The sequence below is a fragment of the Actinomycetospora sp. NBRC 106378 genome (genome assembly GCF_030269685.1).
Taxonomy (GTDB): Bacteria; Actinomycetota; Actinomycetes; order Mycobacteriales; family Pseudonocardiaceae; genus Actinomycetospora.
In genome coordinates this window covers 54,964-885,249 of sequence record NZ_BSTT01000001.1, presented here as the reverse complement: position 1 = coordinate 885,249, position 830,286 = coordinate 54,964, and the positions used below count along the sequence as shown (strand labels likewise).

810 protein-coding genes, 10 tRNA genes and 2 pseudogenes (1 of these 822 only partly in view) are annotated in these 830,286 nt (G+C 74.1%); 512 read left to right on the top strand and 310 right to left on the bottom strand.

Annotated features, from left to right (window positions below; translation table 11 throughout):
- Nucleotides 1-151: 151 nt before the first annotated feature.
- The 3 genes from soxR to QSK00_RS04390 form a co-directional block, all read right to left on the bottom strand.
- The gene (gene soxR / locus QSK00_RS04400) at nucleotides 152-595 is read right to left on the bottom strand and encodes a redox-sensitive transcriptional activator SoxR (protein ID WP_285587883.1); all 444 of its coding nucleotides are present in this window, start codon (nucleotides 593-595) and stop codon (nucleotides 152-154) included.
- A 296-nt stretch (nucleotides 596-891) separates the two neighbouring features.
- Entirely contained in the window at nucleotides 892-1,290 is a 399-nt protein-coding gene (locus tag QSK00_RS04395) for a hypothetical protein (RefSeq protein WP_285587882.1), read from the bottom strand.
- Nucleotides 1,291-1,307: 17 nt separating this feature from the next.
- Entirely contained in the window at nucleotides 1,308-2,444 is a 1,137-nt protein-coding gene (locus QSK00_RS04390; RefSeq protein ID WP_285587881.1) for a DUF2786 domain-containing protein, read from the bottom strand.
- A gap of 133 nt (nucleotides 2,445-2,577) precedes the next feature.
- Here QSK00_RS04390 and QSK00_RS04385 point away from each other — a divergent pair, with 133 nt between their 5' ends.
- Nucleotides 2,578-4,479 carry a hypothetical protein gene (locus QSK00_RS04385; RefSeq protein ID WP_285587879.1) on the top strand — a complete coding sequence of 634 codons (1,902 nt, stop codon included), beginning with the start codon at nucleotides 2,578-2,580 and terminating at the stop codon, nucleotides 4,477-4,479.
- Between the two features lie 55 nt (nucleotides 4,480-4,534).
- Here the strand turns inward: QSK00_RS04385 and QSK00_RS04380 are convergent, their stop codons facing one another.
- The 5 genes from QSK00_RS04380 to QSK00_RS04360 form a co-directional block, all read right to left on the bottom strand.
- Complete coding sequence (locus QSK00_RS04380) at nucleotides 4,535-5,317, bottom strand: EcsC family protein (protein ID WP_285587878.1); 783 nt, start codon at nucleotides 5,315-5,317, stop codon at nucleotides 4,535-4,537.
- 87 nt (nucleotides 5,318-5,404) lie between these two features.
- Nucleotides 5,405-6,367, bottom strand: coding sequence for an EcsC family protein (locus QSK00_RS04375; RefSeq protein WP_285587877.1), 963 nt, complete (start codon nucleotides 6,365-6,367; stop codon nucleotides 5,405-5,407).
- 20 nt (nucleotides 6,368-6,387) lie between these two features.
- Nucleotides 6,388-6,900: a uridine kinase family protein gene (locus QSK00_RS04370; protein WP_285587875.1), complete on the bottom strand. Its 513-nt coding sequence runs from the start codon at nucleotides 6,898-6,900 to the stop codon at nucleotides 6,388-6,390.
- A gap of 87 nt (nucleotides 6,901-6,987) precedes the next feature.
- The gene (locus QSK00_RS04365) at nucleotides 6,988-7,503 is read right to left on the bottom strand and encodes a L,D-transpeptidase (RefSeq protein ID WP_285587873.1); all 516 of its coding nucleotides are present in this window, start codon (nucleotides 7,501-7,503) and stop codon (nucleotides 6,988-6,990) included.
- A 400-nt stretch (nucleotides 7,504-7,903) separates the two neighbouring features.
- Nucleotides 7,904-8,320: a nitroreductase family deazaflavin-dependent oxidoreductase gene (locus QSK00_RS04360; RefSeq protein ID WP_285587872.1), complete on the bottom strand. Its 417-nt coding sequence runs from the start codon at nucleotides 8,318-8,320 to the stop codon at nucleotides 7,904-7,906.
- Between the two features lie 17 nt (nucleotides 8,321-8,337).
- Here QSK00_RS04360 and QSK00_RS04355 point away from each other — a divergent pair, with 17 nt between their 5' ends.
- The 6 genes from QSK00_RS04355 to QSK00_RS04330 all read left to right on the top strand — a co-directional run bounded on the left by QSK00_RS04355 (nucleotide 8,338) and on the right by QSK00_RS04330 (nucleotide 18,327).
- Nucleotides 8,338-8,967, top strand: a complete 630-nt coding sequence (locus QSK00_RS04355; RefSeq protein ID WP_285587871.1) for a hypothetical protein — start codon at nucleotides 8,338-8,340, stop codon at nucleotides 8,965-8,967.
- A gap of 78 nt (nucleotides 8,968-9,045) precedes the next feature.
- A complete protein-coding gene (locus QSK00_RS04350; RefSeq protein WP_285587869.1) occupies nucleotides 9,046-9,516 on the top strand; it encodes a hypothetical protein in 471 nt (156 codons plus the stop codon).
- Nucleotides 9,517-9,567: 51 nt separating this feature from the next.
- Nucleotides 9,568-12,834, top strand: a complete 3,267-nt coding sequence (recC, locus tag QSK00_RS04345; RefSeq protein WP_285587867.1) for an exodeoxyribonuclease V subunit gamma — start codon at nucleotides 9,568-9,570, stop codon at nucleotides 12,832-12,834.
- The gene (locus QSK00_RS04340; RefSeq protein WP_285587866.1) at nucleotides 12,831-16,196 is read left to right on the top strand and encodes a UvrD-helicase domain-containing protein; all 3,366 of its coding nucleotides are present in this window, start codon (nucleotides 12,831-12,833) and stop codon (nucleotides 16,194-16,196) included. Before recC ends, QSK00_RS04340 begins: the two co-directional genes overlap by 4 nt.
- Nucleotides 16,193-18,031 (top strand): exodeoxyribonuclease V subunit alpha, encoded by a 1,839-nt coding sequence (recD, locus tag QSK00_RS04335; RefSeq protein WP_285587864.1) that lies wholly within the window; start codon nucleotides 16,193-16,195, stop codon nucleotides 18,029-18,031. The genes QSK00_RS04340 and recD overlap by 4 nt, the downstream gene beginning before the upstream one ends.
- Before the next feature lie 32 nt (nucleotides 18,032-18,063).
- Nucleotides 18,064-18,327: a hypothetical protein gene (locus QSK00_RS04330; RefSeq protein ID WP_285587862.1), complete on the top strand. Its 264-nt coding sequence runs from the start codon at nucleotides 18,064-18,066 to the stop codon at nucleotides 18,325-18,327.
- A 6-nt stretch (nucleotides 18,328-18,333) separates the two neighbouring features.
- On the opposite strand, the gene QSK00_RS04325 is transcribed toward QSK00_RS04330, so the two are convergent.
- Nucleotides 18,334-18,984 carry a pentapeptide repeat-containing protein gene (locus QSK00_RS04325; RefSeq protein ID WP_285587971.1) on the bottom strand — a complete coding sequence of 217 codons (651 nt, stop codon included), beginning with the start codon at nucleotides 18,982-18,984 and terminating at the stop codon, nucleotides 18,334-18,336.
- Between the two features lie 259 nt (nucleotides 18,985-19,243).
- On the bottom strand, nucleotides 19,244-20,764 hold the full coding sequence (locus tag QSK00_RS04320) for a carboxylesterase/lipase family protein (RefSeq protein WP_285587861.1): 1,521 nt from the start codon (nucleotides 20,762-20,764) through the stop codon (nucleotides 19,244-19,246).
- A 141-nt stretch (nucleotides 20,765-20,905) separates the two neighbouring features.
- Between QSK00_RS04320 and QSK00_RS04315 the strand changes: the two genes are divergently transcribed.
- From QSK00_RS04315 to QSK00_RS04280, 8 genes are all read left to right on the top strand, one after another.
- Complete coding sequence (locus QSK00_RS04315; RefSeq protein ID WP_285587860.1) at nucleotides 20,906-21,562, top strand: hypothetical protein; 657 nt, start codon at nucleotides 20,906-20,908, stop codon at nucleotides 21,560-21,562.
- A 272-nt stretch (nucleotides 21,563-21,834) separates the two neighbouring features.
- Nucleotides 21,835-22,164: a hypothetical protein gene (locus QSK00_RS04310; protein WP_285587859.1), complete on the top strand. Its 330-nt coding sequence runs from the start codon at nucleotides 21,835-21,837 to the stop codon at nucleotides 22,162-22,164.
- 24 nt (nucleotides 22,165-22,188) lie between these two features.
- Nucleotides 22,189-22,491 (top strand): hypothetical protein, encoded by a 303-nt coding sequence (locus QSK00_RS04305; RefSeq protein ID WP_285587858.1) that lies wholly within the window; start codon nucleotides 22,189-22,191, stop codon nucleotides 22,489-22,491.
- Between the two features lie 352 nt (nucleotides 22,492-22,843).
- Nucleotides 22,844-23,242, top strand: coding sequence for a hypothetical protein (locus QSK00_RS04300; protein ID WP_285587857.1), 399 nt, complete (start codon nucleotides 22,844-22,846; stop codon nucleotides 23,240-23,242).
- Nucleotides 23,243-23,270: 28 nt separating this feature from the next.
- On the top strand, nucleotides 23,271-23,585 hold the full coding sequence (locus QSK00_RS04295) for a hypothetical protein (protein ID WP_285587856.1): 315 nt from the start codon (nucleotides 23,271-23,273) through the stop codon (nucleotides 23,583-23,585).
- A gap of 97 nt (nucleotides 23,586-23,682) precedes the next feature.
- Nucleotides 23,683-24,327, top strand: coding sequence for a hypothetical protein (locus QSK00_RS04290; RefSeq protein ID WP_285587855.1), 645 nt, complete (start codon nucleotides 23,683-23,685; stop codon nucleotides 24,325-24,327).
- A gap of 99 nt (nucleotides 24,328-24,426) precedes the next feature.
- Complete coding sequence (locus QSK00_RS04285) at nucleotides 24,427-26,016, top strand: N-acetylmuramoyl-L-alanine amidase (protein ID WP_285587854.1); 1,590 nt, start codon at nucleotides 24,427-24,429, stop codon at nucleotides 26,014-26,016.
- Between the two features lie 34 nt (nucleotides 26,017-26,050).
- A complete protein-coding gene (locus QSK00_RS04280) occupies nucleotides 26,051-26,872 on the top strand; it encodes a SirB1 family protein (protein ID WP_285587852.1) in 822 nt (273 codons plus the stop codon).
- Nucleotides 26,873-26,903: 31 nt separating this feature from the next.
- On the opposite strand, the gene QSK00_RS04275 is transcribed toward QSK00_RS04280, so the two are convergent.
- On the bottom strand, nucleotides 26,904-27,863 hold the full coding sequence (locus QSK00_RS04275; protein ID WP_285587851.1) for a GlxA family transcriptional regulator: 960 nt from the start codon (nucleotides 27,861-27,863) through the stop codon (nucleotides 26,904-26,906).
- Between the two features lie 71 nt (nucleotides 27,864-27,934).
- On the opposite strand from QSK00_RS04275, the gene QSK00_RS04270 reads away from it, so the two are divergent.
- Complete coding sequence (locus QSK00_RS04270) at nucleotides 27,935-28,363, top strand: PPOX class F420-dependent oxidoreductase (protein ID WP_285587850.1); 429 nt, start codon at nucleotides 27,935-27,937, stop codon at nucleotides 28,361-28,363.
- 24 nt (nucleotides 28,364-28,387) lie between these two features.
- Here QSK00_RS04270 and QSK00_RS04265 read toward each other — a convergent pair whose 3' ends face one another.
- Both QSK00_RS04265 and macS read right to left on the bottom strand, forming a co-directional pair.
- Nucleotides 28,388-29,062, bottom strand: coding sequence for a response regulator (locus tag QSK00_RS04265; protein WP_285587849.1), 675 nt, complete (start codon nucleotides 29,060-29,062; stop codon nucleotides 28,388-28,390).
- Nucleotides 29,059-30,210 (bottom strand): MacS family sensor histidine kinase, encoded by a 1,152-nt coding sequence (macS, locus tag QSK00_RS04260; RefSeq protein WP_285587848.1) that lies wholly within the window; start codon nucleotides 30,208-30,210, stop codon nucleotides 29,059-29,061. The genes QSK00_RS04265 and macS overlap by 4 nt, the downstream gene beginning before the upstream one ends.
- Nucleotides 30,211-30,531: 321 nt before the next feature.
- Between macS and QSK00_RS04255 the strand changes: the two genes are divergently transcribed.
- A complete protein-coding gene (locus tag QSK00_RS04255) occupies nucleotides 30,532-32,274 on the top strand; it encodes a hypothetical protein (protein ID WP_285587847.1) in 1,743 nt (580 codons plus the stop codon).
- Here QSK00_RS04255 and QSK00_RS04250 read toward each other — a convergent pair.
- Together QSK00_RS04250 and QSK00_RS04245 are read right to left on the bottom strand one after the other, a co-directional pair.
- The gene (locus QSK00_RS04250) at nucleotides 32,258-32,782 is read right to left on the bottom strand and encodes a hemerythrin domain-containing protein (RefSeq protein WP_285587845.1); all 525 of its coding nucleotides are present in this window, start codon (nucleotides 32,780-32,782) and stop codon (nucleotides 32,258-32,260) included. The genes QSK00_RS04255 and QSK00_RS04250 overlap by 17 nt on opposite strands.
- Nucleotides 32,783-32,856: 74 nt before the next feature.
- Entirely contained in the window at nucleotides 32,857-34,125 is a 1,269-nt protein-coding gene (locus tag QSK00_RS04245; RefSeq protein WP_285587843.1) for a MarR family winged helix-turn-helix transcriptional regulator, read from the bottom strand.
- Between the two features lie 104 nt (nucleotides 34,126-34,229).
- Here QSK00_RS04245 and QSK00_RS04240 point away from each other — a divergent pair, with 104 nt between their 5' ends.
- Nucleotides 34,230-34,550, top strand: a complete 321-nt coding sequence (locus QSK00_RS04240; RefSeq protein WP_018330495.1) for a hypothetical protein — start codon at nucleotides 34,230-34,232, stop codon at nucleotides 34,548-34,550.
- Nucleotides 34,551-34,593: 43 nt separating this feature from the next.
- Here the strand turns inward: QSK00_RS04240 and valS are convergent, their stop codons facing one another.
- Nucleotides 34,594-37,164, bottom strand: coding sequence for a valine--tRNA ligase (valS, locus tag QSK00_RS04235; RefSeq protein ID WP_285587841.1), 2,571 nt, complete (start codon nucleotides 37,162-37,164; stop codon nucleotides 34,594-34,596).
- A gap of 570 nt (nucleotides 37,165-37,734) precedes the next feature.
- On the opposite strand from valS, the gene QSK00_RS04230 reads away from it, so the two are divergent.
- Nucleotides 37,735-38,265 (top strand): hypothetical protein, encoded by a 531-nt coding sequence (locus QSK00_RS04230; protein ID WP_285587839.1) that lies wholly within the window; start codon nucleotides 37,735-37,737, stop codon nucleotides 38,263-38,265.
- A gap of 46 nt (nucleotides 38,266-38,311) precedes the next feature.
- The gene (locus tag QSK00_RS04225) at nucleotides 38,312-39,697 is read left to right on the top strand and encodes a DUF222 domain-containing protein (protein WP_285587837.1); all 1,386 of its coding nucleotides are present in this window, start codon (nucleotides 38,312-38,314) and stop codon (nucleotides 39,695-39,697) included.
- Here QSK00_RS04225 and QSK00_RS04220 read toward each other — a convergent pair.
- Genes QSK00_RS04220 through QSK00_RS04200 form a run of 5 tightly spaced genes read right to left on the bottom strand, consistent with a single transcriptional unit; the run spans nucleotide 39,600 to nucleotide 45,713 of the window.
- Nucleotides 39,600-40,358: a maleylpyruvate isomerase family mycothiol-dependent enzyme gene (locus tag QSK00_RS04220; protein ID WP_285587836.1), complete on the bottom strand. Its 759-nt coding sequence runs from the start codon at nucleotides 40,356-40,358 to the stop codon at nucleotides 39,600-39,602. The genes QSK00_RS04225 and QSK00_RS04220 overlap by 98 nt on opposite strands.
- A gap of 15 nt (nucleotides 40,359-40,373) precedes the next feature.
- Nucleotides 40,374-40,709 carry a Rieske (2Fe-2S) protein gene (locus tag QSK00_RS04215; RefSeq protein ID WP_285587834.1) on the bottom strand — a complete coding sequence of 112 codons (336 nt, stop codon included), beginning with the start codon at nucleotides 40,707-40,709 and terminating at the stop codon, nucleotides 40,374-40,376.
- Nucleotides 40,706-43,276 (bottom strand): nitrite reductase large subunit NirB, encoded by a 2,571-nt coding sequence (gene nirB / locus QSK00_RS04210; RefSeq protein ID WP_285587833.1) that lies wholly within the window; start codon nucleotides 43,274-43,276, stop codon nucleotides 40,706-40,708. The genes QSK00_RS04215 and nirB overlap by 4 nt, the downstream gene beginning before the upstream one ends.
- A complete protein-coding gene (locus QSK00_RS04205) occupies nucleotides 43,276-43,620 on the bottom strand; it encodes a molybdopterin oxidoreductase (RefSeq protein WP_285587831.1) in 345 nt (114 codons plus the stop codon). The genes nirB and QSK00_RS04205 overlap by 1 nt, the downstream gene beginning before the upstream one ends.
- Nucleotides 43,620-45,713 carry a molybdopterin oxidoreductase family protein gene (locus tag QSK00_RS04200; RefSeq protein ID WP_285587829.1) on the bottom strand — a complete coding sequence of 698 codons (2,094 nt, stop codon included), beginning with the start codon at nucleotides 45,711-45,713 and terminating at the stop codon, nucleotides 43,620-43,622. Before QSK00_RS04200 ends, QSK00_RS04205 begins: the two co-directional genes overlap by 1 nt.
- Before the next feature lie 240 nt (nucleotides 45,714-45,953).
- Between QSK00_RS04200 and QSK00_RS04195 the strand changes: the two genes are divergently transcribed.
- Together QSK00_RS04195 and pntB are read left to right on the top strand one after the other, a co-directional pair.
- Nucleotides 45,954-47,489: a Re/Si-specific NAD(P)(+) transhydrogenase subunit alpha gene (locus QSK00_RS04195; RefSeq protein WP_285587827.1), complete on the top strand. Its 1,536-nt coding sequence runs from the start codon at nucleotides 45,954-45,956 to the stop codon at nucleotides 47,487-47,489.
- Entirely contained in the window at nucleotides 47,486-48,892 is a 1,407-nt protein-coding gene (gene pntB, locus QSK00_RS04190; protein ID WP_285587825.1) for a Re/Si-specific NAD(P)(+) transhydrogenase subunit beta, read from the top strand. Before QSK00_RS04195 ends, pntB begins: the two co-directional genes overlap by 4 nt.
- Before the next feature lie 93 nt (nucleotides 48,893-48,985).
- On the opposite strand, the gene QSK00_RS04185 is transcribed toward pntB, so the two are convergent.
- The 12 genes from QSK00_RS04185 to QSK00_RS04130 form a co-directional block, all read right to left on the bottom strand.
- Entirely contained in the window at nucleotides 48,986-50,011 is a 1,026-nt protein-coding gene (locus QSK00_RS04185) for an LLM class flavin-dependent oxidoreductase (protein ID WP_285587823.1), read from the bottom strand.
- Between the two features lie 76 nt (nucleotides 50,012-50,087).
- Complete coding sequence (locus QSK00_RS04180; protein ID WP_285587822.1) at nucleotides 50,088-50,378, bottom strand: carboxymuconolactone decarboxylase family protein; 291 nt, start codon at nucleotides 50,376-50,378, stop codon at nucleotides 50,088-50,090.
- A 51-nt stretch (nucleotides 50,379-50,429) separates the two neighbouring features.
- Complete coding sequence (locus tag QSK00_RS04175; RefSeq protein ID WP_285587821.1) at nucleotides 50,430-50,687, bottom strand: carboxymuconolactone decarboxylase family protein; 258 nt, start codon at nucleotides 50,685-50,687, stop codon at nucleotides 50,430-50,432.
- A gap of 75 nt (nucleotides 50,688-50,762) precedes the next feature.
- Nucleotides 50,763-51,155 (bottom strand): ankyrin repeat domain-containing protein, encoded by a 393-nt coding sequence (locus QSK00_RS04170; RefSeq protein ID WP_285587820.1) that lies wholly within the window; start codon nucleotides 51,153-51,155, stop codon nucleotides 50,763-50,765.
- Nucleotides 51,152-51,736 (bottom strand): hypothetical protein, encoded by a 585-nt coding sequence (locus QSK00_RS04165; protein ID WP_285587819.1) that lies wholly within the window; start codon nucleotides 51,734-51,736, stop codon nucleotides 51,152-51,154. The genes QSK00_RS04170 and QSK00_RS04165 overlap by 4 nt, the downstream gene beginning before the upstream one ends.
- Nucleotides 51,737-51,818: 82 nt before the next feature.
- Nucleotides 51,819-53,024: an alkaline phosphatase family protein gene (locus tag QSK00_RS04160; protein WP_285587818.1), complete on the bottom strand. Its 1,206-nt coding sequence runs from the start codon at nucleotides 53,022-53,024 to the stop codon at nucleotides 51,819-51,821.
- Between the two features lie 39 nt (nucleotides 53,025-53,063).
- On the bottom strand, nucleotides 53,064-54,662 hold the full coding sequence (gene mctP / locus QSK00_RS04155) for a monocarboxylate uptake permease MctP (protein WP_502872013.1): 1,599 nt from the start codon (nucleotides 54,660-54,662) through the stop codon (nucleotides 53,064-53,066).
- Nucleotides 54,663-54,721: 59 nt separating this feature from the next.
- On the bottom strand, nucleotides 54,722-55,015 hold the full coding sequence (locus QSK00_RS04150; protein ID WP_285587816.1) for a DUF3311 domain-containing protein: 294 nt from the start codon (nucleotides 55,013-55,015) through the stop codon (nucleotides 54,722-54,724).
- A gap of 75 nt (nucleotides 55,016-55,090) precedes the next feature.
- Complete coding sequence (locus QSK00_RS04145) at nucleotides 55,091-55,729, bottom strand: DedA family protein (protein WP_285587815.1); 639 nt, start codon at nucleotides 55,727-55,729, stop codon at nucleotides 55,091-55,093.
- Between the two features lie 118 nt (nucleotides 55,730-55,847).
- Nucleotides 55,848-57,674 (bottom strand): phosphoenolpyruvate carboxykinase (GTP), encoded by a 1,827-nt coding sequence (locus tag QSK00_RS04140; protein WP_285587813.1) that lies wholly within the window; start codon nucleotides 57,672-57,674, stop codon nucleotides 55,848-55,850.
- A 219-nt stretch (nucleotides 57,675-57,893) separates the two neighbouring features.
- Complete coding sequence (locus tag QSK00_RS04135; protein ID WP_502872012.1) at nucleotides 57,894-58,787, bottom strand: Sir2 family NAD-dependent protein deacetylase; 894 nt, start codon at nucleotides 58,785-58,787, stop codon at nucleotides 57,894-57,896.
- Between the two features lie 69 nt (nucleotides 58,788-58,856).
- Nucleotides 58,857-59,213 carry a hypothetical protein gene (locus QSK00_RS04130; RefSeq protein ID WP_285587809.1) on the bottom strand — a complete coding sequence of 119 codons (357 nt, stop codon included), beginning with the start codon at nucleotides 59,211-59,213 and terminating at the stop codon, nucleotides 58,857-58,859.
- A 107-nt stretch (nucleotides 59,214-59,320) separates the two neighbouring features.
- On the opposite strand from QSK00_RS04130, the gene QSK00_RS04125 reads away from it, so the two are divergent.
- On the top strand, nucleotides 59,321-60,880 hold the full coding sequence (locus QSK00_RS04125; protein ID WP_285587807.1) for an FAD-dependent oxidoreductase: 1,560 nt from the start codon (nucleotides 59,321-59,323) through the stop codon (nucleotides 60,878-60,880).
- Here the strand turns inward: QSK00_RS04125 and QSK00_RS04120 are convergent.
- The 5 genes from QSK00_RS04120 to QSK00_RS04100 are packed head-to-tail and all read right to left on the bottom strand — an operon-like array spanning nucleotide 60,877 to nucleotide 67,274.
- Complete coding sequence (locus tag QSK00_RS04120) at nucleotides 60,877-62,274, bottom strand: metallopeptidase TldD-related protein (RefSeq protein WP_285587805.1); 1,398 nt, start codon at nucleotides 62,272-62,274, stop codon at nucleotides 60,877-60,879. The two genes, QSK00_RS04125 and QSK00_RS04120, sit on opposite strands and share 4 nt — an antisense overlap.
- Nucleotides 62,271-63,788: a TldD/PmbA family protein gene (locus QSK00_RS04115; protein WP_285587803.1), complete on the bottom strand. Its 1,518-nt coding sequence runs from the start codon at nucleotides 63,786-63,788 to the stop codon at nucleotides 62,271-62,273. The genes QSK00_RS04120 and QSK00_RS04115 overlap by 4 nt, the downstream gene beginning before the upstream one ends.
- A gap of 60 nt (nucleotides 63,789-63,848) precedes the next feature.
- A complete protein-coding gene (locus tag QSK00_RS04110) occupies nucleotides 63,849-64,208 on the bottom strand; it encodes a DUF6802 family protein (protein ID WP_285587801.1) in 360 nt (119 codons plus the stop codon).
- A gap of 52 nt (nucleotides 64,209-64,260) precedes the next feature.
- Entirely contained in the window at nucleotides 64,261-65,829 is a 1,569-nt protein-coding gene (locus QSK00_RS04105; RefSeq protein WP_285587798.1) for a hypothetical protein, read from the bottom strand.
- Complete coding sequence (locus QSK00_RS04100) at nucleotides 65,826-67,274, bottom strand: dynamin family protein (protein WP_285587796.1); 1,449 nt, start codon at nucleotides 67,272-67,274, stop codon at nucleotides 65,826-65,828. The genes QSK00_RS04105 and QSK00_RS04100 overlap by 4 nt, the downstream gene beginning before the upstream one ends.
- A 174-nt stretch (nucleotides 67,275-67,448) precedes the next feature.
- Between QSK00_RS04100 and QSK00_RS04095 the strand changes: the two genes are divergently transcribed.
- The 6 genes from QSK00_RS04095 (at nucleotide 67,449) to QSK00_RS04070 (ending at nucleotide 73,342) form a co-directional block, all read left to right on the top strand.
- Nucleotides 67,449-67,880: a hypothetical protein gene (locus QSK00_RS04095; protein WP_285587794.1), complete on the top strand. Its 432-nt coding sequence runs from the start codon at nucleotides 67,449-67,451 to the stop codon at nucleotides 67,878-67,880.
- 63 nt (nucleotides 67,881-67,943) lie between these two features.
- Complete coding sequence (gene trmB / locus QSK00_RS04090) at nucleotides 67,944-68,675, top strand: tRNA (guanosine(46)-N7)-methyltransferase TrmB (protein WP_285587793.1); 732 nt, start codon at nucleotides 67,944-67,946, stop codon at nucleotides 68,673-68,675.
- A gap of 98 nt (nucleotides 68,676-68,773) precedes the next feature.
- Complete coding sequence (locus tag QSK00_RS04085) at nucleotides 68,774-69,481, top strand: NYN domain-containing protein (RefSeq protein ID WP_285587790.1); 708 nt, start codon at nucleotides 68,774-68,776, stop codon at nucleotides 69,479-69,481.
- 69 nt (nucleotides 69,482-69,550) lie between these two features.
- Complete coding sequence (locus QSK00_RS04080) at nucleotides 69,551-70,063, top strand: hypothetical protein (protein ID WP_285587789.1); 513 nt, start codon at nucleotides 69,551-69,553, stop codon at nucleotides 70,061-70,063.
- Nucleotides 70,064-70,076: 13 nt separating this feature from the next.
- Complete coding sequence (locus QSK00_RS04075) at nucleotides 70,077-71,393, top strand: amidohydrolase family protein (protein WP_285587788.1); 1,317 nt, start codon at nucleotides 70,077-70,079, stop codon at nucleotides 71,391-71,393.
- Nucleotides 71,394-71,446: 53 nt separating this feature from the next.
- Nucleotides 71,447-73,342 (top strand): propionyl-CoA synthetase, encoded by a 1,896-nt coding sequence (locus tag QSK00_RS04070; RefSeq protein ID WP_285587786.1) that lies wholly within the window; start codon nucleotides 71,447-71,449, stop codon nucleotides 73,340-73,342.
- Between the two features lie 151 nt (nucleotides 73,343-73,493).
- On the opposite strand, the gene QSK00_RS04065 is transcribed toward QSK00_RS04070, so the two are convergent.
- The 4 genes from QSK00_RS04065 to QSK00_RS04050 all read right to left on the bottom strand — a co-directional run bounded on the left by QSK00_RS04065 (nucleotide 73,494) and on the right by QSK00_RS04050 (nucleotide 76,786).
- Entirely contained in the window at nucleotides 73,494-74,336 is an 843-nt protein-coding gene (locus QSK00_RS04065; protein ID WP_285587784.1) for an oxidoreductase, read from the bottom strand.
- 51 nt (nucleotides 74,337-74,387) lie between these two features.
- Nucleotides 74,388-75,188, bottom strand: coding sequence for a transglycosylase SLT domain-containing protein (locus QSK00_RS04060; RefSeq protein ID WP_285587781.1), 801 nt, complete (start codon nucleotides 75,186-75,188; stop codon nucleotides 74,388-74,390).
- A gap of 516 nt (nucleotides 75,189-75,704) precedes the next feature.
- Nucleotides 75,705-76,634 carry an alpha/beta hydrolase gene (locus QSK00_RS04055; protein ID WP_285587779.1) on the bottom strand — a complete coding sequence of 310 codons (930 nt, stop codon included), beginning with the start codon at nucleotides 76,632-76,634 and terminating at the stop codon, nucleotides 75,705-75,707.
- A 78-nt stretch (nucleotides 76,635-76,712) separates the two neighbouring features.
- Nucleotides 76,713-76,786: transfer RNA gene (locus tag QSK00_RS04050), tRNA-Gly, on the bottom strand.
- Nucleotides 76,787-77,094: 308 nt separating this feature from the next.
- Here QSK00_RS04050 and QSK00_RS04045 point away from each other — a divergent pair.
- Both QSK00_RS04045 and QSK00_RS04040 read left to right on the top strand, forming a co-directional pair.
- Complete coding sequence (locus QSK00_RS04045; RefSeq protein ID WP_285587777.1) at nucleotides 77,095-77,676, top strand: hypothetical protein; 582 nt, start codon at nucleotides 77,095-77,097, stop codon at nucleotides 77,674-77,676.
- Nucleotides 77,677-77,896: 220 nt separating this feature from the next.
- Nucleotides 77,897-79,639, top strand: a complete 1,743-nt coding sequence (locus tag QSK00_RS04040) for a GGDEF domain-containing protein (RefSeq protein ID WP_285587774.1) — start codon at nucleotides 77,897-77,899, stop codon at nucleotides 79,637-79,639.
- A gap of 71 nt (nucleotides 79,640-79,710) precedes the next feature.
- Here QSK00_RS04040 and dcd read toward each other — a convergent pair whose 3' ends face one another.
- Together dcd and QSK00_RS04030 are read right to left on the bottom strand one after the other, a co-directional pair.
- Complete coding sequence (gene dcd / locus QSK00_RS04035) at nucleotides 79,711-80,286, bottom strand: dCTP deaminase (protein WP_285587772.1); 576 nt, start codon at nucleotides 80,284-80,286, stop codon at nucleotides 79,711-79,713.
- Nucleotides 80,287-80,567: 281 nt separating this feature from the next.
- Nucleotides 80,568-83,036, bottom strand: a complete 2,469-nt coding sequence (locus QSK00_RS04030) for a (Fe-S)-binding protein (protein WP_285587770.1) — start codon at nucleotides 83,034-83,036, stop codon at nucleotides 80,568-80,570.
- Nucleotides 83,037-83,453: 417 nt separating this feature from the next.
- Here QSK00_RS04030 and QSK00_RS04025 point away from each other — a divergent pair, with 417 nt between their 5' ends.
- From QSK00_RS04025 to QSK00_RS03980, 10 genes are all read left to right on the top strand, one after another.
- Nucleotides 83,454-83,732, top strand: coding sequence for a hypothetical protein (locus QSK00_RS04025; RefSeq protein WP_018330533.1), 279 nt, complete (start codon nucleotides 83,454-83,456; stop codon nucleotides 83,730-83,732).
- 3 nt (nucleotides 83,733-83,735) lie between these two features.
- The gene (locus tag QSK00_RS04020) at nucleotides 83,736-84,428 is read left to right on the top strand and encodes a hypothetical protein (RefSeq protein ID WP_285587768.1); all 693 of its coding nucleotides are present in this window, start codon (nucleotides 83,736-83,738) and stop codon (nucleotides 84,426-84,428) included.
- A gap of 190 nt (nucleotides 84,429-84,618) precedes the next feature.
- Nucleotides 84,619-87,426, top strand: a complete 2,808-nt coding sequence (locus QSK00_RS04015; protein WP_502872011.1) for an ATP-binding protein — start codon at nucleotides 84,619-84,621, stop codon at nucleotides 87,424-87,426.
- Nucleotides 87,423-89,264, top strand: a complete 1,842-nt coding sequence (locus tag QSK00_RS04010; protein ID WP_285587764.1) for a hypothetical protein — start codon at nucleotides 87,423-87,425, stop codon at nucleotides 89,262-89,264. Before QSK00_RS04015 ends, QSK00_RS04010 begins: the two co-directional genes overlap by 4 nt.
- Before the next feature lie 6 nt (nucleotides 89,265-89,270).
- Nucleotides 89,271-89,852 carry a hypothetical protein gene (locus QSK00_RS04005; protein ID WP_285587762.1) on the top strand — a complete coding sequence of 194 codons (582 nt, stop codon included), beginning with the start codon at nucleotides 89,271-89,273 and terminating at the stop codon, nucleotides 89,850-89,852.
- A 73-nt stretch (nucleotides 89,853-89,925) separates the two neighbouring features.
- Complete coding sequence (locus QSK00_RS04000; protein ID WP_502872010.1) at nucleotides 89,926-90,939, top strand: C40 family peptidase; 1,014 nt, start codon at nucleotides 89,926-89,928, stop codon at nucleotides 90,937-90,939.
- Nucleotides 90,940-91,101: 162 nt separating this feature from the next.
- Entirely contained in the window at nucleotides 91,102-92,958 is a 1,857-nt protein-coding gene (gene dnaK, locus QSK00_RS03995; protein ID WP_285587759.1) for a molecular chaperone DnaK, read from the top strand.
- Nucleotides 92,959-93,033: 75 nt separating this feature from the next.
- Nucleotides 93,034-93,720, top strand: a complete 687-nt coding sequence (grpE, locus tag QSK00_RS03990) for a nucleotide exchange factor GrpE (RefSeq protein ID WP_285587757.1) — start codon at nucleotides 93,034-93,036, stop codon at nucleotides 93,718-93,720.
- A gap of 45 nt (nucleotides 93,721-93,765) precedes the next feature.
- Nucleotides 93,766-95,028: a DnaJ C-terminal domain-containing protein gene (locus QSK00_RS03985; RefSeq protein WP_285587755.1), complete on the top strand. Its 1,263-nt coding sequence runs from the start codon at nucleotides 93,766-93,768 to the stop codon at nucleotides 95,026-95,028.
- Nucleotides 95,025-95,540 carry a heat shock protein transcriptional repressor HspR gene (locus tag QSK00_RS03980; RefSeq protein ID WP_285587752.1) on the top strand — a complete coding sequence of 172 codons (516 nt, stop codon included), beginning with the start codon at nucleotides 95,025-95,027 and terminating at the stop codon, nucleotides 95,538-95,540. Before QSK00_RS03985 ends, QSK00_RS03980 begins: the two co-directional genes overlap by 4 nt.
- A gap of 12 nt (nucleotides 95,541-95,552) precedes the next feature.
- On the opposite strand, the gene QSK00_RS03975 is transcribed toward QSK00_RS03980, so the two are convergent.
- Nucleotides 95,553-96,971, bottom strand: a complete 1,419-nt coding sequence (locus tag QSK00_RS03975) for an FAD-binding oxidoreductase (RefSeq protein ID WP_285587750.1) — start codon at nucleotides 96,969-96,971, stop codon at nucleotides 95,553-95,555.
- Between the two features lie 302 nt (nucleotides 96,972-97,273).
- Between QSK00_RS03975 and clpB the strand changes: the two genes are divergently transcribed.
- Nucleotides 97,274-99,868, top strand: coding sequence for an ATP-dependent chaperone ClpB (gene clpB, locus QSK00_RS03970; RefSeq protein ID WP_285587748.1), 2,595 nt, complete (start codon nucleotides 97,274-97,276; stop codon nucleotides 99,866-99,868).
- Nucleotides 99,869-100,182: 314 nt separating this feature from the next.
- On the opposite strand, the gene QSK00_RS03965 is transcribed toward clpB, so the two are convergent.
- A complete protein-coding gene (locus QSK00_RS03965; RefSeq protein ID WP_285587746.1) occupies nucleotides 100,183-101,838 on the bottom strand; it encodes an ABC-F family ATP-binding cassette domain-containing protein in 1,656 nt (551 codons plus the stop codon).
- A gap of 88 nt (nucleotides 101,839-101,926) precedes the next feature.
- Here QSK00_RS03965 and QSK00_RS03960 point away from each other — a divergent pair, with 88 nt between their 5' ends.
- The 5 genes from QSK00_RS03960 (at nucleotide 101,927) to QSK00_RS03940 (ending at nucleotide 106,091) form a co-directional block, all read left to right on the top strand.
- Nucleotides 101,927-103,024: a TtfA family protein gene (locus QSK00_RS03960; protein WP_285587744.1), complete on the top strand. Its 1,098-nt coding sequence runs from the start codon at nucleotides 101,927-101,929 to the stop codon at nucleotides 103,022-103,024.
- Nucleotides 103,021-103,809, top strand: coding sequence for an SDR family NAD(P)-dependent oxidoreductase (locus QSK00_RS03955; protein ID WP_285587741.1), 789 nt, complete (start codon nucleotides 103,021-103,023; stop codon nucleotides 103,807-103,809). The genes QSK00_RS03960 and QSK00_RS03955 overlap by 4 nt, the downstream gene beginning before the upstream one ends.
- Before the next feature lie 71 nt (nucleotides 103,810-103,880).
- Nucleotides 103,881-104,786 carry a glycosyltransferase family 2 protein gene (locus QSK00_RS03950; RefSeq protein ID WP_285587738.1) on the top strand — a complete coding sequence of 302 codons (906 nt, stop codon included), beginning with the start codon at nucleotides 103,881-103,883 and terminating at the stop codon, nucleotides 104,784-104,786.
- A 25-nt stretch (nucleotides 104,787-104,811) separates the two neighbouring features.
- On the top strand, nucleotides 104,812-105,426 hold the full coding sequence (gene pyrE / locus QSK00_RS03945; protein ID WP_285587736.1) for an orotate phosphoribosyltransferase: 615 nt from the start codon (nucleotides 104,812-104,814) through the stop codon (nucleotides 105,424-105,426).
- The gene (locus QSK00_RS03940; protein WP_285587734.1) at nucleotides 105,423-106,091 is read left to right on the top strand and encodes a TrmH family RNA methyltransferase; all 669 of its coding nucleotides are present in this window, start codon (nucleotides 105,423-105,425) and stop codon (nucleotides 106,089-106,091) included. The genes pyrE and QSK00_RS03940 overlap by 4 nt, the downstream gene beginning before the upstream one ends.
- A gap of 3 nt (nucleotides 106,092-106,094) precedes the next feature.
- Here the strand turns inward: QSK00_RS03940 and QSK00_RS03935 are convergent, their stop codons facing one another.
- The 3 genes from QSK00_RS03935 to QSK00_RS03925 all read right to left on the bottom strand — a co-directional run bounded on the left by QSK00_RS03935 (nucleotide 106,095) and on the right by QSK00_RS03925 (nucleotide 108,046).
- Nucleotides 106,095-106,829, bottom strand: a complete 735-nt coding sequence (locus QSK00_RS03935; protein WP_285587731.1) for a DedA family protein — start codon at nucleotides 106,827-106,829, stop codon at nucleotides 106,095-106,097.
- A gap of 86 nt (nucleotides 106,830-106,915) precedes the next feature.
- Complete coding sequence (locus tag QSK00_RS03930) at nucleotides 106,916-107,419, bottom strand: hypothetical protein (RefSeq protein ID WP_285587729.1); 504 nt, start codon at nucleotides 107,417-107,419, stop codon at nucleotides 106,916-106,918.
- Between the two features lie 108 nt (nucleotides 107,420-107,527).
- The gene (locus QSK00_RS03925; protein ID WP_285587969.1) at nucleotides 107,528-108,046 is read right to left on the bottom strand and encodes a SigE family RNA polymerase sigma factor; all 519 of its coding nucleotides are present in this window, start codon (nucleotides 108,044-108,046) and stop codon (nucleotides 107,528-107,530) included.
- A gap of 418 nt (nucleotides 108,047-108,464) precedes the next feature.
- On the opposite strand from QSK00_RS03925, the gene fbaA reads away from it, so the two are divergent.
- The 3 genes from fbaA (at nucleotide 108,465) to QSK00_RS03910 (ending at nucleotide 111,201) form a co-directional block, all read left to right on the top strand.
- Nucleotides 108,465-109,499: a class II fructose-bisphosphate aldolase gene (gene fbaA, locus QSK00_RS03920; RefSeq protein WP_285587727.1), complete on the top strand. Its 1,035-nt coding sequence runs from the start codon at nucleotides 108,465-108,467 to the stop codon at nucleotides 109,497-109,499.
- Nucleotides 109,500-109,607: 108 nt separating this feature from the next.
- Nucleotides 109,608-110,048, top strand: coding sequence for a DUF3151 domain-containing protein (locus QSK00_RS03915; protein ID WP_285587724.1), 441 nt, complete (start codon nucleotides 109,608-109,610; stop codon nucleotides 110,046-110,048).
- An 82-nt stretch (nucleotides 110,049-110,130) separates the two neighbouring features.
- Nucleotides 110,131-111,201: an FUSC family protein gene (locus QSK00_RS03910; RefSeq protein ID WP_285587721.1), complete on the top strand. Its 1,071-nt coding sequence runs from the start codon at nucleotides 110,131-110,133 to the stop codon at nucleotides 111,199-111,201.
- Nucleotides 111,202-111,318: 117 nt separating this feature from the next.
- On the opposite strand, the gene QSK00_RS03905 is transcribed toward QSK00_RS03910, so the two are convergent.
- Together QSK00_RS03905 and QSK00_RS03900 are read right to left on the bottom strand one after the other, a co-directional pair.
- Nucleotides 111,319-111,558 carry a hypothetical protein gene (locus QSK00_RS03905; protein ID WP_285587718.1) on the bottom strand — a complete coding sequence of 80 codons (240 nt, stop codon included), beginning with the start codon at nucleotides 111,556-111,558 and terminating at the stop codon, nucleotides 111,319-111,321.
- Nucleotides 111,559-111,696: 138 nt separating this feature from the next.
- On the bottom strand, nucleotides 111,697-112,416 hold the full coding sequence (locus QSK00_RS03900; protein ID WP_285587715.1) for a hypothetical protein: 720 nt from the start codon (nucleotides 112,414-112,416) through the stop codon (nucleotides 111,697-111,699).
- A 69-nt stretch (nucleotides 112,417-112,485) separates the two neighbouring features.
- Here QSK00_RS03900 and QSK00_RS03895 point away from each other — a divergent pair, with 69 nt between their 5' ends.
- From QSK00_RS03895 to QSK00_RS03885, 3 genes are all read left to right on the top strand, one after another.
- Nucleotides 112,486-113,775, top strand: a complete 1,290-nt coding sequence (locus QSK00_RS03895; RefSeq protein ID WP_285587712.1) for an adenylosuccinate synthase — start codon at nucleotides 112,486-112,488, stop codon at nucleotides 113,773-113,775.
- A 21-nt stretch (nucleotides 113,776-113,796) separates the two neighbouring features.
- Nucleotides 113,797-114,084: a UBP-type zinc finger domain-containing protein gene (locus tag QSK00_RS03890; RefSeq protein ID WP_285587710.1), complete on the top strand. Its 288-nt coding sequence runs from the start codon at nucleotides 113,797-113,799 to the stop codon at nucleotides 114,082-114,084.
- 102 nt (nucleotides 114,085-114,186) lie between these two features.
- Nucleotides 114,187-114,981 (top strand): MIP/aquaporin family protein, encoded by a 795-nt coding sequence (locus QSK00_RS03885; protein WP_285587708.1) that lies wholly within the window; start codon nucleotides 114,187-114,189, stop codon nucleotides 114,979-114,981.
- Here the strand turns inward: QSK00_RS03885 and QSK00_RS03880 are convergent.
- Nucleotides 114,972-116,099 carry a glycerophosphodiester phosphodiesterase family protein gene (locus QSK00_RS03880; protein ID WP_285587705.1) on the bottom strand — a complete coding sequence of 376 codons (1,128 nt, stop codon included), beginning with the start codon at nucleotides 116,097-116,099 and terminating at the stop codon, nucleotides 114,972-114,974. The genes QSK00_RS03885 and QSK00_RS03880 overlap by 10 nt on opposite strands.
- A 167-nt stretch (nucleotides 116,100-116,266) precedes the next feature.
- On the opposite strand from QSK00_RS03880, the gene purD reads away from it, so the two are divergent.
- From purD to QSK00_RS03855, 5 genes are all read left to right on the top strand, one after another.
- Nucleotides 116,267-117,526, top strand: a complete 1,260-nt coding sequence (gene purD / locus QSK00_RS03875) for a phosphoribosylamine--glycine ligase (protein ID WP_285587703.1) — start codon at nucleotides 116,267-116,269, stop codon at nucleotides 117,524-117,526.
- Nucleotides 117,527-117,650: 124 nt separating this feature from the next.
- On the top strand, nucleotides 117,651-117,992 hold the full coding sequence (locus QSK00_RS03870) for a hypothetical protein (RefSeq protein ID WP_285587701.1): 342 nt from the start codon (nucleotides 117,651-117,653) through the stop codon (nucleotides 117,990-117,992).
- A gap of 6 nt (nucleotides 117,993-117,998) precedes the next feature.
- Nucleotides 117,999-119,429, top strand: coding sequence for a transglycosylase SLT domain-containing protein (locus tag QSK00_RS03865; protein WP_285587699.1), 1,431 nt, complete (start codon nucleotides 117,999-118,001; stop codon nucleotides 119,427-119,429).
- A gap of 15 nt (nucleotides 119,430-119,444) precedes the next feature.
- A complete protein-coding gene (locus tag QSK00_RS03860; protein WP_285587967.1) occupies nucleotides 119,445-120,611 on the top strand; it encodes a pyridoxal phosphate-dependent aminotransferase in 1,167 nt (388 codons plus the stop codon).
- Between the two features lie 31 nt (nucleotides 120,612-120,642).
- Nucleotides 120,643-121,437 (top strand): potassium channel family protein, encoded by a 795-nt coding sequence (locus QSK00_RS03855; protein ID WP_285587697.1) that lies wholly within the window; start codon nucleotides 120,643-120,645, stop codon nucleotides 121,435-121,437.
- A 57-nt stretch (nucleotides 121,438-121,494) separates the two neighbouring features.
- On the opposite strand, the gene QSK00_RS03850 is transcribed toward QSK00_RS03855, so the two are convergent.
- Nucleotides 121,495-122,652 carry an MFS transporter gene (locus tag QSK00_RS03850; protein ID WP_285587695.1) on the bottom strand — a complete coding sequence of 386 codons (1,158 nt, stop codon included), beginning with the start codon at nucleotides 122,650-122,652 and terminating at the stop codon, nucleotides 121,495-121,497.
- A 79-nt stretch (nucleotides 122,653-122,731) separates the two neighbouring features.
- Here QSK00_RS03850 and QSK00_RS03845 point away from each other — a divergent pair, with 79 nt between their 5' ends.
- Entirely contained in the window at nucleotides 122,732-123,280 is a 549-nt protein-coding gene (locus tag QSK00_RS03845) for a TetR/AcrR family transcriptional regulator (protein WP_285587692.1), read from the top strand.
- A 63-nt stretch (nucleotides 123,281-123,343) separates the two neighbouring features.
- Here the strand turns inward: QSK00_RS03845 and QSK00_RS03840 are convergent, their stop codons facing one another.
- Nucleotides 123,344-124,384, bottom strand: coding sequence for a threonine aldolase family protein (locus tag QSK00_RS03840; protein WP_285587691.1), 1,041 nt, complete (start codon nucleotides 124,382-124,384; stop codon nucleotides 123,344-123,346).
- Here QSK00_RS03840 and purB point away from each other — a divergent pair.
- The 3 genes from purB to QSK00_RS03825 are packed head-to-tail and all read left to right on the top strand — an operon-like array spanning nucleotide 124,377 to nucleotide 127,454.
- The gene (gene purB, locus QSK00_RS03835; RefSeq protein WP_285587689.1) at nucleotides 124,377-125,798 is read left to right on the top strand and encodes an adenylosuccinate lyase; all 1,422 of its coding nucleotides are present in this window, start codon (nucleotides 124,377-124,379) and stop codon (nucleotides 125,796-125,798) included. The genes QSK00_RS03840 and purB overlap by 8 nt on opposite strands.
- 11 nt (nucleotides 125,799-125,809) lie before the next feature.
- Entirely contained in the window at nucleotides 125,810-126,709 is a 900-nt protein-coding gene (locus QSK00_RS03830; RefSeq protein WP_285587686.1) for a phosphoribosylaminoimidazolesuccinocarboxamide synthase, read from the top strand.
- A gap of 55 nt (nucleotides 126,710-126,764) precedes the next feature.
- Nucleotides 126,765-127,454: a DUF2334 domain-containing protein gene (locus tag QSK00_RS03825; RefSeq protein WP_285587684.1), complete on the top strand. Its 690-nt coding sequence runs from the start codon at nucleotides 126,765-126,767 to the stop codon at nucleotides 127,452-127,454.
- Nucleotides 127,455-127,629: 175 nt separating this feature from the next.
- On the opposite strand, the gene QSK00_RS03820 is transcribed toward QSK00_RS03825, so the two are convergent.
- Nucleotides 127,630-128,292: an MBL fold metallo-hydrolase gene (locus QSK00_RS03820; RefSeq protein ID WP_285587682.1), complete on the bottom strand. Its 663-nt coding sequence runs from the start codon at nucleotides 128,290-128,292 to the stop codon at nucleotides 127,630-127,632.
- 52 nt (nucleotides 128,293-128,344) lie between these two features.
- Here QSK00_RS03820 and purS point away from each other — a divergent pair, with 52 nt between their 5' ends.
- Entirely contained in the window at nucleotides 128,345-128,593 is a 249-nt protein-coding gene (gene purS / locus QSK00_RS03815; RefSeq protein ID WP_285587680.1) for a phosphoribosylformylglycinamidine synthase subunit PurS, read from the top strand.
- Nucleotides 128,590-129,267: a phosphoribosylformylglycinamidine synthase subunit PurQ gene (purQ, locus tag QSK00_RS03810; RefSeq protein WP_285587678.1), complete on the top strand. Its 678-nt coding sequence runs from the start codon at nucleotides 128,590-128,592 to the stop codon at nucleotides 129,265-129,267. The genes purS and purQ overlap by 4 nt, the downstream gene beginning before the upstream one ends.
- On the opposite strand, the gene QSK00_RS03805 is transcribed toward purQ, so the two are convergent.
- Nucleotides 129,251-129,817, bottom strand: a complete 567-nt coding sequence (locus QSK00_RS03805; protein WP_285587676.1) for a hypothetical protein — start codon at nucleotides 129,815-129,817, stop codon at nucleotides 129,251-129,253. The two genes, purQ and QSK00_RS03805, sit on opposite strands and share 17 nt — an antisense overlap.
- Before the next feature lie 272 nt (nucleotides 129,818-130,089).
- On the opposite strand from QSK00_RS03805, the gene purL reads away from it, so the two are divergent.
- Nucleotides 130,090-132,393, top strand: a complete 2,304-nt coding sequence (gene purL, locus QSK00_RS03800; RefSeq protein WP_502872005.1) for a phosphoribosylformylglycinamidine synthase subunit PurL — start codon at nucleotides 130,090-130,092, stop codon at nucleotides 132,391-132,393.
- An 81-nt stretch (nucleotides 132,394-132,474) separates the two neighbouring features.
- Here purL and QSK00_RS03795 read toward each other — a convergent pair whose 3' ends face one another.
- Nucleotides 132,475-133,143, bottom strand: coding sequence for an SGNH/GDSL hydrolase family protein (locus QSK00_RS03795; RefSeq protein ID WP_285587673.1), 669 nt, complete (start codon nucleotides 133,141-133,143; stop codon nucleotides 132,475-132,477).
- A 22-nt stretch (nucleotides 133,144-133,165) separates the two neighbouring features.
- Between QSK00_RS03795 and QSK00_RS03790 the strand changes: the two genes are divergently transcribed.
- From QSK00_RS03790 to purM, 5 genes are all read left to right on the top strand, one after another.
- Entirely contained in the window at nucleotides 133,166-133,552 is a 387-nt protein-coding gene (locus QSK00_RS03790) for a sterol carrier family protein (RefSeq protein ID WP_285587671.1), read from the top strand.
- A 79-nt stretch (nucleotides 133,553-133,631) separates the two neighbouring features.
- Nucleotides 133,632-134,432 (top strand): SAM-dependent methyltransferase, encoded by an 801-nt coding sequence (locus QSK00_RS03785; RefSeq protein WP_285587670.1) that lies wholly within the window; start codon nucleotides 133,632-133,634, stop codon nucleotides 134,430-134,432.
- Between the two features lies 1 nt (nucleotide 134,433).
- A complete protein-coding gene (locus tag QSK00_RS03780; protein WP_285587964.1) occupies nucleotides 134,434-136,599 on the top strand; it encodes a putative bifunctional diguanylate cyclase/phosphodiesterase in 2,166 nt (721 codons plus the stop codon).
- 98 nt (nucleotides 136,600-136,697) lie between these two features.
- Nucleotides 136,698-138,281: an amidophosphoribosyltransferase gene (purF, locus tag QSK00_RS03775; protein ID WP_285587669.1), complete on the top strand. Its 1,584-nt coding sequence runs from the start codon at nucleotides 136,698-136,700 to the stop codon at nucleotides 138,279-138,281.
- Nucleotides 138,278-139,330, top strand: a complete 1,053-nt coding sequence (gene purM, locus QSK00_RS03770; RefSeq protein ID WP_285587667.1) for a phosphoribosylformylglycinamidine cyclo-ligase — start codon at nucleotides 138,278-138,280, stop codon at nucleotides 139,328-139,330. The genes purF and purM overlap by 4 nt, the downstream gene beginning before the upstream one ends.
- Nucleotides 139,331-139,444: 114 nt before the next feature.
- On the opposite strand, the gene QSK00_RS03765 is transcribed toward purM, so the two are convergent.
- Both QSK00_RS03765 and QSK00_RS03760 read right to left on the bottom strand, forming a co-directional pair.
- Nucleotides 139,445-139,663 carry a hypervirulence associated TUDOR domain-containing protein gene (locus tag QSK00_RS03765; RefSeq protein WP_285587665.1) on the bottom strand — a complete coding sequence of 73 codons (219 nt, stop codon included), beginning with the start codon at nucleotides 139,661-139,663 and terminating at the stop codon, nucleotides 139,445-139,447.
- Nucleotides 139,664-139,793: 130 nt separating this feature from the next.
- Nucleotides 139,794-139,982 carry a DUF3073 domain-containing protein gene (locus QSK00_RS03760; protein ID WP_285587663.1) on the bottom strand — a complete coding sequence of 63 codons (189 nt, stop codon included), beginning with the start codon at nucleotides 139,980-139,982 and terminating at the stop codon, nucleotides 139,794-139,796.
- A gap of 136 nt (nucleotides 139,983-140,118) precedes the next feature.
- On the opposite strand from QSK00_RS03760, the gene QSK00_RS03755 reads away from it, so the two are divergent.
- The gene (locus tag QSK00_RS03755; RefSeq protein WP_285587661.1) at nucleotides 140,119-141,045 is read left to right on the top strand and encodes a DUF8083 family protein; all 927 of its coding nucleotides are present in this window, start codon (nucleotides 140,119-140,121) and stop codon (nucleotides 141,043-141,045) included.
- A gap of 78 nt (nucleotides 141,046-141,123) precedes the next feature.
- Here the strand turns inward: QSK00_RS03755 and QSK00_RS03750 are convergent, their stop codons facing one another.
- From QSK00_RS03750 to QSK00_RS03735, 4 genes are all read right to left on the bottom strand, one after another.
- Nucleotides 141,124-141,693, bottom strand: coding sequence for an RsiG family protein (locus QSK00_RS03750; protein WP_285587659.1), 570 nt, complete (start codon nucleotides 141,691-141,693; stop codon nucleotides 141,124-141,126).
- A 103-nt stretch (nucleotides 141,694-141,796) separates the two neighbouring features.
- On the bottom strand, nucleotides 141,797-142,729 hold the full coding sequence (locus QSK00_RS03745) for a threonine ammonia-lyase (RefSeq protein ID WP_285587658.1): 933 nt from the start codon (nucleotides 142,727-142,729) through the stop codon (nucleotides 141,797-141,799).
- Nucleotides 142,726-143,844, bottom strand: coding sequence for a CAF17-like 4Fe-4S cluster assembly/insertion protein YgfZ (gene ygfZ, locus QSK00_RS03740; protein WP_285587656.1), 1,119 nt, complete (start codon nucleotides 143,842-143,844; stop codon nucleotides 142,726-142,728). The genes QSK00_RS03745 and ygfZ overlap by 4 nt, the downstream gene beginning before the upstream one ends.
- Complete coding sequence (locus QSK00_RS03735; protein WP_285587654.1) at nucleotides 143,841-144,272, bottom strand: Fur family transcriptional regulator; 432 nt, start codon at nucleotides 144,270-144,272, stop codon at nucleotides 143,841-143,843. The genes ygfZ and QSK00_RS03735 overlap by 4 nt, the downstream gene beginning before the upstream one ends.
- 150 nt (nucleotides 144,273-144,422) lie before the next feature.
- On the opposite strand from QSK00_RS03735, the gene QSK00_RS03730 reads away from it, so the two are divergent.
- Both QSK00_RS03730 and QSK00_RS03725 read left to right on the top strand, forming a co-directional pair.
- Complete coding sequence (locus QSK00_RS03730; RefSeq protein ID WP_285587652.1) at nucleotides 144,423-145,070, top strand: hypothetical protein; 648 nt, start codon at nucleotides 144,423-144,425, stop codon at nucleotides 145,068-145,070.
- Between the two features lie 36 nt (nucleotides 145,071-145,106).
- A complete protein-coding gene (locus QSK00_RS03725) occupies nucleotides 145,107-145,478 on the top strand; it encodes a hypothetical protein (protein WP_285587633.1) in 372 nt (123 codons plus the stop codon).
- Nucleotides 145,479-145,560: 82 nt separating this feature from the next.
- Here the strand turns inward: QSK00_RS03725 and QSK00_RS03720 are convergent, their stop codons facing one another.
- From QSK00_RS03720 to QSK00_RS03700, 6 genes are all read right to left on the bottom strand, one after another.
- Nucleotides 145,561-146,196 (bottom strand): heme-binding beta-barrel domain-containing protein, encoded by a 636-nt coding sequence (locus QSK00_RS03720; RefSeq protein WP_285587632.1) that lies wholly within the window; start codon nucleotides 146,194-146,196, stop codon nucleotides 145,561-145,563.
- Nucleotides 146,193-146,318: a hypothetical protein gene (locus QSK00_RS03715; protein ID WP_018330590.1), complete on the bottom strand. Its 126-nt coding sequence runs from the start codon at nucleotides 146,316-146,318 to the stop codon at nucleotides 146,193-146,195. The genes QSK00_RS03720 and QSK00_RS03715 overlap by 4 nt, the downstream gene beginning before the upstream one ends.
- A 117-nt stretch (nucleotides 146,319-146,435) precedes the next feature.
- A complete protein-coding gene (locus tag QSK00_RS03710; protein WP_285587627.1) occupies nucleotides 146,436-146,735 on the bottom strand; it encodes a DUF1416 domain-containing protein in 300 nt (99 codons plus the stop codon).
- Entirely contained in the window at nucleotides 146,735-147,577 is an 843-nt protein-coding gene (locus QSK00_RS03705) for a sulfurtransferase (RefSeq protein ID WP_285587625.1), read from the bottom strand. The genes QSK00_RS03710 and QSK00_RS03705 overlap by 1 nt, the downstream gene beginning before the upstream one ends.
- A gap of 106 nt (nucleotides 147,578-147,683) precedes the next feature.
- Nucleotides 147,684-147,770 (bottom strand): putative leader peptide, encoded by an 87-nt coding sequence (locus QSK00_RS30370; protein WP_352231083.1) that lies wholly within the window; start codon nucleotides 147,768-147,770, stop codon nucleotides 147,684-147,686.
- 33 nt (nucleotides 147,771-147,803) lie between these two features.
- A complete protein-coding gene (locus QSK00_RS03700; RefSeq protein WP_285587623.1) occupies nucleotides 147,804-148,256 on the bottom strand; it encodes a TlpA family protein disulfide reductase in 453 nt (150 codons plus the stop codon).
- Between the two features lie 178 nt (nucleotides 148,257-148,434).
- On the opposite strand from QSK00_RS03700, the gene QSK00_RS03695 reads away from it, so the two are divergent.
- From QSK00_RS03695 to pstB, 6 genes are all read left to right on the top strand, one after another.
- Entirely contained in the window at nucleotides 148,435-149,238 is an 804-nt protein-coding gene (locus tag QSK00_RS03695) for a winged helix-turn-helix transcriptional regulator (RefSeq protein ID WP_285587621.1), read from the top strand.
- A gap of 21 nt (nucleotides 149,239-149,259) precedes the next feature.
- On the top strand, nucleotides 149,260-150,183 hold the full coding sequence (gene mshD, locus QSK00_RS03690) for a mycothiol synthase (RefSeq protein WP_285587619.1): 924 nt from the start codon (nucleotides 149,260-149,262) through the stop codon (nucleotides 150,181-150,183).
- Nucleotides 150,184-150,459: 276 nt separating this feature from the next.
- Nucleotides 150,460-151,563 (top strand): phosphate ABC transporter substrate-binding protein PstS, encoded by a 1,104-nt coding sequence (pstS, locus tag QSK00_RS03685; protein WP_285587617.1) that lies wholly within the window; start codon nucleotides 150,460-150,462, stop codon nucleotides 151,561-151,563.
- A gap of 20 nt (nucleotides 151,564-151,583) precedes the next feature.
- Nucleotides 151,584-152,669 carry a phosphate ABC transporter permease subunit PstC gene (pstC, locus tag QSK00_RS03680; RefSeq protein WP_285587615.1) on the top strand — a complete coding sequence of 362 codons (1,086 nt, stop codon included), beginning with the start codon at nucleotides 151,584-151,586 and terminating at the stop codon, nucleotides 152,667-152,669.
- Nucleotides 152,669-153,580, top strand: a complete 912-nt coding sequence (gene pstA, locus QSK00_RS03675) for a phosphate ABC transporter permease PstA (RefSeq protein WP_285587612.1) — start codon at nucleotides 152,669-152,671, stop codon at nucleotides 153,578-153,580. Before pstC ends, pstA begins: the two co-directional genes overlap by 1 nt.
- Before the next feature lie 26 nt (nucleotides 153,581-153,606).
- Complete coding sequence (pstB, locus tag QSK00_RS03670; protein ID WP_230749847.1) at nucleotides 153,607-154,383, top strand: phosphate ABC transporter ATP-binding protein PstB; 777 nt, start codon at nucleotides 153,607-153,609, stop codon at nucleotides 154,381-154,383.
- A gap of 148 nt (nucleotides 154,384-154,531) precedes the next feature.
- Here pstB and phoU read toward each other — a convergent pair whose 3' ends face one another.
- From phoU to QSK00_RS03640, 6 genes are all read right to left on the bottom strand, one after another.
- Nucleotides 154,532-155,188 (bottom strand): phosphate signaling complex protein PhoU, encoded by a 657-nt coding sequence (gene phoU, locus QSK00_RS03665; protein ID WP_285587608.1) that lies wholly within the window; start codon nucleotides 155,186-155,188, stop codon nucleotides 154,532-154,534.
- Nucleotides 155,189-155,268: 80 nt separating this feature from the next.
- Nucleotides 155,269-156,921: an LCP family protein gene (locus QSK00_RS03660; protein WP_285587606.1), complete on the bottom strand. Its 1,653-nt coding sequence runs from the start codon at nucleotides 156,919-156,921 to the stop codon at nucleotides 155,269-155,271.
- Between the two features lie 759 nt (nucleotides 156,922-157,680).
- Nucleotides 157,681-158,679 carry a GGDEF domain-containing protein gene (locus QSK00_RS03655; protein WP_285587604.1) on the bottom strand — a complete coding sequence of 333 codons (999 nt, stop codon included), beginning with the start codon at nucleotides 158,677-158,679 and terminating at the stop codon, nucleotides 157,681-157,683.
- A gap of 218 nt (nucleotides 158,680-158,897) precedes the next feature.
- Nucleotides 158,898-159,362, bottom strand: a complete 465-nt coding sequence (locus QSK00_RS03650) for a hypothetical protein (RefSeq protein WP_285587602.1) — start codon at nucleotides 159,360-159,362, stop codon at nucleotides 158,898-158,900.
- A gap of 5 nt (nucleotides 159,363-159,367) precedes the next feature.
- A complete protein-coding gene (gene dusB / locus QSK00_RS03645) occupies nucleotides 159,368-160,495 on the bottom strand; it encodes a tRNA dihydrouridine synthase DusB (protein ID WP_285587601.1) in 1,128 nt (375 codons plus the stop codon).
- An 88-nt stretch (nucleotides 160,496-160,583) separates the two neighbouring features.
- Complete coding sequence (locus QSK00_RS03640; protein ID WP_285587598.1) at nucleotides 160,584-162,173, bottom strand: Rieske 2Fe-2S domain-containing protein; 1,590 nt, start codon at nucleotides 162,171-162,173, stop codon at nucleotides 160,584-160,586.
- Nucleotides 162,174-162,261: 88 nt separating this feature from the next.
- Here QSK00_RS03640 and QSK00_RS03635 point away from each other — a divergent pair, with 88 nt between their 5' ends.
- On the top strand, nucleotides 162,262-163,296 hold the full coding sequence (locus QSK00_RS03635; protein ID WP_285587596.1) for a PHP domain-containing protein: 1,035 nt from the start codon (nucleotides 162,262-162,264) through the stop codon (nucleotides 163,294-163,296).
- A 339-nt stretch (nucleotides 163,297-163,635) separates the two neighbouring features.
- Here QSK00_RS03635 and QSK00_RS03630 read toward each other — a convergent pair whose 3' ends face one another.
- On the bottom strand, nucleotides 163,636-164,052 hold the full coding sequence (locus tag QSK00_RS03630) for a hypothetical protein (protein ID WP_285587594.1): 417 nt from the start codon (nucleotides 164,050-164,052) through the stop codon (nucleotides 163,636-163,638).
- Nucleotides 164,053-164,071: 19 nt separating this feature from the next.
- Nucleotides 164,072-164,548, bottom strand: a complete 477-nt coding sequence (locus QSK00_RS03625; RefSeq protein WP_285587592.1) for a L,D-transpeptidase — start codon at nucleotides 164,546-164,548, stop codon at nucleotides 164,072-164,074.
- Between the two features lie 388 nt (nucleotides 164,549-164,936).
- Between QSK00_RS03625 and QSK00_RS03620 the strand changes: the two genes are divergently transcribed.
- Nucleotides 164,937-165,290 carry a hypothetical protein gene (locus tag QSK00_RS03620; RefSeq protein WP_285587590.1) on the top strand — a complete coding sequence of 118 codons (354 nt, stop codon included), beginning with the start codon at nucleotides 164,937-164,939 and terminating at the stop codon, nucleotides 165,288-165,290.
- A gap of 186 nt (nucleotides 165,291-165,476) precedes the next feature.
- Nucleotides 165,477-165,549: transfer RNA gene (locus QSK00_RS03615), tRNA-Lys, on the top strand.
- An 8-nt stretch (nucleotides 165,550-165,557) separates the two neighbouring features.
- On the opposite strand, the gene QSK00_RS03610 is transcribed toward QSK00_RS03615, so the two are convergent.
- Complete coding sequence (locus tag QSK00_RS03610) at nucleotides 165,558-166,553, bottom strand: patatin-like phospholipase family protein (protein WP_285587586.1); 996 nt, start codon at nucleotides 166,551-166,553, stop codon at nucleotides 165,558-165,560.
- A 114-nt stretch (nucleotides 166,554-166,667) separates the two neighbouring features.
- The gene (locus tag QSK00_RS03605; protein WP_285587583.1) at nucleotides 166,668-167,318 is read right to left on the bottom strand and encodes an alpha-ketoglutarate-dependent dioxygenase AlkB family protein; all 651 of its coding nucleotides are present in this window, start codon (nucleotides 167,316-167,318) and stop codon (nucleotides 166,668-166,670) included.
- A gap of 71 nt (nucleotides 167,319-167,389) precedes the next feature.
- Here QSK00_RS03605 and QSK00_RS03600 point away from each other — a divergent pair, with 71 nt between their 5' ends.
- Entirely contained in the window at nucleotides 167,390-167,887 is a 498-nt protein-coding gene (locus tag QSK00_RS03600; RefSeq protein ID WP_285587581.1) for a GNAT family N-acetyltransferase, read from the top strand.
- Here QSK00_RS03600 and QSK00_RS03595 read toward each other — a convergent pair whose 3' ends face one another.
- The 7 genes from QSK00_RS03595 to QSK00_RS03565 form a co-directional block, all read right to left on the bottom strand.
- On the bottom strand, nucleotides 167,888-168,085 hold the full coding sequence (locus QSK00_RS03595) for a hypothetical protein (protein ID WP_285587579.1): 198 nt from the start codon (nucleotides 168,083-168,085) through the stop codon (nucleotides 167,888-167,890). It lies immediately after the preceding gene.
- A 170-nt stretch (nucleotides 168,086-168,255) separates the two neighbouring features.
- Nucleotides 168,256-168,633 carry a DUF4333 domain-containing protein gene (locus QSK00_RS03590; protein ID WP_285587578.1) on the bottom strand — a complete coding sequence of 126 codons (378 nt, stop codon included), beginning with the start codon at nucleotides 168,631-168,633 and terminating at the stop codon, nucleotides 168,256-168,258.
- Nucleotides 168,634-168,746: 113 nt separating this feature from the next.
- Nucleotides 168,747-169,061: a hypothetical protein gene (locus tag QSK00_RS03585; RefSeq protein ID WP_285587577.1), complete on the bottom strand. Its 315-nt coding sequence runs from the start codon at nucleotides 169,059-169,061 to the stop codon at nucleotides 168,747-168,749.
- A gap of 52 nt (nucleotides 169,062-169,113) precedes the next feature.
- Nucleotides 169,114-169,530: a nitrile hydratase accessory protein gene (locus QSK00_RS03580; protein WP_285587576.1), complete on the bottom strand. Its 417-nt coding sequence runs from the start codon at nucleotides 169,528-169,530 to the stop codon at nucleotides 169,114-169,116.
- Nucleotides 169,527-170,147, bottom strand: coding sequence for a nitrile hydratase subunit alpha (gene nthA / locus QSK00_RS03575; protein WP_285587574.1), 621 nt, complete (start codon nucleotides 170,145-170,147; stop codon nucleotides 169,527-169,529). The genes QSK00_RS03580 and nthA overlap by 4 nt, the downstream gene beginning before the upstream one ends.
- Nucleotides 170,144-170,851 (bottom strand): nitrile hydratase subunit beta, encoded by a 708-nt coding sequence (gene nthB / locus QSK00_RS03570; protein ID WP_285587572.1) that lies wholly within the window; start codon nucleotides 170,849-170,851, stop codon nucleotides 170,144-170,146. The genes nthA and nthB overlap by 4 nt, the downstream gene beginning before the upstream one ends.
- A 31-nt stretch (nucleotides 170,852-170,882) precedes the next feature.
- Nucleotides 170,883-172,424 carry an amidase gene (locus QSK00_RS03565; RefSeq protein ID WP_285587570.1) on the bottom strand — a complete coding sequence of 514 codons (1,542 nt, stop codon included), beginning with the start codon at nucleotides 172,422-172,424 and terminating at the stop codon, nucleotides 170,883-170,885.
- A 197-nt stretch (nucleotides 172,425-172,621) separates the two neighbouring features.
- On the opposite strand from QSK00_RS03565, the gene QSK00_RS03560 reads away from it, so the two are divergent.
- Nucleotides 172,622-173,701, top strand: coding sequence for a HoxN/HupN/NixA family nickel/cobalt transporter (locus QSK00_RS03560; RefSeq protein ID WP_285587568.1), 1,080 nt, complete (start codon nucleotides 172,622-172,624; stop codon nucleotides 173,699-173,701).
- Nucleotide 173,702: 1 nt separating this feature from the next.
- Here the strand turns inward: QSK00_RS03560 and QSK00_RS03555 are convergent, their stop codons facing one another.
- Complete coding sequence (locus QSK00_RS03555) at nucleotides 173,703-175,130, bottom strand: ABC transporter substrate-binding protein (RefSeq protein ID WP_285587566.1); 1,428 nt, start codon at nucleotides 175,128-175,130, stop codon at nucleotides 173,703-173,705.
- Nucleotides 175,131-175,158: 28 nt separating this feature from the next.
- Nucleotides 175,159-175,497 carry an ArsR/SmtB family transcription factor gene (locus QSK00_RS03550; RefSeq protein WP_285587564.1) on the bottom strand — a complete coding sequence of 113 codons (339 nt, stop codon included), beginning with the start codon at nucleotides 175,495-175,497 and terminating at the stop codon, nucleotides 175,159-175,161.
- Between the two features lie 172 nt (nucleotides 175,498-175,669).
- Here QSK00_RS03550 and QSK00_RS03545 point away from each other — a divergent pair, with 172 nt between their 5' ends.
- Nucleotides 175,670-176,833 carry an agmatinase family protein gene (locus QSK00_RS03545; protein WP_285587562.1) on the top strand — a complete coding sequence of 388 codons (1,164 nt, stop codon included), beginning with the start codon at nucleotides 175,670-175,672 and terminating at the stop codon, nucleotides 176,831-176,833.
- An 82-nt stretch (nucleotides 176,834-176,915) separates the two neighbouring features.
- Here QSK00_RS03545 and QSK00_RS03540 read toward each other — a convergent pair whose 3' ends face one another.
- Complete coding sequence (locus tag QSK00_RS03540; RefSeq protein WP_285587560.1) at nucleotides 176,916-178,439, bottom strand: amino acid permease; 1,524 nt, start codon at nucleotides 178,437-178,439, stop codon at nucleotides 176,916-176,918.
- Between the two features lie 424 nt (nucleotides 178,440-178,863).
- On the opposite strand from QSK00_RS03540, the gene QSK00_RS03535 reads away from it, so the two are divergent.
- On the top strand, nucleotides 178,864-179,127 hold the full coding sequence (locus tag QSK00_RS03535; RefSeq protein WP_285587557.1) for a hypothetical protein: 264 nt from the start codon (nucleotides 178,864-178,866) through the stop codon (nucleotides 179,125-179,127).
- Nucleotides 179,128-179,180: 53 nt separating this feature from the next.
- Here the strand turns inward: QSK00_RS03535 and QSK00_RS03530 are convergent, their stop codons facing one another.
- Entirely contained in the window at nucleotides 179,181-180,011 is an 831-nt protein-coding gene (locus QSK00_RS03530; protein WP_285587555.1) for an SAM-dependent methyltransferase, read from the bottom strand.
- An 88-nt stretch (nucleotides 180,012-180,099) separates the two neighbouring features.
- On the opposite strand from QSK00_RS03530, the gene QSK00_RS03525 reads away from it, so the two are divergent.
- Nucleotides 180,100-180,627: a hypothetical protein gene (locus QSK00_RS03525; protein ID WP_285587554.1), complete on the top strand. Its 528-nt coding sequence runs from the start codon at nucleotides 180,100-180,102 to the stop codon at nucleotides 180,625-180,627.
- Here the strand turns inward: QSK00_RS03525 and QSK00_RS03520 are convergent.
- The 3 genes from QSK00_RS03520 to QSK00_RS03510 form a co-directional block, all read right to left on the bottom strand.
- Nucleotides 180,624-181,166: a P-loop nucleotide/nucleoside kinase family protein gene (locus QSK00_RS03520; RefSeq protein WP_285587551.1), complete on the bottom strand. Its 543-nt coding sequence runs from the start codon at nucleotides 181,164-181,166 to the stop codon at nucleotides 180,624-180,626. The genes QSK00_RS03525 and QSK00_RS03520 overlap by 4 nt on opposite strands.
- A complete protein-coding gene (locus QSK00_RS03515; protein WP_285587548.1) occupies nucleotides 181,163-182,383 on the bottom strand; it encodes an alpha-hydroxy acid oxidase in 1,221 nt (406 codons plus the stop codon). The genes QSK00_RS03520 and QSK00_RS03515 overlap by 4 nt, the downstream gene beginning before the upstream one ends.
- A 70-nt stretch (nucleotides 182,384-182,453) precedes the next feature.
- The gene (locus tag QSK00_RS03510; protein ID WP_285587546.1) at nucleotides 182,454-182,612 is read right to left on the bottom strand and encodes a hypothetical protein; all 159 of its coding nucleotides are present in this window, start codon (nucleotides 182,610-182,612) and stop codon (nucleotides 182,454-182,456) included.
- Nucleotides 182,613-182,793: 181 nt separating this feature from the next.
- Here QSK00_RS03510 and QSK00_RS03505 point away from each other — a divergent pair, with 181 nt between their 5' ends.
- Nucleotides 182,794-183,441 carry a hypothetical protein gene (locus QSK00_RS03505; protein WP_285587544.1) on the top strand — a complete coding sequence of 216 codons (648 nt, stop codon included), beginning with the start codon at nucleotides 182,794-182,796 and terminating at the stop codon, nucleotides 183,439-183,441.
- 4 nt (nucleotides 183,442-183,445) lie between these two features.
- Here QSK00_RS03505 and QSK00_RS03500 read toward each other — a convergent pair whose 3' ends face one another.
- Nucleotides 183,446-184,573: an MFS transporter gene (locus tag QSK00_RS03500; RefSeq protein ID WP_352231082.1), complete on the bottom strand. Its 1,128-nt coding sequence runs from the start codon at nucleotides 184,571-184,573 to the stop codon at nucleotides 183,446-183,448.
- Between the two features lie 131 nt (nucleotides 184,574-184,704).
- Nucleotides 184,705-184,875 (bottom strand): hypothetical protein, encoded by a 171-nt coding sequence (locus QSK00_RS03495; protein ID WP_285587543.1) that lies wholly within the window; start codon nucleotides 184,873-184,875, stop codon nucleotides 184,705-184,707.
- Nucleotides 184,876-185,161: 286 nt separating this feature from the next.
- Here QSK00_RS03495 and QSK00_RS03490 point away from each other — a divergent pair, with 286 nt between their 5' ends.
- The 5 genes from QSK00_RS03490 (at nucleotide 185,162) to QSK00_RS03470 (ending at nucleotide 191,702) form a co-directional block, all read left to right on the top strand.
- Nucleotides 185,162-186,388, top strand: a complete 1,227-nt coding sequence (locus QSK00_RS03490) for a cysteine desulfurase-like protein (RefSeq protein ID WP_285587541.1) — start codon at nucleotides 185,162-185,164, stop codon at nucleotides 186,386-186,388.
- Entirely contained in the window at nucleotides 186,385-186,693 is a 309-nt protein-coding gene (locus QSK00_RS03485) for a DUF4326 domain-containing protein (RefSeq protein WP_285587540.1), read from the top strand. Before QSK00_RS03490 ends, QSK00_RS03485 begins: the two co-directional genes overlap by 4 nt.
- A gap of 159 nt (nucleotides 186,694-186,852) precedes the next feature.
- Complete coding sequence (locus QSK00_RS03480) at nucleotides 186,853-188,397, top strand: APC family permease (RefSeq protein WP_285587538.1); 1,545 nt, start codon at nucleotides 186,853-186,855, stop codon at nucleotides 188,395-188,397.
- On the top strand, nucleotides 188,394-190,340 hold the full coding sequence (locus tag QSK00_RS03475) for a primary-amine oxidase (protein ID WP_285587536.1): 1,947 nt from the start codon (nucleotides 188,394-188,396) through the stop codon (nucleotides 190,338-190,340). The genes QSK00_RS03480 and QSK00_RS03475 overlap by 4 nt, the downstream gene beginning before the upstream one ends.
- A gap of 144 nt (nucleotides 190,341-190,484) precedes the next feature.
- Nucleotides 190,485-191,702: a glycoside hydrolase family 88 protein gene (locus QSK00_RS03470; RefSeq protein ID WP_285587535.1), complete on the top strand. Its 1,218-nt coding sequence runs from the start codon at nucleotides 190,485-190,487 to the stop codon at nucleotides 191,700-191,702.
- On the opposite strand, the gene QSK00_RS03465 is transcribed toward QSK00_RS03470, so the two are convergent.
- Nucleotides 191,669-192,055, bottom strand: a complete 387-nt coding sequence (locus tag QSK00_RS03465) for a winged helix-turn-helix transcriptional regulator (RefSeq protein WP_502872004.1) — start codon at nucleotides 192,053-192,055, stop codon at nucleotides 191,669-191,671. The genes QSK00_RS03470 and QSK00_RS03465 overlap by 34 nt on opposite strands.
- Nucleotides 192,056-192,157: 102 nt before the next feature.
- Between QSK00_RS03465 and QSK00_RS03460 the strand changes: the two genes are divergently transcribed.
- The 3 genes from QSK00_RS03460 to QSK00_RS03450 are packed head-to-tail and all read left to right on the top strand — an operon-like array spanning nucleotide 192,158 to nucleotide 194,351.
- The gene (locus QSK00_RS03460; RefSeq protein ID WP_285587533.1) at nucleotides 192,158-193,024 is read left to right on the top strand and encodes an SDR family oxidoreductase; all 867 of its coding nucleotides are present in this window, start codon (nucleotides 192,158-192,160) and stop codon (nucleotides 193,022-193,024) included.
- A 50-nt stretch (nucleotides 193,025-193,074) separates the two neighbouring features.
- A complete protein-coding gene (locus QSK00_RS03455; RefSeq protein ID WP_285587530.1) occupies nucleotides 193,075-194,025 on the top strand; it encodes a diacylglycerol/lipid kinase family protein in 951 nt (316 codons plus the stop codon).
- Entirely contained in the window at nucleotides 194,022-194,351 is a 330-nt protein-coding gene (locus tag QSK00_RS03450) for a TraR/DksA family transcriptional regulator (RefSeq protein WP_285587527.1), read from the top strand. Before QSK00_RS03455 ends, QSK00_RS03450 begins: the two co-directional genes overlap by 4 nt.
- A 113-nt stretch (nucleotides 194,352-194,464) precedes the next feature.
- Here the strand turns inward: QSK00_RS03450 and QSK00_RS03445 are convergent, their stop codons facing one another.
- From QSK00_RS03445 to QSK00_RS03425, 5 genes are all read right to left on the bottom strand, one after another.
- A complete protein-coding gene (locus QSK00_RS03445; RefSeq protein WP_285587525.1) occupies nucleotides 194,465-194,989 on the bottom strand; it encodes a hypothetical protein in 525 nt (174 codons plus the stop codon).
- A gap of 142 nt (nucleotides 194,990-195,131) precedes the next feature.
- Entirely contained in the window at nucleotides 195,132-196,286 is a 1,155-nt protein-coding gene (locus tag QSK00_RS03440; protein ID WP_285587523.1) for an MFS transporter, read from the bottom strand.
- Between the two features lies 1 nt (nucleotide 196,287).
- Entirely contained in the window at nucleotides 196,288-197,373 is a 1,086-nt protein-coding gene (locus QSK00_RS03435) for a spore photoproduct lyase family protein (protein WP_285587521.1), read from the bottom strand.
- Nucleotides 197,361-198,473 (bottom strand): nuclease-related domain-containing protein, encoded by a 1,113-nt coding sequence (locus QSK00_RS03430; protein ID WP_285587518.1) that lies wholly within the window; start codon nucleotides 198,471-198,473, stop codon nucleotides 197,361-197,363. The genes QSK00_RS03435 and QSK00_RS03430 overlap by 13 nt, the downstream gene beginning before the upstream one ends.
- Entirely contained in the window at nucleotides 198,473-198,979 is a 507-nt protein-coding gene (locus QSK00_RS03425; protein WP_285587516.1) for a DUF2505 domain-containing protein, read from the bottom strand. Before QSK00_RS03425 ends, QSK00_RS03430 begins: the two co-directional genes overlap by 1 nt.
- A 38-nt stretch (nucleotides 198,980-199,017) precedes the next feature.
- Between QSK00_RS03425 and dinB the strand changes: the two genes are divergently transcribed.
- The 15 genes from dinB (at nucleotide 199,018) to QSK00_RS03350 (ending at nucleotide 215,722) form a co-directional block, all read left to right on the top strand.
- Nucleotides 199,018-200,289 carry a DNA polymerase IV gene (gene dinB / locus QSK00_RS03420; RefSeq protein ID WP_285587514.1) on the top strand — a complete coding sequence of 424 codons (1,272 nt, stop codon included), beginning with the start codon at nucleotides 199,018-199,020 and terminating at the stop codon, nucleotides 200,287-200,289.
- Nucleotides 200,290-200,919: 630 nt separating this feature from the next.
- On the top strand, nucleotides 200,920-201,843 hold the full coding sequence (locus tag QSK00_RS03415) for an IclR family transcriptional regulator (protein ID WP_285587511.1): 924 nt from the start codon (nucleotides 200,920-200,922) through the stop codon (nucleotides 201,841-201,843).
- 87 nt (nucleotides 201,844-201,930) lie between these two features.
- Nucleotides 201,931-203,583, top strand: a complete 1,653-nt coding sequence (locus tag QSK00_RS03410; protein WP_285587508.1) for a ferritin family protein — start codon at nucleotides 201,931-201,933, stop codon at nucleotides 203,581-203,583.
- Nucleotides 203,584-203,744: 161 nt separating this feature from the next.
- Entirely contained in the window at nucleotides 203,745-204,791 is a 1,047-nt protein-coding gene (locus QSK00_RS03405) for an NADH:ubiquinone reductase (Na(+)-transporting) subunit F (RefSeq protein ID WP_285587506.1), read from the top strand.
- An 8-nt stretch (nucleotides 204,792-204,799) separates the two neighbouring features.
- Nucleotides 204,800-205,984: an aromatic/alkene monooxygenase hydroxylase subunit beta gene (locus tag QSK00_RS03400; RefSeq protein ID WP_285587504.1), complete on the top strand. Its 1,185-nt coding sequence runs from the start codon at nucleotides 204,800-204,802 to the stop codon at nucleotides 205,982-205,984.
- Between the two features lie 65 nt (nucleotides 205,985-206,049).
- Nucleotides 206,050-206,373, top strand: coding sequence for an MmoB/DmpM family protein (locus QSK00_RS03395; protein ID WP_218891368.1), 324 nt, complete (start codon nucleotides 206,050-206,052; stop codon nucleotides 206,371-206,373).
- Between the two features lie 117 nt (nucleotides 206,374-206,490).
- Complete coding sequence (gene groL, locus QSK00_RS03390) at nucleotides 206,491-208,176, top strand: chaperonin GroEL (protein ID WP_285587501.1); 1,686 nt, start codon at nucleotides 206,491-206,493, stop codon at nucleotides 208,174-208,176.
- A gap of 40 nt (nucleotides 208,177-208,216) precedes the next feature.
- Nucleotides 208,217-209,245, top strand: a complete 1,029-nt coding sequence (locus tag QSK00_RS03385; RefSeq protein ID WP_285587499.1) for an NAD(P)-dependent alcohol dehydrogenase — start codon at nucleotides 208,217-208,219, stop codon at nucleotides 209,243-209,245.
- A gap of 41 nt (nucleotides 209,246-209,286) precedes the next feature.
- Nucleotides 209,287-210,333, top strand: coding sequence for an amidohydrolase family protein (locus QSK00_RS03380; RefSeq protein WP_285587497.1), 1,047 nt, complete (start codon nucleotides 209,287-209,289; stop codon nucleotides 210,331-210,333).
- Complete coding sequence (locus QSK00_RS03375) at nucleotides 210,330-211,079, top strand: iron-sulfur cluster assembly protein (protein ID WP_285587495.1); 750 nt, start codon at nucleotides 210,330-210,332, stop codon at nucleotides 211,077-211,079. Before QSK00_RS03380 ends, QSK00_RS03375 begins: the two co-directional genes overlap by 4 nt.
- A gap of 40 nt (nucleotides 211,080-211,119) precedes the next feature.
- Nucleotides 211,120-211,758, top strand: coding sequence for a hypothetical protein (locus QSK00_RS03370; RefSeq protein WP_285587493.1), 639 nt, complete (start codon nucleotides 211,120-211,122; stop codon nucleotides 211,756-211,758).
- Nucleotides 211,755-212,063 carry a hypothetical protein gene (locus QSK00_RS03365; RefSeq protein ID WP_285587490.1) on the top strand — a complete coding sequence of 103 codons (309 nt, stop codon included), beginning with the start codon at nucleotides 211,755-211,757 and terminating at the stop codon, nucleotides 212,061-212,063. The genes QSK00_RS03370 and QSK00_RS03365 overlap by 4 nt, the downstream gene beginning before the upstream one ends.
- A gap of 3 nt (nucleotides 212,064-212,066) precedes the next feature.
- Nucleotides 212,067-212,573, top strand: a complete 507-nt coding sequence (locus QSK00_RS03360; RefSeq protein ID WP_285587488.1) for a bifunctional nuclease family protein — start codon at nucleotides 212,067-212,069, stop codon at nucleotides 212,571-212,573.
- Entirely contained in the window at nucleotides 212,573-213,784 is a 1,212-nt protein-coding gene (locus QSK00_RS03355) for an Nramp family divalent metal transporter (protein ID WP_352231078.1), read from the top strand. Before QSK00_RS03360 ends, QSK00_RS03355 begins: the two co-directional genes overlap by 1 nt.
- Before the next feature lie 132 nt (nucleotides 213,785-213,916).
- On the top strand, nucleotides 213,917-215,722 hold the full coding sequence (locus tag QSK00_RS03350) for a sigma-54-dependent Fis family transcriptional regulator (RefSeq protein ID WP_285587486.1): 1,806 nt from the start codon (nucleotides 213,917-213,919) through the stop codon (nucleotides 215,720-215,722).
- Here QSK00_RS03350 and QSK00_RS03345 read toward each other — a convergent pair.
- Nucleotides 215,703-216,662, bottom strand: coding sequence for an IclR family transcriptional regulator (locus tag QSK00_RS03345; RefSeq protein WP_285587482.1), 960 nt, complete (start codon nucleotides 216,660-216,662; stop codon nucleotides 215,703-215,705). The genes QSK00_RS03350 and QSK00_RS03345 overlap by 20 nt on opposite strands.
- 166 nt (nucleotides 216,663-216,828) lie before the next feature.
- Here QSK00_RS03345 and QSK00_RS03340 point away from each other — a divergent pair, with 166 nt between their 5' ends.
- Nucleotides 216,829-217,008 (top strand): PspC domain-containing protein, encoded by a 180-nt coding sequence (locus tag QSK00_RS03340; RefSeq protein WP_230749710.1) that lies wholly within the window; start codon nucleotides 216,829-216,831, stop codon nucleotides 217,006-217,008.
- A 111-nt stretch (nucleotides 217,009-217,119) separates the two neighbouring features.
- The gene (locus QSK00_RS03335; protein ID WP_285587475.1) at nucleotides 217,120-217,482 is read left to right on the top strand and encodes a hypothetical protein; all 363 of its coding nucleotides are present in this window, start codon (nucleotides 217,120-217,122) and stop codon (nucleotides 217,480-217,482) included.
- Between the two features lie 12 nt (nucleotides 217,483-217,494).
- On the opposite strand, the gene QSK00_RS03330 is transcribed toward QSK00_RS03335, so the two are convergent.
- Nucleotides 217,495-218,706 carry an RNA polymerase sigma factor gene (locus QSK00_RS03330; RefSeq protein WP_285587957.1) on the bottom strand — a complete coding sequence of 404 codons (1,212 nt, stop codon included), beginning with the start codon at nucleotides 218,704-218,706 and terminating at the stop codon, nucleotides 217,495-217,497.
- Nucleotides 218,706-219,068, bottom strand: a complete 363-nt coding sequence (locus tag QSK00_RS03325; protein ID WP_285587954.1) for a YciI family protein — start codon at nucleotides 219,066-219,068, stop codon at nucleotides 218,706-218,708. Before QSK00_RS03325 ends, QSK00_RS03330 begins: the two co-directional genes overlap by 1 nt.
- An 81-nt stretch (nucleotides 219,069-219,149) precedes the next feature.
- Between QSK00_RS03325 and QSK00_RS03320 the strand changes: the two genes are divergently transcribed.
- Both QSK00_RS03320 and QSK00_RS03315 read left to right on the top strand, forming a co-directional pair.
- Nucleotides 219,150-219,572: a YybH family protein gene (locus tag QSK00_RS03320; protein ID WP_285587473.1), complete on the top strand. Its 423-nt coding sequence runs from the start codon at nucleotides 219,150-219,152 to the stop codon at nucleotides 219,570-219,572.
- 59 nt (nucleotides 219,573-219,631) lie between these two features.
- Nucleotides 219,632-219,958: a DUF3040 domain-containing protein gene (locus tag QSK00_RS03315; protein ID WP_285587471.1), complete on the top strand. Its 327-nt coding sequence runs from the start codon at nucleotides 219,632-219,634 to the stop codon at nucleotides 219,956-219,958.
- Between the two features lie 16 nt (nucleotides 219,959-219,974).
- Here QSK00_RS03315 and hrpA read toward each other — a convergent pair whose 3' ends face one another.
- Together hrpA and QSK00_RS03305 are read right to left on the bottom strand one after the other, a co-directional pair.
- A complete protein-coding gene (hrpA, locus tag QSK00_RS03310; RefSeq protein WP_285587469.1) occupies nucleotides 219,975-223,985 on the bottom strand; it encodes an ATP-dependent RNA helicase HrpA in 4,011 nt (1,336 codons plus the stop codon).
- Between the two features lie 74 nt (nucleotides 223,986-224,059).
- Entirely contained in the window at nucleotides 224,060-224,512 is a 453-nt protein-coding gene (locus QSK00_RS03305) for a GNAT family N-acetyltransferase (RefSeq protein ID WP_285587467.1), read from the bottom strand.
- A 120-nt stretch (nucleotides 224,513-224,632) separates the two neighbouring features.
- Between QSK00_RS03305 and QSK00_RS03300 the strand changes: the two genes are divergently transcribed.
- Together QSK00_RS03300 and QSK00_RS03295 are read left to right on the top strand one after the other, a co-directional pair.
- Complete coding sequence (locus QSK00_RS03300; RefSeq protein ID WP_285587465.1) at nucleotides 224,633-225,049, top strand: hypothetical protein; 417 nt, start codon at nucleotides 224,633-224,635, stop codon at nucleotides 225,047-225,049.
- Nucleotides 225,050-225,194: 145 nt separating this feature from the next.
- A complete protein-coding gene (locus QSK00_RS03295) occupies nucleotides 225,195-226,418 on the top strand; it encodes a 4Fe-4S dicluster domain-containing protein (RefSeq protein ID WP_285587463.1) in 1,224 nt (407 codons plus the stop codon).
- 65 nt (nucleotides 226,419-226,483) lie between these two features.
- Here the strand turns inward: QSK00_RS03295 and QSK00_RS03290 are convergent, their stop codons facing one another.
- From QSK00_RS03290 to QSK00_RS03250, 9 genes are all read right to left on the bottom strand, one after another.
- On the bottom strand, nucleotides 226,484-226,954 hold the full coding sequence (locus QSK00_RS03290; RefSeq protein ID WP_285587461.1) for a CoA-binding protein: 471 nt from the start codon (nucleotides 226,952-226,954) through the stop codon (nucleotides 226,484-226,486).
- Entirely contained in the window at nucleotides 226,954-228,252 is a 1,299-nt protein-coding gene (locus QSK00_RS03285) for an O-acetylhomoserine aminocarboxypropyltransferase/cysteine synthase family protein (protein WP_285587459.1), read from the bottom strand. Before QSK00_RS03285 ends, QSK00_RS03290 begins: the two co-directional genes overlap by 1 nt.
- 52 nt (nucleotides 228,253-228,304) lie before the next feature.
- Nucleotides 228,305-228,919: a hypothetical protein gene (locus tag QSK00_RS03280; RefSeq protein WP_285587457.1), complete on the bottom strand. Its 615-nt coding sequence runs from the start codon at nucleotides 228,917-228,919 to the stop codon at nucleotides 228,305-228,307.
- 249 nt (nucleotides 228,920-229,168) lie between these two features.
- The gene (locus QSK00_RS03275) at nucleotides 229,169-230,326 is read right to left on the bottom strand and encodes an acyl-CoA dehydrogenase family protein (RefSeq protein WP_285587456.1); all 1,158 of its coding nucleotides are present in this window, start codon (nucleotides 230,324-230,326) and stop codon (nucleotides 229,169-229,171) included.
- 42 nt (nucleotides 230,327-230,368) lie between these two features.
- Entirely contained in the window at nucleotides 230,369-230,785 is a 417-nt protein-coding gene (locus tag QSK00_RS03270; protein WP_285587455.1) for a hypothetical protein, read from the bottom strand.
- A gap of 69 nt (nucleotides 230,786-230,854) precedes the next feature.
- The gene (locus QSK00_RS03265; protein ID WP_285587451.1) at nucleotides 230,855-232,258 is read right to left on the bottom strand and encodes a purine-cytosine permease family protein; all 1,404 of its coding nucleotides are present in this window, start codon (nucleotides 232,256-232,258) and stop codon (nucleotides 230,855-230,857) included.
- An 11-nt stretch (nucleotides 232,259-232,269) separates the two neighbouring features.
- Nucleotides 232,270-233,205, bottom strand: a complete 936-nt coding sequence (locus QSK00_RS03260) for an isopenicillin N synthase family dioxygenase (protein WP_285587449.1) — start codon at nucleotides 233,203-233,205, stop codon at nucleotides 232,270-232,272.
- Nucleotides 233,202-233,666: a nucleoside deaminase gene (locus QSK00_RS03255; RefSeq protein ID WP_285587447.1), complete on the bottom strand. Its 465-nt coding sequence runs from the start codon at nucleotides 233,664-233,666 to the stop codon at nucleotides 233,202-233,204. Before QSK00_RS03255 ends, QSK00_RS03260 begins: the two co-directional genes overlap by 4 nt.
- A gap of 116 nt (nucleotides 233,667-233,782) precedes the next feature.
- A complete protein-coding gene (locus tag QSK00_RS03250; protein ID WP_502872003.1) occupies nucleotides 233,783-235,222 on the bottom strand; it encodes an MFS transporter in 1,440 nt (479 codons plus the stop codon).
- Nucleotides 235,223-235,272: 50 nt separating this feature from the next.
- On the opposite strand from QSK00_RS03250, the gene QSK00_RS03245 reads away from it, so the two are divergent.
- The 4 genes from QSK00_RS03245 (at nucleotide 235,273) to QSK00_RS03230 (ending at nucleotide 239,821) form a co-directional block, all read left to right on the top strand.
- Nucleotides 235,273-235,965 (top strand): TetR/AcrR family transcriptional regulator, encoded by a 693-nt coding sequence (locus tag QSK00_RS03245; RefSeq protein ID WP_285587445.1) that lies wholly within the window; start codon nucleotides 235,273-235,275, stop codon nucleotides 235,963-235,965.
- 28 nt (nucleotides 235,966-235,993) lie between these two features.
- Nucleotides 235,994-236,812 carry an Fpg/Nei family DNA glycosylase gene (locus QSK00_RS03240; RefSeq protein ID WP_285587443.1) on the top strand — a complete coding sequence of 273 codons (819 nt, stop codon included), beginning with the start codon at nucleotides 235,994-235,996 and terminating at the stop codon, nucleotides 236,810-236,812.
- Between the two features lie 70 nt (nucleotides 236,813-236,882).
- A complete protein-coding gene (locus QSK00_RS03235; RefSeq protein ID WP_285587950.1) occupies nucleotides 236,883-238,433 on the top strand; it encodes an acyl--CoA ligase family protein in 1,551 nt (516 codons plus the stop codon).
- A gap of 62 nt (nucleotides 238,434-238,495) precedes the next feature.
- Nucleotides 238,496-239,821 carry a glycoside hydrolase family 25 domain-containing protein gene (locus QSK00_RS03230; protein ID WP_285587441.1) on the top strand — a complete coding sequence of 442 codons (1,326 nt, stop codon included), beginning with the start codon at nucleotides 238,496-238,498 and terminating at the stop codon, nucleotides 239,819-239,821.
- 347 nt (nucleotides 239,822-240,168) lie between these two features.
- Here the strand turns inward: QSK00_RS03230 and QSK00_RS03225 are convergent, their stop codons facing one another.
- Nucleotides 240,169-241,284, bottom strand: a complete 1,116-nt coding sequence (locus tag QSK00_RS03225) for a DUF2188 domain-containing protein (RefSeq protein WP_285587440.1) — start codon at nucleotides 241,282-241,284, stop codon at nucleotides 240,169-240,171.
- A gap of 207 nt (nucleotides 241,285-241,491) precedes the next feature.
- Here QSK00_RS03225 and QSK00_RS03220 point away from each other — a divergent pair, with 207 nt between their 5' ends.
- Complete coding sequence (locus QSK00_RS03220) at nucleotides 241,492-241,776, top strand: hypothetical protein (protein WP_285587438.1); 285 nt, start codon at nucleotides 241,492-241,494, stop codon at nucleotides 241,774-241,776.
- A 72-nt stretch (nucleotides 241,777-241,848) separates the two neighbouring features.
- Here the strand turns inward: QSK00_RS03220 and QSK00_RS03215 are convergent, their stop codons facing one another.
- Entirely contained in the window at nucleotides 241,849-242,421 is a 573-nt protein-coding gene (locus QSK00_RS03215) for a TetR/AcrR family transcriptional regulator (RefSeq protein WP_285587437.1), read from the bottom strand.
- Nucleotides 242,422-242,508: 87 nt separating this feature from the next.
- Between QSK00_RS03215 and QSK00_RS03210 the strand changes: the two genes are divergently transcribed.
- The 3 genes from QSK00_RS03210 (at nucleotide 242,509) to QSK00_RS03200 (ending at nucleotide 247,217) form a co-directional block, all read left to right on the top strand.
- Nucleotides 242,509-244,029 (top strand): carboxyl transferase domain-containing protein, encoded by a 1,521-nt coding sequence (locus QSK00_RS03210; protein ID WP_352231076.1) that lies wholly within the window; start codon nucleotides 242,509-242,511, stop codon nucleotides 244,027-244,029.
- A gap of 84 nt (nucleotides 244,030-244,113) precedes the next feature.
- Nucleotides 244,114-246,069, top strand: coding sequence for an acetyl/propionyl/methylcrotonyl-CoA carboxylase subunit alpha (locus QSK00_RS03205; protein WP_285587433.1), 1,956 nt, complete (start codon nucleotides 244,114-244,116; stop codon nucleotides 246,067-246,069).
- A 2-nt stretch (nucleotides 246,070-246,071) separates the two neighbouring features.
- Entirely contained in the window at nucleotides 246,072-247,217 is a 1,146-nt protein-coding gene (locus QSK00_RS03200; RefSeq protein WP_285587429.1) for an acyl-CoA dehydrogenase family protein, read from the top strand.
- 60 nt (nucleotides 247,218-247,277) lie between these two features.
- On the opposite strand, the gene QSK00_RS03195 is transcribed toward QSK00_RS03200, so the two are convergent.
- The 3 genes from QSK00_RS03195 to QSK00_RS03185 are packed head-to-tail and all read right to left on the bottom strand — an operon-like array spanning nucleotide 247,278 to nucleotide 249,048.
- Entirely contained in the window at nucleotides 247,278-247,778 is a 501-nt protein-coding gene (locus QSK00_RS03195; RefSeq protein ID WP_285587426.1) for a DUF4188 domain-containing protein, read from the bottom strand.
- Nucleotides 247,775-248,095, bottom strand: a complete 321-nt coding sequence (locus QSK00_RS03190; RefSeq protein ID WP_285587425.1) for a DUF2834 domain-containing protein — start codon at nucleotides 248,093-248,095, stop codon at nucleotides 247,775-247,777. Before QSK00_RS03190 ends, QSK00_RS03195 begins: the two co-directional genes overlap by 4 nt.
- Nucleotides 248,092-249,048: a hypothetical protein gene (locus QSK00_RS03185; RefSeq protein WP_285587423.1), complete on the bottom strand. Its 957-nt coding sequence runs from the start codon at nucleotides 249,046-249,048 to the stop codon at nucleotides 248,092-248,094. Before QSK00_RS03185 ends, QSK00_RS03190 begins: the two co-directional genes overlap by 4 nt.
- Before the next feature lie 81 nt (nucleotides 249,049-249,129).
- On the opposite strand from QSK00_RS03185, the gene QSK00_RS03180 reads away from it, so the two are divergent.
- A complete protein-coding gene (locus QSK00_RS03180; protein WP_285587420.1) occupies nucleotides 249,130-249,783 on the top strand; it encodes a MerR family transcriptional regulator in 654 nt (217 codons plus the stop codon).
- Nucleotides 249,784-249,793: 10 nt separating this feature from the next.
- Entirely contained in the window at nucleotides 249,794-250,684 is an 891-nt protein-coding gene (locus tag QSK00_RS03175; protein ID WP_285587418.1) for a TIGR03620 family F420-dependent LLM class oxidoreductase, read from the top strand.
- A gap of 4 nt (nucleotides 250,685-250,688) precedes the next feature.
- Here QSK00_RS03175 and QSK00_RS03170 read toward each other — a convergent pair whose 3' ends face one another.
- Entirely contained in the window at nucleotides 250,689-251,063 is a 375-nt protein-coding gene (locus QSK00_RS03170) for a VOC family protein (protein ID WP_285587416.1), read from the bottom strand.
- Between the two features lie 54 nt (nucleotides 251,064-251,117).
- On the opposite strand from QSK00_RS03170, the gene QSK00_RS03165 reads away from it, so the two are divergent.
- Nucleotides 251,118-252,917, top strand: a complete 1,800-nt coding sequence (locus QSK00_RS03165) for an MFS transporter (protein WP_285587413.1) — start codon at nucleotides 251,118-251,120, stop codon at nucleotides 252,915-252,917.
- A gap of 19 nt (nucleotides 252,918-252,936) precedes the next feature.
- Here QSK00_RS03165 and QSK00_RS03160 read toward each other — a convergent pair whose 3' ends face one another.
- Nucleotides 252,937-253,800: a hypothetical protein gene (locus tag QSK00_RS03160; protein WP_285587409.1), complete on the bottom strand. Its 864-nt coding sequence runs from the start codon at nucleotides 253,798-253,800 to the stop codon at nucleotides 252,937-252,939.
- A 161-nt stretch (nucleotides 253,801-253,961) separates the two neighbouring features.
- Here QSK00_RS03160 and QSK00_RS03155 point away from each other — a divergent pair, with 161 nt between their 5' ends.
- The 9 genes from QSK00_RS03155 to QSK00_RS03115 all read left to right on the top strand — a co-directional run bounded on the left by QSK00_RS03155 (nucleotide 253,962) and on the right by QSK00_RS03115 (nucleotide 260,176).
- Complete coding sequence (locus QSK00_RS03155; RefSeq protein WP_285587407.1) at nucleotides 253,962-254,726, top strand: phosphatase PAP2 family protein; 765 nt, start codon at nucleotides 253,962-253,964, stop codon at nucleotides 254,724-254,726.
- Between the two features lie 117 nt (nucleotides 254,727-254,843).
- Nucleotides 254,844-255,983: an FAD-dependent monooxygenase gene (locus QSK00_RS03150; protein WP_285587405.1), complete on the top strand. Its 1,140-nt coding sequence runs from the start codon at nucleotides 254,844-254,846 to the stop codon at nucleotides 255,981-255,983.
- 22 nt (nucleotides 255,984-256,005) lie between these two features.
- Entirely contained in the window at nucleotides 256,006-257,271 is a 1,266-nt protein-coding gene (locus tag QSK00_RS03145; protein ID WP_285587402.1) for a serine hydrolase domain-containing protein, read from the top strand.
- Between the two features lie 255 nt (nucleotides 257,272-257,526).
- The gene (locus tag QSK00_RS03140; protein ID WP_285587399.1) at nucleotides 257,527-257,697 is read left to right on the top strand and encodes a hypothetical protein; all 171 of its coding nucleotides are present in this window, start codon (nucleotides 257,527-257,529) and stop codon (nucleotides 257,695-257,697) included.
- Between the two features lie 74 nt (nucleotides 257,698-257,771).
- Complete coding sequence (locus tag QSK00_RS03135; protein WP_285587397.1) at nucleotides 257,772-258,518, top strand: ScbR family autoregulator-binding transcription factor; 747 nt, start codon at nucleotides 257,772-257,774, stop codon at nucleotides 258,516-258,518.
- A 64-nt stretch (nucleotides 258,519-258,582) separates the two neighbouring features.
- Nucleotides 258,583-258,655 (top strand) — tRNA-Glu (locus QSK00_RS03130).
- A 22-nt stretch (nucleotides 258,656-258,677) separates the two neighbouring features.
- Nucleotides 258,678-258,751 (top strand) — tRNA-Asp (locus QSK00_RS03125).
- Between the two features lie 39 nt (nucleotides 258,752-258,790).
- Nucleotides 258,791-258,864: transfer RNA gene (locus QSK00_RS03120), tRNA-Phe, on the top strand.
- Between the two features lie 262 nt (nucleotides 258,865-259,126).
- Entirely contained in the window at nucleotides 259,127-260,176 is a 1,050-nt protein-coding gene (locus tag QSK00_RS03115; RefSeq protein ID WP_285587394.1) for an NAD(P)-dependent alcohol dehydrogenase, read from the top strand.
- An 87-nt stretch (nucleotides 260,177-260,263) separates the two neighbouring features.
- Here the strand turns inward: QSK00_RS03115 and QSK00_RS03110 are convergent, their stop codons facing one another.
- Nucleotides 260,264-261,172 (bottom strand): S1 family serine peptidase, encoded by a 909-nt coding sequence (locus tag QSK00_RS03110; RefSeq protein ID WP_285587393.1) that lies wholly within the window; start codon nucleotides 261,170-261,172, stop codon nucleotides 260,264-260,266.
- A gap of 73 nt (nucleotides 261,173-261,245) precedes the next feature.
- Nucleotides 261,246-262,019 (bottom strand): coniferyl-alcohol dehydrogenase, encoded by a 774-nt coding sequence (locus QSK00_RS03105; protein ID WP_285587390.1) that lies wholly within the window; start codon nucleotides 262,017-262,019, stop codon nucleotides 261,246-261,248.
- A gap of 139 nt (nucleotides 262,020-262,158) precedes the next feature.
- Here QSK00_RS03105 and QSK00_RS03100 point away from each other — a divergent pair, with 139 nt between their 5' ends.
- From QSK00_RS03100 to QSK00_RS03075, 6 genes are all read left to right on the top strand, one after another.
- The gene (locus QSK00_RS03100) at nucleotides 262,159-262,842 is read left to right on the top strand and encodes a GIDE domain-containing protein (RefSeq protein WP_285587387.1); all 684 of its coding nucleotides are present in this window, start codon (nucleotides 262,159-262,161) and stop codon (nucleotides 262,840-262,842) included.
- Nucleotides 262,843-262,900: 58 nt separating this feature from the next.
- Nucleotides 262,901-263,743, top strand: a complete 843-nt coding sequence (locus tag QSK00_RS03095; RefSeq protein ID WP_285587384.1) for a hypothetical protein — start codon at nucleotides 262,901-262,903, stop codon at nucleotides 263,741-263,743.
- A 61-nt stretch (nucleotides 263,744-263,804) separates the two neighbouring features.
- Complete coding sequence (locus tag QSK00_RS03090; RefSeq protein ID WP_285587383.1) at nucleotides 263,805-265,457, top strand: NAD(P)/FAD-dependent oxidoreductase; 1,653 nt, start codon at nucleotides 263,805-263,807, stop codon at nucleotides 265,455-265,457.
- Entirely contained in the window at nucleotides 265,454-266,860 is a 1,407-nt protein-coding gene (locus tag QSK00_RS03085) for an ATP-binding protein (RefSeq protein WP_285587381.1), read from the top strand. The genes QSK00_RS03090 and QSK00_RS03085 overlap by 4 nt, the downstream gene beginning before the upstream one ends.
- 78 nt (nucleotides 266,861-266,938) lie before the next feature.
- Nucleotides 266,939-268,810, top strand: a complete 1,872-nt coding sequence (gene asnB / locus QSK00_RS03080; protein WP_285587376.1) for an asparagine synthase (glutamine-hydrolyzing) — start codon at nucleotides 266,939-266,941, stop codon at nucleotides 268,808-268,810.
- A gap of 394 nt (nucleotides 268,811-269,204) precedes the next feature.
- Nucleotides 269,205-270,416 carry a DUF445 domain-containing protein gene (locus QSK00_RS03075; RefSeq protein ID WP_285587949.1) on the top strand — a complete coding sequence of 404 codons (1,212 nt, stop codon included), beginning with the start codon at nucleotides 269,205-269,207 and terminating at the stop codon, nucleotides 270,414-270,416.
- Between the two features lie 119 nt (nucleotides 270,417-270,535).
- Here the strand turns inward: QSK00_RS03075 and QSK00_RS03070 are convergent, their stop codons facing one another.
- Together QSK00_RS03070 and crcB are read right to left on the bottom strand one after the other, a co-directional pair.
- On the bottom strand, nucleotides 270,536-270,910 hold the full coding sequence (locus tag QSK00_RS03070) for a fluoride efflux transporter FluC (protein WP_352231075.1): 375 nt from the start codon (nucleotides 270,908-270,910) through the stop codon (nucleotides 270,536-270,538).
- A complete protein-coding gene (gene crcB / locus QSK00_RS03065; protein ID WP_352231074.1) occupies nucleotides 270,907-271,365 on the bottom strand; it encodes a fluoride efflux transporter CrcB in 459 nt (152 codons plus the stop codon). Before crcB ends, QSK00_RS03070 begins: the two co-directional genes overlap by 4 nt.
- Nucleotides 271,366-271,633: 268 nt before the next feature.
- Between crcB and QSK00_RS03060 the strand changes: the two genes are divergently transcribed.
- The 5 genes from QSK00_RS03060 (at nucleotide 271,634) to QSK00_RS03040 (ending at nucleotide 274,932) form a co-directional block, all read left to right on the top strand.
- A complete protein-coding gene (locus QSK00_RS03060; protein WP_285587374.1) occupies nucleotides 271,634-272,116 on the top strand; it encodes a helix-turn-helix domain-containing protein in 483 nt (160 codons plus the stop codon).
- A 5-nt stretch (nucleotides 272,117-272,121) separates the two neighbouring features.
- A complete protein-coding gene (locus tag QSK00_RS03055) occupies nucleotides 272,122-272,850 on the top strand; it encodes a hypothetical protein (RefSeq protein ID WP_285587372.1) in 729 nt (242 codons plus the stop codon).
- A gap of 134 nt (nucleotides 272,851-272,984) precedes the next feature.
- Complete coding sequence (locus QSK00_RS03050) at nucleotides 272,985-273,308, top strand: DUF2516 family protein (RefSeq protein ID WP_285587370.1); 324 nt, start codon at nucleotides 272,985-272,987, stop codon at nucleotides 273,306-273,308.
- Nucleotides 273,305-273,856: a YbaK/EbsC family protein gene (locus QSK00_RS03045; protein WP_285587368.1), complete on the top strand. Its 552-nt coding sequence runs from the start codon at nucleotides 273,305-273,307 to the stop codon at nucleotides 273,854-273,856. The genes QSK00_RS03050 and QSK00_RS03045 overlap by 4 nt, the downstream gene beginning before the upstream one ends.
- A gap of 101 nt (nucleotides 273,857-273,957) precedes the next feature.
- Nucleotides 273,958-274,932, top strand: coding sequence for a pirin family protein (locus QSK00_RS03040; RefSeq protein WP_285587365.1), 975 nt, complete (start codon nucleotides 273,958-273,960; stop codon nucleotides 274,930-274,932).
- Here QSK00_RS03040 and QSK00_RS03035 read toward each other — a convergent pair.
- Nucleotides 274,929-275,399: a DUF2505 domain-containing protein gene (locus QSK00_RS03035; protein ID WP_285587363.1), complete on the bottom strand. Its 471-nt coding sequence runs from the start codon at nucleotides 275,397-275,399 to the stop codon at nucleotides 274,929-274,931. The two genes, QSK00_RS03040 and QSK00_RS03035, sit on opposite strands and share 4 nt — an antisense overlap.
- A 23-nt stretch (nucleotides 275,400-275,422) precedes the next feature.
- On the opposite strand from QSK00_RS03035, the gene QSK00_RS03030 reads away from it, so the two are divergent.
- The gene (locus QSK00_RS03030; protein WP_285587361.1) at nucleotides 275,423-276,487 is read left to right on the top strand and encodes a UDP-N-acetylmuramate dehydrogenase; all 1,065 of its coding nucleotides are present in this window, start codon (nucleotides 275,423-275,425) and stop codon (nucleotides 276,485-276,487) included.
- Here QSK00_RS03030 and QSK00_RS03025 read toward each other — a convergent pair.
- On the bottom strand, nucleotides 276,484-277,236 hold the full coding sequence (locus QSK00_RS03025; protein WP_285587358.1) for an SDR family NAD(P)-dependent oxidoreductase: 753 nt from the start codon (nucleotides 277,234-277,236) through the stop codon (nucleotides 276,484-276,486). The genes QSK00_RS03030 and QSK00_RS03025 overlap by 4 nt on opposite strands.
- Before the next feature lie 127 nt (nucleotides 277,237-277,363).
- On the opposite strand from QSK00_RS03025, the gene mshA reads away from it, so the two are divergent.
- The 8 genes from mshA (at nucleotide 277,364) to QSK00_RS02985 (ending at nucleotide 283,498) form a co-directional block, all read left to right on the top strand.
- Entirely contained in the window at nucleotides 277,364-278,665 is a 1,302-nt protein-coding gene (mshA, locus tag QSK00_RS03020; RefSeq protein WP_285587943.1) for a D-inositol-3-phosphate glycosyltransferase, read from the top strand.
- A complete protein-coding gene (locus QSK00_RS03015) occupies nucleotides 278,662-279,144 on the top strand; it encodes a type III secretion system chaperone family protein (protein WP_285587356.1) in 483 nt (160 codons plus the stop codon). Before mshA ends, QSK00_RS03015 begins: the two co-directional genes overlap by 4 nt.
- Nucleotides 279,145-279,255: 111 nt before the next feature.
- A complete protein-coding gene (locus QSK00_RS03010) occupies nucleotides 279,256-280,833 on the top strand; it encodes an AMP-binding protein (protein WP_285587354.1) in 1,578 nt (525 codons plus the stop codon).
- Between the two features lie 122 nt (nucleotides 280,834-280,955).
- Nucleotides 280,956-281,504 carry an ester cyclase gene (locus QSK00_RS03005; RefSeq protein WP_285587352.1) on the top strand — a complete coding sequence of 183 codons (549 nt, stop codon included), beginning with the start codon at nucleotides 280,956-280,958 and terminating at the stop codon, nucleotides 281,502-281,504.
- Between the two features lie 255 nt (nucleotides 281,505-281,759).
- Nucleotides 281,760-282,278 carry a Clp protease N-terminal domain-containing protein gene (locus tag QSK00_RS03000; protein ID WP_285587350.1) on the top strand — a complete coding sequence of 173 codons (519 nt, stop codon included), beginning with the start codon at nucleotides 281,760-281,762 and terminating at the stop codon, nucleotides 282,276-282,278.
- Nucleotides 282,279-282,331: 53 nt separating this feature from the next.
- Nucleotides 282,332-282,622: a putative quinol monooxygenase gene (locus QSK00_RS02995; protein WP_285587348.1), complete on the top strand. Its 291-nt coding sequence runs from the start codon at nucleotides 282,332-282,334 to the stop codon at nucleotides 282,620-282,622.
- Nucleotides 282,623-282,900: 278 nt separating this feature from the next.
- The gene (locus QSK00_RS02990; protein ID WP_285587346.1) at nucleotides 282,901-283,206 is read left to right on the top strand and encodes a hypothetical protein; all 306 of its coding nucleotides are present in this window, start codon (nucleotides 282,901-282,903) and stop codon (nucleotides 283,204-283,206) included.
- Between the two features lie 4 nt (nucleotides 283,207-283,210).
- Nucleotides 283,211-283,498, top strand: coding sequence for a DUF1330 domain-containing protein (locus QSK00_RS02985; RefSeq protein WP_285587344.1), 288 nt, complete (start codon nucleotides 283,211-283,213; stop codon nucleotides 283,496-283,498).
- 66 nt (nucleotides 283,499-283,564) lie between these two features.
- On the opposite strand, the gene QSK00_RS02980 is transcribed toward QSK00_RS02985, so the two are convergent.
- Genes QSK00_RS02980 through QSK00_RS02970 form a run of 3 tightly spaced genes read right to left on the bottom strand, consistent with a single transcriptional unit; the run spans nucleotide 283,565 to nucleotide 285,143 of the window.
- Nucleotides 283,565-283,948: a VOC family protein gene (locus QSK00_RS02980; protein ID WP_285587342.1), complete on the bottom strand. Its 384-nt coding sequence runs from the start codon at nucleotides 283,946-283,948 to the stop codon at nucleotides 283,565-283,567.
- Between the two features lie 4 nt (nucleotides 283,949-283,952).
- Nucleotides 283,953-284,237, bottom strand: a complete 285-nt coding sequence (locus QSK00_RS02975; protein ID WP_285587341.1) for an ArsR/SmtB family transcription factor — start codon at nucleotides 284,235-284,237, stop codon at nucleotides 283,953-283,955.
- Nucleotides 284,238-284,279: 42 nt separating this feature from the next.
- Nucleotides 284,280-285,143: a LysR family transcriptional regulator gene (locus QSK00_RS02970; RefSeq protein ID WP_285587339.1), complete on the bottom strand. Its 864-nt coding sequence runs from the start codon at nucleotides 285,141-285,143 to the stop codon at nucleotides 284,280-284,282.
- 91 nt (nucleotides 285,144-285,234) lie between these two features.
- Here QSK00_RS02970 and QSK00_RS02965 point away from each other — a divergent pair, with 91 nt between their 5' ends.
- The 4 genes from QSK00_RS02965 (at nucleotide 285,235) to QSK00_RS02950 (ending at nucleotide 287,931) form a co-directional block, all read left to right on the top strand.
- Entirely contained in the window at nucleotides 285,235-286,101 is an 867-nt protein-coding gene (locus QSK00_RS02965) for a TIGR03564 family F420-dependent LLM class oxidoreductase (protein ID WP_285587337.1), read from the top strand.
- A 47-nt stretch (nucleotides 286,102-286,148) separates the two neighbouring features.
- Nucleotides 286,149-286,505 (top strand): YrdB family protein, encoded by a 357-nt coding sequence (locus QSK00_RS02960; protein WP_285587335.1) that lies wholly within the window; start codon nucleotides 286,149-286,151, stop codon nucleotides 286,503-286,505.
- 65 nt (nucleotides 286,506-286,570) lie between these two features.
- Complete coding sequence (locus QSK00_RS02955) at nucleotides 286,571-287,110, top strand: 2'-5' RNA ligase family protein (protein WP_285587333.1); 540 nt, start codon at nucleotides 286,571-286,573, stop codon at nucleotides 287,108-287,110.
- Nucleotides 287,111-287,187: 77 nt separating this feature from the next.
- Complete coding sequence (locus QSK00_RS02950; RefSeq protein ID WP_285587329.1) at nucleotides 287,188-287,931, top strand: pentapeptide repeat-containing protein; 744 nt, start codon at nucleotides 287,188-287,190, stop codon at nucleotides 287,929-287,931.
- 156 nt (nucleotides 287,932-288,087) lie between these two features.
- Here the strand turns inward: QSK00_RS02950 and QSK00_RS02945 are convergent, their stop codons facing one another.
- Nucleotides 288,088-288,912, bottom strand: a complete 825-nt coding sequence (locus QSK00_RS02945) for a hypothetical protein (RefSeq protein WP_285587327.1) — start codon at nucleotides 288,910-288,912, stop codon at nucleotides 288,088-288,090.
- A 142-nt stretch (nucleotides 288,913-289,054) separates the two neighbouring features.
- Here QSK00_RS02945 and QSK00_RS02940 point away from each other — a divergent pair, with 142 nt between their 5' ends.
- Entirely contained in the window at nucleotides 289,055-290,050 is a 996-nt protein-coding gene (locus tag QSK00_RS02940) for a MerR family transcriptional regulator (RefSeq protein ID WP_285587939.1), read from the top strand.
- A 58-nt stretch (nucleotides 290,051-290,108) separates the two neighbouring features.
- On the opposite strand, the gene QSK00_RS02935 is transcribed toward QSK00_RS02940, so the two are convergent.
- Entirely contained in the window at nucleotides 290,109-290,546 is a 438-nt protein-coding gene (locus tag QSK00_RS02935; RefSeq protein WP_285587325.1) for an OsmC family peroxiredoxin, read from the bottom strand.
- A 98-nt stretch (nucleotides 290,547-290,644) separates the two neighbouring features.
- A complete protein-coding gene (locus QSK00_RS02930) occupies nucleotides 290,645-290,923 on the bottom strand; it encodes a GlsB/YeaQ/YmgE family stress response membrane protein (protein ID WP_285587323.1) in 279 nt (92 codons plus the stop codon).
- A gap of 178 nt (nucleotides 290,924-291,101) precedes the next feature.
- Here QSK00_RS02930 and tatA point away from each other — a divergent pair, with 178 nt between their 5' ends.
- Nucleotides 291,102-291,401 carry a Sec-independent protein translocase subunit TatA gene (gene tatA / locus QSK00_RS02925; RefSeq protein ID WP_285587321.1) on the top strand — a complete coding sequence of 100 codons (300 nt, stop codon included), beginning with the start codon at nucleotides 291,102-291,104 and terminating at the stop codon, nucleotides 291,399-291,401.
- A 35-nt stretch (nucleotides 291,402-291,436) separates the two neighbouring features.
- On the top strand, nucleotides 291,437-292,633 hold the full coding sequence (locus QSK00_RS02920; RefSeq protein ID WP_285587319.1) for an acyltransferase family protein: 1,197 nt from the start codon (nucleotides 291,437-291,439) through the stop codon (nucleotides 292,631-292,633).
- Here QSK00_RS02920 and QSK00_RS02915 read toward each other — a convergent pair.
- From QSK00_RS02915 to QSK00_RS02905, 3 genes are all read right to left on the bottom strand, one after another.
- A complete protein-coding gene (locus QSK00_RS02915) occupies nucleotides 292,597-293,538 on the bottom strand; it encodes a ferredoxin family protein (RefSeq protein WP_285587317.1) in 942 nt (313 codons plus the stop codon). The genes QSK00_RS02920 and QSK00_RS02915 overlap by 37 nt on opposite strands.
- Nucleotides 293,535-294,827 (bottom strand): cupin domain-containing protein, encoded by a 1,293-nt coding sequence (locus QSK00_RS02910; RefSeq protein WP_285587315.1) that lies wholly within the window; start codon nucleotides 294,825-294,827, stop codon nucleotides 293,535-293,537. Before QSK00_RS02910 ends, QSK00_RS02915 begins: the two co-directional genes overlap by 4 nt.
- A gap of 77 nt (nucleotides 294,828-294,904) precedes the next feature.
- Complete coding sequence (locus tag QSK00_RS02905; RefSeq protein ID WP_285587313.1) at nucleotides 294,905-295,294, bottom strand: hypothetical protein; 390 nt, start codon at nucleotides 295,292-295,294, stop codon at nucleotides 294,905-294,907.
- Nucleotides 295,295-295,404: 110 nt separating this feature from the next.
- Here QSK00_RS02905 and QSK00_RS02900 point away from each other — a divergent pair, with 110 nt between their 5' ends.
- The 11 genes from QSK00_RS02900 to QSK00_RS02850 all read left to right on the top strand — a co-directional run bounded on the left by QSK00_RS02900 (nucleotide 295,405) and on the right by QSK00_RS02850 (nucleotide 305,312).
- Complete coding sequence (locus QSK00_RS02900; protein WP_285587310.1) at nucleotides 295,405-296,169, top strand: phosphoglyceromutase; 765 nt, start codon at nucleotides 295,405-295,407, stop codon at nucleotides 296,167-296,169.
- 117 nt (nucleotides 296,170-296,286) lie between these two features.
- Nucleotides 296,287-297,501 (top strand): sensor histidine kinase, encoded by a 1,215-nt coding sequence (locus QSK00_RS02895; protein ID WP_285587308.1) that lies wholly within the window; start codon nucleotides 296,287-296,289, stop codon nucleotides 297,499-297,501.
- Nucleotides 297,498-298,214 carry a response regulator transcription factor gene (locus QSK00_RS02890; RefSeq protein ID WP_285587306.1) on the top strand — a complete coding sequence of 239 codons (717 nt, stop codon included), beginning with the start codon at nucleotides 297,498-297,500 and terminating at the stop codon, nucleotides 298,212-298,214. The genes QSK00_RS02895 and QSK00_RS02890 overlap by 4 nt, the downstream gene beginning before the upstream one ends.
- A 35-nt stretch (nucleotides 298,215-298,249) precedes the next feature.
- Nucleotides 298,250-299,269, top strand: a complete 1,020-nt coding sequence (locus QSK00_RS02885) for a Ppx/GppA family phosphatase (protein ID WP_285587305.1) — start codon at nucleotides 298,250-298,252, stop codon at nucleotides 299,267-299,269.
- Between the two features lie 38 nt (nucleotides 299,270-299,307).
- Complete coding sequence (locus QSK00_RS02880) at nucleotides 299,308-300,708, top strand: Rv0497 family membrane protein (protein WP_285587303.1); 1,401 nt, start codon at nucleotides 299,308-299,310, stop codon at nucleotides 300,706-300,708.
- The gene (locus QSK00_RS02875) at nucleotides 300,705-301,523 is read left to right on the top strand and encodes a sugar phosphate isomerase/epimerase family protein (protein WP_285587301.1); all 819 of its coding nucleotides are present in this window, start codon (nucleotides 300,705-300,707) and stop codon (nucleotides 301,521-301,523) included. Before QSK00_RS02880 ends, QSK00_RS02875 begins: the two co-directional genes overlap by 4 nt.
- A gap of 125 nt (nucleotides 301,524-301,648) precedes the next feature.
- Complete coding sequence (gene proC / locus QSK00_RS02870) at nucleotides 301,649-302,464, top strand: pyrroline-5-carboxylate reductase (protein ID WP_285587299.1); 816 nt, start codon at nucleotides 301,649-301,651, stop codon at nucleotides 302,462-302,464.
- A gap of 182 nt (nucleotides 302,465-302,646) precedes the next feature.
- On the top strand, nucleotides 302,647-302,871 hold the full coding sequence (locus tag QSK00_RS02865; protein WP_285587297.1) for a helix-turn-helix domain-containing protein: 225 nt from the start codon (nucleotides 302,647-302,649) through the stop codon (nucleotides 302,869-302,871).
- A gap of 118 nt (nucleotides 302,872-302,989) precedes the next feature.
- The gene (locus tag QSK00_RS02860) at nucleotides 302,990-303,091 is read left to right on the top strand and encodes a 30S ribosomal protein bS22 (protein ID WP_010241351.1); all 102 of its coding nucleotides are present in this window, start codon (nucleotides 302,990-302,992) and stop codon (nucleotides 303,089-303,091) included.
- A 64-nt stretch (nucleotides 303,092-303,155) separates the two neighbouring features.
- Nucleotides 303,156-304,271: an NAD-dependent epimerase/dehydratase family protein gene (locus QSK00_RS02855; protein ID WP_285587258.1), complete on the top strand. Its 1,116-nt coding sequence runs from the start codon at nucleotides 303,156-303,158 to the stop codon at nucleotides 304,269-304,271.
- Nucleotides 304,272-304,304: 33 nt separating this feature from the next.
- On the top strand, nucleotides 304,305-305,312 hold the full coding sequence (locus QSK00_RS02850; protein WP_285587257.1) for a lysophospholipid acyltransferase family protein: 1,008 nt from the start codon (nucleotides 304,305-304,307) through the stop codon (nucleotides 305,310-305,312).
- A gap of 321 nt (nucleotides 305,313-305,633) precedes the next feature.
- On the opposite strand, the gene QSK00_RS02845 is transcribed toward QSK00_RS02850, so the two are convergent.
- The 3 genes from QSK00_RS02845 to QSK00_RS02835 form a co-directional block, all read right to left on the bottom strand.
- Nucleotides 305,634-306,521 carry an HAD family hydrolase gene (locus QSK00_RS02845; RefSeq protein WP_285587936.1) on the bottom strand — a complete coding sequence of 296 codons (888 nt, stop codon included), beginning with the start codon at nucleotides 306,519-306,521 and terminating at the stop codon, nucleotides 305,634-305,636.
- A gap of 118 nt (nucleotides 306,522-306,639) precedes the next feature.
- Nucleotides 306,640-307,800 carry a DUF5667 domain-containing protein gene (locus tag QSK00_RS02840; RefSeq protein WP_285587255.1) on the bottom strand — a complete coding sequence of 387 codons (1,161 nt, stop codon included), beginning with the start codon at nucleotides 307,798-307,800 and terminating at the stop codon, nucleotides 306,640-306,642.
- Nucleotides 307,801-308,089: 289 nt separating this feature from the next.
- Entirely contained in the window at nucleotides 308,090-308,677 is a 588-nt protein-coding gene (locus QSK00_RS02835) for a sigma-70 family RNA polymerase sigma factor (protein ID WP_502872009.1), read from the bottom strand.
- Between the two features lie 987 nt (nucleotides 308,678-309,664).
- Here QSK00_RS02835 and QSK00_RS02830 point away from each other — a divergent pair.
- From QSK00_RS02830 to QSK00_RS02775, 12 genes are all read left to right on the top strand, one after another.
- Nucleotides 309,665-309,898: a glutaredoxin family protein gene (locus QSK00_RS02830; protein ID WP_502872002.1), complete on the top strand. Its 234-nt coding sequence runs from the start codon at nucleotides 309,665-309,667 to the stop codon at nucleotides 309,896-309,898.
- Complete coding sequence (locus QSK00_RS02825) at nucleotides 309,895-310,494, top strand: hypothetical protein (RefSeq protein WP_285587253.1); 600 nt, start codon at nucleotides 309,895-309,897, stop codon at nucleotides 310,492-310,494. Before QSK00_RS02830 ends, QSK00_RS02825 begins: the two co-directional genes overlap by 4 nt.
- Entirely contained in the window at nucleotides 310,494-311,156 is a 663-nt protein-coding gene (locus tag QSK00_RS02820; RefSeq protein ID WP_285587251.1) for a ferritin-like domain-containing protein, read from the top strand. Before QSK00_RS02825 ends, QSK00_RS02820 begins: the two co-directional genes overlap by 1 nt.
- Before the next feature lie 89 nt (nucleotides 311,157-311,245).
- Nucleotides 311,246-312,814, top strand: a complete 1,569-nt coding sequence (locus tag QSK00_RS02815) for a molybdopterin-dependent oxidoreductase (protein WP_285587249.1) — start codon at nucleotides 311,246-311,248, stop codon at nucleotides 312,812-312,814.
- A 121-nt stretch (nucleotides 312,815-312,935) separates the two neighbouring features.
- Complete coding sequence (locus QSK00_RS02810) at nucleotides 312,936-313,658, top strand: redox-sensing transcriptional repressor Rex (RefSeq protein ID WP_285587246.1); 723 nt, start codon at nucleotides 312,936-312,938, stop codon at nucleotides 313,656-313,658.
- Nucleotides 313,655-315,085 (top strand): glutamyl-tRNA reductase, encoded by a 1,431-nt coding sequence (locus tag QSK00_RS02805; protein ID WP_285587243.1) that lies wholly within the window; start codon nucleotides 313,655-313,657, stop codon nucleotides 315,083-315,085. The genes QSK00_RS02810 and QSK00_RS02805 overlap by 4 nt, the downstream gene beginning before the upstream one ends.
- Nucleotides 315,082-316,038 (top strand): hydroxymethylbilane synthase, encoded by a 957-nt coding sequence (hemC, locus tag QSK00_RS02800; protein ID WP_285587240.1) that lies wholly within the window; start codon nucleotides 315,082-315,084, stop codon nucleotides 316,036-316,038. Before QSK00_RS02805 ends, hemC begins: the two co-directional genes overlap by 4 nt.
- 44 nt (nucleotides 316,039-316,082) lie before the next feature.
- Nucleotides 316,083-317,717: a bifunctional uroporphyrinogen-III C-methyltransferase/uroporphyrinogen-III synthase gene (locus QSK00_RS02795; protein WP_285587239.1), complete on the top strand. Its 1,635-nt coding sequence runs from the start codon at nucleotides 316,083-316,085 to the stop codon at nucleotides 317,715-317,717.
- A gap of 2 nt (nucleotides 317,718-317,719) precedes the next feature.
- Complete coding sequence (gene hemB / locus QSK00_RS02790) at nucleotides 317,720-318,694, top strand: porphobilinogen synthase (protein WP_285587930.1); 975 nt, start codon at nucleotides 317,720-317,722, stop codon at nucleotides 318,692-318,694.
- Nucleotides 318,695-318,701: 7 nt separating this feature from the next.
- Nucleotides 318,702-319,115 (top strand): DUF7937 domain-containing protein, encoded by a 414-nt coding sequence (locus tag QSK00_RS02785; protein ID WP_285587237.1) that lies wholly within the window; start codon nucleotides 318,702-318,704, stop codon nucleotides 319,113-319,115.
- Nucleotides 319,115-319,594 (top strand): transport-regulating membrane protein Mce1N, encoded by a 480-nt coding sequence (gene mce1N, locus QSK00_RS02780; protein WP_285587236.1) that lies wholly within the window; start codon nucleotides 319,115-319,117, stop codon nucleotides 319,592-319,594. Before QSK00_RS02785 ends, mce1N begins: the two co-directional genes overlap by 1 nt.
- 14 nt (nucleotides 319,595-319,608) lie before the next feature.
- Nucleotides 319,609-319,839, top strand: coding sequence for a hypothetical protein (locus QSK00_RS02775; RefSeq protein WP_285587235.1), 231 nt, complete (start codon nucleotides 319,609-319,611; stop codon nucleotides 319,837-319,839).
- A gap of 135 nt (nucleotides 319,840-319,974) precedes the next feature.
- On the opposite strand, the gene QSK00_RS02770 is transcribed toward QSK00_RS02775, so the two are convergent.
- Complete coding sequence (locus QSK00_RS02770) at nucleotides 319,975-320,583, bottom strand: DUF3761 domain-containing protein (protein WP_285587233.1); 609 nt, start codon at nucleotides 320,581-320,583, stop codon at nucleotides 319,975-319,977.
- 236 nt (nucleotides 320,584-320,819) lie between these two features.
- Here QSK00_RS02770 and hemL point away from each other — a divergent pair, with 236 nt between their 5' ends.
- From hemL to QSK00_RS02735, 7 genes are all read left to right on the top strand, one after another.
- The gene (hemL, locus tag QSK00_RS02765) at nucleotides 320,820-322,154 is read left to right on the top strand and encodes a glutamate-1-semialdehyde 2,1-aminomutase (protein ID WP_502872001.1); all 1,335 of its coding nucleotides are present in this window, start codon (nucleotides 320,820-320,822) and stop codon (nucleotides 322,152-322,154) included.
- Entirely contained in the window at nucleotides 322,154-322,774 is a 621-nt protein-coding gene (locus QSK00_RS02760) for a histidine phosphatase family protein (protein WP_285587231.1), read from the top strand. Before hemL ends, QSK00_RS02760 begins: the two co-directional genes overlap by 1 nt.
- Nucleotides 322,771-323,355, top strand: coding sequence for a TlpA family protein disulfide reductase (locus QSK00_RS02755; RefSeq protein WP_285587228.1), 585 nt, complete (start codon nucleotides 322,771-322,773; stop codon nucleotides 323,353-323,355). Before QSK00_RS02760 ends, QSK00_RS02755 begins: the two co-directional genes overlap by 4 nt.
- A 111-nt stretch (nucleotides 323,356-323,466) precedes the next feature.
- A complete protein-coding gene (locus QSK00_RS02750; protein ID WP_285587226.1) occupies nucleotides 323,467-324,273 on the top strand; it encodes a cytochrome c biogenesis CcdA family protein in 807 nt (268 codons plus the stop codon).
- Nucleotides 324,270-325,880, top strand: coding sequence for a cytochrome c biogenesis protein ResB (locus QSK00_RS02745; protein ID WP_285587222.1), 1,611 nt, complete (start codon nucleotides 324,270-324,272; stop codon nucleotides 325,878-325,880). The genes QSK00_RS02750 and QSK00_RS02745 overlap by 4 nt, the downstream gene beginning before the upstream one ends.
- Nucleotides 325,880-326,851 carry a c-type cytochrome biogenesis protein CcsB gene (gene ccsB, locus QSK00_RS02740; protein ID WP_285587219.1) on the top strand — a complete coding sequence of 324 codons (972 nt, stop codon included), beginning with the start codon at nucleotides 325,880-325,882 and terminating at the stop codon, nucleotides 326,849-326,851. The genes QSK00_RS02745 and ccsB overlap by 1 nt, the downstream gene beginning before the upstream one ends.
- Nucleotides 326,852-326,916: 65 nt before the next feature.
- A complete protein-coding gene (locus tag QSK00_RS02735; protein ID WP_285587215.1) occupies nucleotides 326,917-328,092 on the top strand; it encodes an AAA family ATPase in 1,176 nt (391 codons plus the stop codon).
- On the opposite strand, the gene QSK00_RS02730 is transcribed toward QSK00_RS02735, so the two are convergent.
- From QSK00_RS02730 to QSK00_RS02705, 6 genes are all read right to left on the bottom strand, one after another.
- Nucleotides 328,089-329,081, bottom strand: a complete 993-nt coding sequence (locus QSK00_RS02730) for an IS481 family transposase (RefSeq protein WP_285587212.1) — start codon at nucleotides 329,079-329,081, stop codon at nucleotides 328,089-328,091. The genes QSK00_RS02735 and QSK00_RS02730 overlap by 4 nt on opposite strands.
- 142 nt (nucleotides 329,082-329,223) lie before the next feature.
- Entirely contained in the window at nucleotides 329,224-329,553 is a 330-nt protein-coding gene (locus QSK00_RS02725) for an SCO6045 C-terminal-like domain-containing protein (RefSeq protein ID WP_285587209.1), read from the bottom strand.
- Nucleotides 329,554-329,620: 67 nt separating this feature from the next.
- Complete coding sequence (locus QSK00_RS02720; RefSeq protein ID WP_285587207.1) at nucleotides 329,621-330,550, bottom strand: MbnB/TglH/ChrH family RiPP precursor modification enzyme; 930 nt, start codon at nucleotides 330,548-330,550, stop codon at nucleotides 329,621-329,623.
- Nucleotides 330,547-331,464, bottom strand: coding sequence for a TIGR04222 domain-containing membrane protein (locus QSK00_RS02715; protein ID WP_285587203.1), 918 nt, complete (start codon nucleotides 331,462-331,464; stop codon nucleotides 330,547-330,549). Before QSK00_RS02715 ends, QSK00_RS02720 begins: the two co-directional genes overlap by 4 nt.
- A 110-nt stretch (nucleotides 331,465-331,574) precedes the next feature.
- Nucleotides 331,575-331,829: a hypothetical protein gene (locus QSK00_RS02710; protein WP_285587201.1), complete on the bottom strand. Its 255-nt coding sequence runs from the start codon at nucleotides 331,827-331,829 to the stop codon at nucleotides 331,575-331,577.
- 373 nt (nucleotides 331,830-332,202) lie between these two features.
- Complete coding sequence (locus tag QSK00_RS02705; RefSeq protein WP_285587200.1) at nucleotides 332,203-332,406, bottom strand: BldC family transcriptional regulator; 204 nt, start codon at nucleotides 332,404-332,406, stop codon at nucleotides 332,203-332,205.
- A 217-nt stretch (nucleotides 332,407-332,623) separates the two neighbouring features.
- Between QSK00_RS02705 and QSK00_RS02700 the strand changes: the two genes are divergently transcribed.
- The gene (locus tag QSK00_RS02700; protein ID WP_285587199.1) at nucleotides 332,624-332,941 is read left to right on the top strand and encodes a DUF4229 domain-containing protein; all 318 of its coding nucleotides are present in this window, start codon (nucleotides 332,624-332,626) and stop codon (nucleotides 332,939-332,941) included.
- Between the two features lie 72 nt (nucleotides 332,942-333,013).
- On the opposite strand, the gene QSK00_RS02695 is transcribed toward QSK00_RS02700, so the two are convergent.
- Nucleotides 333,014-333,889 carry a 1,4-dihydroxy-2-naphthoate polyprenyltransferase gene (locus tag QSK00_RS02695; protein WP_285587196.1) on the bottom strand — a complete coding sequence of 292 codons (876 nt, stop codon included), beginning with the start codon at nucleotides 333,887-333,889 and terminating at the stop codon, nucleotides 333,014-333,016.
- A 36-nt stretch (nucleotides 333,890-333,925) separates the two neighbouring features.
- Complete coding sequence (locus tag QSK00_RS02690) at nucleotides 333,926-335,230, bottom strand: DUF8814 domain-containing protein (RefSeq protein ID WP_285587194.1); 1,305 nt, start codon at nucleotides 335,228-335,230, stop codon at nucleotides 333,926-333,928.
- A 205-nt stretch (nucleotides 335,231-335,435) separates the two neighbouring features.
- Between QSK00_RS02690 and menD the strand changes: the two genes are divergently transcribed.
- The 25 genes from menD to QSK00_RS02565 all read left to right on the top strand — a co-directional run bounded on the left by menD (nucleotide 335,436) and on the right by QSK00_RS02565 (nucleotide 364,058).
- Entirely contained in the window at nucleotides 335,436-337,145 is a 1,710-nt protein-coding gene (menD, locus tag QSK00_RS02685) for a 2-succinyl-5-enolpyruvyl-6-hydroxy-3-cyclohexene-1-carboxylic-acid synthase (protein ID WP_285587192.1), read from the top strand.
- An 80-nt stretch (nucleotides 337,146-337,225) separates the two neighbouring features.
- Nucleotides 337,226-340,141: a Na+/H+ antiporter subunit A gene (locus tag QSK00_RS02680; RefSeq protein ID WP_285587187.1), complete on the top strand. Its 2,916-nt coding sequence runs from the start codon at nucleotides 337,226-337,228 to the stop codon at nucleotides 340,139-340,141.
- A complete protein-coding gene (locus QSK00_RS02675; RefSeq protein ID WP_285587185.1) occupies nucleotides 340,138-340,596 on the top strand; it encodes a Na(+)/H(+) antiporter subunit C in 459 nt (152 codons plus the stop codon). The genes QSK00_RS02680 and QSK00_RS02675 overlap by 4 nt, the downstream gene beginning before the upstream one ends.
- Nucleotides 340,593-342,290, top strand: coding sequence for a Na+/H+ antiporter subunit D (locus QSK00_RS02670; RefSeq protein WP_285587183.1), 1,698 nt, complete (start codon nucleotides 340,593-340,595; stop codon nucleotides 342,288-342,290). Before QSK00_RS02675 ends, QSK00_RS02670 begins: the two co-directional genes overlap by 4 nt.
- Nucleotides 342,287-342,979: a Na+/H+ antiporter subunit E gene (locus tag QSK00_RS02665; RefSeq protein ID WP_285587180.1), complete on the top strand. Its 693-nt coding sequence runs from the start codon at nucleotides 342,287-342,289 to the stop codon at nucleotides 342,977-342,979. Before QSK00_RS02670 ends, QSK00_RS02665 begins: the two co-directional genes overlap by 4 nt.
- Nucleotides 342,976-343,257 carry a monovalent cation/H+ antiporter complex subunit F gene (locus QSK00_RS02660; RefSeq protein WP_285587178.1) on the top strand — a complete coding sequence of 94 codons (282 nt, stop codon included), beginning with the start codon at nucleotides 342,976-342,978 and terminating at the stop codon, nucleotides 343,255-343,257. The genes QSK00_RS02665 and QSK00_RS02660 overlap by 4 nt, the downstream gene beginning before the upstream one ends.
- The gene (gene mnhG / locus QSK00_RS02655; RefSeq protein WP_285587177.1) at nucleotides 343,254-343,601 is read left to right on the top strand and encodes a monovalent cation/H(+) antiporter subunit G; all 348 of its coding nucleotides are present in this window, start codon (nucleotides 343,254-343,256) and stop codon (nucleotides 343,599-343,601) included. The genes QSK00_RS02660 and mnhG overlap by 4 nt, the downstream gene beginning before the upstream one ends.
- A gap of 225 nt (nucleotides 343,602-343,826) precedes the next feature.
- Nucleotides 343,827-344,396 (top strand): DUF3592 domain-containing protein, encoded by a 570-nt coding sequence (locus QSK00_RS02650; protein WP_285587175.1) that lies wholly within the window; start codon nucleotides 343,827-343,829, stop codon nucleotides 344,394-344,396.
- A gap of 6 nt (nucleotides 344,397-344,402) precedes the next feature.
- Nucleotides 344,403-345,098, top strand: a complete 696-nt coding sequence (locus QSK00_RS02645; RefSeq protein WP_285587173.1) for a demethylmenaquinone methyltransferase — start codon at nucleotides 344,403-344,405, stop codon at nucleotides 345,096-345,098.
- Nucleotides 345,099-345,267: 169 nt separating this feature from the next.
- Nucleotides 345,268-346,644, top strand: a complete 1,377-nt coding sequence (locus QSK00_RS02640) for a geranylgeranyl reductase family protein (RefSeq protein WP_285587171.1) — start codon at nucleotides 345,268-345,270, stop codon at nucleotides 346,642-346,644.
- A 153-nt stretch (nucleotides 346,645-346,797) separates the two neighbouring features.
- Complete coding sequence (locus QSK00_RS02635) at nucleotides 346,798-347,178, top strand: NADH-quinone oxidoreductase subunit A (protein WP_285587169.1); 381 nt, start codon at nucleotides 346,798-346,800, stop codon at nucleotides 347,176-347,178.
- Between the two features lie 11 nt (nucleotides 347,179-347,189).
- Nucleotides 347,190-347,747: a NuoB/complex I 20 kDa subunit family protein gene (locus tag QSK00_RS02630; protein ID WP_285587167.1), complete on the top strand. Its 558-nt coding sequence runs from the start codon at nucleotides 347,190-347,192 to the stop codon at nucleotides 347,745-347,747.
- Between the two features lie 2 nt (nucleotides 347,748-347,749).
- Nucleotides 347,750-348,571, top strand: coding sequence for an NADH-quinone oxidoreductase subunit C (locus tag QSK00_RS02625; protein ID WP_285587164.1), 822 nt, complete (start codon nucleotides 347,750-347,752; stop codon nucleotides 348,569-348,571).
- Nucleotides 348,568-349,902: an NADH-quinone oxidoreductase subunit D gene (locus tag QSK00_RS02620; protein ID WP_285587162.1), complete on the top strand. Its 1,335-nt coding sequence runs from the start codon at nucleotides 348,568-348,570 to the stop codon at nucleotides 349,900-349,902. The genes QSK00_RS02625 and QSK00_RS02620 overlap by 4 nt, the downstream gene beginning before the upstream one ends.
- A complete protein-coding gene (gene nuoE, locus QSK00_RS02615; protein WP_285587160.1) occupies nucleotides 349,899-350,708 on the top strand; it encodes an NADH-quinone oxidoreductase subunit NuoE in 810 nt (269 codons plus the stop codon). The genes QSK00_RS02620 and nuoE overlap by 4 nt, the downstream gene beginning before the upstream one ends.
- Nucleotides 350,705-352,057 carry an NADH-quinone oxidoreductase subunit NuoF gene (gene nuoF / locus QSK00_RS02610; protein ID WP_285587158.1) on the top strand — a complete coding sequence of 451 codons (1,353 nt, stop codon included), beginning with the start codon at nucleotides 350,705-350,707 and terminating at the stop codon, nucleotides 352,055-352,057. The genes nuoE and nuoF overlap by 4 nt, the downstream gene beginning before the upstream one ends.
- A 2-nt stretch (nucleotides 352,058-352,059) precedes the next feature.
- Nucleotides 352,060-354,654, top strand: a complete 2,595-nt coding sequence (locus QSK00_RS02605) for an NADH-quinone oxidoreductase subunit G (protein ID WP_285587156.1) — start codon at nucleotides 352,060-352,062, stop codon at nucleotides 354,652-354,654.
- Entirely contained in the window at nucleotides 354,651-355,979 is a 1,329-nt protein-coding gene (gene nuoH, locus QSK00_RS02600) for an NADH-quinone oxidoreductase subunit NuoH (protein WP_285587151.1), read from the top strand. Before QSK00_RS02605 ends, nuoH begins: the two co-directional genes overlap by 4 nt.
- The gene (gene nuoI, locus QSK00_RS02595; RefSeq protein ID WP_285587148.1) at nucleotides 355,979-356,596 is read left to right on the top strand and encodes an NADH-quinone oxidoreductase subunit NuoI; all 618 of its coding nucleotides are present in this window, start codon (nucleotides 355,979-355,981) and stop codon (nucleotides 356,594-356,596) included. Before nuoH ends, nuoI begins: the two co-directional genes overlap by 1 nt.
- Nucleotides 356,593-357,396 (top strand): NADH-quinone oxidoreductase subunit J, encoded by an 804-nt coding sequence (locus tag QSK00_RS02590; protein ID WP_285587145.1) that lies wholly within the window; start codon nucleotides 356,593-356,595, stop codon nucleotides 357,394-357,396. Before nuoI ends, QSK00_RS02590 begins: the two co-directional genes overlap by 4 nt.
- Nucleotides 357,393-357,692, top strand: coding sequence for an NADH-quinone oxidoreductase subunit NuoK (gene nuoK / locus QSK00_RS02585; RefSeq protein ID WP_018330824.1), 300 nt, complete (start codon nucleotides 357,393-357,395; stop codon nucleotides 357,690-357,692). The genes QSK00_RS02590 and nuoK overlap by 4 nt, the downstream gene beginning before the upstream one ends.
- 10 nt (nucleotides 357,693-357,702) lie before the next feature.
- On the top strand, nucleotides 357,703-359,730 hold the full coding sequence (nuoL, locus tag QSK00_RS02580) for an NADH-quinone oxidoreductase subunit L (protein ID WP_502872000.1): 2,028 nt from the start codon (nucleotides 357,703-357,705) through the stop codon (nucleotides 359,728-359,730).
- On the top strand, nucleotides 359,727-361,385 hold the full coding sequence (locus tag QSK00_RS02575; RefSeq protein WP_285587120.1) for an NADH-quinone oxidoreductase subunit M: 1,659 nt from the start codon (nucleotides 359,727-359,729) through the stop codon (nucleotides 361,383-361,385). Before nuoL ends, QSK00_RS02575 begins: the two co-directional genes overlap by 4 nt.
- On the top strand, nucleotides 361,385-363,028 hold the full coding sequence (nuoN, locus tag QSK00_RS02570; protein WP_285587118.1) for an NADH-quinone oxidoreductase subunit NuoN: 1,644 nt from the start codon (nucleotides 361,385-361,387) through the stop codon (nucleotides 363,026-363,028). The genes QSK00_RS02575 and nuoN overlap by 1 nt, the downstream gene beginning before the upstream one ends.
- 4 nt (nucleotides 363,029-363,032) lie before the next feature.
- On the top strand, nucleotides 363,033-364,058 hold the full coding sequence (locus tag QSK00_RS02565) for a polyprenyl synthetase family protein (RefSeq protein WP_285587114.1): 1,026 nt from the start codon (nucleotides 363,033-363,035) through the stop codon (nucleotides 364,056-364,058).
- Here QSK00_RS02565 and rarD read toward each other — a convergent pair.
- Complete coding sequence (gene rarD / locus QSK00_RS02560) at nucleotides 364,034-364,987, bottom strand: EamA family transporter RarD (RefSeq protein ID WP_285587111.1); 954 nt, start codon at nucleotides 364,985-364,987, stop codon at nucleotides 364,034-364,036. The genes QSK00_RS02565 and rarD overlap by 25 nt on opposite strands.
- Nucleotides 364,988-365,149: 162 nt before the next feature.
- Here rarD and QSK00_RS02555 point away from each other — a divergent pair, with 162 nt between their 5' ends.
- Nucleotides 365,150-366,082 (top strand): patatin-like phospholipase family protein, encoded by a 933-nt coding sequence (locus tag QSK00_RS02555; RefSeq protein WP_285587108.1) that lies wholly within the window; start codon nucleotides 365,150-365,152, stop codon nucleotides 366,080-366,082.
- Between the two features lie 195 nt (nucleotides 366,083-366,277).
- Here the strand turns inward: QSK00_RS02555 and QSK00_RS02550 are convergent, their stop codons facing one another.
- The 3 genes from QSK00_RS02550 to QSK00_RS02540 all read right to left on the bottom strand — a co-directional run bounded on the left by QSK00_RS02550 (nucleotide 366,278) and on the right by QSK00_RS02540 (nucleotide 370,270).
- Nucleotides 366,278-367,372 carry a 2-oxoacid:ferredoxin oxidoreductase subunit beta gene (locus tag QSK00_RS02550; protein ID WP_285587105.1) on the bottom strand — a complete coding sequence of 365 codons (1,095 nt, stop codon included), beginning with the start codon at nucleotides 367,370-367,372 and terminating at the stop codon, nucleotides 366,278-366,280.
- Complete coding sequence (locus QSK00_RS02545) at nucleotides 367,369-369,291, bottom strand: 2-oxoacid:acceptor oxidoreductase subunit alpha (RefSeq protein ID WP_285587104.1); 1,923 nt, start codon at nucleotides 369,289-369,291, stop codon at nucleotides 367,369-367,371. Before QSK00_RS02545 ends, QSK00_RS02550 begins: the two co-directional genes overlap by 4 nt.
- Nucleotides 369,292-369,427: 136 nt before the next feature.
- Complete coding sequence (locus QSK00_RS02540) at nucleotides 369,428-370,270, bottom strand: enoyl-CoA hydratase-related protein (RefSeq protein ID WP_285587101.1); 843 nt, start codon at nucleotides 370,268-370,270, stop codon at nucleotides 369,428-369,430.
- A 27-nt stretch (nucleotides 370,271-370,297) separates the two neighbouring features.
- Between QSK00_RS02540 and QSK00_RS02535 the strand changes: the two genes are divergently transcribed.
- Together QSK00_RS02535 and htpX are read left to right on the top strand one after the other, a co-directional pair.
- Entirely contained in the window at nucleotides 370,298-370,873 is a 576-nt protein-coding gene (locus QSK00_RS02535) for a PaaI family thioesterase (protein ID WP_285587099.1), read from the top strand.
- Between the two features lie 76 nt (nucleotides 370,874-370,949).
- A complete protein-coding gene (htpX, locus tag QSK00_RS02530; RefSeq protein WP_285587097.1) occupies nucleotides 370,950-371,780 on the top strand; it encodes a zinc metalloprotease HtpX in 831 nt (276 codons plus the stop codon).
- Here htpX and QSK00_RS02525 read toward each other — a convergent pair.
- Both QSK00_RS02525 and QSK00_RS02520 read right to left on the bottom strand, forming a co-directional pair.
- Complete coding sequence (locus QSK00_RS02525) at nucleotides 371,771-372,370, bottom strand: hypothetical protein (RefSeq protein WP_285587095.1); 600 nt, start codon at nucleotides 372,368-372,370, stop codon at nucleotides 371,771-371,773. The two genes, htpX and QSK00_RS02525, sit on opposite strands and share 10 nt — an antisense overlap.
- Complete coding sequence (locus QSK00_RS02520; RefSeq protein ID WP_285587093.1) at nucleotides 372,367-373,011, bottom strand: hypothetical protein; 645 nt, start codon at nucleotides 373,009-373,011, stop codon at nucleotides 372,367-372,369. The genes QSK00_RS02525 and QSK00_RS02520 overlap by 4 nt, the downstream gene beginning before the upstream one ends.
- A 270-nt stretch (nucleotides 373,012-373,281) precedes the next feature.
- On the opposite strand from QSK00_RS02520, the gene QSK00_RS02515 reads away from it, so the two are divergent.
- From QSK00_RS02515 to QSK00_RS02505, 3 genes are read left to right on the top strand one after another with little or no spacing between them, the layout of a single operon-like run.
- On the top strand, nucleotides 373,282-374,334 hold the full coding sequence (locus tag QSK00_RS02515; RefSeq protein ID WP_285587091.1) for a glycoside hydrolase family 172 protein: 1,053 nt from the start codon (nucleotides 373,282-373,284) through the stop codon (nucleotides 374,332-374,334).
- Nucleotides 374,331-374,726, top strand: a complete 396-nt coding sequence (locus tag QSK00_RS02510) for an EVE domain-containing protein (protein WP_285587090.1) — start codon at nucleotides 374,331-374,333, stop codon at nucleotides 374,724-374,726. The genes QSK00_RS02515 and QSK00_RS02510 overlap by 4 nt, the downstream gene beginning before the upstream one ends.
- Before the next feature lie 27 nt (nucleotides 374,727-374,753).
- The gene (locus QSK00_RS02505) at nucleotides 374,754-375,209 is read left to right on the top strand and encodes an SRPBCC family protein (protein WP_285587084.1); all 456 of its coding nucleotides are present in this window, start codon (nucleotides 374,754-374,756) and stop codon (nucleotides 375,207-375,209) included.
- An 84-nt stretch (nucleotides 375,210-375,293) separates the two neighbouring features.
- Here QSK00_RS02505 and QSK00_RS02500 read toward each other — a convergent pair whose 3' ends face one another.
- Nucleotides 375,294-376,190, bottom strand: a complete 897-nt coding sequence (locus QSK00_RS02500) for a polysaccharide deacetylase family protein (protein ID WP_285587082.1) — start codon at nucleotides 376,188-376,190, stop codon at nucleotides 375,294-375,296.
- Nucleotides 376,191-376,218: 28 nt separating this feature from the next.
- On the opposite strand from QSK00_RS02500, the gene QSK00_RS02495 reads away from it, so the two are divergent.
- Nucleotides 376,219-376,995, top strand: a complete 777-nt coding sequence (locus QSK00_RS02495) for an SDR family NAD(P)-dependent oxidoreductase (protein ID WP_285587080.1) — start codon at nucleotides 376,219-376,221, stop codon at nucleotides 376,993-376,995.
- A 4-nt stretch (nucleotides 376,996-376,999) separates the two neighbouring features.
- Here QSK00_RS02495 and rfbA read toward each other — a convergent pair whose 3' ends face one another.
- Entirely contained in the window at nucleotides 377,000-377,890 is an 891-nt protein-coding gene (rfbA, locus tag QSK00_RS02490) for a glucose-1-phosphate thymidylyltransferase RfbA (RefSeq protein WP_285587077.1), read from the bottom strand.
- Between the two features lie 147 nt (nucleotides 377,891-378,037).
- Here rfbA and QSK00_RS02485 point away from each other — a divergent pair, with 147 nt between their 5' ends.
- Nucleotides 378,038-378,298: a hypothetical protein gene (locus QSK00_RS02485; protein WP_285587075.1), complete on the top strand. Its 261-nt coding sequence runs from the start codon at nucleotides 378,038-378,040 to the stop codon at nucleotides 378,296-378,298.
- Between the two features lie 86 nt (nucleotides 378,299-378,384).
- On the opposite strand, the gene QSK00_RS02480 is transcribed toward QSK00_RS02485, so the two are convergent.
- Entirely contained in the window at nucleotides 378,385-379,407 is a 1,023-nt protein-coding gene (locus QSK00_RS02480; protein WP_285587072.1) for an oxygenase MpaB family protein, read from the bottom strand.
- A 153-nt stretch (nucleotides 379,408-379,560) separates the two neighbouring features.
- Between QSK00_RS02480 and QSK00_RS02475 the strand changes: the two genes are divergently transcribed.
- The 3 genes from QSK00_RS02475 to QSK00_RS02465 all read left to right on the top strand — a co-directional run bounded on the left by QSK00_RS02475 (nucleotide 379,561) and on the right by QSK00_RS02465 (nucleotide 381,644).
- Nucleotides 379,561-379,983 carry a Clp protease N-terminal domain-containing protein gene (locus QSK00_RS02475; protein WP_285587069.1) on the top strand — a complete coding sequence of 141 codons (423 nt, stop codon included), beginning with the start codon at nucleotides 379,561-379,563 and terminating at the stop codon, nucleotides 379,981-379,983.
- A gap of 123 nt (nucleotides 379,984-380,106) precedes the next feature.
- The gene (locus QSK00_RS02470; protein WP_285587923.1) at nucleotides 380,107-380,499 is read left to right on the top strand and encodes a YciI family protein; all 393 of its coding nucleotides are present in this window, start codon (nucleotides 380,107-380,109) and stop codon (nucleotides 380,497-380,499) included.
- Entirely contained in the window at nucleotides 380,496-381,644 is a 1,149-nt protein-coding gene (locus QSK00_RS02465) for an RNA polymerase sigma factor (protein WP_285587067.1), read from the top strand. The genes QSK00_RS02470 and QSK00_RS02465 overlap by 4 nt, the downstream gene beginning before the upstream one ends.
- On the opposite strand, the gene QSK00_RS02460 is transcribed toward QSK00_RS02465, so the two are convergent.
- Nucleotides 381,628-382,119 carry a YajQ family cyclic di-GMP-binding protein gene (locus QSK00_RS02460; protein ID WP_285587066.1) on the bottom strand — a complete coding sequence of 164 codons (492 nt, stop codon included), beginning with the start codon at nucleotides 382,117-382,119 and terminating at the stop codon, nucleotides 381,628-381,630. The two genes, QSK00_RS02465 and QSK00_RS02460, sit on opposite strands and share 17 nt — an antisense overlap.
- Nucleotides 382,120-382,255: 136 nt before the next feature.
- Between QSK00_RS02460 and QSK00_RS02455 the strand changes: the two genes are divergently transcribed.
- Nucleotides 382,256-382,336 (top strand) — tRNA-Tyr (locus QSK00_RS02455).
- Between the two features lie 222 nt (nucleotides 382,337-382,558).
- On the opposite strand, the gene QSK00_RS02450 is transcribed toward QSK00_RS02455, so the two are convergent.
- Complete coding sequence (locus QSK00_RS02450; RefSeq protein WP_285587063.1) at nucleotides 382,559-382,882, bottom strand: P-II family nitrogen regulator; 324 nt, start codon at nucleotides 382,880-382,882, stop codon at nucleotides 382,559-382,561.
- 70 nt (nucleotides 382,883-382,952) lie between these two features.
- Between QSK00_RS02450 and dprE2 the strand changes: the two genes are divergently transcribed.
- Nucleotides 382,953-383,696: a decaprenylphospho-beta-D-erythro-pentofuranosid-2-ulose 2-reductase gene (dprE2, locus tag QSK00_RS02445; protein WP_285587061.1), complete on the top strand. Its 744-nt coding sequence runs from the start codon at nucleotides 382,953-382,955 to the stop codon at nucleotides 383,694-383,696.
- A 128-nt stretch (nucleotides 383,697-383,824) separates the two neighbouring features.
- On the opposite strand, the gene QSK00_RS02440 is transcribed toward dprE2, so the two are convergent.
- Nucleotides 383,825-384,823, bottom strand: coding sequence for an aldo/keto reductase family protein (locus QSK00_RS02440; RefSeq protein WP_285587059.1), 999 nt, complete (start codon nucleotides 384,821-384,823; stop codon nucleotides 383,825-383,827).
- Between the two features lie 242 nt (nucleotides 384,824-385,065).
- On the opposite strand from QSK00_RS02440, the gene QSK00_RS02435 reads away from it, so the two are divergent.
- The gene (locus QSK00_RS02435; RefSeq protein ID WP_285587058.1) at nucleotides 385,066-385,233 is read left to right on the top strand and encodes a hypothetical protein; all 168 of its coding nucleotides are present in this window, start codon (nucleotides 385,066-385,068) and stop codon (nucleotides 385,231-385,233) included.
- A 57-nt stretch (nucleotides 385,234-385,290) separates the two neighbouring features.
- Here the strand turns inward: QSK00_RS02435 and QSK00_RS02430 are convergent, their stop codons facing one another.
- The 5 genes from QSK00_RS02430 to QSK00_RS02410 all read right to left on the bottom strand — a co-directional run bounded on the left by QSK00_RS02430 (nucleotide 385,291) and on the right by QSK00_RS02410 (nucleotide 391,733).
- A complete protein-coding gene (locus QSK00_RS02430; protein WP_285587057.1) occupies nucleotides 385,291-385,611 on the bottom strand; it encodes a hypothetical protein in 321 nt (106 codons plus the stop codon).
- A 22-nt stretch (nucleotides 385,612-385,633) separates the two neighbouring features.
- Complete coding sequence (locus tag QSK00_RS02425) at nucleotides 385,634-387,001, bottom strand: alpha/beta fold hydrolase (protein WP_285587055.1); 1,368 nt, start codon at nucleotides 386,999-387,001, stop codon at nucleotides 385,634-385,636.
- Nucleotides 387,002-387,031: 30 nt separating this feature from the next.
- Complete coding sequence (locus QSK00_RS02420) at nucleotides 387,032-388,180, bottom strand: CaiB/BaiF CoA transferase family protein (RefSeq protein ID WP_285587054.1); 1,149 nt, start codon at nucleotides 388,178-388,180, stop codon at nucleotides 387,032-387,034.
- Nucleotides 388,181-388,303: 123 nt separating this feature from the next.
- Complete coding sequence (locus QSK00_RS02415) at nucleotides 388,304-390,472, bottom strand: 3-hydroxyacyl-CoA dehydrogenase NAD-binding domain-containing protein (RefSeq protein WP_285587922.1); 2,169 nt, start codon at nucleotides 390,470-390,472, stop codon at nucleotides 388,304-388,306.
- Between the two features lie 52 nt (nucleotides 390,473-390,524).
- Nucleotides 390,525-391,733, bottom strand: coding sequence for an acetyl-CoA C-acetyltransferase (locus tag QSK00_RS02410; protein ID WP_285587049.1), 1,209 nt, complete (start codon nucleotides 391,731-391,733; stop codon nucleotides 390,525-390,527).
- A 240-nt stretch (nucleotides 391,734-391,973) separates the two neighbouring features.
- Here QSK00_RS02410 and QSK00_RS02405 point away from each other — a divergent pair, with 240 nt between their 5' ends.
- Nucleotides 391,974-392,651, top strand: coding sequence for a TetR/AcrR family transcriptional regulator (locus QSK00_RS02405; protein WP_285587045.1), 678 nt, complete (start codon nucleotides 391,974-391,976; stop codon nucleotides 392,649-392,651).
- A gap of 1 nt (nucleotide 392,652) precedes the next feature.
- On the opposite strand, the gene QSK00_RS02400 is transcribed toward QSK00_RS02405, so the two are convergent.
- On the bottom strand, nucleotides 392,653-393,525 hold the full coding sequence (locus QSK00_RS02400; protein ID WP_285587043.1) for a helix-turn-helix domain-containing protein: 873 nt from the start codon (nucleotides 393,523-393,525) through the stop codon (nucleotides 392,653-392,655).
- An 88-nt stretch (nucleotides 393,526-393,613) separates the two neighbouring features.
- Here QSK00_RS02400 and QSK00_RS02395 point away from each other — a divergent pair, with 88 nt between their 5' ends.
- Complete coding sequence (locus QSK00_RS02395; RefSeq protein WP_285587040.1) at nucleotides 393,614-394,186, top strand: TIGR03086 family metal-binding protein; 573 nt, start codon at nucleotides 393,614-393,616, stop codon at nucleotides 394,184-394,186.
- Nucleotides 394,187-394,261: 75 nt separating this feature from the next.
- On the opposite strand, the gene QSK00_RS02390 is transcribed toward QSK00_RS02395, so the two are convergent.
- Nucleotides 394,262-395,302 carry an LLM class F420-dependent oxidoreductase gene (locus tag QSK00_RS02390; protein ID WP_285587038.1) on the bottom strand — a complete coding sequence of 347 codons (1,041 nt, stop codon included), beginning with the start codon at nucleotides 395,300-395,302 and terminating at the stop codon, nucleotides 394,262-394,264.
- A gap of 31 nt (nucleotides 395,303-395,333) precedes the next feature.
- The gene (locus tag QSK00_RS02385) at nucleotides 395,334-396,476 is read right to left on the bottom strand and encodes an acyl-CoA dehydrogenase family protein (protein ID WP_285587037.1); all 1,143 of its coding nucleotides are present in this window, start codon (nucleotides 396,474-396,476) and stop codon (nucleotides 395,334-395,336) included.
- A gap of 172 nt (nucleotides 396,477-396,648) precedes the next feature.
- On the opposite strand from QSK00_RS02385, the gene QSK00_RS02380 reads away from it, so the two are divergent.
- The 3 genes from QSK00_RS02380 to QSK00_RS02370 all read left to right on the top strand — a co-directional run bounded on the left by QSK00_RS02380 (nucleotide 396,649) and on the right by QSK00_RS02370 (nucleotide 399,868).
- Nucleotides 396,649-398,172, top strand: coding sequence for a long-chain-fatty-acid--CoA ligase (locus QSK00_RS02380; RefSeq protein ID WP_285587036.1), 1,524 nt, complete (start codon nucleotides 396,649-396,651; stop codon nucleotides 398,170-398,172).
- A gap of 161 nt (nucleotides 398,173-398,333) precedes the next feature.
- Entirely contained in the window at nucleotides 398,334-398,525 is a 192-nt protein-coding gene (locus QSK00_RS02375; protein ID WP_285587034.1) for a ferredoxin, read from the top strand.
- A 74-nt stretch (nucleotides 398,526-398,599) separates the two neighbouring features.
- Nucleotides 398,600-399,868 (top strand): cytochrome P450, encoded by a 1,269-nt coding sequence (locus QSK00_RS02370; protein WP_285587032.1) that lies wholly within the window; start codon nucleotides 398,600-398,602, stop codon nucleotides 399,866-399,868.
- A 12-nt stretch (nucleotides 399,869-399,880) separates the two neighbouring features.
- On the opposite strand, the gene QSK00_RS02365 is transcribed toward QSK00_RS02370, so the two are convergent.
- Both QSK00_RS02365 and QSK00_RS02360 read right to left on the bottom strand, forming a co-directional pair.
- Nucleotides 399,881-400,720: an SDR family oxidoreductase gene (locus QSK00_RS02365; protein WP_285587030.1), complete on the bottom strand. Its 840-nt coding sequence runs from the start codon at nucleotides 400,718-400,720 to the stop codon at nucleotides 399,881-399,883.
- A gap of 19 nt (nucleotides 400,721-400,739) precedes the next feature.
- Complete coding sequence (locus QSK00_RS02360; RefSeq protein ID WP_285587029.1) at nucleotides 400,740-401,315, bottom strand: TetR/AcrR family transcriptional regulator; 576 nt, start codon at nucleotides 401,313-401,315, stop codon at nucleotides 400,740-400,742.
- 97 nt (nucleotides 401,316-401,412) lie between these two features.
- Here QSK00_RS02360 and QSK00_RS02355 point away from each other — a divergent pair, with 97 nt between their 5' ends.
- The 4 genes from QSK00_RS02355 to QSK00_RS02340 are packed head-to-tail and all read left to right on the top strand — an operon-like array spanning nucleotide 401,413 to nucleotide 406,612.
- Nucleotides 401,413-402,822: an aldehyde dehydrogenase family protein gene (locus QSK00_RS02355; protein ID WP_285587028.1), complete on the top strand. Its 1,410-nt coding sequence runs from the start codon at nucleotides 401,413-401,415 to the stop codon at nucleotides 402,820-402,822.
- A gap of 10 nt (nucleotides 402,823-402,832) precedes the next feature.
- Nucleotides 402,833-404,380 carry an acyl-CoA synthetase gene (locus QSK00_RS02350; protein ID WP_285587026.1) on the top strand — a complete coding sequence of 516 codons (1,548 nt, stop codon included), beginning with the start codon at nucleotides 402,833-402,835 and terminating at the stop codon, nucleotides 404,378-404,380.
- Nucleotides 404,377-405,204: an alpha/beta fold hydrolase gene (locus tag QSK00_RS02345; RefSeq protein WP_285587024.1), complete on the top strand. Its 828-nt coding sequence runs from the start codon at nucleotides 404,377-404,379 to the stop codon at nucleotides 405,202-405,204. Before QSK00_RS02350 ends, QSK00_RS02345 begins: the two co-directional genes overlap by 4 nt.
- Nucleotides 405,205-405,232: 28 nt before the next feature.
- A complete protein-coding gene (locus QSK00_RS02340; RefSeq protein WP_285587022.1) occupies nucleotides 405,233-406,612 on the top strand; it encodes a WS/DGAT/MGAT family O-acyltransferase in 1,380 nt (459 codons plus the stop codon).
- Here the strand turns inward: QSK00_RS02340 and QSK00_RS02335 are convergent.
- Nucleotides 406,609-407,439 (bottom strand): alpha/beta fold hydrolase, encoded by an 831-nt coding sequence (locus tag QSK00_RS02335; protein WP_285587020.1) that lies wholly within the window; start codon nucleotides 407,437-407,439, stop codon nucleotides 406,609-406,611. The two genes, QSK00_RS02340 and QSK00_RS02335, sit on opposite strands and share 4 nt — an antisense overlap.
- A 136-nt stretch (nucleotides 407,440-407,575) precedes the next feature.
- Between QSK00_RS02335 and QSK00_RS02330 the strand changes: the two genes are divergently transcribed.
- Nucleotides 407,576-407,731, top strand: a complete 156-nt coding sequence (locus tag QSK00_RS02330; protein WP_285587018.1) for a hypothetical protein — start codon at nucleotides 407,576-407,578, stop codon at nucleotides 407,729-407,731.
- Here QSK00_RS02330 and QSK00_RS02325 read toward each other — a convergent pair.
- Nucleotides 407,716-409,056 (bottom strand): competence/damage-inducible protein A, encoded by a 1,341-nt coding sequence (locus QSK00_RS02325; protein ID WP_285587015.1) that lies wholly within the window; start codon nucleotides 409,054-409,056, stop codon nucleotides 407,716-407,718. The genes QSK00_RS02330 and QSK00_RS02325 overlap by 16 nt on opposite strands.
- A gap of 300 nt (nucleotides 409,057-409,356) precedes the next feature.
- On the opposite strand from QSK00_RS02325, the gene QSK00_RS02320 reads away from it, so the two are divergent.
- The 6 genes from QSK00_RS02320 to QSK00_RS02295 all read left to right on the top strand — a co-directional run bounded on the left by QSK00_RS02320 (nucleotide 409,357) and on the right by QSK00_RS02295 (nucleotide 412,717).
- The gene (locus QSK00_RS02320) at nucleotides 409,357-411,420 is read left to right on the top strand and encodes a putative bifunctional diguanylate cyclase/phosphodiesterase (protein ID WP_285587014.1); all 2,064 of its coding nucleotides are present in this window, start codon (nucleotides 409,357-409,359) and stop codon (nucleotides 411,418-411,420) included.
- 16 nt (nucleotides 411,421-411,436) lie between these two features.
- Nucleotides 411,437-411,509, top strand: a tRNA-Thr gene (locus tag QSK00_RS02315).
- Between the two features lie 50 nt (nucleotides 411,510-411,559).
- Nucleotides 411,560-411,632 (top strand) — tRNA-Met (locus QSK00_RS02310).
- Between the two features lie 40 nt (nucleotides 411,633-411,672).
- A complete protein-coding gene (gene rpmG / locus QSK00_RS02305) occupies nucleotides 411,673-411,837 on the top strand; it encodes a 50S ribosomal protein L33 (RefSeq protein ID WP_018330878.1) in 165 nt (54 codons plus the stop codon).
- Between the two features lie 14 nt (nucleotides 411,838-411,851).
- Nucleotides 411,852-412,301 carry a MaoC family dehydratase N-terminal domain-containing protein gene (locus tag QSK00_RS02300; RefSeq protein WP_285587010.1) on the top strand — a complete coding sequence of 150 codons (450 nt, stop codon included), beginning with the start codon at nucleotides 411,852-411,854 and terminating at the stop codon, nucleotides 412,299-412,301.
- The gene (locus QSK00_RS02295) at nucleotides 412,298-412,717 is read left to right on the top strand and encodes a MaoC/PaaZ C-terminal domain-containing protein (RefSeq protein ID WP_285587006.1); all 420 of its coding nucleotides are present in this window, start codon (nucleotides 412,298-412,300) and stop codon (nucleotides 412,715-412,717) included. The genes QSK00_RS02300 and QSK00_RS02295 overlap by 4 nt, the downstream gene beginning before the upstream one ends.
- On the opposite strand, the gene QSK00_RS02290 is transcribed toward QSK00_RS02295, so the two are convergent.
- Both QSK00_RS02290 and QSK00_RS02285 read right to left on the bottom strand, forming a co-directional pair.
- Nucleotides 412,714-413,616, bottom strand: a complete 903-nt coding sequence (locus QSK00_RS02290) for an SGNH/GDSL hydrolase family protein (protein WP_285587004.1) — start codon at nucleotides 413,614-413,616, stop codon at nucleotides 412,714-412,716. The two genes, QSK00_RS02295 and QSK00_RS02290, sit on opposite strands and share 4 nt — an antisense overlap.
- 51 nt (nucleotides 413,617-413,667) lie before the next feature.
- Entirely contained in the window at nucleotides 413,668-414,930 is a 1,263-nt protein-coding gene (locus QSK00_RS02285; RefSeq protein ID WP_285587002.1) for a pyridoxal phosphate-dependent aminotransferase, read from the bottom strand.
- A 216-nt stretch (nucleotides 414,931-415,146) separates the two neighbouring features.
- Between QSK00_RS02285 and QSK00_RS02280 the strand changes: the two genes are divergently transcribed.
- From QSK00_RS02280 to QSK00_RS02035, 50 genes and pseudogenes are all read left to right on the top strand, one after another.
- Nucleotides 415,147-415,219: transfer RNA gene (locus tag QSK00_RS02280), tRNA-Trp, on the top strand.
- A gap of 85 nt (nucleotides 415,220-415,304) precedes the next feature.
- Nucleotides 415,305-415,685, top strand: coding sequence for a preprotein translocase subunit SecE (gene secE / locus QSK00_RS02275; RefSeq protein WP_285587000.1), 381 nt, complete (start codon nucleotides 415,305-415,307; stop codon nucleotides 415,683-415,685).
- A 127-nt stretch (nucleotides 415,686-415,812) separates the two neighbouring features.
- Entirely contained in the window at nucleotides 415,813-416,757 is a 945-nt protein-coding gene (gene nusG, locus QSK00_RS02270; RefSeq protein ID WP_502872008.1) for a transcription termination/antitermination protein NusG, read from the top strand.
- Between the two features lie 64 nt (nucleotides 416,758-416,821).
- On the top strand, nucleotides 416,822-417,256 hold the full coding sequence (rplK, locus tag QSK00_RS02265; RefSeq protein WP_018330885.1) for a 50S ribosomal protein L11: 435 nt from the start codon (nucleotides 416,822-416,824) through the stop codon (nucleotides 417,254-417,256).
- 79 nt (nucleotides 417,257-417,335) lie between these two features.
- Nucleotides 417,336-418,046, top strand: coding sequence for a 50S ribosomal protein L1 (gene rplA, locus QSK00_RS02260; RefSeq protein ID WP_285586996.1), 711 nt, complete (start codon nucleotides 417,336-417,338; stop codon nucleotides 418,044-418,046).
- Between the two features lie 325 nt (nucleotides 418,047-418,371).
- A complete protein-coding gene (gene rplJ, locus QSK00_RS02255) occupies nucleotides 418,372-418,968 on the top strand; it encodes a 50S ribosomal protein L10 (RefSeq protein WP_285586994.1) in 597 nt (198 codons plus the stop codon).
- A gap of 42 nt (nucleotides 418,969-419,010) precedes the next feature.
- Nucleotides 419,011-419,397, top strand: coding sequence for a 50S ribosomal protein L7/L12 (rplL, locus tag QSK00_RS02250; protein ID WP_230756008.1), 387 nt, complete (start codon nucleotides 419,011-419,013; stop codon nucleotides 419,395-419,397).
- A gap of 359 nt (nucleotides 419,398-419,756) precedes the next feature.
- A pseudogene (locus tag QSK00_RS02245) lies at nucleotides 419,757-420,923 on the top strand (ABC transporter ATP-binding protein); the annotation flags it as partial.
- A 509-nt stretch (nucleotides 420,924-421,432) separates the two neighbouring features.
- Entirely contained in the window at nucleotides 421,433-422,227 is a 795-nt protein-coding gene (locus QSK00_RS02240) for an MlaE family ABC transporter permease (RefSeq protein WP_285586993.1), read from the top strand.
- A gap of 52 nt (nucleotides 422,228-422,279) precedes the next feature.
- Nucleotides 422,280-423,119: an MlaE family ABC transporter permease gene (locus QSK00_RS02235; RefSeq protein WP_285586992.1), complete on the top strand. Its 840-nt coding sequence runs from the start codon at nucleotides 422,280-422,282 to the stop codon at nucleotides 423,117-423,119.
- A complete protein-coding gene (locus tag QSK00_RS02230) occupies nucleotides 423,116-424,546 on the top strand; it encodes an MCE family protein (RefSeq protein WP_285586991.1) in 1,431 nt (476 codons plus the stop codon). Before QSK00_RS02235 ends, QSK00_RS02230 begins: the two co-directional genes overlap by 4 nt.
- A complete protein-coding gene (locus QSK00_RS02225; RefSeq protein WP_285586990.1) occupies nucleotides 424,543-425,601 on the top strand; it encodes an MCE family protein in 1,059 nt (352 codons plus the stop codon). Before QSK00_RS02230 ends, QSK00_RS02225 begins: the two co-directional genes overlap by 4 nt.
- Nucleotides 425,598-426,836: an MCE family protein gene (locus QSK00_RS02220; RefSeq protein ID WP_352231070.1), complete on the top strand. Its 1,239-nt coding sequence runs from the start codon at nucleotides 425,598-425,600 to the stop codon at nucleotides 426,834-426,836. The genes QSK00_RS02225 and QSK00_RS02220 overlap by 4 nt, the downstream gene beginning before the upstream one ends.
- Before the next feature lie 3 nt (nucleotides 426,837-426,839).
- Complete coding sequence (locus QSK00_RS02215) at nucleotides 426,840-428,159, top strand: MCE family protein (RefSeq protein WP_285586989.1); 1,320 nt, start codon at nucleotides 426,840-426,842, stop codon at nucleotides 428,157-428,159.
- The gene (locus tag QSK00_RS02210; RefSeq protein WP_285586987.1) at nucleotides 428,156-429,400 is read left to right on the top strand and encodes an MCE family protein; all 1,245 of its coding nucleotides are present in this window, start codon (nucleotides 428,156-428,158) and stop codon (nucleotides 429,398-429,400) included. The genes QSK00_RS02215 and QSK00_RS02210 overlap by 4 nt, the downstream gene beginning before the upstream one ends.
- Before the next feature lies 1 nt (nucleotide 429,401).
- Nucleotides 429,402-430,805, top strand: a complete 1,404-nt coding sequence (locus QSK00_RS02205; protein ID WP_285586984.1) for an MCE family protein — start codon at nucleotides 429,402-429,404, stop codon at nucleotides 430,803-430,805.
- Nucleotides 430,806-430,909: 104 nt separating this feature from the next.
- Complete coding sequence (locus QSK00_RS02200; RefSeq protein ID WP_285586982.1) at nucleotides 430,910-431,425, top strand: hypothetical protein; 516 nt, start codon at nucleotides 430,910-430,912, stop codon at nucleotides 431,423-431,425.
- Nucleotides 431,426-431,439: 14 nt separating this feature from the next.
- The gene (locus QSK00_RS02195; protein ID WP_285586980.1) at nucleotides 431,440-432,492 is read left to right on the top strand and encodes a hypothetical protein; all 1,053 of its coding nucleotides are present in this window, start codon (nucleotides 431,440-431,442) and stop codon (nucleotides 432,490-432,492) included.
- Between the two features lie 434 nt (nucleotides 432,493-432,926).
- Nucleotides 432,927-436,409, top strand: a complete 3,483-nt coding sequence (rpoB, locus tag QSK00_RS02190) for a DNA-directed RNA polymerase subunit beta (RefSeq protein ID WP_285586979.1) — start codon at nucleotides 432,927-432,929, stop codon at nucleotides 436,407-436,409.
- Nucleotides 436,410-436,495: 86 nt separating this feature from the next.
- Nucleotides 436,496-440,404 carry a DNA-directed RNA polymerase subunit beta' gene (locus QSK00_RS02185; protein WP_285586978.1) on the top strand — a complete coding sequence of 1,303 codons (3,909 nt, stop codon included), beginning with the start codon at nucleotides 436,496-436,498 and terminating at the stop codon, nucleotides 440,402-440,404.
- A gap of 464 nt (nucleotides 440,405-440,868) precedes the next feature.
- Entirely contained in the window at nucleotides 440,869-441,243 is a 375-nt protein-coding gene (gene rpsL, locus QSK00_RS02180) for a 30S ribosomal protein S12 (protein WP_169186790.1), read from the top strand.
- A 1-nt stretch (nucleotide 441,244) separates the two neighbouring features.
- Complete coding sequence (gene rpsG / locus QSK00_RS02175) at nucleotides 441,245-441,715, top strand: 30S ribosomal protein S7 (protein ID WP_230755987.1); 471 nt, start codon at nucleotides 441,245-441,247, stop codon at nucleotides 441,713-441,715.
- A 101-nt stretch (nucleotides 441,716-441,816) separates the two neighbouring features.
- A complete protein-coding gene (fusA, locus tag QSK00_RS02170; RefSeq protein ID WP_285586975.1) occupies nucleotides 441,817-443,919 on the top strand; it encodes an elongation factor G in 2,103 nt (700 codons plus the stop codon).
- 193 nt (nucleotides 443,920-444,112) lie between these two features.
- Entirely contained in the window at nucleotides 444,113-445,306 is a 1,194-nt protein-coding gene (gene tuf / locus QSK00_RS02165) for an elongation factor Tu (protein ID WP_285586973.1), read from the top strand.
- Nucleotides 445,307-445,704: 398 nt separating this feature from the next.
- Complete coding sequence (rpsJ, locus tag QSK00_RS02160) at nucleotides 445,705-446,010, top strand: 30S ribosomal protein S10 (RefSeq protein WP_018177839.1); 306 nt, start codon at nucleotides 445,705-445,707, stop codon at nucleotides 446,008-446,010.
- 8 nt (nucleotides 446,011-446,018) lie between these two features.
- Nucleotides 446,019-446,699, top strand: coding sequence for a 50S ribosomal protein L3 (gene rplC / locus QSK00_RS02155; RefSeq protein ID WP_285586969.1), 681 nt, complete (start codon nucleotides 446,019-446,021; stop codon nucleotides 446,697-446,699).
- Between the two features lie 212 nt (nucleotides 446,700-446,911).
- Nucleotides 446,912-447,559: a 50S ribosomal protein L4 gene (gene rplD / locus QSK00_RS02150; RefSeq protein ID WP_285587914.1), complete on the top strand. Its 648-nt coding sequence runs from the start codon at nucleotides 446,912-446,914 to the stop codon at nucleotides 447,557-447,559.
- Entirely contained in the window at nucleotides 447,556-447,855 is a 300-nt protein-coding gene (gene rplW / locus QSK00_RS02145; RefSeq protein WP_018330908.1) for a 50S ribosomal protein L23, read from the top strand. The genes rplD and rplW overlap by 4 nt, the downstream gene beginning before the upstream one ends.
- A gap of 18 nt (nucleotides 447,856-447,873) precedes the next feature.
- The gene (rplB, locus tag QSK00_RS02140; protein ID WP_018330909.1) at nucleotides 447,874-448,713 is read left to right on the top strand and encodes a 50S ribosomal protein L2; all 840 of its coding nucleotides are present in this window, start codon (nucleotides 447,874-447,876) and stop codon (nucleotides 448,711-448,713) included.
- An 18-nt stretch (nucleotides 448,714-448,731) separates the two neighbouring features.
- On the top strand, nucleotides 448,732-449,013 hold the full coding sequence (rpsS, locus tag QSK00_RS02135; protein WP_285586966.1) for a 30S ribosomal protein S19: 282 nt from the start codon (nucleotides 448,732-448,734) through the stop codon (nucleotides 449,011-449,013).
- A 48-nt stretch (nucleotides 449,014-449,061) separates the two neighbouring features.
- A complete protein-coding gene (rplV, locus tag QSK00_RS02130; protein ID WP_285586964.1) occupies nucleotides 449,062-449,478 on the top strand; it encodes a 50S ribosomal protein L22 in 417 nt (138 codons plus the stop codon).
- Nucleotides 449,478-450,320, top strand: a complete 843-nt coding sequence (gene rpsC / locus QSK00_RS02125) for a 30S ribosomal protein S3 (RefSeq protein WP_285586962.1) — start codon at nucleotides 449,478-449,480, stop codon at nucleotides 450,318-450,320. The genes rplV and rpsC overlap by 1 nt, the downstream gene beginning before the upstream one ends.
- A 2-nt stretch (nucleotides 450,321-450,322) precedes the next feature.
- Nucleotides 450,323-450,739, top strand: coding sequence for a 50S ribosomal protein L16 (rplP, locus tag QSK00_RS02120; protein WP_018330913.1), 417 nt, complete (start codon nucleotides 450,323-450,325; stop codon nucleotides 450,737-450,739).
- On the top strand, nucleotides 450,739-450,975 hold the full coding sequence (gene rpmC, locus QSK00_RS02115) for a 50S ribosomal protein L29 (protein ID WP_285586959.1): 237 nt from the start codon (nucleotides 450,739-450,741) through the stop codon (nucleotides 450,973-450,975). The genes rplP and rpmC overlap by 1 nt, the downstream gene beginning before the upstream one ends.
- The gene (gene rpsQ / locus QSK00_RS02110) at nucleotides 450,972-451,292 is read left to right on the top strand and encodes a 30S ribosomal protein S17 (RefSeq protein ID WP_285586958.1); all 321 of its coding nucleotides are present in this window, start codon (nucleotides 450,972-450,974) and stop codon (nucleotides 451,290-451,292) included. Before rpmC ends, rpsQ begins: the two co-directional genes overlap by 4 nt.
- Before the next feature lie 74 nt (nucleotides 451,293-451,366).
- Nucleotides 451,367-451,735, top strand: coding sequence for a 50S ribosomal protein L14 (gene rplN, locus QSK00_RS02105; RefSeq protein WP_018330916.1), 369 nt, complete (start codon nucleotides 451,367-451,369; stop codon nucleotides 451,733-451,735).
- A gap of 3 nt (nucleotides 451,736-451,738) precedes the next feature.
- The gene (rplX, locus tag QSK00_RS02100) at nucleotides 451,739-452,059 is read left to right on the top strand and encodes a 50S ribosomal protein L24 (protein ID WP_018330917.1); all 321 of its coding nucleotides are present in this window, start codon (nucleotides 451,739-451,741) and stop codon (nucleotides 452,057-452,059) included.
- On the top strand, nucleotides 452,059-452,619 hold the full coding sequence (gene rplE, locus QSK00_RS02095; RefSeq protein ID WP_285586957.1) for a 50S ribosomal protein L5: 561 nt from the start codon (nucleotides 452,059-452,061) through the stop codon (nucleotides 452,617-452,619). Before rplX ends, rplE begins: the two co-directional genes overlap by 1 nt.
- A 2-nt stretch (nucleotides 452,620-452,621) precedes the next feature.
- A complete protein-coding gene (locus QSK00_RS02090) occupies nucleotides 452,622-452,807 on the top strand; it encodes a type Z 30S ribosomal protein S14 (RefSeq protein ID WP_018330919.1) in 186 nt (61 codons plus the stop codon).
- The gene (locus QSK00_RS02085; protein WP_285586956.1) at nucleotides 452,804-453,055 is read left to right on the top strand and encodes a hypothetical protein; all 252 of its coding nucleotides are present in this window, start codon (nucleotides 452,804-452,806) and stop codon (nucleotides 453,053-453,055) included. Before QSK00_RS02090 ends, QSK00_RS02085 begins: the two co-directional genes overlap by 4 nt.
- Entirely contained in the window at nucleotides 453,052-453,450 is a 399-nt protein-coding gene (rpsH, locus tag QSK00_RS02080; protein WP_285586953.1) for a 30S ribosomal protein S8, read from the top strand. Before QSK00_RS02085 ends, rpsH begins: the two co-directional genes overlap by 4 nt.
- Before the next feature lie 19 nt (nucleotides 453,451-453,469).
- Entirely contained in the window at nucleotides 453,470-454,006 is a 537-nt protein-coding gene (rplF, locus tag QSK00_RS02075) for a 50S ribosomal protein L6 (protein ID WP_285586951.1), read from the top strand.
- The gene (rplR, locus tag QSK00_RS02070) at nucleotides 454,006-454,416 is read left to right on the top strand and encodes a 50S ribosomal protein L18 (protein ID WP_285586950.1); all 411 of its coding nucleotides are present in this window, start codon (nucleotides 454,006-454,008) and stop codon (nucleotides 454,414-454,416) included. The genes rplF and rplR overlap by 1 nt, the downstream gene beginning before the upstream one ends.
- A 40-nt stretch (nucleotides 454,417-454,456) precedes the next feature.
- Nucleotides 454,457-455,059: a 30S ribosomal protein S5 gene (gene rpsE, locus QSK00_RS02065; protein ID WP_018330924.1), complete on the top strand. Its 603-nt coding sequence runs from the start codon at nucleotides 454,457-454,459 to the stop codon at nucleotides 455,057-455,059.
- Between the two features lie 2 nt (nucleotides 455,060-455,061).
- On the top strand, nucleotides 455,062-455,241 hold the full coding sequence (gene rpmD, locus QSK00_RS02060; protein WP_285586948.1) for a 50S ribosomal protein L30: 180 nt from the start codon (nucleotides 455,062-455,064) through the stop codon (nucleotides 455,239-455,241).
- A gap of 1 nt (nucleotide 455,242) precedes the next feature.
- Nucleotides 455,243-455,695 carry a 50S ribosomal protein L15 gene (rplO, locus tag QSK00_RS02055; protein ID WP_285586946.1) on the top strand — a complete coding sequence of 151 codons (453 nt, stop codon included), beginning with the start codon at nucleotides 455,243-455,245 and terminating at the stop codon, nucleotides 455,693-455,695.
- 243 nt (nucleotides 455,696-455,938) lie between these two features.
- The gene (gene secY / locus QSK00_RS02050; protein ID WP_285586944.1) at nucleotides 455,939-457,258 is read left to right on the top strand and encodes a preprotein translocase subunit SecY; all 1,320 of its coding nucleotides are present in this window, start codon (nucleotides 455,939-455,941) and stop codon (nucleotides 457,256-457,258) included.
- Between the two features lie 102 nt (nucleotides 457,259-457,360).
- Complete coding sequence (locus QSK00_RS02045) at nucleotides 457,361-457,918, top strand: adenylate kinase (protein WP_285586941.1); 558 nt, start codon at nucleotides 457,361-457,363, stop codon at nucleotides 457,916-457,918.
- 45 nt (nucleotides 457,919-457,963) lie between these two features.
- Entirely contained in the window at nucleotides 457,964-458,824 is an 861-nt protein-coding gene (gene map / locus QSK00_RS02040; protein ID WP_285586939.1) for a type I methionyl aminopeptidase, read from the top strand.
- 58 nt (nucleotides 458,825-458,882) lie between these two features.
- On the top strand, nucleotides 458,883-459,332 hold the full coding sequence (locus tag QSK00_RS02035; RefSeq protein WP_285586937.1) for a DUF1707 SHOCT-like domain-containing protein: 450 nt from the start codon (nucleotides 458,883-458,885) through the stop codon (nucleotides 459,330-459,332).
- 21 nt (nucleotides 459,333-459,353) lie between these two features.
- Here the strand turns inward: QSK00_RS02035 and QSK00_RS02030 are convergent, their stop codons facing one another.
- A complete protein-coding gene (locus QSK00_RS02030; RefSeq protein ID WP_285586935.1) occupies nucleotides 459,354-460,133 on the bottom strand; it encodes a 3-hydroxyacyl-CoA dehydrogenase in 780 nt (259 codons plus the stop codon).
- Between the two features lie 320 nt (nucleotides 460,134-460,453).
- Between QSK00_RS02030 and infA the strand changes: the two genes are divergently transcribed.
- From infA to truA, 8 genes are all read left to right on the top strand, one after another.
- On the top strand, nucleotides 460,454-460,675 hold the full coding sequence (gene infA / locus QSK00_RS02025) for a translation initiation factor IF-1 (protein WP_018330933.1): 222 nt from the start codon (nucleotides 460,454-460,456) through the stop codon (nucleotides 460,673-460,675).
- 21 nt (nucleotides 460,676-460,696) lie between these two features.
- Nucleotides 460,697-460,810, top strand: coding sequence for a 50S ribosomal protein L36 (gene rpmJ / locus QSK00_RS02020; protein ID WP_018330934.1), 114 nt, complete (start codon nucleotides 460,697-460,699; stop codon nucleotides 460,808-460,810).
- A 162-nt stretch (nucleotides 460,811-460,972) separates the two neighbouring features.
- A complete protein-coding gene (rpsM, locus tag QSK00_RS02015; protein ID WP_179795256.1) occupies nucleotides 460,973-461,353 on the top strand; it encodes a 30S ribosomal protein S13 in 381 nt (126 codons plus the stop codon).
- Between the two features lie 30 nt (nucleotides 461,354-461,383).
- Nucleotides 461,384-461,794, top strand: coding sequence for a 30S ribosomal protein S11 (gene rpsK / locus QSK00_RS02010; protein ID WP_285586925.1), 411 nt, complete (start codon nucleotides 461,384-461,386; stop codon nucleotides 461,792-461,794).
- A gap of 20 nt (nucleotides 461,795-461,814) precedes the next feature.
- On the top strand, nucleotides 461,815-462,420 hold the full coding sequence (rpsD, locus tag QSK00_RS02005) for a 30S ribosomal protein S4 (protein ID WP_285586922.1): 606 nt from the start codon (nucleotides 461,815-461,817) through the stop codon (nucleotides 462,418-462,420).
- Nucleotides 462,421-462,508: 88 nt separating this feature from the next.
- Nucleotides 462,509-463,576: a DNA-directed RNA polymerase subunit alpha gene (locus QSK00_RS02000; protein WP_285586919.1), complete on the top strand. Its 1,068-nt coding sequence runs from the start codon at nucleotides 462,509-462,511 to the stop codon at nucleotides 463,574-463,576.
- Between the two features lie 88 nt (nucleotides 463,577-463,664).
- Nucleotides 463,665-464,387: a 50S ribosomal protein L17 gene (gene rplQ, locus QSK00_RS01995; protein WP_285586917.1), complete on the top strand. Its 723-nt coding sequence runs from the start codon at nucleotides 463,665-463,667 to the stop codon at nucleotides 464,385-464,387.
- Nucleotides 464,388-464,464: 77 nt separating this feature from the next.
- The gene (truA, locus tag QSK00_RS01990; RefSeq protein ID WP_285586913.1) at nucleotides 464,465-465,292 is read left to right on the top strand and encodes a tRNA pseudouridine(38-40) synthase TruA; all 828 of its coding nucleotides are present in this window, start codon (nucleotides 464,465-464,467) and stop codon (nucleotides 465,290-465,292) included.
- A 1-nt stretch (nucleotide 465,293) separates the two neighbouring features.
- On the opposite strand, the gene QSK00_RS01985 is transcribed toward truA, so the two are convergent.
- From QSK00_RS01985 to eccD, 4 genes are read right to left on the bottom strand one after another with little or no spacing between them, the layout of a single operon-like run.
- Complete coding sequence (locus QSK00_RS01985) at nucleotides 465,294-465,989, bottom strand: serine/threonine-protein kinase (protein WP_285586910.1); 696 nt, start codon at nucleotides 465,987-465,989, stop codon at nucleotides 465,294-465,296.
- The gene (locus QSK00_RS01980) at nucleotides 465,986-467,167 is read right to left on the bottom strand and encodes a type VII secretion protein EccE (RefSeq protein WP_285586907.1); all 1,182 of its coding nucleotides are present in this window, start codon (nucleotides 467,165-467,167) and stop codon (nucleotides 465,986-465,988) included. The genes QSK00_RS01985 and QSK00_RS01980 overlap by 4 nt, the downstream gene beginning before the upstream one ends.
- Nucleotides 467,164-468,498: a S8 family serine peptidase gene (locus QSK00_RS01975; protein WP_285586904.1), complete on the bottom strand. Its 1,335-nt coding sequence runs from the start codon at nucleotides 468,496-468,498 to the stop codon at nucleotides 467,164-467,166. The genes QSK00_RS01980 and QSK00_RS01975 overlap by 4 nt, the downstream gene beginning before the upstream one ends.
- The gene (gene eccD / locus QSK00_RS01970) at nucleotides 468,495-470,084 is read right to left on the bottom strand and encodes a type VII secretion integral membrane protein EccD (protein ID WP_285586901.1); all 1,590 of its coding nucleotides are present in this window, start codon (nucleotides 470,082-470,084) and stop codon (nucleotides 468,495-468,497) included. Before eccD ends, QSK00_RS01975 begins: the two co-directional genes overlap by 4 nt.
- Before the next feature lie 136 nt (nucleotides 470,085-470,220).
- Between eccD and eccCa the strand changes: the two genes are divergently transcribed.
- The 8 genes from eccCa (at nucleotide 470,221) to QSK00_RS01930 (ending at nucleotide 480,258) form a co-directional block, all read left to right on the top strand.
- Nucleotides 470,221-474,225, top strand: coding sequence for a type VII secretion protein EccCa (gene eccCa / locus QSK00_RS01965; protein WP_502871999.1), 4,005 nt, complete (start codon nucleotides 470,221-470,223; stop codon nucleotides 474,223-474,225).
- Nucleotides 474,222-476,057 carry a type VII secretion-associated protein gene (locus QSK00_RS01960; protein ID WP_285586900.1) on the top strand — a complete coding sequence of 612 codons (1,836 nt, stop codon included), beginning with the start codon at nucleotides 474,222-474,224 and terminating at the stop codon, nucleotides 476,055-476,057. The genes eccCa and QSK00_RS01960 overlap by 4 nt, the downstream gene beginning before the upstream one ends.
- 94 nt (nucleotides 476,058-476,151) lie before the next feature.
- Nucleotides 476,152-476,463 (top strand): WXG100 family type VII secretion target, encoded by a 312-nt coding sequence (locus QSK00_RS01955; protein ID WP_285586898.1) that lies wholly within the window; start codon nucleotides 476,152-476,154, stop codon nucleotides 476,461-476,463.
- A 12-nt stretch (nucleotides 476,464-476,475) separates the two neighbouring features.
- Nucleotides 476,476-476,760 carry a WXG100 family type VII secretion target gene (locus QSK00_RS01950; protein ID WP_285586897.1) on the top strand — a complete coding sequence of 95 codons (285 nt, stop codon included), beginning with the start codon at nucleotides 476,476-476,478 and terminating at the stop codon, nucleotides 476,758-476,760.
- Nucleotides 476,761-476,928: 168 nt separating this feature from the next.
- The gene (rplM, locus tag QSK00_RS01945; RefSeq protein ID WP_179795235.1) at nucleotides 476,929-477,372 is read left to right on the top strand and encodes a 50S ribosomal protein L13; all 444 of its coding nucleotides are present in this window, start codon (nucleotides 476,929-476,931) and stop codon (nucleotides 477,370-477,372) included.
- Nucleotides 477,369-477,938 carry a 30S ribosomal protein S9 gene (gene rpsI, locus QSK00_RS01940; protein WP_285586895.1) on the top strand — a complete coding sequence of 190 codons (570 nt, stop codon included), beginning with the start codon at nucleotides 477,369-477,371 and terminating at the stop codon, nucleotides 477,936-477,938. The genes rplM and rpsI overlap by 4 nt, the downstream gene beginning before the upstream one ends.
- Nucleotides 477,938-479,335: a phosphoglucosamine mutase gene (glmM, locus tag QSK00_RS01935; RefSeq protein WP_285586893.1), complete on the top strand. Its 1,398-nt coding sequence runs from the start codon at nucleotides 477,938-477,940 to the stop codon at nucleotides 479,333-479,335. The genes rpsI and glmM overlap by 1 nt, the downstream gene beginning before the upstream one ends.
- A gap of 59 nt (nucleotides 479,336-479,394) precedes the next feature.
- The gene (locus QSK00_RS01930) at nucleotides 479,395-480,258 is read left to right on the top strand and encodes a WXG100 family type VII secretion target (RefSeq protein WP_285586891.1); all 864 of its coding nucleotides are present in this window, start codon (nucleotides 479,395-479,397) and stop codon (nucleotides 480,256-480,258) included.
- A 12-nt stretch (nucleotides 480,259-480,270) separates the two neighbouring features.
- Here the strand turns inward: QSK00_RS01930 and QSK00_RS01925 are convergent, their stop codons facing one another.
- On the bottom strand, nucleotides 480,271-481,161 hold the full coding sequence (locus QSK00_RS01925) for a dienelactone hydrolase family protein (protein WP_285586888.1): 891 nt from the start codon (nucleotides 481,159-481,161) through the stop codon (nucleotides 480,271-480,273).
- A 152-nt stretch (nucleotides 481,162-481,313) separates the two neighbouring features.
- Here QSK00_RS01925 and glmS point away from each other — a divergent pair, with 152 nt between their 5' ends.
- The 7 genes from glmS (at nucleotide 481,314) to groL (QSK00_RS01890) (ending at nucleotide 489,964) form a co-directional block, all read left to right on the top strand.
- The gene (gene glmS, locus QSK00_RS01920) at nucleotides 481,314-483,182 is read left to right on the top strand and encodes a glutamine--fructose-6-phosphate transaminase (isomerizing) (protein ID WP_285586886.1); all 1,869 of its coding nucleotides are present in this window, start codon (nucleotides 481,314-481,316) and stop codon (nucleotides 483,180-483,182) included.
- 159 nt (nucleotides 483,183-483,341) lie between these two features.
- Entirely contained in the window at nucleotides 483,342-484,808 is a 1,467-nt protein-coding gene (locus QSK00_RS01915; RefSeq protein WP_285586882.1) for an NAD(P)H-hydrate dehydratase, read from the top strand.
- Nucleotides 484,805-485,953, top strand: a complete 1,149-nt coding sequence (alr, locus tag QSK00_RS01910) for an alanine racemase (protein ID WP_285586877.1) — start codon at nucleotides 484,805-484,807, stop codon at nucleotides 485,951-485,953. The genes QSK00_RS01915 and alr overlap by 4 nt, the downstream gene beginning before the upstream one ends.
- A gap of 96 nt (nucleotides 485,954-486,049) precedes the next feature.
- Nucleotides 486,050-487,228 (top strand): alpha/beta fold hydrolase, encoded by a 1,179-nt coding sequence (locus QSK00_RS01905; protein WP_285586875.1) that lies wholly within the window; start codon nucleotides 486,050-486,052, stop codon nucleotides 487,226-487,228.
- A 56-nt stretch (nucleotides 487,229-487,284) separates the two neighbouring features.
- A complete protein-coding gene (gene rimI / locus QSK00_RS01900) occupies nucleotides 487,285-487,809 on the top strand; it encodes a ribosomal protein S18-alanine N-acetyltransferase (protein ID WP_502872007.1) in 525 nt (174 codons plus the stop codon).
- 140 nt (nucleotides 487,810-487,949) lie between these two features.
- Entirely contained in the window at nucleotides 487,950-488,246 is a 297-nt protein-coding gene (gene groES / locus QSK00_RS01895) for a co-chaperone GroES (protein WP_018330959.1), read from the top strand.
- Between the two features lie 89 nt (nucleotides 488,247-488,335).
- Nucleotides 488,336-489,964 (top strand): chaperonin GroEL, encoded by a 1,629-nt coding sequence (gene groL, locus QSK00_RS01890; protein WP_285586872.1) that lies wholly within the window; start codon nucleotides 488,336-488,338, stop codon nucleotides 489,962-489,964.
- A gap of 162 nt (nucleotides 489,965-490,126) precedes the next feature.
- Here groL (QSK00_RS01890) and QSK00_RS01885 read toward each other — a convergent pair whose 3' ends face one another.
- Nucleotides 490,127-490,426, bottom strand: coding sequence for a WhiB family transcriptional regulator (locus QSK00_RS01885; protein WP_179795226.1), 300 nt, complete (start codon nucleotides 490,424-490,426; stop codon nucleotides 490,127-490,129).
- A 618-nt stretch (nucleotides 490,427-491,044) separates the two neighbouring features.
- Here QSK00_RS01885 and QSK00_RS01880 point away from each other — a divergent pair.
- The 3 genes from QSK00_RS01880 to QSK00_RS01870 all read left to right on the top strand — a co-directional run bounded on the left by QSK00_RS01880 (nucleotide 491,045) and on the right by QSK00_RS01870 (nucleotide 493,485).
- Nucleotides 491,045-491,641 (top strand): response regulator transcription factor, encoded by a 597-nt coding sequence (locus tag QSK00_RS01880; protein ID WP_018330962.1) that lies wholly within the window; start codon nucleotides 491,045-491,047, stop codon nucleotides 491,639-491,641.
- 404 nt (nucleotides 491,642-492,045) lie between these two features.
- Nucleotides 492,046-492,624 (top strand): sigma-70 family RNA polymerase sigma factor, encoded by a 579-nt coding sequence (locus QSK00_RS01875; protein ID WP_018330963.1) that lies wholly within the window; start codon nucleotides 492,046-492,048, stop codon nucleotides 492,622-492,624.
- Nucleotides 492,625-493,485 (top strand): anti-sigma-D factor RsdA, encoded by an 861-nt coding sequence (locus tag QSK00_RS01870; protein WP_285586866.1) that lies wholly within the window; start codon nucleotides 492,625-492,627, stop codon nucleotides 493,483-493,485.
- 105 nt (nucleotides 493,486-493,590) lie between these two features.
- Here the strand turns inward: QSK00_RS01870 and QSK00_RS01865 are convergent, their stop codons facing one another.
- Nucleotides 493,591-493,980, bottom strand: coding sequence for a DUF5319 domain-containing protein (locus QSK00_RS01865; protein WP_018330965.1), 390 nt, complete (start codon nucleotides 493,978-493,980; stop codon nucleotides 493,591-493,593).
- 127 nt (nucleotides 493,981-494,107) lie between these two features.
- Between QSK00_RS01865 and guaB the strand changes: the two genes are divergently transcribed.
- The 3 genes from guaB (at nucleotide 494,108) to QSK00_RS01850 (ending at nucleotide 497,228) form a co-directional block, all read left to right on the top strand.
- Nucleotides 494,108-495,613 carry an IMP dehydrogenase gene (gene guaB / locus QSK00_RS01860; protein WP_285586857.1) on the top strand — a complete coding sequence of 502 codons (1,506 nt, stop codon included), beginning with the start codon at nucleotides 494,108-494,110 and terminating at the stop codon, nucleotides 495,611-495,613.
- A 17-nt stretch (nucleotides 495,614-495,630) separates the two neighbouring features.
- On the top strand, nucleotides 495,631-496,764 hold the full coding sequence (locus QSK00_RS01855; RefSeq protein WP_285586856.1) for a GuaB3 family IMP dehydrogenase-related protein: 1,134 nt from the start codon (nucleotides 495,631-495,633) through the stop codon (nucleotides 496,762-496,764).
- Nucleotides 496,765-496,856: 92 nt separating this feature from the next.
- Complete coding sequence (locus QSK00_RS01850; RefSeq protein WP_285586854.1) at nucleotides 496,857-497,228, top strand: hypothetical protein; 372 nt, start codon at nucleotides 496,857-496,859, stop codon at nucleotides 497,226-497,228.
- Between the two features lie 82 nt (nucleotides 497,229-497,310).
- On the opposite strand, the gene QSK00_RS01845 is transcribed toward QSK00_RS01850, so the two are convergent.
- The 5 genes from QSK00_RS01845 to QSK00_RS01825 are packed head-to-tail and all read right to left on the bottom strand — an operon-like array spanning nucleotide 497,311 to nucleotide 501,275.
- The gene (locus QSK00_RS01845; RefSeq protein WP_285586851.1) at nucleotides 497,311-497,616 is read right to left on the bottom strand and encodes an HPr family phosphocarrier protein; all 306 of its coding nucleotides are present in this window, start codon (nucleotides 497,614-497,616) and stop codon (nucleotides 497,311-497,313) included.
- Entirely contained in the window at nucleotides 497,613-499,112 is a 1,500-nt protein-coding gene (locus tag QSK00_RS01840; RefSeq protein WP_285586850.1) for a PTS fructose transporter subunit IIC, read from the bottom strand. The genes QSK00_RS01845 and QSK00_RS01840 overlap by 4 nt, the downstream gene beginning before the upstream one ends.
- Entirely contained in the window at nucleotides 499,109-499,561 is a 453-nt protein-coding gene (locus tag QSK00_RS01835; RefSeq protein ID WP_285586849.1) for a PTS sugar transporter subunit IIA, read from the bottom strand. The genes QSK00_RS01840 and QSK00_RS01835 overlap by 4 nt, the downstream gene beginning before the upstream one ends.
- Entirely contained in the window at nucleotides 499,558-500,505 is a 948-nt protein-coding gene (gene pfkB / locus QSK00_RS01830) for a 1-phosphofructokinase (protein ID WP_285586847.1), read from the bottom strand. Before pfkB ends, QSK00_RS01835 begins: the two co-directional genes overlap by 4 nt.
- On the bottom strand, nucleotides 500,505-501,275 hold the full coding sequence (locus tag QSK00_RS01825) for a DeoR/GlpR family DNA-binding transcription regulator (RefSeq protein ID WP_285586845.1): 771 nt from the start codon (nucleotides 501,273-501,275) through the stop codon (nucleotides 500,505-500,507). The genes pfkB and QSK00_RS01825 overlap by 1 nt, the downstream gene beginning before the upstream one ends.
- Before the next feature lie 167 nt (nucleotides 501,276-501,442).
- On the opposite strand from QSK00_RS01825, the gene QSK00_RS01820 reads away from it, so the two are divergent.
- Nucleotides 501,443-503,119, top strand: coding sequence for a phosphoenolpyruvate--protein phosphotransferase (locus QSK00_RS01820; protein ID WP_285586843.1), 1,677 nt, complete (start codon nucleotides 501,443-501,445; stop codon nucleotides 503,117-503,119).
- Entirely contained in the window at nucleotides 503,116-503,547 is a 432-nt protein-coding gene (locus QSK00_RS01815; RefSeq protein WP_285587907.1) for a 2-phosphosulfolactate phosphatase, read from the top strand. The genes QSK00_RS01820 and QSK00_RS01815 overlap by 4 nt, the downstream gene beginning before the upstream one ends.
- Nucleotides 503,548-503,688: 141 nt before the next feature.
- On the opposite strand, the gene QSK00_RS01810 is transcribed toward QSK00_RS01815, so the two are convergent.
- The 3 genes from QSK00_RS01810 to QSK00_RS01800 are packed head-to-tail and all read right to left on the bottom strand — an operon-like array spanning nucleotide 503,689 to nucleotide 506,285.
- Nucleotides 503,689-504,351: a maleylpyruvate isomerase family mycothiol-dependent enzyme gene (locus tag QSK00_RS01810; protein ID WP_285586840.1), complete on the bottom strand. Its 663-nt coding sequence runs from the start codon at nucleotides 504,349-504,351 to the stop codon at nucleotides 503,689-503,691.
- A gap of 3 nt (nucleotides 504,352-504,354) precedes the next feature.
- The gene (locus tag QSK00_RS01805) at nucleotides 504,355-505,707 is read right to left on the bottom strand and encodes an FAD-dependent oxidoreductase (protein WP_285586839.1); all 1,353 of its coding nucleotides are present in this window, start codon (nucleotides 505,705-505,707) and stop codon (nucleotides 504,355-504,357) included.
- Nucleotides 505,704-506,285: a PadR family transcriptional regulator gene (locus QSK00_RS01800; RefSeq protein WP_285586837.1), complete on the bottom strand. Its 582-nt coding sequence runs from the start codon at nucleotides 506,283-506,285 to the stop codon at nucleotides 505,704-505,706. Before QSK00_RS01800 ends, QSK00_RS01805 begins: the two co-directional genes overlap by 4 nt.
- 70 nt (nucleotides 506,286-506,355) lie before the next feature.
- Here QSK00_RS01800 and guaA point away from each other — a divergent pair, with 70 nt between their 5' ends.
- The 7 genes from guaA to QSK00_RS01765 all read left to right on the top strand — a co-directional run bounded on the left by guaA (nucleotide 506,356) and on the right by QSK00_RS01765 (nucleotide 517,429).
- Entirely contained in the window at nucleotides 506,356-507,924 is a 1,569-nt protein-coding gene (guaA, locus tag QSK00_RS01795; RefSeq protein ID WP_285586835.1) for a glutamine-hydrolyzing GMP synthase, read from the top strand.
- A 73-nt stretch (nucleotides 507,925-507,997) separates the two neighbouring features.
- Nucleotides 507,998-510,751 carry an ATP-binding protein gene (locus tag QSK00_RS01790; protein ID WP_285586834.1) on the top strand — a complete coding sequence of 918 codons (2,754 nt, stop codon included), beginning with the start codon at nucleotides 507,998-508,000 and terminating at the stop codon, nucleotides 510,749-510,751.
- Between the two features lie 87 nt (nucleotides 510,752-510,838).
- Nucleotides 510,839-510,997 carry a hypothetical protein gene (locus tag QSK00_RS01785; protein ID WP_285586833.1) on the top strand — a complete coding sequence of 53 codons (159 nt, stop codon included), beginning with the start codon at nucleotides 510,839-510,841 and terminating at the stop codon, nucleotides 510,995-510,997.
- The gene (locus QSK00_RS01780) at nucleotides 510,994-511,668 is read left to right on the top strand and encodes a hypothetical protein (RefSeq protein ID WP_285586831.1); all 675 of its coding nucleotides are present in this window, start codon (nucleotides 510,994-510,996) and stop codon (nucleotides 511,666-511,668) included. Before QSK00_RS01785 ends, QSK00_RS01780 begins: the two co-directional genes overlap by 4 nt.
- Before the next feature lie 11 nt (nucleotides 511,669-511,679).
- Entirely contained in the window at nucleotides 511,680-514,949 is a 3,270-nt protein-coding gene (locus tag QSK00_RS01775) for a bifunctional cytochrome P450/NADPH--P450 reductase (protein WP_285586829.1), read from the top strand.
- 94 nt (nucleotides 514,950-515,043) lie between these two features.
- Nucleotides 515,044-516,141 (top strand): aminotransferase class I/II-fold pyridoxal phosphate-dependent enzyme, encoded by a 1,098-nt coding sequence (locus QSK00_RS01770; RefSeq protein ID WP_285587905.1) that lies wholly within the window; start codon nucleotides 515,044-515,046, stop codon nucleotides 516,139-516,141.
- Between the two features lie 100 nt (nucleotides 516,142-516,241).
- On the top strand, nucleotides 516,242-517,429 hold the full coding sequence (locus QSK00_RS01765) for an FAD-dependent monooxygenase (RefSeq protein WP_285586828.1): 1,188 nt from the start codon (nucleotides 516,242-516,244) through the stop codon (nucleotides 517,427-517,429).
- An 89-nt stretch (nucleotides 517,430-517,518) separates the two neighbouring features.
- Here the strand turns inward: QSK00_RS01765 and QSK00_RS01760 are convergent, their stop codons facing one another.
- From QSK00_RS01760 to QSK00_RS01750, 3 genes are read right to left on the bottom strand one after another with little or no spacing between them, the layout of a single operon-like run.
- Nucleotides 517,519-519,189: an amidohydrolase gene (locus tag QSK00_RS01760; protein WP_285586827.1), complete on the bottom strand. Its 1,671-nt coding sequence runs from the start codon at nucleotides 519,187-519,189 to the stop codon at nucleotides 517,519-517,521.
- Between the two features lie 10 nt (nucleotides 519,190-519,199).
- Nucleotides 519,200-519,466, bottom strand: coding sequence for a hypothetical protein (locus tag QSK00_RS01755; RefSeq protein ID WP_285586825.1), 267 nt, complete (start codon nucleotides 519,464-519,466; stop codon nucleotides 519,200-519,202).
- A complete protein-coding gene (locus QSK00_RS01750) occupies nucleotides 519,459-520,673 on the bottom strand; it encodes a PspC domain-containing protein (RefSeq protein ID WP_285586823.1) in 1,215 nt (404 codons plus the stop codon). The genes QSK00_RS01755 and QSK00_RS01750 overlap by 8 nt, the downstream gene beginning before the upstream one ends.
- Before the next feature lie 164 nt (nucleotides 520,674-520,837).
- Here QSK00_RS01750 and QSK00_RS01745 point away from each other — a divergent pair, with 164 nt between their 5' ends.
- Together QSK00_RS01745 and QSK00_RS01740 are read left to right on the top strand one after the other, a co-directional pair.
- Nucleotides 520,838-522,097 carry an ATP-binding protein gene (locus QSK00_RS01745; RefSeq protein WP_502871998.1) on the top strand — a complete coding sequence of 420 codons (1,260 nt, stop codon included), beginning with the start codon at nucleotides 520,838-520,840 and terminating at the stop codon, nucleotides 522,095-522,097.
- A gap of 1 nt (nucleotide 522,098) precedes the next feature.
- Nucleotides 522,099-522,758: a response regulator gene (locus tag QSK00_RS01740; RefSeq protein WP_285586818.1), complete on the top strand. Its 660-nt coding sequence runs from the start codon at nucleotides 522,099-522,101 to the stop codon at nucleotides 522,756-522,758.
- A 10-nt stretch (nucleotides 522,759-522,768) separates the two neighbouring features.
- On the opposite strand, the gene QSK00_RS01735 is transcribed toward QSK00_RS01740, so the two are convergent.
- The 5 genes from QSK00_RS01735 to solA are packed head-to-tail and all read right to left on the bottom strand — an operon-like array spanning nucleotide 522,769 to nucleotide 528,812.
- Nucleotides 522,769-523,875: a mandelate racemase/muconate lactonizing enzyme family protein gene (locus tag QSK00_RS01735; RefSeq protein WP_285586815.1), complete on the bottom strand. Its 1,107-nt coding sequence runs from the start codon at nucleotides 523,873-523,875 to the stop codon at nucleotides 522,769-522,771.
- Entirely contained in the window at nucleotides 523,876-524,814 is a 939-nt protein-coding gene (locus QSK00_RS01730; protein WP_285586812.1) for a PDR/VanB family oxidoreductase, read from the bottom strand.
- Nucleotides 524,805-526,241 carry an aldehyde dehydrogenase family protein gene (locus tag QSK00_RS01725; protein WP_285586810.1) on the bottom strand — a complete coding sequence of 479 codons (1,437 nt, stop codon included), beginning with the start codon at nucleotides 526,239-526,241 and terminating at the stop codon, nucleotides 524,805-524,807. The genes QSK00_RS01730 and QSK00_RS01725 overlap by 10 nt, the downstream gene beginning before the upstream one ends.
- On the bottom strand, nucleotides 526,238-527,635 hold the full coding sequence (locus QSK00_RS01720) for an aromatic ring-hydroxylating oxygenase subunit alpha (protein ID WP_285586809.1): 1,398 nt from the start codon (nucleotides 527,633-527,635) through the stop codon (nucleotides 526,238-526,240). The genes QSK00_RS01725 and QSK00_RS01720 overlap by 4 nt, the downstream gene beginning before the upstream one ends.
- Nucleotides 527,628-528,812, bottom strand: a complete 1,185-nt coding sequence (solA, locus tag QSK00_RS01715) for an N-methyl-L-tryptophan oxidase (protein WP_285586808.1) — start codon at nucleotides 528,810-528,812, stop codon at nucleotides 527,628-527,630. The genes QSK00_RS01720 and solA overlap by 8 nt, the downstream gene beginning before the upstream one ends.
- A gap of 164 nt (nucleotides 528,813-528,976) precedes the next feature.
- On the opposite strand from solA, the gene QSK00_RS01710 reads away from it, so the two are divergent.
- Nucleotides 528,977-529,909, top strand: a complete 933-nt coding sequence (locus QSK00_RS01710) for a LysR family transcriptional regulator (protein WP_285586806.1) — start codon at nucleotides 528,977-528,979, stop codon at nucleotides 529,907-529,909.
- 133 nt (nucleotides 529,910-530,042) lie between these two features.
- Complete coding sequence (locus QSK00_RS01705; protein WP_285586805.1) at nucleotides 530,043-530,522, top strand: DinB family protein; 480 nt, start codon at nucleotides 530,043-530,045, stop codon at nucleotides 530,520-530,522.
- On the opposite strand, the gene QSK00_RS01700 is transcribed toward QSK00_RS01705, so the two are convergent.
- On the bottom strand, nucleotides 530,512-531,804 hold the full coding sequence (locus tag QSK00_RS01700) for a multidrug effflux MFS transporter (RefSeq protein ID WP_285586803.1): 1,293 nt from the start codon (nucleotides 531,802-531,804) through the stop codon (nucleotides 530,512-530,514). The genes QSK00_RS01705 and QSK00_RS01700 overlap by 11 nt on opposite strands.
- 156 nt (nucleotides 531,805-531,960) lie before the next feature.
- Between QSK00_RS01700 and QSK00_RS01695 the strand changes: the two genes are divergently transcribed.
- Nucleotides 531,961-532,293, top strand: a complete 333-nt coding sequence (locus QSK00_RS01695; protein ID WP_352231067.1) for a GrpB family protein — start codon at nucleotides 531,961-531,963, stop codon at nucleotides 532,291-532,293.
- Here QSK00_RS01695 and QSK00_RS01690 read toward each other — a convergent pair.
- Nucleotides 532,244-532,440: pseudogene (locus tag QSK00_RS01690) on the bottom strand (glyoxalase/bleomycin resistance/dioxygenase family protein); the annotation flags it as partial. The gene QSK00_RS01695 and the pseudogene QSK00_RS01690 sit on opposite strands and share 50 nt — an antisense overlap.
- Nucleotides 532,441-532,494: 54 nt before the next feature.
- On the opposite strand from QSK00_RS01690, the gene QSK00_RS01685 reads away from it, so the two are divergent.
- The 3 genes from QSK00_RS01685 to QSK00_RS01675 all read left to right on the top strand — a co-directional run bounded on the left by QSK00_RS01685 (nucleotide 532,495) and on the right by QSK00_RS01675 (nucleotide 534,321).
- Entirely contained in the window at nucleotides 532,495-532,866 is a 372-nt protein-coding gene (locus tag QSK00_RS01685) for an ArsR/SmtB family transcription factor (protein ID WP_285586800.1), read from the top strand.
- Complete coding sequence (arsB, locus tag QSK00_RS01680; protein ID WP_285586799.1) at nucleotides 532,863-533,927, top strand: ACR3 family arsenite efflux transporter; 1,065 nt, start codon at nucleotides 532,863-532,865, stop codon at nucleotides 533,925-533,927. Before QSK00_RS01685 ends, arsB begins: the two co-directional genes overlap by 4 nt.
- Nucleotides 533,928-534,030: 103 nt before the next feature.
- Nucleotides 534,031-534,321, top strand: coding sequence for an MDR/zinc-dependent alcohol dehydrogenase-like family protein (locus tag QSK00_RS01675; RefSeq protein ID WP_285586796.1), 291 nt, complete (start codon nucleotides 534,031-534,033; stop codon nucleotides 534,319-534,321).
- Between the two features lie 20 nt (nucleotides 534,322-534,341).
- Here the strand turns inward: QSK00_RS01675 and QSK00_RS01670 are convergent, their stop codons facing one another.
- The 4 genes from QSK00_RS01670 to QSK00_RS01655 form a co-directional block, all read right to left on the bottom strand.
- Nucleotides 534,342-535,922 carry a serine/threonine-protein kinase gene (locus QSK00_RS01670; protein ID WP_285586795.1) on the bottom strand — a complete coding sequence of 527 codons (1,581 nt, stop codon included), beginning with the start codon at nucleotides 535,920-535,922 and terminating at the stop codon, nucleotides 534,342-534,344.
- A gap of 124 nt (nucleotides 535,923-536,046) precedes the next feature.
- A complete protein-coding gene (locus tag QSK00_RS01665; protein ID WP_285586793.1) occupies nucleotides 536,047-537,573 on the bottom strand; it encodes a hypothetical protein in 1,527 nt (508 codons plus the stop codon).
- A 323-nt stretch (nucleotides 537,574-537,896) separates the two neighbouring features.
- A complete protein-coding gene (locus QSK00_RS01660) occupies nucleotides 537,897-538,223 on the bottom strand; it encodes a hypothetical protein (RefSeq protein ID WP_285586791.1) in 327 nt (108 codons plus the stop codon).
- Nucleotides 538,224-538,291: 68 nt separating this feature from the next.
- On the bottom strand, nucleotides 538,292-538,594 hold the full coding sequence (locus tag QSK00_RS01655) for a chorismate mutase (protein WP_285586790.1): 303 nt from the start codon (nucleotides 538,592-538,594) through the stop codon (nucleotides 538,292-538,294).
- 259 nt (nucleotides 538,595-538,853) lie between these two features.
- Between QSK00_RS01655 and pcrA the strand changes: the two genes are divergently transcribed.
- Together pcrA and QSK00_RS01645 are read left to right on the top strand one after the other, a co-directional pair.
- Nucleotides 538,854-541,391 (top strand): DNA helicase PcrA, encoded by a 2,538-nt coding sequence (gene pcrA, locus QSK00_RS01650; protein WP_285586789.1) that lies wholly within the window; start codon nucleotides 538,854-538,856, stop codon nucleotides 541,389-541,391.
- A gap of 136 nt (nucleotides 541,392-541,527) precedes the next feature.
- Nucleotides 541,528-542,334 carry an oxygenase MpaB family protein gene (locus tag QSK00_RS01645; RefSeq protein ID WP_285586788.1) on the top strand — a complete coding sequence of 269 codons (807 nt, stop codon included), beginning with the start codon at nucleotides 541,528-541,530 and terminating at the stop codon, nucleotides 542,332-542,334.
- Nucleotides 542,335-542,409: 75 nt separating this feature from the next.
- Here the strand turns inward: QSK00_RS01645 and QSK00_RS01640 are convergent, their stop codons facing one another.
- Both QSK00_RS01640 and QSK00_RS01635 read right to left on the bottom strand, forming a co-directional pair.
- Nucleotides 542,410-543,501 carry a M23 family metallopeptidase gene (locus tag QSK00_RS01640; RefSeq protein WP_285586787.1) on the bottom strand — a complete coding sequence of 364 codons (1,092 nt, stop codon included), beginning with the start codon at nucleotides 543,499-543,501 and terminating at the stop codon, nucleotides 542,410-542,412.
- A gap of 243 nt (nucleotides 543,502-543,744) precedes the next feature.
- Nucleotides 543,745-544,689: an esterase/lipase family protein gene (locus tag QSK00_RS01635; protein ID WP_285586784.1), complete on the bottom strand. Its 945-nt coding sequence runs from the start codon at nucleotides 544,687-544,689 to the stop codon at nucleotides 543,745-543,747.
- Between the two features lie 128 nt (nucleotides 544,690-544,817).
- Between QSK00_RS01635 and QSK00_RS01630 the strand changes: the two genes are divergently transcribed.
- From QSK00_RS01630 to purH, 7 genes are all read left to right on the top strand, one after another.
- A complete protein-coding gene (locus QSK00_RS01630; RefSeq protein ID WP_285586782.1) occupies nucleotides 544,818-546,644 on the top strand; it encodes a hypothetical protein in 1,827 nt (608 codons plus the stop codon).
- 201 nt (nucleotides 546,645-546,845) lie between these two features.
- Nucleotides 546,846-548,021, top strand: a complete 1,176-nt coding sequence (gene sucC, locus QSK00_RS01625) for an ADP-forming succinate--CoA ligase subunit beta (RefSeq protein ID WP_285586780.1) — start codon at nucleotides 546,846-546,848, stop codon at nucleotides 548,019-548,021.
- A gap of 1 nt (nucleotide 548,022) precedes the next feature.
- The gene (gene sucD, locus QSK00_RS01620; protein ID WP_285586778.1) at nucleotides 548,023-548,904 is read left to right on the top strand and encodes a succinate--CoA ligase subunit alpha; all 882 of its coding nucleotides are present in this window, start codon (nucleotides 548,023-548,025) and stop codon (nucleotides 548,902-548,904) included.
- 85 nt (nucleotides 548,905-548,989) lie between these two features.
- A complete protein-coding gene (locus QSK00_RS01615) occupies nucleotides 548,990-550,483 on the top strand; it encodes a DUF5336 domain-containing protein (RefSeq protein WP_285586776.1) in 1,494 nt (497 codons plus the stop codon).
- A gap of 166 nt (nucleotides 550,484-550,649) precedes the next feature.
- The gene (locus QSK00_RS01610; protein WP_285586773.1) at nucleotides 550,650-551,993 is read left to right on the top strand and encodes a cell division protein PerM; all 1,344 of its coding nucleotides are present in this window, start codon (nucleotides 550,650-550,652) and stop codon (nucleotides 551,991-551,993) included.
- 40 nt (nucleotides 551,994-552,033) lie between these two features.
- Nucleotides 552,034-552,687, top strand: coding sequence for a phosphoribosylglycinamide formyltransferase (gene purN / locus QSK00_RS01605; protein ID WP_285586770.1), 654 nt, complete (start codon nucleotides 552,034-552,036; stop codon nucleotides 552,685-552,687).
- Nucleotides 552,684-554,249 carry a bifunctional phosphoribosylaminoimidazolecarboxamide formyltransferase/IMP cyclohydrolase gene (gene purH, locus QSK00_RS01600; RefSeq protein ID WP_285586767.1) on the top strand — a complete coding sequence of 522 codons (1,566 nt, stop codon included), beginning with the start codon at nucleotides 552,684-552,686 and terminating at the stop codon, nucleotides 554,247-554,249. The genes purN and purH overlap by 4 nt, the downstream gene beginning before the upstream one ends.
- A 6-nt stretch (nucleotides 554,250-554,255) precedes the next feature.
- Here the strand turns inward: purH and QSK00_RS01595 are convergent, their stop codons facing one another.
- Complete coding sequence (locus QSK00_RS01595; RefSeq protein WP_285586765.1) at nucleotides 554,256-555,758, bottom strand: sulfatase family protein; 1,503 nt, start codon at nucleotides 555,756-555,758, stop codon at nucleotides 554,256-554,258.
- A gap of 110 nt (nucleotides 555,759-555,868) precedes the next feature.
- On the opposite strand from QSK00_RS01595, the gene QSK00_RS01590 reads away from it, so the two are divergent.
- From QSK00_RS01590 to QSK00_RS01575, 4 genes are all read left to right on the top strand, one after another.
- Entirely contained in the window at nucleotides 555,869-556,426 is a 558-nt protein-coding gene (locus QSK00_RS01590) for a hypothetical protein (RefSeq protein ID WP_285586763.1), read from the top strand.
- Nucleotides 556,427-556,548: 122 nt separating this feature from the next.
- Entirely contained in the window at nucleotides 556,549-557,343 is a 795-nt protein-coding gene (gene imuA', locus QSK00_RS01585) for a DnaE2-dependent mutagenesis accessory factor ImuA' (RefSeq protein WP_285586761.1), read from the top strand.
- A complete protein-coding gene (locus tag QSK00_RS01580) occupies nucleotides 557,340-559,016 on the top strand; it encodes a DNA polymerase Y family protein (RefSeq protein ID WP_285586759.1) in 1,677 nt (558 codons plus the stop codon). Before imuA' ends, QSK00_RS01580 begins: the two co-directional genes overlap by 4 nt.
- 104 nt (nucleotides 559,017-559,120) lie before the next feature.
- Entirely contained in the window at nucleotides 559,121-562,564 is a 3,444-nt protein-coding gene (locus QSK00_RS01575; protein WP_285587904.1) for an error-prone DNA polymerase, read from the top strand.
- Between the two features lie 77 nt (nucleotides 562,565-562,641).
- Here QSK00_RS01575 and QSK00_RS01570 read toward each other — a convergent pair whose 3' ends face one another.
- Together QSK00_RS01570 and QSK00_RS01565 are read right to left on the bottom strand one after the other, a co-directional pair.
- Nucleotides 562,642-563,457 (bottom strand): SDR family NAD(P)-dependent oxidoreductase, encoded by an 816-nt coding sequence (locus QSK00_RS01570; protein ID WP_285586757.1) that lies wholly within the window; start codon nucleotides 563,455-563,457, stop codon nucleotides 562,642-562,644.
- A gap of 62 nt (nucleotides 563,458-563,519) precedes the next feature.
- The gene (locus QSK00_RS01565; RefSeq protein ID WP_285586754.1) at nucleotides 563,520-564,278 is read right to left on the bottom strand and encodes an enoyl-CoA hydratase/isomerase family protein; all 759 of its coding nucleotides are present in this window, start codon (nucleotides 564,276-564,278) and stop codon (nucleotides 563,520-563,522) included.
- A gap of 68 nt (nucleotides 564,279-564,346) precedes the next feature.
- On the opposite strand from QSK00_RS01565, the gene QSK00_RS01560 reads away from it, so the two are divergent.
- Complete coding sequence (locus QSK00_RS01560) at nucleotides 564,347-564,928, top strand: TetR/AcrR family transcriptional regulator (RefSeq protein ID WP_285586753.1); 582 nt, start codon at nucleotides 564,347-564,349, stop codon at nucleotides 564,926-564,928.
- Between the two features lie 387 nt (nucleotides 564,929-565,315).
- Here QSK00_RS01560 and QSK00_RS01555 read toward each other — a convergent pair whose 3' ends face one another.
- Nucleotides 565,316-565,987 carry a GPR1/FUN34/YaaH family transporter gene (locus QSK00_RS01555; RefSeq protein WP_285586752.1) on the bottom strand — a complete coding sequence of 224 codons (672 nt, stop codon included), beginning with the start codon at nucleotides 565,985-565,987 and terminating at the stop codon, nucleotides 565,316-565,318.
- A gap of 181 nt (nucleotides 565,988-566,168) precedes the next feature.
- On the opposite strand from QSK00_RS01555, the gene QSK00_RS01550 reads away from it, so the two are divergent.
- From QSK00_RS01550 to QSK00_RS01450, 20 genes are all read left to right on the top strand, one after another.
- Nucleotides 566,169-566,717, top strand: a complete 549-nt coding sequence (locus QSK00_RS01550) for a hypothetical protein (RefSeq protein ID WP_285586751.1) — start codon at nucleotides 566,169-566,171, stop codon at nucleotides 566,715-566,717.
- Nucleotides 566,704-568,596: an NAD-binding protein gene (locus QSK00_RS01545; protein WP_285586750.1), complete on the top strand. Its 1,893-nt coding sequence runs from the start codon at nucleotides 566,704-566,706 to the stop codon at nucleotides 568,594-568,596. The genes QSK00_RS01550 and QSK00_RS01545 overlap by 14 nt, the downstream gene beginning before the upstream one ends.
- Before the next feature lie 7 nt (nucleotides 568,597-568,603).
- Complete coding sequence (locus QSK00_RS01540; RefSeq protein ID WP_285586748.1) at nucleotides 568,604-569,449, top strand: bifunctional methylenetetrahydrofolate dehydrogenase/methenyltetrahydrofolate cyclohydrolase; 846 nt, start codon at nucleotides 568,604-568,606, stop codon at nucleotides 569,447-569,449.
- Nucleotides 569,450-569,455: 6 nt separating this feature from the next.
- Complete coding sequence (locus QSK00_RS01535; protein WP_285586747.1) at nucleotides 569,456-569,935, top strand: DUF3017 domain-containing protein; 480 nt, start codon at nucleotides 569,456-569,458, stop codon at nucleotides 569,933-569,935.
- A 164-nt stretch (nucleotides 569,936-570,099) separates the two neighbouring features.
- Nucleotides 570,100-571,314: an NADP-dependent isocitrate dehydrogenase gene (locus QSK00_RS01530; RefSeq protein ID WP_285586746.1), complete on the top strand. Its 1,215-nt coding sequence runs from the start codon at nucleotides 570,100-570,102 to the stop codon at nucleotides 571,312-571,314.
- Nucleotides 571,315-571,400: 86 nt separating this feature from the next.
- Nucleotides 571,401-572,582 carry an AI-2E family transporter gene (locus QSK00_RS01525; RefSeq protein ID WP_285586744.1) on the top strand — a complete coding sequence of 394 codons (1,182 nt, stop codon included), beginning with the start codon at nucleotides 571,401-571,403 and terminating at the stop codon, nucleotides 572,580-572,582.
- A 101-nt stretch (nucleotides 572,583-572,683) separates the two neighbouring features.
- Nucleotides 572,684-573,988, top strand: coding sequence for an AI-2E family transporter (locus tag QSK00_RS01520; protein ID WP_285586742.1), 1,305 nt, complete (start codon nucleotides 572,684-572,686; stop codon nucleotides 573,986-573,988).
- Nucleotides 573,989-574,065: 77 nt separating this feature from the next.
- Entirely contained in the window at nucleotides 574,066-574,407 is a 342-nt protein-coding gene (gene uraH / locus QSK00_RS01515; RefSeq protein WP_285586740.1) for a hydroxyisourate hydrolase, read from the top strand.
- A 6-nt stretch (nucleotides 574,408-574,413) separates the two neighbouring features.
- Entirely contained in the window at nucleotides 574,414-575,310 is an 897-nt protein-coding gene (gene pucL, locus QSK00_RS01510) for a factor-independent urate hydroxylase (protein ID WP_285586738.1), read from the top strand.
- 25 nt (nucleotides 575,311-575,335) lie between these two features.
- Complete coding sequence (gene allB, locus QSK00_RS01505) at nucleotides 575,336-576,670, top strand: allantoinase AllB (protein WP_285586736.1); 1,335 nt, start codon at nucleotides 575,336-575,338, stop codon at nucleotides 576,668-576,670.
- On the top strand, nucleotides 576,667-578,094 hold the full coding sequence (gene alc, locus QSK00_RS01500) for an allantoicase (protein ID WP_352231066.1): 1,428 nt from the start codon (nucleotides 576,667-576,669) through the stop codon (nucleotides 578,092-578,094). Before allB ends, alc begins: the two co-directional genes overlap by 4 nt.
- Nucleotides 578,091-579,371: a DUF6986 family protein gene (locus QSK00_RS01490; RefSeq protein ID WP_285586735.1), complete on the top strand. Its 1,281-nt coding sequence runs from the start codon at nucleotides 578,091-578,093 to the stop codon at nucleotides 579,369-579,371. The genes alc and QSK00_RS01490 overlap by 4 nt, the downstream gene beginning before the upstream one ends.
- 160 nt (nucleotides 579,372-579,531) lie before the next feature.
- Entirely contained in the window at nucleotides 579,532-580,527 is a 996-nt protein-coding gene (locus QSK00_RS01485; RefSeq protein WP_285586734.1) for an isopenicillin N synthase family dioxygenase, read from the top strand.
- A complete protein-coding gene (locus QSK00_RS01480) occupies nucleotides 580,524-581,015 on the top strand; it encodes a nucleoside deaminase (protein ID WP_285586733.1) in 492 nt (163 codons plus the stop codon). The genes QSK00_RS01485 and QSK00_RS01480 overlap by 4 nt, the downstream gene beginning before the upstream one ends.
- An 8-nt stretch (nucleotides 581,016-581,023) precedes the next feature.
- On the top strand, nucleotides 581,024-581,866 hold the full coding sequence (locus QSK00_RS01475) for an FAD binding domain-containing protein (RefSeq protein ID WP_285586732.1): 843 nt from the start codon (nucleotides 581,024-581,026) through the stop codon (nucleotides 581,864-581,866).
- Nucleotides 581,863-584,580: a molybdopterin-dependent oxidoreductase gene (locus tag QSK00_RS01470; RefSeq protein WP_285586731.1), complete on the top strand. Its 2,718-nt coding sequence runs from the start codon at nucleotides 581,863-581,865 to the stop codon at nucleotides 584,578-584,580. The genes QSK00_RS01475 and QSK00_RS01470 overlap by 4 nt, the downstream gene beginning before the upstream one ends.
- A 178-nt stretch (nucleotides 584,581-584,758) precedes the next feature.
- Nucleotides 584,759-585,841: an ABC transporter substrate-binding protein gene (locus tag QSK00_RS01465; protein WP_285586730.1), complete on the top strand. Its 1,083-nt coding sequence runs from the start codon at nucleotides 584,759-584,761 to the stop codon at nucleotides 585,839-585,841.
- Entirely contained in the window at nucleotides 585,841-586,680 is an 840-nt protein-coding gene (locus QSK00_RS01460) for an ABC transporter ATP-binding protein (protein ID WP_285586729.1), read from the top strand. The genes QSK00_RS01465 and QSK00_RS01460 overlap by 1 nt, the downstream gene beginning before the upstream one ends.
- Complete coding sequence (locus QSK00_RS01455) at nucleotides 586,677-587,447, top strand: ABC transporter permease (RefSeq protein ID WP_285586728.1); 771 nt, start codon at nucleotides 586,677-586,679, stop codon at nucleotides 587,445-587,447. Before QSK00_RS01460 ends, QSK00_RS01455 begins: the two co-directional genes overlap by 4 nt.
- 8 nt (nucleotides 587,448-587,455) lie before the next feature.
- Nucleotides 587,456-588,313, top strand: coding sequence for an ABC transporter permease (locus QSK00_RS01450; RefSeq protein WP_285586727.1), 858 nt, complete (start codon nucleotides 587,456-587,458; stop codon nucleotides 588,311-588,313).
- Between the two features lie 101 nt (nucleotides 588,314-588,414).
- On the opposite strand, the gene QSK00_RS01445 is transcribed toward QSK00_RS01450, so the two are convergent.
- From QSK00_RS01445 to QSK00_RS01435, 3 genes are read right to left on the bottom strand one after another with little or no spacing between them, the layout of a single operon-like run.
- Nucleotides 588,415-589,575 (bottom strand): MFS transporter, encoded by a 1,161-nt coding sequence (locus QSK00_RS01445; protein WP_285586724.1) that lies wholly within the window; start codon nucleotides 589,573-589,575, stop codon nucleotides 588,415-588,417.
- Between the two features lie 30 nt (nucleotides 589,576-589,605).
- Nucleotides 589,606-590,598 carry an LLM class flavin-dependent oxidoreductase gene (locus tag QSK00_RS01440; RefSeq protein WP_285586722.1) on the bottom strand — a complete coding sequence of 331 codons (993 nt, stop codon included), beginning with the start codon at nucleotides 590,596-590,598 and terminating at the stop codon, nucleotides 589,606-589,608.
- Complete coding sequence (locus QSK00_RS01435) at nucleotides 590,595-592,160, bottom strand: class I adenylate-forming enzyme family protein (RefSeq protein ID WP_285586720.1); 1,566 nt, start codon at nucleotides 592,158-592,160, stop codon at nucleotides 590,595-590,597. The genes QSK00_RS01440 and QSK00_RS01435 overlap by 4 nt, the downstream gene beginning before the upstream one ends.
- A gap of 144 nt (nucleotides 592,161-592,304) precedes the next feature.
- On the opposite strand from QSK00_RS01435, the gene QSK00_RS01430 reads away from it, so the two are divergent.
- The 6 genes from QSK00_RS01430 to yhjD all read left to right on the top strand — a co-directional run bounded on the left by QSK00_RS01430 (nucleotide 592,305) and on the right by yhjD (nucleotide 599,506).
- Nucleotides 592,305-592,994, top strand: coding sequence for a response regulator (locus tag QSK00_RS01430; protein WP_285586717.1), 690 nt, complete (start codon nucleotides 592,305-592,307; stop codon nucleotides 592,992-592,994).
- Nucleotides 592,991-594,715, top strand: coding sequence for a sensor histidine kinase (locus QSK00_RS01425; RefSeq protein WP_285586715.1), 1,725 nt, complete (start codon nucleotides 592,991-592,993; stop codon nucleotides 594,713-594,715). The genes QSK00_RS01430 and QSK00_RS01425 overlap by 4 nt, the downstream gene beginning before the upstream one ends.
- A 4-nt stretch (nucleotides 594,716-594,719) precedes the next feature.
- Nucleotides 594,720-595,880: a 7,8-didemethyl-8-hydroxy-5-deazariboflavin synthase CofG gene (gene cofG, locus QSK00_RS01420; RefSeq protein WP_285586713.1), complete on the top strand. Its 1,161-nt coding sequence runs from the start codon at nucleotides 594,720-594,722 to the stop codon at nucleotides 595,878-595,880.
- Nucleotides 595,877-596,935 (top strand): FO synthase, encoded by a 1,059-nt coding sequence (locus QSK00_RS01415; RefSeq protein ID WP_285586711.1) that lies wholly within the window; start codon nucleotides 595,877-595,879, stop codon nucleotides 596,933-596,935. The genes cofG and QSK00_RS01415 overlap by 4 nt, the downstream gene beginning before the upstream one ends.
- Nucleotides 596,932-598,401, top strand: a complete 1,470-nt coding sequence (locus QSK00_RS01410) for a flavin-containing monooxygenase (RefSeq protein WP_285586708.1) — start codon at nucleotides 596,932-596,934, stop codon at nucleotides 598,399-598,401. Before QSK00_RS01415 ends, QSK00_RS01410 begins: the two co-directional genes overlap by 4 nt.
- A gap of 61 nt (nucleotides 598,402-598,462) precedes the next feature.
- Nucleotides 598,463-599,506, top strand: a complete 1,044-nt coding sequence (gene yhjD / locus QSK00_RS01405; protein WP_285586705.1) for an inner membrane protein YhjD — start codon at nucleotides 598,463-598,465, stop codon at nucleotides 599,504-599,506.
- Between the two features lie 100 nt (nucleotides 599,507-599,606).
- Here the strand turns inward: yhjD and QSK00_RS01400 are convergent, their stop codons facing one another.
- The 3 genes from QSK00_RS01400 to QSK00_RS01390 form a co-directional block, all read right to left on the bottom strand.
- Entirely contained in the window at nucleotides 599,607-600,800 is a 1,194-nt protein-coding gene (locus QSK00_RS01400; protein ID WP_285586703.1) for a D-alanyl-D-alanine carboxypeptidase family protein, read from the bottom strand.
- Nucleotides 600,801-600,893: 93 nt separating this feature from the next.
- A complete protein-coding gene (locus QSK00_RS01395; protein ID WP_285586701.1) occupies nucleotides 600,894-602,102 on the bottom strand; it encodes a coiled-coil domain-containing protein in 1,209 nt (402 codons plus the stop codon).
- A 152-nt stretch (nucleotides 602,103-602,254) separates the two neighbouring features.
- Complete coding sequence (locus QSK00_RS01390; protein ID WP_285587901.1) at nucleotides 602,255-603,634, bottom strand: SatS C-terminal domain-containing protein; 1,380 nt, start codon at nucleotides 603,632-603,634, stop codon at nucleotides 602,255-602,257.
- A gap of 124 nt (nucleotides 603,635-603,758) precedes the next feature.
- On the opposite strand from QSK00_RS01390, the gene QSK00_RS01385 reads away from it, so the two are divergent.
- From QSK00_RS01385 to QSK00_RS01340, 10 genes are all read left to right on the top strand, one after another.
- Complete coding sequence (locus tag QSK00_RS01385; protein WP_285586699.1) at nucleotides 603,759-604,679, top strand: haloalkane dehalogenase; 921 nt, start codon at nucleotides 603,759-603,761, stop codon at nucleotides 604,677-604,679.
- Nucleotides 604,680-604,840: 161 nt separating this feature from the next.
- Nucleotides 604,841-605,257 (top strand): hypothetical protein, encoded by a 417-nt coding sequence (locus QSK00_RS01380; protein WP_285586698.1) that lies wholly within the window; start codon nucleotides 604,841-604,843, stop codon nucleotides 605,255-605,257.
- A gap of 347 nt (nucleotides 605,258-605,604) precedes the next feature.
- On the top strand, nucleotides 605,605-605,949 hold the full coding sequence (locus QSK00_RS01375; protein ID WP_285586696.1) for a hypothetical protein: 345 nt from the start codon (nucleotides 605,605-605,607) through the stop codon (nucleotides 605,947-605,949).
- 165 nt (nucleotides 605,950-606,114) lie between these two features.
- Nucleotides 606,115-606,579: a hypothetical protein gene (locus QSK00_RS01370; RefSeq protein ID WP_285586692.1), complete on the top strand. Its 465-nt coding sequence runs from the start codon at nucleotides 606,115-606,117 to the stop codon at nucleotides 606,577-606,579.
- Between the two features lie 436 nt (nucleotides 606,580-607,015).
- On the top strand, nucleotides 607,016-607,369 hold the full coding sequence (locus QSK00_RS01365; protein WP_285586690.1) for a hypothetical protein: 354 nt from the start codon (nucleotides 607,016-607,018) through the stop codon (nucleotides 607,367-607,369).
- Nucleotides 607,370-607,594: 225 nt separating this feature from the next.
- Nucleotides 607,595-607,945, top strand: coding sequence for a hypothetical protein (locus QSK00_RS01360; RefSeq protein WP_285586688.1), 351 nt, complete (start codon nucleotides 607,595-607,597; stop codon nucleotides 607,943-607,945).
- A gap of 160 nt (nucleotides 607,946-608,105) precedes the next feature.
- On the top strand, nucleotides 608,106-608,450 hold the full coding sequence (locus QSK00_RS01355) for a hypothetical protein (RefSeq protein WP_285586687.1): 345 nt from the start codon (nucleotides 608,106-608,108) through the stop codon (nucleotides 608,448-608,450).
- Nucleotides 608,451-608,728: 278 nt separating this feature from the next.
- A complete protein-coding gene (locus QSK00_RS01350; protein ID WP_285586685.1) occupies nucleotides 608,729-609,103 on the top strand; it encodes a hypothetical protein in 375 nt (124 codons plus the stop codon).
- A gap of 50 nt (nucleotides 609,104-609,153) precedes the next feature.
- Complete coding sequence (locus QSK00_RS01345; RefSeq protein ID WP_285586684.1) at nucleotides 609,154-609,504, top strand: hypothetical protein; 351 nt, start codon at nucleotides 609,154-609,156, stop codon at nucleotides 609,502-609,504.
- A 176-nt stretch (nucleotides 609,505-609,680) separates the two neighbouring features.
- Entirely contained in the window at nucleotides 609,681-610,040 is a 360-nt protein-coding gene (locus QSK00_RS01340) for a hypothetical protein (protein ID WP_285586683.1), read from the top strand.
- A gap of 34 nt (nucleotides 610,041-610,074) precedes the next feature.
- Here QSK00_RS01340 and QSK00_RS01335 read toward each other — a convergent pair whose 3' ends face one another.
- Entirely contained in the window at nucleotides 610,075-610,755 is a 681-nt protein-coding gene (locus tag QSK00_RS01335) for a maleylpyruvate isomerase N-terminal domain-containing protein (RefSeq protein ID WP_285586682.1), read from the bottom strand.
- Between the two features lie 44 nt (nucleotides 610,756-610,799).
- Between QSK00_RS01335 and upp the strand changes: the two genes are divergently transcribed.
- The 8 genes from upp to QSK00_RS01295 all read left to right on the top strand — a co-directional run bounded on the left by upp (nucleotide 610,800) and on the right by QSK00_RS01295 (nucleotide 620,362).
- Entirely contained in the window at nucleotides 610,800-611,420 is a 621-nt protein-coding gene (gene upp, locus QSK00_RS01330; protein ID WP_285586681.1) for a uracil phosphoribosyltransferase, read from the top strand.
- Between the two features lie 31 nt (nucleotides 611,421-611,451).
- Nucleotides 611,452-613,245: a methionine--tRNA ligase gene (metG, locus tag QSK00_RS01325; protein ID WP_285586678.1), complete on the top strand. Its 1,794-nt coding sequence runs from the start codon at nucleotides 611,452-611,454 to the stop codon at nucleotides 613,243-613,245.
- The gene (locus QSK00_RS01320; RefSeq protein ID WP_285586675.1) at nucleotides 613,242-614,096 is read left to right on the top strand and encodes a TatD family hydrolase; all 855 of its coding nucleotides are present in this window, start codon (nucleotides 613,242-613,244) and stop codon (nucleotides 614,094-614,096) included. Before metG ends, QSK00_RS01320 begins: the two co-directional genes overlap by 4 nt.
- Nucleotides 614,097-614,394: 298 nt before the next feature.
- Nucleotides 614,395-615,903 carry a resuscitation-promoting factor gene (locus tag QSK00_RS01315; RefSeq protein WP_285586673.1) on the top strand — a complete coding sequence of 503 codons (1,509 nt, stop codon included), beginning with the start codon at nucleotides 614,395-614,397 and terminating at the stop codon, nucleotides 615,901-615,903.
- Between the two features lie 145 nt (nucleotides 615,904-616,048).
- The gene (gene rsmA, locus QSK00_RS01310; protein WP_285586672.1) at nucleotides 616,049-616,894 is read left to right on the top strand and encodes a 16S rRNA (adenine(1518)-N(6)/adenine(1519)-N(6))-dimethyltransferase RsmA; all 846 of its coding nucleotides are present in this window, start codon (nucleotides 616,049-616,051) and stop codon (nucleotides 616,892-616,894) included.
- 217 nt (nucleotides 616,895-617,111) lie between these two features.
- A complete protein-coding gene (locus QSK00_RS01305) occupies nucleotides 617,112-618,377 on the top strand; it encodes an MFS transporter (RefSeq protein ID WP_285586670.1) in 1,266 nt (421 codons plus the stop codon).
- 114 nt (nucleotides 618,378-618,491) lie between these two features.
- Nucleotides 618,492-619,697, top strand: a complete 1,206-nt coding sequence (locus QSK00_RS01300) for an FAD-dependent monooxygenase (RefSeq protein WP_285586668.1) — start codon at nucleotides 618,492-618,494, stop codon at nucleotides 619,695-619,697.
- Nucleotides 619,694-620,362: an NADPH-dependent F420 reductase gene (locus QSK00_RS01295; RefSeq protein ID WP_285586666.1), complete on the top strand. Its 669-nt coding sequence runs from the start codon at nucleotides 619,694-619,696 to the stop codon at nucleotides 620,360-620,362. Before QSK00_RS01300 ends, QSK00_RS01295 begins: the two co-directional genes overlap by 4 nt.
- A 257-nt stretch (nucleotides 620,363-620,619) precedes the next feature.
- Here the strand turns inward: QSK00_RS01295 and QSK00_RS01290 are convergent, their stop codons facing one another.
- Nucleotides 620,620-621,543, bottom strand: coding sequence for a LysR family transcriptional regulator (locus QSK00_RS01290; RefSeq protein ID WP_285586665.1), 924 nt, complete (start codon nucleotides 621,541-621,543; stop codon nucleotides 620,620-620,622).
- A gap of 507 nt (nucleotides 621,544-622,050) precedes the next feature.
- Here QSK00_RS01290 and QSK00_RS01285 point away from each other — a divergent pair.
- The 3 genes from QSK00_RS01285 to QSK00_RS01275 all read left to right on the top strand — a co-directional run bounded on the left by QSK00_RS01285 (nucleotide 622,051) and on the right by QSK00_RS01275 (nucleotide 625,502).
- Complete coding sequence (locus QSK00_RS01285) at nucleotides 622,051-623,403, top strand: MFS transporter (RefSeq protein ID WP_285586661.1); 1,353 nt, start codon at nucleotides 622,051-622,053, stop codon at nucleotides 623,401-623,403.
- 222 nt (nucleotides 623,404-623,625) lie between these two features.
- Nucleotides 623,626-624,141: a 4-hydroxylaminobenzoate lyase gene (locus QSK00_RS01280; RefSeq protein ID WP_285586659.1), complete on the top strand. Its 516-nt coding sequence runs from the start codon at nucleotides 623,626-623,628 to the stop codon at nucleotides 624,139-624,141.
- Complete coding sequence (locus QSK00_RS01275; protein WP_285586657.1) at nucleotides 624,138-625,502, top strand: nitroreductase family protein; 1,365 nt, start codon at nucleotides 624,138-624,140, stop codon at nucleotides 625,500-625,502. Before QSK00_RS01280 ends, QSK00_RS01275 begins: the two co-directional genes overlap by 4 nt.
- A gap of 78 nt (nucleotides 625,503-625,580) precedes the next feature.
- On the opposite strand, the gene QSK00_RS01270 is transcribed toward QSK00_RS01275, so the two are convergent.
- Nucleotides 625,581-626,570 carry a CNNM domain-containing protein gene (locus tag QSK00_RS01270; RefSeq protein ID WP_285586655.1) on the bottom strand — a complete coding sequence of 330 codons (990 nt, stop codon included), beginning with the start codon at nucleotides 626,568-626,570 and terminating at the stop codon, nucleotides 625,581-625,583.
- Entirely contained in the window at nucleotides 626,567-627,961 is a 1,395-nt protein-coding gene (locus QSK00_RS01265) for a hemolysin family protein (protein WP_285586653.1), read from the bottom strand. The genes QSK00_RS01270 and QSK00_RS01265 overlap by 4 nt, the downstream gene beginning before the upstream one ends.
- Before the next feature lie 177 nt (nucleotides 627,962-628,138).
- On the opposite strand from QSK00_RS01265, the gene QSK00_RS01260 reads away from it, so the two are divergent.
- Nucleotides 628,139-629,182, top strand: a complete 1,044-nt coding sequence (locus tag QSK00_RS01260) for a 4-(cytidine 5'-diphospho)-2-C-methyl-D-erythritol kinase (RefSeq protein ID WP_285586652.1) — start codon at nucleotides 628,139-628,141, stop codon at nucleotides 629,180-629,182.
- Between the two features lie 9 nt (nucleotides 629,183-629,191).
- Nucleotides 629,192-630,967, top strand: coding sequence for an ABC-F family ATP-binding cassette domain-containing protein (locus QSK00_RS01255; protein ID WP_285586650.1), 1,776 nt, complete (start codon nucleotides 629,192-629,194; stop codon nucleotides 630,965-630,967).
- Between the two features lie 21 nt (nucleotides 630,968-630,988).
- Here the strand turns inward: QSK00_RS01255 and QSK00_RS01250 are convergent, their stop codons facing one another.
- The 6 genes from QSK00_RS01250 to QSK00_RS01225 form a co-directional block, all read right to left on the bottom strand.
- A complete protein-coding gene (locus QSK00_RS01250; protein WP_285586648.1) occupies nucleotides 630,989-631,291 on the bottom strand; it encodes a hypothetical protein in 303 nt (100 codons plus the stop codon).
- On the bottom strand, nucleotides 631,288-631,569 hold the full coding sequence (locus QSK00_RS01245; protein WP_285586646.1) for an SAV_915 family protein: 282 nt from the start codon (nucleotides 631,567-631,569) through the stop codon (nucleotides 631,288-631,290). Before QSK00_RS01245 ends, QSK00_RS01250 begins: the two co-directional genes overlap by 4 nt.
- A 62-nt stretch (nucleotides 631,570-631,631) precedes the next feature.
- Nucleotides 631,632-632,534: an MBL fold metallo-hydrolase gene (locus QSK00_RS01240; RefSeq protein WP_285586644.1), complete on the bottom strand. Its 903-nt coding sequence runs from the start codon at nucleotides 632,532-632,534 to the stop codon at nucleotides 631,632-631,634.
- A gap of 60 nt (nucleotides 632,535-632,594) precedes the next feature.
- A complete protein-coding gene (locus tag QSK00_RS01235; RefSeq protein WP_285586642.1) occupies nucleotides 632,595-635,294 on the bottom strand; it encodes a LuxR C-terminal-related transcriptional regulator in 2,700 nt (899 codons plus the stop codon).
- A 134-nt stretch (nucleotides 635,295-635,428) separates the two neighbouring features.
- Nucleotides 635,429-636,550, bottom strand: coding sequence for an epoxide hydrolase family protein (locus QSK00_RS01230; RefSeq protein WP_285586640.1), 1,122 nt, complete (start codon nucleotides 636,548-636,550; stop codon nucleotides 635,429-635,431).
- A gap of 93 nt (nucleotides 636,551-636,643) precedes the next feature.
- A complete protein-coding gene (locus QSK00_RS01225) occupies nucleotides 636,644-636,805 on the bottom strand; it encodes a 4-hydroxy-2-oxovalerate aldolase family protein (protein ID WP_285586639.1) in 162 nt (53 codons plus the stop codon).
- Between QSK00_RS01225 and QSK00_RS01220 the strand changes: the two genes are divergently transcribed.
- Nucleotides 636,789-637,295 (top strand): alpha/beta fold hydrolase, encoded by a 507-nt coding sequence (locus tag QSK00_RS01220; RefSeq protein ID WP_285586637.1) that lies wholly within the window; start codon nucleotides 636,789-636,791, stop codon nucleotides 637,293-637,295. The two genes, QSK00_RS01225 and QSK00_RS01220, sit on opposite strands and share 17 nt — an antisense overlap.
- Here the strand turns inward: QSK00_RS01220 and QSK00_RS01215 are convergent.
- On the bottom strand, nucleotides 637,280-637,807 hold the full coding sequence (locus QSK00_RS01215) for a formaldehyde-activating enzyme (protein ID WP_285586636.1): 528 nt from the start codon (nucleotides 637,805-637,807) through the stop codon (nucleotides 637,280-637,282). The genes QSK00_RS01220 and QSK00_RS01215 overlap by 16 nt on opposite strands.
- The gene (locus QSK00_RS01210; RefSeq protein ID WP_285586634.1) at nucleotides 637,804-638,955 is read right to left on the bottom strand and encodes an alcohol dehydrogenase catalytic domain-containing protein; all 1,152 of its coding nucleotides are present in this window, start codon (nucleotides 638,953-638,955) and stop codon (nucleotides 637,804-637,806) included. Before QSK00_RS01210 ends, QSK00_RS01215 begins: the two co-directional genes overlap by 4 nt.
- A 235-nt stretch (nucleotides 638,956-639,190) precedes the next feature.
- Between QSK00_RS01210 and QSK00_RS01205 the strand changes: the two genes are divergently transcribed.
- On the top strand, nucleotides 639,191-640,132 hold the full coding sequence (locus tag QSK00_RS01205; RefSeq protein WP_285586633.1) for a LysR family transcriptional regulator: 942 nt from the start codon (nucleotides 639,191-639,193) through the stop codon (nucleotides 640,130-640,132).
- Nucleotides 640,133-640,191: 59 nt separating this feature from the next.
- The gene (locus tag QSK00_RS01200) at nucleotides 640,192-640,662 is read left to right on the top strand and encodes a DUF8821 family protein (RefSeq protein ID WP_285586632.1); all 471 of its coding nucleotides are present in this window, start codon (nucleotides 640,192-640,194) and stop codon (nucleotides 640,660-640,662) included.
- A 16-nt stretch (nucleotides 640,663-640,678) separates the two neighbouring features.
- Here QSK00_RS01200 and pth read toward each other — a convergent pair whose 3' ends face one another.
- Both pth and QSK00_RS01190 read right to left on the bottom strand, forming a co-directional pair.
- On the bottom strand, nucleotides 640,679-641,266 hold the full coding sequence (gene pth, locus QSK00_RS01195) for an aminoacyl-tRNA hydrolase (protein ID WP_285586631.1): 588 nt from the start codon (nucleotides 641,264-641,266) through the stop codon (nucleotides 640,679-640,681).
- The gene (locus QSK00_RS01190) at nucleotides 641,266-641,958 is read right to left on the bottom strand and encodes a 50S ribosomal protein L25/general stress protein Ctc (protein WP_285586630.1); all 693 of its coding nucleotides are present in this window, start codon (nucleotides 641,956-641,958) and stop codon (nucleotides 641,266-641,268) included. The genes pth and QSK00_RS01190 overlap by 1 nt, the downstream gene beginning before the upstream one ends.
- 402 nt (nucleotides 641,959-642,360) lie before the next feature.
- Between QSK00_RS01190 and QSK00_RS01185 the strand changes: the two genes are divergently transcribed.
- The 6 genes from QSK00_RS01185 to QSK00_RS01160 are packed head-to-tail and all read left to right on the top strand — an operon-like array spanning nucleotide 642,361 to nucleotide 648,971.
- On the top strand, nucleotides 642,361-643,245 hold the full coding sequence (locus QSK00_RS01185) for a glycosyltransferase family 2 protein (protein ID WP_285586627.1): 885 nt from the start codon (nucleotides 642,361-642,363) through the stop codon (nucleotides 643,243-643,245).
- A gap of 33 nt (nucleotides 643,246-643,278) precedes the next feature.
- Nucleotides 643,279-644,400, top strand: a complete 1,122-nt coding sequence (locus QSK00_RS01180) for a glycosyltransferase family 2 protein (RefSeq protein ID WP_285586625.1) — start codon at nucleotides 643,279-643,281, stop codon at nucleotides 644,398-644,400.
- Nucleotides 644,397-644,747, top strand: coding sequence for a hypothetical protein (locus QSK00_RS01175; protein ID WP_285586623.1), 351 nt, complete (start codon nucleotides 644,397-644,399; stop codon nucleotides 644,745-644,747). The genes QSK00_RS01180 and QSK00_RS01175 overlap by 4 nt, the downstream gene beginning before the upstream one ends.
- Nucleotides 644,744-646,942: a glycosyltransferase gene (locus tag QSK00_RS01170; protein ID WP_285586621.1), complete on the top strand. Its 2,199-nt coding sequence runs from the start codon at nucleotides 644,744-644,746 to the stop codon at nucleotides 646,940-646,942. Before QSK00_RS01175 ends, QSK00_RS01170 begins: the two co-directional genes overlap by 4 nt.
- The gene (locus QSK00_RS01165; RefSeq protein WP_285586619.1) at nucleotides 646,942-648,714 is read left to right on the top strand and encodes a hypothetical protein; all 1,773 of its coding nucleotides are present in this window, start codon (nucleotides 646,942-646,944) and stop codon (nucleotides 648,712-648,714) included. The genes QSK00_RS01170 and QSK00_RS01165 overlap by 1 nt, the downstream gene beginning before the upstream one ends.
- Before the next feature lie 26 nt (nucleotides 648,715-648,740).
- Nucleotides 648,741-648,971: a hypothetical protein gene (locus QSK00_RS01160; protein WP_285586617.1), complete on the top strand. Its 231-nt coding sequence runs from the start codon at nucleotides 648,741-648,743 to the stop codon at nucleotides 648,969-648,971.
- Between the two features lie 5 nt (nucleotides 648,972-648,976).
- Here QSK00_RS01160 and QSK00_RS01155 read toward each other — a convergent pair whose 3' ends face one another.
- The 4 genes from QSK00_RS01155 to QSK00_RS01140 form a co-directional block, all read right to left on the bottom strand.
- Entirely contained in the window at nucleotides 648,977-650,263 is a 1,287-nt protein-coding gene (locus QSK00_RS01155) for a hypothetical protein (protein WP_285586616.1), read from the bottom strand.
- A gap of 64 nt (nucleotides 650,264-650,327) precedes the next feature.
- Nucleotides 650,328-651,308: a ribose-phosphate diphosphokinase gene (locus QSK00_RS01150; RefSeq protein WP_285586614.1), complete on the bottom strand. Its 981-nt coding sequence runs from the start codon at nucleotides 651,306-651,308 to the stop codon at nucleotides 650,328-650,330.
- 2 nt (nucleotides 651,309-651,310) lie between these two features.
- A complete protein-coding gene (gene glmU, locus QSK00_RS01145; protein ID WP_285586612.1) occupies nucleotides 651,311-652,807 on the bottom strand; it encodes a bifunctional UDP-N-acetylglucosamine diphosphorylase/glucosamine-1-phosphate N-acetyltransferase GlmU in 1,497 nt (498 codons plus the stop codon).
- Nucleotides 652,808-652,934: 127 nt separating this feature from the next.
- Complete coding sequence (locus tag QSK00_RS01140; RefSeq protein WP_285586609.1) at nucleotides 652,935-654,698, bottom strand: GGDEF domain-containing protein; 1,764 nt, start codon at nucleotides 654,696-654,698, stop codon at nucleotides 652,935-652,937.
- 172 nt (nucleotides 654,699-654,870) lie between these two features.
- Here QSK00_RS01140 and QSK00_RS01135 point away from each other — a divergent pair, with 172 nt between their 5' ends.
- Nucleotides 654,871-655,575 carry a hypothetical protein gene (locus tag QSK00_RS01135; protein ID WP_285586607.1) on the top strand — a complete coding sequence of 235 codons (705 nt, stop codon included), beginning with the start codon at nucleotides 654,871-654,873 and terminating at the stop codon, nucleotides 655,573-655,575.
- 11 nt (nucleotides 655,576-655,586) lie between these two features.
- Here QSK00_RS01135 and QSK00_RS01130 read toward each other — a convergent pair whose 3' ends face one another.
- The 5 genes from QSK00_RS01130 to QSK00_RS01110 all read right to left on the bottom strand — a co-directional run bounded on the left by QSK00_RS01130 (nucleotide 655,587) and on the right by QSK00_RS01110 (nucleotide 657,610).
- Nucleotides 655,587-656,039, bottom strand: a complete 453-nt coding sequence (locus tag QSK00_RS01130; RefSeq protein WP_285586604.1) for an ATP-binding protein — start codon at nucleotides 656,037-656,039, stop codon at nucleotides 655,587-655,589.
- Nucleotides 656,040-656,118: 79 nt separating this feature from the next.
- Entirely contained in the window at nucleotides 656,119-656,367 is a 249-nt protein-coding gene (locus QSK00_RS01125) for a hypothetical protein (RefSeq protein ID WP_285586602.1), read from the bottom strand.
- 174 nt (nucleotides 656,368-656,541) lie between these two features.
- The gene (locus QSK00_RS01120; RefSeq protein WP_285586600.1) at nucleotides 656,542-657,030 is read right to left on the bottom strand and encodes a MarR family winged helix-turn-helix transcriptional regulator; all 489 of its coding nucleotides are present in this window, start codon (nucleotides 657,028-657,030) and stop codon (nucleotides 656,542-656,544) included.
- 71 nt (nucleotides 657,031-657,101) lie between these two features.
- Nucleotides 657,102-657,509: an NUDIX domain-containing protein gene (locus QSK00_RS01115; RefSeq protein ID WP_285586598.1), complete on the bottom strand. Its 408-nt coding sequence runs from the start codon at nucleotides 657,507-657,509 to the stop codon at nucleotides 657,102-657,104.
- 30 nt (nucleotides 657,510-657,539) lie between these two features.
- Nucleotides 657,540-657,610, bottom strand: a tRNA-Gln gene (locus QSK00_RS01110).
- Between the two features lie 238 nt (nucleotides 657,611-657,848).
- Between QSK00_RS01110 and QSK00_RS01105 the strand changes: the two genes are divergently transcribed.
- The 6 genes from QSK00_RS01105 to QSK00_RS01080 all read left to right on the top strand — a co-directional run bounded on the left by QSK00_RS01105 (nucleotide 657,849) and on the right by QSK00_RS01080 (nucleotide 664,652).
- A complete protein-coding gene (locus QSK00_RS01105) occupies nucleotides 657,849-658,778 on the top strand; it encodes an LCP family protein (protein WP_285586596.1) in 930 nt (309 codons plus the stop codon).
- A 386-nt stretch (nucleotides 658,779-659,164) separates the two neighbouring features.
- A complete protein-coding gene (locus QSK00_RS01100) occupies nucleotides 659,165-660,853 on the top strand; it encodes a sugar transferase (protein ID WP_285586593.1) in 1,689 nt (562 codons plus the stop codon).
- Nucleotides 660,853-662,109 carry a class I SAM-dependent methyltransferase gene (locus QSK00_RS01095; protein WP_285586591.1) on the top strand — a complete coding sequence of 419 codons (1,257 nt, stop codon included), beginning with the start codon at nucleotides 660,853-660,855 and terminating at the stop codon, nucleotides 662,107-662,109. The genes QSK00_RS01100 and QSK00_RS01095 overlap by 1 nt, the downstream gene beginning before the upstream one ends.
- Nucleotides 662,110-662,134: 25 nt before the next feature.
- Nucleotides 662,135-662,962, top strand: coding sequence for a sugar phosphate nucleotidyltransferase (locus QSK00_RS01090; RefSeq protein ID WP_285586589.1), 828 nt, complete (start codon nucleotides 662,135-662,137; stop codon nucleotides 662,960-662,962).
- Nucleotides 662,962-663,603 carry a PIG-L deacetylase family protein gene (locus tag QSK00_RS01085; RefSeq protein ID WP_285586587.1) on the top strand — a complete coding sequence of 214 codons (642 nt, stop codon included), beginning with the start codon at nucleotides 662,962-662,964 and terminating at the stop codon, nucleotides 663,601-663,603. Before QSK00_RS01090 ends, QSK00_RS01085 begins: the two co-directional genes overlap by 1 nt.
- Before the next feature lie 23 nt (nucleotides 663,604-663,626).
- On the top strand, nucleotides 663,627-664,652 hold the full coding sequence (locus tag QSK00_RS01080) for an NAD-dependent epimerase/dehydratase family protein (protein ID WP_285586585.1): 1,026 nt from the start codon (nucleotides 663,627-663,629) through the stop codon (nucleotides 664,650-664,652).
- Nucleotides 664,653-664,659: 7 nt separating this feature from the next.
- Here QSK00_RS01080 and QSK00_RS01075 read toward each other — a convergent pair whose 3' ends face one another.
- Nucleotides 664,660-665,199, bottom strand: coding sequence for a dTDP-4-dehydrorhamnose 3,5-epimerase family protein (locus tag QSK00_RS01075; protein WP_285586583.1), 540 nt, complete (start codon nucleotides 665,197-665,199; stop codon nucleotides 664,660-664,662).
- Between the two features lie 39 nt (nucleotides 665,200-665,238).
- Here QSK00_RS01075 and QSK00_RS01070 point away from each other — a divergent pair, with 39 nt between their 5' ends.
- The 3 genes from QSK00_RS01070 (at nucleotide 665,239) to QSK00_RS01060 (ending at nucleotide 671,215) form a co-directional block, all read left to right on the top strand.
- The gene (locus tag QSK00_RS01070) at nucleotides 665,239-666,399 is read left to right on the top strand and encodes a class I SAM-dependent methyltransferase (protein ID WP_285586581.1); all 1,161 of its coding nucleotides are present in this window, start codon (nucleotides 665,239-665,241) and stop codon (nucleotides 666,397-666,399) included.
- A 218-nt stretch (nucleotides 666,400-666,617) separates the two neighbouring features.
- Nucleotides 666,618-668,888, top strand: coding sequence for an O-antigen ligase family protein (locus QSK00_RS01065; protein WP_285586579.1), 2,271 nt, complete (start codon nucleotides 666,618-666,620; stop codon nucleotides 668,886-668,888).
- Nucleotides 668,889-668,896: 8 nt separating this feature from the next.
- Nucleotides 668,897-671,215, top strand: a complete 2,319-nt coding sequence (locus QSK00_RS01060) for a Wzz/FepE/Etk N-terminal domain-containing protein (RefSeq protein ID WP_285586577.1) — start codon at nucleotides 668,897-668,899, stop codon at nucleotides 671,213-671,215.
- Nucleotides 671,216-671,496: 281 nt separating this feature from the next.
- On the opposite strand, the gene QSK00_RS01055 is transcribed toward QSK00_RS01060, so the two are convergent.
- From QSK00_RS01055 to QSK00_RS01045, 3 genes are all read right to left on the bottom strand, one after another.
- Entirely contained in the window at nucleotides 671,497-672,543 is a 1,047-nt protein-coding gene (locus QSK00_RS01055; RefSeq protein ID WP_285586575.1) for a glycosyltransferase family 4 protein, read from the bottom strand.
- Nucleotides 672,540-674,525, bottom strand: a complete 1,986-nt coding sequence (locus QSK00_RS01050) for a glycosyltransferase (RefSeq protein ID WP_285586574.1) — start codon at nucleotides 674,523-674,525, stop codon at nucleotides 672,540-672,542. The genes QSK00_RS01055 and QSK00_RS01050 overlap by 4 nt, the downstream gene beginning before the upstream one ends.
- A gap of 85 nt (nucleotides 674,526-674,610) precedes the next feature.
- Nucleotides 674,611-676,398, bottom strand: a complete 1,788-nt coding sequence (locus tag QSK00_RS01045; RefSeq protein WP_285586572.1) for a flippase — start codon at nucleotides 676,396-676,398, stop codon at nucleotides 674,611-674,613.
- Between the two features lie 93 nt (nucleotides 676,399-676,491).
- Between QSK00_RS01045 and galE the strand changes: the two genes are divergently transcribed.
- Nucleotides 676,492-677,454 (top strand): UDP-glucose 4-epimerase GalE, encoded by a 963-nt coding sequence (galE, locus tag QSK00_RS01040; RefSeq protein ID WP_285586570.1) that lies wholly within the window; start codon nucleotides 676,492-676,494, stop codon nucleotides 677,452-677,454.
- 47 nt (nucleotides 677,455-677,501) lie between these two features.
- Here the strand turns inward: galE and QSK00_RS01035 are convergent, their stop codons facing one another.
- From QSK00_RS01035 to QSK00_RS01025, 3 genes are read right to left on the bottom strand one after another with little or no spacing between them, the layout of a single operon-like run.
- A complete protein-coding gene (locus QSK00_RS01035) occupies nucleotides 677,502-678,164 on the bottom strand; it encodes a hypothetical protein (protein ID WP_285586568.1) in 663 nt (220 codons plus the stop codon).
- Nucleotides 678,157-679,290 (bottom strand): glycosyltransferase family 4 protein, encoded by a 1,134-nt coding sequence (locus QSK00_RS01030; RefSeq protein ID WP_285586566.1) that lies wholly within the window; start codon nucleotides 679,288-679,290, stop codon nucleotides 678,157-678,159. The genes QSK00_RS01035 and QSK00_RS01030 overlap by 8 nt, the downstream gene beginning before the upstream one ends.
- A complete protein-coding gene (locus tag QSK00_RS01025) occupies nucleotides 679,287-680,486 on the bottom strand; it encodes a glycosyltransferase family 4 protein (protein WP_285586565.1) in 1,200 nt (399 codons plus the stop codon). The genes QSK00_RS01030 and QSK00_RS01025 overlap by 4 nt, the downstream gene beginning before the upstream one ends.
- A 286-nt stretch (nucleotides 680,487-680,772) precedes the next feature.
- Here QSK00_RS01025 and QSK00_RS01020 point away from each other — a divergent pair, with 286 nt between their 5' ends.
- Nucleotides 680,773-681,831, top strand: coding sequence for a glycosyltransferase family 4 protein (locus tag QSK00_RS01020; RefSeq protein ID WP_285586562.1), 1,059 nt, complete (start codon nucleotides 680,773-680,775; stop codon nucleotides 681,829-681,831).
- Between the two features lie 45 nt (nucleotides 681,832-681,876).
- Here the strand turns inward: QSK00_RS01020 and QSK00_RS01015 are convergent, their stop codons facing one another.
- On the bottom strand, nucleotides 681,877-682,824 hold the full coding sequence (locus QSK00_RS01015; RefSeq protein WP_285586560.1) for an aminotransferase class IV: 948 nt from the start codon (nucleotides 682,822-682,824) through the stop codon (nucleotides 681,877-681,879).
- A 192-nt stretch (nucleotides 682,825-683,016) separates the two neighbouring features.
- On the opposite strand from QSK00_RS01015, the gene QSK00_RS01010 reads away from it, so the two are divergent.
- The gene (locus QSK00_RS01010; protein WP_285586558.1) at nucleotides 683,017-683,925 is read left to right on the top strand and encodes a phytanoyl-CoA dioxygenase family protein; all 909 of its coding nucleotides are present in this window, start codon (nucleotides 683,017-683,019) and stop codon (nucleotides 683,923-683,925) included.
- 31 nt (nucleotides 683,926-683,956) lie between these two features.
- On the opposite strand, the gene QSK00_RS01005 is transcribed toward QSK00_RS01010, so the two are convergent.
- Nucleotides 683,957-685,297 (bottom strand): glutamate-1-semialdehyde 2,1-aminomutase, encoded by a 1,341-nt coding sequence (locus QSK00_RS01005; protein ID WP_285586556.1) that lies wholly within the window; start codon nucleotides 685,295-685,297, stop codon nucleotides 683,957-683,959.
- Between the two features lie 574 nt (nucleotides 685,298-685,871).
- On the opposite strand from QSK00_RS01005, the gene QSK00_RS01000 reads away from it, so the two are divergent.
- The 3 genes from QSK00_RS01000 to QSK00_RS00990 are packed head-to-tail and all read left to right on the top strand — an operon-like array spanning nucleotide 685,872 to nucleotide 688,024.
- On the top strand, nucleotides 685,872-686,210 hold the full coding sequence (locus QSK00_RS01000) for a hypothetical protein (RefSeq protein WP_285586553.1): 339 nt from the start codon (nucleotides 685,872-685,874) through the stop codon (nucleotides 686,208-686,210).
- Between the two features lie 60 nt (nucleotides 686,211-686,270).
- Nucleotides 686,271-687,077: a hypothetical protein gene (locus QSK00_RS00995; protein ID WP_285586551.1), complete on the top strand. Its 807-nt coding sequence runs from the start codon at nucleotides 686,271-686,273 to the stop codon at nucleotides 687,075-687,077.
- 11 nt (nucleotides 687,078-687,088) lie between these two features.
- Complete coding sequence (locus QSK00_RS00990) at nucleotides 687,089-688,024, top strand: polysaccharide deacetylase family protein (protein ID WP_285586549.1); 936 nt, start codon at nucleotides 687,089-687,091, stop codon at nucleotides 688,022-688,024.
- A 71-nt stretch (nucleotides 688,025-688,095) separates the two neighbouring features.
- Here the strand turns inward: QSK00_RS00990 and QSK00_RS00985 are convergent, their stop codons facing one another.
- From QSK00_RS00985 to QSK00_RS00960, 6 genes are all read right to left on the bottom strand, one after another.
- Nucleotides 688,096-689,073 (bottom strand): hypothetical protein, encoded by a 978-nt coding sequence (locus QSK00_RS00985; RefSeq protein ID WP_285586547.1) that lies wholly within the window; start codon nucleotides 689,071-689,073, stop codon nucleotides 688,096-688,098.
- Between the two features lie 206 nt (nucleotides 689,074-689,279).
- Entirely contained in the window at nucleotides 689,280-690,974 is a 1,695-nt protein-coding gene (locus QSK00_RS00980; protein WP_285586545.1) for a glycine/sarcosine N-methyltransferase, read from the bottom strand.
- 264 nt (nucleotides 690,975-691,238) lie between these two features.
- Nucleotides 691,239-692,453 carry an OmpA family protein gene (locus tag QSK00_RS00975; RefSeq protein WP_285586542.1) on the bottom strand — a complete coding sequence of 405 codons (1,215 nt, stop codon included), beginning with the start codon at nucleotides 692,451-692,453 and terminating at the stop codon, nucleotides 691,239-691,241.
- Nucleotides 692,450-693,505, bottom strand: a complete 1,056-nt coding sequence (locus tag QSK00_RS00970; RefSeq protein ID WP_285586540.1) for a hypothetical protein — start codon at nucleotides 693,503-693,505, stop codon at nucleotides 692,450-692,452. The genes QSK00_RS00975 and QSK00_RS00970 overlap by 4 nt, the downstream gene beginning before the upstream one ends.
- On the bottom strand, nucleotides 693,502-694,227 hold the full coding sequence (locus tag QSK00_RS00965; RefSeq protein ID WP_285586538.1) for a hypothetical protein: 726 nt from the start codon (nucleotides 694,225-694,227) through the stop codon (nucleotides 693,502-693,504). The genes QSK00_RS00970 and QSK00_RS00965 overlap by 4 nt, the downstream gene beginning before the upstream one ends.
- On the bottom strand, nucleotides 694,227-695,135 hold the full coding sequence (locus QSK00_RS00960; RefSeq protein WP_285586536.1) for a hypothetical protein: 909 nt from the start codon (nucleotides 695,133-695,135) through the stop codon (nucleotides 694,227-694,229). The genes QSK00_RS00965 and QSK00_RS00960 overlap by 1 nt, the downstream gene beginning before the upstream one ends.
- A 363-nt stretch (nucleotides 695,136-695,498) precedes the next feature.
- Between QSK00_RS00960 and QSK00_RS00955 the strand changes: the two genes are divergently transcribed.
- The 9 genes from QSK00_RS00955 (at nucleotide 695,499) to QSK00_RS00915 (ending at nucleotide 709,085) form a co-directional block, all read left to right on the top strand.
- Entirely contained in the window at nucleotides 695,499-696,506 is a 1,008-nt protein-coding gene (locus tag QSK00_RS00955) for a glycosyltransferase (RefSeq protein ID WP_285586534.1), read from the top strand.
- A 25-nt stretch (nucleotides 696,507-696,531) separates the two neighbouring features.
- Complete coding sequence (locus tag QSK00_RS00950; protein ID WP_285586533.1) at nucleotides 696,532-698,100, top strand: glycosyltransferase family 4 protein; 1,569 nt, start codon at nucleotides 696,532-696,534, stop codon at nucleotides 698,098-698,100.
- A 23-nt stretch (nucleotides 698,101-698,123) separates the two neighbouring features.
- Complete coding sequence (locus tag QSK00_RS00945) at nucleotides 698,124-700,877, top strand: glycosyltransferase family 4 protein (protein WP_285586531.1); 2,754 nt, start codon at nucleotides 698,124-698,126, stop codon at nucleotides 700,875-700,877.
- Nucleotides 700,874-703,228, top strand: a complete 2,355-nt coding sequence (locus QSK00_RS00940; RefSeq protein ID WP_285586529.1) for an ArnT family glycosyltransferase — start codon at nucleotides 700,874-700,876, stop codon at nucleotides 703,226-703,228. The genes QSK00_RS00945 and QSK00_RS00940 overlap by 4 nt, the downstream gene beginning before the upstream one ends.
- A gap of 8 nt (nucleotides 703,229-703,236) precedes the next feature.
- Nucleotides 703,237-704,445: an acyltransferase family protein gene (locus tag QSK00_RS00935; RefSeq protein WP_285586527.1), complete on the top strand. Its 1,209-nt coding sequence runs from the start codon at nucleotides 703,237-703,239 to the stop codon at nucleotides 704,443-704,445.
- The gene (locus QSK00_RS00930; protein WP_285586525.1) at nucleotides 704,442-704,573 is read left to right on the top strand and encodes a hypothetical protein; all 132 of its coding nucleotides are present in this window, start codon (nucleotides 704,442-704,444) and stop codon (nucleotides 704,571-704,573) included. Before QSK00_RS00935 ends, QSK00_RS00930 begins: the two co-directional genes overlap by 4 nt.
- Nucleotides 704,574-704,643: 70 nt before the next feature.
- On the top strand, nucleotides 704,644-706,011 hold the full coding sequence (locus QSK00_RS00925; protein WP_285586523.1) for an alpha-amylase family protein: 1,368 nt from the start codon (nucleotides 704,644-704,646) through the stop codon (nucleotides 706,009-706,011).
- A 286-nt stretch (nucleotides 706,012-706,297) separates the two neighbouring features.
- Entirely contained in the window at nucleotides 706,298-707,656 is a 1,359-nt protein-coding gene (locus tag QSK00_RS00920) for a hypothetical protein (protein ID WP_285586522.1), read from the top strand.
- Nucleotides 707,657-707,729: 73 nt separating this feature from the next.
- On the top strand, nucleotides 707,730-709,085 hold the full coding sequence (locus QSK00_RS00915; RefSeq protein WP_285586520.1) for a UDP-glucose dehydrogenase family protein: 1,356 nt from the start codon (nucleotides 707,730-707,732) through the stop codon (nucleotides 709,083-709,085).
- A gap of 60 nt (nucleotides 709,086-709,145) precedes the next feature.
- Here the strand turns inward: QSK00_RS00915 and QSK00_RS00910 are convergent, their stop codons facing one another.
- Nucleotides 709,146-709,865 carry an SDR family NAD(P)-dependent oxidoreductase gene (locus QSK00_RS00910; RefSeq protein WP_285586518.1) on the bottom strand — a complete coding sequence of 240 codons (720 nt, stop codon included), beginning with the start codon at nucleotides 709,863-709,865 and terminating at the stop codon, nucleotides 709,146-709,148.
- 29 nt (nucleotides 709,866-709,894) lie between these two features.
- Between QSK00_RS00910 and QSK00_RS00905 the strand changes: the two genes are divergently transcribed.
- Nucleotides 709,895-710,326: a MarR family winged helix-turn-helix transcriptional regulator gene (locus tag QSK00_RS00905; RefSeq protein ID WP_285586515.1), complete on the top strand. Its 432-nt coding sequence runs from the start codon at nucleotides 709,895-709,897 to the stop codon at nucleotides 710,324-710,326.
- A gap of 43 nt (nucleotides 710,327-710,369) precedes the next feature.
- On the opposite strand, the gene QSK00_RS00900 is transcribed toward QSK00_RS00905, so the two are convergent.
- Complete coding sequence (locus QSK00_RS00900; RefSeq protein ID WP_285586514.1) at nucleotides 710,370-711,236, bottom strand: NAD(P)H-binding protein; 867 nt, start codon at nucleotides 711,234-711,236, stop codon at nucleotides 710,370-710,372.
- An 84-nt stretch (nucleotides 711,237-711,320) separates the two neighbouring features.
- On the opposite strand from QSK00_RS00900, the gene QSK00_RS00895 reads away from it, so the two are divergent.
- Nucleotides 711,321-711,998 carry a TetR/AcrR family transcriptional regulator gene (locus QSK00_RS00895; protein WP_285586513.1) on the top strand — a complete coding sequence of 226 codons (678 nt, stop codon included), beginning with the start codon at nucleotides 711,321-711,323 and terminating at the stop codon, nucleotides 711,996-711,998.
- A 27-nt stretch (nucleotides 711,999-712,025) separates the two neighbouring features.
- On the opposite strand, the gene QSK00_RS00890 is transcribed toward QSK00_RS00895, so the two are convergent.
- Nucleotides 712,026-712,841: an AraC family transcriptional regulator gene (locus QSK00_RS00890; RefSeq protein WP_285586512.1), complete on the bottom strand. Its 816-nt coding sequence runs from the start codon at nucleotides 712,839-712,841 to the stop codon at nucleotides 712,026-712,028.
- 50 nt (nucleotides 712,842-712,891) lie between these two features.
- Between QSK00_RS00890 and QSK00_RS00885 the strand changes: the two genes are divergently transcribed.
- Nucleotides 712,892-713,308, top strand: a complete 417-nt coding sequence (locus QSK00_RS00885; RefSeq protein WP_285586510.1) for a DUF2000 family protein — start codon at nucleotides 712,892-712,894, stop codon at nucleotides 713,306-713,308.
- A gap of 97 nt (nucleotides 713,309-713,405) precedes the next feature.
- Here QSK00_RS00885 and QSK00_RS00880 read toward each other — a convergent pair whose 3' ends face one another.
- Both QSK00_RS00880 and QSK00_RS00875 read right to left on the bottom strand, forming a co-directional pair.
- Nucleotides 713,406-714,242, bottom strand: coding sequence for an adenylate/guanylate cyclase domain-containing protein (locus QSK00_RS00880; RefSeq protein WP_285586508.1), 837 nt, complete (start codon nucleotides 714,240-714,242; stop codon nucleotides 713,406-713,408).
- Complete coding sequence (locus QSK00_RS00875) at nucleotides 714,239-714,829, bottom strand: TetR/AcrR family transcriptional regulator (protein ID WP_285586507.1); 591 nt, start codon at nucleotides 714,827-714,829, stop codon at nucleotides 714,239-714,241. Before QSK00_RS00875 ends, QSK00_RS00880 begins: the two co-directional genes overlap by 4 nt.
- Before the next feature lie 143 nt (nucleotides 714,830-714,972).
- Here QSK00_RS00875 and QSK00_RS00870 point away from each other — a divergent pair, with 143 nt between their 5' ends.
- Nucleotides 714,973-716,544 carry a class I adenylate-forming enzyme family protein gene (locus QSK00_RS00870; RefSeq protein ID WP_285586505.1) on the top strand — a complete coding sequence of 524 codons (1,572 nt, stop codon included), beginning with the start codon at nucleotides 714,973-714,975 and terminating at the stop codon, nucleotides 716,542-716,544.
- A gap of 60 nt (nucleotides 716,545-716,604) precedes the next feature.
- On the opposite strand, the gene QSK00_RS00865 is transcribed toward QSK00_RS00870, so the two are convergent.
- Genes QSK00_RS00865 through QSK00_RS00855 form a run of 3 tightly spaced genes read right to left on the bottom strand, consistent with a single transcriptional unit; the run spans nucleotide 716,605 to nucleotide 718,627 of the window.
- Nucleotides 716,605-717,429, bottom strand: coding sequence for an ABC transporter permease (locus tag QSK00_RS00865; protein ID WP_285586503.1), 825 nt, complete (start codon nucleotides 717,427-717,429; stop codon nucleotides 716,605-716,607).
- Nucleotides 717,389-718,180, bottom strand: a complete 792-nt coding sequence (locus QSK00_RS00860; RefSeq protein WP_285586498.1) for an ABC transporter ATP-binding protein — start codon at nucleotides 718,178-718,180, stop codon at nucleotides 717,389-717,391. The genes QSK00_RS00865 and QSK00_RS00860 overlap by 41 nt, the downstream gene beginning before the upstream one ends.
- A complete protein-coding gene (locus QSK00_RS00855; protein ID WP_285586496.1) occupies nucleotides 718,181-718,627 on the bottom strand; it encodes a MarR family winged helix-turn-helix transcriptional regulator in 447 nt (148 codons plus the stop codon).
- A 122-nt stretch (nucleotides 718,628-718,749) separates the two neighbouring features.
- Here QSK00_RS00855 and QSK00_RS00850 point away from each other — a divergent pair, with 122 nt between their 5' ends.
- The 4 genes from QSK00_RS00850 to QSK00_RS00835 all read left to right on the top strand — a co-directional run bounded on the left by QSK00_RS00850 (nucleotide 718,750) and on the right by QSK00_RS00835 (nucleotide 721,555).
- Entirely contained in the window at nucleotides 718,750-719,256 is a 507-nt protein-coding gene (locus tag QSK00_RS00850; RefSeq protein WP_285586494.1) for an SRPBCC family protein, read from the top strand.
- 28 nt (nucleotides 719,257-719,284) lie between these two features.
- On the top strand, nucleotides 719,285-720,055 hold the full coding sequence (locus QSK00_RS00845; RefSeq protein ID WP_285586492.1) for a DUF1990 family protein: 771 nt from the start codon (nucleotides 719,285-719,287) through the stop codon (nucleotides 720,053-720,055).
- A 137-nt stretch (nucleotides 720,056-720,192) separates the two neighbouring features.
- Nucleotides 720,193-720,516, top strand: coding sequence for a hypothetical protein (locus tag QSK00_RS00840; protein WP_285586490.1), 324 nt, complete (start codon nucleotides 720,193-720,195; stop codon nucleotides 720,514-720,516).
- Between the two features lie 133 nt (nucleotides 720,517-720,649).
- On the top strand, nucleotides 720,650-721,555 hold the full coding sequence (locus QSK00_RS00835) for an NADP-dependent oxidoreductase (RefSeq protein WP_285587899.1): 906 nt from the start codon (nucleotides 720,650-720,652) through the stop codon (nucleotides 721,553-721,555).
- A 7-nt stretch (nucleotides 721,556-721,562) separates the two neighbouring features.
- Here QSK00_RS00835 and tatC read toward each other — a convergent pair whose 3' ends face one another.
- Nucleotides 721,563-722,558, bottom strand: a complete 996-nt coding sequence (gene tatC, locus QSK00_RS00830) for a twin-arginine translocase subunit TatC (RefSeq protein ID WP_502872006.1) — start codon at nucleotides 722,556-722,558, stop codon at nucleotides 721,563-721,565.
- 29 nt (nucleotides 722,559-722,587) lie between these two features.
- Nucleotides 722,588-723,703: an endonuclease/exonuclease/phosphatase family protein gene (locus QSK00_RS00825; protein ID WP_285586486.1), complete on the bottom strand. Its 1,116-nt coding sequence runs from the start codon at nucleotides 723,701-723,703 to the stop codon at nucleotides 722,588-722,590.
- 149 nt (nucleotides 723,704-723,852) lie between these two features.
- Here QSK00_RS00825 and QSK00_RS00820 point away from each other — a divergent pair, with 149 nt between their 5' ends.
- From QSK00_RS00820 to QSK00_RS00810, 3 genes are all read left to right on the top strand, one after another.
- The gene (locus QSK00_RS00820) at nucleotides 723,853-724,596 is read left to right on the top strand and encodes a hypothetical protein (RefSeq protein ID WP_285586483.1); all 744 of its coding nucleotides are present in this window, start codon (nucleotides 723,853-723,855) and stop codon (nucleotides 724,594-724,596) included.
- A gap of 218 nt (nucleotides 724,597-724,814) precedes the next feature.
- A complete protein-coding gene (locus QSK00_RS00815; RefSeq protein ID WP_285586481.1) occupies nucleotides 724,815-726,044 on the top strand; it encodes a hypothetical protein in 1,230 nt (409 codons plus the stop codon).
- Nucleotides 726,045-726,258: 214 nt separating this feature from the next.
- Nucleotides 726,259-727,074, top strand: coding sequence for an SCO4651 family lipoprotein (locus tag QSK00_RS00810; protein ID WP_285586479.1), 816 nt, complete (start codon nucleotides 726,259-726,261; stop codon nucleotides 727,072-727,074).
- Here the strand turns inward: QSK00_RS00810 and QSK00_RS00805 are convergent.
- The 3 genes from QSK00_RS00805 to QSK00_RS00795 all read right to left on the bottom strand — a co-directional run bounded on the left by QSK00_RS00805 (nucleotide 727,071) and on the right by QSK00_RS00795 (nucleotide 729,958).
- Nucleotides 727,071-728,003 (bottom strand): endonuclease/exonuclease/phosphatase family protein, encoded by a 933-nt coding sequence (locus QSK00_RS00805; protein WP_285586477.1) that lies wholly within the window; start codon nucleotides 728,001-728,003, stop codon nucleotides 727,071-727,073. The two genes, QSK00_RS00810 and QSK00_RS00805, sit on opposite strands and share 4 nt — an antisense overlap.
- Nucleotides 728,004-728,146: 143 nt before the next feature.
- Nucleotides 728,147-729,628, bottom strand: a complete 1,482-nt coding sequence (locus QSK00_RS00800) for a T6SS phospholipase effector Tle1-like catalytic domain-containing protein (RefSeq protein WP_285586475.1) — start codon at nucleotides 729,626-729,628, stop codon at nucleotides 728,147-728,149.
- Between the two features lie 51 nt (nucleotides 729,629-729,679).
- Nucleotides 729,680-729,958: a hypothetical protein gene (locus QSK00_RS00795; RefSeq protein ID WP_285586473.1), complete on the bottom strand. Its 279-nt coding sequence runs from the start codon at nucleotides 729,956-729,958 to the stop codon at nucleotides 729,680-729,682.
- A gap of 181 nt (nucleotides 729,959-730,139) precedes the next feature.
- On the opposite strand from QSK00_RS00795, the gene QSK00_RS00790 reads away from it, so the two are divergent.
- Nucleotides 730,140-731,375: an erythromycin esterase family protein gene (locus tag QSK00_RS00790; protein ID WP_285586471.1), complete on the top strand. Its 1,236-nt coding sequence runs from the start codon at nucleotides 730,140-730,142 to the stop codon at nucleotides 731,373-731,375.
- 12 nt (nucleotides 731,376-731,387) lie between these two features.
- Here the strand turns inward: QSK00_RS00790 and QSK00_RS00785 are convergent, their stop codons facing one another.
- The gene (locus tag QSK00_RS00785; RefSeq protein ID WP_285586469.1) at nucleotides 731,388-731,558 is read right to left on the bottom strand and encodes a hypothetical protein; all 171 of its coding nucleotides are present in this window, start codon (nucleotides 731,556-731,558) and stop codon (nucleotides 731,388-731,390) included.
- 135 nt (nucleotides 731,559-731,693) lie between these two features.
- Here QSK00_RS00785 and zwf point away from each other — a divergent pair, with 135 nt between their 5' ends.
- Entirely contained in the window at nucleotides 731,694-733,190 is a 1,497-nt protein-coding gene (gene zwf / locus QSK00_RS00780) for a glucose-6-phosphate dehydrogenase (RefSeq protein ID WP_285586466.1), read from the top strand.
- A 25-nt stretch (nucleotides 733,191-733,215) separates the two neighbouring features.
- Here the strand turns inward: zwf and QSK00_RS00775 are convergent, their stop codons facing one another.
- The 3 genes from QSK00_RS00775 to QSK00_RS00765 all read right to left on the bottom strand — a co-directional run bounded on the left by QSK00_RS00775 (nucleotide 733,216) and on the right by QSK00_RS00765 (nucleotide 734,116).
- Nucleotides 733,216-733,380, bottom strand: a complete 165-nt coding sequence (locus tag QSK00_RS00775; RefSeq protein ID WP_285586464.1) for a hypothetical protein — start codon at nucleotides 733,378-733,380, stop codon at nucleotides 733,216-733,218.
- A gap of 29 nt (nucleotides 733,381-733,409) precedes the next feature.
- The gene (locus QSK00_RS00770; RefSeq protein ID WP_285586462.1) at nucleotides 733,410-733,721 is read right to left on the bottom strand and encodes a hypothetical protein; all 312 of its coding nucleotides are present in this window, start codon (nucleotides 733,719-733,721) and stop codon (nucleotides 733,410-733,412) included.
- Nucleotides 733,722-733,915: 194 nt separating this feature from the next.
- A complete protein-coding gene (locus QSK00_RS00765; protein WP_285586461.1) occupies nucleotides 733,916-734,116 on the bottom strand; it encodes a hypothetical protein in 201 nt (66 codons plus the stop codon).
- Nucleotides 734,117-734,418: 302 nt separating this feature from the next.
- Here QSK00_RS00765 and QSK00_RS00760 point away from each other — a divergent pair, with 302 nt between their 5' ends.
- Entirely contained in the window at nucleotides 734,419-734,943 is a 525-nt protein-coding gene (locus tag QSK00_RS00760) for a hypothetical protein (RefSeq protein ID WP_285586460.1), read from the top strand.
- Nucleotides 734,944-735,053: 110 nt separating this feature from the next.
- On the opposite strand, the gene QSK00_RS00755 is transcribed toward QSK00_RS00760, so the two are convergent.
- From QSK00_RS00755 to QSK00_RS00745, 3 genes are all read right to left on the bottom strand, one after another.
- Entirely contained in the window at nucleotides 735,054-736,835 is a 1,782-nt protein-coding gene (locus tag QSK00_RS00755) for a hypothetical protein (RefSeq protein WP_285586459.1), read from the bottom strand.
- A 175-nt stretch (nucleotides 736,836-737,010) separates the two neighbouring features.
- Complete coding sequence (locus QSK00_RS00750) at nucleotides 737,011-737,166, bottom strand: hypothetical protein (RefSeq protein ID WP_285586458.1); 156 nt, start codon at nucleotides 737,164-737,166, stop codon at nucleotides 737,011-737,013.
- A gap of 80 nt (nucleotides 737,167-737,246) precedes the next feature.
- Nucleotides 737,247-737,549, bottom strand: coding sequence for a hypothetical protein (locus tag QSK00_RS00745; protein WP_285586456.1), 303 nt, complete (start codon nucleotides 737,547-737,549; stop codon nucleotides 737,247-737,249).
- 199 nt (nucleotides 737,550-737,748) lie between these two features.
- On the opposite strand from QSK00_RS00745, the gene QSK00_RS00740 reads away from it, so the two are divergent.
- Entirely contained in the window at nucleotides 737,749-738,831 is a 1,083-nt protein-coding gene (locus QSK00_RS00740; protein WP_502871997.1) for a potassium channel family protein, read from the top strand.
- Here the strand turns inward: QSK00_RS00740 and QSK00_RS00735 are convergent.
- Nucleotides 738,794-739,162, bottom strand: coding sequence for a hypothetical protein (locus QSK00_RS00735; protein ID WP_285586454.1), 369 nt, complete (start codon nucleotides 739,160-739,162; stop codon nucleotides 738,794-738,796). The genes QSK00_RS00740 and QSK00_RS00735 overlap by 38 nt on opposite strands.
- A 139-nt stretch (nucleotides 739,163-739,301) precedes the next feature.
- Nucleotides 739,302-739,457 carry a hypothetical protein gene (locus QSK00_RS00730; protein WP_285586452.1) on the bottom strand — a complete coding sequence of 52 codons (156 nt, stop codon included), beginning with the start codon at nucleotides 739,455-739,457 and terminating at the stop codon, nucleotides 739,302-739,304.
- Nucleotides 739,458-739,680: 223 nt separating this feature from the next.
- On the opposite strand from QSK00_RS00730, the gene QSK00_RS00725 reads away from it, so the two are divergent.
- From QSK00_RS00725 to QSK00_RS00705, 5 genes are all read left to right on the top strand, one after another.
- Entirely contained in the window at nucleotides 739,681-740,751 is a 1,071-nt protein-coding gene (locus QSK00_RS00725) for an LCP family protein (RefSeq protein WP_285586450.1), read from the top strand.
- Nucleotides 740,752-740,755: 4 nt separating this feature from the next.
- Nucleotides 740,756-742,231 carry a mycofactocin dehydrogenase MftG gene (gene mftG / locus QSK00_RS00720; protein ID WP_285586449.1) on the top strand — a complete coding sequence of 492 codons (1,476 nt, stop codon included), beginning with the start codon at nucleotides 740,756-740,758 and terminating at the stop codon, nucleotides 742,229-742,231.
- 190 nt (nucleotides 742,232-742,421) lie between these two features.
- Complete coding sequence (locus QSK00_RS00715) at nucleotides 742,422-742,631, top strand: hypothetical protein (RefSeq protein ID WP_285586446.1); 210 nt, start codon at nucleotides 742,422-742,424, stop codon at nucleotides 742,629-742,631.
- A 54-nt stretch (nucleotides 742,632-742,685) separates the two neighbouring features.
- Nucleotides 742,686-743,966: a hypothetical protein gene (locus QSK00_RS00710; protein WP_285586445.1), complete on the top strand. Its 1,281-nt coding sequence runs from the start codon at nucleotides 742,686-742,688 to the stop codon at nucleotides 743,964-743,966.
- A 113-nt stretch (nucleotides 743,967-744,079) separates the two neighbouring features.
- The gene (locus QSK00_RS00705; protein WP_285586444.1) at nucleotides 744,080-744,826 is read left to right on the top strand and encodes a hypothetical protein; all 747 of its coding nucleotides are present in this window, start codon (nucleotides 744,080-744,082) and stop codon (nucleotides 744,824-744,826) included.
- Between the two features lie 35 nt (nucleotides 744,827-744,861).
- Here the strand turns inward: QSK00_RS00705 and QSK00_RS00700 are convergent, their stop codons facing one another.
- Nucleotides 744,862-745,320, bottom strand: a complete 459-nt coding sequence (locus QSK00_RS00700; RefSeq protein ID WP_285586443.1) for a universal stress protein — start codon at nucleotides 745,318-745,320, stop codon at nucleotides 744,862-744,864.
- A 190-nt stretch (nucleotides 745,321-745,510) separates the two neighbouring features.
- Between QSK00_RS00700 and atpF the strand changes: the two genes are divergently transcribed.
- From atpF to QSK00_RS00665, 7 genes are all read left to right on the top strand, one after another.
- Nucleotides 745,511-746,017, top strand: coding sequence for a F0F1 ATP synthase subunit B (atpF, locus tag QSK00_RS00695; RefSeq protein ID WP_285586442.1), 507 nt, complete (start codon nucleotides 745,511-745,513; stop codon nucleotides 746,015-746,017).
- Between the two features lie 224 nt (nucleotides 746,018-746,241).
- Nucleotides 746,242-746,829, top strand: a complete 588-nt coding sequence (locus QSK00_RS00690) for a hypothetical protein (RefSeq protein ID WP_285586441.1) — start codon at nucleotides 746,242-746,244, stop codon at nucleotides 746,827-746,829.
- Nucleotides 746,830-747,069: 240 nt separating this feature from the next.
- Entirely contained in the window at nucleotides 747,070-747,594 is a 525-nt protein-coding gene (locus QSK00_RS00685; RefSeq protein ID WP_285586437.1) for a hypothetical protein, read from the top strand.
- 73 nt (nucleotides 747,595-747,667) lie between these two features.
- Nucleotides 747,668-748,507, top strand: a complete 840-nt coding sequence (locus QSK00_RS00680; RefSeq protein ID WP_285586436.1) for an arsenate reductase/protein-tyrosine-phosphatase family protein — start codon at nucleotides 747,668-747,670, stop codon at nucleotides 748,505-748,507.
- Between the two features lie 152 nt (nucleotides 748,508-748,659).
- A complete protein-coding gene (locus QSK00_RS00675) occupies nucleotides 748,660-749,106 on the top strand; it encodes a hypothetical protein (protein ID WP_285586435.1) in 447 nt (148 codons plus the stop codon).
- A 709-nt stretch (nucleotides 749,107-749,815) separates the two neighbouring features.
- Nucleotides 749,816-750,646, top strand: a complete 831-nt coding sequence (locus QSK00_RS00670; protein ID WP_285586433.1) for an RDD family protein — start codon at nucleotides 749,816-749,818, stop codon at nucleotides 750,644-750,646.
- 219 nt (nucleotides 750,647-750,865) lie between these two features.
- Nucleotides 750,866-751,468: a hypothetical protein gene (locus tag QSK00_RS00665; protein ID WP_285586432.1), complete on the top strand. Its 603-nt coding sequence runs from the start codon at nucleotides 750,866-750,868 to the stop codon at nucleotides 751,466-751,468.
- Nucleotides 751,469-751,479: 11 nt separating this feature from the next.
- On the opposite strand, the gene QSK00_RS00660 is transcribed toward QSK00_RS00665, so the two are convergent.
- On the bottom strand, nucleotides 751,480-752,718 hold the full coding sequence (locus tag QSK00_RS00660) for an endonuclease/exonuclease/phosphatase family protein (protein WP_285586430.1): 1,239 nt from the start codon (nucleotides 752,716-752,718) through the stop codon (nucleotides 751,480-751,482).
- The gene (locus tag QSK00_RS00655; protein WP_285586428.1) at nucleotides 752,715-753,923 is read right to left on the bottom strand and encodes a PQQ-dependent sugar dehydrogenase; all 1,209 of its coding nucleotides are present in this window, start codon (nucleotides 753,921-753,923) and stop codon (nucleotides 752,715-752,717) included. Before QSK00_RS00655 ends, QSK00_RS00660 begins: the two co-directional genes overlap by 4 nt.
- Nucleotides 753,924-754,043: 120 nt before the next feature.
- On the opposite strand from QSK00_RS00655, the gene QSK00_RS00650 reads away from it, so the two are divergent.
- The gene (locus QSK00_RS00650) at nucleotides 754,044-756,860 is read left to right on the top strand and encodes an FAD-binding and (Fe-S)-binding domain-containing protein (protein ID WP_285586426.1); all 2,817 of its coding nucleotides are present in this window, start codon (nucleotides 754,044-754,046) and stop codon (nucleotides 756,858-756,860) included.
- 25 nt (nucleotides 756,861-756,885) lie between these two features.
- On the opposite strand, the gene QSK00_RS00645 is transcribed toward QSK00_RS00650, so the two are convergent.
- Nucleotides 756,886-757,656 (bottom strand): glutaminyl-peptide cyclotransferase, encoded by a 771-nt coding sequence (locus QSK00_RS00645; RefSeq protein WP_285586424.1) that lies wholly within the window; start codon nucleotides 757,654-757,656, stop codon nucleotides 756,886-756,888.
- Between the two features lie 54 nt (nucleotides 757,657-757,710).
- Between QSK00_RS00645 and QSK00_RS00640 the strand changes: the two genes are divergently transcribed.
- The 7 genes from QSK00_RS00640 (at nucleotide 757,711) to QSK00_RS00610 (ending at nucleotide 766,626) form a co-directional block, all read left to right on the top strand.
- A complete protein-coding gene (locus QSK00_RS00640) occupies nucleotides 757,711-758,484 on the top strand; it encodes a DUF3027 domain-containing protein (protein ID WP_285586421.1) in 774 nt (257 codons plus the stop codon).
- A gap of 13 nt (nucleotides 758,485-758,497) precedes the next feature.
- Nucleotides 758,498-761,389: a sacsin N-terminal ATP-binding-like domain-containing protein gene (locus tag QSK00_RS00635; RefSeq protein ID WP_285586419.1), complete on the top strand. Its 2,892-nt coding sequence runs from the start codon at nucleotides 758,498-758,500 to the stop codon at nucleotides 761,387-761,389.
- Between the two features lie 40 nt (nucleotides 761,390-761,429).
- Nucleotides 761,430-762,116 (top strand): response regulator transcription factor, encoded by a 687-nt coding sequence (locus QSK00_RS00630; RefSeq protein ID WP_285586418.1) that lies wholly within the window; start codon nucleotides 761,430-761,432, stop codon nucleotides 762,114-762,116.
- A 38-nt stretch (nucleotides 762,117-762,154) separates the two neighbouring features.
- The gene (locus QSK00_RS00625; protein ID WP_285586417.1) at nucleotides 762,155-763,387 is read left to right on the top strand and encodes a HAMP domain-containing sensor histidine kinase; all 1,233 of its coding nucleotides are present in this window, start codon (nucleotides 762,155-762,157) and stop codon (nucleotides 763,385-763,387) included.
- A 115-nt stretch (nucleotides 763,388-763,502) separates the two neighbouring features.
- Nucleotides 763,503-763,955 carry a hypothetical protein gene (locus tag QSK00_RS00620; RefSeq protein WP_285586415.1) on the top strand — a complete coding sequence of 151 codons (453 nt, stop codon included), beginning with the start codon at nucleotides 763,503-763,505 and terminating at the stop codon, nucleotides 763,953-763,955.
- A 65-nt stretch (nucleotides 763,956-764,020) separates the two neighbouring features.
- On the top strand, nucleotides 764,021-765,346 hold the full coding sequence (locus QSK00_RS00615) for a DUF1800 domain-containing protein (RefSeq protein ID WP_285586414.1): 1,326 nt from the start codon (nucleotides 764,021-764,023) through the stop codon (nucleotides 765,344-765,346).
- Nucleotides 765,343-766,626 carry a DUF1501 domain-containing protein gene (locus QSK00_RS00610; protein ID WP_285586413.1) on the top strand — a complete coding sequence of 428 codons (1,284 nt, stop codon included), beginning with the start codon at nucleotides 765,343-765,345 and terminating at the stop codon, nucleotides 766,624-766,626. The genes QSK00_RS00615 and QSK00_RS00610 overlap by 4 nt, the downstream gene beginning before the upstream one ends.
- Nucleotides 766,627-766,662: 36 nt before the next feature.
- Here QSK00_RS00610 and QSK00_RS00605 read toward each other — a convergent pair whose 3' ends face one another.
- The gene (locus tag QSK00_RS00605) at nucleotides 766,663-766,905 is read right to left on the bottom strand and encodes a DUF2530 domain-containing protein (protein ID WP_285586410.1); all 243 of its coding nucleotides are present in this window, start codon (nucleotides 766,903-766,905) and stop codon (nucleotides 766,663-766,665) included.
- Nucleotides 766,906-766,962: 57 nt separating this feature from the next.
- Here QSK00_RS00605 and QSK00_RS00600 point away from each other — a divergent pair, with 57 nt between their 5' ends.
- Nucleotides 766,963-768,387: an NCS2 family permease gene (locus tag QSK00_RS00600; protein ID WP_285587895.1), complete on the top strand. Its 1,425-nt coding sequence runs from the start codon at nucleotides 766,963-766,965 to the stop codon at nucleotides 768,385-768,387.
- Between the two features lie 206 nt (nucleotides 768,388-768,593).
- A complete protein-coding gene (gene sfnG, locus QSK00_RS00595) occupies nucleotides 768,594-769,715 on the top strand; it encodes a dimethylsulfone monooxygenase SfnG (RefSeq protein WP_285586407.1) in 1,122 nt (373 codons plus the stop codon).
- Between the two features lie 28 nt (nucleotides 769,716-769,743).
- Here the strand turns inward: sfnG and QSK00_RS00590 are convergent, their stop codons facing one another.
- Both QSK00_RS00590 and QSK00_RS00585 read right to left on the bottom strand, forming a co-directional pair.
- The gene (locus QSK00_RS00590) at nucleotides 769,744-770,232 is read right to left on the bottom strand and encodes a hypothetical protein (RefSeq protein WP_285586406.1); all 489 of its coding nucleotides are present in this window, start codon (nucleotides 770,230-770,232) and stop codon (nucleotides 769,744-769,746) included.
- Nucleotides 770,229-771,656, bottom strand: coding sequence for a molybdopterin-dependent oxidoreductase (locus tag QSK00_RS00585; protein ID WP_285586403.1), 1,428 nt, complete (start codon nucleotides 771,654-771,656; stop codon nucleotides 770,229-770,231). Before QSK00_RS00585 ends, QSK00_RS00590 begins: the two co-directional genes overlap by 4 nt.
- A gap of 44 nt (nucleotides 771,657-771,700) precedes the next feature.
- Here QSK00_RS00585 and QSK00_RS00580 point away from each other — a divergent pair, with 44 nt between their 5' ends.
- The 3 genes from QSK00_RS00580 (at nucleotide 771,701) to QSK00_RS00570 (ending at nucleotide 773,920) form a co-directional block, all read left to right on the top strand.
- A complete protein-coding gene (locus tag QSK00_RS00580) occupies nucleotides 771,701-772,303 on the top strand; it encodes a TetR/AcrR family transcriptional regulator (RefSeq protein WP_285586399.1) in 603 nt (200 codons plus the stop codon).
- A 103-nt stretch (nucleotides 772,304-772,406) separates the two neighbouring features.
- The gene (locus QSK00_RS00575; protein ID WP_018334176.1) at nucleotides 772,407-772,622 is read left to right on the top strand and encodes a dodecin; all 216 of its coding nucleotides are present in this window, start codon (nucleotides 772,407-772,409) and stop codon (nucleotides 772,620-772,622) included.
- A gap of 47 nt (nucleotides 772,623-772,669) precedes the next feature.
- Complete coding sequence (locus tag QSK00_RS00570; RefSeq protein ID WP_285586396.1) at nucleotides 772,670-773,920, top strand: MFS transporter; 1,251 nt, start codon at nucleotides 772,670-772,672, stop codon at nucleotides 773,918-773,920.
- 7 nt (nucleotides 773,921-773,927) lie between these two features.
- On the opposite strand, the gene QSK00_RS00565 is transcribed toward QSK00_RS00570, so the two are convergent.
- Together QSK00_RS00565 and QSK00_RS00560 are read right to left on the bottom strand one after the other, a co-directional pair.
- Nucleotides 773,928-775,412, bottom strand: coding sequence for a glutamate-cysteine ligase family protein (locus QSK00_RS00565; RefSeq protein ID WP_285586394.1), 1,485 nt, complete (start codon nucleotides 775,410-775,412; stop codon nucleotides 773,928-773,930).
- A gap of 349 nt (nucleotides 775,413-775,761) precedes the next feature.
- Nucleotides 775,762-776,310, bottom strand: a complete 549-nt coding sequence (locus QSK00_RS00560) for a bifunctional nuclease family protein (RefSeq protein WP_285586391.1) — start codon at nucleotides 776,308-776,310, stop codon at nucleotides 775,762-775,764.
- Nucleotides 776,311-776,517: 207 nt separating this feature from the next.
- Here QSK00_RS00560 and QSK00_RS00555 point away from each other — a divergent pair, with 207 nt between their 5' ends.
- Nucleotides 776,518-777,336: a TrmH family RNA methyltransferase gene (locus tag QSK00_RS00555; protein WP_285586389.1), complete on the top strand. Its 819-nt coding sequence runs from the start codon at nucleotides 776,518-776,520 to the stop codon at nucleotides 777,334-777,336.
- Nucleotides 777,333-778,001 carry a DUF2537 domain-containing protein gene (locus QSK00_RS00550; protein WP_285586383.1) on the top strand — a complete coding sequence of 223 codons (669 nt, stop codon included), beginning with the start codon at nucleotides 777,333-777,335 and terminating at the stop codon, nucleotides 777,999-778,001. The genes QSK00_RS00555 and QSK00_RS00550 overlap by 4 nt, the downstream gene beginning before the upstream one ends.
- Here the strand turns inward: QSK00_RS00550 and sepH are convergent.
- Both sepH and serC read right to left on the bottom strand, forming a co-directional pair.
- Nucleotides 777,987-778,931 carry a septation protein SepH gene (gene sepH, locus QSK00_RS00545; protein WP_285586381.1) on the bottom strand — a complete coding sequence of 315 codons (945 nt, stop codon included), beginning with the start codon at nucleotides 778,929-778,931 and terminating at the stop codon, nucleotides 777,987-777,989. The two genes, QSK00_RS00550 and sepH, sit on opposite strands and share 15 nt — an antisense overlap.
- A 109-nt stretch (nucleotides 778,932-779,040) precedes the next feature.
- On the bottom strand, nucleotides 779,041-780,168 hold the full coding sequence (gene serC, locus QSK00_RS00540; protein WP_285586378.1) for a phosphoserine transaminase: 1,128 nt from the start codon (nucleotides 780,166-780,168) through the stop codon (nucleotides 779,041-779,043).
- 138 nt (nucleotides 780,169-780,306) lie between these two features.
- Between serC and pdxH the strand changes: the two genes are divergently transcribed.
- From pdxH to QSK00_RS00515, 5 genes are all read left to right on the top strand, one after another.
- On the top strand, nucleotides 780,307-780,954 hold the full coding sequence (pdxH, locus tag QSK00_RS00535) for a pyridoxamine 5'-phosphate oxidase (protein WP_285586377.1): 648 nt from the start codon (nucleotides 780,307-780,309) through the stop codon (nucleotides 780,952-780,954).
- Nucleotides 780,955-781,011: 57 nt separating this feature from the next.
- Nucleotides 781,012-781,908: a hypothetical protein gene (locus QSK00_RS00530; protein ID WP_285586375.1), complete on the top strand. Its 897-nt coding sequence runs from the start codon at nucleotides 781,012-781,014 to the stop codon at nucleotides 781,906-781,908.
- 85 nt (nucleotides 781,909-781,993) lie between these two features.
- Nucleotides 781,994-783,298, top strand: a complete 1,305-nt coding sequence (locus tag QSK00_RS00525; RefSeq protein WP_285586373.1) for an MFS transporter — start codon at nucleotides 781,994-781,996, stop codon at nucleotides 783,296-783,298.
- 25 nt (nucleotides 783,299-783,323) lie between these two features.
- Nucleotides 783,324-784,352, top strand: a complete 1,029-nt coding sequence (locus QSK00_RS00520) for a sensor histidine kinase (RefSeq protein ID WP_285586371.1) — start codon at nucleotides 783,324-783,326, stop codon at nucleotides 784,350-784,352.
- A gap of 20 nt (nucleotides 784,353-784,372) precedes the next feature.
- A complete protein-coding gene (locus QSK00_RS00515) occupies nucleotides 784,373-785,305 on the top strand; it encodes an aminoglycoside phosphotransferase family protein (protein WP_285586369.1) in 933 nt (310 codons plus the stop codon).
- Here QSK00_RS00515 and QSK00_RS00510 read toward each other — a convergent pair.
- Entirely contained in the window at nucleotides 785,278-785,706 is a 429-nt protein-coding gene (locus QSK00_RS00510) for a MarR family winged helix-turn-helix transcriptional regulator (RefSeq protein ID WP_285586367.1), read from the bottom strand. The genes QSK00_RS00515 and QSK00_RS00510 overlap by 28 nt on opposite strands.
- Nucleotides 785,707-785,788: 82 nt before the next feature.
- On the opposite strand from QSK00_RS00510, the gene QSK00_RS00505 reads away from it, so the two are divergent.
- The 5 genes from QSK00_RS00505 to QSK00_RS00485 all read left to right on the top strand — a co-directional run bounded on the left by QSK00_RS00505 (nucleotide 785,789) and on the right by QSK00_RS00485 (nucleotide 792,795).
- On the top strand, nucleotides 785,789-787,567 hold the full coding sequence (locus QSK00_RS00505; protein WP_285586365.1) for an ABC transporter ATP-binding protein: 1,779 nt from the start codon (nucleotides 785,789-785,791) through the stop codon (nucleotides 787,565-787,567).
- 358 nt (nucleotides 787,568-787,925) lie between these two features.
- Complete coding sequence (locus QSK00_RS00500; protein ID WP_285586364.1) at nucleotides 787,926-788,813, top strand: aldose 1-epimerase family protein; 888 nt, start codon at nucleotides 787,926-787,928, stop codon at nucleotides 788,811-788,813.
- Nucleotides 788,810-789,739, top strand: coding sequence for a carbohydrate kinase family protein (locus QSK00_RS00495; protein WP_285586362.1), 930 nt, complete (start codon nucleotides 788,810-788,812; stop codon nucleotides 789,737-789,739). The genes QSK00_RS00500 and QSK00_RS00495 overlap by 4 nt, the downstream gene beginning before the upstream one ends.
- A 205-nt stretch (nucleotides 789,740-789,944) precedes the next feature.
- The gene (locus tag QSK00_RS00490; protein WP_285586359.1) at nucleotides 789,945-791,246 is read left to right on the top strand and encodes a citrate synthase; all 1,302 of its coding nucleotides are present in this window, start codon (nucleotides 789,945-789,947) and stop codon (nucleotides 791,244-791,246) included.
- Between the two features lie 175 nt (nucleotides 791,247-791,421).
- Nucleotides 791,422-792,795: a cryptochrome/photolyase family protein gene (locus QSK00_RS00485; protein WP_285586357.1), complete on the top strand. Its 1,374-nt coding sequence runs from the start codon at nucleotides 791,422-791,424 to the stop codon at nucleotides 792,793-792,795.
- Nucleotides 792,796-792,797: 2 nt separating this feature from the next.
- Here the strand turns inward: QSK00_RS00485 and QSK00_RS00480 are convergent, their stop codons facing one another.
- From QSK00_RS00480 to QSK00_RS00450, 7 genes are all read right to left on the bottom strand, one after another.
- Complete coding sequence (locus QSK00_RS00480) at nucleotides 792,798-793,967, bottom strand: ABC transporter permease (protein WP_285586355.1); 1,170 nt, start codon at nucleotides 793,965-793,967, stop codon at nucleotides 792,798-792,800.
- Nucleotides 793,964-794,872, bottom strand: a complete 909-nt coding sequence (locus QSK00_RS00475; protein ID WP_502871996.1) for an ABC transporter ATP-binding protein — start codon at nucleotides 794,870-794,872, stop codon at nucleotides 793,964-793,966. Before QSK00_RS00475 ends, QSK00_RS00480 begins: the two co-directional genes overlap by 4 nt.
- A gap of 509 nt (nucleotides 794,873-795,381) precedes the next feature.
- Complete coding sequence (locus QSK00_RS00470; RefSeq protein WP_285586353.1) at nucleotides 795,382-796,572, bottom strand: gamma-glutamylcyclotransferase family protein; 1,191 nt, start codon at nucleotides 796,570-796,572, stop codon at nucleotides 795,382-795,384.
- Complete coding sequence (locus QSK00_RS00465) at nucleotides 796,551-797,219, bottom strand: MBL fold metallo-hydrolase (protein ID WP_285586351.1); 669 nt, start codon at nucleotides 797,217-797,219, stop codon at nucleotides 796,551-796,553. Before QSK00_RS00465 ends, QSK00_RS00470 begins: the two co-directional genes overlap by 22 nt.
- The gene (locus QSK00_RS00460; RefSeq protein ID WP_285586349.1) at nucleotides 797,219-798,307 is read right to left on the bottom strand and encodes an S-(hydroxymethyl)mycothiol dehydrogenase; all 1,089 of its coding nucleotides are present in this window, start codon (nucleotides 798,305-798,307) and stop codon (nucleotides 797,219-797,221) included. The genes QSK00_RS00465 and QSK00_RS00460 overlap by 1 nt, the downstream gene beginning before the upstream one ends.
- Before the next feature lie 118 nt (nucleotides 798,308-798,425).
- Nucleotides 798,426-799,604: an acetyl-CoA C-acetyltransferase gene (locus tag QSK00_RS00455; RefSeq protein ID WP_285586347.1), complete on the bottom strand. Its 1,179-nt coding sequence runs from the start codon at nucleotides 799,602-799,604 to the stop codon at nucleotides 798,426-798,428.
- Nucleotides 799,605-799,756: 152 nt separating this feature from the next.
- Nucleotides 799,757-801,022 carry an alpha/beta fold hydrolase gene (locus QSK00_RS00450; RefSeq protein WP_285586346.1) on the bottom strand — a complete coding sequence of 422 codons (1,266 nt, stop codon included), beginning with the start codon at nucleotides 801,020-801,022 and terminating at the stop codon, nucleotides 799,757-799,759.
- A gap of 253 nt (nucleotides 801,023-801,275) precedes the next feature.
- On the opposite strand from QSK00_RS00450, the gene QSK00_RS00445 reads away from it, so the two are divergent.
- Nucleotides 801,276-802,016, top strand: a complete 741-nt coding sequence (locus QSK00_RS00445) for a beta-ketoacyl-ACP reductase (RefSeq protein ID WP_285586345.1) — start codon at nucleotides 801,276-801,278, stop codon at nucleotides 802,014-802,016.
- Here the strand turns inward: QSK00_RS00445 and QSK00_RS00440 are convergent.
- Entirely contained in the window at nucleotides 801,980-803,035 is a 1,056-nt protein-coding gene (locus tag QSK00_RS00440; protein WP_285586344.1) for an alpha/beta hydrolase, read from the bottom strand. The two genes, QSK00_RS00445 and QSK00_RS00440, sit on opposite strands and share 37 nt — an antisense overlap.
- 514 nt (nucleotides 803,036-803,549) lie before the next feature.
- Here QSK00_RS00440 and QSK00_RS00435 point away from each other — a divergent pair.
- A complete protein-coding gene (locus tag QSK00_RS00435) occupies nucleotides 803,550-804,158 on the top strand; it encodes a TMEM165/GDT1 family protein (RefSeq protein WP_285586343.1) in 609 nt (202 codons plus the stop codon).
- A 13-nt stretch (nucleotides 804,159-804,171) separates the two neighbouring features.
- On the opposite strand, the gene QSK00_RS00430 is transcribed toward QSK00_RS00435, so the two are convergent.
- The 4 genes from QSK00_RS00430 to QSK00_RS00415 are packed head-to-tail and all read right to left on the bottom strand — an operon-like array spanning nucleotide 804,172 to nucleotide 807,260.
- Nucleotides 804,172-804,966, bottom strand: a complete 795-nt coding sequence (locus QSK00_RS00430) for a polysaccharide lyase family 20 protein (RefSeq protein WP_285586342.1) — start codon at nucleotides 804,964-804,966, stop codon at nucleotides 804,172-804,174.
- Between the two features lie 58 nt (nucleotides 804,967-805,024).
- Nucleotides 805,025-805,240: a three-helix bundle dimerization domain-containing protein gene (locus QSK00_RS00425; RefSeq protein WP_285586340.1), complete on the bottom strand. Its 216-nt coding sequence runs from the start codon at nucleotides 805,238-805,240 to the stop codon at nucleotides 805,025-805,027.
- An 8-nt stretch (nucleotides 805,241-805,248) separates the two neighbouring features.
- Complete coding sequence (locus QSK00_RS00420; protein ID WP_285586339.1) at nucleotides 805,249-806,136, bottom strand: glutamate racemase; 888 nt, start codon at nucleotides 806,134-806,136, stop codon at nucleotides 805,249-805,251.
- 20 nt (nucleotides 806,137-806,156) lie between these two features.
- Nucleotides 806,157-807,260 (bottom strand): SDR family oxidoreductase, encoded by a 1,104-nt coding sequence (locus QSK00_RS00415; protein WP_285586337.1) that lies wholly within the window; start codon nucleotides 807,258-807,260, stop codon nucleotides 806,157-806,159.
- A 166-nt stretch (nucleotides 807,261-807,426) separates the two neighbouring features.
- On the opposite strand from QSK00_RS00415, the gene QSK00_RS00410 reads away from it, so the two are divergent.
- Together QSK00_RS00410 and QSK00_RS00405 are read left to right on the top strand one after the other, a co-directional pair.
- A complete protein-coding gene (locus tag QSK00_RS00410; protein WP_285586335.1) occupies nucleotides 807,427-808,779 on the top strand; it encodes an NAD(P)/FAD-dependent oxidoreductase in 1,353 nt (450 codons plus the stop codon).
- Between the two features lie 14 nt (nucleotides 808,780-808,793).
- Complete coding sequence (locus QSK00_RS00405) at nucleotides 808,794-809,663, top strand: alpha/beta fold hydrolase (protein WP_285587892.1); 870 nt, start codon at nucleotides 808,794-808,796, stop codon at nucleotides 809,661-809,663.
- Here QSK00_RS00405 and aroQ read toward each other — a convergent pair.
- Nucleotides 809,660-810,118: a type II 3-dehydroquinate dehydratase gene (gene aroQ / locus QSK00_RS00400; protein WP_285586333.1), complete on the bottom strand. Its 459-nt coding sequence runs from the start codon at nucleotides 810,116-810,118 to the stop codon at nucleotides 809,660-809,662. The genes QSK00_RS00405 and aroQ overlap by 4 nt on opposite strands.
- Nucleotides 810,119-810,258: 140 nt before the next feature.
- Between aroQ and QSK00_RS00395 the strand changes: the two genes are divergently transcribed.
- The gene (locus QSK00_RS00395) at nucleotides 810,259-810,861 is read left to right on the top strand and encodes a response regulator transcription factor (RefSeq protein ID WP_285586332.1); all 603 of its coding nucleotides are present in this window, start codon (nucleotides 810,259-810,261) and stop codon (nucleotides 810,859-810,861) included.
- 169 nt (nucleotides 810,862-811,030) lie between these two features.
- Here QSK00_RS00395 and QSK00_RS00390 read toward each other — a convergent pair whose 3' ends face one another.
- Nucleotides 811,031-811,267, bottom strand: a complete 237-nt coding sequence (locus tag QSK00_RS00390; RefSeq protein ID WP_285586331.1) for a hypothetical protein — start codon at nucleotides 811,265-811,267, stop codon at nucleotides 811,031-811,033.
- An 86-nt stretch (nucleotides 811,268-811,353) separates the two neighbouring features.
- On the opposite strand from QSK00_RS00390, the gene QSK00_RS00385 reads away from it, so the two are divergent.
- Nucleotides 811,354-812,502, top strand: a complete 1,149-nt coding sequence (locus tag QSK00_RS00385) for a lipase family protein (protein WP_285587890.1) — start codon at nucleotides 811,354-811,356, stop codon at nucleotides 812,500-812,502.
- A 43-nt stretch (nucleotides 812,503-812,545) separates the two neighbouring features.
- The gene (locus QSK00_RS00380; protein WP_285586329.1) at nucleotides 812,546-813,544 is read left to right on the top strand and encodes a helix-turn-helix transcriptional regulator; all 999 of its coding nucleotides are present in this window, start codon (nucleotides 812,546-812,548) and stop codon (nucleotides 813,542-813,544) included.
- A gap of 148 nt (nucleotides 813,545-813,692) precedes the next feature.
- Here the strand turns inward: QSK00_RS00380 and QSK00_RS00375 are convergent, their stop codons facing one another.
- Nucleotides 813,693-815,243 (bottom strand): alkaline phosphatase D family protein, encoded by a 1,551-nt coding sequence (locus tag QSK00_RS00375; RefSeq protein ID WP_285586327.1) that lies wholly within the window; start codon nucleotides 815,241-815,243, stop codon nucleotides 813,693-813,695.
- A 455-nt stretch (nucleotides 815,244-815,698) separates the two neighbouring features.
- Between QSK00_RS00375 and QSK00_RS00370 the strand changes: the two genes are divergently transcribed.
- Nucleotides 815,699-816,046: a type VII secretion target gene (locus tag QSK00_RS00370; RefSeq protein ID WP_285586325.1), complete on the top strand. Its 348-nt coding sequence runs from the start codon at nucleotides 815,699-815,701 to the stop codon at nucleotides 816,044-816,046.
- Here the strand turns inward: QSK00_RS00370 and QSK00_RS00365 are convergent.
- Nucleotides 816,043-817,491, bottom strand: a complete 1,449-nt coding sequence (locus QSK00_RS00365; protein WP_285586323.1) for an EsaB/YukD family protein — start codon at nucleotides 817,489-817,491, stop codon at nucleotides 816,043-816,045. The two genes, QSK00_RS00370 and QSK00_RS00365, sit on opposite strands and share 4 nt — an antisense overlap.
- Between QSK00_RS00365 and eccCb the strand changes: the two genes are divergently transcribed.
- A complete protein-coding gene (gene eccCb, locus QSK00_RS00360) occupies nucleotides 817,484-821,422 on the top strand; it encodes a type VII secretion protein EccCb (RefSeq protein ID WP_285586321.1) in 3,939 nt (1,312 codons plus the stop codon). The two genes, QSK00_RS00365 and eccCb, sit on opposite strands and share 8 nt — an antisense overlap.
- A gap of 12 nt (nucleotides 821,423-821,434) precedes the next feature.
- Here eccCb and QSK00_RS00355 read toward each other — a convergent pair whose 3' ends face one another.
- Entirely contained in the window at nucleotides 821,435-822,037 is a 603-nt protein-coding gene (locus tag QSK00_RS00355) for a TetR/AcrR family transcriptional regulator (RefSeq protein ID WP_285586319.1), read from the bottom strand.
- A gap of 95 nt (nucleotides 822,038-822,132) precedes the next feature.
- On the opposite strand from QSK00_RS00355, the gene QSK00_RS00350 reads away from it, so the two are divergent.
- Nucleotides 822,133-822,858, top strand: coding sequence for an SDR family NAD(P)-dependent oxidoreductase (locus QSK00_RS00350; RefSeq protein ID WP_285586317.1), 726 nt, complete (start codon nucleotides 822,133-822,135; stop codon nucleotides 822,856-822,858).
- 53 nt (nucleotides 822,859-822,911) lie between these two features.
- On the opposite strand, the gene QSK00_RS00345 is transcribed toward QSK00_RS00350, so the two are convergent.
- The 3 genes from QSK00_RS00345 to QSK00_RS00335 form a co-directional block, all read right to left on the bottom strand.
- Entirely contained in the window at nucleotides 822,912-823,202 is a 291-nt protein-coding gene (locus QSK00_RS00345; RefSeq protein WP_285586315.1) for a WXG100 family type VII secretion target, read from the bottom strand.
- Nucleotides 823,203-823,213: 11 nt separating this feature from the next.
- Entirely contained in the window at nucleotides 823,214-823,534 is a 321-nt protein-coding gene (locus tag QSK00_RS00340) for a WXG100 family type VII secretion target (protein WP_285586313.1), read from the bottom strand.
- 83 nt (nucleotides 823,535-823,617) lie between these two features.
- Nucleotides 823,618-824,907 (bottom strand): type VII secretion protein EccB, encoded by a 1,290-nt coding sequence (locus QSK00_RS00335; protein ID WP_285586311.1) that lies wholly within the window; start codon nucleotides 824,905-824,907, stop codon nucleotides 823,618-823,620.
- Nucleotides 824,908-825,039: 132 nt separating this feature from the next.
- On the opposite strand from QSK00_RS00335, the gene QSK00_RS00330 reads away from it, so the two are divergent.
- The 7 genes from QSK00_RS00330 (at nucleotide 825,040) to idi (ending at nucleotide 830,187) form a co-directional block, all read left to right on the top strand.
- Entirely contained in the window at nucleotides 825,040-825,981 is a 942-nt protein-coding gene (locus tag QSK00_RS00330) for a methionyl-tRNA formyltransferase (protein ID WP_285586309.1), read from the top strand.
- 63 nt (nucleotides 825,982-826,044) lie between these two features.
- Nucleotides 826,045-826,500 (top strand): hypothetical protein, encoded by a 456-nt coding sequence (locus QSK00_RS00325; RefSeq protein ID WP_285586308.1) that lies wholly within the window; start codon nucleotides 826,045-826,047, stop codon nucleotides 826,498-826,500.
- A complete protein-coding gene (locus QSK00_RS00320; RefSeq protein ID WP_285586306.1) occupies nucleotides 826,497-827,465 on the top strand; it encodes a hypothetical protein in 969 nt (322 codons plus the stop codon). Before QSK00_RS00325 ends, QSK00_RS00320 begins: the two co-directional genes overlap by 4 nt.
- Nucleotides 827,462-828,145, top strand: a complete 684-nt coding sequence (locus QSK00_RS00315) for a hypothetical protein (protein WP_285586304.1) — start codon at nucleotides 827,462-827,464, stop codon at nucleotides 828,143-828,145. Before QSK00_RS00320 ends, QSK00_RS00315 begins: the two co-directional genes overlap by 4 nt.
- 106 nt (nucleotides 828,146-828,251) lie before the next feature.
- Entirely contained in the window at nucleotides 828,252-829,124 is an 873-nt protein-coding gene (locus QSK00_RS00310; RefSeq protein ID WP_285586302.1) for a formate/nitrite transporter family protein, read from the top strand.
- A 24-nt stretch (nucleotides 829,125-829,148) separates the two neighbouring features.
- Nucleotides 829,149-829,601, top strand: a complete 453-nt coding sequence (gene cynS, locus QSK00_RS00305; RefSeq protein WP_285586300.1) for a cyanase — start codon at nucleotides 829,149-829,151, stop codon at nucleotides 829,599-829,601.
- Between the two features lie 4 nt (nucleotides 829,602-829,605).
- Nucleotides 829,606-830,187 carry an isopentenyl-diphosphate Delta-isomerase gene (idi, locus tag QSK00_RS00300; RefSeq protein ID WP_285586297.1) on the top strand — a complete coding sequence of 194 codons (582 nt, stop codon included), beginning with the start codon at nucleotides 829,606-829,608 and terminating at the stop codon, nucleotides 830,185-830,187.
- On the opposite strand, the gene QSK00_RS00295 is transcribed toward idi, so the two are convergent.
- Nucleotides 830,177-830,286 carry the 3' portion of a VOC family protein gene (locus QSK00_RS00295; RefSeq protein WP_285586295.1) on the bottom strand. It continues 310 nt past the right edge of the window, so only the last 110 of its 420 coding nucleotides appear in the window; its start codon lies beyond the right edge, outside the window; it ends in the stop codon at nucleotides 830,177-830,179. The genes idi and QSK00_RS00295 overlap by 11 nt on opposite strands.

Below are 830,286 nucleotides of genomic sequence, written 5' to 3'. Positions count from 1 at the left end.
ACCGTTCTCATCGATAACGCGATCGCCGCCAGCCTTACCCTTGACCGCAGCGTCCGCTACCAGCGGAACACCAACCTGTCCGCGATGTGCTGAGACTTATCTGTCCAGGATGTGCTGAGACATCACAGGTCGCCACCGCGACCGTTAGTGCTCACGGGCGGAGCACGCGCGGTCCCGGCCCCGCCCCGCCCAACGTGTCGCCCGGGTTCACGAGCTGGCAGCGGTCGATCGACAGGCACCCGCACCCGATGCACCCGGAGAAGTCGTCCCGGAGCTGCTCGAGCCGGCGGATCCGCTCGTCGAGCTCGGTGCGCCACGCGGCGGAGAGCCGTTCCCAGTCGGCGCGCGTGGGGGTGCGGGCGTCCGGCAGCTCGTCGAGCGCCGCGCGGACCTCGGCCAGCGGCACCCCGACCCGCTGGGCGATGCGGATGAACGCCACGCGACGCAGCACGTCGCGACGGAAGCGACGCTGGTTGCCCGTGGTGCGCCGGCTGGAGATCAGGCCCTCGCGCTCGTAGAAGTGCAGCGCCGAGACGGCGACCCCGCTGCGCGCGGCGACCTCGCCGACGGAGAGCTCGCCGTGGCCTGGCGTCATGCCCCCGACCGTGGACCTCGACCAAGGTGCCGGTCAAGGAGAGCCGGTCGGGGAGCCCGGACGGGGGGACCGGACGCACCACACGTCCGGTCCCCCCGGTCCGGCCCGGCCGGGTCGACGGACCCCCCGGTCCCGTTCCCGCCCGGGTCCGCCGCGTGACGGCGGATGTCCCCCGGTGGTGGACGGCGGTTCCCCCTCCGCCCACGGGTGACCCAACGGACGAACCGCCGTCGGAGCACGGTCCGCGACCCGATGTCGCCGGGTCGGGTGAGGGATCCGTGCGGGATAGGTGTCGATCAATGCTGCTCGGCGAGCAGACGGACGGTCGCGAGCGCGGCGTCCTCCGTCGTGGCCCCGGTCGTCGCGGCCCACTCCGACGCGGGAGCCGGTCCGCCCAGGGCGCCCGCGAGTCCGGGCCCGGAGGACGGCTCCAGGTCGGCGAGGACGGCGTCGCACGCCGCCAGGATCTCGGCACGACGGCGGGCGAGGTGCTCGGCGAGGACGCCGCGCAGCTCGGGGAGTGCCTCCTCCCGGCCGTCGGCGAGGTCGGCCGCGGCGCGCCGCAGCAGGGCCTGGAGGGTCGCGGCGGGCAGCCCGCGGCCGGCGTCGTCCCGGGCGGCCGACGCCGGGACGCCGCGCCTGGCGTCCCGCTTGCGCTGCTTGGCCGCGCGCCGCTCGCGGTTGGACAGACCCATGGGAGGAATCGTGGCACCTACTCGTGCAGCGCCTCCCGGCCCACCCGCAGGCTCGCGGCGTCCGCCGCCTCCCGCCCGGCCCGCCAGCCCGCCGCGTTGCCGACGGTGAACCGCTTGGTGGTCAGCCGGGGGAACAGTTCGGCGACCGTCCGCTCCACCACCTCGCCGCGCGCCGCGAGCACCGGCAGCAGGGCGTCGCCGCTCTCCGCGCGGGCAGCCGCCTCCGCCGCCTCGCCGGCCTCCCGGAGCCGCTCCCCGATCCGGGTGGCGTAGGAGAGCAGGAACGCGTGCCGGAACGACCGGGTCCGCGCGCCGCTGCCCGCACCCGTCATCGCCCGCCCGGCCTGCACCAGCAGCGAGGTGGTGAGCAGCTCGACGGTGTCGAGGTCGGTCGGGTGCCCCACGACCGTCACCAGGTCCAGGGCGTCCAGGCTCACCGCACGGCAGCGGTTGGCGGTGGCGACCTGGTGGACGAGCGAGGACTTCGCCGTCGTGTAGGGCGGGTCGAGCCAGAGCCGGCGCACACCCGCCGTCGGGAAGGCCTCCGCGACCCCGGTGACGGCCGCGGCGGCGAGCGCGTGGCGGGCCATCAGCTCCTGGGCCTTGGCCGAGAGGGCCTCGGCCTCCTCGGCGAACGTCGTCGACTCCGCCTTCGCGAGCAGGCCGCGCACCCGGGCGAGGACCTTCGGGTCGATGCCGGAGACGTCGGGCTCCTCGGCGGGCACCTCGGGCAGCGGCGGGAGCGCCAGCATCGTGCCGACCAGGCGGAGCACCGCGTCGAGGGCGTCGACCCCGGGTCGGGCGCGCCAGTCGGCGAGCAGGAGGTCCTCGCGTGGCGTGGTGTCCACCCCCGTGGTCGACCAGGTGGCCGGTCGCCGCGCCGCGTCCGCGGCGACGAGGTCCGCCGCCCGGGCCGCGGCCCCCGCGCCGATCCGGCGTCGGACGACCTCGACGAGGTCCCGCGCGGTCCAGCCCCGGGTCCACAGCGGGTCGACGGCGTCGAGCAGGGCCCGCTCGGCCGCCGCGTCGAGGGCAGCGGCGGGGACCCGCTCGGCGAGGAACACCCGCGCCCCCGCCAGCGCGTCGGGAGTGAGCGGCCCCCGGGACAGCTCGGTGATCAGCGCGGCCGCCACCGCGACCTGGTCTCGGTCCATCGGGCTCCGATCATCGTCGTCACGGGCTCCGACTCCGTGACGTGCCCCCCGGTTCCGACGGATGATGAACTTGGGCCGAATCGCGGACGGCGCTGCGCCGTTGAGTCCTGGGAGGTGGAGCAGGGTGACGGCGATGGCGGAGCGGAGCCGGGCGGGGGACGACGTGCCCGGACCCGGGGAGACCTCCGGGGCAGCGGACCTGGCCGCGCCCACCACCGCGGTGCGCCCTGCCGAGCCGCCGCCCCCGCACCGCACCGTGCTCGACCGTCTCGACGAGGGCCCGCTCGTGGTCACCGGCCTGGACGGCGAGCAGCGGTCCGCGCTGGTCGAGGGCCTGCGCGGCGCCGGCCGCCGGGTCCGCGTCGTCGCCCCGACCCCCGCGCTCGCCCGGGCCTGGCGCGCCGCCCTCGGCGAGGAGCAGCTGCGCTCGCACCGGGTCGCGGCCGGCGTCGTCGGGTCGGTCGAGGAGATCGCCGAACAGCTCGCGGCCACCCCGCAGGACGCCTGGCTGACCGGGCTCCTCGGCCCGGACGACCCGCTCGACCCGCCGACCGCCACCGGGCCGACGCCGCCGCTGGACGCCGCCGACCTCACCGCGCTGCGCCGGCTGCTGGTCGCCGAGCACGGCGTGCCCGGCGTGCCCGGCGAGTCCGGACGGCGCACCCTCGACCCCGCCCGCCGCCACCAGGCGCTGCCGCCGCCCGCCGAGCTGCCGCCGGAACCGCACGTCGAGCAGCTCGCCGCCGAGCTCCTCGACGTCGCCGGGCCCGCCGGGTCCCCGGCCCGCGAGGCGTCCCGCGCGCTGATCGCGGCCCTCGCCTGCCTCCCGCCCGACGCCGCGGTCCTCCTCGGCCCCACGCTCGTCCGCATCGACGCCGCGGTGGTCGCGCTCGGCCGCGGCGGCGAGGACGCGGCGTGGGCCCGGGCGACCATCGACGCCGTGCTCGACGGGCGCGCCGCCCCCGCCTGGACCCGGGCGACCGCCGCGCTCGCGGCCGTCGACCGCGTGCCCGAGCTCGACCGCGGCTCCGGTGCCGCGCAGGTCCGCGTCACCGACGACACCGTCGACCCCGAGGCCGCCGCGGCCACCTTCGACGCCCTCGCCGCCTTCCTGACGGCGGGTGGCTCGCTGCGGCGGATGTTCAAGTCCGACGAGCAGCGCGCCGCCGAGGCCCTGCTGCCCGGCCTGGCCATCAACCGCGTGGACCCGATGTCCGCCGACGGTGCGGCGGCGGTGGCCGACCACCTGCGGCTGCGCCACGTCGAGGCGGCCGTCGCGGCCGCCCTCGCGCCCCTCGGGCGGGTGGTGCGACCCGCCGAGCAGCGGGCGCTGATGGTGCACCGGCTGCTGTCGCTGCGCGAGATCACCCGCCGCATCGCCGACGTGCTCGACGCCGTCGGTGTGCTGCGCGGGCTGCTCGTGGGGCTGCCCGCCGAGGTGCGCCCGTCGACGGACTCGCTGCCCGCCGTCGGCCGGGTCGTCGCGACCGGACGCCGCCTGACCTCCCGCCCCAGCGCCGACCTCGCCCGCCGCGAGCTCGGGGACGTCGTCGCCCGCCTGCAGGACGGTCGGCTGCCCGCGGAGCAGGCGCCGGAGCTGCGGGCGACGATCGCCGCCCTGCTGCGCCTCGACGTCGAGGGCTACGCGGAGGCGGCCGACGCGGTCGACGAGGCCCGCTCCGAGCAACGCGACCTCCGGCGCTCCGACGCCCTCGCCGCCCGCCTCGCGGAGTGGCCGGCGCTGCTCGAGGCCCTCGACGCCGACACCTCCGACGCCACCTGGGTCCCGCGCGAGGGCCGTTGGTCGCAGGCCTGGTCGGCCCGTCGGGCCACCGCGTGGCTCGCCCGCCAGGAGCCCGTGGACTCGGTGGTGACGGTGCCGGCGCTGCTCGGCGACGAGGACGTCGACCTGCTGGTGGTCGGACCGGTGCGCGACGACCTCCCGCCGGGGTTCACGCTCCCCGAGCGCGTCGTCGACATCCCCGGTCCCGACGACGGGTCGCGGCTGCTGGTGGTGCCGACCCGCCCGGCGTGAGGGGCCCCGTGCCACGAGAACGCTCGGATCCTCCCCGCACGACCGGAGGGGATGCCTACGCGACCGCCACCGACCTGTCGTCGGGAAGGGCGTACTTCTCGCGGAGGAACCGCTCGGTGTAGAGGTGCTCGGCGGCCTCCAGGACCTGCCCGACCTGGCGGGCTGAGAGCCACACGCCGAGGCCGATCCCGATCGCCGGGAGCGGGCGCACGACGACCGGTGGGGTCGGCGCGAGTCCGGCCGCGAGGACGGCGAGGGCGAACTCGCGCTCGGAGGGCTCGGCGCAGTCGTAGCCGTAGTGCGCCGCGACGCGGGCGACGGCGCGGGCGCAGGTCGCGGTGGTCAGCACGGTGTCGAGGGCCAGGGCGGCGACCCCCGCCACCACTCCGGTCGCGGCGCTCGACGCCCCGGCCGCGGCTCCTGCCGCCGCTCCGCTCAGACCGCCGCGCAGCCCGGCGGCCGCCACGTGCACCCGGGCGAGGGAGCCGCGGACGGCGCGGAGGTCCTCGACGTCGAGCCGGCCCAGCTCGGTCAGGGCGGTGACCTCGTGCCCGGCCTCGGCCAGCAGCGCGAGGACCCGGTCGGCCCGGCCGGCGGTCCACCAGCCCAGCGCGAGCCCGGCGTCGCGCAGCGGCTCGCCGACGACACCGACCACGGCGGTCTCGACGACCTGGTCGACCAGGCCGGCGCCGGGCACGTGCCGCAGCCCGGTCACGACCCACGAGCCGAGGCGGCCCCACCACCCCGGCCCGGCGTCGGTGCGTGACCGCCAGCGCTGCGCCGCGTCCCACGCGCGCGCATCCCCGGCGGACATGGCGCCGGCCCTCTCGACGGTCACGGACGCGACGGTAGGGAGGCCGGTGGGACTCGCCGTGGAGGACACGTGGACGGCGGATGAACCGGCGGCGACGCCGAGGGAGGCGGACTAGCCGACGGTCACCCAGTCGGGCGGATCCTCGGCGAACGGCACGTCGTACTTCTCGTGCAGGAAGCGCTCGCGGTAGAGGTGCTCGGCGGCGTCGACCACCCGTCCGAGCAGCCGGGCCGAGAGCACCGCGCCGATGCCGATCCCGGCGACGGGGACGAGCTGTGCGAGTTCCCGCTGGCCGATCTGGGAGAGCAGGCGCTGGTGCACGGCGGCCGCGAGACGGCGCAGCTGGCGCTGGCGGCGCTTCTTCTTGACGCCCTCGGCGGCCTGGCTGATCAGGCCGGAGACCTCCTCGTAGGCGCCCGGGGCGTCCGCCTCGCTGGACAGGCCGACGGCGAGGACCGCGAGCGCGAGGACCTGCTCGGAGCGCTTGGTGACGTCGTAGCCGTAGTAGGCCCCGACGTGCGCGACCGCGCGGGTGCAGGTGGCCACCGTGAGCAGCGCGTCCCCGGTCAACGAGGCGGCGATGACGGCCACGCCCGGCAGCCCGCCGATCCCGAGCAGGGACGCCCCGCCGGTGATCGCGGTGGCCCCGGACGTGAGCAGCAGCGAGGTGGTGCCGCCCTGGACCGCCGCGAACGCGGGGTAGGCGAGGTCGAGGCGGGGCATCGCGGCCTGCACGTCGGTGACCTCGAGCCGGCGGATGTCCTTGAAGTCGGTCACGTCGTGCCCGAGGCCCCGGTAGCGGGCGAACACCGCGTCCCGGCGCACCGTCGCCGCCCCGGCGCCGGCGCCCGCCGCGGCGAGCTGGTGCAGGACGTCGTGCACCCCGTCGTCGACCTGCTGGATGCCGGGGACCCGACGGAGGCCGGACTGCACGAGCGCGCGGATCTCCCCGACCGAGTCCCGCAGCGGCGAGAGCAGCGGGCTCGTCGAGGTGACGCGTTCCTTCCACTCCTGCACCTCACGCCACTGGTCGGCGTCGGTGACCGGAGCGGCTTCCGTGGTCTCGGCCGTCACGTCACGGACGGTACCCATTTTCATGGTCGAGCTCCGCTCCGCGGCGTCTCCCACCTCCCGCCGTCGTGCGTCACGACGACGTCCACGGCGTCCCGGGTGCCCTCGCTCGCCGCGAGCGCCTGCTCCTGGGCCTCGAAGGCCGCCCGGTGCGGCGCGTAGGTCGCCCAGTCGTCCCGCTCGCGCAGGCGCGCGTCCCGGTCCGCGGCCGGGGTGTCGACCCAGACCGACAGCGACGCGGCGTCGCGCAACGGCCGGGCGGCCGCCCCGACGCCCTCGAGGACGAGCAGCCCGGACACGACCCGTCGTCGTGCCGGGGCGACCTCGCCGCGCCGCCAGTCCCACGGGGCCACCTCGGGCGTCGCGCCCCGCCGCAGTGGCTCGAGGAGCTGCTCGGCGGCCCGTCCCGGTCCGGCGGCGAGCCCGTCCCAGCCGAGGTAGAAGGCCTCGATCGACTGCACCGTGACCGACGGGTCGGCGCGCCGGAGCTCCCGGGCGAGGGTCGTCTTCCCGGCCCCGGAGAAGCCGTCGATCACGACGACGACGGTGGTCCCGACCCGGCGTCCGGACCCGCGGGCCCGGGCGAGGAGGTCGGCCGCGGTGATCGTCTCGATGCGGCGACCCTAGAAGACCGTGACCCCGTCGCCGGCGCGCAAGTGGTCGAAGAACGTCGTCGCGTCGGCGGCGGAGAGGTGGATGCACCCGTTCGAGGACGTCGTCAGGCTTCCCTCGTGGAAGGCGATCCCGCCCTTGGCGAAGTAGACGGCGTGGTGCATGGGCTCGTCGAACTCGGAGCTGAACGCGTTCGCGTCCTTCCACAGCACGTGGAACGAGCCGGTGGGCGTCGCCGACGACGTCGGCCCCGGCGGGCGCAGGAACGTCTCCGCGCCGGGCAGCATCGGGACGGGTCCCTCGGTCACCTTCCCGTCGCGCTGCAGCCACGCCTTGCGCGCGACCAGGTCGACGCAGGCGCTGGAGGTGGCGGGGCAGCGGGCGAGCTCCGCGGGGGTCACGACGGCGGGTGCGGGCGGCGGGGCGGCGACGGGCGCCGCCACCGGGGCGGTGGGCGCCGTCGCCGCGGCCGTGGGGGCCGGTGCGGTGGCGCGGTGGTCGGCGAGCATCGCGAGCACCGCACCCATCGCCAGCAGCACCCCGAGCGCGACCAGCGCGACCGGGAAGGTCCGCCGCCGGCGAGCCGGACCGGCCGATCGCCCCCCGGTCGGCGTGCTCCGTCGCCCGGTGGGGAACCGGTTCTCGCCGGTCGCGGGACGGCGCGGGGCGGGGGCGCGTCGGACCGCGGGGTCCGCCGCACGGCTGCGGGGCGGGCGTCCGACCGGCCGCGGCTCGAGGACCGGTGGCCGGGCCGGGGAGCGGTGGCTCCGGACGCGTGTCCGGGCGGAGTGGCGGGAGGCGATGGTGCGACTCCTTCTCTCCACGACGACCGGGCGTGACCACGGTAGCCACGCCCCGTGCCGTCACCCGGCGCGGGTCCTCGGGCTGCCCCTCGATCGGGGGGACGAAAACCCCAGCTCGGGACGTTCAGCGGCGTTCGAGCAGCATCACGGGGATCGTGCGGCTCGTCTTCGCCTCGTAGTCGGCGAATCCGGGGTAGCGCTGCTTCTGCGTCTCCCACACCGGGTCGCGTTCCTCGGCGGGCAGTTCCCGGGCGCGGACGGGCACGGTGTCGACGGTGTCGCCGTCGCCCACCTCGACCGAGACGTCCGGGTGCGCGAGCAGGTTGTGGTACCAGTCGGGGTTGTCGGGTGCGCCCGCCTTCGAGGCGAACACCGCGTAGGCGTCCCCCACCTGCTGGTACATCATCGGGCTGAGGCGGTCCGCCCCGCTGCGCCGCCCGACGTGGTGCAGCAGCAGGAGCGGGGCACCCTCGAACTGTCCGCCGACCCGGCCGCCGTGGGAACGGAACTCCTCGATGACCTGCTGGTTCCAGTCGCTCATGGCCCCATCCTGGACCCGTGGCTGAGGTCCGCGCGGGCGAGGTCGACCCGGTGCTGCTCGCCGAGTTCGGCGCGCTGGAACTCTGGACCGCGACCGTGACCCCGGTGCGCGCCGCCGCCCGGGCGGGCCGGGACCGGCTGGGGCGGCTGTCCGGGTCCTTCCACGCCGCGGAGCGCATCCGCGAGCGCGGCGGACGGCTGCTCGACGTCGCCTACCCGACCTTCGAGCGGCAGACCGGGCTCGACCCGACCGTGCCGCCCACGGCGCTGGAGCGCGACGCCCGGGAGGTGGTCGTGACCGGGGCGCTGGCGTCGACCCACCCGGTCGACGACGTCCGGCTGGCGGTGCTCGCCGAGGTCGGCGTCCCGCTGACCGCGCTCGACGCGACGGCGACCACCGGGCCGTGGCGGCTCACCGCCACGCACGGCGAGCCCTACCGGGACGGCACGCCGACCAGCTCCGGCGACCTCGTCGTGGCCGACGCGGTCGGGCCGGTGGCACCCGTCGTCGGGGACCCGCCGCGTCGGCTGGCGGCGGGCCCGAAGGCGCGGCAGGTGGTGCTGTGCGCCGTGCGCGTGCCCGGGGTGGCGAGCTGGGAGGTCAGCGAGGCGGTCTGGCGGGCGGCGAACTACCTGGCGGGGACCTGATCCGGCGGGGACCTGATCTGGCGTGTCGCGCGCGGGTCGCGCACACTCACCGGGTCCTCACGTCAGAGAGGGGTCGTCGTGACGTCCACCGAACCGCGCCCCGACCTCGCGCTCGCGATCCTCGACGCGCCGGAGACGGTCGCGTCCCGCCGCGGTCTGCGCGACCAGGTCGCGATGCTGCAGGAGCGCCTGCGCCGGACCCTGGAGGTCGACTGGGCGCCCGAGGTGCTCGCGGCGGCCGCCGTCGTGCCGGTCGCGGAGCGCCCCCGGCTGCTCGACCTGGGCGAGCTGGAACGGGTCCGCGACGACCTCGTCGCCTCGCTCGACGCGGTCCGCGTGGCCGTGCTCGCCCGGCGTGAGCGGCACCTGGCGAACCGGGCCCTCCTCGAGCGGATGTTCGACGACCCCGACGCGCACCGCGGCGTCCGCCTCACCACCGACGACCTCGGCCTGCCCGGCTGCTGCCGCTGGCAGGTGTCGCCGGTGCTCGGCGTGGTGGGGCGGCTGGCGGGCTGGTGGCGGGTGAAGGTGTCCTCCGGCTGCCCTTGACGTCGGAGGCACCTCCGAGGCTGTCGGAGGGCGCGGCTAGCGTGCCGGGGCATGGCGCTCCACGTCCACCGCGCCGAACGGGCGGACACCCTCGCGGAGGCGCTGGCGGCCGTCCTCGCCACCCCGCCGGAGGATCCGTTCGCCCCGGACGTGGTCGCGGTGCCCACGCGCGGCGTCGAGCGCTGGCTCGCGCAGCGCCTCTCCCACCACCTCGGCGCCGGCACGGGTGACGACGGGGTCTGCGCCCACGTGCGCTTCCCCCCGCCCCGGGAGCTGGTGCGGTCGGCCCGGGGGCTTCCCGGCGACGGCGCCTGGCGTCCCGAGCGGCTCGTCTGGCCGCTGCTGGAGACGATCGACGCCTGCGCCGGCGAGCCCTGGCTGGCGCCGCTGGACACCTACCTCGGGGTCGTGGGCGACGCCACCGGTACCCGGGCCGGCCGACGGTTCGCCGCGGCTCGCCACCTCGCGCGGCTCGTCGACGCGTACGCCGAGGACCGGCCGGCCATGGTGCGGGCCTGGGCGGCGAAGGACGACGAGGACGTCCCGCCCGACCTGCGCTGGCAGCCCGAGCTGTTCCGCCGCCTCCGCGAGCGCCTCGGTGAGCCGAACCCGGCCGAGACGCTGCCCGGCGGGGTCACCGGGGCCGACCTGCCCGCCCGCGTCTCGGTCTTCGGGCCGACCCGGCTCTCCACCACCGAGCTCGCGGTCCTCGACGCGCTCGCGGCCGACCGCGAGGTCCACCTCTGGCTGCCCCACCCCTCGCCCGCTCTCTGGGAGGCGGTGCGGGGGACGGGCCCGGTGGTGCGTCGACGGGAGGACCCGAGCGCCGACGCGGCCGCGCACCCGCTGCTGCGCTCCCTCGCCCGGGACGCCCGCGAGCTGCAGCTCCGGCTGCCGGGCGGCGTGCACGAGGTCCACCACCCGGCGTCGGGACGGCCCCCGACGACGCTGCTCGAGCAGCTCCAGGACGACCTGCGCCACGACCGGGCCCCGGAGCCGGTCGACCTCCCGCCGGACGAGAGCGTCGTCGTCCACTCCTGCCACGGGCCCGACCGGCAGGTCGAGGTGCTCCGCGAGGCGGTCCTCGGCCTGCTCGCCGACGACCCGACGCTGGAGCCGCGGGACATCGTCGTGATGTGTCCCGACGTCGAGACGTTCGCGCCGCTGATCACGGCGGCCTTCGGCGGGGACGACGCGGGCACCGCGCATCCCGGGCACCGGCTCCAGGTCCGCGTGGCCGACCGGGCGCTCACCCAGGTCAACCCGGTGCTCGGCGTGCTCGGCACGGTGCTCGACCTCGCGGACGCCCGGCTCACCGCGAGCGAGCTGCTCGACCTCGCGGAGAGCGAGCCCGTCCGACGCCGCTTCCGGTTCGACGCGGACGACCTCGAACGGCTGCGGGTCCTCGTCGCGCGGGCCGGGGTGCGCTGGGGGCTCGACCGCACCCACCGGGCCGACTACAAGCTCGGCCGGGTCGGCGAGAACACGTGGGAGGCGGGCCTGGACCGGCTGCTCGTCGGGGTCGCCATGTCCGGCGACGAGCAGGTGTGGCTGGACTCCGCGCTGCCGCTGGACGAGGTCGACTCCCGCGACGCGGACCTGGTCGGGCGCCTCGCCGAGCTGGTCGACCGGGTGTCCGAGGTGCTCGACCGGCTGCGCGGCGGGGAGCAGCGGCTGGACGTGTGGCTCGACGCGCTGACGCTCGCCCTCGACGCGCTGACCGCCACCGTCCCGGCCGACGTGTGGCAGCTGACCCAGGCCCGGGCGGTGCTCGCCGAGGTGCGCGACACCGCGTCCTCGGCCGACCCGCCGGTCCTCACGCTGCACGACGTCCGGGCCGTGCTCGCCGACCACCTCGCCGGGCGCCCGACCCGGGCGAACTTCCGCACCGGGACGCTCACGGTCGCCACGCTGCTGCCGATGCGCAGCGTCCCGCACCGGGTCGTGTGCCTGCTCGGGCTCGACGACCAGGTGTTCCCCCGCGAGCGCGCCACCGACGGCGACGACGTCCTCGCGCGCGACCCGCACGTCGGCGAGCGCGACGCGGCCGCGGAGGACCGTCAGCTCTTCCTCGACGCCCTCCTGGCGGCCACCGAGCGGCTTGTCGTCGTGCACTCCGGCGCCGACGAACGCACCGGCGCGCCACGCCCACCGGCCGTCCCGGTCGGTGAGCTGCTCGACACCCTCGACGCGACGGCGACGGTGGGTGGCCGCCCCGCGCGCGAGCACGTCGTGCGCCGCCACCCGCTGCAGCCCTTCGCGCCCCGCAACTTCCGGACGACGGATGCCGGGCGCCCCTTCAGCTTCGACGCCGGGGCGCTGGACGGGGCGCGCTCGCTGGTCTCCGGGCGCCGCAGCCGCCCGGTGTTCCTGGAGGGCCCGCTCCCCGCCCGCCCCGGTCCGGAGGTGGACCTCGCCGACCTCGTGAAGTTCGTCGAACACCCGGTGCGGGCCTTCCTGCGCCAGCGGCTCTCGCTCGTCGCCCGCGGCGAGGAGGAGGAACCCGACGAGGCCCTCCCCGTGGCGCCGGACTCCCTCGCGACGTGGGCGATCGGGGAGCGGCTGCTCGCCGACCGCCTCGCGGGCCACGACGTCACCGCGTGCATGGAGGCCGAACGACGGCGCGGCACGCTCCCGCCGGGGGCGCTCGGCGTGGCGCTGCTGCGTCGGGTCGGGAAGCAGGCCGAGGCCATCAAGCAGGTCGCCGACCCGCTCTGGGCCGAGCCGGCCCGCGACCTCACCGTCACGGTCCCGCTCGACGACGGGACCACGGTGGTCGGCACCGTGTCGGGCGTCCGCGGGTCGACGCTCGCCGCCGTGAGCTTCTCGCGGCTCGCCGCCAAGCACCGCGCCGCGACGTGGGTGCAGCTGCTCGCCCTCGCCGCCGCCCATCCCGACCGGGCGTGGTCGGCCGCCACCGTCGGCAAGGGCGGGCGCGACGAGCCGACCGCGCGCGCCGACGTCACGGGCCTCGACGCCGCGCACGCCCGGGCCGTCCTCGCCGACCTCGTCGCTCTCCGGGCGGAGGGCCTGCGCGAGCCGTTGCCCCTGTTCGCGAAGGTCTCCGAGCGCTACGTCTCCGACCGTCCGCGCCGCACCACGAAGCAGGCGTTCGACGCGGCGCGGCGCGAGTGGTCGTCGCGCTGGGGCGAGGCGACCGACCCGGCGCACGTCCTGGTCTGGGGACGCGACCGGACCCTCGACGACGTGGCGGGTCCCGCCGGGGACGTCGAGTCGACGCGGTTCGGGGAGCTCGCGGTGCGGTTCTGGCGTCCGCTGCGCGAGGCCGAGCGCGGGCAGGAGGACCACTACCGATGACCGCGACGACGACGGCCGTGGCGTCCTTCGACGTGCTCGGGGCGCTGCCCACGGGCACCACCGTGCTCGAGGCGAGCGCGGGGACCGGCAAGACGTACACGATCGCCGCGCTGGCGGCCCGCTACGTCGCGGAGGGCCACGCGGAGCTCGACCAGCTCATGCTCGTGACGTTCGGCCGCGAGGCGACCCGTGAGCTGCGGGAACGCGTCCGGGAGCGGTTCGTCGCGGTGGAGCGGGCGCTGCGCGCCGATGCGACGCCGACCGATCCGGTGACCGCCCTGATCGTCGGGGTGGACGACGCCGAGCGGTCCCGACGGCGCCGGCGGCTCGCCCACGCGCTGGCCCACTTCGACACCGCGACGATCGCCACCACCCACCAGTTCTGCCAGGACATGCTCGCCGGGCTCGGCGTCGCGGGCGACACCGACGCCGACGCGGTGTTCGTGGAGTCGATCGACGACGTGGTCACCGAGGTGGTCGACGACTTCTACGTCCGCGCCTACGCCCCCGACACCGCCGGGCCGCCGCCCTTCGACCACGCGACGGCCCTGGTCCTCGGGCGGGCGGCGATCAGCGACCCCACGGCGGTGCTGGCTCCCGCGCCGGGCGAGGCCACCGGAGCCGCCGACGCCCGGGCGCGGTTCGCGGCGGCGGTGCGCGCGGAGGTCGAGCGGCGCAAGCGCAGCCGGCGCCTGTTCACCTTCGACGACATGCTGACCCGGCTGCACGCCGCGCTCACCGACCCGACCCTCGGCGAGGCGGCCCGCGCGCGGCTGCGGGAGCGCTACCGCGTGGTGCTGGTCGACGAGTTCCAGGACACCGACCCGATGCAGTGGGACATCCTGCGGGCCGCGTTCCACGGGCACTGCCTGCTCACCGTGATCGGCGACCCGAAGCAGGCGATCTACGCCTTCCGCGGGGCCGACGTCGTCAGCTACCTCGCCGCCGCCGACTCCGCCGGGACGCGGGCCACCCTCGCGACCAACCACCGCAGCGACGCCGGCCTGCTCACCGCGCTCGACCGGGTGTTCGCCGGCGCCGCGCTGGGCGACGACCGGATCGTCGTGCGGCCGGTCGGCGCCGCCCACCCGGGGTCGAGGCTCGCCGGTGCCCCCGACGACACGCCGTTCCGGCTCCGGGTCCTGCCGCGGGCCGGGCTCCGCGCGAACTGGAGGACCGGGCTGCCCGAGATCGGCCCGGTGCGCGAGGCGGTCGTCGACGACCTCGTCGCCGACCTGACCGCGCTGCTCGCCGCCGACTCCTCCTGGGACGGCCGCTCCTTCTCACCCGGCGACGTCGCGGTGCTCGTCCGGACGAACGCGCAGGCCGACCAGGTCCGCGAGGCGCTCGCCGGCGTCGGGGTGCCCGCGGTCCTCGCCGGCGCCGCGAGCGTCTTCTCCACGTCGGCGGCGCGCGAGTGGCTGGCGCTGCTGGAGGCCCTCGAGCAGCCCGGCCGGGCCATCCGCGTCCGCGCGGCGGCGCTCACCTGCTTCGTGGGCACGCGCGCCGCCGACCTCGACACCGACGGCTGGACGGGCGCGAACGCCGCCCAGCTCGCCGAGGTCGGGGAGCACCTGCGCCGGTGGGGCGCCGTGCTGCGCGACCGCGGGGTGGCGGCCCTGCTCGAGGCGATCTCGACCACCACCGACCTCACGAGGCGGGTGCTCGGCACCGTGGGCGGCGAACGGCTGCTGACCGACGTCCGGCACGTCGGGCAGGTGCTGCACGCCCAGGCGTCGGCGGGGCGGCTCGGGGTCGTGGCGGTCACCGAGTGGCTGCGGCTGCGGATCGTCGAGGCGGAGCAGCGGCGCGCGGACGCCCGGCCGGAGCGGACCCGCCGTCTGGAATCGGACGCGGACGCCGTGCAGATCCTCACCGTCCACAAGTGCAAGGGCCTCGAGTTCCCCGTCGTGTACGTACCCTTCGGGTGGGACCGCTGGGTGAAGGAGACCCCCGACGAGGTCCTGCACCACGACGCCGCGGGCCGGCGGATCCGGGCGGTCGGCGGCCCCACGGAGGGCGCGGCGTGGCACGAGCACTGCCGCGCGCACCGCCACGAGGACGACGGCGAGGACCTCCGCCTGCTCTACGTCGCCCTCACCCGGGCCCGCAGCCAGGTGGTCGCGTGGTGGGCGCCGTCGGTGCACACGGCAGCGTCCGCGCTGAACCGGCTGCTGCGCAGCCCGGGACGCGGTCCGGGCCGGGAGCCGGACGCGATGGTGACCCTGGCCGACGACGCCGCCGTGCTCGGCGAGCTCACCGCGCTCGCGGGCCCCGACCTCGCCGTCGAACCCGTCGTGAAGCGCTCCCCGTTGCCGTACGTGCCCCCGGCCGAGGAGCACGGCACCCTGCGCGTCGCCCACTTCGACCGGGAGCTCGACCTCGCGTGGCGGCGCTCGTCGTACTCGTCGCTGACCGCCGACGCCCACGCCGCGCACGTGGCCGCGACCGCGACCTCCGAGCCCGAGGAGCAGGCGCTGGACGACGAGGCCGAGCTGGAGGTCGCCGCCGCGACCGGCCCCGGCGTGCCGTCGCCGATGGCGGACCTGCCCGTCGGACCCGCCTTCGGCGTGCTCGTGCACACCGTGCTGGAGACCGTGGACACCTCGACCGGCGAGTTCGGCCCCGCCCTCACCGAGGCGGCGGCCGAAGCCCTGGCTCGCCGTCCGGTCGCGGGCGTCGGGGCGGCGGAGCTCGCCGTGGCGCTGGAACCGGTCCTGCGCACGCCGGTCGGCACGGCGTCCACCGGCGCCTGGACCTACGGCGACGTGGTCCCGTCCGACCGGCTCGTCGAGCTCGACTTCGAGCTGCCGCTCGCGGGCGGCGACCACCCGCGCGCGACCACGGTGACCCTCGGTGGGGCCGCGGCCCTGCTGCGGGCCCACCTCCCGGGCGACGACCCGCTCGCCGACTACGCGGACGTGCTCGAGGGCCTCTCCGGCCAGGTGCTGCGGGGCTACCTGACCGGCAGCATCGACGCGGTCCTGCGCGACCCCGACGGCCGCTTCGTGATCGTCGACCACAAGACGAACTGGCTCGGGCCCGTCGCGACGACGGGGGTGCCCGATCCGCTCACCACCGCGCACTACGGGCCCGAGCAGATGCGCGGCGCGATGATCGCGGCGCACTACCCGCTGCAGGCGATGCTCTACGGCGTGGCGCTGCACCGCTTCCTGCGCTGGCGGGTGCGCGGCTACACGCCCGAGGAGCACCTCGGCGGCGTCGCCTATCTGTTCCTGCGCGGCATGTGCGGCCCCGACACCCCGGTGGTGGACGGCACGACGTGCGGCGTCTTCCGGTGGTGGCCGCCCCCGTCGTTGGTGGTGGCGCTGTCGGAGCTGTTGGCGGGGGAGGGTTCATGACGGTGGATCTGGCGGCCGAGGAGGGCGTGCGGTACGCCGTGCGGGCCACGGGGCTGCTCGCGACCTTCACCGCGCGCGGCGTCCTCGCGCCGGCCGACACCGCGGTCGCGCGGCGCCTCGGTCGGCTCGGTCGGGAGGACGACGAGGAGGTGCTGCTCGCCGCCGCCCTCACGGTCCGGGCGCTGCGGGGCGGATCGGTGTGCCTGGACCTGGGCGACGTCGACCGGGTCGTCCTCACCGACGACGGCACCCTCGACGACACCTCCGACCTGCCCTGGCCCGCCGATCCCACGGCCTGGGCCGCACGCCTGGCGGCCAGCCCGCTGACCCGTGCGGGCGGTCCGCTGCGGCTCGACGACGGGCTGCTCTGGCTCGACCGCTACCGCCGCCAGGAGGACGAGGTCCACGCGAGCCTCACCGCCCGCGCCACGGCCTCCCCACCCGTCGTCGACCCGGAGCGGCTCCGCGCGGCGCTCGACCGGCTCTTCGTCGGCGCGGCCGCGGACGACCGGCAGCGGCTCGCGTGTGCGGTGGCGACGCTGCGGTGGACCTCCGTGATCGCGGGCGGCCCGGGCACGGGCAAGACCACGACGGTGTCCCGCCTGCTCGCGGTGCTGCGCGACCAGGACCCGACGTGCCGGATCGCGCTCGCCGCGCCCACCGGCAAGGCGGCGGCCCGGCTCGGCGAGGCGGTCGCGGCCGAGGCGCTCCCGGCGGACGACCGCGTCCGGGTCGGGGACGTGGAGGCCTCGACGATCCACCGGCTGCTGGGTTCCAAGCCCGACACGTCGTCGCGCTTCCGGCACGACCGGCACCGGAGGCTGCCCCACGACGTGGTGATCGTCGACGAGACGTCGATGGTGTCGCTGACCCTGATGGCACGCCTGCTGGAGGCGGTGCGCGACGACGCCCGGGTGGTCCTGGTCGGTGACCCCGACCAGCTGGCGCCGGTCGAGGCCGGCGCCGTGCTCGGCGACCTCGTGTCCGCCCCCGAGCTCGGCGAGCCCCGTCCGTCCCCGACCGAGCTCGAGGCGGTCGGTTGCACCGCCCGTCCCGCGGCGAACGGGGTCGTCCGGCTCGACCGGAACTACCGCAACAACGCCGACATCGCCGCCCTCGCGCTCGCGATCCGGCAGGGGGAGGCGGACGCCGCGGTGGCGTGCCTGCGCGACGCCCCGTCGCTGGAGTTCGTGGAGGCCACCGACCTCACCGACCGGGAGCCCGCCGGGCTGGAGGGCCTGCGGGCGGAGATCGTCGACGGTGCCCGCGAGGTCGCCGCGGCGGCCCGCGAGGGCGACGCGGCCCGGGCGCTGTTCGCCGGGGAGGAGCACCGGCTGCTGTGCGCCCACCGGCGCGGGCCCTACGGCGTCGCCCGCTGGGCCGCCCAGGTCGACCGGTGGCTCGACGAGGACGGCGGGGTCGACGCCGACCGCGAGGCCGGAGCCGTGTGGTGGCCCGGCCGCCCGCTGTTGGTCACGGAGAACGACTACGACCTGGGCCTCTACAACGGCGACACCGGGGTGATCGTGGCGCGCGGCAGCCGCACCGTGGCCGTCTTCGGTCGTGGCGACGTCCCCGTGGAGCGGTCGCCGGCCCTGCTCGGCGACGTGGCGACGGTGAACGCGATGACCGTGCACCGGGCCCAGGGCAGCCAGTACACGAAGGTGACCGTGCTGCTCCCCCCGCCGGAGTCCCCGCTGCTCACCCGCGAGCTGCTCTACACCGCGGTCACCCGGGCGCGGGACCGCGTGCGGGTGGTCGGCTCGGCCGAATCGGTGCGCGCCGCGGTCGGGCGACCGATCTCACGGGCGTCGGGCTTCGCACGTCACCGGTGACCACGGCGGGCCGTCCGGGTATAAGAGCAGCCATGGACCCCGCCCTGGCCCGGAATCCCGCCGCTGCGCCCGACTCGTCGCCCGAGAAGCAGAGCGAGCTGAAGCTCAACGTCGGGATCGGCATCATCGGCACGCTCCTGTCGCTCTTCAGCGCGATCATCTTCTTCACACCGGTCGACGAGCCGATCCTGTCGATCGTCTTCCTCGTGGTCACGATCGTCGCGGCCGCGGTGACCTTCCGCTTCTACGGCCGGCTGAAGAAGGCGCGCGCCACCTCGTCCGGGTCCTCGCACTAGGACACGTCAGGCGACGACGAGGCCGAGGGCGCGGCACACCGCCGCGGCCTGGGCCTCGCTGATGATCGCGCCGCGCAGGGTGCGCGGGCTGTCGTCGGAGAGGCCGCCGAGGTCGGTGCCCCGCAGGTCGGCGCCGGTCAGTCGGGTGTGGCCGAGGTCGACGTCGCGGAGCACGCAGTCGGTCAGCACGGCGTCGCGGAGGTCGGCGCCGCGCAGGTCGGCCTCGGAGAGGTCCACGCCGCGCAGGTGCGCACCCCGCCACGGCACGTCCTGCAGGTTCGCCAGACCGAGGTTGCACCCGTCGAGGCGGTAGGAGACGGCGAGTCCGCGCACCCCGGACAGGTCCGCGCCGATCATGCGGCAGTCGGCGAACCGGGTCTCGGTCAGCAGCGCCCCGGTCAGACGGATCCGGGAGAGGTCGACGGCCTCGAACGTCGCGTCGGTGAGGTCGGCGTCGACGAGGATCGCGCCGGCCAGCGACCCGCCGCGCACCGTCACCGCGTCCAGCGTCGCGCCCCGCAGGTCGGCGCCCGGCAGGCGGCACGCCTCGAGCGTGATCCCCGACAGGTCGAGCCCGTGCAGGTCCGGCTCCTCGGCCACGACGTCACGGACCGTCCCGCCCTCGGCCAGCAGGGCGCGCACCTCGGCGCCGGTCATCTCCGCCACGCGGGTCATCGTCCACCGGCGGCTCGCCACGGCGTGGAGCCCACCCCTCGGCCGGCCGCGAGGGTGACGTGGGGCAGGTTCGGGCGGCCGCGGGCGTGCCTGGTGTAACCCTCGCGGCGGGAGCGCGCCGAGCGCGCCGAGCACCCCGCCCCGGCCGCGAGGGTGACGTGGGGCAGGTTCCGGGGGCCGCGGGCATGCCTGGTGTAACCCTCGCGGCGGGAGCGCGCCGAGCACCCGCCGTCGGGAAGGGTCAGCGGTAGCCGCGGTAGCCGGCCCACGCGAGGCGGCGGCCCCGGCGAGGGTCGGCCTCGATGCGGTCGTGGGCGTCGACGATCCGGGTGAGCCGGTCCTCGGCGGTGTACCGCGGCCAGTGCGAGGCGGGCGCCCCGGTGCGGGCGAAGGTCGTCCAGTCGCGCTGCAGGCTCCGCGAGACGACCCGGAGGGCGCGGGCACCCCCGAGCGCGGTCAGCACCTGTCCGGCGCGGGACCGGGCGAGTCCGAACACGGCGTAGAGCTCGGTCCCGTGGGTCGCGCGCAGGCCGAGGAGGCGAAGCAGGCGCGGGGCGAGGTCGTAGCGGTAGGCGTAGACCGGGTGGCCCGCCGCGCTGTGGCCCTCCATGACCTGCACCGACGGGTACCAGAACAGGTAGTCGCCGCCGAGGTCCTTGCGGTACGGGGTGCCGCGGTAGGCCGCGAGGACCTGATCGCGCAGCTCGGGCTGGGTCGCCGCGAACACGGCCGCGACGCGCTCGTCGGACACGAGGAGGTCGAGGCGCAGCCCCGGCAGCTCGAAGAGCCGGCCCTCCGTGTCGTTGGTCCCGATGATCAACGGCACGGGCGCGGAGCGGCCCGCGGCGAAGGCGTCGAGCGGCGCCTCGGGCAGCAGGTCGCCGTCCACCACCGGCGCCGTGAGCAGCACGCCCGGCGTGTCGTCGGCGGCGTGCCGGTAGCGGCGGGCGGCGTGCAGGAGCTGGTCGGTGGTGGCCCCGTCGAGGAGTGCGACCGGGTCGTCGGTCCGGCCGACCACGTGCTCGAGTTCGCGGAGGTAGCGCTCGCCCCAGCCGGAGGCCCGCTCCTGCGAGTAGGCGACCCCCGGCGCCGAGCTCTGCGCGATCGCGCGGTGGAAGAGCCCGCGTGCGGCCGGGACGGTCATGAGGGTGGTCACCGAGATCGCCCCGGCGGACTCCCCGAAGATCGTGACGTCGTCGGGGTCGCCGCCGAACGCCGCGATGTTGTCGCGCACCCACTGCAGCGCCGCGATCTGGTCGCGGAGCCCGAGATTGGAGTCGATCGGTCGCTCGGGGGTGCCGTAGGACGAGACGTCGACGTAGCCGAGCGCCCCGATCCGGTAGTTCACGCTGACGTAGACGACGTCGCCGCGCGCCACGAGCCCGTGGCCGCGGTAGGTGGTCGCGGAGGCGGCCCCGACGACGAAGGCCCCGCCGTAGAACCACACCATCACCGGACGCGGGGCGTCGGCGGGCGCGGCCGGAGCGACGACGTTGAGCGTCAGGCAGTCCTCCGCCATCGGGGTGTGCTTCCCGGCGCCGAGGAACTCGCCGGTCCGCTCCTGCGGGGGGACCGGGCCGAACGTCGTCGCGTCCCGGACCCCGTCCCAGGGCGCGACCGGCTCGGGGGCGCGCCACCGTCGGGGACCCACGGGCGGCGCCGCGTACGGGATGCCCCGCCACGAGACCAACCCGTTGCGGGCCAGGCCCCGCAGCGCACCCGTCGTCGTGCTGACCTCGACATCGGTACGCGTGCGTTCCACCCCTTCACTGTGCCACTCGGGGAGGCGGTCCGACGGCCCTGCCCGCTCGGCCGTACGCGAGAACACGAAGAGTGACACCATCAGGTGGGAAGCGCCCGATCAGTGGCGCGTGTCGGCTTGTCAAGCCCCAGAATCGCGAACGTGGAAGCGGATGTCGCGGCGGCACTGTGGCAGGTGGAGGCCGCCTTCGTCGCGCACCCGGCCCGCGACGTCCTGGAGAGCTGCACGCCGCGGCAGGGCCCGGTCGTCCTCGCGGAGGCGGACCCGCTGTCCCTCGCGCTCGGACTGGGTACCACCATCGGCGCCCCCGACGACGTCCGTGCCCTCACGCCGTGGCTGCTGCGCGCGGTCGTGACCGACGACCGGGTGGACCTGCACTCCGTCCTCTCCCGCATCGCGGCCTTCTGGGTCGACTGGACCACCGCCGAGCGGACCGCGGTGCGGGACTTCGTCGACACCCTGTGGGTCGCCCTGCTCGACCGGCACCCCGGCCCGCACCCGGACCTGCCCGTCGCGACGGCCACGTCGTTCCTCGACGACGCCTCCGGACTCGGCGACGGGCCCGCGCGCCTGCTCGGCATCTGGGAGTACAAGGACACCGCGAGCGCCGACCACCACCTCGCCGAGCTGGTCATCGACGCGCACTACGGCGCGCGGGTGGACCCCGTCGTCGTGGCCTGGACCCGGGCGCCCGCCCAGCGGGAGCGCCTCGAACGGGCGGCCCGCCGGGACCGCGCGGAGGCGTGGGCCGGCGATCTGGGAGCCGCGCTCGATCTGCTCGCGTCCAACCCGAACTGACGACGTCGATCCTCAAGATCTCACGCCGCGTCACTGCACTTCGTGGTCTGAACCCGCCGTCGAGTGCACCTCGCGACCCCCACATCCGGGACCGTGCGCCGGCCAGGCCGTCGCCGCACGTGATCGTCGGCCGCCGGTCGAGCACGGGTCGGGGAACTGATGCCGCCTTCCGGTGACACTCGGTCACGAAGTTCGCGCAACGGTCGTTGACGCAGTCGATGTCGCTCCTCGGGGCGGCCGACCGCTCCCCTCACGACCGTCCAGGAGTTCCCATGATCACCAAGCTCGGCATCGCAGGAGTCGGCGTGGCCGCCAGCCTCGTCGCGCTCGCGCCGCTCGCCTCGGCCACCGAGTCGCACGGCGGCCCGCACGGCGGGACCGGCCCCTCCTCCACCTGCTCGGTCGCGGGCGGCAACGCCACGGCGACCAACCGCGCGGACAGCGAGGGCCTGGTGGGTGCCGTGGTCCAGGCGCCGGTCGGCGGCCTGAACGCCGCGAACATCGTCTGCAACCGCATCCTCAACGACAACCTGAGCGGCAACGTCGTCGACCTGTCCGTCCTCGGCGACGGCCTCGACGTGCTCGGCCTGCTCGGCCTCTGAGACGCCCCGACCCACCGCGAGGAGATGACCGTGTCCTACCGCAAGCCCGCCCTGGTGACCCTGACCGTGGCCGCCGGCCTCGTCGCGATCGCGCCCTTCGCGTCCGCGAACCAGTCGCACCACGACAGCCCGCGTCCCGCGGCCCCGAGCTCGACCTGCTCCGCGCAGGGCGGTGCGGCCACGGCCGACAACCGCGGATCCGGCGAGGGGCTCGTGGGCGCCGTCGCCCAGGCCCCGGTCGGCGGAGCCAACGTCGGCAACCTGCTGTGCAACAGCATCCTGAACGACAACCTCAGCATGAACCGGCTGACCGCCGACGTGCTGTAGGCGCCCGACCCCCGGACGGCCCGGTCACCCTTCGCGGTGGCCGGGCCGTCGTCGTTCCCGCCCCCGGGCACAACTGCCCCGGACGGGGACCTCCGGCCGTCGGAGATCCACTCCTGCTCGTCGCGCTGCGTGGCGGTCCTCCCCCGACGAACGATCGCCGTCGCCGCTCGACCGGGTCGCCGACGGCCACCGATCTGCGCTGTCCGTGGCATTCACGGACACGTTTCTGCACGGGTGCAGCAACCGACGACGCCTTCCGGTGACGACGAGTCACCTTTTTCGTACAGGTGCCGTTGATCCCCTCGATGCCACCGCACGGCGGCTCTCCCCCTGCAGCTCCCCAGGAGAACTCGTGATCAGCAAGATCGGCGTGGTCGGCGTCGGCGTGCTCGCCGGCCTCGCGGCCGTCGCCCCGCTCGCCTCGGCCACCGAGTCCCACGGCGACGACCACGGTCACGGCGGACACTCCGGCCCGACGTGCTCCGTGCTCGGCGGGGACGCCGGGGCCGGGAGCACCATCACCGGCGACTCCCTGGCGAACGTCGTCACCCAGGCACCGGTCGGTGGCGCCGACATCGCCAACCTGACCTGCACCTCGATCCTGAACGACAACCTCAACGGCAACTCGATCGCGGTCTCGGTGCTGGGCGCCGACCTGCCGACCGAGCTCCCGACCGAGCTCCCGACCGAGCTCCCGACCGAACTCCCGACCGAACTCCCGACCGAGCTGCCGACCCTCCCGGCGGCCTGACGGACCCCGGCACGGAGGCGGAGACCACATGACGAGGACGACGATGGCCGCGGTGCTGCTCGGTGCCGGCGCCGGGCTCGTGGCGGGCGCGCCGCTCGCGTTCGCCGGCGACATGCCGAGCCACGACGACGGCGGGCACCACCGGTCCCACCACGGCCACGGCGGCGACACCTGCTCGGTGAAGGGCGGCGACGCCGCGGCCGGGAGCACCGTCGCCGGCGACTCCCTGGCGAACGCGATCGCCCAGGTCCCGGTCGGTGGCGCGAACGTCGCGAACCTGACCTGCACCTCGATCCTGAACGACGACCTGAACGGCAACTCGATCGCCCTGGACGTCCTCTAGGCGCGATCGCTCCCCCCACGACGGCCCGGCCACTCCCTCCCCAGGGTGGCCGGGCCGTCGTGCGTCCCCGGTCCGCGATCCGTGACAGGCTGGCGAGGTGGACCCCGACCGCCCACTGCCGGCGACGTGGAACGGTGACCCGCTCGTCCGCGAACTGCTCCGCCGCGGGGTCGGCGGTGCCGGCCCCTTCTCGCCGGCCCGGCGGGTCGCCGACGACCACCTGGCCGAGGCCGACGGCGACGTCGACGTCGCGATCCGGCGCCTGACCACCACGCACGTCCGGCTCGCCGCGAGCTCCGGCCTGCTCACCAGCCTCGGCGGTGCCGCGACGATGCTGCTGACCGCGCCCGCCGGTGCCACCGGTCTCTACCTGGTGTGCACGCGGCTCGCCGCCTCGATCGCCCACGCCCGCGGCCACGACCTCGAGGACCCCGTGGTGCGCACGGCGGTCCTGCTCTGCGTGCTCGGGCCGGACGGCTCGGAGCTCGCCGAGCACACCGGGATCGACCTGCAGGAGGTCTCCCTGCTGACCGGCCTGCGGCGGCTGCCCACCGAGGTCCGCGAGCAGCTCGACCGCCGCATCGGCTACCGCCTCGCGAGCCGGGCGGGCCGCCGCGGCGTGCTCAACCTGACGAAGCTGATCCCGCTCGTCTCCGGGCCGATCGGCGCGGGCGCCGACTCCATCACCGCGCGCTCGGTCGCCACCTACGCCGACGTCGCCTTCTGGACCCGCTCCTCCTGAAGATCACCCACGCGGGTGGTGCGTCGGCGCACCACTGGGGCGCATGTGGGTGACACAGTCTGCTCCGGCGAGGAACGACGGTGGAGCGGAGGACGACGGATGTCGCGGTGGTCGGCCACGAACGGTTCCCGACGGCGGGTGGCCCCGTCGGGTCCGCCACGGCGCCGGCTCCAGCGGGTCCTGCTCGGGTTCGGGGCGTTCACCGCCCTCGCGGTCGCCGCCCCCGCGGCGGTCGCGGTCACCGAGCAGGCGCCCGTTCCCGCGTCGTCGGTGTCGGCGGTGTCCGCCCTGCCCGCGGCCACGCTCCCGCCGGCGGACCCGACCCCGCCCTCGATCAGCCCCGTTCCGCTCGCCCCGCAGGGCCGGGACGGCAGCGGGGCGCAGGTGGCGCGTTCCTCGACGCCGCTGCAGCTGGTCGCCGTGACCTGGACCGGACCGGATCCCGACACGATCTCGCTCCGGTCCACCGACGACAGCGGGGCGTGGGGCGCCTGGCTGCCGTTGGACGCCAACAGCGACGAGCGGGACGCGCAGGACGCACAGCGGACCGCGGCGACCGGGTCACGGTCGTCGGCGCCGGCGCCGGGCGGCACCGATCCGGTGTGGGTCGGCGACAAGCGGGCCGTCGAGGTGCGCGCGACCCGGGGCGGGAAAGCGGTCACCGATGGTCTCGCGGTGCAGCGCATCGACCCCGGCACGTCGGGCAACGACGAGGCGATCGGCGCCCGGGCCCGGGAGCGCCAGACGGCGGCGCGGGACGGTGCCCCCGTCGCGCCGGCCTACGTGACCCGGGCGCAGTGGGGGGCCGACGAGGGCATGATGACGTGGCCGCCGGAGTACTCCCCGACGACGAAGGCGGTGACGATCCACCACACCGCCGAGTCGAACGACTACAGCCCCGAGCAGGCGGCGGCCATCGTCCGGGGCATCTACGCCTACCACGCGAAGAAGAACGGCTGGGGCGACATCGGCTACAACGCCCTGGTCGACAAGTACGGGACGATCTACGAGGGCCGCGCCGGGGGCATGGACCGTCCGGTGATCGCGGCGCACGCCGGCGGGTTCAACCGCGAGACGTTCGGCATCGCGATGATGGGCAACCTCTCCGACGTCGCTCCGACCCCCGCCGAGCTGACCTCGGTGGAGAAGCTCGCGGCGTGGAAGCTCGGCGGGATGTACCGGGACTCGGCCGCCAAGGTCACGTTGACCTCCAACGGCGGCGGCACCTCGAAGTTCGCCAAGGGCAGTCAGGCGACGGTCGACGCCGTCTTCGCGCACCGCGACGTCGGGAACACCGCCTGCCCGGGCAACGCCGGCTTCGCCGCGATGGACACCATCCGCGCCGAGGTGAACAAGCTCGTCGCCGCCGCGGGCACCGACGTCCGCGCCGCCTGGGCGGACCGCCCCGACCTCGGCGACCCCGACCGCGTCGAGCAGGCCACCGCCGACGGCCGCGGACGGTTCACCGACTTCGCGCACGGGTCGGTCTACTGGTCGCCGGACACCGGTGCGCACGAGCTGAGCGGCCCGATCCTCGACGCCTGGCGGGCGCGCGGCGCGGACCGGTCCGAGCTCGGCCTGCCGACCGGGGAGGAGTTCACGACGGCGGCCGGTCGCGCGCAGGCCTTCGAACGCGGTGTCCTGCGATGGGACCGGACGAGCGGCGCGACCAGCATCACGCCCTCCTGAGCGCGCGCGGCCCCGGCGGGGGAGGATGCGCCCCGTGCCCGTCGACCCCGAGGACCGGACTCCGCCGCCGGACCCCCAGGGGTCGGCCGACGCCGTGACCCGGTTCGCCGCCCTCGTCGAGGCCGGTGACCCGCCGCTCGACCGGGCGGCCCTCGAGATCGCGCGGCTCGCGCGGCCCGACGCCGACCTGGGCGCCACCCTCGCCGAGCTCGACCGTCTGGCCTCGGGGATCGCGAGCGTGGACGGGCTCGTGCTGCGCCTGTTCACCGAGGAGGGATTCGCCGGCAACCGCGAGAACTACTACGACCCGCGGAACTCCTCGCTGGTCGACGTCCTCGAGCGGCGGCTCGGCATCCCGATCACGCTCGCCGTCGTCGTGATCGAGGTCGGTCGTCGGGCGGGGCTGCAGATCGAGCCGATCGGCATGCCGGGGCACTTCCTCGTGCATCCCGTGGGCTCGGCCTGGTACGTCGACCCGTTCACGGGGACGCTGCTCGACGAGGCCGACTGCCGGGCCCTGTTCGTGGCGTCCACCGGGGCGAACCCGGCGCTGCCGTTCCACCCCGACCTGCTCGTCCCCGTCACCACCGAGGCCGTGCTCGTGCGGATGCTGACCAACCTGCGGGTGGTGCACCGCGCGGCCGGACGGGTCCCGGAGCTGCGCCGCGTGCTGGAGGCCCGGTTGCACCTGCCGGGGGTCACCGCCGAGGAGGTCGTCGAGCTCGCCGCGACGATGGGGCGGCGCGGGGAGTACCTCGACGCCGCCCGGCTGCTGGACTCGTGGGGGGAACGCCTCCCGCGGCACGCCGCGGAGCTCGCGCGCGCCGCGCGCGTCTGGCGGGCCCACCTCAACTGAGGTGCGCCCTGCTCACCTGCCGCAGGCACCCTCACACGCCGAGGAAGGTGCGGCGGTAGGCACGCGGCGACACGCCGAGGACCTCGCGCATGTGCAGCCGCAGCGACGCCGCCGTCCCGTACCCGCACCGGGCCGCCACCTCCTCGACGGTGAGGTCCGAGGTCTCGAGCAGCTCGCAGGCCGACTCCAGCCGTCGGCGCGCGACCCACTGGGTCGGGCTCGTCCCGGTCTCCTCGCGGAACCGGCGGGTCAGGGTGCGGGTGCTCGTCCCGGCGGCCGCCGCGAGATCGGCGAGGGTGATCGGGCGCTCCAGGTGGTCGACGGCCCACTGCCGGGCGCGCCCGGTGGGGGACACGTCGGTGTCGGGGAGCGGCCGGCGGATGAACTGCGCCTGCCCGCCGTCGCGGTGCGGCGGGACGACGGCGAGCCGCGCCACCTCGTTCGCGACGGCGGCGCCGTGGTCCTGTCGGACCATGTGCAGGCACAGGTCGATGCCCGAGGCGACCCCGGCCGACGTCAGGACCCCGTCGTCGTCGGTGTAGAGGACGTCGGGCTGCAGGGCCACGGCCGGGAAACGCTCCGCGAACACCGTGCTGCTGCGCCAGTGCGTCGTCGCCCGGCGCCCGTCGAGCAGGCCCGCGGCGGCCAGCACGAACGATCCGGTGCAGATCGACGCGAGGCGGGCGCCGGGTCGGCGGCGGGCCAGGGCGTCCTCGAGCTCCGGGTCGAGCGCGGTGAGCGTGTCGTCGGCGTCGGTCGCCGGGACCACCACGGTGTCGGCGGCGGCGAGCAGGTCGGGCCCGTGCTCGACGGTCAGGCCGACGTCGCCGTCGGTGCGGACGGTGCCGGGCCGCACCGCGCAGGTGGCGACCTCGTAGAGCCGTGCCCCGTCCGCGTCCCGCGCCTGCCCGAAGATGCGGTGGGCGATGCCGAGCTCCATCGCGAGCACGCCGTCGCGCACCAGGACGGCGACGCGGTGCGGGAGCGGCATGGCCCGATGTTGTCACAGGTCGTCCCGCAGGCCACTGGCAGCGGGCCCGGCCCGGGGTGAGGGTGGGCGCCGTGCCCATCACCCTCCCCGAGTCGGCCCGCGCCCTCATCCGCTCCGGCGCCCTCGCCCATCTCGTCACCCTCGATCCCGACGGCGGACCCCAGGTCTCCACCGTGTGGGCGGGTCTCGACGGCGACCACATCGTCACCGGTCACTTCGGCAACTACCGCAAGCTGCGCAACCTGCGACGGGACCCGCGGATCGCGATCTCGTTCGCGGGCGCCGAGCCGCTCCCGAACGGCATGCACCCCAACCTCGTCGTGTACGGCACGGCCGAGGTGACCGAGGGCGGGGCGGCCGAGCTGGTCGGGGCGCTGGCCCGGGTGTACGTGGCGCCGGACTTCGAGTACCAGGCTCCTCCGGGGCCTCCGCCCGGCTACGTCGTGCGGACCACCGTGGAACGCATCAGCGGGGTCGGGCCCTGGACGGCGGGGTCGTGACGGGGCCGCCCCCGCGACCCGGGGTCACTCGGCGTCCAGGCCCTGCTCGATCGCGTACCGGGTCAGCTCGACCCGGTTGGTGAGCTGCAGTTTCCGCAGGGCGTTCTGCACGTGGTTCTCGACGGTGCGGTGCGAGAGCGTCAGCCGCTCGGCGATCTGTCGGGCCGTCAGCCCCTTCGCGACGAGGCGCAGCACCTCGGTCTCGCGCGGGGTCAGCGCCGGCTCGCCGGTGGGCCGGACCTCCCGGCGCGCGGCGTTCTCGCGTCGCCGGAACTCGCCGAGCACGAGACCCGCGAGCTCGGGCCCGAACACCGCCTGCCCGTTGGCCGTGCGCGTCACCGCGTCGACCAGCTCCGCCGCCTGGGCGGACTTGATCAGGTAGCCCGACGCCCCGGCACGCACCGCTCCCAGCACGTCGCCCTGCTCGGCGCTCGCGGAGAGCACGAGCACCCGCGTCCCGGGCAGCGCGGCGCGGATCGCGGCGGTGGCGCCGGCCCCGTCGAGGTGCGGCATCTGCAGGTCCATCACCACGACGTCGGGTCGCGCGGCCGGCGCGATCCGCACCGCGGCGGCCCCGTCGCCCGCGGTCGCGACGACGTCGAACCCACGTTCGCCGAGGTCGCGGGCCACGCCCTCGCGCCACATCGGGTGGTCGTCGACCACCATCACCCGCGTCGGCGCTCGCTGCGGGTCGCTCATCGGGGGAACACCAACTCCCACTCCGTGCCCTGTCCGGGCGCCGTCTCCAGCGTGGCCGACCCCCCGAGCTCCTCCGTGCGGCCGCGGATGGAGGAGGCCACGCCGAGGTGCCCCTCCTCCCGGGCCGCCGCCAGTCGGCCCTCGGGGATGCCGCCGCCGTCGTCGCGGACGCTCACCGTCACCGCGCCGTCGTCGTCCTCCACCAGCACCCACAGCCCGGTGTCGGGACCGGCGTGGGCGTCCGCGTTCGCCGCCGCCTCCCGCACCACCGCGACCACCGCCCGGGCCAGCGCGCCGGACACCGCGACCGGCTCCGGCGGGACCGCGAGCACGGCCCGCGACGGCAGGGTGGCGCCGATCGCGGCACCCAGGTCGACCGGCTCGCCGTCGGGACCGTCGAGCCCGGGCGGGCCGCGCGTGATCAGCCGCCGCAACGAGACCTCCTGCTCGGCGGCCTCCCGGACCAGGTCGGGGTCGCCCAGCGACGGGCCCCGGCGGCGGACGAGCGCGAGGACCTGCAGCACGCCGTCGTGGATGTCGCGGGCGAGCCGGTCACGCTCCGCCGCCGCGGCCTCCGTCGCGATCGCCTCCTGCAGTCGCTGTGCCGAACGCCGCATCGCCACCGACGCGAACCCGACGGCGACACCCGCGACCAGCAGCAGCTGCGCGTCGGAGAGCAGGGCGGCGTCGAGGGCGCGGCGGGTGAAGGCCAGCGCGGCCACCGACACCGCGACCGCCCCGACCGCAGGCCGCACCCCGTACGCCACGGCGACGGCGAGCACCGCCCCCGCCGACCACACCGTGGTGATCACGGGCTGCCCGGCGGCGATGCGCGCGGGATCGTCCACGAGCACCGTGGTCATCGTGGTGAGGACGGTGACCACGAGGTCGACGAGCACGAGCCGCGACGGCCCGCGGAGGTAGGCCACCGAGGTGACGAGCGTCCAGGCGGCCATGAACACCACGACGCCCACGCCGAGGGCGGGCCGGGCGTAGAGGTCGGCGAAACGCACGACGTTCGCGACGGCGTAGGCCAGGGCGACCACCCGGTAGAGCACGAGGCCCCGCCACAGCGGCGCGAGCGTCGCGTGCACGTCGACGGTCGCCCCGCGCCGGGGCGTGCGTGCCGTCCCCGTGGTGACCACCACGCCCCCTCTCCGCCCACGCGGCGTCGATCCGCGCCCGGCACGGCGTCATCCCACCGGGGCGGCCGCGTCCCTCCTCCGGGTGCGGCGGCGCTGCGCTCCGGTCTCCCGGGGCGTCAGCATGCCGCACCGGTGTGACATCGACCATGACCGACGCCCGATTCGTCCCCGCCCCGGTGACTCCCCGGTCACCGGTGGTGGGGTCCGGATCGGGCCCCATTACCGTGGGCGGCGCCCGCGGCGCGACCCGGGTCCGCCCGGCGCGCGATCGCCGCGGGACCCGACGGGACGGCACCGTCGCGGCGGACGACGAGGAGGACTCCGGTGAGCAGCTGGGTGATGGCGGTCGAGGTGACGCCGTCGGAGCTGGTCGCGGTCGAGGTGGACCGGGCGGCCGGCACGGGCGACCCGGCCGACGGGTCGCCGCCGCGGAGCGCGTCCCTCGAGCCCGGCGGCGACGCCGTGGACCGGCTCGCCGACGCGTTCACCGCCCTGCTCGAGGGCACGGACCGGCCGTCGCGGCTCGTCGTCGCGACCCCGGCCGACACCGAGCGGCGCCGCTTCGAGGAGATCGCCGAGGCGACGGCGCTCGTGGGGCTGCCCGCCCCGTCGTGGCTGCCCGGCCCGGTCGCGGCGGTCGGCGACCGCGTCGCGGCCGAGGTCGCGGTCGGCGACCGCGCGATCGTCCTGGACGCGCGGGACGGCGCCCTGACCGCCTGGCCGGTGGTCCGGACCGCCGAGGGGGCCGAGGTCGGTGCCCGGGGTCCGGTCGCCACCGGGACCCGGCTCGACCAGCTGCTCCTCGGCGTCGTGCGCGCCCAGCTCTCCTCGCTCGACCCCGCGGCGGGCCACGTCGGCGGCCCCCGTCCGGGCACCCGCGGGACGGGTGACACCCGCGGCGAGGCCGCCCGGCTGCGCCGCGAGGTCCGCCGCGCCCGCACGCGGCTCGCCGACACCGACGTCGCGCACGCCCGGGTCTCGGCCGGCGGCCACACCGTGACCGTCGACCGGGCGGTGTTCGACCAGCTCGTCGAGCACGCGCTGCAGGAGACGGTGTCCGAGATCGACCGGTCCGCCGGGGCGGTCGGGCCGGACGACGGTGACCGGTCCGGTGTCGTGCACGTGCTCACCGACCGCGTCACGCCCCTCGCGCGACGCCTCGCCGACCTGGTCGGCGGGTCCGACGACGCCCTGGTCCTGCCGGGCGGCGCCACCGACGGCGTGACCGGGCTCGCGGCGCTGCTGCGCCCCGCCCGCCCGCGGGCCACCCGCGCCGCCTCCGGCGCCCAGGCGATCCGGGCCCGCCGCACCGTGGGCCACCCGTCGGCGCCGGTCGGCGTCGGCGCCGTGGTGGGCGCCCCGGCCGCAGCGGCGCCGGCGCTCGACGAACCGCTCGTGCCCCGTGAACCCCGCACCCCGGCGCACGGGCTCGCGCGGCCGGACGGGCCGACTGACCCGCCGCGCGAGGAGCGCCCCGAACACCCCGAGGAGCGCCCCGAGGAGACCACCACGGTCGACGGCCCCGCCGTGCGGGACGACGAGGAGCGGCCCGGGCCGGACATCCCCGCGGCCCGTCTGCCCTCCACACCCGTCCAGGCCCAGCGGGGCTCGGAGGACTGGCCGCAGGCGTTCGGCACGGGGGTGGGCGGGGTCGGCGCCGCTCCCGCCCCGGTCGCCGAGCCCGGGCGGCCCGCGAACGGCACCGGCGTCGCCGGTCACGCCGCGCTGGCTTCGGCGCGCCCCCACGACGCCCGCCCGACGTCGGACGCCCCGCCCGGCAGCTCCGGCCCGCTGCGTCGACCGGAGCCCGACGCCGGGCTCGCGCCGCTCGCGCACGCCCCCGGCACCGGACCCGTCGTCCGGACCGGCCGGGGGCCGGACACCGCACCGCAGCCGGTCCCCGCGGAGACGGGGACGCGCCGGCCGCCGCGCGGCGCGATCCCCGTGCTCGTGGTGCTCCTGCTCGTCGCGGTGCTCGCGGCGGTCGGGGTGCTGGTGCTGGGGCCCGGCGAGATCAGCGCCGCCTTCGGCGGGCTGGGCGCGGGAGTCGTCAGCTGGTGGTCGTGACCGCCTCGACGTAGGCGTCCGGGTCCTTGTCCGCGAAGTCGAGGCCCTCGGCGTGGGCGTGCTCGGACTTGAACTGCTCGAACTTGGCGCCCAGCTCCTGGCGGAAGGCGAGCGTCGTCACCCGGCGGAACGGGGCCAGGTCGTCGCTCTCCTCCTCCGACATGTGGTGGTTGTTGGCCTTGTCGCACTCGTCGATCGCGGCCCACCACTCCTCGCTGCCGGGCTCCTGGTCGAACGCCTTGCGCGCGCCGGCCCGGATGTCGTCGTGGTCGCCGATGGCGTCCTCGGTGGCCGAGGCGTCGTCGTCGTCGGCGCGGCGGGCCATCGACGGGTAGAAGTGCTCCTCCTCGGCGGAGGCGTGGACCTCGAGGTGGCGGGCGAGCCCGTCCCAGATCTGCGCGGCCTCGTCCAGCTTGTCGGGGTGGTCCCGCAGCCCCGCGAGGAGCAGGAACTGCCGACGGAACCAGTCGTGGTCGTCGAGGATCATCTCGGTGATGTCCGCGGACATACTCGGAACTCCTTCGGTGGTGGTCCGGTGGAGCTACCCCCGCCCGGCGGGAGGCAATCGGGCTCCACGCGGGCTCAGGAGAGCTGGACCGCCCCGTCGGCGTCCACGAACCACACCTCGGCCCGCGCCTGCTCCAGCGTCGACGCGGCGTCGGCGGCGAGGCCGCGGTAGCGGCGGGTGTCCGGGAGCGCGATCACCACGCGGCTGCGCGGGTGGGCCCGGCGTCGCTGCACCGCCGCCGCGCTCGCGGCGCGGAACCAGTCCGCCGCGAGCGTGCTCGGGTGCGTGCGTGCCCCGTCCGGCGGCCACCCGGTGACCTCGACGTGCACGTCCTCGCCGTCCAGGCCCGCCACGAGGTCGAGCGCGGGGCCCTGCTCGGTCGCGCGGCGCACCGTCCCGCCCCGGCGGGTCAGCCAGGTCGCGACCGCCGCGGCCACGTTCTGCGTCCGCGACCAGCCCTGCAGCACGTCGCGCTGCGGGACCACGACCTCGCGGGACCGGGCCGGGACGGTCCGCAGCGCGGCCCGCTGCGCCAGCCGCTCGCGCAGCACCACCGAGGCCGACGCCGAGAAGGGCAGGAACCGCAGGGGCGTCTCGTCCGGGTCGTCGCCGGCGCGCTCGGAACGCCGGATCCGGGCGAGGTCGTCGCTGGGCGCCTTCGGGCGGGGGCGGGGCCGGCGCGACGGCGGCTCCTCGTCCTCCTGCTCGTCCCGGGGGTCCGCGGTGAACACCGTGGGGTCGGTGAACGTCCGGTCCGGCCCGGGAGCCGGCAGGACCGCGCTCGCCGCCTCCTCCCGCCCGGCGTCGGTGACACGCGTCCGGATCGGGGCGTCCTTCGAGCGGGCGGACCGCTCCACCAGGCCCGCTTTCACGAGCTTGCGGCACTGGTAGTTGAACGCCTTCGGGTCGACGTCCGGGTGCGCGGGCGCGAGGATCGCGGCGATCTCGTTGTCGGTCAGGCCCGCGGGCGCGTCGACGAGGGCGGCGAGCACGGCGGCCTGGACGGGCGGCAGACCGGGCAGACCGGTGGTCGTCGGCGCGAGGGACACATCAGGCGCATCGGTCGACGGCTCCGGCTCCTCGATGGGCCGGTCGGGTGGTGCGGGCGGGACGTACCCGGGAGCCAGCCGCGTGCGGACCGGCTTCGTGCCCACCCGCTCCACCGCGCCCGCGGTGACCAGCTTGCGGCACTGGTGGTTCACGGCCTTGTAATCGATGCCCGGGTGCGCCTCGACGAGCGTCTCGGCGAGCTCACGGTCCGAGAGGCCCTCGGGATGTCCGACGAGCGTTCGGAGGATGTCCTCCCGCGTCCCGGCGGCCGATTCGGGGACCGGGAGTGCCATGGCCGCTCTCCTCCGTGACCAGGCGCCGGGTCGGGGGACCAACCCGTGTGATGGCGCGCGCGATGACGTGCGTGACCTTTCCGTGATCCGTATGATAACGGGGCATGCTGGCACTGACGGAGACGGCGGCCGAGGCGATCTCCAACATCCTCGAGACCAACGAGATGCCCGAGGGATCCGGTCTCCGGATCGCCGCCACGCCGAACATGGCGGAGGAGGGCCTCGAGCTCTCCGTCGCGCCGAACCCGGCGGCGGACGACACCGTGCTCGAGGGCGGCGGCGCCGTCATCTTCCTCGAGCCGATGGCCGCGTCCGCGCTGGACGACAAGGTCCTCGACGTCGAGCGCATCCCGGAGAACGAGTCCGACGGCTCCGGCGACGAGTACCGCTTCGCCATCACCCCGCAGTCCGAGCTGCAGGGCTGAGCAGCACCGGGCCCCGCCGCACGGGGCCCGGCTCCGTCTCCCGCTAGGCCTGGACCGCCTCCACGGGCCCGCCGACGCGGGTCACCAGCTCGCCGTCCTCGGACGGCAGCAGCTCCACGTCGCGCACCCGTCCGGCCGCCTGCACGTCGCCCAGCACGACGCGCAGGGCGTCGAGCTGCGCCTCGGGTGCCGAGACCGACAGCGACTCGACCTCGGTGCGGATCGAGAGCTTCTGGTCGGACTTGCCCTTGCGGATGCCGGAGATGACGTCGGAGGCGACGTCGAGGACCGCCTCGTCGCCCCCCTCGGCGCTCGGGAGCTCCGTGGTCGTGGGCCAGGCGGCACGGTGGACCGAGCCCTCCTGCCACCACGACCAGACCTCCTCGGCCACGAACGGCAGCACCGGCGCGAACAGCCGCTGCAGCACCCGCAGCGCGACGGCGAGCGCGGCGCGCGCCGAGTCGCGGCCCGCGTCGTCGAACTCGCCGTAGGCGCGCGCCTTGACGAGCTCCAGGTAGTCGTCGCAGAAGAACCAGAAGAACTGCTCGGTGACCTCGAGGGCGACCGCGTAGTCGAACCGCTCCAGCGCGTCGGTCGCGCGCTGCACGACCGTGGCGAGCCGCGCGAGCAGCGCCTGGTCGATCGGCGCCGTCACCGACCCGACGTCGGGAAGGCCCGTGCCGACCCCCACCCCGAGGATGAACTTCGAGGCGTTGAGGAGCTTCATGGCCAGACGGCGGCCGACCTTCATCTGGCCGCGGTCGAAGGCGGTGTCGACGCCGGGACGTCCGCCGGCCGCCCAGTAGCGGACCGCGTCGGAGCCGAACTCCTCGAGCAGCCCCATCGGGGTGACGACGTTGCCCTTGGACTTCGACATCTTCTTGCGGTCCGGATCGAGGATCCAGCCCGAGAGCGCGGCGTGCGCCCAGGGCAGCTCCCCGAACTCCAGCGAGCTGCGCACGACCGTCGAGAACAGCCAGGTGCGGATGATGTCGTGGCCCTGCGGGCGCAGGTCCATCGGGAAGACGCGCCGGAACAGGTCGTCGTCGACGGTCCACTGCCCGGCGATCTGCGGGGTGAGCGACGAGGTCGCCCACGTGTCGAGGACGTCGGGGTCGCCGGTGAACCCGCCCGGCCGGTCACGCTGCTCGGCGGTGTAGCCGGGCGGGACGTCGGTGGTCGGATCGATCGGCAGCGCCTCGTCGTCGGGGGTGAGGACCTGCTCCGGCAGGACCTCGCCGTCGGCGTCGAGGGCGTACCAGACCGGGATCGGGACCCCGAAGAACCGCTGGCGGCTGACCAGCCAGTCGCCGTTGAGCCCGCGGACCCAGTCGGCGTAGCGGTGGCGCATGTAGTCGGGGTGCCAGACGAGCTCGTCGCCGCGGCGCAGCATCGCCTCGCGCATCTCGGTGTCGCGGCCGCCGTTGCGCAGGTACCACTGGCGGCTGGAGACGATCTCGAGCGGCTTGTCGCCCTTCTCGAAGAACTTCACCGGGCGCGTCGTCGGGCGGACGTCGCCCTCGAGCTCGCCGGTCTCGGCGAGCATCGTCACGATCTTCTCCTTGGCGGTGAAGACGGTGGCGCCGGCGATCTCCTCGTAGCGGGCGCGCCCCTGCTCGGACGTGATCCACTCCGGGGTCTCGCGGAGCAGGCGGCCGTCGCGGGTGATGACGGTGCGGTTCGGCAGGTCGAGCTCGCGCCACCACTGGACGTCGGTGAGGTCGCCGAAGGTGCAGCACATCGCGATGCCGGCGCCCCGGTCCATCTCGGCGGCCGGGTGCGCCAGGACGGGGACCTCGACGTCGAACAGCGGCGAGCGGACGGTGGTGCCGAACAGCGGCTGGTAGCGCTCGTCGTCGGGGTGGGCGATCAGCGCGACGCAGGCGGGGATCAGCTCGGGGCGGGTGGTCTCGATGAAGACCTCGCCCTCCGGCCCGTGGTAGGCGATCCGGTGCCAGGCGCCGGTGTGCTCGCGGTCCTCGAGCTCGGCCTGGGCGACCGCCGTGCGGAACGTGACGTCCCACAGCGTCGGGGCCATCGAGACGTAGGCCTCGCCGCGGTCCAGGTTGCGCAGGAAGGCGCGCTGGCTGATCGCGCGGGCCCGGGCGTCGATGGTCTGGTAGGTGTGCGACCAGTCGACGGAGAGCCCGCCGCGGCGCCACAGCGCCTCGAACGCCTTCTCGTCCTCGGCGGTCAGCGTCTCGCACAGCTCGACGAAGTTGCGCCGCGAGATCGCGATCTGCTGCTTGCCGGGCTTCTCCGGCGGGGCGAAGTCCGGGTCGTACGGCAGGCTCGGCTCGCACCGCACGCCGTAGTAGTTCTGGACGCGGCGCTCGGTCGGCAGGCCGTTGTCGTCCCACCCCATGGGGTAGAAGACGGACTTGCCGCGCATGCGCTGGAAGCGGGCGACGACGTCGGTGTGCGTGTAGCTGAAGACGTGCCCGACGTGCAGGGACCCGGAGACCGTCGGGGGCGGCGTGTCGACCGAGAAGACGTCCGCGCGCTCGGCCGTCCGGTCGAACGCGTAGGTGCCCTGCTCCTCCCATACGGCGGCCCAGGTGTCCTCGAGACCGTCGAGCGTCGGCTTCTCGGGAACCCGGGGCAACTGCGTCATGCTCCCAGTTTACGGAGGGTGTCGTCGGCGTTCCCGGGCGCGGGTCCCCCGGTCCGGCACACCTGCTGGGCCGGGTGGGTGGAAGCGGTAACGCCGCGGGTGCCCGTGGGGACAGAGTGGCGGGGACCGCGCACGTGGCGGTGTGCATACGTCTGTTCGGGGGAGTGGTTGTCGATGCACGCGCAGGACTCGCAGCAGGCCCGTCACCGGGCGACCGGGGGGCGGGGGTACGGCCGGGAGGCGGGTGGGACCGCGTCGTACACGCCTCCCCGCCGCGAGGGTGGCCGCCACCGTGCGCCGGAGGCGCCCTCGACCGAGTTCGCCGACGTCCCGATGCAGCAGCGCGGCTCCCTCGACTCCCCGCCGTCCGGCTTCCCCCGCTTGCCCACTGCCTTCCCGACGACGGGTCCTGGGTCCGGTTCGATCCCGACGGCGGGTCCCGGGTCCGGTTCGATCCCGACGCAGGGTGGTTCGCCCGACGTCAGCGGTGGCCCACGGCGGACACCGGACGTCAGCAGGGCGCCACGGCCGTCGGGCCCGCTCCCGGCCACGCCGACCGAGGACGAGCCGGTGACGATCCCGGTTCGGCGGACGGATCTCGACCGCACCCTCCGTCGGGACGAGGACCGGGAGGCGGCGGTGCCCCGCCAGCGTCGGGCGGCCGAGGCGGTGCCGTCGCTGCGCCCGCTGGCGGTCCGCGACCGCACCCCGCCGCTGCGCCCCGGTGCGTTCGGGTCCGGGTCGTACGGTTCGACCGGGGTCGGGCCGGCCCGCACCCGCACGCCCGCCGCAGTCCGTCAGCCCCTGCCCTGGGAGCGCCGGACCGAGGGACGGCTCGGCCTCGTCGGCACGGTCGTCGGGGCGGTGGGCGTCCTGCTCGGGCTCGCGCCGTGGTCGGGGGTGCTGCCGCGGGTGATGCCGACCGACACCCTGGGCAGCACGCCGCTGTTCAGCCTGATCGGGGCGCTATGCGGTGTGGCCGCGCTCGGGATCGGCGCCTTCGCGATGTTCCGGGCCGACGGGGTCGGTCGTTCGCTGCTCCTCGGAGTGGGCTCGGCCTGCCTGGGAGCGGCTGCCGTCGTGGTGGGGCTGACGCTCTGACGTCGAAGGGCCCGTGGCTGTCGGGGGTCGCTGCTAGCTTGCGAACATGAGTTCGAACGGGGTGGTGGACGCGGTCGGCGAAGAGCTGACCGCACTCCTCACGCGCCTCGGCGAACTCGCCGACCTACCCACCGATCCGGTCGGGGACGGCGCCGCCTGCATCGACCGGATCGCGCTGCTCGAACGGGCCCGCGGGGCCTTGGCCGCGGCGCAGCACACCGCGATGGTGGCTTTCGGGCGCGCGCAGGTCGAGGCGCAGCTCGACCAGATCGCGACCGGCCGGCTGGACCCGGAGAAACTCGGCCGGGGGATCGGCGACCAGATCGCCCTGGCCGCGCACGTCTCCCCACACGTCGCCGACCGTCGCCTCACTGTCGCCCGAGCGCTCGCCACGGACCTGCCCTGCACCCGCGCCCTGCTCGTGAGCGGGCGGATCAGCGAGTACCTCGCCGAGCAGATCGTGTCCCTGACCAGCCACCTCGACCCCGAGACCCGCCGCCTGGTGGACAAGCAGGCCGCCGAGGCCGGGCTCGACGAGCTGGGCCGCAAGGCCGCGGTCGCGGCGGTGAAGAAGCTGGCCTACGAGGCTGACCCGGTCGGGTTCCTCCAGCGCGGCCGCACCGCCCGCAAGGACCGCCGGGTCGCGCTGCGCCCCGCGCCGGACACCATGGCGGTGTTGTCCGGGCTGCTCCCGGTCGAGCAGGGCGTCGCCTGCATCGCCGCTCTCCGTCAGCACGCCGACAGCTTGATCGCGACCGGCGCGTCCGGCGGACGGTCACGGGACCAGATCCTGGCCGACACGTTGGTCGAACGGCTGACCGGACAGACCCGCGCGGAGGACGTCGACGTCGAGGTCGGGATCGTGCTCCCTCTCGACGCGCTGACCGACCCCGACAGCCCGAAGACCGGAGAACTGGTCGGGCACGGGCCGCTGCCCGGCGGGATCGTCGTCGAGTTGCTGCGCCGCACCGGTGGGAAACGGTGGTGGCGGCGGCTGTTCGCTCACCCCGTTCACGGCGGCCTGGTCGGGGGTGACCCGCAGCGGAGGTTGTTCGACGGGTTCCTCGCCACGTTGATCACCTGGCGCGACCGCGCTTGGTGCCGAGAAGCCTTCTGCGGCGCCCCGATCCGGCACCTCGACCACATCACAGGCAAAAGAGCCGGCGGGCCCACGAGCTTCGGGAACGGCCGCGGGAACTGCGTGCGCCACAACGAGGACAAGGAACTCCCCGGCTGGCACCACGAGGTCCTCCACGACGGCCTCGGCGACCAGCCGCACACCGTGCAGACCACCACCCCGACCGGCCACACCTACACCAGCCGGGCCGGACCCGTCAGCTCAGGGCTGCCACCCGGATCCAGTCCTCGGCCACCGCGGGGTCCCCGAACACGGCGACGTCCTCCACGTCCCCGAGGCCCCGGCGTCCCGTGATGACGGCGAGCAGGTCGACCGCCCGCCCGCGTACGGCGACGTCGGCCTTCAGGTGCTCGCGGGTGATCGTCACGCCCTCGGCGCCGCGGCGGATGAGCCACTCGCCGTCCGGGGCGTCGGTCACGTGCAGGTGGATCGAGGCGTCGCCGCGGACCCGGCGGGAGCCGCTCCGATAGGCGGTGAGCAGGTCGTACCACTCGGCGATGCCGTCGACGGCCACCTCCGGGGCGACGTCGGCGAGGGGCGGGAAGCCCACCGCGAGCTCGGCGTCGAGCCGGTGCACCAGCGTCTCGTGCAGCTGGCGCCGTGCCCAGAACGCGATCGTCACCGGCCCCACGAAGCCGCCGACCTCACGCGCCGGGTCGGCCGCGTCCAGGGTGGCGGCCAGGGCGGACGCCCCCTGGAGCAGCCACGTCGCCACCTCGTCGCGGGACTCCGGTGGCTCGCCGTCGGCGATCTCGGCGTCCCGGGGGACCATCCGCTCCGCGCCGGTCCCGATCGTCAGGACGACCCGCCGGTGCACCTGGCCGAGGTGGCGGGCGAGGTCGCGGACGGTCCACCCGGGGCACGTGGACACGGGCGCGGAGAGGTCGTCCCCCGCGGCCGGCGCGCTCACCGCGTCGGCGAACGCGGCGGCCTGGAGGAGCAGCTGGTCGGGCACGACCGTGAGCCTGCCCTACGGCGCGACCAGGCTCACCACGAGTTCCCCGTCGTCGTCGTCGGCGGAGTACGCGGCGACGTCGTCCACGTCGCCGCCCGACACGCACGCACCGGAGGCGAGCTCGAAGCGATGGTTGTGCAGCGGGCACATCACGACCTCGCCGTCGAGCAGCCCGTCCGCGAGCGGCCCGCCGCGGTGCGGGCAGATCGCCCGCAGCGCGTGCAGCCCGCCCGACCGCGGCCGGAAGACCGCCACCGGCTCGTCGCCGACGAGGAAGGCCCGGCCCTCGCCGACCGGGATCTGGTCGACGGGCCCGAGCCGGACCGAGACGGCCTCGTCCGACGCCGTCACGCCGGGGCCCCCTCGGAGGCCCGCACCGGGACCTGCGGCAGCGGGATCAGCGGCAGCGCGTCGTGGAACTGACCCGGCGTCGCCTCCTGCTGGTCGGCCGCCCACGGGTCGACGTAGGCGTCGACGGCCTCCTGCATGCGCTCGTCGAGCTCCGCCGCGATGCCCTCGACGTCGTCGACGATGACGCCGATCAGGTAGTCCAGGCCCATCCGCGGCACGAAGTCGTACGTGCGCTCGAGCCAGTTGGCGTGCTCGCGGTAGTACTGCAGGAACCGTCCGGTGATGAGCACGGCCTCGTCGTGGGAGTCGACCGTGGCGAGGATGTCGCCCTTCCGGATCGTCGCGCCGGCCGCCCCGCCGACGTAGATCTGCCACCGGCCGCCCTCGACGGCCACGATTCCGACGTCCTTGACCATCGACTCCGCACAGTTGCGGGGGCACCCGGACACCGCGAGCTTCATCTTCGCGGGCCCCTCGATGCCCTTGAAGCGCTCCTCGATGTCGATCCCGAGCCGCGTGGAGTCGCCGAGCCCGAACCGGCAGAAGTCGGTGCCGACGCAGGTCTTCACCGTCCGGAAGCTCTTGCCGTAGGCCCAGCCCGAGGGCATCTCGAGGTCGGCCCAGACCTCCTGCAGCTTCTCCTTCGGCACCCCGAGCAGGTCGATCCGCTGGCCGCCGGTCAGCTTGACCATCGGGATCTCGTGCTTGTCGGCGACGTCGGCGATGCGGCGCAGCTGGTCGGGGGAGGTCACCCCGCCCGACATCCGCGGGACCACCGAGAACGTCCCGTCGCGCTGGATGTTGGCGTGCACCCGGTCGTTGATGAAGCGGCCGTCGCGCTCGTCGACGTAGTCCTCGGGCCACATCATCCGCAGCAGCGCCGTGAGCCCCATCTTCGACGCGACGTCGTCGCGGCCCTCCGGGGCGAGCGCCGCGAACACGGCCGAGACGCTCTTGAGCTCCTGCGACCGGATCTCCTGCATGAGGGCCGGCTTGTCCAGCGGGATCCCCGGGACGTAGTACGACTCCGCCGGGTCCTCCGCGCCCGCACCGCCCAGCGCGGCCTCGACGACCTCGCGCACCAGCCCCTTGCACGACCCGCAGCCCTTGCCGGCGCGGGTCGCGTCCATGCAGGCCGACACGGTCTCGGCGCCGTCGTGCACGCAGCCGACCAGGTCGCCCTTCGAGACGCCGTTGCAGTTGCAGATCTGGGTGTCGTCGGGGAGGTCGGCGGCCGACGCGGAGTCGTCGGCCGACCCCAGGTCGAACAGCAGCTTGACCCGTTCCTCGGGCAGCGCCGAGCGCGAGTCGAACGCCTGGGTGAGCGCCGCGACCTTCGAGACGTCACCGACCAGCGTCGCCCCGATCAGCGTGCCGTCCCGGATGATGACCGTCTGGTAGACGCCGCGCCCGGTCTCGGAGAACTGCACGAACTCGTCGGACTCGCGCTCGGGGGTCTTCACGCCCATCTGGGCGACGTCGACGCCGGCGACCTTGAGCTTCGTCGTGAGCCGCGAGCCGTGGTACGCCGCGTCCGGGTCCGCCCCGGTGATCACGTCGGCCAGCACGGCCGCCTGCTCCCACAGCGGCCCGACGACGCCGTAGACCTCGCCGCGATGCTGGGCGCACTCCCCGACGACGAAGATGTCGTCGTCGTCCACCGACCGCATCCGGTCGTCGACGACGATCGCCCGCTGCGTCTCCAGGCCGCTGACCATCGCCAGGCCGATGTTCGGGCGGATGCCCGCGGTGACCACGACCATGTCGCAGTCCAGGTCGGACCCGTCGGTGAACCGCACGCCGGAGACCGCCCCGTCGGTCACGAGGATCTCCGAGGTCTTCACCCCGAGGTGCATGTGCATGCCCATGTCCTCGAGCTTCGAGCGCAGCACCTTCGACGCCCCGGCCTCGAGCTGCTGGTTCATCAGCACCTCGGTGGGGTGCACGACGTGCACCGCGAGCCCGTGGGCCTGCAGCCCGGCCGCGGCCTCCAGGCCGAGCAGACCGCCGCCGATCACCACCGCCGTCCGGGCCCCCGCGACGTGGTCGAGCATCGCGTTCGCGTCGTCGAGCGAGCGGAAGCCGAACACGCCGGGTGTGAGGTCGGTCTTCGACGCCCACATCCCGTCCATCGGCGGGAAGAACGAGCGGCTGCCGGTGGCGAGGACGAGCGTGTCGTAAGGCGTGACCGAGCCGTCGTCGCCCATGACGACCTTCGCGTGGCGGTCGATGCGCACGATCCGCACGCCGGCGTGCAGCGTGATGCCGTTCTCGGCGTACCAGTCGGTGGGGTTGAGGAAGAGCTCGTCGGGGTCCCAGCCGTCCGCGTCCTCGTTGTCCACCGCCGCGCCGGCCGCGTTGGCCAGCACCTCGGAGAGCAGGATGCGGTTGTAGTTGCCGTACGGCTCGTCGCCGAAGACGGTGATGTCGAACCGGTCGGCGCCACCCCGGGTGAGGATCTCCTCCAGGGCCCGCGCCCCGGACATCCCGTTCCCGACGACGACGAGCTTCGCGCGGTCGGGCTCCGGGGTCCCGGCCTCCTGCTCGGTGCCGAGCGTGGCCGTCATCAGACCTCCACCAGACCGCAGTCGACGACGAGGGTGCCGGACACCCCGGCGGGGGCGGCGTAGTGGATCTCGACGGTGCTGCCCGCGAGCAGGTCCTCGACCACCCGCAGCGAGACGTGCATGTCGGCCTTCGCGCCGACCGGCAGCCAGCGCGCCGGGGCGCCGTCGAAGGCCAGCACCACGGTCGCGAGCTCGTCGGAGGAGTTGCCCGCGCGGACGTAGAGCACCTGGCCGGTGACCCCCTCGGGCACCGTGTAGGTCAGCGAGGGGTGCAGCAGGGCCGGCTTGTCCAGTCCCTGCCCCTCGAAGGCGAACGCGCCCTGCAGGAAGCGCGGCGTCGTCATCATGAGACGGGGTCCTCTCCGGTGGTGGCGTCCAGGGCGACGGCGCAGACCTTGAACTCGGGCATCCGCGACGCCGGGTCGAGCGCTGGGTTCGTCAACGCGTTGATCGTCTGGTCGTCGCCCCAGTGGAAGGGGGCGAAGACGGTGTCGGCGCGGATCTCCGGCGACAGCCGCACCCGCATCCGGGCCGTGCCGCGCCGGGTCCGCAGGCGGACGTCGCCGCCGTCGGCGAGCCCGAGGCGCGCGGCGAGGTCGGGGTGGATCTCGACGGCGGGTGCGGGCTCGGCGTCGAGCAGGGCCTTCGTCCGCCGGGTCTGCGTGCCGGACTGGTAGTGGGAGCGCGAGCGACCCGTCGTCAGGCGGTAGGGGTACTCGTCGTCGGGACGCTCGGCCTCGGCCCGGTGGTGGACGACGTGGAAGCGGGCCAGCCCGTCCGGGGTCGCGAACCGGTCGCGGAACAGGCGCGGCGTGCCGTCGTGGTCCTCGTCGGGGCAGGGCCAGAAGACGCCCTTCTCCTGTTCGATGCGCGCGTAGGAGATCCCGGCGTAGTCGGCCTTGCCGCCGGCGGAGGCGCGGCGGAGCTCGTCGAAGACGGTCTCGGGGTCGGCGGAGAAGTACTCGCCGCGCCCGAGGCGCGCCGCGAGGTCGTGCAGCACCTCGAGGTCCGAGCGCACCCCGGCCGGCGCCGTCGCAACCCGTCGCCGACGCAGGACCCGACCCTCGAGGTTGGTCATCGTGCCCTCCTCCTCCGCCCACTGGGTGCAGGGCAGCACGACGTCGGCGAGCGCGGCGGTCTCGGAGAGGAACAGGTCGGAGACGACGAGGAAGTCGAGCGACCGCAGCCGCTCGCGCACGTGCGCGGCCCGCGGGGCGCTCACGACGACGTTCGACGCCATGATCATCAGGGCGCGCACGCCGCCGTCGGTGCCGAGGCGGTCGAGCATCTCGTAGGCGGACAGGCCGGGCTGCGGGAGCTCGTCGGGATCGATCCCCCACACGCCCGCGACGTGGGCGCGGGCGACCGGGTCGGCGAGCATCCGGTAGCCGGGGAGCTGGTCGGCCTTCTGCCCGTGCTCGCGGCCGCCCTGCCCGTTGCCCTGCCCGGTCACCGTCGCCCAGCCGGAGTAGGGCCGGCCGGGCAGACCGAGGGCGAGGGCGAGGTTGATCCACGCCAGGGCGGTGTCCGAGCCCTTCGCGTGCTGCTCGGCGCCGCGGGCGGAGAGGATCATCGTCGCCCGGGACTCCGCGAGCAGACGGACGGTGCGCTCCATGACCCGGACCGGCACCCCGGTGATCCGCTCGACGCGGTCGGGCCAGTACTGCCGTGCGGCGCGCCGGACCGCGTCCCAGCCGGTCGTCCGGTCCGCGACGTAGGCGGTGTCGACGAGCCGCAGCTTGATCGCGAGGTGCAGCAGACCGTTGGCGAGCGCGAGGTCGGTGCCCGGGACGGGCTGCAGGTGGACGTCGGCGGCCGCGGCGGTGGCGGTGTAGCGGGGGTCGATGACGATGTGGCGGGCCCCGCGCTCCCGCCCGGCGGCGAACCAGCGCATCGCGGGCGGCATGGTGTCGGCGGGGTTCGACCCGACGAGCAGCACGGTGTCGGCCCGGGCGATGTCGGAGAGCGGGAACGGCAGCCCGCGATCGATGCCGAAGGCCTTGTTCGACGCCGCGGCCGCGCTCGACATGCAGAACCGGCCGTTGTAGTCGATCGCGGCGCTGCGCAGCGCGACCCGGACGAACTTCCCCGCCTGGTAGGCCTTCTCGTTGGTCAGCCCGCCACCGCCGAAGAGCCCGGCGGCGTCGCGCCCGTAGCGCTCCTGGGCGACGGTGAGGCCGTCGACCACCCGCGTGAGGGCCTCCTCCCACGTCGCCTCGCGGAACGGCTCGTCGCGGTGGTCGCGCACCAGCGGGGCGGTCAGGCGGTCGGGGTGGGCGAGCAGCTCGGCGGAGTTCAGCCCCTTCTCGCAGAGGCCACCGCGGTTCGTCGGGAAGTTCGTGCCCGCCACCTCGTACCCGCCGCCGTCCGCCTCCGACCGCGGCGTCAGCGTCATCCCGCACTGCAGCGAGCAGTAGGGGCAGTGGGTGGCGGTCACCTCTTCACGCTGCGGGCCGGGCGTTTCGGCGTCGTTACGCGAGCGCTACGCCCTCGGAAGCCGGTGTGAGGCTCCCGCGACCGGTGCGACGCCGGTCATCTCGATCGTTCAGCCTGCCCCATTGCGAGACAGGTCACATGCTGGACCACGGCCCCGGTCTACTGTCCGCCACACGGCTGTCGGCGGACCCGGCGGTCGGAGCAGGCCCCGGTCCGGGGCCCCACGAGAAGGGGCGCGAGCGTGCGCATCGGTGTCCCCCGGGAGACCCGGGAACGCGAGACCCGAGTGGCGGCCACCCCCGCCACCGTGGTCGGACTGCAGAACCTCGGCTGGACGGTGACCGTCGAACCGGGCGCGGGGGTGCGGGCGGACTTCCCCGACGACGCCTACGTCGCGGCGGGCGCGGAGATCGGCGACCCGTGGGGGGCCGAGGTCGTCCTCGCCGTCAACACCCCGGCGCCCGCCGACCTCGCCCGCCTGCAGGAGCGGGCGACCCTGGTCTGCCGGGTCGCCCCGGCGCAGAACGCCGAGCTGGTCGCCGACCTCGCCGGGCGGGGCATCACGGTGCTCGCCACGGACGCGGTGCCGCGCATCTCGCGGGCCCAGTCGCTCGACGTGCTCAGCTCCATGGCCAACATCGCGGGCTACCGCGCCGTGATCGAGGCCGCCAACCACTTCGGCCGGTTCTTCACCGGCCAGGTCACCGCCGCCGGCAAGGTGCCGCCCGCCAAGGTGCTGGTCGCCGGGGCGGGCGTCGCCGGCCTCGCCGCCATCGGGGCGGCGTCGTCGCTCGGCGCGATCGTCCGCGCCACCGACCCGCGCCCCGAGGTCGCCGAGCAGGTCAGCTCGCTCGGCGGCGAGTTCCTGACGGTGGACGTGGAGCAGGAACGCTCCACCGACGGCTACGCAAAGGCCACCTCCGAGGCCTACGACCGACGCGCCGCGGAGATCTACTCGGAGCAGGCCGCCGACGTCGACATCGTCATCACCACCGCGCTGATCCCCGGGCGCGCCGCCCCGCGGCTGATCACCGCGGCGGACGTGGCGGCGATGAAGCCGGGATCGGTCGTCGTCGACATGGCCGCCGGGATGGGCGGCAACGTCGAGGGCTCGGTGCCCGACGAGGTCGTGGTCACCCCCAACGGCGTCACGATCATCGGCGACACCGACCTCGCCGCCCGTCTGCCCGCGCAGGCCTCGCAGCTCTACGGCACCAACCTGGTCAACCTGCTCAAGCTGCTGACCCCCGAGAAGGACGGCGAGCTCGTCCTCGACCTCGACGACGTCGTCCAGCGCGGCATGACCGTGGCCCACGACGGGTCGGTGATGTGGCCGCCGCCCGCGGTCTCGGTGTCGGCGGCCCCGCCGCCCGCGCCCGCTCCCGAGGTGCCCTCGCCCGCCGTCGAGCCGGCGAAGCCCCGATCGGCGGCGTGGCGCTACGGCGCCATCGCGGTCGGGCTCGCGCTGCTGTTCGCGGCGACGGCGTTCGCCCCCGCCGAGCTCGCCACCAACCTCACCGTGTTCGTGCTGGCCGTCGTCATCGGCTACTACGTGATCGGCAAGGTGCACCACGCGCTGCACACCCCGCTGATGTCGGTCACCAACGCCATCTCCGGCGTCGTGATCGTCGGCGCGCTCGTGCAGTTCGGGGCGCACGGGACGCTCGTCTCGGTCCTCGCGTTCGTCGCGATCGTCCTCGCCAGCATCAACATCGTCGGGGGCTTCGCCGTGACCCGCCGCATGCTCGCCATGTTCACGAAGGGTCCGGCCGCATGAGCCCCGAAACGGCGGCCACCGCCGCGTACATCGTCGCCGCGCTGCTCACCGTCATGAGCCTCGCCGGCCTCTCGAAGCACGAGACCGCGCGCAACGGCGTCGTCTACGGCATCGCCGGCATGACGGTGGCCCTGGTCGCCACCGTCGTCCTCGCCGCGAACTCGCTCGAGGCCGGGGCGGTCGCCCTGATGATCGCGGGCTTCGTCATCGGTGGCGGGGTCGGCCTGTGGCGGGCCCGCGTCGTCGAGATGACCGGGATGCCCGAGCTGATCGCGCTGCTGCACAGCTTCGTCGGCCTCGCCGCGGTGCTCGTCGGGTGGAACGGCTACCTCGAGGTGGAGGCGGTCGGGGCCGCGCAGACCACCGTGGCGCCGGAGCTACTCGGCATCCACTCCGTGGAGGTCGGCGTCGGCGTCTTCATCGGCGCCGTGACCTTCACCGGCTCGATCGTCGCCTACGGCAAGCTCTCCGGGCGCTTCAAGTCCCGGCCGCTGACGCTGCCCGGGAAGAACGCCCTGAACCTGGGCGCGCTCGTCGCGTTCGCCGCGCTCACGGTCGCCTTCGTGCTCGCGCCGTCGCTCGGCGTCATGATCGCGATCACCGCGGTCGCGCTGGCGCTCGGCTGGCACCTGGTCGCCTCGATCGGCGGCGGCGACATGCCCGTCGTCGTCTCGATGCTCAACAGCTACTCGGGCTGGGCCGCCGCGGCGTCGGGCTTCCTGCTCAACAACACGCTGCTGATCGTCACCGGCGCGCTCGTCGGGTCGTCGGGTGCGTACCTGTCCTACGTCATGTGCCAGGCGATGAACCGCTCGTTCGTCTCGGTCATCGCCGGCGGCTTCGGGGTGGAGTCCGGGACGGGGGCCGCCGACGTCGAGGGCGAGCACCGCGAGGTGCAGGCCGACGAGGTCGCCGAGATGCTGCGCGAGGCGGCGTCCGTCGTCATCACCCCCGGCTACGGCATGGCCGTGGCGCAGGCGCAGTACCCGGTGGCGGACCTGACCCGCAAGCTGCGCGACAAGGGCGTCGAGGTCCGCTTCGGCATCCACCCCGTCGCGGGCCGGCTGCCCGGGCACATGAACGTGCTGCTCGCCGAGGCGAAGGTGCCCTACGACATCGTCCTGGAGATGGACGAGATCAACGACGACCTCGCCTCCACGTCCGTCGTGCTGGTCATCGGGGCGAACGACACGGTCAACCCGGCGGCCATGGACGACCCGGGCAGCCCGATCGCCGGCATGCCCGTCCTGCGGGTGTGGGAGGCCAAGAATGTCGTCGTGTTCAAGCGTTCGATGGCCGTGGGCTACGCCGGGGTGCAGAACCCGCTGTTCTTCCGCGACAACACCTCGATGATCTTCGGGGACGCGAAGAAGCGGGTGGAGGACATCCTCGCGGCGCTGTAGAACCCCTGCCACGACGAACGAGCGGCACGTTCGCGCACTCCATGTGCGCGAGAGTGCCGCTCGTTCGTTTCCGGGGGCCTTCCCGACGACGGGTCAGACCGCCGCGAGCGACGACGCGCCCAGCGCCTCCGCGACCAGGCGGACCGACTGCCGGCGCTCGGCCGGGTCGTGGATCGCCGTCGTGATCATCAGCTCGTCGGCGTCGGCCTCGCGCGCCTTGCGGGCGAGGTCCTCGGCGACCTGCTCCGGGGTGCCGACCGACACCTTGGACGCCATCGAGCGGGCGATGTGCTCCTCGGCGGCGGACCAGTCGTGGGCCAGCGCCTCCTCCGGGCTCGGCAGCGGGCCGGGGTTGCCGGTGCGCAGACGGGCCATCGACAGCGCGTTGGCCCGGCCCAGGGCGTACGCCCGCTCCGGGTCGGGGTGCGCGATCGCGGCGGCACCCAGGATGACGTGCGGCTCCTGCGCGCCCGAGGCCGTGCTCGGACGGAACGAGGACCGGTAGATGCGGGTGGCCTCGCCGGCGTCCGCGCCCCCGAAGTGACCCGCGTAGGCGTAGCCGGTGCCGAACGCCGCGGCGGCCTGGGCGCCGTAGTAGCTGGACCCGAGGATCCAGACCGGCGGCAGCGGCACGTCGTCGGGCGCCGCGACGATCCCGGCGAACGGGTGGTCGGCGCCGAAGCCGTCGACGTAGCCGCGCAGCTCGGCGAACTGGTCCGGGAAGTCGTCGGCGGTGAGCGCCTCGTGCGAGCGGCGCAGCGCGATCGCGGTGCGGGGGTCGGTGCCGGGCGCGCGCCCGAGGCCGAGGTCGACGCGGTCGGGGAACAGCCCGCCGAGCGCGCGGAAGGTCTCGGCCACCTTCAGGGGGCTGTGGTTCGGCAGCATGATGCCGCCCGAGCCGACGCGGATCGTGCTGGTCGCGCTCGCGACGGCCGCGATCATCACCTCGGGCGCGGAGCTGGCGACGCTCGCGATGCCGTGGTGCTCGGCGAGCCAGAAGCGGCGGTACCCGGCGGCCTCCGCGGTGCGGGCGAGCTCGACGGTGTCGTGCAGGGCCTGCGAGGCGGGCGAACCGGAGGGGACCGGGGAGAGGTCGAGAACCGAGATCGGGATGCCCATGCGAGGTGCAACGCACGGTCGGCGGCCCGTTGTTCCGGGCGCTCCGGGACGGACCCGGGCCGCCGACCGTGGTCGGTCAGCCCTCCGGGAGGTCCGGCATCCGCACCGCGCAGGCGTTCGTCGCCTCGGTGGTGATGCCGTCGAGGTCGGTGCGCACGGTCGCGTGGAACCGGCTCACCAGCTGGTCGAGGCCCACGGTGAAGGAGATCTCCATGATCTGCTTCGTGTCGAAGTGCTCCGCCAGCCTCTTGTAGATCTCATCGCTGATCGGCTGCATCCAGGTGGACGTCCGCGCGAACACGATGATCGCTTCCTCGGGGGGCGAGAACATGCCCTCCGGGAGCGGGTCGTCGAGGAGGTGGCTCATCTCCTCGTCGGTCAGACCCGATGCTCGACCGAGCACCACGTGGGTCGGGGTTCAATAGAAGCAGTTGTTCGCCATCGCGCTGGTCAGGTACGGGAGCTCCCGCATCCGCGCGGTGGGCAGCGAGTTGTCGAAGTACACCGTGGTGGCCAGCGCCATGAACTGCTCCATGGCCACCGGGTGATTCGACAGCGCGCGGTGCACGTTGAGCAGGCCCACGTCGGGCTGCGCGGCGTGCACGGCCTCCAGCAGCGCCTTGGCGTGCGGGTCGAGGCCGGGGTCTTCGGGGTTGTTGAGCGGGACGCGAGCCACGAGGGCTCCTTCCGGTCGGGTACGGCTGACCCCCCGATGCTGCGAAGCCGATGTTGCCCCGATGTTGCCCCCGGATCACGGCCGGGGCGTGAGCACCGTCAGCAGGTCGTCGCGGCCGAACATCCGCGCGGTGTCGACGGCCGTCGGGTGGCCGCCCAGCGGATCCGCACCCGCGTCGACCAGGGCCCGCACCACCTCGTCCTCGCCCCTGAACACGGCCCCCGCGAGCGGGGCCTGGCCCCGGTCGTTCACGCGGTCGACGTCCGCGCCCCGCGCGATCAGCACCCGGACCGCCGGGGCGTGCCCGTGGTAGGCGGCGAGCATGAGCAGGGTGTCGCCGGCGTCGTTCGTGAGGTTCACCGGCACCCCTGCGTCCACGTAGGCGGCGAGCGGGTCGGCGTCGCCCCGGCGGGCCATCTCGAACAGCCGCCCCGCGAGCTCGCTGACGTCGGCGGACGGCTCGCTCACGTGCGCGACAGCGGCGCCGCGGTGTCCGGGTCCGGCGTCGGGTCCGGGACGTCCTCGCCGTCGTCGTCGCGACCCCATCCGCAGTAGGGGCACCACGGCTCCACGCGGCGGTGCAGCACCGTCAGCACCATCGTGCCGAGGGGCAGGAGCAGCACGAGGTCGCCCCAGCCGGGCCGGAACAGCAGCCCGGCCACGACCCCGACGGCCGCGACGACGACGAGCACGGCGATGCCCGCCGTCGTCGTGGCCGAGTGGAAGAGCCGCAGCCAGCGCCGCCGGCGTTCGACGACCTGCGCCGGGTCGTCGGGGCTGTCGGCGATGCAGCGCAGGCAGAGCCGGTCGTCGTGGGCGAGGGTGAACAGCTGCACGACGATGAACACGAGCACCGCGCCGAGCGAGACCAGGGTCGCGTCGCGCGCGTCGGAGAAGCCCGCGACGATGGCCACCAGGATCAGCGGGCCGCCCACGAGCAGGGGCCGGTGGGCGATCGAGGCCCGGAACCGGACCAGCAGGGAGTCGCGACCCGCGTCGTCGCGGCTGCCCGCCACGGCGTCGTCCCCGTCGTGCGTGTGCCGGTCCACTCCGCGACCACCTCCCCGCTCGTCAAGGAAGCGTATGGCGCCGGCGGCCCGGTCGCGAGCGGCCACCCCGGTACGGGGCGGATCAGCCCCGGGCGAGGAGCAGGGGGACCCGCTGCTCCGCCGACGTCAGCGACCCGTGGTGGCCGACGAGCGCGGTCTCGCGGGGCTCGTTGCGCGAGCGCACCAGGGTCCAGTTCCCGCGCGCGGCGGCGACCACGTCACCGATGCGGCCCCGGGCCGTGTCGGTGACGACGGGGCCGAACCAGCCCCCGTCCACGGCCTCGTCCCGGGAGACGACCCACGCGGCGTCGGCGAGCTCGGCGCGCCAGGCGGCGAGGACGTCGTCGGCGGCGCCGGGCTGCGCGTGCACGTGGCGGACCCGGGTCTCCCCGGCCAGACGCCGGACGCCGCCGAGCAGGGCCGGGGTGTGGTCGAGGTCGACCTGCCAGCCCCGGTCCGTCGCGATCATCCCGTGGTCGGCCACGACGAGGAGGACCGCGCCCGGCCGCAGGCACTCGGCGATCGCGGCCACGAGCCGGTCCACCACCTGCAGCTGCATGCGCCACGGGAGCGACCCGGGGCCGTGCCGGTGGCCGATCGTGTCCAGGTCACCGTGGTAGGCGTAGACGAGCGCGCGCTCCTCGGGCTCCACCGCGAGGCCGTGCAGCACCTCGGCGGCGAGGTCACCGAGGGCGGACACCCCGTGGAAGCGCCCGCCGCGCAGCGCGGCCCGGGTGAGTCCGGAGCGCCGCTGCACCTCCGGCGCCACCTGCGTCACGGCGACGCCCGCACGCAGCGCCTGCTGCAGCACCGTCGGCCGGGGCTGGACCTGCTCGGGCGGGAGGTCGGCGATCAGGTCGACCGGGTCGGTCGCCCCGTGGGCGCACCAGCGCAGCGTGTTGAGGACGACGTCCGGCGCGGCCTCCGGCTCCGCGAGCGGGGGCACCGCCATCGAGTAGCCCTCGATGCCGTGCGCACCCGGCGTCAGGCCCGTCCCCAGCGACGTGAGGCTGACGGCCGTGGTGGCCGGGAAGCAGGCCGTGAGGCCGCGCGACGCCGCGCCGCGTGCCAGGTCGTGCAGGGCGGGCGCGTCGTGCGGGTGCGCGGCGAGCAGGTCGGCGCCCAGCCCGTCCACGAGCAGGACGCCGGCCGCGCTGACGTCGTCGCCGTGGCGGGCGACGCCGAGGGTGTCGGTGAAGCCCGGCACCCCCAGCGCCGCCGCCATCGAGGGCATGACCTCCGCGAGCGTGCCGTGCCCGTACGCCGGGAGGAACGGCACCTCGGTCATGGCGAGGGATCGTAGGGCGCGCTCCGCGCAGGTGAGCACCTACACCGAGGAGACCGCCTCCGGTGTCGTCGACTCCGGCACCCGCGTGGCGTGGTAGTCCTCCCCGCGGGTGCGGTCCGCGCCCTCGCGGGTCCCGGCCGCGCGCAGGGCGAGGGTGACGAGGGCGGCCACGACGAGGTTGCCGATCAGCGCGACGGCCCCCACGTAGATCTGCACCTTGGAGCCGTCGAACGGTGTCCAGCCGAACAGGTCCAGCTTGCCGAGCGCCAGGGCCGACCCGCCGAAGTGCTGCTTGCCGTTGGCGGGGTTGGGGATGCCGTAGAGCATGACCATGCCCCAGATCAGGCCGACCGCCCAGCCCGCGAGCAGCGCCCACCGGTGGAACCAGCGGGTGTAGAGCGCGATCGCCACCGCGGGCAGCGTCTGCAGGATGATCACGCCGCCGATGAGCTGCAGGTCGACGGAGAACTGCGGGTCCACGACGACGATGAACAGGACGGCGCCGACCTTCACGACGAGGGACGCGAGCTTGGCCTGGCGGGCCTCGTCGCGCGGGGTGGCGTCGCGGCGCAGGAACTCCTTGTAGATGTTGCGGGTCCAGAGGTTCGCCGCGGCGATCGACATGATCGCGGCCGGGACCAGCGCGCCGACCCCGATGGCGGCGAAGGCGACGCCCGCGAACCACGCCGGGAACTGGCCCGCGAACAGCGCCGGGACGATCGTGTTGGAGTCCGGCCGCCCGGTGGAGCCGTTGACGATCGGCTTGGTGCCCGCCGCGATCGCCACGTAGCCGAGCAGCGCGAGCAGGGCCAGCAGGAACGAGTAGGCCGGCAGCGCGGTCATGTTCCGGCGGATCGTGGCCCGGCTCGAGGAGGACAGCACGCCGGTCACCGAGTGCGGGTAGAGGAACAGGGCCAGCGCCGAGCCGAGGGCCAGCGTCGCGTACTGGAGCTGGTTGTTGGCGGTCAGCAGCGTCGACCCGGCGGGCTGACCCGTCGTCGGCGAGGGCTGCGAGAGCTTCGCGGCGCCGGCGTCGATGATCGCGCCGAACCCGCCGAGCTTGATCGGCAGGTAGATGATCGCGACGAGGATGACGATGTAGATCAGGACGTCCTTGACCACCGCGATCAGCGCCGGCGCCCGCAACCCGGACTGGTAGGTGTAGGCCGCGAGCACCACGAACGCGACGAACAGCGGCGCGTGCCCCCAGAACCCGGAGCCGTTGAGCCCGATGGTGCGCAGCACCGCCTCGAGCCCGGCGAGCTGCAGCGCGATGTAGGGCATCGTCGCGACGATCCCGGTGACCGCGATGGCCAGGGCCAGCAGCGGGGAGTCGTAGCGGCCACGGACGAAGTCGGCGGGCGTCACGTAGCCGTGGACCCGCGAGACCGACCAGAGGCGCAGCAGCGGCAGCATCACCAGCGGGAACGCGATGATCGTGTACGGCACCGCGTAGAAGCCGAGTGCGCCCGAGGAGAACAGCAGCGCCGGGATCGCGACGAAGGTGTACGCCGTGTAGAGGTCACCGCCGAGCAGGAACCAGGTGACCCAGGAGCCGAAGCGGCGCCCGCCGAGGCCCCACTCGTCGAGGTGCTCGAGGTCGTCGGCGCGCCGCCAACGGCTCGCCATGAACCCCATGACCGCGACGGCCACGAAGAGCAGCAGGAAGACGACGAGCTGGACGATCTGCGCGCCGGTCACCGGTCCCCCTCCATGGGTCGAGCTCCGCTGCGCTTCGTCTCCCCCTCCTCGTCGTCGTGCCGCGTGACGAGGTGGACCGTGAGCGTGCAGATGATGCCGATCGGGATGACCGCGATCTGGAACCAGTAGAAGAAGGGCAGGCCGAACAGGGTCGGCTCCGTCGCGTTGAACAGCGGCGTGATCAGGCTGATCAGCGGGACCAGCAGGAGCAGGTTCCAGGCGCGGAACCGGAAGTGCGGTCTCGCGGGTGCGGGATCCGGAGTCTCCGGGTCCGCGACGGATGACGACATCGGCAGTCCTCGTGGGCGTACGCGAGCGGTGGACGCGCGGATGTTAGGCGCGTCGACAGGTACGCACCAGGGCGTCTACCGCTGGGTCACGCTCTCCGTCCCGTTCGTCCGGTTCCGCTTCCGACGACGGGTCTCGCGCCAGATCAGCACGGCGGCGACGATCACGACGACGGGGACGGGGCCCCACGCGAGATAGCGGGCGACGGTCTCCAGCGACAGCGCGAACACGTAGCCCAGCAGGACGCATCCGCCGCCCCAGAGGATGCCGCCGACGGCGTTCCACGGCAGGAACGTGCGCAGGTAGGGCATGCGGGCCATGCCGGCCATGCCCGGGACGAGGGCGCGCAGCAGCGCGGTGCCGCGCCCGAGCAGCACCGCCTTCCCGCCGTGGCGGTTCAGGAAGTCCTCGGTGGCCTGCCAGCGGTGCTCGCCGACGAACCGGCCGGCGCGGGACGCCTGCAGCCGGGGCCCGAGGAGCCGGCCGACCTCGTAGCCGACCGAGTCGCCCGCGATCGCGCACAGGATCGCGACGACGATCATGGGGACGAGGCCGATGACGCCCTCGTGGGCGGCGAACCCGGCCACGAGCAGAGCCGTCTCGCCCGGCAGCACCACCCCGACCATCACGGCCGCCTCGGCGAACGCGAGACCGCCGGCGATCACGTACAGCCAGGCGCCGACGCTCTCGCCGACGCCGCGCAGGAACTCGAGCACGGCCACCATCGTGCCGCAGTCGCGGCAGGACCCGGCGTCGGGAACCCGCCCCAGGAACGAGCGAAGGGCCCCTCCGGTCGAATAGATCGACCGGAGGGGCCCTTCGCTCAGCTGTGGATCAGGCGGACAGCCGCTGCTTGAGCGCCTCGAGCTCGTCGCGCATCGAGGTCGGCAGGGAGTCGCCGATCTTGTCGAACCACTCCTCGATCAGGGGCAGCTCCTCGCGCCACTCGTCGAGGTCCACGCGCAGCGACGCCTCGATGTCCTCGCGCGGCTCGGAGAGTCCCTCGAGGTCGATCTGGTCGGCGCTGGGGACGTGGCCGATCGCCGTCTCGGTGGCGGCGGCGGTGCCCTCGAGCCGCTCGATGATCCACTTCAGCACGCGGCTGTTCTCGCCGAATCCGGGCCACAGGAAGCGGTTGTCCTCGCCCCGGCGGAACCAGTTGACGTAGAAGATCTTCGGCAGCTTGGTCACGTCGGCGCTCTTGCCCACGTTCACCCAGTGCTGGAAGTAGTCGCCGACGTTGTAGCCGAGGAACGGCAGCATGGCCATCGGGTCGCGGCGGACCTGGCCCTTGCCGCCCTTGGCCGCGGCGGTCATCTCGCTGGACATCGTGGCGCCCATGAAGGTGCCGTGCTGCCAGTCGAACGACTCGGTGACCAGAGGGATCGTCGTCTTGCGGCGGCCGCCGAACAGGATCGCCGAGATCGGCACACCCTGCGGGTCCTCCCACTCGGACGCGACGACGGGGCACTGCGAGATCGGCACCGTGTAGCGCGAGTTCGGGTGGGCGGCGGGCTTCGCCGAGCCCGGGGTCCACTCGTCGCCGGTCCAGGAGGTGAGGTGCTGGGGGTCGCCCTCCAGTCCCTCCCACCAGACGTCGCCGTCGTCGGTGAGCGCGACGTTGGTGAACAGCGCGTTCCCGTGCTCGATGGTGCGCATCGCGTTGGGGTTGGTGTTCCAGTTCGTGCCCGGCGCAACGCCGAAGAAGCCGTACTCGGGGTTGACCGCGTACAGCCGGCCGTCCTCGCCGAAGCGCATCCAGGCGATGTCGTCACCGACGGTCTCGGCGCGCCAGCCCGGGACGGTGGGCTGCAGCATCGCGAGGTTCGTCTTGCCGCAGGCCGACGGGAAGGCCGCGGCGACGTAGTACGCCTTGTCCTCGGGGCTGATCAGCTTGAGGATCAGCATGTGCTCGGCGAGCCAGCCCTCGTCGCGCGCCATCACCGAGGCGATGCGCAGCGCGTAGCACTTCTTGCCGAGCAGGGCGTTGCCGCCGTAGCCGGAGCCGAAGCTCCAGATCTCCCGGGTCTCCGGGAAGTGGCTGATGTACTTCGTCTCGTTGCAGGGCCACGCCACGTCGGCCTGGCCGGGCTCGAGCGGCGCGCCGAGGGAGTGCAGCGCCGGCACCCACTCCGTGCCGGGCTCCTCGAGGCGCGCCTGCACCTCGGCGCCCATGCGCGTCATGATGTGCATCGAGACGACGACGTAGGGGCTGTCGGAGATCTCGACGCCCAGCTTCGGCGACTCGGCGTTCGTCGGGCCCATGCAGAACGGGATGACGAACATCGTCCGACCACGCATGCACCCGCGGTACAGCTCGGTCAGCGTGGCCTTCATCTCGGCCGGGTCCATCCAGTTGTTCGTGACCCCGGCGTCCTTGGGGTCGACCGAACAGATGAAGGTGCGCTCCTCGACCCGGGCGACGTCATCGGGGTCGGACGCGGCGTGGAAGGAGTTCGGCTTCTTCTCCGGGTCCAGCCGGGTGAAGGTGCCGGCCTCCACCAGCTCGTCGGTGAGGCGCGTCCACTCCTCCGGCGAACCGTCGCACCACACCACCCGGTCGGGCGTGGTGAGCTCGGCGACCTCGGCCACCCACTCCAGCACCTCGCGGCGCTGCAGCGGCGGGTTGTCGAGCCCAGGGATGGTCGGTGCGGCCGTCATGCGTCGTGTCACTCCTCGTTCGCCGGTCAGTGTCGAGCGACGACCCGGGGTCGTCACGCAACGGGGTCACGGCCTGGTGCACCGGCGTGCGGGCAGTCGGGCGGCCGGAACACATCGCCGTGTGGCCCCGTCGGAGTACTTCGACGTTAACGACAGATGTTGCACACGGAACCGCCACCGGGTGTTCGAGGCACCACTTCCACGATCAAGCTGAACGATTCAGGCCCGGAGGGCCCTGACCAGGGCCGGAAGGACCTCACCGAGAGGTGACGCGAGCCGCACCGCGGCCATGTCGTCCGCCCTGCTCGGCCCGGCGGTGACGATCGCGACCGGGGTCCCCGACCGGGTGGCGGCCCTCGCGAACCGCAGGCCGGACATCACGGCGAGTGACGACCCCAGGACCACCAGGGACCGCGCCTGCGCCACGAGGTCGAAGCACCGGTCGACCCTCGGGCGCGGCACGGACTCGCCGAAGAACACCACGTCGGGCTTCAGCGGGCCGCCGCCGCACGCCGGGCAGGCGACCATCGTGAACGCCGCCTCGAGCTCCGGGGGGAGCTCGACGTCGCCGTCCGGGTTGACCTGGGTCTCGCGCAGACCCGAGACCGCGGCGTCGAACTCGGGGTTCACCCGCGCGAGCTCGGCCTGGACCGCTCCCCGGTCGAGCTCCGCCCGGCAGGCCAGGCAGACCACCCGCGCCAGCGCCCCGTGCAGCTCGACGACGTCCCGGGCGCCGCCGGCCTGGTGCAGGCCGTCGACGTTCTGGGTGATCACGCTGCCGATCAGGCCGCAGCGCTGCAGGGCCGCGACCGCCTCGTGTGCGGGGTTGGGGCGGGCGCGCTCGATCTGCGGCCAACCCACGTGGCTGCGGGCCCAGTACCGGTGACGGGCCGCCGGGTCGTGCACGAACGCCTCGTAGGTCATCGGCGTGTGGCGGCGGGCGGCGCTCGACGGGCCCCGGTAGTCGGGGATGCCGGAGTCGGTCGACATCCCGGCCCCGGAGAGCACGCAGACCCCGCCGGCGCCCACGAGCGCGGCGAGGTCGTTCAGCTCGCCGCGCAGGGGGACCTCGGCGTCCCAGCTCTCCTGCAGCACCGAGCCGGGATAGCGCATGACGACCTTGCCCACGGATCCATGGTGCCCCACCGGCCCGCGGGCGTCGGGTCGGCCGAGGGGCCGGGGTCAGGCGAGGCCGGAGCGCGGCCGCGCGATCACGCGCAGGATCGCGACGATCACCGCGCCGATGACGAGCCACGCGATCGCGGGGATGCCGTAGGACAGCACCAGCTGCACGGTCCCGTCGCCCACCTCGAAGAGGTTCGCGAGGCCCAGCGTCAGCGAGTCCGCCGCGTTCGCCACGAACTGCGTCAACCCGTTGTCGGGGTTCGCGCCGAGGATCCGGAGCACGATGTGCAGGGCGAGGATGACGGCGAACAGCCCGGTGACGAACCGGACGATCCCGGCCACGAGGCCGAGCAGGCCGCGGGCGGCGCCCGTGACGGGGTTGCCGGAGCGGGGGCGGCGGTCGAGGTCGGCCATGTGGGTGGTGTTCCCGTTCCGGAGGCACGATGCGCGTCCGTCTCGTCACGAGTCGGTCACGGCCAGGCCCGCGTGTACACCACGTGGACCAGCGGCTACTCCTCCCCGTGCCCACCACCCCCGCACTCCCCACCCGCCACCGCTCGGTCTGGCTCGACCGCGACCTGCCCACCTACCCGGCCCTGCGCGGTGACCTCCGCGTCGACGTCGCCGTCGTCGGCGGCGGCATCACCGGCCTGACGACGGCCGTCGCCCTGCACCGCGCGGGCTGCACGGTCGCGGTGCTGGAGGCCCGCCACCTCGGGGCGGTCGCGAGCGGGAACACCACGGCGAAGGTGTCGGTGCTGCAGGGCACGCGGGCCTCGACGCTCGCGCAGCGCCACCCGCAGGAGGTGGTCGACGCCTACGTCGCCGCCCACCGTGCCGGCCTGGACTGGCTCGCCGCGCGGGCCGAGGGCGTCGACTGCGGCTTCGAGCGTGCTCCGGCGGTCACGTTCTCGACGGCGGGTCGGGACTCCGCCGGGGCCCGCGCGGTCCGCGCCGAGGCGGACGCCCTGCGCGCCGCGGGCCTGCCGGCCACCCTGGACGCCGGGCTGGACCTGCCGTTCGCGGTGTCCCAGGCGGTCACGCTGGACGACCAGGCGCAGTTCGACCCGGTGCCCTACCTGCACGACCTCGCCCGGGAGCTGGTCGACGCGGGGCAGCCGGTCCACGAGGGGACCCGGGTGCGGTCGGTGTCGCTCGGTGCCTCGCTCGGGGCGACGCCGGAGCTCCGGACCGCCCACGGCCGGGTGCTCGCCGACCGGCTGGTGCTCGCGACCGGCATCCCGGTGCTCGACCGTGGCCTGTACTTCGCCCGGCTGGAGCCCGCCCGGTCCTACGCCCAGGCGATGCGGGTGCGCGACCCGGACACCCTGCCGGGCGGCATGTACCTCTCCGCGGACTCGCCGACCGTCTCGATCCGCACCGTCGTCGTCGACGGCGAGCGCCTGCTGCAGACCGGCGGGTTCGGTCACCGCGTGGGCACCGACACGCCGATGGCACAGCACGAGCGCGACCTCGCGGCGTGGAGCGCCCGCCGCTGGCCGGTCGCGGAGATCACCCACCGCTGGTCCGCCCAGGACTACCAGCCCGAGGACGGCCTGCCCTTCGTCGGGCCGATGCCGCTGCAGCCGCAGGTGCTCGTCGCGACGGGGTTCGCGAAGTGGGGCATGACCGGCGGCACCGCGGCCGGGCTCGCGCTCGCCGACCACGTCGCCGGCCGCGACAACCCGTGGGCCCCGACCTTCGCCGCCGACCGCGCGCCGGAGCTGCGGTCGGTGCCGCAGCTCGCCCGCGCCAACGGGCAGGTCGCGAAGTACCTCGCGACGGGGTGGGCGAAGCCCGACCTGCCGTCGGGGAAGCCCCTGGCGGAGGGCGAGGGCCGGGTCGAGACGTCGGTGCGGGGCAAGGTCGGCCGCTGCCGGGTCGGCGGTGTCGAGCACGAGGTCGGCGCGGTGTGCCCGCACCTCGGCGGCATCCTCGCCTGGAACGACGCGGCGGCGAGCTGGGACTGCCCGCTGCACGGATCGCGGTTCGCCCCGGACGGCACCGTGCTGGAGGGGCCGGTCACCGAGGACCTCGGCGCGCCGCCCGGGCTGACCCGGGTGATCGCGCCGCGCAGCTAACTGGCCTGCGACACCGAGGACATGTTGAAGTCCGGGATCCGCAGCGGCGGCATCGCGGCGCGGGTGAACCAGTCCTTCCACTCCCGGGGCAGCGTCAGCTCGGTGGCGCCCGCCTCGGTGGTGCGGCGGACGAGGTCCAGCGGCGACTCGTTGAAGCGGAAGTTGTTCACCTCGCCGACCACCTCGCCGTCCTCCACGAGGTAGACCCCGTCGCGGGTCAGCCCGGTGAGCAGCATCGTCTCCGGGTCGACCTCGCGCATGTACCAGAGGCAGGTCAGCAGCAGGCCGCGGCGCGTGCCCGCGACGAGGTCGGACACCGAGGCGTCGGACCCGCCGGTGAGCAGGAGGTTGTCCGACGGCGGGGCGAACCGGGTGCCGAACTCCGCGGCAGCGGCACGCGGGTAGGCCAGCTCGTGCACCGCGCCGTCGCGCAGCCAGTCCACCCGACGCGTGCTCGCTCCGTTGTCGAACACCGACACCTCGTCGCCGGAGGAGGTGGTGGCGAGCACCGGCTCGTAGCGCAGCGTCGGGAAGCCGGGGGCGTCCGGGTCGCCCGCCAGCGTGAGCGGCAGATCGGTGAGCTGCTCGCCGACCCGGGTGCCGCCGGCGCGCGACAGGGCGCTGCGGCCCTCCTGCGCGGGCCGCCCGCCCATCGACCAGGCCAGGTAGATCATGAAGTCGCTGACCGCGGACGGCGGCAGGATCGTCTCGTAGTGCCCCGCCTCCAGCGTGATCCGCCGCCGGCCCCAGGCCAGCCGTCCGCGGAGGTCGCCGAGCAGGGCCGGGAGGTCCACGTCGGTGAAGTCGCGCGTCGAGGTGCCGCCCCAGACCGAGCCGGCCGCCGACTTGAGGTTCACCTCGACCGCCCCGCCGGGCTCGGTCCAGCGCCGCCGTACCCCGGCGGACGTGGCGAGCCAGGTGGTGGTCACGTGGTGGTCGGCGAACCCGGCGCTGCGGTCGGTCCCGAAGGAGTCGCCCAGGGCGGCGGCGAGGTCGCCGAACACGCCGATCGAGGTCTCGGCCGCCGGGTCGTCGAACGGATCGGCCGGACCGGTCGGTGGCGGCAGCTCCGCGGCGTCCCGGGAGGCCCCGGCGTCCTCGGCGGCGCGGACCGCGGCCCGCACCGCGTCGGTGAGCCGGGCGTCGGCCTCCGCGCCGCCCGCCAGCAGCGAGTCGGGCGCCGACACGCGGACCACGCCCGCGCCGGTGCCCCCGCCGGCGAGGGGGACGAGCAGGACCAGCCCGAGCGTGCGGTCGGTGGTGGCCCCGTTCGTCGTCATGGTGGAGTTCGCCCAGCGCAGGACCACCTCGCTGGTCTCGCGCAGGATCACCGCGGCGCCGGCGTCGGGACGGATGCGGCCCGCGGTCTGCAGGGCCCGCTCGACGAGGCTCATCGGGCACCCTCGCTCGCGGTGTTGAGGACGTTGATGCCGCGGAACAGCGCCGACGGGCAGCCGTGGCTGACCGGCGCGACCTGCCCGGGCTGGGCCTTCCCGCAGGTGAACGCGCCGCCGAGGCGCCAGGTCGACGGGCCGCCGACCGCCTCCAGCGCGCCCCAGAAGTCGGTGGTGGTCGCCTGGTAGGCGACGTCGCGGACCTGGCCGGCCAGGGCACCGTCGCGGATCCGGTAGAAGCGCTGGCCGGTGAACTGGAAGTTGTAGCGCTGCATGTCGATCGACCAGGACCGGTCGCCCACCACGTAGATCCCGTCGTCGACGCCGGTGATCAGGTCGGCGGTGCTCACGTCGGTCGCCGCGGGGGTGATGGACACGTTCGCCATCCGCTGGAGCGGGACGTGCTCGGCGGAGTCGGCGTAGGCGCAGCCGTTCGAGCGATCGAGCCCGAGGCGGGGCGCGAAGGAGCGGTCGACCTGGTAGCCGACGAGCACGCCGTCGCGGATGAGGTCGAACTCGCCGGTCGCGACCCCGTCGTCGTCCCAGCCGACGGAGGCGAGCCCGTGCGGCACCGTCCGGTCACCGGTCACCTGCAGGACCTCGCTGCCGTAGCGCAACGTGCCGAGGAGGTCCGGGGTGGCGAAGCTCGTCCCGGCGTAGTTCGCCTCGTAGCCGATCGCGCGGTCGTACTCGGTGGCGTGCCCGATCGACTCGTGGATCACCAGCCACAGGTTGGTGGGGTCGATGACGAGGTCGGTGGGGCCGCCCTCGACGCTCGGGGCGCGCAGCTTCTCGGCGAGCAGCTCCGGCAGCTCGGCGAGCTCGGCGTCCCAGTCCCATCCGGTGCCGGTGAGGTACTCCCACCCGCGGCCGGCCGGGGGCGCCACCGTGCGCAGCGACTCGAATCCGCCGGCGTCGCGGTCGACCGCGGTGACGCTCACGCCGGGGTCGACCCGCACCCGCTGCTGCGTGGTGACGGTCCCGGCGAGGTCGGCGTAGAACGTCTGCTCCTTGACCTCCAGGCAGCTCGCCTCGACGTGGTCGACACCGGGCGCGGCGAGCAGCGCCGAGGAGCGTTGCGCCAGCAGCCCGATCCGGTCGCCCTCGGGCACGTCGAACGGGTCGAGCTCGTAGTCCGAGACCCACGTGACGTCCGGGTGTACGGGCTCCGGGGCGAGCTCGACGGTCTCGCGGGCCACCGCGGCGAGCGTCGTCGCGACCTCCAGGGCGCGGCGGGCGGTGGCGGCCGCCGTCGAAGGGGTGACGTCGACGTGTGCGGCGAACCCCCACACCCCGCGGCGCAGCACGCGGACGGCGAGTCCGACCCGGTCGGTGTCCGAGGAGCTGACCACCCGGGCGTCGCGCAGCTCGAGGGCGCGGCTGCGGAGGCGGTGGACGCGGACGTCGGCGTGCTCGGCGCCGGCGTCGCGTGCCACCTGGAGGGCGGCGTCGGCGACCGGCCGCAGCGGGAGGGCGAGGAAGTCCGGGTCGACGGGGCGCGCGCCGGTGAACACGCGGCGACGGTAGCGGCCCCGGCGCGTCTCAGCCGTCCGTCCCCCGTCGCTCCGCTCGCCCTACCCGCGCACCCACGCCCCGGTGCGCGGGTCGATCGACGGTGCGGGCGGGGGCGGCGCGCCCCACGGCCGCTCCTCGACGTGGACCGCGCCGTCGGCGTGTCGGGCCGTGACGACCCCCTCGGGGCCCACCCGGGTGACCACGTCGGCGTGCCCGTCGTGGTCGAGGTCGGTGGCCAGCACCAGCCCGTCGCCCCAGGGAGCGACCGTGGTGTCGGCGGTGCCGTCGCCGTCGGAGTCGACGGTTGCGGCGGCGAGGAGGGGCGCGCCCGGCAGCAGGTCGCCGGTGGCGAGTACGGGCGTGGGTGGCGGGTGCGGGAAGGTCACCGGCTCCTGCGGCCCGACCTCGTCCTCGGTCATGGCCACCGACGGTAGGAGGTCGACGCCGACCGTGGGGCCGGTTCGGGAGAACTCAGCCCGCCGCCAGGGCCGTCGCGACCCGGTCCAGCACCGCCTCCGCCCGCGCAGTGACGGCGGTCCGGTCCCGGTGGCGGGGGTCGGTGAGCTGCCCGGCGACGGCCGCGAGCTCGGCGTCGAGCCAACGTCCGTGCTCGTCGAGGGCACGGTCCAGCGCGAGCGTGATCTCGCGGTCGGCCACGATCAGCGCCTCGGAGAGGACCCGCTCGAGGTCGGTCCGCGCCTGCCCGAGCGCCTCCGCCAACCACGCCCGCGCGTGCGCCCGGTCCGCCGCCCGGCGCCGGACCCGCGCCATCCAGCCCGCCGCGCCGAGCCCGATCCCCACCGACACCGGCACCAGCGCCGCCCCGATCACCGGAGCCACGGGCACGGCGAGCAACGGCAGTAGGGCGAGCCGGGAGAGGCCGAGCCCGCCGGTCGCCCCGGCCACGACGAGCATCCGGTCGGCCGGTCGCGGCGCGCTCGCGGGGACCGCCGGCGCGGCCGCGGGCGCGGGGATCCGGAGCCCCGCGAGCTCGGCGGGCGGCAGGAGGCCCGCGAGGGTCCCGACGACGAGGTCCCGCAGACGCTCACCGAGCGCCGCCACCACCGCGGCGGCGACCGTCTCCAGGTCACGGGCGAGGTCGGCCTCCACCCTCGCGAGGTCGCGGCGCGACGCCCGGTCGATCCGGTCCCGGTGGGTCGTGGCGAGGGCGCGGACCCGTCGTCCGAGGTCGTCGACGACGGCCACCCGCGCGGCGGCGAGCTCCGAGCGCCAGCGCACGTGGTGCTCGCGCCGCAGCGCGGTCCGGGCCGACTCCAGCGTCGCCCGACGTCGACGCAGGTCGGGAGCCGTCGCGGCGTCCCCGACCGACCGGAGCGCGGTCACCGCGGCGCGCACCGCGTTCGTCTCGTCGAGCATCCGCCGTCTGCGGGCGACGAGGTGGTGGAGGTGCTGCTGCAGCGGGGCGAGGCCGGCCCGTCGCCGGAGGGGCTCGCCGTCGGTGCCGGTACCCCGGGCCGCGGCGGCCAGCCCCGGGGCGACCGGGAACCACGGGGCGTCGGCCAGCCGCGGGACGCGCTCGGCGACCAGGTCCCGGTCGGCCTCCAGCACGGTGCGCCACCCGCGGTGTGCGTCCGTGCCGGCCAGCGCGAACACCACGGCCTGCACGGCGCCCGCCGCCACGTCGAGCCGGTCGAGCTCGTCGTGGTCGAGCGGTGCCCCGGCCCCGGCGACCACGAGCAGCGCCGAGGCCGGGCCCGCCGTCCAGTCCCCGGAGGGCGACCGGCGTGGCAGGAGGAGGTCCAGCTCCTCGAGCAGGGGGACGTCGACCTCCGCGGGGCCCAGCCGGTCGAGGTCCGCCGGGAGGCCGGCGGGATCGAGGTCGACCAGGGCAGCCGCGAGGGCCCGCCGGCCCCGGCCCGGCGCGCCCACGAGGGCGACGGCGGGGCGATCCCCGGAGGCCCCGCGGCCTCGGGCAGCGGGAGGCCCCGGCGTCGATGCCCCGGTGCCGGCGAGGGCCCGGGCCAGCTCGCGCCGGGCGGCTGAGATCTCCTCGGGGAGCGAGGCCCAGGGACCACTCACCGGATGAGCTCGCCCCACAGGCGGGCCCACCCGCGGTGGACGGTGGTGGCGACGTCGGCCCGCGCGGGCGGGGTGCCCCACGTGGCGTAGCCGCGCCAGGCCGCGGCCCGCCGGGCGGCGTGCCCGGCGAGCTCGGTCGGGGAGGTGAGCCCGAGCCGCCGGGCGAGGTCGGGCGCCGGGGCGGCGAGCAGGTCGAGGTCGGCGGCGAGGTCCTCGGGCAGGGGCAGGGCCCCGCTGCCGTGGCGGGCGGCCGCCTCGACCAGCTCGCGGTCGAGGTGGACGGGGCGGGCGCTGAGCTCCTCGAGGAGGTCGGTGAGCAGGACGAGGTCGCGATCGGCGGTGGGTCCGGCCGTCCCGCGTCGGCGGTCCGCCCGCAGCGCGGCGCGCTCGGCCTCCGCGAGGGCCGCGACGCGCCGTTCGGCGGCGACGGTCGCGAGCAGGTCCGCCCGGGCGCGCACCTCGGTGCGCAGCCGGTCGACGACCCGGTCGAGACCGGAGGCGGCGAGCAGGGCGGCACACACGTCGCCGACCCCGGCGTCGGGCCGTTCGCGCAGCAGGGTCAGGGCGAGCCCGACGCCGCGCCGGTCGAGCAGGTCGAGCAGCCGGGTGCGGACGGCGGCGGGGACGGCCAGTGGGGCGCCCGTGAACAGCTCGGGGTCGGCCAGGGCGGCGTCGGTGCCGGGGTCGGCGGCGAGGGCCCGCAGCGCGGCGACGTCCGCGGTCACCAGCGCACCGGTCACGGCCGTCTCGGCGAGCAGCCCCACGACGGGGGTCACCGCTCCGACCTGCGCGCCGAGCCGGTGGGACAGGGCGTCGGCCACCGCGGCCGCGTCGGCGGCCGGCCCCACCGTGTCGGCCCGGCCGAGCACCGCCACCACCCCCGCCGGACCGTGTCGCGCGGCGTCGGCGAGCCCCGCGACGTCCCCCGGGCGCGCGGCGGCCGGCAGGACCACGAGAGCGGCCTCCGCGGCGTCGGCGGCGCCCCGGGCGGGTCCCCGCGGCCGGCGGGCGGAGCCGGCGCCGGGGGTGTCGACCACGGTGAGGCCGTCGAGCGCCTCGCTGGTGAGGGAGACGAGCAGGTGGTCGACGTCCGCGGGGTCGACGCCGAGCCGGTCCCCGACCGCCGCGGGCACGCGGCCGCCCTCTGCCAGCGGCAGCGGGCGGCGGGTGCCGTCGGCGAGCACCACGTCGAGGCGGTCGACCGGCCCGCGGACGTAGCGGGCGGTCAGCCGGGTGCACTCACCCGCCCCGGTGGGCGCGACCCGGCGGCCGACCAGCGCGTTGACCAGGGTCGACTTGCCGGAGGACACCGGTCCCGTGACCACGATCGCCGGCGTGGCGACCGCCCGGGCCGCCACCGTGTCCAGGGCGTCGGCGATCGGCAGCGCGACGGCGGGCGAGATCGTCCGGCAGCGCCGTGCCGTGTCCTCCGCCCACCGACCCACAGGGCGCAGGGTAGGGAGCCCGCGCGCTCCGTGGGGGCGGAACGGGCGGACCGGTGGCCCCACCCGTCACATCCGTGGCGGGATCACGCGCGCGTCGGGTTTCGTCCCGTCGCCGATCAGGGGATTCTGGACCCCGACCGGGGGCGTCCCGGGCATTGACGGAAGGGCTCCGCCGTGGCCTCCAGCGCCGATACCGGCACCTACCTGCTCGTGGTCGCCGTCGGCACCATCCTGGCCGTCGTCGTCGGCATGGTCCTGCAGCGCTCCGGGCTCGGTTTCCTGCGCGAGGTGTTCGACGACCGGGACGCGGCGCAGTCGGTGAGCCGCCTGCTCACCGTCGCCTACTACCTCGTGGCGGTCGGCTTCATCGCCCTCATGTCGACCTGGGACCCCATCGAGATCGCGGGGACCGTGCAGTACGTCGTCACCAAGATCGGCTCGATGCTGGTCTTCCTCGGCATCCTGCACGTGGTCACGCTCGCGATCCTCGCCCGGATCCGGAACAACAACCGGGTGCAGCAGATGGCGGCCAACCTGCGCGGCGGCAACCGACGGCCGCGCGACAACCGCGGGCCCACGCAGGCGATCGAGTCGAACGGCTCCTGACGCCCGTCGCCCCGCGGTGCTCCCGCCGCTCCGTCCGTCCGTGCCCGATGTGAGGATCGACCCGTGCCAGCAGGAGACGTCACGGGGCTCGACCGACGACGCGGGATCGTCAGCTTCGCCGACCGCGGCGGGCGGGTGACCCCCGGTCAGCAGCGGGCCTGGGACCGTGCGTGGCCGCAGTACGGGCGCGAGCTCGCCGACCTCGGCGACGTCCTCGACGCCGACGGGCACCTCGACGCCGCTCGGTGGTTCGGCCGGACCGCGCCGCTGCGCCTCGAGATCGGTTCCGGCATGGGGGAGACCACGGCCGCGCTGGCGGCCGCGGAGCCCGACGCGGACCACGTCGCCGTCGAGGTCTACCCGCCCGGGCTCGCCCAGCTCCTGATGCGCATCGAGGCCGCGGAGCTGGAGAACCTCCGGTTGCTGCGCGGCGATGCCGTGGTGGTGCTGCGCGACCACGTCGCCCCGGACTCGCTGGACAACCTCCGCGTCTACTACCCCGACCCCTGGCCCAAGCGCCGCCACCACAAGCGCCGCATCATCCAGCCGGAGACCGTCGCGCTCATGGCCTCCCGGCTGCGCCCCGGTGCCGTCCTGCACCTGGCCACCGACGTCGCCGACTACGCCGAGTGGATGCTCGAGGTCACCGACGGCGAGCCGACGCTGCAGAACCCCCACGGCGGCTTCGCGCCGCGCCCCGCGTGGCGGCCGCGCACGAAGTTCGAGACCCGCGCCGAGCGCGAGGGCCGACCCAGCCGTGACCTGCTGCTCGTCCGCACGGGGGAGGCGTCGTGATCATCCGGTACGACGACGGCGGGCGCCGCTCCCGGGAGGAGCGCAGCGACGGGGGAACGCGACGGACGCGTCGGCGACGGGCCGTTAGAGTCGACAACGTGTCACCCTCCCCCGCGCCCTCCCCGGCCGATCTCGCGCACGCGACGGGCCCGGTGACGCTGGCCGGCGGGAGCCACCCCGACGTGGACGTCGACGCCGCCGTGCCCGCCCCGACGCCCCGGACGCTGCTCGTCTGGGACGCGCCGAACATGGACATGAGCCTCGGCTCGCTGCTCGGGGCACGGCCGACGTCGGCGTTCCGGCCGCGGTTCGACGCGGTCGGTCGCTGGCTGCTCGGGCTCGCCGGGCCGGAGGGCCTGGCCGAGGCCACGGTGTTCACCAACGTCGTCCCCGGGTCGACCGAGATCGTGCGCCCCTGGGTCGAGGCGCTGCGCAACGTCGGGTTCGCCGTCTTCGCCAAGCCGAAGACCGCCGAGGACTCCGACGTCGACGACGACATGCTCGCCCACATCGCGGCGCGCAACGCCGAGGGCGGCCTCGAGCACGTGGTCGTGGCCTCCGGCGACGGGCGGGCCTTCCGCGAGCCGCTCGAGGCCCTCGTCGAGCAGGGCATCCGGGTCACCGTGATCGGGTTCCGCGAGTACGCCGCCTTCGCCGTGGCGTCCGAGGTCGTCGGCTTCCTCGACCTCGAGGAGATCGACGGCGTCTTCCGCGAGCCCCTGCCGCGCGTCAGCCTCGACACGCTGCCCCCCGGTGGTGCGTGGCTGCAGCCGCTCCGGTCGCTGCGGTCGTTGCTGGACCGGTAGCCCGCGTTGCGTGGCAGGAAAGCGTCGTTCCTGTCGCCCAGTGGCAGGAACGCCGCATCGTCAGGTGGGATGGTCCGCGTGGACCTGCCGGAGCACTGGGGTACCACGGCGGCCGAGCGTGCGCGCCGCACCCCGGCCGACGACCTCGTCGCACGTCCGACCGACCGCTGGACCCGCGGCGCCACCAGCACGGCCGACCCCGCCGTGCTGTGGCGGTGGCTGTGCCAGCTCACCGTCGCGCCGTACAGCTACGACCTGGTCGACAATCTCGGACGCCGCAGCCCCCGCACCCTGACGCCGGGCGCCGACGACCTGGCCGTGGGACAGCGGCTGCTGATCGTCTTCGTGATCGACTCGTTCGTCGCCGGCGAGCACCTGACGATCCGGCGCCGGACCACCACCGGCCCGGTGGGCGAGTTCGCGGTGACCTACGCGGTGCACGACGACCCGGCGGGCTCGCGACTGACCGCGACCGTCGTGCTCGACGGGACCCACCCCGTCGTCGGGAAGGCGCTGGCGTGGGGCGACCTGGTGATGATGCGCCGGCAGCTGACCCTTCTGTGCGACCTCGCGGGGCGTTGATCAGACTGACCGCATGACCGCGCGCCGTCTCGCCGCCCCGCTCGTCCTGACCTGCGACGGCCCACCCGTGCCGCTGCGGGACGCGGTGGTGGACGTCGACGACGCCGGCCGGATCAGCTATGTCGGACCGGCGGCGGACGCCCCGGCGACCGACGCGCCGACGACACACTTCACCGGCCTGCTGATGCCGGGTCTGGTCAACACGCACGCGCACACCCCGCTCGCCCTGCTGCGCGGGATGGGCGGGGACCTGCCCCTCATGCGCTGGCTCACCGAGGTGGTGTGGCCGGCGGAGGCGCGGCTGGACGCCGCCGACGTGCGCGTCGGGATGCTCGCGGGCGGGGCGGAGATGCTGCGCCACGGCGTCACCACCTCGACCGAGATGTACTTCTGGGCCGACACCGTCGTCGAGGCCGTCCTCGAGCTCGGGTCCCGGGTCGTCATGACCCCGGGGATCATCACCGCCCCCGGCATGGACCGGCTCGGGACGTGGGAGCAGATGCGCGACGGGATCTCGACCTGGATCGACGCCGACGGCCTGCGGTTCGGCCCCGGCGAGCGGGTCGAGCTCGGGTACGGCGCGCACTCGGCCTACACGCTCTCCGCGGAGGCGGTCGCGACGACGGCGGCCGCGGCCCGCGAGCGCGGGGCGCTCCTGCACATCCACGTCGCGGAGGCGGTCGGCGAGGACGACGAGGTCCGCGCGGTCTACGGCTCGGTCCCCGCGATGCTGGAGACGACGGGCAGCCTGGGCGGTCGGGTGCTCGCGGCGCACTCCATCCAGATGTCCGACCAGGACCTCGAGATCTTCGCGCGGCACGACGTCGCGGTGGCCCACTGCCCCGGCTCCAACGCGAAGCTCGCCGCGGGCGTGGCGCGGGTCGGGGACATGCTGACGGCGGGCCTGCGGGTCGGGCTCGGCACGGACTCCCCGGCGTCGAACGACGACCTCGACCTGTGGGAGGAGCAGCGGCTCGCCTCGCTGTTCGCGCGGCAGCGCGGGGCCGACGCCACGGCCCTCACCGCGGCCGACGTCCTCCTGCTCGCGACGGCGGGTGGTGCCGACGCGCTGGGGCGCGACGACCTGGGGCGGCTGCGGGCCGGGGCGTGGGGCGACGTGGTGCACGTCGACCTCGACGACCCGGCGTTCGTCGACCCGGACGACCCGGCGCAGCTGGTGTCGAACCTCGTCTGGTCGTCCGGCTCGCGCTCGGTGCGCGACGTGTGGGTGGCGGGCGACCCGGTGCTTGCCGACCGGGTGCCGGTGCGGGTCGACCCGGCCGAGATCCTCACCGCCACCCGCGCGGCGGGGCGGCGCATCAAGGGCTGAGCGGCCCGTCCGGACGGGTGCGCCACGTCACGTCCCGTGGCAATCTCGCGCCCATGAGTGGCGAGTACCGGCAGGCCTACGACCGCAGCATGACCGACCCCGACGGCTTCTGGCGCGAGGCCGCCGCCCTCATCGACTGGTACACCGAGCCCGAGACGATCATGGACGCCTCGGCGCTCCCGTTCTCGCGGTGGTTCGCAGGCGGCGAGCTGAACACCTGCCACAACGCCCTGGACCGGCACGTCGACGCCGGGCGGGGCGACCAGGTCGCGCTGATCCACGACTCGCCGGTGACCGACTCGCAGCAGCGGTTCACCTACGCCGAGCTGCGCGACCTCGTGGCGCGGTTCGCGGGGGTGCTGCGCTCGGTCGGCGTCGGCAAGGGCGACCGGGTGATCATCTACATGCCGATGGTCCCCGAGGCCGCGGTCGCGATGCTCGCCTGCGCGCGGCTCGGGGCGGTGCACAGCGTGGTGTTCGGCGGGTTCGCCGCCCGCGAGCTCGCCGTGCGCATCGACGACGCCACGCCGTCGGCGATCGTGTCCGCCTCGTGCGGCATCGAGGGCAGGCGGATCGTCGAGTACAAGCCGCTGCTGGACCGCGCCATCGAGCTGGCCGAGCACGACCCGGGCCGCTCGATCGTGCTGCAGCGCCCGCAGTACGAGGCGCCGATGACCGACCGCGACCTCGACTGGGCCGAGGCGATGGCCGCCGCCGAGCCCACCGAGTGCGTCCCGGTGGCCGCCACCGACCCGCTCTACGTGCTCTACACCTCGGGCACCACCGGCAAGCCGAAGGGCGTGCAGCGCGACAACGGCGGGCACGCCGTGGCGCTGCGCTGGTCCCTGCCGGCGATCTACGACGTCGGCCCGGGCGAGGTCATGTTCACCGCCTCCGACGTGGGGTGGGTCGTCGGCCACTCCTACATCGTCTACGCGCCGCTGCTCACCGGAGCCACGACGGTGCTCTACGAGGGCAAGCCGATCGGCACCCCCGATGCCGGCGCGTTCTGGCGGGTCATCCAGGACCACCGGGTGAAGGCGCTCTTCACCGCGCCCACCGCCTTCCGCGGCATCAAGAAGGAGGACCCCGACGCCGTCCTCCTGCGCGACTACGACATCTCCTCGCTGCAGACCCTGTTCCTCGCCGGCGAGCGCCTCGACCCCGAGACCTGGATGTGGGCCTCGGAGAAGCTCGGCGTCCCCGTCGTCGACCACTGGTGGCAGACCGAGACGGGCTGGCCGATCGCGGCGAACCTGCGCGGGCTCGAGCCGATGGAGCTCAAGGCCGGGTCGCCGTCGGTGCCGTGCCCGGGCTACCAGGTGGACGTGCTCGACGTGGACGGCACGGAGCTGCCCCGCGGCGAGGAGGGCGCCATCGTGATCAAGCTGCCGATGCCGCCGGGCTGCCTGCAGACGCTGTGGGAGGACGACGAGCGCTTCCGCGAGTCGTACATGTCGCGCTACGAGGGCTACTACCTCACCGGCGACGGCGGCTACGTCGACGACGACGGCTACGTGTTCGTCATGGGCCGCACCGACGACGTCATCAACGTCGCCGGCCACCGCCTGTCGACCGGCTCGATGGAGGAGGTCCTCGCGGGCCACCCCGACGTCGCCGAGTGCGCCGTGATCGGCGTGCACGACGCCATGAAGGGCCAGGTCCCGCGCGGGTTCGTCGTGCTCAAGTCGGGTGTGACCCGCGGCGAGGACGAGATCGCGCCGGAGCTCGTGGCGCTGGTCCGCAACGAGGTGGGTGCGGTCGCGTCGTTCAAGAACGTCGCCGTCGTGCCGGCCCTGCCGAAAACCCGCTCGGGCAAGGTGCTGCGCAAGACGATGCGCCAGATCGCCGACGGCCAGGACGCGATGGTGCCCTCGACGATCGACGACGCGACCGTGCTCGACACGTTGCGTCCGGTGCTGCAGAAGGGCCCGCAGGCCGGCGGCTGACCCGTTCCGAGCGAAGGGCCCCTTCCGTCGGGTAGACGGGCCGTGGGCGCCCTTCGCCGGCTCGGCGCTGACCGACCGCGTTCCGAGCGAAGGGCCCCTTCCGTCGATCCGTCCGACTCGAGGGGCCCTTCGCTCAGGACGACGGGTGGAGCTACTCGCCCTCGGGGAAGTCCGCGCCGCGGGCGACCTGCTCCCACGCGGCCGCCTCGTCGATGCGCTGCTGCCAGAGCTTCGGCGCGAGGTCGGCGGCGGCGTTGCCGAGCAGGAGCCGCAGCGGCGGCCGGTCCGACGCCACGACCTGGCGCATCGCCTCGGCGGCCCGGCGGGGGTCACCGGGCTGGGTGAAGGCGCCGCGGCCGTCCATCGCCTCGCGACGGGCGCCCAGGACCTCGTCGTACTCCGGCATCGGCTGCGCCCGCACCATCGACCCGCCGTTCCAGTCGGTGCGGAACGGGCCGGGCTCGATGATCGTCACGTGCACGCCGAAGCCGGCGACCTCCTGGGCCAGCGACTCGCTCATCCCCTCCAGACCCCACTTCGTGGCGTGGTAGAGCCCGGTGTTCGGGAACGCACCGACGCCGCCCATGGAGGAGATCGGCAGGATGTGCCCGGAGCCCTGGGCGCGCATCGTCGGCAGCACGGCCTGCATCGACCACAGCGCGCCGAAGAGGTTCACCTCGATCTGGTCGCGCGCCTCGGCCTCGGAGACCTCCTCGACCCCGCCGCCGAGGCCGTACCCGGCGTTGGCCACCAGCACGTCGATCCGCCCGACCTGCTCGGCGGCCTCGCGCACGACCAGGAACGTGGCGTCCCGGTCGGTGACGTCGAGGTCCTTCGCCACGAGCCGCTCTCCGTGGGCGCCGCGCAGGTCGTCCAGCGAGGACGCCTTGCGCGCGGTCGCCACCACGGTGTCGCCCGCCTCCAGGCACACCTCGGCCAGCGCGCGTCCGAGGCCGCGCGAGGCGCCGGTCACCAGCCACACTCGTTCGCTCATGCAACCGGTCTACCCCGGGGGCCGCCCGCGACACCGCCCGGCGGGAGGGGACTATCCGGCGCGACCCAACCCGTCGTCGGGAAGCTTGGCCCCGCCGTAGCCGATGTAGCTGCCCGAGGAGTTGCGCAGCCCGCCGTCGACGACGGCGTCGAGGCCGTGGTTGGCGATCATCGTGCGGACGCCGGCGGTGATGTTGGCGACCGGGTCGTAGATGCCCTTGTCGGCCAGCGAGGGGAGCACCGCGTTGCGGAACGTGGTGTCGATGAGCTGCATGAGCCCCTTCGACGGGGTGCCGGCCGCAGCGTTGGAGTCCCAGTTGTTGATCGCGCGGGGATTCCCCGTGGACTCGCGCATGATGATCTGCTTGACGCCGGGGGCGAGCTTCTGCGGCAGCCCCATGAGCCCGAGGGCCTTCGCGATCTGGCCGTTCAGGGTGTCGTCGTTCCCCGCCGCATAGGGCCGGCCGAACTCGACGGGGCCGTTCTCGCGGGCGACGGACATGGCCTTCTGCAGGTCGTCCGGCCCGCTGTCGGCCGACTTCGCGGCGGCGTCGAGGTCGGCGGTCGACATCGCGACCGTGGTGACGTCGCTGATCGCGGACGTCGCGGAGGCGGCCGGTCGCGCCGTCGGGCCCGCCTGGGAGGCGAGCGCCATCTGCGCGGCGGAGAGCTGGGCGGTGCCGGGGTCGGCGTCGGCGGTGTGCGAGGTGTCGAGCGTCTGCACCGCGGGCACGACCGCGCCGGCGGCGACCGCCGCGACGAGGATCTTGCCGGAGGTGGCGCTCGAGAGGGAGCGCGGCGCGCGGCGGGTGGGCGCCGGAGCCGGGGACCAGACCGTCGCCCGCGACGCCATCGGACGCATCGGGGCGGGAACGGCGAAGACGGGTGTGTAGCCGGGGTCGAAGCGGGTAGCCCGAGGACCGGAGGCTGGTTGCCCGTGTCTCGCCACGTGTGTTCGCCCTTCGCCGCAGGGTGATCGCACGACGAGGTCGCTGGGGAGCGATGGCATCGGCGTGATGCCGTGACCTCGTCGTGATCTCCGACCGCCGGAACATAGCGGGGACTCGGCTGTCCGTGTGGAGCGGGTGGGGCCTGTCGGGCCTCCCGGCCCTTCCCGACGGCGGGTGCGTCCGGGAAAGGTGCGCCGCCGGCGGTCCCGGAGCCCCGATCGGGTCGTGTCCCCGGCGGCGACCGGCCGCGCGGCGGGGGTCGAACGGTCCCCGGTCCGCAGGGCCGAGCGGGCCGGCGGACGAGCGGGCGGCGAACGGCGGCCGGTCGACCTCCCGCCGAGCGGGCCGGACGTCTCGCCGTGATCCGGCGCGTCCGGGTGTGTCCGGCCCGCGTCCGGGTCAGCGCTTTCAGGAACTCCTCAGCCCAGGAGCTCGGCGAGGGCGTCCAGCGCCCGGTCGCCCTCCCGCTGCGCGGCGGACGAGACCGACCCGAGTCCGAAGAAGCCGTGGACGAGGCCCTGGCCCCGCAGCAGGCGGACCGGCACGCCCGCGGCCGCCATCGCCTCGGCGTGCGCCACCCCCTCGTCACGCAGGGGGTCGAACTCGGCGACCGCGACGACCGCCGGCGCGAGGTCGGCGACCTCCCCCAGGCGTGCGGCCTCGCCGAGGTTGACCGACGGGTCGACGTGCGTGTCCGGGTCGGGCAGGTAGCGCGCGTAGAACCAGCGCATGTCGTCCGCCGTCAGGAAGGGGCCTCCGGCGTTGGCGGCGAAGCTGGGGGACGACATCGTCGGGTCGATGCCCGGGTAGAGGAGCAGCTGGCCGTCCAGGCGTGGTCCCCAGTCGCGGGCGAGCAGCGCGAGACCGGCCGCCAGGCCCGCTCCGGCCGAGTCGCCGCCGACGACGAGGCGACCGCCGAAGCGGGTGGCCGCCCAGCGCAGGGCGGTGTGCGCGTCCTGCAGCGGCGCCGGGTGCGGGTGCTCGGGGGCCAGGCGGTAGTCGACGGAGACCACCCGGGCACCCAGGTGCCGGCACACCCGCCGTGCCGCGGCGTCCGCGGTCTCGAGGTCGCCGACCACCCAGCCGCCCCCGTGCAGCCAGACCACGGTGACGCCGCCCGGGTCCGCCGGCTCGTACACGCGCACGACGACGTCGACGTCGGTGGTCGGGTCGGTCACGACGTCGTCGTGCACCCCCGCCACCGGCAGGTCCACGGCGCCGCGCCGGAGCAGGGCCAGGTCGCGGTAGTTCTGCCGGGCCTCCTCGGGCGTCCCGCGGGTGATGGGCAGCCAGCCGTCCGCCTCGAGCCTGCCGATACCGGCGGCCAGGTCCGGGTCCAGGGCACTCACCGGGCGACCCTGTCAGAAACGACGTCGGCCCGCCTCCGGATGACCGGGCGACGGGCCGCTGACCTGCGATGATGCGCGTGGAGCGAGTGACGGGAATCGAACCCGCGTTCTCAGCTTGGGAAGCTGATGTTCTACCATTGAACTACACTCGCCTGCTTCGATCATCACGATACACGGGCTCGTCGAGCCGCCGATCAGGCACCCTGCGTCGCCACGAACGGCCCACGCGTACCGCAACGACATCCATGTAACTCACTCGGATCACGCTGTGGTCTCGGTGCGGTCGCAGCCGAAACGGTGACGGTCCGTGGATCCGATTGCGCCCAAGCGGTAGTCCTGAAGCACTCGTCTGTCGTGCTGAGACGATGTGGTGTGTGCTGATCGCGTGGGTAACGCGGATCAAGGCGGGGAGGTGCCCATGACTCTGGGTGATCACCTTGACGGAAGTCTCACTCCGGACGTGGCCGAACTCCTGATCGTCGTCGCCTCCGTCGAGGACGCCCGGGCGCTCGCGCCCCTGGGCCGACCGGGGAGCGTCGTCACCGACGAACCGGTAAGGCCCGTCCTCGTGGCGACGGGCCCGGACCCCCTCGGGGTGGACGCGGAACTCGACGAGCTCGACGCCCCGGCCGGCCGCCTGCTGCTGCTCGACGGCCCCTCGCGCGGCTGGGCCGAGGAGGCCGCCCGCCTCGTCGTGCGGCTGGACGCACTCATCGCGGGCGAGCCCCCCGCGGGCGTCGTCGTCCGGGGCGGGTCCGAGGCGGCGCTCGCCGCCGCCCGCAGTGCCGTCGAGGTCGGCGTCCCGGTGCTCCACCTGCCCGTGCCCGCCTCCGACGCACGCAGCGCCGCCACCGGCGCCGTCGTCGCCGAGCTCGCGGCCTGGCAGACCTCGCCCGAGGGCGGCGTGCCCTACCCGACCGAGATCGACCTGCTCGTGCACCGGCGTCTCACCCCGGCGCCGTCGCGTCCGCGGCACGCGGGAGACCCCAACGTCGTGCGCATGTCCACGGCGCGCAGTTCGCGGTCGTCGCTCTCGGCCTGATCCGCGCCGCCCAGTTGCTCGGCCGTACGGCCGTATGTGCTGCTCCATGAGCACGGATCCACTCGGCCCCGGCCCGTAAAGCTGTGACCCGTACCCAGAACCGGCTAACGTCATGCCGCCGGTGGGGGATGTCCAGCGAAGAGCACGCTCGTCGGAGCTCCGGCGGGACGCCCGGGGGACATCGGGCCAGGAGGGTGGTGCCGTGAGACGAGCACCGAGGTTGACCACCGAGGTCCAGCGCCTCGGCGTCACGGTGTCCGTGGCCGCTCTCGTGATCGTGCTGCTCGTCGTGTTCCGCGTGCTCTACAGCGCCGCGGTGACCTCGCCGACCGAGGACCGGCTGCAGGCCGGGCTGCTCGCCGTCGAGGACTCGCACCAGGCGATGCTCTCGATGGACTCGTCGCTGCGCGGCTACCTCGCCACCGGCGACCGGTTCTTCTCCGACGAGGCCACGAAGGCCAGTCCCGACCTCGCGGCGTCCGACACGCAGATGGTCAACCTCCTCGAGGAACCCGCGCTGCGGCAGAGCGTCCTGCAACTCCTCCTCGCCCAGCAGCGCTGGCGCACGGAGTGGGCCGACCGCGCCCGGCAGATCCCGCCGCCCGGCGGGGTCGAGGCCTTCCTCCTGCAGGGCAAGGCGATCTTCGACAACTACCAGGGCCGCAAGGACGACACCCGCGCCGCGACGCTGGCGGCGATCGAGGACAACCAGCGGATGTCCTCGATCATGCAGTGGTCGGTGGGTCTGCTGCTGGTCCTCGTCGGGCTCGGCACCCTGGTCGTCGCACTGCGTGGCCGCCGCCGGCTCGAGCGCCACGTGGTCGCCCCCGTCGACGGCCTCCTCGCCTCGGTCCGGGGGATCTCCGAAGGACGTCTCCACCCACCGGAGCCGGTCGCCGGGTCCGCCGAGCTGGTCGCCCTGCGTGACGGGCTCGCGGACATGACCGTCGCCCTGCGCCACCAGCGCGAGGAGTCGATGGCGCAGGCCGAGCGCCTGCAGGCCCAGACCGACCGCCTGCGCACCATCCTGATCATGACCCGCGAGATCGCGGGCTCGCTCAACACCCGCTACGTCGTCGACTCGACGGTGCAGGCCGCGGTCGCCGTGACCGAGGGCCGGGTCCTGCTCTGGCTGCTCGACGAGGAGGGCTCGGGCCTGGAGTTGGCCTACGACTCCGAGCGCGGTGCGATCCCGCCCCTCGAGCGGCAGTGCAGCCTCGGCGTCGGCGTGGTCGGCCGTTCCGCGCGCTACGGGCAGATCTCGCGCGGCGATCCCGACACCGACGACGAGGCCGCCGTCGCCGTGCCCCTGGTCGTCGGCGCCCGGGTGATCGGCGTCCTCGAGTGCTTCGACGGCAGCGAGGGCGAGGTGGACGGCCAGTCGCTGTCGGCGGTCGAGATGCTCGCGACCCTCGCCGGCTCGGCCATCGAGGCCAGCCGCCTGCACGCCGCCACCGAGCGGCTGTCGCAGTTCGACCCGCTCACCCAGCTCGCCAACCGCCGCCGGCTCGGCGCGGACCTCGACACGGCCGTCGCCAACGCCAAGCGCCACGGCCAGGCCATGTCGGTGATCATGCTGGACCTCGACCACTTCAAGGAGCTGAACGACCGCTACGGCCACCAGCAGGGCGACGTCGTCCTCCAGGAGGTCGCGAGCACGCTGCGGGCGTCCATGCGTGACGGTGAGACGGCCTACCGCTACGGCGGCGAGGAGTTCGCCATCCTCATCACGCACGGCGACACCGAGGACGCCGCGGCCCTCGCGGAGCGTCTCCGGGAACGCGTCGAGGCGGACTTCAAGCGCGGCGGCCGCCAGCTGGTCACGGCCTCGTTCGGCATCGCGACGCTGCCCGACCACGCGGGCGACGGCGAGGGCCTGGTCTCCGAGGCCGACCGCGCGCTGTACTCGGCGAAGAATTCCGGGCGCAACCGCGTGCACCGGGCGGGACAGCTCGTCGGCTGAGCCCGCGAGGGTCACGTACGGCAGGCTGCGGGTCCGGTCGACCTGCCTGATGTGCACCTCGCGGCGGCCGCCTAGGACAGGCCCTTGCGGAAGTTCACGTAGGACCGCGACGGCGTCGGGCCCCGTTGGTCCTGGTAGCGCGAGCCGTACACCGGCGACCCGTACGGGTGCTCCGAGGGCGACGACAGGCGGAACAGGCAGAGCTGCCCGACCTTCATCCCCGGCCACAGCCGGATCGGCAGGTTCGCGACGTTCGACAGCTCTAGCGTCACGTGCCCGGAGAACCCGGGGTCGATGAACCCGGCGGTCGAGTGGGTCAGCAGGCCCAGGCGGCCGAGGCTCGACTTGCCCTCCAGGCGGCCCGCGACGTCGTCCGGGAGCGAGATGACCTCGTAGGTCGAGCCCAGGACGAACTCGCCCGGGTGCAGCACGAACGCCTCGTCGTCCGCCGGCTCGACCATGCGCGTCAGGTCGTCCTGCTGCAACGCCGGGTCGATGTGGGTGTAGGCGTGGTTGTTGAACGTCCGGAAGTGCCGGTCCAGACGCAGATCCACGCTCGAGGGCTGCAGCAGCGTCTCGTCGAACGGCTCGAGCGAGACCCGCCCCGCGGCGATCTCGGCCCGGATGTCGCGGTCGGAGAGCAGCACCGCTGCACTCTATCGGCGCAACGCGACACGCCGAGCGACTGCACCCGTCGTCGTGAAGGCCGGAGATCCCGACGAGCCGCGCGAAGCGGTCGCTCAGCGATCACTTCGCGCGGCCCGTCGAGATCTTGACCCGCAGCCCGATCCGTACGAACGGGCCGTTCTCACGAAAGACCATGGAACGGCCCGCTCGTCCGGCCACGACAGCGACCCCCGGAACGAACGAAGGGGCCCTCCGGTCGATCTACTCGACCGGAGGGCCCCTTCGCTCAACCGTGGCGGAGCTACTCCGCCGGGTTCTGCACGTTCGCCGAGGTGGCGGTGGTGGCCGGGTCGGACTCGCCCGGCTGGTCGCCGTCGGCCGGCTGACCACGCTTCACCGCGGCCAGCAGCATCTGCGAGACGTCCATGACCTCGGTGCCGACCGCCTTCGCCTCGCTCTGGCGCTCGGTGAGGCCGTCGGTGAGCATCACGCGGCAGAACGGGCAGCCGGAGGCGATCACGTCGGGCTCGACGGAGATGGCCTCGTCGACGCGCTCCATGTTGATGCGCTTGCCGATGTTCTCCTCCATCCACATGCGCGCACCACCGGCACCACAGCACAGCGCCCGGTCGGCGTGGCGCGGCATCTCCTTGAGCACCGCGCCCGCGGCCTCCACCAGCTCACGCGGCGGGGTGTAGACCTCGTTGTGCCGACCCAGGTAGCAGGGGTCGTGGTAGGTCACCGTCTTCGGGCCGTGCCCGTTGGACGACCCGTTGGTGTGGCCGTTGGAGGAGACGACCTCGGAGGCCGGCGCCGCCTGGTCGGTCGGGTGGCCGTTCGTCGAGTGCCCGTCGGCCTTGACCAGGCCGCGCTCGGTGCCGTCGGCCTGCGGACCCTTGTACTGGAGGTTGGTCGACGGGTTGATGTCGAGCTTGGCCTGCGGGACCGGCGAGGACTCCGGCGCGACCGGGATCAGCTTCTTCTCCCGCACCAGCTGGTTGAGCAGCTGGGTGTGGTGGACGACCTCGTAGTGGCCGTCGAGCTGGGGGTACTCGCGCCCGAGCGTGTTCATGCAGTGCGGGCAGGTGGTGACGATCTTGCGCGTCCCCGGCTCGCGACCCTCGAAGACCGAGTCGAGCATCTCCTTGGTCTGCATGGCCATCATCTGGAAGAGGAACTCGTTGCCCGAGCGCCGCGCCGGGTCGCCGGTGCAGCTCTCCTCCTTGCCCAGGACCGTGTAGTTCACGCCCGCGATGTGCAGCAGCTCGGCCGTGGCGCGGACGGTCTTCTTCGCGTTGTCGTCGAACGCACCGGCGCACCCGATGAAGAAGAGGTACTCGGTCTCGGGGGACAGCTCGCCGTCGAACTCGGGCACCTCGAAGGGGAGGTCCTTCGCCCAGTCCATGCGGCTGGAGTTGTTCTGGCCCCAGGGGTTGCCCTTGTTCTCCAGGTTGCGGAAGAGCACGCCGAGCTCACCCGGGAACTCGGACTCGATCATCACCTGGTTGCGGCGCATGTCGACGATGTGGTCGACGTGCTCGATGTCCACCGGGCACTGCTCGACGCAGGCGCCGCAGGTGGTGCAGGACCAGAGGACCTCGGGGTCGATGACGCCGAGCTGCTGGGCGGTGCCGACCAGCGGGCGCGCGGCCTGGATGTCGTCGGTCCCGGTGTGGCGCTCGTAGCCCGACTCCGGCACGCCGTGGCCGCCGTGCTCGTTCTTCGCGAGGCCCGCGTCCCAGTCGATGCCCCCGCCGTCGGGCATGTCCTTGCCGCCGATCATGTACGGCGCCTTCGCGAGCATGTGGTCGCGCAGGTCCATGATCAGCAGCTTCGGCGAGAGCGGCTTGCCGGTGTTCCACGCGGGGCACTGCGACTGGCAGCGACCGCACTCGGTGCACGTCTCGAAGTCGAGCATGCCCTTCCACGTGAAGTCCTCGATCTTGCCGCGACCGAACGAGGCCTCCTCGGGCGGGTCCTCGAAGTCGATCGGCTTGCCGTCGTACTCGATCGGCTGCAGCGGACCGAGGGCCTTCGGCAGGCGCTTCGCCGCGACGTTGATCGGCGCGATGAAGATGTGGAGGTGCTTGGAGTAGAGCACCTGCACGAGGAACACGAGCGCGACGCCGATGTGCAGCAGCAGGAAGACGGTCTCGAGGACGAACAGCGTCGTCGGGGAGAGCCCGGTGAAGAGCTGGCCGACGGCGATCGAGACCCAGGCGCCCGACTCGTAGGGCAGGTTGCCGGCGGCCGACGAGGTCCCGCGGAAGGCGAACAGCGTCCAGACCACGTTGAAGATCAGGAACAGCACGATCCAGGCGCCGGAGGTGTGCGATCCGTAGAAGCGGGAGGACCGCTCCTTGCGCTCCGGATCCTGCTGCAGGCGCATGATGCCGAAGGTGATGATCGAGAGCAGGACCATCACGGCGATGAAGTCCTGGATGAAGCCCAGGATCGGCGAGCGCCCGATCAGCGGGATGTGGAAGTCCTCGACGAACAGCGCCCCGTAGGCCTCGATGTAGACCGTCAGCAGGATGACGAAGCCCCACATCGTGAACAGGTGCGCCACGCCCGGGATCGACCAGCGCAGCAGCTTCCGCTGCCCGGCGACCTCCACGATCTGGGCGCGCACCCGGGCGCCGAGGCCCTCGGAGCGCTTGGCGTCGGGCTGCCCGGACGTGATGAGGCGGTAGAGCCACCACGCCCGTCGGGCGGCGATGACCCCCACGGCCAGGGTCAGGGCGAGACCCAGGATCAATCGGACGAGCACTGTTCGACCTCCCCGCGGACCGCTGCGTCTCACGGCACGGTCCGTCCACGTTCAGGCGGGCCTGGTGCGCGTTGCTGTGGTGGTCGCGCCGTCGGCCCGGATCAGGGGGACTGTAACGGCTGCTCCCGACACTCGTCCCCGCGAGCCGGGTGACTTACTACTCACCGGTAACCGGACGCTCGCGACATCACCCGCCGCGACACGCGCAGCGACCCGTGAGGGCGACGTCCGACGCTCGGACGCGCGGACACGCCACGATGGCCTACGGCGTCCGTGGGCGACGGCGACACCCACGGCGCAGTGTGGTCGGCGCTGCCCACCACCGGGGGTACCGACCCGCTCGCCCGCCGTGTTTACTCGACCGGTCGAGACCGGCCGACCCCGAACCAGCACGACCACCGTCCGGGAGGACCACGCATGACCCTCACGACCCTGGGTGCGCACCTCCTCGACACCCAGATCACGGCGCAGGGTCTGGGCACGAACGGGCTGCAGGGCTGGATCCGCGACAACATCGTCCCCCTGCTCCTGCTGGGGATCGCGGTGATCATGTTGTGGATCGGCGGCCGCGGCGACAACGCCGGCGTGGCCCGTCGGGGCGTGGGCCTGCTCGTGGGTCTGGTGGCCCTCGGGATCGCGGTCTCCGGCAACGGTCCGGCGGTCGGGCAGTTCCTGGCCCAGCTGATCACGGGGTAACGGGTGCAGATTCGCACCGACGACGACGTGTACCGGGTCGACGCCGTCTGGCTCGGCCCCCCGCGGGCCACCTTCCCCTGGCGCGCCCGCTACTCGAGCTACGGCGTCGGCCTGATCGTCATGATCGTCGTGATGTTCGTGCAGCGGCGCCTCGGCATCCAGATCGGCTTCTTCTCCGTGGCCTGGGCGCTGCTGATCACCGTCGTCGTGGTCCGGTTCGTCAGCAAGCGCATCAACGAGGACCGGCCGCTGCTCGAATGGCTGACGTTGTTCTGGCACGAGGTGCGCGGCCCGCGCCGCCGGACCCGGGGTGCCGGCAGCACGGTCGGCGTCGGGCACGTCGCGATCGAGGGTGCCCGACCGCGCGCGGCGCTGCCGCCGGGGCGCACGGACCCGCACGCGGCCATGGCGGTGCGCGACGACGACCCGGCCACCCGCCCGGCCCGCGGATCCGCCCGGCCGCGCCGGCGCCCGCGCCGCTCCTGGACCACGCGCGGTGGCCCCGTGCCGCGGCGTCGCGGCACCCCCGCCGGTACGGCGTCGACCGAGGGCGACGCGGGCGGCGTCGTGCGGGTCAGCGCGCGGCGGGCGGACCGGCCGCGCCGCGACCCGTCGTCGGGCACGCCGCGGCGCTACGGTCCGACGGCGACCGACAGGGAGTACGAGGAGGGCGACGGTGCGCCGGGGAGGTCCTGACGGCGGGTGGGGGCGGCGCTCGCCGTGGCCCGAGGCCCGCGAGACCCCTCCTGCGGGCGACGCCGACGACGGGTGGGGAGCGTTCCCGGCCGGCTACGCCGCGGGCGAGGTCGTCCCGGTCGAGCGCGAGGACACGCGGCCGCTCGACCCCGACCGCATCGAGACGAGCGACCGACCGGAGAAGCCCGAGCTGCGCCGACCGAGGCCGAAGCAGAAGGCGCGCCGCGGGCGTGCTCTCGCGGGCGCCTCGGCCGCGCCCGGGTACCGGTCCGCCATCGCGCTGCGGTCCATCGACGGCAACATCGCCCGCACCGCCACGACGGTCACCGCCTGGTACCGCCTCGCCGCCCAGCCGTGGAGCTTCCGCTCGGACCCGCAGCGGGAGTCGTTGATCCGCCGGATCGCCACGCAGCTGGGCGAGCTGCAGGGCCGGTGGGTGCACGTGCGCGTGACCAGTCGCCCGTTCCCGGTGGCCCGGTGGGCCGAGGCGTTCGACCGGAACTCGCCGGGTCGGCTGCCCGACGTCCCCGGGGAGCTGTCCTGGGAGGACTTCGTCACCGGCGAGCAGCAGCACCTCATGGGCCTGTCGATGGCCGACAAGGAGGTGTTCCTCGGCGTCGAGGTCTCCGGGCGGTCGGTGGTGGACCGCTGGCTGGAGTCGGCCGCGCCGGTGCTGCACCGGGTGCTGCCGGGCGCGGCGAACGCCGAGCTCACGGCGCTGGAGACCGAGATCGCCCACGTGGACGCCCTCGTCGGCGGGCCCGGGCTCGACGGGGTGCCGTGCACCGCGGAGGACATGGCCTGGCTGATGCACCGCTCGTGCGCGCTCGGGCTCCCCGCGCCGCAGCACGTGAACGCCGAGGCCGGGGTGGCCTGGGAGGCCGAGGACCTCGCGGCGTTCACCGACGGCGTCGCGATGCACCAGGAGCCCTACGCGCCGACCGTGCAGGTCGAGGGGCGGCAGGGGCTGCACCCGGTGTCCCGGCACGTCGCCGTGCTCTCGGTGGGCCTGATGGACTCGCTGCGGATCCCCGAGGCCGACGACCCCTGGATGCAGCGCAGTGACCGGCTCCCGTTCCCCGTGGAGTGGTCCGCGCGCATCTACGTCCGCCGCCCGGAGGAGGTCTCGGGCGAGCTGCAGCGCCAGATGGGCAAGGTGCGCAGCCAGATCCGCCACTACACCCACGACCACGACCTCGACCCGCCGATGTCGCTCGAACGGCAGGCCGACCGGGTCCTGCAGATCGAGGACGAGCTCTCCGGCGGCCTGACGCAGCTCAACACCCGGGTCTACGGCTGGTGGCGGGTCGCCGTCGCGGGCCGGGACGAGGCCGAGGCGCTCACCCGCGCCCAGCAGCTGCTCGACCTCTACCGCCCGCGGGTCGCCCTCGAGCACCCCGAGGCGCAGTACGCCTACGCCCGCGAGTTCATCCCCGGCGAGCCGCTCGCCTCCACGGCCTACCGGCGCCGGGGCTCGGTGACCTGGGTGGCCGCGGGGGTCCCGGCGGCCTCGGCGAGCGTCGGGGACCGGCGCGGCGTGCTGCTCGGGGAGACCTGCACCGCGACCCGTCGTCCCGTCGCGTGGGACCCGTGGATGGCGCAGGAGGTCCGGCGGGCCTCGGGCCTCACCGCCGTGGTGGGCGGGCTGGGCTCCGGGAAGTCGTTCCTGACGGGGCTCATGGTCTACAAGACGCTGCGGGCCGGGGCGCGATGGACCGTGCTCGACCCATCGGGCCCGTTGGCGGCGCTGACCCGGGTCCCCGAGCTCGCGCCCTTCTCCCGGCACATCCACCTGCTCGGGGCCGACCCCGGCATCCTCAACCCGTACCGCGTCGTCGCGGAGCCGCGCCGCGAGCACTTCCTCGACGAGGACGACCCGGAGAAGGCCTGGCGTCGGGAACGGTCGCTGGCGGCGGCGACCCGTCGCCGGCTGGTGCTCGACGTGCTGACCGGCCTGCTGCCCTACGACGTGGCGCGGATGCCGCACACCCGGATCGTGCTGCTGCGCGCGGTCCGCGAGGTCGGTGGCGGGCAGCACCGGGACCCGGGCCAGGTCATCGCCACCCTGCGCCGGCACGCGCGGGAGGGCGAGGAGCACGCCGACGTCGTCGCGGACTTCCTCGAGGAGCGCCGCGAGCTGCCGCAGGCCGCGCTGCTGTTCCCCGAGCGCACCCACGACCCGCAGGACCCCCGCGGACCGGACGAGAGCGCGGTCGGCGACCCGGGCGTGCTCGACGAGGACTACCGCCTCACCGTCCTGACGATGCAGGGGATGTCGCTGCCGCGGCCGGGCAGCCCGCGCGAGGAGTGGACCGACGGCGAGTCGCTCGCCGTGGAGCTGCTCAACCTCGCGTCCTGGCTGACGCAGCGGACCGTCTACACCGCCGACCGCGACCTGCGGAAGGGCGTCGCGCTCGACGAGACCCACTTCCTGTCGCAGATCCCGACCGGCAAGGTCCTCATCGACCGGCTCGCCCGCGACTCGCGGAAGTTCAACGTCCGGGCGCTGTTCGCCTCCCAGCTCGCGGGCGACCTGCTGCGGGTGCCGGGGTTCGCGTCGCTGGTCGACGCCGTGTTCGTCGGCCGCACCGACGACGCCGAGGCCCAGGCGGAGGCGCTGCGGCTCCTCCGGGTGCCGACCGACGTCGGGTACGAGGAGATGCTCGGGACGCTCTCGCCGCGCCCCACCGCCGCCCAGAACGACGACCGCCCGGACGACACCCCGCGCCAGTTCGTCTTCTCCGACGGCCACGGCGGGGTCGAGAAGATCCGGGTCGACCTGGAGGGCGAGCACCTCGGGCACCTGCGCGCCGCCCTCGACACGAACCCGGACGCGCAGCGCGCCCACCTCCCACCCGCGGCCCCGGTCGAGTCCGCCCCCCGGGCCCGCCTGCCGGTCGACGACGGGCCGCGCCCGGCGCCGCCGGAGCCGGTCGATCCGCAGGTCGAGGACGGCGTGCCCGCCGCCCGGTCGTCCGCGTGGGGCGGCGACGGGTGAGCGGTGCCGTCCTCGTCCTCGGCATCATCGCGGCCGCCCTGGTCATCGGCTGGCGCCGGGCGCGCGTGCCGGGTCGGGACCCCGTCCCGACGCCGGGTCGTCCCCGGCGGCGGCTGCGCGCGGTCCTCGTGGTGGCCGCACTCGTCGCAGGGCTCGCGGCCGTCGGCGGCACCGCGTCGGCGCAGGCGTTCGACTGCAAGGCGCCGCCCGACCCGGACCGGCCGGGCACCGGGCTGGTCGGGTCGCTCGACCCCGCGCCGATCGGGGTCGGCGTGCCCGGGTCGGTCTACGACGAGGTCGGCTACGCCGGGCAGGTCTGGTGGACCTACGACCTCGGCTGCGGTCCCGGCGGGGCCCGCGACCCCGCGGCGGCCACCGACACGTGGCTCGGCAACCAGGTCTTCAACGTCGCGAAGCTCGTCGTCGGCGGCGTGAACTGGGCGCACTACCTCATCGCCCGGGGCTCGAGCCTGCTCACGCCGCTCGACCAGGTCATCCAGACCGGCACGCGCGCGATGTACGAGGCGGTCTTCACGACGTGGGTCGGGGTCGCGCTGGCGGCGCTCGCCGCGATCCTGCTCGTGCTCGCGATGCGCGGCGAGCTGTCCCAGCAGGCCCGACGGGGCTTCGTCGCGGTGCTCGCCCTGGGCCTCGCGGCCGGGGCGTACGCGGCGCCGATCCAGTGGTCGCGAGCCCTCGACGGGGTGCTCCTCGACGGGGTCACGGCGATGCAGCAGGGGTTCCTGCGCCAGGTGGGCGTCGGCGACCAGAACACGCTGCCGACCGTGCTCTCCGACCAGATCGTCTACTCGAACTGGCTGCGGGGCGAGTTCGGGTCGGCCGACGTCCCGCAGGCCCGCGACCTCGGGCGGCCGCTGTTGAACGCGCAGACCTTCTCGAAGGTGGAGGTCGCCACCGGGCAGGACGGGCAGGCCCAGGCGGACGCGAAGAAGGCGCAGTTCACCGACATCGCGAACCGGGTGGGCGATCGCTACTCCTACTTCCAGGGGCGCTCCGGCTCCCGGGTCGGGGCCGGGGTCCTGGCGCTGGTGCAGGCCGCGTGCATCGGGCTGTTCCAGCTCATGAGCAAGGTCCTGATCCTCGTCTCGATGCTCATGATCCGGCTCCTGGTCATGGTGGCGCCCGCGCTGGCGGTGGTCGCGCTGCTGCGCCCGGAGGTGCTGCCGGCGATGCTGCGCGTGGGCGGGGCCGCGCTGGTCAACACGCTGCTGGTCGGGGCGCTGGCGGGGCTGCACTCGCTGCTGGTCATCTCGCTCTTCCGCCCCGGGTCCGGGGTCGACACGTGGCTCGCGCTGCTGGTCACGGGCGTGGTCACCGTCATCCTCTGGGCGGTCTCGCGGCCCTTCCGGCGGCTGACGTCGATGGTGTCGCTGACCCGTGAGCAGGTCGGCGGGTTCCTCCCGGCGAGCGGGACCGGTGCCGTCGGGCGGGCCCTCGGGCGCCTCGGCGGCACCGACCGCCGGGAGAACTCGTGGTGGGGAGAGCGGGCCGAGCGGCACTCGCAGGGCATGCGGGTGCGCCCGGAGGAGAGCGACGCGGTCACCGAGCGGGCCGCCCGGACCCGCACGGTGCACGTCGAGTCGGAGGTCGTCCGACGGGATCCGCCGTCCGGAACACCCCGTCGGGAGATCGACGCCGCCCGGCCGGCGCTGCCCGCGGCGGCGCCGCGCGTGGTCGAGGTCGACGGGGCCCCCGCGCAGCGCATCTACCGGCCGTCGACCCGCCGCCCCGCCGGCGACGGCGGCACCGGCCCCGTCGTCGAGGGCCGGGTCCTGGAGAGTCGCGTGACGCCCGAGCCCCGGGGCGATCGGGGGTAGCGCGCCGTGCCGATCCGCACCCGTCGCGGGCGCTCCGGCGCCTACCGCGCGCTCTGGGAGTGGCCCCTGCACAGCCCCGCCCGGCTGGCGCTGGTCGTCGCCGTCCTCGCGCTCGTCGTCATCGGTCTCACGACCGTCTCGGGCTGGCTGGCTCCGCGCCCGGCGGGGTCCGGCGCCGCGTTGGGTCCGGTCCCCGAGGCGCCCACGGTGACGGTCGCGCCACCCGCCGCGACCCCACCGCCGGAGCTGACGCCGACCACCCTGCCGCTCTCCGCCGCGCCGCCGGCCGCGCTCGGCGTCGCCCAGCGCTGGGCGACCGCCTGGGCGGACCACCCGGCCGGGACGACCGGCGCGCAGTGGAGCGAGCGGCTGCGGCCCTACACCACCGACGAGTACCTCCCGACGCTCGCCGACGTCGACCCCGCCAACGTGCCCGGGACGCGGGTGACCGGACCACCGCGGGCGGTGGAGGTCCGGCCGGACTCGGTGCGGGTGCAGGTGCCCACCGACGCGGTGACCCTGCAGCTGCTGCTGGTGCAGACCGGGCCGGGCGACTGGCGCGTGGCCGGCTACGACCGGGCGGGCTGAGATGACGCTGCTCCGGCCGCCCCAGCAGGGCGGCCCGCCCCGGATCCCGCGCCTCCCGTCGCGGCTGCGCTTCCTGCGCCTGCTGATCCCGGTGGGCGTGCTCGCCGTCGGGCTCGTCGTCGTGCTGATGATGGGGCTGCTCGTCGTCGGCCAGTTCACCGGCGGCGGCGACCCGGACGCGGCGGGAGCCTGCGACGCCGGGGCGGGGCGGGCCGCCGTCGGGGTCCCGCGGACCGGGGCCGACCTCACCCAGACCCAGCGCGACACGGCGGGCACGATCATCGGCGTCGCCAAGGGCATGGACGCCCCGCCGCGGGCGTGGGTGGTGGCGCTGGCCACCGCCATGCAGGAGTCGCGGATGGGGCTCGCGGGGATCGACGTGGCGGTCGACCACGACTCGCTGGGCGTGTTCCAGCAGCGGCCGAGCCAGGGCTGGGGGAGCCCCGACCAGGTGCGCGACCCGGTCTACGCCACCCGCACCTTCCTCACGCGGCTCCTCGCCGTGCCGGGCTGGGCCGACCTGCCGGTCACGCGGGCCGCGCAGATCGTCCAACGCTCGGCGTTCCCCGACGCCTACGCGAAGTGGGAGCCGCTGGCCGCCTCGCTGGTGGGCGACCTCGCGGGGGTCCAGGGCGCGATCCGGCCCTGTGCCGAGGGCCCGACGGCCGGCGTCGCCACCGCCCTGCCGCCCGGCGTGGCGCGGACCGCGATCGAGTTCGCGACCCGCGAGACCGGCAAGCCCTACGTGTGGGGCGCGACCGGGCCGTCGAGCTACGACTGCTCCGGGCTCGTGCTGCGTGCGTTCCAGGCGGCCGGGATCGTCCTGCCCCGGGTCTCGCGCGACCAGTACGGGGCCGGCGCGCACGTCCCGGTCGCGCAGGCGCAGCCCGGTGACCTGCTGTTCTACGCCTACGACACCTCGGACCCGGACACGATCCACCACGTCGGCCTCTACCTCGGCGACGGGAAGATGATGGAGGCCCAGCAGACCGGCGTGCCGCTCGGCACCCGCTCGGTGAGCTGGTCGGAGAAGGGCCTGGTTCCGCTGGCCACCCGACCGGGTACGGCGCCGGTGGGCGGGAGTTGAGCCGACCGGGAACAAGTCCCGTGACCGGTTCGTTGTCGCCCACGAGAGCAAGTTGAGCGTCTCGGGCTCATCCCCGGCTCGCCGTCGGCGACGGGGATCGGTAGACTTGAGCGCGACGGGCTCACGGACGAGATTTCGAGCTCCTGGAAGGAGTCAACAGACATGGCGCGAGCGGTCGGCATCGACCTCGGCACCACCAACTCCGTGGTCGCGGTCCTCGAGGGTGGCGAGCCCACGGTCATCGCCAACTCCGAGGGCAGCCGGACCACCCCGTCGGTGGTCGCCTTTGCCCGCAACGGCGACGTCCTCGTCGGGCAGTCGGCTAAGAACCAGGCCGTGACGAACGTCGACCGCACGATCCGGTCGGTCAAGCGGCACATGGGTACCGACTGGACCACCGAGATCGACGGCAAGAAGTACACCGCGCAGGAGATCAGCGCCCGCACGCTGATGAAGCTCAAGCGCGACGCCGAGTCCTACCTCGGCGAGGAGGTCACCGACGCGGTGATCACCGTCCCCGCCTACTTCGAGGACGCGCAGCGCCAGGCCACCAAGGAGGCCGGCCAGATCGCGGGTCTCAACGTGCTCCGCATCGTCAACGAGCCGACCGCGGCCGCCCTCGCCTACGGGCTCGAGAAGGGCTCGGACGAGCAGACGATCCTGGTCTTCGACCTCGGCGGCGGCACGTTCGACGTCTCGCTGCTCGACATCGGCGACGGTGTGGTCGAGGTGCGTGCCACCAACGGCGACAACAACCTCGGTGGCGACGACTGGGACGAGCGGATCATCAGCTGGCTCGTCGACAAGTTCAAGAGCTCGCAGGGCATCGACCTGTCCAAGGACAAGATGGCGATGCAGCGGCTCCGCGAGGCGGCCGAGAAGGCGAAGATCGAGCTGTCCAGCTCGTCCTCGACCAGCATCAACCTGCCCTACATCACGGTCGACGCCGACAAGAACCCGCTGTTCCTCGACGAGACGCTCTCGCGCTCGGAGTTCCAGCGGATCACCTCCGACCTGCTGGACCGCTGCCGTCAGCCGTTCAACCAGGTCGTCAAGGACGCCGGCATCTCGATCGGGCAGATCAGCCACGTCGTCATGGTCGGTGGCTCGACGCGCATGCCCGCCGTCACCGAGCTCGTCAAGGAGCTCACCGGCGGCAAGGACCCGAACAAGGGCGTCAACCCGGACGAGGTCGTCGCTGTCGGCGCGACGCTGCAGGCCGGGGTGCTGCGCGGTGACGTCAAGGACGTCCTGCTGCTCGACGTCACGCCGCTGTCCCTCGGCATCGAGACCAAGGGCGGCGTCATGACCAAGCTGATCGAGAAGAACACCACGATCCCGACCAAGAAGTCGGAGGTGTTCACGACGGCCGAGAACAACCAGCCGTCGGTGCAGATCCAGGTGTTCCAGGGCGAGCGCGAGATCGCGGCCTACAACAAGAAGCTCGGCATGTTCGAGCTGACCGGGCTGCCCCCGGCCCCGCAGGGCGTGCCGCAGATCGAGGTCACCTTCGACATCGACGCGAACGGCATCGTCAACGTGTCGGCGGTCGACAAGGGCACGGGCAAGTCGCAGGCGATGACCATCACCGGCGGGTCGGCCCTCTCCAAGGACGAGATCGACCGCATGGTCTCCGACGCGGAGGCGCACGCCGACGAGGACCGCAAGCGGCGTGAGGCGGCCGAGACCCGCAACCAGGCGGAGTCGCTGGTCCACCAGACCGAGAAGGTCCTCTCCGAGAACGGCGACAAGGTGCCGGCCGAGACCAGGGACAAGGTCCAGGGCTCGCTCGACGACCTCAAGAAGGCGCTCGAGGGCGACGACACCGAGACGATCAAGTCCGCGGTGGAGAAGCTCGCCACCGACTCCCAGGAGCTCGGTCAGGCGATCTACGCCCAGGCCCAGTCCGAGGGCGGCGCCGCGGGCGCGGCCGGCGGGGCGTCCGGTGCGGGCGCCGCGGGCGGCAGCGCCGACGACGACGTCGTCGACGCCGAGATCGTCGACGACGACAAGAAGTAAGCCCCACCAGACAGACGACGGGTACCGCGCCCGGCCCGCGTGGCCGGGCGCGGTGGACTCCAGGAGGAGGCCATCGTGCAGGACCCGACGGACGTCCGTGAGGACGTGTCGGTGGAGGACCACCAGGAGGAGTTCGGTGCCGGTTCGGACGGTCCCGGGGGCAACCCCGTGACGGCCGCCGACGGTGTCGAGGTCCCGGACGCGGCGGTGGGGGGCACCCCCACCTCGGCCGAGGGTCAGGTCGACACGGCGACCACCGGCGCGTCGGCCGACCCGGAGCTGACGCGCCTGCGGACCGATCTCGAGGAACGGACCGAGGACCTCAAGCGGCTCTCGGCGGAGTACGCCAACTACCGGCGCCGGGTCGAGCGGGACCGCGAGGCCACCGTCGCCGGGGCGAAGGCCCAGGTGGCCGGTGAGCTGCTCACGGTGCTCGACGACGTCGAGCGCGCGCGGCAGCACGGCGACCTGACCGGGGCGTTCAAGGTCGTGGCCGACCGGCTCGGCGAGACGCTGAACCGGGCCGGGCTCGCGGGCTTCGGCGAGGTGGGCGACGCGTTCGACCCGTCGGTCCACGAGGCCGTGGCGAGCGCGAGTTCGGCCGACGTCGACGGACCGACTGTCACCACGGTGATGCGTCGGGGCTACCGCTTCGGCGAGAAGGTGCTGCGGCCGGCGATGGTCGAGGTCACCGACCACGATCCCGACGCCGTGACGGTCGACAGCGGCGGTTCCGCGCGCGCCGCAGGTGCAGCAGAGTAGGGACGTCCCGGCCGACGCCGGGTTCACGGGAGGAGGGATGGACCGATGAGCAATCGCGACTGGCTCGAGAAGGACTTCTACCGTGAGCTCGGCGTCGCGAAGGACGCTCCCGCCGACGAGATCAAGAAGGCCTACCGCAAGATCGCGCGGGAGAACCACCCCGACGCGAAGCCCGGTGACACGAAGGCCGAGGCCAGGTTCAAGGCGGCCGGTGAGGCGTACGGCGTGCTGTCCGACGCCACGAAGCGCAAGGAGTACGACGAGGCCCGCGCGTTGTTCGCGGGTGGGCGGTTCGGCGGCTTCGGCGGTGGCCGGTCCTCCGGCGGCAGCAGCCCGGGCGGCGGGTTCGAGGACCTGTTCGCCGGCGGCGGCCGTGGTGGTGGCGCCGGCGGGCTCGGGGACCTGCTCGGCGGCATCTTCGGCGGCATGGGCGGGATGGGTGGCGGCACCGCCACCGACCCGACCGGCGGTGTGGGCAGCGGCGGCGGGACGGGCGGCTTCGGCGGCGTCCCGCGGCAGCGCCGCGGCGCCGACGTCGAGACCGAGGTCCGTATCGACTTCGCCGAGGCCGTCAACGGCGCGACGCTGCCGCTGCGGCTCACCTCGCCGATGACCTGCGGGACCTGCGACGGGTCCGGTGCCAAGCCGGGCACCACCCCGCGGACCTGCGTGCGGTGCGGCGGCGCGGGTCTCGTGTCCCGCAGCCAGGGTGCGTTCTCGTTCAGCGAGCCCTGCCCGGACTGCCGGGGCACCGGGCACCTGGTCGACGACCCGTGCCCGGAGTGCGGCGGTGACGGCGTCAGCTCCCGCCCGCGCACCCTGACGATCCGCGTCCCCGCGGGGGTGGAGGACGGCCAGCGGATCCGACTGGCCGGCAAGGGCCAGCCCGGCCCGGCCGGCGGACCCTCCGGCGACCTCTACGTGATCGTCCACGTCAGCGCCGACGCCGTGTTCGGGCGATCGACGAAGAACCCCGACGACCTGACCCTGTCGTTGCCCGTGACCTATCCCGAGCTGGTCCGGGGCGCCACCGTCACCGTGCCGACCATCGAGGGCCGCATCTCGTTGAAGGTGCCGCCCGGCAGTTCCGCCGGCCGCACGCTGCGGGTCCGCGGTCGCGGGGTCAAGCGCCGGGACCGCACGGGCGACCTGCTGGTCACCCTCGAGCTGGCCGTCCCCGCCCGCCTGTCGGGCGAGGCGAGCGAGGCGCTCGACGCCTACGCCCGCGCCACGGCCGATCACGACCCGCGCGCCCACCTCACCGAGCGGGCCGACCGGGCCCACGCGGACAAGGAAGCGGCGTCATGACCGCCGGGGACACGGGCCCGGAGCGCGCCCGTCGTACCCCGCGCGCCGAGTCGTCGATCCCCGGGCTGCCGCCGTGGGCCGACGAGGACACCCCGGTGTTCGTGATCTCCATCGCCGCGGAGTTCTCGGGCATGCACGCCCAGACGCTCCGGTCCTACGACCGGATCGGGCTGGTCAGCCCGGGCCGGGCCAGCGGTGGCGGTCGCCGCTACTCGGTCCGCGACATCGCCCTGCTGCGCGAGGTGCAGCGGCTCTCCCAGGAGGAGGGCGTCAACCTCGCCGGGATCAAGCGGATCATCGAGCTCGAGCGCGAGGTCGACCAGCTGACCGACCGCCTCGCCGAGGTCACCGACGATCTCGCGCGCACCCAGGCCCGGCTGCAGGCGCTGGCCGAGCAGCCCGGCCGCTCCGGCGACCTGCTCCCGGTGCGCCGGACGCAGTCGGTGGTGGTGTGGCAGCCCGTGCAGAAGCGCCCGCGCCGGGAGCCCCGGGACGAGTCCGGCCAGGAGTGACGGAGGCCCGGCTCAGGTCTCGTCGTCGGTGAAGGGGTCGTAGTGGATGCGGTCCAGCGGGGTGCCGTCGACCAGGAGCGCGGCCGTCGTCGCCCGGATCATGGCCGGCGACCCGGCCACCACGACGTCGTGGTCGAGCCACGGCCCCGACCGGCTGACCGCCTCGACGACGGTGCCGGGGGCCAGGTCGGTGTCCAGGGGGTCGGACTCGCAGGCACCGACCACCGCCAGCCACGGCTCGCCGACGCAGAGGTCGGCGAAGCGGTCCAGTGTGTGCAGGTCCTCGGGGGTGCGCCCGCCCACGACGACGGTCGTCGGTCGGACGTCGACGCCCGCGGCGGCCTGACCGACGAGCTCCTCGCAGAGGGCCAGCGCCACCGAGGCTCCGGTGCCGCCCGCCACGAGCAGGAGCTCGCGCTCCGCGGCCGGGTCGACCACGACCTCGCCCTCGGCCGGACCGATGCGCCAGCGCTCGCCGACCCGGCTGTGGGCGACCACGGACCGGCTCACCCAGCCGCCCGCCACGGCGCGGACGTGGAACTCGAGGCGGCCGTCGGCACGCGGCGCCCCGGCCGGCGTGAGGTGGCGCCAGAGGCGCGGTCGTGCGGGCACCTCGACGGTGACCGACTGCCCGGGCCGGAACTCGACCGGCACGTCGGGCTCGACCTCGACCACGGCCAGGTCCCAGCTCAGGCGTCGGTGGCTGACGACGGTGGCGCCGACGACGCCGGGGTGGGCCGCGACCGCCTCCCGGGCGGGCCGGGTGGCCAGCGAGAAGGCGCGTACCCAGGCGGCGTCGGTGTCGGCGGCCCAGAGGTCGCCGGCGAACCGGCGCACCGCACCGACCAGGGCGACGCCGAGGGCCTCGTCGGCCGTCGCGTCGAGCCCGAGCGCCCGCAGCTCCCGCGCCAGCGGTGGCACGGCGGCGACCAGGTCGACGGGCCGGTCCACGACGGACATGGCGGCGATCGTGCCGTGCAGCAGGCGCCGGGCGGCGGGGTCGGCCTGGGCCGGGAACTGCGCGCGGAGGGCCGGGGCGAGGCTGAACAGCAGCGCGCCGAACCAGTGCGCGACCTCCGCCTCGGAGTCGGCGACCCGGTCCCAGACCGCCCGGACGGCCTCGGCGGCGCGCACGACGGTGAGGTCGGCGGCCGGGGCGGGAGCCCGGACGGCGGGCGCGGGTCGGTCCGCGGCCGCGAGCGGCGTGGTGGGCGGCGGCGGGACGGTGGGTGGGGCGACCAGGACCGTCGTCGCGGGGGCGTCCGCGGCGGGCGGCTGCGGGGCGGGTCGGTCCGCGGTCGGCGCCGCGGGGATGACGGTGGTGGCCGCCGCGGAGGCGGCGGGCCGCGTCGGTACGAGGCGCAGCAGGCGGGCGGGCCGGCGTGCGGGGTCGTGGGGGCCGGCGCCCCGAGGGGTCGGTGGCTCGGCCACGGGCCCGTCGCCGGGTGTACCCGCGCCGCGCTCCGTTGGTCCGATCGGCCCGGCCGGTTCCGCCGTCATGCCGACTCCCTCCTCGCCCCCGGCCAGGTCCCGTCCCTCGCCCGAGTCCCGAGCATCATGACAGAGCGTGCGCAGACACGGCCAACTGTCCCCATGTCGTCACTGTGGGCGACATCGGCGGGCACGAAGCCGACACACCTTCTCGAACTTGAGCGGAATAGACTCAAGTCTGGGTAGGTTGGACCCCACGAGAGTCACCTCCCGACCCCTCCCAGCCCGAAAGGCCAGCCCCGATGGACTTCTCGCCGACGACGCGGACCCAGCAGGCGGTGTCCGCCGCGGTCCGCGCCGCCACCGCGTCCGGACACCCCCAGGTGTCGCCGGCGCACCTCCTCCTCGCCCTGCTCGACCAGGCCGACGGCATCACGCTGCCGCTGCTGCGCGCCGTGTCGGCCGACCCCGACGCCGTGCGCGCGGAGACCGACCGGCTGATCGCCGCCATGCCGAGCGCCACCGGTGCCGGAGTGGCCGCGCCGCAGTTCGACGGCGACTCGGCCCGCGTCCTGGCGCACGCCCAGCAGCTGGCGGCCGACATCGGTGACGAGTACGTCTCCACCGAGCACCTGCTCGTCGGGCTGGCCGCGGCCGGCGGCCGCACCGCACAGATCCTCACCCGCCACGGCGCGACCGCGGAGGCGCTGCAGGAGGCGTTCAGCAAGGTCCGCGGGTCGGCCCGCATCACGTCGCCCGACCCGGAGGGCACCTTCCAGGCGCTGGAGAAGTACGGGCAGGACCTCACCGAGCGGGCCCGCTCCGGCAAGCTCGACCCCGTCGTCGGGCGGGACGCCGAGATCCGCCGCGTCGTGCAGGTGCTCTCGCGCCGCACCAAGAACAACCCGGTGCTGATCGGCGAGCCCGGCGTCGGGAAGACCGCGATCGTCGAGGGCCTGGCCCAGCGCATCGTCGCGGGGGACGTACCGGAGTCGCTGCGCGACAAGCGTGTCGTGGCGCTCGACCTCGGCTCGATGGTGGCCGGCGCCAAGTACCGGGGCGAGTTCGAGGAGCGGCTCAAGGCCGTCCTCGGCGAGATCACCGACTCGGCCGGCCAGGTCATCACCTTCATCGACGAGCTGCACACCATCGTCGGCGCCGGGGCCACCGGCGAGTCCGCGATGGACGCCGGCAACATGATCAAGCCGATGCTCGCCCGGGGTGAGCTGCGGATGGTCGGCGCCACCACGCTCGACGAGTACCGCAAGCACATCGAGTCCGACCCGGCCCTGGAGCGCCGCTTCCAGCAGGTCCTCGTCGGGGAGCCGTCGGTGGAGGACACCGTCGGCATCCTGCGTGGGCTCAAGGAGCGCTACGAGGTGCACCACGGCGTGCGGATCACCGACGCCGCCCTCGTGGCCGCCGCCGCGCTCTCCGACCGCTACATCACCGCGCGGTTCCTGCCCGACAAGGCGATCGACCTCGTCGACGAGGCCGCCTCGCACCTGCGGATGGAGATCGACTCGCGTCCGGTGGAGATCGACGAGGTGGAACGCTCCGTGCGCCGCCTCGAGATCGAGGAGATGGCGCTGGCGAAGGAGTCCGACGCCGCGTCCGCCGAGCGGCTCTCCGCCCTGCGTGCCGAGCTCGCCGAGAAGCGCGAGGAGCTGGCCGCGCTCACGGCCCGCTGGCAGGGCGAGAAGGACTCGATCAACTCGATCCGCGACCTGAAGGAGCGGATGGAGTCACTGCGCGGTGAGGCCGACCGGGCCGAGCGCGACGGCGACTACGAGACCGTCGCGCGCCTGCGTTACCGGGACATCCCCGCCGTCGAGAAGCAGTTCGCCGAGGCGGAGGCCGCCACGACGGCGGCAGGCCCGGTCATGCTCAAGGAGGAGGTCGGCCCGGACGACGTCGCCGACGTCGTCTCCGCCTGGACCGGCATCCCGGCCGGGCGGCTGCTCGAGGGGGAGACCCAGAAGCTGCTGCGCATGGAGGACGAGCTCGGACGCCGGGTGATCGGGCAGACCGAGGCGGTCCGCGCGGTGTCCGACGCCGTGCGCCGCACGCGGGCCGGCATCTCCGACCCCGACCGGCCGACCGGCTCGTTCCTCTTCCTCGGTCCCACCGGTGTCGGCAAGACCGAGCTGGCCAAGGCCCTCGCCGCGTTCCTGTTCGACGACGAGCGGGCGATGATCCGCATCGACATGAGCGAGTACGGCGAGAAGCACTCGGTCGCGCGGCTCGTCGGGGCGCCCCCCGGCTACGTCGGGTACGACCAGGGCGGCCAGCTCACCGAGGCCGTGCGGCGCCGTCCGTACGCGGTGGTCCTGCTCGACGAGGTCGAGAAGGCGCACCCGGACGTCTTCGACGTGCTGCTCCAGGTGCTCGACGACGGGCGCCTCACGGACGGCCAGGGCCGCACCGTGGACTTCCGCAACACGATCCTCGTGCTGACCTCGAACCTGGGGTCGGCCGCGCTCATGGACACCTCGCTCGACGATGCCGGGCGGCGGGACAAGGTCATGGAGGTCGTGAAGCGGTCGTTCAAGCCCGAGTTCCTCAACCGGCTCGACGACGTCGTGGTGTTCCACGCGCTGTCGACCGAGGAGCTGACCTCGATCGTCGACATCCAGATCGACCGGCTCGCATCGCGCCTGGCCGGCCGGCGGCTCGCGCTCGACGTCTCCGACGCCGCCAAGGAGTGGCTGGCCCTGCAGGGCTTCGACCCGCTCTACGGCGCCCGCCCGCTGCGCCGGCTCGTGCAGTCCGCGATCGGCGACCAGCTCGCCCGGGAACTGCTCGGCGGCGAGGTCCGCGAGGGCGACACCGTCCGCGTCGACCTCGACAAGGACGCCGAGCACGGGGCCGGCGCGCTGACGGTGACGCGCGCCTGAACCCCCGCCCGCATCGAGCGAAGGGCCCCTTCCGTCGGTCCGTCCGGTGGTAGGGGCTCTTCGCGCGTCCGGGGTAGGGGTGGCGCGGGTCCGGGCGCCGCACGGCCGGACCGGGAGTGGCGTACACGGCCGGCTTGTCGCGGCCTTTCCCCGACCCGGCCCTGTCTTGTCGGTGTGAATCACAGCGACTGGCGGACGGACGTCCGCGGACCACGACAAGGCCACGGACGACGATCGGCGGGCCCGAGCGAGCCCGCCGGGTGGCCGACGATGCGTCGTTCCTGCCACCGGATGACAGCAACGACGCTTTCCTGTCACGCCTGGGTGGGCTCGGTGACCTGACCGCCCTCCACGTGCCAGCGGCGGGTGGTCCGCACGGTGTCGAGCATCCGGCGGTCGTGGGTGACCAGCAGGACCGTGCCGGTGAACGACTCCAGCGCCGACTCGAGCTGCTCGATCGCGGGCAGGTCGAGGTGGTTGGTGGGCTCGTCGAGCACGAGCAGGTTCACCCCCCGCGCCTGGAGCAGGGCGAGCGCGGCACGGGTGCGTTCCCCGGGGGAGAGCGAGTCGGCCGGCCGGTGCACGTGCTCGGCGGCGAGGCCGAACTTCGCGAGCAGCGTGCGGACCTCCGCGGTGGGCCAGCGGTCCACCTCGGGCTCGCGGGAGAACGCGTCGAGCAGCGTCCGCTCCCCGGCGAACAGCCCCCGCGCCTGGTCCACCTCCCCGACCACCACCCCCGAACCCAGCTCGGCCGACCCGGCGTCGGGGCGGACCTTCCCGAGCAGCAGGCCGAGCAGGGTGGTCTTGCCCGCGCCGTTGGGGCCGGTCACGGCGACGCGGTCCGCGTAGTCGAGCTGCAGGGTCACCGGGCCGAGGGTGAACGAGCCGCGGCGCACCGCCGCGTCGTGCAGGGACGCGACGACGGTGCCGGAGCGCGGCGCGGTGGCGATCGTCATCTGCAGCTCCCACTCCTTGCGGGGCTCCTCGACCACCTCGAGGCGCTCGATCCGCCGCTGCGACTGCGCGACCTTCGAGGCCTGCTTCTCGGTCGACTCGGCGCGGACCTTGCGGGCGTTCTTGTCGTTGTCCGACTTCCCGGCGCCCTTGCGGCGGGCGTTCCGGACGCCGTGCTCGAGCCAGTTGCGCTGGGTCTGCATCCGGCTCTCGAGCGAGGAGCGCTTGTCGGCGTACTCCTCGTAGGCCTCGCGGGCGTGCCGGCGGGCGACGGCGCGCTCGGCGAGGTAGGCCTCGTAGCCCCCGCCGTAGAAGGCGACCTGCTGCTGGGCGAGGTCGAGCTCCAGCACGCCGGTGACGGTGCGGGCGAGGAACTCACGGTCGTGGCTCACGACGACGGTGGGCGCGCGCAGCTCGCGGACGAAGCGCTCGAGCCGGTCCAGCCCGGCGAGGTCGAGGTCGTTCGTCGGCTCGTCGAGCAGGAACACGTCGAAGCGGGCGAGCAGGAGCGCGGCGAGGTTGACCCGGGCGGCCTGGCCACCGGAGAGCGCCGTCATCTCCGCGTCGAGTCCGAGACCCAGGCCGAGGTCGGCGGCCACCTCGGGGATGCGGTCGGACAGGTCGGCGCCGCCGAGGTCGAGCCAGCGTTCCAGGGCCACCGAGTAGCGCTCGCCGTCGTCACCGGTCTCGAGCAGCGCGGTCGCCGCGTCGAGCTCGACCTGTGCATCGGCGACGCCGGTCCGCCGGGACAGGAATCCCTCGATCGTCTCGCCCGGACGGCGGGCCGGCTCCTGCGGGAGGTGGCCGACGGTGGCCGTGGGCGGCGCGAGCTCGACGGTGCCGGTGTCGGGCTTCTCCAGACCGGCGAGGATGCGCAGGAAGGTGGACTTGCCGGCGCCGTTCGCGCCGACCAGCCCGACGACGTCACCCGCGCCGACGGTGAGGTCGGCGCCGGCGAAGACGGTGCGCGCGCCGTGGACGGCGGAGACGTCGCGGGCGACGAGGGTGGCCTGCACCGACCCGAGCGTAGTGCGCGGACAGAAAGCCGTGGTCACTCCGAGTGTCCTGCTCCACCGGGGTGGGGGTCGGGCCTACGCTCGGTGGGTGCCTGCCTGGATCTGGTTCGTCGTGGCGCTGGTCGCCGCAGCCGGCGGTGCGCTGCTGCTCTGGTACGACCGTGCCCGTCCCGACCGCCGGGGCAACGACCGGCGGGACTGGGCGGCGTCGAAGGGCTGGGAGTTCACCGACGCGCTGTCCTCGCCGCCCCACGCCTGGCGCTACGGGACGCTGCGCGGTGACGGCCCCCGCCAGGCCTACGACGTCGCGACCGGCGCCGTGCCCGGACCCGGCGGGCGCCGCCTCGGGTGCATCTTCGACCAGGAGCAGGACGGCCGGACCGTCGCGACGATCGCCGCGGTGCGCGGCACCGTCGCGGTGCCGGTGGCCCTCGAACTGCGGCTCCCCGAGTCGCCCCGGCCCGACGACGACGAGCTCGACAACCTCGGGCAGGTCGGGCGGCGCTACGCGTTCGTCTCCAACGCCCTCGAGGGGCGCCGGCTGCTGACCCGGCCGGTCACCGACGCCGCCGACCGCGTCGGCGCCGACGTCCCACTGGTCTGGGCCGAGGACACCTGGGTGCTGGCCTCGATCGAGCCGGACGCCGACCCCGACCGCATCGAGGGGCTCATCGAGTCGCTCGTCGAGGTCTCGGCCGCCATCAAGGAGGCCGTGGAGGGCGGGCCGACGGCGCGCGACGACGACGCGCCCACGGCCGTCGTCGGGAAGCGGGAACCGGACCGGGCCGTGCCCGCGGTGGGCAGCCCGGCCGACGAGTCCCGCACCGAGACCGTGGAGCGCGAGGACGACTCCCCGACCACGGTGGTCGACCGCTCGGGCCGGGACGCGCCGCCGACGGGCCGCCCGTCCGGCGCCCGGCCCGCGACGCGGGACGACGACTCCGCCGACTCCGCGGACCCCGACGACTACGACGACGAGTTCGAGGCGTTCGCGTCCGGCGACGACGACGCCAGCCCGTACGCGGGCGGCGACGAGCGGGGCGGGCGCCCCACGCACCGCGACCGGCCCGCCGACATCCCCTACGACCTGGAGAGCGACGATCCCGACCCGGAGGAGCCGCGCCGGGACGAGCAGCGCTCCTCGCAGGGCAGCACGTGGCGCAGCGGGAAGTTCCGGGGTCGGTGAGCGGCACCGCGCTGGTGACGGGTGCGAGCTCCGGGCTCGGCGCCGAGTTCGCCGTCCAGCTCGCCGCCGCCGGGTACGACCTGGTGCTGGTCGCCCGCGACGAGGCCCGCCTGGAGGCCCTGGCCGAGCGCCTGGGCGAGGGCGGGCGCAGCGACGGGACGCGGGTGCACGCGGAGGTCCTCGTCGCCGACCTGGCCGACCCCGACTCCCGCCGGGCGGTCGAGGACCGGCTGGCCGACGAGACCCGTCCGGTGGACCTGCTGGTGAACAACGCGGGCTACGGCACCGCGGGCGAGTTCACCGAGACCGACCTCGACGTGCTCGCCGCCAACCACGAGGTCAACGTGACCACGGTGCTGCGGCTGACCCGCGTCGCCCTTCCCGGGATGATCGCGCGGGGCCGCGGCGGGGTCCTCAACGTCTCCAGCGTCGCCGGGTTCCTGCCCGGCCGCGGCTCGGTGTACGGCGCGGGCAAGGCCTACGTCACGATGCTGTCGCAGAACCTCGCGGGCGTGCTCGCGGGCACCGGGGTGCACGTCATGGCGCTGTGCCCCGGGTTCGTGAAGACCGAGTTCCACCAGCGCTTCGGGCAGGCCCGCACCGGGCCGGCGTTCGCGTGGATGGACGCCGACCTCGTGGTCCGCGTCGCGCTGGCCGACTTCGCGCGCGGGCGGCCGGTGTCGGTGCCGCACCCGCTCTACAAGGCGATCGTGCTGGGCGCCCGTCTCGCTCCGCCACGGCTCGTGCACGCGCTGGCACGGCGCAGCGCCTCGGGTCGGGGCTAGGAGCCGGTCGTCACCCGTCCGTGGGTCACCGGATCGTTGACCCGCAGTCCGAACCTGTTCACGATGAGCGCGTGACCAGCACGGATGCTGACGTGACCCCCCGGGTCTCGGTGGTGATCCCGCTGTACCAGAAGGAGCGCTACATCGGGCGCACGCTCTCGAGCGTGCTCGCGCAGACGTTCGACGACTTCGAGGTCGTCGTCCTCGACAACGCCTGCACCGACGGCTCGGCCGACGTGGTCCGCTCGTTCCACGACCCGCGGGTGCGTCTGGAGCGCAACTCGGAGACGATCCCGGCCCCGGCCAACTTCCGGCGGGCCGTGGAGCTCGCGCGCGCCCCGCTGGTGAAGGTGCTCAGCGCCGACGACCTCATCTACCCGACCGCGCTCGCCGAGCAGGTCGCGGTGCTCGACGCCGACCCCGCCCTCCCGCTCGTGTCCTGCCGGCACGACCTCGTCGACGACGACGACCGCGTCATGTCCCACGACCGGGCCCTGCGCAGCCGGGACCTGGTCGGGCGCCAGGACACCGCGACGGTCATCCGGCGGATCGTGCGCCACCGGGGGAGCCCGCTGGGCGTGCCCGGCAACATGCTCTTCCGCCGGACCGCCTACGACGCCGCGGGCGGGTTCCCCGACAACTCCTACGCCCTGGACATCGGGCTGGCGGCCCGGCTCGTCGAGCACGGCGGCTTCTACGGGCTGCCCCGCACGCTGTCGGCGTTCCGCCTGACCACCGGGTCGGTCACCTCGACCGCCTTCCGGCGCAACATCGGGCTGCAGCACCAGTTCCTGCGCGAGCTGCGCGCACGGCACCACGACGTGATCCGCCGTCGGGACGTGGCGATCGGGCTGCTGCGCGAGCCGCTGACCACCGTGCGCCAGCGGCTGATGGCGGCGGCGTCGACCGACCCGGCGAGCCGGCGGCACCGGTGGCTGCGGGCGACGGTCGACCCGCGGGCGTCCGTCCGCTCCTGACCGGCCCGTCGTCACAATGGGGGCCATGCCCACCCCGCACGCGCCCCTGCCCGGAGCCCCCGCCGAGCGCGCCGTCGCCGCCGTCGGCGGCGGCCCCGACGTGGACCGCCCGGCCCGTGACCGGCTGGCCGCCCTCGCCCGCGAGCTCGCCGTCGTGCACGGCCGGGTCACCCTCTCCTCGGGGCGCGAGGCGGACTACTACGTCGACATGCGGCGGATCAGCCTGCACCACGAGGCGGCCCCGCTGATCGGGCGGCTGCTGCGAGAGATGACGGCCGACTGGTCCTACGACGCCGCGGGCGGGCTCACCATGGGCGCCGACCCGGTGGGCGCGGCGATCATGCACGCGCCGGGCCGCCCGATCGACGCGTTCGTGGTGCGGAAGGAGGCCAAGGGGCACGGCATGCAGCGTCGGGTGGAGGGACCCGACGTCACGGGGCGGCGGGTGCTCGTCGTCGAGGACACCTCGACCACCGGCGGCAGCCCGGTGACCGCCCTCGACGCGCTGCGCGAGGCGGGCGCGGAGGTGGTCGGGGTCGCGACGATCGTCGACCGGGCCACGGGCGCCGCCGACGTGATCCAGGAGCGGGGCGTGCCCTACCGGTCGCTGCTGGGGCTCGGCGACCTGGGCCTGGAGTGACCGACCCCGTTCCCGACGGTTCCGATCCCACCGGGCCCGGCCCCACCGAGTGGACGACCGGCGCCCCCGAGGTCGGGGTCGGGCCCTGGGACGGGCCCTGGCCGGACGACCCCCGGTACGACCCGGAGCTGCTCGCCGGGGGCGACCGCCGCAACGTCGTCGACCGCTACCGGTACTGGCGACGGGAGGCGATCGTCGCCGACCTCGACACCCGACGGCACCCGTTCCACGTCGCCGTCGAGAACCTGCGCCACGACGCGAACATCGGCACGATCGTGCGCACCGCGAACGCCTTCCTCGCGGCCCAGGTGCACGTGGTCGGGCGTCGCCGGTGGAACCGGCGCGGGGCGATGGTCACCGACCGGTACCAGCACGTCGTGCACCACCCCGGGGTGGAGGAGCTCGTGGCGTGGGCCCGCGCGGAGGGCCTCGCCGTGGTCGCCGTGGACAACGGCCCGGGCGCCGCGCCGCTCGAGGCCACCGTGCTGCCGCGGGCCTGCGTGCTGCTGTTCGGCCAGGAGGGTCCCGGCCTGACGCCCGAGGCCACGGCCGGCGCCGACCTCGTCGTGTCGATCGCCCAGTTCGGCTCGACACGCTCGATCAACGCGGGCGTGGCCGCCGGGATCGCGATGCACGCCTGGGTCCGGGAGCACGCTGCTCCGTAGACCTCAGGGGTTCGGGCGGCGGATCTGCTGCGTCGGCGCGTCGGCGTTCGCTCCGTCGAGCGTCTCCTCGGCGAGGTTCGAGGCGCCCAGCTTCTTCTCCCGGCGGGCCTGGATCGCCTCGATCGCGATCGGGACCAGGGAGATCACGACGACGAGGATGAGCATCAGCTCGATGTTGTCCTTGACGAACGTGAACTGGCCGAGCACGGCGCCGAGCAGGGTCACCCCGGCCGCCCAGAGGATCGCGCCGATCGCGGAGAAGGTGAAGAAGCGCTTGGCGTCCATGCGCCCGACCCCGGCCATGACGGTGATGAAGGTGCGCACGATCGGCACGAAGCGGCCCAGGACGATGGCCCGGTTGCCGTACTTGTCGAAGAACTTCTGCGTGCGCTCGACGTTCTCGCGCTTGAACAGCTTCGAGTTCGGCTTGTCGAAGATCGCCGGGCCCGCCTGGTAGCCGATGCCGTAGCCCACGACGTTGCCCGCGAAGGCCGCGACCACCAACACGACGCAGACCAGCCACAGCGGGGTCTCGATCAACCCCGTGGTGGCGGCGAGCCCCGTGATGAACAGCAGCGAGTCACCCGGCAGGAAGAACCCGATCAGTAGCCCGCACTCCGCGAAGAGGATCAGGGCCACGCCCAGCAGGGCCCACGGGCCCAGACTCTGGATGATGTACTGCGGGTCGAGCCACTGGGGTCCCAGGGCGACGACGGTGGTCGCGTCGGCGAGCGTCACGCCTCGTCACGGTACTGGCCGCGCCTGGGTGTCCGGTGTGTGCCTCCGCGGATGCGCCCGCCGGTGTCGGCGGCGGTCACGTCCGGTCAGGCCGGCAGGAGCAGGGAGAGCACCCCGATCGCGGCGCCGACGGTGCCTCCTGCCAGCAGCGACACCGCGCCCCACCAGGCCACGGTGCTCGCGTTCCACGTGCCGGGGCCCTGCGCGGGGGTGACCGCCCGCGGGGGGACGGGCGGCCCGGACGGGTACGGCCCGTGAGCGGCGGGCGGTCCCTGTCGCGGCCCGCCGTAGGGCGGGACCGGTCGCGGCGGCGCGGGACGGACACCGAGCGGAACGCCCGGGGGCGGCGGGGCGAGGCTGCCCGACCGCGGCGCGGGCACGTCGGCGCGCACGGTCCGTTCGCCCGTGGTCGGGCCCGGGTCCGCGGTCTTCCGCCGGCCCAGGGGGCGGAACCGTCGCGGCCGGTCGGCCGGGGCGTCGGTGGCGGGCGTCGCCGTGGGCGGCTCGGACGGCGGGACCGCGCGCGGCGTCGACACGCCGCCCGCCGCGTGGGCCCGCAGCGCCTCGGACAGCAGTCGCTCGTCATCCATCGCGGGCGATCGTAACCACGGGGAGGGGCCGGACCCCAGGGGTCCGTGCGGCCGAGAAGGGACGGCCGGACGGGTGGGTGCGACGGGTGGCGTGCCCGTCGCGGTCACCTACGGCGTCCCGCCCACGATCTTCGAGATGGCGTCGAGGCCGCGGCTGGCGGTCGACTTCACCGTGCCGCGGCTGATCCCGGTGGCCTCGGCGATCTCGGCCTCGGACAGCCCGCCGTAGTAGCGCAGCACCAGGACCTCGCGCTGCCGGCGCGGCAACTGGGAGAGGGCGGACACCACGGCCTGGTGCTCGGCCGACAGCATGGCGAGCGACTCGGCCGAGCGGGCGTCGGCGGTGTGCGGCGGGGTGTACTCGCGGGCGGTCCGGCGGCGGCGCAGCACCGAGCGGGAGCCGTTGACCACCGCGGTGCGCAGGTACCCCAGGGCCGCGTTCTCGTCGCGCAGCCGCGTCCAGTGCCGGTGCAGCCCCGTGAACGCCTCCTGCACCACGTCCTCCGCGGTGGCCGGATCGTCGACCAGCAGGATCGCCAGCCGGACGAACCGCATGCGGTGCTCGCGGTAGAGGTCCTCGAGGGTGCGCGGCCCGTCGGGCGCGGACTGCGCCGGGGGCGCGGGCATCGGAGGCGGTGCGCCGGGCCCGGGACGTCCGGGCCCCGGGTACATCGGGGGACGGCGGGGCGCCGGCGGGGGCGGGGCGCCGTTCGTCCCGTGGGCCGGAGGTGCGGCCGGATGCACGACCGACGCCTCCGCGCCGGTCATCGCGTCGAGCGCACGCAGGCTGCCCAGCGTGCGTTCGATCGCGCTCTCGACCGGCTCGACCACGTCTCCGACGATAGACCAGCCCACCGACACCTTTCCGGCCTCCCGGTCGGTGAAACGGGAGAACGCCCCCGCTTCGTCGTGGGCACCGCCGAACGGGGGAGATCGGTCACGTCCACGGCCCGTCGCGAGAGGCAGCGGGCACCCGTCGGGGACGGGCATACTGCGGCCGCCGGGGACGGCAGCGCAGCCACACGAGATGCAGGGAGCCAACGTCATGCCGATCGCGACCCCCGAGGTCTACAACGAGATGCTCGACCGGGCGAAGGCGAACCGGTTCGCCTACCCGGCGATCAACTGCACCTCGTCGGAGACGATCAACGCCGCGCTGCGGGGGTTCGCGGACGCCGAGAGCGACGGCATCATCCAGTTCTCCACCGGGGGCTCCGAGTTCGGCTCCGGCCAGTCGGTGAAGGACATGGTCACCGGCGCGACCGCGCTCGCCGAGTTCGCGCACGTCGTCGCGGAGAAGTACTCGATCAACGTCGCGCTGCACACCGACCACTGCCCGAAGGACAAGCTGGACGGCTTCGTGCGCCCGCTGATCGCGATCTCGCAGGAGCGGGTGGACGCCGGGCGGAACCCGCTGTTCCAGTCGCACATGTGGGACGGCTCGGCGGTGGAGCTGCACGAGAACCTCGAGATCGCCCAGGAGCTCCTGGAGAAGGCCGCGAAGGCCCACATCATCCTGGAGATCGAGATCGGCGTGGTCGGCGGCGAGGAGGACGGCGTCGCGAACGACATCAACGACAAGCTCTACACCGCCGCCGGTGACTACGAGCACACCGTCGACGCCCTCGGCGCCGGCGAGAAGGGCCGCTACCTGCTCGCGGCCACCTTCGGCAACGTGCACGGCGTGTACAAGCCGGGCAACGTCAAGCTCCGCCCCTCCGTGCTCAAGGAGGGCCAGGAGGTCGCCGCCCGCAAGCTCGGCCTGTCCGAGGACTCGAAGCCGTTCGACCTCGTCTTCCACGGCGGCTCGGGCTCGCTGCTCGAGGAGATCCACGAGGCGCTCGACTACGGCGTGGTGAAGATGAACGTCGACACCGACACCCAGTACGCCTTCACCCGCCCCGTCGCGGCGCACATGTTCCAGAACTACGACGGCGTGCTGAAGGTCGACGGCGAGGTCGGCGACAAGAAGGTCTACGACCCGCGCTCCTGGGGCAAGGCGGCCGAGAAGGGCATGGCCGAGCGCGTCGTCACGGCCTGCGAGAACCTGCGCTCGACGGGGCAGTCGCTGGCGAAGTAGCCGCCCCCCGGTGGCAGGAAAGCGTCGTTGCCGTCGTCCAGTGGCAGGAACGCCGCTTCCTGACGGCGGGTCGGGCCGGGTCGCGGGGGACCGGGGAGAATCGGGCGCATGACGATCCCGACCGGTCCCTCCGCCGGGCACGGCCACAACCTGCTCGGTCCGCAGCCGACCCTCCTGCCCGCCGACCCCGACGCCACCGACCGGCTCGACGTCGGGGAGGACCCGGCCGCCGTCGCCGCGGACCACCCGACGTCGAGCGCGGCGTGGGCGACGCTGGCCGAGCAGGCACTCGACGCCGGAGCGACCATCACGGCCTACGCCTATGCGCGCACCGGATACCACCGCGGCCTCGACCAGCTCCGGCGCAACGGCTGGGCGGGCTTCGGGCCGGTGCCGTGGGAGCACGTCCCCAACCGGGGCTTCCTGCGCGCCGTCGCGGTGCTGGCCAAGGCGTCGGCCACGATCGGCGAGCTCGACGAGGCCACCCGCTGCCGTGACCTGCTCGACGACTGCGACCCGGCGGCGGCGCCCGCGCTGGGTGTGGCCTGACGCCACCCCCTGACGGAACGAACGGGTCGTTCGTGCACCTGAAGGGCACGAACGGGTCGTTCGTTCCGACCGGTGGACCACGATGAGCCGGATCGCCACGTTTCTCGACACACGCCGCCGCCGCCTGCGCGAGTCGGCCTGGCCCGTCCTGCAGTGCGCCCTCGCGGCGGGCGCGGCGTACGCGATCGCCCAGCAGGTGTTCGGCCACCCCGTGCCGTTCTTCGCACCGATCGCCTGCGTGCTGGTCCTCGGCATCTCGCTCACGAACCGGCTGCGGCGCAGCGTCGAGCTCGCCGTCGGGGTGAGCGTCGGTGTCGGGGTGGGCGACGCGATCGTCCTGGTCATCGGCTCGGGCTGGTGGCAGATCGCCGTGGTGGTCGCGCTCGCCCTGCTCGCGGCGCTGCTCTTCGACGTCGGCGCGCTGCTGCTCAACCAGGCGGCCGTGTCGGCCGTCCTGGTGGCGACGCTGCAGCCGCCGGGCACGTCCGCAGGGATCTCGCGTTGGGTGGACACGCTCATCGGGGCGGCCCTGGGACTCCTGGTCGCCGCGATCCTGCCGTCGAACCCGCTGACCGCTGCCCGGCGGACGGTCGACGCCCTGCTCGCCGAGCTGACCGAGGCCCTGCGCGGCGCCGCCGAGAGCCTGGAGGCGGCCGACCCCGAGACCGGCAACCGGGTCCTGGAGCGCATCCGGGCCAGTCAGCGGGCGGTCGACGCGTTCGACAGCGCCGTCGACGCCGGCCTGGAGATCACCGCGATCGCCCCGGGGCGGCGGCGGCACCGTGGCGAGCTGTCCCGGCTCCGGGCGGCCACCGGCCCGCTCGACCTCGCGGTGCGCAACGCCCGGGTGCTCGTCCGCCGGGCGGTGTCGGCGGAGACCGACGGGGAGACGGTCGGTCCCGACGTCGCCCCCGTGCTGCGGGAGCTGGCGGACGCGGTCGACCTGCTTCGGATCGACCTGGCGGGCGGACACCGCGTCGACGGAGCCGAGTCGGCGGTGCTCGACGTCGCCGCCCGGCTGCCCCGGACCGGCGGCGGCTTCTCGGCGGACGTCGTCGTGGCCCAGATGCGGTCGATCGTCACCGACCTGCTGTGCGCGACGGGCATGGACCGGGAGGCGGCGCGGTCGGCGGCATCGGCGAGCCGCCGCTGAGCGTGGCGAGCTGCTGACGCTGGACGTCAGCGGTGGGCCACGGCTGGTACGGCCGTCGAGCGTGGCGGCCTGCTGACGTCGAGTGTCAGCCGTGCGCCACCGCTGACATCGGGCCGGCTACGACGCCTTCGGCAGCGGACGGTCCGTGACCTCGGCCGGCACGACGTCGACGACCAGCGGCTCGGGCACCGCCTGGAGGTGACGCTGCGCGACGGGGGCCGTCGCGGGTGCCTCGAGGCGCATCGGCGGCCGGACCGGGCGGCGCCGCGTCGGGACGTCGAGCACGCGGGACTCGAAGCGTTCGAGGAGAACGGCCGCGATCAAGAGGATCAGGGGGATGAGGACCGCGACCAGCATGAACAGAAGCTACCCCCGTCTCACAGCCGCTGAACCTCGGACATCACAGGTCGGTCCGATCGTCGTACGACCGCTACGGCAGGTGTGGTAACGGTCACCTCCGAGGCCCGCCGACGACGACTACCGTTCGCCGGGCCTTCACCGAGCGTCACGGCGCACGAGGAGCCAGTCCTCGGTGTGCCGGTACCAGGAGCGCCGCTCGAGGGGCTTCGCGTCGTCCACGCCGTCCCGGCTCGCGACCGCCACGGTGCCCGGGCGGATGCCCACCGTGGCCGCCCGACCGAACGTCGTGTGCTCCCGTGCACGCCGGAACCGGCGCCGCTGCACCAGACCCACAGCCACTCCGCCGCCCCCCGGGCCGAGGCCGGGACGCGTGTCGGCCGCCGGATCGGGGCGTACCGCCAGACCGGCGGCCTCGCCGCGCACGAGCTCGTGCTCGTCGCAGAAGGACACGCCCTCGAACGGGCCCACCCGGTGCACCCCGGCGACCACCCCGCCGCGGTCGTCGCGGACGAGGGGTGCCGGCGACGCCGCGCCGTCGAGTGCGAGGTCCAGGGCCGCTGCGGGATCGGTCGGCAGGCCCCACACGGCGGCGACCTCCGACGACGGCACGTCCGGCACGAACGCCACCGGCAGGTCGAGGCGCTCCCGGCGCAGGAGGCGCACGACGACGGCGGCGAGGGCGGCGTCGGAGCCCACGACGACGAGCCGGGTCGCGTCGTCGAGCAGCGGGTCGACCTCGGCCCGCGCGGGGACCGCGTCGCAGGCGACCGCACCCGACGTCGGGAGGACCCGGGACGCGGCGTCGCCGCAGGTCAGCAGGACGGTGCCGTCGGCGGGTGCGCGACGGGTGGACATCGACGACTACCCTTCCGGTGCACGGGGCGGACTCGTGCGCGAACTGCACGCGACCCGAGGGAGTCTCACATGCCCGCGATCGTCCTCATCGGTGCCCAGTGGGGTGACGAGGGCAAGGGCAAGGCGACCGACATCCTCGGCGGCGAGGTCGACTGGGTCGTCCGCTACCAGGGCGGCAACAACGCCGGCCACACCGTGGTGCTCCCCGACGGCCAGAAGTTCGCGCTGCACCTCATCCCGAGCGGCATCCTGACGCCGGGTGTCACCAACGTGATCGGCAACGGCGTGGTGGTGGACCCGGCCGTGCTGCTCGACGAGCTCGCGGGCCTCGAGGCCAACGGCGTCGACACCACGAACCTGCTGATCAGCGCCGACGCACACCTGATCATGCCGTACCACGTGGCCATGGACAAAGTCACCGAGCGCTTCCTCGGGAAGTCCAAGATCGGCACCACGGGGCGCGGCATCGGCCCGGCCTACCAGGACAAGGTGGCGCGCGTCGGGGTCCGCGTGCAGGACCTGCTGGACGAGAAGATCCTCCGCCAGAAGGTCGAGGCGGCGCTGGACCTCAAGAACCAGATGCTCGTGAAGGTCTACAACCGGCGCGCGCTCGACCCCGACGAGGTCGCCGACCAGGTGCTCGCCTGGTCCGAGGGCTTCGCCCACCGGATCGCCGACACGCGGCTCGCGCTCAACCAGGCGCTCGAGCGGGGCGAGACGGTGCTGCTGGAGGGCTCGCAGGGGACGCTGCTCGACGTCGACCACGGCACGTATCCCTACGTGACCTCGTCGAACCCGACGGCGGGCGGCGCGTCCGCCGGCTCGGGCATCGGGCCGACGCGCATCGACCGCGTCATCGGCATCCTCAAGGCCTACACCACCCGCGTCGGGTCGGGCCCCTTCCCGACGGAGCTGTTCGACGCCGACGGCGAGTACCTGCGCAAGCAGGGTGGCGAGTTCGGCGTGACGACGGGCCGCTCGCGCCGCTGCGGCTGGTTCGACGCGGTGATCGCCCGCTACGCGACGCGCGTCAACGGGCTCACCGACATCTTCCTGACGAAGCTGGACGTGCTGTCGAGCCTGCCCGAGGTCCCGATCTGCGTCGGCTACGAGATCGACGGCAAGCGGGTCGAGGACATGCCGATGACGCAGTCGGATCTGCACCACGCGAAGCCGGTGTTCGAGCGGATGCCGGGCTGGTTCGAGGACATCTCGGCGTGCCGGGCGTTCGAGGACCTGCCGCAGGCCGCGCGGGACTACGTCGAGCGGATCGAGGAGCTCTCGCTCGCGCCGGTGTCGGCGATCGGGGTCGGACCGGGCCGCGACGAGACCATCACGCGACGCTCCTCGGTGGTGTGAGGGCTCACGTAACCTGGTCCGGTGGGCGCCTGTGAACACCTGATCGCTTCGAAGGACGTCGACGAGCCCCGGGCGAACGTCGATCGGGACGAGCCGGGCCTGATCTGCCCGGACTGCCGCGAATCGGGCTACGAGGTGTGGGCGCACCTGCGGATGTGCCTCACCTGCGGGCACGTCGCGTGCTGCGACTCCAGCCCGCACCGCCACGCCTCGACCCACTTCCAGGAGACGGGGCACCCGGTGATGCAGTCGTTCGAGCCGGGCGAGTCGTGGCGCTGGTGCTACCTGGACCGTCGGCTGCTCCCCTAGTCCGGGGCCTGGCGTCGCCCGATCGGCGCAACCGCTGCTCGCCCGCCCGCGGGTATACCCGCCCCGCTCGGGCCCGAGGGTGGCCGAGCGGGGGAGGCGGGCATGGCAGGCAGCGGGCTCTACGGCAGTGACCTGGGCGGCGGCAACACCCGGCGGGCCGCGACCGCCGAGCTGATCGGCACCTTCCTGCTCGTGTTCACCGGGACCGCCGTCGCCGTGTCCGCGGCCACCGGCCGGACGATCGCCGGCCAGCCGTCGAACTCCCTCGCGGTCGCCCTCGCGTTCGGCCTCGTGCTGGTCGCGCTCGTGTCGGCCCTCGGTCACGTGAGCGGCGCCCACCTCAACCCGGCCGTCACCGTCGCGCTCGCCCTCACCCGCACGTTCCCGTGGCGGACCGTCCCCGCCTACGTCGTCGCGCAGCTGGTCGGGGCGGTGCTCGCCGCCCTCGCCGTGTGGGCGGTGTTCGGCAACGCCGCCCGGACCGACGCGTCCCTCGGCGCGACCGTCCCCGCGACGACCGCGAGCGCCTGGCAGGTGCTGCTCGTCGAGATCGCGATCACCTTCCTGCTCATGTTCGTGATCATCTCGGTGGCCACCGACGACCGCGTCGCGCCGGCCGCGGTGGGGCCCGCCGTCGGGTTCGCGCTGGCCGCGGCCGTGCTCATCGGCGGTCCGGTCTCGGGCGGCGCGGTCAACCCCGCCCGGGCGCTGGGCCCGATGCTGGTCTCCGGCAGCCTCGACGCCTGGTGGGCCTACCTCGTCGGTCCGCTGGTCGGGGCGGCGGCGGCCGCGCTCGTCTACGACCGCTTCCTCGCCCGGGCCAGCGCGCCGGAGCCCGAGCCGGAGCCGGAGCCCGACCCGCAGTGGGGGCCGACCGAGAAGGTCACTCAGGAGTAGGCGGCAATCGCGGTGTCGGCGTTGTCGCTGAAGAGCCCCTCGATCCCGAGCGCGCGGTACTGGGCGTACTCGCCGAACGCGTCGCCGTAGGTGGACCGCTCGGGGTTCGGGCGCTGCAGGCGGGGCGGGAGGAACTCGTTCTCGTTGCGGAAGGTGTAAGGCATCGTCTTCAGTCCCGCGGCCCGCGCGTCGCCGGCGAGCGTCGTCGGCGTCCCGGTGGGCGGGATCACCCGCTCCTTGGACGGCCCGATCCACGTCGCATAGGTGGCGACCTCCTGCAGCCCGCGGGCGGAGACGAGGTCGTCGTACGTGCGTGGGTCGCGGGCGGCGACGAAGTCGGCGGGCGCCTTCGGGGTCGAGTCGATGAGCTGCAGCAGCGGGCAGCCGATCTGCGCCTTCAGCGCCCTGAGGTTCGCGACCTCGAACGACTGCACGATCACCTGCTGGTCGTCGGCCAGGTTCCGCCGCCGCAGGACGTCGACGAACACCGGCTCGATCGGCAGCCCGACCGAGGTGTGCCAGGTCGAGTGCTTGATCTCGGGCAGGATGCCGACCCGGCGCCCGAGCTGCTCCGACAGGCCCGCGAGCAGGTCGAGGATCTCGTCGAGCGTGAGGATCGGGTCGCGCCCGTCGTACAGCGTGTTGTGCGGTCGGGTCGCCGGGATGCGCTCGACGGCGCGGAGGGTCTTGAGCTCGGCGAGAGTGAAGTCCGTCGTGAACCAGCCGTCGTACGACGTCCCGTCGATCACGACGGTCCGGCGCCGTGACGCGAACTCGGGATGCCGGGCGACGTCGGTCGTGCCGCCGATCTCGGGCTCGTGCCGCGCGACGAGCTGCCGGTCCTTCGTGGAGCAGAGATCGACGTCCACGGCGTCGGCGCCCAGGCGCGCCGCGAGCGTGTACGACGAGGCGGTGTGCTCCGGGCGGTAGCCCGACGCCCCGCGGTGCCCGACGATCGTCACCTGCCCCCGAGCCGACCCACCCGGCTGGGCCGGCGCGGTCGAGCCCGTCGCCGATGTCGGGGTCGCGGCGGGGGCGCTGTCGGAGCACGCGGCGAGACCGGCGGTCGCGGCGAGGCCGCCGGCGACGGTGAGCGCGGCGCGTCGGGATAGGGACATACGCCGCATGCTGTCCCGACGACGGGTCGCGCCGCCACCGGGCACGGGTGAACAGCCGGTGCCCCTCCCCCCGGTGGCAGGAACGCGTCGTTGCCGTCGTCGGGCGGCAGCACCGACGTCCTGCCACCGAGGGGGTCGCGCCGGGACACCCCGTAGGGTCCAGCGTCGTGCGCGTCCTGGTCATCGGGTCCGGAGCCCGCGAACACGCCCTGCTGCTCGCCCTGGCGGCCGACCCCGCGGTGACGGCGCTCGCCGCGGCCCCCGGCAACGCCGGGACGGCGGCCGTGGCCGAGCACCCGGGTCTCGCCGACCCGTCGTCGGGACCCGCGGTGGTGGACCTCGCGCGCCGCTGGCGGGCGGACCTCGTGGTGATCGGACCCGAGGCGCCGCTGGTGGCGGGGGTCGGCGACGCCCTGCGCGAGGCCGGCATCCCGTGCTTCGGCCCGTCGTCGGCCGCCGCACGCATCGAGGGGTCGAAGGCGTTCGCGAAGGACGTCATGACGGCGGCGCACGTGCCGACCGCGCGTTCCGAGGTCGTGGACGGCCCGGCCGGGCTCGACGCGGCGCTGGCGCGTTTCGAGCCGCCGTGGGTGGTGAAGGACGACGGGCTCGCGGCCGGCAAGGGTGTGCTCGTGACCGTCGAGTACGACGACGCCCGCGCCCACGCGATGACCGTGCTCGAGGCGGGCCACCCGGTGCTGCTGGAGTCCTACCTCGACGGGCCCGAGGTGTCGCTGTTCTGCTGCGTCGACGGCACCGACGTGGTCCCGCTCGTGCCCGCGCAGGACTCCAAGCGGCTCGGCGACGGCGACGTGGGTCCGAACACCGGCGGAATGGGCGCCTACGCGCCGCTGCCGTGGGCGCCGCCGGGGCTGGTCGAGGACGTCGTCGAGACGATCGTGCGACCGGTCGCGACCGAGATGGCCCGCCGCGGGGCGCCGTTCTCGGGATTGCTCTACGCGGGGCTGGCGCTGACGTCGTCGGGCCCGCAGGTGGTGGAGTTCAACTGCCGGTTCGGCGACCCGGAGACGCAGGCGGTGCTGGCCCTCCTGCGGTCCTCCCTGGCGTCGTTGCTGCTCGCGACGGCCACCGGGCGGCTCGGGTCGGAACCCGCGCCGACCTGGGCGGACGGCTCGGCGGTGACGGTCGTGGTCGCGGCCGAGGGGTACCCCGGCGCGGTCCGGACCGGCGAGGTGATCACCGGGTCCGACGCCCACGGGGTGCTGCACGCGGGGACGCGGCGCCGCGACGACGGTGCGGTGGTCTCCTCGGGCGGGCGGGTGCTGTCGGTGGTCGGCACCGGCGCGTCCCTCGAGGAGGCCCGGGCCGACGCCTACCAGCGGATCGAGGGCGTCAAGCTCCCGGGCGCGCACTGGCGGACCGACATCGGGCTCGCGGCCGTGGAGGGGCGGATCGCGGGGGTGTGAGGCCCCACCCCTTCGTGGCAGGAAAGCGTCGTTGCAGTCATCCAGTGGCAGGGAAGCCACATCGTCGCGCCGGGATCTCCCGAACGGCCACCACGGCGTGCGGGGTCGACCTAACCTGCTGCGCATGCCCGACGTCGTCTACGGCACCGCCGCCATCGAGCAGGCGCGCACCGAGGTGGCCACGCACGCCCGGCGCATCTCCGCGCTCGCGGACCTCCTCGGACCGGCCGGGCAGTCGTCCGGGCTCGGCGGACTGGAGTCGGCGGGCCTGCTCGCGGGAGCCCTCGCCGACTGTCGGGCCGCGCTGGAGAGCGAGCTGACCGCCGGCGGCGCGCGCCTCGACGAGACCGACCGGGCCCTCGACGCCACGCTGCGCGCCATGCAGTCCGCCGACACCGGTGTCGCCTCGTCGCTGGGTGCCCGCTCCTTCGCCTCGGGTGCTCGGGGCTTCGCCTCGCTCGGGTAGGGCGCGGTGGCCGGGTGGGGTTACGACGTGATCGGGGCGCTCGACGCCACCCCCGGCACCGAGGAACTCCGCGTCGTGGCCGCCCGCGTCGAGCGGGTCGACACGGGCGCGCTGGCGGACCTCGCGCGCCGGTACGCGTCCCTCGCCACGGGCATGGACCGCTCGGTGCGCGCGGTGGCCGACCGGGGAGACGGCGTCGGACGTGCCTGGCAGGGACCCGGCGCCGACGCGTTCGCCCGGTACGCCGCCGACTTCGCCCGCGCGGGGTCGGGCACCGGAGAGTCCGCCCGCCGGATCCAGGGTGAGCTCGCGGGCCTCGGCCGGACCCTCGCGGCTCTGCGCGAGGAGGTCGCGGGCCACGTCTCCGACGCCCTCGACCTCGCCCGTGCCCGCCCCGGCCAGGTCCGAGTCGCCGTCGCCACCCCCACCGCCCGCGCCGAGACCGCCCTGGAGCGTGCCGAACAGGAGGTCGCCGACTGCGCCCGGCGGCTCCGCGGCATCGCCGACGGCGCCACGGGCTTCTCCCGCCTGCGCTCGCCCGACGCCGGGGTCATGTCCGCGTCCTCGGGGGCGACCTCACGCTGGACCGACCGACAGGGGGCGGTCATCGGCGCCGACGAGCCGGTCCGGGCCGCCCGCATTCTCGACGGCGGGTCGGGTGCGGAGGCCGGTGGTGGAACCGGTGACGGCGGCACCGGTTCTGCGGACGGTTCCGGCGGCGGGTCGGGTGCGGAGGCCGGTGGTGGAACCGGTGACGACGGCACCGGGTCTGCGGACAGCCCGGGCGCCGACGACGGGTCCTCCGACGGCGGCGACCGCGGCTCCCGGGCCGACGCCGCCGACCCCGGGAACGCGGGGCGCTACGACCCCGGTCCCGGCGGCACGGACTCCGCCGACGCCGACGCCGACACGAACTCCGGCGGCGGCACGGACTCCGCCGACGCCGACTCCGACTCCGACGCCGACGGCGGGGCGGACGGCTCCGGCGACGACAGAGCCGGCGACGACGGCCGGGACGACAAGGCCGACGACGAGCCCGAGGACGGCGCACCCACCGGCACCGCCCCGTCGTCGGGAAGGGGCGGCGTGCAGGACTGGATTCGGCAGGCCACCGCGATCCTGGCCGAGAACGGGGTCGACCCCGACAAGATGAAGGCCGACGACATCGCGACGATCATCGACCACGAGTCCGGCGGCGACCCGGACGCGGTGAACAACTGGGACTCCAACGCCGACAAGGGCACGCCGTCGAAGGGCCTCATGCAGACGATCGGCCCCACGTTCGAGGCGAACAAGCTGCCGGGGCACGACGACATCACCGATCCGGTCGACAACATCATCGCCGCCGTGCGCTACGCCATCAGGCGGTACGGCTCGGTCAGCGAGGTGCCGGGGGTGGAGGCGGTGGCCCGGGGCGACTCGTACGTCGGGTACTGATGGGGCGTGACCACGATGCGCCGCCCCTCCACCCGGGCCCAGGTCCCGCCGTTCCACGTCATGGACGTCTGGTCAGCGGCCACGGAGCGGGCCCGCACCCACGGTGACCTGGTCAACCTCTCGGCCGGTCAGCCCTCGACCCCCGCGCCGGTCGACGTCCGGCAGGCCGCCACCGACGCACTGGCCACCCAGGTCCTGGGCTACTCGGGCTCGCTCGGGGTCCCCGAGCTGCGCGAGGCGATCGCCGCGCACCACCGCCGCCGCTACGGCGACGAGCAGGTCACGGCGGACGACGTCGTCGTCACCACCGGCGGTTCCGGCGGGTTCCTGCTGAGCTTCATGGCGGCGTTCGACGCGGGGGACACGGTCGTGCTCGCCCGTCCCGGCTACCCCTGCTACCGGAACATCCTCGCGAGCCTGGGCTGCGACGTCGTCGAGCTGCCCGCGGGGCCCGAGACCCGCTTCCAGCCCAGCGTCGCCATGCTCGAGGAGCTGCCGGAACCGCCCGCGGGCCTGATCGTCGCGAGCCCCGCGAACCCGACGGGCAGCGTCATCGAGCCCGCCGAGCTGGCGGCCCTGGCCCGCTGGTGCGACGAGCACGGCACCCAGCTGATCAGCGATGAGATCTACCACGGCATCGAGTACGAGACGGGCCCCGCGACCGCCTCGGCGTGGAGCACCAGCCACGAGGCCGTCGTCGTCACCAGCTTCTCGAAGTACTGGTCGATGACCGGCTGGCGACTCGGCTGGCTGCTGGTCCCCGAGCGGCTGCGGCGCGCCGTGGACGTCATCTCCGGCAACTTCACCGTCTGCGCGCCGGTCCCTGCGCAGATGGCGGCGCTGCACGCCTTCACCGACGCCGCCTACGCCGAGGCCGACGCCCACGTCGGGCGCTACGCGATCAACCGACAGCTCCTGCTCGAGGGCCTGCCGAAGATCGGCATCACGCGCCTCGCCCCGGCCGACGGGGCGTTCTACGTGTACGCCGACATCGGCCACCTCACCGACGACACCCTCGCCTTCGGGCAGCGCATCCTCGCCGAGACCGGGGTGGCGGTCGCGCCCGGCATCGACTTCGACCCGGTCGACGGCCACACCTGGATCCGCTTCTCCTTCGCCGGCGCCACGGACGACGTGCGCGAGGCCCTCGACCGGCTCGGGGCCTGGATCCCGACGCTGTAGACATTCCCGACGCCGGGCCTACGCTGCGTCGATGCCGGAGGAGTCCGACGAGCCGAGGCTCGAGGTCTGGGAGCGCCGGACCGACCTGCCCCTGACGGTGGTGGGGCTGGTCTACCTCGCCGTCTACGCCGTGCAGGTGCTCGCGTTCCGCAGCTCCGACCCCGAGTGGTTCGCGCTCGACGTCGCGCTCTGGGTCGTCTGGGCGATCTTCGTGGTCGACTTCCTCGGGCGCCTCGTGCTCGCGCGCCGCACGTGGCGGTTCGTGGCCCACCACCCGTTCGACCTGCTCGTCGTCGTGGCGCCGTTCTTCCGCTTCCTGCGCCTGCTGCGGCTGGTCACCGTGGTCACCTCGCTGGCGCGCGTGCTGCGCGACGACTTCCGCGGCCGGGTCGCGAGCTACCTGACGGTGTCGACCTCGCTCGTCGGGTTCGTGGCCGCCCTCGCGGTGTACGAGGCCGAGCGCGACGCCCCCGACGCCTCGATCACGAGCTTCGGCGAGGCTGCCTGGTGGGTGCTCACGACGATCACGACCGTCGGCTACGGCGACCGCTACCCCGTCACCACCGAGGGTCGTCTCGTCGCGGCGGGCCTCATGCTCGGCGGCATCGCTATCCTCGGCACGGTGACCGCGGCGATCGCGACGTGGTTCCTCGAGCAGATCGGTGCCCGGGACGTCGCCGAGGCCCTGCACCCCGACGAGCCGAGCGAGACCGAGCTGCTGCTCGCCGAGATCCGCGCCCTGCGGGCCCGGCTCGACACCCTCGAGAGTGCACGCAGTCCGTCGCTGCCGGCGCTGGAGGCCAGGAACGCCACACCGTCGGACTGAGCCCGGGTCGACGATGTGGCGTTCCTGCCGCTGGACGCCAGCAACGACGCTTTCCTGTCAGGAGGAGGAGGCCGGCGGCCGTACCGCCGCGACCGCCAGCCCGACGACGGCGCACACGATGAACGCGGTCACGGCACCGGACGTCCCGGTCAGGGTCCCGACGACAGGTGCCCCCACCGCCTGCCCGACGGCGATGACGAGGAACGCCAGGCCGACCCCGAAGGACGACCGGTCGGGGTAGAGCCGGGTGGCCCAGAGCAGCAGGAACCCGGTGACGCACACGTAGGACGCACCGAAGCCGGCCGCCGCCACGATCACGGCTGCGGGCGTCCCCGGCGCGAGGGCGAGCAGCAGCGTCGAGCCGGCGAGCACCCCCACGACGACCGTCCAGGACCGGGCGGGCCCGAGGCGGTCGGCCAGGTCGCCGCCGAGCGCGCCGAGGAAGCCGGCCGCGCCGAGCACGACCCACAGCGTCGTCGAGCCCGCCGCGGACCAGCCGCCGACCGTGGTCAGCAGGTCCCGCCCGAACGTCCACACCGCGATGCTCGCGACCCCCAGACCGAGAGCGGCGACGACGAGGCGCGCGGTCCCGGGCCGGATGCCGCCGGAGCCCTCGTCGGCGGCCGTCCCCTCGGCCGGCACGGTCCGCGCGACCCAGACGGTGACGAGCGCGGCGATCACCGCGAACGACCCCCAGGCCACACGCCACTGCCCGACGAGCAGCAGGGCGACCGGCCCGGAGACGAGCACGCCGATCCCGGTGCCGGCGTTGACCACCGTCTGCGCCCGGTCCCGTGCCGACGTCGCGACCCGGCGCGCCACGGCGGCGGCGAGCGGCGGGGACGCCAGGCCCGTGCTCGACCCGGCGACCAGCACGCCCGCGGCGAGGACGGGGGTGGTGGGGGCGAGCGCCACGGTCGCCGTCCCCGCCGTCGAGACGACGCCGGCCGCCACGGCCATCCGGCGCGGCCCGACGCGGTCGGTCAGCACCAGCGCCACCACGATCGCGACGCAGTACCCGACGTAGCTGCCCGCCCCGATGACGCCGGAGAGGGCGGGCCCGAAGGCGAAGTCCCGCTGCAGGTCGGGCGCGAACAGGCCGTACGCGAACCGGGCGAGCCCGTAGGAGGTCCCGATCAGGGCGGCGCCGGCTCCCACCATCGACCAGGGCACGGCGGGCGGGACGGCGGTGCGGACGGCGGTGCGGACGGCCACGGCGCAGCTCCTGGAATAGAACGATCGCTTCAGTACGCCCAGTCTTCCCCATCGGCGCCGAGAATGAAACGATCGCTCTATGCCGACCCGCGCCCGCGACCGCCTGCTCGCCGCCGCCGACGAGCTCTTCTACGCGCAGGGCATCGCGGGGACGGGCGTGGACGCCGTCATCGGCCGGGCCGGGGTCGCCCTCGGGTCGCTCTACAACAACTTCGGCGGCAAGGACGGGCTGGTCGCGGCCTACCTCGACGACCGGCAGGCCCGCTTCGAGCAGCTCTGGGACGACCTCGTCGCGGCCCGGACCGAGCCCGTCGACCGGGTCCTCGCCCTGTTCGACGCCTTCGCGACCTGGGCCGATGACGGCAACCGCCACGGCTGCGCCGACGTCGCCGCCGTGACCCAGCTGGACCCCGAGCAGCCGGGCCACGCCGCGGCCCTCCGCCACAAGCAGGCCGTCCGGGACCGCCTGCGCGCCCTCGTCGCCGACACGGGTACCGCCGACGCCGACGGGCTCACCGCCGACCTCCTGCTGCTCCACGAGGGCGCGCTGAGTGCCCTCGCCCTCGGGCTGGACCCCGATCCGGTCGGGCGCGCCCGCCTCCTCGCCGCGCGGCTGCTCCCGAGGTGAGAACGTGACGTTCCTGCCGCTGGATGGCAGCAACGACGCTCTGCTGCCACACCGGTCACGGGGTCAGGCCGGCACCGGCAGCGCCGCCGTGCGCTCCAGCACCGTCTCGACGTCGTCGCGCGAGACGTCCCGGTGCGTCACGAACCGCACGCCCGGCCCGAACGGCACCGCCCCCACGCCCGCGTCGGCCAGCTTCCCGACGACGGGTCCGGGCTCGGCCGTGGTCACGAGGACGATGTTCGTGTCGGGCGTGGAGACCGGCCAGCCCTGCTCGCGCAGGCCGTCGGCGAGCCGGGCGGCGTTCGCGTGGTCGTCGTGCAGCGCCCCGACCTGGTCCAGCGCCACGAGCCCCGCCGCGCCGACCACCCCGCCCTGCCGGATGCCCCCGCCGAGCATCTTGCGCAGCCGCCAGGCGGCCGACACGAACTCGGCGGACCCGCCGACCACGGAGCCCATCGGCGCGCCGAGGCCCTTCGACAGGCACACGCTGACGGTGTCGACGCCCTCGACCAGCGTCGACGGCGCCACGTCCAGCGCAACGGCGGCGTGCCAGAGCCGGGCCCCGTCGAGGTGGATCCGCAGGCCCACCGAGCGGGCGGCCTCGACGAGCGCCACGTGCTCCCCCACCGGGGTGACCGCACCACCCGCGGCGTTGTGCGTGTTCTCGAGGCACAGCAGACGTGACCGCAGGCCGAAGTAGGGGCCCGCGTGACCCGCCGTCGTGATGACGTCCTCGGGGCTCGGCCGGCCGGGACCGGACGACCAGGGCAGCGGCGAGGGCAGGCCGCCGGCCAGCCAGGCGGACGTGCCGAGCTCGGCCTCGAGGACGTGCGCCCCGACGGGCGCGAGGAACCGGTCCCCGCGCTCGAGGTGCCACATCAGCGCGATGGTGTTGGCCATGCAGCCGGTGGGCGTCCACAGCGCCGCCTCGACCCCCAGGGTCGACGCCACGCGGGACTGCAGGGCGGCGAGGGTCGGGTCGCCGTCGAGGACGTCGTCGCCGACGTCGGCGCCGGCCATCGCCTCCCGCATCGCGGGCGACGGCTTGGTCACGGTGTCGGAGCGCAGGTCGAGCACGTATCTATCCTGGACCACCGTGGTCATCCCGAACGTGCTCGCCGCCCGCTACGCCTCGCCCGCCCTGCGCGACCTCTGGTCGCCCGAGCGCAAGGTCGTCCTCGAGCGCGAGCTGTGGCTGGCGGTGCTGACCGCCCAGCGCGACCTCGGGATCGACGTGCCCGAGGGCGTGCTCGACGACTACCGGCGGGTCATCGACCAGGTCGACCTCGACTCGATCGCCGCCCGCGAGCGGACGACCCGCCACGACGTGAAGGCCCGCATCGAGGAGTTCGACGACCTCGCGGGCCACCAGCACGTGCACAAGGGCATGACCAGTCGCGACCTCACCGAGAACGTCGAGCAGCTGCAGATCCGGGACTCGCTGCGTCTCGTGGCCGACAAGACGGTCGCGGTCCTCGCTCGCCTCGCCCGGCGCGCCACCGAGTACTCGGACCTGGTCATGGCGGGGCGCAGCCACAACGTCGCCGCGCAGGCGACGACGCTCGGCAAGCGCTTCGCCTCCGCCGCGGACGAGACCCTCGTCGCCCACCGGCGGCTCACCGAGCTGATCGACCGCTACCCGCTGCGCGGCGTCAAGGGCCCCGTCGGCACCGCCCAGGACATGCTGGGCCTGCTCGACGGCGACGCCACGAAGCTCGCCGAGCTCGAGCGCCGCGTCGCCCACCACCTGGGCTTCTCCGAGGTCCTCACGAGCGTCGGCCAGATCTACCCGCGCTCGCTCGACCACGACGTGCTCTCCGCGCTCGTGCAGCTGGCCGCCGGGCCGTCGTCGTTCGCCACGACGATCCGGCTGATGGCCGGCCAGGAGCTCGTCACCGAGGGGTTCCAGGCGGGCCAGGTCGGGTCGAGCGCGATGCCGCACAAGATGAACACCCGTTCCTGCGAGCGCATCAACGGCTTCGCGATCGTCCTGCGCGGCAACGCCTCGATGGTCGCCGAGCTCTCCGGCCACCAGTGGAACGAGGGCGACGTCTCCGACTCGGTGGTCCGCCGCGTCGCGCTGCCCGACGCCTTCTTCGCGATCGACGGCCTCCTCGAGACGTTCCTGACGGTGCTCGACGAGTTCGGTGCCTACCCGGCGGTCATCGCCCGCGAGCTGGACCGCTACCTGCCCTTCCTCGCGACGACGGCGGTGCTCATGGCGGCCGTTCGCGCGGGTGTCGGCCGCGAGACCGGGCACGAGATCGTCGGCGAGCACGCCCGGGCGGTCGCGCTGGACATGCGCGAGCGGGGGATCGAGGGCAACGACCTGCTGGCACGGCTCGCGGCGGACTCCCGCCTCAACGTCTCCGAGGCGGACCTCCAGACCGCCGTGGCCGACCCGAGCGCCTTCGTCGGTGCGGCAGGGGCCCAGGTGGCGGCGATCGCCGAGCAGGTCGAGGGCATCGTCGCGAAGTTCCCCGAGGCGGCGGCGTACGCACCCGGCAGCATCCTCTAGCGTCGTCCGCCGTGGTGAGCCTGGCGGACTACCCGCACCTCGCGTCCGGGAAGGTCCGTGACCTCTACGAGGTCGACGACGAGACGTTGCTCCTCGTCGCGTCCGACCGGATCTCGGCCTACGACCACGTGCTGTCGACCCCGATCCCCGACAAGGGACGGGTGCTGACGGCGCTCTCGGTGTTCTGGTTCGGCCTGCTCGGGGGCGCCGACGCGGCCTCGCCGCCGGTCGCCCACCACCTCCTCGCCGCCCGCGACGAGCGGATTCCCGACGAGGTCCGGGGCCGGGCGCTGCTCGTGCGTCGCCTCGAGATGGTGCCCGTCGAGTGCGTGGCGCGCGGCTACCTCGCGGGCTCGGGCACGGTCGACTACCGCGCCACCGGCGCCGTCTGCGGGGTGGAGCTGCCCGACGGGCTCACCGAGGCCTCGATGCTCCCGGAGCCCATCTTCACGCCCGCGACGAAGGCCGAGTTCGGCGAGCACGACGAGAACGTGAGCTTCGAGTACGTGGCCGAGCAGGTCGGGGCCGACCTGGCCGGCGCCCTGCGGGACGCGACGCTCGCCATCTACGCCCGCGGCTCGGCCTACGCCGCCAGCCGCGGGATCATCCTCGCCGACACCAAGCTGGAGTTCGGCCGCGACGCCTCGGGGGCGCTCGTCCTCGGCGACGAGGTGCTCACGCCCGACTCGTCGCGCTTCTGGCCCGCCGACGCCTACGAGCCCGGCCACCCGCAGGCCTCCTTCGACAAGCAGTACGTCCGCGACTGGCTGACCTCCCCCGAGTCCGGCTGGGACCGGCACTCCGGCGAGGCGCCGCCGCCCCTGCCGGAGAAGGTCGTCGAGGCCACCCGCGACCGCTACGTCGAGGCCTACACGCGCATCACCGGCCAGCAGTGGCCCCCGGCTCTTTGAGCCGCCTGCACACGGCGTTCACCTGCCCGGCACATTCGTGGGGCTTGATGGTCGGGTGCAGCGTCTCCTGGTCTCCGTCACCGGCCTCGCCCCCGGTGCCCCGCTCGGCTCCGCCGTCGCCCTGTGCGACGCGCTGGACGAGCGCCGGGTCCCGCTGACTTTGCTCGTCGGGCCCCGGCCGCACCCCGAGGTGGCCGCGTTCGCCGCCGCCCGTCGCCGCGCGGGTGACGCGGTGCTGCTCCACGGCTTCCGCTCGGTGCACGACGACGCCCGCCCCTACCGCCGCCTGCCCGTCCTCGAGGCCCGGCTGCGCCTCGCCGGCGCCGCCCGCTCGGCCGAGGCGCTCGGCCTGCCGGTCGACGGCTTCGCGGCCCCCGGCTGGACGGTGTCGCCCGGCACGCGGGTGGCGCTCGCGGAGGCCGGCCTCGACCTGCTCCTCGACGACGGCGGGGTCCATCGCCTCGGTGTCCCGACGGCGGGCCTCGCGGGCCCCGTCGTCGAGGCCGGCCGCCCGACGCCGACGGGCTGGCGCTCGCGGCTCACCCGGCGTCCGGACGCGGTGGCCGACCTGCTGCACCTCACCGTCGACGCCTCCCGCTCGCCGCGGCCGCTGCTCGACGCGGTGGACGCGGCTCTGGTCGCCGGCGCCCTCCCGGTCCCGGCGACCGAGGCAGTGGGTCGCCGCCGCACCCGGCGCTCCGCCGACGGGTCGGTGGACCCGGAGTTCTGGTCGACGACGGCCTGAGGTCGGCGCGTCCCTCCGCGAGACTCACGTGAGGCACGCCGGCGGGCTGCCGACCATGCCTGACGTACATCTCGCGACGGGCCGGGGTCGTCGGCCCGACGCCCTTCCGCCGCGAGGTTCACGTGAGGCATGTCGGCAGGTCGCGGATGGTGCCTCACGTGTACCTCGGCGAGGCCTACCGCAGCGGGGTCGACTGCCCGCGCGGCAGGACCCGCACGTCGGTCGCCGAGGGCGAGAGCGCGTCGAAGAGGCCGTAGTGCAGGTCGGGGTTCGCGAGCACGGCCTCGTGGATCGGCACGGCGATCGGCGGGGCCACGGCGCGCAGGTAGTCGACCGCGTCCGAGACCTTCAGCCACGGCGCCCCGGTCGGCAGCAGCAGCACGTCCACCCCGGCCGGCACCGGCACGTAGTTGTCGCCCGGGTGCATCACGGTGCCGCCCTCGGCGCGCAGCACGTACCCGTTGTTGGGGATCACCGGGATGTCCGGGTGGATGACGGCGTGCTCGCCCCGCTCGGCCCCGACGACCTCGATCGTCGTGCCCGCGACGGTGAACGTCTCGCCGGGCTCGCGGCGGGTGTGGTCGATGCCCTTCTCCCGCAGCACGTCCGCGGTGCCGTTGTCGACGATCACCGCGGCGTCGGGGTTCTGCGCGAGCAACGCGGGGAGCTTGTCGACGTCGAGGTGGTCGAAGTGCTGGTGCGTGACGAGGATCGCGTCGAGGCCCTCCAGCGTCTGCCAGCCCTCGGAGAAGGCTCCGGGATCGAGCAGGATCCGCGCGGATCCGGTGTCGACGACGACGCAGGCGTGCCCGAGGTGGACGAGTTCGGTGGCGGTCACGACCCCAGCCTTCCCCGGGGGCCGTCCCGGGCAACCCGGTACCCTGGACGGCGTGGCACGAGTGATCGTCGACGTCCTGCCGAAAGCCGAGATCCTCGACCCGCAGGGCCAGGCCGTGGCCCGCGCCATGGGGCGGCTCGGTGTCTCCGGGGTCGCCGACGTGCGGCAGGGTAAGCACTTCGTGCTCGAGGTGGACGACTCGGTGGACGACGCCGAGCTGGAGCGCATCGCCGAGACGCTCCTCGCCAACCCCGTGATGGAGGAGTGGATCGTGCGTCGGGAGAGGAACGGCCAGTCGTGACCGCGCGGATCGGGGTCATCACGTTCCCCGGCACCCTCGACGACGTCGACGCCGCCCGCGCCGTGCGCTACGCCGGCGCCGAGGCGGTCTCCCTGTGGCACCGCGACACCGACCTGCAGGGGGTCGACGCGGTCGTCGTGCCCGGCGGGTTCTCCTACGGCGACTACCTGCGCGCGGGCGCGATCGCGGCCCGGTCCCCGGTGATGGGCCCCGTGGTGGACGCGGCCCGCCGCGGCATGCCGGTGCTCGGCATCTGCAACGGCTTCCAGATCCTGTGTGAGGCGGGTCTGCTCCCGGGCGCGCTCGTCCGGAACACGGGCCTGCGCTTCATCTGCCGCGAGATCCGGCTGCGGGTGGAGGCGGACACCGCCTGGACGTCCGGGTTCGAGGTGGGCTCGGCCATCACCGTGCCCCTGAAGTCGGGCGAGGGCCGCTTCGTGGCGGACGCGGAGACGCTCGACCGGCTCGAGGGCGAGGGGCGCGTGGTGTTCCGCTACGCGGAGCCGGCACCCAACGGGGCACTGCGCGACATCGCCGGCGTCTGCTCCACCGACGGTCGCGTCGTGGGGCTCATGCCCCACCCCGAGCACGCGATCGACCCGCTGACCGGGCCGGGCGCCGACGGCCTCGGGCTGTTCACCTCGGTCCTCGGCCGCCTCACGGCAGCAGCGTGACCCGCAGCTCCCACAGGTCGGCGTAGATCATCAGCATCCGCCCGCCGAGGTGCAGGACGAGGCCCCGCATCTCGTGGGGACGCTCGACGTGGGAGACCACGCGGTCGACGTCCTCGAGCGCGTCGCCGACGACCTCGTCGAAGGGGGCGCACCGGCCGACCGGCATGCCCTCCTCCTCGTCGTCGAGCGGCGCGGGGAGGACGGGCACCACGGTGTCGCCCCGCGAACCGGGCGCGACGGCGAGGACCACGGGCTCGTCGTCCGCACCGGCGAAGACGAACTCGAGCATGCCCTGCGACGGGTCGACGTAGCGGGCGACGCCGGCGGGGACACGGCCCTCGACGTCGAGCCGGTGCCGGCGGACCGCGACCAGTTCGCGGTCGAGCACCAGCGACAGGGCGGCCAGCGGGTCGGTGCGCGGGGCGTCAGCCACCTCGGTGGCGAGCACGGGCGCGGGCGGCGCGACGATGTCGTCGGACATCGGCGCGACCCACTGCGCCCGCACGGCGGCGGCCCGCTGTGCGGAAGCACTCACGGAAGCTGCGGTCATGCGTTCACTATGAACGGGGGGTCCGACAGTCACGGTGATTGCGCGACACGCCACGCGGCAGACTCGCCGAGAAGTCGTAACCGGGCCACGAACGGCCACCCGAACGACGGACACGATGCGCTACCGAGTTGTGCGGTCGGTGACGTACGACGAGTGACCGGTCGAACACGTTCTCGATCTTGCTTCAGTCGTTCGGGCCGTTTCGATCACCGGTCCGGTGGGCACCGCCACGCCGGCGGCGGTGCGTGGCGCGCGTCAGTAGGGTTTCCGGTGTGACTGTGCAGGACCAGGCCACCGGTATCCCGCCCCTCGACACGGTCGCGAACGCCGCCGCGACCCCGGAGCACGAGCAGCCGTACGCCGCGCTCGGGCTCCGGGACGAGGAGTACGCGCGCATCCGCGAGATCCTCGGCCGCCGTCCCACCGACGCCGAGCTCGCCATGTACTCGGTCATGTGGTCCGAGCACTGCTCCTACAAGTCCTCGAAGGTCCACCTGCGCCGCTTCGGCGAGACCACGACCGACGAGATGCGCCGGCACCTGCTCGCCGGCATCGGCGAGAACGCGGGCGTGATCGACGTCGGCGACGGCTGGGCGGTCACCTTCAAGATCGAGTCGCACAACCACCCGTCGTACGTGGAGCCCCACCAGGGCGCCGCGACCGGTGTGGGCGGCATCGTCCGCGACATCATGGCGATGGGCGCCCGCCCGGTCGCCGTCATGGACGGGCTGCGGGTCGGCCCGCTCGACGCCCCGGACACCGCCCGGGTGCTGCCCGGCGTCGTCTCCGGCGTGGGCTTCTACGGCAACTGCCTGGGCCTGCCCAACCTCGGCGGCGAGGTCGTCTTCGACCCCACCTACGCGGGGAACCCGCTGGTCAACGCGCTCTGCGTCGGCGTGCTCCGGGTCGAGGACCTGCACCTGGCCTTCGCCTCCGGCGTCGGCAACAAGATCGTGCTCTTCGGCGCCCGCACCGGGCTCGACGGGATCGGCGGCGTCTCCGTCCTCGCCTCCGAGACCTTCGGCGAGGGCGGCGAGGGCGCGGGCCGCCGGAAGCTCCCGAGCGTCCAGGTCGGCGATCCCTTCGCCGAGAAGGTCCTCATCGAGTGCTGCCTGGAGCTCTACCGCGCCGGGCTCGTCGTCGGGATCCAGGACCTCGGCGGCGCCGGCCTGTCCTGCGCCACCAGCGAGCTGGCGAGCGCCGGCGACGGCGGCATGGAGATCGACCTCGACCAGGTCCACCTGCGCGCGACGGGCATGACGCCCGCCGAGATCCTCTCCTCGGAGTCGCAGGAGCGGATGTGCGCGGTCGTCACGCCGGAGAACGTCGACGCGTTCATGGCCGTCTGCGAGCGCTGGGACGTCACCGCCCGGGTGATCGGCGAGGTCACCGACGGCGAGCACCTGCGCATCCGCTCCGCCGGCGAGGTCGTCGTCGACGTCCCGCCGCGCACGGTCGCCCACGACGGGCCCGTCTACTCCCGCCCCTACGCCCGCCCGGACTCCCAAGACGCGCTCCAGGCGTCCACGACCGCAGGTCTGGCCCGCCCCGGCACCCCCGCGGAGCTCGCCGAGCAGATCGTGGCGCTCGCGTCGTCGCCCCAGCTGGCCTCCCGCGCGTGGGTCACCGAGCAGTACGACCGCTACGTCCGCGGCAACACCGCCGCCGCCACCCCGGCCGACGCCGGCGTGCTGCGCCTCGACGAGTCCAGCGACCGCGGCATCGCGCTCGCGATCGACTGCAACGCCCGCTTCTGCCTGCTCGACCCGCGCGAGGGCGCCCGGCTGGCGCTGGCCGAGTCGGTCCGCAACGTCGCGTCCTCCGGGGCCCGCCCGGTCGCGGTGTCGGACTGCCTGAACTTCGGCTCGCCCGAGGACCCGGCGGTGATGTGGCAGTTCGCCGAGGCCGTCGACGGGCTCGCCCAGGCCTGCGCCGAGCTCGGCATCCCCGTCACCGGCGGCAACGTCAGCTTCTACAACCAGACCGCGACGACGGCGATCCTCCCGACCCCCGTCGTCGGGGTCCTCGGGCTCGTCGACGACGTGCACCGCGCCGTGCCCCACGGGTTCGGTGCCCCGGGCGACGCGGTGTGGCTGCTCGGCGAGACGGCCGACGAGCTCGACGGCTCGGCCTGGGCCGGCGTCGTCCACGACCACCTCGGGGGCCGCCCGCCGCGCTGCGACCTCGCCGTCGAGGCCCGGCTCGCCGGGGTCATGGCCGACGGCGCGGCGCGCGACCTGTTCTCCGGCGCGCACGACCTCTCCGACGGCGGCCTCGCGCAGGCGCTCGTCGAGTGCGCGGTGGACTCCCGGATCGGCGCCGCCGTCACCCTGCCGCCCGGGGAGCTCGACCCGGCCGCCGCCCTGTTCTCCGAGTCGGCCGCCCGGATGCTCGTCTCGGTGCCCGCCGGGGCCGAGGCCGACCTCGCCCGCCTCTGCGTCGAGGTCGGGCAGCCCGCGGCCCGGCTCGGCGAGGTCGGCGGCGACGTGCTCGCCATCGCCGGGGTCGACCCGCTCGACGTCGCCGAGCTCGTCATCGCCCACGCCGCGACGCTGCCGTCGGTGCTGGACGCCTGACCCCTCACCCCCCGTGGCAGGAAAGCGTCGTTGCTGTCATCCCGTGACAGCAACGACGCTTTCCTGCCACGGACCGGGGGGTCACGACGCCGGCAGCGCCGCCACCCACGCCACCGCGTGCCGGGCGTAGCCGAGCCGGTTGGGATGGGCGAGGTCGGGCCCGAACTGCCACGGCCACATCCGGTGGGTGGCCGCCTCCAGGGCCACCGGACGCAGCTGCGGGAACTCGGCCAGCACCTCGCGGGCGACGGCCGCGAGCTCGATCCCGGCCCGCCGGACGGGGCCGCGCTGCAGGTCGGGCACGTCGGCGACGAGCGAGCCGGGCGGCAGGGCGGCGCAGAGCGCGGTGAACGTCGCCCGGAACTCCTCCGGGGGCACGCCCTGCGCCGCGTCGTTGGTCCCGATGCCGAGCGCCACCAGGTCCGCGGGCGGCACCTGCGGCAGCTGGTCGCGCAGCACCTCCGCCGCGGTCGCCCCGACCACGCCCAGGCAGACCACCCGCACCCGTCGTCCGGAACGCTCCTCCCAGGCCGCCGCGAGCCGCCCCGCCCAGGACGACGACGGGTCGGTCGACCCCATGCCCTGCGCGAGCGAGTCGCCGAGGGCGACGAGGGTGAGCGACCCCGGCGAGCGCCGCCGACGCCGCCAGTAGGCGGCGTGGTCGGCCTCCATCGTCGGCGCGGCCGCGAGGCCGCGGCCCCACGCCAGGAGCACCGCGAGGACCAGGACACCGAGCACACGCCGCAGCACGGCGCCTAGATTCACACACACCATGCCGAGTCGCCGTCCCCCCGAGCCCGCCGAGGTCCGCGCCGCCCTGCTCGCCGTCGCCGGATGGGTCGACGATCCCGGGGTCGCCGCGCCGCCCCGGCCGGAGCGGGCCGCGGCGGTGCGGCTGTCACTGGCTGCCCTGGAACAGGTGGCGCCCGGGCGCAGCGTCGAGGTGCGGATTCCTCCGTTCGGAGCAGTACACTGCATCCATGGGCCCCGTCACACGCGTGGGACTCCCCCCAACGTGGTGGAGACCGATCCCCGCACGTGGTGTGCCCTCGCGCTCGGGCGGCTCGACTTCGACGCCGCCGTCGCGTCGGGCGCCGTCACCGCGTCGGGGCACCGGGCCGGGCAGGTCGCCGCGTGGCTGCCGTTGGTGGAGGTCTGAGCGCACCGTCCGGGTGGGCGAGGACGACCGCGGGCGTGCCGTGGACCGTATGCTCGACGGGAGGGGGGATGGTGAGGGCGTGACGCGACCGGCGTGGGCTCCACGGGCGGTCGACCTCGACCGTCCGAGTGCCGCACGCGTCTACGACTACTACCTGGGCGGCAGCCACAACTTCGCGGTCGACCGCGAGATGGCGCAGCGCGCCGTGGCCGACTGGCCCGAGCTGCCCGGCATCATGCGCAGCAACCGCGCCTTCCTGCGCCGCGCCGTGCGCTGGTGCGGCGAGCAGGGCATCGACCAGTTCCTCGACGTCGGCTCCGGCATCCCCACCGTCGGCAACGTCCACGAGGTCGCCCGCGCGACCGACCCCGCCGCGCGGGTGGTGTACGTCGACGTCGACCCGGTCGCCGTGGCCCACTCGCTCGCGCTGCTCGACGGCGACCCGCTCACCGGCGTGGTGCAGGCCGACCTCTGCGACGTCGAGGGCGTCCTCGGGGACCCGGTGACCACCGAGCTGCTCGACCTGGACCGGCCGGTCGCCCTGCTCGTGGTGGCCCTGCTGCACTTCGTGGGCGACGACCGTCGTCCGGACGAGGTCCTCGCGCGCTACCGCGACCAGCTCGCGCCCGGCAGCGTCCTCGTGCTGAGCCACGCCTCGGCCGACGACGCGGGCGAGCACGCCGACGGCCACGTCGCGCTCTACCGTCGCACCGCGACGCCGATGTCGATGCGCTCGCACGCGCAGGTGCTGCGGTTCTTCGACGGCTTCACCCTCGTCGAGCCCGGTCTGGTGCCCCTGCCGCTGTGGCGTCCCGACGGACCGGTCGACGGCGCGGGAGCGGCGGTCCCCGGCTACGCGGGTGTGGGCCGCCGTGACTGAGATGCACGCGCACGCCGACGACACCCGGGTCGTCGACACCCTCGCCCGGGAGTGGGCCGTCGAGGTCGAGGGCACCAGCTACGTGCCGATGGGCTCCGACGAGCTCGTCGAGTACCTCACCGAGATCAGCGCCGACCTCGTCGCGGCACTGCGGGCGCGCCCCGCCCGCACCGCGCTCGGGCACGACGCGGGCCGCCGCCTGGTCCAGGCGCACTTCACCGGCCCGTCCACGGTCGAGCGCACCCTCATGCTGCTGGGCCGCCGGCTGCCCGAGCTGCTCGGGGAGGAGCTGCGCGACGACGTCCTCGCCCTGGTCGGCGCACTCGCGGCCGGGTACGCCACGACGCTGCGCGACCGCACGCTCGACGAGCAGGAGGCGATCCGCCGCGCCGTGATCGTCGCCCGTCACCAGACCGAGCAGGCCCTCCACGCCAGCGAGGCGCGCTTCCGGGCGATGTTCTACGAGGCCGCGATCGGGATCGGCCTGGGCGACATGCACGGGCGGATCGTCGAGGTGAACCCGGCGCTGACGCAGATGTTCGGCTACACCGCCCAGGAGATGCGCCGCCGGACCGTCGGCGAGCTCGCGCACCCCGAGGACCTGCCGTCGGTGTGGGTGCTCTACGAGCGCCTGCTCGCGGGCGAGCTCGACAACTTCTGCATCGAGAAGCGGTTCTACCGCAAGGACGGCGAGGAGATCATCTGCAACCTGACGCTCTCGCTGGTCCGCGACGAGCGCGGGCGGCCGTCCTACCAGGTCGCCATGCTCGAGGACGTCACCGAGCGCCACGCGCTGCAGTCGCACCTGGAGTACCAGGCCTTCCACGACACGCTCACCACGCTGCCCAACCGCGCGCTGTTCGCCGACCGCGTCGAGCACATCTTCACGACGACGGCGGCGGGCTCGACCCGGCGCGTCGGGCTCTGCTTCCTCGACCTCGACGGGTTCAAGGCGGTCAACGACTCGCTGGGCCACGACGTCGGCGACCTCATGCTCCAGGAGGTCGCGCAGCGCCTCGCCGCCCAGGCCGACGACGGAGAGCTCGTGGCCCGGATGGGCGGCGACGAGTTCGTGGTGCTGGTCGAGAACTCCCGCGGGGTCGAGCAGCTGATCGCCCTCGCCGAGCGCATCCTCGCCGCGCTGGCCGAGCCGCTCGAGCTCGCGGGCCAGGAGCTCGCCGTCTCGGCGAGCATCGGCATCGTCGAGCGTCCCGTCGTCGGCGGCGACTCCTCGGAGCTGATGCGGGCCGCGGACATCACGCTGTACTCCGCGAAGGCCGACGGTCGGGGCCGCTGGGCGCTGCACGACCCCAGCCGCGACGAGGCGGAGATCACCCGCTTCGCCCTCTCGGCGGCGATGCCCGCGGCGATCGAGCGCGAGGAGTTCTTCGTGCTCTACCAGCCGCTGGTGTCGATGGGCGACCACGGCATGCGCGGGGTCGAGGCGCTCGTGCGCTGGCACCACCCGCGGCTCGGGGTGCTCGGGCCGGGCCGTTTCATCGGCCTGGCCGAGGAGACCGGCGCGATCGTCCCGCTCGGCCACTGGGTCCTCGCCCGCGCCTGCCGCGACGCCCGCCGCTGGTACGACGAGTTCGGCGAGGCCGCCCCGTTCGTCTCGGTCAACGTCGCCCCGCGCCAGCTGCACGAGCCGTCGCTGCTCGGCGACGTCGAGCAGGTGCTCGCCGACACCGGCCTCCCGCCCCACCTGCTGCAGATCGAGCTCACCGAGCGGGCGCTGACCACCGACGAGGGCGCCCCGCTCAAGGCGCTCGACGGGCTGCGCGAGCTCGGGGTCCGGATCGCCATCGACGACTTCGGCACCGGCTACTCGAACCTGTCCTACCTGCGGACCCTGCCCGTCGACGTCATCAAGCTCGACGGCTCCTTCGGCGACCGGCTGCGCGACGAGGAGGTGACCAACACCGTCGACGAGCGCATCGTCGGCACGCTGGTCGACCTCGGGCACGCGCTGGGGATGACGGTGTGTGCCGAGGGCGTCGAGACCGGGGCGCAGGCGGGTCGGCTGCGCCGGCTCGGGTGCGACGAGGGTCAGGGCTGGCACTTCGCGGCGGCGCTGCCGCGCGAGGACATCCACGACATCCTGCGCCATCCGGACGCCCGGTCCTGGCCCGGACCCGAGGACGTGCTCGCTTCGTCCGTTTCGTGAGTTTTCCCGCCCGCAGGTGTTGCACGCGCGACTCCACCGGGGCCGGGGACCCACGTACCCTGGGGGCGCGTCCCGCCCCCGTCTCGAGGAGCCCCTCGGTGGTCGAAGCCGATCCCGGTCCGTCGGCAACTACACCCCAGGACGACGTCCCCCACGAGGAGTGCGGGGTCTTCGGCGTGTGGGCTCCGGGCGAGGAGGTCGCGAAGCTCGCCTACTTCGGCCTGTTCGCCCTCCAGCACCGCGGCCAGGAGGCGGCCGGCATCGCCGTGTCCGACGGCCGCCAGATCGTGGTCTTCAAGGACCTCGGGCTGGTGAGTCAGGTCTTCGACGAGCAGACGCTGTCCTCGCTGCGCGGGCACATGGCCGTCGGCCACACCCGCTACTCGACGACCGGCTCGTCGACCTGGGAGAACGCCCAGCCGACCTTCCGGACGACGAGCGCGGGCACCGGCATCGCCCTCGGCCACAACGGCAACCTCGTCAACACCGCGGAGCTGGTCGCGCGCCGCGCCGAGACCTCGCCCGCGCGCGGCCGGGTGACCGCGACGACCGACTCCGACGTCGTCACCGGCCTGCTCGCCGAGTCCGCCGCCGACCTCGGGGTCGAGGAGGCGGCGCTGCGGCTGCTGCCCGACCTCCGCGGCGCGTTCAGCCTCGCCTTCTGCGACGAGACCACGCTCTACGCCGCGCGCGACCGCCACGGTGTGCGCCCGCTGGTCCTCGGCCGGCTCGACCGCGGCTGGGTGGTGGCCTCCGAGACCGCGGCCCTGGACATCGTCGGCGCGTCCTTCGTCCGCGAGGTCGAGCCCGGCGAGCTGATCGCGATCGACGCCGACGGCCTGCGCTCGTCGCGGTTCGCCGCGCCCGAGCCGAAGGGCTGCATCTTCGAGTACGTCTACCTCGCGCGGCCCGACACCTCGATCGCCGGCCGCGGGGTGCACTCCGCGCGCGTCGAGATCGGCCGCAAGCTCGCGAAGGAGCACCCGGCCGAGGCCGACCTCGTCATCCCCGTCCCGGAGTCGGGCACGCCCGCCGCGGTCGGGTACGCCGAGGCCTCCGGCATCCCCTACGGCATGGGTCTGGTGAAGAATGCCTACGTCGGGCGCACCTTCATCCAGCCCTCGCAGACGATCCGGCAGTTGGGCATCCGGCTCAAGCTCAACCCGCTGCGCGAGGTCATCCGCGGCAAGCGCCTCGTGGTGGTGGACGACTCGATCGTCCGCGGCAACACCCAGCGCTCCCTGGTCCGCATGCTGCGCGAGGCCGGCGCCGTCGAGGTGCACGTCCGGATCGCGTCACCGCCCGTGCGGTGGCCCTGCTTCTACGGCATCGACTTCGCCTCGCGGGCGGAGCTAATCGCCAACGGCCTGGACAACGAGGGCATCCGGCGCTCGGTCGGGGCCGACAGCCTGGGCTTCATCTCCTCCGAGGGCCTCGTCGCCGCCACCGAGCAGCCCCGCTCGCGGCTGTGCACGGCCTGCTTCTCCGGCGAGTACCCGATCCCCCTGCCCGAGGAGGCCATGGTGGGCAAGCACCTGCTCGAGGACGTCGCGGGCACCGCCTGCGGCGACCCGGGCAACGTCGTCCACCAGAACGGCACCCGCTCGGGCGTGCCGATGCCCATCCCGGCGTCGCGCGCCACCCCCGCCTACGGCGCCGAGGACGCCCTCACGCGTCCGTGAGCGGCTCGAGCTACGCCGAGGCGGGTGTCGACGTCGCCGCCGGCGAGCGGGCCGTCGACCTGATCAAGCCCCTGGCGGCCGCGACCCGGCGGCCCGAGGTGCGGGGCGGCATCGGCGGCTTCGCCGGGCTGTTCGCGCTGAAGACCGGCAAGTACACCGAGCCCCTCCTCGCCGCCTCCACCGACGGCGTCGGCACGAAGATCGCCGTCGCGCAGGCCGCGGACAAGCACGACACCGTGGGCCTCGACCTCGTCGCGATGGTCGTCGACGACCTCGTCGTCTGCGGGGCCGAGCCGCTGTTCCTCCAGGACTACCTGGCGATCGGCAAGGTCGACCCGGCCAAGGTCGCATCGATCGTCGGCGGCATCGCCGAGGGCTGCCGGATCGCGGGCTGCGCCCTGCTCGGGGGCGAGACCGCCGAGCACCCCGGGGTCATGGAGCCCCACCACTACGACCTGTCGGCCACCGGCGTCGGCGTCGTGGAGGCCGACCGCGTGCTGGGTCCGGAGCGGGTGCGCGCCGGTGACCAGGTGATCGCGATGGCCTCCTCGGGGCTGCACTCCAACGGCTACTCGCTCGCCCGCCGCGTGCTGCTCGACATCGCCCGGATGTCCCTCGAGGGTCACGTCGAGGAGTTCGGCCAGACGCTGGGCGAGGAACTGCTCGTGCCCACCCGCATCTACGCGCGGGACTGCCTGGCGCTCGCCGCGGAGACCGACGTGCGGACGTTCGCCCACATCACCGGCGGCGGGCTGACCGCGAACCTCGCGCGCGTCATCCCCAAGGGGTTGCACGCCGACCTCGACCGCACCACCTGGAATCCCGCCCCGGTGTTCAAGCTGATCGCCGGTCGGGGCCGCGTGGAGCGCGCCGAGATGGAGGCGACCTTCAACATGGGCGTCGGGATGGTGGCGATCGTGCCGCCCGACGACGTCGACCGTGCCCTCGCCGTCCTCACCGCGAAGCACGTGCCCGCGTGGGTGCTGGGCGAGGTCGTCCGGGGCGAGATCCCGGGCGCGACGCTGTACGGCGACCACCCGCGCTTCTGACGGGCGTCGCGAGAAGGACATGAGGCAGGTCCCGGAGTCCGTGGACCTGCCTCATGTGCCACTCGTGATCGTTCCTGACGGCAGGTCCGCACCGGACCCGCCGTCGGGAAGGGGTCAGCCGCCCTTGAGCTCGCTGTGGAGCTTGAGGACCTTCTGGCCGTCGTCCTGCTTCAGCACGTAGGCAGGGTTGTCCTCCGTGCCGTTGCGCGTCTGCTTCTTGCCGTCGATCTGACGCTCGACGCGCTCCGTGTGTACCTCGTCGACCTGGGCCTCACCTTCACCGTTGCCCCAGTTCCACTTGACCTGGTCACCCTTGCTGAAGGCCTTCGACATCGCACTCTCCCTCCGCATCGGGACGCACGGCATCGCGTCCCGTCGTCGCCCGTGACGCGGGCGGCTCGACGGGGCGGGATGCCCCCGAGGTGGAGCGGTGAAGCGCGGGGAGGAAGACCCGTCCGAGGTATCAGCGCTCGTCGTAGCTGTACTCGGAGTAGCGGGAGTCCACTTGGTCGTCGTCCTCGACCGTGTGCCGCGAGAACGGGTCCCCGCTGGCCAACTCCCTCTGCAGGGCGTCGAAGTCGGTGCTGGGGGAGCTGTACTTGAGCTCGCGAGCGACCTTCGTCTGCTTCGCCTTGGCTCGTCCGCGTCCCATGGGCAATGACCCCCTCGAACAGGGCGGGGGGCGGCCGGTACGACCGGCGGCCCCCCTCATCTCATAGCAATGCTCGTGTCACCACCATACCGTGTGCCCGATCGCGCGTGCGACGTGACGTGGCACCATCGCGCCCGTGCCCGCCCCCTTCGTCTGCTATCTCCGCGTCTACGAGCCGCTGGGGGCGCTTCCGGGGCCGTTGGCCCAGCGTGTGCGGGCCGGGCTGGCGCGCGGTGCGATCCCCGTCACCCGGGTGGGGGCCCGCGAACGGGACGTGTGTCTCAGGGCACAGCTGGGCGTCCCGGTGCGTCTGCTGCCCGGGGAGCGGGCCGACGGGACCGCCACCGAGGGCCCGGTCGACGTCCTGCTGGCCGACGGCGCCGACGCCCCGGTGACCGAGGAGGGCGCGCCCGCCCCCGCCCGGTTCGGTCCGACCACGCTGGTGTGTCCCCTCGACACGCGGCCGCGGGCGGCGGCCGCGCTGGTGGGCTTCCTGTCGTCCGAGTCGCCCGTCCTGCGGACGGCTGCGCTGAGCCACGAGGAGTCCGCCGTGCGCTCGCGGGCGGAGGCCGTGGTGGCCGAGCTCGGAGAGGGCGCGACGCACATCGTGTCGGCGACCTGGACCGTGCCGCTGCCGTGGTTCGTGCTCGTCGAGGCGACCGACCGGGTGCTGGTGCTCGCGCACGAGGACGCGGCCACCGCGGACGGGCCGGGGCTGCGCCGCCGCTGCTACTGGCGCGTGTCGATGGCCGACGCCCTCGCGCGCGCCGACTCGGCGGCCGAGCTGCTGAGCTCCACCCTGGGCGACGGCGGGCCGGCGGAGGTCCTGCGCGACACCGCGCGCTGGCTCCGGCACTTCGACCCCGGGTCGCTCGTGGAGCTGGACTACGGCGGGCTGGTGCAGCTCGTGGACGACGAGACGCTGGCGGGCGACACCTCGGCCGAGGACGTCACCGCCGCCCTGGACGCCCTGCGCGAGGGCGACGCGGAGAAGGCGATGGAGAGCTACCGGCGGCTCCGCGACTTCTGGGCGGGTCGGGCGATCCGGGAACGCGCCAACTAGCCGCACCCCGGAACGAGCGAACGGCACTCTCGCAGCATCTCCGTGCGCGGGAGTGCCGTTCGTTCACGTTCGCGGCCGTCAGGCCCCTTCGCGCTCCCGGCGCAGCAGTTCGTCGATGCTCGCCGAACCGGTGCGGTAGCGGCGACCGATCTCGTCGTTGCAGGCGTCCATGACCTGCTGCACGCGGATGCGGTGGTCGGACACCGACGCCTCCTCGGCCGTGTAGGCCTCGGCGGACTCGGTCAGCTCGGCGTCGGAGAGGGTCGCGACGTCGGAGAGCCCGGTGTCGGCCAGCAGCGCCTCGACGTGGCGCCGGTGCGACTCGGCGCGCGACGGCTGCACCGTGTGGTGGCGGCCGCGTCCTGCGGCCGGACCGATCGCGTTGTCGGCGAGGATGCGCGGCAGCGCATCCACCACGGACGTCTCCTCGGCCGACCCGGTGCCCGCCCGGCGGCGCTCCTCGAAGCGCACGATGTCGATCCGCGCGTGGAGCAGGCGACGCAGGTAGGACAGGTCGGTCTCCTCCTGGGCGGCGTCGTCGCGCATCGCCCGGAGCTCGTCGAGCGACCGGTCACCGATCACGGCGAGGAATCCGGGGTCGAGCACGCGGTCGAGACGCCGCCGACCACCCTGCCGGAACTCGATCATGACTCCCATGGTGACGGACCCACCCGTCCGATGTCACCCGTCGGGGCCGGGGTGGGCGTCGACCGGGCATCGGCGCGCGGGCGCCGGTCGTGCGTGGCGCCGATCAGGCCGCGAGCACACGGGCGACCCACACGGGGTCGACGTTGCGTCCGCTGACGATCGCGACCGTGCGGTCGCCGACGAGCGTCGGATCGGTCAGCGCCCCCGCCGTCGCCACGGCCCCACTGGCCTCGGCCGGCACCCCGGCGCCGTGCAGCAGGCGGGCGGCGGCCCCGATCGCGTCCTCGCCCACGGTCACCACGTCGTCGACGAGTGCCGCGACGTGCCGCCACGGCAGTTCGCCGAGCCGGGACGCCCGCAGCCCGTCGGCGGCGGTGCGGGCCACGTCGGCCGCCGGCCAGCTCAGGAGCTCGCCGGCCCGCTTGGACGCCGCCGCGTCCCCGGCCAGCTCGGGCTCGACCCCGACGACGGACACCCCGCTGCCGGCCAGGGCGGCGGCGATCCCCGAGATCAGCCCGCCGCCGCCGACGGGGACCAGTACCCGGTCGACGTCGGCCCCGAGCAGTTCCAGCCCCACGGTGCCCTGCCCGGCGATGACGTGCGGGTGGTCGAACGGCGGGACGAGCGCCCCGCCGGTTTCCGCCACGATCTCGTCGGCGCACACGGCGCGGTCCGCCGGGGCCACGGACACCAGACGGGCCCCCAGCGCGGCCATCGCCTCGACCTTCGGGGCCACGGCGTCGTCGGGGACCACCACCGTGCACGGCACCCCGAGGCGCTGCGCGGTCCAGGCCAGGGCCCGGCCGTGGTTGCCGCTGGAGTGCGTCACCAGACCGCGGGCCCGCACCTCGGGGTCGAGCCGGGCCGCGGCGTGGAAGGCACCGCGCAGCTTGAACGCCCCGATCGGCTGGGTGTCCTCCCGCTTGAGCCGGAGGCCCGGCACGGCGGCCAGGGGCTCGAGCGCGGTGCGTACGGCCACGCCGTCGAGGATCGTGGCGGCGGCCTCGACGTCGGCCCGGGTGACGAGGTCCGTCATCCCTGCAGCCGGCGCACCGCCGCCCGCCCGGGCGGCTCACCGGTGTCCGGCGGCACCGAATCGGGGTCGACGGTGGCGGGGCCGGGCGTGCCCTCCTCGCGGTCGTCGGCGACCCAGAGCTCGGTCCCGGCGACCACGGCCGAGCGCTTGACCAGCGCCAGGGCCACCGTGCCCAGCTCGTGGTGCCGCACCGCGGTGCCGATCCGTCCGACGGCCCGACCGCCCTCGGCGGTGAGCACCGGCGTGCCGGGCGGGGGCAGCGCGTCGTCGCCGGACGCCAGGTGCAGCAGCACCATCTGCCGCGGCGGACGGCCGAGGTTGGCGACCCGGGACACGGTCTCCTGGCCCCGGTAGCACCCCTTCGACAGGTGCACCGCGGACCCGATCCAGCCGACCTCGTGGGGGATGGTGCGGTCGTCGGTGTCGAGGCCCAGGCGCGGGCGCAGCGAGGTCACCCGCAGGGCCTCGAAGGCGTCGAGTCCGGCCGGGGTGGCGCCGGCGCCGCGCAGGCGCTCCCACCAGTCGCGCAGGGCGTCGCGCGGGACGACCAGGTCGACGGCGTCGGCGGGCCACTCCTTGCGGCGCACGATCCCGCCCCCGGAGAGCGGCCCGGCGTCGGTGGTGGGGAGCTCGACCCCACCCGCCGTCAGGACCTCCGCGGTGTCCGGCCCGACGAGCGAGAGCATCGCGTACTCCGCCGTCGCGTCCCGGACCTCCACCGCGGACCAGAAGGTCATCGACGTCAGGTAGGCCGCGAGGGCCTCTGCGGTGCCCGGTTCGACGTCGAGCCAGATCCCGCCGTCGACGTGGCTGATGACGGCGTGGTGCTCCACCCGGCCCTGCACGTCGAGGACGAGACCCTCGGTGCCGGCGCCCTCGGGGAGGTCGGCCACCTGCTGGGACACCAGCAGGTGCAGCCAGCTCAGCCGGTCGGCGCCCGTGACGACGACGAGGCCGCGGTGCGAGCGGTCGACCACCACCGCCCGCCGGGTGGCGGCGCGCTGCTCGGCGAAGGGGTCGCCGAAGTGCGACGCGACCCCGCCGTCGGGACGGGCGTCGTCGCCGTCGGGGTGGCCGATGGCGCCCGGCGCCTCGAGCAGGGGGGAGCGGGTCATACGTCTGCCTCCGAATCCGACGTCTCGCACCGCGAGCAGAGCCCGGACAGCGCCACGTGCGTGGGGTCCAGGGCGAACCCGACCCTCGACGCGAGGACCTCGGCGAGGTCGTCGAGCAGACCCGCGTCGACCTCGTCGACCGTGCCGCAGCGGTGACACACGAGGTGGACGTGCTCGTGCTCACCGGTGGCGTAGGTCGGCGCGCCGTGGCCGAGGTGGGTGTGGCGCACGATCCCGAGCTGCTCGAGCAGGTCGAGCGTGCGGTAGACCGTGGTGATGTTCACCGCGGGGGCGATCTCCTGCACCTTGGAGCAGATGGCCTCCGGGGTGGCGTGCCCCAGCTCGGCCACGGCGTCGAGGACGAGCTGGCGTTGTGGGGTCATGCGCAGGCCGCGGCGGTGCAGCGTCTGCCGCAGTTCGGTGTCCACGCCACGATGGTAGGCCGCCGCGACACGCCGGGGCCCGGAGCCGTTCCTGCCGTCGAGGGCCGTTCGGCGTCTCGCCCCGCTCCGGATCGATCCTTACGATCGGGTGGCGCCCGGTCACGCACGGGATCGGGCGAGCAGACGAGGTGATGTATGACGACGGGTGAGCGGGGCCGTACTCCCCCCGACGCCGAGCACTACCTGGACCTGCCGGACGCTCCGGAGGAGGCGGACGGGCCGCACTTCGACGTGGTGCTCCGCGGGTACGACCGGACCCAGGTCGACGAGCACGTGGCCGGGCTGCGCCGCATGGTCGCGCAGCTGCGGGCCCAGCTCGCCGTCCGGGAACGGCGCCGCACCCCCGAGGTGCCGCCGACCCCGCGCCGGGAGCTCGCCGCGACGCTGCAGGAGGGCTCCCCCGGCGCGCCGGCCGCCCCCGCGCCGACCCAGGACGCCGACCAGGTCGGGGCCTTCAACGAGCGCCTGCGCGGCATCCTGCAGGCCGCCGAGCAGGAGGCCGCGCTCGTGCGCAGCAAGGCGGCGGAGTCGCTGCTGGCCGAGCACGCCGAGTCGCGCGCCGCGCTGGCCGACCTGCGGGCGCAGCGCGACGCGGTCTTCGACGAGCTGGTGAAGGTCAAGGGCCATCTCGACGACCTCGTCGCGAACTCGGGACGACCCTCCCGGCCCTGGGGTCCGCCGCGGCGGCCCTACGGCCCACCGCCGTACCCGCCGCCGGGGCCCCCGCGCCCGGTCCCGCCCCAGGCGATCGAGGACACCTCGGACCTCGCCGCCGAGAGCTGATCGCCCTCCGTGGCGACGCAGGTACGCTGCGTCGCCATGGGGGAGTGGTTGTCGACGCCGGAATCCTGGATCCGGGCCGCGGCGGTGCTCATCGGCATCGCCGTCGTCCTGTTGATCGTCGCCGCGGTCGTCGGGTGGCGCGCCCGGCGCCGCGCCCGCCGGGACGCCCTTCCCGACGGAGCAACCGAGCACGCCGATAGGGGGTCGCGGCGTCTGCTGGCGGCGCTGGTCGCCGACCCCGACGCGGCGGTCGCCGCCCTCGGGCGGGACGGCGAGCCGTGTGCGACCGCGATCGAGCTGCTGCGTGCCGGCGTCCCGGCCGGCGGGGTCGCCCGGTTGACCGGGATCGACGTGTCCGAGCTGGGCGACGTGGTCGCCGCGCGGCTCGGGGTGCTCGAGCCGAGCTGAGCCGCCCCCGCCGTCGGGACGAACGGCCCGTTCATCACGGAGGACCGTGACGAACGGACCGTTCGTGGCGGCCGGGAGCCGACTAGCCGGCGACGCGCTGCAGGCGGGCCGAGGTGTGCGGCTGCATCTCCTGGCCCATCATCGCCCGCTCCTCGACGTAGAACAGGTCGCCCTCGACGATCCCGTAGAGGCGGTTGGCGGCCTGGACGTCCTTCGCGGTGGCGGTGCGCACCGTGGCGTCGGTGGAGAGCTCCCACGAGGTCTGCGTGCGCGACGACCCGTAGAAGATCTCGACGATCCCGGTGGCGTGCGCGAGGAGCAGCTCGATCGTCCCGTCGGGCTGCGGGCGCCAGAACCCGGTCTCGCGGGCCGCGGGACGCACCACCGCGCCGCCCGGGCCGTCGAGGAGCCAGGCGCGGGCCTCCCAGGACGCGAACGGGCGCCCGTCGTGGGCCAGGGTGATCTGCTGACCGAAGTGGAAGGGCCCGTCGATGGTCGGGTAGACCACCTCGCCCTCTCCGCGCCACACGCCGACGAGCGGGAGGATCGGGAGCAGCGCGTCGTTCAGGTCCGGGCCCTGGCGCAGGTTCGCGGTGTCGTCCGGGATCGGCAGGTCGGCCCATTGCGGGCGGTTCGCGCCGCGCGTGCGCGCCGCGCGCTCCTCGGCGGCGCGGATGGCCTCGTTGCCCGCGAGGCCCTCGGGAGCCTCGTCGCTCACGACGCACCTCCGGAGAGGTCGCGGGGAGCTTCGTCGCGGAAGAGCCGCCTCGTCAGGACCAGCGCGTAGGAGAGGATCCCGGCGCTGGTCGCGGCGAGGAGGACCGTGTAGACCCAGGCCACCCGACCACCCTAACGACGAACACCCGCCCCGCCCGGGAGGGGCGGGACGGGTGTCGACGATGTGGATTCCCTGCCACTGGATGACAGCAACGACGCTCCGCTGCCACCCCGCGAGGCTCAGCCCACCGGCACCTCGGTGGTGTAGAGCCCCGGGCCCTGCACCGCGACGTCGGCCTGGCCGTTGCCCGAGCGCGAGAGCGCCCGGACGGTCCAGCTCCCCGGCGCCGCGAAGAAGCGGTAGTCGCCGGTCGCCGAGGACACGACCTCGGCCGTGAACTCGCCGGTCCCGTCGAGCAGGCGGACGTAGGCACCGCCCACGGGCGACCCGCCGTTGGTCACCTTGCCGACCAGCACCGACTCCTTGGTGAGGTCGACCCCGGCCGGGACCTCGGCCGTCTGCTCAGGAGCTCCGCACATCAGGACTTCCCATCCCCGGTCTCGACCGGCACGCCCACGAGCGAGCCGTACTCGGTCCACGACCCGTCGTAGTTCTTGACGTCCGACTCGCCCAGCAGCTCGTGCAGGGCGAACCAGGTGTGCGACGAGCGCTCGCCGATGCGGCAGTAGGCGATCGTCGACCGCGACGAGTCCAGGCCCTCGGTCTCGTAGAGCTTGCGCAGCTCGTCGTCGGACCGGAAGGTGCCGTCCTCGTTGGCGGCCTTCGACCACGGCACGTTGAGCGCCGAGGGGATGTGGCCGCCGCGCTGCGCCTGCTCCTGCGGGAGGTGGGCCGGCGCGAGCAGCTTGCCGGAGAACTCGTCGGGGGAGCGGACGTCGACCAGGTTCTTGGTGCCGATCGCGTCGACGACCTCGTCGCGGAAGGCGCGGATCGAGAGGTCCTGCTCCTGCGCGGTGTAGGAGGTCTGCGGGCGCTCGGGGACCGCGCTGTCGAGCTTGCGGCCGTCGAGCTCCCACTTCTTGCGGCCGCCGTCGAGCAGCTTGACCGCGGTGTGGCCGTAGAGCTTGAAGTACCAGTAGGCGTAGGCGGCGAACCAGTTGTTGTTGCCGCCGTAGAGCACCACCGTGTCGTCGTTCGAGATGCCCTTGGCGGAGAGCAGCTTCTCGAATCCGGCCTTGTCGACGAAGTCGCGGCGGACCTGGTCCTGCAGCTCGGTCTTCCAGTCGATCTTCACGGCGCCGGGGATGTGCCCGCCGTCGTAGGCGCTGGTGTCCTCGTCGACCTCGACGAACACCACACCGGGGGCGTCGAGATTCTCCTCCGCCCAGTCGGCGGTGACCAGGGCGTCCTGGCGGCTCATGAATGACTCCTCAACACGGATGGACGGCACCGTCACGGCGCCGCAGGGGTACTGGGACACACCGGGGCGTCGCGGCGGCCCGTCCGACGACGGGACGACAGAATCTCTAGGCCGCGCGACGGGCGCCGGGACACAGGCAGCTGTCGACACGGCACAGGTCGACCGCGCGCCGCCGTGTCAGGCCTTCGTCCACGGACGTCACGCTACCGAAACGTGGCCGCCCGGGTCACCCGTCTCCGGTCGATCGGCCCAGGTGGGGTGCGATCGCGGTGACCAGCGCCGCCCGACGGGGCACGCCGTCGACCCGGAGGAGCTCGCGGCCGCGCCCGTCGACGAGCAGCGTGGTGGGCGTGCGGGCGACCCCGAGGAGCCGGACCAGCTCGGGGCGGGCGGCGAGGTCGACGTCGCGGTGCACGAGTCCGGGCAGCTCGGCGGCGACGTCGCCGAGCACGCTGCGGGTGTCGCGGCAGTGGGTGCAGAACGCCGACGAGATCTGCAGCAGGACCAGGCCGCCGTCGCGGGCGGTGAGGTCGGCCGGGAGTCGCGGGACCGGGATGTCGCCCGTGCGGGCGGCGGGCGCCTCCTCCGGGGGCCGGCGACGCCGCAGCAGCAGTCCGACCGCCAGCACGACCGCGCCGAGCGCCACGATGACCACCAGGGTGACGACGGCCGCCGTCATGCGCAGATCCCCTCTCCGGCCGTGACCGTGGACCCGCCCGTCCACGCCCGGTCCCCACGGTAGGCAGTCGCCCCGCGGGCCTGCGCACGCGGGCTCCACGTGACATGGAACGCGCAGCGGGGTGACGGCGCGGTGAACAGCGCTAAGGTCTCCCTCACGACTGTGGAGGGAGACACGCGTGGAGCTCCTGCTGCTCACCGCCGACCCCGAACCGACGTCAGTGCTGCCGTCGTTGACCCTGCTACCCCACGGGCTGCGGACCGCCGCCCCCGAAGTGGCCGCCCTGCTCGACGCCGGACCGCACGACGCCGTCCTGGTCGACGCCCGCCACGACCTCGCCGCCGCCCGGAGCCTGTGCCGTCTCCTGGGCTCCACCGGGCTCGACGTCCCGGTCATCGCCGTCCTGACCGAGGGTGGCCTCGTGGCCGTCTCCCTCGAGTGGGGCGTGGACGAGGTCCTGCTGCCCGGGGCCGGCCCGGCCGAGATCGACGCGCGGCTGCGCCTGCTGCGGGCGCGCCGCTCCACCGACGCCGCCGGCGGCGACGGTGCCCTGGTCCTCGGTGAGCTCGTCATCGACGAGGCGACCTACACCGCGCGGCTGCGCGGGCGCCCGCTCGACCTGACCTACAAGGAGTTCGAGCTCCTCAAGTACCTCGCCCAGCACGCGGGACGGGTGTTCACCCGGGCGCAGCTGCTGCAGGAGGTCTGGGGCTACGACTTCTTCGGCGGCACCCGCACGGTCGACGTCCACGTGCGGCGCCTCCGGGCGAAGCTCGGGGCCGAGCACGAGCAGCTGATCGGCACCGTGCGCAACGTCGGCTACAAGTTCGTCCGGCCGGTGCGCGGCGTGCTCGGCGGGGGCGACGGCGCGCGCGGCGGTCTCGCGCTCGACGACGCCGGCGACGACGAGGAGCCCTCCGGGGCGGCGCCCCGCGACGACGACCGGGTCGTGCGACCCGCCGTCTGGGCGGGTCGCGCCTGACACGCGGGTAGCGTCGCCCCCGTGATCACCCCGCAGTGGATCGAGCCGACGGCGGCCGAGCGGGAGGAGCTGGGGCGGTTCGCCGCGGACCTCGCGCACGCCGACGGTGTGGGCGCCTTCTCGGAGCCCACGCTGCTCGACCTCGCCACACCGACCGGCCACGGGCGGCACCTGGTCGTCCGCGGGGAGGACGGGTCGGTGGTCGGCTGGGCGCACGTCGACGAGTCCGATCCGGACGACGTGGTGGTCGAGCTGGGCGTCGCCCCCGCCGCGCGCCGGCGGGGCGTGGGGCGGGCCCTCGCCGTCGCGCTCGCGGCCGACGACGACGCCCGGCCCGGCCGCATCCGGGTCTGGGCCCACGGCGACCGGGCGGGCTCGGCGGACCTCGCCGCCGACCGGGGCCTGGTCCGCGAGCGCGAGCTGTGGATGATGCGCCGACCCTCCGGAGTCGGACCGTTGCCGGAGCAGCGCCCCGTCGAGGGCGTGTCGATCGTGGCCTTCGAACCCGGCCGCGACGAGGACGACGTCGTGGCGGTCAACGCCCGCGCCTTCGCCTGGCACCCCGAGCAGGGCGCGATGACGGCGGACGACGTGCGCCGCCGCGAGCAGGAGCCGTGGTTCGACGCGGCGGGCTTCCTCCTCGCGCGGGAGGAGGCGACGGGGCGCCTGCTGGGCTTCCACTGGACCAAGCGCCATCCCGAGGGCCGCTCCGGCGACGACGGCCCCATCGGCGAGGTGTACGTGGTGGGCGTCGACCCCGACGCCCAGGGGCGGGGCCTGGGACGGGCGCTCACCCTGGCGGGGCTGCACCACCTGGCCGGTCGCGGGCTCGACGAGGTCATCCTCTACGTCGAGGCGGACAACGTTCCGGCGGTGACCACCTACCGGCACCTCGGCTTCGACGTCGACGCCGCCGACGTGTCCTACCGCCTGCCCGCGCGCTGATCGGCGCGCGTCATCTCATGGTCATCCGGCGGACACCTGATGGCGATACGTGAGGGTTCAACCACGCTGCGCTCACACGTGCACGTGCTGTGACCAGCATCAACCCGTTCCGGTGGGACCGCACGGGCCTGTTCACCTCGCGTTCACCCGGTCAGCAGGGTTCGTCCACCCCGGCTGCCTAATGTCCGCGTCCGGCCATCGCGTGTCCCCGCGGCGGCCGGAATGCCCGGTTCGCCGTCACGGCGTCGGGCCCGGTGGACGAGACGGGAGATCTCTGTGAGGTTCCAGCGGCGCGCAGCGGCGATCGGCATGATCGCGGCCGGGGCGCTCCTGTTCAGCGCGTGCGGCAGCGACAACAACTCGGGCGGCTCCACGCAGCAGGCCACGGGTGTCACCTGCGGCGGCAAGCAGGCCCTCAAGGCGAGCGGCTCCACCGCCCAGGCGAACGCGATCACCGGCTTCGTCAACACGTTCGAGCAGACCTGCAACGGCCAGACGGTGAACTACACCGCCAGCGGCTCCGGCGCCGGGCGCAACGAGTTCATCGGCGGCCAGACCGACTTCGCCGGCTCCGACGCCGCGCTGAAGAGCGACGAGGCCCAGAAGGCGCAGGCCCGCTGCGCGTCGCCGGCCCTCAACCTGCCGCTGGTCTTCGGCCCCATCGCGATCGCCTACAACCTGCAGGGCGTGACCGACCTCGCGCTCGACGGCGCGACCGCCGCCAAGATCTTCAACGGTCAGATCACGACCTGGAACGACCCGGCCATCGCCGCCCTGAACCAGGGCAAGAACCTTCCGGCCGCGCCGATCATCGTGAACTTCCGTTCCGACGACTCGGGCACCACGCAGAACTTCCAGACCTACCTGAACGCCGCGTCGAACAACGCCTACGGCAAGCCGTCGACCCAGACGTTCAACGGGGGGGTCGGCGCCGGTGCGCGCGGCTCGCAGGGCGTCACCGACGCCACCAAGAACACCCCGAACTCCATCGGCTACATCGAGGCCTCGTTCGCGCAGAAGGCGCAGCTCCCGGCCGCGCAGATCATCAACGCCGGTGGCGGCTCCCCGGTGGCGCTGTCCACCGACAACGTGGCCAAGGCGATCGACGCCGTCCAGGTCACCGGCCAGGGCAACGACCTGACCCTGGACCTGAACAGCCTCTACAAGACGACGACGCCGGGCGCCTACCCGATCGCGCTGGCGACCTACGAGATCGTCTGCACCAAGTACGCCGACCCGCAGACCGGGACGGCCGTGAAGGCGTTCCTGCAGACCGCGCTGTCGCCGCAGGCCCAGGGCACGCTGACCTCGGGCGGTTACGTGCCGATCCCCGACGCGTTCAAGCAGCGCCTGACCACCTCGATCAACTCGATCTCCTGATCGTCCGGATCGACTGACGCGTGACCCCCGACGGCGACGAGGCGGATCCGAACACCGTGAGCGAACGCACCACACAGCGGGCCCCGTCGGACGACCCCGAGACCCGGGACCGTCCGAGCGGATCGGCCACCATGGCCTCCGTGACCGAGACCAAACCCCCGAGCACCGGCTCCTCCCGGACGACCTCCGGCGGAGTCGGGGAGCGTGTGTTCCGCGGGCTCACCACCGGCTCCGGCCTCGTCGTCGTCGCGGCGATCGCCCTGATCGGCCTGTTCCTCGTCGTCCAGGCCGTCCCGTCGCTGCTCGCCAACAACGCGAACTTCCTGACGAGCCCCGACTTCAACACCAGCGACGCCGGCAACCTGCGTTTCGGCATCCGCGACCTGCTCGCGGTGACGCTGCTGTCCTCGCTGATGGCCCTGGCGATCGCGATGCCGATCGGGATGGGCATCGCGCTGTTCCTGACGCAGTACACCCCGGCCCGGCTGGCCCGGCCGTTCTCGTACGTGATCGGCCTGCTCGCCGCGGTCCCGTCGATCGTGTTCGGTCTCTGGGGCATCCTCGTGCTCGCCCCGGCGATCGAGCCGATCGCGCAGTTCCTGCAGACCTACCTCGGCTGGTTCTTCCTGTTCGCCCCGGGCAACCTGCCGGTGCTCACCGGCACGATCTTCACGGGCGGCATCGTCCTGGCGATCATGATCCTGCCGATCATCACGGCGACCACGCGCGAGGTGTTCGCGCAGACCCCGCGCTTCCAGATCGAGGCCGCGCAGGCCCTCGGCGCGACCCGCTGGGAGGTCATCCGCATGGCGGTGCTGCCCTACGGGCGCAGCGGGTTCATCGCCGCCTCGATGCTCGGCCTCGGCCGGGCGCTGGGCGAGACGATCGCCGTGCTCATCGTCATCCGCACGGCCACCAGCCCGTCGCACCTGAGCCTCTTCGACGGCGGGGCCACGTTCGCGTCCAAGATCGCGGCGGCGGCGTCCGAGTTCAGCCAGCCCCTGCCGACCGGCGCCTACATCGCCGCCGGCCTGGTGCTGTTCGTCCTGACCTTCGTGGTCAACGCGCTCGCCCGCGTGGTCGCCGGCGGGAAGGTGAACGGCTGATGAGTGCTGCCCTCGACGCCCCGGAGCGCCCCGCCGTCCCCGCGACGTTCCGCAACGTCTCCACCGCGCGGAAGGTCAAGAACCAGGCGGCGACCGTCCTGGTCACCCTGGCCTTCCTCGTCGCGCTCGTCCCGCTGGTCTGGCTGCTCGTCAGCGTGCTCATCAAGGGCGTGCCGGCGATCGTCTCCGCCGACTGGTGGACGAGGTCGCTGTCCGGCGTCACGCCGGACGAGGTGCGCGGCGGCGTCTACCACGCGATCGTCGGCACCCTGGTCCAGGCGCTGATCGCCGGGATCATCGCGGTGCCGGTGGGCATCCTCGCCGCCGTCTACCTCGTCGAGTACGGCCGCGGTCGGCTCGCGAAGATCACGAGCTTCATGGTCGACATCCTCTCCGGGGTGCCGTCGATCGTGGCCGCGCTCTTCATCTTCGCGCTGTTCATCTCGATCGGCGGTCTGTCGCAGAGCGGCTTCCTGGTCGGGCTCGCGCTGGTGCTGCTGATGCTCCCGGTGGTCATCCGCAACACCGAGGAGATGCTGCAGCTGGTCCCGGACGAGCTGCGCGAGGCCTCCTACGCCCTCGGCATCCCGAAGTGGAAGACGATCCTGCGCATCGTGCTCCCGACCGCGCTCTCGGGCACGGTCACCGGCGTGATGCTCGCCTTCGCCCGCGTGATGGGCGAGACCGCGCCGGTGCTGGTGCTGGTCGGCTACGCCCGGGCGATCAACTTCAACCCCTTCGAGGGCAACCAGGCCTCGCTGCCGCTGCTGATCTACACCGAGCTGTCGACGAACCCGTCCGCGGCCGGCCAGCTCCGCATCTGGGGCGGCGCGCTGACCCTGATCCTCATCGTGATGGTGTTCCAGCTCGCGGCCAGCGTCATCTCCCGCTACTCGGCGATCTCGAAGTAAAGGCTCCCTCGGAGGGATCAAGCACTGTGGCCAAGCGTCTCGACCTCAAGGACGTCGACATCTACTACGGCGACTTCCACGCCGTGCAGAACGTCAACCTGTCCGTCCCGCCGCGCAGCGTCACCTCGTTCATCGGACCGTCGGGCTGCGGCAAGTCGACCGTGCTGCGGACCCTCAACCGCATGCACGAGGAGATCCCCGGCGCCCGCGTCGAGGGCCAGATCCAGCTCGACGGCGAGGACATCTACGCCCGCGGCTCCGACGCCGTGGCGGTGCGCCGCACGATCGGCATGGTCTTCCAGCGCCCCAACCCGTTCCCGACGATGTCCATCCGCGACAACGTCGTCGCCGGGCTGAAGCTCCAGGGCGTGCGGGACAAGAAGAAGCTCGACGAGGTCTGCGAGGCCTCGCTGCGCGGCGCGAACCTCTGGAAGGAGGTCTCGGGCCGGCTCGACAAGCCCGGCGGCGGCCTCTCCGGCGGTCAGCAGCAGCGTCTGTGCATCGCCCGGGCGATCGCGGTGCAGCCCGACGTGCTGCTCATGGACGAGCCCTGCTCCGCCCTGGACCCGATCTCCACGCTGGCGATCGAGGACCTGATCGGCGATCTCAAGAAGGACTACACGATCGTCATCGTCACCCACAACATGCAGCAGGCCGCGCGGGTGAGCGACCAGACGGCGTTCTTCAACCTCGAGGCCACCGGCAAGCCCGGCCACCTCGTGGAGATCGACGACACTGAGAAGATCTTCTCCAACCCGACCGAGCGCGAGACCGAGGACTACATCTCGGGCCGCTTCGGCTGATCCTCCTCGTCACGACGACGGGCCCTGCCGCACCAGGTGCGGCAGGGCCCGTCGTCGTTCTGTGTGCGTCCCCTGAACGAGCGAACGGCACTCTCCGCAGCATCTATGTGCGCGAGAGTGCCGTTCGTTCAGGTGGGGGCTGCTCTGATCAGGCGAGCGGGGGGTCCGGCATCTTGCCGGTGACCATGAAGACGACGCGGCGGGCGACCGCGACCGCGTGGTCGGCGAAGCGCTCGTAGAACCGGCCGAGCAGGGTCACGTCGACCGCCGGGGCCACGCCGTGCGGCCAGTCCTTGGTCATCATCACGGTGAACAGGTGGCGGTGCAGGTCGTCCATGGCGTCGTCGTCGGACTCCATGGTGAACGCGAGCTCGACGTCGCGGTCGAGGATCACGCGGCGGGCGTCCTGGGCGAGATCGAGGGCGACCCGGCCCATCTCGGCGAAGTACGGCGCGACCTCACCGGGGAGCACGAGCTCGGGGTGCCGGCGCCGGGCCGCCTTCGCGACGTGCAGGGCGAGGTCGCCCATGCGCTCGAGGTCGCCCGCGGAGTGGATCGCGGCGATGACCGAGCGCAGGTCGCCCGCGACGGGCGCCTGCAGGGCCAGCAGCCCGAACGCCTGGTCCTCGGCGGAGGTGCGCAGCGCGTCGATCTCGGTGTCGGAGGAGATGACCTCCTCGGCCAGGTCGAGGTCACCGTCGAGCAGGGCGCTCGTGGCCTTCTTCATGGCCTCGCCGGCCAACAGGGACATCTGGGCGAGCTCGTCGTTCAGCGACGAGAGTTTCTCGTGGTAGGCCGCGCGCATGGCGGCAGACTAGGCGGACGCCCGGTCGGCCACCCGTCGCCCGCATGAACCGGCGGTGAACGACGGGGAATGTGAGCTGGTCAACGGCAGGTCGCGTCCGCCGCGTTCACCAACGCCGGCAGCGGCGCCGCGGCGACGGGGGCGGTCGGGTCGACGACCTTGCCGTCGAAGTCGTCGCCCAGCTCGAGGACGAGCGAGCCGGTCCCGTCGGGACGCGGGGTGAGGACGGCGGACGGCACGGCCTTCTGCAGCGTCGCCGCGGCGCCCGACTGGTCGGGGGTGAAGCGGATCGTGGTGCGGCCGTCGGTCGCGGCGGCGGCCCCGGAACCCCGGACGTCGCCGGTGACGGTGAACCCGTACCCGCGCAGGGACCCGGCGACCGAGGTCGCCGAGGGCCCCTGCTGCTGCGCCGCCCGCGCCGCCCCGTCGCGGCGGAAGCCGGAGCCGCCGTCGTCACCGTTGTCGGACCCGCCGTCCCCGGACCCGTCGCCGCGGGAGCCGTCGCCGGACGAGGAGTCGCCGGAGGCGCTCAGCTCGGTCCCGGAGGAGCCGGTGCCGGACCCGTCGTCGTAGCCGGAGGTGGCGGAGCGCGCGTCGACCAGCCGCAGCGCGACCCGGTCGGCGGGCACGGGCGGCGCCGGGGGCGGCCCTGCAGGCGTGGCGCCGGGCTGGCCGGGCAGCGGGGTGTCGTCGATGATCGCGTCGAACAGCGCCCGGTCCTCGGCGACGCGCAGGACCTCGTTGCCGCGGGCGTTGGCGACCCCGGTGGTCGGCACCGTCGTGAACGTGACCGCCCGGGCGTCCAGGCCGGAGAGCGACTGCCCGAGCGAGAGCAGCTGGGCGGCCTCGATGTTCTCGCCGTAGGTGGAGCGACCGACCGCGTCGACCAGGGCCCGCAGCTTCCCGACGTCGAGCAGCGTGCCCGCCGAGAGCGCCTGCCGCAGCAGCGCCGACAGGAAGATCTGCTGGCGGTTGATCCGGCCGTAGTCGCTCGTGGGGTCTCCGATGACGTGGCGGGCACGCACGAAGTTGAGGGCCTGGTCCCCGGTGAGCACCGAGGTGCCGGCGCGCGGGACGACGGTGCCGAGGATCGTGTCGCGCAGCGGTTTCCCGAGGCAGACCGGCACGCCGTCGACGGCGTCGACCATGTCCTTGAACCCGGAGAAGTCGACGCCGAGGAAGTGGTTGACGGCGAGCCCGGAGAGCTCCTGGACCACCTTCGTCACGCAGCGCGGCCCGCCGACCTGGTAGGCCGTGTTGAGCTTGACCTTCGCGGTGCGGGGCATCGTCTGGCCGGTGTAGACGCCGGTGACCGAGTCCCAGCGCTCGCACGCCGGCCGGTCGATCTCGAGGTCGCGGGGGAAGGACACGACGGTCATCCGGGCGCGGTTCGCCGGGACATGCACGACCATGACCGTGTCCGACCGGGCGCCCGGGACGTCCGTGGCGTCGCCGACGTCCTCGCTGGGCTGCGCGCCGACCCGGGTGTCGGAGCCGACCACGAGGAAGTTCTGGTCGCCGACCTGCGCGGCCGGGTCGATGATCGCCGCCGACGTCGGGTCGAGCGCGCCGATCTTCTTCACGGCGGCCTCGAACCACGACGTGGCGCCCCACGCGACGCCGCAGACGAGCACGATCACGGTCGACATCGCGGCCGCGACGAGGCGCAGCGACCGGGCCCAGGTCCAGCGGCCGATCCGTGTGCGCAGTCCGGCCCCGACCCCGGAGAGCACGGCCGACGTCGCGGCGTACCCGGGGGCGCCCTCCTGCGTGGCGGGGACGACGACCGCACGGGGGGCGGGGCGTTCCGGGGGCTGCTCCGGCGCGCGAGTGGTCCGTGGGGCAGGTTCGGGGGCGTTCTGGCCTGCCTGGTGTGCTTCTCGCGTCGGGACGGGGCGTTCTGCGGGCTGCTCCGGCGCGCGAGTGGTCCGTGGGGCAGTTTCCGAGGCCTCCTGGCCTGCCTGGTGTGCCTCTCGCGGTGGGGCCGGGGTGGTGGACGCAGCCGGACGCCCCGTCCGGACCGTGGGCGGCTCGGCGGGCTCCGCAGCCGGCTCGACCGGCGCGGGTGCCGCGACCGCGGCGGCCGCCACGAGGTCGCGCATCGGCTCGGTCTCGGCGGCGGCACCGGCGGGGCGCAGGCTCCGGCGGCCAGGGCGCTTCCGGGCGAGCGGGACCATCATCGGCGCGACGCCACCACGGCGTTCGGCCGCGGTGTCGCCCACGACCACCCGCGTGGGCACCGACGGCGGACCGGTCCGCACCTCCGACCGGGGCGACCGTGCCGCGGGGACACCGGGACCGACGCCGCGCTCACGGTCGTCGGTCACGGGACCCCCGGGTGCTCAGGGACGGGACCCCGATGCGGGGTGCACGGATCGTATCGAGGCCGTCACCGAGCCACGCGCGCGGGACTACTCCCGAGGTTCACCCGAGGCAAGCGTCGTCACCCGATCGTGATGCTCCCCGGTCGATCGGGCGCAGGTGGGACGCGCTCAGTCGACGGGACGACCCGATCGGGCCGTGCCCGTCACCGCCCGGGCGACCGCACCGACACCGCGGCGTCCGGAGGCCGGGCCGGCCAGCCGCACCTGGCCCGCCTCGTCGCGGTAGGCCACGGCGTTGCGCCCCGTGCGCTTGGCGACGTAGAGGAGCTCGTCGACGTGGTCGAGCAGGCCGTCGCAGGTGGTGCCCGCGTCCTCGGGGTCGAGGCAGGCCAGCCCGACGCTCGCGGTGACGCGGAGCTCGGCGGCCACGGCGCTCCAGTCGTGCGCCTCGATGCGGGCGCGGATCGACTCGCAGAGCGCCACCGCGTCGGCGTCGGCCGGCCGGGGCAGGACGAGCGCGAACTCCTCGCCGCCGTAGCGGGCGCAGAAGCCGTCGGGCACCCGGGCGTCGATCTCGGCGCGCATGAGCCCGACGAGCGTCCGCAGGACCGCGTCGCCGACGGCGTGGCCGTAGGTGTCGTTGACGAGCTTGAAGTGGTCGACGTCGACGAGGGCGACGCAGACCGTGTCCGAGCTGCCGTCACGCAGGGTGGACAGTCGCTCGTCGAGGTAGCGGCGGTTCCACGTGGCGGTGAGGCTGTCGCGCCGACTCTGCTCGCGCGCCTCGGCCCGTTCGCGACGGAGACGATCGACTTCGCGCCGTAACTGTTCGGGCACGTGCACCGGCGGGGTGTCGCCGAGGTGCACGAGAGCCATCGCCGCGCGCAGGTGCTGGTAGGCGCGCCGCCAGTCACCGCGGTCGGCCAGTACCTCGGCCGCCGCCTCGTGGGCGCGCGCCTGGGCCGCCCGCGCGGTCCCGGGGTCGCCCGCAGCAGCGTCGAGACGGAGTGCCTCGTCGATCCCGACGATCGGTGCGGTGTCGAACGTGCTGGCAGCGGGCTGGTGGAAGGCGGACCCGGGGATCTCCGGCGGGGGGCCGCCCGCCGCCGTGGCGGGCACCCCCGTCGCTACCCGGTCCGGCGTGCCGCCGACCGTGGAGCCCCTCACGACCACCCGCCGCTCCCTCGAGTCCCTGCTCCCGTGTCCCCTCCAGTGTGACGCGGATGCGTTCCTGTGCAACGTCCGCACCCCGCCCGCCAACCGAATCCACCGTCCGGTCGACGTGACTCTGCGTGGAGAATCCGGGCTGCTGCTCGTTGGGTGTCAGATTCGTGCCCGACCGGGTGCTCAAGTCCGGGCGCCGTGACCGCTCGTACTGTCAGATTTCAGTCAGCACACGGAGCGTAGCTGGTCACCCGCGTGTCCCGGATCACGAAGTGCTTCGAACCGACGTCCTCGCGGACCTCCGTGGGGCCCCGCCGCACGGTCACCGCGGCCGCCGCGACGTACACCGCCCCGTCCGGGCGCCCGACGTTCGGCAGGGTTGCGGGTGGGCGCCACTCGGGGTCGGGGCGCAGCGTGCGCGCGACGAGGCGGGTGTCGAGGGTGAGCTCGCCGAAGCACCGCTCGGGTGGGAACGGCGCCCCCTCGGCCTGGGTCGCGCGCAGGAAGTCCGCCTGGGCCCGCGCGCCCGTGGTGCCGGCCTGGTTGGAGGCCGCGACGTAGGAGTCGATGAGCGCCCGGTCGCCGGCCGGGACCGCGGCGGCCCGCGGTGTCCCGGGCACCGTCGCGCCGCAGCCGGCGAGACCCGCCGTCAGGAGGACCCCGACGACGACGGCGGCGAGGCGCACGGCGATCAGCCGCCGGAGTGCATGACGTCCGCGCCGGCGGGCACGGTGGCGTCCTCGGGGTCGTCGAGCCAGCCCTCGGGCAGGGTCACGTGGCCCGGCGAGCCCTGACGCCCACGCGGGCCGTCGGCGTCGGGCGGGAACGGCTGGTCGGCCTCGAGACGGGCGAGCAGCTCGTCGAGCCGCTCGAGTCCGTCGATCATGCCGAGCTCGCGGCGCACCTCGGACCCGACGGCGAAGCCGTGCAGGTACCAGGACATGTGCTTGCGCGAGTCGCGGACGCCCTTGCGCTCGCCGTGGTGGGCGATGAGCAGCTCGACGTGGCGGCGCATGATCGCGGCGACCTCGCCCAGGGTCGGCGGGGTGGGCCGCTCGTGGCCGGAGAACGCCGCCTCGAGCTCGCCGAACAGCCACGGGCGGCCGAGGCAGCCGCGGCCGACGACGACGCCGTCGCACCCGGTCTTCTCGACCATCGCCAGCGCGTCGTCGGCGGCGAAGATGTCGCCGTTGCCCAGCACCGGGACCTCGGCCGGGACCGCGTCGCGCAGCTCGGCGATCCGGCTCCAGTCGGCCTGGCCGGAGTAACGCTGCGCGGCGGTGCGGGCGTGCAGGGCGACGGCCGACGCGCCCTCGGCGGCCGCGATGCGGCCGGCGTCGAGGAAGGTGACGTGGTCGTCGTCGATGCCGATCCGCATCTTGACCGTCAGCGGGAGCGGACCCGCGGCGGCGACGGCGGTGCGCACGATCGACTCGAACAGTCGCCGCTTGTAGGGCAGGGCCGCGCCCCCGCCGCGCCGGGTCACCTTGGGCACCGGGCAGCCGAAGTTGAGGTCGACGTGGTCGGCCAGGTCCTCGGCGACGATCCGCTCGACGGCCCGCCCGATGGTCACCGGGTCGACGCCGTAGAGCTGCATCGAGCGCGGCGACTCGTCCTCGTCGAACGCGATCATCTCGGCGGTGCCCGGGTGCTTCTCGACCAGCGCCCGCGCGGTGATCATCTCGCAGACGTAGAGCCCGGCGCCCTGCTCGCGGCAGAGGCGGCGGAACGGCGGGTTGGTGACGCCGGCCATCGGCGCCAGCACGACCGGGGCGGCCAGCTCGTGCGGACCGATGCGGAGGGGCTTCACGACTCCCATTGTGCGCGCCGGGCCGACCCGTCCCGCGTGAGGGGAACCCTCGAGCGCTCTGATGGCACCAGGGTTCCCCTCACGCGGGGTGGAGCGCTCAGTCCGTGGTGCCCAGCTTCTCCGCCCGGATCTCGTGGCCGGCGCTGGTGAGGCAGCGACCGGTGGCGAGGTTGAACTTCCAGTTGTGGAGCGTGCAGGTGAGCACGTCGCCGTCGACGGCGCCGAACTTCGACAGGTCGGCCGACAGGTGCGGGCAGCGGGCCTGGACCTTCCACCCGTCGAGTTCGATGTCGCGGCCGTCGTCGTTCGCGGCGTCGTACCAGTTCTCCACGTAGTCCATCCGCTCCTCGGACAGACACTTGAAGAACGTGTAGAGGTACTCGTTGTACTGGCCGACGCGGGTCGCGGCGAAGCGCACCGAGAGGAACAGCGAGTTCGACCAGTCGACCTCGCCGGTGTCGATGTTCGTCTGCACCAGCGTCGCGGGGATGGTCCAGCGGTAGCGGGCCTGCTCGCCGTCCCAGGTGCGGATCTCGCGGCCGGCGAAGTCGAAGGCGAGCGCGAGCATGCCGTCGTCATCGACGCCCGGCGCGCCCGCCGGCATCCCGGTGAGGTCCATCCGGACCACGCCGCCGATGCCGTCGCACATGTGGTCGGCCCGCTTCATCAGCGGCTCGATCCACTCCTTGAGCTGGCGCAGGATGTCGGGCTGCGGCGCCGACCAGGTCGCCTTCTGCGTCTCGATCGTCGGACGCGCGCGCTCGGCGAACGCCCGGAGGTAGTTCTCCTTGTCGACGAAGATGCGCTCGACCTCGTCGTCGGTCATCGGGTGCGTGAGGTCCCGGACGGCGGGTCCGTCGATCTCCGCCGTCGTCCCCGGCAGGAGGAGGTGGCCGCCGTCGTGGCCGAGCTCGCGCATGCGGCCGAGGAACTCCCACTGGTCGGTGAAGATCGACTGGCCTTCGACGCCGTCGTAGCCCAGGCCGTTCCAGCGGAAGAGCTCGTCGTCGAGGAAGCAGGGGGGACCTGCCGTCGGGAAGATGTTCGGGGCGCCGACCTCGCGGATGTAGCGCATCGCGCGGTCCTCCTGCCCGATGCGCTTGCGGCGGGCGAACTCGCGCTTGGCGGCCTCGGGCAGGTCGTAGACCATCGGCCACCAGATCGCGCCGGAGAACTGTGTGAAGTGCGCGTCGTACGCGCCGAACTCCAGCAGCTCGGGGATGTCGAGCGGGTGCGCGTCGTTCTGGTTGACGATGCGGGCGGTGCCGTCGTCGAGCGAGAGCGCGGAGTCGCCGATGGGCCCGTCGCCCGGGCCCTTGAGCGAGGTGACCATGACGCGCAGGCCGCCGTCGAGCTCGAACGGCTCGCCCGAGCGGGTGCGCACGAAGTGCCGGAACCCGAGGTCGCGCAGCTCGTTCTCGAGCTCGTCGGTCGGGAAGTCCGGCAGCAGCACCCGGGCGTCCTTCGACACGTTCCGGCTCAGGTTCTCGGCGTCGAAGTGGTCGCGGTGCAGGTGGGAGACGTAGAGGTAGTCGCACTGCCCGAGCGCGGCCCAGTCGAGCGCCGTGTTGTCGGGGAACGGGACCCACGACGCGAAGAACGTCGGGTTGGTCCACGGGTCGCACAGCACGCTGCCGCCCGTGGTCTCGAACCGCATCCCGGCGTGTCCGGTTCCCGTGACCCGCACCAGCAGACCTCCTCCAGCTCGACAGCTGCCCTCGATTGTCCGCGTCCTCGCGACACGAGGGCCTCCCGGGTGGGGTATCCCTGACCCCGTGACCCGACTCCCCGTCGACGGAGACCCGATCGCCGCACTGCGTGCCGTCGCCTTCTACTACGAGCGCGAGCGGGCGGACACCTATCGGGTGAAGGCGTACCGGACGGCGGCCGACCGGTTGGCCGAACTGTCGCCGGACGAGGTCGCCTCCCGCGCCGCCGCGGGCACGCTCACCAACCTCAAGGGTGTGGGCAAGAAGACGGCCGGGGTGGTGGCCGAGGTGGTGGCCACCGGGACGTCGGCGGCGGTGGAGGAGCTGGCCGCGAAGCACGACGACCCGGTCGCGGGCGGGGTCGAGCTGCGGGCGGCCCTGCGCGGCGACTGCCACACGCACTCCACCTGGTCCGACGGTGGGTCGGACATCCTCGAGATGGCCCGCACGGCCCGCGACCTCGGGCACTCCTGGATGGTGCTGACCGACCACTCGCAGAACCTGACGGTCGCGAACGGGCTGACGCCGGAGCGTCGTCGCCGGCAGTTCGACGTCATCACCGAGGTCAACTCCGAGCTCGCGCCCTTCCGGCTGCTGCGCGGGATCGAGGTCGACATCCTCGAGGACGGGTCGATCGACGCGCCGGACGACCTGCTGGAGGAGCTGGACCTCGTCGTTGCCAGCGTGCACTCCAAGCTGCGCTCGCCGAGCGAGGAGATGACCGCGCGCATGGTGTGCGGGGTGTCGAACCCGTACGTCGACGTGCTCGGGCACTGCACCGGGCGACTCGTCACCGGAGGGCGGGGCACGCGGCCGCCGTCGACGTTCGACGCCGAGGCGGTGTTCGAGGCGTGCCTGGAGAACGGGGTCGCCGTCGAGATCAACTCGCGCCCGGAACGACTGGATCCGCCGCGGACGCTGCTGCGCCAGGCCCTCGAGGCGGGATGCGAGTTCATGATCGACACGGACGCTCACGCACCCGGTCAGCTCGACTGGCAGCCCTACGGGTGCGAGCGCGCCGAGGAGTGCGAGGTGCCCGTCTCGAAGATCGTGAACACCCGGGACGCCGACGACCTCCTCGCCTGGCGAACACGGCTCTGACCTGCACGAACCATGTCGTTTGCGGATCAGCGGATCCGCGCTTAGCGTGGTGGGTACATGGGAGAGGAGGTGGTCCGACGTTGATGAACGACAGGACTCGTGAGGTGTCCGTCAGCTAGCCGACGTCAGGTCGTGGATTGACCGGCTCCGCCCACCACGGGCGGACACGTCAGCTGGTGAATTCCCGACGGACACCGGACCCCCGGGGCGCTCGGAGTTTGTCCATCCGAGCCCCTCGAGCGCCGCTCGAGGGAAGCATGCCCCGGGGGTTTTCCTATGTGCGCTTCGCGCAGGTGAGCACTCATCCGGGTCCTGGCACGGAAAAGTGCTCACCTGTGCTCACAGCGCGGCGTGCCGGGCGTGCCCACCCGTCGTCGGGAACGGGATGGCGTCGCCTTCCCGACGACGACGGCGGCCGCCGGTCCCGGCGACGGCCGGGGTGTCGCCGGTCAGCGGGGCGTCGTAGGAGTACGGCGCCTCGGCCCGCCACCGGGACCGCTCCGACCGCTCCGGGCGCTCGGACCGCGGCCGAGCCGCTCCGGGGACGACGGGACCGTGCGGACCGGTGCCGGGCAGGTTGCCGCGTCCGACCCACTCCGCCTCCTGCGCGACCCGGTAGGTCTGGCAGGGCCAGGAGGCCGTCCGACCAGCCGTGTCGCGGCAGCCGCCGCACCGGCCGGCGGCGTCGGGGACGTGCTCGGCCATGACCCGGCGGACCAGGTCGGGCATCTCGGACATGACCAGGGCCATCGACATCGCGTGGCCTCCTAACCGTTTACGGGAGGATCTGGACCTCGTCGTTGACCTGCAGGAAGTCGAAGAACGCCTTCGAGTCGTCGTCGCCGAGGTGCACGCACCCGGCGGAGGCACGCTGCAGGCTGCCGCCGTGGAAGGCATCGCCCGGCGCGAAGAACACCGAGTACGGCATCGGCGCCTGGTTGTACTCGCGCGAGTGGTGGTACTGGTCCTTCCACATCACGTGGAAGACGCCGGTCGGGGTCTCGTTCCCCGGTCCACCGGTCGTCACCGGCACCGGGCCGCGGACGAGCGTGCCCTTGCCGTCGCCGATCCAGGCCTTCTGCTGCGAGATGCTGACGCACGCCTTCGCGGTGACCGCGCAGGGCGGTGCGCCGGCCGCGGGGGCGGCGAGGGCGGGCACGGCCGCCGACAGCACCCCGACGCCGATGGCGGCAGCGGCGAGTGCCGTCCGGACGAGACGGCGGCGCTCGGAGTGCTCCTGGTGACGGCCCAACTCGTGTCCTTCCCCGACGGTCGTGGTGACGTTGCGGCGGACCATACGTCTCGGTCATGTCACCGATCGCGATCGGTGGGGTCACGGAGGGTGGCGTCGCCCTCTGGTGCATCCGTGCCGGTCCGACCCGTGTGACCTGCGACGACGTCGCGGAACCGTGCCGTGGTGAGCCACCTCTCCGCCGAAGGGTGGGCAGAGCGTGGTGCTCGGGTGGCTGAGCCGCGGGCGACCTGCGTGCGGTGTCCGGATCCGGGTTCCCGACGCCGGATCGGTGCCGGCGCCGAGCGGAACCGCAAGTGCGCCGAGTGGGCGAGCGGTGCCGTAGTGGACTACGGCAGACACGGTTCCTCCGACGTCGCACGCTGAGGTCCTCGGCGAGGAGGTCGTGATGAGGCGTGTCGAAGTCGGTGTGGTGGTCCTGGCGGTGCTGGGGCTCCTGGACGTCCTGAGTCCTTGGCTGACCCCGCCGCCACCCGAGGCGCCGCCCTTCGTCGACGCCCTCTCGATCGCGCTCGGCGTCCTGACGTGGCTGTTCCTCGCCGTGTGGGGGGTCCGCCGTTCGCGGGGGGCGTTGTGGGGGGCAGTCGTCGTCCGCGTGCTCTCGGCGCTGCAGGTGGTGCCGGCGTTCCTCGCCGGGGTCTCCGGAGGCATCGTCGTGGCCGGGGTGGTCCTCGTCGTCGCGACCGTGATCGGGATTGCGCTGGTGGCCCCGGCGTTGGGGCGGTCACGCGTCGGGGCGTGAGGGGTGGCCCCCCGACGCGTCCAGTGACTCAGCTCGGCCACCGACGCTGTCGGTCGTCGATGCGATGAGGTGGTCGCCCGAGAAGTCAGCGGCACGGAGCGCCCCCGCAGGCACTCCGTGCCACTGACATCACTGCTCGACCGACCCGTGCCCGGTTCCCGCCCTGCCGACTAGGCTCGGGTGAGCGGGCCTCTAGCTCAATGGGCAGAGCATCGGACTTTTAATCCGCTGGTTGTGGGTTCGAGTCCCACGGGGCCCACCGGCTGCTCAGCGCGGGTAGAAGCGTTCGAGGTACTCCCCCCAGTTCCACCGGTCGAGGAACTCGTCCGCGGCCCGTTCGCCCTCGACCACGAGTGCCGCCCGCCGCCGGGCGTCGATGCCGAAGTCGACGACCCCGACCGAGCTGGTGTCCGCGCAGAACACCCGCGCCGCGTTGCGGGGCTCGGCCAGATAGGTCTGGTCGTGGCCGACCACGGCCGTGGTGATCGTCGCCTGGAGCACCCCGAGGAAGCCCGGGAGCGACCGGGGTAGGCCGGGGATCAGGCTGCTCGTGGCGGCGGGGAGGTCGGGGATGATCCCGGCGCCCAGGGTCGGCCATCGGGGACGGATGCCGTCCTGTCGGTCGAACATCTCCACCGGGAAGTTGCTCGAGACCCCGCCGTCGACGACCGACACGGCCCCGCGCCAGGTGGTGATCCGGACGGGACGGAAGAAGAACGGGATCGACAGGGACATCCGGACGGCCTCGGCCACCGACTGCTCCGCCGGGTCGCGCCCGAAGGTCTCCCGGCAGTCCCACGGGAGCCGCAGGGCCCGCCCATGGGTGATGTCGGTTGCGGTGACGACGAGCCGGTAGGCCCGGTCGCCCGCGAGACCGGGGTCCCGCCCGTCGTCGGGATGCAGGGGCAGCTGGGCGAAGGTGTGCACGTCCTTCGCGGCGAGCTTCTCCGCCACCCAGTCCTGGACGTAGTCGCCCCGGTACAGGCCGGAGGAGGTCAGGAGGCCGGTGAGCTCCCCGAGCACCGGGACCGGGAGGACGGGGTCGGGCACGAGGTCGTAGCGCAACTCGCCCATCGCGTCCCGCAACTCCTCGCGGGAGTAGCCGGCGGCGATCAGGGCGGCCACGATCGCCCCGGCCGACGTGCCTCCTACCCGCTGGACCTCGAAGCGCTCCAGCAGTCGGTCGACCGCGCCGACCAGAGCGATCCCCTTCACCCCGCCGCCTTGGAGAACGAGGTCGATCGGCTCCTTCACCACGTCCACGTCAGATCACCGTCACGACGTCGAGGATCGCGAGCCCGCTCGTCCCGGTCCAGCAGCGTCCGTGCCCGGAGGGAACGGCCACCCGACTCGTACGCCGGCGTCGAGCCCGGTAGGTCACCCGAGGCCGGAGACCCGCAGCGTCAGGTTGATCCGCTCGCCGGGAGCGACGCCGATGTCGGGCACGTCGCGGTCCGGGAGCAGCTTCGGCACCCCGTGGTAGGCCAGCCGGTGCTCGCCGCCGAAGACGATCAGGTCCCCGGAGCAGAGCTCGACGTCGTGCCACGGACCCCGGCGGTGGTGCGGGCTCCCGATGCGGAACACGCAGGCGGCGCCGAGGCTCAGCGACACCACCGGATCGGGGGCCCGCTCCTCGCGGTCCTGGTGCATCCCGAGCCGGGCGTCCCCGCGGTAGGAGTTCACCAGCGCCACGTCGGGGCGATAGTCGATCTCCGAGTCGTAGGCGTCCGCCACCGCCCGGGCACCCAGGTCCGCCAACCACGACGGGAACGGCTGCACCGGCGATCCGTCCTGGTCGTCGCGGGTCCGGCTGTAGCGGTAGGGGATCCAGTGCCACCCCAGACACACCGACGACACACTCATCCGCGCGCCGCCCGGCAGCGTCGCGTGGCGCGCGCCCGGCCCGTCGCGGGACCACTCCTGTGCCGCGGAGACGAGCCGGCGCTGCGCGTCCACGTCGAGCCAGTCCGGCACGTGCACCACGCCGGGCGCCATCGTCCACCGCGGCCGCGGGATCAGCTCGAACACGTCACCACCTCAGCACGACGAACACCGCGAACGCCGCGCCCGTCGCGGCACCGGCCGTCACACTGCCGCCCGTGTGGACCACGCGCCGCGAGACCCTCACGGATGTCGACGCCGTCCGCGGGGTCGAGACCGCCGCCTTCCCGACGACGAGCGAGGCCGACCTCGTCGACGCCCTCCGCGCCGACCCCGACGCCTGGCTCGACCTGTCCTTCGTGAGCACCCTCGACGAGGAGGTCGTCGGCCATGCCCTGCTCACCCGCTGCCACGTCGACGGCGCCCCGGCCCTCGCGCTCGCGCCGTGCGCCGTCGTGCCCCGCCACCAGGGGCGAGGCGCCGGCGCGGCGGCGATCCACGCCGCACTCGAGGCGGCGGGGGAGAGCGGCGAGAACCTCGTCGTCGTTCTCGGTCACCCCGACTACTACCCGCGGTTCGGCTTCACCCCGGCGTCCGACCGCGGGGTCCGGGCGCCGTTCGACGTGCCCGACGAGGCCTTCCTGACGCTGCCCCTGGATGCGTCACGTCCCACCCCGCGCGGCCTGGTCCGCTACCCGCCCGCGTTCGGCGGCTGATCAGGACGACGGCGAGAGCTCCCACGCCGTCGGCCACGGAACGGACGCGTCCGGGTCGGTCACCGGCTCCTCGTGGCCGCCGACCCGGACACCGCCCGCGGTGATCAGGGCCCGCGCCCGCTCCTCGCCGATCCCGGCCCCCGTCAACCGCTCGAGCAGGGTGGCGGGACGGGGTTCGGGGCGCGGGTACTCGAGCACGCCGAGGACGGTAGGTCGATCCGTCGCGCCGATCGGGCACCGACGGGTCGGACTCCGCTCACACCACCAGGTCGAGTCAGCAGGAGCGGTCGCGAGATGCACGTGAGGCAGGCCCGGACGACTCCGGACCTGCCTCACGCGACCCTCGCGGACGGCGGCGCGCCGTCAGCTCACACCTGCTCCAGCTGGTAGCTCACGTCGTCGCCGTCCACCGCGCTCACGGTCGCGCGGACCGAGTACGAGTCGGCCCCGTCCAGCACGGAGCACGTGATCGAGGCGCCGACCTCGGCCGGCAGGTCCTCCGAGCAGATCGCCTGCCCGGTGGTGATCCGTCCCTGGATCTCGTTCGCGACCACGGACGAGTCCACGACGCCCGGGCCGAGCAGACCGAACAGCGCGATCACGCCGACCACCACCGCGGCGAGGCTGCCCAGGACGGTCAGGATCGGGCCGAGCCGGCGGCGCGGGGGCGACACCTCCGGGGTGCTGGACCCGGGTACGACGCCGTTCGCGGTGGCGGTGGGCTCGGGGGTGACGGACGCGGTCATGACGACTCCTCGGTGCTGCGGCCACGCTCTGTGGCCGATGTCGAGAAGACTGCCCGGCAATTCCCGGGACGTCCGCTGCCGTCGTCACACTGCGTGTATCACCGCCGCGACACTCACATCTCCCGCTCGAGGTGGGCCCGCACCGCGGTGCCGTCGGAGCTCATCCACCCCTGGCCCTCGGCGTAGGAGAGCATCCGGGAGAACTCGACGTCCCAGCCCTCGTCGACCTGCCCGGCGGCGAGGCGGCGGAGGGTCTCGACCGGCACCATCACGTGGTTGCCGTCGGGCAGCAGCTCCCCGCCGCCGTGCTCCGCGAGCACCTCGTGCAGCCGCGCCGGCGTGAGGCGCTGCTTGTACGAGGCGTACAGCTCCTTCAGCCGGTCCGGCTGGTGCAGCGTGATGCCGTCGTCGGCGATGGCGAGGTACATGCCGCCCACCCTGCCCGACGACGGGTGCCGGGGCACCCGCCGTCGGGACGCGTCAGCGCGCCGGGTCGATCGCCACCGGCTCGCGGTGCGGCTCGTGGTGGTTCGCACTCTTGGGCGTGGCCAGGACGGACCGGGTGCGGTCGTCCAGGTCGGCCTCGGAGAGCAGCCCACTGCCCGCGAGGACGGTCTCCAGCGCGGTCAGCCAGTGCTCGTAGTAGCTCCACGGCTCCTGGCCCGCGCGGGCGCCGTCGGCCTCCCACTGCTTGATCGACTCGATCAGCGACAGCTGGAACTCCGACCACTCGTACTGCCCGGAGTGGTACGCCGCGACGGCGAGCGCGAACGCCCGCAGCTCCCAAGGCTCCCGGAACGGGACGTCGCCGTCCCCACCGGGCAGCCCGTAGACGAGGTCCTGCACCCGACGGCGGGCCTCCCCGAGCTCGGTTTCTTCCCGGATCGGTGTGCTCACTGCGCTGCCTTCGGCGCGCCGACGCCGATCATCGAGTCGCGGGTGACGAGGGCCTCGAGCTGTTCGGCCGACCAGCCGTCGGTGCCCTCCGGACGCTGCGGGAGCACCCAGTAGCGCAGCTCGGAGCTGGAGTCCCACACGCGGACCTCGACGTCGTCGGCGACGGCGTAGCCGAACTCCTCGCGCAGCACCTTGCGGGGCTCCCGGACCATCCGCGAGCGGTAGGCCGGCTGCTTGTACCAGTTCGGGGGCAGCCCGAGCACCGGCCACGGGTAGCAGGAGCACAGCGTGCAGACGATGACGTGGTGCAGGTCGTCGGTGTCCTCGACGGCGACCATGTCCTCGCCCTGCAGCCCGCCGATGCCCATCTCGGCGCACGCGGTGCTGGCGTTCTCCAGGAGCCTGGCCTTGAACACCGGGTCGGTCCACGCCCGCGCGACGACCTTCGCGCCCAGCTGCGGGCCCACCTCGTTCTCGTAGATCTCCGCGAGGCGGTCGACCGCCTCCGTCGTCATGAGGCCCTTCTCGATCATGATCGACTCGATGGCCTTGACGCGGGCGACGACCTCGGCCTGGTGGTCGGAGGCGACCGGGGCGGTGGAGTGGCTGGCGCTCATGCGGCGGTCTCCTGGGCGGTGGCGGGGACGATGTAGGGCTCCCAGACGTCGAAGGTGACCGTGCCGTTCGGCTCGGCCGACTCCTCGCCCCAGAGCTCGGCGTTGGTGAACTGGACGGTGTAGACGTGCTCCGGCGCCTCACCGAGGTCGTTGCCCGCGGTGTCCGGGTAGATCATCTCGCCGTGGGCCATGATCACGGTCCCGGTGCGGCCGCGGACGTAGCCGGCGCGGCGGGTGTGGCCCTTCGGCACCTCGTTGACGACCGTGACCCGGTCGCCCACGGCGAACGCCGGGGCCTTCTCGCCGGGACGGGCCGCGGTGGCGCCGGCCGGGATGACGGCCTCGATGAACGCGACGAGCTCGCCGTCGGGGTCCTGCCCCTCGGGCAGCGGCGCGTCGGGGTTCTCCAGGTAGTACTGCGTGCGCTTCTCGATCTCCTCCGGGTCGAGGTGACCGAGACGCACGCCGTGGTGGGTCACGGAGTGGACCCAGTGCTCGTAGTAGGTGGACGTCAGGTACTCCACCGGCTCGATCTGCTCCATGCCGTAGCGGAAGGAGTCGACGCCGAAGAACCCCGCGCGGAAGGCGAGCGGGAACATCGCGTGGGCGTGCTTCTCCCACTCCGCCTTCCAGACCGGCTCCTCCGGGGGCGGGGCGACGGCGCCGAGACCGTCCTTCCCGCCGAGGTCGTGCAGTCCGTTCACGAGTTCCTCCTGGTGTGACGCGACGCGGGGCTCAGGCTTGGGCGACGACGGCGGCGGGCGCGGGGAAGCCGCCCACGGCCTGCTCGTAGGCGTGCGCGGCGCGCAGCACGGTGGCGTCCTCGTACTGGCGTCCGACGAGGGACAGACCGACCGGGACCCCGTCGACCAGCCCTGCCGGCACCGTGCACACCGGGTGGCCGGTGACGTCGAACGGGGCGGTGTTGGCGAGCATCTCCAGCGCCCGGCCCAGCCGTTCGACGACCGGGGCGTCGCGGCCGGGGCGCACGGTCGCGCGCATGGCCATCGTCGGCAGGACGAGCAGGTCGACCTCGGCGAGCGCGGCGTCGTAGGCGGCGGCGAGCTTCGGGGCGAGGTTGCGGGCCATCGCGTAGTGCTTGCCGTGGGTGGTGTTCAACCCGTACTTCCCGGCGAGCAGGACGAGCTTCACCGTGTCGGGGAACCGGCTCCCGTCCTCGGTCCACCGCCGCCCGTAGGACTCCATGAGCTCGGGGTCGTAGAGGCCCTTCCAGTTCAGGCCGTACCCGGAGTTCTCGATCATCTGCGAGGCGGCGCCCTCGGTGGCGATGACGTCCCAGATCTTCGGGCCGTGTAGGTGCCAGGGCACCGACACCTCGGAGACCGTCATCCCGGCGTCGGCGAGTCCCGTGACCGCGGCGCGCACGGCGTCGTCGACCTCGGGCTCGGACTCGGGGAGACCGAAGCCCTCCCGCAGCACCCCGACCCGCAGCCCGGTCGCACCCTGCGCGAGCGCCCCGAGGTAGTCGTCGGCCGCCACGCCGGTGGGCTGACGGGGGTCGTGCCCGTCGGCCCCGGCGATCACCGAGAGCATGAGCGCGGCGTCGGTGACGGTGCGGGTGATGGGGCCGAGGTGGTCGATGCTCGCCTCGATGGGGAACGCGCCGGTGTAGGGCACCAGGCCCCACGTCGGCTTGTGCCCGACGAGGCCGCAGTTCGCGGCGGGCATCCGGATCGACCCGCCCTGGTCGCCCCCGGTGGCCATGTCGACCACGCCGCCCGCGACGAGGGCCGCACTGCCGCCGGAGGAACCGCCGGCGCTGCGTGCCGGGTCCCACGGGTTCTCCACGTCGCCGGTGTTGGCGGTGATCGAGGCCCCGGCGAAGCAGAGGTCCTCGCAGACGGCCTTGCCGGCGATCGTGGCGCCCGCGTCGAGGAGACGCGCGACGATCGTCGCGTCGGTGCTCGGCACGTACCCGTCGAAGGTGTCCGAGCCGTTGGTCATCGGCACGCCCGCGACGGCGGTGTTGTCCTTGATCGCGACGGTGCGGCCCGCCAGCGGCCCGTCCGCGGCCCCGGTGATCGAGGTCGTGACGTACCAGGCGTTGAACGGGTTGTCCGCGGGGTCGGGCCGGGTCCACGCCCGCTCCGGGGTCGCCGGGGCCTCGGCGGCGTAGAGCTCCTCCACGGCGTCCCACGACCCGAGCAGGCCGGAGACGGCCGGGGCGAACTCGTCGACCGCGTCGTCGGACAGGCCGAGGCCGTAGCCGGCGGCGACGGCGGCCAGGGCGTCGTGGTCCGGTGGGGGGAGCGGCATGGGTGGTCTCCAGGGGGCGCGACCGGCGGTGGACGCGAGCACCGTAGGAAGCGCCACGCGAAAACGTCAACAACCACCGACACATCCACATGTGACGTCCTGATGACGTCGTGACAATCTGCCGACGCCCATCGACATGCTGAGACGACGCGGTAGCGTCCCCGCCGCCGCCACCCGCCGTCGAGAAGGAGCCCCGGTTGACGACGATCGCCGCCACCCCCGCCACCGGCTGGTCCCACGGACAGCGTCTGAAGCTCTCCGGCATCGTCGCCGTCATCGCCCTGCTCCACGTCGCCGGCTGGTCGCTCTACCTCTTCCTGACGGCGGGTCCGCTCGGTGCGGGAGCCTTCGCCGGGGCCGGGGTGCTCGCCTACGTGCTGGGCGTCCGCCACGCCTTCGACGCCGACCACATCGCCGCGATCGACGACACCACGCGGCTGATGGTCCAGCGCGGCCGCCGCCCCGTCGGGGTCGGCTTCTTCTTCGCGATGGGCCACTCGTCGGTGGTCGTGGCGTTGTCCCTGGTCATCGCGCTCGCCGCCGGGGCCGCCACCACCGCGCAGGTCGACGCGTTCCGGGAGATCGGCGGGACGATCTCCACGGTGGTCGCGATGGTGTTCCTCGCCCTGGTCGCGGTGCTCAACGCGATGGTGCTGCGCGGCATCGTCAAGCTCTGGACCGACCTGCGGGCGGGCCGGCTCGACGAACCCGAGCTCGAGCGCCAGCTGCTCAACCGCGGTCTGGTCAACCGCATCCTCGGCGGCCGGGCTCGCGCCTGGATCCGGCACTCGTGGCACATGTACCCACTGGGCTTCCTGTTCGGGCTCGGTCTCGAGACCGCCTCCGAGGTCACGCTCCTGACGCTGTCGGCGACCACGGCGTCGAGCGCGGGCGTCAGCGGCGGGGCCTCCCTGCTGGCGGCGCTGACCCTCCCGCTGCTGTTCGCGGCGGGGATGAGCGCCTTCGACACCGCGGACGGGCTGCTGATGTCGGTCGCCTACTCGTGGTCCAACCGGAACCCGGCGCGGCGGCTCTTCTACAACATCGCGACGACGGCGGCGACGGTCTCGGTCGCGGGGTTCATCGCGAGCGTCTACCTCGCGGGCGTCCTGGCCGACGACCTCGGCGTGGTGGCGCTGGCGGGCTACGCCGGCCTGGCCGACGACTTCGAGCTGCTCGGGTACGTGATCGTCGGCTTCTTCGTGCTGGTCTGGGGCGGGGCGGCCCTGCTCTGGCGGTTCGGCGGGTTCGAGGAACGGCACCGGGCCGGCGCCTGAGTCATCTCGCCTCCCCGACCACCCGCAGCTGTCCCGAGACCGCCTCGGCCACGTAGAGGGTGGGCGTCACGAGGTCGCGCGCGCCGACCACGTCGACCGCGCCGGCCCGTCGCCGCATCAGGGCACGGCCGTGATCCGCCGCGCTGCCGCCCGGGTCGCGATGGCGCACCCGGGCGTAGCGGTGGATCGACTCGTAGACCGTCTCGGACAGGGCCGTGACCGCCGGCGCCCACGTGCCGTACGCCGCCCGGTAGCGCTGCAGCAGGGCGTCGTTCCCGGCGATCGGGCCGTTCTCGAAGTAGGCCAGGGCGGTGCGCAGGCCCTGGCCGGCCAGCGGGCCGATGTGGGCGAGCGTCGACTCCTCGAGGACCAGCGACACGGTGCGCACCGCGTCGCGCAGCCCGGCGTCCGCGGACTGCCGCTCGAAGGCCACCTCGTCGGCCCCGATGAGGCTGCTCAGCACCAGGTCCGCCCCCGAGGTGCCGATCCGCTCGAGCACGGCCGTGAAGTCGGAGGTGCCGAGCGGGGTGAGCGACTCCCCGACGACCGCGCCGCCCGCCCGGTCGATCACCCGCCGGGCGGCGGCGTGCACCCCGTGCGACCACACGTAGTCCTCGCCGACGAGGAACCAGTGCCGGGCCCCCGTCGTCGCCATCGTCGGCCCGACCAGCGCCTCGAGCTGGGCCCGTGGCCGCTCCCCGAAGCGCACCGCGGTCGGCGACGCACCGCCGCCCTCGTTCAGCACCGAGTGCACCACCAGGACGTCCCGGCCGGCGAGCGCGTGGCGGACGGCCTCGAAGCTCGCCGAGGTGCTGTTCACGAACACCGCGCGACAGCCCAGCCGCGCCATGCGCACGGCCTCGGTCGCGGCCTGCCGGGCATCGGTGCCGTCGTCCGCCGCGACGAGACGGACCGGGCGGCCGGCGATCCCGCCGTCGGCGTTGACCTCGGCGACGGCGAGCTCGGCCATCAGCTCGGCCGAGAGGGAGTACACCGCGCCGGGCCCGGAGGCGTTGGTGATGACCCCGAGCCGCAGCGACCCGTCGTCGGGCGGTTCCGGCAGCGGGATCCCGCGCCGGTGCAGCAGCCACTCCAGGCCCTCGGTGGGGACGTCGGCGCGCAGCCGCACACGCGTGCGGTCGGTGCCGACGGGTGCGAGGCGCAGGCTCAGTCGGCCGCGCCACGGCTGGGCGTGCTCGATGTCGAGCAGGACGCCCGGGACCACGCGCGCCAGCCGCCCGAGGACCTCGACCTCGTGCCGTCCGTCGGCGTCCAGCGGCAGCCGCAGGCTGACCGGCGCGCCGACGCGGACGTCGTCGCAGTGCGCCCCGAACAGCCAGCCCGCACCGCGGCCCGCCCCGAACAGCGCGAACAGCGCCTCCGGGGTGTGCGCCACCGTGTGCTCCACGGCGACGGTGGTGGTGTCCATCGGGCCCCCCACGACGGGCGTGGTCGCCTCAGCCGGTCTCCTGCGCGCCCACGGGGTCGTCGGCGGCGGCCGCGGCGGCGTCGGTGATGCCCTGGCGCAGGATGTTCTGCAGGAACACGAAAGCATCGCGGACGGCGCCGTCGGTGTCGAGGGAGTAGTAGCGGTTGCGGCCCTCCCGACGTTCGCGCACGAGCCCGGAGGTCCGCAGCACGCGCAGGTGGCTGGACACCGTCGTCCGTCCGACGGCGTCGATGCGTGCCGCGATCTCGCCGACGCTCAGCTCGCCGTCCTCGCCGAGCGCGGCGAGGATGCGGCGCCGCACGCGGTCGGACAGAGCGTCGAACGCGAGCGTCTCGTTCTGCTCCACGCGGGTGAAGCTATCACGTGTCGATGGATGTCCACATGTGGGCGCCACCGGCCTGCGACGGCGGCGGACGGCCCCGTCCGGCGTGCTAATTTCCCCCTCGAGGCCGCCTCGGCCTCCGCCGACGAGGGTGGCCGTACCGGACCCTGCAAAGACGGCCACGGTGAGGTGACCGATGTCCGAGCAGGGCCACTCCCACAGCGACGCCTTCGCCCAGAAGGAAGGCGCGTGGGCCCAGGAGGCGGAGGCGGCGATCTCGCTGTTCCGCCACGACGAGGAGATCGAGCGCGGGCTGGCCTTCGGCCTCTCCGGCTCACCCACCCTCGTCGACCGCACGATCCCGACGTTCTCGCGCGGCGAGCTGCCGCACTTCGCGGGCGAGCGGGGCACCTTCCTCAACGCGCCCTACCTGGAGGACGTCAACCAGGTCGACGACGCCGAGGTCGCGATCTTCGGGGCGCCGGTGGACGCCGGCACCACCTACCGGCCGGGCACCCGCTTCGGGCCGCAGGGCATCCGCCGCTCGACCAACCTGTTCGGCACCTACTGCTACGAGCTGGGCGTCGACCTGCGCGAGCAGCTGAACATGGTCGACATCGGGGACGTCTTCACCATCCCGGGGAACCTGGAGAAGTCGTTCGACCAGATCAGCCAGGCGATCTCCCACGTGTACTCCCGCGGGGTGTTCCCGGTGGTCCTCGGCGGCGACCACTCGATCGGCTACCCGACGATCCGCGGGATCGCGCCGCACGTCGACGGCAACATCGGCATCATCCACTTCGACCGCCACGTCGACACGCAGGAGACCGACCTCGACGAGCGGATGCACACCACGCCCTGGTTCCACGCGACCAACATCGCGAACGCGCCCGCCACCAACCTGGTGCAGATCGGGATCGGCGGGTGGCAGTCACCGCGGGCCGGGGTGAAGGTCGGGCGGGAGCGCGGCACCTCGATCATGACGATCGGCGACGTCGAGCGCGTCGGCGTCGAGAAGATCGCCGAGACCGCCCTCGAGCTGGCCTGGAAGGGCGCGAAGGCGGTCTACCTGTCGTTCGACATCGACGTGCTCGACGCCGGGTTCGTCCCCGGCACGGGGTGGCCCGAGCCGGGCGGCCTGCTGCCGCGCGAGGCGCTCAACCTCATCCGGCTGATCTCCGCCGCGGGCCTGTCCGGTCTGGAGATCGTGGAGTGCTCGCCGCCCTACGACTGGGCCGAGCAGACCGCCCTGATGAGCTCGCGCATCGTGCTCGACTCGCTGGGCGTGCTCGTCCGGGAGGGCCACCTCGGGAAGAAGCCCGCGGCCCGCGACCGGCACGCCTGGGGCCCGCAGGCCTGAGGCGTCCGGGACGCGCACGAACGGCACTCTCGCGCACCTCGATGCTGCGGGAGTGCCGTTCGTCCACGAGGGACGGCAGCGATCAGGCCGCGGCCCGGGCGGCGTTCTGCCGGCGCATCACCCGGTAGGCCACGAGCCCGAGCGCGAGGATGACGACGACGGCGAGCACGGCCGAGTACTGGAGGACCCAGCCCCCGGAGCCGTCCGGGTCGTAGACCGCGGCGCGCGGCCAGCCCACGTTGACCAGCAGGAAGATCCCGAACAGGACGGCGACGAGGTTCACCGGCAGGCCCCAGCGGCCGAGGGAGAACGTGCCGGGCTCGGGCTCGTGGAGACCGGTTCGCGCGAGGCGGTGGTAGAGCCGCGGCACGGTGACGAACAGGTACGCCAGGTAGACGATGACCACCGAGATGCTCGTGACCGAGGCGAAGACGCTCGATTGCCCGAGGTTGACCAGCAGCACCGCGATGGCGAGCACGCCGACCACGACGGTCGGCAGCACGGGCGTCCGGGTCCGCGGGGAGACCTTCGCGAGCGCGGCGGAGAACGGCAGCTGCCCGTCGCGGGCCATCGAGAACATCACGCGGGACGCCGAGGTCGAGATGGCGAGTGCGGCGGAGAGGATCGAGGCGGCGACCACGGCGAGGACGACGCGGCCGAAGACGTCGCCGAGCTCGCTCGTCACCACCCACGCGATGCCCTGCGAGGCGAGATCGGGGGAGGCGAGGTCCGGGGCGGCCATCAGCGCGGCGAGGATCAGCAGCAGCCCGCCGACCCCCGAGATCACCATGCAGCGCACGATCGCCCGCGGGGTGGTGCGCCGCGGATCGCCCGTCTCCTCGGAGAGCTCCGCGGCCGAGTCGAACCCGTACATGACGTAGGCGGCCATGAGCATCGAGGCGAGGAACGGCCAGAGGTAGGAGCCGTCGCCCTGCACCCCGTTGGTCTCGAACACGACCTGCGGGCCCCGCTGCGCGTGCGCGAACAGGGCGACGACCACGAGCACCAGGCCGACGATCTCCAGGGTGACCCCGATGCGCGTGACGATCGCGACCCGGGTGACGCCGAGCAGCTGCACGGCCACGCACACCGCGATGCAGATCGTGCCGAGCACGATGGCGTTGAGCGCTCCCGTGTCCGAGGTCGGCGACGGGTCGCCCCCGACGATCTGGAACCCGCTCCACACCTCGGGCAGCACCGCCTGCAGTGCGATGGCGATGGCGGCGACCGACACGACGTAGCCCAGCTGCATGAGCCAGCCCGCCATCCAGCCCCACGGGTCGGAGGCGACCCGGCGTGACCACTGGTAGATCGCCCCGGCGATGGGGTAGCGGGCGGCCAGTTCCGCGAACACCAGGCACACGCAGAACTGCCCGACGAACACGACGGGCCAGGTCCAGATGTAGGCGGGACCGCCGAACCCGAAGCCGATGATGAAGAGCTGGAAGACCGTCGTCAGGATCGAGACGAACGAGAAGCCCGAGGCGAAGGACGCGAACGGGCTCAGGCCGCGGTGCAGCTCCTGGCGGTAGCCGAGCACGCCGAGGTGGTCGGCATCGGCATGGTCGGGACTGTCGGGGCCGGCATGGCGTTGATCGACGGACACGGCAGAGACCTCCGGCGGTGCGCGGACGACGTCTCCCGGGCTTTTGTCCCGCCGTGGAACGGGCCGTGGGGACCGGCCCGCCTGTGCCTCTCGGTCGCGGACCCGGCACTCGACCGGCGGAACCCTAGGCGCGCCCCGCCGTGCGACGGGTCGCGACCAGTAGAGGAGCGGTTCGTGTCGTGCGTGCTGCGTCGCGTTGTCGACACTGTTTCCCCGTGTTTCGGACCCAGGTCCGACCCACGGGCCCGAAGGTGACGGAGATGATCAGCACACCTTTGTCACACACCGGTAACGGGATTTCCGACATCACCCGGACAGACCTGACAGAGTGCTCGGACGTTCGAGCGATCCCCACGCTCGGCGTTCCCCGAAAGACCCGTCGCCGACAGTCGGGGCGGCGGTCGACGTCTAGAAGGAGCTCCCCATGGCACTGAACTCTCGGACCGTGACCGGTCGCCTCGCCGGCGGCCTGCTGATCGCCGCCGGCCTCGTCGGCTTCGGCGGCGGGGTCGCCAACGCCGAGGAGGCGCCCTCCGGCGCCATCCAGGAGGTCGGCTCGGCGGTCAGCGGCGTCGAGGAGGCCACCGGTGTCGCCGCCGTCTCCGACGAGCTCGGCGACGCCACCGGCCTGACCGACATCGAGAACGAGCTCGGCATCACCAAGGCCGAGGAGGGCCTCGGCCTCTGACGGCCGCGTGACGTCCGGGCCGGAGCGCACCGCGCTCCGGCCCGGACGTTCGTCTAGGGCTTGCGCCCGACCGCGCCCGCCAGGCACTTCTGGGCCGGGCTCAGCGGCTGGAGCCGCGGCCCGTCCGGCCACCAGTCGCTGACCAGCGAGAACCCGGGGTCGATCAGCTCGAGCCCGGGCAGCATGGCGAGGATCTCGTCCTTCGTCCGGAACACGCCGCTGCCCAGCGGGCTGTGCACGAAGGTCTCCTCCATACGGCGCGCGAGCGCGGAGTTCTCGTCCTGCGGGTCGTAGAAGTGCGAGAGCGCCACGTACGAGCCGGACGGCAGGGCGTCGATGTAGGTCCGCATGATGTCGGCGCAGGGCCGCTCGCCCACGTAGTGGTGCAGCGTGCCGAGCTGGAGCAGGGCCAGCGGCTGGGAGAAGTCGATGAGCTCGCGGACGATCGGGTCGGCGAGCACCTCCTCGGGCCGTGTCAGGTCGGCCGGGGAGAACCGGGTCAGCTCGTTCTCCTCGAGCAGCGCCCGGCCGTGTGCGACGACCGACGGGTCGATGTCGACGTAGACCACGCGGGTGTCCGGCGCGATCCGCTGCGCGGCCTGGTGGGTGTTCTCGGCGGTGGGCAGCCCGGAGCCGAGGTCGAGGAACTGGCGGATGCCGGTCTGGCCCGCGATGAAGCGCGTGACCCGGATGAGGAACTGCCGGTGGTCGACGGTGAACTGCTCCACCTCGGGCGCCACCGTCTTCAGCTTCTCGACGACCTCGCGGTCGACCTCGAAGTTGTCCTTGCCGCCGAGCGCGCAGTCGTAGACCCGGGCGATGCTCGCGCGTGTCCGGTCGATCGTCGCCGCGGCTCTCGGAGAGGCCGGTCGCTCGATGCTCATGCTGCTCCCGCCGACGTCGACATCGTCGCCGATCAGTGTGCCACTTTCAACTTCCGCCGGGTCGCTCCCGCAGGGCCAGGATGCCCGGGTGCGCGGATTCGTCGGCAGGCTGCTGCTCGGGGCCGCCGACGCGCTCGGCGGCCGCGCCCGGCGTGGGCTCACCGTCGCCGAACGGTCCGTGCTCGCGGGGGTCTTCGGCGACGGGCTGGACCTCGACCCGATCGTCGTCGTGCCCGACCGCGCCGGGCTGCTCGGGCTCAGCCGCCGCCCGGTCACGCTCGGGACGTCGATCCACCTCAAGGGCGCTTCCTCGCCCGGCCTGCTGGTGCACGAGGCGGTCCACGTCTGGCAGTACCGCCGGCTCGGCGCGCGCTACGCCCTCGACGCGGTCCGCGCGCAGTGCTCCCGCACCGGGTACGACTGGCGCGCGCCGGCCACCGACCGGTTCGCGGAGCTGAACGTGGAGGCCCAGGCCCAGTTCCTGCAGGACCTGGTGACCACTCCCGCCGTCGGGACGGACCACCCGGGCCTCGCCGCGGACGCCCTCGCGAGCGTCCGCGCACCGAGCCGCCCCACGACGACGTGGCCGGGCCGGAGGGGGAGGGCGTCCGCCTAACGGAGCCACGGGATGTCGCCGTCGACGGTGGTGTCGACGACGCGGTGGCGCACCGGCGGCGGGACGTCCGGGCGCATGCGGGCGACGAACTCGTCCCACGCCGCGAGCTTCCCGTCGTCCTGGCGGCGGCCGCGCTCCTCGATCCGTCGTCGGAGCGTGGAGGCGTCGATCCGTACCCAGACCAGGTGGACGGCGGGCCCGCCCAGCTCGGTCACCCACGCCGCCCACCGCGCCGGATCCCGGATCTGCCCGGTGAACGGTGCGACGACCAGGACCGGGCACCCGTGCGCGCGGATCTCGCGGGCCGTGGCGGTGAGCCCGCCGTACTCGTGGACCTTGACGTGGTCGTCGTACCAGGAGCCCTCGCGCTCGCCGTCGGGTCGACCCGCCGCGGCGAGGGTCGCGCCGACGAAGCCGCGGTAGACGGTGTCCTTGTCGAGCAGCGCCGGGTGCGGGTCGAGGCGGCGGGCCAGCTCTGCGGCGACGGTCGACTTCCCCGCGCCCGGGGCGCCGGCCACCACCCACACGTCGGCGTTCACACGGGCCGCAGCCGCACCCGCGACGGGTCCAGGTCGTCCATCCGCTCCACGCCCATGAGCGCGAGGGTCCGGGTCATCTCGGCGCGCACGATGTCGAGCATCCGCGTCACGCCCGCCTCGCCGCCGGCCATCAGGCCGTACATGTAGGCGCGGCCCAGCACGACGGCCTGCGCGCCGAACGCCTTCGCGGCGACGACGTCGGCGCCGGTCAGCACGCCGGTGTCGAGGAAGACGCTCGTGCGGTCGCCCACCGCGGCCACGACGTCGGGGAGGATCTCCAGCGGCACCGGCGCCCGGTCGAGCTGGCGGCCGCCGTGGTTGGACACCACGATCCCGTCGGCCCCGAGGTCGACCACCGCCCGCGCGTCGTCGACGTGCTGGATGCCCTTGATCACGAGGTGCCCGGGCCACTGCTCGCGCAGCCAGGTCACGTCCCGGGCGACGGCGGTCGGGTCGAACATGTGCGTGACCAGGTCGGCGACCGTGCCGTTCCAGGAACTCAGCGAGGCGAACGTGAGCGGCTCGCTGGTCAGCAGGTTGGCCCACCACGCCGGGTGGCGCGCCATGTCGAGCAGCGTCCGGCCGGTGAGCGACGGCGGGATCGTGAGGCCGTTGCGGTTGTCGCGCAGCCGCGCGCCGGGCACCGGGGTGTCGACCGTGAGGACCAGCGTGTCGAACCCGGCCTTGCGGGCCCGCTCGACGAGCTCGCCGGAGGCGTCCCGGTCGCGCCACAGGTAGAGCTGGAACCAGTGCCGGGCGAGCGGGGCCTCGTCGCGGAACTCCTCGATCGACGTGGTGCCCATCGTGGACAGCGCGTACGGCACGCCCGCCGTCTCCGCCGCGCGCACCACGGCCCGCTCGCCCTCGTGGTGGGCCATCCGCGTGAAGCCGGTCGGGCCGAGGATCACCGGCATCGACGCGGACTCGCCGAGGATCGTCGTCGAGGTGTCGATCGAGCCGACGTCGCGCAGCACGCGCGGGGAGAACTCGACGCGGGAGAACGCATCGCGGGCCCGCCGCAGCCCGATCTCCTGCTCGGCGGCCCCGTCGACGTAGTCGAACACCGCCCGCGGGGCCCGTCGCCGCGCCGCCTCGCGCAGATCGGCGACGGTGAAGGAGGACTCGAGCCGACGACGGGTCGGGTCGAGTCGCGGCGGCCGGACGCGCAGGAGCGGCTTCAGGTCGCGGTAGCGGGGGAGCTGGCGTCGCACGGGCACGCGGGACTCCTTCGTCGCAGGGTGCCCCGACCCCAACACGCGCACCGGGGCGGGGCAAGCGACCGCCGGGTCAGCGTCGCAGCGAGGACCGCTTCACGCCGCCGAAGATCGCCGTGGCCACGAACAGGACGATGCCGACGACCGCGAGCCAGAACAGGCCCTTGATGACGAAACCGAGAATGGCGAGCACGAGCCAGACGACCAGGACGAGCAGGAGAATTCCGACCATTGTTCCGCACCTTTGCAGAAGGGGGAGAGCCGTTTCTCCCGGGTCCGGCGGGAATGCCCGGGCGATCGCCGTACGACGCTCCCGATCATCACGGCCGCGTCCGGTCGTGCCCCACCGGTCGTTGCCCGCTGTGGTCTGCGTCACTTACCGTGGGTTCCCGCGACCGGCAGGGGGCGACATCATGGACGACGCGACCCGGGCACTGCTCGCGCTCTGGGACACGACCGAGGAGACCGTCGGGGGCCTGCGTCCGGCCGATTGGGCCCGTCCGCTCGCCCGCACCGAGCGGGCCCGCGCCTGCGCGGCCCTCGACACCGGCGGCACCGACGTCACCGATCTGGTCACCCATCTCTGCGGGGTGCACTACGCGGGGCCGGACCGGCTGCAGGAGGAGCTCGCCGCGGCCCACGTCCGCGCCGGACGACACCTCACCCATCTCGCCCCGCACGGCGAGGAGCTCGCCGCCCACTGCCTCGACATGTGCCTGCACACCCACGACCTGCTCGCCGCCCTCGACCGCGAGCTGAACCGCGACGCGGCCGAGGCGGCCGCCGCGGCCGCGTGCGAGCTCGTCGTCGGGGTGGTGCCGCGGTTGCTCGCCCACGCGCCGACCCCGCGCGCCGCGTCGCTGCGGGTGGTGGTGCGGACCTCGAGCGGGGTGGTCGTCGACCGGGTCGTCCCGACGACGGGTCACGGGGCCCCCGAGACCCTCGAGGCCGACGCCGTGGCGCTGGTCCTGCTGCTGTCGGCACGGCGGGGTGCCGACGAACTCGGCGATCGCGTGACCGGGAGCGGGCCGACCGCGCGGCGGGTGCTCGCGGTCGCGTGAGCGCTCAGTCCATCCGGACGCGCAGCAGGCTGACGAACGCGACCGCCGCCAGCACGGCGACGATCACGGAGAAGACGACGGCCGCCGTCACGAGCCCGATGGCGGCGGACAGGACGCCCTCCCCGATGACGGGCAGCGAGATCGCCACGTAGAGCACGAGGAAGAAGCTCGACGCGACCTCGCTGCGACGCTCCGCCGGGCTGCCCGCGTTCACCGCGCCGAGGCCGGCGCGGAAGGACATGCCCTGTCCGACCCCGGCGATCGCGGCTCCGACGAGCAGCACCCAGAGGGAGGCCACGGCGACGGACAGGCCGACCACGAGGATGCCCACGACGAGGCCGACGCAGCCGGTGAGCAGCGCCGGGCGGAGCGAGAGCCGGGACGACGCGATCTGGCCGAGCGTGGAGAAGCCGAGCAGGGTGAACACCACGAGACCGCTGACGAAGTGGTTCTCGATCCGCAGCACCTGCCCGACGAAGGCGGGCGACACCGCGGTGAACAGGCCCAGCACGGCGAACCCCGCGAACCCCGCGATCGAGGCGCCGACGAACACCGAGCGCACCTCGGCGGGGACGCCGAGCCGCTGCGGTGCGAACGAGGCCGTCGCGCCGGTGGTGTCGAGGGGCTCCGCGACGAGGTAGGCCCCGACCGCCACGAGCAGCACCAACACGATGTGCACGGCGTAGGGCAGGAACAGCGGCAGCGGCGCGAACTGCGCGAGGGCGCCCGCGAGCACGGGGCCGAGCCCGAGGCCGAGCATGTTCACGCAGGCGGCGACGAGGCTGTAGCGGGCCTGCTTCCCCGCCGGCGCGAGGTCGACGAGCGTGGCCGTGGCGGTCGCGGTGAAGATGCCGGCCGACAATCCCGAGAGCACGCGACCGACGAACAGCGCGGTGAGGCTGTCGGGGACGAGGAAGACCGCGCTCGACACGGCGGCGAGGGCGAGACCGGGGAGCAGCACCGCACGGCGGCCGAGCTGGTCGGAGAGCCGGCCGAAGAAGATCAGCGCGGTGGCGACCCCCACCGCGTAGGCGGCGAAGATGAGGGTGACCACGACCTGCCCGAACCCGAGCTCGCGTTCGTAGAGCGGGTAGAGCGGTGTCGGCAGCGTCGCGCCGAGCATGGTGACCAGGAAGGCGAGGGCGACGACGACGGCAGCGGCCGGGCCCCGCAGGCCCCGTCTCGTGCCGGCCTCGGACGTCGTGCTGATGGTGGACCTCCGTCGGGTGGGACGGAGGCAGTTGTTCCCGCTATCGATCGGGCCTACGCGCTGGCCGCGGTCTCCTGTGCGCGCACGGTCTCGACGACCGACAGCAGCGCGGCGGCGCCGACGGCCTCGCGCCAGCGCGGGGCGGGACGCTCCGCGACGGTGGGGACGGGTGCGAGCGCACGCTGCGTGATCACGTTCGCCGGACCCATGACCTGCTCGTCCATAACGTCCACCCCGCTTCCCGCCCGGCGCGCCCGTCGCGCCGGTCGTCGCACGTGTATCCGCAGAATGGGCCGCAGCCGTTACCCCGAAACGCCGCGGACCCCGGATCGGATGAATCAGGTCGCGGAATCCTTCGGACGGCGCAGCCGTCGGCTCGATCGGCTGTACCCCGGCGACGCCGAGGCGTCACCCGTCGGGTCCGCTCGGCCCGCCCGGGACGGATCCGCGACATCTCGACCGGAGGTGCGGTCCCCTGCCGTCCGGCGGACGGCGCGCGAGGATGACCGGGTGCCCGAGCCCTCCTACGACGTCGCCGCCCTCCGTGCCCGCTTCCCGGCCCTCGACGCGGGCTACGCGCACTTCGACGGACCGGGCGGGTCGCAGGTGCCGGTCGAGGTCGCGCGGGCGGTCGCGGACACGCTCACGTCGCCGATCGCCAACCGGGGCACCACCTACCCCGCAGCCCGCAACGCCGAGCTGGTCGTGCTCGCCGCCCGGCAGGCGATGGCGGACCTCCTCGCCGCCGACCCGGCCGGCATCGTCTTCGGCCGGTCGATGACCGCCCTGACGATGGATCTCGCCCGGACGCTCGCCCGCGACTGGGGGCCGGGCGACGAGGTGGTGGTGACCCGCCTCGACCACGACGCGAACGTGCGGCCCTGGGTGACCGCCGCCGGGCGCGTCGGGGCCACCGTGCGGTGGCTGGACCTCGACCCCGCGACGTGCGAGCTCGACGACGTGGCGACGGTCCTCTCCGACCGGACCCGGGTCGTCGCGGTGACCGGCGCGTCGAACCTCGTCGGCACCCGCCCCGACCTGCCGGCGATCGCGGCGCGGGTGCACGCGACCGGGGCCCTGTTCGTGGTCGACGGCGTGCACCTCACCGCGCACGCGTCGATCGACGTCGCCGCGCTCGGCGCGGACGTCTTCCTGTGCTCGCCGTACAAGTTCCTCGGCCCGCACTGCGGGGTGCTGGCCGCCGCCCCCGCCCTCCTCGAGACGCTGCACCCGGACAAGCTGCTGCCCTCGACCGACGCCGTGCCGGAGCGCTTCGAGCTGGGGACGCTGCCCTACGAGCTGCTGGCCGGCACCACCGCGGCGGTGGACGTCCTCGCCTCCCTGGGCGGTGGCGAGGGCACCCGCCGGCACCGCCTCGTCGTCGGGATGGCGGCGGTCGAGGCGCACGAGGACCGGCTGCGGCGGCGGATCGAGCAGGGACTCGCGATGCTGCCCGGGGTCGAGGTGCTGAGCCGGGCCCGCCACCGGACCCCGACCCTGCTCGCGCGCGTGCCCGGGGGTGACCGGCAGGCGTCGGCGTTCCTGGCCGAGCACGGCGTGTTCGCCCCGAGCGGGTCGTTCTACGCGCTCGAGCCCGCGCGGCGGCTCGGCCTCGGCGAGGCGGGCGGGCTGCGGATCGGGCTCGCGCCCTACTCGGACGACGACGACGTCGACCGCCTGCTGAACTCCCTGGGAGAGGCCTGCCGGGTCCAGGGCGAGCGGAACGACGGGGCATGAGACGCATCCAGCTGAGGCGCGCCAAGGGGTGGCGCAAGCCCGAGGAGGCCGTCACCGTCGCGCGGCCGTCGTCGTGGGGCAACCCGTTCCGGCTCGGCGAGACCGTCGAGGTGGGCGGCGAGCGCGTCACGCTCGACCGGGACCTGATGATCGCGCTCTACCGCCGCTGGCTCGTCGAGCGCCCGGAGCTCGTCGAGAAGGCCCGGACGGAGCTGGCGGGGCACGACCTCGCCTGCTGGTGCGCCCCGGACGAGGCCTGCCACGCCGACGTGCTGTTGCGCATCGCGGCCGGGGGAGATCCGTAGCCGTACCGGAGCGCGACGGCGCGGGCACCCGCCGTCATGACGTGCCCGGATCGTCCTGTTCGCGCAGGTCAGCGAGGTGCGGCTTAGCACGTCGGTCACCTGGACGACACATGACCTTCTGAGAGTGGACGGGCCCCCGCCCCGGCTCGAAGGAACTCGATGACCGCCACCGCTCCGCCCACAGCGCCACCCGAGACCTCGCACGGCCGCCTCGCCGACAACGCGCTCGGCCTGCCCTCGGTCCTCTTCTGCATCGTCACCGGCGCCGCGCCCCTGACCGCCATGCTGTTCAACGTCCCGGTCGCCGTGAACGGCGGCGGCTGGGCCGCGCCGGCGGCGTTCGGGATCGCCACGATCGCGCTCACGATCTTCTCGGTCGGCTACATCGCGATGTCGAAGCGGGTGACGAGCGCGGGGGGCTTCTACACGTTCGTCAGCCGGGGGCTCGGCCGCGTGGTGGGCGTCGGTTCCGGGTTGCTCATCGCGCTCTGCTACATGATCTTCGTGGGTGCCGTCATCGGCGTCATGGGGTACTTCGCGGCGTCGACCGTCGAGACGTTCACCGGCCTCGCGCTGCCGGCCTGGCTGTACATGGCGCTGGGCCTCGCGATCATGAGCCTGCTCGCCTGGTTCCACATCGAGCTCACCGCGAAGGTCCTCGGCGTCATGCTCGTCGCCGAGGTGCTCGCCCTGATCGTCCTCTCGCTGGCGATCTTCGTGTCCGGTGGCGCCGAGGGCTTCTCGGCCGCACCGTTCGACCCCTCGCAGGTGTTCGGCAACGCCGGCGCCCTGCAGATCTTCGGGACGACGGCGGCCGGCATCGCCCTGTTCGCGGCCTTCTGGTCCTGGGTCGGCTTCGAGATGGCCCCGAACTACGCCGAGGAGTCCCGCGACCCGCACAAGATCGCGTCGATCGCGACCTACGGGTCGGTCATCGGGCTCGGCATCTTCTACATGTTCGTCTCGTACGCCTTCGTCACCGGCTGGGGGCTCACCGGCAGCGTCCAGGCCGTGTCGGACCAGCTGAACGGCACGTACGCGTCGGCGTTCTACCCGCTCTCGGACCGCTTCGTCGGTGGCTGGCTGACCGTGATCATCGAGATCCTGGCGGTCACCAGCTCGTTCGCGTGCGCCATGGCGTTCTACAACACCTCGGCGCGCTACCTGTTCGCGCTCGGCCGCGAGGGCGTCCTGCCGCGGGTGCTCGCCCGGACCTCGAAGCACCACGGGCCCGGCGTCGCGGCCATGACGACGACGGCGATCGTCGCGCTCTACATGCTCGGCTTCACCCTCTACGACCCCTCGACCGAGGCCGCGCTGACCAAGCTCGGCACCTGGTCGCCGCTGCTCGGGGTGCTCGGCATCCTCGCCGTCCAGGCGCTGGTCTGCGTCGCGATCGTGCGCTACTTCCTGACGACGGCCCGCGACGGCTTCAACGTCCTGACGACACTGGTCGCGCCCGTCGTGGGGTGCGTGGCCATGGTCGGCGCGTGCTACCTGCTGGTCGACAACCGCGCCGAGCTCGCCGCGGCGGACGGCGTCCCGTTCATCACCCTGCTGCCCTACGTGCCCGTGGTGATCTTCGCGGTCGGCGTCGTCATCGCCCTGGTCCTGCGGTCGAGGCGGCCCGACGTGTACGCGGGACTCGGCCACTTCTCCCTGTCCGACCCCGAGCTCGACGCCCCGCAGGAGGTCGCCCGATGACCGCACTGGACGAACCCCAGGTCTCCGTCGCCCACCCGCTCGAGCCGCTGACCGCCGACGAGGTGTCGGCGGCGGCGGCGATCCTCAAGGAGGCGCGGGGGCTCGGCCCGACCGCCCGCTTCGTGTTCATCCACCTCCACGAGCCGTCGAAGGCGGACCTCGCCAGCGGCCGGGACCTGCCCCGCGAGGCCGAGCTGGTCGTCTACGAGCGGTCCGAGCGGACGCTCTACGAGGCGGTCGTCTCCCTGACCGACCGGTCGCTCGTCGCCTGGGTCCCGCGGCCGGGCGTGCAGGCGCCGATCATGGCCGAGGAGTTCTTCGCGACCGAGGACATCGTCCGTGCCGACCCGCGCTGGCAGGAGGCGATGCGGCGGCGCGGGATCGAGCAGTTCGACCTCGCGATGATCGACCCCTGGGCGTCGTCGTGGACCGGGCCGGCGGACGACCCCACGGAGCGGCGCATCGTCCGGCCGCTGACCTGGATGCGGTCCGCCCCCGGGGAGCACGGCTACGCCCGCCCGGTCGACGGCCTGATCGTCACCGTGGACCTCGACCGGCGCGAGGTGGTGGATGTCGAGGACCACGGGATCGTCGACCTGCCGCCACAGCCCGCCAACTACGAGCAGCCGTGGATCCACGACCCGGCGAACGTGCCGCGGGTCGAGACGATCCGCGACGACGTCAAGCCGATCGAGATCACCCAGCCCGAGGGGCCGAGCTTCACCGTCGAGGGCCACGCCGTGTCCTGGCAGAAGTGGCACCTGCGGATCGGCTTCACCCCGCGGGAGGGCCTCGTCCTGCACGACGTCTCCTACGACGACCGCGGCACCCGGCGTCCGATCCTGCACCGCGCCTCGCTCGCCGAGATGTACGTGCCCTACGGCGACCCCGCGCCCACCCACCGCTTCAAGAACGTGTTCGACCAGGGCGAGTACGGCGTCGGCTGGCTCGCGAACCCGCTGACCCTGGGCTGCGACTGCGTCGGGCACATCCGGTACTTCGACGGGGTCGTCAACGACCAGGACGGTGGCGCCGTCGTCATCCCGAACGCGATCTGCATGCACGAGGAGGACACCGGGATCGCGTGGAAGCACACCGACTTCCGCACCGAGAAGGTCGAGGTCCGCCGCCGCCGGCGCCTCGTCATCTCCTCGATCGTCACCGTCGGGAACTACGAGTACGGCTACTTCTGGTACCTCTACAACGACGGCATGATCGAGTACGAGGTGAAGCTCTCCGGGGTGTTGTCCACCGGGTCGATCCCGGTCGGCGAGACCCCGGAGCACGGGGTCCTGCTCGCCCCCGGCCTCTACGGCCCGCACCACCAGCACTTCTTCTGCGTGCGCCTCGACATGACCGTCGACGGGGCGGCGAACACGGTCACCGAGATCGACTCCATGCCCTCGCCGCCCGGGCCGGCCAACCCGCACGGGAACGCGTGGGTGACGACCCGGACGCCCGTCGCCTCCGAGGCGCAGGGCGCCCGGGACACGGCCCCGGAGCGGGCGCGCTTCTGGAAGATCGAGAGCGCCACCGAGACCGGCCCGACCGGCGCGCCGACGGCCTACGCCCTCATGCCGGGCTCGACGGTGCCGCCGATGTACTCGCCGGAGGCGGTCTTCGCGCCGCGCTCCGGGTTCACCGAGCACACCGTCTGGGTCACCGCCCACGACCCCTCCCAGCGCTTCGCCGCGGGCGACTACCCGCTGCAGGCGCCGGTCGGGACGGGGCTGCCGCACTACCTCGAGGGCGACCGTCCGCTCGAGGGCGCCGACGTCGTCGTCTGGTACACGTTCGGCGCCCACCACGTGGTGCGGCCCGAGGACTGGCCGGTGATGCCGGTGTCGACGATCGGCTTCATGCTCCGCCCGTCCGGCTTCTTCGACGGCAACCCGGCGCTGGACCTCCCGGCCGGCGCGCCGCACGGGGAGGCCTGCCACTAGGGGGGCGCCCCACTCCGAACGAGCGGCACTCTCACCGCATCGATGTGCACGAGAGTGCCGTTCGCTCGTTCCGGGGATCGCCCGTTCGGGCTACGGTCCCGCGTCATGGGGGTCGGGGGCGGGCACGCTGGGCGTGTGACGGGTGTGGCAGGAGTGGTTCTCGCCGGGGTGCTGCTGGTCGGCTGCGGCTCCCCCGACGCCGGGTCGGTGCCGGCGCCGTCGTCCGCTCCGGTGTCCGTTCCGGTGTCGACGCCCGCTCCGAGCAGCAACGACGTGCTGTCCCCGGCCGTGACCCGCGTGCTGCCGACGGCCTGGGAGCGGCTCGCGGCGAGCGCTGACCGCCTCGACCCGGCGGCCGGCTACCCGCGCTCCGTGGACGCGGGGAAGAGCACGTGGACGACGAAGCCGGTCGACGACTGGACCTCCGGCTTCTTCCCTGGCGAGCTGTGGCTCGCGCACACGATGACGCGGGACCCGGCCTGGGTGGCCCGGGCGCAGCGCTGGACCGACCCGATCGCCGGGCAGGTCACGCGCACCGATACCCACGATCTCGGCTTCGTGGTCGACGACAGCTACGGCGCCGCGCTGGACCAGACCGGCCGCGGGGCCGAGCAGATCGTCACCGCCGCCCGGTCGCTCGCCACCCGGTACTCGCCGTCCGTGAAGGCGATCAAGAGCTGGGACACCGAGGGCGACGACGACAAGCGCGGGTCCTGGCGCTTCCCGGTCATCATTGACACGGTGATGAACCTGCCGCTGCTCGACCGGGCGGCGGCCCTGCCGGGCGGCGACCCGGCCTGGAAGGACATCGCGACCCAGCACGCGCTCACGGCGTCGACGACCAACATGCGCCCCGACGGGAGCATCGCGCACGTGGCGGTGTTCGACCCGTCGTCGGGACAGCTCGTCAAGCGCGACACCTGGCAGGGCGCCGACCCGGACTCGACCTGGAGCCGCGGGCAGGGCTGGGCGATCCACGGGTTCGCCGCGCAGGCCCGCGCGGCCGGGAACCCGGAGCTGCTGGCGGCGGCGCGGAAGGCCGCCGACTGGTGGCTCGCGCACACCGCGCCGGGCGCGCGCGTCCCGTCGTGGGACTTCTCGAGGCCGAACGAGGAGCGGGACACCAGCGCGGCCGCCGTCGCCGCGTCCGGGCTGCTCGACCTCGCGGCACAGACCGGCGACGCCCGCTACCGGCAGGTCGCGCTGGAGACCCTCGACGAGCTGGCCACGCGCGACGTCGCCCCGGACGGCCCCGCCCTGCTCGCGCACGCCGTCGGCGGGAAGCCGCAGGACAGCGAGGTCGACGTCGGGATAGTCTACGCCGACTACTACTTCCTCGAGGCGGTCGGTCGCGCGTCGTAGTCCGCCCGCGCCGCCTCGACGTCGGGAATGTGGACCTCCGCCCAGCGCGTGAGCTGCTGGACGAGCCCGACGAGGTCGCGGCCGAGGCCGGTGAGCGCGTACTCCACCCGCGGCGGCACCTCCGCGTACACCGTGCGGCGCACCAGCCCGTCGCGCTCGAGGCCGCGCAGGGTCTGCGTGAGCATCTTCGGGGTGATGCCGCCGATGCGGCCGGCGATCTCGCCGTGGCGCAGCGTGCCCGCCGCGAGCGTGCTCACGACGAGGACGCTCCACCGGTCCCCGATCCGGTCCAGCACCTGACGGCTCGGGCAGTTCGCGTCGAACGGGTCGGCCTCCACCAGCTCACTATCCATCAGGTACCTACAGCACTTCAAGGTGCTCACTCTCCGATGGGAAGTGGCGGAGGTCGGGGCGGGTTGGCCGAGGCAGTGAACCCGCCTCCCGAAGGAGAAGCCGTGTACGTGATCACCGGAGCCACCGGAGCCCTGGGCCGTCTCGCCGTCGAGTCCCTGCTCACGCGGGTGCCCGCCGACCAGGTCCGCGCGACCGGACGCCGGATCGAGGCGCTCGAGGACCTCGCGGTTCGCGGCGTCGACGTCCGCCACGCGGACTACACCGACCCGGACTCCCTGCGGGCGGCGTTCGCGGGCGCCACCCGGGTGCTGTTCGTGTCGGGCAGCGAGAACGGCGCGCGCCTCCCGCAGCACCGCAACGTCGTGGACGCTCTCGTGACCGCCGGCGGCGTCGAGCTCGTGGCCTACACGAGCATCCTGCACGCGCAGACCTCCGATCTGGTCCTCGCCCCCGAGCACGCCGCGACCGAGCGGCTGCTCGCCGAGGCGGGCCTGCCGACCGTGCTGCTGCGCAACGGCTGGTACGTCGAGAACTTCCTCGGCGCGCTCCCGGCGACGATCGAGCACGGGATGATCGGTGCCTCCGGGGAGGGCCGCTTCGACGCCGCCACCCGGGCCGACTTCGCCGAGGCCGCCGTCGCCACGCTGACCGGCGGCGCGTCGGCGGGCGACGTCCTCGAGCTCGGGGCTCCCGGGTTCACCCGCGGCGAGCTGGCCGCGGAGATCGGCCGGGCGGCGGGCCGCCCGGTGACCTACACGGATCTGCCCGCCGCGGACTACGCGGCGGCGCTGACGGGGGTGGGTCTGCCCGAAGAGGTCGCGGCGATGCTCGCCGACAGCGACCGGGGCGCGGCGGCGGGCCTGCTCACCGTTCCCGGCGACGACCTCGCCCGGCTGCTGGGCCGTCCGGCGCAGCCGTGGGCGCAGGTGGTGGAGCAGGCGGTCCGGGCGGCGCTCGTCACCCCCTGACCAGGGCGTTCCTCCGTCGTGGAGCCGGAGGCGGCGGTACTGTCCGGTTCGTGTCCGCCGCGCCCGGTCCGGTTCCCGACGCCCCGCCGTTCCGCAGCGTGCTGCTCGTCTACAACCCGAACAGCACCGGCGGCGGCGAGGGCAAGGCCCACACGCTCGCGCGCGAGCTGCGCGGGCTGTGTCCCGGTCTGGACGTCGACCTCGTCCCCACCGAGTACGCCGGCCACGCCCGGACGATCGCCGAGAGCGCGGCCCGCACCCACAAGCCGTTGGTGGTCTCGGTGTCCGGCGACGGCGGCTACAACGAGGTGGTCGACGGTGCGATGGCCGGTGGCGACGGCCGGCGCACCGGCACCGTCGTTGCCGTCACGTCGGCGGGCAACGCGAACGACCACCGCCGCGTCACGCGGAAGCGACCGCTGGCGGAGGCGATCGCCGAGGGCACCGTGGAGTACCTCGACGTGCTGCGGCTGACGATCGGGTCGAACCGGCCCCGGTACGCGCACTCCTACATCGGGCTCGGCATCACCCCGGTCGTCGCGCTCGCCCTGGAGCGGGGCGGCAAGGGGTCGCTGCGTGAGCTGGTGACGACGTTCCGGGAGTTCCTGCGTTTCAGCCCGTTCGAGATCGAGCTGGAGGCGTTCGAGGGCGAGTCCCGCGACGGGGTGGGCGTTGGCGACTACCTGGGGCTGCACCGCTACGACAGCCTGATCGTCGCGAACCTGTCGGAGATGGCCAAGTACGCGCGCCTGTCCGAGGGCGACCCCGCCGACGGCCGCTTCGAGATCGTGTCGATCCCGCACCGCGGCCGCATCCGGCTGCTGTTCACCGGCCTGCGCGCCGCGTGGAAGGGCCTGGGCTGGCAGCCCAGCGCCCGGCACCTGCGCTTCCGCACGTTCGGCGAGCTCCCGCTGCAGCTCGACGGCGAGGTGATCACGCTGCCCGGCGACACCTCGGTGGCGATCGAACTGGTCCCCGGCGCCCTCGCGACGGTGCGGTGAGCGCCGCCGACGACCTCGGGCTCGCCCGCGACGAGGCCCGCGCCCGGATCGTGGCGCTCGAGGCGCAGATCGCGAACATCGTCGAGACCGCGTCGTCGAGCTCGGGCGACGACGAGCACGACCCCGAGGGCCAGACGATCGCCTACGACCGCGCTCAGGCCCAGGCCCTGCTCGCCCGGGCCCGCGCCGACCTGGCCGAGGTCGACGCAGCGTTCGCCCGTCTCGACGCCGGCACCTACGGGATCTGCGAGGTGTGCGGCCGCCCGATCCCGGGCGAGCGCCTCGAGGCCCGGCCGGCTGCGCGGCGGTGTGTGCGGCACGCCTGACCCCGCCGTGGCAGGAAAGCGTCGTTGCTGTCATCCAGTGGCAGGTTCGCCGCATCGTCGTGACGCACGCAATGCGTCACTGCTGGCACCCAGAGCCAGGGAGTCCGGCTCCGTCAGGGGCGTCGGAACACCTCGCCGGCCGGGCGGACGGGCTTCGCGCCCGGTGCGGCGACGAACCGCTCCTCCGCCCGGGCCGCCGCCTCCGACGCCATCGCGGTCTCCCCGAGCCGAGCCGCGACCGGCCCGACCAGGTCCGCGGCGTCGTCGTCGGGAAGGGCGGTGAGCAGCACCCGCTCGCGCATCCAGCCGGTGAGTCGTTCCTCGTCGGCCTTCGGCAGCACGACGTCGGCGGCCCAGGTGGGGGCGAGCGACAGGTCGTCGAGCAGCAGGCCTGCCAGCACGCGGCGGAGGCGTGACACGCCGGTGCGGTAGAGGTCCTGACGACGGACGCGGTTGCGCAGCATGCGCGCGGCGCCGACGTCGAGCAGCGTCCGGCCGTCGTGGACCGCGCCGCCCAGGCCGAGCGGCACGGTGGTCCACCACGCGTACAGCCCGGGCGCGCCCGGGAGGCCGGCGACCGTCTCGTCGAGGTCACCCGGGGTGGCGATGAGCGCGGCGGCGGCCTCGTCGGGGGTCACGACGGCGAGTCTGCCGCGACGGTGTGGCTCTGCTGCGACCGAGTGCCAGCAGTGACGCAGTGGGGCAGCGGGAGGATGCGGCGAACCTGCCACTGGTTGACAGCAACGACGCTTTCCTGTCACGGGGGAGGACCACGAGAGGTCAGGCCCGCAACGACCGGGCCAGCACGGCCGCCCCCAGCGCTGCCACGGGCACGAGCAGCAGACCCGTGCCCACCGAGGAGACGTCCGCGATCGCGCCGATCACGGGCGGCGTCACGAGGAACCCGAGCCGGGCGAGGAACCCGACCACCGCGATGCCGTCCCCCGGTCGCACCCCCGGCACGGTCCCGGCGGCCGCGAAGGCGAGCGGGAAGAGGGTCGCGACGCCGAGCCCCGCGACGGCCCAGCCCGCGACCGCCGCGACCGGGTGGGCCACGAGCAGCGCGACCGCCAGGGCCACGGCCGCCACGAGGGCTCCGAACCGCGCGATCCGGACCGCGCCGAAGCGGTCGACCACCCGGTCCCCGCCGAGCCGACCCGCCGTCATGAAGACCTGGAAGGCGACGAAGGGCAGGCCGGCGACGAACGCCCCGGCGCCGAGGTCGTCGCGCAGGTAGACCGCGCCCCACGAGGCCGAGGAGTCCTCGACCGCGCCCGAGCACACCATGAGCCCGGCGATCGCGAGCAGCCCGAGCACCGCCGGGCGGGACCGCAGCACGGACCGCATCCCGACACCGGCGGCCGCGTCGACGTGCCCGGCCGAGTCCGGCACCGTGAACACCCACGCCACCGCGGAGGTCACGACGAGGACCACCGCCACCGCGCCGAGGTGCCACCCGATCGGCACCCCCAGCCCCGCGGCGCCCGCCCCGAGCAGGCCCGCGCCGACCGCCGCCACACTCCACGTCGCGTGCAACCCGTTGATGATCGAGCGGCCGTAGCGGTCCTGGACGACAAGGCCCTGCGCGTTCATCCCCGCGTCGGTCCAGGCGTCGGTGAGGCCGAGGACGAACAGGGCCGCCGCGAGCGCCCACCAGCCCGGCGCGAGCGCCACCAGCGGCAGCAGGACCGCGCCGAGCAGCGAGACCGCGGCAGCGACCCGTCCGCTGCCGAACCGCGCGATCAGCGGCCCGGCGAGCACCCCGAACACCAGCGCCGCCGCCGGGAACGCGGCGATGGCGGTGCCGAGCTCGGCGTTGGAGAGCCCGAGGCCGTCGCGCAGCGCGGGGAAGCGCGGGACCAGCGAGTTGTACGTGGCGCCGTTGACCGCGAAGAGCGCCATGACCGCCCCGCGGGCGCGGCGGTCGACGAGCACGTCAGAAGGCATACCGGACCGTGAGCCACGGCGCGTGCACGTCGATCAGCTCCCGCATCCGGGCGACGGCCCGGCGCTTGACGTCGACCCGGTAGCGCACGTTGTCCTGTCCGTTCTGCGACGTCTTCGCCTCCTGCGCCTCGGGGCGCCACAGCACGTCCTCGGCCCGGGGGTGCCAGCCCAGGTTCACCTCGTGCAGGCCCGCGTTGTGCGTCAGCAGGATGACCTCGCACGCCGCCTGTGCGCGGGCCGCGGGGGAGAGCCGGTCGGAGAGCTCGTCGAGCAGCGTCGCCCACCGCCGCTGCCAGCCCTCGCGCAGCACGACGGGGGAGAAGTTCAGGTGGACCTCGTAGCCCGCCGTCAGGAAGTCGTCGATGGCCCCGATGCGGTCGTCGATCGAGGAGGTCCGCAGGTCGAGCAGCCGGGCGTCCTCCGGCGGCATGAGCGAGAAGCGGACACGCGTCGAGCCCTGCGGGTCGAGGTCGAGCAGGCCGCGGTTGACGAACTTGGTGGCGAAGGAGGCCTTCGCTCCGGCGAGCCCGCGGAAGTGCGCGACCGCGTCGGCCACCGCGTCGCTGACGAGCGCGTCGACCGAGCAGTCGGAGTTCTCCCCGAGGTCGTAGACCCAGTCGACCGGGTCGCACTGGTTCGGCTCCGCTTTGCGCCCGGTCCGCCCCAGGTGCCGCGTGACCGCCCGCAGGATCGCGTCGACGTTGGTGAACACCGTGATCGGGTTGGCGTAGCCCTTGCGGCGCGGGACGTAGCAGTAGGCGCACGCCATGGCGCAGCCGTTCGCCGACGACGGGGCGATGAAGTCGGCGGAGCGCCCGTTGGGTCGCACCGTCAGCGACTTCTTCTCCCCGAGCACGAGGTTCTCGGCCTTCACCCGCACCCAGCGCGACACGTTCCCCGCGTTGCCGTGCAGCTCGGGGATCGCCCAGTGCGAGTCGACCTCGCGGACCTCGGCGTCGGGGAAGCGCCCCAGCACCTCCTGGCCGCGCATCGAGCACAGCGCTGCGGGCTCGGCCCAGACGGTGCGGACGTCGAGGAGGTCGCGGGCCAGGTCGCCGGGGCCTACGACGTCCACGTGTCCGACCGGCGCGCCACCGCGTACGTCTCCTCGATCGCCGCGGCCGTCAGCCGGTCGCCACGGCTGCGCAGCGACCGGCCCAGGTCCCCGGCGCGCGTGACGATGACCCCGCGCGGACGGCTGTGGTTGACGATCGTCGCCCCCACCACCACGACGACGGGCGTGACCGGCGGCGGGTTGAGCACCTCCTCGAAGCCCGCGGCGAGCGCGATCCCCTCGGCGAGCCGGTCGGCGACCTCCTCGGCCAGCGTCCGGATGCGGGCGAGGTCGACGTGCTGCCCGTCCACCTCGAGCCCGTCGCTGGAGGCGTGCACCTTGCTGCCGGGTTGCGGGCGGTCCTCCAGCACGAACACGCCGCCCGGGCAGATGACCAGGTGGTCGAGGACCACGGTCTCGTGGCCGACCACGAGGTCGATCCCGTGCAGCATGCGCCAGCGCGCGGCACGTCCGAGGCGGGTCGACACCGGCGCGGCGAGTTCCCGGCTGAGCGACTGCGCCACCTCGAGGCGCGCGTCGGCCTGCCGCCGCAGGGCGACGTCCTCCTCCCGCCGTCCCTCCCGGCGGGCGAGCGCGGCGCGCCGGGCGAGCCCGTGGTCGGGGGTGTACCGGGCGAGGTCCACCCAGTCGCGGGCCGGGCGCTGCCCGGTCCGCTCGTGCCCGGCCGCCCGGGGCCCGCCGTCGTCGAAGGAGTCGAAGCGGAAGCCGTCGGCGGAGTCGGCCGACCAGCCGCCGGCGGGCGTCGGCACGCCCGCCTCCAACGCGGTCCGTTCCGGACGACGGGTCGGCTCGGCGTCGCGCGCCGCCGGTGCCTCCCGCGTCGCGGCGCCCCGGGGCCGCGGGAAGCTCAGCGTGTCGCGGACGCGCTGCCGTCGGGACGGGGCCCTGCGCGGTGCGCCGTCCTCGCCGAAGCCGGGGAACGGGTCGAGGCCGTGCGCGGCCAGCCACTCGTCGAGCTCGGCGACGAACGTCGTCCGGAAGGCGGGCGGGACGTCGCTGACCTCGCCGGTCTCCAGGTCGTAGTCGCCCAGGCGGCTGCCGTAGGGGGAGATCACCACGACCTTGTCGCCCCGGCCGAGGCGGTTGCGGCGCGCCGGCATCAGGAGTCCCGTCCGTCGAGCCAGCGGGTGATGTTGTCGTGCTCGACGCTCGTCAGCTGCCGCACCCCGTCCGCCACGGCACCCTCGACCAGTGCGCCGGCGAACGGGATCGTCACCGTGATCGCCACGTCCACGTCGAGCACGCAGGCCGTGCCGTCGCCGCCCACGCCGTCCACCGACATCGTCCCCTCCGCCCGGACCGGTGCCCGGGGCACGCTCACCTCGACCGTGCCCTCGCACCGGTCGTCGGACAACCGCCACCGCTCCGTGCGCCGCAGCACCAGCCCGCCGGTCAGCAGCCGTCCGATCGCGGGCGGCACCTGCCCGGTGGGCACCGGTTGGCGCACCACCACCTCCAGCCGCGAGCCGTGCATCTCGTGGCGCTCCACCTCGCCGCCGCCACCCGCGTCGAGCCGGGCCCGGTGGAAGTCCGGGTCGGCGAGTGCCCGGGCGAAGGCGGCGACGGGGTGGGGGTACTCCCGGCCGGCCTGGAGACGGGTCGTCACATCAGGACATTGTGCCCGGCCGGGGCACACTGGACCTCGTGTCGGAGGCGCGCGTCGGGAGCCGGGGGTCCTCCGCGTCGACGGCGACGATCCTGCACGCCGACCTCGACGCCTTCTACGCCTCGGTGGAGCAGCGCGACGACCCCGACCTGCGGGGACGTCCCGTCCTCGTCGGCGGCGGGGTGGTGCTGGCCTGCAGCTACGAGGCCAAGCGGGCGGGCGTGCGCACTGCGATGAACGGGCGGCAGGCGCGGGCCCTGTGCCCGGAGGCGATCGTGGTCCCTCCGCGGATGGAGGCCTACTCCGCGGCGTCGAAGGACGTCTTCGCGATCTTCAAGGACACCACGCCGCTGGTGGAGGGCCTGTCGGTCGACGAGGCGTTCCTGGAGGTCGGGGGCCTCGCGAAGCTGGTCGGGAGCCCGCGCGACATCGCGGCGCGGCTCCGGGGCCGGGTGCTGGCCGAGGTGGGGCTGCCGATCACGGTCGGGGTCGCGCGGACGAAGTTCCTCGCGAAGGTGGCCAGCGGCGTCGCCAAACCCGACGGGCTCCTCGTGGTGGAGCCCGACGCCGAGCGCGAGTTCCTGCACCCGCTGCGGGTCGAGCGGCTCTGGGGCGTGGGGAAGGTGACGGCCGCGAAGCTGCACGGGCTGGGGATCCACACGGTCGCCGACGTGGCCGACCTCGGGGAGGCGGCGCTGGTCTCCCTGCTCGGCCCGGCCGCGGGACACCACCTGCACGCCCTCGCCACCTTCTCCGACCCGCGCCGCGTGACCCCGGGGGTGTCCCGCCGCTCGATCGGCTCGCAGCGCGCGCTCGGGAACCGTCGGCGCAGCCCGGAGGAGCTGGACACGATCCTCGCCGGCATCGTCGACCGGCTCGGCCGACGGCTGCGCGACGGCGGACGTACGTGCCGGACGGTCGTGCTCCGGCTCCGGTTCGGGGACTTCACGCGCGCCACCCGCTCGCACACCCTGCGCACCGCGACCGACCGCACCGCCCCGCTCGACGCCGCCGCCCGCGAGCTGCTGCAGGAGTCGATGTCGATGATCCTGCAGCGCGGCATCACGCTCATCGGCCTGTCGCTGGCCAACCTCGACCGCGACGGCCGCGAGCAGCTCGAACTGCCCCTCGACGAGCGCGACGAGCCGCACACCGCCCTCGCCGGCGGCGGGCCCGAGCGCGACCCGGCCGCCCTCGACTCCGCCCTCGACGCCGTCCGCGCCCGGTTCGGCTCCGCCGCCGTCGGGCGCGCGACCCAGCTCGGCCGCGACCCGGGCATCTCGGTCCCGGTCCTGCCCGAGCACGAGTAGCCCTTCCCGACGACGGGTCGGGCCATCTCGGGCCCGGCGGCCCGCCGGCTCGCCGGCCCGCCGCGAGGGTCACGTAGGGCAGGTTCGCGGGCCGCTGAAGCTGCCTGACGTGACCCTCGAGGGAGGGCGGCCGCGCGTCGGCCCACTCGGTCCCGCCTCCCTCGTCCGCGAGGGTCACGTGGCGCAGGTCCCGGAGGCCCGGAACATGCCTGGTGTGCGTCTCGCGAGAGACGGCGGCCCCGGCTGCGGCGCGAGGGTGACGTGGGGCAGGTCCCGAGCCCGCGAAACGTGTCTCCTGTACTCCTCGTGGCGGGGCGTCGAAACCGGGGGGATCTCGGTCCTCCTGTGTCTCCCTCTGAGACACGAACCTGACCGAATACCCGCCCGGCGGCGCGTCACACGTCTCTGACCTGCGGCTAACGGTCGCCTGCACGGGTTCGGTGGCAATGTGCAGCATCTGCACATCCAAACGGTGATGTTGACCACAGGGGGATCGGCGCGTTCAGTGGCTCACGTCTCACCGAGGAGCACCGCTCCGGCGCAGACACCACCGGGTCCACCACCACGGGCCCTCCGCCACGGCCCGTTCCGTGGCGCATCGTCCGCACCGATCGGCGGGAGGAGGCACGCATGGCGGAGCAGACCCGCGGCAGTGGGCGGTCCCTCAAGACCGCCGCCGAGGCACTCGCGTCGCTGCGCTACCTCGCCGCGGCCCACGACGGCGTCACCGCCGACGGCCTGGCTCTCGAGATCGGCAAGAGCTCCGCCACGGCGCGGTACCTGCTCAACACGCTGTGCCAGGAGGGCTACGCGCGCCGCGACGGTCACACCGGGGTCTATCGCCTCAGCGACGTCCCGCCGTGGGGCGACCCGTGGGGCACCGCGGACGACGAGCCGGTGGACGAGGACGCCGTCCGTGAGCTCGAGGTCGTCGACGCCCCGGAGGACGAGCTCCGGCCGCTGCGTCGGGAGGACGACCCCGTCAGCCGCTACGAACTCCCCGAGAGCCTGGCCGACGCGGTCACCGAGCTCTACTGGCGCACCCGGCAGCGGTCCTACCTCGCCCGGTGGGACGGCGACGCCACCGTCATCGTCGACGCCCGCGGCCACCAGGGCCTGGCCCGCATCCCGGACCTGCGCGAGCGCATCCCGGTCGCCCAGGCCCACGCCCTGGCCGTGACGAAGGCGCTGGTCGCGACCTCCTCGGAGATCGAGGAGCTGCTGCTCGCGCAGCCCGACCGCACGGCGTTCACCGCCACCACCATCACCACGACGCCCGGGCTCGAGCGCGAGTTCGCCCGGGTGCGCCGGGACGGCGTCGCCGTCGACCGCGAGGAGTTCGCCGAGGGCTTCTGCTGCGTCGGCGCCCCGATCGTCGCCCCCGACGGGCGGGTCGCCGCGAGCATCGCGGTGTCCAGCCCGGCCCGACGCTTCGCCCAGGACGGCGAAGCCCTGACCACCGCGGTCCGGGAGGTGGCCGCCACCGCGATGCGCGAGTGGCGGGCCCGGGTCGCGGCCGCCCGGACCGACGACGAGGAGGTGAGGCCGGCGTAGCGGCAGGGACCACCACCGGGTGGTCCCGACGAGCAGGACCCGGCACCCGCCGGACACACACATCAGGCACTTTCCGAGGAGGAAAGCATGAGCCGTCAGAGCTTGGCGAAGGCTCACCAGAAAATCCAGGAACTCTCCTGGGAGCCGCAGTACCACGAGCCGTACATGAAATACGGCACGGACTACACCTTCAAGAAGGCTGCCAAGAAGGACCCGCTGAAGCAGGTCCTCCGCTCCTACTTCCCCATGGAGGAGGAGAAGGACAGCCGCGTCTACGGCGCGTCGGACGGCGCGATCCGCGGCAACATGTTCCGCCAGGTGCAGGAGCGCTGGCTGGAGTGGCAGAAGCTGTTCCTGTCGATCATCCCGTTGCCGGAGATCTCGGCGGCGCGCTCGATGCCGATGCTGTTCCAGGCGGTTCCCAACCCGGAGCTGCACAACGGCCAGGCGATCCAGATGATCGACGAGGTCAGGCACTCGACGATCCAGCAGAACCTCAAGCGCCTGTACATGAACAACTACATCGACCCGGCGGGCTTCAACAACACCCTCCGGAACTTCCACTCGGACTACTGCGGCACCATCGGCCGCCAGTTCGCCGAGGGCTTCATCACCGGTGACGCGATCACCGCGGCCAGCATCTACCTGACGATCGTCGCCGAGACGGCCTTCACGAACACCCTGTTCGTGGCCATGCCCGGTGAGGCGGCCGCCAACGGTGACTACCTGCTGCCGACGGTGTTCCACTCGGTCCAGTCCGACGAGTCGCGCCACATCTCGAACGGCTACGCCACGCTGCTCATGGCGCTGTCGGACGAGGACAACCGCCAGCTCCTCGAGCGCGACCTGCGCTACGCGTGGTGGAACAACCACCGCGTCGTGGACGCCGCGATCGGTACCTTCATCGAGTACGGCACGAAGGACCGCCGCAAGGACCGCGAGTCCTACGCGGAGATGTGGCGTCGGTGGATCTACGACGACTACTACCGTGCCTACCTCCTGCCGCTGGAGAAGTACGGCCTGGTGATCCCCCACGACCTCATCGAGGAGTCGTGGAACCAGATCTGGAACAAGGGCTACGTCCACGAGGTCGCGCAGTTCTTCGCCACCGGTTGGGTCGCCAACTACTGGCGGATCGACGGCATGACCGACGAGGACTTCGAGTGGTTCGAGTACAAGTACCCGGGCTGGTACGACCGCTACGGCAAGTGGTGGGAGAACTACAACCGGCTCTCGCGCCCGAACGGCCACCACGCCATCGTGGCCGAGGACGTCGACTACGTGTACCCGCACCGCTGCTGGACCTGCATGGTCCCCTGCCTGGTGCGTGAGGACATGGTCGTCGACAAGGTGGACGGTCAGTGGCGCACCTACTGCCACGAGGCCTGCCGCTGGACCGACGCGGTCGCGTTCCGGCCCACCTACGAGGGTCGCGACACGCCCAACATGGGCAAGCTCGTCGGCCACCGCGAGTGGGAGACGCTGTACCACGGCTGGAACTGGGCCGACGTCATCCAGGACATGGGCTTCGTGCGCGACGACGGCAAGACGCTCACGGCGCAGCCGCACCTGGACCTCGACCCGAAGAAGATGTGGACCCTCGACCACATGCGGCGCATGCCGCACGTGGCCAGCCCGAACGTCATCCTCAACGAGATGAGCGACTCGGAGCGCGAGGCGTTCGTGGCGGACTACAACGCCCAGGGCCCGGCCGGCCGTCCGGCCGGCGCGACGTCCTGATCTGACGGACCAGCAGTAACCCGCGGGGGGTCGGTGATCCGGCCCCCCGCGGTCTCCGCCGCGCCGCGTGACGATTCCGCCGCGGCATCTCCTTTCGTCAAACGCAATTCCGGCCCCAGCCGATCTGTGCTCGAAACCGCTCTCTTCCCAGGAGTTCATTGATGGGCGACAAACACCTCGTTCGTTTCGAACCGGTGGGCATCGAGATCGAGGTCGACGAGGACCAGACGATCCTGCGCGCCGCGTTCGAGCAGGGCGTCCAGCTCATGCACGGGTGCAAGGAGGGGCAGTGCGCGGCGTGCAAGTCCTTCGTGCTCGAGGGCGAGGTCGACGACATCGAGCTCGACAGCTACTCGACCTTCGCGCTGCCGGACATGGAGCGTGACGACGGCCAGACGCTGCTGTGCCGGGCGCACGCCTACAACGACCTGACCATCGAGCTCCTGAACTACGACGAGGAGGTCCTCCGCTCGGGCCTGCCCGTCCGCAAGGGCACGGTCGAGGTGCTGTCGAACGAGCCCGTCACCCACGACATGCGCCACCTCGTGGTGCGCCAGGTCGCCGGCGACGACATCAAGTTCTTCCCCGGCCAGTACATGGACTTCATCCTCCCGGACTCCGGGGAGAGCCGGTCGTTCTCGATGGCGAACACACCGAACCGCGAGGGCGTGTTCGAGTTCATCATCAAGATCTACCCGGACGGGCTGTTCTCCCAGTTCCTCAAGAACGAGGTGCAGGAGGGCGACAAGCTCGAGGTCGAGGCGCCGTTCGGCACCTGCACCCTCCGGGAGAACCGCACCTCGGACATCATCTTCGTCGGTGGTGGCGCGGGGATGGCGCCGCTGCTCGGCCTGCTCCGCGGTCTCGTCGAGAAGGAGACGACCCGGCGCACCGTTCTCTACTACGGCGCCCGCACGAAGGACGACCTCTGTTTCGAGGACGAACTCCGCGAGCTCGAGAACAAGCTCCCCGGCTTCCGCTACATCCCCGTGCTCTCCGATCACGAGGGAGAGGGGTGGGACGGGCTCACCGGCTTCGTCACCGAGGCGGTCCGTGCGGAGGAATCCGATCTGAAGGGAAGGGATGCCTACGTGTGCGGGCCGCCGCCGATGGTGGACGCGGCCATCGCACTCCTGAGCCAGCGTGGGATCGACGAGCGCAACATCTTCTTCGACAAGTTCACCACCACCGGAGAGCCGGAGGAATAGGGCGACACATGACGAGCACCGAGACCGAGAGAAGCGTACCGAAGCCGCAGTTCACCGACGCCGAGGCCGGGGCGAAAGAGTTCCCCGACTCCGGACCGTCGGCGCGGCGCTACAACTACTACAAGCCGGCCAAGCGCAAGCAGACCCACTACGAGGACGTCACGGTCGAGGTCCAGCCCGACCCGCGGCACTACCTCTCGCAGGGGTGGATCTACGGCTTCGCGGACGGCTCCTCGGGCTACCCGCTGACCTGGACCAAGCTCAAGGCGTGGGGGGTCGACAACCCCGAGCCCGAGCGTGGCCCCGGTTCCGGTGGCAAGCCGGTGCAGGACTGGCCCGCCCACGGCTGGCACGAGTTCCGGGATCCCAACGAGGAGTGGGACCTCACGATCTTCCGGAACAACGCCAACGTCGAGCGGCAGATCACGGCGAACGTCGAGAACGCCCGCAACGCCAAGGCGTTCGACCAGTGGAACCCGAACTGGGTGCGGTTCGTGGAGCGCCACGTCAGCACGTGGATGCACATCGAGCACATCTTCGGCCTGTACGTGTTCGCCGCGTGCAACCGCTCCGGCCCCACGAACATGCACAACACGGCGATGGCCGTGAACAGCGCGCACAAGATCCGCTTCGCCCAGGACATCGCGCTCTACAACCTCACGCTCTCCGAGGAGATCGAGGGCTTCGACGGGACCGCACACGTCGATGCCTGGAACAACGACCCCGAGTGGCAGGGCGTCCGCAAGGTCTGCGAGGCGCTCACCGCGATCGAGGACGACTGGGCGGAGACGATCTTCGCGACGAACATCGTGTTCGAGCCGCTGCTCGGCGAGCTGTTCCGGTCGAACCTCGTGCAGCAGGCGGCTCCGGGCAACGGCGACTACGTGACCCCGACCGTCATGGGCGCCGGCGAGTACGACTACTCCCAGCGCGACCTGCGCTGGAGCCAGGCGTGCTTCGGCCTGCTCACGCAGGACAAGGAGTTCGCCGACCACAACAAGGCGCTCATGCAGGGCTGGCTCTCGAAGTGGGTGCCGCAGTGCCTCGAGGCGGCCCGGCAGATGCAGCCCCTGTGGTCGCAGCCCGACAACAAGCCGCCCCGTTTCGAGGATTCCCTCGACCGCGCCAAGAACCGCTTCGCCGGCATTCTCGGCGACCTCGGCCTCGACGTCCCGAAGGAGCTCTCCCAGTGACCCAGTCGACGACGCGACCCAGTTTCGGCGAGAGCCCGTTCAAGGTCGACAACAGCGAGTCCGGCATGGCCGGCGTGACCCTGATGAACAACCAGATCGGCGTGGTCGTCGCGGAGGTGATGGACCGTCAGGAGAACGTGACGGTCACGCACCTGCCCGCGATGATCCGGGTCGACTGCAAGGGCCGGATGGATTTCGTCTACGACGAGATCTCCGAGGCGCTCGGCGAGGAGGAAGGCTTCTACGACGCCGCCGAGTTCGAGGAGAACATGTCCACCCACTACGGGAAGATGGTCCACATGGACGATCGGACCGTGATGTTCGGGAACATGGAGGAGGCCGCCGAATTCATCGGCGACATGCTCCCGCCCGTGGTGAACAAGTCCTGATCCGGCACATCCCCTGACGCCGGACCGCCGCCCACCGCTGTCGTCGCGGGTGGGGTGGGCGGCGGTCCCGGCACCATCACCGTTATCGACTTCGAATTCCCGAGGAGAAGAGAGGCCATGGCCAAGGAACTGCGATTCGGAGCCGATGCTCGTCAGGCCCTGCAGGCGGGGGTGGACCAGCTCGCCGAAGCCGTCAAGTCGACGCTCGGCCCCAAGGGCCGCAACGTCATCCTCGAGAAGATCACCGGCACCCCCGAGGTGACCAACGACGGCGTCACGATCGCCCGCGAGATCTTCCTCCGTGACCAGTTCGAGAACATGGGCGCCCAGGTCGTCAAGGAAGCCGCGGTCAAGACCAACGACGTCGTCGGGGACGGCACCACCACGGCGACCGTGATCGCCCAGGCGATCGTCCGGGAGGGCCTCAAGGCCATCGGGCAGGGCGGCAACCCGGTGCTGGTCAAGCGGGGCGTGGACATCGCGGTGCAGAAGATCGTGGACCACCTGGCGACGGTGGCCCACTCGGTGGACGACGTCGAGTCGCTCTCCCGCGTCGCCTCGATCTCCGCCAACGACGACGAGTCGATCGGCCGCGTCGTGGCGCAGACCCTGCACACCGTGGGCGACGACGGCGTCATCACCGTCGACGACGGCCCCCTCCACGGCCTGCACGTGAACTTCGTCGAGGACTTCGAGTTCGACAACGGCTACATCTCGCCCTACCTCGTCACCGACCCCGGTTCCATGCTGGCGGTCCTCGACGACCCGTACCTGCTGTTCTGCGCCGAGAAGATCACCGACGTCCGGTCCCTCATGCCGATGCTCGAGCGGGTCATGCGCGAGCCCCGCCCTCTCGTGATCATCGCCGAGAAGGTCGAGGGCTCCGCTCTCCAGATGCTCGTGCACAACCACGTCAACGGGCACCTCAAGGTCACCTGCATCCAGGCCCCCGGCTTCGGCGAGAAGCGCGTCCACCTCCTCGAGGACATGGCCGCGCTGTGCGGCGGCAAGGTGCAGTCGAAGGCGTCCGCCTTCTCCATCGAGCAGATGGGGATCGAGCACCTCGGCCGCGCCACGCAGGTCCGCGCCACGAGCGAGCAGACCGTCATCATCGGCGGCCTCGGCGACCCGACCGCCCGCGAGACCCGGGTGTCGCAGCTGCGCGCCGAGATGGACCGCGCGACGATCGGCACCGACGAGGACTTCTTCTCCTCACGCATCGCCCGCCTCTCGGGCAAGGCCGCGATCCTCGAGGTCGGCGCCCCGACCAACGCCGAGCTCAAGGAGATCCGCCACCGCGTCGACGACTCCCTGCAGGCCACCCGCGCCGCCATGGCGGAGGGCATCGTGGCCGGCGGTGGTGCGGCCCTGCTGCACGCCGAGAGCGTGCTGGACGGGGTCGAGGTCAACGGGGACTACCGCACCGGGCGGGACATCGTCCGGGCCGCGCTCTCCGAGCCCGCGTACCTGATCGCGACGAACGCCGGCTACGACGGGCACGACGTGGTCAAGCAGACCCGCGACATGAGCGCCGACGAGGGCTTCGACGCCCTCGAGGGCCGCTTCGGCAACATGGTCGAGCTCGGGGTCATCGACCCGCTGCGGGTCGTGCGCTCGGCGCTGCAGAACGGCGCGTCGGTCGCCGGACTCATCCTCACCACGAACTCCCTGGTGGCCGAGGAGCAGACGCCCTGGAACAAGGCGCTCATGACCGAGTACGGCCCCCTCGACGAAGGCATCCCCCAGCCCTCGCCGGACGCCAGCACCCCGCAGTCGATGGGTCTCGGGCCCTCGGTGGGCTGAGCAGACCCGGCCACCCCGACGTCGAGAAGGAGCAGCACCCGTGAAGGCCGTTCGCGTCCACCAGTACCAGCAGGACCCGTCGATCGACGACATCGCCGAGCCCAAGCTCCAGGGCCCGCTCGACGTCATCGTCAAGATCGGCGGCGCCGGGGTCTGCCGTACCGACCTGCACATCGTCAACGGGGACTGGAAGGACATCCAGAACCCGGAACTGCCCTACGTCATCGGCCACGAGAACGCGGGCTGGGTGCACGAGATCGGCGACGCGGTCACCAACGTCAAGGTCGGTGACACCGTCATCCTGCACCCGCAGCCGTCCTGCGGGCTGTGCCTGGCGTGCCGGGCGGGGCGGGACATGCAGTGCACGGGCGACGCCTTCTTCCCGGGGCTGTCGAACAACGACGGCGGGATGGCCGAGTACCTGCGCACCACCGCCCGGGCCTGCGTGAAGCTGAACCCCGACACGAACCCGGCCGACGTGGCCGCGCTCGCCGATGCGGGCATCACGGCCTACCACGCGGTGCGCAAGTCGGTGCCCTACCTGTACCCGGGCACCACGGCGGTGGTGCAGGGGGTCGGCGGCCTGGGCCACATCGCGGTGCAGGCCCTCGCGGCGCTGACGGCCACGAAGATCATCGCGGTCGACCGCAACCAGGCCGCGCTGGACCTCGCGAAGCAGATCGGTGCCGAGGAGACCGTGGTCGCCGACGGCAACCACGTGCAGGCGGTCCAGGACCTCACCGGTGGCGGCGCCACCGTCGTCTTCGACTTCGTCGCCGAGCAGGGTGCCGAACTCGACGCGTGGGCGATGACCGGCCCGGCCGGCTACTGCTTCGTCCTCGGCTACGGCGGCCAGTTCACCGCCCCCACCCTCGACTTCGTCGCCGGCGAGAAGAACGTCATCGGCAACATCGTCGGGACCTACAACGACCTCGCGGAACTGATGGTCCTCGCGCAGGCCGGGAAGGTCACCCTGCACACCGTGCAGTACCGCCTCGACCAGGCGCTCGACGCCCTGCACGACCTCGACGCCGGCCAGGTCCGCGGCCGCGCCATTCTCGTGCCCTAGAAGACGCACGCAACAACCACCACAACAGCTGCGGAGGATTCATGTACGAGAAGAATGGCGAGAAGTACTTCGTCGTCGACTCCCACATGCACTACTGGGACGCGTCACCCGAGAACTGGGTGGAGGGCGCCGAGCAGTACGCCAAGGGCTGGATCGAGTGCTTCCACGCCTACCAGGGCCTCGGCCCGGCCGAGACCCACCAGCCGATCGAGGAGTTCCAGCGGGTCTCCGAGGACCAGCTGATGCGCGAGGTGTTCGAGGAGGGCTACGTCGACAAGGCGATCTTCCAGTCGACGTACCTGCGCGAGTGGTACAAGAACGGGTTCAACACGACCGAGCGCAACGGGTCGCTGTTCGAGAAGCACCCGGACAAGTTCATCGTCAACACCCGCTTCGACCCGCGCGACGGCGACAAGGGCATGCGGGAGTTCGAGGAGAACACGAAGCGGTTCGGTGCCATCGGCGCCAAGCTCTACACCGCGGAGTGGAACGGCGACTCGCGCGGCTTCAAGCTGACCGACCCCGAGGCCTACCGCTTCCTCGAGCGGGCCCAGGAGCTGGGCATCAAGAACATCCACGTCCACAAGGGCCCGACGATCTGGCCGCTGGACAAGGACGCCTTCGACGTCTCCGACGTCGACCACGCGGCCACGGACTTCCAGGGCCTGAACTTCATCGTCGAGCACGTGGGCCTGCCGCGTATCGAGGACTTCTGCTTCATGGCGACGCAGGAGCCCAACGTCTACGCCGGCCTCTCCGTGGTCATCGGCGGCCTCATGCACGCCCGTCCCAAGTTCTTCGCCAAGGTCATGGGCGAGCTGCTGTTCTGGGTCGGCGAGGACAAGATGACCTTCGGCTCGGACTACAACATCTGGACGCCGCGCTGGCAGATCGAGGGCCTCGTGGACTGGGACTACCCGTCCGACGAGTTCTCCGACTACCCGCGCCTCGGCACCGAGGGCAAGAAGAAGATCCTCGGCCTCAACGCGGCGAAGCTCTACGGCATCGAGGTGCCCGAGGAGTGCCGCCTGCCCGCCCCCGGTGAGGGCGCGCAGCTCGTCGACGAGCGCGAGGTGGCCCAGGCATGAGCATCTCCTTCCTCACCCGCCCGGCGGCCGGGAACGGCGCCGACGACGCCGAGGTCGTCGGGCGGGTGTGGGAGGCGCTGCGCTCCGTGCGCGACCCGGAGCTCGACGCCGACGTCGTCTCCCTGGACTTCGTGGCGTCGGTCGAGCTCACCTCGACCGGCCCCGGGTCGGGCCACGTGGCTCACGTCTCCCTGCGCCTGCCCACCTACTTCTGCGCCCCGAACTTCGCGTTCCTCATGGTCGCCGACGCCTGGGACGCCGTGTCGACCGTGGACGGGCTCGTCGACGTCGAGGTCGTGCTCATCGACCACTTCGCCTCGGAGGCGATCAACGCCGGGGTCGCGGCCCGGGCGGGCTTCGTGTCCTCCATGGCCGGCACCGAGGTCGGCGAGGCGGTCTCCGAGCTGCACGAGCTGCGCCGGACCTTCACCGAGCGGGCCCTCATGGCCGGCACCGACCTCGTCGTGCGCCCCCTCATGCGGGACGGCGCCACTCCCGAGCAGGTCGCCGCGATGACCCTCGCCGACGCACCGCCGTCGGCGGATCTCGACCGTCTCCGCGCCCGCCGTCAGGAACTGGGGATTCCGTCCGAGGACACCGACCCGCTGGTGGTCGACCCGTCGGGGGCGACCGTCGGGGTCGACGCGCTGCCGCTGCACCTGCGCAAGGCCCGCAGCTACCAGGTCGGCGTGGACGCCAACACCAGTATCTGCCGAGGTCAGCTCGCCGTGCGCTACGGGCTGTAGGGCCGCTCCTCCACCACCACCGTCAAGGAGGCATCGCGTCATGACCGACGTGGCACCACGCACCGTCCGTCGGATCGGGTCGCCCGCGGCCGCCGCACTCGCCGACCTCGCCTCGATCTTCGACGACCTGCAGACCGTCCTGCTCTGCTGCGAGCACCTCGTGAACCAGCTCCGACCCGGCGTCGGGAAGCAGCTCGACGGCGTCGTCGTCGAGTCGCTCTGGACCACGGCGCTGATCTCCTACTCGCGGTGCTTCGCGGGCGGCGAGCGGGGCATGGGGCTCACCGAGGACGACGTCGAGGGGCTCGAGCTCAAGGGCGAGAAGCTCGCCTGGCACCGCATGCTGCGGCGGTTGAAGAAGCACTTCGCCGATCCGGCGGCGAACCCCCGGGAGACCTTCACCGTGGGGGTCGCGGTGTCGGACGGCGTCCCCGCGGGCGTCGCCATCACCTCGAGCCGCCAGGACCTGGTCGACGAGCAGACGGTGCGCCAGACCGGCGCACTGGCCTTCGCCCTCTCGAAGCTCGTCGACGGCCGGATCGCCGAGCACCAGTCCACCGTCCTCGAGGGCGCCCAGGCGCTCTCGGCCCAGGAGCTGGAGACGCTCGACGAGATCGAGGTGACCGGTGACGGCGCCCCACCGCCGCGACCGGAGGACGACACGGAGCCACGGACGTGAGCGGCGCCGCGGGGGAGGAGAAGTTCAACCCGTGGTCGGTCGTGCACCTCGTGTTCGACCACCTCGCCAACCAGGGGCTGCACCCCGTGCTCGGGGAGGTGGGCGACCCCTCGGAGCCGGCCGCGGAGCTGCTGCGGGCGATGGGCATCACGCCCGGCGACCCGTCGTGGGCCCGCGGGCAGGACGCGGAGCAGATCCAGGACAAGCTGGCCGAGATCCGCTCGCTGTTCGACCCGGTGCCGGGCGACGGGGGATCGGCTCCGGGCGGGCGCGGTGACGGGGTGCCGGCGCAGGGGGAGCGCTGAGCCGTGGAGGAGCTCCATCTCGTCACGATGGTGGTCCACCGGGTGACCCGGGAACCGCTCGCCGTGCTCGCCGACGCGGCCGAGGACCGCTGCCTCGTGGTGGCGGTCCGCCGGCCGCAGGCCGAGATCATGGCGGCGGGCCCGCACCCGACCCGCGACGACGACGCCCGCCTCACCCAGGACGTCGTCGCCGACGTGGCGGCGGCCCTCGGCCGGTTCCTGGCGGGGGCCGCGATCACCGACCTGGTCGACGAGCGCTTCCGCGCCGAGCTCCGGCTCGACGACGGGACGAAGGTCCCGGTGCGCCCGAGCGACGCGCTCGCGGTGGCGATCCGTGATGCACTACCGATCACGGTCGCCGACCACGTGATGGAGGAGGCCGGTCAGTCCTGGCGAGAGCTGCAGGGCGACGAGCCTCATCCCCAGAGCGTGGAGGTGGACGAGATGCGGGCGTTCCTCGACCAGGTGACCCCGGACGACTTCCGCGGCGAGGACGGTGGGGACCGCTGATGTTCCGCCGTCCGCCGGTGGCTCTCGCCGGCCCGGCCTTCATCGCCTCCGTCGCCTACGTCGACCCCGGCAACGTCGCCACCAACTCCGTGGCGGGCGCCACGTCGGGCTACGCCCTGGCGTGGGTCGTCGTCGGCGCCGGGCTGATGGCGATGCCCGTGCAGTACGTCGCGGCGAAGGTCGGCATCGCCTCGGGCCGCAGCGTGCCCCGCGCGGCCAAGGAGACGATGAGCCGGCCGCTCCGCGTGTTCATGTGGCTGCAGGCCGAGATCGTCGCGATGGCCACCGACGTCGCCGAGTTCCTCGGGGCCGCCGTCGGGCTGCAGCTGCTGTTCGGGCTGGGCCTGCTCGAGTCGGGCCTCATCACGGCCGCGATCTCCTTCGCCGTGCTCGCCCTGCAGCGGCGCGGGCACCGGCCGTTCGAGGTCGGCATCATCACCTTCCTCGCCTTCATCGTCGCCGGGGTGGCGTTCCAGGTGGTCTCCGTGGGCGTCGACCCCGGGGGGCTCGCCGGGGGGCTGGTGCCGGGGCTCGCCGACTCCACGCAGCTGGTGCTCGCCGTCGGGATCGTCGGCGCGACCGTCATGCCGCACGCCATCTACGCCCACTCCGCGCTGACGGCCGGCCGCACACGCGGACTCGGACGCGCCGGCCGGGCCCGGCTGCTCGGGTTCCAGCGGACCGAGGTCGTCGCCGCGCTCTCGGTCGCGAGCCTGGTGAACCTGGCGATGCTGCTCGTCGCGGCCGGGGCGTTCGGCGGCACGCCCGCCGCCCCCGGCGTCGACGGGCTCGAGGCCGCCCACGCGGGGCTCGGTCAGATCGCCGGCGGCGCGGTCGCCCTGGCCTTCGCCGCCACCCTGCTCGCGAGCGGTCTGTCCTCTGCCGCGGTCGGCACGTACTCCGGGCAGGTGGTCATGGAGGGCTTCGTCGACGTGCGCCTGCCGCTGCTGGTCCGCCGGTTCGTGACGATGCTGCCCGCGCTCGTCCTGCTCGCGGTCGGCGTCAGCCCGACGGCGGCGCTGGTCGGGAGCCAGGTCGTGCTCTGCTTCGGCATCCCGTTCGCGCTCTACGCGTTGCTGCGTGTGGCCCGCGACCGGCAGCTGCTCGGCGACGAGGCGATCGGCCGCCCGATGCAGGCGGTGCTCGGCCTGATCAGCGCCGTGGTGATCACGCTGAACGTCGTGCTGATCGTGGACACCGTCGCCGGGTGAACCCCGGGTGTCTCGGATCGAGACGCCGGGATTGTTCACCGTGGCCCGGATCACCTCTAGCATCGCCGGTTGCGCATCCCACATCGGCGGGCCGGTCGTCGGCGTGGAGCCGGCGTCAGGGCGAGGTGGCCGATGACCGAACACGGCGGTGTCCACCTCGACCGTGCCCGGGAGCGCTTCCTGGGCGACGGGTCGCTCGCCACCGGGCTCCGCCCGGAGATCGTCCGCTCCTGGGAGCGCTCGTTGCGCGCCGGCGTGGACGCCGACGAACTGTCGCTGCCCTACGAGCCGGACCTCGACTTCGACGGCAGCCTCGTCCACTGCGCCCGCCCCGTCCTCGACGACCTCGCCGAGCGGCTCTCCGGCATGTCGGTGGCCGTCGTGCTCTCCGACGCCGACGGCCACGTGCTCGACCGCCGGGTCGGCGAGGGGGAACTGCAGCGCCGGCTCGACGCGATCTCGCTCGCCCCCGGCTTCAGCTACGCCGAGGAGTTCGCCGGGACCAACGGCGTCGGCACGGCCCTGGAGGGCAACAGCCCGACCATGGTCATCGGCGCCGAGCACTTCACCGACCGCCTCCGGGCGTTCGCCTGCGCCGGCGCCCCCGTCCACCGCCCCGGCGGCGGTCTCGCGGGCATCCTCGACGTCACCTGCCTCGCGGCCGAGGCGAACGACCTCATGCGGTTCCTCGCCCAGCAGGCGGCGCGGGACATCGAGGAGGTGCTGCGCGAGCGCGGCGGTGCCGGGTCTCGGGCGGTGATGGCGGCCTTCCGCGCGGCGTGCGCCCGGGTGCGGGGACCGGTGATCGCGCTCGCCGACGACTTCGTCATCGCCAACCGGACCGCCGACGACACCCTCTCCGCCGCCGACCGCGACCTCATCGCCCGCTTCGCCGCCGAGTACCGCCGCGCGGGCCAGAGCGAGGAACGTGCCCTGCTCGACGACGGGCCGGTCCGGCTGGTCCTCACGCCCGCCCCGGCCGACCGCCCCGCCGGGGTGGTGGTCGAGGTGCTGCGCAGCACCAGCACGCTGCGCCTCGCAGCCAGCGGCGCGGGCACGCTGACGCGCACGGCGACCACCTCGACCCTGCCCGGCCCGGCCTCGCACCGCGAGCGGCCGCTCGCCGGGCTGGCCGGCACCACCCGCTCGTGGCGGTCGACGAGCGCCGCGCTGCGCACGGCGGCCACCGCGGTCCGGAGCACCCTCGTCCTCGGTGAGACCGGTGTCGGCAAGCTGGCCGCGGTGCGCGCCGCCCACCGGGAGATCCGGCCCGCGGCGCGGCTGCTGGTGATCGACGGCGACGGGCCGGAGGCCGCCGAGGACCTCGCGGCGGTCACCGACGACCTCGGCGAGCCCGCCACGGTCGTCGTCCGGCGGGCCCAGAGCCTCGACGAGAACGGGGCCGACGCCCTGTCCGAGCTGCTCGCCGACGTCCCGTCCGAGGTGTGGGTCGCCGCCCTGGTCACCGGGGACGCGGTGCCGATCGGTCGCCCGGTCCACGCCGTGCTCGGGGCCTTCGAGGGCTCGGTGGTGGTCGAACCGCTGCGCCGGCGCCCGGAGGACGTCCCACCCCTGGTGGACTCGCTGCTCACCCGGCTCGCCCCCGGACGGCGGGTGCGCTGTACCTCGGAGGCGCTCGCGCTGCTCGGCGGGGCACGGTGGCCGGGCAACGTCGCCCAGCTCTCCGACGTGCTGCGCCGGGCGCTCGCCGCCCGGCCGGCGGGCGACCTCGAGGCCGGGGACCTGCCGGCGGAGGTCGCCGTGCACGGCACCCGACGGCGGCTCACGCCGCTCGAGACCGCCGAGCGCGACCTCATCGTCGCGGCGCTCATCGAGGCCCGCGGCAACCGCGTGCAGGCGGCCGCGGCGCTCGGGATGGGCCGCGCGACGCTCTACCGCCGGCTGCGCGCCTTCGGTATCACCGACGTGGGGCGCTGAGTCCGCGTCCGGTGCGCCGGCGGTGCCCCCGGCCCGCGCGGGTGGTGCCGACGGCCCGGTTACGGGGCGCGACGACCCCGCCGGCCTCGTCGGGGCCGCACTCGGCGCACGAGCAGGCCGTCCCGTGGTGGTCCGCGCCCGACCCCCACTGCCGCGCGGCCTCCCGGGCCACGTCGACGACGTCGGTGAGCAGGTCGTCGGCGTGCCCGTCGAGCCGTCGTGAGGAGCAGGAGAGGCCGAGCGCGACGGTCCAGGTGCCCGACGGCGAGGCGATCGGGGCGGCGAGCGTGCCGAAGCCGCGGACGTACTCCTCCCGGTCACGGGCCCAGCCCTGCCGGGCCACGTCGTCCAGCTCCGCCCCGAGGCGCACCGGGCAGGTGACGGTGTCGGGGGTGAGGGCAGCGAGCGGCTCCGCGGTCACGGCCTCGCGGTAGGTCGGGGACGCGGCGAGGAGGACCTTGGTGAACGCCAGGCCGTGGGCGCGCTCCGGGGGTACGTGGGTGTCGAGCCCGGGCAGGCGGGCGAGGCCCTGGTGGCCGCGGACGTCGGACACGCTCGCGACGAGGGTGCCGGTGCGGCGGACGAGGTAGGCGCGCTGGCGGGTGCGCCGGTAGAGCTCGGTCACGGCCTCGGCCAGCACGGCCCCGGGCGCCGGGTCGCCGGGCCCCAGGTCGCCCGGGGCGGCGGGCTCCTCGGCCGGCACCCAGGCCCCCCACGGCGGCGCCGTGCCCAGCAGGCAGCGGCCGGAGTCGTCGCGCCGGGCAAAGCCGGCCTCGCAGAGCGTGTTGACCATGTAACGGGCCGTGGCCGGACTCTTCCCGAGCCGCTCCCCGATCTCGGCCGCGGACAGGCCCTCGGGATGGTCCCCGAGCAGCCGCAGCGCCCGCAGGACCATCGCCGCCGTCTTCAATGACCGCGCACCCGACGTGTCCTCGCTCACAGTGCTCGACAGTAGGGACCCCGTGGGGGCCTGCCTGTCTCAGTTCGGGACACGGCGGGTGTCTCGGGGGCGACCCCGAGTGATCCCGGGGTCGGGCACCGAGGCCGGTGCCCGCACGTTGGACCAGCGTGGGGGAGGAACCCGACACCGATCGAGAGGAACCACCATGGCCGTCATGACCCGTCCCCGCGAGGGCGCCTGGATCGGCGGCGTGTGCGCCGGCCTCGCCGCACGCTTCGGCGTGTCGGCGAACCTCGTGCGGCTGCTGTTCGTGCTGTCCTGCCTGCTGCCGGGCCCGCAGGTGCTCATCTACATCGCGCTGTGGGTGATCATGCCGCGCCGCTGAGCCGCCGCCGTCAACCGGGATTCTCAGCGGATCATCAGGCTCCGGCCAGCTTCCGTGCCGGTTTCGTCCGGATCGTCGATGCTGTCACCGTCGATCCGGGGAGGAACTCCCGTGAGCGCCGCCGCACCCACGCCCGAGCCCACCGGACTGTCGGCGGAGCAACGCCGGGTCCTCGACGACCTCGCGGCCCACGAGAACGCCGCCGATCCGGGGTACGTGCTGCGGATGAACGCCCCGGCCTCCGGTCCCGACGCGGCGGTGGAGTCCGCCGTGGCCCGGGGCCGGCGCCGGGACGTCGTCGTGCAGCTCGCCGTCGTCGGGGTGATCCTCGCCCTGGTGCTGCCCGTCGCCTGGACCATCGCGCTCGTGCTGACGATCGCACTCGTCGTGGGCCCGACCTGCCTCGTCCTCAAGGCCCTGCGCGAGGGCGGGCTGGAGCCGCCCGCTCCGAAGGCCGACCCCGACCGCCCGTAGCGGTCACCGTGATCACGCCGGGGGCGCGATCCGCGAGGCCCGGTCGAGCAGGTAGGCCCGCTCCGGCGCCGAGGCGGTGCGCCGGGCCGCCTCCCGGTAGGCGGCCACGGCCTCCGCGCCCCGACCGGCCGCCTCGGTGAGGTGGGCCCGGACCGCGGTGAGGCGATGGTGGTCGCGGAGCCCGGGCTCGTCGAGGGCGTCCAGCTCCACCAGCGCCGCCGCCGGTCCCGCCACCTCGCCGAGGGCCACCAGACGCCCGAGGCGGGCCATCGGATCCGGCCACAGCCCGACGAGGGTGTCGTACAGGGCGAGGATCTGCGGCCAGTCGGTGTCCTGCGCCCGCCCGGCCTCCGCGTGCACGGCGGCGATCGCGGCCTGCACCGTGTACGGCCCGGGGACCCCGTGTCCCAGCACCGCGGTGACCAGCGCCGTGCCCTCGGCGATCCGCCCGCCGTCCCAGCGCGTCCGGTCCTGCTCGGCCAGCGGGACGAGCGCGCCGTCGGGACCGGTGCGGGCCGCGCGCCGCGCGTCGGTGAGCAGCATCAGCGCGAGCAGCCCCGCCGCCTCGCCGTGCTCGGGCGCCCCGTCGAGGGCGGCCACGAGCACCCGGGCGAGCCGGACCGCCTCGTCGGCGAGGTCCGCGCGGTGCAGGGTCGCGCCGGCGCTCGCGGTGTGGCCCTCGGTGAACACGACCGACAGCACGGCGAGCACCGCGGGCACCCGCTCGCGGCGGGCCGCGGCGTCGGGGACGGTGAAGCCGCGGCCGAGTGCGGAGAGCTTCGCCTTGGCCCGGCTGATCCGCTGGGCCACGGTGGGCTCGGGCAGGAGCAGTCCGCGGGCGATCTCCGCCGTCGTCAGGCCGCCGACCGCCCGCAGCGTGAGCGCCACCTGGCTCGGTACCCGCAGCGCGGGGTGGCAGCAGAGCAGGAGCAGGGCCAGGGTGTCGTCGCTCCCGACGGCCTCGCCCACGGCGTCGCGGTGGACATCGGCCTCCTCCCGGCGACGGCGGGCGGTGTCGCGCCGGTACGCCTCCACCAGCCGCCGGGTCGCGACCGTGACCAGCCAGCCGGCCGGGTTGTCGGGCACCCCGTCGGCGGCCCACGTCCGCGACGCCGCGAGCAGCGCCTCCTGCAGGGCGTCCTCGCACGCGTCGAAGTCGCGGTGGCGTCGCACGAGAACCCCGAGCGCGGTCGGGGCGGCGTCGCGGAGGACCTCGACGGCGATCACAGGTCCCAGCCGGACATGTCGAGGACCGGGCGCACCTCCACGAGCCCCCAGACCGCGTCCGGGACCCGGGCGGCGATCTCCTCGGCGCGCGCGGCGTCCGCGACGTCCACCAGGTAGAAGCCCGCGAGGTGCTCCTTGGTCTCGGCGAACGGGGCGTCGGCCACCACGGGGCGACCCTCGGCCGTCGACACCCACCGGGCGAGCGCGGGGTCGGCCAGCCCCTCGGAGACCACGAGCTCGCCGGACCCGGCGAGTTCGCGGGTGAGCGCCACGTGGTCGACGCCGAAGCGGGCCCGCTGCTCGGGGGTCAGGGCCTCCCAGCGCTGCGCGAAGTGCGGGTTCGAGTGCAGCAGGATCATGAACTTCACGACGACGGGTCCTTCCTCCGGGAATCCTCTGCCGTCCTGTCGAGACGGAGGACCCGGTCTCGACACCGGGGTATGAGCAACCACGAGATTCTCGCCGTCCTCGCCGAGTACCAGGCCGCGGTCGCCGCGGGCGACGCCGGGCGGGCGATGGCCACCGTCGCCGAGCGGCCGGTCGTGTTCGACCTCGCCCCGCCGCTGGTCCAGCACAGCGGGGTCACCGAGCTGGCCGCCTGGATCGCCTCCTTCACCGTCCCACCCGTCCTGACCCACCACGACCCGGTGGTGCACGCGGACGGCGACGTCGCGTTCGTGCATGCCCTGACGTCGATGACCGGCGACAAGGGCGGGACGTTCACGCTGTGGTTCCGGTCCACGATCGGACTGCGTCGCACGGCCGGACGGTGGTTCGTCGTCCACCAGCACGAGTCGGTGCCGTTCCACATGGACGGGTCGTTCCGCGCGGCGGTGGATCTGGCCCCGGAGGTCGTTGTGTGACGTGCGCGTGACGGGCACAGTGGGGACACCTGGAGGACAACGACGTCCTGGAGCGCCCGATGCATCCCGCCACACCCGACCCCACGCCGCTCACCGGCCAGGAGCAGGCCGTCCTCGCGACGATCTCCGACCACGAGCACCGCACCGACGCCCGGTTCGCCGACGCGCTCGCGGTCGGCGTGCTCCCGGTCCGCCGGCATCCGTGGCGCACCACGGCGCTGGCGCTCACGGGGGTCGGGGTGCTGGCGGCGGCCCCGCTCGTGCTCCCGTCCGCGTACGTCCTGGCCGTCGCGGCGGTGGCGCTGCTCGTCGTCGTGCCCACCGGGCTGGTGATCTGGGCGATGCGCCAGGGCCACGTCGACCCCGACGTCCACGGGCCGGTCTGACCCGGGTCGGAGCAGCTCAGCCCAGCGCGGCCATCGCCCTGGAGATCCGCTGCTCGGAGATCGGGCCCGCGGTGCCCACCTCCTGGGCGAACTTGCTGACCCGCAGCTCCTGGCACATGGCGGCCACCGCGTCCCACCCGTCGCGGTCGAACGTGCGGGGTTCCTGCGCCGCGGCTCGACGACGGGTGCGGTAGGCCGTCTCGACGGCGTGGACCTCGGCCATGAGCTCGGCGTCCCGGCGCGGCGCCTCGGCGAGCTTGTCCAGTCGCTTCGCCGCGGCCCGTAGCCAGCGGGCGACGTCGGGCAGGCGGGTCACGCCCCAGCGGGTGACGAACCGACCGCCGACCAGCGTCGACAGCTGGTCCCGGACGTCCTCCAGGGCGGGGTCGAGCAGCCCGCTGCCCGGACGGGACCGGAGCCGGTCGAGCGCCCCGCGGACGACGCCGGCCTCGGCGAGCACCGTCTCGGCGCGGGTGAGCACCTCCGCGGCACCCGCGGGCAGCCGGGCGGCGACGTCGCCGCGCAGCTTCTCGAACGCCGACGCCGTCCACACCGGGCCCTTGAGCGCGACCACGAGCCCGTCGACGGCGGCGGCCACGCAGTCGTCGGCGAGGTCGGCGACGCCCGTGTAGTCGGACTCGGCCATCGCGCTCTTCAGCCGCAGCGTGGCGCGGTTGTCCAGCGAGCGGACCAGGGACCGCGCGGGGGAGGAGACCGACCGCAGCAGGAGCCGACGGGTTCCCGCGCGCATCGCGTCCCGGGCCTCGAACGCGGAGTCGAACACCCCGACCCCGACCGTCGACCCCTCGTCCACGAGGGCGAGGTGCGCGGTCACGGTGCCGCCGGCGCGGGACTGCTCCCGGGTCCGCGGCAGGTCCCCGATCTCGGCGAACGACGTCAGCCCGCGCCGCTCCAGGCCGTCGGCGACCTTCGCGACGGCGGCCTTCGTCTCCTGCGCGTAGCGGCGCCGCAGGGCCCCGAGGTCGCCGCCCGAGGCGACCGGTGACCCGTCGTCGCGCACCACGGAGAACGTCAGGCGCAGGTGCGACGGCAGGCCCGCGACGTTCCAGGCGTCGGTGGGCACGTCGACGCCGGCGAGCCGCTTGACGGCCTCGGTGAGCGCGCGCAGCAGGGACTCGCCCTCGGCGGGCCGCCGGTCGGCGGCGAGCCGCGCGAGCAGCGCACGCGCCGTGTCGGGCGCGGGGACGAGCGATCGGCGCAGCGGCTTGGGCAGCGTGCGGATCAGCGAGGTGAGCAGTTCCTCGCGCAGCCCGGGGACCTGCCACGCGAGGTCCTCCGCGCGGACCTGCCCGAGCACCGCCAGCGGCACGGTGACGGTGACGCCGTCGGTGTCGGTGCCCGGTTCGAACGCGTAGGACAGTGGGAGGGTGAGGCCGCCGGCCTGCCAGGAGTCGGGGAACGACCCGGCGTCGGGAGCCTCGTGGGCGAGCAGCGTGCCGGGGTCGAGGTCGAGCAGCCGCGGGTTGCGCCGCGACTCCTTCTGCCACCACCGGTCGAAGTGGCGTACCGAGACGACCGACGCGGGGACCCGCTCGTCGTAGAACCGGTAGAGGGTCTCCTCGTCGACGAGCAGCTCCCGGCGGGCGCGCCGCTCCAGCTCCGCGACCCGCTCGATCTCGGCGGCGTTTCGGCGCACGAACTCGTGGCGGGTGCTCCAGTCGCCCTCGACGAGGGCGTGCCGGAGGAACAGCTCGCGGGAGAGCTCCGGGTCGATCCGGCCGAAGTCCACGCTGCGGTCCATCGCGAGCGGGACCCCGAACAGCGTGACCCGCTCCGTGGCCACGGCGGACCCGCGGCGCTTGGACCAGCGCGGCTCGGAGTAGGTGCGGGTGACGAGGTCGCCCGCCGCCTCCTCCGCCCAGCGGGGGTCGATCCCGGCGACGGTGCGCGCCCAGAGGCGGGAGGTCTCGACCAGCTCGGCGGCCATGACGAACGTCGGGGGCCGCTTCGCGAGCGACGACCCCGGCCAGATCGTGAACCGGGCGCCGCGGGACCCCTCGAACTCGGTGATCGGGCGCCGCTTCGGTCTCGGCTGCCCCTGCTTGGGCTTCGGTGGCTCGAGGGCGAGGCCGAGCTGGGAGAGCAGGCCGGTGAGCAGGGCCTGGTGGACGCGGTCGGCGAGATCCTTGGTGATCTCCTCCGACGGCTGGTTGCGGGTGAGCCCGAGTTCGTCGGTCAGCTGCCGGAGCTGCGCCGCGAGGTCCTGCCACTCCCGGATCCGCAGGAAGTTCAGGTACTCCGCCGCGCACTGCTTCCGGAACCGGTTCCCGGTGAGCTCCTTGCGCTGGGTGCGGATGTGCTCCCAGAGGTGCAGCCACGACAGGAAGTCCGAACGCGGGTCGGCGAAGCGGGCGTGCGCGGCGTCGGCCTCGGCGGTCTTCTCGGTCGGCCGTTCGCGGGGGTCCTGCGCGGAGAGCCCGGCCGCGATGACGGTGACCTCGTGCAGACAGCCGAGCTGGTCGGCGGCCAGGATCATGCGGGCGATGCGGGGGTCGACCGGCAGGCGCGCCAGCGAGCGCCCGATGTCGGTGAGCCGGGTGGCGTCGCCGTCGACGATCGCGCCGAGCTCGGTCAGCAACCGGACGCCGTCGCGGACCGCGCGGGTCTCCGGCGGGTCGACGAACGGGAACTCCTCGACCGGGCCGAGCTTGGCCCCGGCCATCTGCAGGATGACCGAGGCCAGGTTGGTGCGCTGGATCTCGGGGTCGGTGAACTCCGGCCGCGCGTCGAAGTCGTCCTCGGCGTAGAGCCGGATGCAGATGCCGTCCGCGACGCGGCCACACCGGCCCGCACGCTGGGTGGCCGACGCCTGGGAGATCTTCTCGATCGGCAGCCGCTGCACCTTCGTGCGCTGGCTGTAGCGGGAGATGCGCGCGTAGCCGGGGTCGATGACGTAGCGGATGCCGGGCACCGTCAGCGAGGTCTCGGCGACGTTCGTGGCGAGGACGATGCGGCGTCGGCTCGAACGGCCCGGCTCGAACACCCGGTGCTGCTCGGCGGCCGAGAGCCGGGCGTAGAGCGGCAGCACGTCGAGCGGGTCGGTGGGGCTCTCGGGCAGCGCGTTCAGGGCGTCGGCGGTGTCCCGGATCTCCCGCTCGCCCGCGAGGAACACGAGGACGTCGCCCGGGCCCTCGCGCCGCAGCTCGGTCACGGCGTCGACGATGCCGTCGAGCTGGTCGCGCTCCTCCGCCCCCGGCTCGTCGGGGTCGACCAGCGGCTCGTAGCGGATCTCCACCGGGAACGTGCGCCCGGAGACCTCGATGATCGGGGCGTCGCCGAAGTGCGCGGAGAAGCGCTCCGGGTCGATCGTCGCCGAGGTGATGATCACCTTGAGGTCGGGGCGGCGGGGCAGCAGCTGCGCGAGGTACCCGAGCAGGAAGTCGATGTTGAGGCTCCGCTCGTGGGCCTCGTCGATGATCAGCGTGTCGTAGCGGCGCAGCAGCCGGTCCTGCTGGATCTCGGCGAGCAGGATGCCGTCGGTCATCAGCTTGACCAGCGTGTCCTCGCTCGCCCGACTGGTGAACCGGACCTGGTAGCCGACGACGTCGGAGTCGGTCGTGCCCAGCTCCTCGGCGACCCGCTCGGCGACCGTGCGGGCCGCGATCCGGCGCGGCTGGGTGTGGCCGATGGTGCCGGTGACGCCCCGGCCGAGCTCGAGGGCGATCTTCGGCAGCTGCGTCGTCTTGCCCGACCCGGTCTCCCCGGCGACCACCACGACCTGGTGGTGTTCGAGCGCTTCCTTGATGTCGTCGACGCGCGCCGAGATCGGCAGCTGCTCGGGGTAGGAGACCGTCGGGACCGACGCCCGGCGTCGTTCCAGGCGCTGCTCGGCGCGCTCGACGTCGCCGGTGATCTTCCCGAGCGTCCCGGCCCGCTTCTCCTCGTCGTCGATCCGCCGCGCCCCGTCGAGCCGACGGGCGAGCCGGTGGGAGTCGGCGCCGCCGAGCGCGCGCACGCGTCGCTGCAGCTCGGGGAGGTCGGCGGTGGGGGTGGTCGCTGTGGTCACTCCGGTCCCGGGGTCGATCGGTGCTGTCGACTCTCCATTGTCCCCCGCGGCGCGAGTGCTTTCCCGACGACGGGTCAGAAGGTGAGCTTGAACCCGACGTGGCTCGCGGCGAACCCGAGCCGCTCGTAGAACCGGTGCGCGTCGGTCCGCTCGACCGCACTCGTGAGCTGCACGAGCCCGCAGCCCCGCCGTCGGGACTCGTCCACCGCCCACCCGATCATCCAGGCCCCGACCCCGCGCCCACGCTGCGACGCGGCGACGTGCACCGCCTCGATCTGCCCCCGCCACGCTCCACGCCGTGCGAGGCCGGGCAGGAACGAGAGCTGGAGGGTCCCGACGACGGGTCCCGGGTCCTCGACGGCCACCACCAGCAGCTGCGCGGGGTCGGCGTCGACCGCGGCGAACGCCCACTCGTAGTCGGTCAGGTCGCCCTCGCCGGAGTCGCCGCGGGCCGCGGAGACCGGGTCGGCGCCGAAGAGCGCCGCGAGGGCGGGGACGTCCGTTCCGCGGGCCTGACGCAGGGTCACCCGATGCTTACCGAACTCATACCGCGCGAGGACCTCGGTCGGCATATTGTCCTTTCAAGTGTTCTGTTCGCGGATCTCCGGGTATGCGAACCCATCCTGGCGACGAGGGGGAACCCACTGATGGCTCACACGACGGACACGGTGCCGGCGCAGCGGACGTCCGATCCGATCCTGACGGCGGTCCGCGTGTTCGCGGTGCTCACGGTCGTCAACCTGCTCTGGCAGTTCATCTCCGCGGGGGAACTGGTCAACCGTCCGGTCGACGACGCCTTCGAGGCCTCCCATGCGGCCGGGGCGATCGTGCTCCACGTGCTGTCGGGCATCGCCATGATCGCCGCCTTCGCCCTGTGGCGGCTCCGCGGCGCGGCCCTCTGGCCGGCCGTCGTCGCCCTGCTCGTGTTCGTGCTGTCGTTCGTCCAGGCCTACTACGGCGGACGCTCGACGCTCTGGATCCACGTCCCCGGCGCCATGATCCTCACGATCGGCGCGGTGGCCGTCGCCTCGTGGGCGTTCCTGCCCGCGGCGCGGAGGTGCTGAGCCCCCGGAGATCGTTGCGCAGGCTTAGCGATCTCCTCCCCGGGGAACGTGATCGAGGTTACGGTCGCGGGCGCGGAGGTGCGGGATGGCCGGCAGGTCGGATCGGGGTGTGCTCGGACGGGCGGGCCTGAGGCTCGCACACGAGGTGCTCCACCGCGTCGAACCGGTGATGGGCCGGCTGGTGCACCCGCAGCGCCTGCCGTGGCTCGGGCGCCTGCCGGCGATGCCCGAGACGGGGAACCTGCGCTCGCCCGCCCGGCCCTGGGGCCCCGTCGTGGGGGCGGTTCCCGCGGAGCTGCGGACCCAGCCCGGGATCGGACGGGTTCCCGACGACGAGGACCGCGCCGCCCGGGAGCGCCCGCTGCACTCGTTCTTCGCCCTGCACGCGGACGCGGTGTCGGTGGTGTCGGGGTACCTGTGGCCCGCGCTGGTCTCGGTGGCGCCGCGGCTCGTGCGCTCGACGCAGCAGCTCGTCGCGTCGCGCGCCGAGCCGGTCGGTCCGCGCGCCGACGAGGACCCGGCGGCCCTGTCGGCGGCCCTGCGGGCGGAGGCCGCGACCCTGGGTGTCTCGGCGGTCGGGGTCACCGGGTACGACCCGCGCTACCAGTTCGCGGAGTACGTCACCGGGGACGAGGTGGGCGACCGGGTGATCGTGTGCATCCTCGAGCAGAACCACGCCGCGACCCAGAACATCCCGTCCGAGCGCTCCGAGCAGGCCGCCCTGTCGACCTACGCCCAGCTGCAGGACCGGTTGGTGGGCCTCACTCGCTGGTTGCACGCCCGCGGGTACTCCGCGCGGGCCGAGACCTACATCGGGGAATCGATGTTCATCCAGTACGCGGTGGCCGCCGGGCTGGGCCAGCTCGGGCTCAACGGCCAGCTGCTCACCCCGCACGCCGGATCACGGTGCCGGATCAACGTCATCCACACCGACGCGCCGCTGCCGTTCGACGCCCCGGTCGACTACGGGCTGGAAGGCGTCTGCGACCGCTGCCAGGCGTGCGTGCGCCGGTGTCCGGTCGGTGCGATCCCGGCGCAGCGGCGGGAGCACCGGGGCATCGTCAAGGCGAAGCTCAACACCAAGCGGTGCCTCCCGATCGTCACGCAGGCGGCGGGATGCTCGGTGTGCATGAAGGTGTGCCCGGTGCAGGCCTACGGGTTGCCGGCGGTCCTCGACGAGTACGAGCGTTCCGGGGAGATCCTCGGCACGCACACGGACGCGCTCGAGGGCTACGACTGGCCGCTCGACGGCCGGCACTATCCGCCCGGGGAGAAGCCGCACGTCCCCGCGGCGGTGGTCCGACCGGCGGGGTACGAGTTCGACCCCGACCGGGTCGACCCGCCGTCGGGATATCCGGTGCTGGGCTAGGGAGGTGCGCTCCGCGCCCGTGAGTACTCCGTGTCCCAGCACGGATGACCACCCACGGGACGCGGTCACCTCCGCTTCGCGCTGATCACTCCCGTGTTGAACCCGGCGAGGTGCAGGCCGCCGTGGAACCGGGCGTGCTCGACCTTGAGGCAGCGGTCCATCACGACCGTCAGCCCGGCCTCCTCGCCGCGGCGGGCGAGGGCCTCGTCGTAGAGCCCGAACTGCAGCCAGAAGGTCGTGGCGCCGACGGCGATCGTCTCGTCCAGCACGCCGCCCAGGTCCTCGGGGCGACGGAAGACGTCGACGAGGTCGGGGACGATCGGGAGCTCGGCCAGCGAGGGCCAGACCGGCTTCCCGAGGATTTCGGTGGCGTTCGGGTTGACGAAGTAGACGTCGAAGTCGGTGCTCGACAGCAGGTAGGTCGCGACGAAGTTCGACGCCCGGGCCGGGTTCGCCGAGGCGCCGACCATGGCGACCGTCCTGGTCTCCCGCAGGATCTGCTGCCGGTCGAGTGCGGTGGGTCCGTCCCAGCCCATCAGGCCTCCTTCGTGGCGACGGTCAGGGCCTGGTCGAGGTCCCAGAGGATGTCGTCGACGTCCTCGATCCCGACGCTGATGCGGATCAGGTCGGGCCGGACGCCGCCCTCGCGCAGCTGGTCCTCGGAGAGCTGCTGGTGGGTGGTGGACGCCGGGTGGAGCACGAGCGTGCGCGCGTCACCGATGTTCGCGAGGTGGCTGCACAGCTGCACCGACTCGATGAACGTCCGGCCGGCGTCGCGCCCGCCGCGGACCCCGAAGGCGAACACCGCGCCCGGGCCCTGCGGCAGGTAGTGCCGGGCCCGTTCGTAGTGCGGGTGGCTGGGCAGGCCGGAGTAGCGGACCCAGTCGACGCGGTCGTCGGCCTCGAGCCACTCCGCGACCCGCTGGGCGTTCGCGACGTGCGCGGCCATCCGCTGGGGCAGCGTCTCCACGCCCTGCAGCAGCAGGAACGCCGAGTGCGGGGACAGCGAGGCGCCGATGTCCCGCAGCTGCTCGCTCCGCAGCTTCGTCAGGAACCCGTACTCCTGGAAGTTGCCCCACCAGGAGAGCCCGCCGTAGGACGGGATCGACTCGGTCATCTGCGGGAAGTTCCCGTTGCCCCAGTCGAAGCGGCCGGACTCGCACACGACGCCGCCGAGCGTCGTGCCGTGGCCGCCGATGAACTTCGTCGCCGAGTGGATGACGATGTCGGCGCCGTGCTCCATCGGCCGGCACAGGAAGGGCGTGGCCGTGGTGGCGTCGATGATGAGCGGGATCCCCGCCTCGTGGGCGATGGCCGCGAGTGCCTCGACGTCGGTGACCTCGCCGGAGGGGTTGGTGACCATCTCGGCGAAGACGAAGCGCGTCTCCGGTCGGATCGCGGCGCGGAAGGCCTCCGGGTCGTCGCCCGCCACGAAGGTGGTGTCGACCCCGAAGCGGCGCAGCGTGACGTCGAGCTGGGTGACCGTGCCGCCGTAGAGGCTGGCGGCGCTGACGACGTGGTCGCCCGCCCCGGCCAGGCACGCGAAGGTGAGGAACTCGGCGGCCTGCCCGGAGGCGGTGGCGACCGCCCCGAGGGCGCCCTCGAGGCTCGCGATCCGCTCCTCGAAGGCCGCGACCGTGGGGTTCGCGATCCGGCTGTAGATGTTGCCGTACTTCTGCAGGGCGAACAGGTTCGCCGCGTCCGCGGTGTCCTCGAAGACGAAGCTCGTTGACTGGTAGATCGGGACCGCCCGGGCGCCGACCGACGAGTCGGGCACCGCGCCGGCATGGACCGCGCGCGTGGCGAAGCCCCAGGGTCGTTCCGCGTTCTCCACGTCCGCCGTTCTACACGCCCGGACCGCGCCCGTCAGCGCGGATCGATCACGGTCACCGCGGGACGGCGCGGGCCGCGAAGTACTCGCTCGACGGCTTCCGGAACAGCAGGACCAGGTACCCGATCAGCAGCACGGCGGTGACCAGCTGGAGGATCGAGGGGACGCCGCCGGCGGCCACGGGCACCGGGGCCACGAGCGAGGTGACGGCACCGCCGAGCGAGAACAGGATGCCGACGCCGGCCAGGATCGCGGTGGTGATGCGGGCCCAGTTCGCCCCGGCGCGGACTCGGAGCCCGAACCAGAGGAAGACACCCGCCAGCACCACGGTGACGACGAGGCCGACCACGGACGCGATGGTCGTCGCCGAGCCGATGTTCTGCATCGCCTGCTGCTGGGCCTCGGGCGGGAGGCCGAGGCTGTCGAAGTACGCGGCGTAGTCCGCGGCCGACGGTGGGAAGAGCACACCGAGCAGCTGCGCGATGACGTACAGCGCGAGCGCGGCGCACCAGAGCAGGAACGCCGTCCGCACCGACGACGGCTCGGGCGGAGGCGTCCCCCAGCCCGGCTGCGGGACCCCGGCCCCGGGCGGTCCCTGCGTGGGCATCGGTTGCTCGGGCTGACCGTAGGGCGGCTGCTGGGGCTCGCCCGGTCCGAACGGTGCGTTCACACGACGTAAGCTAGATCACTCCGCGGCTTCCTGGGCGCGCTTCTCGTCGGATTCCGACTGCTCGTCGAGGATTTCCTCGCGGGCCTGGGCGATGAGGCTCCGGACGGTGTCGTCCTGCGGCTCGGTCATGGGTCCAGGCATACCCGTTCGAGCGCCGTCCGCACATCGATCACGGATCTCCCGTGCGGGTGACACGTGCGGCAGGCCCGGATGCGCGAGGAGGTGCCCGGCGTGCCACGGGCGGACGCCTCAGCCGTCCAGTCCCAACCGGGACGCGATGACCTCGTCCATGATCTCGTTCGTCCCGCCGCCGATGCCCAGGATCCGGGCGTCGCGGTAGTGCCGTTCCACCTCGACCCCGTGCAGGTACCCGGCACCGCCGTGGAGCTGGACGGCCTGGTCGACGACCCAGTCGCACGCCTCGACGGCCTGGTTCTTGGCCATCGCCAGCTCGGTGACGACCTCCCCGCCGGCCTCCCAGCGCAGGAACACGTCGCGCACGTAGGTCCGGGCGACGGTCGCGCGGCGGGCCATCTGCGCGATCCGGTGCCGGACGACCTGACGGGTGGCCAGCGGCGCGCCGAACGTCTCGCGCTGCCGTGCCCACGCGATCGTCAGCTCCACGCAGCGCTGCGCGGTCGCGGACGCCTGCACGGCGAGCGAGAGCCGCTCGGACCCGAAGCGCTCCATGATCTGCCGGAAGCCGCTGCCCTCGGGCCCGACGAGGTTCGAGGCCGGGACGCGTACCTCGTCGAGCGAGATCGTCGCGGTGTCCGAGCAGTGCCAGCCCATCTTGCGCAGCGCCGTCCGGTGCACGCCGGGGCGGTCGGTCTCGATCACCAGCAGCGACACCCCGCGGTGACCGGGGCCGCCGGTCCGCACCGCCGTCGTCACGAAGTCCGCGCGGGTGCCGGAGGTGATGAAGGTCTTGGCGCCGGTGACCACGTAGTCGTCGCCGTCGCGGACCGCGCGGGTGGTGATGGCGGCGACGTCCGAGCCGGTGCCGGGCTCGGTGATGCCGAGCGAGCCGATCAGCTCGCCGCGCAGGGTCGGCCGCACGAACCGGTCGACGAGCTCGGGAGAGCCGTGGAGCGCGATGTGCGGCGCGGCGATGCCGTGGGTGAACAGGCCGGCGACCAGCCCGCTCGACCCGCCCGCGAGGATCAGCTCCTCGGTGACGGTCGCGCTGTCGAGGTGCCCGCCCTCGCCGCCCGCCGCCTCCGGGAAGCCCAGGGCGAGCAGACCCAGCTCCCCCGCCCGCCGGTGCAGCTCCCGCGGCAGCGCGCCCGCGTCCTCCCACTCCGGCAACGACGGGACGACCTCCCGCTCGGTGAACCGGCGGACCAGCGCGCGCAGCTCGCGGCGCTCCTCGGTGTCCCAGGGGCGGGTCTGCAGGGTCGCCGTCACCCGCCGCACTCTGCCCGCCCGCACCGCCGGTCCTCAAGGTCGTCACCGGCGCGCGGCGCGCAACAGGCGGACGAACGCCCACGGCAGGCCGACGAGCACGGTGACCACCCCGACGGCCGTCCCGACCAGCAGGCCCGGCCCGGCGCGCCCGGTGAGGGCCGCGACACCGAGCCACACCCCGAGGGGCAGCGCGAGGACGGCCGGCCAGACGAGCGTCCCCAGCCACTTCTCGGCGGCGCCCCAGCGCGGCCCGGCCCAGAGCATCACGACCCCGGCGAACCAGCCCAGGAACGGCACGAGGAAGCCGCCGAGGATGAGCAGCAGGACGGCGGTGACGGTGTAGCCCTCGCTCTGCGCGGGCCGGCAGCGGGTCGGCTCGGCGACGACGGTCATCGGGTTCTCCTCGATCTCGTGTTCGTGGACGGGATCGAGGCTGCCGCCCGCGCCGCGGCGGGTCATCGGACCGTGGGTGGAGATCCGTCGTCGGGAACTCCACCGATCGGACGAGGCCCGCCGTGGCGCGGGAGGTCAGGTCGTCGGCGCCACCGACGCGTTCCGGCGCATCGCCCAGTAGACCGTGGCCGAGACCAGGAAACCGACCTCGAACGCGATGTCCCCGATCTGCGGCACCGCCTGCGCCACGAACCCGGTGAAGGACACCTGGTTGGAGAACAGCACGATCGAGATCACGATCCCGCTGAGCATCGCGATCGGGCCCGCGGCGTTGCGGTGGGTGGTGTCGAACAGCAGCGCCTCGCCCGACCCGCGGCGCAGGTACCAGTCGACGAACACGACGGCGAGCCACGGGCCGATCCAGTAGGCGATGATCAGCAGGAAGCCCTCGTAGGCCTCGCCCGCGTCGGCCAGGCCGGTCAGCGCGACGACGAAGCCGAGGACCCCGAACACACCGACGGCCAGCGCCCGGCGCAGCGTCAGGGGCAGCTTGATCCCGAGCGCGACGAACGACATGGCGCCGGAGTAGATGTTGATCGCGTTCGCGGCGACGGCCCCGACCGCGATGCAGAGCAGCGTCAGCGCGGCGAGCCAGCCCGGCAGGTGCTCGGTGAACGCGGCCGTGGGCGAGGCCTCCGGGTCGCTCGCGATCGTCGCGGAGGCGGCGCCCACGATCTCGAGGATCACGCACGGCACGAACACGCCGAGTCCCGCGGCCACGCCGACCGCCCGCGGGCTCGAGTCCGCGGGCAGGTAGCGGGTGTAGTCGGTGGCGTACGGGTTCCACCCCGCGGCGTAGCCGAAGGTGGCGCCGACGGTGAGCAGGAAGCCCGCGACCGGGCCGGCGGGCTGGCCGTCGGTCGGGGTGAACGACGGGTCGACCTGGGTCAGGATGACCACGGACGTGATCGCGAAGACCACGGCCAGCACCGGGAGCACGACCTTCTCGAAGCCGTGGATGAGGTTGTGGCCGAGCAGCGCCACGCCGATCTGGACCGCCGCCACGATCAGCAGGCCGAGCCAGGCCGGCATGCCGGTCAGGGTCGAGAGGGCGAGCGCGCCGGAGACGCTGTTCACCGCGAACCAGCCGATGCCCCCCACGATCGCGTTCAGCCCGGCCGGCAGCGCGTTCCCGACGAAGCCGAACCCGAGCCGGGACAGCACCATCATCGGGACGCCCGCGGCCGGGCCCCGCGCGGAGAGCAGGCCGTGGGTGAGCGACCCGAGCGCGGTCCCGACCACGATCCCGAGGACGGCGCCCCAGAAGCCGAGGCTGAAGGCGCTGACCGCGAGCACCCCGACGAAGATCGTGGCGAACTCGAGGTTGGGCGAGCACCACGTCCAGAACAGCTGGCGGGGCTGCCCGTGCCGCTCCGAGAGCGGGATGAACTCCGCGCCGCCGGGCTCGACGGCGACGACACGGTCGCCGTAGACCCCGTCCCGCAGGACGACGTCGCTGGGCTCCTCGACGATGGACACTCCGGCCTCCCTCAGGGGCTGACGGTGATGGCGGCGAGCTTGTCCGCCAGGTAGTCCGCGGCCCGGACGGGCGGCGCGGCGGTGTGCCCGACGGGCGGGCCGAGGGACTCGACGACGGTGTGCGGGTCCAACTCGTGGAAGTGGACGAGGCTGACGAGGTCCTCGTCGGGGGCGCTCGCCTGGGGTGGCAGCACGCGGTGCCGGGTCGAGCGCCACCGCTCCCCGGTCCAGCGGGAGAGCAGGTCGCCGACGTTGATCGTGAAGGCGCCCTCGACGTACGGGGCGTCGACCCACGTGCCGTCCATGTCGACCTGCAGGCCCCCCGCGCCGGGCTCGCGGTCGAGCACCGTGAACGTGCCGAAGTCGGTGTGCGGCCCGATGCGGAACTGGTCCTCCCCGGGTGGGCCGACCTCGGTCAGCGGCGGGTACCGGTTGACGTTGAGGGTGTAGCTGGGGTGCCGGGCGTGGCGGGTGAAGTGGTCGGCGGGCAGGCCGAGCCCGACGGCGCCGATCTCGAGCAGCCGGTCCGCGACCGTCCGCATCCGCGTCATGTGCGCCTCGAGCTCGCGCTGCAGCTCCGGGACCTCGGTGGGCCACACGTTCGGGGCGAACCACACCGCGTCGATCTCCGGGTCGCCGGTCGGGCGGTCGGCGCCGACGGTCCACGACTCCTTGAGGTCCGGCGGCCCGGCCACCCCCTCGGCCGCGGCGTTGGCCTCGGCGCCCGGTCCGAGGTAGCCGTGCCCGCCGACGGTCACGGCGTACCGCGCCTTCACCGCGGGCGGCAGGGCGAAGAAGGCGCGCGCCGCCGCCCGGGCCGCCCGCGGTCCGCCGTCCGGCACACCGTGGCCCGTGACCAGCACGAACCCGGCGGTCCGCAGGGCCTCGTCGAGGGCCTTCCCGACGGCGGCGGTGGGCCCGTCGGCGATGTCGACCAGCGGGATCACTCCGGCCCCCCGATGTCCTCGAGCCAGGTGTCGGGCTGCTCGGACTCGAACCGGCTCATCAGCTCGGCGCACTCCGGGTCGTCCAGCACCGTCACCGACACGCCGTGCTCGGCGAGCCACGCGTGCTGCCCGCCGAAGGTGCGGGCCTCGCCGACGACCAGGTGCGGGATGCGGAACTGCCGGATCAGCCCGGCGCAGAAGAAGCAGGGCGAGAGCGTGGTGACCATCGTCGTGCCCGCGTAGTCGGGGCGTCGGCCCGCCGCGCGGAAGGCCGCGGTCTCGCCGTGCGTGGCGGGGTCGCCGTCCTGCACGCGGCGGTTGTGGCCCGCGCCGAGCAGTTCGCCGTCGGGACCGAAGAGGGCGGCGCCCACGGGCACGCCGCCCTGTTCGTAGCCCGCGCGCGCCTCACGGAGCGCGACGGCGAGCATCTCGGACGGGTCAGGCACGGGGTGCAGCGTCATCTGTCCGATCTTCCCGGAGGTGACATCGACGTTAAGTGTCGGCCGAACGGGGAGGCGTCACACGTTCGGATGACGGTGGCGGTCCGCTTGCACCCGACGCGTGCAGACCGCCACGGTCAGGCCGCGGCGCCGACCGGCTCCGGCGACACGACGCGTCGGGTGCGGAGCATCGCCCAGCCGGTCATGGCGGCGGCGAGGACGGTCAGCAGGGTGCCGGCGAGCAGTGCGGCGCCGTGGAACTCCGCGGACTGCGCCGGGCTCCAGGCGGTCGCCGTGATCGTGCCGGTGAAGAGGGCGGCGATGACCGTCCCGGCGAGGGCCACGCCCGTGCCGGAGGTGATCTCGGTGGCGGTGTCCGAGAGTGCGGCGCCGATCGTGGTGCGGTTGGCGGGCAGGCCCTGCAGGACGTTGACCATGGCGACCACGCCGGCGACCCGGAGGCCGGCCGCGACGAGGGCGAGGGCGAGGGCCACGCCGACGTAGGTGGCGGTGCCGAGGGCGGTGTAGAGGGCGAGGCCGACGACGATCGCACCCGCGCCGAGTCCGGCGGCGCGGTGGATGCCGACCCGCTGGACGAGGGGGTTCACGAGCGGACCGGTCGCGAGGAGCACGGCGACCTGCGGGAGCATCCCGAGCGCCGCCGCGGCGGGCGGCCAGCCCCACGCGAACTGCAGCTGGAGGGTGACGAGGTAGCCGAGGCCCGCCGTCGCCAGCCCGGCGGCGGCCTTGTAGGCGAGGCCGCCGGAGACGAGCGGCCGGGCGACGAGGCCCAGGTCGAGCAGCGGGTGGCGCGCCGCGCGCTGGCGGACGACGAAGCCGACCGCCGCGAGGACGGCGGCCGTGGCCGCGACCCACGGCCACGGGGACCGCGCGCCGGACTCGACGAACAGGGTGGGCGCGACGAGCGCGAGGACGACGGTGGCGGTGCCGAGCGCGGCGCCGGGGAGGTCGAGCGGGACGCGGTGCAGGTCGGCGGGGTCGTCGGCGGCGATGCCGCGGCGCACGGCGACGATCGCGAGCACCGCGACCGGCACGTTCACCAGCAGCAGTACCTGCCACGGCGCGACGGCGAGGACGAGGCCGCCGAGGGTCGGGCCGATCGCGAGGCCGACCAGACCGACCGTCGAGATGAGGGTGATGGCCCGGACGCGCAGGCCCTCGTCGTCGAACAGCCGGAACGCGAGGGCGCCGGCGCCGGGGGCGGTCATCGCCGCGGCCGCGCCCATCGTCGCCCGCACGGCCACCAGCTCGGGCGCGGTGGTGACGGCGGCGGTGGCGAGGCTCGCGAGGCCGAGCAGGACGAGGCCGACGGTCATCAGGCGGCGGCGACCGAAGCGGTCCGCGGCCGCGCCGAACACGAGCATGAGGCCGCCGAAGACGACCGAGTAGGCGCCGGTCACCCACTGCAGCCCGGCCGTCGAGGCGGCGAGGTCGCGCCCGATGGTGGGCAGCGCGACCGTGAGCACGGAGTTGTCGAGCATCTCGACGAGGAAGACCGCCGAGAGGCCGGTGAGGGCGAGCCAGGCGCCCCGGAGCGACTGCTGTTCGTCTGACACGAACAGTGTTCTACACACGAACGCTGTTCGTGTCCAGCTACAGTGGGGCCGTGAACGCGCGAGAACGACGGGCCGCGCGCCAGGCGGCCGTCGGCGACCCGGCACCGGCCGTCCGCACCCCCATCACCCCGGACCGCATCGTCGACACCGCGCTGCGGATCGTGGCCGAGGAGGGCTACGAGGCCCTCACCATGCGGCGGGTGGCCACGACGCTCGGGACGGGGCCCGCGTCGCTGTACGCGCACGTCGTCAACAAGGCCGACCTCGACGAGCTGCTCATCGGCCGGCTGTGCGCGGAGATCGTCCCGCCGGAGCCAGACCCCGCGCGGTGGCGCGCGCAGGCCCACGACCTCGCCGCGGCGCTCCGTGACCAGTACCTGCGCTTCCCCGGCATCTCCCGTGCCGCCCTCGCCATGGCCGCGACCGACCTCGCCGTCCTCCGGCTCCAGGAGGGCCTGCTGGGGGTCCTGCTCGCGGGCGACGTCGTCCCGCGCGCCGCGGCCTGGACCGCCGACGCGCTCGTGCTCTACGTCGCCGCCTACTGCCTCGAGCGGTCCGTGGTGGGTCGCGACGACGCCTGGGTGCGTGACCGGTCAGAGCTGGTCGCGCGGTTCGAGGCCCTGCCCGCCGACCGGTTCCCCCACGTCTCCCGGTACGCGGCCGAGCTGACCGCGGGCGAGGGGCACGACCGGTTCGACTTCACCGTCGACCTCCTGCTGGACGGACTCGCCGGCCGGGCGTGAGCTGCGGCGACGGGGGTATCACCGAGGAGTGCCCGAGCTGCCCGAGGTGGAGAGCGCCCGCCAGGTCCTGGAGAAGGCGCTCGACCGCACCATCACCGACGTCGACGACACCGACGAGTACGTGTGCCGCCCGCACAAGCCCGGCGAGATCGCGAAGGCCCTCGTCGGCGGGAGGCTGACGGCGGCGAAGCGGCTCGGCAAGACGATGTGGTGCGAGACGGTCACCGCCGACGGCGAGCCCGGGCCGAACCTCGGCGTGCACCTCGGGATGGGCGGCCGCATCCGCATCACCGGGCCCGACGGCTCCCGCGACTCCGAGTACGCGGGCGGGCTGCCGAAGAAGTCCACCGAGGAGAAGCAGAAGCCGGAGTGGGACCGGGTGACGTTCTTCTTCGACGACGGCGGCACCTTCAAGCTCTTCGACAAGCGCCGCCTCGGGCGCGTCCGCCTGGAGCCCGACCTGGACGTTCTCGGCCCGGACGCCTACGAGATCACCCGCGAGGAGTTCCGCGAGCGGATCGGGAAGGGCACCGCCCCCATCAAGGCGCGGCTGCTCGACCAGGGCGCGATCGCCGGCGTCGGGAACCTCCTCGCGGACGAGACGCTGTGGGAGGCGAAGCTCGACCCGCACACGCCGTCGGGGGAGCTGTCGACCGAGCAGCTCGACGAACTGCGCCGCGTCCTGCGACACGCGACCCGCGAAGCGATCAAGCACGGCGGGGTGCACACCGGCGAGGTCATCCCGCACCGGAAGAAGGACGAGACCTGTCCCCGGTGTGGCGCACCCATGGAGAAGGGCACCGTGGGAAGTCGGACGACGTGGTGGTGCAGCGCCGAACAGGCGTGAACCACCTACGCTCAGCGTCCGGAGCACTGCCGCCGCGGGGAGGACCACCGTGACCACCGGACCGATCAGGATGAACACTCCGCCGCCCGCGGCGTTCACGTTCGCCGAGCTCACGCCCACCGCGTTCCTCGAACGCTCCGAGCACGCCTTCGCCGAGCGCACCGCCATCGTCGACGGCGAGCTCCGGTTCACCTATGCCCAGTTCGCGGAGCGTTCCCGACGGCTCGCGGGGGCGCTCGGGGCGCTGGGCGTCGCGCCCGGCGACCGGGTCGCCGCGCTCGCCACGAACAGCCACGTCATGCTCGAGGCCCACCACGGCGTGCCGTTCGCGGGCGGCGTGCTGGTGCCGCTGAACACCCGGCTCTCGGCCGACGAGCTGACCCACATCGTCAGCCACTCCGGGGCGCGGGTGCTGCTCGCGACCCGCGAGCTCGAGGACATCGCGGAGACGGTCGCCGGGCGGACCGGGGCCGCCCTGCTGGTCGAGGGCGACGAGTACGAGGAGCGCCTCGGGCGGGCCGCGCCGAGCGTGGTCCCGGTCGCCGACGAACGCGGACTCCTCGCCATCAACTACACCTCGGGCACCACGGGCCTGCCCAAGGGCGTGATGTACCACCACCGCGGCGCCTACCTGCAGGCCCTCGCGATGGCCTTCCACCTGCGGCTCGCGCCCGCCTCGCGGTACCTGTGGACGCTGCCGATGTTCCACTGCGACGGCTGGTGCTTCCCGTGGGGCGTGACCGCGGCCGGCGGGACGCACGTCTGCCTGCGCGCGATCGACCCGGACGAGATCTGGCGCCTCCTGCGCGACGAGGGCGTCACGCACTTCTGCGCCGCCCCGACGGTCCTGACGATGATCGCGGGCGGGTCCACCGCGTCGCCGCTCGACCAGCGGGTCACCGTCGCGACCGGGGGCGCCCCGCCGTCGCCGACGCTGCTGTCGCGCATGACGAAGCTCGGCATGGACATCACCCACCTCTACGGGCTCACCGAGACCTACGGACCCGCCGTCGTGAACGACTGGCACCCCGAGTGGGACGACCTCGACGACGACGAGCGGGCGCGTCTGCAGGCGCGGCAGGGCGTGGGCAACGTGGTGGCCGCGCGGCTGCGCGTGATCGCCGAGGACGGGCACGACGTGCCCGCCGACGGCGAGACCCTCGGTGAGCTGGTGGTCCGCGGCAACGACGTGATGCTCGGCTACTACCGCGACGTGGCCGCCACCGCGGCGGTCGACGCGGCCGGGTGGTTCCGCACCGGGGACCTCGGCGTCGTCCACCCCGACGGCTACGTCGAGATCCGTGACCGCTCCAAGGACGTGATCATCTCGGGTGGCGAGAACATCGCGTCGGTCGAGGTCGAGCGGGTGCTCGACAGCCACCCGGCGGTGATCGAGTCCGCCGTGGTCGGGGTGCCCGACGAGCGGTGGGGCGAGATCCCGGTGGCCTACGTGACCGCACGCGAGGAGGTCGACCCGGACGAGCTCGTCGAGCACGTCCGCACCCACCTCGCCCGGTTCAAGGCGCCGAAGCGGATCGTCTTCGGCGACCTGCCCAAGACCTCGACCGGCAAGATCCAGAAGAACGTGCTGCGGGAACGGGAGTCGCAGCCGGTCGAGTAGCTCGGACGAGGGACGGGGTCACGGCCCCGTAACCGTTTCGACGGCGGGATCGACATCGGAGCGTGTCCCGCCGCGTCTGGCTCAGCCTCCTGCTCGCCGTGGTCGTCGCCGTCGGTGGCGGCGCCGCGGCCTGGGCGGTCTCCGCCCCGGCCGGGGCGGTCGGGCACGACGTCTCCTACCCGCAGTGCGGCACCGCGCTCCCGACGACCGGTCGGTTCGGCGTCGTGGGCGTCAACGGCGGGAAGGTGTCGACCGCCAACCCGTGCCTGGCGACGCAGTACGCGTGGGCGGCGGGGACGGCGAACGGCGCGGACCTCTACGTGAACACCGGCAACCCCGGCGCGATCTCCACGTTCTACTGGTCGCAGAGCGGCACGCGCGACCCCGTGCTGTGCACCGACCGGAACTCGTCCTCCGATCCGGGGTGCGCGTACAACTACGGCTGGCACGGCGGCCAGGACTCGCTGCGGATCGCCCGGAACGCCCTCGGTAGCGGGGTGACCGCGCGGACCTGGTGGCTCGACGTCGAGCTCGCGAACAGCTGGAATGGCACCCCGGCGGCCAATGCGGCCTCGCTGCAGGGCGCGCTCGACGCCCTCGCGAACGGCGGGATCGGCACGGTCGGCATCTACTCCACGGGCTACCAGTGGGGTCAGATCACCGGCGGGTTCACCGCGTCGACCGCGGCCACCTACCGCAGCGGCTGGGCGAAGGCGTTCACGCCGAAGCGGGCACTCGAGTCGGCACCGCTGTGGATCGCCGGGCTCTCCACCCTCGACGCGGCCTCGAAGAACTGCGCGACGAGTTTCACCGGCGCCAGGGCGGTGCTCGCCCAGTACTCGGACGGGAACCTCGACGGCGACCTCGTCTGCGGAGCCCCGCCGACCACGACTCCCGCGCCGACCACGACGACGGCCGCCCCGACCACCACCACCACCACGGCTCCGACCACGACGGCAGCTCCGAGTACGACGGCCCCGACCACGACCACGACGACGACGGTTCCCACGACGACCACGAAGCCGACCACCGCGGCGCCCACGACGACGACCACGACGACGAGGCCGACCACCAGTGCCCCGGCCCCGACGGCACCCGGCGCACCGACCGGCGTCACCGCGACGACCGACCCGACCCGGGGGATCGTGCTGCGCTGGACGGCACCGACCCAGACCGGTGGCAGCCCGGTGAACCGGTACGTGATCCTGCGCGGGAACGCCCCGGGGCGGGAGACGGTGCTCGGGGTCCTCACCTGTCGTACGGCCCAGTGCGCGTGGCGCGACACCTCGGTCGCGGCGGGCGCCACGGCGTACTACCAGGTCGCGGCCGCGAACGACGCGAACCAGGTCGGCCCCCGCAGCCCGGAGGTCAGCGCGCGGGCGCGGTGATGGCACCTTGTCGTGGCCTGCGGCGGGGGCCGCCTCGTCCTGTCGTTGTGATTCACAACGACAGGCCGGCGCGGGTGGGGTGATGGCCCACGACAAGGCCGGCCGGCGGCCCGGAGATCCCAACGCGCGGAGCGAAGTGATCGCTCAGCGACCACTTTGCTCCGCGCGATGGGATCTTGCTCCCGGCGACGGGCCTGGGAAGGTGGACCCGCCGTCGGGAAGGGCCACCGGTCCGGAGATCCGGACGTGCGGAGCGAAGTGATCGCTCCGCGACCGCTTCGCTCCGCGCGATGGGATCTTGCTCCCGACGACGGGTCAGGGAGGCGGACCCGCCGTCGGGAAGAGCTCTAGCGGGTGGCGTCCTGCAGGCGTCGGGCGCCCTCGTCGGCCTTCTGCGCGCCGACGCCGGTGGCCGATCCGACCAGCCGGAGCCCGACCACGGTGACGACGTTGACGAGCCGCCCGGTGATCCGGACCGGGTTGAGCGCGGCCGCGAGCTTGTCGAGCGGGGCCGCGGCGGCCTCGGTGTAGAGGTGGATCGTCCGGCCGGCGCGGTCGGCGGCGTCGGTGAGCTCCTCGTCGAGCTTCTCGCCCTGCTGGGCGGCCCGGCGGGTGGTGTTGCGGAGCTCGTCGGTCGCGTCGGCCGCGGTGGCCTCCACCTGCGCCGCGGTGCGGCGGGCGGCGGCGCGGGTCTCGCCCGCGACCTCCCGGACCGTGCCCCGGACGTCCTCGGCGGCCTCGCGCCCCGTGGCCCGGGCGACGTCGGCGGCGTCGCGGGCGGCGGCCTCGACGGACTGCTCGGCGGCGGAGGCGTCGTCGGCGATCTGCTCGGCGCCCGCGGAGACGCTGCGGCCGACGCGCCGGGCGGATCCCTCGGCGTGCCCGCGGACCTTCTTCGCGGTGGTGGCGAGGTCGTCGCCGACCTCGTCGGCCGTCCCGGCCGCCTCGTCGCCGACGGTGCGTGCCGAGTCCGCGGCCTGGTCGGCGACCGCACCCGCCCGCTTCGCCGCCGTGTCGGCGACCTCACGGGGACGGGAGTCGGAGTCGGACCCGGACGAGGCCTGCTGTCGGGCGGCGTCGCGCTCGGCGGCGCTGCTCTGGCCGGACGCCTCGAGGCGGGCCCGGTCGAGGTCGGGGACCTCCACGCCGGCCTGGGCGGCCTCGGCGGCCGCGCGACGCGCGGTGTCCTCGCCGGTCTGCTTCGCCTCCGCCGCGGCCGCGGCGGCCGACAGCTCGGTGGCGATGCGCTCCGAGTCCTGGGTGTTGGCGGGCACGTCGGTGGCCTCGACGAGCTCGCCGGCGAGGTCGTGCACCAGGACGGCGCCGCCGCCGTCGTTCCGCACGATCTCGACGGCGCGGGTGATCGCGTCGGCCTGCGTCGGTGCGTGGGCGCTGGGCCGCGTGGCGGCGGGCTTGACGACGATCCAGCCGTCGTCGGACGGGCGGACGTGGCGGTCGGCCATGGGTGAGGTCTCCGGGAGATGGGTGGCGGGATCGGTGGCGATGGATCGAGGTGCCCGACCCCGCTGATCGACTACACGCCCACCTCGGTGACCGGCGCCACCGGACCGTCCGCTCCGCGCAGACTGCACGAAACTCCCCGGAGGGACTTCACCTCCGGCGCGACGGGGAGCACGCTGGACGTCCGTACGACGGAAGGACGGTGCGCCATGACGAGACCGACCGCGATGGTGCCCGAGCAGATCATCGGATCGCCCGACGACGCCGAGCGCGCCCGGATCGAGGAGGCCCGCGCCCTGCACCGGCGCCTCGCCGGGGAGGTCACGATCCTCGAGAACTTCGAGCGACGCCTCACCCGGCAGATCCACGAGCGCCAGGAACAGGGCCGCGACGACTACGTGCGCGAGCTCGTCCAGCGCCGTATCTCGGTGCGCTCCCGGCTCGAGGAGATGCGGCTGCGCCGGGCGCGGGCGGCGGAGGCCGCCCGGCTCTGACCCGTCGAGGGGTACGTGAGGCAGCCTCCGGGCGTCCCGGACCTGCCTGGTGCGCCCCTCGCGACGGCTGCCCTACGCCGCGACGGCCGCGAGCACCATCGTCGCGAGCACCGGCCCCGCCACCTCGGGTGAGGTGTGCGAGGCGCTGCGGGGGGTGGAGTTCATCAGGCCGAACGCGGCGTGGGCGGCCGTCCGGACCTCGTCGGTGCTGCGGCTCGGACCGACCCGGGCGATGACGTCCTCCCAGATCTCGACGTAGGCGCGCTGGAGCGCGCGGACCCGTCGTCGGGAATCGTCGGGGAGCGAGGCGAGGTCGCGGTCCTGCACCGTGATGAGCTCGGGCCGGTGCAGGGCGAAGTCGACCTGGAAGTCGACGAGCGCGCCCAGACGGCCGCCCGGGTCGGGGTGGGCCGTGACGATCGTGCGGGCCCCGTCGAGCAGGTATTCGCTGATGCCCACGAGCATCTCGGCGAGCAGGCCCTCCTTGGACGGGAAGTGCCGGTAGATCGCCGGGCCGGAGACTCCGGCGGCCGCACCGATGCCGTCGATCGAGGTGCCGTGGAAGCCGTGGCGGGCGAACAGGCGCGCGGCCTCGACCAGGATCTGGTCCCGACGTCGGGTCGGCGCGCCTGCCATCAGCTCCATGGCGGCGACCCTACGACTCTTGCGCCGCGATGTGAACGCTCGCTAACGTCTCGTGTTAGTCATCGTTCACGTCGAGGGAGGTCGCCGGTGACCGCCACGGTCGGGTCCGGACACGCGGAACTGGTCGACGACCTGCGCGCGAAGCTCGCCGCGGTCCGCCTGGGCGGGCCGGAGCGCAGCCGAGCGCGCCACGTCGAGCGGGGCAAGTTGCTCCCGCGCGACCGGGTGGACGCGCTGCTCGACCCGTCGTCGCCGTTCCTGGAGCTCTCGCCGCTCGCGGCGCACGGCATGTACGACGACGCCGCGCCGGGCGCGGGGATCATCACCGGGGTCGGGCGGGTCTCCGGGCGGACGTGCGTGGTCGTGGCCAACGACGCGACCGTCAAGGGCGGCACGTACTACCCGATGACGGTGAAGAAGCACCTCCGGGCGCAGGAGGTGGCGCTGCAGAACCGGCTGCCCTGCGTCTACCTCGTCGACTCCGGCGGGGCGTTCCTGCCCGCGCAGGACGACGTCTTCCCCGATCGGGAGCACTTCGGCCGCATCTTCTACAACCAGGCCACGATGTCGGGCCTCGGCATCCCGCAGATCGCGGCCGTCCTCGGCTCGTGCACCGCGGGCGGCGCCTACGTGCCGGCGATGAGCGACGAGGCGGTGATCGTCCGGAACCAGGGGACGATCTTCCTCGGCGGCCCGCCGCTGGTGAAGGCCGCGACGGGCGAGGAGGTCACGGCCGAGGAGCTCGGCGGCGGCGACCTGCACGCCCGCACCTCCGGGGTGGTCGACCACCTCGCCGACGACGACGCCCACGCGCTGGCGATCGTCCGCGACATCGTCGACACCCTCCCCACCGACCCGACGCCCCCGTGGGAGAAGCGAGCCTCGGTGCCGCCGGCGAAGGACCCCGCCGAGCTCTACGACGTGGTGCCGGTCGACGGCCGCAGCGCCTACGACGTGCGCGAGGTGATCTCCCGGGTGGTCGACGGCTCGCGCTTCACCGAGTTCAAGGCCGAGTACGGGACGACGCTGGTCACCGGCTTCGCGCGCATCCACGGCCACCCGGTCGGCGTCGTCGCGAACAACGGCGTGCTCTTCCGCGAGTCCGCGCTCAAGGGCGCGCACTTCGTCGAGCTGTGCGACCAGCGCGGCATCCCGCTGGTGTTCCTGCAGAACATCACCGGGTTCATGGTCGGCCGCGAGTACGAGGCGGGTGGCATCGCCAAGGACGGCGCGAAGATGGTCACCGCGGTGGCGACGACGCGGGTGCCGAAGCTGACGGTCGTGATCGGCGGTTCGTACGGCGCCGGCAACTACGCCATGAGCGGCCGCGCCTACTCGCCGCGCTTCCTCTTCATGTGGCCGAATGCGCGGATCTCCGTCATGGGTGCCGAGCAGGCCGCGACGGTGCTCGGCACGGTCGGGTCGTCGAGCGCCGACTCGGTGCGCGAGCAGTACGAACGCCAGGGCCACCCGTACTACTCGACCGCCCGGCTCTGGGACGACGGCGTGATCGACCCGCTCGACACCCGCACGGTCCTGGGTCTCGCGCTCTCCGCCTGTGCGCACGCCCCGCTGGACGACCCGCGGTTCGGCGTGTTCCGGATGTAGCCCGTCCCCGCGGTGGCAGGAAAGCGTCGTTGCTGCCATCCGGTGACAGCAACGACGCTTTCCTGCCACGAGGGAGAGGACACCGTGTTCGCCAGCGTGCTGATCGCCAACCGCGGCGAGATCGCCGTCCGCATCGCCGCCACCGTGCGCGCCCGCGGGCTGCGCAGCGTCGCCGTCTACACCGACGCCGACGCGTCGTCACCGCACGTCGGGGCGGCCGACGTCGCCGTCCGGGTGGGCAACTACCTCGACGGCGAGGCGATCGTCGCGGCCGGGCGCCGGGTCGGCGCACAGGCCGTCCACCCCGGCTACGGGTTCCTGGCCGAGAACGCGGCGTTCGCCCGCACGGTCGCCGACGCCGGGATGACGTGGATCGGGCCGCCGCCGACCGCGATCGAGACCATGGGCGACAAGATCTCGGCCAAGGCCGCGGTCGAGCCGGCCGGGGTGCCGCTCGTGCCGGGCAGCTCCGCGAAGGGGCTCACCGACGCGGAGCTCGCCGAGGCCGCGCGCGACACCGGCTTCCCGGTCCTGCTCAAGCCCAGCGCGGGCGGCGGTGGCAAGGGCATGCACGTCGTGGAGCGCGACGAGGATCTCGCCGACGCCATCGCGGCCGCGCGACGCGAGGCGCGCGGGTCGTTCGGCGACGACACGCTGCTGCTCGAGCGCTACGTGACCAACCCCCGGCACGTCGAGATCCAGGTCCTCGCCGACACCCACGGCGCGGTGGTCCACCTCGGCGAACGCGAGTGCTCGCTGCAGCGCCGCCACCAGAAGGTCGTCGAGGAGGCGCCGTCGGCGGTCCTCGACGAGAAGCAGCGGGACGCCATGGGCCGCGCCGCCGTCGACGCGGCCAGGGCCTGCGGGTACGTCGGCGCCGGGACCGTCGAGTTCGTGACGAATGCCGACGCCAGCGAGTTCTTCTTCCTCGAGATGAACACGCGGCTGCAGGTCGAGCACCCGGTCACCGAGGAGGTCGTGCGGGTCCGCGGCGGCCGGCTCGACCTCGTCGCCGAACAGCTCCGGATCGCCGCCGGCGAGCCGCTGGGCTACGACCAGGACGACGTCACGCTCTCCGGCCACGCCGTCGAGGTCCGGCTCTACGCCGAGGACCCGGCCCGCGGCTTCCTCCCGACGGGCGGCCGCATCCTCGGGCTCGACTGGCCCGACACGCGCGTGGACGCCGGTGTGCAGGTCGGCCAGGAGGTCGGCAGCGCCTACGACCCGATGCTCGCCAAGATCATCGCCCGCGGTGCCGACCGCACCGAGGCACTCGACCGGCTCGACGAGGCGCTCGCCCGCACCACGGTCCTCGGCGTCACCACGAACCTCGCCTGGCTGCGCACGCTGATCACCCAGGACGACGTCCGCGCCGGGCGGCTCGACACCGGCCTCATCGCGCGGCTCGGGGTGCCCGAGCAGCAGGTTCCCGACGACGTCGTGGTCGCGGCCGCCCTCGCCGGCCTCCTGCGCCTGCCCGAGTCCGACGACCCGTTCGCCACGCTCGGCGGCTGGCGGATCGGCGGCGAGCCGGCGCCCGCACGCTGGACGCTCGTGCCGCTGGGGGAGAAGGACACGACGTTCGAGGTCGCCCTGCGCGGACGGGCCGACGCCGCGTCGGTGAGCGTCGGGGACACCGAGCCCCGACCCGTCGTCGGGAAGAAGACCCCGGACGGCCTGGTGACGACGCTCGACGGCGTCACCCGCCGGTACCGGACCGCCCTCGCCGACGGCGTCCTGTGGATCTCCCGCGACGGCGGGACGTGGGCGCTGCGCGAGCAGGAGCGGCTGGCCGCGGCGCGGACGGCACAGGCCGCCGACGGCGCCGTCACGAGCCCGATGCCCGGCACCGTCACCGTCGTCGAGGTCGAGCTCGGCGAGACCGTCGAACCGGGACAGCGCCTCGTCGTCGTCGAGGCCATGAAGATGGAGCACGTGCTCACCGCGCCGGTCGCCGGCGTCGTGACCGAGCTCGGAGCGAAAGCCGGGGCCACCGTCGCGCTCGACGCGCCCCTCGTCACCGTGACCCCGCAGGAGTGATCATGCAGCTCTCGACCGAGCACGAGGAACTGCGCCGGACCGTCGAGGACTTCGCGCAGAAGGAGGTCGCGCCGGTCATCGGGGACTTCTACATCCGCGAGGAGTTCCCGTACGACCTGGTCGCGACCATGGGCGAGATGGGCCTGTTCGGCCTGCCGGTGCCCGAGGAGTACGGCGGCATGGGCGGTGACTACGTCGCGCTGTGCGTCGCGCTCGAGGAGCTCGGGCGGGTCGACCAGTCGGTGGCCATCACCCTCGAGGCGGGCGTCTCGCTGGGGATCATGCCGCTGGTGCGCTTCGGCTCCGACGAGCAGAAGCAGCGCTGGCTGCCCGACCTCGCGGCGGGGAAGGCCCTCGGCGGGTTCGGCCTGACCGAGGCCGGCGGCGGGTCCGACGCCGGGGCCACCCGGACGACCGCGAAGCAGGACGACGGCGACTGGGTGATCAACGGGTCCAAGGCGTTCATCACCAACTCCGGCACCCGCATCACCTCGCACGTCACGGTCACCGCGGTGACCGGGCGGGACGAGGCCTCCGGCAAGCGCGAGATCTCGGCGATCCTCGTGCCGAGCGGCACCGAGGGCTTCACCGTCGCGCCGAGCTACTCGAAGGTCGGCTGGAACGCCTCGGACACCCACGAGCTGGCGTTCTCCGACTGTCGGGTGCCCGAGGAGAACCTCGTCGGGCAGCGCGGCAAGGGCTACGGGCAGTTCCTGTCGATCCTCGACGAGGGCCGGGTGGCGATCGCCGCGCTCTCGGTCGGCGCCGCCCAGGGCTGCGTCGACGAGTCGGTCCGCTACGCCCGCGAGCGGCAGGCGTTCGGCGCCGCGATCGGCACCTACCAGTCGATCCAGTTCAAGATCGCCGAGATGGAGACCCGGACCGTCGCGGCCCGCCTCGCATGGCACGACGCCGCCGAGAAGATGGCCGCCGGCAAGCCGTTCACCAAGGAGGCCTCGATTGCGAAGCTGCTGTCGTCGAACGCGGCGATGGACAACGCCCGCGACGCGACGCAGATCTTCGGCGGGTACGGCTTCATGAACGAGTACCCGGTCGCCCGCCACTACCGCGACTCGAAGATCCTCGAGATCGGCGAGGGCACGTCCGAGGTGCAGAAGATGCTGATCGCGAAGCGTCTGGGCCTCTGAGGTCCGGAACGAACGAGGCGTTCGTGGCTTCTCGCTGCACGAACGCGTCGTTCGTTCCGGTCAGGGGGCGTCCACCGGCGCGGCGTCCTCGGAGCGGGCCCCGATCCGGGTCGCCGAGGTGCTCCCCGACGACAGGTCCACCGCGCGGCTCGCGGCGAGGAGTCCGATCTCGGGCATCGCGCCGTAGATCGTCTCCCACTGCCCGGCGGACACGTGGTAGGTCTCGTGGAAGATGCCCACCGAGTCCGGCGACGTCCGGGCGGCCCGGTTGAAGGCCCGCCACGCCGGCAGGTGCTCGGCCTGCGCGTTGCGCGCGTAGGCCTCGAGGTGGGAGTAGGAGCGCCAGTACTGCACGACCGCGGGGCCGCCGAACATCCAGCCGGCGTGGGCCTTCAGGAGGCCCATCTCCGGATGCTGCTCCAGTTCGCGCAGCATGCGGGGCATCGCCCGGAAGACGGGGAGCCAAGCGCGGACGTCGGTCCAGCGGTTGACGTGGGTGCCGATGAGGAAGACGACGAAGTCGCCCTCGAGGTCGGCGCTGCGGCGGACGTACGCACTCATGCCATGACCTCCGAGAGGGAGCGCGCGCGGTCGCGCAGGAACAGGAACAGCGGGAACACGAACGCCACGGCGATCGCGCACGAGCCGACGACGAGCAGGACGAGCGACCACGTCGGCCACCCCAGGCGCCGGCCCTCGATCACCATGAACACGCAGGCCGCGAGCCCGGCCACGAGGATGTCGACCGCGGCCGACGAGCTGGCGGCGTTCGCGAACCACCCGGCCAGGTAGTCCTCGCCGGCGGCCATCGAGGCCAGGTTGAACCACCACGTCCCGACGAGCCCGACCACCGACAGCGCGAGGTAGACGTACCTCATGCCGCCACCGCCTCGCGCGGCGCCGGCCGCGGGGCGCGGGCGAGGACCAGCACGACGGCGAGCGCGGTCCCGACGACGAGGCCTCCCGCGACCGCGAGGGTCAGCGCGTCCGGGGCGAGCAGCGGCTGCGCGCGGAGGGCCTGCCAGGTCAGCAGCAGGGTGAGCCCGGTCCAGGCGGCCGCGGCGACGAGCACGAGCCGGGTCCGGACGAGCTCCGACCGCAGCCTCGGGACGCGCGCCGCCAGCACCAGCAGACCCAGCGCCACGAGCGGGACCACCTGCAGGCCGTGCAGCCCGACGAAGTGCCCGATGCGCAGGTCGCCGCCCGTGGTCGACCACCCGAGGAAGGCGAGCCCCGGGCCGCCGTCGGGAACGCCGACCGCGTGTGCCCCGCTGACCGGCAGCGCCCCGGTAGCCTTCGCGGCTTGGATCTGGGCGCCGGTCGGGCTGGTCATGAGAAAGGCGACGGCCATGCCGAGCAGGGACACGGCGAGCCCGAGCCGGACTCCCCACGCGATCGACGGGGTCAAGGAGCGCTCGCGCAGCAGCATGACCGCGATCACCAGGTTGGCCAGCCAGAGCACCACGATCGACACGGCCATGACGCCCCACACCGCGGTGTCGAACGGCGTCGCGACGTCGAAGTGGCTGGCCCGGCCGCGGATCACCTGGCCGACGATCGCGACCATCTCGATCGCCCCGGCGAGGGCGACCACCGTCGCCGCGGACGACGCGACGCGGTGGGCCCGGTCGCCGCGGACCAGCGACACCATCCACGCGAGCGTCGGCGAGTACACCGCGAGCGAGACGGAGAACTTGAGCGGCTTGGCCCAGATCGGCTGACCCCCGAGCACACGCGGGTCGAGGAGCAGCCCGCCCACGCAGACCAGGGCCAGGAGGACCATCGCCCCGGTCAGGGCGAGGAGGGGTCGGTTCCAGGATCGCACGGTCATCCCCCACACTGGTCCGTCCGGCTGCCCGGTAGCTTTGGACAGTAGAGCTATCCGTTCACGATGTCCAGCGGGAGGAGCCGGATGAGGGTCGGCGAGCTGAGCCGGCGCAGTGGCGTGAGCGTCGCGACGATCAAGTACTACCTCCGCGAGGGGCTGCTCCCCGCCGGGGAGCGGACCGGCCCGAACCAGGCCGCCTACGACGACGGGCACCTGCGGCGGCTGCGGATGATCCGCGCGCTGATCGACGTCGGCGGTCTGTCGGTCGTGGCGACCCGCGACGTGCTCGCGGCCGTCGACGACCCGGACCTCCCGCTCTTCCAGGCCCTCGGTCGGGCCTCGGGCACCACGACGACCGCGCCGGACGCGGCCGAGGAGCAGGACGAGGCGTGGAACGAGGGCGAGCGGATGCTGGCCGAGCAGGTCGACGAGCGCGGGTGGCAGGTCTCGGCCGAGAACCCGGCGTGGGCCACCGCCGTCGGGGTGCTCGCGACCTACGTGCGCCTCGGCGACGCGGACCTCGCGCGGCAGCTCGGGCTCTACATGCGGACGATGGAGGAGGTCGCCCGGCACGAGGTCGCGGCCGTGGTGGACCGGGGCGACCGGGCGCGGACGGTGGAGGGCGTCGTCGTCGGGACCGTCCTCGGCGACACCCTCCTCGCAGCGGTGCGCCGGCTCGCGCAGCAGCACTGCTCGCTGCGCCTGCTCGGCGAGACGCCGCCCGACCCGGAGGGTTAGCGTCGCGATCATGCCTGAGGCACGTATCGACTTCCCGTCCCGCGTCGGCGTCTGGTGGACCAGTGACTCCTGGCGCATCTCCGACGCCGCCGACGTCGCCCGCGACCTGGAGGGCATGGGCTACGGCTCCCTCTGGTACGGCGAGGCCTACGGCAAGGAGACCTTCACGCAGGCGGGCGCGTTCCTGAACGCGACCGAGCGCCTCGTCGTCGGGACCGGCATCGCCAACATCCACGCGCGCGACCCCATCGCCGCGGAGTCCGGCGCCCGCACCCTCACCGCCCTGCACCCGGGCCGCTTCGTGCTCGGCCTCGGCGTCTCGCACGCGCCGCTGGTCGAGCGTGGTCGGGGTGGCACCTACGCGAAGCCGCTCGCGACGATGCGCGACTACCTGCAGCGCATGGACGCCGTTCCCGCCGAGATCGAGCCGGACGCCCGCCCGACGCGGGTCATCGCCGCGCTCGGCCCGAAGATGGTGGAGCTCTCCGGCAGCGCCGCCGACGGATCCCACCCCTACCTCGTGCTGCCGCAGGCGACCGCGGACCAGCGGAAGGCCCTGGGCCCCGACAAGTGGGTCATCTCCGAGCAGGCGGTGGCGCTCGGCGACGAGGAGACCGCGATGCGCCGGGCACACGCCCACCTCGAGATCTACTCGGGCCTGCCGAACTACCGGAACTCGTGGCTGCGGCAGGGCTTCGACGACTCCGACCTGGTCCGGGGAGGCTCGGACCGCCTCGCGCGGGCGCTGGTCGGCACGGGCTCGGCGGAGCAGGCCGCGGCGGCCGTGACCGCCCACCTCGACGCGGGCGCGGACCACGTGCTGATCCAGGCGCTCGGCGACTCGCCGTTCGACGACCCGCGCCCGGCGCTGCGGGAGCTGGCCGGCGCCCTCGGCCTCTGAACGGCTAGCGCACGTCCCGCCGGATCGGGTGGTCCGGCGGGACCTCGACGAGCACGAGCGCGCGCCCGTCGGGGTCGGCGATCCAGCACTCGCGCAGCCCCCACGGCTCGGTGCGCGTCCCTCGGGTGACCACGGCGCCGGCCGTGCGCAACTCCGCCTCCGCCGCCTCCACGTCGCGGACCTGGAGCCAGATGCCGTCCGGACCCGACCCGGCGTCGGGGACCCGCCCGGAGACCTCCAGGTAACCGGTGCCGAGGAAGTAGACGACCCCGCCCGGGAACTCGCGGGCGACCGCGAGACCCAGCGTGCCGCCGTAGAACGCCCACGCGACCTCGGGATCCCGCGGGCGGATCAGGATGCGGCTGGACAGCACCTCCACGTGAGGTCCCACCTTTCGTGATTCGGTCGGCACGGCGGGGGCATCCTGGCCGTCGTGAGCTCTCCCGGCCAGGCAGCACCCGATCCCCGCCGCTGGCGCGCCCTCGTCGTCTGCCTCGTCGCGGGGTTCATGACGCTGCTCGACGTCAGCATCGTCAACGTCGCCCTCCCCTCCATGCAGCGCGGACTCGGCGCGTCGGCGGCCGAGTTGTCCTGGGTCGTGTCCGGCTACGCCCTGACCTTCGGCCTGGTGCTGGTCTCGTCGGGACGCCTGGGCGACGACCGCGGCCGCAAGAAGATGTTCCTCATCTCGCTGGCGCTGTTCACGATCACGAGCGCGGTGGCCGGGCTCTCGGTCGACCCGACGATGCTCGTCATCGCCCGCCTCCTGCAGGGCGCGGCGGGCGGCATGCTGAACCCGCAGATCATCGGCGTGATCCAGCAGCTGTTCTCCGGCCGCGAGCGGGGTCGCGCGTTCGGGCTGTTCGGTGCGGTCATCGGCATCTCGACCGCGGTCGGCCCCCTCTCCGGCGGTCTGCTGCTGCAGTGGACCGGCGAGGCCGAGGGCTGGCGCTGGGTGTTCTACGTCAACGTCCCGATCGGGATCATCGCGCTGCTGCTGGGGCTCTGGTGGCTCCCTCGCGACGAGTCCACCTCCGGCGAACGCCGCCCGCTCGACGTGGTCGGCGCGCTCCTGCTCGGCGGCGCGGTCGTCGCCCTGATGCTGCCGCTCGTGCTCTCCGAGCAGGACTTCGCGGGCGCCCCGTGGTGGCTCGTCGGCGTCGCGGTGCTCCTGGGGCTGCTCTTCGTCGCCTGGGAACGCCGCGCAAAGCGCACCCACGGGCACCCGCTGGTGAACTTCGGCCTGCTGCGGACCCGCAGCTACGCGATGGGCACCGCCCTCGGCCTGCTCTACTTCGCCGGCTTCACGTCGATCTTCTTCGTGCTCACCCTCTTCCTGCAGCAGGGCCGCCAGTTCACGCCGCTCGAGGCCGGGCTCGCCCTCACCCCGTTCGCCGTCGGCTCCGCGGTCTCCTCCGCCGTCGGCGGCCGGTTGATCTCCCGGCTCGGCAAGCCCCTCATCGTCGGTGGGCTGGTCACGGTGGTGATCGGCCTCGTCGCGACCGACATCGTGCTGCGGCTCGACCCCGTGAGCGTCGGGTGGGCGATCGCCCTGCCGCTGCTCGTCGCGGGCGTCGGTGGTGGGCTCGTCATCGCGCCCAACCAGACCCTCGCCCTCGAGGAGGTCCCGGCCCGCGAGGGCGGCACGGCGGCCGGGGTGCTGCAGACCGGGCAACGCATCGGTTCGGCGATCGGCATCTCCGCGGTCGGCGCCGTGTTCTTCTCCACGCTCGCCTCCAGCCGCGGCGACTGGCCGAGCTCGATCAGCTCCGGGCTGGTCATCACAGTCGGGCTCGTCGTGCTCGCGCTGCTGGTCGGCATCGCCGACCTCGTCCTGGGCCGCGTCTCCCGCCGCCGCACCCCGGACAGCGAGCCCGACGGCGGGTCCACCGCGGCTCCGGCTGCTCAGGAGACCGAGGAGACCCAGGAGACCTCCCCGGACGGCGGGCCGGCCGTCGTCGGGAGGGTCGTGCGCTCCGAGGACGGCCGCCCGGTGCCGGGCGCGGTCCTCACCCTCGTCGACGAGGCGGGGCACCAGGCCGCGCGGGCGGACGGGGACGCGGACGGGTCGTTCCGGCTGGTCCCGCGCCACTCCGGCTCCTACCAGCTCGTGGTGCGGGCCCGCGGCCGCGCCCCCGACGTCGGGCGGGTGGCGGTGAACGGGCGCGAGAGCGCCTACGACGTGGTGCTCGGTCCGGCGGCGGAGGACCACGTGGTGCGCGCGGTGCGATAGCCCCCGAGGTGGCAGGACGTCAGGCCCGCTTGAGCGGCGGCCGCGCGACCCCGTCGTCACCGGCGAGCGACGCCTGCGCCGGCGACCGGGCGAGGACGACCACGCCGCCGAGGGCGAGCACCAGCCCCAGCACGAACCACGGGGCCCAGCCGTCCCGGATGCCGTCGCCGAGCAGGAGGAGCCCGAGCAGGCCGGGGGCGAGCGTCTCCGTCACGGCGAGGACGGCCACCACGGGGCCGACCGCGCCGCGGGCGAGCGCGACGGTGTAGAGCGCCAGCCCGAGCGCCGCGTACCCGACGAGGGCCCACGCCACGGGGTCGGTGACGACCGCGCGGGCGATCTCGGAGACGGGCCCGTCGAGGTCGACCAGGCGCACCGCGACGGCCGTGCCGCCGAAGGCCAGCCCGGCCGTGAACGCCGTCGGCACCGCGCGCCGGCTGCGCACCGCGAGCGTGATCCCCCCGACGGCGAGCACCAGCAGCACCACGAGCAGCGCGATCGTCCCGGCGACCCCGGTGTGGGGCAGATCGCCGGTGCTCGCGCTGCCCACCAGGAGGGCCAGGCCGATCACGTTGGCGCCCGCGGCGACGAGGTCCACGCGGCGCAACGGGGTGTCGAAGACCCAGTGCGAGGCGATCACCGTGATCACGACCTGTCCGGCCACGATCGCCTGCACCGCGACGATGGGCATGTAGCGCAGCGCGAGGACGGTGAGGACCCAGCCGGCGATGTCGAGCAGGAGCCCGCCCAGGTAGACCGGGCTCGTGAGCACCCCGGCCGCCCGGGTGGCCCGGCGCGTCGCCAGCGCCTCGAGCATCGCCGCGCCGGCATTGGCGGCGGCCGCCACGAGAGCGGCGGCGAGCCCGACGACCAGCACCGCCACCTCCGCCGTCGTGCTCGATCGTCGTGTCCGTCCCCCGCGAGTCTGCCCGTCGCCCGACCGCGCGACGCGCTCATCGGCGTGCGCGTCGCCCTCGCGAACGGGGTACTTCTCCTGTCCCGACGCCGGGTCGGGGACGCTCGAGCGGACAGGGGCTCACGACGGTGGCGACGGCGATCGGCCTGGCGGTCACGGCGGTGGTGCTCCTCCTCGGGGCCGCGTTCGCCCGACGACGGGCCCCGCGGCCCGTCCCGGCCTGCCTGCTGGTGTCCGGGGTGCTCGTCGGCCTGTCGGCCACGGTGTTCGCGCTGGTGGCCCGCGACGAGACCCTGGCCGACACCGACGCCCCGGTGCTCGGCGTGATGGTGGCGGAGCGGACCCCGGGCCGTACCGACCTCGCCGAGGCCGCGTCCCTGTTCGGCGGAACCGTCGCCACGGGCGGGCTCGCGGTCCTCGCGGCGCTCGTGCTGGCACTGCGCGGGCGGCGGTCCCGGGCCGTGGTGTGGGTGGGCGCGGTGGCTGTGGGATCTCTCACCATCCGGCTGCTGAAGACCGCCGTGGAGCGGGCCCGGCCGCCGGTGGACACCCGCCTCGCCGTCGAGACCTCCGCCTCCCTGCCCTCCGGACACGCGCTCATGTCGGCGCTCGGGGTGGGTCTCACGGTGGTCGCGCTGCTCGTCCTGCTGCGGGACGCGGGCCGGACCCACTCGGTTGTGCGCGGTGCGATCGTCCTGGTCGGGGCACTGATCGTCCTGCTCATCGGAACGAGCCGCGTCTACCTCGGGGTGCACTGGACCACCGACGTGCTGGCCGGATGGATGCTGGGCGGCGCACTCCTCGGCCTGGCCGTCGCACTGGCAGCGACCCTCGAACGGAGGCCGTCGGAGATCCATCCCTCGAAAGGGTCAGTTGACGCGCCGGTAGCCTGACGCTCGGACGCCATCCCGACGAACGGGCGACACATGGCGTCACTCGAATGCGCCGAATAGTCTTCCGGGCACGTGCCATCGGCGCGGTCCGTGGCCATGCCGATCGGGGGTCGTTCCATGGAGCAGGTCCCGCTCCTGGTCCTCGGGACCGGAGTCGACGGCCTCGCGACCGCCCTCTGCCTCGCGCACCAGGGTTTTCCGGTGCAGGTGCTCGACCGCGGGCCCGACCCCGCCGTCGAGGACGATCCCGCGCTCACGGGGACGACCCTGCTCCGGCCGGCCGCCACCCGGGTGCTGCACGGGCTCGGGCTGCTCGACCCCCTGCAGGACCGCACCCTCGAGCTGCAGCGCCTCACCCACCTGGACGCCGGGACCGGCCAGCCCCTGCGCAAGGTCGAGCTGGGCGACCAGGTGCGGGCGCGCTTCGGCTACCCCGTGCTCATCGTCGCCCGCCAGGAGCTGCGCCGGACCCTGGCCCAGGCCTGCGCGCGCGACGAGATGATCACGGTCCGCTACGACAGCCGCCTCACCGGCGTCGAGGACATCGGCGACGCCGCCCTGGTCACGCTCGAGGGCGGCGAGGAGTGGCGTTCGGAGGCGCTCGTCGGCGGCGACGGGGCCTCCAGCCGGGTGCGGGCCCTGCTCGACGGCGGGGCCGGGGCCCTCTCGCCCACCTTCGTCGTCCGGCGCGGCACCGTGGCGGCCACCGCGGGCGAGCCGGCCCATCCGGAGCTGCGGGTGTGGTCGGCGCCGGCGTTGCAGGTCGCCCGGATGCCCTCACCGAGCGGGGGTGCGGACGTGGTGTTCGTGACCCGGGCGGACCTGCCCCCGGCCGAGCGGGAGTGGATCGTGTCCCGGCTCGACCCCGACGTGCGCCGCACGGTCTCCGGGGTGGCCACCCAGGAGCCCGACCAGGTCGTCGCCCACCAGCGCCCGCTGCCGCGCTGGACCCGCCACCGCCTCACCGTGGTCGGCGCGGCCGCCCAACCGCTGCTGCCCCACGCCGGCGAGGAGGAGAGCCAGGCGCTGCTCGACGCGCACGCGCTCGGGGCCGCCTTCGACCGCTCCGACGGCCGCATCCTGCCCGGCCTGGAGGGCTACGAGGCCCTGCGCGCCGCCGCCCGGGCCGCCTGCGCGGCGAAGGTGGCGGAGGTGGCCGCCCTCGCCCACGCCGAGGGGCTGACCCGTCGGCTGCGCGACCGCCTGTGGGCCCGCGAGGCCGTCGACGAGGTCGCCGAGATCGTGGGCGAGCCGTAGGTCACAGGCGCAGGATGGCCGGGTGAGCACCGCAGCGAACGGTTCCGGACCGACCACCGCGCCCCGTCCGATCTCGGTCGAGGCCGACCCCGCCGACCTCGGCTTCGATCCCGCCCGGCTCGCGCGGGTCGACGAGCACTTCCGGCGCTACGTCGACGACGGGCGCCTGGCCGGGTGGCAGGCCGTCGTCGCGCGTCGGGGGCAGGTCGTGCACGCCTCGGAGTACGGGCTCCGCGACGAGGAGGCCGGGCTCCCCGTCGAGGCCGACACGCGGTGGCGCATCTACTCGATGACCAAGCCGATCACGTCGGTCGCCGCGCTCATCCTGTGGGAACGCGGGCTGCTCGAGCTGACCGACCCGATCAGCCGGTGGCTCCCGGCCTTCGCCGAGCCCCGCGTGTACGTCAAGGGCAGCTCCACCGCCCCGCTGACCATTCCCAGCCCCGAGCCGATCCGGGTGTGGCACCTGCTCACCCACACCGCGGGCCTGACCTACGGCTTCCACCACGCCCACCCCGTCGACGAGCTCTACCGGGCCCGCGGGTTCGAGTGGGGCGTGCCGGCGGGCTTCGACCTCGCGGCGTGCGTGGACGCGTGGGCCGAGATGCCGCTGGTGCACACCCCCGGCACGGAGTGGAACTACAGCCACGCGACCGACGTGCTGGGCCGTCTCGTCGAGGTGGTCTCCGGGCAGTCGCTCGACACGTTCCTGCAGACCGAGATCCTCGACCCGCTGGGCATGACGACGACCGGGTTCGCCGCCGACGACCCGTCGCGCACCGCCGCGCTCTACGCCCTCGGGCCCGGTCGGACGCGCGTGCGGGCCGACGCGATGGGCGAGCCGTTCCTGCGGCCCCCGACGTGGCTCTCGGGCGGCGGCGGCATGGTCTCGACGGCCGCGAACTACCACCGGTTCGTCCAGATGCTCGTCCGCGGTGGCGAACTCGACGGGGTCCGGCTCCTCGGGTCGCGCACCGTGGCCTACATGGGGCGCAACCACCTGCCCGGGGGACGGGACCTCGAGCAGGTCGGCCGCCCGCTCTTCGCGGAGATGCCCTTCCACGGCGTCGGCTTCGGCCTCGGGGTGTCGGTGGTGCTCGACCCGGCGGCCTACCGCACCCTCGCCTCGGCCGGCGAGATGGCCTGGGGCGGCGCGGCGAGCACGGCGTTCTGGGTGGACCCGACGGAGGAGGTCACGGCCCTGTTCCTCACCCAGCTCCTGCCTTCCAGCGCCTACCCCATTCGCAGTCGCCTGCGTTCACTCGTCTACCAGGCGCTCGTCGACTGACGCTCTTCGTGACCAGCGATGCCACGCTGTGTCACGAACCTGAGGAGTCCCCGGGTCACCCTGAGAGAGGGCTGCACGGCGCGCGCGTGCTCGGTAGCGTCCAGCCCTGCCTCGCGGCGGACGAGGGAACGGGTGTTCAGGAGACGGATGAACGTGACACCGGGTCCACGACGACGGCCGGCCGGACCGCATCCGGAGGCGGCGTCCACGTCCGTCCCCGCCCCACGCGGGTCGGAGTCGGGTGCGCTCGCGGGGGTGCCGGCGCAGCGGACCGCCGCCGACGTCTACCGGGTCAGCGAGGAACAGGTCCACCGTGCCCGGATGGCGGTCGCCCGCAACGCCCTCGACTCCGAGGACTGCCGCGACCTGCTCGACATGCTCGGGCTCATCGGCGAACCGGGCGAGCCGCCGCCCGTCCGCCGCTGAGTCGAGGCACACCGTCCGGGCGCGGCGCGTCGGCCGCGCGGGGACGGCCCCGCCGCGATTAGCGTGAGAGCGTCATGGTCGACGTCCCTGCTCCGCCCGCCCGTCCGACCGGCCCCGGCGAGCCCCACCGCCCGGCGCCCCGCCAGGCGCGCGCCGTGGCGACCCGCGAGGCGATCCTCACCGCCGCGGCCCACGAGTTCGCCGCCGAGGGCTACCACGCCGCCTCCCTGTCGAAGATCCTCCTTCGCAGCGGCGTGACCAAGGGCGCGCTCTACTTCCACTTCGCGTCCAAGGAGGCGATGGCGGACGCCGTCGTCGCCGTCATGGAGCAGCGTTTCCCGGAGATCACCGCCGCGTTCGAGCGTCTCGGCCACGACCCGATGACCACGTCCGTCATGATCGCCATCGGGATCGCGGACGTCTTCGCCGCCGACGTCCACGTCCGCGGCGGGATGCGCGCCGTCGGTGAGGGCGTCCTCGGCCCGGAGCGCTTCCGCTGGGCCTACCAGTACTGGGACGACGTCTTCCTCGACCTCCTCGGGCGCGCCCGGAACGCGGGACTGCTCCGCGAGGGCGTCGACGCAGGCGACCTCGCGCGCACCGTCGTGGCGCTCGGCAACGGCCACCGGGTGGTCTCCACGGCGACGACGGGGCAGGCCGACCTGCGCGACCGGGCCGTCCGGTCGTGGGAGCTGCTGCTCGGGTGCGTCGCGGAACCGGCCTGGTTGGAGCGCTGGGAGGCGGCCGGCGGGATGGCGTCGCTGCCCGTCGGGAATCCGTTGCCGGGGGTGCCTGAGAGCGGTCCGGATCCCGTCCCGTAAGCTTCTCCCTGCACCCAACGGAGCGGACCGGTCACCACCGGAGGGGGTAAGGTTCTCGCACCGAGCCCCCATCGTTCAGTGGCCTAGGACTCCGCCCTTTCAAGGCGGCAACGCGGGTTCGAATCCCGTTGGGGGTACGCACTACAGTTTCACAAGCTAGGCCCAGTGGCGCAGTTGGTTAGCGCGTCGCCCTGTCACGGCGAAGGTCGCGGGTTCGAGTCCCGTCTGGGTCGCACAGTCGTGCTGGAGTCGCTCGTGGACCTGGCCGACACGGCCAGGTAGCTCAGTCGGTACGAGCGATCGCCTGAAAAGCGATAGGTCGGCGGTTCGACCCCGCCCCTGGCCACCTCAGCCCACCTCGCGGAGACGCTTGGTGGGCTTCTGTGTGTCCGGGGCCGGTTCGTGCCGCCGCGAGGGCTACATCAGGCAGGCCCGGCCACCCGGATTCCTGCCTCACGTCACCCTCGCGGCGCGGGGTCCGCGGAGTTGCGTGATGTGAGCTGACGAACGCCCGCGGTTCGGGTCGTTCAATCGTGGACAACCGGTCGGTGAACGATGGCCGGTCCCGCATGGATCGGCCCCGTCGACCGAAGGAAGGTCCTCAGACCGTGCCGACCACCGTCTCCGCCCTGGTCACCGACGCTGCGTCGAAGCCGCTCGAGCGCTCGACCATCGAGCGCCGGGACCCGAAGCCGCACGACGTCGTCATCGACATCGCCTACGCCGGCATCTGCCACTCCGACATCCACCAGGCCCGCGACGAGTGGGGTGGCGCGGAGTTCCCGATGGTGCCCGGCCACGAGATCGCGGGCACCGTGTCCGCCGTCGGCGACCAGGTCAGCAAGTTCTCGGTCGGCGACCGCGTGGGCGTCGGCTGCTTCGTCGACTCCTGCCGCGAGTGCGACAACTGCAAGGCCGGCGAGGAGCAGTTCTGCACCAAGGGCGAGGTGCAGACCTACAACGCCCGCGAGTACACCGGCGAGCAGACCTTCGGCGGCTACTCGCAGTCGGTCGTCGTCGACGAGAACTACGTGCTGAACATCCCCGAGGGCGTCGAGCTCGACGTCGCCGCGCCGCTGCTGTGCGCCGGGATCACGCTCTACACCCCGCTGACCCACTGGGGTGCCGGCCCCGGCAAGAAGGTCGCGATCATCGGCATGGGCGGCCTCGGGCACGTCGGCGTCAAGATCGCGCACGCGCTCGGCGCGGAGGTCACGGTCCTCTCGCAGACGCTGTCGAAGGAGGAGGACGGCAAGCGGCTCGGGGCGGACCACTACTACGCCACCTCGGACGAGACGACCTTCGAGACGCTCGACAGCACGTTCGACCTGATCGTCAACACGGTCTCGGCCGACCTCGACCTCGAGAAGTACGTCGCCCTGCTCGCGCTCGACGGCTCCATGGTCAACGTCGGCATCCCGTCGAACCCGGGCTCGATCCATGCCTTCTCGCTGGCCAACGGCCGGCGCAGCCTGGCCGGCTCGAAGATCGGCGGCATCCGCGACACCCAGAAGATGCTCGACTTCTGCGCCGAGCACCACATCGGCGCCGAGATCGAGAAGATCACCGTCGACGAGGTCAACAAGGCCTACGACCGCGTCGTCGACTCCGACGTCCGCTACCGGTTCGTCATCGACATCGCCTCGTTCGACCAGTAGTTCCCGACGCCGGGTCGTCCCCGACCCGCCGCGGAACGCGAACGCCCCCACTGCCGACGGCAGCGGGGGCGTTCGTCGTCGTGGGGATCAGACGAGACCGAGGCTCCGGAACGGGCCGCCGAGGGCGAGCGCGAGGTCGCCGGGAGCACCGTGGGCCTTCGCGTAGGCGAGCATCCGCGCGAGGTCACCGACCCCGTTGGAGCCCGGCGCGGGCGCCAGGTTCAGCGTCGAGAGCACGCCGACGGCCCGGCCGGTCGCGTCGAGGAAGCCGCTGCCGGAGTCGCCCGGGACGCCCGGCGTGAGCGTGAGGACCGGGTGGCTCCAGCCGTTGCCCGTGTCACCCAGCGCGGCACCGACCTTGGGCGACAGGGCGGCGACCCCGCCCCGCAGCTCGGAGTTGCCGTAGCTCGCCACCCGCTCACCGGCGGCGAGACCGTCGGTGTCGATCCCGGTCGGCCCGCCGAAGAACGGCACCGCGGGCGACACCGTCGCGACGTCGGCCGGGTCGATCTCGACCAGTGCCAGGTCGTTGTAGGCGCAGGCGTCCGCGTCCTTCTCGCCGGCGGCCTGCATGGCGAGCCACGAGTTGTACACGAGCTTCCCGGGCTTCGACGCCCCGCTGATCTCGACCGGCGTGCCCAGCGGCAGGGACGCCGAGGTGCAGCCGTCGGTCTCGGTGGCGGCGCCCGTCCCCGAGCAGTGCGCGGCCTGCCCGATGAACGTCCTCCCGCCGCCGGTGTAGACGAAGTTCGCGGTGCATTGCGCGCCGTCGGTGCGCAGCTGCACCCCCGGGTGGATCGACCCGCCCAGCGCGGCGGTCATGTCCGGGAGGGCGACCGGGGCGGGCAGGGGGATCGCGGGGCCGGGGACGGTCACCGCACCGGGCACCGGCGGGGCGGGCGGTGGAGTGGGGTCGGCCCAGGCCGAGCCGGTCACCGCACCCAGGAGGAGTGCCGCGCCCGCGAGCACCGTCGTGATCCGTCGTCCCTGCCGCACCCGGCCACCTCACCCGTCCGGTCGATCCCTTTTTCGACACAACGGGCCGAGGGGGACGAGGTGACGGTCCCGCTCAGCGGGTCTGCAGCGCCGCCCAGGTGGTGGCCGCGGCGACCCCGCCGTCGGCGGCGAGCGTCTGCCCGTTGATCCAGCGGCTCTCGTTGGACATGAGGAAGGCGACGACGGCGGCGATCTCGTCGGCCTCGGCGTCCCGTCCGGCGGCCGTGCGCTGACGGGCCAGCCGACGGGGATCCATGGAGCGCTCGACCTCCGGCAGCTGCGGAGTGCGCACCGGGCCGGGGGCGACGCCGTTCATGCGGATGCCCTCGGGCCAGGTCAGCGTGGAGGAGGCGGTCGTGTACGCGAGCACGGCCTCCTTGGACAGCTCGTAGACGGGCCGGTCGGGGCGGCGCTCGCGGCACCAGCGCAGGCCCTCGTCGAACGAGGTGGTCGCGAGCAGCGGCCGGAGCTCCGCCAGGTGCGCGACCCAGTGCCGACCCTCCGCCGAGGACACGTTGACCACCGACCCGCCGCGCTGGATGCGGGGGAGCAGCCGCTCGGTGAGGTGGCGCATGCCGAGGAAGTTCACGGCGAGGACGGTCTCGGCGGGCGAGGTGCCCGGCACCCCGGCGACGTTCGCGAGGGCGTCGACCCGGTCGTCGAGACGCTCGACGGCCGCGTCGATCGACCGCGGATCGGCGAGATCGCACCGCACGTGCGCGATCTCGCGGTCGGGCGGCTCGCGCCGGTCGAGGCCGATCACGGTGACCCCGTGGCGGGAGAGGAACTGCCCGAGGGCGCGACCCACGCCCGAGGAGGTCCCGGTGACGACGAAGACGGTGCTCATGGCACCGGTCAGAGTAGACGGCCGTGCCGGGCCCTCCGAAGGGTGATCGGTCGGCCTCCCGTCGGGTGACGGTCGGCGCTTTACCGCAGCACGAGCCGTCGTCATGGACCCTGGAAGGACGACGACGGGAGTCCCCCCCATGCTGCTGTTCGGGATCGTGCTCATCGCCCTCGCGGCCGCGGCCATCGTCGCGGCCAACCGCCGGGTCGCCCAGCGGCACGCCCTGATCGGCGCGTCCACCTCGGAGGTCGCCGATCTCGAGGTCGAGCAGCAGGCCCTCGTCGACCTGGGCACCGTCGGGGGTTTCCGGCGGGTCGCGGCGGTGGTCGGGTACGCGCACCCGGCGGAGGAGGGCCTGCTGCGCTCCCCGCAGACCGGGACCGAGTGCGTCTGGTGGCGGCGTGTGGTGCGGACGCCCTACAGCGACGACGGCGGCTCGCGCCTGCTGCTCGAGGAGAGCTCCGGCCGGCGCTTCGTGCTCGTCGAGGAGACCGGCAACATCGGCGTCGACCCGCAGGACACGGTCGCGGTCCAGCCGGAGAAGGTGGCGGAGGTGCACGCGTTCGACCCGGCCGAGGGCGGGATCGTCCGCGAGGAGTGGGTGCTGCGCCCGGGGACCGGGCTCTACGTGCACGGCGAGGTCCACGACCGCGACGGCACGCTCGTCATCGCCCGCCCCGAGGTCGGCGACTTCGTCATCTCCACGCGGGACCCCACCGCCCTGCGCGAGGACTCGCTGCTGCTCCAGCGCCGCTGGGCCTGGGGCGGCGCCGTGTCCGGAGTGGCCGGGCTGGGTCTCATCGTGGCCGCCCTGCTCACCTGACCCTCGAACGGCCCAATCCGGTTGCTCCGAGTCACAGCAACGAGGCACGCTCGGGGACATGAGCGGCGTGCAGGGCGACCTCGACCTGGAGCGGTCACCGTCCGTGCCCGGCGGCGGTCCGGCTTCGCGGTGGCGTCCCCAGCGGATCACGAGCCTCGTGTTCCGCATCTGGGTGCTGCTGCTGGTGACGGCGCTCGGGACGCTCGCCGCGGTGCTCGCGGCCTGGGTGCGCACGGGGATCAGCGACACCGGGATCGGCATCTTCGTGGCCCTGACGATCACCCTGCCGCTCCTGCTCGCGGGCATCGGCGTCGCGATCGGCGCGGCGAACGACAGCCGCGTCGACGACGACGTCCGGACCTACGGTCTCGGGATCCGCTCGGTCCTGCTCACCTCCGGGGCCGGGGACCGCCCGTTCGAGTTCGACGCCCGGCCCGCCGGCACGGTGACGCGGCCCGGGAGGCGGCCCGGGCGGTCCCGCAAGGACCGGCGCGAGGGACGCGCCGTCGTCGTCGGGGACCGGGACCGAGACCGGTGGCTCGACCAGCAGGGGCACCGGTTCGAGCTGCTCGACGGCCGGGACGTCGTCGCGACGGCGTCGGCGCACCGGGAGGGCCCGTGGCAGGACTGGGAGATCGAGGTCGACGGGCGGCTCCTCCGCCTGCGGACCCGGGTCGCGCGGCACCCCCCGCGTCGCACCCTGCTCGACGACCTCGGCCGGGCCTGGAGGGCCGACGTCACGCGGGACCGGGTGAGCGCGCGGCTCCCCGAGGAGCTCTCGCCGGCCGGCGCGGCGTTCGTGCTGAGCGTGCTGGCGGCGATCCGGGACACCGTCGAGGTGTCCGGCGGGTCCTCGGGCGGCGGCGTCGACCTCGCCGACGACGGCTGGAGCTGGGACTGACCGCCGGTCCCGCCGCCGTCGAGCGGGGGCCCGTCCCCGACGACGAGCCTAGGCTGGGTCCGTGCCCCGCCCCGTGATCCTCACCGTGGACGACGACCCGGGCGTCTCCCGCGCCGTGGCCCGCGACCTGCGCCGCGAGTACGGCGAGCACCACCGCATCGTGCGGGCCGACTCGGGTGAGGCCGCCCTCGAGGCGCTGCGCGAGATCGCCCTGCGCGGCGAGCAGGTCGCGGTGATCCTCGCCGACCAGCGGATGCCGCGGATGAGCGGCGTGGAGTTCCTCGAGCGCGCCATGGACCTCTTCCCGCGCGCCCGCCGGGTGCTGCTCACCGCCTACGCCGACACCGATGCCGCGATCACCGCGATCAACGTCGTCGACCTCGACCACTACCTGCTCAAGCCCTGGGACCCGCCCGAGGAGAAGCTCTACCCCGTCGTCGACCAGCTGCTCGAGGCCTGGCGACGGGCTCCTGACCGGCCGACCACCGACACGCGGGTGGTGGGTCACCGCTGGTCGGCGCGCTCCTACGAGCTGCGCGACCTGCTCGCCCGCAACCAGGTGCCGTTCCGGTTCCACCTCGCCGACGACCCCGAGGGCGCGCGGCTGCTCGAGGCGGCCGGCTGCGACGCCGAGCGGTTGCCGGTGGTGGTCACCGGCGACGGGCGCGCGCTGGTCGAGCCGACCGACGCCGAGGTCGCCGAGCAGGTCGGCCTGTCCACCCACGCCACGGCCGAGCTCTACGACCTCGCGGTCGTCGGGGGCGGCCCGGGCGGGCTCGGCGCCGCGGTCTACGGCGGGTCCGAGGGGCTGCGGACCGTCCTGGTCGAGTCGCTCGCGACCGGCGGCCAGGCGGGCACGTCGAGCCGCATCGAGAACTACCTCGGCTTCCCCGACGGGGTCTCGGGCTCCCAGCTCACCGACCGGGCCCGCCGGCAGGCCGTCAAGTTCGGGGTCGAGGTCCTGACGACGAGGACGGTCACCGGGCTCGGGATCCGCGGCGGCGTCCGGGTGCTCACGTTCGACGACGGGTCCGAGATCGCCGCGCACGCCGTGGTGCTCGCGACCGGGGTCTCCTACCGCACGCTCGACGACGTGCCCGGCCTGACGACCTACGCCGGGGAGGGCGTGTTCTACGGCGCCGCGACCACCGAGGCGCCGTCGTGCACCGACGAGACGGTCTACGTCGTCGGGGGCGCGAACTCCGCCGGCCAGGCCGCGATGAACTTCGCCCGCTACGCCCGACGCGTCGTGATGCTGGTGCGCGGGCAGTCGCTGGGCGCCTCGATGTCGCACTACCTCATCGAGCAGATCGAGGGCGTCGAGCACATCGAGGTGCGGACCTGCACCGAGGTGGTCGCCGCCGAGGGCGACGGCCACCTCGAGAAGCTGACCCTGCGCGACCGGCGCGACGGCTCCGAGGAGGTGGTCGACGCGCAGTGGCTGTTCGTCTTCATCGGCGCCCGGCCGCGCACCGACTGGCTCGACGGCACGCTGGAACGCGACGACCGCGGGTTCCTGCTGACCGGCCCCGACCTGGCCCGTGCCGGGGAGGGAAGAGGCGACGGACGTGAGCCGTTGCACCTGGAGACCTCCCTGCCCGGGGTGTTCGCCGTCGGCGACGTCCGGGGCGGGTCGGTGAAGCGCGTGGCCTCCGCCGTCGGCGAGGGCGCGATGGCGGTGAGCCTGGTGCACCGCTGGTTGGAGAACCGATGAGAACCGAACTCGAGCCCGCCTCGCTGCAGCGGCTCTTCCTCTTCGAGTCCCTCGACGAGGAGCAGGTGGCCTGGATCGCGGAGCACGCCGACGTCGTCGACGTCGCGGCCGGCGAGGACGTGTGCCGCGAGGGCGACCCCGCCCGCTGCTTCTGGGTGCTGTGCGACGGCGAGATCGCCGTCATCCGGCACGTGCGCGGCGACGAGGTCGAGGTGAGCCGCAGCAGCCGGCCCGGCTCCTACGGCGGTGCCACCGAGGCCTACGTCGAGGGCGAGCACCTCGCCTACAAGCACACCCTGCGCGCCTGCACCGACGCCCGGTTCCTCGCGCTGCCCGCCAAGGAGTTCGGCGCACGGCTGCGCGCCTGGTTCCCGCTGGCGATGCACCTGGTCGAGGGGCTCGCCGTCGGGATGCAGCGGTCGAACACCGCGATCGGGGAGCGGGAGCGGCTGCTCGCCCTCGGCTCGTTGTCGGCGGGCCTGACCCACGAGCTCAACAACCCCGCGGCCGCCGCCATCCGCGCCACCGAGTCGCTGCGCGACCGGGTCGCCGGGATGCGGCACAAGCTCGCGATGCTCGCGTCGGGGAAGCTCGACGGCGCCGTCGTCGCGCAGCTCGTGGAACTCCAGGAGGAGGCGGTGCTGGGCGTCGCCACCGCGCCCGAGCTGACCGCCATGCAGACCTCGGACGCCGAGGACGAGCTCGGCGACTGGCTCGACGAGCGGGAGGTCGGCGGGGCCTGGGACCTCGCGGCGGTGCTCGTGGCCGGCGGGCTCGACGTCGAGTGGCTCGGCAAGGTGGAGCGCACGGTGCCCGACGGCACGCTGGGTGCGGCCGTCCGCTGGATCGCCTACGCCGTCGAGACCGAGACGCTGATGGGCGAGATCACCGACGCGACCGCCCGGATCGGCACGCTGGTCAACGCGGCCCGGCAGTACTCGCAGCTCGACCGGGCGCCCTTCCAGGCCTCCGATCTGCGCGTGCTGCTGAAGTCCACGCTCACGATGCTCTCGCGCAAGCTCGAGGGGATCACCCTGGTCAAGGAGTTCGATCCCGACCTGCCGCAGGTCCCCTGCTACCCGGCGGAGCTCAACCAGGTGTGGACGAACATCGTCGACAACGCGTGCTCGGCCATGGGGGGCGAGGGCACGCTGACGATCCGCACCCGCCGGGAGTCCGACACCGCCGTCGTCGAGATCGCCGACACCGGCCCCGGCATCCCGGACGAGATCCGGCCCCGCATCTTCGAGCCGTTCTTCACGACGAAGGACGTCGGCGAGGGCACCGGGCTCGGCCTGGACATCTCGTGGCGCATCGTCGTCTCCAAGCACCACGGCGACATCCGCGTGCACACCTCGTCGGCCGGGACGACCTTCGAGATCCGGCTCCCGATGTCCGGTTAACCTCTCCGTCACATCTGGTTACGTGCCCTAAACAATCGGGGTATGCCTGCTGCGTCGACGACGACAGGAGGCAGCCCCATGTGTGGCATCGCAGGAACGGTCGACTTCACCCGTGACTTCGCCGAGGACCGTGCCGCCGCGGCCGACGCGCAGGCGATGACGGACACGATGGCCTGCCGCGGACCGGACGACGAGGGTCTCTGGACGGCCCGTCACGCCGCCCTCGGGCACCGCCGGCTGGCCATCATCGACGTGCCGGGCGGACGGCAGCCGATGACCCTGGACGACCCGGCGAGCGGCGAGACGCGCCTGGCGATCGTCTACTCCGGCGAGGTCTACAACTTCACCGAGCTGCGCGCCGAGCTCGAGCAGCGTGGCCACCGGTTCCGCACCGACTCCGACACCGAGGTCGTGCTGCACGGCTGGCTGGAGTGGGGCGAGCACGTCGTCGCCCGCCTGAACGGCATGTTCGCGTTCGCGCTGTGGGACACCCGCGCCGACGAGCTGTTCCTCGTCCGGGACCGGATGGGCATCAAGCCGCTCTACTACTACCCGACGCCCGACGGGGTGCTCTTCGGCTCCGAGCCCAAGGCGATCCTCGCCCACCCTCGGGCCGAGGCCGTGATGGACCTCGACGGACTGCGCGAGGTCCTCTCGCACGTCAAGACGCCGGGCCACGGCGGGTACCGCGGGATGCACGAGGTGCGCCCGGGCTCGCTGGTCCGCGTCCGCCGTGAGGGACTCTCGGTCCGCCGGTACTGGCAGCTCGAGGCCCTCGAGCACACCGACGACCGGGAGACCTCGGTCGCCCGGGTCCGCGAGCTCCTCGACGACATCGTCGGCCGGCAGCTCATCTCGGACGTCCCGCTGTGTTCGCTGCTCTCGGGCGGGCTCGACTCGTCGGCGATCACCGCGCTGGCCGCGCAGCAGCTGAAGGCGCAGGGCGCGGGCCCGGTCCGCTCGTTCTCGGTCGACTTCGTCGGCTACGAGGACTCGTTCGCCGCCGACCCGATGCGCGACACCCCGGACGGCCCCTACGTCCGCGAGCTCGCCGAGTACGTGGCCGCCGAGCACGAGGCCATCACGCTCTCCAACGACGACCTGATGAACCCGGACGCGCGCGCGGCCGTGCTGCGCGCCCGCGACCTCCCGCTCTCCCTCGGCGACATGGACACGTCGCTGTACCTGCTGTTCAAGGCGATCCGCGGCCGCTCGACCGTCGCGCTGTCCGGTGAGTCGGCGGACGAGGTGTTCGGCGGGTACCGCTGGTTCCACGACGCCGACGCGGTGAACGCCGACACCTTCCCCTGGATGGCGGGCCGGGTGGGCCCGATGGACCAGACCCGGTCGTTCTTCGACGAGGGCCTGCTCGCCGAGCTCGACCTCCCGGGGTACGTCGACCAGTCCTACCGCGACGCCCTGGCCGAGGTGCCCCACGTCGACGGCGTGAGCGCGACCGAGCGGCGGATGCGGGAGGTCTGCTACCTGCACCTGACCCGCTTCGTGCAGATCCTGCTCGACCGCAAGGACCGCATGTCGATGGCGAGCGGCCTCGAGGTCCGCGTGCCGTTCTGCGACCACCGGCTCGTCCAGTACGTCTTCAACACCCCGTGGTCGCTCAAGACCTTCGACGGCCGGGAGAAGTCGCTCCTGCGCGCCGCGACCCGGGACGTGCTGCCGGCCTCCATCGTCGACCGGGTGAAGAGCCCGTACCCCTCGACGCAGGACCCGGCCTACGAGAAGGCGGTCCGCAGCGACCTCGCCGACCTGGTGAACGACGCGGGCGCCGCGGTCCGCGCGCTCATCGACGTCGACCGGGTCCGGGCGGCCGTCGACGCGCCGAGCGGGGACGCGACGACGAGCCTCGAGGTCGACCGCGCGCAGATGGAGAACGTGCTCCAGCTCGACGCCTGGATGCGCCGCTACTCGCCGACCGTCGAGACGAGCTGAGGCGGGGGCGTCCCCCGACCGCCGTGGGGCAGCACGGCGGCCGAGGGACGCAGAACCCCGTGCGGCCGGGCGCGGTCGGTCGCACGGGGCGTGCGAGGGCGGGCGGACCCGTGGTCGCTCGCATCATGACGCCGGGCGCCCACCACGCTGTAGGTGTAACGCCTCTCGTCCCGCCGACGATGCGGGACAGCCGTTCCCCGTCCGGTCGTTTCGTCCGACGGGCCCCGACGGTTCATCCTGCCGTGTCGGGGCACAATCGACGGGTGTGAGCACAGACGTGCGGGCGTCGGACCCGACGGACGAGGACCCGACGACGGGTGGTGGCCGGGACGCGGGCGGCTCGGGCCTGGTCGGGCTCGCCGACGAGGAGGCCAAGCGCCGCCGACTCGTCCGCATGAAGGTCGTGGCGACCGGCTTCCTCGTCGGCGCCGCGATCGTGTGGATCGTGTTCCTCACCTGGGAGCGCAACGGCGGCCCGGCCTTCACCGGGTTCGTCCGGGCCGCCGCCGAGGCGGGCATGGTCGGTGCGTTCGCGGACTGGTTCGCCGTGACGGCCCTCTTCCGCCACCCGTTGGGCCTGAAGATCCCCCACACCGCGATCATCCCGCGGAAGAAGGACCAGCTCGGCGAGAGCCTGTCGGACTTCGTCGGCGAGAACTTCCTCGCCGTGCCGGTGGTCAGCGACAAGCTCCGCTCCGCCCGGATCGCCAACCGCGTCGGGGCCTGGCTGTCGCGCCGGGCGAACGCCGAGCGGGTCACCGCCGAGGCCGCCACCGTGGTCCGCGGGGCGGTGGCGGTGCTGCGCGACGACGAGGTGCAGGCGGTCATCGAGCAGACCGTCACCCGCCGCGTGGTCGCCCAGCAGTGGGGCCCGCCCATGGGCAAGCTGCTCGAGGGGATCCTCGACGACGGGTCGCACCGCCGCGTGGTCGACCTCATCTGCGACCGGGCCTACGACTGGGTGCGGCTGAACCACGACACCGTCATGGCGCTCGTGAGCAAGCAGGCCCCGAGCTGGTCACCGCGGTTCGTGGACGGCCTCATCGGCGACCGGCTCTACGCCGAGGCGCTCTCCTTCGCCTGGGCGGTGAAGTCCGACCAGGACCACCCGCTGCGCAAGGCGATCGACCGCTTCCTCACGAGCTTCGCCGGCGACCTCCAGCACGAGCCCGAGACCATCGCCCGCGTCGAGGCCATCAAGGCGCAGCTCCTCGACCACCCCGACGTGCAGGGCCTGCTCAGCCGGGCCTGGGCCACCGGCAAGGCCATGATCCTCGACGCGGCCGAGGACCCCTCGAGCGAGCTGCGGCTGCGGGTGACCGACGGCGTCACCCGCTTCGGTGAGCGCATGGTCCTCGACGAGGGCCTGCGCGAGAAGGTGGACAGCTGGATCGTCGACGCGGCGGCCTACGTCGTGACCCGCTACGCCCCGGAGATCACGGCGCTCATCTCGGACACGGTGAAGCGCTGGGACGGGCCGGAGACCTCACGGAAGATCGAGCTGCAGGTCGGCCGCGACCTCCAGTTCATCCGCATCAACGGCACCGTGGTGGGCGCCCTCGCCGGCCTGATCATCTACACCGTCGGCGAGCTGCTCGTCGGCTGACCGCCCACCGCGACGCCCGGTCGACCTCGTCGCGGTCTACCGCGCCTTCGTGGGCGCCTTGTCGCAGTGATTCACAGCGACAAGGCGGCGACGGGCCGGCGGGAACCCGCGACAACGACTCACGGCCCGAAGGCACCGGCGCCGATCACCAGTCCCAACGACGCCGCGCCGAGGCCCGCGAACGTCGACATGAGGACGTTGAACACCGCGTGCGAGCGCTCGCCGGCCTCGGCCAGGCGCACCGTCTCGTAGCCCAGCGTCGACCAGGTCGAGAGCCCGCCGCAGAAGCCGGTCCCCACCGCGGCGGCCACGGCCGACGGGGACGCCCCGCCGAGCACCACGCCGAGCACCAGCGAGGCGGTGACGTTGACGGTGAACGTGCCCCACGGGAACGAGGTGCCGTGCGTCGACTGCAGCGCGCGGTCGACGAGGTAGCGCGTCGGGGCGCCGATCGCGGCGCCGAGCGCCACCCAGAGGCCGGTCAGGGCGGTCACCGGGCACCCGCCGTCGCCCGGGCCAGGGTCAGGCCGAGCCATGCGGCGCCGACGGAGCCGACCGTCGTCGCGGCGAGGTAGGCGAGGGCCGTCCCGAGCCGACCCGCCGCGAGGAGCTGCTGGGCGTCGACGGCGAACGTCGAGAACGTCGTGTAGCCGCCGAGCACCCCGACCCCGAGGAAGGGCCGGACGACCGGGTGGGCCGTCCGGACCTCGGAGACGTGCACGACGAGCACACCCATCAGCAGGCAGCCGGAGACGTTGATGAGCAACGTCGTCGTCGGGAACGCCCCGGAGGTGGTGGGGAACGCGAGACCGAGGCCCCAGCGGGCGAGGGCGCCGAGGACGCCCCCGAGGGCGACGGCGGCGACGGCTGCGCCCTGGCCGCGCAGGACGTCGGTCCCTGGTTCACGTCCGGCGACGGCGTCGTCGGAGACTTCCGGGCGGTCGGACACGGGGCAGCTCCCTGGGCGCACGTGGACTCGGGCTCCAGGGACCGTTGGCGCCGACGTGGCGCGGTTGTCGGAGCGAACCTCTCGTCGTCTCGCTCGCCCGGGCGGGCCCCACCGCCCTCGCCCGGACGCTAGCGGAGGTGTTCGCGCAGCGCACGCGGTCGATCACCGAACCTGTGGCACAGGCCACGCCACCTGCGCAAGCAGGGTGCTTGCATCAGCTAGCACTCGTGTTAGCGTGGATGTCAGTCAAGGCGAGGAGGTGAGCACGATGTCCGGTGTGGACAGCGTCGACAAGGCGCTCGGCCAGGCCGTCGAGGACATCGGTGCCTACATCCGCAAGCAGCGCGAGGGGGCGCAGGTGTCCCTGCGTCAGCTCGCGAAGGTCGCGGGGATCTCGAACCCCTACCTGAGCCAGATCGAGCGAGGACTGCGCAAGCCGTCCGCCGAGATCCTGGCCCAGATCGCGACCGGTCTGCGCATCTCGGCCGAGGCGCTGTACGTGAAGGCGGGGATCCTCGAGGAGCGAGTCGGCTCCGCGGTCCTCGACTCACTGGCCTGCGATCCGGAGCTCACGGAGCGCCAGAAGCAGGTGCTGCACGACATCTACGAGTCGTTCCGCCGCGAGAACCGCGCGGCCGGGCTCACGGCTCCGGTGCCCGCCGAGCGCGACGACGCCTCCGGCGCCTTCGAGGGAACGGCGGCGCTCGCCGTCGCTCCCGACCTCACCCGTATCCCGTCCCACGAGGAGTGAACGACATGCCCGTCACCTTCCCCACCAAGTTCGACGTCCGCGAGGCCCGCGACCAGGCCAACAAGGTCGTGTCCGACGCCGTCGACCCGTTCCGCGCCCCGGCACTGGCCCTGCTCGGCCTCGGCGACTACGCCGTGGCGAGCGCCCAGGAGGCCTTCTCCAAGGTGCAGGCCGGCGCCACCGAGGTGCAGGCCCGCGTCGAGGACCTGCCCTCGGAGCTGCAGGAGCTGCGCGGCAAGCTGACCGCCGAGGACTTCCGCCGGCTGGCCGACAGCTACGCCGCCGCCGTCCGCAGCGTCTACGCCGACCTCGTGAAGCGCGGCGAGACCGCCTACTCGCAGATCAAGGCCCAGCCGCAGGTCAAGCAGGCGCTCGACACCGTCGACAGCGTCTCCAGCGAGCTGGAGAGCCGGCTCGAGGACGCCACCGAGGAGGTCCGCGTCCGCGGTGAGGCCGCCCTCGCCGAGGTCACCAAGCAGACCCGCTCGGTCGGCGAGCGCGCCGCCCGCTACACCCAGCGGGTCACCGGCCAGGCCGCCGAGGTCATCGCCGAGGCCGGCGACGAGCTCGCCGCCGACGTGAAGGAGGCCGGCGAGGAGGTCGCGCACGAGACGCGCTCGGCCACCCGCAAGGCCGCGTCCCGCACGGCCCCGAAGAAGCAGGGCCCGAAGAACGCCCCGAAGTCGTCCGCCACCAAGGCGGCCGCCCCGAAGGCGCCCACCGGCAAGGCCTGACGCTCCCCGCACCGACCGGCCCCGTCCCCGCACCGCGGGGGCGGGGCCGTCGTCGTGTCCGCTGCTCCCGTGGTGTCCGGTCCGTCGCCGGTGGGCGGATCGGAGCCGCCGCGACCAGCACGTATCCTCGCGGCGTGGGTCTGTCCGTGCCGTCCATCTGGTTGAACCTCGACTACTACCTGTCGCTGCTGATCTGGGTCGTCGGGATCCCGGTCGGCCTCTACGCGTTCATCCACGCCCTGCTGCAGCGCGCGGACGCCTTCACGGCCGTCGACAAGCTGACCAAGCCCGCCTGGTGCGCCATCACGGGCGTCGGCGCCCTGCTGCTCGTCGTCTCGATCGGCGGGATCTTCTCGAGCTTCGGCATCCTGTGGCTCGTCGCGCTGTGCGCGGTCCTGGTCTATCTGCTCGACGTCCGGCCGAAGGTGACGGAGGTCCAGCAGGGCGGACGGTGGTGACGGAGCCCGCCGCCGCCGGGACGCTGGAGCTGGTCCCCGCACCGGACCGGCCGGACCTCCTGGCCGCGCCCGTCGTCGCGGCGCTGGCCGCGCTGCCCGAGGACGTCGCCCGCTCCTGCGGGGTCGCCGAGATCGATCCCGGGCTCGCCGACACCGCCGCGTTCTGCGAGGCCTACTCCTCCCCGCTCCACCTCTCGGCGAACTGCGTCGTCGTCACCGGCGCGCGGTCGGGCGAGCAGCGCTTCGCGGGCTGCGTGGTCCTCGCGACGACCCGGGCCGACGTCAACGGCGTGGTCCGGCGCCGGATCGACGTGCGCAAGGCCTCCTTCGCGGCCATGGACGTCGCCGTCGAGCTGACCGGGATGGAGTACGGCGGGATCACGCCGTTCGGGCTCCCGGCCGGCTGGCCCGTCCTCGTGGACCCGGCGGTCGTGGCGGCCCCGGCCGTCGTCGTCGGGAGCGGTCTGCGGGCGTCGAAGCTCGTGGTGCCCGGGTCGGTCCTCGGGCTGCTGCCCGGGGCCGAGCCGACGGAGGGTCTGGGTCGGTAGCCCGACCCCGCGTGGCAGGAAAGCGTCGTTGCTGTCATCCCGTGGCAGCAACGACGCTTTCCTGCCACCTCGGGCGGGGGTATGGTTCAACCTTCAAGTAGATGGAGGTCGTCGTGCCCGCTCTCACCGTCCCCGACCTGACCGTCCTCCCGCGCCTGCCCGAGCCCGGCGTCGGGACCGGGATCACCGAGCGCTCCGTGCGGCGGGTGACGACCGCTCCCCGCGGGTTCGAGGGTGAGGGCTTCCCGGTGCGACGGGCGTTCCAGGGGGTCGACCTGGCCGACCTCGACCCGTTCATCCACATGGACCAGATGGGCGAGGTGGAGTACGCGCCGGGCGAGCCGAAGGGCACGTCGTGGCACCCGCACCGCGGGTTCGAGACCGTCACCTATCTCATCGACGGCACCTTCGAGCACGCCGACAACCACGGTGGCGGCGGCCTGATCACCAACGGCGACACGCAGTGGATGACCGCGGGCGGCGGCGTCCTGCACATCGAGCGGCCGCCGGAGGCCCTGGTCACCTCGGGCGGGCTGTTCCACGGACTGCAGCTGTGGGTGAACCTCCCCCGGGCGCAGAAGTGGGTCCACCCCCGCTACCAGGACCTCCGGGCCGGCCAGGCCGCGCTCGTCACCTCGCACGACGCGGGCGCGCTGGTCCGCGTGATCGCCGGGTCGCTCGACGGGCACGCCGGTCCCGGGTCGACCTACACCCCGATGACGATGGCCCACGCGTCGGTCGAGCCGGGCGCGCAGCTGCACGTCCCGTGGGACCGCGAGCAGAACGCGCTGCTCTACGTGCTCGCGGGCGACGGGTTCGCGGGCACCGAGGGGCGTCCGGTCACGACGGGCCAGCTGGTCGTCTTCGGGCCGGGGGAGTCGCTGCGGGTCGCGGCGGCGGGGACGCAGGACGCGCGGCACCCTCGCCTCGAGGTCGTGCTGCTCGGTGGCCGCCCGATCCGCGAGCCGGTCGCCTGGGGCGGCCCGTTCGTCATGAACACCCGCGAGGAGGTCATGGATGCGTTCCAGGACTTCTCGAAGGGCCGCCTCGGCGCGATCCCGGCCGACCGCGTCTAGCGGTCCAGCCAGCGCGTGAGGAACTCCGTCTCCCAGCGCAGCAGCTCCGAGACCTGTTCGGCGACGACGCCCTCGATCTTCCCGCCGACCATCGGGACCGGCACGGCCGTCGAGGCGCGGACGGAGAGGCGGGACCCGTCGCCGTCGGGAACGACCTCCTGCGTCCCGGTGATCGAGCCGGGCAGCCCGCGCACGTCGACCTGCACGTCGGCGCTCGAGCCGTGCCAGTTCTCGGTCCGGTCGAGGACGAGGTCGTCGCCGGTGAACCGGCGGACCACCGACGGCAGGAACTCGACCGGCACCCCCTGACGCAGCACGATCCGGTCGCCGTCGTGACTGACCAGGGCGGCGTCCTTCCCGCCGAGCTCGGCGAGGCGGGCGTTCAGGAAGGCGTCGTCGGTCAGGGCACCGACGACGGCGTCGGGCGGGTGCGGGAACGAGGCGTCGTGCTCGATGGGGCGGGCCACGGCGCGCAGGTTACCGTCGGGCCGTGCCCACCACCGTCGCCTCGCTGGCCGAGCTGACCACCCTGCATCTCGGGGGGCCGGCGCGACGGCTGGTGCGCGCGCCCGACCGCGACGCGATCGTCGCGGCGGTCCGTGAGGCCGACGCCGCCGGGGAGCGGCTGCTCGTGCTCGGTGGCGGCTCCAACCTGGTCGTCCCCGACGACGGGTTCGACGGCACGGTCGTCCGGCTGGAGTCCCGCGGCCACGTGGTGTCGCCCGCCGCCGACGGCACGGCGCTGGTGACGGTGGAGGCCGGGGAGGACTGGGACACGTTCGTCGCGGCGTGCGTGGAGGAGGGCCTGGGCGGGCTGGAGTGCCTCTCGGGCATCCCGGGGAGCACCGGCGCGACCCCGGTGCAGAACGTCGGGGCCTACGGCGTGGAGGTCGCCGACCTGCTCGAGGACGTCACCGTGTTCGACCGCGCCGCCGACGCCGTGGTGACGGTCCCGGCCGCGGAGCTCGGGCTCGGCTACCGCACGAGCCGGCTCAAGGGCGCCGACCGCGAGATCGTCCTGGCCGTGCGGTTCCGCGTGGGCACCGACGGCCTCTCCGCCCCGGTCCGGTACGCCGAGCTCGCCCGGGTCCTGGACGTCGAGCCCGGCACGCGGGTGCCCGCGGCCGCCGCGCGGGCCGCGGTGCTGGGGCTGCGGCGCGGCAAGGGCATGGTCCTCGACGAGGCCGACCACGACACCTGGAGCGCGGGCTCCTTCTTCACCAACCCCGTCGTCGGGCAGGAGACCGCCGACGAGGTGGCGCGCCGGGTGGCGGCGCGCGACCTCGGGCCGGTCACCGCGTGGCCCACCGCCGACGGGCGGGTGAAGCTCTCCGCCGCGGCGCTGATCGAGCGCGCCGGGGTCTCGCGCGGCTACCCGGGCCCGGACGCGCCGGTGCGGGTGTCCACGCGGCACACCCTCGCGCTGACCCACCGCGGCGGGGGCACCACCGCGCAGCTGCTCGACCTGGCCCGCGACGTGCGGGACCGGGTGGAGACGGCGTTCGGGGTGCGGCTGGTGCCCGAGCCGGTGCTCGTAGGTGGCTGCGCGCTCTAGGTCCGGTTGAACCGCATCCCGGTCGCCTGGTCGCGCGGCTTGAGCACGATCGTGTCGATGTTGACGTGCGAGGGCCGGCTCATGGCGAACGCGACCGTCGCGGCGATGTCCTCGGCGACGAGCGGCGTGATCCCGCGGTAGACGTTGTCGGCCTTCTGCTGGTCGCCGTCGAAGCGGACCAGCGCGAACTCCGTCTCCACCGCGCCCGGGGCGATCTCGGTGACGCGCACGGGCTCGCCGAGCAGTTCCCCGCGCAGCGTGCGGTGCAGCGCGCCCTCGGCGTGCTTGGCGGCGGTGTAGCCCGACCCGCCGTCGTAGACCTCGAGGGCGGCGATCGAGGTGATCGTCACGACGTGCCCGTCGCCGGAGGCGATGAGCGACGGGAGCAGCGCCTTCGTCACGCGCATCGTGCCGAGGACGTTGGACTCCCACATCCAGCGCCAGTGCTCCTCGTCGCCCTCGATCACCTTCTCGGTGCCCTTGGCGCCACCGGCGTTGTTCACCAGGCCGCGCAGGGTGCCGAGCTCGCCGACCCGCGACGCGAACGCCGCGACCGAGTCGGCGTCGGTGACGTCGAGGGGCACGGCGGTCCCTCCGGTCTCCTCGGCGAGCGCGTCGATACGGTCCTGACGACGGGCGCCGAGGACCGGGTGCCAGCCGTCCGCCGCGAGGGCGCGGGCGGTCGCGGCTCCGATCCCGGAGCTCGCCCCGGTGACGACGACGAGCGGCTTCTCCGTGGGAGTGGTCACGGCGGGCCACCCTAGGGCGGTTTTCGGACGGACGTCGATCTGGTCGTTGCCTAAGCTGTGGGCCGTGATTCCGGCGGCGAGGGCGGCGACGGACGGCACGGCCCACACACGGCCGAGGCCGCGGACCCTGGCATCGGTACGGCGGTCCCCACGGCGGGTGGCGGTCATCTCGGTGCACACCTCGCCGCTGGCCCAGCCCGGCACGGGCGACGCGGGCGGCATGAACGTCTACGTGGTGCAGACAGCGAAGGAGATGGCGCGCCGCGGGGTCGAGGTGGAGATCTTCACCCGGCAGACCGCGTCGGACCTGCCGCCCGTGGCCGAGCTCGCTCCCGGCGTGCTGGTCCGGCACGTCGTCGCCGGGCCGTTCGGCGGTCTCGGCAAGGAGGACCTGCCCAGCCAGCTCTGCGCGTTCACCTCGGGCGTGCTGCGCGACGAGGCCCGTCAGGAGCCCGGCTGGTTCGACGTCGTGCACTCCCACTACTGGCTCTCCGGCCAGGTCGGGTGGCTGCTGCGGGACCGCTGGGGCGTGCCGCTGGTCCACACCGCGCACACCCTGGCGAAGGTCAAGAACGCCTCCCTGGCGGCCGGCGACACCCCCGAGCCGCTCGGCCGGCTCGTCGGCGAGGAGCAGGTGGTGGCCGAGGCCGACCGGCTCGTCGCGTCGACGCCCGCCGAGGCCGAGGCCCTCATCGCCGAGTACGACGCCGACCCGGAGCGGGTGCGCACCGTCGCGCCCGGCGTCGACCTGGCGACCTTCACCCCGTCCCGCGACCGCGCGGCGGCCCGTGCCGCCCTGGCGCGGGAGGCCGGGAAGTCGATGGGTGAGGACGACGTCGTGCTCGCCTTCGTCGGGCGCATCCAGCCCCTGAAGGCACCGGACGTGCTGCTGCGTGCCGCCGCCGAGATGATCGCCCGCCGTCCGGACCTACGTGCCCGGCTCACGGTGCTGGTGGTCGGCGGGCCGTCGGGCTCCGGTCTGGCCCAGCCGCGGGTGCTCGTCGATCTCGCCGAGGAACTGGGTATCACCGACGTCGTGAGATTCCTCCGTCCCCGGGCGGGCGCCGCCCTCGCCGAGGTCTACCGCGCCGCGGACGTCGTCGCGGTGCCGAGCCACTCGGAGTCGTTCGGGCTGGTGGCCCTCGAGGCGCAGGCCTGCGGGACGCCGGTGGTCGCCGCGGCCGTGGGCGGGCTGCCGGTGGCGGTGTCCGACGGCCGGTCCGGCCTGCTGGTCGACGACCACTCGGCGGTCTCGTGGGCCTCCGCGCTCGAGCGGGCCGCCGTCGACCGCACGACCCGGGGTCGGCTCGCCGCCGGGGCGATCGAGCACGCCCAGGCGTTCTCGTGGGACCGGACCGCCGACGCCCTGCTCGCCACCTACGCCGAGGCGGCGGCCGCCCGGCTCGCGCCGCGGGGGGTGGCGGTGTGAGCCTGCCCGAGGTCATCCGCGCCGCCCTCGACGAGCGCGAGCTCGCCTACCAGCGCCGCGACGAGAACAGCTTCTTCGTCACCCTGCCCGGCACCAAGAAGCTGCAGACCAACTGCTGGCTCGTGCTCACCCCGCACGCCCTGCTGGTCGAGGCGTTCGTGTGCCGGCGGCCCGACGAGAACTTCGAGGGCGTCTACCGCTGGCTGCTGCAGCGCAACACGCGCCTCTACGGCGTGCACTACTGCCTCGACGACATGGGCGACATCCACCTCGTCGGTCGCGTGGGGCGGCACGCGGTCACCGACGACGAGCTCGACCGCATCCTGGGGCAGGTGCTTGAGGCGGGCGACGGCGACTTCAACACGCTCATCGAGCTCGGGTTCGCGACGTCGATCCGGCGCGAGTGGGCCTGGCGGGAGTCCCGCGGCGAGTCGCTGGCGAACCTCCGAGCGTTCCAGCACCTGGTGGGGGAGACGTAGCGGAGCGGGGCTCGGCCGGATTGTCCGATTCCTCGGTGACTTCACGTGCTCTCCGGCGTACCGCTCGGTAAGTTGGTGTGACCCAGCTGACGCAGATCGAGGAGCCACTGCATGACCGTGCGTAGTCCGTTCGCCGACGTCGACATCCCCGACGTGGGCCTGCCGGAGTTCCTCTTCTCCGACCTGGGCGAGCACGCCGACCGCATCGCCCTGATCGACGGCCCGTCGGGGCGCAGCATGACCTTCGGCGAGCTCGCCCAGGGCGTCGACCGGTTCGCGGCGGCGCTCGGCGAGCGGGGCCTCGGGCGGGGCGACGTCATCGCGCTGTTCGCGCCGAACACCCCGTACTACCCCGTCGTGTTCCACGGCGCCCTCGCCGCGGGCGTGGCGGTGTCCACGGTCAACGCGCTCTACACCCCCGACGAGCTGGCGTTCCAGCTGCGGGACTCGGGCGCGAAGATGCTCGTCACGGTGTCGGCGTTCCTCGACCGGGCCCGGGCGGCGCTGCGCGAGGAGGGGCTCGCCGTCACGGAGGTCGTGCTGCTCGACGCGGCCCGCGACGAGGCGTCCACGCCGCTGCCCGAGAACGCGCTGGCCGACCTGTTGACGACCACCGCCGAGCGCCCGACGGTGCAGCTCTCCGGCGACGACGTGGCGGCGCTGCCGTACTCGTCGGGCACCACCGGGCGTGCCAAGGGCGTCGTGCTGACGCACCGCAACCTCGTCGCGAACCTCGTGCAGTTCGCGGCGATGCAGCAGACGACGCCCGAGTCGAAGATCCTCGCGGTCCTGCCGTTCTTCCACATCTACGGCATGACCGTAATGATGAACAACGGCATCTACAACCGGGCCGCCGTCGTGACGATGCCGAAGTTCGACCTCGCGGAGTTCCTGCGGATCGTCTCCGAGCACCGGGTCGACCGCATCTACATCGCGCCGCCGATAGCGGTGGCCCTGGCCAAGCACCCGATGGTCGAGCAGTACGACATCGACTGCGTCGACGTCGTCTTCTCCGGCGCCGCTGCGCTCGACGCCGACCTCGGCCACAAGGTCGCCAAGCGGCTGAACTGCAAGGTCTTCCAGGGCTACGGCATGACCGAGCTCTCCCCGGTCAGCCACGCCATGCCCGAGGACCGGCCCGACATGGACCTCTCCTCGATCGGCGTCGCGCTGCCCAACATCGAGTGCAAGATCGTCGACCCGGAGACCGGGGAGGAGAGCGAGCGCGGCGAGCTGTGGGTCAAGGGCCCCAACGTCATGCGCGAGTACCTCAACAACGCCGAGGCCACCGCCTCGACGCTGGACGACGACGGCTACCTGCACACCGGCGACGTCGCCACCGTCACCGACGAGGGCGTCTTCTACATCGTCGACCGGGTCAAGGAGCTCATCAAGTACAAGGGCTACCAGGTGCCGCCGGCCGAGCTCGAGGCGCTGCTGCTGACCAACGACTCGATCGCCGACGCGGCCGTCATCGGGGTCAAGGACGCCGAGGGCGAGGAGATCCCCAAGGCGTTCGTGGTGAAGCAGCAGGGTGCCGAGATCTCCGAGGACGACGTCATGTCCTTCGTCGCCGAGCGCATCGCGCCGCACAAGAAGGTGCGCGTGGTCGAGTTCATCGACCAGATCCCGAAGTCGGGCTCCGGCAAGATCCTGCGCAAGGACCTCCGCGCCCGCGAGAACGCCTGACGGTCTTCCCGACGACGGGCCCTGCCTCCTCCGGGCAGGGCCCGCGGTCGGGGCGCGCCGAGGTGTCTTGACCGCCGACTCCCCCCGGAGCACGCTGTCGCGGCGGTGACGGGGGTGCCGGGATGGCAGCAGCGACGGACGCGACCGGGGACAAGGCCGTGTGCATCAGGTCGATGGAGCTGATGGCGAACGGGACCGTCGACCAGTTCGCCGAGATCTACGACCCGGCGGCCGTCAACCGCGAGGCCGAGGACGAGCCGGTGGGCGCGCGGACCGCAGGCCCCGCGGGCTTCCACGCGTCCGCGCAGTGGCTGCGCGAGGCCTACTCCGACCTCCGCTGGGAGGTGCACGACGCCGTCCAGGACGGCGACCTCGTCGTGCTCCACACCACCATGAGCGGGCGACAGACCGGCCCGTTCACCGCGTACACCGCGGACGCCGCGGTGGAGATGGTCTTCCCGCCGCGGAACCGCGAGTTCGCCGTCACCCAGACCCACTGGTTCCGGATGAAGGACGGCAGGATCGTCGAGCACTGGGCCAACCGGGACGACCTGGCCCTGGGGCGGCAGCTCGGGTGGACCCCGCCGAGCCCGGTCTACCTCGCCCGGATGCTCCTGGCCCGGCGTCGAGCCGTGGCCGGGTCCGGACCGTCCGGGACGCCGGGCTCGTGATCGCCGTGCTGCGGGAGTGACACCGCTGCGGGAGTGACACCGCGCCGCTGCGAGCGAGCCGGCAGTCCGTCCACGCGCAGCGCGCCCGGTCGCACGATGGCCGATCCGCGACGAGCCTGGTCGGCAGGCGAAGACGTGTGGTGAGGATCCGCGGGAGCCGAGGGCCGTTCCCTGTTCATCCCCTTCTGAAACCCCTACCGTCGGCCGCGTGATGAGCGTCGACGCCGAGGCGACCGCCGGGCGGACGCCGCCCCGGTGACCGGCGTACCGGAGGCATCGCTGCTCCTCGCGCGCCGGCTCGGGGCACGTCAGGAGGCGCTGCGACTCGGCTCCCAGATCATCGGGACCGAACACCTGCTCATGGCCAGCGTGGCCGACCCGCTCGTCCGGACCGTCCTCCTCGGCTTCGGCGTGGATCTCCGCGGGATGCAGGCCGAGGTGACGGCGGCCAGCGACAAGCGGGGCGCCGCCGAGCAGGTGCGGCTCACCGGTGAGGTCGTCGAGGTGCTCGCTGCGGTCGGCGAGGAGTGCCCCGAGCTCGCGCGGCCCGAGCCCGCGCCGTCCAGCCTCGTCTCGCGGGGGCTGCGCGTCGCCCTGGTCGCCCTCCTCCGGGACGACGGCGACACCGCCGCCGCCGCCATCCTGGGCCAGCTCCTCGGCGAGCGACGGCGCGGTGCGGTCGCTCGCGAGATCGAACGGGGGGCGCCGCCCGCCCGGTTCCCCGACGCCGGACGGCGATCCCGTCCGCCCGACCCCACCGGCACCCGGACCTGACCGCCGCGCCCGGTCCCGGGGACACTCGGTGCGTCGACCTCGGAAGGGGACCCATGGTCATCGTGGCGGGACATCTGCTGGTCGCACCGGAGGCGCGGGAGGCGTACCTGGCCGGGTGCGTGGCCGTCGTCGAGCAGGCGCGGGGCGCTCGCGGGTGCCTCGACTTCGCGCTGTCGGCCGACCTGCTCGACCCCGGGCGGATCAACGTCCTCGAGCGGTGGGCGTCGCAGGCCGACGTCGAGGCCTTCCGCGGCGCGGGGACGGGCGACGAGCAGACGGCGCAGCTCCTCGGCGCCTCGGTGGCCGAGTACGACGTCGCGGACGTCCGATCCTTGACCGGCTGACGGCGGCTGGATCGAGAAACCGCACCGATGACGGTTTCGGGCCGGTCGGGGGAGGAATCCCAGCGCACAGGGGCTGCGCCGGGTTCGGGGAACGCCGACACGGTCCCCGGATGGAGGTCGGCCCCGCTCCTCGTCGCTGGGGAGCGGACGGGGAGCGGGGCTTGCTTCTCCGTCGCGTCGGGCCCGTGTGTGTGCGCCACGGCAAGGCCGTCGCCTCGCGCGTCTCGACCTCGTCAACGCCTCCGCCCCGACCCTGCGGGCGGCGTAGGACTGCGGGCATGCACACCACCGGGATCGGGTCGATGGACGAGGTCGTGGACTACCTGCTCGAGCTCACCGAGCGGGGCGCGGGCCTGTGCCCGGCCGGCGTCGACCGCACGCAGTGGTCGCGGGACGTCCTCGCCGAGCTCGCGCACGCCGTCGAGCTGCTGGAGGGCGCGGTCGAGCGGGTGTCGGGCCGACACAACCCGGTGGTGGCGCGCAACGCGCACATCCTCGCCACCACCATCAGCGCGCACCGGAACGTCGCGCTCGCCCGGACGCCCGCACCCGTCGTCGGGGGGTGGACGCGGCGGGCAGGCTGACCGGGTGGGCGCCTACTGGATCAACACCTTCCGCGCGATCCGGGACCCGGAGAAGCTCGACGCGTACGTCGCGCTCGCCGGACCGGCGATGCGCGCCGCCGGCGGGACCTTCCTCGCGCGCGGCACGCCGGCAGCCGCGTTCGAGCAGGGCACCCGCGAGCGGACGACGCTGATCGCGTTCGACAGCGTCGAGCAGGCCGTCGCCGCCTACGAGAGCCCGGCCTACCAGGAGGCGCTCGCGGCGCTCGGGGACGGCGCCGACCGCGACATCCGGATCATCGAGGCGCTGTGAGTTCCGCTCAGGTGAGCACTCACGGCCGCTGTGGCGACCATGAGTGCGCACGAGCGCGCAGCGCACCTACGAGAACAGCTGCACGAGGTTGCCGCAGGTGTCGTCGACGACGGCGATCGTGATCGGGCCGGCCGGGGTCGGTGGCTGCACGACCGTGACCCCGCGCCCGGTGAGCCGCTCCGCCTCGGCGGCCACGTCGTCGACCTCGAACGCGGTGGCGGGGATGCCGTCCTCGACCAGCGCGGCGCGGAACGGGCCCACGGCCGGGTGCTCGGCGGGCTCGAGCACGAGCTGGGCGCCGTCCGGGTCGCCGGGCGCGGTGAGGGTGAGCCACCGGTGCTCGCCCAGCGGGACGTCGTGCTTGAGCTCGAAGCCGAGGACGTCGCGGTAGAAGCGCAACGCGCGCTCCTGGTCGTCGACGAACACGCTGCAGTAGGACACCTTCGGCATCGGGTCACTCCTCCGGGACGGGCCACCGCCGCGCGATCTCCCGCAGCGGACGGGTGTCGAGGTCGTGGAACTTGTAGCGGCCCTCGCGGCGGACGCGGACGAGTCCGGCCTCCTCGAGGACGGCGAGGTGCTGGGACACGGCCTGCCGGGTGGGTGACAGGCCGCGCTCGAGCAGCGCGCCGCACAACGCGAACAACGTCTGGCCGTCGGTCGCGGTGAGCGCGTCGAGCAGGGCGCGGCGCGTGGGGTCGGCCAGCGCCCGGTAGACGTCGCTCACCCCGGGCACCATAGGCAAGCCCTCACTTGCCTGTCCAGGATGTCCGGTACTGCTTCAGGCGTCGCCGAAGGCGGCCGCGAGGGCCCGCACGCAGTCGGGCGGCGTCGTCACCGGCGCGACGATGCTGCCGACCAGCTCCACCGGCGGGTCCAGCGCCACCCCGCGGACACGACGGGACCCCGCGCCCGCGAGGACCGCGGCCGGCAGCAACGACCAGGCGCGCGGATCGGCGCCGACGCCCACCACGAGGTCCTGCACCGAGCCGACCACGCGGCGCTGCGGCTGGCACACCCCCGCGTCGCCGAGGGCGCGGGCCGCCGCGTCGCGCAGCGCCGGGTCCGACCCGCCGTCGAGATCGAGCAGTGGACCCACCGCGACCTCGACGAGGGCGACCGACTCCCGCCCGGCCAGGGGGTGGTCGACGGCGACGACCGCCTGGAGCGGCTCGCGCCAGACGGGCACGACGGTGAGGCCCGCGACCGACTGCGTCCCGCGCATCAGCGCCACGTCGAGCCGTCCGTCGCGCACCGCCGCGAGTCGGTCGCCGGCGGGGAGGTCGACCAGCACGGTCTGGATCGCCGGGTCCTCACGCCGCAGGATCTCGACGGCGCGCTCCAACCGGTCGGTGAGCGCCGGTGCGGTCCCGATCCGCAGCGTCATCCCCGGGTCGACCGCCGCCACCCGCACCTGGTCCGCCGCCGCCAGCACGCCGCGGGCCGCCGCGAGCACCCGTTCCCCGGGGACGGTGAGCCGCACGTGCCGCGACGAGCGGTCGAGCAGGGCCACCCCGAGCTCGCGCTCCAACCGGGCGACCTGCTGGCTCACCGCGGGCTGCACGATGTGCAGCCGCTCCGCCGCCCGGCCGAAGTGCAACTCCTCGGCGACGGTGACGAAGTACCGCAACGCCCGCAGCTCCACGTCCGGAGACCTCCGTCGATCAGATCCCGTGATCGCTGTAGAGCGTAGGTCGATCTCGTTCCCGACGGCGGGTGCGCGTGAGCTGGCAGGCATGCGCATCGGCCGGAACATCACCCTCACCACCGCCCCGGACCGGGTCGCCGTCGAGGTCGCGGCAGCGATCCGCGGCGGTCTCGACTCCGTCTGGACCAACCAGATGCCGGGCTCCTGGGACCCGCTCGCGCTCCTCGCGGCCGCCGGCCGGGTCGGTCCGGGCCTCGAACTCGGCACCGCGATCGTGCCCACCTACCCGCGGCACCCCGTCGTCGCCGCGACCGAGGCGCTGACCATCGCCGCGGCGAGCGGGGCGCCGTTCACGCTCGGGCTCGGCCCCAGCCACGCCTGGTCGGTGACCGACCAGCTCGGGCTGCCCTACGCCGCGCCCGCGGCCCACAGCCGGGAGTACCTGGAGATCGTGGGCGGGCTGCTGCGCGGCGAGCACGTCCGGCACCAGGGCCGCTTCTTCACCGTCGACACGGCGCTGGACGTCCCGGTCGCGCCGGTCTCGCTCCTGCTCTCCGCGCTCGGACCGCGGATGCTCGAGGTCGCCCGCGACCTCACCGACGGCACGATCGCGGTGTGGGTCCGCCCGGACCTCGTGGGCGAGGTGCTGCGTCCCGCGCTGCGTGACGACCAGCGCGTCGTGGTGCAGGTCCTCGCGGCGGTGACCACCGACCCGGACGGGCTGCGGGAGCGGATCGCCCGCGACTTCGTGGCGGTGGAGTCGATGCCCGCGTACCGCGCGGTGCTCGACCGCGCGGGCCTGCAGGGACCGGCGGACACGCTCGTCGTCGGGAGCGAGGAGGACCTGGCCCGCGAGTTCGCGCGCTTCGCCGACGCCGGCACCACCGACCTCCTGATCTCGCCACTCGAGGAGCCCCAGCGGGTGCTGGACGTGGCGCGAGCAGTGACGGCCTGACGTTCGGCTCCTCGTCCGCCCGACCGATGCTCGCTAGGGTCCGGCCCGTGGCGGAGCGGACGAGTGGTCCGGGGCTGATCGAGGCGGGCGTGTTCCTGGCGGAGGTCGCGATGATCGCCGTGCTCGTGTACGCGGGCGTCGCGCTGCCCCGCTCGGTCGTCGGGCGGATCGTCCTCGTGGTGGTCCTCGTCGGGGTCTTCGTCGTGATCTGGGGTCGGTGGCTCGCCCCGCGGGCCGCTCGCCGGCTGCCACCACGGCCGGGTCTGCTGCTGAAGCTGGCCCTGTTCGCGGTCGGTGCGCTGCTGCTGGCGTGGGCCGGACCGGTATGGCTCGCGGTGGTGTTCCTGGTGTTCAGTGAGGGTCTCGTGATCGCGGCCGAGCGCGAGCGGCGCCCCCTGGCCTGACGTCCCGGGCAGGTCGGGACACGACGGGATCCGTGCCGGCGCACCTGCCACGGCAGGATGGGCCGGTGAGCAGCACACCGACCGAGTCCGCCGTCCTCGCACTGGTGCCGGAGGCCGAACCCGTCGTCGGGAAGGAGCGCCGGGAGCTGGACCCGACGACGGCGGCCGGCGTGCCCGCGCACGTGACGGTGCTCTACCCGTTCCTGCCGCCGGCCGAGATCGACGACGCCGTCGTCACGCGCCTGCGGCACGCGGTGGCGGGCGCCGGGGCGATCGACTGCTCCTTCCCGACGACGGGCTGGTTCGGCGAGGACTACCTCTGGCTCGCCCCGCGCCCGTCGGCGCCGTTCGCGGACCTGACCGCCTGCGTGTGGGAGGCGTTCCCGGCCTGCCCGCCCTACCGCGGCGAGCACGAGCCGCACCCGCACCTGACCGTCGGGTACGGCTCGGTCGCACCGGTGGAGGCGATGCGGGCGGCCGAGGCACGGGTCGTGCCGCAGCTGCCGTTCACCGCGCGGATCGAGGCCCTGCACCTGCTCGTGGGCTCCCGGGAGCCCGACTCGTGGCGCGTCGTGGCGGAGCTGCCGCTGACGGGGTCGCGCTGACCCCCTCGCTTGACAGAAAAGCGTCGTTGCTGTCAACCAGCGGCAGGAAAGCCGCATCGTCGAAGGAGCCGGACCCCGTGGACCTGGAAGCCGACTGCTCCCGGTGCAGCGGTCTCTGCTGCGTCGCACCGGCGTTCGCGCGCTCGGCGGACTTCGGGCTGTCGAAGTCGGCGCGGACGCCCTGCCCGCACCTGGCGGTCACGGCCCCGGGGGAGGCGGCGCCCTGCACCATCCACACCGAGCTGCCCGAGCGCGGCTTCCCCGGGTGCGTCACGTTCGACTGCTTCGGCGCCGGACAGCGGGTGACGGCGTGGGCGGACTGGCGGGTCGCCCCGGACGAGGCGTTCGGCGCCTTCGACGTGATGCGGGCGCTGCACGAGGTGCTCTGGTACCTCGCCGAGCCGATCGACGTCCTTGCCGACGAGCGGGCGGCCCTCGCCGGGCGGGTGGCCGCGCTCGGTCCGGAGGCGGACGTCGCAGCGGTGCGCGCCGAGGCGGGGGAGCTGCTCGGCCGGCTGAGCGAGGCGGTGCGCGGGCCGGGCGGGCGGTCGACGGCCCGGGCGGACCTCGTCGGGAAGGACCTGCGGCGGCGTCGCCTGGCCGACACGTCCCTGCGCGGGGCCCTGCTCATGGGCGCCGATCTGCGGGGCGTCGACCTGGGGCGGTCCGACCTCCTCGGGGCGGACCTGCGCGGGGCCGACCTGCGCGGCGCCTCGCTGTCCGGCGTGCTCTTCCTGACGAACCCCCAGGTCACGTCCGCGCACGGTGACGCCGCGACGGCGCTGCCCGCCCGGGTGCACCGACCTGCGGGCTGGGGCTGACGGCTGACGAGGTAGCGGATCCGGGGCCTGGGCGTCCGGATCCGCGACATCTGTCAGCTCGGCTGGCCCGCACGATGTGGCTCACCTGCCACTGGATGACAGCAGTTCAATCGAGCACGCCGATAGGGCTTTCCTGCCATGGGGGCGGCGGCGGGGCTACGCCGGCACCGGCTCGGGCAGCGTCCCGACGACGGGTGCGGGCGCCTCGGCGCCACCGCGGGCCAGCACCACGCAGGCGAGCGCCGCGACGGCGAGCACGAGCGGGGCGACCAGGTAGAAGGCGGAGGACACCTCGTCGCCCAGCAGCGGCCCGAGCAGCGACGGCGGGACGACCTCGGACACCACGACGACGGCCGTCACCGTGGTGACCGTGCCGAGCCGCAGCGCGACGGTCCACCACAGGCAGCCCAGCGCCCCGGTCACCGCCGCGGCGAGCGCGGGGGCCGAGGTCAGGGCGGACAGCGGGTGCGTGAGGTCGACGAGCTTGACCGCGGTCGAGCAGGCGGCGAAGCCGAGCCCGGAGCACACCGCGACGAGGGTGGGTCGCCGGGCGACGGCCCCTGCGAGCCCGGCCAACCCCACCACCGCCGCCGTCACGACGAGGCCGACGTCCAGGGCCGCGGTGTCCGTGGTGGTGCCCGACTGACCGGCGACCGACGCGAGCACCACCAGGGACGCCGACAGGGCGCCGACGGCCGCGACCCCGCGCCACCCCAACCGCGTCCCGAACCACCACCGTGCGGCCACCGCGGTCACGGCGAGGCTGCCGCTGACCGCGCACTGGGCCACCGCCATCGACACCGTCTGCAGCGCCATCACGTGCGCGAGCGCGCCGAGCCCCTCGGCCACGGTGCCCGCCACGAACGCGGGGTGGCGCAGCATCGCCGTCCACGGGGCGCCGGTCGCGCCCAGTGCCGCCGCCTGGGCCACCGACCCGAGGCCGAACAGCACCGCCGCCAGCAGCACCCACGTGATCCCCATGCTCACGAGGGTCGGACGGCCGCCTGTGCGGCGGCTGGGCGTGGAGTGGGCGGCGGACTTGACCCTGCCCCCGGGACAGGGCCGAGCGTGGTCACCGGTCCGGGAACGGCCCGGACCGGGGGAGGGTGGCGACGTGACGCGCATGACGATCGGGGCGTTCGCGGCCGCGACCGGTCTGACACCGAAGGCCCTGCGTCTCTACGACGAGCTCGGGCTCGTCGCCCCGGCCGCCGTCGACCCGACGACGGGCTACCGCTTCTACGACGACGGCCAGTCCGGCCGGGCGCGACGGGTCGCGGAGCTCCGGCAGGTCGGGGTGCCGTTGACGCGGATCGGCGCGCTGCTGGACCTGCCCGACGACGAGGCGGCCGCGGACCTCGCGGCCTGGTGGCGGCAGGTCGAGCACGACACGACCGTCCGGCGCACCCACGTCGCCGACCTCCTCGCACGGTGGCGGAGGGAGACGATCGTGACGACGGACGTGGTGCGGTGCGTGGGCGCGACCGGGCTGGAGCGGGGTGCCCGCGACGAGCAGCAGGACGCGGCGGCCTGGGTGGACGACCGGGCGGTGGTGGCCGACGGCTTCCACGCCGCCGGGGCGACCGCGAGCCGGGGCGTGGTCGAGGCGGTGACCGGCTCCGACGGGGCGCGACTCCTCGATGCGCTCGGGGAGGCGGCCGCGCGGACCGGGCCGCCGGACGACGGGGGCACCACCGCCACGGCGCTGTGGTGCGACGGCCACCGGGTGCTCGTCGCGCACGTCGGCGACTCCCGGGCCTACCTGCTGCGCGACGGGGTACTCGCGCGGCTCACGGTCGACCACACCCGGGTGCAGTCCCTCGTCGACGAGGGCCGCCTGACGCCGGAGGAGGCGCTCGACCATCCCGACCGGCCGCGGCTGGCCCGCGTGCTGGGCACCGACGAGCCCGACCTGCACCGGCGCACGGCGCAGGTCGGTGACCGCTACCTGCTCTGTACCGATGGCGTCTGGACGCAGCTCGACGACGCGGCCATCGCGCGCACGCTGACCGCCCGGGCCGAGCCGGGACCCGTCGTCGGGACCCTCCTGGCGCAGGTGCGGGCGGCAGGGGCGCCGGACAACGCGGCGTGCGTCGTGGTGGACCTGGTCGCCCCCTGACACACGAACGGGCCGTCCGTCACCGTCGACGGTGACGAACGGCCCGTTCGTGGGCGGCTCAGCTCTCGAGCGCGGCGTCCAGCGTGATCGTGGTGCCGGCGAGCGCCTTGGAGACCGGGCAGGTCTCCTCGGCGGTCTTGGCGAGTTCCTTGAACTTCGCCTCGTCCACCCCGTCGACCACGGCGCGGAGCGTGATGGCGATCCCGCTGATCTCGAACCCGCCGCCCTTGGCCGGCGACAGCGTCACCTCGGCGCTGACGTCGATCGACTTCGCGGTCAGGTTCTCGCTGCCGAGCACCCCCGAGAGGTTCATCGCGAGGCACGACGAGTGCGCCGCGGCGATGAGCTCCTCCGGGCTGGTCTGCCCGTTCGGGCTCTCGGCGCGGGTCGGGAAGGAGACGTTGAACTGTCCGGCGTTCGACGAGTCCAGCGTCACGCTGCCCTTGCCGTCCTGCAGGCCGCCTTCCCAGTGGGTGGTGGCGTCGCGGCTCGGCATCCTTGCCTCCTGTGGGTCGGGAGTCGTTCGATCGTCCACAACCGAACGGCCCCATGCTCCGATTCCGGGGCTCGCGATGAACCCTCCGTTCGGAGGGGTCAGCGACGGGCGGCCTTGCGTCCGGTGACGCGGTTGTAGATGACGAGCAGGATGATCGCGACGACGATCGACCCGATCCAGCCGACCGGGTTCGAGAGCGAGAGTCGGTGCGGCGCGAAGAGCAGCGAGCCGATCAGACCGCCGACCACGGACCCGGCGATGCCCAGCAGGATCGTCCGCAGGACGCCGATGTTGTCCTTGCCGGGGACCAGGGCGCGGGCGATGAACCCGACGATGAGGCCGAAGATGATCCAGCCGATGATGGTGAAGACGACCATGACGGTGCCTCTCTTGACGAGGTGACGATGCAGTCCCTACGTCGCCCCGGGGCCACAGTCATCAAACCTCCCGTCCGGGGGTTTCCCACGGTCTTTGCCTCATGCTCACCATCTCGGGTCTACCCTCGCGCCCGAACGGTCGCACGCCTGCGGCCGAGATCGATGCGAGGTGGGAACGATGGGGTCACTCAGCCCGGTGCACTGGGCGATCGTGATCGTCGTGGTGCTGCTGCTCTTTGGCTCGCGCAAGCTGCCGGACATGGCGCGCGGCCTCGGTCAGTCGATGCGCATCCTCAAGGCGGAGAGCCGCGCGCTGTCCGAGGACGGACGGCCGTCCGAGCCGACGCGGACCTCCGACGAGGGCTCCCGTGACAGCTCTCGTGACGGCGCCCGTGAAAACACCGTGAGCACCCACGGGACTCCCCGACCGGTCGCGGCGCAGGACGATCCGCCGAGCGCGGAGCGCCACGCCTCGTGAGTTGACGGTCGCCGTGCGTTGTTACCGTGCCCGCGGTGACCGACATCGTGCAGCGACCGGCCTCGCCGTCGTCGCACGTCCGCGGCCCGACGGCCGGCTCCCAGCCGCCGCGGACCCCGGGCGGATCGTCGCGGCGGGTCAGCTGGGACGTCCTGCGGTGCGGGTTCGTCCTGCTGGTGATCCTCTACCACTCGACGTTCATCGGCCCGCTCGTCTACCACGACATCCTGCCGAAGAACTACACGTTCCCCCACCAGGTCGGGGCGAGCCTGCTGCTCGTCCTGTCGGCCTACTTCGTCGCCGCGACGGTGCGTCGCGGCGGTGTCCGGCGCGGCGGGACCGCCCGGTGGTGGTGGGGCAAGATCGCGCGCCTGCTGCCCGCGTTCTTCGTGGCGACCGTCAACGCCTGGCTCTTCCTGCGCTACCTCGCCCCTGACGGCTGGTACCTGCCCGGGAAGCGGGATCTCCTGGCCAACCTGGTGATGCTCTGGCACTGGGACCCGAGCTGGGGGTTCGTCGACGGGTCGTACTGGACCATCCCGCTGCAGCTGATGGCGTTCTGCCTCGCGGCGGTGATGTGGCGGAGCCCGCTCGGTCGCGGCGTCGGGCTCCGGGTGGTGATGTGGCTGGCGGTGCTCGTCCCGGCCGCCCAGTGGTACTACCGGGCGACCCTGCCCGCGGGGACGATGTACGGCTACGTCGTCGACGGGCTCGGCATCTTCCGCTGGCACCTGTTCGTCGCCGGCGTCGCGGTGTGGATGTACTCGACGGGGCGCCTGCGTCTGCCGCACTTCCTGGCACTCGAGATCGCCGCCATCGGGGAGCACGCGCTGCAGACCTCGGTGCTCGACCCGACGACGGGCTGGGCCACCGACTGGATCGCGGTGGCCCTCATCGGGTGCGGCGTCGTCGCGATGACCGTCGCCGCCGTCGGCCCCGACTGGGGCGACCGGCTGCCCGGGCGCGTCAACCGCGCCGTGACCTGGTTGGCGGGCATCTCCTACGGGGTCTTCCTCACCCACCAGACGGTCGGGTACGTGGTCATGCGCCGCGCGCAGCAGCTCGGGGTCGGCCCGACGCTGCAGACCGGACTCATGGTCGTCACCGGCGTCCTCTGCGGCTGGCTCCTGACGAAGGCCGTGGAGCGTCCCGTCCACCGCCGCCTGATGGCGTGGTGGGACGCCGGCCCGGCCCGCTACGGCCGCGTCGGGGTCAGCGACACCAGGTCGTAGGTCCGCATCGAGGCGGTCCGTCCGGCGCTGCACGTCAGCGGCGTCGCCGACGGGATCCACCGCTCCCGAACGGTGACGTCGAGCGGGCCGTCCTCGGACGCCAGACGGACGGTCACGACGGCGGGTTCGGTCGGGTCGGGCGTGACCGCCACCGGCGCGAGCGCCGTCACGCGGTGCTCGCCGAGGGCGAGGCGGGCATGGTGCTGGGCGCCCTGCACCGACGGCGCGAGCCCGGCGCGACCGCGCACGAGGGTCGGGTCGACCTCGCCCGCGTCGTAGCGCTCGGCGACGCGCACCGCCTCGGTGGCGGGCACCCGTCCCAGCACGAGGCCGTGCGGCAGCAGCACGACGTTGGCCGCGAAGCGGTCGCCCCCGGTGTGCGTGGTCTCCCAGGTCCGGTCGGCGAACTCCGTCGCCAGCACGGCCGCGACCGGGCGCCCGCGCATCGCGCAGCAGGCGTCGTGCCGGCCGTGGGCGCACACGAGGTACACCGGCTCGTCCGACGGCTCGGTGGACGCCTCCACGTCGGCCAGTGCCGCCGGCAGCGCCTCGGGCGAGTCGACCCGTCCCCAGCGCACCGACTCGTGTCCGATGCGGGAGTCGACGAGCGCGAACCGACCGCCGGCCTCGGTGGGCATCCCGCGTGCCGCGGTGCGGCGGATGAGCTGGAAGCGCGCCTCGTGGCTGCGGCAGAACGCGTCGATCGCCTCGACGACCGGGTCGGAGAACCCGGCCCCGGCCAGCGCCTGGAACCCCCACGGACCGGGGTGCTCCACCAGCAGCCAGCGCCGGGCCGGCGGGGCGGAGGCGAACAGCGGATCGTCCCGTTCGCGGGCGGCGGCCGAACAGCGGAACTGCGTGGGGTCGTCCGCCGGGTCCTGCCGGGTCAGTGATTCCGCCGTCACGTGTCCGTCGTACCTCCATCGCGGTGATCGGCGCCAGTGACCGCATCGGGCGTCACCAGGACACCTTCCTTCATCAGCCGGCGGGCGACCACGATCGCGTCGCCGGCCTCGTCCTCTCCGACGTCCCCGATCCGCACGGGCCCGCCCGCGAGCAGCGTCGTCAACGGCGTCGCGGCCGCGGCCGGCAGCTCCAGCGAGCGGTCGGGGAGGTCGAGGGTGATCTTCCCCGACCCGGCGTCCGGAAGGACCCGGTGCCGCAGGCCGAGACGCGGCTGCACCACGGTGTCGGCGTCGAGCGCGGCGATGGCCGCAGCCTGGCGCAGCGGGAGCAGGGACTCGGGGCGGTTGCCGTTCCAGACGCGGCCGCGCAGCCGCCGCGAGGTCCGGTCGGCGTCGAGGGGGCGCCCGAAGTACTCGGCGGCCCTCCGGGCGACCGCCTCGACGTGCGGCGCGAGCGAGGCGGGGTCGGCGACGTCGACGCCGAGCGGCAGCGACGCGCGCAGCTCGGGGTCGTCGGCCAGGCCCGCGAGGAGCGTCTCGAGCACGGCATGGCGGGTGAGGACGTGGATGCCGACCGTCAGGTGGGCCGAGATCTCGCCCTGGGCGGTGGCCGAGTGCAGGAAGCCGCGCGGCAGGTACAGCGCGTCGCCGGGCTGGAGCACCTCGTCGAGCAGCGGCTCGCCGGCGGCCTGCTCGCGGACGGCGGCCGCGTGGTCGTTCCACGGCTGGTTGCGCAGGGGGTCGGGGTGGACCGGCGCGTGGACGTGCCAGCGCTTGGTGCCCGCGATCTGCAGGACGAAGACGTCGTGCACGTCGTAGTGCGCGGAGAACCCCGTCGAGGACGGCGGGGTGATGTAGGCGTTGACCTGCACCGGGTGCCCGAGGTCGGCGTTCAGGCCGGTCGCGAGGCGGGCCACCGGGTCCCACGTGCGGTGCACGCCCTGCAGCACCACGGTGTGGCCGTCGGCGAACAGGCCGGCGATCCGGTCGTCGCGGACCTGGTCGGTGACCTCGGCGCCGACGCCGCCGTCGCCGGTGAAGTGCTTCGAGTCGACGACCGTGCCCTGCTTCGCGACGCGCAGGAAGGGCGTGCGCAGGCCGCGGCGGGCGAGCAGGTCGTCCACGGCGTCGAGGGAGAAGAGGTCCCCGTAGCCGGAGGCGGCGTCGGTATCGCCGTCCTTGGCGAGGTCGTCGGCGCGCGAGAGGACGGCCTGCCGGCCCCACGCCTCGTCGGCGAAGGTGTCGAGGTCGCCGGCCACGCAGCGGCGCAGGAACGGGCGGTCGGTCACGGTGTCCTCCAATGTGGCTGCGCCAGGTGAGCACTAGTCCGTGTTCTGGCACGGATTAGTGCTCACCTGCGAAGCACCTACGCGCCGCCGTCGGCCCCACCGTCGGAGCCGCCGCCGCTGGCACCGCCGTCGGCCGGGCCGTGCCCCGCCGAGCCGTCCGCACCGCCGTCGGCGCCGTTGCCGGACGCACCGCCGTCGGCCGGGCCGTGGGCGCCACCGTCGGCACCGCCGTCCGCGCCGCCGTCCGCGCCGCCACCGGCCGCACCGCCGTCGGCCGGGCCGTGGCCCGCGCCCCCGTCGGCACCGCCGTCGGAGCCGTTACCCGCCGCGCCGCCGTCGGCCGGGCCGTGGGCACCGCCGTCGGCGCCACCGTCGGCACCGCCGTCGGCGCCCCCACCCGAGGCGCCGCCGTCGGCAGGGCCGTGGCCGGGGTTCGACCCGGAGGTGGTGATGTCGTCGTCGTTCATCCCTGCTCCTTCTCGATCATGGGGAGGACGGCCTGGCCGTCCGTTCGCGCACGGCTACCCCCGGCCGTTTCGTCCTACGCACCCGGCCTCGCCCGTTAGGGTCCGGGCCCATGAGCGTCGGAACGCTGGTGCTGCTGCGGCACGGGCAGAGCGAGTGGAACGAGAAGAACCTGTTCACGGGTTGGGTGGACGTGCCGCTCTCCGCGACCGGGGAGGAGGAGGCCCGCCGGGGCGGCCAGCTCCTCGGCGAGGCCGGCCTGCTGCCGGACGTGCTGCACACCTCACTGCTGCGCCGGGCGATCGCCACGGCGCAGATCGCCCTGGACGTCTGCGACCGGCACTGGATCCCGGTCCGGCGCGACTGGCGCCTCAACGAGCGCCACTACGGGGCGCTCCAGGGCAAGGACAAGAAGCAGACGATGGAGGAGTTCGGCGAGGAGCAGTTCCAGATCTGGCGCCGCTCCTACGACACCCCGCCGCCCCCGATCGACCCGGACGACGAGTACGCCCAGACGGGCGACCCGCGCTACGCCGACCTCGGCGACGCCCTGCCGCGGACCGAGTGCCTGAAGGACGTCCTCGAGCGGCTGCTGCCGTACTGGACCGAGGCCGTCGTCCCGGACCTGAAGGCGGGGCGCACGGTGCTCGTCGCCGCGCACGGCAACTCGCTGCGGGCCGTCGTCAAGCATCTCGACGGCGTCGACGACGAGACGATCGCCGGGCTCAACATCCCCACCGGCATCCCGCTGCGCTACGACCTCGAGGCCGACAGGAACGACCCGGCCGAGCTGCGTCCGCTGAATCCCGGCGGGACCTACCTCGACCCCGACGCGGCGGAGGACGCCATCGCGGCGGTGGCCAACCAGGGCCGGTGAGCTCGGTGAACACCACCTGAACGGGTCGCCAACAGTCACCCTGCCGGGGGTTGGACGGGTCACCAACGGCGGTCCGACAGGGGTGGAAATCCGGGTGACGGCCCTACCATCGGGCCCGTGGCCGTCCCGGCGTACGTGACCGTGCTGGCCGTCGTCCTGGCGGCCCTCGGGGGAGTCGTCGTCGGCGTCGCCGGGGTCCGGTGGAAGGCGCGGAGCAAGCGCGCGGCGGTCGTCGCGGCCGGCCCGACCGTGGCCGAGCTCCTCGCCCGCATCGTCCGGCGCTCGCACGCCGGCCTGGCGGTCATCAACCGCTTCGGCGACGTGGTGCTCTCCAACGACCGCGCGGAGGTCCTCGGCGCGGTCGTCGACGCGCGGCCCGACGGCCGGGTCGCGGCCGCCGCCGGGCGGATCGCCGAGCACGGCGGGACGGCCGAGATCGACCTGTCGCCGCCCGTGGCGTCGCGGCGGGCCCCGCAGTCGGTGATCGCGCGGCTCGGCCCGCTCGGGGACGGGTTCGTGGTGGTCGAGGCCTCCGACACCTCGGCGGCGGTGCGGCTCGAGGCCGTGCGTCGCGACTTCGTGGCGAACGTCGGCCACGAGCTCAAGACGCCGGTCGGCGCGATGGCCGTGCTCGCCGAGGCCGCGCTCGACGCCGACGACCCGGCCGAGGTCACCCGCTTCACCAGCAAGATCCTCCACGAGTCGCGCCGGCTCGGGTCGCTCGTCACCGAGCTCATCGAGCTCTCCCGGCTGCAGGGCGGCGACCCGCTGCCCGAGCTCGACCCGGTCGAGGTCGACGACGTGGTCCGCGAGGCGGTCGCCCGCGTGCGGGTCTCGGCGGAGGCTGCCGGCACCGACCTGACGCTCGACGCGCCGCAGGGACTCGAGGTCGCCGGCAGCTCCACGTTGCTCGTCACGGCGCTCGCGAACCTGCTGGAGAACGCGATCGCCTACTCCTCGCCGGGCTCCACGGTGTCGGTGCGCCGGCGGGCGGTCGCGGACCGGATCGAGATCTCGGTGACCGACCGCGGGATCGGGATCGCCCCCGAGCACCAGGAGCGGGTCTTCGAGCGGTTCTTCCGCGTCGACCCGGCCCGGTCGCGGGCCACCGGCGGCACCGGCCTCGGGCTCGCGATCGTCAAGCACGTCGCGGCCAACCACGGCGGCGAGGTGGTGCTGTGGAGCGAACCCGGCGTCGGCTCCACCTTCACGCTGCGGCTCCCGGCCCCGCCGCCCGAGCCCCCCGACCCGGACCCACCTGCCGTCGGGAACGAGAACCACCACCGCAACGGACTTCCCGTGCTGGAACCGACCACCAGAGGTGACCGATGACCAGGGTGCTGATCGTGGAGGACGAGGAGTCCTTCGCCGACCCGCTGGCCTACCTCCTGCGCAAGGAGGGCTTCGAGGCGAGCGTCGCCGGGACCGGGGCGGCCGCCCTCGAGGACTTCGAGCGGCACGGCGCCGACATCGTGCTGCTCGACCTGATGCTCCCCGGCATGAGCGGCACGGACGTGTGCAAGGCGCTGCGCCAGCGTTCCTCGGTGCCGGTGATCATGGTGACCGCGCGGGACGCGGAGATCGACAAGGTCGTGGGCCTCGAGCTGGGCGCCGACGACTACGTCACCAAGCCGTACTCGGCCCGCGAGCTCATCGCGCGGGTCCGCGCGGTCCTGCGCCGCGGCGAGGGCAGCGAGGGCGTTCCCGACGGCGGGTCCGGCGGCTCCGACCGCCAGGTCCTGGAGGCCGGCCCGGTGCGCATGGACGTCGGCCGCCACGTCGTGACGGTGGACAACGGCGGGGTGGCCGGAGAGGTCGCGCTGCCGCTCAAGGAGTTCGACCTGCTCGAGTACCTGATGCGCAACGTCGGCCGGGTGCTCACGCGCGCCCAGCTGATCGACCGGGTGTGGGGCGCGGACTACGTGGGCGACACCAAGACCCTCGACGTCCACATCAAGCGCCTGCGGGCCAAGCTGGAGCCGGAGCCCTCGCAGCCGCGGCACCTGCTGACGGTGCGCGGGCTGGGCTACAAGCTGGACGCCTGATCGGGTGATGCCGGACACCGTCTAGGCTGGTCGTCGTGCGTCTCGGGGTTCTCGACGTGGGGTCGAACACCGTTCACCTCCTCGTGGTCGACGCGCACCGTGGTGCGCACCCGACCCCGCAGTCCTCGACCAAGACCGCGCTGCGCCTCGCCGAGCACGTCGTCGGCGGGCAGCTCTCGCGCAAGGGCGCGGACGCGTTGGTCGCCGCGGTCGCGGAGGCCCGCCGCGAGGCCCGGGCCCTCGGCTGCGACGACCTGCTGGCCTTCGCCACCTCCGCGGTGCGCGACGCCGACAACTCCGACGCGGTCCTCTCCCGGGTCCGGGAGGAGACCGGCGTCGACCTCCAGGTCCTCACCGGGCCCGACGAGGCCGCGCTCACCTTCCTCGCCGTGCGCCGCTGGTTCGGCTGGTCGGCCGGGCGGTTGCTCTCCCTCGACATCGGCGGCGGCTCGCTGGAGATGGCCGTCGGGCGCGACGAGCGGCCCGACGTCGCGTTGTCGCTGCCCCTCGGGGCGGGGCGGCTCACCCGCGACTGGTTCGCGGCGGACCCGCCCGACCGCAAGGAGACCCGCGCGCTCGCCGAGTACGTCCACGACACCGTGGCCCCCGCGGCGGCGGCGCTGCTCGAGGGCGGGACGCCCGACCGCGCCGTCGTCACCTCCAAGACCTTCCGCTCGCTCGCCCGGCTGACCGGGGCCGCGCCGCGCTCGGCGGGCCCCCGGGTGGAGCGCCGGCTGACGGTGGCGGGCCTGCGGCAGGTCGTCGCCTTCATCAGCCGCATGGACTCCGCGGACCTCGCCGAGCTCGAGGGTGTCAGCGCCTCCCGGGCCCACCAGCTGGTGGCGGGCGCGATCGTCGCGCGCGGGGCGATGGACGCCCTCGGCCTCCAGGAGGTCGAGGTGTGTCCGTGGGCCCTGCGTGAGGGCGTCATCCTCGGGCGGCTCGACCAGGTGCCCCTCGAGGGCGGCCCGTTCGCCGCTGACGGGACGTACACCACCGGTCGTCCTGCTGCGACTGGACGCTCGACCTCGACCACGGCACGGTGGAACGGATGACGACCGACGGACCCCCTCCGCGGGGAGCTCAGCGCAGCGTGGCGGAACTGCTGGCCGCCTACGGTGCCGAGTCGCGCTCGGCGTCCCCCGCACCGCCCCCCGAACCCGAGCCGCGCGACCCCTACGGCGACGCCGGCTACGCGGCGCCGGACCGCTCCTACGGCGGCTACGACTCCGGCCCGTCCTCGTACGGCTCCTCCTACGGCCAGAGCCCCTCCTACGGCTCGTCCTACGGCTCCTCGTACGACGACGGGTACGGCTCCTCCGGGTACGACACCGGCTACGGCTCGTCGTCGGGCTACTCCTCCTCGGGTTACGGGTCGTCCTCGGGTTACGGCTCCTCCTACGACGACGGGTACGGCTCCGCCGGCTACTCCTCCTCCGGCTACGGCTCCTCCGGGTACGGATCGACCGACCACGGGTCGAACGGGTACGCGGACGGTGGTCCCGGCGACGGCGGCTACAGCGGCAGTTCCTACGGCGGCAGTTCTTACGGCGGCAGTAGTTCCTACGGCGGGGGCGGCTACGCCGGCGGCGGCTCGTCCCCGGGCGGGTACGCGTCGGGCTACGGGACGTCGGGGTACGGATCGTCGGGCTACGGAGCCTCGGGCTACGGATCCGACCCGTACGCCGCGCCGGGGTCGGGCTACGGCTCGTCGTCCTCCGCGCCCGAGCCCTACGCCGACCCGTACGGCAGCGCGTCGTCCTACGGGTACGCGCCGTCGGGCCCCGCGTCCTACGCGCAGCCGCCCGCCGCGGTCCCGCGTCAGTCCGGCCCGCCGTCGGGGTCCGGTCCGCAGCCCGCGAGCCCGCCGCCGCAGTCGTGGGCGCCCGCCGCCCCCTCGGCGCCGGCCGCGTCCGCCCCGACCACCGTGACGCCCGCGGCCCGCCCGGCCGCGCCCGAGGCGCCCACCACCGCCACGCCGATGGCCCCGTCGGCGGCGCCCACGCAGGCCCGGCCGGCCGTCTCCCGCGCTGCCTCGGCCCCGACCACGGCGACGCCGCGCCCGGACGCCGACGGTGGTCCGCCCACCGCCGCATCCCCGGCCGCGCGCCCGGACGCGACCCGGGTCGACGCTCCCGCGGGTCTCGGTCGCGAGCGGGACCTCGACCAGCTCGACGACCGGGACGACGACGACTGGGACGACGAGTACGACGACGAGCCCGCCGAGCGCCCCACCGCCCGGGAGTGGGCCGTGATCGCGGCCCAGCTGGTGGTCGGGGCCGTGCTCGGGGCGCTGCTCTGGATCGGCTTCTCCTTCCTGTGGCAGCAGCAGCCGGTGATCGCGCTGGTCCTCGCAGCCGCCGCGACCGGTGGGCTGGTCTTCGGGGTGCGGGCCATGCGGCGCTCGGACGACCTGCAGACGATGGCGCTCGCGATCGTCGTCGGCCTCGTCGTGACCGTCTCACCGGCCGCGTTCGTCCTCCTCGCTCGTTGATCCTCCCGACCGGTCCCCAGGTCCCCGTCGCGCTCTCGACCGCCTCGGTCTACCCCGAGCCCATGTCCGCGGGCTTCGACGCCGCGGCGGAGCTCGGGTACGACGGCGTCGAGCTGATGGTGTGGAACGAGCCGGAGTCCCGCCAACTGCGCACCGTCGCCCGCCACGCCGAGCGCACCGGGATGCCGGTCCTCGCCGTGCACGCGCCCTGCCTCGCGATCACCCAGCGGGTGTGGGGCGCCGACCCGGCCGAACGGCTCCGTCGCAGCGTCGTGCTGGCCGCGGGCCTCGGCGCACCCGTCGTCGTGCTGCACCCGCCCTTCCGCTGGCAGCGCCGCTACGCCGCCGGCCTGGCGCGCCAGATCGACGAGCTGGAGCGGGCCCACGGCGTCCGCGTGGCGATGGAGAACATGTTCCCGCTGCGCCGCGGCCGGGTGCGGGTGTCCAGCTACACGCCGGGCCACGACCCGACGGTGCCCGGCGCGCGGCACTACACGCTCGACCTCTCCCACACCGCCGTCGCCGGTGACGACGCGTTCGCGCTGCTCGAGCGCATGGGCGACCGGTTGATCCACCTCCACCTCGCCGACGGCACCGGCGAGACCCACGACGAGCACCTCGTGCCCGGACGCGGCAACCAGCCCTGCGCGGACGTGCTGCGGCGGCTCGCGCTGACCGGCTTCGACGGGACCGTGGTCGTCGAGATCTCCACCCGGCGGGCCCGGACCCGCAACGAGCGGCTCGACGCGCTCGCCGAGTCGCTGCTGTTCGCCCGCCTCCACCTGGGCTCGCGCTCGCCGCGGTCGCGCGCCTGAGGGCGGGGTCCCGCTCGTCAGCGGTGGCCCACGGCTGACGCCGGACGTCAGCAGCGCGCCACGACGACGGAGCCGGCGGGCGCCGCCCGTCGGGACCGGACCCGGCGTCGGGAAGACTGCGGAGCATGACGACGGTGGCGGTGCTCGGGGGCGGACGGATCGGTGAGGCCCTGCTGGGTGGCCTCGTCACGGCGGGGCACGACGTCGGGTCGCTGCTGGTCGTGGAGCGCGACGGCGCGCGGGCCGAGGACCTGACCGCGCGCCTCGGGATCACCGCCACCGACGCCGCCGACGCCGCCGCCCGGGCCGACGTGCTCGTCGTCGCGGTGAAGCCGCAGGACGTGCAGGGCGTGCTCGGCGCCGTCGAGGGGGGACGGGACCGCCTGGTCGTGTCCCTCGCGGCGGGCATCCCGACGTCGGCGCTGGAGGCCTGGCTACCGGCGGGCACGCCGGTCGTGCGGGTCATGCCGAACACCCCGATGCTCGTCGGGCGCGCGATGTGCGTGCTCTCGCCGGGGACGCACGCCGACGACGCGGCGCTCGACGCGGCGGAGGAGCTGCTGCGCAGCGTGGGCCGCACGGTCCGCGTCCCGGAGGCGCAGCAGGACGCGGCGACGGCGCTCTCGGGCTCCGGCCCCGCGTACCTGTTCCTGGTCGCCGAGGCGATGATCGAGGCGGGCGTGGCGCTCGGCCTGCCGCGGCCGACCGCGACCGAGCTGGTCGCCGCGACGGTGGACGGCGCGGGCGGTCTGCTCACCGAGCCCGGCAACCACCCGTCGCTGCTCCGCGAGGCCGTGACCTCGCCGGGCGGCACGACGGCCCAGGCGCTGCGCGTCCTGGAGGCGCACGGCCTGCGCGCGGCGTTCGCGGACGCGGTCGAGGCGTGCCGTGACCGGTCGCAGGCGCTGGGTTCGGCGTACGGGACCGACCGCTCGTCGTGAGGGTCCGGTGCGCCTAACGCGCGGCGTGTGCGCTTGACGCGCAGGGGATGACGGCCACCGCACCATCACGTCGAGCGATTCATCCGTCACACGCGTCTCGCTACTCTCCGATCAGCACGTGCGTGTCGAACCGCCGGAGGGGAAGACCGGCGGCACGACGGGTGCTCGGAAGGCGGTTCACCATGCCGCAGAACGCCGCCGCAGGGCGGAGGGAAGAGGGCGACCTCTCGCGGGTGCAGTTCCTGACCGTGGCCGAGGTCGCCGCCACCATGCGGGTGTCGAAGATGACGGTGTACCGACTGGTGCACAACGGCGAGCTGCCGGCGGTCCGCGTCGGCCGCAGCTTCCGTGTGCCGGAGGAGGCCGTCCACGAGTACCTCCGGGGCTCGTACATCGACGCCGGCTAGGACCCCGGGACCCGGGCGGTGCATCGTCGCCGCCCGGGTCACCGGTACGGTGGAGCCTTGCGCTCGGGGGCCTGACGCCCCGGCTCTCCACGACAGGTAGTAGCGAAAGGGAACCCGTATGGGCTCGGTCATCAAGAAGCGTCGTAAGCGGATGTCGAAGAAGAAGCACCGTAAGCTGCTGCGTAAGACCCGCGTGCAGCGTCGCAAGCTCGGCAAGTGATCGGCCCCGGCCGGGGCTGAGCCGAGGGTCGCCTCCGACACCGCCAGCCCCGTCCGGGAGAGCCATGCCGCCGTCCGTCGTCCTCGTCACCGGCGTGAGCCGCCAGCTCGGCGGCGACCTGGCGGCACGGCTCGCGGCGGACCCGTCGATCGACCGCGTGCTCGGGGTGGACACCACCCCGCCGAGTCGCGACACGCGCCGCCGGATGGGCCGGGCCGAGTTCGTCCGCGTCGACATCCGCAACCCGCTGATCGGCAAGGTCATCAGCACCGCGAAGGTCGACACGGTCGTGCACGCGTCGTTGTCCGGGCACCCGTCCGCCGCCGGCGGGCGCTCGATGATGATGGAGATGAACGTCATCGGCACGATGCAGCTGCTCGCTGCGTGCCAGAAGTCGGACACCGTCGGCCGGCTGGTCGTGCGCTCCACGACGAGCGTGTACGGCGCCAGCCCGCGTGACCCGGCGACCTTCACCGAGAGCACGGAGCCGAAGGCGCTGCCGCCCGGCGGGTACGCGAAGGACGCCGTCGAGATCGAGGGCTACGTCCGGAGCTTCTCCCGACGCCGCCCCGACATCCCGGTGACGACGCTGCGCTTCGTCAACTTCATCGGCCCGCGGGCCGACACCGCCTTCGCGCACTACTTCGCGCTTCCCGTGGTCCCGATGGTGCTCGGCTTCGACGCCCGGGTGCAGCTGCTGCACCACGAGGACGCGGTCGCGGTGCTCGAACGGGCCACCACGCACGACCTCCCCGGCGTGTTCAACGTCGGCGCGGACGGCGTGCTGATGCTGTCGCAGGCGATCCGGCGCGCCGGCCGGGTGGCGCTGCCGATCCCCGAGCCGCTCGTTCCGTGGGTCGGGCGGGTGACCCGCCGCGCCCGGCTCGTGGACTTCTCACCCGAGCAGATGCGCCTGCTCAACTACGGTCGCGTCGTCGACACGACGAAGCTCAAGACCGAGTTCGGGTTCGAGCCGCGGTGGACGACCGTGCAGGCCTTCGACGACTTCGTGGCCGGGCGGGCCCTGCGACCCGTCGTCGACACCGACCGCGTCGTGGGTGTCGGCGAGTCGATCGCCCGCGGTGCCGCGCACTACCTCCCCGCGCGGATCCGCGGCGAGGAACCGGCGGCGCTCGAGGCCGCGCAGGACCAGACGCCCGCTCTCGCACCGGTGCGCTAGGGGATTCACGTGAGCAGCAGGAGGAACGACCCCATGGGCGAGGCGGACGTCATCCCGCTGCACGGTCCGGGCGGGCGCCCGCGGCCCCGGCCGACCCCGCGTCGGCGCAGCCTCGTGCCGCCGCCGGCGGAGACGCCCCCGGAACCCGAGGAGACCCCGGCGGCGTCCCTGCCGGCAGTCCCGGCCCCGTCGGGGCCCTCGGAGCTGGAGCGCACGGTCACCGAGGTGGCGGCGTTCCTGCGGCGACGCCTCGCCGGCCGGTACACCGTCGACGAGTTCGGGTTCGACCCCGACCTCAACGAGAACGTCATCCTCCCCACGCTGCGCCCGCTCTACGAGCGCTGGTTCCGCGTGGAGACGATCGGCGTGGAGAACGTGCCCGCCGAGGGCGGCGCGCTGCTGGTGGCCAACCACTCCGGGACGCTGCCGCTGGACGCCCTGATGACGGTGGTCGCCACCCACGACGACCTCCCCACCCCCCGCAACCTGCGCATGCTCGCCGCCGACCTCGTCTTCGGCCTGCCGGGCGCGGGTGCCCTGGCCCGCAAGGCCGGGCACACCCTCGCCTGCAGCCCGGACGCCGAGGCCCTGCTGGGCGACGGCGAGCTCGTCGGGGTGTGGCCCGAGGGGTTCAAGGGCATCGGCAAGGCCTACGCCGACCGGTACAAGCTGCAGCGCTTCGGCCGCGGCGGGTTCGTCTCGGCCGCCCTGCGCACCGGCGTCCCGATCATCCCGTGCTCGATCGTGGGGGCCGAGGAGATCTACCCGAAGATCGGCGACCTCGGTCCGATCGCGCGCCTCCTCGGCGTGCCGTACTTCCCCATCACGCCGACCTGGCCGCTCCTCGGTCCGCTCGGCCTCGTGCCGCTGCCCTCCAAGTGGTACATCGAGTTCGGCGAGCCGATCCGCACCGACGAGTACGAGCCCGGTGCCGCGGACGACCCGATGCTCGTGTTCAACCTGACCGACCAGGTCCGCGAGAACATCCAGCAGACGCTCTACCGGCTCCTCTCCGGGCGCCGGAACGCGTTCCTGGGCTGAGGCCGGCTCGTCGGGCCGCACGCCCGCGTCGGGCCCGGCCCGACCGCGAGGGTGACGTGAGGCAGCTTTCGGGGCTCCCGGACCTGCCTGGTGTGCACCTCGCCGGGGGCGAGCCGTCGGGCTCGCGCCGACCCGCCGTCGGGAAGGCCCGGGGACGGCGGCCCGACCGCGAGGGTGACGTGAGGCAGCTTTCCGGGCGACCGGACCTGCCTGGTGTGCACCTCGCGCGACGACGCCGTTCGCGAGGGTGACGTGAGGCAGGCCGAGGGGCTCCCGGACCTGCCTGGTGTGCACCTCGAAGGGCGGAGCGGGGAGCTGTGTTCAGCCCCGGCGGCGGTACGCAGCACCGGCGGCGACCGCGCCGGCGACCGCGCCCGCGCCAAGCACCGACGGCACCCCGATCCGGGCGACCTTCCGCCCGGAGCGGAAGTCGCGGATCTCCCACCCCTTCCTGCGCGCCAGGGCCCGCAGCTCGGCGTCGGGGTTGACGGCGACGGCGGTGCCCACGACGGAGAGCATCGGGGCGTCGTTGATGCTGTCGGAGTAGGCCGAGCAGCGACGCAGGTCGAGGCCCTCGCGCGCGGCGAGCGCCCGGACGGCGTGCGCCTTCGCGGGGCCGTGCAGGAGCTCCCCGACGAGGCGGCCGGTGTAGACCCCGTCCTCGTGCTCCGCGACCGTGCCGAGCGCCCCGGTGAGGCCCAGCCGACGGGCGATGATCCCGGCGAGCTCGAGCGGCGTCGCCGTGACGAGCCAGACCCGCTGGCCCGCGTCGAGGTGCATCTGCGCGAGCGAGCGGGTGCCCTCCCAGATGCGGTCGGCCATCAGCTCGTCGTAGATCTCCTCGCCGAGCTCGACCAGCTCGGACACCTGGCGGCCGGCGACGAACGACAGGGCGGCCTCGCGGTGCTGGCGGATGTCCTCGGGCGTGCCCTCGCCACCCAGGCGGAACTTGAGCTGCTGCCAGACGAAGCCGCGCAGGTCCGCGCCGGAGAAGAAGTTCCGCGCCGCGAGCCCGCGGGCGAAGTGGAAGATCGACGCGCCCATCATCATCGTGTTGTCGACGTCGAAGAATGCAGCGGCGGTGAGGTCCGGCGGGACGCTCGGGGTGACCGGACCCTCGGTGTCGGCCGCAGCCGCCGCGGCGGCGCCGGCGTCCCGCGCGGCCACGCCGTCCGCGATGCCCGACGCGGCGAGCGAGGAGGGGTCCAGGGCCTCGAACTCCGCGTCCGAGGCCTGGCGGTCACGCCGTCGTCCCACCGCCTGCACCCTCCCGCTCACCGGCCGGTCGTTGTCCGACCAACCCTAGTGGTCGACCGGACGTGCCGACTCAGCCGAGCGAGAGACCGGGCAGACCGGGCAGCAGCGGCGGCAGCTCGACCTTCGGCAGGCCGGGCACCGGCACCGGCACGTTCACCGGGGCGGGGGTGCTCGTGGTGGTGGGGGTGCTTCCCGACGGCGAGCTCGAGGCGCGGGTGGAGTCCGTGCCCGTCGTCGTTGTGGTCGGCTCGGTGGAGGTGGTCGCCCGGGTGGTCGACGAAGCCGTCGAGGACGAGGTCTCCGGCGCGGTCGTCGGGCTGGTCGAGCCCGGGCGCGCGGCGCGGCAGGTCTCCGAGGGGACCGGGCCGAGCTCGTCGGACGTCCCGGCGCTGCAGCCGGGGTCGGCCTCGAAGGCGGCGGCCCGGCTCTGCAGCTGGGTGAGCAGGCGCTGCGAGGAGGCGGCCTGCTCGCGGCCCTCCGGGGACAGCGACGGCGAGAAGGTGTCGAACGTCTGCTGCTGCTGCGCGGCCCAGGACGAGAGCGTGCCCGCGGACGGACCGGACGGGCGGTTGACGAGCCCGAGCAGGAGCTTGGAGCCGGTGCGGGCCTGCTGGTCGAAGGCCCGCAGGTTGTCCGCCACGAGGGCGGCGTCCGCGTCGTCGAGGCCGGCGGCGGTCGGGCGGGGGCCCGCGGCGGTGGCCGCGTCGCGCTGGATCAGCTCCTGGATCTCGTCGAGCCGGAGCGCGGCGATGTCGAGGTGCTTCTGGCCCTTCGCCTCCTGGCCGGAGGTGAGACCGATCTCGGCGGACTCCGAGGCCCGCTTGAGGCCGTAGAGCATGTCGCCGGGCAGCGAACCGCGGGACAGCAGCACGGTGAGCGCGCCGAGCGCGAGGATGCAGGCGACGCCCGCGACCGTGGTGGACATCAGCCGACGCATCGCGGAGCGGGCGGGGCCGGTCGAGCCGGTCGCGGAGGTGGGGCGGCGGTCGGCCGGACGGGTCGCCCCGCGGCGGTCGGCCCGACGGCGGCCGTGCGAGGGACGGGCCGGGGTCTCCACGGCCGAGATCGAGCGGGTGGGCGCGCCACCGGTCGGCGGGGCCTGCTCGGTGATGGCCGCCATGACCGAGGCGCGCATGCGGGACGAGGCCGCCGCGTCGGGGCCGGGGGTGGCCGCCGCGACGTCACGGAGCAGGTCGGCGATCCGGAGATCGTCGGCGAGGTCGGTGTCCACGGCCCGGTTTCGTCCGGGGACCCCTGAATCGTTACCGCCGTGACCGGGACCGTGATCGCTGAACGGCGGTGTGGCATGCGCCGGGCGGCCGGTGGCGCGTGCGCGCACCTGCTCGTCCCAGGCAGCGGCGAACCGCTCGTCTGCCCCCTCGCGACCGCTCGACATGTCGTCCGTCCTCATCGTGCGCCCGTGCCCTCCGGCACGTGCCGTACCCGTCGTCTATCGGAACGACCGGATAGGCGACCGGTTACGTCCTCCACGCCGACGGGTGGAACTACATCGTTGTCACTCACCGCAAACCCTCAGGGAGCAGTTGAGCGAGGCGGCGCACCGCACGGTGTTGCAGCGCCTTCACCGCCCCCTCGTTGCGTCCCATGATGTGCGCGGTCTCGGACACCGAGAGCCCCTGGAGGAACCGGAGGGTGATGCACTCCTGCTGGTCGTCGCCGAGCTTCGCGACGCAGCGCAGGAGCTCCTCGTGGGTGGCGCCCGCGATGACCTCGCTCTCCGGCCCGGGCCGGTGCTGGTCGGGTGCGACGTCGGTGATCTCGGGCGTGGCCTGTTCGAGTCGGTAGCGACTCGACTTCACGTGGTCGAGGACCAGGTTGCGGGCGATCGTCACGAACCAGGCGCCGATGTCGCGACCCTGGTAGCTCACGGACGCGATGCGCCGGAACGCCCGGACGAACGTCTCCTGGGTGAGGTCCTCGGCCACGCCGCGGTCGCCCAGCCGGTAGAAGACGAAGCGGAAGACCACGTCGTGGTAGCGGTCGAAGAGCGTGCCGAACGCGTCGACGTCACCGTCCTGGGTGCGGCGTACCAGCGCCCACCCGTCGGCGACCGACTCGTCGGCCTGGTCCAGCCCGACCTGCTCCAGCTCGGACTGGTCGACCTCGTCACTGGTGTCGGGGCCGTCCGGTCCGTCGCCCACGGGTTCGGCCGGTGCCGGCAGCGGGGTCGTCGCCGGGTGGACCTGCGGTACGGGGACGGGACCGGTCGGCGCCGCGGGCCCGGTCGCGGGTCCCGGACCGGGGGCTCCCGGCCGCGGGGGAGGCGGCGGAGGCGGCGGGTGACCAGGACCCGGCCGCGTCGGGGCGGGCCCTCCGGGCGGCGGCGCCTGGCGCATCGGCGCCGGGTGTCCGGCGATGCGCGGCAGGTCGGGGTGCGAGGGGTGGTCCATCGGGTGCGGGCCGGGCGGACGGCCGCCGTCGCGCCCGCGCTGCTCGGGGTAGGCCGCGGCGAACCCCTGCTCCGGCGCGCCACCGGGGTAGGCGCCCAGCGGCTCGGGCGGGGTGTCGGTCAGCGAGCCCCGGCCGGAGCGCACGACACGGTCGCGGCGCCCGGGGCCGGGCTCGGGTGGGGTCCCGCCGGCACCAGCCGTCATCGCGCTCCGCCGGAGACGCCGCGGAGCAGAGCTCGACCGTCGGCGCCGGAGACGCCGCGGAGCAGAGCTCGACCGTCGGCGCCGGGGACGTCGCGGAGCGGGGCTCGACCATCGCTGGCCGCGGGCGCGACGGGGGCGCACACGGGCCCCGTCGTCACGCCGACGCCGACGACAGCGGACAAGGCGTTCTCCCTCGCTGGACGACCACTCGCTTCCTCCTGCGCGGCCACGCGCCTCCCGGTTGCCAGACCGAGACCGTCCCGTGACCACGCTGGGGACGGAGCATACGTGCGGCGCGGAGGCCCTCGTCACCGGAGCGCCACCCACCCGCACGAGGCTCGTTGACATGCCCTTGACCTGCGGTGAGAGGTCCGGACCGCGCCGTCGGCGGTCGGCGCGGGTCTGCCAGACTCCACGACACGCGAGCAGGAGGGATCCGGGTTGTCAGAGTCGGTTCCGAAGTCGTCCGACCCCGTCCGGGTGACGGTGCTGGTCCGCGCGGACTGCCGGACGTGCGACCGGATGGCGCTCGTCGTCCGCGCCGTGTGCGAGCAGGTCGGGGAGGACTGGGAGACGGTGGACGTGGACGCCCCGGCGGCGGACCCGGAGCTGCGCGGCGAGTTCGGCGACCGCGTCCCGGTGGTGCTCGTCGACGGCGAGGAGCTGGCCTCGTGGCGCGTCGAGCCCGACGACCTGCGCCGGGCCCTCGCGTGAACCCCCGCGGGATCGGCGCCCAGACCGCCGGCGACGACGTCGCGGCGCTGCGCACGGCGACCGCGCTGGTCGTGCTCGCGCAGTCGACCTACCGGACCCTGCAGACCAACACGGCGGGCGGCGGCGCCACGGCCGTGCCGCTGGTGCGCGACCTGCTCGCCGCGGCGGTCGTGGAGCTCGGCGACGCCCGGTCCGCCCTCACCGCGGCGACCACCGGCGCCGGCGGCCGCGCGCAGACCGCGCCCGACCCGGCGTACGGCCCGGTGGTCGACGCCGCCCTGCCCACGGTGCGCACGCCGGCCGACGTCGTCGGCCTCGTCCTCACCCTCGAGGACGTCCTCGCGCAGACCCTCGTCACCGACGCGGCGGGCCTGTCCACCCCCGCGCTGCGGGCGCTCGCCCTGCGGGTGGGTTCGGAGTCCGCGGCCCGCAAGGCGACCCTGCTGATGGTCAACTCGCTGCTCTCGGCCGGCCGCGCCGACCTCGTCGTCGCGCCGCCGGACCTCGCCTCGCTGCCGGGCGGGATCGGTACGGTCGGCTTCCCCGACACCCGCTTCCCCACCGCGAAGGCCGCGCCGCCCGAGGAGGGCAACTGATGGGCTTCGTGCTGTCCCGACGACGGGTGCTGCTCGGGTCGGCGGCCGGCCTCCTCGGGGTGGGCGCGCTGGCGGCCTGCTCCGACGATCCGCCGGCGGGCACCCCCTCGGCGTCGCCCGGGAGCCCCGCGCCGACTCCCACCACGTCCGCCCGCGTGCCCTACGTCGGTGACCAGCGGGGGGTGGCGCTGTGCGCCGCGACGTCCGCGCTCGCCGCGAGCCTCTACTCGGGCGCCGTGCTGGCGGCGGGGGACGGCCGGCTCGGGCAGGTGCCCGGGGTGGTCACGACCTTCCTCTCCGGTGCGGGCGCCCAGCACACCGAGCACGCCGCCGCCTGGAACGCGTTGCTGACCGCCGCCGGCGCGCCCGCCGTGACCGGCACGCCGCTCACCGTGGAGAGCGACCGGCGTGCCGCGCTCGGCCGCGCCGCCGCGCCCACCGACCTGCTGGCGCTCGCGGTCGACGTCGAGGCCATGACCGGCGGCACCGTCGCTGCCCGCGCCGCGGAGTTCACCGACCCGGGCGCCGCGGCGCTGGCGGCGACCCTCGCGCCGGTGAGCGCGATGCACGGCGCCACCGCCGCGTTCCTCCTCGGCCGGCCCACGGGGGCCACGCCGAGCGCCGCGGGCGCCCCGCTCGGGCTCGACGCGCTGACGTCGTAGCCGCCGGTCGGGCGGGCGGGTGAACCGTCCGGGCGTGGACAACCGAATCGCACGTGCCGTCCACGTCGCGAGACAGGAGCCCCTACCCCATGGCGACCCCCACCGCCGACCGGTCCTCGATCCCGCCGGCGCTCGACCCGGGACCACGGGGTGGTCGCACGGTCCTCGCGGCCGTGCTCGCGGTGGCGGCGTCGATCGGGCTCGGCGAGCTCGTCGCGGCGCTCGTCTCGCCCGCCGCGTCGCCGTTCCTGGCCGTCGGGCAGGGCGCGATCCGCCTGACGCCCGAGTGGCTGAAGGAGACCGCGATCGCGTGGTTCGGCACCTACGACAAGGTCGCGCTGCTCGTCGGGATGTCCGTCGTGATCGTGGCGGTCACGGTCCTGGCCGGGCTCGCCTCGCGCCGCGACCCGCGCCCGGGCCTCGTGCTCGTCGTCGGGATGGGGCTGCTCGCGCTCCTGGCCACGGTGACCGGGCCGACCTTCGCCCCGTTCGACCTCGTCCCGCCCGTCGTCGCGCTGCTCGTCGGCGTCGTGGTGTGGCGGTGGCTGCACGGCCTCGCCGTCGCGCCGGCCACCGAGGGCGGGGAGACGTCCCCCGCGGGGGCCGTGACCCGCAAGCGGTTCCTGACGACGGCCGGTGTGACCGCCGTCGGAGCGCTCGCCGCCGGCACCGTCGGGCGGCTCGTGAACGACTCTGCTGCGGGTCCCGCCTCGGTGACGCTGCCGCCGGCCCCGGCCGCGGCGCCGGTCCCGGTCGACGCGGACTTCGTGGCCGACGGCACCCCGCCGTGGCTCACCCCCGCCGCCGACTTCTACCGCATCGACACCGCGCTCTCGGTGCCGCGGATCTCGACGGGCGACTGGTCGCTCAAGGTCCACGGCATGGTCGACCGCGAGGTCACGCTGTCGTTCGACCAGCTCCGCTCGATGCGGCTCATCGAGGCGCCGGTGACGCTGACGTGCGTCTCGAACGAGGTCGGCGGCACGCTGATCTCGAACGGCCGCTGGCTCGGGGTCCCGATGCGCGACGTGCTCGCGCTCGCGGGCGTGCGGCCGGGCGCCGAGCAGATCGCCTCGACCTCGGCCGACGGCTGGAACGCCAACACCCCGCTCGGCCCGCTCACCGACGGGCGCAACGCCATGCTCGCGATCGGGCTCGACGGCGCCCCGCTGCCGGTGGAGCACGGCTTCCCGGTCCGCATGGTGGTGCCCGGCCTCTACGGCTACGTCTCCGCGACCAAGTGGATCACCGACATCGAGGTGACCACGTTCGACGCGTTCACCTCCTACTGGGAGCAGCGCGGCTGGGGGAAGTTCGGCCCGGTCAAGACCTCCTCGCGCATCGACGTGCCGCGCGACGGGGCCACCGTGCCGGCCGGCCGGACCGTGGCGGCCGGGGTCGCGTGGGCCCAGCACACCGGAATCACCGGGGTGGAGCTCTCGGTCGACGGCGGGCCCTGGCAGCCCGCCCAGCTCGCCGCGGAGCCCTCCGTGGACTCCTGGCGGATGTGGCGGCTGCCGCTCACGCTCGCCCCCGGCGCCCACCAGCTGCGGGTGCGGGCCGTCGACCGCACGGGAGCGGTCCAGACGGGCGTCGAGGCCCTGTCGATCCCCGACGGCGCGACGGGCTGGCACACTGTCGCGGTCACCGCGGTGTGAGAAACCCACGTCGCGCTCGTGACCAGCGACTTTGTGCGTGCGTTCACGAACGGTACCCTCGGGTGACAGCGGAACGGTGCCGGCGAGCGGTACGTGTGGTGCGGGCAGGGAGGCTCCCGGCGTGACGGTGGACGGGGGCGTGTCGCGCCCTGCTCCGACTCGCGTCGTCGACCCCGAGCGCATCCCGCAGGCCACGGTCGCCCGCCTCGCCGTCTACCTGCGCGTGCTCACCGAGATGCTCGGCCAGGGTGTGCGCACGGTCTCCTCGGACGTGCTCGCCGCGGCGGCCGGGGTGAACGCCGCGAAGCTGCGCAAGGACCTCTCGCACATCGGCTCGTCCGGGGTGCGCGGGGTCGGGTACGACGTCCCCCGACTCACCGAGCAGGTGGAGTCCGTGCTCGGTCTCACCCGGTCGCACGCGGTGGCGCTGGTCGGGGTCGGGAACCTGGGTCACGCGCTCGCCGGCTACGGCGGATTCGCGCAGCGGGGCTTTGGGGTGGCAGCGTTGTTCGACGTCGACCCGGCCCTGGTGGGGACGACGATCGGTGGGGTGGAGGTGCTGGACGTGGCGGAGATCCCGTCCGTGTGCGCCTCCCGAGGGGTGACCATCGGAGTGATCGCGACGCCCGCGGGCGCGGCGCAGCAGGTCTGCGACGCGCTGGTGGGGGCCGGGGTGTCCAGCATCCTGAACTTCGCCCCCACCGTGCTGTCCGTCCCGGCGGGCGTCGAGGTGCGCAAGGTCGACCTGGCGGTGGAGATGCAGATCCTGGCGTTCCACGTCTCCCGCCACGACGGCAGCGCTGCGGCCGCAGGCCGCGAAGCGACGGGAAAGGTGTTCCGATGAGTCTGTTGCTCGTGGGTGTGTCGCACCGCACGGCGCCGGTGTCGGTGCTGGAGCAGGTCGCGATCTCCGGCGAGGACACGGCCAAGGTCCTCGACGAGCTCATCAGCGGTGAGTACGTCTCCGAGGCCGTGGTCCTCTCGACGTGCAACCGCATCGAGATCTACGCGGTGGTCGAGACCTTCCACGGCGGGTTGACCGAGGTCTCCGGCGTCCTCGCCCGGCACGCGCAGGCCGACGTGTCGGACCTCACCGACCACCTCTACGTGCACTACGCCGGGTCCGCGGTCGAGCACCTCTTCTCGGTCGCGGCCGGGCTGGACTCGATGGTCGTGGGCGAGGCCCAGATCCTCGGCCAGCTGCGCGCCGCGTACTCGACGGCCCGCGAGCTCGGCACCGTGGGCACCGTCCTGCACGAGGTCGCGCAGCAGGCGCTGCGGGTCGGCAAGCGCGTGCAGAGCGAGACCGGCATCGACGCTGCCGGCGCCTCCGTCGTCACCGAGGCCCTCGACGACGCCGAGACCGCCCTGGGCGGCCTCGTCGGCCGCCGGGCGCTCGTCGTCGGGTCCGGCTCGATGGGCGGTCTGTCCTCCGCGGCACTGCGCCGCCGGGGCATCGGCGAGGTCGTCGTGGCCAACCGCACCCCGGAGCGCGCCGAGCGGCTCGCCGAGATCACCGCCGCCGAGGGCACCCCGGCCCGCGCGGTCGGGCTCGACGGCCTCGGACCCGCGCTCGCCACCGCCGACATCGTCATGGTGTCCACCGGCGCCATCGGCACCGTGGTCGACCTGGAGACCGTCCGCGCGGCACGGCCGCGGACCGACCGGGCGCTCGTCGTCTGCGACCTGGGGCTGCCCCGCGACGTGGCCCCGGAGGTCGCCGACCTCCCGGGCGTGACGCTCGTGGATCTCGCGACCCTCGCCGACCGGCTGCGCGACGCCGCGGCCGGCCACGCCGTCGCGACCACCCGGGCGCTGGTCGAGGACGAGGTGCGCGCCTATCTGGCCGCGCAGCGCTCCGCCGAGGTCACCCCCACCGTCACCGCCCTGCGCCGACGCGCGGCCGAGGTGGTCGACGCCGAGCTGCTGCGCCTCGACGGCCGGCTGCCGGGCCTGGAGGCCGACGTCCGGGGCGAGGTCGCGAAGACCGTGCGCCGCGTGGTCGACAAGCTGCTGCACACGCCGACCGTGCAGGTGAAGCGGCTGGCCCAGTCCCCGGGCGGGGACACCTACGCCGAGGCGCTGCGCGAGCTGTTCGAGCTCGACCCGCAGGCGCCCGCCGCGGTCACCTCGGGTCCGGTCGCGGAGATCGTGACGAGCGAGTCCTCGCACCTCGAGGGCCTCGAGGTCGACCAGGCCCTGGCCGCGCGCAGTGCGGGAGACGCGGCGCAGCGGAGCTCGACCCCGGCGTTCGGGGAGGCGCAGCGGTGACGGCCCCGGACCTGGGGACGATCCGCATCGGGACCCGGGCGAGCCTGCTCGCCCGCACCCAGACCCAGACCGTCGCCGACGCGCTCACCGCCGCCGGCGCGACGGTGGAGATCGTGCACGTCTCCACCGACGGCGACCGCACGCAGGCCGCCAACATCCCGCTCGCCGGGTCGGGCGTCGGGGTGTTCACCTCGGCGCTGCGCGACGCGCTGCTCTCCGAGCGCATCGACGTCGCGGTGCACTCGTACAAGGACCTCCCGACGGCGGGTCTGTCCGGGGTCGTCCTCGCGGCGGTCCCGGTGCGGGCCGACCCGCGCGACGTGCTCGTCGCCCGCGACCAGATGGTGCTGGGCGAGCTGCCTCCCGGCTCGGTCATCGGCACCGGCTCGCCGCGGCGGACCGCGCAGCTCGACGCGCTCGGGCTGGGCCTCGAGGTCGTCGGGATCCGCGGCAACGTCGAGACCCGCATCCGCAAGGTCACCGACGGCGAGGTCGACGGCGTGATCCTCGCGCGGGCGGGCCTGGCGCGGATCGGTCGAGCGGGCGAGGCCACCGAGGTCCTCGACCCGCTGCAGATGCTGCCCGCGCCCGCGCAGGGCGCGCTCGCGGTGGAGTGCCGCGCGGCGGACACCGACCTGGAGACGTTCCTGCGGGCGACCCTGCACGACGAGTCGACGTTCACCGCGGTATCGGCCGAACGGGCGGTGCTGCAGGAGCTCGGATCACCGTGCAGCGCCCCCATCGGTGCACTCGCCGACATCGTCGAGGATCTGGACGACGACGGACGCATCGTGGAGAGGCTGTCCCTGCGCGCGTTCGCCACCACGGCCGAGGGTGCGCCGGTGCGCAACTCGGCCACGGGAGAGACGAAGGATGCCGAGCAGATCGGGCGGTCGCTGGCCGCCGAGCTGCTCGCCGACGGGGCGGAGCCGCGCGGCGCGCAGACGCCGTGACCCCCCGACGCAGTGAAGAAGACGGATAAGGACGAGACAACGACATGACCGCACCCCCCTCCACCACCGCCGGCCGCGTCGCGTTCGTCGGCAGCGGGCCCGGTGACCCCGGCCTGCTCACCGTCCGAGCCCGCGAGGCGCTGTCCTCCGCGACCTACGTCGTGGCGGACCCGGGCGTGCCGGCCGAGATCGTCGAGTCGCTCGACGAGGGCCGACCCGAGGGCACTGTGACGGTGCGCCACGTCGGCGCCGACGCCGAGGTGTCGCCGCTGGGCGACGACGCCGCGGGCTCCCTCGCCGAGGGCGCCGAGATCGCCGCGCCGCTGCCCGAGGACCCGGCCGCCCTGGCCGAGCACCTCGTGACCCGCGCCCGCGAGGGCGAGTCGGTCGTCCGCCTGGTCGGCGGCGACCCGCTGACCCGCGAGACCGTCATCACCGAGGTCAAGGCGATCGCAACGGCGGGCGTGCCGTTCGACGTCGTGCCCGGGATGCCCGCGAGCACCGCCGTCCCGGCCTACGCCGGTGTCGCGCTCGGCTCGGCCCACACCGCCGCGGACGTCCGCGGCGGTCTCGACTGGACCACGCTCGCCGTCGCGCCCGGTCCGCTCGTGCTCACCGCGACCGCCGCCGACCTCGCGTCGACGTCGGCGTCGCTGGTCGAGAACGGCTGGAAGCCCGAGACCCCGGCGCTGGTCACCGCGCAGGGCACCGAGTCCAAGCAGAAGACCGTCACCTCCTCGGTGGACAAGCTGGCGGCCGACGGCGCCGACCTCGAGGGCCCGCTGACCGTCACCATCGGCGAGGCCGCGGGTGACCGCGCCGCGCTGTCGTGGTGGGAGTCGCGCTCGCTCTACGGCTGGCGCGTGCTCGTGCCCCGCACGAAGGACCAGGCCGGCGCGATGAGCGACCGGCTGCGCGTCCACGGCGCGGTGCCCGAGGAGGTCCCGACGATCGCGGTGGAGCCGCCGCGTTCACCCGCGCAGATGGAGCGCGCGGTCAAGGGCCTGGTCGACGGGCGCTACCAGTGGGTGGTGTTCACCTCGCAGAACGCCGTCCGCGCGGTCTGGGAGAAGTTCCAGGAGTTCGGCCTCGACGCCCGTGCCTTCTCCGGCGTGAAGATCGCCTGTGTCGGCGAGGCCACCGCCTCGGCGATCCGCGCGTTCGGGGTGCACCCCGAGCTCGTGCCGGCCGAGCAGACCGAGCAGTCCTCCGAGGGCCTGCTCGAGATCTTCCCGCCGCACGACGACATCCTCGACCCGGTCGACCGCGTGCTGCTCCCGCGGGCCGACATCGCGACCGAGACCCTCGCCGAGGGCCTGCAGGCGCGCGGCTGGGAGATCGACGACGTGACCGCGTACCGCACGGTGCGCGCCGCGCCGCCGCCCGCGCCGACCCGCGAGGCGATCAAGACCGGCGGCTTCGACGCGGTGTGCTTCACCTCGTCGTCCACGGTGCGCAACCTCGTCGGGATCGCCGGCAAGCCGCACGCCCGCACGATCGTCGCGTGCATCGGCCCGAAGACGGCCGAGACCGCGGTCGAGTTCGGCCTGCGCGTCGACGTGAAGCCCGAGATCGCCGAGGTCCCGGCGCTGGTGGAGGCGCTCGCCGCCCACGCCGACAAGCTGCGCGCGGAGGGCGCCCTGCCGCCCCCGCGCAAGACGAAGGCACGCCGGCGGTGACCATGTACCCCACCGACCGTCCCCGACGGTTGCGCACCACCCCCGCGCTGCGCCGGCTCGTGTCCGAGACCGACGTGCGGCCGCGCCACCTGGTGCTGCCGGTGTTCGTCGCGGAAGGCCTGGACGGCCCGAAGCCCATCACGTCGATGCCCGGCGTCGTGCAGCACACCCGCGAGACCCTGCGGAAGGCCGCCGCCGAGGCGGCCTCCGTCGGGCTCGGCGGGATCATGCTGTTCGGCGTCCCGTCGCGGCACGACGCGACGGGCACCGGCGCCGTGGACCCCGAGGGCATCCTCAACGTCGGGCTGCGCGAGGTCCGCGAGGAGGTCGGCGACGCCCTGCCGGTCATGGCCGACACGTGCCTCGACGAGTTCACCGACCACGGCCACTGCGGCGTCCTCGCGCCCGACGGCTCGGTCGACAACGACGCGACCCTCGAGGTCTACGCGGAGATGGCGGTCGCGCAGGCCGACGCCGGCGCCCACGTCGTCGCGCCCAGCGGGATGATGGACGGCCAGGTCGGGCGGATCCGGTCGGCGCTCGACGCGGCCGGCCACGTCGACACCGCCATCCTCGCCTACTCCGCGAAGTACGCCAGCGCGTTCTACGGCCCGTTCCGCGAGGCCGTCGACTCGCAGCTCAAGGGCGACCGGCGCACCTACCAGCAGGATCCGGCGAACGCCCGCGAGGCGCTGCGGGAGACGACGCTGGACCTCGCCGAGGGCGCCGACATGGTGATGGTCAAGCCGGCCATGGCCTACCTCGACGTGCTGCGCTCGGTCGCCGAGATCTCCGACGTCCCCGTCGCCGCCTACCAGGTGTCCGGCGAGTACGCGATGATCTCGGCCGCCGCCGAGCGGGGCTGGATCGACCGCGACCGCACGATCCTCGAGTCCGTCACCGGCATCCGTCGCGCGGGCGCCGACATCGTCCTCACCTACTGGGCGACCGAACTGGCCACGCGGCTCGATCGTTGAGCGCGACATGAGCGAGCACGTGCGTGAGGTCACGCCGCCCCGCGAGGAGCCGCACCGCCCGACGGTCGTCACGGTGGCGCTGGTCCTCTGGGCGGTGCTCGGCGTGCTGCTCGTCGGCACCGCGGTGCTCTTCCTGATCGCCCTCGTCGTCGGGAACACCGACCCGAACACCGGCACCGGCTCCCTGGTGCTGACCGCGGTGGTCCTCGCCGCGCTCGGCGCGGCGACCCTCTGGGCCACGCGCGGACTCGTGGCCCGGTCCCGACCCGCCCGGGCGACCCTCACCGCGATCGGCGTGGTGCTCGCCGTCGCGGGCCTCGTCCAGCTGACGTTCCTCGGCGTGGGCGGCGTGTACTTCGTCGCCTTCGCCGCGGGCGCGCTCCTGCTGCACCTGCCCGCGGCGCGCGCCTGGTTCGCGTGATGGCCGCCGTTCCCGCTGGTCCCGACGCCCGGTCGGTGCGGTTCGCCGAGGCGGGTGCGCCCTGGTGGCCGGTGCTGATCGGGCCCGTCCTGGCGGTCGGGGGTCTGGTCCTCGACCGGCTCGCACCCGGCGGGGCGACGCCGTGGGCGTGGGTGGTGATCGGCGCGGTGCTGCTGGCGCCGATCGCGCTAATCGTGCGGGTCCGTCGTCGCCTGCTGAAGGTGCGGGTGACCGACACCGAGCTGGTGCAGGGCGAGGAGACGGTGCCGCTGGCGCGCATCGTCGGCGTCCGCCCGCCCGACGGCAGCGGCCGCTTCGGCATCAAGCCGTTCGGCGACCACCCGTCGGTGCTGCGGCACCTCGGCGCCGTGGTGGTCACGATGGACGACGGCACCCGGCGCGCGGCCTGGGCCCGGGACGCCGAGGGTCTGCACGCCACGCTGTCGGCGGTGCTGGCGGCCCGCGAGCCGTCGTCGTGAACCGTCGGGCCGTCGTGACCGCGGTCGTCGCGGTCCTGCTGCTCGTGGGCGCCGTGCTGTGTTTCGGGCGGGGCCTCGACTCCGCTCCCTCGACGGGCGGCCTGCTGGTGGCGCCGGTCGAACTGACGCGCGTGCTCGGGGCGTGGGTGGCCGCCGGGGTCGTCCTGGCCACCGCGGCGGTGCTGTGCCTGGTCGACGTGGTGGCGCGCATCCGTCGTGGGCGAGCGGCGCCGACTCCCTCCTGACAGGAAAGCGTCGTTGCTGTCATCCAGTGACAGCATCGTCACGTCGTCGCGGGCGGCCCGGACTTCAGTGGCAAAGGGTGCAGCTGAGTCGCCCTCGTGCCACTGAAGTCCGAGACCGGTCGTGCAGGGCCGCTGTCACAGCCACTGCGCCACGCCGCCGTGCCCCGAGCACGTTCCGGATCGGTGGGCGGAATGGCTGTCGGTGCCGTCCTTGCAGATGGCAGTCGCCCCTGAAGCGTTACCGTCCGGCCGCTCGATCTGGTTGCCGTCGGAGTTCGTGTAGGTCCCTGCCGCGCTGGGTGCCGGGACGGAGGCGACCGACCTCGGTGCGTTCGCACGCCGGCTCGGGGGCGCCGCGACCGCCCGCGGCACGACCACCCTGGGTGCAGGCGGTGCCACGACCACGCGCGGAGAGGCGGTCGCCGGTGCCGTTGTGGTCGGGAGCGGCGCCGAAGCCGGAAGCGGAGCCGATGCCGTGGTAGGGGTCGCGTCCGGTGCCGCGGCCGAGACGCTGGCGACCGTGGTCGGCGGGGCCGGCGCCACGGTCGCGACGCCGACCAGCAGACCGAAGAGCAGGACGAAGCCAGCAGCCCCGTACCCGACGAGCCGGGCGACGACGTGCGACCGGCACGAGGCCCACGCCGCGACGGCGAGGGGCAGAAGCAGGGCCCACCACAGGACGCGGACGCCTCCCGGCCAGTGCTGCTGGTTCGCGTGCAGGCGTGACAGCGGTGTCGTGCTCATCGGTGCGGCCCCCCTCGTCGGCAGTGACGGCCGGAGAAGCGCTGCGAATCCGTTCGTTGTTACAAGCATCGCTCGACCGGCGCAGCCAGCCCGGGACACGCCGGGACGGTCCGGCAGCAAAGCGTCGTTGCTGCCACTGCGTGACAGCAACGACGCTTTCCTGTCATGAGGACGACGCTTTCCTGCCACGGGGAACGGGGCCCACGGACGGCGGTCACACGGGTGCGCCTGGGAGGATGGGCCCCGTGAGCAGCGCTCCCGCGACAGCGGCCGGACCGGTGACCCGTTCGGCCGAGCTCTTCGCGCGCGCCGAGGCGATCGTCCCCGGCGGCGTCAACTCCCCGGTCCGGGCCTTCCGCTCGGTCGGCGGCACGCCCCGGTTCATGCGGGAGGCCGCCGGTGCGTGGCTGACCGACGCCGACGGCAACCGCTACGTCGACCTGGTCTCCTCGTGGGGCCCGATGATCCTGGGGCACGCCCACCCGGCCGTCGTGGAGGCGGTGCGCGAGGCGGCGACCCGAGGGCTGAGCTTCGGCACACCGACCGAGGGCGAGGTCGACCTCGCCGAGGAGATCGTCCGGCGGGTCGAGCCGGTCGAGCAGGTGCGCCTGGTCAACTCCGGCACCGAGGCGACGATGAGCGCGATCCGGCTGGCGCGCGGCTTCACCGGCCGCAGCGTCGTCGTGAAGTTCGCCGGCTGCTACCACGGCCACGTCGACGCGCTGCTCGCCGAGGCCGGCAGCGGCGTGGCCACCTTCGGCCTGCCGAGCACGCCGGGCGTGACCGGAGCGCAGGCCACCGACACGATCGTGCTGCCCTACAACGACCTCGACGCCGTCGCCGCCGCGTTCGCCGAGCGCGGCCAGGACATCGCCTGCGTCATCACCGAGGCCGCCGCCGGGAACATGGGCGCCGTCGCTCCCGACGACGGGTTCAACGCCGGGCTCAAGCGCCTCTGCGCCGCCCACGGGGCACTCCTGATCATGGACGAGGTGATGACCGGCTTCCGCGTCTCGGCCGCGGGCTGGTACGGCCTGGAGGGCGTCGCCGGCGACCTGTACTGCTTCGGCAAGGTGATGTCCGGCGGGCTGCCCGCTGCAGCGTTCGGCGGGCGGGCCGACGTCATGGGGCACCTCGCCCCGGCCGGGCCCGTCTACCAGGCCGGGACGCTCGCGGGGAACCCCGTCGCCGTGGCGGCCGGGCTGACGACGCTGCGGCACGCGACCGAGGACGTCTACACCGCGCTCGACACCGGGGCCGACCGGCTGCACTCCCTGATCGACGAGGCGCTCACCGCGGCGGGCGTGGTGCACACGATGCAGCGGGCCGGATCGCTCGTCTCGGTGCGGTTCGGCGCGGAGCCGGGGCGCAACTACGACGACATGAAGGCCCAGGAGACCTGGCGCTTCCCGCCGTTCTTCCACGCCCTGCTCGACCGTGGGGTGTACTTCCCACCCAGCGTCTTCGAGGCCTGCTTCATCTCGGCGGCGCTCGACGACGAGGCGTTCGGCGTCATCGCCGAGGCCCTGCCCCACGCGGCGCGGGCGGCGGCGGCCGCGACGGAGTCCTGATGCGCACGCTGGTCCACCTCGTCCGGCACGGCGAGGTCCACAACCCCGAGGGCATCCTCTACGGCCGCCTCCCCGGCTACGGGCTCTCCGAGACCGGCCGGGAGCAGGCGCGGCGGGTGGCCGACCACCTCGCGGGCGCCGACGTCACCGCCCTGCTGGTCTCGCCGATGCAGCGCGCCCAGGAGACGGCGGTGCCGATCGCGGAGAAGCTCGGGCTCGAGATCGTCACCGAGGACCGCCTGATCGAGGCCGCGAACGCGTTCGAGGGGATGCAGGTCGCGGTCGGGGACGGGGCGCTGCGCAAGCCGGAGTACTGGCCGCTGCTGCGCAACCCGTTCCGCCCGTCGTGGGGCGAGCCCTACCTCGAGATCGCGCACCGCATGCTGGGCGCGGCGCACCGCGCGCGGGCGCTGGCGGCGGGGCACGAGGCGGTGTGCGTGTCGCACCAGCTGCCGATCTGGACCCTGCGGCGCTACCTCGCGGGGGACCGGCTCTGGCACAACCCGGCGAAGCGCGAGTGCTCGCTCGGCTCGGTCACGACGCTGACCTTCGACGACGAGTCCCTGGTCGACATCGCGTACGCGGAGCCGAGCGGCACGTCGACCGGGACCGGTGCATGAAGAAGCTGGCCGTGACGGTGCTGGTCGCCGCGCTCGCGCTGCTGGCCGGCTGCTCCTCGGGGGAGAACCGGGACGACGGCGGGTTCACGTTCGTCGCGCCGGGCGGGCAGACCCAGATCTCCTACCCGGAGAACGAGCGGCGGCCGCTGTCGCCCGTGGCGGGCGACTCGCTGCTGCGGCCGGGCACGCAGCTCTCGACCGCCCAGTTCCGCGGCCAGGTCGTGGTGCTCAACATCTGGGGCTCGTGGTGCGGTCCGTGCCGGGGCGAGGCGGACGCCCTGGAGCAGGTCGCGGAGGCGTCGAAGGCCCGCGGCGTGCAGTTCGTGGGCGTCGACGTGCGCGACGACCGGGCCGCGGCGGCCGACTTCGTCCGCGACCGCGGCGTCAGCTACGACTCGATCTACGACCCGCCCGGCCGGTCGCTGCTCGCCCTGCGCGGCTACCCGCGCAACGCCGTGCCGTCGACGATCGTGCTCGACCGGCAGCAGCGCGTGGCGGCGGTGTTCCTCACGGCCGTCCTCGCGAGCGACCTGCAGCCCGTGGTGGACCGGGTCGCCGCGGAGCCGGCCCCGGCCGCGTGAGGGTTCCCCTCGCGCGAAGAGGGAGCGCCGCGTGACCTACGACAACTGGTAGGACCGCCTCACGCCGGAGCGACGCCGGCGTCCTACCCTGGGGCGCGAGATGGAGTGCGCATGGACCTGACCCAGACGGTGACGTCGGGCCCCGTGCTGCTCGCCCTCGCGCTGTCGCTGGTGGCAGGGGCCGTCAGCTTCGCCTCGCCGTGCGTCGTGCCGCTCGTGCCGGGCTACCTCGCGTACCTGGCCGGCCTGGTCGGGGCGAGCGCACCGCCGGTCACGAGGGACGAGGCCCGCCCGGGCTCCACCGCGACACTGACCCGACCCACCACGCACCGGCTGCGCCTGGCCGGGGCCGCCGCGCTGTTCGTCGCCGGCTTCACGGTCGTGTTCGTGCTGGGGCTGGGCGCGATCGTGTGGGCCGCGGACGCGCTCGTGGTCAACGAGGCGGTGCTGCAGCGTCTCGGCGGGGTGGTCACCGTGGCGATGGGCCTGGTGTTCGTCGGGCTCGTCCCCGCCCTGCAGCGGGACACCCGCCCGCACTGGGTGCCGCGCATGGGTCTCGCGGGCGCGCCGCTGCTCGGCGCCACCTTCGGCCTGGGCTGGACCCCGTGTCTCGGCCCGACCCTCACCGGCGTGATCGCCCTGGCCTCCGGCACGGGCGGCGACGGCAGCGCCGCCGTCCGCGGCGGGGCCCTCGTGCTCGCCTACTGCCTCGGGCTGGGCGTGCCGTTCATCCTCATCGCGCTCGGGGCCGGACGCGCCGTGCGGGCCCAGGCGTGGTTGCGCGCCCACGTGCGGACCATCCAGATCGCGGGCGGCGTCCTGCTCGTGATCGTCGGGCTCGCCCTGGCCACCGGCCTGTGGGGCGAGCTCGTCACCGAGCTGCGCGCACCGATCGCGGGGTTCTCGACGCCGCTATGACCGACACCCTCGAGCGCACCGACCCGCCGTCGGGAACCGGTTCCCGCGGCCGCGACCTGCTCGCGCTCGCGCGCAACACCTGGCGCGGGCTGACGAGCATGCGGACGGCACTGATCCTGCTGTTCCTGCTCGCGCTCGCCGCGCTGCCCGGCGCGTTCCTGCCGCAGCGCACCCCGAGCCCGCAGGCGGTGCAGAACTTCTTCACCGAGCACCCGACGCTCGCGCCGCTGCTCGACCGCATCGGGATGTTCGACATCTTCGGCACGCCGTGGTTCTCGGCGATCTACCTGCTGCTGTTCATCTCCCTCATCGGCTGCCTGGTCCCGCGGACCTGGGAACAGCTCCGCGGCCTGCGCGCCCGGACGGTCGCCGTCCCGCGCAACCTCTCCCGCCTGCCCCACCACGCCGCGGCCGACGACGACCGCACGCCCGACGAGGTGATCACGGCGGCGCGGACGCGGCTGCGCGGGTGGAAGCTCGACGTGCGGGAGGAGCCGGACGGCGTCCGGACGATCTCGGCGGAGAAGGGTGCGCTGCGCGAGGTCGGGAACGTCGTGTTCCACATGAGCCTGGTCGCGCTGCTGCTGGGCATCGCCGTCGGGAAGCTGTTCGGCTACGAGGGCAACGTCATCGTGATGGCGGACGGCTCGGAGTTCTGCAACTCCGGCATCCTCGCGTACGACACGTTCCGGCCGGGCCTGCGCATCGACGGCACGAACCTCGAGCCGTTCTGCCTGGACGTCGACCGCTTCACCGCGCAGTACCGTCCCGACGGCGCGGCCGACTCGTTCGCCGCCGACGTCCGGTACTCCGATGCCGACGCGCTCGCCGACGGCACCCCGCCGGTGTCGACGACGATCGCGGTCAACGACCCGCTGCGCTTCGACGGCGAGCGGGTCTACCTGCTCGGTCACGGCTACGCCCCGCAGTTCACCGTGACCTTCCCCGACGGCGAGCAGCGGACGCTCGCCACGCAGTGGGAGCCCGTCGACCAGCGCACCTTCCTCTCCCAGGGCGCCACGAAGTTCGACCGTCCCGGGGTCACCGACGAGGCCGAGCGGCGCCGCACCCAGATCGCGATCACCGGGCTGTTCGCGCCGACCTCGAGCGGCGGATCCGTGGTGACCTCCACCTTCCCGGCGCTGACGAGCCCCGAGGTGGCCGCCGACGTCTACGAGGGCGACCTCGGGCTCGACTCCGGCCGCGGGCAGTCGATCTTCGCCATCGACCAGTCGATGGTCGACCAGGGCCGGCTGAACCGGATGGTGCGCCAGAACCTCGTCCCCGGGCAGACGGTCGCGCTGCCCGACGGCACCCAGGTCCGCTTCGACTCCGTCAAGGAGTGGGTGAACCTGCAGGTCTCCCACGACCCGGCCCAGGACGCCGTGCTCGTCGCGGCGGTCGCCCTGCTGGTCGGGATCACGCTCTCGCTGACCGTCAAACGGCGGCGGTTCTGGGTGCGGGTGACCCCCGCCTCGCCGTCTACGACAGATCGTCGTAGCCTCGTGCAGGTCGGCGGGCTCGCCCGGACGGACCAGGCCGGGTACGGCGAGGAGTTCGAACGGCTCCGCGACGACCTGCTGCGACCCCGACACGGAGGTTCCTGATGGGCGTCGACGCCCCCCTCGGCGACTTCGGCGACGTGCTCTTCTACTCGGCGCTCGCCGTCTACATCCTCGCGATGCTGCTGCACGCGGTGGAGCACGGGCTGCTGCGCCGGGCCGAGCCCGCGATGGCCGAGGTCCCGGTCGCGGTCGCCGTCGGCGCCCGCAGCGAGAGCTCCGTCCCGACGACCGGTGACGACGCCCCGCCGCGTCCGTCCCGTCCGCTCTCCGAGCGGTTCGGGCGCATGGGCGTCTCGCTCACGGTTCTCGGCTTCGCCCTGCACCTGGCGATGCTGGTCGTCCGCGGCGTGGCCGCCGGGCGGGCGCCGTGGGGCAACATGTACGAGTTCACCGCGGCGGTGTGCCTCGTCGGCGTGGGCGCCTGGCTGGTGGTGCTCTACCGCCGCCCCGAGCTGCGCCGCCTGGGTGTGTTCGTGCTGCTCCCGGTGATCCTGCTGATGTTCCTCGGCGGGACGGTGCTCTACACGCAGACCGCGCCCGTGGTGCCGGCGCTGCGCTCGTACTGGCTCGCGATCCACGTCACGGCCGCGGTCATCTCGTCCGGCATCCTGCTCTTCGCGGGCGTGGCGAGCGTGCTCTACCTGCTGCGCTCGGCCCACGACCGCACCGGCCGCATGGCCTGGACCGCGAAGCTGCCGGGCGCGCAGGTGCTCGACCGGGTCGCCTACCGCGCCACGGCGGTCGCCTTCCCGATCTGGACGTTCGCCGTCATCACCGGCGCGATCTGGGCCGAGGCCGCCTGGGGCCGCTACTGGGGCTGGGACCCGAAGGAGACGACGGCGTTCATCGCCTGGGTCGTCTACGCCTGCTACCTGCACGCCCGCTCGACCGCCGGATGGCGCGGGCAGCGCGCCGCCGCGATCAACGTCGTCGGGTTCGCGGTGATGGTGTTCAACCTGTTCTTCGTGAATCTCGTCGTGACGGGGCTGCACTCCTACGCCGGCGTCGGCTGAGATCCTCCCCCGTTCGGGGTGTCCGGATCGTCCCGGCCCACTACGGTCGCCCGAGGATCTCTGGGGTGATCGCGGAGGGGGCGGGGACGATGGACGACCGGGGAGAGGACACGGCGCAGCGCGACGGGAGTCCGTCGTCCGATGCCCCGCCGTCGGACGACTCCACCGCAGGACCTGCGACGGCCGATGCGGGGCCCTCGGCGGAGACGACCCACCAGGTCGACACGGCGGGTGCCGCCCGCGGTGACGTCCGCCGGCGCCCCGAACCCTCCACCGCGCTCGCGCCGCTGTCGCCCGGACCGACCGACCTGTCGTCGGCCCAGCTCCTGCGCCCGACGCGCCCCACGCCGCAGACCGGCTGGCGTCGCGCCCTCTTCGTCGCCAGCGGGGGCCTGGTCAACCCGGGCGAGAGCGAGGCCGACGTCGCCCGCCGCGAGCTGGTCAATCGCGTGAACCAGCCGCTCGCAGGCTGCTACAAGATCGCGATGCTGAGCCTCAAGGGCGGCGTCGGGAAGACCACGACGACGGCGTCGCTCGGCTCCACCTTCGCGTCGCTGCGGGGCGACCGCGTGGTCGCCGTCGACGCGAACCCCGACCGCGGCACGCTCGCGGAGAAGGTGCCGGTCGAGACGACGGCGACGGTGCGCCACCTGTTGCGCGACGCCGCCCTCGTGCGTCGCTACTCCGACGTCCGCGCCTACACCTCGCAGGGTCCGTCGCGCCTGGAGATCCTCGCGAGCGACCAGGACCCGGCCGTCTCCGAGGCGTTCAGCGAGCTCGACTACCGCCGCACCGTCGACCTGCTCGAGCACTTCTACAACATCGTGCTCACCGACTGCGGCACCGGACTGATGCACTCCGCCATGCGCGGCGTGCTCGACGTCGCCGACTCGCTCGTGGTCGTCTCGTCGTCCTCGATCGACGGCGCCCTGTCCGCCTCGGCCACCCTCGACTGGCTCGACGCGCACGGCTACGGCGACCTCGTGGCCCGCTCGGTGGCGGTCATCAACTACGTGCGGAAGTCCTCCGGCGGGGTCGACCTCGACCGTGTGGCCGACCACTTCGCCGGCCGCTGCCGGGCCGTCGCGCGGCTCCCGTTCGACCCCCACCTCGACGAGGGCGCCCAGATCCACCTCGAGAAGCTCGCCCCGCGCACCCGCACGGCGATGCTGGAGCTCGCGGCGGTCGTGGCCGACGACTTCCCCCGCGCGGGGTCGCGGGTCCGGATCGGGCCGCGCTAGCTGTACTGACCGGACAGGTTGGTCAAGCGGGTGATGGGGGCTTGCCTGCCGATGGCGCTGTGGGGCCGGTGGTGGTTGTACTCGTGCAGCCACCCCGGCAGCGCCTTGCGGCGCTGGGATTCGCTGAGATAGAGCCGTCGGAACGCCCACCCAGCGGTCATCGTGCGGTGGAACCGCTCGATCTTGCCGTTCGTCTGCGGCCGGTAGGGCCGGGTCCGCGTGTGGGTCACGTCGAGCTCGGCGCAGGCGTCGCGCCAGGCGTGGGACTTGTAGGCCGACCCGTTGTCGGAGAGGACCCGCTCGACGGTCACGTTCCGGGCGGCGAACCAGGCGACCGCTCGAACCAGGACACCGATCGCGGTGACGGCCTTCTCGTCGTCGTGGATCTCGGCGGAGGCGACCCGGGAGTGGTCGTCGATGACGGTGTGGACATACGCGGTCCCCAGCAGCGGCTCACGCGTGCGGCTGCGGGGCTTGCCCGGGGTCGCGGCCCGGTTCTTGTCGCCCTGCCGGCGTCCGACGAACCGCCATCCGCCCTGGTCGGGGATGTTCCCAAGCTTCTTGACATCGACGTGGATCATCGCCCCGGGGTGGGGGTGCTCGTAGCGGCGCACCGGCTCCCCGGTCGCCCGGTCGACGTGGCCTAGCCGGCTGATGCCGCAGCGACGTAGCCACAGGTGCACCGTGGAGGCCGCCAACCCGAGCCGGGCGGCGATCTCGAGCTGGCCCAAGCGCTGCTTCCAGCGCAGGTGCACCATCTTGCGGATCACCGGCCGCGGCGTCGTTCGGGGCATGCGGTGCAGCCGTGAGGACCGGTCGGTCATGCCGGCCTCGCCGAGCTCGCGGTAGCGATCCGACCAGCGCTTGGCGGTCGGCCACGAGACCTGGAAGCGGAGCGCGGCCTGCGCGATCGGCCATCCCTGCTCGACGATCAGACGCGCCAGCTTCAATCGGCCACGTGGAGTCAGCGCCGCGTTAGCGTGGGCCACGGAGGACCTCCCGGTGGTGATGGGTGCCGTCAGACAGCTCCACAGCACTCCCGAGAGGTCCTCCCCTCAAGATCATTCAGACCGTGTCGTCACACCGGTTCAACCAACGTGTCCGGTCAGTACAGCTAGCCGTCCTGCCGGCTCAGCGGCGCCACCAGCTGCGCCGGGGCGCGGGCAGCGTCGTGACGAAGGCGTGCGCGTCGTCGTGGAACCCGGTCCCGGTCCGCCGGGGCCGCCCGGTGATCCAGTCGGCGAGCCGCGCCTCGAGGTCGGGCGGCACCGGGCGTCCCGCCGCGTCGAGCATCCCCGTGACGATCCGCCCGAGCACCCGCCGCCGTTTCCCGTGGAGCGCCCGCGCCTCGGCCGCGACCCGTCGCGGGTCGAAGCCCGCCGGGACCGGTGCGTCGGCCACGAGCGCCGCGAGGAGCTCGGCCTGCCGGGCGGCGAGGTCCCGACGGCGGGTGTCGCTCACCGGGTGCGGTGACTCCGGTCCTGCGGGACGCCCGTCAGGCAGGTCCTGGCGCCGGTCGGCCTGCACGTCACCCTCGCGAGCGGTCTGCCGACGCGAGGTGCACGCCAGGCAGGTCCTGGTGTCCGCTCGCCTGCCTCACGTCACCCTCGCGACCGGCGGCGCGGACGGCGCCGTGGTCGCGGATGGTCCGCAGCAGGCCGAGTTCGGCGGCGAGCTCGCCGTCGGAGGGGTAGCGGTCGTCGCGCTCGAGCAGCACCCCCGGGTGGACCCCGACCGCCGCACACCGGGCGAGGAGGTCGGCCAGCAGGTCGAGCACCGCCGGACCCAGGGGGTGGGCGTGGGTGTCGTGGTAGAGCCCGTCGGGCCCGGTCGTCCCGCCGGCGGCGTGCACGTAGACCACCCGTTCGAGCGGGAGGTCGTCCAGCACCTGCCCGGGGTCCTGGCCGAGGTTGACGGCGCACGCGTGGAGGTTCGCGACGTCGAGCACCAGCCCGACGTCGGTCCGGGCGCAGAGCTCGGCGAGGAACGCGCCCTCGGCGAGCTCAGCGTCCGGCCAGGCGAGCAGCGCGGCGATGTTCTCCAGCGCCAGCGGGACCGGCAGCCGGTCCTGCGCGACGCGCACGTTCTCGACGACGACGTCCAGCGCGTCCCGGGTCCGCGGCACCGGGAGCAGGTGGCCGGACTCCAGCCCGCCGGCGCGGACGAAGCAGACGTGGTCGCTCACCAGCGGGGCGTCGAGGGCGGTGGCGACCGCCCCGAGGTGGTCGACCCGGTCGGTGCGCAGCTCCTCCGCACCGCCCAGCGACAGCGAGACCGCGTGCGGCAGGACGGTCACCCCCCGCCCCCGGAGCCGGCCCAGCGAGCCGGGCAGGGCGTCGGGGTGCAGGTCCTCCGCGACGACCTCGACGAACTCGGCGTCGCCGCGGTCCACCAGCGCCTCGACGGTCCGGTCGATCTCCGGGCGCCAGCCGACACCGACGCCCCGGGGACCGGTCATCCGCCGCACCCGCCCCCGCCGCAGCCGCCGCCCCCGCCGCAGCTGCTGCCGCCCCCGCACGACGAGGAACCGCAGGACGACCCGCCGTCACCGCCCCCGCCGCCCCCGAAGGTCACGGGGGGCGCGAGGAGCCCGGCGAGCTCCGGGTCGGGGAACGCCGCGAACCCGCCGACGGCGACCGCGAGGGCTGCCGCGCCGACCCACGGAGCGCTCCCGGTCCCTCCCGCGGCGACCGACGGCCGGACGTGGCGGGCCGAGGACCGCGCCGCGGTGAGCGTGGCCTGCCCACGGGGTGTGATCAGGCGCAGGGACCGGGGCCGGGTCATCGTCGCGGCGAGCACGGCGACCAGCAGCACGGCCACGAGGAAGCCGATCGGGGCGCCCCGACCGATCCCGGCGGCGAGCCGGGCCAGGCCGAGGACCACGACCAGCCCGAACGGGATCCACGCCTGCCGGATGCGGCGGCGGACGACGCGGGGGTCGTGCAGCAGGCCGCGGGCGACGAGCTGGTCGGCGAGCTCCCGGACCTCGGCGGCGCCACGGACGGCGGTGACGAGCGCGTTCGCCGTACGGGGCGTCGCGGCGTCGTGCAGGACACGGACGTCCAGGTCGCAGAGCTGCGGGTCGTCCTCGGGGCGGACGGGCCCCACGACGGTGCCGAGCCGGCGGGAGTCGTCCACCCGCAGCCGCCCGCTCTCGAGCAACCCGGCGACCGACGCGGCGACCGCCCGGTCCTCCCCGGCCGCGAGCGCGCCGAGTTGGGGCGGGGTGAGCGTCAGGTCGGGTTCACGGCCGCCCGGTGGTCGTCCCCGCACCGTGGCCCGGGCCAGGTGGGGGACGAGCAGCGTCACGAAGGCCAGCAGGACCCACAGGCCCAGGAAGTCCGGTCCGGAGATACCCCACGTCGGTGCCATCGTCGTCGCCTCGTCCTGTCAGGTGACGTCCTCGGACGGATGTCACTCTGTGTGAACGATGACGGAGGTCGGTACCTGCTGACAAGCACCTGTCCGAATGGAGCAGCGGGTCAGGCGGACCCGGGCGGGTCCTCGCGGGAGCGTCGGACCTGCTCGTCGAGGCTGCGCAGGAAGTCCGGGTCGTCGTCCGGGGCGACCGGGCGGCTCCGACGCGCGCGGGAGGCGCCGGGGGACCGCGTGGGCCCGGTGGGGGCCTCGTCGTCGGTGGTGCCGGGTCCCGTGGCGAGCGCCTGGGCGGAGACGGCCTTCCAGAGCAGGACGCCGACCGCCACGAGCACCATCACCGCGACGACGAACAGCACCACGTCACGCACCTCCCCGCGGACCCGACTGCTGGAGTCCCATCGATCGACCGGCCAGGCCGACACCGACCACGCTACCCGCCATGGGTGATGTCCGGGGGTGAAGCGGAACAGGTCCGCCGGGTGGACGACCGGTGACGACGAACGGGTCACCGGCGACGGGACGGACACGCCCTGGTCACGACCCGGTGACGCCCGTTCGGGTGACGACCTGGTGACGACCCGACGTCGGCGCGAGGGCCACGTGAGGCAGGGCCGAGGGCGCGTGGACCTGCCTGGTGTGCGCCTCGCGGGGGAAGGGCGGCCCCCGGAACGACGAAGGCCCGGGTGCACGGGACGTCCCGTGCACCCGGGCCCTCGCCCGGAACGCGTGCGATCAGCTGTGCGCCTCGCTGGTGAGCCCGTCGAGGAGGGTGCGGACCTCCGACTCACGGAAGCGACGGTGCCCGCCCGGCGTCCGGATGGAGCCGATGCGGCCGGCCGCGGCCCAGCGCGTGACGGTCTTCGGGTCGACGCGGAACATGGTGGCGACCTCGCCGGGGGTCATCAGACGCTCGGTCGCCTCGGGTGCGATGGTCATGCTGCACCTCCTCGGGCCGCTCGGGCCCGATCTCCCAGGGTTCTGTCGCCCGGTGCGACCAGGTTGGTCGCGGGGCGGAGCAGACGAACTGGAGCGATCGTGACATCGCACCCCCCACGTACTCGAACGCTAGTGCGGAGGTAAAAGGTTCACAAAGGCAGGAATCGGACGATCGGGCCCCAGTTTCCGTCACGCCGTGACGCCTACCCTGGACCTCGTGGAGACAGGAGAACAGGGCCCCGGAACGGCGGCCGCACCGGCGCCCGCGGCGGGCTCGGTGGCCGTCGCCGTCGGGGTGTACGCCGCCGTGCGGGTGCTGCTGGTGGTCGTCATCGCCGCGGTGCTGGTCCTGGTCGGGCTGCCGCTGCTGGTCGCCCTGATCATCGCGATCGTGCTCGCCCTGCCGCTGTCGTTCGTGCTGTTCCGGCCGCTGCGGACGCGGGCGAACGAGGCCATCGCGGCGGCCGGCGCCACCCGTCGTGAACAGCGCGAACGGCTGCGGGCCGAGCTCCGCGGGGACACGCAGGCCGAGTAGGCCAAACGCGGCCCGCAGTCCGGGCGCGGACCACACCGGGACGCCCCGGACCCACCGGCCGCGGGCCCCGGCTCAGGACACCAGCGAGAGCCCCACGGCCGTCCCGATCGCCCACACCAGCAGCGCCAGCCCGGTGTCGCGCAGGACCGGGATGAGGGCCGGGCCGCGCGCCCCGCCGAGCACGCGCCGCAGCGCGGGCACGAGCACCACGAGCGAGACCAGCCCGAGCAGCGCCCAGGGCGCGCGGAGGCTCAGGACGAGGCTCATGCCCAGCGGGACCACCACGAGGGCGGCGTACATCACACGCGTGTCCCGCTCCCCGAGCAGCACCGCCAAGGTCCTTTTACCCGCGACGGTGTCGGACGGGACGTCGCGGAGGTTGTTGGCGACGAGCACGGCGCAGGAGAGCAGGCCCACGCCGACGGCCGTGCCGATGCCGAGCCCGCTCGCGCGCCCGGACTGCGTGTACTCGGTGCCGAGGACGGCGACCGGCCCGAAGAACAGGAACACGGCGACCTCGCCGAGCCCGCGGTAGCCGTACGGCGACGAGCCGCCGGTGTAGAACCAGGCGCCGGCCAGGCACACCGCGCCGACGAGCAGCAGCCACCAGGCGCCGCTGACGGCCAGCAGGGCGACGCCCGCGAGCGCGCCGATGCCGAGCGAGACGAAGGCGGCCCGCCGCACGGCGCCCGGCGAGGCCGCCCGGGAGCCGACGAGCCGCATCGGCCCGACCCGCTCGTCGTCGGTGCCGCGGATGCCGTCGGAGTAGTCGTTCGCGAAGTTGACCCCGATGACCATGCCCATCGCCACGAGGAGCGCGAGCACGGCCGGGAGGGCGTGGAACCCGTCACTGCTGGCGGCCGCCCCGCTGCCGGCGACGACGGGTGCGATCGCGTTCGGCAGGGTGCGGGGCCGCGCGCCCTCGACCCATTCCGCCACGGTGGCCATGGCGCGACTGTAGCCAGCCCGGGGGGCGAGTCGATCTCAGCAGGCCGGAGCCGGAGTGCCCGCCGTCAGGAAGGCGGCGGGGACGTAGCGGTCGGCGCCGATGCGCAGCCACTCCGCGCTCGCGCCGCGGCTGCCGGTGACCGCGTCGCCGGTGGTCCGACACGCGACGTCGACCACCGCGGACCGTCCGACGACGCCCTCGTCGGTGGCGGTGGAGGCCGGCGCGGAGCGCACGGTCACCGGGGCGGACGCCGTCGCGAGGTGGACGTCGGCCGGGGCCTCGCCGGAGCGGCCGGTCCAGAGGTAGTCGACCGTCACCCAGCCGTTGTCCTGCAGTCCCAGGGCGTGGAACACGCCGTCGGCGAGGTCGATCCCGGCCGGGTTCTTCACCTGACGCCCGAAGCCGTCCTGGCCCCCGTGGTAGTGGTCGGTGTAGGCGGCCTGGGCCTGCGGCATGCCCTGTGCCAGGTCGCCCCAGTTCTGCCGCGGCGGGTTCGCGTTCCAGTAGTCGTCGTCGGTGTTCCAGGGTCCGACGTCCCAGACCGGCACGGTGGCGCAGCGTCCGGCCTCGGTGCAGACCCGCACGGTGTAGTCGCCCTTGCCGTCGGCGTCGAGCGCGCGGCGCGAGGGGAGCGCCACGAACTGGTCCTCCTCGGTGATCACGTGCCCGTTCGCGGTGGTCCCGCCGACGAGGCCCTCGCGGGTGGCGAAGACGCGGTAGGAGGCGCGGGGAGCGAGCGCGCGGGAGCCGGCCACGACCCGGTCGGCCTGCACGGTGACGGCGCGCACCGTCGGGGTGGCGTCGCCGGGCGACGCGACGAGCGTGAGGCGCAGTGCCACGGTGCGCGTCGGTGCGTCCAGGACGGCCGGGCTGCCCGGGGTCGCGGGCGTCCACTCCGACCACCGGCCCGCCGCGTCGCGGCCCCGGACGTCGACGGCCACCGCCGTGCCCGCCGGCTCGTCGGCCGTGACGGGGACGGCGAACCGGTCCACGGCCCGCGCGAAGGTGTGGGTGCCGAGGTCGAGGAAGCCCTGCCGGGTGGCCCCACGCAGGCTGCCCGGGCGCGGCGCGGGCTGCGCGGCCCGGGGTGCGGCGAGCCGGGCGGCGCCGTCCGCGACCTGCACGCCCACGACGTCGCCCGCGAGTTCCGGGCGCCAGGTCTGGGCGTCCACCCCAGGGGAGACGACGCCGGGGGTGGGCGGCGGCGCCCCGATCGCGGCGATCGCGCCGGCGAGCAGCAGGACCGCGCTCGTCAGCAGGGCGGGGAGCAGGAGCCGTCGGCGCCGCGAGCCGGGGCGCCGCGGGGCTCGACCGTCGACCGCGGGCCGGGGGGAGCGCATGCCCGCAGTGCACCGCGCGTGGGCGGAGCGCCCCGGTCAGGACGCGCCCGGCTCCACCCACACGGGGGTCGCCCGTGCAGGGCGTGGGCGCGCGCCGAACCGGACGCCACCGGCCGTCGGGAACGGTCCGGGACGGACGGGGCGCGCGTGGGTGTCGGCGCTCCCGCACGGCCGGACGAGCGTGCGCTGGATACCCTCGCCGCTCGTGACCCCGTCGACGGTGCAGGCCCGCGTCGTCGTCGACGAGTGGGTCCGGGGCGGGGTCCGGGAGGTCGTCGCCTGTCCGGGCTCGCGCAACGCCCCGCTGCTGCTCGCCCTGCACGCCGCGGACGCCGCCGGGCGGGTGCGCCTGCACGTCCGCGTCGACGAGCGGTCGGCGGGGTTCCTCGCCGTCGGTCTGGCCGCACGCTCCCGGCGGCCGGTGCCCGTCGTCGTGACCTCCGGGACGGCCGTGGCGAACCTCCACCCGGCGGTGCTCGAGGCCTCGCACGCCGGGATCCCGCTGGTGGTGGCGAGCGCCGACCGTCCGCTCGAGCTGGTCGGGACCGGTGCCAACCAGACGATCGACCAGGCCGGCCTCTTCGGCGGCGCCGTCCGCGCCGCGATCACCCTGCCGTTGGCCGAGGAGCGCCCGCGGGCGGCGGCCGGCTGGCGGGCGGCGGTGTGCCGGGCGCTCGACCGCGCCCGGGGGACCACCACGGCCGACCCCGGGCCGGTGCAGCTCGACCTCCCGCTGCGCGAACCGCTGGTGGACGACGTCGCCGACGACACGCTCCCGGACTGGGCGCGGGGCCGACCGGCGGGCCGGCCGTGGACCGAGGTGGCCGCGCACGAGCCGCGCGTCGCCCCGCTCGACCTCTCCGCCGCCGTGCCCACGCTCGTCGTCGCCGGGCACGGCGCCGAGGCCCCCGACGGGCTGCCCGACGGCGTGCCGGTCCTCGCCGAGCCCACCTCGCCGCTGTGGGGCCGCTCGCTCTGCGCCGGCACGCGGCTCCTCGAGTCCGCGCTCGACGGGACGGCCCCGGAGCTGCTGCCCGCCCGGGTCGTGGTGCTCGGGCGGCCGACCTTGCACCGCCCCGTCTCGCGCCTGCTCTCCGACCCGCGGGTCGAGGTGGTCGTCGTCCCCGCCGCGGCGGGGGATGCCCGCGCCCGCCCGGGCTGGACCGACGTCGCCTCCTCCGCGACGCGCGTCGGCGCGCTGCCCGCGCCCGCCGCGTGGGGCGTCGACGTCGCCTGGGGCGAGCGGGTCCGCGCCGCGGACGCGCGGGTGTCCGGGGCGGTCCGCCCCGAGGCCGGATCGGGGCCCGGCCTGGCAGCCGCGGTCGTCCGCGCGCTGCCGGCGGGAGCGCTGTTCGTCGTCGGCTCCTCGAGCCCGGTGCGTGACGTCGCCCTCGCCGCCGAGCCGCGCGCCGACCTCACCGTGCTGTCGGCGCGCGGGGTCTCCGGGATCGACGGCGCGGTGTCCTTCGCCACCGGCGCCGCCCTCGCCGACGGCGGCCCGGCCTACGCGCTGGTCGGCGACCTGACCTTCCTGCACGACTCCGGGGGACTGCTGGTGGGACCGGCCGAGCCCCGCCCGGAGCTCACGATCGTCGTGGCGAACGACGACGGCGGCAGCGTGTTCACCACCCTGGAACAGGGCGCACCGCCGCACGCCGCGGCCTTCGAGCGGGTCTTCGCCACCCCCCACGGCACCGATCTCGCCGCCCTCTGCCGGGCCCACGGGGTCGCCCACCGGTCGGTGGACGTCGACGCCCTGGCCGGCGCCCTCGCGCCCACGGGGGAGCCCGGCGTGCGGGTCCTGGAGGTCGCGGTCGACCGGTCGGGACGGCGCGCCGACGCCGACCGCTGGCGTGACGCCGCTCGCGCCGCGGTGGTCGATCCGGACATAGCGGGTACCGCCCCGGACGCGTGACCACCCGGGAGCGACCGACCCGATCGGTAGGCTCGTCGGTGACGACGGGTGCCGAGTGCGGTGGAGCTGGGGGTCGATAGGTGCTGGTCCTGCTGGCGGTGCACGCCGCGGCCGCGCTGGTCGCACCCCTGCTCGTGCGGTCCCTGGGGCGCACCGCCTTCGTGGGTCTGGCGCTGGTCCCGGCGGCGGCGTTCGCCTGGATCCTCACCCAGCTGCCCGCGGTCCTCGGCGGGCAGGCACACGGGGAGGGGTTCACCTGGATCCCCGCGCTCGGCGTGGAGGTCGCGGTCCGCCTCGACCCGCTCTCGGCGATGCTCTCGCTGCTGGTCACCGGGGTCGGCGCCCTCGTGGTGCTCTACTGCGCCCGCTACTTCACGCCGTCGTCGGGCGGGCTCCCACGCTTCGCCGGGGTGCTGCTCGCGTTCGCCGGCGCGATGCTCGCGCTGGTCTGGGCCGACGACGTCGTCATGCTCTACGTCTGCTGGGAACTGACGACGATCTTCTCGTTCCTGCTCGTCGGGCAGGACGCCCACAAGCGCGCGAGCCGGGCCGCGGCCATGCAGGCCCTCACGGTCACGGCGGCCGGTGGCCTGACGATGCTCGTCGGGCTCGTGATCCTCGCCGAGGCGGCGGGCAGCTACCGCCTCTCCGCGATCGTCGCGGCCGGGCCGACCCTCGGCGGCGCGGCGGTCACGGCGGGTGTGGTGTGCGTGCTCGTGGGCGCGCTCTCGAAGTCGGCGCTGATCCCGTTCCACTTCTGGCTGCCCTCGGCGATGGCCGCGCCGACGCCGGTCAGCGCGTTCCTGCACGCCGCGGCGATGGTCAAGGCGGGCGTGTACCTGGTGCTGCGGTTCGCGCCGGGATTCGCCGACGACGCCGGGTGGCGGCCGGTCATCGCGATCGCGGCGGCGCTGACGATGCTGCTGGGCGGCATCGTCGCCGCCCGCCAGACCGACCTGAAGCTGCTCCTCGCGCACGGCACCGTCTCCCAGCTCGGCTTCATGCTCCTGCTCGCCGGGGCCGGCACGCGGGACGCCGCGCTCGCCGCGGCCGGGCTCGTCGTGGCGCACGCGCTGTTCAAGTCCGCGCTCTTCCTCACCGTCGGGGTCATCGACCGCTGCGCCGGCACCCGGGACCTGCGCGAGCTGTCCGGCCTCGCCCGCCGCGCGCCGGTCCTCGCGGTGGTCGGGACGCTCGCCGCCGCGTCGATGGCGGGCATCCCGCCGCTGTTCGGGTTCGTGACGAAGGAGGGCGCGTTCGAGGCGTTCCTGCACCGGGCGTACGGGCCGTGGGCCGGCGTGCTGCTCGCCGTCGTCGTGCTCGGCTCGGTGCTCACCGTCGCCTACAGCGCCCGCTTCGTGCTCGGCGCCTTCACCGACGTGTTCACGACCGGCGGGCGCAGCGAGTGGATCCGTCCGGGCGCGCTCTTCCTGGCCGCGCCGGCCGTGCTCGGGCTCGCCTCGCTCGTCGCCGGGTTCGCCGTCGGCCCGATCACGCCCCTGCTGACCGGCTACGCCGACACGCTGGCCGCGAGCTACCCGACGCCGCTGCAGCTCAAGCTGTGGCCCGGGTTCACCGTCGCCCTCGGCCTGTCCGCGCTCGCGATCGTGCTCGGCCTGCTGCTCGCGCTGCCCCGGGTGATCGAGCCGCTGTCGCGCGTCCGCCCGTTGAACGCCGTCCGGTCCGAGGTCACCTGGCGCGCGCTGGTCCACGCCGTGGAGAAGGGGGCGCTGCGCGTCACGGTGCAGACCCAGCGCGGCTCGCTGCAGGTGGTCCTCTGCACCGTCCTCGGTGTCCTGCTCCTCGGGCCGGGCGTCGTGCTCGTGGCGAGCGGCGCGCTGTCGGAGATCCGCGTCGACCGGTTCGCCGACTCGCCGGCCCAGGTCGTGGCGGCCCTGCTCGCCGTCGTCTCCACCGTCGCCGCCGCCCGCGCGAAGCGCCGCCTCGCGGCCGTGCTCCTCGTGGGCGGGCTCGGGTACGCCGTCGCCGTGATCTTCGCGCTCGCCGGCGCCCCCGACGTCGCGCTCACCCAGGCCCTGGTGGAGACGATGACGCTGGTCGTCGTCGTGCTGGTGCTGCGGCGGCTGCCCGCGGACATCACCGAGCACCACACCCCGGCCCGGCGGTGGGCCCGCCTCGCCATCGCCGCGCCGATCGGCGTGCTCGTCGCCCTGCTCGGCGCCACCGCGCTCGGGTCGCGGACCGCCGAACCGGTCTCGCGGGCCTTCCCCTCGCAGGCCTACGGCTTCGGCGCGGGCCAGAACGTCGTGAACGTGACGCTGGTCGACATCCGGGCCTGGGACACGATCGGTGAGCTCTCCGTGCTGCTCGCCGCCGCCACCGGCGTCGCGAGCCTGGTCTTCCTCGACCGGCGCACCGGGACCCCGCCGGGCGCCCGGCGACGCCGGCGCGCGCCGGTCGGACCGGGCCCGGTCGCCGGCTCGGGCTGGCTGCGCGGGCCGACGCTCGAGCGCCTCGCCCGCCAGCTGCGCCCCGGTCCACGGGTGACCGAGCGGACCCTGCTGCTCGAGGTCGTCACCCGGCTCGTCTTCCCGACGATCATGGTGCTGTCGATCTACTTCCTGTTCGCCGGGCACAACGCCCCCGGCGGCGGTTTCGCCGGCGGGCTGCTCGCCGGGCTCGCCCTCGTGGTGCGCTACGTCGCCGGGGGGCGCTACGAGCTGGGGGAGGCCGCGCCCGTCGAGGCGGGCACGCTGCTCGGCGCCGGCCTGCTCCTCGCCGGGCTCTCCGGCGCGGCCGGCCTGCTGCTCGGCGGCGAGGTGCTCCAGACCTACGTGATCGAGGGCGACGTGCCGGTGCTCGGCCACGTCAAGTTCGTGTCCTCGCTCGTGTTCGACGTCGGCGTCTACCTGATCGTCGTCGGGCTCGTGCTCGACATCCTGCGCAGCCTCGGCGCGGAGCTGGACCGGCTCGGCGACACGCCCGGCCCCTCGAACTCGCCCACCCGCCCGTCCGGACAGGAGGTGCCGGCGTGAGCTCCTCGTTCCTGCTGCTCGCCCTCATCGCGATTCTCTACACCGCCGGGGTGTACCTGCTCCTCGACCGCAGCCTCACCCGCGTGCTGCTCGGGGTGCTCGTGCTCGGCAACGCCACGAACCTGCTGGTCATCTCGGCGGGCGGACCGTTCGGCGCCGCCGCGCTGGTCGGGCGCGCGCCGGAGTCGGCGATGAGCGACGCCCTGGTGCAGGCGCTCGTGCTCACCGCCATCGTGATCACGCTCGGCGTCGCGGCGTTCCTGCTCTCGATCATCCACCGCACCTGGACGCTGGACCGCGAGGACGACCTCACCGTCGACACCGAGGACCGCTCCGTGCGCCGCCGCCTCGAGCGCGACGAGCAGATCGACGAGGACGAGTTCGACACCACCGGGTGCGAGCAGACCTCCGACACCGACGACGAGCGCACCTCGCGGGCGGGGGCCCAGGCGTGAACCCCGCCGCGACCGTCGTGGAGAGCCTGCTCCCGCTGCCGGTCCTGCTGCCGCTGCTCGGGGCCGGCGCGGCGCTGGTGCTGGCCGGGCGTCCGACCCTCCAGCGCTGGGTGTCGGTCGGGGTGCTCTCGGCCGTCGTGGTCGTCGCCGCCGTGCTCGTGGCCGGCGCGGCCGAGCGCCCCCGGGTGGTGACCGTGGGGTCGTGGCCCGCTCCGCTGGGCATCACGCTCGTGGCCGACCAGCTCTCGACGATCATGCTGCTGACGTCGATGTCGGTGACCCTGCTGGTGCTGCTCTACGCGATCGGGCAGGGCACCTCCGACGACGACTCCCGCACCCCGGTGTCGATCTTCCACCCGACCTACCTGGTGCTGGCCGCCGGCGTCGCGAACGCCTTCCTCTCCGGGGACCTGTTCAACCTGTACGTCGGGTTCGAGGTCCTGCTCATGGCCAGCTACGTGCTGCTGACCCTCGGGGGCACGCGCTCCCGGGTCCGGGCGGGCCTGACCTACGTCGTGGTCAACGTGGTCTCCTCGCTGATCTTCCTGGCGGGGATCGCCCTGGTCTACGCGGCGGTCGGGACGCTGAACCTCGCGCAGATCTCCGAGCGGATGGCCGCCGTCCCGGCCGGCACGCAGCTGACGATCCACCTCGTGCTGCTCACCGCGTTCGGCATCAAGGCCGCCGTGTTCCCGCTCTCGGCCTGGCTCCCCGACTCCTACCCGACCGCCGCGGCGCCGGTCACCGCGGTCTTCGCGGGCCTGCTCACCAAGGTCGGCGTCTACTCGATCATCCGCACGCAGACGCTGCTGTTCCCCGGGGACACGGTGGCCCGGGACATCCTCATGGTCGCCGCACTCCTGACGATGGTGATCGGAGCGCTGGGCGCCATCGCGCAGGACGACATCAAGCGGGTCCTGTCGTTCACGCTGGTCAGCCACATCGGCTACATGATCTTCGGGGTGGCGCTCGGTACCGCGGCGGGCGTCGGCGCGGCCGTCTTCTACGTCGTCCACCACATCACCGTGCAGGCCACGCTGTTCTGCGTGGCGGGGCTCGTCGAGCGGGTCGGCGGGTCGACCTCGACGACGCGGCTCGCCGGGCTCGCCGCCGCGAGCCCCCTGCTCGCCGTCCTGTACTTCGTGCCCGCGATCAACCTCGGCGGCATCCCGCCGCTCTCCGGCTTCGTCGGCAAGCTCGGGCTGATCGAGGCCGGCGTGCAGGACGGGTCGGTGCTCGCGTGGTTCCTCGTCGGCGGGGCGGTGCTCACCAGCCTGCTGACGCTCTACGCGATGGCCAAGGTCTGGGTGCTCGCCTTCTGGCGCCCGCGCGACCAGCTGCCGGTCGAGCACCCCGAGGACGCCGAGGTCAACGATCTCGACGTCGCCGACGACCCCGACCGCCGCTACCCCGTGATGATCGGCGCCGGGCGCGGGCGGACCGGCGCCGAGTCCTACTCCGGCGCGCTGCTCGGGGCCCCCAGCGCGGTGGCCGACCAGGAGCGCGAGGTCGTCGCGCTCCCGCGCGCCATGACGGCCGCGACGGGGGCGCTCGTCGCCGTCGGGCTCGCCCTGACGGTGTTCGCCGGTCCGCTGTACTCGCTGACCGACCGGGCGGCGGCCGACCTCACCGCCCGTACCCCCTACGTGCAGGCCGTCTTCGCGCAGGCCGTCGACGACCGGGTGGTCCGGTGAGCGCGGCGGACGGCGGCGTGCAGCGCGGCTTCCTCGGCCGGCGTCCCCGGGTGCTGCGGGTGCTCTGGTTGACCCTCGTCTGGGTCCTGCTGTGGGGCACGTTCTCGTGGGCCAACCTGCTCGGCGGCCTCGCCGTCGCGGTCGGGGTCCTCGTGCTGTTCCCGCTGCCCGCGGTGTCCACCGGCGGTCGGCTGCGGCCCCTCGCCCTGCTCCGCGTGGTCCTCGACGTCGCCCGGGACCTCGCCGTGTCCAGCGTCCAGGTGGCCTGGCAGTCGGTCCGCCCGGGCCCGCCCCCGCGCAGCTCGATCGTCGCGGTCGAGATCTCCGACGACTCGGAGCTCCTCATGGCGATGCTCGTCGAGTGCCTCTCCCTCGTCCCGGGCAGCGTCGTGGTCGACGCGTCCGCCGAGGAGCGGACGCTCTGGGCCCACGTGCTCGGCGCCGACGACGACGCGGCCGTCGACCGCTTCCGGGCGCAGGTCGCCCGGCTCGAGGCGGACCTGCTGGAGGTCGGGGTGCACCGCGTCCGGGTCGAGGCGGCCAGCTCCGGGCGCACCGAGGTCGGCACGGACCCCCTCGACGACCCCGATCCCGTCGACCCCGAGCCGACCGAGCACCGGCCGCACGACGCGGCCGGAGCCGACGACGACTCCTCCGCCGCCCTGCCGTCCCGGGAGGCCGGCCGATGAGCCTCGCGTCCGTCCTGCTCACCGTGGCCCTCGCGATCCTCGGGCTGAGCCTGCTGCTCGTCCTCGGGCGCTTCGTGCTCGGGCCGTCCGCGCTGGACCGGCTCGTGGCGCTCGACGCCCTCGTCGCGGTCATCATGTGCGGGCTGATGGCGCAGGTCGCCCTCTCCCGCGACTCGGCCATCGTCCCCACGATCGTCGCCGTCTCCCTCGTCGGCTTCCTCGGTTCGTCGACGGTCGCGCGCTTCGTCGGGCGGAAGCGCTCCGGGGGTGGCTCGTGACCGGGCTCCTCGACGTCGTGGGCGCCGTCCTGGTCCTCCTCGGCGCGCTGCTCGCACTCGCCGCCGCGATCGGGCTCCTGCGTCTGCCCGACGTGCTCTCCCGCATGCACGCCGCCACCAAGCCGCAGACCGCCGGTCTCGTACTGGTCGTCGTCGGCGCCGCGCTGCTGCTCCGCACGAGCGTCGACACGTGGATGCTCGTGCTCGTCGGTGCCTTCCAGCTGATCACCGCCCCGGTCACGGCCCACCTGGTCGGACGGCTCGCCTACCGCTCCGGCGGCGTCCGCGAGGACCTGCTGCACCGCGACGACCTGGCCGACCGCGAGGACGACCCGGCCCGCTGACGCGAGGGCGACGGCAGGCAGCTCTCTCCTCCCGCGGACCTGCCCGGTGTGCACCTCGCGACGTGAGCCGTCCCGACGGCGGGTGGCCCGGCCGCGGCGGCGGGCGCGAGGCCGGTGTGAGGTCCTGCCCCGCCCCCGTCCGTTCGCCCCCCGGCGTCCCCCGGACGGCGCACGGGTCCCGCGCGGAGACCCGTCGCCGGACCGACGCTCACTACCCTCGGTCCCGTGGACCTGCGTGCAACGGTGGACGGGCGGTTCCGTGCCCTGCGCGCGGGCGCGCGGACGGCGTGGGACGTCACCGGCACCGCCCTCGCCCCCGTCGCCCGCCGCGCGGCGGGGATCGTCGTCGGGATCGGCCTCGTGCTGTCGGTGCTCGCCGTGCTGGTGCTCGTGGGCGCCGCGCGCAACGACGCGTCGATCTCGGCGGACGAGGGCACCACGGTCGCCGAGGTCCTCGACGGCGGGGACGCCGGGCACACGTTCGTCCGCTTCACCGCCTCCGACGGCGCGGTCCTGACCCCCGCCACCGGCGTGCTCTACCCGCGCGGCCTGGAACCCGGGCAGTACGTCGTCGTGGAGTACGACCGGTCGAAGCCCGAGCTCGTCCGCGTGGCGGGCCGGTCCTGGACCGAGGGGCTCGGGCCGGTCGCGCTGGGCGTCGTCGGACTGTGGGTCGTCCTCGGGCCGACCGCCTGGGCGCTCGCCCGCCGTCGTCGGGCCGCCGAGGCCGCGACCGTGCCCGCGCCCGACGACGACGTGACGCCCGACCGCGAGCCGGTCGGCGCCGTACGCTGACCCTCGATGTCCACCCGCGCCGGTCTCGACCGTGATCCCTCCGCCGTCGCCCGCATGTTCGACGGGGTGGCGGCGCGCTACGACGTCACGAACACCGTGCTGTCCTTCGGGCGCGACCGCGCCTGGCGGCGGGCCACGCGCGAGGCGCTGACGATCGGCCCCGGCGACGTCGTCCTCGACATCGCCGCCGGGACCGGGGTGTCCACCGTCGAGCTCGCGCGCACCGGTGCGACGTGCCTGGCCGCGGACTTCTCGCTGGGCATGCTGCAGGCGGGTCGGGCCAAGCATGCGGGCGTGGTGCCCTACCTCGCCGCCGACGCCATGACGCTCCCGCTGCCCGACGCCTCGGTCGACGCGGTCGTCATGTCGTTCGGGCTGCGCAACGTCGTCGAGCCCGACGCCGCCCTCGCCGAGTTCGCGCGGGTGACCAGGCCCGGCGGCACGCTCGCGATCTGCGAGTTCTCGACGCCCACCTGGGGGCCGTTCCGCCGGGTCTACACCGACTACCTGATGCGGGCCCTGCCCCGGGTGGCGCGGGCGGTCAGCTCCAACCCCGACGCGTACGTCTACCTCGCCGAGTCGATCCGGTCCTGGCCCGACCAGCCGGCGCTCGCCCGACGCATCACCGCCGCCGGGTGGCGCGCGGTCAGCTGGCGCGACCTCACGGGCGGCATCGTCGCCCTGCACACCGCCGTCCGCTGATCGCCCACGCGGTCGTCCGCGTGCGGACGACCGGGGCGGACAACGGTCGATCCCGGTCGTCACGAGATCAAACCCGGATCCACCGGGCGTGTCGCACGCAACATGCCTAGACTCGGCCCCGCCCGGAGCTAGTGAACGATTTCACAAGGGGTGTCGGGAGGTTTCCCTGGTGTCCGCTCACCACCACGAGCGCACCCGGCGTCGTGTCGGGGGTGACGACTGCGCGGCCGACGTGATTGTGGTCGGCGCCGGTCCGGCCGGGTCGACCGCCGCGACCCACCTCGCCCGCGCGGGTCTCGACGTGCTCGTCCTGGAGAAGGCCGCGTTCCCGCGCGAGAAGGTGTGCGGCGACGGGCTGACGCCGCGGGCGGTCAAGCAGCTGGTCGACCTCGGGATCGACACCCGGCCCGAGGCGGGCTGGCTGCACAACAGGGGCCTGCGCGTGTACGGCGCGGGGATGTCGGTGGACCTCGACTGGCCCGAGCTCACGAGCTTCCCGCCCTACGGCATGGTCCGGCCCCGCCGCGACTTCGACCAGCTGCTCGCCGACCACGCGCGGGCGGCCGGGGCGCGGATCGAGGAACGGACCTCGGTCACGGGTGCGATCACCGACGAGCGCACCGGCCGGGTGGTCGGTGTCGAGGCGCGCCGCGGCCCCGAGCGGGAGCCGGTCACCTACCGCGCGCCGCTGGTGATCGCCGCCGACGGCGTCGGCGCCCGCACCGCCCTCTCGCGCGGCATCGCGAAGCGCGACGACCGCCCGCTCGGCGTCGCGGTCCGTCGCTACTACACGAGCCCGAAGAGCACCGACGACTACCTCGAGACCCACCTCGAGCTCACCGACGGGAACGGCGGTCTGCTGCCCGGCTACGGCTGGGTGTTCGGGATGGGGGACGGCACCGCCAACGTCGGGCTCGGCATCCTCGACCGCACGAACGCGGCCGGCGGCGCGAACTACCGCGCCACCCTGCGCGCCTGGTGCGACACGCTGCCCGCCGAGTGGGGCCTGCGCGAGGAGAACGCGACCGGCGAGATCGGCGGTGCGGCCCTCCCGATGGGCTTCAACCGCACCCCGGTCTACGCCGACGGCCTGCTGCTCGTCGGCGACGCCGGCGGCATGGTCAACTCGTTCAACGGCGAGGGCATCGCCTACGCCATGCAGTCCGCGGCGCTGGCGGCGGAGGCCGTGATCCAGGCGTTCGCGCGCCCGGAGGGGCCGTCGCGCGAGCGCGCGCTCGCGGGCTACCCGGAGGCGGTGCGGGCGGAGCTCGCGAGCTACTACCGGCTCGGCAACCGTTTCGCACACGCGCTGCGGCACCCCTGGCTCGTCCAGGCGACCGCCCGCCACGGGCTGCCCCGCCGACGGGTCATGGCCTTCCTGCTCAAGCTGCTCGCCAACCTGCACGACCGTCGCGACGGCGACGTCTCCGACCGGCTGCTCGAGGTGCTGCTGCGGCTCACCCCGGCGCTGCCGGAGGCGGCGCCGACGGCGATCGCGCCCGCCCGCCCGACCCGACCCGGCGTCGGGAAGGAGACCGCCGCATGAGCCCGGACTAAGGCCACCCTCACCCCCCGGGCGTTCCCCCTCCTTCCGTAGGGTCGGCGTCCGTCCGCCGGGGGTGACGCCGGACACCGATCGTGCGGTGTCGCAGACCACCAGCAGTCGTCTCGACCACCATCGAGCAGGAGGTTCCCCCCGATGCAGGGCAGCGCGGGACTCACCGCTTACGTCCCCCTCATCGTCATGTTCGTGCTCGCGGGCGGCTTCGCCCTGTTCTCGGTGACGGCGGCCCCGTACATCGGCCCGCGGCGCTACAACCGGGCGAAGCTCGACACCTACGAGTGCGGGATCGAACCGTCGCCGCAGCCGGTGGTCGGCGGCGGCCGCGTGCCGGTCGCCTACTACCTCACGGCGATGCTGTTCATCCTCTTCGACATCGAGATGGTGTTCCTCTACCCGTTCGTGATCAACATCGATGCCCTCGGCCTGTTCGGGCTGGTCGAGATCGTGCTCTTCATCGGGACCGTCGCCTTCGCCTACGCCTACGTGTGGCGGCGCGGCGGCCTGGACTGGACGTAGGGACGTAGCTCATGGGACTCGAGGAGAAGCTGCCGAACGGCATCCTGCTGGCCACCGTCGAAGGACTGGTCAACTGGACCCGCAAGGCCTCGCTGTGGCCGGCCACCTTCGGCCTGGCCTGCTGCGCGATCGAGATGATGACGTCGGGCGCGCCGCGCTACGACCTCGGCCGCTTCGGCATGGAGGTGTTCCGCCCCAGCCCGCGGCAGGCCGACCTGATGATCGTGGCGGGCCGCGTGACCAACAAGATGGCGCCCGTCCTGCGCCAGATCTACGACCAGATGGCCGAGCCGCGCTGGGTGCTCGCCATGGGCGTGTGCGCGTCGTCCGGCGGCATGTTCAACAACTACGCGGTCGTGCAGGGCGTCGACCACGTGGTGCCCGTCGACATGTACCTGCCCGGCTGCCCGCCGCGGCCGGAGATGCTGATCGACGCGATCCTCAAGCTGCACCAGAAGATCCAGGTCGAGCCGCTGGGTCCCGTCCGCGCCGAGCTGGCCGCCGAGCGCCGCGCGCAGGGCGAGACGCTCGAGCTGCTGCCGTCGTCGGTCAAGTACGGGCGGAAGTAGCCATGGCCGACAGCAAGGACGCGTCGAAGCAGCCCCATGTGCCCCCGACCGGGACGGGCGGGGCGTCCGGCCCGACCGGGGCGACCGCGGGCTCCTCCGAGCACACCGAGCCCGGCGCGGTCGCGTTCTCCCCGGTCGAGCAGCACCGCCCGCACGCGCCGACGGTCACCGGCCGCCACCGCGAGGGCATGTTCGGCATCCACGGCTCCGGCGACACGTCGGGCTTCGGCGGCCTCCGCCTCCCGGCCTACGCCCCGGCCCCGGCCGAGCGGCCCTACGGCGGCTGGTTCGACGAGGTCGTCGACGAGACGACCGCCGCGCTGGAGGAGGGCGGCCTCGTCGCGTTCGACGAGGCGGTGCCGCAGGTGACCGTCGACCGCGGCGAGATGACCTGGTACGTCGCCCGCGAGCACCTGCCGACGCTCGCGCAGCTCCTGCGCGACGACGAGGCGCTGCGCTTCGAGTTCTGCTCCGGGGTCTCCGGGGTGGACTACGGCGAGGACGTCCCGCAGCAGCTGCACGTGGTGGTGCAGCTGCTCTCCATGACCTACCGGCGGCGGCTGCGGCTCGAGGTCTGCCTCGACGTCGAGGACGCGCGCTGCCCCTCGCTCGTGTCGATCTACCCGACGGCGGACTGGCACGAGCGCGAGACCTGGGACATGTTCGGGATCGTCTTCGACGGCCACCCGAGCCTGACCCGGATCCTCATGCCGGACGACTGGAACGGCCACCCTCAGCGCAAGAGCTACCCGCTGGGCGGCATCCCGGTCGAGTACAAGGGCGCCGAGATCCCGCCGCCCGACCAGCGGAGGGCCTACACGTGACCGACCTCGACGACACCGTCACCGACCCCTACGCAGCCTCCTCCCGCGAGACCACCGAGGGCACCGTCTACACGGTCACCGGCGGTGACTGGGACGAGCTCGTCGACGAGTCGACCGGCGACGAGCGCATCGTCATCAACATGGGGCCGCAGCACCCCTCCACGCACGGCGTGCTGCGCCTCGTGCTGGAGATCTCCGGCGAGACCGTCACCGACGTGCGGCTGGTCATCGGCTACCTGCACACCGGGATCGAGAAGAACTGCGAGTACCGCACCTGGACCCAGGGCGTCACCTTCGTGACCCGGTGCGACTACCTCGCGCCGCTGTTCACCGAGACCGCCTACTGCATGTCGACCGAGCGCCTGCTGGGCATCGAGGTCCCGACGCGGGCCCAGGTCATCCGGGTGCTCCTCATGGAGATCAACCGGATCGGCTCGCACCTCGTGGCGCTGGCCACCGGCGGCATGGAGCTCGGCGCGCTCACCGGCATGACCAACGGCTTCCGGGAGCGCGAGGAGGTCCTGCACCTGCTCGAGTTCCTCACCGGCCTGCGCATGAACCACGCGTTCATCCGTCCCGGCGGCGTCGTCCAGGATCTCCCGGACGGCGCGGAGAAGCGCATCCTCGAGTTCTGCGACGTCATGGACTCGCGCCTGCCCGGCTTCCACCAGCTGCTCACCGGCAACGCGATCTGGCAGCAGCGCCTCGTCGGGATCGGCTACCTCCCGCTCGACGGGTGCCTCTCGCTCGGCGTCACGGGCCCGATCCTGCGCTCCGCCGGCCTGGCCTGGGACCTGCGCAAGGTCGACCCGTACCTCGGCTACGACCAGTACGACTTCGAGGTCCCGACGGACACGGCCGCCGACTCCTTCGCCCGGTACAAGCTGCGGGTCGAGGAGATGCACCAGTCGCTGCGGATCGTCCGGCAGTGCGTCGAGGCGCTCGAGCCCGGCCCGGTCATGGTCGGCGACGCGAAGATCGCGTGGCCCGCCAAGCTCTCGGTCGGCGCCGACGGCATGGGCAACTCCCTCGAGCACGTCCGCCAGATCATGGGGCAGTCGATGGAGTCCCTGATCCACCACTTCAAGCTGGTCACCGAGGGCTTCAAGGTCCCGGCGGGGCAGGCCTACGTGCCGATCGAGTCGCCCCGCGGCGAACTCGGCGCCCACCTCGTCTCCGACGGCGGCACCCGCCCGCTGCGCGTGCACCTGCGCGAGCCCAGCTTCGTCAACCTGCAGGCCGCGCCGGCGATGTGCGAGGGCGGGATGGTCTCCGACGTCATCGCCGCGCTGGCGAGCCTCGACCCCGTGATGGGGGGCTGCGACCGATGACCACCCACGTGAACCCCGCTCTGAGCCCCACCGACGCCGAGCGTCCCCGGGTGCGTCCCGACACCGACGTCGACGTCTCGGTGTTCGACGGCCAGCGCGAGCGGGCCGCGGCGATCGTGGCGCGCTACCCGGAGCCGCGCTCGGCCCTGCTGCCGCTGCTGCACCTCGTGCAGTACGTCGAGGGCCACGTGAGCCGCGCCGGCGTCGCGTTCTGCGCCGAGATCCTCGACATCACGCCCGCCGAGGTCTCGGCGGTCGCGACGTTCTACACCATGTACAAGCGCGAGCCGGTCGGCGAGCACCTGGTCAGCGTGTGCACCAACACGCTGTGCGCGGCGCTCGGCGGCGACGACATCTACGCCGCGGTGCGCGAGCGCCTCGGCGGGATCGGCCACGAGCAGACGGCGGGCGAGCCGGGGACCCCGGGCAGCCTGACGATCGAGCACGCCGAGTGCCTCGCGGCCTGCGACCTCGCGCCCGTGCTCACCGTGAACTACGAGTTCTACGACCGCCAGACGGTGGACAGCGCGGTCGAGATCATCGAGGCGCTGCAGCGGGGCGAGAAGCCGCACCCGACCCGGGGCGCCCCGCTGACCGACTTCCGCCGCATCGAGCTGTTGCTCGCCGGGTTCTTCGACGACCCCGAGGTCGGCGGAGCGGCGGCGAACGCCGGCCCGAGCGCCGACGAGGCCACGCTGCGCGGCGCGCGGCTCGCGGAGGAGCGCGGCTGGACCGCGCCCCCGATGCCCGACGCCTCGCCCGACCGTCCCACCGAAGCGACCGAACTCCCGGGAGGTGCGTCATGAGCGAGCCGGAGGAGTACCGCCCGGACCCGCTGACGCCGGTTCTCACCCGACGCTGGCTGCTGCCCGAGTCGTGGACGCTGCGGCACTACACCGAGCTCGGCGGCTACGAGGCGATGCGGCAGGCGTTCGCCATGGCGCCGGCCGACCTCGTGTCGCTGGTCAAGGACTCCGGCCTGCGGGGGCGCGGCGGCGCCGGCTTCCCGACGGGCATGAAGTGGAGCTTCATCCCGCAGCCGAAGCCGGGCGAGGAGCCGACCGCGGCCACGGAGGACGCGCCGCAGTTCAAGCCGAAGTACCTCGTCATCAACGCCGACGAGGGCGAGCCGGGGACCTGCAAGGACACCCCGCTGATGATGGCCGACCCGCACAGCCTCATCGAGGGCTGCATCATCACGGCCTTCGCGATCCGCGCGAACTTCTGCGCGATCTACATCCGCGGCGAGATCGTCCACGCCATCCGCCGCCTGCACTTCGCGGTCCAGGAGGCCTACGCGGCGGGCCACCTCGGGAAGGACATCCACGGTAGCGGGTTCGACCTCGACATCGTGGTCCACGCCGGGGCCGGCGCGTACATCTGCGGCGAGGAGACCGCGCTGCTCGACTCGCTCGAGGGGCGCCGCGGCCAGCCGCGCCTCAAGCCGCCGTTCCCGGCGACGGCGGGTCTCTACGCGGCGCCGACGGTGGTCAACAACGTCGAGACGATCGCGACGGTGCCCTCGATCGTCGCGGGCGGCAAGGACTGGTTCCGGACGATGGGCCGCGAGCGCTCGCCCGGGCCGAAGATCTACTCGTTGTCCGGCCACGTCGAGCGGCCCGGGCAGTACGAGGCGCCGCTCGGCACCACGCTGCGCCAGCTGCTGGAGATGGCCGGCGGCATGAAGGACGGCATCCCGCTCAAGTTCTGGACGCCGGGTGGCTCGTCCACCCCGTTGTTCACCGACGAGCACCTCGACGTCCCGCTGGACTTCGAGGGCGCCGCCGAGGCGGGCTCGATGCTCGGCACCACCGCCGTCATGATCTTCAACGAGACGGTCAGCGTGCCGTGGGCGGTCATGAAGTGGACCGAGTTCTACGAGCACGAGTCCTGCGGCAAGTGCACCCCGTGCCGCGAGGGCAACTACTGGCTCGCCGGGATCCTGCGCCGCATGAACGACGGGCAGGGCACCGAGGAGGACATCGACACCCTCCTCGACGTGTGCTCGAACGTCCTGGGCCGCTCGTTCTGCGCGCTCGGTGACGGCGCCGTCTCCCCGATCACCAGCGGCATCAAGTACTTCCGCCAGGAGTTCCTGGACCTGTGCCAGGCCCAGCCGGCCGCCACCGACCGAGTTCTCGCCGGAGCGCACTAGACATGACCCAGGCACCCGAACAGGAAGCGCCGCCGGTCCCCGAGGGCCACGTCCGGTTGACGATCGACGGTCGCACCGTCGACGCGCCGAAGGGCGAGATCCTCATCCGGACCTGCGAGCGCCTCGGCATCGTCGTCCCACGGTTCTGCGACCACCCCCTCCTCGAGCCGGCCGGCGCCTGCCGCCAGTGCCTGGTCGAGGTGGAGATGGGCGGGCGGCCGATGCCCAAGCCGCAGGCCAGCTGCACCATGACCGTCGCCGACGGCATGGTCGTGAAGACGCAGGTGACCTCCGCCGTCGCCGACAAGGCGCAGCAGGGCGTCATGGAGCTGCTGCTCATCAACCACCCGCTGGACTGCCCGATCTGCGACAAGGGCGGCGAGTGCCCGCTGCAGAACCAGGCGATGTCCTCGGGGCGGGCCGAGTCGCGGTTCCACGAGCACAAGCGGACGTTCGAGAAGCCGCTGCCGATCTCCGACGAGGTGCTCCTCGACCGCGAGCGCTGCGTGCTCTGCCAGCGCTGCACCCGCTTCTCCGACCAGATCGCCGGCGACCCGTTCATCGAGCTCCTCGAGCGCGGGGCGCACCAGCAGATCGGCACGGAGGAGACGGCCTGGGGCGCCGGCGAGGAGTTCCAGTCCTACTTCTCCGGCAACACCATCCAGATCTGTCCGGTCGGCGCGCTGACCAGCGCCTCGTACCGGTTCCGGTCGCGGCCCTTCGACCTGGTCTCGACGCCGGGTCAGTGCGAGCACTGCGCGTCCGGCTGCTCGACGCGCCGGGACTGGCGTCGCGGCGGCGTCACCCGCGTGCTGGCCGGCGAGGAGCCGACCGTCAACGAGGAGTGGCTCTGCGACAAGGGCCGCTTCGCGTTCCGCTACCCCGCCTCGCCGCAGCGGGTGCTGCAGCCGATGGTCCGGGAGGACGGGGTGCTCACCCCGGTCCCCTGGGTGGACGCGCTGGAGCGGGCGGCGACGCTGCTCGCCGGGGCGCGCGACGGCCGGGGGGAGCCGCGGACCGGTGAGGACGGCGAGGAGCTCGCGCCGAAGCGCGGCGTCGGGGTGCTGCCCGGCGGCCGGCTCACCGTCGAGGACGCGTACGCCTACGCCAAGTTCGCCCGGTTGGCGCTGCACACGAACGACGTCGACCAGCGGGCCCGCGCCCACTCCGACGAGGAGCTGGACTTCCTCGCGGGCCACGTCGCGGGCGTCGCGCCGAGCCACGTCTCCTACGCCCACCTCGAGGCCGCCCGCACCGTGCTGTGCGTGGCGTTCGACCCCGAGGAGGAGTCGCCGATCGTCTTCCTGCGGCTGCGCAAGGCCGCCCGCCACGGCACCCGCGTGGTGCACGTGGGCAGCTGGACCACCCCCGCCGTCGTGAAGACCGGGGGCCACCTGCTGGCGGCGGTCCCGGGCGAGGAGCCCGCGGCCCTGGCCGACCTGCCCGACGACCTGGCCGCGGCGCTGGCGGCGCCGGGTGCGGTGGTGCTCGTCGGCGAGCGCGCCGCCGAGGTGCCCGGGCTGCTCACTGCGGTCAGCGAGCTGGGCGCCCGGACCGGGGCTCGCATCGCGTGGGTGCCGCGACGGGCCGGGGAGCGCGGCGGCGTGGACGCCGGCGCGCTGCCGACCCTGCTGCCCGGTGCCCGGCGCGTCGACGACGCCGACGCCCGCGAGGCGGTCGCCGCGGTCTGGGGCGTCCCGAGCCTGCCCGCGGCGCCCGGCCGCGACCTCACCGCGATGCTCACCGCCGCGCGCGACGGGGAGCTGGCCGGGCTGGTCCTCGGCGGCGTGGAGCTCGCCGACCTGCCCGATCCCGACCTGGCCCGCGCCGCGCTCGCCGAGGCCGACGTGGTGATCTCGCTGGAGCAGGTGCTCTCCGAGGTCACCGAGCACGCCGACGTCGTGCTGCCGGTGGCGCCCGCGGTCAACCGCAGCGGCACCTACCGCAACTGGGAGGGCCGCGACCGGCCCTTCGCGACGACGATCGACCCCGGCCAGGGTGGGTCCGGGCGCGTCGGCGGCACGGCCGCGGTGACGCTGCCGGACTGCCGGGTGCTGGACTCGCTCGCGGTCGAGATGGACGTCGACCTGTTCACCCAGACCCCGCAGGCCGCCGCGGCGGAGCTCGCGGAGCTGGGCACGGTCGCGGTCACCCCGTCGACGCCCGCGACCCGGCCCTCCTCCCCGGATGTCAGCGATGGCACACGGCTGACGTCCGACGACAGCAGTGGGCCACCGCTGACCGGCCGGGTCCGCCTCGCCACGTGGCGCCAGCTGATCGACGGCGGCGCCCTGCTGGCCGAGGAGACCGACCTGCCCGGCACCGCCCGCCCGCCCCGCCTGCGGGTCGCGGCGGGCACCGCGGAGCGCCTCGGCCTCGTGGCCGGCGAGCCGGCCCGCCTCGGCGACACGCTCGACCTCGTCGTCGAGCTCGCCGACCTGCCCGCGGACGTCGTCTGGGCGCCCTCGCACGTGCCGGTCCCCGGCGGCGTCGTCACCCTCGCCGGCCTCGGGCTGGGCCACGGGGACCTCGTCGACGTCGCCGCCCCCGTCGCCGCCGCCGTCGCCCCCGTCGTCGCCCACGGAGAACCCCAGTGAACCCGCTCCCGCCGCCCGGGACCCCCGGCTACACCCAGGCGCTGCTCGCGGACGACCCGATCTGGTTGACGATCGTCAAGGTCGTCGTCGTCTTCGCGCTCCTGCTGGTCATGACGCTGTTCATGATCTGGCTCGAGCGCCGGGTGGTCGGGCGGATGCAGCAGCGGCCCGGCCCGAACTGGAACGGCCCGTTCGGCCTGCTCCAGTCCCTGGCCGACGGCCTCAAGCTGGCGTTCAAGGAGGACATCCGCCCGGTCCTCGCGGACAAGGCGGTCTTCTTCATCGCCCCGGTGATCTCGACGATCCCGGCGTTCGTCGCGTTCGCGGTGATCCCGCTCGGCCCCGAGGTGTCGATCTTCGGCCATCACACGGCGCTGCAGGTCGCGGACCTGCCGGTCGGCATCCTCGTGGTGCTGGCCTGCTCCTCGGTCGGCGTCTACGGCATCGTGCTGTCGGGCTGGGCCTCCGGCTCGCCGTACCCGCTGCTCGGCTCCCTGCGCTCGGCCGCGCAGGTCATCTCCTACGAGCTGGCGCTCGGCCTGTCGATCATCGCCGTGGTGCTCTACGCGGGGTCGCTGTCCACCGCCGACATCGTCTCCGCGCAGCAGAACGGCTGGTACATCTGGCTGCTGCCGGTCAGCTTCATCGTCTTCGCCATCTCGATGGTCGGTGAGACCAACCGGGCGCCGTTCGACCTGCCCGAGGCCGAGTCCGAGCTCGTCGGCGGATTCCACACCGAGTACTCGTCGCTCAAGTTCGCGCTCTTCTTCCTCGCCGAGTACGTCAACATGGTCACCCTCTCCGCGGTGGCCACCACGCTCTTCCTCGGCGGCTGGATGGCCCCGTGGCCGCTGTCGCTGATCCCCGGGGTGAACTCCGGCTGGCTGCCGGTGGTCTGGTTCATCTCGAAGATGTTCGTGTTCCTGTTCGTCTACATCTGGCTGCGCGGCACGCTGCCCCGCCAGCGCTACGACCAGTTCATGCGGCTCGGCTGGAAGATCCTCATCCCGGTCAGCCTCGTGTGGATCGTCGCCGTCGCGACCCTCCGGGTGCTCCGCAACCAGTACGGCACGATCTCCGCGCCGGTGGTGCTGATGGTGGGCGCGGTGGTGCTCGTGGTGGCCATCGTGGTCGCGCTGATGCTGCCCGACCGGGCGGCGGACGACGACGACGCCGGCAGCGAGCCACCCGTCGTCGGGACCTATCCCGTGCCGCCGCTCGACCTCACCGTGCCGACGAGCCCGCCGAAGCGCCGCCGGGCGGTGTCCCGGGGCCCGGCCCCGGAGACGGCCGCCGTCGGCTCCGGTCAGAAGGAGGACGCCTGATGGGCATGTTCGACGGCATCGCCGGCTTCGGCGTCACCTTCTCGACGATGTTCAAGAAGGTGGTCACCGAGGAGTACCCGCTGGTCAAGAAGGTGACCGCGCCGCGCTACCACGGCCGCCACCAGCTCAACCGGCACCCGGACGGCCTCGAGAAGTGCGTCGGCTGCGAGCTGTGCGCCTGGGCCTGCCCCGCCGACGCCATCTACGTCGAGGGCGGCGACAACACCCCCGAGGCCCGGTTCTCGCCGGGCGAGCGCTACGGGGCGATCTACCAGATCAACTACCTGCGCTGCATCGGCTGCGGGCTCTGCATCGAGGCGTGCCCGACGCGGTCGCTCACGATGACGAACGAGTACGAGCTCGCCGACGACGACCGCCAGGACCTGATCTACACCAAGGACATGCTGCTGGCGCCGCTGCTGCCGGGCATGGAGCAGCCGCCGCACCCGATGCGGCTCGGCGACGACGAGCAGGACTACTACGTGCAGGGCCCGGAGATGGCGAAGCGCGGCCTCGAGCAGGCCGGCGAGCACGACCTCGACACGGACAACCGGGCCGGCGCGAACGCGCTGCCGGGCGCGGCCCTCGTCGGGAAGGCCCCGGAGGACCAGCGATGACGACGACGATCGGCGAGGCGATCGGGTTCTGGATCCTCGGTCCGGTGGCCCTGGCCGGCGGGCTCGGGATGGTGTTCTCCCGCAACGCCGTGCACTCCGCGCTCTGGCTCGTGCTGACGATGCTCTCCCTCGGCGTCATCTACATGCTCCAGGCGGCGCCGTTCCTCGGCTTCACCCAGATCATCGTCTACACCGGCGCGATCATGATGCTGTTCGTCTTCGTGCTCATGATGGTCGGCCGGGACGCCTCGGACTCCGTGGTCGAGGTGCTGCGCGGGCAGCGCGTGGCGGCCGCGGTCCTCGGGATCGGGCTCGCCGGGCTGATGATCGGCGCGGTCGCGCAGTCGGTCGGCGTCCCGCTGGCCGCCGGCGCCCCGTCCGGGTCCAACGTCGGCGGCCTGGGGCTGCTGGTCTTCCAGCGCTACCTGCTCGCCTTCGAGCTGACCTCGGCGCTCATCATCACCGGCGCGGTCGGCGCGATGGTCTACACCTTCGCCGGCCGGGCGAAGTCCAAGGCCATCACCCAGAAGGAACGGGTCGCCGAGCGGCTGCGCGGCCCGCTGGAGAAGTTCGGCTCCCGCTCGGGCCCCGGCGTCTTCGCGACGGCGGACTCGGTCGCCACCCCGGCGCTGCTGCCGGACGGCTCGGTGGCCCCGGAGTCGCTCTCGGCGATCATCGAGGCGACGGCCCGCGAGCGGCTCGGCCACGCCACCGAGCTCTCCCGCCCCGGCGACGAGCACGACACGGCCGCCCACTCCCACCACGCCGAGCGCGGCGAGATCCAGGGGAGCCAGACGTGAGCCCCACGAACTACCTGCTGCTCTCGGCGCTGCTCTTCTCGATCGGCACCGTCGGGGTGCTGGTGCGCCGCAACGCGATCGTCGTGTTCATGTGCGTCGAGCTCATGCTCAACGCGGTGAACCTGTCGCTGGTCACCTTCTCGCGCATCAACGGCTCGCTCGACGGCCAGGTCATGGCGTTCTTCGTCATGGTCGTCGCGGCCGCGGAGGTCGTCGTCGGCCTCTCGATCATCATGGCCATCTTCCGCACGCGCCGGACCGCCTCGGTCGACGACGCGAACCTCCTCAAGTACTGACGGGAGCGCAGTGAGTAGCGAGCTGCTCAGCCAGTTACCGCCGGTGGCGCCGGCTTCCGGCGCCGGCAGCGCGGCCTGGATCCTGGTCGCGCTGCCCGCCCTGGGCGCCGCGGTCCTCTTCCTCGGCGGTCGGCGCACCGACCGCTGGGGTCACCTGCTCGGCACCGCCACGGTGCTGCTCTCCTTCGTCTACGGCGTCGTGCTGTTCTTCTCGGCGCTCGCGCTGCCGGGCGAGGAGCGGGTGCGGGACCTGCCGCTCTACGAGTGGTTCGCCTCCGGGTCGCTCTCGGTGGAGTTCGGGCTGCGCCTGGACCCGCTGTCGCTGACGTTCGTGCTGCTCATCACCGGCGTCGGGTCGCTGATCCACATCTACTCGGTGGGCTACATGGCCCACGACGAGAACCGCCGCAAGTTCTTCGCGATGCTCAACCTGTTCGTCGCGTCGATGCTCGTGCTGGTCCTCGGCAACGGCTTCCTGACCCTCTACCTGGGCTGGGAGGGCGTCGGCCTCGCGTCGTACCTGCTCATCGGCTTCTACGTGCAGCGCCCGCTCGCCGCCTCCGCGGCGAAGAAGGCGTTCCTGATGAACCGGGTCGGTGACGTCGGGCTCGCGCTCGCGATCTTCATCCTGTTCGCGCAGCTGGGCACCACCCAGTACACCGAGGTCTTCGCCCGGATCGGGGAGCTCTCGCCCGGCGCCGTCACCGCGGTCGCCCTGCTGCTCCTGCTCGGCGCCTGCGGCAAGTCCGGCCAGTTCCCGCTGCAGGCCTGGCTCCCCGACGCCATGGAGGGCCCGACCCCGGTGTCGGCCCTCATCCACGCGGCCACGATGGTCACGGCGGGCGTCTACCTCGTCGCGCGGTCGCACCCGATCTACGACCTGACGCCCACCGGTCAGCTCGTCGTGACGATCGTCGGGGCGGTCACGCTGCTCATCGGCGCGATCGTCGGCTGCGCCTACGACGACATCAAGAAGGTCCTGGCCTACTCCACGGTCAGCCAGATCGGCTACATGATGCTCGCCGTCGGCCTCGGGCCGATCGGCTACGCGGCCGGCCTCGCGCACCTGCTGACCCACGGCTTCTTCAAGGCCGGGCTCTTCCTCGGGGCCGGGTCGGTGATGCACGGGATGGCCGACGAGACCGACATGCGCCGGTTCGGCGGGCTGTGGCGGCACATGCCGATCACGTTCGCCACGTTCACCCTCGGCTACCTGGCCCTGATCGGCTTCCCGTTCCTCTCGGGCTTCTACTCGAAGGACCTCATCATCGAGGCCGCCCTCGGGGGTTCGCCGGTCCGCGGCTGGCTGCTCGGTGGTGCCGCGCTGCTGGCGGCCGGCCTGACCTCCTTCTACATGACGCGGCTGATGCTTATGACCTTCTTCGGTCCGGAGCGGTGGCGCTCGCTCACCCCGCGCTCCGCGCCGTGGGACCCGTCGCTGGAGAGCGAGGCGGCCCCGCAGCACCCGGAACCGGGCCACGGGTCACCGGAGCACTACCACCCGCACGAGTCGCCCCCGTCGATGACGGTGCCGATGATCGTGCTCGCGATCGGGTCCGTCGGGGCCGGTGCGTTCCTCGTCATCGGGGAGCGCCTCGGCGGCTGGCTCGAGCCCTCGATCGGGCCGGTGCGCGAGGTCGAGGAGGCCGTCATCCCGACGGGGCTCGTCCCCGGCATCGCCTCGGTCCTCATGCTGCTCGGCGCCGGGATCGCCTACCTGACGGTCGGCCGTCGGCCGGTGCCGGTGGAGCGCCCGCAGCGGGTGTCGCTGCCGGTGCGGGCCGCGCGGGCCGACCTCTACGCGAACACCATCAACGAGAAGGCCATCGCGCGGCCGGGCATCTGGCTCTCCCGCGCGCTGGTCTACGTCGACAACCGCGGGGTGGACGGCGCCGTCAACGGCACCGCCGCCCTGCTCGGCGGGGCGTCGGGCCGGGCCCGGCGCACCCAGACCGGATTCGTGCGCTCGTACGCGCTGACGATGCTGGGAGGCTCGCTCGTGCTGGTCGCGGCGTTGCTGGCGGTGGCTCTGCCGTGAGCGCCCTCGTGATCGTCCTCGTCCTGCTGCCCCTCGTCGGGGCGACGGTCTGCGGCGTCCTGGTCAAGGGCGGCCGCGACGCGACCGCGAGGTCGGCCGGCTTCGCCGTCTCGCTGGTCGAGCTGGTGCTCGTCGCGGTGATTTGGGGTCTGTTCGACCCGTCCGCCCCGACGCGGTTCCAGGGCGAGTCGTCGGTGGAGTGGATCCCGGCCTTCGGCGTCTCGTTCGCGCTCGGCCTCGACGGCATCGCGCTCGCCATGATCGCCCTGCTCGCGGTCCTCGTGCCGATCGTCATCGCGTACACGTCGTTCACGCGGGCCGCGGAGCGGTTCCCCGACGGTCCCGACGGCGAGCCCCGCGGCGCGGGCGGCTTCGTCGCGCTGATGCTGTCGCTGCAGGGCGTGCTGGTGGCCCTGTTCGCCGCCACCGACGTCTTCGTCTTCTACGTGATGTTCGAGGTCATGCTCGTCCCGATGTACTTCATCATCGGGCGCTTCGGCGGGGCGCGGCGGCAGTACGCCGCGGTGAAGTTCTTCCTGTACTCGTTCCTCGGCGGGCTGATCATGCTCGGCTCGGTGATCGGGATCTACGTCGCGAGCGGCACCCGCCTCGGCGCGGCCACGTTCGACTGGGCCGAGCTGCAGCGGCTCGCCGCCCAGCTCCCCGAGTCCACGCAGATCTTCCTGTTCCTCGGGTTCTTCGCCGCGTTCGCGATCAAGGCGCCGCTCGTCCCGCTGCACACCTGGCTGCCCGACGCCGGTGCGCAGGCCCCGATCGGTGGCGGCGTCATCCTCGTCGGCGTCCTGGACAAGGTCGGCGTCTTCGGGTTCCTGCGCTACTGCCTGCCGCTCTTCCCGCTGGCCTCGCAGACCCTCGCGCCGCTGGTGCTCGTGCTCTCGGTGATCGGCGTGCTCTACGGCGCGCTGCTCGCCGCGATGCAGACCGACATGAAGCGCTTCGTCTCCTACACCTCGATCGCCCACTTCGGCTTCATCGGGCTGGGGATCTTCGCGTTCTCCCAGCAGTCCGTGGCCGGGTCCGCGCTCTACATGGTCAACCACGGCATCTCCACGGCGATGCTCTTCCTCGTCGTCGGCATGCTGGCCGCGCGCGGTGGCTCGACGCAGATCGCCGACTACGGCGGCGTCGGGAAGATCGCGCCCGTGCTCGCCGGGCTCTTCCTGGTGGCCGGCCTGACGACGCTGTCGCTGCCCGGGACCAACTCCTTCGTCTCGGAGTTCCTCGTCCTCCTCGGCTCGTGGCCGCGGGAGCCGGTCTACACGGTGATCGCCACGGTCGGGATCATCTTCGCGGCGCTCTACGTGCTCTGGGTCTACCAGCGCACGATGACGGGCCCGCTGCGCGGCGAGGCCGTCGTCGGCGGCGGCCCCGGCGCTGCCACGGCACGGGCGCTGGCCGGTGGTCCCGGCTTCTCCGACACCGTCGACACCGACCCGCCGGACGCCACGCGTCGGGCGCGCTTCGGTGACCTGTCCGGCCGGGAGATCGGGGTGCTGGCCCCGCTGGTGCTGCTGATCTTCCTGCTCGGCTTCTTCCCGCAGCCGGTCCTCGACGTCATCAACCCGGCGGTCTCCGCCACCATGAGCGAGGTCGGCGTCGCCGACCCGGTCGGCCCGAACGGAGTGGCCCGCTGATGGGTTCCCAGTCCTTCTCCGATGCCCTCGGCGTCGACTACGGCGCCCTCGCGCCGCTGCTGATCGTCCTCGGCGGAGCCTGCGTCTCGGTGCTCCTCGAGGCGGTGCTCCCGCGTGTGCGCCGCCGGTCGGTGCAGCTGGTGTTCAGCCTGGCCGTCGTGGTGGTGGCGCTGGCCGCGGTGATCATCCGGGCGACCAGCGGCGCGGGCGACGTGGTCGTCCTGGCCGGCTCGCTCTCGGTCGACGCCCCGGGCCTGTTCCTCTGGGGCACGCTGCTCGCGCTCGCCGTGCCCTCGGTGCTCATGCTCGCCGACCGCTCGGTCGAGCCCGGCGGCGTGTTCGTGGCCGACCCGGAGGCCCTCGCGGAGGCCCAGGAGCGCGTCGGAGCCGGCTCACTGCGCTCGACCTCCTCCGGGCTGCCGTCGGGGACCGGCACCGACACCCACGGCGTGGTGGGGCGCCGCGGCGGCGCGGGCCCGGAGCCGACGACCCCGCCGGAGATGCACACGGAGATCTTCCCGTTCGTGCTCTTCGCGCTCGGCGGGATGCTCGCGTTCAGCGCCGCGAACGACCTGCTGACGATGTTCGTCGCCCTCGAGGTGCTCAGCCTCCCGCTGTACCTGCTGTGCGGGCTCGCCCGCCGTCGTCGTCTCCTCTCGCAGGAGGCGGCCGTGAAGTACTTCCTGCTCGGCGCGTTCGCCTCGGCGTTCTTCCTCTACGGCGTGGCGCTGCTCTACGGCTACGCGGGCTCGGTCCGCCTCGCCGACATCGCCGCGTCCGCGGCGGGCCCGCTGCGCTCGGACGCGCTGCTGTTCGCCGGGCTCGCGCTGCTCGTGGTCGGCCTGATGTTCAAGGCGTCGGTCGGCCCGTTCCACACCTGGACCCCTGACGTCTACCAGGGTGCCCCGACCCCGGTCACCGCGTTCATGGCCGCGTGCACGAAGGTCGCGGCGTTCGGCGCGATCCTGCGGGTCTTCACCGTCGCCTTCGGGACCACCGCGCTCGAGTGGCGCGGCGTGCTGTGGGCCGTCGCCATCGCGTCCATGGTGATCGGGACCGTGCTCGGGATCACCCAGACCGACCTCAAGCGCATGGTCGCCTACTCCTCGGTGGCCCACGCCGGGTTCATCCTCATCGGCTGCCTGGCGATCACCCCGGCCGGGCTCTCCGGGACGTTGTTCTACCTCCTGGCCTACGGCTTCACGACGATCGCGATCCTCGGCCTGGTCTCGCTGGTGCGCTCCGGCGACGGCGAGGCCGGGCACCTCTCGGGGTACGCGGGCCTCGCGCAGCGCTCCCCGGTGGTCGCGGCGGCCCTCTCGTTCTGCCTGCTCGCGCTCGCCGGCGTGCCGCTGACCAGCGGTTTCACCGCGAAGTTCGCGGTGTTCTCCGCGGGCCTGGCCGACGGGATGGCGCCGCTGGTGATCGTCGGCCTGGTCTGCAGCGCGATCGCCGCGTTCTTCTACCTGCGCGTGATCGTCCTCATGTACTTCTCCGACCCCGCGCCCGACGGGCCGACCGTCAGCCTGCCCGGACCCATGACCACGGTGGCGATCACGCTCGGCGTCGCCGTGACCTTGCTCCTGGGAGTGCTCCCGACGGCCGCCCTGGAGTGGGCCGGGGCCGGAACTTTCCTAGGCTGAGGGCGTGAGCACGCAGAGGCCAACGCCGGTGAGCCTGACCCAGGTCGCCGGTCTCCCCATCGGTGACGAGGCACTGGCGGCGGAGGTGTCGTCGGGCCTGGACCAGGTGGAGGAACTCCTCCGGCGGGAGGTGCACAGCGACTACCGCTTCGTGGCGGACACGTCGCTGCACCTCATCGAGGCCGGCGGCAAACGGTTCCGGCCGCTGCTGACGCTGCTGGCCGCCCAGCTCGCGGGTGGGACCAGCGAGGACGTGGTGGTCGCGGCGACGTCGGTCGAGCTCGTCCACCTCGCGACGCTCTACCACGACGACGTGATGGACGAGGCCGTCATGCGCCGCGGGGCCCAGAGCGCGAACGCCCGCTGGGACAACACGGTGGCCATCCTCACCGGCGACTACCTGTTCGCCCACGCCTCGCGGCTGGTCTCCCAGCTCGGGCCCGACGCGGTGCGGATCATCGCCGAGACGTTCGCCGAGCTGGTCACCGGCCAGATGCGCGAGACCCGCGGTGCCCGCGGCGACGACCCGGTGGCGCACTACATGGCCGTCATCGCCGAGAAGACCGGCTCCCTCATCGCGACGGCGGGTCGGTTCGGGGCGATGTTCGCCGGGGCGCCCGCGGAGCACGTGGAGGCGCTGCGGCGCTTCGGGGAGATCATCGGGACGGCGTTCCAGGTCTCCGACGACATCATCGACATCGCCTCGCCGTCCGGGGACTCCGGCAAGACGCCGGGGACCGACCTGCGCGAGGGCGTGGCGACGCTGCCGGTGCTCTACGCCCTGGCCGACGACGGGCCCGACGCCGAGCGGCTGCGCGCCCTGGGGGTGGGCGAGAAGGAGATCAGCGACGACGCGGTGGTCGACGAGGCGCTCGGCATCCTCCGCGGCTCCGACGGGCTGGCGCGCGCCCGCACGGCTCTGGACGAGCAGGCCGACGCCGCCCGCGCCGAGCTCGCCGGGCTGCCCGCCGGGCCCGCCCGCGACGCACTGGCGTCGTTGCTCGACTACACGGTCGACCGGGTCGGCTGAGCCGGTCGGGTCCCGACCGGACCCGACCCCCGCCGCCTCGACGAGGTCCAGCCGTCGACGGCGAAGACGAGCAGCGCGACCCACACCAGCACGAACCCGGTCCAGCGGGCGGGCGGCATCGGCTCGTGCTCGACGAACACGCCCCAGACGAACTGCAGCGTCGGGTTGACGTACTGCAGGAGCCCGAGGGTGGCCAGCGGGAGCCGCTGCGCGCCGAAGGCGAAGAGCAGCAGCGGCAGGGCCGTGACCGGTCCCGCGGCGACGAGCAGCAGGGTGTGGGTGGTGCCCTGCCCGAACGTCCCGACCCCGACCGCCTGCAGCCAGACGAGGTAGCCGATGGCGAGCGGCCCGAGGAGGAACCCCTCCGCGGTCAGCCCGGCGACCGGGGCGAGGGGCACCCGCTTCTTGAGCAGGCCGTAGACCCCGAAGCTGCCCGCGAGGACGAGTGCCACCCACGGCAGCGCGCCGGTACCCGCCCACAGCACCGCCACGGCCACCGTCGCGATCCCGACCGCGACCCACTGGACGCGCCGCAGCCGCTCCCCGAGCACGAGGACGGCGAGCACCACGGAGACCAGTGGGTTCACGTAGTAGCCGAGGGCGCTCTCGACCACGCGGTCGTGCGTGACGCCCCAGATGTAGACGCCCCAGTTGATCGTGATCAGCACGCTCGCGACCGTGATGGTCAGCCAGGTCCGCGCCGACTGCCCGCGCAGCTGCGACCAGCCCCGCATCGCCGTGAGGACCACGAGCATGCCCACGAGGGTCCAGGCGATGCGGTGGGCGAGGATCTCCACCGACCCTGCGGGCGCCAGGAGCGGCCAGAACGCGGGGAACGCACCCCAGAGCACGTAGGCGCCGAGCGCCGCCACCAGACCGGACCGGGGTGGGCGGGTGGTCGGGTCGGCCGCAGCCTGCTCGTCGGGCACGACGTCGAGCCCATCACGCGGTACGTGCGCTACGCACCTGCTATTCGCGACAGGGTGGCAGGTGCGGGCGCGCGCTCCCTCCCGAGGTGCACGTCAGGCCCGATGTCACCCTCGCGGCACCACGGGTCGATCCGGGGGCCGGGGACGGACGAACATCACGCCGTGCACCCGGTGATCGAGATCCTGCGGGCCCGGCGTGAGCGGGGCGATCGCGACGACGGGCACCGGGTCGCGCTCGCGATCGAGGGCGGCGGATCGCGGGCCACACTGTCGGGCGGGATGGCGCTCGGCCTGGCGGAGGCGGGCCTCTCCGGGGCCTTCGACGCGGTCTACGGCGCGTCGGCGGGGACGATCAACGGGGCCTGGTTCGTCGCCGGGGACACCGCCCGCGGCATCCCGGCGTGGTACCGGACCGGGGTGATGCGACGGGTCACCGGGATCGCGCGGATGCTGCGGGGCCGCCCGCTGGTGGACATCCGGTGGGTGACCGACGAGCTCTACCGCGACGTGGTGCCGTTGGACTGGTCGGCGGTGCGGTCGTCGGAGGTCCCGCTGCACCCCATGGCGACCGACGCCGACACCGGCGCCTCGGTCGACCTGCTCCCGTTCGTGCACGACGACGCCTCGCTGCGGGCCGCCGTCCGCGCGTCCACGCACCTGCCGATCCTCGGCGGCCCGCCCGTGGAGCTCGCGGGGCGACGGTTCCTCGATGCGGCCCTCGCGGAGACGCTGCCGTACCGGACACCGCTGGCCCAAGGCATGACGCACGTGCTCCTGCTGCGCACCCGCCGCGCGGACGACCCGGTCCGCCCGCCGTGGCGCTCCGGGGACCTGCTCGCCCGGCTGGTCCTGCGCCTCGGGACGCCGGGGGCCGCCGCGGCCTGGCGGGACCGCCACGAGCGGCAGCTGGCCGACGAGGAGGACCTGCTGGGCCGCTGCGCGGACACGGTGCACGCACTGCGCCCGCCGGTCGGCAGCCGTGACGTCGGCCAGCGCGAGACCGACGAGACCGTCCTGCGCGACGCCGTCGAGGTGGGCCGCGCCGTGGCGCTGGACGCGCTCGGCGCCGACACCTCCCGCGCGAGGCGCACATAGGGCAGGTTCCGGAGCGTCCGGCCCTGCATGGTGTGCACCTCGCGGTCGGGAGAGCGGGTCGCGGGTTGGCGAGGGTGACGTGGGGCAGGTTCCGGGGCGCCCGGCCCTGCATGGTGTGGACCTCGCGCGCGACGGACCCGGAGACGACACGAGGCCGGCCCCGGAAGGGGCCGGCCTCGTCGTCTCCGCAGGGAGTTACGCCTCCTGCTCCGGCGTGGGCATGACGGCCCAGGTGTCCCGGCCGGTGAGCAGCGCCTGCAGGTTGTCGCCACGCTGCTGGGCCTGCTCGGTCGCGGCGGTGACCTGGGCGCGGGCACCGTCGTCGTAGGTGGGGCGGTCGACCTTGCGGAAGATGCCCGTGACGGTGTGCGTCAGGTCCTGGTCGGACAGGCGCGAGAGCGCGAACGCCTGCGTCGGGTCCTGCTCGCCGGCGCGGTGGACGACGAGGGCGTCCTCGCCCACCTCAGCGACCGGGACGACCTTCAGTCCGCCCGACTCGGCGCGGACGACGCCGTACTCGCCGTCGTTGCCGAAGCGGATCGGCTCGCCGTCGACCAGCGGGATGAGCCGCTGGGCCACGTCGTCGCCCTTGCGCAGGACGTCGAAGGACCCGTCGTTGAAGATCGGGCAGTCCTGGAAGATCTCGACCAGGGAGGCGCCGCGGTGGGCGGCGGCCTGGCGGAGCACCTCGGTGAGGCCCTTGCGGTCGGAGTCCAGCGCGCGCCCGACGAACGTCGCCTCGGCGCCGAGGGCGAGCGAGACCGGGTTGAACGGGGCGTCGACCGAGCCCATCGGGGTCGACTTGGTGACCTTGCCGACCTCGGAGGTCGGGGAGTACTGCCCCTTGGTCAGGCCGTAGATCCGGTTGTTGAACAGCAGGATCGTGATGTTCATGTTGCGGCGCAGCGCGTGGATCAGGTGGTTGCCACCGATCGAGAGCGCGTCGCCGTCACCGGTGACGACCCACACCGACAGGTCCGGGCGCGACACCGCGAGCCCGGTAGCGATCGCCGGCGCGCGGCCGTGGATCGAGTGCATCCCGTAGGTGTCGAGGTAGTACGGGAAGCGGCTCGAGCAGCCGATCCCCGAGACGAACACGATGTTCTCGCGCTTGAGCCCGAGCTCGGGCAGGAAGGATCGCACCGAGGCGAGCACGGCGTAGTCGCCGCAGCCCGGGCACCAGCGCACCTCCTGGTCGGAGGTGAAGTCCTTCGCCTTCTGGGTCTCGTCCGTCGTCGGGACGAGATCGAGCCCGCCGAGCTTCGGGGTGGGCAGGTCGATGGCGGTCATGCGGGAAGGTCCCCCTTCACGGCGTCGGTGAGGACACCAGCGAGCTCTTCGGCCTGGAACGGCAGGCCGGCCACCTTGGTGTAGGAGCGGACGTCGACCAGGTACTTCGCGCGCAGCATCATCGCGAACTGGCCCAGGTTCATCTCGGGCACGACGACGCGTCGGTAGCCGCGCAGGACGTCGCCGAGGTTGCCCGGCAGCGGGTTCATCGAGCGCACGTGCGCCTGCGCGACGTTCATCCCGGCGGCGCGGACGCGACGGCACGCCGCCCCGATCGGCCCGAACGTCGAGCCCCAGCCGAGCACGAGCACCTCGGCCTCGCCCGACGGGTCGTCCACGGTGACGTCGTCGACCGTGATGCCGTCGATCTTGGCCTGGCGGAGCCGGACCATGCGGTCGTGGTTGTCGCCGTCGTAGGAGATCGACCCGCGGCCGTCGGCCTTCTCCAGCCCGCCGATGCGGTGCTCGAGACCGGCCGTGCCCGGCACCGCCCACGGACGGGCGAGGGTGTCGTCGTCGCGGAGATAGGGCCAGAACTCCCCGGACCCGTCCGGCGCGTTCGCCTCGGTGGCGAACGTGGTCGAGATGTCGGGCAGGTCGGCGACGTCGGGCACGTTCCACGGCTCGGAGCCGTTGGCGATCGCGCCGTCGGAGAGCAGGAACACCGGCGTCCGGTACTTGATCGCGATGTGCGCGGCCTCGATCGCCGCGGCGAAGCACTCGCTGGGCGAGGCCGGCGCGATGATCGGCACCGGGGCCTCCCCGTTGCGGCCGTACATCGCCTGCAGCAGGTCGGCCTGCTCGGTCTTGGTCGGCAGGCCGGTCGAGGGCCCACCGCGCTGGACGTCGAGGATCAGCAGCGGCAGCTCGAGGGCGACCGCGAGCCCGATCGTCTCCGACTTCAGCGCCACGCCCGGCCCGGAGGTCGACGTGACGCCCAGGGCGCCGCCGAACGACGCGCCCAGCGCCGCACCGATGCCCGCGATCTCGTCCTCGGCCTGGAACGTGGTCACGCCCATGCCCTTGTGCTTCGACAGCTCGTGGAGCACGTCCGAGGCCGGGGTGATCGGGTAGGTGCCGAGGAACACCGGCAGCTTCGCGAGCTGCCCGGCGGCGACCACGCCGTAGGCCAGCGCCAGGTTGCCGGTGATCTGCCGGTAGGTCCCGGTCGGCAGGGCCGCGGGCGCCACCTCGTAGGTCACCGCGAACGACTCGGTGGTCTCGCCGTAGTTCCAGCCGGTGCGGAACGCGAGGATGTTGGCCTCGGCGAGGTCGGGCTTCTTCGCGAACTTCTCGCGCAGGAACTGCTCGGTGCCCTCGGTGCCGCGGTGGTACATCCACGAGAGCAGCCCGAGCGCGAACATGTTCTTCGCGCGCTCGGCGTCCTTCTTGCTCATCCCGGTCGGCTCGAGCGCGGTCCGGGTGATCGTGGCCATCGCGACCTGGTGCACCTGGTAGGGCGCGAGCGAGTCGTCCTCGAGCGGGTTCGAGTCGTAGCCGACCTTCGCCAGGTTCCGCTTGGTGAACTCGTCGGTGTTGACGATGAGGACCTGGCCGTGCGGCAGGTCCTTGAGGTTCGCCTTCAACGCGGCCGGGTTCATCGCGACCAGGACGTCGGGCCGGTCGCCGGGGGTCAGGATGTCGTAGTCGGCGAAGTGGAGCTGGAAGCTCGACACCCCCGGCAGCGTCCCGGCAGGGGCCCGGATCTCGGCGGGGAAGTTGGGGAGGGTGGCGAGGTCGTTGCCGAAGGCCGCGGCCTCCGAGGTGAACCGGTCACCGGTCAGCTGCATCCCGTCGCCGGAGTCACCGGCGAAGCGGATGACGACCCGGTGGGTCTGCCTGACCTCGGTCTGCCGGATCTCGCCGTGGGCCACCAGGCGGTCCGGGAGATCGGCCCCGACCTCGGTGTCAGTGCTCATCGAGCGACCCAGTCCCTTCCTCGTCCTGCGTGGCACGCAACATCACCACGTCAAACCTCCACGCTAACCCTGAGGTGATCGGCGCAGTGTCCGGGTTCGTCACGGGTCACAGCCCTGGACCGAACAAGGAGCGCCCTCATGACCGCTTCCGCAGCCGCGCCAGGCCCTCCGCGAACGCCGGCGACCGCAACGACTCCAGCTGCGGACCGACCTCGACGGAGACGGCCTCGGCGTGGTCGGTGAGCGCGGACGTGGCGCGCACCGACGCCTTCGTCGTCGTGACCAGGTCCCGCGGCGCGCGGGCGGAGACCCCGGCCAGGCGCAGGGCCTCCAGGACGACGGGGGAGTGCCCCTGTTCGGGGAGCTCGCCCGCGACGCGACGCAGCACGAGCCCGGCCCGTTCGGCGGCGGCCGCGTCCATCGCCTCCCCGCCGAGCAGCATCGCGAGGGTGGTCTGCTGACCGACGAGGCGCTGGGTCATCCACGTCATCCCGCCGCCCGGGTGGATGCCGAGGCGCAGGAAGCCGGGCTCGAAGTGCGCGGTGTCCCCGGCGAGTCGGATGTCGGCGGCCAGCGCCATGTTGATCCCGGCCCCGACCGCCGGCCCGTCGACGGCGGCGATCGTGGGCAGCGGGCACGCCGCGAGGCGCAGGAAGCCCGCGTAGACGCCGCGGATGGCGTCCTCGCCGTCCCGGCCGGTCGTCGCGCCGACCGCGGCCAGCTCGTCGAGGTCGCCGCCCGCGCAGAACGCGGGACCGCGGTCGGCCGCGCCGGTGACGACGACGGCGTGCACCCGCTCGTCGGCCTCGACCTCGTCGAGCACCGCCACGAGTGCGTCCGAGAGAGCGCGGCTCATCGCGTTGCGCCGCTTCGGGTCGCGCAGGGTCAGCAGCGCGGTGACCCCGCTGCCCTCCCGCGCGCCCTCCGGGGCGATCCGTTCGAGCAGGACGTCCGGGGTGTTGTCTGCCACGGCCGACATCCTGCCCAAGACCGTTAGCGTGCGCTCATGCCCGCGTCCCCCACCCTGGAACTCCCCGCCGACGCCACCACCGCCGTGCGGCACGAGAAGGCCCCCGCGGTCGGCGAGCGCATCCCGGTGCACTCCACGGTGTGCTTCGGGTGCGCGGACCTGCCGTACGGGCTGCGTCTCGAGTCCTGGGTCGCCGACGACGAGGCCGGCGCGGCCGCGGTGCGCTCGCGGATGGTGCTGCGGCCCGACCAGCAGGGCGCTCCCGGGTTGCTGCACGGCGGCCTGCTCACCGCGGCGTTCGACGAGGTGCTCGGTTCCGTGGTCGCCCTGGTCACCCGGCCGTGCGTCACGGCGCGGCTGGAGACCGACTTCCGCGCGCCGATGCCCATCGGGTCGACGCTGTGGCTGCACGGCCGGGTCGACGGCCGGGCGGGACGCAAGCTCTACGTGGGCGGCACCGCCCACCTCGACGCCGAGGACGGACCCGTCGTCGGGACCGCGCGGGCACTGTTCCTCAAGGTGGGCATGGAGCACTTCCTGCGCAACAGCCGTCCCGAGGACCTCGAGGCGCTCGGGGTGTCGGCCGAACAGATCCGGGCCGCCCGCGGCTGAGCCGGGAACGCGCGCCCGCCCCCGGTCGTTGATCCGTGCGTAGTACCTCCGCACACGGACAGGACGGGAGACGACGGTGCGCAACGGGCTCAAGACCGCAGTGCTCCTCGGGGCGCTGAGCGCGTTCATCCTCCTCATCGGCTCGCTGTTCGGCCGCGGTGGCCTGGTCATCGCGCTGCTGGTCGCCCTCGGCGTCAACGGCTACTCGTACTTCTTCTCCGACAAGCTGGCCCTACGGGCGATGCACGCCGTGCCGGTCACGGAGGCCGAGCAGCCGCAGATGTACCGCATCGTGCGGGAGCTGGCCTCGGCCGCGCACCAGCCGATGCCCCGGCTCTACGTCAGCCCCACCGACGCGCCGAACGCCTTCGCCACCGGCCGCAACCCGCGCAACGCCGCCGTCTGCGCCACCACCGGCATCCTGCGCCTGCTCGACGAGCGGGAACTGCGCGGCGTCCTCGGCCACGAGCTCTCCCACGTCTACAACCGCGACATCCTCATCTCCTCGGTCGCGGGCGCGCTCTCGAGCGTCGTGACCTACGTCGCGCTCGGCGCCCAGCTCTTCGGCGGGAGCCGGAACTTCCTGGCCACGATGCTGCTCGCGCTCGTCGGCCCGGTGGCCGCCGGGATCGTGCAGATGGCCGTGAGCCGCACCCGCGAATACCAGGCCGACGCCAGCGGCGCGCACCTCACCGGTGACCCGCTCGCGCTCGCCTCGGCGCTGCACAAGCTGGAGTACGGCACGCAGGCCGCGCCGCTCCCGCCCGAGCCGCGGCTGGTGTCGCAGTCCCACCTGATGATCGCCAACCCGTTCCGGATGGGCGAGGGCATGTCGAAGCTGTTCTCCACCCACCCGCCGATCGCCGACCGGATCGCCCGCCTGCAGCAGATGGCCCGTCACGGCTGAGCCTCCGCGGCGTCGAGGTCCACGTCCACGCCGACGAGGTCGGCGACGTGCAGGAAGACGTCGTCGTCGATGCCGTGGGCATCGGGGATGCGGTCGAGGTGCTGGGTCCGCGGCGGGGCGCCACCCGGTCGTAGCCGGTAGCGCCGGACCGCCCGGAGCCGGTAGGCGCGGTCGGTCGCGGCGTGGTCCCGCACGTCGACGTCGAGGTGGACCGACCCCTCGACGTACACCGGTCGGCCCGCCTCGAGGTCCGGCCTCGGGTCCAGGCCCGCGCAGTCGAGCAGGACGGCGCGGTCCCCGACCACCAGCACGTCCAGGTCGCCCGCCGGCACGGTCCGGGGGCCCGGCACCCCGCACGCGACGAGGGTGCCGTAGCGATCGAGGTCCCAGAGCCGCTCGGGCCGGCCGCCGAGCCGGTCGACCGCGCTCGCGTGGAGGACGGGCGTCACGTGCACGACGTCCCCGACCGCGGCGGCGGGCAGCCGGCCCTCGCGCAGGTGGTGGGGGAGCAGCTGCACGGTGGTGACCTCCCGGCGGCGCGCCTCGTCCCGGGAACTCCAGCCCCCGCACCGGTGCGTCGCGGCCCTCACGCCTCGGCCTCGTCCCGCGCGCACGTGGGCACCGCGAACGACGGGTCGTCCACCAGGTCGGCGATGTACACGGCGTCGTCGGACACCTCCGCCGGCGCGGGGAACCGGTCCAGCGGCACCGGGCGGACCGGGACACCCGGAGTGCGACGGTAGCGGTGGACCGCGGCGAGCCGGACGGAGCGACGGCAGAGGGCGACCGCCTCCCCGTGCGCGGTGCCGGCGTCCAGCACGGGATCGAGGTAGAGCGACCCCTCGAGGTACACCGGGCCGTCACCCTCCGGCGGCTGCGTCGCGGCCCAGTTGACGGGGGCGAGCCGACCGCCCGCGTCGAGCACCTCGATCCGGCACGAGCAGCCGCCGTGGGGATCGAGCGCGATGGTGGTGAGGTCGCCGCGCGCGGCGACGCAGCCGAACTCGTCCACCCACCACTGGTCGGACGGCCGCACCCCGCGCCGGGAGGTGTCGGCGTGGATCACCCCCGCGTAGATCGCCGGCACCACGTCCAGCCGGTCCCCGACCCGCGGCCGCCCCAGCTCCCCGCCCGCCAGCAGGTGCGGCAGCAGCTGTACGGCCGTGGCGCCCGGCGTGCGTGCCCGCCCGGTCCCTCCGGCGATCCGTCCCGTCCTGCCCCGCGTGCCCATCGCGCCTCCCGGTCTCGTCCTCGGGGGCTTGGACTGCGCCGGGCGCCGATCGGTTCCGTCTTTCTTCCCTGCCGTCCCGCCGACGGGTCGCCCCGACACCGCTGAGTTCGACGTGTCGTGGGGGGCGTCGGCCGCTCTCCGGCCTCGTCGTTCTGACTCACGACGACGAGGTGGGCAGGGCAGGCCGGGAGCCGCGACGAGGTGGGCCGGGGCGGCCCCGTCACCGCGGGCGCCGTGTCCGGTGACCCGCGCCGCGGGAACACTCGCCCCATGACCGCCGCCTACGGACCGCACGGCTCGAGCCTGCGGGACCTGCCCCGTCTGCGCCGCTCCCGTCGCCGGCGGTCGTCGAGCTGGGACCGCACCGGCGGCAACGACGACCGCGCGCACGTCCGCCCCGGGGAGTCGGTGACCCTGCTCGACGTCGAGGGGGCGGGCGTCGTGACCCACCTGTGGATCACGGTGAACGGCCCCCGACGCCGGCGGGCGGAACTCCTGCGCCGGCTCACGATCCGGATGTGGTGGGACGGGGAGGAGTCGCCGAGCGTCCAGGCGCCCCTCGGGGACTTCTTCGGCGTCGGCCACGGCCGCACCACGAACTTCGTCTCCGCGCCGCTGCAGATGAGCCCGCAGGACGGCCGCGCCCTGAACTGCTGGTTCGCCATGCCGTTCGCCGACGGCGCCCGGATCGAGGTCCACAACGAGGCGCCCGGGGAGGTCTGGGTCTACTCCTACGTCGACCACGAGGAGCTCGACGCCCTCGACGCGGACGTCGGCCGCTTCCACGCGCAGTTCCGGCGCGAGCGCACGGTCGGCGTCCGGCCCGGCCTCTCGAACGCGCGCTACCAGTTCGGCGGGGAGAACCTGACGGGCGATGACAACTACTCGATCCTGGACGCGCGCGGTCACGGGCACTACGTGGGCTGCGTGCTCAACGTGCGGCCCCGGCGGCGGCGCCGCTGGAACTGGTACGGCGAGGGCGACGACATGATCTTCGTCGACCAGGAGCCGGGGGACTGGCCGCCGACGCTGCACGGCACCGGTACCGAGGACTACGTGAACACCGCCTGGTGCCCGACGCAGGCCTACTCGGCGCCCTACCACGGCGTCACGCTGCCGGGGGGCCGCAACTGGCGCGGCCCGGTCTCGCTCTACCGCTTCCACGTCGAGGACCCGGTCGTCTTCGAACGCAGCATCCGCGTGACGATCGAGCACGGCCACGCCAACCGCCGCAGCGACGACTGGTCCTCGGTCGCCTACTGGTACCAGGCCGAGCCGCACGTCCCCTTCGACCTCCCGCCGCTCGCGGAGCGCCTGCCGTGACGGGGCACTGGGTCTGGGTCGTCGGCCCGGACTGCTACCTCGACGACGACGGCCGCGAGCACCCGAAGCTCGCGCCGGGCGCCCCGGCGATGCGGTGGGCCTGCCACCGCGACACCCGGCCGGGCGACCTCGCCGTCCTCTACCGCTCGCAGCGGGCGAAGGACCTCGCCTACCTGCTGCGGGCCACCTCGGAGCCGTCCTACGAGCCGGGCCCGCGCCCGTGGAACTGCGCCGCCGAGGTCATCCGTCGCCTCGATCCGCCGATCCCGCTGGCCGACCTGCGGGCCGATCCGGTCGTGGCGACGTGGCCCGCGCTGCGGGCGTCGTTCGTCCGGACCGGTGCGCCGGTGCCCGGGGACGTCTGGGACCGGCTCCGGGAGATGGCCGCGTGACCGCGCGGTGTCTGGGACGGTGGAGACATGCATGACGCGGTGACCGAGCACGTCGACGCCCCTGCGGTGCGCGTGTGGGAGCTGGTCGCCGACGTGACGCAGACCCACCGCTACAGCGAGGAGACGTTCGAGGCGGAGTGGCTCGACGGCGCCACCGGCCCCGCGGTGGGCGCGCGCTTCCGGGGACACGTGAAGCGCAACGGCCGCGGGCCGACCTACTGGACGGTCTGCCGGGTCACCGCCTGCGACCCGGGCCGCGAGTTCGGCTTCGAGGTGCTCGCGGGCGGCCGTGTCGTGAACACCTGGCACTACGCGTTCCGGCCGGCGGACCACGGCACGGACGTCACCGAGTCGTTCCGCCTGCCCGCGAGCCCGGCGACCCGGGTCTACTGGGCCCTGTTCGGGTGGGCCCGCGGCCGCACCAACCGCGCGAACATGCGCACGACGCTGCGCCGCGTCAAGCAGGTCGTCGAGGAGGGCTGACCCACGTCGTCGGGGTACCGCTGACCGGGATCGCGCCGCCGAGCTCCTCCCGGAGGCCGGCCGGTCCTCCCGGTCGGCCCCGGCTCACCCCGGGACGTGCGCCGTCCACCACCGGGCGATCTGCTCCCGGTGCACCAGGGAGATCTCCGGCTGCTCGGTGACCCACGCGAGGAAGTCGCGCACCGCGACGGCCCGCGAGGCCTGCCCGCTCCACCGGGGGTGCAGCCCGACGGTCATCAACCGGGCACCCGCCCCGTGGCGGGCCTCGTCGAGCAGGAACCCCGCGGCACCGATCAGCGACTCGGCGAAGTGTCGCGGGGTCGCGTAGGTGGGCGGCAGGAAGTACCGGGTGTCGTTGTGCACCTTGGAGTACGGCACGACGAGCCAGGGACGACCGTCGACCTCGGTGCGGTAGGGCAGCTCGTCGTTCACGCTGTCGCTGTCGTAGCTCAGGTCGGGGTGCGCCGCCGCCAGCCGGCGTGTGCGCTGCGAGGGGAACGACCGCACGTACCAGCCGCGCACGGGGCGGCCGACCAGCTCGGGCAGCACCCGCATCGCGTGCTCGAGGTCCGCGCGCTCCTCGTCCTCGGTCATCGCCGTGACCTCGGCCCAGCGGTAGCCGTGGCCGAGCACGTCGTGGTCGCTGTCGCGCAGCCAGGCCGCGAACGGCGGGTTGCGCTCCAGGGCCCGCGCGCACACCCCGAACGTCACCGGGACGTCGAACCGCTCGAACAGCCGGACGAGCCGCCAGATGCCGACGCGCGAGCCGAACTCGAAGTGCCCCTCCGTGCCCAGGTCGCGCACCGCCGGGTCGATCGGCAGTCCGTACTCGCCCCAGCTGTCGTTGCCCTCGCCGTCGGGCCAGGCGGCCTCGGCGCCCTCCTCGACGTTGACGACGATGTTCACCGCGACCAGCGACCCGTCCGGCCACCGGTCGAGGGGCACGGTCCGTGCGTGGCCGACGAAGTCACGGTCGATCATGGGTGAGGTCTACCCGAGGGGAGCACCGATGCACCGACTCGTCGGACGCGTCTGCCTGGTCACCGGCACCGCGTCGGGGATCGGCCGTGCGATCGCGGTCCGGTTCGCCCGCGAGGGGGCGACGGTGGTGTGCGCCGACCGCCGGTCGACACCCGCCGACGGCGGTGTGCCGACGGTCGACCTCGTCCGCCGCGAGGGCGGACACGCCCACGAGGTGCTCGTCGACCTCGCGGACACCGAGGCCACCGCACGACTCGTCGACGGGGTCGTCGCCGAGCACGGGCGACTCGACGTGCTCGTCAACAACGCCGCGATCTCGGTCGCACGCCCGCTGCTGGACACCACCGTCGAGCAGTGGGAGGCGGTGTTCGCCGTCAACGTCACGGCGGTGTTCCTGCTGACCCGGGCAGCGGTGGCGCACATGCTCACGCGGGAACCCGACGAACACGGTGTCCGCGGTCGGATCGTCAACGTGTCCAGCCAGCACGGCATGATCGGGGCGCGCGGGGACGCCGCCTACGGGACCTCGAAGAGTGCGGTCGTGTACCTCTCCCGGCAGGTCGCCACCGACTACGGCGCGGCCGGGATCGTCTGCAACGGCGTCGCGCCGGGCAAGATCCTAACCGGCGCCGGCGGCCGCGAGGACGACCCGGCCTGGCGCCACCACTGGCAGGACCGCACCCCCGCGCCGCGGCTCGGCGTACCCGACGACGTCGCGCACGCGGCGCTCTTCCTCGCCTCCGACGAGGCTCGCTACGTCAACGGCACGAACCTGATGGTCGACGGCGGGTGGACCGCGTCCTGAGTGGCTACGAGGACGCCCCGGCGCGGCGGGCGACGTCGATGACGTACTCGCCGTAGCGGGACTTCTCCTGGGCGCGGCCGAGTTCGAGGCAGCGCTCGGGGGTGATCCAGCCCTCGCGCAGGGCGAGTTCCTCGAGGCAGGCGATGCGCACGCCCTGGCGGTGCTCGAGGACGGAGATGTACTGGCCGGCCTCGATCAGCGAGTCGTGGGTGCCGGTGTCGAGCCAGGCGAAGCCGCGGCCGAGGTCGATCAGGCGGGCCTGGTCGCGGTGCATGTAGGCGAGGTTGAGGTCGGTGATCTCGAGCTCGCCGCGCGGGGAGGGGGTCAGGGTGCGGGCGAGGGAGACGACGTCGTTGTCGTAGAGGTAGAGCCCGGTGATCGCCCGGTTGCTCCGGGGCTTCGCCGGCTTCTCCTCGATGGAGATCAGGCGGCCGCGGTCGTCGGCCTCGCCGACGCCGTAGCGCTCGGGGTCGCCGACGGGGTAGCCGAACAGGGTGGCGCCCTTGTCGGCCTCGACCTGGGCGACGGCGCGCTGCAGGATCGTCGAGAAGCCCTGGCCGTGGAAGATGTTGTCGCCGAGGACGAGCGCGGCGGCGTCGTCGCCGATGTGGTCGGCGCCGATGAGGAAGGCCTCGGCGAGCCCGTTGGGTTCGGCCTGCTCGGCGTAGGAGAACCGCACGCCCAGCTCGGAGCCGTCGCCGAGCAGGCGGCGGAAGGCCGGGAGGTCGACCGGGGTGGAGATGATCAGGATGTCCCGGACCCCGGCGATCATGAGCACCGAGATCGGGTAGTAGATCATCGGTTTGTCGTAGACCGGCAGGAGCTGCTTCGAGACCGCCCGGGTGACCGGGTGCAGTCGGGTGCCGCTACCCCCGGCGAGCACGATTCCCTTCACCCCGGGGACTCTAGATGGCGCATCCGCCGTCACTCCTTCGAGTGCCTCGGGTCAAGGTGCGATAACGGTCCGGACGCGGTTCCCGACAACACCGTCACGAGCGCATCGCTCGGAAAACTTCCGCTCAGCACCTCCCGGGGGACACCTGTGTCCAAGCACCGCCACACCCGCCGAGCCCGCCCCGTCGTCGGACGGGTCGCCCTCGCCGGGGTCGCCCTCGCCGGGCTGTCCGCCGCCCCGGGCGCCACCGTCGCCGTCTCGACGCCGCTCGAGGTCGCCCAGGCGCCGGCGGCGGCCGCCGCGCTGCCCGGCCACGACGACGTCCTCTGGTACGGCCTGCTCTCCGCCGCCGCGCTCGCAGGTGCGGCCGGGGCGCACCAACTCGTCGGCCGGCCTCGCCGCGCCTGACGGCGGGAGGCGGTTCCCCGGGTGGCGCGGGCCCGGGGAACCGCGCCACCCGCCGTCGTCGTCAGGCCGTCGTCAGGCCGTCGTCGTCAGGCCGGGAACGGCACGAGCTCCTCGCGGTGGTGGAACGGGTAGGGGGCCGGCCCGGCCTGCGCCGCGCGGGCGGCCAGCAGCTCGGCGTACTGCGTACGCGGGTCGACCACGCCGTACTCCGCGCGGGCCTCCGCCGGCTCCCGCACGACCGGGTTCATCGGGGTGATGCCCCGCAGCACCGGCTCCAGGACCGGCACCGTCCGCGGGCTCGCCAGCCGCAGTGCCCACAGCTCGACGCGCTTGTTCGCCGCGACGAGCCGCACCACCGGCCGCGTCAGCGCGATCGCGACGCGGTCGACGAGCCCGGACTGCCCGGTGGCGCCGAGCTTGCGCATCCAGCGCGGCATCGTCGCGATGACCGCGCGGCGCACGACGGCGTTGAAGACGAACCGCAGCGGGGCGGGGGTGCGCGCCGGGACGACGGTGGTGCTGCTGTCGAGCAGGAAGTCCATCATGTCCTGCGCGACCTCGGAGCCGACCAGTCGAGGGCGGTACGCGGCGAAGTAGGCGCGGATGCCCTCGCGGCTGCGCGGGACGTCGGCGGGGTCGATCGTCTGGAACTCCGCGGCCCGCGCGCACTCCTCCCAGTACTGCGCCTCCTCGGCGGGCGAGAGCTTCCCCGGGCCGAACACCTCGTAGGTGTAGAGGATCGAGTGCCACGCGGTGAGGTGGATCCACAGCTGCGACGCCGGGTCGTTCGCGTCGTAGGTCCCGCCGGTCACCGGGTCGAGCCCGACGGCCCGGGAGTGGATCTTCATGAGGGTGTCGGAGGCGCGGAGGACCGACTCGGCGTCGCCGAACTTGACCGTCGCGAAGTACTGCATCGTCCGGTCGTAGCGCAGGCGCGGTCGCTGCTTGACCTGCCCCGACTGGTCGACCGAGGCCACCAGGTGCGGGTCGAGCTCCTCGATGACGACGGCCCGGAGGAACCCGAGCACGATCGACGTCGGGTAGCCCCAGACCTTCCAGGTCACCGACTCCGGACCGAAGAAGCCGTAGTCCTGCTGCCGTTGAGCCACGCCGCCCACCTCCGTCGCAAGTATGTGCGACGCACGGTAACCCTATACAGCATGTAACGGCTACCCCCGGTAAGAGGTACATGCTGTTCCCCGTGGTGGGATCAGGGTTCCACCGGAGGTGCCGGGGCCGTCCCGACCGCGAGGGTGGTCGTCATGCGCCTCACTCCTCGCTCCTCCCGGTCCCTCGATCTCGCCCGCGGTGAGGCCGCCGACCTCGGCGCCCCGGGCATCGGCACCGCCCACCTGCTCCTCGGCCTGGTCCGGGAGAACCACGAGAGCGGCGACCCGCTGCTCGCCGACGTCGACCCGGAGCGGGTGCGGGGGCTCCTGCCGCTGCGTCCCCCCGACGGCCGGCCGCGCCCGCTCAGCCCGGGGGCGGCAGCCGCCCTGACGGTGGCCGCCCGCGCGGCGGCCGGTGGGCGGGTGGACGTGGCGCACCTGGTCGCCGCCGTGCTGACCCACCCGACATCGGGGGCGGTGGAGGTGCTGGAGCGGCTCGGCGCCGATCCCGGCCACCTCTGGGTCCGCGCGCGATCGGCCGCGACGGCCCCGACGCCGCTGCTCGTCCGGCGCTGAGCGGGCCCCTACGCTGCGCAGGCCCGACGTCGGATGTCGAGAACGCGACGGCGGCTCCGTCCCCGGGACGCGAGCGGCCACGCGGGCCGCTCCCGGTGCGAGGAGATCGCCGTGAAGTACCTGATGCTCAAGCACTACCGCGGTGGCCCGACGCCGGCGCACGACCAGCCGCCGATGGACCGCTGGACACCCGCCGAGGTCGACGCCCACATGCAGTACATGTCCGACTTCGCCGACCGGCTCCGGAAGACCGGGGAGTTCGTCGACAGCCAGGCCCTCGCCGAGCGCGGGGCCTTCGTGCGTGCCGACGGCGCCGGCCGCCCGCCGGTCACCGACGGCCCGTTCGCGGAGACCAAGGACCTCATCGCCGGGTGGATGATCATCGACGTCGACTCGTGGGAGCGGGCGGTCGAGCTCGCAGGCGAGCTGTCCGCGGCGCCGGGCGCGGGCGGCGAGGCGATCGACGAGTGGCTCGAGGTCCGGCCGTTCCTCACCGGCGTCCCGGGGCAGGAGTGAACGCAGCGCTGCTGCGCGAGCTCGTCCCCGCGGTGATCGGCGTCCTCGTCCGGCGCGGCGCGGACTTCGCGTCGGCCGAGGACGCCGTGCAGGAGGCCCTCATCCGGGCCCTCGACACGTGGCCGGACGATCCGCCGCGGGACCCCAAGGGCTGGCTGGTGGCCGCCGCATGGCGCCGGTTCCTCGACGCCGTGCGCTCCGAGTCCGCCCGGCGCGACCGGGAGGGGGCGGTGGACGCCGAACCGCCGCCCGACCCGGTGTCCGGGGCCGACGACACCCTGCGGCTCTACTTCCTCTGCGCCCACCCGACGCTGCCCCCGGCCGCAGCCGTCGCCCTGACCCTACGGGCGGTCGGCGGACTGACCACCCGGCAGATCGCCGAGGCCCACCTCGTCCCCGAGGCCACCATGGCGCAGCGGATCAGCCGGGCGAAGAAGAAGCTCGAGGGGCTGCCGTTGCACCGCCCCGGCGACCTCGCGACGGTGCTGCGGGTGCTCTACCTCGTGTTCAACGAGGGCTACGGCGGCGACCTGGACCTGGCCGCGGAGTCGATCCGGCTGACCCGGCAGCTCGCCGCGTTGACCGACGAGCCCGAGGTGGCGGGGTTGCTCGCGTTGATGCTGCTCCACCACGCGCGGCGGGCGTCGCGGACCGGGCCCGCCGGTCGGCTCGTGCCCCTCGCCGACCAGGATCGCGGCCGCTGGGACACCGCGCTGATCGCCGAGGGGGTCGTCGTGCTGCAGGCCGCACTCGCCCGCGATCGCCTCGGCGAGTACCAGGCGCAGGCGGCGATCGCGGCGCTGCACGCCGACGCCCCGACCGCCGACGACACCGACTGGCCGCAGATCGTGGAGTGGTACGACGAGCTCCTGGCGCTCACCGGCTCCCCGGTCGTGCGCCTCAACCGGGCGGTCGCCGTGGGCGCGGCCGACGGCGCGCACGCCGGGCTCGCCGCCCTGGCCGAGGTCGGGGACGACGTCCCGCGCCGCACGGCCGTGCTCGCGTGGCTGCGGGAACGGGCGGGTGAGCTGGAGGCGGCCGCCGGGCTCTACGTCGAGGCCGCCCGCGCGGCGCCGAGCGTGGCGGAACGGGACCACCTCACCCGGGAGGCGGCGCGGGTGCGGGCGCTCAGCGGTAGTTCGTGAACTGCAGGGCGATCCCGAAGTCCTGCCCCTTGAGCAGGGAGATCACGGCCTGCAGGTCGTCCTTCTTCTTGCCGGTGACGCGGAGCTGGTCGTCCTGGATCTGCGCCTGGATGCCCTTGGGTCCCTCGTCGCGGATCACCTTGGTGATCTCCTTGCCCTTCTCCTTGGAGATGCCCTGCACCAGGCTGCCGGTGACCTTGTAGGTCTTGCCGGACACGGCGGGCTCGCCGACGTCGAAGGCCTTGAGCGAGATGTCGCGGCGGACGAGCTTCTCCTTGAACACGTCGATCGCCGCGGTGCAGCGCTCCTCGGTCTCCGACGCGATCGTGATGGCCTCCTCGCCGGCCCAGGCGATCGAGGTGCCGGTGCCGCGGAAGTCGTAGCGCTGGGAGAGCTCCTTCGCGGCCTGGTTGAGCGCGTTGTCGACCTCCTGGCGGTCGACCTTGCTCACGACGTCGAACGACGGGTTCGCCATCCGGGGCTCCTCCTCGGGGCTCGGTGCGGGTGATCGATCACGGCGGGTCGGGTCCGGTCTACACCCACCCCCCGGGTGCGCCCCAGGGGTGCACCGGCTTGTAGTCTTCTCGTCGCCGTCGGCGAGACGGCATCCCGGCGGGTTGCCCGAGCGGCCAATGGGAGCGGACTGTAAATCCGTCGCGAAAGCTTCGAAGGTTCGAATCCTTCACCCGCCACACAGAGCCCCTGCACCGCCTCGCGGTCAGGGGCTTTGTCGTGTCCGGGGCGGACAGCGTATCCGCACGACGCACCGGCTGTCCGTCGAATACGGTGTCGGTGCTAAAGTGAGCCGCACAGGCGGCGCCCGGAAACGTGGCGTAACCTCCGCTATGTCGGTCGTGCCCCCCGCGGCCGGCTCGGTCCCGGGGACACGCCCCCCTGTGTCCCCGGGACCACCCTCAGACCGCGTCGTGCCCGCGTTCCCCGGTCCGCACGCGGAGCACGAGGTCCACGGGGCGCACCGACAGCTGGCCGTCCGCGTTGCCGAGGTTCGCGCGGATCTGGTCGATCAGGCGCTCCACCACCTCGTCGTCGACCACGGTCTCGATGCGCAGCCGGGGCACGAGGTCGGCCGCGATCCGCGCGCCCTTGTGCACCTCGACGTGGCCGACCTCGTGGATCCGGACCTCGGTGATCGTCATGCCGAGCACCGCGAGCCGCTCGCACGCCCGGCGGACGCCGTCGAGCGCGTGCGGCCGCACCAGTGCCGTCACCAGCTTCACGCGAATCTCCTCGGGGTCCGGGGGACCCACGCTAGGCCCTCCGGCACGCGTCCTGCGACGCTCTGCGGTCGTGTCCGGAACCGTCCTCGTCCTCGGTGGCCGCAGCGAGATCGGGGTCGCCCTCGCGCGGCGCCTCGTCGCCGACGGCCGCGCCGCCACCGTCGTCCTGGCCGCCCGCCGGGCCGACTCCCTCGGCGCGGAGGCGGCGTCCCTCGGTGCGGCGCGGGTGGGCACGGTCGAGTTCGACGCGGACGACGTCGCCGGGCACGCGGCGGTCCTCGAGCAGGTCGAGCGGGAGTACGGCGCGCCGGACGTCGTGGTGGTCGCCTTCGGGGTGCTCGGCGACCAGCAGCGCGCCGAGACCGACGCCGAGCACGCCCTCGCGGTGGTGCACACCGACTACGCCGCGCAGGTCGGCGTCCTGACGCGGGTCGCGGCCCGGATGCGCGAGCGTGGGGCGGGCGAGATCGTCGTGTTCTCGTCGATCGCGGGCTGGCGGGTGCGGCGGGCCAACTACGTCTACGGCTCGGCCAAGGCCGGTCTGGACGGGTTCGCGACGGGCCTCGCGGACGCCCTGCGCGGATCGGGCGTGCACCTGACGGTGGTGCGGCCCGGCTTCGTCGTCGGCCGGATGACCGCGGACAGCGGCCTGTCACCCGCACCGCTGTCCTCGACCCCCGCGCAGGTGGCGGACGCCGTCGCCGACGGGCTGGCGCAGGGTCGCGACGTGATCTGGGTGCCGGGCCGGCTGCGTCTGCTCGCCGCCGTCATGCGGGTCCTCCCGGCCGCGGTGTGGCGGCGGATGCCCCGCTGACTGCTTCCGGCCGCGCGGGGTGGGGCTCGGGTCGTCCGCCGGTGCCGGGCCGACCCCGATGGCAGGAAAGCGTCGTTGCTGTCGTGCGATGACAGCAACGACGCTTTCCTGCCACGGGACGGGTGGGATCAGGACCGGTGCGTGATGTCCGCCGACGCGCCCGGGCCCAGCTGCAGGCTCGTCACCGGCACGTCGCCGAGGGCCTCGTCGACGGCGGCGAGGGTGTCGGAGGACAGCTCGATGCCGGTGGCCTTCGCGTTGGCGTGCACCTGCTCGGGGCGGGACGCGCCGACGATGGCCGAGGCGAGCTCCGGACGGCGGAGCACCCACGCCAGCGCGAGCTCGGCCATGGACAGCCCGGCGCCCTCGGCGACCGGACGCAGCCGCTGCACGGCCTCGAGCGTGCGGTCGGTCAGCTTCTGCTTGATGAAGCCGTTCATCTCGTCGGAGGCCGCCCGCGAGTCGACCGGCACGTCCTCGCCCGGCAGGTACTTGCCGGTGAGCACGCCCTCGGCGAGCGGGGACCAGACGATCTGGGAGATCCCGTTCTCCTGCGAGGTCTGGAACACGCCGTCCTCGGGCGAGCGCCAGAGCATCGAGTACTGCGGCTGGGACGAGACGAAGGTGACGTCGTCGGGCGCGGCCTCGAGCCCGGCCCGGATCTGGTCGGGGGTCCACTCGCTGAAGCCGAGGTAACGGGCCTTCCCGGCCCGCACGACCTCGGCCAGCGCCTCCATCGTGTCCTCGATCGGGACGCGGGAGTCGAAGCGGTGGCACTGGTAGAGGTCGACGTGGTCGGTGCGCAGCCGCTGCAGCGACGCGTCGATCTGCTTGGCGATCTGCGCGGGCGAGAGCCCGGAGTCGGAGTCCGACATCGGGAAGTAGACCTTGGTGGCGAGCACGTACTCGGCGCGGGGGTAGTCGGCGAGGATCTCCCCCCACGCGGTCTCGGCGGCGCCGCGGCCGTAGACGTTCGCGGTGTCGAAGAAGGTGATGCCGGCGTCGAAGGCGGCGCGGGTGCAGGCCGCCGTGGCGTCGGCCTCCACCCCGCCGGAGTAGGTCAGCCAGGACCCGAGGGAGATTTCGGACACCTGGAGGTCGCTGGAACCGAGCGTGCGGAAGCGCATGGCCCCGACGCTACGGACCGGCCCTGGGCAGCCGCCGTCCGGAACCCGGGGGTTACCGCTGACCGGACGAGTTGCTCCGTTCGTCGCTCCGATGCGCCCGGTCGTCGCAACTCGGTGAAACACGGGTGTGAACTCTGTCCGCCGCCATTGGTCGAGGGTCACCCGTCCGACAGGATGGGGGACGTCCGCGGCGGACAGCGACCGTCCGCCGGCCACCGCACTCGCGTAGGAGGCACCGAGGCGTGACCCTGTTGACCGCACCGCTGCGCCCGCTCGCCGACGTCCTGGACCTCACCTCGGAGGCCGTCGTCGCCCTGGGAACGCTCTCGGTCGGAGCGCTGAGCCTGCTGCTCGCCTCCGACGACGACGATCACCCTCCGCTGCACTCCGTCGAGCGTCGTCGCTCCTGAGTCGCACACCACCCACGGACGCCCGTCCGGACCACGGTCCGGGCGGGCGTCCGTGCGTCAGCGGTCCTGCAGCAGTTCCCGGATGGCGCGCAGCTCGTCGCGGATCTCCACGAGCAGCGCCGGGATCTCGTGGCTGCGCTCCCAGTGCGGGGTGACGTCGATGCCGAGGTCGGCGAGGTCGCGCTCGTAGAGCTCCGCGAGCAGCGTCCGGTACGGCTCCTCGGGCACCGTGCCGTTCTCCCAGCGCGAGAGCTGCGTCTTCAGGCTGGCGGCCGACGCGACGTCCACCCGGCCCGCCTCGGCGAGGGCCCGGAGCCGGGCCACCGCCGCCGTCTGCGACCAGCCCTTGTCGCGACGGGCCTCGCGGAGGGTGACCACGATCCGGAGCGTAGACGAGGGGTCAGCGATCCCCGCCGCGGGTGCGCGTGGCCCGTTTGGGTGCGGGGCGTGACCGACGTGGCGTCCGGGTTCCCGCCGTCGGGGGTTCGGGCGCCGGGTCGGGAGTGGGGTCCGACGCCGGTTCCGACCGGGTCCTCCCGACGGCGGGCAGCGGCCGCCGGGACGCCCGGCGTGGCCGCCGTGACGGCAGCCCGGACTCGATGGGGACGGGTGGGTCGTGGCGGTCGAGGAAGGCGCACAACGCGGGCCAGAGCCGGTCCCGCGACGCCCGTCCGCACAGCACCCCCAGGTGGCCGCCGGGGGCCGTCATGAGGGAGACGTCCGCCGAGGCGAGGACCGTGGAGCCGGCCCGGACCGACCGCGGGGGCGCCACCGTGTCGTCCTCCCCGGCGACGAGCAGCACCGGGCGCTCGAGCCCACCGAGGTCGATCTCGTGCCCGCCGACGCGGACGCGGCCGGAGGTGAGCTCCCGACCGTCGACCATCGCGTGGAAGGACGAGCCGACGAGGCCGGCCTGCGCGCCGAGGATGGCCCGGACGTCGTCGATGGCCTCGAGCTGGGCGAGGAAGTCCCGGTCGGCGAGGTGCGAGAGGACCGTCAACGGCGTCGTCAGGAACGTGCCCACCGAGGCGAGGGTCAGGGCCTCGGGGACGCCGGGCGGGCTCGGCAGCAGCCCGAGCAGCGTCTGGGCCGTGGCGAGCACCGGGCCGCCGGCGGCGAGCGCGAGCGGACGGACCGGCACCCGCTCCGGCACCTGCTCGAGGGCGAACGGCGTGGCGATCGCGGTCACCGACGCGATCGGCAGGCCCGGGTCCTCCGCCGCGGTGAGCAGGGTGGCCAGACCGCCGATCGACCAGCCCACGACGTGGACCGGAGCGCCGTCGTGGTGCGCGGACACCGTGCGCACGACGTGCGGGAGGATGTCGTCGACCCAGCGCGCGAGGTCGGCCGGCGAGGCGGGGACCGGCGTGTCGTGCCCGATCACGTCCTCGTCGTCGACCTGGTGGACGTGGCGCCCCTCGCCGACGAGGTGCTCCACGAGGCTGCAGCCGCGACGCAGGTCGAAGGCCACCCCGCACGCCCCGAGCGGCGAGACCAGCAGCACCGGCGCCCCGCGCAGCCGCGCGGTGGGGTGCACCGCGTAGCGGTAGGTGCTGACCTGGCCGGCCCGGGCGAGGCCGTGGGCACGCCCGACGGCCCACGCGTCCGGGTCGGCCGGCCCCGTGTCGATCGCGACGCGGGGCATCCGGCGGAGGTCGGCGAGCGGGCCCTCGAGCACACGGTCCCGCACGTTCGTCAGGGCCCGAGCGAGTGTCCTCGGTGTGATCACGTCGCCCCCGTCGTCGTCGGTCGCGGGGAATCGTGCCATCCCGAGCGCCGGTCCCGCCCGGCGAGACGATCAGGTCTGAGCGACGACGCCGGCCGCCCGCAGCTTCTCGACGCGGTCGGGGTCCAGGCCCCACCCGGTGAGCGCCTCGACCGTGTGCTGGCCGGGGAGCGGCGGGACGGTCGGGGCGGCGCTGGGTGTCCGGTCGAAGCGCGGCGCGGGGGCGGGCTGGCGGACCCCGAACGCCTCGGTGATGGTGCCGCGAGCCGCGATGTGCGGGTGCTCGGCGGCCTCCTCCATCTCCAGCACGGCGGCCACGCAGGCCTCGGTGGGCTCGAGGTCGGCGGCCCACTCGTCGCGGGTGCGGGTGCCGAACACCTCGGTCAGGCGCGCGGCGAACTCGGGCCACCGGGAGATGTCCCACTGGTTCGTCGCGATGTCCTCGCCGTCGAGCCCGAGCCCCGTCATCAGGGCGGCGTAGAACTGCGGCTCGATGGCCCCGACGGCGACGTACTTGTCATCGGCGCAGCGGTAGGTCTCGTAGAAGGGGGCGCCGCCGTCGAGCAGGTTCCGCCCGCGCCCGGCCGGCCACAGGCCCTGCGCGCGCATGCCGTAGATCATGGCCATCTGCAGGGCGCCGCCGTCGACGATCGCCGCGTCGACGACCTGCCCGAGTCCGCTCGTCGCCCGCTCCACCAACGCGCCGAGCACCCCGACCACGAGGAGCATGCCGCCGCCGCCGAAGTCGCCGACGAGGTTCATGGGGATGGCCGGCGCGCCCGCCGGACCCTCCATGTGCCCGACGACGCCCGCGGTCGCGAGGTAGGTGAGGTCGTGTCCCGCGCGGGGTGCCTGCGGGCCGTCCTGGCCCCACCCGGTCATCCGCCCGTAGACCAGGCGCGGGTTGCGCTCCCGGCAGACCTCCGGGCCGATCCCGAGGCGCTCCGCGACCCCCGGGCGGAATCCCTCGAGCAGGACGTCGGCCTCGGCGACCAGGTCGAGCAGCACCTCGACCGCCTCGGGCGACTTGAGGTCGAGCGCGACGGAGCGGCGGCTGCGGTTCAGGACGTCCTTGGCCGGGTCGCCGAGCTGCAGCCCCCCGGCCTTGGTGCGGTCGATGCGCAGTACGTCGGCGCCGAGATCCGCGAGCACCATCGCCGCGAACGGGCCGGGTCCGATGCCGGCCACCTCGATCACCTTGACGCCGTCCAGGACACCCATGGCCCGCACCCTAGTTGACAGTCAGTCCTGACCGGAAGTGTCCTGTCCCGGAACGAACGAACGGCACCCTCGCAGCATCTACGTGCGCGAGAGTGCCGTTCGCTCAGACCGGGGTTGCTCCGATCAGCCGATCGAGTCGCGGAAGTTCTGGCCCTTCTCCGCCTTCTCGACCAGCGACGCCGGCGGGTTGAACCGGTCGCCGTAGCCCTTGGCCAGGATGCGTGCGCGCTCGACGAAGCCGGGCAGGCCGCCCGGGTAGCCGTCGATGTACTGCGCGACGCCGCCGGTCCAGGCCGGGAAGCCGATGCCCATGATCGAACCGATGTTGGCGTCGGCGATGGTGTGCAGCACACCCTCGTCGAAGCACTTCACCGTCTCGAGGGCCTCGGCGAAGAGCATCCGCTCCTTCATGTCCTCGAACGGCAGGCCGTCCGAGTCCGTGGCGCCGTGGAACTCGTCCTGCAGGCCCGGCCACAGCTTGGTGCGCTTGCCGGACTCGTCGTAGTCGTAGAACCCGGCACCCGACGAGCGGCCCTTGCGCCCGAGCTCGACCATCCTGTCGACGATCGGCTCCGAGGGGTGCTCGTCCAAGACGCCGCCGGCTGCCTCGACACCCTTGCGGGTCTCCTGGCGGATCTTCTGCGGCAGCGTGAGGGTCAGCTCGTCCATCAGCTGCAGCGGCGGGGCGGGGTAGCCCGTCTGCGAGCCGGCCTGCTCGATGGCCGCCGGCGACGCGCCCTCGCCCAGCATGGCGATGGCCTCGTTGAGGAACGTGCCGATGACGCGGCTGGTGAAGAACCCGCGGGAGTCGGAGACGACGATCGGGGTCTTGCGGATCTGCAGCGCGATGTCGACGGCCTTCGCCAGGGTGGCGTCGGAGGTCTTCTCACCGGCGATGATCTCGAGGAGCGGCATCTTGTCGACCGGCGAGAAGAAGTGCAGGCCCACGAAGTCCTCGGGCCGCTCGACCCCGGTGGCGAGGTCGGTGATCGGCAGGGTCGAGGTGTTCGAGCCCAGCACCGCGTCGGGGGCCAGGTGCGGCATGATCTCCGCGAAGACCTTCTTCTTGAGGTCGGGGCTCTCGAAGACGGCCTCGATGACGAGGTCGGCGCCCTGCGCGTCCTCGGGCTTCTCGGTCGGCGTGATCCGGGCGAGGATCGCGTCGGCCTTCTCCTGGGTCTGCTTGCCCCGCGAGACGGCCTTGTCGAGGATCTTCTTCGAGTAGTCCTTGCCCTTCTCGGCGTTGGCCAGGGCGACGTCCTTGAGGACGACCTCGATGCCCGCCACCGCGCACGAGTACGCGATGCCCGCGCCCATCATCCCGGCGCCGAGCACGACCACCTTGCGGGCGGAGTGCTTCTCGTAGCCGTCCGGGCGGGAGCCGCCCTTGTTGATGGCCTGCAGGTCGAAGAAGAACGCGTTGATCATGTTCGTCGAGACCTGCCCGACGACGAGGTCGGCGAAGTAGCGCGACTCGATCTTGGCGGCGTTGTCGATGTCGACCTGCGACCCCTCGACCGCGGCGCACATGATGTTGTACGGCGCCGGCATCGGGGCGTTCTTGAGCTGCTTGCGCAGGTTGGCCGGGAACGCGGGCAGGTTCGCCGCGAACTTCGGCACCGACGGCGTGCCGCCGGGGATCTTGTAGCCCTTGACGTCCCAGGGCTGCACGGCCTCGGGGTTGGCCCGGATCCACTCCTTGGACTTCGCGATGAGGTCCTCGGGGGTGTCGACGACCTCGTGGACGAGGCCGACCTCCTGCGCCGCCCGCGGGTTGCGCTGCTGACCCTGCAGCAGGACCTGCAGCAGGGCGTCGGCGATACCGAGCAGACGCACGGTGCGCACGACGCCGCCGCCACCGGGCAGCAGGCCGAGGCTGACCTCGGGGAGCCCGATCTTGGATCCCTTGGCGTCCAGGGCGATGCGGTGGTGGGTCGCGAGGGCGATCTCGAGGCCGCCGCCGAGCGCGGCGCCGTTGATCGCCGCGACGACGGGCTTGCCGAAGGTCTCCAGTCGGCGCAGCGCGGTCTTGATGGCCTGCGACTGGTCGTAGGCCTTCTGCGCCTCCGAGGGCCCGTAGTTGCGCAGGTCCTCGAGGTTGCCGCCGGCGAAGAAGGTCTTCTTCGCGCTCGTCAGCACGACGCCCGCGATGGCGTCCTTCTCGGCCTCGAGGCGCCCGAGGGTGGCCTCGAGGTCGGTGCCGAACCGGGCGTTCATGGTGTTCGCCGAGGCGTCCGGGTCGTCCATCGTCAGCGTGACGATGCCGTCGCCGTCCTGCTCCCACCGGAACATGTTGTCGCTCACTGCTCTTCGTGCTCCTTCGCTACGAGGTGGTGGGGCGGGATCAGACGCGCTCGATGATGGTGGCGACACCCATGCCGCCGCCGATGCACAGCGTGACGAGGGCGCGGCGCAGGTCGCGGCGCTCGAGCTCGTCGACCATGGTGCCCATGATCATCGCGCCCGTGGCCCCGAGCGGGTGGCCGAGGGCGATGGCGCCACCCATGACGTTGGTGCGCTCGTGCGGGAAGTTCAGGTCCTTCATGAGCTTCATCGGCACGGCGGCGAACGCCTCGTTGATCTCGAGCAGGTCGATGTCGTCGACCGTGAGGCCGGCCTTCGCGAGCACCTTGTGGCAGGCGGGCGTCGGGCCGGTCAGCATGATCGTCGGGTCGGCGCCGGAGACGGCGGTCGCGACCACGCGGGCCCGCGGGGTGAGGCCGTTCTTCTTGCCGGCCTCCTCGCTGCCGACCAGCACGAGCGCGGCGCCGTCGACGATGCCCGACGAGTTGCCGCCGTGGTGCACGTGGTTGATCTGCTCGACCCAGTGGTACTTCTGCAGCGCGACGGCGTCGAAGCCGCCCATCTCGCCGATGCCCGCGAACGACGGCTTGAGGCCCGAGAGGCCCTCCATCGTCGTCTCGCGCATGTGCTCGTCGTGGTCGAGGATCGTCAGGCCGTTCCGGTCCTTGACCGGCACGATCGAGCGGTCGAAGGCGCCGTCGGCCCAGGACTTCGCGGCGCGGGTCTGCGACTCGAGCGCGTAGGCGTCGACGTCCTCGCGCGAGAAGCCCTCGAGGGTGGCGATGAGGTCGGCGCCGATGCCCTGCGGGGCGAAGCCGGTCGTGAAGTTGGTCTCCGGGTCCATGGCCCAGGGGCCGCCGTCGGAGGCCATCGGGACGCGGGACATCGACTCGACGCCGCCGCCGATGAGCAGGTCCTCCCAGCCGGAGGCGACCCGCGCGGCGACCTGGTTGACGGCCTCGAGGCCGGAGGCGCAGAAGCGGTTGAGCTGGACGCCGCCGGTGGTGTCGGGGTAGCCCGCGGCGATGGTCGCGGTCTTGGCGATGTCGCCGCCCTGGTCCCCGACCGGCGAGACGCAGCCGAGGACGACGTCCTCGACCTGCTCGACGTCCATCTGGGGGTTGCGCGCCTTGAGCTCGTCGAGCAGGCCGACGACCAGCGAGACGGGCTTGACCGAGTGCAGGGACCCGGTCGCCTTCCCCCGTCCGCGCGGGGTGCGGATGGCGTCGTAGATGAATGCCTCGGTCACGGGTGGTGTCCCTTCGTACGGCGTCGAGCACCGGGAAAGCTCCGTGCTCCTGACAGTCATGATGGACTGTTTGTGGCAGGTGTCAACGGGGTCGGTGGTGACGTTACCGGCGAGTAGGGATCGGAGGAAGGGCGCCTCCACCGGGCAGGGCCCGCCACGCCGCACTGACGGTCAACGTTGACCGTCAGGCGTACGGTCGGCGACGATTCGTCGCTGCCGGGCACCCGAGGGGAGGACCGCATGGCTGCAGGGAACGGGGCGAGCGCCGCGACGTCGTCGTCGGGCGCCGCCGAGCCGGGCGCGCGCCGCGGGGCCACGGTCCGCCGCTCGCGCGAGCAGCGCACCTCCGACAGCCGCCTGCGGATCCTCGACGCCGCGGTCGCGTGCCTGGTCGAGTCGGGCTACGCGGGGACGACCACGTTGACGATCCAGGCGCGGGCCGGGGTCTCCCGCGGCCGGCTGCTGCACCACTTCCCGTCGAAGGAGACGCTCCTCGTCGCGGCCGCCCAGCACCTCGCCGCCACCCGGTTCGCCTCCGACGGGCTGGCCTCGGCCGAGCTGCCCGACCGGGCCGACGACCCGGGCGCCCGCCTCGACCGCATCGTCGACGTCATGTGGGCGACCTACCAGGAGCCCTACTTCTGGGCCTCGACCGAACTGTGGACGGCGGCCCGCACCGACCCCGCCCTCGCGGCGGCCCTGCTGCCCGCCGAGCGTCGGCTCGGGGCGGCGATCCGGCAGACGCTGGACGCGGTGTTCGAGGCGTACGTCGAGCACGAGAACTACCCGATGGTGCGCGAGATGCTCCTGACCGGCATGCGCGGTGTCGCCCTGACCTACGGGTTCGACCCCCGCGAGGCCGCGACCGACCCCCACGTGGCGCAGTGGAAGCAGATGTGCCGGGTCCTGCTGCTCTGAGCTACGCCCGGTCCCGACGGACCGACCGCGCGTAGGCCTCGGGCGTGCGGCCCAGGGCCGCCCGGAAGTCGCGGACGAGGTGGGCCTGGTCGGCGTAGCCCAGCGCCCCGGCCACCTCGGTCCAGCTGACCCGGGCGCCGTCCCGGACCGCCTCCGCGGCCTCGAGCAGGCGGTAGCGCCGGATGACCCACGTCGGGGACACGCCCGCGCACCGGGCGAAGGACCGCTGGAGACTGCGCGGGCCGACGCCGGAGCGCGCGGCGAGGTCGTCGAGGCGCCGTACCTCCCGGTCGGTCTCGGCCAGCCGCGCGACGGCGGCGACCTCCCGGGCCTGTTCGACGCGGTCCGGGTCCGCCCGGGCCAGCGCACCCTCCAGGGCGGCGAGGAGCACCGCGACCCGCGCGGGCTCCGCGGCCGCGGCGTCGTCGGAGTCCGGGCCCATGGCCGCGAGCAGCGTCGACGCCCCGAGCCCGGGGACGGTGTCGACCTCGACCACCCGGTCGCGCAGGGTCGAGACGTCGTCGACGAACGCCCCGAAGCCCCCGACCGTCGACTTCGCCGCGACCGTCCACCCGGTCCCGGCGAGTTCCCGGTCGACCAGGTCGAGGTACACGCCGTTGAGGAGGGCCTCCGGCGCCGTCCGGCCCGTGCGGGCGTCCGGCGTGCCGACCGACAGGTTGGCCGACGGGTGCGGCAGCACCTCCTGACGGTGGTTCCCACCCGGGGGCAACGACCACCGCACCGCCCACACGAAGTCGACGACCCCCGCGAGCGCGGGCGGGACCGCGTGGCGGGTGAACGCCACCCGTTGCTGCAGCAGCCAGGGGTCGAGGATGCCGCGGCTGTCGCGGGCGACGGGCGCCGGACCGGTCATGCGGGCAGTGTCCTCCCCTCCGACGTCCTCCCCCCGATGTCGCGGAAGTTCAATCCCGACGGCGGCTCCGCCCGGCAGTCTCGTCGGCATGACCGACACCAGGAGCCACGTCAACACCGTCCTCGTGGCACTCGCGGACCTCGTCGACGGCGTCGGCGACGACCGGTGGCACGCCCCGACCCCCTGCACCGAGTTCGACGTCGCGGCGCTGGCCGACCACGTCGTCGGGTGGTCGACGACGTTCGCGACCGGCTACGCCGACCCGCAGGGCCGGGCACTCGCCGGTCCGACGCCGGTGGCCGGCGACCGGGCCGAGGCGATCCGGGCCGCCGCGACGACGCTCGACAAGGCCCTCGCGGACGGGGCGGCGCAGCGCCCGCTGGCCCTCGGCGAGGCGGCCATGCCCGGCGAGATGGCGCTGTCGATGATCCTCTGGGAGTACCAGGTGCACGGCTGGGACCTCGCCGTCGCCCTCGGTCGCCCGTGGGCACCGGACGAGGAGGGGCTCGAGGCGTCGCTGGGGTTCGCGCCGATGATGCTCACCGACGACTACCAGGGTGAGGGGAAGCCCTTCGCGCCACGCGTGCCGGTGGCCGACGACGCCCCGGCGCTCGACCGGCTCGTCGCGGTCTCCGGCCGCGACCCGCACTGGTCGGCCTGACCACCACTGAGGTGACAGGACGTCGTTGCTGTCATCGGATGACAGCAACGACGTCCTGCCAAGGAGTTACGGCGCTCAGACCAGCGACTTGAGCGTCTCCAGCTGCGCCTTCACGGTCTCGTGGTCGGGGTTCAGCGGCATGATGTTGAGCTGCGTGACCCCGGCCTCGGCGAACTGCTTGAGCTGCGTGGCCACCTCGTCCTCGCTGCCGACCAGCGAGATGGCGTGGACCAGCTCGTCGGGCACCGCCGCGGCCGCCTCGTCCTTCTTCCCGGCGAGGTACAGGTTCTGGATCTCCTCGGCCTCGTCGAGGTAGCCGTAGCGCTGCATGAGCTGGTTGTAGAAGTTCTGGTCCTTCGCGCCCATGCCGCCGACGTAGAGCGCGACGGTCGGCTTGACGTACTGCAGCATCTCGCCCGCACCCGGCCCGATCGCGAGGCCGACCGCGGTGGAGATGCCGAGCGGGCCGAGCTCCGGGGCCCGCTTCGCCTTCCCCGTCTCGAGCGACTCGCCCCAGACCTCGTGCGCCTTGCCCGGGTGGAAGAACAGCGGCTCCCACACCTGCACGAGCTCGGCGGCCAGCGCCACGTTCTTCGGCCCGAGCGCGGCGAGCAGGATCGGGATGTCCGCGCGCACCGGGTGGTTGATCAGCTTGAGCGGCTTGCCCAGGCCCGTGCCCTTCTCCGGGGCGAGCGGCACCTCGTAGTGCTTCCCGGAGTGCTGGACCTTCTCGCGGCGCCACACCTGCCGGCAGATGTCGACGATCTCGCGGGTGCGCCCGAGGGGGGCGTCGTAGCGCACGCCGTGGAAGCCCTCGATGACCTGCGGGCCGCTCGCCCCGATGCCGAGGGTGAAGCGGCCGTCCGAGACGTAGTCCAGGCCGGCCGCCGTCATCGCCGTCAGCGACGGGGTGCGCGTGTAGATCTGGATGATCCCGCTGGCCAGCTCGAGGTTCTCGGTGCGGGCCGCGATGTAGCCGAGCTGGCTGATGGCGTCGAAGGTGTACGCCTCGCGGACCGCGACCGCGTCGAGGCCCGCCTTCTCCAGCTCGACGAGCTGGTCGACGGTCTCGCGGAACCCCTCGCCGCTGTAGGCGAGGCTCATCCCGATCTTCACTGCTGCTCCCTTTCCCGGTGCGCGAGGATCGTCAGGCCAGCACGATCCGACCGATGATCTCCTTCATGATCTCGGTGGTGCCGCCGTAGATGGTCTGGACGCGGTTGTCCATGAACGCCTTGGCCACCGGGTACTCGCGCATGTAGCCGTACCCGCCGTGCAGCTGCAGGCACTGGTCGATGACCTCCTTGGCGGTCTCCGACGCCCAGTACTTCGCCATCGACGCCTCGGCCGGGCCGAGACGCTTCGCGTTGAGCTCGGTGATGCACCGGTCGACGAAGGCGCGGGTGACGGCGAGCTTCGTCGTGAGCTCGGCGACCGTGAAGCGCGTGTTCTGCAGCGAGGAGATCGGCCGGCCGAAGGCCTTGCGCTCCTTGACGTAGGTGATCGTGTCCTCGAGGACCTTCTCCGCGCCCGCCGTCGAGGCGATGGCGATCGAGAGCCGCTCCCGCGGCAGGTTCTGCATGAGGTAGATGAAGCCCTGCCCCTCCTCGCCGAGGAGGTTCGACGCGGGCACCCGGCAGTCGGTGAACGACAGCTCCGCGGTGTCCTGCGCCTTCATGCCGATCTTGTCGAGGTTGCGGCCCCGCTCGAAGCCGGGGGTGTCGCGCTCGACCGCGATCAGCGAGAAGCCCTTCGACCCGGCGTCGGGATCGGTCTTGCAGACCACGATCACCAGGTCGGACAGGATGCCGTTGGTGATGAAGGTCTTGGCCCCGTTGATGACCCACTCGTCGCCGTCGCGGACCGCGCGGGTCTGGATGCCCTGCAGGTCGGAGCCGGTGCCGGGCTCCGTCATCGCGATGGCGGTGATCATCTCGCCCGAGCAGAACCGCGGGAGCCAGCGCTCCTTCTGCTCCTCGGTGGTGAGCTCGGTGAGGTAGGGCGTCACGACGTCGTTGGCCAGCGGGAACCCGAGACCGGAGTAGCCGCCGCGGGCGATCTCCTCGGACAGGATCCACAGGAACGTCAGGTCGTCCGAGCCACCGCCGCCGAAGCGCTCCTCGACGTCGAGCCCGAGCAGGCCGGTCTTGCCCGCCTGCAGCCAGACGTCCCGGCTGACGTGCCCGTCGGCCTCCCACTGTTCGTGGTGGGGCGCGACCTCCTTCTCCAGGAAGTCGCGCACCATCTCCCGGAACGCCTGGTGTTCGTCGGTGAAGATCGTGCGCTCCACGAGCGTGCTCCTCTCAGGGCCTGCCGTCCGGGCACAGCGTCCCCGGACCGGGCGGTAACAGTCAAGCCTGACTCTTCCGGCTCGTGACGCACGACGGTTACGGTGCCGCACGCGGTGTGTCGGCCGTCACCGGCCACCCGATTCGTCCGTATCCGTGATCCGAGGAGTCGTCGTGACCGCGTCCGCCCCGTTCCGCCTCACCGACGTCGTGCGCGACCACGCCCGGGACCACGGGGACCGCGTCGCCCTGACCGCCGGCGAGGCGCACCTGACCTACACCGAGCTCGAGGAGCGGTCCGCGCGGGTCGCGGGCGGGCTGCGGGCGCTCGGGCTCGGGGCGTGCGCCCGCGTGGTGTGGATCGGCAAGAACGCGACGCCGTTCTTCGAGCTGCTCTTCGGGGCGGCCGCGGTCCGGGCCGCCGTCGCGCCCCTGAACCTGCGTCTGACCCCGGCCGAGCTCATCGACCTCGTCGCGGACGCCGAGGCGGGGCTGGTGGTGCTCGGTCCGGAGTTCGCGGGCCTGCGGGACAAGCTGACCGGCCCGACGGTGCTCGTCGTCGGCGAGGACTACGAGCAGTGGGTCGACGGGCTGACCGAGCGGGTGGAGCCGGCCGGGGACGCGCAGGACGACGACGCCGTCCTCCAGCTCTACACCTCGGGGACCACCGGCCGGGCCAAGGGCGTGCTGCTCTCGCACGGCAACTTCGCGGCGCTGCTCGAGGTCGGCGGCCACTGGGGGTTCGACGACGACTCGGTCGGCCTGTGCGCGATGCCGCTGTTCCACATCGGCGGGTCCGGGTTCGCGCTCGTCTGCCTGTCCTTCGGGGCCCGCGTGGTGCTGGTCGCCGACATCGTCCCCGACCAGCTGCTCGACACCATGGAGCGCGAGCGCGTCTCCAACGCCTTCCTCGTCCCGGCGGTGCTGCAGATGCTGTGCGCGGTGCCCGGGGCGGCCGACCGCGACTGGTCGCGCCTGCGCGCGGTCGCCTACGGGGCATCGCCGATCACCGGCGCGGTGCTGAACAAGGTGCTCGCGACCTTCTCCGCACCGCTGTTCCAGGTCTACGGCGCCACCGAGACCACCGGGGCGATCACCCAGCTCGACCCCGAGGACCACGACCCGGACGGTCCCCGCGCCCACCTCATGCGCTCGGCCGGCAAGGCCTACCCGTGGGTGGAGCTCAAGATCGTCGTCGACGGCCAGGAGGTCGGCCCGCACGAGATCGGTGAGGTGTACATCCGCTCCTCGCAGGTGACCTCGGGTTACTGGCAGCGCCCGGAGGAGACGGAGAAGGCGCTGACCCCCGACCGCTGGCTGCGCACCGGTGACGGCGGCTACCTCGACGAGGAGGGCTACCTGTTCCTCACCGACCGCATCAAGGACATGATCGTCACGGGCGCGGAGAACGTGTACCCCATCGAGGTCGAGAACGTCGTCGCCCAGCACCCGGCCGTCGCCGACGTCGCCGTGATCGGTGTCCCGCACGAGAAGTGGGGCGAGGAGGTCAAGGCCGTCGTCGTCGCGGCCGAGGGGCAGACGATCGACCCGGACGAGCTCGTCGCGTGGACGAAGGAGCGCATCGCCGGCTTCAAGCGGCCCCGCTCGGTCGACGTCGTCGAGAGCCTCCCGCGCAACGCCACGGGCAAGATCCTCAAGAAGGACCTGCGGGCGCAGTACGGCGGCGAGGGTTCCTGACGGCGGGTCGTTCGTCGCGGCGAGCCCCGCGCGACCCGGCCGGCCTCACCGGCGCGCACCGTGGGTACAGGGCCGGGATGTGACGCCGCTCGCTCCCGTAGCGTAATACATGTTACGGTCGCGACCGACGTCGTCGTCACGAACGGAGGGACCACCACCCCATGAAGATCGCCGTGGACTACGACAGGTGCAGCGGGCTCGGGATGTGCGAGTCGATCGCCCCGGACGTCTTCGAGGTCGAGGACGACGGCTCGCTCACCCTGCACCTCACCGAGGTGCCCGAGGGTCGCGAGGACGAGATCCGGCAGGCCTGCGAGGCCTGTCCGACCGAGGCGCTCTCGCTGCAGGACTGACCGCCCGCACCCCCGCCGCGACCGCCGGCACGGCGCGGCGGGGGCGCACCGTCGCGCCGCGAGGAGACACGACCATGACCATCGCCCCCGACGAGCGTGGGTACGACGAGCTGGACCTGTCGTCGCTCGACTTCTGGTCGCGCTCCACCGCCGAGCGTGAGGAGACGTTCGCCGTGCTGCGGCGCGAGCGGCCGGTCTCCTGGCATCCCGCGCCCGAGGGCGTGATGGGCCGGCCGGAGAGCGAGGGGGGCTTCTGGGCCCTGACCCGACACGAGGACATCGCGTCGGTCTCGAAGAACCCGAAGCTGTTCTGCTCGGGGCAGGGCGTGCAGTTCCAGGACGCCCCTCCCGAGCTGCTGGAGGCCAGCCAGTCCTTCCTCGCGATGGACTCCCCGCGACACACCCAGCTGCGCAAGATCGTCGGCTCGGCGTTCACGCCGAAGCGGATCGCGAAGCTCGAGGACACGATCGCGTCGCGCGCCGCGACCATCGTCGACGAGCTGCTCGAGCACTCCGACGGCGACTTCGTGCAGCTGGTCTGCCGACGCCTCCCGATGGCGATGATCTACGACATGATGGGCCTGCCCGTCGAGGCGCAGAGCGACCTGGCCGAGGCGGCCGACCTGCTGGTCTCCGCGAACGACGCCGAGGTGCGGGCCGCGCACGGCGTCGACGACCCGCTGGAGCTCATGGGCAAGGCGATGTTCGCGCTGCTCGGGCCCGGGCTGCAGATCGCCGAGGAGCGTCGGGCGGAACCGCGCGACGACCTCATGACCAGCCTGGTGCAGGCCGAGGTCGACGGTCAGCGGCTGACCGACGAGGAGATCGGCGCGTTCTTCGTGCTGCTCTCGGTGGCCGGCAACGACACCACCCGGAACACGATCGCCCACTCCGCGGTCGCCCTCACCGAGTTCCGCGACGAGCGCCGGCGGCTCCTCGACGACCTCGACGGGCTGATGCCGACCGCGGTCGAGGAGATGGTGCGCTGGGCCTCGCCGGTGCTGACGTTCCGCCGCACGGCGACGCAGGACACCGAGATCCGCGGGCAGCGGATCGCCGCCGGCGACAAGGTCGTCATGTTCTACGAGTCGGGCAACCGCGACACCGACGTGTTCACCGACCCGCTGCGCTTCGACGTCGGTCGCGACCCGAACCCCCACCAGGGCTTCGGGGGCGGCGGGCCGCACTTCTGCATGGGCAACATGCTGGCCCGCACCCAGCTGCGCGAGATCTGGCGCCGCCTGCTCACCGTGGCGCCGGACTTCGAGGTCGGGGAGCCCTCCCGGCTGACGAGCAACTTCGTCAACGCCGTGAAGTCGTTGCCGATCCGGCTCGACCGGTAGGGCCCCGGGCGATCAGGCGCCGACGCGCGCGTCGTAGGCCGAGCGCGCGTGGGTGTCGGCGTTCGCGAGGACCCCGGTCGCGCCCAGGACCCGGCTCACGGTGTCGCGGACGAGTCGCGGCATCAGCGTCATGGCCACGTAGAGCGGGCGGCCGGTGGCGGGCACCCAGGTCTCGAAGCGGGGCCGGACGATCACCGAGACGATCGCGTCGGCCACCTCCTCGGCCGTCACCGTCCGCTGCCCGCGCACCGTGCCCAGGCCCGACCCGAGCTCGGTGGACACGATCATCGGGACGACGACCGACGCGTGGACCCCCGTGCCCTCGAGCTCGGAGCGCAGCGCCTCGGTCAGCCCGATCACGGCGTACTTGGTCGCGCTGTAGGTGGCGGCGCCGGACAGCGCGACCCGGCCGACCGCCGAGGACACGTTGACCACGTGCCCGTGGCCCCGCGCGAGCATCGTCGGGACCGCGGTCTTGATGCCGTGCAGCACCCCGTGCAGGTTCACGTCGACGATGCGTCGGGTGCGCTCGTCGGGCTCGTCGACCAGCGGGCCGAGCGGCATGATCCCGGCGTTGTTCACCAGGACGTCGACGGGACCGAGGGCCGATGCGGCGGCGTCGAGGAACGCGGCGAAGGACGCGCGGTCGGCGACGTCGAGGGGCAGCCCCACCACGCGCGTGCCGGTGGGGTCGACCTCCGCGGCGACGCGCGCCGTGAGGTCGGCGTCGAGGTCGCCGATCGCCACCCGGGCGCCCCGGGCGACGAGCGCGCGGGTGGTCGCCAGGCCGATGCCGCGGGCACCGCCGGTGATCGCGACGACGAGGTCTCCGAGTGGGGTGGGTTGCGGCATCGGGTCCTCCCGGGACGGATCAGTCCGCCGACACGCGGCGGTCGAAGTGGGCGATCGCGTGGGTGCGCACGAGCGTCTCGAACTGGTCGAGCTGGGCGGCGAGGTCGACCGGCGGCCCCGAGTGGTGCAGCTGCTGGTGACCGACGAGCAGGCTCAGGCCGACCTCGGCGAGGATCGCGACGAGGCCGTCGTCGTCGAGGAGCGGGCCGAGGACCTCGCGCAGGGCCTCGCGGCGGCGGTCGTCCACCCGCTGCTGCGCCGCGGCGACCACCGCGTCGGTGCCGGCCCAGCGGCGGATCGCGGTCTCCGCGGCGTGCGGGACGGTGAGGGCGAGCCGCTTCATCAGGTGCACGCGCTCGACGGGGTCGGGCTCGCGGCGGACCAGGACCAGGATCCGGTCGACCTCCTCGCCCGCCCAGTGCTCGAGCAGCGCGCCGACGAAGGCGTCCCAGTTCTCGAAGTGGTGGTAGAAGCTGCCGCTGGTGACGCCGACCTCGCGGCAGAGGCGGCCGATCCGCAGGGCGGGGAGGCCGGGCCCCGCGAGCAGGCCCATCGCGGCGGCGAAGAAGGTCTCGGGGGAGGCCGGACGAGCCATGGCGGTGGCCTCTCTCGGACGGTCGCGCTCTTGTTCCGCGACCATAACCTACTATACGTTGTGTCGGCACTCACGTGATCTTCCGGAGAGGACGCCGATGTCCGTCGCGCACGCCCCGTCGTCGACCCCGGTCGCCGAGGCGGTCGCCGCCGCCCGCGCGGCGTTCGACTCGGGCCGCACCCGGTCGCTCGCCTGGCGTCGCGGCCAGCTGTCCGCGCTCGAACGTCTGCTCACCGAGGCCGAGGACGAGCTGGTGGCCGCCCTCGCCGCCGACCTCGGCCGCCCCGCGGTCGACGCCTGGCTGGCCGACCTCTCCTCGACCGCCGCGGAGTCCCGGTACGCGCGCCGGTACCTCGGCTGGTGGGCCCGGCCCCGCGTCACCGGCGTCCCCGTGGGCGTCGCGCCCGCGGTGGGGCTCTGGCGCCCGGAGCCGGTCGGCGTCGTCGCGATCGTCGGGCCGTGGAACTACCCCGTCTACCTGACGCTCGCCCCGCTGGTCGCGGCCCTCGCCGCCGGTGACACCGCGGTGCTCAAGCCCAGCGAGTACGCCCCGCACACGGCCGAGGCCCTCGCCCGGCTCGTGCCCCGCTACCTCGATCCGCAGGCCGTCACGGTGGTGCAGGGCGGGCCCGCCGAGACCCAGGAGCTCATCGCCGCCGGCGTCGACCACGTCTTCTTCACCGGCAGCCCCGAGGTGGGCGCGAAGGTGGCCGAGGCCGCAGGCCGCCTGCTCGTCCCGGTCACCCTCGAGCTGGGCGGCAAGAGCCCGACGATCGTCGACGCCTCCGCCGACGTCGCGGTCGCCGCCCGCCGGGTCGCCTGGACGAAGCTCATGAACTCCGGCCAGACCTGCGTCGCACCCGACTACGTCCTGGTCCACCGCGAGGTCGCCGACACCTTCGTCGCGGAGTTCACCGCCGCGGCCCGGGAGATGCGGGAGGGCGATCTGGCGATGCGGGTGGTCGACGACCGCCACGGCGACCGCGTCCGCGGGCTGCTCACCGGCCACGGCGGCACGGTGGTGCTCGGCGGGGACACCACGGTGACGACGGCGGGGGCGGGCGATCTCGCGGGGCCCGGTGTCGACCTCACCGTGGTGCGCGACCCCGACCCGGACTCGCCGCTCATGCGCGAGGAGATCTTCGGCCCGGTCCTGCCGGTGCTCACCGTCGACTCCGTGGACGAGGCGCTGGCCTTCGTCGAGGCCCGCCCGCGCCCGCTCGCGACCTACGTCTTCAGTCGCACCCGCGCGACGATCGCCGCCGTGCGCGACCGCATCGCCACCGGCGGCATCGTCGCGAACCACACCATGTTCCACGTGCTCGTGCCGCAGCTGCCCTTCGGCGGCATCGGACGCAGCGGGTCGGGCGCCTACCACGGCAGGTGGGGCTTCGAGGCCCTGAGCCACCGCCGTCCGACGCTGGTGAAGCCCACCTGGCCCGACCCGTCGCTGGTCTACCCGCCCTACGCGGAGTCGACGAAGAAGCTGCTCCGGAAGATCTTCTAGGAGGACCTGCGTGTTTCCCGGGACCTACGCCGCCTCCAGCCCGGAGCGGCCCGCCGTCGTCGTCGCCGAGACCGGCGAGACGCTGACCTACGCCGAGCTCGACCGCGAGTCGACCCGCCTCGCCCGGGCCCTGCGCGACCAGGGGCTGCGCCGCGGCGACGTCGTCGCCATGCTCGCCGACAACACGCCCTGGGCCTTCGTCGTCTACTGGGCCGCGCAGCGCTCCGGCCTCTACATCACGGCGATCAACCACCACCTCGCGCCCGACGAGGCCGCCTACATCGTCTCCGACTGCGGTGCCCGCGTGCTCGTGGTCGCGGGGCAGCGGCCGGCGCTCCGCGAGCTCGCCGTCGCGCTCGTCGACCGCACGCCGGGGGTCGAGCACCGGATCTCCTTGGGTGACGCCCTCGACGGGTACGCCGACGGGGCGGCGCTGCTCGCCGCCACCTCCGCGGAGCCGCTGTCCGACCAGCCCCGCGGCACCGACATGCTCTACTCGTCCGGCACCACGGGACGGCCCAAGGGCATCAAGCCGCCGCTGCCCGACCGGCAGGTCGACGAGCCCGGCGACCTCATGCTCGCGGTGTTCGGCCGGCTCTACGGGTTCGGCGAGGACACCGTCTACCTGTCCCCGGCGCCGGTCTACCACGCGGCGCCGCTGCGCTACTGCGGGATGATCCAGTCCACCGGCGGCACCGTCGTGATGATGCAGCGCTTCGACCCCGAGGCCGCCCTCGCGGCGATCGAGCGCCACCGCGTGACCCACGGGCAGTTCGTCCCGACGATGTTCGTCCGGATGCTCAAGCTCCCCGCCCGGACCCGCGACCGGTACGACGTCTCGAGCATCCGGGTCGCGGTGCACGCGGCCGCGCCGTGCCCGGTCGACGTCAAGCGCGCGATGATCGACTGGTGGGGCCCGGTGCTGCAGGAGTACTACGCCTCCACCGAGGCCAACGGCGTCACGCTCATCGACTCCGCCGCGTGGCTCGAGCACCCGGGGTCGGTCGGCCGCGCGGCGCTCGGCGTCGTCCACATCTGCGACGACGAGGGCCGCGAGGTGCCGACCGGCGACGTCGGCACCGTCTACTTCGAGCGCGACGAGGTCCCGTTCGCCTACCACAACGACGACGAGAAGACGCGGTCCGCGCAGCACCCCGAGCACCCCACCTGGACGACGACGGGCGACCTGGGGCGCGTCGACGAGGAGGGCTTCCTCTACCTCACCGACCGCAAGAGCTTCATGATCATCTCGGGCGGCGTGAACATCTACCCGCAGGAGATCGAGGACGCGCTGGCGCTGCACCCGCGCGTGCTCGACGTGGCCGTCGTGGGGGTGCCCGACGACGACATGGGCGAGTCGGTGCTCGCGGTGGTGACCCCCGAGGGCGAGCCGTCGGACGACCTGGCCGAGGAGCTCCTCGCGCACCTGCGCGGGCGCATCGCCGGCTACAAGGTGCCGCGTCGACTCGTGTTCGACGACGACCTGCCGCGCACCCCGACCGGCAAGCTCGTCAAGGGCCGGCTGCGGGAGCGCTACGCCACGGCCGGTGCGGTGTGATCACTTCCGGGATCAGCGACGCCCACCGGGGCGGCGCCGGCTCGCCGCTGGTCCTGCTGCACGGCGCCTCGGTGTCCTGGCGCTGCTGGGAACCGGTGCTCGCGCCGCTCGAGCGGGAGCACCGCGTGTTCGCGCCGACGATGCCCGGCCACCGCGGTGGCCCGCACTGGGACACCGCGGCCGGTCCGTTCACCATCGACCGGCTGGTCGACGGCGTGTGCGCCCAGCTCGACGCGGAGGGCATCGACACCGCCCACGTGGTCGGGAACTCGCTCGGCGGCTGGGTGGCGATCGAACTGGTCCGCCGCGGCCGGGCCCGGTCGGCGGTGGCGCTGTCACCCGCCGGGGCGTGGCGCTCGGGCTGGGACCTGCGCCGGCTGCTGTGGACCTTCCGGGTGCTGCGGGTCGTCTCCCGCCCCTCGTTCGCGCCCCTGCTCGCCGGGAGCCCGGCCCTGCGCCGGGCCCTGCTGCGCAAGACCATGGAGCACGGCGAGCGGGTCGGCCCCCACCTCGTGCCGGACATGATCGCCGACGTCCGGGGGTGCGACGTCCTGCTCCCGCTGCTCGACGCCGCCGTCGCGCACGGGACCACGCGGGTGCTGCGTGACCTGCCGTGCCCGGTCCGGATCGCCTGGGCCGAGCACGACCGGATGATCCCCTGGCGCGCGTTCGGCGCCCCGATGCGCCGGGTCGTCCCCGACGCCGAGTTCGTGCGGCTCCCCGGTGTCGGCCACGTGCCGATGTGGGACGACCCCGACCTCGTCGTCGACGCGATCCTCGGCGTCACCCGCACCGTCGACACCCCGCGGAGGGCCCTCGCATGAACCCCGTCGCTCCGCTCGCCGCGCGCGCATGACGCTCGTGCCCCCGCAGGACGCCCTGTTCCTCCTCGGCGAGTCCCGCGAGAACCCGACCCACGTCACCGCGCTGCAGATCCTCCGGCCCCCGGCGGACGCCGGCGAGGACTGGCTCGACGAGCTGTACGCCACCCTCGTCGACCCCACCGACGTGAAGAGCGCCTTCGCCCGCAAGCCCGTCCGGTCGCTCGCGACGGCGGGGGCGTGGAGCTGGGAGCCCGACGAGGACCTCGACCTCACGGGGCACGTGCGACGGACGGCGCTGCCCGCCCCCGGGCGGGTGCGCGAGCTGCTCGAGCACGTCTCGGCGCTGCACGCCCGCCTGCTCGACCGCACCCGCCCGCTCTGGGAGGCCGAGCTGGTCACCGGGCTCGCCGACGGCCGCTTCGCGTTGATCACCAAGCTGCACCACTCGCTGTTCGACGGCATCACGCTGAGCCGGCACATCGTCTCCGGGTTGGCGTTCGACCCTGACGCCCGCGGCTGTCGTCCGCCGTGGCGGCGCAACCCGCAGAGCCGGCCCCACCCGTCGTCGGGAAGGGAGCAGGGCGGCGGGACCGTCGGCGACCTGATCCGCGGCGCCGCCGAGATGGCGGGGGGCGTCGTCGGCGGCCTCCCGGCCCTGGCGAGGGCACTGGCGCAGGTCGCGACGGGGGACGTCGGGCTCGCCTTCCAGGCCCCGCACACCCGGTTCAACGACCGCCTCTCCGGGCAGCGCCGGTTCGCCGGTCAGGGCTGGGAGTACGCGCGCCTCGCCGACGTGGCGAAGCGGCACGGGGTGACCGTCAACGACGTCGGGCTCGCGATGTCGTCGGGGGCGCTGCGGGCCTACCTCGACGAGCTCGGGGAACTGCCGGCGAGCTCGCTCGTGGCGATGGTGCCGGTGTCGCTGCGGGGCACGGACACGCGCGCCGAGGCGACCTCGGGGAACTCCTGGGGCTCGGTCTACTGCGTGCTGGGCACCGACCTCGCCGACCCCGCCGCGCGGCTGGCCAAGGTCCACGCCTCCATGACGCAGGGCAAGGCCGCCCTGCGCTCGCTCGACCCCGTGACGTCGGTGGCGCTCAACGTGGCGACGATGGGCCTCGCGGCCCTCCCGACGCTGCGGATGCTGCCGATGCCGCCGCGGCCCGTCGTCAACCTGATCATCTCGAACGTGCCCTCGACCGACGAGAAGCAGTACTTCGACGGCGCCGAGGTGACCGACAACTACCCGGTCTCGATGGTCGCCGACGGGCAGGCCCTCAACGTCACGCTCCTGCGCTACGCCGACGAGATGGCCTTCGGCCTCACGGGCTGCCCGCGCGCGGTGCCGCACCTGCAGCGTCTGCTCGGCCACCTCGACACCGCCCTGGCGGAGCTCGAGGCGATCTAGCCCCGCACGTGCTCGACGACGAGCTCGGCGAGCTCGTCGGGGGCCTCGTCCGGGATCCAGTGCGAGACCCCGGAGAGCACGACGAGGCGGTAGGGGGCGTGGACGAACCGCTCGTTGTTCTCGACGGCGGCGCGGGTGATGAAGCCGTCGCCGTCGCTCCACACCTGCAGGGACGGCCGCTGCACCGGACGGCCGGTGTAGCCGGGTGCGGCGAGCGGGAGCGCGCGGTACCAGTTCAGCGGGCCGGTCGGCGCCGGCGAGATGGCGGCGGCGTCCCGGGCGGCCTGCTCGCGGGACGCGCCCGTGCGTCGCAGGATCGCGGCGAAGCGGGTCTCGTCGGCGAGCAGGCGCTCCGGCAGCCACGGCAGCTGGAACGCGACCATGTACCAGGAGTGCGGCAGCTGCGGGCCGGCGTACATCGCTCGCAGGAACGCGGCCGGGTGGGGCACCGACACCCCCGTCACGGTGCGGACCAGCTCCGGTCGGTGGGCAGCGAGGGCCCAGGCGACGACCGCGCCCCAGTCGTGGCCGACCACGTGCACCGATCCGGCGCCGGACGACTCGACGAGGGCCGCGGCGTCGTCCACGAGGTGCTCGACGCGGTAGGCGCGCCGACCGGTGGGTCGGGCCCCGGGGGAGTAGCCGCGCTGGTCCGGGGCCAGCGTGCGCAGCCCGGCCTCGTGCAGGCGCGCGGCGACGGGCTCCCACGAGGCCGAGGTCTGCGGGAAGCCGTGCAGCAGCAGCACGGTGTCGTCGGCGTCCGCCGGGCCGGCGTCGAGGACGTCGAACCGGAGCGAGCCGTGCGTGAACGCGGTCAACCGGGTCATGGTCGACATCGTGCCGCAGGACGCACGCGACACGGGTGCGAACGCACCCGTGCGCGGGGGTGGTCACGTTACGGTCGGCCCGCGCCCGATCCGGGTGGGTGGTGCCGACCGGCGGAAGGACGCGATGAACCCGCGTGTGCGACTCCTGATCATCCTGGTCGTCGTCGCGATCGTGCTCTACTTCGTCATCGCCCAGCCGGACAACGCCGCCGCCCTGGTCCGCAACGTGCTCGCCGCGATCGGCCAGGCGGTCGAGCAGATCATCCGGTTCTTCCGTCAGCTCACGGCCTGATCGCGCGGCGTGAGGATGCGCCGCACCAGGTGCATCGCGAGCACCACCGAGCGCTCCCGCACGTCGCCGCGTTCCCCCGGCAGGACCGGGTCGCGGACGATCTCCGCGCCGTCCGCGGTGCGCACGCAGAAGCAGACGTAGCCCACCGGCTTCTCGTCGGTGCCGCCGCCCGGGCCGGCGATCCCGCTGATGGCCACCGCGACGTCGACCCCGAAGCGGTCGATCGCCCCGGCGGCCATGGCCCGGACCGCCTGGGTGGAGACGGCGCCGTGGGTGTCGAGGATCTGCTGCGGCACCCCGAGCAGGTTCGCCTTGGCCTCGTTGGAGTACGACACGATGCCGCCCTGGACGTGGGCGGACGCCCCCGCAGGTGCGGTGAGGCGCCCGGCCAGCAGGCCGCCGGTGCACGACTCGGCGGTGGCGATCGTGTGCCCGGAGAGCAGGTCGAACAGGATCTCGTCGATGGTCTCCCCGGTCCGGGAGAAGACCGCGGCCCCGTGCCGGGCGTCGATCTCGGCGACGACGGCGTCGTGGGCGGTCGCGGCGGCCTCGTCGCCGGGGGCACGGCGCAGGTCGACCTCGAGGGTGAAGTCGCGCAGGCAGGTCGTGATCTCGAGCGGGGTGATGTCGGTGCGCCCGCCGACCGCCCGCAGGGTGGCGGCGATCTCCGACTCCGGCACGCCGAAGAGCCGCAGGTGGGTCTCCGCGAACGGCTCCGTGCGCTCCAGCAGCGCCTGCATCGGGCCGGAGGCGACCGCGTCGTCCCACATGCCCTGGACCTCGCGGGGCGGCCCGGGCAGCACGAGCACCGTCGGCCGGAAGTCGTCGCCGGGCGGTACGGCCAGGCCCGGCGCGGTGCCCACCGGCGCGATCGCGGAGGCCCCGCGCGGCACCATCGCCTGCTTGCGGTTCGCCTCGGCGAGCGCGTCGGCGTCCCACCGGAGGCGGTCGGCGAAGCGCGCGATGATGTCGCCGACGACCTTCTCCATGTGCTCGTCGAGCTCGAGCGGGCGTCCGGTGAGGTCGGCGACCACGGCGGCGGTCAGGTCGTCGGCGGTCGGCCCGAGGCCCCCGCTGGTCACCACGAGGTCGAGACCGGAGAGCGAGCGCAGCGCGGCCTCCATCTCCTCGGGGCGGTCGCCGACCAGGACGATCTCGGTGACGTCGATCCCGAGCCGGCCGAGGCGCTCGGCGATCCAGGGCCCGTTCGCGTCCCGCACGCGTCCCGCGAGCAACTCGCTGCCGGTCGCGACGATGCCCGCCGTCACCCGTGTTCCCGCGGCCATCCGCTCCTCCTCGTCCGCCTCGTCGATGACGCTCGCCACCGTCCGTCATCCCACCAGGGGCGGGCCCGGCCCGCCGGACGGCCGCGGCGACGCCAGGTCGTGGCGATCGTGCTCCGGAGCGTGAGCGCAACAGGTATTTCGCAGATCGACCACGCACGATTGGTTCATCTGGGTGATGTACGGCGCGCCAGATCCATCCGGATTCTTGCGTAGAGTGAGCGGGTACCTGATGGGGTGACGTGACGGACGTCCGCGGGACGGGTCGGAGGTGGATGCGATGACGCCGAGGTCGGTGCCGACGCGTCCCGTGCTCCGTGGGCCCGCCCGAGGGAACCGGCGGTGAGCGCCGGCCTCCTCGCCGCGGCGGTCGCCCTCGGCACGGCGGGCCTGCTCGCCGTCCTCGTCCTCCTGCTGCGCGCGGCCCGGCGGCGGCGCAGCTCCGACCTCCGCACCCTCGGGGCGGTGGGACGGGCCCTCGCGGCCCACGCCGGCCGTCGGGGCGCCGACGACGGCCGGGCGGCGGCCCTGGCGGTCGCGGAGGCCCTCCGGGTGCGGTACGACGCGCGCCGGGTGGTGCTGGCGGTCGCGTCCCTCGTGGAGTGCGCGGGGGCGCCGCTGCCCGACGAGCTGCGGGCGATCGACCTGGTCGCCCCCGACGAGGCCTTCAGCTCGGCCCGCGGGGCGTCGCGCTGGCACCGCCGCACCGCTCCGGCGGCCGTCCGGGGGTGGATGTCCGCCCGCGGGGCGACCGAGGTCCTCGTCGCGCCGGTGGCGGCCCCGGAGCTCTACGACGTGACCGGTGAGCCGGTCTCCTCCCGGGTCGTGCGCGCCCGCCGCGGCGTCGTCGAGATCCACGATCCCGGGCGCGGGCGGTCCCGCCGGCGCGGGGGCCGACGCCGCCCCGGACCGTCGGTGGTGCGCGGCGAGCTGGCCCTCCTCGCCACGATCGCCCGGCAGGTGGGCGCCGAGGTGGAGAACACCCGGCTCGAGGCGCGGCTGCGCCGCGACGCCCACCGCGACCCGCAGACCCGGCTGCTCAACCGACCGGGCTTCCTGCAGGCGTGTGCCCGGGAGGTGCGGGACGGCGCGGGAGCGGTCGCGGTCGTCTCCTTCGGGCTCCTCGACCAGGTCAACGACACCCTCGGCCACGCCGGGGGCGAACTCTTCGTCGCGCTGGCGGCCCGCCGCCTCGAGGCCGTGTGCGACAGCGAGCGGGCCGCGAGCGTCGCCCCCGGGGCGCGCCTGGCGGCCCGGCTCGAGGGGGACACCTTCGCGGTGGTCGTCGCGGGCGTGGACCCGACCACCGCGAAACGCAGCGCCGAGGAGATGCGCGAGCACCTCGTGCGGCCGCTGGTGCTCGAGGGCATCCCGTTCGAGGCGCCGGTCCTGGTGGGCGTGGCGGCCGCGGGCGTCCCCGGGCTCGCCGGTGAGCGCGACGGCCACGTCCTCGCCTCGCGGCTGCTCGCCCGGGCCGACGTCGCCCTGACCGCGGCCCGGGGTGCGGGCCCGGTGCGCTGCTACGAGCCGAGCATGGGCGAACGCGCGGACCGTCGGCTCGCCGTCATCCGCGGCTTCGGACCCGCCGTCACCGACGGGCACCTGCGGGTGCACTACCAGCCCACGGTCTCCCTGGAGGGGCGCACCGTGCTCGGGGTGGAGGCGCTGGCGCGCTGGGAGCACCCCGAACTGGGTGCCCTGCTGCCCGACGAGTTCGTGCCCGTCCTCGAGGCCACCGGCCAGATCGGCGGGCTCACCCAGTTCGTCCTCGACGAGTCGCTCGCCGCGGCCCGTCGCTGGCTCGACCGGGGCCGTCGGCTGTCGGTGGCCGTCAACCTCTCGGTCGGGTCGCTGGACGACGACTTCCCGGAGCTGGTGGCCGCGGCGCTCACCCGCCACGGGGTGCCGCCCGAGCTGCTGACCCTCGAGGTGACCGAGAGCGGGGTCTCCGCGGAGCGCGACCACGCCCTGCCGGCCCTGCGGCGGCTGCACGCACTCGGCTGTCGCCTGGCCGTCGACGACTTCGGGACCGGGCAGTCCTCGCTCGCGCACCTGCGACGCCTGCCGGTCGACACGGTGAAGATCGACAAGAGCTTCGTGCTGGGGATGGGCACGGAGTCCGGGGACGTCGCGGTCGTGCGGGCCATCGTGGAGATGGGTCACACCCTGGGCCTCACGGTGGTCGCGGAGGGCGTCGAGAGCGCCGCGGTGCGCACCGCGCTGGCCGAGATGGGATGCGACGTCGCGCAGGGCTACCTGGTCTCCAAGCCGCTCCCGGTGGGGTGCCTGGAGAGCTGGCTCGACGCCCTCGCCGAGGCAGGGGGTGCCGCGCAGGGAGTCGAGGGCGGCCCTGTACGCTGGTCACCGCCCGCAGAGACGGCTCCCGGTTCCCCCGGGGCGGCCTGATCCGGCGGGAGGACTGGCCCCTTTAGCTCAGTCGGCAGAGCGTCTCCATGGTAAGGAGAAGGTCTACGGTTCGATTCCGTAAAGGGGCTCGGCGAGAGGAGACCGGCGGGGGATCGACCCGCCGGTTTCGTCATGCCGTGGCGGTGTAGCTCAGGTGGCAGAGCAAGCGGCTCATAATCGCTGTGTCGCCGGTTCAAGTCCGGCCACCGCTACTCAGACAGACGCAGTCGTAGTTCTCGAAAGGACACTCCCATGGCGGCAACCGATGTGCGCCCGAAGATCACGCTCGCGTGCGAGGAGTGCAAGAACCGTAACTACATCACGCGCAAGAACCGTCGGAACGACCCCGACCGGCTCACGCTGAAGAAGTTCTGCCCGCACTGCGGCACGCACCGCGGGCACCGCGAGACCCGCTAGGAGCGGGCCGCCCCGTGGCTCTCGACGCGTCCTTCGTCGGTCGCACCTGGCCGCCCCGCACCTACCGGGTCGGAGCGGAGAAGGTCCGTGAGTTCGCCCGGGCCGTAGGTGCGACCGATCCGGTCCACACCGACGCCGAGGCCGCGCGGGCGGCGGGGCACGACGACGTCGTCGCCCCGCCCACCTTCCCGGTGGTGTTCACCTGGGAGGCGACCCGCGAGGTCGTCGACGACCCGGAGCTCGGCCTCGACTTCACCCGTGTCGTCCACCGCGACCAGGCCTTCGAGCTGCACCGGCCGGTCGTCGCGGGCGACGTCCTGACGACCGTCGTGAGCGTCGCCGAGATCAAGGAGCTCGCGGGCAACGACGTCGTGACCTTCCGCTGCGACGTCACCGACCCCGACGGCGGGCCGGTGCTCGTCAGCACCGCCACCCTCGTGGGGCGCGCCGGGGAGGACGCGTGAGCCTGCCGGCGGTCGCCGTCGGCGACGCGCTCGACGGGCACGAGGTCACGCTCACCCGGGCGGACCTGGTCCGTTACGCGGGCGCCTCGGGCGACCTCAACCCCATCCACTGGAGCGAGCGCACCGCCACCGCGGTCGGCCTGCCCGGCGTCATCGCCCACGGGATGCTGACGATGGCGCTCGCGGCCCAGTTCGTCGCGGACTGGGCGGGCGACCCTGCCGCCGTGCGCTCGTTCTCCACCCGCTTCACCCGCCCCGTGGTCGTCCCGGACGACGACGCGGGCGCCACGGTGACCCTCGGTGCCACCGTGAAGGCCGTCGACGACGACGGCGCGGTGACCCTCGGTGTCACCGCCCTCGGCCCGGACGGCAGGGCCGTCCTGGGCAAGGCCGTCGCGGTCGTCCGCGCCCGCTAGGGCGTCCTCACCCCTCGATACCCCTCGGTGCCGTCCGCCAGGGCCGACACCACGGCGCGCGAGAGCCCGGCCGAGCCCGCCGCGTTCGGGTGGAACGGGAATGCCGGCGCGAGCGGGACGAGCCCCTCGACCCACCGCACACCCGGCGCCTGGCAGAAGTCGTGGCCGATCGAGGGGGTGGCGGTGTCCACGTACACCGCACCGCCCTCGTCGGCCGCACGCTCGAGGCCGCCGTTCAGCGTCGTGAGGACACCCCGCAGGTAGGTGAGGTCCGCGGGGGCGATCGGCACCAGCGGGTAGCAGCCCGCGCCCGACGCCGGCAGCAGGGACGGGTAGCCCACCACCGCCACCGTCGCGCCGGGAGCGCGCCGGTGCACCTCACGGAGCACCGACGCCAGCGTCGGGCCGAGGTCGGCGACGCGTTCCCGCAGCCGGTCGACCCCGCCCGCGGTGAAGCGGTCGCGGCACGGCGACCCGAACGGCAGGGCCGACAGACACGCGCGGACGATCTCGGCGAAGCCGATGTCGTTGCCGCCGATCCCGATCGTCACGAGCCGGGTGCCGGCGCCGAGCGCGTCGTACTGCGGCGGGTTGGTCCCGGAGTCCGTGCGCTGTGCCGTGGCGAACGCCGCCGCCGTCGCGCCGGAGCAGCTCACGTCGGTGAGGTCCGTGCCGAGCCGCTCCGCGACCAGGTGCGGATAGTCGTTCCGCGACCGGAAGCAGCCGACGGGCGCGCCCGCGTTCGTCCCGGTCAGGGGAGCGGCGGTGTACGAGTCACCGAGCGCCACGTAGGACGCGGACGGGGGGTCGGCCTCCCGCGCGGTCGCGGGCGCCGCCGTGGCGACCACCAGGCCCGCGGCCACGAATCCGACCAGCACCGACCGCCACGACCACCGCACCCGCGCTCCGCCCGCCGACCTGCCCCGACCCGTCGTCCGGGAACGAGGATCTCAGGACATCTCGGCCAGCAGATCGGCCATCCGGCTGACCCCGGCGCGCAGGTCGTCGTCGCCGAGCGCGTAGGAGAGCCGGAAGTAGCCCGGCGTGCCGAAGGCCTCGCCCGGGACCACCGCGACCTCGGCGTGCTCGAGGATCGCCGCCGCCAGGTCGACCGAGGTCTTCGGGCGCTCCCCGCGCAGCTCCCGGCCCAGGAGCCCCTGGACGTCCGCGTACACGTAGAAGGCGCCCCGCGGCGTCGGGCAGTCGACGCCGTCGATGGCCGAGAGCATCTCGACGATCGTGCGGCGGCGCCGGTCGAACGCGGCCCGCATCTCCGCGACCGCGTCGAGGGACCCGGTGACGGCGGCCAGGGCGGCGCGCTGCGCCACGTTGCAGACGTTCGAGGTGATGTGGGACTGCATGTTCGCGGCGGCCTTGATGACGTCGGTCGGCCCGATCAGCCAGCCCACCCGCCAGCCGGTCATCGCGTAGGTCTTCGCCACGCCGTTGACCACGATGCAGCGGTCGGCGATCTCGGGGACGGCCACCGGCATCGACACGTGCTCGGCGCCGTCGTAGACCAGGTGCTCGTAGATCTCGTCGGCGATCACCCAGATCCCGTGCTCCGCGGCCCAGCGCCCGACCGCCTCGACGAGCTCGCGGGGGGCGACGGCACCGGTCGGGTTGGACGGCGAGCACCACAGCAGCACCTTCGTGCGCGCGGTGCGGGCGGCCTCGAGGGACTCGACGGTCGGGAGGAAGCCGGTGGAGGCGTCGGTGTCGACCTGGACCGGGTTCCCGCCGGCCATGCGGGCCGCCTCGGGGTAGGTGGTCCAGAACGGCGCCGGGAGCAGGATCTCGTCGCCCGGGTCCACGATCGTCGCGAATGCCTCGAACACGGCCTGCTTGCCGCCGTTGGTGATGAGCACCTGCGAGGCGGCGACCTCCCAGCCGGAGTCGCGCAGCGTCTTGGCGGCGACGGCCTCGCGGAGCTCAGGCAGGCCGCCGGCGGGGGTGTAGCGGTGGTTCTTCGGGTCGCTGCAGGCCGCGATCGCGGCGTCGACCACGGGCTGCGGGGTCGGGAAGTCGGGCTCGCCCGCGCCGAAGCCGATCACCGGACGTCCGGCGGCCTTGAGCGCCTTCGCCTTCGCATCCACGGCCAGCGTCGCCGACTCCGCGATCCCCCCGATGCGCTCGGAGATGCGCCGGTCGGTGGCGGCGGGAGAGAGGCCTCCCGGTGGCGTCGAGCTGGACGAGGACGTGACTGCGGTCATGTCATGGGATTCTCCCACGCGGGCGCACGCCGTTTCCCGCGGGAGGTCGCGCGGCCCGGTGGGTGCGCACGGGCGCGTCCGGCTGCGCCCGGGGCCGTCGGAACCGGGGTGACGGGGTGCCGTAGCATGGACGTCGAAGGGCGTTCAGTCCTCGGTTCGGCGTGTGTACGTCCGGTCCGGGTCCTCCTCGCCCGGCGGCCCCCGACGGGCCGCCACAGGGGCGTAGCTCAATTGGCAGAGCAGCGGTCTCCAAAACCGCAGGTTGCAGGTTCAAGTCCTGTCGCCCCTGCAGTGCGACGGTGCAGGAATGCAGACGGCGCCCGGTGCCGGCCGCCGAGCGTTCCGCGGACGGGTGGTCGGGTGAGGACGGAACAGTGAGCGAGGAGCGCAGCGGCCGGGGGGCCAATCGGCCCGACGGCGACGACGCGCGTGCCGACGCCCGTCCCACCACGGCCGCCGGCCGGCGCCGACGGGGCGCCGCGGACGCGGACGGCGGGACCGGATCGGTCGCCACGAAGGGCGGCGCGACCCCGTCGCGGGACGGACGTCCCTCGGGCTCCGAGGGATCGGTCGTCGCACGGCTGCGCCGCTTCCTGCGGGAGGTCGTCGCCGAGCTCCGCAAGGTCCACTGGCCCACCCGCCGGCAGATCGTCGTGTACACGGCGGTCGTCCTGGTCTTCGTGGCCTTCATGGTCACGCTGGTCGGGTTGCTCGACGTCGGGTTCCAGAAGCTGACCTTCACGCTGTTCGGCTGACCGCCCGCCCACCGGCCGCGGCCGGTACCGAGCGCGGCGACCTGCCGTGCACCCGAAGGAAGTGAGAGTAGAAGTGACCTCCGCAGACGTTCCCGCCACCGGGCCCGAGGGCGGCGAGCCCGAGCTCGTGGGCGAGGCCCGCACGCGCGGCGTGATCGTGCGCGAGGGCTCCGACCTCAGCACCGAGGAGGCCCCGGCCACCCTCGACGACGCCGAGGTCGCCCGGGCCGCCAGGCAGGCCCGCGAGGAGGGCGACGTCCCCGAGGGCGACGACGAGGTCGACCCGGAGGCCGACCTCGCCGCGGCTCGCGAGGCCCTCGGGGGGACCCCCGAGGAGGAGCCCGAGGACCTGCCGTCGCAGGCTGCAGGCACCGGTGACCAGGCCGTCGTCGAGGCCGAGGGCGCCCCCGTCGTGGTGCCGACCGAGCCCGCCGAGCCGGAGGAGCCCGAGGACCCGGTCGCGGCCCTCAAGGAGTCGCTGCGCCTCGCCCCCGGCGACTGGTACGTCGTGCACTCCTACGCCGGCTACGAGAACAAGGTGAAGACGAACCTCGAGACGCGCGTGCAGACGCTCGACGTCGAGGACTTCATCTTCCAGGTCGAGGTGCCCACCGAGGAGGTCACCGAGATCAAGAACGGGCAGCGCAAGCAGGTCCAGCGCAAGGTGCTGCCCGGCTACATCCTGGTGCGGATGGACCTCAACGACGCCTCGTGGAGCGCCGTGCGCAACACGCCCGGCGTCACCGGGTTCGTCGGGGCGACGTCGCGGCCCTCGCCGCTGACCCTCGACGAGGTCGTCAAGTTCCTGCTCCCGCGCCAGGAGGCCCCGGCCAAGAAGGCCAAGGGCACCGAGAGCGCCGCCGCCGCGGACGGCTCGACCCGCGGCCCGGCGCCGGTGGAGGTCGACTTCGAGGTGGGCGAGTCGGTGACCGTCATGGACGGGCCGTTCGCGACGCTGCCGGCGAGCATCTCCGAGGTCAACGTCGACGCCCAGAAGGTCAAGGTCCTGGTGTCGATCTTCGGCCGCGAGACCCCGGTGGAGCTCGGCTTCAACCAGGTGTCGAAGATTTAGTCGTCCGCGCGGGAGTCCGGTCCCGTGCGGCGAGTCCCGATGGATATGTGAGGAAGTCCCAGGAATGCCCCCGAAGAAGAGGCGACTGTCCGCGGTCGTCAAGCTGCAGATCAAGGCGGGCGCGGCCACGCCGGCCCCGCCGGTCGGCCCCGCGCTGGGTCAGCACGGCGTCAACATCATGGAGTTCTGCAAGGCCTACAACGCCGCCACCGAGGCGCAGCGCGGTCAGGTCGTGCCGGTCGAGATCTCGATCTACGAGGACCGCTCCTTCACCTTCGCGCTGAAGACGCCGCCGGCCGCGAAGCTGCTCCTCGCCGCTGCGGGGATCCAGTCCGGCAGCCCGACGCCGCACACCAAGAAGGTCGGCTCGGTCACCGACGCCCAGGTCCGCGAGATCGCGCAGACCAAGATGGCCGACCTCAACGCGAACGACCTCGACCAGGCCGCGAAGATCATCGCCGGGACCGCCCGGTCGATGGGCCTGACCGTCTCCGGCTGAGACCACCCGCCGGAATCCCGTGGGAGGGCGTGCGCCGCCCGTCACCACACCTGATCCACTTCCGTACGAAGGACAGAGCATGAAGCGCAGCAAGGCCTACCGTCAGGCCGCCGAGCTGATCGACGAGGAGCACCTCTACGCGCCCCTCGAGGCGGTCGAGCTCGCGAAGAAGACCTCCTCCACGAAGATGGACGCCACCGTCGAGGTCGCCATGCGGCTCGGGGTCGACCCCCGCAAGGCCGACCAGATGGTCCGCGGGACGATCAACCTCCCGCACGGCACCGGCAAGACCGCCCGGGTGATCGTGTTCGCCACCGGTGACAAGGCCGCCGAGGCCGAGGCCGCCGGTGCCGACGTGGTGGGGTCGGACGACCTCATCGAGCGCATCCAGGGCGGCTGGCTCGAGTTCGACGCCGCCGTGGCCGCGCCGGACCAGATGGCCAAGGTCGGTCGCGTCGCCCGCATCCTGGGCCCGCGCGGCCTGATGCCGAACCCGAAGACCGGCACGGTCACCCCGGACGTGACCCGTGCCGTGTCCGACATCAAGGGCGGCAAGGTCAACTTCCGCGTGGACAAGCAGGCCAACCTGCACCTGGTGATCGGGAAGGCCAGCTTCGACGCCGAGAAGCTCGTCGAGAACTACGGGGCTGCTCTCGACGAGATCCTCCGGGCGAAGCCGTCCGCCGCGAAGGGGCGCTACGTCAAGAAGATCACCGTGACGACGACGATGGGCCCCGGCATCCCGGTCGACCCGAACCGCACGCGGAACCTCACCTCCACCGAGGCCTGAGTCCCTCCGCACCCGTCGTCGGCCCGGGTCACCCCGCTCGTCGGGGTGCCCCGGGCCGTCGCGTATCCTGGACAAGACACCCCGGCGGGTACGCCCGCCGGCATCGTCACCGAGTTCCACCCGAGACCGTCGGTCTCCTCCCCGGCTCCGACCGAGGAGGGCGAAGGTCCGCTCCGGCGGACGGCCCACGCAGGAGGACGAGGCAGCGATGAGCTGCGGGCCCCGGCCCGCCTCGACATCGAGCCCCGTGCGCCTGCGCACGGGGCTTTCTTCGTTCTCGGGGGAGCCACCCGTCCGAACGCCCGAGTGAGGAGAGGAGGCGCGGATGGCTGAACGTGCACCGGCCGCCGAAAAGGTGGCCGCCGTCGCCGAGATCGCCGCGGAGTTCCGCGACGCCTCGGCCATGGTCGTCACCGAGTACCGGGGCCTGTCGATGAAGCAGATCACGCAGCTGCGTCGTTCGCTGGGTTCCGACGTCAACTACGCCGTCGCGAAGAACACCCTGGTCAAGCGGGCTGCCGCCGACGCCGGGGTCGAGGGACTGGACGACCTGCTCGTCGGTCCGACGGCGATCGCCTTCGTGTCCGGGGAGCCCGTCGACGCCGCCAAGGCGCTGCGCGAGTTCCAGAAGGACAACAAGGCCCTCGTCGTCAAGGGCGGCTACATGGAGGGGCGCCCCCTCTCCGCCGCCGAGATCGACAAGCTGGCCGACCTGGAGTCCCGCGAGGTCCTGCTGGCGAAGCTCGCCGGCGCCATGAAGGGCAACCTCGCCAAGGCCGCCGGCCTGTTCAACGCCCCGGCCTCGCAGATCGCCCGCCTGGCCCAGGCCCTGCAGGACAAGCGCGCGGCCGAAGGCAGCGGGAGCACCGAGGAGGCCGTCGCCGCGGTCGAGTCGGCCGACGCCGCCGCTGCCGAGTCCTGATCCCCGACACCACCCCCTGAACGAAGAAAGAGGGACGCCACCATGGCGAAGCTTTCCACCGACGAGCTGCTCGACGCCTTCAAGGACATGACGCTGCTCGAGCTCTCGGAGTTCGTGAAGAAGTTCGAGGACACCTTCGAGGTCACCGCCGCCGCGCCGGTCGCCGCCGCCGCGCCCGCCGCCGGTGGTGCCGCCGCCCCGGTCGAGGAGGAGAAGGACGAGTTCAACGTCGTCCTCGAGGCCGCCGGCGACAAGAAGATCCAGGTCATCAAGGTCGTCCGCGAGGTCGTCTCGGGCCTGGGCCTCAAGGAGGCCAAGGAGCTCGTCGAGAGCGCGCCGAAGCCCATCATCGAGGGTGTCGCCAAGGAGGCCGCCGAGGCCGCCAAGGCGAAGCTCGAGGAGGCCGGCGCCAAGGTCAGCCTCAGCTGATCCGAGCGCTCGGTACGGCGCCCGTCCCCGTCGGGGGTGGTCGCGCCGTCACCGCCACGACGGGGCGGGGTCCACACGGACCCCGCCCCGTCGTCGTTCCTGGACCATTCGGACCAGAGCATTCCGGGGTGCGTTCGCCCGGATGCCCCGAACCCGGCACGGCCGTACGGAGAGGTATCCCTGACGGGTGACCGGGGTTACCCGTCCAGTAACCTCCCGTCGCGCAGGTCGTTGTCGCTGTGATGCCCGACTCCTCGGGCCGTCGCGCCGTAATCGGGCGCACACCTCGGATGGGCCGTGGGAACCACGGTCGGTCCGTGACACGGCGAGGTTCGGACACCAGGGCCGGGAGGAACGCAATGGGTGGCGTCGAGGTCGGGATCAAGAACCTCTCGAAGTCCTTCGGGAGCTCGAACATCTGGTCCGACGTGACGCTGACGCTGCCGGCGGGCGAGGTCAGTGTCCTGCTGGGACCGTCGGGTACCGGTAAGTCGGTCCTGCTGAAGTCGATCATCGGTCTCCTGAAGCCCGAGAAGGGCTCGATCTTCATTCACGACACCGACCTCGTGCGGTGCTCGGAGTCGCGGCTCTACGAGATTCGCAAGCTGTTCGGGGTGCTGTTCCAGGACGGCGCGCTGTTCGGGTCGATGAACCTCTACGACAACATCGCGTTCCCGTTGCGTGAGCACACCCGCAAGGGCGAGTCCGAGATCAAGGACATCGTCATGGAGAAGCTCGACCTGGTGGGTCTGAGCGGCGCCGAGGACAAGCTCCCCGGCGAGATCTCCGGCGGGATGAAGAAGCGCGCCGGCCTGGCCCGTGCGCTGGTGCTCGACCCCGAGATCATCCTGGTCGACGAGCCGGACTCCGGTCTGGACCCGGTGCGCACGGCCTACCTCAACCAGCTCATCGTCGACCTGAACACCCAGCTCGACGCGACGATCCTGATCGTCACCCACCACCTGGGCACCGCCCGGTCGCTGCCCGACAACATCGGCATGCTGTTCCGGAAGAACCTGGTGATGTTCGGCCCGCGCGAGGTGCTGCTGACCTCCGAGGAGCCCGTGGTCCAGCAGTTCCTGCAGGGTCGCCGGATCGGCCCCATCGGCATGTCCGAGGAGAAGGACTCCGCCCAGATGGAGGCGGAGATGGCCGAGCTGAAGAAGCAGGGCGGCTCCGCGGAGTCCGAGGAGTCGTTCATCGACCCGCAGCTGCTGCCGACCGAGGGCCTCGGTGAGCGCAAGGCGGTGCAGCGCCGCAAGGACCGGGTCATGCAGATCCTCCACACCCTCCCGGAGAAGGCGCAGACGGCGATCCTCGAGTCGCTGACCGAGGAGGACATGGAGCGCTACGGGATCTCGCGCGACCAGGACCGCACGGAACTGATCGAGCTCACGCGCGACAACCCGCCGGAGGACGCCGACCCGTTCGGCTACCAGGCGATGGAGGAGAACGAGACCGAGTCGATGGTCGAGGGCTCCCCCGAGGGCAAGAGCGGCGAGCCCGGCTCGGGTGACCCCGACGGCGACGCGGAGGCCCGCAAGGCCCCGCCGGAGCCCCCGGAGTCCGACGAGCCCCTGGTCGGCGTCCCGGTCGACGACTACGCCGGCGGCACGGTCGTGCTCCCGCAGGCCGGTGAGCACACCAAGTCCGAGGAGGAGAAGGCCGACGAGAGCGGCAACGCCCCCGAGGACGCGTCCGGCTCGAGCTCGGAGATGACCGAGACGGCCGAGGACGAGACCGGGACCGACCCGGACAAGGACGCCTCCGACGCCTCCGACGCCGACGACGAGCAGCGCACCGAGCAGATTCCGGTCGCCCGGCAGCAGGACCAGCAGCAGGACCAGCAGCAGGACCAGCAGCAGGAGCAGTCGTCGCGCGGGGACGAGCGCGGCGGCTGGGCGGCATCGACCGGGGACGGCTCCGGACAGGGTGACGGCGGCCAGGCGGCCGGCGGCACGGGGCAGGCGTCGTCGGGACGGTCGGGCCAGCGCTCCGAGGGCGGCCTGCGCCGACTCTTCCGCCGGAGCGACTCGTGACCTCGCGCATCACCGCCGGGCGCTTCCCCGGCGCCGGGGCCCTGTCGGCCACCGGCAAGCTGTTCGCCCTCGGTCTGGACATCCTGGTCGGCATCTTCCAGCGGCCGTTCCAGACCAAGGAGTTCATCGAGCAGTGCTGGTTCATCTCGCGGGTGTGCATCCTGCCCGCGGCACTGGTCTCGATCTCGTTCGGTTCGGTCATTTCGCTGCAGCTGGGATCGCTGATCCGGCAGTTCGGCGCCCAGTCGTTCTCCGGCGCCGCCAGCACCCTCGCGGTGATCCAGCAGGCCGCACCGGTCATCTGCGCCCTGCTGGTGGCGGGCGCCGGTGGTTCGGCGGTCTGCGCGGACCTCGGCGCCCGCACCATCCGTGAGGAGATCGACGCGATGGAGGTGCTGGGCATCAACCCCATCCAGCGCCTCGTCGTCCCCCGCGTCCTCGCCGCGATCCTGGTCTCGGCGCTGCTCTTCGGTCTCGTCTCGATCGTCGGCGTCGCCGGCGGCTACTACTTCAACGTGGTCCTGCAGGGCGTCACCCCGGGCGCCTACATCCAGGGCTTCTCGGCACTGTCGAAGCCCAGCGACGTGCTGGTCGGCTTCATCAAGGCGGCCCTGTTCGGCCTCGCCGCCGGCATCGTCGCGGCCTACCGGGGGCTGAACCCCTCCGGTGGCCCGAAGGGCGTGGGGGACGCGGTCAACCAGGCCGTGGTCATCACGTTCATCCTCCTGTTCGCGATCAACGTGATCGTGACGGCCGTGTACCTGAACCTCGTCCCACCGAACAAGTTCTAGGCACGGACCACCTCATGCGGCTCGCTCCCCACCCAGCCGGAGACACATCACGATGGCAGTGATCACGCGTCGCGCCCGCGCGCTCGTGGACGCCCCCCTGGGCGTTCTCGACACGATGGGGGACCAGGCGGCGTTCTTCGCGAAGACGATCGGTTGGATTCCCCGCACCCTGCGCCGCTACAAGCGCGAGGTGCTGCGCCTGCTCACCGAGGTCGCCTTCGGCTCCGGCGCGCTCGCCCTCATCGGGGGCACCGTCGTCATCGTCGCGACCCTGACGTTCTTCACCGGGTCCGTCGTCGGTCTGCAGAGCTACTCGGCGCTGAACCAGATCGGCACCTCGGCCTTCTCCGGCTTCGTGACGGCGTACTTCAACACCCGTGAGGTGGCACCGCTGGTCGGGGCGCTGGCGCTGTCGGCCACGGTCGGCGCCGGCTTCACGGCCCAGCTCGGCGCGCAGCGGGTGTCCGAGGAGATCGACGCGCTGGAGGTCATGGCGGTGCCGTCGCTGCCGTTCCTCGTGACCTCGCGCGTCATCGCCGGCTTCATCGCGGTCATCCCGCTCTACGTGATCGGCCTGGTCGCCTCGTACCTCGCGTCCCGGCTGCTGGTGACGAACTTCTACACGCAGTCCTCGGGCACCTACGACCACTACTTCAACCTGTTCCTGCCGCCCGAGGACGTCGTCTACTCGTTCGCCAAGGTCCTGGTCTTCGCCTTCGCGATCATCCTGATCCACTGCTACTACGGCTACAACGCCGGCGGCGGGCCCGCCGGCGTCGGCGTGGCGGTCGGCAACGCGGTGCGGAACTCGATCGTCGTCTTCACCGTCCTGGACAACCTGCTCACCCTCGCCATCTGGGGCACCACGACGTCGGTCCGGATCGCCGGATGACCGCGCCGACGAAGGACCTCCGCCCGCCGCTGTCCTCGACCCGCCGCCGGCTCTACGGGGTGGCGCTGCTGCTGATCATCGCGCTCGTGGTCGGGCTCTGCCTGGCGCAGTTCAACAAGGTGTTCAAGCCCGTCGAGATGGTGACGCTGCAGACCGACACGGTCGGCAACCAGCTCTCGAAGCAGGGCGACGTCAAGGTCCGCGGCGTGATCGTCGGCGAGATCCGGTCGGTCTCCTCGGACGGGCAGAAGGCCACCGTCGAGATGGCGATGGACCCGGACGCGCTGACCGCGATCCCCAGCAACGTCACGGCCCGCCTCATCCCGAAGACGCTGTTCGGTGAGCGCTACGTGTCGCTCGAGATCCCGCCGAACCCGACGCCGCGACGCCTGCAGGGCGGCGACCTCATCGGCGAGGACCGGTCGCAGAACGCCGTCGAGACCGAGCAGGTGCTGAACAACCTGCTCCCGGTCATCCAGGCGGTCGAGCCGCAGAAGCTCTCCGACACCCTCGGCGCGATCTCCATGGCCCTCTCCGGCCGGGGCACGCAGACCGGTCAGACCCTGGTGCAGCTCAACCAGTTCCTCACCGGGATCAACCCGTCGCTGCCCGACCTCATCAACGACCTGCGCCTGCTGGCCCCGACCGCGGACATCTACAACGCCGCGCTGCCGGACCTGCTCTCCGCCCTGGACAACCTCGTGACGACGAGCCGCACGCTCGTCCAGGAGCGCGCGGCCTTCGAGTCGACGTTCCGGTCGGTCACCTCGGCCTCGGACGTGACGACGACGTTCCTCGCGGCGAACCGCGCGAACATCATCGAGCTCGCGGCCCGGTCGTACCCGGTGCTGGACCTCCTGCGCCGCTACAGCCCCGAGTTCCCGTGCCTGTTCCAGCAGCTCACGGACCTCACCCCGAAGATCAACGACGTCCTCAAGCCGGACACCGGCATCCAGATCGCCGCGGAGATCGTCATCGACCGCGGCAAGTACGTGCCGAGCGACTCCCCGGCCTATCGGGACACCCGCGGGCCGCGCTGCTACATCGTGAACGGCAAGGCCCCCCAGTACCCGCCGGGCGGACCGTTCGCGGACGGGTCGTTCGCCCCGCCGGCGGCGAGCAACGCGGACATGGCCAACACCGGCGGTGACAACGGTGGGGTGCAGACGCGGGTCGCGACGCCGCAGAGCACCGGCGGCGACACCCCCGGCACCAGCACGGCGCCCGCGCCCACCGCGGGGCAGGGGGCCGCGCGGATCGACGCCGCGAACATCGGTCTGCCGAACACGCCCAACTCGCCGGAGGAACGCAGCCTCGTGACCGAGCTGACCGCGATGCAGATGGGCGTCGCCCCGTCCCAGGTGCCTGCGTTCGCGCCCTACCTGACCGGCGCGACGATGCGCGGCACCACGGTGGAGCTCCGATGAGGGGCGTGGTCGCCCCGCTGGTGAAGCTGGGCATCTTCGCGATCGTCACCGTGCTGTCGGTGGTGCTCCTCCTGGGCACCATCCAGAACAACTTCTTCGCCTCGACCGAGACCTACAAGGCCCGGTTCACCGACGCGTCCGGCCTGATCTCCGGCAGCGACGTGCGGATCGCGGGCGTCCGGGTCGGTCGCGTGTCCGACGTCCAGGTGGTCGACCGGTCGGTCGCGGAGGTGTCGTTCACCGTCGAGGACACCCGGAAGCTCCCGATCGGTGCCCGGTACGCGATCAAGTACCAGAACCTCGTCGGGCAGCGGTACCTGGACATCCAGCGCGGCAACGGCCCGATGAACCAGTACCTCCAGCCCGACGGCGTGGTGCCGGTGACGCAGACCCAGCCGCCGCTCAACCTCACGGTGGTCTTCAACGGCTTCAAGCCGCTGTTCCAGGCACTCAGCCCGGACGACGTCAACAAGCTGTCCTTCGAGATCATCCAGGTGCTGCAGGGCGAGAGCGGGAACATCAACCAGCTGCTCGCCAGCACCGCCTCCCTGACCTCGACGATCGCCGACCGCGACGCCGTCATCGGACGGGTCATCGACAACCTGAACCTGACGCTCGACACCGTGAACGCCCGCGACGACAAGCTCTCGAGCCTCATCGTGTCGCTGCAGCAGCTGGTGAGCGGCCTCGCCCAGGACCGGGTGGCCATCGGCTCCACGCTGCAGCCGATCGCCGACCTCACGCAGGTCACGGCCGGATTCCTCGCCGACGCCCGTCCCCCGCTGCGCGACGACATCGTCAAGCTCGGGCAGGAGGCCGACATCCTCAACCGCAACCGGGGCCTCGTGCAGAACGCGCTGCGGAACATCCCGCAGAAGGCCAACAACTTCGGCCGGGCCGGCAGCTACGGGTCCTGGTTCAACTTCTACCTGTGCCAGGCGGGGGTGCGCATCGACACGACCCTGCCCGGGCCGGTCCAGCTCCCGATCCCCAACCCGCTCCAGATCGACCTGCCGGTCGGCGTGATCAGCGATGCGGCGCGGTGCTCGGGATGAGGAGGCTGAAGCCGTTCCGCAAGCGGAACCCCATCGTCATCGGCGCCGTGAGCCTGCTCGTCCTCGTGCTGCTCGTCCTCGCGTCGCTGAACATCCGCGACCTGCCCCTAATCGGGCAGGGGGCGACCTACACCGCCCGCTTCGGGGAGGCGGCGGGGGTCCAGCCCGACGACGACGTCCGGATCGCGGGCATCCGCGTCGGCTCGGTCACCGACGTCGCGCTCGACGGCAACGACGTGGTCATCTCGTTCAAGGCGCCGGACGCCTGGATCGGTGACCAGACCCGCGCCTCGATCGAGATCAAGACGCTGCTGGGGCAGAAGTACATCGCGCTCGACCCGGAGGGCTCCCAGCCGCTGGACCCGGACGTGTCGATCCCGCGGAGCCGCACCACGGCGCCCTTCGACGTCATCCAGGCGTTCTCCGACCTCACCACCACGGTGGAGGGGCTCAACACCGACCAGCTCGGCGAGAGCCTGAACACGCTGTCGCAGACCCTCGACGGGTCGGCCGGCCCGATCCGGCCCGCCCTCGACGGCCTCTCCCGGCTGTCGCGGACGATCTCGTCCCGGGACCAGCAGCTCGCGAAGCTCCTGGCGAACACCCGGGCGACGACGCAGGTGCTGGCGGACCGCAACCGCGACGTCGAGGTGCTCATCCAGAACGGCAACCTGCTGCTCGGTGAGCTGCGCAGCCGCAAGGCCGCGATCGACGATCTGCTCAACGGCACGATCGCGTTGTCGAACCAGCTCCGCGGGCTCGTGGCGGACAACCGGGCGACGCTCGGTCCGACGCTGGACAGCCTGAACGGCGTCCTGACGACGCTGCAGCAGAACTCGGCGAACCTCGAGAACGGCATCCGCCTGCTCGCGCCGTTCGTGCGGGTGTTCGCGAACGTGGTCGGCAACGGCCGCTGGTTCGACGCCTACATCTGCAACCTGGACCCGCCGGGCGACCTCGGCTGCAACCCGAACGACACCGCGGCCCAGCAGCAGTTCGTGGGCGGCCTGCTCGGCGGGCTGACCAACCCGAACCCGGCCGCGATCACGAACGCGGTGAACCAGCTCGGCGGCCCGCTGCTGCAGGCCGGCCAGGCGTCGGGGGTCAACCTGAACACGCTGTTCCCGGGCGGGATCCCGCTCATCAACCCGGCGGCGGTCGGCCAGGCACCCACGGCCCAGGCGCCGGCCCAGGCCCCGGCCCAGCCCCAGCAGCCGACCCAGGGAGGGGGCTGACCCGTGACCACGCGCATCACGACGCTGTTCGACAGCTTCGCCCGGACCCTGGCGATCGTCCTGATCGTCGCGCTCGTGGCGACCGGCGGGCTCTGGTACGCGCTGCAGCGCGGGAGCTCCCGGACGATCACCGCCTACTTCACGAGCGTGGTCGGCCTCTACACCAAGAACACGGTCGACGTGAACGGTGTCCCGGTCGGCACCGTCGAGGACATCACGCCGATGGGCAACGTGGTCCGCGTCGAGCTCAAGGTCGACAACCGGGTGCCGATCGCGGCCGACGCCAAGGCCGTCATCGTCGCCCCGACCCTGGTCTCGGACCGCTACGTCCAGCTCGGCCCGAACTACACCGGCGGGCCGATGATGAACGACGGCGCCGTCATCCCCGTCCAGCGCACCGCGGTGCCGGTCGAGCTCGACCGCGTCTACCAGAGCCTGAACCAGCTCGCGACGTCGCTGGGCCCGAACGGTGCCAACCAGAACGGGGCGCTCAACGGCCTGCTCCGCTCGTCGGCGAACGCCCTCGGCGGGAACGGCGAGGCGATCAAGCAGACGATCACCGAGCTCGCCGGGGCGGTCGGGACGCTCTCGGACAACCGCGGCAACCTGTTCGCCACGGTCGACAACCTCGGCGTCTTCACCAACATGCTCGCCCGCAACGACGGGCAGGTGCGGCTGCTGAACAACCAGCTCGCCGACATCTCGGGCTTCCTCGCCGCGGAGCGCGGCAACCTCTCCCAGGTCCTCCAGGTGTTGCCGCCCGCCCTCGAGGACGTGGCGTCCTTCGTGCGGGAGAACCGGGACGGCCTGCGGACCGACGTGGGTCAGCTCGCGAGCATCACCGACATCCTGGTGCGCCAGAGCCGGGCACTCGCCGAGGTCACCGACGTCGCCCCGCTGGCCCTGGGCAACCTCACGAACTCGTTCAACGCCAGCTCGGACACGCTCGACGTGCGGCCGGTGCTGGCGCCCGGGCTCGGCCTGCCGCCGATCAGTCGCGAGCAGCTCCTCTGCTCGCTGCTCGGGGGCGGCCTCCTGCCCAACCTCCCGGCAGGGACGCCGCTCCCGCCGCTCCTGCTCGCCGGGCAGGTGCAGTGCGCCACGCAGTCGCAGGCCGGCGTGACCGCGCTCAACAACGCGCTCCAGCCGTTCCAGCAGCTGGCGGCGCTCCTCGACCAGAACAGGGTGGTCGCGCCGCTCGCGGCCAACACGCTCGGCAACGCCACGCAGCTGCTCGGTGAGCGCCAGGCGTCCCAGGACCAGACCGCGCCGACGGCGCCCGGTCAGGGCCTCATCTCCGCTCTCTCGGGAGGAGGACGGTGACCACCACGTCTCGCATCCGCCGGGCCTGGCAGCTCGCGGTCGTCGCGCTGGTCGCGGCGGTGGGCCTCTCGGGCTGCGGTCTGCAGTCGATCCAGGAGGTGCCGCTGCCCGGCGGGGCCTCCCTCGGCGACCACCCCTACGACGTGACGGCGCTCTTCACGAACGTCGTCGACCTCGTGCCGAACGCGAGCGTGCGGACGAACGACGTCCCCGTCGGGGTCGTCCGGGAGGTGCGGCTCGCCCCCGACGGCTGGACCGCCGAGGTGACCATGTCGGTCAACGGCGACGTGATGCTCCCGGCCAACGCGATGGCCCGGCTGCGCCAGACCAGCCTCCTCGGCGAGAAGTTCGTCGAGCTGGGCAACCCCGCCATCGGGGCCCCGCAGGGCCGGCTGCAGAGCGGCGCGGTGATCCCGCTGGACCGCAGCGACGTCGGAGCCCAGGTCGAGGAGGTCCTCGGTGCCCTCTCGCTGCTGCTCAACGGCGGCGGTGTGGAGAAGATCCAGACGATCTCCCGGGAGCTGAACAACGCGCTCTCCGGCAACGAGGGCCAGATCCGGGCGCTGCTGGACAACCTCAACGTGTTCGTCGGGACGCTCGACCAGCAGCGCGCCGACATCGTGCGGGCGCTCGACTCGGTGGACCGGCTCGCCAAGACGCTGGCCGACCAGCGGGCGAAGATCGCCAACGTCATCGACAACCTGCAGCCGGGCCTCGACGTGCTCAACCAGCAGCGCGGCCTGCTCGTGGGCACGCTGCAGGCCCTGCAGCGGCTCTCGGTGGTCGGGACGGACGTCATCAACCGGGCCGGTCAGAACACCGTCGCGGACCTGACGGCCCTGCAGCCGATCCTGGGCAACCTGGTCGCCTCCGGCGACGCCCTGCCCGGCTCGCTGCAGATCCTGCTGACGATCCCGTTCGCCGACAACTCCCTGAACGTCATCAAGGGCGACTACGCGAACATCGACGTGACCGTCGAGCTCTCGCTGCAGTCGCTCCTGCAGAACCTGCTCGGGGTCAACCCGGGCACGACGAACATCAACCAGATCCTCGGCCTGCTGCAGAACCGGCAGGGGGCCACGGGTGCCCCGACGATCGCACTCCCCGGCGTCCTGACGTCCGGGACGGGAGCAGGAGCGGGGACGCCGACGACGGCCGGCACCGGCACGACCACGACGACGGGCACGGGATCCACCGGGACCGCGGGCGGCACCACCGGGACCCAGGGCGAGGGCAACTGACATGACGAAGAAGATCCGGAACCTGCTGATCCTCTTCGTCGTCCTCTCGGTCGTCGGGATCGGCTACATCGCCTTCCGGTACGTCGGGGCGGACTCCCTCATCGGGCTCGGGCCGTACACGGTCAAGGTCGAGATGAAGGACTCCGGCGGCATCTTCCCGAAGGCGTCGGTGAGCTACCGCGGCGTCGAGATCGGCAAGGTCGGCGACATGCGGATCACGCCGACCGGCCTCGAGGTCGACCTCGAGATCGAGAAGGACAGCCCGGACGTCCCGGCGTCGGCCGTCGCCGTGATCGCCAACCGCTCGGCGGTCGGCGAGCAGTACGTCGACCTGCAGCCGCCGCGCGACGGCGGGCCCTATCTCGAGGACGGGTCCGTCATCCCGGTCGACCGGGTGCGCACCCCCACACCCGTCGACGGTCTGCTGGCGAACCTGAACTCGCTCGCGACCTCGGTCCCGCTCCCCGAGCTCCGCACCACGGTCGACGAGCTCTACACCGCCTTCGACCGCACCGGCCCGGACCTGCAGCGCCTGCTCGACAGCTCCAACGCCCTGGTGTCGACGGCGATCCAGCAGCTCCCGCAGACCACCCAGCTGCTCCGGGACGGGCGCGTCGTGCTGGGCACGCAGGCGAGTCTCGGGCCCCAGATCGTGTCGTTCAGCCGCGACCTGAACCTCTTCACGGCGCAGCTCAAGGCCGACGACCCGAACCTCCGTCGGCTGGTCCGGGCCGCCCCACCGGCCGCGCAGCAGCTCGAGGGACTGATCCGGGAGACCGGGCCGGACCTGTCGCGCGTGCTCGCGAACGTGCTGACCACGGTGCGGATCATCCAGCCGCGCCTCCCGGGCGTGGAGCAGCTGCTCGTGACCTACCCGGGCCTGTCCGCGGTGGCGCCCGCCGTGGTGCCCGGCGACGGGCGGGTGCACTTCGGTCTGGTCCTCAACATCGCGGACCCGCCCTACTGCCGTGACGGTTACCTCCAGCCCAACGCCGGCTGGCGGCCCGCGACGGACCAGACCTTCATCCCCATGGACACGCGCGTCTTCTGTGCCCAGGACCAGCCGGTGGACCCGCGCGGGGCGCAGCACACGCCGAACGACGACGGCAGCAAGCGCGGCGGCGTCCGCGACCCGAACCAGTACTACTACTCGCCCGGGAACCCGCCGCCCGGGACGTACCCGAACATCACGCCCGTGCCCGCGACGCCCTACACGCCCGGTCAGCGACCGGCTCCGGCCCCCGGCCAGCGCCAGAACGGGAACCCCGGGTCATCGGCGTCACAGGCCTCGTCGCAGAATGCAGACCAGACCACCGCGTTCTCCGCCACGTCGTCGTCCCCAGCCGACGTCCTGGCGAACTCCGGGCGCGGTGCCCCGCCGATCGTCATCCCGGGTCTGGGCTGACGAACGACCGGCGGGCCTCCCACCCCGAGGAGCTGAGGACCCTGCCCCCCACCGACACGCTCGACAAGCCCGAGGCAGACGGGACGTCGTCGACGCGACGGGGCGTGCGCGCCCCGTCGCAGCGCACGACCGTCCGCGTCCTGGCCGTCCTGACGGTGCTCGCCCTCGCCGCGGCCGTCGCCGCCGGCGTCTACTGGTGGATCGGGTCGCACGGCCCGACCGCGAACCAGGCCCACGACCGTGACGTCGCGGTGGACGCCGCGGAGCAGATCGTGGTCAACATCAACACCGTGCGCCCGCAGACGGTCGACGCCGACCTGCAGGCCGCCCAGACCTCGCTGACCGACCCGATGCTCTCCGAGTACCAGAAGGTCCGCCAGCAGTTCGCCGACAGCCTCAAGAAGGCCCAGGCGTCCGTCGTCGCGACCCCCGCCGGGGCCTCGCTGACGGCCTTCGACGACGACCGGGGCACGGCCTCCGCGATCGTCGCGATCAACGTGACGGCGTCCAGCGCCAACCAGCAGCCCACGCAGAAGCAGCAGCTGTTCCAGGTCGACATGCAGCGCACGCCGGACGGCTGGAAGGCCTCCAAGGCCGCCCCGACCGCGGGCCAGAGCTAGAGGAGGGAGCGTCGATGCCGCCCCGTACCCGCAGCACCACGACGACCACCCCCGCCGGTCGCCGCCCGAAGGTCGCCGGCCTGCGTGCGCCCGGCCGCCGCGGCGTGAGCACCGAGTCGGGCCCCGCGTCCGGCCGGCCGGTCGAGACCGAGCCGGAGGACCCGACCACCCGGGACGCCCCGGTCACCGCGAGCGCGCCCGAGACCGTGGACGCCCCCTCGGGCGCCCCGGTCGACGGCGCCACGGACACCACGACCCCGGACGCCGAGCCGGAGGGTGACGCGCCCGCCGCGACGCCCGCCGTCGGGACGGGCACCGAGTCGGAGGAGCGCGGCGCCGCCGCGCGGCCGACGCCGAAGGCGCGTCGGACCGGCCGGACCATGACGCCGTCGCCGTCCGCACCGGAGCCGTCGCCGCGCCGTGGCGGCGGCACGGCCCTGCTCGAGCGTCCCGCGCCGGGCCGGCGGACCCGGCCGGTGGCCGAGGAGTCCGGGGGCGGGTCCCGCGTCGGGCGGATCGCCGCGGCGGTCACGCGCCCCGTGGCGGGGCTCGGGGCGAACCCCCGCCGCCTGATGACCGTGCTCGCCGTCGTGCTCGTCCTGAGCCTCGGTCTCGGCACCTGGGCCTTCGTCGCCGCGCGGTCCGACCGGGCCGAGGGCACTGCCTACGCCAACGAGGCGGTGGTGAACGTCGCCGGGACGGCCGAGGTCGTCGGCCAGACCCGGCAGGCGATCGAGCAGATCCTGTCCTACGACTTCACCAAGCTCGACGACTCGGTGAACGCGGCGAAGTCGCAGGCGACCGGCTCGTTCGCCTCGGAGTACCTGTCGGTCTTCGAGCAGACGATCCGGAAGCCGGCGACGGACCAGAAGCTGCGCCAGACGGCGACCGTGCTCAACATCGGCGTCCAGCAGCTCTCCTCGGACAACGCCACCCTCCTGGCGCTGGTGCAGTTCACCGCCGAGCGCACGACGAACGGTCAGACCACGAACGCCCCCGGCCTGCTCACCGTGCAGGTGGTCAAGGAGGACGGGCGCTGGAAGATCAGTGAGCTGAAGCCGGTCTGACCCTCCGGTCCCCGGTGCCACGGGCCCGGGAGGCGAACCCCACGATGGGGTCGTCTCCCGGGCCCGTCGTCATGTGCGGGCACTCTGACCTGCGACGGGAGGACCACGACGCGCTCCGGTCGGGCGCGCGTCGGACTTGACGCGAGCGTGGTCACCGGTCACTCTGTTCCCAACGCGAGACCCCCGACGTCCGACCCCGTGGTCGGGCCCGGACCCCCGGTCCGGCCCCCGCAGGCGCGTCACGGTAGGGGGGTGTTCGACACGTGCGCCCACCAGTGGCTAGACTGTCGGATCGCGCTGCCTTGTCGTGTCTTCACGTCACCCGTGAGTACCCCACAGGCCGCGCCGATCGGCCGCCCGGGGCACTGCGCTGCGTCTCGAGCGGACGAAAGCTACTGACAGCGTCAGACAGCGTTGTTCCGGAAGGACGCATCTTGGCAGTTACCCGCGCCACCAGGTCCTCGAACCACCACGCGTCGTTCCCCGGAGCTCCCCTCCGGGTCTCCTTCGCCAAGCTCGACCAGCCGCTGGAGGTCCCCGACCTCCTCGACCTGCAGACCAAGTCCTTCGAGTGGCTGGTCGGCAGTGAGGAGTGGTTCGAGCGCCGCGTGGAAGCGGGCGAGGACACTCCGGTCGGTGGTCTGGAGGAGGTCCTCGCGGAGATTTCTCCGATCGAGGACTTCTCCGGTTCGATGTCGCTGTCCTTCTCCGACCCGCGCTTCGACGAGGTGAAGGCCTCCGTCGAGGAGTGCAAGGACAAGGACATGACCTACTCGGCCCCGCTCTTCGTGACGGCCGAGTTCACCAACAACACCACCGGTGAGATCAAGTCCCAGACGGTCTTCATGGGCGACTTCCCCGTGATGACCGACAAGGGCACGTTCATCATCAACGGCACCGAGCGCGTCGTCGTCTCGCAGCTCGTGCGCTCGCCCGGCGTGTACTTCGACCGCACCGTCGACAAGACGACGGACAAGGACGTCTTCAGCGTCAAGATCATCCCGAGCCGCGGGGCGTGGCTCGAGTTCGACGTCGACAAGCGCGACACGGTCGGTGTCCGCATCGACCGCAAGCGTCGCCAGCCGGTCACCGTGCTGCTGAAGGCCCTCGGGTGGACCACCGAGCAGATCCAGGAGAAGTTCTCCTTCTCCGAGACGCTGCTCGCCACGCTCGAGAAGGACGCCACGGCCGGCCAGGACGAGGCCCTGCTCGACATCTACCGCAAGCTGCGCCCGGGCGAGCCGCCCACGCGCGAGTCGGCGCAGACGCTCCTGGAGAACCTGTTCTTCAAGGACAAGCGCTACGACCTCGCGAAGGTCGGCCGCTACAAGGTCAACAAGAAGCTGGGCCTCGACGTCGAGCCGTCGACCGGCACGCTGACCGAGGACGACATCATCCAGACGATCTCCTACCTCGTGCGCCTGCACGCGGGGGAGACCGAGGTGGCGGCCGAGAACGGCGACACGATCCCGGTCGAGACCGACGACATCGACCACTTCGGCAACCGGCGCCTGCGCACGGTCGGCGAGCTCATCCAGAACCAGATCCGGGTGGGACTCTCGCGCATGGAGCGCGTCGTGCGCGAGCGCATGACGACCCAGGACGTCGAGGCGATCACGCCGCAGACCCTGATCAACATCCGTCCCGTCGTGGCGGCGATCAAGGAGTTCTTCGGTACCTCGCAGCTCTCGCAGTTCATGGACCAGACCAACCCGCTCGCGGGCCTGACGCACAAGCGTCGGCTCTCCGCGCTCGGCCCGGGCGGTCTGTCGCGTGAGCGCGCCGGCATGGAGGTCCGCGACGTCCACCCGTCGCACTACGGCCGCATGTGCCCGATCGAGACCCCGGAGGGCCCGAACATCGGCCTGATCGGGTCGCTGTCGAGCTTCGCGCGGGTCAACCCGTTCGGCTTCATCGAGACGCCGTACCGGAAGGTCGTCGACGGGGTCGTCATCGACCAGATCGACTACCTGACCGCCGACGAGGAGGACCGCTTCGTCGTCGCGCAGGCCAACGCGCCGCTCGACGAGGACGGCCGTTTCCTCGACGACCGCATCCTGGTCCGCCGCAAGGGCGGCGACGTCGACCTCATCGCGCCGACGCGGGTCGACTACATGGACGTCTCGCCGCGCCAGATGGTGTCGGTCGCGACGGCGATGATCCCGTTCCTCGAGCACGACGACGCCAACCGCGCCCTCATGGGCGCGAACATGCAGCGTCAGTCGGTGCCGCTGCTGCGTTCCGAGTCGCCGCTGGTCGGCACCGGGATGGAGCTGCGCGCCGCGGTGGACGCGGGCGACGTCATCGCCGCGGACCGTCCGGGTGTGGTCGAGGAGCTGTGCGCCGACTACATCACGATCATGGACGACGACGGCCAGCGGACGACGCACCGGCTGCACAAGTTCACGCGCTCGAACCAGGGCACGTGCATCAACCAGAAGCCGATCGTCTCCGAGGGCGACCGCGTCGAGGCCCGCCAGGTCCTCGCCGACGGGCCGTGCACCGAGGACGGTGAGATGGCCCTGGGCAAGAACCTGCTCGTGGCGATCATGCCGTGGGAGGGGCACAACTACGAGGACGCGATCATCCTGTCGCAGCGTCTCGTGCAGGACGACGTCCTGACCTCGATCCACATCGAGGAGCACGAGATCGACGCCCGCGACACGAAGCTCGGCGCCGAGGAGATCACCCGGGACATCCCGAACGTCTCCGAGGAGGTCCTCGCCGACCTCGACGAGCGCGGCATCATCCGCATCGGGGCCGAGGTCGCCGACGGCGACATCCTGGTCGGGAAGGTCACGCCCAAGGGCGAGACCGAGCTGACCCCGGAGGAGCGCCTGCTCCGCGCGATCTTCGGTGAGAAGGCGCGCGAGGTCCGCGACACCTCGCTCAAGGTCCCGCACGGTGAGACCGGCAAGGTCATCGGCATCCGCGTGTTCTCGCGCGACGACGACGACGAGCTCCCGCCCGGCGTCAACGAGCTGGTCCGCGTCTACGTGGCCCAGAAGCGCAAGATCTCCGAGGGCGACAAGCTCGCCGGCCGCCACGGGAACAAGGGCGTCATCGGCAAGATCCTGCCGGTCGAGGACATGCCGTTCCTCGCCGACGGGACCCCGGTCGACATCGTCCTGAACACCCACGGTGTGCCGCGACGCATGAACATCGGCCAGGTGCTCGAGACCCACCTCGGGTGGATCGCGAAGAGCGGCTGGGAGGTCGACGCGGACAACACGGCCGAGTGGGCCGTGAACCTCCCCGACGACATGCGATACGTCGCGCCCGACACGAACACCGCCACCCCGGTGTTCGACGGTGCCCGCCAGACCGAGATCTCGGGACTGCTCGGCTCGACGCTGCCGAACCGTGACGGCGTCCGGCTGGTCGGCGAGGACGGCAAGGCGCAGATCTTCGACGGTCGTACCGGCGAGCCCTACCCGCACCAGATCGCGGTCGGCTACATGTACATCCTGAAGCTGCTGCACCTGGTGGACGACAAGATCCACGCCCGGTCGACCGGCCCGTACTCGATGATCACCCAGCAGCCGCTGGGTGGTAAGGCGCAGTTCGGTGGCCAGCGCTTCGGCGAGATGGAGTGCTGGGCGATGCAGGCCTACGGCGCGGCGTACACGCTGCAGGAGCTGCTGACGATCAAGTCCGACGACGTGCTCGGTCGCGTCAAGGTCTACGAGGCGATCGTCAAGGGGGAGAACATCCCCGAGCCCGGTATCCCGGAGTCCTTCAAGGTGCTCCTCAAGGAGCTCCAGTCGCTCTGCCTCAACGTGGAGGTGCTGTCCTCGGACGGCGCGGCCATCGAGATGCGCGACGGCGACGACGAGGACCTGGAGCGCGCCGCGGCGAACCTCGGCATCAACCTCTCGCGCAACGAGTCGCCCTCCGTGGACGACGTCGTCAACTGATGCCTCGCTGCCCGGGCCGGTGCCACCGCGCCGGCCCGGGCCTGCGGACCCTCTAGAAATCAGCTCACCCATCCAGGGGAGAACCTTTGCTCGACGTCAACTTCTTCGACGAGCTCCGGATCGGTCTGGCCACCGCCGACGACATCCGGCAGTGGTCCTTCGGCGAGGTCAAGAAGCCCGAGACCATCAACTACCGCACGCTCAAGCCCGAGAAGGACGGACTCTTCTGCGAGAAGATCTTCGGTCCGACGCGGGACTGGGAGTGCTACTGCGGCAAGTACAAGCGTGTCCGCTTCAAGGGCATCATCTGTGAGCGCTGCGGCGTCGAGGTGACCCGCGCCAAGGTGCGTCGTGAGCGGATGGGCCACATCGAGCTGGCCGCGCCCGTCACGCACATCTGGTACTTCAAGGGCGTCCCGTCGCGGCTGGGCTACCTGCTCGACCTCGCGCCGAAGGACCTCGAGAAGATCATCTACTTCGCGGCCTACGTCATCACCGACGTGAACGCGGAGCAGCGCCACAACGACCTGTCGACCCTCGAGAACGAGATCGCCGGGGAGCGCAAGCGCCTCGAGTCGCAGCGCGACAACGACCTCGAGACCCGCGCGCAGAAGCTCGAGAGCGACATCGCCGAGCTCGAGGCCGAGGGCGCCAAGTCCGACGTGCGCCGCAAGGTCAAGGAGGGCGGCGAGCGCGAGATGCGTCAGCTGCGCGACCGTGCGCAGCGCGAGCTCGACCGCCTGCAGGAGGTGTGGGACACCTTCGCCAAGCTCGACCGCGGGCAGCTCATCCAGGACGAGTCGCTCTACCGCGAGCTCTACGACCGCTACGCGGACTACTTCACCGGTGCCATGGGTGCCGAGGCGATCCAGAAGCTGCTGGACACCTTCGACATCGACGCCGAGGCGGAGAACCTCCGCGAGACGATCCGCTCGGGCAAGGGGCAGCGCAAGCTGCGCGCGCTCAAGCGGCTCAAGGTCGTCGCCGCGTTCCAGGCCACCGGCAACCGTCCCGGCGGCATGGTCCTCGACTGCGTCCCGGTCATCCCGCCGGACCTGCGCCCGATGGTGCAGCTCGACGGTGGCCGCTTCGCGACCTCGGACCTGAACGACCTGTACCGCCGCGTCATCAACCGCAACAACCGCCTCAAGCGACTGATCGACCTCGGCGCGCCCGAGATCATCGTCAACAACGAGAAGCGGATGCTGCAGGAGGCCGTCGACGCGCTGTTCGACAACGGCCGCCGTGGCCGGCCGGTGACCGGGCCGGGCAACCGCCCGCTCAAGTCCCTCTCCGACCTGCTCAAGGGCAAGCAGGGCCGGTTCCGCCAGAACCTGCTCGGCAAGCGCGTCGACTACTCGGGCCGTTCGGTCATCGTGGTCGGCCCGCAGCTGAAGCTGCACCAGTGCGGCCTGCCCAAGCAGATGGCGCTCGAGCTGTTCAAGCCGTTCGTCATGAAGCGACTGGTCGACCTCAACCACGCCCAGAACATCAAGTCCGCCAAGCGGATGGTGGAGCGTCAGCGCGGCCAGGTGTGGGACGTGCTCGAGGAGGTCATCAACGAGCACCCGGTGATGCTGAACCGGGCGCCCACGCTGCACCGCCTCGGCATCCAGGCCTTCGAGCCGCAGCTGGTCGAGGGCAAGGCCATCCAGCTCCACCCGCTGGTCTGCGAGGCCTTCAACGCCGACTTCGACGGTGACCAGATGGCGGTCCACCTGCCGCTGTCGGCCGAGGCGCAGGCCGAGGCCCGCATCCTCATGCTGTCGGCGAACAACATCCTGTCGCCGGCGTCGGGCAAGCCGCTCGCCATGCCGCGTCTGGACATGGTCACGGGGCTCTACTACCTGACGACCAAGCGTCCGGGCGCCGAGGGCGAGGGGCGGGCGTTCTCGTCCCCGGCCGAGGCGATCATGGCCTACGACCTGGGGACGCTCCACCTGCAGGCGCCCTGCCGCATCCGCCTGACCGGGGACGTCGTCCCGGGTCCGGGCATGGCCCGCGAGGACCACGAGCCGGGCACCCCCTGGCTCGCGGACACCACGCTGGGCCGGGTGCTCTTCAACGAGCTCCTGCCGGAGGACTACCCCTTCGTCGACGACCTGCTGCCCAAGAAGCGGCAGGCGGCGATCATCAACGACCTCGCCGAGCGCTACTCGATGACCGAGGTCGCGATGACCCTGGACCGGCTGAAGGACGCCGGCTTCCACTGGGCCACGCGCTCGGGCGTCACGGTCGCCATGGACGACGTCGTCGTGCCCGCGAACAAGGCCCAGATCCTCGAGGGTTACGAGGAGCGGGCCGAGCAGGTCAACAAGCGCTACCAGCGCGGTGCGCTCTCCTACCAGGAGCGCAACGACGAGATGGTGCGCATCTGGGGCCAGGCCACCGAGGAGGTGGCGAAGGCGATGGAGGACCAGTTCCCCGAGGACAACTCCATCCGCCGGATCGTCGAGTCGGGCGCGGCCGGCAACATGACCCAGATCCGCCAGCTGGCGGGCATCAAGGGTCTGGTCGCCAACCCGAAGGGCGAGTTCATCCCGCGCCCGATCAAGGCGAACTACCGCGAGGGCCTCACGGTGGTCGAGTACTTCATCTCGACCCACGGCACGCGCAAGGGTCTGGCCGACACCGCGCTCCGCACGGCGGACTCGGGCTACCTGACCCGTCGTCTCGTCGACGTCTCGCAGGACGTCATCGTCCGCGAGGTGGACTGCGGGACCGAGCGCGGCGTGCCGATGCCGATCGCCGAGCGCGTCGGGGACACCCTGCAGCGCGACGTCCACGTCGACACCAGCGTCTACACCCGCACCGCGGCGTCGGACGTCACCGACGCGAACGGTGAGGTCGTGCTGGGCAAGGGCGGCGACATCGGGCAGCAGGCGATCGACTCGCTCATCGCCCACGGGATCGACAAGGTCCGCGTCCGCAGCGTCCTGACCTGCGACTCGGCCCAGGGCGTCTGCGCGATGTGCTACGGCCGATCGCTCGCGACCGGCCAGCTCGTCGACGTCGGCGAGGCGGTCGGCATCGTCGCCGCCCAGTCGATCGGTGAGCCCGGCACGCAGCTGACCATGCGCACGTTCAAGCAGGGTGGTGTGGCCGGCGAGGACATCACCACCGGTCTGCCGCGTGTGCAGGAGGTCTTCGAGGCCCGCGTCCCGAAGGGCAAGGCGCCCATCGCGGACGTCGACGGCCGCGTGCAGCTCGAGGACGGCGAGAAGTTCTGGAAGATCACCCTCATCCCGGACGACGGGTCCGAGGAGGTCGTCTACGACAAGCTGTCCAAGCGCCAGCGTCTCGCCACGCTGACCGTCGACGGCACCGAGCGCCCGCTGCAGGACGGCGACCACGTCGACGTCGGGCAGCAGCTGCTCGAGGGCACCGCCGACCCGCACGAGATCCTGCGTGTCATGGGCCCCCGCGAGGTGCAGCTGCACCTGGTCGACGAGGTCCAGAAGGTCTACCGCTCGCAGGGTGTGTCGATCCACGACAAGCACATCGAGGTCATCGTCCGGCAGATGCTCCGCCGGGTGACGATCATCGACTCGGGCGCGACGGAGTTCCTGCCCGGCGGCGTCGTGGACCGCGCGGAGTTCGAGGGCCAGAACCGCAAGGTCGTCGCCGAGGGCGGCGACCCGGCGGCCGGGCGTCCGGTGCTGATGGGCATCACGAAGGCCTCGCTGGCCACCGAGTCGTGGCTCTCGGCCGCGTCCTTCCAGGAGACCACGCGGATCCTGACCAACGCCGCGATCGAGGGGAAGTCCGACAGCCTCGTGGGGCTGAAGGAGAACGTCATCATCGGCAAGCTGATCCCGGCCGGCACCGGCATCAACCGGTACCGGAACATCCAGGTCCAGCCCACCGAGGAGGCGCGCGCCGCGGCGTACGCCCTGCCGAGCTACGACGACGGGTACTACTCGCCCGACGTGTTCGGCAGCGGCAGCGGCGTGGCCGTCCCGCTCGACGACTACGACTTCGGCCAGTACCGCTGACCTGAGTCACCAGCACGACCTGCGCCCCCGTCCGGCTCCGCCGGGCGGGGGCGTCGTCGTCTCCGGGGAATGCCGCGTCCCCGCACCGCGTTGTGCCGTACCGAGGCGCCGTTGGTGTAGTCTGCGGCGAGCCCGTTCGACGACGCGTACGACGCCGTCGTCGATATGGAGATCCCTGGCCGGTCTTCGAGGGCGCGCAGGGTCCGTCGAGGGCGTCTTCGGGACGCGGATCCGGACCCACCTGCGACTCGGCCCCCGAGCAGGGGGTATCGTCGCCATCGGTGCCCGACGCGATCGGGTCGTTGCGCTGCGCCCGGTACCGGTCGTCGCCGACGACGACCGGATGCGCCGGCGGTGTCGAGTGTGAGGGCCGTGGACGCTCTTGCCGACACGCCCGTCCCCGCGTTCAGGGGTCCGACACCGACGAGACAGCGCAGATCGAGCAGGACGAGCCAGAGGAACGAATGCCCACCATCCAGCAGTTGGTCCGCCGGGGCCGCGAGGACAAGGTCGAGAAGACCAAGACCGCGGCTCTCAAGGGCAGCCCGCAGCGACGCGGTGTCTGCACCCGCGTCTACACGACCACCCCGAAGAAGCCGAACTCCGCGCTCCGCAAGGTCGCGCGCGTGCGCCTCTCGAACCAGATCGAGGTCACCGCGTACATCCCGGGCGAGGGCCACAACCTGCAGGAGCACTCGATCGTGCTCGTGCGTGGCGGTCGTGTGAAGGACCTGCCGGGCGTTCGTTACAAGATCATCCGCGGCGCACTGGACACGCAGGCGGTCAAGAACCGCAAGCAGGCCCGCAGCCGCTACGGGACGAAGAAGGACAAGAGCTGACATGCCGCGCAAGGGACCCGCTCCGAAGCGTCCGCTGGTGTCCGACCCGGTGTACGGGGCGCCGCTGGTGACGCAGCTGGTGAACAAGGTGCTCGTCGACGGCAAGCGGTCGCTCGCCGAGCGCATCGTCTACGGCGCCCTCGAGGGCTGCCGCGAGCGCAACGGCGCCGACCCGGTCGTCACGCTCAAGCGTGCGCTGGACAACGTCAAGCCCGCCCTCGAGGTCCGCAGCCGCCGCGTCGGTGGCGCGACCTACCAGGTGCCGATCGAGGTGCGCGCCGGCCGCTCGACCACGCTCGGGCTGCGCTGGCTCATCACCTACGCGCGTGCCCGTCGCGAGAAGACGATGGTCGAGCGGCTCACCAACGAGCTGCTCGACGCCTCGAACGGCCTCGGTGCGGCCGTCAAGCGCCGCGAGGACACGCACAAGATGGCCGAGTCGAACAAGGCCTTCGCGCACTACCGCTGGTGACGCGGGCCGGTGCCCGGTGAGAACCACCGGGCACCGCCCGATGTCGCGCAGGTCCGCCGCGCCAGACCCGCGGCGACGAACCGAGAAGGAAGAGGAATTCCGTGGCACGCGACGTGCTGACCGACCTGGGCAAGGTCCGCAACATCGGGATCATGGCCCACATCGACGCGGGCAAGACCACCACGACCGAGCGCATCCTGTACTACACCGGCATCAACTACAAGATCGGTGAGGTCCACGACGGCGCGGCCACGATGGACTGGATGGAGGAGGAGCAGAAGCGCGGCATCACGATCACGTCCGCCGCGACGACGACCTTCTGGAAAGACCACCAGATCAACATCATCGACACCCCCGGCCACGTCGACTTCACGATCGAGGTCGAGCGCAACCTGCGCGTCCTCGACGGTGCGGTCGCCGTGTTCGACGGCAAGGAGGGTGTCGAGCCCCAGTCGGAGACGGTGTGGCGGCAGGCCGACACCTACGACGTCCCGCGCATCTGCTTCGTCAACAAGATGGACAAGCTCGGCGCGGACTTCTACTTCACCGTGCAGACGATCAAGGACCGCCTGCACGCGAAGCCGCTGGTCCTGCAGCTGCCGATGGGCGTCGAGTCCGACTTCTACGGCGTGATCGACCTGGTCCGCATGCGCGCCCTCACCTGGCGCGGCGAGGTCTCCAAGGGCGAGGACTACGCCGTCGAGGAGATCCCGGCCGAGTACGCCGAGCAGGCGGCCGAGTACCGCGAGGCCCTCATGGAGGCCATCGCCGAGAACGACGAGGCGCTCATGGAGCGCTACTTCGCCGGCGAGGAGATCTCCGTCGAGGACATCGAGCACGGCATCCGCGCCGTGACGGTGACCAGCGAGTACAACCCGGTGCTCTGCGGCACGGCGTACAAGAACAAGGGCGTGCAGCCCATGCTCGACGCCGTCATCGCGTACCTGCCGGCGCCGGTCGACGTGAAGCCGGTCGAGGGGACGCTGCTCGACGGCGAGACCCCCGTCGTGCGCCACGCCACCACGGAGGAGCCCTTCTCGGCTCTCGCCTTCAAGATCATGAGCCACCCGTTCTACGGGAAGCTCACCTACATCCGCGTCTACTCGGGCAAGATCGCCTCGGGCGCGCAGATGATCAACTCGACGAAGGACCGCAAGGAGCGCATCGGGAAGGTCTTCCAGATGCACTCCAACAAGGAGAACCCGGTCGACGAGGCCATGGCCGGGCACATCTACGCGGTCGTCGGGCTCAAGGACACCACGACGGGCGACACGCTCTGCGACCCGCAGAACCCGGTCATCCTCGAGTCGATGGTGTTCCCGACCCCGGTCATCGAGGTCGCGATCGAGCCGAAGTCGAAGGCCGACCAGGAGAAGCTCTCCACGGCCATCCAGCGTCTCACCGACGAGGACCCGACCTTCCAGGTCGCCCGCGACGAGGAGACCGGCCAGACCATCATCAAGGGGATGGGCGAGCTCCACCTCGAGGTCCTGGTCAACCGGATGAAGTCCGACTTCAAGGTCGAGGCGAACATCGGCAAGCCGCAGGTGGCCTACCGCGAGACCATCCGCCGCCCGGTGGAGAAGTACGAGTACACGCACAAGAAGCAGACCGGCGGCTCCGGCCAGTTCGCGCGCGTCATCATCGCGCTCGAGCCGATGGAGAAGTCCGAGGACGGCGCGCTCTACGAGTTCGTCAACAAGGTCACCGGTGGTCGCGTCCCGCGCGAGTACATCCCGTCGGTCGACGCGGGTGCCCAGGACGCCATGCAGTACGGCGTGCTGGCCGGCTACCCGATGACGGGCCTGCGCCTGACGCTGCTCGACGGTCAGTACCACGAGGTCGACTCGTCGGAGATGGCGTTCAAGGTGGCCGGCTCGATGGCGCTCAAGGAGGCGGCCCGCAAGGCGGACCCGGCCATCCTCGAGCCCCTGATGGCCGTCGAGGTGTCGACGCCCGAGGAGTACATGGGCGACGTCATCGGCGACCTGAACTCCCGCCGTGGCCAGATCCAGGCGATGGAGGAGCGCAGCGGCAACCGGATCGTCAAGGCCGTGGTGCCGCTCTCGGAGATGTTCGGCTACGTCGGTGACCTGCGGTCGAAGACCCAGGGCCGGGCGAACTACTCCATGCAGTTCGACTCGTACGGCGAGGTCCCGGCCAGCGTGGCCAAGGAGATCATCGCCAAGGCGACCGGCGAGTGACCCCGTCCGCGTCCCGTCGTCCCGGTCACCGGGACGACGGGGCGCGGTGAGGCGGGGGATCCGTCCCCGTTAGCCTCGTGGAGTCACCTCGGGTCCTCCGCCCGGCGTCAGCCCACCCAGAGGACCGCACGACCGACGTACCACCCGCCGACCCGGCGACGACAGACCCAGAAAGTCCAGGAGGACGAGAGCAGTGGCGAAGGCCAAGTTCGAGCGGACCAAGCCGCACGTCAACATCGGAACCATCGGTCACATCGACCACGGCAAGACGACGCTGACGGCCGCGATCACCAAGGTCCTGCACGACAAGTACCCGGACCTCAACCAGGCGTCCGCGTTCGACCAGATCGACAAGGCGCCGGAAGAGCGCCAGCGCGGCATCACGATCTCGATCGCGCACGTCGAGTACCAGACCGAGAACCGGCACTACGCGCACGTCGACTGCCCCGGGCACGCCGACTACGTGAAGAACATGATCACTGGTGCCGCGCAGATGGACGGCGCGATCCTCGTGGTCGCCGCCACCGACGGCCCCATGCCGCAGACCCGCGAGCACGTGCTGCTCGCCCGCCAGGTCGGCGTGCCCTACATCGTCGTCGCGCTGAACAAGGCCGACATGGTCGACGACGAGGAGATCATGGAGCTCGTCGAGATGGAGGTCCGTGAGCTGCTCAGCTCGCAGGACTTCCCCGGCGACGACCTCCCCGTGGTCCGCGTCTCGGCGCTGAAGGCCCTCGAGGGCGACGCCGAGTGGGCGGACGCCATCGTCAACCTGATGAACGCCGTCGACGAGGCCATCCCCTCGCCGGAGCGCGACACCGAGAAGCCGTTCCTCATGCCCGTCGAGGACGTCTTCACGATCACCGGTCGCGGCACCGTCGTCACCGGTCGCGTCGAGCGCGGCATCGTCAAGGTGAACGAGGAGGTGGAGATCGTCGGCATCCGCGCGAAGTCGACCAAGACCACCGCCACCGGCATCGAGATGTTCCGCAAGCTCCTCGACGAGGGGCGCGCCGGCGACAACGTCGGTCTGCTCGTGCGCGGCATCAAGCGCGAGGACGTCGAGCGCGGCATGGTCATCTGCAAGCCGGGCTCGATCACCCCGCACACCGAGTTCGACGGCCAGGTGTACATCCTGGGCAAGGACGAGGGCGGACGGCACACGCCGTTCTTCAACAACTACCGCCCGCAGTTCTACTTCCGGACCACGGACGTCACCGGTGTCGTGACGCTGCCGGAGGGCACCGAGATGGTCATGCCCGGTGACAACACCGAGATGTCCGTCCAGCTGATCCAGCCCATCGCCATGGAGGAGGGCCTCCAGTTCGCCATCCGCGAGGGTGGCCGGACCGTGGGCGCGGGCCAGGTCACGAAGATCAACAAGTAGGACCCTCACCCCGGTGTCGGGGCGCCTGCGGGCGCGTGCGACACTGGTGAGGTTGCTTGCCCGGGCGGTCGGCTCAATCGGTATCGAGCCGACCGCCCCGGCGTGAGCGGGGTCCGACACGGACCCGGGCACGATCCGGACGTCTCCCCAGGGCGTCGTCCACCGTGTTGCGGAGCCTCTCTGCGAGGGGACGCAGGACGGACACACCATGAACAGCGAGGGTCAGCGCACAGCGCGGGCCTGAGGCCGCGGAGCGACGAGCGTCCGGGGCGCACCGGCCGGTGGCGTCGACACGCCCGACCGCGTGGACCGGAACGGTCCCGCGATCGACGTGCGGGACGACCGCCACCAGACGGTGCGGCATCGTTCGAGGACGAGAAGAGGAACGGCAAGCCACCATGGCGGGACAGAAGATCCGCATCAGGCTCAAGGCCTACGACCACGAGGCCATCGATGCGTCGGCGCGCAAGATCGTCGAGACCGTGACGCGTACCGGTGCCTCCGTCGTCGGCCCCGTGCCGTTGCCGACTGAGAAGAACGTGTACTGCGTCATCCGCTCGCCGCACAAGTACAAGGACTCGCGCGAGCACTTCGAGATGCGCACGCACAAGCGACTGATCGACATCGTCGACCCGACGCCCAAGACGGTGGACGCGCTCATGCGCATCGACCTGCCGGCCAGCGTCGACGTCAACATCCAGTGAGGCCCGGCATGTCTGCAGATCCTCTCCGCAGCAACGAGCGCCGCCTGAGCGGTGTGCTCGGCACCAAGGTCGGCATGACCCAGGTGTTCGACGAGTCGAACCGCGTCGTCCCCGTCACCGTCGTGAAGGCGGGCCCCTGCGTCGTCACGCAGGTGCGGACCCCTTCCGTGGACGGCTACAACGCGGTCCAGATCGCGTTCGGCGCCATCGACCCCCGCAAGGTGAACAAGCCGGAGACCGGCCACTTCGCGAAGGCCGGCGTCACGCCCCGTCGCCACCTCGTCGAGCTCCGCACCTCCGACGCCTCGTCCTACGAGGTCGGCCAGGAGGTCACCGCCGAGGTGTTCTCCGCCGGTGCGGTCATCGACGTCACGGCGAACAGCAAGGGCAAGGGCACCGCGGGTGTCATGAAGCGCCACGGCTTCCACGGCCTCGGCGCCAGCCACGGCACGCAGCGCAAGCACCGCTCGCCGGGCTCCATCGGTGGCTGCGCCACCCCGGCCCGCGTCTTCAAGGGCACGCGCATGGCCGGCCGCATGGGCAACGTCAAGACCACGACGCAGAACCTGACCGTCCACGGCGTGGACGCCGACGCGGGCCTGCTGCTCATCCGCGGCGCCGTGCCCGGCCCGCGCGGCGGTCTGGTCCTCGTCACCTCTGCTGCCAAGAAGGGCGGTGACCAGCAGTGACGACGCCTGACGGCCACACCCCGGGCGTGAGCGACACCGAGGGCCCCGACGCGGGCGAGTCGGTCGACGCCGGAACCTCGTCGGCGACCGCCGCCGCGACCGCGACCCTCCAGGTCGCCCGTCGCCGCGGGTTCTCCGCCGGCGACGCCCGGCGCAGCGCGCGCCGGGACGCACAGGCCGCCGCCGCGACCGGCGAGACCCGCTCGGTCACGGTGCACACCCCGACCGGCGGCACCGACGGCACCGTCGAGCTCCCCGGTGAGCTCTTCGACGCGCCGGCGAACACCTCGCTGATGCACCAGGTGGTCACCGCGCAGCTCGCCGCGGCCCGCCAGGGGACGCACGACACGAAGACGCGCGGCGAGGTCCGCGGCGGTGGCAAGAAGCCGTACCGCCAGAAGGGCACCGGCCGTGCGCGGCAGGGCTCGACGCGCGCCCCGCAGTTCACCGGCGGTGGCACGGTCCACGGGCCGACGCCGCGGGACTACGCGCAGCGGACCCCCAAGAAGATGAAGGCGGCGGCCCTGCGCGGGGCGCTGTCCGACCGGGCCCGCCACGAGCGGATCCACGTCTTCACCGCGCTCGTGGACGGCACCGCGCCGTCGACCAAGGGCGCCCGTACGGCGCTCGAGGGCGTCATCACGCCGGACCGCGAGCACCGCAAGGTGCTGGCCGTCGTCGCCCGCGACGACGAGGCCGGTCGCCGCAGCGTCGCGAACCTGCCGGCGGTGCACCTGCTGACGCCGGACCAGCTGAACACCTACGACGTGCTCCGCGCGGACGACGTGGTCTTCACGTCGGCGGCGCTGGACGCGTTCGTGAGCGCCCGCACCGCGCGCGCCGAGGAGGTCGACCAGTGATCGCGGACCCGCGCGACGTCATCATCGCGCCGGTGATCTCGGAGAAGAGCTACGGCCTTCTCGAGGAGCGCCAGTACACGTTCCTGGTGCGCCCGGACGCGAACAAGACCCAGATCAAGATCGCCGTGCAGCAGATCTTCGACGTGACGGTGGCGAGCGTGAACACGCTCAACCGTGAGGGGAAGCGCAAGCGTTCCCGCACCGGCTACGGCAAGCGCAAGGACACCAAGCGCGCCGTGGTCACCGTGACGCCCGAGAGCCGGACGATCGACGTCTTCGGCGGGCCCGGGGCCTGAGGGAGTTAGCGAACCACCATGGGAATCCGTAGGTACAAGCCGACGACCGCCGGGCGGCGGGGCGCGAGCGTCTCGGACTTCGCCGAGATCACGCGTGACCACCCGGAGAAGTCGCTCATCCGGCCGCTGCACAACAAGGGCGGCCGCAACGCCACCGGTCGGATCACGACCCGGCACCAGGGCGGCGGCCACAAGCGGGCCTACCGGCTGATCGACTTCCGGCGCAACGACAAGGACGGCGTGCCGGCCAAGGTCGCTCACATCGAGTACGACCCCAACCGCAGCGCGCGCATCGCCCTGCTCCACTACGCGGACGGCGAGAAGCGCTACATCGTCGCCCCGGAGCGGCTGCACCAGGGCGACGCGGTGGAGAGCGGGGCCCGCGCCGACATCAAGCCGGGCAACAACCTGCCGCTGCGCAACATCCCCACCGGCACCGTGATCCACGCGATCGAGCTCCGCCCCGGTGGCGGCGCGAAGATTGCGCGGTCGGCCGGCGCCCGGGTGCAGCTGGTGGCGAAGGACGGGCCCTACGCCCAGCTCCGGATGCCCTCCGGCGAGATCCGCAACGTCGACGTCCGCTGCCGCGCGACGATCGGCGAGGTCGGCAACTCCGACCACTCGAACATCAACTGGGGCAAGGCGGGCCGCAACCGCTGGCGCGGCAAGCGCCCGACGGTGCGCGGTGTGGCCATGAACCCGGTCGACCACCCGCACGGTGGTGGTGAGGGCAAGACGTCCGGTGGGCGCCACCCGGTGAACCCGGCCGGTACCCCGGAGGGCCGCACGCGCGGCCGCAAGGAGAGCGACCGCATGATCGTGCGCCGTCGGCGTACCGGCAAGAACAAGAAGCGATAGAGCAGGAGGGAGACAGCGATGCCACGCAGTGTCAAGAAGGGGCCGTTCGTCGACGACCACCTGCTCAAGAAGATCGACGCGCTGAACGACTCGAACCGCAAGTCGGTCATCAAGACCTGGTCGCGCCGCTCGACGATCATCCCCGACATGCTCGGCCACACGCTGGCCGTGCACGACGGGCGCAAGCACGTCCCGGTCTTCGTCTCGGAGGCCATGGTCGGGCACAAGCTCGGCGAGTTCGCCCCGACCCGCACGTTCCGCGGGCACGTCAAGGAGGACCGGCGGGCGCGTCGCCGCTAGGCGAGCACCGACGGTCACCACCCGCGAAACCAGGAAGGTAGACGAACGATGTCTGCACCAGCCGACACCGACACGGGAACGCCGCGCGGCGCCGTGGCTCGGGCGCGCTACGTGCGCATGTCGCCGATGAAGGTCCGCCGTGTCGTGGACCTGGTCCGCGGCATGCCCGTGGGCCAGGCCGCCTCGGTGCTGCGGTTCGCCGAGCAGGCCGCCGCGACGCCGGTGGCCAAGCTCGTGGCGAGCGCGGTGGCCAACGCCGAGAACAACTTCGCGCTGGACCCCGCCACCCTCGTGATCTCGACGATCACGGTGGACGAGGGCCCGACCATGAAGCGGTTCCAGCCCCGGGCGCAGGGGCGCGCGTACCGCATCCGCAAGCGCACCAGCCACATCACCGTCGAGGTCACCTCGGTGACCGACGCTGACAAGGGCGGTCGCCGGCGCTCGAAGGGAAGGACCCGCTGATGGGTCAGAAGATCAACCCGCACGGGTTCCGTCTGGGCATCACCACGGACTGGAAGTCCCGGTGGTACGCCGACAAGCAGTACGCCGACTACGTGGCCGAGGACGTCAAGATCCGCCGCATGCTCTCGAAGGGCATGGAGCGGGCCGGCATCTCCAAGGTCGAGATCGAGCGGACCCGGGACCGGGTCCGCGTCGACATCCACACCGCCCGCCCGGGCATCGTCATCGGTCGCCGCGGCGCCGAGGCGGACCGGCTGCGCGGCAACCTCGAGAAGCTGACCGGCAAGCAGGTCCAGCTGAACATCCTCGAGGTCAAGGGCGCGGAGGCGGACGCGCAGCTCGTGGCGCAGGGCGTCGCCGAGCAGCTGTCCAACCGCGTGTCGTTCCGTCGCGCGATGCGCAAGGCCATGCAGTCGGCCATGCGCTCGCCGGGCGTGAAGGGCATCCGGGTCCAGTGCTCCGGCCGGCTCGGCGGTGCCGAGATGTCGCGGTCGGAGTTCTACCGCGAGGGTCGCGTGCCGCTGCACACGCTGCGCGCCGAGATCGACTACGGCCTGTTCGAGGCCCGGACCAACTTCGGCCGCATCGGTGTGAAGGTCTGGATCTACAAGGGCGACGTCGTCGGCGGCAAGCGCGAGGCCGAGCGCCAGGCGGCGCTCGACGCCGCGACCCGTGAGCCCCGCCGTGGTGGCCGCGGTGGCGGTGGCGGCGGGAACGATCGTCCCCGTGGCCGTCGCTCCGGTGCCTCCGGCACGACCGGCTCGGGCACCGAGGCCGGGCGCGCCGCCGCCGAGCAGGCCGCGAACGCGGGCGCGCCCGCGACGACCGGATCGGAGGCCTGACCATGCTCATGCCCCGCAGGGTCAAGTTCCGCAAGCAGCACCGGCCGGACCGGTCCGGTGCGGCCAAGGGCGGCACGCAGATGTCGTTCGGCGACTACGGGATCCAGGCGCTCGAGCACGGCTACGTGACGAACCGCCAGATCGAGTCGGCCCGTATCGCCATCACCCGCCACATCCGTCGTGGCGGCAAGGTCTGGATCAACATCTTCCCGGACCGCCCGCTCACCAAGAAGCCCGCCGAGACCCGCATGGGTTCCGGTAAGGGCTCGCCGGAGAAGTGGGTCGCGAACGTGAAGCCGGGCCGGGTCATGTTCGAGATGAGCTACCCCAACGAGGCCACCGCCCGTGAGGCACTGCGTCGTGCGCAGCACAAGCTGCCGATGCGCTGCCGCATCGTCACCCGTGAGGAGGCGTTCTGATGGCAGCGGGAACCCCCGCCAGCGAGCTGCGTGAGCTGTCCAGCGAGGACCTCGTCACGCGTGCCCGCGAGGCGAAGGCCGAGCTGTTCAACCTCCGGTTCCAGATGGCGACCGGACAGCTCGACAACAACCGCCGGCTGCGGACCGTCCGCCACGACATCGCGCGCATCTACACGGTGATGCGCGAGCGTGAGCTCGGTCTGTCCGCGGCCCCTGACGAGGAGGGTGCGGCATGAGCCAGGCCGCTGACGACGCGGCGGCCACGCCCGTCACCCAGCAGAAGCCGGGGGAGCGGAACGACGACCGCGGCCTCCGCAAGACCCGCGAGGGTCTGGTCGTCTCGGACAAGATGTCCAAGACGATCGTGGTGAGCCTCGAGGACCGGGTGAAGCACCCGCGCTACTCGAAGGTCATCCGCCGGACCAAGAAGGTCAAGGCGCACGACGAGCACAACACCGCCGGCCCGGGCGACCGCGTCCTCCTCATGGAGACCCGACCGCTCTCGGCGACCAAGCGCTGGCGCCTCGTCGAGATCCTCGAGAAGGCCAAGTAGCACCCCTCCGGGGCGTGTGAACCAGCTGTCGAAACCATCCGGCGCTCGCCGCCGGGAAGGTCAGGAGAGAAGTAGTGATCCAGCAGGAGTCGCGACTCCGGGTCGCCGACAACACGGGTGCCAGGGAAATCCTGTGCATTCGTGTTCTCGGCGGCTCGTCCCGCCGTTACGCGGGCATCGGCGACGTCATCGTGGCCACCGTCAAGGAGGCCATCCCGGCGTCCGGCGTGAAGCGCGGCGACGTCGTCAAGGCCGTCGTGGTGCGCACCGTCAAGGAGAAGCGCCGCCCGGACGGTTCGTACATCAAGTTCGACGAGAACGCCGCGGTGATCATCAAGAACGACCGCGAGCCGCGCGGCACCCGCATCTTCGGCCCGGTCGGCCGGGAGCTCCGCGACAAGCGGTTCATGCGGATCATCTCGCTCGCGCCGGAGGTGCTGTAGCAGATGAAGGTCAAGAAGGGCGACACGGTCCTCGTCATCGCCGGCAAGGACAAGGGCGCGAAGGGCAAGGTCATCCAGGCCTACCCGGACCGCGACAAGGTCCTCGTCGAGGGCGTGGGCCGCGTCAAGAAGCACACCGCCCAGTCGGCCAACCAGCGGGGCGCGCAGTCCGGCGGGATCGTCACGCAGGAGGCGGCCATCCACGTCTCGAACGTGATGGTCGTCGACTCGGACGGCAAGCCGACCCGCGTCGGTTACCGCGACGGCGGCGAGGGCGAGCAGAAGCGCGTGCGCGTCTCGCGCCGCAACGGGAAGGACATCTGATGACGAGCACCGAGACTCGTCCCCGTCTGCAGCAGCGGTACCGGGACGCGATCCGTCAGGAACTGACGGACCAGTTCCACTACGAGAACCCGATGCTCGTGCCCGGCGTCGTCAAGGTCGTCGTGAACATGGGCGTCGGCGAGGCCGCGCGCGACTCGAAGCTGATGGAGGGCGCGGTCCGCGACCTCACCCTCATCGCCGGTCAGAAGCCGGAGATCCGTCGGGCCCGCAAGTCCATCGCGCAGTTCAAGCTCCGCGAGGGCATGCCGATCGGTGCGCGGACCACGCTGCGCGGTGCGCGCATGTGGGAGTTCCTCGACCGCCTGGTCTCGATCAGCCTGCCGCGCATCCGCGACTTCCGTGGGCTCTCGCCGAAGCAGTTCGACGGCTCGGGCAACTACACGTTCGGTCTCTCGGACCAGACGATGTTCCACGAGATCGACCAGGACTCGATCGACCGGCCGCGGGGGATGGACATCACCGTGGTCACCTCCGCGACCACCGACGAGGAAGGCCGGGCCCTCCTGCGCGCCCTCGGCTTCCCGTTCAGGGAGAACTGAGCATGGCGAAGAAGGCACTGGTCAACAAGGCCGCCGCGACCCCGAAGTTCAAGGTCCGCGGCTACACCCGCTGCAACCGCTGCGGGCGCGCGCGTGCGGTGCTCCGCAAGTTCGGGCTCTGCCGCGTCTGCCTGCGCGAGATGGCGCACCGGGGCGAGCTCCCGGGCGTCAGCAAGTCCTCGTGGTGAGCGCCGTGCACGACGACACGAGCGTCGTCCCCGTCGAGGAGGAGGAGCTGCCGGGTCGCGCGATCGACCCGCAGCTGCTCGAGCTGATCCAGCGCGTCGCCCACCGCGAGCACCTGCTCGCCGACGGCGACGAGCACCCCCGTACGAACAACTTGACCCGCCCCGGACGCCGCAGGCCCGCCACGAGGTCGTCCGCCCGCCGGACGACCCGGGGTACCACGGCGAGGAAGGTGACCTGGTCGCGATGACGATGACCGACCCCATCGCGGACATGCTCACGCGCATCCGCAACGCCAACTCGGCGTTCCACGAGAGCGTGACCATGCCGCACAGCAAGCTGAAGGCCCACGTGGCCCAGGTCCTGCTCGAGCAGGGCTACATCGCGGGATACCGCGACGAGCCGGCGACCGTCGGCAAGTCGTTGGTCATCGACCTGAAGTACGGGCCGAACCGTGAGCGCAGCATCGCCGGCCTCAAGCGGATCTCGAAGCCCGGCCTGCGGATCTACGCGAAGTCGACGGAGCTGCCGCGCGTGCTCGGTGGCCTCGGCGTCGCGATCATCTCGACGTCGTCGGGTCTGCTGACCGACCGTCAGGCCCACCAGCGACGGATGGGCGGGGAAGTCCTCGCCTTCGTCTGGTAACGGAGAGGGGAACCGAACCATGTCTCGCATCGGTAGGGCCCCGATCACCGTGCCGTCCGGCGTGGACGTCGCGGTCGAGGGCCAGAACGTCACGGTGAAGGGGCCGAAGGGCACCCTGACCCACACCGTGGACCGTCCGATCTCGGTCTCGCTCGAGGACGGCGTGCTGTCGGTCTCGCGGCCGAACGACGACCGGGAGAACCGTGCCCTGCACGGCCTCTCGCGCTCGCTGCTGAACAACCTCGTGCTGGGCGTGACCCAGGGCTACGAGCGCAAGCTCGAGATCCACGGGGTCGGCTACCGCGTGCAGCTCAAGGGCAGCACCCTGGAGTTCGCACTCGGCTACAGCCACCCGGTGCGCATCGAGGCGCCGGATGGCATCACCTTCGCGGTGGAGAACCCGACCCGCTTCTCGGTGCAGGGCATCGACAAGCAGGCCGTGGGCCAGGTCGCCGCGAACATCCGCCGGCTGCGCAAGCCCGACCCGTACAAGGGCAAGGGCGTCCGGTACGCCGGCGAGCAGATCCGCCGCAAGGTCGGGAAGACGGGTAAGTGATGGCTGAGACCAGCAACAACGCAGCGAAGAAGCGCGTCGTCGTGGGCAAGAGCGTCTCGCAGACCCGCCGCACCGGTGTGGCCCGTCGGCACGCCCGCCTCCGCAAGAAGGTCGAGGGCACGGCGGAGCGTCCGCGCCTGGTCGTCACCCGGTCCTCGCGGCACATCACCGCCCAGGTCATCGACGACCTCGCCGGCCACACGCTGGCGCACGCCTCCAGCATGGAGGCCGACGTCCGCGGGCTCGAGGGCGACAAGAAGGCGCAGGCCGCCAAGGTCGGCGAGCTCGTCGCCTCCCGCACGAAGTCCGCCGGGATCGACGCGGTCGTGTTCGACCGCGGCGGGCGCCGGTACCACGGCCGCATCGCGCAGCTCGCCGACGCGGCCCGCGAGGGAGGCCTGACGTTCTGATGGCCACCCTCATCACGTACACGCAAGGGAAGGACGCCTGATGCCGGGCACTCAGCGCCGCGAGGGCGGCGGCCAGGGCGGGCGCGACCGCGACCGTCAGGGCGGCGGCCGCGGCGGCGCCCAGGACAGGACGCCGCACCTCGAGCGCGTCGTCGCCATCAACCGCGTGGCCAAGGTCGTCAAGGGCGGCCGTCGCTTCAGCTTCACCGCGCTCGTCATCGTCGGCAACGGCGACGGCGAGGTCGGCGTGGGCTACGGCAAGGCCAAGGAGGTGCCGGCCGCGATCGCCAAGGGCGTGGAGGAGGCGAAGAAGAACTTCTTCCGCGTCCCGCGCATCGGCGGCACCATCACGCACCCGGTGCAGGGCGAGGACGCCGCCGGCGTCGTCCTCCTGCGCCCCGCGAGCCCCGGTACCGGCGTCATCGCCGGTGGCCCGGTTCGCGCGGTCCTGGAGTGCGCGGGGATCCAGGACATCCTGTCCAAGTCCCTGGGCAGCCAGAACGCCATCAACATCGTGCACGCCACGGTGGCGGCCCTGAAGGCGCTGCAGGTCCCCGAGGCCGTCGCGGCCCGCCGGGGTCTGCCGCTCGACGAGGTCGCGCCGGCCCGGATGCTGCGCCAGCGCGCCGGTCAGGGGGTCTGATCATGGCCGAGCTGAAGGTCACGCAGATCAAGTCCACGATCGGGGGCAAGCGCAACCAGCGCGAGACCCTGCGGACGCTGGGCCTGCGTCGCATCGGCGCCACGGTCACGCGGCCGGACGACGCGCAGAACCGCGGCCTCGTCCACACCGTGCGGCACCTCGTCACCGTCGAGGAGGTCTGACATGGCTGACGCACCCCTGAAGCTCCACCACCTCCGTCCGGCTCCCGGGAGCAAGACGGAGAAGACCCGTGTGGGTCGCGGTGAGGCATCGAAGGGCAAGACCGCCGGTCGCGGCACCAAGGGCACGGGCGCCCGCAAGAACGTGCCCGCGCGCTTCGAGGGCGGGCAGATGCCGCTCCAGATGCGCCTGCCCAAGCTCAAGGGCTTCCGCAACCGCAACAAGGTGGTCGCGCAGGTCGTCAACATCGGCGACCTCGCGCGGCTGTTCCCGAACGGCGGCGAGGTCGGCCCGGCCGAGCTCGTCGCCGCCGGCGCCGTCCGTGCCGGGCACCCGGTGAAGGTGCTCGGCGAGGGCGACCTCGGCTCGGTGACGCTGCAGGTGAGCGCGCACGCGTTCTCCGGCGCGGCCTCCGAGAAGATCGGTGCGGCCGGCGGGACGACGACCGTCCTGTAGGTCCACCACCGCGCCACCCGGGCCCGGAGGAGCTCACCCGAGCTCCTCCGGGCCCGTCCGCGTCTCCGGGGTCCTCCCCGCCGCTGCCCGCCGCCCCGTGGGCGGAAACCCCCTGCTGTTACCCTCGGCCGAGGCCGGTCCGCGTCTCTCGGACCGCCCCGGTTCCCGGGGTGTCGGCCGCGGCGGTCGGGGTCACCCGGCCGCGCGGCGGGGCCTGCAATCGACGACCAGCTGGAGGTCCGAGTGCTCGGCCCCGTGCGGTCCGCGCTGGCGACGCCGGACCTGCGCAAGAAGATCCTGTTCACGCTCGGCATCGTCGCGGTGTACCGGTTGGGCGCCACCCTCCCGGCGCCCGGTGTCTCCTACACGAACGTGCAGGCCTGTCTGCGCCAGGTCGAGGGCGGCGACTCCCAGAGCGTCTACGCCCTGATCAACCTGTTCTCCGGCGGAGCGCTGCTCCAGCTGTCGATCTTCGCGCTGGGCATCATGCCCTACATCACCGCGAGCATCATCGTTCAGCTGCTCACCGTGGTCATCCCGCGGTTCGAGCAGTTGAAGAAGGAGGGGCAGTCCGGCCAGGGCACCCTCACGCAGTACACGCGGTACCTGACGATCGCGCTGGCGATCCTGCAGTCGACCGGCATCGTCGCGCTCGCCGACCGCGGCCAGCTCTTCCAGAACTGCGACCCGAGCCAGTTCCCGATCCTGCCGAACGCGGGCATCTTCGACCTCGCCGTGATCGTGCTCGTCATGACGGCGGGCACCGCGGTCATCATGTGGTTCGGCGAGCTGGTGACCGAGCGCGGCGTCGGCAACGGCATGTCGCTGCTGATCTTCTGCTCGATCGCCGCGCGCATCCCGGCCGAGGGCCAGCAGATCCTGTCCAGCTCCGGCGGCCTCGTGTTCGCCGTGGTCTGCGTGTTCGGCCTGGCCATCATCGCGAGCGTCGTGTTCGTCGAGCAGGGCCAGCGCCGCATCCCCGTGCAGTACGCCAAGCGCATGGTGGGCCGGCGGATGTACGGCGGGACGTCGACCTACCTCCCGCTCAAGGTCAACCAGGCCGGCGTCATCCCGGTCATCTTCGGCTCGTCACTGCTCTACCTGCCCGACCTGCTGTCGCGGCTCGTGGGCAACTCGACGTCCGGGTTCGCGGTCTTCGTGCAGAACTACCTCGCGAACCAGTCGAACCCGGTGCACATCGTCCTGTACTTCGCGCTGATCATCTTCTTCACGTACTTCTACGTCGCGATCACGTTCAACCCCGAGGAACGCGCCGACGAGATGAAGAAGTTCGGCGGCTTCATCCCGGGCATCCGGCCGGGGCGACCGACGGCCGAGTACCTGCAGTACGTGCTGTCGCGGATCACCTTGCCGGGATCGATCTACCTCGGCATCATCGCTGTCCTCCCGAACTTCTTCCTGGGCATCACGGGCCAGGGTCAGAACCAGAACTTCCCCTTCGGCGGGACCGCGGTGCTGATCATGGTCGGTGTCGGCCTCGACACCGTGAAGCAGATCGAGAGTCAGCTGATGCAGCGCAACTACGAGGGTTTCCTGCGCTGACGACCGGGTCGATCCCCGCCCTCTCGACGGGGAGCGCCGCAGGCGTCCCCCGGGCAGGATGGACGGGCGTCCGACGAGGGTCGCCGCAGAGAAGGAGTGGACATGAGGATCGTTCTGGTGGGACCGCCCGGCGCCGGGAAGGGCACGCAGGCGGCACGGCTGTCGGAGCGGCTCGGTGCTCCGCACATCTCCACCGGCGACCTCTTCCGCGACAACATGAAGAACGAGACCGAGCTCGGCAAGGAGGCCCAGCGCTACGTCGACGCGGGCGACCTGGTGCCGGACGAGGTCACGGTGGCGATGGTCAAGGACCGGCTGGCCCAGCCGGACGCCGCGGAGGGCTTCCTCCTCGACGGCTTCCCGCGCAACACCTCGCAGGCCGACGAGCTGAAGAAGGTCCTCGACGACCTCGACCAGCGGCTCGACGCGGTCCTGCTGTTCGAGGTCGACGACGAGGAACTGATCCAGCGCCTCACCGCGCGGGGGCGCTCCGACGACACCGAGGACGTCATCCGCAACCGGCAGGAGGTCTACCGCCAGCAGACCGCCCCGCTGGTCGAGTACTACCGCGACATCCTCGTGAAGGTCGACGCCATGGGCTCCGTCGACGAGGTCACCGACCGGGCGACGGACGCGTTGGCCGACGAGCCGGAGGACTGACCCGCCGTGGGCGCCGGTGGTCTCGCCGGGGGGCGACTCGCGGACGTGACCGCCGGACTCGGGCGGGTCGCCGGACGCCTGTCCGGCGGCCGGATCGGCTCGGAGATCCAGCTCAAGAGCCGCGGTGAGATCGAGGCGATGCGGGCCGCCGGCCTCGTGGTGGCCACGGCCCTGGAGCGCGTGAGCGCCGCGGCCGCGGTCGGGATGTCGACGAAGGACCTCGACGAGCTCGCCGAGACCACGATCCGCGAGGCGGGCGCGGTGCCGTCCTTCCTGGGCTACCACGGCTTCCCGGGCAGCATCTGCGCGTCGGTCAACGCGGAGGTCGTCCACGGCATCCCGGCGGCGACCACCGTCCTCGCCGACGGCGACCTGCTCTCCGTGGACTGCGGCGCGATCCTCGAGGGCTGGCACGGCGACGCGGCCGTCACCGTGCACGTCGGTGCCGTGCGCCCGGAGGACGCCGCGCTGTCGGCGGCGTGCCGGGCGTCGATGTGGGCCGGCATCGCCGAGGTCCGCCCCGGCAACCGGCTCGGCGACGTGTCCCACGCGATCGAGGGCGAGGTGGCACGGCACCGGCGGCCGGACGGCGGACCGTTCGGGATCGTCGCCGACTACGGCGGCCACGGCATCGGCACCGAGATGCACATGGAGCCGTTCCTGCCGAACGTCGGCCGCGCCGGCACCGGGCTGCGCCTGCGGGAGGGGATGGTGCTCGCGGTCGAGCCGATGCTCACCGCAGGCGACCCGGAGACCGACGAGCTCGACGACGAGTGGACCGTGGTCACGCTCGACGGCGGGCGGGCCGCCCACTGGGAGCACACGGTGGCGGTCACGGACCACGGCCCCTGGGTCCTGACGGCCGCCGCGGAGACCGAGTCCGATGGTAACGGCGCAGACGGATAGCTGAACTCTCCGCTATCTGGGTACTCTCCCGGTAGGACGAACGACCGGGGAGGCCGTCATGACGGAGCAGGGCGCGGTACGGGTGTCGGACGCCGAGCGCGAGCAGGTCGCGGAACGGCTCGTCGCGGCGCACGGCGAGGGCCGGTTGACCCTCGCCGAGTACGACGAGCGTGTCCGGGCCGCGCACGCCGCCGTCGTCCGGGACGACCTCACGCCGCTGCTCGCCGACCTGCCGCGGTCGGCGGCCCCGGCGCGACCCGCCCCGACCCGCCGTCGGGAACCGGCGCTCCCGGCGATGCCGATGGCCCCGCCGGGGCCGTGCGGCTCCGGTCGGGGCGCGGTCGCGGTCTGGGCGACGGTGAGCCTGGTCAACGTGGTGATCTGGCTGGCGGTCTCGGTCGGGACCGCGGCCGTCGTGTACCCGTGGTGGATCTGGGTGGCCGGCCCGTGGGGCGTGGCGCTCGCCCTCGGGGGACTCGGCCGGGCGACGGTCCGCCCCCGCGCGTAGCGGGGACGGACGGGGCCGCCGCTACTTCGGCGCCATCCGGATCGCGCCGTCGAGCCGGATCGTCTCGCCGTTGAGCATCGGGTTCTCGACGATGTGCGCGGCGAGCGCGGCGTACTCGGTCGGGTCGCCCAGACGCGACGGGTGCGGGACCTGGGCGCCGAGCGAGTCGATGTGCTCCTGCGGCAGGGTGGCGAACAGCGGGGTGTGGAACAGCCCGGGAGCGATCGTGCAGACCCGGATGCCGAGCGAGGCGAGGTCCCGGGCGATCGGCAGCGTCATCCCGACGATGCCGCCCTTGGAGGCCGAGTAGGCCGCCTGGCCGATCTGGCCGTCGAAGGCCGCCACCGAGGCGGTGTTGACGATGACCCCGCGGTCGCCGGTGTCCACGCCGGGGTCGGTGAGCGACCCGTTCTCGCTCATGGCCTGGGCGGCCAGCCGGATGACGTTGAACGTGCCGACCAGGTTCACGGTCAGCACCCGCGTGAAGTCCTCGAGCGGGAACGGGCCCTTGCGGCCCGCCGTGCGGTGCGCACTCCCGATGCCCGCGCAGTTGATCGCGACGCGCAGCGTGCCCAGCCCGGCCGCGGCGTCGATCGCCGCGGTGACCTGCTCCGGGTCGGTGACGTCCGCGGGCGCGAACACCGCCCGCTCCCCGAGGCCCGAGGCGACGTCGGCGCCCGCCGAGGACGGCAGGTCGACGATCACCACCGACGCACCCTGCGCGTGCAGCTTCTCCACGGTCGCCCGGCCGAGGCCGGACGCCCCTCCGGTCACCAGTGCGACGACACCCTCGACGTCCACGTGCTCCTCCTCGATGCTCGGGTGGTCGACATCGTGTCGTCGGGCCGAGAAACGGTCAATGCTGACTCCTCGGCCGGCGGGGACACCCGGCCACCGGGGCCCCGACACGCCCCGCGTACACTGAGGAGCTGGTGCGCGTGTCGTGCCGTTCCTCACGAGCCTGATCGGGCCGGTGCGGTCCGGCACCTCGTCACGCACCCGATCCGCCACGCACCCGCGTGGCGGTGGCACGGCGGGACGACGAAGCCGCCGCGGTGAGTGCGTGCCCCGGACCGTACCGGGAGACGCGGGATCCACGGCGGCGCGAGAGTGCGGAGGACATGGCGAAGAAGGACGGCGCCATCGAGGTCGAGGGCCGGGTCGTCGAGCCCCTGCCCAACGCGATGTTCCGGGTCGAGCTCGAGAACGGGCACAAGGTCCTGGCGCACATCAGCGGCAAGATGCGGCAGCACTACATCCGAATCCTCCCCGAGGACAAGGTCGTGGTCGAGCTCTCGCCGTACGACCTGTCGCGCGGTCGCATCGTCTACCGCTACAAGTAACCAGGCAGCGAGGACGAGATCGTGAAGGTCCAGCCGAGCGTCAAGCGAATCTGCGCGAAGTGCCAGGTGGTCCGCCGTCACGGGCGGGTCATGGTCATCTGCGACAACCTGCGTCACAAGCAGCGCCAGGGCTGACGCCCACGCACCCGGGTCCGCCCGGGTGAGCACACCCCCGTACCTACGCCGGCACAGTCCCGGCGGAACCACCCCCGGCGGGAGGCCGGGGCCCGACGACAGCGGTCGTCGGGACGGACGGGGAACCAGACCTCCCGAACGACACGAGGAGTACGTCGCCACATGGCACGCATTTCCGGCGTCGACCTCCCCCGCGAGAAGCGGATGGAGATCGCGCTGACCTACATCTTCGGGATCGGCCGCAGCCGGTCGAAGGAGATCCTCCGCGAGACGGGCATCGACCCGGACCTGCGGAGCAAGGACCTGAGCGACTCGGACGCCGCGGCGATCCGTTCGTTCATCGAGCAGAACCTCCGGGTCGAGGGTGACCTGCGTCGTGAGGTCCAGGCGGACATCCGGCGCAAGGTCGAGATCGGCAGCTACCAGGGCCTGCGTCACCGGCGGAACCTCCCGGTCCACGGCCAGCGGACGAAGACCAACGCCCGCTCGCGCAAGGGTCCGAAGAAGACCGTCGCCGGCAAGAAGAAGGCCACCCGCAAGTAGGCGGGGCCCGATCACCTCAGGAGTTTTTGCATGCCACCCAGGACTCGTACCGGCGCCGCGGGCGCCAAGAAGGTGCGCCGCCGGGAGAAGAAGAACATCTCCCAGGGCCAGGCCCACATCAAGAGCACCTTCAACAACACCATCGTCTCGATCACCGACCCGACCGGTGCGGTGATCGCGTGGGCCTCCGCCGGCCACGTCGGCTTCAAGGGCTCGCGCAAGTCGACGCCGTTCGCCGCCCAGATGGCCGCCGAGAACGCGGCCCGCAAGGCGGCCGAGCACGGCATGAAGAAGGTCGACGTCTTCGTCAAGGGCCCGGGGTCCGGTCGTGAGACCGCGATCCGTTCGCTGCAGGCCGCGGGCCTCGAGGTCGGGACCATCTCCGACGTCACGCCCCAGCCGCACAACGGCTGCCGCCCGCCCAAGCGGCGCCGGGTCTAGGGCGAGAGGAGAGAAGAGAGATGGCTCGCTACACCGGTCCCGTCACCCGTAAGTCCCGTCGCCTCAAGGTCGACCTCGTCGGCGGCGACAAGTCCTTCGAGCGCCGCCCGTACCCCCCGGGGCAGCACGGTCGGATCCGCATCAAGGAATCCGAGTACCTCATGCAGATCCAGGAGAAGCAGAAGGTCCGCTTCACCTACGGGGTCCTCGAGAAGCAGATGCGCAAGTACTACGAGGAGGCGAACCGTCGCGAGGGCAAGACCGGCGACGAGTTCCTGCGCCTGCTCGAGTCGCGCCTCGACTCGGTCGTCTACCGCGCCGGCCTGGCCCGCACCCGTCGTGCGGCCCGCCAGCTGGTCGGGCACGGCCACTTCCTGGTCAACGGCCAGAAGGTGGACGTCCCCAGCTTCCGGGTGACGCAGTACGACATCATCGACGTCCGCGACAAGTCGCGGAACATGCTGCCCTTCGTGGACGCGAAGGAGTCGTTCGGCGACCGCCCGGTCCCCGGCTGGCTCCAGGTCGTCCCGGAGACGCTGCGCATCTTCGTGCACCAGCTGCCCGAGCGGGCGCAGATCGACACGCCCGTGTCCGAGCAGCTGATCGTCGAGTTCTACTCGAAGTAGCACGACCGGCCCGACCCGGCGATCCTGCCGGGTCGGGCTCCCCGTTCGGCATCAAATAGCGGATGCCCGAGCATCGGAAGGAAAGACCTTGCTGATCTCCCAGCGCCCGGCCCTCTCGGAGGAGCCGGTCGACGAGACCCGGTCGCGGTTCATCATCGAGCCGCTCGAGCCGGGCTTCGGCTACACCCTCGGCAACTCGCTGCGGCGGACCCTGCTGTCGTCCATCCCGGGCGCGGCCGTGACCTCGATCCGGGTCGACGGGGTCCTCCACGAGTTCACCACCGTCCCGGGGGTGAAGGAGGACGTCACCGACATCATCCTGAACCTCAAGGAGCTCGTCGTGAGCTCCGAGGAGGACGAGCCGGCGACGATGTACCTGCGCAAGCAGGGCCCGGGCACGGTGACGGCGGGGGACATCGTCCCGCCCGCCGGCGTGACCGTGCACAACCCGGACCTCCACATCGCGACCCTGAACGACCAGGGCCGCCTCGAGGTCGAGCTGGTGGTGGAGCGTGGCCGCGGTTACGTCCCCGCCGCCCAGAACAAGGCCTCCGGCGCCGAGATCGGCCGCATCCCGGTCGACTCGATCTACTCGCCGGTGATGAAGGTCAGCTACAAGGTCGAGGCGACCCGCGTCGAGCAGCGCACCGACTTCGACAAGCTGATCCTCGACGTCGAGACCAAGCCCTCGATCACCCCGCGCGACGCCATCGCGTCCGCCGGCCGCACGCTCGTCGAGCTGTTCGGTCTGGCCCGCGAGCTCAACGTCGACGCGGAGGGCATCGAGATCGGGCCCTCGCCCGCCGAGGCCGACTCGATCGCCGCGTTCGCGATGCCCATCGAGGACCTCGACCTCACGGTCCGGTCCTACAACTGCCTCAAGCGGGAGGGCATCCACACGGTCGGCGAGCTCGTCGGCCGCTCGGAGGCCGACCTGTTGGACATCCGCAACTTCGGTGCGAAGTCCATCGACGAGGTCAAGATGAAGCTGGCCGGCCTCGGGCTGGCCCTGAAGGACAGCCCGCCCGGGTTCGACCCGAGCGCGGCCGCGTCCGACTACCCGTCGGAGGGCTACGAGTCCTACGGCGAGGGCGGCGGGTACGGGTCGTTCGGCAACGACGACGGCCAGGACTACGCCGAGACCGAGCAGCTCTAGTTCACGCGAGAGCTCTGACGTACTGCCCCCTCCCCGGGCCCTCGCCGAGGGCCCGGGGAGGAAAGGCGCCTGAGACAGGAGCACGAGAATGCCCCAGCCCACCAAGGGCCCCCGCCTCGGCGGATCCCCCGCGCACCAGAAGCTGATGCTGGCCAACCTGGCCACGTCGCTCTTCACGCACGGCCGGATCCACACCACGCGCGCCAAGGCCGAGCGCCTGCGCCCGTACGCCGAGCGCCTCATCACGAAGGCGAAGAAGGGCGACCTCCACAACCGTCGCGAGATCTCCACGGTGATCCGCGACAAGGACGTCGTGCACCGCCTGATCGCCGAGATCGGGCCGTTCTTCGCCGACCGTCCCGGTGGCTACACGCGCATCATCAAGACGCTGCCGCGCAAGGGCGACAACGCTCCGATGGCGATCATCGAGCTGGTCAACGAGAAGCTGGCCTCGACCGAGGCGTCGGCGGCCACCCGCTCGGCAGCATCGCGGCAGACCGAGGTCGGCGGCGCGGCCACCGGCGCGGCCGCCACCGCGGCGACGATCGCCGCCGCGGAGTCGGACGACACCACCGCCGACGGTGCGGCGGCCGAGGAGGCCGTGGGCACCGACGCCGACACCCCGGTGCTGGCCGAGGAGGCCACCACGGCCGAGGCGACGACCACCGAGGTCGGCGGCGGATCCGGGGCGACCACCGACACGGCGTCGTCCACGGACACCGAGGCCGACGAGGTCCCGGAGCCCATGGCGGAGAACGCCGCGGACGCCGCGGGTCTCTCGACCGACGACACCAAGAAGGACGAGTCCTGACCGGACCCGCTCCCGAGCACGACCACCCCGGGCCCGCCGTCGACCACGACGGCGGGCCCGGGGCGTCTCCGGCCCCGGTGCGGCTGCGGCTCGACCTGGCCTACGACGGCACCGACTTCGCCGGGTGGGCCCGACAGCCGGAGCTGCGGACCGTCCAGGGCGTGCTCGAGGAGACTCTGACGACCCTCGCCCGGCAGCCGGTGGCGCTCACCGTCGCGGGCCGCACCGACGCCGGCGTGCACGCCGACGCGCAGGTCGTGCACACCGACGTGGTGCCCGGCAACGCCCTGCTCGCGGACGGGGGCACCGTCCCCGACGGCCTGGTGCGTCGCCTCGCCCGCATGCTCCCGCCCGACGTCCGCGTCCACCGTGCGGCCGTCGCCCCCGGCGGGTTCGACGCCCGCTTCTCCGCCGTCCGCCGGCACTACGCCTACCGCGTCTGCACCGCCCCGTCCGGCCCGGAGCCGCTGCGCGCCCGCGACACCCTGCGCTGGCCGCGCCCGCTGGACGTCGCGGCGATGGGGGCGGCGAGCCGGTCACTGCTCGGTGAGCACGACTTCGCCGCGTTCTGCCGCCCCCGCGCCGGTGCCACCACGATCCGCGAGCTGCAGCACCTGACGTGGCACCCGCTCGACGGCGAGCGCGACGTCGTCGAGGCACGGCTGTCGGCCGACGCCTTCTGCCACTCCATGGTGCGCTCGCTGGTCGGCGCCCTGCTCGCGGTCGGCGAGGGACGCCGACCCGTGGACTGGCCGGCGTCGCTGCTCACGGCGGCCCGCCGCTCGTCGGAGATCCATGTCGTGGCGGCCCACGGGCTGCGGCTCGTCGGGGTCGACTATCCCGACGACGGTGCGCTCGCCGCGCGGGCGACCGCCACCCGCGCGGTGCGCACGCTCGACCGCTGACTCAGGCGCGGCGCACGGGCCCCAGGAGCGCGCTCTCCCGGTCGGCGGTCACGAGGTCGAGCCGGCGCCAGAGGTTGCGGCCGAGTGCGACGACGCCGTGGTCCGGCAGCGTCCGCAGGGTCTCGGCCATCGGGTCGGTCAGCCGCCACAGCCGGGTCGCGAGGTCGGCCTCCTGCGGTGGCATCCGGCCGAGGAGCACGACGTCGGCGTCGTCCGCGGCGTCGGCGACGGCCGGGGTGAGCGAGGGCAGGACCAGCAGCGCGGTACGCCACGGGGCGGCGGTGGCACCCGGCCCCACCGGGGCGGCGCCGCGGTCCCGCACGGTCAGCAGGGTGTCGGTGTCGCCGGGGGTCCGCTCGTCCGGGTCCGCGAGGTCGACGTCCGCCCCGACGCGGACACGGTCGGGGTCGTCGGCGGCCCGCGCGATCGGCTCCCAGGCCGCCGCCCGCCCCGTGGTGACGGCGAGGCGTGCGCCCTGGGCGACGGTCCGCAGCGCGATCTGCCGCGCGAGGTGGAACGCCCCGAGGACGACGATGCGGGTCCCGACGGGGCGCAGCACCGCGAGGCTCACCGGCTCCCCGGCCGCGTCGGCGCCGAGCACCACCCCGGCGGGCGTCACGGGCGCGCGGACCCCGCCGAGGGAGTCGACCGGGCGCCGCAGCGTCGGAGGACGCCGGGCGGGCGCGCGGCGGGTCATCGGGCTCCGCCGACGGGCAGGGTGGCGCGCAGGCCGGACGACTGCCGGCCGTGCAGCGGGTCCAGGTGCACGCCGCGGGCCCGGGCGGCGGCGACGAGCCCGCGGCCGGCGGTGACGACGTCGGTCGGCCCGAGCCCGGTGACCCGGACGTGCAGGTCCAGGCCCACCTCGGCGGGGTCGTCCTCGGCGACGAGGGCGAGGGCGACCGTGGACACCGCGTCCGGCGCGACGAGGGCGTCGAGGTCGAACGCCTCCGGCAGCGCGGCCGCCGACCAGGTGGCGTGCCCGACCTCCCCGAGCACCACGGCGTCCCAGCGCTCCTGCACGCCGCCCGGCGTGCGGTCGAGGTCGGTGCCGGCCGCGACGGCGACCGCCTCCCGGACCCCGACGCCGTCGAGCGGGCGGACCGGCACGCCGTGGTCGGCGAGGACCCGGCCGATCCGGGCGAGGGAGCCGACGAGCGCCCGGCGCGCCCCGAGCACCCCGCCGCCCCGCGCGGTCACCGCCTCGGGACAGCGCTGCGGGTCGAAGCGCACCACCAGCCACGTGCTCCGGTGCGCGGCGTCGGACAGCGGGCCGAGGACCTCGCGGTGCGCGTCGCGGGCGGGTCCCGTGGGCGCGCCCGGCCGCACGTGCCGCACCACCGTCACGGCGTCGACGACGACGCCGCGGTCGGACAACGTGCCCGCCAGTGCCCCGACCGGCAGACCACCGGGTCCGCCGCCGACCCCGTCCTCTCCGCCGGCCCCGCCGTCGGGCGGGTCGAGCAGCAACGGCAGGCCGTCGGTCTCGGGCACGAGGACGGCGCTCCACGCACCGTCCTCCCCGCCGAGCAGCGCGATCGCGCGGCCGTCGTGGTCGACGGTGTCGACGACGACGAGCGGGCCCACCGCCGCGTCGACGGCGGGCAGCCCCACCCCCTCGTCGGGATCGGAGCCGGGGACCTCGCGCGGTCGGGCGCGGTGGCGGAGCGCGAGGACCGCCCACGTCCCGAGCAGCTCACCGCGCACCCGGACGAGACCGGCGACGAGGGCCAGGGAGAGGACCACCCCGGCGACGGGGAGACCGGCACCGAGCGCGAGCAGCCCCAGGGCGGACGCGAGCCCGACCTGGGCGAGCAGCACCCCGGTCAGGGGTAACGGACCGAGCGTCGGCTCCCCGGTCCGCGGTCCGCTCACGACCGCCTCCGCCGCCGGACCACGACCCCGACGACCCCGGCGAGCACCGCGACGAGCACGGCGAGGCCGACGACGGCCGCCCTCCCCGTGCCCCCACCCGCGACCGGCGCGGACACGGGTGCGGGCTCCGCTGGGCGGGCACCGGCGAGGGCCGCCGCGACGTCGAGGGCGCCGGTGCCGACGGCGGCGGGCGCCGCCCCGGCGACCGGCGCCGCGGTGCCGCGCAGGCGCGCGACGACCTCGGCGGCGGACAGCGTGGGGAAGCGGGCCCGCAGCAGTGCCGCCGCGCCCGCGACCCGCGCGGCGGCGAAGCTCGTCCCGACGACGGGCGCGGGCGCCGATCCCGGCAACGTCAGGTCGGCGGTGAGCCCGGCGCTCCGGGCGTCGAGCGCGGCGGGGACCCGGCCGGGCGCCGCGAGCCCGACCCACGGCCCGGCCAACGAGGCGCGGTCCGGCGTGCCGTCGTCGTCGAGGGCGCCGACGGTCAGCACCTCGGTCGGGTCGACGCCGAACCACGCGGGGACCGGCACGGTGACCACCCGCTGCGCCGCCGACGCCGGGTCGTTCGCCGGGCAGGCGGGCCCGACGTTGCCGGCCGCCGCCACGACCACCACGTCGCGGGCGACGGCGTCGCGGATCGCGGCCCGCAGGGCCCCGACGGCGGGTCCGGTCCCGCCGACGAGGGCTGCGCCCGGTCGGCAGGCGGCGACCGCGAGGGTCAGCACGCGCACGCCCGGGACCGCGACGGCCGCGCGGACCGCCCGGGCGAGGACGGCCTCGTCGCCGGCCCCGCCGGTGGCGGTGCGGGACCAGGCGGTGTCGGCGCGCACGGCGAGGACGCGGGCGCCGGGGGCGACCCCCACGACGCCGTCGTCGGCCCCGGGTGCCGCGGCCACGATCCCCGCGACGGCCGTGCCGTGCCCGTCGCAGTCGTCCTCGGCGGAGCCGCCGGCCACGAAGTCACCGCCGTCGACCACGCCGCCCGCGAGCCGCGGGTGGGCGGCCACCCCGGAGTCGACGACCGCGACGAGCACGCCCCGCCCGCTCGCGCCCGGCACGGCGTCGGGTTCGGGGGTGAGGGCGTCGAACGGGTCGGGCGCCACCCCGGCCGGGCAGGGGCCGAGGGACGTCAGCCCGGGCAGGGCGTCGGGGGCGCGTGGCAGCGCCGCGAGCGCGGCCGGGTCGGCGGCGGGCGGGGCGGGCGGCGCGACCGGGGTCGCCGTCCCGACGGCGGGTGCGGCGGCGACCGGGAGCCCCGGCGCGAGCAGACCCAGCGACCCTGCGGTCAGGACGACGGCGAGCACCGCGCGCCTGCGGCCCGTCGGGGTCACAGCAGCCGCACCACGGCGAACAGGTCGGCGACGGCGCAGGCCAACGGGACGACCGCGGCGATCGCGACGCCCTCGGCGAGGTCCACCGCGCGCCGGACACCGGGGGAGGCCCGTCGCCGCGGGCCGACCGCGCCGAGGAGCACCACCGCCGCGCCGAGCACCGCCGCCGCGAGGCCGATCCCGAGGCGACCGGCGCCGGGCGGGGCGGCGGCCACGGCGCCGACGCCGATCCCGCCGGCCGCGACGATCGCCCCGGAGAGCAGGACCGCGGCGGGCGCGGCGTGGGCGTAGCTGCGCGAACGGAGCGCGGCGAGCACGACGAGCAGTGCCCCGAGCACGGCGCCGACGGTGCCGCGCCAGCCGGGTGCCGGCGCGAGGCCGAGGACCGCCACGGCCACGACCAGGACCGCCACCGTGCCCGCCGCGAGCCCGGTGAGCAGGGCGTGGGCCCGCTCCGCCCGCCGATCCAGCGCCGCCGCGTCGCCCGGGGGGTCGTCGGGGGCACCGCTCCCCGCGCCGCCGTCGCCGTCCCTGGTGGACAGCGGGACCTCGGGCAGCGGCAGCCGCGCGAGCAGGACGGCCAGCCGGGGGAGCAGCGACAGCACGACCAGGGCCAGCGCGCCGGCGCCGGCCGCGACCGCGGCGGGCTCGACCGGGCCCGCGCCGCGCGCCGCCGTGACCGCGCCCGCGACCGTGGTGACGGCGCCGGTCACGGTGCCGAGCACGGCCGCCGTCGCGAACCCGGTGCCGACCGCGAGCGCGACCCGGTCGAGGCGCGACGCGGCGAGCAGGACGGTGCCGGCCGCGACCAGGGCGAGCGCCGACGCGACGAGCAGGTGGGCGCCGCCGAGCCCCGACGTGAGCGGGGCCCCGTCGGGACCGGGGACGAGAGCGAGGCCGCAGACCGCCGCGGCGGCGCTCGCAAGGCCGACGAGCACGGCCGCCGGACCCGGGCGCCGGGCCGCGCGTGGCGCCGTCACGGCCAGCGCGATCCCGGCGAGGGCGACCAGCGCCGCCGCCACGGCGGTGACCGCACCGGACGCCGTGCCCGGCCCGCGTCCGGCGGCGAGCAGGGCCCCGAGCAGCGTCGCCCCCGCGACCACGCCGCCGAGCAGGCCGAAGCGGTGCGCCCACCCGGCGTCCCAGACCCGACCGCCGCTGCGGGACTCGGCGAGGGCGTCGACGACGTCGTCGTAGAGCGGGGCCGGGGCGGCGTCCTCGCGGCGGCGCAGGACGAGCTGGTCGCCGTCGAGGACCTCGAGCTCGTCGAGGGTGAGGCGGGGGTCGGCCGGGGCACGACCCAGCGGCGCCAGCGTCCAGCCGGTGGCGCCCGCCCGGTCGGCGCTGCGGACGGGCGGGTGGCTCCAGGTGGTCGGGGCGGGCCGGACGACGTCGGCGTCGGTCAGCTCGACCAGCACCGGCAGCAGTTCGCCGACCGGGACGTCGCCCGGCAGCGCCAGGTCGGCGCGCGTGGTGGGGGCGAGCACCGACACCCGGGTGACCGTGGCGGGGGGTTCGGGCAGGGCCGGGACGGGCGCCTCCTCCCGCCGGACGGGTGCCGTCGTCCGGCCGTTGCCGGTGCTCACCCGGGCCACCCCCGTTCGTCCCCGCTGCGTCGTTCCGGCCCCGATCGGATGATCGGCTCCCTAGTATGGCCAGCGCACCGACCCGCGGTGGGGCGAACACGGAGATCCGCACGGGCCGGCCGCGGAGGGGAGGGGCGTGGGCACGCAGGTCGTCCGGCGCGGGCCGCGCGAGGCCGCGCCCGCCATGCCCGGCGGCGAGCTCGCGCTCGAGGCGCCGCCCGAGGAACCGCGCCTCGCGCCCACCGGCCTGCTGCCGCGACTGCTGCCGGTGGTCATGGTGCTCGCCTCGGTGGGCTTCGTCGTGGTGCTCGGGATCGACAACCCGACGTCGTGGCTGTTCGGCGGCATGATCGCGCTGTCGACGCTCGGGATGGTCGCGGGCGGTTTCTCCCGCGGGGGCGCGCAACGGCGGGCCGAGGCCGACGCCGAGCGTGCGGACTACCTGCGCTACCTCGCCCAGGTCCGGCGCCGGACACGCGCGGTGGCCACCGACCAGCGGGCGAGCCTGGAGTGGACGCACCCCGACCCGGGCGCGCTGGTCACGCTGGCCCGCGGCCCCCGCACCTGGGAACGCCGCCCCGGCGACCCGGACTTCGCGCACGTGCGTGTGGGGCGCGGCGCGCAGCGCCTGGCCACGGCGCTCGTCCCGCCGCAGACCGGGCCGGTCGCCGACCTGGAGCCGGTGACGACGGCGGCCCTGCGACGCTTCGTGCGGGCCCATTCGGTGGTCGAGTCGCTCCCGACCGCGGTGTCGCTGCGCGCCTTCGCCGCCGTCGCGGTCACCGGCCCCGACGCGAGCCCCGTCGGCCGGGAGCGCCGCCTCGCGCTCGCGCGGGCCCTCGTCGCGCAGCTGGTCACGTTGCACTCCCCGGACGACCTGCGGCTCGCCGTCGTGACCGGCGGGCGCACCCGCGGCGACTGGGAGTGGGTCAAGTGGCTGCCGCACGTCGCGCATCCGCGGCTGCACGACGGGGCCGGGCCGGTGCGGATGATCGCCTCCTCGCTCGCCACCGTCCGGACGTGGCTCGCCCCCGAGCTCGCCGACCGGGCCCGCTTCAGCCGCGGCGCCGCACCGGCCGCGCCGCACGTCGTGGTGGTCTGCGACGGCGGCGTCGTCGCCGACGACCCCGCCGCCGGGGACGACCCCGCCGACGAGGGCCTCGTGGGCCTCACCCTGGTCGACCTTTCCGGGCGGCTCGACGCCCTGGTGGCCCGCCGGGGCCTGCGGCTCGTCGTCGCGCCCGACCCGGAGCGGCCGGACACGGACCGGATCGGCGCGGCCACCGACGTCGGGGTGGAGTGGTTCGGCCGGCCCGACGTGCTGCGCGAGCCGGAGGCGGAGGCCCTCGCCCGCCGCCTCGCGCCCTGCCGCACGCCGGCCTCCGCCCCCGAGGGCCCCGGGCCGACGACGCCGGGTCTGCTCGACCTGCTCGGCGTGCCCGGCACCCCGGACACCTTCGACGTCGGCGCCGCCTGGCGGCCCCGCGCCCCGCGCGAGCGCCTCCGCGTGCCGTTCGGGCTCGGGGAGGACGGCGAGCCGGTCGAGCTCGACCTCAAGGAGGCCGCCCAGGAGGGGATGGGGCCGCACGGGCTGTGCGTGGGCGCGACCGGGTCCGGCAAGTCCGAGCTGCTGCGCACCCTCGTCCTCGGCCTCATCACGACCCACTCCTCGGCCGCACTGAACCTCGTCCTGGTCGACTTCAAGGGTGGCGCGACGTTCGCCGGGCTGGCGGACGCGCCGCACGTCGCCGCCGTCATCACCAACCTCGCCGACGACCTCGCGCTCGTCGACCGCATGCAGGACGCCCTCGCGGGGGAGATGACCCGCCGTCAGGAACTGCTGCGCGCGGCGGGCAACCTCGCGAGCGTCGCCGACTACGAGCGGGCGCGGGAGCGCGGCGCCGACCTGACGCCGCTGCCCGCCCTCTTCGTGGTGGTCGACGAGTTCTCCGAGCTGCTGCACCAGAAGCCCGACCTGGCCGACCTGTTCACCGCGATCGGCCGGCTCGGCCGCTCCCTGCAGATCCACCTGCTGCTCGCCTCGCAGCGCGTCGACGAGGGCCGGCTGCGTGGTCTCGAGTCCCACCTGTCCTACCGGATCGGGCTGCGGACCTTCTCCGCCGCGGACTCGCGCGCCGTGCTCGGGGTCCCGGACGCGGCGTCGCTGCCCGCCGTGCCCGGCACCGGTTACCTGCGCTCGGACACCTCGACGATGGTGCGGTTCACCGCGGGCTACGTCTCCGGGCCGGTCCGGCGCCCGGGCGGGGCCCGCCGGCGGACCGCTCCCGCCGGGTCCCGACGGCGGGCCGTGCCCCGGCCCTTCCACGGCGGCTGGGTCGACCCGCCGGGCGGCCCCGTCGTCGTCCCGGCCGCGCCCGACCACGAGCCCGACGACGCCGCCCCGAGCGTGCTGGACACCGTCGTCGACCGGCTGCGCGACGCGGGCCCGCCCGCCCACGAGGTCTGGCTGCCGCCGCTCGCCGGGCCGGTCGGGCTGACCACGCTCCTCCCGCCGCTGCAGGACACCGACCGCGGCCGCCGGGCCCCCGGCTTCCCGGCCAACGGCACGCTGCGTCTGCCGCTCGGCCTCGTCGACCGGCCCTACGAACAGCGCCGGGAGGTGCTCTGGGCCGACCTGTCGGGCGCCGCGGGCCACGTCGGCGTGGCGGGCGGACCGCGGGCCGGCACCTCGACGCTGCTGCGGACGCTCGTCTGCTCGGCGGCGCTGACCCACACCCCCGACGAACTCGGCTTCCACGTCGTCGACCTCGGCGGCGGGACGCTCGCCGGGCTCGCCGGGCTCCCGCACGTCGGGACGGTCGCCGGGCACGGTGACACCGACCTGGTCCGCCGGGTCGTCGCCGAGGTCGCCGCGGTGGCCACGGCCCGCGAGCGCTGGTTCCGGGAGCGGGGCATCGACTCGGTGGCCGACCTGCGGGAGCGGCGGCGCCGTGGTGAGGACCTGCCCGACCCGTTCGGCGACCTCGTGCTCGTCGTCGACGGCTGGCACGCGTTCCGCGCCGACCACGAGGGTCTCGAGTCGACCGTGATCACCCTCGCGACGACGGGCCTGTCCTACGGCGTGCACGTCGCGATCGGCGTCGGGCGCTGGGCCGACCTCCGCCCGGCGCTGAAGGACCTGCTCGGGACCCGGATCGAGCTGCGGCTCGGCGACCCCGGCGAGTCCGAGGTCGACCGGCGGGTGGCGGCCGCGGTGCCGACCGGACGGCCGGGCCACGGCATCGCCCCCGACCGCAGCCACGTCCTCGTCGCGCTGCCCGAGCCCGACCTCGTGCCCGCCGTCGCCGCCGCGTGGCCGGGAGCGGGGCTGGCGCCGGTCGAGCTGCTGCCCGAGCGGGTCGACGTCGCCGCGCTCCCGGGCCCGGGGGAGGGCGAGCGCCACCTGCTGCCGATCGGGGTCGACGAGGACCGGCTCGCGCCCGTGCTGCTCGACGTCGCGGCGGACCCGCACCTGCTGGTCTACGCCGACGGCGAGTCGGGCAAGACGTCGTTCCTGCGGCTGCTCGCCCACCACGTCGTCACGCGGTACACGCCGGCCCAGGCCCGGCTGATGATCGTCGACCACCGCCGCGGGCTGCTCGGCGCCGTCGACTCCGAGCACCTCATCAGCTACACCTCGACCGCGGACGCCCTGACCGAGGCGATGACCGACCTCGTCGCGTCGCTGCGGCGCCGGCTCCCCGGCCCCGACGTCACCCCCGAGCAGCTGCGCACCCGCTCCTGGTGGACCGGTCCCGAGGTGTTCCTGCTCGTCGACGACTACGACCTGGTGGCCACCGCGACCGGCAACCCGCTCACCGCACTGCTCGACCTGCTCCCCCAGGCGAAGGACGTCGGCCTGCACGTGGTCGTGGCGCGGCGCGTCGGCGGCACGTCCCGCGCGATGTTCGAGCCGGTGCTCGCCCGGCTGCGCGAGCTCGCCACCCCGGGCCTCGTGGGCCACGGGAGCCGCGACGAGGGCCCGCTGGTCGGCACCGCCCGCCCGGGCCCGCGGCCGCCGGGACGCGCGGTCCTGGTGACCCGGCGCGGCGAGACCCTCGTCCAGCTCGCCTGGCGCGACCCGGAGACACCGGTCCGGCCGGTTCCCGCGGTTCCCGACGGCGGGGGTGGGGGCGCGTGAGCCGGCGGGTGGCCGTCGACCTCGGTGACACCACGGTCGTGACCGTCGTCGACCCGGGCGGCGGCGCCGACGCCGTGGAGCTCGAGCCGGACCTCGCAGCGGTCTTCGCCCCGGACGACGCCGCGCTGGTCACCGGCGGGGCCGCCCGTGCGCGGGCGGCCGCCGACCCGACCCGGCTGGAGCCCCGGCCCCGCCGGTGGATCGACGCCGACACCCTGCTGCTCGGCACGCGCACCGTCGGCGTCGTGGAGGCGCTCGGGGCCGTGCTCGCGGCCGCCGTCGACCGGGCCCGGTCGGCCCTGCGCGGGGAGCGGCCCGACCTCCTCGTGCTCACCCACCCGCCGTCGTGGGGTGCCCGCCGCCGCGAGGTGCTGCGCCGCGCGGGCGCGGGGCTCGCCGCCGAGCTGTCCCTGGTGGCCGAGCCCGTCGCGGCGGCCGCGCACGCCCGGTGGATGCGCCCCACCGGCCGCGGAGGACCCACCGCCCTGCTCGACGTCGGCGCCCGCGGGGCGGTCGCCGCCGTCGTGGACCCGGCCGGCGCGCTGCTCGCCCACCGCGCCGCCGACCGGTTCGGCGGGGACGACGCCGACGAGCTGGTCCTCGCCCACGTGCTCGCGGGCCTCACCGACGCCACCCCGGACGTGACGCGGGTGCGCGCGGTGGTCGACGGGGCGTCCCTGCCCGACCGGCGGCACCGCCAGGTGCTCGTCGAGGACGTGCGCGACGCCCGGGAACGGCTCTCCGGGTCCGAGCAGGCCGACGTCCCGCTGCCGGGCGCGGCGGGCACGGCCTGGTGCTCGCGCACCGAGCTGGAGGATCTCCTCCGGGAGCCGTGCGCGGGCCTCGTCGCCCTGCTCGCCGGCGTGCTCGACGAGGCCGGCGTGCCGGCGTCCCGGCTCGCGGACGTCCGCCTCGTCGGCGGGCTCGCGCGCACGCCCCTGCTGGCGACCCTGGTCCACCGTGAGCTCGGCGTGCCGCCGGTCGTCCCCGCCGACCCGCGCACCGTGGTCGCGCGCGGTGCGCTGCTGGCCGCCGCATCCGCCCCGGCCGTCGCCGCCCCGGCCCCCGCCCGGCCGGCGCTGCTCCCGGACTGGCCGGCGCCCGTCGCGGCACCGCCTCCCCCGGTGCGGGCGGTGGCGGTCGCAGCGCCCGCCCCGCCGGCGCCCCCGCCGACCCCCCGGCTCGATCCCGACGGCCCCACCGTGCGGATCGCCCACGAGCTCGTGCCCGCGGGCCGGCTCCCGGCCCGCGTCGAGACCCCCGAGGGCGGTCCGGCGAGCTGGAGCGCCCGGCGGCGGGCGGGCCTGGTGGCCGTGGCCACCGTGGCGGTCGTCGTCGTGATCCTGGTGGTGGCCGGGCTGCGCGGCGGTGACGGACCCACCGCCGGGGCGACGTCCCCGACCGTGGTGTCGGTGTTCGCGCACGCCTACGAGCTCCCGGCGGGGTGGACCACCGACGGTTCCGACGCCGAGTTCCGCCGCAGCCGCATCCGGCCGGTCGGTCAGCCGACGGGGCCGAACCTGATCGCGGTGCAGGAGAGCGCGCTCGCCTCCCCGGACGCGGCGGGCGCCCGCGCGCAACTGCTCGCGGGCTTCGAGGCGGCGCGGGCGGCCGGGGGAGGGGTGTCCGACCTGCAGCCCGAGACGACGTTCGCCGGGCGCGAGGCGGCGACCTACCGGCAGGTGCCGGTGCCCGGGACGACGGTGGACTGGGTCGTGCTCTTCCTCGGCCCCACCCAGCTCTCGGTGGGCTGTCGGCACGACGAGACCTCGCGCGACGCCGTGCTCGCGGCGTGCGAACGGGTCGTGGGGACGCTGCGCAGCCCGCCGTGAGCGCGGCCGGCACGACTTATGCGAAACCGCCCCCGCGGCCGCCGTCGGGATGACACCGTCGTCGGCAGGCAGCAGGTCGGCGGGAGGAGTTCGGATGGCGGGGCAGTTCGGGACCGAGACGCAGGTGATGCAGGGGGCGGGGCAGCACGTCCTCGAGGTGCGGGACCAGATCACCGCCCAGCTCGCGCAGCTGCGCGGGCAGCTGGTGCCCCTGGAGGCGAGCTGGCGGGGCGACGCGTCGACCGCCTTCACCACGCTGATGGCGCGCTGGAACGACGACGCGAACCGGATCAACGCCGCCCTCGGCGCCATCGCGGAGTCCGTGCAGGCCTCCGCCGTCGGCTACCGGGCCGCCGAGGACGAGGTCGCGACCTCGACCTCGCGCATCGGCCGGGCGCTGGACTGAGGGGGCACGGACGTGGACGAGATCCGGGTGACCTTCGGCGAGCTCTCCGCCGCCCAGCAGAACGTGACCGCCTCCGCGACCCGCATCCGGGGGCAGCTCGACGACCTCGAGCGGCGTCTCGCGCCGCTGGTCGCGAGCTGGACCGGTGCGGCCGCCGAGCAGTACCGGGCCCGGCAGCGGGAGATCGACACCGCCTGGGCCGACCTCGCGCAGGTCCTCGGCCTGATCGGGGGACGGCTCGGACAGGCCGAGCAGACCTACCGCGCGGTGGAGCAACGCAACGCCGCCCGGTACTGACGGGGGTGGGTGCCGGGCCGCTGCGGGCAGCCGCGTACTCTGAACAGTCGTTGCGCGGTGAACGTCTGCCGCGAAGGTGATGCAGCGTGTGGATTCCCTTCGGGACGACCGCCGCGAGTGTCACCACCTGACGTACCGACCCAGTATGACCGTGACGAGGTAGCTTCCGTGCGCACGTTCAGTCCGAAGCCCGGCGACATCGATCGCGCCTGGCACGTCATCGACGCCTCCGACGTCGTGCTCGGCCGGCTGGCCAGCCAGACCGCCCAGCTCCTGCGGGGCAAGCACAAGCCGACCTACGCCCCGCACGTCGACACCGGTGACTTCGTGGTGATCGTGAACGCGGAGAAGGTGGCCCTGACCGGGAACAAGCGGGACGACCGCTTCGTGTACCACCACAGCGGCTACCCGGGCGGGCTGAAGAAGCGCACCGTGGGCGAGGAGCTCGAGCGCTTCCCGGACCGCCTGGTCGAGAAGGCCATCAAGGGCATGCTGCCCAAGAACCGTCTGGGCCGGGCCATGGCGTCCAAGCTCAAGGTCTACGCGGGCCCCGAGCACCCGCACGCCGCCCAGCAGCCCGTTCCGTTCGAGATTCGACAGGTGAGCCAGTGACCACCCCCGACGACAACGTCGAGAACGAGACCGACTACGAGGTCACGTCCGAGGCGCCCGAAGGCGGGCAGTCGCTCGCCGAGGCCGCGGACCTGGACTCCGCCGACTTCGCCGAGAGCGACGACGAGCTGGGGGCCGAGGTCTTCGGCGACGCTCCGGCCCCGGTGTTCGCCTCGCTCGACCGTCCGATCCAGACCGTCGGCCGCCGCAAGAAGGCCGTGGTCCGCATCCGTCTGGTGCCGGGTACCGGCAAGCTGACGATGAACGGCAAGGCGTTCGACGAGTACTTCCCGAACAAGGTTCACCAGCAGCTCATCCGTGAGCCGCTGGTCGACACCGAGCGCACGGAGCAGTTCGACATCTTCGCGCGGTTGCACGGTGGCGGGACCTCCGGCCAGGCCGGCGCGCTGCGCCTGGCGATCGCCCGGGCCCTGATCATCGTCGACCCGGAGGACCGTCCCGGTCTGAAGAAGTCCGGCTTCCTCACCCGTGACGCGCGCGCCACGGAGCGCAAGAAGTACGGCCTGAAGAAGGCCCGGAAGGCCCCTCAGTACTCGAAGCGCTGATGGGTCGCCTGTTCGGGACCGACGGCGTCCGCGGCCTCGCGAACGCGGACCTCACCCCCGAGCTGGCGCTCTCCGTCGCGTCCGCTGCCGCCCGTGTGCTCGTCGAGCACGCGGGCGGTGTCGTGCGCGGGGCGAGCGCAGCGACGGGGGGCCGTCCGGTCGACGGGGCGGCGCGGCCGGTCGCGATCGTGGGCCGGGACCCGCGGGCCAGCGGCGAGATGCTCGAGGCCGCCGTGTGCGCCGGCCTCTCGGCGGCGGGCGCGGACGTCCGGCGGGTCGGCGTGCTGCCGACCCCGGCGGTCGCCCACCTCACCGCGACGCTCGGGGCCGACCTCGGCGTCATGATCTCCGCGTCGCACAACCCGATGCCCGACAACGGCATCAAGCTGTTCGCCGCGGGCGGGCACAAGCTGCCCGACGCGCTCGAGGACGACATCGAGGCGCACCTGGACCGGGTGACGCAGCCGGACCGTCGGCCGACCGGGCACGCGATCGGCCGGGTCACCGACGTGCCGGACGCCCTCGATCGCTACCTCGACCACCTGCTGGTGGCCACCCCGCACGCGCTCGACGGGCTCCACGTCGTCGTCGACTGCGCGCACGGAGCGGCCTCCCTCGCCGCCCCGCGGGCCTACGAGCGGGCCGGTGCCCGGGTGACGACGGTCGCCGCCGAGCCCGACGGCTGGAACATCAACGACGGCGTCGGCTCCACCCACCTCGACGGCCTGTCGAAGGCCGTCGTCGAGCACGGCGCCGACCTCGGCATCGCCCACGACGGCGACGCCGACCGGTGCCTCGCGGTGGCCGCCGACGGGTCGGTCGTCGACGGGGACCAGATCCTCGCCGTGCTCGCGCTGGCGTTGCACGCCGACGGCGAGCTCGCGGGCGACACCCTCGTCGCCACCGTGATGAGCAACCTCGGGCTGCACCTCGCGATGCAGGACGCCGGGATCGCGGTCCGCACGACGGCGGTGGGCGACCGCTACGTGCTGGAGGAGCTGCGGTCGGGCTCGTTCTCGCTCGGGGGCGAGCAGTCCGGGCACGTGGTGCTGCCCTCGCACGCCACGACCGGCGACGGCCTGCTCACCGCGCTGCGGCTGATGGCGCGCATGACCACCACCGGGCGCCCGCTCGCTGAGCTGGCCGGCGTGGTCGAGCGGCTGCCGCAGGTGCTGGTCAACGTGCCGGTCGCCGACAAGGCCGCGGTGGGCACGTCCTCGCAGGTGGCCGACGCGGTCGCCGCCGAGGAGGCCGCGCTGGCGGGCCGGGGCCGGGTGCTCCTGCGGCCGTCCGGCACCGAGCAGGTGGTGCGCGTGATGGTCGAGGCGCCCACCGAGGACACCGCCCGGGACGTCGCCGGACGCCTCGCGGGTCTGGTCGCGGGCGTCCGGGCCTAGGCCCCCCGCCGCCGGGGCCGGTGTGGGACCGGCCGACGCGGTGGGGGACCCTGGAGCCCGTGACACGGCGTGACGGCGGACGCGGGGGCGGACCGCTGTCCGCGGTCCCGCCACCACGGCGACTCGCGCAGCTGGGCGCGGACACCTCCGACGCCCTGCTCGCCGCGGGCGACGTCGCGATCGACCGGATCGCCGCCGCGCTGCCGGCCCGCGTGGCGCTGGCCGGGACCGCGGGGCTGCCCGCGCCGCCGGTCGACGTCGCCGGTCTGCGGGCGCGCCACGCCGCGCAGCGCGGCATCCGCTTCGCCGCGATCGCCGCGGGCGCCGAGGACCTGCGCCGTGCCGCCGACCGCGTCCGGGCCCGCCACCGCGCGCTGGCCGAGGAGGCGGGCACGCTGTGGGAGCGATGGTCCGGGCCGTCCGCCGAGGAGGTCGCCGACCGGGTGGTCGCCCTCGGACGGGCCGCGCAGGAGGTCGTCACGCTGCTCGCGGAGACCGCCGAGACCGTGGAGGCGGCCGGGCTCGCCGTCGCCGACGACGTCACCGACCGGGCGGCCGCCGCCCGGGCGCTCGGCGCGGGTGACCCGGGACCGCCGCCCGGACCCGGCGCGGTGCCCGCCGCCGCCCGCGCCTGGGCGGCCGCGCTCGACGCGCACCTGCAGCGCTACCTCGCGGTGGCCGACCGCACCGACGCGGCCATCGCGGAGACCTGGCGCGAGCTCGCCGACCGGCTCGGGATGCTGCGTCGCCTCTCCGGGGCCGCCGCCGACGTCGGCGAACCCGCCGCGGAGGGGGGTCTCCCCGCCGACCTGCTCGCCCTGCCGGAGATCCTGGCCGCCCTCGGTGGTCTCGGCGGAGCCGTGGCCGACGACGAGGACGACCCCGCGACGGACGGGTCGCTCCCGGGGGACGCGGAACGCTGACGGCAGGCGTGCCTAGACGGTCGACGACTCCCGGTAGACCCGCACGTCGGTGCCCTTCACCGCGCCGTCGACCACGTCGGCGTAGCGCTTCTCGTCGTTCAGGTGGTGGAGCAGGAACGCGGTGAGCAGGCCCTTCACCGTGGTCCCGACGCCGAGGTCGGCCTTGCCGTCGAGCACCAGGTCGCTCCAGTGCCTGCCCTCGACGATCCCGAGGTGGCTCGCCTTCTTGATCGTCCGCATGACCGACGGGCCCGCCCACGCGGCGGCGACCGGCTCGGTGCCCGCCGCCGGGGGCGCCACGAGGTCCTTGCCGAACGCGATGTGCAGTCCGGGGCGGTGGACCGCGCGGGCCGCGTCCTGGGCCGAGGGCCGGGACTCCGAGAGCGCGATCGTGGCGACCGCCTCGACCTGGCCGCGCGCCTCGGCGATCTCCGAGCCCGTCTCCCAGTACGGCTCGTTCGCGGCCTGGACGCGGGTGGCGTGGGCCGGGGCCGCGGCGGCGAGCACGGCGGCGGAGGCGCCCATGCCGTGACCGGCGAGGCCGAGCTTGCGCGGGTCGACGCTCACCGCGGCACCGCGGGTCGTGCCGCCGAGCCGCACGGTGGAGACGACGTCGAGCGCGGTGCGCAGGTCGTGCGCGAGCTTGCGGTGCGAGGCGAACGGGCCCCGCTCGGTGTCGGGCGCGGCCGCGACGATCCCCCACGACGCCAGGTGGCGCAGCAGGCCGAGGTAGCGCGACGCCGGGTTCAGCCAGTCGTGGCCGAACGCGACCGCGGGGAGCAGCTCACCCGCCGTCGGGGTGAAGACCACCCCGGGCAGGCCGACCAGCGCCAGCTCCCCCCGCAGCACCTGGTGCGGGCCCGGGCGCCCGAGCTCGGCGACGATCTGCTTCGCACTGGCCATGGCGCGGCACGGTAGTGCATCCCCACCGGCGCTGGCCTGCTGGAACACGCCGCTGACGGCTGGGTCACCCCCGGGGAGACGGAGCGCGGCGGAGCTCGACCGCGAAGGGCCGCCGGTCAAGGTCCACTTCGGTCCACCTACGCTCGGAGCCCGTGTGCGGCATCGTGGGTTACGTGGGCTGGCGCCCGGCACGCGACGTCCTGCTGGGCGGTCTGCGGCGGCTGGAGTACCGGGGATACGACTCGGCGGGCATCGCGACGGTGACCCCGGACGCCTCGACGGTGGAGGTCCACCGCGCGGCCGGGGCGCTCGACAACCTGGTGCGGGTCACCGACGCGAACCCCGAGGACGCCGAGCACCCGGCGCGGACCGGGATGGGCCACACCCGGTGGGCGACCCACGGCGGGCCGACCGACCGCAACGCCCACCCGCACCGCGACGCGACCGGCCGGGTGGCCGTGGTCCACAACGGGATCATCGAGAACTTCGTCGCGCTGCGCGCCGAGCTCGAGGACGCCGGCGTGGAACTCGCCAGCGACACCGACTCCGAGGTCGCGGCGCACCTCGTCGCCCGGGCCCTCGACGACGATCCCGACGCCGGCCTCACCGCCGCGGTCCGGCGGGTGGTCAACCGCCTCGAGGGCGCCTTCACGCTGGTGTTCACCGACGCCGCGCGGCCGGACGAGATCGTCGCCGCGCGCCGTTCGTCGCCGCTGGTCGTCGGCGTGGGCGACGGCGAGACCTTCGTGGCCTCCGACGTCGCCGCCTTCATCGACCACACCCGCGACGCCGTCGAGCTCGGGCAGGACCAGATCGTCACCCTGACCCGCGAGGGTGCGGTGGTCACCGACTTCCACGGCGACCTCGCCCCGACCCGCCCGTTCCACGTCGACTGGGACATCGCCGCCGCCGAGAAGGGCGGCCACGACTTCTTCATGTCGAAGGAGATCGAGGAGCAGCCGGCGGCGCTGGCGGACACCCTGCGCGGCCACCTCGTCGACGGCCGCATCGTCCTCGACGAGCAGCGCCTCTCCGACCAGGAGCTGCGCGACATCGACAAGGTGTTCGTCGTCGCCTGCGGCACCGCGTACCACGCGGGACTGCTGGCGAAGTACGCCATCGAGCACTGGTGCCGCATCCCGGTGGAGGTCGAGGTCGCGAGCGAGTTCCGCTACCGCGACCCGGTGCTCGACCGGTCCACGCTCGTCGTCGCGATCTCCCAGTCGGGCGAGACCGCCGACACCCTGGAGGCGGTCCGCCACGCCCGCGAGCAGAAGGCCCGCGTGCTCGCGATCTGCAACACCAACGGGGCGCAGATCCCGCGCGAGTCCGACGCCGTCCTCTACACCCACGCGGGCCCCGAGGTCGGTGTCGCGGCGACGAAGACCTTCACCTCGCAGGTCGTCGCCTGCTACCTCGTCGGGCTGGCGCTCGCGCAGAACCGCGGCACGAAGTACGCCGACGAGGTGGAGCGCGAGTACCACCAGCTCGTCGCCTCCGCCGACGCGGTGAAGAAGGTGCTGGCCTCGGCCGTCGAGCCGACGCGGGCGCTGGCGCGCGAGCTCGCCGACTCGAAGGCGGTGCTCTTCCTCGGCCGCCACGTGGGCTACCCGGTGGCCCTGGAGGGCGCGCTCAAGCTCAAGGAGCTCGCCTACATGCACGCCGAGGGCTTCGCGGCCGGCGAGCTCAAGCACGGGCCGATCGCCCTGATCGAGCAGGACCTCCCCGTCGTCGTCGTGATGCCGTCGCCGCGGGGCCGGGCGACCCTGCACGCCAAGCTGCTGTCGAACATCCGCGAGATCCAGGCGCGCGGGGCCCGCACCATCGTCATCGCGGAGCGGGGCGACGAGACGGTGCGCCCGTTCGCGAGCACCCTGATCGAGGTCCCGGTGGTGCCGACGCTGATCCAGCCGCTGGTCGCCACCGTGCCGCTGCAGGTCTTCTCCGCCGAGGTCGCCCGGGCCCGCGGTTACGACGTCGACAAACCGCGCAACCTGGCGAAGTCGGTGACCGTCGAGTAGGAGGTGCGCTGCGCGCAGGTGAGCACTCATCCGTGCTATGGCACGGAAAAGTGCTCACTCGCCAGGACACCTCGCGAGCCCATCGTGAGAGGCGCATGTGAGCACTTCTCCGCGTCGTAGCGCGGATGAGTGCTCACCAGGCGACCGGAGGGAGCCACCTTGTACGGCGTCTGGACGCCCGAGCAGGTGCAGGCCGCGGAGGAACCGGTGCTGGCCCGCACGCCCGAGGGGGCGCTCATGCGCCGCGCGGCGTACGGCGCGGCGCAGGTCGCGCTGCGGCTGCTCACCGAGCGCACGGGCGGAGCGTCCGGGCGGCGGGTCGTCGTCCTCGTCGGGGCGGGCAACAACGGCGGTGACGGGCTCTGGGCCGGGGTCGACCTGCGCCGCCGCGGGGTCGCCGTCACCGCGGTCCTGCTGAATCCCGACCGTGCCCACCCCGCCGGGCTCGAGGCGCTGCGGGCGTCCCGGGCACGGGTGCTGACCGAGGTGGAGCCGGCCGTGACCGCGATCGGCCGGGCCGACCTCGTCCTCGACGCGATCGTCGGGGTCTCGGCCCGCGGCGGCCTGCGTGACCCCGCGCCCGTGCTCGTCGGCGCGGCGACCGCCGCCGGGGTCCCCGTCCTCGCGATCGACACGCCGTCCGGGGTCGACCCGCTCACCGGGATCGCCCACGACGAGGCGGTCACCGCGGCGGCGACGGTCACCTTCGGCGCCCGCAAGCCGGTCCACGTGCTGAACCGCGCGCGCTGCGGACCGGTCACCCTCGTCGACATCGGGCTCGGCCCGGAGCTGGGCGACCCGCCGGTCAGGGTGCTCGAGGCCGCCGACGTCGGCGCCCGGTGGCCCGTGCCGGGACCCACCGACGACAAGTACACCCAGGGCGTCGTCGGGATCGCGGCCGGGAGCGCCACCTATCCGGGGGCCGCGGTCCTCGCCAGCGGCGCGGCGGCGCTCGCGACCAGCGGCATGGTCCGCTACGCCGGGTCCGCCGCCGACGAGGTCCGGGCCGCCTGGCCGGAGGTCGTCGCGACCGACCATGTCGCCGAGGCCGGGCGGGTGCAGGCCTGGGCGGTCGGTCCCGGACTGGGCACCGACGAGGCCGGGGCGGACACCCTGCGCCACGTGCTGGACGCCGGCGTCCCCGTGCTCGCCGACGCCGACGCGGTCACCCTGCTCGGCGCCGATGCCGACCTGCGGGCCCGCGCCGCCGCCACCACGATGCTCGTCACCCCGCACGCCGGGGAGTTCGCGCGCCTCGTCGCGTCGTTCGACGACCCGCCCGACCCGGCGGTCGACCGGGTCGGCGCTGCCCGCCGCGCCGCCGCCGAACTCGGGATCACCGTGCTGCTCAAGGGCAACGCCACGGTCGTCGCCGCCCCCGACGGGCGGGTGCTGGTCCACCCCGCGGGCTCCTCCTGGCTCGCGACGGCGGGCTCGGGCGACGTCCTGTCCGGCGTCGCGGGCGCGCTGCTCGCCGCCGGGCTCGACCCCCTCGACGCCGCCGGCTGCGCCGCCTTCGTGCACGCCCGCGCCGCCGAGCTGGGCGCGCGGGGCGCCCCCGTCCCGGCCTCGCACGTCCAGGCGGCCCTGCCCGAGGCCATCCGCTCGATCCGGGAGGCACCGTGAGCACGTCCGCCCGCGCGGAGGTCCGCGTCGACCTCGACGCGATCCGCCACAACGTCCGCCACCTCGCCGGGCTCGCCCGGGGCGCGGCGACGATGGCCGTGGTCAAGGCCGACGGCTACGGCCACGGCGCGGCCGACGTCGCCCGGACCGCGCTCGACGCCGGGGCGGGCTGGCTCGGGGTGTGCACCCTCGAGGAGGCCGCGCAGCTGCGGGCCGCCGGGATCACCGCCCCGGTCCTGTCGTGGCTGCACGTGCCGGACGAGGACTTCGCGCCCGCCGTCGCGACCGACGTGGACCTCGGCGTCGCCTCCCGCCGCCACCTCGCCGCCGTCGCCGCGGGTGCCCGCGCCGCAGGCCGGGCCGCCCGGGTGCACCTCAAGATCGACACCGGACTCTCGCGCAACGGCTGCGCGCCGCGCGACTGGGGTGACCTGCTGGAGGCGGTCGCCGACCACGTCGCGGCGGGTGAGGTCGAACCGGTCGCCGTGTGGACCCACCTCGCGCACGCCGACGCCCCCGCCCACCCGACGATCGACGTGCAGGCCGACCGGTTCGACGCCGCGCACGCCGCGGCGCGGACGCGGCTGGACCGGCCGCTGCTCGCGCACGTCGCGAACTCGGCCGCCACGCTGACCCGGCCCGACCTGCACCGCGACCTCGTCCGGCCCGGCATCGCCGTCTACGGCCTCGACCCGGTCGCGGGTCCCGGTGAACCGACCGCCCTGCGACCGGCGATGTCGCTGCGCAGCCGGGTGGCGCTGGTCAAGACCGTCGCGGCCGGGGAGGGCGTCTCCTACGGGCACATCTGGACCACGCCCACCGAGCGCACCCTCGCCCTCGTGCCGGTGGGCTACGCGGACGGCGTGCCCCGGCTGCTCGGGTCGACGGGGAAGCTCACGGTGGGCATCGGCGGCGTCCGCCGGCCCGTCGTCGGGCGGGTGTGCATGGACCAGGTGGTGGTCGACCTCGGCCCGAGCGACGCCGCGCACGGCGTGGTCGAGGGCGACGAGGTGCTGCTCTTCGGCGACGGGAGCGACGGCGGGCCGACCGCCGCGGAGTGGGCGGACCTGCTCGGGACCATCCACTACGAGATCGTCACCGGCGTCGGCGGTCGGCCACGGCTGCGCCGGACCGTGGTGGGCTGAGCGACTTCCGGGGTGAATCGGGCGCGGACGTGGTAGAGACCCAGTCATGACGACGGCGGCGGCGCGCTCGACGGGCGGCGCGATGAGCGACGACCGATGAGCGAGGACCGGCGGCACACCGGCGGGATCATCGGGGCGATCGCCGGCACGGTGCTCGGCGGCGCGGCCGCGGTGGGCGCGGTCGGTGCCGGGCGCGCCCGGTCCCGGGTCGTGCGCACGCGGGCCGAGCTCGAGGAGTCCGAGTCCGCCCATCCGTCGCAGCTGGGCATGCTCCCGCGGGGCCGCGAGTCGTCGGTCGCGGCCGACGACGGGACGCGGCTGGCGGTGGAGGAGATCGAGCCCGTGACGCCGGGCGCGCGGCCGGAGCTCACCGTGGTCCTCGTCCACGGGTTCGCCCTCGACCGCCGCTGCTGGCACTACCAGCGCCGGATGCTCGCGGGCCTCACCGACCCGGCCGTCCGGGTCGTCCTCTACGACCAGCGCCGCCACGGCCGTTCCGGCCAGTGCTCGGCCCGCGCGTGCACCATCGCGCAGCTCGGCGCCGACCTCGACGCGGTCATCCGCACCGTCGCCCCGGAGGGCGACCTCGTCCTGGTCGGGCACTCCATGGGCGGCATGACGATCATGGCGCTCGCCGAACGCCACCCGGCCCTGTTCCGGGAACGGGTGCTCGGCGTCGCCCTCGTGTCCACCTCGGCCGGCGACGTCGGCACCGTGGGCCTGCAGCGCGCCGTGCTCTCGCACCGCAACCCGACCGTCAACGTCCTCGGCCGGCTCGCACACTGGCGCCCCGAGACCGTCGACCGCATCCGCCGCCTCGGCGGGAACGTCATGTGGGCGGCGGTGCAGCGCTTCTCGTTCGGCGATCCCGACGTCGACCCGGCCGTGGTCGACCTCGTCGACTCCACGATCGCCGCCACGCCCCTGGCGGTCCTGACCTCGTTCGCGAACACGCTCTCCACCCACGACCGCAAGGCCGCCCTGCGGGGGCTCTCCGAGTGCGAGGTGCTGGTGGCCGCCGGCACCGAGGACGTGATGATCCCGTACGCGCACTCCGAGGTGATCGCGGCGGAGCTCCCGCGCGCGGAACTGCTCCGGCTCGAGGGTGCGGGGCACATGGCGATGCTCGAGCAGCCCGGCGAGTTCGACGCGGCCCTGCTCGAGCTCCTGCGCCGCTGCACCCACCGCAGCCAGGTGCTGCGACGGCTGCGCCCGCAGGAGACCGGATCGGTGTCCCGCCGCTCGCGGCTGCGCCGACCCCGACGGCGGGCGTGACCGGGTCGGGGGCCGCCGGCGACGACCCCGACCCCCATGGCAGGAAAGCGTCGTTGCTGTCGTCCGGTGGCAGCAACGACGCTTTCCTGCCACGGGGGGAGGTCGTCCTCGACGCCCTGACCCCCGCCGACGCGGTCGCGTGCGCCCACCTGGAGGCGGTGCTCTTCCCGGGCGACGACCCGTGGAGCGCGGCGGCGTTCCGGTCGGAGCTGCACGCCGGGCACCCCTACGTCGCCGCCCGCGCCGGCGGTGAGCTGGTGGGGTACGCCGGGATCGCCCTGCTGCCCGCGCCCGCCTTCTCCCGCGAGCCGGCCGAGGCCGAGGTGCACACGATCGGGGTGGACCCGACGGTGCAGGGACACGGGGTGGGCCGCCGGTTGCTGCGCGCGTTGCTCGGCCACGCCGACGCGATCGGTGCGGTCACCTACCTCGAGGTGCGCACCGACAACGGGCCCGCGCTGGCGCTCTACCGCTCCGAGGGCTTCGAGGTGGTGGGCACGCGGCGGCGCTACTACGCGAGCGGGGCGGACGCGCACACCATGCGCCGGAGCGCGGCGACGCACCCGCACGACCCTCGTTGATGGATTGGCACTCGCGGCGGTAGAGTGCCAAATCGAACGGCACCGGAGCCGGCTCGGCACCCGCGACGACGGGTCGATTCCGGGGCGCCGTCACCCCACCCATCCAGTACAGCTGGACCCCAGATCGTGGAGGTCATCCCGTGGCGAGCGTGAACATCAAGCCGCTCGAGGACAAGCTCGTGGTGCAGGCTTCCGAGGCCGAGACCACGACCGCGTCCGGCATCGTCATCCCGGACACCGCGAAGGAGAAGCCCCAGGAGGGCAAGGTCCTCGCGGTGGGCCCGGGCCGGGTCGACGACAACGGCAACCGCATCCCGCTCGACGTCGCGGTCGGCGACGTCGTCATCTTCTCGAAGTACGGCGGCACCGAGGTCAAGTACAACGGCGAGGACTACCTGATCCTGTCGTCGCGTGACGTCCTGGCGGTCGTCAACTAGAGCGCTGCAGGCTCCCGCCACCGCCCCGGTGATCCCGACAGTCCGGGGTCCCGGGGCGGTGGTGTGTCCGCAGTGAGGAAGGACAGGTAGTGCCCAAGCAGATCACGTTCGACGAGACCGCCCGCCGTGCCCTCGAGCGCGGCGTCGACCAGCTGGCGGCGGCGGTGAAGGTGACCCTCGGTCCGCGGGGGCGCCACGTCGTGCTGGACAAGAAGTTCGGTGGCCCGACGATCACCAACGACGGTGTCACCATCGCCCGCGAGATCGAGCTCGACGACCCGTTCGAGAACCTCGGCGTGCAGCTGGCGAAGACCGCGGCCACCAAGACCAACGACGTCGCCGGTGACGGCACGACGACGGCCACGGTGCTGGCCCAGGCGCTCGTCGCCGAGGGCCTGCGCAACCTCGCGGCCGGGGCGAGCCCGATGGGCATCGGCGCCGGCATGGCCGCCGCCGCGGAGAAGGTGACCGAGGTGCTGCGCGAGCGGGCCACCCCGGTCGACGGCAAGCGCGGCATCGCCGCCGTCGGTGCGGTCGCCTCGCGCGACCAGGAGATCGGCGACCTCATCGGCGAGGCCATGGAGCGGGTCGGCGAGGACGGCGTCATCACGATCGAGGAGTCCTCGACGCTGGCGACCGAGCTCGAGGTGACCGAGGGGCTGCAGTTCGACAAGGGCTACCTCTCGCCCTACTTCGTCACCGACGGCGAGTCGATGGAGGCCGTGCTGGAGGACGCGCACGTTCTGCTGCACCGCGAGAAGATCTCCTCGATCCAGGAGCTCCTCCCGCTGCTGGAGAAGGTCGTCGAGTCCGGCAAGCCGCTGCTGATCGTGGCGGAGGACCTCGAGGGCGAGGCGCTGTCGACCATCGTCGTCAACGCCATCCGCAAGACGCTGCGCATCTGCGCGGTCAAGGCGCCCTTCTTCGGGGACCGCCGCAAGGCGTTCCTCGACGACCTCGCGGCCGCCACCGGCGCGACGGTGATCAACCCCGAGATCGGTCTCAAGCTCTCCGAGGCCGGCCTCGACGCGCTGGGCACCGTCCGGCGTGCCGTGGTCACCAAGGACGCCACCACGCTGGTCGAGGGCGGGGGCGACAAGGCCGCCGTGCAGGGCCGCGTGGCGACGATCCGTCGCGAGATCGAGGAGACCGACTCCGACTGGGACCGCGAGAAGCTGCAGGAGCGGCTGGCGAAGCTCGCCGGCGGCGTCGCGGTCATCAAGGTCGGCGCGGCCACCGAGACCGAGCTCAAGGAGCGCAAGCACCGCATCGAGGACGCGGTGGCGGCGACCCGGGCCGCGGTCGAGGAGGGCATCGTGCCCGGCGGCGGTGCGGCCCTGCTGCACGCGTCGGCGGAGCTCGAGGGCGGCCTCGGCCGTACCGGGGACGAGGCCACGGGCGTCGCGCTCGTGCGTCGTGCCCTCTCGGCGCCGCTGAAGGCCATCGCGGCCAACGCGGGGCTCGAGGGCGCCGTGGTGGCGGCCAAGGTCGCCGCCGGCGGCTGGGAGACCGGCTACGACGCCGCGAGCGAGACCTACGGCGACCTCATGGCCGCCGGCATCATCGACCCGGTCAAGGTCACGCGCTCCGCCCTGGAGAACGCGGTCTCGATCGCGCGCATGGTGCTGACGACCGAGTCCGCGGTCGTCGACAAGCCCGAGGAGGAGGCGCCCGCCGCCGCCGGTGGCCACGGCCACGGGCACGGCCACGGACACTGAGTCCGGCTGACGTCGGGAACGACGAACGGCCCGGTCGCCCCCTCGCGGGGGCGGCCGGGCCGTTCCGTGTCCGTGGGGCGGAACGAAGGAACGGCACTCCCGCGTACGAGGATGCTGCGGGAGTGCCGTTCGTTCGTGACCGGGCGGGCGGACCCGCCGTCCTCAGCGGATGACGATGTCCTGCACCCGGCCCCGTGAGCGGGACCCGGTGCGCTCGGACTCCGAGAGTCCGCCCCAGATGCCGTAGGGCTCTCCCGCGGCGAGTGCGTGCCGACGGCACGGCTCCATCACCGGACAGCCCTCGCACACCGCCTTCGCGCGACGCTCCCGGCTCGCGCGGGCGGGACCGCGCTCGCCGTCGGGGTGGAAGAAGAACGCACTGTCCATGCCGCGGCAGGCGGCGTGCAGCTGCCAGTCCCAGAGATCGGCGTTGGGGCCGGGGAGTCGACGGACGTCGGCCATCTCGACCACCTCCTCGTCCTGACGCGGGTGGCGGCCACGCCGGGCTCTGAGGTGTACAAGCCCGACGACGCCTCCACCACGAAGGGTGGGCCCGGCCGATTCGTCACCGTCCGTGCCTGCGATCGCGCGCAGGGCGACCGTGCACCGACCCTATGACCGTCGTACTGGCCCGGACAAGACATCCGGTTGTGAGCCATCACCCCCTCCGCGATCGACCGTCGGTCGTCCAGATGCGCGACACACCGCGCGAGCGAGACCGGTCAACGAATCCGGTGCGTGACAAGACTTGCCGAAACGACCACCATCCGTGATCATTCCCTGAGCACTCCGTGTCCGGTGCTCCGTGTGGGTGGTGGATACGGCGGGGGAACGCGGGGGTGGCCGTGACCGGTCGCCCCCGGCCGCGTTGACAGGGGAGAGGGGTCCGGTGGCATCCACGTCGTACGGCGCGGTACGTCGTCCGGTCGCCGCAGGATCACCGGATGAGGAGCAGGTATGGCACCGGTCGTCGATCCGGCGCGGGAAAACCGCGGATCCGACTCAAGCCGGGGCGGCGGCGCGCCGATGACCGGTAGTGCCCGCCAAGCGACTGCAGGAACGCTGCAGGGAGGAACTTCCGTGACGACGGTCCTGATCTGCGACGACCGCCGCAGCGTGCGTGAGGGCCTGACCCGCGTCATGTCGGCCGTGCCCGGCGTCCACCGCATCGACTGCGTCGCCCACGGCGACGAGCTGCTCACCCGCTTCTCCCGGCAGAGCGTCGACGTCGTCCTCGTGGGGACCCAGCGCGCCGTGCCCACCGGGGTCGAGGCGACCCGACGGCTCGTCGCCGCGCACCCGCAGGCGAACGTCATCGTGTTCGGTGCCCCGGACGACTCCGGCAGCATCGCCGCCGCGATCGCGGGCGGCGCCCGCGGCTACCTGCGGTGGGACGCCTCCCGGCCCGAGCTGGTCGCCGCCCTCGCCCACACCCTCGCCAGTACCTCCGTGCCGGCCCCGCGCACGCCCTCCGACACCGGGGTGCAGCTCACCGAGCGCGAGCTGCAGGTGCTGCGCGGGATGGCCCAGGGCAAGAGCAACGGCCAGATCGGCCGCGAGCTCTACCTGTCCGAGGACACGGTGAAGACCCACGCGCGCCGGCTCTTCCGCAAGCTCGGCGTCCGCGACCGTGCGCAGGCCGTGGCGCACGGCTTCCGTCGGGGTCTGGTCTCCTGACCGCGCGGCCCCGTCCCGTCCATCCCGGCCGGCCCGACGCCGCGACCGGGACCGGGGCGTATCCCGCGTCCCCGCCGACGTACCCGCCGGCAGGGCAGCCGCCGCTCAGCCCGCCGGTGGGCTCGCCGATTCCCCCGGTCGGGGGTCCTCCGCCTGCCTCCGACGACGTGCCGACTCCGCCGATCGGCACTCCGCGTGCATCCCATCGCGCGGCGGACCGGTGGCGGGTGCCGGATCGGGGGAACCCGTCCGCAGGACATGGCGCGGGCCGTCCGGGGGGACGGTACGGTGACCCCTCCGGGACGACGAACGCGTCGGTTCCTACCGTGCACGAAGCGGCCCGGCGGACCGAGGTGGACCTGCGGGTCACACCGCCGCGCGTAACGCCGGGGCCACGGGGAGCGATGACCGAGTCAGGGAACGACCTCGAGAGGCTGGTGGCCGCCGCCAACGACGGCGACCGCTCGGCTCTCAATCGTGTCCTCGCGATCATCCGTCCGCTCGTCGTGCGCTACTGCCGCGCGAGGATCGGCCGGCAGGAACGGTCGTCGGTCTCGGCCGACGACGTGGCCCAGGAGGTGTGCCTCGCCGTGCTGACCGCACTGCCCGGCTACCGGGACCAGGGCCGCCCGTTCCTCGCCTTCGTCTACGGGATCGCGGCGCACAAGGTGGTCGACGCCCATCGCTCGGTGGCGCGGAACCGATCCGAACCCGTCTCCGAGCTGCCCGAGGAACTGGACCCGTACGACGGTCCGGAGCAGCGCGCGATGAACGGTGCTCTCTCCGTCCAGATGGGTCAACTGCTCGACACGCTGCCGCCCAAACAGAGGGAAATCCTCGTGCTGCGTGTCGTCGTTGGTCTCTCGGCGGAGGAGACCGCAGAAGCGGTCGAATCCACGCCCGGGGCGGTCCGGGTGGCACAGCACCGCGCACTGTCGAAGCTGCGGACCGCCGTGTCCGCGATCTCGGAAGAGGTGAGTTAGGTGGGTGGTCACCGCGCGTTCGGTGCGGGTGACGATCTGGTCGACGGGCCGGTGGACCTCGCCGCCGTCCGGGCCGACGACGCCCTGCTCGACGCGATCGCCGGCGGGGCGGTCAGTGGCGGGGTGGGTACTGGGGACGTCTTCGGGCGTCCCGGGCAGGACGACGACCATCTGGCCGCGATCCTCGCCGCATGGAAGGCCGACATCGAGGCCGAGCCCATGCCGGAGCTGGTGTCCCTCGACGAGGCGGCCGACGCCGTCGAGGCCGGCCACGCCGCACGTGACCGGCGCGCCAGTCGCGCCCGGCGACGCATGCCGTTCGCCGTGGCGGCCGCCGCCATCGCGGTCGCGCTCTCCGGCTTCACCGTGGCCATCCACTCCGCGCAGCCCGGCGACGCCATGTTCGGGCTGACGAAGGTCTTCTTCTCCTCGCACGCCGACAACGTGGTCAAGGCCGAGCAGGCCCGGAACACGATCGTCGAGGCGAACAAGGCGATCGCCCGGGGTGACCGCGCCACGGCGCAGTCGCTGCTGCAGACCGTGCAGGGGCAGATCCAGGCCGTCCAGCCCGAGGACCAGCCGCCGCTCGTGCAGCAGCGCCAGGACGCGCTGAAGTCGCTCGACCCCACCGCTCCGAGCGAGCCGTCGGCCGGCGGCAGCGGGCCGGAGTCGCCGGCTCCGGCGTCGCCGGAGGGATCGAAGCAGAAGCAGCAGTCCGCGGAGGCGACGACCGACACGAGTCCCGCGCCGGAAGGCACGGCGACCTCGCCGGAGCAGTCGACCACCCAGGAGCGCGCGGCGACCCCGCCGTCCCCGGCGCCGACGACCACCACCACGGTGGCCCCGGCGGGCGGCAACTGACACCACACGGACGACGGGCCCGGTTCCCCCTCGGGGGAGCCGGGCCCGTCGTCGTTCGTGGAGGAGTGGGAAACGGCGGGCGGAACCCCCGCCGTCAGGAACGGGCTACTGCTCCGCGAGCGTGGCGTCCGCGAAGCCCCGGCAGTACTCCCACGTGACGTAGGCGGCCGGGTCCGGGTCGAACGGGGGCTCGTGGGGGCGCATGTGGCCCTCCTCGAGGAGCTGCTGGAGGCTCGCGCGGAGCAGGTCCCAGTCGTGGAAGTGCTGCTCCTCGCAGTCGTCGCAGTCGACGACGACCCCGCGGATGCCGCGGGGGGCGAGCAGGGCCTGGAACACCGCCAGGTCCCCGAGGTCGGCGACGACCTCCTCGCGCTCCTCCTCGTCGAGGGGGAGATCCTCCGGCGCGGTCACGTCGTGGAGCGCGTCGAGCATGCGGGAGGGGTCCGACGACGGGTCGCCCGCGAAGGGGTCGGGCGGCAGGGCTTCGTACGGCACGGCGTCGAACTTACCGGTCCGGACTAGTCGATCGACGGGTCCCCACCCGCCCGTCGGCGAGGTGTGGAGCGAAGGGGTGACCTGCGGAGACCCGGGTCACTCCGTGGCGGCGACTAGCATCGTGGGCATGGTGCTGACGGACCCCGACGTGCCGGAGAAGTTCGGGCTGCTCGGCCTGACGTTCGACGACGTCCTCCTGCTCCCGGCCGAGTCCGACGTCGTGCCCTCGGAGGCCGACACCTCGGCGCAGCTCTCGCGCAACATCCGCCTGCGGATCCCGCTGGTCAGCTCGGCGATGGACACCGTCACCGAGGCGCGGATGGCGATCGCGATGGCGCGCCACGGCGGCATGGGCGTGCTGCACCGCAACCTCCCGGCCGACCTGCAGGCCTCGCAGGTCGAGGTGGTCAAGCGCTCCGAGGCGGGCATGGTGACCGACCCGGTGACGTGCTCGCCGGAGGACACCCTCGCCGAGGTGGACGCGCTCTGCGCCCGCTTCCGCATCTCGGGGCTCCCGGTCACCGACGAGGCCGGCAAGCTCGTGGGCATCATCACCAACCGCGACATGCGGTTCGAGGTGGACCACACCCGCAAGGTCCGCGAGGTCATGACCTCGTCCGACCTCGTCACCGCGCAGGTCGGCGTCACCGCCGAGGCCGCGCTGGGGCTGCTGCGCCGCCGCAAGATCGAGAAGCTGCCGCTGGTCGACGGGGCGGGCTTCCTGCAGGGCCTGATCACCGTGAAGGACTTCGTCAAGACCGAGCAGTACCCGATGGCCACGAAGGACCCGGACGGCCGGCTGCTCTGCGGTGCGGCGGTCGGGGTCGGCGACGACGCCTGGACCCGCGCGATGGGCCTGGTCGACGCCGGGGTGGACGTGCTCGTCGTCGACACCGCCCACGGGCACTCGCGGGCGGTCACCGCGATGGTCGCCAAGCTCAAGCAGGAGCTGGGTGACCGGGTCGACGTCGTGGGCGGCAACGTGGCCACGCGGGCGGGCGCCCAGGCGCTCGTCGAGGCGGGGGCCGACGGCATCAAGGTGGGCGTGGGGCCGGGCTCCATCTGCACCACGCGCATCATCGCGGGCGTCGGTGTGCCGCAGATCACGGCGATCGCCGAGGCGGACTCGGCGGCGCGCCCGGCCGGGGTGCCGGTCATCGGTGACGGCGGACTGCAGTCCTCCGGCGACATCGCCAAGGCCATCGCGGCCGGCGCGTCGTCGGTGATGCTCGGCTCGCTGCTCGCGGGTACCGCCGAGACCCCGGGCGAGCTGGTCCTGGTCGACGGCAAGCAGCACAAGGCCTACCGCGGCATGGGCTCGCTCGGCGCCATGCAGACCCGCGGACAGCAGGGGTCCTACTCGAAGGACCGGTACTTCCAGGACGACGTGCTCTCCGACGACAAGCTGGTGCCCGAGGGCGTGGAAGGACGCGTACCCTTCCGGGGCCCGCTCTCGCAGGTCACCCACCAGCTGGTCGGCGGCCTGCGGGCGGCGATGGGGTACACGGGGTCACGGACCACCGAGGAGCTGCAGTCCGCGCACATGGTGCGGATCACGGCCGCCGGGCTGGCCGAGTCCCACCCCCACCACGTGACGATGACGGCGGTGGCGCCCAACTACGGCGGGCGCTGAGATTCGAGAGAGAGCTCATGCGCGAGCAGGTCGAGATCGGCCGGGGCCGCAGCGCCCACCGCAGCTACACCTTCGACGACCTCGACATCGTGCCGTCGCGGCGGACGCGGTCGTCGTCGGCGGTGTCCACCGCGTGGCAGCTCGACGCCTACCGCTTCGACCTCCCGTTGATCACCCACCCGACGGATGCGGTGGTCTCGCCCCTCACGGCGGCGCGCGTCGGTGAGCTCGGCGGCCTCGGCGTGCTCAACGCCGAGGGGCTCTGGGCCCGGCACGCGGAGGCGGACAAGGCGCTCGCCGAGATCGTGGCGCGGGCGGCGGACGACCCGGCCGCGGCGCTCGTCGAGCTGCAGCGGCTGCACGCCGCCCCGATCCAGCCGGACCTGCTCACCGAGGCGCTCGCCCAGATGCGCGGATCGGGCGTGACCCTGGCGGCCCGGGTCAGCCCGCAGCACGCCCGGGAACTGACGCCGACCCTGCTGCAGGCCGGCGTGGAGGTCCTCGTGGTGCAGGGGACGATCATCTCCGCCGAGCACGTCGGCGGCGAGGACGAGAGCGACGGCCCGCTCGACCTCGAGGACTTCATCGACTCGCTCGACATCCCCGTCGTCGCGGGCGGCGTGGGCGACTACCGCACCGCGATGCACCTGATGCGCACCGGCGCGGCGGGCGTGATCGTGGGCTACGGCCAGGCGTCCTCGACCTCCACCGACGCGGTGCTCGGCATCGGGGTCCCCATGGCGACGGCGCTGGTCGACGCGGCTGCCGCGCGCCGGGACTACCTGGACGAGACCGGCGGGCGCTACGTCCACGTCATCGCCGACGGCGGGATGGCGACCTCGGGCGACATGGCCAAGGCGATCGCGTGCGGAGCCGACGCGGTGATGCTCGGCGAGCAGCTCGCCGCCGCCGACGAGGCGCCGGGCGGCGGCTGGTACTGGACCTCTGCTGCCGCGCACCCGAACCTGCCCCGCTCGTCGGTGGTCGGGGTCTCGCAGCGCGGCTGCGACCTCGCGGCGGTGCTGCGCGGCCCGGCGCCCCAGGCCGACGGCACCGTCAACCTGTTCGGGGCGCTGCGCCGGGCGATGGCGAAGACCGGCTACTCCGACCTCAAGGAGTTCCAGCGGGTCGGGCTCTCGGTCCGGCGCTGACACTCCGATGGAGTAGTGACGCGAGGGCATCGGTAGCAGAGAGTGATGCAACCCGGGAAGCGGTCCCGGAGCGTCACGATCGGAGTCCTGCCATGTCCCCTCAGGCCACGACCACCCTCGCCACTCCCGCCTGGCTGCTGCGGGGTGTCATGAACACACCCGGGGTCCTGGTCTGGCGCGCGGGGCGATTGTCGTTCACCTCGGATGAGGGGGTGGTGTTCGACGAGCCGGTCACGCCGGCCTCGGCCGTGTCGTTCCCGTGGTGGTACTTCGGCGGCGGCTTCAAGGTGACCGCGGGCGGGCGTCGTCACCGGGTCTCCCTGACCCGGCCGAACGGCGCGCCCTCGCCCGCGGCCGCGTACGACCTCGTCGGCCTCGAACTCGTCTCCGCCGCCTACTCGATCGCCGACGTGGCCGCCGGCCGGCGCGCGGGGAAGGCCTGGCGGACGGTGCTGGGCGCCTGATCGGTCCCGCGCCGGGACGAGCGAAGGGCCCCTCCGCTCGATCTGTTCGAGCGGAGGGGCCCTTCGGTCAACCGGGCGACGGTCAGGCGTCGAGGTCCGTGGCGAGGAGCTCGGCGAGGGCGTCGACCGAGGCCTGGGCGCCGGTCACGTCCGGGTCGGCGGACAGGGTGACCTGCTGGCCGCCCCGCACCCCGAGCCCGAGGACGGCCAGCATGCTGCGGGCGTCCGCGGAGTCGCCCTCGGCGGTGGCCAGGGTGACCCGGGCGGGCTGGGCCGCGGCGGCCTTGCAGAACACCGCGGCGGGACGGGCGTGCAGACCGATCTCGGTCGCGACGACGACGGTGCGCTCGATCATGGTGCCTTCCAGGCCGCTGGACGGGGTGCTCATGCCGACACCGTCTCGCGCTCGGTGACGGTCTCGGTGGTCGACGTCCCGGCCTGCACCGGCCGACGGCGGGCGAAGGTCTTCAGGGCGACAACCAGCGCCGTGGCGACCAGGGTGCCGATCACCACCGCGACGAGGAAGCCCAGCGGGTTCCCCATGAGCGGCACCACGAAGATGCCGCCGTGCGGGGCCCGCAGCGTGGCGCCCAGGGTCATGGACAGGGCACCGGTGACGGCACCGCCGACCATGATCGACGGGATGACGCGGAACGGGTCGGCGGCGGCGAACGGGATCGCGCCCTCGGAGATGAACGAGGCGCCGAGCAGCCAGGCGGCCCGGCCGTTCTCGCGCTCCACGTCGGTGAACAGCGACTTGCGGACGACGGTCGCCAGGGCCATGGCCAGGGGCGGGACCATCCCGGCGGCCATGACCGCGGCCATGATCGTCAGAGCGCCCTCGGAACCGGTGGACAGGCCGGCGACGGCGAAGGTGTACGCGGCCTTGTTGACCGGGCCGCCCATGTCGAAGCACATCATCAGGCCGAGCAGGATGCCGAGCAGGACGGCGTTGGTCCCGGAGAGACCGTTCAGCCAGTTCGTCAGGCCCTCGGTGATCAGGGCGATCGGGCGTCCGACGATCACGTACATCAGCAGGCCGACCACCGCAGTCGACAGCAGCGGGATGACGAGTACCGGCATGATCCCGGCCAGCGCCCGCGGCACCCGCCACGTCTTGATCCACATGACCAGGCCACCGGCCACGAAGCCGGCGACGAGGCCGCCGAGGAAGCCCGCCCCCGTCGTCACCGCGACGGCGCCACCGACGAAGCCGGGGACGAGGGCGGGACGGTCGGCCATCGCGTACGCGATGTAGCCGGCGAGGACCGGGACGAGGAAGTTGAACGCGGCCGAGCCGATGCCGAAGGCGAGCGCGCCCCAGGCGGTGATCGAGCCGGCCGAGAACCCGCCGTCGAGGATCGTCTTGTAGAGCGGGTCGTCGTCGGGCAGGTTGATCTGGTAACCGCCGAGGGCGAAGCCCAGGGCGATCAGCAGGCCGCCGGCGGCGACGAACGGGATCACGTGGCTGACGCCGGTCATCAACCAGGCGCGGACCTTGGAGGCGGCGCCGGGGCCGGCCGGGGCCTTGGCGCCCGCCGGGGTGGCGGCGGGGGCACCGGTGGCGGCCGGCACGTGGTTCTTCACTGCCTCCTCGGCCTGCGCGACGAGCAGGTCGCCGCCGGAGATGGCCTTCTTGACGCCGACCGAGACCTGCGGCAGGTGGGCGAAGCGGTCCTTGTCGCGGACCTCGACGTCGGCGGCGAAGATCGCGACGTCGGCCTCGGCGAGCTGCTCGGCGGTCAGCGGGGTGGAGCCGGCCGAGCCCTGGGTCTCGACGACGATCTCGTGCCCGGCCTCCTCGGCTGCGGCCTCGAGGGCCTCGGCGGCCATGTAGGTGTGGGCGATGCCCGTGGGGCACGCGGTCACGGCGACGATCTTCACGCCGAGACCTCCTTCGCGATGAAGCCGGCCGCGGCGGCCGGGTCGGTGACGGAACGGAGCTCGCCGGTGAAGGACTTGCGGACCAGGCGGCGGGCGAGCGCGGCCAGCACGGTCATGTGGTCGGAGCCGCCGCCCTCGGGCGCGGCGATGAGGAAGACGAGGTCGGCGGGGTTGCCGTCCTCGGCGCCGAAGTCGACACCGCCGGTGCTGCGGCCGAAGCCCAGCGTCGGCTCGGTGACGGCCGTGGACCGGCAGTGCGGGATGCCGATCCCGCCGTCGAGACCCGTCGGCATCTGGGCCTCGCGGGCCTCGATGTCGGCGAGGAACTGGTCCAGGTCGGTCACCCGCCCGGCCTTCACGAGGCGCTCGGCCAGCGAGCGCACGGCCTCCCGGCGGTCTCCCGCGGGTAGGTCCAGGTCGACGAGGTCGGCCGTGATCAGGTCGCTCATGCTGCCTCTCCGGTGAGGTCGAGGGACGAGTCCGGGGCGGATGCCGGGCGGACGAGGGCGGGATCGACGTCGGCGGGTCCGGGCACCGCGGTGCCGGGGAGGCCGACCGCGGCGGCCCCGCAGGCCACCGCGTGGACGAGGGCGTCGGGGCTCTTCGCGCCCGACGAGAGGGCGATCAGGTAGCCCGCGAGGGTGGAGTCGCCGGCGCCGACGGTGCTGCGGACCGCGACGACGGGGCTCGCGACGTGCCAGGCGTCGTGCGCGTCGACGGCGATCGCGCCGCTCGCGCCCATGCTGACCAGCACGGTGCCGATGCCGTCGGCGACGAGTTCGCGGGCGGCGGCGAGCACGTCCGCGAGGGCGGGGAGCGGGTGCGCGACCAGCTCGGCGAGCTCGGCGACGTTGGGCTTGACCAGGTCGGGGGTCTGCGCGACGGCGTGGGCCAGGGCGACCCCGGAGGTGTCGACGGCGACCTTGGCCCCCGCCGACCGCGCGGCGCGGACGATCCGGCCGTGCAGGTCCGCGGCGGCACCCGAGGGGACCGAGCCCGCCGTCACGACCCAGTCGGCCGGCGCGGCGTGGGCGCGGACGGTGTCGACGAGCGCGTCGATCTGGTCCGCGGTCAGCGCGACGCCCGGCTCGTTGACCTTGGTGGTGGTCCCGTCCGGCTCGACCAGCGCGGTGTTGACGCGGGTGGCGCCCTCGGCGGGGGTGCAGACCGGCTGCACGCCGGCGCGGCGCAGGAGGGCCGCGAGCTCGCCCTCGCCGCCGGGCATGACGGCGAGCGTGGGGCGACCGAAGCGGGCCAGGACGCGGGAGACGTTGACGCCCTTGCCGCCCGGGTCGACGCGGTGGTCGGTCGCGCGGAGCACCGCACCCGGCGTCAGGACCGGGATCTCGACCGTGCGGTCGATGGACGGGTTGGGCGTGACGGTGACGATCATCAGGCGATCACCAGGTCCGTTCCGGCGCCACGGATCGCGTCGGCGGCCTCGGGGTGGGTCTCGAGCAGGGCGCCGTCGGTGACGAGGGTGTCGACGTCGGCCAGGGTCGCGAAGCGGGAGAAGGAGTCGGTGCCGTACTTGCTCGCGTCCGCGACGACGATGCTGCGGGCCGCGGCCTTGACGATGGCTCCCTTGACCGCGGACTCGGCCACGTCCGGCGTCGTGAGCCCGCGGTCGATCGAGAAGCCGTTGGTGCCGAGGACCGCGACGTCGCAGTTGACGCTCTCGAGGGTCTTGAGCGCCCAGCGGTCGACCGCGGAGAGTGTGGTGCCGCGGACCCGGCCGCCGATGAGGTGGACGGTGATGCGGTTCCGGCCGGCCAGGGCGGTCGCGATGGGCAGGGCGTTGGTGACGACGGTGAGGTCGACGTCGTCGGGCAGCAGGGCCGCGACCCGGGCCGTGGTGGTGCCGGCGTCGAGGAGGATCGTGGAGGCGGAACCGAGCTCGGCGACCGCGGCCTTGGCGATGCGGTCCTTCTCGTCGGGGTGCGTGACCTCGCGGACGCCGACGGCGGGCTCGATCTCCAGCCGGTCGGTGGCGATGGCGCCGCCGTGGACACGGTGCAGCAGGCCCTGGCGCTCGAGGGCGGTGAGATCGCGCCGGATGGTCTCGGTGGTGACGCCGAGCTCGGCGGCGACCTGGGTGACCTCGACCCGTCCCAGCTCGCGGGCCCGGCGGACCAGGAGCTGGTGGCGCTCTGCGGCGTACATGCCCGATCACCTCCGTTCTGCGGCGAACCCGTGTGGTTCTGGTTGGAAGTTTGTTGGTTTACCTGTGGACTGTCAAGGGGTTGTCGTCGTACGTTCTCCTCAGCGCCACACAGACCCACAGAACCTCACACAGGCTCACAGACCCCCACACGGCAGGGAGCGGTTCCATGACGAGCACCGAGACAGCGACGCTGCCCGGGACGCCGGCGAGCGCCGGAGCGGCGGTCGGACCCGTCGTGCGGGTCCCCGAGCCCCTGGGGGAGCCGCCGGTGGGTCCCGTCGTGCCCGAGGACCGACGCGAGGTCGAGGCCTCCCGCATCGCGCCCGCGGGCGCCGCCGTCTCGGGCCGCATGATGGACACCGCGGGCACGCCGGGCCTCGCCAAGGAGGTCTCCGACGTCCTCTACGCGACCGCGATGATGGCCGAGGACCCCGCGCTGCTCGAGGCGGCCGAGGGACTGGTGCGCGAGCACGGCACGCCCGCGCCGCGCGCGGTGTACGAGGCGGCGGCGCGGTTCGTCTCCGCCCTGCAGGCGGCCGGGGGCTACATGGCCGAGCGGGCGGGCGACGTCGCCGACATCCGTGACCGCGTCGTCGCCGAACTGCTCGGTGTCCCCGCCCCCGGCGTCCCCGTGCTCGACGGGCCGTCGGTGCTGGTCGCGCGGGACCTCGCCCCCGCCGACACCGCCACGCTGGACCCGGCGACCGCGCTCGCCCTCGTGACCGTCGAGGGCGGCCCGACCAGCCACACCGCCATCCTCGCCCGCTCGCTGGGCATCCCCGCCGTCGTCGGCTGCCCCGGTGCGGCGGACCTCGTCGAGGGCACGCTGGTGCGGGTCGACGGGACGGCCGGCGAGGTCGTCGAGGTGCCTGCGGGGACCGCGGTCGGTGCCGACGCGAGCGCGGCCGGTCCCGCCGCCGTGTCGGGCCCGGTGACCACCACCGACGGCCACCGGATCGCGGTCGTCGCGAACATCGCGGACGCGAAGGACGCGACGCGGGCCGCGGAGGTCGGCGCGGAGGGCGTCGGGCTGCTCCGGACCGAGCTCACCTTCCTCTCGGCGTCCACCGAGCCGACCGCCGAGGAGCAGCGCGCGGGCTACGCCGCCACGATGGCCCCGCTCGCCGGGCGTCCCATCACGCTGCGCACGCTGGACGCCGGCGCCGACAAGCCGGTGCCGTTCCTCGACATGACGCCCGAGGTGAACCCCGCCCTCGGGGTGCGCGGCCAGCGGCTGTTCGACGACGGGGCCGAGCGGGCCGACGTGCTCGACCGGCAGCTCGTCGCGGCCGTCGGCGGGGCCCTCGACGCCGGGGTCACGCTCAAGGTGATGGCGCCGATGATCTCCACCGCCGACGAGGCCGCCCGGTTCGTCGCCCGGGCCCGCAAGGCCGGGGTGGAGCAGGTCGGCGTGATGATCGAGGTCCCGGCGGCCGTGCTCAACGCCCCCGAGCTGCTCGCCGAGGTCGACTTCGTGTCCGTCGGCACCAACGACCTCACGCAGTACGTCTTCGCCGCCGACCGGCAGTCCGGCCCGCTCGCCGGGTTCAACGACCCCTGGCAGCCCGCCGTGCTGCGCCTGCTCGACCAGCTCTGCCGGGCCGCCGAGGTCACCGGCACGCCGGTCGGGGTCTGCGGCGAGGCGGCGGCCGACCCGGCGCTCGCCGTCGTCCTCGTCGGGCTCGGCGTGACGTCGCTGTCCGCCGCCGCCTCGGCCCTGCCCGCGGTCGCGGCGCGCGTGTCGTCGGTGGACCTCACGACGGCCCAGCGCGCGGCGCGGGTGGCGCTGGCCGCGCGGGACGTGTCCTCGGCGCGGGCGGCGGTGCGTGACGTCCTCGGCTGACCAGGGCGCCGAACGGATCGACGATCAGCGCCGCCCTCGCCGCGTCCGTGCCGACGGTGGTCGCCGCGTGCCTGCGCAACGCCTCGGCGGTCTCGGCGTGGCTGGCGGCCCGGCCGGAGCTGGTGGTGGCCGTGGTCCCGGCGGGGGAGCGGTGGCCCGACGGGGGGCTGCGGCCCGCCGTCGAGGACCTGTGGGGCGCCGGAGCGGTGCTGTCGACGCTGGTCGGAGGCGGTGCGTCGCCCGAGGCCCGCGTGGCGGCCGCGGCGTTCGACGCGGTGCGTCCGTCGCTGGACGCCGAGATGCGGGCGTGCGCCAGCGGACGGGAGCTGACGGCGATGGGCTTCGCCGACGACGTCGCCGTGGCCTCCGAACTGGACACGAGCACCGTCGTGCCGATCCTGGTCGACGGGGTGTTCCGGGCGGGGTGAGCCCCGGCGTCCAGTGGCAGGAGGGCCACGTCGTCGGGCGGGGGCGACCGACCGGCCTGCCGCGCGTCGGATGTCAGTGGCGCCGAGCGCCCGCGTGGTCGCCGCGTGCCACTGACTTCCCGGGGAGGCCCCGGACCCGGGTCAGCAGCGGGAGCGGAGCACGGCCACGCCCGGCCCGGTGAGGTCGTCGCAGAACGCGGCGCGGCCGGCCATGGCCATGACCAGGGCGAGGGTCGGGCCGGAGACGCGCGGCCCGTCGTCGGGACCCGCGGCGAAGGGACCGTCGGTGGCCTCGAGGCGTAGTCCCTCGGCGAGCGAGCGGCTGCGCACCGTGGAGTTCTGCTTCGCGAAGAACGTCGCGAGCGGGGTCAGCGTGGACACGGGCACGTCGCGGACCAGGCCGAGCGGGCGCCGGACGTCGCCGCCGTGCACGACGATCTCCCCGAGCCACATCTCCACCGGCCCGGGCGGGCACGTGGTGCTGCCGACGACGGCGCGGAACCGGGACAGGGTCTCGACGGGCGTGGCGCCCCGGTACTCGGCGAGCCGGCGGGCGTTGTGCCGGTCGAAGCTCCCCCGCGCACCGAGGACGCTGCGGAACCAGCGCAGCGGGCCGATCGAGGCGCCGGCCACGAGGTGGGCGACGGTCTCCTCGACGGTCCACGCCGTGCACAGCGACGGCGTGCGCCAGTCGGCGTCGGAGCACGCGGCGAGGTCGTCGGCGAGCGCGGTCCGCTCGGCGTGGACGAGGGGCCAGAGGTCGGTGGTCACGGTGGTGGGACCGGCGCGGCCGCGCGGACTCATCGCTCAGACCAGCTCGGAGTCGCGCACCTTCTGGAACCCGCGCGCCATCCGCCGTTTCGCGGCCGGGATGCGGTCGACGAGGCGCATCCCGGAGCGTTGCGCGAACACCGAGAGCGGGCCGATCACCGGTCGGCGCGCGAGCGTGTTGTCGTGCATGAACTCGAGCGACTCGCGCACGGCGACCGCGGAGTACCGGCGCATGACGTCCTCGTAGTCCCCGACCGCTCCGAGCAGTGTCGACGCGCCGTCGCGCACCCGGACGAGACGGTCCCGCAGCTCCCGGGCGTCGCGCAGCGCGGTGTTCGCCCCGGCCCCGCGGCCCGGCGTCATGGTGTGCGCGGCGTCCCCGAGCAGCGTGACGGTGCTCGGCGTCCAGGGCGGGACGGGGTCGGACGTGCGGATGGCGAGGGCGACCGACGCGCCGTGGTCCGCGCCGGCGAGCAGCGCGCGCCAGCAGGGTGACCAGTCGGCGGTGAGCTCGTCGGCCAGGGCGGTGAGGTCGGCGCCCGTGCGGTCGAGCAGGTCGGCCGGGGCGATCGAGCGCGACGTGGTGACGGCCCAGGACACGTGGTCGGTGGTGTTGTCGAAGCGCAGCCCGCGCCACCGCTCGAGGAGCTCGCGTTCGCTGGACCCGATGCCCGCGGCGGGCGCCCCGCCCGGAGTCCACGGCATCCGCATGACGTGGGTGATCCCGAACTGCCCGCGCCGGTCGAAGATCATCGCGAAGCCCCGCCGGACCCGCTCCGGCAGGAGTGCCTCGGTCTGCGCCGACAGGGGCGTCTTGCCGCCGATCCCGACCAGCCCGGTCTCGGTGTGCGTGGCGTGCGGCAGGTACTGCCGGCGGACCCGGGAGCTCGCGCCGTCCGCGCCGACCAGCAGGTCGCCCTCGTCGGTGGAGCCGTCGTCGAAGTGCGCGGTGACCCCGTCGTCGTGCCGGCTGTAGTGGGTGAACCGGCGGCCGAAGGTGATGACGTCCTCCATGCCCGTGAACAGCACCTGGCGCAGCGTCATGCGGCTGACGTTGTACTCGCGGTCCTCGGCGCCGCCGCCGGTCGACGGGAACTCGTCGAAGCCCAGGGAGATGAGCTCGCGGAACTGCTCGGTGTACATCGCGAGCGCCTCGTAGGGCGCGGCGGTCGTCGCGACGAAGGTGTCGAAGAGCTCCGGCGGCAGGCACGCGTGCAGCGCCCGGGCCCCGTTCGGCGAGATGCCCACCCGGTAGCCGTGCAGCCCGCCGGTCCGGGTGCGGTCGCGCTCGTGGACGGCCACGTCGATGCCGGCGCGCCGCAGGCCGTGCGCCAGGCACATGCCTCCGGTGCCGGCGCCGATGACGAGGACGCGCAGGGGACGGGTCATGACGGGCCTCCGGCGGGAGTGGTGATCCAGGGCAGGGCCGCGGTCTGCAGGTCCTCGAGCAGGCCCTCGAGGAAGCGGACGTCGGTCTCGAGGTGGGCGACGGCGTACTCGTCCTCCACCAGCACGAGCCGCGGCAGGTGGGGGCGGACGCGCTCCAGCTCGCCGCGCAGGCGGTCGCGCTCGGCCCGTCGGTCGGCCAGGCGCAGGGCGAGGGCGTCGCGGGCGAGCTCGGCGGAGATCAGGGGGAGGTACGCCAGCGCCGCGGTGAACTCGCCGAACTCGTGGCGGGGTGCCGTGAGCATGTCCAGGGTCCAGGTGACCGCGGTGTCACGCCCGGCGTCGGTGGCGGCGTACACGGTGCGCTCGGGTCGGGTGGCGGGCCGTTCGGTGCCGGCGGCGACGAGCAGCCCGTCGCGGACGAGACGGTCGATCGTCTTGTAGAGCTGCGAGCGCTGACCGACGTTGACGACCTTGTCCTTCCCGCGTTCCCGGATGAGCTGCTGCATCCGGTAGGGGTGCATCGGTTCCTCCACGGCGAGGGCGAGGACGGCGAGGGCGAGCCCGGAGCGCTGGGTCATGGTGTCTGCGAGATTAGTGTCGTCGACACTATGGGAGCAAGGAACGAACGGGTCACGGCGGTCGGTCACAATGGGGACCGTGAGCAGCAGTGGTGAGCACCCCGTCCTCGTCGTCGACTACGGCGCCCAGTACGCGCAGCTCATCGCCCGCCGCGTGCGCGAGGCGCAGGTGTACTCGGAGGTCGTGCCGCACACGACGTCGGTCGACGACATGCTCGCGAAGGACCCGGCGGCGATCGTGCTGTCCGGCGGCCCCGCGAGCGTCTACGCCGAGGGCGCGCCGAGCGTCGACCCCGCGCTGTTCGACACCGGCGTGCCGGTGTTCGGCATCTGCTACGGCTTCCAGCTCATGGCCTCCGCGCTCGGCGGCACCGTGGCCCACACCGGCGACCGGGAGTACGGCCGCACGGAGCTGCAGGTCACCGACCCGGGCCGGCTGCACGGCGACCTCCCCGAGGCGCACCCGGTGTGGATGAGCCACGGCGACGGCGTCACGGTCGCGCCGGAGGGCTTCACGACGACGGCCTCCTCGCCGGGCGCGCCGGTCGCGGCCTTCGAGAACACCGACCGGCGGCTGGCCGGCGTGCAGTACCACCCGGAGGTCGGGCACTCCCCGCACGGTCAGCTGGTCCTCGAGCGGTTCCTGCGCGACGTCGCCGGCATCCGCCCGGACTGGACGGCCGCGAACATCGTGGAGGAGACCGTCGAGGCCATCCGCGCGCAGGTCGGGCCGACCGGGCGGGCGATCTGCGGCCTGTCCGGCGGGGTCGACTCGGCGGTGGCCGCGGCGCTCGTGCAGCGGGCGATCGGCGACCGGCTGACGTGTGTCTTCGTCGACCACGGCCTGCTGCGCGAGGGCGAGCGGGGCCAGGTCGAGCGGGACTTCGTCGCCGCGACCGGCGTGGACCTCGTGACGGTGGACGCCGAGGAGGTGTTCCTGCGCGAGCTCGCCGACGTGGTCGACCCGGAGGAGAAGCGCAAGATCATCGGCCGGGAGTTCATCCGCTCCTTCGAGGGCGCCGCCCGCGATCTGGCCGAGGGCGAGGGTGTCGACTTCCTCGTGCAGGGGACGCTCTACCCCGACGTCGTGGAGTCCGGCGGCGGCACCGGGGCCGCGAACATCAAGTCCCACCACAACGTGGGCGGCCTGCCCGACGATCTGCAGTTCTCGCTGGTCGAGCCGCTGCGGGCGCTGTTCAAGGACGAGGTGCGCGCCGTCGGCGCCGAGCTCGGGCTGCCCGAGTCGATCGTCCAGCGTCAACCGTTCCCCGGCCCGGGGCTCGCGATCCGGATCATCGGCGCGGTGTCCGCGGACCGCCTGGCCACCCTGCGCCGGGCCGACGCCATCGCGCGGGAGGAGCTCACCGCGGCCGGCCTCGACCGCACCATCTGGCAGTGCCCGGTGGTGCTGCTGGCCGACGTGCGGTCGGTCGGGGTCCAGGGCGACGGGCGCACCTACGGCCATCCGGTCGTGCTGCGTCCGGTGTCGAGCGAGGACGCGATGACCGCCGACTGGACGCGGGTGCCCTACGAGACCCTCGAGCGCATCTCCACCCGGATCACCAACGAGTGCGCGGAGATCAACCGCGTCGTCCTCGACGTCACGAGCAAGCCGCCGGGCACCATCGAGTGGGAGTGATCTCCCGGTAACCGTCCGTGCGCGCACCGAGTCGATCCTGGACACGGCGCGCACGGCGGTGTGCGCTTCGTGGGTGTTCACCCGTGCAGCACGGCCCTTCGTCGGGCGCCGCGAGGAACTCCGCGCGATCGACGAGGTGGTCGCGGCGGCCCGGCGGGGCGAGTCGGGAACCGTCCGCATCCGCGGCGCCGCAGGCATGGGCAAGACCTCGCTGATCGCGCGGGCGGTCGACCGGGCCGCACCGGTGGACCTCCTCGCCGCGGCGGGTGACCCCGGCGAGTCGTCGTTGCCCTACGGCGTCGTCGACCAGCTGACGGCCGAGCTGCCCTCCGGGGTCCTCGCCCGGCACCCGCTCCTCGGCGCCGGGCGTCCGGCGGGGGCGGATCCCATGGTGATCGGGGCCGAGCTGCTCGCCGCGCTCGGCGAGGTGCCGGGGGCGGACCCCGTGGTCCTCGTCGTCGACGACCTGTCCTGGGTCGACGACCCGTCGGTGCGGGCCCTGGTGTTCGTCCTGCGGCGCCTGCGCCACGACCGGGTCGCGGTGCTGCTCGGCGTCCGGACCGGGGACCCGGACCTCCCCGACGACCCGCGGTGGGACCGCGTGCTGACCGGCGTCCGCGGGACCCGGGACCTCACCCTCGACGGTCTCGGGGCCGCCGAGCTCTCCGAACTGGCGGCCGCGGTCGGGCGTCCCTTCGGCTCCACCGGCGCCGCGGAACGGGTCCGGGAGCGCACCCTCGGCCACCCCCTCTACGCCCGGACCCTCATCGAGGAACTGCCGACCGAGGTCCTCGCGGCGACGACGTCCGACGTCCTGCCGGCCCCGCGCTCGCTCGCGGCCGTCGTCCTCGCCCGGCTCGCCCGGGCGGGCGGCCCGGCCCAGGCGCTGACCGTGGCCGCCTCCGTGCTGGGCGACGTGTGCCCGCTCGCCGACGCGGCGGCGCTGGCCGAGGTGGTGGAGCCCGGTGCGGTCCCGTCGGCGGGCCCCGGGCTCGCCGACGCGCTCGACGACGCCGTCCGGGTCGGGCTGCTCGAGGACCGCGGGCCGGGCCGCGTCGGGTTCGTCCACCCGGTGCTGCGCGCTGCGGTGTACGGCGACCAGCCTCCCGGCCGGCGGCGGTCGCTGCACCGCGCGGCGGCCACGCGGACCGACGGCCGGGTCGCCCTCACCCATCGCATCGCCGCGGCCGCGGGGCCCGACCCGCAGCTCGCGGCGGACCTCGAGCACTTCGCGGACGGGGTGCCGGAGGGGACGCCGTCGCCGGACGTCGCGGACCTGCTGCGGGCGGCCGCCGTGCTCTCGCTCGAGCCCGGCGAGCGGGAGCGGCGGCTCCAGCGGGGTCTGGCGGCCCTGCTCGCCGACGGGGAGATCGGGCGCGCGGCCGGCGTCGGCACGGAGGTCGCCGCCGGGCCGGCCGGCCCGGTCCGGGACGGGTTGCTCGGCCGGCTCGACCTGCTGCAGGGTCGCCTCGTCACGGCCCGCCCACTGCTGGAGGCGGCCATCGTCGGCGACCGGCCCGAGGCCCGCGCGGTCGCCTCCGCGGACCTCGCCCTGCTCGCCGTCCTCGAGGGCGACCCCGCCGAGGCGGTCGACCGGGCCGCGGCGTGCCTCGCCGACCCCGCGTCGGGCCCGGAGGCGCGCCGGCCCGCCGGGCTCGCCCTCGTGCTGGGGCTGCTCGCGCGGGGCCGGACCGCCGACGCCGACGCGGTCCTCGACCTCATCGCGGGCCCGCCCGGGGCGCGGACCCCGCTGCACGGCGACGTCCTGGTGCTGCGCGGGGTCCTCGCGGCGGCGCGCGACGACGACGCCACGGCGCTCCCGGCGCTCACCGAGGCGCTGGCGCTGGCCCGGTCGGGGGCGGCGCTGCGGACCTCGACGCTCGCCGCGGGCTACCTCGCGGTGGTCCGGGACCGGACGGGGGAGTCCGACGGGCTGGAGGCACTGGAGCTGGCGGTGTCGTCGGCCCGGGACGGCGGGCGCGGGTTCGCCGAGCGTCTGCTGCGCGGGTACGCCGCGACCCTGCGCGCCGTCCGCGGGCACGTCGACGCTGCTCGGGAGCACCTCGCGGCCGTCGACGACGGTCCGTCGTGGTGGGGTGCGCAGCTGGCGGTGGCCACCGCCGGGGCCCTGCTCGCCCTCGTGCAGGACGACCCCGCCGGGATGCTGCGGGCGCTGGAGCCGGTGTCCACACCCCAGGTGCTGGACCTGGCCGACGCGCTCGGCACCTTCGCCACCCGGGCCCTGCACGTCGAGGCGTTGGTGCTGCTCGGACGCCACGACGAGGCCCGCGCCGCGCTCGACGACCTCGACGCCCGGCTCGCGGGTCGCCCGCCCGGACAGGTCGCGGTCGACGCCGCGCGCCTGCGGGGGCTCCTCGCCCGGGCCGCGGGGGACGGCGCGGCCGCCCGCCGCCTCCTCGACGACGGGCTGGTGCTCGCCGCGGCGACGGCGGCGCCGCTGGCCACCGCCCGGCTGGAGACCGAGCTCGGGCGGCACCTGCTGGCCACCGGGGAGCGGCGACCCGGCGTCGACCTGCTCCGGACCGCGCGCGACCGGCTGCGGGCGCTCGACGCCACCCCGTTCCTCGCGACGTGCGAGGACCTGCTGCACGCGGCCGGGCTCACCCCGGCCTCCGCGGACGAGAGCCTGGGCCTGACCCCGCACGAGGAGGCGGTCGTCGCCCGGGTGGTGCGGGGGCTGACCAACCGCGAGGCGGCGCGGGAGCTGTTCGTCTCGCCGCGCACCGTCGCCTACCACCTCAGCAACGTGTACGCGAAGCTCGGCGTCGCCACCCGCTCCGAGCTGCGGGAACGCGTCACCGGGTAGTCGACCCGGTACGCCGCGTCCACTGGCAACCCGACTGGAAGGCCCGACCGGGGCCGACCCGTCGTCGGGAACGCGACGCTGGCGGACATGCGGGTGACACTCGAGCTCGTCCGGACCTCGGACGGGCGTCTGGAGGGCTCGGCCACCGTGGGGGCCGGGCCGGAACGGCGGTTCTCCGGGACCCTGGAGCTGCTGCGGATCCTGCTGGACCTGCCGCCCGAGAAGCGGGCGGTGACGCCGCGATGAGCCCGGCCCGGGTGGCCGCCGCGAGCGGGATCGCGTTCGTCGCGCTGTTCGCCGCCGCCATGGTGCTGCTCGACCGCGCGCCGCACCTCGACGCCCCGGACGCGGCGTACGCGGCCTTCTACGCCGGGGGCGGCGACACGCTCGTCGTCGCGATCGGGCTCTACCTCGTGCCGCTCGCAGGCATCGCCTTCCTCTGGCACCTGACCGCGATCCGGGCGCTGCTCGACACGCTGACCCCCCGCCCGTCCGGGATGGCCCACGGCCTGAACCTGCTGGCCGGCGTCGTGTTCGTGACGATGCTCTTCGCCGGGACGGCGGCCCTGGGCGCGATCGCGTTCGCGACCTCGCGCGGCAGCACCGTGCCCCCGGATCCGACGACGGCCCGCGCCCTCACCGCGCTGGGCTACGGCCTGGTCTTCGTCTTCGCCGTCCGCGGCGCCGGCATGTTCGTCCTCACGACGACGACGCTGCTGCGGGTCGGCGGCGTCCTGCGCCTGCCCTGGGCGGTCGTCGGCTGGCTCCTCGGCGCCTTCCTGCTGCTCGCCGCGACGAACGACCCGGCGGCGCTGCTCGTCCTCCCGGCCTGGGTGCTGCTGATCGCCGTGGCGCTGCTGCGCCACCGCAGCCCCGCCGACACCCCCGATCCCACCCCGACCGTCGTCGAGCACTGAAGGAGGCCCCCGTGGCCGAAGCGATCCCGGACCGTCCCGAGGGTGCCCGCCCGATCCCCGGCCCGAAGCCCCTGCCGCTGATCGGCAACCTGCGCGACATGCCGTCCGGGCAGATGATGCAGAGCCTGCTCGAGCTCTCGAAGCAGTACGGGCCGATGTTCGTCCTGCAGGCGGGGGACGGGCCCCGCTACATCGCCTCCGGCCTCGACATGATCGACGACCTCTGCGACGACACCCGGTTCGTCAAGTACGTCGGCGCCGGCCAGCGGGAGCTGCGCAAGAGCCAGGAGTCGGCGGGCCTGTTCACGGCCGACTCCGACGACCCGCTGTGGCGCAGCGCGCACGACATCCTGCTGCCCGCCTTCTCGCAGCGGGCGATCCGCGCCTACGTGCCGATGATGGTCGACATCGCCGAGCAGCTGCTGCTCAAGTGGGAGCGGCTGAACCCGGGCGAGGCGGTCGACGTCACCGCCGACATGACGCGGTTGACCCTCGACACGATCGCGCTCTGCGGCTTCGGCTACCGGTTCAACTCGTTCTACCGCGACTCCCAGCACCCGTTCGTCGACGCGATGATGAGCGCGCTGAACGAGAGCCAGGCCCGGCAGCGGATGCCCCCGGCGATGGTGCGGCTGCGCCGCGGCGCCGAGCGGAAGCTCCTCGCCGACATGCGCTTCATGTCGGACACCGTGCGGACCATTCTCGACGAGCGGCGGTCCTCGGGGGAACCGGGCGAGGACCTGCTGGGCCACATGCTGACGGGCACCGACAAGGCCGGGAACCCGCTGCCCGACCACAACATCGTCTCGCAGTGCATCACGTTCCTCATCGCCGGCCACGAGACGACCAGCGGCCTGCTCTCGTTCGCGATCTCCTACCTGCTCAAGGCGCCCGAGGTGGTCGCCCGGGCGCAGGCCGAGGTGGACGAGGTCCTCGGCACCGATCTGTCGGCCGTCCCCACGGCCGCCCAGATCGGGAAGCTCGGGTACGTCACGCAGATCCTCGAGGACACCCTGCGGCTGTGGCCCACCGCGCCCGCGTTCACCCGGCAGCCGCTCGTGGACACCACGGTCGGCGGCTACGAGTTCCGGGCCGGCACCCCGATCATCGCGGCGTCGATCGCCCTGCACCGCAACACCGACGTCTGGGGCGACGACGCCTGGGAGTTCAACCCCGACCACTTCGCCCCGGAGCGGGCCGCCGGGCGGCCGCCGAGCGCGTACAAGCCGTTCGGCTCGGGGGTCCGGGCCTGCATCGGGCGCCAGTTCGCGCTGCAGGAGGCCATCCTCGTGCTCGCCATGGTGCTGCAGCGCTTCGAACTGGTGGATCACGCGAACTACCGGCTGAAGATCAAGGAGAGCCTGACGCTGAAGCCGGACGGGCTCACCATCCAGGTGCGGCCCCGGCCGGGGCGGACGCGCAGCGGGCCCGTCGGGACGCCGCCGGTGGCCGTGTCCGAGCCGGCGGCAGCAGCCGCGTCCGCCCCCGTCGTCGGGGACCGGCACGGGACCCCGCTGCTGGTGCTGTTCGGCTCCAACCTCGGCGCGGCCGAGGAGATCGCCCTGCGCATCGCCCGCGACGGCACCGACCGCGGCTGGGCGACGACGGTGGCACCCCTCGACGACCGGGTCGGTGCGGTGCGGATGGGGGAGGCGTCGCCGTCCGCGGCGGACCTGCCGACCGAGGGCGCCGTCGTCGTCGTGACGGCCTCGTACAACGGGATGCCGCCGGACAACGCGGCCGCGTTCTGCGACTGGGTGCGGGGTCCGCGCGCGTCGGCCCCGGGCGTGAGGTACACGGTCTTCGGGTGCGGCAACCGGGACTGGGCCTCGACCTACCAGGCGATCCCGACCCTGGTCGACGAACGCCTCGAGGCCGCGGGCGCCACGCGGGTGCACCCCCGGGGCGAGGGTGACGCCCGCGGCGACTTCGACGGCCAGTTCCACGACTGGTACGCCGGGCTGTGGGACGCGCTCGGCACGGCGTGCGGGGTCGCGGCGGCCGACGCGGCGGCGGTGGCCGGCGGACCGCGCCTGCGCGTGTCGGTGGAGAACCGGCGCAGCGTCTCGCCGGTGGTGCGCTCGTTCGCGGCGGTCCCGGCCACCGTCGTCGCGAATCGGGAGCTGACGGCGCGGGCCGATGCCCCCGGCGGACGCTCGGTGCGCCACGTCGAGCTCGCGCTCCCCGCGGGTACGACCTACCGGACCGGGGACCACCTCGGGGTGCTGCCCCGCAACGACGTCTCGCTGCTGAACCGCGTGATCGCGCGGTTCGGGCTCGACGCCGGGCAGTACGTGTCGATCGAGGCCACCGGCGGCGCGCCGACGCACCTGCCCACCGGCGAGCCGTACCCGCTGCTCGGCATCCTCGCGGGCTGCGTGGAGCTGCAGGACGTCGCGACCCGCCCGCAGCTCACGGCGCTGGCGGCCTCGCTGCCGCCCGGCCCGGAGCGGGACGACCTCACCGCGGTCGTCGCGGACGGCGACCGCTACCGGGCCGAGGTCGCCCGGCCGCGCGTCACGCTGCTCGAGCTGTGCGAACGCCACCCGTCGGCGGGCATGGAGTTCGCGGAGTTCCTCGACCTGCTCCCGGCGCTGCGGCCGCGGTACTACTCGATCTCCTCGGCGCCCGCGGTGACCGACGACGCGGCCCTGACGGTGGGGGTCCTCGACGAGCCCGCGCGCTCCGGGGAGGGCCGGTACCGCGGCACGGCCTCGACCCACCTCGCGGCGGTCCCCGAGGGCGGCACGGTGTTCTGCCTGGTGCGCGAGCCCTCGATCGCGTTCCGGCCGCCGGAGAACCCGCACCGACCGATGATCATGGTCGGCGCGGGGACCGGGATGGCGCCGTTCCGGGGCTTCCTGCAGGAACGGGGCGCGCTCGCCGCGCAGGGCGTGCCCGTCGCGGAGTCGCTGCTGGTCCTCGGGTGCCGCGACGCCGACGACGACCTGCTCTACGCCGACGAGCTCGCCCGCTACGACAAGGACGGGGTCGCCCGGCTGGTCACCGCGTGCTCGCGGACCGCGGGGAAGCCCCGCCGCTACGTCCAGCAGGCCCTCCTCGACGAGGCCGACGCGGTGTGGTCGCTGCTCTCCCAGGACGCGGTGGTCTACGTCTGCGGGAACGCGGCGACGATGGCGCCGGGCGTGCGGGCCGCCGTCGCCGAGGTGTTCCGGGCGCACACCGGGGCGGGCGAGGCCGACGCGCAGGCCTGGTTCGACGGGCTGCGGGCCCAGGGGCGCTACCTGGAGGACATCTGGGGGGAGACCGCGGTGGTGTAGGGCGCTGCGCGCTCGTGGGCACTTTCTGGTGCTATGGCTCCGGACAGTGCTCACGAGACCGGAGGTCACCTTGGCGACGACGATCTTCTCCGAGATGTCCGCGCTCGCCGTGCAGTACGACGCGATCAACCTCGGCCAGGGCTTCCCGGACACGCCCGGCCCGCTGGAGGTCGTCGACGCCGCCGTCGCCGCGATGCACCGGGGGCTGAACCAGTACCCGCCGGCGGTCGGCGTCCCCGCGCTGCGGGAGGCGATCTGCGCCCACCAGAAGCGGTTCTACGGGCTCGACCTCGACCCGGCCTCGCAGGTCGTGGTGTGCGCCGGGGCGTCGGAGGCGCTGTCGTCGGCGCTGGTGGCCCTCGTCGGCGCGGGCGACGAGGTGATCGCCCTCGAGCCGTTCTACGACCTCTACCAGGCGGCGTCGGTGCTGGTCGGGGCGTCCCTGGTGCCCGTGCGGATCAGTGCCCCGGACTACCGGCTCGACCCGGAGCTGCTCCGCGCGGCGGTCACGGAGCGGTCGAAGGTCATCCTGCTGAACTCGCCCCACAACCCGACCGGGGCGGTGCTCTCCCGCGCCGAGCTCGAGGCGGTGGCCGCGGTCGCGATCGAGCACGACCTGATCGTCATCACCGACGAGGTCTACGAGCACCTGCTCTTCGACGACGAGGTGCACATCCCCATCAGCACCCTGCCGGGGATGGCGGAGCGGACCATCACGGTCTCGTCGGCGGGCAAGACGTTCTCGGTCACCGGGTGGAAGATCGGCTGGGCGACCGGGCCCGCCGAGCTGATCGAGAAGGTGCTCGGCGTCAAGCAGTGGTTCTCGTTCGCCTCCGGGACGCCGCTGCAGCACGCGGTGGCGGTCGGCCTGGAGCTGCCCGACGAGCGGTTCACCTCGTTGGCCCACGACCTGCAGCGCAAGCGCGACCTGCTCACCGACGGGCTGCGCGACCTGGGCCTCGAGGTCTACCACTCGAAGGCGACCTACTTCGTCACGGCGGACATCGCCCCGCTGGGCGAGACGGACTCGCTGGAGTTCTGCCGCTCCCTGCCGGCGCGCGTCGGTGTCGCGGCGGTGCCGAACCAGGTGTTCCACGCGTCGCCGGACGGGGTCGGGACGCAGGTCCGCTTCGCGTGCTGCAAGCGGGACGAGGTGCTCGCGGACGCGTTGCTGCGGTTGCGGAAGCTCTAGGGCCCGTGTGGCAGGAAAGCGTCGTTGCTGTCATCCCGTGGCAGGAACGCCACATCGTCGATCCGGGTTTATCTTGGCCATCAAGAGATATTCTGGGTCCATGGGAACGCGCGTGGTGGTCGTCGGCGGTGGACCGGGCGGGGTGCTGCTGACGTACCTGCTCGCCCGGGGCGGGATGGAGGTGACGCTGCTCGAGGCGCGGCACGACTTCGCGCGGCGCTTCCGCGGCGACACCCTGGCGCCCGGCGTGCTGGAGTACCTCGACGACCTGGGGCTCGCGCGCGACCTGCTCGCCGAGGTGCCCCACACCCGCTCCGACGCCTTCCGCTGGCACACCCCCGAGCGGACCTACCGGCTGGTCGACTACCGGGGCGCCTCGACGCGGTTCCCCTTCTACGCGCTCATCCCGCAGGCCCGGTTCCTGCCGTGGCTGGCCGAGCGCGCGATCGGGTTCGGCGCGACCGTGCGGGTGGGGGCCCGCTTCAGCGACCTGCTCCGCGACGGCGAGCGCGTGACCGGCGTCCGTTACACCGTCGACGGCGAGCCGCACGAGCTCGCGGCCGACCTCGTCGTCGGCGCCGACGGCCGCTCGTCGAAGGTCCGGGCCGCGGCCGGGATCGGGGCCACCGAGCTGGGAGCGAGCCTCGACCTGCTGTGGGCCGCGGTGGACCAGCACGACGACGACCCTCCGTCGTCCGGTCTCGACCTCTTCGCCCGCCCCGGCGGCACGATCGCCCTGCTCGACCAGGGCACCGGGCAGTGGCAGCTGGGCTGGTCGATCCCGGCCGGGACCTTCCCCGAGGTGCGGGAGGCGGGGGTCGAGCCGCTGGTCGACGCCCTCGGGACGGTGCTGCCGTGGCTGGTCGACCGGGTGCGGGAGGCGGTGCGGTCGGTCAACGACCTCACGCTGCTGCCGGTCCGGATCACGACGGTCGAGACGTGGTCGCAGCCCGGCCTGGTCCTGCTCGGGGACGCCGCGCACGTGGTCAGTCCCGTCGGCGGCAACGGCATCAACCTCGCGCTGGCCGACGCCGCCGAGCTGGCCAACCTCGTCGTCACCGGTCAGGACCCGGCCGAGCTCGAGCGCCGGCGCCGACCCGCCGTCGAGAACGAGCAGCGCCGGCAGGTGCGCACCGAGCGGGCGGCGGCGCAGCGCAACGCCGCGGGGGTCACCGGCCCGCCGACCGTCCTGCGCGTGCTCTGCGCGATCCCCGGCTTCTCGAAGCTCGCGGCCCGCCGCTCGCGGGTGCCGATGGCGCCTCCCGTGCCGGCCATCGCGGGTCCCTGACGACGGGTCTGGTCGCCTCGGACCTGCGACGATGCGGAATTCCTGCCACTGGATGACAGCAACGACGCTTTCCTGCCACGGAGGTCGGGTCAGAGGCGGGAGTGCGTCCACTCCCCGCCCACCATCGTGGCCACCACCTCGACGTCGCCGATGCGGTCGGGGTCCAGGGCGGTGATGTCGTCACCGAGCACGACGAGGTCGGCGTGGAAGCCGGGCGCGAGCACCCCGCGGGAGGCCTCGTCGCCGGCGATCCAGGCGGTGTCGACGGTCAGCGAGCGGAGCGCCGTGACGGGGTCGACGCGCTCCTCCGGGCCGATGAGGCGACCGGACGACGAGCGCCTGGTCACCATCGCGGCCATCGTGCGCAGCGGGTGCCCGTCCCCGACGCAGGGGCGGTCGGAGGACGCGGGGACGCGGACCCCGGCGCGGAGGAACGACGCGTGCCGGTAGAGCAGGTCGGCGCGGGCGTGGCCGACCGCGAGGACCATCGAGTCGCCGATCTCGACCAGGAACCGCGCCTGGGGTACCGGCGTGATCCCGAGGGCGGCGAAGCGTTCGACCCCCTCGTCGGTGACGACGCCGGCGTGCTCGATCCGGTGCCGGACGGTCGGGCGGGGGAGGCGCGACTGCGCGTCGGCGAAGGCGTCGAGCGCGGCGGCGACGGCGCGGTCGCCGATCGCGTGCGCGGCGACCGTCCACCCCGCGAGGTGGGCGCCGACGACCATCGCGTGCATGTGCTCGGGGTCGTCCTGGTAGTAGCCGGCGTGGTCGCGGTCGCCGAACGGCTCGCTCATCGCCGCGGTGCGCGAGCTCAGGGCGCCGTCGAAGAAGATCTTCATGGGTCCGAGCCGGAGCCGGTCGTCGCCGAAGCCGGTGCGCACCCCGAGGTCGAGCCCGACGCCGTCACCACCCGGGACCTCGTGCAGGGCGGCGTCCACCGGCATGACCACGACCCGCTGGAGCAGCAGGTCCGCGTCCCGCGCGGCCTGGTAGGCGGCGAGCTCGCGCGGGGTGCGGCCCATGAAGCCGCCGGCGATGCCGCACTCGGTGACGTGGGTGAGGCCCTGCTCGGCGTACACCCGCGACGCCCGGCCGAGGGCGGCGGCGACGTCGTCGACCGGGTAGGGCCGCATGAGGTCGGCGATCAGCGGCTGCGCGGCCTCCTCGACGACGCCGGTCGGCTCGCCCGCGTCGTCGAGCACCACCTTCCCGCCCTCGGGGACCACCGCCGTGCCGCCGAGGATGCCCGCCTGCCGCAGGGCCGCGGTCGACGCGGCGCAGACGTGGCCGGACCGGTGCTGCAGGCGGACGGGGCGCCCGCCGGCGGCCCGGTCCAGCGCCGCGTGGTGCGGGGACCCGCCGAGCACGACGTCGTCGTAGCCGGAGCCGACGACGAACTCGTCGGGCCCGACCGTCGCCGCGCGCTCCGCGACCAGGGCGTAGACCTCGTCGAGGCTCCGGGCCCCCGACAGGTCGATCTCGGCGAGCGTCTGCCCGAACCACGCCATGTGGTTGTGGGCGTCGCCGAAGCCCGGCACCACCGTCGCGCCGCCGCAGCCGACGGTCCGCACCGCGGACCAGCCGGCCGGCAGCGACCCGTCGTCGAGAACGGCGAGCACCCGCCCGCCGTGGATCGCCAGTCCGCGGGCGGGACGGCCGAGGCCGTCACCGTCGAGGGTCAGGACGGCGGCGTCGTGCAGGTGCAGGTCGATCCGCAAGGTGGCCTCCGGCCGGGTGAGCAGAAATCCGTGTCCAGACACGGATTAGTGCTCACCTGCGCGCAGCGCACAACAGCGCCCCGCCCCCGATCACGACGGCGGCCCCCGCCAGGACCCAGCGCGGGTCCACCGCGACCAGCGTCGCCGGGCTGGCCATCGCCAGCCCCGCGAGGACGAGGCAGATGAGGCCGACCAGCAGGGCGATCGGGTCGCGTCGGCGCCTCGACGTGGTGGTGCCGGGCTGCGCGGCGTCCGGGTGGATGGTGGGCGCGTCGGTCGGGGTCGCCCAGGCCCGCGGGTCGTACCCGGACTCAGCCACGACGCACCGCCAGGTCACCCGCGCCGTTGCGGACGGTGAGGTCGATGACCTGCCCGCCCGGGCCGTCCGGCCCGAGGTCGACCAGGCGCGTCACGTCGTCGCCGGAACGCCCGAGGCAGTCGACGTCGCCGAGCCCGTTGGCGCAGGTCACCGTGACGTCCGCGGTCGCGGGGACGGTCACGGTGATGTCCCCGGCCCCCGACTCGACCGTGGTCCGGATCGGGGCGCCGGGGGCCGTGCGGGACAGGTCGAGGGTGAGGTCGCCGAACCCGGTGCGGTAGCCGGGCTGGACCTGGGCGGCCGTCAGCGGCGTCGCGACGAGGTCGCCCACCCCGCGCTGGTCCCCGACGAACCCGTCGCCGGTGTCGACGGGGTGGGTGGTGGCGTAGGCGCCGAACACGGTCGCGAGGACGAGGGGGATCGCGACGAACACGAGGCCGCGCCGCGGCCGACCACGCAGCCCCGCGACGACGAGCCCGAGCCCGACGACGGCGAGCGCGGCCGCCGGGATCCACGCCCCGGTCACCCCGGGGACGCCGAGCAGCAGCCCGACCGCGGCGAGGCCCGCGGCGACCAGCGCCAGCGCGAGGGTCACCGGGGTCAGCACCCCGCGGCGGCGCGGCTCCCGCGCCGCGGTGTCCCGGTCCCGACGTCGGGTCGGTGCCGGCTCCGGCGCGGGGTAGGCCCACGCCTTCGGGTCGGCACCCAGCGCGTCCCACTCCACCGGCGCCCCGAGGTCGACGGCGACGGCCGGCCGCACCCCGGGCGTCCCGGGCACCCCGAGGTCGGCGCGGGAGGTGTGCAGCACGTAGAGCGTCACCGCGGCCAGGGCCAGCGCGACGAACGTGACCACGCGGCCGCCGGTGGCGTTGCCGATGGTGGCGATCCCGACGACGACCGTCGCGATGACGACCAGCACCGGCGCGCCCCGGCCGCGGCCGACGGCCCGGTCCCGGCGGGGCGGGTCGGCCGGATCGGCGGGCAGCACCAGCCAGCCCAGCAGGTAGAGCAGGAGTCCGCCGCCGACGATCGCCCAGACGACGAACGCGATCCGCACCAGTGTCGGGTCGAGGTCGTAGCGCCGGGCGATCGCACCTGCGACCCCGGCGATCCTCGTGTCCTCGTGGCGGCGGGCGGGCCTGGTCTCCCACGCGCCCCGCGCGACGGCGGCGAGGTCCGTCCCGTCCTTGGTGGTAGCCCCGCTCATGGGCCCATCCTCTCGCTCCCGGTGGTGATGGTCCCCGAGCCTGCCGCCGCGAGCGAGGCCGATCGTCCGGGACGACCCCGGTCGCCGCCCCGGAGCGACCCCGGGATTTCTCGGGGTCACGCGAGTGGGGAACCCGAGGTCCGGGGGTCGCGCGCCGTGTGACGATGGCTCCCGTGACCAGCACCGAACCAGCACCGGCGGCGCCGGCCGTCGAGCGCCGCGTGCGCCGGCACCGCCGCGGCGCCGTGGTCGCGGGCGTCGCGGGCGGGGTCGCCGAGCACCTCGACGTGCCGGTGCTGCGGGTGCGCGTGGTGTTCACGCTGCTGTGCGCGCTCGGCGGGGCCGGGGTGCTGGCGTACGGCGCGCTGTGGATCTGCTGCCCGATGGAGCCGGCGGGCATCGAGCGGCAGGTCGACGACCGCGACCGCGTGCGCGGCTACGGCCTGGTCGCCCTCGGACTCGCCCTCGGGCTGGTGCTCTCGGCGGTCGGCGACCAGATCTCCGGCTGGATCCTCGGACCGCTCGGGATCGCGTTGGTCGGTGCCGCCGTGGTGTGGCGCGAGGCCGACGGCTCCGGGGCGTCGCGGCGCGCCGGCCGGATGCGGATCGTGTCCGGGCGGGGCGGCATCGTCCGCGCGGTCCTCGGGGCCCTGCTCGTGGCGGGCGGGATCGGCGCCTTCCTCGTCACGAGCACCGACGTCGGCGCGATCCGGTTCGGGCTGCTCGCGGCGACCGCGACGCTGGTCGGGGTGGTCGTGCTGACCGTCCCGTGGTGGATGCGGCTGGCCCGCGAGCTCACCGAGGAACGGCGCGAGCGCATCCGCAGCGAGGAGCGCGCCGAGATCGCCGCACACCTGCACGACTCGGTGCTGCAGACCCTCGCGCTGATCCAGCGGCACACCGAGGCGGCGGGGGACGAGACCGCGCGGGAGGTCCGGCGCCTCGCCCGTCGTCAGGAACGGGAGCTGCGGGACTGGCTCTACCGCGAGTCCCCCGACGACGAGACCGTCGCCGAGGCGACGTGCTTCGGGGCGGCGCTGCGCGCGGCCGCGGGGGCGGTCGAGGACGGGTTCGCGGTGTCGGTGGCGCCGGTGATCGTCGGGGAGGCCGCGTACGACGTGCGGACCGCAGCGCTCGTCGCGGCGGCCCGCGAGGCGATGACGAACGCGGCCAAGCACGCCGGCGTCGACGAGGTCAGCGTGTACGCCGAGTGCGAGGACGGGACCGTGAGCGTCTTCGTCCGCGACCGCGGCAAGGGCTTCGAGCCCGACGACGTGCCCGACGACCGGCACGGGCTCGCCGACTCCATCCGGGCCCGGGTGGAGCGGCACGGCGGGACGGTGCGGCTGCGGACCGCGCTGGGCGAGGGCACCGAGGTGGGGCTGACGATGCCCCGGACCGAACAACCGAGTGGGGTGGCCTGAGTTGGCTGACGAGGCACGCGTCTTCATCGTCGACGACCACGCCCTGTTCCGGCGCGGGGTCCGCGCCGAGCTGGAGGGCCCGGGGGCCCGCGGGGTGACGGTGGTCGGCGAGGCCGGCTCCGTGGGTGAGGCGGTCGCGGGCATCGGGCACTACCGCCCCGACGTGGTGCTGCTCGACGTGCACATGCCCGACGGCGGGGGCGCGGCGGTCCTCGCCCGGACCCGCACCGAGTACCCCGAGGTGGTGTTCCTGGCGTTGTCGGTGTCCGACGCGGCCGAGGACGTCATCTCCGTGATCCGGGCGGGTGCCCGGGGCTACGTCACGAAGACCATCTCGGGCCGCGACCTCGCGGACGCCGTGGTGCGGGTCAAGGCCGGCGACCCGGTGTTCTCGCCGCGTCTCGCGGGCTTCGTGCTCGACGCCTTCGCCGACCGCCCCGGGGCCGCACCGCCGGTCGACCCGGAGGTCGACCAGCTCACCCGCCGCGAGCGGGACGTGCTGCGCCTGCTCGCCCGCGGCTACGCCTACAAGGAGATCGCGGCCGAGCTGGTCATCTCCGTGAAGACCGTCGAGACCCACGTGTCGAGCGTGCTGCGCAAGACGCAGTCGTCGAACCGGCACGAGCTCTCGCGGTGGGCGAGCGACCGTCGGTTGGTGTAGCCCGGCCCGGTCAGGAGTAGGTCGCGACGCGACGGGTGAGGGAGGCGGGGTCCGGTGCGACGCCGAGTCCCGGTCCCTGCGGCACCGCGAGGTGTCCGTCCCGCACGACGACGGGTCGCTCCGGGTCGTGGTGCCCGTCGATGTAGTCCTGCGCGATCCAGACGCCCTCGAGCAGACGCGGCTCGACGGTGGCGGCGAGGTGCAGGCACGCGGCGGCGATCACCGAGCCGCCCCAGGCGTCGTCGACGGTGTGGGGCAGGGAGCGCAGGGCGCACAGGTCGCGGGCCTGCGCCGCCCGCGTCGGGCCGCCCAGCCGGGTCACCTTGAAGGAGAACGCGTCGGCGAGGCCTTCGGAGATCGCCCGCAGCACGGTGTCGACGTCCTCGGTGTTCTCGTCCAGCGCGACGGGATGGGCCAGCCGCCCGCGCAGCAGCGCCATCTCGGCGAGGGTGTTGCACGGTTGTTCGAGGACGAAGGGGACGCCGGCGGTGAGCCGGTCGAACTGCACGGCGTGGGCCACGGTCATCGCGCGGTTGGCGTCGACGGCGAGCCGCGCCCGGTGTCCGACGGCCTCCCACACGCGGTGCACGGTCTCCACGTCCTGCGCCAGGTCCCGCCCGCCGATCTTCACCTGCACGCGGGGGTAGCCGGCGTCGACGGCGGCGGCGGCGCTGACGGCGCTGTCCTCGGGGCTGCCGACGATCACCGAGTAGTAGGCGGGTACGCGGTCGACCAGGGCGCCGCCGAGCAGCGTGGAGACCGGGACGCCGAGCTCCTGGCCGAGGAGGTCGAGCACGGCGGTGTCGAGGGCGGCCTTGGCGTAGCCGTGCCCCGCGAGCAACTCGTCCATCCGCCGCGCGAGACGCCGGGGTGAGTCGATCTCCGTCCCGACGAGGCCGGGGGCGATCTGTTCGAGGGCGGCGCGGGCGCCGAGGGCGTGATGGGGCTGGTAGACCGGCCCGAGCGGGCAGGTCTCGCCCCAGCCGTGCCGTCCGTCGTCGGTGACGATCTCCACCAGCGTGCTGTCGAGCTCGTGCACCGTCGTGTGGGACATGCGGTAGGGCTCGCCGACCACCGGGAGCAGGGCCTGATGGACGTGGATGCGGTCGATCTTCATCTAGAGCTCCAGTCGGAGCGTCGGGTAGCCCCGTTCCGCGCGGGACACGCAGATCATCAGGCAGGTGTTCTCCGCCCGTTCGGCCTCGTCGAGCACGGAGTCGCGGTGCTCGGCGCGGCCGCCGAGGATCGGGGTCTCGCAGCTGCCGCAGGTGCCCTCGCGGCAGGAGAAGTCGACGGGGAGGCCGAGTCCCTCGGCGATGTCGAGGATGGAGGCCTCGGCGGGGACGGTCGCGGTGAGACCGGACGCCGCGAACTCGACCTCGAAGGCCTCGTCGGGCCCGCCGCCCCCGAGGACCCGGGGGGTGAAGCGTTCGAGGTGCAGGCTGCCCGTGGGCCAGTGCGCGGAGTGGTGCTCGACGGCGGTCAGGAGCGGTTCCGGGCCGCAGGCGTAGATCAGCGTGTCCGGGTGGACCTCGGCGAGGTGGTCGGCGAGCGGGAGGAGCCCGTGCTCGTCCTGGGGGACGACGGTGACCCGGTCGCCGTACCCGGCGAGCTCGTCGAGGAAGGCCATGGAGGACCGGGTGCGTCCGCCGTAGAGCAGGGACCAGTCGGCGCCGGCGGTGCGGGCGTGGGCGATCATCGCGAGGATCGGGGTGATCCCGATGCCGCCGGCGACGAACCGGTAGCGGGCGGCGGGGACGAGGTCGAAGTGGTTGCGGGGTTCGGAGACCTCGACGAGGTCGCCGACGTCCAGCTTGGTGCAGACGTACTCGGACCCGCCTCGCCCGGCGGGTTCGCGCAGCACCCCGAGCCGCCACGTGGTGCGGTCCGTCGGGTCGGAGGACAGCGAGTACTGGCGGACGACGCCGTCGTCCACGGTGACGTCGACGTGCGCCCCCGGCGACCAGGCGGGGAGGTCGTGGCCACCGGGGTGGGCCAGGGCCAGCGAGACGACGCCGTCGGCCTCGTCGCGGCGGTCGCGGACGATCAGGTGCACGGGGCCCTCCGGACGACGACGGTCTTGCGGGTCAGGTAGCTCTCCAGCGCGACCAGGCCGCGTTCGCGTCCGGTGCCGGAGAGTTTGGTGCCGCCGAAGGGGACCGCGGGTCCGCCGGCGAAGTAGTCGTTGACCATGACGTAGCCCGCGTCGACGCGGTCGGCGATGCGCAGGGCACGGTCGACGTCGGCGGTGTGGATGCCGACCCCGAGGCCGTAGTCCGTCGCGTCGGCCAGGTCGAGCGCCTGGTCCTCGGTGTCGAACTCCAGCACCGCCAGGACCGGGCCGAAGATCTCCTCGCGGGCGATCCGCATGGCCGGCCCGACGCCCGTGAAGACCGTGGGTGCCACGAAGTGCCCGGCGGCGGGCAGGGGCTGCGGCGGGGTGGGGGCGTCAGCGCCCTCGGCGCGACCGAGGGCGACGTAGTCGTCGACCCGCCGCCGGTGGGCGGCGGAGACCATCGGCCCGAGGTCGGGGTCGTCGGCGCCGGCCCCCAGGGTCAGGGCGCCGGCCCGGGCCCGGATGCGCTCGACGAGCTCGGCGGCGACGGCACGGTCGACCAGCAGCCGGGAGCCCGCGTCGCAGTACTGCCCGGAGTTGGCGGTGAACCCGGTGACGACCTGGCGGGCGACGTCGTCGAGCTCGGCGTCGGCGAAGACGATCTGCGGGCTCTTGCCGCCGAGTTCGGTGACGACCGGGGTGACGTGCTCGGCCGCCGCCCGCAGGACCGCCCGGCCGGTGGCGACCGAGCCGGTGAAGGTCAGGGACCCGATTCCGGCGTGCGCCGCCAGGGCGGCCCCGGCCTCCGCGCCGAGCCCGGTCACGACCTCGTAGGCGCCGGAGGGGAAGCCTGCGGCCTCGACGAGCCCGGCGAGGCGGAGAGCGGTGAGCGGGGTCTGCTCGGCCGGTTTGACGACGGCGCAGTTCCCGGCGGCGAGAGCGGGCGCCACACTGCGGCAGAGCATGGACAAGGGCGCGTTCCACGGGACGACGTGTGCGCTCACCCCGACCGGCTCGGGCACCGTGTACGCCAGCGAACCCGGGCCGAGCGGGATCGTGTCGCCCTGCAGGCTCGTGGCGGCGCCGGCGTAGTAGTCGAGGTAGCCGACGCAGCCGGCGACCTCGCCGCGGGCCAGGGAGAGCGGCTTGCCGGTGTCGAGCGACTCCAGGTGGGCGAGTTCCTCGGCGGCCGCGTCGACCTCGGCGGCCAGCCGTCGCAGCGCGCGACCGCGTTCCAGGGGCGGGGTGTCGCGCATCGCGCGGGTCGCACCCCGGGCGGCGGCGACCGCCCGGTCGACCTCGGCGGCCCCGCCCCGCGCGACGTGCGCGACGGTCAGCTCGGTCGAGGGGTCCTCGACGGGCAGCGTGCGCCCGTCGAGGGCCTGGTGGACGTCGGGGAGCGTGACCGGCACGCGGGTGGCGGTCACGGGTCCGGGAACATCCGCGTCATGGTGTCGCCGTCGTCGAGCGAGTCGCCGTCGGGGACCCGGTCGAGGCCGACCATCCGGTCGATGACCATGTTCTGGAACCGGTGGATCGGCTCCTCGAAGCGGAAGCACATCCGGCCGCCGCGGTAGGCGGGGTTCTCCAGCCCTTCCTGCACCCGCTCGACGATCTCGAGGTCCTGGCGGTTGACCAGGTCCCAGAACTTCGCGAGCTGCTCGATCCCGGCCTCGGCGCCCGGGTCGTCCGCCGACTCGGGGTGGGTGAGCAGGACCGCGGTCTCGACGGTGCGGTTCGCGGCGACGGGCCGGTTGAACAGGACGAAGGCGTGGTTGGGCAGCACGACCAGCGCCGTGGAGGGGAAGAGCCACACGAAGCGGCCGGCGTCGGCGTCCTGCGGCCCGAGCGTGCTCAGGGGCGAGAGCCCGTCCCAGCCGCCGGCCTCGGTGTTGCCCGAGACCGGGGTGGTGCACATGCCGGTGTAGAGCCCGGGGCCCTGCCAGCGGTAGTGGTCGGAGAACTTGGAGACCTGGTTGAGCTCGGGGTGGACCCAGGGCAGGTGGTAGTACTCCATGAAGTTCTCGCCGACGAGCTTGTAGTTCGCGGCGACGTCGTAGGTGAGGCGGCGCTGCGCGGACCAGTCGCCGAGGCGGTGGTCGGCGAACCGCTCGGGCAGGTCCCCCAGGGCCGTCGTCAGCGGCTGCGGGTCGGGCGAGAGGTTGACGAAGAGGAAGAAGCCCCAGCTGTCGACCGACACCGGGAGCAGGCCGTAGTCGGTCCGGTCGAAGCCCCTGGCCATCTGGTCGAAGACGGCTTCCTCGCCGGCCGGGACGTCGGAGCCCTCGAACAGCGGGGTGCCCAGGCACGCGCCGTCGGTGTCGTAGGTCCAGTTGTGGTACGGGCAGCGGATGCGGTTGCGGTGGCCGACCTCCCGGGTGTCGGCGTCGAGCAGCTTCGTCGCGCGGTGGCGGCACAGGTTGTGGAAGCCGCGCAGCTCGCCGTGGCGGTTGCGGGTGATGAGGATCGAGCGTCCGGCGACCTCGACGACGATGCAGCGACCCGGCCGGTCCACGTCCCCGACCAGGCCGACCGCGACCCAGCTGGAGGCGAACACCCTGTCCTGTTCCAGCGCGAAGAACTCCGGCGAGCAGTAGGCGTCCGGGACCAGGGTCGAGGCGAGATCCACGGGGAGCCGGGTCCGGGCATAGAGCTCCTCCTCGGTGAAGCGGGCCGGGTCGACCGGCCGCGCCGGGAGAGCGGCGTACGGGTCGGTGGGGCGGTCGACGGTCCCGGTCATCGCGGGGACTCCCTCCGGCGGCGGGTGCGGGGTGCGGGTCGGGACGGCGGCACGTTCGGTGACGAACCAGGGCTCAGACATGGAAGCTGCGCGGGAAGGTCGGGTCGGTCAGGGCCGGGCGGTCGAGCGCGAACGCGTCGATCGGGTGCGCCGGTGCCCGGTCGAGGGCGAGGTCGGCGAGCAGTGACCCGATCAGGGCGGCGAACTTGTAGGCGTGCCCGGCGCCGTTCGCGACCACGATCTGCGGGTGCTCGGGCAGCCGGTCGAGGATGAAGTTCTGGTCCGGCGGCACCGTGTAGAGGCAGGTCTTCGAGTAGAGCTCCGGGCCTCCGAACCGGGGCACGTGGTTCGCCAGGAAGTCGGCGTAGCGCTCGCGCCGCACGTCGTCCGGGACGAAGGAGCGGGTGTCGGCCGTGGTCTCCTCGCCGCCCATGTGCTGGCCGAGCTTCGTGGCGACCTCGCCGTAGACGGGGAAGCCGTAGAAGTTGTGGGCGCCGTGCCACATGAACACCGGGAACCGCGACGGCGCGAACTCGGCGAGGTGCGGCGTGGAGTAGTAGGTGACCTGCTCGCGCAGCACCGTCAGCGGCAGCTGCAGCCCGGTGTCGGCGAGCACCTGGTTGGTCCAGGCGTCGGCGGCCACGACCACCCGGTCCGCGCGGACGGTGTCGGTGTCGGTCACCACGAGGACGCCGTCGCCGTCGGGCCGGATCCAGCGCACCGGGGAGTGCGACCGGACCTCGGCGCCGTGGGCGCGGGCGAGCGCGAGGTGGACCGCGTTGGCGCGGGCGGCGTCGACGATCCCGGACTCGGGCTGGTAGAGCGCCTGCACGTCCCCGGAGACGGAGAACTGGGGCCAGCGGGCGACCAGCTCGTCGGCGTCGAGGAGCTCGTAGGCGTAGCCGAAGCGGTCGAACATCGCGGTGTAGCCCTCGATGTTGCGGCTGCCGGTCGCCGCGCCCCGCCGTGCGGCCCGGTCCTCGATGACGAGGCCGCCGGTGCGGGTCACGATCTGCTGCAACGACTCGCCCTCGACCTCGTCCCAGGCCTTGTAGGCGGCCGAGGCGAGCGCGGCGTACTGGGGCTGGTGCTGGGCGAGCCGGATGATCCGCGAGTGGTCCTGGGAGGCGCCCCGGGAGTGGCCGAGCTCGAACTGCTCGAGGCCCAGGACGCCGGGCCCGAGCTCGGTGGCGAGGCGGTACAGAGCGGCGGAGCCCAGCCCGCCACACCCGACGACGACGGCGCGATACGTGTCCATGACGGACTCCTGCTTCATCTTCCGAGAAGGGACGACTCGGCTCGTGTGACGGCACGACCACCGGGCTACGGCGCCGGGAGCCCGGGGGTGCCCCACCGAGTGTGAAGAGATCAACTGCTGGCGTCCATCGAAGCTTCGTACAGCTGACCTTGTACGATCGGTACATGATCGACCGGCGCCTGAAGGTGCTCCAGGCGATCGCCCGCCACGGCACCGTGACGAAGGCGGCCGAGGTGTGCCGGCTGACCCCCTCGGCGGTCTCGCACCAGATGCAGGCGCTCGCGCGCGAACTCGACGTCGTCCTGCTCCAGCCGACGGGCCGCACCGTCCGGCTGACGGCCGGGGCGCACACGCTGCTCGAGCACGCGGCCGCGCTCACCGCCCAGTGGGAGCGGGCGCAGGCCGACCTCGCCGCCCACCAGGACCGCACCGAGCTGACCGGGACGCTGCACCTCGCCGGCTTCTCCACCGCGGCCGCCGTCGTCGCACCGCGGGCCCTCACGCTGCTGCGCGACCGGCATCCGGGACTGCGCGTCCGGTTGCGCGAGATCGAGCCGGCCCGGGCCTTCGAACTGCTCGCCACCGACGAGACCGACATCGCCGTCGTCGTGGCCACCCCGAGCATCCCGCCCCGCACGGACCCCGCCTTCGAGCAGAATCCGCTCTACCAGGAGCCGCTCGACGTCCTCGTCGGCCCGGACCACCCCCTTGCGTCGCGGAGCGCGGTCGCCCTCGACGAGCTCGCCGGCGACGCCTGGGTGATGGGGTCACCGGGCCGCGCCTACCACCAGCTCGTCACCCTGGCCTGCACCGGCGCGGGCTTCGACCCTGCGGTCGAGCACCACTCCGACACCTGGGACACCGGTGCCGCGCTCGTCGCCCGCGGCTTCGGGGTGGCCCTGATCCCCCGCCTGGTCGACCTGCCCGCCTTGGACGAGACACGGCGCATCCCGCTCTCGGGGGCCTCGATCCCCACCCGTCATGTCATCACCGCGGTGCGCCGGGGCTCGGCGGAGCAGCCGACGATCGCGGCGGGGCTCTCCGCGCTGCGGGAGGTCCGACGCTACGAGCTCCCGGAGCTGACCGAGGTCACGTGACCGTGTACGCCACGTACACGATGACGTGTAGGAGGAGGTGATGGACACGGCCGATGGCGGCGGGGGACCATGCGCGCGAGCAGGTCCGGCAGCTCCGGCGGGTGGCGGGGAGGTTCGCGGTCGAGGAGGCGTGATGCAGGCGTTCGACGTGCCGCTCGAGGACGAGCGGACCCAGCTCGGGGCGTTCATCGAGGAGTACCGGGCTGCCGTCGACGCCACGTTCGACGGCCTCACCGAGGAGCAGGTCCGTCGTCGGCTCGTCCCGTCGGCGACCACGCTGCTCGGGCTGGTCAAGCACGTCACGTGGATGCAGCGGGTGTGGTTCGAGGAGTGCATCGGTGGCACTCCTCGCGCCGAGCTCGGTCTCGTCCCGGGGCCGGACGAGTCGTTCCGGCTCACCGACCACGACACCGCCGCCTCGGTCGTCGCGGCCCACCGGGACGCCTGCGCACGGGCCCGTGCGACTGCTGCCCCCGTGCCGCTGGACACGGTCGTGACCGGTCACCGCAGCGGCCCGCGCACCGCCCGCTGGGTCCACCTGCAGGTCCTGCGGGAGCTCGCGCAGCACTGCGGACAGGTCGACATCCTGCGCGAGCAGCTGCTCAGCGGGTGACGGCCGGTCCGGTGGGCTCCGGCGCGGCCGCCTCGGCCGGGGCGGGGGCGTCGACGTCGCCCAGGCTCCACGGGCGCACGACCGCCGCAAGCACGACGCAGGCCAGGACGAGTGCACCCGTGACGGAGAGGCCGAGCGCGAGGGCGTCGTTGCCCAGCAGCCCGACCAGCGGCGACACGACCGCTCCGACCCCGAACTGGACCGCCCCGAGGAGCGCCGCCGCCGTGCCCGCGTGCCGCCCGTGGCGGGAGAGCGCGAGGGCGGGGGCGTTGGGCAGGGCCAGCCCGCACGCGAAGAGCACCGCGCACATCGGGAGGACGACGCCGACGAGGCCGGCGCCGACCAGCGCGAGGACGAGGAGGACGAACGCCGCCACGGTGCCCGCGCCGATCGCGGCGACCAGGATCTGCCGGGGCTCGAAGCGCCGCAGCAGCAGGGCGTTGAGCTGGGTGGCGGCGATGAGGAACACCGCGCCCGCCCCGAACAGGAAGCCGAACTGCTGCTCGTCGAGCCCGTACTGGTCCTGGTAGACGAACGTCGCGCCGGAGACGTAGCTGAACAGCCCGGCCATCGCGAGCCCGGCGACGAGGACCAGTCCCACGAAGGCACGGTCGCGCAGCAGCCCGCGGTAGGTGCGCAGCGTCGTCCGGACCCCGGGGCGACTGCGCCGCGACGGAGGCAGCGTCTCGGGCAGGGAGCGCCAGACGACTGGCACCAGCACCGCCCCGTAGACCGCGAGCACCGCGAACACGCCCCGCCAGGAGGTGACGCGCAGCAGCTCACCGCCCAGGGTCGGGGCGAGGACGGGGGCGACGCCCATGACGAGGAAGAGCCGCGAGAGCAGCGTCGCCGCCGGGCGGCCGGTGAACAGGTCACGCACGACGGCGAGGGCGACCACAGCGCCGGCCGCGGCACCGAGGCCCTGCAGCACCCGCAGCACGCCGAGCACCGCGACGTTCGGCGCCACGACGATGGCGAGCGAGGCGAGGACGTGCAGCGCGGTCCCGACCAGGAGGGGGCGGCGTCGCCCGACGGCGTCGGAGAGCGGGCCGATGAGCAGCTGGCCCGCGGCGAGCCCGACCAGGGTGCCGGTGAGCGTCAGCTGCACCGCGGCCTGCGTCGTCTCCAGCTGCGCGGTGATCGTCGGCAGCGCCGGGAGGTACATGTCGATCGTCAGGGGCCCGAGCGCGATGAGCGCTCCGAGGACCAGGGCGATCCGCAGCCGGCTCGGAGGCGCCTCCTCGGAGGTGGCGGGACGCTCGCGGCGGGAGGGAGAGGTCATGGGGGCCTTCCGGGGTGGGGCGATCGGGGGCCCACTGCTCCGGGGGTCCTCGCACGACAAGTCCGCTTTCGCCCGGGGTGTTCCGGGAAGGCGTAGATGTGACGACGCCCATCGAGGTGACCGACCTGGCGTCGTTCCCCATGTTCCCGACGACGGGTGGCGAAGGCTGGGAGGGTCGTGGCTCCGACGACGGCGAGAGGCGGCGGCCCGTGCGGGAACCTCTGGACGACGAGGCGTTGGCGAAGCTCCTGGTCCGTGGCCCGCGCGGTCGACCTGCACTGCTGTCCGCGCGATCACGTCGAGGTCCGGAAGTACCTGGCCTTCCGTGACCGGCTCCGTGCCGTCCCGGAGGAACGCGCGCTCTACGAGTTCGCGAAACGGGCCCTGGCCGACCGCGAGTGGGCCGACATGAACTACTACGCCGAGGCCAAGTCGCCGGTCATCGCGGCGATCCTGGGTCGGGCCGGCTGGCCGGCGGACGGGGCGTGACCATCATCCCGGCCACGACGCCGTCGTGGCCGTACCCGGGCGAGTCGGCCTTCACCGTGTAGACCTCCCACGGTTCCGCCCCGGGTCCGTGGACCACACCTTGTCCTGGCGGGCGTAGCAGCAGGTGGTGTCGCCCTCGGTCTGCGTATGACGTGGCACGGCAGCTTGCGCCCGTGATTCGACGACCGTCAAGATAGGTAGGTGTCGAAACAGCGCGACGAGGAGCAGGTGCTGGCGCAGCTCGCCGGGGTCGTGGGCTGCTCGCCCCTGGTGCGGGAGCCGCTGTCGGCCGACCGGTCGGGAGAGCTCGCGCGGGTGTTCAAGGCGCTGGGCGACCCGGTGCGGCTGCGACTGCTCTCGCTCATCGCCTCCCACGCCGGGGGCGAGGCGTGCGTCTGCGACCTGACCGGCGCGTTCGACCTCGCCGGCCCGACGATCTCCCACCACCTCAAGGTGCTCCGCGAGGCCGGGCTGATCGCCGGCGAGCGGCGCGGCACCTGGATCTACTACCGGGCCCGGGCCGAGCTCCTGGCCTCCGTCGCGGGGGTCCTCGACACGGCGGTGGAGGCGTGAGCGCTCCGGCGGAGGTCGAGCCGTCCGTCGTCGGGAAGCTCTCCACCCTCGACCGGTTCCTGCCGGTGTGGATCCTCGCCGCCATGGCGGTCGGGCTCCTCGCCGGCCGGCTGGTCCCCGGCCTCGGCGCCACGCTCGGCGCCGTCGCCGTCGACGGGGTCTCGCTGCCGATCGCCCTCGGGCTGCTCGTGATGATGTACCCGGTGCTCGCGAAGGTCCGCTACGACCGGCTCGACAGCGTCACCGGCGACCGCCGCCTGCTGCTCACCTCGCTGGTGCTCAACTGGCTGCTCGGCCCGGCGTTGATGTTCGCGCTGGCCTGGCTGCTCCTTCCGGACCTGCCCGAGTACCGCACCGGGCTGATCGTCGTGGGGCTCGCCCGCTGCATCGCCATGGTCGTCATCTGGAACGACCTGGCCTGCGGGGACCGCGAGGCCGCCGCCGTCCTCGTGGCACTGAACTCGGTGTTCCAGGTGATCGCCTTCGGGGCGCTGGGCTGGTTCTACCTCGCGGTGCTGCCCGGCTGGCTCGGGCTCCCGACGACGGGTCTGGACGTCTCGCCGTGGGCGATCGTCCGCTCGGTGCTGATCTTCCTGGGCGTCCCGCTGCTCGCGGGCTACCTCACCCGCCGTGTCGGGGAGCGGGCGAAGGGCCGCGACTGGTACGAGGCCACGTTCCTGCCGCGGATCGGGCCGTTCGCGCTGTACGGGCTGCTGTTCACCATCGTGGTCCTGTTCGCCCTGCAGGGCGAGGCGATCACCTCCCGGCCCCTCGACGTCGTCCGGATCGCGCTGCCGCTGCTGGTCTACTTCGCGGTGATGTGGGCCGGCTCGTACGCCCTCGGACGTGCCGTCGGGCTCGGCTACGGCCGGACCACCACGCTGGCGTTCACCGCCGCGGGCAACAACTTCGAGCTCGCCATCGCGGTCGCGATCGCGACGTGGGGCGCCACGAGCGGTCAGGCCCTCGCCGGGGTCGTCGGGCCGCTCATCGAGGTCCCCGTGCTGGTCGGGCTGGTCTACGTCTCACTGCGGCTGCGGCGCCGGTTCGCTTCCCGCTGACGAGCGCACCAGGGCCCGGGCGGCCCGGCGGGCCTGGCCGACGGCGTCGGGGTCCTGACCGGCGGAGAGGACCACGAACGCGCCCTCGTGCAGGAGCAGCAGGGTGGCGGCGAGCGCCTCCGGGGCCGCGATCCCGCCGTCGGCCAGCAGCGCAATGGCCGGGCCGGTCGTGGAGTTCGACCTGCGGCGGCTCTACCTGCGCAACGTCGCGCTCGTCGGGTCGTCGATGCACACGCCCGCGCACTTCGCCCGGCTCGCCGCCGACGCCGTGGCGGGCCGGGTCGCGCCGCGGATCGCCGCGCGGCACGCCCTCGCCGACATCCACGCCGCCCAGGAGGAGTTCGCCCGCTCGGCCCACGTCGGGAAGATCGTGGTGGTGCCCGGGGCGGCCTGACCCGTCGTCGGGAAGGCTCGTCAGCCGCCGGAGACGAACCGGTCGGAGTTGATCAGCCAGGCACCGCCGGTGCCCCGGGACATGCCGAGTTCGTGGGTCTCCCGGGTCGTCGACCCGCTGCGGGGGCTGAACACCAGGGTGGCGCGGACGGTGTCGTCGTCGACCGCGGTGGCGTCGGCGACTTGCACGGAGGCGATCGTCGACCAGAAGTTCTGGTAGCCCGCGAAGCCGCCCGCGGTGTCCTGCATGGTCGCGCCGAGCCGGGCCCAGCCGGCGCCCGGGTTCGCCGTGACGATCGAGTAGTAGTCGCGTACGGCCGCGACCATCTGGGTGCGCTCGTCGGTCGGGCCCGGCACCCCGGTCGAGGCGGGCGAGCCGAGCGAGGCGCCCTCCGTCCCGGTCGTCGACCCCCGGGTCAGGGCGACGGCGAGCAGCACCCCGGCGAGCACGGCGGCGAGCAGGACGGCGATGACGATGGCCGTGGTGGGGCGGCGCCGCGGGGTCGCGGCCGACCGCGCGGGCGGCGCGGCGACCGCCCGCGGGCCCGACCCGTTCGTCCGCGGGGACGGCGCGCCGACCCGGTCGGCGGGGCCGGAGGGCGGGCCGGGATCCTCCGACCCGGCGTCGGGGAAGGGACTCCCGCGCCAGGTGGGGGTGGGGGCGCCGCCGGAGCGCCCGCGCGACCCGGAGGCGACCGGGTCGGACTCCGTGGAGCGGCGGGAGTCGGGGACGCGGGCCTCGTCGAGGTCGGCGCGGGCCCAGCTCGCCGTCGACGCCGACCCGGCGGCGTGGGCGATGCGGCCGAGCTCGCGGCGTGCCTGGGCGGCGGTCGGGCGCTCGGTGGGGTCGGAGCGCAGCAGACGCATGAGCAGCGCCGTCAGCGGGCCGGCCTGGACGGGCGGGTTGACGGCGCCGGCAGCGACGTTGTGCAGCAGGGCGAGCGCGTTGTCGTCCGAGCCGAAGGGCGGGATGCCCTCCACCGAGGCGTAGAGCGTGGCGCCGAGGGAGAAGACGTCCGAGGCGAAGGTCGAGTCCTCACCGCGCGCGACCTCCGGCGCCAGGTAGGCGGGCGTCCCGGCGAGCATGCCGGTGCGGGTCAGCGTGAGGTCGCCCGTGGCGCGGGAGATGCCGAAGTCGGTGATCTTGACGGTGCCGTCGCTGCCGATGAGGACGTTCCCCGGCTTGACGTCGCGGTGCACGATGCCGGCCTGGTGGGCGGCGTCGAGGGCGTCGGCGACCTGGCGCCCGATCCGGGCCACCAGACGTGGGTCGAGCGGACCCTGCTCGGCGAGCATCGCGGAGAGGCTGCGCGACGGCAGGTACTCCATGACCAGCCACGGCTCGTCGCCCTCGATCGAGGCGTCGAAGACGGAGATGGCGTGCGGGTGCTGCAGCCGGGCCGCGATCCGGCCCTCGCGCAGGGTGCGCTGGCGGACCTCGTCGGCCTCGGCCTCGTCGAGACCCTGGTTGAGGAACACCTGCTTGATCGCGACGACGCGGCCGAGACGCTCGTCCGTGCCGCGCCAGACGACGCCCATCGCGCCCGATCCGATGCGCTCCTCGAGGCGGTACCGCCCGGCGACGACGCGAGGAGGTGTCACCGGCCTCCCTCCACCCGAGAACGACGGGCCCGGCGGCCCCCGTGAGGCATCAGGGTAGTGGGCGGGACGTGTCCGGTCCCACGGTCGGGTGACGTGTCACGGCCCGGATCGGTGCGCCTCCGGCTCACCGGCCGCCGAGCACGCCGCCCACCGCGCCGGTCACGGTCGACACCGCGTCGCCGCCGCCCGACGACGAGCCGCTGCCGGCCTCCTCGGAGCCGGAGCCCTCGTCGGAGGAGCTGCTCCCGGACGACCCGGATCCCTCGTCGGAGGAGGAGCTGCTGCCCGACGACGAGCCCTCGTCGGAGCTCGCCTTCGCGGAGCTCTCCTGCGAGCCGGAGGACGACGCGCCGTTGACCAACGTGCCCACCGTGTTCGACACCGTGTCGGTCGTCCTCTTCACCGTCGACCTGACGGCGGGCACGTCCTCGGCCGCCGACCCGACGGCCCCGACCGCGCCCGTGACCGGAGCGGTGGCGGTCTCGGCGGTCCGCGCGACGAACGCGGAGGCGGTGCTCGTCGTCAGCGGCACCGTGCCGGCGAGCGGCGGGGCGACGGTGGCGACGGTCGTGCCGGCGTCCTCCAGCAGCGTGCCCGTGGCGCCGGCGACGCCCGGGCCGGAGGGCGCCGGGCCGCCGCCGGTGACGATCGTGGTCACGTCGGAGAGCGTGTTGGTCAGGCCCTGTGTGGCGCCGCCGACGACCGGCACCGGGGCGGCGACCGAGCCGACGGTGTCGACCACGCCGCCCGCGGTCGCGCCCACCGGGGCCACGACGTCGTGCTGCAGGGTGTCGGTCGCCGCGCCGACGGTGTCGGTGACGCCCCCGACGACGGGTCCGACCACCGGGAGCGGCTTGACGGTGTTGCCGGTGTCGACGATGCCGCCGCCGATGATCGGGACGAGCGGGACCGTGCCGCCGGGAGAGGTGCCGCCGCCGGAGCCACCGGTGCCGCCGCCCCCGGTCGAGCCGCCCCCGCCGGGCAGGCCGGGGAGACCGGGGATCAGACCGCCGCCTCCGGCCCCACCGGGCGTGGTCGCCGTACCCCCCGCTCCCGGTGTCACGACACCGGGAGCGGGGGCGGCGGTCGCGCCGGGGAGCGACGACGTACCGGCGAGCGGGCCTCCGACGAGGGGGCCGCCGGAGCTGAGCCCGAGGCTCTGGGCGGTGGAGAAGGCGGCGAACGCGAGCGAGCCGGGTGCCGCGGTGACGGCGGACCCGGGGGCGCCGGGGACGGGGGTGACCGCGTCCGGGCCGAAGGGGGAGTGGACCGGGGAGTCGTCGACCGGCGGGAGGAAGGCCGGGCCGGCGACCGCGCCGATGACGCCGACCGCCGTGCCGCCGACCAGGACGGCGGCGGTGGTGACGCGGGTGGCGGCGGTACCGCGACGGATCGTCAGGGGTGCGGCGTGACGGTGCATCCGCCCGCCCGAGGTGATGATCGCCCCGGTCGTGGGGAGCTCGCCGGTGTCGCCCCGGAGCACGAGGTCGGTCACCGGGACGCCCGAGGTGTGGCGGCCGCGGTCACGGCCGCGCTGCCGCGGCACGTCGGGCAGGGGCGGCAGGGCCGGGTCCTGCGAGCCCGCGGTGCCGGAGAGGCCGTACCAGCCGCGGTGCCGGTCACCCCGGCCCGCCGAGGCGGACACAGTCACGTCGTCACTCCCGATAGGTCAGCCCCCGCCACCGATCTCGTGAGGTGACTGTCTACTCGGACAGGTGACGCCCGCCCAGCGCTCGGGAACGGCCGACCGACGACCGACCGCTCTCCGTCGCCGTGCGGGCGTGTTGCGGGCACGGACGAGCGAGAGAGAGCCTCACTCATCCGAACGACGACGGCCGCGGTCGGTGACGGTCGTTCGGCGCGCGCCGGATGCCGTTCGGCGACGACCGGGAGCAGTGCGGTGACCCCGGGTGCCCGGATCGCGGCTCCGCCCGGGCGGACCTGCCCGGACGTCACGCGGCTGAACGGGTGGCGTCAGAACGACGACGGCGGGTTGGCCAACCGCTTGCGGGCGCTCTGGAGCCGGCTGACCGACGCGAGACCGAGGCCGCCGCCGAGGAGGAGACCGAGGACGTCGACGGGCACGCTGTCCGCCCCGGTGAGCGCCCAGGCGATGAGCGCCCCCACGACGAGACCTCCCGCGGCCGGCAGCCGCTTGGTGGCGTCGGCGGCGACGTGGGAGGCGCCGGGACGCTTCGTGGCCACCGACCGCAGCATGAGCAGGTAGCCGCCGTAGCCGACGGCGGCGAGCAGACCCAGGATGGCGACGATCGTCGCGATCAGGTCGATGACCGTTCCCATGACCCCAGGATGCCAGCGGTCGGGTGTGGTCCGTGCCGGTTTCCGTCGCTCGCCCGCCCGGTGACCGGCTAGCGGCCGCCCCCGAGCCGGCCGCGCCCGAGACGCAGCAGCAGCATGCCGAGCTCGCGGCCCTCGCTGCCGAGGTCGCGGAAGCGGGCGAGCACCTGCATCTCGCGGTTGTAGACGATGCGCGGCCCGCCGGCGGCCATGCGCGCCAGGCCGATGCGCTGCGAGATCTCGGAGCGCCGCTTGATCAGACGCAGCAGTTCGGCGTCGATGGCGTCGATCTCGACCCGCAGGTCGGGGATCTCCTCGGCGGTGGCGGGAGCGAGTGCGCCGGTCGCGTCGCTGCTGGTCGGCGTGTCGGTCACGGTCGTGGTCCTCACGGGTGTGTCGGAGCCGTCCGACCCCGGCACGAGAACGCCCCGGCGTCGCGAGGACTCCGGGGCGGGTGCGGTGGGCAGCGGATCAGCGCACGTCCACGGGAACCGGGGTCCGGGTCCCGTAGCGAAATCGCCGCGCCGCGTGCACGTCGGAGAGCCTAGTCCGGGTCCGCCCGTGTGTCAGCAGGACGGCCCGCCGGTGAACCGGCCCCGGGCTGTCGGGGGTGCCGGGTAGCGTGGCGAGGCGATGAGTAGCACTGACACGGGGTCGTCCGCGCCCCGGACGGCCCGTCCGAGCGCCGCCGCCGGGCTCGCGGCGCGGCTCGCCGGCGCCGCCGGCACCACGGCCCTGCGTCGTACGGGGGAGGGCCGGACCGGTGAGGGGCGCGGGGACGCCGAGCAGCCCGGTCGCCCGTCGTCGGGACGGCCCGAGCGTCGGGACGACCGCGGGCAGCAGCTGCTCGAGGGGATGAACCCGCAGCAGCGCGAGGCCGTGACGCACAGCGGGTCGCCGCTGCTCATCGTGGCGGGCGCGGGATCGGGCAAGACGCGCGTGCTCACCCACCGCATCGCCTACCAGCTGGCGCACGGGGCCCACCCCGGTCAGATCCTCGCGATCACGTTCACCAACAAGGCCGCCGCCGAGATGCGCGAGCGCGTCGCGGCGCTGATCGGCCGGCGGTCGAACGCGATGTGGGTGTCGACCTTCCACTCCATGTGCGTGCGGATCCTGCGCCGCGAGTACAAGCACCTCGACCTGTCGAGCACCTTCTCGATCTACGACGCGGACGACTCGCGGCGCCTCGTCGCCACCATCACCAAGCAGCTCGACCTCGACCCGAAGCGCTTCCCGCCGCGCGGCCTGCTGGGGCAGATCAGCGCGTGGAAGAACGAGCTGGTCGACCCGATCACGGCCTCCGAGGCGGCGGCGAACGACTACGAGCGCCGCTGCGCCGAGGTGTTCACCACCTACCAGCAGCGGCTGCAGGAGTCGAACTCGCTGGACTTCGACGACCTGATCGGCCGCACGGTCGACCTGCTCCAGCGGTTCCCCGACGTCGCGGAGCACTACCGCCGGCGGTTCCGGCACGTGCTCGTCGACGAGTACCAGGACACCAACCACGCGCAGTACGAGCTGGTGCGCGCGCTCGCGAGCGGCTCGCCCGACGGCTCGGTGCCGCCCGCGGAGCTGGTCGTGGTGGGCGACGCGGACCAGTCGATCTACGCGTTCCGCGGCGCGACGATCCGCAACATCATCGAGTTCGAGCGCGACTACCCCGAGGCGCGCACGATCCTGCTGGAGCAGAACTACCGCTCCACGCAGATGATCCTGACGGCGGCCAACGGCGTCATCGCCCGCAACCCCGACCGGCGGGACAAGCGGCTGTGGACCGACCAGGGCGACGGCGAGAAGATCGTCGGGTACGTCGCGGACAACGAGCACGACGAGGCCGCGTTCGTCGCCGCGGAGATCGACCGGCTCGTCGACGGCGGCGAGGTCCGGTTCGGCGAGGTCGCGGTGTTCTACCGGACCAACGCGCAGTCGCGGGTGTTCGAGGACGTGTTCGTCCGCCTCGGCATGCCCTACAAGATCGTCGGCGGGGTGCGGTTCTACGAGCGCCGCGAGGTCCGCGACGCGCTCGCCTACCTCAAGGTCCTCTCCAACCCGGAGGACACCGTCTCACTGCGGCGCATCCTCAACGTGCCCAAGCGCGGGATCGGCGACCGCGCGGAGGCGGTGGTGGCCGACCACGCCGAGCGCGAGCACGTCACCTTCGCGGCCGCCCTCCGGCGGGCGGCGGCGGGCACGGTGCACGGGCTGGCCACCCGGTCCCAGCGCAACATCGCCGAGTTCGTCGAGATGATGGACGCGCTGGCCGCGGGCGTGGCGGGCGGCCAGGAGGTCGCCGACACCCTCGACGCCGTGCTCGACATGTCGCGCTACCGCGCCGAGCTGGAGAACTCCGAGGACCCGCAGGAGCAGTCGCGGCTGGAGAACCTCACCGAGCTCGTCAGCGTGGCCCGCGAGTTCGTCGGCGACGCCCGGGCCAACGCCGCGGTGGCGGAGGCGGCCCAGGCCGACGGGGCGGCGGAGGTCCCGGCGGGCGTGGTGGTGGCGGCCGACGACGCGACCGACCCCGGCTCGCTGGAGGCCTTCCTCGAGCGGGTGTCGCTCGTCGCGGACGCCGACTCGATCCCCGACGGCGGCGACGGCGTCGTCACGCTCATGACGCTGCACACCGCGAAGGGCCTCGAGTTCCCGGTCGTGTTCTGCACGGGATGGGAGGACGGTGTCTTCCCGCACCAGCGCGCGCTGGCCGACCCCGCCGAGCTCTCCGAGGAACGCCGCCTCGCCTACGTCGGGATCACCCGCGCCCAGCAGCGGCTCTACCTCTCCCGCGCGCTCATGCGCTCGGCGTTCGGGCAGCCGCAGGCCAACCCTCCGTCGCGGTTCCTCGACGAGGTGCCGGCCGAGGTCGTCGACTGGCGGCGCTCGGCCCCCGAGCGGTCCGCGCCCTCGGCGTCGACGGGCTTCGGCTCCGGCCGCTCCTGGGGCCGCGACCTGACCGGCTCCCGCTCGCGGCCGTCGCCGATGCGCTCGGCCTCCAGCGCCCCGGCGCTGTCGCTCGAGGTGGGCGACCGGGTCAGCCACGACAAGTACGGGCTGGGTCTGGTCACCGTGGTCGACGGGGTCGGGAGCAAGCAGACCGCGACCATCGACTTCGGTTCCGCGGGCACGGTGCGGCTGATGCTCATCGGCGGCGTGCCGATGCAGAAGCTGTAGGGACGCCCCGTCCCGCCCGCGACCGGGCGGGACGCGGGGCGTCCGGTTGCCGGGTCGCCGACCGCGGGTAGGTCTGGACGGGGGGGCGGGCGAGTACGACGCCGCCCGGCTCACCCCCGACACCTCCGGGAGCGCAGTGGACGTCCACGACGAGGGCCTGTTCGGACCCGGCTCGGTGACCTGGCGGGTGCACGTGGAACCGGTCCTGTGGATCGCCGGGATGCGTGCCCTGCTGTTGCAGTCGCTGCACCCCCGCGTGATGCGCGGGACGTACCAGAACTCCGCGCTGTTCGACCCGAAGAAGGCGTGGCCCCGGTTCCAGCGGACCGTCGAGTTCGTGGGGACCCGCACGTTCGGCAGCACCGCCGAGATCGAGGCGATCGCGGGACGGGTCCGCCGGCTGCACACCACCCTGCGCGGGCACGACCCCGACGGGACCCCCTTCCGCCTCGACGAGCCCGAGCACCTGCTCTGGGTGCACGTCTGCGAGATCGACTCCTACGTCGACGTCGCCCGGCGGGCCGGTGTGCTCGACGCCGCGGACGCCGACGCCTACACGGCCGAGAACGTGCGGGCAGCCGAGGTGGTGGGGCTCGACCCGGCGATCGTGCCGTCCTCGCAGGCGGAGATGGCCGCCTACTTCGCGCGGATGCGCCCGACGCTGGCGATGACCGACGAGGCCCGGCTCGGCGTCGGTGGCCTGCTGCGCCCGCAGCCGAACGCGCCCGCCGGGATCGCCGTCACGCTCTCCACGCTCGCCGGCCTGGCGCTCGGCACCCTGCCGCGGTGGGCCCGGCGGATGTACGGGCTCCCCGGTCTGCCGACCACGGACGCCGCCACGACGGTGGCGCTCCGGCTCGCCCGTCGTGCGACGACGGTGCTGCCCGACCCGCCGATGCCTCCTCGCGCGGCCCGGGCCCGGGATCTGGTCCGCAGCGCCTGAACCCGGAACGAGCGAGCGGCACTTTCGCAGCATCGATGTGCCCGAGAGTGCCGTTCGCTCGGAACGGGGGAGGGGCTAGTCGGCCGACGCGCCCAGCGAGATGCCGCGCTCCGCGAGCCACGGGAGCGGGTTGATCTTCGTGCCGCCCGGGGTCCACACCTCGAAGTGCAGGTGCGGGCCCGTGGACTGGCCACGGTTGCCGATCTCGGCGATCTCCTCGCCGGCCTTCACCTTCTGCCCCTCCTTCACGAAGGAGCGGTTGATGTGGCCGTAGACGTTGATCGTGCCGTCCTCGAGCTGCACCCGGACCCACATGCCGAAGCCGCTGGCCGGACCGGACTCGAGCACGGTGCCGTCGGCGACGGAGACGATCGGGGTGCCGATCGGCCCGGCGATGTCGACCCCACGGTGCGAGGTGCCCCAGCGGGCGCCGAAGCCCGAGGTGAAGCGGCCCTCGGCGGGCTTGACGAACTTCGGGGCGCGGGCGGCCGCCTCCCGGGCCGCCGCCACGTCGGCCACCTTGCGCGACTTCGACAGCGACGAGACCTGGCTCGGCGCCGACGGGGCCGGGGTGATCGCGAGGACGCCGGTGGTGGCGGCGTCCAGCGCGCTCGTCGCGGCCGCCGCGGAGGTCGCGGTCGCGGCGGCCGGGACGTCGGCGGTCCCGGCGGAGAGCGCCAGGTCGGCGCGGGTCTCACCGGTCGGGGCGTCGAGACCGCTGGAGACGACGCTGTGCCCGGCCGTGGCCAGCGCACCGGCCGCGACGGCGGCGACGGCGAGACGACCGGTCAGCGGGTTGGACCCGCGGCGCGGGCCGCGGGAGGCCCCGTCGTCGGGACGGTGCGGATCCCCGGCCGGGGCGGGACGCAGGCCGGACGGGGCGCGCGTGGGCAGCGCCGGGCCGCGGCCACCGGGGACGGAGCGCAGCGGAGCTCGACCGTCCGCCGGGCCACCGACGAACGCGGTGGTCCGGCCCTCGTCGGCGGGACGGGGAGCCGGCCGGGACGGGGCGAGGCGGGGACCGCCACCGAACAGACCGGGACCTCCCGCGCCCGCGCCCGCGAGCGCGGGCGCGCCGAAGCCGGCGAATCCGCCGGTCAGCGAGGGGGCGAAGGAGCGAAGCGACGGGGAGTCGGCCTGGCCACGGGGGGAGCTGTGACGCGCCAAAACCAACCTTTCCGCAGATCGGGGCCGGACGCGACGGCGGTGGCGTGGGGGCGCCGCCACGGATCGTCGGGGTCGATCCGTGAGCCGTTCGTGACCGCACCGTGATGCTGGACGTGCGGACGGTGTCACGAAATCCCAACTGCGGGCAAACGTCGTCCCGCGAAACACCCAGATCGCACGCCGTGTGCACGCTCGTGCGCGCCGAGCGGTCATCACACGGTCGGGTGAGTGGAGCGCAGGGCGTCAGCCCGCGGCCGCGACCGCCCCGATGCGCTCGCGCGGCGAGCGGGTCCGGCCCAGGCGGCGGGCCACGAGGTGGACGACCTCGGGGTCGATCGTCATCGCCATGTGGCCGACGTGGTCGAGACGGACGTTCTCCACCTCGAGGTCGGGGTGCTCGAGCCGGGCGTTGCGCTGCGGGATGATCAGCTGGTCCATCCGGCTCCACACCGCGAGGAACCGGGTTCGACAGTCGGGTGCGGGCTCCTCCAGTTCGCGCAGGAGCTCCGAACCGGGCTGCAGCTGGCGGGGCACGAGGGTGGGCGGCAGCAGGTGCGCGATCGCCGAGCCGCGGTGCGGGGTGCCGAGGGTCACGAGGGTGTCCACCCGCGCGTCACCGCCGAGGCGCTGCACGTAGTAGCGCGAGATCAGGCCGCCCAGGGAGTGGCCGACGATGTGGACGCGGTCGGCGCCGGAGACCGCGCACAGCCGCTCGACGTGGTCGCCGAGGTCACGGGCCGCGGTGCGCACGTCGCCGGTGAACGCGGTGAGCGGGCTGTAGTTGACGGCCTGCACGGTGCCGTGGCCGCGGCGCCGGAGCGACCGGGCGAGGTAGTGGAAGATCGACCGGTTGTCGACGATCCCGTGCACGAGCAGCACCGGCGTGCTCGACCCGTCGAGGTCGGACACCAGGAACGAGCGCTCGGTCGGCGGCATCGTGTCGGTGCGGTGGTGGGCGTGCACGCCGCCCGGACGCAGGGCCTCGTCGAGCAGGCCCCACGGGTAGACCGAGAGGTGGACCGCCGTGTAGGCGAGCTCCACCGCGAGACCCCGCACGCCGGCGGGCACACCCACCGTGCGGGCGGCGTAGGACACGGCACCCCACGCCTGCTGCGCCACGGCGGCGAGGGAGCCGACGGGGCCGGTCGCCGGCGTCGACGCCGACGACATGACCGGGGTCACGTCCATGTGCTCGACGTTAGGCGACGTTCACCGGCGTGTCGCCCCGGGCCCGTCATCAGATCGATCCAGAGTCGATCTCGTCGCACCGGTGGGTGAGCGCGGACCCGATCGGGTAGCGGCCTACTCTTCGGTCGATGACGGCCTCACGAGCCGAACCGCGGCCGAGCCCGCCCGGGCCTGCCGCGGAGGCGGAGACGCGACGGGTCGGCGGGGCCTGGTGGGCCGCCGCCACGTCCGTCGCGGTCGCCGCGGGGCTGCGGATCGTCGTCGTCGTGCTCGCCCCCGGCGCCATCGGCGCACCGACGCGGGCCGCCGGGGTCCTCGCCCCCGTCGTCGCCCTCGTCGCGGCGCTCGCCCCCGGTCTGGCCACCCGCCGGGCCCGTCGCACCCCGGGCGCGGCGTCGCTGGCCGCCCCGGCCGCCCTCGGCGTCCTCGGTGTGGGCGCGCTGCTCGTCGACCTCACGCTGCTGGTCGACCCCGTCGCGGCGGCCCGCCCCGACCTCCTGCCCTCGGGCACCTCGACGCTGCCGGCCACGCTCGCCGTCCTGCTCGTGGTGGCCGACGTGGCCCTGCTCGTCGCCGCCGTCGTCGCCGGCCGCGGCCTGGTGGCCCTCGCGCGGACGGGCGGGGCGGCCGTGTTCGGTGGGCACCCGCCCGGCGCCCTGGTCCGTCCGGTGGCGGGTGCGGTGCTGGCCGCCGCCGGCCTCGCGGCCGCGCCGTTCAGCGTCGAGACCTCCGGCACCGGCTTCGCCCCGCACGCGGTCCTCGACACCGCACCCCCCGCGGGCCTCGGCGTGGCGCTGCTCGCCGTCGTCCTGGTGGTGACGGCGGTGCTGCCGGGGCTGCGCCCGACCGAGCCGGACGCCGACGCGGAGACCGGCATGCGGGTCCGTCGCGCGGTCCACACCGCGCTCGGGGCCGGGGTGGTCGCTGCAGTCGCCCCCGTCGTCGCGGCCTCGATCGCCCGGTCCGGTCTCGAGGTCTCGCCCGGGGCGGTCCTGGCCGTCGCGGGTGGGCTGCTCCTCATCGGTGTCCCCGCCCGGACCGCGGTGCTGCGCTCGCGGGCGGCGGGGGTGGCCGCGCTGCTCACCGCCGGGGCGGCCCTGTTCGGGGCGCTGCTGCCGACGACGACGCTGGCCGACAGCGCGCCCGTCGAGAGCGGCACCGGCGTGCTGCTCCTGCCCGCCGCCGCGGTCCTCGCGCTGCCGGCCGTGCTCGTCGTCGTCGGGACCCCGCGCCTGGTCGTGCGGGCCCGGCCGACCCTCTCGGTCGCCTGGCTGACGGTGCCCTTCGCCGCCGGTCCCGCTCTCGACGTCGTCCTGGGGGCGGTCGACAGCACGACGCCGGCCGTCGACCCCGCCTTCGGTGCGGCGATCCCGTTCCCGACGACCGGGGTGGGCGTCGGCGCGGGCGGCTGGGCCGTGGTCGGCGCGCTGGTCCTCGCGGTGCTGACCGCGGTGCTCGCCGTCGGCGCCGGGTTCGCCGAGCGCCGCGACGTCGCCGGTGCACGGACGCCGCTCGGGGCGCGGCCCGCCGACGGCACCGACACCGTCGAACCGGACCCGACGATGCTGCCGATGTGCGCCCTCGCGGCCGTGCTCGCCGTCCCGGGGTTCGGCGGGCCGCTCGCCCGCGACGCGTTCGCCGCGAACGCCGCCGGCGGGACGTGGCAGAACCCGGGTGCGGCCGCCTGGGGCTCGCTCGCGGGCGTCGTCGGGGTGGCCATCGCGGTGCTCCTCGCGCCGCGGGCCCGCCCGGCCCGGGCCCTGGCCCTGCTCGCCGCGGCCGGGGCGCTGCTCGTCGTCCGGCTCTCCGCGCTCGTGCTGACCCCGCCCCGTCCGGGTGAGAGCGTCGGGGTCGGGACCTGGGCGGCCATCGTCTGCCTGGTGGTCACGCTCGGCGCGGCCGTGGTCTCGGTGATGCAGATCCGCGAGGAACGCTGGGACCCCGACGACTCCTGAGGCGTCCGGGGCCGGGGTGTGGGCGCCGGGTGTGGCGGGGGTCGCCCCCGGTGCGCGGTCCCGCACGCCGACACGCCGCTAGGGTCGCCCTCGGTTCCGCCGATCGGTCGCCGCTGGCGCAGACCGCCGTCCGAGCGACCCCGGGACCACCGCCGGAGTCCACCGACGGATGCTGCCGGTCAGTGATGGAGGAGTTCACGAGTGGACCTGTACGAGTACCAGGCGAAGGACCTCTTCGCCGCGCACGGAGTGCCGGTCCTGCCGGGCCGCACCGTCGACACGGCGTCCGACGCCGAGACCGCCGCGGGTGAGATCGGCGGCGCCGTCGTCGTCAAGGCCCAGGTGAAGACCGGTGGCCGCGGCAAGGCGGGCGGCGTCAAGCTGGCGAAGGACCCGGCGGAGGCCAAGGAGAAGGCCGAGGCGATCCTCGGGCTGGACATCAAGGGCCACGTCGTCCACCGCGTCCTGGTGACCGAGGCGAGCGACATCGCGGAGGAGTACTACTTCTCCTTCCTGCTCGACCGCTCGAACCGCACCTTCCTCGCCATGTGCTCCGCCGAGGGCGGCATGGAGATCGAGGAGCTCGCCGTCGAGCGCCCCGAGGCCCTCGCCCGCGTGCCGATCGACGCCATCGCCGGGGTCGACAAGGCCAAGGCGCAGGAGATCGTCGCGCAGGGCAACCTGCCCGCCGCGGTGGCCGACGAGGCCGCCGACGTCATCGTCAAGCTGTGGGACACCTTCGTCGGCGAGGACGCCACGCTGGTCGAGGTGAACCCGCTGGTGCGCGACCCGCAGGACCGGGTCATCGCCCTCGACGGCAAGGTCACCCTCGACGAGAACGCGGACTTCCGCCACGAGGCGCACGGCGCGCTCGTCGACGAGAAGACCGAGAACCCGCTCGAGGCGAAGGCCAAGGCCAAGGGCCTCAACTACGTCAAGCTCGACGACGGCCAGGTCGGCATCATCGGCAACGGCGCGGGTCTGGTCATGTCGACCCTCGACGTCGTCGCCTACGCCGGCGAGGCGCACGGCGGCATGAAGCCCGCCAACTTCCTCGACATCGGCGGCGGTGCGTCGGCCGAGGTCATGGCGGCCGGGCTCGACGTCATCCTCGGTGACGACGACGTCCGCAGCGTCTTCGTCAACGTCTTCGGCGGCATCACCGCGTGCGACGCGGTGGCCAACGGCATCGTCGAGGCGCTGAAGATCCTGGGTGACGACGCGACCAAGCCGCTGGTCGTCCGGCTCGACGGCAACAACGTCGAGGAGGGCCGGCGGATCCTCGCCGAGGCGAACCACCCGCTCGTCACCGTGGTGGGCACGATGGACGACGCGGCCGCGAAGGCCGCCGAGCTTGCCGCGAAGGCTGGTGCGTGAGATGTCGATCTTCCTGAACGAGAACAGCAAGGTCATCGTCCAGGGCCTCACCGGCTCCGAGGGCATGAAGCACGGCCGCAAGATGCTCGCCGCCGGCACGCAGCTCGTCGGCGGCGTCAACGCCCGCAAGGCCGGCACCCAGGTCGACGTCGACGGCACCTCGGTGAACGTCTACGGCGGCGTGGAGGAGGCCATGAAGGAGACCGGGGCGGACGTCTCGGTCATCTTCGTGCCGCCGAAGTTCGCGAAGGACGCGGTCGTCGAGGCCGTCGACGCGGGCATCGGCCTCGCCGTCGTCATCACCGAGGGCATCCCGGTGCACGACTCGGCGTGGTTCTGGGCGCACGCCGGCGCCAACGGCAACCGCACCCGGATCATCGGCCCGAACTGTCCCGGGATCATCTCGCCCGGGAAGTCGCTCGCCGGCATCATCCCGGCGAACATCTCGGGCCCGGGCAAGATGGGCCTCGTGTCCAAGTCGGGCACGCTGACCTACCAGATGATGTACGAGCTCCGGGACATCGGCTTCTCCACCGGCATCGGTATCGGTGGCGACCCGATCATCGGCACCACGCACATCGACGCGCTCGAGGCGTTCCAGAACGACCCCGAGACCGAGGCCATCGTCATGATCGGCGAGATCGGCGGCGACGCCGAGGAGCGGGCCGCCGACTACATCAAGGCGAACGTGACGAAGCCGGTCGTCGGCTACGTCGCGGGCTTCACCGCGCCCGAGGGCAAGACCATGGGCCACGCCGGCGCGATCGTCTCCGGTTCCGCCGGCACCGCGCAGGCCAAGAAGGAGGCCCTCGAGGCGGCGGGCGTGAAGGTCGGCAAGACGCCGACCGAGACCGCCGACCTCGCTCGTTCGCTGGTCTCCTAGCCTCGGTCTGAGGCAGGGTGGGCCGACCGCGGGGACGATCTCCGCGGTCGGCTCGACGGCGTCGTCACCGCAGGAGGGCTCGTCCATGAGTTCAGGTCCGAGTTCAGGCGGATCGGGCGGCCAGCCCGGCTGGAGCGGGCAGCCCTACCAGGCGCCGGCCCCCGGCGGACCACGGCAGGCGCCGCCGTCGCAACCCAACCCCACCGTCGGGCCCCCCAGCCAGCCCTTCGGCGGCGTCTCGCCCTACGGCGGGTCGTCGTGGGCCGGCGCGGGTGCGCCCGGCTCCGGCCCGGCGCCGGGCGGCCCGCAGGGGTCGTGGGGCCGGCCCGCGTCCCCGCCCACCCCGACGCGGGGTGTCTCCGCCCCCACACCGATGCCGCCGTCGTCCCCTGTTCCTGCCGCGGCCTCCCAGGCTCCGGCGGTCGACGCCGGGGTGCCCACCGGGCCCGGCCGGCTCGCCGCGCTCGGCGCCGCGGGCCTGGGGCTGCTCACCTTCATCGCCACGTTCTTCACCAGCTTCGACCCGGCCGGACTGCTGCCCGCGCTCGTCGTCGGCGGTGGCCTGACGGTCGGCGCCTCGGTGCTGCCCGCCGCGCCCCGCACGGTCGTCCCCGGAGCGGTGCTCGCCGTCACCGCCGCACTGGTCAGCTTCCAGACCCTGTCGGTGACCGACGGCACCGACGTCGTCGTGGTGGTGCTCGCGGTGCTCACCGCGGCCGCCGCGGTGGTCGCGGCGCTGTCCGCCACCGGACTGCTCGGTGGCGGCGGTGCGCGCGCGTCGTCGTCGGCCGGGGGGTCGTTCCCCGGCCGCCCGTCGGAGTCCGTCGGGGCGCCGTCGGAGCAGCCCACGCAGCGGGTGGCCGCCCCACAGCAGCCGGCCCAGCAGCAGCCGCCGTCGCAGGCGCCCCGGCCGGGCCAGCAGGGCTTCGGCCAGCCGGGCTTCGGCCAGGCGGGTCCGGGCCAGCAGTCCGGTGCGCCCGCCGGCCCGACGACCGGCAGCCACAGCCTCGGAGGGCCGTCCGTCGAGGACGCCGCGGCCCGGACGCAGGTGGTGCCGAAGACGCCGGGTCCCCCGGCGGAGTCGGGTGCGGCGTCGGCGGCCCCCTCGTCGGCCCCCTCGTCGGCCCCCTCGTCGGCCCCCTCGTCGGCCCCCTCGTCGGCCCCCTCGTCGGCCCCGGCATCGGCGCCTTCGGGGGCACCGTCGCGGACGGCGTCCTCGACACCGTCGACGGGAGTCGCGACGCCGCCGTCGCCCACCGCCGCCGTGACCGACGGGCGGGCCGCCCCGACCGATCCGGCCGGCGAGACCGCGTCGTCGCGACCCGGCGTGTCCCCGGCCGGCGGCTCGTCGTCGCCGTCTCCCTCGGGTGCGGCCCCGGCCGGGCCGTCGAACGGCGGCGGCGAACTCCCGGCCACCGCGATGATGGACGGGTCGGCGCCCCCGGCCGCGCAGCACGGCGCGGCGTCCGAGGACACCCCGCCGTCCGGGTTCCCACGCCCGGCCTGGGGCGCGCCCGAGCACCGCGCCGAGACCACGGGCGTGCAGGGCGACCGACCCGGGGCGCACGAGTCGCGCTGATCGCCGCCCGCCCCGTCCTGTCGTGGTCGGTGGCGGCGGACGGTCGACCTCGTCGTTCTGATTCACAGCGACGAGGTGGGCGGGTGGTGCGGGAGCGGCCACCCTCCCGCGGCCGTCCGGCGTGGCACCCCCATCCCGTCGCCCGGCCCTGGAATCGTCGGGACGCGTGAGTGCCCCGGCGAAGGACGACACGGCGGAGACCGGCGAGGAGCCGGCCGCCCCCACCTCGGTGCGGCCGCGGCTGGCCGTGCTCGCCGAGGTCGCGGTGGTGCCGGTGGTGGCGTCCTACCTCGCCGTCGTCGTGCTCGCCGCCCTGATCACCGCCGCCGCGTCGGGCACCACCCCGGGCGGCGACCCGGGGCTCGGTCAGGCGCTCGCGACCGGGGTGCCGCTGTGGCTCGCGGTGCACCTCGTGCCGCTGACGATCTCCGGCGCGCCCCTCGGGGTGCTGCCGCTCGGGGCGGCGCTGGGCGTCGGCGTGCTCGTCGCGGTCGTAGCGCGGCGAGGGGTGACCCGGCTCTGCACCCCGGACACCGAACAGCACCGCTGGACCTCCTGCGCCGTCCCCGTCGTCGCGGCCTCCGCCGCCGCGCACGCCGCGGGCGGGGTGCTCGCCGCCGCCCTGCTCACCCCGGACACGGCCGCCGTCCCGGCGGACGCCTCGCCCGCGACGGCCGGGGTGGTCGCCGGGCTGCTCGCCGCCGTCGCCGCGACCGCCGGGGTGGTGGGGCCGTGCGGGCTCGCCGCGTCGGTCGCGACCCTGCCTGTCTGGCTGCGCCGGGGCCTGCGCACCGGGCTCGCCGCGACGGCCGCCCTGGTCGCCACCGGCGCGGGCCTGCTGCTCATCGTCCTGCTCGCCCACGCCGACGCGGTCGCGGCCGTCTTCACCGGCGTCGCACCCGAGGCCGGCAGCGGCGCCGGCCTGTGGCTGCTCGACGTCGCCTACCTGCCCAACGCCGTCGTCGCCGCCACCTCCTGGGCCCTCGGCCCCGGCTACGCCGTCGGGGCCGTGAGCGCGGCGCCGACCGGGGCGGTCGCGGGCCTGGTGCCCCCGTTCCCGCTCGCCGCCCTGCTCCCGACCGCGGCCCCCGCGAGCTGGGCGGGGCTCGTGTTCGCCCTGCCGCTCGCCGTCGGGAGCGTCGTCGGCTGGACGCTGGCGCCCTCGCACCCCGACGCCGCGACCCGGCTGCGCTCCGTCGGTGTCGCCGCGGGCGTCGTCGGCCTCCTGCTCGCCGTCGCGGCCCTGCTCGCGGGCGGGCGCCTCGGGGCGGGGCCGTTCGACCCGGTCGTCGTGCCGGCCGGCTGGGTCCTGCTCGCCGGCCTCGCGTGGGTCGGGCTGCCGGGCGCGGTGGTGGCCCTCCTCGCCGCGCCCACCCCCACGGCACCCGCGCGACCCGTGGCCGAGCCCGCACCCCCTATCGGCGTGCTCGATCGCTCTGTCGGGAAGGACGAGGACGACGACGAGGAGCGTGTCGAGGCCGACACGCCGGAGGATTCCGCGCAGGGATAGGCTGCCCGCGAGGATCGTCGAGACGCCGGAGCCCAGGTCTGTGCACGGCGGCAAGGAGTCCCCGCTGAGCACGCACCACCGCCTCGAGCCGAGCGCGCCCGCCCGCGTCGCGGTCCTCGCCTCCGGGTCCGGCAGCCTGTTGCAGGCGCTGCTCGACGAAGCCGACGGCTGCGGCGTCGAGATCGTCGCGGTCGTGTCCGACCGCACCGGCGTCGCCGCCCTGGACCGGGCCCGCGCGGCCGGGGTCGAACCCGTCGTCGTCCGGGTCTCCGACCATCCCGACCGGGCGGCCTGGGACGCCGCCCTCGCCGACGCCGTGGCCGCGGCCGCCCCGGACCTCGTGGTCTCGGCCGGCTTCATGAAGGTCCTCGGGCCGGCTTTCCTCGCCCGCTTCGGCGGGCGCACGATCAACACCCACCCCGCGCTGCTGCCCGCCTTCCCCGGCGCGCACGGCGTCCGCGACGCGCTCGCGTACGGGGTGAAGGTGACCGGTGCCACGGTCCACCTCGTCGACGACGGCGTGGACACCGGGCCGGTGCTGGCCCAGCAGGCCGTCGTCGTCGACCCGGACGACACCGAGGACACGCTGCACGAGCGGATCAAGGTCGTGGAGCGCCGCATGCTCGTCGAGACCGTCGCGGCGCTGGTGCGCCACGGCGCCACCATCACCGGACGGACAGTGAGGATCCCGTGACCGACGCCAACGAGGGCCGCCGTCAGATTCGCCGCGCGCTGGTCAGCGTGTTCGACAAGGCCGGGCTGCTCGACCTCGCCACCGGGCTGCACGCCGGGGGCGTCGAGATCGTCTCCACCGGCTCCACCGCCTCGCGCATCGCCGACGCCGGCGTGCCGGTCACGCGCGTCGAGGAGCTCACCGGCTTCCCCGAGTGCCTCGACGGACGCGTGAAGACGCTGCACCCGCGGGTGCACGCCGGGCTGCTCGCCGACTCGCGGCTGCCCGAGCACGTGCGCCAGCTGGAGGAGCTCGGGATCGCGCCGTTCGACCTGCTGGTGGTCAACCTCTACCCGTTCTCGCAGACCGTGGCCTCCGGCGCCTCGCCCGACGACTGCGTCGAGCAGATCGACATCGGCGGCCCCGCGATGCTCCGCGCGGCCGCGAAGAACCACGAGACGATGACGGTGGTCACCGACCCGTCGCGCTACGCGTGGGTGCTCGAGCAGGCCAAGAACGGCGGCGTCACCCTCGCCGACCGGCGGGCGCTCGCGGCCGAGACGTTCCGGCACACCGCGTCCTACGACGTCGCGGTGGCGACGTGGATGGGGACGACGCTGGCGCCGTCGGACGGTTTCGGGGACTGGATCGGCTCGACCGGCCGCCTGCGTCAGACGCTGCGCTACGGGGAGAACCCGCACCAGGCCGCCGCGCTCTACGGCGAGCCGGGCGACGCCTCGGGCCTCGCGGGCGCGACGCAGCTGCACGGCAAGGAGATGTCCTACAACAACTACGTCGACGCCGACGCGGCGTGGCGGGCGGCGCACGACCACGGCGACGACCAGGTGTGCGTCGCGATCATCAAGCACGCCAACCCGTGCGGGATCGCCGTGGGGACCGACGTCGCCGAGGTGCACGCGCGGGCCCACGCGTGCGACCCGACGTCGGCGTTCGGCGGCGTCATCGCGGTGAACGCCGAGGTCACGGTCGCGGCGGCCGAGCAGATCGCGGAGATCTTCACCGAGGTCGTCGTGGCGCCGTCGTACGCCGAGGGCGCGGTCGACGTGCTGGCCCGCAAGAAGAACATCCGGGTCCTGACGGCGGAGTGGTCCCCGGCGGCGGTGGAGCAGCGGCCCATCTCCGGCGGCGTGCTCGTGCAGCAGCGCGACTTCGTCGACGCGCCGGGGGACGACCCGTCGTCGTGGACCCTCGCGACCGGCACCGCGGTGTCCGACGCCGTGCTCGCCGACCTCGCGTTCGCGTGGCGGGCGTGCCGCGCGGTGAAGTCGAACGCGATCCTGCTGGCGCACGACGGGGCGACCGTCGGCGTCGGGATGGGTCAGGTCAACCGCGTCGACTCGGCGAAGCTCGCCGTCGCGCGGGCCGGCGAGCGGGTGCGCGGGTCGGTCGCGGCCTCGGACGCGTTCTTCCCCTTCCCCGACGGCTTCGAGGTGCTGGCCGAGGCCGGGGTCGCCGCGGTGGTGCAGCCGGGCGGGTCGGTGCGCGACGCGCAGACGATCGAGGCGGCCGAGAAGGCCGGCGTCGCGATGTACCTGACGGGCACGCGGCACTTCGCGCACTAGAGGGCTTCACGAGCCGCCTGCGGCACCCCAGCACGCCGTCGTCCCGCGGCAGGCGGCGAGCGCCGTGAGCGTGGCGTGGAGCTGCTCGAGGCGCGCCGGCGGGATGCTCGCGACCGTGTTGTCGCGCTGGTAGGGGTCGGTCGCCGTGTCGTGGTACTCCCGCTCGCCGGTGACGTACTCGGTGTAGGTCACCGTGCCGGTGTGGACGGCGGTGTACGACGGCGGGTTCGCGGCCTTGCGGCCGCGGGTCGCGTCGGGGTCGTCGGGTGACAGGTTGGGGCCGTGGTGCTCGACGAGCGCCGCGGTACGCCACCCGGGCGGGTCGGTGCCGGCGAGCAGCGGGACGAGGGTGTGCCCGTCGGCGATCGGCAGGGGACCCGCGTGGGCGAGGTCGGCGAACGTCGGCGCGATGTCGACGTTCTGCACGGTCTGCGCGACCGTGCGGGGCACGACGCCCGGACCGGCGACGATCAGCGGGACCACGAGGTCGGTCGCGAACGAGGTCTGCTTGCCGGCGCTGAGCTCGTGCTGGCCCATGTGGTAGCCGTTGTCGGAGCTGAAGACGATCTCGGTGTTCGCGGTCTGGCCGGTGCGGTCCAGCGTCTGCTCCAGTCCCGCGATGACGTCGTCGACCGAGGTGCTCGCCTGGGCCCGCTTGCGGTAGCCGGTGTCGAGCCGGGTGACCTGCTTCGGCGTGAGCGGCGTCCGGTCCCGCAGCCAGGCGGGCGCGGTGGGGGCGTCCGGGGTGTTGAACGACGGGTCGCGGGGCGCCTGCAGGCCCGGGTCGTCGTCCGCGTGGCGCGGTGCCGGGACGTACGGCCCGTGCGGGGCGAAGGTCGCGAGTTCCAGGAGGAACGGGTGGTGCGCCGCGGCCTGGGCGGTGATGAACGCCGAGCCCTTGGCGCCGAGCACGTCGGGCATGTAGTCGGTGTCGGCGTGGCCGTGGTGCACGACCGTGCCGTTCTCGTTCAGGTCGTAGTCGAACTCGGGGTAGCCGTTGCCGGCCACGTCCCACTCGTTCCAGCCGGCCTGCGGGCCGTCGGTGGGCCGGTAGCCGTTGAGGTACTTGCCCATCATCGCCGTGGTGTAGCCGGCACGCTGCAGGTCGAGTCCGATGCCGTCGTTCTCCTCGCCGCGGGCGTGGAAGACGTCGTACCCGCCGTCGGGGCCGCTGTTCGTGAAGACCCCGGTGTCGTGCGGGAAGGCGCCGGTGAAGATCGACGAGCGGGACGGGCAGCAGAGGGTGTCGGCGACGTCGGCGTCGGCGAAGCTCGCGCCGCGCGCGGCGAGCTGCTGCACGTGCGGCATGAACCGCAGCAGGCTCGGCTCGAGGTCGTCGGTGAGGACGAGGACGATGTTCGGGTGCCCGGCCTGCGACGCCGGGACGACGCCGGGTGGCCCCGCGAGCTCGGGCGGGGAGGGGTCGCCTCCGGGGGAGGTCGTCGCGCAGCCCGCCGCCACGAGCGCGAGGACGGCGACGACCGCGGCGTGCCGGAGCTCCCTGATCACGAGCTGAAGGTTCCCGACGACGGGTGGCTCCCGTCCCGCGTCCGGGGCGAGTCTTCAGGAGGAGATCAGGACGGCCGGCCATCGGAGCCGGCCCGCACGCGGAGGACATCGTGACCGGACCGGACGAGCCCGAGGACACCCCCACCCGCTCCGAGGAGCACTCGTCGTCGGAGTACCCGTCGTCGGAGTACCCGTCGTCGGAGTACCCGTCGTCGGAGTACCCGTCGTCGGGGGGTCCTGAGGAGGGGCACCCGTCGTCAGGGAGCCCCGGGGAGTGGTCGACCTCGCCCGCGGACCCGCCGACCGAACCGGGGTGGGCGCGGTCGGAGGTCCCGCCGACCCCGTCGGCCGGGTCGTCCGCGGAGCCGCCCGGGCAGCCGCGGCCGGCCGCGGAGCCGGCCGGGCAGCCGACCGGGCAGCCGCGGTCGTCCTGGTGGCGCTCGCGGCGGGTCCGGGTGGGGGCGGCGGGCACGCTCGCCGCGCTCGTGCTGCTCGGCGGTGGGTTCGGGGCCGGGTACGCCGTCGCCGACGCCTCGGCGCCCCCCGCCGCGCACGTGGCGGCGGCGAAGGGCCACGCGCGGAAGGGCGCCCAGGGCGTGCGGAGGAAGCGCCAGCAGCAGGAGCAGCAGGGCCAGGTGCAGCCGGGTCAGGCCACGATCCCGGGGTAGGTGGGTCTCCACGACCCGGTCACATCGGTCCGTGTCGTCCCCGGCGTCGTGGCGGACTGTCGGGGGGCTGGGTTACCGTTCTCCTCGTTCGAACAGGTGTTCGATGATCGAGGAGGGTTTCCATGTCGCTCGCGCACGACGTGCTCGCCGGTCGGGTCGCGGAGTTGGGGCTCGTCCGGGCCTCGGAGCTGCCCGCGCGGGGTGCCCGGGCGGCAGCATCGCACACTCGGCCGACACCGGTCCCGGCGTCGGTCCCGGCGTCACCCGGACCGGAGCCCGTGCGCACGGAGCCCGCGCACGATCCCGAGCAGGCGCTGCTGCCGGTGTCCGGGGCACTCGCGGGCCTGCTCCCGTGGGGCGGGCTGCGGCGTGGGTCGACGGTGTCGGTGCACGGGTCGACCGCCCTGCTGCTCGCGCTGGTGGCGCAGGCGTCACGGGCGGGGTCGTGGTGTGCGCTGGTCGGGTTGCCGGGGGTCGGGGTGGCCGCCGCGCACGAGGCGGGGCTCGATCTCGCGCGCACGGCCCTCGTCCCGCGGCCCGGTCCCCGTCCGGCGACGGTGGTGGCGGCGCTCGTCGACGGGGTGGACGTCGTCGTGCTCGGCGGCGCGTCGGCGTGGCGGGCGGGGGACCGGCAGCGGCTCGCCGCGCGGGTCCGGCAGAAGGGCGCCGTGCTCGTCCCGGTCGGGGCGTGGCCGGGAGCGGACGTCGAGCTGCGCGCCGCCGGTGGCACCTGGTCCGGGCTGCTGGGCGACGGCGCCGGGCGGCTGCGGTCCCGTCGGGTGCACCTGCGCTGCGCGGCCCGCGGCCGGGCGCGCGACCTGCGCTCCGACGTGCTCCTCCCGGGTCCCGACGGCGGGTGTGCCCCGGCCCTCGACGACGGGTTCGAGACGGAGCTCGCACCGGCGAGGACGGGGTGAGCAGCGGGGCCCCGTTGCGGGTCGTGGCGTTGTGGTGCCCGGACTGGCCGGTGGTCGCGGCCTGCGCGGAGTCCGGCATCCCCGCCGACCGTCCGGCGGCCGTGCTGGTGGGCCACCGGGTCGTGGCGTGCTCGGCGACCGCGCGGGCGCAGGGGATCCGGCGGGGGCTGCGCCGCCGCGAGGCGCAGGCCCGCTGCCCCGACCTGGCGGTGCTCGGCCGGGACGCCGACCGCGACGCGCGGGCGTTCGAGACGGTCGCCGCGGCGGTGGAGGAGATCGCCCCCGGCGTCGAGGTGATCCGGCCGGGCCTGGTGGTCCTCGCCGCGCGGGGCCCGGCCCGGTACTTCGGGGGCGAGGAGACGGTGGCCGAGCGCCTGGTCGACCACGTCGCCGCGCGGGCACGGGTGGAGTGCCAGGTCGGGGTGGCCGACGGGGTGTTCGCCGCCTCCCTCGCCGCCCGCCGCAGCGTGATCGTGCCGCGCGGGGGGTCGCGGGCGTTCCTCGCGCCGCGCCCGGTCGTCGAGCTGGAGCTGGAACCGGGGGTGGAGCCGGACACCGCGGGCGCCGACGTCCCCGCGACCACCGCGCGCACCGAGCTGATCGGCCTGCTGCGTCGCCTCGGGCTGACCACGCTGGGAGCTTTCGCCGAGCTCCCGGCCGTCGACGTCGCCTCCCGGTTCGACGCCGCCGCGGTGCGCGCGCACCGGCTCGCCCGCGGGCTCGACGAACGCCCGCCGACCCGCCGTCGGGTGCCCGACGAGCTCGTCGTCGAGGTCCCGCTCGACCCGCCGGTCGACCGCGTCGACGCCGCCGCGTTCGCCTCGCGCGCCCTCGCCGAGCGGCTGCACCACGTCCTCGGCGAGGCCGGACTGGCCTGCACCAGGCTCGGCGTCCAGGCGAGCACCGTCGGCGGGGACGAGCTGGCCCGCACCTGGCGTTGCGCCGAGCCGCTCACCCCGTCGGCCACCGCGGACCGGGTGCGCTGGCAGCTCGAGGGGTGGCTGTCGCGGCGGGCGGGGTCGGGCCGCAGCGGGGACGGGTTGGCGGTGCTGCGGCTGGTGCCCGAGGAGGTCGTCGACGCCGGCCGGCTGCAGCTCGGGCTCTGGGGGGAGACGGGGGCGGCCGACGAACGTGCCGGTCGGGCCCTCGTGCGGGTGCAGGGGCTGCTCGGGCCGGAGGAGGTGCTGACCGGGGTGCTCGGCGGCGGGCGTGGGCCCGCCGAGCGCATCCGGGCCGTGCCGTGGGGCGACGAGCGCACTCCCGCGCTCGACCCCGAGGCTCCCTGGCCCGGGGCGCTCCCGGCGCCGTCACCGTCGACGGTGCCGCCCGAACCCGCGCCGGCCCGGGTGCTCGACGCGGCCGGACGGCCGGTGCGGGCGGCTCCCCGAGGGCGGCTGTCGGCGGCCCCGGCGTTCGTCGGCATCGGTGACGGCGAGTACGCCCCGGTGCGGGCCTGGGGCGGGCCGTGGCCCGAGGAGGGTCGCTGGTGGGACCCGGCGGCGCCCGCGGGGTGCCTGCGGGTCCAGGTGGTGTGCGTGCAGGACGACTCCGACCCCGATCCGGCCGCCGACCTCGCGCCCGACCCCGTCGCCTCCTCGGCCGACGCCGCCGGGCTGGCCCTGCTGCTCGTGCTGCGCGGCGACCGGTGGGCCGTCGAGGGGATCTACGACTGACCGGCGGCGCCCCGGATCCGGTGAACGCGCGGCACGTTGTCGGACCCTCCCGCTACAGTCGAGGTATCGAACACGTGTTCGACCAACGAGGTCGGGAGGCCGGGATGGGCTGGGGCAATCCGGCGGTCAGCTGGTCGGAGATGGAGCGGATCCTCGCGGGGAAGCCGGTCCGGTCCGGTGCCGCCCGGTCGCGGGAGGGGGCCGGCCCGGTGGTCGACGGTCCGGGCACCGTCCACCCCGCCGACGTCACCGCGGCCCCCGTGCGGCGCCGGTCCACGCGGGACGAGACGCACCCCGGCGACGGGGGCGACTCGCCGGCCTGGAGCCGCACCCGGGCGCCCTACCGACCGCCGCGGACGCCCCGGCCGGAGAGCACGGCCACGGTGCCCTACGCCGAGCTGCACGCCCACTCCACCTACAGCTTCCTCGACGGGGCGAGCCAGCCCGAGGAACTCGTGGAGGAGGCCCACCGGCTGGGGCTGGAGGCGATCGCGCTCACCGACCACGACGGGATGTACGGCGTGGTCCGCTTCGCCGAGGCCGCGCACGAGCTCGACATCCGCACGGTCTTCGGGGCGGAGCTGTCGCTGGGCCTGTCCGCCCCGCAGAACGGGGTGGCCGACCCGGAGGGCGAGCACCTGCTCGTCCTGGCGCGCGACCCCGACGGCTACCGCGCGATCTCCCGGGCCATCACCGAGGCGGCGATGGACCCGCGGGCGGAGAAGGGCCACCCGGTGTACGACCTGGAGCGCACCGCGGCGACGCTGCGCGACCGGGTGGTCGTGCTGACCGGGTGCCGCAAGGGCCACGTCCGCCGGGCGCTGGCGACCGGTGGGCCGGAGGCGGCGGCCGGGGCGCTGGACCGCCTGGTGGCGCTGTTCGGGGCCGAGTCGGTGGCGGTGGAGCTGACCGACCACGGGCTGCCGGTCGACGTCGAGCGCAACGACCTGCTCGCCGGGCTGGCGGCGCGGGCGGGCCTGCCCACCGTCGCGAGCACCGCGGCGCACTACGCGACGCCCGACCGGGCGCGGATCGCGGCGGCGCTGGGTGCGGTGCGGGCGCGGCGCAGCCTCGACGAGGCGGAGGGCTGGCTGCCGCCCGGCACCGCCCACCTGCGCTCCGGCGCGGAGATGGCCACCCGGTTCGCCCGGCACCCCGAGGCGGTCACGCACGCCGCGGTGCTCGGACGGGAGTGCGCGTTCGAGCTGGCGCTGCTCGCCCCCGAGCTGCCGCCGTTCACGGTCCCGGCGGGGGAGACCGAGGCGAGCTGGCTGCGCCACCTCGTCGACCACGGCGGTCGCGGGCGCTACGGCAGCCGGACGGAGAACCCCGAGGCGTGGGAGGTGATCGACCACGAGATGGCGATCATCGAGGGGCAGAACTTCCCCGGGTACTTCCTCATCGTCGCCGACATCGTGCGGTTCTGCCGCGAGGCCGACATCTACTGCCAGGGCCGTGGCTCGGCGGCGAACTCGGCGGTCTGCTTCGCGCTCGGCATCACCCACGTCGACGCCGTGCAGATGGACCTGCTCTTCGAACGGTTCCTCTCCCCGGAGCGCGACGGCTACCCCGACATCGACCTCGACATCGAGTCCGACCGCCGCGAGGAGGTCATCCAGTACGTCTACCGCCGGTACGGGCGGGACCGGGCGGCGCAGGTCGCGAACGTCATCACCTACCGGCCGCGCTCCGCGGTCCGGGACGCCGCCCGAGCGCTCGGCCACTCCCAGGGTCAGCAGGACGCGTGGAGCAAGCACATCGACCGGTGGGGGCCGGGCGCCGACCTGGGCGAGCAGGTGCCCGGGATGCCCCGCGCGGTGGCCACCCTGGCCGAGGAGATCGCGGGCTTCCCCCGCCACCTCGGCATCCACTCCGGCGGCATGGTGATCTGCGACCGGCCGGTGGACCAGGTGGTGCCGGTGGAGTGGGCGCGGATGGAGGACCGCAGCGTCATCCAGTGGGACAAGGACGACGCCGCCGCGGTCGGCCTGGTCAAGTTCGACCTGCTCGGGCTCGGGATGCTCTCGGTGCTGCACTACGCCAGCGACTACGTGGCGGCCCACCACGGGCGGCGCATCGAGCTGCACGAACTGCAGCCCACCGACCCCGACGTCTTCGCGATGCTCGCGCGGGGCGACTCGGTCGGGGTGTTCCAGGTGGAGTCGCGCGCCCAGATGGCCACGCTGCCCCGGCTGAAGCCCCGCCGGTTCTACGACCTGGTGGTGGAGGTCGCGCTGATCCGGCCCGGTCCGATCCAGGGCGGGTCGGTGCACCCCTACATCCGGCGCCGCAACGGCGACGAGCGCGTGATCTACGACCACCCGCTGTGTGAGCCGGCGCTGCGCAAGACGCTCGGGGTGCCGCTGTTCCAGGAGCAGCTCATGCAGCTGGCCACCGACGTCGCCGGGTTCTCCGCGGCCGAGGCCGACGAGCTGCGCCGGGCGCTCTCGGCGAAGCGCTCGGCCGAGCGCCTCGAGCGGATGCGGGAGCGCTTCTACGCCGGGATGGCCCGCAACCAGATCACCGGGGACCTCGCCGACCGGATCTTCGCCAAGACCAGGGCGTTCGCGAACTTCGGCTTCCCGGAGAGCCACTCGATCAGCTTCGCGTCCCTGGTCTACGTGTCCGCCTGGTACAAGTACCACCACCCGGCGGCCTTCTGCGCCGCCCTGCTGCGGGCCCAGCCCATGGGCTTCTACTCCCCGCAGAGCCTGGTGGCCGACGCCCGGCGGCACGGGGTCGTGGTGCACGGCCCCGACGTCACGCGCAGCCGGGCCGAACCCGACCTGGAGCCGCAGCCCGACAGCACGGGCGGGGTGGCGGTCCGGATGGGGCTCGCGTCGGTGCGGGGGCTGGGCGACGAGGTCGCCGAACGCATCGTCACGGCCCGCGACGCCGCCCCGTTCGACGGGCCGGCCGACCTCGCCCGGCGCGCCGACCTCACCACCGCGCACCTGGAGGCGCTCGCCACCGGTGGGGCACTGGCCTGCTTCGGGCTCGAGCGGCGCGAGGCGCTGTGGGCGGCGGGCGCCGCGGCGGCGGGGACGGCCGTGGTCCGCGACGGGGCGCGCCAGGACCGGCTGCCCGGCTCCGCGGTGGGCCTCGACGCCCCGGCGCTGCCCGGCATGTCCGCGGTGGAGCTGACGATCGCCGACGTGTGGGCGACGGGGCTGTCCCCCGACGGGCACCCGGTGACCCACCTGCGCGCCGAGCTGGACCGGCGGGGCGCGTACAGCGTCGCGGGCGTGGCGGCGGTGCCCGAGGGGGAGCGGATCGAGGTCGGCGGGGTCGTCACGCACCGGCAGCGCCCGGCGACGGCGGGCGGGACGACGTTCCTCAACCTCGAGGACGAGACGGGGATGCTCAACGTGGTGTGCTCGGAGGGGCTGTGGGCACGCCACCGGGTGGTCGCCCGCACGAGCGCGGCGCTCGTCATCCGGGGTCGGGTGGAGCGCGCCCACGACGCCCCGAGCGTGGTCAACCTCGTGGCCGACCGGGTGGAACGTCTGGACCTGGTCGTCCCGTCCCGGTCGCGCGACTTCCGTTGACACCCGCACGGACCTCAGGCGGGGGGTCGCGCCAGGCGTTCTCGCCGTGGTCCCACCGCTGCTCGGAGAGTGCGCTGTCAGATGCTGCGGTGGTGGCGCACCGCGACCTCGAGGTCGGCCAGTCGCGGCGCGAGCTGCTCGTCGACGGCCAGTGGATCGGTGGCGTGGAGCTGCTGCATCGCCCGCCTGGTCGGCAGCGAGGTGTTGATCTCGTGCTCGTCCCGGCCCAGGGCCTCCAGCACGTCGGCCACGACGTCGGAGGCGGCACGTCGGCCGAACCCGAGGTCCTCGCCGGCCGCGGAGCTGTCCATCATCGCGGTGGCGGTCGCCCCCGGGTAGACGGTGGCGACGTGCACGCCCGTGCCGTGCAGCTCACGGCGCAGGGCATGCCCGAAGGCGGCGACCCCCGCCTTGCTCGCGGCGTAGGTCGTGTAGAACGGCAGCCCCACCAGGGCGATGCCACTGGCGATCGTCACCACCGCCGCGCCCCGGTCGGCGGCCGCGGCGCGCAGGCTCGGCAGGGCCGCGCGGGTGAGCAGGACGGGGGCGGTCAGGTTCAGGTCGATCAGCGCGTGGATGTCGTCCACGGCCTGCTCCTCCAGTCGGCCGGCCCGGACGTTGCCGGCGTTGTTGACCAGCAGGTCCAGCCCGCCCAGCCGGTCGCGGGCGGCCCCGATGACGAGGTCCGGGGCGCCGGCAACGGTGAGATCCAGCGCCAGCGTCCCGGCGGTGCCGCCGGCGCTCGTCACGAGCTCGCCGGTCTCGCGCAGGGCCGCCTCTCCCCGGCCGACCAGGAGGAGCCGCCCGCCGAGGCGGGCGAGTGCGACGGCGATCTCCCGGCCGATGCCGGAGCCGGCGCCGGTGACGACGGCACGACGACGGGTCAGGTCCACGGTTCCTCCTGGGGTGGGGCAGGGCGGGCCCGGGGCGCCCGACGGACGCCCCGGCCTCGGGGTCAGCTCGCCTGGTAGGCCAGGTCGGCGGCGGTCAGGCCCTCGAGCGCCATGCCGTAGGGCACGGCCTCCACGAGCCGCCGCAGCAGGCGCTGGTTCAGCGTCTGCTTCTGCAGGCTGCGGTAGAGAGCGGGCTTCGCGGCCAACGTCCGGGCGATCTCGAGGCCACGGGAGTACGCCCGATCGTGCGCGACGACCTCGTTGACCACGCCCCACTGCTGGGCGGTGGCGGCGTCGATCGTCTCGCCGGTCCACAGCAGCCACTTCGTCCGGGCCGTGCCGACGGCTTCCTCCCACACGACCTGCAGGCCGTCGCCCGCGGTGATCCCGAAGGTGGGGTGAGGATAGTCGCCGTAGGTCGCCCGCTCGGAGGCGATGTGCACGTCGCTGAGCAGCAGGTATTCCGAGTGCACGGTCGCCGGACCGTTGGCCACCCCGATGACCGGCATCGGCAGCGTGAGCAGCCGCTGCAGCACGTCGAGCCCCTCGCGGCGGATCTTCTCCCAGTGGGCCGGCTTGAAGATCTCCCCGAGGCTGTCGCCGTCGATGGCGTCCATGAACGCGTCGCCCGTGCCCGTGAGGACCAGGGCCCGGTTCTCGCCGTCGTGGGCGATGTCGTCGAGAGCCCTCGGCAGATCCTCGTGCGTGGTGCCGGTGAAGGTGACCGGACCGCCGGCGGAGTGGAAGCGCAGCGTCAGGACACCGTCCTCGGTGCGCTCGAACGCGAGGTTCTCGTAGCGGTCGAAGTACTGCGGGCTCATGTCGTCTCCTAGACAGACCGGTCTGTTCGTTCGAGACAGTAGACAGGTCTGTCTGATAACGTCAAGGCATGGGAACGGGGCCGCGGGCGACGGTGCGCGACCGACTCCTCGCCACCGCGGACCGGCTCTTCTACGCCGAGGGCGTGCACGCGGTGGGGATCGACCGGATCCTCGCGGAGGCGGGCGTCGCGAAGGCCAGCCTCTACGCGCACTTCGGCGGCAAGGACGCCCTGGTCGAGGCGTACCTCGAGGGACGCAGTGCGGACTGGCGCGCCCACGTCGAGGCCGAACTCCCCGGCCGGGCCGACGACCCGGTCGATCGGGTGCTCGCGGTGTTCGACCTGCTCGGGGAGTGGTTCGCGGCGCCCGGCTACCGGGGTTGCCCGTTCATCAACGTCGCGGCCGAGTACGCCGTCGAAGGGGCCGTCGCCGCGGTGCTCGGTCGGCACCGCACGTGGGTGCGCGCGCTGTTCGAGGGCCTGCTGGAGGAGGCCGGCCACGCGGCGCCACAGGCCGCGGCCCGGCACCTGGTCATGCTCTACGACGGGGCGATGGTCGCCGCGCACCTCGACGGCGACCCCACGGCGGCCCGGGACGCGCGGGAGGCCGCGCGGACGCTGCTCACCCGGGAGCGTGTCGACGCGCGGTGACCTCGCCGCGAGGGTGACATCAGGCAGGTCGAGTGGCCCGGGAACCTGCCCTCCGTGAGTCTCGGCGCGGGCCGCCCGGCGGGTCGCCCGCTGCCCCGTCGCGAGGGTGACATCAGGCAGGTCGGGCGGCCCGGGAACCTGCCCTCCGTGAGTCTCGCCGCGGGTGCCGGTGCGGGTCGCCCGCCGCAGCGCCGCGAGGGTGACATCCGGCAGGTCGAGCGGCTCCGGAACCTGCCCTATGTGAATCTCGCCGCGAGCGGCCGCACCCCGACGGGGTTCCCGTCACGGTCGTGACCGGACCACCATCGGGGTCCGACACACTGACGGGGGTGTCCCCGGCCGGTCCGAACGGCCGGGGACACCCCCATCAGGTCGGCAAGGGGCGGATCAGCCCCCGACGATCGGCTTGCCCATCGGCAGCGCGCCGCCCCCGGTCGCCTGGCCGAGTGCGTCGAAGAACAGGTAGACGCCCACCAGCGTGAAGGCGAAGACCGCGATGCCGCCGCCGAACAGCAGCCCCGTGGAGCCACCCGCCGTCCCGAGCAGGACGAGCAGCAGGGCGATGTCGACCAGGACGAACAGCAGCGTGAACACCGACGGCAGACGCAGCGAGGCCAGCGTCAGGACGACGACGCCGATCAGCCAGGTGAGCAGGAACGTCTCCTGGGCTGCGACCGCCGCACCGTCTGCCGTGGCGTCCCCGAACCAGTTGTGCCCGAGTCCCACCACCAGCAGGGCGAAGCTCAGCCAGAAGCCCGCGAAGATCCCGAAGATCGCCGCGACCGGGCCGGCGCCGGTCCGGATCGCCCAGCCCGTCGCGATGAGCTGCCCGACCCCGGTGCACATGAACAGGATCGGCACCATGCCGATCGCCGCGTTCGCCGCAGTCCCGGTGAAGCCGATCAAGTAGAGACCGAGGGCGATCGAGCCGATCACGAACGTCGGGACCCCGACCAGGGCCGGGTTGGCCGCCGCGGCGGCCGCCTCCGCGGCTGCTGCATCAGCCGCCCGGGTATCGGCGGCGGCGTGCGCCCCCGCACTCTCGTCGACTGTGGTCATCGCCACTCCTTCGTGCCGGTGGTGACGGGCTGTCCTGGCGTCGGTGCTGGTCCGAGCGCCGCAGGCGTGCCCGCTGACCGATCGAGTGTGATCTCACGCACCGCACACGCGCCACCGACCGTCCGTAGGGGTAAGCGCCTGCCATGACGGCCCGTGTACCGGTTCAGGCATGCTCGCCCCCATGAGGCGCCTGCCCCGTCCCGGCCGGTCGGACAGTGTCACGGGAGGGGGAGTCGCCCACCGTCTCCTGGCCGGCGCGCTCGCCGGCGCGGCCGGGACCGCCGCGATGACCGCGACCGGACGGGCCTACCGCGAGGTCTACGCCCGTCGTCGGGGGAAGCACCCGTCGGAGATCACCGAGATCCTCGACTACGACGACAGCGACCACGTGGTGGTCGCCGCCTCGACGCTGCTGCGCACCGTGTCGGGACGGGCGCCCGAGTCCGCGGGCGGTCGGCGGGCCCTGTTCTGGCTGGTGCACTGGGGCTACGGGTCGGCCGTCGGCGCGGCCCACGCCGAGCTGCGCCACCGCCTCGGCGAGCCCACGGCGGGGGTCGCCTTCTTCGTGGGCTGCCAGACGATGGCGCTCTCGCTCTTCCCCGTCCTCGGCGACACGCCCCTGCCGTGGCGCTGGACCGCCCGGCTGATGACCGTCAGCGTGCTCCAGCACGTCGTCTACGCCGCGGCCGTCGCCGGTGCCGACGCCGCCCTCGACCATGGCGAGCGCTGAGCCCGGAGGAGACCTCGCCGACCGGCGGGGGCACGTGGTCGTCTGCGGTCTAGGCGGGCTCGGCTGGCGGATCGTCGAGCAGCTGCACCGCCGTGACGTGCCGGTCGTGGTCGTCGACGACACCCACGCCGCCGCCCGCACCGAGCGGACGCTGGCGGCCTGGGGCGTCCCGCTGTTGACCGCCGACGCGAGCCTGCCGGGCACCCTGGAGGCCGTCGGTCTGGCGGGTGCCCGCGCGGTGGTGTGCGTCGAGGGCGGCGACGCGGGGGAGCTGCGCAACCTCCACATCGCCCTGCACGTGCGCGACCGACGGCCGGACGTCCGGGTCGTGACGGCGCTGGGCAACGCCGCGATCGGGCGGGCCGTCGCGGCCGACCCGGGCCCGGGCGCGGTGCTCGACGTCGCCGCCCTGGTCACCCCGGCGCTCGTGGAGGCGTGCCTGCAGAGCCCGGTGCACGCCCTCGAGATCGGCGGGCAGCGCTTCGTCGCCGTGGCCACCACGGCACCCGCCCCGGCCTCGCTGCGGGAGCTCTACGGCGACCTCGCGCCGCTCGCCGTCACCGGCGGGTCGCCGTCGTCGACCCGCGTCTGCCCCGGCCGCGACGAACGCGTCGACGCCGGCGACCTCGTGACGGTGCTCGGTGACGACCCCGAGATCGCCGCGGCGGGGATCGACACCACGGCGCCCGTTCCCGGTCGACGGCGGGAGACCACCCGGCGCGGCGGCGGCTACGACCCCGACGCCGCCCGCGGCAGTGCCGGCCCCCTCGCCCGGGCGCTCGCGGCCGTCCTCGCCGTCGGCCGGGAGTCCGACCGCGGGCTGCGCTGGGCGATCGCGGCCCTGGCCGGGCTGCTGCTGCTCTCCACCGCCGTCATCGCGGTGGGCTACCGGTATCCCGACGGCGCCCGGATGTCGCTCGTCGACGCGCTCTACTTCACCGTCGAGGCGGTGGCCACGGTCGGCTTCGGCGACTACAGCTTCGCGGGCCAGTCGCCCTGGCTCCGGGTCTGGGCGATCTTCCTGATGCTGGCGGGGGTCGCGGCCACCGCCATCCCGATCGCGTTCTTCACCGACATGCTGATCAGCCGCCGGCTCTCGGCGACGGCGGGCCGGCGGGCCGCGTCGGCCTCGGTGGGCCACGTCGTCATCGTCGGGCTCGGCGCGGTCGGGGTGTCGGTGATGGAGGCGCTCGTCGCGCGCGGCCGCGACGTCGTGGTGGTGGAGGCGGACCCGGGCAACCGGCACCTGCCGCGCGCCCGGGCCCTGCGGGTGCCGGTGGTCTTCGGCGACGCCACGACGCCGACGGTGCTGGGGGACGCCCGGGTCCCGCGGGCGGCCGCAGTGGCCGTGTTGACCAGCGACGACATGGCCAACATCGAGACCGGTCTCGCGGTCCGGGACCTCCTCGACCCCGCGGCGGCCGCGCCCGTCGTGCTGCGCCTGTTCGACCGGGAGCTCGCCCGCACGGTCGCCCGCCGCTTCGGGTTCGACACCGTGCGGTCGATCGCCGAGCTCGCCGCCCCCTGGTTCGTCGGCGCGGCCCTCGGCCTCGACGTGCTCGGCACCTTCCCCGTCCACGGGCAGGCGTTCCTGCTCGGGCGGCTGCGGGTCGAGCGCGGCAGCGCCCTCGACGGGCTCGCGATGCGCGACCTCTCGGCCCGGACCCGCGTCGTGGCCCTCCGCCGCGTCACCGACCCGCGCGGCCGCGCGCCCCTCGAGCACCCGCCCCGGCGCGACACCCGGTTCACCGCCGGCGACGAGGCGTTCCTCGTCGGGCCGGACTCGGAGCTGCTGGAGGTCCTCGGGCACTCCCGGGCGTCCGGCCCGCCGGAGGGCCCGACGCAGGCCCCTGCCGCGCTCCGGCCGGGCACGCGATGATGGGCACGTGACCGCGACGATCCTGGACGGCAAGGCCACCCTGGCGACGATCATCTCCGAGCTCGGCGAGCGGGTCGCGAAGCTCACCGCGGCGGGCCGCCCACCCGGCCTGGGGACGGTGCTCGTCGGCGACGACGCCGGGTCGCAGTCCTACGTGCGCGCCAAGCACCGCGACTGCGCGAAGGTCGGCATCGAGTCGATCCGCCGCGACCTGCCCGCCGACGCCACCCAGGCCGACGTCGAGCGCGCGGTGGACGAGCTGAACGCCGACCCGGCGTGCACCGGCTACATCGTCCAGCTGCCGCTGCCGAAGGGACTCGACGCCAACGCCGTGCTGGAGCGCATCGACCCGGACAAGGACGCCGACGGCCTGCACCCGACGAACCTCGGCCGGCTGGTGCTGAACGAGCCCGCGCCCCTGCCCTGCACCCCGCGCGGCATCGTCGAGCTGCTGCGCCGCTACGACGTGCCGCTCGACGGCGCGAAGGTCACCGTGCTCGGCCGCGGCATCACCGTCGGCCGGCCGCTGGGCCTGCTGCTCACCCGACGCAGCGAGAACGCCACCGTCACCCTCTGCCACACCGGCACCCGCGACCTGGCCGCGGAGGTCCGGGCGGCCGACGTGGTCGTCGCCGCCGCGGGCGTGCCGGGCATCGTCACCGCCGACATGGTCAGGCCCGGCGCCGCCGTGCTCGACGTCGGCGTGTCCCGAGGCCCCGACGGCATCCTCGGCGACGTCGCCGAGGACGTCCGCGAGGTCGCCGGCTTCGTCGCCCCGAACCCGGGCGGCGTCGGTCCGATGACCCGCGCGATGCTGCTGACGAACGTCGTCGAGCGCGCCGAGGGGGCCTGAGGGGTCATGACGGCGGGTGGCGGCACTCCGGGCGCCGAACGCGCGACCGGCACCGACCCGGCGTCGGGAACGGGGACCGGGGGAGCCGACGATGCGGCGTCCCTGCCACTGGACGACAGCAACGACGCTTTCCTGCCACCGGAGCAGGAGGAGGGCCCCCGCCACCTCCGCCCGCCCCGGACCGTCGGGGACTACGCGCGGGCGCTGCTCCACCGGCTGCGGGCGCAGGCCCCGCTCGCGGCGGTCCTGGCGGTCGCCCTCGTCGCGTTCGTGCGGATCGGGCTGCAGCACTGGCGCGACGGCACGACGGTGCTCGGCATCGCGCTGCTGCTCGCGGCGGTCCTGCGGGCCGCCCTCCCCGACCGGACGGCGGGGCTGCTGGCCGTCCGGCCGCGGCGCACGGACGTCGTCACCTACGCCGTGTTCGGCGTCGTGGTCATCCTGCTGTCGCTCTCGATCACCGGCGGCCCGCTCGCGACCCGCTAGACGGGTGAGGAGTACGACCCGCCACAGCGCGTCGGTGCAGGTGTCGCGTTGATAGCGTGCGGGGAAGAGGCAACGCACGGGCCTCCCCGATCTGGCCGGGCCCGGCGCGCGCCCCCGAGAACCGTGCGGCGCCGTGACGAGGCGCGAGAGGAGAGTTCGCTTCAGTGGCGAAGATCAAGGTAGAGGGCACCGTCGTCGAGCTGGACGGCGACGAGATGACCCGGATCATCTGGCAGTTCATCAAGGACAAGCTGATCCACCCGTACCTGGAGATCGACCTCGAGTACTACGACCTCGGGATCGAGCACCGCGACGAGACCGACGACCAGGTCACGGTCGACGCGGCGAACGCGATCAAGCGCCACGGCGTCGGCGTCAAGTGCGCGACGATCACCCCGGACGAGGCGCGCGTCGAGGAGTTCGGCCTCAAGCGCATGTACCGCTCGCCCAACGGGACGATCCGCAACATCCTCGGCGGCACGATCTTCCGCGAGCCGATCGTCTGTTCGAACATCCCGCGCTACGTCCCGCACTGGACCAAGCCGATCGTCGTCGGCCGGCACGCCCACGGCGACCAGTACCTGGCCCAGGACTTCAAGGTCCCCGGCCCGGGCACCGTCACCATCACCTACACGCCCGACGGTGACGGCGAGCCGATGGAGTTCCAGGTCGCGACGTTCCCCGAGGACGGGGGCGTCGCGCTGGGCATGTACAACTTCAAGAACTCGATCGTCGACTTCGCCCGCGCCTCGCTGCGCTACGGCCTGGACCGCGGCTTCCCGGTCTACATGTCGACCAAGAACACCATCCTCAAGGCGTACGACGGCATGTTCCGCGACACCTTCGAGGAGATCTTCGAGTCGGAGTTCAAGGCCGACTTCGAGAAGGCGGGCCTCACCTACGAGCACCGCCTGATCGACGACATGGTCGCCGCCGCCATCAAGTGGGAGGGCGGCTACGTCTGGGCCTGCAAGAACTACGACGGCGACGTCGAGTCCGACATCGTCGCCCAGGGCTTCGGCTCGCTCGGCCTCATGACCTCGGTGCTCATGACGCCGGACGGCACCGTCGAGGCCGAGGCCGCCCACGGCACGGTGACGCGGCACTTCCGCCAGCACCAGCAGGGCAAGGAGACCTCGACCAACCCGATCGCGTCGATCTTCGCGTGGTCGCGGGGTCTGGCCCAGCGCGGTCGCCTGGACAACAACGACGAGCTCGTCGACTTCGCCGAGAAGATCGAGCAGGTCTGCATCCAGACCGTCGAGGACGGCAAGATGACGAAGGACCTGGCGCTGCTGATCGGCAAGGACGCGCCGTACCTCAACACCCAGGACTTCCTCGACGCGATCGACGAGGGCCTGCAGAAGGCGATGGCCTGACGCCTCCCGCCCCCGGACGGCACCCTCCCTGCGCGGAGGGTGCCGTTCGTACGTTTCGGGGTGATCGGCCTGCCAGACTCCGCGGCGTGATCGAATCCGACCGCCCCAGCCGCGGCCACGTGATCGGCGACGGGTTGGCCTGGACCGCCCGGTGGAGCTGGCGGTTCCTCGTCGTGACCGCCGCCCTGGTGGTGCTCGGACTGGTCATCGGCCAGCTGTGGTCGATCATGTTCCCGGTCTTCCTCGGGCTGATCATCGCCACCGTGATCGAGCCCCCGGTCGCGTGGCTGCGGGACCGCGGGGTGCCGTCGCTCCTGGCCGCGCTGCTCGTCGTGGTCGGCGGCCTCGCGGTGCTGGTCGGCGTGATCGTCCTGCTCGCCCCGTCCGTCGCGGGGCAGGCGCCGGCGATCGTGCAGGGCGCCGTCGGCGGGATCCAGCAGATCCAGCAGTGGGTGCAGGGACCGCCGTTGAACCTCGGCGCGAGCCAGATCGGCGACTACGTCGACCTCGCCGTCTCCCGGCTCCAGCAGAGCGCGGTGCAGATCGCGGGCGGCGTGGTCGCGGGCGTCACCACCGTCGCCAACGGCGTCATCAACGGCGTGCTCGCGATCATCCTCGCGTTCCTGTTCGTCAAGGACGGGCCGAGGTTCCTGCCGTGGGTGCGCCGCCGCACGGGCCCGACGGCGGGCTCGCACCTCGAGGAGGTCAGCCGCCGCGCGTGGGCGCGCCTCGGTGGGTTCATCCGTTCCCAGGCGCTCATCGGCCTGGTCGACGCGATCTTCATCGGGATCGGCCTGGTCGTCTTCGGGGTACCGCTCGCGCTGCCGCTGGCGGTCCTCACGTTCTTCGGCGCGTTCGTGCCGATCATCGGGGCGCTCGTGGCCGGGGCGCTGGCGGTGCTCATCGCGCTGGTGGTGCAGGGCCCGACGGTCGCGATCGGCGTGCTGGTCCTCATCCTCGCCGTCCAGCAGATCGAGGGGAACCTGCTCCAACCGCTGGTGCAGGGCAAGGGCCTCGGGCTCAACTCGGCGGTCGTCATCCTCGCCGTCACCGGGGGCAGCGCCCTGTTCGGCATCGCGGGCGCGTTCTTCGCCGTGCCGCTCGCGGCCGTCGTCGCCGAGATCGGCCGCTACCTCGACCAGCAGGTCGCCCGCCGGACCGGGGAGGCCGAGCCCGGCGAGGACCCGCCGCCGGAGTCCGAGGAGCTCGTGGAGCATTCGGTTCCGCCGACTCCGGAAGCGGGTTCCGCCGAACGCGCCGCCGACTGAGCCGGTCCTCGATCGGAGGGTGATCGGCGGACCGTTTCGGGTACGCGACGACGGCCCGCGGGGACTCCTCCCCGGCCCTCGGGCCGGAGAGGACCCCGATCGTGACGCAGGAGATCCCCGTGCCCACCGTGGCGCCCCGTGCATCCACGCGGCGCAGCCGCGGCCAGCTCATCGGCGACGGCCTGGCGTGGACGTCCCGCTGGAGCCTGCGGCTGCTCCTCACCGCGCTGGGGGCGGTGCTCCTGGGTCTGATCATCGGCGAGCTGTGGTCGATCGTGCTGCCGGTGCTGCTCGGCCTGATCATCGCGACGGTGCTCGAGCCGCCCGCGACGTGGCTGCGCCACCACGGCGTCCCGTCGCTGCTGGCCGCGATCATCGTGGTGCTCGGGGCCCTCGCGATCGTCGGGGGCGTGATCGCGGCCATTGCCCCGTCGGTGGCCGCCCAGATCCCGCAGCTCGTGGGCAGCGCCTCGAGCGGTCTCGAGGACGTGCAGCGCTTCCTCACCGAGACCTTCGGGCTCGGGCAGAGCCAGATCGGCCAGGCCGTGCAGGCCGGCGTCGACCAGCTGCAGAACTCCGCCTCGATGATCGCGGGCACAGTGTTCTCCGGGCTCACCGTCATCGCGAACGGACTGATCGACCTCGTCCTCGCGCTCGTCCTCGCCTTCCTGTTCGTCAAGGACGGCCACCGGTTCCTGCCCTGGCTGCGCCAGCAGGTCGGGACGTCGGCGGGGGTGCACTTCGCGTCGGTCGGCTCACGCGCCTGGGACCGGCTGGGCGGGTTCATCCGCTCGCAGGCGATCATCGGCTTCGTCGACGCCGCCTGCATCGGCATCGGCCTGGTGGTCCTCGGGGTGCCGCTCGCGCTGCCCCTCGCCGTGCTGACCTTCTTCGGGGCGTTCATCCCCATCGTCGGGGCGCTCACGGCGGGCGTGCTGTCGGTGCTCATCGCCCTCGTCAGCAACGGGCTGACCAACGCCCTCCTCGTGCTCGTGCTGATCCTCGCGGTGCAGCAGATCGAGGGGAACCTGCTGCAGCCCCTGGTGCAGGGCCGGGGCCTCGGGCTGCACGCCGCCGTCGTCATCCTCGCCGTCACCGGCGGCAGCAGCGTCGCGGGCGTCGTCGGGGCGTTCCTCGCGGTGCCGGTGGTGGCGGTGGCCGCGGAGATCGCCCGCTACACCAACGAGCAGATCGACCTGCGCGCGCGTTCCGACGACGAGCACCCCACGCAGGGGCCCCGGCCGACCGACGCCGAGCTCTTCGCGGCGCAGCCGCCCCGGCCGGCGGGCCGGCTGGCCCGCTGGCTCCGTCGCCACCGGACCAGCGTCGAACCGGACGGCCGTGTCGCGGCCGAGGACAGGACGAACCCGGCACGCGGGAACGGGGCCACTGCGACGAACGAGTGACTCGCGCCCGCCGTCACCCCGGGGCAACATGCGTGGCCTTCACTGTCGCCTCGACCCGCCGTCGTGAAGGGGGTGCCGTGCCGGGACCGATCGAGCGTCTCTCCACCCACGTGCTGGACGTGGCCGCCGGTGTACCCGCGCCGGACGTGCCCGTGGTGCTGGTGGCCGACGACGACGGCACGGTCCTCGGGCGCGGCACGACCGACGCCGACGGACGGGTCGCGCAGCTCAACGACGAGCCCTTCGGTCCGGGCGAGGTGACGCTGACCCTCGACGTCGCCGCGTACATGACCCGGACCCACGGCACCGTGTTCCACCCGCGGATCACGGTGCACGTCCGGCTCGACGGGGCACGGTCGCACTACCACCTGCCTGTCCTCGCCGGACCGTTCTCCCACACGACCTACCTGGGGAGTTGATCGGCCGTGGGCATCGTCCTGGGCACCAATCAGTACGGGAAGGCCGAGGTCCGGCTGGTCCACGTGGACCGGTCGACGCCGCGGCACGTGATCACCGACGTGAACGTCACGAGCCAGCTGTTCGGCGACTTCGCCGACACCTTCCACACCGGCTCGAACGCGTCGGTGATCGCGACGGACACGCAGAAGAACACGGTCTACGCGCTGGCCCGCACCGGCGGCGTCGGCGCGATCGAGGAGTTCGCGCTCCGGATGGCGCGCCACTTCGTCGCCCCGGAGCACCCGCAGGTGACCGGCGCGCGGCAGGAGATCGAGCAGGCCTCCTGGGACCGGATCGAGACCGCGGACGGCCCGCACGACCACGCCTTCGTCCGGGGCGGGACCGAGACCCGGACCGTGGTGGTCACGAAGCGCGGCGACGCCGAGACCGTCATCTCCGGCCTCACCGACCTCGTCGTCCTCAAGAGCACGGGCAGCGAGTTCCACGGCTTCCCGCAGGTCGCCTACACCTCGCTCGTCGAGACGAACGACCGCATCCTCGCCACCTCGGTGTCCTCGCGGTGGCGCTACGTGGGCACCGACGTCGACTGGGAGAAGAGCTTCGCGAGCGTGCGGTCGACGATGCTGGACCGTTTCGCCACGACGCACAGCCTCTCGCTGCAGCAGACCCTCTACACGATGGGCACCGCGGTGCTCGAGATCCACCCGGAGATCGCCGAGATCCGGTTCTCGATGCCGAACAAGCACCACTTCCTGGTCGACCTGTCGCCCTGGGGCCTCGAGAACCCGAACGAGGTCTGGTATGCCGCCGACCGGCCGTACGGCCTCATCGAGGCGGCCGTGACGCGGGACGACGTCCCCGCGGACGAGGCGGCCTGGGCGGGCATCGCGGGGTTCTGCTGAGCCACCCCTCTAGGGTCGGGCGGCGATGCCCACCGATCTCGCCGTGCGAGCCCGCCGGGTGGTCCTGCCCGGCGGGACCGCCCCCGCCGTCGTGACCGTCTCCGCCGGGCGGATCACCGCCGTCCTCGACCACGACGCGCCCGTCGCGGGCCCCGTCGTCGACCTCGCCGACGACGAGGTCCTGCTGCCCGGCCTCGTCGACTCGCACGTGCACGTCGACGAGCCCGGCCGGACGCACTGGGAGGGGTTCGCGACGGCGACGGCCGCGGCCGCCGCCGGCGGCGTCACCACCCTCGTCGACATGCCGCTGAACTCGATCCCGCCGACGGTCGACCCCGACGCCCTGGCGGTCAAGCTCGACGCGGCCCGCGACCAGGTCGCCGTCGACGTCGCCTTCTGGGGCGGGGCGGTGCCGCTGGCCGACGGTGTCCCGGACGCCGCGGGACGGGTCGACCCCGGACGGATGCGGGCGCTCGCGGCGGCCGGGGTGCGGGGGTTCAAGTGCTTCCTCACCGACTCGGGCGTCCCGGAATTCCCCGCGGTGGGCCACGAGGACCTGGAGCTCGCCGCCGCGACCTGCGCCGAGCTCGACCTGCCGCTCGTGGTGCACGCCGAGGACGACGGGGTGCTGGCCGAGGCGCCGCCCGCGGGCGCCGACTACCGGTCGTTCCTGGCCTCGCGTCCGCCCGGTGCCGAGACCACCGCGGTGCTGCGGCTGGCGTCGGTGGCGGCGCGGACCGGGGCCCACGTGCACGTCCTGCACGTCTCGGCGTTCGAGGCCGCCGAGGAGATCGGCGCCGCCCGGGACGCCGGGCTGCGGCTGACCGCCGAGACCTGCCCGCACTACCTCGCGCTCGCCTCCGAGACGATGCCCGGCACCGCGGGCAAGTGCTGCCCGCCGGTGCGGTCGGAATCCAACCGCGAGCTGCTCTGGGGCGCCCTCGGGGCGGGCCGGCTCGACGCCGTCGTCTCCGACCACTCGCCGTGCCCGCCCGAGCTCAAGGAGGGTGGCTTCGGCGCGGCCTGGGGCGGGGTCTCGTCGCTGGAGGTGGCGCTGCGCGTGGTGTGGTCGGGGGCCGAGGTGCGCGGGCACACCCTCGACGACCTCGTCCGCTGGATGGCGGACGCGCCGGCGCGGCTGGCCGGGCTGGACGCCAAGGGACGCATCGCGGTCGGCGCCGACGCCGATCTCGTGGTGTTCGCGCCCGACGAGATCGCCGAGGTCGACCCCACCGCGCTGCACCAGCGCCACCCGGTCACGCCGTACGCCGGGATGGCGCTGCGCGGCGCCGTCCGGCGGGTGTGGCTGCGCGGGGCCGCGCCGGGCACCGGACGGCTGCTCCCGGAGGAGGGACCATGATCGACCTGGCGTCGCGGGCCGTCGGCGGCGGCGTCGTGGCCGCGAGCGACGAGACCTTCGCCGAGAAGGAGAACCTCGTCGCGGCGGCGGCCCCGACCCACGCCGCGCACACCTTCGGGCACAAGGGCCAGCTCTACGACGGCTGGGAGACCCGGCGCCGGCGCGGGGACCTCGACGAGGAGGACTGGGCCGTCGTCCGCCTGGGCCTGCCCGGGATCGTGCACGGCGTGGTCATCGACACCGCGTTCTTCGACGGCAACCACCCGGTCTCCGGGGCCGTCGACACCTGCTGGCTCGAGGGGTACCCCACGCCCGACGAGGCCGTGGCCGGCCCGTGGGAGCCGCTGTGCGGCACCGAGCTGCAGGGCAACACCGCGCACGAGGTCGACGCCCCGGTCCCGCGCGCCGCGACGCACGTGCGGCTGCGGATCCGTCCCGACGGCGGGGTCGCGCGGCTGCGCGTGCTCGGGGTCGTGCTGCCCGACGTCCGGCGCTGGCGGGACCTCGGGGTCGACCTCGCCTCCCTCGCCGCCGGCGGCCGCGTCCTCGACGCCTCGAACCGGCACTACTCGCCGCCCGAGAACCTCCTCCTCCCGGGCTCCGCGGCGCACATGGGCGAGGGCTGGGAGACCCGCCGCCGGCGCGACGGCGGGTTCGACTGGGTCGACGTCGCGCTCGGCGCCGCCGGGCACGTGCACCAGGCGGTGGTGGACACGACGTACTTCGTCGGCAACGCCCCGGGCACGGTGCGCCTCGTCGGGATCGGCGCCGACGGTGAGACCGAGCTGCTGGGCGAGACGCCCGTCCGGCCCGACACCGAGCACTGGTTCGGCGCGGCGGACGGCCTCGACACCGGCCTCGTCGTCGACCGGGTGCGCGTGGAGGTCCGTCCGGACGGCGGGTTCGCGCGGCTGCGGCTGCACGGGCGCCCGACCCCGGAGGCGGTGACGGCGGCGGGTCTCGCCCGCTTCGACGCGGTGCCGACGGCCGTGGCGGAGCAGGTACTCCTGGGCTGCTGCTCCGCCCCCGGGTGGGCGGCGGCGGTCGCGGCCGGCCGGCCCTACGGGTCGCTGGACGCGCTGGTCGCGGCGGCCACCTCCGGCGTGCTCGCGCTCGACGACGACGAGCTCGTCGCCGCGCTCGCCGGGCACGCCCGGATCGGGGCGCCGCGCGACCGGGTCGGCGCACGCGAACAGGCAGGCGTCGGGACGGACGTGCGGGACGCACTCGCGGAGGGCAACCGCGCCTACGAGAAGCGGTTCGGCCACGTCTACCTGGTGCGCGCCGCCGGCCGCAGCGGCGAGGAGATGCTGGCCCTGCTCCGGGAGCGGCTCGCGAACGACGCGGCGACCGAGGCGGACGTGGTGCGGTCGCAGCTGGCCGAGATCACGGCGCTGCGTCTCGAGTCGTTGTGGGTGCCGTGAGCACCCCGGGTGGCAGGAAAGCGTCGTTGCTGCCACCGGACGACAGCAACGACGCTTTCCTGCCACAGGGACCGGGACCGGGACCGGGACCGGGGCTGCTCGACGCCATCGACACCCGCCTCGCCGCCACCGACGCCGCCCTCGACGCCGACGAGGCCGCCCGCGCCCGCCTCGCCGCGCGCGACCCCGAGCCGGTGCACGTCTGCTACGTCCCGGCCGACCGGGTCACCGACGCCACCGCCCGCGAGTGGGGCGACGAGGCCACCGCGGCGCTCGACCGCCTCGCCGACGACCCGGAGCTGCCCGCGGTCCTCGGGGTGTCGCCCGAGGACCTCCGCGACGCCCTGCCGCGGGTCGCCCGCACGCTCGCCGTGCAGCCGGTCGCCGACCTGCGCGCCGACCTCGAGGACGGCTTCGGACACCGCGGCGACGACGAGGAGGACGCCGCGGCGGTCGCCGCCGCGCGGGCGCTCGCCGCACTGCTCGCCGCCGAGCGCGGCCCCGCCCGCGGCGGGCCGCGCGTGAAGTCGATGGAACGCGCGACCCGCCGGCGGGGGCTGCGCTCCTGGGCCCTGTTCGTCGACGCCTTCACGACGGCGGGTGGCGACCCCTCGCGCCTGCGGGTCACCCTGCCGAAGGTGTCGGCGCCCGCGCAGGTCGCGGCGTTCGTCGAGGCCACGGCGGCCGTGGAGGCGCGGCACGGGATCGGGCCGATGCCCGTGGAGCTGCAGATCGAGACCCCGCGGGGCGCCCAGCGGGTGGACGAGCTCGTGGCCGCGGCGGGCGCCCGGGCGGCCGGGCTGCACTACGGCACCTACGACTACTCGGCGAGCCTCGGCATCGCCCCCGACCAGCAGCGGGCCGACCACCCGGCCGCGGAGCACGCCAAGTTCGCGATGCAGCTCGCCGGGGCGGCCGCGGGCGTACCGGTGTGCGACGGGTCGAGCGCGGTGCTGCCCGTGGGCGACCGCGCCGCCGTGCTCGCGGCCTGGGGGATCCAGGCCCGCATCGTGCGCCGTGCCCTCGAGCTCGGGATCGGCCAGGGCTGGGACATGCACCCGGCGATGGTGCCCGCGCGGCTCGTCGTCGTGACCGCCGTCCACCGGGCCGGGCTGCTCGCCGCGGTCACGCGCCTGCGCGCCTACCGGGCCGGGGCCGCGTCGGGAACCCTCGACGAGCCCGCGACCGAGCGCGCGCTGGTCGGCTTCCTGCGCCGCGGCGTCGCGTGCGGCGCGGTCGACGCCGACGAGGTGGCGGGTCTGCTCGGTCCGTCGTGACCGCGACGAACGGCCCCTCAGCGGTCCCGACCGACCGCCGCGGGCCCGCTCGACCCGCCGAGCCCGACCCACGGACGTCACACGACGGGGCGGCGCAGCGCCTAGAGTGACCGCTCGGGCAGCGCCGCTCACCGTACCCACCTGCGAGCGGAGGTCCCCGATGTTCGACGTCCCCACGGTCGACCTCTCGCCCTACCTCGATGGCGACCCCGCCGTCCGGCCCCGCACCGCGATCGCGCTCGACCGGGCCTGCCGGACGGTCGGCTTCGTGCAGCTGGTCGGGCACGGCGTGCGGTCGCGGTCGGTCGCGGCCCTCGGCGACGCCCTCGACGCGTTCTTCGCGCTGCCGATGGAGCAGAAGAAGGCCCTCGTCGTCACCGACGGCACGAACCGCGGCTACAGCCCGCCGCGCACCGAGTCGGTGAGCCGCAGCCTCGGCGTCGAGCAGGCCGGGAACATGAACGACTACTTCGAGGCGTTCAACGTCGGGACGGCGGCCGACGGGCCGGAGGACGGCGGCGACGGCAACGTGTGGCCGGACCTGCCCGGGTTCCGCGACGCGGTCGAGACCTGGACCCGGGAGGCCCGGCGGGTGGTGCGGGCGCTCGCGAGCGCCCTCGGCGACGCCCTCGGCGACCGGCAGGTGCTCCACCGGCTCGCCGACGACCCGGTGCAGGTGCTGCGCCTGAACCACTACGCGCTCGAGGAGCAGGACCTGCCCGACGGGGCCGACCTGTCGGGCATGGGTGAGCACACCGACTACGGACTGGTCACCGTGCTGTGGGCCGACCGCGTGCCGGGGCTGCAGGTGCTCCACGACGGCACGTGGCACGACGTGGTCCCCGACGAGGGCGCCCTGCTGGTGAACCTCGGGGACCTCACCGCCCGCATCACCGGCGACCGGTGGCGCTCGACGCTGCACCGCGTCCGGCCGCCGGTGCGCGACGGCCGCGTCCTGCGGCGGCGCTCGGCCGCGTTCTTCCACGACGGCGACCCGGACGCCGTCGTCGAGACCCTGCCGCTGCCGGGGGCGAGGCCGTACCCGTCGACGACCGTGCGGGAGCACCTCGCGCGCAAGCTCGCGGGCAGCCGCGCGGGCACGCTCAACACGACGGCCGCGCGGGAGGCCGCCCGGGTGCGGGAGGCGGCGCGATGAGCGGCGCGACGGACCACGACGAGCACTTCCTGCGCGAGGCCCTCGCGCTCGCCGAACGCAACGTGGCCGAGGGCGGCGGGCCCTTCGGTGCGGTGATCGTGGCCGGGGACGCCGTCATCGCCCGCGGCCAGAACCGTGTCACCCGGGACATGGATCCCACCGCGCACGCCGAGGTCACCGCGATCCGCGCCGCGTGCCGCGACCGCGGCGACTTCTCGCTGGCCGGCGCCACCCTCTACACCAGCTGCGAGCCCTGCCCGCTGTGCGTCGCCGCGTGCCTGTGGGCGCGCCTGGACCGGGTGGTGTACGCCGCAGACCGGAACGACGCGGCGCGCGGCGGCTTCGACGACCGGGAGTTCTACGAGCTGTTCGCGGCCGACCCCGGCACCTGGCCGACCCGGGTGGAGGCGATGGGGTCGAGCCTCGCGCTGGACGCGCAGGCGCCGTTCGACGCCTGGCTCGCCAAGGGCGACCGGGTGCGCTACTAGGCGGCACGGTGGACCTGCTCACGGTCGAGACGTTCGCACGACCCACCGACGACGACGCCCTGCGCGCGCTCCAGCCGACCCTCGGCGCCGACCGCACGCTGCTCGGCGGGGGCACCTGGCTGTTCTCGGTGCCGCAGCCCCACCTCGCCGGCGTCGTCGACCTCGCCGGGCTCGGCTGGGAGCCGCTCGTCGCCGCCGGCGACGGACTCACGGTCGCCGCGACCACGACCCTGGCCGCCCTGGGTGACGTGGACCCGTCGTCGTACCCGGCGTGGCCGGCGGTCGCGTCGTTCCGCGGCTGCGCCGAGGCGCTCGTCGGGTCGCGGAAGGTGCGGCAGGTCGCGACCGTCGGCGGCAACGTCTGCCTCGCGCTGCCGGCCGCACCGATGATCACGCTCGCCGCGGTGCTCGACGCGACGGCGACGATCTGGCTGCCCGACGGCCGGTCGCGCACGGCTCCCGTCGTCGACCTCGTCGCGGGCCCGCAGCGCAACGCCCTGGCGCCGGGGGAGGTGCTGCGCTCGCTCCACCTGCCCGCCGTCGCCCTGCGGGCCCGCACCGCCCTGCGCAAGGCGTCGCTGTCGCCGCTCGGGCGCTCCGCGGCACTGCTCGCCGGGCGCCGCGGCGAGGACGGCTTCGTCCTCGCCGTGACCGCCTCCCTGCCGCGGCCCGCCGTCCTGCGCTACGACGACGTCCCGACGGCGGGCGCCCTCGCCGCGGACGTCGCGGCGGCGGGGGAGACCGTCGGGGGCGGCTGGTACGACGACCCCCACGGCTCGCCGGCGTGGCGGCGGGCGATGTCACTGCTGTTCGCCGAGGAGATCCGCCGCGAGCTGGGGGGTACGGGATGACGGGGCCGACGACCGTCGACGGGGTGCCCCTCGACGCCACCCCGCGCCCGGGGCAGTGCCTGCGGACGTGGCTGCGCGAGCACGGCCACCACGCCGTCAAGCGCGGCTGCGACGCGGGGGACTGCGGCGCCTGCACGGTCCTCGTCGACGGCGCGGCCGTCCACTCCTGCCTCTACCCCGCCGTGCGCGCGGCCGGGGCCGCCGTGACCACCGCGGCCGGGCTGCCGGAGGGCCCGGACGACCCGCGCCCGCGGTTCGCCGCCGCGGCGGGCTTCCAGTGCGGCTTCTGCACCGCGGGGATGGTGACGACGGCGGCGGCCGCACCCGGCCCGCCGTCCGACCCGACCGCCCGCGGCCGCGCCCTGCAGGGCAACCTCTGCCGCTGCACGGGCTACCGGTCGATCGCGGACGCGCTCGACGGGCGGGCCACGGTGGACGCGGGCCCCGCCGGCGCGGTGGGCGACTCGGTGCCCGCCCCCGCCGCGGAGCGGATCGTGCGCGGCGCCGAGCCCTACACCTTCGACGGGGAGGCGCCGCCCGGCCTCGCGCACCTCGTCGTCGTGCGCAGCCCGCACGCGCACGCGCGGATCACCCGGATCGACACCCGCGCCGCCGTCGCGCTCCCCGGGGTCCTCGCCGTGCTCACCCACGAGAACACCCCCTCCGTGCTGTTCTCCACCGCGCGGCACGAGAGCCGTCTCGACGACCCGGACGACACGCGGGTGCTCGACGACGTCGTGCGGTTCCACGGCCAGAAGGTCGCCGCGGTCGTCGGGACCGACCTCGCCGCCGCGGAGGCCGGCGCGCGGGCCGTCGTCGTGGACTACGAGCCGCTGCCCGCGGTCCTCGACGCCGAGACCGCGCGCGCCGCGCCGCCGATCCACGACGGCAAGACCGCGAGCCGGATCGCCGACCCCGCCCGCAACGTCGTCGCGGCGCTGCACGAGGGCGTCGGGAGCATCGACGCGGGCGTGGCGGAGGCCCGGGCCGCGGGCGGCGCGGTGGTCACCGGCACGTGGCGCACCGGGCGGGTGTCCCCGGCCTCACTGGAGACCCACGGCAGCCGGGCGTGGCTCGACGACGACGGCCGGCTCGTCGTCCGCTCGTCCACCCAGGTCCCGTTCCTCGTCCGCGACGAGCTGGCGCGGGTGCTGGGCCGCCCGCCGGAGTCGGTGCGGGTGCTCACGGCCCGGGTCGGCGGCGGGTTCGGGTCGAAGCAGGAGATGCTCACCGAGGACCTCACCGCGCTCGCCACGCTGGTCACCGGCCGGCCCGTGCAGTGGGAGCTCACCCGCACCGAGTCGCTGACCGCGACGCCCACCCGGCACCCCATGCGGGTCGCCGTCACCGTCGCGGCCCGCCCCGACGGCACGCTCACCGCGCTCGCGATCGACGTGCTCTCCGACGCCGGGGCCTACGGCAACCACTCGCCGGGCGTCATGTTCCACGGCTGCCACGAGTCGATGGCCCTGTACCGGTGCGCGAACAAGCGGGTCGACGCCGAGGCGGTGTACACCACCACCCCGCCGTCGGGCGCGTTCCGGGGCTACGGCCTCGGGCAGGTGCAGTTCGGGATCGAGTCGGCCCTCGACGACCTCGCCCGCGAGCTGGGTCTCGACCCCTTCGAGCTGCGCCGCCGGGCCGTCGTGCGGCCCGGGGATCCGTTCGTCGCGTCCGCCGACCCCGCCGATCACCCCGACGACCTGGCGTTCGGCTCCTACGGCCTGCCGGAGTGCCTGGACCTGGCGCAGGCGGCGCTCGCCCGGGACGGCGACCCCGCGCCCACCGGCCCGACCTGGCGGGTGGGCGAGGGGATGGCGTCGACCATGATCGCGACGATCCCGCCGCGGGGGCACCGGGCGCAGGCCGTCGTGGCCCTCGACGCCGGGCGCTACCGGGTGCGGGTCGGCACCGCCGAGTTCGGCAACGGCACCGCCACCGTGCACACCCAGATCGCCGCGTCCGCGCTCGGTGCCCGGCCCGACCAGGTGGAGCTGCACGGCGGGGACACCGACGCCGTCGACGTCGACACCGGCGCGTTCGGGTCCACGGGCACGGTGGTGGCGGGGACCGCGGTGGCCCGCGCCGCCGAGGCCCTCGCCGGGGAGCTGCGGGACAAGGCCGCGGCCCGGCTCGGGGTCGCGCCCGCCGACTGCACGCTGGGCCCGGACGGCGTCACCGCCGCCGACGGCCGCCGGGTCGATCTGGCCGACCTCTCGGGGGCGCGGGGCGAGGGCGCGCACGGCGGCTCCCCGCGCTCGGTGGCGTTCAACGTGCACGCGGTGCGGGTCGCCGTCGACACCGCGACCGGGGAGGTCCGGATCCTGCGGTCGGTGCACGCGGCCGACGCCGGCGTGGTGATCAACCCGCAGCAGTGCCGCGGTCAGGTGGAGGGCGGCGTCGCCCAGGGCATCGGCACGGCCCTGTACGAGGAGATCCGGCTCGACGACGCCGGGCGCGTGACCACCCGGGTGCTGCGCGACTACCACCTGCCCCAGTTCGCCGATGTGCCGCGCACCGAGGTGCTGTTCGCCGACACCGTCGACGCCCTCGGGCCGTTCGGCGCCAAGTCGATGAGCGAGTCGCCCTACAACCCGGTGGCCCCGGCGATCGCGAACGCCATCCGGGACGCGGCCGGCGTCCGGCCGCGCCGGCTGCCGATGACGCGTGACCGGGTGTGGGAGCTCTGCCGGGAGGCCGACCTCCCGGAGTAGGTCGGACGTGTGCGCCGGTTCGGCCGACCGGCCCAGCGCTGGGGGTGACGAGTCCGTTCCGCCCGGTGACGTCACGTCTGCGAACGATGCGCGAAACGCGGATGTCACGCGGCCTTCCTAGGTTCCCTGCCGCGCCGCCCGAGCCCGGGCCCGGCCGCTCCCCACCTGTGGAGGTCACGTGCCCCCGACCGCCGGTCCACTCCTCGGCCGCCGATCCTTCCTCCGCTGGTCCGGAACGGCCGCCGGCGCGCTCGGCGCCGGGGCCCTGCTCGCGGCCTGCGGCGGCGGCTCCGACTCCGGTGCCGCGCCCGCCGCGCCGGGCTCGAACCAGTACGGCCGGGTGGCCCTGCAGCTCTCGTGGATCAAGAACACCGAGTTCAACGGCGAGTACATGGCCGACTCGAAGGGCTACTACCGGGAGGCGGGCTTCGAGGGGGTCGACCTCCTCGCGGGCGGCTCGGCCTCCACGGGCGTCGAGACCAACCTCGTCTCCGGCAAGTGCTGGGCCGGCCTGTCCGCCCCCGTGATCACCGCCCCGGCGATCCTGCAGGGCGCGCCGTTGAAGATCGTCGGCGCCACGTACCAGAAGAACCCGTTCTGCATCGTCTCCGCGGCCACCAAGCCGATCGCCGTCCCGCAGGACATGGTCGGCAAGAAGATCGGCGTCCAGGACTCGAATGACCAGGTGTGGAACGGCCTGCTGAAGGCCAACAACATCGACCCGGCGTCGATCAACCGGGTCCCGGTGCAGTTCGACCCCTCGGTGCTCACCACCGGCGAGGTCGACGGCTACCTCGGCTACATCACCAACGAGCCGAACACGCTCAAGGTCAAGGGCTTCGCCACGCAGTCGTTCCTCTTCGCCGACCACGGCCTGCCGCTGGTGGCCGAGACGGTGACGGTGCTGCAGGAGACGATCGACAACGAGCGGGAGAAGCTCAAGGCGTTCCTGCGCGCGGAGATCCGTGGCTGGAAGGACGCCGTGGCCGACCCGGCGGCCGCCACCCGCCTCGCCGTCGAGAACTACGGCAAGGACCAGAACCTGGACTACGCCGAGCAGCTGCTCGAGGCGACCGACCAGAACGGGCTCGTCGTGTCCGACGAGACGAAGGCCAACGGCCTGTTCACGATCTCCGACCGGCTCGTCGAGGAGAACCTGCAGGCACTGAGCCTCGCCGGCAGCGCGGTGACCAAGGAGCAGCTGTTCGACCTGTCGCTGATCTCCGAGGTCTACGCCGCCGACCCGAGCCTGAAGAGCTGATGACGACGAGCGAGACCGAACGCCCGGCCGCCGCGCACCAGGGACGACACCGACCTCCCGGTACCGGCCTGGACCTCGCGGGGCTGACGAAGACGTTCGGCAGCGGGCGGAAGGTCACCCGCGCGCTCGACGAGATCGACCTGCGCACCAGCGAGGGTTCGTTCCTGTCGCTGCTCGGCCCGTCCGGCTGCGGCAAGTCGACGGTGCTGCGCATCCTCGCGGGGCTGGAGGAGCCCACGTCCGGGCAGGCGCTGGTCACCGGCCGCACCCCGTCGGAGCTGCGGCGCTCCGGTGGTCTCGGCGTGGCGTTCCAGGACGCCGCGCTGCTGCCGTGGCGGTCCGTCGTCGCGAACATCCGTCTGCCGCTGCAGGTCTCGGGGGTGCGGCCGTCGAAGGACCCGGACGAGCTGGTGGCCGACCTCGTCGCGCTGGTCGGGCTGGAGGGCTTCGAGTCCGCCCGGCCCGCCCAGCTCTCCGGCGGCATGCGGCAGCGGGTCTCGATCGCCCGCGCCCTGGTGCTCGAGCCGGAGGTCCTCCTGCTCGACGAGCCGTTCGGCGCGCTCGACGACATGACCCGGCAGCGGCTCAACCTCGAGCTCCAGCGCATCTGGAGCACCCAGGCCGCGACCACCCTGATGGTGACGCACGGGATCGCCGAGGCGGTGTTCCTGTCCGACCAGGTCGCCGTGATGAGCCCGCGACCCGGTCGCGTGGTCGAGGTCGTCGACATCGACCTGCCCCGGCCGCGGACCCCTGAGATGATGCGGACGCCGGAGTTCCACGCCCTGCACGACCGGCTCTCCGAGCTGCTGTTCGGCCGGACCGGGGAGCCGGCGTGACCCGCCCCTGGCTCGGCGGGGTCGTCGGCACCCTCGGGATCATCGCGGTCTGGTGGCTGCTGGCCGCGACCCTGTTCGCCTCGAACGGTGCCGTGCCGACCCCGCCCGCCGTCGTCGCGAGCGTGGTCGACGACGGCTGGGGCTTCTACTCGGTGCACCTCTCGGCGACGGTGTCGGAGGCGGCGCAGGGGTTCCTGTGGGGCAACGGGCTCGCGATCGGCCTGGCCCTGCTCGTGGTCCTGCTGCCGTGGCTGGAGTCGGTCGTGGTGAACATCGCGGTGATCAGCTACTGCCTGCCGATCCTCGCCATCGGCCCGATCGTCACGGTCGTCTTCGGCGGGCGGACCCCGATGATCGTGCTCGCCGCGATCTTCTGCTTCTTCACCACGGTGATCGGGACGCTGCTCGGGCTGAACTCCGCCGACCGCACCTCGCTCGACGTGGTCACGGTGTACGGCGGGGGCCGCTGGTCGCGGCTGCGGCACGTCCAGCTCATCTCGGCCGTCCCGGCGGTGCTGGCCGCCCTGCGGATCGCCGCCCCGTCGGCGCTGCTCGGCGCGATCATCGGGGAGTACCTCGGCGGGGTCGACACCGGGCTCGGGGTGGCGATGACGATCTCGCAACAGCAGTACCTCGTGTCGCGGACGTGGGGCCTCGCCCTGGTGTCCGGGCTGGTCGCGGGCCTCGCCTACGTGGCGATCGGCCTGCTCTCGCGGGTCGCGGCCCCATGGGCCCGTGGCGGCGCGACCGACGTGGCGCTGGCCTAGGAGGACCGATGACGCTCGTGGAGTCGCCGACGGCGACGGGACCGGCGGCCGCGCCCGCCGTCGGGCCGGAACCGGGCCGGGGCGGCGGACTGCTGCGCCTGCTCGGACGCCGCCTCCTGCCGGTCGGGGTGTCGATCGTCGCGGTCCTCGTGCTGTGGACCGGGTTCCTGCAGGTCTTCGGCATCCGGCGGGTCATCGGGAAGACCCCGCTCGACGTCTGGGGCTGGCTCGTCACCGCCCCGCAGGCCGCCGCCAACCGCGGCGTGGTGTTCGGCAACCTGGGGATCACGCTGCGCGACGCCGGGATCGGCTACGTCGCCGGCCTGGTGGCCGCGCTCGTCGTCGCGATGCTGTTCGTGCTGTCGCGTTCGGTCGAGCAGGCCTTCATGCCGGTGGCCACCCTGCTCCGCTCGGTGCCGCTCGTGGCGATGACCCCGATCATCGTGCTGGCGTTCGGGCGGACCCTCGGCGCGGTCGCGGTGATCGGCGCGATCGTGGTGTTCTTCCCGGCACTGGTGACCCTCGTGTTCGGGTTGCGGTCGGCATCCGTGCAGGCCCAGGAACTGGTCGCGGTGTACGGCGGGACGCGGTGGACCCGGCTGCGCCTGGTCATGCTCCCCTCGGCCGCGCCGGCGTTCTTCGCGGCGGCCCGGCTCGGGGTCCCCGGAGCGCTCGTCGGTTCCCTCATGGCGGAGTGGCTCGCCACGGGCGAGGGCATCGGCGCGGCGCTGCTCAAGGCGATGGGCGGGTTTCGCTACCTCGAGATGTGGTCGTCGGTGGCCGTGGTGACCGCCGTGTCGATCCTCGCCTACGCCCTCGTCGGGATCGTGGAGTCGGTGGTGCTGGCGCGGATGGGACTGGACTGACCGCCGCCGCCCGTCCCCGCCCCCGCGAGGGGCACGTCAGACAGGTGCGCGAGCGGACGGGGATGCCTCACGTACCACTCGCGGCGCCGGGAGGGCGGGACCTACAGCTTCAGCGCCACGCTCCCCGAGACCAGCGCCAGGGCGCCCAGGACGACGTAGCCCGCCGGGAACCCGCCCACCAGCTCGGCCACGAGGACGCCGCCGGCCGGGGCGAGGGCGACGGCCACGGTGGTCGGGGCCGTGAAGATCCCGTTGACGCGGCCGAAGGAGGCCGTGCCCCACCGGTCGGAGACCACGGAGGCCTGCAGCAGCGTGTGCATGCCGCGGCACGCACCGGCGAGCACGGCCACGGCGATCACCGCACCGACGGGACCGGGGAGCACCCCGACGAGGACGACCAGCGCGCCGCCGACCCCCGCGACCACCGCGACCCGGACCCCGGGCGTCGAGCGACGGGCCAGCGGCGCGTACAGCAGCCGCCCGCCGACCTGGCCGGCCCCGATCAGCCCCAGGCCCACCGCGGCCAGGTCGAGCGACGCGCCGCGGGCCACGAGCAGCCCGACCAGGTTGATCGTGGCCGCGTAGAGCCCGAAACCGGCCAGGGCCAGCACCGCGGCGAGCCCGAGGAAGCGCGGGGAGCGGACGAGCGTGCGGGGCGTGTCGTCGGGTGAGGACCCGGGCGCCGCGACGGCGGTCGGCGTCCACGGCACGCGCAGGAACACCGCGTGCAGCGGGATGGTCACGACGGCCAGGACCAGCGCGAGGACCAGGTAGCTGTCACGCCACGACAGGATCCCGACCAGCGCCGCCGTGACCGGGGCGAACACGGTCGAGGCGAAGCCCGCCACGAGCGTCAGTGACGTCAGCGGCCGCAGCCGTCCGTCCCCGTACCAGCCCGTGATCGCGGCGAAGGCGGGCGGATAGAACGTCGCGGCCTGACCGACGCCCGCGACCGCCCACGCGAGGTAGAACCAGCCGAGGCCGGGCGCCAGCGCCACCCCGACGAGGCCGAGCGTCCCGAGCACCGAACCCGTCGTCATGACCCGGCGGGGACCGAACCGGTCGATCGACCGTCCGACGACGATCCCTGCCAGCGCGGAGACGATCGCCCCCAGCGAGAAGGCCCCCACCGTCGCCGTCGACGACCAGCCGGTGTCGGCCGTGATCGGGCCGAGCAGGACCGGGAAGGCGTAGTAGAGCGCACCCCAGCTCGTGATCTCGGTGACGCAGAGCGCCACCAGGCCCCGTCCGCGAGCGTCCATCGCCCGCGGACGGTGCCACAGGGCGTCGGGTCAGGAGGCCTCGACCTTCGGCATGATGTCGTTCTTGATCCGCTTGAGGTCGTCGAGCGTCTTCGACGTGGGCACGTCGGTGAACGGCGGCCAGATGAGCGGCATCGTCATGCCGGCCTCCTTGTAGGCCTTGAGGCGGTCGGTCAGCTGCGCCTCGGTGCCCACGAGCAGGTTCGACGGGACGCCGACGTCCGACTGGTCGGTCTCGGTGTCGGTGATGACCGTCCAGATCATCGAGCAGATCTCGAGGTCCTTCGCGCGCTTCTCCGAGCCGATCGCCTCGAACTGCTCGTCGATGGCCGTGACCCACTTGCCGAGGCTGGTCGGCGAGTCCTGGATGCCGATCCAGCCGTCGAGGTCGTACTTCGAGATGCGCTTCGCCGAGCGCAGCGGGTCCTTGAGGCCGGACATGAAGATCGGCGGCCGCGGCGACTGGAGCGGCTTGTGGCCGAAGCCGCAGGGCTCGAAGTCGGCGAACTCGCCGTGGTACTCGAAGTGCTCGTTGGCCCAGACGCCCTGCAGGATCTCGATGGTCTCGCGGACGTGCTTGTGGCGCTTCGGGAAGATGTGGGCGGCGCTCGCGGCCGCGAACTCCTCCGGCATCCAGCCAGAGCCGAGGCCGACGTTGAGGCGGCCGCCCGAGAGGTGGTCGATCGTCGCGAGCTCGGCGGCGAGGACGCCCGGCGAGCGGAACGGGGTGTCGATGATGCTCTGACCGATGCGGAGCTTGGTCGTCTTCGCGGCCAGCCACGGCAGCAGCGGGTAGCCCTGGAACCACTTGCCCTTCGACTGCACCGGCAGCGCGTTGGGCAGGCCGTCCATCATGCCGAAGGAGTACTGCAGCTCCTCGCGGTCGGAGGCCGCGGGGACGACGATGCGGTCGAGGGTCCAGACCGAGTCGAACTCGAGCTCCTCGGCGAGCATCGTGAGGTCCTCGAGCTCCTTGATCGAGACCTCGGTCCGGAAGTTCGGCAGGTAGAGGGCGAGCTTCATGACGATGTTCCTCCTGACAGGATCCGTTCCCGGATCCGGTGTTTCTGGATCTTCCCGACGGAGGTGCGGGGCAGGTCGGGCACGATGTCGACCACGTCGGGCACCTTGAACTTCGCGAGCCGCTCGCGGCAGTACTCGATCAACTCCTCGGAGCTGGCCTCCGCCCCGTCGTGCAGGATCACGGCCGCGTGGACCGCCTCGTCGCGCATGTCGTCCGGGACGCCGACCACGGCGACCTCGAAGACTGCGGGGTGCTGCGCGATGACCGCCTCGACCTCGCCGGTGGCCACGTTCTCGCCGGCCCGCTTGATCATGTCCTTGCGGCGGTCGACGAAGTGCAGGTAGCCGTCCTCGTCGATCCGCGCGGAGTCGCCGGTGTGCAGCCAGGTGGTGGCCCCGTCGGGGTCCGGGCGCAGCATCGCGGCGGTCGCGTCGGGATCGTCGTGGTAGGCGGTCATCATCGTGCGGCCCGGCACCCCGGCGACGGCGACCTCGCCGGCCTCGCCGGGCGCGACGTCCCCGCCCTCGGGGTCGACCAGACGCACGCGCGTGCCGAGCAGCGGACGGCCCATGCTGGTGCCGCGGCGGTCCTCGAACGGCGGGTTCATCGTGACCGGCGGGACGGTCTCGGTCATGCCGTAGAGCTGGACGGTCGGCACCGCGAACCGGCGCTCGAACTCGGCGATCTGGGCGTCGGAGACGCCCTGCGCGAAGATCACGATCCGCAGCCGGTGCGCCGCGTCGTGCGGCGAGGGCGCCGCCGCGAGCAGCATCCGGATCGGCGCCGCGAACAGCGAGGCGGTCGTCGCCCCCAGCAGGTGGGCCTGCTCGGAGAAGCGGGAGGCCGAGAACCTCGGCGTCAGTGCCACCGCCGCGCCCGTGACGAGCGCAGGCATCGTCGAGTAGTACTGGCCGTTGCCGTGGAAGAGGGGCAGGACCACGAGCATCCGGTCGTCCGGGCGCACCCGCAGGTGGCCCGCCACCGCGTCCCCGCAGTGCAGGTAGGCGGCGTGGGAGACGATCACGCCCTTGGGCCTGCTCGTGGTGCCGGAGGTGTAGAGCAGCGCGGCCGCGTCGGTGGGTGCCGCGGGCGAGGGACCGGTGACCGGGTCGGCGTCGGCGAGGAGCTCCGCGAGCTGCCCCAGCTCGACCACGTCGTGGCCCGGCTCGACGGCGGCCTGCAGCGTCGGCGCGAGGTCGGCCGACGTCACCGAGACCCGTGCGCCGGAGTGCCCGACGAGGAACCGGAGCTCCTCGGTGGTCGCGAGCGGGTTGGTGGGGTGCAGGATCGCGCCGAGCTGGGCGCAGGCGAACCACACGTCGTGGAACGTCGGCGTGTTGGCCAGGTGGACGTGCACCCGGTCGCCGTGCCCGACGCCCTTGGCGCGCAGGACGCCGGCGGTGGCGGCGACGCGCGCGGCCCAGCCGCCCCAGCTCGTCGTCCTGACGACGCCGGGCGCGGACTCGAAGACCAGCGCCGGCCGCTCGGGCTGCGTGGCGGCGTGCCGGGCGAGCAGCGACGTGAGGGTGTCGCGGGGTCGGGTCGGCAACGCGGCGGGCACGGCGCCCACCCTGGGTGACCCGCCTCACAAGAAGGACAACGCTTTCTCAACGGAGGCACAACGGTGCCCCCTCGCCCGGCCGGTACTTGTCCGGCGCCGGTGCTGCCCGGCACGATCGGGATCAGTCGTGGTGAGGGGGTCGTCGTGGACCCGAACGTCGCCCCGCGGGTGCTCGTCGTGGACGACGACGAGGCCGTGCGGACGGTCGCGTCGTGGCAGCTGGAGTCCGACGGGTTCGCCGTCGACCAGGCCGGGGACGGCGCCGCGGCCCTGGCCGCCATCGACGGCACGCCGCCGGACCTGGTGGTGCTCGACCTGACGATGCCGGGTGTCGGCGGCCTGGACGTGCTGCGCCGGGTCCGGGCCGCGCCCGCCACCGAGGCGCTGCCGGTCATCGTGCTCTCGGGTCGCAGCGGGGAGACCGACCGCATCGTCGGGCTGGACCTCGGCGCGGACGACTACCTGGTCAAGCCCTTCTCGCCGGGCGAGCTCGCGGCGCGCGTGCGGTCGGTCCTGCGCCGCTCGCGTCCCGCCGCACCCGTCGTCGCGGGCGACCTGGCGTTGGACGTGGCCGCCCGCGAGGTGCGCCTCGACGGCGAGCCGGTGGAGCTGACGGCGCGGGAGTTCGACCTGCTCGCCTTCCTCGTCGCCCACCCGCGCCAGGTGTTCTCCCGCGCCCAGCTGCTCGCGCAGGTGTGGCGCAGCGAGGGCTGGCAGGGGGAGGCCACCGTCACCGAGCACGTCCACCGGCTGCGGCAGAAGCTGCGGCCCGACCCGGCGGCCCGCCCGCGCATCCGCACGGTGCGCGGGGTCGGCTACCAGCTCGACCCGTGACCCCGGTCGACGACGACACCCGCGTGCTGCTCGGCCACCAGCACCGGGTGCTCGAACTGCTCGCGGGCGGCGCCGGGCGGGCCGAGGTGCTGGAGGCCGTCACGCGCTCGCTCGAGGAGCTGATCCCGGGCAGCCGCTGCTCGATCCTGGTGCTCGACCCGGTGGCGGGGACGCTGCACCACGGGGCGGCGCCCTCGCTGCCCGCGGCGTACTCGGCCGCGATCGACGGGATGGCGATCGGGCACGACGCCGGGTCCTGCGGCACCGCCGCGCACACCGGGGAGGCGGTCGTCGCCGCGGACGTCGCCGTCGACCGCCGGTGGGTCCGCTACCGCTCGCTCGCGCTGCCGCACGGGCTCGGGTCGTGCTGGTCGAGCCCGATCCGGCTGGGCCGGGCGGACCGGGCGGAGACCGTCCTCGGGACGTTCGCGGTCTACCACGAGGCCGGCCACCGCCCGGACGAGCGGGAGCGACGCCTCGTCGCGCGGTTCACCGACCTCGCGGCGCTCGCGCTCGAGCACGACCGGCTCTACGGCGCGCTCGCCGAGAGCGAGGAACGGTTCCGGCGGGCGTTCGAGGACAACGCGGTGGGGATGGCGCTCACCGACCTCGACGGACGGTTCCTCAAGGTCAACCCCGCCCTCGCCGGGATGCTGGGACGGGACGCCGCCGACCTGCTCGCGGCGGACCTCTCGGCGGTGGTGCGCCGGGAGGACCGCGCCGGCGCCCGCCTGCTCCTGCGCTCCCTGTCCGGCCGCGGCGGGCCGACGGTGTTCGGCACGTCGGGGCCGGGCCCGCTCGAGGTCACCCTGGTGCGGGGCGACGACAGCACCCTCATCGCCGCGCTCACCGCCTCCGTCGTCGGGGTCGGCTCCGCCCGGCACCTCAGCCTCAACGTGGTCGACGTGACCGCGCGCCGTGCTGCGCAGCGCGAGCGGATCGCGCGGCGCGAGGCCGAGCTCGCCGCGCGGGTGGCCGAGGACGCCAGCCGGGCGAAGTCGGAGCTGCTCTCGACGCTCTCCCACGAGCTGCGCACGCCCCTGCAGGCGATCATCGGGTTCGCCGAGCTGCTCGGGACCCTCGACCTGCCCCCGGAGCGGCGCGGGGCCGCGCTCGGCCACATCGACTCCGCCGCCCGCCACGTGCTCGACCTCGTCGGCGACGTCCTCGACCTCGCCCGCCTCGAGGCCCGCGCCCTGCCGCTCTCGCCCGCCCCCGTCGACCCCGGCACGGTGATCGCCGAGGTCACCGACCTGCTCGCGCCGCTCGCCGCCGAGCGCGGGATCACCCTGCGCCTAACTCCCGACAATTCAAGCGAGCACGCCGATAGGGGGTGCGACGGGGTCTACTGCGACCGGCGCCGGCTGCGACAGGTGCTCATCAACCTCGTGACCAACGGGATCCGCCACAACCACGTGCGCGGGTGGGTCGAGGTCACCGCGCACGAGGACGACGAGGACGTGGTGCTCGCCGTCCGGGACGGCGGACCCGGGATCGCGCCGGCGCTGATGGACCGGCTCTTCGTGCCGTTCGACCAGCTCGGCGTGGACGCCGGCGGCTCCGGACTGGGGCTGGCCCTCGTCCGCGGGCTGGTCGAGGCCATGTCGGGCACGGTGGGCGTGTCGAGCACCCCGGGCGAGGGGACCACGGTCACCGTGCGGCTCCCGGCCGCCGTCGATGCGGTCGCCGGTGTGGCGGGCGTACGTTCGGGTGGTGGGTGATCCAATGCAGACAGCTGACGTCGTGCGTCTGCTCGCCGCCCGGGGCGAGGCGCTGGACGCGTTGCTGGCGCGTGCGGGCCGTCGTCGGGACGAGCACCTGGTCCACGAGGGCCGCCCGGGCGTCGTGACCTACAGCCCCAAGGTCTTCGTGCCGCTCACGCGGCTGTGCCGCGACCGCTGCCACTACTGCACGTTCGCGACGGTCCCGGGCCGGGTGCCGGCGGCCTACCTGGAGCTCGACGAGGTCCTCGAGATCGCCCGCGCCGGGGCCGACCAGGGCTGCACCGAGGTGCTGTTCACCCTCGGCGACCGGCCGGAGGCCCGGTGGCGCGCGGCGGGCGACTGGCTCGCCGCCCGCGGCTACACCTCCACCATCGACTACGTCCGGGCCGCCGCGCAGGCGGTGCTCGACGAGACCGGCCTGCTGCCCCACCTCAACCCCGGGGTGATGACGCCCGACGAGCTGGCCGTGCTGCGGCCGGTCGCGCCGTCGATGGGCATGATGCTGGAGTCGACCTCGACGCTGCTGATCGAGCCCGGCGGCGCCCACTTCGGCTCGCCCGACAAGGACCCGGCCGTGCGGCTCGCGGCGATCGCCGACGCCGGGCGGGCCCGGGTGCCGTTCACCACCGGCATCCTCGTCGGGATCGGGGAGTCGCTGCGCGACCGGGCCGAGTCGCTGCTCGCCCTGGCCCGGCTCGCGGCCGAGTACGGGCACCTCCAGGAGGTCATCGTCCAGAACTTCCGCGCGAAGCCGGACACCGCGATGCGCGGGGAGCCGGACGCGGAGTTCGACGAGTTCGTCGCGACGGTGGCGGTGGCGCGCCTGCTCATGCCGCTCGGCGTGACCGTGCAGGCGCCGCCGAACCTCGCGGGCGAGCTGGGCGACGCCGCCGACGCGGCCGACGACCAGGCGCTGCTGCTGCGCGCCGGGATCGACGACTGGGGCGGCGTCTCGCCGGTCACCCCCGACCACGTGAACCCCGAACGCCCCTGGCCGGGCCTCGACGCACTGGCCGAGGTGACCGCCCGTGCCGGCTTCGCGCTGCGCCCGCGGCTCACCGTCTACCCGCGCTACCAGCGCGAACCCGGCTGGATCGACCCGGCCGTGGCACCCGTCGTCGGGAAGCTGGCGGACGCGGACGGATTGGTCGCCCCGCGGTGACCTCGTGGCTGCAGGCCGCGCGGGACGACCCCGCGGGCCTTCCCGACGACGGGTACACCGCGCTGCTGGGTGCCGACGGCGACGAGCTCGAGGAGCTCTGCGCCCTGGCCGACACCGTCCGGCGTCGGACGGTCGGCGACGACCTGACCGTCGTCGTCAACCGCAACCTCGACCCGGCCCTCGTGGCCAAGCCGGAGCACCTCGACGCCCTCGTCGACGAGGCGTGGTCGCTGGGGGCCACCGAGGTGTGCCTGCAGGGCCCGTTGCCGGACGAGGCGGGGCCGGACGCGGCGGTCGAGCTCGTCGGGCGCATCACCGCGCGGGCGCCGCTGCACGTCCACGCGTTCCGGCCCGCCGAGGTCGAGGCCGCGGCCGCGCGCCGCGGGTCGTCCCCGGAGGCGTTCCTGACGGCGGCCCGCGCGGCCGGCCTGGGCTCGGTGCCGGGCACCGCCGCCCGCATCCTCGACGACCGGGTGCGGGCGGCGCTCACGGGCGGCACCGACATCCCCGCCGCCCGCTGGACCGAGCTGGTCCGCACCGCGCACCGGGTCGGGCTGCGCTCGACCGCGACGATCGTCTACGGGCACGTCGAGACCCCCGCGCAGCAGGTCGCACACCTGCGGGCGCTGGCGACGATCCAGGACCGGGCGCGCGCAGCGACGGGGGACAGGACGCAGACCGGCGGCTTCACCGAGCTCATCGCGATGCCGCTCGTGGACGTGCCGCCCGGGCTGGACGCGCGCGGGGCGACGCCACGCGAGACGCGGGCGCTGCACGCCGTCGCCCGGCTGCTGCTGACCGGCCGGATCGACCACGTCCAGGCGGCGTGGCCGAAGCTCGACCGCGACACCGTGCTCGCCGTCCTGCGCGGTGGCGCGGACGATCTCGGCGGGCTGCTGCTCGACGGTGCGCTCGACCCCGGTGCGGGTCCCGAGGCGGGCCGGGTCCTCGCCGTCGCCGACGTGCACGCGATCGCGGCCGAGCTGGGCCGACCGGTGCGGCAGCGCACGACGCTCTACGGCGAGGTGGAGCCGGGGCGGGTGACGGTGGCGTGAGCGGCACGACCGACGTCGAGGTGGCGATCGTCGGCGCGGGGTTCGCGGGCCTCGGGCTCGCGATCCGGCTGCGCCGGCAGGGACACCGTGACTTCCTGCTGCTCGAGCGGGCCGACGACGTCGGCGGCACCTGGCGTGACAACCGGTATCCCGGGGTGGCCTGCGACGTCCCGTCGCACCTGTACTCGTTCTCCTTCCGGCCCGCGCCGGACTGGTCGCGGGTCTACGCGCCGGGGGCGGAGATCCAGCAGTACCTGCGGACGGCCGCCGTCGAGGAGGGCGTGGCGGGGCACGTGCGGTTCGGCGCCGAGATGCGCGAGGCCCGCTGGACCGGCCGAGGCTGGGAGCTGCGCACCGACGCCGGCACGGTGCGGGCGCGGGTGCTGGTCCTCGCGGCGGGCCGGCTCACCGAGCCGCGGGTGCCGGCCGTCCCGGGGCTGGACACGTTCGACGGACCGGTCGTGCACACCGCCCGGTGGGACCCGGCCACGCCGGTCGACGGGCAGCGCGTCGGGGTCGTCGGGACGGGCGCGTCGGCGGCGCAGATCGTGCCGCAGCTGGCCGATCGGGCGCGCGAGCTCGTCGTCCTGCAGCGGACCCCGACCTGGGTGGTGCCGCGGGGCGACCGTGCCTACACCGCCGAGGAGCGGGCCCGCTTCACCCGCGACCCGCTGGCCGCCCGCCGGCACCGGGAGGACATCTTCGACGAGGCCGAGCGCGGCATCGCGGCGCGGCGGCGGCTGCGGCCGGCGATCGACGAGCTGCGCGCCCGCGCCCGGGCGCACCTCGAGGCGCAGGTCGGCGACCCGGACCTGCGCCGCCGGCTGTCGCCGGGCTACGAGATCGGCTGCAAGCGCATCGTGCTGTCCGACGAGCTGTACCCGGCCCTCGACCGGCCGCACGTGACGGTGGAGGACTCGGCGCTCGTCGCGGTGGAGGGCTCGACGGCCGTCGCCGGCTCGGGGCGGCGGCACGACCTCGACGTCCTCGTGCTCGCGACCGGGTTCCACAGCACCCGCCAGCCCTACGCCGAGCGGGTGCACGGGCGGACCGCGACGCTCGCCCGGCACTGGTCGGACGGGATGAGCGCCTACGCCTCCACCGCCGTGCACGGGTTCCCCAACATGTTCGTGCTCGACGGTCCCAACGCGAGCCTCGGGCACAACTCCGCCGTCTACATGATCGAGACCCAGATCGACTACGTGCTCGGCGCCCTGGCCCATCTCGACACGGCCCGTGGCCCGCTGGAGGTGTCCGCGGCGGCGGAGCGGGCCTACGTGCGCGACGTCGACCGGGCCGCCCGGGACACCGTGTGGCTGCGCGGCGGGTGCCGCAGCTGGTACGTCGACGAGGCGAGCGGACGGCTCACCCTGCTGTGGCCGGGATCGGCGCGTTCGTTCCGGGAACGTAACGCGGAGTTCGACCCGCGCCCCTATCTCGGTACCGCGGGGGCGGCGTCGGCGTGACCGTCCGCCCCGCGGGGTAGGACCTCTCCCGAACTGCAGAGTCGGGGAGACGAGGCGGTCGATGACCACGATGTACGGCACGGCGGAGCCGGCGCCGAAGACGAAGTTCGAGCAGATCCGGGAGCAGCACCCGTGGCTGGACCACCTGGTCCGCGCCGCGACGCGGTACACGGAGAAGCACGGTGACCACTACGCCGCGGCGATCACGTTCTTCTCGATCCTCGCGTTGGTGCCGCTGCTGATGGTCGCGTTCGCGGCCCTGGCGTTCGTCCTGGTCAACAACCAGGCCCTGCTCGACCGGTTCTCGACCGGTATCACGCAGGCGGCCCCGCCCGGGCTCGGCGACCTGCTGAACTCGGTGATCAAGCAGGCGATCGAGCAGCGCAACGCGGTCGGGATCATCGGTCTGCTCGGTGCGCTCTTCTCCGGGCTCGGCTGGATGGGGAACCTGCGCGAGGCCCTGTCCGAGCAGTGGGACCAGCGGGGCGAGCCGCCGACGGTCGTCAAGCGGTACGCCGGGGACCTGGTCGCCATGATCGGGCTCGGGCTGGCGCTCGCGGTCTCCTTCGCGGTGACCGCGATCGCCACCGGCGCCTCGAACGCGGTCGCCGAGTTCCTCGGGCTGGCCGACCAGACCTGGGTGAAGGTGGTGCTGTTCCTCGCCGGGGTCGCGGTGACCCTCGTGGCGAACTGGCTGGTCTTCCTCTGGGTGATCGCCCGCCTGCCCCGCGAGCCGGTCACGCTGCGCTCGGCGGGCCGGGCCGCGATCCTCGCCTCGGTGGGGTTCGTGATCCTGCAGCAGGTCATGGCCGTGTACATCGCGAGCGTCACGAACTCGCCCGCCGGTGCCGCGTTCGGCCCGATCATCGGTCTGCTCGTGTTCGTCAACTTCGTCTCGCGCTTCATCCTCTTCGTCACCGCCTGGGCGGCGACGCTCAAGGAGAACGAGCGCGAGGAGATCCCCGAGCCCGCTCCGGTGATCGTCCGCCCGGCGGTGACGGTCGCGCGCGGCCCCGGGGCCCGGACGACGGCGGGTCTGCTCGGCGCCGGGGCCGTGCTCGGCGCGGTACTCGGGGTCAACGGGATGCGGCGCACCCGGCGCTGATCCGTCCCGGTCCCTGGTGAACGAGCGGCATTTTCGCGCACATAGATGCTGCGAGAGTGCCGTTCGTTCGTGGTGGGGCCGTGGCAGACGGCCGCAGGGGCTACGCCCGGCGGCGGAGCCGCGCGACCAGCACGACCAGGCCGAGCACGATCACCCCGCCGAGCGCGAGCCACGTGCCCCAGCCGGTCCCGCCCGTCGAGGGGGAGTCCGGGGTGTTCGTCGACGCCGCCGGGGACGCGGTGGTGACCGTGGACCCGTCGTCGGGAACGCCGGGGGCACGTTCGGTCAGGCGGCCGACCGAGGCGTCGCGGGGCAGCCCGTAGCCGTAGTCGAGGAGGGCGAGCCCCTGCTCGACCATCGGCACCGGCCGCTGCTCGCCGTGCATGAGCACGACGACGAGGCGGCGACCGCCCCGGTCCTGCGCGCCGATGTAGGTGTGGCGGGCGTCGTCGGTGAACCCGGTCTTGCCGCCGAGCGCACCGGGGTAGCGGAAGATCTTGTTGTCGTTGTCGACCGCGAACGGCGGGGTCGGCCCGAATCCGGGGAACTGGATCTGGCGAGTGCCGACCGCCTGTGCGAAGACCGGCTCCTGCATGCCGAGCCGGAAGATGCTGGCGAGGTCGTAGGCGCTCGAGCTCTGGCCGGGACCGTCGAGGCCGGAGGGCGTGGCAGCCCGGGTGTCCGTGGCCCCGAGCTGCGCCGCGGTCCGGTTCATGAGGTCCACGGTCGCGGGCACCGAGCCGGTGAGGCGGACGGCGAGCGCGTGCGCGGCGTCGTTGCCCGAGGCCATGAGCATGGCGTCGAAGAGCTGCCGCACCGTGTACTGCCCGCCCGGCCCGATCCCGACCCGGGTGCCCTCCTGGTTCGCGTCGTCCTGCGTACCGATGAGGACCTGGTCCATCGGCACCTGCCGGGCGACGAGCAGGCCGGTGAGGGTCTTGAGCAGGGAGGCGGGCCGCAGCCGGGCGTGCGGGACCTTCGCCGCCAGGACGGCGCCGGTGTCGAGGTCGGCGACGACGTAGGACTGCGCGCCCACCTCGGGCGGGGCCGCCGCGCCCGTCGGGGCGACGACGCCGCAGGTACCCATCGGCGCACCACCCACGGGTGAGGTCGGCACCGGGAGCGGGGCGGGATCGGACTCGCCCGGCCGCGGCGCCTCGGAGGCGTCCACCGGCGGCGCGGGACGGTCCACCTGCGGGCAGGCGGCCTGGGTGGGGGAGGCGGACGCCGCGGGTGCGGCCCCGACGAGGGCGAGCGCGGCGACGACCAGGACGAGCACGAGACGGCGGTGCATCGGCTGCCGAGGTTAGCCCGCGACCCGCCGTCGGGAACACCGAAGGGCACCTCCCGGACGGGAGGTGCCCTTCGGTCGGGACGTCGGGCGGGATCAGCCCTCGTCGTCCTCGGGGGCGTGGTCGCCGTTGAGGCTGATCTCGCGGCCGGAGGTGAGCGCGGGCTTGCGGGCCCCGCGACGGGCGGCGGGGCGCGGGGCCGGGCCCTGCTGCTGGCCGCCCGAGCCGAGGATGATCTCGGCGAAGGTCGAGAGCGCCTCGTCGAGCTGCCCCGCCTGGCGCAGCTCGGACTCCTCGTTGGAGCGGTTGACCAGCGCGACGACGGCCTCGTGGTCGGGCCGGTTCACGAGGGTCCCGTCGAGCTTGTCCAGCGACGCCTCGAGCGAGGAGGCGAGCGAGGACACGCGGTCGCGGAGGTTGGTCTCGACGCCGTCGACGCGGGCGCCGAGCCCGGACAGCGACTTCTCGAGGCCGTCCGTGGTGCGGGCGAGGGTGCCCTCGACCCCGTCGATGCGGGAGGCGACGGACTGCTCGACGCCCTCGACGCGGCCGACCAGCGACTGCTCCACGCCTTCGACGCGGCCCCCCAGGCCGTCGAGGCGCCCGGCGAGCTCCTCGAGCCGCCCGGTCAGCTCGCGCGCCGTGGAGCCGGCCTCGCTGCGGGAGGTCTCGGCGTCGGTGCGGGCGGCGTCGCGGGTCGCGGCGAGCTCCTCGGAGAGGGCCCGCGAGGTCTCGGCGAGCGCCCGGGAGGTCTCCTCGACCTGGCCGCGCAGCGACGACTCCACACCCTCGAGGCGCTCACGCACCGGACCGGTGACGGCCGCGGGCATCCCGTCGAGGCGCATCTCGTGCCGGTCGAGGCGGTTGTCGAGGTCGTCGAGGCGCTTGTGCAGCCCCCCGATGCGGTCCTCGAGACCGTCCATGCGGCCGGCGACGCCCTCGAAGCGGCCCGTGACGCCGTCGAGGCGCCCGTCGAGCTGGGCGAACGGCGCCGCGAGCTTGTCGGCGACCCGGTCCACGACGCCCTCGACGAGGCGCGCCAGCGACGAGATCGCCGACTCCTGCGCGTCGAGCTTCGCGACGGTCTCGTCGAGGCGCTCGGCGAGCACGCTCATCTCGGTGCGGTCGGGCACCTCGGCGAGCCGCTTCCGGACGGCGCCGAGCGCGTCGAGCGCCGCGAGCCGGCCGTGGATCTCGTCGAGCGAGTCGAAGATCTGCTGCTGCTCGGAGTCCCTGACCTCGGCGGCCCGGACGAGCATGCTGCGCATCCGATCGAAGGACATGGTCTGGTTGGTGTCGATCACAGGGCCCACTCCTCCGGGGACGGCCAACTCTGCCGACGACGCACGGTCGATCTCGACATCGGTCATCGCCAGGGAGGCTAACGAGGACGCGTGACCCGTTCGGACGCGCCCCTACCAGCAGGAGGGCGGCGTCGCCCCGTGCGCCACTCGGGTCACGGGTGACGCAGCCGCCCCAGCAGTCGGTCCTCCAGGGCCCGCCACGACGCCGCCTCGCGGGAGAACGGCGGTGAGGGCGTGAGCCGGTTCGGGTCCGGGCGCAGCACGAAGGACACCAGCCAGCCGAGCGCCTCGGACGCCGCGAGCGACTCCCGGGTGTCGGTGTCGCCCGCCCAGTCCGCGGCGTCGAGCAGCAGCTCGACGGCGAGCTCGAGCTGGGTCGGGTCCACGGCCTCCGGGCCCTCGAGGAGGTCCTCGCCGAGTCCGACGAACACGTAGCGGTTCTCCGGGGCGACCTCGACCTCGAGGTCACCGCCCACCGCCGCCGTCATGACCTCGGACCAGGTGGAGACCTCCGCGAGGTCGTGGCCCTCGGCGCCCTCGCCCGCGATCCACGACCGCAACGCGCGGCTGCTCGTGAACACGTCGATGCGCCCGCCCCGCCCGAGGAAGACCGGCTCGTCGTCGAGGAAGCAGCGCAGGGTGAACACCTCGCCCTCGGCGGAGAGGATCGAGATCGGGTCGATCCCGATCTCCTCCCAGAAGCCCGGCTCGGGCTCCTCGGCCTCGTCGACGAGGTCGCTGCGCACCGACTCGCCCGCCGTGTCGGTACGCAGCTCCTCGGGGGCGTCGGCGAGCGGGCCGTCGACCGCGGAGTCCTGCGGGTCGGCGACGACGGCCTCGGGGTCGGCCGGATGGTTCTCGGCGTCCCCGGCGCTGCCGGAGTCGGCGGCCCCGTCGTTCTCGTCGTCGTCCGCGGGGGCCGGTGCCGGCGTGGCGGTGGCGCGCAGCTTCGCGGCCAGCTCGACGTCGACCTCCGGGATCGTGACGAGCGCGTCCAGGGCGTCCACGACCTCGTCCCAGCGCTCGGCGACGACGTCCGCGAGCTCGGCCCACAGCGCCTGTCCCTCGCGCGTCGCGAAGGCCGGGAGGCCGCCGTGCAGCGCCGCGAAGGCCGGCGTGGAGTCGAGGATCGCGGTGACGGCCTCGAGGTCGCAGACGTCGGCCAGCGAGCGGGTGATCTCGGTGATCTCGGCGAGGTCGTCGACCGACCAGGTGTCGGGGTCCTCCGCGACGAGCTCCGGCACCCCGACGACGTCGTAGCGCTGGATCTCCTCCGGCGTCAGCTCGTCGACCGAGAGGCCGCCGACGACGGGCCACGCCGGATGGTCGGCGAGGTCGTGGTCGAGGCCGTCGGCGTCGCTGGTGCGGATCCACGCGGCGAGGTCGGCGGCGTCGGCGAAGGCGAAGACGTGGTCGTCGTCGCCGAGGAACGCCTCCCACTCCTCGCCGTCCTCCCGCCAGCGCGGCGCCCAGAGGGTGACCAGATCCCCGCCCGTCAGCGCGAGGGTGATGGGGACGATGTCCTGGGCCACGGTCGGCCTCCGGCTCTGCTGCGGGGTGATCACGTGCGGCGGCCACCCTAGGGGCCCGGGCGTGACCAGGCCGTTCGGGGCCGTCGGGTTCCCTGGGTCGGGGCACTCTGTCAGGGTGCGGACGGTGGACCTGCTGCGGACGCCGGACGACCGTTTCACCGATCTCGTGGGGTTCGACCTCGCCCCCCGCTACGTCGAGGTCGCCGATCCCGACGGGTCGGGGCGGATTCGTGTCGCCACCTACCGGGTCGGGCCCGAGGGCCCCGGCCCCACGGTGCTCCTGCTGCACGGCGAGCCCACGTGGTCCTACCTCTACCGGTCGGTGCTGGACACCCTCGGCGCCGCGGACGTCCCCGCCGTCGCGGTGGACCTCGTGGGGTTCGGCCGTTCCGACAAGCCCGCGGCGGTCACCGACCACACGTACGCGCGGCATGTGGCGTGGGTGCGGGAGGCCGTGTTCGACGCGCTCGGCCTCGACGACCTCGTGCTGGTCGGGCAGGACTGGGGCGGGCTGATCGGTCTGCGGCTGGTGGCGGAGGCCCCCGACCGGTTCCGGGCGGTCGTGGCCGCCAACACCGGCCTGCCGACCGGGGACCACGACATGCCGGAGCCGTGGTGGCGCTTCCGGCACGCGATGGAGAAGGCCGACGTCCTCGACGTCGGCCGCTTCGTCGCGTCGGGCTGCGCGCGCGGGCTGGGCCCGGCGGAGCGCGCTGCCTACGACGCGCCGTTCCCCGACGACTCCTCCACCGCCGGGCCCCGCGCCATGCCGCTGCTCGTGCCGACCCGACCCGACGACCCGGAGACCGCCGCCAACCGCACGGCATGGGAGGCCCTCGGGCGGTTCACCCGGCCCTTCCTCGTGGCCTTCTCCGACGGTGACCCGATCACCGGACCCATGGCCCCCGCGCTGCGGGCCCACGTGCCGGGCGCGGCGGGCCTGGACCACCCGGTGCTCCGCGGGGCCGGCCACTTCCTCCAGGAGGACGCCGGTAGCGAACTCGGGTCGGTCGTGGTGGAGCTGGTCCGTCAGGTCGCTCGTTAGTGCGATCGGACCAGTTCTTGAGCCCGTGCAGCGAGGAACCCTCGAACGAATGAAGTAACCCCGAGGCCCGTGACCCGTCTTCCGTTCCCCGCGTTGGTCGCTCTGTGATGGCGCGGACCCTCGACCGAGGGGCCCGTGGACACCTCGAATTCCATGGGGGAATGAACGTGTCGATGTTCCGCAAGACGGTGCTGGCCACGGCGATCATCGGTGCCGGCCTCGGCTCCATGACGGGTGCGGCCTTCGCCGGAGACGACCCGGGCGACGGTGGGCACCACCACGGCGGCCACAGCAGCAACTGGAGCGACCCGTCCTCGGGTGGCGGCTGCAGCAACACGGTGGGCGCCGACGCCAAGAACGGCTCGGGCGACTCCCTGGGCGACACCACCGGTGGCGACCAGGACCTGTCGGCCTCCAACCTGTGCCACATCCTCACCGGCAACGAGATCCTGTCGAACAACAACGTCTCGACGCTCGGGTCGAGCATCGTGAACGGTGACACCCTCACCAGCACGCTGACCCGCACCAGCGCCGACACCTCGAACACCCAGACCACCACCGGCGTCCCGGCGACGTAGTCCGGGCACCTCGACTGCGGGTAGGCAGTCACCGGCCCCATCGGGCCGCGCTCGACCCGACCGACCCACGGGCCGGCACCTCGAGGGACTCACGTCCCACGGGGTGCCGGCCCGTCGTCGTGTGTGGGTGCACCCGGGTCGTTGCTCTGAGCGAGTGAATGTGTGGCGCGGATTCCCTGCTCAGGCCTCGATCGTGGACTGCCTCGTCACTCCTCTCGTCATCTGGCCGTGACCTTCACTCGATCGAGGCGTTGAAGTCCCCGAGTCGTGACGCGTGACCGCGCCGCGACGCACGGTGCGCGTCCGTCGGACCGCGTACGTGTCAGACGACCAGGGGAGAGACCAGCGTGTCCACGTTCCGCAAGACCGTCCTGACCACCGCCATCATCGGCGCGGGCCTCGCGTCCACGGCCGGCTCGGCCTTCGCGACGGACTGCAGCCACGACAGCCACGGCCACAAGTCGCACGACTCGCACAGCTCGTCCTCGGTCAAGGACAGCTGCATCAGCGGCTCGGGCAGCGGCTCGAAGAACGCCGAGGGCGGCCTGCTCTCGATCGCGTCCGTCGCCGACGCCCCGATCAGCTCGAACATCTGCAACGTGCTGAACAACAACCTCAACGGCAACCTGAGCAACAACAACATCGCGCTGCTCGGCGACGCCGGCTCGCTCCCGACGCTCCCGATCGGCTGAGCGAACCCCTCCTGACGACCGCCCGGCGCCCCCCGAGCGCCGGGTCCTGCCTAGGCCGTGTCTGGGCACAACGAATCGTCATCGCGGGCCGGAGACGCCTCGTGCTCTGGCCCGCGGCGGGTCCCCCACCGCCGGTTCCTCGCGAGCAGGAGTATCAGCGTGTCCATGTTCCGCAAGACCGTGCTGACGTCCGCCATCATCGGCGCCGGCCTCGTCACCTCCGCCGGTGCCGCCTTCGCCGGTGACGCTCCCTCCGGAGGGCACCACCACTCCGGCCACTCGAGCCACCACCACGGCACCGACGTCGACAACAGCTGCCTCAGCGGCGCGGGCTCCGGCAGCAAGAACGCCGAGGGCGCGCTCGCCGTCGCCAGCGTCCTCGACGCGCCGATCAGCTCGAACGTCTGCAACGTGCTGAACGGCAACGGCAACGGCAACGGGAGCAACAACACGCTCTCCGTCGGCGGTCTCCTGGGCGGCACCAGTGCCCCGACGGAGGCTTCCGCGGTCCCGGAGTCCGCCTCGGCCGCGCCGGCCACCCAGGCCGCGCCCGCCGCCCCCGCCGCCTCCGCGCAGGCGACCCCGGCGGCCACGCCGTCGACCTCCACGGTGCAGCCGATCCAGTCGTAGGCGCCCCACGCACGACGACGGCCGGTCCGGAGCTCCCCGCTCCGGGTCGGCCGTTTCGTCGTTCCCGGGCCCCGACGGCGTGCGAGGGTCACGCCAGGCAGGCCGGAGGGGCGTCGAAGGCTGCCTGACGTGACTCTCGCGGCGGAGGCGGGGTGCGAACCCGGCCTGACGGCGCGGCACCCGGCTGCCGGCGGATTCACCTGAAGATCCCGGAAGGGTGACGCACTGTCATCGCGGCCACCATCACCTCTCGGTCGACGAGGCACATCCTCGGTACATCGCCGCAGGTCAGAGCAATGTATCGCCACGAACGGGGGAACGTCGTGACGGAGCCGTGACCTTGCTTCGTCTCCTCGCGTTGAGCGGACTGTGACCGACCGGCGCGGAGCACGGATTCCCGCCGGACACAGAAGTCCTAGATTCGGGGGAATCTGACATGCAGATGTTCCGCAAGGCCGCCGTCGCCACCGTCATCCTGGGCGCCGGGCTCGCCTCCACCGCCGGTGTCGCCATGGCCAACGAGCACCACGACGCGGGCAAGGGTTGCTCCAACACCCTCGCGGCGAAGAACTCGAACGGCGCCGACCGCACCCTGGGCGACACCACCGGTGGGGACCAGGACCTGTCCGGCAGCAACGTCTGCGACATCCTGAACGGCAACAAGATCCTCAGCGGCAACAACGCCGCCACGGGCGCGAGCGCGATCCGCAACGGCGACGACACCACGCGGACCGACACGCGGACCTCGAACACGAGCTCCAACATCGTCACGGACCTGCTGGGCCTCTGATCGACATCACCGCACGGTGACGGGCCGGATCCTCGCGCGCTGCCCCGGGAGTTCCCGGGGTATCAGCTCCCCAGCGCGCGAGGATCCGGCCCTTTCGTCTGTCGTCACCTGATCGGTGCACATTCCGACATCGTGGTGATATCGCGCCGTCGTGCGGCGATGTCCCTGATGAGACACCGCCCCGGAGAGGGGCGGTGCACACATCGGAATCGTGGGGGAATCGTCATGAAGAACGTCCTGGGTCGCGCCGCCGTGGCCGCTGCCGTCGTCGGGGTCGGAATCGCGTCGACGGGCGGAATGGCGAGTGCCGCGCCGTCGAACTCCTGCTCCAACTCGGTCTCGGCGACGTCGAAGACGAGTGCCGGGCGCACGCTGGGCGACACCACCGGCGGATCCCAGAACATCTCCGTGTCGAACTCCTGTCACAACGGGAACGGCAACGTCATCGGCAGCGGGAACAACATCGCGTCGGGTGGCAGCAGCATTCGCAACGGGAACCAGACCACCATCACCAGGACGGTCACGCGGACGACGAGCTTCGACGCGTTCTTCGGCCCCGGCTTCCCCTTCAACTGATCGACCGACCCGACGGCCGGCGCCCATCACGGGTGCCGGCCGTTTCGTCGTGTCGGGCACCTCCATTGGGCGAAGGTCGGGGGCTGCACGTCACGGCCATGTCCGGGAATGCGTTGGACCTGTCGAGGAAGCACATCCGACCGATCCACGGGGGAATCACATGTCCGTCTTCCGCAAGACCGTTCTCGCCAGCGCCATCCTGGGTGCCGGGCTCGCCTCCACCGCCGGTGTGGCGACCGCCCACGAGCACCACGACGGGGGTGGCTGCTCCAACGGGGTCGCCGCGAAGAACGCCAACGGGGCCGACCGCACCCTGGGCGACACCACCGGGGGCGACCAGGACCTCTCCGCGTCGAACACCTGCGACATCCTCAACGGCAACCGCGTGCTGAGCGACAACAACGCCGCCACGGGCGCCAGCTCGATCCGCAACGGCGACGACACCACGGTGACCCGGACCCGGACGACGTCCGACGACAGCACCACGACGACGACCACGGGCTGAGCTCCGCACCACCGCGCCCCGGGCCGGTGTCCGCTCCCGTGACCGGGGGTCGGACACCGGCCCGTCGTCGTTCCGGGGCACCGTACGGAATGTGTTCGGAAAAAGCGTCCGGTAATTGCTCCGGCCGTGGTCCCGCCATGGAGGCATTTCACGAACGGGCGAACGTCGTGATGGATCCGTGACCCGTGACTGGGCTGTCCGTTGACGTCGACGTGGCCGGTCATGCGAGGCATGCAACGGCGACGAAGACCGACGACAACTATTCGGGGGAATACGACATGTCGATGCTGCGCAAGACCGTTCTCACCACCGTCATCATCGGTGCCGGCCTGGGCTCGATGTCCGGTGCCGCGCTCGCGTGGGACCACCACGACGGCGGGTCCAAGGGCTGCTCGAACGACATCGCGGGCAAGAGCGAGAACGGCGCGGGCCGCACGCTGGGCGACACCGACGGTGGCGACCAGACGTTCGACGCCAGCAACGTCTGCGACATCTTCAACGGCAACTCGATCGGGAGCGACAACAACGCCGCCACCGGTGGCTCCGCGATCCGCAACGGTGACGACCGCACCGACACCCGGACCTCGACGTCGACCTCCGAGAGCAACTCGAACACCACGATCCCGGTGCTCGGCCCGATCCTCGGCGTCTGATCGTCGCGATTCCGCCCGTCCCGTCCGTCCCGCTCCCCAGAAGGACCGCCATGCTTCGCAAGACCCTCATCACGACCGCGATCCTCGGTGCCGGTCTCGGCTCGATCACCGGCCTCGCGTCGGCCCACGAGTCGGGCCACGCCGCCAAGGGCTGCTCGAACACCGCCGAGGCGGCCGCGAAGAACTCCTCGGGTGACTCGCTCGGTGACACCACCGGCAGCCCGCAGTCGCTCGACGTGAGCAACACCTGCGACATCCTCAACGGCAACGAGGTCCTCAGCGGCAACAACGTGTCGAGCGGCCTGAGCTCGATCGTCAACGGCGACACCCGGACCGACACGCGGACGTCGAACGACACCGACACCCGCAACGAGTCGACCACCCTCCCGGCCGCCGGCTAGTTCCCACCTCGGACGGGTGCGTCTCGTCCGGAGTCGGAGGGTGGGCCGCCCTCGGCCGGCCCACCCCGCTCCCCTCCACCGCGGGTGCCCGACACCTGCAACTCCGTTCGACCCGCCCGGTCATCGCCGGGTGTCCCCGTTCCGGCCAAGACGGCCGCCCCTCCCAGGGAGAACTCATGTCCATGCTGCGCAAGGTCGTCGTCTCGACCGCCATCGTCGGTGCCGGTCTCGGCTCGCTCGCCGGGATCGCCTCCGCCCACGAGTCGGGTCACGCCGCCGCCCAGGGCTGCTCGAACACGATCAAGGGTGCCAGCGAGAACGGTGCCGGCCGCACCCTCGGTGACACCACCGGCGGCGACCAGGACTTCTCGGCCAGCAACCTCTGCGACATCGCGAACGGCAACAAGATCCTCTCGGGGAACAACGTCGCGACCCTCGGCAGCAGCATCATCAACGGCGACACCACGACGCGGACGTCCAACACCTCGTCGACGACCTCCATCACGGACATCCTCACCGGGCTCCTGCCCGTCTGAGTCCGACCCGTGCCGCGCAGCCGGTGCCCGCTCCTCACGTCCGAGGAGGGGGCACCGGCTGTTCGTCGTCCCGGGGTCCGTGCACCGGCAGCGCGTCCACCCACGGGTCGGCCGGCCCGTCCCAGTCCCACCGCCGCATCTGGGCCCGGCTGCGCCGGCTCGAGAGCCCGCGGTAGAGCTCGTAGAGGTCGACCCGCAGCACGCTGCGCACCGCGTCGGCGGCGTGGTCGTCGGGTGAGCGCCACTCGGTCCCGCCGGCGCGCACCACGAGCGTCTCCCGCCCCCGGATGCCCTTCACCACCTGACGCACCAGCACCGACGCCGACGAGGCCCACCCGTCCCACGGGGGCTGCGGTGCTCCGAGGGCCTCGACGAGATCGCCCTCGTGGACGAGCAGGTCCCCGAGCACGCTGATCGGCACCCGGCGTTCGTCCAGGGCGTCGGACATCGCGCCGAGCCGGCCCTCCCACTCGGCGAGCAGGGTCGTGACGTCGAGCCCGGTGCGGTCCCGCACGTGCACCGCGGTCCAGTCGGGGCCGGCCCCGACGGTCCGGCGGACGGCGACGTCCGCGGCGGTCCCGACGAGGTGGGCGAGCAGGTCACGCACGGTCCACCCCGGACACGCGGGCACCGGCCACGCCGATCTGTCGTCGGGAAGGCCCGAGACGAGCTCGACGACGCGGGCGTGACCGGAACGATAGACGTCGGCGACCACGGCCCCAGGGTCCCAGACGACGGGTCCGGCTAGGTTTCCCGGCCATGCTGCTCGTCGTGGACCATCCGCTCGCGCGCGTGCGTCTGACCGCCCTGCGCGACGCCCGCACCGACCGCGCCGCGTTCCGCGCCGCCGTCCGCGACCTCACGACGATGCTCGTCTACGAGGCGCTGCGCGACGCGCCGGTCTCCGACACCCGCGTCACGACGCCGGTCGCCGACACCGTCGGCGCCGCCCTCGCCGCACCGCCGGTCCTCGTGCCGGTGCTGCGGGCCGGTCTGGGCATGGCCGAGGCCGCGCACGCGCAGGTGCCGGGCGCGCTCATGGGCTTCGTCGGGGTGGCCCGCGACGAGGAGACGCTGCAGCCGACGCCGTACATGGAGTCGCTGCCGGGCGACCTCGCCGGCCGCCCGGTCTTCGTGCTCGACCCGATGCTCGCCACCGGCGGCTCGATGGCGCACACCATCGACCTGCTCGCCGCGCGCGGGGCCGACGACGTGACCGCGGTGTGCGTCGTGGCGGCCCCCGAGGGGGTCGAGCGGCTCCGGGCCGACCACCCGGGCGTCCGCGTGGTCACCGCCACGGTGGACGAGCGGCTCAACGAGCACGGCTACATCGTGCCGGGCCTCGGCGACGCGGGGGACCGGCAGTTCGGGGCGATGTAGGCCCGGTGGCGCGCACCGGGAGAATGGACACATGAGCGAGTCCGTGCTGACCGCCGTCGCGTGGCCCTACGCGAACGGCCCCCGGCACATCGGCCACGTGTCCGGCTTCGGTGTGCCCTCCGACGTGTTCTCCCGCTACCAGCGGATGGTCGGCAACCGGGTGCTCATGGTGTCGGGCACCGACGAGCACGGCACGCCGATCCAGGTGCAGGCCGACGCCGAGGGGACCTCCCCGCGCGAGCTGGTCGACCGCTACTCGCGGGTGATCCAGGACGACCTGGTGGGCCTCGGCCTGTCCTACGACCTGTTCACCCGCACCTCGACCGACAACCACCACCGCGTCGTGCAGGGGATGTTCGAGGCCCTCTGGAAGAACGGCTACGTGTTCGGGGAGAAGACCCTCGGCGCGATCAGCCCGTCGACCGGGCGGACGCTGCCCGACCGCTACATCGAGGGCACCTGCCCGATCTGCGGCTACCCGAGCGCCCGCGGCGACCAGTGCGACAACTGCGGCAACCAGCTCGACCCGGCGGACCTGAAGAACCCGCGGAGCCGGATCAACGGCGAGGTGCCGGAGTTCCGCGAGACCGAGCACCTCATGCTCGACCTCCCCGCGTTCTCCGAGTCGCTCGCCGGCTGGCTCGACACGCGGCGCAACTGGCGGCCGAACGTCCTCAACTTCAGCCGCAATCTGCTCCAGGACCTGCGTCCCCGCGCGATCACCCGCGACCTCGACTGGGGCGTGAAGATCCCGCTCGACGGCTGGCGGGACGCGCCGATGAAGCGGTTCTACGTCTGGTTCGACGCGGTGATCGGCTACCTGTCGGCGTCCGTGGAGTGGGCCGAGCGCTCCGGGCGCCCGGACGCCTGGCAGGAGTGGTGGTGCGACCCGCAGGCCAGCGCCTACTACTTCATGGGCAAGGACAACATCGTCTTCCACTCCCTCATCTGGCCCGCCCTGCTGCTCGGGCAGAACGGGGCGGGGGACAAGGGGGGCGAGCCGGGCGCCTTCGGCACGCTCAACCTCCCGACGGAGGTCGTCTCCAGCGAGTTCCTGACGATGTCCGGGTCCAAGTTCTCGACGAGCCGCGGCACCGTCATCTACGTCGGGGACTTCCTGCGCGAGTTCGGGCCCGACGCGCTGCGCTACTTCATCGCCGTGGCCGGCCCGGAGAACCAGGACACCGACTTCACCTGGGACGAGTTCGTCCGCCGCACGAACTTCGAGCTCGCCAACGAGTGGGGCAACCTCGTCAACCGCTCGGTCTCGATGGCGGCGAAGAACGTCGGCGCGGTGCCGGAGCCGACCCGCCCGGAGGCCGCCGACGCCGAACTGCTCGGGCAGGCCCGCGCGGCCTTCACCACGGTCGGCGCGCACCTGCAGCGGTCCCGGTTCAAGCAGGCCGTCTCCGAGGCGATGCGGGTGGTGGGCGCGGCGAACGCCTACCTGAGCCACGAGGAGCCCTGGAAGCGCAAGGACGACCCGGAGCGGCGGGACACGATCCTGCACACCGCGCTGCAGGTGGTGCAGGACGCCAACACGCTCCTGACGCCGTTCCTGCCGCACGCCGCGCAGAAGGTCCACGAGGCCCTCGGGGGCACCGGGGTGTGGGCGGCGCAGCCGGAGCGCGTCGAGGGCGACACGACCTCGCTGGGCACCACGCACTCGGTGCTCACCGGCGACTACGCCCACGAGCAGGCGCGCTGGGAGTCGACCCCGATCCCCGTCGGGCGCCCGCTGTCCCGGCCCACCCCGCTGTTCGCGAAGCTCGACCCCGGGCTGGGGGAGACCGGCCCGTCCTGGGCGCCGATCACGCCCGCATGAGCAAGGACAGGACCCCACCGCCCGTCCCGGAACCCATCCCTGGCGGCGTGATCGACGCCCACACCCACCTCGACGCCTGCGGGGCCACCGACCCCGGGACGCTGGGCCAGGTCCTCGACCGCGCCGCCACGGCGGGCGTCACGGCGATGGTGACGACGGCGGACGACCTCGCGTCCGCGCAGTGGGCCGCGTGGGCGGCCGGCACGGATCCGCGGGTGTTCGCCGCCGTGGGGCTGCACCCGACGCGGTCGAACGACCTCACCGACGACGCCCGCGCGGAGCTGGAGCGCCTCACGACGCTGCCCCGCGTGGTCGCCGTGGGGGAGTCCGGCCTCGACGACTACTGGACGACGCGGCGCGAGGACTGCGCGCCGCTGGACGTGCAGCGCGAGGCGTTCGCGTGGCACATCGACCTCGCCAAGCGCCGCGGGCTGCCCCTGGTGGTCCACGACCGCGAGGCCCACGGCGGGATCGTCGACGTGCTCCGCGCCGAGGGCGCCCCGGAGACCGTCGTCTTCCACTGTTTCTCCGGCGGCCCCGAGCTCGCCCGGATCTGCGCCGAGCACGGCTGGCTCATGTCGTTCTCGGGTACGGCGACCTTCCGCAACGCGAACGCCGTCGACCTCCGGGAGGCGGCCGCCCACGCCCCGGCGGACCTCGTGCTGACCGAGACCGACGCCCCGTTCCTGACTCCGCACCCGTTCCGCGGTAGGCCGAACGAGCCGTACGTCATCCCCCACACGGCCCGGGACCTCGCGGAGCTGCGTGACGAGCCCGCGGAGGAGCTCGCCGCGGCGGCCACCCGGAACGCCCAACGGACCTTCCGGCTGGCCGAACAGCCTCAACCGTGACGCTCCGTGGAACGAAGGAGCACGCGGTGACTGCGCTCGTCGTCGTGGGCCTGCCGTTCGGCGCACCACGTTCGTGTCGCCTTGATGGTTCTGACGTCCGAGTCGTTACCGTGCTGTGACTCGCCGGGATGGAACCAACCCCCGGCATCCGGGATGACCCGGAACCTTCCCCAGGGTTCCGGTCACGCAAGGCCCGGATGCGGTTCCTGCCCGGAAGCACGGATGAAGCGGATTCCTCTGTGGCCGTACTGCGCTCCCCCTTCGCGCTGACTGCTGCTCACCCGGCGGCGGTCGCCCGATGAGCACCGACTCGACGCGCACCGCGCTCGCCGACGACACCGGCACCGCCGACACCGGCTGGTTCGACTCCCTCGAGGAGAGCTGGGACGACGGTTGGGACGGGCTCAACGCCGGTACGGCCGAATGGCGCGCCGGTCGGGACGACCGCCGCGCCCCCCGCACGGGTCCGCTCCCCACCTGGGCCGATGACATCACCGGCCCGCTGCCGATCGCGGGGCCGGGCTGGGCAGGCCCCGGCCCCGCGAACGGCACCCTCGCGACCGGGGCGCTCGCCGTCCCGGACCTCGACGAGTGGAACGACCTGGAGACGCGCACCGGGCTGACCGGCTCGGGTGCCGTCACCACGGCGGCGCCCACGCCGGCCGCCGCGCCGGCCGGGCTCGACCCCGAGTCCTACCGCGAGCGCGACCTCACCGACACCGGCCGCTACTCGCTGGCGGTCAAGGGCGCGGTCGCCACGGCGCTCATCGCCGTCGCCGCCGGCGGCAGCACCGCGGTCGCCCTGGACAAGGAGGTCACGGTCACGGTCGACGGCGTCGACCAGGTCGTGCACACCTTCTCGGGCACGGTCGCCGGTGCCCTGGCCTCCGGTGACATCGAGGTCGGCCCGGCCGACCAGATGTCGCCGTCGCCGACCGCGAAGATCGCCGACGGCGACCACCTCGTGGTCAACCACTCCCGCCAGGTCAACCTCGTCGTCGACGGCAAGCCGATGTCGATCACGACGACGGCGACGACCGTCGCGGAGGCCCTCGGCCAGCTGGGGATGCCCACGCAGGCGCTGGCCGCGTCGGCGCCGCTCGGCTCGCTGATCCCGGCCGACGGCATGAACCTCGCGGTCCAGCTGCCGAAGTCGGTGACCTTCACCGACGGCGGCAACGCTCCGCAGCAGCTCCAGACGACCGCCTCGTCGGTCCAGGAGTTCCTGGCCCAGCGCGGTCTGCAGATGGGCCCGCTGGACACGGTCAACGCCGGCGGCCTCGTCAACGGCGCGGCCATCACCGTCGTGCGCAACGCCGTCACGCAGGTGACCGAGACGCAGCCGATCGCGCCGCCGATGCAGACGGTCGACGACCCGACGATGACCGAGGGCCAGACGAAGGTCGACCAGCCCGGTCAGGCCGGCGAGCAGGTCCAGACGTTCACGGTCAACACCACCAACGGCAAGGAGACGGCCCGGACCGCCATGGGCGCGCCGACCGTCACCAAGGCGCCCGTCGGCGGCGTGATGCGGCGCGGCACCAAGTCGGCCGAGCCCGCCATCGGCGACACCAGCAAGTGGGACCGCATCGCGAAGTGCGAGTCCGGCGGCAACTGGTCGATCAACACCGGCAACGGCTACTACGGCGGCATCCAGTTCGACAAGCAGACCTGGAACGCCTACGGCGGCGGGCAGTACGCCTCGCGCCCCGACCTCGCGACCAAGGCCGAGCAGATCGCCGTGGCCGAGAAGGTCCGGGACGACCGTGGCGGCTACGGCGCCTGGCCGGTCTGCGGCAAGAAGTAGTCACCCCCTGGGTGGCGCCCCTCCTGCGTGGCAGGAAAGCGTCGTTGCCGTCATCCAGCGCCAGGGACGTCACATCGTCGAGCGGGCCCCGGGACCACACGGTCCCGGGGCCCGTCCGCGTGACGGGGTCGGGGATCATGGCGGGGTGACTCCCGCTCCCGTCCGACTGCTCGGCGCCGGTGAGATCCGGGGGCTGGCCGCGGAGCTCGGTGTGCGGCCCACCAAGAAGCTCGGCCAGAACTTCGTGCACGACGCCAACACCGTGCGGCGGATCGTGCGGCTGGCGGAGCTCACCGGCGACGACGTGGTCCTCGAGGTCGGCCCCGGCCTGGGGTCGCTGACGCTCGCGCTGCTCGACGAGGCGGCGGCCGTGGTCGCCGTCGAGATCGACCCGGCCCTGGCGGACCGGCTGCCCACGACGGCGGCCGAGCACGCCCCGGAGCGCACCCTGCACGTGGTCGAGGCCGACGCGCTGCGGATCACCGCGGCCGACCTGCCCGTGGCGCCCACGGCCCTCGTCGCGAACCTGCCCTACAACGTGGCCGTCCCGGTGGTGCTCCATCTCCTCGCGGAGCTGCCGGCGCTGCGCCGGGGCCTCGTGATGGTGCAGTCCGAGGTCGCCGACCGCCTCGCCGCCCGGCCGGGGGATTCCGCCTACGGCTCGCCGAGCGTGAAGCTCGCCTGGTACGCCGACGCTCGCCGGGCGGGCCCCGTCCCGCGGGGCGTGTTCTGGCCGGTCCCGGGCGTCGACTCGGCGCTGGTGGCCTTCGAGCGCCGTGCGGAGCCCGACGGGGACCGGCGCGCCACGTTCGCCGTCATCGACGCCGCCTTCGCGCAGCGCCGCAAGGGCCTGCGGGCGGCCCTCGCCGGCTGGGCCGGGTCGCCTGCGGAGGCCGAGCGCCGCCTGCGCGCGGCCGGGATCGACCCGACCACGCGCGGCGAGCAGCTCGACGTCACGCGCTTCGCGGCGCTGGCAGCCGTTCCGTCCTGACATCTCAAGGTGCAGTCGGTCCAGCTCGGCTTCGATGAAGATCGGACCGGGCAACGCTCCGGCGGCGCGGCATTCCATGGCGGCGTGCTCTTGCAAGAGCCCGGCCATCGACGAGTTCGATCGGCTCATCGTCGGCAGCCCGTAGAGAGCGGAGAAACGACGTACTTACCTTGGCGCAACGCCAGGACGTCGGAGCCCGGCCCGCTCAGGAGACGCCATGCGATCCTCATCTACGCTCCCCGGCCGCAGCGTGCCATTGCTGGCCTGGTCCGCAGTCGTTCTGGACGGCTTCGACGTCGTTGCGCTAGCAGTAGTGTTCCCAGTACTTCTGAGAACGAGGGTGTGGGACCTGACGCCGGCGTCGGCGTCCGTCATAGCCACGATCGGTCTCCTCGGCATGGCCGTTGGTGCGATCGCCAGTAGCAGCCTGAGCGCCCGGATCGGGTCCAAGAATGCTCTCATCGCCTCCGTGGTCTGTTTCTCGGTGGGCATGGCGCTCAGTGCGCTGTCCCCCTCGGCGGCGGTCTTCACCATCTTCCGGTTCATCACGGGGGTGGGTCTCGGTGGGTGCTTGCCGATCGGGGTCACCATGGTGGCAGCGCGTCGGTCACAAGATCACAAGAGCAGCAGCGCGACCACGACGATGATGACTGGCTACCCCCTGGGGGGAGTGGTCTGCGCGCTACTCGGGATTCTGATGGTTCCGGCGTTCGGGTGGCGGTCGATCTTCGTCGTCGGAGCCGCTCCGGCGGTTGTGCTCGTCCCGCTGATGATTCGCTACCTCCCGCGGGCAGCCCCGGTCATCGAAGCGACCAACATCAGGATCGAGGAACACGATCATCCCGACCGGGATGCTCTCGCCGGCCTCTTCCGCGGCCGCGGATTGCGCGCGACTCTGGCGTTCTGGGTGGCGAGCTTCATGGGTCTCATGCTCATCTATGGGCTGAACACCTGGCTCCCGCAGATCATGAGCGCCGCCGGCTACTCGTTGGGCAACTCCTTGGGCTTCCTGCTCACCCTCAACCTGGGTGCGATCATCGGGCAGTTCCTGGGGGGTTGGCTCGCTGACCGTCGGGGTGCCCGGCTGGCGAACATCAGCTGGTTCGGGGGCGCGGCCGTTTTCCTTGCGATGTTCGCGCTCCCGCTTCCCAATGTGTTTCTCTATGTACCGCTCTTCCTGGCCGGAATCTTCACCTTCAGCTCGCAATCGCTGACCTATGCTTATACCCAACGGTTCTACCCCGAGCACCTGCGGGCCGCGGGTGTGGGCTGGGCGGCGGGCGTCGGTCGTGTGGGCGCAATGTGCGGACCGCTCCTCGGGGGAGCCTTGCTGACGATTGGCGTCGCCTACCCGTGGGGCTTCTACATCTTCGCCCTGGCGGGCGCGCTCGGGGCGCTCGCGACGTGGTTGGTGCCGAAGGCGTACGCATCTACGCCCAAGCGGAAGGCGGATCGCCAGCGGGCGCTCGAGGCCTCGGAATAGTGCGACCGACGAACTGCCTCCAGTTGGACACTTCGCTGAATCAAGAGCGGACATGCGAACACATGGACGCACGGACCCACTGAGGAGATCGAAATGGCACATCGCCCTATCCGTGTGGCGGTTGTCGGGGCGGGTCTCGGGGGGCTGGCGGCGGCGATAGGACTGCAGCGCGTCGCCGACGTCGAGGTGACGGTGTTCGAGCAGGCTGGGCAGTTGGGCGAGATCGGCGCCGGGGTCGGGCTCGCCCCGAACGGGCAGCGTGTGCTGAACCGCCTGGGGGTTCTCGACGACATCAGGCGCGTAGGAGCGACCTACGACGGTCCGGGCCGCTACATCGACACGGACGGCCGACTGGTGGGGGAGGTCCCGTGGGCCGACTCGTCGGGGCAGTACCAGACGCTGGGCATGCATCGAGCGGACTTCGTCGACGTGATGGTCCGCGCCCTTGCTCCGGAGACGATCCGTGTCGGCCACCGACTCACCGCGATCGACGCGTCCGACGCCGACGTCCGTCTGATGTTCCAGAACGGCGAGAGCAGCGTGTTCGACGCCGTCGTGGGCGCGGACGGCACTCATTCCGTGGTCCGGGAGTCGATGATTCGGACGGAGGACCCCGTCTACTCCGGGTTCATCGCGTATCGCGGCGTACTGGACGCGAAGAACCTGCCCGCGGACTGGCCCATGCGGAACCAGATCTGGATGGGCATGCGGAAACACTTCATGTGCTACCCGATCCGGCAGCGGGAGCAGTTCAACTTCGTAGGATTCGTCCCGAGCAGCAGACCGTTGAGAGAGTCGTGGTCCGCGCGGGGGGACGTCGACGAGCTCGTGGCGGAGTTCGGGCCGGAGTGGGACCCGAATCTGCGCGACTTCATCAGCCGGATCGACGAGACCTTCTGGTGGGGCCTGTACGACCGGGAGCCGCTGAGGAGCTGGTCACGGGGCCGGGTCACGTTGCTGGGCGACGCGGCGCACACGATGCTCCCGCACGCGGGCCAGGGCGTGAACCAGGCTCTGGAGGACGCTGTCGCACTCGCCATCGTGCTCCGCGAGGCGAACGGACCGGCCGCCGTCAGCGAAGCGTTCCGGCGTTATGCCGCGGTGCGGATGCAGCGCACCGCCATCCTGCAGGCCAGTTCCCGGCGGAGCGGGACACAGCTGGCGTCGCAGGCGGAGTTCGAGAACCTCGGGAAACGCGACGCAGAGGTGCGGGCCGGGCGGGACTTCCGCAGGAGCTTCGTCTTCGACTACGACGCTGCAGCTGTGGCCGACAAGACGGTGAACCGCATGCGTCACCAGCAAGAAGGTGGTAGCTCATGACATCGGTCAGCGTCATCGGAACGGGCAAGATGGCCGCCGCCATCACGGAGGTGTTCATCCGGTCGAAGGCGTCGGTGCAGGTTCTCGGACGCAGTCCTGATCCTGGCGGGCCGATTGAGCAGCTCGATGTCGAGCACGCGGTCATCGGTGACGACCTCACGGGGGACGTCGTCGTGCTCGCGGTTCCCTACGAGGCGTTCGGGGACGTCATCGCGCGCTGCGGCGACCAGCTCGACGGGAAGGTCGTCGTCGACATCAGCAACCCCATCGACTTCTCCACCTTCGACGAGTTGGTGGTACCCACGGGCTCTTCGGCGGCCGCCGAGCTCTCGCAGCAGATCCCGACGGCACGCGTCGTCAAGGCGTTCAACACGACGTTCGGCCACACCCTGGTCCACGGCACCGTCGACGGAACACCGACGACCGTGTTGCTCGCCGGGGACGACGTCGACGCGAAGGTCGCGCTGATGGAGGTGGTGGAGGCCGCCGGGATGCGAGCGGTCGACGTCGGACTTCTCCCGCGCGCGAAGGACCTCGAGTCGACGGGGTTCCTGCAGATCACGTTGGCGGCTCTCGCGCAGACCAGCTTCGATTCCGGGTTCGCGTTGTCGCCCTTCGACACGGACGCGGCTCGTCGCGCACGGACCGAGGTGGTCCCGGACTGAGAGCCGTGTGTGTGAAGCCGCGGCGGCTGCGCGAGCCGCTTCTGGACCACGCCGGGCCGACCGGGGTGGTCGGGGATGTGGTCGTCCCGGGACGTTGGACCTTTCGCAGCCGGGCTCGGGTGAGGATTTCCACGGCGGGGTGGTGTTGGCCGCGGTCCTGAGTGGTGGGGCGACGCCGATGCGGGAGAACCCCGCACATTCTTTGCCGCCCTCGCCGGCAGCTCGTTGCGGTGCCACGACGGCCCCCGGAGAACTGATCAAACTGTCGGTTTGCGCGTGGACGTCCGTTCGCGCAACCATGACGCCAACGCGTGGACGCTCTCCGAGCCGTCGTCGCCGGCGCGACGGACCAATCCAACCTGGGCCTCAGCGGCAGGGCCATTCACCGACAGTTCCACGAGTGGAGACATCGTGCTGCCGCTGGCATAGGGCGGGATCAATGTCGTGACGACGCCGAGGCCGGCTTCGGCGGCGAGAACCCGTGCCTGCATGCCGTCCACTTCGACCACCGAATGCTCGCCGACGATGCCGCTGTCTTTGAGGAGCTGCCGGTAGAAGATCGATTCGACACTGCTGAAGGTTCCGGTGATGAGCCCAGCCGCAGCCACCTCCTCGATGTCGACGGAGTCCGCACGCGTCAGGGGGTGCGAGCGAGGGACGAGGAACCTCAGGGTTGACTTGTGCAGGGGTTCGAACAGGGCGTCAGGGGGCAGGTTCCACTGCACCACGTAGGCCAGGTCCGCTTCCCGGTCGATCACGGCCTGAGCCTGCCGATAACTGTGATGGAACTGAAGCGACAGCAGCGTGCCCGGATGTGCGCGACAGAACGGCGCCACGATCTGATCCAGGAAGTACCTCTGCTCGAACGCGACGCTGACGCCGAATCGAACCCGTCCGCGGCGTCCGTGCTTGAGATCGTGCAGTGCCAGCTGCAGGGAGTCCTGTTCCCGGAGCATGAGAATCGCGGAGCGATACACCTCGCGACCGGTGGGGGTCAGATGAACTGCCCGTTGCTCGTAGCGGAGAAGCTCGACGCCGAGCGACCTCTGCAATGCCGCCACGTGATGTGAGACCGTGGCTTGGGCCAGGTGGAGATGTCGGGCCGCCGCCGAGTAGCCGTTGCGGTCGACGACGGCGACGAAAACGCGTAACCGGAACAGATCCAAGAACGGGAAATTCATCGGCACCACCGCTCAGTAGTAGGCTTCGCGATACCGCTCACAACAGCGCACCCGACCAGCAGAACCACCTTCAGCTCGACAGGGATGATGGGCAGGCTCGGTTGCCGTGGAGGCGACGGCCAGGACCAGCTCGTCGAGGCGGGCAAAGCTTGCCCTCGAGGCCTGGGTCGAGACCCCCGTGCACGAGTCGGCGGACGGTGGTCGGGCCTGTGGGCTCTTGGACCGACGGCGAGACGATCGCCATGATCAACCACTGGCCTGCGGCTCGTCGGGACGAGCGGACGAAGAGGTGGCCACAAGACTTTACGTTACAGCTATTGCATGTAACGTAAAGCCCTCCTAGATTCTCCTGGCGGGCCCCATCGGATCGATGCCAACGCTCGATCGGTGGTCTGCCGCCTCCCCTCGATCCAGGGCGCCGGGGAGCCACGGACGAGGCGAGCGTCGAGTTCGTCGTGCCAGCTCCCGCCGACTTCTCCCGAACCCCACACCGGATGGTGATGACCCATGTCCACTGCCAACCCAGCGCCGCCCCAGGTCGTGCTCGACGACGTGATCGATCGGCGGAAGGTCGGTCGGTTCCACCTGCTCGTGCTGGCGCTGACGGGCTCGGTGATGTTCCTCGACGGGCTGGACACCCAGGTGATCGCCTTCATCGCCCCGGTCGTCGCTCGCGAGTGGGGACTGCCGGTCGCCGCGTTGGGCCCGATCTTCTCCGCCTCGATCGTCGGCCTGATGATCGGCTACCTGGCGCTCTCGCCGCTCGCCAACCGGTTCGGTCAGCGCAACGTCGTTCTCGCTTCCACGGCAATGATCGGGGTGTTCAGCATCGCGTCGGCGTTCGCCGCCGACGACGTCCAGCTGATCCTCCTGCGTCTCGCGACCGGCATCGGCCTCGGCGGCGCCATCCCGAGCACCATCGCCATCGTCAGCGAATACGCACCCGCACGACGCCGGTCGAGCTTCGTGATGGGGATCTACGCCTGCTACGCCTTCGGCTTCGTCGTCGCCAGTCTGCTCTCCGGGCCGATCACGCGAGCGATCGGATGGCGCGGGATGTTCGTGCTCTGCGGGGTTCTGCCCCTGATCGCCGTCATCGCCCTGGCGCTCCTGCTCCCCGAGTCGCCGAGCCGGCTGCTGCGCTCCGAGGCGACGATCCGGTTCGCTCAGGTGTGCCGGCGGGTGGCCCCGGAGGTGGACCCCGGCACCGTCGTGCTCGGGCCCGAAGGTCGGGCGGCGCGTGCGGTGTCGGCCCGCTCGGTGCTGACGGAGCTGCTGCAGCGGCGGTGGATCGCCCGCACGCTGCTGCTCTGGTTGGCGTTCATCGTCAACCTCGGCGTCTTCTACGCCGTGCTGAGCTGGCTGCCGACGATCGCCGTGCAGTCTGGGACCAGTGCCGGTGTCGCTGCCGGCGGGACCGCCCTGCTCATGGTCGGCGGCATCATCGCCGCCGCGATCATCGGACCGGCGATGGACCGCCGCGGCCCGTTCACCGTGCTGGCCATCGTGTACCTGCTCGGCTCGGTGTTGCTGCTCGGGTTCGCGCTGGCCTTCTCGGCCGGCAGCTCCGCCTTCCTGATCTCGGCGTTCCTCGTCGGCACCTGCGTCGCCGGGGGGCAGATGAGCGTGATCGCGTTGTCCGCGCAGCTCTACCCGAACCTGATCCGCTCGACCGGCGTGGGATGGGCCCTGGGCGTCGGGCGCATCGGAGGGATCGTCGCGCCCCTCGTGGTGGGCCTCGCGATCGGCGTGGGCGTGTCGGCGCAGACGGTGTTCACGGTCATGGGGCTCGCCATGGCCGTGGCGGGGGTCGCGGTCGTGCTCCTCGGACGCGCACACCGACGAGCACTCGCACCGTAGCCGACCGCCCTCGAGGGGACGCCCGGCGGGACCTCCGACCCGGTCGCAGCCGCCGCACCGACCAGCGCGAGCGGGCAGCGATGACCGGCGTCCCGGAGCTCGGCCTCGCGGTCGCCTCGGCAATGGCGTAGTTACGTTACAAGTATTGACTGTAACTGAAAGCCCGCCTAGCGTCATCGGCGATGCGCGACACGCCGATCGCGCCCAGGAGAGGAGCCCACCGTGACCGCCACCGCCGAGGACCTGATCGCCCGCACCGCCCCCTTCCTCGAGACCATCAGGAACAAGACCGCGGGCGAGGAGCTCGAGGCCTACCTCAACACCCACCACGGCCCCGGCGACCCCGTGTGGGACGACCTCGCGGCGATCATCCGCGACGGCGTGGAGCAGGGCTGGGCCGCGAACGTCGAGGTCGAGGGGCCGCACTACCGCCGGAGCCGGATCGCGCAGCCCAGCGAGGAGCTGAGCTGGTTCAGCATCACCGCCGTCTACATGGACAGCGTCGAGGAGTTCCGCGGCGAGTACCACCAGCACCCCTACGGCGAGATCAACATGGTGATCCCGCTCGACGAGGGCGCCCAGCTCGGCGGGCCGCGCGGCTGGCAGGGTGCCGGGTGGACCGCGCCCGAGCCGGCGAGCCACCACTATCCCGAGGTCCGCGGGGGTGCGGTGATCGCGCTGTTCTTCCTGCCCGCCGGGCGCATCTCGTACGACATCGACGCGCCGGACGCCTCGTGACCCTCGCGCACCGCACCGCCGCCTCGGTGTCCGAGGCGCTGCGGTCGCGGCGCAGCGTCCGGGCGTTCCGATCGACGCCGGTGCCGCGGGACGTCGTCGAGGACCTGCTCGCCCTGGCGGCGCGATCGGCGAGCAACTCCAACACCCAACCGTGGCGGGTGCACGTCGTCACCGGCGACGCGAAGCGCCGGCTCGCCGAGGACCTCTGGGAGGCCCTCGACGCCGGGCAACGACACCCGCAGCCCGGCTACACCTACCAGCCGGCGCCGGAGAACTGGGCCGAGCCGTTCCGCAGCCGCCGCGCGGCGTTCGGCGACCAGCTCTACCGGCAGTGCCTCGGCGTGGAGCACGACGACGCCGTGGGGCGGGACTGCCACCACCGACGCAACTACGAGTTCTTCGGCGCCCCGGTCGGGATGATCCTGACGGTGAGCGCGCACCCGCTGGACGGCGCGCTGGTCGATGCCGGCCAGTTCCTCCAGGGACTCATGCTCGCCGCCCGCGAGGCCGGGCTGGACACGTGCGCCCAGGCGTCGTTCATCGACTTCCACCGCGTGCTCCGACGGCACCTCGTGATCGACGACGACCAGATCATCGTCTGCGGCCTGTCGCTCGGGTACGCCGACCACGAGCACCCCTCGACGAGGTGGCCACCCCGCGCGAGCCCGTCTCCGCGTTCGCCACCTTCCACGGTGACGGCGGCTCGTAAGGTGCGGGTCGTGGACTCCGCGGCGACCGGCGAGCAGGCGACCGGCGAGCAGACGAGCGCCGGCGGTCGTCCGCGTGATCCGGCGCTCGACGAAGCAATCATCCGGGCCACCCGTCGGCGCCTCGTCCTCGACGGCTACTCGAAGATGACCCTCGGGGACATCGCCTCGGACGCGGGGGTGTCCCGGCCGACGCTGTACCGCCGCTGGCCGGGGAAGTTCGAGCTGGTGGTCGACGCGCTGGACTGGGGGTTCCGGGCGCAGCTCGACAGCTACCCGACCCTCGACCTGGCGTCCCTCCCGCCCCGCGAGGCGTTCGCCGAGGCCGTCCGCCGGGTCGATCCCTGCTACTTCAACCCGGACGCGATCGTCCTGCAGGGCGGCTTCATGGGCGAGCAGCCGCGCGCCCCCGAGCTGCTCGACCTGCTGCGGGAGCGGGCCGTCGAACCCCGGATGACGCTGCTCCTCGACCTGCTCACCGCATTGCAGGACCGTGGGCACGTCCGGGCCGACCTCGACGCCGACACCCTCACGACGATGTGCTTCGGGAGCTTCTTCGGCGCGTTCCTGCGCGGCGACCCCGGCGGCGCGGCCTTCGCCGAGCGCGTCGCCGACACGGTGTGGGCCCTGATCGCGGTCGATCCCACGTCCTGACGACTCCCGGTTCCGAGCGAACGGCCCGCTCGCAGCATCTATGTGCGCGAGAGTGCCGTTCGCTCGGAAAAAGGGGGCCTACGCCGGCGTCGGCAGCAACCGCCCGACCAGGTCGGACAGCGTGAGCAGCCCGATCGGAGTGCCGTCGGACTCCACCAGCGCCAGGTGGGCCCGCTGCTCGCGCATGGTGTCCACCGCGGCGTGCAGCAGCGTGTCGGCGTCGAGGCGCAGCACGGGCCGCATCACCTCGCGCGCGGTCGTCGTCGACGGGCGGGTCAGCGTGTCCCGCACGTGGACGTACCCGACCGGGCGGCCGCGCTCGGAGACGACGAGGCGCAGGTGCCCGCTCTCGCGGGACAGGGCCTGCACGGCGGCGACGTCGTCGTCGGCCTCGACGCCGATCGGCTCGCGGGCCAGGGCCCGCACCGGGGTGCGCTCGAGCTCCAGCGCGGCGAGCACCTGGTCGCGGCGCTCCGGGTCGAGGGCACCGGTCTCGGCGGAGTGGTCGACGAGCTCACGCAGGTCGTCGGGTCCGCGTCCGCCGCTCATCTCGTCGACCGGCTCGACGCCGAGGACCCGCAGGCAGCGGTTCGCGGCCCCGTTCAGCACCACGAGCAGCGGGCGGGTGACCACCATGAAGGCGCGCATCGGGAGCGCCAGCAGCATCGCCGAGCGCTCCGGGTGGGCGATGGCCCAGGATTTCGGGGCCATCTCGCCGACGACGAGGTGCAGGAACGTCACGACGACGAGCGAGATCACGAAGGACGCGACCCCGGCCACGGCGGCCGGGACGCCCCAGCCGGTCAGCAGCGGGTTCAGGGCCTCGTCGACGGCGGGCTTGGTCACCGCGCCGAGACCGAGCACGCACAGCGTGATCCCGAGCTGGGACCCCGCGAGCAGCAGCGACAGGTCCCGGGCGCTGCGTAGCGCCGCGCGGGCGGACGCGCTGCGCGCCGCCTCCTCCTCGAGCCGGTAGGTCCGTGCCGCGACGAGGGCGAACTCGACGGCGACGAAGAACGCGGACGCGACGATCAGCAGGACCGACACGGCGATCGCCGTGACGCTCATCGGGAGACCTCCGTGCTGGACGGGCTGGTGACCGGGACCCACTGCAGGTGGACCTCGGCGGGGACGCGCCGGTCGACGGTCCGCACGGTCGCGCGCAGCGTGCGGTCGGGCTCGTCGGGATCGTCGTCGGCGATGGTGACGACGACGGTGTCGCCGGGCTCGGGCAGCCGCGCCAGCTCGGCGACGACGAGGCCCGCGATGGTCTGGTACTCGCCCTCGGGCAGCTCCGCGTCGATGAGGCGGGACACCTCGTCGACGTGCCGGTCGCCGGGGACGACCCAGCCGTCGGCGCCCGCATGGGTGCGGTCGGCGTCGGCCGCGTCGTGCTCGTCGGTGATCTCGCCGACGAGCTCCTCCGCGACGTCCTCCACCGTGATGACGCCCGCGAGGTCGCCGTACTCGTCGAGCACGCAGGCGAGCTCCTCGCCCTCGGCCCGCAGCTGCTCGAGCACCTGGGGGAGCGGCAGCGTCGAGGGCACGAGGACCGGGGCGCGCATCAGGTCGGCGACCGCCGCGTCGGACGGCCCCGACCAGGCGAGGACGTCCCGCAGGCAGACCACGCCGACGAGGTCGGGAGCCGACCCTCCACCGTCGTCGGGCGCCTCCGGCAGGGCGCCGAGGACCGGGTAGCGGGAGTGGCCACCGGCCATGACCCGCGTGAGATCGGCGACGGTGTCCTCGGCCCGCACCCAGGCGACCCGCGGCCGCGGGATCATCGCGGCCCGGGCGCTGCGCTCGGAGAAGTCCACCGAGCGGTCGAGCAGCGCGGCGAGCTCGGGCGGCAGGTCCCCGGAGTCGCGCGAGTCGTCGATGATGGCCTCGAGGTCGCGCGGGGTGGCCGAGTGCTCGACGTCGTGCACCGGCTCGATGCGCAGGGCCTTGAGCAGCGCGTTCGAGGCCGCGTCGAAGAGCTTGATCAGCCAGCCGAACAGGCCGAGGTAGACCTTCGTCGACAGTGCGAGCGCGCGGGCCACCGGCTCCGGGCGGGCGATCGCGAGGTTCTTCGGGAACAGCTCGCCGAACACCATCTGCACCACGGTGGACAGCAGCAGCGCGAACACGGTGCCGATCGCCACGCCGACCGCGGCGGGCACGCCGGCCGTGCCCAGCAGCTCGCCGACGCCGTCGCCGATGAGGGGCTCGGCCACGTAGCCGACCAGCAGGCCGGTGACCGTGATGCCGAGCTGGGCGCCGGAGAGCATGAACGAGGTGCGGCGCGTGATGTCGAGCGCGCGTACGGCGCCGGCGTCGCCGTCGGCGGCGCGGGCCCGGAGGCGGGCGCGGTCGACGGCCATGTAGCCGAACTCCTGCGCCACGAAGTAGCCGGTCGCGGCGGTGATCAGGACGACGACCACCACGCCGAGCAGGATGCCGAGGATCGTGCCGATCATCGGAGGGCCACCACCTGATCGGGACGACCGGTGGTGTCGGGACTGTGACTGGGGTCCATGGCTCCTTGCCTGGGGGATCTCGCGGTCTTGCACCACCAACGTGTGTCCGGTTCGGGTGGTTCCCGACGTGGGCCGGTCGTGAACGACCGGTCCGGGGGGCTTCCGTACCCTGGACGGGTGCTCTCCGCCGTCGGGCCCCCGGTGACCGTCCGCGTCCCGGCCAAGATCAACCTCCACCTCGCGGTGGGCGAGCTGCGTGCCGACGGCTACCACGACCTCGTCACCGTGTTCCAGGCGCTGAACCTGTTCGACGAGGTGTCGGTGGTGTCGACGCACGCGGGCCGGGCGGTCGACCGCATCGGCGCCGGTGCACCCGGCGTGGAGCTGCTCGGCGACGTCTCCGAGGCGGACCGCGAGGCGATCCCGGTCGACGGCTCCAACCTGGCGTGGAGGGCGGCGGTGGCGCTGGCCGAGGTCGCGGGTCGGGAGCCCGACGTCCGGATCGGCATCCGCAAGTCGATCCCGGTCGCGGGCGGGATGGCCGGGGGCAGCGCGGACGCCGCCGGCACCCTGCTCGCGCTGTCGGCGCTGTGGCGCCTCGACCTCGGCCGGGAGGCGCTGCTGGAGGTCGCGGCCACCGTGGGCAGCGACGTCGCCTTCGCGCTGCACGGTGGCACCGCCCTCGGCACCGGACGCGGCGAGAACCTCGTCCCGGTCCTCTCCCGCCACACCTTCCACTGGGTGGTCGCGCTCTCCGACCACGGTCTCGCCACGCCCTCGGTGTTCGGCGAGCTGGACCGGCTGCGCGCCGCGGCGACCACGGACAACCCGGTCCGGCGCGTCGGCAGCGTCGAGCCCGTGCTCGAGGCCGTGGCATCCGGCGAGGCCCGCTCGCTCGCCCTGCTGCTCGGCAACGACCTGCAGGCCGCCGCCGTCAGCCTCGACCCCGGGCTGCGCCGCACCCTGCGTGCCGGCGTGTCCGCCGGGGCGCTGGCCGGGGTCGTCTCCGGCTCGGGCCCGACGTGCGTGTTCCTGTGCGCCGACGGCCCCTCCGCGGTGCGCGTCGCGGCCGAGCTCTCCGGGGCGGGGGTCTGCCGCACGGTCCGCGTCGCCCACGGCCCGGTGCCGGGCGCGAAGGTGATCGACGGCGACCCGGCCCGTCCGCCCCGTGGTCCCGGCGGCCCGCCCGCGCCGGATCCCGGCCCGAACATGTACGCCTGAAAGGCAGCTGTGCCCAACCTGGTCAACCTCGAGAACGTCGCCATCTCCTTCGGCGGCCCGAAGCCCGTGCTCGACGGGGTCTCCCTCGGCGTCGACACCGGCGACCGCGTCGGTGTCGTCGGCCGCAACGGCGGGGGCAAGTCGACGCTGATCTCCATCCTCGCCGGGCGCCTGGTTCCCGACGACGGGCGCGTCAGCCCCGTGCGCGGGCTGCGGATGGCGTCGGTGACCCAGCAGTCGCAGCCGACCGGCGCGACCGTGCGGGCCTCGGTGCTCGGCGGCGAGGTGCCCGACCACGAGTGGGCCGCCGACGCACGGTCCCGCACCGTCATCGAGGGCCTGCGCCCCGGCGGCGGCCGCGGCCTCGACGCGTCGGTCGAGGGGCTCTCCGGCGGGGAGCGGCAGCGGATCGCGCTCGCCGCGGCCCTCGTGCAGGACCTCGACCTGCTCGTGCTCGACGAGCCCACCAACCACCTCGACGTCGAGGGCGTGCGCTGGCTGGCCGCGCACCTGCTCGCCCGCCGGACCGCGCTCGTCGTCGTGACGCACGACCGCTGGTTCCTCGACACCGTCGCCTCCCGAACCTGGGAGGTCGTCGACGGCCGCGTCGAGCAGTTCGAGGGCGGCTACAACGACTGGATCTACGCCCGCGCCGAGCGGACCCGGCTCGCCGACGCCGCCGAGCAGCGCCGGCGCAATCTCGCGCGCAAGGAACTGGCGTGGCTGCGGCGCGGCCCGCCCGCGCGGACGTCCAAGCCGAAGTACCGCATCGAGGCCGCCGAGGCGCTGATCGCCGACGTGCCCGAGCCGCGGAACTCGGTCGAGCTGGTGACGATGGCCCGCCACCGCCTCGGGCGAACCGTCATCGAGCTCGAGGACGTCACCCTCACCGTCCCCTCGGACCCGCCGCGCACGATCGTGAACCGGCAGACCTGGCGGATCGGCCCGGGCGACCGGGTGGGCATCGTCGGGATCAACGGCTCCGGCAAGACGACGCTGCTGAAGACCCTGGCCGGGGAGCGTGTTCCCGACGGCGGGTCGCGCGTCCTCGGCACGACGGTGCGCCTCGCGCACCTGTCGCAGGACCTCTCCGACCTGCCGTTGCACCGCCGCGTGCTGCAGGCCGTGGAGGACATCGCGGAGCGCGTGTTCATCGGGGGCCGGGAGCACACCGCCTCCGCGCTGGCCGAGCGCTTCGGCTTCACGGCCGCGCAGCAGTGGACGCCGGTGTCCGACCTCTCCGGCGGCGAGCGGCGGCGCCTGCAGCTCGTGCGGCTGCTGATGACCGAGCCGAACGTGCTCATGCTCGACGAGCCCACCAACGACCTCGACGTGGACACCCTCCAGCAGCTCGAGGACATCCTCGACGGCTGGGCGGGCACGCTCGTCGTCGTGAGCCACGACCGCTACCTCACCGAGCGGGTGTGCGACCGGGTCGTCGCGCTCTTCGGCGACGGGAGGATCACCGACCTGCCCGGCGGCATCGAGGAGTACCTCCGTCGTCGGGACCAGCAGCTCGAGACGGCGGGTGCGGTGCGCACGGTGGCCGCCTCGTCCGCTACTTCCGGGACGTCCGAGGCGGACAAGCGCGCGGCCCGCAAGGAGATCCAGCGCATCGAGCGGCGGATCGAGAAGCTGGACACGCGGGAGAAGCAGCTGCACACGCTGCTCGCCGACGCGGCCAACGACCCGACCCGCCTGCTCGACCTCGACGCCGAGCTCCGGGCCCTGATCGCCGAGCGCGAGCAGCTCGAGGAGCAGTGGCTCGAGGCCAGCGTCGACTGACGTCCGCCGGGCGGTGCCGGCTCAGCCGGGCACGGGGCCGTTGATCGTGGCGTCGAGGGCCGCCGCGGCCCGGCCGTCGCCGTCGCGGTAGGACGCCGCTGCCGCTCGGGTGGCCGCGGCGGCGTCGGCGGTGCCCCGGACGAGTCCGGAGACCGCATCGGCGAGCGCGGCGAGACAGGCGACGACGTCCGCGGTGGCGGGGCCGGCCCGCGGCACGTCGGGGGCGCCGTCGGCCGCGCCCGCCAGCGGCTCCGCGGCCTCCTCCAGGCGGCGCGCGACGACGTCGACCTGCGCCGGGTCGACGTCGAACCCGGGCGTGCTCACCGGCCGTCCCCGTGCCGGGCCGCGTCGGGCAGGGCGAGGCCCTCGACGACACCGTCGGCGCCGGTCGCGGCGACCAGGTCCCCGAGGCGTCCGGCCGGGACCGCCATCCAGGGCTGGGCGCGGCCGCAGCAGGCGACCAGCTCCTCGACCGAGGCGTACACGGGCAGGGCCAGCCGGTCGTCGACGAGCAGCCGCAGCTCGCACACCGCCTCGTCGGCGTCCGGCACCCCGTGCAGCGGGACGATCACCGTCGCCGTCGTGTGGTTCCCGACCGTCATGTCGAGCAGTGTGCCGATCGCCCGCCCCCGACATGACCCGTTCCGGAGAACCGGTGCCGCCGTCAGGCGAAGGGACGGAACCCGGAGACGTAGCCCGGTTCGCAGAACTCGGTGCCCGGCGCCGACCGTGCGACGGCCGCGCGGATCGGGGCGACGTCGACGGCCCCGGCGAACCCGGGGAGCCAGGCGTCGTGGTGGGAGAGCAGCAGACGCCGTGGCTGCAGCCGGCCCGCCTCCTCGGCCACGAAATCGGCCAGCGATCCCTGCACCGGCTCGCCGTCGCGGTTGGCCCGGCCCGCGGCGGCGAGGATGGCGACGTCGGGCGACTCGGCGGCCAGCAGTCCGCTCCAGGCCCCGGCGGTGTCCTGCACGAGCAGCGAGCCCTCCGAGGTCTCGACGACGAACACGAGCGCTCCTCCGTCCCCGCGCTCGCCCTGCGAGGCCGCCTGCAGGTGGGCGGCCACGTCCGGGCCGAGGTTCGGCAGCCCCGCGAACATCGCGCGGAGCTGCTCCTGGTGCTCCTGCCAGGTGCCGCCCAGCTCGCCGAGGCACTCCTGGTCGGACTCCGGGAACGGGACCTGCGACCACACGCACGAGTGCAGGCCCGGGAGCACGCGGACCGTCGTCGTCGCGTCGAGACGGACCCGCTCGCCGCCCGAGACCGGCACCAGCTGGTCCTCGGGCACCCCGCAGGCCGCCATCACCCGCACCGACTCGTAGGACCCCACGATCCGCGCGCCCGAGGCGGCGAGCCGCTCGGCGCCGTACAGGTGGTCGAAGTGGGAGTGCCCGACGAGGATCCAGTCCCGCGGGCCCAGGTCGGCCGCGACGTCCGCGAGTGACATCCCGCTCTGCGCGGCCGCCGGTACCCGGTCGAGGTAGGCGTCGAGCATCACCGTCAGTCCCTCGGCCGTCCGCAGACGGAAGGTGGCGCAGCCGAACCAGTCGAGCGTCGCGGTCCTCACGCGGGGCACCGTAGCCCCGCGCGGACCCGGGCGAGGGGTGTCAGCGTTCGGGGTGCCGCGTCAGGAGAAGCGACGCCCCCGGAGCTGGCGCCGGGAGGTGATGCCGAGCTTGGCGTAGAGGTTGCCGAGGTGGTACTCGACGGCCTTCGGGGTCACCCAGAGCATCTCGGCGACCTCGCGGCTGGTCAGGCCCTGGGCGACCAGTCCGGCGACCTGCCTCTCCCGGGGGGTGAGGACGTCGGGGGTGGTGTCCCGCGTCTCCGACGCCCGGTCGTCGACGCGGAGCGGGTCGAGCAGGGGGGCGGCCGCGAGTCGATCGAGCACCGGCCGGGCCGCGGCCCGGAGCTCGTCGGCGTCCGCGACGTGGGGGAGCCCCGCCAGCAGGGTGCGCAGCTCCGCGAGTTCGACGGGGCACTCGTCGTCGATCTCCGCGGCGTGCTCGTCGGCGAGGTCCACGCCCGCGCGCAGGGCGGCCGCTGCTCTCGCGACGTCGCCGGTGGCGAGCGCGAGCCGCCCCTGGACCTGCTGGCGGGCCAGCCGGAACCACATCGGCGCGGCGCCGCGTGACCAGGACCGGACCGCCTGTCGCGCACCGGCGAGATCACCGACCGCGATCCGGGACTCCGCGTGCAGGATGCGCCACGGGGCGAACGGGCCGGACGTCATCCCGCCCCGCTCGGCGACGGCGGGCAGCGGACGCAGGGCCCGCTCCATCCGGGGGCCGTCCCCGAGCGCGCGGGCGAGCGTGGCCTCGGCGAGCGCGACGACGTGGACCCCCTGCGGGTTGAAGGTGCGCGCCAGTGAGGCCCGGGCGGCGGCGAGATGCGCCCCCGCCCGGTCCTCCTGCCCGCGCGCGGCCGGGACCAGGGCCGCCACGGCGTGCGCGACGGACTCGGCCCAGGGCAGGTGGCCGTCGGCGAACCAGTCCAGGGCGATGTCGGCCTCCGCCTGCGCGAGGTCCCACCGCCCGCAGCGGTAGAGGACCTCGACGAGGTGGCAGTGCGCGCGGTGGGTGCTGGTCGACGCCGCTCCGCTGCGTGCCCGCGCCAGGCCCTCCTGGAGGCGACGCCGCGCCTCGGGGACGTGACCGGCCGCGAGGAGCAGGGTCCCCGCGGTGATCGCGGGGTCGGCGCCCAGGGCCCCGTCGACGTGGCCCTCCAGCAGGGCGAGCCCGGCGTCGGGGCCGGCGTGCTGGCCGCGACCGACCGCCTGGAGGATGCGGGCCTGTTCGAGGCGCAGCGGACGGCGCGAGAGCGCTGGGACCCGGCCCGCCGCCTCGTCGGCGGCCGCACCCCGCCCGCGGAAGATGTGCTCCAGGGCGAGGCGGACGGCCGCGAGGGCGCGGACCTCCGGCTCGCCGTCGGGCGCGTCGAGGGCGGCCTGCAGCAGCAGGGCGGCGTGCGGGTCGTGGTCCTGCGTCGCGAGCAGTCCGAGGATCACGTCGCGTTCCGGGCCGGGCGCGGCCTCCCGCACCGACGGCGCGAGGAGGCGCAGTCGCCGGGTGTCCTGGACGTCGACCAGCAGCAGCCCGGCGGCGAGCACGCGACGAACGGCCTCCTCGCCCGTGGAACTCAGCTCGGCCGCCGCGAGCAGCCAGGTGACGGCGGCCGGCACGTCGACCGCCTCCGCGGCGGCGGCGGACTCCAGCTCGTCGGCCAGGTCGGCGTCGGGGACGCCGCCCGCAGCGGCGACGCGGTGGCGCAGGGCCGCCGTGCCTCCGAGCGCGCGGGCGGCGTCGACGTGCAGGCGGGTCCGGTCCTCCTCGTCGAGCCCACTCACGAGGGCGCTGCGGACCAGGGGGTGGTGGACGCGGAACCGGTCGTCGGCCGGCGACGCGGCGTCGACGAGACCGGCCTGCGTCAGTTCCCCGACCGCGTCGTCGAGAGGGACGTCCGCGAGCGTGTGGAGGCGCCCGAGCAGGCTGCGCCCGGCCGGCCGGTCGAGGACGGCCAGGCAGGCCAGGAGCCGACGGGCCGCGGGGGACAGGCGGGCGGCCGCGTCGGCGACCTCCCGGGCCAGCGGGCGGGGCGGGGGCAACGGGGCATCGCCGAGGAGGACCTCGTCGGTCAGCTCCCGCAGCAGGGTCGTGAGGTGCAGGGGATGCCCTCCGGTGTCGGCCTGCAGCCGCGTGATGGTGTCGCGACTCCACCGGCCCGGGCGCATCGCGGCGGCGAGGTCGCGGACACCGGCGACGTCGAGTCCCGTGAGCGTCCGCGTCTCGCAGTCCGGGCCCTCGGCGAAGAACCGCGACCAGTGGGCGGCGATGCCGTCCGGCCGCGCGGTCGCGAGGAGCAGGACGCGGTCGTGGACCAGACGCCGGAAGGCCCGCTCGATCGCCACGGCGGAGGTCTCGTCGGCGTCGTGGAGGTCGTGCAGCACCACGACGACGGGTCCGCGGTCCTCCTTCTCACCGAGGCCCGCGAGCAGCACCGAGGCCCCCTCCTCGACGGACGGTACCGACGGCACCGCGACGTCGAGGGCGGCGAGGAGATTCCCGAGCAGGGTCCCCGGAGGGGCTCCGGGCACGGCGTGCGCCCGGACGACGACGGCCTCCGTGGCCCGCGCGACCGCGGTCTCCACCAGCGCCGTCTTGCCGATCCCGCCCGGCCCGACGACGAGGACGCGCCCGGCCCGCCGCTGGGTCGTCGTCCGGCGCCAGCGGTCCGCGATCCACGTCAGTTCCGCGGTGCGCCCCAGGAGCGGGGCACCGCGTCCGGCCGGCGCCCACGCACCGTCCGACGGGTCGACCTCGACCGCCACCCGGCTCCTCCTCGACAGAGATCCACCTGAAGTGGATCACCTCGGGCAGCGGCGCGCCACCCACGGCCGCCACGGCGCCGGCGACCCGCCCCTGCAGCCGGTGCGATCTCGCCGCCGGCGTGGCCGGGGTGCCGCTACCGGACGAGGCGGAAGAAGCCGCGGATCTGCTCGACGAGCGAGGTGGGCTGTTCGAGGGCGGCGAAGTGTCCGCCGTGGGGCATCTCGGCGTACCAGCGCAGGTCGGTGAAACGCTGCTCGGCCTCGCGCCGCGACGGAGTGACGAGGTCGCGGGGGTAGACCGACAGCCCGGAGGGCGCGGTGACCGGCACGCGGGAGTCGGCGAAGCTCTCCCAGTACAGGCGCGCCGACGACGTGGCCGAGGCGGTGAACCAGTAGACCGAGATCTCGTCGAGGATCGTCTGACGGCTCACGGCCGTCTCGTGGTCGCCGTCGTGGTCGGTCCAGGCCCGGTACTTCTCGGCGATCCAGGCCGCCTGGCCCGCGGGGGAGTCGCTGAGGCCGTAGCCGAGGGTCTGCGGCCGGGTCATCTGGATCGCGGAGTAGCCGCGTCCGGTGCGGGCGAACTCCTGGGCGGCGTCGTGGGCGGCCTGTTCGGCGGGGGTGGGGTCGGCGACGGTGCCGAGCGGGACCCTCCCCATGTTCAGGTGCACCCCGGCGACCCGCTCGGGGGCGACCTCGCCCAGGTTGGCGGTCACCTCCGAGCCCCAGTCGCCGCCCTGCGCGCCGTACCGGTCGTAGCCCAGCGACACCATCAGCGTGTCCCAGGCGCGGGCGATCCGGCCGACGCCCCAGCCCGTCGTCGTGGGCCTGTCGCTCCAGCCGTACCCGGGCAGCGACGGGGCGACGACGTGGAAGGCGTCCGCCGGGTCCCCGCCGTGGGCGCGGGGGTCGGTCAGCGGGCCGAGGACGTGGAGGAACTCGAGCACCGAGCCCGGCCACCCGTGCGTCAGGACCAGCGGGAACGCGTCGGGTTCCGGGGAGCGGACGTGCAGGAAGTGGACTCCCAGCCCGTCGACCGTGTCGCGGTACTGGGGGAAGGCGTTGACGCGGTCGGCGAACCCGAAGTCGTAGTCCTCGGCCCAGTGCCGGCACAGCTCCCGGGCGTAGGCCAGTGGCACCCCCTGCGACCAGTCGTCCACCGTCTCCGGCTCGGGCCACCGGGTCCGCCGGAGCCGGTCGCGCAGGTCGGCGATCTCGTCGTTCCCGACGACGACGGTGAACGGTTCGGCAGCCACGGGTCTCCCTCGGACGGCGGGCACGGGTCCGGACCGATCATCCGCCAGTCCCGAGCCGCCCGTGCCCCCGCGTCGCCCCCGCCGGCGCGACGGTCAGGCGGCGCCGCGGCCGGCGGTGAGGTCGAGGGCGACGTCGACGATCATGTCCTCCTGGCCGCCGACGAGGCCGCGGCGGCCGATCTCGGTGAGGATGTCGCGGGTGTCGAGGCCGTGGTGGGCGGCGGCGGCCTCCGCCTCGGTGCCGGAGCGGGTCACCGCGCTCGTGCTCTCCGGGATGCCGTACGTCGACGCGCCGCGCCGCGCACGGGTCGCGGGCGGGCGACCACCGATCGACCACGTGGAGCGCGCCGCCGACGGCAGCCACGTGCAGCAGCTCTGGGACAACCGTGCGCCCTACTACCCGGCCGACCGCCCGGACCTCCTCGAGCGCCTCGTCCACGACGCCCTCGCGGTGCTCGACCGCGTCGAGGAGGGCCACCGGGCGGTCAACGAGTACCGCATGGAGGACCGGATCGGTCTCGTGCGCGCGCGGACGCTCGTGGTCTGCGGTGCCGACGACGGGTTCTCCCTCCCGGACGTCGACGCGATCGTCGGCGCCGTCGGCGGCGCGGAGCGGACGACGCTCCCGGGCACCGGTGTGCCCTCGGTGGACCACCGGCCGGAGCTGTTCGCGCACACCGTCGGGACGTGGTTGTCGTCCGCGGAGGCGGCGCCGGTCGGCGCCCCGGATCAGGCCCCGTCGTAGAAGGGGTGTCGCAGACCGTCCCGGTCCCGGACCAGCCGGTCGACGTCCGCCGCCTCCCGCCCCGTCGCCGCCTCGGACGCGGCGGCGGCCATCGCGGTCCGGGCGTTCCGGCACACGGTCGTGTCGTCGCGCGCCGCCGCGTCGAGCCACAGGGACACGAGGACGAGCGTGTCCTGGTCGGCGGGCAGCCCCCCACCCGCCACGACGTCGAGCAGCCCCCGCGCGATGCCGACCGCGCACGCCCCGAACACGAGCTGCTCGTGGAGCGCCCCGGCCGGCGCCGTCTTCGGGACGATCACCGTCGGCGGATACAGGGTCTCGTAGGCCTGCTGGGTCCCGCCGACGCTCGCGAGGACCGGGGTGAACCCCGAGGACGGGGCGGTGAAGGCGCTCATGACGACGGCGGCGGTCGGGCTGCCGCGTCGGGCGAGGAGCACGTTGAGGTGCACGCCGTCCGGCGCCGCGCCGCCCCAGCCCTGGGCGAGGCGGCCGTCGAGGTCCCGGGTGCTCACGCCGCGACGAGGGCGCTGTCGGCGGCACCGCGCAGCCCGGCGAGGGCCTCGTCGAAGACGACGACACCCCGCCGGAGCCGGCCCTCCCGCATGTCGGCGAAGGCCCGGTCGATCCCGTCCAGCGGGTAGGTGCGGGTGATGAGGCGGTCGAGCGGCAGGTGGCCGGCGGAGTAGCGGCGCAGGATCGCCGGGATGTCGACGCTCGGCCGCGACGAACCGTAGAGGCTGCCGGTGATGATCTTCTCGGAGCGCACGAGCTCCGGTCCGGGCAGCGACGGCCGGGCGTGCACGCCGGGCAGACCGACGCACACGATGGTCCCGCCCGCGACCGTCGCGGCGAACGCACGGTCGAGGACCCCGTCACTGCCGGCGGCGTCGATCGCGTAGTCGGCGCCCCCACCGGTGAGGTCGCGGACCCGCTCGACGAGCCCGTCGTCGGGAAGGAGCGCGTGGGTGGCCCCGAAGGACAGGGCCTCCTCGAGCTTCCCGACGACGGGATCGCACACGAGGATCTGCTCGGCGCCGCTGATGCGCGCGGCCATCACGGCACTGAGTCCGACGCCGCCGGCGCCGAAGATCACCACGGAGCTGCCGGGGTGCACCCGGGCCCGGTTCACCACCGCTCCGTAGCCGGTGAGGACACCGCACCCGACGAGCGCGGCGACGGCGAGGGGGACGCCCGGGCCGACCGGGATCGCGCTCGAGGCGGGGACGACGCAGTGCGTCGCGAAGGTGGACAGGAACGAGTAGTGGCTGACCGGCGCACCGTCCCGGGACAGCCGCGTCGTCCCGTCGAGCAGCGTGCCGGCGAAGAGCGCGGGTGCGGCGGCGGTGCACAGGACGGGCCGGCCGGAGACGCAGTGCCGGCAGGTGCCGCAGTTCGGCATCCAGGACAGCGCCACGTGGTCGCCCTCAGTGACCGTGGTGACGGCCGACCCGACCCGTTCGACGACGCCCGCCCCCTCGTGGCCGAGCACGCAGGGCGCGGGCGAGGGGATGCGGCCGGAATGGGTGTGGGCGTCGGAGGCGCAGATCCCGGTGGCCGCGAGGCGCACGAGCACCTCGTCGGGCCGCGGGTCGGCGAGCTGCAGCGTGACGGTCTCCAGCGGTTCGCCGGGCCGGGTCATGAGGGAGGCGGTGATGTCCATCGGTCGAGCTCCAGGAGGACGGACCGGCCGTGGGCAGGCCACGGCCGCGGAGGGCGGGGGGGACGAGACGGCCCGGCGCGGCGGGCGGCTCGGGACGGGCGCGTCGAGGGGTGCGCGCGCCGGGAGTGGGTCGGACCTGCTCGCGGGAGTGTCATCCGCCCACGGATCGAAGTCTGCCCGCGGGCGGCCCCGGACGGCAGTGACAGTCGCTCCACCTCTGCTTCAGCATGACTACATGCCGATCGACCCCCACCGGCTCCTCGTGCTGCGGGCGGTCCACCGCACCGGCAGCGTCCACGCGGCCGCGACCGCCCTGCACCTGACCCCGTCCGGGGTGTCGCAGCACCTCAGCCGGCTGGAGGCGGAGGCGCGGCTGCCGCTGCTGGACCGCACCCGACGCGGCGGGGGGCGGGCGGTCCGGCTGACCGAGGCGGGGCTGGCGCTGGCGCAGCGCGCGGACGACGTCGCGGTCGCCCTCGCCGAGGCGCAGCGCGAGGCCGACCGGCTGCGCGAGGGGACGGCGGGCACCGTCCGGGTCGGCGGGTTCGCCACGGCGCTCGGGCATCTCGTCGTCCCGACCCTGCAGCAGCTGGCGATCACCGACGCCGCGCTCGCGGTGCAGGTCATCGAGGTCAACGAGCGGGACGGCACGGACCTGCTGCGCGCCGGCGACCTCGACCTGCTCATCGGCGAGCGCTACGTGGAGGCGACGACGCCGGACGCGGCCGGGTCGTACCCCGGCCTCGTCGAACGGGTGCTCTATCGCGAGCCCTTCCGCATCGTCCTGCCGGAGCTGTGGCCGACCCCCGGCGGTCTCGACGAGCTGCTCGCCGGGACGTGGGTGACGTCCCGGGAAGGGCGTCCGCCCCGCCAGATGCTCGACCGGCTCTGTGCGGAGCAGGCCGTGACCCCGGGGCACCGGCACATCTGCACCGAGTCGCAGACGATGCTCGCGCTGGTCGCGGCGGGCCTGGGCGCGGCGATCGTGCCGGAGCTGACCCTGGCCTACCTGCGGACCGAGGGCGTCGTCGTCCACGCGTCGGCCGTCGACGTCGGGTCCCGCCTGCTGACGGTGACCGGCTCACGTCGAGAGCGGCGGGCCTCGGCTCCGCTGCGCTTCCTCGAGGCGCTCCGGGAGGTCATCGCCCGGGTGACCTCCGCGGGCATCACGGGGTGAACCCCGCACGCGGCTCGCTAGGCTTCCGGCCGCTGACGGCACGAATCGTGGAGGGACGCATGCCGCAGGTCGTCGACTTCCAGGACGTCTCGCCCGAGGGACTCGAGTCCTCCCCGGTCGCGGCGGCCCTGGCCGGTCTGCGGGCGAACGAGGCCCGCTACTTCAGGAACAAGTTCGACCACGTCTTCACCGTCGAGCCGGCGAGCGAGGCCACCGGGACCGTCGACCGGGTCACGACGATCCTCGCGCAGGAGCGGGACATCCACATCGGCTCCCGTCCGCTCGAGGCGACCACGTTCGAGGTCGACGGGACCCGGTACGACTACGTGTTCTACGAGTCGGGGCTCGCGATCAACGTCATGTACGGACTCGCGGAGGGGTCGAAGCGCGCCGTGGGCTTCAAGCTCGCGGAGGGGATGGAGGTCCCCGAGGAGCTCGCGACGCGCTTCAAGTTCGCCCGGCAGCGCTCGAAGCTGGCCGGGACGATCCGCGGCAGCTTCTTCGTCATCAAGGGCGCCCACGACGGGTGAGCGCGGCCCCGGCCTCCTAGTGGAAGCGGTTCTGGGCCGGCTCGAGGCCCTCGGTGAGCAGCGCCTCGACGGCGTCGGCGGCCAGCTCCAGGGAGACGTCGAGCTCCTTGCGCTCGGTCGACGACCAGCGCTTGAGCACGAAGTCGGCCGGGTCCTGGCGGCCCGGGGGCCGACCGATGCCGAAGCGCACCCGGAGGTAGTCCTTCGTCCCGAGGGACTTCGAGATCGAGCGCAGCCCGTTGTGCCCGCCCTCGCCGCCGCCGCGCTTGAGCCGGACGACGCCGAAGTCCAGGTCCAGGTCGTCGTGGACGACGATCAGGTCCTCGACCGGGACGGAGAAGAACCGCAGGGCGTTGGTCACCGGGCCGCCGGAGAGGTTCATGTAGCCGCGCGGCTTGACGAGCACGGCCTTCCGGCCCGCCAGCCGCCCCTCCGCCACGTCCGACCCGGACTTCCGGTGGGCGGAGAACCGACCGCCGACGCGCCCGGCGAGCACGTCGGCGACGGCGAATCCCACGTTGTGCCGGGTGCCCTCGTACTCGGCCCCCGGATTGCCGAGCCCGGCGACGAGCACGGGCCCCGCGCTCCCCGCCGGGACGGTCATCAGCTCTGGTCCGAGCTCTCGTCGGACGTCGCGCCCTCGGAGGCCTCGGCGGAGCCCGCGGTCTCGGAGTCCTCGGCCGCCTCGTCCTCGGGCGCGTCCTCCTCGACGCCCGCACCCTCGGCGTCGATCTCCTCCTCCATGTCGTCCTCGGTCGGCGCCTCGGTGACGTTGACGACGAGGAGCTCGGGGTCGGAGAGCAGGGTGGCGCCGTCGGGCAGCCGGATCTCGCCCGCGAGGAACTGCGTGCCGATCTCCGCCTCGTCGATCACCACGGTGATCTCCTCGGGAATGTTCAGCGCGTCGGCCTCGATGGAGAGCGTGTCCTCGTTCTGGAAGACCAGCGTGCCCGCGGCGGCCTCGCCGAGGGTGACGACGCGGACGTCGACGGTGACCTTCTCGCCCCGCTTGATCGTCACCAGGTCGACGTGCTCGATGAAGCCCTTGATCGGGTCACGGACGACGCTCTTGGTCAGCGCGAGCTGCTCCGTGCCGATCCCGGTGACGGTGAGGACGGCGTTGCGGCCGTTCTCCCGCATGACGGCGGCGAACTCGACGGTGTCGAAGCTCAGGTGGACCGGGTCCGTGCCACGCCCGTAGAGGACGGCGGGGACGCGGCCGGCGCGGCGGGTACGGCGCGCGGCGCCCTTGCCGAACTCGGTCCGGGACTCGGCGGCGATCTTGACGTCAGCCATGGCTGGTGGTGCTCCTGCGGTGGTGTGCGACTCGGCGGCATCTCGGCGGCCGGGCACCACGGCGGATGACACCGGGATGCACACCGCGTCGATCACGGCCGGACGGACCGGCCCTCGCCGAAGTGGATCGTCACGGAGTCTACCGAGCGGGCCGGGGGTGCCGGACACCCACTCCTCACCACACATCGTGACCGGTCACTGACGGTCGATCAATCCGACGCCGTTGACGACGCTCGCTCGGTGGATCGTCGCTTGATGGACGTCACTTTCTGTCAATTCCGCCTTGATGACAGGACCGTTTGCGCGCAGGCTGTACTCCGATCGGGCTAGCACAACCCACTGACGGCCCGTCGAATCGCACGCAACGTCACCACGTCCGACTCCCGACACCGAGGAGCCTCCGTGCCTCGCCACGCCAACCCGACACTCTCCGTCATCGTGCCCGCCCGGAACGAGGCGCGGAACCTGGAGATCGTCCTGCCCTACCTGCCCCCGCAGGCGGAGATCGTCCTGGTGGACGGTCACTCGTCCGACGACACGGTGGACGTCGTGCGCCGGCTGCGTCCGGACGCCGTAATCCTCACCCAGACCCGCCGCGGCAAGGGCAACGCGCTGGCGTGCGGGTTCGCCGCCGCCTCGGGCGACGTGATCGTCATGTTCGACGCCGACGGCTCGGCGGACCCCCACGAGATCCCCGCCTTCGTGGCCGCCCTGGTGGAGGGCGCCGACGTCGCGAAGGGCACGCGCTTCGCCCGGGGCACCGAGGCGGAGGCCGGGAGCGAGGACATCACCCTGCTGCGCAGCCTCGGCAACGCCGGGCTCAACGGACTGGCGAACATCGCGCTGGGGACCCGGTACTCCGACCTCTGCTACGGCTACAACGCCTTCTGGCGCGACGTCCTCGGGGTGCTCGACCTGCCCGCCCTCGACCTCGCCGTGCCGGCCGACCGCATGGTGTGGGGCGACGGGTTCGAGATCGAGACCCTGCTGACCTGCCGCTTCTCACTGGCCGGACTGAAGATCGCCGAGGTCGCGAGCGTCGAGCGCGAGCGCATCCACGGCGAGTCGAACCTGCGGACCTTCGCCGACGGGTTCCGGGTGCTCCGCACGCTCGGGCGGGAGTGCGCACCGCGGGCCCGCCGCCGTCCGGCCCGCCGCGTGGCCGCGATGGCCACCGCCGCGCGCACGGCGATCGTGCCCCTCGCCCTGGTGCCGGCGCCGACCGAGGTGGTCGTCCCGTCCGGGCCCGCCCGGCCGGTCGCGGCCGACCGTCCGCTCGCGGCCTGAGCCGCCCCGCACCGAACCGGCAGGAGAGCTGTCATGACCACCCCGACCACCCCGGCCACCCCGGCCACGTCGGACCGCGCGGCCCTCGCGACCAGCGCCGTCGTCGTGTGCGCCTACACCGAGCGTCGGTGGGACGACGTCCGCGCCGCGATCGCCTCGTTGGCCGCCCAGACCCACCGCCCCGACCAGGTCCTGCTCGTCGTCGACCACAACCCCGGGCTCGCCGCCCGGGCGCGCGGCTTCTTCGGCGCCTTCGTGGAGGTCCTGGAGAACCAGCGCCGGCGCGGCCTCTCCGGTGCGCGCAACACGGCGATCGACGCGCTCGTCGAGTCCGACGGCGGGCTGCCGGAGGTCGTCGCGTTCCTCGACGACGACGCGGCGGCCCGTCCGGACTGGCTCGCGCGCCTCCTCGCCCCCTTCGAGGACCCGGCCGTGGCCGCGGTCGGCGGCGCGGCCGCCCCCCGCTGGTCGGCCGGCGATCCCCGGGCCGCGGACGGCGCCCCGGCGGTGCTCCCGCCCGAGCTGTGGTGGGTCGTGGGGTGCAGCTTCACCGGCCAGGCCGGACCGGGAGGGGTCGCCGGCGCGGGCGGCCCGGTCCCGGGGGTCGTGGATGTCCGCAACGTCATGGGCTGCTCGATGGCGTTCCGGCGCGACGCGCTCGTCGCGACCGGCGGCTTCGGCGAGGACATGGGCCGGGTGGGCACCGTCCCGCTCGGGTGCGAGGAGACCGAGCTCTGCCTGCGCCTGCGGCGCCTGCTCCCCGGCGCGCGCATCGTGCTCGACCCCGAGGCGGTGGTGGACCACCACGTCTCGGCCGACCGCACCGGCTGGCGCTACCTCGTGCGGCGCTGCCATGCGGAGGGCATCTCGAAGGCGGTCGTCACCCGGCGCAGCGGGACCCGCGCCGGCCTCGCGAGCGAGCAGGCCTACACCCGGCACGTGCTGCCCGCCGCCCTCGCCCGGGAGCTCCGGGGGACCGGGACCGCCGTGCGTCGGCGCGACCGGGCGACCGCCGTGCGGGGCCTGGTCGGCGCGGCGGCGATCCCGGTGGCGCTCGCCGCGGCCGGGACCGGCTACCTGCGCGGGCGCCTCGCCCGCGTCGCCCCCGCCGGGACCCCCGAGGTCGCCGGGCGATCGCCGCGGGTCGCGTCGTGAGCGGCGAACGCCTGGTCCCCGCCGGGCTCGCCGTGCTCGGCGCGCTCGCCGCGGTGTCGGCCCTCGTCGACGTCGCCCACCCGCTCCGGCTGGTCTCCACCGTCGCGTTCGGTCTGGTCGGACCCGGGTGGGCGCTCACCGCCCTGCTGCGGCCGCGGGACCTCGCCGAGCGGGCCGTCGTCGCCGTCGGCGCGGGCGTCGCCCTCGCCCTCGTCGTCGGGCAGGCCATGGTGGTCACCACCGCGTGGCACCCGGTGGGGGCGCTCCTGGTGCTCGTCGTCCTCGCCGTGCCCGTCCTCGTGGTGCAGGCCCTCGGGTCGCGCGGGACCCGGCGGGCCGTGGCATGACCGGGACGGGGAGGGACGCGTCGGCGAAGGACGGGTCGCTGCACGACGGCCTGGCGATGGCGCTCGCCTCCGGTGGCTCCGCCCTGGTCGGGATGCTCGGCTGGATCCTCGCGGCCCGGGTGCTCGACACCGCCGAGCTGGGTCTCGCGACCGCGTACGTGTCGGCCTTCCTGCTCGTGGCCGGGGCGACCGAGCTCAACGTCGGCATCGGGCTGCTGCGCTGGCTGCCCGCGGCGGGGGGCTCGTCCCGACGGCTGCTCACGATCGCGCTCGGCGCGGTCGCCGCGCTCTCCGGCGTCGTCGCGGCCCTCTACCTCCTGCTCCCCGGGACCTCCGTGATCGTCGCGGCGGTCACCGGCACGGCGCCGAGTGCGGCGGCGCACGCCGCGGGCGTCGGCCTGTTCGTGCTCACCGCCGTCCTGTACGCGCTGTTCCAGCAGCAGGACTTCGTCCTCGTCGGACTCGGCCGGCCCTGGTGGGCGCCGACGCGGACGCTGCTCTTCGCCGCCGGTCGGCTCGGCATCGTGCTGGCCGCCGGCGCGTCGCTGACCACCGAGATCGTCGTCCTGTCCTGGGTGGCGCCCCTGCTCGCCTGCGTCGCGCTGGTCGGGCTGCAGGCGATCGTGCTGACCCGCCGCCGGCGCCGGGTCCCCGGGCGGCTGCCGGCCCTCCGCGAGGCCGCGGGCTTCCTCGGCCCGACCTACCTCGGGCAGGTCGCGACCTCGGTGCTGTTCAACCAGGTCCCGCTGCTCGTCGTCCTGCGCTTCGGCCCGGAGGTCGGCGGCCGCTTCTTCCTCGTCTGGCAGGCGGTCACCGTCGTCGACGTCCTCGCCACCTACTTCGCGGCCTCCCTCGCGGCCGGGGTCGCCCGGGAGCCGGAGCGGGCCGGGGAACTCTCCCGCGCCGTGCGCCGGCGCCTGCTGCTCCTCGTGGGCCCGGCCCTGGCGGTGGGTGCCCTGCTCGCCGAGCCGGTCCTCGCGCTGTTCGGGCCCGCCTACACCGCGGAGGCGTGGGTGCTGCGCATCCTCCTGCTCGGCCTCGGACTGCGGCTGCTCGTGGTGCACCGCCTCGCCGAGCACCAGGCCCACGGCCGCGGCGTGCGCTTCGCCCGGCTCGCCACCGCCACGACCGTCGGGGTCGTCGGCGTCGTCGCCCTGGTCCCGGCCGGCCCGACCGACCCGTTGGCCTCGTTCGCGGCCGGCTTCGTCGGCGTCCAGGTCCTCGCCGCCGGCGCGGTCCTGCTCCGCCGCCGCCACGATCCCGCCCCGCACCCCCGACCGACGGAGGAGACCGCGACCGTGACCGCACCCCCCGCTCCCGCCGCCGCGGGCCCCGTGCTCGTCGCCGGACGGCCCCGCCCCGACGCCCGCGTCGCCGTCTGCATCCCCGTGTACCAGGGCGGACGTCACCTGGCGGCCACCGTGCGCTCGGTGCTCGACCAGGAGGTGGACGGCCTCGAGGTCGTGGTGCTCGACAACGCCTCCACCGACGCGACCCCCGCCGTCCTCGCCGGCTTCGACGACCGGCGTCTCACGGTGTGGCGCCACGACGAGACCGTCGACATGGTCACGAACTTCCGCCGCGCGGTCGCCCTCTCGCACGCCCCGCTGGTCAAGATCCTGCCGGCGGACGACCTCCTCGAGCCCGGCTGCCTCGCCGCCGCCGTGGCCGCCTTCGACGCCGACCCCGGCCTCGCGCTCGTCGTCGGGCGCAAGGACCTCGTGGACGACCACGGGCGGATCCTCGCCCGCGGGCGCTTCCTGCGTGGCCTCGCCGGCGTGCACAGCCGGTCCGCGGTGGTGCGCCGGGTGGTGCGCTCGGGGGCCAACCCGATCGGCGCCGACGCGGCGGCGACCTTCCGCCGCGACGCCTACGAGGCCGCCGGCGGCTATCCCGACGACGCCGGGCTCGCGGACCTCGACCTCTGGCTGCGGCTGCTCGAACACGGCCGCTTCCTCGGTCAGACGGCGACGGTCGCCCGGTTCCGGGTGAGCGGCCAGGCCGCGTCCGCCGCCACCCACCGGCGCGACTACCGCGCCCAGCGTGCCTTCACCGCCGACATCGCCCGCCGCAGCCGCCCCGCCGTGCGGCGTCGCGACGTCGTCGCGGGCCGCGTCCACGCCCCCCTCGCCCGCCGGCGCCGCGAACTCCTCTACGCGGTCGCCGGGGTCTCCTCCCGACTCCGGAGCGCCTGATGGCCACCGCGACCCCGACCCGGCCGCTCGTCACCCCGATCGGTCTCCTGCTCCCCGCCCCGATCCCGGCGCGGCCGACACCTCCTCCGGCCCCGCGTCGCCGGCTCGCCCCCACCGCGCCGGTGGCGGCCCTCGTCGGCGTCGGCCTGCTCGCGGTCTCGCACGTCGACCAGGACGCCATGGCCGGGCTCGGCCTGGCCGGGGTCCTCCCCGTGACCGCCTGGGCGGGGATCGTGCTGGTCGCCCTCGCCGCGGGGGTCGAGCTGCTCGGGCCGGCGCGCCCCCGGGTGCTGGCCGCGCTCACCGCGGGCCTCGCGCTCGTGACGAGCGGCGTCGCGTCCGTGGTCGAGCCGGGCGCGCGGATGGCCGTCGCGTGGCTGCACCTCGGGTTCATCCAGGCGATCGCGGCGGACGGCCGGGTACCGACCGGCGTCGACTCCCGGTTCAGCTGGGCCGGGTTCTTCAGCCAGTGGGCCTTCCTCTCCGACGCCGCCGGCGCCGGGACGACCGACCTCGACGCGGTCCTGCGCTGGACCCCGCCCGTCGTCGCGCTGGTCTGGTCGCTCGCGGTGCTGGTCCTCGCCCGGCGCCTGCTCGGCGGCACCCGCGCCCCGTGGGCGGCCGCGTGGCTCTTCCTCGGCCTGAACTGGATCGAGCAGGACTACTTCTCCCCGCAGGCCACCGCGATGCTGCTCGTCGGCGTCGTCTGGGTCCTCGTGCTGGGCCCGCTCGCCACCCGCCGGGTCCCCGGCAGCCGGTGGCGGGTCCGGCACCCGCGCACCACGGACCCGGGCGTCGTCGTCTCCGCCTGGGCGCTGATCGCCCTCTGCCTGGCCGCCCTCGCGGTCTCCCACCAGCTCACGCCGTTCGCCCTGTTCGTGCAGCTCGCGGTCCTCGTCGCCGCCGGGCGGGTGTACGGGGGGCGCGGCCTCCTGGTGTTCCTCGTCGTCGCCGTCGCCGCCTGGGTGGTCCTCGGGGGCCGGGAGTTCTGGCTCAACCAGCTCGCGCTCGCCACGGGCGGGGTCGGCGACGCGGGCGGCTCGATGGCCGTGGCGCTGGCCGACCGGCTCGTCGGGGATCTCGGCCAGCTCGGCGTGAAGATCGCCCGGGTCGCGCTGGCCGGGGCCGCCGTCGCCCTCGCCGGGGTCGGGGCCCTGCTTCTGCGCCGCCGGACCGGCGCCCTGGTGTGGCTGCCGGTGGCCCTCGCGCCCGCCGGGCTCGTCCTCGTCCAGAGCTACGGCGGCGAGGTGCTCCTGCGCGTGCTGCTCTACGGCGCGCCGTTCCTGGCCGTCCTCGGGACCGAGGCCCTGCGCGCGGCCTACCGCCGCCGCCGGTCCGTGACGGGGGTCGTGCTCGTGGCCGGACTCGCGCTGCTCGCCTGCGCCTGCGTGACGGTCCGTGGCGGCAACGACGCCTACACGGCGCTGCGCCCGTCGGAGATCGCGTTCACCCGCGCGGTCCTCGACGGTGCGCCGGCCGGCTCGACCGTGCTGCCGCTCTCCAGCACCGCGCCGACGCAGGTCGCGCGGGTCGGGACGGTCACGCAGACGCCCCGGGTGTGCGACCAGATCTCCGACGACCCGGTGCGCTGCGCCCTGGTCGAGGACCCGGCGGCGATCTTCTCCCTCCCGACGATGGACGCCGAGGGCGTGGTCCTCGACGGCCGCTCGCCCGGATGGAGCCGCCAGGCTCTCGCGGCGATCGTCGCGACCGGTCACTACCGCGTCGCGGTCGACGACGGCCTCGCCGTCCTGCTCGTCCGCACCTCCTGATCCGCACGCCCACGAAGGAGCCCTCCGTGTACGACGCCCCGCTCGACCTGCTCTCCGTCCTCGGGTGGTCGCTCGCCGGTCTCGCGCTGCTGCTCGCCGCTCTGCGGGCGGTCCGCGTGGAGTACCGGGTCGCGGTCGCGGTCGGCGGTCCGCGGCCCGCCGGACCGGCCGACCGGGTCCTCGACGGTGCGCTCGGCCTCGCCCTGGCCGCCCTCCTGGGCGTCCTCGTGACGGTCGTGGTGGCGGGGCTCGGATGAGCCGCTCAGCGCACCGCGGCGCCGAACGAGGGCAGCGACGTCCCGCCGACCTCGACCGGGGCGGCCCCGAGGTTGACCAGCAGCACCCCGTCGAGGCCGCGGAAACCCAGGACCCGACCGTCCGGCGAGCGTCCGAGGTCCACCGTGCCGGCGGCGAGGCGGGGGACGAGCCACGTCCACGGCGCGGTCAGGGCGCCGGAACGGCCACCGTCCGGGTCCGCCGTGTCGGTCCACAGCGCGGCGTAGGGGAACGCCGGCGCGGCCTGGGGCTGCCACAGCAGGGCCCCGGCGGCCCCGGCGCGCGCGAGGGCGGCGACGGCGGCGAGGGTGACGGCGGCGCGCGGGGCACCGGTCGGGTCGTCGGCGTCGGAGGCGGACCCCACGGGCTCGGGGTAGAACTCGGCCCACCACACGGGCAGGTCGGTGCGGGCGCGCAGCCACCGGGTGACCGCGGCGAAGCTCTCCACGGCGGCGACGGGATCGGTGACGACGCCCCGGTCGCGGGTGGCGGTGCGGCCGTCGACGACCACGAGGTCGGCGCCGCGCTGACGGTCGAGCCAGTACTCCACGGCGGCCAGCGCGCGCCCGTCGGCGACGCCCCACGGCCCGCGGACGTCGCTGGGCGCCACCTCCGCGGAGGCCCACAGGTCGACCGGCGCGTACGGCCCGCCCACGACGACCTCGGGACGGGCGGCCTTGACCGCCGCGGTGACGCGGTCGCAGAGGTCGGTGTAGGCGACGACGTCCCAGGCGTTGCGGGCCTCGTCGAAGAAGCCCTTGAGCTCGTTCCACACCAGCACGGTGCGCACCTGCGGGTAGCGCAGCACGGCGCGGGCGGCGAGCGCGGCGAGGTCGTCGTGGTGCTCGGGCCGTGGGGCGACCTCGATGCGGGAGAAGTCGGTGGTGCCGGGGGCGCCGCCCTTCATCCAGTCCGGGGCCGCCGCGATTGTCAGCACGCTCGTGCCCAGCGCCATGCGGGGGTCGAGCGAGGAGAAGTCGTCGCGCCCCGGCGCCGGTTCCGGGTTGAGGGCGCCCCAGCCCATGAGGTGCTGGTTGCCCGGCCCGGCGGCGGCGAGGACCGCACGTCCCCGTGCGAGTGCCTCGGGCGGGTCGCTGGGGGCGAGGGAGTACTCGGTGTGGGTCACCCCGAGCTGCAGCGGTCCGACCTGCCGGGTCCAGCCCCACGCGGGCCCGTCGTCGTAGGCCTCGGTGACCGGGCGCGCGCAGCCGCCCGCACCCGCCGTCAGGACGGCGCCGGCAGCGAGGAAGGATCTACGCCCGAACGGCGGCACGAGCTGAGCCTAACGGCGCAGGTGATCGCCCTGCAGCCGCACACGCGCCGCCGTCGGGGGACGGTCAGGCGTTCCCGTCGAACAGGTTGGTGACCGAGCCGTCCTCGAAGACCTCGCGCACCGCGCGCGCGATGACCGGGGCGATCGAGAGCACCGTGAGCTGCGGGAACCGCTTCTCGTCCGGGATCGGCAGCGTGTTCGTGACGATGACCTCGCGCGCGCCGCAGGTCGAGAGCCGCTCGACCGCCGGGCCGGAGAGCACGCCGTGCGTGGCGGCGATGATGACGTCGGAGGCCCCGTCGGCGAGGAGCGCCTCGGTCGCCTTCGCGATCGTCCCGCCGGTGTCGATCATGTCGTCGACCAGGATGCAGCAGCGGCCCTCGACGTCACCGACGACGCGGTTCGCGACGACCTCGTTCGGGCGCGTCTTGTCCCGGCTCTTGTGGATGAAGGCCAGCGGGACGCCGCCCATCATGTCGGCCCACTTCTCGGCGACCCGGACCCGGCCCGAGTCGGGGGCGACGACGGCGAGGTCCTCGTCGGCGTAGGCGTCGCGCAGGTGCTCGGCGAGCACCTTGTTGGCGAGCAGGTGGTCGACCGGACCGTCGAAGAAGCCCTGGATCTGGTCCGTGTGCAGGTCGATCGTCATGATCCGGTGCGCGCCGGCGGTCTTGAGCAGGTCGGCCACGAGACGCGCCGAGATGGGCTCCCGGCCGCGGTGCTTCTTGTCCTGGCGGGCGTAGCCGTAGAACGGGACGACGGCGGTGATCCGCTTGGCCGACGCCCGCTTGAGGGCGTCGATCATGATGAGCTGCTCCATGAGCCAGGTGTTGATCGGCGCGGTGTGGCTCTGGATGACGAACGCGTCCGAGCCGCGGACCGACTCCTCGAAGCGGACGAAGATCTCCCCGTTGGCGAAGTCGTACGCCGCCTGCGGGGTGATGGTGACGTCGAGCTCCTTCGCGACCTCCTCGGCCAGCTCCGGGTGGGCCCGCCCCGAGAAGAGCATGAGGTTCTTCTTCGGGGTCGTGGACACTGCGCTCACGTCTACTGCTCCTCCTGGTCACGGCGGTCGGGCGCCGATGCCGATCCGCCCGGTCCCCCCTCGGGTGACGACGCCCGACCCGCGGCCTCGGCCGCCGCGGTGCCCGGTCGTCGACGTTCCACCCAGCCTTCGATGGTCCGTTGCGGGCCCGACGAGACCGCGAGTGCCCCCGGGGGGACGTCCTCGCGGACCACCGTGCCCGCTCCGGTGTAGGCGCCGTCGCCGATGGTGACGGGCGCCACGAAGGTGTTGTCGCTCCCGGTCCTGACGTGGTCGCCCACCACGCTACGGTGCTTGGCCACCCCGTCGTAGTTCACGAACACGCTCGAGGCGCCGATGTTGCTGCCCTCGCCGATCGTCGCGTCGCCGACGTAGGTCAGGTGCGGCACCTTCGAACCGCGCCCGATGCTCGCGTTCTTCACCTCGACGAACGTGCCGATCTTGCCGCGCTCGGCGAGCTCCACCCCGGGGCGCAGGTAGGCGAACGGCCCGACGGAGGTCTCCGGTCCGACCACGGAGTTGCTGCCGTGGGTGCGCACGACGGTGGCCCGCGCGCCGACGGTGACGTCGGTGAGCGTGGAGTCGGGGCCGACGGTGGCGCCCTCGGCGATGCTCGTGGAGCCGTGCAGCTGCGTACCCGGCAGCAGGGTGACGTCGCGCTCCAGGCGGACCCCGACGTCGATCCACGTGCTGCGCGGGTCGATCACGGTGACCCCGGCCCGCATGGCCCGCTCGACGAGCCGGCGGTTCAGCTCGGCGCCCAGCGCCGCGAGCTGCACCCGGTCGTTCACCCCGGCGACCAGCCAGGGGTCGGACAGCTCGACGGCGCCCACCTCGAGGCCCTCGCGGTGGGCGACCGCCACGACGTCGGTGAGGTAGAGCTCACCCTGCGCGTTGTCGGTGCCGAGTCGGGCCAGCGCGGTGCGGAGCAGGGCGAGGTCGAAGGCGTAGACCCCCGAGTTGACCTCGGTGATGGCGAGCTCGTCGAGCGAGGCGTCGGACTGCTCGACGATGGCGGTGACCCCGCCCTTGGCGTCGCGCACCACGCGGCCGTAGCCGGTCGGGTCGTCCATCTCCGCGGTGAGCAGGGTGACGGCGTTGCCGGCGTCGTCGTGCTCGGCGACCAGCGCGCGCAGCGTCGCGGTGTCGAGCAGGGGGACGTCGCCGTAGGAGACGAGCACGGTGCCGGCGGCGTCCGCGGGCAGCCCGTCCACCCCGCAGGCGACGGCGTGCCCGGTGCCGCGGCGCCGGTCCTGCACCGCGGTGCGGACCTCGCGGCCGAGCTCGGCGCCGACCTGCGCGCAGTGCGTCCCGACCTCCTCGCGTCCGTGTCCGACCACGACGACGAGGTGCTCGGGCGTGGTGCCCGCCGCCGCGTGCAGCGCGTGGCCGAGCAGGCTGCGACCACCGACCGGGTGCAGGACCTTCGGGGTGGCCGAGCGCATGCGCGTGCCCTCACCCGCGGCGAGGACGACGACCGCGGTCGGGGTCGGCGACATCGGCTCTGGCGCTCCTGATCGGGGTACGGGCGGGGACGACGGGGACGTCGCGGAGCACACGCACCGGTGCCCCGGTCGGTTCCGATCCTCCCACCCGGTCGGACGCGACCGGCCACGGGGGAGCCGGTCAGCCGGAGACGAGCAGCCCGTCGGCCGGGGTGTCGGTGCTCGCGTCGAGCACCACGGCACCGCCGCCCGCGCGCTTGGCCTCGTACATGGCACGGTCGGCGCGGGCGAGCAGCGTGCCGGGCGTGACCCCGGAGTGCGCGGTGCCCGCCACCCCCACCGACAGCGACACCGTCGAGCCGTCACCGACCGGCACCCCGGCGACCGCCGCCGCGGCCCGCTCCAGGGCGGCCCGGGCGTCGGTCTCCGAGCTGCCCGGCAGCACGGCCACGAACTCGTCCCCGCCGTAGCGGGCGACGAGGTCGTCGGCCCGCAGGCAGCGGCGCAGGGTCTCGGCGACCAGGCGCAGCACCTCGTCGCCGCGCGCGTGCGACACCCGGTCGTTGATCGTCTTGAACCGGTCGACGTCGACCATCGCGATCGAGAGCGACGCGCCGCGGCTGGCGACGGTGGTGAGGTGGTCGGCCAACGCGTCGTCCAGGGCCCGCCGGTTCGGCAGGCCGGTCAGGGCGTCGGTGCGGGCCTGGGCGGCGACCTCGCCGTGCTCGCGGCGCAGCTGCTCGTGGGCGATCCGGGTGCGCAACGAGAGCACCCGGGCCTGCTCCAGCGTCCACAGCTCGCGTTCCAGGTCGGCCGTGTAGTCGCGCAGGGCCCGGCGCCCCGGTACCGCGGCGAGGTGGTCGGCGGTCACCCCGACGAGTTCGCGGCTCACGGCGAGGGCGAGGCCGGGTTCCCCGCGGGGGTGCCGGTCGCGGACCGCGGCGAGGCAGCTCGCGGCTTCGTCCGGCCGCCCGAGCAGGACCAGTGCACGGGCCCGGGCGAGGACGACGAGCAGGTGGTCGGTGAGGCGCGGGGTGGGCGCCTCGTCCGGCCCGAGCGCCTCCAGGTCGGCCCGGGCGCCGGCCCTGACCTCGGCCGGGGAGCGGTCGGTGTCGCCGGGTCGGCGGGCGAGGGCGACGACCGCCCGCAGGGCGCGGCGGTGGTCGCTGCCGAGGAGGGCGGGTTCGGCGTGCAGCGCCCCGGCCCGGAGCGCGGCCTCCTGGAGGTGGGGGGCGCCGTCCCGGCCGGCCCGTGCCAGGCGCAGGCCCCACGCGGCGAGGACGCGGACCAGCTCGTGCTCGCTGCGCGCCGCCGCGAGCAGGTCCCCGTCGTCCTCGGCGATCACCCGGGCCCGGGCGAGCAGCGGCTGGGCGTTCTCGTGCAGCCCGAGGGCGGCGAGCGTCGAGGCGACCAGACGGTAGGTGTCCTGCAGGTTCGCCCGGTGCTCGCGCTCGGTGGGGGCCGCGTCCACGGCGGCCTGCTCGTCGAGGCGGGTCAGGGCCCGGGTGGCCGCGGCCAGCGCGGACTCCTCGTCGTCGGCGAGCAGCGCCCGGCGGGCCAGCAGCGCCTCGGCGTCGACGGCGAAGAGGGTGAGGCCGTGCTCGGAGACGACCGCGACGAGCTCGTCGAGCATCCGCTCGGCCGCGTCCGTGTCGGCCGCCGGGCGCCCGGTCCGCGGGCAGGTCCCACCGCCGCGGACGGCGAGCAGGCCGGCGGCGGCCTCGCGCAGCAGGACCGCGCGGGTGGCGGGGGCCCGGCCGCGGGCGCCCTCGACGAGGTCGGTGAGGGCGGCGAGGTCGGCGCGCGACCGGAGGTGCGGCACGCGGGCGGCACGGGCGCCCGCGGCGCGGGCGTGCGCGAGGAGGCTCCCGCGCGGGGCGGTGCCGGGCCGGGTCAGCGTGCCGTCGCGGAAGCCCCCGACCGGTGGGGTGCGATCGTCGGGCACGGGGCGGTCACCCGCACGTCCCACGCGTCACCCCCTCGCCCCGGCGGCACGGGCCGGATCCTCGCTCTCCGTCGATCACGCAGCGCTGACCCTCGTCGCTCCGTGTCACACGGATTGTGCACATGCGGACGCACGAGGCGCAGCCCGGGTGGCTCCCGCTCGTTGTCGGTCCATGGCGCAGAGCGGAACGCGGACGGACTCCCCACGGCTCGTGCCGGCCACCGGGCGCCGTGCGGTCGTCCCGACGGTCCTGCTGGGCGTGGTCGTGGTCGGCGTGCTCGCGGCCCGGGTCGCCGGGACGTCGTCGGCCGGGCCGCTCGACCGCGCCCTCGCGGCGCTGGTACCGATGCACCACGGGCTGCGTGCGGTCGTGGGGGAGGCGCTGGCCGAGCTCGGCGACCCGTGGCCCGTCGCCGTCCTGCTGGTCCTCACGGCGGTGGCGGCGTGGTGGGGGCGTGGGGGGCGCGGCCTCGCCCTCGTGCTCGTGGCCCCGCCGGCGGCCATGGTGACCACCTCGCTCGTCCTCAAGCCGATCGTCGGACGCACCCGGGGTGGCGAGCTGGCCTTCCCCAGCGGCCACACGACCGCGGTCGCCTCGCTCGCCGCCGTCGCCGCGGTCCTGGTGCTGTCGGCCCCGTCGCTGTCCCGGGCGTGGCGCCTCGGGACGGCGCTCGCCCTCGGACTCGCGGTCCTCGCCGTCGGCGTGAGCCTCGTGGGCCGTGACGTGCACGACCCGAGCGACGTGCTCGGCGCTCTCGGGGTGGTGGTCGCCGTCGTCGGGCCCGCCGCGCTCGCCGTCGACGCGTTCGCGGACCTGGCGGCGCCGGAGCCCGCCCCGGAGGAGGCCGCGACGCGCCGCCTCCCGGCCCTGCGTTGAGCGCGGGACCGTCAGGCCTGGGCGGGGGACCGGTCGTGCGGCAACTGCCGCGAGAGCGTGACCACCGTGCCGGGCTCGCCACGGTCGACCCGCGTCTGCGCCAGGCGCTCCATCATCTCGAGGCCGCGTCCGCGGGAGGAGGGTCCCGACGGCGGGTCGCGCCAGTGGCCGTGGTCGGTGACCACGACCGCGACCGTCCCGTCCTGCAGTTGGGCGCGCAGCGACATGGGGCCCGGCTCGGCACCCGCATAGGCGTGGTCGACGACGTTCTCGAGGGCCTCGCTGGTGGCGAGCACGAGGTCGTCCGCGAGATCCGCGAGGTCGTCCTCGTCCGCGGCCCCGCCCCCGGTCACGGCGTCCAACACCTCGCCGAGCCACCGGCGCAGTGCACGGCGGAAGGAGCCCACCTGCGGGGGCGCGGCCTGGGCGGTCAGGTCGAGGTCGGGCGGGGCCTGCGGGGTCACGGAAGGGTCGGCTCCCGGGTGCGGCGACGGTGAGACCCCACCTACTACCCCCGGGCCCGGACCGGGAAACGGCGGACCGTCAGTGCGCGGTGCGGACCCGTTGCTCCACCGGCAGGTAGCCGGTGCGGTCGTCGAGCGGGGTGCGCACGTCGTAGCGGCACTCGTCGTGGACGACGGCCGGCCCCCACACCCACAGACGGGGCGCCTCGCGCGGTGCGAGACCCACCACACGGACGGTGCCGTCGGCGTCCGGGACGACGGGCCGCACGCACACCGGACAGCGGGAGGCGGGCGCCGCGGCGGTGCGGACGCGGGTCGGTGAGCTCATCGGGGCGCTCCCGGGAGGGGAAGGACCCTGCCCGACGGGGCAGGTCTGACCCGATCAGATTGCCCGCAACCGAACGGAGAGGCAAGGGTTCGCGCGGCGGGCCGCCCCGCCCGACGAACGGGCGCGGACGGGCGCGGACCGCCCTGACGCGGGCTCCGAGCGGACCTGGCGCGGTCAGGCCTGGGCGGCCTGGTGCTCCTGCAGGGTGGTCGCGGTACGCAGCCGGTCGGCGAGCTCGTCGAGCTGGCCGCGCAGCGAGGCGAGGTCGGAGCCGTTCATGCCGGTCGCGCGCTCCACGTCACGCTGGACCGCCCGCGCCTGCTCGTAGAGCGCGCGGCCCTCGTCGGTGCACGCGATCTCCAGCGTGCGCTCGTCCTCCGGGCGGCGGCGGCGCGTGACCCGGCCCTGCTTCTCCAGCCGCTTGAGCAGCGGGGAGAGCGTGCCGGAGTCGAGATGCAGCTGCTCGCACAGGAAGCCCATGGAGACGGCCTCGTGCTGCCAGAGCACCAGCATCACCGCGTACTGGCTGTAGGTGAGTCCCAGGGCGTCGAGGCCCTGGCGGTAGCAGGCGGTCATCGCCCGCGATGCGGAGTGCAGTGCGAAACACAGCTGCCCGTCGATCGTGAACGGGAGTGTGTCCGTTCCTGCCTCGGCCGTGGTCATCCCTCCAGGGTAAACGCTTGTTGCATCCCGTGCGGAATCCTCACCGTCCGGACCCGGATGGATTCGGAGGGTCAGCTTCGCGGCAGCAGGTCCGCGCGCGTCAGGATGGCGAACAGATCGGTCGTCAGGGGCAGCTCCGCCATCTCGGCCGCGGTGAACCAGCCCGCGTCGGCCGCGTCGTCCCCCGCCCGCAGCTCGCCCCCGACGACGTCCGCCACGAAGTCGTGGATCTCGAAGACCACGCCGTCCGGCCCGGGGCGCTCGAGGACGAGCCACTCGCGGCCGACCTCGACGACGATCCCCGTCTCCTCGGCCACCTCGCGGGCCGCCGCCGCCGCCGGGGACTCGCCGGGCTCGACCCGCCCGCCCGGCAGGGTCCAGCGGCCGGCCTGCGGAGCGCGGCCGCGCCGCACGAGCAGCAGGCGCCCGGTCGCGTCGTGGACCACCGCCCCCGCGGCGGGGACGCGCCTGCCGTCCACGGGCGCACCCCTCCTCCGGGCCGACGTCTGCTCCGCCGCCTGGATTCGAACCAGGATCATCGGAACCAAAATCCGAGGTGTTGCCCTTACACCACGGCGGACCGCGGGCGCCGCCGCCCGCACCGCCTCATGGTGACACGCCCCTCCCGTCCCCTCTCCTGGGCTCCGGGCCGGAGCGTGGAGCGCCCGAGGCCGGATCGTGATCACACGTGACGTGATCGTTGTGTCACGAGTAGTCACATTGCGCGCAGTCGTTACGACAAACGGACTATGACCGAGTCCACAGTTTCTCCGCCGGGTCCTCCGCCGACCCATCGTCGCCGCACCCGGGCCAACCGGGTGCTCCTCGTCCTCGCCGTGCTCACGGTGGCCGTGATCGTCGCCGTCCTCGCGATCGGCAACCACGTCATCGGCCGCACCGTCCGCTACCCCGACGTGTTCGGGGCGATCCCCGAGACGAGCCGTCCGGCACCCGCCGCCGACGGGTCGCAGACCTTCCTGCTCGTCGGCACCGACGCCGGCTCCCCGACCCGCGCCTTCCTCGGCAGCCCGATCGCGGCCCAGACGATCCAGCTCGTGCGGTTCGCCGCCGACCGGGAGAGCGCCCAGGTCGTCGGCATCAGCCGCGACACGCTCACCCAGCTGCCCGGGGGCGCCCCGGGCCCGCTGGGGTCGGCCCTGGCCGAGGGAGGGCCCACCGGGCTCGTCCGGGCCGTCGAGGGACTGACCGGCGTGCGCATCGACCACTTCGCGACCGTCGACTTCCCGGGATTCCGCAGCATGGTCGACCGCTTCGGCGGGATCGAGGTCGGCGTGGCGGCCCCGACCACGGGCGGTGCACCGACGGTCCGTCTGGACGGGACGCAGGCCCTCGCCTACCTGCGCGACGCGGACCAGCCGGGGGCCGAGGTCTCCCGCCTCGCCCGCGAGCAGAACGTGCTGCGGGGCCTGCTCTCCGGGGCCGCCCGTGCGAGCGTGTTCTCGCTGCCCGCGACGGTGGCCGACCTCTCGACCACGATCGGCTTCGACGACACGATGGGCGTGGTCTCCATCACCCGGCTCGGCCTGGACCTCGCGACGATGCGGGGCGACGCCATCACGTTCGTGACCGCGCCCATCGCCGGGGAAGGCGCGCCCGGCGACCGGGGGCGGCCGCTGCAGATCCTGGCGCCGTCGGCGGCGGGTCTCTTCCAGGCCGTCCGCGACGGCCGGGTCGGCGACTGGATCGCGGGCAACACGGCCTCCCAGGTGGTGACCGCCCCGCGCTGACGACGACCGGACGGTCACGGAGCGTTCCCGGCGGCAGGCGTGGCGACCTGTCGTCGGGAACGCCCCCGGCGTGACCTGCGTGCCGGTGGACTCGTTGGAACCGGACAGGAGCCGCGGCCGGGCCGCATGACGTGAGTCACGCATGTCCGGCGCGCAACCCGCCCGGCGCACGTGCGTCCTTCGTGGTGGAGGACCCGATCCGCCGGCCGGTGGCGGACGCCGTGCGAGGGAGGTGAGTGGGTGGACCCGACGCAGGGGCGAAATCGCGACGTGTGCGGGGACCACCCGCCCGTCCACCCTCACCACCGCACGGGCGACGATCGACGTCGGGCGACGGGAGCACGGTCGGTGGGCCGGGCCTCGACGCTCAGAACAGGGGCGAACGCGTGAGCGGCACCGAGCTGGAGGGCCGGACCGACCCGGCCGACACCGGCGAGATCCCGGCCACGCCGGAGACGCAGCGGAGCGGAGCTCGACCGGTGGGTGCGGAGACGCAGCGGAGTGGAGCTCGACCGGTGGGTGCTCCGGTGAGCACGGCCGCGCCGGTCACGACGGCGGGGGAGCCCGCGGGCGGCCCCGAGCCGTTCGTGGACCCGGACCCGACCGCGCCGGGCTTCATCCGCATCTGGGACGACGAGGGCCCGGGACAGCCCGGCAGCGTCGCGACGGCCACGAGCTGGCAGTCGAAGTTCGCGCTGGCCGTCGCGGCGAGCGACCTGGTCGTCCTGGCGGTGTGCGTCGGGCTGGGCGCCCTGATCGGCTTCGGTGCCGGCACCGGCGACCAGGGGACCAACCCGTGGGCCCTGGCGGCCGTGTCGATGTTCCTCGTGCCGATGTGCATCGGCGCCGCCCGCGCCTGGGACCCCCGCGTGCTCGGCCAGGGCTCCGAGGAGTGGAGCCGCCTGATGCGCGGCTACGTCAGCGCGGCGATCCTGCTCGCGCTGGCCGGTCTCGTGCTCGAGCGCACCGGTGTGCGGCCGTGGGTGTTCGGCATCCTCCCGTTCGCGGGGCTGCTCTCGATGGCCGGCCGCTACACCCTGCGCCGGTGGCTGCACCAGGCACGCAAGCGCGGCCGCGGCCTGCTGCCCGTGCTCGCGATCGGCACCGAGGAGTCGGTGCGCGACCTCATCGAGCGCACCCGCCGCGTCGCCCACATCGGCTGGGTCGTCACCGGGGCCTGCACCCCGACCGGCCTCGGCGAGGAGGGCCAGGGCCACGTCGCCGGTGTCCCGGTGATCGGTGACCTGGACTCGCTGCCCGCCTCCGTGCGCTCCGGCCGCTTCGGTGTGGTCGCCGTCGCCCAGACCCCCGGCTGGAGCCCGAAGCGGCTGCACCGGCTCGCCTGGGACCTGGAGGGCACCGGCTCGGAGCTCGTCGTCGACCCCGGCCTCATGGAGGTCGCCGGGCCGCGTCTGCACGTGGCGCCGGTGGACGGTCTGCCCCTGCTGCGCCTCACCGAGCCGCGCCTCTCCGGCGTCCCGCGGATCGGCAAGCTGCTCTTCGACCGCGCCGCGTCGAGCGCCCTCGTGCTGGCGCTCGCGCCGGTCTTCCTGCTCATCGCGCTGTTCGTGAAGCTCGACGGCGGACCGGTGTTCTACCGGCAGACCCGCGTGGGACTGCGCGGCCGCACGTTCCGGATGGTCAAGTTCCGCTCGATGGTCCCGGACGCCGACCGGCTCCGTGCGCAGGTGGTCGCGGGCGGTAACGACGGGTCGGGCCCGCTGTTCAAGCTGCGCCGCGACCCCCGGGTGACCCGGATCGGCTCGATGCTGCGCCGCTACTCTCTGGACGAGCTCCCGCAGCTGTTCAACGTCGTCGGGGGCTCGATGTCGCTGGTCGGGCCCCGCCCGCCGCTGCCCGGAGAGGTCGACGCCTACTCCGACGCCGCCAAGCGCAAGTTCCTGGTGCGGCCGGGCATGACGGGTCTGTGGCAGGTCAGCGGCCGATCCGATCTGTCGTGGGAGGAGTCGGTCCGGTTGGACCTGCGCTACGTGGAGAACTGGTCGCCCGCCATGGACCTGGTCATCCTGTGGAAGACGGTCTCGGCCGTCTTCCGGGGTGACGGGGCCTACTGATGGGGGCCCCTGCCCTGGCCTGCCGCCTGTGCGGTTCGACCGAGCTCGAGAGCTTCGTCGACCTCGGGGCCACGCCACCGTGCGAGCTGTTCCTCACCGCCGAGGCGCTCGAGGGCCCGGAGCCGACGTTCCCGCTGCACCCGCGGGTCTGCCGGTCCTGTCTGCTCGTCCAGCTGCCGCCGCTGATCGACCCGGACGAGACGTTCACGGAGTACGCGTACTTCTCGTCGTTCTCGACGTCCTGGGTCGACCACGCCCGCCGCTTCGTCACCGCCGCCACCGAGCGGGCCGGCCTGACGTCGGAGTCCCTCGTCGTCGAGGCCGCCTCCAACGACGGCTACCTGCTCCAGCACGTCGTCGCCGACGGCATGCGGGCGGTCGGCGTCGAGCCGAGCGTCAACGTCGGCCAGGCCGCCCGCGACAAGGGCGTGCCGACGGTCACCGCGTTCCTCTCGCCGGAGACCGGCGCGGCGGTGCGCGCCGAGCACGGCCCGGCCGACCTCGTCGTGGCGAACAACGTCTACGCCCACATCCCCGACGTCGTGGGCTTCACGCAGGGCCTGCGGGCGATGCTGGCCGACGACGGGTGGGTGTCGATCGAGGTGCAGCACCTGCTGACCCTCGTGGCCTACCGGCAGTTCGACACGATCTACCACGAGCACTTCCAGTACTACACCGTCGGCACGGCGATCAAGGCGCTGGCCAGCGGCGGCCTGGACCTCGTCGACGTCGAGCTGGTGCCCACGCACGGCGGGTCGATCCGGCTCTGGGCGCGGCCGACCGAGCTGGGAGCCGAGCGCACCCCCGCCGTCGGGAAGGTCCTGGCCGACGAGGCCAAGGCCGGCCTGGACACCGTCGAGGGCCACGCCGGGTTCGCCCGCGAGGTCTCGCGCATCCGCAACGACCTCGTGCGCTTCCTGATCGACGCCGCCGACGCCGGCAAGACCGTCGTCGGCTACGGGGCGCCGGGCAAGGGCAACACGCTGCTGAACTACTGCGGCATCCGCCCGGACCTGCTCGCCTACACGGTGGACCGGAACCCGTACAAGCACGGGCGGTACACGCCCGGCACGCGGATCCCGATCCACCCGCCGGAGCGCATCGACGCCGACCGGCCCGACTACGTGCTCGTCCTGCCGTGGAACCTCCGCGACGAGATCACGGCGCAGCTGGCGCCGGTGGCCGAGTGGGGCGGGAAGCTCGTCTTCCCGATCCCGGCCCTCGAGGTCGTGGAGCCCGGCAGCACGCCCGCCTGAGCCAACTCGAGAGGGAAGTACTGCAGTGAAGGTCGTCCTGTTCTGCGGCGGTTTCGGCATGCGGATGCGGGATGGGGACTCCGACGTCCCCAAGCCGATGCAGATGGTCGGCCCGCGCCCGCTGATCTGGCACGTGATGCGCTACTACGCCCACTTCGGGCACAAGGAGTTCATCCTGTGCCTGGGCTACGGGGCGCACCACATCAAGGACTACTTCCTCAACTACCGCGAGACGGAGTCGAACGACTTCGTCCTGCGGGAGGGCTCGATCGAGCTGGGGGGCTCCGACATCGCCGACTGGACGATCCACTTCGTCCACACCGGCCTGGAGTCGCCGATCGGTGAGCGCCTGCGCCGGGTGCGCCATCTGGTCGACGGCGACGAGATGTTCCTCGCGAACTACGCGGACGTGCTCACCGACGCCCCGCTCGACCAGATGGTCAAGCGGTTCTCCGACTCCGACGCCGAGGCCGCGCTGCTCGCGGTGCTGCCACAGGCGGTGTTCCACATCGTCGAGTCCGACGACGAGGACCGGATCACCTCGATCCACCCCGTCACCGACATGGGCGTGCGGGAGAACGGCGGCTACTTCGTGCTGCGGCCGTCGGTGATCGACCGCATCCCCGAGAACGGCGACCTCGTCGGCGACGCCTGCACGGCGCTCGCCGCCGAGGGCAGGCTCATGGGCTACCCCTACGAGGGCTTCTGGCTCCCGGCGGACACGCTCAAGGAGCGCAACCAGCTCGAGGCGTCCTACCGGGCGGGCAGCCGGCCGTGGATGCTCTGGGAGAAGGAGCAGGGACCGGACCTCCCGCCGCTGGAGAGCCTCGTCACCCAGCACCTGCAGAACTGATGCAGCGGCTGGTCCCGGAGCGGCTCGACGAGCTGGTCCTGCTCGGCGCGCACTGCGACGACATCCCGATCGGGGCGGGCGGCGCCGTCCTGACGCTGTGCCGCGCGCGGCCCGGACTCCGGGTGCGCGCGCTGGTCCTCTCCGGCGGCGGGACGCCGCGGGAGGCCGAGGAGCGTGCCGCGCTCGCGGCGTTCTGCCCCGGCGCGGACCTCGAGGTCACGGTGCTCGACATGCCCGACGGGCGGCTGCCGCACCACTGGAACTGGACCAAGGAGGCGCTGGAGACCTTCCGGCGCACCACCGAGCCCGACCTGGTGCTCGCCGGCCACCGCGCCGACGACCATCAGGACCACCGCGAGCTCGCCCGGCTCGTCCCCACGGTCTTCCGGGACCACGCCGCCCTCGGCTACGAGATCCTCAAGGCCGAGCCCGACCTCGCGCAGCCGCCGGTGCTCTGGCCGCTGTCGCAGGAGGCCGTGGACGACAAGATCCGGCTGCTGCACGAGCACTACCCCTCGCAGACCGGTCGCACCTGGTTCGACGACGAGGCCTTCCGCGGCCTCGCGCGGATCCGCGGGGTGCAGGCCGGGGTCCGCTACGCCGAGGGCTTCCACCCGACCCGCCTGCTGGTGGGTGTGTAGACCACCGAACGGAGCTGTTGCACGTGCGCGTCCTGCTGACCGGCCACCAGGGCTACCTGGGGACCCTGGCCTCCCCGATGCTCGCCGCCGCGGGCCACGAGGTCACCGGCCTCGACTCCGGGCTCTACGCCGACTGCATCCTCGGGGAGCTGGAGCAGCCCGACCCGCCGGCGCTCGCCGTCGACCTGCGCGACGTCACCGTCGACCAGCTGGAGGGCTTCGACGCCGTCATCCACCTCGCGGCGCTGTCGAACGACCCGCTGGGCTCGCTCGCGCCGGAGCACACCTACGACATCAACCACCACGCCTCGACGCGGCTCGCGCGGCTGGCCAAGGAGGCCGGCGTCGGGCGGTTCGTCTACGCGTCGACCTGCTCGGTGTACGGCGCGTCCGGCACCGCCGACGTGCTCGACGAGGAGGCGCCGATGAAGCCGGTGACCCCCTACGCCGAGTCGAAGGTGCGCGTCGAGTCCGACCTGGTGGACCTGGCGTCGGACGAGTTCGTGCCGGTGTCGATGCGCAACGCGACGGCCTTCGGCTTCTCGCCGCGGCTGCGGGCCGACATCGTGCTGAACAACCTCGTCGGCCACGCCGTGCTCTCCGGGCGCATCCTCGTGATGAGCGACGGCACGCCGTGGCGTCCGCTCTGCCACGGGCGCGACATCGTCGCCGCCGCCATCGCGGCGATGGAGGCGCCCGCCGAGGTCGTGCGGGCCCGCGCGTTCAACGTCGGCCGCACCGACAACAACGTGCAGGTGCGCGACATCGCGGAGGCCGTCAAGGTCGCCGTGCCCGAGGCGGAGCTGATCGTCACCGGCGAGACCGGCGGCGACCCGCGCTCCTACCGCGTCGACTTCTCGCGCATCGAGAAGGAGCTGCCGGAGTTCCGGGCCGCGTGGTCGGTGGCCGACGGGGCCGCCGAGCTCCTGCGGGAGTACCGCGCCCGCGGCCTCACGCAGGAGACGTTCGACCGGCGCTTCACCCGCCTCGCCGTCCTGCACGCGCGCCAGGAGGCCGGGACGCTCGACGCGACGCTGCGGCCCGTCTAGACCTGGTTCAGAGCGTCTCCACCAGGTCCTTCCACGAGCCGGCCGTCCGGTCGCGCTCGGAGATGGCGGTGACCTCGACCGGCCAGACGATGGCCAGGTCGGGGTCGTCGTGGGCCACCCCGATGTCCTCGCCCGGGGCGTGCGGCCGGTCGATCCGGTAGCAGACGTCGGCGTCGGAGATCGCCTGGAAGCCGTGGAGCAGCCCCGCCGGCACGTAGAGGTGGTGGTGGTCGACGTCGTCGAGCCGGAAGGCCGCCACCGTGCCGAACGTGGGGGAGTGCGGGCGGGCGTCGACGAGGACGTCGTGCACCGCGCCGTGGGCGACCCGCACGAGCTTCGCCTCGCCCGCGCCGCGCCGGCCGTGCATGCCCCGGATCGTCCCCGCCCGCGACCGGGACTGGCTGTCCTGGGCCAGGGCACCGAGATCCACGCCGTGCTCGGCCCCGATCGCCGTGTCGAACGTGCGGGTGAAGAAGCCGCGGTCGTCGGTGTGGGGCGTGGGGACGAACACCAGGACACCGTCGATCGCGCTCGTGCGAACCTCCATGCCGCGCAGCCTCCCATCCGTCGTCAGGAAGGACCCACCGTGACCCGCGAGGTCAGCGAGACGATCACCTGCCGCTGGTGCGGCTCGACGTCGGGGACGGTCGTGCTCGACCTCGGCGACCAGCCGGCCGCGGACCACTTCCCGGCCCTCGACGACCCGGGCCCGGACCCGGTCCACCCGCTCCGGATGTGGCTGTGCGGGGACTGCGGTCTCGCGAACCTCGCCGAGGACCCGACGACGCCCGAGGAGCCGCGCGGGGCGGAGCCGCAGGCGATGGTCGACCAGGCCCGCGACGCCGTCGGCCGGGTGCGCGACGCCGGGCTGCTGACGGCGCCGGACGGCGCGGCCCGGACGACGGTGACCGAGTTCGGCAGCCCGCACGGCGGCTCGTGGCTCGACCTGCTGGACGCCGTCGGGCTCGCGCCGGTGCCGGAGGGTGTCGGCGCGGACCTCGTCATCGACTGCTTCGGGCTCATGCACGACGCGGACCAGGCCGCGGGCCTCGCGCGCCGCGCGGCGGCCGTGGCGCCGGAGGGCACGCTGCTGCTGCAGTTCCACACGCTCGCGGCGATCGTCGCCGACGGCGGGTGGAACGCGCTGCGGCACGGGCACTTCGCCTACTACTCGACGCCGGTGCTGGTGCGGATGCTCGCCGAGGTCGGCTTCGAGGCCACGCACGCGTTCCGGTTCGACCTCTACGGCGGGACGGTGCTGCTGGCGGCCCGGCGCACGGGCGTGGACGGGCCGGCGGACCCGGCGTCGGTGACCGCGCTCGTCGAGGCGGAGACCGCCGCGGGGGTGCTGGACCCCGCCGTCGTCGGGACCCTCGAGGGGGCCACCGCCGCGAGCGCCGACGCGTTGGCCGAGCACCTCTCCGCCGTGCGTGACGCGGGGCGCTCGGTGCTCGGCTACGCCGCGGCCTCGCGCGCGGTGCCGCTGCTCAACCGGGCGCACATCGGGCCGGACCTGCTGCCCGCGGTGGCCGACGGGTCGCCGGGCAAGCAGGGGCGGCGCTTCCCCGGTGTGCCGGTGCCGATCGTGGCGCCCGACGAGGTGGCCCGCCGGGGGCCGGACGAGGTCGTGCTGTTCGTCACCGACCTGCTCGGGGAGATGCGCGACCGCATCCCGGAGGTCGAGGCCGGGGGTGGGCGCTGGGTGGTCGTCGACCCGGTGGTGCGGGTGGCGGAGCCCCGCCCCTGAGGTGGCACACGTCACCGACGAGGCACCCCCGGGTGCGGCGCGGCGTCTTGCGGGACGGCTGCTCCGATCGGCCCTGCTCACCGGCGGGTGACCGTGCTGTCGGGGGTCGGCCCTAGACTGCCCGGGCGGAGCGGCGAGACGCCGCCGTCGGGCTCGGCCGCACGCGTGACCGGAACCGTACGGCCGGACGGACACGATCGAGGGATGGGACGCGAGGCATGACGGCAGTCGAGGCCCACCGGGCACCGGGCGTCGCGCCCGGACCCCGGGTCCCGCAGCAGCAGCCCGGCCCGCCGTCGGGACGGCGCAGCCCGCACCTGCGGGTGGCGGTCGCCGTCGTGGTGCTGACCACGCTGCTCGCCGGGGGCGTCACGTTCGCCGGGGTGTTCGCCTCGGTCGGGCGCTGGCAGAGCACCTCCGAGGTGGTCTTCAACTCGACGATGGAGACGGACGCGAACATCGCCCGTGGCTCCCGCTACGTGCAGGACCGGCTGACCACGTGGGAGTCCCTCGGCGGCAGCGAGGCCGTCTCCCGGCGCGCCGCCGAGCTCGGGGCACGCCCGGGGGCCACGCCGTTCGACCCGGCCACGGTCTCGATCTCCTCGAAGCACCTCACGGCCACCGAGATCCTCGAGGTCACGGTCACCTCCGACGACGCCGCGACCGTCTCGGCCGACGCGGGCACCGCGGCGCAGGCGCTCGCCGACGTCGTCGTCGGCAGCGAGCGCTACCCGGGCTCGGCGAACTCGAAGGTCACCGCCCGGGTCGTCAGCACCGGCGGGCCGGCCGTCGATCACGGGGTCCAGGAGGCCCGGTGGTGGGGCATCCTCGGCGCCGTCGCGGGCTTCATCGTCTCGCTGCTCGCGTGCTCCCTGCTGCGGCCCGGCCCGTGGTCGCGCGACCTCGCGCCCTTCACCATCCGGTCGCGACGACGCATGGTCGAGCTGAACCAGGCCGTGATGCACGAGGCGTTGCGCGACCTCGTGGTCACCGGGCTGCGGACCCCGGTCGGCAAGATCACCGTCGGCATCGCCGCGTTCTCCATCGCGGGCTACGGGCTCACCGGGCTCGCGATCTTCCCGCTGATCCCGGTGCTCGCGGCCGCGGTGTGGACGTGGAAGAAGGCCGACCCGCGGTGGTCGTCGGCGGCGCTGCTGTTCACCGGCATCGGCGTCTTCCCCGAGAAGGTCGACCTGGTGAAGCTCGGGCCGGTCACACCGACCGTGCTCGAGGTGGCGCTGGTCCTCGCCTTCGTGCTCCTCCTGCGGGGGCGCGGGATCGCCCGGTCGCCGCGGCCGGCGTTCACGTGGCCGATCGTCGCGATCCTGGTGGCCGCCACCGTCGGTGCGGTCGCGGCGCTCGCGCTCGGCGGGGCGTTCAGCCTGATGATCGACAACTACCGCGCGCTGCTGATGGTCGCGACCTTCTTCCCCGTCTACTTCGCCTTCGCGCGCCGACCCCACCAGCTGATCTCGGTGATGCTGTCGATCGCCGCGGTCTGCAGCTCGGTGGTGCTCGTCGCTTCCGTGGCGGGCTGGTCGCGCCTGCTCGTCGACGAGCGCAGCTCGGTCATCACCGGGTCGGACACCTCCGACGTCGCGCGCCTCTCCGGCCCCACGCTCGACATGTGGGCGCCGCTGCTGATCCTGCTGCTCTCGGCCCTCATGCCGCGCCGCCCCCGGTGGCTGTGGATCGGGCTGGTGCTCATCGGCGTGCTGCACGAGGCGGCGAGCTTCAACCGCTCCACGTGGGCGCCGCTGATCCTGCTGATCGTCGCCGTCGCGGCCGTGACCCACGGGCCGAAGGGCCTCGTGCGCCGCGCCGCCGTGCTCGTCGTCGTGGGCGCGATCGGGCTGAGCGTGGCGCTCACCGGTCTCGCCGGCGGGCAGGCCAAGGCGATCGCCCTGCGCGCCACCAGCGTGGTCACCGGGCAGGCCTACGGCGAGGACAGCCTCCCCGACCGCCTGCGCGAGAACGCCGCCGCGTACGCGACGCTCGAACGGCAGCCGTTCGTGGGCGTCGGCGTCGGGCAGTACTACGGCGGCGAGCTGCCGCAGTACAACAACGACCTCAGCCGCCCGTACGTCGACCCGCGGCCGTACATCCACAACCAGTACCTGCGGATCTGGCTGTACATGGGTGTGCTCGGCCTGTTCGCCTACGCCTTCGCCGGCACCCGGATCCTCTCCACGGTCCTGCTCTCGTGGCGTCGACGATCTCCCGGCGCCCCGATGGTCGTGGTCGTCGGGATGGGCCTCGCGTGTCTCGCGGCGCAGTCCAGCCTGCAGACGATGCTCGTCGACCGACCGGCGATCATCACCACGGTCACCCTCATGGCGGCGCTCTCGGCGTTCGCCACGTGGTCGCCGTGGCCGGTCCGGCCGTCCTATGCGATGCGCCGACCGGGCCCGCCCATGGGCGCCGGGCCGATGCGTCCGCCGGGTCCCCCCCGACGTCCTGCCGTCCCCGCAGGCACCATGGAGGAGTGAGCACACCGATGACCGTGACGTCAGCGCTACGCAAGGCGTGGTGGGTGCTCGTGCTCGGTGCCGTGCTCGGCGCCGTCGTGGGGCTCGTGGTGGACCTGCGCGTGTCGGGGCAGGGTTACACCTCCTCGTCCCAGGTCCTCATCTCCGGTGGCGGGGGCGGTGACGCCGACGAGGTCTACAACGCCAACCAGTACGTCAACCAGCGGATGTCGACGTACGCGGAGTTCGTCACGAGCGACCAGGTCCTCGGCCCGGCCGCCCAGCAGCTCGGCATCTCGGAGCCCGACCTCGCCTCGCGCGTGACGGGCAACGCCGGCAGCGAGACCACGGTGCTCTCGATCGACGTGCGCGGTTCGACCCCCGACGACGCGGTCCGCGCCGCGCGGGCGGTCACCCAGTCCTTCACCCAGGCCGTCGAGGTCCTCGAGACGCCGGCCGCGGGGCAGCCGCCACGGATCAGCACGCAGGTCACGGGCGACCCCTCCACCCCGACGCAGAGCCAGTCCAGTTCGGTGCTGCGGGTCGCGGGTGGCGCGATCGCCGGTCTGCTGCTGGTCCTGATCGGTGTGGTCCTCTACGGCTCGCAGTTCGTCCGGCGTACGGGCAGCCGGGTGCTCGCGTGGGTGTCCACCGACCCCGAGGGCGCCCGTCCACCGATGATGGGCCCACCCACCGGGGCGAACCCGGCGCTCGGGCCCCCGCCCGGCTACTACCCGCCGCCCGGCCGACCGCTGCCGCCCCCGCCGCGCCCCGCGGGGCCACCCGCCCCGCAGCCGGCCGTCGACCCCACCCCGACCATGCCGGTCTCCGCCGCCCAGCTCGCGGCGGCGCGCGGCGCGGGCCCGGGGTCGTCCGAGGCCACGCAGCGCGTGCAGGGCGGTCGCGACGCCGAGTCGGGCGGCTCGTCCTCCGGTGGCGCCGGCACCCCGGCCGCGACCGAGGGCTCCGGGCCGTCGAGCCCGAACCCGCCCGGGAAGTCGTCCCCGGCGGCGTCCGGCCAGTCCGGTCCGTCGGCCAAGTCGCCGCAGCCGGCGCCGAAGGAGAGCGGCGGCGCCAAGGTCGGCGCGGCGGCCGCCGGAGCCGCGGTCGCAGCAGCTGCGGCAGCGGGCTCGGCCTCGAAGTCGGGTCAGCAGGGTTCCGGTCAGCAGGGCCAGCAGGCCGGTGCGCAGGCACCGTCGAAGCCGGGAGCCGGCTCCGGTCCGCCGAACGGTCCGAAGGGGCCGTCCGCCCCCGCGGGGCAGAACGGGGCGACCCCGTCGGGGCCGTCGTCGTCCGGGCCCTCGGGGCAGAACGGTCGCCCGGGTCCGGGGTCGCCGTCCAAGCCCTCGCCGTCGGGGGCTGCCGCACCGTCGTCGGGCAGTGCCGCGCCGAGTCCGGGCGCCAAGAACGCCGGGGCGAACCAGGCCGGTCGGGCCGCTCCGGCGCCGTCCGGTCCCGGCAACGCGAAGCCCGCGGCCGCCGCGAGCCCGAACGGCAGCCCGCAGAAGCCCGCCCCGGGCCAGGGCGCGCAGCAGAACGGGCCGAAGCCGCAGGGCGGCCAGGCACAGGGCGCCGCGCAGGGCGGTCCGAAGCAGCCGCAGAACGGTCAGCCCCAGGGCGGCGGGCAGGGCGGCCCGAAGCAGCCGCAGAACGGTCAGCCCCAGGGCGCTGCGCAGAGTGGCTCCAAGCAGCCGCCGAACGGCCAGAAGCCAGGTGCCACCGGCAGCGGGCCGAACGGGACGCCCTCGGGGCAGGGGCAGCAGAAGCCCGCTCCCGGTGCGTCGGCCGGCAGCGGTCAGAACGCGACGGCGACCCCTGGCAGCCCGGGCCCGAAGGCGCCCTCCGGGCCGGCCGCGGGCACGCCGAAGCCGGGGGCGGCCGCGAACGGTGCCCCAGCCGGCGGGCAGAACGGTCAGGGCAAGCCCACGCCCGGGTCGGCGCCGAAGCCGAGCCCGTCCGCGCAGAACGGTGCGGCCGCCCGGCCCGCGGCCACGACGGCTGCTGCTGCGCCGGACGACGCCCCGACCACCACGGTCGGCACGTCGAACTCGTCCCCGACCCCGCGGCGCCCCGCGCCCGGCAAGCCGGTGTCGATCAAGCCGAAGAGTTCCTCGGCGTCCGCGTCGGCCGGTTCGTCGGCGTCCGGTTCCTCGACGCCGAACGTGGCGCCGGGCGGGCACACCCCGCCCGCACGGTCCGCCGGCCTCGACGCCGACACCGTGGCCGTCGACATGCGGCGCAAGGGTGGCCCCAGCCCGACGCCGCGTCCGCGGCCCAATGGCACGCCCAACCGGGTCGGCTCGGCCGCCTCGAGCGACTCGGACCGCGGCGGCTCGCGCGACGCCTGACCGGCCCGACCCGACCACGGCCCGGCTCCGGAGCACCCGCTCCGGAGCCGGGCCGTCGTCGTTGTGCGAGAGGTACGTGGGGCAGGTCCGAGGGCGCCGGAAGCTGCCTGGTGTAGCTCTCGCGGTGGGACGTCGCTCCCGGCGTCCCGCGAGGGCGACGTGAGGCAGGTCGATGGGCCCCCGCAAGCTGCCTGGTGTAGCTCTCGCGACGGGCCCCGACCGGCCCCGACCGTGGCGAAGGGCGCCCACCGCCCGCCAGTCCGAGCGGAGGGGCCCTTCGCTCAGGAGGGCGAGCGGTGCGCCACCCGGGAGAACACGGTCGTCCAGCCCTCGGCGGCGTGGTCGGCCGAGAAGTGCGCCAGGTAGTGCTCCCGCGCGGCGGCACCCACCTCGGCCGCCACGGTCGGGTCGGCGAGCCGGCCGAACACCGCGGCCAGTCCGGCGACGTCGTCGACCGGCAGCGGCGGCAACGAGGACGGACTGAACTCGGGCAGACCACCGGAGTCGGAGACGATCGTGGGGATGCCGAGCTGCATCGAGAGCACCTGCACGCCGCTCTGGGTCGCCAGCCGGTAGTGGGCCAGCGACGCCTTCGCCCGCGCGAGATCGGGCAGCACGTCGGCGTAGGAGAAGTGCTCGCGCCGCCACTCGACGTGCGCGGGCAGGTCGAGCTCGGAGAGCGGACCGTTGCCGAGCAGCAGCAGCCGGTCGCCCCGGTACTCCGGCGACCGGACGTGCGCCGCCCACGCCCGCAGGGCCACCTCGACGTTCTTGTACGGCGACATCCGTCCCAGGAGCACGACGTCACGCCGCTCGGCGGCACCCACCGGGACCGGAGGCAGGGCGGACTCCGGCACGTCGGAGGTCAGCGGGACGACGTCGACGCGTCGCCCGAACCGGGCCGACAGGACGGCGGCCACGTGCGCGCTGGGAGCGACGACGGCGGCCGCCGACCGGGTCTGGTGGTCGAGCACGGCGCGGCGGTGCCAGGGCCGCTCCTCGGTCGCGTCGTGGGGCCGGTCGTCGTGCACGACCTGCACCAGCGGCGCGAGCCGTGTCATGGGCAGCCAACGCGGGTCGTGCATCAGCTCGGAGACCACGACGTCGGGAGCGAAGCGCCGCGCCTCCGCGGTCACCCGGGCGAGGGCGGGCAGCGTGCGCGGGTTCTTGATCGAGGGGTCGAGGACCCGCTCGTCGGGTCGGGCCGCGACCTTCTCGTAGTGCTGGTCGGTGGTGACCACCAGGCACTCGTGGCCCGCGGCGGTCAGCGCGTCGACCTGCACCCGGGTCAGCGTGCGCAGCCAGGGGGAGAGCCAGAGGACCTTCACAGCAGCTCCGCGGGGTCGCCCGGACCGTCGGGGATCGGGTGGCCGAACAGCCGCACGAACGCCCGCTGGTAGGCGTCGGCCATGGCGGCGTCGGTGTAGAGCTCCAGGGCCCGCTCCCGCCCGGCGGCGCCGAGGCCGGCCAGCCGCTCGCGATCGGCCAGGACCGTCGTGAGGGCCGCCGTCCAGGCCTCCACGGTGGCGGGCGCGACGACCACTCCCGCCGCGCCGTCGGCCAGCATCTCCGGGACGGTGCCGCTGGCCGAGGCCATCACGGGGACGCCGCGGGTCATCGCCTCCACCATGACGAGGGGGAACGCCTCGAAGTCGCTCGGGACGCAGAGCACGTCGGTCTCGGCGAACGCGGCGTCGGGTCCTGACACCTGCCCGCGCCACCGCACCCGGTCGCGGGCGGCGGCGGGGGTCCGCGCCTCGAGGCGGGCCTTGTCGGGGCCGTCGCCGAAGACGTCCAGCGTCCAGTCGTCGCGCCCGGTCGCGAGGAGCGCGTCGATGAGCAGCAGCGGGTTCTTGTACTCGACGACGCGGGTGAGCATCGCGAAGCGGACCGGTCCGGGCCCGGTCGCCCGGAACGGGATCGGGGCCGCCGTCGGGATGCCGTTCGGGGCCGCCATCACGACGTCGGTGAGCGCCTGGTGCCGGGTCAGGTCGACGTGGTGCTGCGCCGAGAGGACCAGCAGCCCGTCGGCGGAGCGCAGGTTCCGGGCGAGGGCCTCGGAGTAGGTGGCGCGGTCGAGGTGGGCCGGGTCGTGCGTCGCGGGCATCCAGCGCCGCTGCTGCCCGGACACCCGGCCCAGCGCGCGCCAGGCCCGCGCGAAGGCGACCTCGGTGTTGGTCACCCCGCCGACGACGACGGCCTCGTCGCCCGCGACCTCCACCGTCGGCTGCCAGAAGGGGACGAAGGCGAGCCGCACCCGCGGGTCGAGCTCGGCGGTGTAGAGGCCGAGGCCCTGCAGGCAGACCATCGTGACCGGGTGCCCCCGCGCCACGAGCGCGTTCGCGAGCAGCACCCGCTGCCGCTCGGCCCCGCCGAGGTCGAGGTCGTTGGTGGTCACGACGACGCCGGGCCGCCCCGCGGCTTGCTCGGTCAGCGCGATCCGACGACGGCGACGGTCGGAGCGCTTCGACCGCTGCACCCGGTCGAGGACCGCCGTGCCGAGCGAGAAGACCGTGCCGGGCCCGCGGTTGCCCGTGTTGCCGAGGGCCATCACCTGGGCGGCGCGTAGCAGGTCGACCCCGCGCTGCGAGGCGAGCGGGTCGCCGGTCTGGGTGCCGGCGGCGGCGTGGCGGACCTGCGGGCCGTCGTCGTCGACCAGTTTCAGGGTCCACCCGGCGCGGCGGGCGGCGGGCTGCCACGTGGCGTCCTCGCCGTAGACGAAGAAACGCTCGTCGAACGGGCCGAGGGCGTTCCAGGCGTCCCGCGAGAGCAGCAGGCAGCACCCGGCCATGTAGCCGTCGACGTCGTGCGGGGTCTCCGGGTAGAGGTCGGAGAGCCCGGCGAGGTACGGGTGCTCCCGCAGCCGCTTCGCGTAGCCCGCGGCGTTGAGCAGGTTGCGCACGACGCTCTGCTCGCGGTGCGCGACGTCCCACGGCCGCTCCCGGCCGTCGGGGTCGAGCACGGTCGGCGAGACCGCCGCGACCCGGGGCCGGGCGAGTGCCTCCCGCGCCGCGGCCAACGGCCCGATGAGCTCGGCGTCGGGATTGAGGTGCAGCATGTCGGCGTCCGGGCACTGCGCCGCGAGGCGGTTCATCGCGGCGATGTAGCCCAGGTTCGACGACGAGAACGTCCACCGCACCTGGGGCCACGTCCCGGCCAGCTCGCGCACCTCGCGCGACCCGGACGACGCGTTGTCCCACACGTGCACCGGGGAGTCGGGGAGGTACTTCTCGACGCTGCGCAGCGCCCGGTCCAGCAGGTCGGCCCGTCGGTACGACACGATCAGGACCGCCAACTCACGACCCGACACGACCTGCTGTCTCCTTCGCCGCCGTCCGTCCGAATGCGGCTGCGATGGTGGCACGACGGCGGGAGTGACCCGGCGCCCGCCCCGGTCAGCCCTTCCGGATGACGCGCATCTCGACGAACTTGCCCTGCTGGCGCATCCGGATCGTCTGGAGCGCGGCCATGTCGAGCTCCATCGTCGGCACGTCGGTGATGTCGGCGAGGTCCCGGCGGGCGGTGGTGCGGGTGCCCGCGGCGACCGTCGGGCGCATCTGGGCGGTCTCGGCGTCGAGCGCGCTGCGTCCCTCGGGGACCCGCGCCATGCCGGGCAGCACGGTCGTCGCCGCGTCCAGGCCCACCCCAGCCGGGTCGATCCGCGGGTCGACGGTCGGGGCGGACGGGGCCACCCCGATCCCGTCCTCGGCGTTCTCCGCGGCGGCCTCGGCCTCCATGCGGTCGAGGCTCTTGGGTCGCAGCGCCCCGAGCAGGGCGTTGCGCATCGCCGGCGGGATGGCGCCGACCAGCAGCGCGCCGCCGAAGTAGGCGATCCCGCCCGCGGCGAGGGGGACCAGCAGCGGCAGGTCGTAGGTCAGCCAGATCGCACCGAGGGCGAGGAGCCCGGCCGGCACCAGCCGCGCGAGGTAGGCGAACGGCAGCGGGTGCACCCCGTGGCGACGGAGCCGCCACTGCGAGGCCAGCACCCCGATCGTCTCGGTGACGATCAGCATGATGCCGCAGGCGACGGCGCCCAGGTGCGGGATCAGGATGATGTTGCCGACGATGTTGATGACGAGGTTGATCGTCGACATCGTCGTGAGGTATCGCTGCTCGTGGGCGGCGATGAGGCCGTCGGAGACGATCGCCGACAGGAACGTCATGGCCACGGCGATGAAGAAGAACTGCAGCGGGGGCCCGGCGAACGGCCCCACGCGGTCCTGGCCGCCGACGAGGTTCGCCATCCGCTGGGCGAGCGGCCAGCCGATCACCGCGATCGGGAAGCCGACGAGCAGCAGGAAGCGGTAGCCCTGGTCGACCGCCCGGGCGAAGCGGGCGCGGTCGGAGTTGTAGGTCTCGTTGATCGTCGAGAGCACCGAGCGTTCGAAGACCTGCGAGATCAGCGTCAGGGTGAACGCGATCTGCAGGGCGGCGTAGTACCCGCCGATCTGTTCGGAGGTGCCGAGGATCGACAGGAGCAGGCCGTCGGCGCGCCAGTAGAGCACCGCGATGATCGAGATGACCGTGAGCGGGAAGGCCTCCTTGAGGAGGCGCCACATCTCGGGCCAGTCGGTCACCCAGGTCAGCTGCGTGAGCCGCCGGGCGCCCCACCACTGGATCGCCAGGCGCAGCGCCTGGGGGATGATCTGCACGGCGCACATGGCGAGCAGGCCCCAGTCGAAGAACGCGACCGAGGCGGCGGCGGAGAGCGTGAGCACCCGGGAGAAGAATTCCGCCGACGCCGCCGAGGAGTAGCGCACCTTGACGTCGAACACCGGCTCGTAGCACGACGAGACCGTGGTGAAGATCAGCCCGACGGCGAGGACGGCGACGGCGGCCTGCTGCTCGCCGTCGCCCCAGTACACCCCGAAGCCCGCGATCGCGGCGATGATCGCCAGCGGGACCGCGTACAGCGTCGAGAACGAGGTGTTGATCCCGACGAGGCGCTCGAGGTTCCCGCCGAGGCCCGCCACGCGGCGCACGATGATCGTGCCGAGTCCGAGTTCGGTGAACGCCTCGAACGTCTGCGCGAAGACGACGGCGGTCGCGAGGATGCCGTAGCCGCCCTCGCCGAGGTAGCGGGTCGCGATGCCCAGGGTGACCATGGACAGCGGCAGCGCCGAGAACTTGGCGAGCACCTGGATCGCGACGCCGCGCGCGATCGCCGTGGACCGGGTACTCATCGACACGGATGCTACTCGTGCGGGTTCGGACCGGGCCGGGGCGGCGGGCCCGGCACCGGGTGCTGCCCCCGGCGCTGGCTAGGGTGACCGCCGATGGACGTCCGGAGCTCCACCTGGCTGCTGACCGGCGGTGCCGGGTACATCGGGTCGCACGTGCTGCGGGCCCTGCGGGCCGCGGGCCACGACGCCGTCGTGCTCGACGACCTGTCGACCGGGCTCGTCGAGCGTCTTCCCGACGACGTCGAGCTCCTGCGCCACGACCTGCTCGACCCCGGGCTGGGAGCGGTCCTGGCCGACCTGACCCGTCGTCGGGACGTGGCCGGGGTGGTGCACCTGGCGGCGAAGAAGTCCGTGCCGGAGTCGGTCGCGAAGCCGCTGAGCTACTACGAGCACAACGTCGGCGGCACCGTCGCGATGCTGCGCGCCGCGACGGCCGCGGGCATCGGCCGCTTCCTGTACTCCTCGAGCGCGGCGGTCTACGGCGAGACGTCGGCCGAGCCGGTCACCGAGGACCGGCCCACGCTGCCCACCAGCCCCTACGGCGAGACGAAGCTCGCGGGGGAGTGGGCGGTGCGCCGGCACGCCGAGGCCGAGGGCCTGGGCTGGACCGCGCTGCGCTACTTCAACGTGGCCGGGACCGCATCGGCGGCGCTGGCCGACCGGGGCGCGACGAACCTGCTCCCGCTCGTGGAGCGGGCCGCGCTGACCGGCGAGCCGGTGACGGTGTTCGGCGACGACTGGCCGACCCCGGACGGCACGTGCCTGCGCGACTACGTGCACGTCTCCGACCTCGCCGAGGCCCACGTGGCGGCGGCCGCGGCGCTGCTCGACGGCCGGTCCCCCGGGGCGCTCAACGTGGGCCGCAACGAGGGGACGAGCGTGCTCGAGGTGATCGCCGCGGTGTCGGCGGCGCGGGGGCGCGAGGTGCCCCACGTGATCGCCGGTCGCCGCCCCGGTGACCCCGCGCGGGTGGTGGCCGACGCGTCGCGGATCGCGTCCGTCCTCGGCTGGCGGGCGACCCGGGGGATCGACGAGATGTGCGCTCCGCGCAGGTGAGCACTATTCCGTGTCAGAGCACGGATTAGTGCTCACCTGCGAAGCACCTAGTCGCCGAACGTCCCGTCCGCGTTCAGCTTCCGGTAGTAGCCCGAGAGGTCCATGCGCCGCTTCGCGTTGACGGTGGACTTGCCCTCGTCGACGAAGAGTCGCAGCGGGATCGCGCGGAAGTCGAAGCTCACGCGCGAGGTGTCGGTGTCGTTCGCGTAGTTGCCGTGCCGGTTGTTCACGGCGTCGAACCGGAACACCTCACCGGGCTCGACGACGGCCGGCGAGTAGGTGTCGCTGCCCGGGGCGTCCTCGATCCACATCGAGTTCGTGCCGTAGGCGCGGGTCAGCGGCAGCCAGTAGTTCAGCGTGGCCGGCTGGTGGTTGTAGTCGGAGTCCTTGTGGAACTCGGACACGGCCACGCTGCCGGGGCGGTGCACCCGGAAGGTCGGCACGCGCTGCACGGCGAGGTCCTCGCCGTACTGGGGCAGGATCCACTCGACGAGGAAACGGTCGTAGAGGTCCCGCACCTGCTCGTACTCGCGGTAGAACAGCGAGTGGTCGTCGGAGTCCTGGTCGTGGTTGTCCACGTCCGCCCGCCGACCCAGCTCGTGGATCTTCTCGAGGTCCGGGGTGTCGAGGATCTTCGCGACGACGGTCGAGAACGGGAACTCGATCGGGTCGTAGGTGAGCACGGTGCCGTGCTCGCTGCGGTCAGCCACTGTGGGACTTCCTTCCGTGCTGGTCGGGGACGAGGAGCTCGCGGTAGAGATCCACGAGTCGGTCCGCCCAGGCGTCGGCGCCGAACGGCGCGACGCTCTCGCGGGCCCGGGCTCCGAGCTGAATCCGGACCTCGTCGTCGGAGAGCAGCTTGTCCAGGGCGGCACCGAGGGCCGCCGGGTCGTTCACCGGGACGACGACGCCGTTGTCGCCGTCGCGCACGAGGGTGGCGAGGCCACCGACCGGGGTGACGACGGGGCAGAGCCCCCACGCCATCCCCTCGAGGACCGACATCGGCAGGCCCTCCCACCAGCTGGGCAGCAGGAGGAGCTCGGCGTCGCGCAGCAGCGCGTCGCGTTCCTCCGGGCCGATCCAGCTGCGCACCTCGACGCTGCCGTCGAGACCCGCCGCGGTGACCGCGGCGTGCACCGCGTCGGCGTCGCCGTGACCGGCGAGGGTCACGTGCAGCCGCTCGCGGTGGGCGACGTGGAGCCCGGCGATCGCGTCGATCAGGTCGAAGACGCCCTTGCGGTCGATCAGCCGGCCCAGGAAGACCCCGCGCACAACGTTCGCGTGCGGGTCCCGCGCCGGCAGCGTCGCGGGCCACTCCACCGGGTTCGCGACGACGGGGACGCGCTCGGGCGGGATGCCCAGCCGGCTCGTGTACGTCGCGCGGGCACCGTCGGCCAGCACGATCACGCGATCGGCGCGCAGCAGCCACGCGACGACCGGGCGCACGGGCGCGGGCAGGCCGTCGAACCACTCGGCGAACGCGCCGGCGTGGGTGTGCAGCACCGTCGGGACCCCGCGGAGGCGGGCGACCGCGACGATCAGGCCCTTGCGGACGGCGGACAGGCCCTTGGCGACGTGCAGGTGCACCACGTCGACGCGGCCCGCGAGGATCAGCGCCGCCGCCCGGGCGATCCCGCCGACCATCAGCCGCAGTCGCCGGGCGAGCCCGACCTCGTCGTAGGTGGTGACCACCCGGACCACGACGTCGTCCCGCGCGCCGAGGAAGCGGACGTGCAGCCGCTGCACCGAGGAGATGCCTCCGGGGGTGCCCTCGGCCTGGCCGACCACGAGGACGCGCAGCGGGCCGGAGCCGCGCGTCGGCGCGGGGGAGGTCACCGGCGGGCCGGGTCCACCGTCGCGTACGCGGCGAGCAGCGAGGTCTGGGAGTGCGACCACGAGAGGGCGCCGGCGACGCGCGCGCGGCCGACCTCGCCCATCTGCTTGCGGCGCACCGGGTCGTCGAGGAGGTCGGAGACGAGCGAGGCGTACTCGTCGACGTCGTTCGGGCGGGCGTAGAGCGCCGCGTCGCCGGCGGAGACCCGGCCCTCGGTGAGGTCGAACGACACCATCGGCAGGCCCATCGCCATGTACTCCATGATCTTGTTCATGGTGGACAGGTCGCTGAGCGGGTTCAGCGGGTCCGGGGCGAGGCCCAGGCACGCGGTCGAGAGGTAGCGCTGCACGTCCGGGGTGTCGGCCATGCCGGTGAAGGTGACCCGGTCGTCGAGGCCGAGCCGGTGCGCGAGGTCGACGACGTCGTCGAACGCGTCGCCGCCGCCGAGGAAGGCGGCGTGCCAGTCGTCGCGTCGCTCCCCGAGCCGGGCGAGCGCGCGGACCGCGTAGTCGACGCCGTCCTGCGGGCCCATGACCCCGAGGTAGACGAGCAGGTGCTCCTTGCCGCGGGCCAGCTCGGGCTCCGGCGGGACCTGCTTGAAGCGGTCGAGGGCGGGCGCGCTGCGGACCGTGAAGGCCCGGTCGCCGCGCACGCGTCCGCGGCCGACGGCCTTCGACCGGTAGCTCTCGTTGGTGGAGATGACGACGTCCGCGGTGCGGTAGGTCAGGAACTCCGTGAGGCGCAGGGCCCAGTACAGCGCGTCGCGCTTCGGGCGGAAGCGGGAGAGGTAGAGCTCGGGGACGAGGTCGTGCTGGTCGAAGACGACCTTCGTGCGCCCGCCGCTGAGCACCTTGAGCACGAGCGCCACGACGAAGAGCAGGTCCGGCGGGTTGCAGAGGTGCACGACGTCCACCGGCTCGCGGCGGTGCACCTTCCGGGCCAGCCGCACCGAGTGGAACAGCGCGGTGGCGTACTCCTTGAGGTAGCCCTGGGGGCCCCCGGACGCCGCCTCCAGCGGGTACCGGTGGATGCGGACGCCGTCGACGGTCGCCTCGCGCTCGGTGTCGCGGGCGGCACCCCGCGGGCAGATCACCTCGACGTCCCAGCCGTGGTCGCGCAGCGTCGTGGCCTCCTGCCAGACGCGACGGTCGAACGGCACCGAGAGGTTCTCGACGAGGATGAGTGCTCTTCCGGGCAAGATCTCGTCTTCCGTCCTGTCGGGGGCCAGGGCCGGCCCGGGCGGGAACCCGTTCGGGCTCGGACCACGGTAGCGATGCGCCGTTCGGGTCCTGTCGGGTGCCCGGCGCACCTGGTACGCACCACCGAACCCAAGGACGTGCGAGGGCGACGGGGGTTGCCCGGCGGATGCGACCATGGCGCCCCGACATCCGGCGTTCGGGCCGGGACCGGACATGGGTAGCGTCGCGGTAGCCCGAACGGGTCACGGACGGGTGACGGACGAGCGCACAGGGGGAGAGCGGGACATGCACGTGCACGTGGAGCTGCCCGAGGAGCTCGACGTGGAGGAGTACCGGCTCCGGAACGCGCGGGGCGAGATTCCGGACCACACCCCCTACGGCCTGCACCACATCGGCGACGACGGCGACGTCGTCACGTTCCGCCACCCGGCCCGCGGGGCGGTCGCCTACGCGTCGCGCAAGGTCCGCAACCGGCTCGACGGGTACGAGGCCGTGACCGCGCTGACCGGCGCCGTCCAGCGTCGCGGCGCGGACGCGCTGCTGTGCATGGACGAGCGCACCGGGGTGCCGGCGCTCTACACTTCGCCGCGCCGTCCCGTGGTCACCGGCATCGGCTGGCTGGAGCGGCCCGACCTGCTCGGCCGCTCCGAGCGCCTCGCCACGACGCGGGCGCTCAAGCGGGCGGCCGGGATGTTCAGCCAGTCCCCGGGCGTCGTCCCGATCCTGCGCGAGCACTGGGACGTCGACCCCGGCCGGGTGCACGGCGTGACCCTCGGGATCGACCCCGACTTCTACCCCGAGCAGCCGTGGGACGACCGCGACCCCGGCGGCGTGACGATCACCAGCGTCGGCGACGACCGCAACCGCGACCACGGCACGCTGGTGGCCGCCGTCGAGCAGGTGCGGGCGGGCGGGGTGCCCGCGTGGCTGGAGCTCGCGACGACGATCCCGGTCACCCTCGCGCCCGACGCCGGGGTGGTGCACGCCCGCCGGATGAACGCCGCGATGCGCGGGCTCTACCGGCGTTCGACGGTGGTCGCGATCGCGCTGCGCTCCAACCCGGTCGGTGCGGGCCTCACGGTCGCGCTGGAGGGGCTGGCCAGCGGCCGACCCGTCGTCGCGACCGACAACCCGGGCATGGACCACTACGTCGACCACGGCCGGACCGGCCTGCTAGTCCCGCCGGACGACCCGGCCGCGATGGCCGCCGCCATCGGCGAGCTGCTCTCCGACCCGGAGCGGGCGGCCGCGATGGGCGCGGCGGGCCGCAAGGACGTCGAGACCCGGTTCACCTCCGCGCACATGGCGCGCGAGCTCGCCGACATCGTCCGCGGCGTCCTGTAGGACCTTCCCGACGCCGGGTGGCGCGGCCACCCGGCGTCGGGCGTTCTAGGACGCGACGAGCGCGCGACCGGCGTCGGTCGCGACCATCTCCACGCCGTCGAGGAGGTCCTCGCCGCGCATGGCCCGCAGGTAGGCGGCGCGCAGGCGCGCGAGCACGCCGTCGACCGGGAACGTGAACCCGTCGATCTCGGAGACGAGCGTCAGCTCCGAGATCGTGCCCGCGATCCCGACCTCCTGGGCGGCCAGCAGCTCGGTCCGGTCGATCGGGCGCCGCACGAGGCGCAGGCCGTCGCGGCGGCAGATCCGCTCGAGGATGCGGACCGTCAGGCTGTCCAGCGCCCCCTCCGACGACGGCGGCACCACGACCTCGTCGTCGAGCAGCGCGACCACGCAGGCCCCGGTGGCCTCCGCGACGCGGCCCTCGCGGTTGAGCAGGATCGCGTCGTCGTACCCGAGGCGGCGCGCCTCGATCCGCGCGAGGCGGGCGACGACGTAGTTCGCGCTGCTCTTCACCCGGGTCGGCAGGTCGACGTCGGTGCCGCGGCGCCAGGTGGAGACGCCGAGGCGCATCGGCTCGCCGGACTCCTTCTGCTGGGTGAACGCGGTGATGACCAGCGACGCGTGCGTGCCCTCGCCCCAGTGGCCCTCGGTGACGTAGAGGGTGGGGCGGAACCAGAGGTCCCGCTCGCGGACGAGGAGCTCGGCGGCGAGCTGCTCGAGACGGCGCAGGAACTCCGGGTAGTCGAACTCCACGGGGATGTGGAAGAGCTTCGCCGACCGGAGCAGCCGCTCGTAGTGCTCGCGCGGGGTCCGCAGCGAGAAGGTCTCGCTGGCCGGGTCCCAGTAACCCTTGACGCCCTCGAAGACCGACAGTGCCCGGGTGAGGGCCTCGGCGGAGATGTGGATCCGGACGTCGGAGTAGGGCACGAGCTGTCCGTCGACCGACGCCCACGGCGGGGTCTGCAGCTGGGAGAGCGACGCGATGTGCGCCATGTGTCGTATTCCTTCCCGAATGAACCACCGCAGGAAGACGTTCGGTGATCGAATCGTCCTGATCGTCCGGACCCGGAAGGCCTTTCGGGTACCTCGATGGACCCGACCGGACAACCCATGACTACCGTGCGACGTCTCGGTAGCCAGAAGGTTCCCCCGCAGTGGGGAGAACCCGGCGCGAAGGGGGCCGACGTGACCAACGTTCTCTCGAATCCGTCGTTCGACGACGCGACGCGACGCGACCACCTCTACTCCGGTGACGTGATGGTCTACGGCGCGACGCCGGCGACCCTCGCGCTCGTCCAGTTCACCCGGGAACTGGTGGAGGAGGCGTTCGCGGGCTGCGGGGCGGGCGGGCTGAACCCCGAGCTCGCGCAGTACGAGATGGACGTCCGGGAGTTCGCGGCGCTGCTCGCCGAGCTCAAGCCCCGGTTCATCCACCACCCGCGGTGCAAGGAGCTGCTGCCGGCCATCCTCGAGGAGCGTGGCTGCGACCTGGAGCGCACGTACTTCGACGTGCCGCGGCTGCGCACCTCGACCTCGGACGACTACCTGACGACGGGCATCGCGTTCGCGTTCCACCCGCACCGCGACACCTGGTACTCGGCGCCGATGTGTCAGACGAACTGGTGGATGCCGGTCTACCCGGTGTCGGCGGACAACGTCATGGCGTTCCACCCGAAGTACATGACCCAGGGCCTGAAGAACGGGTCCCGTCGCTACGACTACGACGCGTGGAACCGGACGAGCCGGTTCAGCGCCGCCTCGCAGATCGGCACCGACACCCGCGACCAGCCGACGCCCGAGGAGCCCGTCGAGCTCGACCCGCAGGTCCGCGTGGTGCCCGAGGTCGGCGGAATGATGGTGTTCTCCGGCAACCAGCTGCACTCGTCGGTGCCCAACACCTCCGGGCGCACCCGGTTCTCGATCGACTTCCGCGTCGTCGACATCGACGACGTCGAGGCGCACCGCGGTTCGCGCAACGTCGACTCGGAGTGCTCCGGGACCTCGCTGCGGGACTTCCGGCGCTGCTCGGACCTCGCGCCGATGCCCGAGGAGCTGGCCGCGCAGTACGACGGACGGGCGGTCGTCGGGGTCTGAGACCCGCCCGCCCGCCCGTCCGGCGGGGACGTCAGCGGCGCCGCGGCGCCGCGTGGGTGCGCAGGGCCGGCGCGACCGGCCGGCCCTCGAGCAGGCCCGCCGTCGAGCCGTGCTCGATCGCCTTGCGGTAGGTGGGCAGGGCGTCGGCGACGGCCTGCACCGTCTGGTCGACGTCGGCGTCGGTGTGCGCCGCCGACACGACGAACGACTGCCCGAGCACCCCGCCGCGCAGCAGCTCGGCGAGGAAGAGCGTCCGGTACTCCTGCGAGGGCAGCCCGTCCGGGCCGCGGGTGAGGAACACCAGGCAGTTCGGGTGCCCCGCCACGCGCAGGTGGTCCTGCAGCCCCTCGGCCTCGATGGCGGCGTTCGCGCCCACGGCGAGGCGCTCCCCCGCGTGGCGCATGGCGCCGACCGGGTCGCCGGTGCGGTAGGCCGCCACCACCGCGCGGAAGGCGGTGAGCCCCACCGTCTCCGGGCCGTTCGTGGTGGAGAGCAGGAAGACCCGGGCGGCGTCGGTGGCGAGACCGCCGAGCTCCATCAGGTCGCGCTTGCCGGCGAGGGCGGCGATCGGGAAGCCGTTGCCCATCGCCTTGCCCCACGTCGACAGGTCGGGCACGACCCCGTGGACCTCCTGCGCCCCGCCGGCCGCCCAGCGGAACCCGGTGATCATCTCGTCGAAGACGAGGACCGTGCCCTCGGCCGTGCACAGCTCGCGGACCGCGGCCAGGAAGCCGGGCTCGGGGGCGACGAGGCCGGTGGCGGCCTCCATGAACACCGCGGCGATCCGGCCCGGGTGGGCGGCGAAGAGCGCGCGCAGCGAGTCGACGTCGTTGAACCCGAAGCGCACGGTCGTCCCGCGCGTCGCGGCCGGGATGCCGGCGTGCATGCCGGTGGTGCCGATGAACCAGTCGTCGACCGAGAAGAACGGCTGATCGGCGACCGCGACCAGGTCGCGTCCGGTGGCGGCCCGCGCGAGCTTCAGCGCCGCGGTCGTCGCGTCGGAGCCGTTCTTCGCGAACTTCACCATGTCCGCACCCGGGACGGTCGCGAGGAAGTCCTCGGCGGCCGCGACCTCGAGCGTGGAGGGGCGGGTGAAGCTGACCCCGCGACCCAGGACGTCGCGCACCGCGTCGAGGACCGGCGCGTACGCGTGCCCGAGCGTGACGGCCCGCAGTCCCATGCCGTACTCGACGAACTCGTTGCCGTCCGCGTCCCACACCCGGGCGCCGAGACCCCGCTCGATGATCGGCGCCATGCCCTCGGGGTACTGGTCGTCGCCGCGGGCGTAGGTGTGCGCGCCACCGGGGACCATCGCGTGCAGGCGGTCCGCCAGGGCGTTCGACCGGCTGAAGTCGGGGGCGGGTCTCTCCAAGGGAGCACCTCCAGGTCGCGGGGCAGCGGACCGCGTCGTCGGCTACGAACCGTGGTCGGGCGTCGGGACGGGCGGACGCCATCGTCCGCTACCGGATCGTCGGGGAGGGCACCGGGGTCGCGGATCGTTCCGTCCCGGATCGCCCGGAACGTCCGGAAAACCGGGGTCCCGTGACGGGTCCTCCGGAGGGGGAACGTCCGGGACGGGTCGCGGTGACGCCGGTCTCCGGCCCGGTCCGGATGTACGGTCCGTCACTCCGGAGGCCGACGAAGTCGGACGTTTCGGCCGTCCCGGGCGTGGCTCCCCCGGACGATGAGGCGGCCCGACGGCACCCGGTCGCGGTCACGACCCCGCGTGCGGCCGGAGGGTGTACCCCGGGGTGGGACCGTGATCCCCCGACCGTGATTGCGCAGAACGGCTTCCCAGAATGGTTCACATGGCGGAGCGAGGTTCCTGCGGTACGACCAACGACCGTGGTGCATCCGAGGACGGCGGCCCGGTGACGGGGTCGTCGGGATCCCCAGGAGTGCGTCGGGTCGTCGCCCTGCGTCCGACCCGTCGGCCGTCCGGGCCCGTGCCCGCCTGGGCCGAGCCCGGCGCGACGGGGGCCTGGACGCCGTCGTCGGAGCCGTCCGGGTCGTCGGCGTCGTCGTCGTCGTCGTCGTCGTCGTCGGAGTCGTTCCCGGACGTGGAGCCGCTCGTGCCGTTCGGTGCGGCCCTGCCCTTCGAGCCCGACCCGGAGGCCGCGGCCTTCCTCAACGCGCCCCGGCGTCCCCTGGCCTTCTACGTGGCGCCGTTCGGGACCCCGCCGTTCGGCAACCCGCCCCCGGCGCGCCCGTCCCTCGCCGGCCCGGTCGGCGGCCCCCTCGGAGGAGCCCCCGAGTGGGGCCCGGCGTACCCGGCCGGCGCCTGACGCGGCTCCTGCGGCCCGGGCCGTCGTGCCCGGGCCCGCGTCCCCGGGCATGATCCGGCGGTGACCTCCCTCGCGGGCCTGGTCGACCGGTTCACCGCGTCGCTGCGGTCGAGCGGCCCCTACCGGGCTCCCGACGAGGTCGAGCGCGCCACCGCCGACGCCCTCGCCGCGGCGATCGCCGACGGCTCCGGCCCCGCCGACGTCGAGCGCCTCGCCGCCGCCCTCGGGTTCACGACGACGAGCGTGGCCGGACGGGTCGCGCTGGTCGCGGACCCGCAGAGCCCGCGCGCGTGGGGACTGGTCGTGCTGCCGCGGGTGCCGCCCGGCGTGCTCGTCGAGGTGCCGCACCCGGCGGCGGACCTGCGTACCGAGCAGATCGGGGTCGCGGTGGCCGAGGGGCTCGACGACGCGCTCTACCTGCAGGCGGGCGCGCACCGCGCCGCGGGGGCGCCGGCCGACGCCCGGCGGCGGTCGGACTGCCCGGCGGACGTGGCGCACCGCCCGGACTCCGTGTTCGCCCGCCTCGCGGCCGGGCTCGTCGTCCGGCTGGGTCTGCCCCAGGTGCAGCTGCACGGGTTCGCCGACCGGCCGGACCTCGATGCCGTCGTCTCGCCCGGAGCGGCCACGGGCTCGGTGGTGCTGGAGGAGACGGTGGCGCGCCTGACGGCGTCCGGGGAGCGCGTGCGGCGTGGCGGCGAGCCGGGCTGCGAGGACCTCTCCGGCACCCGCAACGTGCAGGGTCGCCTGGCGGCCCGGCACGGCACGGTGTTCGTCCACCTGGAGCTCTCGCGCTCGATGCGGCGCTCGGCCCGTCGTCGGGAACTCGTGGCGGAGGCGGTGACCGCGGCCGTGAGGTCGGCCACCTAGGGTGGACGGCCATGGGCAACCGGCTTCTCGTGCTCGGCTGGCACAACATCGACCCGACGCCCGGGTTCCCCGATCCGCCCGGCGTGGGCCGTCTCGGGTTCGCCAAGCAGCTCCGGATGCTGTCGCGGTTCGCGAACGTGCTGCCGCTGCAGACCGCGCTGGGGCTGATCGAGGCCGGGGAGCCGCTCCCGTCCCGCGCCGTCGTGCTCACCTTCGACGACGGGTACCGCGACAACCTCGAGCTCGGCGTGCCGATGCTGGAGCGCCACGGCCTGCCCGCGACGTTCTTCCTGGTGCCCGGCTTCCTCTCCGGGACGGTCGGCGCCTGGTGGGAGGACCTGTCGGCGGCGTTCGACGGGGCGCGGGCCGCGTCGCTGGAGTTCGACGGCACGATCCACCCGCTGTCGACGCCGGCCGAGCGGGAGACCGCGCACGCCGCCGTCCGGGCGTCGCTGAAGACGCTGGACCACGCGTCGCGGGTCGCCGAGGTCGCGCGGGTGTCGGAGCTGCTCGCGCCCGCCACGTCCTCGGTGGGCGAGGGGCTGTTCATGGACTGGTCGGGCGCGAAGTCGCTGCTCGCGGCCGGGCACGAGATCGGCTCGCACACCGTGTCGCACGCGATCCTGGAGCGCGAGACCGAGCCGGGGCAGCGGGTCGAGATGGGGGAGTCGCGTGCGGCCCTCGAGTCGGGCCTCGGGATCACCGTCGACACCCTGGCGTTCCCCAACGGCTCGGCGTCGGACTACTCGGACGTGACCACCCGCGTCGCCCGGGACCTCGGCTACCGGTGCGCCATCACGACGACGGCCGGCCTCGCCTCGGGGGGCGACTCGCCCTACGAGATGCGCCGCGTGATCGTCACGCCGACGACCGACCTGACCAGCGTGGCCGAGAAGGGCTGGCGCAAGGCGAAGGGCCTCGTGAGCCGTCGCCTGGCGCGCCGCTAGCTCGGCCTCCGTGGCAGGAAAGCGTCGTTGCTGTCATCCAGTGGCAGGAACGCCGCATCCTCGACCGCGGTTCAGCCGGCCGACGGCAGGTCCGGCCGCCACGTGACCTCGGCCGGCGGCAGTGCCGCGGCGACCCGGCGGGCGTCGAGCACGTCCCGGTGCAGGCCGTCGGGATCGAGGCGGAGCCGGTTCGGGCGGATGCCGATCACGTGGAGACCGGCCGACCGGTAGGCCCGGTGCTGTCGCTCGGTCTCGATGACCTGGTCCGGCGTCATGAAGTGGTGCTCGGTCGAGTCGACCTGGCCCACGAGGCCGATCTCCGCGTCGAAGACGTCCGCGATCCCGACGAAGCGGCCGCGGACGTCGAGGATCGCGACGTTGAACAAGGCCTCGCCCAGCTCGGGGCGCGCGAGCCACCACTCGCGGACCGCGAACTCGGCCGGCGACCGCACGCCGGCGGCGATCGCCCGGAGGACGGAGCGCGGCACCGCGCTGCCCCGCCGGCAGCCGGCGTCGAGCTCGGTCTCGAGGGCCTCGCGGGACACCATGCGTCGCTGCACGGGCTCGGTGAGCACGGCCGCGACGTCGGACCGGTCGGTGAGCCGACGCGTGGCGTCGAGCACGCATCGGCCGATCGGCGCCACGGGGAGACCGTCGATCACGACGGGCGGGAGGAGGCGGGTCGTCCGCTCGACGAGCACGTGGCGGACGCTGCGGACCTGGCGCTCGCCCGGGATCAGCACGTGGACGTCGTCGGGAACCGTGCCCCGACGCAGGCCGTGGAGCCGGGCGGCGTCCAGGCCGGTGATCTGGGCGCCTCGACCTCCGTGGAGGAGGGCGGCCCGGAGGCGTTGCGGGCGCGTGGGGACACCTGTGGCCAGGAGGACGACGCCGGGTGCGAGCAGGCGCCACGGCCCGCCGGATCGACATCGTCGGTAGACCGTCGTCTCGGGGACCCCGAGCCGGATGAGCTCGACGACCGCGATGACGTCGTCGTCGGCGAAGGTGCGGAGGTAGGCGAGGTCGTCGGCGTGCGGGTTGCGGCGCATGCCCGTCACGGTGGCGCCGGGGTCGGCGCGCCGTCGATCACGCCGTCGGAGCCTGTGGATGACCGGGGGTCCCGATGCCGGTGGGGACCGACGACGACGGCGGACGGACCAGTGTCGGTCCGTCCGCCGTCGTCGAGCCCGTCGTCAGGAAGCGGCGGAGCTGCTACTGGATGACAGCAACGACGCTTTCCTGCCACGAAGGGGGGTCAGCGCTTGATGCGGAAGATCCCCCACGACAGCTGACCGGACTGGCCGCCGTTGACCCAGTTGCGCAGGCCGGTCTTCATGTTCGAGATGTACTCGTCGGAGATCTTCCCGGCGAACGCCTGCTCGGCCTTCTCGAGCTCCGCCAGGACCCGCCCGTAGTGGGTCGTGAGCTGGTCGGTGTGGTCGTCGAAGGCGTAGTCGTTGAAGCCGTTCCTCGCGAACGCGTCCCGGTAGAACCCGGGCGAGCCCAGGCTGTCCAGGTGTAGGCGGGCGAGGATCGGCGTCAGGGCCGAGACGTCGGCGCCGTCGGCGGCCATCGGGTCGGTGAACACGACCTGACCGGTCGGCACGAGCACGCGGGCGATCTCGGCGACCACCGTCGAGCGCTCGCCGGAGTGCAGGAACGCGTCCTGCGACCACACGAGGTCGTAGGCGTTGTCCTGGATAGGCATGCTCTCGAAGGAGCCGTCCACGACGTCGACGAGGTGGTCGAGACCCTGCTCGCGGGTCTTCTCCCGGTTCCGCTCGTTCTCGACCTCGGAGAGGTTCAGGCACGTCACCCGGCAGCCGTACTTCCGCGCCAGGTGCCGGGCCGCCCCTCCGTAGCCGGCGCCCATGTCGAGGACGCGGGTCTCGGCGGTGATGCCCGCCGTCTCCGCCATCCGCTCGACGGTGCGGGCGGAGGCCGGGGCGATGGCCTCGTCGGGGGTCTCGTAGAGCCCGACGTGGATGTCCTCGCCGCCCCAGACCTCGTGGTAGAAGGTGTCGGCGTCCTCGGAGTTGTAGTAGTCGCGCGCGGTGTGGACCGCGCTCGAGTACGACTCGGAGAGCTCGTCGTCGGTGCGGTACGTCTTCTCGGCCACGTGAATCCAGAAGTCCGGGGTGTCCTGTCCGTAGGTGTCCTGGAAGTCGCCGTAGGTGTCGATCTTCTGGAACCCGACCTCGCGCATCAACCGCCGCACGTACTCCTTGCGCAGCGGGAACATGTTCAGGTGGTACACGGATCCGTCGTCGTGGAACGTGTACCGGAAGCGGGCGAGGCCCTCGTCCAGGTACTCCGGCTCCGCCGTGACCGTGTCACCGCTGTAGTAGTACTTGTGCTTCGACGAGAACCCGTCGTCCAGGATCGAGTCGTAGTTGCGCTGATCGAGGATCAGCACGCCGTCGTGCGAGAGCATCGCGTAGAACTCGGCGAGCGCCTTGCGGCGGTCGCGCTCGGAGAACAGGTGCGTGAACGAGTTCCCGAGGCAGATGATCGCGTCGTACTCGCCGTGCACGTCGCGGTTGAGCCAACGCCAGTCGGCCTGGACCACGCGCAGCACGTGCCCGCGCTCGCGGCCGTTGGCGAAGGCCCGGGCGAGCATCTCGGCGCTGCCGTCCGCCGAGACCGTCTCGAACCCCGCCTCCAGGAGCTGCACCGAGTTGAAGCCGGTACCGGTGGCCACGTCGAGGACCTTCTCGACACCCCGCGCGCGGAGCTGGTCGATGAAGAACGTGCCCTCGCTCGCGGCGCGTCCCTCCCAGCCGATGTAGTCGTCCCACTTGTCGACGAATCCCTTGATGTACTCGTCCTGGTAGTGGTTCGTGTCGCGTACCTCGGCGGGGTTGTCGCCGAAATCCTGGTGCACCTCGGCCTCGGTGTACTCCTCGAGGCCAGCCGCGGTGTCGGGGCTCCGGTCTGCGGCTGTGGTCATGTGGTGGTCCTCCGGACGTCGTGCTCGGCTCGCTTCCAACGGGGCTTCCGGAGAGGAGACGCTAGAGCGGTTCGACCACGATGGACACAGTCGGCGACCACGCTCCGTGTCGGAAGCGATCAAGTGAACCGGTCAGGAATGCCCGCCGCTGGGCCGATCAGCCCTGTTGGGACGGGCCGTCCGCCGTGCAACGGTCAGGTTGCCAGGGCGTGAAGAGATACCGGTCACGTTAGCCGAGCAGGTCGATCGGGAAGCTGACGTGCTTCACGCCGACGGTTCGACGATGACCTTCCGGTTCGTCGACGCGGGACCGGGCAGCTGCTTGCCGCCGGGGCCGACGTCGTTGACGTAGCCCGGGAACTGGCTGCCCACACCTCGGGTCGTGATCTGGTCCGCCGAGGCGCCCAGCGAGACGAGCAGCCCCTTCACCGCCTCGGCGCGGCGCGTGGACAGATCCACCTGGGACGCGGGGGTACCGGCCCGGGCCGTGGTGCCGGTGAGCGCGATGCTGCGGGTGGGCGACTGCTTGAGGAAGTCCGCGAACGGGGCGAGCACGCCCCGTGCGGCGTTCTCGTCGCGGAAGTCGGCGGTGTCCGGCCGGAAGCCCACCGACCCGTCGTCGGGAAGGGCGGTGGCCTTGCCCGGGGTGATGGTGGGCGGCGGCGGCAGGTCGACCACGGAGACCGGCGGGACGTCCGACGGGGCGTCCCCCGACCGGGGCTCGTCGACGACCGCGACGCAGGACGCGCCGCCGGCCTCGACGATGCCCTTCCACAGCGCCACCAGCGAGGCGCGCTGCGAGGTGTCCAGCGGCCCCTGGGGCGCCGCGACGTCCCCGATCCCGGCCAGGATCACCGTGGCCCCGTTCAGGGCGGGCAGGGCCTTCGCGTCGCGCAACGAGGAGACGACGTCGGCGACCGGCGCGTCGAGCAGCCCCTGGGTGCGGAAGTCGAGCGGGGCGACGGTGGAGAGCCCGGAGTCGACGAGCACGACCGTGCCGGGCCGTGTGCCCTGCACCGAGCGCCCGGCCAGGGTCAGGGCGCCGAGCGTGTCGGCCTCCGGGGTCTGCGCCCGCAGCGTCGGGATGGCGTTGCCGAGGCCGGAGAGGAAGGCGTTCTGGTCGTCCTGGGCGGCGATCGCGTTGCCCGCGTCGGTGCGGTAGGTGTCGCTCCCGGCCACGCTGGGCCGGCCGTCGACGTTCACGACGGTGAACTTCGGCTGCACCTTCTGGTCCGAGGCCCCCGCGACGACGGAGATCGCCGCCTGCTGCACCGGGCCCGGCAGGGAGGGCTCCGGCTCGTTGGCGCGCCCGCCGATCGCGATGGCCATCGGCCCGACCGGCACCGGGCACGACAGCGGGGCACCCCCGCCGCCGCTGCTGCCGAAGCCGCCCGAGGAGTCGTCCGAGGAGCACGCGCCGAGCGCGAGTGCGGCGACCGTGGCGATCGTGGCGAGTGCGGACAGACGCCGCAGGGTCACGAAGAGTCTCCGTTCGGGGTGGAGGCGCGGTGGTGGCCGTTGGTGCCGTGCCGCCGGCCGTTCACGACGGCGGGTGCCGGCGCGCGGTGCGCGGGCGGATCCTGACGGACCGGCGGCCGGGCCTCGCGGCCGGGCTCGATCGCGCGCGCCGGTGTGAACAACGGGTAGGGCGCGGAGTTGGTGAGGCCGTCGGTCACCGACGGGTTCTGCATCTTCGAGGCCATGAGGTTGCGGGCGTAGTTCTGCAGCTCCAGCATCTCCGCGGCCACCTGCTGGCGGGCGGCGACCCAGCGCTGCTCCTCGCGGTCACGCTCGTTCTGCTGCTGGCGCAGGGCCTCCCGGGAGCGCTCCAGCTCCGCGCGGCTCGCCCGCTCCGCGGCCGTGGCCTCCTCGAGACGGCGCTCGGCCCGGCGCAGCGCACCGGCCACCGGGTTGAACGACACGAAGGTCGCGACCATCGCCGCGACCCCGCTGGCGAGGAAGAGCGCGCCGAAGAGCATCGCCGGCAGCACGGCCGAGGCGTCGAGCGCGGACGACGAGCTCGACCCGAACCCGCCCCCGGAACCGAAGCCGCCGCCCGACCCGAAGCCCCCGCCGGAGCCGAACCCGCCGCCGGAGCCGAAGCCCGATCCCGACGACGAGCCGAACGGGTTCGAGGAGGTCGACGACGGCGTCAGGAGCCGGGTCACGAACGACGCGATGCCGAGCACGAGCCAGACGACGAAGGCGGCGACGGTGAGGAGCACCGAGGCGCGCGGGTCGCCGCACCGGCGCCGGGCGAGGCCCTGGCCGACGAGGTGGGCGAGCCCGACCGAGGCGGCCGCGAACCCGACGGTGCCGATGACGATGAGGAACGTCGACCCGCGGAACACCCGGGCGAGCACGACGTAGAAGGCGGCGATGTCACCGCCGATCGCGAGCACGATGATGCCGAGCGCGAGGTAGTCCTCCCGCGACCGGTTGATCAGCATCGTCGAGTCGCGGTACGAGCCGACGGTGCCGGGCCGCGGGCCGCGGCGCCACGGGAGGCGGGACGACGGGGTCGTGCTCATCGGGTCTCCTGCTCGGTGGCGGCGTCCTCGACGGCCGGGCCGGTGGGACGGGACGCGGTCCGCACCCGCAACGGACTCGTCAGCGGCTCGTCGTCCGGCACGCCGGGCCGCCGGACAGCGAGGGCCTGGCGCGCCGCGCGGGGCCCGCGGGAGGCGGTGCGGCGTGGGTCGTCGGCCACCGTGTCGTCGTCCTCGGCCACGCCGGGGCGGACGGCGGGACCGCGCGGGGTCTCCATGAGCCGGTCGCGGGCGTCGGCGTAGTCGCTGCGGGCGATCTCCAGGGCGCGCCGGTCCCGCTCGTGGGTGGCCTCGGCGTCGGCGAGCTGCTGGCGGGCGCCGCCGACCAGCCGGTCGATCACGGCGTGGTGGTCGGCGTGCTCGGAGTCGATGCGGGCGAGCCAGCCCGACGCCCAGGACGCGATCAGCGGGTCGAGGGCGGCGCCGGTGCCCTCGTCGACGGCGTTCGGCAACAGGTCGTTGACCAGGGCGCGGACGCGGCCGCGCGCGGCGGCGACGTCGGGGGAGGCCTGGTTCGGGTAGGGCATCGGCCCGACCCGGTCCTCGGCGTAGACCTGCGAGAACCGCTTCTCCTCGGGCGTGCCGGGGGCGCGCAGGCCCGGGCGAGCCGGGGTGTCCGGGGCGCCGGTGACCCGGTGCGTCGGGGTCCGGTCCGGCGCCGGCGTCGCGGGGTCCGGCCGGCGCCGACGCAACCACTGGAACATCAGGACTCCTCGGACGGGCGGTCGGACGGGGTGGCGGCGGCTCCGGCCTCGGCCTCGAACACCCAGCCGGGGATGCGGGGGTGCTGGGCCACGAGCCAGGGACCGATGGCGTCGCCGCGCGGGTGGTGGCGCACGAGGTGGCGCTCGTAGGCCGAGATGCGGGCCATCGCCTGCGCGTGCAGGCGGCGGACCCGGGTGGCGCCGACGATCTCGCGGGCCCGGATCGCCGCGTGCACCCGCGCGAGCTCCTCGCGGGCGGCCGCGCCGGTCCGCTGCAGCCGCGTGATCTCGTCGACCATCGGCCGGCGCAGCGCCTCGTACTCCCGGGCCCGGCGCGCCCGCACCACGTCGTCGGCGGTGAGCGACTCGCCGCCGCGGCGCAGGTCGAGCTGGTCGCGGTCGAGCAGGACCGGCCACGACGCGACCCGCTCCTCGGCCCGGCGCCACGCGTGCTCGGTCTCGGCGATCCGCACCCCGAGCGTGGCCACGCTCTCGAGCAGCGGGGCGAGCTCGACGTCGAGCCGCAGCCGCTCCCGGTGGCTCCGGGCCAGGAAGTCCTGGGCGAGCTCCTCGAGCGTCGGCGTCCCGGACGACCCGCTCGGCAGCCCGGCCCGGCCGTCCGCGCGGGCCCGGCGCCAGTCGGCGAGCCGGTTGGCCAGCGTGTAGGTCGGCAGACCCGTCGAGCCGTCGGGCGGGGGGATGCGGGGGCCCGGCGCGGGAGCGGGGGCAAGGCCGGTCGGGGCGGCCGGGCGCGGCGGTCCGTCGGGTGGGCGCGGGGCGGGGGCGCCGGTCACCGGGGTGCCCGCGGCGGGGGTGCCCGGCTCGGGGCCACGACCGCCGGCGGGGCCGCCGTGGGGACCGGACGGGGGACCCACGTGACGCGGCGGGGGCGGCGCCGACCGGCTCATGGGGCCTCCTGCTCGCGGCCCACCGGAGCCTCGCCGGGGGCCTTCGGAGCCGGACGGCCTCCGCGCGCCGTCACGACGGGGTCCTCGCGCCGGACCCTCCGAGGGGGGAGTGTAGGAGGCGGCTGCGCGCGGGCGTCCTACGCGGGTGCCCGCTACCCCGTCCGGCCGAGCGCGCCGCCATCCGACACACGCGGGTCGACACGCCGATGATCACGTCACTCGACGGTGTGAAAGTCGCGAGCGTTTCCCAGGGCTCGATGTGGTGGTCGCATGTCCTCCGACCAGCGCAATTCCTCCCATACGCAGCAAATGGCTGCGAGACGAAGGAGTTAATGATTGGGCTGAACGGTCGATGCTTACATCGTGCAGAACGTGATGGACGGTCTGGAGGACGCGCTGGCCCCGCACCCCGCTCTCCGCGGGGTCGAGGAGCACCGGCCGAACGATCTCCTGGTGGCGGCGCGCAGCACCGAGCTGGTGGACGTGGTGGACGACGAGGTCGTCGCCGCGGTCGCCCGCGAGGTCTCCCGCGCGACCCACGAGCTCGCCGAGCGCCCGCCCGAGCCGGAGGACACCGACACCCGTGCGCCCGTGGACCTCGAGGTGGTGATCCCGGCCTACAACGAGTCCGGGCGCCTCCCCGCGACCCTCGCCGCGATGGTCGCCTTCCTCTCCGAGCAGCCCTGGACCTCCCGCATCGTCGTCGTCGACAACGGCAGCGTCGACGACACCGCGGCGGGCGTGCTCAACGTGACCGGGCGGGCGTGCAACGTCGCCACCGGGTGGTGCGTCGAGGCGGTCGCCATCGGGTGCTCGCAGGCCGGCAAGGGCGCCGCGGTGATCCGCGGCCTGCGGACCAGCAAGTCACGCGTCGTGGGGTTCACCGACGCCGACCTCTCCACCCCGCTCGAGACCTTCCTGCCCGTCATGGCCGCCCTCGAGGACGGCGCGGCGGCCGCCATCGCGTCGCGGCACGCCCCCGGCGCGTCGATCGCCGGGAAGCAGCCGCTGGGTCGGCGGCTCGGCGGCACCGCCTTCCGCATGCTGTCCCGGCCCCTGGTGCCGGGCATCCACGACACCCAGTGCGGCTTCAAGTTCTTCGACCGCGAGGCCGTGCAGAGCGCGCTGTGGAAGTGCCGCTCCACCGGCTTCGCCTTCGACATCGAGCTCCTGCGCCACGTGCGCGACGACGGCGGGCGCATCGCCGAGGTCCCCGTCACCTGGACCGACACCGCCGGCTCGACGCTGCGCCCGGTGCGCGACGGCGTGGCCGCCTTCGGCGCGGTGGCGAAGCTGCACCGCCAGCTGAACCGCGGCACCGCCGCCCCCGCCCTCCCCGGACGTCGTCCGTCCGCCCTGACCACGCCCTGACCACGACCGCTTTCGGGAGCGCACCGTGACCACCACCCTGCCCACCCCCGGGGAGACCCTGCCGCCGGTGCGGCTGGTCCCGGTCCTCGGGCGTGCGACCGCGCAGCTCGCCGGCTGCCGCGTGCTCGTCCTCAACTGGCGCGACGTCCGGCACTCGCAGGCCGGCGGCGCGGAGGCGTACGCCCACCAGATCTCGAAGCGCTGGGTCGAGGCCGGCGTGCACGTCACCTGGCTGACCGCCCGGGACGCCGGGCAGAGCGCCCGCGACGAGATCGACGGCATCGAGATCCTGCGTGCCGGCGCCACGATGGGGGTCTACGCCCGGACCGCGATCCGGCTGCTGCGCGGGAGCCTGCGTCAGCGCTTCGACGCGGTGGTGGACTGCCAGAACGGCATCCCGTTCTTCTCGCCGCTGTTCACCCGGAACACGGTCCCGATCGTCCAGCTGGTCCACCACGTCCACCAGGACCAGTTCTCGACGCGGTTCGGCCCCGGTGGGGCCCTCGTCGGGCGGCTCCTCGAGGGGCGCGTCGCCCGGAGGGTCTACGCGGGCAGGCGGACCGTCGCGGTCTCGGCGTCCACCCGCCAGGAGCTGCGGCGGCGCCTGAAGTTCGACGGGCCCATCGACGTCGTCCCCAACGGCATGAACACCACGATCACCTCGGGGACCCGGCGCCGCGCGGAGAAGCCGACCATCGTCCTGACCAGCCGGCTGGTCCCGCACAAGCGCGTGGACCTGCTGCTGCACGCGGTGTCGGCCGCCCTGCCCGACGTGCCCGACCTGCAGGTCGAGATCATCGGCGACGGCCCCGAGCTGACCACACTGCGTCGGATGGCCGTCGAGCTCGGTCTCGGCCGGGTCGTGCGCTTCCACGGCCGCCTCCCCGACGCCGAGCGCGACGCGCTCATGGAGTCGGCGTGGATGACCACGTCCACCTCGGACGGCGAGGGCTGGGGCCTGGTCGTGCTCGAGGGCGCCGCCGCCGGCGTGCCGTGCCTCGCCATCCGGACGACGGGCATCCGCGACTCCGTCCTCGACGGCGTCACCGGGTGGCTCGTCGACGGCATCGACGACTTCGCGGCGGTCCTGCCCCGCACCATGGCCGAACTGGCCGACCCCGCCCGCGCCGACGAGGTCGCCGACGCGTGCCGCACCTGGGCCGGCTGCTTCTCCTGGGAGCGCTCGGCCGAGCTGCTCGCGGGCTCGGTGCTCTCCGAGATGCGCGCGTTCCGCCGCCCCGCGACCGAGGCCGCCCTCTCCCCGGCCGACCGGTCCGCGCTGCACCGCGCCGCGACCCGGCGTCGGGCGCGCTCGGACATGACGGTGCTGGCCCGCTTCAGCCACCCGGACCCGGCGGAGGCCGCCGCGGCCCTGCGCCTGACCGACGAGGTGTCGATCTGCCTCGGCCGCAACCGGGTCCTCGCCCTGCTGCGCGGCTGCGACGAGGTCGACGCGCTCGGCGTGATCGGGCGGCTCGGCGCGCAGGAGCCCTACGTCCGGCTCGCCAGCCGGCCGGAGCTCCTCGGCGGCCCGGCCATCGTCGGGATCGCCCGCGGGGAGACCCGGTCCTCGGACGTCGTCCCGCGGCGATGAGCGCGCCGGTCGGGGGGAGCTCCGTGGTCGGTGGTCCGGTCGTCACGGACACCCTCGCCGACAGGAAGGCGTCGTTGCCGGCGTCCGGTGACAGCGACGACGCTCTCCTGCCACCGGAGGGGGAGCACGCCGACGACCGCGCCACCGGCGGCACCGCCACCCTGCTGTCCGCGTCCGGCGGGATGGTCGGGCTGCTGAGCTACGCGGTCACCCTGGTGATGGCACACCTGCTCGACGCGCCCGCCTACACCGCGTTCGCCGCGGCCGTCGCCGTGGTCGGCACCGCCGGCGTCGCCTCGGCGGCGCTCATCCCGTTCCCGCTCGCCCACGTGGTGCGGGCCCACCCGGCGCACGCGCCCGAGCGTCGGGCCGCCACGGCCTTCGCCGTCGGGGTGTCGGTGCTCGTCGGGTTCGTCGCGGCCGTCGTCCTCGCGCTCGTCGTCGGGCCCGTCTCCGACATCCCCACCGCCCTGGCGGCCGCGGTCTCCGGGCTCGCGCTGTTCGCGATCGCCCCGGTGTGGGGCCACCTGCAGGGCGAGTCCCGCTTCGTCCGGTACGCGGCCCTGACCGTCGGCGAGGTCGCCGTGCGGCTGGTCGCGAGCGTCGTCGCCGTGGTCGTGGGCGCCGGCGCCTGGGGTGCGGTCGGCGGCTTCGCCGTCGGTGCGCTGGCCGTGCTCGCCGTCTCGCTCACCCCCGCGACCGGCCCGTTCCGCGGGCTGTCGGTCCCCACCGTCCTGGGCGCCCTGCGCGACCGGGCCCGCTGGGCCGAGACCGGTGGCGTCGCCGCCACCCAGGCCGTGCTCTCCGCCCTCGCCGCCGCGGACGCCGTGGTCGTCGCCCTGGTCGTCACCGACGCCACGGCCGCCGCCGGCTACCAGGCGGTCTCCACGCTGGCCAAGGCGCCGGTCTACGTCGCCGTCGGCACGGCCCTGGTCAGCTTCCCGGTGCTGCGCGTCGCCCACGGCCGGGACCGGGACCTGCGCCTGCGCGAGGCCCTCGCCTCCTTCGTCAAGCTCGTCGTCCCCGCCGCCGCGGTCGTCGCGACGGTGCCCACGGCCCTCGTCGGGATCGTCCTGCCCGAGCGGTACCTGCCCTCGGTGTCGCTGCTGCCGGTGCTCGCGCTCATGGGCGTCGGGCTCGGGACGACGACGGTGCTCGCCACGCTGCTCCTCGCGGTCCGGGCCCGCCGCGCGCTCGCCGCGTCGCTGGCCGCCGCCGTCGCGGCCTTCGCGGCCGGGCTCGCCCTCGGCGCGTCCGGGATCCTCGCCGGCCTCCCGGGCGTGCCCGCCGACCCGGCCGGTCCGCTCGCGGCCGGCGCCGCCGCCGGAGCCGTCGTCGGCGCGGTCGCGGTCGCGCTCCTGGGCGCCGGGCACCGGCCCCGCCGGATCGCTCCCGGCCCCGGCCTGGCGCGCGCCGCCGCCGTCGGCGTGGTGTACGCGGTGCTGGCGACCGTGGTGCTCGCCGCCGCCCGCCCCTCGGTCGCGCTCTGGCTCGTCGCGGTGGTCGTGCTCGGCCTCGGCCTCGTCGGGCTCCCCGTCCTCGGCCGGCGCATCGCGCCGGGCCCGGACGCCGCCCTCGCGCCGCCCGACCGGGAGCACGGCGCCCTGCACGTGCTGCACCTCGCCTTCGAGGACCCCGCCATGCCCGGCTCGGGCGGCGGCGCCCTGCGCACCGCCGAGATCGACCGTCGACTCGCCGCCGCCGGACACCACGTCACCGTCCTCACCGGCCGCTTCCCCGGCGCCGAGGACCGGGTGGAGCGCCACGGCCACGGCACCGTGCACTGGGTGCACCCGCACGTCGGCCGCGGGCGGACCCGGCTCACCCGGCTGCTGCCCTACATGGCCGCCGCGTTCCTCGCGGCCCGCCGCGCCGGTCGCCGGCACCCGGGTGACGAGGCCGGGCCGGGCCCGGTCGACCTCGCTGTCGAGGACTTCTTCGCGCCCATCTCGTCGATGGCGATCCCGCGCTGGACGCGGCGACCCGTCGTCGGGGTGGTGCAGTGGCTCAACGCCAAGGAGAAGGCGGCGCAGTACCACCTGCCCGTGCACTGGGTGGAGCGCTGGGCGGTGCGCACGCACCGTCGCATCGTCGCGGTCTCGCACGGGGTCGGCGCGGCCACGCAGGCGCTCAGCCCGGAGGCCGAGGTCGCGGTGATCGGCAACGGCGTCGACCCGGTCGCCTTCACCGTGCCGCCCGCCCCGGTCGCGAGCCGCCGCGACGTGGTCTACGTCGGCCGGCTCGAGATCGCGCAGAAGGGCCTCGACCTGCTGCTCGAGGCCTGGGCCGTGGCCGCCGACCGGATCCCCGGCTGCCTGCTGCTGGCCGGCACCGGGCCGGACGAGGACGCCCTGCGCGAGCGTGCCCGCGAGCTCGGGGTCGCCGACCGCGTCCGCTTCCTCGGCTGGGTCGCCGGCCGGGACAAGTCCGAGCTGGTCGCGTCGGCCCGCATCGCCGCCGTCCCCTCGCGCTTCGAGACCTTCGGCATCGTCGCGGCCGAGGCGCTCGCCGTCGGCACGCCCGTGGTCGCCTACGACATCGACTGCCTGCGCGAGGTCGTGCCCGCGGAGGGCGGCGTGCTGGTCCCGACGGCGGGTGGCTTCGACGCCCGCGCCTACGCCGACGCGCTGGTCGACGTCTGGCACGACGAGCCGCGCTGCGCGGTCGTCGCGCGCCGCGGACCGGAGCTGGCGCGCGTCCACGACTGGGACGCGCTCGCCGCGACCCAGGACGCCTTCTACCGCCGGGTGGTCGCCGAGAGCCGGGGAGGGGCGTGACCGACAGCTCCGTGCCGCTGGTCCGGCTCCGGCGTGACCCCCGACGGGTCCGGACGGCGGGTCCCGACGGCCGGTGGGGTCGCTCCGACGCGCTCGGCTGGGGCCCGCCCTCCGCGGTCGACCCCCAGCCCTCCGCGCTCCGCGCCGACGGCGGCGCAGCGACGCACCGGGTGAGGTCGCCGCGGCACGCACCCGCCGACGACGACGGTGCGGCGCGCCGCTCCCGCGCCCGGAACGGCTACCGCGTCGACCCCGACCGGCAGGACACCGACCCGACCGGATTCGAGCCTGCGCACCGGCCCTCGCGCCGTCCCGCGCACCGGCCCGCGCACCGTCCCGCCCCCGGCGGGCGGCACGCGGGCGGCGATCCGGTGGACGCGACCGGCCCGCTGCCCACCGGCCCGCTGCCCACCGGCCCGCTGCCCACCGGCCCGCTGCCGTCGGGTCGCGGCGGCCGGCACCGCGCCGGGTCCACGCCCGGCGGCACGGCCACCGGGCCGCTCCCGCGCCCCCGGCACCGTCGACGTCGGCTCCCGCCCGGAGCCGCCCCGCCGCTGGGGCGCGTCCTCGTCACGGCGCCCGGGCCGACCCGCGCGCGCCCGGGCGGGATCGCCGGCCTCGAGTGGCGGGTCCGCGACCTGCTCGCGGTGCTCGGCACCTTCCTGCTGCTGCACCGCCCGACGGCGGGCCTCGTCCGCCGCTTCTCCCGGGAGCCCGGCGCCCCGCTGACCGGGGTCCTCTACGGCGCGCGGCCCTTCGGCGGCGCCCTGCCGGGTCGCCGCCCCGGACTGGTGTTCGTCCTCGCGAGCCTCGTGCTCGTCGCGGTCGCAGCGGTGCTGCGCGGCTACGACCAGCACTCGGCCTACGAGCTGTTCATGGACGAGGTGCAGTACGCCGACGTCGCGAACTCCTTCGCCGAGGGCAACGGCCCGCAGCTGTTCGACGCGCCGTTCTTCCTGCACCCGCCGCTGGCCTTCCTGTACTTCAGCCGCTTCATCTCGGCGCCGCAGACGAGCATGACCGTCGAGTTCGTGCTCTCGCTGCGCCCGGCGAACCTGCTCTTCGCCGCGGCGAACACCGCGCTCGTCGTCGCCTGCGCCCGCCGGGTCGTCCCCCGGTGGGCGGCCCTCGTCGCCGGCGCGTTCTACGCCCTCGACCCGTTCGTCATCCGCTTCGACAGCCGCCTGATGCTCGAGGCGCCGATGCTCTTCGGGGTCCTCGCCGGGCTGCTGTGCCTGCTCCTCGCGGCCGAGTCGCCGACCGGGCGCCGCCGGTGGGTGCTGCTCGTCGCCGGCGGGCTGTTGTGGGGCCTCGCGATCACGACGAAGACGAACGCGGGCCTCGTGACCGGCCTCCCGCTGCTGATCATGCTGGTGTTCTCGTGGGGCCTGCGCCGCCGGGAGGCGGCCACGGTGTTCGGCTGCGAGCTCGGGTTCTACTTCTGCTACGTGCTCTGGACCGTCGTCACCGGCCGCTTCCCGGGGTGGGCGGAGCAGACCTTCGGCGGGGTCCTACGGGCTGTCGGGCTGGTCAAGGAGACCGGCTTCAGCTCGGCGAACTCCCCCTCCTTCTCCAGCCGGATCGTCGCGAACCTCAGCCTCACCGGCACGTCGTACGTGCTGATCGGGGCGGCCTCGATCTTCGCCGCCTGGTTCGTGCTCCTGTCCTGGCGCTCGCTGCGGCTGCGCGGCGAGCCGGGCGACCGCTTCGCCGACCCGCGCGACCTCGGCGGTCGGGTCCGGGCTCCGGGCGAGGCCGCCCTGGCGCTCATCGCGTGCTGGATCGCCGGCGTGCTGGGGGCGATCACCTACACCTTCGGGCTCGGCGAGGTCGAGGAGCAGACCTTCTACCTGCTCGCCGTGCCGCTGTCGGTGGTCGCGGGCCTGCTGGTGACCCGCCTCGCCCGGGCGCGCCGCTGGCTGTCGGTGGTCGGCCTCGCCCTGGTGGCGCTGGTCCTCGCCGGGTCGGCCGGGATCTGGTGGAACATCCGCTCCCAGACCGACGACACCTACAGCGCCTTCTCGGCCTGGCTGTTCGCGAACGTCGACCCCAAGACCACCCACATCGCCCTCGGCGAGCACACCGCGCAGTTCGTGATGCCGGGCTACGGCGTGTTCCCGCTGGTCACCCTCGCCGACGCCCGCGCCTCGAACTCCCGGTACGGCGTCGTCTCCACGCAGCTCTCCGCGCTCGGCCTCGCCGACGTGACCCCGCAGACCATCGCCGAGCTCGACCGCCGCTACCCGGTGGTCTTCCTCGCCCACGGCCGCACCGCGGGCGATCTCAAGGTCTACGACTTCGGCCGGCCGCTCGACGGCTCGGCACCCATCGGACTCGGACCCCAAGGCTAGGAGCGACGATGCCCGAGCAACCCCGCCCCGCCGTCGCCAAGGCACCGACCGGGCTCATCCCGAGCCTCGTCGGCATCCGCGGCTACCTCTCGCTCGTCGTGGTGGCCGTCCACCTCGCCCCGTTCGCGGTGGCCATGGTCCCGGTGACCGCAAGCTTCTTCCTGCCGGTCTGGCACCACGGCTACGTGGCCCTGGACCTGTTCTTCGTGCTCTCCGGCTTCGTCATCAGCTCGGGGTACGCGCGCACGTTCGCCCGGTGGCCGGGTCGCGCGACGTTCGGGAAGTTCCTCTGGGCCCGGCTCTCGCGCTTCTACCCGGTGCACCTGGCGGTCCTCGCCGCGATGGTCACCGCGGTGCTCGTCTCGCGTGCGGTGGGCCGGGAGATCCCGCACGGCGGCAACCTCACCTGGGACCTGTTCCGGCAGCTCACGCTGACCTCCGGCTGGGGCGGCGCGCACTCGCTGACCTGGAACGGCCCGGTGTGGTCGCTCTCCGCGGAGTGGGCCTGCTACCTCGTCCTCCCGGTGCTGCTGCCCCTGGTCCAGCGCCTGCGCTCCACCGCGGCCTGCGTCGTCGGCTACCTCGTCGCCTGCGCGATCCCGCTGGTCGTCTACTCGATCATCGGGTTCGACGACGGCACGATCACCTACGGGATGCCGCTGCCGCGGGCCTTCGGGGCGTTCCTCGCCGGGGCCGCGCTCTACCAGCTGACGACCGTGTCCGACCGGGTCCCCGCGTGGCTCGGCCGGGCCACCGGCCCGCTCGCCGTGGTCGCCTTCGTCGCGATCGTCGTGGCCGCGACCCTCGGGCACTCGACGCTGTTCGCGCTGCCGCTGGTCGGCCTCGTCGTCCCGGCCCTCGCGCAGCGGCGCGGTCTGCTCGACCACGCCCTGTCCACCCGGACCTCCATGATCGGCGGCGAGTACAGCGTCGCGCTCTTCCTGGTCCACGTGCCGTGGATCCTCGCGGCCTCGCTGCTGATCAACCCCCGGACGTTCCCCGGGCCCGTCCTGGGCACGCTGGGCATCGTGCTGCTGGTGCTCGGCGCGTTCGTGCTGGCGTGGCTGGCGTACGTCCTCGTCGAGCGGCCCGCCCAGAAGTGGATGCGCCGGCTCGTCAGGCGGGCCCCGGGCGCCCCGGCGAAACCCGTCGAGGAACGGGTCGAGTCCGCGGTCGAGCAGGCACCGGCCGGTGCCCGTCCGGGTGACGGTCGGTGAGATCGGCGAGCACCTCCTCCGACCGTGGCTGCCGGCCGGCGGCCCTGCTCGTCGCGTTCGAGCGGGCGACGGACGACCCGCGGTGGGGCGTGACCCGGGACGACCGCCGCCGGGCCGTCCTCGGCTGAGGTCACCGGACCGGGTGGCGTCGGGCCGCGTTCCCGACGGCGGCGGCAGCGGCTCGGCCAGGCTGGCGCGGTGAGGTCCCGCCCGCGCCACCGAGCGATCCGCGCGCTGGGGGTGCTGCTCGTGCTCGTCGCGTCCTGCGGGGCCGCGCCCGCCGACCGACCTCCCGGTGCGCCCGCCCCCGTCCCGGCCGCCGCGCCGCCGTCGGTCGCCCTGCCCCGGGCCGAGCCGGCCTGGGGCGTCGTCGACTCGACCTGCGCGCCGGAGCGGCTCGCGGCCCGGCCCGCCGGGGTCGACGTGGCGGTCGTCGAGGCCTTCTGGGACAGGTTCGAGCCGACACCGGACGCGGTGGACGCCGGCTACGCGGACGGTCTGCGGGCCACGGTCCAGCGCTGTCTCGACGCCGGAGTGCGCGTGGTCCTGGGCAGCGGGCTGCAGTACCCGCCCGCCTGGGTCCGCGCGCTGCCCGACGCCGCGGTGCGCGACCAGGCCGGCCGGACCCCGGACACGGGCGCGGTCGACACCGTCTTCTCCGCCGCCGTCGCAGCCGCGGCCGACGGCTACCTGCGCCGGCTGGTGGCGGCCGTGCCGGCGGACCGCCTGGTCGGCATCCGGCTCGGCACCTCGACCGCGGGCGAGCTCGGGCACCCGGGCCCCGAGGCCTCCGGCGCGGCGTTCGACAGCTGGTGGGCCTTCGGTCCGGCCCCGCAGCACGGGCAGGGCCTCGCGCCCGGCCAGGTCCCGTCGCCGCTGCCCGACTGGATCCCCGGACAGCGGACGTGGCAGGGCCGCGCCGTGACCCCGGACCAGGCCCGGAGCTGGTTCGACTGGTACTCCGGCGCCCTCGTGCGCGCCGTCGCCGACCGCGCGCGCTCGCTCCGGGCGGCGGGCTACCGCGGACCCGTGCACGTCCCCGCCGCCGGGCGCGGGGTGCTGCCCGCCGCGCTCGACGCCGCCGTCGCCGTCGTGCTCGACACGGCGGTCCGCGACGGGGCGCTGCGCCGCGGGCTCGACTACGTCGGCGACCTCCCGGCCCTGGCCGCCGCCGTGCCCGGTGCGGTCGTCGACCTCACCGGCCTCGACGACGCCACCGCCGTGCGTGCCCGCCGGCTCTCACCACCGCAGGACCGGTGTCGGCCGGGCGACGCCCAGGCGCTGGTGGGCCGGGACGCGGTGGTGGACACCTGGCCCAACCAGCGCGTGACGGCCGCGGCCGCCGCCCGGGCCGGGTTGCCCACGGTCGGCGAGAACCCCGGCCCGCCCGGCCCGACCACGGGTGGGACCGCGGACTCGGACAGCGAGGCCGACCAGCTGCGGTACGCCGTGTCCTACGCGCGCGGCTGCGGCCTCTCGGCGTTCCTCCTCGCCTTCGAGGACGACCTGTACACCGACCGCAGCGGCCTCACCCCGGCCGACTACGAGGCGGCGATCGGCGGCTGAGGTGCGACCGGCCCCGGAGGACTGCGCGTCGCGCACGTCGTCGGGGTCCGAGTCGGCCCGCAATCGCCGTGCGCTCCGCACACGATCGGCCCGGCCCATCTCGACCCCGCCGGCCGTGTGCGCGACGCGCTGTCCGAGGCTGCGTGGAGCGCCCTCGCAGACGGGGGACGGCTGCTCCGAGCAGGGGATTCACGCCCGGAGCATCGTGTGGGCCGTCCGCGTGGACCGACTGGGCCGTTCGATCGGCACCGCTCACGAGGTGTGCCATCCGGGCCCGGACGGCGCGATGGCAGGGATCGTGTCCTCCCTCCTGCACCCCGTCCGTCACGGACGAGCCCTCGTCGTCCTCCTCGCCCTGGTTCCCCTGCTGCTCGTCGGCCAGCGACCACCGACCGCGCACGCCGCCTCCGACCCCGCCTGGGGGCTCATGGCCTCCGGGTGCAGCTCCTCCGACATCGCCGCGAACCAGGCCGCCGGCATCGGCCTCGTCGAGGTCGAGGCGTACTGGGACCGCTGGCTGCCGACCTCGGCCACGGCCGAGAGCACCGACTACGTCAACGACCTCGCCGCCCGCATCAACGCCTGCCTGAACGCCGGCATCCGGGTCGTCCTCGGGACCGGGACGCAGTACCCGCCGTCGTGGGCGCGACAGCTCTCCGGTGCCACGTTCGTCGACCAGAAGGGCAACACGCCGAACACCGGTGCGCTCGACACCGTCTTCTCGGCCGCCGCCCGGTCCGCGCAGAACGACTACCTGAAGCGCATCGTCGCGAAGCTGCCGGTGTCCCGGCTCGACGGCATCCGGGTCGGCACCAGCACCGCCGGCGAGATCGGCTTCCCCGGGCCGAACGAGTCCGGCACGGGCTTCCTGCAGAGCTACTGGGCCTACGGCGCCGACGCCCAGCAGGGCACCGGCCTCGCCGCCGGCACCCCGAAGACCCCGATGCCCGGGTGGATCCCCGGCGCGAAGACCTGGAACGGCAAGGCCGTCACGGCGTCGGCCGCCCAGAACTGGTTCCTCTGGTACGAGCGCTCCCTGCTCTACGCGATCAAGGACCAGGCCGACACGCTCCGGACGGCGGGCTACTCCGGCGCCGTGCACGTCCCCTCGCCCGGCAAGGGCGTCCTGCCCGCCGACCTCACCTCCGCGACCAACGCGCTGCTGAACGGCACCGGCGACCGCGACGGCTCGCTGGGCCGCGGCCTCTACTACGTCGACCAGTTCCCGGTCATGGCGGGCAACATCGCGAGCACCGTCGTGGTCGACCTGACCGGCGTCGACGACGCCACCGCCGTCACCGCGCGGGGACTCAACCCGTCGCAGGACACGTGCCAGTCGAACGATGCGACCACCAGCACGCAGACCTCGACCAACGTCGCGAGCTGGTCCAACCTGCGCTTCGCCCGGGCCCAGGCCGCGCGGGCCGGGCTCGCCGCCGTCGGGGAGAACCCGGGCCCGCCCGCGGCGCAGACCGGGGGCACGTCGAACTCCGACTCCGAGGCCGAGCAGATCCGCCGCAGCCCCGGCTACGCCCGCGGATGCGCGCTGGCCGCGTTCTTCCTGGCCTTCGAGGACGTGCTCGACGACCCGTCGTCGGGATCGACCCGCCAGGACTACGTCGACGCCGTCACAGGCGCGAGTTAGCCGCAACCGGACGCTCACCCACCGTGATCTGGCACCGTGACGTCCGAACCGATCCCGAGGAAGGGTGCCAGGGGTGTTCGCACGGCGGGTCATGGTGGTGGGGACGGGCTACGTCGGGCTGACGACGGGGGCCTGTCTGGCGTCGTTGGGTCACGAGGTGGTCTGCGCGGACATCGACGCGGGCAAGGTGGAGCGCCTGCGGCGCGGTGTGGTGGACATCGTGGAGCCGGATCTGGCGGAGCTGGTCTCCGAGCAGACCTCGGCGGGGCGGTTGTCGTTCGTGGTCGGCGCGGGGGCGGCGCTGGGTGCGTTCGAGGACTCCCGGCCGGCGGAGGTGTTGTTCCTCTGCGTGCCGACGCCGATGGGCGCGGGCGGGGTGGCCGACCTGCGCGCGGTGGAGTCGGTCATCGAGGAGGTCGGCGCCGAGCTGGCGGCGGGCACCGTGGTGGTCAACAAGTCGACGGTGCCGGTGGGCACGGCGGCGCGGACCGCGGAGCTGCTCGAGCGCACCGACGTCGCGGTGGTGTCGAACCCGGAGTTCCTGCGGGAGGGGTCGGCGGTCAAGGACTTCCTGGGGCCGGACCGGATCGTGGTCGGCTCGGACAACCAGGACGCGGCCGAGCGAGTCGCGGCGCTGTATGCGCGTCTGGGTGCTCCGACGGTGCTCACCGACGCGGCGTCGGCGGAGCTGATGAAGTACGCCGCGAACTGCTTCCTGGCGATGAAGCTGTCGTACGTCAACGCGATGGCCGAGCTGTGTGAGCGGGTCGGGGCGGACATCGGGGACGTGACCGAGGGGATCGGCTACGACCGGCGGATCGGGCAGGCGTTCCTCTCGCCCGGTCCGGGCTGGGGCGGGTCGTGCCTGCCGAAGGACACGCACGCGCTGTTGCAGGTGGCGGACTCGGCGGACTTCGAGTTCCGGTTGCTGCGGGCGACGATCGACACGAACACCCGCCAGCGGCAGCGGATCGTGGACAAGGTGCGCCTGGCGGTGACCGGGAAGCGGACGGGGTCGCTGTCGCGGGTGCGGCTGGCGCTGCTGGGGTTGACGTTCAAGGCCGGCACCGACGACCTGCGTGACTCCCCGGCGTTGGCGATCGCGGCGCTGCTGCGCCAGGCCGGCGCGGAGCTGGTGGGTTTCGACCCGGCGTTCGTGGAGGGCAAGGACGGGGCGGCGCCGCCGACCGAGATCGACGGGGTGCCGTTGGCGGCGGACGCGGTGTCGGCGGCCCAGGGCGCCGAGGCGGTGCTGGTGCTCACCGAGTGGCCGATGTTCCGCACGCTGGACTGGTCGGTGATCGCGACCGCGGTGAAGCGCCCGATCGTGATCGACACCCGCAACATCGTCGACCCGGCCACCCTGCGCCGGGCCGGCCTCACCGCCGTCGGCCTCGGCCGCCGCGGGGACGGGGACGTCGCGGAGTAGGCCTCCGACCGGCACGAACGGCACTCTCGCAGCATCTCGGTGCGCGAGAGTGCCGTTCGTTCAGGAGTGGATCGCCTCGAACAGCTCCTGCTGGGCCGTCACCAGCGCGCGCAGCTCGCCGGACGCCGTCGGGCCGAACCCGACGACGGGCTCGCCCCGGTCGATGCCCGCGACCGCGGCGTCGCAGAAGGCGTCGAGGTCGGCCCCGTGGCTCGACCCGCCCAGGCCGGTCGCCACGGCCGGAGGCATCAGCTCCACCACCCGCACCGCGGTGTCCGCCAGCGACGCGCGCAGGATCAGCGCGTAGTGGTGCAGTGCCGCCTTCGACGCGCTGTAGAGCGGGGCGAACGGCTGCGGGACCACGGCCCCACCGGACGTCACCTCCACGACCGTCGCCGGTCGGCCGTGGGCGAGCATCGTCGGGACGAGCAGGGAGTCCAGGTGGACGGGACCCGCGAGCAGCGTGTCGATCTCGGCCTGGCGCTCGGGCCACGCGGCGTCGTCCGCGGCCAGCCCGATCCGCCGCTGCCCGCCGGCGTTCTGGACGACGAGGTCGAGCCCCGGCATCGCCGCCCGCACGTGCGCGGCGAGCGCCGCGCGGTCGTCGGGGCGGGCCATGTCGGCCACGACCGTCTCCAGCCCGGACGCTGCGGCGTCCGCCAGTCCGGCGGTCGAGCGGGCCGTCACGATCACCCGGTCGCCGCGGGCGCGGAACCGGGTCGCGAGTCCGAGGCCGATGCCGCGCCCGCCGCCGGTGACCAGGACCTGCCGTGTTGTCATGTCACCACCGTCCCACGGGGGAGGTTGACATGACAACGCCGCTCGACGACGGCGAGCTCGCGCTCTGGCACGCCTTCAAGCGGGCGGGTGAGGCGGTCCGGTCCGCGGTCGCCGAGGACATCACCCGCGCGACCGGCCTGTCCGACCCCGACTACGGCATCCTCACGCGCCTCGACGACGCCGGCGGGCGCCTGCGCCAGCACGAGCTCGCGGCCTCGATGGGGTGGCACCGCAGCCGGCTGTCGCACCAGCTCACGCGCATGGCCGACCGTGGACTCGTCGCACGGACCGAGGTCGACGGCGGCGTGGAGGTCGCCGTCACCGCTGCCGGGGCGGAACGGGCCTCGGCCGCCCGACCGGTGCACGCGGCCGCGGTCCGCGCCCACCTCCTCGACCGCCTTCCCGACGACGGCCGTGCCCGTCTCGCGGCGCTCCTGGCGGCTCTCGTGGAGCGCCCCTGACCGGCACTCTCACAGCATCGATGTGCGCGAGAGTGCCGTTCGTTCAGGAGGCGGTGGGCGCCGGCGACGCCCGCAGCACCTCCGCGATCGGGGTGGCCGGGCGGCCGACGAGGTCCGCCAGCGTCGGGTCGGCCGGGGCGAAGTCGCCGCGTGCCGCGGCCGGGAAGAAGCCGAGCAGCAGGTCCGCCGCGTGGTCCGGCACGCCCCGGCCGACCAGGACCTCCCGGTACTCGGCGGGCTCCACGACGACCCGGCGGATCGTCCGGGCGGTGAGCTCGCCGAGCGCGGCCGCGACCTGGGAGAAGTCCACCGCCTCCGGGCCGGTGAGCGGGGCGGTCGGCCCGTCGGGGGCGCCGTCGACGAGCAGGCGCGCGGTCGCGGCCGCCAGGTCCTCGCGCGTGGTCCAGGCGACCGGCCCGTCGTCGGGAAGGCGCAGTTCCCCGGTGCTCGCGGCGTCGGCCAGGAACATCGGGACGGTGTTCGCGTAGAAGCCGTTGCGCAGGGACGTCCAGGCCGCCCCGCACCCGGCGAGGATCTCCTCCGTCGCGGCGTGGTCGGCCGCTGCGGCGAACGGGGAGTCGGGACGCGCACCCTGGTGTGCGGTGTAGAGCACGCGGTCCGCCCCGGCGCCGACGGCGGCCTCGATCGCGGCCCGGTGCTGCGCGACCCCGTCCGGGCCGAGCGTGTTCGCGCTGACGACGAGCACCTGGTCGGCGCCGGAGAAGGCGTCGGTGAGCGTGGCCGGCTCGGTGAAGTCGCCCCGACGGACCCGGACGCCGCGGTCGGTCAGGTCCTGCGCCTTCGCGGGGTCGCGGACGCTCGCCCCGACCTCGCCCGCGGGCACCAGCTCGAGCAGGCGGTCGACGACGAGGCGGCCCAGGACGCCGGTGGCGCCGGTGACGACGATCATCAGGTTCTCCTTATCGCTGTTAGCGTCTTGAAGCTAGCAGCGGAAACAGCAAGACGCTAACCGGATACTGTTATCGTCGCTACCGTGGAGCCCCGGGAGCGGATCGTCGCGGCGGCGGCGCGGCTGCTCGAGGACGCCGGCGAGGACGCCGTGTCGACGCGCGCGGTGAGTGCCGCCGCCGGCGTGCAGGCACCCACGATCTACCGGCTGTTCGGGGACAAGCAGGGTCTGCTCGACGCCGTGGTCACGCACGGGTTCGAGGAGTACCTGGCCGCGAAGACCGTGCGGGCGCCGAGCGACGACCCGGTCGCCGACCTCCGCGCCGGCTGGGACCTCCACGTCGGGCTCGCCCTCGAACGCCCCGCGCTCTACCGCCTGATGTACGCCCGCCCACAGGCCGCCGGGTACTCGCCGGCGGCGCGCTCCGCTTTCGGCGAGCTCGCGGCGCTGATCCACCGCATCGCCGCGGCCGGGCGGTTACGTGTTCCCGAGGGACGGGCGGTCGGCATGGTGCACAGCGCGGGATCCGGGGTCGCCCTGTCGCTCATCGCGGTGCCGCCGGAGAAGCGCGACGACGGGTTGTCCCACGCCGCGTGCGAGGCCGTCGTCGCGGCGATCACCACGGACCCGGTCCCGACGGCGGGTGCGGGTCCCGTCGCCGCCGCCCTCACGCTCCGGGCGTCGGTGGACGAGCTCGACGTCCTCACCGACGCCGAGCGCGCGCTGCTGGGGGAGTGGCTGGACCGGGTGGCCGCGCCCTGATCCGCATGAGCGGCACCTTCGCAGCGTCTACGTGCGCGAGAGTGCCGTTCGCTCGGAACGGGGAGCGCCCACGAAGCGCCCCGGCGTGACCCCGAGCAGGCGACGGAAGTGCCGCGTCAGGTGGGCCTGGTCGTGGAAGCCCGCCTCGACCGCCACCCGCGCCGCGGGCAGCCCGGCCAGCAGGAGGCGGCGCGCAACCTCCACACGCCGGCCGACGAGGTAGCGGTGCGGCGGCAGTCCGAACTCGGCGGAGAACGCCTTGACCAGGTGGTTCGGGGTGACGTGGAGTGCGGCGGCGGCGTCGTCGAGGGCCAGGCCGTCGACGACGTGGGCGTCGAGCAGGTCCCGCAGGCCGGCGGCCGCGCGCGGATCCCGCACCGACCCGGCGTCCGGAACGCCGCCGCCGAGGTGGGTGGCGAGCCGGTCGGTGATCACGGCCAGCCCGGAGCTCGCCGCGAGCTCGTCGCCCGGGCGCTCGAGCACCCGGTGCAGGCGGTCCACGGCGGCGCGCAGGACGTCGTCGACGACGGCGGGCCGGTCGACGGCGCGTCCGACGAGCCCGTCGGGGAAGTCGGACAGGTAGAGCACCCGCTTGCGGAAGCCGCCCGCCGTGGCCGAGCGCCCGTCGTGCGCCACCCCCGGCGGCAGCAGCGTCACCGCGCGGCCGAGGGCGCCGTGTTCGGCGCGGTCCAGGTCGTAGCGGACGGCGCCGGCGTCGACGACGAGCAGCGTCCACGTCGCGTGGGTGTGCAGCGGGTAGGCGTGCTCGACGAACCGGGCGTGGAAGACCTCCTCGATGCCCCGGACCCCCGGGTTCCACGCCCGCACCTGCTCCGGACCCACCCCAGGAACGTACAAGAACCGCGGCCCGGTCCCGTCCGATCGTGGGCGCCATGAGCCGTCGTTTCGACACGAAGATCGTGGTGGTCGTCCGCGACGACCTCGCCGGGTGGCAGCGCAGCAACGTCGTCGCCTTCCTCGCGAGCGGGATCGCGGCGACCGTGCCCGAGCTGATCGGGGAGCCGTACGCCGACGCCGACGGCACCGTCTACGCGCCGATGTTCCGCCAGCCCGTGGTGGTGCTGGAGGGCGACGCCACGACGGTCCGCGCGGCGCACCGACGGGCCGTGGACCGCGGCCTGCGCGTGCCGGTGTTCACCGCGGATCTCTTCGCCACCGGGGGCGACGAGGAGAACCGGGCGGCGGTCGCGGCGGTGGCCCGGGACGAGCTGGACCTGGTCGGCGTGGCCGTGCATGCACAGCGCAACGCCGCGGACAAGATCACGAAGGGGGCGCGGATGAGCCGCTGACCGGTGCGTCGAGTGGCACGTGGGGCAGGTCCGCGGGCCGGCGGACCTGCCTGGTGCAGCCCTCGCGGTGGTGGGCGGCGCGGTCCACAGGGGGCGCTCAGCCCGCGGCCGGTTCCACGGCGTGGACCTCCAGCCCGTCCGGGACGCCCTTGAGGTCGAGGCGCCGCCGCCGGCGGGTCGAGACGGTCCGGGCGTCGAGCCGCCCGAGGACCTCGCCGCTGACGAGGATCTCGTCGGCCCGGGCGGCGTCGCCGAGGCGGGCGGCCACGTTCACGGCGATGCCGAGGTAGTCCCCGCCGACCCGGCGCGGTCGCCCGACGTGCAGGCCCGCCCGCATCCGGGGCGACCAGCCGTCGACGTGCAGCGCACCGAGGCGGCGGCGCGCCTCCAGTACCGCCTCGAGGGCGGCGCGCGGGTCGGCGAAGGCCACCATCAACCCGTCGCCGAGGCGCTTGACCACGGTGCCCGCCCGCTCGGTCATCGGTGGCTCCCACGCCTCACCGACGCGGCGCAGGACCCGGAGCACCTCGTCGTCGCCGGCCTCGAGCGACCAGCGGGAGAACTCGACGAGGTCGGTGAACACGAGTGTCACCTCGTGGTCGCCCCCGCCGCGCCCGACCCGCTCGAGCACCGACTGCCACAGCTGCACCCCGCCGAGGCCGAGCTCCCGCACGACGCCGGGGCGGTCGCCGGTCAGCCCGACGATCGCCCGTCCGGCGGCCTCCGTGTGGCGGGCCCCGCCGAGGGAGAGCGGGTCGCCGAAGTGGGCGTCGCCGGGCAGCACGTCACGCAGCCGTCTGACCGCCCGCTGCAGCGCGGGGGAGCGGTCGAGCTCGCGGGCCCGGGCGGCGCCGCGGACGGCGGCCAGCCGGAACCGCTCGGCCCGCGACGGGGCCGAGCCGTCGGCAACGGGGAGATCGTCGGGACCGGTCACCTCAGCAGCCCTTCGAACACCTGGCGGTCGACCGCCTCGACGAGGTCCTCGAGCGGCATGCGGCCTGGGCGGTACCACTCGATGAGCGAGTTCACCGTGCCCGAGAGCAGGCGCGCGGCGACGACCGGATCGACGTCGGTGCGCACGCGGGCGACCAGCGCGGCGATCTCCTGGTCGAACTCCCGCCTGCGGGCGAGCGCCCAGCGTTCGGTCTCGGTGTTGCCGCGCAGGCGGAGCAGCAGGGTCACGTACGGCAGCTCCGTGCCCAGCACCTCGACCTGACGCCGCACGATGTGGCGCAGCCGGTCCACCGGCTCGCCGGTGGTGGCCCCGGGCTCGGCGAGGACGCCGAACAGCCCGTCGAGGGCCCGGTCGAGCGCGGCGCGCAGCAGCGCCTCCTTGCCCGAGACGTGGTGGTAGAAGGACGACTTCGTGATCCCGGCGGCCCGGGAGAGGTCCTCCATGCTGGTCGCGTCGTACCCGCGCTCGTTGAACGCGCGCGCCGCGACCTCGACCAGGGACGCGAGCGTGTACGGCTCGGCGCGGCCGGGCCGTCCCGCGCGATCGCTCCGCTCGTCACTGGCCATGATCCGGGGACCCTACGAGACCCTGGCGCCGCGCGACCGGATGGTCGACGCTGTCGGCCGGGACGGGTGTCACCGGTCACGGTCCGCTGCTATCGTGGCGTCCGACCGAACGATCGTTCGGCGCTCACTCCCGGGGAGAGGCCATGACGACGACCACGGGCGCGCCGCAGCTCGCCCCGGCCGGTGACCACCGCAACGCCACCCGCACGATCGGCGCCCCCCTGGCCCGGGCCCTCGCCGTGGCACCGGACGCGACGGCCGTGGTGTGCGCCGGGGTCGAGCTCACCTACGCCGAGCTCGGCGCGCGCGTCCGGCACCTCGTCGGCGCCCTCGCGGCCCTCGGGCTCGAGCGGGGCGACCGGGTGGCGGTCCTGGGCGCCAACGGCCAGCGCTACCTGGAGCTCTACCTCGCCGTGCCGGCCGCGGGCCTCGTGATCGTGCCCCTCAACACCCGGCACTCCGACCCCGAGCGCTGCTACGCGATCGCCGACTCGGGGTCGCGCGTGCTGATCACGGACCGGGCCGTCGCCGGGGTGGACGCCGGCGTGCGGGTGGTGGACCTGGAGACCGAGTACGACCGGCTCCTCGCCGACGCCCCCGAGGTGCCGATCCCCGACGGGGAGGACGCGCCCGCCGAGCACGACCTCGCCGGCATCTTCTACACCGGTGGCACGACGGGCGCGGCCAAGGGCGTGATGCTGACCCACGGCAACCTCGTCGCGAACGCCTTCCACTTCATGGCGTGCTGGCCGTTCACCGAGGACACCCGGTTCATGGTCGTCGCGCCGATGTTCCACGCCGCGGGCACGATCGGTGCCCTCGCGACGATCTGGGCCGCCGGCACCCAGGTGATCGTGCCGGCGTTCACCCCGGCCGGCGTGCTCGACGTCGTCGAGACCGAGCGGGTCACGGCGACCCTCGTCGTCCCGACGATGATGGACGCGCTCGCCGTCGAGCAGCGCGAGCGTCCGCGGGACGTGTCGTCGCTGCGCTGGCTCTCCCACGGCAGCTCGCCCGCCGCCCGGGAGCTGCTGCGCCGCACCCATGCGACGTTCCCGACCGCGTCGATGCTGCACATCTACGGCCTCACCGAGACCTCGCCGATCGTGACGCTGCACCCCGACGAGCAGCTCCGGCTCGACTCCCCGCGCGCGATGTCCTGCGGGCGACCCGCGGTGGGGGTCGAGGTGCGCATCGAGGACCCGGTCGAACGGACGACGCTGCCGAGCGGAGAGGTCGGGGAGGTCGCGATCCGCGGGGCGAACGTGACCCCGGGCTACTGGCACAAGCCGGAGGAGACCGCGAAGGTCCTCGACGGCGGGTGGTTCCGCTCCGGCGACCTGGGCTACCTCGACGACGCCGGCTACCTGTTCCTCGTCGACCGCGCCAAGGACATGATCGTCTCCGGCGGCGAGAACGTGTACTCCGCCGAGGTGGAGAACGCGCTCTACTCCCACCCGGCGGTCGTCGAGGCGGCGGTCTTCGGCGTTCCCGACGACCGGTACGGCGAGGCCGTGCACGCCACCGTCCAGGTCCGCACGACGGTCACCGCCGACGAGCTCGTCGCCCACTGCCGGCTGACGATCGCGGGCTACAAGGTGCCGCGCACGGTGGAGCTGCGCGACGACCCGCTGCCGAAGTCGGGCGCCGGGAAGATCCTCAAGCGGACCCTGCGCGACGCGTTCTGGGAGGGGCGGGAGAGCAAGCTGTTGTGACTGCGTCAGGTGAGCACTATTCCGTGCTCTGGCACGGAATAGTGCTCACCTGAGCGAAGCTCACCTGGCCAATCGCGGCAGCAGCGCCGACGCCACCGTGATCATCACCGCCGCGGCGATCACGAGGACGCCGAAGCACAGCCCGAGCCGTGCGGGGGTGCCCACGAGCAGCCCGCGCAGGGCCTCGACCTCGTAGCTCAGCGGGTTGACGTGGTTGATCACCTGCAGCCAGCCCGGCATCACGTCGACCGGGTAGAGCGCGTTCGAGGCGAAGAACAGCGGCATCGTGATGGCCTGGCCGATGCCCATCAGCCGGTCCCGGGAGAGCACCACGCCGGCCAGCGTGATCGACAGGCAGCAGAAGAACGCCGACCCGAGCACCACGACGACGGCGGCCCCCAGCAGCTTCAGCGGGTTCGCCGTCATCCCGACGCCGAGCAGCAGCGCGATCACGACGACGACGAGCGCCTGCACCAGCGCGCGGATGCCGGCGGCGAACGCCTTGGACGCCACGAGGGCGACCCGTGGGGTGGGCGTGACCAGCAGTTTCGCGAGCACGCCGGCATCGCGCTCCCAGATGACCTGGATGCCGTAGAAGATCGCGATGAACAGCGCGGACTGCGCGAGGATCCCGGGGGCGAGGAAGTCCAGGTAGGGCGTGCCGCCCGTGGGGATCGCGTGCAGACGGCTGAAGGTCGTGCCGAACACGACCAGCCACAGCGCGGGCTGGACGGTCCGGGTGACCAGCTCGGTGCGGTCGTGGCGCAGCTTCTGCAGCTCGACCAGGCACATCGCGCCGACGCGTCGCAGCAGCAGGGCGATCTCGCCGGTCGGCGAGGAGCGCTCAGCCGACGCGGCGGGCGGTGCGGCGGGCAGCACGGACATCGCGCATTCCTCCTGCTTCCAGGGTGTCGCCGGTGTGGTGGCGGAACACGTTCTCGAGGGTGGCGTCGGGGCCGATCGCGGCCGTGAGCTCGGCGGGCGTGCCCTCGGCGCGGAGCCGGCCGCGGTGCATGAGGGCGACCCGGTCGCAGTGCAGCTCGGCCTCCTCCATCGCGTGGGTGGTGACGAGCACGGTCATGCCGTTCGCGCGCCGCACCTCGTGGATGCGGTCCCACACCCCGGAGCGGGCGACCGGGTCGAGCCCGACGGTCGGCTCGTCGAGCACGAGCACCCGCGGCGCGCTGACGAGCGCCTGGGCGAGCTCGAGGCGGCGGACCATGCCGCCGGAGTAGGTCGAGGCGGTGCGGTCGGCGGACTCGGACAGCCCCATCGCGTCGAGGACCGCGTCCACGGCCTCGGCGCGGCCGCGGCGCGGGACGTCGAAGAGGCGGGCGAACAGCGCCACGTTCTCGCGCCCGGTCAACGTGCCGTCGGCGGAGAGCTGCTGGGGGACGTACCCGAGCAGCCGGCGGACCCGTCGTCGGGACCGGACGACGTCGAGCCCCTCGACCAGCACCGTGTCCGGCGGCGCGGGCAGCAGCGTGGTGACCACACGCAGCGTCGTGGTCTTGCCGGCGCCGTTCGGGCCGAGCAGGCCGAAGACCTCACCCGGTTCCAGGGACAGGTCGACGCCGTCGACCGCGACGTGATCGCCGAAGGCGTAGTGCAGGTCCTTCACCAGGACGGGGTTCACTCAGGCTCCCTCCACCGCGTCGAGCAGGCGTTCCAGAGCGGGGACGGCCGCCTCGAGGGCGGCCCGGTCGGCGTCGGGCAGGCGGCGCAGGGCGTCCTCGACGAGCTCGCCCCGCGCCGCGCGCCAGTGCCGCAGGCGGGCGCGGGCGGCGTCGGTGAGGTCGAGCCGGACCGCACGCCGGTCGGCCGGGTCGGTCCGGCGCTCCAGGTGGCCGTCGGCGACGGCGGCGCGCACCGCGGTGGAGACCGTGTTCTCCGCCAGGCGCAGCCGCCGGGCCACGGTCCCGATCCCGGCGCCCGGCAGCTCCTCGACGGTGCGGAGCAGCTCGACGCGGCCCGCGGGCAGGTGCTCCACCCCGAGCCGCTCCCGGGTGCGGCGCCGGATCGCCCGCCGGACCGCCGTCATCGCCGGCAGGAGCCGGTCGGCGAGGGCGGGGGCGAGTACCACGTCAGTAATTTAGCTCTGCTACAGAGACAAGTCGAGTCGTGGGCCATACCGGGGGCCGTTCCGATCGGCCGGGCGCGTCTCTACGCTCGCCGTGGGAGCGGACCACGACGAGGAGGCCCCGCGTGCACCAGCACCTCGAGGTGCGGATCGGCGCCTGCCCGGACTACGTCTGGGCCGTGCTGACCGACGTCGCCCGGTGGCCGGACCTCTCGCCCGCGCTGCGCGCGGTGGAGCCCTTCGACGGGGGGCCGCTCGTGGTCGGCGGCGGGGTGCGGGTGCGCCAGCGCCACCTGCCCGACCGCGACTGGCGCGTCACCGAGCTGCGCCCGCACCGCGGGTTCACCTGGCACGGCACGGGCCTCGGCTCGGCGTCGTCGTTCCGGGTGCGGCTCGGGCGCTCGGCCCAGGGGCGGGGCACCGACCTGGTGGCCGACCTCGACCGCTCCGGCTGGGTCGGCAGCACGCTCGGCGCGGTGACCGCGTCGAGGACGGCGGCCCACCTCGACGATCTGCTCGACGGCCTGCGCCGACGCTGCGAGGCCGGCCAGGGCCGAGCGGAGCGACGGGGGACCGCGCCGGATGCGACGGCCCAGCTCGAGGCGGTGACGGCAGCCCGTCCGCGGTCCTGAACCGGTCGTTTCCGGGTACACCGCCGGGGTGCACCTCGTCCCCGGCCCCCGTCAGGTCGCCCGCGAAGCGCGGATGCTCACGTCCGCGCCCCGCGGGCTGCTCGCGCTCGGTCGCATCTGGGCCCTGCCCGGGGTGCGGGTCAACCACCGCGAGGAGCCGGGCGACCCGGTGACGGACGCCCCGCCGCCGCTGCCCACCCCCGGCCCGCGCGACCAGACCCTGCTCGACGGGCACGGGCCGATGCTGCACCGCGTCTTCACCGTCCACGTCCCCGACGCCCGGCTCGGTCCGCTCGAGCTCGTCGCCGTGCTGGTCGCGGACATCAACGCGGCGATGATCCCCGGCGCGGCCCGCTTCGACCGCGTCACCGGCTCCGCCCACGCCCTGACCGTCGGCGACGAGTACGTCGTCCGGATCCCGGGGCCCTGGGACGGGCCGGTGCGCGTGGTCGACCGCACCGACCAGACGCGGCGCTCGTCGTTCCGGCTCGCCACCCTCGAGGGGCACGTCGAGGCCGGGCAGATCGAGTTCGCGGCCGAGGGTGCCGGCGACGAGGAGGGCGGCGACACCGCCCTGCAGTTCAGCATCACCACCTGGGCCCGCGCCGGGGACGTCCTCGCCGACCTGATGTACAACCGCCTCCGGCTCGCGAAGAACCTGCAGTTCCAGCTCTGGGTGCACTGCTGCGTGCGCGCGGCCGAGCTCGCCGGTGGCGAGCCGGAGGGCGGCGTGGAGGTCGTCACCCGCACCGTCGAGTGGTCCGACGAGCTCGCGCGGATGTTCTCGGCGGCCGGGTAACACCGGCGGCCCGGCGGACGAACTCACGGGTGGCCCCGGCGGGCCGCGGGACCCCCGACCTCGCGGCCCACCGGGGCCGTCGTCGTCCCCGGCGCGCCTGCGTGTGATGACGCACCGGTCGACCTAGCCTCGATCGGGTGTCCACCGGTCGAGTCCGCGTGCCCGTCCCGGGCGCCGTCGTCGGCGTCGTCATCGCGTTGTGCGCCGTGCTGCTGCTCAAGTGGCTGGCGATCGTCGCCCTGGTCGGGTGGGGCGCGGCCCTGCTCGTGCGCTGGGCCTGGCGTCGCCACCGCGGGGAGGCCGCCCCGGTCCTCGACGCGGGACTCGACGTGCTGCTCCCCGCGCCGCGCGCGGAGGCCCCGGTGCTGCCCGACGAGGACTGCACGTGGTGCGGCCTCGTCGGCGGGCACCGCGACCTGCGCGGTCGGCTGGTCCGCCCGCGCCACGCGCACGCGGCCTGACCCGACGTCGACGAGCGCCGGGACCGCCGCGTCCGGTGTCGGATTCCGCCGATCCCGCGATCCGGACCCCCGGGCCGCGAGCATCCGCCGGGCACCCTGGGCGGCACGTTCCGCCGCACCGGGGAGGTCCACCATCAGAGCCGTCCGCTTCGCCGAGTACGGGGGTCCCGAGGTCCTGCACCTCGCCGACGTGCCGCCGCCGCACGCCGGACCGGGCCGGATCCGCATCGCGGTGGCCGCCGCCGGGGTGAACGCCCTGGAGTGGAAGCTGCGCGCCGGCCAGCTCCGCGACGTCCGCCCGCTGGAACTGCCGAGCGGCACCGGCGGCGACGCCGCGGGCCGGGTCGACGAGGTGGGGGAGGGCGTTACCGACGTCGTCCCGGGGGACACGGTCTTCGGGTCCGGCACCGACACCTACGCCGAGCACGCGGTCCTGACGTCGTGGGCGCCGGTCCCGCCCGGCGCCTCCGTCGTGGAGGCGGCCGGCTGGCCGACCCCGTTCGAGACCGGGCTCCGGGTGCTCGAGGTCCTCACCGCCCCGCCCGGCGCCACGGTCGTCGTCAACGGGGCGGCCGGAGGCGTGGGGTCGGTGGTGGTCCAGGTGGCCCGCGCCCGCGGCGTGCGGGTGGTGGGGGTGGCCGGCGCCGACAACCAGGACCACCTCGCCGCCCTCGGCGCCGTCCCCACGACCTACGGGCCCGGGCTGCGCGAGCGGGTCGCGGCCCTCGCCCCCGACGGGGTGGACGCGGCGTTCGACGTCGCCGGCTCTGGCGTGATCCCGGAGCTGGTCGCGCTCACCGGCGACCCGTCGCGGGTCGTCTCCATCGCGGACTTCTCGGCGCCGCGGTACGGCGCCCTCGTCTCGACCGGGGTCGGGAGCGACCGGGCCGCGGCCCTGCGCGAGGGCGCCCGCCTCGTCGCGGCCGGCTCCCTCGTCCTCCCAGTCACGGCCACCTACCCGCTGGACGGGGCCGCGGCGGCCCAACGACGGAGCGCCACGGGCCACGGCCGCGGCCGGCTGGTGGTCACGGTGCCGTGACCGGACCTCACGTCACGTCGTCGTAGTCGCTTCCCGACGGCGGGTCGACGACGCGGGTCGGTGCGGCGCTCCGGGCGGGCTCGAGCGACGTCGGCGCCACGGGGGCGGAGGCGGCCACCGTGCTCGCCGACGCCCCGGAGGACGCCATGGGCGACGGCCCGGCCTCGTCGTCGGCGAGCCCCTGCCAGGGTGAGGCCTTCGCGAGCCGCCGGTCGTGGACCCGGCAGATCTGCGCGGCGATCTCGAAGAGCACGGTCAGCGAGCAGCCGAGGGCGAGCATCGAGAACGGGTCCTGGCCGGGCGTGACGACCGCCGCGAACACGAAGATCGCGAAGATGAGCCCGCGCCGCCACGCCTTGATCGTCGCGTAGGGGAAGATGCCGACCCGGTTCAGCATGATCATGAGCAGGGGCAGCTCGAAGCTGACGCCGAAGATCACGAGCAGCGTGATGAGCAGGCTGAAGTAGTCGTCGCCGCGCAGGGCCGTGATCTGGATGCCGCCGCCGACGGTGACGAGGAAGTACAGCGCCTTGGTCAGCACCAGGTAGGCCATCACGGCGCCGCCGACGAAGAGCACCGTCCCGGTGCCGATGAACACCCGCGCGAACCTGCGCTCGTGGGCGTGCAGCCCGGGGGTGATGAAGCCCCACAGCTGGGAGAGCCAGACCGGGCTGGAGAGCACGACGCCGGCGGCGACCCCCACCTTGATGAGCAGGGTGAGCTGTTCGAACGGGGCGAAGGCGACGAGCTGGCAGCGGTTCGGGTCGCCGAGGGTCAGCCGGGCGCCCGGGGGCAGCGCGCAGTAGGGCTCGGTCAGCAGCTCGCCGAGCGAGGGCAGCCCGAAGATGTGGAACTGGTACCAGAGGACCCCGATGATCGTGCCGAGCAGGATCGCGATGACCCCGATCATCAGCCGGCGCCGCAGCTCGTGGATGTGCTCGAGCAGCGTCATCGTGCCGTCGGGGTTGCCGGCACGCGGCCGCAACCAACGGGGGACCTGCATCCACGACGGGCGTGCCACGGCCGATCAGCCTACGGGCGTGGTGTGTATCCCCCGTGACCCGGGAGCGCCAGCCGTACGAGCAGGGCGCGGTGGTCGCTGCCCGGCAGGTCGAGCACCTCCAGCGACCGCGGGCGCGGGCCGGAGCCGTCGGGAGCCGTCCGGGTCAGCACGTGGTCGATCTGCGTGCCCAGCCACCGGGGGACCGCGGCGTTCCACGTACCGACGAGCGAGCCACCGGTCGCGCTGCCCGCGTCCGTGCAGCCCGCCGTGCCCGCGCGGAAGGCGGAGTGGTCCGCCGAGGCGTTGAGGTCGCCGACCACCATCGCCGGGCCGGGCGCGGCGCACCAGCGCTGCAGCATCTCCAGCTCGCCCGGCCAGTACGCGATCCACTGCGGGACCACCGACACCAGGTGCACGGCCACGAGCCGGGTCGGCCCGAGGATGCCGCCGGTCACCTCGGCCCAGGGGTAGCGGGTACCGCCGTCGAGCCGCCGGGCGGTGAGGTCCCCCGCCCGCGGCGAGCTCGCCACGACGATCCCGCGCACCTCCGCGGCCGACGGCGGCACGTTCGTCCAGGTCCGCCAGCCCGGGAGGAGCCCGGCCAGGGCGCGGCGCATCCGGTCGCCGGCCTCGGGCAGCACCACGAGGTCGGCGCCCGCTCCGAGCGCCGTCGCCGCGATGGCCCGCGGGTCCGCGTGGCCCTCGAACGAGTTGAGTTCCAGGACCGTGAGCTCGGTGCCGCCCGCCGGCGGGGCGGGGTCGGGGATCGCCCGCGGGATGACCAGCGCGACGGCGAGCACGGCCACCGCGAGCACGGGGGCGAGCACCGGCCACCACCGTGGGCGCAGCGCCACCAGGCCCACCCCGAGCACCCACGCCCCGACGGCGAGCGGCAGGCGCAGGGCCGCGAACACCGCGAAGGGCAGCACGCGGTCGATCCCGAGCAGGTCGGGCAGGAGCACCAGGACGGCGAGCACGAGGGCCGCGGCCGCACCGAGCAGGCGCCGCCTCCGGCCCGCCGCCGGCGGCGGCGAGGGCACCCGGTGCCACGGGGCGGCGGCCGGGCGGGAGCTCCAGGGCCGGTCCGCCCCGTCCTCGCGATCGGCGGACCGCCCGGGGGAGGCTGGTCGCGCGGTCGTGGACATCGTCGTCGAGCCTAGGAGAGGGACGTCCGAGGGCCGTGAGACGACTCGACCGTGCAGGAAGGGATGAACGAACCGCACGAATGGGTAATGCTGGTCTTCCGGCAGAGAGGTGGAACGACACGGTGGGGGATCGACGAGCGGCGGCAGAGGTGTTCCCCCTGCCCGACGGCATCGACTGGCGCGGCGTGGGGGACAGCGACGCGGACTCCGTGGAACTGAAGATGCTGCTCACCCTCGACGGTGAGCCGGTCCCCACCGAGACCACCCGCCGCCGCGGTGCCCGCCGGATCTACCTGCTCGACACCCCCGACCTCGACCTGTGCGGGGTGGGGGTCCACGTCCGGGTCCGCCGCCGTGGTCCGCGGCGCTTCGACCTCGTGGTCCGGGTCCGCGACCGGGACCGGGTCACCGGCCGCCGCGGCCCGGAGGAGGCGCGGGTGGAGCTCGACGTGCTGCCCGGCAACCTGCTCCGCACGACCGAGCTGCGGCGCACCGTCGACCCCGACGCCGCGGTCGCCTGCTTCGAGGACGGCGCCCCGCCGGCGGCCCTGCTCTCGGGCGCCCAGCGCCGCTGGCTGCGCACCCTGCTGCCGGAGGGCATGTCGGAGTCGGTGCTCGACGACCTCGTCCTGCACGGCCCGCTCACCACCCATCGCTACCGGGTCCCGCGGTCGCGGTTCACCGTCGGCCGGGCGTTCCTGGAGCACTGCCGCTACCCCAGCGGGCTGGAGCTGCGCGAGCTGTCGGTCAAGTGCCGCCCGGCCGACGCGCCCCGGGCGGCCGTCGCGCTGGCCCGGTTCCTCGCCGACCACCGCATCCAGGTCGCCCGGGGGCACCGCACGAAGACCGCGCTGTGGCTCGAGGAGATCCGGGACAGCCGGGCCGGGGTCTGACCCCGAGCCGACCGCTCCCGGGCGACCGCTCGCCGACCGCCGGGTGTGATCCTGAGAGGCCGGGGGCGCCCCGGGGCATCTCCTCGGCCGAGCGGTTGGGCCGGACGGCCCAGGCCCCCGACCGGCGGGCGCGTCCCGGGCGCCCGTGACCGCGACGATCTCCGTCTGCTCTCAGGTTGGACACGGAACGGTCACGGGCACCCCTAGCTTTTCGCTCCGTGACGACGACGGACGGTGCCGCGCTCCCCCTGGCCCCGGTGACCCGACAGGGCCTGCTGCGGGTCGGCCTGCACGTGTTGCTCGCCGCCTTGCCCCTGTTGGCCATCTCGGCGCACGTGTTCGGTCTCATCACCATGAACTGGTCGGCCGCGCTGCTCGTGATCCCGCTGGCCACGACCATCCTCGCGCTGTCGATCTTCGACCCGCACCCCGAGGACCGCGTCATCCTCCACGGCTTCGTCTGGGGGATCATCGCCTGCGCGCTCTACGACGTGTTCCGGCTGGACACCGTCTACATGCTCGGGTGGTGGGCCGACTTCATTCCCACGATGGGCACCTGGATCGTCGGCGACGGGTCGTCGAAGGCGGCCGGCGCCTGGGTCGGCTACCTGTGGCGCTACCTCGGCGACGGCGGCGGCATCGGCGTGACGTTCTTCGTCCTCGCCGCCTTCCTCGGCCTGCACCGCCGGCCCGCCGGCGTCGTCGTCGCCGCCTCGGTCGCGTTCGCGGTGTTCCCGGTGTGGGCCGGACTCGTCGGCACGGTCTGGCTCGCCCCCCGTGGCCAGACGATGATGTTCCCGCTCACGCCGGTGACCATCACGCTCTCCCTGGTCGGGCATCTCATCTTCGGCCTGATCATGGGCCTGGGCTTCGTCAAGACCCGCTCCGCGCACCGCTTCTGGCCGTGGACCCCGGTCGTCGACTGGTTCGAGCGCGGCGACGCCGAGGCGCCCGCCGAGGGCACGGTGCGCGTCCGCCACCCCGGTCCGACGGCCGGCGCGGTCCCGTCCGCCCCCCGGCCCGCGACGCCGTCCCGTCCGCTGCCGGTCGCGCAGGAGCGCCCGCACGTCGTGCCGCCGCCCCCGCTGCCCGTCGGCCACCCGTCGGCCCCCATCCCGCGCCAGCACCCGTCCGGGCCGATCCCCGTGGCCGGGCCGTCGACCGGCTCGCACCGGACGGTGGGCTCCCACACCGGCTCCCACCCGACGACCGGATCGCAGCCCACGACCGGATCGCAGCCGCGCACGGGCTCGGGTCCGATCCCGGTCGGTGCCGCGAGGTCGACGGGCAGCTCCGGCTCCGCGGCGCGGACGGGCTCGACCCGCACCACTCCGCCGTCGGGAACCGGCGACACCGGCAACCACACGCTCGACCCCGAGACCTGGGCCCTGTGGCAGCGGCAGCTGGCCACCACGGTCAAGGGCCGCCGCACCCACCGCTGGCGCTGACGGCCCTGTCGCGGGCAACCGCGCAAGGTCGTCCCCCTTGTCGCTGTGATTCACAACGACAAGATGGGCGTGGTCGTGGGGCAGCCCGCGACAAGGCCCGGTCGCCCCGGGCGTGGCGCGTTCCTGACGTCGGGTGTCAGCCGTGTGCCACCGCTGACGCTCCCGGGCAGGGCCCCACGCACGGACGGGTGACGCCGCCGGTCACGATGGGGCCGTGACCCGTCGCGTGCTCCCCGTGCTGCTGCTCGCCGTCCTGCTCGCCGGCTGCAGCGGGACGTCGTCCCCGGTGAGCCCGGCCACGCAGGTGCGCGCGGCGATCGTCGCGACCGCGGCCGCCGGCCCCTCCCGGGTGAGCGTCGAGGGCCGGACGGCGGTGGCGGGGCAGGAGATCCCGCTGCAGGGCGACGGCGTGCTCGACCCGCGCGCGCAGGCCGCGGACCTCACGCTGCGCGTGCCCTCGCTCGGCGACGTCCGGGTGGTGTTCGTGGGTGGGCGGCTCGACGCGCAGCTGCCGCCGTCCGCCTCCGGGCTCGTCGGCCTCGTCGTGGGCGGGAAGCCGTGGGTGTCGGTGGACGCCGACCGGCTCGCGCGCTCGAGCTACGGCGCGCCGCTCGGGGCGCTGGGGGTCGGCACCTCGCAGAACCCGGCCCGGCAGCTGGCGTGGCTGGACGCGATCCGCGACGACGTCCGCGAGGTCGGGCCGGAGCAGGTCGCGGGCCGGGACGCCACGCACTACGCGGGCGTCGTCGACCTCGACCGGGTGCCCGGCGCCCAGGACCCGGCGACGAGGCCGGCGGTCGACCTGCTGAAGTCCCAGCTGCGCAGCTCCACGTTGCCGGTCGACCTGTGGGTCGCCGACGGCCGCCTCGTCAAGGTCGCCCAGACGGTGACCGTGCCCGCGCAGGGCACCGGCGCCCCCACCTCGACCACCACGGCCCTGACCTTCACCGACATCGGCGGCGCCCCCGCCGTGGTGGCACCGCCGGCCGACCAGGTCGCCGACCTCAGCGGGTTCCTGCCCGCCGGCTAACCCTGCACGTGGACCGTGGCGAGCACCCCGCGGTGATCGGTCCCCGGCACCTCGACCACGTCGAACCCGTCCACCCCGGCCCCGCCGCCGACGAGGACGTGGTCGAGCTGGGCGCCCAGCCACCGCGGCAGCCCCGCCGGCCACGTCGCGAGGAGGCCCTTGCCGGCCGCGTCACCGGCGTCCGTGCAGCCCGCGCTCCCGGCGCGGAACCCGCGCAGGTCCTCGGTCGCGTTCAGGTCCCCCATCACGACGGCGGGTCCGGTCCCGGGCGCGCACCAGCGCGCGAGGGCGGCGAGCTCGCCCGGCCACACGTCGATCAGGCCGGGCACCGGCGAGGCGAGGTGGGCCCCGAGCAGGCGTGTGGGGCCGAGGGCGCCCCCGGTCAGCTCGAGCCACGGGAAGCGGGCCGGGACCGGGGTCGCGCGCACGTCGCCGAGCGAGGGCCTGGCGAGGATCGTGGTCCCCACCGCGTCGGGCTCGCTCGCCGGCACCGAGGACCACGAGCGGTAGCCCAGCTCGGGGATCGCGGCCGTGAGGCGCGCGCGGAAGGGCTCGCCCGCCTCGGGCAGGACGACCACGTCGGGACGGCGCTCGCGCAGGACCGCGGCCAGGGCGGGGACGTCGGCGCTGCCGCGGTCGACGTTCTGCACCATGACGACGATGTCCGGCCCCGGGTCGGGCGACGGGCCGTCCGGCACCAGCCGGGGGACCAGGGCGACGGCCGCGACGCCCGCGATCGCCAGCACCGGCACGACGGTCGGCCACCAGCGCGCCCGCACCGCGAGCACCAGCAGCCCGAGCACCACGACCGCCAGCGTCGCGGGCGCCCGGACCAGGACGAAGCCGACGAACGGCAGGGTCTGGTCGAGCCCGAGCCGGTCGGGGACGAGCAGCACCGCGACCGCCGCCACCACGACGAGTCCCGCCACGACCCGCGAGGCCCGGGGGAGCCGGGAACGCCACCGCCGCCACCGCGGCACGGCGATCGGGCCGGTGGGCGGCTCGACGTCCGTCCCGGGAACCGACCGGTCCCCCGGGGGTCGGGCTCCGCCGCGCTCCGTCTCCCGGCCCCTCACTCCCGTCCCACCACGAGCGTCGCGGCCCCGCGGTTGCCGCGGTACCCGAGCCACGAGTCGTTGGCGAAGGCGTAGAGGTAGCCCGGGCGCGGCAGGTCCACCACGCCCTGCGCGACCGCCGCGGTGGTGCCGCGCGTGAGGGCGCCGTCCGGGTCGAGCCGCGCGTTCGCGACGGCCGCGACCATGGCCATCCGCCGCGCGTCCCCGTCGCGCGGGGCGCCGGGGGCCTCGGCCAGCCGCGTGGTCAGGCGACGGACCACGCGCCGGTAGGCGTCGAGGACCGTGCCCGCGGCGTAGTCCGGCCAGGCCCGCAGCGGCCACCGTCGGAACCCGTCCGGCGGGGTCGACGCGCCGTGGTCGGCCCAGGTCCCGCTCGCGGCGACCCTCCAGCGCCCGGCCTCGAGGTAGAGCCCGGTCTCCGCCCAGGGATCGTCGGCGGGGACGATCGCCGACACCGTGGAGCCGTCCGGGACCAGTCGCCCCGGGCGGTAGGTCGTGGCGGCCCGGCGGGCGACCGCCGAGGGGTGCACGTCGGCCGCGCCCTCGACGACGCGCGGCACCGAGCGCGGCTGCGGGGAGAGCACCGACCAGAGCCCGTGCGGCCGGGGGTCGAGCGGCCCGAGCGGGTCGCCCGTCGTCGTGACCGGCCGGTCCCAGACGAGGCCGACGGCGGCGGTGGCCTCGTCGGCCATCCAACGGAGGGGGATGTCGGAGAGGGCCCGCGGCCTGTCGTGGGACCCGCCGACGTCGCCGTGGGTGCCGACGAACCACTGCTGCGAGAACGAGCGGTGCGTGCCGGGCTCGGGGTCGGCCCACACCGCGGGCACGAACGGTCCGCGGCGCTCGTCGAGGGCCAGCGCCTGGCGGGCGTGGCGGACGTCGGGCGCGAGGGTGAGGTCGTGGAAGCCCTGCACCCGGCTGGAGACGAGGGTGGAGAGCAGCCCGAAGGTGCGAGGGACGCCGAGGGCGCCGACGGTGTCGAAGACGCCCAGGAAGGCGATCGGTGCGGTGTCGTCGGGGCCGAAACCCGGGGCGTAGGTGAGCCCGTCGAGGCGCTCGCCGCGCTGGTAGCCGTCGAGGAACAGGCGCCGCACGACGCGGTTGCGCGCCCGGCGGGAGCTGCCCGGGGCGAACGCGACGAGGCCGGTCGCGGCGAGCATCCCGGCCAGGCTGCGCACGGTGAAGGCGCCGCGGCTGAAGCCGAGGAGCACGATCTCGTCGCCGGGGCGCCAGGTCTCCGCGAGCCAGGAGTAGGCCTCCCGGACGCGCCGGTTCAGGCCGAGCCCGAGGGCGCCCTCCAGGACGCGCGAGACCGGGTCGCCGTCGGCGCCGACCCCGGGGAGGTACCGCACCACCTGCGTCGTGTCGGTCCGCAGCGCGTCGGCCAGCAGGGAGACGTTCGTCCGGTCGGAGGGGGTGTCCCAGGTGCCGTCACAGCAGACGACCAGGCGTCGTGCCGGTGGTGCGGTGTCGGCCATCGGGTCCGCACGGTATCGGGGCGCGGACGCCGCGCCCGGCGGACCCGCCGATCACCAGTGCAACGGCGAGCGCTGCGGCTCGTCCGCCGCGCGCTGCTCGGGGATGGCGGCCATCGCCGCGCGCACCTGCGCCTCGCGCACGCGCGCCCGCCGGATCGCGGCCCGCTGCCGGGCCTCCGCGTCCGTCGGGTCGAACCGGGACTCGCCCCGGATCGCGGCCATCTGCTGGTCGTCGAGGGTTCCCTTGCGGCGCATCGTGACCATCGGGACGGCGAGCCACGCCCCCAGCGCGGCGGCTGCTGCGGCGGCTCCGGTCGCGGGCTTCGACATGCTGTGGACCTCCCGGGAGAAAGCGGTCCGCGTTCGCGGACTCACGGGGGGTGTCGTGTCACGCGCCATGACCGTTAGGCCACTCGGAGTATTGTCACCCAAGAGAGTGATGAGACCTTGCGGCCCGGGGGTCGCGCACCCGGCGCCGCGGGCCCGGAGCACCGCCGTAGGGTGCGCGGGCATGGACGACGAGGTCGCCGACGAGGTCGCCGCCCGGGCGGTGCCCGTCGACGCGTTCGGACTCGCGTCCTGGCGCCCGGCCCTGCGCGGGGTGCGGGTGCTCGGCGTCGGGGCCGCCGCCCACGGCGCCCGCGAGCTGCTCGAGATGGGCCGCCGGATCGTCGAGTACGCCGTGGACGAGCTGGGGGTCCGGGTCCTGGTGCTCGGGGTGAGCGAGGCCGGCGCGACCGGCCTCGACGCCGCCGCCCGCGGGGTCGGCGCCCCGGGCGACGCCGTCGCCGCCCTGGGCGGCTGGGAGTACGACACCCGCGAGATGGTCGACGTCGTCTCGTGGCTGCGGGACCGCAACGAGATGGTCGACCCCGCCGACCGGGTGCGGGTCGTCGGCGCCGACCCGGTGCGCCCGGCCCGCTCGGTCCGGGTCCTCGGGACCTACCTGCGCGACGCCGCCCCCGAGCTGCTGCCGGCCGCGCGCGACGGGCTGGCCGAACTGCTCGACCGGGAGCCCGACGAGCGGCCGCTCAAGGCCCCGTTCCGCGACGCGGTCGTCGCGCTGCACGGCGAGATCGTCGCCGCGGAGGGTCGTCTCGCCGCCGAGACCTCGCCCTCCCGGTACGCCGAGGCCCTCGACCACGCCTGGATCCTCGCGCGGGCCGCGGAGGTGGCCGCGGCCCCGCGCGGGCGCGCCTTCCCGACGGCGGCGGAGGCCGAGCTGCTCGACGACACGAGCGCCCCGGTGCTGCGGGCCCGCCTGGCCGCCGAGGCGGTCACCCGGGCCGCGGAGGCGGCGTCCGGCACGCCGGCCGCGTTGTTCTGGGGACACGACGACCTGGTGCGCGTCGGGGACCCGACGACGGCGGGCCGGCACCTGCGTTCCGCGCTGGGTGAGGGCTACTACGCGGTCGGCGGGTGGTTCGCCGAGGGGAGCGCGTCGGCCGTGCGCCGCAAGCTCCTGCGCCCGCTGCGACCACGGCCGTCCACGCACCGGCTGCCCGCCCTGGGCGGCACCGCGGAGGCCGACCTGCGCCGCGCCCTCGGCGGCACCGAGGACCTGCTGGTCGACCTGCGGGGCGCCCGGGGCGGGCTCGCCGCGTGGGCCGCGAGCCCGACGACCACCCGCCGGATCGGCAGCGTGGTCGACTCGGGCCAGCTCCGGGAACGCATCCCCGTGGTCCCGGTCCGGGAGTACGACGCGGTCGCGCTCGTGCCCCGGGTGCACCCGGCCTGGATCCGCTGAGAGCGGGACCCGTCAGGAGGGTTTCGCGGCGGACGGCGGGGCCGCGTCGTCCTCGTGGTCGGCGATGTCCTCGCCGAAGCGCAGCGGCGGGATGTCCGGCTCCACGTCGACCCCGCTGGGATCCGCCGCACCGTGGGTCTGGCTCGACCCGCGGTCCACGCCCGCCGTTCCGTCGCGCCGCACCCGATTGACCAGAGTTCCGTCGTCCTCCACCGAGCAGGCGTTCCCCGCAAGATCGGATTCAACCCCGCGCGAGGACACACGCCCGCCACACGACCGGGCTACGGTCCCCTCGGCACCCGACCCGCGGAGGCACCGTTGTCCGAACGCAACTCCGACATCGCCTACCCCGGCCCCGGCTCACGGCCGTTCCGCCGGGACCTCGACCCGATCGTCCCGCACGTCATCGTGCTGTTCGGGTGCACCGGCGACCTGGCCAAGCGCAAGCTGCTGCCGGGGCTGGCCTACCTCGCCGAGTCCGAGCTCGCGCCGGACATCCGCGTCGTCGGCACCGCGATGGACGACCTCACCACCGAGGAGTTCCGCGAACTCGCCCACGGCGCGGTGCAGAACTTCGGCATGCACCGTCTCGCCGAGGACGACTGGGACGACTTCGCCGCGAAGCTGACCTACGTCGGGCAGCAGGAGGGCCCCGAGGCCCTCGCCTCGGCGGTGAAGGAGGCGAGCACCCAGCTGGGCGACCACGTCCGGCTGCTGCACTACCTGTCGGTGCCGCCGAAGGCGGCGCAGCCCGTCGTCGGGATGCTGCGCGACGCCGACCTCGTGACCGACGCCCGCGTGATCATGGAGAAGCCGTTCGGCTACGACCTGCCGTCGGCGATCCAGCTCAACGACTTCGTGCACCGCGTGTTCGACGAGTCCCAGGTGTTCCGCATCGACCACTTCCTGGGCAAGGAGGCGGCGCAGAACGTCCTGGCCTTCCGGTTCGCGAACGGGCTCTTCGAGCCGATCTGGAACCGCAACTTCATCGACCACGTGCAGATCGACATCCCGGAGTCGCTGGGCCTCGACCAGCGCGCGAGCTTCTACGAGGCGACCGGCGCCTACAAGGACATGGTCGTCACCCACCTCATGCAGGTGATGGCGTTCGTCGCGATGGAGCCACCGACCGCGCTCGAGCCACGGGCGATCAGCGAGGAGAAGAACAAGGTCTTCCGCTCGCTCCTGCCGGTGCACCCCTCCGACGTGGTGCGCGGCCAGTACGGCGGCTACCGCGAGGAGCCGGGTGTCGCGCGCGACTCGGACACCGAGACGTTCATCGCGCTGCGGGTCGGGCTGGACAACTGGCGCTGGGCCGGTGTCCCGTTCTACCTGCGCACGGGCAAACGGCTGGCCGAGGGCCAGCGGATCGTCTCGATCGCGTTCAAGGAGGCCCCGCGGACGATGTTCCCGCAGGGCTCCGGGGTCGGGACCCAGGGCCCGGACCACCTGACGTTCGACCTGGCCGACTCCTCGCGGGTGTCGCTGTCGTTCTACGGCAAGCGGCCCGGGCCCGGGATGCGGCTGCAGAAGCTGTCGATGCAGTTCTCCACCCAGGAGACCGAGGAGGCCTCGGACGTCCTGGAGGCCTACGAGCGGCTCATCCTCGACGCCATGCGCGGCGACCACACGCTGTTCACGACGGCGGACGGCATCGAGTCGCTCTGGGACCGCTCGCAGCCCCTGCTGGCGGACCCGCCGCCGGTCAAGCCCTACCCGCCGGGCTCGTGGGGCCCGAACGCGATCCACCAGCTGATCGCGCCCAACGCCTGGCGGCTGCCCTTCGAGCGGGCCTGGCGGGAGAGCCGGGGCTGACCCTCCCCACCAGGTCCGCCGGTGCTCAGCCCGAGGGCTCGGCGGCGGCCTCGGCCGTCCCCTGGTCCTCGGGTTCGAGGTCGATGTCGAACGCCGGTGCGGCGTCCTCGTCGGGGCCCACGTGGGCCGGCGGGTCGGCCGGGTCCGTCGGGGCGTCCTCGCGGGCGGTCGGGTCGTCGGGATCGATCACGAAGCAGGGTTACCCGCGATCGTCGCGTCTCACCGCGCGCCGATGACCGCCTCGGGACGACGGCGGTGGGCGGGCAGCGGGGCGGAGGGGGAGCGCCGCGCGCCGGGCAGGCCGGGGACCGCCGGGAACGGGCGGGTGAGCGGATCGCGGCGGGCGACGGCGTTGTCGATGACCAGCTTCGCGGCGCCGCTGCGCTGGGCCGGGGTGCCGTCGACGGGCGTGGTCGCGCCGACCTGCTCGGCGCGCCGGTGGGCGCGCTCCACCCGGGCGAGCCGGAGGCGGGCCTCGTCGCGCTCGCGCTGCAGCGAGGAGTGGTGGTGACGACCGCTGTGGCGGGACATCGCGATCACGTCCTGGGGTCGGGGTCGGAGCTGGGCGGCCTCACGAGGCTCTCCCCAGACATCGCCCACGACACGGCCGAGCTGATTCCGCCGTTCGGTGTCACCTTCGGTCACACTCGCCGCTCACCCGGGGCGACCCGGGCGGGTTGTGACGCGCGGACGGGTGAGGTGACGTGTGTCGGGTGGAGCGGGCGTCAGGCGTGCCGCGCCGGCGCGTCGTACCCCGGGTCCCGGTCGTCGAGGCGCGGCAGCGGGATCGGCCCGGTCTCGTCCTTCCACGACGCCAGGGTGCGCTGGTCGGTCGTGCCGTGGACGGCGGCGCTCACCAGCGGGGCGGTGAGCCAGGCGGCCACGGACGAGCCGGCGGCGAGCAGGGCGTTGCTGGCGAAGGACATACGGGACTCCTCGGTCCGGGGAGCGTGTCGACCGGTCGCCCACGACCGGATCGGTGTGGGAACAAGATAAAGGCTCGACCGGTCCGGCAACTAGTCCACTCGGGTGAGAGCGAGGGTGGTTGCGGCGTGTCAGGTCACGATTCGATCACGACGAATCGGGCCGTGTCCGCGCAGAGGGAGGACCCTGTGTGCCGAACGGGGGATGGAGGTCGCGTTCTCGTAACGGCGACGTCTCGGCCGACGACGTTCCCGTCACAGTGCGTGGTGGCATCGGGGTCACCGTCGGCCGGAGGGGGCCAGTCATGGGGATCGTGGGTGTGGGCGTCGTCGCCGTCGTCGTGCTCGTCGGACTCGCGGTGGTGCTGCGGGCCGGCTCCGGGGCCGGGCAGCCCGCGCCACGGCTCTCTCCGGGCTATGCCCCGACCCTGCTCGCCCGGGCGGGCTTCCCCGCGACGGCGCACAACGTGGCGGTCCTGCACGACCACCTCGGCTCCGCGTTCCTCGAGGCCGCCCGCACCACCCTGCCCGCCGACGCGTTCACCGCCCTGGGGGCGCGCTGCCTCGGCGCGCGGGGCGGGGTGCCGGTCCCCGGCGGGTCCGCGCGCTCGTGGCCCCAGCGCGTGCTCGACGAGATGGCGGCGGGCGGCGCCGACGTCGCCGCGCTGCCGCGCCGCATCCAGGACACGCTGCTCGCGACGGCCGGCACCGGGCGCGGGTTGTTCGGCGGGTCCGTCTTCGCGCCGCTGCCCGCCCTGCCCGGGACCCCGCGCCTGGTCGAGGTGCCGCAGCCGCGGTCCGTGCCGGCCGTGGTCGCACCCGTCGCCTGAGCGGCCCGGCCGGTCGGACCGGTCTCGCAGTACCCGTCCCGCCCCACGAACGGGCCGTTCGTCACGATCCACCGTGACCAACGGCCCGTTCGTACGTCACGGGGTGGGTGTCACGACCGGCGGGGCGGCACGGTCGGCCGGTCCACCGGAGCCCCCGCGTCGTCCTCGTCCCCGGTACGCGGCAGCGGGGGCACCACCGGTCCCCCGCGCTGCTCGGGGAGCGGCGCCGGGACGAAGCGTCCGTCGTCGTCCTCGGACGTCGCGTCCAGCTCCGTGAGTCCGCGCCCGGCGGCCAGGCCGGCCGGCTCGTCCGGGCCGACGAGGGCGAGCACGCGGTCGTAGCCGGTGCGCGCCGCGTCGACCCGCCCGCTGTGGCGGTCGAGGTGGGCCAGATCGAGGGTGGCCTCGGCCTCCCGCCCGGCGTCGCCGGCCGCCGCCGCCGCGGTCACCGCCGCGCGCAGACAGCCCCGCTGGGCGTCGAACCGGCCGGCGTCGCGCTCCAGCCCCGCGAGCAGCAGCCCGGCGTCGGAGGCGTCCCGCGGCGGCCCGTCGCGCACGACGAGCTCGAGGTGCCGTCGGCGGTCCGCCGGGTCCGCGTCGCGGTCGAGGCCCAGCCAGAAGGCGGCGCGGGCGCGCAGCTCCCGGTGCGACCCGTCGTCGGGGGTGGCGGTGAGGACCGCGGCGAACCAGCGACGGGCCTCCGCGGCCCGCCCGGCCTGGAGCGAGGCCACCCCGAGGCGGTAGTAGCCGGCGGGCTCCAGGGCGCGCGGCCCGTCCGGCGCCGGCGGCGGGCGCAGCAGGGCGGCGGCGAGGTCGTCGAAGCCGCGGACGGCGGCGAGCACGCCGACCGTGCGGCGGTCCTCCCGGTCCGCGGCCGTGCCGAGCAGGTCGCCGACCACCTCGCGGAGGCGTTCGGGCGGCTCCCAGCCGTCGCGTCCGAGCCGGTCGGCCGCGACGGTGAGGAGCGGGTCCGGCACGTGGTGCACGCCGTCGGGCAGGCGCAGTCGGCGCAGCGGCCGCGCGACCCCGCGCAGGCCCCGGCCGCCGGAGGTCGCCGTCACGAGCTCCTCGACCGCCCGCGTGAGGTCGTCGACGGCCGGCGGGTCGTCCGGCATCGCCCGGGCGTAGGCGAGGGCGAGCCGGGCCAGCAGCGGGGTCGGCAGGGCGTGCGGCACGCCGAGCCGGGCCCAGTCCACGGCTGCCCGCAGCACGGCGGCGCGCGCGGGCGCCACGGCTCGGCGGGAGGGACGGGACAACCGGGACGCGGCCCCGCCGCGGCCCAGCAGCAGCTCCCGGGCGGGCTCCAGGTCGACGGCACCGCCGAGCGTCCGCGTCCCGGCACGGTCGGCCTCCGCCCGGCTGAGCTCGGCGCCGAGCCGGACGAGGACGACGCCGGGACCGGGATCGACGGGCGTGACGTCGGGGTGGAGGAGGGCGTCGTCGACGGTCGCGAGCACCCGGGCACCCTCGGGCGGGCGCGCCGCGAGCAGGGCGGCGAGCAGGGCCGGGCCGATGCCGTCGAGCCAGATCACGAGCCCGTCGGTAGGGCGGTCGCGCAGGGCGTCGACCAGCGCGGGATCGGCGGGGCCGGACAGCGGGGCGGACCCGCCGAGGGCGGCCGGGTCGGGCCGCACGACGTGGTGGTCCCCGAGGAGCAGCCGGGCCGCGCGGGCGAGCGCGAGCGTGGCGCCGCCGAGCCGGGGCGCCGCCACGACGACGACCGGGGCGTCCCCGCCGACGGCGGCCTCGATGCGGTGGTCGGCGTCGCGTTCGACGGCCGGCGCCGGGACCGGGGCGTGGACGCCCAGGGCGGCGAGGTCGAGCGCGCGCAGCCGGGGCAGCGACCCGTCGTCGGGCACGCCCGCCGAGCGCCACCGTCCGGTCGCGGTCATCGCAGCCGCCCTCCGCCCGTCGTCCGCCGTGCTCGACACCCACACGGGTCGTCGACGAATCGGTGTTCTACCGGGCGTCGAGGCGGTGGGGAAGGCGCCGGGCGGCGTGGCCGGGCGAGTTCCGCCGGTCGGTCGACATGGGCCATCTCACCCGGGTGCTCCCCGGGCGGAGGGGCTATCGCGCGCGGGGGCCCGTCGGGCGGCCGCGCTGCGCCGGCACGAGGGCCGCGGCGACGTGGCGGAGGCGGGCGGCGGCCTCGAGCCGCTGCTCGCCCGCGGAGTCCCGGCCGACCTGCAGCGGGAGCCGGGGGGTGTCGTGGTCACCAACCATGCCCGTCACGTCGTCGGCGGGACCGTCAACGTTTCTCCCCGCGCGCCCGTCACCCGGACGCGCGGCGTGTCACGGCCCGATCAGGCGGCGCGGCGCGGTAGGTGCAGCCGCACGATGCGGACGGACACGTCGTGCAGCCCCTCGGCGTCGAGGGAGGTGCGCAGCGAGTCCGCGGCCACCGCGGCGTCCGGGCCGCCGTAGGGACCGTGGGCGTCGACCTCGGCGGTCTCGGGGTCGATCATGAGCACCACGTAGCCGTCGCAGTCGTCGAGCGCGGCGAGCGCCTCGATCCAGTCCGGTGCCCCGGGCCCGTCCGGTCCGGTCTCCGGGCGCAGCGAGCGCTCCAGGTCGGTGCAGGGGTGGCTGGCGAACCGGTCGCCCATGACGTCGGCTCCTTCCGTGCTACGGCCAGTGAACGGGGGAGTCACCCTCCGTGTCCCGGATGGGTGTCTTTCCTGGCCTCGTCACCAGGAGTGACCCGAATCGGCCCTATCTCTGACAGCAGATCGTTCCGATTCACTCGATCGTGGCAACGGCCCGTCCTCGTCGGCCCCAACCATGATCGTGGCTACGCTGCGTGCCGTGGATCGGAGCCAGGTCGCCCGGACGATCCGTCGGGGGCCCTCCGCGCGCGAGGGCGGGACGGCGGCCGTCGTCGTCATGCCCGATCGCGGCGTCGGCCCGCTCATCGCGCTCGTCCGGCGCCTCGCGCTCGCCGTCGGTGCGCTCGCGGCGGCGGCGTTCATCGTCTACGTGCAGCGCGACGGCTACGTCGACAACAACACCGACGGGCCGATCGGCCTCATCGACGCCTTCTACTACGCGACCGTCTCGCTCTCGACCACCGGCTACGGCGACATCGCGCCCGTGTCCGACACCGCACGGCTCTGGACGATCCTCGCGATCACCCCGCTGCGCGTGCTGTTCCTCATCGTCCTGGTGGGCACCACCGTGGAGCTGCTCACCGAGCGCTCCCGCCAGGCGTTCCGCATCCGTCGTTGGAGGTCCCGCGTGCGCGACCACGTGGTCGTCGTCGGCTTCGGCACGAAGGGCAAGGCGGCGGTCGACACGCTGCTCGGGGACGACGCGCGGGCCGAGCGCATCGTCGTCGTGGACACCGACCGGGGCCGCCTGGACGCCGCGTCGGCGATGGGGCTGGTGACCGTGCGCGGGGACGCGACGCAGTCCTCGGTGCTGCGGACCGCGGGCCTGCCGCACGCCGCGTCCCTGATCGTGGCGACCAACCGCGACGACACGGCCGTGCTGGTCACTCTCACCGCCCGCGAGCTCGCGCCGCGGATCATGATCACCGCCGCCGTCCGGGAGACCGAGAACGTGCACCTGCTGCGGCAGTCCGGAGCCGACTCGGTGGTGGTCTCCGCGGAGACCGCGGGCCGTCTGCTCGGGGTCGCGACGACGAGCCCCAACGTCGTCGCCGTCGTGGAGGACCTCCTGACGCCCGACGCCGGGATGAGCCTGTCCGAGCGCGAGGTCGAGCCCGCCGAGCTCGGCGGGTCACCCCGTCACCTGCGCGACATCGTGCTCGGCGTCGTGCGCGGCGGCGAGGTCCACCAGATCGACTCGCCGGAGGTCGACGCCCTGGAACGCGGGGACCGCCTGCTCTTCGTCAAGCGGGTCGGTGCGGCGAAGCCGCCGAAGTCCTGACGACGCAGTCGGGGCAGTCCGCCTGCTCGGCCCGCAGGCCCGGCACCACCTGCTCGACCGGCGCGCCGCACCGCGCCCGCAGGCCGGTCGGATCGCCGGCCTCGCCGAGGGTCACGTCCACGACGTGGCGACGGTGGTCGTCGGTGCCGACGCCGACGAAGGCCCGTTCCTGACGCCGGGTCGGGTCCTCCGGGCGGCCGGGCGCCGTCGGGTCGGGGATGTCGTCCGGCAGCTCGTGCGGCGGCAGGTCGCCGGGGAACGGCGGTCGCGGTCGCCGGGACGGCATGGGATCCATGCCCGACGTGGGGCGGGACGGGTCGGGGACGGTCATGGCGCCCTCCTCTCACCTGGCACCACTGTCCCCGCGGCCGGGCGCGGGCGCCACCGACCGTCCGTCGTGGCCCACCGCTGACACCCGGGGTCAGCCGTGTGCCACCGCTGACACCGGACGGCGACCCACCGCGGGCGGCTCAGCGCCGCCGGGGCAGCGGGACCGCCGGGGCCTCGGCGGCGGGGGACGAGCCGGCGTCGGGACGGCGCTCCTGCTCCGGTAGCGACCGCAGGCCGTCGCGCACCCGCGTCAGCACGTCGACGTCCGGGATGTCGGTCCACTCGGGTGCGCTCACGTCCGGGAGATTACGGGCCCTTTCCGTCGGGACGGTTCGACGCGCGAGCAACGGTCGACGGGGAGCGACGAACGCGCACCACCGGGTGACGAGCACGGAACGTGGGAGTGATGTTGGGCCGAATGGGCTACGGGACGTAACATCTGCCGCCGAGCGCCCGACAGCGTTCACACGACCCGGTGACGCCGGGCCGGTCGGGGGGACGAGGACACCGAGGGATGGCATGAGCGTCGACGCACTGCTCCGTACCGGCGACGCGGAGCCCCCGGAGACCCCCGGCGCGCGGCGCCGGCGCGGGCTGCGGGCCCTGGTCTACGTCCTCGTCGGCGTGCTGCTGTTGGTGCTGCTGGCCGCGGCGGGCGTCGTGCTCGTGACGAACCGGCTCGGCGACCAGGTCGGGCGGTACCCGTCGGTCTTCGCGGGCATCGACCCGTCGTCGCGACCCGCGGGCAAGGCGGGCCAGACCTTCCTGCTCGTCGGCACCGACTCGCGCTCCCCGGACGCCACCACCGGCCGCGACGCCACCGCTCCGGACTTCGTCTTCGGCGAGCAGCGCAGCGACGTCATCATGCTCGCGACGGTCGCGGACGACGGCCGCAGCGCCAGCGTCGTCTCCATCCCGCGCGACTCGTGGGTGAACGTCCCCGGCTACGGCGAGAACAAGATCAACGCCGCCTACTCGTTCGGCGGTCCGCCGCTGCTGATCTCCACCGTCGAGCAGCTGACACGGGTCCGGGTCGACCACTTCGCGGTCATCGATTTCGCCGGGTTCCAGCAGATGACCGACGCCGCGGGGGGCATCGACGTCAACGTCGGCCAGACCACGACCTTCGGCGGGATCACGGTCCCCGCGGGCCGCCAGCACCTGGACGGGGCGCAGGCCCTCGCCTACGTGCGGCAGCGCAAGGAGCTGGCCGGGGGCGACTTCGACCGCGTGCGCCGCCAGCAGAACGCGCTGCGTGCCCTCGTCACGCAGGCCCTCTCCGCCGGCACGCTCTCCAGCCCCACCCGCGCCTACCAGCTCGTCGACTCCGTCACCCAGCACGTCGGCGTGGACGACTCGCTGTCCAACACCGGGCTCGCCGAGCTCGTGTTCGGCCTGCGCGACCTGCGCCCGTCGGCCATCGAGTTCCTCACCGTGCCCACCACCGGCACCGGCATGGAGGGGTCGCAGTCGGTGGTCTACCTCGACCGGCAGGCCGGCGACGACCTCTGGTTCGCGGTGAACAACGACCAGGTCGGCGCGTGGGCCGCCGCGCGACCGAGCGAACGGCTCTCCGACACCCCACGATGAGTGGGTGGCCTGGGACACACTGATCGTCGGCGGGGGCTCGGCCGGCTGCGCACTGGCCGGTCGGCTCTCCGAGGATCCCCGGCGACGGGTCCTGCTGCTCGAGGCCGGGCCCGCCGTTCCCGACGCCGGGGCGTACCCGCCCGAGGTCCTCGACGTCGCCTCCCTCGGCGGGGCGACCGAGGGTCACGCGCTCAACTGGGCGTTCGCCACCGAGCTCGCCGCCGGGCACCGCGCGACGACGACCCGCGGACGGGTGCTCGGCGGGTCCTCGGCCATCAACGGGGCGAACCACGTCCGGGCCACACCGACCGACGTCGCCGGCTGGCAGGGCTGGACCTGGGCCGACGCGCGCGACGCCTACGTGCGTGGCGAGGACGACCACGACTTCGACGGCCCGGACCACGGCCACGACGGCCCGGTCCCGGTCGAACGGCCCGCCGGGGAGCGGCTCGCCGCGCTGACCGGGAAGGTGCTGCACGGCGCAGAAGTGCTCGGGGTGCCGGCGGAGCCGGACAAGAACGCCGGCGGACCGCCCGGCGCCGGGCTCGTCCCCGCCAACGCCGTCGGCGGCGTGCGGGTGAACGCGGCGATGGCCTACGTGCTGCCGGCGCTGCACCGGGCGAACCTCACCGTGCGCGGGGACTGCCCGGTGGCGCGGGTGGTCCTCGACGGGAGCCGGGCCGTCGGCGTGCTGACCGCGGACGGCGAGCGCATCGAGGCCGGCGAGGTGGTCCTCTGCGCCGGCGCGGTGAAGTCTCCCCAGCTGCTCGCCCTCTCGGGCGTCGGGCCCGCCGACGAGCTGCGGGCAATCGGGGTCGACGTGCGTCTCGACCGGCCCGGCGTCGGGCACGGGTGGAGCGACCACCCGTCGGTCTTCCTGCCCTTCGGCGACCACGAGGAGCTGCACCCGGAGGCGGTGTCCACGCAGGCGCTCGTCCACCTCGACGCGGGGACGCTCGACCCCGCCCTGCCGTCGGACCCGGCCGGGGACCTCGAGGTGCTGCTGTTCTGCCGGCCGTTCGCCCCCGGCGGGCCCCGCCACCTCATGTGCGCCCTGCAGCAACCGGAGAGCCGTGGGGCGTCGGTGCTGATGAGCGCGGACCCCGCCGCGTGCCCCCGCATCTCCCACCACTACCTCGCCACCGCGCTCGACCGGGCCCGGATGCGCGCCGTCGTGCGCTTCGCGGCGGAGCTGCTGTCCGCGAGCGGCCTCGCCCGCCCGGCGTTCGCGGCCGGGTCCGACGCCGAGCTCGACGCCTGGATCGCCGGCGCCCTCACCACCTCCTCGCACCTGTGCGGGAGCGCGGCCCTCGGGGCGGCCGACGACCCGGCCGCCGTGGTCGACCCGGAGTTCTGCGTGCACGGCGTCGAGGGCCTGCGGGTGGTGGACACGTCGGTGCTGCCGGTCGTGCCGCGGCGCGGCCCGGCGGCCACGGCGCTGATGCTCGGCGAACGGGCCGCACAGCTGCTGCGCGCCTGATCAGGACCCGTCCGACCCGTTCGTCCGGTTCGGGCGGGAGGTAGACGTCCGGTGACGGTCGGGTCACGTCACGGTTGCGACACGATGGGGTGGTTCACGGCGCCGTCACGGCGTTGCGGGCGGAGGATGCTCGACGGCCGTGCTGCGGGGAGCGGGCCTGGCGAGTCGGACGGGTGAGAGGCAGGCCGCGATGGGGCTGTGGGGTCGCAAGGACGAGGTCCGGTTGTCCCGCCGGGAGCGCAAGGAGCTGCGGGTCCGCGCCCGCGAGGACGCCGAGCTGGCGGCCCGCATCCAGCGCGCCCAGCGTCGCCTCGCGCAGGCCACCGGCCCGCTGCCGGTGATCGAGCCGCGCCGGTCGGTCGAGGAGCCCGCGCGCCGGTCGGAGATCGTCGGGGACTGACGCCGCCCCGACCCTCCCCGTCGTCGCGCGCGGGTCGACTGCGACGCTGGACGCGTGCGCCGGATCGGGGTCCTGCTCGTCGGCCTGACGATGCTCGTGGCCGCCTGCTCGGGCGCCCCGGCGGCGGCGCCGCCACCCGCGTACGACCCACCGACGGCCTTCGGCCCGTCGTCGGGGACCCTCCTGCGCGGCACCTCGAGCAGCCTGACCGGCTCCTACGGCGCCCGCCCGGAGCTGCCCGTCGCGCTCGACGGCACCACCGTGTGGCTGGCCGACGGCGGCGGGCTCTCCCGGGCCGACTCGACCGGCGCGGCCGTCGCGGTGCCCCTCCCGCCCGACCGGTGGGTGAGCGGTGCCCCGCTCCCCGTCCCCTCGGCCGGCCTCGTGGTGGCCGGCGCGGCGACCACCGTGCCCGGGTCGGGCACCACCCCGCCCGGCCTGGCCGTCGAGCTGCTCGCCGTGCCGCGCAGCCAGGCCGGGGAGCCCGACCCGACCCTCGCGTGGTCCGTCGGGGCCCCGCTGCCGTGGTCGGAGGCGCCGCGGTCGGTGCGCACGGCCGTCGTCGGGGTCGCCGCAGCGGGCGCCGGCCGCCGGATCGCGGTCGTCACGGCCTCGACGAGCACGCACCGCAGCACCGTCGCGGTCGACCTCGACGCCCGCCGGGTGCTCTGGGTGGCCGACGGGGTGCTCGCCGGGGCGGTCCTCGACGGGCGTGCCCCGGACGGGACGCCCGCCGCCGGCGCGCCGGCCGTCGGGTCGCCCGTGGTGGTCGGTGCGGCCGTCCCGCCGGGCGGCGGCACGGGCTACTCGCCCTCCTCGGCGGTCGGGCTGGACGTCCTGACCGGGGCACGCCGGTGGGGGGCCGACGACGGGTCGACGGCCCTGTCGGTGCACCGGGCCGGACCGGCGACGGTCACGGTCGCCGGACGACGGCCCACCTCGGCCCGGGCCTTCCTCACCATGTACGACGCCGACGGCGGGAGCCGCAACGCCGTCGACCTCGGCACGGCCACCGCTCCGCCCGAGTGCACGTGGGACGAGGCCGCGACGACGGTGTGCTCCGGCTCGAACCGGACCTTCGCCCTCGACGCTCCGACGGGGGCGGTGCTCTGGTCGCTGCCGGCGGCCGGACGGGTCGCCCCCGCCGTCACGACGGCCTGGCACGGCGCGGTGTACGGCACGACGGTGAACGGGCCGGTCGTGGTCGACGCCCGCACGGGACGGGACCGCAACCCCACGCCGGGCGCGGCACCCGTCGTCGTGGACGCCTACCTCGGCGTGGGTGCGGGTTCGGGGCTGCTGGGCGGGGTGGTGGTGACCCCCGCCACCGGGTAGCCGGGACGCACGGCGGGCGTCGGGGCGACCGGTCCGTCACGTGACCGATCCACATGAGCGACGTCACTCTGGCACACTGGGGTGATCCTGCTCACGTCAAGGGTTCGGTGATCATGCGCAACCCCCTCTCCGTCCTCGCACCGCGCCGTTTCGGCCCCGGTGCCCGGGACGGGTCTGGCGATCCCCTCCCGCGGATCCCCGCGCCACGCCGGGTCCCGGCGCCGGACGTCCTGGCGGGCGTCGAGTTCCTGCAGCACGGGTGCACCGGTGAGGGGGAGGAACACGCCCCCGAGGTGTCGGTGCGCGGGATCGACCCGCGCAACGACCGCGGACCCGCGGCGGCGTCGGTCCACCTCACGGCCCGTCCCGGCGCGCCGTGCCCGGACACCGTCGAGGAGCTGCTGGCCACGGCGACGCCGGGCGACCACCGGCTGCGCCGGCTGACCTTCGACGTCCGGCGCCTCGACGAGGTGCTCGGGGAGCGCGGTGGCCGGGCGCTGCTCGACCAGCTCGTGGCCGCGCCCGCGGACCGGGTCACCAACGCGGTCTTCCGGGCGGCGGTCGAGGTCGACCCGGCGGGCGACCTGGACTGCGACGTCCGCGTCGTGGGGGAGGGCGACTCGGTGGCGGGCCGCTGCCGGACCGACCTCGGCCGCGCCCGCCTGAGTGTCACTCCGCTGCTGACCGGCTCGGAGCGGCTCGCCCGTCGGCTCGCCGAGGCCCGGGCCCGGCCGCGGGACCGGGCCGTGCGCCGCTGCCTCGAGCACGCCCTGGCCTGCGAACTGGCGTCGGTCCCGCTCGCCCGCCTGATCGGCGTGCACCCCGACGCCCCCGCCTGCGCGGTGCCGCTGACCCGCTGACCGGCGGCGGGCCGGCGCGGGCGCGGGAGGACGGGTCAGACCGTGTGGACGATGAGGACGTCGGTGCGCGAGCGGCGGGACACCGCCTGGGGTACCGACCCGAGCAGGCGTCCCGCGAAGCTCGCGAGGCCCTTGTTGCCCACCACCACGAGGTCGGCCTTGTAGAGCTCGGACTTGTCGACGATGGCGTCGGTCGGGTCGCCGTGCACCGCGACGGTGTCGACGTTCTGCGCCCCGGCGCGCATGGCCTCGTCGCGGGCGCTGCGCAGGGTCTCCTCGGCGGGGCTCGCGCCGATGATCTTGTAGGCCTCGTCGCCGAGCGCGCGCTCGGCCTCGGCCTGGTCGCGGTTGCCCGAGGCGTCCCGCGTCTCGTACGCGCAGATGATCATCAGGCGGGCGCCGGAGTCGGCGGCCACCTCGGCCGCCTTCACGACCGCCTTGCGCGCGGACGACGAACCGTCCGTCCCGACGGTCACCAGCTTGTAGTCACCCATGTCCGCCCAGCCTCTCCTGGTCAGCGCGGTGGTCAGGGGCGTCACCCTAGTGATGCGCCGGGATCGGGTGATCGCGACACCCCGGGCTCGCCACCCGGTCGAGGATCCGACAGACTGTCACCACCCGGACCGGCGGGTTCCGCCGTCCGGTCGATGACGAGTGACTTCTGAGGGGCAGGTGCGCGGGCCCATGGTCCTGGCGAGCGGCAGCTACTTCGTGCTGACTGCCATCCCCCACGAGATCGTCGTGGGGCTCGTGGTGTTCGCGGTGCTCTACGTCGTGCTCAGCCGGGTGTTCCTGCCGCGGCTCGACGCGGTGTACACCGAGCGCCACGACCGGATCGACGGTACCCTCGAGCGCGCCGAGCAGGCCCGCGCCGAGGCCGGCCGTGCCGACCGGGAGTACCGCACCCGGATCGGGGAGGCCCGCGAGGAGGCCGCCCGCATCCGCGACGGTGCCCGCGAGGAGGGTCGCCGGCACTCCGAGGAGGTGCTGGCCACCGCCCGCGAGGAGGCCGCGCAGCTCGTGGCCGACGGCCGCGGGGACCTCGACGAGGAGCGCTCGCGTCTCCGCACCGACCTGCAGCCCGACATCGCCCGCCTCTCGCGCGACCTCGCCGGCCGCATCCTCGGCCGCCAGGTCGGGGAGGACGAGTACCGCGAGACCGTCGACTCCTACCTCGCACAGCGCGCCTGACCACATCCTGACCCAGGCACCGTCGGCCCTCGGCCGGCGGTGCCTTCGTCGTTCCGGGGTCCGGACGGCGGATTGGCCGACCTCACCGGTCCGGTTCGTCCGATTCTGGTCACGAATCGGTCTCGATCCGACCGCCGAAGGAGCGACAAGGTCGTGATTGCGTAACGACGACCACACCGTCGAGCGATCCCCGGGCAGAACAGCTCGGGGAGAGGTGGACACCGATGACGGGTCGTGGCTGGGTGCGCCGGGCGCTCCTGGGAGCGGTCATGATGGTGCTGGCGGGCCTGGGCTTCGCGGGCGTCGCGGCCGCGCAGGACACGTCGCCGACGCCGCAGCCCTACGGCGGGCAGCTCGAGCACATGGACCCCGGCGACGAGATCAGCTCGGAGAAGGTGCTCGAGGTCGGCATGCTCACCCTCGGCACCGTCAACGGCCTCGCGTTCGTCGTCGCGATGGTCGCGAGCCGGCTGCGTGGCCCGACGACCGCCCAGACCCGGCGGGCGCTGATCAACCGCACCGGTGCCGGTCGGGTCTCCGAGTCGCGGCGCGAGCGTCGGGCCCGCGGCGTCGAGCGCACCCCGGTGGTGGCGCCCGCCCCCCTCGCCGGACCCGCGGTCCCGCCTCCGCACGCCCCCGTCGGCGCCGTGCCTCGGCAGGCCGGCCCCGTCGCGCGCCCCGCGCACGCCGCCCCGTCCGCCCCCGAGGGCGCCGTCCCCTCGGCCCGGGCGGTCACGCCGTCACGCCCGGCCGGACCGCCCCCGGCTCCCGTGTCCCCGCCGGCCGGGGTACGCAGCCCGGTCCGTCACTGAGGTCGGCGCCGCCGTCCACCGGACGGTGCGAGGGCCCGTCCCGGGACCGCACGCGTGGGACCTGCCCGTCGTCCGCGCCGGCACTGCGTCATGCAGCCCAAGGGATTGCTCTTCATCGTCGCTGGTGGACCAGGAAGCGGCGATTACCCTCGGTCGGACCGGTTCGCCGGGCGGGGTCACGCGCCCGTCCGGTCGTCGGTGGCACGTCCGCTGCCCTCCACCGCCCAGGAAGGAACGTCGTTGACCGGCACCGTGGCCACCCGTCGGCCCGATACCGAAGCCTCCGGGGTCGGCCTCTCCGCGCACGTCCGGGAGGCCCGCGCCCGTCTGGAGCCGCCGACCGTCTCCGTGCCCGCCCCGCGCAGCGCCCAGGGGGTCGTGGCGCCGCCGGTGGTCGTCACCGGGCAGGACGCCCCGTCCGACGAGCTGCTCGCGGAGGTCGACGGCCTCACCCGGGCCCTCGAGACGGTCGAGGCCGCGGGTGACGAGTCCCCGGCCCACCAGGTGCTGTGCCGCATCGCCGCCCTGGTCGCGGACGGCGTCCCCGACGCCGGCTGGTCGACCCGCGAGCAGCTCGACGTCGACGTGCTGCGCGACGCGTCCGACGCCGCACGCGGTCTGCAGGAGCGCTCCGCGAAGCTGCTCGCGCGCCTCGACGCCGAGGAGCGGCCGGGCCCGGCCGCGGCCCTCGCGCCGCTGACCACCGCGCTGCAGGTCGTCGTGGTGGTCGCCGACCTCGAGCAGTTCGAGCGCGCCCGCCGGTGACGCGGGCGTCGCGTCCGGGGTGACCTGGAGCGCCGGAGTCGCATTCGGTTCACCGTCCTGGGACGATCGCGCCATGAGCGTGGGCACGGACGGGTCGCCGGAGGTCTTCCGGATGCTGTTCGTGTGCACCGGCAACATCTGCCGGTCACCGTTCGCGCAGTTCCACACCCGATTCCTGCTGGGCGCCCGGCTCGGGCCGTGGGCGCGGGCGTTCGCCGTCCACAGTGCGGGCACCTCGGCCGTGCGCGGGCACGGCATGCACGACGACACGCGGGCCCGGCTCACCAGCCGTCGCGACCACCCGGACGTCGCCGCCTTCGCCGCCCGCCAGCTGCCCGATCGCGACGTGCTCCTCGCCGACCTCGTCCTGACGATGACGCGCGAGCACCGCTCGACCGTGCTCGGCGACGTGCCGAAGGCCCTGCCGACGACCTTCACCCTGCGCGAGTTCGCCCGCCTGCTGCGCGCCGCCGACCCGGCGGAGGTCGCAGCCCTCCCGCGCCACCCGGTCCGGCGCGCCCACGCGCTCGTGACCCTGGCGCGCAACGCCCGCGGGACCGTCCCCGCCGTCCCGGCGGAGGAGGACGCGGTGCCCGACCCCGTGTCCGGTGGCCCGGAGGCGCACGAGGCCGCCGCGCGCGTGGTCGACGGCTCCCTGCGGGTCTTCCTCGACCTCCTCGTCACGCCGCCCCCGCCCCGCCCGCTCCCGCCGCGGCCCTTCCCCCCGGGTGCGGCGCGGCCGGCGGCGCCCGCCGGCAGCGGTCCCGGCCCGGTCCCGGGCTCGACGCCCGTCGCCCCGCCGGCTCCGCAGCAGCGCGCTCCGCAGGATGCGGCGGCCCCGGCGGCCCCGGCGGCCCCGGCGGCCCCGGGACGCCGCAGCGGCGCCGACGAGCTGGTCCCCGAGCGTTCCTGAGCTACTCGCCTGAGCCGAACGGGTGACCCGACCAGGCGTCGGGCGTCACCCCGCCCACCGGGTGCAACGTCTCGGGGTCGCGCGGCGATGACTGGTGCGTCGTGCAGGACCGCGGAATCCGTCGCGGTCGGACGGACCAGGGGGAATCGGGCATGGACGGGTGGGAAGGTGGACCGGACGTCCCCGGTCTGCGTGCCCTGCCCGCGCGGGCCCTCGAGGCCGTGGCCCGCGCCCGGTGCGCGTCGGTCGACCCGGCGGCCGCCCGCGCGGTGTGTCCCGATCCGGCGGCCGTGTCCGGCCTGTTGCGCGGGCTGGAGGTCCTGACGTCGGCGTTCGGCTGCGAGGTGGGGGTCGGCCCGGGACCGGCCGACCCGCGCCGTGCGCTGGCCGCCGTCGCCGACCTCACCGGTGCCCTGGCCGACGCCGCCCGACACGTCGCCTGGACGGCCGGGTTCTCCGGTCAGGAACAGGCGGCCGAGGTGGCCGACGCGATCATGACGACGGCGTGGGCGCTGCGGGTCCTCGCCGAACTCGGGCTGCGCGTCGTCCCGGCGCCCGACGCCGGGGAACCCGCGCCTCCTCGGGATCCCGCGCCCTGACGAGCAGGGCCCGCCACACGGCGGCCGCGTCGAGGTCGCCGCGGGTGACCGGCAGGCCGGACGCGTCGGCGACCGCCTCCACGAACGCGGCGCCCGGCTCGACGGCGCCCGGAGGACGCACCACGTGCACCCGCAGGCGCTCCCCGCCGACGGTGACGCGGATGCCGCCGCGACCGCGCCAGGGGAGGCTCACGTCGAGCTCCGGGGTGTCCAGGGCCTCGTCGAACACGACGCCGCGGCTCGAGAGGAAGCTCAGCCGCCCGTGGGCCAGGCGCAGGATGCCGGGGACGTGCGTGACCTCGCGGACGATCCAGGCCGGTCCGATACAGCCCGGGTCGTCGGGGTCCGGGGCGTCGGGCTCGACGGACCCCCGAGGGTGCGGGAGCGCCACGGGGACCCGGGAGGCCGGGTGTTCCACGACCGGATGCGCGCGCGACACGGGAGGGTGCACGGGAACGCCTCCCTCCGTGTACCGGGTGCCGGGGCGCAGTCTGACCGCCAGGCCCGGGGGGTGTCCATCCATCGACCACTCAACGCCCGAGTGGGGGGTGGTGTCATGCTCCGCTCGGGCGAGCCTCGTGTGGCATCGGAGTGGACCTGCCCGGCCAGCCCTTCAGTGACGGTGTTCTGCGGCCGAACGGGTGGCGATCGAGGAACGATCCGTACGAAGCTCTCCCTGTCGTCACGCTCCGCTGGCATCATCCCGCTCATGAGTGGAGACAGTGCTCCGTACGGCTCGGCGCCGTCGGACGGACAGAACGACGCTGCGGGCTACGGTCCGCCCGGCGGCTACGCGGCGCAGTCGGCGTCGGCGGCCGGTCCGGGCACCGGCAGTCAGCCCGCCTACGGAGCGCCGCCGGCGGGCGGGTACGCCCAGCCGGGCTACGGCGCCCCCCAGCAGGGGTACGGCTCACCGGAGCAGGCCTACGGGCAGCAGACGTACGGGCAGCAGGCGTACGGGCAGCAGGCCTACGGGCAGCAGGCCTACGGCCAGCAGAATTACGGCCAGCAGAATTACGGCCAGCAGACCTATGGCCAGCAGGCCTACGGGCAGCCCGGCTACGGGCAGGCGGGCTACGCGCAGCCGCCCGGCTACGGCGGCCCGGCCGCGCTGCCGGGTGACGTCGAGGTGGTCGGGCAGCGCATCGGGCAGTACCTGCTCGACTCGCTCCTCGCGATCGTCCCGCTGTTCGTCCTCATCATCGTCGGGACCACCCTGGCGTCGCTGGGGTCGACCTCGCTCGCCGTGATCGGCCTCCTGATCACGGGGCTCGCCTACGTCGTGGCCATCGCCGCGAGCTTCCTCGTCCTCGCGTGGTGGCCGTCGCGCAACCAGGGCCAGACCCCGGCCATGAAGTGGCTCGGGCTGCGGATCGTGCGCCAGGAGGACGGTGGGGAGCCGACCCTCGGTCAGCACAGCCTGCGCTGGCTGCTGCTCCTCGTGGAGAGCGGGCTCATCGGCCTCATCGTCATGCTCGTGTCGCAGCGCAAGCAGCGGCTCGGCGACATGGTGGCCAACACGCTCGTCGTCCGGGCCTGAACCGCCACGCGGGCGGCGTACCCACTCCGCCGTCCGCGTGCGTGTCCCTCGCGGGGCGCTGGTGGGTGACCGACATCGTCCGAACAGGGGATATCGGTTCGACTACCCGTCCGTAGCGAAACGGACACGGTGTATCCGACGACGACGGGGACACGAGGGCGATCCTGGCCCCTCGTGAGACATCGGGCGAGGCCGGCGACCCCGGCGCGAGGAGACGGTATGGACGCCGGACGAACGGGCGGGACGGCCGGACCGGACCGCCCCGGCGGCTACGCGAGCTGGGTGGCCTGGATCGACGACTTCCGCCGCGGCGACGACCGCGGGCTGGAGACGCTCCCCCCGATCGACGGCCGCATGGGCACCTACGTCGAGGCGCGGCTGCTCGACCGGCTCTCCACGGCCTTCAGCGAGCGGGTCCGCTCCTGGCAGTCCGCCCTCGGACGGCGGATCGTCGCGGCGCCCCCGAGCGACGAGGCCCAGGTGGCCGCGCTGCTCCGGGACGCCCTGCCCGCCCTCGAGCCGCTCGCCCGCGTCGCGGCGTCCTCCCGGCTGCCGCGCCCGCTGGCCGCGGCGATGCACGAGCTGCTCGCCGGCACCCGGGCGGGTGCCCGCGACGCGGTGCGGGAGAGCGCCCGGCGCCTGCGCGAGCCGGAACTGCAGCCGCGCCTGCAGCGCACCGCGCGTCCCACGCCCCCGGTCACGCCACCGGTCACGGCTCCCGTCACGCCGACGGCCGCGGCCACGCCCGTCGTGCCCGCCCCGCGGGACCCGGGTGCGCTCGGTTCGGTCCGGCCCGCGTACGCCCCGCAGCGCGTGCGCTGAGGCGGCGCGGTTCAGCCCGCCGTGACGCGGGCGAGCACGGCCCGGTGGTCGGTGCCGCCCACCGGGGCGATCTCGAACCCGGTCGGCCTCGGCCCCCCGGTGACCAGCACGTGGTCGATCTGGGCGCCCAGGAACGACGGCAGCCAGGATGGCCAGGTGCCGGTGACGCCGTCCCCGGTCGCCGAGCCGGCGTCCGTGCAGTTCGCCGTGGACGCCCGGAAGTGCGCCTGGTCGGCGGTCGCGTTCATGTCGCCCGCGATGATCGTGGGGCGGTCCGCGTCGCACCACTGCGCGAGCCGGCCGACGTCCCGCACCCATCCGTAGGTGTCGCCGGGCTTGGGCGAGCGCGGGTGGTCGGCGACGAAGCGCAGGCCCGAGGCCACGCCGGGCGCCGAGCGCGGCAGGTCCACCACGATGGCCGGGTAGGTCCCGTCGCGGTCCTGGGTCACGGTGGGGCGGCCCAGCGAGGAGCGCACGAAGACCGTCATGCCCGACGCGTCGTCGGCGTCGTCCGCCGAGTAGGCGCGGTACCCCGTGCCGCCCTGGCCCTCGTCGAGGCGCGACTCCAGCCGTCGCCGCAGGTCGCCGCGGGCCTCGGGCAGGGAGATGAGGTCGGGGTTCCGCGCCTGGATCAGGGCGGCGAGGTCGTCGGCGTCAGCCAGCCCGGTGTAGGTGTTGAGCGCCAGCACGACGAGCCCGCCGGACGTGTCGGCCACGGTGGCGGAGCCGACGGTGCGCCCGGCGACCTCCGCGGCGCCGATCCCGCTCACGAGACCCACCGCGAGGGCGACCACGAGCGTGCCCGCGGCAGCCCGTCGCCAGGCGCCGAACGCGGCGAGCAGCGCGAGGACGAGCGTGATCGTCGTCAGCTGCGGGCGGAACGCGACGATCTGCACGAACGGTGAGCGCTCGTCGAGCCCCAGCGTCTCGGGGAAGAGCACCACCCCGACGAGGCCCGCCACCACCGCCGCGCCGACGAGCGCGGGCGCGCCGGGCGGCCGCCACCGGGACGGCCGTCGTCGTCGTGGTGCGGGCCGGGGCCCCGACCGGGGCGGCGCCGGGGGCGGGCCCGGCGGCACGTTCCAGCCGGGCGGGCCGCCGTAGCGCGTGGTCGGGGCCGGGCGGGGCGTCGCGGGGCGCTGTGACCCGCCGTCGGGAACGGGGGGACGACCGCCCGGTGGGCGCGCGGGGCCGGGACCGCGCCCGTCGTCGGGGCCGGGTCCCTGCTCCCACCAGGCGGGCCGGGTCACCCTCGGGTGACGCGCAGGATCACGTCGTCGTTCCCGTTGTCCGTCGTCAGGTAGAGCGCACCGTCGGGTCCGACGCGGGCTCCGCGCAGTCGGCCGAACTCGCCGTCGAGCTCCGGCGGGGTCGTGACCGACACGATCCGCTGCGCGTCGGCACCGGTTCCGGGACGCATGAAGAGCAGCTTCTCACCCTTCTGCGCGGTGACGGCGAGGGCCCCGTCGAGATCGCCCCACGCCGCGCCGGAGACGAAGGCGCCCCCGCTCGTCGCGATGGTCGGGTCGCCGGAGCTCCAGGCCGCGGGCACCGCGTCGGGGTAGCGCTGCAGGTCGGTCATCGGGACGCCCTCGTCGTACCCGCCCGGGGTCTCGCCGCCGCGGGCCGGGTCCCAGCCGTAGTTGCGGCCGGGGATCACGACGTTGACCTCGTCGTCGACGTCCGGGCCGTGCTCGACGCTCCACCCCGTGCCGGTGCCCGGCTGGAACGCGACCGCCTGGACGTTGCGGTGCCCGTAGCCGGAGACGAGGCGCTCGGCCGCGCTGCCCGACGACGCGAAGGGGTTGCCGGCCGCCGGACCGCCGGTCTCGGGGTCGACGCGGAGCACCTTCCCGCCGAGGGCGGTGCGGTCCTGCGGGATCGTGGCGCGGGCGGTGTCGCCGGTGCCGATCCACAGGGCGCCGTCGGGTCCGAAGGTGGGCCGGCAGCCGGAGTGGCGCCCCGAGGGGTTGATCGGCAGGCCGCCGACCAGCGGGTCCTTCGTGCGGGTCGCGCTCGCGCCGTCGGCCGAGAGCTGCCAGGCGACCACCCGGACGTCGACGGGCCGGCCGCCCTCCTGGTGGGTCTGGCAGGTGACGAAGCGCCCGGACCCGTCGGGGTAGGCGGCGGTCCCCATCAGCCCGCCCTCCCCGCGGGCGTAGACGCTCGCGAGGTCGGCGCGGACCGGCTGCACGCGGCCGTCGGCGACGGTGGCGAGGGTGCCTCCGCGCTGGGTGACCAGCAGGCGGTCGCGCACCCAGGTCACGTCCCAGGGCTTGTCCAGGCCCTCGGCGACGCGTTCGACCCGCAGGGCCCCGGTGGCGGGGGCCTCGGGGGCGCTCGACGCGGTCGACGACGGGGCCGGCGCGGATTCCGTCGGCGCGGGCGCCGAGGAGCAGGCGGTGAGCACGGCCGCCGACAGCGCGACGGAGGTCAGCAGGGGAGCGACACGCACGGGCGAATCATGCCTGCCCGGGCGTGGGTGTCCGGTGTGGACCGGCACGCACGGATCCCGTCGACATCCAGGCGTCGAGCGGGCCGACCGGCCGGCCCGGACCGTGCGAAGGTGAACGACGTGACGGCCACCACCACGCTCGTCCCCAGCCCGTTGGTCTCAGCCCTGCGGCAGGTGGTCGGGGAGGTCAAGCACCGCCCGATCGACCTCGCGGCGCACGCCAACGACGCGAGCCACTACCTGCTGCACCCGCAGGCGGTGGTGGTGCCGGACAGCACGGCGGAGATCGCGGCGCTGCTGCAGCTCGGCGTCCGGGATCGGCTGCACCTCACCTTCCGCTCCGGCGGGACGTCGTTGTCCGGGCAGGGCGTCTCCGACGGCGTGCTCGTGGACACGCGCCGGCACTTCCGCGGCTTCGAGGTGCTCGACGACGGACGGGCGGTGCGGCTGGAGCCGGGCCTGACGGTGAACGAGGTGAACGCCCGCCTCGCGCCCCACGGCCGCAAGATCGGCCCCGACCCGGCGTCGTCCGTCGCCTGCACCATCGGCGGGGTCGTCGCGAACAACTCCTCGGGCATGAGCTGCGGCACCGAGTTCAACACGTACTCGACGCTGCGCTCGCTGACGTTCGTGCTGGCCAGCGGCACCGTGCTCGACACCGGGCGCCCGGACGCCGACGACGAGCTGCGCCACCGCGAGCCCGCCCTGTACGAGGGGCTCGACCGGCTCCGGCGCCGGGTCACGGAGAACCCGCACTCCGTCGAGCGGCTGCGCCACCTGTTCTCGATGAAGAACACGATGGGCTACGGGCTGAACAGCTTCCTCGACTTCTCCCGGCCGATCGACGTCCTCGCCCACCTGCTCGTCGGCTCCGAGGGGACGCTCGGGTTCGTCGCCGACGTGGTGCTGGAGACGCTGCCGGTCCTCCCGCACGCGGCGACCTCGATGCTGGTCTTCGCGAACACCGCCGACGCCACCGACGCGCTGCCCGCCCTGCTCGACGCCGGGGCGAAGACGCTGGAGCTGCTCGACGCGCGGGCGCTCGTCGTCGCGCAGTCCGACCCGCGGGCGCCGCAGACGGTCAAGGAACTCGACGTGGCGAGCCACGCCGGTCTCCTCGTCGAGTTCCAGACCGCCACCGCCGAGGAGCTCGACGGCGTCCAGGCCGACGCCGAGCCGGTGCTGGCGCAGCTGCCGCTCACGCGCGACGCCGGACTGACCCGGGAGCCCACGGCCCGCGCCTCGCTGTGGGCGCTGCGCAAGGGCCTCTACACCGCGGTCGCCGCGGCGCGCCCGAGCGGGACGACGGCGCTGCTCGAGGACATCTCCGTGCCGGTGCGCACCCTGCCCTCGACCTGCGACGGGCTGACGGAGCTGTTCGACCGCCACGGCTACGAGGGCTCGGTGATCTTCGGGCACGCGAAGGACGGCAACGTCCACTTCCTCGTCAACGAACGCTTCGACGACCCCCGCGAGCTGGAGCGCTACCGCGTCTTCACCGACGAGATGGTCGACCTCGTGCTCGCCCAGGACGGCACGCTCAAGGCCGAGCACGGCACCGGACGGATCATGACGCCGTTCGTGCGCCGGCAGTACGGCGACGAGCTCTACGGCGTGATGCAGGAGGTCAAGGCCCTCTGCGACCCCACCGGGCTGCTCAACCCGGGCATCATCCTGTCCGACCGGGCCGACGCCCACCTCACCGATCTCAAGACGGTCCCGACGGTGGACCACGAGGTCGACGCCTGCGTCGAGTGCGGCTACTGCGAGCCGGTCTGCCCGTCGCGCCGGGTCACGACGACGCCCCGCCAGCGGATCGTGCTGCGCCGCGCGGCGGCGAAGGACCCGGCGCTCGCCGCGGAGATCGAGGACGACTACGCCTACGACGCCGTCGACACCTGCGCCGCCGACGGGATGTGCGCCACCGCGTGTCCCGTCCGGATCAACACCGGCGACCTCATGAAGCGGCTGCGCTCCGAGCGGCACTCCACGCGGGCGCAGCAGGCCGGCAGGGCCGTGGCGGAGCACTGGCAGGGCGTGTCCGGCACGGCCCGCGTCGCCCTGAGGGTCGCCGCGACGGTGCCGGGGTTGACCGCGGCGGCCTCGGCCGCGGCCCGGACGGTGCTCCCGACCGACCTGGTGCCGCTGTACTCCGCCGAGATCCCGCCCGGTGGCGACACCCGGCCGGACCCGGTCTACCCGCCGGACCCCGACGTCGTGTTCTTCCCGACCTGCCTGCACCAGGTGTTCGCGCCGGAGTCGGGGGACGGCGCCGCCCACGCGTTCCTGCGGCTGGCCGAGCGCGCGGGCCTCGTGGTCGCCGTCCCCGAGGGCATCGGGCAGATGTGCTGCGGCGTGCCGTGGGAGTCCAAGGGCTTCACGCAGGGCAGCCGGGCGATGGCCGCGACGGTCGTGGACGGGCTGTGGGGCTCCACCCAGGGCGGACGCCTCCCCGTCGTCGTGGACGCGTCGTCCTGCACCCACGGGCTGGAGGGGATGGCGAAGCTCCTGCCCGACGACGAGCGGGTCGCCGCCCTGCACTTCGTGGACGCCGTCGCCTACACCGCACAGGAGATCCTGCCCAAGCTCGCCGTCCCGACGACGAAGGCGGCCTCGCTGACGCTGCACCCCACCTGCTCGACGACCCACCTCGGCATCGGCGACGACCTCCGGCTGCTCGCCGAGGCGGTGGCCGACGAGGTCGTGGTCCCGAAGGCCTGGGGCTGCTGCGGGTACGCCGGCGACCGCGGGATGCTCCACCCCGAGCTCACCGCGGCCGCCACCGCCGAGCAGGCCGCCGAGGTCCGCGCCCACCCGACGGAGCTCTACGCGAGCTGCAACCGCACCTGCGAGATGGGGATCTCGAAGGCCACCGGGCAGACCTACCGCCACGTCCTGGAGCTGCTCGACGAGGTGGCTTCGCCAGGTGAGCACTAATCCGTGCCAGAGCACGGAATAGTGCTCACGAGGCGCGCAGCGCCACCCGGTAGGTCACCGGCCAGCGCTTGCCGGTGAGCAGGAACTGGTTCGTGCCGGGGATCGCCGCGATGCCGTTGAGCACGGCGTCGGGGTCACTCCGCGTCTGCGCCGGCCGCAGCGCGGCGGCGTCGACGACCGCAGTCACCCGTCCCGACGACGGGTCGACCCCGACGATCTCGTCGGTCTGCCACACGTTCGCCCAGACCGTGTCGCCGACGCACTCCAGCTCGTTCAGCTGCGACACGCCGGTGTCGACGGTGCGCCGCGGGGCGAACGTGACCGGATCGCGGAAGACGAGGGTCGACGAGCCGTCCGAGGTGACCAGGTCGGTCGCCGTGTGGCAGATGCCCCAGCCCTCCCGGTCGAGGGGGAACGTCGCGGTGACGGCGAGCGTGGCCGGGTCGCGCCGGTAGACCACGCCGTCCTTCCAGGTGAGCTGCCAGATCGCGGTGGGGGTGACGGTGATGCCCTCGCCGAACTGGTCGGCCGGGAGGTCGACGGCGCGCCGAACCGCTCCCGTCGTCGGGTCGGTCTCGCGGAGCTGCGACCGCCCCTCGAGCCCGGTCCCCTCCCACAGGCTGTTCCCGGCGATCTCGAAGCCCTGGGTGAAGGCCGCCGGGTCGTGCGGCATCGTCCCGAGCACCTGCACCGTCATGCGGGTGACGGACGGGTCGGCGGGAGCCGGGGTCGAGGAGCAGCCGGCCGCGACGAGCGAGACGACCGGGACGAGGACCAGCGCGAGGAGCCACCGCACGCCACGGAGACTCCCACGCCCGGTGCTCCGGTGGAGTCAGGCACAATCGGACGGGTGCAGGACCTCGTAGACAGCTCCGTGCCGACTGCCGTGCTCGCCGACGCCGTCGACCTCGCGCGCGCCGCAGCCGTCGACGCGGCCGACGGCGAGGCAGGAGAGGTCGGCGACCACCTCGAGGTCGTCCGTGAGGACGACACCGCCGCCACCCACTACTTCGCCGCCGCCAAGCCCGGATACCGGGGCTGGACGTGGGCGGTCACCGTGATGGGCGTCGACGAGGCGACCCTGGGCGAGGTCGCCCTCCTGCCCGGCACGGGCGCCGTCACGGCCCCGGAGTGGGTGCCGTGGAACGAGCGCGTGCGCGCCGAGGACCTCGCGCCCGGCGACCTGCTCCCGGTCGACGAGGACGACGAGCGCCTCGTCCCGGCCCACGCGGCGCTGGACGACGACGAGCCCGGTGCCGACGAGATCCGCGCGGTCGCCGACGAGCTCGGCTTCGGGCGCCCCCGGGTGATGAGCCCGGAGGGCCGGTTCGACGCGGCCGAGCGCTGGACCGGCGGCGACTTCGGCCCGACCGCGGAGATGGCGCGCGCCGCCTCCGCGCACTGCGGGACCTGCGGCTTCTACCTCACGCTCGGCGGGTCGCTGCGCGGCGCGTTCGGAGTCTGCGGCAACGGCAACGTCCCGGCCGACGGGCACGTGGTGCACGCCGAGTACGGCTGCGGTGGGCACTCCGAGATGCAGGTCGACACCGGCTCGGTCGTGATGGTCGCCGAGCTGGTCTACGACGACGGGGTCGAGATGGACCCCGTGCCCGCGACCGACTGACGTCGGGGAGACGGTGTCGGGGGACCCGTTCGGCACGGAGACACTGCGGCGCACGGTCCTCGACGCCTGGACCGCCTCGCCCGCGCGGTTCCGTGAGGACGCCAATGCCGAGGAGGACCTCGTCCGCGGCGGCTACCGCGGCCGGTGGTTCACCGAGCTCGCCCAGAACGCGGCCGACGCGGGCCGGGCGGCCGGCAGGCCCGCGCGGTTGCGGGTCACGCGGCACGACGACGAGCTGCGCGTCGCGAACACCGGCGCCCCGCTCGACGCCGAGGGGGTCGCGGCCCTGGCCTCGCTGCGCGCGTCGGCCAAGCGGTCCGGTGGCACGGTCGGGCGGTTCGGGGTCGGGTTCAGCGCCGTCCTCGACCTGACCGACGCGCCGCGCGTGGTCGGCCACGGCGGCGGTGTCGCCTTCGACCGCGTCCGCACCCTCGCCGAGGTCACGACGGCGGGTGGCGCGCTCGCCGCGGAGGCCCGCCGGCGTGGGCCGGACGGCGTCCCGGTCCTGCGCCTGCCGTGGCCCGTCGAGGAGGACCTCGACCCGGCGTTCACCACCGAGGTGCGCCTCCCGTTGCGCGATCCCGCCGTCGACGTCCTGCGCCAGGCGCGCGACGAGGCCCCGGACCTGCTGCTCGCGCTGCCCTGGCTCGCCGCGGTGGAGGTGGCCGGCGAGACGGTCGAGCGGGTCGACGCGGGCGACGGTCGGCTGCGGATCGGCGACACGACGTGGACCACGCTGCCGATCGACGGCGACCTGCCGGCGGACGTGACCGGGGATGCCCTCGCCGTCGAGGACCGCGGTCGCACCGCCTGGGAGGGGCTGTGGGCCCACCCCACGGCCGCCCCCGACACCCGGCCCGACACCCTGCACGCGCCGACGGCCACCGCGGAGACGACGACGCTGCCCGCCCGCCTCGTCGTCACCGTCCCGCTCGACGCCGACCGCCGCCGCGTGCGCCGGGGCCGGGTCACCGACCACGTGCTGCGGGCCGCCGCCACGCGCTACCCCGACCTCGTCCGCCGCCTCGCGCCCGACGACCGCGCCGCCCTCGTCCCCGCGCCCGGACTGCCCGGCTCCGAGGTGGACGCCGTCCTGCGCGAGGGCGTCCTCGCGGCGCTGCGGCACGCGGCGTGGCTGCCCGGCGCGGCCGGACCCGACGTCGTCCCGGCCCGGGCCCTCGCCCTCGCCGACCCGGCCCCCGCGCTCGTCGCCGCCGTGGCCGACGTCCTCGACGGCCTGACCCCGCAGCCGTGGACGCCCGCGCTCGGCGACCTCGGCGTGACCCGCCTCGACCCGGCCGCGCTCGTCGACCGCCTGGCCGGGCTGCGCCGCCCGCCGTCGTGGTGGCGGACGCTCGACGACGCCCTCGCCGGGCTCGAGGGTCTCGACCGGGGCGAGCTCGCCGCCCTGCCGGTCCCGCTCGTGGACGGACGGCTGGTGCTCGGCCCGCGGGGGACCCTGCTGCCGGGGAAGGACGTCGCGGACCTGGAGCTGGACGGCCTGGACCTGCGGCTCGTCCACCCCGACGCGGTCCACCCGCTGCTCGAGGCGCTCGGTGCCCGCCCCGCCGACGGGCCGGCGCTGCTCGACGAGCCCGAGGTCCGTGACGCGGTCGAGCGCTCCGTGGACGACGCCGAGGCCGGGCTCGACGTCGAGCCGCTCGCGCGGCTCGTCCTCGCGGTCCTGACGCCCGGGGTGGTCGGCCTCGGCGCACTCGCCCTGCCCGAGCGCGACGGCGGGTACCGGCGCGCCGACGAGCTCGTGTTGCCCGACGGTGCGCTGCGGTCGGTGCTGGGGGACGACTCGCCGGTGGGGGTCCTGGCGGACCGCGCGCTCGCCGAGCACCGACGGGACGCGCTGCTGGCCGCCGGCGTGCTCGACGGGTTCGGGGTGCTCCGCGACGACGCCCCGGCGGGTCCCGACCACGACCTCGACGACGAGGAGACGTGGTGGGCCGAGGAGGTCGACCCCGAGCCCCGCCACGACAGGAACGGCAGGGACGACACGCACGACACCGACGACGGTGACCGGTCCACCCTCCCGAGCACCCTCGTCGCGGTGCGCGACCTCGACCTCGTCGCCGACTGGTCCGCCGCGTGGCCGCTGCTGGCGGCCGACCGCGAGGTGCGGGCCGCGCTGGTGCGTCTGCCGGGCGAACCGGTGCCCTACACGGCCTGGTGGCTCGCCCGGCACGGCCGGCTCGCGGGGCGCCGGCCGCGGGCGTGGCGGCTGCCGGGACCGGCCGTCGGGGGCGGCCTGGCGGCTCTCTACGACCCGGCGCCGGTCGATCTCGACGCCGGGTTCCTGACGGCGATCGGGGTCCGGACCGACCTGCGGGTCGCGGACGCGGCGGAGGCCGACGACCTGCTCGCCCGCCTCGCCGACCCGGCGCGTGCGGTGCCCGTGGGTGCGGCGCTCGCGGCGCACACCGCGCTCGGGGAGGCGGTCGACGCCCGGTCCGTCGACGTGGCCGACGTCGATCCGCCGGAGCGGGTGCGCACCGCCGGCGGCGGGGTCGTCACGGCGGACCCCGACCGTGACCCGACCCCGGTCGTCCTCGACCGGCCGTGGCTGCTGCCCGCCCTCGAGCCGAGCTGCGTGGTGCCGGTCGCGGCCCGGGTCGCGGCTGCGCTCGCCGAGCTGCTCGACCTTCCGCTCGCCTCCGACGTGGTGCACGGCGAGGTCCGGTCGCCGGGGGCCGCCACGGCGTGGGTCGCGCTCCCGGCCGCCGTGGTCTGGGCGGCCGCCGCCGGCCGCGCGCTGCCGGACGGCGAGGTCGTGGTCCACGAGCGGCTCCGGGTGGCCGTGACCGTCGGCGGCGACACCCGGGAGATCTTCCCCGGGGTGTGGGTGGCCGACGGGGCGGTGCACACCGACGACCCGGTGCGGGCGCTGCTCGCGTGATCCACAGCGCGCCCACAGCTCCTCGCGGCAGACTCGGGACGTGGAGCGTCCTGCCCGTGTCCTCGTGGTCGAGGACTCCGAGCCCATCCTGGAGTCGGTGACGGCCGCGTTGACCGGGGTCGGTCACGACGTCCTCGCCCGCGCGGACGGGGGCCGTCTGGAGGCCGACCTCGGGGCGTTCGTCCCCGACGTCGTGGTCCTCGACGTCATGCTGCCCGGCCGTGACGGCTACGCCCTGCTGCCGGCGGTCCGGGCGACGAGCGCGGCGGTGATCCTGCTGACCGCCCGCAGCGGGGTCGCCGAGCGGGTCCGGGGACTGCGGGCGGGCGCCGACGACTATCTCGTGAAGCCGTTCGCCCTCGCCGAGCTGATCGCGCGGGTGGAGGCGTTGCTGCGGCGCAGCGGCGGCGTGGGCGACGCGTTGACGGTCGCCGACCTCGTGGTCGATCCCGACGCGGGGCTCGTCACGCGGGCCGGCGTCCCGGTGCCGGTCACCGCGACCGAGCTGCGTCTGCTGCACGACCTGGTCGCCCACCGCGGACGCGTGCGCTCGAAGTCCCAACTGCTCGCCGCGGTGTGGGGGTGGGAGGAGTACGACCTGAACGTCGTCGAGGTCCACGTCAGCGCCCTGCGGCGCAAGCTGGGGGAGCCGCGCCTGATCCACACCGTGCGCGGGCAGGGCTACGTGGTGCGCGACGACGGGGCGCCCGACGCGGGGGCGGGATGAGACCCGGCTCGCTGCGGCGTCGGGTCACGGTCACCTCGGTGGCGGTGGTGGCCGTCGTCGTCGTGGTGGTCGCGGTGGTCTCCGACGTGGTGTTCGCGGCGCAGTCCCGGTCCGAGGCGCAGACGACGCTGAACGGCCGCGCCCTGCAGGCCCAGCAGCTCGCCGACCAGGGACTGTCGCCGGATCAGATCGTGCGTCGGTCGGAGGCGGGCGGCGGCGTCGCGGTGGTCGTCCGGGACGCCGGCGGCACGCTCCTGGCGGGGCGTCCCGCCGCGGGGGACGGCCGTCGCACCGTGACCCGCCGCCTCACCGACGGCGACACCGTCACGCTCGTCGCGGAGCCCGCGCTCGAGGGCGCGGCCGAGAGCCGGCTGCGGCGGATCCTGCTGCTCGTCGGGGGGATCGCCATCGTCGTGGCCGCCGGGGCACTGCTGGTGACGACGCGGCTCGCGCTCGCCCCGCTCGACGCCATGACGTCGCTGGCCCGCTCCATCGCGGGCGGTCGTCGGGGTCGGCGGCTCGCCCCGGAGCGGCGGGACACCGAGCTGGGCCGGGCGGCCGCGGCGTTCGACGAGATGCTCGACGCGCTCGAGGGGGCCGAGGCGCAGGCCCGGGCGTCCGAGGCGAGCACGCGCCGCTTCGTCGCCGACGCCGCCCACGAGCTCCGGACCCCCCTCGCCGGGATCGCCGCGACCGCCGAGGCGGGCACGGCCCCCGGGCTCGCGCCCGAGGCCCGCGAACGCCTCGCGACGCTGCTCGTGCGCGACGCCCGACGGGCCGGCCGGATCGTCGACGACCTGCTCACCCTCGCCCGCTACGACGCCGGACTCGTCCCGGAGCGCGAGGAGGTCGACCTGGTCGACCTCGTGCGGGCCGAGATCGACCGGGACACGGTCCGCCACCCCGACGATCCCGTGGTGCTGGACGCCGCCGGTCCGCTGCCGGCGGAGATCGACGTCGAGCTGATCGGCCAGGCCGTGTCGAACCTGCTGGTGAACGCCCGGCGGCACGGCGGCGGGCAGGTGTCCGTGACGGCCCGGCCGGGCCGGGTGGAAGTGCGCGACGAGGGCCCGGGGGTGCCGGAGGGGGACCGCGAGCGGGTGTTCGCGCGGATGGTGCGCCTCGACGAGGCCCGCGGCGGGGCGAGCGGTGGCGCGGGCCTGGGCCTCGCGATCGCCCGGGAGGCGGCGCGGGCCCACGGCGGGGACCTCGTGTGCGCGGCACCCGGGGACGGCGGGCGCGGGGCGCTGTTCGTGCTCACGCTGCCCTGAGCGTCTCCTGAAGCCGCCCGGCCGGGTCCCGGGCTTCTCAGCCGTCGCTCAGCCGGTCGGCCGACCGTCGTCGGTGTCCGGCACACCGCCGGGCACCGAGGACCCGGAGGTTCCCATGCACCGTCTGACCAGGCCCGTCGTCATCGGCGTGACCGCCCTCGCCCTGGGCGGCGTCGGCGCCGGGGTGGCCCTCGCGAGCCCCAGCGAGACTCCGGCCGCCGTCGCGGCCGCAGGCCACCACGGGAAGCATCCGGGCGAGCACGGGGAGTTCACCGGCCGCGGGAAGGCGCACCGCACGATCGACTACCAGCGGGGCACGGTGACCGCGACGAACGGGACGTCGATCACCGTGCGCAGCAAGGACGGCTTCACGGCGACGTACACGGTGGCACCGACGGCGAAGGTGCGCCGGGACAAGCAGGCGGCCACCCCGGCGCAGGTGCAGACCGGTGACCGGGTGTTCGTCGCGGCCGCGAAGGAGCCCACCGGGCTCCAGGTCCTCCGCGTGCGGGACCGCGGGCCCGCCCCGGCCGCGACGCCGGCGCCCGCTCCCACCCCCGGTTCCTGAAGACCGGCTGAGCCGGCGTCCCCGTTCCTGGGGGCGCCGGCCCCGCCGGGGGAAGGGTTGCCGCCGTGACCGTCCTCGCCGATGCCGTCGCCACGCGCCGGCTCCTGGACCGCCTGGGTCTCGGTCCCCGCCCGGGCGAGCTCGCCGCCGCCGTCGGGCAGGGGTTCGCCGCCACGCTCGACCGTCTGCTGGCCGCCCCGGTCGACCCCGGGCCGCCGGCTCCGACCCTCGCCCCGATCACGGACCGCGGCACGCCGGGCTCCCCGGAGCGCGCCGCGGCGCAGCAGCAGCGCGGCCAGGGGCAGGACGCGCTGACCCGCTGGTGGCTCGACCGCATGTGGGCCACCACGTCGCCGCTGCCCGAGCGGCTCACCTGGTTCTGGCACGGCCACTTCGCCACGAGCGCCCAGAAGGTGAACCAGCCCGCGTTCCTGCTCACCCAGAACGAGACCCTGCGGCGCCTGGGCACCGGCGACTTCCGGACGCTCGCGCAGGCGATGGTGGTCGACCCCGCCATGCTGGTCTGGCTCGACGGGCGCACCAACCGGGTCGGGGCCCCGAACGAGAACCTGGCGCGCGAGTTCATGGAGCTCTTCGCGCTCGGGGTCGGCCACTACACCGAGCCCGACGTCCGCGAAGCGGCCCGCGCCCTGACCGGCTGGACCGTGGACACCGACGCCGGCACCGCCCGGCTCGTCCCGCGCCGTCAGGACACGGGGCCGAAGACCATCCTCGGCCGGACCGCCGCGTTCGACGCACCGTCGTTCGTGGACCTCGTCGTCGCCCGGCCCGAATCGGCCGCCTTCGTCGCGGGACGGATGTGGTCGCGCCTGGTCTCGACGACCCCGCCCCCGCCCCAGGTACTGGGCACGTTGACGGATGCGTACGGGCCGGGCCGTGACCTGCGCGCGCTGCTGCGGGCGATCGCCACGTCGGCGCCCTTCCACGACGCCGGGACCACGCTGGTCAAGCAGCCCGTCGAGTGGGCGGTCGGGCTCATGCGCGCGGTCGGGGCGCAGCCGAGCGCGGTGACCACGCCGCCCCGCGGCCGTCGCCGTGGGCAGGGCGATCCCGTGCACCAGCACCTCGAGGCGCTCGGTCAGGTCCCGTTCCGGCCGCCCAGCGTGGGCGGCTGGCCGGCCGGCACGGCCTGGCTCACGCCGTCCGCGCAGCTCGACCGCATGGCGCTCGCCCAGGCGGTCGTCGCCCGCGCCACGGTCCCGCCCGGTCCCACCGGCGCGAACGCCCAGCTCGACTGGGCCCGCCAGACCCTCGGCGTCGACGCCTTCGGTCCGCGCAGCACCGACGCCCTGCGCGACGTCGCGGGCGGCGACCCACGGACCGTCCTCGCCGTCGCCGCCCTCACCCCGGAGTACGTGATCAGCGCATGAGCAACCGTCTCCCCGACGTCACGCGACGTCGCTTCCTGACGTGGTCCGGGGTCGCGGCCGCCGCGGTGGGCCTCACCGCCGGCGCGACGCAGGTGCCCTGGTCGGCGCTGCTCGACGGCGCGACCCACACCCCGCTGCAGCCCGGGCAGGGGGTCCTGGTCGTCGTCACCCTCTACGGCGGCAACGACGGGCTCAACACCGTCGTGCCGGCGTCGGACGACACCTACCAGGCCGACCGCCACGAGCTCGCCTACCAGCCGTCCGAGGTCCTCGACGTCGGGCAGGGACTCGGGCTGAACCCGGGTCTGGCCGGGACGAAGGGCCTGTTCGACGACGGGCACGTCGCGATCGTGCGCGGCGTCGGCTACCCCGAGCCCGACCACAGCCACTTCCGCTCCATGGCCATCTGGCAGACCGCGTCGCCCGGGTCGCCGACCGGGGCGGGATGGCTGGGTCGCTGGCTCGACGGCACCGGCGAGGATCCGCTCCGGGCGGTCTCGATGGACTCCGTGCTGCCACCGCTGCTCACCGGCGCGTCGACCGCGGCCTCGACGTTGCCCGCGGCCGGGCTGTCGCTGCCGACCGGGCCGACGGGGGTGGCCTTCCGGGCCCTCGCCGGCGTGGACCCGGGCGACGACGTCCTGCGCGCCCGGGTGGCCCGGTCGGGCCGGGACCTCGCGCAGGTCGAGCAGGTGCTCGGCCCGACGCTGGCGGCCTCCCGGTCGCGCAGCGCCGGGGCGTCCGGGAACGACGCCGGGGCCGCCGCGGGCAACCCGGCGGGAGGTGGGAAGCACTCGCAGCTCGCCGACCAGCTCGCGACGGTGGCCGCGCTGGTCGAGGCGCGGGTGCCCACCCGGGTGTACTCGGTGTCCCTGGGCGGTTTCGACACCCACGCCGACGAGCGCGGCACCCAGCAGCGACTGCTCGCCGAGCTCGACGCGGCGCTCACGCCGTTCGTGGCACGGCTCGGCACCACCGACGTGGGGCGGCAGGTCGTGACGATGGTCTACTCGGAGTTCGGGCGCCGCGTGCTCGCGAACGCCAGCCAGGGCACCGACCACGGCACCGCGAACCCGGTGTTCCTGCTCGGTGCGCCCGTCGTCGGGGGCCTGTACGGCGAGCAGCCGAGCCTGACCGACCTCGACGCCGGGGACCTGCGGGCCTCGACCGACTTCCGTGACGTCTACGCGACGGTGCTCGGGGGTGTGCTGGGGGAGGACCCGGGCCGTGTGCTGGGCCCGGGCCGGACGCCGCTGCCGGGGGTCCTGGCGAACACCTGACCCGGCTCGTGACGGTGGTGCTCCCGGGCGGACGAGCTACAGCTTCTGCGCACCCTTCGACCCCCGGGCGTTCGCGCGCCGCTGCAGGGTCAACACGCCGAGCCCGATCCCGCCGAGCCCGATCCCGACGACGGCGGCCCAGAGCCAGGGCCCGGGGCCACCGGCCAGGGCCAGCACGATCAGCACGACCACCCAGACGGCGACGCCCACGAGCACCGGCCGGACCGGGTCGGTGAGACGTCGGGGGAGTGGCGGCGGCTGCCAGTCTGGTTCGGCCACACACGCACCCTACGGCCGACGGGCTTCGACGCTAGGGTGCCGCCCGTGCTGGAGCGGATGTTCCATTTGCGTGAACGGCGATCGTCCGTCGGGGCGGAGGTCCGAGGGGGTCTCGTCACCTTCGTGACGATGGCCTACATCGTGGTCCTCAACCCCCTGATCCTCGGGAGTCTCGACCCGTCGGCGCCCAGCGCGAAGCGCGACGTGCTGGGCGCGACCCTGTCGGTGCCGCAGGTCGCGGCGGTCACCGCCCTCGTCGCGGGTGTCATGACGATCCTCTTCGGCCTCGTCGCGAACTTCCCGTTCGCGCTCGCCACGGGGCTCGGCATCAACACGCTGGTCGCGGTGACGATCGCCCCGCAGATGACGTGGCCCGAGGCGATGGGCCTCGTCGTCATCGAGGGCGTCATCATCGTGATCCTCGGGCTCACCGGCTTCCGGACGGCAGTGTTCGCGGCGATCCCGGACGCCCTCAAGATCGCGATCGCGGCCGGCATCGGGGCGTTCATCGCGCTCATCGGCCTGGTCGACGCCGGCTTCGTGCGCCGCGTCCCCGACGCCGCCAACACCACCGTCCCGGTCGGGCTCGGGATCGAGGGCTCCATCGCGAGCTGGCCGACCGCCGTGTTCTGCGTCGGGCTGCTCCTGACGGCGGTCCTGGTCGCCCGGGGGACGAAGGCCGGGATCCTCATCGGGGTCGTCGCGACGACGGTGCTCGCGATCGTCGTCGAGGCGATCGTCCACGTGGGCCCCTCGAACGGCACGAACCCGAAGGGCTGGAACCTCGGCTACCCGGGCCTGCCGTCCTCGGTGGTGGGCCTGCCGGACCTCTCGCTCGTCGGCGACGTCTCCCTCGGCGCGTTCACCCGTCTCCCGATCCTCGCGGTCACCCTGCTCGTGTTCACGCTGGTGCTCGCCAACTTCTTCGACGCGATGGGCACGATGACCGGTCTCGGGCGCCAGGCCGACCTGCTCGACGAGAAGGGGCAGCTGCCGAACATCGGGCGCGCCCTGGTCGTCGAGGGCGCCGGCGCCGTGGCCGGCGGCGCGGCGTCGTCGAGCTCGAACACCGTCTTCGTCGAGTCGGCCTCCGGCATCGCCAGCGGCGCCCGGACCGGCCTGGCCAACGTGGTGACCGGCCTGCTCTTCCTCGCCGCCATGTTCTTCACCCCGCTCTACGAGGTGGTGCCGGTCGAGGCGGCCGCGCCGGCCCTCGTCGTCGTGGGCGCGCTGATGATGGGCGGGGTCCGCGACATCGAGTGGGGCGAGTTCCGGGTCGCGCTCCCGGTCTTCCTGACGATCGTCGTCATGCCGTTCACCTACTCCATCGCGAACGGCATCGGCGTCGGCTTCATCAGCTGGGTGGTGCTCCACGCGTCCACCGGCCGGGCGCGCACCCTGCACCCGCTGATGTGGGTCGTGGCCGTCGCCTTCGTCGCGTACTTCGCGGTCGGGCCGATCCGGGCGGCGCTCGGCAGCTGAGGTGTGAGCCGGTCGGTCAACGGTTGACAGCGGGACGACCGGCCGGAACCGTTGTGTCCGATGGGTAACGCGGGAGTGCCACTGACGCGGCGTCGCCACGTCGACTTCGGCCTCCGTGCGACCCAGGCGTGTCGCGCCTGATCCGGTCCGCGCCCTTCCCTCGCCCGCTGTCCCGGGCATCCCCGTACGCCTCGAGGAGGACACCCGTGTCCGTCGGCACGCCCACGACACCCCTGAAGTTCGCCTACTGGGTCCCCAACGTCTCCGGGGGCCTGGTCACCAGCACCATCGAGCAGCGCACCGACTGGAACTGGGACTACAACCGCGAGACCGCGATCGCCGCCGAGAACAACGGCTTCGAGTACGCGCTCTCCCAGGTCCGGTACATGGCGAGCTACTCCGCCGAGTACCAGCACGAGTCCACCTCGCTGTCGCTGGCGATCATGATGGCCACCGAGCGGCTCAAGGTCATGGCCGCGGTGCACCCCGGCATGTGGCACCCCGGCGTGTTCGCCAACTTCGGCGCCACCGCCGACCACCTGACGAACGGCCGCTTCGCCACCAACGTCGTCTCCGGCTGGTTCAAGGGCGAGTTCACCGCCTTCGGCGAGCCGTGGCTCGAGCACGACGAGCGCTACCGGCGCACCGAGGAGTTCATCAGCTGCCTCAAGGGCATCTGGGAGCAGGACAACTTCGAGTTCCGCGGCGACTTCTACCGCTTCCACGACTACTCGCTGAAGCCGAAGCCGCTCAACACCCCCGAGCGCCCGCACCCCGAGATCTTCCAGGGCGGGAACTCCACGGCCGCCCAGAAGATGGCCGGTCGGGTGTCCGACTGGTACTTCTCCAACGGCAAGGACTTCGACGGCGTCACCGCCCAGCTCGACGTGATCAACGCCGAGGCGGCCGCCCACGACCGCACCGTCAAGTTCGGTCTCAACGGGTTCATGATCGTCCGGGACACCGAGAAGGAGGCCCGGGACACCCTGCGCGAGATCATCGCGAAGGCCAACGTCGAGCAGGTCGAGGGCTTCCGCGACGCCGTGCAGCAGGCCGGGAAGTCGGCGTCCGACGGCCAGGGCATGTGGGCGGACTCGTCCTTCGAGGACCTCGTCCAGTACAACGACGGCTTCAAGTCGCAGCTCATCGGGACGCCGGAGCAGGTCGCCGACCGGGTCATCGAGTACAAGAAGCTCGGCGTCGACCTGAACCTGCTCTGCTTCCTCCACGTCAAGGAGGAGATCGAGCAGTTCGGCCAGAAGGTCCTGCCGATCATCCGCGAGAAGGAGGCCGAGCTGGCCGAGCGCCCGCTCGCCGCTCAGGCCTAGGTGCTTCGCAGGTGAGCAGAAAAGGTCGTCATACCGACCTTTTCTGCTTACGTGCGGCGAAGCCGCACCGCGCCGCGTAGACCACCGCGCTGCCGAGGAAGAGCGCGGCGGTGATCAGCAGCCAGTGCTGGAAGATGCCCTCCATCCCCAGCCCGGCGGTGAACCGGAACGCGTCCTCGCCGTGCCGGGTGATCGTCGGCAGGTAGATCAGGCCGAGCACGGCCGATCCGAGGACCGGCGCGCGCACGTGGTTGATCGCGGGCACCAGCACCGGGCGCTCCCGGCCGTACCGGCGCCGGGCCCACCGCGCGAGCACCACCGGTTGGTCGGCCAGCGCGTAGAGCGGGTAGAGCACGAGGTCGTGCCCGATCACGGCGCCGACGAACCAGATCAGCAGCGCCACCCAGCTGGGGTCCTCCCACAGCAGCGACACCACGTAGCCCGACAGCGCGAGGCAGCCGAGCACGGCGAGCAGGTGCAGGGGATCCGCGCCGTACAGGCGCCGCCAGAGGCTCACGCGGCACCCCCGCGACGACGGAAGTCGATGGACGCGACCCACTTGGTGTTGTGCACACCCGGCAGCGCCGGGACGATCACCCGCGCCGGGTAGCCGTGGTCGGGTGAGAGGTCCGCCATCGGCCCGCCGTCGTCGTCCCCGACCCGCAGGGCCAGCAGCGAGTCCTCGTCGAGCACCTGGTTCGACTGCAGCGTCGCCCGGGCGAAGGCGCCGGCGGTCTCGACGGACGCCACGAAGGCGTTGTCCGGGGCCGGCACGCCCGCGAGGGCGGCGAGGTCGCGCAGCCGCACCCCGGACCACGTGCGCGTGGTCGACCAGCCCTCCACGCACGCGATCGGCAGCACCGCCGTGTGCTGCGGCATCGCGGCCAGGTCGGCGCGGGACAGCGACACCTCGCCCGACCCGCCCGTGAGGCGGAGCCGCCAACCGTCCCCGAGCGCCACGGGGTTGATCCCGGAGCCCGCGAGCGTCCGGTTGATCTGGAAGTCGTTGGGCCCGTCGCCGTAGGACTGGCCGCGCGGGGAGAGCAGGGCGAGCGGTCGGGCCGCGTCCCACGTCTGCCCGATCGAGAACACCCCGACGAGCAGGCTGCCGCCGCCGACCAGCCCGAGCAGGCCGCGGCGGGAGAGGGTCGGCCGGTTCGGGTCCAGCGCCGCGAGCCCGTGGGAGTCCATGGGCTCGGGCTCGGTCTCCGCCGGCGAGTCGTGCAGCCAGCGGGCGAAGGCGCCGGTCCCGTGCGGGCCCGACCGCAGCGCCCGGACCATCGTCGGGAGCTTGATGACCACGTGGGAGACGAAGCCCGCGATGAAGACCCAGGCCCCGTAGTAGTGGGCGGTGTAGAAGCCGAAACCCCACGAGTAGTCGTACTGGGAGTTCATCAGGCCGGTGACGAACTCGAACAGGATGCCGCCGACCAGGGCGAGCAGCGAGATGCGCTCGAGCAGCTGCGCGACGCTCGTCACCGGCGGCCAGGCGAACAGCTTCGGCACCACCGACCAGAGCTTGGCCAGCACGATCGGGGTGAGGACCATGCCGCCGACCACGTGCAGGCCCTGGGTCAGCCGGTAGAACCACGACGGGTCCGTGGGCCAGTCGAAGAACGGCAGGTGCAGGCCGCCGACGTCCCCGGGGATCGCCTGCCCGAACTGCGGGCCGTAGGCGATGTAGGACATCAGCCCCGTGAGGATCACGATCGGCAGGCCCACGAGCAGCACCGCGCCGAACACCGACGTCAGCCACGTGCCGCGCAGCGGGCTGCGCCAGGTGCGGGGGTGGAACGGCGGGGGCACCGGGATGCGCGCGGCCACCCGGAACAGCGGCGCGGGGAAGCCGTACTCCGGCTCCACCGCGGTGCGGACCCCACCCGGCCGGCCCGGCGTGGGGTCCTCCGCGACGCCCTGCTCGGTGGCGTCCTCCGTCGTCATGAGCGCACCCTACCCAGAATTGAACCGATCGGTACACTCGGCACGTGGACGTCGTCGAGAGCGTGCCGGAGCGGCCGCTGACCGCCCGGGGTCGACGTACCCGCGATGCCATCGTCGACGCCGCCGCCGAGCTGATGTACGCCCGCGGGATCGCCGCGACGGGGATCGCGGACGTGCTCGCCGCGAGCGGGACGGGCAAGTCGCAGCTCTACCACTACTTCACCGACAAGTCCGACCTCGTGCTCGCGGTGATCGACCGTCAGCTCGAGCGGGTCCTCGAGGCCCAGCCGGCGCTGGCCGGGGAGGACCTGCAGGCCTGGGCCTCCGCGCTGTGGGAGCTCCACCGTGACGGCGGGGGACCGTTCCCCTGTCCGCTGGGGGTGTTCTCGAGTCAGGTCGAGACCGACGAACGCTGGCACGCCCGGCAGGCCGCCGCCTTCACCGCGTGGCAGGACCGGCTCGCGGCCCTGCTCGCGCGCGGGCAGCGCGCCGGACGGGTGGACCCGACCCGGGACGCGGACGCGCTGGCCGTCGGGGTGCTCGCCGCGTTGCAGGGCGGCCTCATGCTGGCTCGTCTCCACCGGGACCTCCACGTCCTGGAACTGGCGCTCGCCGCGGCGGTCGACCACGTGCGGGTGCGCGCCTGAGTCGCCGCGCACGTGGGTGTCCGGGTGAGAACGGGTACGGGTTCACCAGGCGGGCGCGGACCCCTCCGCGCCCGGAGGACCACTGCGAAGACGAAGGAGCCCCGTGGCGGACAACATCTACTCCAAGACCGAGATCGTCGGCACCTCCGAGGTCAGCGTCGACGACGCGATCAAGGGTGCGATCAAGCGGGCGTCGCAGACGCTGCGCGAGATCGGCTGGTTCGAGGTCAGCGAGATCCGCGGGCACGTGCAGGACGGCGACGTCGCGCACTTCCAGGTGACGATCAAGGTCGGGTTCGCGCTGGAGGACACCAAGTAGTCCGGCTCACCGGCCGGGGGCGAACTCGTTAGGTAGGCTCAAGAGTCGTGACGGCGGAGACGGCGGCGGGGACCATGTTCGCGTCGCTGCGTATCCGCAACTACCGGCTCTTCGCCTCCGGCCAGGTGGTCTCGCTCGTCGGGACCTGGATGCAGCGGGTCGCGCAGGACTGGTTGGTCCTCAACCTCTCCGGCGGCAGCCCGGTCGCCCTCGGCGTGGCCGCGGCCCTGCAGTTCGGCCCGACGCTGCTGCTCTCCCTGGCCGGCGGCGCGATCGCCGACCGGTACGACAAGCGCCGCGTCCTCATGGGCCTGCAGGTCGGCATGGGCGTGTGTGCCCTGGTCCTCGGCCTCCTCGACGTCACCGGCACCGCGACGCTCGGCATCGTCTACCTGTTGTGCTTCCTCAACGGGTGCTTCTCCGCGCTCGACGCCCCGGTCCGCCAGTCCTTCGCGGGCGAGATGGTCGGGCCCGGCTCGCTGCAGAACGCGGTGGCGCTGAACTCGATGACCTTCAACACCGCCCGCATCGTCGGCCCCGCGATCGCGGGCCTGATGATCGCCGCGGTCGGGACCGGCTGGGTGTTCCTGGTCAACTTCGCGACGTTCGCCGCGGTGCTCACCGGGCTCGCCCTGATGCGGACCACGGAGATGTTCGCCTACGAGCGTGCCGCCCGGGCCCGGGGTGCGATCCGCGACGGGCTGCGGGAGGTCCGTCGCCGACCCGACCTGATCCTGCTGCTGACCGTGGTCTTCTTCGTGTCCACGTTCGGCATCAACTTCTTCATGACACTCGCGATCACCGCGCGACTCGTGTTCGACCGCGGCGCCGAGTCCTACGGCCTGCTCACCTCCGCGCTCGCCGTCGGCTGCCTGCTGGGCACCTTCGTCGCCGCCCGGCGGGTCGGGCGCCCGCGGATCCGCACCGTGCTGCTCGCGGGCCTGTTCTTCGGCGTCGCCGAGCTGTTCACCGGCGTCATGCCCACCTACCTGCTCACGGCCCTGCTGCTGGTCCCGACCGGCCTCGCCCAGCTGATCTTCACGACGGCCGCCAACGCGGCGGTGCAGCTCGGCGTCTCGGAGTCGATGCGCGGCCGGGTGATGGGCCTCTACGTCCTGGTCCTGCTCGGCGGCACCCCGCTCGGCGGGCCCGTCCTGGGCTGGATGGCCGACGCGTGGGGCGGACGCGCCCCGCTCGTGGTCGGCGGTGTCCTCACGATGGCCACCGTCGTCGTCGCCGCGGGCGTGGTGGCCCTCCAGGCCCGCCGGGCGACCCCGGTCACCGCTCCCGTCGGCTGAGGGCCGCTCAGGCCACCGGCCAGGCGTGCACCGGGATGTTCTCGGCCATGTTCACCACGTAGCGCTCGAGCATCCGCTCCATCGCGGTCGGCCGGGTACAGCCGTCCTTCTCCAGGGCGGTGACCATCGAGGTCTGCCAGGACGCCCCGGTACAGCCCGTCCGGCAGCGGGCCTCGATGACCGCCAGGTAGCGCTCGGCGACGGCGTGATCGACGTCCCAGGCGGCCAGCCCGGAGCGGGCGAGCGGCAGCAGCGTGTCGAGGACCAGCCGGTCGACCGCCACCTTGCCCCGGCCCGGCCAGTGCAGCTCGGCGTCGAGGCCGTACTGGGCGCCGGCCACGAAGTTCTCGTGGGCCGCGGTGAAGCTCATGGCCGTCCACGGCGGGTGCTCGCTCGCGACGAGCGCGCGGACGAGGCCGTAGAAGAACAGGGCGTTCGCGACGGCGTCGATCGCGGTCGGCCCCGCCGGCAGCACCCGGTTCTCCAGACGCAGGTGCGCGACGCCGTCGGCGACGTCGTAGACCGGGCGGTTCCAGCGCCACACCGTGCCGGAGTGCAGCCGCAGCTCGTGCAGTTGCGGGGCGTGTCCGTCGTCGAGGACCGCGAGGGGGTCCTCGTCGTCGACCAGGGGCAGCAGCGCCGGGAAGTAGCGGACGTTCTCCTCGAACAGGTCGGTCACCGAGGACGCCCAGCGGTCCCCGAACCACACCCGCGGTCGGACGCCCTGGTTGCGCAGCTCGACGGGGCGGACGTCCACCGACTGCTCGAACAGCGGGACCCGGGTCTCGGCCCACAGCCGGTGCCCGAGCAGGAACGGCGAGTTCGCGGCCAGCGCCACCTGCACCCCGGCGATCGCCTGCGCGGCGTTCCAGTGCGCGGGGAAGGTCTCCGGGGTGAGCTGGAGGTGCAGCTGCAGCGAGGTGCACGCCGCCTCGGGGGCGATCGAGTCGACGTCGAGGACGAGGTGCTCCGGGTCGGCGGTGCCGGGTGCGGAGATGTCGAGGTGGAACGGCTCGCCGCGGGCGCCGACCATCTGGCGGTTGAGCAGGTCGTAGCGCGGGTCGTCGGTGAGCTGGTCGGAGTCGAGGTGCTCGGGACGCAGCGTCGGGAGGATGCCGATCGTCACCGGGGTGGCCCCGACGACGGCCGCGGAGCTCCGGGCACAGCCGATCGACGCGGCCATGTCGTCCTCGAGGTCACAGGCCGACCGGCCCGGCAGGGTGCGCGGCGGCAGGTTGATCTCGAGGTTCCAGCGGCCCAGCTCGGTGGTGAGCAGGTCGGAGGCCGACCGGTCGAGCACCGCGTGGTTGAGCATCGCCGGCCGCATGTCCTCGTCGACCAGGGCGAGCTCGAGCTCGACCCCGGTGCGGAGCTCGTCGGCCGCGAAGCGGCTCTCGGCCACCATCCGGCGCAGGGCGTCGAGGCAGCGGTGGACCTTGCTGCGGTACTCGTCGCGATCGGACAGGGCGGTGCGTGAGACGACCCGACCCATCAGAGACGGGTCCCGCCTCCCGTCGACGGACGGCGTCGCGGTGGGCTGCCGAGGAGGTCAGCCAGGAGCGCCGGGACGGTCGGTACGGCGGTCGGCCCCATCAGTGCCCGGCTCCCTCTCTCGGCCCCACCCCCGCCCGTGGATTCCGGCGGAGGTCGGGCGGTGCTCCCCCGACGACCCCGATCACGGTGACACAGCCGTGTGTCACACACCAGGGGCGCGCACCGTTCGCCTCGTCATAGCGTCCGTTCAGCGGAGGCGTCCGAGCGGTGCCGGCCGCTCGGCGCACGTGCAGATGCGGTGGCCGCAGCGTAGGTCGGACGAGCGGGGGAATCCGACGCGGGAACCGTCAGGAACCGCGCCCGAAGTCCTCCGGGGAGATGTTGTCGAGGAAGGCCCGGAACCGGTCGACCTCCTCCTCGTCGGGCACGCCGGAGGAGCTCTCGCCCTCCTCGCCGGAGGCCGTCTCGGACTCGTCGTCGTCGACGAGCACGCCGGCCTCGACCAGCACCGCCTCCGTGGCGTGGATCGGCACGTCGACGTGCAGGGCGATGGCGATCGAGTCGCTGGGCCGGGCCGAGACCCGTAGCCCGCGGTCGAAGACCAGGTCGGCGTAGAAGGTCCCGCCGCGCACCTCGGTGATCTCGATCCGCTCCAGGGTGCGGCCGAGGGCCGAGACCACGTCGGCGATGAGCACGTGCGTCAACGGCCGCTCCGGCAGCCGTCCCTGCTGCTCCAGGGCGATCGCCTCGGCCTCCGCCAGCCCGATCCAGATCTGCAGGCAGCGCTTGCCCGTCGTCTCCTGCAGGAGCACCACCGGATGCCGGTTGGCGTCCGACGCCGTCTGCTGTGCCGCGTCGTCGACGGCCAGGACGCCGACCACCCGCATCTCGCTCACGTTGTCGCCTCCCGTATCCGGGGGACGCTCGGCGGTCCTCGGTCGAGCCCCGCTGCGTCTCCCCGGCCGACCCCATCCTGTCAGTCGCGGACCGTGCCGTCAGGGCCGAGCGCCGCGCGCCCGCCCGTCCTCCGGCATGCCCCGTGCCCCCGACCGGCACACCCGGCGGTCCCGGGCCGTGGAGATCACGTCTGGAACGATGCGGTCGTGGCGCGGATCGTGGAGCTCGACGGGGCGGGGGACCCGGACCCACCGGCTCCGCTCCTGGACGACTTCCGCGATCTCTCCCGCGCCGACCGGCGTCCCGACCGCCCCGGCGGGCGGGGGCTCGTGCTGGCCGAGGGCACGGTCGTGGTGCGGCGCCTGCTCGCCTCGCCGTACCCGCCGCGGGCCCTGCTCGGCGTCCCGCGGCGGATCGCCGAGCTGGAGCCCGAGCTGGCGCCGCTCGACGTCACCGCGTTCGTCGCCGACGCCGGCACCATGGCCGACGTCGTCGGCTTCCACCTCAACCGTGGCGTCCTCGCGAGCGCCGACCGTGCCCCGGCCCCCGACCTCGACGGCCTGCTGGCCACGGCCAGCCGGGTCGCGGTGCTGGAGGGGGTCAACGACCACGAGAACCTCGGCTCGCTGTTCCGCAACGCCGCCGCGCTCGGCGTGGACGCCGTCCTGCTGGCCCCGGGGTGCGCGGATCCGCTCTACCGGCGCAGCGTCCGCGTGTCGATGGGTCACGTGCTGCGGGTGCCGTTCACGGCGGGTTCCTGGCCGGAGCTGACGGCCGCCCTGCGCGCCCGCGGCTTCGTCCTCGGGGCCCTGACACCGGCCGGGGACGTCGCGCCCGCCGCCCTCGCGGGCGCGGACCGCGTCGCGCTGCTCCTCGGCGCGGAGGGACCGGGGCTCTCCGACGAGGCCCTCGCCCTGGCCGACCACCGGGTGCGGATCCCGATGGTGCCCGGCGTCGACTCGCTCAACGTCGCGACGGCGGGCGCGGTCGCCTTCCACGCCGTCGGCGGCGCGGGGGTCGCGTGAGCCTCCTCGAGGTCGGGGCCCGTCGTGGGCGCGCCCTGGTCGGCGGCCACCCCGTCGGGGCGGCCGCGGACGAGGGCTGGGGGCACTACGCGCCGGGGGCGGACCTCCCGCCCGACCTCGTGGCGGACCTCGACGACTGGGCGCGCGCCGCCGATGCGTGGGAGCGCTCGGGGGCGGGCCCGCGCTCCTCGGAGGGCGTCCGCGTCAGCCGCACGGGGCGGCACCTCGCCGCGCGGGTGTCGGTGGTGCTGCGGCGCCCGGTCGACTACCGGGACCCGGTCAGCGGCCTGCGCATCCCGTTGCGGGCGGTGGCCACGGCGCCGCGCCTGCCCGCGGTGCCGCTCCCGGCCCGGCGTCGGGGTCGGCGGCTCCCCGGGACCGTCTCCACCGTCTTCACCGAGCCCACGCCGTGGGCGACCGGCCTGACCCTCGCGGCGATCGTCGCGGGTCTCGTGCTGGCGGCGAACCTGACCCTCGCGCTGCCGCTCGTCGCCGGGCTCGGCTGGTTCGGGGTGCTCATCGACCTGGTGGTCGTCGCCGGGCTCGTGCCCGCCCTGTGGCTCAACCGCACGGTGCCCACCTGGCGGTGGGCGGTGTGGGGGTCCTTCGTCGGGATGGGCCTGGCGGTGGTGCCGTTGCTGGTCGCGGCCTCAGCCGCGGGGTGAGCGCACCCCGAGCAGGACGTCCTCCCACGAGGGGACGATCGGGTGCGACTTCTGCCGCCCCTTCGGCCCCCCTCCGCCGTCGTCACGACCCGGGTCGGTGCGCGGGGTCTCCCGCGGGCGCGCCGAGCGGGGCCGCTCCGGGGCCCGCTGGTCGGGGACCGCGCGCGAGCCACGGCTCCGGGACCCACCGGGAGGCCGAGTGGCGGCGTTCGGGCGTGGGGCGGGACCCCCGCCGACGGCGACGGCGGACTCCTCCTGCTGCTCCGGCTGTTCCTGCTCCTCGGAGCTCTCCGGGTTCCCGACGGCGGGTCGGGCGGCGCTGCCGTCCGCGCGTCGCGGTCCGGGCGCGGGGGCCAGACCCATGACGTCGCGCGCCGACTCGTCGCGCGGCTGGACGGCCCCCCCGGACGCCCCGGGGGTGTAGGTCCAGTGGGCGAGGTGGTCGGAGTGGCCGGTGCGCCACGACATGGCCACGACCCAGCGCCCGTCCTCGCCCTTCCACGCGTCCCACGTGGCGTCGGACGCGTCCTGCCCGCGGCCGGAGAGCACCGCGTTGATCGTCTCGCCGAGCGTGCGCGGGTCGGCGGGTCCCTCCGGCGGCACGTGGTGCGCCCGCCGCGCGATCTCCGCGACCCGGGCCCGCTCGAGCAGCACCGGGTAGGCGAACCGCTCGACGTGCGCGGCCGGGACCCCCGCTCCGGACGCCAGGTCGGCGACCGTCTCCCCGCTGCGGATCCGCGCCTGGATGTCCCGCGGCCGCAGCGGCGACGTCGTCTCGATCTCCATCTGGCCCAGCCGCCGCACGTCGCCCCGCGCGGCGGCCCGGAGCCGCTCGTCGGAGGGGATGGTGAACCGCTCGTGGCGGATCGGATCCTCGAGGATCACCGTCGACGTGTCGTCACCCAGGCCCACGACCCGGAGTTCGCGCATGATCGGCCTCCCCGGTTAGCCCTGCACGTCCCTCGACGACGCTAGGCGAGCGCCTGCCCCGGTCGAGGGAGGCGCGCCGACCGTTCCACCCCGACCGGGTCGAGCTCGGTCACGCGCTGCCGAGCGCGCCCACCACGTGGTCGATGCACTCGGTCAGCTTCGACACGTCGTCCGGGTCGACCGCCGGGAACATGCCGATCCGCAGCTGGTTGCGCCCCAGCTTGCGGTAGGGCTCGGTGTCGACGACCCCGTGCGCGCGGAGGACCTTCGCCACCGCCGCCGCGTCGACCTCGTCGGCGAAGTCGATCGTGCCGACCACCTGGGAGCGGTGCGCGGGCTCGGCCACGAAGGGCGTCGCGTAGCTCGACTTCTCCGCCCACGAGTAGAGCCGGTCGCTCGAGTCCCGGGTCCGCCCGGTCGTCCACGCCATCCCGCCGGAAGAGTTCATCCACTCGACCTGGTCGGCCATCATGATCAGCGTCGCGACGGCGGGCGTGTTGTAGGTCTGGTCCTTGCGCGAGTTGTCGATCGCGGTCGGCAGCGACAGGAACTCCGGGATCCACCGGTCGGTCCCGGCGATCTCGTCGACGCGCTGCAGGGCGGCGGGGCTCATCAGCGCGATCCAGAGGCCGCCGTCGGAGGCGAACCCCTTCTGCGGCGCGAAGTAGTAGACGTCGGCCTGCGACACGTCGACCGGGAGACCGCCCGCCCCCGAGGTCGCGTCGATCGCCACGAGCTTCCCCTCGCTGCCCGCCGGGCGGGCGACCGGCACGGCGACCCCGGTGGAGGTCTCGTTGTGCGCCCAGCCGATGAGGTCGACCGAGTCGTCGGAGCGCGGCTCCGGCGCGGTGCCCGGGTCGCTGGAGACGACGACCGGGTCGGCGAGGAACGGCGCGCCCTTCGCGACGCCGGCGAACTTCGAGGAGAACTCGCCGTAGGTCAGGTGCAGGGAGCGCTCCCGGATCAGGCCGACGGCCGCGGCGTCCCAGAACGCGGTGGACCCGCCGTTGCCGAGGACGACCTCGTAGCCCTCCGGCAGGTCGAACAGCGTGCCGAGGCCCGACCGGATGCGCGCGACCAGGTCCTTCACCGGCTTCTGGCGGTGGGAGGTGCCCATGACGTGTGCCGCGTCGGCCACCGCCTGCAGCTGCTCGGGGCGGACCTTGGAGGGCCCGCACCCGAAGCGTCCGTCGGCGGGGAGGAGCTCGGCCGGGATCGTCACTGATTCAGCGGTCACCGGGGCATCCTCGCAAGCACACCGGCCGGCTGTCCCGACAAATCGCGCCCGCCCCGACCGGGGGAACCGGCCGGTCTGCGATTTGTCCCATCTCTCACGGGGTTCCCGACGACGGCCGCCGCTGCTTACCGTGGCCGGGTGAACGCACCGATCGCGGACCTGCGTGTCGACTACCGCGCCGGCGAACTCGAGGTGAACGATCTCGCGTCGACGTGGCACGAGCAGCTGTCCGCGTGGCTGGGGGAGGCCCGCGAGGCGGGGCTGCCCGACCCGAACGCGATGGTGCTCGCGACGGTCGACGACGAGTACCGGGTGACCAGCCGCACCGTGCTGGCGAAGGACATCGACGCCCGCGGGGTCACGTTCTTCACCAACTACACGTCGGAGAAGTCCCACCAGCTGCGCCAGACGCGGCAGGCGTCGGTGACCTTCCCCTGGTACGGGCTGCAGCGGCAGGCGACCGTGATCGGCACCGTGGAGCTGCTCGGCAAGGAGGAGACCGCCGAGTACTGGGCCGGTCGTCCCCGCACCTCGCAGCTCGGGGCGTGGGCCTCCCCGCAGTCGGCGACCGTGCGCGACCGGCAGACGCTGGAGGACCTCTTCGCGACGGTGGAGGCCCGGTTCGAGGGGCAGGACGTCCCGCCGCCGCCGCACTGGGGCGGGTGGCGCCTGCTCCCGACCCACGTCGAGTTCTGGCAGGGCCGCACCTCCCGCCTGCACGACCGGCTGCGCTTCCGCTTCAACCCCGCCCGCGGCGACTGGGTGGTCGAGCGCCTGGCGCCGTGACGGTCGCGACCCGGCGGTGCGGCGTGATTGTCGGGGGTCGCCGCTAGCCTGCGGGACATGGACGAACTGGTGTTCGACGAGGCCCGGTCGGTGATCGTCGGGTCGACGCTGCGGGCGTTCGCCGCGGACGGACGGCCGACGGCCGAGGTCGAGCGCCTCCTGGTCCACGTCGCGCGGACCGCCTCGACGCAGGACCTCGTGGACGTGGCCCACGACCTCGCGGCGCAGGTGCTGTCCCCGGCCACGTGGGGCGCGTTGTGCGACGAACCGTGGCTGGCGGCCGAGATGGACGCTGCGGCCGCCGCGCCCGCCCCGGTGGAGGTGCGCCTCGTGGTCACGGGAGCGACGCCCGAGCAGGCGCGCCGGCTCGTCGACCGGCCGTTCGAGGCCCTGGGCGAGGCGCTCTCGCACCTCGCCGACCCGGGTGCGGACGCCGAGGCGCACGAGCCTCCGGTCGGGCAGCAGGACGCGCCGCCGGAGCCCGACGAGCCCGGTGGCGTCCGGCACCGTGGCGGCATCGGCGGCCGGGGTCGCGGTCGCCGGTCTTCTCCCGCGTCGTCCGTCCGGGCAGGTCGTCGGGGTGAACCTGCCCGCCGTGCAGCCGGACGGCCCGGCTCCTCGCCGAGCGGGTCGCGGCCGTCGGCGTCCCGACCCGGGAGGCCGGGCAGCCCGGGCGGCGCGAAGCGGTCGCGTCCGACTGCGCCTGCACCGGCCGGTGCCGGTGCTCGCGGGTCGAGGGGACCGGCGCGAGGTCCGGCCGGCGACCCGTCCCGTCCACCACGGCGTCGACGGGCTCCCGGGACGGCGACCGGTCCTCCGGAGGCAGCGCGGCGTGGCTCGGCGCGGGACCGGTTCGGCAGGCCGGTGGTCGTCGGCGGCCGGGGCCCACGCCTGCCGGGTGGTCCCGGAGCGGCGGGATCGCGCAGCCGGGACGGGCCGGACGTCGATCGGTGACATCGCCGCGGGGCGGGGTGTCGGATTCGCTCGTCGTGGGGGGCTCGCACCATGACCACCTGAGATCGGTGCTTACGATCGTTCGGTGAGCGAACGACCACGGCGCGGCCTGCTCGCCGACACGACCCCGCTGAGGACGCCTGCCTTCCGTCGGCTCTGGACGGCCGGTGTGGTGACCGTCGTCGGTGCCCAGCTGACCGTGGTCGCGGTGCCGTTCCAGCTCTACGAGATGACGGGTTCGTCGGCCTGGGTGGGGCTGACCGGTCTGTTCGGCCTGGTCCCCCTCGTGGTGTTCGGCCTCTGGGGCGGCGCGATCGCCGACGCCGTGGACCGCCGGATGCTGCTCGTGGTCTCCGGCGTCGGGATCGCGGTGACCTCGGCGCTGCTCGGGGTGAGCGCCCTGACCCACATCGGGGGGCCGTGGACGGTCCTGGTGATCTTCGCGGTGCAGACCGCGTGCCTCGCGGTGAACCAACCGACCCGGTCCGCCGTCCTGCCACGCATCCTGCCGCTCGACCAGCTGCCCGCGGCCAACACGCTGTGGTTCACCGTCCAGCAGCTGGGGGCCTTCGCCGGCCCGCTGGTCGGCGGGGTCGCCCTGGCGTTCATCGACGTCGGCGTGCTCTACCTCGTCGACACGGTCTGCCTGACCGTCTCGATCTGGGCGGCCTACCGGCTCCCCCGTCTGCCCGTCGCGGACGACGCCGAGGGCGGGCTCCGCGGGGTGCTGCACGCGATCCGGACGAGCGCCGGGCTGCGGTCGGTGGTCGACGGCTTCCGGTACGCCGCGATGTCCAAGGTGCTCCTGGTCAGCTTCCTCGCCGACCTCGTGGCGATGAGCTTCGGGATGCCGCGCGCGGTGTTCCCGGAGGCGGCCGTCGAGACCTACGGCGGTGGGCCCGCCTACGGGCTGCTGTCGGCGTCGATCGCCGGCGGCGCCGCGCTGGGCGGCCTGCTCTCCGGGCGGCTGCACGGCATCGCGCGCCAGGGCGTCGCGGTGACGATCGCGGTGTGCCTGTGGGGGGTCGGCGTCGGCCTGGCCGGCCTCACCTCGATCCTCTGGCTCGCGGTGCTGCTCCTCGCGGCCGCCGGAGCGGCGGACCTGGTCAGCTCGGTGTTCCGGTCGACGATGCTGCAGACCGTCGCCACCGACGAGATGCGCGGCCGGATGCAGGGCGTCTTCGTGGTGGTCGTGGCGGGTGGACCGCGGGTCGCCGATCTGTGGCACGGCTGGGCCGCCGACGCGATCGGGACCGGCCCCGCCACGGCACTCGGTGGAGCTGCCGTCGTCGTCGGGATGCTCGCGGTGGTCCTCGCCTTCCCGGCGTTCTGGCGCTACCGGGCGCCGGTCGCGGGCGCGCCGTCGGACGCTCCGGCGAGCCAGGCGTAGCGGCCGGGGCCGTACCCTCCGCCGGGTGACGACCCCGACCGCGTCCGACCGCTCCGGTACCGCGCTCGTCGGCACCGTCCTCGTCGGCACCGTCCTCGTCGGGTACGCGCTGCTCGCCTACGCCGCGGTCGCGCCGGGGCTGAACGTCGTCGGGGTGCTGCTGGGCGCGGTGCTCACACTCGGCGTCGTCGCCGTCCAGCTCGGGTACGTCAGCCGCCCGGGCGTCCGGCGCAGCCGGGAGGGGACCGCCCTCGCGCTGCTCGCGCTCGCCTGCCTCGTCTACGTACCCGTCGTCGCGCTGAGCGTGGGGTGGATCGGGTTCGCCGGGTTCCTCGCGGGGAGCCTGCTCGTCCTGCTGCCGCCGCGGGCCGGGCTCGCCGGTCTCGCGGTGGTGGTCGTGTCGGTCGGCGTGCTCGTGGCGCTCGCGGGCGCGTCGTGGCTGGCGGTCCTCACCTCCGCCGTCGGCACGCTCGTCACGGGCCTGGTGGTCCACGGCCTGACGCGGCTGTGGGCGCTGACGCCGGTCCGGACGGTGGACCGGGTGGCCGGGGACCCCCTGGTCGAGGGCTCGCCGCCCGAGGCCCCGGTGGTCGCGGAGGACGAGAAGGCGGACGAGGAACCGGAGGAGAAGCCGGCCCCCGAGGAGCCGGGGGAGCCGGACGAGGAGCCGGCGGCCGACCCACCCGACCGGCCGGCGCTGGCCGTCGGGCTGGGCACCGCGCGCGCCGAGCTCGCCGCCGCCGGGGTCGACCTGTCGGTGCTGGGCGAGGACGTGGACCTGCCCGAGGAGGTCGACACCCTGTTCGCGGCGCTCCTGCAGGTCGCGGTCGGGCACGCGGCGCGCCACACGGACGCCACCACGTGCCACGTCACGATCGTCCGCCGCGGCGCCGAGGCCCGGATCGTCGTCACGCACGACGGCGCCACGGACGACCCCGACCCGGAGGACTTCGAGGCCCTCGGTGACCGCTTCGACGCCGCCGACGGGTCGGTGCTCGCCGAACGCGACGGCGGCGAGTTCACCGTGGACGGACGGTTGCCGGTCCCGACCTGACGTCGTGGGAGCGTGGTCGCGTGGCGATCGACGAGGCGGCACGGGCCGCGCGGACCGAGCGGGCGGTGGCCGCGGCGCACGCGCTCGCGGGCGAGCACGGCATCCACGTCGAGGCGCCGGTCGTCCTGCACGACCTCTTCTCCGTCGTCGTGCACCTCGCGCCCGCGCCTGTCGTCATGCGGATTCCGACGGTGCTGCCGCCATCCCGGCAGGCGGATCCGGCGCGCACCCTCGCGGAGCGACGGAACGAGCTCGCGGTCTCCGTCGCGCTGCGCGAGGCCGGGTTCCCGACGACAGGTCCCTCGCCGCTGCTGCCCGCGGTCCCGCTGGAGCGCGACGGCCTCGTCATGACGGCGTGGGAGTTCGTGGAGACGGTGGACGCGGAGCTGGACGATCCGGCCGGCTACGTCGCCGACCTGCACAGGGCGCTCCGCGCGGTCGAGGTGGACCTGCCCTTCCTGGTCTTCTGGGACGACTGGGAGCCCGAGATGCTCGACCTCCTCGTCGGGCACCCCGAGCTGCTGTCCCCGGACGACCTCGCGCTGGCGCGCCGTGAGCACGCGCGGATCGACGCGGTGTTCGGCTCGCCCGAACGGTTCGCGGCGGCCTTCCCGCACGCGGCGATCCAGCCGATCCATGGCGACGCGCCCACGCACAACGTCCTCACGACCACGGACGGACCCGTCGTCACCGACCTCGAGCACGCGTGTCTCGGGCCGATCGAGTGGGACCTGGCGCTGACCGGCCTCGCGTCGGGCTACGACCAGGCCACCGTCCTGCGCGGCGGTCGTCCCGCCGACCGGGAGCTGCTCGCCCTGTGTGAGTCGGCCCGCTGGCTGCAGGTCGTGTGCTGCCTCGGGCTCGCCGACCGGGCGCCGGCGGAGCTGGTGGACGGCATCGTCCCGCTGGTCGGGACGTGGCGAGCTCAGGCGTCGAGCCGCTCCAGCACCTGACGCAGCAGCCGTTCCAGCTCCGTCCGGTCGCTGTCCGGGAGGCCCTCGAACACCCGGTCGGCCTCGGCGGCACGCGCCGCCCGGACCGCGCGGCCCAGCTCCCGGCCCTGGTCGGTGACGACGACGAGGGTGGCGCGGCGGTCGTCGGGATCGGTCTCGCGCTGCACGAGGCCGCGTTCCTCCAGGGCGTCGACCACCTCGGTCGCGCTGCGCGGTGCGATCCCGAGGTGCTTCGCGAGCGCCCCCGGGCGGGCGGACCCGTGGCGCATCAGCACGCCGAGGGCGCGCAACTGGGAGGGGTTCACGTCCCACGGCGCGAGGGTCTCGCGGGAGGTGTGGCGCAGGCGGCGGGCCACGGCCCAGAACAGGTCGCTCACGGAGGTGGGTTCGTCGTGCTCCACGGGAACACCCTAGCGCGGAATGCTGTTGTAGCCTCATCATGAGGTAACCTCAGCAAAGTCCCACGATCCCAGGAGGCGCTTCTTGCCCCGCCCTTCCGAAGTCTCCGCTGAACAGCGTCGCCGCGACCGCGAGCAGGCCAAGCAGGTCTCGCTGCGCCGGATCGCCCGGCTGTTCGCCCCCTACCGCTGGTCCCTGGCCGTCGTCGTCGCCGTGATCGTCGCGTCGTCGATCGTCGGGCTGGCCCAGCCGTTCCTGCTGCGCGAGGTCATCGACGTCGCGCTGCCGCAGCGCGACCTGCGGCTGCTGGTGTGGCTCGTCGTCGGGATGGTCGTGGTCGCCGCCGTGACCGCCGCGTTCGGCGTCGTCCAGACCTGGATCTCCACGAAGATCGGCCAGCGCGTCATGCACACGCTGCGCACCGACGTGTTCTCCCACCTGCAGCGCCTGTCGCTCGGTTTCTTCACCCGCACCCGCACCGGCGAGGTGCAGTCGCGGATCACCAACGACATCGGCGGCATGCAGTCCGTCGTCACCTCCACCGCCACGTCCATCGCCGCCAACCTGACGACGGTGATCGCCTCCGGGGTCGCGATGGTCGCCCTGTCCTGGCAGCTCTCGCTCGTGACGCTGCTGGTGCTGCCCCCGGCCGTGCTGCTCTCGCGGCGCGTCGCCCGGCTGCGGCGCACCATCACCGCGCAGCGCCAGCGCGAGCTCGCCGACCTCAACGTCACCATCGAGGAGGGCCTGTCGATCGACGGCGTCCGCCTCTCCCGCACGCTCGGCACCGGCGACGCGCTCGTCTCCCGGTTCACCGACTCGTCACTGCGCCTCACCGACCTCGAGCTGCGCTCGCAGCTGGCGGGCCGCTGGGTCATGGCGACGATGTCGATCGTCTTCGCGGCGATCCCCGCCCTGATCTACCTCGGCGCCGGGCTGCCGTGGACCGCCGGAGCCCTGTCCATCGGCACGCTCGTCGCGTTCACCTCGCTGCAGGCCGGTGTCTTCCGACCGCTGTCCTCCCTGCTCGACGTCGGGGTGTCGGTGTCGGCCTCGCTGGCGCTGTTCGCCCGCATCTTCGAGTACCAGGACACGCGGATCGAGGTCGAGGAGCCGGAGCACCCGGTGGACCTGCCCACGCCGCGCGGCGACCTCCGGCTGGAGGGCGTCACCTTCACCTACCCCGGCTCCGACCGTCCGGCGCTGGACGACGTCTCGCTCGACATCCCCGCCGGGACCACCCTGGCGCTGGTGGGGGAGACCGGTTCGGGCAAGTCGACGCTCGGCGCGCTGGTCGCCCGCCTGCACGACCCCGACGCCGGCCGCATCACGATCGACGGCGTCGACCTGCGCGACCTGCGCCTGGACGACCTCGCCGCCATCGTCGGCGTCGTCAGCCAGGAGACCTACCTGCTCCACGCGACCGTCATGGACAACCTGCGCTACGCCAAGCCCGACGCGACCGACGAGGAGATCCTCGCCGCCACCCGTGCCGCCCAGGTCCACCACGTGATCGAGGCGCTGTCCGAGGGCTACGACACCGTCGTCGGGCCGCGCGGACACCGCTTCTCCGGTGGTGAGCGCCAGCGCCTGGCCATCGCCCGCACCCTGCTCCGCAACCCGCGGATCCTCGTGCTCGACGAGGCCACCTCGGCGCTCGACACCGCGACCGAACGGGCCGTCCAGGAGGCGTTCGACGCTCTCGCCGTCGGCCGCACCACCCTGACGATCGCCCACCGCCTCTCGACGGTCCGCGACGCCGACCGGATCGCGGTCCTCGACCACGGCCGCGTGATCGAGTCCGGCACCCACACCGACCTCGTGTCGGAGCACGGCCGGTACGCCGAGCTGACGGCGGCGTAGCCGGCCCCTCCTCCATGGCAGGAAAGCGTCGTTGCTGTCAGCCAGTGGCAGGAACGCCGCTCTCCCGGACCGCGCGTCCGTCGAGGACGTCCACCCGACGTCGGGTCCACCGACGTCCGGAGTCGACGGCCGGGCCGCCGCGAGGGTCACGTCAGGCAGCCTCGACCGGCCGCGGGCATGCCTGGTGTGCCCCTCGCGGTCGGCGGCGGCCGGGGAGCCCGTCCCGGTGTCGCCGAGGGTCACGTGAAGCAGGTCGAGAGGCGCGCGGGCCTGCCTGGTGTGCCCCTCGCGGCAGCCCGGACGGCAACCGGTTGCGTGGATCGTCCCGTCCGCCCGGGCGACCCACTACGGTGCCGCCATGGCGCCGAGCGAGTTCGAGATCCGCGCGGGCGGTGCGCACGCGACCGTCACCGGCGTCGGAGCCGGGTTGCGCGCGTTCACCGTCGACGGCGCGCACCACGTCGAGACCTACGACGGCGACCCGCCGATGGGCGCGGGCTGCGTGCTCATCCCGTGGCCCAACCGCACCGCGGGGGCGCGGTTCGACTGGGCCGGCACCACCCACGAGCTCGACGTCACCGAGCCCGCGAACGGCAACGCCATCCACGGCCTCGTCCGCAAGCAGCCGTGGACCGTCGTCGAGCACACCGACGACGGCGTCACCCTGGCGATCGACGTGCCGGCCGCGCACGGCTGGCCGCAGCCGCTGCACGTGGAGACCACCTACGCCGTCGAGCCGGCCGGCCTCACCGTCACCCACGTCCTCACCAACACCGGCGACGCCGACGTGCCCGCCGGGGTCGGGACCCACCCCTACCTGCGCGTCGGCGACCACCCCAGCGGCGACTGCACCCTGCAGGTCCCCACCGCCACCGTGCTCGACGTCGACGACCGGCAGATCCCGACCGGCCCCGCCCGCGACGTCACCGACGAGGAGTCGCTGCGCCGCCCCCGCCGCGTCGCCGACCTCGAGCTCGACACGTGCTTCGGCGTCCGCCCCGGCGTCGCGGGCGTGCTCGCCGAGCTGATGGCGCCCGACGGCACCGGGACCCGCCTCTGGGGCGACCGCAACGTCGGCTGGGTCCAGGCCTTCACCCCCGCCAGCCCGTTCGGGCGGGAGGGCAAGGCCGTGGCGGTCGAGCCGATGACCTGCCCGCCGGACGCCCTCAACTCCGGCACCGACCTCGTCGTCCTGCAGCCCGGGGCGACCTGGACCGTCCGGTGGGGTCTGGAGGCGGTCCGGTGATCGTCTCGGGAGGGGAGGCCCTCGTCGACCTGGTGCCGGTCGAGCCGGGGCACCTGGCGCCGCTCGCCCCGCGCCTCGGCGGCGGGCCCTACAACGTGGCGGTCGGCCTCGGGCGCCTCGAGGTGCCCACCGCGATGCTGACCCGCCTGTCCACCGACGCGTTCGGCGACGCCCTGCTGGAGCGGCTCGTCGACTCCGGGGTGCGGACCGGGCTCGTCCAGCGCGGCGACGAGCCGACCACGCTCGCCGTCGTCACCGTCGACGGGTCCGGCCACGCCCGCTACTCCTTCCACGTCGAGGGCACCGCCGACCGGCTCGTGGCCGATCCCGGCGCGACCGGGGCGACCGCGCTCGCCGTCGGGACCCTCTCCCTGCTGCTGGAGCCGGGCGCCTCGGTGTACACCGAGCTCGCCCGGCGCGCGGCGGCCGAGGGGACGTTCGTCAGCCTCGACCCGAACATCCGTCCGGCCCTGGTCGGCGACGCGCGGGCCGTCCGGGCCCGGCTGGACGCGATCGCGGCCGTCGCGGGGCTGGTCAAGCTCTCCGACGAGGACGCCGCGTGGTGGGGTCGCGAGCCGGAGGACCTGCTCGCGGCGGGCGCCGGCGCGGTGGTCGTCACCCGCGGCGCGGAGGGCCTCCGGGCGTTCACGACGACGGGGGTGGTCGAGGTCCCCGCGGACACCTCCCGACCCGTGGTGGACACGATCGGCGCGGGGGACTCCGTCCACGCCGCGCTGCTGGCGCACCTGCACGACCGCGGCCTGCTCGACCGGTCCGCGGTCGCCGCGATGACGTCCGACGACTGGCACGCCGCCCTCACCTTCGCCGCGCGGGTCGCGGGCTGGACGTGCTCGCGGGCGGGCGCGGAGCCGCCGACCCGGGCCGAGGTGGCAGGAGACGGAGCGACCGGCACGAACCGGGCGTGACCTTTTCCACTGCCGGTGTCCGCGATTCCCGTGCTGCGGTGATCGGCGCGCGAGCGCTACGGTTCGCGCAGCGTACGACGCCCCAACACCCGCGGGAGTTCGCCTCGGGGTGACGCCATCGACGACGCGGGGACCGACCGTCCCCGTCCCGCCGGACCGGCGTCGTCCCCCTCCCGCTCGAGCACGCGTGAGAGGGATGCATTCGATGGCCGACGACGGCGAGAAGCGCACCGCGACCCTGTCCTATCCGGGCGGGGAGCACACGATGGAGATCGTCGAGGCCACCGAGGGCTCGTCCGGGATCCAGCTGGGCAAGCTCCTCGGCGAGACCGGTCTGATCACCCTCGACCCGGGGTTCGTGAACACCGGGTCGTGTCGCTCCGACATCACCTACATCGACGGTGACGCCGGCATCCTGCGCTACCGCGGCTACCCGATCGAGCAGCTGGCGCAGAACTCCACCTTCGTCGAGACCAGCTACCTGCTCATCTACGACGAGCTCCCCACCCAGACCCAGCTCGAGAACTTCACCGACCAGATCCAGCGGCACACGATGCTGCACGAGGACCTGAAGAAGTTCTTCGACGGCTTCCCCGCCGACGCGCACCCGATGCCGGTGCTCTCGTCCGCGGTCTCCGCGCTGTCGACCTTCTACCAGCGGTCGCTGGACCCGTTCGACGAGCCGAACGTCGACCTCTCGACGGTCCGTCTGCTCGCGAAGGTCCCGACGCTCGCGGCCTACGCCTACAAGAACTCCATCGGGCAGCCGTTCCTCTACCCGGACAACAACCTGTCCCTGGTGGAGAACTTCCTGCGCATGACCTTCGGACTGCCGGCCGAGCAGTACGAGGTCGACCCCGAGGTCGCCAAGGCCCTCGACATGCTGTTCATCCTGCACGCCGACCACGAGCAGAACTGCTCGACGTCGACGGTGCGGCTGGTCGGCTCGTCGCAGGCCAACCTGTTCGCCTCGATCTCGGCGGGCATCAACGCGCTGTTCGGCCCGCTGCACGGCGGCGCCAACGCGGCCGTCCTGACGATGCTCGAGAACATCCGCGACAACCACGGCAACACCGACGAATTCGTCAAGAAGGTCAAGAACAAGGAGCCCGGCGTCCGCCTCATGGGCTTCGGGCACCGGGTCTACAAGAACTACGACCCCCGCGCCGCGATCGTGCGCGACACCGCCCGCGGCATCATCGAGAAGCTCGGCGGCGGCGACGAGCTGCTCGACATCGCGACCAAGCTCGAGGACTACGCGCTCAACGACGAGTACTTCGTCGAGCGCAAGCTCTACCCGAACGTCGACTTCTACACCGGCCTGATCTACCAGGCGATGGGCTTCCCGACGGAGATGTTCACCGTCCTGTTCGCCATCGGCCGGCTCCCCGGCTGGATCGCGCACTGGCGGGAGATGATCGAGGACCCGGACACCCGCATCGGCCGCCCGCGCCAGGTCTACACCGGCCCGACCGAGCGCGAGTTCGTCCCGATGGACAAGCGCTAGTCCGCGCCTGCTCCACGTGAGGGGAACCCTCAGCCCATAAGAACGCTCGGATCCTCCCCTCACGCGCCGACCACCGGGCGCGTGAGGGGAACATCTGGTCGCTCTTGTGGCTCGAGGGTTCCCCTCACGCGTGTCCCGGGGGCTTCCCGACGCCGGGTGCGGGTACCTGTCGGGCATGGCTCCCGCGACCTCCACCGCCGTCGTCTGGTTCCGCCGTGACCTGCGGGTCGGCGACCAGCCGACGTTCCTGGCCGCGAAGGAGCGCGCCGACCGGGCGCTCGCGCTGTTCGTGCTCGACCCGAGGCTCCTCGAGCCGGCCGGCCCGCGGCGCACCGCCTTCCTGTACCGCTGCCTGCGGGCGCTCGACGAGCAGCTCGGCGGCCGCCTCCTCGTCGTGAAGGGCGACCCGGCCGACGTCGTCCCGCGGATCGCGCAGGCCGTCGGGGCGGCCTCCGTGCACGTCGCGGCCGACTTCGGCCCCTACGGCCGCGAGCGCGACGAGGCGGTGGAGAAGGCCCTCGGAGACGTCGAGCTCGTCCGCTCCGGCTCCCCGTACCTGACCGAGCCGGGGACGATCACGAAGTCCGACGGCACCCCGTACAAGGTGTTCACCCCGTTCTCCAAGGAGTGGACGAAGCGGGTCCGGGACGCCGCCCCGGCCGACACCGACGCGACGACGTTGACGTGGATGGACCCGTCGGACAAGGACGGCGGCCCGCGCGCGGTGAAGGTCCCCGACGACCCGAAGCTCGACGCCGAGCTCCCCGAGGCGGGGGAGCAGGCGGCGCGGGAGAGCTGGGAGGCGTTCGTCGACGAGCACCTCACCGACTACGACGACACCCGCGACCGCCCGGACAAGCCCGGGACCAGCCGGATGAGCGTGCACCTCAAGTACGGCACGGTGCATCCCCGCACCCTGCTGGCCGACGCCGGGGGCGACGGCAAGGGCGCGACGTCCTACCGCAACGAGCTGTGCTTCCGTGACTTCTACGGCCACGTCCTCTGGTGGTTCCCCCGCAGCGCCCGGGAGAACTTCGACCCGAAGTTCGACTCGATCCCGCTCGACTCGGGGAAGAAGGCCGACGAGAAGTTCGCGGCCTGGCAGGAGGGCCGCACCGGCTTCCCGGCGATCGACGCCGCGATGCGCCAGCTGCAGGGCGAGGCGTGGATGCACAACCGGATGCGGATGGCGGTCGCGTCGTTCCTGGTGAAGGACCTGCACCTGCCGTGGTGGTGGGGCGCGCGACACTTCATGAACCTGCTCGTCGACGGCGACCTCCCCTCCAACCAGCACGGCTGGCAGTGGGCGGCGGGCACCGGCACCGACGCGGCGCCGTACTTCCGCGTGTTCAACCCGGTGACCCAGGGGGAGCGGTTCGACCCGCAGGGCGACTACGTGCGCCGATGGGTCCCGGAGCTCGCCGAGATCGAGGGCAAGAAGGTGCACCAGCCCTGGAAGCTGCCCGACCCGCCGTCGGACTACCCGGAGCCGATCGTGGACCACAAGGCCGAGCGGAACGAGGCCCTGGCCCGGTTCAACGCCCTGTAGCGCTACCGCCCGGTGAACGCCTCGCGCCACGACACGCGCGCGCCGGTGCGGAGCACCGAGCGGGCGTAGATCCGGCCGCCGAGCCAGAGCACGAGGGCGGTGAACGCCGCCGTCAGGACGAACGCGAGCGCGACCTCCCAGAGGGGCACGCCGCCGAGCGCGATCCGCGCCGGCATCACGAGCGGGGTCCACGGCGGGATGAGCGAGAGCACCGTCAGCGCGGTCGACGTCGGCGCCGAGAGCACCAGGTTGAACCCGGCGACGAAGCCGATCAGCACGACGATGGACACCGGGGTCAGCACGCTCTGCGTGTCCTCCTGGCGCGACACCAGGGAGCCGAGCGCGGCGTAGACGGTCGCGTACATCGTGAAGCCCAGCAGGTACCAGACCAGCACGGAGACGAGCGTCCCCGTCAGCCCGGCCCCGGCGACCAGCAGCCCCGCCGTGCCCGCCACCCCCAGCCCGACCCCGCCCAGCACGACCAGCTGCAGCAGCCCGACCGCGCCGAGCCCGAGCACCTTGCCCAGCAGCAGCTGCCACGGCCGCACCGTCGCGAGCACGATCTCCACGACGCGGCTGGACTTCTCCTCGACCACGCCCTGGGCGACCATCGCGCCGTAGGTCTGGATGGAGAAGAAGAGCAGGAACGCCCCGAAGGCGCCGAGCCCGATCCGCAGCCCCTGCGCCGGGTCCTCCGGCCGCGCGGCGACGACGACGGGTTCGGCAGCGGCGATCGCGGCGTCGGCGGCGGACGGGTCGGGCAGCAGCTGCTGCTGGGCGAGGAGGGTGGTCGCGACGGTGACGACGGAGCCGGTCGCGCTGCCGAGGGAGGTCTCGACGTCGACGCGCGGGCGGGTCGGTGGGCCGGACAGCGCCGCGTCGGCGTCCCCCGAGGCCACCAGGGCCCGTCCGGCGGCGGCGTCGGACACCGGCAGCACGCGGACGATCCGGCCCTGGTCGTCGGCGGCGGTCCGCAGCGCCGAGGTGATGCCCAGGGTCTCGGGGGCGACGGCCACCGTCGTCGAGCCGGAGTCGCCGGCCGAGCTCAGCGAGCCGACGAACAGCGAGTAGCCGACGAGGATCAGCAGGATCACGGCCGTCGAGATCACGAACGCCCGACCGCGGACCCGCGCCAGGAACTCGCGCCGGGTGATGAGCAGGACCGTCCTCACGCCACCACCCCCTCGCCGACCGCCTCGCGGAACAGCTCGGTCAGCGACGGCCGCCGGTGCGTGAACTCGTGGACCGGGCCGGTGGCGAGGGCCGCCCGCAACAGCGCCTGGTCGTCGGCACCGGCCGCGAGGGTGACCACCGTGCGCTCGTGCTCGGCCCGGCTCGCGCTCACCCCCGGCACGTCGTCGGTCCAGCCCGCGGGGGCGTCGGGGGCATGGACGACGACGGTCGAGGCGCCCGTCCCGTCGCCCGCGCGCAGCTCGTCCACCCGTCCCTGCGCCACCATCGACCCGTCCCGGACGATCCCGACGCGGTCGCACAGCCGCTCCACGAGGTCGAGCTGGTGGGAGGAGAACACGACCGGCGCGCCCGCGTCGCAGCGCTCCCGCAGCACCGTGCTCATCACGTCGACGGCCACCGGGTCGAGGCCGGAGAACGGTTCGTCGAGCACGAGGACGTCCGGCTCGTGGACCAGGGCCGCCGCGAGCTGCACCCGCTGCTGGTTGCCGAGGCTCAGCTTCTGCACCTCCTCGCCGGCGCGCTCCGCCACCCCGAGCCGCGCGGTCCAGCGCGCCGCCGCGGCCTTCGCGTCGCCGGCACTCATCCCGTGCAGCTCGGCGAGGTAGCGCAGCTGCTCGCCCACCGCCATCTTCGGGTACAGGCCGCGTTCCTCGGGCATGTAGCCGATCCGCCGCCGGCGGGCCGCGTCGATCGGCCGGCCCTCCAGCCGGACCTCACCGGCGTCGGCCGCGAGCACCCCGAGGACGATCCGCATCGTCGTCGTCTTGCCCGCGCCGTTCGCCCCGACGAAGCCGAACAGCTCGCCCGGGCGGACCGAGAACGTCATGTCCTGCAGCGCCCGGACCGTCCCGTACCGCTTCGACACGCCGTCGATCTCGAGCACGCGATCACTGTCCCGTCCGCCCGACGGGCTGTCCAACCGGGAACGCTCCACCCGATCGTGATCAGGTCGAACCCGGCCGGGTCCTGGAACGACCACCCGCCGTCGGCCAGCATGATCCCGGGTCTCGTGGGGCGGGGGTGGGGGATGCGGCTGCTGGTCGTGCTCGTCGTGACCGTCGCCCTGCTCGCCGCGGCCGCCCCGCTCGCGATCACCCAGGCGCCACGGCTGCACTCGCCGGTGCTCGCGCTCGTGGCGTTCGGGGTCGCGGGGCTCGCGCTGCTCGCGGGTATCGCCCTGCTCGTCCGCGCCGCCGTGCTGCTGCGCCGCGCCGCCCCCGACGGCCGGTCGGTGCGGGACGACCAGCCGCCCGCCGACGAGTCGGTCACCGAGCCGCGGGCCGACGCGGGTTCCGACCACATCGTGCTCGTGACGACGGCGGGCCGCCTCGCCGTCTCCGTGCCGATGACGGTGACGCCGCCGCGCCACGCGCGCGCCGAGGGCGATACCGATCAGGGCTCCGACCAGGAACCGGTCACCGTCGGCCACTCCGGTGGTGGCGCCGAGTCCCAGAGCCAGGCCCAGGCGAGCACCGGCCCGGACCCGGTCGAGGACGCCGTCGCCGACCCGTCGGCGGAGCGCTCCGCGGCGTTCGCCTCCCGGTACACGACCACCCGTTCCCGCCGGTAGTCCGGACCCTCGTACGCGTCGAGAGCGGGCAGGGCGCGCGCGGGGTCGGTGAGCGTGACGACGTGCCCGTGCACCGTCCCCGGGCCCGCCACGAGCGCGGGGTAGCCCAGCCCGGTGTCGTAGACCTGCCCGGTCCCGACGGCGGGTGTGCTCGCCCGGGCGGCCGGCGCGAGCCGCCACCATGCGGACGCCCCGGGCTGCAGGGTGCCGTAGACGAAGACCCGGTCGGGCCAGGAACGCGGGTCGGGGCAGCCCGCGGGGACCACGGTCGCGGCGTCGGACGGCACCGGCGCCGGGACGCCCGTGAGGCGGCGCGCCGCCGCCTGGGTCACGTCGCGGATCCGCACCGGGGCGCCGTCGACGAGCAGCGGCGACCGGTCGGTGCGGGGGTCCTCCCCGGGCCGTCGCGGGGCGGGCCAGTACCCGAGCACCGGGTCGAGCCGGACCCCCCGCTCGTCGTGCACCGTGGCCCCGTGCAGCCAGGCCAGGTCGTACCGGCTGCCCCGGCCCTCGCACCGGTCGAGCACGGCGACCTGCTCCGGGGTGGCGAGCCAGACGTGGTGGGTCTCGTCACGTGGCAGGAAAGCGTCGTTGCTGTCACGAGGTGACAGCAACGACGCTTTCCTGCCACGGGGGGAGAACAGCGTGGCGGGACGGGCGTCGTCGCGGACGCGGAGGCCCGCGGCCCACACCGCGGCCATCCCCGACACCGTGACGCGCAGCGCCACCACCGGGCCGGGCAGCCCGAGCTCGCGGCGCAGCCACGTGATCTTCGACGGGCAGGAGTTCGACCCGTAGGCCAGGACCGGCACGCGCCCGGCGAGCGGGACCCGCACGAGGTCGTCGATCGCGGTGGCGCCGACGCGCCAGCCGCCGCGGCAGCGGTCGTCGGGAACCAGCTCGTGGGTCAGGCCGTCGTCGTGCAGGAACGAGAAACCCGGCGCGACCCCGGGATAGGGGTCGGCCGGGTACTCGTCGTCCGGGACGGCGGCTATTCCTTCGCCGCCTTCCACTCCTCGAGATGCGGCGACTCGTCGCCGATCTTCGTGTGGTCCCCGTGCCCGGTGCGGACGATCGTCTCGCCGGGCAGTGCGAACAGCTTGCGCTCGATCGACTCGAGGATGACCCCGTAGTCGGAGTACGACCGCCCGGTGGCTCCCGGCCCGCCCTGGAACAGGGTGTCGCCGGTGAAGACGACGCCGAGGTCGGGCGCGTAGAAGCACGTCGAACCCGGTGAGTGCCCGGGCGTGTGGATCATCTTCAGGTCGATCCCGGCGATCGTGAAGGTCTCGCCGTCCTCGATCCGACCGTCCGGCTCGAGGTCGGGGTGGGTCAGGTCCCACACCACCCGGTCCTCGGGGTTGAGCAGGATCGGCGCGTCGAGCGCCTTCGACAGCGCCGGGGCGGCGTTGACGTGGTCGTTGTGCGAGTGCGTGCACAGGATCGCGGTGACGTTGCGGTCGCCGACGGCCTTCCGGATGGCCTGCGCGTCGTGGGCCGCGTCGATGACGACGACCTCGCTGGAGTCGCCGAGGATCCAGACGTTGTTGTCGACGTCCCAGGACCCGCCGTCGAGCTCGAACTTCCCGGACGTCACGACGTTCTCGATCGGCCCGCCGTCGTTGACGCCGGTGCCGACCGTGTCCCCGTAGCCGACCATCAGAGGATCACCACCGAACGCAGCACGTCGCCGTGGTGCATCTTCTCGAAGGACGACTCGACGTCGTCGAGCGAGACGCGCTCGGTGACGAACTTGTCGAGCGGGAAGCGGCCCTGCAGGGCCAGGTCGACCAGCATCGGGAAGTCCCGGCTGGGCAGGCAGTCGCCGTACCAGGACGAGCGCAGCGACCCGCCGTGGGAGAAGAACGGCTGGAAGTCGGCCTCGAGCTTCATGTCCGGCGACGGGACGCCGACGAGCACGAGCCGCCCGGCGAGGTCGCGCGCCTCGAAGGCCTGCTTCCAGGTGGCCGGGATGCCGACCGCGTCGATGACGACGTCGGCGCCGAAGCCGTCGGTGAGGTCGCGGATGCCCTGCACCGGGTCGGTGTTCTTGGCGTTGATCGTGTGGGTGGCGCCGAAGCCCTTGGCCCACTCGAGCTTCCGGTCCTCGGTGTCCACCGCGATGATCGTGGTGGCGCCGGCCAGGGCCGCGCCCGCGATCGCCGCGTCGCCCACGCCACCGCAGCCGATGACGGCCACGGTCTCGCCGCGCTTGACCTCACCGGTGTTGATGGCCGCACCGGCGCCGGCCATGATCCCGCAGCCGATCAGTCCGGCCTCGGCCGGATCGATCTCCGGGTTGACCTTGGTGCACTGCCCGGAGTGGACCAGGGTCTTCTCCGCGAACGCCCCGATACCCAGGGCCGGCTTGAGCTCCTCGCCGGTGTCCTTGAGCGTCATCGCCTGGGCGGCGTTGTGGGTGTCGAAGCAGAGGTGGTGCTTGCCCTTGCGACAGGCCCGGCACACCCCGCAGACGGCGCGCCAGTTGAGGATGACGTAGTCGCCGACCTCGAGACCGGTGACGCCCTCGCCGAGCGCCTCGACCGTGCCCGCGGCCTCGTGGCCGAGCAGGAACGGGTACGCGTCCTCGATGTTCCCCTCGCGGTAGTGCAGGTCGGTGTGGCAGACCCCGCACGCCGCGATCGCGACCACGGCCTCACCCGGACCCGGATCCGGCACCACGATCGTCTCGACGGTGACCGGCTTGCCCTTCTCCCGGGACACGACTCCCCGGACCTCCTGCGGCATGTTCGCCCTCCACGTCGTCGTCGGTGCATGCGCTCATGCGCAGGGTTCCACGTGACGGGGGCGACTACGCAACCGCCGCACGGCGCCCTCTCCGGCGGGAGAGGGCGCCGCGGGAGGGTCACACGTGCAGGATCAGGCCCGAACCCTGGCCGCCGCCGCCGCACAGACCGGCCGCGCCGATGCCGCCGCCCCGACGCTTGAGCTCGTGGGCGAGGTGGATCGCGATCCGGGCGCCGGACATGCCGACCGGGTGGCCGAGCGAGATCGCGCCGCCGTCGGGGTTGACCCGGGCGGGGTCGACGCCGAGCTCCTGGGTGGACTGCAGGGCCACCGCGGCGAACGCCTCGTTCAGCTCGAGCATCTCCAGCTGGTCGGGCTTGAGGCCCTCGCGCTCGAGCGCCTTGAAGATGGCCCGGGAGGGCTGGGAGAGCAGCGAGTTGTCCGGGCCCGCGACCCAGCCGTGGTGGCCGATGCGGGCGAGGACCTCGAGGCCGAGCTCCTTCGCCTTCTTCTCCGACATGATCACCGCGGCGGCGGCACCGTCGGAGATCTGGGAGGAGGTGCCCGCGGTGATGGCGCCCTCCTTGTCGAACGCCGGACGCAGCTTGCCCAGGCCCTCGGCGGTGGTGTCGCCGCGGACGCCCTCGTCCTCGGTGACGACGACGGGGTCGCCCTTGCGCTGCGGCACGGAGACCGGGGCGAGCTCGGCGTCGAACCGGCCGTTCTTCGCCGCGTCGGCCGCGCGCTGGTGCGAGGACGCCGCGAACTCGTCCATCGCCTCGCGGGTGAGGCCGATCGCCTTCGAGTAGCGCTCGGTCGAGGCGCCCATCGACTCCTGGTCGTACACGTCGGTGAGGGCGTCGAACTCGGTGGCGTCGAGGATCTTCCCGCCGCCGTACTTGTAGCCGCGGCGGGCCTTCGGCAGCAGGTACGGCGCGGCGGTCATGGACTCCATGCCGCCCGCGACGACCACGTCGTAGTCGCCCGCCTGGATCATCTGGTCGGCGATGGCGATCGCGTCGAGGCCCGACAGACAGACCTTGTTCAGCGTGAACGACGGCACCGACATGGGGATGCCGGCGTCGGTGCCCGCCTTGCGCGCCGGGTTCTGGCCCGCGCCGGCCTGGATGACCTGACCCATGATCAGGTACTCGACCTGGTCGCCGGAGATGCCGGCCTGCTCGAGGGCCTTCTGGATCGCGGTGGTGCCGAGCTGCTGCGCGGTCAGATCGGCGTAGGCCCCGGAGAGCTTGCCGATCGGCGTGCGGGCGCCGGAGACGATGACGGAGCCGGGCATGGACGTCCTCCTGGAGGTAGGCGGGGGTCTGCGAGCACGACGTCGGGCGAGGACCGCGACGACCGCCGGAGTCCTCGAACCTACCCGTGTCGGTGCCCACACCCCAGGGCCGAACATGCACCCGAGGAGCGGCACCGGACACGGGGATCGGTTCAGTCGGAGGCTTCCTCCCCGGTGACCCCCGAGTAGCGCGCGACTTCCGCCATCAGCGGCGGCCACTCCTCGCGCAGCGCCTGGTTGCCCATGAACAGGCCGAGGTGGCCGCCGGGGGCGGTGCGCTTCCAGACCTGGTCCGCGGGCGTCGACACCGCGTCGGCGGCCCGGAACACCTGGACCGGCGGGGTGATGTGGTCGGTCGCGCCGCCGAGCAGGAACAGCGGGCAGGACAGGTCGGCCATCGACAGCCGCTTCCCGCCGACCTCCAGGCGGCCCTCGATGAGCTCGTTGCCCGAGAACAGGTGCTCGACGAGCCAGAGGTAGAACGTGCCCGGGACGTCCTGGGTGTGCTTGAACCAGTCCTCGAAGGCCTGGTAGCGCGCGATCGCGGCCGGGTCGTCGAGGTGGCGGAGCAGGTCGACGTGCTTGGCGATCTCGGCGTCCGGGCTCATCGCGATGAAGCCGTTGAGCACGAACTGCCCGGGCATGTTGCCCCGGCCCATCGCGACCATCGTCCGGTACGGGATCTTGCCGTAGCGCCGCGTCATCACGCGCGACGAGGCGCCGATGGCGGTGTCGCCGGCGTGGAAGTCGATGGGGGCGCCGGCGAGCGTCAGGGTGTTGACGCGCTCGGGGTGCACGCAGGCGTAGATCGTGGACAGCCAGCCGCCCTGGCAGTCGCCCACGAGGTTCACCGTGGTGTGGCCGGTGCCCTCGAGCGCGGTGTCCACGGCGCGGTCGACCACCGCGACGTAGTCCTCGATCGTCGTGCCCTTCGTGGCCTGCGTGGCGCCGACCCAGTCCAGGGTGAACGCGCGGGTCAGACCGGCCTTGCGGATGACCTGCATCTGCGACTGGGTGGGCTGGAAGTCGACGATGCACGAGTCGTGCCCGGCCTGCGGCGGGAGCACGAGCGTGGGCACGACGTCGTCGGTCGCGCCGTCGGTGAAGTCGCGCAGCCGCGCGATCGGGGTCTCCCAGACGATGCGGTGCTCGGTCGACCAGGTCGGCCGACGGCGGCCCAGCACGTGACCCCACCAGCGGACGGCGTCGTAGACGGTGCGGTGCGGGGTCGCGGCCTGGGCGAGCGCGCGCGTGGTGACGTACGCGCCGCCCTCGACGAGGGCGGTGGTCGCCTTGCGCAGCGTCTCGCCGCGGAAGGTCCGCAGGTAGGCCGCGGGGTCGACCGGGTCGATGGCCGGCGCGTCCGGGGCCTCGGTGGCACCGTCGGTCACGGCCGAGCGGTCACTGGTCACGGTCATGGCGGGATTCCTCCTCGGGCAGCCCGTGACAGGCGACGGCACCGGGCTGCTCGGCGAACCGTAAGTCCGCTAGGCATAGTTCGCAAACACTCGCTCGGGGCATGCGGACGCGTGCGCTGCGACGATCGGCCGGACCCCGTCACGGGTGTGTCGCGGAACGCATAGATACGTGTGACCGCCGACACCAACGGGCACGTCACCGCTCGGTGGGAGCCGCACCAGATGCGGACGACGACGGGCGAAGGGTGTCGTGATGGCGGACATGACCGGACAGGTCGCCGTGGTGACCGGTGGCGCGCGCGGGATCGGCAAGGCGATCTCGGAACGGCTCGCGAACCGGGGGTGCAAGGTCGCGGTGGGCTACTCCAGCGGGCGGGACACGGCCGCCGAGCTCGCCGAGAAGTACCCGGGCATGACGATCCACCAGGGCAACATCGGCAGCCGCGAGGACTGCGAGCGGGTGGTGCAGGAGGTCTACGACCAGCACGGTCGGATCGACGTCCTCGTCAACAACGCCGGCATCACCGCCGACAAGATGCTGCACAAGATGACCGTCGAGGACTGGGACAAGGTCATCCAGGTCAACCTGTCGGGCACCTTCTACATGTCCCACCTGGTCTTCCAGCACATGCGGGAGCGGGGGAGCGGCCGGATCGTGTCGATCTCCTCGGTCATCGGGGAGCGGGGCAACGCCGGGCAGGCCAACTACGCCGCGACCAAGTCGGGCCTCTTCGGCCTGACGATGTCGCTCGCCTCCGAGGGGGCGAAGAAGGGCGTCACCGCCAACTGCGTGGCGCCCGGCTACATCGAGACCGACATGGTGGCCGGGGTCCCGGAGTCCGCCCTGGAGAAGATCGTGGCGCAGGTCCCGGTCGGCCGGCTCGGCCAGCCCGACGAGGTGGCCCGGGTGGTCGAGTTCCTCGCCGATCCCGACTCCGGCTACATCACCGGGCAGGTCTACTCGGTCAACGGCGGGCTCTTCATGTCCTCCTGAGCGAGCCCGGAGGTCAGCCCGAACGTCACCGCCAGCTCGTCGCAGATCTCGCCGAGCGCGACGGTGGCCGCCCGGCACACGCCGGGGAAGGTGATGAAGCCGTGGATCGCGCGCGCGTGGTCGGAGTGCCGGACCGGCACCCCGGCCGCGCGCAGCCGCTGCGCGTAGGCCACCCCGTCGTCGTGCAGCGGGTCGACCTGCGCCGTGAGGACGAGGGCCCGGGGCAGCCCGGTGTGGTCGGGAGCGAGCAGCGGGGAGCACAGCGGGTCGGTGGCGTCGCCGTCCGCCCCGAGGTAGTTGGCCCGGAAGACGTCCATGTCGGCCTTGGTGAGCAGTGGCCCGCGCTCGTAGGCCGCCGTCGACGGCGCGTCGAGCGTCAGGTCGACGACGGGGTAGATGAGGATCTGGGCGTCCACGGCCGGACCGGCCTCGCGCGCCATCATCGCGACCACCGCGGCGAGGTTGCCGCCCGCGCTGTCGCCCATCACCGCGACGCGGTCCGCCCGGCCGCCGAGCGCCTCGGCGTGGCGCACGGCCCAGACCAGCGCCGCGTACCCGTCGTCGCGACCGGCCGGGTAGGGGTGCTCCGGGGCCAGCCGGTAGTCCACCGACACCACGAGCGCGCCGACGCGGGCGGCGACCCAGGCGCACAGCCAGTCGGACTGGTCGAGGTTCCCGAGCGAGCCGCCCCCGCCGTGGTAGTTGAGGACGATCGGGAGCCCGTCCTCGCGGCGGCGTCCCCCGGGCAGCGGGCCGTGCGGCCGGTAGACCCGCAGCGTGGTCGGGGCCGCGTCGTCCCCGGTGGCCCCTGTCATGCCGGTGAGGTCCACCCGCAGGTCGGTCAGCGACACGTCGGAGGGCATCGGCCCGAACACCCGCGAGGTGACGACGTTGTGCGAGAGCCGCCGGCTGCGCGCCCGGGCGAGGTCCTCGGCGCTCATCCGACTGATGGCGATGACCCCCGCCCGGTCGGTGAACCAGGTGAACACCCGGGTGCGCACGTCGATGTCGACCGTCATGACGCGCCTCCTGTCGCCGCTCCGCGATCCCCGTGATGTGACCGTGTCGCCGTGTGCCCCGTCCGGCGGTCGACACGGACATCGTTGCTCCGTTCGAGAATGTGACATCGATCATGGCGCCCTCCTGAGGGCCTCGCCAGCGCGGAGGCACCCCCGATCGGGGTCCCTCGGTGACCGGTCCGCCCACGTCGCGCGTCTGAGCGGGTGACGGCGCGTCGCCGCGGCGACATGCGGTCACCTCCCGACGAGCGGCGGGCCGTCGTGACCCGTGTCGCGGTCACCGGTTCTGTCCGGTCTGCCTGCTATGGTCTGAGCCGAACGAGGGGGAGTAGCTCCCAACACCGCGATCGACACACTGATCGCCGCCGCCGGACCCGTCCGGGGCGTGCATCCGGTCGCGGCGGCCACCGGTCCGTTGCGGTGGCGGGCGAGACCTTCGGTTCCGATCCGTTGCACGCACGGGTCGGGCCGGAGACGTGGTTCTCGGCCCGGCCAACCGGACGAGAGGACCCTCGTGGACCCCATCGTGGCCACCTTCCTGGCCGCCACGGCCGTCAGCTTCGCCGTCATCTTCGTGGCGGAGCTCGGCGACAAGTCCCAGCTGATGGCGCTGACGTTCGCCACCCGCTACAAGGCCTTGCCGGTCCTGATCGGCATCACGGTCGCCACGGCGGTGGTGCACGCCGTGTCCGTCGGCGTCGGTTACCTGCTCGGCGCCGCGCTCCCCACCTTCTGGATCAGCCTCGTCGCGGCGGTCGCCTTCATCGGGTTCGGCCTCTGGACGCTGCGCGGCGACGAGCTCACCGCCGACGAGGAGGACAAGGCGGCCCGCTCCAGCGGTTCCGCCGTCGTCGCCGCCTCGGTCGCGTTCTTCCTCGCCGAGCTCGGCGACAAGACCATGCTCGCCACCATCACCCTCGCCACCCAGTACCAGGGCTGGGGTGGCGTCGTCGGGGTGTGGCTCGGCTCCACCGTCGGCATGGTGATCGCCGACGGCCTCGCCATCGTGGTCGGTCGGCTGCTGGGCAAGAAGCTCCCCGAGAAGGCCATCAAGGTCGGTGCGGCCGTGCTGTTCTTCGTGTTCGGCGTCTGGCTCGCCGCCGAGGCGTTCCTGACGCGCTGACCGGGCGCGGGGCTCAGGAGCCGGAGGCCAGCGACGACGCCGCTGCGCGGCTGGTGGCGATGACGGCGTCGTCGAAGTACACCGAGCCCTCGTCGTCGATGTCCGAGGACCGGTAGAGGCCGGTCTTGAGGTAGGACACCTCGTCGGGGTAGAGCGTCCCGCCGCGCGGCCGGTAGTCCGAGACCACCTCGCGGCCGTCCTGGACGACGTCGACGCTGCCCTCGTCGGGGTCGTCGGAGAAGTGCACCTGCAGGACCAGGTCGGTGCGGGTGCCGGCGCGGGCGGGCCCGATGTCCCGGGACCAGTGCTTCCCGATGCCCTCCCCGCCGTCGAGCACGAAGCGGCCGCCGCGGACCTGGACCGAGAGCGGCGGGCTGCCGTCCCCCGAGTTCTTCCACTGGGCGATGACCTGCCACTCCGAGGTGTCCACCGGGAACCCGGACGGCAGGTACACCGCGAAGCCGAACCAGTACTCGTCGCCCGGCCGGAAGCTGCGGAACGCGGGCTCGAGCTCGGAGCGGGTGCCGCCGCCCGGCACCGTGAACTCCACGGCGGTGCGGCCCGGGACGTCCGGCGAGTCGACCGCCCGCGGGTCGTCGGCGTCGTCGGTGTTCCAGGGGGTCACGCGGTAGGAGTCGAGGACCGACGTCGCGTCGGTGCCCGTGCGCCACACCACGCCGTCACCGGTCGGCCCCGACGACGGGCCGCGGCCGGACGAGGACGTCGGCCCGGCGCACCCGGCCAGGACGGCGAGTGCGAGCACGGTCCCGACGGCGAGCCGCCGCGCGCGGTTCCCGGGGAGGCTCACGTCGTCGAGCCTACGGAGGCGCGGGTGATGTGCCGGTCGCGTGCCCGTGCGGTCCCGGTCAGGCGCCGCCGGTGAGCCGCAGCCGCACCGAGCGCTCCACGAGGATCGGCAGGAACGAGCGGACGCGGGCGCCGGAGAGCCGGTCGCAGGCCTCGCTCACGGCGCCGCGCACGGTGTCCGGCGCGACGCCCTCGGCGGTCCAGCGGGCGACCAGTCGCTCCCGGGTCTCCTCGAGGACGGCGTCGTCGCGGGTGGTGGGGGTGGCCTCCGGCATTCCCGTATTCAACGACCGGGGACCGGCTGGGCACCAGGGATCGACGGGTTGCTCACAACCGCCTCCCGGACCGGCGGGGGCAGCAGGTCGGCCCGGACCGGTCCACCCGCCGCGAGGACCGCTCCGACCGGGTAGGCGCGGGCGGCCGCGGGCAGCGGGCCCTCGTCCCCGGACAGGAGGACGGACACCCCGGCCGGGTCCGCATCGGGCCGGGCGTCGAGCCCGAGGCGGCGCAGCGCCTGGCCCGCGACCGCGCCCGCGCTGTCAAAGAGCCGCACCCCGGGCAGCGCCGCGGCGATCGCGTCCGACACGAGCGGGTAGTGCGTGCAGCCCAGCACCACCCCGGTCACGTCCGGCGGCGTCCGGGCCGCGCCGGCCGCCACGGCGCCGGCGATCGCGTCGGGGTCGGCGGTCTCCACCGCCCGCGCGAGCCCCGGGCACGGCACCGCGGTCGCCTGGCCCGGTGCGGCGAACAGCGCGACCAGGTCGGCCTGGTAGGCGCTCGCGCTGGTCGCCTCCGTGGCCCAGACCCCGAACGGCGTGCCGGTCGCGGCCGCCGGCTTGATCGCCGGCACGGTCCCGACGACGGGTCGGCGCGGCTCGAGCTCGGCCCGCAGCGGCACCAGGGCGTTGACGCTCGCGGTGTTGCACGGCACCACGACCGCGTCGGCACCCCGCGCGACCGCGAGCCGCGCGGCGGAGAGCACGCGCTCGACGATCCACTCGCCCGGCCGCGAGCCCCAGGGCATGCCCTCGGGGTCCATCAGCAGGTCGAGGTGCGCGTCCGGACGGAGGTGGCGCAGCCACCCCGCCGTCGGGAGCATGCCGAGACCGGAGTCGATGAGCGCGATGCGCACGCCAGGGAGACGGAGCGGAGCAGAGCTCGACCCAGCCACGCCCCGAGGGTAGCGGGGCGCTACACCATCGCCGCGCTGCCCACCTCCGGGTGCGAGCGGAAGAACTCGACCATGGGCCCGACGTGGTCGGCGAAGGACGGGCAGGAGACGCCGACCTCGGCGAGCAGCGCGGTGGTGGCCGCGGTGTCGTAGAGCGTCGGGTGGGTGAGGTAGTCCAGGGTCGACGACGGCACCCGGAACAGCCGTCCCACGCCGGGCACGTGGTCGATGGAGAAGGCGGCGAGCGCGGTGGGCATGGGCACCGCCCGCAGCCGCCGGCCGCCCGCCGCGGCGAACGCCTCGGCCATCTCCGTGACGGTCGGCGGGTCGGGCTGGGCCAGGGCGACGGTGCGACCGACGGCGGCGTCGTGCCCGGCGAGGGCCGCGATCCCGTCGACCACGAAGTCCGACGGCACGAGGTTGAACGCCACCCGGTCCGCGCCGCGCGGCAGCGGCATGAGGGCGGTCGAGCCCTGGCGCAGCAGCAGTTGGAGCACGTAGTAGGGGCCGTCGAACTTCTGCGTCCGCCCGGTCGTGGAGTCGCCGACCACCACCGACGGGCGGTAGATCGTCACCGGCAGGCCGGCGTCCCGGGCCTTCGCGACGACGCGCTCCGCCTCGTGCTTGGTGTGTTCGTAGTGGTTGGCGAACGGCTGCCCGAGCTCGAGGTCGTCCTCGTAGAACAGCCCGTCGTACCGCCCGGAGACGTAGCAGGTCGAGACGTACTGGAGCCGGCGCAGCCCGGCGCCCGCGGCGGCGCGCCACGCCAGGTCGACCACGTGCCGGGTGCCGTCGACGTTGACCGTCCAGGCGATCCCCGGCGCGACGGAGAGGTCGTACACGGCCGCCAGGTGGAAGATCTCGAGCTGCTCTCCGAGGAGTCGCTCGGTGACCGCGGGGTCGAGGCCGAGACCCGCCGTCGTGATGTCCCCGACGACGAGGTCGGTGCGGCCCGCGAGGGACGGCTCGGCCCGCTCGATCTCGGCGAGCGCCTCCCGGGCCCGGCCCAGCCACCGCTGCTGCACCAGCGCGACGGCGCGCGCCTCCGGGTCACGGCGCAGCGTGCGCGGCAGCAACGCGGACCCGAGGAATCCGGGGAACCCGGTGAACAGCACGGCACTCACGGCGGGCCTCCTGCACGACGGTGGGAGTCGGGAGACTATCCGGTACCTGCCGTACCGCCCGGTGAACCGCGGCACAGGTGTCAGCCGGGCGTGAGGGGGGCATCTCCGCACGGAGAACGACGTCGCGCACCGCTGCCGGCGTGACGACGTGGTGGAGAGGTGCGTGATGGCGGAGCGGATCGTCGTGGTGGGTGCGGGGTTCGCCGGGCTGGAGACGGTGAAACGCCTGGAGAAGGTGTTGCGCACCGAGATCACGAACGGCTCGATCGAGGTCGTCCTGGTCGCGCCCAACGACTACATGCTCTACCTGCCGCTGCTGCCGCAGGTCGCGTCGGGCGTCATCACCGCGCAGTCGGTGACGGTGCCGCTGCCGCGCGCGGTGAAGCGGGCGCACCGGCTGCCGGGCACGGTCGTCGGCGTGGACCTGGACCGGAAGTGCTGCGTGGTCCGCAAGATCTCCGGTGAGGAGGTCGAGCTGTCCTACGACCGACTCGTGCTCGCGCCGGGCAGCGTCACCCGGCAGTTCGACATCCCGGGCCTCGAGGAGCACGCCCTGGGGATGAAGAACCTCGCCCAGGCCGCCTACCTGCGCGACCACGTGCTGGCCCAGCTCGAACTCGCCAACGCGGCCACCGACGACGCCGAGCGCGCGGCGCGCTGCCGCTTCGTGGTGGTCGGCGGCGGCTACGCCGGCACCGAGACCGCGGCCTGCCTCCAGCTGCTGTGCGAGGCGGCGCTCAAGCGGTTCCCGCGCCTCGATCCCGGGATGGTGCGCTGGACGCTCGTCGACATCGCGCCGCGGCTGATGCCGGAGCTCGGGAAGAAGCTCGGCGAGCAGGCGCTCGACATCCTGCGGCGTCGCGGGGTGGAGATCAAGCTCGAGACCGGCATCAAGGAGGTCACCGACGAGGCGGTCACCTTCAGCGACGGCGAGGTGGTGCCCTGCCGCACGCTGGTCTGGACCGCCGGCGTCACCTCCAGCCCGCTGGTGAAGAACCTCGACGTCGAGCTCGTGCGCGGGCGGCTCAAGGTCGGGGCCGACCTGCAGGTCGAGGGACACCCGGGCGTGTTCGCCCTGGGCGACTCGGCCGCCGTGCCCGACCTGACCCAGGACGACCCCGACGCGATCTGCCCGCCGACCGCCCAGCACGCGACGCGCATGGCGAGCACGGCGGCCGACAACGTCGTCGCGTCCCTGCGCGGCGAGCCGCTCAGGCAGTACAAGCACCACGACCTCGGCCTGGTGGTGGACCTCGGCGGCTCGCAGGCCGTGGCGCACCCGCTGAACCTGGAGCTCAAGGGCGCCCCCGCGCAGGCGGTCACCCGCGGCTACCACCTGTTCGCGTTGCCGCTCATGCGGACGCGGGCCCGGGTCGTGGCCAACTGGATCCTGCACCTGTTCGGCGGCGACGACTTCATCCGCATCGGGTTCCTGGCCGACCGCCGGGCGACCGTGGACGAGTTCGAGGGCACCACGTCCTACCTGTCGCGCGACGAGATCCGCGCCCGGGCGTCCTGATCGCCGCGGTGCCGATGCCCCACCTCGACGACGTCGTCGCCCCCGACGGCACCCGGATCCGCTGGTGGGACAACGGGTGCGTCGGGCGCCCCGGGCCCGACGTGGTGATCTCGAACGGGCTCGGTGCCTCCCCGGCCGCCTGGCCGTGGCTGGGGGGCGACGGGCACCCGTCGTCGGGAACGCCGCGTGCCGTGACGTGGCACCACCGGGGGCTCGGTGGCTCGGAACGGCCCGCCGATCCGGAGCGGATCACGATCGGCGACCACGTCGACGACATGTTCGCCGTCATGGACGCGGCGGGCATCGCGTCGGCGGCGGTGGTCGGCTGGTCGGTCGGGGTCGCGGTGGCCTTCGAGGCGGCGCGCCGCGCGCCGGAGCGGGTCTCGTCGCTGCTGGTGCTCGGCGGGGTCGCGGGTGGCGGGTTCCGCAGCGGGCCCTCGTGGGCGCCGGAGTTCCTCACCCGCGGGATCTCGACGGCGAGCGCCTGGTCGCTGCGGCTGGTGGGGCCGCCGGTGGCGGGGCTGATCTCGCTGCTGCCGCGCAGCATGGATCTCGGAGCCGCCACGCCCCTCGCCTCGTTGGCCCCGCCGCCGCTGCAGACGCTCGCCGAGGTGGCGCGGGAGTTCTCCCACCACGACTGGACGTGGTTCTCGCAGATGGTGCTGGCGGCGGGGAAGGAGCCGCCGATCCCCGTCGACGGCGTCCGCGTGCCGACCACGGTGGTGGCGGGGGAGTTCGACACGATGGCCCCGGTCGAGGACATGGTGGCGCTCGCCGACGCCGTGCCCGACGCGCGGCTGGTCCGGGTGCCCGGCACGCACTTCGTGCCGCTGCAGTTCCCCGACCTGCTCGCCGCGGAGCTCGATCGGCTCCGGTCGCGCTAGCTGCGGGTGGCGAGGAACCGCAGCGCGAGGTCGTAGCCGAGCGTGCCCGCCCCGGCGATCACGGCGGTGGCCACCGGGGAGACGTAGGAGTGGTGCCGGAACGGCTCGCGGGTGTGCACGTTCGAGATGTGCACCTCGACGACCGGGCACGGGATCGCCGCGAGCGCGTCGCGGATCGCCACCGAGGTGTGGGTGTAGGCCCCGGGGTTGATGACGACGCCGGCGACGCCGGTCATCGCCTCGTGGATCGCGTCGATCAGCACGCCCTCGTGGTTGCTCTGCCGGGCGTCCACGTCGAGGCCGAGCTCGGTGCCGAGCGCGCGGACGCGGTCGTCGACGTCGGCGAGGGTCTCGGACCCGTAGATGCCGGGCTCCCGTCGCCCGAGCAGGTTCAGGTTCGGCCCGTGCAGCAGGAGTACCCGACGCGGACCTTGCGCTTCACGATTCTGCGACACGAACGCTCCAGACGATCACGCGGAGATAACAACAGCGGTGTGATTCGAGGGTCAAGGTCCCGGGTGGGGACGCCGATATGAGGAAAGCGCCCACCGAGGGCGGTACGCGCCACGAGGCAAACACTGGAGACGGAGTCTGTATGAGGACGGTTCTGATCTGCGACGACCGGCGCAGTGTCCGCGAGGGTCTGACCCGTGTCATGTCGGCCGTGCCCGGCGTGCAGCGCATCGACTGCGTGGCCACCCCGGAGGACCTGCTCGCCCGGTACGCGCGGCAGCCGGTCGACGTCGTGTTCATCGGGACGCAGCGCGCGGTCAGTGCGGGCGCGGAGGCCACCCGCCGGCTCGTGACGGCCCACCACCAGGCGAACGTCATCGTCTTCGGTGCTCCCGACGACGCGGGCAGCATCGCGGCCGCCATCGCGGGCGGGGCGCGGGGCTACCTGCGCTGGGACGCCTCGCGGCCCGAGCTGGTCGCCGCCCTCGCCTCCACGACGATGGGGGACGTCTTCCCGGCCCAGCGCCAGGCCTCGGAGCCCGGTGCGGGGATCAACCTCACCGAGCGCGAGATGCAGGTGCTCCGCGGGATGAGCCAGGGCAAGAGCAACGGCCAGATCGGGCGCGAGCTCTACCTGTCCGAGGACACGGTGAAGACCCACGCCCGCCGGCTGTTCCGCAAGCTCTCCGCCTCGGACCGCGCCCAGGCGGTGGCCCAGGGCTTCCGCTGCGGCCTCGTCAGCTGAGCCCGGTCCGGGGCCGGCCGGACCCGCGAACCGCCGAGTCGGAGGCGGCGGCATCGCAGGACGGCCGGAGCGGATCGCTGCGGAGGAGACGTCGCGGGTCCGGCCCGCGAGCGACGGGAGCACGCCCGACCGGGCAGGGTCCGGGCGTGCTCTCGCGACCTGCCGGCCTTCAGCCGGACAGCGGGCCGACCATCGCCGCGATGCGGTGGTCGGCGATCTCGGTGCGCGCGCGGCGCGCGGCCCCGAAGCGGTGCCGGATGCCGTCGGGGCCGGCGAGCCAGCCCTGGTAGGCGTCGAGGCGGTGCTCGAGGCGCTCGCCGTCGTCGGCGATCACCGTCACGAGGTAGCGCGACTCGCGCTCGAAGCGGTAGCGGGGCGTGGGCGGGGTCTTCACGGGCCTGGCCATCAGCGCGAATCGTACGGGCACGGAGTAACCACGCCCGGTGTACGCGCCGTCACGATCGGCCTCTAGGGTCCCCGATCGTGCTCCGAATGCTGGTGACGGTGGTCACGGCTGTGCTCCTGATGCCGATCGGGTTCGCCCATGCGGCCGATCCCGCCGGCTACGACCCGCCGGCCGGCCTGCCGGGGCAGAACGGCGACGTCATCCGCGCGGAGCCCGTCGCGACCCCGACGGTGCCCGCCCGCGGCACCCGGGTGCTCTACCGCAGCACCGACACCGACGGGCGCGCGATCGCGGTCAGCGGCATCGTGCTGCGGCCGCTCGCCCCGGCCAACGGCCGGCTGATCAGCTACGCGGTCGGCACCCAGGGCATCGCCGACCGCTGCGCGCCGTCGCGACAGTTCGCCGCGGGCACCGAGTACGAGGCGGCCTTCGTCGGCAGCCTCCTGGCCCGCGGATACACCGTCGCCGTCACCGACTACCAGGGGCTCGGCACGCCGGGCACCCACACCTACGTCAACCGGCTCGCGCAGGGCCACGCCGTCCTCGACGCCGCGCGGGCCGCGAAGGAGCTCGGCAGTGTCCGTCCCGACGCGCCGACCGCCATCGCGGGCTACTCGCAGGGCGGGGGCGCCTCGGCGTCGGCGGCCGAGCTCGCGCCGTCCTACGCGCCGGACGTGCAGCGCACCCTGGTCGGGGCCTACGCGGGGGCCGTCCCGGCCGATCTCGCCGCGACCGGGACCTACCTCGACGGCAAGCCCGCCGCCGGTCTCGTCGGCTACGCGCTCAACGGGTTCGACGCCGCCTACCCCGACCTGCGGGTGCCCGATCAGCTCAACGCCGCGGGCAGGCGGTTCCTCGCCGAGACGCGCGAGCAGTGCGTCGGCGACACCGTCCCGCGCTATCCCGGGCTGCGATCGGAGACCCTGACCGCCGACGGCAGCACCCTCGCGCAGATCCTCGCCCGCGAGCCCTTCCGCACCCGGGTCGAGCAGCAGCGCATCGGCACGATCGCGCCGCGCGTGCCCGTCCTCGTCGTCCACTCGATCGCCGACGACATCGTGCCGTTCGGTCAGGACGCGACGATGGTGCGGAACTGGTGCGCGCAGGGGGCCTCGGTGCAGTTCCTGCCGTTGCCGGTGCCGACCCACGTGGCCGGCGCGGTGGCCGGGTTCCCGCCGGCGCTCGCGTTCCTCGAGGCGCGGTTCGCGGGGCGGGCCACGCCGAGCACCTGCTGAGAGGCGGTCGGTTCCCGACCGCCTCGTCCGGCACGATCACCGGGTGCTCGAGACCTCCGCACGGCTGCTGCGCCTGCTCTCCCTGCTCCAGACCCGGCCCGAGTGGTCCGGGCCGGAGCTCGCGGAGCGTCTCGGGATCTCGGTGCGCACGGTCCGGCGGGACGTGGAGAAGCTCCGCGCCCTCGACTACCCGGTCGAGGTGGATCTCGGGCCGGCCGGCGGCTACCGCCTCGGCGCGGGCGCCGCGCTGCCGCCGCTGCTGCTCGACGACGAGGAGGCCGTCGCGGTCGCGGTGAGCCTGCAGACCGCGGGCGGGGCGGGGATCGCCGGGCTCTCGGAGACCGCCGTCGGTGCGCTGGTGAAGCTCGAGCGGATCCTGCCGGAGCGGTTGCGACGACGGGTCGGTGCGGTCGGGGTGTCGACGGTCGCGCCGGTGCGGCCCCTGCCGTCGGTGGAGCCGGCCACGCTCGTCGCCGTCGGGGGCGCCTGCCGGGACCGACGGGTGCTCGAGCTCGACTACACCGCCCACGACGGGACGGGTTCCCGACGGCGGGTCGAGCCGCACCACCTCGTGGCCTGGGGGCGGCGGTGGTACCTGCTCGCCTACGACCTCGGCCGCGACGACTGGCGGACGCTGCGGCTCGACCGGATCGTGCCGCGGGTCGCCCCGGACGGGCTCGCGACCGGACCGCGGTTCGCGCCGCGGGACGTCCCCGGCGGGGACCCGGCGGAGTACGTGGCCTCCAAGATCCGCGACGTGCGGCCGGTGCGGTGCCGGGCGCGGGTGCACGCGGGCGCCGACGAGGTGCGCGCACGGATCTGGACCGACCAGGCCGCGCTCGAGGACCTGGGCGACGGCACCTGTCGGGTGCGCCTCGCGGGCGACGACGTGGAGGGGGTCGCCGTCGTGTTCGCCGCGCTGGGGTTCGAGTTCGAGGTCGAGGAGCCCGCCGAGCTGGGCACCGCGCTGCTCGGGATGGCGCAGCGGTGCGCTCGGGCCGCAGATTCCGTGGGCCGGGGTGTTGCGCCCCGCCCGAGTTAGGCTAGGCTCACCTCAGCGAGATCGAGAGCACGACGATCCGCTCACGAACCGGCCGCGAGGGTGTTGTGGTGGCGCCCGAGGTGGCTGCGCAGGAGGAGGGCGCCGGGCTCGAGGGACGAGCCCGGCGCCGTCCTCGTCATCGTAGCCCTCAGGCGGGGCGCAGGCCCGGTGAGCGGTCGGCCACCGTGAAGGCCGCCGCCGTCCGCACCGGGGCACCCGGCGTCGAGACCCGGTCCACGACCCGCACCGCCGTGCGCATCACGTCCGCCTCGAACCGCGCGGTGAGGTAGCCCCGGCGGTCGGAGCCGAACCGGATGTGCGGGTTCTCTGCCAGTGCCTCGGTGACCTCGGCCGGCGTGTCCGCGCCGTCGCCGCCCGAGGTGATCGAGCTCGACACCAGCTCCGTGCCGACGACGGGCGAGCTCGGGTCTCCGGAGCGCGCCTTCACGTCGGCCACGTACTGGGTGTGGATGTCGCCGGAGAGCACCACCGCGTTGCGCACCCTCGCCTGCTGCCACGCGGCGACGATCCGGTCGCGCTCGGCCGCGTAGCCGTCCCAGGCGTCCGGGTTGAACCCGCGCGGCGGGCCGGGCACGAGGTCGAGCGCGGAGAAGAACACCTGCTGGCCGAGGACGTCCCAGCGCGCGCGGGACCGGTGGAACCCGTCGACGAGCCAGCGTTCCTGCGCGCCGCCGGTCAGGGTGCGCCGCGGGTCGGTCAGCGCCGCGCAGTCGCTCGGGTAGGTGTCGCCGCACGCCTGGTCGTCGCGGTACTGCCGGGTGTCGAGCATGTGGAAGGTCGCGGTGTCGCCCCAGCTCAGGCGGCGGTAGCACTGGATCGACGAGCCGCGGGGCCGCTGCGCCGCGCGGACCGGCATGTTCTCGTACCAGGCGCGGAAGGCGGCGGCGCGCCGGGCGACGAACCCGGGGTCCGGCGTCTCGGGGACGTCGCCGGCCCAGTTGTTCGACACCTCGTGGTCGTCGAACACGCTGATCCAGGGCGCGGCCGCGTGGGCGGCCTGCAGGTCGGCGTCGGCGTGGTGGTAGGCGTACCGGGTGCGGTAGCCCGCGAGGTCGCGCGGCTCGGGCGTCTCGTAGCTGCGGGGGTTGCCGCTGGGGGCCCGGTAGGTCCCCGCCGCCTCCTCGTAGATGTAGTCGCCGAGGAACAGCACGACGTCGGGCTGCTCCTCGGCGAGGTGCCGGTAGGCGGTGAAGTACCCGTGCTCGTACATCGCGCACGAGGCGAACGCGATCGTCAGGGGAGCCAGCCCGCGGGCGGGTGCGGTGCGGGTGACCCCGACCGGTGAGATCCGGCCCAGTGCGCCGAACCGGTAGAAGAAGGTGCCGCCCGCCGGGAGACCGCGGGGCTCGACGTGCACGGCGTAGCCGTCCTGCGGCCCGGTGCGGGCGCGGCCGGCGGCGCGGACCCGGGTGAAGCGCTCGTCGTCGGCGATCTGCCAGTCGACGTCGACCGCGCCCTCGATCATGCCGCCGTCGGGCTCGCGCGGGTCGCGGGCCAGGCGTGTCCAGAGCACGACGCCGTCGGGGGTCGGGTCGCCCGACGCGACGCCCAGGGTGAACACCTCGCCGGACGCCGGGGCGGCGAGCGCGCGGGGGACGGTGAGACTGCTGGTCGCCGCGGCGGCGAGCGCGGCGGCGCCCCCGAGCAGGACGGCCCGCCGTGTGGTGGTGGGGGACACCGCTGCATGGTCGCCCGATCGTGGGTGCTCCCGGGTGACCCCGGTGCGACGTGCGGGGGAGCGTCGGGTGTCGGGTCGGAGACCGATCCGGACGAACCACGCGAGGTTCACCTCAGGCAGGTTCGGGGGCCTGCCGAGATGCCTGACGTGAACCTCGCGGCGCCGGCCCGCTCCCGTTCGCTCGTGTCGGCGCTGCTCGCCCGCCTTGTCACGGCCTCCCGCCCGGGCCCGCCCGCCTTGTCGTTCTGATTCGCAACGACAAGGTAGGCGCGCTCCGGCGGCAGCCCGCGACAAGGCCGGGTCGGGGTGCACGACCCGCCGTCGGGGCGGGAGCCGCTCGCCGAGGGGCACGTCGTCCTCCCGCTGTCGACTTCCCCGAAACGGCACCCACGGTCGGTGGCGCCCTCCTACCGTGAGGTCCTCGATCATCTCCGGACGAGGTCAGGAGCCCCGTGATGTCCCAGCCGTTCGACGCCGACACCGCCGCGATGCGGACGGGGGCGGGCCGGCTCTCGACGGCGGGGAGCGGGTTCTCGACGGCGGGTGCGCAGGCCGCGGGCGCGGCGGGCTCGGCCGGCGGCGGCGTCAACGGCGGGAGCCTCGCCGGTGCCCTGGCCGCGCTCGGCGCCGAGCTGGCGACCCGCACCCAGGAGCTGGCGAACGCCGCCGCGGCGACCGCGGGCACCGTCGTGACGGCCGCGGGGAACTACGAGACCGTCGACGGCGGCGCGGCCGGCGCGATCGATGCCACGATCCCGGATGCTGGTGGCGGGGGCACCTCCGACGCCGCGGCGAGCCGCTAGAACCGGGCGCCCGCGTCGGCCGCGGCGGCGTAGATGCCCAGCACCCCGGCGAGCAGCGGCAGCACCGCCACCGCCACGCCCGTCTCCAGCCACGACAGCAGCCGCTGCGTGCGCGGCCGGCGCCACCAGGCCGGGAGGCCCGCCTCGTCGTCGCCGTTCCCGTCCGCGGTGCGCAGCGCGCCGCCGAGCCCCACGAGCCCGCCGATGACGGCGACCGCCGCCGCCGCGACCACGGCCCGCGCCCCCGGTCCGCCGGTGAGCACGAGCGCCCACCCGACCCCGGCCAGGCCCACCACGCCGGCCCCGACCGCGGCCGCCGAGTCGCCCACGAACACCGACCGACGTGCCCGCAGCACCGCCGTGAGCGCCACGGCCGCGCAGAAACCGAGGACCATGCCCCCGCCGGACGAGGTCGCGAGGACCCACAGGCCGATCGCCGCCGCGACGCTGCCCGCCACCACCGTCAGGTCGAGGGTCCGTCGGGTGGCGGCGGCGTGGTCGACGAGGTGCTCGGCGTCCTCGCGCGGCTCGATCCAGGTGCGGCTGCGGGTGACGAGCCAGGGCAGCGCCACGAGCAGCACCAGCCAGAGCGTGAGCGCCACGGCGATCGCGCGCGGCGCGGGCAGGACCCCGCCCGCCACCAGCGCGGACGGCAGCGCGAACCCGGCCCCGAGCGTCCCCGCCGCCGCCCACCAGGGCCCGCGTGCACCGACCACCAGCCAGGCCGACGCGGCGCCCACGGCGAGCGCCGCGCCGGCCAGCGTCAGCACCGGGGGCAGGCCCCCACGCACGACCAGGCCGCCCGCCACGCCCGCGGCGACCCACGCGGGGAGCGAGGCCAGCGCCGCGCCCGACGTCGGCAGGTCGATCCCGGGCTCGGCGTCGAGCGGCGTGGTCGGCCGGGTGCGGCGCTGCAGCGCGGCCAGGCCGAGCAGCATCGCCGCGAGCGCCAGCGGCACGAGCGGACCGCCGGGCACCGCCAGCGACAGCGACGCCCCGACCGCCGAGACGACGACGAGCAGCACCGTCACCAGCACCCCGACGCGCCGCACGGTCCACCGCGGGACCCGGCCCGCGCCCTCGGCGAGGGCGACGAGCCCGTCGTCGACCGGCTGCGCGGGGCGCGGCATCGGCCACGGTCCGAGGTGCAGCACGTCGCCGTCGCGCACCCCGGCCGCCTCGAGCGAGACGCCGGGCGGCATCGGTCCGGCGCCGGTGCGGTGCAGGTACCAGGGCCGCCCGTCCGCGCCGCGCACCAGCGGCGCCCCGGGCAGCAGCCGCGCCGCGAGCTCGTCGACGACCTCCGCGACGGTGGCGTCCGCCGGCAGTGCCGCGTCGACCGCGCCCTCGGGTCCCCGCACCCGCACCGTGCACCAGGAGCCCTCGGCGGCCGGGGCGTCCCGGCCGCCGAGGGCGGGCGGGGAGGGCTGACGGGCCATGGCCATGAACGACATCCTCGTGCACCGACCACCCCGCGGTGGGCCGGTTCGACCAACTCCCGAGCCCGTCCGGCTCGTCCCCCCGCCGGCCTCGGGCGGTGGCGGGGCGCCGACGCCGTGGACCTACGCGCTGTTCCCGCTGCTCGGCAGCGGCGGCATCCTCGTCTTCGCGATCGTCAACCGGAACCCGATCTACTTCCTCGCCGGCGGGATCTTCGTGATCGGCGCCCTCGGCATGGGCGTGATGATGTTGCTGCAGACCCGTGGCCGCTCGCGCGAGCAGGGGACCGACACGCGGCTGCGCTACGTCGCCCACCTCGCCGCCGTGCGCGCCGAGCTGCGGGCGGCCGCCGACGACCAGCGCCGCGTCGCGGAGGAGCAGCACCCCGACCCGCCGCTGCTCGTCGGGTTCCCGGAGCGCGCCGAGCGGCTCTGGGAACGGCGGCCCGACGACCCCGACTTCCTCGTCCTGCGCGTCGGTCGGGCCCGGGTCCCGGGGGTCGCCGCGCCCGTCCTCGCCGACGCCGACCCCACCGAGCCCCGCGACCCCGGCACGGAGGCCGCGGCCCGCCGCCTCGTCGACCGGCTGGGCCCGGTGCCGGACGTACCCGTCGCGGTCCCGCTGCGCGGGGCGGTCGCGGTCGTCGGCGACCCGGTCCGCGGCCGGGCCCTCGCCCGCGCGATGCTCGCCCAGCTCGCGGCGCTGCACGCGCCCGACGACGTCCGGGTCGCGGTCTGCTGCCCGGACGGCCCCGAGGCCGACGCCGCCCGGGCCGCGTGGGACTGGGTGAAGTGGCTGCCCCACGCGCGGCACCCCTCCGGCGGCGGCGCCGACGGCACCGGCCTGCTCGTCGCCGAGGACCCCGGATCCCTCCGGCGCCTGCTCGGTGCCGAGCTGGACCGGCGGCGCGGCGGCGGTCGGTCGTCCCCGACGTCGGGTCCGGCGCTCGTCGTCCTCGTCGACGGCGCCCTGCCCGTGCCCGACCCGCTCGGCGACCTGCCCGGCCTCGGGGTCGGCGTGCTGCACGTCGTCGCCGACCCGCTGGACCGGCCGACGGCGGCCGGGGTCAGCGTGCACGTCGGCGACCGGCACGGTCTCGAGGTCCGCCGCGGCCGCGACGGGACCCCACCGCCCGAGCTGGCCGGGCTCGCCGTCGCGACCGGTCTCGTGCCCGACGTCCTCGGGCTCGCCGAGGCGGAGACGCTCGCGCGGCGCCTGACCCCGATGCGGCTCTCGCGCCGTGCCGGGCGCGGGGCGCTGGCCGAGGTCAGCGGGCTGGCGGGCCTCATCGGGGTCGACGACGTCGCCGCGCTCGACCCCGCCGTGACCTGGCGGCGCCGCTCGGAGGCGGAGCTGCTGCGCGTGCCGCTCGGCGTGGACGGCGACGGCGCGCCGGTCGAGCTGGACCTCAAGGAGGCGGCGCTCTCCGGGATGGGGCCGCACGGGCTCGTCGTCGGCGCGACCGGGTCGGGGAAGTCCGAGCTGCTGCGCACGCTGGTCACCGGCCTCGCCGCCACGCACCCGCCGGACGACCTCGCCCTCGTACTCGTCGACTACAAGGGCGGGGCGACGTTCGCGGGCATGGCGACGCTGCCGCACGTCGCCGGGTCGATCACCGACCTGGAGGACGACCCGGAGACCGTCGACCGGTTCGGCGACGCCCTGCGCTCCGAACTGCGCCGTCGGGAGCAGCTCCTGCGCGACGCCGGCAACCTCACCGGCATCCGCGAGCACCGGCGCCTGCGCCTCGCGCGCGGCGAGACGGTGCCCGTGCTGCCGCACCTGCTCGTCGTCGTCGACGAGTTCTCCGAGCTGCTCACCGCACAGCCGGACTTCATCGACCTGTTCGTGCAGGTCGGGCGGGTCGGGCGGTCGTTGGGCGTGCACCTGCTGCTCGCCACGCAGCGGCTCGAGGAGGGACGGCTGCGGGGCCTCGACTCGCACCTGTCCTACCGGCTCGCGCTGCGCACGTTCTCCGCCGCGGAGAGCCGCACCGTCATCGGCAACACCGACGCCTTCGACCTGCCGTCGGTGCCGGGATCGGCCTACCTCAAGGTCGACACCAGCGTGTACCGGCGGCTGCGGGTGTCCACCGTGTCCGCGCCGTACGCCGAGCCCGTCCGCGGCCGGGTGCGCCCTCCGCGCGCCCGCGTCTTCCGTGCCTTCGACTCCCGCGGCGAGGCCGGCGACACCCTGCCGGCCCTCGGGCCGGACCTCTCCGACCCCGAGCAGCGCTCCACGCTCGACGTCGTCGTGGAGCGGCTGCGCGCGGCCGCCGACCCGGTGCACCAGGTGTGGCTGCCGCCGCTGCCGGCGGCCCTGCCGCTGACCACGGTGCTGCCCCGCCCCGCCCTCACCGCGGGGAACGGGCTGCTCGCGCCGCGGCCGGGTCCGCTGACCGTCGCGCTCGGCGTCGTCGACCGGCCCGACCGGCAGGCGCAGGAACCGCTCGTGGTCGACCTGTCCGGCACCGGGGGACACCTCGGCGTCGTCGGGGCGCCGCGCACCGGCAAGAGCACGGCCCTGCGCACCCTCGTCACCGCCGCGGCCCTCACCCACACCCCGGCCGAGCTCGTCGTCTACGCCATCGACCTCGGTGGCGGGTCGTTGGCCGCACTGGAGCGGTGGCCGCACGTGGGCGGGGTCGCGGGGCGACAGCGCCCGGAGGTGGTGCGGCGCCTCGTCGCCCAGCTCGAGTCGCTGGTGGCCGATCGGGAGCGCTCGTTCGCCACGCGCGGGGTCGAGTCGATGGCGGAGCTGCGCGACCGGCCGTCCACGGAGGTCGCCGTGGTCGACCCGGAACCCGACGTCCTCCTCCTGGTCGACGACTGGGGTGCGCTGCGCACGGAGTTCGAGGACCTCGAGCCGCGGCTGACCGCGCTGGCCGCGCGCGGGCTCGGCTACGGGGTGCACCTCGTGATCACCGCGGGGCGGTGGTGGGACATGCGTCCGGCGCTGCGGGACGCCCTCGGGACCCGCATCGAGCTGCGGCTGGGCGACTCCGCGGACTCCGTGATCGACCGGCGGGCCGCGCGGAGCGTGCCCGCCACCCCGGGGCGGGCCCTCGTCGGCGCCGGGTTCAGGGCCCAGCTCGCGCTGCCGGTCATCACCGACGCGACCGGATGCACCGAGGACGCGGCGACGACGGCCGGCCGGGCGGCGGCGGGATGGTCGGGCCCCGCCGCGCCGCCGATCCGGATGCTGCCGCCCCTCGTGCCGATGGACACCCTGCCGCCCGGGGCGGTCGGCCTGCGGGAGAGCGACCTCGGGCCGCTCCGCCTCGACCTGCTCGGCGGTCGGGACCCGCACCTGCTCGTGCTCGGCGACGCCGGGTCGGGGCGGACGGCGGCCCTGCGCGCGCTGGTCGCCGCGCTGTGCGCCGCCCATCCGCCGGAGGACCTGCGGGTGGTGGTCGTCGACTACCGGCGGACCCTGCTCGACGCCGTGCCGCCGGAGCACCTCTCGGTGTACGTCGGCTCGGCGCCCGCGGCGGCGGAGACGCTGCCCGCGGCGGCCGCGCGGATGAGCACGCGGCTGCCCGGACCGGACGTGGCCCCGGCGCGGCTGCGCGCGCGGGACTGGTGGGACGGCCCGCACATGCTGGTGGTGGTCGACGATCACGACCTGGTGGCCACTCCGGGCGGGGACCCGCTCGCGGCGCTGCTCGACCTGCTGCCGCAGGGCCGCGACATCGGGCTGCACGTGGTGCTCGCGCGGTCGGCGGCGGGGGCGGCGGCCGGGATGATGCAGCCGGTGCTGCGCCGGCTGCGGGAACTCGGCGGCCCGGGGCTGATGCTCTCCGGTCCCCGCGACGAGGGCGCCCTGCTGCACGGCGTGCGCGCGAAGGACCTCCCGCCGGGCCGGGCGCAGTACGTCACCCGCCGCGCGGAGCCGCAGCTCGTCCAGCTCGGGTGGGTGCCGGAGGCGGAGGTCTGAGGGGCGGGACGCTCAGGGCCAGGTCGGCGGCGGGACGGGCAGCGGCTGCGCCCCGGCGGGGCGCAGCCCGTCGACGATGATGGCGAGGTACCGGCGCCACAGGTCGGGCGCCGGATCCCGGACGTACCCGGTCGCGTGGACCGGCGCGCAGATCAGCACCCAGACGTCGGTGCCGGTGACGTCGCCGCGCACGGCGCCCGCGTCGCGGGCCCGCGCGACGAGGCGCTCGACGTCGGCGTGGAGTTGGTCGCGCGCCGCGGCGACCGACGAGTCGCCCTCGGTCAGGGTCTGCAGGAAGGACAGGTCGTGGTGGGCCTGCCCGCCGGCCGCCTCGGCCAGGAACTCCACCAGCGCCCCGCCGGGGTCGGAGGCGTCGTCGAGCGCGCGGGCGTACTCGGAGAGCGCCCGGAAGTGACCGGCGACGATGGCCGCGATCAACTCCTCCTTGCTCGCGAAGTGGCGGAACACCGTCCCCTTGGCGACGCCCGCCCGCCGCGCGATGTCGGCCATGGACGCGTCGAGGCCCCGCTCGGTGAACTCCGCCTCCGCCGCGGCGAGCAGCGCGGCGCGGTTGCGCGTGGCGTCGGCGCGCAGCGGCCGGTGCGGGGAGGTCACGGGTACCACCCTAGCGAAGTTGACCGGCCGGTCAGGTTGTCCTAGCGTCGAGGATCAACATGACCATCGGGTCAGGTTGACGACAGGAGATCATGATGGAGCTGCGCGGGGCCACCGCCCTCGTCACCGGGACGAACCGCGGCATCGGCCGGCACTTCGCCCTCGAGCTGCTGGCCCGGGGAGCGCGGGTCTACGCCACCGCCCGCCGGCCGGAGCTGGTCGACGTCCCGGGCGCCGAGGTGCTGCGGCTCGACATCACCGACCCGGAGTCGGTCGCCGCGGCGGCCGAGGCGGCCGGCGACGTGGACGTCCTGATCAACAACGCCGCCTTCACCGCGGGCGGGAGCCTGGTGACCGGGGACCTGGACGCGATCCGGACGACGATGGACTCGAACTACTACGGCACGCTGGCCATGATCCGGGCCTTCGCCCCGATCCTCGCCCGCAACGGCGGCGGGGCCGTGCTCAACGTGCTCTCGGGCGTGGCCTGGCAGACGGTCGAGGGGAACACCGCCTACGCCGCGGCCAAGTCCGCGCAGTGGGGGCTGACCAACGGGGTCCGGGTCGAGCTGGCGGGCCAGGGGACGCTCGTCAGCGCTCTCGTGCCGGGACTGGTCGCCACGACGACGATGACGGAGTTCGCCCGCGACGCCGGCCTCGACCTGCCGGCCGGGGCCATGACCGAGCCCGCCGACCTCGTCCGGCTCGCACTCGACGGACTCGAGGCGGGCGAGGTCGAGATCCTCGACGGGCTGGCGGTGGCGGCCAAGCGGTCCCTGTCCGGTCCGCCGCGGGCGATCGAACTCCCGACGGCGTCCTGAGCGGCGGGTGCCGGGGACCGGCGGCGGCCGGCCCCCGGCACCCGGGGCGTGGCTCAGCCGAAGGAACGCGTGATCGCCTGCTCGGTGGACCGGTAGTTCTCGTTCACGTCCCCGGTGGCGACCCCGAGCGCGGCGAGGGCGAGCTGCAGCTCCGACCAGCCCGACTGCCACTGGGCCTGCGCCGCGGCGTAGGACTCGCGCGCCGCGCCGTCCCACGACCCGAGCATCGGGGTGATGTCGCTCTGCAGCTGCTGCATCCGCTGCTCCATGAGCTGCGCGCCGCTGCGCACGTCGGCGACGGCCGTGTCCACGGCACCGAAACCGACCTTGACCCGGTCTGCCATGTCGTCCTCCCTCATGCCTTCGTCTCGAAGCCGGGCAGCGTGCGGGTGATCGCGCTGCGGGCGTCCTGGTCGCTCGTGGCGTAGTTCGTGTTCGCGCCCTGCACGAGGGACGCGAGGGTGTCCAGCGCCGCGTTCAGCTTCTGGTTCGCGGACTCGTACCGGACCTGCGCGGCGGTGAACGCCGTGTTCCCCTCGCCGATCCACTGCCCCTGGACCGCGTCGAGGCGGCCGCGCAGCGCGGACAGCTCGGAGCGGATGCTGTCCACGTTGCCCACCATGCGCGCCTGGGACTGCGACATGGTGTCGAGTGAGACGTCGTACTGCCCCGCCATCAGGGCCCCCTCCCGGGTCGGGTACCGCGGTCGGTCCTCACGGTGACCGACCCGGCCGCGCCGTGGTGGCCGTTTCGGAGAAGTCAGTCGGGTACGGCCAGGCGCGGCCCGGCGGCGAGCAGCGCGAACCACGGCCGACCGATCGGCAGCACCTGCTCGCGGGCGTAGCCCAGCGCGCGCAGGGCCTCGTCGTCGCGCACGGGGAACCCGAGCCCGCCGTCGACCAGGACCATCCCCTCGTCGACCTCGCGGCCGGGAGGTCGGCGCGCCGCGTCGAACTCCGGCGGTGCGAGCAGCGCGCCCCCGCCCGGCGGGACGTGCCACGTCACGCGGACCGGCCGCGCACCCCCGGCGAGGAGCCGTTCCGGCCCGGCGGGCAGCCCGGATGCCGTCAGGGCCCCGAACACCTCGAGCGCCGGCCCGTCGCCCCCGCGCGTCACGCACGGCACCGCCGCGTCCTCCCGGGCCGGGACCACCGGCGGGGCGCTCGGCACGTCCGCGATCCCGACGACGGCTCCGGCCGGCAGCCGCAGGACCTCGTCCGGGACGACGGTGCGCGCCGGGGCGGGCAGCAGCCGCGCCGTGGTCTCGTCGGCGACGAGCCGGGCGCGGCCGCGGTCGAGGACGTAGCGGGCACCGTCGGTGGTGGCGACGACGGTGCCGGGGGCCGCCCGCGGGGTCAGCGCCCCGGCGCGGGGGAGCAGCCCGAGCCACGGCCCCGGGACCTCCCGGACCTGCCCCGGCGACCAGCCGAGCGACGGCAGCACCTGCGGGTCGACGAGGTGGGAGCGCCCGCCGGCGACGAGCACGGTCTCGGTCGTCCCGGAGGCGCGGGCGAGGAACCCGGTGAACCCCGTCGCGGACCCCACCACCGGGCCGGCGTACACCGCGAGCTGGTCGGTGGCACCGCGATCGGGTCCGGTGACGCAGGCGGCGAGCGGCACGGGACCGCCGAGCGCCGGCGGGAGCTGCGGCGACCCGTCGTCGGGAAGGGCGGCGCCGACCGGCAGGGTGAGGACGCGCGCGTGCGGGACGAGCACCGGCTCGCCGCGGCGCCCGCCGGCGAGCAGCGCCGCGGTCAGGGTGGGCGCCGGCCGCAGGAGGCCCTCGGTGGCGAGGTAGCGGGCGCCGGTCTCCCGGTCGAGGACGACGGTGCCCTCGTCGCGCCAGCCGTCGGGGGCACGGTCGGAGAGGAAGGCCGTGGCCGCGGACGCCGCGGCGACGAGCACGACGACGACGAGGCCGACGAGCAACGCGGCGTTCGGGTGGCGGACGACGTCCTCCACCGCGAGGTCGTCCCCGCGCACCAGGGCGGCCACGCCGCGGCGTCGTTGGACGTCCTCGGACTCGATGAGCTCCCGCCTGCTCGCCACGCCCCGGAACGATGACGGACCCGGTCGGGACGTGGGTGCGGTTCGGGAGAACCCATCTCACATGATCGCCCGTCTGCTCCCGATGTCTGCTTAGGTGAGCCTCACCTGACCGACGGGGGCGAGGAGGCGACCGTGCGCGTGGTGCTGTTCGGGTACCAGAAGTGGGGAGCGAGGCTCCTCGCGAGCCTGCTGGAGAGCCGGCACGAGGTGGTGCTCTGCGTGAGCCACCCCGAGGAGGACGCGGCCGCCGAGCCGGCGATCTTCCAGGAACCGGTGGCCGACCTCGCCCGGGAGCACGACATCCCGGTGATCTACCGGCAGAAGGCGGTCGACGACGAGCTCGTCGCCGCCATCGCCGAGCACGGCGCCGAGATCGGCGTGGCCTGCAACTGGCGCACCTGGATCTCCCCGAAGGTGTTCTCCGCCCCGACCCGTGGCACCGTCAACACCCACGACGCGCTGCTGCCGAAGTACGCCGGGTTCTCCCCGCTGAACTGGGCGCTCATCAACGGCGAGTCGCAGGTCGGCATCACCGCGCACTGGATGGACGCCGACCTCGACCGCGGCGACATCATCACCCAGCGCACCGTGCCGGTGACACCGACCGACACCACCGAGGACCTCTTCTTCCGCACCGTGGAGCTGTTCGGCCCGCTGACGCTCGACGCCCTCGACCGCGTCGAGCACGGCCCGTTCGACTGGCTGCGGCAGGACCCGGAGCACGCGAGCTTCTTCCACCGGCGCGCCGACCGGGACAACCGGATCCCCTGGGACCGGCCCGCGAAGGACCTCGTCAACCTCGTGCGCGCCCAGACCGGGCCCTACCCCAACGCCTGGTGCCTGCACGAGGGGCGACGCCTGCGGGTGCTGGAGGCGAGCGTCTCCCGGAACCGTGCCGGCGGCACGAACGGCCGGGTGTTCGCCCGGGAGGGCAGCGGCGTCGTCGTGGTCGCGGGCCCCGACGCCTGGCGTGGCGACCAGTACGGGCTGGTGCTCCAGCGGGTGCGCGACGAGAACGACGTCGAGCACGTGGCGGGCGACTGGTTCCGGCGCATGGGCGACTACCTCGACTGAAACGTTCGCCACACCATGCGGTGACCCTGCGTCACGACGAGGTCCCGACCAGGTCGACGGAGCATGACCAACAACCGCAAGCGCCTCGCCGTCCTGGGCGGGATCCTGCTCGTCCTCGCCGGGGCCGGCGTCGCGTTCGCCGCGTACCTCTCGGGCGGCACCGGTTCCGGGTCGAACACCTCCAGCGTCGCCGTGAACTCCACGATCTCCGCGTCGTCGTCGGGTGCGCAGCTCTACCCCGGCTCGACCACCAGCTACACGGTGACGATCAACAACCCGAACCCCTACCCGGTGAAGGTCGCGAGCATCAGCACGAGCTCGTCGGACAAGACCTCCGGCGGCTGCCCCGCGGGCACGGTGACCAGCCCCGCCGTCACCAACCCGGCCGGGACGATCGCGCCGAACGGCTCCGCGCCGTACACCCTGACGGCCACCATGGCCGCCGACCCGGACAACAGCTGCCAGGGCCAGTCGTTCACGATGCCGCTCACCGCGCAGCTCGCGTCCGCGGCGGGGTGAAGGTCGACTCGCTGCTCCAGCGGGAGGGGCGGGGACCGGTCGAGCGCACGGGCCCGATCCCGTTGCCGGGCCGGCGTCCCCGCCACCTCGCCGGCGCGGCACGCGGCCGCCCGGCGCACCCGGACGCCGTCACGGAGCCGATCCGGGTCCCGACCGGTCCGCGGCGGCCCGGGGCCGGCTTCGCCGTGCCGTCCGGAGCCTTCCCCGTCCCGGCCGACGCGCCCCGACCCGACGTCGGGACCCCGGCGCCGGTCGTCCCGCGCGAGCGCGACCCGCGGCCGACCCCGGCGGGCGGCGTGCCCGTCGGGCCGGCCCTGCCGCGGGGGCGCAGCGCCCGCCCGGCCCCGCCCCGCCGTCCCGACGACGGGCCGTCCCCGGTCCGGCGGGTGCCCGCCCCGGCCCCGGCCCCCGCACTCCCGGACGGCCCCGGGGACCCGGCCGAGCCGTCGCCGCGGCCCCGCCGCCGGTGGCTGCGCCGGTTCCGGCGGCGGAGCCGCACGACGCTCGTCGTCGTGCTCGTCCTGATCGCCGCCGCGCTCGCTGCGGCCGGTGTCGCGGTGGCGGCCTGGTTGGCGTCGGGCTCGGGCCGGCCGGGTCTCGTCGGGCGGACCGCACTCGCGCCGACCACCACCGCCGTCGCCGGGAGCGCGGTGACCTCCGGGCTGCTGACGCCCGGCAGCACCGGCACGGCGGTCGTCACGGTGACCAACCCGAACCCCTACCGGGTGCGGGTCGCGACCATCGCGCCGGCCGGGACGGTGACCGCGAGCGGCGGCGTCGGCACGTGCACCACCACCGGCGTGACCTTCACCGCGCAGACCCCGAGCGGGGTCACGCTCGCCGCGGGCGCGGGCGGGACGCTCACGTTGACGGGCGCGGTGGCGATGTCGACCGCGTCCGAGACCGGCTGCCAGGGGGCGACGTTCACCGTGCCGGTGACCGTCTCGGTGGTGAGCGCCCCGTGAGCCCACCGAGCCCGCCGAGCCCCGTGGGCCGCGGGCTGCTCGCCCTCGTGACCGTCGTCGGCCTGTTCGCCGGCGCCGGCGTCGCGTGGGCCGCGTGGACGAGCAGCGGGCCGGGCAGCGCGACGGCCCGCGCGAACGCCCTCGGCACGACGACGGCGACGGCGGGCGCCTGGGCCTGCGGTGCGAGCGCGGCGTCCGCGCGCTTCTCCGCCGGGTCGGGTGGCGTCGAGGCGTTCCCCGGGCAGGTGGTCGTCACGACCACGACGACGGCCACCGCCCGCGCCGCCACCACGACCACCACGCCGGCGGCGTCGACGACGACCACGACCGCCGCGCCGACGACCTCGGGGACGGCGGCGGGCAGCACCGCCGCCCCGACCACGACGACGGTCGCGCCGACCACCTCGACCAGCGGGGTCGTGACCGGCCTCGGCGCGGCCGCGGCGACCCTGGGCTGGACGGCGGCCACCGCGGCGACCGGCTACCAGTACCAGGCCGCCACGACGACCGACTTCGCTGCGCCGGTCGCGGCGGGCAGCACCGCCGCGCTCTCCGCGACCGTGACCGTGCGGGCCGTGCTGCGCACCACCGTGTACCTGCGGGTCCGGGCGACGGCGGGCGCCTGGACCGGGCCCTGGAGCACGACCGTGACCACGACGGCCGGCCCCTGCCTGGTCTGATCCGGAACGGATGTTTCGTCCTGTTCACACGATTCCGGTTTTCCCGCGGTCGCCACGAGGCACTGCACCCCTGACGCGGCCGGCACCCGGCCCGGAGGGGGAAGCCATGCCGATCTCCGTGCCCGAGGCCGTCCGCGAGCAGGCCGTCGCCGGCGAGAAGAAGACCGACGAGCTGCGGATGCCGCTGGCCTACGGCATCAACACGCTGCTCGCCGGCGCCTACGTCGGCGTCGCGGTCGTGCTCATGTTCGCCGCGGCCGGACCGCTCGAGGCCGCGGACTCCCCGTTCAGCAAGCTCGTCCAGGGCCTGGTCTTCGGTATCGCGCTGACCCTCGTGGTGTTCGCCGGCGCCGAGCTCTCCACCGGCAACATGATGGTGTCGGTCATGGGCCTGTTCGACCGGCTGCGCGGGCCCGGGGTCGGTGGGGTCGCCGCGATCATCGCGGTGTCGTTCGTCGGCAACCTCGTCGGCGCGATCGTGTTCTCGCTGCTGGTACACGGCAGCGGCGTCCTCGAGCTGGTCTCCACGCCGGGCTCGCTGCCCCCGGGGGCTGCGATGCTGGAGTCGGTCGCCACGAAGAAGGTCACCGAGGGCGTCGACACGATGCTGCTGCGCGGCCTGCTCTGCAACATGCTCGTGACCCTCGGCGTGTGGATGGCGGCCCGGACGCGCTCGGACGGCGCCAAGCTCCTGCTCCTGCTGTGGGTGCTGCTGGCCTTCATCGCCACCGGCTTCGACCACGTCGTGGCGAACATGACGATCATGACGCTGGGGCTGCTCGCCGGGGTCCCGGCCGTCACGGTCGGTGCCTTCGCCTGGAACCTGCTGTGGGTCGGGCTGGGTAACCTGGTCGGCGGGGCGCTGATCGGCGCGGCGTACGGGTACCTCGGCCGCGCGCACACCGAAGACCTCCCCCGCGACGACGCGGGGGACGGGGCGGCGTCGGACGACACCGCGCGCCCCGTGGCACAGGCCTGACCCCTCTCGAACGAGGAGCAACCCATGAGCCCCACCCACGACCGCCTCTCCGCCGGCCGCGAGGTCGTTTTCGCCAAGGAGGCGAAGGGCCTGAGCTGGCAGCAGCTCGCCGACGCCCTCGACCGCTCCCTGGTCTGGACGACCTCCGCCCTCCTCGGCCAGCAGCCCCTCGACGCCGAGCAGGCGCAGAAGGTCGGCGGCGTGCTCGGACTCGACGACGACGCGGTGGCGGCGCTCTCCCTGCCGCCGGTGCGCGGCGAGGCCGCGATCGACCCGACCGAGCCCGTGACCTACCGCCTGCACGAGGCGCTGCAGGTCTACGGCAGCGCGCTGCACGAGCTCATCCGCGAGGAGTTCGGCGACGGGATCATGTCCGCCATCGACTTCGAGCTCGCCTTCGAGCGGGAGGAGGACCCGAAGGGGGACCGGGTCAAGCTCGTCTGGAGTGGCAAGTTCCTGCCGTACAAGGTCTTCTAGGTCCGTGACCGAGCTCGTCGTCCTCCTCGATCCCGACGGTGCCGCCATCGGGACCGCCGCGAAATCCGAGGTGCACCACGCGGCGACGCCGCTGCACCTCGCGTTCTCGTGCTACCTCGTCGACGACGACGGGCGGCTGCTCATGACCCGGCGGGCGGCGCACAAGCGCACCTTCCCCGGCGTCTGGACCAACAGCTTCTGCGGTCATCCCGCGCCGGGCGAGGCCCTCGACGAGGCCGTCGTCCGCCGCGGGCGCCAGGAGCTGGGTCTCGACGTCGGGTCGGTGCGGCTCGTGCTCCCCGGCTTCCGGTACCGCGCCGAGCAGGACGGCGTGGTCGAGCACGAGATGTGCCCGGTGTTCGTCGCCACCGCCACGGGCGCCCCGGCACCGGACCCGGCCGAGGTCGACGACGTCCGGGCCGTCCCCTGGACGACCCTGCACGACGGGGCCCGCGAGGGGTCGTGGCCGGGGCTCTCGCCCTGGTGCGTCGAGCAGGTCGCCCAGCTCGCGGTCCACGGCGACCCGGCGCGGTGGCCCACCGGCGACCCGTCCGCCCTGCCACCCGCGGCGCGCCTCAGCGCGTGAGCGGGTGGCCCGGGTAGGTCCCGAACGACCAGTGGTTGCCCTCGGGGTCACGCACCGAGCAGTCGTGCGAGCCGTAGTCGGTGTCGTAGGGCGCGGAGA

Excerpts from the sequence above, each read along its gene's own strand:
- QSK00_RS01875 (WP_018330963.1), top strand. The coding sequence starts at position 492,046 with ATGACCGAGTCAGGGAACGACCTCGAGAGGCTGGTGGCCGCCGCCAAC.
- QSK00_RS04185 (WP_285587823.1), bottom strand. The coding sequence starts at position 50,011 with ATGGGCATCCCGATCTCGGTTCTCGACCTCTCCCCGGTCCCCTCCGGT.
- yhjD (WP_285586705.1), top strand. The coding sequence starts at position 598,463 with ATGACCACGATGTACGGCACGGCGGAGCCGGCGCCGAAGACGAAGTTC.
- QSK00_RS01340 (WP_285586683.1), top strand. The coding sequence starts at position 609,681 with ATGTCCATGCTGCGCAAGGTCGTCGTCTCGACCGCCATCGTCGGTGCC.
- QSK00_RS02500 (WP_285587082.1), bottom strand. The coding sequence starts at position 376,190 with ATGATCGACCGTGACTTCGTCGGCCACGCACGGACCGTGCCCCTCGAC.
- QSK00_RS00885 (WP_285586510.1), top strand. The coding sequence starts at position 712,892 with ATGAGCCGTCGTTTCGACACGAAGATCGTGGTGGTCGTCCGCGACGAC.
- QSK00_RS02090 (WP_018330919.1), top strand. The coding sequence starts at position 452,622 with ATGGCGAAGAAGGCACTGGTCAACAAGGCCGCCGCGACCCCGAAGTTC.
- QSK00_RS03225 (WP_285587440.1), bottom strand. The coding sequence starts at position 241,284 with ATGGCCGACCGCCACGTCCGCCCGTCCGACGACGGCTGGATCGTCGTC.
- QSK00_RS03215 (WP_285587437.1), bottom strand. The coding sequence starts at position 242,421 with ATGGAGCTGATGGCAGGCGCGCCGACCCGACGTCGGGACCAGATCCTG.
- QSK00_RS03380 (WP_285587497.1), top strand. The coding sequence starts at position 209,287 with ATGTACGAGAAGAATGGCGAGAAGTACTTCGTCGTCGACTCCCACATG.
- QSK00_RS03485 (WP_285587540.1), top strand. The coding sequence starts at position 186,385 with ATGAGACGCATCCAGCTGAGGCGCGCCAAGGGGTGGCGCAAGCCCGAG.
- glmU (WP_285586612.1), bottom strand. The coding sequence starts at position 652,807 with ATGTCGCCGACCCCGACCGCGGTCGTCGTCCTCGCCGCGGGTGAGGGC.
- QSK00_RS02420 (WP_285587054.1), bottom strand. The coding sequence starts at position 388,180 with ATGGGTGTCCTGGACGGCGTCAAGGTGATCGAGGTGGCCGGCATCGGA.
- QSK00_RS03915 (WP_285587724.1), top strand. The coding sequence starts at position 109,608 with ATGACGATCCCGACCGGTCCCTCCGCCGGGCACGGCCACAACCTGCTC.
- QSK00_RS03985 (WP_285587755.1), top strand. The coding sequence starts at position 93,766 with ATGAGCAATCGCGACTGGCTCGAGAAGGACTTCTACCGTGAGCTCGGC.
- QSK00_RS03175 (WP_285587418.1), top strand. The coding sequence starts at position 249,794 with ATGCCTGAGGCACGTATCGACTTCCCGTCCCGCGTCGGCGTCTGGTGG.
- QSK00_RS00970 (WP_285586540.1), bottom strand. The coding sequence starts at position 693,505 with ATGAGCACGACCCCGTCGTCCCGCCTCCCGTGGCGCCGCGGCCCGCGG.
- QSK00_RS03370 (WP_285587493.1), top strand. The coding sequence starts at position 211,120 with ATGACCGACGTGGCACCACGCACCGTCCGTCGGATCGGGTCGCCCGCG.
- QSK00_RS01360 (WP_285586688.1), top strand. The coding sequence starts at position 607,595 with ATGAAGAACGTCCTGGGTCGCGCCGCCGTGGCCGCTGCCGTCGTCGGG.
- QSK00_RS02695 (WP_285587196.1), bottom strand. The coding sequence starts at position 333,889 with ATGGCCACCGTGGCGGAATGGGTCGAGGGCGCGCGGCCCCGCACCCTG.
- QSK00_RS01780 (WP_285586831.1), top strand. The coding sequence starts at position 510,994 with ATGAGCCCGGCCCGGGTGGCCGCCGCGAGCGGGATCGCGTTCGTCGCG.
- QSK00_RS00690 (WP_285586441.1), top strand. The coding sequence starts at position 746,242 with ATGACGGGTCGTGGCTGGGTGCGCCGGGCGCTCCTGGGAGCGGTCATG.
- QSK00_RS02750 (WP_285587226.1), top strand. The coding sequence starts at position 323,467 with ATGGACCTGACCCAGACGGTGACGTCGGGCCCCGTGCTGCTCGCCCTC.
- QSK00_RS03395 (WP_218891368.1), top strand. The coding sequence starts at position 206,050 with ATGGCCGGCGTGACCCTGATGAACAACCAGATCGGCGTGGTCGTCGCG.
- QSK00_RS04305 (WP_285587858.1), top strand. The coding sequence starts at position 22,189 with ATGACCGTGTCCTACCGCAAGCCCGCCCTGGTGACCCTGACCGTGGCC.
- rplR (WP_285586950.1), top strand. The coding sequence starts at position 454,006 with ATGGCTGAGACCAGCAACAACGCAGCGAAGAAGCGCGTCGTCGTGGGC.
- QSK00_RS00405 (WP_285587892.1), top strand. The coding sequence starts at position 808,794 with ATGCCCCACCTCGACGACGTCGTCGCCCCCGACGGCACCCGGATCCGC.
- QSK00_RS01285 (WP_285586661.1), top strand. The coding sequence starts at position 622,051 with ATGTCCACTGCCAACCCAGCGCCGCCCCAGGTCGTGCTCGACGACGTG.
- QSK00_RS03135 (WP_285587397.1), top strand. The coding sequence starts at position 257,772 with ATGGTCGACGTCCCTGCTCCGCCCGCCCGTCCGACCGGCCCCGGCGAG.
- QSK00_RS00680 (WP_285586436.1), top strand. The coding sequence starts at position 747,668 with ATGAGCGTGGGCACGGACGGGTCGCCGGAGGTCTTCCGGATGCTGTTC.
- rplL (WP_230756008.1), top strand. The coding sequence starts at position 419,011 with ATGGCGAAGCTTTCCACCGACGAGCTGCTCGACGCCTTCAAGGACATG.
- QSK00_RS01350 (WP_285586685.1), top strand. The coding sequence starts at position 608,729 with ATGTCGATGCTGCGCAAGACCGTTCTCACCACCGTCATCATCGGTGCC.
- QSK00_RS03040 (WP_285587365.1), top strand. The coding sequence starts at position 273,958 with ATGGAGGTCGTCGTGCCCGCTCTCACCGTCCCCGACCTGACCGTCCTC.
- QSK00_RS04310 (WP_285587859.1), top strand. The coding sequence starts at position 21,835 with ATGATCACCAAGCTCGGCATCGCAGGAGTCGGCGTGGCCGCCAGCCTC.
- QSK00_RS03505 (WP_285587544.1), top strand. The coding sequence starts at position 182,794 with ATGGACGACGCGACCCGGGCACTGCTCGCGCTCTGGGACACGACCGAG.
- QSK00_RS02535 (WP_285587099.1), top strand. The coding sequence starts at position 370,298 with ATGCCCGCGTCCCCCACCCTGGAACTCCCCGCCGACGCCACCACCGCC.
- QSK00_RS03590 (WP_285587578.1), bottom strand. The coding sequence starts at position 168,633 with ATGACCGCGTCCGTCACCCCCGAGCCCACCGCCACCGCGAACGGCGTC.
- QSK00_RS01125 (WP_285586602.1), bottom strand. The coding sequence starts at position 656,367 with ATGAGCTCACCGACCCGCGTCCGCACCGCCGCGGCGCCCGCCTCCCGC.
- QSK00_RS04340 (WP_285587866.1), top strand. The coding sequence starts at position 12,831 with ATGACCGCGACGACGACGGCCGTGGCGTCCTTCGACGTGCTCGGGGCG.
- QSK00_RS03725 (WP_285587633.1), top strand. The coding sequence starts at position 145,107 with ATGGGGGAGTGGTTGTCGACGCCGGAATCCTGGATCCGGGCCGCGGCG.
- QSK00_RS01630 (WP_285586782.1), top strand. The coding sequence starts at position 544,818 with ATGACGGCCTCACGAGCCGAACCGCGGCCGAGCCCGCCCGGGCCTGCC.
- QSK00_RS03880 (WP_285587705.1), bottom strand. The coding sequence starts at position 116,099 with ATGTCCCTATCCCGACGCGCCGCGCTCACCGTCGCCGGCGGCCTCGCC.
- QSK00_RS03150 (WP_285587405.1), top strand. The coding sequence starts at position 254,844 with ATGGAGCAGGTCCCGCTCCTGGTCCTCGGGACCGGAGTCGACGGCCTC.
- QSK00_RS03190 (WP_285587425.1), bottom strand. The coding sequence starts at position 248,095 with ATGAGGTACGTCTACCTCGCGCTGTCGGTGGTCGGGCTCGTCGGGACG.
- QSK00_RS01835 (WP_285586849.1), bottom strand. The coding sequence starts at position 499,561 with ATGAGCGACCTGATCACGGCCGACCTCGTCGACCTGGACCTACCCGCG.
- QSK00_RS02745 (WP_285587222.1), top strand. The coding sequence starts at position 324,270 with ATGACCGACACCCTCGAGCGCACCGACCCGCCGTCGGGAACCGGTTCC.
- QSK00_RS03315 (WP_285587471.1), top strand. The coding sequence starts at position 219,632 with ATGCATCCCGCCACACCCGACCCCACGCCGCTCACCGGCCAGGAGCAG.
- QSK00_RS02205 (WP_285586984.1), top strand. The coding sequence starts at position 429,402 with ATGACGAAGAAGATCCGGAACCTGCTGATCCTCTTCGTCGTCCTCTCG.
- QSK00_RS00490 (WP_285586359.1), top strand. The coding sequence starts at position 789,945 with ATGGCCGACGACGGCGAGAAGCGCACCGCGACCCTGTCCTATCCGGGC.
- QSK00_RS01320 (WP_285586675.1), top strand. The coding sequence starts at position 613,242 with ATGAGCAAGGACAGGACCCCACCGCCCGTCCCGGAACCCATCCCTGGC.
- QSK00_RS03105 (WP_285587390.1), bottom strand. The coding sequence starts at position 262,019 with ATGAGCACCGTCTTCGTCGTCACCGGGACCTCCTCGGGCGTGGGTCGC.
- QSK00_RS00875 (WP_285586507.1), bottom strand. The coding sequence starts at position 714,829 with ATGGCCAGTGACGAGCGGAGCGATCGCGCGGGACGGCCCGGCCGCGCC.
- rplO (WP_285586946.1), top strand. The coding sequence starts at position 455,243 with ATGGCTGACGCACCCCTGAAGCTCCACCACCTCCGTCCGGCTCCCGGG.
- QSK00_RS02995 (WP_285587348.1), top strand. The coding sequence starts at position 282,332 with ATGGTCATCGTGGCGGGACATCTGCTGGTCGCACCGGAGGCGCGGGAG.
- QSK00_RS00910 (WP_285586518.1), bottom strand. The coding sequence starts at position 709,865 with ATGACAACACGGCAGGTCCTGGTCACCGGCGGCGGGCGCGGCATCGGC.
- rpsM (WP_179795256.1), top strand. The coding sequence starts at position 460,973 with ATGGCACGCATTTCCGGCGTCGACCTCCCCCGCGAGAAGCGGATGGAG.
- soxR (WP_285587883.1), bottom strand. The coding sequence starts at position 595 with ATGACGCCAGGCCACGGCGAGCTCTCCGTCGGCGAGGTCGCCGCGCGC.
- rplK (WP_018330885.1), top strand. The coding sequence starts at position 416,822 with ATGCCCCCGAAGAAGAGGCGACTGTCCGCGGTCGTCAAGCTGCAGATC.
- galE (WP_285586570.1), top strand. The coding sequence starts at position 676,492 with ATGGACGTCCGGAGCTCCACCTGGCTGCTGACCGGCGGTGCCGGGTAC.
- QSK00_RS03400 (WP_285587504.1), top strand. The coding sequence starts at position 204,800 with ATGACGAGCACCGAGACCGAGAGAAGCGTACCGAAGCCGCAGTTCACC.
- QSK00_RS03705 (WP_285587625.1), bottom strand. The coding sequence starts at position 147,577 with ATGAGCCGCCAGGACGCCCTGGTCACCGCCGACTGGGCGGAGGAGAAT.
- QSK00_RS01710 (WP_285586806.1), top strand. The coding sequence starts at position 528,977 with ATGATCGACCGGCGCCTGAAGGTGCTCCAGGCGATCGCCCGCCACGGC.
- QSK00_RS03475 (WP_285587536.1), top strand. The coding sequence starts at position 188,394 with ATGACCGCACTGGACGAACCCCAGGTCTCCGTCGCCCACCCGCTCGAG.
- QSK00_RS01750 (WP_285586823.1), bottom strand. The coding sequence starts at position 520,673 with ATGAGCGGGGCTACCACCAAGGACGGGACGGACCTCGCCGCCGTCGCG.
- QSK00_RS01785 (WP_285586833.1), top strand. The coding sequence starts at position 510,839 with ATGCGGGTGACACTCGAGCTCGTCCGGACCTCGGACGGGCGTCTGGAG.
- QSK00_RS01820 (WP_285586843.1), top strand. The coding sequence starts at position 501,443 with ATGACGAGCACCGAGACAGCGACGCTGCCCGGGACGCCGGCGAGCGCC.
- QSK00_RS01180 (WP_285586625.1), top strand. The coding sequence starts at position 643,279 with ATGACCACCCCGACCACCCCGGCCACCCCGGCCACGTCGGACCGCGCG.
- QSK00_RS04325 (WP_285587971.1), bottom strand. The coding sequence starts at position 18,984 with ATGACCGGCGCCGAGGTGCGCGCCCTGCTGGCCGAGGGCGGGACGGTC.
- pntB (WP_285587825.1), top strand. The coding sequence starts at position 47,486 with ATGAGCCCCGAAACGGCGGCCACCGCCGCGTACATCGTCGCCGCGCTG.
- QSK00_RS00365 (WP_285586323.1), bottom strand. The coding sequence starts at position 817,491 with ATGGCCATGGCCCGTCAGCCCTCCCCGCCCGCCCTCGGCGGCCGGGAC.
- cynS (WP_285586300.1), top strand. The coding sequence starts at position 829,149 with ATGAGCCCCACCCACGACCGCCTCTCCGCCGGCCGCGAGGTCGTTTTC.
- QSK00_RS02975 (WP_285587341.1), bottom strand. The coding sequence starts at position 284,237 with ATGGTGCCCGGGGTGAGCGACGTCTACCGGGCGCTGGCCGACCCCACG.
- QSK00_RS00530 (WP_285586375.1), top strand. The coding sequence starts at position 781,012 with ATGGACGAACTGGTGTTCGACGAGGCCCGGTCGGTGATCGTCGGGTCG.
- QSK00_RS02935 (WP_285587325.1), bottom strand. The coding sequence starts at position 290,546 with ATGCCGAGCCGCGACGCCACCACCCACTGGGAAGGCGGCCTGCAGGAC.
- QSK00_RS03075 (WP_285587949.1), top strand. The coding sequence starts at position 269,205 with ATGAAGGTCGTGGCGACCGGCTTCCTCGTCGGCGCCGCGATCGTGTGG.
- tatC (WP_502872006.1), bottom strand. The coding sequence starts at position 722,558 with ATGCAGGTCCCCCGTTGGTTGCGGCCGCGTGCCGGCAACCCCGACGGC.
- eccCb (WP_285586321.1), top strand. The coding sequence starts at position 817,484 with ATGGCCATGAACGACATCCTCGTGCACCGACCACCCCGCGGTGGGCCG.
- QSK00_RS02635 (WP_285587169.1), top strand. The coding sequence starts at position 346,798 with ATGCAGGGCAGCGCGGGACTCACCGCTTACGTCCCCCTCATCGTCATG.
- QSK00_RS01045 (WP_285586572.1), bottom strand. The coding sequence starts at position 676,398 with ATGAGTACCCGGTCCACGGCGATCGCGCGCGGCGTCGCGATCCAGGTG.
- QSK00_RS03055 (WP_285587372.1), top strand. The coding sequence starts at position 272,122 with ATGCCCGTCACCTTCCCCACCAAGTTCGACGTCCGCGAGGCCCGCGAC.
- QSK00_RS01170 (WP_285586621.1), top strand. The coding sequence starts at position 644,744 with ATGACCGGGACGGGGAGGGACGCGTCGGCGAAGGACGGGTCGCTGCAC.
- QSK00_RS03555 (WP_285587566.1), bottom strand. The coding sequence starts at position 175,130 with ATGGACACCACCACCGTCGCCGTGGAGCACACGGTGGCGCACACCCCG.
- QSK00_RS01190 (WP_285586630.1), bottom strand. The coding sequence starts at position 641,958 with ATGGCTGACGTCAAGATCGCCGCCGAGTCCCGGACCGAGTTCGGCAAG.
- rplJ (WP_285586994.1), top strand. The coding sequence starts at position 418,372 with ATGGCTGAACGTGCACCGGCCGCCGAAAAGGTGGCCGCCGTCGCCGAG.
- pcrA (WP_285586789.1), top strand. The coding sequence starts at position 538,854 with ATGAGTAGCACTGACACGGGGTCGTCCGCGCCCCGGACGGCCCGTCCG.
- QSK00_RS03790 (WP_285587671.1), top strand. The coding sequence starts at position 133,166 with ATGCCGAGTCGCCGTCCCCCCGAGCCCGCCGAGGTCCGCGCCGCCCTG.
- QSK00_RS01845 (WP_285586851.1), bottom strand. The coding sequence starts at position 497,616 with ATGAGCACCCCGTCCAGCGGCCTGGAAGGCACCATGATCGAGCGCACC.
- pfkB (WP_285586847.1), bottom strand. The coding sequence starts at position 500,505 with ATGATCGTCACCGTCACGCCCAACCCGTCCATCGACCGCACGGTCGAG.
- QSK00_RS04295 (WP_285587856.1), top strand. The coding sequence starts at position 23,271 with ATGACGAGGACGACGATGGCCGCGGTGCTGCTCGGTGCCGGCGCCGGG.
- QSK00_RS00610 (WP_285586413.1), top strand. The coding sequence starts at position 765,343 with ATGAGCAACCGTCTCCCCGACGTCACGCGACGTCGCTTCCTGACGTGG.
- QSK00_RS02335 (WP_285587020.1), bottom strand. The coding sequence starts at position 407,439 with ATGACCCGGTTGACCGCGTTCACGCACGGCTCGCTCCGGTTCGACGTC.
- QSK00_RS03300 (WP_285587465.1), top strand. The coding sequence starts at position 224,633 with ATGGCTCACACGACGGACACGGTGCCGGCGCAGCGGACGTCCGATCCG.
- QSK00_RS00755 (WP_285586459.1), bottom strand. The coding sequence starts at position 736,835 with ATGACCGCGACCGGACGGTGGCGCTCGGCGGGCGTGCCCGACGACGGG.
- QSK00_RS01380 (WP_285586698.1), top strand. The coding sequence starts at position 604,841 with ATGAACGTGTCGATGTTCCGCAAGACGGTGCTGGCCACGGCGATCATC.
- QSK00_RS01295 (WP_285586666.1), top strand. The coding sequence starts at position 619,694 with ATGACATCGGTCAGCGTCATCGGAACGGGCAAGATGGCCGCCGCCATC.
- QSK00_RS03895 (WP_285587712.1), top strand. The coding sequence starts at position 112,486 with ATGCCCGCGATCGTCCTCATCGGTGCCCAGTGGGGTGACGAGGGCAAG.
- QSK00_RS03495 (WP_285587543.1), bottom strand. The coding sequence starts at position 184,875 with ATGGACGAGCAGGTCATGGGTCCGGCGAACGTGATCACGCAGCGTGCG.
- QSK00_RS02625 (WP_285587164.1), top strand. The coding sequence starts at position 347,750 with ATGGCCGACAGCAAGGACGCGTCGAAGCAGCCCCATGTGCCCCCGACC.
- QSK00_RS04250 (WP_285587845.1), bottom strand. The coding sequence starts at position 32,782 with ATGTCCGCGGACATCACCGAGATGATCCTCGACGACCACGACTGGTTC.
- QSK00_RS02505 (WP_285587084.1), top strand. The coding sequence starts at position 374,754 with ATGCATGACGCGGTGACCGAGCACGTCGACGCCCCTGCGGTGCGCGTG.
- mctP (WP_502872013.1), bottom strand. The coding sequence starts at position 54,662 with ATGGGGTTCATGGCGAGCCGTTGGCGGCGCGCCGACGACCTCGAGCAC.
- QSK00_RS00760 (WP_285586460.1), top strand. The coding sequence starts at position 734,419 with ATGGGGATCGTGGGTGTGGGCGTCGTCGCCGTCGTCGTGCTCGTCGGA.
- QSK00_RS02755 (WP_285587228.1), top strand. The coding sequence starts at position 322,771 with ATGAAGAAGCTGGCCGTGACGGTGCTGGTCGCCGCGCTCGCGCTGCTG.
- QSK00_RS03415 (WP_285587511.1), top strand. The coding sequence starts at position 200,920 with ATGGCGGAGCAGACCCGCGGCAGTGGGCGGTCCCTCAAGACCGCCGCC.
- QSK00_RS00670 (WP_285586433.1), top strand. The coding sequence starts at position 749,816 with ATGAGTGGAGACAGTGCTCCGTACGGCTCGGCGCCGTCGGACGGACAG.
- cofG (WP_285586713.1), top strand. The coding sequence starts at position 594,720 with ATGCAGACAGCTGACGTCGTGCGTCTGCTCGCCGCCCGGGGCGAGGCG.
- QSK00_RS00370 (WP_285586325.1), top strand. The coding sequence starts at position 815,699 with ATGTCCCAGCCGTTCGACGCCGACACCGCCGCGATGCGGACGGGGGCG.
- valS (WP_285587841.1), bottom strand. The coding sequence starts at position 37,164 with ATGACGCAGTTGCCCCGGGTTCCCGAGAAGCCGACGCTCGACGGTCTC.
- QSK00_RS03565 (WP_285587570.1), bottom strand. The coding sequence starts at position 172,424 with ATGCCGCTCCCCCCACCGGACCACGACGCCCTGGCCGCCGTCGCCGCC.
- QSK00_RS02900 (WP_285587310.1), top strand. The coding sequence starts at position 295,405 with ATGAGCGTCGGAACGCTGGTGCTGCTGCGGCACGGGCAGAGCGAGTGG.
- QSK00_RS00600 (WP_285587895.1), top strand. The coding sequence starts at position 766,963 with ATGTTCCATTTGCGTGAACGGCGATCGTCCGTCGGGGCGGAGGTCCGA.
- rpsD (WP_285586922.1), top strand. The coding sequence starts at position 461,815 with ATGGCTCGCTACACCGGTCCCGTCACCCGTAAGTCCCGTCGCCTCAAG.
- QSK00_RS00565 (WP_285586394.1), bottom strand. The coding sequence starts at position 775,412 with ATGGGTCGGGTCGTCTCACGCACCGCCCTGTCCGATCGCGACGAGTAC.
- sucD (WP_285586778.1), top strand. The coding sequence starts at position 548,023 with ATGTCGATCTTCCTGAACGAGAACAGCAAGGTCATCGTCCAGGGCCTC.
- QSK00_RS01075 (WP_285586583.1), bottom strand. The coding sequence starts at position 665,199 with ATGGAGGTTCGCACGAGCGCGATCGACGGTGTCCTGGTGTTCGTCCCC.
- allB (WP_285586736.1), top strand. The coding sequence starts at position 575,336 with ATGCCCACCGATCTCGCCGTGCGAGCCCGCCGGGTGGTCCTGCCCGGC.
- QSK00_RS01545 (WP_285586750.1), top strand. The coding sequence starts at position 566,704 with ATGGCGAGCGCTGAGCCCGGAGGAGACCTCGCCGACCGGCGGGGGCAC.
- rpsH (WP_285586953.1), top strand. The coding sequence starts at position 453,052 with ATGACGATGACCGACCCCATCGCGGACATGCTCACGCGCATCCGCAAC.
- QSK00_RS00465 (WP_285586351.1), bottom strand. The coding sequence starts at position 797,219 with ATGGTCGGCTACGGGGACACGGTCGGCACCGGCGTCAACGACGGCGGG.
- QSK00_RS01470 (WP_285586731.1), top strand. The coding sequence starts at position 581,863 with ATGACGGGGCCGACGACCGTCGACGGGGTGCCCCTCGACGCCACCCCG.
- QSK00_RS01060 (WP_285586577.1), top strand. The coding sequence starts at position 668,897 with ATGACCGTGACGTCAGCGCTACGCAAGGCGTGGTGGGTGCTCGTGCTC.
- QSK00_RS02890 (WP_285587306.1), top strand. The coding sequence starts at position 297,498 with ATGACCAGGGTGCTGATCGTGGAGGACGAGGAGTCCTTCGCCGACCCG.
- QSK00_RS03100 (WP_285587387.1), top strand. The coding sequence starts at position 262,159 with ATGCTGCTGTTCGGGATCGTGCTCATCGCCCTCGCGGCCGCGGCCATC.
- QSK00_RS01305 (WP_285586670.1), top strand. The coding sequence starts at position 617,112 with ATGCGATCCTCATCTACGCTCCCCGGCCGCAGCGTGCCATTGCTGGCC.
- QSK00_RS01210 (WP_285586634.1), bottom strand. The coding sequence starts at position 638,955 with ATGGACATCACCGCCTCCCTCATGACCCGGCCCGGCGAACCGCTGGAG.
- QSK00_RS04130 (WP_285587809.1), bottom strand. The coding sequence starts at position 59,213 with ATGGCCGACCTCGACCGCCGCCCCCGCTCCGGCAACCCCGTCACGGGC.
- rplC (WP_285586969.1), top strand. The coding sequence starts at position 446,019 with ATGTCTGCAGATCCTCTCCGCAGCAACGAGCGCCGCCTGAGCGGTGTG.
- QSK00_RS02860 (WP_010241351.1), top strand. The coding sequence starts at position 302,990 with ATGGGCTCGGTCATCAAGAAGCGTCGTAAGCGGATGTCGAAGAAGAAG.
- QSK00_RS03480 (WP_285587538.1), top strand. The coding sequence starts at position 186,853 with ATGACCGCCACCGCTCCGCCCACAGCGCCACCCGAGACCTCGCACGGC.
- QSK00_RS00770 (WP_285586462.1), bottom strand. The coding sequence starts at position 733,721 with ATGTCCCGCCACAGCGGTCGTCACCACCACTCCTCGCTGCAGCGCGAG.
- rpmC (WP_285586959.1), top strand. The coding sequence starts at position 450,739 with ATGGCAGCGGGAACCCCCGCCAGCGAGCTGCGTGAGCTGTCCAGCGAG.
- QSK00_RS00825 (WP_285586486.1), bottom strand. The coding sequence starts at position 723,703 with ATGTCCACGACCGCGCGACCAGCCTCCCCCGGGCGGTCCGCCGATCGC.
- QSK00_RS00485 (WP_285586357.1), top strand. The coding sequence starts at position 791,422 with ATGGCTCCCGCGACCTCCACCGCCGTCGTCTGGTTCCGCCGTGACCTG.
- QSK00_RS02590 (WP_285587145.1), top strand. The coding sequence starts at position 356,593 with ATGACGACGACGATCGGCGAGGCGATCGGGTTCTGGATCCTCGGTCCG.
- QSK00_RS03340 (WP_230749710.1), top strand. The coding sequence starts at position 216,829 with ATGGCCGTCATGACCCGTCCCCGCGAGGGCGCCTGGATCGGCGGCGTG.
- QSK00_RS03430 (WP_285587518.1), bottom strand. The coding sequence starts at position 198,473 with ATGCCGGCGCGCCGCAACCGCCTCGGCCGGGGCGACAAGGTCGTGGTG.
- rpsS (WP_285586966.1), top strand. The coding sequence starts at position 448,732 with ATGCCACGCAGTGTCAAGAAGGGGCCGTTCGTCGACGACCACCTGCTC.
- nuoF (WP_285587158.1), top strand. The coding sequence starts at position 350,705 with ATGAGCGAGCCGGAGGAGTACCGCCCGGACCCGCTGACGCCGGTTCTC.
- QSK00_RS02425 (WP_285587055.1), bottom strand. The coding sequence starts at position 387,001 with ATGGCACGATTCCCCGCGACCGACGACGACGGGGGCGACGTGATCACA.
- alc (WP_352231066.1), top strand. The coding sequence starts at position 576,667 with ATGATCGACCTGGCGTCGCGGGCCGTCGGCGGCGGCGTCGTGGCCGCG.
- QSK00_RS01925 (WP_285586888.1), bottom strand. The coding sequence starts at position 481,161 with ATGGCCAGTGCGAAGCAGATCGTCGCCGAGCTCGGGCGCCCGGGCCCG.
- nthA (WP_285587574.1), bottom strand. The coding sequence starts at position 170,147 with ATGAGCGCCAGCCACTCCACCGCCCCGGTCGCCTCCGACCACCAGGCC.
- QSK00_RS01365 (WP_285586690.1), top strand. The coding sequence starts at position 607,016 with ATGCAGATGTTCCGCAAGGCCGCCGTCGCCACCGTCATCCTGGGCGCC.
- QSK00_RS00985 (WP_285586547.1), bottom strand. The coding sequence starts at position 689,073 with ATGCGCCGCAACCCGCACGCCGACGACCTCGCCTACCTCCGCACCTTC.
- QSK00_RS03235 (WP_285587950.1), top strand. The coding sequence starts at position 236,883 with ATGAACACTCCGCCGCCCGCGGCGTTCACGTTCGCCGAGCTCACGCCC.
- rplA (WP_285586996.1), top strand. The coding sequence starts at position 417,336 with ATGAAGCGCAGCAAGGCCTACCGTCAGGCCGCCGAGCTGATCGACGAG.
- QSK00_RS02715 (WP_285587203.1), bottom strand. The coding sequence starts at position 331,464 with ATGGCACCGACGTGGGGTATCTCCGGACCGGACTTCCTGGGCCTGTGG.
- QSK00_RS02225 (WP_285586990.1), top strand. The coding sequence starts at position 424,543 with ATGAGGGGCGTGGTCGCCCCGCTGGTGAAGCTGGGCATCTTCGCGATC.
- QSK00_RS03010 (WP_285587354.1), top strand. The coding sequence starts at position 279,256 with ATGACCGTGCGTAGTCCGTTCGCCGACGTCGACATCCCCGACGTGGGC.
- QSK00_RS03255 (WP_285587447.1), bottom strand. The coding sequence starts at position 233,666 with ATGACGCTGCACCCCGTGCCTGACCCGTCCGAGATGCTCGCCGTCGCG.
- QSK00_RS00870 (WP_285586505.1), top strand. The coding sequence starts at position 714,973 with ATGACGACGACCACGGGCGCGCCGCAGCTCGCCCCGGCCGGTGACCAC.
- QSK00_RS03805 (WP_285587676.1), bottom strand. The coding sequence starts at position 129,817 with ATGACCGCAGCTTCCGTGAGTGCTTCCGCACAGCGGGCCGCCGCCGTG.
- sepH (WP_285586381.1), bottom strand. The coding sequence starts at position 778,931 with ATGCGCGAACTCCGGGTCGTGGGCCTGGGTGACGACACGTCGACGGTG.
- QSK00_RS04080 (WP_285587789.1), top strand. The coding sequence starts at position 69,551 with ATGGTCCGCGTGGACCTGCCGGAGCACTGGGGTACCACGGCGGCCGAG.
- QSK00_RS01635 (WP_285586784.1), bottom strand. The coding sequence starts at position 544,689 with ATGGACGTGACCCCGGTCATGTCGTCGGCGTCGACGCCGGCGACCGGC.
- QSK00_RS01020 (WP_285586562.1), top strand. The coding sequence starts at position 680,773 with ATGCACGTGCACGTGGAGCTGCCCGAGGAGCTCGACGTGGAGGAGTAC.
- QSK00_RS02415 (WP_285587922.1), bottom strand. The coding sequence starts at position 390,472 with ATGTTCCGGTGGGAGCAGGACGGCGACGGCATCGTCACGCTGACGATG.
- QSK00_RS03780 (WP_285587964.1), top strand. The coding sequence starts at position 134,434 with ATGCACGCGCACGCCGACGACACCCGGGTCGTCGACACCCTCGCCCGG.
- QSK00_RS04265 (WP_285587849.1), bottom strand. The coding sequence starts at position 29,062 with ATGAGCGACCCGCAGCGAGCGCCGACGCGGGTGATGGTGGTCGACGAC.
- QSK00_RS04060 (WP_285587781.1), bottom strand. The coding sequence starts at position 75,188 with ATGGCGTCGCGGGCGACGGTCTGGTCCCCGGCTCCGGCGCCCACCCGC.
- QSK00_RS01565 (WP_285586754.1), bottom strand. The coding sequence starts at position 564,278 with ATGAGCCCGCAGTACTTCGACCGCTACGAGAACCTCGCGTTCGAGCGC.
- QSK00_RS02645 (WP_285587173.1), top strand. The coding sequence starts at position 344,403 with ATGTCCACCCGCGCCGGTCTCGACCGTGATCCCTCCGCCGTCGCCCGC.
- mce1N (WP_285587236.1), top strand. The coding sequence starts at position 319,115 with ATGGCCGCCGTTCCCGCTGGTCCCGACGCCCGGTCGGTGCGGTTCGCC.
- fbaA (WP_285587727.1), top strand. The coding sequence starts at position 108,465 with ATGCCGATCGCGACCCCCGAGGTCTACAACGAGATGCTCGACCGGGCG.
- QSK00_RS00965 (WP_285586538.1), bottom strand. The coding sequence starts at position 694,227 with ATGTTCCAGTGGTTGCGTCGGCGCCGGCCGGACCCCGCGACGCCGGCG.
- QSK00_RS03925 (WP_285587969.1), bottom strand. The coding sequence starts at position 108,046 with ATGCCCGCGCCCCCGGCGCAGTCCGCGCCCGACGGGCCGCGCACCCTC.
- QSK00_RS03085 (WP_285587381.1), top strand. The coding sequence starts at position 265,454 with ATGAGAACCGAACTCGAGCCCGCCTCGCTGCAGCGGCTCTTCCTCTTC.
- QSK00_RS00750 (WP_285586458.1), bottom strand. The coding sequence starts at position 737,166 with ATGGTTGGTGACCACGACACCCCCCGGCTCCCGCTGCAGGTCGGCCGG.
- QSK00_RS03095 (WP_285587384.1), top strand. The coding sequence starts at position 262,901 with ATGAGCGGCGTGCAGGGCGACCTCGACCTGGAGCGGTCACCGTCCGTG.
- QSK00_RS04365 (WP_285587873.1), bottom strand. The coding sequence starts at position 7,503 with ATGGGTGCGGTGCTCGCGATGCTCGCCGACCACCGCGCCACCGCACCG.
- imuA' (WP_285586761.1), top strand. The coding sequence starts at position 556,549 with ATGTCGCTCGCGCACGACGTGCTCGCCGGTCGGGTCGCGGAGTTGGGG.
- QSK00_RS01885 (WP_179795226.1), bottom strand. The coding sequence starts at position 490,426 with ATGGCCGACGTCCGTCGACTCCCCGGCCCCAACGCCGATCTCTGGGAC.
- QSK00_RS03410 (WP_285587508.1), top strand. The coding sequence starts at position 201,931 with ATGAGCCGTCAGAGCTTGGCGAAGGCTCACCAGAAAATCCAGGAACTC.
- QSK00_RS03510 (WP_285587546.1), bottom strand. The coding sequence starts at position 182,612 with ATGGTCGGAATTCTCCTGCTCGTCCTGGTCGTCTGGCTCGTGCTCGCC.
- QSK00_RS00675 (WP_285586435.1), top strand. The coding sequence starts at position 748,660 with ATGGACGGGTGGGAAGGTGGACCGGACGTCCCCGGTCTGCGTGCCCTG.
- QSK00_RS04240 (WP_018330495.1), top strand. The coding sequence starts at position 34,230 with ATGCTGGCACTGACGGAGACGGCGGCCGAGGCGATCTCCAACATCCTC.
- QSK00_RS04140 (WP_285587813.1), bottom strand. The coding sequence starts at position 57,674 with ATGACGGCCGCACCGACCATCCCTGGGCTCGACAACCCGCCGCTGCAG.
- QSK00_RS02230 (WP_285586991.1), top strand. The coding sequence starts at position 423,116 with ATGACCGCGCCGACGAAGGACCTCCGCCCGCCGCTGTCCTCGACCCGC.
- QSK00_RS00725 (WP_285586450.1), top strand. The coding sequence starts at position 739,681 with ATGAGCGTCGACGCACTGCTCCGTACCGGCGACGCGGAGCCCCCGGAG.
- QSK00_RS04395 (WP_285587882.1), bottom strand. The coding sequence starts at position 1,290 with ATGGGTCTGTCCAACCGCGAGCGGCGCGCGGCCAAGCAGCGCAAGCGG.
- QSK00_RS03910 (WP_285587721.1), top strand. The coding sequence starts at position 110,131 with ATGAGCCGGATCGCCACGTTTCTCGACACACGCCGCCGCCGCCTGCGC.
- QSK00_RS01735 (WP_285586815.1), bottom strand. The coding sequence starts at position 523,875 with ATGAAGATCGACCGCATCCACGTCCATCAGGCCCTGCTCCCGGTGGTC.
- QSK00_RS02035 (WP_285586937.1), top strand. The coding sequence starts at position 458,883 with ATGACGGAGCAGGGCGCGGTACGGGTGTCGGACGCCGAGCGCGAGCAG.
- infA (WP_018330933.1), top strand. The coding sequence starts at position 460,454 with ATGGCGAAGAAGGACGGCGCCATCGAGGTCGAGGGCCGGGTCGTCGAG.
- QSK00_RS02375 (WP_285587034.1), top strand. The coding sequence starts at position 398,334 with ATGAAGATCGCCGTGGACTACGACAGGTGCAGCGGGCTCGGGATGTGC.
- QSK00_RS00390 (WP_285586331.1), bottom strand. The coding sequence starts at position 811,267 with ATGGCCAGGCCCGTGAAGACCCCGCCCACGCCCCGCTACCGCTTCGAG.
- QSK00_RS02365 (WP_285587030.1), bottom strand. The coding sequence starts at position 400,720 with ATGCCGCAACCCACCCCACTCGGAGACCTCGTCGTCGCGATCACCGGC.
- QSK00_RS01120 (WP_285586600.1), bottom strand. The coding sequence starts at position 657,030 with ATGACCACGGCCGAGGCAGGAACGGACACACTCCCGTTCACGATCGAC.
- QSK00_RS04025 (WP_018330533.1), top strand. The coding sequence starts at position 83,454 with ATGACCCTCACGACCCTGGGTGCGCACCTCCTCGACACCCAGATCACG.
- QSK00_RS00795 (WP_285586473.1), bottom strand. The coding sequence starts at position 729,958 with ATGTCGAAGCCCGCGACCGGAGCCGCCGCAGCAGCCGCCGCGCTGGGG.
- rplF (WP_285586951.1), top strand. The coding sequence starts at position 453,470 with ATGTCTCGCATCGGTAGGGCCCCGATCACCGTGCCGTCCGGCGTGGAC.
- QSK00_RS00410 (WP_285586335.1), top strand. The coding sequence starts at position 807,427 with ATGGCGGAGCGGATCGTCGTGGTGGGTGCGGGGTTCGCCGGGCTGGAG.
- QSK00_RS00450 (WP_285586346.1), bottom strand. The coding sequence starts at position 801,022 with ATGACCGTGACCAGTGACCGCTCGGCCGTGACCGACGGTGCCACCGAG.
- QSK00_RS01205 (WP_285586633.1), top strand. The coding sequence starts at position 639,191 with ATGCCGATCGACCCCCACCGGCTCCTCGTGCTGCGGGCGGTCCACCGC.
- QSK00_RS00700 (WP_285586443.1), bottom strand. The coding sequence starts at position 745,320 with ATGGGTGACTACAAGCTGGTGACCGTCGGGACGGACGGTTCGTCGTCC.
- QSK00_RS01165 (WP_285586619.1), top strand. The coding sequence starts at position 646,942 with ATGGCCACCGCGACCCCGACCCGGCCGCTCGTCACCCCGATCGGTCTC.
- QSK00_RS01535 (WP_285586747.1), top strand. The coding sequence starts at position 569,456 with ATGACGGCGGGTGGCGGCACTCCGGGCGCCGAACGCGCGACCGGCACC.
- dusB (WP_285587601.1), bottom strand. The coding sequence starts at position 160,495 with ATGGGAGTCGTGAAGCCCCTCCGCATCGGTCCGCACGAGCTGGCCGCC.
- QSK00_RS03320 (WP_285587473.1), top strand. The coding sequence starts at position 219,150 with ATGAGCAACCACGAGATTCTCGCCGTCCTCGCCGAGTACCAGGCCGCG.
- QSK00_RS01705 (WP_285586805.1), top strand. The coding sequence starts at position 530,043 with ATGCAGGCGTTCGACGTGCCGCTCGAGGACGAGCGGACCCAGCTCGGG.
- QSK00_RS02820 (WP_285587251.1), top strand. The coding sequence starts at position 310,494 with ATGGGCTTCGTGCTGTCCCGACGACGGGTGCTGCTCGGGTCGGCGGCC.
- QSK00_RS03845 (WP_285587692.1), top strand. The coding sequence starts at position 122,732 with ATGCCGACCCGCGCCCGCGACCGCCTGCTCGCCGCCGCCGACGAGCTC.
- QSK00_RS03060 (WP_285587374.1), top strand. The coding sequence starts at position 271,634 with ATGTCCGGTGTGGACAGCGTCGACAAGGCGCTCGGCCAGGCCGTCGAG.
- QSK00_RS02815 (WP_285587249.1), top strand. The coding sequence starts at position 311,246 with ATGGCGACCCCCACCGCCGACCGGTCCTCGATCCCGCCGGCGCTCGAC.
- QSK00_RS03900 (WP_285587715.1), bottom strand. The coding sequence starts at position 112,416 with ATGTCCACCCGTCGCGCACCCGCCGACGGCACCGTCCTGCTGACCTGC.
- QSK00_RS01825 (WP_285586845.1), bottom strand. The coding sequence starts at position 501,275 with ATGTACGCCGCAGAGCGCCACCAGCTCCTGGTCCGCCGGGCCCGCGAG.
- rpsC (WP_285586962.1), top strand. The coding sequence starts at position 449,478 with ATGGGTCAGAAGATCAACCCGCACGGGTTCCGTCTGGGCATCACCACG.
- QSK00_RS02990 (WP_285587346.1), top strand. The coding sequence starts at position 282,901 with ATGCACACCACCGGGATCGGGTCGATGGACGAGGTCGTGGACTACCTG.
- QSK00_RS02865 (WP_285587297.1), top strand. The coding sequence starts at position 302,647 with ATGCCGCAGAACGCCGCCGCAGGGCGGAGGGAAGAGGGCGACCTCTCG.
- QSK00_RS01460 (WP_285586729.1), top strand. The coding sequence starts at position 585,841 with ATGACGACGAGCGAGACCGAACGCCCGGCCGCCGCGCACCAGGGACGA.
- QSK00_RS03980 (WP_285587752.1), top strand. The coding sequence starts at position 95,025 with ATGACCGCCGGGGACACGGGCCCGGAGCGCGCCCGTCGTACCCCGCGC.
- rplB (WP_018330909.1), top strand. The coding sequence starts at position 447,874 with ATGGGAATCCGTAGGTACAAGCCGACGACCGCCGGGCGGCGGGGCGCG.
- QSK00_RS02495 (WP_285587080.1), top strand. The coding sequence starts at position 376,219 with ATGCACCGACTCGTCGGACGCGTCTGCCTGGTCACCGGCACCGCGTCG.
- QSK00_RS04245 (WP_285587843.1), bottom strand. The coding sequence starts at position 34,125 with ATGGCACTCCCGGTCCCCGAATCGGCCGCCGGGACGCGGGAGGACATC.
- QSK00_RS03530 (WP_285587555.1), bottom strand. The coding sequence starts at position 180,011 with ATGAGCATCGAGCGACCGGCCTCTCCGAGAGCCGCGGCGACGATCGAC.
- hemB (WP_285587930.1), top strand. The coding sequence starts at position 317,720 with ATGTACCCCACCGACCGTCCCCGACGGTTGCGCACCACCCCCGCGCTG.
- QSK00_RS02515 (WP_285587091.1), top strand. The coding sequence starts at position 373,282 with ATGACCGCCGCCTACGGACCGCACGGCTCGAGCCTGCGGGACCTGCCC.
- rplE (WP_285586957.1), top strand. The coding sequence starts at position 452,059 with ATGACGAGCACCGAGACTCGTCCCCGTCTGCAGCAGCGGTACCGGGAC.
- QSK00_RS01765 (WP_285586828.1), top strand. The coding sequence starts at position 516,242 with ATGGGAACGCGCGTGGTGGTCGTCGGCGGTGGACCGGGCGGGGTGCTG.
- QSK00_RS00705 (WP_285586444.1), top strand. The coding sequence starts at position 744,080 with ATGCGCAACCCCCTCTCCGTCCTCGCACCGCGCCGTTTCGGCCCCGGT.
- QSK00_RS00310 (WP_285586302.1), top strand. The coding sequence starts at position 828,252 with ATGCCGATCTCCGTGCCCGAGGCCGTCCGCGAGCAGGCCGTCGCCGGC.
- QSK00_RS02340 (WP_285587022.1), top strand. The coding sequence starts at position 405,233 with ATGACGCTCGTGCCCCCGCAGGACGCCCTGTTCCTCCTCGGCGAGTCC.
- pth (WP_285586631.1), bottom strand. The coding sequence starts at position 641,266 with ATGACCGTCCCGGCGGGGAGCGCGGGGCCCGTGCTCGTCGCCGGGCTC.
- QSK00_RS03465 (WP_502872004.1), bottom strand. The coding sequence starts at position 192,055 with ATGGATAGTGAGCTGGTGGAGGCCGACCCGTTCGACGCGAACTGCCCG.
- QSK00_RS01400 (WP_285586703.1), bottom strand. The coding sequence starts at position 600,800 with ATGCACCGCCGTCTCGTGCTCGTCCTGGTCGTCGCCGCGCTCGCCCTC.
- QSK00_RS03290 (WP_285587461.1), bottom strand. The coding sequence starts at position 226,954 with ATGGGCTGGGACGGACCCACCGCACTCGACCGGCAGCAGATCCTGCGG.
- QSK00_RS02470 (WP_285587923.1), top strand. The coding sequence starts at position 380,107 with ATGCTCAAGCACTACCGCGGTGGCCCGACGCCGGCGCACGACCAGCCG.
- QSK00_RS00395 (WP_285586332.1), top strand. The coding sequence starts at position 810,259 with ATGAGGACGGTTCTGATCTGCGACGACCGGCGCAGTGTCCGCGAGGGT.
- QSK00_RS03730 (WP_285587652.1), top strand. The coding sequence starts at position 144,423 with ATGACGACGGGTGAGCGGGGCCGTACTCCCCCCGACGCCGAGCACTAC.
- QSK00_RS00665 (WP_285586432.1), top strand. The coding sequence starts at position 750,866 with ATGGACGCCGGACGAACGGGCGGGACGGCCGGACCGGACCGCCCCGGC.
- rplV (WP_285586964.1), top strand. The coding sequence starts at position 449,062 with ATGTCTGCACCAGCCGACACCGACACGGGAACGCCGCGCGGCGCCGTG.
- QSK00_RS00385 (WP_285587890.1), top strand. The coding sequence starts at position 811,354 with ATGCTGGTGACGGTGGTCACGGCTGTGCTCCTGATGCCGATCGGGTTC.
- QSK00_RS02045 (WP_285586941.1), top strand. The coding sequence starts at position 457,361 with ATGAGGATCGTTCTGGTGGGACCGCCCGGCGCCGGGAAGGGCACGCAG.
- QSK00_RS02395 (WP_285587040.1), top strand. The coding sequence starts at position 393,614 with ATGACCGACACCAGGAGCCACGTCAACACCGTCCTCGTGGCACTCGCG.
- QSK00_RS02400 (WP_285587043.1), bottom strand. The coding sequence starts at position 393,525 with ATGACCGGTCCGGCGCCCGTCGCCCGCGACAGCCGCGGCATCCTCGAC.
- QSK00_RS03180 (WP_285587420.1), top strand. The coding sequence starts at position 249,130 with ATGAGGGTCGGCGAGCTGAGCCGGCGCAGTGGCGTGAGCGTCGCGACG.
- QSK00_RS03375 (WP_285587495.1), top strand. The coding sequence starts at position 210,330 with ATGAGCATCTCCTTCCTCACCCGCCCGGCGGCCGGGAACGGCGCCGAC.
- QSK00_RS01555 (WP_285586752.1), bottom strand. The coding sequence starts at position 565,987 with ATGACCACAGTCGACGAGAGTGCGGGGGCGCACGCCGCCGCCGATACC.
- QSK00_RS03535 (WP_285587557.1), top strand. The coding sequence starts at position 178,864 with ATGGCACTGAACTCTCGGACCGTGACCGGTCGCCTCGCCGGCGGCCTG.
- QSK00_RS02540 (WP_285587101.1), bottom strand. The coding sequence starts at position 370,270 with ATGTCGGCCGTGGCAGACAACACCCCGGACGTCCTGCTCGAACGGATC.
- QSK00_RS01015 (WP_285586560.1), bottom strand. The coding sequence starts at position 682,824 with ATGGCGCACATCGCGTCGCTCTCCCAGCTGCAGACCCCGCCGTGGGCG.
- QSK00_RS02720 (WP_285587207.1), bottom strand. The coding sequence starts at position 330,550 with ATGACCGGTCCCCGGGGCGTCGGTGTCGGCTGGCGCCCGGAGATCGAC.
- QSK00_RS02850 (WP_285587257.1), top strand. The coding sequence starts at position 304,305 with ATGGGCGAGGCGGACGTCATCCCGCTGCACGGTCCGGGCGGGCGCCCG.
- QSK00_RS02605 (WP_285587156.1), top strand. The coding sequence starts at position 352,060 with ATGACCCAGGCACCCGAACAGGAAGCGCCGCCGGTCCCCGAGGGCCAC.
- QSK00_RS00790 (WP_285586471.1), top strand. The coding sequence starts at position 730,140 with ATGGACGACGAGGTCGCCGACGAGGTCGCCGCCCGGGCGGTGCCCGTC.
- QSK00_RS02285 (WP_285587002.1), bottom strand. The coding sequence starts at position 414,930 with ATGACCGCAGTCACGTCCTCGTCCAGCTCGACGCCACCGGGAGGCCTC.
- QSK00_RS03860 (WP_285587967.1), top strand. The coding sequence starts at position 119,445 with ATGCGCCGCCCCTCCACCCGGGCCCAGGTCCCGCCGTTCCACGTCATG.
- QSK00_RS03855 (WP_285587697.1), top strand. The coding sequence starts at position 120,643 with ATGCCGGAGGAGTCCGACGAGCCGAGGCTCGAGGTCTGGGAGCGCCGG.
- groL (WP_285587501.1), top strand. The coding sequence starts at position 206,491 with ATGGCCAAGGAACTGCGATTCGGAGCCGATGCTCGTCAGGCCCTGCAG.
- QSK00_RS01065 (WP_285586579.1), top strand. The coding sequence starts at position 666,618 with ATGACGGCAGTCGAGGCCCACCGGGCACCGGGCGTCGCGCCCGGACCC.
- QSK00_RS00765 (WP_285586461.1), bottom strand. The coding sequence starts at position 734,116 with ATGTCCTTCGCCAGCAACGCCCTGCTCGCCGCCGGCTCGTCCGTGGCC.
- atpF (WP_285586442.1), top strand. The coding sequence starts at position 745,511 with ATGGTCCTGGCGAGCGGCAGCTACTTCGTGCTGACTGCCATCCCCCAC.
- rpmG (WP_018330878.1), top strand. The coding sequence starts at position 411,673 with ATGGCGGCAACCGATGTGCGCCCGAAGATCACGCTCGCGTGCGAGGAG.
- QSK00_RS02795 (WP_285587239.1), top strand. The coding sequence starts at position 316,083 with ATGACCGCACCCCCCTCCACCACCGCCGGCCGCGTCGCGTTCGTCGGC.
- rpsQ (WP_285586958.1), top strand. The coding sequence starts at position 450,972 with ATGAGCCAGGCCGCTGACGACGCGGCGGCCACGCCCGTCACCCAGCAG.
- upp (WP_285586681.1), top strand. The coding sequence starts at position 610,800 with ATGCTGCTCGTCGTGGACCATCCGCTCGCGCGCGTGCGTCTGACCGCC.
- phoU (WP_285587608.1), bottom strand. The coding sequence starts at position 155,188 with ATGCGCGCGGCCTACCACGAGAAACTCTCGTCGCTGAACGACGAGCTC.
- QSK00_RS01370 (WP_285586692.1), top strand. The coding sequence starts at position 606,115 with ATGTTCCGCAAGACCGTGCTGACGTCCGCCATCATCGGCGCCGGCCTC.
- QSK00_RS03630 (WP_285587594.1), bottom strand. The coding sequence starts at position 164,052 with ATGTCGATGGCCCTGGTCATGTCCGAGATGCCCGACCTGGTCCGCCGG.
- QSK00_RS03620 (WP_285587590.1), top strand. The coding sequence starts at position 164,937 with ATGAGGCGTGTCGAAGTCGGTGTGGTGGTCCTGGCGGTGCTGGGGCTC.
- nuoE (WP_285587160.1), top strand. The coding sequence starts at position 349,899 with ATGACCACCCACGTGAACCCCGCTCTGAGCCCCACCGACGCCGAGCGT.
- QSK00_RS00345 (WP_285586315.1), bottom strand. The coding sequence starts at position 823,202 with ATGGCAGACCGGGTCAAGGTCGGTTTCGGTGCCGTGGACACGGCCGTC.
- QSK00_RS01855 (WP_285586856.1), top strand. The coding sequence starts at position 495,631 with ATGCGCGAGCAGGTCGAGATCGGCCGGGGCCGCAGCGCCCACCGCAGC.
- QSK00_RS02980 (WP_285587342.1), bottom strand. The coding sequence starts at position 283,948 with ATGCCGAAGGTGTCCTACTGCAGCGTGTTCGTCGACGACCAGGAGCGC.
- QSK00_RS01800 (WP_285586837.1), bottom strand. The coding sequence starts at position 506,285 with ATGACCCAGCGCTCCGGGCTCGCCCTCGCCGTCCTCGCCCTCGCCGTG.
- QSK00_RS02235 (WP_285586992.1), top strand. The coding sequence starts at position 422,280 with ATGGCAGTGATCACGCGTCGCGCCCGCGCGCTCGTGGACGCCCCCCTG.
- QSK00_RS04150 (WP_285587816.1), bottom strand. The coding sequence starts at position 55,015 with ATGTCGTCATCCGTCGCGGACCCGGAGACTCCGGATCCCGCACCCGCG.
- QSK00_RS04225 (WP_285587837.1), top strand. The coding sequence starts at position 38,312 with ATGAGTTCGAACGGGGTGGTGGACGCGGTCGGCGAAGAGCTGACCGCA.
- guaA (WP_285586835.1), top strand. The coding sequence starts at position 506,356 with ATGGGGACCGTGAGCAGCAGTGGTGAGCACCCCGTCCTCGTCGTCGAC.
- QSK00_RS00460 (WP_285586349.1), bottom strand. The coding sequence starts at position 798,307 with ATGCCGCAGGAGGTCCGGGGAGTCGTGTCCCGGGAGAAGGGCAAGCCG.
- QSK00_RS02550 (WP_285587105.1), bottom strand. The coding sequence starts at position 367,372 with ATGACCGCCATCGACCTGCCCACCCCGAAGCTCGGCGGGCTCGATCTC.
- QSK00_RS00990 (WP_285586549.1), top strand. The coding sequence starts at position 687,089 with ATGGGCAACCGGCTTCTCGTGCTCGGCTGGCACAACATCGACCCGACG.
- QSK00_RS03545 (WP_285587562.1), top strand. The coding sequence starts at position 175,670 with ATGTCCGAGCAGGGCCACTCCCACAGCGACGCCTTCGCCCAGAAGGAA.
- QSK00_RS02660 (WP_285587178.1), top strand. The coding sequence starts at position 342,976 with ATGAGCCTCGCGTCCGTCCTGCTCACCGTGGCCCTCGCGATCCTCGGG.
- QSK00_RS01560 (WP_285586753.1), top strand. The coding sequence starts at position 564,347 with ATGGGAACGGGGCCGCGGGCGACGGTGCGCGACCGACTCCTCGCCACC.
- QSK00_RS03870 (WP_285587701.1), top strand. The coding sequence starts at position 117,651 with ATGCCCGACGTCGTCTACGGCACCGCCGCCATCGAGCAGGCGCGCACC.
- QSK00_RS01805 (WP_285586839.1), bottom strand. The coding sequence starts at position 505,707 with ATGACCCGTCCCCTGCGCGTCCTCGTCATCGGCGCCGGCACCGGAGGC.
- QSK00_RS01770 (WP_285587905.1), top strand. The coding sequence starts at position 515,044 with ATGTCCGCGCTCGCCGTGCAGTACGACGCGATCAACCTCGGCCAGGGC.
- QSK00_RS01450 (WP_285586727.1), top strand. The coding sequence starts at position 587,456 with ATGACGCTCGTGGAGTCGCCGACGGCGACGGGACCGGCGGCCGCGCCC.
- QSK00_RS00735 (WP_285586454.1), bottom strand. The coding sequence starts at position 739,162 with ATGACCGTCCCCGACCCGTCCCGCCCCACGTCGGGCATGGATCCCATG.
- QSK00_RS03185 (WP_285587423.1), bottom strand. The coding sequence starts at position 249,048 with ATGACCGTGCGATCCTGGAACCGACCCCTCCTCGCCCTGACCGGGGCG.
- QSK00_RS04360 (WP_285587872.1), bottom strand. The coding sequence starts at position 8,320 with ATGAGCGACTGGAACCAGCAGGTCATCGAGGAGTTCCGTTCCCACGGC.
- QSK00_RS00900 (WP_285586514.1), bottom strand. The coding sequence starts at position 711,236 with ATGATCGTCGTCACCGGCGCCACCGGCGTCCTGGGCCGCCTCGTCGTC.
- QSK00_RS02705 (WP_285587200.1), bottom strand. The coding sequence starts at position 332,406 with ATGACCATCGCACCCGAGGCGACCGAGCGTCTGATGACCCCCGGCGAG.
- QSK00_RS02965 (WP_285587337.1), top strand. The coding sequence starts at position 285,235 with ATGCGCATCGGCCGGAACATCACCCTCACCACCGCCCCGGACCGGGTC.
- QSK00_RS04385 (WP_285587879.1), top strand. The coding sequence starts at position 2,578 with ATGGCGGAGCGGAGCCGGGCGGGGGACGACGTGCCCGGACCCGGGGAG.
- metG (WP_285586678.1), top strand. The coding sequence starts at position 611,452 with ATGAGCGAGTCCGTGCTGACCGCCGTCGCGTGGCCCTACGCGAACGGC.
- pyrE (WP_285587736.1), top strand. The coding sequence starts at position 104,812 with ATGCCCACCCCGCACGCGCCCCTGCCCGGAGCCCCCGCCGAGCGCGCC.
- QSK00_RS00340 (WP_285586313.1), bottom strand. The coding sequence starts at position 823,534 with ATGGCGGGGCAGTACGACGTCTCACTCGACACCATGTCGCAGTCCCAG.
- QSK00_RS02195 (WP_285586980.1), top strand. The coding sequence starts at position 431,440 with ATGCCGCCCCGTACCCGCAGCACCACGACGACCACCCCCGCCGGTCGC.
- QSK00_RS02805 (WP_285587243.1), top strand. The coding sequence starts at position 313,655 with ATGAGTCTGTTGCTCGTGGGTGTGTCGCACCGCACGGCGCCGGTGTCG.
- QSK00_RS00445 (WP_285586345.1), top strand. The coding sequence starts at position 801,276 with ATGGCGGACATGACCGGACAGGTCGCCGTGGTGACCGGTGGCGCGCGC.
- QSK00_RS03405 (WP_285587506.1), top strand. The coding sequence starts at position 203,745 with ATGGGCGACAAACACCTCGTTCGTTTCGAACCGGTGGGCATCGAGATC.
- QSK00_RS01550 (WP_285586751.1), top strand. The coding sequence starts at position 566,169 with ATGAGGCGCCTGCCCCGTCCCGGCCGGTCGGACAGTGTCACGGGAGGG.
- QSK00_RS03760 (WP_285587663.1), bottom strand. The coding sequence starts at position 139,982 with ATGGGACGCGGACGAGCCAAGGCGAAGCAGACGAAGGTCGCTCGCGAG.
- QSK00_RS02370 (WP_285587032.1), top strand. The coding sequence starts at position 398,600 with ATGACCATCGCCCCCGACGAGCGTGGGTACGACGAGCTGGACCTGTCG.
- QSK00_RS02630 (WP_285587167.1), top strand. The coding sequence starts at position 347,190 with ATGGGACTCGAGGAGAAGCTGCCGAACGGCATCCTGCTGGCCACCGTC.
- QSK00_RS03710 (WP_285587627.1), bottom strand. The coding sequence starts at position 146,735 with ATGTGCGGAGCTCCTGAGCAGACGGCCGAGGTCCCGGCCGGGGTCGAC.
- QSK00_RS02770 (WP_285587233.1), bottom strand. The coding sequence starts at position 320,583 with ATGAGCACGACACCGCTGTCACGCCTGCACGCGAACCAGCAGCACTGG.
- QSK00_RS01720 (WP_285586809.1), bottom strand. The coding sequence starts at position 527,635 with ATGTCTGAGCCCTGGTTCGTCACCGAACGTGCCGCCGTCCCGACCCGC.
- QSK00_RS01440 (WP_285586722.1), bottom strand. The coding sequence starts at position 590,598 with ATGAAGCTCGCCCTCTACCTGCCGAACTTCCGGACCGAGGTCTCGATC.
- proC (WP_285587299.1), top strand. The coding sequence starts at position 301,649 with ATGACGACGGTGGCGGTGCTCGGGGGCGGACGGATCGGTGAGGCCCTG.
- QSK00_RS01480 (WP_285586733.1), top strand. The coding sequence starts at position 580,524 with ATGAGCGGCGCGACGGACCACGACGAGCACTTCCTGCGCGAGGCCCTC.
- nuoI (WP_285587148.1), top strand. The coding sequence starts at position 355,979 with ATGGGCATGTTCGACGGCATCGCCGGCTTCGGCGTCACCTTCTCGACG.
- QSK00_RS01135 (WP_285586607.1), top strand. The coding sequence starts at position 654,871 with ATGGCGCAGAGCGGAACGCGGACGGACTCCCCACGGCTCGTGCCGGCC.
- tatA (WP_285587321.1), top strand. The coding sequence starts at position 291,102 with ATGGGGTCACTCAGCCCGGTGCACTGGGCGATCGTGATCGTCGTGGTG.
- rpsE (WP_018330924.1), top strand. The coding sequence starts at position 454,457 with ATGCCGGGCACTCAGCGCCGCGAGGGCGGCGGCCAGGGCGGGCGCGAC.
- nuoN (WP_285587118.1), top strand. The coding sequence starts at position 361,385 with ATGGGTTCCCAGTCCTTCTCCGATGCCCTCGGCGTCGACTACGGCGCC.
- QSK00_RS04330 (WP_285587862.1), top strand. The coding sequence starts at position 18,064 with ATGGACCCCGCCCTGGCCCGGAATCCCGCCGCTGCGCCCGACTCGTCG.
- rplP (WP_018330913.1), top strand. The coding sequence starts at position 450,323 with ATGCTCATGCCCCGCAGGGTCAAGTTCCGCAAGCAGCACCGGCCGGAC.
- QSK00_RS02945 (WP_285587327.1), bottom strand. The coding sequence starts at position 288,912 with ATGGGGATCACGTGGGTGCTGCTGGCGGCGGTGCTGTTCGGCCTCGGG.
- QSK00_RS00905 (WP_285586515.1), top strand. The coding sequence starts at position 709,895 with ATGACAACGCCGCTCGACGACGGCGAGCTCGCGCTCTGGCACGCCTTC.
- QSK00_RS01985 (WP_285586910.1), bottom strand. The coding sequence starts at position 465,989 with ATGACCCGCCGCGCGCCCGCCCGGCGTCCTCCGACGCTGCGGCGCCCG.
- guaB (WP_285586857.1), top strand. The coding sequence starts at position 494,108 with ATGGTGCTGACGGACCCCGACGTGCCGGAGAAGTTCGGGCTGCTCGGC.
- QSK00_RS01810 (WP_285586840.1), bottom strand. The coding sequence starts at position 504,351 with ATGAGTCCGCGCGGCCGCGCCGGTCCCACCACCGTGACCACCGACCTC.
- QSK00_RS01245 (WP_285586646.1), bottom strand. The coding sequence starts at position 631,569 with ATGACGGTCGGGAACCACACGACGGCGACGGTGATCGTCCCGCTGCAC.
- QSK00_RS00350 (WP_285586317.1), top strand. The coding sequence starts at position 822,133 with ATGGAGCTGCGCGGGGCCACCGCCCTCGTCACCGGGACGAACCGCGGC.
- QSK00_RS03700 (WP_285587623.1), bottom strand. The coding sequence starts at position 148,256 with ATGACGGCGGCCGTCGTCACCCTGGTGGTCATCGTGGCGCTCGGCGCG.
- rpmD (WP_285586948.1), top strand. The coding sequence starts at position 455,062 with ATGGCCGAGCTGAAGGTCACGCAGATCAAGTCCACGATCGGGGGCAAG.
- QSK00_RS02760 (WP_285587231.1), top strand. The coding sequence starts at position 322,154 with ATGCGCACGCTGGTCCACCTCGTCCGGCACGGCGAGGTCCACAACCCC.
- QSK00_RS00935 (WP_285586527.1), top strand. The coding sequence starts at position 703,237 with ATGCCCGAGCAACCCCGCCCCGCCGTCGCCAAGGCACCGACCGGGCTC.
- QSK00_RS02545 (WP_285587104.1), bottom strand. The coding sequence starts at position 369,291 with ATGAGCACTGACACCGAGGTCGGGGCCGATCTCCCGGACCGCCTGGTG.
- rplQ (WP_285586917.1), top strand. The coding sequence starts at position 463,665 with ATGCCCCAGCCCACCAAGGGCCCCCGCCTCGGCGGATCCCCCGCGCAC.
- QSK00_RS00440 (WP_285586344.1), bottom strand. The coding sequence starts at position 803,035 with ATGACGGTCGACATCGACGTGCGCACCCGGGTGTTCACCTGGTTCACC.
- ygfZ (WP_285587656.1), bottom strand. The coding sequence starts at position 143,844 with ATGACCCGCTCCCCCCTGCTCGAGGCGCCGGGCGCCATCGGCCACCCC.
- QSK00_RS03220 (WP_285587438.1), top strand. The coding sequence starts at position 241,492 with ATGACGAGACCGACCGCGATGGTGCCCGAGCAGATCATCGGATCGCCC.
- hemL (WP_502872001.1), top strand. The coding sequence starts at position 320,820 with ATGGGCCCCGTGAGCAGCGCTCCCGCGACAGCGGCCGGACCGGTGACC.
- QSK00_RS03765 (WP_285587665.1), bottom strand. The coding sequence starts at position 139,663 with ATGTCGAAGGCCTTCAGCAAGGGTGACCAGGTCAAGTGGAACTGGGGC.
- QSK00_RS01575 (WP_285587904.1), top strand. The coding sequence starts at position 559,121 with ATGGGCTGGGGCAATCCGGCGGTCAGCTGGTCGGAGATGGAGCGGATC.
- asnB (WP_285587376.1), top strand. The coding sequence starts at position 266,939 with ATGTGTGGCATCGCAGGAACGGTCGACTTCACCCGTGACTTCGCCGAG.
- QSK00_RS00920 (WP_285586522.1), top strand. The coding sequence starts at position 706,298 with ATGGCAGGGATCGTGTCCTCCCTCCTGCACCCCGTCCGTCACGGACGA.
- QSK00_RS02360 (WP_285587029.1), bottom strand. The coding sequence starts at position 401,315 with ATGGCTCGTCCGGCCTCCCCCGAGACCTTCTTCGCCGCCGCGATGGGC.
- QSK00_RS00500 (WP_285586364.1), top strand. The coding sequence starts at position 787,926 with ATGGCGCCGAGCGAGTTCGAGATCCGCGCGGGCGGTGCGCACGCGACC.
- QSK00_RS02855 (WP_285587258.1), top strand. The coding sequence starts at position 303,156 with ATGCCGCCGTCCGTCGTCCTCGTCACCGGCGTGAGCCGCCAGCTCGGC.
- QSK00_RS01290 (WP_285586665.1), bottom strand. The coding sequence starts at position 621,543 with ATGAATTTCCCGTTCTTGGATCTGTTCCGGTTACGCGTTTTCGTCGCC.
- QSK00_RS02785 (WP_285587237.1), top strand. The coding sequence starts at position 318,702 with ATGAGCGAGCACGTGCGTGAGGTCACGCCGCCCCGCGAGGAGCCGCAC.
- rplX (WP_018330917.1), top strand. The coding sequence starts at position 451,739 with ATGAAGGTCAAGAAGGGCGACACGGTCCTCGTCATCGCCGGCAAGGAC.
- QSK00_RS02220 (WP_352231070.1), top strand. The coding sequence starts at position 425,598 with ATGAGGAGGCTGAAGCCGTTCCGCAAGCGGAACCCCATCGTCATCGGC.
- QSK00_RS01700 (WP_285586803.1), bottom strand. The coding sequence starts at position 531,804 with ATGACCTCTCCCTCCCGCCGCGAGCGTCCCGCCACCTCCGAGGAGGCG.
- QSK00_RS03350 (WP_285587486.1), top strand. The coding sequence starts at position 213,917 with ATGACCGAACACGGCGGTGTCCACCTCGACCGTGCCCGGGAGCGCTTC.
- QSK00_RS04110 (WP_285587801.1), bottom strand. The coding sequence starts at position 64,208 with ATGACCGAGGACGAGGTCGGGCCGCAGGAGCCGGTGACCTTCCCGCAC.
- QSK00_RS03885 (WP_285587708.1), top strand. The coding sequence starts at position 114,187 with ATGGCAGGCAGCGGGCTCTACGGCAGTGACCTGGGCGGCGGCAACACC.
- QSK00_RS02440 (WP_285587059.1), bottom strand. The coding sequence starts at position 384,823 with ATGCGCTTCCGCACGCTCGGTTCCAGCGACCTCCAGGTGTCCGAAATC.
- clpB (WP_285587748.1), top strand. The coding sequence starts at position 97,274 with ATGGACTTCTCGCCGACGACGCGGACCCAGCAGGCGGTGTCCGCCGCG.
- QSK00_RS01265 (WP_285586653.1), bottom strand. The coding sequence starts at position 627,961 with ATGATCGGCACGATCCTCGGCATCCTGCTCGGCGTGGTGGTCGTCGTC.
- QSK00_RS01270 (WP_285586655.1), bottom strand. The coding sequence starts at position 626,570 with ATGAGCGTCACGGCGATCGCCGTGTCGGTCCTGCTGATCGTCGCGTCC.
- QSK00_RS01200 (WP_285586632.1), top strand. The coding sequence starts at position 640,192 with ATGCCGCAGGTCGTCGACTTCCAGGACGTCTCGCCCGAGGGACTCGAG.
- rpsG (WP_230755987.1), top strand. The coding sequence starts at position 441,245 with ATGCCGCGCAAGGGACCCGCTCCGAAGCGTCCGCTGGTGTCCGACCCG.
- QSK00_RS03585 (WP_285587577.1), bottom strand. The coding sequence starts at position 169,061 with ATGTACCTCGCCATCGCCGACGACGGCATCACGCTGCACCAGCCGGAC.
- QSK00_RS00585 (WP_285586403.1), bottom strand. The coding sequence starts at position 771,656 with ATGACGACGGAGGACGCCACCGAGCAGGGCGTCGCGGAGGACCCCACG.
- QSK00_RS00745 (WP_285586456.1), bottom strand. The coding sequence starts at position 737,549 with ATGGGCGACCGGTTCGCCAGCCACCCCTGCACCGACCTGGAGCGCTCG.
- dnaK (WP_285587759.1), top strand. The coding sequence starts at position 91,102 with ATGGCGCGAGCGGTCGGCATCGACCTCGGCACCACCAACTCCGTGGTC.
- rpsJ (WP_018177839.1), top strand. The coding sequence starts at position 445,705 with ATGGCGGGACAGAAGATCCGCATCAGGCTCAAGGCCTACGACCACGAG.
- QSK00_RS02405 (WP_285587045.1), top strand. The coding sequence starts at position 391,974 with ATGGCTGCAGGGAACGGGGCGAGCGCCGCGACGTCGTCGTCGGGCGCC.
- QSK00_RS04135 (WP_502872012.1), bottom strand. The coding sequence starts at position 58,787 with ATGCGCTATCCCGGCTCGGTGCTGCAGGAGAGCTGGGACGCCGAGGTC.
- QSK00_RS03270 (WP_285587455.1), bottom strand. The coding sequence starts at position 230,785 with ATGACCCGCCGCGGCGCGGGCGGCAGCCTCGATCCCGTCCACGAACAC.
- QSK00_RS03355 (WP_352231078.1), top strand. The coding sequence starts at position 212,573 with ATGTTCCGCCGTCCGCCGGTGGCTCTCGCCGGCCCGGCCTTCATCGCC.
- QSK00_RS00865 (WP_285586503.1), bottom strand. The coding sequence starts at position 717,429 with ATGTCCGTGCTGCCCGCCGCACCGCCCGCCGCGTCGGCTGAGCGCTCC.
- QSK00_RS01660 (WP_285586791.1), bottom strand. The coding sequence starts at position 538,223 with ATGGGAACGGTCATCGACCTGATCGCGACGATCGTCGCCATCCTGGGT.
- QSK00_RS01955 (WP_285586898.1), top strand. The coding sequence starts at position 476,152 with ATGGCGGGGCAGTTCGGGACCGAGACGCAGGTGATGCAGGGGGCGGGG.
- QSK00_RS01095 (WP_285586591.1), top strand. The coding sequence starts at position 660,853 with ATGGGGGCCCCTGCCCTGGCCTGCCGCCTGTGCGGTTCGACCGAGCTC.
- QSK00_RS03750 (WP_285587659.1), bottom strand. The coding sequence starts at position 141,693 with ATGATCGAGTTCCGGCAGGGTGGTCGGCGGCGTCTCGACCGCGTGCTC.
- QSK00_RS03200 (WP_285587429.1), top strand. The coding sequence starts at position 246,072 with ATGCAGCTCTCGACCGAGCACGAGGAACTGCGCCGGACCGTCGAGGAC.
- QSK00_RS02355 (WP_285587028.1), top strand. The coding sequence starts at position 401,413 with ATGTCCGTCGCGCACGCCCCGTCGTCGACCCCGGTCGCCGAGGCGGTC.
- QSK00_RS01485 (WP_285586734.1), top strand. The coding sequence starts at position 579,532 with ATGTTCGACGTCCCCACGGTCGACCTCTCGCCCTACCTCGATGGCGAC.
- QSK00_RS03930 (WP_285587729.1), bottom strand. The coding sequence starts at position 107,419 with ATGGATGACGAGCGACTGCTGTCCGAGGCGCTGCGGGCCCACGCGGCG.
- QSK00_RS04075 (WP_285587788.1), top strand. The coding sequence starts at position 70,077 with ATGACCGCGCGCCGTCTCGCCGCCCCGCTCGTCCTGACCTGCGACGGC.
- QSK00_RS03905 (WP_285587718.1), bottom strand. The coding sequence starts at position 111,558 with ATGCTGGTCGCGGTCCTCATCCCCCTGATCCTCTTGATCGCGGCCGTT.
- QSK00_RS03195 (WP_285587426.1), bottom strand. The coding sequence starts at position 247,778 with ATGAGTGCGTACGTCCGCCGCAGCGCCGACCTCGAGGGCGACTTCGTC.
- QSK00_RS04065 (WP_285587784.1), bottom strand. The coding sequence starts at position 74,336 with ATGAGCGAACGAGTGTGGCTGGTGACCGGCGCCTCGCGCGGCCTCGGA.
- QSK00_RS03745 (WP_285587658.1), bottom strand. The coding sequence starts at position 142,729 with ATGACGGACCTCGTCACCCGGGCCGACGTCGAGGCCGCCGCCACGATC.
- QSK00_RS00960 (WP_285586536.1), bottom strand. The coding sequence starts at position 695,135 with ATGAGCCGGTCGGCGCCGCCCCCGCCGCGTCACGTGGGTCCCCCGTCC.
- QSK00_RS01355 (WP_285586687.1), top strand. The coding sequence starts at position 608,106 with ATGTCCGTCTTCCGCAAGACCGTTCTCGCCAGCGCCATCCTGGGTGCC.
- ccsB (WP_285587219.1), top strand. The coding sequence starts at position 325,880 with ATGGGCGTCGACGCCCCCCTCGGCGACTTCGGCGACGTGCTCTTCTAC.
- QSK00_RS02930 (WP_285587323.1), bottom strand. The coding sequence starts at position 290,923 with ATGGTCGTCTTCACCATCATCGGCTGGATCATCTTCGGCCTCATCGTC.
- QSK00_RS01615 (WP_285586776.1), top strand. The coding sequence starts at position 548,990 with ATGAGTTCAGGTCCGAGTTCAGGCGGATCGGGCGGCCAGCCCGGCTGG.
- QSK00_RS01850 (WP_285586854.1), top strand. The coding sequence starts at position 496,857 with ATGTCCCCTCAGGCCACGACCACCCTCGCCACTCCCGCCTGGCTGCTG.
- nirB (WP_285587833.1), bottom strand. The coding sequence starts at position 43,276 with ATGACGGCCACGCTCGGCACCGAGCAGGAGGCCGGGACCCCGGAGCCC.
- QSK00_RS00325 (WP_285586308.1), top strand. The coding sequence starts at position 826,045 with ATGACCAACAACCGCAAGCGCCTCGCCGTCCTGGGCGGGATCCTGCTC.
- pstA (WP_285587612.1), top strand. The coding sequence starts at position 152,669 with ATGAGTGCTGCCCTCGACGCCCCGGAGCGCCCCGCCGTCCCCGCGACG.
- QSK00_RS04070 (WP_285587786.1), top strand. The coding sequence starts at position 71,447 with ATGAGTGGCGAGTACCGGCAGGCCTACGACCGCAGCATGACCGACCCC.
- recC (WP_285587867.1), top strand. The coding sequence starts at position 9,568 with ATGGCGCTCCACGTCCACCGCGCCGAACGGGCGGACACCCTCGCGGAG.
- QSK00_RS04160 (WP_285587818.1), bottom strand. The coding sequence starts at position 53,024 with ATGACCGAGGTGCCGTTCCTCCCGGCGTACGGGCACGGCACGCTCGCG.
- QSK00_RS02940 (WP_285587939.1), top strand. The coding sequence starts at position 289,055 with ATGACGATCGGGGCGTTCGCGGCCGCGACCGGTCTGACACCGAAGGCC.
- rpsL (WP_169186790.1), top strand. The coding sequence starts at position 440,869 with ATGCCCACCATCCAGCAGTTGGTCCGCCGGGGCCGCGAGGACAAGGTC.
- QSK00_RS03325 (WP_285587954.1), bottom strand. The coding sequence starts at position 219,068 with ATGATCCTGCTGCACTCGAACCCGCACTTCGCGCAGCGCTGGGAGGCC.
- rpsK (WP_285586925.1), top strand. The coding sequence starts at position 461,384 with ATGCCACCCAGGACTCGTACCGGCGCCGCGGGCGCCAAGAAGGTGCGC.
- QSK00_RS04180 (WP_285587822.1), bottom strand. The coding sequence starts at position 50,378 with ATGAGCCACCTCCTCGACGACCCGCTCCCGGAGGGCATGTTCTCGCCC.
- solA (WP_285586808.1), bottom strand. The coding sequence starts at position 528,812 with ATGGACACGTATCGCGCCGTCGTCGTCGGGTGTGGCGGGCTGGGCTCC.
- glmM (WP_285586893.1), top strand. The coding sequence starts at position 477,938 with ATGGGTCGCCTGTTCGGGACCGACGGCGTCCGCGGCCTCGCGAACGCG.
- QSK00_RS01445 (WP_285586724.1), bottom strand. The coding sequence starts at position 589,575 with ATGGACGCTCGCGGACGGGGCCTGGTGGCGCTCTGCGTCACCGAGATC.
- QSK00_RS04390 (WP_285587881.1), bottom strand. The coding sequence starts at position 2,444 with ATGGACCGAGACCAGGTCGCGGTGGCGGCCGCGCTGATCACCGAGCTG.
- QSK00_RS01905 (WP_285586875.1), top strand. The coding sequence starts at position 486,050 with ATGAGCGAGGACCGGCGGCACACCGGCGGGATCATCGGGGCGATCGCC.
- QSK00_RS00620 (WP_285586415.1), top strand. The coding sequence starts at position 763,503 with ATGCACCGTCTGACCAGGCCCGTCGTCATCGGCGTGACCGCCCTCGCC.
- QSK00_RS04120 (WP_285587805.1), bottom strand. The coding sequence starts at position 62,274 with ATGAGCCTCGTCGAGCGGGCCCTGCAGACCGCGGGCCGCATCCGTCCC.
- QSK00_RS00715 (WP_285586446.1), top strand. The coding sequence starts at position 742,422 with ATGGGGCTGTGGGGTCGCAAGGACGAGGTCCGGTTGTCCCGCCGGGAG.
- QSK00_RS04275 (WP_285587851.1), bottom strand. The coding sequence starts at position 27,863 with ATGCCGCTCCCGCACCGCGTCGCCGTCCTGGTGCGCGACGGCGTGCTC.
- QSK00_RS03005 (WP_285587352.1), top strand. The coding sequence starts at position 280,956 with ATGGCAGCAGCGACGGACGCGACCGGGGACAAGGCCGTGTGCATCAGG.
- QSK00_RS02905 (WP_285587313.1), bottom strand. The coding sequence starts at position 295,294 with ATGAACGACGACGACATCACCACCTCCGGGTCGAACCCCGGCCACGGC.
- QSK00_RS01315 (WP_285586673.1), top strand. The coding sequence starts at position 614,395 with ATGAGCACCGACTCGACGCGCACCGCGCTCGCCGACGACACCGGCACC.
- QSK00_RS04285 (WP_285587854.1), top strand. The coding sequence starts at position 24,427 with ATGTCGCGGTGGTCGGCCACGAACGGTTCCCGACGGCGGGTGGCCCCG.
- QSK00_RS04205 (WP_285587831.1), bottom strand. The coding sequence starts at position 43,620 with ATGACGACGCCGCGCTTCCTGCAGGGCGCGTTCGCCTTCGAGGGGCAG.
- QSK00_RS00800 (WP_285586475.1), bottom strand. The coding sequence starts at position 729,628 with ATGGCCGACACCGCACCACCGGCACGACGCCTGGTCGTCTGCTGTGAC.
- QSK00_RS02520 (WP_285587093.1), bottom strand. The coding sequence starts at position 373,011 with ATGGGCACGCGGGGCAGGACGGGACGGATCGCCGGAGGGACCGGGCGG.
- QSK00_RS00980 (WP_285586545.1), bottom strand. The coding sequence starts at position 690,974 with ATGACCACAGCCGCAGACCGGAGCCCCGACACCGCGGCTGGCCTCGAG.
- QSK00_RS02460 (WP_285587066.1), bottom strand. The coding sequence starts at position 382,119 with ATGGCGAACCCGTCGTTCGACGTCGTGAGCAAGGTCGACCGCCAGGAG.
- recD (WP_285587864.1), top strand. The coding sequence starts at position 16,193 with ATGACGGTGGATCTGGCGGCCGAGGAGGGCGTGCGGTACGCCGTGCGG.
- QSK00_RS01345 (WP_285586684.1), top strand. The coding sequence starts at position 609,154 with ATGCTTCGCAAGACCCTCATCACGACCGCGATCCTCGGTGCCGGTCTC.
- QSK00_RS02475 (WP_285587069.1), top strand. The coding sequence starts at position 379,561 with ATGCGCCTCACTCCTCGCTCCTCCCGGTCCCTCGATCTCGCCCGCGGT.
- QSK00_RS01745 (WP_502871998.1), top strand. The coding sequence starts at position 520,838 with ATGGCTCCCGTGACCAGCACCGAACCAGCACCGGCGGCGCCGGCCGTC.
- QSK00_RS00425 (WP_285586340.1), bottom strand. The coding sequence starts at position 805,240 with ATGCCGGAGGCCACCCCCACCACCCGCGACGACGCCGTCCTCGAGGAG.
- QSK00_RS03840 (WP_285587691.1), bottom strand. The coding sequence starts at position 124,384 with ATGACCACGGTGGTCCAGGATAGATACGTGCTCGACCTGCGCTCCGAC.
- QSK00_RS02690 (WP_285587194.1), bottom strand. The coding sequence starts at position 335,230 with ATGCGCTCCCCCCGGCCCGCGGTCGACGGTCGAGCCCCGCGGCGCCCC.
- QSK00_RS00455 (WP_285586347.1), bottom strand. The coding sequence starts at position 799,604 with ATGCCCGGCTCCGTCATCGTCTCCGGCGCCCGCACGCCGATCGGCAAG.
- QSK00_RS01085 (WP_285586587.1), top strand. The coding sequence starts at position 662,962 with ATGCAGCGGCTGGTCCCGGAGCGGCTCGACGAGCTGGTCCTGCTCGGC.